This window comes from Streptomyces sp. SAI-135, from assembly GCF_029893805.1.
In the GTDB taxonomy this organism is placed as follows: Bacteria; Actinomycetota; Actinomycetes; order Streptomycetales; family Streptomycetaceae; genus Streptomyces.
This window is the reverse complement of the sequence record NZ_JARXYP010000002.1, coordinates 8613108-9287394: the sequence shown is the minus strand read 5'-3', so window position 1 is coordinate 9287394 and position 674287 is coordinate 8613108. Positions and strand designations below refer to the sequence as shown.

569 protein-coding genes and 40 pseudogenes (1 of these 609 running past the window's edge) are annotated in these 674287 nt (G+C 69.8%); 291 read left to right on the top strand and 318 right to left on the bottom strand.

Annotation, left to right across the window (positions count from 1 at the left end):
- From M2163_RS46525 to M2163_RS46505, 5 genes and pseudogenes are all read left to right on the top strand, one after another.
- A pseudogene (locus M2163_RS46525) lies at positions 1-726 on the top strand (DNA-binding protein); the annotation flags it as partial.
- Positions 716-1258 carry a hypothetical protein gene (locus M2163_RS46520; protein WP_280897202.1) on the top strand — a complete coding sequence of 181 codons (543 nt, stop codon included), beginning with the start codon at positions 716-718 and terminating at the stop codon, positions 1256-1258. The pseudogene M2163_RS46525 and the gene M2163_RS46520, both read left to right, overlap by 11 nt.
- Before the next feature lie 282 nt (positions 1259-1540).
- Positions 1541-2524 carry a TnsA-like heteromeric transposase endonuclease subunit gene (locus tag M2163_RS46515; RefSeq protein ID WP_348542146.1) on the top strand — a complete coding sequence of 328 codons (984 nt, stop codon included), beginning with the start codon at positions 1541-1543 and terminating at the stop codon, positions 2522-2524.
- 23 nt (positions 2525-2547) lie between these two features.
- On the top strand, positions 2548-4941 hold the full coding sequence (locus tag M2163_RS46510; protein ID WP_280892825.1) for a Mu transposase C-terminal domain-containing protein: 2394 nt from the start codon (positions 2548-2550) through the stop codon (positions 4939-4941).
- A gap of 53 nt (positions 4942-4994) precedes the next feature.
- Positions 4995-5963 carry an ATP-binding protein gene (locus M2163_RS46505; protein WP_280893126.1) on the top strand — a complete coding sequence of 323 codons (969 nt, stop codon included), beginning with the start codon at positions 4995-4997 and terminating at the stop codon, positions 5961-5963.
- A 75-nt stretch (positions 5964-6038) separates the two neighbouring features.
- Here M2163_RS46505 and M2163_RS46500 read toward each other — a convergent pair whose 3' ends face one another.
- Entirely contained in the window at positions 6039-6920 is an 882-nt protein-coding gene (locus M2163_RS46500; RefSeq protein WP_280892826.1) for an XRE family transcriptional regulator, read from the bottom strand.
- Between the two features lie 947 nt (positions 6921-7867).
- Here M2163_RS46500 and M2163_RS46495 point away from each other — a divergent pair.
- Entirely contained in the window at positions 7868-8920 is a 1053-nt protein-coding gene (locus tag M2163_RS46495) for a helicase associated domain-containing protein (RefSeq protein ID WP_280897201.1), read from the top strand.
- A gap of 56 nt (positions 8921-8976) precedes the next feature.
- Here M2163_RS46495 and M2163_RS46490 read toward each other — a convergent pair whose 3' ends face one another.
- The 4 genes from M2163_RS46490 to M2163_RS46475 all read right to left on the bottom strand — a co-directional run bounded on the left by M2163_RS46490 (position 8977) and on the right by M2163_RS46475 (position 11234).
- On the bottom strand, positions 8977-10368 hold the full coding sequence (locus tag M2163_RS46490) for a ThiF family adenylyltransferase (RefSeq protein ID WP_280897200.1): 1392 nt from the start codon (positions 10366-10368) through the stop codon (positions 8977-8979).
- Positions 10350-10754: a hypothetical protein gene (locus M2163_RS46485; protein ID WP_280897199.1), complete on the bottom strand. Its 405-nt coding sequence runs from the start codon at positions 10752-10754 to the stop codon at positions 10350-10352. Before M2163_RS46485 ends, M2163_RS46490 begins: the two co-directional genes overlap by 19 nt.
- A complete protein-coding gene (locus M2163_RS46480; protein WP_280897198.1) occupies positions 10751-11032 on the bottom strand; it encodes a multiubiquitin domain-containing protein in 282 nt (93 codons plus the stop codon). Before M2163_RS46480 ends, M2163_RS46485 begins: the two co-directional genes overlap by 4 nt.
- Before the next feature lie 64 nt (positions 11033-11096).
- Positions 11097-11234: a hypothetical protein gene (locus M2163_RS46475; RefSeq protein WP_280897197.1), complete on the bottom strand. Its 138-nt coding sequence runs from the start codon at positions 11232-11234 to the stop codon at positions 11097-11099.
- Between the two features lie 122 nt (positions 11235-11356).
- On the opposite strand from M2163_RS46475, the gene M2163_RS46470 reads away from it, so the two are divergent.
- Positions 11357-11725 carry a helix-turn-helix domain-containing protein gene (locus M2163_RS46470; RefSeq protein WP_280897196.1) on the top strand — a complete coding sequence of 123 codons (369 nt, stop codon included), beginning with the start codon at positions 11357-11359 and terminating at the stop codon, positions 11723-11725.
- Between the two features lie 14 nt (positions 11726-11739).
- Positions 11740-12318 carry an ImmA/IrrE family metallo-endopeptidase gene (locus tag M2163_RS46465; protein ID WP_280897195.1) on the top strand — a complete coding sequence of 193 codons (579 nt, stop codon included), beginning with the start codon at positions 11740-11742 and terminating at the stop codon, positions 12316-12318.
- A gap of 54 nt (positions 12319-12372) precedes the next feature.
- Here M2163_RS46465 and M2163_RS46460 read toward each other — a convergent pair whose 3' ends face one another.
- The 3 genes from M2163_RS46460 to M2163_RS46450 form a co-directional block, all read right to left on the bottom strand.
- Positions 12373-12936: a DUF6262 family protein gene (locus M2163_RS46460; protein WP_280897194.1), complete on the bottom strand. Its 564-nt coding sequence runs from the start codon at positions 12934-12936 to the stop codon at positions 12373-12375.
- Positions 12933-14756: a site-specific integrase gene (locus M2163_RS46455; RefSeq protein WP_280897193.1), complete on the bottom strand. Its 1824-nt coding sequence runs from the start codon at positions 14754-14756 to the stop codon at positions 12933-12935. Before M2163_RS46455 ends, M2163_RS46460 begins: the two co-directional genes overlap by 4 nt.
- 676 nt (positions 14757-15432) lie before the next feature.
- Positions 15433-16590, bottom strand: coding sequence for a tyrosine-type recombinase/integrase (locus M2163_RS46450; protein ID WP_280897192.1), 1158 nt, complete (start codon positions 16588-16590; stop codon positions 15433-15435).
- A 212-nt stretch (positions 16591-16802) separates the two neighbouring features.
- Here M2163_RS46450 and M2163_RS46445 point away from each other — a divergent pair, with 212 nt between their 5' ends.
- Together M2163_RS46445 and M2163_RS46440 are read left to right on the top strand one after the other, a co-directional pair.
- Positions 16803-17939, top strand: a complete 1137-nt coding sequence (locus M2163_RS46445; RefSeq protein ID WP_280897191.1) for a helicase associated domain-containing protein — start codon at positions 16803-16805, stop codon at positions 17937-17939.
- Positions 17940-18295: 356 nt separating this feature from the next.
- Positions 18296-18670 carry a hypothetical protein gene (locus tag M2163_RS46440; protein ID WP_280897190.1) on the top strand — a complete coding sequence of 125 codons (375 nt, stop codon included), beginning with the start codon at positions 18296-18298 and terminating at the stop codon, positions 18668-18670.
- A gap of 140 nt (positions 18671-18810) precedes the next feature.
- Here M2163_RS46440 and M2163_RS46435 read toward each other — a convergent pair whose 3' ends face one another.
- The 7 genes from M2163_RS46435 to M2163_RS46405 all read right to left on the bottom strand — a co-directional run bounded on the left by M2163_RS46435 (position 18811) and on the right by M2163_RS46405 (position 26144).
- The gene (locus M2163_RS46435; RefSeq protein ID WP_280897189.1) at positions 18811-20205 is read right to left on the bottom strand and encodes a hypothetical protein; all 1395 of its coding nucleotides are present in this window, start codon (positions 20203-20205) and stop codon (positions 18811-18813) included.
- 116 nt (positions 20206-20321) lie between these two features.
- Positions 20322-20741 carry a hypothetical protein gene (locus tag M2163_RS46430; protein WP_280897188.1) on the bottom strand — a complete coding sequence of 140 codons (420 nt, stop codon included), beginning with the start codon at positions 20739-20741 and terminating at the stop codon, positions 20322-20324.
- Between the two features lie 158 nt (positions 20742-20899).
- A complete protein-coding gene (locus M2163_RS46425; RefSeq protein ID WP_280897187.1) occupies positions 20900-21568 on the bottom strand; it encodes a response regulator transcription factor in 669 nt (222 codons plus the stop codon).
- A gap of 20 nt (positions 21569-21588) precedes the next feature.
- The gene (locus M2163_RS46420) at positions 21589-23571 is read right to left on the bottom strand and encodes a histidine kinase (protein ID WP_280897186.1); all 1983 of its coding nucleotides are present in this window, start codon (positions 23569-23571) and stop codon (positions 21589-21591) included.
- Positions 23572-23897: 326 nt separating this feature from the next.
- Positions 23898-25031 carry a hypothetical protein gene (locus tag M2163_RS46415; protein ID WP_280897185.1) on the bottom strand — a complete coding sequence of 378 codons (1134 nt, stop codon included), beginning with the start codon at positions 25029-25031 and terminating at the stop codon, positions 23898-23900.
- Between the two features lie 106 nt (positions 25032-25137).
- Entirely contained in the window at positions 25138-25878 is a 741-nt protein-coding gene (locus tag M2163_RS46410) for an ATP-binding protein (protein ID WP_280897184.1), read from the bottom strand.
- Positions 25875-26144 carry a hypothetical protein gene (locus M2163_RS46405; RefSeq protein ID WP_280897183.1) on the bottom strand — a complete coding sequence of 90 codons (270 nt, stop codon included), beginning with the start codon at positions 26142-26144 and terminating at the stop codon, positions 25875-25877. Before M2163_RS46405 ends, M2163_RS46410 begins: the two co-directional genes overlap by 4 nt.
- A 36-nt stretch (positions 26145-26180) precedes the next feature.
- Between M2163_RS46405 and M2163_RS46400 the strand changes: the two genes are divergently transcribed.
- A complete protein-coding gene (locus tag M2163_RS46400; RefSeq protein WP_280897182.1) occupies positions 26181-26969 on the top strand; it encodes a thymidylate synthase in 789 nt (262 codons plus the stop codon).
- Between the two features lie 9 nt (positions 26970-26978).
- Here M2163_RS46400 and M2163_RS46395 read toward each other — a convergent pair whose 3' ends face one another.
- The gene (locus M2163_RS46395) at positions 26979-28004 is read right to left on the bottom strand and encodes a nucleotide kinase domain-containing protein (protein ID WP_280897181.1); all 1026 of its coding nucleotides are present in this window, start codon (positions 28002-28004) and stop codon (positions 26979-26981) included.
- Positions 28005-28058: 54 nt separating this feature from the next.
- Here M2163_RS46395 and M2163_RS46390 point away from each other — a divergent pair, with 54 nt between their 5' ends.
- The 12 genes from M2163_RS46390 to M2163_RS46335 all read left to right on the top strand — a co-directional run bounded on the left by M2163_RS46390 (position 28059) and on the right by M2163_RS46335 (position 42288).
- Positions 28059-28346, top strand: a complete 288-nt coding sequence (locus tag M2163_RS46390; protein WP_280897180.1) for a hypothetical protein — start codon at positions 28059-28061, stop codon at positions 28344-28346.
- Between the two features lie 285 nt (positions 28347-28631).
- On the top strand, positions 28632-30491 hold the full coding sequence (locus tag M2163_RS46385) for an AAA family ATPase (protein ID WP_280897179.1): 1860 nt from the start codon (positions 28632-28634) through the stop codon (positions 30489-30491).
- A gap of 399 nt (positions 30492-30890) precedes the next feature.
- Positions 30891-32303, top strand: coding sequence for a DNA-binding protein (locus tag M2163_RS46380; protein WP_280897178.1), 1413 nt, complete (start codon positions 30891-30893; stop codon positions 32301-32303).
- 220 nt (positions 32304-32523) lie between these two features.
- Positions 32524-33330 (top strand): TnsA-like heteromeric transposase endonuclease subunit, encoded by an 807-nt coding sequence (locus M2163_RS46375; protein WP_280897435.1) that lies wholly within the window; start codon positions 32524-32526, stop codon positions 33328-33330.
- On the top strand, positions 33327-35405 hold the full coding sequence (locus M2163_RS46370; protein ID WP_280897177.1) for a DDE-type integrase/transposase/recombinase: 2079 nt from the start codon (positions 33327-33329) through the stop codon (positions 35403-35405). Before M2163_RS46375 ends, M2163_RS46370 begins: the two co-directional genes overlap by 4 nt.
- A gap of 112 nt (positions 35406-35517) precedes the next feature.
- Positions 35518-36456 carry an ATP-binding protein gene (locus M2163_RS46365; RefSeq protein ID WP_280897434.1) on the top strand — a complete coding sequence of 313 codons (939 nt, stop codon included), beginning with the start codon at positions 35518-35520 and terminating at the stop codon, positions 36454-36456.
- On the top strand, positions 36453-37049 hold the full coding sequence (locus M2163_RS46360) for a hypothetical protein (RefSeq protein WP_280897176.1): 597 nt from the start codon (positions 36453-36455) through the stop codon (positions 37047-37049). Before M2163_RS46365 ends, M2163_RS46360 begins: the two co-directional genes overlap by 4 nt.
- A gap of 1064 nt (positions 37050-38113) precedes the next feature.
- Positions 38114-38884 (top strand): SDR family NAD(P)-dependent oxidoreductase, encoded by a 771-nt coding sequence (locus tag M2163_RS46355; RefSeq protein WP_280897175.1) that lies wholly within the window; start codon positions 38114-38116, stop codon positions 38882-38884.
- A 6-nt stretch (positions 38885-38890) separates the two neighbouring features.
- Positions 38891-39319 carry a VOC family protein gene (locus M2163_RS46350; protein ID WP_280897174.1) on the top strand — a complete coding sequence of 143 codons (429 nt, stop codon included), beginning with the start codon at positions 38891-38893 and terminating at the stop codon, positions 39317-39319.
- Positions 39316-40848 (top strand): MFS transporter, encoded by a 1533-nt coding sequence (locus M2163_RS46345; protein WP_280897173.1) that lies wholly within the window; start codon positions 39316-39318, stop codon positions 40846-40848. Before M2163_RS46350 ends, M2163_RS46345 begins: the two co-directional genes overlap by 4 nt.
- A gap of 79 nt (positions 40849-40927) precedes the next feature.
- Positions 40928-41701, top strand: coding sequence for a hypothetical protein (locus M2163_RS46340; protein ID WP_280897172.1), 774 nt, complete (start codon positions 40928-40930; stop codon positions 41699-41701).
- Positions 41702-42024: 323 nt separating this feature from the next.
- Positions 42025-42288 carry a hypothetical protein gene (locus M2163_RS46335; protein ID WP_280897171.1) on the top strand — a complete coding sequence of 88 codons (264 nt, stop codon included), beginning with the start codon at positions 42025-42027 and terminating at the stop codon, positions 42286-42288.
- Here M2163_RS46335 and M2163_RS46330 read toward each other — a convergent pair.
- The 8 genes from M2163_RS46330 to M2163_RS46295 all read right to left on the bottom strand — a co-directional run bounded on the left by M2163_RS46330 (position 42263) and on the right by M2163_RS46295 (position 49967).
- Positions 42263-43033, bottom strand: coding sequence for an SDR family oxidoreductase (locus tag M2163_RS46330; RefSeq protein WP_280846826.1), 771 nt, complete (start codon positions 43031-43033; stop codon positions 42263-42265). The genes M2163_RS46335 and M2163_RS46330 overlap by 26 nt on opposite strands.
- Positions 43034-43080: 47 nt before the next feature.
- Complete coding sequence (locus M2163_RS46325) at positions 43081-44064, bottom strand: LysR family transcriptional regulator (RefSeq protein WP_280897170.1); 984 nt, start codon at positions 44062-44064, stop codon at positions 43081-43083.
- Positions 44065-44215: 151 nt separating this feature from the next.
- Positions 44216-45172 (bottom strand): fumarylacetoacetate hydrolase family protein, encoded by a 957-nt coding sequence (locus M2163_RS46320; protein ID WP_280897169.1) that lies wholly within the window; start codon positions 45170-45172, stop codon positions 44216-44218.
- Positions 45173-45175: 3 nt separating this feature from the next.
- Positions 45176-46540 carry an FAD-binding oxidoreductase gene (locus M2163_RS46315; RefSeq protein WP_280897168.1) on the bottom strand — a complete coding sequence of 455 codons (1365 nt, stop codon included), beginning with the start codon at positions 46538-46540 and terminating at the stop codon, positions 45176-45178.
- A gap of 8 nt (positions 46541-46548) precedes the next feature.
- A complete protein-coding gene (locus M2163_RS46310) occupies positions 46549-47517 on the bottom strand; it encodes a cyclase family protein (protein ID WP_280897167.1) in 969 nt (322 codons plus the stop codon).
- Positions 47514-48518, bottom strand: a complete 1005-nt coding sequence (locus tag M2163_RS46305; RefSeq protein WP_280897166.1) for an amidohydrolase family protein — start codon at positions 48516-48518, stop codon at positions 47514-47516. Before M2163_RS46305 ends, M2163_RS46310 begins: the two co-directional genes overlap by 4 nt.
- The gene (locus M2163_RS46300) at positions 48515-49639 is read right to left on the bottom strand and encodes an FAD-dependent monooxygenase (protein ID WP_280897165.1); all 1125 of its coding nucleotides are present in this window, start codon (positions 49637-49639) and stop codon (positions 48515-48517) included. Before M2163_RS46300 ends, M2163_RS46305 begins: the two co-directional genes overlap by 4 nt.
- 31 nt (positions 49640-49670) lie before the next feature.
- Positions 49671-49967 carry an antibiotic biosynthesis monooxygenase family protein gene (locus M2163_RS46295; RefSeq protein ID WP_280897164.1) on the bottom strand — a complete coding sequence of 99 codons (297 nt, stop codon included), beginning with the start codon at positions 49965-49967 and terminating at the stop codon, positions 49671-49673.
- A 228-nt stretch (positions 49968-50195) separates the two neighbouring features.
- Here M2163_RS46295 and M2163_RS46290 point away from each other — a divergent pair, with 228 nt between their 5' ends.
- The 9 genes and pseudogenes from M2163_RS46290 to M2163_RS46250 form a co-directional block, all read left to right on the top strand.
- Complete coding sequence (locus M2163_RS46290) at positions 50196-51158, top strand: fumarylacetoacetate hydrolase family protein (protein ID WP_280897163.1); 963 nt, start codon at positions 50196-50198, stop codon at positions 51156-51158.
- Positions 51155-52090 carry a VOC family protein gene (locus tag M2163_RS46285; RefSeq protein ID WP_280846835.1) on the top strand — a complete coding sequence of 312 codons (936 nt, stop codon included), beginning with the start codon at positions 51155-51157 and terminating at the stop codon, positions 52088-52090. The genes M2163_RS46290 and M2163_RS46285 overlap by 4 nt, the downstream gene beginning before the upstream one ends.
- A gap of 28 nt (positions 52091-52118) precedes the next feature.
- Positions 52119-53420, top strand: coding sequence for a histidinol dehydrogenase (gene hisD / locus M2163_RS46280; protein ID WP_280846836.1), 1302 nt, complete (start codon positions 52119-52121; stop codon positions 53418-53420).
- Entirely contained in the window at positions 53417-54187 is a 771-nt protein-coding gene (locus tag M2163_RS46275; protein WP_280846837.1) for an SDR family NAD(P)-dependent oxidoreductase, read from the top strand. Before hisD ends, M2163_RS46275 begins: the two co-directional genes overlap by 4 nt.
- Positions 54188-54482: 295 nt before the next feature.
- Complete coding sequence (locus M2163_RS46270) at positions 54483-56384, top strand: hypothetical protein (protein ID WP_280846838.1); 1902 nt, start codon at positions 54483-54485, stop codon at positions 56382-56384.
- A gap of 434 nt (positions 56385-56818) precedes the next feature.
- Positions 56819-57058 (top strand): annotated as a pseudogene (locus M2163_RS46265) (integrase core domain-containing protein); the annotation flags it as partial.
- Between the two features lie 452 nt (positions 57059-57510).
- A pseudogene (locus tag M2163_RS46260) lies at positions 57511-58059 on the top strand (SDR family NAD(P)-dependent oxidoreductase); the annotation flags it as partial.
- A gap of 95 nt (positions 58060-58154) precedes the next feature.
- Complete coding sequence (locus M2163_RS46255) at positions 58155-58739, top strand: SDR family oxidoreductase (protein ID WP_280897162.1); 585 nt, start codon at positions 58155-58157, stop codon at positions 58737-58739.
- A gap of 56 nt (positions 58740-58795) precedes the next feature.
- A pseudogene (locus tag M2163_RS46250) lies at positions 58796-59555 on the top strand (IS5 family transposase); the annotation flags it as partial.
- A 187-nt stretch (positions 59556-59742) separates the two neighbouring features.
- Here M2163_RS46250 and M2163_RS46245 read toward each other — a convergent pair.
- Positions 59743-59973 (bottom strand): hypothetical protein, encoded by a 231-nt coding sequence (locus M2163_RS46245; RefSeq protein WP_280853964.1) that lies wholly within the window; start codon positions 59971-59973, stop codon positions 59743-59745.
- A gap of 90 nt (positions 59974-60063) precedes the next feature.
- Here M2163_RS46245 and M2163_RS46240 point away from each other — a divergent pair, with 90 nt between their 5' ends.
- On the top strand, positions 60064-60243 hold the full coding sequence (locus M2163_RS46240; protein WP_280897161.1) for a hypothetical protein: 180 nt from the start codon (positions 60064-60066) through the stop codon (positions 60241-60243).
- A 115-nt stretch (positions 60244-60358) separates the two neighbouring features.
- Here the strand turns inward: M2163_RS46240 and M2163_RS46235 are convergent, their stop codons facing one another.
- The 4 genes from M2163_RS46235 to M2163_RS46220 form a co-directional block, all read right to left on the bottom strand.
- Positions 60359-61465, bottom strand: a complete 1107-nt coding sequence (locus tag M2163_RS46235; RefSeq protein ID WP_280846840.1) for an FAD-dependent monooxygenase — start codon at positions 61463-61465, stop codon at positions 60359-60361.
- A 294-nt stretch (positions 61466-61759) separates the two neighbouring features.
- A complete protein-coding gene (locus M2163_RS46230; protein WP_280846841.1) occupies positions 61760-62194 on the bottom strand; it encodes a MarR family transcriptional regulator in 435 nt (144 codons plus the stop codon).
- 73 nt (positions 62195-62267) lie between these two features.
- Positions 62268-65720, bottom strand: a complete 3453-nt coding sequence (car, locus tag M2163_RS46225) for a carboxylic acid reductase (protein ID WP_280846842.1) — start codon at positions 65718-65720, stop codon at positions 62268-62270.
- A gap of 807 nt (positions 65721-66527) precedes the next feature.
- Complete coding sequence (locus M2163_RS46220; protein ID WP_280846843.1) at positions 66528-67448, bottom strand: LysR family transcriptional regulator; 921 nt, start codon at positions 67446-67448, stop codon at positions 66528-66530.
- Positions 67449-67628: 180 nt separating this feature from the next.
- Here M2163_RS46220 and M2163_RS46215 point away from each other — a divergent pair, with 180 nt between their 5' ends.
- Genes M2163_RS46215 through M2163_RS46200 form a run of 4 tightly spaced genes read left to right on the top strand, consistent with a single transcriptional unit; the run spans position 67629 to position 72509 of the window.
- Positions 67629-68234, top strand: a complete 606-nt coding sequence (locus M2163_RS46215; RefSeq protein WP_280846844.1) for a (2Fe-2S)-binding protein — start codon at positions 67629-67631, stop codon at positions 68232-68234.
- Entirely contained in the window at positions 68231-69217 is a 987-nt protein-coding gene (locus M2163_RS46210) for a xanthine dehydrogenase family protein subunit M (protein WP_280846845.1), read from the top strand. Before M2163_RS46215 ends, M2163_RS46210 begins: the two co-directional genes overlap by 4 nt.
- Entirely contained in the window at positions 69214-71394 is a 2181-nt protein-coding gene (locus tag M2163_RS46205) for a xanthine dehydrogenase family protein molybdopterin-binding subunit (protein WP_280846846.1), read from the top strand. The genes M2163_RS46210 and M2163_RS46205 overlap by 4 nt, the downstream gene beginning before the upstream one ends.
- 26 nt (positions 71395-71420) lie before the next feature.
- The gene (locus M2163_RS46200; protein ID WP_280853965.1) at positions 71421-72509 is read left to right on the top strand and encodes an XdhC family protein; all 1089 of its coding nucleotides are present in this window, start codon (positions 71421-71423) and stop codon (positions 72507-72509) included.
- Between the two features lie 77 nt (positions 72510-72586).
- On the opposite strand, the gene M2163_RS46195 is transcribed toward M2163_RS46200, so the two are convergent.
- The 4 genes and pseudogenes from M2163_RS46195 to M2163_RS46180 form a co-directional block, all read right to left on the bottom strand.
- A complete protein-coding gene (locus tag M2163_RS46195; RefSeq protein WP_280853966.1) occupies positions 72587-72985 on the bottom strand; it encodes an ATP-binding protein in 399 nt (132 codons plus the stop codon).
- Entirely contained in the window at positions 72982-73767 is a 786-nt protein-coding gene (locus M2163_RS46190; RefSeq protein WP_280853967.1) for a HAMP domain-containing protein, read from the bottom strand. Before M2163_RS46190 ends, M2163_RS46195 begins: the two co-directional genes overlap by 4 nt.
- Positions 73764-74424, bottom strand: a pseudogene (locus M2163_RS46185) (response regulator transcription factor). Before M2163_RS46185 ends, M2163_RS46190 begins: the two are co-directional and overlap by 4 nt.
- 55 nt (positions 74425-74479) lie before the next feature.
- Positions 74480-74913: pseudogene (locus M2163_RS46180) on the bottom strand (IS5 family transposase); the annotation flags it as partial.
- Positions 74914-75205: 292 nt separating this feature from the next.
- Between M2163_RS46180 and M2163_RS46175 the strand changes: the two are divergent.
- Entirely contained in the window at positions 75206-75475 is a 270-nt protein-coding gene (locus tag M2163_RS46175) for an acyl-CoA dehydrogenase family protein (RefSeq protein WP_280846847.1), read from the top strand.
- Positions 75476-75498: 23 nt separating this feature from the next.
- Complete coding sequence (locus M2163_RS46170; protein ID WP_280897160.1) at positions 75499-76716, top strand: serine hydrolase domain-containing protein; 1218 nt, start codon at positions 75499-75501, stop codon at positions 76714-76716.
- A gap of 1104 nt (positions 76717-77820) precedes the next feature.
- On the opposite strand, the pseudogene M2163_RS46165 reads toward M2163_RS46170, so the two are convergent.
- Positions 77821-78138: pseudogene (locus tag M2163_RS46165) on the bottom strand (hypothetical protein).
- 308 nt (positions 78139-78446) lie between these two features.
- Here M2163_RS46165 and M2163_RS46160 point away from each other — a divergent pair.
- From M2163_RS46160 to M2163_RS46135, 6 genes are all read left to right on the top strand, one after another.
- Positions 78447-79718: an ABC transporter permease gene (locus tag M2163_RS46160; RefSeq protein WP_280897159.1), complete on the top strand. Its 1272-nt coding sequence runs from the start codon at positions 78447-78449 to the stop codon at positions 79716-79718.
- Between the two features lie 42 nt (positions 79719-79760).
- Positions 79761-81140 (top strand): ABC transporter permease, encoded by a 1380-nt coding sequence (locus M2163_RS46155; RefSeq protein ID WP_280897158.1) that lies wholly within the window; start codon positions 79761-79763, stop codon positions 81138-81140.
- 7 nt (positions 81141-81147) lie between these two features.
- The gene (locus M2163_RS46150; protein ID WP_280846852.1) at positions 81148-81855 is read left to right on the top strand and encodes an ABC transporter ATP-binding protein; all 708 of its coding nucleotides are present in this window, start codon (positions 81148-81150) and stop codon (positions 81853-81855) included.
- A complete protein-coding gene (locus tag M2163_RS46145) occupies positions 81852-82082 on the top strand; it encodes a hypothetical protein (protein ID WP_280846853.1) in 231 nt (76 codons plus the stop codon). Before M2163_RS46150 ends, M2163_RS46145 begins: the two co-directional genes overlap by 4 nt.
- A 502-nt stretch (positions 82083-82584) precedes the next feature.
- Complete coding sequence (locus tag M2163_RS46140) at positions 82585-82809, top strand: hypothetical protein (RefSeq protein ID WP_280846854.1); 225 nt, start codon at positions 82585-82587, stop codon at positions 82807-82809.
- Positions 82810-82953: 144 nt separating this feature from the next.
- A complete protein-coding gene (locus M2163_RS46135; protein WP_280897157.1) occupies positions 82954-84552 on the top strand; it encodes an acetolactate synthase large subunit in 1599 nt (532 codons plus the stop codon).
- A 323-nt stretch (positions 84553-84875) separates the two neighbouring features.
- Here M2163_RS46135 and M2163_RS46130 read toward each other — a convergent pair whose 3' ends face one another.
- A complete protein-coding gene (locus M2163_RS46130) occupies positions 84876-85448 on the bottom strand; it encodes an ester cyclase (RefSeq protein ID WP_280897156.1) in 573 nt (190 codons plus the stop codon).
- Here M2163_RS46130 and M2163_RS46125 point away from each other — a divergent pair.
- Positions 85410-86315 carry a LysR substrate-binding domain-containing protein gene (locus M2163_RS46125; protein ID WP_280897155.1) on the top strand — a complete coding sequence of 302 codons (906 nt, stop codon included), beginning with the start codon at positions 85410-85412 and terminating at the stop codon, positions 86313-86315. The genes M2163_RS46130 and M2163_RS46125 overlap by 39 nt on opposite strands.
- A 564-nt stretch (positions 86316-86879) precedes the next feature.
- On the opposite strand, the pseudogene M2163_RS46700 reads toward M2163_RS46125, so the two are convergent.
- The 3 genes and pseudogenes from M2163_RS46700 to M2163_RS46110 form a co-directional block, all read right to left on the bottom strand.
- Positions 86880-87529 (bottom strand): annotated as a pseudogene (locus M2163_RS46700) (NADP-dependent oxidoreductase); the annotation flags it as partial.
- Positions 87530-87535: 6 nt separating this feature from the next.
- A pseudogene (locus tag M2163_RS46115) lies at positions 87536-87954 on the bottom strand (transposase); the annotation flags it as partial.
- A 53-nt stretch (positions 87955-88007) separates the two neighbouring features.
- On the bottom strand, positions 88008-89027 hold the full coding sequence (locus tag M2163_RS46110; protein WP_280846858.1) for an aldo/keto reductase: 1020 nt from the start codon (positions 89025-89027) through the stop codon (positions 88008-88010).
- Between the two features lie 165 nt (positions 89028-89192).
- Here M2163_RS46110 and M2163_RS46105 point away from each other — a divergent pair, with 165 nt between their 5' ends.
- Entirely contained in the window at positions 89193-90050 is an 858-nt protein-coding gene (locus M2163_RS46105) for a helix-turn-helix transcriptional regulator (protein WP_280897153.1), read from the top strand.
- A gap of 137 nt (positions 90051-90187) precedes the next feature.
- Here the strand turns inward: M2163_RS46105 and M2163_RS46100 are convergent.
- Positions 90188-90793: pseudogene (locus M2163_RS46100) on the bottom strand (site-specific integrase); the annotation flags it as partial.
- Between the two features lie 426 nt (positions 90794-91219).
- On the opposite strand from M2163_RS46100, the gene M2163_RS46095 reads away from it, so the two are divergent.
- On the top strand, positions 91220-92119 hold the full coding sequence (locus M2163_RS46095) for a cyclase family protein (protein ID WP_280897433.1): 900 nt from the start codon (positions 91220-91222) through the stop codon (positions 92117-92119).
- Between the two features lie 1164 nt (positions 92120-93283).
- On the opposite strand, the gene M2163_RS46090 is transcribed toward M2163_RS46095, so the two are convergent.
- Entirely contained in the window at positions 93284-94528 is a 1245-nt protein-coding gene (locus tag M2163_RS46090; RefSeq protein WP_280848234.1) for an IS256 family transposase, read from the bottom strand.
- Between the two features lie 347 nt (positions 94529-94875).
- On the opposite strand from M2163_RS46090, the gene M2163_RS46085 reads away from it, so the two are divergent.
- A complete protein-coding gene (locus M2163_RS46085; protein WP_280897152.1) occupies positions 94876-95649 on the top strand; it encodes an alpha/beta hydrolase in 774 nt (257 codons plus the stop codon).
- 79 nt (positions 95650-95728) lie between these two features.
- Positions 95729-96537, top strand: a protein-coding gene (locus tag M2163_RS46080) for an IS5 family transposase (RefSeq protein WP_280846863.1) whose coding sequence is annotated in 2 segments (ribosomal slippage) — positions 95729-96076 and positions 96079-96537 — 807 coding nt in all. Because the reading frame shifts where the segments join, the coding sequence is not laid out codon by codon here.
- Positions 96538-96543: 6 nt separating this feature from the next.
- Here the strand turns inward: M2163_RS46080 and M2163_RS46075 are convergent.
- Positions 96544-97068, bottom strand: a pseudogene (locus M2163_RS46075) (transposase family protein); the annotation flags it as partial.
- 249 nt (positions 97069-97317) lie between these two features.
- On the opposite strand from M2163_RS46075, the gene M2163_RS46070 reads away from it, so the two are divergent.
- Entirely contained in the window at positions 97318-97776 is a 459-nt protein-coding gene (locus M2163_RS46070; protein WP_280897151.1) for a nuclear transport factor 2 family protein, read from the top strand.
- Between the two features lie 102 nt (positions 97777-97878).
- Here the strand turns inward: M2163_RS46070 and M2163_RS46065 are convergent, their stop codons facing one another.
- Positions 97879-98754, bottom strand: coding sequence for a helix-turn-helix transcriptional regulator (locus M2163_RS46065; RefSeq protein WP_280897150.1), 876 nt, complete (start codon positions 98752-98754; stop codon positions 97879-97881).
- 369 nt (positions 98755-99123) lie between these two features.
- Here M2163_RS46065 and M2163_RS46060 point away from each other — a divergent pair, with 369 nt between their 5' ends.
- Positions 99124-99507, top strand: coding sequence for a hypothetical protein (locus M2163_RS46060; RefSeq protein WP_280897149.1), 384 nt, complete (start codon positions 99124-99126; stop codon positions 99505-99507).
- Positions 99508-99550: 43 nt separating this feature from the next.
- Here the strand turns inward: M2163_RS46060 and M2163_RS46055 are convergent, their stop codons facing one another.
- Together M2163_RS46055 and M2163_RS46050 are read right to left on the bottom strand one after the other, a co-directional pair.
- Positions 99551-100303 carry an SDR family oxidoreductase gene (locus M2163_RS46055; RefSeq protein ID WP_280897148.1) on the bottom strand — a complete coding sequence of 251 codons (753 nt, stop codon included), beginning with the start codon at positions 100301-100303 and terminating at the stop codon, positions 99551-99553.
- Between the two features lie 360 nt (positions 100304-100663).
- On the bottom strand, positions 100664-101755 hold the full coding sequence (locus M2163_RS46050; RefSeq protein WP_280897147.1) for an AraC family transcriptional regulator: 1092 nt from the start codon (positions 101753-101755) through the stop codon (positions 100664-100666).
- A 77-nt stretch (positions 101756-101832) separates the two neighbouring features.
- Between M2163_RS46050 and M2163_RS46045 the strand changes: the two genes are divergently transcribed.
- Together M2163_RS46045 and M2163_RS46040 are read left to right on the top strand one after the other, a co-directional pair.
- On the top strand, positions 101833-102225 hold the full coding sequence (locus M2163_RS46045) for an ester cyclase (protein WP_280846869.1): 393 nt from the start codon (positions 101833-101835) through the stop codon (positions 102223-102225).
- A gap of 526 nt (positions 102226-102751) precedes the next feature.
- Positions 102752-103609, top strand: coding sequence for a helix-turn-helix transcriptional regulator (locus M2163_RS46040; RefSeq protein ID WP_280897146.1), 858 nt, complete (start codon positions 102752-102754; stop codon positions 103607-103609).
- Between the two features lie 408 nt (positions 103610-104017).
- On the opposite strand, the gene M2163_RS46035 is transcribed toward M2163_RS46040, so the two are convergent.
- From M2163_RS46035 to M2163_RS46005, 7 genes are all read right to left on the bottom strand, one after another.
- Positions 104018-104629 carry a TetR/AcrR family transcriptional regulator gene (locus tag M2163_RS46035; RefSeq protein WP_280897145.1) on the bottom strand — a complete coding sequence of 204 codons (612 nt, stop codon included), beginning with the start codon at positions 104627-104629 and terminating at the stop codon, positions 104018-104020.
- Positions 104630-105292: 663 nt separating this feature from the next.
- Entirely contained in the window at positions 105293-107554 is a 2262-nt protein-coding gene (locus tag M2163_RS46030) for a xanthine dehydrogenase family protein molybdopterin-binding subunit (protein WP_280897144.1), read from the bottom strand.
- Between the two features lie 10 nt (positions 107555-107564).
- Positions 107565-108710, bottom strand: a complete 1146-nt coding sequence (locus M2163_RS46025; protein WP_280897432.1) for an XdhC/CoxI family protein — start codon at positions 108708-108710, stop codon at positions 107565-107567.
- 66 nt (positions 108711-108776) lie between these two features.
- On the bottom strand, positions 108777-109754 hold the full coding sequence (locus M2163_RS46020) for a xanthine dehydrogenase family protein subunit M (RefSeq protein WP_280846873.1): 978 nt from the start codon (positions 109752-109754) through the stop codon (positions 108777-108779).
- A complete protein-coding gene (locus M2163_RS46015; protein ID WP_280897143.1) occupies positions 109754-110377 on the bottom strand; it encodes a (2Fe-2S)-binding protein in 624 nt (207 codons plus the stop codon). The genes M2163_RS46020 and M2163_RS46015 overlap by 1 nt, the downstream gene beginning before the upstream one ends.
- A 506-nt stretch (positions 110378-110883) precedes the next feature.
- A complete protein-coding gene (locus M2163_RS46010) occupies positions 110884-111723 on the bottom strand; it encodes a helix-turn-helix transcriptional regulator (RefSeq protein WP_280846875.1) in 840 nt (279 codons plus the stop codon).
- Between the two features lie 327 nt (positions 111724-112050).
- Positions 112051-112659, bottom strand: coding sequence for a TetR/AcrR family transcriptional regulator (locus M2163_RS46005; RefSeq protein WP_280897142.1), 609 nt, complete (start codon positions 112657-112659; stop codon positions 112051-112053).
- Between the two features lie 133 nt (positions 112660-112792).
- Here M2163_RS46005 and M2163_RS46000 point away from each other — a divergent pair, with 133 nt between their 5' ends.
- Together M2163_RS46000 and M2163_RS45995 are read left to right on the top strand one after the other, a co-directional pair.
- Complete coding sequence (locus M2163_RS46000; RefSeq protein WP_280897141.1) at positions 112793-113425, top strand: NAD(P)H-dependent oxidoreductase; 633 nt, start codon at positions 112793-112795, stop codon at positions 113423-113425.
- A 953-nt stretch (positions 113426-114378) separates the two neighbouring features.
- Positions 114379-114696, top strand: a complete 318-nt coding sequence (locus M2163_RS45995; protein WP_280897140.1) for a hypothetical protein — start codon at positions 114379-114381, stop codon at positions 114694-114696.
- A gap of 558 nt (positions 114697-115254) precedes the next feature.
- Here M2163_RS45995 and M2163_RS45990 read toward each other — a convergent pair.
- Entirely contained in the window at positions 115255-122442 is a 7188-nt protein-coding gene (locus tag M2163_RS45990) for a hypothetical protein (protein ID WP_280897139.1), read from the bottom strand.
- A 60-nt stretch (positions 122443-122502) separates the two neighbouring features.
- Positions 122503-126402 carry a hypothetical protein gene (locus tag M2163_RS45985; protein WP_280897138.1) on the bottom strand — a complete coding sequence of 1300 codons (3900 nt, stop codon included), beginning with the start codon at positions 126400-126402 and terminating at the stop codon, positions 122503-122505.
- A 2961-nt stretch (positions 126403-129363) separates the two neighbouring features.
- Between M2163_RS45985 and M2163_RS45980 the strand changes: the two genes are divergently transcribed.
- Positions 129364-130059, top strand: coding sequence for a hypothetical protein (locus tag M2163_RS45980; RefSeq protein WP_280897137.1), 696 nt, complete (start codon positions 129364-129366; stop codon positions 130057-130059).
- Here the strand turns inward: M2163_RS45980 and eccCb are convergent, their stop codons facing one another.
- Genes eccCb through M2163_RS45965 form a run of 3 tightly spaced genes read right to left on the bottom strand, consistent with a single transcriptional unit; the run spans position 130060 to position 134717 of the window.
- Positions 130060-133533, bottom strand: coding sequence for a type VII secretion protein EccCb (gene eccCb, locus M2163_RS45975; RefSeq protein ID WP_280897431.1), 3474 nt, complete (start codon positions 133531-133533; stop codon positions 130060-130062).
- A gap of 19 nt (positions 133534-133552) precedes the next feature.
- Positions 133553-134227, bottom strand: a complete 675-nt coding sequence (locus M2163_RS45970) for a hypothetical protein (protein ID WP_280897136.1) — start codon at positions 134225-134227, stop codon at positions 133553-133555.
- Positions 134228-134282: 55 nt separating this feature from the next.
- Positions 134283-134717, bottom strand: coding sequence for a WXG100 family type VII secretion target (locus M2163_RS45965; protein ID WP_280846883.1), 435 nt, complete (start codon positions 134715-134717; stop codon positions 134283-134285).
- A gap of 199 nt (positions 134718-134916) precedes the next feature.
- Here M2163_RS45965 and M2163_RS45960 point away from each other — a divergent pair, with 199 nt between their 5' ends.
- Complete coding sequence (locus M2163_RS45960) at positions 134917-135555, top strand: hypothetical protein (RefSeq protein ID WP_280846884.1); 639 nt, start codon at positions 134917-134919, stop codon at positions 135553-135555.
- 118 nt (positions 135556-135673) lie between these two features.
- Here the strand turns inward: M2163_RS45960 and M2163_RS45955 are convergent, their stop codons facing one another.
- The 13 genes and pseudogenes from M2163_RS45955 to M2163_RS45895 form a co-directional block, all read right to left on the bottom strand.
- The gene (locus M2163_RS45955; RefSeq protein ID WP_280897135.1) at positions 135674-135994 is read right to left on the bottom strand and encodes a hypothetical protein; all 321 of its coding nucleotides are present in this window, start codon (positions 135992-135994) and stop codon (positions 135674-135676) included.
- A gap of 62 nt (positions 135995-136056) precedes the next feature.
- Positions 136057-138849 carry a right-handed parallel beta-helix repeat-containing protein gene (locus M2163_RS45950; RefSeq protein WP_280897134.1) on the bottom strand — a complete coding sequence of 931 codons (2793 nt, stop codon included), beginning with the start codon at positions 138847-138849 and terminating at the stop codon, positions 136057-136059.
- 22 nt (positions 138850-138871) lie between these two features.
- The gene (gene eccD, locus M2163_RS45945) at positions 138872-140218 is read right to left on the bottom strand and encodes a type VII secretion integral membrane protein EccD (RefSeq protein ID WP_280897133.1); all 1347 of its coding nucleotides are present in this window, start codon (positions 140216-140218) and stop codon (positions 138872-138874) included.
- A gap of 62 nt (positions 140219-140280) precedes the next feature.
- Entirely contained in the window at positions 140281-140421 is a 141-nt protein-coding gene (locus M2163_RS45940) for a hypothetical protein (RefSeq protein ID WP_280897132.1), read from the bottom strand.
- A gap of 244 nt (positions 140422-140665) precedes the next feature.
- The gene (locus M2163_RS45935; RefSeq protein WP_280846890.1) at positions 140666-141031 is read right to left on the bottom strand and encodes a WXG100 family type VII secretion target; all 366 of its coding nucleotides are present in this window, start codon (positions 141029-141031) and stop codon (positions 140666-140668) included.
- A gap of 496 nt (positions 141032-141527) precedes the next feature.
- The gene (locus M2163_RS45930; protein ID WP_280897131.1) at positions 141528-141659 is read right to left on the bottom strand and encodes a hypothetical protein; all 132 of its coding nucleotides are present in this window, start codon (positions 141657-141659) and stop codon (positions 141528-141530) included.
- Between the two features lie 89 nt (positions 141660-141748).
- Entirely contained in the window at positions 141749-142702 is a 954-nt protein-coding gene (locus tag M2163_RS45925) for an NAD(P)-dependent alcohol dehydrogenase (protein WP_280897130.1), read from the bottom strand.
- Positions 142703-142769: 67 nt separating this feature from the next.
- Positions 142770-143540 (bottom strand): hypothetical protein, encoded by a 771-nt coding sequence (locus M2163_RS45920; RefSeq protein ID WP_280897129.1) that lies wholly within the window; start codon positions 143538-143540, stop codon positions 142770-142772.
- Between the two features lie 37 nt (positions 143541-143577).
- Complete coding sequence (locus M2163_RS45915; protein WP_280892845.1) at positions 143578-144447, bottom strand: IS5 family transposase; 870 nt, start codon at positions 144445-144447, stop codon at positions 143578-143580.
- Between the two features lie 261 nt (positions 144448-144708).
- Positions 144709-144953, bottom strand: a pseudogene (locus M2163_RS45910) (IS5/IS1182 family transposase); the annotation flags it as partial.
- Between the two features lie 33 nt (positions 144954-144986).
- The gene (locus M2163_RS45905) at positions 144987-146489 is read right to left on the bottom strand and encodes a carboxylesterase family protein (protein ID WP_280897128.1); all 1503 of its coding nucleotides are present in this window, start codon (positions 146487-146489) and stop codon (positions 144987-144989) included.
- 25 nt (positions 146490-146514) lie between these two features.
- Positions 146515-147807: an amidohydrolase family protein gene (locus tag M2163_RS45900; protein ID WP_280846894.1), complete on the bottom strand. Its 1293-nt coding sequence runs from the start codon at positions 147805-147807 to the stop codon at positions 146515-146517.
- Between the two features lie 482 nt (positions 147808-148289).
- Positions 148290-150542: a xanthine dehydrogenase family protein molybdopterin-binding subunit gene (locus tag M2163_RS45895; RefSeq protein ID WP_280897127.1), complete on the bottom strand. Its 2253-nt coding sequence runs from the start codon at positions 150540-150542 to the stop codon at positions 148290-148292.
- Positions 150543-151380: 838 nt separating this feature from the next.
- Here M2163_RS45895 and M2163_RS45890 point away from each other — a divergent pair.
- The 7 genes and pseudogenes from M2163_RS45890 to M2163_RS45855 form a co-directional block, all read left to right on the top strand.
- Positions 151381-152189 (top strand): IS5 family transposase gene (locus M2163_RS45890; RefSeq protein WP_280846863.1). Its coding sequence is split into 2 segments (ribosomal slippage): positions 151381-151728 and positions 151731-152189, totalling 807 coding nucleotides; the frame shifts between segments, so codons are not numbered across the junction.
- 714 nt (positions 152190-152903) lie between these two features.
- Positions 152904-153836 carry an SDR family oxidoreductase gene (locus M2163_RS45880; protein WP_280897125.1) on the top strand — a complete coding sequence of 311 codons (933 nt, stop codon included), beginning with the start codon at positions 152904-152906 and terminating at the stop codon, positions 153834-153836.
- A gap of 102 nt (positions 153837-153938) precedes the next feature.
- Positions 153939-154094: a hypothetical protein gene (locus M2163_RS45875; RefSeq protein ID WP_280897124.1), complete on the top strand. Its 156-nt coding sequence runs from the start codon at positions 153939-153941 to the stop codon at positions 154092-154094.
- 450 nt (positions 154095-154544) lie between these two features.
- Entirely contained in the window at positions 154545-156584 is a 2040-nt protein-coding gene (locus M2163_RS45870; protein WP_280897123.1) for a hypothetical protein, read from the top strand.
- A 295-nt stretch (positions 156585-156879) separates the two neighbouring features.
- A complete protein-coding gene (locus tag M2163_RS45865) occupies positions 156880-157710 on the top strand; it encodes an RICIN domain-containing protein (RefSeq protein WP_280897122.1) in 831 nt (276 codons plus the stop codon).
- A 149-nt stretch (positions 157711-157859) separates the two neighbouring features.
- Positions 157860-158046, top strand: a pseudogene (locus tag M2163_RS45860) (IS5/IS1182 family transposase); the annotation flags it as partial.
- Between the two features lie 756 nt (positions 158047-158802).
- Positions 158803-159003, top strand: a pseudogene (locus M2163_RS45855) (transposase); the annotation flags it as partial.
- Here the strand turns inward: M2163_RS45855 and M2163_RS45850 are convergent.
- Positions 158976-159284 (bottom strand): hypothetical protein, encoded by a 309-nt coding sequence (locus M2163_RS45850; protein WP_280846907.1) that lies wholly within the window; start codon positions 159282-159284, stop codon positions 158976-158978. The pseudogene M2163_RS45855 and the gene M2163_RS45850 sit on opposite strands and share 28 nt — an antisense overlap.
- Before the next feature lie 16 nt (positions 159285-159300).
- Between M2163_RS45850 and M2163_RS45845 the strand changes: the two genes are divergently transcribed.
- The gene (locus M2163_RS45845) at positions 159301-159807 is read left to right on the top strand and encodes a hypothetical protein (RefSeq protein WP_280897121.1); all 507 of its coding nucleotides are present in this window, start codon (positions 159301-159303) and stop codon (positions 159805-159807) included.
- A gap of 27 nt (positions 159808-159834) precedes the next feature.
- Here the strand turns inward: M2163_RS45845 and M2163_RS45840 are convergent.
- Positions 159835-160406: pseudogene (locus M2163_RS45840) on the bottom strand (transcriptional regulator).
- 175 nt (positions 160407-160581) lie between these two features.
- On the opposite strand from M2163_RS45840, the gene M2163_RS45835 reads away from it, so the two are divergent.
- Positions 160582-161028, top strand: coding sequence for a hypothetical protein (locus M2163_RS45835; protein ID WP_280846909.1), 447 nt, complete (start codon positions 160582-160584; stop codon positions 161026-161028).
- Positions 161029-161094: 66 nt separating this feature from the next.
- Here M2163_RS45835 and M2163_RS45830 read toward each other — a convergent pair whose 3' ends face one another.
- Entirely contained in the window at positions 161095-162474 is a 1380-nt protein-coding gene (locus tag M2163_RS45830; RefSeq protein WP_280846910.1) for a hypothetical protein, read from the bottom strand.
- Positions 162475-163017: 543 nt separating this feature from the next.
- Here M2163_RS45830 and M2163_RS45825 point away from each other — a divergent pair.
- Positions 163018-164196: a hypothetical protein gene (locus tag M2163_RS45825; protein WP_280846911.1), complete on the top strand. Its 1179-nt coding sequence runs from the start codon at positions 163018-163020 to the stop codon at positions 164194-164196.
- A gap of 1 nt (position 164197) precedes the next feature.
- On the opposite strand, the gene M2163_RS45820 is transcribed toward M2163_RS45825, so the two are convergent.
- A complete protein-coding gene (locus M2163_RS45820) occupies positions 164198-166504 on the bottom strand; it encodes a beta-L-arabinofuranosidase domain-containing protein (RefSeq protein ID WP_280897120.1) in 2307 nt (768 codons plus the stop codon).
- 1698 nt (positions 166505-168202) lie between these two features.
- Here M2163_RS45820 and M2163_RS45815 point away from each other — a divergent pair.
- The gene (locus M2163_RS45815; protein WP_280897119.1) at positions 168203-168967 is read left to right on the top strand and encodes an SDR family oxidoreductase; all 765 of its coding nucleotides are present in this window, start codon (positions 168203-168205) and stop codon (positions 168965-168967) included.
- A 1108-nt stretch (positions 168968-170075) separates the two neighbouring features.
- Here M2163_RS45815 and M2163_RS45810 read toward each other — a convergent pair.
- The 6 genes from M2163_RS45810 to M2163_RS45785 all read right to left on the bottom strand — a co-directional run bounded on the left by M2163_RS45810 (position 170076) and on the right by M2163_RS45785 (position 175254).
- On the bottom strand, positions 170076-170534 hold the full coding sequence (locus M2163_RS45810; protein ID WP_280846914.1) for a carboxymuconolactone decarboxylase family protein: 459 nt from the start codon (positions 170532-170534) through the stop codon (positions 170076-170078).
- Positions 170535-170660: 126 nt separating this feature from the next.
- Complete coding sequence (locus M2163_RS45805) at positions 170661-171116, bottom strand: cupin domain-containing protein (protein ID WP_280846915.1); 456 nt, start codon at positions 171114-171116, stop codon at positions 170661-170663.
- 24 nt (positions 171117-171140) lie between these two features.
- On the bottom strand, positions 171141-172061 hold the full coding sequence (locus M2163_RS45800) for an NADP-dependent oxidoreductase (RefSeq protein ID WP_280846916.1): 921 nt from the start codon (positions 172059-172061) through the stop codon (positions 171141-171143).
- Positions 172062-172241: 180 nt separating this feature from the next.
- Entirely contained in the window at positions 172242-173132 is an 891-nt protein-coding gene (gene sigJ, locus M2163_RS45795) for an RNA polymerase sigma factor SigJ (RefSeq protein ID WP_280846917.1), read from the bottom strand.
- 186 nt (positions 173133-173318) lie between these two features.
- The gene (locus M2163_RS45790) at positions 173319-174695 is read right to left on the bottom strand and encodes an MFS transporter (protein ID WP_280897118.1); all 1377 of its coding nucleotides are present in this window, start codon (positions 174693-174695) and stop codon (positions 173319-173321) included.
- Complete coding sequence (locus M2163_RS45785) at positions 174616-175254, bottom strand: HD domain-containing protein (protein ID WP_280846920.1); 639 nt, start codon at positions 175252-175254, stop codon at positions 174616-174618. The genes M2163_RS45790 and M2163_RS45785 overlap by 80 nt, the downstream gene beginning before the upstream one ends.
- Before the next feature lie 41 nt (positions 175255-175295).
- Between M2163_RS45785 and M2163_RS45780 the strand changes: the two are divergent.
- Positions 175296-175724 (top strand): annotated as a pseudogene (locus M2163_RS45780) (DJ-1/PfpI family protein); the annotation flags it as partial.
- A 62-nt stretch (positions 175725-175786) separates the two neighbouring features.
- Positions 175787-176458: pseudogene (locus M2163_RS45775) on the top strand (transposase); the annotation flags it as partial.
- A 247-nt stretch (positions 176459-176705) separates the two neighbouring features.
- Here M2163_RS45775 and M2163_RS45770 read toward each other — a convergent pair.
- Positions 176706-176969: pseudogene (locus M2163_RS45770) on the bottom strand (hypothetical protein); the annotation flags it as partial.
- A 282-nt stretch (positions 176970-177251) separates the two neighbouring features.
- Positions 177252-178022 carry a transposase gene (locus tag M2163_RS45765; protein WP_280897117.1) on the bottom strand — a complete coding sequence of 257 codons (771 nt, stop codon included), beginning with the start codon at positions 178020-178022 and terminating at the stop codon, positions 177252-177254.
- A gap of 72 nt (positions 178023-178094) precedes the next feature.
- Here M2163_RS45765 and M2163_RS45760 point away from each other — a divergent pair, with 72 nt between their 5' ends.
- Positions 178095-178478 carry a hypothetical protein gene (locus tag M2163_RS45760; RefSeq protein ID WP_280897116.1) on the top strand — a complete coding sequence of 128 codons (384 nt, stop codon included), beginning with the start codon at positions 178095-178097 and terminating at the stop codon, positions 178476-178478.
- A gap of 197 nt (positions 178479-178675) precedes the next feature.
- Here the strand turns inward: M2163_RS45760 and M2163_RS45755 are convergent, their stop codons facing one another.
- The 15 genes and pseudogenes from M2163_RS45755 to M2163_RS45685 form a co-directional block, all read right to left on the bottom strand.
- Positions 178676-179782, bottom strand: coding sequence for an MSMEG_0565 family glycosyltransferase (locus M2163_RS45755; RefSeq protein WP_280897115.1), 1107 nt, complete (start codon positions 179780-179782; stop codon positions 178676-178678).
- Positions 179779-180615: a carbon-nitrogen hydrolase family protein gene (locus M2163_RS45750; RefSeq protein WP_280897114.1), complete on the bottom strand. Its 837-nt coding sequence runs from the start codon at positions 180613-180615 to the stop codon at positions 179779-179781. Before M2163_RS45750 ends, M2163_RS45755 begins: the two co-directional genes overlap by 4 nt.
- Positions 180612-181463, bottom strand: coding sequence for a carbon-nitrogen hydrolase family protein (locus tag M2163_RS45745; RefSeq protein ID WP_280897113.1), 852 nt, complete (start codon positions 181461-181463; stop codon positions 180612-180614). The genes M2163_RS45750 and M2163_RS45745 overlap by 4 nt, the downstream gene beginning before the upstream one ends.
- Positions 181460-182899: an MSMEG_0567/sll0787 family protein gene (locus M2163_RS45740; RefSeq protein WP_280897112.1), complete on the bottom strand. Its 1440-nt coding sequence runs from the start codon at positions 182897-182899 to the stop codon at positions 181460-181462. The genes M2163_RS45745 and M2163_RS45740 overlap by 4 nt, the downstream gene beginning before the upstream one ends.
- On the bottom strand, positions 182896-183987 hold the full coding sequence (locus tag M2163_RS45735) for an MSMEG_0568 family radical SAM protein (protein WP_280846926.1): 1092 nt from the start codon (positions 183985-183987) through the stop codon (positions 182896-182898). The genes M2163_RS45740 and M2163_RS45735 overlap by 4 nt, the downstream gene beginning before the upstream one ends.
- 10 nt (positions 183988-183997) lie before the next feature.
- The gene (locus M2163_RS45730) at positions 183998-184528 is read right to left on the bottom strand and encodes an MSMEG_0572/Sll0783 family nitrogen starvation response protein (RefSeq protein WP_059193510.1); all 531 of its coding nucleotides are present in this window, start codon (positions 184526-184528) and stop codon (positions 183998-184000) included.
- Between the two features lie 64 nt (positions 184529-184592).
- Positions 184593-185408: an amidohydrolase family protein gene (locus M2163_RS45725; RefSeq protein WP_280897111.1), complete on the bottom strand. Its 816-nt coding sequence runs from the start codon at positions 185406-185408 to the stop codon at positions 184593-184595.
- 11 nt (positions 185409-185419) lie between these two features.
- Complete coding sequence (locus M2163_RS45720; RefSeq protein ID WP_280897110.1) at positions 185420-186775, bottom strand: MSMEG_0569 family flavin-dependent oxidoreductase; 1356 nt, start codon at positions 186773-186775, stop codon at positions 185420-185422.
- The gene (locus tag M2163_RS45715) at positions 186772-187077 is read right to left on the bottom strand and encodes an MSMEG_0570 family nitrogen starvation response protein (protein WP_280897109.1); all 306 of its coding nucleotides are present in this window, start codon (positions 187075-187077) and stop codon (positions 186772-186774) included. Before M2163_RS45715 ends, M2163_RS45720 begins: the two co-directional genes overlap by 4 nt.
- A 1455-nt stretch (positions 187078-188532) precedes the next feature.
- Positions 188533-188763: pseudogene (locus M2163_RS45710) on the bottom strand (IS5/IS1182 family transposase); the annotation flags it as partial.
- A 311-nt stretch (positions 188764-189074) separates the two neighbouring features.
- Positions 189075-189524: a thioesterase family protein gene (locus M2163_RS45705; protein WP_348541362.1), complete on the bottom strand. Its 450-nt coding sequence runs from the start codon at positions 189522-189524 to the stop codon at positions 189075-189077.
- Between the two features lie 104 nt (positions 189525-189628).
- Positions 189629-190024, bottom strand: coding sequence for a VOC family protein (locus tag M2163_RS45700; protein WP_280897108.1), 396 nt, complete (start codon positions 190022-190024; stop codon positions 189629-189631).
- 253 nt (positions 190025-190277) lie between these two features.
- Positions 190278-191030, bottom strand: coding sequence for an SDR family oxidoreductase (locus M2163_RS45695; RefSeq protein WP_348541363.1), 753 nt, complete (start codon positions 191028-191030; stop codon positions 190278-190280).
- Between the two features lie 74 nt (positions 191031-191104).
- The gene (locus tag M2163_RS45690) at positions 191105-191980 is read right to left on the bottom strand and encodes an alpha/beta hydrolase (protein ID WP_280897106.1); all 876 of its coding nucleotides are present in this window, start codon (positions 191978-191980) and stop codon (positions 191105-191107) included.
- A gap of 211 nt (positions 191981-192191) precedes the next feature.
- On the bottom strand, positions 192192-192605 hold the full coding sequence (locus tag M2163_RS45685; RefSeq protein WP_280897105.1) for a MerR family transcriptional regulator: 414 nt from the start codon (positions 192603-192605) through the stop codon (positions 192192-192194).
- A gap of 117 nt (positions 192606-192722) precedes the next feature.
- Here M2163_RS45685 and M2163_RS45680 point away from each other — a divergent pair.
- From M2163_RS45680 to M2163_RS45655, 6 genes and pseudogenes are all read left to right on the top strand, one after another.
- A pseudogene (locus M2163_RS45680) lies at positions 192723-192926 on the top strand (DUF6233 domain-containing protein); the annotation flags it as partial.
- A gap of 183 nt (positions 192927-193109) precedes the next feature.
- On the top strand, positions 193110-193235 hold the full coding sequence (locus M2163_RS45675) for a hypothetical protein (RefSeq protein WP_280897104.1): 126 nt from the start codon (positions 193110-193112) through the stop codon (positions 193233-193235).
- 94 nt (positions 193236-193329) lie between these two features.
- Positions 193330-193632, top strand: a pseudogene (locus M2163_RS45670) (IS110 family transposase); the annotation flags it as partial.
- Between the two features lie 136 nt (positions 193633-193768).
- Positions 193769-194953 (top strand): N(5)-(carboxyethyl)ornithine synthase, encoded by a 1185-nt coding sequence (locus M2163_RS45665; protein WP_280846937.1) that lies wholly within the window; start codon positions 193769-193771, stop codon positions 194951-194953.
- Between the two features lie 629 nt (positions 194954-195582).
- Positions 195583-195789 (top strand): hypothetical protein, encoded by a 207-nt coding sequence (locus M2163_RS45660; protein WP_348541364.1) that lies wholly within the window; start codon positions 195583-195585, stop codon positions 195787-195789.
- Positions 195790-195831: 42 nt separating this feature from the next.
- On the top strand, positions 195832-196257 hold the full coding sequence (locus M2163_RS45655) for a DUF5994 family protein (RefSeq protein WP_280846938.1): 426 nt from the start codon (positions 195832-195834) through the stop codon (positions 196255-196257).
- Between the two features lie 195 nt (positions 196258-196452).
- Here the strand turns inward: M2163_RS45655 and M2163_RS45650 are convergent, their stop codons facing one another.
- Complete coding sequence (locus M2163_RS45650; protein ID WP_280846939.1) at positions 196453-196938, bottom strand: DUF5994 family protein; 486 nt, start codon at positions 196936-196938, stop codon at positions 196453-196455.
- Positions 196939-197093: 155 nt separating this feature from the next.
- On the opposite strand from M2163_RS45650, the gene M2163_RS45645 reads away from it, so the two are divergent.
- The 8 genes and pseudogenes from M2163_RS45645 to M2163_RS45610 all read left to right on the top strand — a co-directional run.
- A complete protein-coding gene (locus M2163_RS45645) occupies positions 197094-197345 on the top strand; it encodes a hypothetical protein (RefSeq protein ID WP_280846940.1) in 252 nt (83 codons plus the stop codon).
- 156 nt (positions 197346-197501) lie between these two features.
- Entirely contained in the window at positions 197502-198053 is a 552-nt protein-coding gene (locus M2163_RS45640) for a DUF5994 family protein (protein WP_280897103.1), read from the top strand.
- Positions 198054-198406: 353 nt separating this feature from the next.
- Entirely contained in the window at positions 198407-198754 is a 348-nt protein-coding gene (locus M2163_RS45635; protein ID WP_280897102.1) for a hypothetical protein, read from the top strand.
- Positions 198755-198901: 147 nt separating this feature from the next.
- A complete protein-coding gene (locus tag M2163_RS45630) occupies positions 198902-199486 on the top strand; it encodes a DUF5994 family protein (RefSeq protein ID WP_280897101.1) in 585 nt (194 codons plus the stop codon).
- Between the two features lie 10 nt (positions 199487-199496).
- A complete protein-coding gene (locus M2163_RS45625; protein WP_280846945.1) occupies positions 199497-199772 on the top strand; it encodes a hypothetical protein in 276 nt (91 codons plus the stop codon).
- A 66-nt stretch (positions 199773-199838) separates the two neighbouring features.
- The gene (locus M2163_RS45620) at positions 199839-200150 is read left to right on the top strand and encodes an STAS domain-containing protein (protein ID WP_280897099.1); all 312 of its coding nucleotides are present in this window, start codon (positions 199839-199841) and stop codon (positions 200148-200150) included.
- Positions 200151-200245: 95 nt separating this feature from the next.
- A pseudogene (locus tag M2163_RS46695) lies at positions 200246-200665 on the top strand (winged helix-turn-helix domain-containing protein); the annotation flags it as partial.
- A 105-nt stretch (positions 200666-200770) separates the two neighbouring features.
- Positions 200771-200995: pseudogene (locus M2163_RS45610) on the top strand (IS630 family transposase); the annotation flags it as partial.
- A gap of 676 nt (positions 200996-201671) precedes the next feature.
- On the opposite strand, the gene M2163_RS45605 reads toward M2163_RS45610, so the two are convergent.
- A complete protein-coding gene (locus M2163_RS45605) occupies positions 201672-201875 on the bottom strand; it encodes a hypothetical protein (RefSeq protein WP_280897098.1) in 204 nt (67 codons plus the stop codon).
- A gap of 86 nt (positions 201876-201961) precedes the next feature.
- Here M2163_RS45605 and M2163_RS45600 point away from each other — a divergent pair.
- Positions 201962-202087: pseudogene (locus M2163_RS45600) on the top strand (IS630 family transposase); the annotation flags it as partial.
- Between the two features lie 75 nt (positions 202088-202162).
- Here the strand turns inward: M2163_RS45600 and M2163_RS45595 are convergent.
- The 5 genes from M2163_RS45595 to M2163_RS45575 form a co-directional block, all read right to left on the bottom strand.
- Positions 202163-203119 carry a sigma-70 family RNA polymerase sigma factor gene (locus M2163_RS45595; protein WP_280897097.1) on the bottom strand — a complete coding sequence of 319 codons (957 nt, stop codon included), beginning with the start codon at positions 203117-203119 and terminating at the stop codon, positions 202163-202165.
- 10 nt (positions 203120-203129) lie between these two features.
- Positions 203130-204347: an FAD-dependent oxidoreductase gene (locus tag M2163_RS45590; RefSeq protein ID WP_280897096.1), complete on the bottom strand. Its 1218-nt coding sequence runs from the start codon at positions 204345-204347 to the stop codon at positions 203130-203132.
- Between the two features lie 435 nt (positions 204348-204782).
- The gene (locus M2163_RS45585; RefSeq protein WP_280897095.1) at positions 204783-206483 is read right to left on the bottom strand and encodes a glycosyltransferase; all 1701 of its coding nucleotides are present in this window, start codon (positions 206481-206483) and stop codon (positions 204783-204785) included.
- 205 nt (positions 206484-206688) lie between these two features.
- Entirely contained in the window at positions 206689-207051 is a 363-nt protein-coding gene (locus tag M2163_RS45580; RefSeq protein WP_280897094.1) for a hypothetical protein, read from the bottom strand.
- 272 nt (positions 207052-207323) lie between these two features.
- Positions 207324-208358, bottom strand: coding sequence for a LuxR C-terminal-related transcriptional regulator (locus tag M2163_RS45575; protein WP_280897093.1), 1035 nt, complete (start codon positions 208356-208358; stop codon positions 207324-207326).
- Between the two features lie 559 nt (positions 208359-208917).
- On the opposite strand from M2163_RS45575, the gene M2163_RS45570 reads away from it, so the two are divergent.
- The 3 genes from M2163_RS45570 (at position 208918) to M2163_RS45560 (ending at position 214534) form a co-directional block, all read left to right on the top strand.
- A complete protein-coding gene (locus M2163_RS45570; protein WP_280897092.1) occupies positions 208918-213024 on the top strand; it encodes a carboxypeptidase regulatory-like domain-containing protein in 4107 nt (1368 codons plus the stop codon).
- Between the two features lie 142 nt (positions 213025-213166).
- The gene (locus M2163_RS45565; RefSeq protein ID WP_280897091.1) at positions 213167-213679 is read left to right on the top strand and encodes a helix-turn-helix domain-containing protein; all 513 of its coding nucleotides are present in this window, start codon (positions 213167-213169) and stop codon (positions 213677-213679) included.
- A 9-nt stretch (positions 213680-213688) separates the two neighbouring features.
- A complete protein-coding gene (locus M2163_RS45560; RefSeq protein WP_280897090.1) occupies positions 213689-214534 on the top strand; it encodes an MBL fold metallo-hydrolase in 846 nt (281 codons plus the stop codon).
- Positions 214535-214623: 89 nt separating this feature from the next.
- On the opposite strand, the pseudogene M2163_RS45555 reads toward M2163_RS45560, so the two are convergent.
- Positions 214624-214883 (bottom strand): annotated as a pseudogene (locus M2163_RS45555) (hypothetical protein); the annotation flags it as partial.
- Between the two features lie 669 nt (positions 214884-215552).
- Between M2163_RS45555 and M2163_RS45550 the strand changes: the two are divergent.
- The 7 genes from M2163_RS45550 (at position 215553) to M2163_RS45520 (ending at position 223175) form a co-directional block, all read left to right on the top strand.
- A complete protein-coding gene (locus tag M2163_RS45550) occupies positions 215553-217664 on the top strand; it encodes a SpoIIE family protein phosphatase (protein ID WP_280897089.1) in 2112 nt (703 codons plus the stop codon).
- A gap of 173 nt (positions 217665-217837) precedes the next feature.
- A complete protein-coding gene (locus M2163_RS45545; RefSeq protein WP_280897088.1) occupies positions 217838-218281 on the top strand; it encodes an NUDIX domain-containing protein in 444 nt (147 codons plus the stop codon).
- Positions 218282-218733: 452 nt separating this feature from the next.
- Positions 218734-220407 (top strand): ATP-binding protein, encoded by a 1674-nt coding sequence (locus M2163_RS45540; RefSeq protein WP_280897087.1) that lies wholly within the window; start codon positions 218734-218736, stop codon positions 220405-220407.
- A 135-nt stretch (positions 220408-220542) separates the two neighbouring features.
- Positions 220543-220962, top strand: a complete 420-nt coding sequence (locus M2163_RS45535) for a roadblock/LC7 domain-containing protein (RefSeq protein ID WP_280846960.1) — start codon at positions 220543-220545, stop codon at positions 220960-220962.
- The gene (locus tag M2163_RS45530; protein WP_280846961.1) at positions 220959-221315 is read left to right on the top strand and encodes a DUF742 domain-containing protein; all 357 of its coding nucleotides are present in this window, start codon (positions 220959-220961) and stop codon (positions 221313-221315) included. The genes M2163_RS45535 and M2163_RS45530 overlap by 4 nt, the downstream gene beginning before the upstream one ends.
- Positions 221296-221913, top strand: a complete 618-nt coding sequence (locus tag M2163_RS45525; protein ID WP_280846962.1) for an ATP/GTP-binding protein — start codon at positions 221296-221298, stop codon at positions 221911-221913. Before M2163_RS45530 ends, M2163_RS45525 begins: the two co-directional genes overlap by 20 nt.
- Positions 221910-223175 carry a cytochrome P450 gene (locus M2163_RS45520; protein WP_280846963.1) on the top strand — a complete coding sequence of 422 codons (1266 nt, stop codon included), beginning with the start codon at positions 221910-221912 and terminating at the stop codon, positions 223173-223175. The genes M2163_RS45525 and M2163_RS45520 overlap by 4 nt, the downstream gene beginning before the upstream one ends.
- Positions 223176-223243: 68 nt before the next feature.
- Here the strand turns inward: M2163_RS45520 and M2163_RS45515 are convergent, their stop codons facing one another.
- Together M2163_RS45515 and M2163_RS45510 are read right to left on the bottom strand one after the other, a co-directional pair.
- A complete protein-coding gene (locus M2163_RS45515) occupies positions 223244-224470 on the bottom strand; it encodes a cytochrome P450 (RefSeq protein ID WP_280897086.1) in 1227 nt (408 codons plus the stop codon).
- A gap of 860 nt (positions 224471-225330) precedes the next feature.
- Positions 225331-225945 (bottom strand): TetR/AcrR family transcriptional regulator, encoded by a 615-nt coding sequence (locus tag M2163_RS45510; RefSeq protein ID WP_280897085.1) that lies wholly within the window; start codon positions 225943-225945, stop codon positions 225331-225333.
- Positions 225946-226060: 115 nt separating this feature from the next.
- On the opposite strand from M2163_RS45510, the gene M2163_RS45505 reads away from it, so the two are divergent.
- Genes M2163_RS45505 through M2163_RS45495 form a run of 3 tightly spaced genes read left to right on the top strand, consistent with a single transcriptional unit; the run spans position 226061 to position 228921 of the window.
- Entirely contained in the window at positions 226061-227182 is a 1122-nt protein-coding gene (locus M2163_RS45505; protein WP_280897084.1) for an aminomethyltransferase family protein, read from the top strand.
- 18 nt (positions 227183-227200) lie between these two features.
- A complete protein-coding gene (purU, locus tag M2163_RS45500) occupies positions 227201-228046 on the top strand; it encodes a formyltetrahydrofolate deformylase (protein WP_280846967.1) in 846 nt (281 codons plus the stop codon).
- A gap of 26 nt (positions 228047-228072) precedes the next feature.
- Entirely contained in the window at positions 228073-228921 is an 849-nt protein-coding gene (locus tag M2163_RS45495) for a bifunctional methylenetetrahydrofolate dehydrogenase/methenyltetrahydrofolate cyclohydrolase (protein WP_280897428.1), read from the top strand.
- Positions 228922-229006: 85 nt separating this feature from the next.
- Here the strand turns inward: M2163_RS45495 and M2163_RS45490 are convergent, their stop codons facing one another.
- From M2163_RS45490 to M2163_RS45425, 14 genes are all read right to left on the bottom strand, one after another.
- On the bottom strand, positions 229007-229912 hold the full coding sequence (locus M2163_RS45490; protein WP_280897083.1) for a hypothetical protein: 906 nt from the start codon (positions 229910-229912) through the stop codon (positions 229007-229009).
- Between the two features lie 7 nt (positions 229913-229919).
- On the bottom strand, positions 229920-230642 hold the full coding sequence (locus M2163_RS45485; protein ID WP_280897082.1) for a gamma-glutamyl-gamma-aminobutyrate hydrolase family protein: 723 nt from the start codon (positions 230640-230642) through the stop codon (positions 229920-229922).
- Positions 230639-232129: an aldehyde dehydrogenase gene (locus M2163_RS45480; RefSeq protein WP_280897081.1), complete on the bottom strand. Its 1491-nt coding sequence runs from the start codon at positions 232127-232129 to the stop codon at positions 230639-230641. Before M2163_RS45480 ends, M2163_RS45485 begins: the two co-directional genes overlap by 4 nt.
- A gap of 118 nt (positions 232130-232247) precedes the next feature.
- Entirely contained in the window at positions 232248-233657 is a 1410-nt protein-coding gene (locus M2163_RS45475) for an APC family permease (RefSeq protein WP_280846972.1), read from the bottom strand.
- Between the two features lie 404 nt (positions 233658-234061).
- A complete protein-coding gene (locus M2163_RS45470; protein WP_280897441.1) occupies positions 234062-234238 on the bottom strand; it encodes a hypothetical protein in 177 nt (58 codons plus the stop codon).
- 43 nt (positions 234239-234281) lie between these two features.
- The gene (locus M2163_RS45465; protein WP_280897080.1) at positions 234282-234494 is read right to left on the bottom strand and encodes a ferredoxin; all 213 of its coding nucleotides are present in this window, start codon (positions 234492-234494) and stop codon (positions 234282-234284) included.
- Between the two features lie 33 nt (positions 234495-234527).
- Positions 234528-235724 (bottom strand): cytochrome P450, encoded by a 1197-nt coding sequence (locus tag M2163_RS45460; protein ID WP_280897079.1) that lies wholly within the window; start codon positions 235722-235724, stop codon positions 234528-234530.
- 228 nt (positions 235725-235952) lie between these two features.
- Positions 235953-236555, bottom strand: coding sequence for a TetR family transcriptional regulator (locus M2163_RS45455; RefSeq protein WP_280897078.1), 603 nt, complete (start codon positions 236553-236555; stop codon positions 235953-235955).
- A 49-nt stretch (positions 236556-236604) separates the two neighbouring features.
- Positions 236605-237450 (bottom strand): fumarylacetoacetate hydrolase family protein, encoded by an 846-nt coding sequence (locus M2163_RS45450; protein ID WP_280846978.1) that lies wholly within the window; start codon positions 237448-237450, stop codon positions 236605-236607.
- A 10-nt stretch (positions 237451-237460) separates the two neighbouring features.
- The gene (locus M2163_RS45445; protein ID WP_280846979.1) at positions 237461-238387 is read right to left on the bottom strand and encodes a 3,4-dihydroxyphenylacetate 2,3-dioxygenase; all 927 of its coding nucleotides are present in this window, start codon (positions 238385-238387) and stop codon (positions 237461-237463) included.
- A complete protein-coding gene (locus M2163_RS45440) occupies positions 238380-239843 on the bottom strand; it encodes an aldehyde dehydrogenase (RefSeq protein ID WP_280897077.1) in 1464 nt (487 codons plus the stop codon). Before M2163_RS45440 ends, M2163_RS45445 begins: the two co-directional genes overlap by 8 nt.
- Before the next feature lie 34 nt (positions 239844-239877).
- Entirely contained in the window at positions 239878-240684 is an 807-nt protein-coding gene (locus tag M2163_RS45435) for an acetoacetate decarboxylase family protein (RefSeq protein ID WP_280846981.1), read from the bottom strand.
- A gap of 13 nt (positions 240685-240697) precedes the next feature.
- A complete protein-coding gene (locus tag M2163_RS45430) occupies positions 240698-241906 on the bottom strand; it encodes an FAD/NAD(P)-binding oxidoreductase (protein WP_280853974.1) in 1209 nt (402 codons plus the stop codon).
- A 2-nt stretch (positions 241907-241908) separates the two neighbouring features.
- Complete coding sequence (locus M2163_RS45425; RefSeq protein ID WP_280846982.1) at positions 241909-242097, bottom strand: ferredoxin; 189 nt, start codon at positions 242095-242097, stop codon at positions 241909-241911.
- A 306-nt stretch (positions 242098-242403) separates the two neighbouring features.
- On the opposite strand from M2163_RS45425, the gene M2163_RS45420 reads away from it, so the two are divergent.
- The 5 genes from M2163_RS45420 (at position 242404) to M2163_RS45400 (ending at position 249575) form a co-directional block, all read left to right on the top strand.
- Positions 242404-243759: a glutamine synthetase family protein gene (locus M2163_RS45420; protein ID WP_280897076.1), complete on the top strand. Its 1356-nt coding sequence runs from the start codon at positions 242404-242406 to the stop codon at positions 243757-243759.
- A gap of 17 nt (positions 243760-243776) precedes the next feature.
- Complete coding sequence (locus tag M2163_RS45415; RefSeq protein WP_280897075.1) at positions 243777-245063, top strand: cytochrome P450; 1287 nt, start codon at positions 243777-243779, stop codon at positions 245061-245063.
- 123 nt (positions 245064-245186) lie between these two features.
- Positions 245187-246125 (top strand): TIGR03619 family F420-dependent LLM class oxidoreductase, encoded by a 939-nt coding sequence (locus tag M2163_RS45410; RefSeq protein WP_280846985.1) that lies wholly within the window; start codon positions 245187-245189, stop codon positions 246123-246125.
- Positions 246126-246224: 99 nt separating this feature from the next.
- Positions 246225-246953, top strand: coding sequence for an NADPH-dependent F420 reductase (npdG, locus tag M2163_RS45405; RefSeq protein ID WP_280897073.1), 729 nt, complete (start codon positions 246225-246227; stop codon positions 246951-246953).
- A 285-nt stretch (positions 246954-247238) separates the two neighbouring features.
- The gene (locus M2163_RS45400; RefSeq protein ID WP_280846987.1) at positions 247239-249575 is read left to right on the top strand and encodes a SpoIIE family protein phosphatase; all 2337 of its coding nucleotides are present in this window, start codon (positions 247239-247241) and stop codon (positions 249573-249575) included.
- Between the two features lie 154 nt (positions 249576-249729).
- On the opposite strand, the gene M2163_RS45395 is transcribed toward M2163_RS45400, so the two are convergent.
- The 9 genes from M2163_RS45395 to M2163_RS45355 form a co-directional block, all read right to left on the bottom strand.
- Positions 249730-250887 (bottom strand): FAD-dependent oxidoreductase, encoded by a 1158-nt coding sequence (locus tag M2163_RS45395; RefSeq protein WP_280897072.1) that lies wholly within the window; start codon positions 250885-250887, stop codon positions 249730-249732.
- Positions 250884-251081: a ferredoxin gene (locus M2163_RS45390; protein ID WP_280846989.1), complete on the bottom strand. Its 198-nt coding sequence runs from the start codon at positions 251079-251081 to the stop codon at positions 250884-250886. The genes M2163_RS45395 and M2163_RS45390 overlap by 4 nt, the downstream gene beginning before the upstream one ends.
- Before the next feature lie 43 nt (positions 251082-251124).
- Complete coding sequence (locus M2163_RS45385; RefSeq protein ID WP_280846990.1) at positions 251125-252309, bottom strand: cytochrome P450; 1185 nt, start codon at positions 252307-252309, stop codon at positions 251125-251127.
- A 268-nt stretch (positions 252310-252577) separates the two neighbouring features.
- On the bottom strand, positions 252578-254737 hold the full coding sequence (locus tag M2163_RS45380; RefSeq protein WP_280897071.1) for a SpoIIE family protein phosphatase: 2160 nt from the start codon (positions 254735-254737) through the stop codon (positions 252578-252580).
- Positions 254738-254820: 83 nt separating this feature from the next.
- A complete protein-coding gene (locus M2163_RS45375; RefSeq protein WP_280897070.1) occupies positions 254821-255162 on the bottom strand; it encodes a DoxX family protein in 342 nt (113 codons plus the stop codon).
- A complete protein-coding gene (locus M2163_RS45370) occupies positions 255159-257126 on the bottom strand; it encodes an acetoacetate--CoA ligase (protein WP_280897069.1) in 1968 nt (655 codons plus the stop codon). Before M2163_RS45370 ends, M2163_RS45375 begins: the two co-directional genes overlap by 4 nt.
- Positions 257123-258709: a bifunctional 3-(3-hydroxy-phenyl)propionate/3-hydroxycinnamic acid hydroxylase gene (locus M2163_RS45365; protein WP_280897068.1), complete on the bottom strand. Its 1587-nt coding sequence runs from the start codon at positions 258707-258709 to the stop codon at positions 257123-257125. The genes M2163_RS45370 and M2163_RS45365 overlap by 4 nt, the downstream gene beginning before the upstream one ends.
- 12 nt (positions 258710-258721) lie before the next feature.
- On the bottom strand, positions 258722-259660 hold the full coding sequence (locus M2163_RS45360) for a fumarylacetoacetate hydrolase family protein (RefSeq protein ID WP_280897067.1): 939 nt from the start codon (positions 259658-259660) through the stop codon (positions 258722-258724).
- 28 nt (positions 259661-259688) lie between these two features.
- Complete coding sequence (locus M2163_RS45355) at positions 259689-260834, bottom strand: VOC family protein (protein ID WP_280897066.1); 1146 nt, start codon at positions 260832-260834, stop codon at positions 259689-259691.
- Between the two features lie 136 nt (positions 260835-260970).
- Between M2163_RS45355 and M2163_RS45350 the strand changes: the two genes are divergently transcribed.
- Entirely contained in the window at positions 260971-261630 is a 660-nt protein-coding gene (locus tag M2163_RS45350) for a TetR/AcrR family transcriptional regulator (RefSeq protein ID WP_280897065.1), read from the top strand.
- 75 nt (positions 261631-261705) lie between these two features.
- Here M2163_RS45350 and M2163_RS45345 read toward each other — a convergent pair whose 3' ends face one another.
- Genes M2163_RS45345 through M2163_RS45305 form a run of 9 tightly spaced genes read right to left on the bottom strand, consistent with a single transcriptional unit; the run spans position 261706 to position 269814 of the window.
- Positions 261706-262104: an SRPBCC family protein gene (locus M2163_RS45345; protein WP_280846998.1), complete on the bottom strand. Its 399-nt coding sequence runs from the start codon at positions 262102-262104 to the stop codon at positions 261706-261708.
- A gap of 56 nt (positions 262105-262160) precedes the next feature.
- Positions 262161-263621, bottom strand: coding sequence for an aldehyde dehydrogenase family protein (locus M2163_RS45340; RefSeq protein ID WP_280897064.1), 1461 nt, complete (start codon positions 263619-263621; stop codon positions 262161-262163).
- Positions 263622-263666: 45 nt separating this feature from the next.
- Positions 263667-264452, bottom strand: a complete 786-nt coding sequence (locus M2163_RS45335) for an SDR family oxidoreductase (RefSeq protein WP_280897063.1) — start codon at positions 264450-264452, stop codon at positions 263667-263669.
- Between the two features lie 11 nt (positions 264453-264463).
- A complete protein-coding gene (locus M2163_RS45330) occupies positions 264464-265312 on the bottom strand; it encodes a fumarylacetoacetate hydrolase family protein (RefSeq protein ID WP_280897062.1) in 849 nt (282 codons plus the stop codon).
- Positions 265309-266181, bottom strand: coding sequence for a fumarylacetoacetate hydrolase family protein (locus tag M2163_RS45325; protein WP_280847002.1), 873 nt, complete (start codon positions 266179-266181; stop codon positions 265309-265311). Before M2163_RS45325 ends, M2163_RS45330 begins: the two co-directional genes overlap by 4 nt.
- Complete coding sequence (locus tag M2163_RS45320) at positions 266178-266786, bottom strand: carboxymuconolactone decarboxylase family protein (protein WP_280897061.1); 609 nt, start codon at positions 266784-266786, stop codon at positions 266178-266180. Before M2163_RS45320 ends, M2163_RS45325 begins: the two co-directional genes overlap by 4 nt.
- Positions 266787-266825: 39 nt before the next feature.
- Complete coding sequence (locus tag M2163_RS45315) at positions 266826-267614, bottom strand: SDR family oxidoreductase (RefSeq protein ID WP_280897060.1); 789 nt, start codon at positions 267612-267614, stop codon at positions 266826-266828.
- Positions 267614-268270, bottom strand: coding sequence for an MBL fold metallo-hydrolase (locus M2163_RS45310; RefSeq protein ID WP_280897059.1), 657 nt, complete (start codon positions 268268-268270; stop codon positions 267614-267616). The genes M2163_RS45315 and M2163_RS45310 overlap by 1 nt, the downstream gene beginning before the upstream one ends.
- An 8-nt stretch (positions 268271-268278) precedes the next feature.
- Positions 268279-269814: a carotenoid oxygenase family protein gene (locus M2163_RS45305; protein WP_280897058.1), complete on the bottom strand. Its 1536-nt coding sequence runs from the start codon at positions 269812-269814 to the stop codon at positions 268279-268281.
- Positions 269815-269987: 173 nt separating this feature from the next.
- Here M2163_RS45305 and M2163_RS45300 point away from each other — a divergent pair, with 173 nt between their 5' ends.
- From M2163_RS45300 to M2163_RS45280, 5 genes and pseudogenes are all read left to right on the top strand, one after another.
- Entirely contained in the window at positions 269988-270941 is a 954-nt protein-coding gene (locus M2163_RS45300) for a LysR family transcriptional regulator (protein ID WP_280897057.1), read from the top strand.
- 359 nt (positions 270942-271300) lie between these two features.
- Positions 271301-272584: an MFS transporter gene (locus M2163_RS45295; protein WP_280897056.1), complete on the top strand. Its 1284-nt coding sequence runs from the start codon at positions 271301-271303 to the stop codon at positions 272582-272584.
- Between the two features lie 79 nt (positions 272585-272663).
- Entirely contained in the window at positions 272664-273395 is a 732-nt protein-coding gene (locus M2163_RS45290; RefSeq protein ID WP_280897055.1) for an EthD domain-containing protein, read from the top strand.
- A 257-nt stretch (positions 273396-273652) separates the two neighbouring features.
- The gene (locus tag M2163_RS45285; protein ID WP_280897054.1) at positions 273653-275191 is read left to right on the top strand and encodes an MFS transporter; all 1539 of its coding nucleotides are present in this window, start codon (positions 273653-273655) and stop codon (positions 275189-275191) included.
- Positions 275192-275397: 206 nt separating this feature from the next.
- Positions 275398-275514, top strand: a pseudogene (locus M2163_RS45280) (alpha/beta hydrolase); the annotation flags it as partial.
- Positions 275515-275732: 218 nt separating this feature from the next.
- Here the strand turns inward: M2163_RS45280 and M2163_RS45275 are convergent.
- The 4 genes from M2163_RS45275 to M2163_RS45260 all read right to left on the bottom strand — a co-directional run bounded on the left by M2163_RS45275 (position 275733) and on the right by M2163_RS45260 (position 280174).
- Positions 275733-276689 carry a helix-turn-helix domain-containing protein gene (locus M2163_RS45275; protein WP_280847013.1) on the bottom strand — a complete coding sequence of 319 codons (957 nt, stop codon included), beginning with the start codon at positions 276687-276689 and terminating at the stop codon, positions 275733-275735.
- 419 nt (positions 276690-277108) lie between these two features.
- Positions 277109-278272, bottom strand: a complete 1164-nt coding sequence (locus tag M2163_RS45270; protein ID WP_280897053.1) for a 2,3-butanediol dehydrogenase — start codon at positions 278270-278272, stop codon at positions 277109-277111.
- Positions 278269-279609 carry an MFS transporter gene (locus M2163_RS45265; RefSeq protein WP_280897052.1) on the bottom strand — a complete coding sequence of 447 codons (1341 nt, stop codon included), beginning with the start codon at positions 279607-279609 and terminating at the stop codon, positions 278269-278271. The genes M2163_RS45270 and M2163_RS45265 overlap by 4 nt, the downstream gene beginning before the upstream one ends.
- A gap of 31 nt (positions 279610-279640) precedes the next feature.
- On the bottom strand, positions 279641-280174 hold the full coding sequence (locus M2163_RS45260; RefSeq protein ID WP_280897051.1) for a 2,4'-dihydroxyacetophenone dioxygenase family protein: 534 nt from the start codon (positions 280172-280174) through the stop codon (positions 279641-279643).
- A 444-nt stretch (positions 280175-280618) separates the two neighbouring features.
- Between M2163_RS45260 and M2163_RS45255 the strand changes: the two genes are divergently transcribed.
- Positions 280619-283981, top strand: coding sequence for a discoidin domain-containing protein (locus M2163_RS45255; protein WP_280897050.1), 3363 nt, complete (start codon positions 280619-280621; stop codon positions 283979-283981).
- Positions 283982-284268: 287 nt separating this feature from the next.
- Here M2163_RS45255 and M2163_RS45250 read toward each other — a convergent pair whose 3' ends face one another.
- Complete coding sequence (locus M2163_RS45250) at positions 284269-286017, bottom strand: glycoside hydrolase family 6 protein (RefSeq protein ID WP_280897049.1); 1749 nt, start codon at positions 286015-286017, stop codon at positions 284269-284271.
- A gap of 866 nt (positions 286018-286883) precedes the next feature.
- On the opposite strand from M2163_RS45250, the gene M2163_RS45245 reads away from it, so the two are divergent.
- The 3 genes from M2163_RS45245 (at position 286884) to M2163_RS45235 (ending at position 292550) form a co-directional block, all read left to right on the top strand.
- Positions 286884-289799 carry a glycoside hydrolase family 48 protein gene (locus M2163_RS45245; RefSeq protein WP_280897048.1) on the top strand — a complete coding sequence of 972 codons (2916 nt, stop codon included), beginning with the start codon at positions 286884-286886 and terminating at the stop codon, positions 289797-289799.
- Positions 289800-290082: 283 nt separating this feature from the next.
- A complete protein-coding gene (locus tag M2163_RS45240; protein WP_280897047.1) occupies positions 290083-291219 on the top strand; it encodes a cellulose binding domain-containing protein in 1137 nt (378 codons plus the stop codon).
- A gap of 308 nt (positions 291220-291527) precedes the next feature.
- Complete coding sequence (locus tag M2163_RS45235; protein WP_280847021.1) at positions 291528-292550, top strand: LacI family DNA-binding transcriptional regulator; 1023 nt, start codon at positions 291528-291530, stop codon at positions 292548-292550.
- 9 nt (positions 292551-292559) lie between these two features.
- Here the strand turns inward: M2163_RS45235 and M2163_RS45230 are convergent, their stop codons facing one another.
- Positions 292560-292769: a hypothetical protein gene (locus tag M2163_RS45230; protein ID WP_280897046.1), complete on the bottom strand. Its 210-nt coding sequence runs from the start codon at positions 292767-292769 to the stop codon at positions 292560-292562.
- Between the two features lie 266 nt (positions 292770-293035).
- On the opposite strand from M2163_RS45230, the gene M2163_RS45225 reads away from it, so the two are divergent.
- On the top strand, positions 293036-293998 hold the full coding sequence (locus M2163_RS45225; protein ID WP_280897045.1) for an expansin EXLX1 family cellulose-binding protein: 963 nt from the start codon (positions 293036-293038) through the stop codon (positions 293996-293998).
- A 186-nt stretch (positions 293999-294184) separates the two neighbouring features.
- On the opposite strand, the gene M2163_RS45220 is transcribed toward M2163_RS45225, so the two are convergent.
- The gene (locus tag M2163_RS45220; RefSeq protein ID WP_280897044.1) at positions 294185-295363 is read right to left on the bottom strand and encodes a Cmx/CmrA family chloramphenicol efflux MFS transporter; all 1179 of its coding nucleotides are present in this window, start codon (positions 295361-295363) and stop codon (positions 294185-294187) included.
- Positions 295364-295684: 321 nt separating this feature from the next.
- Here M2163_RS45220 and M2163_RS45215 point away from each other — a divergent pair, with 321 nt between their 5' ends.
- The 3 genes and pseudogenes from M2163_RS45215 (at position 295685) to M2163_RS45205 (ending at position 297979) form a co-directional block, all read left to right on the top strand.
- Positions 295685-296095 carry a VOC family protein gene (locus M2163_RS45215; protein ID WP_280897043.1) on the top strand — a complete coding sequence of 137 codons (411 nt, stop codon included), beginning with the start codon at positions 295685-295687 and terminating at the stop codon, positions 296093-296095.
- Between the two features lie 631 nt (positions 296096-296726).
- A pseudogene (locus M2163_RS45210) lies at positions 296727-297197 on the top strand (hypothetical protein); the annotation flags it as partial.
- Positions 297198-297313: 116 nt separating this feature from the next.
- A complete protein-coding gene (locus M2163_RS45205) occupies positions 297314-297979 on the top strand; it encodes a vitamin K epoxide reductase family protein (protein WP_280847026.1) in 666 nt (221 codons plus the stop codon).
- 290 nt (positions 297980-298269) lie between these two features.
- On the opposite strand, the gene M2163_RS45200 is transcribed toward M2163_RS45205, so the two are convergent.
- Positions 298270-298962, bottom strand: coding sequence for a DUF4142 domain-containing protein (locus tag M2163_RS45200; RefSeq protein ID WP_280897042.1), 693 nt, complete (start codon positions 298960-298962; stop codon positions 298270-298272).
- A gap of 521 nt (positions 298963-299483) precedes the next feature.
- On the opposite strand from M2163_RS45200, the gene ctaD reads away from it, so the two are divergent.
- Both ctaD and M2163_RS45190 read left to right on the top strand, forming a co-directional pair.
- On the top strand, positions 299484-301094 hold the full coding sequence (gene ctaD / locus M2163_RS45195) for a cytochrome c oxidase subunit I (protein WP_280897427.1): 1611 nt from the start codon (positions 299484-299486) through the stop codon (positions 301092-301094).
- 3 nt (positions 301095-301097) lie between these two features.
- A complete protein-coding gene (locus tag M2163_RS45190) occupies positions 301098-301664 on the top strand; it encodes a hypothetical protein (RefSeq protein WP_280897041.1) in 567 nt (188 codons plus the stop codon).
- Positions 301665-302011: 347 nt separating this feature from the next.
- Here the strand turns inward: M2163_RS45190 and M2163_RS45185 are convergent, their stop codons facing one another.
- On the bottom strand, positions 302012-302590 hold the full coding sequence (locus M2163_RS45185; RefSeq protein ID WP_280847029.1) for a TetR/AcrR family transcriptional regulator: 579 nt from the start codon (positions 302588-302590) through the stop codon (positions 302012-302014).
- A gap of 87 nt (positions 302591-302677) precedes the next feature.
- On the opposite strand from M2163_RS45185, the gene M2163_RS45180 reads away from it, so the two are divergent.
- The gene (locus tag M2163_RS45180; RefSeq protein WP_280847030.1) at positions 302678-303559 is read left to right on the top strand and encodes an SDR family oxidoreductase; all 882 of its coding nucleotides are present in this window, start codon (positions 302678-302680) and stop codon (positions 303557-303559) included.
- Between the two features lie 232 nt (positions 303560-303791).
- On the opposite strand, the gene M2163_RS45175 is transcribed toward M2163_RS45180, so the two are convergent.
- Positions 303792-304079, bottom strand: a complete 288-nt coding sequence (locus M2163_RS45175) for a hypothetical protein (protein ID WP_280847031.1) — start codon at positions 304077-304079, stop codon at positions 303792-303794.
- Between the two features lie 171 nt (positions 304080-304250).
- Between M2163_RS45175 and M2163_RS45170 the strand changes: the two are divergent.
- The 4 genes and pseudogenes from M2163_RS45170 to M2163_RS45155 all read left to right on the top strand — a co-directional run.
- A pseudogene (locus M2163_RS45170) lies at positions 304251-304446 on the top strand (hypothetical protein).
- 96 nt (positions 304447-304542) lie between these two features.
- Positions 304543-304716, top strand: coding sequence for a hypothetical protein (locus tag M2163_RS45165; RefSeq protein WP_280897040.1), 174 nt, complete (start codon positions 304543-304545; stop codon positions 304714-304716).
- Between the two features lie 591 nt (positions 304717-305307).
- Positions 305308-306615 (top strand): GAF domain-containing SpoIIE family protein phosphatase, encoded by a 1308-nt coding sequence (locus M2163_RS45160; protein WP_280897039.1) that lies wholly within the window; start codon positions 305308-305310, stop codon positions 306613-306615.
- A gap of 30 nt (positions 306616-306645) precedes the next feature.
- Positions 306646-306914: pseudogene (locus M2163_RS45155) on the top strand (hypothetical protein); the annotation flags it as partial.
- Here M2163_RS45155 and M2163_RS45150 read toward each other — a convergent pair.
- Positions 306880-307920: a saccharopine dehydrogenase NADP-binding domain-containing protein gene (locus tag M2163_RS45150; RefSeq protein WP_280897038.1), complete on the bottom strand. Its 1041-nt coding sequence runs from the start codon at positions 307918-307920 to the stop codon at positions 306880-306882. The pseudogene M2163_RS45155 and the gene M2163_RS45150 overlap by 35 nt on opposite strands.
- Positions 307921-308048: 128 nt before the next feature.
- On the opposite strand from M2163_RS45150, the gene M2163_RS45145 reads away from it, so the two are divergent.
- Positions 308049-308984 (top strand): helix-turn-helix domain-containing protein, encoded by a 936-nt coding sequence (locus M2163_RS45145; protein WP_280897037.1) that lies wholly within the window; start codon positions 308049-308051, stop codon positions 308982-308984.
- 500 nt (positions 308985-309484) lie between these two features.
- On the opposite strand, the gene M2163_RS45140 is transcribed toward M2163_RS45145, so the two are convergent.
- From M2163_RS45140 to M2163_RS45130, 3 genes are all read right to left on the bottom strand, one after another.
- A complete protein-coding gene (locus M2163_RS45140; RefSeq protein ID WP_280897036.1) occupies positions 309485-309874 on the bottom strand; it encodes a hypothetical protein in 390 nt (129 codons plus the stop codon).
- Positions 309875-310287: 413 nt separating this feature from the next.
- Entirely contained in the window at positions 310288-311631 is a 1344-nt protein-coding gene (locus tag M2163_RS45135) for a hypothetical protein (protein ID WP_280897035.1), read from the bottom strand.
- A 228-nt stretch (positions 311632-311859) separates the two neighbouring features.
- Positions 311860-312756, bottom strand: coding sequence for an NADP-dependent oxidoreductase (locus M2163_RS45130; protein ID WP_280897426.1), 897 nt, complete (start codon positions 312754-312756; stop codon positions 311860-311862).
- Positions 312757-312781: 25 nt separating this feature from the next.
- On the opposite strand from M2163_RS45130, the gene M2163_RS45125 reads away from it, so the two are divergent.
- The 3 genes and pseudogenes from M2163_RS45125 to M2163_RS45115 all read left to right on the top strand — a co-directional run.
- On the top strand, positions 312782-313186 hold the full coding sequence (locus M2163_RS45125; RefSeq protein WP_280897034.1) for a helix-turn-helix domain-containing protein: 405 nt from the start codon (positions 312782-312784) through the stop codon (positions 313184-313186).
- Positions 313187-313416: 230 nt separating this feature from the next.
- Positions 313417-313764, top strand: a complete 348-nt coding sequence (locus tag M2163_RS45120; protein ID WP_280897033.1) for a hypothetical protein — start codon at positions 313417-313419, stop codon at positions 313762-313764.
- A gap of 651 nt (positions 313765-314415) precedes the next feature.
- A pseudogene (locus tag M2163_RS45115) lies at positions 314416-314550 on the top strand (TetR/AcrR family transcriptional regulator); the annotation flags it as partial.
- A 372-nt stretch (positions 314551-314922) separates the two neighbouring features.
- On the opposite strand, the gene M2163_RS45110 reads toward M2163_RS45115, so the two are convergent.
- From M2163_RS45110 to M2163_RS45095, 4 genes are all read right to left on the bottom strand, one after another.
- Positions 314923-315873 (bottom strand): alpha/beta hydrolase, encoded by a 951-nt coding sequence (locus M2163_RS45110; protein WP_280897032.1) that lies wholly within the window; start codon positions 315871-315873, stop codon positions 314923-314925.
- 29 nt (positions 315874-315902) lie between these two features.
- Entirely contained in the window at positions 315903-316847 is a 945-nt protein-coding gene (locus M2163_RS45105; protein ID WP_280897030.1) for an NADP-dependent oxidoreductase, read from the bottom strand.
- Between the two features lie 94 nt (positions 316848-316941).
- Positions 316942-317517 carry an NAD(P)H-dependent oxidoreductase gene (locus tag M2163_RS45100; protein WP_280897029.1) on the bottom strand — a complete coding sequence of 192 codons (576 nt, stop codon included), beginning with the start codon at positions 317515-317517 and terminating at the stop codon, positions 316942-316944.
- A gap of 49 nt (positions 317518-317566) precedes the next feature.
- Positions 317567-318034 (bottom strand): cupin domain-containing protein, encoded by a 468-nt coding sequence (locus tag M2163_RS45095; protein WP_280897028.1) that lies wholly within the window; start codon positions 318032-318034, stop codon positions 317567-317569.
- Between the two features lie 283 nt (positions 318035-318317).
- Here M2163_RS45095 and M2163_RS45090 point away from each other — a divergent pair, with 283 nt between their 5' ends.
- Complete coding sequence (locus tag M2163_RS45090) at positions 318318-318821, top strand: MarR family transcriptional regulator (RefSeq protein WP_280847043.1); 504 nt, start codon at positions 318318-318320, stop codon at positions 318819-318821.
- A 113-nt stretch (positions 318822-318934) separates the two neighbouring features.
- Here the strand turns inward: M2163_RS45090 and M2163_RS45085 are convergent, their stop codons facing one another.
- A complete protein-coding gene (locus M2163_RS45085; protein ID WP_280897027.1) occupies positions 318935-319924 on the bottom strand; it encodes an AraC family transcriptional regulator in 990 nt (329 codons plus the stop codon).
- A 328-nt stretch (positions 319925-320252) separates the two neighbouring features.
- On the opposite strand from M2163_RS45085, the gene M2163_RS45080 reads away from it, so the two are divergent.
- Both M2163_RS45080 and M2163_RS45075 read left to right on the top strand, forming a co-directional pair.
- The gene (locus tag M2163_RS45080) at positions 320253-322292 is read left to right on the top strand and encodes an ATP-binding protein (RefSeq protein ID WP_280897026.1); all 2040 of its coding nucleotides are present in this window, start codon (positions 320253-320255) and stop codon (positions 322290-322292) included.
- Between the two features lie 120 nt (positions 322293-322412).
- Positions 322413-322976 carry a cysteine hydrolase gene (locus M2163_RS45075; RefSeq protein ID WP_280897025.1) on the top strand — a complete coding sequence of 188 codons (564 nt, stop codon included), beginning with the start codon at positions 322413-322415 and terminating at the stop codon, positions 322974-322976.
- Positions 322977-323039: 63 nt separating this feature from the next.
- Here M2163_RS45075 and M2163_RS45070 read toward each other — a convergent pair whose 3' ends face one another.
- From M2163_RS45070 to M2163_RS45055, 4 genes are all read right to left on the bottom strand, one after another.
- Entirely contained in the window at positions 323040-323219 is a 180-nt protein-coding gene (locus tag M2163_RS45070; RefSeq protein WP_280854321.1) for a hypothetical protein, read from the bottom strand.
- Positions 323220-323244: 25 nt separating this feature from the next.
- On the bottom strand, positions 323245-323379 hold the full coding sequence (locus M2163_RS45065; RefSeq protein WP_280897024.1) for a hypothetical protein: 135 nt from the start codon (positions 323377-323379) through the stop codon (positions 323245-323247).
- A gap of 157 nt (positions 323380-323536) precedes the next feature.
- Positions 323537-324223: a GAF and ANTAR domain-containing protein gene (locus tag M2163_RS45060; RefSeq protein ID WP_280847047.1), complete on the bottom strand. Its 687-nt coding sequence runs from the start codon at positions 324221-324223 to the stop codon at positions 323537-323539.
- Positions 324224-324799: 576 nt separating this feature from the next.
- Positions 324800-325525: an SDR family oxidoreductase gene (locus tag M2163_RS45055; RefSeq protein ID WP_280897023.1), complete on the bottom strand. Its 726-nt coding sequence runs from the start codon at positions 325523-325525 to the stop codon at positions 324800-324802.
- Positions 325526-325648: 123 nt separating this feature from the next.
- Here M2163_RS45055 and M2163_RS46690 point away from each other — a divergent pair, with 123 nt between their 5' ends.
- The 6 genes from M2163_RS46690 to M2163_RS45030 all read left to right on the top strand — a co-directional run bounded on the left by M2163_RS46690 (position 325649) and on the right by M2163_RS45030 (position 330888).
- A complete protein-coding gene (locus tag M2163_RS46690) occupies positions 325649-325870 on the top strand; it encodes a helix-turn-helix transcriptional regulator (RefSeq protein ID WP_348541365.1) in 222 nt (73 codons plus the stop codon).
- Positions 325871-325936: 66 nt separating this feature from the next.
- A complete protein-coding gene (locus tag M2163_RS45050; protein WP_348541366.1) occupies positions 325937-326476 on the top strand; it encodes a hypothetical protein in 540 nt (179 codons plus the stop codon).
- Positions 326477-327117: 641 nt separating this feature from the next.
- Positions 327118-328047: an ATP-binding cassette domain-containing protein gene (locus tag M2163_RS45045; protein ID WP_280847050.1), complete on the top strand. Its 930-nt coding sequence runs from the start codon at positions 327118-327120 to the stop codon at positions 328045-328047.
- The gene (locus M2163_RS45040; RefSeq protein ID WP_280897022.1) at positions 328047-328868 is read left to right on the top strand and encodes an ABC transporter permease; all 822 of its coding nucleotides are present in this window, start codon (positions 328047-328049) and stop codon (positions 328866-328868) included. Before M2163_RS45045 ends, M2163_RS45040 begins: the two co-directional genes overlap by 1 nt.
- Positions 328869-328900: 32 nt before the next feature.
- On the top strand, positions 328901-330223 hold the full coding sequence (locus tag M2163_RS45035) for a histidine kinase (protein WP_280847052.1): 1323 nt from the start codon (positions 328901-328903) through the stop codon (positions 330221-330223).
- Positions 330220-330888, top strand: coding sequence for a response regulator transcription factor (locus tag M2163_RS45030; protein ID WP_280847053.1), 669 nt, complete (start codon positions 330220-330222; stop codon positions 330886-330888). The genes M2163_RS45035 and M2163_RS45030 overlap by 4 nt, the downstream gene beginning before the upstream one ends.
- A 6-nt stretch (positions 330889-330894) precedes the next feature.
- Here the strand turns inward: M2163_RS45030 and M2163_RS45025 are convergent, their stop codons facing one another.
- From M2163_RS45025 to M2163_RS45005, 5 genes are all read right to left on the bottom strand, one after another.
- Positions 330895-331905: an aldo/keto reductase gene (locus M2163_RS45025; RefSeq protein ID WP_280847054.1), complete on the bottom strand. Its 1011-nt coding sequence runs from the start codon at positions 331903-331905 to the stop codon at positions 330895-330897.
- Positions 331906-332242: 337 nt separating this feature from the next.
- Positions 332243-333442, bottom strand: a complete 1200-nt coding sequence (locus tag M2163_RS45020; protein ID WP_280847055.1) for a glycoside hydrolase family 64 protein — start codon at positions 333440-333442, stop codon at positions 332243-332245.
- Positions 333443-333715: 273 nt separating this feature from the next.
- Positions 333716-335500 carry a ThuA domain-containing protein gene (locus M2163_RS45015; RefSeq protein ID WP_280897021.1) on the bottom strand — a complete coding sequence of 595 codons (1785 nt, stop codon included), beginning with the start codon at positions 335498-335500 and terminating at the stop codon, positions 333716-333718.
- A gap of 17 nt (positions 335501-335517) precedes the next feature.
- On the bottom strand, positions 335518-338289 hold the full coding sequence (locus M2163_RS45010) for a PQQ-dependent sugar dehydrogenase (protein ID WP_280897425.1): 2772 nt from the start codon (positions 338287-338289) through the stop codon (positions 335518-335520).
- A gap of 509 nt (positions 338290-338798) precedes the next feature.
- The gene (locus M2163_RS45005) at positions 338799-339770 is read right to left on the bottom strand and encodes a LacI family DNA-binding transcriptional regulator (protein WP_280897020.1); all 972 of its coding nucleotides are present in this window, start codon (positions 339768-339770) and stop codon (positions 338799-338801) included.
- A 197-nt stretch (positions 339771-339967) separates the two neighbouring features.
- Here M2163_RS45005 and M2163_RS45000 point away from each other — a divergent pair, with 197 nt between their 5' ends.
- The 5 genes from M2163_RS45000 to M2163_RS44980 are packed head-to-tail and all read left to right on the top strand — an operon-like array spanning position 339968 to position 348934.
- Positions 339968-341308 carry an extracellular solute-binding protein gene (locus M2163_RS45000; protein WP_280897018.1) on the top strand — a complete coding sequence of 447 codons (1341 nt, stop codon included), beginning with the start codon at positions 339968-339970 and terminating at the stop codon, positions 341306-341308.
- Positions 341309-341315: 7 nt separating this feature from the next.
- Positions 341316-342272: a sugar ABC transporter permease gene (locus M2163_RS44995; RefSeq protein ID WP_280847061.1), complete on the top strand. Its 957-nt coding sequence runs from the start codon at positions 341316-341318 to the stop codon at positions 342270-342272.
- Between the two features lie 47 nt (positions 342273-342319).
- Entirely contained in the window at positions 342320-343126 is an 807-nt protein-coding gene (locus M2163_RS44990) for a carbohydrate ABC transporter permease (protein WP_280853978.1), read from the top strand.
- 47 nt (positions 343127-343173) lie between these two features.
- Positions 343174-345903, top strand: a complete 2730-nt coding sequence (locus M2163_RS44985; RefSeq protein ID WP_280847062.1) for an alpha-mannosidase — start codon at positions 343174-343176, stop codon at positions 345901-345903.
- Positions 345904-345955: 52 nt separating this feature from the next.
- The gene (locus M2163_RS44980) at positions 345956-348934 is read left to right on the top strand and encodes a glycoside hydrolase family 2 TIM barrel-domain containing protein (protein WP_280897017.1); all 2979 of its coding nucleotides are present in this window, start codon (positions 345956-345958) and stop codon (positions 348932-348934) included.
- 135 nt (positions 348935-349069) lie between these two features.
- On the opposite strand, the gene M2163_RS44975 is transcribed toward M2163_RS44980, so the two are convergent.
- The gene (locus M2163_RS44975) at positions 349070-349702 is read right to left on the bottom strand and encodes a TetR/AcrR family transcriptional regulator (protein ID WP_280847064.1); all 633 of its coding nucleotides are present in this window, start codon (positions 349700-349702) and stop codon (positions 349070-349072) included.
- Positions 349703-350093: 391 nt separating this feature from the next.
- Between M2163_RS44975 and M2163_RS44970 the strand changes: the two genes are divergently transcribed.
- On the top strand, positions 350094-351980 hold the full coding sequence (locus tag M2163_RS44970; RefSeq protein ID WP_280847065.1) for an RICIN domain-containing protein: 1887 nt from the start codon (positions 350094-350096) through the stop codon (positions 351978-351980).
- A gap of 177 nt (positions 351981-352157) precedes the next feature.
- Positions 352158-352592 (top strand): hypothetical protein, encoded by a 435-nt coding sequence (locus tag M2163_RS44965; protein ID WP_280897016.1) that lies wholly within the window; start codon positions 352158-352160, stop codon positions 352590-352592.
- A 47-nt stretch (positions 352593-352639) separates the two neighbouring features.
- Here M2163_RS44965 and M2163_RS44960 read toward each other — a convergent pair whose 3' ends face one another.
- Positions 352640-353431, bottom strand: coding sequence for an MBL fold metallo-hydrolase (locus M2163_RS44960; RefSeq protein ID WP_280897015.1), 792 nt, complete (start codon positions 353429-353431; stop codon positions 352640-352642).
- Between the two features lie 77 nt (positions 353432-353508).
- Here M2163_RS44960 and M2163_RS44955 point away from each other — a divergent pair, with 77 nt between their 5' ends.
- From M2163_RS44955 to M2163_RS44900, 12 genes are all read left to right on the top strand, one after another.
- Positions 353509-354111 (top strand): ABATE domain-containing protein, encoded by a 603-nt coding sequence (locus M2163_RS44955; protein WP_280897014.1) that lies wholly within the window; start codon positions 353509-353511, stop codon positions 354109-354111.
- Between the two features lie 162 nt (positions 354112-354273).
- A complete protein-coding gene (locus M2163_RS44950) occupies positions 354274-355449 on the top strand; it encodes a PP2C family protein-serine/threonine phosphatase (RefSeq protein ID WP_348541390.1) in 1176 nt (391 codons plus the stop codon).
- A 611-nt stretch (positions 355450-356060) separates the two neighbouring features.
- Positions 356061-357476, top strand: a complete 1416-nt coding sequence (locus M2163_RS44945; protein WP_280897012.1) for an extracellular solute-binding protein — start codon at positions 356061-356063, stop codon at positions 357474-357476.
- 74 nt (positions 357477-357550) lie between these two features.
- Positions 357551-358510 carry a sugar ABC transporter permease gene (locus tag M2163_RS44940; protein ID WP_280847070.1) on the top strand — a complete coding sequence of 320 codons (960 nt, stop codon included), beginning with the start codon at positions 357551-357553 and terminating at the stop codon, positions 358508-358510.
- Positions 358511-358525: 15 nt separating this feature from the next.
- On the top strand, positions 358526-359401 hold the full coding sequence (locus M2163_RS44935) for a carbohydrate ABC transporter permease (protein WP_280897011.1): 876 nt from the start codon (positions 358526-358528) through the stop codon (positions 359399-359401).
- A gap of 138 nt (positions 359402-359539) precedes the next feature.
- Positions 359540-361147 carry a glycoside hydrolase family 13 protein gene (locus M2163_RS44930; RefSeq protein ID WP_280897010.1) on the top strand — a complete coding sequence of 536 codons (1608 nt, stop codon included), beginning with the start codon at positions 359540-359542 and terminating at the stop codon, positions 361145-361147.
- 135 nt (positions 361148-361282) lie between these two features.
- Positions 361283-363316 (top strand): glycosyl hydrolase family 28-related protein, encoded by a 2034-nt coding sequence (locus M2163_RS44925; protein WP_280897009.1) that lies wholly within the window; start codon positions 361283-361285, stop codon positions 363314-363316.
- A 127-nt stretch (positions 363317-363443) separates the two neighbouring features.
- Positions 363444-364454, top strand: coding sequence for a LacI family DNA-binding transcriptional regulator (locus M2163_RS44920; RefSeq protein ID WP_280897008.1), 1011 nt, complete (start codon positions 363444-363446; stop codon positions 364452-364454).
- 352 nt (positions 364455-364806) lie between these two features.
- On the top strand, positions 364807-368181 hold the full coding sequence (locus M2163_RS44915) for a CARDB domain-containing protein (protein WP_280897007.1): 3375 nt from the start codon (positions 364807-364809) through the stop codon (positions 368179-368181).
- 155 nt (positions 368182-368336) lie between these two features.
- Positions 368337-372623 (top strand): discoidin domain-containing protein, encoded by a 4287-nt coding sequence (locus M2163_RS44910; protein WP_280897006.1) that lies wholly within the window; start codon positions 368337-368339, stop codon positions 372621-372623.
- 365 nt (positions 372624-372988) lie between these two features.
- Entirely contained in the window at positions 372989-374299 is a 1311-nt protein-coding gene (locus M2163_RS44905) for a glycoside hydrolase family 30 beta sandwich domain-containing protein (RefSeq protein ID WP_280897005.1), read from the top strand.
- 35 nt (positions 374300-374334) lie between these two features.
- Positions 374335-374703: a signal peptidase I gene (locus M2163_RS44900; RefSeq protein ID WP_280897004.1), complete on the top strand. Its 369-nt coding sequence runs from the start codon at positions 374335-374337 to the stop codon at positions 374701-374703.
- 121 nt (positions 374704-374824) lie between these two features.
- Here the strand turns inward: M2163_RS44900 and M2163_RS44895 are convergent.
- A pseudogene (locus tag M2163_RS44895) lies at positions 374825-375047 on the bottom strand (aminoglycoside phosphotransferase family protein); the annotation flags it as partial.
- A 105-nt stretch (positions 375048-375152) separates the two neighbouring features.
- Complete coding sequence (locus M2163_RS44890) at positions 375153-375719, bottom strand: TetR/AcrR family transcriptional regulator (protein ID WP_280847078.1); 567 nt, start codon at positions 375717-375719, stop codon at positions 375153-375155.
- 76 nt (positions 375720-375795) lie between these two features.
- Here M2163_RS44890 and M2163_RS44885 point away from each other — a divergent pair, with 76 nt between their 5' ends.
- Positions 375796-377079, top strand: coding sequence for an MFS transporter (locus M2163_RS44885; RefSeq protein ID WP_280897003.1), 1284 nt, complete (start codon positions 375796-375798; stop codon positions 377077-377079).
- 226 nt (positions 377080-377305) lie between these two features.
- On the opposite strand, the gene M2163_RS44880 is transcribed toward M2163_RS44885, so the two are convergent.
- From M2163_RS44880 to M2163_RS44865, 4 genes are all read right to left on the bottom strand, one after another.
- A complete protein-coding gene (locus M2163_RS44880) occupies positions 377306-377473 on the bottom strand; it encodes a hypothetical protein (protein WP_280847080.1) in 168 nt (55 codons plus the stop codon).
- Between the two features lie 34 nt (positions 377474-377507).
- On the bottom strand, positions 377508-377699 hold the full coding sequence (locus M2163_RS44875) for a hypothetical protein (protein WP_280897002.1): 192 nt from the start codon (positions 377697-377699) through the stop codon (positions 377508-377510).
- A 378-nt stretch (positions 377700-378077) separates the two neighbouring features.
- Complete coding sequence (locus tag M2163_RS44870) at positions 378078-378884, bottom strand: SDR family NAD(P)-dependent oxidoreductase (RefSeq protein WP_280897001.1); 807 nt, start codon at positions 378882-378884, stop codon at positions 378078-378080.
- Between the two features lie 415 nt (positions 378885-379299).
- Positions 379300-380028 carry an SDR family oxidoreductase gene (locus M2163_RS44865; protein WP_280897000.1) on the bottom strand — a complete coding sequence of 243 codons (729 nt, stop codon included), beginning with the start codon at positions 380026-380028 and terminating at the stop codon, positions 379300-379302.
- Positions 380029-380103: 75 nt separating this feature from the next.
- On the opposite strand from M2163_RS44865, the gene M2163_RS44860 reads away from it, so the two are divergent.
- Complete coding sequence (locus M2163_RS44860; protein ID WP_280847084.1) at positions 380104-380481, top strand: MerR family transcriptional regulator; 378 nt, start codon at positions 380104-380106, stop codon at positions 380479-380481.
- 7 nt (positions 380482-380488) lie between these two features.
- Here the strand turns inward: M2163_RS44860 and M2163_RS44855 are convergent, their stop codons facing one another.
- The 13 genes from M2163_RS44855 to M2163_RS44795 form a co-directional block, all read right to left on the bottom strand.
- Positions 380489-381097: a flavodoxin family protein gene (locus M2163_RS44855; protein ID WP_280896999.1), complete on the bottom strand. Its 609-nt coding sequence runs from the start codon at positions 381095-381097 to the stop codon at positions 380489-380491.
- A gap of 134 nt (positions 381098-381231) precedes the next feature.
- Positions 381232-382572: an MFS transporter gene (locus tag M2163_RS44850; protein ID WP_280896998.1), complete on the bottom strand. Its 1341-nt coding sequence runs from the start codon at positions 382570-382572 to the stop codon at positions 381232-381234.
- A gap of 373 nt (positions 382573-382945) precedes the next feature.
- Entirely contained in the window at positions 382946-383950 is a 1005-nt protein-coding gene (locus M2163_RS44845) for an amidohydrolase family protein (protein WP_280896997.1), read from the bottom strand.
- 7 nt (positions 383951-383957) lie between these two features.
- Positions 383958-384506 (bottom strand): 3-hydroxyanthranilate 3,4-dioxygenase, encoded by a 549-nt coding sequence (locus tag M2163_RS44840; RefSeq protein ID WP_280896996.1) that lies wholly within the window; start codon positions 384504-384506, stop codon positions 383958-383960.
- Entirely contained in the window at positions 384503-384943 is a 441-nt protein-coding gene (locus M2163_RS44835; protein ID WP_280847089.1) for a RidA family protein, read from the bottom strand. The genes M2163_RS44840 and M2163_RS44835 overlap by 4 nt, the downstream gene beginning before the upstream one ends.
- Positions 384936-385739 carry a fumarylacetoacetate hydrolase family protein gene (locus M2163_RS44830; RefSeq protein ID WP_280896995.1) on the bottom strand — a complete coding sequence of 268 codons (804 nt, stop codon included), beginning with the start codon at positions 385737-385739 and terminating at the stop codon, positions 384936-384938. The genes M2163_RS44835 and M2163_RS44830 overlap by 8 nt, the downstream gene beginning before the upstream one ends.
- Positions 385736-386545: a fumarylacetoacetate hydrolase family protein gene (locus tag M2163_RS44825; RefSeq protein ID WP_280896994.1), complete on the bottom strand. Its 810-nt coding sequence runs from the start codon at positions 386543-386545 to the stop codon at positions 385736-385738. The genes M2163_RS44830 and M2163_RS44825 overlap by 4 nt, the downstream gene beginning before the upstream one ends.
- Positions 386546-388000, bottom strand: a complete 1455-nt coding sequence (locus M2163_RS44820; RefSeq protein WP_280896993.1) for a 2-hydroxymuconic semialdehyde dehydrogenase — start codon at positions 387998-388000, stop codon at positions 386546-386548.
- Positions 387997-389697 (bottom strand): ATP-dependent acyl-CoA ligase, encoded by a 1701-nt coding sequence (locus tag M2163_RS44815; protein WP_280896991.1) that lies wholly within the window; start codon positions 389695-389697, stop codon positions 387997-387999. Before M2163_RS44815 ends, M2163_RS44820 begins: the two co-directional genes overlap by 4 nt.
- Positions 389694-390005, bottom strand: coding sequence for a zinc ribbon domain-containing protein (locus M2163_RS44810; RefSeq protein WP_280896990.1), 312 nt, complete (start codon positions 390003-390005; stop codon positions 389694-389696). Before M2163_RS44810 ends, M2163_RS44815 begins: the two co-directional genes overlap by 4 nt.
- A complete protein-coding gene (locus tag M2163_RS44805; protein ID WP_280896989.1) occupies positions 390002-391156 on the bottom strand; it encodes a thiolase family protein in 1155 nt (384 codons plus the stop codon). The genes M2163_RS44810 and M2163_RS44805 overlap by 4 nt, the downstream gene beginning before the upstream one ends.
- Before the next feature lie 55 nt (positions 391157-391211).
- Positions 391212-392861 (bottom strand): thiamine pyrophosphate-binding protein, encoded by a 1650-nt coding sequence (locus M2163_RS44800; protein ID WP_280896988.1) that lies wholly within the window; start codon positions 392859-392861, stop codon positions 391212-391214.
- A complete protein-coding gene (locus tag M2163_RS44795) occupies positions 392858-393664 on the bottom strand; it encodes a cyclase family protein (protein ID WP_280896987.1) in 807 nt (268 codons plus the stop codon). Before M2163_RS44795 ends, M2163_RS44800 begins: the two co-directional genes overlap by 4 nt.
- A gap of 110 nt (positions 393665-393774) precedes the next feature.
- Between M2163_RS44795 and M2163_RS44790 the strand changes: the two genes are divergently transcribed.
- Positions 393775-394722 carry a LysR family transcriptional regulator gene (locus tag M2163_RS44790; protein WP_280896986.1) on the top strand — a complete coding sequence of 316 codons (948 nt, stop codon included), beginning with the start codon at positions 393775-393777 and terminating at the stop codon, positions 394720-394722.
- Between the two features lie 154 nt (positions 394723-394876).
- Here the strand turns inward: M2163_RS44790 and M2163_RS44785 are convergent, their stop codons facing one another.
- Positions 394877-395800, bottom strand: a complete 924-nt coding sequence (locus M2163_RS44785; protein ID WP_280896985.1) for an SDR family oxidoreductase — start codon at positions 395798-395800, stop codon at positions 394877-394879.
- 199 nt (positions 395801-395999) lie between these two features.
- On the opposite strand from M2163_RS44785, the gene M2163_RS44780 reads away from it, so the two are divergent.
- Positions 396000-396842, top strand: a complete 843-nt coding sequence (locus M2163_RS44780) for a helix-turn-helix transcriptional regulator (protein ID WP_280897424.1) — start codon at positions 396000-396002, stop codon at positions 396840-396842.
- A 116-nt stretch (positions 396843-396958) separates the two neighbouring features.
- On the opposite strand, the gene M2163_RS44775 is transcribed toward M2163_RS44780, so the two are convergent.
- Positions 396959-397858, bottom strand: a complete 900-nt coding sequence (locus tag M2163_RS44775) for an SDR family NAD(P)-dependent oxidoreductase (RefSeq protein ID WP_280896984.1) — start codon at positions 397856-397858, stop codon at positions 396959-396961.
- A gap of 81 nt (positions 397859-397939) precedes the next feature.
- Here M2163_RS44775 and M2163_RS44770 point away from each other — a divergent pair, with 81 nt between their 5' ends.
- Positions 397940-398527 (top strand): TetR/AcrR family transcriptional regulator, encoded by a 588-nt coding sequence (locus M2163_RS44770; protein WP_280847099.1) that lies wholly within the window; start codon positions 397940-397942, stop codon positions 398525-398527.
- Between the two features lie 44 nt (positions 398528-398571).
- Positions 398572-400575: a S9 family peptidase gene (locus M2163_RS44765; protein ID WP_280896983.1), complete on the top strand. Its 2004-nt coding sequence runs from the start codon at positions 398572-398574 to the stop codon at positions 400573-400575.
- Positions 400576-400593: 18 nt separating this feature from the next.
- Here M2163_RS44765 and M2163_RS44760 read toward each other — a convergent pair whose 3' ends face one another.
- Together M2163_RS44760 and M2163_RS44755 are read right to left on the bottom strand one after the other, a co-directional pair.
- Positions 400594-401052 carry a hypothetical protein gene (locus M2163_RS44760; RefSeq protein WP_280896982.1) on the bottom strand — a complete coding sequence of 153 codons (459 nt, stop codon included), beginning with the start codon at positions 401050-401052 and terminating at the stop codon, positions 400594-400596.
- A gap of 462 nt (positions 401053-401514) precedes the next feature.
- Positions 401515-402432, bottom strand: coding sequence for a LysR family transcriptional regulator (locus M2163_RS44755; protein ID WP_280847102.1), 918 nt, complete (start codon positions 402430-402432; stop codon positions 401515-401517).
- A 140-nt stretch (positions 402433-402572) separates the two neighbouring features.
- Between M2163_RS44755 and M2163_RS44750 the strand changes: the two genes are divergently transcribed.
- The 10 genes from M2163_RS44750 to M2163_RS44705 all read left to right on the top strand — a co-directional run bounded on the left by M2163_RS44750 (position 402573) and on the right by M2163_RS44705 (position 411643).
- Positions 402573-403574 (top strand): fumarylacetoacetate hydrolase family protein, encoded by a 1002-nt coding sequence (locus tag M2163_RS44750; RefSeq protein ID WP_280896981.1) that lies wholly within the window; start codon positions 402573-402575, stop codon positions 403572-403574.
- Positions 403571-404527 (top strand): cyclase family protein, encoded by a 957-nt coding sequence (locus tag M2163_RS44745; RefSeq protein WP_280896980.1) that lies wholly within the window; start codon positions 403571-403573, stop codon positions 404525-404527. Before M2163_RS44750 ends, M2163_RS44745 begins: the two co-directional genes overlap by 4 nt.
- Positions 404528-404551: 24 nt before the next feature.
- Positions 404552-405682, top strand: a complete 1131-nt coding sequence (locus M2163_RS44740; protein ID WP_280896979.1) for an FAD-dependent oxidoreductase — start codon at positions 404552-404554, stop codon at positions 405680-405682.
- The gene (locus M2163_RS44735; protein WP_280896978.1) at positions 405679-406680 is read left to right on the top strand and encodes an amidohydrolase family protein; all 1002 of its coding nucleotides are present in this window, start codon (positions 405679-405681) and stop codon (positions 406678-406680) included. The genes M2163_RS44740 and M2163_RS44735 overlap by 4 nt, the downstream gene beginning before the upstream one ends.
- 4 nt (positions 406681-406684) lie before the next feature.
- Positions 406685-407617: a VOC family protein gene (locus M2163_RS44730; RefSeq protein ID WP_280896977.1), complete on the top strand. Its 933-nt coding sequence runs from the start codon at positions 406685-406687 to the stop codon at positions 407615-407617.
- Between the two features lie 96 nt (positions 407618-407713).
- Positions 407714-408685: a fumarylacetoacetate hydrolase family protein gene (locus M2163_RS44725; RefSeq protein ID WP_280896976.1), complete on the top strand. Its 972-nt coding sequence runs from the start codon at positions 407714-407716 to the stop codon at positions 408683-408685.
- A complete protein-coding gene (locus M2163_RS44720; RefSeq protein WP_280896975.1) occupies positions 408682-409434 on the top strand; it encodes an SDR family oxidoreductase in 753 nt (250 codons plus the stop codon). The genes M2163_RS44725 and M2163_RS44720 overlap by 4 nt, the downstream gene beginning before the upstream one ends.
- Positions 409431-410222 (top strand): SDR family NAD(P)-dependent oxidoreductase, encoded by a 792-nt coding sequence (locus M2163_RS44715; protein WP_280847112.1) that lies wholly within the window; start codon positions 409431-409433, stop codon positions 410220-410222. The genes M2163_RS44720 and M2163_RS44715 overlap by 4 nt, the downstream gene beginning before the upstream one ends.
- 15 nt (positions 410223-410237) lie before the next feature.
- Complete coding sequence (locus M2163_RS44710) at positions 410238-410993, top strand: CoA transferase subunit A (protein WP_280896974.1); 756 nt, start codon at positions 410238-410240, stop codon at positions 410991-410993.
- Positions 410993-411643, top strand: a complete 651-nt coding sequence (locus M2163_RS44705; protein WP_280896973.1) for a CoA transferase subunit B — start codon at positions 410993-410995, stop codon at positions 411641-411643. Before M2163_RS44710 ends, M2163_RS44705 begins: the two co-directional genes overlap by 1 nt.
- A gap of 66 nt (positions 411644-411709) precedes the next feature.
- Here the strand turns inward: M2163_RS44705 and M2163_RS44700 are convergent, their stop codons facing one another.
- Both M2163_RS44700 and M2163_RS44695 read right to left on the bottom strand, forming a co-directional pair.
- Positions 411710-412459 carry an SDR family oxidoreductase gene (locus M2163_RS44700; RefSeq protein WP_280896972.1) on the bottom strand — a complete coding sequence of 250 codons (750 nt, stop codon included), beginning with the start codon at positions 412457-412459 and terminating at the stop codon, positions 411710-411712.
- Between the two features lie 117 nt (positions 412460-412576).
- The gene (locus tag M2163_RS44695) at positions 412577-413482 is read right to left on the bottom strand and encodes an AraC family transcriptional regulator (RefSeq protein ID WP_280896971.1); all 906 of its coding nucleotides are present in this window, start codon (positions 413480-413482) and stop codon (positions 412577-412579) included.
- Between the two features lie 145 nt (positions 413483-413627).
- Between M2163_RS44695 and M2163_RS44690 the strand changes: the two genes are divergently transcribed.
- On the top strand, positions 413628-413954 hold the full coding sequence (locus M2163_RS44690; RefSeq protein WP_280896970.1) for an antibiotic biosynthesis monooxygenase: 327 nt from the start codon (positions 413628-413630) through the stop codon (positions 413952-413954).
- 55 nt (positions 413955-414009) lie between these two features.
- A complete protein-coding gene (locus M2163_RS44685) occupies positions 414010-414963 on the top strand; it encodes an alpha/beta hydrolase (protein WP_280847119.1) in 954 nt (317 codons plus the stop codon).
- A gap of 134 nt (positions 414964-415097) precedes the next feature.
- Here M2163_RS44685 and M2163_RS44680 read toward each other — a convergent pair whose 3' ends face one another.
- Positions 415098-416372: a PHB depolymerase family esterase gene (locus M2163_RS44680; protein WP_280896969.1), complete on the bottom strand. Its 1275-nt coding sequence runs from the start codon at positions 416370-416372 to the stop codon at positions 415098-415100.
- 248 nt (positions 416373-416620) lie between these two features.
- Between M2163_RS44680 and M2163_RS44675 the strand changes: the two genes are divergently transcribed.
- From M2163_RS44675 to dmpG, 5 genes are all read left to right on the top strand, one after another.
- The gene (locus M2163_RS44675; RefSeq protein WP_280896968.1) at positions 416621-417463 is read left to right on the top strand and encodes a glycoside hydrolase family 3 C-terminal domain-containing protein; all 843 of its coding nucleotides are present in this window, start codon (positions 416621-416623) and stop codon (positions 417461-417463) included.
- Positions 417464-417836: 373 nt separating this feature from the next.
- Complete coding sequence (locus M2163_RS44670; protein WP_280896967.1) at positions 417837-418601, top strand: IclR family transcriptional regulator; 765 nt, start codon at positions 417837-417839, stop codon at positions 418599-418601.
- An 83-nt stretch (positions 418602-418684) separates the two neighbouring features.
- Positions 418685-419509, top strand: coding sequence for a fumarylacetoacetate hydrolase family protein (locus M2163_RS44665; protein ID WP_280896966.1), 825 nt, complete (start codon positions 418685-418687; stop codon positions 419507-419509).
- A complete protein-coding gene (locus M2163_RS44660; protein WP_280896965.1) occupies positions 419506-420453 on the top strand; it encodes an acetaldehyde dehydrogenase (acetylating) in 948 nt (315 codons plus the stop codon). Before M2163_RS44665 ends, M2163_RS44660 begins: the two co-directional genes overlap by 4 nt.
- A complete protein-coding gene (gene dmpG, locus M2163_RS44655; RefSeq protein ID WP_280896964.1) occupies positions 420450-421463 on the top strand; it encodes a 4-hydroxy-2-oxovalerate aldolase in 1014 nt (337 codons plus the stop codon). The genes M2163_RS44660 and dmpG overlap by 4 nt, the downstream gene beginning before the upstream one ends.
- 14 nt (positions 421464-421477) lie before the next feature.
- Here the strand turns inward: dmpG and M2163_RS44650 are convergent, their stop codons facing one another.
- The 3 genes from M2163_RS44650 to M2163_RS44640 all read right to left on the bottom strand — a co-directional run bounded on the left by M2163_RS44650 (position 421478) and on the right by M2163_RS44640 (position 423950).
- The gene (locus tag M2163_RS44650) at positions 421478-422389 is read right to left on the bottom strand and encodes an AraC family transcriptional regulator (protein ID WP_280896963.1); all 912 of its coding nucleotides are present in this window, start codon (positions 422387-422389) and stop codon (positions 421478-421480) included.
- 10 nt (positions 422390-422399) lie between these two features.
- Entirely contained in the window at positions 422400-422999 is a 600-nt protein-coding gene (locus M2163_RS44645) for an isochorismatase family protein (RefSeq protein WP_280847128.1), read from the bottom strand.
- A 189-nt stretch (positions 423000-423188) separates the two neighbouring features.
- Entirely contained in the window at positions 423189-423950 is a 762-nt protein-coding gene (locus M2163_RS44640; protein WP_280896962.1) for an FCD domain-containing protein, read from the bottom strand.
- 303 nt (positions 423951-424253) lie between these two features.
- On the opposite strand from M2163_RS44640, the gene M2163_RS44635 reads away from it, so the two are divergent.
- The 11 genes and pseudogenes from M2163_RS44635 to M2163_RS44585 all read left to right on the top strand — a co-directional run bounded on the left by M2163_RS44635 (position 424254) and on the right by M2163_RS44585 (position 434848).
- Positions 424254-425618, top strand: coding sequence for an ABC transporter substrate-binding protein (locus M2163_RS44635; RefSeq protein WP_280896961.1), 1365 nt, complete (start codon positions 424254-424256; stop codon positions 425616-425618).
- A complete protein-coding gene (locus M2163_RS44630) occupies positions 425615-426529 on the top strand; it encodes a sugar ABC transporter permease (RefSeq protein WP_280847131.1) in 915 nt (304 codons plus the stop codon). Before M2163_RS44635 ends, M2163_RS44630 begins: the two co-directional genes overlap by 4 nt.
- A 97-nt stretch (positions 426530-426626) precedes the next feature.
- Positions 426627-427481 (top strand): carbohydrate ABC transporter permease, encoded by an 855-nt coding sequence (locus M2163_RS44625; protein WP_280896960.1) that lies wholly within the window; start codon positions 426627-426629, stop codon positions 427479-427481.
- 8 nt (positions 427482-427489) lie between these two features.
- The gene (locus tag M2163_RS44620) at positions 427490-429475 is read left to right on the top strand and encodes a hypothetical protein (RefSeq protein WP_280896959.1); all 1986 of its coding nucleotides are present in this window, start codon (positions 427490-427492) and stop codon (positions 429473-429475) included.
- Positions 429472-429819 carry an L-rhamnose mutarotase gene (locus M2163_RS44615; RefSeq protein ID WP_280896958.1) on the top strand — a complete coding sequence of 116 codons (348 nt, stop codon included), beginning with the start codon at positions 429472-429474 and terminating at the stop codon, positions 429817-429819. The genes M2163_RS44620 and M2163_RS44615 overlap by 4 nt, the downstream gene beginning before the upstream one ends.
- A gap of 18 nt (positions 429820-429837) precedes the next feature.
- Entirely contained in the window at positions 429838-430770 is a 933-nt protein-coding gene (locus tag M2163_RS44610) for an amidohydrolase family protein (protein ID WP_280896957.1), read from the top strand.
- Positions 430767-431819, top strand: coding sequence for an alcohol dehydrogenase catalytic domain-containing protein (locus M2163_RS44605; protein WP_280896956.1), 1053 nt, complete (start codon positions 430767-430769; stop codon positions 431817-431819). Before M2163_RS44610 ends, M2163_RS44605 begins: the two co-directional genes overlap by 4 nt.
- A complete protein-coding gene (locus M2163_RS44600) occupies positions 431816-432577 on the top strand; it encodes an SDR family oxidoreductase (RefSeq protein ID WP_280847452.1) in 762 nt (253 codons plus the stop codon). The genes M2163_RS44605 and M2163_RS44600 overlap by 4 nt, the downstream gene beginning before the upstream one ends.
- 60 nt (positions 432578-432637) lie before the next feature.
- Positions 432638-432769: pseudogene (locus tag M2163_RS44595) on the top strand (sugar kinase); the annotation flags it as partial.
- A gap of 22 nt (positions 432770-432791) precedes the next feature.
- A complete protein-coding gene (locus tag M2163_RS44590) occupies positions 432792-433802 on the top strand; it encodes an aldo/keto reductase (RefSeq protein WP_280847137.1) in 1011 nt (336 codons plus the stop codon).
- A 326-nt stretch (positions 433803-434128) separates the two neighbouring features.
- Entirely contained in the window at positions 434129-434848 is a 720-nt protein-coding gene (locus M2163_RS44585; protein ID WP_280896955.1) for a TRIC cation channel family protein, read from the top strand.
- A 172-nt stretch (positions 434849-435020) separates the two neighbouring features.
- Here M2163_RS44585 and M2163_RS44580 read toward each other — a convergent pair whose 3' ends face one another.
- Together M2163_RS44580 and M2163_RS44575 are read right to left on the bottom strand one after the other, a co-directional pair.
- Positions 435021-435764 (bottom strand): hypothetical protein, encoded by a 744-nt coding sequence (locus M2163_RS44580; RefSeq protein WP_280896954.1) that lies wholly within the window; start codon positions 435762-435764, stop codon positions 435021-435023.
- Positions 435765-436185: 421 nt separating this feature from the next.
- Positions 436186-436533 carry a hypothetical protein gene (locus M2163_RS44575; protein ID WP_280896953.1) on the bottom strand — a complete coding sequence of 116 codons (348 nt, stop codon included), beginning with the start codon at positions 436531-436533 and terminating at the stop codon, positions 436186-436188.
- A gap of 21 nt (positions 436534-436554) precedes the next feature.
- Here M2163_RS44575 and M2163_RS44570 point away from each other — a divergent pair, with 21 nt between their 5' ends.
- Positions 436555-436794: a hypothetical protein gene (locus M2163_RS44570; protein ID WP_280896952.1), complete on the top strand. Its 240-nt coding sequence runs from the start codon at positions 436555-436557 to the stop codon at positions 436792-436794.
- A gap of 73 nt (positions 436795-436867) precedes the next feature.
- Here M2163_RS44570 and M2163_RS44565 read toward each other — a convergent pair whose 3' ends face one another.
- The 3 genes from M2163_RS44565 to M2163_RS44555 form a co-directional block, all read right to left on the bottom strand.
- Positions 436868-437449 carry a DUF4383 domain-containing protein gene (locus M2163_RS44565; RefSeq protein ID WP_280896951.1) on the bottom strand — a complete coding sequence of 194 codons (582 nt, stop codon included), beginning with the start codon at positions 437447-437449 and terminating at the stop codon, positions 436868-436870.
- A 193-nt stretch (positions 437450-437642) separates the two neighbouring features.
- On the bottom strand, positions 437643-438296 hold the full coding sequence (locus M2163_RS44560) for a response regulator transcription factor (protein WP_280847143.1): 654 nt from the start codon (positions 438294-438296) through the stop codon (positions 437643-437645).
- The gene (locus tag M2163_RS44555; RefSeq protein ID WP_280896950.1) at positions 438293-439432 is read right to left on the bottom strand and encodes a sensor histidine kinase; all 1140 of its coding nucleotides are present in this window, start codon (positions 439430-439432) and stop codon (positions 438293-438295) included. Before M2163_RS44555 ends, M2163_RS44560 begins: the two co-directional genes overlap by 4 nt.
- A gap of 262 nt (positions 439433-439694) precedes the next feature.
- Between M2163_RS44555 and M2163_RS44550 the strand changes: the two genes are divergently transcribed.
- Positions 439695-440318, top strand: a complete 624-nt coding sequence (locus tag M2163_RS44550; protein ID WP_280847145.1) for a hypothetical protein — start codon at positions 439695-439697, stop codon at positions 440316-440318.
- A gap of 55 nt (positions 440319-440373) precedes the next feature.
- Here M2163_RS44550 and M2163_RS44545 read toward each other — a convergent pair whose 3' ends face one another.
- Both M2163_RS44545 and M2163_RS44540 read right to left on the bottom strand, forming a co-directional pair.
- Positions 440374-440619, bottom strand: coding sequence for a DUF5133 domain-containing protein (locus tag M2163_RS44545; protein ID WP_280847146.1), 246 nt, complete (start codon positions 440617-440619; stop codon positions 440374-440376).
- Between the two features lie 172 nt (positions 440620-440791).
- Positions 440792-441397, bottom strand: a complete 606-nt coding sequence (locus M2163_RS44540; RefSeq protein WP_280847147.1) for a dihydrofolate reductase family protein — start codon at positions 441395-441397, stop codon at positions 440792-440794.
- 1018 nt (positions 441398-442415) lie between these two features.
- Here M2163_RS44540 and M2163_RS44535 point away from each other — a divergent pair.
- The 6 genes from M2163_RS44535 to M2163_RS44510 all read left to right on the top strand — a co-directional run bounded on the left by M2163_RS44535 (position 442416) and on the right by M2163_RS44510 (position 449474).
- The gene (locus M2163_RS44535) at positions 442416-443060 is read left to right on the top strand and encodes a choice-of-anchor M domain-containing protein (protein ID WP_280847150.1); all 645 of its coding nucleotides are present in this window, start codon (positions 442416-442418) and stop codon (positions 443058-443060) included.
- Positions 443057-444736, top strand: a complete 1680-nt coding sequence (locus M2163_RS44530; protein ID WP_280896949.1) for a choice-of-anchor M domain-containing protein — start codon at positions 443057-443059, stop codon at positions 444734-444736. The genes M2163_RS44535 and M2163_RS44530 overlap by 4 nt, the downstream gene beginning before the upstream one ends.
- 89 nt (positions 444737-444825) lie before the next feature.
- Positions 444826-446373, top strand: coding sequence for an anchored repeat ABC transporter, substrate-binding protein (locus tag M2163_RS44525; protein ID WP_280896948.1), 1548 nt, complete (start codon positions 444826-444828; stop codon positions 446371-446373).
- Positions 446373-447869, top strand: coding sequence for a TIGR03773 family transporter-associated surface protein (locus M2163_RS44520; protein ID WP_280896947.1), 1497 nt, complete (start codon positions 446373-446375; stop codon positions 447867-447869). The genes M2163_RS44525 and M2163_RS44520 overlap by 1 nt, the downstream gene beginning before the upstream one ends.
- Positions 447862-448605 carry an anchored repeat-type ABC transporter ATP-binding subunit gene (locus M2163_RS44515; protein ID WP_280896946.1) on the top strand — a complete coding sequence of 248 codons (744 nt, stop codon included), beginning with the start codon at positions 447862-447864 and terminating at the stop codon, positions 448603-448605. Before M2163_RS44520 ends, M2163_RS44515 begins: the two co-directional genes overlap by 8 nt.
- Positions 448602-449474, top strand: a complete 873-nt coding sequence (locus M2163_RS44510; RefSeq protein ID WP_280896945.1) for an anchored repeat-type ABC transporter permease subunit — start codon at positions 448602-448604, stop codon at positions 449472-449474. Before M2163_RS44515 ends, M2163_RS44510 begins: the two co-directional genes overlap by 4 nt.
- A 148-nt stretch (positions 449475-449622) precedes the next feature.
- Here M2163_RS44510 and M2163_RS44505 read toward each other — a convergent pair whose 3' ends face one another.
- From M2163_RS44505 to M2163_RS44460, 10 genes and pseudogenes are all read right to left on the bottom strand, one after another.
- A complete protein-coding gene (locus M2163_RS44505) occupies positions 449623-451635 on the bottom strand; it encodes a beta-galactosidase (RefSeq protein ID WP_280896944.1) in 2013 nt (670 codons plus the stop codon).
- Positions 451632-452486 carry a carbohydrate ABC transporter permease gene (locus M2163_RS44500; protein ID WP_280847157.1) on the bottom strand — a complete coding sequence of 285 codons (855 nt, stop codon included), beginning with the start codon at positions 452484-452486 and terminating at the stop codon, positions 451632-451634. Before M2163_RS44500 ends, M2163_RS44505 begins: the two co-directional genes overlap by 4 nt.
- The gene (locus tag M2163_RS44495) at positions 452483-453451 is read right to left on the bottom strand and encodes a sugar ABC transporter permease (RefSeq protein ID WP_280896943.1); all 969 of its coding nucleotides are present in this window, start codon (positions 453449-453451) and stop codon (positions 452483-452485) included. The genes M2163_RS44500 and M2163_RS44495 overlap by 4 nt, the downstream gene beginning before the upstream one ends.
- A gap of 46 nt (positions 453452-453497) precedes the next feature.
- Entirely contained in the window at positions 453498-454805 is a 1308-nt protein-coding gene (locus M2163_RS44490) for a sugar ABC transporter substrate-binding protein (RefSeq protein WP_280896942.1), read from the bottom strand.
- 740 nt (positions 454806-455545) lie between these two features.
- Positions 455546-456706 carry an ROK family transcriptional regulator gene (locus tag M2163_RS44485; RefSeq protein ID WP_280896941.1) on the bottom strand — a complete coding sequence of 387 codons (1161 nt, stop codon included), beginning with the start codon at positions 456704-456706 and terminating at the stop codon, positions 455546-455548.
- A gap of 58 nt (positions 456707-456764) precedes the next feature.
- Positions 456765-458270 carry an alpha-L-fucosidase gene (locus M2163_RS44480; RefSeq protein ID WP_280896940.1) on the bottom strand — a complete coding sequence of 502 codons (1506 nt, stop codon included), beginning with the start codon at positions 458268-458270 and terminating at the stop codon, positions 456765-456767.
- A 63-nt stretch (positions 458271-458333) separates the two neighbouring features.
- Positions 458334-458551, bottom strand: a pseudogene (locus M2163_RS44475) (transposase family protein); the annotation flags it as partial.
- Between the two features lie 86 nt (positions 458552-458637).
- Positions 458638-459462 carry a carbohydrate ABC transporter permease gene (locus M2163_RS44470; RefSeq protein ID WP_280896939.1) on the bottom strand — a complete coding sequence of 275 codons (825 nt, stop codon included), beginning with the start codon at positions 459460-459462 and terminating at the stop codon, positions 458638-458640.
- 1 nt (position 459463) lies between these two features.
- Complete coding sequence (locus M2163_RS44465) at positions 459464-460441, bottom strand: sugar ABC transporter permease (protein WP_280847164.1); 978 nt, start codon at positions 460439-460441, stop codon at positions 459464-459466.
- A complete protein-coding gene (locus tag M2163_RS44460) occupies positions 460438-461742 on the bottom strand; it encodes an extracellular solute-binding protein (protein WP_280896938.1) in 1305 nt (434 codons plus the stop codon). Before M2163_RS44460 ends, M2163_RS44465 begins: the two co-directional genes overlap by 4 nt.
- 484 nt (positions 461743-462226) lie before the next feature.
- Here M2163_RS44460 and M2163_RS44455 point away from each other — a divergent pair, with 484 nt between their 5' ends.
- Positions 462227-463285, top strand: a complete 1059-nt coding sequence (locus tag M2163_RS44455) for a LacI family DNA-binding transcriptional regulator (RefSeq protein WP_280896937.1) — start codon at positions 462227-462229, stop codon at positions 463283-463285.
- An 88-nt stretch (positions 463286-463373) separates the two neighbouring features.
- Here the strand turns inward: M2163_RS44455 and M2163_RS44450 are convergent, their stop codons facing one another.
- The 3 genes from M2163_RS44450 to M2163_RS44440 all read right to left on the bottom strand — a co-directional run bounded on the left by M2163_RS44450 (position 463374) and on the right by M2163_RS44440 (position 466420).
- On the bottom strand, positions 463374-464324 hold the full coding sequence (locus M2163_RS44450; RefSeq protein ID WP_280896936.1) for a glycosyl hydrolase family 32: 951 nt from the start codon (positions 464322-464324) through the stop codon (positions 463374-463376).
- A 113-nt stretch (positions 464325-464437) separates the two neighbouring features.
- Positions 464438-465433 carry a LacI family DNA-binding transcriptional regulator gene (locus M2163_RS44445; RefSeq protein WP_280896935.1) on the bottom strand — a complete coding sequence of 332 codons (996 nt, stop codon included), beginning with the start codon at positions 465431-465433 and terminating at the stop codon, positions 464438-464440.
- A 270-nt stretch (positions 465434-465703) separates the two neighbouring features.
- Positions 465704-466420 (bottom strand): SDR family oxidoreductase, encoded by a 717-nt coding sequence (locus M2163_RS44440; protein ID WP_280896934.1) that lies wholly within the window; start codon positions 466418-466420, stop codon positions 465704-465706.
- Positions 466421-466491: 71 nt separating this feature from the next.
- Between M2163_RS44440 and M2163_RS44435 the strand changes: the two genes are divergently transcribed.
- Both M2163_RS44435 and M2163_RS44430 read left to right on the top strand, forming a co-directional pair.
- Positions 466492-467307: a helix-turn-helix transcriptional regulator gene (locus M2163_RS44435; RefSeq protein ID WP_280896933.1), complete on the top strand. Its 816-nt coding sequence runs from the start codon at positions 466492-466494 to the stop codon at positions 467305-467307.
- A gap of 483 nt (positions 467308-467790) precedes the next feature.
- The gene (locus M2163_RS44430; protein WP_280847171.1) at positions 467791-467943 is read left to right on the top strand and encodes a hypothetical protein; all 153 of its coding nucleotides are present in this window, start codon (positions 467791-467793) and stop codon (positions 467941-467943) included.
- Between the two features lie 165 nt (positions 467944-468108).
- On the opposite strand, the gene M2163_RS44425 is transcribed toward M2163_RS44430, so the two are convergent.
- The gene (locus M2163_RS44425) at positions 468109-468531 is read right to left on the bottom strand and encodes an Hsp20/alpha crystallin family protein (protein WP_280847172.1); all 423 of its coding nucleotides are present in this window, start codon (positions 468529-468531) and stop codon (positions 468109-468111) included.
- Between the two features lie 359 nt (positions 468532-468890).
- Here M2163_RS44425 and M2163_RS44420 point away from each other — a divergent pair, with 359 nt between their 5' ends.
- Entirely contained in the window at positions 468891-469313 is a 423-nt protein-coding gene (locus M2163_RS44420; protein ID WP_280847173.1) for an Hsp20/alpha crystallin family protein, read from the top strand.
- 46 nt (positions 469314-469359) lie between these two features.
- Entirely contained in the window at positions 469360-469539 is a 180-nt protein-coding gene (locus M2163_RS44415) for a hypothetical protein (protein ID WP_280896932.1), read from the top strand.
- Between the two features lie 80 nt (positions 469540-469619).
- Here M2163_RS44415 and M2163_RS44410 read toward each other — a convergent pair whose 3' ends face one another.
- The 4 genes from M2163_RS44410 to M2163_RS44395 form a co-directional block, all read right to left on the bottom strand.
- Complete coding sequence (locus M2163_RS44410) at positions 469620-470456, bottom strand: alpha/beta fold hydrolase (protein ID WP_280896931.1); 837 nt, start codon at positions 470454-470456, stop codon at positions 469620-469622.
- 144 nt (positions 470457-470600) lie between these two features.
- Positions 470601-471341 carry a pyruvate formate-lyase-activating protein gene (gene pflA, locus M2163_RS44405; protein ID WP_280896930.1) on the bottom strand — a complete coding sequence of 247 codons (741 nt, stop codon included), beginning with the start codon at positions 471339-471341 and terminating at the stop codon, positions 470601-470603.
- Positions 471338-473596: a formate C-acetyltransferase gene (gene pflB / locus M2163_RS44400; RefSeq protein ID WP_280847177.1), complete on the bottom strand. Its 2259-nt coding sequence runs from the start codon at positions 473594-473596 to the stop codon at positions 471338-471340. Before pflB ends, pflA begins: the two co-directional genes overlap by 4 nt.
- A 624-nt stretch (positions 473597-474220) precedes the next feature.
- The gene (locus M2163_RS44395; RefSeq protein WP_280896929.1) at positions 474221-475165 is read right to left on the bottom strand and encodes a universal stress protein; all 945 of its coding nucleotides are present in this window, start codon (positions 475163-475165) and stop codon (positions 474221-474223) included.
- Between the two features lie 266 nt (positions 475166-475431).
- Here M2163_RS44395 and ppdK point away from each other — a divergent pair, with 266 nt between their 5' ends.
- The 5 genes from ppdK (at position 475432) to M2163_RS44370 (ending at position 482763) form a co-directional block, all read left to right on the top strand.
- Positions 475432-478128 (top strand): pyruvate, phosphate dikinase, encoded by a 2697-nt coding sequence (gene ppdK / locus M2163_RS44390; protein WP_280896928.1) that lies wholly within the window; start codon positions 475432-475434, stop codon positions 478126-478128.
- Between the two features lie 101 nt (positions 478129-478229).
- The gene (locus tag M2163_RS44385) at positions 478230-478610 is read left to right on the top strand and encodes a hypothetical protein (RefSeq protein ID WP_280847180.1); all 381 of its coding nucleotides are present in this window, start codon (positions 478230-478232) and stop codon (positions 478608-478610) included.
- A 79-nt stretch (positions 478611-478689) separates the two neighbouring features.
- On the top strand, positions 478690-479349 hold the full coding sequence (locus M2163_RS44380; protein ID WP_280896927.1) for a CBS domain-containing protein: 660 nt from the start codon (positions 478690-478692) through the stop codon (positions 479347-479349).
- A gap of 190 nt (positions 479350-479539) precedes the next feature.
- Entirely contained in the window at positions 479540-482194 is a 2655-nt protein-coding gene (adhE, locus tag M2163_RS44375; protein WP_280896926.1) for a bifunctional acetaldehyde-CoA/alcohol dehydrogenase, read from the top strand.
- A 110-nt stretch (positions 482195-482304) separates the two neighbouring features.
- The gene (locus tag M2163_RS44370; RefSeq protein WP_280896925.1) at positions 482305-482763 is read left to right on the top strand and encodes a PPOX class F420-dependent oxidoreductase; all 459 of its coding nucleotides are present in this window, start codon (positions 482305-482307) and stop codon (positions 482761-482763) included.
- Between the two features lie 91 nt (positions 482764-482854).
- Here the strand turns inward: M2163_RS44370 and M2163_RS44365 are convergent, their stop codons facing one another.
- The 6 genes from M2163_RS44365 to M2163_RS44340 all read right to left on the bottom strand — a co-directional run bounded on the left by M2163_RS44365 (position 482855) and on the right by M2163_RS44340 (position 489771).
- Positions 482855-483607 carry a class I SAM-dependent methyltransferase gene (locus M2163_RS44365; RefSeq protein WP_280896924.1) on the bottom strand — a complete coding sequence of 251 codons (753 nt, stop codon included), beginning with the start codon at positions 483605-483607 and terminating at the stop codon, positions 482855-482857.
- Positions 483608-483961: 354 nt separating this feature from the next.
- Positions 483962-484867, bottom strand: a complete 906-nt coding sequence (locus tag M2163_RS44360; protein WP_280896923.1) for a universal stress protein — start codon at positions 484865-484867, stop codon at positions 483962-483964.
- Between the two features lie 165 nt (positions 484868-485032).
- Positions 485033-485911: a universal stress protein gene (locus M2163_RS44355; RefSeq protein ID WP_280847186.1), complete on the bottom strand. Its 879-nt coding sequence runs from the start codon at positions 485909-485911 to the stop codon at positions 485033-485035.
- A 198-nt stretch (positions 485912-486109) separates the two neighbouring features.
- The gene (gene gap, locus M2163_RS44350) at positions 486110-487138 is read right to left on the bottom strand and encodes a type I glyceraldehyde-3-phosphate dehydrogenase (RefSeq protein ID WP_280847187.1); all 1029 of its coding nucleotides are present in this window, start codon (positions 487136-487138) and stop codon (positions 486110-486112) included.
- 144 nt (positions 487139-487282) lie between these two features.
- Positions 487283-487975, bottom strand: coding sequence for a response regulator transcription factor (locus M2163_RS44345; protein ID WP_280847188.1), 693 nt, complete (start codon positions 487973-487975; stop codon positions 487283-487285).
- A gap of 224 nt (positions 487976-488199) precedes the next feature.
- A complete protein-coding gene (locus tag M2163_RS44340; RefSeq protein WP_280896922.1) occupies positions 488200-489771 on the bottom strand; it encodes an oleate hydratase in 1572 nt (523 codons plus the stop codon).
- A gap of 319 nt (positions 489772-490090) precedes the next feature.
- Here M2163_RS44340 and M2163_RS44335 point away from each other — a divergent pair, with 319 nt between their 5' ends.
- Complete coding sequence (locus tag M2163_RS44335) at positions 490091-490444, top strand: hypothetical protein (RefSeq protein WP_280896921.1); 354 nt, start codon at positions 490091-490093, stop codon at positions 490442-490444.
- 132 nt (positions 490445-490576) lie between these two features.
- Here the strand turns inward: M2163_RS44335 and M2163_RS44330 are convergent, their stop codons facing one another.
- Together M2163_RS44330 and M2163_RS44325 are read right to left on the bottom strand one after the other, a co-directional pair.
- On the bottom strand, positions 490577-493093 hold the full coding sequence (locus tag M2163_RS44330; protein WP_280896920.1) for an FtsX-like permease family protein: 2517 nt from the start codon (positions 493091-493093) through the stop codon (positions 490577-490579).
- A gap of 79 nt (positions 493094-493172) precedes the next feature.
- Entirely contained in the window at positions 493173-493928 is a 756-nt protein-coding gene (locus tag M2163_RS44325) for an ABC transporter ATP-binding protein (RefSeq protein WP_280897423.1), read from the bottom strand.
- Between the two features lie 295 nt (positions 493929-494223).
- Between M2163_RS44325 and M2163_RS44320 the strand changes: the two genes are divergently transcribed.
- The gene (locus tag M2163_RS44320) at positions 494224-494868 is read left to right on the top strand and encodes a LysE family translocator (RefSeq protein ID WP_280896919.1); all 645 of its coding nucleotides are present in this window, start codon (positions 494224-494226) and stop codon (positions 494866-494868) included.
- 246 nt (positions 494869-495114) lie between these two features.
- Here M2163_RS44320 and M2163_RS44315 read toward each other — a convergent pair whose 3' ends face one another.
- The gene (locus M2163_RS44315) at positions 495115-496542 is read right to left on the bottom strand and encodes an endo-1,4-beta-xylanase (RefSeq protein ID WP_280896918.1); all 1428 of its coding nucleotides are present in this window, start codon (positions 496540-496542) and stop codon (positions 495115-495117) included.
- A 574-nt stretch (positions 496543-497116) separates the two neighbouring features.
- On the opposite strand from M2163_RS44315, the gene M2163_RS44310 reads away from it, so the two are divergent.
- Positions 497117-498583: a non-reducing end alpha-L-arabinofuranosidase family hydrolase gene (locus M2163_RS44310; protein WP_280847195.1), complete on the top strand. Its 1467-nt coding sequence runs from the start codon at positions 497117-497119 to the stop codon at positions 498581-498583.
- Positions 498584-498656: 73 nt separating this feature from the next.
- Positions 498657-499781, top strand: coding sequence for a cellulose binding domain-containing protein (locus tag M2163_RS44305; protein WP_280896917.1), 1125 nt, complete (start codon positions 498657-498659; stop codon positions 499779-499781).
- 104 nt (positions 499782-499885) lie between these two features.
- Here M2163_RS44305 and M2163_RS44300 read toward each other — a convergent pair whose 3' ends face one another.
- Positions 499886-500572 (bottom strand): alpha/beta hydrolase, encoded by a 687-nt coding sequence (locus M2163_RS44300; protein ID WP_280896916.1) that lies wholly within the window; start codon positions 500570-500572, stop codon positions 499886-499888.
- 106 nt (positions 500573-500678) lie between these two features.
- On the opposite strand from M2163_RS44300, the gene M2163_RS44295 reads away from it, so the two are divergent.
- Positions 500679-501650 (top strand): WYL domain-containing protein, encoded by a 972-nt coding sequence (locus M2163_RS44295; RefSeq protein WP_280847198.1) that lies wholly within the window; start codon positions 500679-500681, stop codon positions 501648-501650.
- A 99-nt stretch (positions 501651-501749) separates the two neighbouring features.
- On the opposite strand, the gene ykgO is transcribed toward M2163_RS44295, so the two are convergent.
- From ykgO to paaA, 14 genes and pseudogenes are all read right to left on the bottom strand, one after another.
- Positions 501750-501872, bottom strand: coding sequence for a type B 50S ribosomal protein L36 (ykgO, locus tag M2163_RS44290; RefSeq protein WP_006130958.1), 123 nt, complete (start codon positions 501870-501872; stop codon positions 501750-501752).
- 46 nt (positions 501873-501918) lie between these two features.
- Positions 501919-502179 carry a type B 50S ribosomal protein L31 gene (locus M2163_RS44285; protein ID WP_280896915.1) on the bottom strand — a complete coding sequence of 87 codons (261 nt, stop codon included), beginning with the start codon at positions 502177-502179 and terminating at the stop codon, positions 501919-501921.
- Positions 502180-502226: 47 nt separating this feature from the next.
- Positions 502227-502391 (bottom strand): 50S ribosomal protein L33, encoded by a 165-nt coding sequence (gene rpmG / locus M2163_RS44280; protein WP_280896914.1) that lies wholly within the window; start codon positions 502389-502391, stop codon positions 502227-502229.
- Positions 502392-502559: 168 nt separating this feature from the next.
- Positions 502560-503513 carry a hypothetical protein gene (locus M2163_RS44275; RefSeq protein ID WP_280896913.1) on the bottom strand — a complete coding sequence of 318 codons (954 nt, stop codon included), beginning with the start codon at positions 503511-503513 and terminating at the stop codon, positions 502560-502562.
- A gap of 121 nt (positions 503514-503634) precedes the next feature.
- Positions 503635-503748, bottom strand: a pseudogene (locus M2163_RS44270) (SAM-dependent methyltransferase); the annotation flags it as partial.
- Between the two features lie 101 nt (positions 503749-503849).
- Positions 503850-505109: an aminotransferase class V-fold PLP-dependent enzyme gene (locus M2163_RS44265; protein WP_280896912.1), complete on the bottom strand. Its 1260-nt coding sequence runs from the start codon at positions 505107-505109 to the stop codon at positions 503850-503852.
- Positions 505106-505954 carry an alpha/beta fold hydrolase gene (locus M2163_RS44260; protein WP_280896911.1) on the bottom strand — a complete coding sequence of 283 codons (849 nt, stop codon included), beginning with the start codon at positions 505952-505954 and terminating at the stop codon, positions 505106-505108. Before M2163_RS44260 ends, M2163_RS44265 begins: the two co-directional genes overlap by 4 nt.
- The gene (locus M2163_RS44255) at positions 505944-506792 is read right to left on the bottom strand and encodes a tryptophan 2,3-dioxygenase family protein (protein ID WP_280896910.1); all 849 of its coding nucleotides are present in this window, start codon (positions 506790-506792) and stop codon (positions 505944-505946) included. The genes M2163_RS44260 and M2163_RS44255 overlap by 11 nt, the downstream gene beginning before the upstream one ends.
- 25 nt (positions 506793-506817) lie before the next feature.
- Positions 506818-507594 (bottom strand): SDR family oxidoreductase, encoded by a 777-nt coding sequence (locus tag M2163_RS44250; protein ID WP_280847206.1) that lies wholly within the window; start codon positions 507592-507594, stop codon positions 506818-506820.
- A gap of 76 nt (positions 507595-507670) precedes the next feature.
- A complete protein-coding gene (locus M2163_RS44245; protein WP_280896909.1) occupies positions 507671-508849 on the bottom strand; it encodes a 2Fe-2S iron-sulfur cluster-binding protein in 1179 nt (392 codons plus the stop codon).
- An 8-nt stretch (positions 508850-508857) separates the two neighbouring features.
- On the bottom strand, positions 508858-509325 hold the full coding sequence (gene paaD, locus M2163_RS44240; protein ID WP_280897422.1) for a 1,2-phenylacetyl-CoA epoxidase subunit PaaD: 468 nt from the start codon (positions 509323-509325) through the stop codon (positions 508858-508860).
- Positions 509326-509402: 77 nt separating this feature from the next.
- Positions 509403-510194 (bottom strand): 1,2-phenylacetyl-CoA epoxidase subunit PaaC, encoded by a 792-nt coding sequence (paaC, locus tag M2163_RS44235; protein WP_280897421.1) that lies wholly within the window; start codon positions 510192-510194, stop codon positions 509403-509405.
- Positions 510195-510204: 10 nt separating this feature from the next.
- Positions 510205-510516, bottom strand: coding sequence for a 1,2-phenylacetyl-CoA epoxidase subunit PaaB (gene paaB / locus M2163_RS44230; protein ID WP_280847208.1), 312 nt, complete (start codon positions 510514-510516; stop codon positions 510205-510207).
- Positions 510513-511481: a 1,2-phenylacetyl-CoA epoxidase subunit PaaA gene (paaA, locus tag M2163_RS44225; RefSeq protein WP_280897420.1), complete on the bottom strand. Its 969-nt coding sequence runs from the start codon at positions 511479-511481 to the stop codon at positions 510513-510515. Before paaA ends, paaB begins: the two co-directional genes overlap by 4 nt.
- Before the next feature lie 375 nt (positions 511482-511856).
- On the opposite strand from paaA, the gene M2163_RS44220 reads away from it, so the two are divergent.
- The 3 genes from M2163_RS44220 to M2163_RS44210 all read left to right on the top strand — a co-directional run bounded on the left by M2163_RS44220 (position 511857) and on the right by M2163_RS44210 (position 514613).
- On the top strand, positions 511857-512105 hold the full coding sequence (locus M2163_RS44220) for an acyl carrier protein (RefSeq protein WP_280847209.1): 249 nt from the start codon (positions 511857-511859) through the stop codon (positions 512103-512105).
- The gene (locus tag M2163_RS44215; RefSeq protein ID WP_280896908.1) at positions 512105-513589 is read left to right on the top strand and encodes an AMP-binding protein; all 1485 of its coding nucleotides are present in this window, start codon (positions 512105-512107) and stop codon (positions 513587-513589) included. The genes M2163_RS44220 and M2163_RS44215 overlap by 1 nt, the downstream gene beginning before the upstream one ends.
- Before the next feature lie 157 nt (positions 513590-513746).
- Positions 513747-514613, top strand: a complete 867-nt coding sequence (locus M2163_RS44210) for an enterobactin synthetase (RefSeq protein ID WP_280896907.1) — start codon at positions 513747-513749, stop codon at positions 514611-514613.
- Positions 514614-514662: 49 nt separating this feature from the next.
- Here M2163_RS44210 and M2163_RS44205 read toward each other — a convergent pair whose 3' ends face one another.
- The 4 genes from M2163_RS44205 to M2163_RS44190 form a co-directional block, all read right to left on the bottom strand.
- Entirely contained in the window at positions 514663-514860 is a 198-nt protein-coding gene (locus tag M2163_RS44205; RefSeq protein WP_280847212.1) for an antitoxin, read from the bottom strand.
- 67 nt (positions 514861-514927) lie between these two features.
- Complete coding sequence (gene ccrA / locus M2163_RS44200) at positions 514928-516157, bottom strand: crotonyl-CoA carboxylase/reductase (protein ID WP_280896906.1); 1230 nt, start codon at positions 516155-516157, stop codon at positions 514928-514930.
- A 28-nt stretch (positions 516158-516185) separates the two neighbouring features.
- Entirely contained in the window at positions 516186-520010 is a 3825-nt protein-coding gene (locus tag M2163_RS44195; protein WP_348542167.1) for a beta-ketoacyl synthase N-terminal-like domain-containing protein, read from the bottom strand.
- Positions 520011-520065: 55 nt separating this feature from the next.
- Complete coding sequence (locus M2163_RS44190; RefSeq protein WP_280896904.1) at positions 520066-528711, bottom strand: non-ribosomal peptide synthetase; 8646 nt, start codon at positions 528709-528711, stop codon at positions 520066-520068.
- Between the two features lie 307 nt (positions 528712-529018).
- Here M2163_RS44190 and M2163_RS44185 point away from each other — a divergent pair, with 307 nt between their 5' ends.
- Both M2163_RS44185 and M2163_RS44180 read left to right on the top strand, forming a co-directional pair.
- On the top strand, positions 529019-530326 hold the full coding sequence (locus M2163_RS44185; RefSeq protein ID WP_280896903.1) for a condensation domain-containing protein: 1308 nt from the start codon (positions 529019-529021) through the stop codon (positions 530324-530326).
- 63 nt (positions 530327-530389) lie between these two features.
- A complete protein-coding gene (locus tag M2163_RS44180) occupies positions 530390-530908 on the top strand; it encodes a sigma-70 family RNA polymerase sigma factor (protein ID WP_280847217.1) in 519 nt (172 codons plus the stop codon).
- A 100-nt stretch (positions 530909-531008) separates the two neighbouring features.
- Here M2163_RS44180 and M2163_RS44175 read toward each other — a convergent pair whose 3' ends face one another.
- On the bottom strand, positions 531009-531689 hold the full coding sequence (locus M2163_RS44175) for a PAS domain-containing protein (RefSeq protein WP_280896902.1): 681 nt from the start codon (positions 531687-531689) through the stop codon (positions 531009-531011).
- Between the two features lie 688 nt (positions 531690-532377).
- Here M2163_RS44175 and M2163_RS44170 point away from each other — a divergent pair.
- Positions 532378-533643 carry a helix-turn-helix domain-containing protein gene (locus M2163_RS44170; RefSeq protein ID WP_280896901.1) on the top strand — a complete coding sequence of 422 codons (1266 nt, stop codon included), beginning with the start codon at positions 532378-532380 and terminating at the stop codon, positions 533641-533643.
- A 135-nt stretch (positions 533644-533778) separates the two neighbouring features.
- Positions 533779-534054, top strand: a complete 276-nt coding sequence (locus M2163_RS44165) for a DUF3253 domain-containing protein (RefSeq protein ID WP_280847221.1) — start codon at positions 533779-533781, stop codon at positions 534052-534054.
- A gap of 80 nt (positions 534055-534134) precedes the next feature.
- Here M2163_RS44165 and M2163_RS44160 read toward each other — a convergent pair whose 3' ends face one another.
- Positions 534135-535274: a PucR family transcriptional regulator gene (locus M2163_RS44160; RefSeq protein ID WP_280896900.1), complete on the bottom strand. Its 1140-nt coding sequence runs from the start codon at positions 535272-535274 to the stop codon at positions 534135-534137.
- 130 nt (positions 535275-535404) lie between these two features.
- On the opposite strand from M2163_RS44160, the gene M2163_RS44155 reads away from it, so the two are divergent.
- From M2163_RS44155 to M2163_RS44140, 4 genes are all read left to right on the top strand, one after another.
- Complete coding sequence (locus M2163_RS44155; RefSeq protein WP_280897419.1) at positions 535405-536415, top strand: ferredoxin reductase; 1011 nt, start codon at positions 535405-535407, stop codon at positions 536413-536415.
- 7 nt (positions 536416-536422) lie between these two features.
- A complete protein-coding gene (locus M2163_RS44150) occupies positions 536423-537544 on the top strand; it encodes an acyl-CoA desaturase (protein WP_280847223.1) in 1122 nt (373 codons plus the stop codon).
- 153 nt (positions 537545-537697) lie between these two features.
- Positions 537698-539299, top strand: a complete 1602-nt coding sequence (locus M2163_RS44145; protein ID WP_280847224.1) for a LuxR family transcriptional regulator — start codon at positions 537698-537700, stop codon at positions 539297-539299.
- A 290-nt stretch (positions 539300-539589) separates the two neighbouring features.
- Entirely contained in the window at positions 539590-540522 is a 933-nt protein-coding gene (locus M2163_RS44140) for a dienelactone hydrolase family protein (RefSeq protein ID WP_280847225.1), read from the top strand.
- 109 nt (positions 540523-540631) lie between these two features.
- Here the strand turns inward: M2163_RS44140 and M2163_RS44135 are convergent, their stop codons facing one another.
- The 4 genes from M2163_RS44135 to M2163_RS44120 all read right to left on the bottom strand — a co-directional run bounded on the left by M2163_RS44135 (position 540632) and on the right by M2163_RS44120 (position 543590).
- Complete coding sequence (locus M2163_RS44135; protein ID WP_280847226.1) at positions 540632-541312, bottom strand: hypothetical protein; 681 nt, start codon at positions 541310-541312, stop codon at positions 540632-540634.
- A 213-nt stretch (positions 541313-541525) separates the two neighbouring features.
- The gene (locus M2163_RS44130; RefSeq protein ID WP_280847227.1) at positions 541526-542767 is read right to left on the bottom strand and encodes a SpoIIE family protein phosphatase; all 1242 of its coding nucleotides are present in this window, start codon (positions 542765-542767) and stop codon (positions 541526-541528) included.
- 158 nt (positions 542768-542925) lie between these two features.
- The gene (locus M2163_RS44125; RefSeq protein WP_280847228.1) at positions 542926-543438 is read right to left on the bottom strand and encodes a hypothetical protein; all 513 of its coding nucleotides are present in this window, start codon (positions 543436-543438) and stop codon (positions 542926-542928) included.
- 14 nt (positions 543439-543452) lie between these two features.
- Positions 543453-543590: a hypothetical protein gene (locus M2163_RS44120; protein ID WP_280847229.1), complete on the bottom strand. Its 138-nt coding sequence runs from the start codon at positions 543588-543590 to the stop codon at positions 543453-543455.
- A 243-nt stretch (positions 543591-543833) separates the two neighbouring features.
- On the opposite strand from M2163_RS44120, the gene M2163_RS44115 reads away from it, so the two are divergent.
- Both M2163_RS44115 and M2163_RS44110 read left to right on the top strand, forming a co-directional pair.
- Positions 543834-544640, top strand: coding sequence for an LLM class flavin-dependent oxidoreductase (locus tag M2163_RS44115; protein WP_280847230.1), 807 nt, complete (start codon positions 543834-543836; stop codon positions 544638-544640).
- A 62-nt stretch (positions 544641-544702) separates the two neighbouring features.
- Entirely contained in the window at positions 544703-545527 is an 825-nt protein-coding gene (locus tag M2163_RS44110) for a DUF1684 domain-containing protein (RefSeq protein ID WP_280896899.1), read from the top strand.
- A gap of 240 nt (positions 545528-545767) precedes the next feature.
- Here the strand turns inward: M2163_RS44110 and M2163_RS44105 are convergent, their stop codons facing one another.
- The 4 genes from M2163_RS44105 to M2163_RS44090 form a co-directional block, all read right to left on the bottom strand.
- The gene (locus tag M2163_RS44105) at positions 545768-545986 is read right to left on the bottom strand and encodes a hypothetical protein (RefSeq protein ID WP_280896898.1); all 219 of its coding nucleotides are present in this window, start codon (positions 545984-545986) and stop codon (positions 545768-545770) included.
- A gap of 550 nt (positions 545987-546536) precedes the next feature.
- Complete coding sequence (locus tag M2163_RS44100; protein WP_280896897.1) at positions 546537-547658, bottom strand: epoxide hydrolase family protein; 1122 nt, start codon at positions 547656-547658, stop codon at positions 546537-546539.
- Positions 547659-547860: 202 nt separating this feature from the next.
- Positions 547861-549402, bottom strand: a complete 1542-nt coding sequence (locus M2163_RS44095) for an FAD-dependent monooxygenase (RefSeq protein ID WP_280896896.1) — start codon at positions 549400-549402, stop codon at positions 547861-547863.
- 45 nt (positions 549403-549447) lie between these two features.
- On the bottom strand, positions 549448-550668 hold the full coding sequence (locus M2163_RS44090; RefSeq protein ID WP_280896895.1) for an SGNH/GDSL hydrolase family protein: 1221 nt from the start codon (positions 550666-550668) through the stop codon (positions 549448-549450).
- Between the two features lie 273 nt (positions 550669-550941).
- Here M2163_RS44090 and M2163_RS44085 point away from each other — a divergent pair, with 273 nt between their 5' ends.
- Positions 550942-554271, top strand: coding sequence for a BTAD domain-containing putative transcriptional regulator (locus M2163_RS44085; RefSeq protein ID WP_280896894.1), 3330 nt, complete (start codon positions 550942-550944; stop codon positions 554269-554271).
- A 422-nt stretch (positions 554272-554693) separates the two neighbouring features.
- On the opposite strand, the pseudogene M2163_RS44080 reads toward M2163_RS44085, so the two are convergent.
- The 4 genes and pseudogenes from M2163_RS44080 to M2163_RS44065 all read right to left on the bottom strand — a co-directional run.
- Positions 554694-554852, bottom strand: a pseudogene (locus M2163_RS44080) (MFS transporter); the annotation flags it as partial.
- 277 nt (positions 554853-555129) lie between these two features.
- The gene (locus M2163_RS44075; protein ID WP_280896893.1) at positions 555130-555837 is read right to left on the bottom strand and encodes an ABC transporter ATP-binding protein; all 708 of its coding nucleotides are present in this window, start codon (positions 555835-555837) and stop codon (positions 555130-555132) included.
- A 6-nt stretch (positions 555838-555843) separates the two neighbouring features.
- Entirely contained in the window at positions 555844-557217 is a 1374-nt protein-coding gene (locus M2163_RS44070) for an ABC transporter permease (RefSeq protein ID WP_280896892.1), read from the bottom strand.
- Between the two features lie 31 nt (positions 557218-557248).
- On the bottom strand, positions 557249-558520 hold the full coding sequence (locus M2163_RS44065; RefSeq protein ID WP_280896891.1) for an ABC transporter permease: 1272 nt from the start codon (positions 558518-558520) through the stop codon (positions 557249-557251).
- Between the two features lie 134 nt (positions 558521-558654).
- Here M2163_RS44065 and M2163_RS44060 point away from each other — a divergent pair, with 134 nt between their 5' ends.
- Both M2163_RS44060 and M2163_RS44055 read left to right on the top strand, forming a co-directional pair.
- Entirely contained in the window at positions 558655-559317 is a 663-nt protein-coding gene (locus tag M2163_RS44060; RefSeq protein WP_280847240.1) for a response regulator transcription factor, read from the top strand.
- Entirely contained in the window at positions 559308-560501 is a 1194-nt protein-coding gene (locus M2163_RS44055) for a HAMP domain-containing sensor histidine kinase (protein ID WP_280896890.1), read from the top strand. Before M2163_RS44060 ends, M2163_RS44055 begins: the two co-directional genes overlap by 10 nt.
- A 440-nt stretch (positions 560502-560941) precedes the next feature.
- On the opposite strand, the gene M2163_RS44050 is transcribed toward M2163_RS44055, so the two are convergent.
- The 8 genes from M2163_RS44050 to M2163_RS44015 all read right to left on the bottom strand — a co-directional run bounded on the left by M2163_RS44050 (position 560942) and on the right by M2163_RS44015 (position 571599).
- On the bottom strand, positions 560942-562381 hold the full coding sequence (locus tag M2163_RS44050; RefSeq protein WP_280897418.1) for a DUF6351 family protein: 1440 nt from the start codon (positions 562379-562381) through the stop codon (positions 560942-560944).
- A 149-nt stretch (positions 562382-562530) separates the two neighbouring features.
- Complete coding sequence (locus M2163_RS44045) at positions 562531-562860, bottom strand: DUF4387 domain-containing protein (protein WP_280896889.1); 330 nt, start codon at positions 562858-562860, stop codon at positions 562531-562533.
- Complete coding sequence (locus M2163_RS44040) at positions 562853-564238, bottom strand: acyclic terpene utilization AtuA family protein (RefSeq protein WP_280896888.1); 1386 nt, start codon at positions 564236-564238, stop codon at positions 562853-562855. The genes M2163_RS44045 and M2163_RS44040 overlap by 8 nt, the downstream gene beginning before the upstream one ends.
- Before the next feature lie 44 nt (positions 564239-564282).
- Positions 564283-565269, bottom strand: coding sequence for a phosphoglycerate dehydrogenase (locus tag M2163_RS44035; RefSeq protein WP_280896887.1), 987 nt, complete (start codon positions 565267-565269; stop codon positions 564283-564285).
- Between the two features lie 61 nt (positions 565270-565330).
- Positions 565331-566605: an MFS transporter gene (locus M2163_RS44030; protein ID WP_280896886.1), complete on the bottom strand. Its 1275-nt coding sequence runs from the start codon at positions 566603-566605 to the stop codon at positions 565331-565333.
- A gap of 103 nt (positions 566606-566708) precedes the next feature.
- Positions 566709-568781 carry a hydantoinase/oxoprolinase family protein gene (locus M2163_RS44025; RefSeq protein WP_280896885.1) on the bottom strand — a complete coding sequence of 691 codons (2073 nt, stop codon included), beginning with the start codon at positions 568779-568781 and terminating at the stop codon, positions 566709-566711.
- A complete protein-coding gene (locus tag M2163_RS44020) occupies positions 568778-570445 on the bottom strand; it encodes a hydantoinase B/oxoprolinase family protein (RefSeq protein WP_280896884.1) in 1668 nt (555 codons plus the stop codon). Before M2163_RS44020 ends, M2163_RS44025 begins: the two co-directional genes overlap by 4 nt.
- Positions 570442-571599: a tartrate dehydrogenase gene (locus M2163_RS44015; protein WP_280896883.1), complete on the bottom strand. Its 1158-nt coding sequence runs from the start codon at positions 571597-571599 to the stop codon at positions 570442-570444. The genes M2163_RS44020 and M2163_RS44015 overlap by 4 nt, the downstream gene beginning before the upstream one ends.
- Before the next feature lie 199 nt (positions 571600-571798).
- On the opposite strand from M2163_RS44015, the gene M2163_RS44010 reads away from it, so the two are divergent.
- The 4 genes from M2163_RS44010 (at position 571799) to M2163_RS43995 (ending at position 577335) form a co-directional block, all read left to right on the top strand.
- Positions 571799-572740, top strand: a complete 942-nt coding sequence (locus M2163_RS44010) for a LysR family transcriptional regulator (RefSeq protein ID WP_280896882.1) — start codon at positions 571799-571801, stop codon at positions 572738-572740.
- Positions 572741-572850: 110 nt separating this feature from the next.
- The gene (locus tag M2163_RS44005; RefSeq protein ID WP_280896881.1) at positions 572851-575106 is read left to right on the top strand and encodes an MMPL family transporter; all 2256 of its coding nucleotides are present in this window, start codon (positions 572851-572853) and stop codon (positions 575104-575106) included.
- Between the two features lie 100 nt (positions 575107-575206).
- The gene (locus tag M2163_RS44000) at positions 575207-575923 is read left to right on the top strand and encodes a response regulator transcription factor (protein ID WP_280896880.1); all 717 of its coding nucleotides are present in this window, start codon (positions 575207-575209) and stop codon (positions 575921-575923) included.
- Positions 575920-577335: a HAMP domain-containing sensor histidine kinase gene (locus tag M2163_RS43995; protein ID WP_280896879.1), complete on the top strand. Its 1416-nt coding sequence runs from the start codon at positions 575920-575922 to the stop codon at positions 577333-577335. Before M2163_RS44000 ends, M2163_RS43995 begins: the two co-directional genes overlap by 4 nt.
- Before the next feature lie 90 nt (positions 577336-577425).
- On the opposite strand, the gene M2163_RS43990 is transcribed toward M2163_RS43995, so the two are convergent.
- Positions 577426-578097 (bottom strand): response regulator transcription factor, encoded by a 672-nt coding sequence (locus M2163_RS43990; protein ID WP_280897417.1) that lies wholly within the window; start codon positions 578095-578097, stop codon positions 577426-577428.
- 256 nt (positions 578098-578353) lie between these two features.
- On the opposite strand from M2163_RS43990, the gene M2163_RS43985 reads away from it, so the two are divergent.
- From M2163_RS43985 to M2163_RS43950, 8 genes are all read left to right on the top strand, one after another.
- Entirely contained in the window at positions 578354-579073 is a 720-nt protein-coding gene (locus M2163_RS43985) for a GntR family transcriptional regulator (protein ID WP_280896878.1), read from the top strand.
- Between the two features lie 167 nt (positions 579074-579240).
- Positions 579241-581970, top strand: a complete 2730-nt coding sequence (locus tag M2163_RS43980) for an MFS transporter (RefSeq protein ID WP_280896877.1) — start codon at positions 579241-579243, stop codon at positions 581968-581970.
- A 3-nt stretch (positions 581971-581973) separates the two neighbouring features.
- On the top strand, positions 581974-582306 hold the full coding sequence (locus M2163_RS43975) for a DUF4387 domain-containing protein (protein ID WP_280896876.1): 333 nt from the start codon (positions 581974-581976) through the stop codon (positions 582304-582306).
- The gene (locus M2163_RS43970) at positions 582303-583160 is read left to right on the top strand and encodes a PHB depolymerase family esterase (RefSeq protein ID WP_280896875.1); all 858 of its coding nucleotides are present in this window, start codon (positions 582303-582305) and stop codon (positions 583158-583160) included. The genes M2163_RS43975 and M2163_RS43970 overlap by 4 nt, the downstream gene beginning before the upstream one ends.
- Positions 583161-583284: 124 nt before the next feature.
- The gene (locus tag M2163_RS43965; protein WP_348541367.1) at positions 583285-583746 is read left to right on the top strand and encodes a MarR family transcriptional regulator; all 462 of its coding nucleotides are present in this window, start codon (positions 583285-583287) and stop codon (positions 583744-583746) included.
- Positions 583743-585155: an MFS transporter gene (locus tag M2163_RS43960; RefSeq protein WP_280896874.1), complete on the top strand. Its 1413-nt coding sequence runs from the start codon at positions 583743-583745 to the stop codon at positions 585153-585155. The genes M2163_RS43965 and M2163_RS43960 overlap by 4 nt, the downstream gene beginning before the upstream one ends.
- Positions 585156-585201: 46 nt before the next feature.
- Complete coding sequence (locus tag M2163_RS43955) at positions 585202-585606, top strand: PaaI family thioesterase (RefSeq protein WP_280847260.1); 405 nt, start codon at positions 585202-585204, stop codon at positions 585604-585606.
- 28 nt (positions 585607-585634) lie between these two features.
- A complete protein-coding gene (locus tag M2163_RS43950) occupies positions 585635-586282 on the top strand; it encodes a TetR/AcrR family transcriptional regulator (RefSeq protein WP_280847261.1) in 648 nt (215 codons plus the stop codon).
- 51 nt (positions 586283-586333) lie between these two features.
- Here M2163_RS43950 and M2163_RS43945 read toward each other — a convergent pair whose 3' ends face one another.
- Genes M2163_RS43945 through M2163_RS43935 form a run of 3 tightly spaced genes read right to left on the bottom strand, consistent with a single transcriptional unit; the run spans position 586334 to position 590176 of the window.
- Positions 586334-588400, bottom strand: a complete 2067-nt coding sequence (locus M2163_RS43945; protein ID WP_280896873.1) for an iron ABC transporter permease — start codon at positions 588398-588400, stop codon at positions 586334-586336.
- 4 nt (positions 588401-588404) lie between these two features.
- The gene (locus M2163_RS43940; protein ID WP_280896872.1) at positions 588405-589373 is read right to left on the bottom strand and encodes an iron-siderophore ABC transporter substrate-binding protein; all 969 of its coding nucleotides are present in this window, start codon (positions 589371-589373) and stop codon (positions 588405-588407) included.
- Positions 589370-590176 carry an ABC transporter ATP-binding protein gene (locus M2163_RS43935; protein ID WP_280853990.1) on the bottom strand — a complete coding sequence of 269 codons (807 nt, stop codon included), beginning with the start codon at positions 590174-590176 and terminating at the stop codon, positions 589370-589372. The genes M2163_RS43940 and M2163_RS43935 overlap by 4 nt, the downstream gene beginning before the upstream one ends.
- Positions 590177-590512: 336 nt before the next feature.
- On the opposite strand from M2163_RS43935, the gene M2163_RS43930 reads away from it, so the two are divergent.
- The 3 genes from M2163_RS43930 to M2163_RS43920 all read left to right on the top strand — a co-directional run bounded on the left by M2163_RS43930 (position 590513) and on the right by M2163_RS43920 (position 593791).
- The gene (locus M2163_RS43930) at positions 590513-591862 is read left to right on the top strand and encodes a hypothetical protein (RefSeq protein WP_280897415.1); all 1350 of its coding nucleotides are present in this window, start codon (positions 590513-590515) and stop codon (positions 591860-591862) included.
- 79 nt (positions 591863-591941) lie between these two features.
- Positions 591942-593288: a tyrosinase family protein gene (locus M2163_RS43925; RefSeq protein ID WP_280896871.1), complete on the top strand. Its 1347-nt coding sequence runs from the start codon at positions 591942-591944 to the stop codon at positions 593286-593288.
- Complete coding sequence (locus M2163_RS43920; protein WP_280847266.1) at positions 593288-593791, top strand: hypothetical protein; 504 nt, start codon at positions 593288-593290, stop codon at positions 593789-593791. The genes M2163_RS43925 and M2163_RS43920 overlap by 1 nt, the downstream gene beginning before the upstream one ends.
- A 4-nt stretch (positions 593792-593795) precedes the next feature.
- Here the strand turns inward: M2163_RS43920 and M2163_RS43915 are convergent, their stop codons facing one another.
- Positions 593796-595790, bottom strand: a complete 1995-nt coding sequence (locus tag M2163_RS43915; protein ID WP_280896870.1) for a right-handed parallel beta-helix repeat-containing protein — start codon at positions 595788-595790, stop codon at positions 593796-593798.
- A gap of 315 nt (positions 595791-596105) precedes the next feature.
- On the opposite strand from M2163_RS43915, the gene M2163_RS43910 reads away from it, so the two are divergent.
- Positions 596106-596729, top strand: a complete 624-nt coding sequence (locus M2163_RS43910; RefSeq protein WP_280847269.1) for a hypothetical protein — start codon at positions 596106-596108, stop codon at positions 596727-596729.
- A gap of 86 nt (positions 596730-596815) precedes the next feature.
- On the opposite strand, the gene M2163_RS43905 is transcribed toward M2163_RS43910, so the two are convergent.
- Positions 596816-597655, bottom strand: a complete 840-nt coding sequence (locus tag M2163_RS43905; protein ID WP_280847270.1) for a GntR family transcriptional regulator — start codon at positions 597653-597655, stop codon at positions 596816-596818.
- Positions 597656-598028: 373 nt separating this feature from the next.
- On the opposite strand from M2163_RS43905, the pseudogene M2163_RS43900 reads away from it, so the two are divergent.
- Positions 598029-599457, top strand: a pseudogene (locus tag M2163_RS43900) (cellulose binding domain-containing protein).
- A gap of 51 nt (positions 599458-599508) precedes the next feature.
- On the opposite strand, the gene M2163_RS43895 reads toward M2163_RS43900, so the two are convergent.
- The 4 genes from M2163_RS43895 to M2163_RS43880 form a co-directional block, all read right to left on the bottom strand.
- Complete coding sequence (locus M2163_RS43895; RefSeq protein WP_280847272.1) at positions 599509-599985, bottom strand: MSMEG_6728 family protein; 477 nt, start codon at positions 599983-599985, stop codon at positions 599509-599511.
- A gap of 9 nt (positions 599986-599994) precedes the next feature.
- Complete coding sequence (locus M2163_RS43890) at positions 599995-600231, bottom strand: DUF2945 domain-containing protein (protein WP_280847273.1); 237 nt, start codon at positions 600229-600231, stop codon at positions 599995-599997.
- A gap of 166 nt (positions 600232-600397) precedes the next feature.
- Positions 600398-601426 (bottom strand): MASE1 domain-containing protein, encoded by a 1029-nt coding sequence (locus tag M2163_RS43885; RefSeq protein WP_280896869.1) that lies wholly within the window; start codon positions 601424-601426, stop codon positions 600398-600400.
- Positions 601427-601476: 50 nt separating this feature from the next.
- A complete protein-coding gene (locus tag M2163_RS43880) occupies positions 601477-602307 on the bottom strand; it encodes a PP2C family protein-serine/threonine phosphatase (protein ID WP_280847275.1) in 831 nt (276 codons plus the stop codon).
- A 192-nt stretch (positions 602308-602499) separates the two neighbouring features.
- Here M2163_RS43880 and M2163_RS43875 point away from each other — a divergent pair, with 192 nt between their 5' ends.
- Positions 602500-603105 (top strand): TIGR03086 family metal-binding protein, encoded by a 606-nt coding sequence (locus tag M2163_RS43875; RefSeq protein ID WP_280896868.1) that lies wholly within the window; start codon positions 602500-602502, stop codon positions 603103-603105.
- Between the two features lie 208 nt (positions 603106-603313).
- Positions 603314-603877 (top strand): universal stress protein, encoded by a 564-nt coding sequence (locus M2163_RS43870; RefSeq protein ID WP_280847277.1) that lies wholly within the window; start codon positions 603314-603316, stop codon positions 603875-603877.
- A 105-nt stretch (positions 603878-603982) separates the two neighbouring features.
- On the opposite strand, the pseudogene M2163_RS43865 reads toward M2163_RS43870, so the two are convergent.
- The 6 genes and pseudogenes from M2163_RS43865 to M2163_RS43840 all read right to left on the bottom strand — a co-directional run.
- Positions 603983-604342, bottom strand: a pseudogene (locus M2163_RS43865) (DNA-binding response regulator); the annotation flags it as partial.
- A 50-nt stretch (positions 604343-604392) separates the two neighbouring features.
- The gene (locus M2163_RS43860) at positions 604393-605025 is read right to left on the bottom strand and encodes a potassium-transporting ATPase subunit C (protein ID WP_280847278.1); all 633 of its coding nucleotides are present in this window, start codon (positions 605023-605025) and stop codon (positions 604393-604395) included.
- A 5-nt stretch (positions 605026-605030) separates the two neighbouring features.
- Entirely contained in the window at positions 605031-607157 is a 2127-nt protein-coding gene (kdpB, locus tag M2163_RS43855) for a potassium-transporting ATPase subunit KdpB (RefSeq protein WP_280896867.1), read from the bottom strand.
- Positions 607154-608818, bottom strand: coding sequence for a potassium-transporting ATPase subunit KdpA (kdpA, locus tag M2163_RS43850; RefSeq protein ID WP_280896866.1), 1665 nt, complete (start codon positions 608816-608818; stop codon positions 607154-607156). Before kdpA ends, kdpB begins: the two co-directional genes overlap by 4 nt.
- 8 nt (positions 608819-608826) lie before the next feature.
- Positions 608827-608916, bottom strand: a complete 90-nt coding sequence (gene kdpF, locus M2163_RS43845) for a K(+)-transporting ATPase subunit F (RefSeq protein ID WP_037761677.1) — start codon at positions 608914-608916, stop codon at positions 608827-608829.
- Positions 608913-609071 (bottom strand): hypothetical protein, encoded by a 159-nt coding sequence (locus M2163_RS43840; RefSeq protein WP_280847281.1) that lies wholly within the window; start codon positions 609069-609071, stop codon positions 608913-608915. Before M2163_RS43840 ends, kdpF begins: the two co-directional genes overlap by 4 nt.
- A 377-nt stretch (positions 609072-609448) precedes the next feature.
- On the opposite strand from M2163_RS43840, the gene M2163_RS43835 reads away from it, so the two are divergent.
- The gene (locus M2163_RS43835; protein WP_280896865.1) at positions 609449-610570 is read left to right on the top strand and encodes a ferritin-like protein; all 1122 of its coding nucleotides are present in this window, start codon (positions 609449-609451) and stop codon (positions 610568-610570) included.
- Positions 610571-610704: 134 nt separating this feature from the next.
- On the opposite strand, the pseudogene M2163_RS43830 reads toward M2163_RS43835, so the two are convergent.
- A pseudogene (locus M2163_RS43830) lies at positions 610705-611002 on the bottom strand (alpha/beta hydrolase); the annotation flags it as partial.
- 158 nt (positions 611003-611160) lie between these two features.
- Here M2163_RS43830 and M2163_RS43825 point away from each other — a divergent pair.
- A complete protein-coding gene (locus M2163_RS43825) occupies positions 611161-611706 on the top strand; it encodes an AAA family ATPase (protein WP_280896864.1) in 546 nt (181 codons plus the stop codon).
- A 32-nt stretch (positions 611707-611738) separates the two neighbouring features.
- Here M2163_RS43825 and M2163_RS43820 read toward each other — a convergent pair whose 3' ends face one another.
- Positions 611739-612323: a DinB family protein gene (locus tag M2163_RS43820; RefSeq protein WP_280896863.1), complete on the bottom strand. Its 585-nt coding sequence runs from the start codon at positions 612321-612323 to the stop codon at positions 611739-611741.
- A gap of 117 nt (positions 612324-612440) precedes the next feature.
- Here M2163_RS43820 and M2163_RS43815 point away from each other — a divergent pair, with 117 nt between their 5' ends.
- Entirely contained in the window at positions 612441-613172 is a 732-nt protein-coding gene (locus tag M2163_RS43815; protein WP_280896862.1) for an alpha/beta hydrolase, read from the top strand.
- A gap of 75 nt (positions 613173-613247) precedes the next feature.
- Here the strand turns inward: M2163_RS43815 and M2163_RS43810 are convergent, their stop codons facing one another.
- The 3 genes from M2163_RS43810 to M2163_RS43800 are packed head-to-tail and all read right to left on the bottom strand — an operon-like array spanning position 613248 to position 615618.
- Positions 613248-613685 (bottom strand): hypothetical protein, encoded by a 438-nt coding sequence (locus tag M2163_RS43810; protein ID WP_280896861.1) that lies wholly within the window; start codon positions 613683-613685, stop codon positions 613248-613250.
- 45 nt (positions 613686-613730) lie between these two features.
- Positions 613731-614429: a hypothetical protein gene (locus tag M2163_RS43805; protein WP_280896860.1), complete on the bottom strand. Its 699-nt coding sequence runs from the start codon at positions 614427-614429 to the stop codon at positions 613731-613733.
- Entirely contained in the window at positions 614377-615618 is a 1242-nt protein-coding gene (locus M2163_RS43800) for a hypothetical protein (protein ID WP_280896859.1), read from the bottom strand. Before M2163_RS43800 ends, M2163_RS43805 begins: the two co-directional genes overlap by 53 nt.
- A 142-nt stretch (positions 615619-615760) precedes the next feature.
- Between M2163_RS43800 and M2163_RS43795 the strand changes: the two genes are divergently transcribed.
- The 3 genes from M2163_RS43795 (at position 615761) to M2163_RS43785 (ending at position 617732) form a co-directional block, all read left to right on the top strand.
- On the top strand, positions 615761-616387 hold the full coding sequence (locus M2163_RS43795; RefSeq protein ID WP_280896858.1) for a hypothetical protein: 627 nt from the start codon (positions 615761-615763) through the stop codon (positions 616385-616387).
- A gap of 15 nt (positions 616388-616402) precedes the next feature.
- Positions 616403-617116 (top strand): hypothetical protein, encoded by a 714-nt coding sequence (locus M2163_RS43790; RefSeq protein WP_280847289.1) that lies wholly within the window; start codon positions 616403-616405, stop codon positions 617114-617116.
- A 100-nt stretch (positions 617117-617216) separates the two neighbouring features.
- Positions 617217-617732: a hypothetical protein gene (locus tag M2163_RS43785; protein ID WP_280847290.1), complete on the top strand. Its 516-nt coding sequence runs from the start codon at positions 617217-617219 to the stop codon at positions 617730-617732.
- 35 nt (positions 617733-617767) lie between these two features.
- On the opposite strand, the gene M2163_RS43780 is transcribed toward M2163_RS43785, so the two are convergent.
- Positions 617768-618820 carry a helix-turn-helix domain-containing protein gene (locus M2163_RS43780; RefSeq protein ID WP_280896857.1) on the bottom strand — a complete coding sequence of 351 codons (1053 nt, stop codon included), beginning with the start codon at positions 618818-618820 and terminating at the stop codon, positions 617768-617770.
- A 173-nt stretch (positions 618821-618993) separates the two neighbouring features.
- Here M2163_RS43780 and M2163_RS43775 point away from each other — a divergent pair, with 173 nt between their 5' ends.
- Positions 618994-619941 carry a LysR substrate-binding domain-containing protein gene (locus M2163_RS43775; protein WP_280896856.1) on the top strand — a complete coding sequence of 316 codons (948 nt, stop codon included), beginning with the start codon at positions 618994-618996 and terminating at the stop codon, positions 619939-619941.
- 88 nt (positions 619942-620029) lie between these two features.
- On the opposite strand, the gene M2163_RS43770 is transcribed toward M2163_RS43775, so the two are convergent.
- Entirely contained in the window at positions 620030-622171 is a 2142-nt protein-coding gene (locus M2163_RS43770; RefSeq protein WP_280896855.1) for a discoidin domain-containing protein, read from the bottom strand.
- 280 nt (positions 622172-622451) lie between these two features.
- Between M2163_RS43770 and M2163_RS43765 the strand changes: the two genes are divergently transcribed.
- The gene (locus M2163_RS43765; protein WP_280896854.1) at positions 622452-623810 is read left to right on the top strand and encodes a beta-1,3-glucanase family protein; all 1359 of its coding nucleotides are present in this window, start codon (positions 622452-622454) and stop codon (positions 623808-623810) included.
- 12 nt (positions 623811-623822) lie between these two features.
- Here M2163_RS43765 and M2163_RS43760 read toward each other — a convergent pair whose 3' ends face one another.
- The gene (locus M2163_RS43760; protein WP_280847295.1) at positions 623823-624743 is read right to left on the bottom strand and encodes an aminoglycoside phosphotransferase family protein; all 921 of its coding nucleotides are present in this window, start codon (positions 624741-624743) and stop codon (positions 623823-623825) included.
- 130 nt (positions 624744-624873) lie between these two features.
- Between M2163_RS43760 and M2163_RS43755 the strand changes: the two genes are divergently transcribed.
- The 3 genes from M2163_RS43755 to ligA all read left to right on the top strand — a co-directional run bounded on the left by M2163_RS43755 (position 624874) and on the right by ligA (position 627970).
- Positions 624874-625305 (top strand): ATP-binding protein, encoded by a 432-nt coding sequence (locus M2163_RS43755; protein WP_280847296.1) that lies wholly within the window; start codon positions 624874-624876, stop codon positions 625303-625305.
- A 41-nt stretch (positions 625306-625346) separates the two neighbouring features.
- A complete protein-coding gene (locus tag M2163_RS43750) occupies positions 625347-625721 on the top strand; it encodes a hypothetical protein (RefSeq protein ID WP_280847297.1) in 375 nt (124 codons plus the stop codon).
- Positions 625722-625882: 161 nt separating this feature from the next.
- Positions 625883-627970, top strand: coding sequence for an NAD-dependent DNA ligase LigA (gene ligA, locus M2163_RS43745; protein WP_280896853.1), 2088 nt, complete (start codon positions 625883-625885; stop codon positions 627968-627970).
- 285 nt (positions 627971-628255) lie between these two features.
- Here the strand turns inward: ligA and M2163_RS43740 are convergent, their stop codons facing one another.
- Entirely contained in the window at positions 628256-628747 is a 492-nt protein-coding gene (locus tag M2163_RS43740) for a helix-turn-helix domain-containing protein (RefSeq protein WP_280896852.1), read from the bottom strand.
- Between the two features lie 94 nt (positions 628748-628841).
- On the opposite strand from M2163_RS43740, the gene M2163_RS43735 reads away from it, so the two are divergent.
- Entirely contained in the window at positions 628842-629336 is a 495-nt protein-coding gene (locus M2163_RS43735) for a hypothetical protein (protein ID WP_280847300.1), read from the top strand.
- 71 nt (positions 629337-629407) lie between these two features.
- Here the strand turns inward: M2163_RS43735 and M2163_RS43730 are convergent, their stop codons facing one another.
- On the bottom strand, positions 629408-629932 hold the full coding sequence (locus tag M2163_RS43730) for a DUF6584 family protein (RefSeq protein WP_280896851.1): 525 nt from the start codon (positions 629930-629932) through the stop codon (positions 629408-629410).
- Between the two features lie 321 nt (positions 629933-630253).
- Between M2163_RS43730 and M2163_RS43725 the strand changes: the two genes are divergently transcribed.
- Positions 630254-631243: a hypothetical protein gene (locus tag M2163_RS43725; RefSeq protein ID WP_280896850.1), complete on the top strand. Its 990-nt coding sequence runs from the start codon at positions 630254-630256 to the stop codon at positions 631241-631243.
- A 130-nt stretch (positions 631244-631373) separates the two neighbouring features.
- Complete coding sequence (locus M2163_RS43720) at positions 631374-631841, top strand: hypothetical protein (protein ID WP_280847303.1); 468 nt, start codon at positions 631374-631376, stop codon at positions 631839-631841.
- Between the two features lie 203 nt (positions 631842-632044).
- On the opposite strand, the gene M2163_RS43715 is transcribed toward M2163_RS43720, so the two are convergent.
- The 5 genes from M2163_RS43715 to M2163_RS43695 form a co-directional block, all read right to left on the bottom strand.
- The gene (locus M2163_RS43715; RefSeq protein ID WP_280896849.1) at positions 632045-632482 is read right to left on the bottom strand and encodes a hypothetical protein; all 438 of its coding nucleotides are present in this window, start codon (positions 632480-632482) and stop codon (positions 632045-632047) included.
- Positions 632483-632535: 53 nt separating this feature from the next.
- The gene (locus tag M2163_RS43710; protein WP_280896848.1) at positions 632536-633282 is read right to left on the bottom strand and encodes a phosphotransferase; all 747 of its coding nucleotides are present in this window, start codon (positions 633280-633282) and stop codon (positions 632536-632538) included.
- A gap of 265 nt (positions 633283-633547) precedes the next feature.
- On the bottom strand, positions 633548-634744 hold the full coding sequence (locus M2163_RS43705; protein ID WP_280896847.1) for an FAD-dependent oxidoreductase: 1197 nt from the start codon (positions 634742-634744) through the stop codon (positions 633548-633550).
- 114 nt (positions 634745-634858) lie between these two features.
- Entirely contained in the window at positions 634859-635806 is a 948-nt protein-coding gene (locus tag M2163_RS43700; RefSeq protein WP_280847307.1) for an RNA polymerase sigma-70 factor, read from the bottom strand.
- A gap of 46 nt (positions 635807-635852) precedes the next feature.
- Positions 635853-636374 (bottom strand): DUF664 domain-containing protein, encoded by a 522-nt coding sequence (locus M2163_RS43695; RefSeq protein ID WP_280897414.1) that lies wholly within the window; start codon positions 636372-636374, stop codon positions 635853-635855.
- Positions 636375-636571: 197 nt separating this feature from the next.
- On the opposite strand from M2163_RS43695, the gene M2163_RS43690 reads away from it, so the two are divergent.
- From M2163_RS43690 to M2163_RS43665, 6 genes are all read left to right on the top strand, one after another.
- Positions 636572-637633 carry a YihY/virulence factor BrkB family protein gene (locus M2163_RS43690; protein ID WP_280896846.1) on the top strand — a complete coding sequence of 354 codons (1062 nt, stop codon included), beginning with the start codon at positions 636572-636574 and terminating at the stop codon, positions 637631-637633.
- 225 nt (positions 637634-637858) lie between these two features.
- A complete protein-coding gene (locus M2163_RS43685) occupies positions 637859-638278 on the top strand; it encodes a phage holin family protein (protein ID WP_280896845.1) in 420 nt (139 codons plus the stop codon).
- Positions 638275-638742 carry a DUF3618 domain-containing protein gene (locus M2163_RS43680; protein ID WP_280847310.1) on the top strand — a complete coding sequence of 156 codons (468 nt, stop codon included), beginning with the start codon at positions 638275-638277 and terminating at the stop codon, positions 638740-638742. The genes M2163_RS43685 and M2163_RS43680 overlap by 4 nt, the downstream gene beginning before the upstream one ends.
- Positions 638742-639008, top strand: a complete 267-nt coding sequence (locus M2163_RS43675; RefSeq protein WP_280896844.1) for a DUF4235 domain-containing protein — start codon at positions 638742-638744, stop codon at positions 639006-639008. Before M2163_RS43680 ends, M2163_RS43675 begins: the two co-directional genes overlap by 1 nt.
- Positions 639009-639141: 133 nt before the next feature.
- Positions 639142-639747 (top strand): dihydrofolate reductase family protein, encoded by a 606-nt coding sequence (locus M2163_RS43670; RefSeq protein ID WP_280896843.1) that lies wholly within the window; start codon positions 639142-639144, stop codon positions 639745-639747.
- Between the two features lie 113 nt (positions 639748-639860).
- Positions 639861-640412 carry a carboxymuconolactone decarboxylase family protein gene (locus M2163_RS43665; protein WP_280896842.1) on the top strand — a complete coding sequence of 184 codons (552 nt, stop codon included), beginning with the start codon at positions 639861-639863 and terminating at the stop codon, positions 640410-640412.
- A gap of 197 nt (positions 640413-640609) precedes the next feature.
- Here M2163_RS43665 and M2163_RS43660 read toward each other — a convergent pair whose 3' ends face one another.
- From M2163_RS43660 to M2163_RS43640, 5 genes are all read right to left on the bottom strand, one after another.
- Positions 640610-642328, bottom strand: a complete 1719-nt coding sequence (locus M2163_RS43660) for an acyl-CoA dehydrogenase family protein (RefSeq protein ID WP_280896841.1) — start codon at positions 642326-642328, stop codon at positions 640610-640612.
- Positions 642329-642407: 79 nt separating this feature from the next.
- Positions 642408-642974, bottom strand: coding sequence for a PadR family transcriptional regulator (locus tag M2163_RS43655; protein WP_280896840.1), 567 nt, complete (start codon positions 642972-642974; stop codon positions 642408-642410).
- Between the two features lie 133 nt (positions 642975-643107).
- The gene (locus M2163_RS43650; protein ID WP_280847316.1) at positions 643108-643731 is read right to left on the bottom strand and encodes a histidine phosphatase family protein; all 624 of its coding nucleotides are present in this window, start codon (positions 643729-643731) and stop codon (positions 643108-643110) included.
- 36 nt (positions 643732-643767) lie between these two features.
- Positions 643768-644727 (bottom strand): XRE family transcriptional regulator, encoded by a 960-nt coding sequence (locus M2163_RS43645; RefSeq protein WP_280896839.1) that lies wholly within the window; start codon positions 644725-644727, stop codon positions 643768-643770.
- Positions 644724-645551 (bottom strand): peptidoglycan-binding protein, encoded by an 828-nt coding sequence (locus tag M2163_RS43640; RefSeq protein ID WP_280897413.1) that lies wholly within the window; start codon positions 645549-645551, stop codon positions 644724-644726. Before M2163_RS43640 ends, M2163_RS43645 begins: the two co-directional genes overlap by 4 nt.
- Before the next feature lie 277 nt (positions 645552-645828).
- Here M2163_RS43640 and M2163_RS43635 point away from each other — a divergent pair, with 277 nt between their 5' ends.
- Both M2163_RS43635 and M2163_RS43630 read left to right on the top strand, forming a co-directional pair.
- Complete coding sequence (locus M2163_RS43635) at positions 645829-646275, top strand: peptidoglycan-binding domain-containing protein (RefSeq protein ID WP_280847319.1); 447 nt, start codon at positions 645829-645831, stop codon at positions 646273-646275.
- Positions 646276-646444: 169 nt separating this feature from the next.
- Positions 646445-648088 carry a peptidoglycan-binding protein gene (locus tag M2163_RS43630; protein WP_280896838.1) on the top strand — a complete coding sequence of 548 codons (1644 nt, stop codon included), beginning with the start codon at positions 646445-646447 and terminating at the stop codon, positions 648086-648088.
- 147 nt (positions 648089-648235) lie between these two features.
- Here M2163_RS43630 and M2163_RS43625 read toward each other — a convergent pair whose 3' ends face one another.
- Both M2163_RS43625 and M2163_RS43620 read right to left on the bottom strand, forming a co-directional pair.
- Complete coding sequence (locus M2163_RS43625) at positions 648236-648889, bottom strand: class I SAM-dependent methyltransferase (protein WP_280847321.1); 654 nt, start codon at positions 648887-648889, stop codon at positions 648236-648238.
- Positions 648890-649019: 130 nt separating this feature from the next.
- Positions 649020-650198: a cytochrome P450 gene (locus tag M2163_RS43620; RefSeq protein WP_280896837.1), complete on the bottom strand. Its 1179-nt coding sequence runs from the start codon at positions 650196-650198 to the stop codon at positions 649020-649022.
- Positions 650199-650316: 118 nt separating this feature from the next.
- Between M2163_RS43620 and M2163_RS43615 the strand changes: the two genes are divergently transcribed.
- The 3 genes from M2163_RS43615 (at position 650317) to M2163_RS43605 (ending at position 652249) form a co-directional block, all read left to right on the top strand.
- Positions 650317-650712: a GNAT family N-acetyltransferase gene (locus M2163_RS43615; RefSeq protein WP_280896836.1), complete on the top strand. Its 396-nt coding sequence runs from the start codon at positions 650317-650319 to the stop codon at positions 650710-650712.
- 185 nt (positions 650713-650897) lie between these two features.
- On the top strand, positions 650898-651332 hold the full coding sequence (locus tag M2163_RS43610; protein ID WP_280847324.1) for a hypothetical protein: 435 nt from the start codon (positions 650898-650900) through the stop codon (positions 651330-651332).
- Positions 651333-651337: 5 nt separating this feature from the next.
- Positions 651338-652249 (top strand): hypothetical protein, encoded by a 912-nt coding sequence (locus M2163_RS43605; RefSeq protein ID WP_280896835.1) that lies wholly within the window; start codon positions 651338-651340, stop codon positions 652247-652249.
- A gap of 82 nt (positions 652250-652331) precedes the next feature.
- On the opposite strand, the gene M2163_RS43600 is transcribed toward M2163_RS43605, so the two are convergent.
- On the bottom strand, positions 652332-653252 hold the full coding sequence (locus M2163_RS43600) for an NADP-dependent oxidoreductase (RefSeq protein ID WP_280896834.1): 921 nt from the start codon (positions 653250-653252) through the stop codon (positions 652332-652334).
- Positions 653253-653335: 83 nt separating this feature from the next.
- A complete protein-coding gene (locus M2163_RS43595; protein ID WP_280897412.1) occupies positions 653336-653974 on the bottom strand; it encodes an HD domain-containing protein in 639 nt (212 codons plus the stop codon).
- Between the two features lie 135 nt (positions 653975-654109).
- On the opposite strand from M2163_RS43595, the gene M2163_RS43590 reads away from it, so the two are divergent.
- From M2163_RS43590 to M2163_RS43550, 8 genes and pseudogenes are all read left to right on the top strand, one after another.
- Positions 654110-655084: a GlxA family transcriptional regulator gene (locus tag M2163_RS43590; protein WP_280896833.1), complete on the top strand. Its 975-nt coding sequence runs from the start codon at positions 654110-654112 to the stop codon at positions 655082-655084.
- A gap of 157 nt (positions 655085-655241) precedes the next feature.
- Positions 655242-655841, top strand: a pseudogene (locus tag M2163_RS43585) (serine hydrolase domain-containing protein); the annotation flags it as partial.
- Positions 655842-656029: 188 nt separating this feature from the next.
- On the top strand, positions 656030-657226 hold the full coding sequence (locus M2163_RS43580) for an MFS transporter (protein ID WP_280896832.1): 1197 nt from the start codon (positions 656030-656032) through the stop codon (positions 657224-657226).
- Positions 657227-657324: 98 nt separating this feature from the next.
- Positions 657325-657972, top strand: coding sequence for an HAD family hydrolase (locus M2163_RS43575; RefSeq protein WP_280896831.1), 648 nt, complete (start codon positions 657325-657327; stop codon positions 657970-657972).
- A gap of 115 nt (positions 657973-658087) precedes the next feature.
- A complete protein-coding gene (locus M2163_RS43570; protein ID WP_280896830.1) occupies positions 658088-658975 on the top strand; it encodes an NAD-dependent protein deacetylase in 888 nt (295 codons plus the stop codon).
- 43 nt (positions 658976-659018) lie between these two features.
- Positions 659019-659621, top strand: coding sequence for a hypothetical protein (locus M2163_RS43565; RefSeq protein WP_280896829.1), 603 nt, complete (start codon positions 659019-659021; stop codon positions 659619-659621).
- A 296-nt stretch (positions 659622-659917) separates the two neighbouring features.
- On the top strand, positions 659918-660685 hold the full coding sequence (locus M2163_RS43555) for an MBL fold metallo-hydrolase (RefSeq protein ID WP_280896828.1): 768 nt from the start codon (positions 659918-659920) through the stop codon (positions 660683-660685).
- A 156-nt stretch (positions 660686-660841) separates the two neighbouring features.
- Positions 660842-662080: a GNAT family N-acetyltransferase gene (locus tag M2163_RS43550; RefSeq protein WP_280896827.1), complete on the top strand. Its 1239-nt coding sequence runs from the start codon at positions 660842-660844 to the stop codon at positions 662078-662080.
- A gap of 37 nt (positions 662081-662117) precedes the next feature.
- Here M2163_RS43550 and M2163_RS43545 read toward each other — a convergent pair whose 3' ends face one another.
- Positions 662118-662552 carry a helix-turn-helix domain-containing protein gene (locus M2163_RS43545; RefSeq protein ID WP_280847335.1) on the bottom strand — a complete coding sequence of 145 codons (435 nt, stop codon included), beginning with the start codon at positions 662550-662552 and terminating at the stop codon, positions 662118-662120.
- A 130-nt stretch (positions 662553-662682) separates the two neighbouring features.
- On the opposite strand from M2163_RS43545, the gene M2163_RS43540 reads away from it, so the two are divergent.
- From M2163_RS43540 to M2163_RS43530, 3 genes and pseudogenes are all read left to right on the top strand, one after another.
- A complete protein-coding gene (locus M2163_RS43540) occupies positions 662683-663561 on the top strand; it encodes an aldo/keto reductase family oxidoreductase (protein WP_280896826.1) in 879 nt (292 codons plus the stop codon).
- Between the two features lie 46 nt (positions 663562-663607).
- Complete coding sequence (locus tag M2163_RS43535; protein ID WP_280896825.1) at positions 663608-663841, top strand: hypothetical protein; 234 nt, start codon at positions 663608-663610, stop codon at positions 663839-663841.
- Positions 663796-664626 (top strand): annotated as a pseudogene (locus tag M2163_RS43530) (acyl-CoA dehydrogenase family protein); the annotation flags it as partial. The gene M2163_RS43535 and the pseudogene M2163_RS43530, both read left to right, overlap by 46 nt.
- A gap of 115 nt (positions 664627-664741) precedes the next feature.
- On the opposite strand, the gene M2163_RS43525 reads toward M2163_RS43530, so the two are convergent.
- Positions 664742-665278 carry a TetR/AcrR family transcriptional regulator gene (locus tag M2163_RS43525; RefSeq protein ID WP_280896824.1) on the bottom strand — a complete coding sequence of 179 codons (537 nt, stop codon included), beginning with the start codon at positions 665276-665278 and terminating at the stop codon, positions 664742-664744.
- Positions 665279-665353: 75 nt separating this feature from the next.
- Here M2163_RS43525 and M2163_RS43520 point away from each other — a divergent pair, with 75 nt between their 5' ends.
- The 3 genes from M2163_RS43520 to M2163_RS43510 are packed head-to-tail and all read left to right on the top strand — an operon-like array spanning position 665354 to position 668155.
- Positions 665354-666403, top strand: coding sequence for an aldo/keto reductase (locus M2163_RS43520; protein WP_280896823.1), 1050 nt, complete (start codon positions 665354-665356; stop codon positions 666401-666403).
- Positions 666400-667119: a DUF998 domain-containing protein gene (locus tag M2163_RS43515; protein WP_280896822.1), complete on the top strand. Its 720-nt coding sequence runs from the start codon at positions 666400-666402 to the stop codon at positions 667117-667119. The genes M2163_RS43520 and M2163_RS43515 overlap by 4 nt, the downstream gene beginning before the upstream one ends.
- 10 nt (positions 667120-667129) lie before the next feature.
- Positions 667130-668155, top strand: coding sequence for an aldehyde reductase (locus M2163_RS43510; RefSeq protein WP_280896821.1), 1026 nt, complete (start codon positions 667130-667132; stop codon positions 668153-668155).
- Positions 668156-668167: 12 nt separating this feature from the next.
- On the opposite strand, the gene vanX is transcribed toward M2163_RS43510, so the two are convergent.
- The 3 genes from vanX to M2163_RS43495 are packed head-to-tail and all read right to left on the bottom strand — an operon-like array spanning position 668168 to position 670831.
- A complete protein-coding gene (gene vanX / locus M2163_RS43505; protein ID WP_280896820.1) occupies positions 668168-668806 on the bottom strand; it encodes a D-Ala-D-Ala dipeptidase VanX in 639 nt (212 codons plus the stop codon).
- Positions 668803-669843, bottom strand: a complete 1041-nt coding sequence (gene vanA / locus M2163_RS43500) for a D-alanine--(R)-lactate ligase (RefSeq protein WP_280896819.1) — start codon at positions 669841-669843, stop codon at positions 668803-668805. Before vanA ends, vanX begins: the two co-directional genes overlap by 4 nt.
- Entirely contained in the window at positions 669836-670831 is a 996-nt protein-coding gene (locus M2163_RS43495; protein WP_280896818.1) for a D-isomer specific 2-hydroxyacid dehydrogenase family protein, read from the bottom strand. The genes vanA and M2163_RS43495 overlap by 8 nt, the downstream gene beginning before the upstream one ends.
- 159 nt (positions 670832-670990) lie before the next feature.
- Between M2163_RS43495 and murF the strand changes: the two genes are divergently transcribed.
- Entirely contained in the window at positions 670991-672352 is a 1362-nt protein-coding gene (murF, locus tag M2163_RS43490; RefSeq protein WP_280896817.1) for a UDP-N-acetylmuramoyl-tripeptide--D-alanyl-D-alanine ligase, read from the top strand.
- 75 nt (positions 672353-672427) lie between these two features.
- On the opposite strand, the gene M2163_RS43485 is transcribed toward murF, so the two are convergent.
- Positions 672428-673576: a peptidoglycan bridge formation glycyltransferase FemA/FemB family protein gene (locus M2163_RS43485; protein ID WP_280896816.1), complete on the bottom strand. Its 1149-nt coding sequence runs from the start codon at positions 673574-673576 to the stop codon at positions 672428-672430.
- A gap of 169 nt (positions 673577-673745) precedes the next feature.
- Between M2163_RS43485 and M2163_RS43480 the strand changes: the two genes are divergently transcribed.
- On the top strand, positions 673746-674287 hold the 5' portion of the coding sequence (locus tag M2163_RS43480) for a MarR family transcriptional regulator (protein WP_280896815.1). Its footprint extends 286 nt past the window's final position; only the first 542 of its 828 coding nucleotides appear in the window; it begins with the start codon at positions 673746-673748; its stop codon lies off the right edge, out of view.

Here is a 674287-nt window from a genome sequence, read left to right as displayed (position 1 = left end):
AACGCTCCGCCCCCGCGCCAGGGCGGCGGGGTGCCGGCCGATGCCGAGGTCCTGCTGAACAGGACGGGGCGTGCGGTCCTGGCGTCCTTGTGCGGAGTGGAGCAGGAGGTGCTGGCGCGGGCCTTGCCGTCCTGGGGGCGCCGGGACTCAAAGCTCCTGGAATGGCACCAGACGCCGGCGGCGGTGTGGCGTAGGGCGGGTGCGGTGGCCGGGCCGGTGGCGTTCGGCTGCCGCCTGTGCACCGCCCGGCGCACCGGGATGGTGGTGCGGGCGGTGCGGTACGTGCCGCGGCGGGAGCGGGTGTGTGCACGGCATGGGCGGTGGCTGTTGGATGCGGACGCCGACCAGCCGCTGGAGTATCTGGAGTTGCGTGCCGTGCCGGAGGTGGCACTGGCGCAGCGGCGGTGGGCGGGTGTGGCGCGGCGGGCGGTGCGGGCGGGGGCGGATCCGTGGCAGGTGTTCGTGCTGGCGCATGCGGTGGTGTGCCGGTGGTGGGAGCAGGCTCTTTGCTGGGAGCGGGAGACGATCTGGCCGCGGCGCCTGGATCTCGTGGCGGGCGGCAGTGTCGGGGCTGATGCGGGGCGTTGGCGGGTGGTGGGGCGGGACGCGGTCGTTTTTCCCGAAGTGGTGGCCGTCGCGGATGCGTTGCTGGATCCGGTCATGGCGGAACTGGTGTGGCGCGGAAGGCGGTACGGAGCAGTTGCCCTCGCTTTTGGTGGGCGCTGAGGTGTGCCGTCGGCTCGGTGAGCGGGTGGGACGCCCCTGGCTGGGACCGCTGGCCGCGAGCGACTACGGGGGGCCGCTGGCCGGCTGGATGCGCGCGGTCATCCGCCGGCGCAGCGGCGGGGCCGGATCCGGTGCCGTCGACCCGTGGGGGGTGAGTCCCGGCCACCAGGTGGCAACCCTGGCCGAACAGGCGCGGATGCTGGGCCGGGAGAACAAGACGCCTGGCTGGCGCGGAATGTGGCGGGCGGCGGTGCCTTCCGAACAGCAGGCCCTGATCACTGGCACGGCTGACAAGGCCGCCGAACACCTGGCGCAGGTGCGCCGGACCCCCAACGGGCCGACCGCGCAGGTAGCCCAGCAGCTGGTGCGCACCCTGCGCCACAGCACCGACTTGATCGACAACGCGCTGCAGCGGACCGTCCTGGTCGCGTTGAACGCCGGCGTGCCCCCGGACGAGGTCGCCCAGTGGACCGGCATGTCCGCTGAGGCTGTGCAGGACCTGCGCAGCGGCGGCCGGCACGACGACCACTGACGCACACGCTGCGGCATGCCGTGCGGTGAGCTGTAGCGGTGGGTGGCCGCCGCTGCGGACGGGACCGGTCTGCGCGATCGCGCGGCAGGTCTTGTCGGGCCCGGGTGCGACGACCACTGGCGCACGAGCGCGGGGTGCATGGGTGGCGCTTCGCCTCTCGTCAACGGGCAGGCACATGCGCGACCCGTTCGTGGCCCGAACCGCGGAAAGTGTCCTGGTTGCCGGCGCAAACGGCTTGGCTGAGGAGGGGTGATCGCAGGGGCGGTCCGGCCGGGAAGCCAGGTGAAGCCAGTGAGAGCGCACGGCGCTGCCGGATTCGAGGCGCTGTTTGTGGATCCGGTCGGGCAGTTGGTGCAGCAGCGGTGGCAGGAGGCGGCCGCGGCGGTGGCCTTCGAGAACCTGGCGCCCGTTGCGGCGTTCCCGGCGGTGCCGGGGCGCAGATGGGGGCCGGGTCTGTGGTGGTCGGCCACGACCGGACGGCATGTGGCTGCCGGTTCGAACGCGATGCGCGCCCAGTTGATGGTTCTGGACCGGGATCCGGAGGTCAGCGGGCTGGCGGGGCGCCCGGTGCGGCTGTTGTGGCATACCGGGCGTGGGCAGGTACGCTCGTGGGTGCCGCAACTGTTCGCCCGCTACCGCGACGGCACAGCGTTGCTGGCCGACTGCCCCAGCCATGCGGATGCCGGCGGCGACCGTGCCCGCTACGCCGCGCAGGTCGTGGCGCAGGCCTGCGCGGACGTCGGCTGGACCTACCGGAGTCTGTCCCCGCTCGACGACGCCCTGGCCGCGAACGTGAAATGGCTGGCCGGCTACCGCCATCCCCGCAATGCCGGGCGGGAAGACCTGATGCCCACCGTGCTGGCAGCGTTCACGCGGCCGCGGCCCCTGGTCGAAGGCGCCCGGGCGGCCGGGCCCCGCATCGAGGTCCTGCCCGTCGTCTTCCACGCCCTGTGGCACGGGATGCTCACGACGGCGCTGGATGTGCCGCTGCACGAGCGGGCCCTGGTCGGCCCGCAAGGCTGGAGCAGCCCAGGAGACGGGCCTGGAGCACCATCTGGAGCCGAGCCCGGAGCACCGTCTAAGGCCGATCTTGGGGCTGGGGCTTGGGCACCATCTGAGGCCGGGCCTACAGCGCCGTCTGGGGCTGGGTCTGGAGCGCCGCCTGAAACCGGGGCGGGGGTCGGGTCTGGGGCGCCGTCTGGCTCTGGGGCTGGGTCTGGGGTGGTCGGGTACGGCCGCGGCCGTCGGCGGGCAGGTGCGCGGTGAGCGTGCGGCGAGATAGCCGGCCGGTGGTGAAGGTCGGAGCGCAGGTCCGCTTCCAGGGCGTGAGGTGGCAGGTGGTGGCCCTGGCGGGGCAGGAGATCAGTCTTCTCGGCCCGGACGGCGCCGGCCAGGTGGTGCTGGCCGGGCATCTGTTCGCTGATGCCGGCTTCATGGTCGTCGGGGCTGAGGTGCCCCAGGCGTGCCCGCGGTGGGGGCTGTTCGAGACCGCTCCCGCCGCGGCCCGCCAGAAGGCGCTGGCCTGGCAGCGGCATGTGCGGGAAGTCGAGTGCGGGCGGCCCGACGGGCCGGGCAGCGACGATGCGGTACGTGAGCAGTACGACCCTGCGCGGCACACGCTGGCCGAACGGGAGCGGGCCAAAGCCGCAGAGCTGACCGCGCTGGGGTTCGGCCGGGTCTCGCGTACGACGGTGCAGCGGATGCGGCTCGCCTACCGCAAGCAGGGTTTGTGGGGTTTGGTCGATCACCGCGCCACCCGCGCCACCCGGCCTACCGGGCGGGCCGATGAGCGGGTGGTGGCCGCTGTCCGTGAGGCGCTGCGTCGTCGGCGTGGCCGTTCCAAGGGCACCGTCAGCGGCGTGTTCCCCCTCATCCAGCAGATCCTCGAAGACCGGTACGGCCCCGGGGTGGTGCCCGTCCCGTCGCAGGCCACCTTGTACCGGCTGGTGGCGGCTCTTGCCCGCCCCGGTGAACTGCCGGCGGGGCGGGTGCGGCAGGTGCCGGCCAGTTGCGAGGGGCGGGCTTTCACTCCGGCCACGGCTTTGCGGCCGGGCGAGCAGGTCCAGATCGACACCACCCGCCTGGACGTCTTCGCTCTCTTCGACGACGGCATCCCCAGACGTCCCGCTCTGACGATCGCCGTCGATGTCGCCACCCGCGCCATCCTGGCCGCCGTGCTGTGTCCGAGCGCGACCAAGGCCGTGGACGCGGCACTGCTGCTGGCGGAGATGGCCGTCCCGCACCCCGCCCGCCCCACCTGGCCAAACATCTGGCGCATGGACCACCAGCAGGGGGCCCTGCCCCACCAGGAGCTGGCCGCACTCGATGAACGTCTTGAGCAGGCGGCGGCCCGGCCGGTCGTCCTGCCGGAGATGATCGTCATCGACCGTGACCACGTCTTCGTCTCCGCCGCGTTCACCGCCGCCTGCGAACACCTCGGCATCAGCGTCCAGCCCGCCCCGCCCCGCGCGCCCACCGCCAAAGGCATCGTCGAACGCGCTTTTGACACCATCAACGCCCTGTTCGGCCAGCACCTGCCCGGCTACACCGGATCCGACACCACCCAACGTGGCCCCGACGCCGAACACGAAGCCTGCTACAGCGTCCCCCAACTGCAAGACCTCCTCGACGAGTGGCTGGTGCACTACCACCACCGGCCCCACGGAAGCCTGCGCCACCCGCTCATGCCCAAGAAGGCGTTGAGCCCGAACCAGATGTGGGCCGCGCTGCTCGCGGTCACCGGCTACGTCCGCGTCCCCCTCACCCGCAACGACTACCTCGAGCTGCTGCCGGTGCACTGGCGGTCCATCACCCCTGCCGGAATCCGCATCCAGCACCGCACCTACGACGCCGACCTCCTGGCCCCCTGGCGCGGCCAGCGCTCCCCCCACCCAGCCCGCGGCGGGAAGTGGGAGATCCGCTACAACCCCCACGACGTGCGCCAGGTCTGGGTACGGCTGCCCAACGGGAAGCTCACCGAAGTTCCGTGGATCCACCGCGACCACATCCACGAACCGTTCACGGGCGACGTCTGGCGGCACATCCGCACCACCACCCACCACCACTACGACAGGGGCAGCGAGCAGGAGGAAGCCGCCCTTGCTGACGCCGTCGACCAGCTCATGCGCCGCATCCACACCGGCCACGCCACCAGAACCGAACAAGCCGTGATGGCCCGCACCACCCCGCTCCCCCTGCCCCGCCACCCCGAACACCACAACCACAGCCACAGCCACGGCACCAGCGACAGTGCCGAGACCGGGGCCGGCACCGGGGCCCGGGCCGGGGCCGGGGCCGGGGCCGGGGCCGGGGCCGGGGCCGGGGCCGGGGCCGGGGATCTCGCACCGTGGGAAGAGGACGACAGCCTCGACGACCTCGACCACGACGACCTCGACCACTTCGACGAAGCCGACGAGGACGACGACCTCGACCAGGACGACCAGGACGACCAGGACGACCAGGACGACCAGGACGACGAAGCCGACGAGGACGACCTCCTCGACCAGGACGACGAGGACGGCCTCCTCGAGGACCTCGACGAGGACCACGGCGATGAGCTCGACGAGGACCACGGCCTCGACGGCGTCCATGACCGGCCCGGCAGTACGACCCCGCCCGAACGGCCCGCCCCGACCACCGGGTTCGGGCTTTACAACGCGCACGAGGAAGCCGACACCTGGTGAACACCCGTCCCGCCCTCGCCGAAGGCGACGAGCCACCCGAACCGTCCTGGCCGCTGACCACCTGGCAGGGCTGGCACCGCTTCGCGACCACCGACCCGCCCGCCCCGCCCCCACCGGGCGGACCACCGCGCCCCCGTGCAGAACGCCTGGCCTACCACTCCAGCTTCGTGACTATCCGCACCCCCGCCATCAGCGACCTGGCCGCACAGACCCGCACCCTGATGGTCCTGGGCCGCCACCAGGAGGCCACCGCACGTCCCTCACTGATCGTCACCGGGCCCGCCGCCGCCGGGAAAACGACCGCTCTGCTGTCCGTGGGCCGCACCTGCCACCTCGCCCACACCCGCAAAAACCCTCCCCCGCCCGGACGAAGCCGCCCCCCAGTCCCGGTCGCCTACGTCCTGGTCCCGCCCGGCGCCACCGCGAAAACCCTCATCACCGAGTTCGCCCGCTACCTCGCCATCCCCACGACCGCCCGCATGACCCAAAACCAGATCACCGACGCCGTCTGCCACACCTACACCGCTGCGGGTGTCCAACTCGTTCTCATCGACGAAATCCACCGCCTCAACCCCCGCACCACCAACGGCGCCCAGGCAGCCGACCTCCTCAAAGACCTCACCGAAAAACTGCCCGCCACCTTCATCTACGCCGGCATCAACGTCACCGACACCCCCCTGTTCTCCGGCGTCCGCGGCGCCCAGCTCGCCGGCCGCGCCTGCCTCATCCCCTGCGGCCCCCTGCCCGCCCGCCACGGCACCCGCGAACCCTTCCGCGACGTCATCACCGACATCGAAAACCACCTCGACCTGCAGCAGCACAAACCCGGCACCCTGCCCCGCCTCGCCCCCTACCTCCACCACCGCACCGCCGGCCGCATCGGATCCCTCACCCGCCTCATCCGCCAAGCAGCCATCACCGCCATCACCGACCGCACCGAACGCATCACCAAAACCGCCCTCGACGCCATCCGCCTCGACCACCTCGCCGAAACCCACCACCACCCCCGCCCCAACCCCTAACCCCACCCCCGCAGGCAGGCACCACAGCCAGCCCCACCTCGCGGCACCACGGCGCCCATCGCTGCGCGTGCGCAGCTAGGCGGCGGCGAGGTGGAGGAGCTCCGGTACGCCGTCCGCGCGGGCGTAGGGCTTGAAGCGGGGGAGCAGGTCGTCGACGAGGCGGGCGCAGCGCGGTGCTCCGATACGGCGGGCCAGGAGCAGGGACTGGGCCGCGGCGGCCGCGGCGGGCTCGGGCTCTTTCAGATCGAGGTAGCTCGCGGCGCGGTAGGCGAGGAAAACACCCTTCGTCTTGTCGCGGGCGGGCGGCAGCAGACGTTCACCCTCGCTGATCAACTGGTGGGCGCGGCGGGTGTCCCCCAGGTCCAGGAGGGCCTGTCCGGAGTCGACGGCGAGGTCGGCCTCGGACACCCACGCGCACCAGGCCGGCCGGTCGACGCCGGCATCCGAGAGGTGGTGCTCGGCCGCCGCGAGGGATCGCAGCACGGCACCGCGGTCACTACGGTCCCCGCGCGCGGCGAGCGCGCGGGCCAGACGCAAGTGGATGAGGCAACGGGCGGCAGGACTCTGCGCGCGGGCCAGGGCGGAGTGGAGGATGCCGGCCGCCGCGGTGTGATCACGGCGCCAAGCAGCCTGATAGGCGAGGTCACCCAACAGCCCAGCACCCAAATCGCGGTCCCCGGCCGCGTGCGCATGGCGCAGACCCGCAATCCAGCTCCGGCTCGCGTGACTGTGGCGGCGCACATCGAAGGCGTGCCAGGCGACGGTCTGGGCGAGGGAAGCCGCCAGGGTGTGCAGGCGCAGCCCGAGGGCCGGTGCAAAGCGGCCGGTCGCGAGGAGCCCGGTCACCGCGGCCAGGTGCGCCTCCAGGAGCGCGGGGGTGTGCTGGCGCTGCTCGGTAGACAGGCCCGCCAGGCGCCGGGTGGAGTCCTCCAAGGAGGCGACGAGGTCTTCACCCACGGGTGTACCGCCGTGGGCCCGGGCGAACACGCCTGCATGGCCGCCGTCCCCGCCCACAGCCCAACCAGACAGAGCAGTGCCGGAGATCGTCAGGAAGGTACGGCGTTCCATCACTGCTCACTCAGCCTCTCTCCAAACGGCACCAAACGGTGAGACCCGAGACAAGCCACCCCATCAGCCGCCCACGGCAGCCCGTTCAGCCAGACATCGACGCGACCCCTGTCCACCAGCCAGCCGAGCGCACCAGCGATAGAGACCTGTGATCCCTCGCCGGGACGAACGCCACGCTCACGCACCCCTGCTTCACCGACCCCGCAACACCCATGCCACCTGCACGACGGCGGCACGGACACCACAGACGCGTTCCCCATCGCCTTGCCGACCGCACAACGCCCCGCCACCCACGGGTAGAAGGTGGCCTCTTCCACACCCCCATCCAATCACCCAGCGCACACGACCGGTAACACCCTCACGGAGACAGGGCCCACGAAAACCCCTCAACTAGCGGGCTAGCTCGTAGAGTTGAACCCCACCTCGATCCCGAGCACACCGAAAAAGGGCAGCGGCCGTCACCCACGACCCCAGACACCACCCCCCGCAACCCAGTCCCCGTCCCCACGCCAGCCCTCCCCGCCAGCCAGGACCAGCCCGCTCACCACGCGAAGACGAACCACCCCGCCCCAACCCCACCCCAACACCTCTCACCAGCACAAACACCAACCAAGCCTTAACACCCCCACCCAACCACCAACACCCCACCCCCTCACTCAACAAACACCACACAACCCCAGCCCACCCACCCCCACCCCACTACCCCCAACCACCCCCAACCCCTCTCAACCAACCCACAACACCCCACCCCACACACCACCCCCCACACCAACAACCCCCCACCAAACTCAGAGGGCGAGGAGGACCAGGACCACGTCGACGTCGACGTGGAGCCGGTGTCCAGCCGGGCGGCGAGCGTGTTGCGGTTCAGCGAGGATCGCGACCCGGCCGCGCTCACCCAGTTCGTGCGGCTGCGGGTCATCGACCCGGAACGGGCCTATTGGCGGCGCGGCATCGAGGCCGCCACGCGGTGGCTGCGGGAAACCGGTGAGAGCGAGCTGCGGGTGCCGTTCACGTACGTCACGCCGGAGGACTGGGGAGCGTTGGGCGGGCATCCGCTGGGGGTCTTTGTCGCGGATCAGCGCCGGTACTACCGCGAGGGCACTCTGGACGCCTCGCGCGTGAACGAGCTGGAACAGCTCGGCATGGTCTGGTCGGTGCACGCCTCCGCGTGGGACGCCGGTCTGGCCGTCGCCCGCGACTACGCAGCCGTTCACGGGCACTTCCTGCCGCCCACGACCGCCGTGTGGGGCGGAGACGGGTTTCCCATTGGCGTATGGGCCAAAAACATGCGAGCGTCGGCCCGCAGGAGCCATGAGAACGCCGTGCGCCGCGCGAACGGGGAGACCGGTCTGTCGTATGCCGGGGAACTCTCCGAGTCGCGTGTGGAGGCACTCAACGAGATCGACCCTGGGTGGGCGCCGCAGGGGTGGGACGTCGCCTGGCAGCGCTCGTACCGGCTGCTGCTCGCGCACGTGCAGGCGGGCGGAGTTGTGCCGGCCGTGCCGGGTGAGGTCGTCGTCCAGGGCGAGGACCTGGCGGCGTGGGTGGCCGCGCAGCGGGCCGGGTGGGATGGGCTGGTCGCGGCGCAGCAGTGGCTGCTGGAGAGCGTCGGTGTCGAGCCGTTGGGCGAGGGCGAGGCGGCGGTGCCGACGCGGAGGACGCAGGCCGATCGGTGGGCTACTCACCTTGCGGCTGCCCGCCAGTTCCACGCCCGTGAGGGTCACCTCCGCGTCCCGAGAAAGCATGTCGAGGAGCTGGCCGGTGAGGTCGGGGAAGGGAGTACGGCCGTCCGGCTTGGGGGATGGCTTGACAACACCCGACGACGGGCAGACAAGCTTGCAGCGGAGCGCCGTGCGGAACTCGATGAGTTGGGCATGCGCTGGTAGGGCTGTTGCGGAGAGGCAACGCTTGGTGGACCGCTTCGGTTCGTGGAACTGGTCTGTCAGCTGGATGCCACGTTGGTGGTTGGTCGGTCTCCGAGTGCGAACTGCTTTTGCGGGGCGCACCATCGGCAGTCGGGGTGGGTACGGGAGTTGATGAGGTCGCGTGTGCGGGTGCGGGGGCGGTGCAGGACGCCGGCGTGGTCGAGGTCGTCGTCGTGGAGGCAGCTCACGGCGTGCATGAAGTGGCTGACGGCTTCGGCGGCGGCGAGGGCGTTGAGGGGGAGGACGCTGGCGGCCGGCGTCCCGGGGACGTAGTGTGCGGCGGCTCGGTCGGCGGGGGCGTGCATGTCGATGGCGAGGTCGGTGGGGTTGATCAGTCCGTCGCACCACAAGCAGCCGGTCCCGGGCAGAAGGAGTCTGGTGACGGCGTGGATTTGCCCGACAGTGCCGTCTCGTACGGGGATCTTCACGCCGGCCTGGGTGGCGGGGATGAGGTACTGCTGAACTGCGGCGTTGGTGAAGTGACGGGCGGCGGCGCCGTCGGCTGCGAGGAAGAGCCAGTCGCACTGGCGCAGTTCGGCTTGGACATGGGTTTGTTCGACGCGCTCGGTGAGTGACGTGATGGTGATGGTGGGCTGTGCTTGCCGGGCCAGTCGGCTGGCCAGAGCGGTCTTGGGATGGCCGACGTCAGATGCCGTAGCGCCGGAGAGGCGGGGCAGGTTCGTCTCGTCGACGAGGTCGTCGTCGACGAGGATCAGGTGGCCGATGCCGAGGCGTGCGAGGTATTCGGTGATCAGGTTGCCCACTCCGCCCAGGCCGATGACGGCCACCCTCATGGCCTGGAAGGTCCGCTGTCCGAGGTCGCCGAAGATGCGTACCTGGCGGTCGTAGGAGGCGTGGCTGGTGTCCGATGCGCTGGGGGCGGTCGGCTGCGGGCGCAGGCGCAGGAGGTTGTTGGCGGGGATGACGACTTCGGCGAGGTCGGTGCGGGTGCCGTCGGGGTGCCAGAGGTCACCGGCTGCGGCTTGCGGGGTGAGTACGAGTCCGCATATGGGGGTGTCGCTGATCTGAGTGAGAGTGGGGTAGCCACGTTCGTGGCTGGCCAGGTCCGTAGGAGAGAACTGCACGCGGGTGGTGCCGCCGTGGTTGTGGACAGGGATGTAAGCGAGGTGTTCGTCGCGGGCTCGCAGGATGTTGTCGCGGACGAAGGCAGCTGAAAGGGCGTGGTAGCCCGTGGTGCCCGGCTGGTAGTCGATGTGGTCGCGGGCGGGGATGAGTTCACGGGCCAGGAGGCGCAGGCCTCGGGGGCCGTCGGTCCATCCGGCGAGAAGGACGGCTCCGTGGGCTGCATGGTCACCGGGGAACAGGTGCGCATGGAGCTGCTGCCAGAGGCGGGCGGGGATGGTCAGGCTTGCCCCGGTGGCTGGTGGGTTCACTGCGTGGTGAGCCATGCCAGGATCCTCACTGCCTTGTTGATGGGGGTGTCCACCGCGGGATCACGGTGGTTGGAGCGGCGGGAGATCTGCAGGGCCTGCTCGCCTGGACGCCCCTGCCAGGTGACGTGCTGGATGGCCTGGCCGTGCGGCTGGCCGTCAGTGCGGGTGAGCGCGCCGGTGTAGTGGGGGTAGATGTCGGCGTCGGGGTGGGCGGCGGAGATCTGGAAGCCGAGCCAGGTGCGTGCCTGCGTGTAGGCAGGGCCTACAGGTAGGTCGCTGATGACGACGTAGACGCCTCCGGAGCCGTCCGGGGTGATGGTGACGGCGTCCGCCCCGAAGTGCGCACGGAGCTCTGTGAGGGCCGTGGCGATCGGGGCGGTCGTCGCCGGGTGCGTGGTCACGAGTTGTCGTCCGGGGCCACGGCAAGGAACTCGAGGTGGGGGTGGATGTGGACGGTGTCGGTGTCCCCGACGACGTCGTAGCGGCCCCCGTGCTTGACGGAGAGTTGGAAGCCGGTGTCGATCGGCAGGCCTTGGGCGGCGGCAGTCTGCTTGATCTCCAGACCGGTCATCTCCCGCTCCGGCAGCTGCACGGTCTTGTTGTTGATGGTCACCGGGATCGTCCGCGGGGGGCGGCGGTCCGAGTCGGTAACGGTGTCCTGTGCGGGCGTCGCGTTCACGAGGTGCTCCTTTCTGCCCCGCCGGCAGCGGGGCGATGCCGTGGTGAACGGCTGGGGATGAGGCCTACTTCTTCTTGGTCTTCTTCGAGGTCGACTCGTTGACGGTCGTCGACGGGCTGCGGCGCACCGTCGCCTGCTTCACGAACCGGCCCGTGATCGCGCTACGGCCACGCTTGCCGCTGATGTCGGATCGCTTGGGCATAAGGAACCCTTTCGTGTCTCATGATCGATACACTGTGTCGACAGTGAAACACGCGAGTGTTGCAGAAGTCAAACAGTGATGCGAGGATGAACCACCCCTAGCCGAGAGAAGGAGGCGACAACGTGGCCCGAGGCGGCATCGACGTACAACGGCTCTACGCAGCCCTCGATGCACAGCGGACTGCGCGAGGCCTTTCCTGGCGGCAGCTGGCCAAGGAGATCGAGGTCAGCCCCTCCCTGTTGTCCCGCATGGCTAACGGTCTGCGACCGGACGTGGATGCATTCGCCACTCTCGTCCAGTGGCTGAGCGTCCCCGCTGAGCAGTTCATGACCTCCGACGACGAGGAGGGGCAGCGGGAAGAACCCGAACTCGTCACGCAGATCGGTCCCCTGCTGCGGGCCCGAAAAGACCTGACCCCTGAGGACGTCAGCTACCTCGAAGACGTCATTCAGGCCACGATCCGGCGCGTCAGGGCGCTGCCCAAGGACTAACGAGGAGAAGAGCCGTGCGCAGGGGGTTCAAGGCCGAGGCGAAACGCCTGGCCCTGGAAGTCAGAGACGAGCTTGAGGTAGACGCCCACGCGCCCCTCAACCCATACGAACTCGCTGCGCTCTACGGAGTGGCTGTCTTCAGTTTGAGCGACATCGCCGAAGGCAAGTCAGAGCTGGCATCGGCCCTCGCTCACTTCACCAGCGTCAGGCCGGACGTCTTCTCGGCTGCGGTCATCCCAGTCGGAACAGGTCGTGTCATTCTCGAGAACTGTGGCCACGACCCCCAGCGGCGCGTCTCGACGCTGGCACACGAAATGGCGCATGTTGTCCTTGAACACTCCTTCAGCACGCTGCTGCGCACCTCCGGCGGGGAGTGCCGCGAAAGCGACCGCGAGCAGGAAGCCGAAGCGGCAGAGCTCTCCGGGGAACTGCTTATCCCCTCCGACGCCGCACTCCGCCTTGCTTACCGCAACACCCCGGACGAACGGGTCGCCGAGCACTTCGGCGTCAGCCTGAAATTCGCCCAATGGCGCATGACCGCAACAGGTGCTCGTATCCGAGCCATGCGTGCCGCGGCCCGCCGCACAGCCTGACGGTACCGAGTACGGAGACTCCCGCACGAGTGGCTATGTATGAGCTCGCGAGGATCACTGCGAGGCATTCTCCGCTCGGATCATTCTTCGCAAACTGGTCCGAGCTGCGGCCAGGTCAGCTTCCAGCTCTACAACGCGGGCGTGCAGGCTGTGGTTGTCCTCGATTGCGTGCTGGAGCCTGTCTGCGAGCTGCTGGTTTTCCTGGGTGAGCTCGTCGATGCGGTGGCCGAGGTTCTGTGTGCCCACGGCATCGAGCTGTCGGCCGAGTTGCTGCTGGACGATGCTGTGCAGGCGCTGTCTGTCCTGGCGCAGGGAGTGGATTTCCTGGCGGGCCAGGTCGAGTTCTGTGCGTAGAGCGCCAAGGCTGGCTTGCGGGGTGTTCGTCGGTGAAAAGCTGGGTTGCTGTTGGCGGCTTTGGGCGCTTTCGATGTGTTCGCGGATGCCTGCGGTGTAGGTCAGCCATGTCGAGACGCCGGCTGCGCGGGCGACGGCTGTGAAGGTGATCTTCTGACCCTGCTGTTCCATGGTTGCGAGTGCGGTGAGGGTGCGCTGACGCTTGTCGAGGCTGTCGCGGCGTCGTGCCTGGGCGAGGGTGTGGGGGTTGCCTCGGCGGTTCATGACGGGTTGTTCCGTGGGGTGGGCGTGAGGGGCAGCAGGGTGAGCGTGTTAACGGCGCGGGCCTTGCGAAGGACCGTGCTGGCTTCCTCGATCTCGGCGCGTTCGGTTGCAGGCAGGGCGGCCAGGCGGCGGCGCATTCGGTCAGCGACCTGTTCGAAGGCGGTGATCTGGGCGGTCAGCGCGGTGATGACAAAATCGGCGGCGTCCATGGCGGTCGCGCTCTCGCGGTCGGCACGCAGTTCGTTGATGTGCTGCTCGATGGCCGGGAGGTAAGAGGGGTCAGGCCGGTAGAAGCCGCAGCCGGCGCATTGGAAGCGGATGGGGCAGGAGTTACCTCCGGCCTTGACATTGCTGGGTTCGGTGCATCCGCCATAGGGGACGGCCACGGAGCGCAGTTGGTATGCAGTGTCGGAACAGGGGCTGGGCCGGCCGTGGTGATCGACGACGTGGGCGGCAAGTTTGCTGACGGCTTCACGTTTTCGCTGCAAGGAGACCGTGTAGTAGCGCTGGGTGGTGCGCACGGACTTGTGGTCCATCAGTTCGCACAGGACGTCCAGCGGAGTGCCGGCGTCCGCATGGCGCTGCGCATAGGAGTGGCGGAAGGCGTAGGCGTAGATGAGGGAGCGGTCGAAGGGCAGCAGCTCGCCGTCTGGGCCTATTCCTTCGACGTGGAGATGGGGGATGGAATCCACCCAGTGGCGCAGCGTTTCGCTGAAGTAGCTGGTGTGCAGGTGGCGGCGCGTGGCCAGGGGCGTCAGAGCGGGAAAGAGGTGATCGGCACCGGTGGGCGGCAGGACGGGCTCGAGGTCGGCTCGCCGCGTCTGCCAGGTGCGGATGGCTTGTGCGGTGTCAGTGGTGATGGGCAGGCGTCTGCGCAGGCGGCCAGCTTTGTGGTTGTTCCATACCAGGGAGATCTGGTCGCCGCGGGCCTCGAGGCAGTCGCGGGGCAGGGAAACGATCTCGTTGGGGCGTCGGCCGGTGTCCCTGAGCAGGATGTACAGGGTGCGGTACATCAGCTGCAGGTCTGCTGTAGCGAGAGTGCGTCGGCCGCGGGCGCGACCTTGACCGAGGAGGTCGAGGTGGGCGTCCAGTTGCCGGATCACGGACTCGGGGATGGCCTTGCCTATCTCGTCCTCGTTGGGTTCCTCTGCGGCGATGCGGTGGGTGAGGGGGTCGCGGACGAAGGCGGCGGAGAGGGTGGGGGCGATGCCGGAGCGGCGACCGTAGTCGATGAGTGCGAAGAAGTGGCTGGCGATCGAGGCGCGATAGCCCCAGCCGGCGGGCTGGCCGTCGAGTTTGGGGGCTGCGCGGAAGGCGTCAACGACCGCGGTGACGTCGTCGAAGCGCAGGGTGGATGGGTCGTGCGTTCCCGGGCGGCGGGCCAGGGCCCGGGAGGCCAGCTCGACGGCGCGCAGGGTGCGGGCGAACGCGTCGGCGTCGGGGCGCTGCTGAGTGGTCCAGGTGTGCAGGATCTTGCGCAGCCACCCTTGGTGGATGGTGCGCAGGTCGACGGTCTTGGGGTGGCGGATGCCCGCTGGGGTGCGGGCTCGCTGGCCCAGAGCTCTCAGGTCCAGGATCTCGTGGGCCGCTGGTGCGGTGCCGCAGTGCTGGGCGAAGCCGGCTTTCACCGCGATGCGCACGCGGTTGAGCAGGCGCAGGACTGCTGTGGTCGAGTGCGGGCAGATCGAGTTGTCGGGGCCGTCCCCGGTCAGCGTGGGGGTGCCGGCCAGGTCCCGTACGAGGCGGCGTGCCTGGCACGGCTCGAAGATGCGCAGCCACGGGTCGGCCTGCTGCAGTCCGTAGAGGACCTCTTGGCGCACCGCTGGGGCAGGCCTACGAGGCTGAACTGGTGGGCGGCCAGGAAGGGGAGCTGGCGCTCAGCCCACTCGTGCATGGATGCCTTCGGCTCCGTGCGCCGGTAGGAACGGAACTTTGGGATGTGGTGCCGGCACAGGCCATGAGAATGGAGGGCGGGCAGCTCGCAGGTCGGGACCAGGCAGCATGCCACCTGCGTGAAGGGAGTCGCGACGGCCCGCCACCCAGCGAGATCGTTCCTTTTCGCGTAGCCGTTGAACTGGGCGTAGTGATTGCTGCACAGCCCTTTGCACAGGCTCTCCCGGACGCAGCGCTGTCCGTCACGGGTGACCGAGCAGGCCGGGCGGGGCTCACCCGCACGCGCGGTCCTGCGAACCGGCTGGAAGGTCCGCGCGAACTCCTCGTCCGGCAGCAACGAGCGTTTCTTGGCCTTCTTGCACAGCGCGCAGTAGCCGTTCGCCGGCGACACGAGAGCCGGGCAGGCCACAGTCCGGCACACGGAGACGGAGGTGCGCGGTTCGTCAGGGTTTCCGGTGAACAGCCAGGCCTGCTGCTGCCACTCCGTCGGGCGCCAGTCAGGATCGGTGTGCTCCTCGAGCCACGTCACCCAGCCCACACGGCCGGGTGCCGAAGCAGCCGGAGCAGGAGCGGCCAGCCCCAGTGGAAGGACGGAGGGGGTACTCACGACTGCTCCCGCAGGAAGGCGACGTGCTCGACGGCGGCGCGCATCTCGGCGTCGTCGACGTTGCGGTAGGTCTCCATCGACAGCGGGGAGACGTGGCCGAGCAGTCGCTGCACGACGTCGCGGTCGACGCCGTCGCGCAGCCAGCGCGTCGCCGCCGAATGCCGCAGCATGTGCGGGCGGCAAGCATGACGGACCGTGCGGGCCAGGCGGTCGAACATCTCCTTGGTGTTCGCATAGGTCATGGGCCGGCCCCGCGCCGTGCGGAACAGGTTCACGAACACCATCGGCTCGGCGGATGCCTGCGGCACCCGGTCGCGTTCGTACTGGTAGTCGGTGTAGAGGGCGACCAGTTCGGCGATGACAGGCACGCTGCGCGGGAAACGGGACTTGGCCAGAGCCCGGTTGGGATTGTCGGTGCGCCGCCGGACGTGGACGTGCGGGCCCTCGATTCCGCAGCCGACGATGCGTGAGGAGGCGAGCAGGTGCAGGTCTGCACGGTGCAGGCCGAGGGCCTCGCCGATCCGGAGCCCGGTGCACGCCAGCAACGCGATCAGGAACCGGTCCCGGGCCCGTGACACGGAAGCGATCATGTGGCGGATCTGGGCAGGGCTGAGGTCTTCGTAGCCGGCCTGAGCGGTCTTGAAGCGGAACGCGGCCGCCTGGACGTGCCGGTGCTGTCCCCTCTCCCCCGCGTCGTAGCCGGGCAGGGCGAACCGCAAAAGCTTGGGCTGGGCCAGCAGATCGGTCGTTCGCGACGCGACCCAGCCATGCAAGGCCCCGAAGCGCAGAAACTCCCCCACCACCGTCATCACCGCGTTCGCCGTCCCCCGCGACCGGTGCCGGACCCGCCCGGGCACCAAGCGCCCAGTGCGGGCCGGCAACGGCGTCTCGACGAGCCACTGCTGCAGCAGCGACAGACCCGTGAACCCCGGCGCGTTCCACTGCAGACGCCGCAGGTGGCAGTAGTTCAGGTACAGGGCAAGGCGTCCCGCGTAGACGCGCTCGGTGTTCGGCGAACAGCCCCTGGCCCGCAGCGAGGCAAGATAGCCAGTTGCTTCCGAGTGCAGTCGGTAAGTCCGCGACTCGACCACCACCCACCGGACAGCGCCGGAGGTGGGCGAGATGGCACGTTCTGCCGTATAGGCGGATTCCACACACCGAACGTAACCAACGGCTCGGTGGGGCGGACGAGTTCGGGCAAGTGGCTGCGCGACCTGGCAGGAGACGTACCAAACGTGCCTCACACTCAACCCACCCCTAGATAAGAGCCCTGCGGGCGCACGATGCTCAGACGATCGAGGCGCTCGCCGATCCCCGGCTGCGCAATAGCCGCCCGGCCGCCGAAGACGACGGCGAGATCGGCGAGTTGAGCGAGGACGAGGCGGGCCAAGACGACGTTGGCGAAGAGGGGGGTGCGGAGATCCAGGAGCAGGACATCGTTCCCGCGGTGGGGGCCTCGGCGGCGTGCGTGCTGCGCTTCACCGAGGAACGCGACCCGGCCGCGCTCACGCAGTTCGTGCGGCTGCGGGTTATCGACACCGAAGGGGCGTACTGGCGGCGCGGTATCGAGGCTGCAACGAGGTGGCTGCGCGAGACCGGTGAGAGCGAGCTGCGGGTGCCGTTCACGTACATCACGCCTGAAGACTGGGGGACGGGCATCGGCGGGCACCCGCTGGGGGTATGGGTCGCAGATCAACGCCGGTACTACCGCGAGGGCACCCTGGACGCCAAGCGGGTCACCGAGCTGGAACAGCTCGGCATGGTCTGGTCCGTGCACGCCTCCGCCTGGGACGCCGGCCTCGCCGTCGCCCGCGACTACGCGCAGGTTCACGGCCACTGCCTGCCCGGCGCCACCGTGGTCTGGGACGGGTTTGCCCTGGGGGTGTTCATGAAAAATGCCCGTGCCGCAGCCAAGCGGTCGCGTATGAACGCCGTGCGCCGTGCGAACGGGGAAACGGGCATCTCCAGCGTCGGGGAGCTCTCAGAAAGCCGTATGGAGGCCCTCGCGGAGATCGATCCCGGGTGGGCGCCGGAGGGATGGGATGTTGCCTGGCAGCGCTGCTACCGGCTCACCCGCGCCCACGTGCAGGCCGGCGGCATGCTGCCCGGTGGGTCTGGCGAGGTGATCGTGCAGGGTGAAGACCTCGGAGCCTGGATCACCGGGCAGCGGGCCGGGTGGGACCGGCTGGTGCCGGCGCAGCAGTACCTGCTGGAGACACTCGGTCTTGAGCCCGTGGGCGAGGACGAAGCGGTGGTGCCGACTCGGCGCAGCCAGGACGAGCGGTGGGCAGCCAATCTGACGGCCGTCCAGCAGTTCCGGGACCGCGAGGGCCATGTACGGGTGCCGAGAAAGGCTGTCGAAGTAGTCGACGGGGTGCCGCACAAGATCGGGGCGTTCCTGGACAACGCCCGCAGGAGGGTCGGGAAGCTGTCCGCGGAGCGGCGCGTGGAACTGGCCGCTCTCGGGCTCGAGTGGGCAGCGCAGGAGGGCGGGGCGTCATGAGGCCACGCAGTGGCAGGAGATGCGGTCCAGGGTCACGGCGCTGGGCTGGGTCGGGGCGCGGCGGCCGCGCGGCGGGAGTGGAGAACGCGGGCTCCAAAGCACCGCGCAGCGCAGACACTCGGCATGGGCCAACAGTCCCGTACGCCTGGCCGGGCGTATCGCCGTCTTGCGCACGCGGTCGGAGTGCGGGGGCCGGTTGGTAGACGCACGCTGATGTCATGGACAGCCGGAACCCGCCAGGCCCTCCAGAGGGGCCGCTACAACCTCAGGGCCGCCACGGCACAGCCCGGCCCTCACGCTCCTGGCGGAGCATCCTGACCCACACGGGCACAGCCCTCGTCAGCCTCCTCGTCGGAGTGCTGATCGGCCTCACGGGCAATCCCAACACCGACAAGGCCTCTCCATCGGCAACGGTCACCACGACGGCGACTGCCACGCAGATCGCCGCCGGCAACAGTCAGCCTTCAGCCAGCAAGGTCCCCTCGGACGGAATCCCCGGCGACGGCACGTACGTCGTCGGCAGCGACATCAAGCCCGGCACCTACCGGAGCGAAGGCCCGCAAGGCGGCCTCGTGACCAGCTGCTACTGGGCGCGGCTCTCCAGCACCTCCGGTGAGGCGAAGGACATCATCGCCAACGACGCCACCAGCGGTCAGGCGACCGTGACGATCGCCGCTACGGATAAGGCGTTCACCACCACCGGCTGCAAAGCCTGGAAGAAGAGCGGCTAGCCCGAGTCAGCGGGCGCACAACGCGCGGCGAGAGTGGCAGCGTCGCTACCCGCTTTCCCCTCGGCTGCTGTTCGCTCTGGACGGCACCGACCCCGCGCCAACGTTGAAATCGGTGTCACCCCGTCCGGGAGCCAGACGGCCTACTCCGAAGGCTCAAGAGCCGCCGGGTGTCCGCGCAGATCCCACACCGTGAGGCCTTCCAGGGTGCCGGTCGCGATCAGCCCTGTCCGCCGGTTCCACTCGAGGCTCTCCACGGGCGAGGCGTGGGCCAGAGTCAGCAGCCGGCGTCCGGTGCGGGTGTCCCAGAGCACTGCGTCGCCTCTTTCGTCGCCTCCGAGGAATGACCGCCCGGTAGGGCTGAAGGTCCCGCAGAGGACGGGAGCGCCGTTCTGCAGTCGGGCCACCGCGTGGTCGAGGGCGTTGTCGAACAAGGTCACAGCGCTTTCGTTGGAGTCGTTGACGGCGAGCCGTCCGTCGTCGGAGAAGGCCAGGCAGTCCACCACCCCCGTGCCCGTCTCTGTCCGGCCTGAGCACGCGGCGGTGGGCGACGGGAACCGGGAGATGTCCCCGCCGACTCCGCTCACCACGAGGTCGGATCCGGTGGCCGCGAACAGGACGCCGTGAGCGCAGTCCACGTCCAGAGTGCGTAGTAGTCCTCCGGTGGTGAGGTCCCAGATCCGGGCAGTCATGTCCTCGCATACTGTGGCGGCCCACCGGTTGTCGGCGTCCACGGAGACTCGGGAGACGGCGTCGGGGTGAGTGAGCCGGGCGACTTCGTCGCCCGTCAGGACGTTCACCATCCGCGCGCAGCGGTCGTCCCCTGCCGCCAGGAGGACTCGTCCAGCACCGACATAGGCGATGTCCTGGACGGTGACTCCGTGGCCGAGAGGGTGGAGCTGACGCCGTGGTGTGCCGTCGCGGGTGTTCCACAGCCGGACCGAGCCGTGGCTGTGGGCGCAGGCAATGGTCTCTCCGCCGGGGCTGAACCGCACCGCGGTGGCCCAGGTCTCCTCGTCACCACGGGAGAAGCACGGTTTAGGTGCGCCCTCCCTCGCTCCGGGGTCGGACGGCGGCGTGGTCTCTGCCAGGTGGGCGCGCAGCCGCTCCGCAGCACGGTGGCCGGCCCGTAACTGCCCGACGGCGCCGGGCAGTGCCAGTGCGTTGCCCAGCATTCCGGAGGCGTCGCCCAGTGTCCCGAGCGCGCCGCCGAACAGGCTGACGACGGAAAGCCGGTCGAGTGCCCCAGCGAGCTGGTCCATCAAACTCCGGTCGGGCTGCGGGGCGTCGTTGCCTGGCGGGCTGAGATAGAGGCGGAACGCTGTTTCGGGCAGGTGCAGGTCGAAGCGGGCGGCCGTCATTCGGCTTCCGCCGCGCCATTCGAACCGGGTCCGGTCCAGCGGCGCGGAGAACTTCTCTTCGTCGCCGACGCGGTAGACAACTCGGTGCCGGTCCACCAGCAGCACGCCGACCCAGATTCCCGACCAGGTCCACCGGACATGGCGGCGTGCGGGATCGCACCAGGCGAGCAAAGCCAACGGATCAATCATCTGCGCAGTTCCCCACGGGAATTGGTACAGGACGGGCCTCGGCCGTCGGCGTCCTCCCCTCGTGTGACGCCGATGGCCGGGTCCCAGGGACGGGGTCGGCGCGATCAGGACAGGATGCTGACGGTGCCGATGTCGACGTAGCCTCCGAGCGCGGCGGGCGTGCCGGCCGGGCTGCGGTAGCCCAGGGAGGCGATCAGCGCGTAGGTGCGGCCCGGCCGGAGGCCGGTGAGTACGAGATCGCACCGGTACGATCCGCTCCCGGTCACCGGGACGGACTGCGGCGGATCGGGGTGGGTGAAGTCGTGCGGACCGCCGATCTCATCCACGCCCACGCGCACCGACCAGTTGCCGGCGAGCAGCGGCACCAGGAAGCCGGTGAGGTGCCACTCCACCTGCACGGTGACCGGCGTGCCGTTCTTGACCACGTCGGAGGGGGTGCCGTCGGGGTCCAGGATGATCGCGCTGATTCGTCCGTCAAGTGCCGTGGGCGGCACGGGAAGGGACTGGAACGTTCCGGAAGCCATGGTGTGCTCCTCTGCCGTCGGGTGATGTGCGAACTTGCACTCACCGTGACCTGCCCGGGCCGGGCCGAACATGAGGCAGGGGTCCTGGATCGGCCGGGCTCTTCTCGCCCAGGAACGGGACGTTCTCCGGCAGGTGCTTTGAGCCAGGGCGTCGCCTGTCAGTTGGGCCGGCCCCGGGAACCATGCGACGGCTGAGTCGTGCCCAGCCCCGCGTCACGGGCCGCGGCAACTGCGGCGGCCCGGTCGCGTACCCCCAGCTTGAAGAGGATGGCTGACACGTGGTTGCGGACGGTCTTCTCAGCCAGGCAGAGCTGCCGGGCGATCTCGTGATTGCCGTGCCCGCCCGCAATCCGGTCCAGTACCTCCAGTTCCCGTTCTGTGAGATCGGGAAAGACCTGGGCGGCGTAACGCTCGTGCGCTCTGGTGAAAAAGGCCACGATGCGGCGGGCGACGACCTCGCCATAGACAGCGTCGCCCGCGGCGACGGCGAGGACGGCGCGCAGGATCTCGGTGCGGTCGGCACCCTTGAGGAGATAGCCCCTGGCGCCCGCCCGCAGGGCGCCGAACAGGGCTTCGTCGTCCTCGTGCATGGTCAGCACCAGGACCCCCAGATCCGGCTGGTTGGCGAGCAGAGCCCGGGTGGCGGTGGCACCGTCGGTGCCGGGCATAGTGAGATCGGTGATGACGACGTCGGGCTGAACGTCGGCCGCCACGGTCAGCAGTTCTTCTCCGGAGGCGGCCTCGCCGACGACCTCCAGGTCTTCGCAAGCGGCCAGCGCGGCGGTCAGTCCGTACCGGTACATGGGGTGGTCGTCGGCGATGACCACCCGGACGGGGACTCTGGTAGTCATACGACCCCCAGTGGGAGAGCCGCCGCCACGGTGGTGCACCCTGGCCGCGAGGCTACGTGGAGGGTGCCGCCGAGCACCTGAGCCCGGCGGCGCATGGACATCAGGCCCAGCCCCGGTGCCGCCCGGTCAGGGATGCCGCGGCCGGTGTCCGTGACGGTGACCTGCAGGGACCCGTCGGCGGCGGAGATCCGTACGCAGGCCCGGCATGCACCAGCGTGCCTAGCGGTGTTGGTGAGCGACTCGGTGACGATGCGGTAGGCGGTGGCCTCCAGACCTGGTGACAAGAACGGCAGTCCATCGATCTTCACCTCCACCGGCACGGCGTCGGCGAGCGTCTTGGCGTACTGGCGGATGGCCTCTGCCAGCCCCAGTGTGTCCAGCACCGTGGGACGCAGGCCGTCGATGATCCGCCGGATCTCTCCGACCGCGGTGGTGACCTCCTGGCGGATGCGGGCCAGCAGTCTGCCCGCCGGTGTGGCCCCGTCACAGTCCAGCGCATCGGCCAGTGCCTGCAGCCCCAGCCCCATACCAGAGAGGGAAGGCCCCAGGCCATCGTGGAGGTCATGCCGAATCCGGTCCCTCTCGGCATGAGTGGCAGCCACGACGTGGTCGCGCTCGGCTTCCAAGGCCTCGGTGAGTTCCAGGGCCCTCAGCAGGGTGGCGACCTGCAGCGCCAACGCCGCCAGCAACTGGAGATCGGCCGTGTCGTAGGAGGCCGCCGGCCGACGGGCGGCCACCGTCAGCGTGCCGAGGTCTCGGCCCCCCACCCGCAGCGGCAGCGACGGACCGGCCGCTGCCATAACCCCCTGTTGTCCGACCGTGTGCCCGTCCGGCGCGCGGACCTCGGCACCGGGGGCACGTACGGCCCGCATCACGGCGCTCAGCGCGGCGGGCAGCAGGTCAGGCTCTCCGGCGACCGCCACCTGGTCGCCGAGACGGGCCAACGCCCGCAGCGGATCGCGGCGTTCGCCGTACACCAGCCAGTCCACCGCGCGCTGCAGTCGATCCCGGGCGGGGGCCAGCAGCACCGCCACGAGGGCAGCCGCCACCACACCAAGCAGCGGGTGGCGGTTCAGTGCGGACCCGATCCCAACCGTCAGGGCCAGGTAGACCGCGATCACGGCCCCGGTCAGCAAGCCGTAGACCAGTCCGCGCCGCAGCACCGCCTCGATTCCAAGAAGCCGGTACCGCAAGACTCCCACCGCCACCGCGACCACCACGAGGAAGGAAAGGAGCACCGAGGGAAGCGGCCGGTTGTCGACCATCGCCGAGTAGAAGCTGGCGCCCATGCACGGGACTTCAGTACACATGAGCCAGACCAGCAGCTGTCGCTCCGGAGGACGCGAGCGTAACAAGCGCAGGACGGTGCCGCCCCAGATGACCAGTGCCGACAGCGCCAGCAACGGCAGACACACGCCCAACGCAAGCCAGGTGAACAACGTGGGCGGCATCGACAACGGCGCGGGCAGACCAGGAAACAGATCACCATAAGCGTGCGAGTCAAACAGGGACAGGAACGTCAGCACGACAGTCCCCGCGACAACGGCGCCCACCGGCCACCGCCACCAGCGTGCCGCCAGCCGCCCGTCCGGATAGAGAGCAACCAGCAGAGTCGCTGAGGCCACCCAGCCCGGTACGAACAACCCCGAAGCAACCACGGTCGCTAACCGCGCGCCCGGCCACACCGGATCGGCCTCAGCCAGGCCGTACCCTCCGTACGCGACGAAAGCCTGTTCCCACCCGGACGTCACCGCCAGTCCGGCGAAGATCCAGCCGATCGCATTCCGCGGCCGGGCGTGGATCAGCACCGCCGCAATACAGGCCTCCCCCACGTTCACCACCGACAGGGCGATCACGAACGAGGCACCGGACATCGCTCCCGTCGGCTGAGAACGCGGCAGCGCCGACACCCACAGTGCGAAACCACACGGGACGACACTCGCGAGCACCATGACCCGAACCACCGCACGGGTAGTCATGGATCCAGTGTGCGCTCTGCTCTGCCCAAAGACCCCGACGTGCATCCCGGGTCAGCCGGGAAATACGCCCAGCCGACCCAGGACATGCCTGGGGTTAACGGGCCTGATCCCGCTGCTCACGCCAGAACTGCAGCAGTACATCCGCAACTTCCGCCACGTTCTCCCTCCCCAGGTGCCTCCCCGTGCCGCGCGGAGTGCGTCGACAGCAAGGGAGATACCGCCGGGTGGGGTGGAACGCACGCGGACCCGGGCAGTGGCAGGCCGGCCGCATGATGTGCTCCCTGCTCAAGCAGGCCAAGTCCTGGTGCCGGTGTCGGCATCAAAAGTTAGGTTCGGTAGCCCGGGGGCTGGGGGCAGCCCTGCATGTTCTCCTCGGCGGCCCAGCGCCGGGCGTGGTGCGCTCCGCTGATGGGCCAGATCGTGGCTGCCGGCTGTTGCCCCCTGCGGGGCCTCCTCGATGGAGGCGGGGGCTGGGGCGGGCGGAGTCTGAGGCATTCGGCGAAGTCCCTCAAGGAGGGCAGGCCACGGGCATGAAGCGGGTCAGAGAACAGCGGGCTGCTGCGCTCTGCCGTGGCGAGGAGGTGGGTGAACGCCGTGGCGCGCATGAGGGGTTGGGCCCAGAGGGGCACCGGGTGGGTGGTGCAGCCTTGGCGGACGTTGTGGCGGTCGTGGAGGGCCAGGTGGGTGCCGTCGAGGGCGAGGTCCAGGACGCGGGCGGTGTCCAGCTGGCTCGTGGAGGCGGCGGTGACGACGGCTGCTGCGAGATGAGCGGCCAGGTGGGGGTGGGGGGTGCGGGACAGGCGTTGCGCGACCTGGGTGGCGATACGGGTGGGAAGCAGTGGTGGGCGGAAGCCACGCTCGGCCGCGGTGGGTGGGGTGCACACGCAGTCGGGGCTGGATTCGTAGGAGGTCAGGGTGGTCAGGGCCGGCAGGTCGATCCACTCCCCGCTGTGCGTGGCCGCTTGCCGTGGCCGCGGCGTGTGCGGTGGGTCCTGGTCGTCCTGGCGCAGGACGGCGTCCGCGTCGGCCATGTCGTAGCCGATGTGGGCCAGGGCCCGCTCGAGGGCGGCGGACAGTTTGGGCTGGTGGCAGACCAGGTGGAGGCGCACCCCGGTACGGATGCGCAGGGCGAGCAGGTCGCCGAGAGCGCGGGTGGACAGGAGGTGGGCGCGCAGCACGGTCAGGTGGGTGACGGGCAGCGCCAGGGTCCAGGCCGCTGCGAGGGTCCAGACGGGGACCGGGTCGGTGGCGCGGTAGCCGGGGACGGGTGTGGTCTTGCCGAGGGCGTCGAGGAGGTTGTGGGCGAGGGCGAGGGTGGAATCGGTGCCAGGGGTGGGGTGGACCGTGACGCAGCCGGCTGCCGGATGGTGCATGAGCAGGGCGGCGCGGGTGTGTGCGGCTTCGTCGCCAGGGTCGAAAACCACCATCGGGGGCGGCGGTTGGGGGCAGGTGAGCATCATCAGGCGCTCCGTCGGGTGGTGGCAGAGGTCCCGGGTGGAGGGGCGGGAACGGAAGAGGTTCTTCCTCGACGCACCGTGCCTGGAGGCCGCCGCCGCTGGGTGGCGGTCATGCGAGGCGGCTGAAGGCCCAGCGCAGCAGGTCCCGGTCCGCCCGGAAACGGCCGGTGCGGGCGAGTGCGGTACGGGTGTGCGCGGTCAGCTGGGCCCAGGCGCGGAAGTTGCCGTGTGCTGCGTGCTGGTCGGCGAAGGTGATGTCGTCGGGGTCGGTGTCGGCCCAGATCGGATGGAACAGGGGGATGGCTTCGAGGACCTCGCCGGGGGTGAGGCGGGTGAAGTGCTGCCAGATGAAGACGCGGGAGGAGAGCATCGGTTCGCGGCGCAGCACGGTGTGGCAGCCCTCGCCGCCGACGAAGATGATCGCGAGCTGGGTGGAGGGTTCGTCCCACAGGTAGCGGAAGTATTCGAACGCCTCCCCGTTGAGCCACTGGGCCTCGTCCACGAGGAAGGTGCGGGGGCGTTCGGCCAGGGCGGTTTTCAGCAGGCAGTCGAACTCGCTGGGGTGGCGCGGTGGTTCACCGGCCAGGTCGAGCGCGGTGAACAGTTCGTAGCGCACCGCGCGGGCGGTGGGACGGGCCCGGAAGGTGATCTTGCGGACGTCCTCGTGCTCGAGTTCGCGCAGGCAGATGTTGACGGCGAGGGTCTTGCCGAAGCCGGCGCCGCCGTGGATGCACATCATGGCGCGGGCATCCACGGTGTCGGCGATATTGTCCCGGGCGGTGAGCAGGGCGCGGGTGGTGACCACGGACGCATCCGGCAGGTCCACGTACTGGTAGGTGGCCGCGGTCACGAGGCGTCTCCGTTTTCAGCAGGGTCTGCGGCGGGTCCGGGCAGGCGCCCGGGGGCTGGTTCGGACGGGAGGGGGGTGGGCCGGCCGGGTGCGGTGCGGGTGGCGAGGGATGGCGGGGTGCGCCAGTCGGCCGGGGGTGCGGCGGGCGGGATGAGGTCCGGCAGGGCCAGATCCGACAGGCTGGTGCCGGCGGCGTGGGCGAGTTCGGCCGCGGCCTGCGTGGTGGTCAGCGCGCCCAGCAACTGGGATGCGGCGGGCTGGTTCACCGCGGCGTAGCGCTCGCGCTGGACGGCGGAGGATTCATGATCAGCTTCGATGTCACCGGCGGTGACGTCACCCGCGCCTGGATCGCCGCCTGCAACGCCCTGGACCGCAAGGACAACCCGTCGCACACCGGCCTGCACACCGTGGTGCGCATCGCCGACCCCACCGCCGACGACCCCGGCTTCCGCACCGAACTGGACCGGCTGCGCATCGCCAAACGGCACGAGCCCATCGAGACGGTCGCCGGCACCCTCTTCCCCGCAGACCTCGCAGCCCGAGCCACCGACCACGCCAGCCTCGTGGCCCGCTACCGGGCCATGTACCCGCGGATCAAGCGGTATCCCGGCAACGCGCACGGCACCTACTTCGGACGCCTGGTCGCCTACCCGGGCGCGAAGAAGACCGACATCGACCAGATAGGCAACATCATCGGCCAGCTGCGCAAGCAGGCCGGAAGCAAGGGACCGATGACCGCCGCCTACGAAGCCGACCTCGCCCACCCCGCCGACGGCGACGTGCCGGCCGAACTGCTCGTGCACGCCGCAGACCGCGACAACCTCTACCGGGGCTTTCCCTGCCTGAGCCACGTGTCCTTCCAGCTGGACCGCGATCGCCGGGTGCACGCCGCGGCGCTCTACCGCAGCCAGTACATGTTCGAACGGGCCTACGGCAACTACCTGGGCCTGGGCCGGCTCCTGGCCTACATCGCGGCCCAGGCCGGCCTGGCCGTCGGCACGCTGACCGTCATGGCCGGTCACGCCCACCTGGACGGGCCGCTCACTGCCATCCGGCCGCTGCTGAGCGGCACCCCGACCCTGGCCGCATAGAGACCCGCATCAACAGGCTTCGTTGATGCCCCACTTGGGCGGGAACCAGGCCGGTACCGGCACCGACGAAGAGCGGTATGTCTGCTTGATGCGGCTGCGGCCGCTAATCCCGGCGATCTCCGGATAGGCGACACGCGCGTACTTGTCGACCTCACAGAACAGATTCTGGCAGTCGATCAGCTGCAGCGGCCGACCCCGCAGGCCGGGGAAGGCCAGGCCCAGGCGAGCGAAGTGCTCGTCCTGGGTGTCGGCCATGTACCGGATGACCTCGGCCTCGATGCCGTCGGCCGCCGGACCGAAGCACTTGCGGATCCCGTCCCTGGCGCCGGGCCCGGCGACGACAAAGTCCATCTCCGAAAACGGCATCGCGGAAGCGTAGTTGAGGTCGATGACGAACTGATACGCCAGGAACGGGCCGATGGCCGGATAGCCCAGCAGCACCTCGTAGGCATCCCGCAGCGTCGGCGCCGCCAAGACCCTCTCCGGCGCACCGGAGGTCATCATCATCTCCAGCAGCCGCAGATGGTTACGGTGCTTGCGCTCCTCCCCCAGCTGCGGCGGCGGCACGATATAGGCGGCCGAATACAGCCGCTCCCCCGCCGCAAACGCCCGCGACAGCACCCGGTCAAAGGCCCGGTGGTCGTAGCCGTCCCAGCGCACCTCGCCCAGCGCACCGGTCAGCAGCCGCCACGTGGACTCCTTGTTGAAGACCTTGAACAGCAGAGTACGGAAGAAGACCTCCTCCCACTCCTGCTCACCGCCGTAGATGACATCGGCGATCAACACCTGACTCACCCGGTCCGCGGCCCGGAAGCAGTTGGTGAACCGGTACCTCGACAGGATCGGATCACCCGTCCACGGCCCCGGCCCACCGGCCAGCCGCGCCTCGTACACCGCCTGCCGCGCCGCAGCAAAACGCCAGTACGTATCGAACACAGGCGTGGGACACAGCGTCCGCCCCGCGACCCGGACACCGCCCCGGCCCGAAGCCCCCGAGCCCTCCGACGTCCGGCGTCCTTGCAGCAGCGTCACCATGCGCACAATATATATTTGATATAGGGCAGTTGGCACAGCCAAAGGGGGGAAACCGTGGACCTGCTGTGGCAGCAGCCCCGCCGCAACACACTCGTCTCCTGGCCCCACGACATCAACCAACGCCTCGACATACTCGTCCGCGCCGCAGCCGCCGCCGGCGAACAGACCTCCCGCTCCCAGATCCTCGCCGCCCTCGTCGCCACCGCCGACACCGCACCCGAGGCCATAGCGGAACTCCTCCACACCTACCGGCGCCTCACCGCCGACGCCCTCACCACAGAAAACGAACGCACCGACCTCCCCACCGTCCGCGTCCCCGGCCCCACCCGCTCATCCACCTGACCGAACGGCGCACCTCCAGCATCACGCTTCGATCCGCGCCGGAGATCTCCCTCCTCTGGTCACTCACGTGGGTTCGACGACTTGGCACGCCAGATGGGCAGTTACTTCCCGACTCCGCTCGAGAGCAACACCTAGCCCAGAGCCACCAAGCACACCTTCGAGTGATGGCCCTTCCCCACGTCCCGGCAGGCGCTAAAGTTCCATCTCGTTGTAAATGGGGGCGTTACACCGACGCGTTGCTGGCTGCCCACCGCACGCGCTCGTGCCGTACTGCAAGGGAGCAGCGTGCGACTCGTCGAACTCAGCGTCAGCAACTTCCGTTCGTTGGGCCACGTCGAGAGCATTCCGATCCACAAGCAGACGATCTTGACCGGGCACAACGACTGTGGGAAGACAGCGACGCTGGATGCGATCGCGGTCCTGCTCGGTGAACGCAGCATCATCGATAGCGACATCTCCGATTTCGCCGAGGCCGAGCCCGTGCGCGCAGCGTTGCCCGCGGACCAGGACGAGGAACAGCGCACGGTCACGGTCGAGGGCAGATTCGCTCTTTCTGCGGCGGAGGAGAAGGCGCTCGACACGGGACCGTTTCTGCGGGTGCGCCGGCGCCATGTGGAGGGTGGGCGCAGCTGTCTGGAGTGGTTGACGGAGGTGCCGCGAAATCCGGCCCTGCGGGACATCGCCCCTCTGAAGGCCGGCGAGTTGAGGGAACTGGCCTCTGAACTTGGGCTCAAGCTGCCCGAGGGCAAGCCGAACGTGAAGGACAGCTGGGCAGAGCTGCTCAAGGAGCACGCCGCCGGCACCGACGACAAAGTCACCGACTGGGTCGCAGCACCCGAGGCGGTCGCTTCTGCACTTCCTCAGTTGCTGTATTTCAAGGGGGATGCGGCCGAGTCTCCCGAAGCGGTCGTACGCAGCATCCTGACGGCCAAGCTGCGTGAGTACACGTTGCGGGAGGAGACCCGGAAGAAGATCACGGATCTGGAGGAGGAGTTTGCCGCTCTCCTCAAAGACGACGTCATCCGGTTGCAGAAGCTGGTCGAGGAGCGGTGCGCATTCGATGCCTTCACCGTGGATCCGGGCGTCCAGTTCCGGCCGACCGTCAACAGCCTGTCGTTGACCGCAGCGGCTCCAGGCCAGCGGGCCGTGTCGTTGACAGCAGCAGGCTCTGGCCGGTCACGCCGAGTTTCTCTGGCGCTGTGGGAAGCCAGTCAGGAACTGCTGTCGGAGGATTCCGACGAGGGCCCTGGCGTGATCATCGCCTATGACGAGCCCGACACCCATCTGGACTACGACCACCAGCGCCGCATCATGCAGATGATCAAGGTGTCGGCGTCGGCCGCTCAGTCCACCGTGATCGTCGCCACCCATTCACTGAACCTGATCGACGGCGTCGACATCCAAGACATCGTGCACCTCAACAGCCGGGAAGGACGTGCCTACGTACAGTCCCTCGGTGCGGAAGACGACGACGAAGACACCCGCCGGTTCATGTCGAACATGGCCCTCTCCCTGGGCTTTCGAAACAGTGTCCTGTTGCACGAACGCTGCTTCGTCGGTGTGGAGGGCCCCACGGAGTACGCAGCCCTACCCATCCTGTTCAAGCTCGCGTTCGGATACCCCATCCAGTCCGCAGGCATCGCACTGTGGGACTGCAAGGGCAATGACGGTGCCCTCAACTTCGCCAAATTCCTCAAGAAGCACAGGCGCACCGTCTTGTTCCTGGTCGATGGCGACTCGATCCGCGACAAGGAGAGAGAATTCAGCCTCAATCGCCTAGAAAAGTACGGTTTCACCGAGAAAGACTGTCTCTTCCTCGGAAACCCGAACGAGCTGGAGGACGTCTTCAGCGACGTTCAGTGGGCCGACACCATGAACGCCGAATGGCCTCGCACGGACGAACAGCAGTGGACGCCCAAGGACGTCGCAGACCTGCGCAGCACCGGCAAGTTCAGCAAGTCGCTTCACACCCTGCTGTTCCAGCACTCCGAACAGGCTCCCCGCAAAAAGGAGAGCATGGTCGTCCAGCTGGCACAGCGACTGCGGCAGCCCTCAGATGTTCCGCCGGCCCTGGTGAAGTCGTTCAATGACGCAATCAGGGTGGCCAGCGAGGCCGGGCTGCGTCACTGGTCCGAGGACGAATGAGCCAGCCGCGCTGTACGGCGGGCTTTCATCCTGCTCAGACGCTGCTCACGGGTAGGCGCCTCCCATGAGTGCACTCCCGCAGAAGCCACCCACCGTCGGCCGTGTCTGCTCTTTTCCTCACCGCACCACCGGCACCCGGACGGCGCGGGTGGATCTATATGCCGAACACGCACGGCCATGGCACGCACCCCACACTCTCCACTCGGTCCGTCACTGGCGTACTCAAAGAGTCCCATGGAGCACTGACAATCGGCAGAGCGAGAACCCGGCCAAACAGGTAGAGATCCGTACCAGTCTGCGCACCCTCCCGCGCCTGTCACCGCTGTCCCGAAGAAGCGATGCCGGCCAGTCGACTGCGAAAACGCCCGCACGGATCGACGAACACGAGACCGTAGTGGCATGGCCCATCATCCCGGACTCCTGCGGACAGCCCCCCTGCAGGGGGAGACGACCTCGTCGCTGATCTTCCGCGTCGCGAGCCGCTACGGGATGGAAGCCAAGGCGTTGCGGTCGTCCTGGCACTGGCGCAACTACCCGCCGGGGCACGACGGCGGGGGCACGCGGGCGGATGCCGAGGTACTGCTGAACGCAGCCGGACGGCAACTCCTGGCAGGCCTGTGCGGCGTCACCGAAGACGTGCTGGCGCGGGCGTTGCCGTCCTGGGGCCAGGAGGACGCCAAGCTGGCGGGCCGGCAGGACCGGGCACCGGCGGCGGCATGGCGGATCGCCGGCGCAGTGGCCGGGCCGGCGGCGTTCGGCTGCCGCCTGTGCACCGCCCGGCGTACGGGAACAGGCGTGCGGGCGGTGCGGTACGCGCCGCTCTGGGAGCGCGTGTGCGTGCGGCACGGGAGATGGCTCCTGGACGCGGACGCCGACCAGCCGCTGGAGCACCTCGATCTGCGCGGGCTGCCGGAGGTAGTCGCGGCGCAGCGACGGTGGACGGGTGTGGCGCGGCGGGCGGTACGAGCCGGGGCCGCACCGGAGCGGGTGTTCGCGCTGGCGCACGCGGTGGTGGCCCGGTGGTGGGAACAGGCCCTTCACTGGGAGCGCGAGAGCGTCTGGCCGCGGCGGCTGCACCAGGTCGCGGGCGGCAACGCCGGGACGGATCTGGACCGTTGGCGGATCGTGGGCCGGGACGCGGCCGTCTTCCCCGAGGTGGTGGCCGTCGCGGACGCGCTGCTGGATCCGGCCATGGCCGAGCTGGCCTGGTCCGACAGCGGTGCCGGACGGCCGCGGCCGCTGCCCGCCGACGGGATGTTCTGCCGCCGGCTCGGCGAGCGGGTCGGGCGCCCGTGGCTGGGACCTGTGGCCGCGACCGACTACGGCGGCCCGCTAACCTCCTGGATGGGCGCTGTCATCCGCCTGCGCCGCGGGGCCGGCGGCCCACCCGGTTACGACAACGATCCCTGGTGGCTGCGCCAGGACCACCAGCCGGCGACGATGGCCGGGCAACTGCGCGTGCTGGGCAAGGAGAAGAAGACGCCCGGCTCGGGCCGGACGTGGCGGGCCGTGGTGCCTCCCGAGCAGCGCATGCTGATCACCCGGGCGATCGAGGGCGCCGAGGAACAGCTGACCCAGCTGCGCGGTGCGCAGTACGGCAAGACCGCCGACGTTGCCCAGCAGTTGCTGAGCACGCTCGGCCATGCCGCCACGCTGATCGACCAGGCCGTGCGCGAAAGCGCCGCGGCAGCCCTCGGCGCCGGGATGGCACTGGAGGAGGTGGCGCGCTGGGCCCGCCTGCCCGCCGACGTCCTGGCGGATGTCCTCGTCGATGATGACGGCGAGCAGCCGGTGGCGCAGTGGTGGGTGTGACCGGGACGGTGCGGGTGCGCCGCGCCATCGCATGAGATCGATACCGGGCGCTGCGTGATCAATATGGGTGAAGCCGCCCGCGCCCCGGGCAGGACGGACTTGGCTGGGGCGGGTGGGCAGCAAGGACGCAGCGGCCGCGGGTGGCCGTACACCGCACGGGCAGACAGATACCGATACCGGGTTCGGGTGGGAGGCGGTCTTCCTCGACCCGCTCGGGCAGGTGGTGCAGCAGCGGTGGGCGGACGCGGTCCTCACGGTGGCCTTCGAGGAGTTAGAGCCGGCCTCGGCCTTCCCGGTGGTGCCCGGGCGGCGGTGGGGGCCGGGCCTGTGGTGGTCGGCCACCACAGGCCGGCACGTGGCATGCGGGTCGGCCGCGATGCGGGCGCAGCTGATGGTGCTGGACCGCGACCCCGACGTGATCGGCCTGGCCGGACGGCCGGTGCGTGTGCTGTGGCGCACCAGGCGCGGCCAGGTGCGCTCGTGGACGCCGCAGCTCTTCGCCCGCTACCGCGACGGCACCGCCCTGCTGGCCGACTGCCCCAGCCGCCCGGAGGCCGGCGGACAGCGGGCCGTGCAGGCCGCCACCGTTCTCCAGGCGGCGTGCGCGCAGGCCGGCTGGACCTACCGGCGCTTTAAGCCGCTGGAGGACATCCTGGCTGCCAACCTGAAATGGCTGGCCGGCTACCGCCATCCCCGCAACGCCGGCCGCCTGGGCCTCATGCCCGCTGTCCTCGAAGCGTTCACGCGGCCGCGGCCGCTGATCGAGGGCGCCAAAGCAGTCGGCGACCCCATCGAGGTCCTGCCCGCCGTCTTCCACGCCTTGTGGCACGGGCAGTTGACCACCCCCCTGGACGTGCCGCTGCAGGAGCGGGCCCTCATCAGCCCCGCCACCAGCAGGGCGCACCATCCACCCAGCGGCAGCGGCAGCCTCGCCTCGAGCAGCGTGTCGGCGGGTGACCGCACCGCGGCGGACAGCACCGGTGGCGCGGCGCGCGCAAACGGCCGCCGCCGCGGGGGCGGCAGGTGAGCGGGCCGCGCCCCGGCAGGCCGGTGCTCGAGGTCGGCGCGCACGTCCGCTTCCGGGAGTCCACCTGGCAGGTCGTCGCTGTGGCCGGGCAGCTCATCCACCTGGCGGGTGAGAGCGCGGACGAGAGCGTGCTGGCCGGGCACCTGTTCGCCGATGCGACCTTCTGCATCGTCGGCGCCCAGACGCCGCAGGCGGTGACGCAGTGGGGTCTGTTCGAGACCGCGCCCCAGGACGCGCGCCGCCGGGCGCTGGCCTGGCAGCGGCACATCCGCGAGGTGGAGTCCGGCCTGCCCGACGGACCCGGAACCGGGGTGCCGCGGGCCGCGTACGACCCCGGCCGGTTCACGCTCGCCCAGCGCGAGCAGGCCAAGGCTGCGGAGCTGACCGCAAGCGGCTTCGGGACCATCTCCCGTACGACGGTGCAGCGGATGCGGCTGGCCTACCGCAAACAGGGCCTGTGGGTGTTGGTCGACCACCGCACCACCCGCCGGCCCAGCCCCGCCGGGCGCGCCGACGCACGGGTCATCGCCGCGATCGAGGAAGCCCTGCGCCGCCAGCGCGGCCGCTCCAAGGGCACCGTCAAAGGCCTGATGCCCCTGGTCGCGCAGGTCCTTGCCGACCGGCACGGCAACGGCACGGTGCCACTGCCCTCCCAGGCCACCTTCTACCGCCTCGTCCACCAGCTCGCCGGCCCCGCCGAACATCCCCACCGTGCCGCCCGCATGGGCAACTCCCCGGCCGGCTGGCGGGCATTCACCCCGACCGTGACGCTGCGGCCCGGCGAGCAGGTGCAGGTCGACACCACCCGGCTGGACGTGATGGCCGTCTTCGACGACGCCACCACCGGCCGGCCCGAGCTGACCATCGCCGTCGACGTCGCCACCCGCGCCATCCTCGCCGCCGTCCTGCGCCCGGGGCCCACCCAGGCCGTCGACGCCGCCCTGCTGCTCGCCGAGATGGCCGTCCCGCACCCCGCCCGCCCCACCTGGCCGAACGCCCTGCGCCTGGCCCACACCCCGCTCCCCCAGCTCAAGCGGCTGCTCCCCCTGGACGAACGCCTTCACGGCGCGGCGGCCCGGCCGGTCGTGGTGCCCGAGACGATCGTCGTCGACCGGGGCAAGATCTACCTGTCCGCAGCGTTCACCGCCGCCTGCGAAACCCTCGGCATCAGCGTCCAGCCCACCCCGCCGCATGCCCCCGCGGCCAAAGGCATCGTCGAGCGCACCTTCCACACGATCAACCAGCTGCTGTGCCAGCACCTGCCCGGCTACACCGGATCTGACGTCACCCGCCGCGGAGCGGACGCCGAAACCGAGGCCCGCTACAGCATCGCCCAGCTGCAAGACCTCCTCGACGAATGGCTCATCCACTACCACCACCGCCCCCACGAAGGGCTGCGCCACCCCACCCTGCCGAAAAAAGCCCTCACCCCCAACCAAATGTGGGCCGCCCTCATCGCCGTCACCGGCCACGTCCCCCTCCCCCTGACCGGCAACGACTACCTCGAACTGCTCCCGGTGCGCTGGCAGGCCATCACCGCCCGCGGCATCCGCCTCGACCACCGCACCTACGACCACGACTGCCTGACCCCCTACCGCGGCCAGCCCTCACCCATCACCGCCCGCGGCGGCAAATGGGAGATCCACACCAACCCCCACGACGCCCGCCAGATCTACCTCCGCCTGCCCGACGGCCACCTCACCGAAATCCCCTGGATTCACCGCGACCACATCCACGCCCCCTTCAACAAAGCCACCTGGCAGCACATCAAAACCATCACCACCCGCGTGAGCGGCGACCGCGACACCCACGAAACCGACCTCGCCGACGCCCTCGATCAGCTCATGCGCCGCGCCCGCACCCACACCGCCACCCCCGGCGAACAACGCCTGATCACCCGCACCGCACCCCAGAAAACACCCCCCACCGACGGCCGGCACGACGACGGCCGCCACGACCCGCCCGATGACACCGAGGCCCACGGCGAGGACGAACCGGGCGACGAGGTCGACGCCCCCGTCCCCTACACCGGACTCGGCCTCTACGACCCCGCCCAGGAAGCACTCAACTGGTGACCAATCCCCCGCACACCACCGCCACCACTCCCCCAGCCCGGCAGGCCAGCCTGCCCCCACCTCCGCCGCATCCCCTTGTCCGCACGTCCATGAGAGCGAACCGCAGTGGCCGATCACCACCTGGCAGGGCTGGCAGCACTTCGCCACCACCCCACCCCTGACCCCGCCCCAGCCCGGCGACCCACCCCGCAGCCTTGAGGAACGCCTCGCCTACCACTCCCAGTTCGTCACCGTCCGCACCCCCGCCATCCACACCCTCGCCACCCAGGTCCGCACCCTGATGCTGCTCGGCCACCGCCAGAAGACCACCGCCCGGCCCTCACTTATCGTCACCGGCCCCGCCGCCGCCGGGAAAACGACCGCGCTCCTCGAGGTCGGGCGCACCTGCCACCTCGCCCACCTCCGCAAACACCCGGCCCCGGCCGGGCGCGCCCACCAGCAGGCACCGGTCGCGTACCTGCTGGTGCCGCCCGGCGCCACCGCGAAGACCCTCGCCACCGAATTCGCCCGCTACCTCGGCATCCCCGTCACCACCCGCATGACCCAGAACCAGATCACCGAGGCCGTCTGCCACACCTACACCGCCGCCGGTGTCCGCCTTGTCCTCATCGACGAGATCCACCGCCTCAACCCCCGCACCACCACCGGCGCGGAAGCCACCGACCTGCTCAAGGACCTCACCGAACGCATCAAAGCAACATTCGTGTACACCGGCATCGACGTCACCTCAACCCCCCTGTTCACCGGCGTCCGCGGCGCCCAACTCGCCGGCCGCGCCAGCCTCATCACCGACATGGAAAACGCCCTCGACCTCACCCACCACACCCCCCACACCCTGACCCGCCACGCCACCTACCTCCACCAGCGCACCGCCGGCCGCATCGGAAGCCTCGCCCGCCTCATCCGCCAAGCCGCCATCACCGCCCTCTGCGACGGCACCGAACGCATCACCAAAAAGACACTCGACGCCATCCCCCTCGACCACCTCGCCGAAGAAGCAAACCGCCCCCGCACCCGCCCGAACGCCAGAACAGGAAAACCCCGCACGTGACACACCCCGACGGGCCCGCAGACAAGGGGTCCGGCGCCCTCTACAAGAGGGCCTGGGACGCCCTGGCCCCGGCCCGCGCCGACTACCTGGCCAGCGTCTCACCGCACTACGACGAGGTCTTCCACGACGTTGCGCAGCGCACCGAACACACAGGCAGCCTCGGCAAGACGGACATCGCCGCCCTCGTCGTCTGGAAACGGCTCTCCGCACAAACCCGCTGGGTCACAGCACTCATGTCCCTGCCGGACACCCGCGTACGAGCCGTCACCAAACGGGCCGTCACCGCCGTCCGCGACACCACCCTCACCCGCAGCGAAGCCGCCCGCACAGGACGCGGCATCATCGGGGAACTGCCCGGCTTCCGCACCGGCGACGCCCTCGCCTCCGCCGTCCTGACCGCAGCAGCACCCCAGCGGATGGCCGTCTACGACCGGCGCGTCCAACACGCCCTCGACACCCTCGGCCTCCCCCTCACCCCCGCACCCGGCCGCTACGGCCGCTACCTCCACCTCCTCGAGACCCTCCTCCACCACCGCCCCCCACACGCCGGCAACTGGCCCCCACACGACCTCGACACCGCCCTAAGCCGCTGACCAGCACAAACACCCGCCAGACCTTTAGATGCAGGACGCCATCACCCACACCACAACACCGTTATCAAAACCCCGAAAACCCCAGGTCAGACAACCCATCTACCACCGCCGAAACTTCAAGAAGGAGTCCGCCCCCTTCTCATAAAACCCCCAACACCCCAGCTCACAACCACCCACCACACCAACTACCGCACTCTCAACCACAGGAACAGGCAAACCCCTGACAGCCACAACCCGACCTGCTAGCCGCCCCACAACAGCCGCTTGGTCACCCCACAACAGCAACCAACACCCCGCCCAAGACCGCTACCAAGCCACCACACCGCAACCCCGCTGACGCCCACCCACTGCCACCCCACCGCCCACTCACACAATCGAAGAACATGACCAGCAGCCACCGAACACATCAAAACCGCACGTCAACACCACAACCCCGTCCCCTCCAACGACGGACGCCCCGGGCACAAGGAACCCCCAGCCTCAACCAGCCAACTGAACACCCCAGCTCAGAGACCTAACAACCAACCATGATCACCGGGCGCGGACACCGATCGGCCGGATCGGTGTGAAGGCCGCCGAGGGCATGGACAGGCTCGGTCGGCGCTGGTGGCCGGCCACCCAGGCCATCATGACGAAGACCCACGGCGACCGAGGCGCCCGTGCGCGCTGGGGCACGTGCATGTCGGGGTGTTCCGGGGGCGCGAAGGGATAGTTCGACGTCGCGATGTGGCCGGCCGCGCTGGCGCGGGAGCGACCCTGAACACCGAGGCGCGGGTGCGTGTACGTGCTGTTCGGGACGGCTGCTTGGCCTCGTCGCAGTCGGGAAGCTGAGGGCCCCGTGGGCTGGAGAGGACCGTGGAACAAGATCGGCGACGCCGTGCAGACGCTCGCGGACCGGAGGCTGCGCGGCAAGCCCGTCCTCGACATGGACTGAGCCCGCCGCATACCAGCCATACGAACGCCCGATGCCCTTTCGCTGACCGATTTCTTGTTCCGGCCCAGGGCCCTACCTACGCTGCCACCACCGCACTCCGGCGGCACGGGAACAAGGGACTTGGGCAATCATGGGTCGACTGGCCGGGAAAATCGCTTTCATCAGTGGAACGGGGGCCGGAATAGGCCGGTCCGCGGCACTCGTATTCGCCGCGGAGGGCGCCACCGTATTCGGCTGTGACATCGACGAGGAAACCGCGGCCGAAACCGTGGAACTTGTCGAGAAGGCCGGCGGCGTCATGCGGTCCGTGGCCCCCGTGGACCTGTCCACGCAGGCCGGGGCACGGGAGTGGATCGAGGCCGGCGTCGAGGCCTTCGGCGGGATCGACATCCTGTACAACAACGCCTCGGCGCTGCGCAACGGCCCGTTCGAGACGATGCCGGCCGACGACTGGTACTTCACCATCAGGAACGAGCTGGACCTCCCGTACTTCTGCACGCAGGCGGCCTGGCCGTACCTGATCGCGCGCGGCGGCGGCGCCGTCCTGAATGTCGCCTCCGTGGCCGCCGTACGCGGCGCGCCGTTCCTGCCGATGGTGCCGCACGGCGCCGCCAAGGGCGGGGTGCTGGCGATGAGCAAGCACCTGTGCGCGGCCGGCGCCCCGCACCACATCCGCGTCAACACCATCGCGCCCGGCATGACCCGCACCGCGGCCACCGCGCCCTTCCTGGACGACCCCGAGGGGCCCAAGGCCCACCTGGAGGCGCGGATCCCGGTCGGCCGGGTCGGGCAGCCCGAGGACATCGCGCGCGTCGCGGCCTTCCTCTGCTCCGACGAGGCCGCCTTCGTCAACGGCGCCAACCTCATGGTCGACGGCGGCGACAGCGCCATGGCGGGCTGAGCGCCCGTGACCATCCGACTCGACCACGTGGGCGTCAACGTACGCGACCTGGACGTCCTGACCGCCTGGTACACCAAGGCGTTCGGACTGACGACGGTCTTCGAGTTCCACCTCGAAGGGCCCGGCCTGCGCGGTGTCGTCCTCGAACATCCGCACGGCTGGCGTGTGGAACTGCTCGCCAGACCCGGCTCCGCCCCCGGCCTGAGAGCGCCGGACCCGCTGACCGCCGCCCTCACCGAGGGATACGGCCACTTCGCGGTCACCACCCCCGAACTCGACCCCCTCTACACGGCCCTGGTGGCCCACGGAGCGGGCGAGGCCGTGCCCCCGGGCCCCTCTCCAGAGCCCGGCATCCGCATGGCCTGGGTCACCGACCCTGAGGGAAATCTCATCGAACTCATAGAGAAGAACGCAGAGCGAGGGCACACACGATGACGGAATCGATCTCCCTGAAAAGACTCGACAAAGGGACGCTCATAGCCTGCTGTCTGGCCGTGGCGGCGGCGCAGCTGTGTATTACGGTGCCTTCACCGATCAACGGAAACATTCAGGCCGCATTCGGTGCGTCGGGCTCTCAGGTCGCCTGGGTCACTTCTGCGTTCATTCTGCCCACCGCCATTCTCGAGCTGAATTTCGGTGTGGTGGGCGACCTGTTCGGCCGCAAGCGACTGCTGGTGCTCGGCGGGTTCATCCTGGCGCTCGGCGAACTCCTCAACGCCACTTCGCAGAACATCACCATGCTCTGGATCGGCCAGGCCCTCGCCGGTGTCGGCGCCGCCGCGCTCTTCCCCAGCTCCCTCGCGGTGATCGCGGCTGCCACACCCGAGGAGAAGGACCGTGCGAAAGCCGTCTCGACCTGGGCACTGAGCATCTCCCTCGCCTCGGCGATCGGTCCGCTGTCCTCCGGCATCCTCGCCACGGTTGCCGACTTCCGCTGGGTGTTCGTGCCGCCGGTCGTCCTCGGCCTGGTCGTCGGGGTCAGCTGCCTGTTCCTGGTCACCGACTCCAAGGCACCCGAAGGCCGCGCCTTGGACTGGCCGGGCCAGATCAGCATCGCCGTCGGCCTGTCCGCGCTGCTGTGGGGCGTCATCGAGGGCGGCGACCGCGGCTGGAGCAGCCCGGCGATCGTCGGCACGCTCACCCTGGCCTTCGTCGCCCTGGTCGGCTTCGTCGTCGCCGAGAAGCGGTCGGCGTCGCCGATGTTCAACCTGGACCTGCTGCGGATCCCGTCCTTCGCCGCCGCGGCCGTCGTCGCGCTGGCCGGCATGTTCGGCTTCATCGGCACCGCGTACTGCGTCTCCATCCGGCTCGGCGCCGTGATGCACCTGAGCGCGCTCCGGGCCGGCATGCCGTTCGTGATCCTGCAGGCGATCCCGCTGCTGCTGGCGCCCGTGCTGAGCAAGATGCTCACCCGGGTCGAGCCGCGCTGGCTGCTGATGGGTGGGCTGCTGCCGATGGCCGCGGGCCAGTTCTGGATCGCCGCGCTGCCCGTCACCACCACGTCCCTGGCCGCCTTCATCGGCCCGGTCCTGCTCCTCGGCATCGGCTTCATCTGCGTGGTCTCCTCGCTGACCTCCGCCGCGGTGAACGCCGTACCGCTCAGCATGACCGGCATGGCCAGCGGCGCCACCAGCCTGGTGCGAGAGTTCGGCCAGGCCCTTGGCCCGGCGGTCATCAGCACGGTCGCGATGAGCGCCGCCTCCTCCGTCCTGGTCGGCAAGCTCAGCGGCGCGGACGCGGGTATGGAGGCGGCCGCCGGACCGCTGGCCGTGGTCAACGCGGGCAGCGACGGCGCCCGGGCCGCCGCGCAGAGCGCGCTCGGGCACGGCATGGCGGTCGGTGTGGTGGTCTGCGGTTGCGCATCGCTGCTGGGCGCGCTGGTCACGCTGCTGTTGGTGCGCAAGAACACCGCGCGGACCGCGGTGGGCGCGGGAGAGCCGACGGTGCAGACGGCGTCGGCGTAGCGCACACCGCAGTCGACGGGCCGGGGCGACACGTCCCGGCCCGTCGGCGTACCTGTATGGCGATTCCGCCGGCTGCTTCGTGCCCTCCCCCGTGGTCCGCCTCAACCGCGCGGTGACCGTCGGCATGGCGTACGGCCCGGAGGCGGGACTGGCCCCGGTCGCGAAGCTGGAGCGGGAGGGTGACCTGACCGGCTGGCACCTCCTGTCCGCCACGCGCGCCGACCTGCTGCGCCGCGGCGGCCGTGAGCGAGAGGCCGTCGAGGCCTACGAGCGGGCACTGGAGCTGTTCGAGAACGACACCGAGGGAAGCTCCTGCGAAAACGGCTCGCCGAGTGTCGATCGGCACAGGGCGTGTTCGTCGGTGGGAGACACCACCTCGCCCCACCGGGAGGCTCCGATGAACGGCACGCTCCGCCGCCGCGGCGCGGGCATGACCGGCGCGCTGCTGTTCGGGCTGTCGCCGCGCCTGTGCGGGCTCGCCTGGACAGCCGGTGTGCTCATCGCGGCGCGTGCCGGGCAGGGCGTGCCGGTCGCCGTCATGGTGCCCAACGCGCTGCCCCTGCTGGTGAACACCTGCGAGGAGGGGCACGAACGCAACCAGGCCCTCGCCGTCTGGTCGGGCAGCGGCAGCCTCGGCTGGCGGTGGGTCCTCTTCCTGAACGTCCCCGTGGCCGTGCTACTGCTGGGTCTGACGCCGGTGCTGCTGCGCGAGAGCCGTACCGCGTGCCGGGGTCCGCTCATACGACCCGGCCGACCCCCTCACCGCCACCGCCGCGCTGCCGGCCTGCGTGTACGCCGTCGTCGAGGCCCCCCGGAACGGCCGGCTGTCGGCCAGGCCTCTCGTCCTGCCTGATGGCCGCCGCGGCGCTCGCCGCGCTCTACAGCCGCGTCGAGGCCCGCTCCGCAGACCCTCGTGTGCCGCGGGCGCTGCTGCGCTCCCGTTCCGTCGGCGGCGCCAACCTGGTCATCTTCGGTCGGTCGGACAGGCGCGCGGCCGGTCGGGGTCGGCGGGCTGCTGCTGGTCGGTGCGGGGAGCGTGCTGCCGACCGGGGTGCCGGCGGACGGCGGGTTCGTCCCGACCTGCTGCGGGGGCCGGTGGTTTCGGACCCGGGCTCGGCGCCTGCGCGGTCGCCGGTCACCGCCGCCCTTACCGGGGTGGGGAACAGGAGTCGGGGGGTGGCGTCCGGCATCAACACGGCGGGCTTCCAGACCGGCGGGGCCTGCGAGGTGGCCGTCGCCACCTCGGTCGCCGTGTCGTCCATGAGCGGCCCGGACCGGCTCACCGCGCTGACGGCGGGCTACCGGGCCGCCTTCACGGCCTGTGTCGTCCTGGCCCTCGCCGGGGTGGTCTGCCCCCTGCCCCTGGTCGTGCTGCGCGGGCGTCCGGCTCCGCGGCCGAAGCCGGACGTGCCGGTCACGGCCCGTCGAGCGCGTTCGTGATGGCCTTGACCCCGCCGTGTGCCGCGTACCCGCCGTCGACCGTGATCTCCGCGCCGTTGACGTACGACGCCTCGTCCGACAGCAGGTAGACGACCAGCGGGGCCACCTCGTCGACGGTGCCCGCGCGCCCCTGGGGTGTCATCGCCACGTGCGCCCGCACGAACACCGGGTTGGCGGAGGCCATCAGCGGGGTCTCGATGTACCCGGGGTGGATCACATTGGTGCGGATGCCTCGTGGCGCCAGCTCCAGCGCCGCCACCTTCGACAGCCCGCGCAGCGCCCACTTGCTGGTCGTGTAGGCCACCGCGTGATGGGCGGTCAGGCCGGCGACCGAGCCGACGTTGACGATGGAGGAGCCCGCCGGCATCAAAGGCGCCAGGGCCTGGATGCCGAGCAGGGCGCCCGTCGCGTTGACCGCGAACGCCCGGTTGAAGTCGGCGAGTGCGACCTCGCCGAGGCGCGCCCGCATCGGGATGCCGGCGTTGTTGACGAGGCCGTGCACCACGTCCAGGCCGGCCGCGAGCGCGGCCCAGTCCTGCGGTGACGTCACGTCCAGGTGCCGGAAGGTCACCTCCAGGCCGTCGGCGCGCAGGGACGCGGCGAGCTTCTCGCCGGCCTCGTCCAGGACGTCGGTCGCGATCACCGTCGCGCCCTCCCGGGCGGCCGCCTCGGCCTCGGCGGCCCCCTGGCCCTGTGCGGCTCCGGTGACGACGACAGTGCGGCCCGCCAGACGCGTACGGCTCACGGTTCCTCCAGTGGGGTGCCTGCGGGATGGGATTCCTCCCGTCCACGCTAGGAAGCCGCACTCAGCTCCGGAAACGTTTCTTCTGCATGCCTGGCATCCACCGGGGCGATCTCCGCGGGCGACGGCTTCTCCAGCGAGGCGCCGACCTGCCGCACGGTCTCGCGCAGCCACCGGTGCGCGGGGTCGGAGTGGCGGTTGTGGTGCCAGTACATGGCCTCCACGAGCGGCACGTCCGGGAACGGTGTCGGTACGACGGCACAGCCCGCGAACGACTCGTAGCGCAGGGCCAGCCGCTCTGGCACCAGCGCAACCAGTTCGGTGCCGCTGACCAGGAACGGCAGCACGCTGAAGCCGGGCGTGCTGACCTGCACTTTCGGTGTGATGCCGAGGGTCTCCAACTGGCGCTCGGCGGGCGTGTGGCTCTTGCCGAGGGCGCAGGTGGCGTGCGGCATCTCCGCCAGGTCCTGCAACGTGAGCCGGCCGTCGCGCAGCCAGGGGTTGCGCGGGTCGACGATACAGACGAACCGGTCGTGCATGACGGCCTCGCTGACGCCCGGCAGCTGGTAGCCGAGCGGGACGACCATCAGGTCGTGGCAGCGCAGGTGGGTCTCGTTCTCCAGCTGTCCGCCGATGATCGGGTGGAAGTCGATGCGGACGCCGGGCGCCTCCTCGGCGATGATCCGCAGCAGCGGCTCCACCAGCACGGTCATCACATAGTCCGACATCACGACCGAGAAGCGCTGCCGGCTGCGCGAGGGGGCGAAGTGCCGGGTCAGGGAGAGGGCCTCCTCCGCCTTGTGCAGCGAGGCCTGTACGACCGGCAGCAGCCGCTCGGCCAGCGGCGTCAGCTCGTACTCCCGGCCCACCCGGATCAGCAGCTCGTCGTTGAAGTGGCGGCGCAGCCGGGCCAGGGAGCCGCTCATGGCGGACTGGCTGGTGGACAGGCGGACCCCGGCGTGGGTGACGTTCTTCTCCTCCAGGAGCGCCTCCAACGCCACCAGAAGATTCAGGTCGATGGCTCCGAGACCCATGGGTGTTTCCTTCCGGCCGCGTCGTTGAAGCTCGGTGAATTCGGAGGGTAACCACGGGCCCGCCGTCGGGAAAGGGGCCCGGCCACAACTCACAGGGATCCGATAGCAGCTATCGGATCCCTGGATGTGCGCAGGTCAGCGCCGTGGGAGGTTACGGTCGTGGGGTGCGCCCCCGCTTGCGGGCCCGCGGCAGGTAGGCGTCGGTGCGTCCCGCCACGACCCGGTTGGAGACGGTGCCGAGCCGCTCCACGGTGAGGGTCACCTCGTCGCCCGGCGTCAGCGGCGGCGGGGTCCGCTCGCCGAGCCGGCCCCAGAACTCCGCCAGCGCTCCCCAGCCGCAGGTGCCCGAGCCGAGGACGTCCCCGGGGCGCACCCAGGTGTCACGGGCGGCGTAGGCGACCATCTCCTCGAAGGTCCACGAGCAGTTGGCGAGCGTGTCGCGGCCGATCAGCTCACCGTTGAGGGTGACCGTCATCTCCAGGTCGAGAAAGCCGTCCGTGTCCCGCCGGTCCGCCACCTCGTCGGCGGTGACCAGGTAGGGGCCGAGGGTGTTGGCGAAGTCCTTGCCCTTGGAGAAGCCGAGCCCCAGGTTCTTCTCCAGTTTCTGCAGATCGCGCGCCGACCAGTCGTTGAAGACCAGGTAGCCGACGATGTACTCGCGCGCCCGCTCGGGAGTGAGGTCACGGCCGGCGCGCCCGATGACCGCGCCCACCTCCAGCTCGAAGTCGAGCACCGAGCAGCCCGCCGGGACGGCTACGTCGTCGTGGGCGCCGCAGGCCGCGTGCGGGTTGGTGAAGTAGAAGTTGGGCGCCCGGTACCACTCCTCGGGCACGTGCTCCAGCCCGTCCAGCGACTTCGACACGCCCTCGATGTGTGCCTCGAATCCGACGAAGTCCCGGATCGAGGGCGGCTTGAGCGGCGGCAGCAGCCGCACCTGCTCCACCGTCAACTCGCTTCGTTCCCGCCCCGCTTCGGCCCCGGCGGCGATGAGCGCCTCCTGCTCCAGCAGCGTCAGGACGGTGACGCCCTCGGGCAGCGGGTGGATCACCCCGTCCCGCACGACCCCGGCACGCTCCACGCCCTGGTACTCGTATGTCGCGAAACGCATGGCTCACTGCTCCCAGTGGTTGGTGTTGGTGACGGCTCCCGCGCTCAGGTATCCGGCGAACAGGCCCTTGGGGTCGCGCACGGCCCGGATCTCCTGAAGCCGCCGCCACTGTTCGTCGCCCATGAACTTCAACTGCCGTACCGTGAAGTCGGAATCCCCCAGGTACTGGCCCGCCGTCACCGGTTGCATCGCCGCCATCGCCTCGTCCAGCCAGGCGCGCAGCTCGGCGTCGCGCTCGGGCCCGTCGTGCACGACGTAGGTGGCGCAGTAGATCTCCGACTGCAACGAGAAGGCCATGTCGGGCAGTCCGCGCAGCGGGGCCATGGAGAACCAGATGGTGAAGGTCTGCGGGGTCGGGTGCTCGGTGAAGGCCTTGCGGATGGCCGGGACGACGTCCGAGGCCGGTCCGGTCAGCCAGGCGTTGTCCACGAAGTAGCGGTGGCTTTCGGGGTTGGCCTCCCGCTGGCCGTGGATCTGCTCGGCCAGCGTGGTGGGCCTGGCCTCCACGCGGAACAGCGCACGGTCCGCGTACGGGTTGGCGTGCAGCGGCGCCAGCGCCTCGGCGGCCTGTTCCGGGGTGTCGGTGAAAGACAGACCGGTGACCAGCAGGACGTGTTCGTCGTACTCCGGGAGCCCTTGGGTCACGGCGACGATCTCGACGAGGTCCGACACGGTGTGGTGGGCCTCGTGCAGCCACGTCATGACTTCGTCGAAGAGGTCGAGGGGGTAGGCGTGCACGGTGTGCGCGAGGTGTCCGGGCAGCGGGCGAGTGCGCAGGTGGAAGCGGGTGACGACACCGAAGAAGCCCGGCCCCGCGCCACGCGCCGCCCAGAACAGGTCGCTGTGATGCGTCTCGTCCGCGCGCACCAGCTCGCCCTCGGCGGTGACGACGTCGATCGCCACGATGTTCTCCGCCGCCCACCCCCAGCCGCGTGCGTTCCAGCCCTGCCCGCCCTGCAGCAGGAAGCCGCCGATGCCGACGGAGGGGCAGTGGCCGCCGTTGAAGAAGCGTCCGAACCCGCCCAGGAACGGGTTGAGTTCGTCGCCGCCCTTGACGCTGGGGGTGGCGGTGGCGATCCGGGTGTCCGGGTCGTACGCCATCTCGCGAAAGCCCCCCAGGTCGATCAGCAGGGCGTCCCCGCGCACCGACCAGGCGGCCCAGCTGTGCCCGCCGGAGCGGACGGCGACCTGCCAGCCGCGCTCCAGGGCGAGGCGCACGCCCTCGACGACGTCTGCCTCGGTGCGGGCTTCCAGTACCGCCGCGGGTCTGCGGTCGGTGGGGCGGCGGGCGTTGAAGACCCGCCCGAGACAGGCCTCCTCGAAGCTCTCGTCGCCGGGGAGGTGCAGGGTGCCGGAGAATCGGTTCATGGCGGTGCTCACTTGATCGCGATCGGGTTGACGGGGGCGCCCACCGCGCCGGTCACCGGCAGGGGCGCGGCGACCAGCAGGAACTCGTAGACGCCGTCGGCCGCGCAGTCCTCCGCCAGCGCCTCCAGGTCCCACATCTCGCCCAGCGGCAGGCCCATGTTGGGGATGGCGATCTGGTGCAGCGGGGACATCGCCGGCTCGTCGAACTCGTAGGGCCGCACCTCAAGTCCCCAGGTGTCCGAGGCGATCGCCGCGATCTCCGTGCGGTGCAGCCAGCCCAACGTGGTGAACGACAGGCCCGGCGCGTCGCCGGCCGCGTAGGTGCCCCACTCTCCGAGCCGCCGTACCCGACCGATCTGGCCCGTGCGCACGAGCACCAGGTCGCCGCGGCGGACCGAGGAGGTGGCGCCCTGCGCCTCGATCGTGGCGCGCAGATGCTCCTCCAGGACGGGGAATGCGTCCGGGAGTTCGCCGTGCCCGTCGCCGACCGCGCGGCCCACGTCCAGCAGCACACCACGCCCGGTGAAGGCGTCTCGCATGTGCTCGATGCCGGTGACCGAGTCGCCGTTGCCGTCGACGATGGTGCACGGACGGCCGTTCCACGCCTGCATGTTGTCGTAGATGTGCCCCAGCCCGTCCCACTGGGTGGACGCTTGGAGGGGCATCACGACGTGGTCGTCCGCGCCGCCGAAGCCGTGCGGGAAGCCCTGTGTGCCCGCCGCCGCGTCGGAGCCGGTGTCCTTCATGTAGTGCACGGGGTTGATACGGCCGCGGAAGCCGCGCTGCGGACCGTCCTCGTTGAACTCCAGCGACAGCGAGAAGGACCGCCCGCGCCGCACCAGCCCCGCCGCGTGGGCGCGGAGCGAGTCGTCGATGAAGTTGAGCGTGCCCAGCACGTCGTCCTCGCCCCAGCGGCCCCAGTTGCGGTAGGCGGCACGAGCCTTGGCGAGCTCTTCCTCGATCGGGCCGAGCGTCATCGGGTACGTCCTTTCAGAAGCAGGTCGAGGGCGTTGCCCCCGGCGATCGCGGCACGGTCGGCCGGGGCGAGTCCGGCCGCGTCCAGGCGGGCCAGCGGGTCGTCGACGCCCATGTCGAAGGGGTGGTCGGTGCCGAGCACGACCCGGTCGGCGCCCACCTCCTCGACCAGGTGACGCAGGGCGCTCGGGGTGTACACGAGGGCGTCGAACCACATCCGGCGCAGATAGCTGCTCGGCGGCTCGGCGCAGCCGCGGGCGTCCCCGCGCACCCGCCAGGCGTGGTCGGAGCGTCCGATGTACGTCGGCAGATAGCCGCCGCCGTGCGCGGCCACCAGTTTCAGCCGCGGGAAGCGGTCGAGGACCCCGCTGAAGATCAGGTGGGAGAGCGCGACCGTGGTCTCCACGGGCTGGCCGACGGTGTTGCCGAGGTAGTGGCTCGCCAGCCGCTCCCCCAGGGAGCAGCCCCAGGGGTGGACGAAGACCACCGCGCCCAGCTCCTCGGCCCGGCGCCACACGTCGTCGTGCGCCGGATCGGCCAGCTCCCGCCCCTCGACGCTCGTGGACACGCCGATGCCGTACAGGCCGAGTTCGGTGACCGCCCGATCCAGCAGGGCGACGGCGAGGTCCGGGTGCTGGAGGGGGACGGTACCCAGCCCGTACAGCCGCTCGGGGGCCTCACCGCAGTGCGCGGCGACCGCCTCGTTGACCGTGCGGGCGAGGCGGGCCGCGAGGTCGGGCTCGGCCCAGTAGTGGTGCATCGGCATCGGGCCGACCACCTGCACGTCCACGCCCATCGCGTCCAGGTCGGCGAGACGCTCCTCGACGCTCGTCAACTTACCGGCCAGCCGCTGGAGTTGGGCACGGTTGGCGGCCAGCGAGGCCGGGGAGTGGGCGCGCTGCTCGGCCGCCAGCTCGGCGGCGAGACCCGGTGTGCCGGCGACCAGCGCGTCGGCGGCCGGGACGGCCGCATGGCCGTGGAAGTCGACGACCGGCCTGCTCATGCCGCCGCCGTCAGTGACTCGAGGGTCTCCGACATGATCCGGGCGGGATCGGCGCCGGGCGTGCCCGGATGGATCTCCCACTCGGCGAGCTGGAGAGAATTCTCCAGCACCAACCGCACCCGCGGCAGCCGCCGTGCCATGAAGTGGCCGAGGGCCCGCTCCAGCGGCTCGTCCCCGGTGACCAGCTCCGCCAGCAGCACCGCGTCCTCCACGCACATCGCGGCGCCCTGCGCGATCAGCGGCGGACAGGCGTGTGCCGCGTCGCCGACCACGATCGCCCGGCCTCGGTGCCAGTCCTCGTCGACCAGGACCGCCTCGATCCAGCGGTAGTCCACCGCCGTGTCGTCGGGCAGCGAGGCGATGATCTTGCCCCAGGTGCCGTCGTAGCCGGCGCCGCGCTCGCGCATCAGCGCCAGTGGGGCGCGCGAGCCGACCAGGGAGGCGTCGAGGTTCTCGTCCAGCAGGTAGGCGTAGCACTGCTCGGGGGAGATGGGGCTGTAGCCGGCCTTGAAGCGCGGGCCGCCGTAGTACACCTCGGCGCAGTCCATCTCGGCGGGGCGCTGGGCGACCACCCGGAAGATCGACATGCCGACCGGGCGCGGCCGGTGTGGGAAACCGATCAGGGCCCGCATCGCCGAGTTGATGCCGTCGGCGCCCACGACGAGGTCGTAGCGGCCGGTGGAGCCGTCGGTGAACGTCACGTCGACGTGGCCGGGCGACTGGTCGAGCCGCTCGGCGCTCAGTCCGAGCCGGACCTGTACGCCGTGCGCGTACACCGCGTCGCACAGCGCGCTCTGCAGGTCGCAGCGAAGCGCTCCCGCCGTCGAGGGCAGGTCCGGGCCCCCGGTGTGCGGGGTGGGCAGCTCCGTGATCAGCGAGCCGTCCGCGCGGCGCAGCCGCATGATGTCGAACGGCACCGCCCGCTCCAGCACCCGCTCCAGTACGCCGATCGAGCGCAGCGCCTTGAGCGCGTTGCCCTGGATGGTGATGCCGTGGCCCACACCGAACCACTGGGGGGAGATCTCGACGAGGTCGACGTCGGCGCCGCGCTGGGCGAGGGCGAGGGCGAGCACACTTCCGGTGATGCCGCCGCCGACGACGAGCACCTTCTGTACGGGCATGGGCGATCCTTGGGGCGTAGGGAGGGACGGGTCAGCGCGGGCTGACTGCGTGGTAGTGCTCGACGGCCGGCCGCTCGGCGAAGAAGGGGCCGACCAGGGCCCGCCAGCGGCCGAAGCGGTCGGACTCGCGGAAGCCGACGGTGTGCGCCTCGACCGACTCCCAGCCGACCAGCAACAGAAAGGTCCGGGGCCGCTCCGCACAGCGCAGCAGCTCCGACCAGTGGAACCCGTCGGCTTCGGCCAGTACCTGCCGGGCCTTGCCGAAGACCTCCTGGAACTCCTCCTCCCGGCCGGCCTCCACGGTCAGCAGGGCATGCTCGACTACCACGTGTCTCTCCTCGGGTGGTGGGGTGCTCCGAGCCTGCGCGGACGGTCGACGCACGGTCAACGGATGGAGTCATCGGCAAGGGGGACGTCATCCATCCCGCACGACGATGGAGGCCCGGTTCAGGGCCGGGCGGGCCCGTGATGGCAGGCATCGCGAACGGCCATTTCCGCCACCCGTGCGGGATGCCTAGCGTCGAAGGCGACCCCACCCGTACGAGGAGAGCCGCCCGTGCCCGATCCACTCACCCACGCCGGACCGTTCGCGCTCGGCACCTTCCGCGCCGGTGCCGCCCCCTTCCCCGGCCTGGTCACCGGCGCCCGCGTGCGCGACCTGTCCGGCCATGTGCCTTCCACCCGCGCCCTGCTTACCGACTGGGACGCCTGGCTGCCCTGCCTGGAGGAGCTCGCCCGGTCCGCCGACGGCCCCTGGCACGACCTGTCCGCGGTGCGCGTGCTGCCCCCCATCGAGCCGGGCCAGATCCTGCAGAGCGGCGCCAACTACCGCAAGCACGTGGTCGATCTGGTCGCCGCCGAGAAGGAGAGCGTGCACGGCGCCACCCCCGAGGAGGCCCGCGCGGACGCCGAGCAGATGATGGACGAGCGGCTCCGTGGCGGCGTCCCCTACGTCTTCCTCGGCTCACCGCGCGCCATGTGCGGCGCCTACGACGACATCGTGCTCCCGGCGCTCGGCGAGCAGCACGACTGGGAGCTCGAACTCGCCCTGGTCATCGGGAAGGCGGGCCGCGACATCCCTGCCGACGAGGCGCTGGGCCACGTGGCCGCCTACACCATCTGCAACGATCTCACCACCCGCGACCGCCTCTACCGGCCCGACCTGAAGGCCATCGGCACCGACTGGTTCACGGCCAAGAACGCCGACACCTTCCTGCCCACCGGCCCCTTCCTCGTCCCGGCCGCCTTCGTCGGCGACCCGAACGACCTGCGGATCACCCTGCGCCACAACGGCGTGGTCCGGCAGGACGAGTCCACCAAGGACATGATCTTCGACATCCCGCGGCTCATCGCCTACGTCTCCACGACCACCACCCTGCTCCCGGGCGACCTGCTGCTGACCGGCTCCCCGGCCGGCAACGGCGCGCACTGGGGCGTCTTCCTCGCGCCGGGAGACGTCGTGGAGGCGGAGATCACGGGACTGGGCCTCCAGCGCAACACTGTCAGGAGCCACGCATGAGCTTCCAGCCCATCACCCATCTGCGCCATGTCGACCTGGCCGTACCGGACTTCGAGCGGCAGCGGACCTTCTTCGGCACCACCTGGGGCCTGACGGAAGTGGCGAACGACAGCGGGATCGCCTTCTTCGCAGCCGAGGGCAGCCCCGAGCAGTACGTCGTGCGCGTCCGCGAGGACCAGCGCAAGCGCATGGACCTGGTGGCCTTCGGGGCGGTGTCGCCGGCGGCGGTGGACGAGCTGGCGCTGCGGCTCGGCCGGACGGGCGTCCAACTCGTCCACGAGCCCACGGACTTGGACACCCCGGGCGGCGGCTACGGGCTGCGGTTCTTCGACCCGGACGGCCGGGTCGTCGAGGTCTCCGCGGACGTCGCCACCCGCGCCCACCGCAAGGTCGAGGAACGGGAGGCTGTTCCGGTACGGCTCTCCCACTGCGTCGTCAACTCCCGGAACCCCGAGGCACTGCGCGACTTCTACGTCGAGCACCTCGGCTTCCGGCTCACCGACACCCTGTACTCCACGCACATGGGCGACCTCATGTACTTCCTGCGGTGCAGCCCGCTGCACCACTCCTTCGCCATCGCCCGCGGACCCCACGTCTCCCTGCACCACGCCTCGTTCGAGATGCGCGGGGTGGAGGAGTACATGCGCGGCACGGGCCGGGCGCTGCGCGCCGGGACCCGGCTGACCTGGGGGCCGGGCCGCCACCTTGCCGGCGACAACACCTTCTCCTACTTCCACGACCCGCACGGCAACACCGTGGAGTACACCACCGAACTCGCCGTCCTCGAAGAGGACCTGTGGCACCCGGGCCGGCACGACGTCGACGACCCGCTCACCCAGGACCAGTGGGGCACCGCCGACCCGATGAGCGAATCGGTCGCCAAGGAGCAGTTCAACGACCCCGACGTGCTCTTCGCAGCGCCCCCCGTCTGATCCGATTACCCGCAGAAAGGCCGCAGTTGTGGCAGAGATCCTGAAGCATGCCGTGCCGAAGGCGCAGGTCGCCGCCTCCCTCGACCAGGTCCGCGAGACCGTGGCCGGCGTGATCGCGGACATCCGCGAGCGCGGGGACGCGGCCGTGCGCGCGTACTCCGAGAAGTTCGACGACTGGAGCCCCGGCTCCTTCCGGCTCAGCGACGAGGAGGTCGAGAAGATCGTCGCGTCGGTGCCGCAGCAGGTCATCGACGACATCCGGTTCGTCCAGGACCAGGTGCGCTCCTTCGCCCGCCACCAGCTCGACTCCCTTCGCGAGTTCGAGGTGGAGACCCTGCCGGGCGTGCGGCTCGGGCAGAAGCACGTCCCCGTCCAGGCCGCCGGCGCCTACATCCCGGGCGGACGCTACCCGCTGACCGCCTCCGCCCACATGACCATCGTCACGGCCAAGGTGGCCGGGGTGCCGCGCGTGGTCGCCTGCACGCCGCCCATCCGCGGCGAGATCCCGGCCGCGACCGTCGCCGCCATGCATCTGGCGGGCGCGGACGAGATCTGGCTGCTCGGCGGGGTGCAGGCGGTGGCCGCCATGGCCGTCGGCACCGACTCGATGCGCCCGGTCAATCTGATCGCAGGGCCCGGAAACGCTTACGTGGCCGAGGCCAAGCGACAGCTGTTCGGCCAGATCGGCATCGACCTGTTCGCGGGGCCCACCGAGATCCTGGTCCTGGCGGACGAGCAGGCCGACCCGTTCGTCTGCGCCGTCGACCTGCTCTCCCAGGCCGAGCACGGCCCCGACTCCCCGGCCGTGCTGATCAGCACCTCCCGCAAGGTCGCCGAGCAGACCCTCGCCGAGGTCGAGCGGCTGGTGCCCGGCATGCCGACCCGCGACTTCGCCGAGCCCGCCTGGCGCGACCACGGCGAGGTCCACGTCGTCGACTCGGTCGACGAACTGTACGCGCTCGCAGACGAGTTCGCCTTCGAGCACGTGGAGGTGCTGACCGCCGAGCCGCGGCTCGCGCTGGAGAGGATGACCCAGTACGGGGCCCTCTTCCTCGGCGAGGGCACTTGCGTGTCCTTCGGCGACAAGGTGATCGGCACCAACCACGTGCTGCCGACCCGGGGCGCCGCCCGCTACACCGGCGGCCTGTGGGTGGGCAAGTACCTCAAGACGGTGACCTACCAGGAGGTCACCGACACCGCCTCGCAGGCCCTGCTCGGCCGGGTGTGCGGACGGGCCTCGCGGGTCGAGCTGTTCGAGGGACACGCGCGCTCCGGGGACGTACGGGCGGCGCGGGCCGCCGGGGACGAGCTGCCCTGGAACACCGCATGACGCTCGTCGGCCGAACGGCGCTCGTCACCGGCGGCGGCGGACCGCTCGGGCGGGCGTTCGCGCTGGCGCTCACGGGCGCGGGCGCGCGGGTCGTCCTCGTCGGCCGCGGCGAGCGGGCCCTCGCGGACGCGGCGGAGCAAGTGGCCAAGGACGGCGGCGAGGCCCGCACGGCGGTGTGCGACGTCTCCGATCCGTCGTCGGTGGACACCCTCACAGCGGAACTGGCCGGTGAGGACGTCTCGTTGCTCGTCAACAACGCCGGCGTCGCGGGCCCGGTGCGTCCGCTTATCGACATCGGACCCGACGAGTGGGACGGCGTATTCGCGGTCAACGTCCGCGGCGTCTACCTCATGTGCCGGGCCTTCCTGCCGCCGATGATCGCGGCCGGCCGGGGTGACGTCGTCAATGTCGCCTCGGTCAGCGGCAAACGCCCGCTGCTCAACCGCACCCCCTACACCGCCTCCAAGATGGCGCTGCTGGGGCTCACCCGGACGCTGGCGGGTGAAGTCGGCCCGCTGGGGATCTCCGTCAACTCCCTCTCCCCGGGGCCGGTGCGCGGTCCGCGCATGGACCGCAACTTCCGGCTCACGGCCGAACTGACCGGCTGCACCGTCGAGGAGGCCGAACGCGACTTCGCCTCCCGAGCCGCGCTCGGCCGTCTTGTCGAGGAGGACGAGGTGGCCCGGTCCCTCCTGGCGATGCTGGCGATGCCCGGCCTGTGCGGGGCCGATATCGACCTGTCGGCGGGGATGATCGCACCGGCGTAACCACAACGGAACACGAACGGCGAGGTGGACGGCGTGCGCGCCGCCCGCCTCGCCGTCGTGCGCGGCCCCGGCACCGCCCTGTGCCCACTCTGTGTGACCGCCATGGAACCGGCCGCCCGATCTCAGGCATCGGGTTCCGGCATGCGTGTGCGCAGCGCCTATTCCCTGCTCCCCAAGGCTGCTTCACTCCCTCGTGCGCAGCCAGGTGCCCTTTTCCGAGCCGTCGTCGACCCCGTCGCGACGGCGGACCAGTCACGCTGCGCGACGACGCACCAGAACCGTGGGAAGGCATGAAATGACGCTGATCACCCGACGCTCCCTCCTGGTCGCCGGCACGGCAACGGCAGGAGCCCTGCTGGTCCCGGCCGCCTCCGCCACCGCCGCGCCGAAGACGACCGGCAAGCAGATCTCCGTCGGCTCCGGAGAGACGTACGAGCTCCCGGCGACCGCCCGGGTGAGCCGGCTGACGATCGCGGAGGGCGGGACGATCGTCGCCCCGGACGGTCACAGCCTCACCATGACCGTGGACGGCGTGGAGACCGGCCAGCTGCTGACTGAGACCGGCGGCACCGTCACGCTCATCCAGCCGGGCAGCTACCGCGGCGATGTCGTCCTCACGGTGGCCGAGGCCAACGAGGTGACGTACGAGACGCTCACCTTTCCCTTCCGCCAGGCCCTGTTTGTCGACGGCGACGGCGTCGACCGCGACAGGTCCGTCCTGTCCGCGGTGCTGGGCGGCCGGCTCACCGACTCCGCCGCCCGCAACGTGTCGATCACCTCGACCGGCGAGTGCTTCGACGGCGTGTTCGTGCAGGACGCCGCCTACACCCTGGACCGGACCACCATCTCCCTGCGCGGCAACGGCCGTTGCGACTTCGCCGGGTACGGCGCCGCGGTCGTCGGCGACGGTTCCGCCACCAAGCTCGTCGTGGACGGCGCCCGCGTCAGCACCAAGGGCGTGGTGCGCACCGGCGTCATCTCCAACGACGGCGCCACCGTCGTCGTCAAGAACTCCTCGATCCGCTGCCGCAACGGCGAACTCCCCGCCGACTACCAGGCCACCGTCGAGACGCCGTACATGGAGTCGGTGCCGTGGATGCTCGGACTCGACGGAAACGTCCGCGCCACCAACCTGATCGGCGAGAACAGCACTGCCACCTACATCAACTCCACCGTGTTCTCGGAGACATGGGGAGCCCTGTCGGTCGAGGGCGGCAGCGGGCTCAAGCTGACCGCGATCAACAGCCACGTCGGCAACACCGGTGCGTACGGCTACGGAACCTACGCCATCGGCGACGCCACCGTCCGCGTCCTCGGCTCCCGCTTCGACGTGGGCAGTTACGCGACCATCATCGCGGGCCCCGCGGCGGTCGTGCACTACGGCGACAGCAGCGCGAAGGCCGTCACCGCGCTCAACACCGAGCTCGGGCTCGGCCTCGGCACGGCCGAGCTGGCGGCCATCCCGGAGCGCAGCACGACCGTGAACTCCGGGCACTTCGGTTACATGTTCTTCGGTGCCGGGACGCTCACCCTGGACGGCGGCACCGTCGTCAACTCCGAGCGGGCCACGTTCCTCAACAAGGGCCAGCAGACCGCCATCACCGTCGACGGCTCCCAGGGCGCCCGGCTCAACCCGCGCGACGGCGTCATCCTGCAGATGATCGAGCTGGACGACCCGGGCCCGGTCAACGTCGACGGCAAGATGCTGAACGTCGGCGTCTACACCGAGCCGACCGGCGACCCGGCGAAGGACTCCTCCTTCGACACCACGACCATCCACACCTCCGACGGAGCCGCCTCCTTCACTTCCATCGCACTGAAGGGCGACTTCTACAACGGCATGCGCAAGGGCAAGAACATGGTGCTGACCTTCGAGGACTCCACGGTGGAGGGCGTCATCTCGGCGACGAGGGCCAAGCACCGCGTGTCCAGCATCGACGCGTCCGCCTTCTACGAGCTGGGCATCGTCACCAACACCGCCCAGGCCGCCGTCAACAACGGCGCGATCGTGAAGCTGGGCGGCGGCTCGACCTGGACGGTCACCGGCACCTCGTACCTGACCTCCCTCACCCTCGCCTCCGACGCGGCCGTCCAGGCGCCGCACGGCAAGACAGTGACCATGACGGTCGACGGCGTCGAGACGGCCATCGGCGCCGGCGGTACCTACACGGGGGCGATCACGTTGACCGTGGCGTGACGTCCCGCGGTACGTCCTCCCCGGGAACCGGCACATCCGTCGTGACGGACTCCGTTTCCCGGGGAAGCCGCAGCCCGGTGCCCGCGTGGAAGCAGTGCACGCCGTCCCCGCGCACCATGACCCGCGGCCGGGCCCCTTGCCCTGGTCGGGGCGGCCCGGCAGCCGGACGACCAGCGGCACGAACTGCGTCCCGATCGTCGCCGTCGCGTGGAGGCAGGCGACCGCGCCGGTGTCCTCCACAGCGTCGACCACGATGTCCAGACCGGGACTGCCGGTGTCCTGCACCCGCAGCACCTCGAACCGTTCCGGCCATACGCCCAGCTCCAGTTCGGTGGGCCCCCTCGGTGCCTCGGCCCGCGCGGTGGCCCGCGGCAGCGGCACGAGCAGCCCGCCGAGCCGGACACCCTCCGGGATGAGCACGGGCGGGACGACCTGGCGACGCCCTGGACAACGCGCTCATGGAATCCCAGATCGGCCTCTACACAACGGAACTGATCAAACCCCGCAAGCCCTGGCACGGCCTCGCCGACGTCGAACTCGCCACCGCGGAATGGGTCGACTGGCTCAACAACCAGCGCCTCCACACGGCGATCGGGGACATCCCGCCACACGAGCACGAGACCAACCACTACGCGCAACACCAACCCCAACCGGCAGCTGGAGTCAGCGCATAGAGCCTCCACCGATTCCGGAGCGGTTCAGCAGACTACTTGCCCCGAGAACGGACTCGAGAGCGACAGCATTCGCACAAGCATCACCAGAAACGTGATGCCTGCGGATGCTGTCGGCCCTGCTGCGACATCCGCCGGCCTGCCTTCCTCGTGCTCGGCAGAGACGACAGGCGGCCTTTCCTAGGAAGGATTCTCCCAGGTAAACGGCGGCCTGCCTGGCCGCGGACGATGAGGTCATCCTTTTCTTCGAGCCCGGAACATGCAGGGACAAGGTGCTTTGGATGAGCGCTAGGGAGAGGGAAATGGTCAGCACACAGGAAGCGCCGGTGTGGCTGGTGACAGGCTGTTCGACCGGGTTCGGCCGCAGCTCGCCGCGCATCTTCTGGACGAAGGCTTCCGCGTGGTCGTCACCTCCCGGAGGACGGAACAGGTAAAGGAACTCGCCGGAGACGGATCCCGAGACGGTCGACCGGATGTTCGACGTCAACTTCCACGGTGTCGCTCGTGTCATCCACACGGTGCTGCCGGGGATGCGAGCCCGCCGGTCGGGCACGATCGTGAACTTGACCTCCATCGGCGGTCTGGTCGGTCATCCGGCTGTCGGTTACTACTGCGCCGCCAAGTTTGCCGTGGAGGGCCTCTCGGAATGCCTGCGTCATGAGGTGGAGCCCTTCGGCATCTCAGTCATGACGGTTGAGCCGTCCGCATTCCGCACCGACTGGGCCGGTTCCTCGCAGGAGACGCAAGACCCGATCGCGGACTACGACCAGACCGCCGGCGCTGCCCGCCGGGCATACCACGACTCGGTCGGCAAGCAGGCCGGTGATCCGGACCGCGCGGCCCGCGCACTGCTCGCGGCGGTCACCGCCCCCGTACCGCCTCACCATCTGCTGCTCGGCGCGGACGCTTACGACCTCGCCACCGCCCAGCTCGCGTCCCGTGCTGAGGAGTTCAAGGCCTGGGAGAAGACCACCCGCAGCGCGGACTTCCCCGCGGGCGAGTAGAAGGACGGACCTGCGCTCCCGCGTCGCCCCGCGATCCGGCAAGCGCGCCCCGTGACGCGACAACACGTAAGACACGCACATCGAAAGGAACAGTCATGTCTCGCTTCGACGGCAAGGCAGCAGTCATTACCGGCGGCGGCTCCGGCATCGGCCTGGCCGCGGCGCGCCGCCTCTTGGACGAAGGTGCCTCGGTTGTGATCTCTGGACGTCGCAAGGAGCGCCTGGAGCAGGCGGCTGCCGACACGCCGCAGGACCGCGTCCTGGTTTTCACCGTCGACGTGTCCGTCCGCGCGGAGTGCGACGCCCTCATCCAGGCGGCGGTCAACCGCTTTGGGCGCATCGACACTCTCATCAACGCTGCCGGCATGAACCTCGTCGGCAGCGTGGAGGACACCTCCGACGAGGACTGGCAAAGGTGCGTGGGCGCGGACCTGAGCAGCGTCTTCTACACCACCCGTGCCGCGCTGCCACACCTGCGGGCCACCAAGGGCTCCATCGTCAACATCGGTTCCGTCTCCTCTCTCGGAGGCGGCTGGTCACACGCCGGCTACAACGCCGTCAAGGCAGCCGTTGCCAACCTGACGCGCTCCGTGGCCTGCGATGAGGGCAAGCACGGCGTCCGGGCCAACACGGTCTGCCCCGGCCTTGCTGGCTCTAACAAGAGCGGGTTGATCATGTGACTGTCTGCTTGATCGCTCGTTGATGAGGACAGGGCAAGCGTCAGTCGCGGCCGTGGATTGTGTCGGACGAACTGTGGTCGCTGATCGAGCCGTTGCTGCCCGAGCCGCCGCCCAAGCAGTCGAGGGACGGCCCCGAGTGCCCGACCGGCAGGCATTGTGCGGCATCCTCTTCGTCCTGCACACCGGCATCCAGTGGGAGTATCTGCCTCAGGAGCTGGGCTTCGGCTCGGGAATGACGTGTTGGCGGCGTCTTGCGGCGTGGAACGAGGCGGGTGTGTGGGACCAGCTGCATCAGCTTCTGCTGAACGAGTTGCGGTCGAAGAGCCAGCTGGACTGGTCACGGGCGGTGATCGACTCTTCCCACGTCCGGGCGGCACGCAGGGGCCCAAAAGCGGGCCCAGCCCGGTCGACCGCGCACGCCCGGGCAGCAAGCACCACCTCATCACCGACGGGCAGGGCATCCCGCTCGCGGTGTCGCTGACCGGCGGCAACCGTAACGACGTCACCCAACTGCTGCCGCTGCTGGACAAGATCCCGCCCGTGGCCGGCGTCGTCGGACGGCCGCGGAGACGGCCCGACATGCTCTTCGCGGACCGCGGCTACGACCACGACAAGTACCGGCGGCTGCTTCGGCAGCGTGGCATCCGGCCCGCGATCGCCGAGCGAGGCCAGCCGCACGGCACCGGTCTGGGCACCTTCCGCTGGGTCGTCGAGCGCACGATCTCCTGGCTGCACGGCTTCCGACGCCTGCGCATCCGATGGGAACGACGCGACGACATCCACGAGGCCTTCCTTGGACTGGCCGTCTGCCTGATCACCCACCGCCACGTCCAGAGGCTTCGTCAGGGCCAGTTGGCCTGCTCCGCCCGATTTTCCTCGAGGGGCCTCAGCTGCCGCATGATCACCGTCCTGGTCAAGCCGCGTGAGTTCGATACGAAGCGTCCGGCACTGACCGACCGGCCAGACCCAGCCGACAGGCCCAGTCCCGGTGCCCGGGGCGACGTCATCCGCTCCAGGGGACCCGGGCGAGAACGAGCCCCCGGACGTCGGCGGCTCCGGACGCCCGGAGCCGGAGCGCGACGTGCTGGAGCTGCGATCCGCTGGTGAACACGTCGTCGACGAGCAGGATGGTGGCCGATCCTGCCCACGACGTACTGCGGGCGCTGATCACGGTCGGCGTGAGCGCCATCATCGGGGCGACCACGCCGCCTGGAAGGACGAACTGCCACCTCACGACCGGGTACCCGGGGCCGTCGGGTCGGCCCTGGTGCTCGTCGGGGCCTGATTGGCCGGGTGGTGAGGGTGGTCGCACCACGGAGCCGCCATGTTGTTGAGCGAGTTGCTCAGCTGTGCCGAGGTCGTCGGCATGTACGGCCTCGGTGAAGTGTTTCTCCAGATCGTGCGCGGCGTTCCGGTCGGTTTCGTACGCCTCACGGCCGTCGGAGTACGGCTCGCGGCGCCGGTCTTTGAGCCGGTCGACGATGAACTGGTAAACGCGTTGTAGCAGCACAGGGCGGCGGCCTGTTTGAGAAAGGCCAGGTAGTTGCGGGGATAACACTGAACCTTGACCGTTTGCCACCGGACTTTGACGGTGATCGACTACGGCGGTTTTGGGCTGGCTACGGGAGGGCGTGCAGGGGTGCGTGGTTGGCCTTGAAGAGGCGCTCCCCGGCCCGGCGGATCGTGAAGTTGCGCAGCGGAGTGGGCAGGTTGCGGGCCTTGTCACGGCGGTGGTTTTGGCTCACTACCCAGGCGACCCGGCTGGCTCGCCGGGCCTGGAAGGCCGCGAGGGCCGTGGGGACATCAGGTCCGGTCGCGAGAGTATCGGCGAGCACCAGGGCGTCTTCGAGGGCCATCGCGCCGCCCTGAGCCATGCTCGGGGAGAAGGCGTGGGCGGCATCACCTACAAGGACAGCGCGGGGACGCGTCCAGACCGTGTTCTCGCTCTCGTGCAGCGCGGCGAAGTGCGCGTTGGCGCCCTGCTCCAGCAAGCGCGGGACGGGACCACCGAAGTCTGCGAAGAGGGCGCGCCAGTCTCCGGCCGGAGGGGTGGGGACGGGGCTGTTGATGTCGGCGTAGCAGTAGACGCGGCCACCATTGAGCCGCACGGTCAGGAACGTGCGGCCCTTGCCGCCCAGGCGCGCGGTCCAGTCGGTGATGGCCGGTATCGCGGCGGTGTCGTCGGCGATGAACCGCCAGCACAACTGGCCCAGGAAACGCGGTTCGGGACCGCCGAAAAGGGAGCGCCGCACGGCGGAGTTGATGCCGTCCGCACCCACCACCAGGTCGTACGTGCCGCTTGCGCCGCCCGCGAAAGTCACGGTCCCGTCGTCGGACACGGACCTCACCTCGGTGTTGTGACGGACGACGGTGCCGTCGACCGCCGTACGCAGCACCTCGTGCAGATCGCCCCGGGTGATGGCCAGGCAGCGGCCGACCTCGCCCCAGATTCGGCTGACCTCGAACTCGGCGAGCGGGCGCCCGCGCTGGTCCTGGAGCCGCTGCCATGTCACGGGTTCCGCGCGCTTGGCCACCTGGTCCCCCACGCCGATGCCGTGGAGTGTACGGACGGCGTTCGCCGGAAGGTAGAGACCGGTGCCGAGGGCTTGTCCTTCGGCGGCGCGGCGCTCAACGACCTCCACCGTCATTCCGCGGTCCAGAAGAGCTTTAGCCAGCGCCAGGCCGGATATTCCGGCCCCGACGATCAAAGTGTGAGATTTGTTCATGAAGGTCTCCTTGCCAATAACGGACAACGTGACGACGCCAACGGATCAGCCTGAGCTGGGCGGACGCATGGCGCTGGATGTTTTCGCTCGCGTGCGGCGGTGCCCTACCGCCCTCCAGACCCCACCGAGTTCCACTGGCCAAACTTCAAAGGCGGAAGCCACCAGTGATCAAACCGCAGCGGCAAACGGTCAAGGTTCAGCGGCACCGGACAATGATCGGCCGGACAAGTCCTAGCCCCCTGCCTCCGCAACGGCGCCCGGCGGGTACGACCGGACGTCGCAGTGGGACCTGGCTCACGCGTCCCGCATCAGCCGCAACAGATCCCGCAGCAACTCCCGTTCGCCCTGGGACAGCCCTGCCAGTGGCTCGCGGGCGAACTGCAGGCCTCCCTGCAGTTCCCGGGCCACCTGGAGGCCCGCCTCCGTCGCTGCCGCCACCTTGACCCGGCGGTCCGCGGGATCGGGGCGCCGTTCCACCAGTCCGCGCGTCTCCAGCCGGTCCACTATCCCGGTGACGTTCGACGGCTCGCACTTCAGTTTCTGGGCCAGTTTGCGCATGGGCAGCGGCTCCAGGGACAGCAGACCCAGCAGCCGCGCCTGCACATCGGTGAGGGCGTGCTCCGCGGCCGCGTCCTCGTAGTCCGAGTAGAAGCGGGCCGCCACGTCCCCGATGAGCTCCACCACTTCCAGGGTGAGCGCGTCGGGCCGGGTCTTATGAGGAGTGGGCATGGGCTCCAGGGTCCCCCTTTACTTGATAACCTGAAATATTCCTGGCCCCCGATTACCGATAGCCCCGCGCGTGTCAGATCAGTTCGAGCAACTGCAGGTCCGCCGTGTATTTTTCGATCAACTGCGCCTCCACATGAGGGATTTCGCCATTCGCGAGCCCTGATTTCCGCACTGCCTCCGTGAAACGCACCGCCGGGATCGTCGAACCGTTCATCGGCTCGTCGGGCCGACGGACGGTGTGCAGCAACGGCAACAGCGAGTACTGCCGCCGTGCCTCCGGCAGGGCCCTCAGGGCCGTCTCGAAGCGGGCGAACCACTCGTCGTAGTCGGCGATACGAATGACCGGGTGCCCGGCGGCGATGAGCCAGTCCACAAAGGTGTCCAGCGAGACACCGTCGTCGTGCGGGTTGACCACGTTGTACGTCCGGTAACCGGTGGCGCCTGCGCTGCCGAGCGTGTTGACGGCCTCGGCGACGAAGTCACCCGGCAGTCCGTCGTAGTGGGCCCGCGCCCGCTCGCCGTCGGCATCAGGCCGGTAGAACGAGGCTGGCGCAATCCCCGTGGTCAGGATGCTGAACAGCAGCCGCGTGAACATGTCGGGGACGTTCAACTGGCCTGCGTGCCTGCGGTGGGCCAGGATCATGTCGGAGCGCAGAACGGTGACGGGGAGTCCATATTCCTCGTGCGCGCGGCGCAGCAATACCTCGCCGGCCCATTTGCTGGTGGCGTACCCGGATGCGTATCCGTCGGTCAGCGTGCGGGCGGTGCTCGCCTCGCGGATGTCGGCGCTCTCGTCGAGCCGGGCCGGATCGAGACCGCCTGCCACGGCGACCGTGGAGAGGTAGGTGAACGGCTTGACTTTGCCGGTCAGGGCCAGCCGGATCAGTTCGGCGGTGCCGACGACGTTCGGGCCGAAGAGCTGTTCGTAGGGCAGGACGTGGTTGACGAGCGCCGCGGGGTGGAAGACGGCGTCGACGTCCATGGCGAGCCGCTTCCAGGTGTCCTCGTCGAGCCCTAGCCGCTCCTCGCTGATGTCGCCGGCCAGCACCTCAAGATGTCGATCCGCCAACTCCTGATAACGGGAGAGAAGCTGCTGGTCACCGCTGTCGAGTGCGGCGTCCAGCCGACGGCGGGCGTCGGCGTCGTCGCGGCCTCGTATTACGCAGATCAGCCGGCCGCCGGTCTCCGACAGGCGCTCCAGCCAGTGCAGGCACATGAACCGGCCGAGGTAGCCGTTGGCGCCGGTCAGCAACACGGTGTGCGGGGCGACGCCGGAAGCTGGGCGGGCACTGCCCAGGGTCGTGACGTCGAGGAACTTCTCCAGCGTCAGCTCGTCCGCGCGCACCTCGGCGGCATCCGCGCCGTGCACCGACGCGGACGACGGACGCCCGGCGGCGCCGGCGCGGGCCGCCTCGATGTGGTCCGCGACCGCTTGGAGGTTATTGCCGGCGCTGAGCAACACCCCGACCGGCACCTCCACGGCGAAGGCGTCCCGCAGCAGTTGCGAGAAGGACAACGCCGACAGCGAGTCGACGCCGAGATCGGTGAAGCGTGCGGTGGGCCGCAGCTCGGAGGCGGGGCAGCCGAGCAGCGCGCTCGCCGCTGCTCGGATCGCCTCGAACACCGGCTGATCGGGGCCCGCCGCATTCAGCGCGCGCAGTGCCTCCTCCCGGCCACTCACCAACTCCTCGTACAGCACCTCCAGTTGATCCCCGTAACGGTCCTTGAGGCTGGGCCGCAGGTTCTTGCGCACCTCCGAGAGGAGTCCGTTCTCCGTGCTGAACGGCTCGGTCTCGACGAGGAAGTCGCGCGGGATCTCGTACGGCTTCAACTCGGCGTACCGGGCGATCTCTTGGAGGGATGCGGCAAGCAGGGGCTTGAGTTCCTTGGCGCCACCGGCCTGCGCGAGGGCGTCTTCGGTGGGGACGATGACCGCGAGGAGATGCGCGCGCTCGCTGTTGCCGTGGACGTAGATCTGCCGGATCAGGGGGCTGGTGGCGAAGGTGGTCTCCAGATGGGAGACGGTGACGAACTCGCCCTGGGCCAGTTTGAGTACGTTGTTGCGGCGGTCGAGGTAGACCAACTGGTCCGGGGCGGTCTCGGCCATGATGTCGCCGGTGTGGTAAAAGCCGTCCGCGTCGAAGACCGAGGCTGTCACGTCCGGCCGCTTGTAGTAGCCGGGGGTGATCGTCTCTGCGCGGATCAGGAGTTCACCGCGCGGATGAGGCACGTCCGAGGTGTAGTAGCCGAGTTCGGGGACGTCGGCCAGTTTGTACTCGATGACCGGGGGCCGCTTGACCCGCCCGTCGATCAGGATGGGGCCTGTCTCGGTCGAGCCGAAGACGTCCCGTAGCGACAGCTCCAGGCAGGACTCCAAGAACCGCTTCAGCTCCGCCGCTATCGGCGCGCTGCCGCAGAGGACGTCACGCACCCGGCCGCCGACGAACTCCTCCCGCAGCTCCGCCTTGACGGCCTTGTCGAGCGCGTCGGGGTCCGCGAACTCCCCGGCCCTGCGCGCTGATCGGCTCTGGTACTCCTGGAGGAGCATGTCGCAGATCCGCGGCACCAGTTGCAGTTGGGTCGGACGGGCCTCGCGCATGTCGTCGAACAGCGTCGACATGTCGCTGAGTCCTGTGAAGTACACCGTGCCGCCCTGGACCAGCGTCATGTACAGCGACGCTCGCCCCGCGATGTGACTCATCGGCAAGTAGCCCATGGTGACCGGCGACGCGTCGCCCTTCGGCGCGAACCAGCCCGCCCACAGGCTTTGGACCATGCTGTCCGTGTAGATCGCGCCCTTGGGTGCGCCCGTGCTGCCGGAAGTGTAGGTCAGCAGCCGCGTCGGATTGCCCTCCGCAGCCTCGGACGTGACCGGAGTCGGCAGGGTCCGGCCGCGCGCGATGACGGCGCTCAGCGCCTCGGCGGCCGAGTCCCCGGCGTCCGCTAGCCGCACCCGGGCGGCCTCGAACCGTTCCCGCTCCTCGTCGGCCTCCGGGTGGAAGTCGAACACGACGAGGCGTGGCCGCGACGGCGCGGAGAGCGCCAACTCGACCGCGCTGTCGATGGATTCGATGCTGGTTGCGAGAACGCGCGGCGCGGACTCCGCGACGATTGGCTCCAACTTGCCCAGCGAAGAGCTGTATGGGAGTGGCACCGAGACCGCGCCGGCTCGCAGGCAGGCCAGGTCGAGCACCGTGTAGTCGACGCTCGTGAACCCGTAGACGGCGACGAAGTCACCTTCGCCCACCGGGCGTTCTGTGTCCGCCGCCCACTCGGCCGCGACCGCGCCGGCCCGCTCCCACAGCTCGGCGTAGCTGACGGTCGTGTAGTGCTGCAGCAACCGCAGTTCGGTCCGGCCAGTCGCCGCGTCGGTCACCGGCTCGCGGGCCCGCTCACCTAGGGCGGGGCGGTTGGCGTACCCCTCCATCACGGCGGTGACAGCCCGCGGCAGACCGGTGGCGTGGTCGCGCACGGTAGCCAAGATCGCGGGAGAGACCGAGCCGTTGGTTACAGGTGTCAATGACACCGACTTCACCGACTTTCATAAACTGTGGGTTTATCAATGGCATGGCCGACCCGGGGTGGCGTTCGGGTTACCGGTGGAGCGGTATGTGCGATCTGCCGGTCACCGCCCCCATGGGGGGGGAAGCTGCTTCCTCCTGATCGAATGCCTGCGTACGCGCAACAACTCCTCCGCGTGCGCAGCCAGCACCGGCCCTGCCGCACGTGCCTTCGCGACCAACGCTTCGGCCGCCTCCTGCGGCTTCCATCTGTCTCTGGCGTGCGATGTCCTCCAGCCTGGAAAGGTTTGCCGCGCCAAGCGGCATGTTCTGCCTCGTTTCTAACGTGTGTGTTCGAAGGTAGCCACGGCCTGGCGATCCCCCCTTGTGGAGCGCACTGGCATCGGGGAGGTGCTACTGCTGGCGCCACATCCGCCCTGGAGGGGGTCTCCGCCGGCCCGCCAGGTTCGGCGTGAGGGCAGCGCCTCGCCCCGGCTGCGGATGGCCCCAAGGCGAGGAGGAGAGCGGCAAGCTGCCGCAAATTCTGGAGATCTACAGCCAGCCCCGCAGCCCTGCCACCCAAGCCGGTCCTTGGACGGCTGGGCGATCAACCGGACCCGGGGCCCACGCGACGGCCTCGCAGATGAGCGTGATCATCTCGAACCAGGTGACCGAGTCGTCCCCACCGAGCACCACCGAGCACCGACCGGACCGGAGCGTCGGGGTCGTCGACACCGAAGTAGGTCCACCCGGGCGTGTGGAGTTCAGTGAGGAGTTCCCGCCGGGGGCACCACTCAGACAGCCCGAAAGACCCACCGCACCGATGGGAGCATTCATCGGTCTGACCGGCACCCGGCCACCTGCGTGGTGGTCTCCCGCACGACCTGCCGCAGCCAGCGGTGGGCGGGGTCGCTGTCAACGCGGGGGTGCCAGGCGATGCCGTAGGGGAAGGACGGGAGCTCCTCGGGGGCCGCAGCGACGCGGTAGGCGGGGTCGTCGCCGTACGCCAAAGCGGCGCGCCGCGGCAGGGTGGCGATGAGCTCGGTGCCGGCCACGGCCGCCGCCGCCGCGGAGAAGTACGGTACGCGCAGGCCCGTGGCGCGGCGTAGCCCGTGCTCGTCCAGGCGGCGTTCGACCATGGTTTGGCCGCCGGCGAGGACGGTGATGACGACGTGCGGGTACGCGGTGAAGTCGTCCAGGGTCAGCCTCTCGGCGGTGACGGGGTGGTCGTGGGACAGCAAGCAGACGAAATCCTCCTCGAACAACGTCGCCCAGCGCAGGGAACGGGGCGCTACGACGCCGGAGATGACCAGATCCGCGCGGCCCTGCTCGACATCGATGAAGGACTCGTCCCCCAGGGGTGCCACGTCCAGTGAGATGCCGGGCGCCTCACGGAAGAAGCGGCGGAAGAGCGTCGGGCCAAGCAGGGATGTGGCGTAGTCGGTGCAGTGGATGCGGAAATGACCGCTCGCCGTCGCGGGGTCGAAGGCATCGCCGCGCAGCAGCGTCTCCAGGCGGGGCAGGAGGTCGGCGAGCTCCGACTGGATCTGCTGCCCGCGCGGGGTCGGCTCGTATCCACGTTGCGTGCGCACCAGGAGTTCGTCACCGAACGTCTCCCTGAGCCGTTGCAGGACACGGCTCATCGCCGACTGGCTTAGATGGAAGCGGTCGGCGGCCCGTGTCACGTGTCTCTCTTCGAGCAGAACTGCCAGCGCTTCGAGCAGATTCAGGTCCGCGTTCCGCAGATGCGACATGGGCATACCGTACGCCGACTTCATGCAGGTCAAGCATGCAGATCTGAGTCCCGGTCCCCAGACATCGTCATGCATGCGATGCATAAACGACATTCACATTCTGCGTTGGACGAATGGCCACGTCGACGTCAGGCTCATTCCCATCTCGCCGTATCGGGGTAGACGAGGAGTTGCTCACCCATGGCACAGCACAGGAGACGCGACGTACTGAAGTCCGGGGGCGTCGCAGCGGCCGCCGTGATGGTCCCCTTCGCGGGAACCGAACCGGCCGCCGCCGCCGCGCCGGACGCTCCGCAGGCGGCACAGCCCCGGACAGTCGCCGACCTCACGTTGTCGGTCAACGGGACCCGGCACCGCCTCCCTGGGGTCGAAGCCCGCGTCACCCTGCTCGACGCGCTGCGCGAACAGGCCGGGCTCACCGGCACCAAGAAGGGCTGCGACCGGGGCGAGTGCGGCGCCTGCACGGTGCTCGTCGACGGGCGGCGCGTCAAGTCGTGCCTGACTCTGGCCGTGATGCAGGAGGGCCGCTCCATCGCCACCATCGAAGGACTGGCCCGGAGTGAGGAACTGCACCCCGTTCAGGAGGCGTTCGTCCGCCGGGACGCCTTCCAGTGCGGCATCTGCACACCGGGACAGATCATGTCGGCGGTGGCCTGCATCAAGGAGGGCCATACCGGCTCCGAGGACGAGATCCGGGAGTGGATGAGCGGCAACCTGTGTCGATGCAGCTGCTACCCGAACATCGTCGACGCGGTGGCCGACGCGGCGAAGGCGATGCGGCGATGAGGGACTTCGCCTACGCCCGCGCAAGCCGGGCCGCGGAAGCCGTGCACCTCGTCGCCCGCAGCGCCGACGCCGCTTTCGTCGCCGGAGGCACGGACCTGCTGAACCTGATGAAGGACGGCGCCGAGGACCACGACCTGGTCATCGACATCAACCACCTGCCGCTCGCCGGCATCGAGGAGTCCGAGGGCAGGCTACGCATCGGCGCCTTGGCCAGGATGGCCGACGTGGCCTTGCACCCAGTAGTGCGCAGGCGGCTGCCCGTGCTGTCCCAGGCGCTGCTCGCCGGCGCTTCCCCACAGATCCGCCACATGGCCTCGATCGGCGGCAACCTGCTCCAGCGCACCCGCTGCTGGTACTTCCGGGGCGAGGACTTCGCCTGCAACAAGCGCGAGCCGGGAACCGGCTGTGCCGCGCTGGAGGGCCGCAGCCGCTGGCACGCCATTCTCGGCGGCAGCGACCACTGCATCGCCGTCCACCCCTCGGACCTCGCCGTCGCCCTGCGCGCCCTCGACGCCACGGTCCACACACTCGGCCCGGGCGGCGCCCGGACCATTGCCCTGGCCGACTTCCACCGGGAACCCGGCCACACCCCGCACGTCGAGAACGCCCTGCGGCACGGCGAGCTCATCACCGCGGTCGAGGTGCCGCTGCCGGCACCGGACGCCCGTCAGCGCTACCTGAAGCTGCGGGACCGCGCCAGCTTCGAGTTCGCGGTCGTCTCCGTCGCCGTCGTGCTGCGCATGAACGGCCGAACCGTCGAAGAGGCCCGACTCGCCTTCGGCGGCATCGCCACCCGACCCTGGCGATCGCCCGAGGCCGAAACCGCCCTGCGGGGCAAGCCGCTGACGGAGCGGAACATCGCGGCGGCCGGACGCCTCCTCGTCCAGGACGCCCAGCCGCGCGAGGACAACGAGTTCAAGGTCGAGCTGGTACAGCGCGCGCTTCAGGACGTACTCGGCCGTTACACCGGAGGTTCCCGATGAGTACCGACGTCGTCGGCCGCCCCCTGTCCCGCGTCGAGGCCCGACTGAAGGTGACAGGTGGGGCCGAGTACACCACCGATGTACGACTTCCCCGCCTGGTCCATGCGTTCATGGCGATGAGCACCGTCTCACGCGGCCGGATCACCCGGATCGACACGCGGGCCGCCGAAGCCGTGCGCGGCGTCATCGCCGTCTATACGCACGAGACCATGCCGCGTCTGAAGCAACCCACCTACCGGCCTTTCTTCAAGCCGTACGTCCCCATACAGACCCCGGACATCCACCACGCGGGCCAGCCCATCGCCTTCGTTGTCGCCCAGACCCTGGAGCAGGCGCAGCGAGCGGCAGAACTGATCGAAGTCGACTACGAAGAAACGGGCGAACCCCAGGGCGAGTTGGCCATGGGTGAAGCGTTCCTGCCGCCCGACGGACCGGACGGCCCCAACACGTACAGGCGTGGTGACGTGGCAGCCGGCCTGACCCGGGCGGACGTCCGGGTCAAGGCCGAGTACACCATCCCCATGCACCACCACAACCCGATCGAGCCCCACGCCACCACGGCCGTGTGGGAGGGCTCGAAGGTGACGGTGTACGAGACCACGCAGGGGCTGGGCAACACCCAGCACGTCGTCAGCGAGGCCCTGCAGGTCCCGCTCGCCGACGTCCGCATCGTCTGCCGCTACCTCGGCGGCGGGTTCGGCTCCAAGGGCCCGGTCTGGCCGCACACCGTGCTGACCTGCGCCGCTGCCCGTGCGTTGGGCCGCCCCGTCAAGCTCGTGCTGTCCCGTGCGCACATGTACACCTCGAGCGGCCACCGCGCGCAGACCCGTCAGACGATCGAACTCGGCGCCCAGAGCGACGGCCGGATCACCGCGCTGGACCACGTCATCACCCAGCAGGTCACCCGCGACGACGTCGTGCTGTTCAACAGCAGCGAGCCGATCCGCATGCTGTACGACATCCCCAACCTGTCCAACGAGCAGCATGCCGTGCGACTGGACCTGCCCACCCAGAGCTTCATGCGTTCCCCGGAAGCGTGCACCAGCCACGCCCAGGAAGCGGCGCTCGACGAACTCGCCCACGCCCTGACCATGGACCCGGTGGAGCTGCGAAAACGCAACTGGAGCAGCCGGAACATGGAGAACGGTCAGGAATGGGGCAGCAACCACCTGCGCGAATGCTACGACCGCGCCGCGTCGATGTTCGGCTGGTCCCGGCGCGACCCGCGCCCCGGCTCCATGCGCGACGGCGATGAACTCGTCGGCTGGGGCATGGCCACGTCCGCCCACACCGCCGGCGGCCGGCCTGGCTCCGGCGCCCGTATGACCATCGGTACCGACGGCAAGGCGCTCCTCCAGGTCGGTACCCAGGACATCGGCACCGGCACGTACACGATCATGACGCAGATCGCCGGTGAGGTCCTCGGGATGCCCCTCTCCGACATCACGTTCGAACTCGGGGACAGCGCCTTCCCGCAGAGCTACACCTCCGGCGCCTCCACCACCGCACCCGGCGTCGGCAGCGCCGTCAACCGCGTGTGCACCGACGCACGCAAGGCCGTCATCGACTTGGCCGTCACCCAACCCGGCTCGCCCCTGCGCGGCGTTCCCGCCGACCGTGTGGACACCGCGGACGGCTACCTGTACGACACGGCCGACCGGCGCTCCCAAGTCAGCTACCGCTCGGTCGTCGGCCACGGCGGCAAGCCCCTCGACTTCACGGTGGGACCCACCAACACACCGCTCGGCTACTCGGTCGGCGCCGTCTTCGTCGAAGTCCGCGTCGACCCATGGCTCGGCCGGGTCCGGGTGACCCGCGTGGTCGGCTGCTACGACCCGGGCACCGTGCTCAACCGCAAGACCGCCCGCAGCCAGGTCCTCGGCGGCGTGATCTGGGGCATCGGCTTCACCCTCTTCGAGCACACCCTCGTCGACGCCGCCACGGCCAGGATCGTCAACCCGAACCTGTCGGGCTACCTGATACCCGTCAACGCGGACGTCCCCGACATCCAGGTGCAGTTCATCGACAGACCCGATCCGGCCAGCGACGCCCTCGGAGCCCGCGGCTTCGGCGAAACCCCGATGACCGGCGTCACCGCGGCCATCGCCAACGCGGTCTTCCACGCCACCGGCAAGCGCGTGCGCGACCTGCCCATCACCCAGGACAAACTGCTGTGACCGGCTACAACGACGTCTGGAACGCCCTGTACGACACATGGTCGACCGGTGAGACCTCGGGGCTGGCCACCGTGGTGAGAACCTTCGGCTCGGCACCGCGCCCCGTCGGCTCGTCGATGCTGGTCACCGCTGAGGGACGTGTGGTGGGCTCGGTGTCGGGCGGCTGCGTCGAGGGCGACGTCCTCGAAAGGGCCCGCGAGACGATCCTGGACGGCACGCCTCAGGGGGCGACGTACGGCATCAGCGACGACGACGCCCTCGACGTGGGCCTGACCTGCGGCGGCACCCTGGAGGTCTTCGTCGAACCCATCGACACCCGCACCTTCCCCGAACTGGCCGAGGTGATCGAGGCCGCGCGGGCCGGCATCCCCGTAGCCGTCGCTACCGTGCTGGACCATCCCCGGCCGGAGGCCGTCGGCGCCCACATGGTCGTGCGCGCCGACGGCCACGACGGCAGCCTGCACCCGTCGGACGCCCCGCCCGGCTTCATGGACGGCGCGCGGGAACTGCTACGAAGGGGCGACAGCGGGGTGCTCGCCTACGACGCCGAGGACGTACGGGTCTTCGTCCGCCCGCTGGTGCCCTCGCCGCGGATGCTGCTGTTCGGTGCCGGGGACTTCGCAGCGGCGCTCGCGGCGATCGGCCGGACCATGGACTACCGAGTCACCGTCTGCGACGCCCGGCCACTGTTCACCACGGCCGACCGCTTCCCGGACGCCGACGAAGTCGTCGCGGCTCGGCCGAGCCAGTACCTGGCCCGGGAAGCGGCTGCCGGACGGGTCGACACGCGGACGGTCATCGTGTCCTTCAGCCACGACCCCAAGTTCGACATCCCGTTGCTGGAGACGGCACTGGAGCTCGATGTGGCGTATGTGGGCGCAATGGGCTCACGGCGTACGCACGTGCACCGAGCCCAGGCACTGTGCGAGGCCGGCGTGCGCGCGCACACCCTGACCCGGCTGTTCTCCCCCGTCGGCCTCGACCTGGGCGGCCGCTCCCCCGCGGAGACGGCCGTCTCGATCGCCGCCGAGATCATCGCGGCCCGGTACGGCGGCCGAGGGGAACCACTGTCCCACCGCGCCGGCCCGGTCCACGCTCCGCGCGCGGCGGGGTGACCACGGGGTGACCACGCTGGTCGACAGTCGAGGCCAAACCGCCACAAATCTGCTGGTGTTCGTGCCATTCCAGGCGCTCAGGGGAAGCGCAGAGTAAGGGCGAGTCCGCCCTCGGCGCCCGATTGCGCCGTCAGGGCGGCGTGGTGGGCCTCGGCAATGGAAGCGGCGATGGATAGTCCCAGGCCGTGGCCGGTCGTGGCGGTTCGGTCCGCGTCGAGGCGACGGAAGCGCTCGAACAGGCCGGGGATCAGTTCGGCAGGCACGCGGACGCCGGTGTTGGTCACCGTCAAGGTGGCGACGTCGAGTCGCACGCGGACGTAGCCGCCGGGGTGGTTGTACTGGATGGCGTTGCGCATCAGGTTCGTCAGCAGGTGGCGCAGCAGGACGGCGTCGCCGCGAACGACCAGTGGGGTGTACGCGCTGAGGTCGATGTGCACGCCGTGGGCCGCTGCCTGTGGGGTGAGTTCTGCCGTCACGAGCCGGGCGGTGGCCGTGAGGTCCACACTCTCGGTCTCGTCCAGGCCGCGGTCGCTACGTGCCAGCAGCAGGAGCGCGTTGATAAGTTGTTCGGCTTCGCGGTTGGTGGTGAGCAGGTCCTCGCGGACGTCGGCGAGGCTCTCGGGGAGGGGGTCCGCGAGGCCGACCTGGAGGGTGGTGCGGCCGCCAGAGGGGTCTTGAGCTCGTGGGACGCGTTGGCGACGAAGCGGCGCTGGCTCTCGAAGGCTCGCTCCAGCCGGTCGAGCATGGTGTCGAAGGTGTCGGCGAGGCGGTGGAGCTCGTCGTTGGGGCCGGTGAGCGCCAGGCGCTGGTGCAGGTTCTGTTCGCTGATGCGGCGGGCGGCTTCGGTCATGGAGGCGACGGGACGCAGTGCCCGTCCCGCGAGCCACCAGCCCAGCAGTCCCGCAAGCAGCGCCATCACAAGGATTGCGACAGCGGACCAGAGGACCATCTGACGCAGCGCTGTGTCCTGGACGGCCTGAACGGACTGGTCGATCTTCTGAATCAGGGCGACGCCACTCGTGTCCGGAGTCGTGCCTTCCGGCCGAGTGGGACGCCCGGGCTCGGAGGGCGTCGCAGGGCCGCTCGGCGCATCGCCGTACGTGACCGACAATCCCTGGACCTGCTGGGCCGTTCCGTAGCGCGCGAGCAGCACCACGAAGGCGAGCAGGGCTATGCCGACGAGCAGGAAGAGTCCGGAGATGGCCGCCGCCAGGCGGGCGCGGAAGGGCAGCCTGCGCAACAGCGCACGCCAGTTCATTCGCACAGCCGGTATCCCTCTCCCTTGTCGGCGGCGATCAGGCCGGGGTCGCCGAGTTTGGCTCGCAGCCTGCTGACTGTGGCGCGGACCGCGCTGGTCTGCGGGTCGAGGTGCTCGTCCCAGACGGTGCGGACGACTTCGTCGTGCGGCACAGGCGCACCACCGGCCCCGAGCAGCAGGCGCAGGACTCCGTACTCCTTCGGGATGAGCTCCAGCAGGTGGCCGTCCACGGACACCTCGCGCCGCGCCTCGTCCAGGAGATGCTCCCGAAGCGCAGCACAGCGGGGGACGGCTTGTGCGCGCGACGGCTCAAAGCACGTACACTGGCCACGAGTCGGCGGCCTCGAAGGGCTTGGCGAGGTAGTCGTCGGCGCCGAGCGTGGTGAGGCCATAGATCTTGTCCATGAGCTCGCCAGCCGCGGTCAGCATCAAGATCCGCGGAGGGTCGTCGAGCTCTCCTAGTCGTCTGCACACCTCGTCGCCGGTCATGACCGGCATGTCCCGGTCGAGGATCAGCTCGTCGTAGGCGGTGAGCAGACACATCCGCTCGGCCTCGTCGCCGGTGGCGGCGACGTCGACCGCCATCGCCTGCCGGCGCAGCCCGGTGGCGATCGTGCGGGCGAGAACACGGTGGTCCTCGGCTACCAGAACTCTCATGTCCACATAAGGCCAAGTTCACGATTGCAGCCGGATAAGAAGTCATCCATTTGGCGAGGCTCCGGTAGCAGATGAGGGTCCAGGCGATGGTGGTGAAGCGAGAAAGTGGTCGGCCTGGCGTTCGTAGCGTCGGTGGAGGCGTCAGCAGCCGGCGAGCCAGGACATGGTGCGTTCCACGATCCAGCGGTGGCGCCCCAGTCGTTGCGAGGACTCGACTCCCTTGCGGGCGATGCGGTGGGTGATGCCACGTTCCCGCAACCATCGCCGCAGGCACGTAGTCGTAGCCCTTGTCGGCGTGGATCTTTCCAGGCTTGCGCCGTCGTCGGCCGCGGCGCGAGCGGATAGGCGAGATGCCCCCGCACGAGCGGGATCAGGGTCTGGCGGTCGTGCAGGTTGAGTCCCCGAATGCCGACGGATATGGGCAGACCTGACCGTTCCGTGATCAGGTGGATCTTCGAGCCGCTTGCCCCGGTCAACAGGATTCGGGCCTAGGGCTGCGGGACCGGCCGTAGACCTCCAGAATCTGCGGCAGCTCGCCGCTCTCCTCCTGGCCTTCTTGGCGATCCGCAACCGGGGCGAGGCCCTGTCCTCACGCCGAACCCGGTGGGCGACGGAGACCCCCTCCAGGGCGCATGTGGCGCCAGGCGGTAGCACCTCCCCGGCGCAGGTGCGCTCCACAAGGGGGGATCGACAGGCCGTGGCTACCTTCGAACGCACAGGTTAGAAACGAGGCAGAACATGCCGCTTGGCGCGGCAGACCTTCCAGGCTGGAGGACATCGCATGACAGGGACAGCTGGAAGCACCCAGGAGGCGGCCGAAGCGTTGGCCGCGAAGGCACGTGCGGCAAGGCCGGTGCTGGCCGCACACGCGGACGCAACCGACCAGCAGGGACGCCTTGCCCCGGAGAGCCTCGAGGCGGGGCGTGAGGCCGGCTTGTTCGCGTTGGGCACTCCGGTCGACTTCGGCGGTGGTTACGTGGATCTGGTCACCTTGGTGTGGGTGCTGTCCGAGTGGGGTGCGCTTGAGCCCGTCGGAACACGAGCGGAGTGATGCTCGCAGTGCGAGCTGAGGGCGTGGATGGGGGAATCGGTGGCGGTGTCGAAGAGGGCTTCGGGCCGCTGGCCGACGAGTTCGTCCGCAACTTCACCGAACGTGGCGAGATCGGCGCCGCCTTCGCGGTCTACCAGGACGGCCGCAAGGTAGTTGATCTGTGGGGCGGTTACCGTAACGGGCATCGGCGTACACCGTGGGCCGAGGACACCATGGTCACGGTCTACTCCAGTACCAAGGGAGTGGCGGGCTTGTTGATGGCCCGTGCCAGGGATCGCGGACAGATCGACTACGACCGGCCAGTCGCGGACTACTGGCCCGAGTTCGCCGCACACGGGAAGTCCAGCATCACCGTTCGTCAGCTGTTGGCCCACCAGGCGGGACTGTCCGCATTGTCACGGCCGATCACCCTCGCCGAACTTCGGAACCCGACTCTGCGCGACGCGTTGCTGGCCGATGCCACTCCGCTGTGGGCACCGGGCAGCAGGCACGGCTATCACGCCGCCACGATCGGATTCTACGAGGATGCCCTCCTGAGGCGGGTCGACCCGCGGCACCGTTCGCTGGGCACGGTCCTGACCGAAGACGTACGTACCCACGGCGCCGAGTTCTACATCGGCGTGCCCGGTGATGTCAGTCGCGAGCGCATCGCGACCATCCACGGCTTCGACAACGCCGAGCTCGCCGAGCACATCGACGAGATGCCGGTCGCGTTCGTCGCGGCCTTGAACGACCCCACCACATTGACCGGACGGACGTTCACCACCAACCAGGCCACCGCCGGTGTGGAGGCAGTCAATCAGCCGGAAGTGCTTGCCCTGGAGCTGCCCAGCGGCAACGGAACCGGCCAGGTGCGGTCGATCGCCGCACTGTATGCGGACGCGCTGAAGTGCGGGCCGTTGCTAGCACTCACCTCCGGCACACTCGACGAACTCGCCGCTCCCGCCGTGGATCCCACTGAAGGACGCCGCGATCTCGTGCTACACGTCGACACCAGCTACTCACTCGGATTCTGGAAGCCCTTCGATTCGTTCCGCTTCGGTAGCGAGGACGGCCGGGCGTTCGGCTGTCCCGGCGCCGGCGGCTCGTTCGCGTTCGCCGACCCCACGACCGGAGTCGGTTTCGCCTACGCACCGAACCGTTCTGGCTTCCGTATCTGGGACGACCCGCGTGAACTGGCTCTGCGTGAGACGCTGTTCAGCACGGTGCTCGGTCAAGCCAGCCAGCGGCCCCGGCTTTGAGTCGCACCGCGTCGGCTTGTCGAAGCCCGCTGACGCCGTGGCGAAGCTGACCGTCCCCGGGAGTGTCTGCGCGTTCGTGAGCGCGGCGAAGCAGCGCTCACCAGGTTGCGCCAGGACGAACCGTTAGGAGCGAAGCAACGGCGGGGGTGGGGAGCAGCCCAGTCTTGATCGCAGCAGTTTCGGCTTACCCCACTGAGCCAGACAGACCAGGCCGATCTCGTTGAACCGGTGAGCACATAGAGCATGGTGTCCTCGTCTGCCTGCACCAGCTAGTACTCCAGTGTGGTTTCGTGCTCTATCCAGTCGGTTCGTCTGCGGAGCGTCGTCGGTAGTGGTTGCGGCGAGCTGTCGCCTGCTGTTTTCGCCGCCAGTCGGACCAGTGCAGCAGCCTTGCCACTGACCGACTGGTGGGTTGAAGACGGCGGCAAGTAGGTGTCGGGTCTCCGGGACGGTCAGTCTGATCGGGGGGCGACCGCTGGTGAGATGGGCCGGCTGTGCAGGGCCCTCGGGCTTGATCGGAGCTGTCTCCCGAGCACGTAAGAGGTAGCCCCGCAGGAGACTTGGACCACGACCTTCATCGGTGATCAAGTGATCGTTCTCGATACCGACGGCGAGCGTCAGCACACGTCAGTCTTCTGTGAGGGCCCAAGGCCCGGATCAGCGGAGGACGTCGTGCTGACGCCGGCGATCGACATCGAGAAGGTGCTTCAACGAGGTCAGCTCCCGCCCAGCAGATCAACGGACGCAAGCGCCACCTGCTCACCTGCGCGCTCGGACTCCTGCTGGACGTGCTGGTCACGCCAGCGTCCACGACCGACCGGGACGCCGCCCAACTGCTGCCCGCAAGCGCCTGCCACAACTGTCCCGGATCTGGGCGGACGGTGGCTATCGCGGTCCTCTCCAGGACTGGGCTGCCCAGCACCTCCGCCTCGTGCTCGACGTCGTCCGCCGCAGCGACGACGTCAGCGGCTTTGAGGTCCTGCCCCGGCGCTGGGTCGTGAAAAGATCCCTCGCCTGGTTCCTGCAAAGTAAGCGTCTGGTCCGTGACTTCGAACGGCGCCCCCGACACCAGCGAAGCCGTTATCCGATGGTCGATGACCATGCTCATGAGCCGCCGCCTGACTGCCCGACATCAGCAGCGTCCCGCTCCAGCACGCACGGCGTGAACCGGCCTGGTTTCTCCTCCACCAGCCAGCCCCGTTCCACCAGCCGCTTCAGCCGGGCCCTCGCCCCCCGCCCCGGGAAACGGACGCTGTCCTAGTCCAGCACGACCGCCGCCCGCCTGGCCCCCAGCCCATCGGCTCCCGCCTCCAGTGCGGCGGCCATCAACGCCCGGTAGTCCACCGACAGATCCTCCACACCGGCCGCGTTCTCGCCGCCGGCGCCCACCAGTTCGACTTCGAGCTCCTCCACCCGCACCACCGCGGCTTTCTACCGCGCTTCCAGAACCTCCCGCATCGACGGCATCCGCCACCCCCACAACATCCCGACTGACAACGAGCCGAGACTTCCGAGGCAGCCGTACACCCATACCTGACCAGCGGAATCCGCACACGAGGTTCGGAAAGAGAACGGCCTCTAAAGAGATGGCGCAGTGTATTGCGAACCAGCCGGAGCAATGGGTCACGGGGCGCAGTCGGCGCTTCGACCAAGACCAGGGCCAGGCGGGTCCTTATGCCGCTGTAACACGCTTATCCTGCTGCAAACAGCGGACTGCTTGTGTCTGGGGCATGAACTTCGTCAAGCGCGCCGGAACGAGCCTTGGTGCCAGAAAGTCCAAGACCGCCGCCCTCCTGGCGATCTTCACGGTCATCTGCACCCTGCTCTTTGGCGGTTTCCTGCTGCGGGCCGCCGCCGCCCACCGGGAGACCGACGCGCAACACACCATCGGCGTTGACGTCACGGTCAAGCAGAAGGGCCTCACCTCGGCTCTGGCCGACCGGCTGGGCGCCTCGGACATCGTGAACCGCTACACCCCGCAGCTTCCGGTACGTGCCGCGGGCGATGGACTCACACCCCTGACATCGAAGGTGTCGAAACCTGACGGCGAAACCAGGGACAAGGACCCGGGCCCGCTGGCGGTGAACGGCGTCCGTGACTCGGGCATGCTGCTGCCCTTCTCGTACGGCTCGATGAAGATCGTGGCGGGGCGAGGCATCACCCCCGAGGACAGGGGTCCAGGCGTCGCGCTGATCGAGCAACGCCTGGCCGACAAGAACCACCTCGAGGTAGGCGAGACCGTCCAGGTGCGATCGGCCGACGACAAGCGCACAGCGGCCCTGACGATCGTCGGCGTCTTCCAGGACCCGACACAGGATCCCACGGGGTGGACGCCACCGCACGAGCTGCCCGGCAACGCCCTGTACGTACCGATGGGCACGGCACAGGAGCTCGGTACCCGTGGCGCAACGGTCAGCGAGGCGGTGTACAGAATCGGCTCACCGGACCAGGCCGAGCAGTTGCACGCCGCCGCCGAGCGGCTGCTGGGCGCGGGCAGCTTCGACTTCCACGTCAACGACAAGGCGTACAAGGACCAGGTCCGCCCGATCCAGCAGGTCGGCACGTTCGCGGGACTGATCGTCTGGGTGATCGCCCTTGCCAGCGCGCTGATCCTCGGCCTCATCGTGACACTGCAGATTCGTGAGCGACGCGCCGAGCTGGGGGTCCTGCTCGCGATGGGCGAGAAGAAGTGGAAACTCATCGGCCAGCATGCCGTGGAGGTGGCGGCCGCAGCCCTGCCCGCCGTCGCGCTCGCTGCTCTGGCCAGCCAGCTTGCAGGACAGCCCGCGGGGGATGCGCTCCTCGGCCGACAGGACGCCAAGCCGACCTCGGCGGCCCCCGCGCCGGATGCCGAGATGACCCCGCTCACGGTACGGGTCGAGCCGGCCACCGTCGTGAACGTCGCCGGCATCAGCCTCGGCATCTCCCTGGTCTCCACCGTCGTCCCGGGCATCGGAATTCTCCGCCTCCACCCCCGCTCCATCCTCCTCGACACCGAATAGCCCCCGCCCGGCACGACCGCGAGTGCCAGAAAGTCGACCTTCATGAACTTCGTCAAACGCGCAGGGCTCAGCCTGTGGGCCCGCAAGGGCCGCACTCTGATCACCCTCTCCGCATTCCTCGTCATCTCCGTGATGGTGCTGGCCGGCGTCCTGATCAGCGACGCGACCGCGCAGGCCGAGCAGGACGCCAAGCGCTCCGTGGGAGCCGAGGTCAACCTCACCATGGACATCGACCAGTTGGTCGGTGGCGGCGGAATGCAGGCTCCACGTGTCGACGCCGCGACCGTCGACAGGCTCGGAGCTCTGCCCCAGGTACAGAAGTACACCTACTCGATGTGGGACCGCGCCATCCTCAAGGGCAAGTACACGCTGGTCGGCGGCGGGCCGATCGATCCCATGGGCCCCGGCGGAACCGTGGGCACAGGCGTCCTCGACACCTCGCTGCTCCCCGACTTCCGCAGCGGCAAGTTCACCCTCCTGTCCGGTGAGCACCTCACGGCCGCCGACAAGGACACCAAGCAACTCCTGATCGAGGAACGCCTCGCCAAACAGAACGGCCTCAAGGTCGGCGACAAGATCACCCTGACAGGCAACGACGAGAAGACCACGGCCGACTTCACCGTTGCCGGCATCTACCGCGACCCGCGCCCCACCACCGAACCCGACCCTCAGTACGAAATCAACCCTGCCAACATGCTGTACGGAGCGGTAGGCGGCCTGTCCGCGCTCAGCTCCGACGGGAACGGTCCGCTACAGGTCGGCAAGGCGACCTTCCTCCTCAAGGACGCCGACGTACAGGCCGCGTTCAAGGACGAGGCGAAGCGAGTCACGGGCTCGGCGCTCGACGGCTTCAAGCTGGACGCCAACGACAAGGCCATCCAGCAGATGACGGGCCCGCTCAAGAGCATCCGCTCCACCGCCACCCTCGCCATGTGGCTCATGGCCACCGCCGGCGCCGCCGTCCTGGCACTCCTGGCCAACCTCGCCGTCAAGCAGCGCCGCACCGAGTACGGCGTCCTTCTGGCCATGGGCGAGAAGAAGAGCAACCTCATCGCGCAACAAGCCCTGGAGACCGTCCTCGTCGCGGCACTGGCCATCGGCCTGAGTTCCGTGTTCGCCCCGAGTCTGACCCAGAGCGCCGGCCAGGCACTGCTCGGCCAAGAGGCCACCGCCGCCCAGAAGAAACTCGACTCCTGGCAGGCACCGCCGCCCGGCAGCACCGGCCTCGGCGCGGGCACCGACTGGGACGACAAGCCCGTCGAGAACGCCGATCCCATCGGCAAGATCGCGGTGGCGCTCGACCCGGCAGACCTCGCCACCGTCGGCGGCATCGGCCTCGGTATCGCCCTGCTTGCCACCGCCGTCCCGGCCGGCGCCGTACTGCGCCTGAGCCCCCGCACCATCCTCACGAAGGGCAAGTGAACCCACCATGACCGCCGCCACCGCCGCGCCGCCAGTCCTGCGGCTCACCGACGTCAGCCACACCTACTCCAGCCAGCGCCGCAGGACCACGGTGCTCAAGAACATCGACTACGCCTTCGAACGCGGCATCTTCTACACCATCCTGGGCCCCTCGGGCAGCGGCAAAACCACCTTGCTCAGCCTCGCTAGCGGCCTCGACACCCCCACGCGAGGCACCATCAGCTTCGACGGACGGAACCTCACCGAACTCGGCCTCGGCCGATACCGCAACCAGCACGCCGCCACGATCTTCCAGCAGTACAACCTTCTCACCTACATGACCCCCCTGCAGAACGTCACCACCGCCATGGAGATCACCGGCGCCAAACCCGCCACCGGCAGCCGCCGGGCCCGCGCCTTGCACCTGCTCGAACAGGTCGGTCTCGACAAGGCGACAGTCACCCGCAATGTGCTCCAGCTCTCCGGCGGCCAGCAGCAGCGCGTCGCCATCGCCCGCGCCCTCGCCTGCGACATCGACATCCTCTTCGCCGACGAACCCACCGGAAACCTCGACAAGGACACCGCCCAGGGAATCATCGACATCTTCCGCGAACTCGCTCATGAGCAGGGCACGTGCGTGGTCGTCGTGACCCACTCCCAGCAACTGGCCGCCCAGTCCGACCGGATTCTCAACCTGCGCAAGGGCAAGCTCACGGAGCAGGTGAACACCCGATGAGGACACGTGCGCTGCTGGTGGCGCCCGCTCCAGTACCGACCCTGGTCCTGAGCGTCTGCATCTGCGACTCGGGCGACTCCCCGAGCGCCGAAGACCAAACGACGGCACCGCAGAAACGGCCCACCAGCGGTGTGCGAGCCGGTTCGGGTGAGGTGGCGGGTCATGAGGTCGATCATGGCGACCTGGCACGCCGCCTGTGGGAACGCTGGGAGGATCTGCCGGGCTGAGGGCTGCTGTGCGGCGGGTGATCAGGCCGCTGGGCCGATTTCGCGGCGGGTGATCCGGCTCGGCGTCGCTGAGCTGCGGTGTGATACCCGTGGCCGGCCGCCACGGCGCCAACACAGCCCCTCTCCCCGGCCCTGCCGGTTCCCTGAGCCATAAAGCGCGTGCGCACACCAGCGAGGTTCAGACGGCGCCGTGACGGCGGCAACCGGTGAAGGGGGGATTGGCGATCCGTGGATGTCGAGACGTGTGGGCGGTAGAAATGAGCGCCTGAGGAGGCACACACGGTGACGCGGGACGCATGGTGACCGATCAGACGGACTGGCGGAATTCCTCCGGCGTCGCAGGAAGTCGCTGCAACTCGACGACATCGACGACAAGCGGACTGCGGCCGGAGGAGGTGGGCACACGCTGCCACATGCCGATCGACTGCTACTCGTGGTTCAAGGGGAGCGCGAACCCCAGCCCTCGGAGCAGATGATCGGATCCCTCACGCAAGGACTCCACTTGGCCCACGACGAGCGCGACCACATCTTCCGGCTCATCGGACAGGCCTGCCCCTGGGGAGCGCGGACGGCGAGCAGACATCCCGGCCTCCTGCGCATCTTCAGCCGCCTGTACGACACGCCTGCGGAGATCGTCATCGAGCTCGGCGAGACACTGCGGCAGACCGCGCCCGGCATCGCACCCGCCGACGATCCGGACGTCTGTAGCGGCCGTCTTGCAACTTGACCACCAATGGCTCGTCGCCCCCGCCATGCACCGGCTTCACTCCCTACGACCATCCGTTCCCCACCCGCATGTCCCCATGGCAGGCGGCCTGTTGGCCACTGTCACCATCGCGTCCCGGTTTCCGGCGAAAGGCAATCAGCTTCCATGAACGGTGCAGAGACTGTCCTGCGCACACTGCTCAACAACGGCGTGGACGTTTGCTTCGCGAACCCCGGCACATCCGAGATGCAGTTCGTCGCAGCCCTCGACGACCATCGGGCCATGCGCGGCGTCTTGTGCCTTTTCGAAGGGGTGGCGACCGGGGCCGCCGACGGCTACGCCCGCATGTCCGGTCGGGCTGCTGCGACGCTGCTCCACCTCGGCCCCGGCTTGGCCAACGGGCTGGCGAACCTCCACAACGCCCGTCGCGCCCACGCTCCAGTGGTCAACATCGTCGGAGACCACGCCCACTCGCACAAACGACTCGACTCCCCTCTGGAGTCCGACATCGATGCCGTCGCCGCGACAGTCTCCAGCTGGGTGCGCAGACCTGCGACCTCGTCTGACATCGGCCGTGACACCGCCGAGGCCGTGGCGGCAGCGCTGAGCGCCGGGGCGGCCGACTCCCCGGACCGGTCTCACACCGGCACCTCCGGCGCGATCTCGACCCTCATCATGGCGGCCGACCTGTCCTGGGAAGCGGGCACCCCGCCCGCGCCGCACCTCCCGCCCGCGCCGCTGCGGTCCGTACCCCGCGCCGACTTGGACGCCATCGCCGCCGTGATCACCGGACCGGAGCCCGTCGCCCTTCTGATCGACGGTGCCGGACTGAGCGAGCCCGGCCTGCAAGCTGCCGCCCGGATACAGAAGGCCACCGGAACCGCCACCTTCTGCCCCACTTGGCCTGCTCGAATACGGCGCGGCGCAGGCGTCCCGGCGATCCAGCCCCTGGGTTACCGGGCCGAAACCGTCGGCCAACAACTCGCCGGCATCGAGAATCTCGTTCTGGTCGGAGCCCGCGAACCGGTGGCTTCGTTCGCCTATCCGGGCCGTCCGGGCGTCCTGACCCCGCCGGGAACGAATGTGCACCGCTTCGTGCCGGACTCGGGTTTCAACGTCGTTGAAGCGCTGAACGAACTAGCAGACATTGTCGCGCCGGGCTCTCTCGAGACGCTGCCCGTCCCAGACGCTCTGCCGGACATCGTGGATGAGCCTCTACGCACTGAAAACTGGGCACAGGTCATCGGCGCCCTGCTTCCCCACGAAGCCATAGTCGTCGACGAGTCCATCACCGAGGGGATGAACACCCTCGTGCCGGCAACCGCCAACTCCGCACCGCACGACGTGCTCGGGCTGACTGGCCTCGCGATCGGCCAAGGCATCCCCGTGGCAGTCGGCGCGGCCATTGCCTGTCCTGAGCGGCCGGTCGTCTGCCTGCAGGCCGATGGGAGCGCGCTCTACACCATTTCCGGACTATGGACTCAGGCCCGCGAGAACCTCAACGTGACCACCGTCCTACTCAACAACAGCTCCTACGCCATCCTCCGCGCCGAACTGGACCGGGTCGGTGGCAACCAGGCGGGGCCAGCCGCCAGCGCCCTCTTCGACCTGAGCCGACCCGACATCGACTTCACCGCCGTGGCCACTGGTATGGGCGTCACCGCCACCCGCGCCACCAGCACGACCGAGCTTGCCGAACAGTTCTCCACCGCCCTGGCCACACCCGGACCACACGTCATCGAAGCGGTCCTTAAGCCCGTTTGAAAGAACGCGGTCATGGGCGTGATGGCGCCTGGACACGGCCACGACGCAGTGATGATGCCTCCGCACGAAGTGGTGCACGACACTTGTACGCGGACACGACGCGGGCCAGGTTCTTTCTGGTGACGAGGGTTTGCTCGCTCGCCTCTGTCGGCTGCCCTCCTTTCTCGCCTGCGGCATGCCGGCGAGCACGCACGACGGTGGAGTCGACCGACACCGGACGCAGCCGATGTCGACCGGCTGCGTCCCGCTCCGCCTGCCTCACCTGTTCGCCGCGCCGCTCGCAGACATCACGACGACGCAGCCCGCCCTCGGTGGCAGCCCGGCTACCTTCCTTCGGCTCCTAGCTGGCGCAGGAGACTGCGGTTGTCGGTGCGTACCCACTCCTCGATGAGGCGTCCCCGGTCGTCGAAGCGGAATATGTTGATCAGGTCGAACACGATGCGTTTACCGTTGGGTGGTAGTGGGCCGGCCGGTGACAGCGTGAACTCGCGGGCGAAGGTGCCTTCGATCCATGTCTGACAGGCCAGGTGGTCACCATCGGCCACCACGATGCCGCGGCGGATCGAGCGGTCGACGAAAGCCTCGCGCACGGAGGCGAAGTATGCGGTGAGCCCGGCGAAGTCGGACTCAAAGCCGTCCGGCCCGTGGAAGCGGAATTTCTCCGTGTCGAAATACGTCGCGGCCTCGACCGGATCCTCGCCCGATACCTCCAGTTCACCCGCCCGGATTAGGCGTGCGACTAGTTCATCTCGAGTGAATCGTTGTGTCATATCGCCAGCCTGCCCCCGTTTAGCCATGCAGTCCAACGATGATTTCGCACCATTTCCATGACGAACACGCATGTTAATCTCGCGGCCATGGTCGAGTTCACCCTTGCGGGTCTCCGCGTCGTCCACCAGGTCGCCGCCGCGGGATCGTTCACTCGAGCGGCCGAGATGCTCGGCTACACCCAGTCAGCGATCTCCCGCCAGGTCGCCGCCATGGAGGCAGCGGCCGGAGCGCCGATCTTCGACCGTAGACGACGAGGTGTGGCTCTTACCCCGGCAGGCCAGGTGCTCGTCCGGCGCGCGACGGAAATCCTCGCTGACATGGCGGCGACCGAGCTGGAACTCGCCGGCTTGCGCGACCGGCTGGCGGGTCGCCTCACGATCGGCGCCTACCCTTCCGCGGCCATAGCGTTGGTCCCGCGAGCGATGGCACAGGTGACCTCTGGCCACCCGGGTCTTGCCGTGGTTCTGGAGGAGGCCTCGACTCCCGCACTGCTCCGGCGGCTGCGGACGGGCCGGCTGGACGTAGCGGTGATCGGGGTCGGCCACGGCCTGCCGGATTACGACCTGAGCGAACTGAGACAGACCACAGTGCTCCAAGGTGACCTTCTGGTGGCACTTCCGGACACTCACCGGTTCGCGGGCCAGGCTGGCATCACCGTGCTGGACCTCGCCCAAGAGCACTGGATCGCCGGAGACGGGACGGCGGGCGAGCCGCAGTTCGGAGCCTGGCCCACCCTTTCGAATCCTCACATCGCCCACACTGCACGCGGCTGGTCGACACGCCTAGGCCTGGTCGCGGCCGGCCTGGGCGTCACGGTCATCCCCTCCCTGGCCCTACCCGCCCTGCCGAAGGGTGTACGAGCCCTGACCGTCACCGACAGCTCGTGGTCCGGACGCGCCACTGTCGCCGTGACCCGACCGTGCCCTTCCCCCCAGGATCAGGCGATGGTGACAGCCCTACAGCATCAGGCCGCCTGTCTCCACAACGCCTGACTCCGGGCAGGAACCGCTGGAAGGATCCAGTCGAAGCGGTCATCGAGCTTCTCCAGGATCCGGTGGATCTCGCAGGAGACGCCCGCGATCCGGTGCTCTGCGGGCCACTTGCTGGCTCCGGTTGAGGCGGACCTGGTTGTAGGAGACGCCGATGTCCTCGGCGTACAACTCCAAGGTCTCCCGCACTCCGAGCAGTCCTTCACCGGCCGCTGCTAACGAACCATCGTGCGGCCGGATCGGCTCGATCTCCAAAGCATGGCCACCGATTTTGAACGGGATCTGCGTATCGATCTCGACGAGCTTCCGGTCCTCGGCGATGATCTCCTCATATCGCCCCGGAGACGCTCCCGACCTTCGTGTTCGTCGGCATGAGGCCCACCAGCCCTCGGCACGGAAACGTCGACACTCCCTCCCCTGGCGACAAGTCCCGGCCTCTACCCGCAGCATCCTGCCGCACGAGACCCATGGCAACCCACAGCAAACGCTGTTGCGTACAAGCAGAACACGGGACCGGTTCTGAGTGCTGAAACGGCCAGTCAGAGACTGACTACAATCTTCCCCCGGGTTCAGATGGACCCCGTACTCAGCGGCGTTCATGTCGGCGAGGGTCACCACCCGCTCCGCGGTGCTGGCGAGGTCCACCAGGTCAGGCAATGAACCGGACCCGACACAGTCCAGGACGAGGTCCACTCCGCCGAGTGTCAGGACACCTACCCACTCTGGCAGGCCGGGGCCGTAGGTCGTCGGTTCCGCTCCGAGATCGGCGAGAAAATCATGATTGTGCGGGTTGGCGGTGCCGATGACCGTCGCGCCGCGGGCCACCGCAAGCTGGACGGCGAGCGTGCCCACCCCGCCGGCCGCGCCTTCGATTAGCAGGGTGCTGCCCGCCCCGACCTTCAACAGATCGAGAGCACGCGCGGCGGTCTCCACGTTCACGGCGACGCCGCCGGCCCGCTCCCAGCTCAGAGTGTTCGGCTTCAGGGCCCAGGCGGACAGCACGGCGTATTCGGCGTCGGCGCCACCGAGCTGGCCAAGCTCGGTCAGGGAAACGATGCCGAAGACTTCGTCGCCCGGCCGGACATCGTCGCCCCCGCGCTGACCTCGTCGACGACCCCAGCGGCGTCCACGCCGAGCACGTGCGGCAGGCGGACCGGCATCATGTCGCGGAACTTCCCTGAGCGCAGGCCGCAGTCGGAGGGAGCAACGCCAGAAGCGGAGCCGGCGCGGGACACCTTGAGCACCCTGCAGACCCGCTGCACGCCGAAGTCAGCGCGCTTCTCGGAGATGAAGTCCCAGCGGCAGGGCCTCACTTCACTTCTCAGGCGAAATAGGCCGCTCCCCGGTGCAGGATCTCGCGCTCCAGCTACCACTCCTGCTCGGCCTTGAGCATCCGGGTGTTCTCCGTCCTCAGCCGGGCCAGTTCCTCCGCCGCGCTCACGCTGCCATCGGGGTCGTCGGGCGCGGCCTGGGCCTCGTCCTTGCGCACCCAGGTCCGAAGCGACTCCGCGGTGATACCGAGACCCGCGGCAACCGCCGCATACGTCCGCTTCCCGGCCGCAGCGCGGTAGAGCGCGACGGCGTCCTTCCTGAACTCGGGGCCGGTTTTGTCGGTGTAGGCGTGCGTGCGCCTGCCCGCGATACGCCAGGGACCGGACTATGTTCCTGGGCACACTGCCGCCGGGCCCCTGGGGCTCAGGCCGCCGACCGGAGCCCGGCGGGACGACGCCGGAGAGCGGTCTCGAGCAAGGCCGGAGGCCGGTATTCCTGGTCCAGCGCGGTGACGTCGGTGCCCGGCGGGACAATCTCGTCGATTCGGTCGAGGAGGTCGTCGGACAGCTCGACGTCGGCCCCGGCCAGAAGGTCGTCGAGGTGTTCCATGGTGCGCGGGCCGAGGAGCGCGGCGCTGACGCCCGGGTGAGCGATGGTGAAGGCCATGGCCAGGTGGGTCATGGGCAGGCCGGCCTCCTTCGCGAGCGGGACAAGCTGTTCGACGACGTCGATGCGGCGCTCGTCGGACAGGTGACGGGAGAACTGGACACGCTTGAGGTCGTTGTCACCGCCCTTGCGCACCCGGCCGGTCAGCAGGCCCTGGCCGAACGGGCCCCACACCATGACGCCCATGCCGTACTCCTGCGCGAGCGGCAGGACCTCCCGTTCGATGCCACGGTTCAGGATCGAGTACGGCGGCTGCTCGGTGCGGAACCGCTGCAGCCCGGCGCGTTCGGCGACCCACTGGGCCTGGACGATCATCGAGGCGGGCGTGGTCGACGAGCCGATGGCGCGCACCTTGCCGGCTCTGACGAGGTCGGTCAGGGCGGAAAGGGTCTCCTCCAGGTCGGTGTCCGGGTCGGGCCGTTGGAGCTGGTAGACGTCGATGTGGTCGGTGCCGAGCCGGTGCAGGGAGTTCTCGACGGCGGTGGTGATCCAGCGGCGGGAGGCGCCCTTCTGGTTGGGGCCCTCGCCCATGGGCAGGCCGACCTTGGTGGCCAGGACCACCTCGTCGCGGCGGCCCTTCAGGGCTCTTCCGACGATGTCCTCCGAGTCGGCGTAGCGGTCGGCGGTGTCGATAAGGTTGATCCCGGCGTCGATCGCCTTGTGGATGATCCGGACCGACTCGTCCGGGTCGTTGCCCATCTGGCTGGCGAACATCAGCGTGCCGAGTCCGTAGGGGCTGACCTTGATCCCAGTCCGCCCGAGGTTGCGGTACTCCATGAACGTGCTCCTTCGGCGCAGAGCGGCGGGTGGGTCCCCGCCGGCCACCGGCCGTCGGCCGGTACATCCACCGTCTACGGATCCGCGAGCATCAACCAGTACCCGCCGCAACCGGTGGACCCGCAGTACCACGACGGGACGCGGCCGATCGGCGATACTCGGGAGATGACCGGAACCACGGATCTCGGTAGGGCGTTGCACGCCTGGCGGGATCGCACGAAACCGGCCGAGGTCGGCCTGCCGGACGACGGAGGTCGGCGCGCGCCAGGCCTGCGGCGTGAGGAGCTCGCTCTGCTCGCTGGCTTGTCCGTCGACTACATCGTGCGGCTCGAACAGGGCAGGTCGACGAATCCGTCCCCGAAAGTACTGTCCGCGTTGGCTCGGGCCTTGCGGCTGGCGACGGCGGAGCGTGAGCACCTTTTCGTGCTCGCCGGTCAGGCGGTGCCGAGCGCCGGGCAGATTTCCGATCATGTGCCGGCAGGCGTCCAGCGCCTGCTGGACCGACTGACCGGCACACCGCTGAGTGTGTACGACGCCGCCTGGAACCTCATCACGTGGAATCCGTTGTGGGCGGCACTGTTCGGTGACCCGCCACCGTCACGCGGCTTCGGGAGGAATGCGGTGTGGTGGTCCTTCGTCGCACCGCCCGCCGGATACCCCCAGGCGATGAGCCGGCAGACGGGTCACCGCGCGGCCTTCGTGTCCGACCTGCGAGCGGCGTCGGCCCGCTATCCGAAGGACGCCGGACTGGCCGCACTGATCGATGAACTGCGTACCCGGAGCAGTGACTTCGCGGCGCTGTGGGATGCCGGCGTGGTGGGTGTGCATGAGCCCCTGACCAAGACGGTCCGGCACGCGAGCGTCGGTGAGCTCACCCTCGACTGCGACATCCTCGCGGCGCTCGGCACCGACCTGCGGATCATGGCCTTCAGCGCGGCGGAGGACAGCGAGACCGCCGAGCGGCTGCGGTTGCTGGACGTCGTCGGCGTCCAGGCGCTGACGGGCGCCGGAACGGACACATGATCGCAGGGCGCAGTCCCGACCCGCCGCAGACCATGAAGAACCTCGTCATCGCGGCCGGCCGGACAACCGCTCGGCCAGTGTCCTGACGGGAAGGACCCCGACCGGGCACAGAACGCCGGGGGCGCGTCCGTGACCGGACACAGCTCGGCAGCCCGTACACCGGAGAGGTACGCGATCTTCGTCATGACGTAGTCGCGTCAGGCCACGGCGTACTTCCGGGCGTACGGCAACTGCTCCCGCCAGCGGGCGAAGAACTCCTTCATCGCCGTCTGTGAGGGCGGGATCCGCAGCCCGAAGTCCCCACGGTGGACAGGCCTGTTGAGCGGGCCGACCGGGGTGACTCCACGGTCGCTCCGAACCGCATCATGATGTCGCGGGCGTAGCGCTGTTCGAGGAAGGCGAAGAACGCGTCGATGTGGTTGAGTTTCTGCCGGTGCGTGTTGTGGGCGCGCTCCCTCGGGTCGGCGAAGTACTTGTCGACCTCGCGCGGGGTCAGGTGCCAGGGCACGGTGCCGTAGTAGTCGCAGACCTCGATGACCGGCTTGATCAGCTGGTCGATCGTCGACGGGGCCAGCCCAGCTGAGTCCCGGGCCTACTGGTAGTTGGTGAGGGCGTCGACGAAGAAGCTCTCCTCGTCATGGGCGGACATCCGGGCATGGCAGCGCCGTTGTAAGAGTGACGACGTCGGCCGAACCGGTCTCGACCGGACCTGATCCCTTTTCCGCGGCGCGCGGCGGCGGCACGAGGATGAAGGTGCGACCTTCGGAATCTGACACAAGTGCAGGGACTACTGCAGTCTCAGCGGACTCCTCCAAGTTACTCGCAAATTCCTGGAGATCACGAAACAGGCGCCACGCAGCCCGCAGAGCACCTTCTCCTCTCTCAGAAGCCCTCGGGGAACTTGCACCTCGTCCACCAGTGCCTGGCCCATCCGCTGGCATCCGGTCTGTCCTGGGGCTCTCCGCGGGCGGTGCGCTTAAGGGCGGATCGTCAGGCCCTGCCTAACACGGTCCGGTTCCCCGACACTCGAACGTACCGGACTGCGCCGCTGCCTGGCGGCGAGCGGTTGATCGCATGAAATAGCGCGTTACCAGCTACCAGCGTGCCCGGGGCAGGGATGACAGCGGAGGAGTCGACTGTCCGCCGTTGCCTTGCGGTTCGTGTACGTCATGACGAAAGGGGCCACTGACATGGCCGATATCAGTGAGACGGACCTGCCAAACAACTGGGGCCGTTGGGGAGCGGACGACGAACTCGGCACCCTCAACCTGATCACCGATGAGGTGCGTGCCAGGGCTGCCGCCGAGGCGCGGACCGGTCAGTGGGCGTCACTGGCACAGCCGATCACGCCGAGCGCGATGTTCTTCAGCCCGTTCTCGCCCGAGACGATCGACGCGTCGCCAGTGCAGCAGATGGTGTCTCACACCGGTGGACCGGTGGCAGCCGATCTGTCGGTGGTCTACCACCACCACTGGAAGTCGACGCACCTCGACGCGCTCGCACACTGGTCGACCGATGGCCAGGTCTATCCGGGCCGAGCCAGGGAGCAGGTCGTCACTCCCGTGGGCATCACACACGCATCGACGGCTGCTTTCGCCGCGGGGATAGTGACCCGTGGGGTCCTGCTCGATCTGGCCGTCGACGGACCACTTCCCCCCGGCTATGCGGTGACGTCACACGACTTCGAACAGGCCGAGAAGCGGCAGGGAGCCCAGGTGGGTTCCGGGGACGCACTGGTGGTCCGACTTGGCTGGACGGGCCGCGCACCTCACGACACACCGAGCCCGGGTATCAGCATGGACGCGGTGCGGTGGATGCACCGCCGAGGGGTCGCCATCCTCGCCCCGGACAGGGGCGACGCGCACCCTCCCCTGAACCCGGACGAGCCCGCCCCGCTGCACGGGGTAGCACTCGGCCGAATGGCGATGCCACTGATCGACGTCCCGCAATTGGACGACCTCGCGGCGTTGTGCACGCGACTAAAGCGCTACAGCTTCCTGCTCACCGTCGCCCCACCCCGCATCCACGGCCTGACCGGCGTACCGGTCAACCCCATCGCGATGTTCTGACCGAACCACCCCCGGCGCCCTCCGAGATCCTCGGGCACTCCACCCGCCCGCCCAGGGCGGTGGTCATGGCAGGGCTGTCAGCTGCTGAAGGGCAGGGCGGCCATGGTCCGGTTGCAACCACCACCAATCCGTCGGCCCGGATGCACACCCCGCAACGCCGTTGTTTCCGGGTGCGGTTCGACGTGGTTCGCCTCGCCCCAGTGGAACCGTTGCCTCCTGCCGTGGCCGTAAGCGTTGAATCGTAGCCGAGGTGTCTGCTAGGCAGATTGGTCATCGGGCGGACCATAGGAAGATGCTGGCGATCCAAACCAAACTGCCTAGCCGATCTCGGTGGTACCGCGTCGGTGCGCCAGCTGGTTAAACAGGTACGAGAGGCCATCGACGGTCCGCTTGATGTGCTGGTGCACAACGCCGGTGGCGGGCGCTTCGCGCCGGTTCACCCTCTGCGACGGCAGCCCTCTCACCCTCGACTGAGCAAAGGCACCACCAAGCCCGCCATCAGCGATGACACGTGCTTAAGAGAGCGTTTATCGACGGCCTGAGCGACCTTGGGTGCGCCCCTCTTCGCCGCCTTTCTCCTTTGGAAGGGGAGTCTGGCCCAGAACGCCGTGACCCAGCCAGCCCTCAACAGCCCCTGTGGCGAGGTGCGGAGTCCACCGTCTACTGGCTCGTGTACTGCAATGGTGGAGTTCGCTCGCGCCGTACCACGCCGCAGCCACCGGCGCCTGCGCAGTTGCGAGGCGAGTCCCTCTCCTCGGATGACATACGGCGTTACAGCCGTAAGCGTTCCCGAGCGCCGCTATTCGAGCTTGAGCATGCGCTCCGCCGGTTTCGGTCGGCTGGCGCACGTGTCTACGCGGAGCGGCAGGCTGCCTCGGTGAATCGCACTGGTGGCATGGACGACAGGCGCCAGCCCGCTGCTGGAGAGGTTGCCTCCCCGTGCGCGGGGGGCGATCCCGCAGGCGGGGCGAGGCGCTACCCTCACGCCGAATCTGGTGGGCGGCGGAAACCCCCTTCAGGGCGGCTGGGGCGCCGGACAGTAGGACTACCCGGCGCCGGTGCGTTCCAGGAGGGGCGGATCGCCAGGCCGTGGCTACCTTCGAACGCACAGGTTAGAAACGAGGCAGAACATGCCGCTTGGTCATGTCCCGCGGGGTGGTGTAGTCACGGCAGCTGTTTCGATTCCGGTTGTGGGGTGATCTCCGGCTCGGGCGGGGTCGGCTGGGTGGTGAAGAGTTCGGCCATGGAGGCTTCGGAGAGGTAGCGGCGGTCGAAGACCTGCCACTCGTCGTGGAGTTCGGCCAGGACCGCCGCGGCGAGCCGGTCCAGGGCGGCAGGGTTGGGGAAGACCTGAACGACGTCGGCCCGCCGTTTGATCTCGCGGTTCAGCCGCTCCAGCGGGTTGGTTGACCAGATCTTCTTCCAGTGCGCCGACGGGAAGTCCGCGAACGCCGTGATGTCCGGTGCGGCGTCCAGCAACATCTTCTTGACCTGCGGGAACTGTCGTCCGAGCATGTCAGCGACCACGTCCAGCTGAATGCGGACCTGTTCGGCGGTGGTCTGCGCGAAGATGGTGCGGATGGTGGCCGCCACCATCTCCCCGGAACCCTTTTCGATCACCGAGAACACGTCGCGGACGAAGTGAACTCGGCAGCGTTGCCAGGCCGCGCCGAGGAAGACGGTGCGGATCGCGGCCACCAGGCCGCTGTGGCTGTCGGAGATGACCAGCTGGACGTTCTCCAGGCCACGGGCCCGCAGACTGCGCAGGAACTTTGTCCAGAACGGCTTCGATTCGCTGTCGCCGACCATCACACCGAGGATCTCGCGGTGCCCGATGGCCGAGATGCCGGTGGCGATGACCACGGCCTGCGAGGCGATCCGGTGGTTCACCCTGGCCTTGCAGTAGGTGGCGTCCAGGAAGACGTAGGGGAAGACCGTGTGATCCAGCGGCCGTTCCTTGAACGCGGTCAGTTCCTCGTCCAGCTCACCGCAGATCCGGGAAACCTCGGACTTGGAGATCCCGGAGTCCGCGCCGAGTGCTTTGACCAGGTCATCCACGCTGCGGGTGGAGACGCCGTGCACGTATGCCTCCATCACCACAGCGAACAGCGCCCGGTCGATCCGGCGCCGGCGTTCCAGGAGCGACGGGAAGAACGATCCGGTCCGCACTTTCGGGATCTTCAGGTCCAGGTCGCCGGCCTGCGTGGTCAGCACCCGGTGGCGGTGACCGTTGCGCCAGGTCGTGCGCGTCTCGGCGTGCTCGCCCGGGGCGGCGCCAATCATGTCGGTCGCCTCGGCCTCGATGAGCTCCTGCAGGATGCGCTCGCACACCACCCTGATTGCTTCAACTCCCTCTGCCCGACGTAGTGACTCCAGCAGCCGCATCAGCTCAGACTGGGACAAGGCCATCGCGTGCTCCTCCGGTCGAACTGCCCGTTCACCAGGGAGACTTGCGCGATGGCCTGCCTTTGTTCAGGGAGCATGCACCGCCAGCGGATGCACGCCCCGGGCAGATAGCCGCGCGTTCCGGGACGCTAGCTGGCTACACCACTTCACGGGACGCCATCTGCCGCTTGGCGCGGCAATCCTTTCCAGGCTGAAGGACATCGCTGCCTCCGGGGTGCCGGTCCGCAAGCCTTGGGTGTCCCGGCCGCGCCCGGGACGGAGGGTGCCTGTGGGGTGGGCGCGGAGGGCGGTGTCGGGCTTGGATCAACCGAACCTCCGTTTAGGGATCGTATTACTGATGAGGAGTTGACATGACAGCGGTTTTTCTACATGGCGTCCCAGAGACAAGTGTCATCTGGAACGGCGTCTGCGCACAGCTCGCGGACGAGGGAGTGAAGGCGGTAGCGCTCGACCTCCCCGGTTTCGGCACGACACGGCCCTCAGGTTTCGGTGCGACGAAGGACGACTATGCGACGTGGCTGGCCGAGACGCTGCGCGATTTCGAGGGCCCGGTCGACGTGGTCGGGCACGACTGGGGTGCCGGAATCGTCCTGCGGACGGTCACGGCGTTCGACGTTCCGGTGCGCAGCTGGGCGGTGGACTGCGGCTCCGTGTGCCATCCCGACTATGTGTGGCACGAGATGGCGCAGGTGTGGCTGACGCCTGACCGTGGCGAAGAGTGGATGGCGTCCTTCGTGGCCGATGAGCCTGCCGGGCCTGCCGCGCCCGGTGAGCCCGACTGGTTGAAGAGTGCCCTGCTGGCGGCGTGCCCGAGCGAGGCCGACGCGGCTGAGCTCAGGGCAAGCATGGACGACAGGATGGGCGGCTGCATTCTCGACCTCTACCGCTCGGCGACGCCCAACATCTTCGCCGACTGGGCTGTGGAGCTGTCCCGGCCCGCGCCCACACCCGGCCTCGTGTTGCGGGCAACCGACGACGACTCCGACGACCCGATCGCCTCCGCGGAGGTCGCCGCCCGGCTCGGGGCCCGTACCGCCGAGTTGGAGGGCCTCGGTCACTGGTGGATGATGCAGGACCCGGCGGCGGTTGCAGCGGCGTTGCGTTCCTTCTGGGCGCTCCTATAGAGGGCCAGCCATGACCGGAACTGCGGCCGGTGACTAAGGCGCCATTTCGTTTGGCGTGATCTTGCGGCAGTCTGGAGCGATGACTGTTGGACTCGTCGAGCGGATGGTGCCGGACGGCTTATGGGAGCTGTTCGAGCGTGTGGTGCCGCCGGCACCGGAACGCCCGCAGGGCGGTGGCCGACGCCGGCACGGGGACCGGGAGGTGCTGGCCGCCATCATCTTCGTGGCCACGTCGGGATGCACTTGGAACCAACTGCCGCCCGGCTTTGGTCCGTCGGGAGTGACGGCGTTTCGTCGTTTCACCGAGTGGTCCGAGGCAAGGGTGTGGGCCAAACTCCACCGCCTGGTCCTGGACGAGCTCGGCGCGCGCGGTGAGCTGGACTGGTCGCGGTGCGCCATCGACTCGGTCAGCGTCCGCGCCCTCAAAGGGGGCCGCTGACCGGACCGAATCCGACCGATCGAGGCAAGAGCGGATCGAAAATCCACCTCATCGTCGACCGCAACGGCCTGCCCCTGTCGATCGGCATCACCGCGGCGAACCTGCACGACAGCCAGGCTCTGATACCGCTGATGCGCGGCATCCCGCCGATCCGCTCCCGCTTCGGACCACGGCGCCGACGGCCAGCCAAACTGCACGCCGACAAGGGCTACGACTTCGACCACCTGCGCAGCTGGCTGCGGCGACGACAGATCGTGCCCCGCATCGCGCGTCGCGGGATCGAAACCTCCGACCGACTGGGCCGGCACCGCTGGGTGGTGGAGCGAACGATGTCCTGGCTGAACGGATGCCGACGCCTGCATCGCCGCTACGAGCGCAAGCCCGAACACTTCCTCGCCTTCGTCGGCATCGCCAGCACCCTCATCTGCTACCGCCGCATCACCAAATGAAATGGCGTCTAAGTGGCGGTAGTAGGAGGTGGGGAAGGTGGCGCCGGCGCCCTGGTGGGCGTGGTCGGCCAGGGCAAGGATCTGCCGGGTGAGGCAGGACTGGACGATGCTGTGGGCCGGGGCCGCGGTCAGGTCGTGCATGCGGCCCGGTGTCGTGCGGGAGAACCACAGCGGGATGCCGTCCGGGCTCGCGATCACCTGCACGTTCATGCCGTGCTTGCGGTGTTTCATCGATTAGTACGACTCGTCCGCGCGAACGCGGTCGATGGGGATCAGAGTGCCGTCAACGATGACAAGGTCGCCCTCACCGAGGCCGGCGAGGACTTCATGAAGGCTCGGAGCCCAGGCAGCCAGCGCCTCCACGGCCTCGTCGACGTACCGCCAGGCGGTGGCCTGCGGGTATCCCGAACCCGGCGCCGGGCTGGGCGAACGTCTCGTTCTTGCGTAGGTGGACCAGCGTGAGCAGTGCCTGGTCGAAGCAGCCGAGCTGCACCGACGGGTGTTGTGGGTCCGGCGGTGCTCGAACAGCAGCGCAATGGCGGATCCGCAAGGCTTGGTGCAGCACCAACCGCATCGGTCGCACGGTCGCCGCTATTCACGCCATCGAGATCGCCTGGCGCTCAGGATGAGAAGCGTTCACTGAAGGACGGTACATCTCGCTGAACAGAAACGCATCGACCCTTGGGGGGTGCGCCACACCTATGGTAACGGGTGCCTCCCAATCAGATAGGTCTTTCCTTAGCATCGGAGATGTCGAGGCTTACGAGCTGAAATCGCAGCATGAGTGTCGATGACCTCGAGCACCAGCAGGAGGAATTGATGACGTATTCTCCCCAGGAGAGCATGAACCGCAAGATCGTCCAGGCCGCGTTGGAATCTGGAACGGAGGACTTCACGAAGTTCTTCACCGAGATATTTACGGATTCCACTGAATGGACGATCGCCGGACATGGGCCTGTTGCCGGCGTGTACAGTGGCCTGGCGGATCTTCACGAGAACGCGGAGAAGGCGCTGTTCGATCGGCTGGACGGGCCGCTCGCCATCACTCCGCGTGGCATCTGGGCGGATGGTGACGACGTGATCGTCCGTATAGACAGCACGGGGCGTGCCGCCGACGGGCAGCCGTACAACAACAGCTACTTGTACATCCTGACGATGAAGGACGGGAAGGTCGTCTCAGGCATTGAGTGGCTGGATCTGCACGCCTACTACGAGATTGTTGAGCGCGTCACCCTTTGACCCCCGAGGGGGCGCACGGCGCCTGATCTCGCGGGCGAAGTGGGCCCGTACCCCGTGGGGCGCGGGCCCACTTCGCCGTTCAATGGTGGGGAGCTTCGGGGGTCAGGGTTGCTCTGTCACGGATTCACCTGTGCCTTTATGAGTCGCGAAGTGTGCGCTGAGGCTTCCCAACAGTTCAAGGGCCCGTTCGGACGGACTACCTGCCGGGGTGTCGCACACGAGCAGATGGTGGTCATGCGCGTCAGGGATCGCGAAGGTGAGGTAGTCCAGGGTCAGCGGGCCGACGGCGGGGTGGTTGATTGACTTTCGTTGGTGGTTCTTCCCTATGACGGCATGCGTCTCCCACATCCGTACGAAGGCGGCGCTTGCTGAACGCAGCTCGGAAACAACCGTTTCGACGCTATGGCGTGAATTGACCTTTCCCCACGCCTGCCGCAAGGAACCCACGGTGTCGATCGCGACCCGTTCCCATTCGACGAAGAAACCAGGACCCGCAGGATCGAGAAATACCATCCGAGCGAAATTGTCCGCCCGCTTGAATGGGGAGTGAAGCGCGCGCCCGAGTGCGTTCGCGGCGAGTATTTCCTGAGTATCGTCATAGACGAACGCCGGATTCATCGCCCAGCGATCCATCAAATCGGTCAGGTAAGGCGCACTGGCACCGTTACCATCTCTAGCGCTATGAGTAGGATCGACGCCGGCGAGCCGGTACATATGGAGTTGCTCGTCCGTCGAGAGCTCAAGGACACGACTGAGCGTGTGAATGAGCTGAGGGGAAGGGTGCTTCTCCCGTCCTTGTTCGAGACGCGTGTAGTAGTCAACGCTCACTCCCGCAAGAGTCGCGACTTCTTCACGACGAAGGCCTGGAACCCGCCGTCGCCCCCGAGGAAGCCCAGCAGTCTCAGGATCAATCGCGGCGCGTCGGGCACGAAGATACTCGCCAAGCTCATTCCTGGGTCTGTAATGCGAGGTTGTCATATGTGAGCGACCCTAGTCCGTGCACTTGAGTGTCGGCCAGTTCGGCGCCGGTGGCCTCCACCCACGTCGATGAACTCACGGGGGACAACAAGCGGCTGCAGGCTGAGCGTGACGCGGCTTCGGCCCGGATCCCCCATCGAGGACAAGGAACTGCACTGGATCGAGGGCACGACCGCCCGCTGGGACGGGAGTCGCGACTTCCAGCGCGACCCGCAGCCCAAGCTTGACTCCTGGCTTGCACGCACCCCAAGCCAAGGATGTCTAACTCCACATCCACCGTCACGCCGACGCGATCCAGCGCGCGGTTCTGCCGCACACCCTGCCGATGATCCCGCCTCGGGAGTCCTCTGGCCTCTGTTCAACCAGGTGATGAGTGACCGCACGGTTACGGCGTTGAACACCGGCCCGTCGTGGATACTGCTGGCGGCGGCCATCGACATCCGCTCGCATCGCGTGATCGGCTGGTCCATCGCCGACCATATCCAGCTCGCCACCGACGCGATTGCCGCCGGCACGGCATCCGCCGCAGCGTGGGAGCGCGCCGGCTCCAACTGCCACAATGCCCTGACCGAGTCGTTCTGCCAGGGCCTGAGCATCGTTTCACCAGCCGTTCTTGCGGAACAGCGGAGCCAGCAGGCCGCGCACGCAAGCCATCGCCCACCGCCAGAGATCGTTTTTCGGCAAGATCTAGGCGCTGTTGGGCGGGATGCCGAGCAACTCATCCCGCATATAGGCCAGTTACCCGTCGCATGAGATCGACGAACTACGGCGCGTGCTGCGATCTGCGGCTGAAAGGTCAGATCTGGTTCGCGCCACCGTCGGCGTAGAAGTTCGCGCCGGTGACGTAGCTGCTCTGTTGTGAGGCCAGGAAGACCACGACTGCGGCGGCCTCTTCGGGCGTGCCCATGCGGCCGCTGGGAACGGTTGTAGCGACATGCTCCTTGATGGCCTGGAAGGTCTCCTCCTCACCGAAGGTGGTGGCGATCCCGGGAGTCTCTATCCATGCCGGAGAGACCACGTTGACCCGGATACCGCGGGCCTTGAGCTCGACGGACCACGTCCGTGCGAAGGACCGAACGGCAGCCTTCGACGCTGCGTACGCGCCGAACGCCTCTATGCCGCGGTCAGCGGCCGTCGAACCGACCAGGACGATTGACGCTCCCTTGTTGAGCAGCGGCAACGCCTTCTGCACGGTGAACAGCGTGCCTCGGGTATTGACCGCGAAAGTCTGATCGAAATGCTCCTCGGTGGTACGTTCCAGCGTCACAAACGAGCCAATCGCCGCGTTCGCCACGAGCACGTCCAGATTGCGGCGTCGTGCCCGAACGGTGCCGTACAGCCGGTCCAGGTCCTCCGCCTTTCCGATGTCGCTGACGACTGCGGTGGCCCTGTCGGTTCCGATGGTTTTGACGGCGTCCTCTAATTGGGCCTGGCGTCGCCCGGTGATGAATACGTACGCGCCCTCGTCCGCCAGTCGTAAGGCGGTGGCTAGACCGATACCGGTGCTGCCTCCGGTGACGACGGCCGTCTTGCCTTCCAGCTGCCCCATGAGGATCTCCTAACCGAGCCTTTTCCGACTTGGCTGTCAGTTCCGCTGACCATGTCCGGCGGAGCGTCCGGGCCACCGTGACCGACCATGGATCAGTTGGTCCTGACCTCGCTGCGGACCTGTGCGCTCAGCCGTCAGTAGACCGCCGACCAGCACAGACATGAGGCTGGAAAAGGCTCACTCTCGATGCTGTTGCGTTCAACACCAATACTGCGAGGGAGCGAGAATACTTTCCATGATAAAGAGTCCGCATTACTTTACGTATCGTCCAGGGGGTGTTCCGGGTGCTCGGCCTCCTGGGTCTCGTAGTTGAGGCGATCGGGCTGCTCCGGCCCGGGTCATGCCTTCGTGCGTGGGGGATCACCCGACCAGGAACTCCGTCCGATCCATACGTTCTGTGATCCGTTGAGGTACGGCTTCTGGGAGAAACCCCGAGGTTAGTGCCTGTTCCGGCTTCTGAGGCGATTGGTCTTCGCGTTCCGCGGAGGCGCCTGCGGCGCGACGTGCACTGTCGCGGAACTGTCGCGGCGAGACGCCTACAACGCGGCGAAACGCCGTGCTGAACGCACTCTCTGACTCGTATCCGGTTGCGAAGGCCAGTTCGGAGATGGAACGCGTGTCACGGCGAAGCGCGTCACGGGCGAGGCTCATCCGCCACTGAATGAGGTATTCCAGGGGCGCGGCGCCGACCTCCTTCTTGAACTTGGCTGCGAAAGCGGATCGGGAAAGATGGCTGATGGCCGCGAGTTCACGAAGGGTCCAGCGGTGAGCTACATCGGCATGCATGGCGCGCAGCGCTGCGCCGATTCCCTCATGGTTGAGTGCTCCCAGCCATCCGGCGGGCTGATCGGTTTGTGCGACGTGCGCCCTGAGCACCTGAACGAACATGATCTGTGCGAGATGGTCCAGGACGAGGGATCGCCCGACAGCTCTGCTCTCGACCTCGATCCCCAACAGTTCGGTGATGTAGGCGACTTGGCGAATCAGGGGATTCGTCGCCGGCAAGTGCACAAGAGGAGGAAGGATTTCCAGCAGAAGCGGAGCATTGGCCTCGTCGAACCATAGGGACGCCATGCACACGTAGTTGGTCTCGTCGGCCTCGGCGCCAATCCGTGCGACGCCTCGCGAGGCACTTTCCAACAACTCTCGGCCGGGTCGGGGCGTCACGGTGGGCGAACTGGCGAGAACGTGGGGGCCGGGAGACTTCAGGAGGTAGAAGTCGCCTTCCTGTAGGTACAGCGGCTCACTTCCCTCCACCAGCAGCCAGCACGCGCCACGCACTGCGCACCCGATCTTGACAAATTCGAAGGCGTCAAACTGCACTGCCCAAGGCGCCGCGGCATGAAGGCCCGGGTGGGCCTCCGTCCGAGGCCGCAACAGGCCGATCCTGTCGGCCACGGGATCGGAGGGCACCAAGGCGCTGGACGATCGGTGAAAAATCATGGACGACATGTTATGGATCGTAGCATCGGGCTGGGCAACGCTGGTGAGGCCAGCAAGGTGCTGGCCTAACCACCAAGCGAGGAACCATGGCAGACACCGACCTCCGCGCCTTCTACACGCGCTACATCGAAACCCTCAACGCCCACGACTTCGCGGGCGTTCGTGAGTTCCTCAGTGACGACCTCACGTACTTCGGCGACGCCGTTACGGCAGATCTGATCGTTTCGGCGCTCACTGATCTCGGGAACACGGTTCCGGACCTGCACTGGGAAATTCAGGAGCTTTCCGTGAACGGCGACCACCTGGCTGCGCGGCTGCTGAATACTGGCACGCCTGCCAAGGAGTGGCTGGGTGTGGCGCCCTCTGGCGCCTCCTTCGAAATCGTCGAGTTCGCCGTCTACCATATCCGTGACGGCCGGTTCGTTCACATGACGAATGTCCACGACGCAGAGGCCCTGCGCCGTCAGCTGGCTGCGTGAGACAGAACTGCCACACGAGGAAAATGGCGGCCCCGCTCCGTGGTCGTGGACTGCGGAGTGGGTGAACGAGCCCGATCACCGCCGACGGCTGCGGCGTCGGTCGGTGGGGGCGAATTGCTGTCTATCCCCCTCCGCGGCACTACCGGGTGGCGCGGACGCCGTGGCCGCGTTGACGCTCGCTTGTGAATCCTTCAAAACGTAGTAGCCGCTCCGGGCAACGGTTCACGCGAAGGCGGTGCCGGGCGCCGAGCCAGACGGCGGTGCCGATGGCGCTCCGGGAGCTGACGTCCGGCCTGCGGCAGCATCCCTGCCGTGATAACGGCTGGCCAGAGCATTCAAGGCCCATAGCCGCGGAGGCGCCGGCCATTGCGGTCCTCGCGCTTGGATGACGCGGCCGGCGTCCGCGACCGTGGTAAATCGGGCGATCCGGGTCCGCAGCATCATGCGGGATCTGCCTCACGTGACACACCACCCATCGAGACGGTAAAGATGGTCCGGTGCAGGAGAGTGACGACAGAGGCAGCGCATGACGATCGACCGGGCTGGGCTGGCCGGTTTCCTCCGACGGCGACGGGCAGCACTACAGCCGGAGGACGTCGGACTCGTTCGTGGTGTGCGACGTAGGACCAGTGGGCTGCGGCGAGAGGAGGTGGCTCTGCTGTGCAACATGTCAACCGACTACTACGCGAAGCTCGAGCGTGGGCGCGGACCACAGCCGTCCGAGCAGCTGATCGCTTCCATCGCGCAAGGGCTCGATCTCTCTTTGGAAGAGCGCGACTATCTGTTCCGGCTGGCCGGGTTGAACGCACCCGCGCGTGAGCCGGCCGGCCCGCACGTCAGCCCCGGCCTTCTGCGCATCCTGGAGCGTCTGGACAACACTCCCGCCGAAATCATCACCGAGCTGGGTGAGACCCTCCACCAGAGCCCGCTGGGTGTGGCTCTGACCGGTGACCGCACTTCTTACCGCGGTCCCGCTCGCAGCATCGGCTACCGGTGGTTCATCGATCCGACCGCCCGGCAGCTCTACGCCCCTGAGGACCACCCGTTTCTTACGCGCATGTTCGTCTCGGGCCTGCGCCAGATCGCCACGCTACGCGGCCCAGGTTCCCGCGCGGCGCAGTTCGTGAACCTGCTCCTGGCCGAGAGCGAAGAGTTCAGCCAGGTGTGGGAAAAGCACGAAGTCGCCATCCCGCCAGTCGTCAAACGCTTCGTACATCCCGACGTCGGCGCACTGGAACTGCACTATCAAGTACTGATAGACCCCGAGTGGTCCCACCATCTGTCTGTCTACACAGCGGTCCCCGGTAGCGAGAGCCACGAGAAGATGCAACTGCTCACCGCTATCGCGGATGAGTCGCGAACACATCCCGCGCCATGCCGGTGACATAAACGGCTGTCACATTCGACAGTTGGGCCGAGGGACGCCGACACCGAGTTAATACCGAAGAAGACGCGCACCGGCTTCAGATGGAGATTTGCGGCAGGTCCGCCGACTTTTCGATCCGGTAGCGGCTGAGGGCGGGCGAGAATCACTGAGAGTTTTCAGGGTGACCCCCACCCGCGTGACGGCGGAGGCGGACGGCACCTTCACCATGGGGGATCAACGCCGCCGACATCGGCACCAGTGACCGGACCACACTCACCCTGATCACAGCCGACGCCCTCCAGGCCGCGACGGAACACTTCCGGGTGCGCATCGGCGGACAGCGACCTGGGCTGCTCCAGGGCCGGGGACCCTCCCATGCGCTGGTGGTCCGAACACGGGCCGCACCATGTCAGCAGGCGCTGGTCCCTAGTGTCGGCCTGATCGACCGGACGGGTCCGGGCGTCCAGGCGCCCCCGCACGAAGACCGTCCATGACGATGTCCAGCAGGCGTGTCGCCTGCGGCTGCCAGTCGTCGTGCGGGGCGAGCTGCCACAGACCGGTGATGGCCAGCATGAAGTCGTCGGCCGTGACGCCGGGGCGGATCGCGCCGGCCTCCTTGCAGGCGCGCAGCAGGAGACCGGCAGCCTCGGTCACCGGGGTGTGGCCGGCTTTCGCTGCCTGCCCGGACGAGGTGCTCGGGGCCTGGCGGATCGCCTCCGCCAGACCGGCCTTGGTCATCGCGAACCGGGCGAGGTGGTCCATCCACGCCCGCAGCGCGCGGTCGGGTTCCATGGTCTCCAGCAACTCGGACGCGGAGTCGGCGATCTGCTGAACTCCGTGGCGGTAGAGCTCGAGGACGAGCGTCTCGCGGTTGGGGAAGTTCCGGTAGAACGTGCCCTGGCCGACGCCCGCCTTCTTGGCGATCGTGCTCAGCGGGGTGTCGGCGGCCCGGGACAGTTCGGTGAAGGCCACTTCCAGAATGCGCTCGCGGTTGCGTTGCGCATCCGATCGCAGGCGCGGGCCATTGCTCTGCCGCACTCGTCCTCCTCACCGACTTGTGTCCGAAAACGATCTTCGAGAACCGGACAGTGCCTACTGCGTTCGACGCGGGCCGTACAAGCTCGTCGAACGGTGTCCCGAACCAGGCCACGGAGCACAGGACCCTGCAATCGCTGGGGTCCTACAACTGGCATACCTGGCGTTGTCCGAAGTCAGGCACGCTCCTGGATGAACTCCACGACCAACCGTGGCCAGATCTACAGCTGCCGTGACTGATCAATTCCAGTCAGGTCTGCACTGACCTGCCAGAGATCGGCGGTCAACTCACGGGAGCGAGAGATCTCGCCCGTGGTACGCGCCAACTCGGGCGAGATACACGGACGCCCGTGCAGCAGCCGGCCGAAGGGGTCGGCGAGGATCTGCACGTTCATCCCGAGTACCGCCTGGCCTGGCGCAATGCCCGGCCACTTGTGGGCGGCCGGTTTGCACAACATGAGTGCACGCACGATGACCGGTTGATCGGAAACCGGCCTTACGCGTCGGCAGCCTTGCCTGGTTGTCCCGCGTCCAACGCGTTGCTTTGGTCGCTGCGCCCACACGCCGACCAAGTGATGGGGTCCCGGCCCCTCTCAGACGGCACCGATAGTCGTCGTCAGCTGCTCGGATACTTCCCAGAGGCGTGCGGTAGGTCCGGTTCACGGATCAGAGGTGCTCGATCAGCTTGTCGAGGGTGATGGGCACGTCGCGCACCCGGATCCCGGTGGCGTGGTAGACAGCGTTCCCGATCGCGGCCGCCGAGCCCACTGTGCCGATCTCTCCGAGCCCGCGGGCGCCGAGGCTGCTGGTCCCGACCTCCTCAGCGCCGTCGCCCAACGGCCCGGTGAGAACAGGGTCGGGCCGACCGAGCAGGTGCACGTCGATGTCGGGCACGTCGGCGTTCACGGGCACGAGGTAGTCGGCGAGTGTGCTGGACGCCAGGCGCCCGGTGTCGCGCTCCAGGGGGTTCTCCTCCAGCAGGGCGTGCCCGATACCGAAGATGACACCGCCGACGAGCTGGCTCCGGGCGGCCCGTGAGTTGATGACGCGGCCGACGTCCGCGACCGTGGTGAACCGGGTGACGCGGGTCTCGCCGGTGAACCGGTTGACCCGCACCTCGCAGAAGTGGGCGCCGAAGCTGTGGTGCACATACCCCGGGTCGGCGTCGCCGGCTGACTCGGCGAGGGCCGTGATGCCTGGTGAGTCGACAGCGGCCAGCAGGCGGCCGAAGGTCATCGACCGCCCTTGACCGTGCAGGACGCCGCGCTCGTAGCGCAGGTCGTCGGTGTTCGCTCCGTGCCACGGCGACCTGTCGTTGGTGACGGCGAGCCGCTTGAGCTCGTTGATCGCGTCGCGGGCGGCGTTCACAATCAACGGCACGGTGGCGTGCGTGGCACTGGATCCGGCGGCGGGCGCACCCTGCGGCAGCACGGTGTCGCCGATCTCGGGCTTCACTCGCATCAGTGGGATCCCAAGGGCGTCCGCGCCGGAGATCCCCACCATGGTCGCCCCGCCGGTGCCGAAGTCCGAGATCCCGGTCGAGACCACGGCGGTGTCGTCGTCGAGCAACCGGACCCGCACGCTCGCGGCCCGGCGGTGTGCCGGGTAGATGGCGGTGGCCATGCCGGTGCCGTAGAGCCACTGTCCGTCGACGCGTGAGCGGGGCTTGGCGCTGCGGGCCGACCAGCCGAATCGCCGCGCGCCGACGCGGTAGCACTCCTCGAGGTGCTTGCTCGACCACGGCAAGCCTGTAGAAGGGCTCTTGGTGGCGTAGTTGCGCAGCCGCAGCTCCACAGGATCGACGCCGGTAGCGACGGCCAGCTCGTCCATCGCCGTCTCCAGGGCGAAGGACCCGGGTGCCTCATTGGGGCCGCGCATCGCCCGGCTGCCGGGGATGTCGAGGGTGGCCAGCTGTGCATCGACGTGCAGGTTCGGAGTGCGGTAGAGCGCGTCCGTGGTGGCGTGCGCCGGAGTCATGGGGAACGTAACGGTGGTCGGGCGCTCGGAGACGCTCTGGTGGCTGACGGCATTGAGGACGCCGTCGCGGGAGGCGCCCAGACGGACGGTCTGCGTGAGTTGGGGCCGGTGGCCGGTGAGGGTGAACATCTGCTCGCGGGTGAGGACGAGCCGGACCGGGCGGCCGATCTCCCGGGCCGCCGCGGCGGCGAGCGGCGTGTCGCTCCACAAGATGACGCGGGCGCCGAACGCGCCGCCCACGTACTTCGTGATCAGCCGGACGTTCTGCGGCAGGACGCCGAGCCGCTGGGCCGTCCCGAGGGCGTACGCCGAGGGAACCTGCGCGCCGGCGTAGATGGTGACCTGGTCACCTTTCCAGACGGCGAGGACGGCGTGGGGCTCCATCGCCGCGTGGTGTTGCATCTGCTGGTGGAACTCGGCCTCCACGACGACGTCGCTGGCGGCGAGCGCGGCGTCGATCGAGGAGACGCCGGGCGCCAGGATGTTGAGGCTGCTCGGTGAACCGCTGATGGTAGGGCCGGCCGGAACGTGGGGCTCGTCCGCGATCGAGGTGCGCGGTGGCCGGGTCTCGTAGGTCGCGGTGACCCTCGCGGCAGCGTCGCGTGCCTGCTCGGGCGTCTCGGCTACGACCATCGCAATGGCCTGGCCGTGGAAGTGGACCTCCGCGTCACGCAGCGGGACGTAGTTCTCGACGAAGCCGGCGAGCGGACCGGTGAGGGGATACAGGCCCAAGCGAGGGTCTGGCGCGGCATAGACACGCAGGACACCGGGTGAGGCCAGCGCGGCCGCCGTGTCGATGCCGGTGAGGGTGCCTCGCGCGATGGTGCTGGTGACGAGATGGGCGTGTGCGAGGTTAGGGGCGCGGTAGTCACCGGAGTACTCGGCCGCGCCTGTGACTTTCAGCTTGCCGTCGACGCGCTCGGTCTCGCGTCCGACTGGGGAACGGAACATTGTGAATCCTTCAGCTGCTGAATGCGAGTGCGCCGGTCGACGGGGCACCGTGGTGGATGGGAACCCCGGTGCTCAGGGATGCCCCGGAGCCGCCGTGTCGGTGGGCGACGACCTCCGCCGCGATCGACAGCGCTGTCTCCTGCGGGGTACGTGCCCCGAGGTCCAGGCCGATGGGCGAGTGCAGGCGATCGAGCTCGCCGCTGGTAAGACCGGCGTCACGGAGCCGGGTCAGGCGTTCCTCGTGGGTGCGGCGAGACCCCATGGCTCCCACGTACGCAACCGGCATGCGCAGCGCGGATTTAAGGAGCGGCAGGTCGAACTTGGGGTCGTGGGTGAGCACGCAGACGACGGTGCGCTGGTCCAGCAGGCCAGCCTCTGCCTGGGACCTGAGATAGCGGTGCGGCCAATCGACGACCACCTCTGCGTCCGGAAATCGTTCCGGGGTGGCGAACGTGGCCCTGGCGTCGCAGACGGTCACCTGGTAGCCGAGGAAGGAGCCGAGCCGGGCCAGCGCGGCTGCGTGATCGATGGCGCCGAAGACCAGCATCCGAGGCGGTGGGGAGTTACTCTCCACCAGCAAGGTCATCGGCTCCCGGCAGTAGCTGTCGGCCACCCCGAGCTCGAGCGTGCCGGTCCGTCCGGCGTGCAAGGCACCGGTGGTCTGTGCCTCGGCGACCTGGTCGAGCAGTTCGTCCCCGAGCGTTCCTGCGACGGATTTCCCGGGCCGCACGACGATCACCCGGCCGAGGTGGGCCTCCGGGCCGCGCACGATCGTGGCCACGGCTACCGCCCGGCCGCCTGCGGCATCGGCCAGAGCCGGTTCGAGCCATGGTTCGGTAGTCGGATCGTGGTGGCGCAGAAAGAGCTCGATGGTGCCGCCGCAGGTCAGACCCACGTCGAATGCGTCGGCGTCGCTGTACCCGAAGTGGAGGGCACGGGCGCGGTGGTCCCCGGCCAGCATGTTTTGACATGTGTCGTGGACCGCGGCGTCGACGCACCCGCCCGACACGTTGCCCAGCACAGTGCCGTCCGCGTCCACGACCAGGGACGAGCCGGGCTGCCGCGGAGCACTGCCGGCGACGCTCGTGACGGTGGCCGCTACGAACGGGATCCCGCGACGGACACGTTCGACCAGGTCAGCGGCGATCTCAAGCATGTGCGCCACCAGATCCGGGACCGGCTGCCCCGACGGAGTGAGGCCGTACAGGGCCATGTCGGCCGCTCACCGGTTCTCCTGCAGTTCGGTCAGGGCGCGTACCAGGGTGCGACGCAGCAGCGCGGGCTTGAACCGGTTGTGTTCCCGTGGTCGGGCGCCGTCCGCGGCGTCGGCGACGGCCGCCTCGAACGTCGCGGAGGTGGCGGGCCGGCCCGTCAGGGCGCGTTCGACGGCCGTCAGCCTCCACGGCTTGGTCCCCACTCCGCCCACGGCGATGCGGGCGTTCACGATGGTGCGCCCGCGCAGTTGGAGCGCGACGGCGGCCGAGGTGAGCGCGAACTCGTACGACTGCCGGTCGCGGATCTTCAGGTACAGCGAGTGCGCCGCCCAGGGCGAGCGGGGCACGGTGATCCCGGTGATGAGCTCGTTCGGCCGCAGCACGTTCTCGACCTCGGGGGTGGTACCGGGCAGGGTGTAGAACGTCTCCAGGGGTACGGTGCGCGTGCCGCGCGCCGAGGCCAGGTGGACGGTCGCACTCAACGCCACCAGGGGGACGGCGAGGTCGCTGGGATGGGTGGCGATGCACGCGTCGCTGGTGCCCAGCACGGCGTGTCCGCGGTTGATCCCTTCCAGGGCTGAGCAGCCGCTGCCTGGCTCACGCTTGTTGCACGGGGTCGTGACGTCGCGGAAGTAACTGCACCGCGTGCGCTGCAGCAGGTTGCCGCCGATGCTCGCCATGTTGCGCAGCTGGGCCGAGGCACTCAGCTCCAGCGCCTGCGCGACCATCGGGTAGTGCTTGCGCACGGCGGGCGCGGCGGCCACGTCACTCATTCGTTCGAGCGCACCGATGTGCAGAGCCTGGTGGTCCAGGGTGATGCCGTCCAGTGGCAGGCGGTTGATGTCCACGACGCGGTCGGGCGACATCACCTCGAGCTTCATGAGGTCCACCAGGGTGGTGCCACCGGCCAGGAATGCGGTGCCGGGCTTGGCGTTCTGCACTGCCTCACGGACCGAGCGCGCCTGGGCGTAGGTGTAGGGCCGCATCAGCGCATCACCTGCTGCGCGTCCCGGATGGCGTCGACGATGCGGGGGTAGGCGCTGCACCGGCAGATGTTGCCCGACATGCGCTCACGTATCTCATTGTCCGAGCGGGCGGGTCCCTCGTTGTCGACCATGGCGACTGCGGACATGATCTGTCCTGGGGTGCAGAAGCCGCACTGCAGACCGTCGTGGTCGACGAAGGCCTGCTGCATGGGGTGCAGCCGGTCGCCGTCGGCCAGCCCTTCGATCGTGGTGACTTGGTGGCCGCTCGTCGTGGCGGCCAGCGTGAGGCACGACAGCACGCGTCGGCCGTCGATGTGCACGGTGCAGGCGCCGCACTGTCCCCGGTCGCAGCCCTTCTTGGTGCCTTTGAGGTCGAGCCGCTCTCGGAGTGTGTCCAGCAGGGTGGCCCGCGGGTCCACCCGCAGGGTGACCGGATCGCCGTTGACGGCGGTTCGTATCGTCACCGGCGTCACGCCGTCGACGGTGGCTGCCGGGGCGGCTTCTGCCGTCTCGGCCTGTCCGGTCAGCAGCGGCGCCACCGTGACGGCGGCCAGGCTCCCCCCTACAAAGTTGCGCCGGGACACACCCGAACCGGCGCCTCCCACGTCGTTCTGTTCGTTCATCAATGCCTCCTGGCTGATGGCAAGTTCGGGCAGGGGAAGGCCGGCGCCGCGCCCATTCGTGTGGTCTTCGGGTCGAGCGCTGCTCCAAGGCTGGCCGCCGGGAGCAGGATCATCCAGGCTCTGTCGATCCCAGGCTTGCGTTGAGCTGAGGGGGCTGAAGCGGGCATCGATCCGGGACCCGGCATAAAGCGGGTTCGGCCGTGAGTGGCACACCGAGCGTCGGGATGGTGCAAGCGATCCAGCGCAGGTCGGTAACGACACTGAGGTGGTGTCGAACAACATGGCGACGCGCACCGGCGGGAGATGTAAGACCTGCGTCAGGTCCGCCGTCCATTCGGTCCGTAGCGCCTGACGGCGAGCGAGAATCATCGCGAAGACCCGGAAGAAGGATCACGTGGCATTGCACTGGCCGACATAGTCCGGGTTGGGGCGTGCCGACTATGCCGCCGCCCTGCTGCCGGACCCTGGAACTTCGGACGGTCGAAGTAGGTCTTCGGGGCGTTGGTTCAGTGCAGTTTCTGTGGGCCGATCACGGACAGGACCTGCAGCTTCTCGTAGCTCTCCGTGCCGGGGACGGCGGTGTAGACCATCAGGGAGTGGGCCTGGTCCGGATCGATCAGGCGCTGGCAGTTCAACTCCAGGGCACCGACTTCGGGGTGAACGAAGTGCTTGACTTCGCGCGGGCGGATCCCAATTTCGTGGTCATCCCACACCCGCCGGAACTCTGCGCTGGAGTCCAGGAGCAGATCCGCCAGATATGCGGCTCGGGAGTCGGGACCGCGGAGGGCGACGATAGCGCGCAGGCCTGCGGCGTACATCCGGGTCATGAACGTGTGTTGCTCCGGAGCGTACAGGTCCCGGGCACTCGGGTCGGTGAACCACCGGTAGCCACTGCTGCGAGCAGGACCCGTGTATTGCGTAGTGTCGCCGGTGAGGGCGACGCCCATCGGTGTCTGCCGCAAGGTCTCCCCGAGTTCGGTGACGATCTCCGCAGGCGTGTCCTGTAGCCGGTCCAGAACACGCAGCAACCCCGGGCTGATGTGCTCACTGGAGCTGTCACGTGGCGGCGGATTGTGTCCGGCCAGCCGGAACAGATGGTCACGCTCGTCTATGGACAGGTGGAATCCCTGGGCGATCGCCGCGAGCATCTGCAGTGACGGCTGCGGACCACGCTCGCGCTCCAGACGGGAGTAATAATCGGCCGACATGTTGCACAGCGTCGCCACCTCCTCCCGCCGTAGCCCGCTGGTTCTGCGCCGCTGCCCCCGAGGCATTCCGACGTCCTCCGGCTGTAGCGCCTCACGACGGTTGCGGAGAAAGCCCGCCAGCCCTGCGCGATCGATCATGACGCTCCCCTTCTGAGAGTTCTGCCTCGTTTCTCCGTGCTGTTTCACTTCTATCGCCCATGCATGCGCGTATCCACGGCTTGTCGATCCCCCCTTAGGGCGCGCGTCGCCGCTCGGGGCACCGCCGACGGGCTGTCGGGGCGGAGTCGGCGTTGCCGGCGCACCTTGCGGGCCACCGGCCCACGTCAGCTTTCGGGAAAGCGTGCCTGTGTGACCTCTTGGGGGAACTTCCGCATGCGTTCGGCGGCATTACGGGTGCGGCACGGCGGACGGAACAACGGAGCAGGCAGCCAGGGGCGTGAGGCCGATGCCCCGCGCCGCGGGCCATCAGCGCACGAGGCGTTCGATCAGCGTCTGCCAGGCGTCACCGAGGAAGTCCTTGGTCTGCGATGCTGTCCCGGCATCGGGCACCGGACGCGACCAGACCAGCAGGAGGGGCCCTTCCAAGGCCGCCGTGAGCTGGATCACCACGCCCTCCAGGTTCGGCATCGGCGCACATTGGCGCAGCAGCATCCCGACGTGGAGCTGAGTCAGCGATGGGTCGCCGACCAGGGCGGGCTCGTTGCGGTCGAGAGCGGCTCGTGCGATCGCATGGTGGTCCACGAGGAAGGCCACACGGGCGCGGCCATAGGCGACAAGGCGGTCCACGGGATCGGCTCCGGGCCCCAGCGGCGGCGGTCCAGACAGCACTCGCTCCTGGAACTGCCGCTCGTCCGCGTCCAGCAGTGCCTGGAAGATACCTGCCCGTGTCCCGAAGCGACGGAAGACGGTGCCCTTGCCGAGGCCGGCGCGCTCGGCCAGGCCGTCCATCGTGACCTTCTGTACACCGTGTTCCTCGATCATCTGGCGGGCGGTCCGAAGCAGATGGTCACGGTTGCGCACCGCATCGGCGCGCTCTGCGCGCGGCTTACCGAGGGGCACCACTGGAGGGTTCACGAGTCCAATCTACAAGCAGCCCTATCAAGCGGGGTGAAGTCCGTTTAAGCTTCATGGGAGCGCGACATCGCTGGGACCCTCCAGACGTCGCGTCCGCATGCACGCCACCAGCCCGTCAGAGAGATGGCCATCCATGAACTTGTTCCGACTCGACGCCAGCATCCTTCCCGGCGCCTCCGCCAGTGCCGAGATAGCCGACATCGCCCAGGCCGAGTGGACCGCGGCCCACCCCGACGGCACAGTCACCCGGCGCCGCCTCGGCACCGACTCCCTGCCGACTGACGCCTGGGCCCTTGCCACGGTGGCCGGCTTCACGCCCGAGACGGATCGCACACCGGCCCAACGCGAAGCGCTGGCCCTGGCCTCGACCCTGGCCGAAGAAGTGCAGGGGGCAGATGCCGCAATCCTGGCCGTGCCGCTGTACAACTACGGCATCTCCCAGCACTTCAAGACCTGGGTGGACCTCGTCATTTCGGCCGCCGGACCCACCACCCCGCTGCTGAAAGGCACCCCCACCGTGCTGGTGACTGTGATGGGCGGCGGCTACGGTCCAGGCACTCCGCGCGAAGGCTGGGACCACTCCACCCCGTATCTGGAGCGGGTCCTCGACGACATGTGGGGAGCCGATCTCACGATCATCAAGCGCGAACTCACCCTCGCTGAGACCACTCCCGGCATGGAAGAGCTGCGAGAGTTCGCCCAGCAGCAGCGCTCCGACGCTCTCTCAGCCGCCCGCGAGGCGGGCCGACTGCTGGCCGGGCGGTGACGGCCTTGGGCTGGCACACCACTGGTGTCGGCGTACGGGGTTTTCCGGCCCTGACACGAAAGACCCGGTAAGCGGGCTGGTCAAGCGGCAGGCACGGGTTCGAAGCGGATCACGAGTCCGAAGGTGTTGGCGGTACCGTCTACGATCTCGTGATCCAGACGCCCCCGCGGGGCGTGTCAGCTGCTCGCGATCATGCGTCGCGCACTCGCGCGATATGCCCAGGAGCTGTTTCCGCACCTGTCCGAGCTGGTGATCGAGAAGGTCCAGCGGCGGCCGGACAAGATAGTACTGAGGATGCGAGCGCGAGCGGCGACAGCGGCCAGCCGTTGCGGCCAAGGCTCGGCGCAGGTGCACGGCCGGTACGTCCGACAACTGCGTGACGTCGCTATGGGTGGGCTCAGTGTCGTGATCGAGTTGTGCATACGCCGCTTCCGCTGTGTGAGAAACCCGCCTGCTCGGCGGTGACGTTCGCCGAGCGGATTGCGCGACTGACCACGCCGTACGGTGGCGGGGCATCCATGCTGCACGGGGTGTTGACGCACATCGGGCTGACCGTGGCCGACCGGGCACCCGCTTGGCGGCCGCGGTCGGCCTCACCGTGGGCACGGATACGCTGTCGCGGCTCGTCAGGTCCCTGCTCGTGTACCGAAAGTGGATCTTGAGCTGTGAATGATCGCGGTTCATGGGTCGGGGGGATCTCACCGACAAGTAGTGGGCGGTGCTGGAGCCGTTGTTGCCGAAGGGTGCCAGGACCGGCCGCCCGTCTGGCCACGACGCAAGCTGATCGACGGGTTCCGGGTCATGCCCGGAGTTCCATGACGTGACATCCCCCGTCGAATATGGGTCGTGGAACCGGCTCCACGACTTGTTCCCGCCGGTGGCAACGGCACGACACCTGGCAGCGGACCCCCACCGGGCTCCCGCCCCTGGCCGATGCGAAGGGCGCGATCGTCTTGGATCTGCCTGTCGACTCCCTGGTCTGTTGCGCCCATCAGCACGCGGCCCGGCCTCGCATCGCCCATCTGCTGGTCGGCCTGCCCCTCGAGGTCCTCGGCCGGCCCCGCTCGGACCGGGTGATGCGGCGTCCGGCTCCCTCCCGCAGAGAGTTCGCCCTGGCCCTTGGGCGGCCCACCACCCCAGCACGGTGGCGAGTTCGTCCGAATCCTTCCCCCTGGGGCGCCGAGCGGGCCGTGGCGATCACCGATACGCGCCTCTACGGCAAGGCGACCGCGCGGGAATGGGACCGGGTGAACTGCCGTCCGGTGGGGTGAACAAGCCGGTCTGGCTGTGGTGGTGGGGCACCTGTCGGCCTGCTCGCAAAAGTGGCCCCGGCCCGATTTTCGTGAAGCGGGGCTGTGTCACCGTGCGCTCGTGATACTCCGTCACAGGTTGCGGGGATGTCAGCGACTGGGCGTGGACACCGTCCGCTTCGGCCGGACCCCCTCCCGCACTTGCGGCCGGGCTGGACTCCGCTGTACCCCGCACCCATACCGATTATCAGCCGGCCGTCGGTGGCCGAGCCGATGGCGCCGAGGTCGGGCGCGAGCAGGGCGGGCCGACAGAACTACCGTCTCATTTGCACTTGCTGTAGTTCGTACGGACCCGGCCTGAGGTCCCCAGCCGTTTCCGACGCGCCCGCTGCTGGTCCCCGGTTCTCCCGGACGGGCCGCTTTCGCGCGGGTTCGGTGCTCTCTCCCCAGCGGGGACAGGCAAAGTCTCCGCCGGTGCGGAGTCGACTTTGCCAGAGGCGCACTCGTCTCCAGACCGGGAGCGGCCGCTGCCTCCGCGGCCGGGGTGACCGCGGAGGCACTCGCAGGTTACGGGCCGGGTCACGGAGCTGGTGGGGCCGGCCGCGGGTCGGAGCCGAAGAACACTTCGGGCCGCGCCGTGAACGGTGCGTCCGACGTGCCGAGGCCGGCCGGCGGCGCCGCCAGGGGCGGAGGAAGGGCGGAAGGCATGGTGCCCCACCCCCCGTCCGAGCTCTCATCGGTCCGCCTCGGGCTGGGCTGCCGGGCCTGTCGCGCCGCTGCGGCGGGTTCGGTCGCCGCCCACCGGGCGGTGTAGGGACCGGGGTCCTCCTGTTGGAGGAGAACGACCGGACGGCCGTCGTCGGGTCCGGCCGCCCAGGGGGTGCCGTCCGTCCTCAGCACGGTCAGGCGCAGCCCCAGGACGTGTGCCGCGACCGCGAGCGTCAGCCAGTCCGAGGCACGGGACCCGGATCCAGTTCGCAGGGCGTGGACGATGTCTTCCTCCGAGCCACTGGAGGCGAGCGGCGGCGCCGTCCCCTCCGGCCCGGTCAGGTCGGCGACGGCTGGCCACAACCGGCGCTCTTCCGGCGGCCTGCGTAGATCGGCGGCGAACGCGTCCGCCAGTGCGTTCCGCAGCTCTTCCGGCCCGGCGGGCCGGCTGTGCCCTGCTAGTTGACCGCTCTCGCCCGGCGCGACGGCGGTCAGCGCGTGTGCCAGTTCATCTCCCGTGGCGAGGACGTACACCGGTTCCAGACCTCGCAAGGCCAACTGCGCTTCCTGCGAGGGAGCAGGCTGCTCGGGGGAGGAGGGCATCTCCTCCCCCGGCTCCCGGGCCTCACTTGCGGCAGCGGGCTGCGCTGGCATCGTGTCCGGCGGGGAGTACATGCCCTCCTGACCGGCCGTCTCCGTGGCCGTTTCGGTGGCCGGCGGTGCCGGGCGGAGGAGGGGGCCCAGGGTGGCGTCGTCTTCCAGGCCGTCGACCAGCCTGCCGGTGTTCTTGTCCACCGGTAGCGCCCCGTAGAGACCGCCCGGCACCTTGATCCGTATGCTTCCGTGCGGCCCGCTGACCACGGCGGTGACGTCGAAGCGGTAGGACCGGTAGGGACGCTTGCCTTCCGCGTTGCGCTCGTCGGTATCGCCCAGGGCGGCGCTTCGGCTCTCGCTGTCCTCCCAGTTCTTCATGTCGACCGGCAGGCGTTCGAGCATTTTCTGATCGTTGACCGGACCGCCGGCGTCTGGACCGGCCGCGATCCGCCAGCCGCTGTCCCGATGGGTCTCGTGCGTGGGTTCCTCGTCGGCCTGGTGGTACCTGCGCTGCTTGAGCAGTACGCCTTCGGGGGGGCCCAGGATCTCTGCGCCGTCCAGTTCCAAGCCCACGATGGCTGTCTGGTCGCCGAGCGGGACCGCGTACGCGTGCTTCAGCAGTTCCCTGATGCGCGGGCGCATCACCGTGGCCGTGGTGCGGTGGCGGTAATGCAATCCCTCGGTGGTCGTGAGGTCCAGGCCTGCTATCTCCGGCACCGTGCCCACCTGCGGGGAGGGCACGGTGCGGTGGCGTACCGCGGTCAGCTTGGCCCAGCGCCCGATCGATCCGGCGGCGGGCACCGTCCACGGATGGAGGTTGTCGACCAACGCGTCCGGCAGCGCGGGGGCCGGCGGGTTCTGCGAGCTGTGCCACAGCCAGCTGACCTGGGTCTCACGTGGCACGGTGAGGCCGTACGGCCACTGCTGCGGGCTGCCGGCCTCGGCGGTGAGGTGACGGGGGACGAGCAGCCGCACGTCGCCGTCGACGAGCTGGTCCGGGCCGTCCCCGGACTCGTGCCAGGTGAAGACCGACGGGGTGTTCTTAACCCCTTCCGGCCGGGAGAACAGGCGGGCCACGGACAGCGCACCCCGTGCGGGTGTGGTGAGCACCTCCGGCAGTTCGGTGGTCGTACCCATCTCGACGCGGAAGGTGATGCCGTGTTCGAACTCCTCGGAGGGGTCCTGGGCGGTGGCCCGGTAGATTCCGACCCTCTTTTCTGCCTCCTCGTCCTTCGTGCCCTTGGACGCGGAATACTCGACTTCGGTCTCGAACCCGCCGTGCCCCTTCTCGTCTCCAGCACGGGCCCGGACATCGACACCGATCTCGTGCTCCCAGCCGGAATCGCGGCTCTGGGACTCCTCGTCGACCGCCTCGCCGCGCAGTGTGAGCTTGATCTCGTCGCGGGGGCGCTGCCCATGGGGGCGGTCGAGCCTGATCGCCGTGACGTTCACCCACAGGTAGCGGGTGACGCCCCACGGACCGGGCACGGGGAACCAGCGCAGAACACCCTCAGTGGTCAGCGCGTGCCATTCGCTCTGCAACGCCTCGGCGGAGTAGACCGCTTTCAGCGACCGCTGAAGCAGGTTGGGACGAGGCCCCGTGGCCCCCTCGCCCTCGGCACGGACGATGCCCCTGGCACGCAGCCGGTCGTTGATCGTCTTCAGGACGTCGACCCGCAGGACTTCGGGGTGCGCGATCCCGGAGAGCAGACCGGTATCGAGATAGGTCCGGGGTGCCTCGGCCACCGGAGCCTGGTCCGGCTCAGCGGTCGGGTCCGTCGCCGGGGTCTGCTGCGGCTCCGATCCGGCGGCCGTGCCGGTCGCGGAAGGAAGGATGTCGGACATTCGTCGCTCGGGGACGAGTAGATCCAGGGCCTCGGTTGCACGCAGATACCGGGTGGTCTCGGTGAGCTCGTCGCCGCGCCAGCGGACGTAGGTCAGTTCGAAGACCGGGTCGGTACGCAGCGTGTGCACGGAACCCCCGTAGGTGGTCCGGGTGATATCGATCCGGCCGTCGCTCTCGGCCGCCCCCTTGCCCCGGTTCCAGGCGGCCGAGGCCTGACCGACGACGGTCAGCCGGCCCCCGGGGCCGGCGGGGTGGTCACCGTCTTGCGCGTCGGAGCCGAACCGCAGCTGGGGGCCGAGGGTGCCCGTCACGCCCGCGCTCCACTCGCTCTCCTGCTCGGATTCATAGGCGGCGTTGCCCTTGAGGTACTGCTCGACCTCTGTGTCCGTGTCGGCTCCGAGGTCGCTGACGTTGTCCACGAGGAGGCGCAGGCGCAGCGCCTGCTTGTACTTGCCGTCCGCCGGCAGTTCCTTCTCGTATCCGCCCTGACCGACCTCCTCGCCGAAGTGAGAGGCAAGGACCGTGGGATGGGCCAGGTCGCGGATTTCCTGCGGCCAGTCCGCGGGGTTGTCGAGCCAGGCGTCGATCAGGCTCTGCCGCTCGGCGGGGTTCCGCTCCCCGGCGTACAGCCGCTCGGCGTACATACGGGCGCCGAGCTGGGCCAACTCGGGCATGAGGTGGAAGACGGGGTAGATCCCCTGGGCCCCGCCGGTGAAGTCCAGCCGCCGGCCGATCTCGGTCGGCACCATTGCCACGAGCGTGTGACCGGCCGCCTGTGCCTGCTCCGGCGTGACCGGCGTGGCGGGCACGTGCTCGTGTGGGACGACGACCCGGGCGACGAAGGGGTTGCGCCCGCTCAGGAAACGGCGCTTGTTGAGCCGGCTCGGCTTGAACCGGCTCTTCTTCTCGGGTGTGACCGTCCAGTTCACGGCCATCAGATAGCGGTGCTCGTCGACCTGCTTACCGGTCTCGGTCCGGCGGTAACTGCCGACCGAGCCGCCGTACTTGCGGCTGTTCTCCCTGGAGGTGCTGACGATCCCTCGCACAGCACCGAACTGCATGCGCATGGGCGGGGTGGTGAAGTGCAGTTTCCCGAGCGAGAGCTCGTACTCGGGGATGGCCAGACGGGCTCCACCACCGAAGGTGGCAGCCACCCTCCAGCCCTTGCCGCGCTCACCGGCCGTGGCGGCCCTGGTCGCGGCCCGAGTGTTGACCTTCATGGAGAAGTCACCCTCCGGGTGGCTGCCCTCGGTGACGGGGTCGGCCAGCGGGCTGGGCCCCTCGATCCGGTTGCCCCACCTCGCCTTCGCGGAGACCTTGTAGCGGCGTCCGCCGACCTGGACGGTGCGGTGGATCCCGAGGAGCGCCTGGGCCAGATCCCCTTCGAGGGCTGGGCGGCCGTAGAAGGCCGCCAGGTCCCGGTCGGCCTGGGCCCAGGCGCTCTTCTTCGCCTCTTCGGCACCGACGTCCAGGACGTGCAGTCGCTCGATGGCATCCCGCAGGTCCTGCTGGAGGGTCTCGGCGCCCGGCAGAGCGTTCGGCACGCCGAAACCGAGGCCACGGCGGGAGGCGGGAGCGAGTGGCTCCCGCGGGTGAGGGGTGAGCCACCCCTGGGCACGCTCCACGTCCATCCGGAACCGGAACCGCGGCCTGGTCTCCGGCAGCCTTGACACCCTCCTCAACGGGGGGAGGGCGAACACGCGGTGCCGTGGAGCATCCGGGCCGCCGGCCGCTGGCCGCAGATCGGCGGTCCACCCCGAGCCGACGGTACGCCGCACGAAGTGCGCCGCTTCGCGCCGCGGGACACTGAGTTCGCCCTCAGTGGTGACCTGCACCGGGGCGATCCTGTGCGTGCTGGATTCCAAGGTCACTTCCAGGCGCAGCCCGGCCCGGTAGCGAGACTGCCTCGCGAAGTCATTGAGCACCGTATGGCTCGTGTGCGAGGAGTCCAGCGAATGGCCGACTCCGCGGTTCACCCCGGCCTTGACGGCAAACGCCGGGACCAGGCCCGACAGTTGGGCGGGCAGCTCGTTCTCGGAGTGGGGGGAAGGTCCCCCGTTCGCGCCGACTCCGGCGGTGTTGTAACCGAAGCCGAATCCCGCGTCCGAACCCCCCTTGCTGTCGCGGGTGCTGCCCTCCCCCACACCGATGTCGTCGCGGGTACCGACCTTGCTGTCCCCGAGATACTGGAGGCTGTCGATCTCCCTGCGGATCCTCAGGTGCCCCCGGAACTTCCCGAACAAGGACCCGGAGACCTCGATGCCGTTGGAGGAGTCACCACCGGCCCACCACGGATAGCGACTGCGGGCCGTCGACTCGGTCAGGAACCCCTGAGCCCGGTCCATCTTCGCCTGCGCCAGGATCTTCTTGACGGCCGAGGCCGGCAGCCCGGCGGCACGCATGTTCCGGTGCAGCCCGGCGATGACGGGCGTCAGGTCGATCGCTTGCAGCAGCTCACGGGCCTGGGAGGGGCGGGAAACCCGCTGGAATCGAGGGCGTTCGGCCTCAGGGGCACGGGAGTCGGGTCGGTGCCCCTCCTCGCCGGTATAGACGGTGGGAATGTCGACATGGATCCGGTCCGGCACGGTGACCTGATGGAAAACGGTGGGAGTGGCGTCCGCACCGTCGACGAACACCTTCATCCGGAGACCGGCGCTGAAGCGGGTGAGGTCGTTGATGAACGGCTTGCGGCCGGCCAGCACGGTACGCGCCCAGCCGCTGTCCTCGGACTTGGAAGAGCCCACGTACAACTGGGGAACGGATACCGCGGCCGCGGACGCGACAACGCTTGTCCCCAGGTTGACGAGGGTGAGCAGGGTCGACTCTATTCCTTGGGTGACCTCGTGTCCGGTCCGGCCTCCCGTGGCGGTGGAAGCGAAGCCGACCGGGTACTCGTTGACCTCCCCCTTGGTCCGGGGCACCTCCCTCAGATCCCGCATCACCGGGCGCAACCACACCAGCCGACCGTCCACGGCAAGCGTGCGCCCGGCCGCGAGGATGTCGTCCCACTCCTTCGGCTTGGACGTGAGCAGCAGAGCGCTGATCGCACTCCTGATGCCCGAACGCAGCGCGATGTGCGAACCGGGACCGGTCAGGTCCAGGCGTGAACTGATCTGCTCCCCCCAGAAATCCGCCTGCTCCCGCCGGAAGTCGATGGCCTCGGTGGAAGTGGCCACGATGGCCTGGCCCATCGCGCCATGGGCGAGGTACCACGGAGAGGGATCACGCGTCTCGGTAACCGGTGTGGAAGGCGCGGCCCCGGTGGGTGCCGGATCGGGATCTCGATGGGCGTTCGGCGGGGACACCTCCCCCTCAGGAGAGGTCACCACAATCGCCGGAACCGCTTCGGTCCGCGGCGGCACGGCGTCGGGTTCCAATGTCACCACGTCCGTGTCCTGGTCGTCCCTCGTGTCCCGGGCTGTTCGCGGGTGTGTGGCGCTCTCCTCAGCCGGAGAGGGCGTCAGGGCGCTCTCAGCGACCGGGGCGGAGACTTCGCCTATCTCCGCGACCTGGGCAGGAGGTGTCCGCGTGACCGACGTACCGGAGGAGGTACCGGCACGCTTGGAATCCGGCGTGCTCGGTCGCGGTTCGGAGCCGAAGAACACGGCGGGGCGCGCCGAGTCGCCGGAAATGGTCCTAGCCGGACTCCCTGCGGTGCGGGCGCCCGCGTCTGCCAACGCCGTCGAGGACGATGCCGTCGCAGCGGTACGCGTGGGGGTGCCGGGATGCGTACCGCTGTCAGCGGACGTGACGCCCCAGCTGTAACCCGAGGTACCGGCGAGCTGCGACACATCGGGCCGTCGAGCCCGCCGTGCCTGCTCGGTGGGCTCGGTGGCCGCCCATCGCCCGGTGTACGGCTCGGGATTCTCCTGCTGGAGAAGGGCGGCCGACCGGCCGGTCTCCGGGCCGGTCGTCCAAAAGGAGCCGTCCGGCATCAGCACGGCCAGACGCAGCCCCAGGACGGGCGCGGCCACGGCCAGGGTGAGCCAGTCGGTGGCCTCAGGGTCTGACCCGGTCCGCAGAGCACGAACGGCCTCGTCCGCGGAACCGCCGAAAGCGGTCACGAGCGGAGCTCCCGAGGGCCCTGACTGTCCTGCCACCGCGGACCACAGCCGCTGTTCGCCCGGCGGCAGTACCAGGTCGGCGGCGAGCGCGTCGGCAAGCGCGGCCCGCAGCTCCTCCGGGCCGGCGGGCCGGCTGTGCCCCGCCAGTCGGCCACTCTCGCCCGGCGCGACGGCGGTCAGCGCGTGCGCCAGCACGTCCCCGCCCGGCTGGACGTACACCGGCGTCAGCCCCCGCTCGGCCAGTCGCTCCTCCTGGGAAAGGGGTCCCCGCCCGGTGGCGGGAGCCTGCGCCTCGACGGCTGCGGAGCGCGTCGTCGCCTCGGTCTGCCCCGCCCCACGGGCCGGTGGCGCGAAGAAGACGTCAGGCGACTCCCAGGACTCGCCCGGCCCGGTGGAGGGACCGGCCGATGCCGCCGTGCCGCGGGTAACGGTCACCTGGGCGAAGGGGGACTGATGGCGCAGCCGCATCGGCACATCCCACACCGTGGTCACCCACCCACCCTGGCGCTCGTCGTACCAGGGGGTCAGCGGGGACACCTCCACGACGAGCGGCACGTATCCGTGCCTGCCCGCGTTCCGCTCATTGATCGCTTCGATATTGCGCCGCAGCGCTTCCTACTGGCTGTTGTCCCTCATCTCGTTGTCCGTGATGATCGTCGCCGTGCTGTGCTCACCCAGCACACGCTCAAGCGAGGCCGCCAGGCCCTGAGACGTGGCATCCTGCGCCCACGGACCAGGATGCGGAACGATCACATCCGTGTATGCCACATGCCGGCCGAAGCGGGTGATCGAGCCTCGCACCAACGACAACTCGCGCGACCCCGTCCGCCTCTGCACGCTTTGCTGGAACGGGGTTTGCATCACTGGATCGAAAGCACTGAGGTTGCCCCGCATTCCATACAGCCCGGTGAGAAGCCTGACGTCTTCCCGGCCCGCCCCGCCGTCCACGGCAGCCACGACCGTGTTACGCATCCTGTCCAGCGCGTCGTTGAACGGCGTGTAGTCCTCCGTCCCACGCAACCGCCGACGCTGAACCGACGGCAGCTGCCGATACCACGACGCCCCCTCGACCTGAGACCAGTGCATCTCCTCGGCCTCACCCGCAGCATCGAACGTGATCAGCGTGGGCCCCGGCGATCGCCGCTCGGACCGCGACCTGGAATCACCCGACGGAGGAGCGAACAGAATCGGCTCACCAGCCGGGGACTCACCACGCTCACGCTCGTAGGCAGCCTGGCGGGCCAGTGACGTAGGCCGCGGCTCCGCTTCAGGCTCTTCCAGGGCCTGTCCCGTCAGCGCGCCCTCGGCTCGGTCCCACAATTGGCGGAAGCCCGTGAGGACGTAGGGGTTGTCCCTGCTGCCGAGGTTCGAGGGCCGGCCAGTTCCGTAGAGCCTCCGCAGCAGCGGCAGCAGCGCGGGATCGTGCTGCTCCACCCAGTCAGATCCGTTGTTGCGGGGACGGCGCCGCGAGTTGGAGTCCTTGCCGGTGTTCGCACCGAGATAGGCATTGCTGAGCTGCGCGAAATACTCGTGCGCGCTGCTGGACGCGTACTCGTCCGGCCATTGAGCGGGCGGGTCGGCGGCAACCTTCGCCTCGTACACGTCGCGGATCAACTGGCGGTCCTCGGCGCTCAGCACGGACTCGATCGCGTGCGCCCACTCATGACGGACAAGGGAGTACCCGTCGTCGTAGAAGTCGTCACCGAGTACGTCGGTGCTCTCACCCAGCAGGTTCTCCTCACCCACGCCGACCAGACCACGGCGACGGTCGAAGAGTCCCCGTGCGACGTCCAACGACCGGCCTTCTCCGGGCTGGTGACGACCCCTTAGCCCGGCGAACTCCTCAAGCGAGGTCATCGGCCGGTTCCGGGGCACCACGACAAGGCGACGGCCCTCGGTCAGCAACGCCACCGCGATCTGCGGATCGGCGAGCATGCCCGCGACCAGTTCCTCCGCCTCCGCCCGGGCGGCCTCGGGCTGTTCCACACCGTCAGGAACGACGACCAGCAGCCGCGCCGCCACCGCCGTGAACTCCTCCACGGACAAGCCGGCACGCAACTGCTCCACGAACGCCCGGTCAGCAGCCAATGACTCCCGGTCCCGCCACGTCAGCGACACCAGCTCCCGCGCCCGCGCGTCGGCGTCCATCGCGACGAGCCCGGCCGCCGTCTCCGCGAGAGCCGGCGGAAGAGGAGCAGGTGAGAGGGCAGGGGCAGGGGCGAGTTCCGCCGGCACCGTGCTGTCGGCGGGTCGTACTGACGGGGCCGTCGTGGCGGGCGGCGCGAACAGGTAGTCGGACTGGGCAGGAGCGAGGGGCCGGCCGACCGGCGGCAGTCCACGATCCCGCCTCGCCCTGTTGTAGAGGTTGATGGAGAGGCCCGCCAGGGTGTCGCTGTCGCGCTCGATGGTCTGCGGAGTCTGCTCTATTGACGCGTAGCTCCGGGCCTCCATCCTGACGACGGCAGGAACGATGAGCGCCCGGCCCCGGCGGTCGGGGTTGGCATCCAGTGTGGGGAAGTGGGTACGGATTCCCAGTGCCTCGTACTGGCTCACGACGCGTTCCGGACTGGACAGGAGCAGGTTGTCGAGGTACTGGCCGGCCGTCGCGCGCACCGGGCCGCGTGACATGGTCAGTGCCAGGTCGCTGACGTCCCGGCCGACGGCCTCGGCGAAGCGGGCGCGGATACGCCGCGCCTGATGCTCAAGATATGTGCGCGGCCCCTCACCAAGGCTGCTCCGCAGGGCCGCGAGCGAATCGCGGGAGGCCACCGCTGTGAGGTCCTTCGGTCGCACTGTCTGGAGCGTTGTTCCGCGCACAGTGGCGGCGACCTGGGTGAACCCGAGCGCGGCCGCACCTTCCAGTTCGGCGGCGTCCCACGGGTTCACGGCATCGGCCCAGTCCGGATATTGGCTGAGCCAGCGTGCGAAGTCCTGACGGGCCCAGGCACCGAATGCAAGGCCGGTGCCCGCATCCGTGTGAGCGATCTGCACGGGTGGGGACTCACGCCGCATACGGCCCCTGACGTGTTCGATGAACGCCACAAGTCCCGAGGCCGGAGCCGTCGCCGTGTGATGCACCAGCGTCGCGTATCCGGCGTCGTTGTTCCTGACCGGCAGATCCTCCGCGAGAGGATCCACCACATATCCAGCCGATTCGGGGAAGATCTGCCCGATTCTCGCTCCCGGCCTCGCGTACCGGAGCCGGGACATCACGTCGTGGAAGGCCGCCAGCACATCGGCCCGCTCGGCCCGGCCATCCGACCGCCCTCGCGCCAGACCACGAGCCGGCTCCGTGACGATCTCAAGGACCGGCACTCCCCCAGCCCTGTCCAACGTGATCGCCAGAAGCCCGGGCAACTCCACGATGTCGCCGAACTCCTCGACCTCCGCGTCACGAGGCAACTCCACCCGGTACCGGTGCAGCTCGGCCTCGAACCCACTGGCCGGGCCGAACCCCTCCACCTCGACCGCACCCTGAGCGGCAGGGACCATCGGCGCTACGACATACGGCTCGCCTCGCCGCGAAGAAGGCCCAGGCTGCGCGGAATGGCCCCCACGCACAGGAGTACTCCCGGAAACACGCTGCTCCACCCTGTCACGGACGGAAACACGCTGCGGCTCCCGCTGTTCGCGCCCAGAACGCTGCTCTCCCCTGTCACGCCCAGAACGCTGCTGCTGCTCCACCCTGTCACGAATGGAAACACGCGGAGGAGCAAATTGATCCATCCTGGCGCGGACCGCCGCTTCCAGACGTGAAACAGCACCCCACCGCCTGCTCTCCGGCCCCTTGTCACTCTGCCACTCCGTCACGCTGACGAGCACACGCCGCAAATCCTCAAGCCCCGGATTGCGCGGCAACCGCTCCACCGCCCGGTCAATGGCACGCAACGCGGAAGAACGACGCGACCCACCACTCGCCGAGATTTCCGACCAGTCACGAATCGGATCCAGCCCCACCCCACGAGCCGGTGGCGCGAAGAGAACGTCCTGCTCTTCGGACTCCGGCTTCAGCCGGTCTTCCCCTTCCCCAGCCAAGCCCGGCACCGGGGACGAGGAGGATTGCGGAGACTCTTTCGAGGACCCGGGCAGGACGGTCTCCGCACCGGACGTGGCCACCGGACCCGAGGCGGAGCCGATCGCGGTCGACTCTGCCCGGGATGTGGGCACCGTAGTGACGATGCTCCCCGCGGGCGGAACGACCTCAGGCGCCGCGGTGGCGGCACCCCTCCCGCCCGGCACCGGCGAAGTCGGCAGTTGCTCGGGGTCCGGTTGCGACCGCCCGTCGGCGGCCTCGGGTACCGGGCGGGGCTGCGTCTGCACTGCGGGCTGTGCGGCGGCCTCGGGTCCCCTGACGAGGGAGCCCAGCAAGGCCGTCGCCGGCAGGTGCCCGGCGCGCAGGTGCTCTGCGGCGACGAGTTGCACGACGTCTTCGGGCCGCGACACGACACCCAAGGGGTTCTCATCCGGGGCGACGTGCCGAATGCGCTCCAGGACCGCACTTGCGGCCCAGAGCATCGACTCCTCCCGGCGCTCCGGTGACACACCCGGATCCGCGAGCCGCGCCCGGGCGGCAGCGATATCGAAACGCGCCCTGCCCGGGTGACGGTGACTGGGGGACGGAGTGTCCGGCATAGGAGCGATGCCCGTGGTGGGCGCCGTGTCTGTGTCCCGGCGGGGGGCCGGAACCTCGTCGCCCTCCTGGTGTCCCCTCATACGCCCGGCCCGCTCCGCGCCGGTGCCGGGCTCCGCTGCGCGAGGCGGCGTGTCGACCGGCTCGGACGAGGTGGAGTCCTCCACTGTCGGCGGGGCAATCGGGCCGGCCGTGCCGCTGTCCGGCGTCGTGGCTGCTACGGGAGACACAAGCATGTCGTCTGATGGAGCGGAGGTGGGCACGATGTGGTCCGTCTGCCCCGGGGTACGTACGGGGGTGCGGTCCCCAGCGTCCCTGACGGGGCCGTTCCCCGCCGCGGGCGCGCCGAGCCGGTCACCGTCCGATATGCCGGCCGAGTGGGTGACGGTGTCGTCTGTCGACGACGGCCGCGTCGGCTCGGCCTTCGAGTCAGCGGCCTTCTCAGAAGGTCGCGCCTTGTCGGGCGAGGACAGACGGCCGGTGTCCCCGGCCGTATTGCCGGAGCCGCGGTGCCCCGATGAGACGACGGGTTCCGCGACGGGCCGGTCCGAGGCGGGTCGCTGGGCGGTGGCGGAGCCGTCATCACGGAGAGCATCCCCGAGCTGGACATCCAGCTTCCTGGCCTCAGCCGTGGACAAGTCGCGCCCTTCCTCACGGCTGGCCGGACCCTGCCCCGATTCGTCGGGGCTGAGGTTCCTGGAACGGTTCCCGGAAGACTGCGAGATGGGGGACGACGACGGACGGGCATCATCTCCGCCGGACCGGGCGCTCCTCTGGCCGGAGGGTTGGTCGCCCGCAGAATGTGCCGTGGTGTGAATGACACTGTCAGTGCCGGTGTCGGCGCGCAGGTTGCCCCCGCCGGCACCCGACCGCTGGCCGTCCGAAACGGACGGGCTCGCCGACCTCGCACCAGACTTGGAGCCATCCCCGGCCCCACGCGACGGAGCACCGTCGAACTCGGCGCGCGTGTGATGCGTGCTGTCCTGCGAGCCGCTCATCCGCTGCGTCGACCCGGGCTCCGACACCGCGGTCCTGGGTGGCGCCACCTCCGACCCAGACGCCGTAGACGTGGCGGACTTGGCCTCCGGCAACGCGGTCTCAGGCGCTTCGTCCGGCCGCAGTGAAGTGGGGGTCGACGTGGACTCCTCCGTTCCCTGCTCCGACTTCGGCCTTGTCGTCTCCAAGGGCTGCTCCTTGGTGAGCGAGGACGAACGGCCGTCCTCCGCGCCAGGTCGAGTGCCGATCCGGGCGGCGGCGCCGCCCCTGCCACCTCCAGGACGATCGGCCACGGACGGTGTCTCGACCTGCGTGGTACTGCTATTGCCGCGGTTGGTGCGAAGGTTGTCGCCGCCGGCACCCGAACCCGTGTCAGCGTCGGGCGACCTACCGGGAAGGTCAGAGATCCCAGCGGGTCGGTCATAACCAAGACGCGAACCCCCCGACGACTTCCCACCCGTTCCCGAGGCGCCGGCAGGCGGCTCATCCGCAATGTCCTTCAGGCCGCCGATGCGGCCATTACCAGGACCCTGTCCTCTATCCGACTCTCGGCGCGGGTTGACGACCGGATCCGAACCACCCGGACCACCAGACCTGGACGACTCCCCCACCAAACCCGGCCCGGAATCCGACCCCCCAACCGGCAGCTCAACCCGCAGACCATCCCCCAACCGACGCCCCGGACCAGCCATCGGATCCGAACCACCCGAACCACCAGACCTGGACGACTCCCCCACCAAACCCGGCCCGGAACCCGACCCCCCAACCGGCAGCTCAACCCGCTCACCATCCCCCAACCGACGCCCCGGACCAGCCATCGGATCCGAACCACCCGAACCACCAGACCTGGACGACTCCCCCACCAAACCCGGCCCGGAACCCGACCCCCCAACCGGCAGCTCAACCCGCTGACCATCCCCCAACCGACGCCCCGGACCAGCCATCGGATCCGAACCACCCGAACCACCAGACCTGGACGACTCCCCCACCAAACCCGGCCCGGAACCCGACCCCCCAACCGGCAGCTCAACCCGCTCACCATCCCCCAACCGACGCCCCGGACCAGCCATCGGATCCGAACCACCCGAACCACCAGACCTGGACGACTCCCCCACCAAACCCGGCCTGTTTCCCTGTGTCCCGTACGGGTTGTTCTGCGGACCGCCCAGGTAATCAACCGAGTTGTCATACCGGCGGGGGCCGACGGGCGTGCCGGGCGGGCGGTTGTCGGACCTGGCTCGGCCGCCTTCCTCGTGAGTCTGACCGCCAGAACGCACCCCCGGGACGACCGGGGAACCGTCAGGACGCACGTTGACCGTCACGTTCGAAGGCTCGCTATCCACAGACCCAGCCGGACGCCCATCCACCGGCTTCGGCGTGGGGGCACCGGGAGCCGGCCGACCGCCGTCCGGGGTGATCTCGGGCTTGGGGGCCGGAGTGGGGGAACCGTTCCTTGGCACCTTCCCCTGCGCGGGGACCGGCGTGGGGGGCAGCGATGAGGAACTGCCGGGGTTCGTCTCCCGGGCGGGCATCCCGAGGTCGCCCGAACGTCGGTTGCCTGGACCGCTGTTGGTGGGGTGGTTGATGGAGACGCCGTCCCTGCCGCCGGGCGGAGGGGGAGCCAGCGAGCCGTCTCCCCTGCCCAGGCCGTCAGGGGTGGGCAGGGAGAGGCCGCCGTCTGGCGTCCGGGACAGAGGCGGAACCGTCCCGTCGCCACCACCCGGCATGGGTTTGGCGCTGGACGGGGTGACACCGGGGGGCGTGGACGCCGGGGCGTCGCCACCAGGGGTGGGCTTGGGGACGAAGGAGCGCCCCGCACCGCCGTAGTGCCAGCCCATCATGCCGCCGCCGTGCGCGCCGAGGCCCGCCCCGACGATCGCGCTGATGGCCACGGTCCAGGTCACGTCGAAGTCGGCACCCGCGAGCTCGGCGCCCAGCGCGCCGAGACCGAGGTCGAAGCCCACCTCGGCCCCGGCTCCGACGACGGCGCCTCCGGCGGCACCGGCGATGGCGCCCCCCACGGTGCCGAGCCGGCTCCCGATCGCGGTCACGATGGGGATGAGCCTGGCCAGCAGCGAACCGACGATCGCCATCACCCGTGCGAGGATCGGCCCGAGGCCGATGAGGACGAGCCCGAAGATGGTGCCCAGGATGTCCGCCCACATGGCGGCGTTGAGCTGCTCCGCGTACTCCTCGGCCGCCTTGTGCAACTCGTCGGCGTAGCGGTTGATCGTCTGCCCGATCGTCCACGCCTTCTCGGCGGCGGCGTCGAAGGTCAGGCCGAGCCCTTCCTCCCATGCCCGGCGAGCCTCAGCTCCCGCCGCCCCGGTCATGCCGATCCCGTCCACGTGGCCGTTGACGGCGACTCGGCGCTCGTGAAGAGCGTCACCGAGCTGGATCCAGGCGTTGCCCAGGGCGTACATCTCCTCGACCTTGATGTCGCCGAGTACGGAATCCGCGTCTTCCATGGTGGGGCCGCCCTCCCTGGGCGTGATGTGTTCGACGGTCGCCTGACTGGTGCTGTACCGGGTGGTCGGTGGCGGTAGCTAGGTCCGCACTACGGGCTGCGCTCGCGTCGTGGGCGGATCCTCGGCGCGGGTTTCGCCGGCATCGGTGCTGGACGGCGCTGCCGACTCCTCGGCCGGCACGTCCCGCTCGTCCATGGCGACCTGGACGAGGGTGGGCTCGTGGCCCCGACGGACCAGCGTTCCGCGGCCGGGCTGACGGCGGTGCGCGCGCTGCTCGTTGATGAGGACCCCTTCGCGGTGGTCGCCGGACAGCAGCAGGCCACCGGAGCCCATCTCCTTGAGCTTGCTCAGCAGCGGGTCCGACAGCAGGGCCCTGGCGGCGCCTCCGACCCGCCGGGCCAGTACGAGATGGAAGCCCAGCTCGTCCGCCTGCTGGATGAACTCGGCCAGCGGAGCCAGCGGGCCGCGTCCCATGCTGCCCGCCGCCAGGTCGTAGTCGTCCACCACGACGTACAGTTCGGGGCCTTCCCACCAGCCGCGCTCGGCGAGCTGGGTGGGGGTGATGTCGGCCGGAGGCATCCGGGAGCGCAGGGTTTCGGCGAGGGCCGCGACCTGTCCGGCGACCAGGTCGGAGTTGCCGCCGCGGGCGCCGATGTACTCGTCGGCCACCACGCCCAGCAGACTGTGCCGGTAGTCGACGATCATGAACCGTAGCTCGTGGGGGGTGTGGCGGGCGGCAAGACCGCGCATCCAGGCGCGCAGGAACGTGGTCTTGCCGGATCCCGAGTCGCCGAAGACTGCGAAGTGCGGGTCGTTCGAGGTCAGATCGAGTCCGACGGGGGCCAGGTCGGCCTCGCGCAGCGCGACGGGCATCTCGCGTTCGCCGAGGGCCGCGCCGTGGCTCTCCCAGCGTTCGGCGGGCGTCGGCGCCCCGGCCGCGGACAACTCGCGGACGGTGATCCGGTCGGGCAGTACGCGCAGCGCCGGGGCCGCGGCCCGCGGCCAGCTTTCTGCGATCCTGGACACCAGCCGGCGTTCGGCGTCGGTGATCCCGTCCATGCTGTCCACGCCGTCCAGCCGGGGCAGGGCGATGTGGTGGGTGAGTCCGGGTGAGGCTAGCCCTCTGCCGGGAACGCTCTGGCCCAGGGCACGGGCGGCGGGGCGGCTGATCTCGGACTCGGAGGGGTCGTTGAGCCACAGTTCGAGGCGGCCCGGGATGTTGTCGCGCAGGCCGACGCGGATTTCCGCCCATCGGTTGGCGGTCAGCCACAGGTGGACTCCGACACCGAGGCCGCGGACGGCGATGTCGGTGAGGGTGGTGACGGCGCTGTCGTCGGAGGTGTGCAGAGCGGCCCAGTTGTCGACGACCAGCACGATGTCCGCGGCCCGCACGCCCTCGGGCAGGTCGCCTTCGGAGCGGCGGCTGCGCAGTTCGGCCGCGGACTGGATGTGCAGGTCTCGGAACATCCGCTCGCGTGCGGTGACCAGGCTTCCGACCTCGGCCAGCACCCTGCGCACCCGCTCCTCGTCGCGGCGGCCCGCGATGCCGGCGACATGGGGTGCGTCGCTCAGTCCGTGCAGCGATCCGCCGCCCATATCGATGGCGTAGAACTGCAGTTCTTCGGGGGTGTGGGTGAGCATGGCGCTGAGCATCGCGGTGCGCAGGAAGGTCGACTTGCCGCTCTGCGGGGCGCCCACCAGCGCGATATGTCCTTGGCGTCCCGGCAGATCCGCTGTAAGGGGGATCTGTTCCTGGCGCGAGGGCACGTCGATCACGCCGATCGGGAACACGAGCCGGCCCGTGTAGGGCCACAGGGGGCAGCGCAGGCCCAGCTCCGGGTCGACCTCCGGCTCGCCGAGCAGCGAGCTGAGGGCGAAGTGCGCGGGCAGTGGGGGCAGCCACACCTGGTGGCCCGGGACGTCCTTGTTCACGAGGCGCTCGACTGCGATCTGTAGTTCGGTCGCGCCTCCGTGCGGGGTCCATTCCCGGCGGGTCGCCTCGTTCTCCTCGGGTGCGAGCGGGGCCAGGTCTCCGTGCACGGCGAAGGGAACTGGTTCGGCGGCCGCGGCGGCGGTGTCGGAGTCCTGTTCGCGGTAGGGCGCCGACACGTGTGCGACGCGGAAGCGCTCGTAGATCGACTCGTCGACCTTCAGATAGGCGGAGCCCGGGATGGCGGGCAGGGTGTAGGCGTCGGGGGTTCCGAGGACGGCACGGGACTCGGCGGCGCTGAAGGTCCGTAGGCAGATCCGGTAGGACAGGTGGGACTCCAGGCCGCGCAGCCTGCCTTCCTCAAGCCGCTGGGTGGCGAGCAGCAGGTGCATGCCGAGGGAGCGCCCGACCCGGCCGATCTGGACGAACAGGTCGATGAAGTCCGGCCGTTGGGAGAGGAGTTCGCCGAACTCGTCGACGATGATGAACAGGTAGGGCAGGGGGTCGAGCGGTTTGCCGTTGATGTCGGTGCCGCCGGCGGCCTGACGGAGCTGGTACTCGCGCACGGAGTCGACGTTCCCGGCATCCCGCAGCATGCGCTGCCGGCGCTGTTGTTCGCCCTGCAGGGCCTTGCGCATTCGGTCCACCAGCGCGAGGTCGTCGGCGAGGTTGGTGATCAGACCGGACACGTGTGGAAGTTCGGTGACGCCCGCGAAGGTGGCGCCGCCCTTGAAGTCGACGAGGACGAAGGCCAGGTGCTCCGGCGCGTGCACCATGGCCATGCCGGTGACGAGGGTGCGCAGCAGCTCGCTCTTGCCGGACCCGGTGGCACCGACAACCAGGCCGTGCGGGCCGATGCCGCCCTGCGCCGACTCCTTGAGGTCGAGGTGCAGCGGTTCGCCGGTGCCGGTCACTCCGATGGGGACGCTGAGCAGGTCCTTCGCGTCGGGCTTGCGCCGCCCTGCGGCCGGGTCGAAGGCCGCCATGTCCGCGAAACCGAGCATCCCCGAGAGGGAGACGTCCTCGGCGAGGACCTGTTCGCGTTCGCCGGACAGCCTCAGTGGCGCCAGCGCACGTGCGGTGGCCGTCAGGACGGCGGGCGCCGGCTCGTCGGCGGCACCGTTCTCGATCGCCGCGTACAGGCCCGGCATGCGTCCTTCCAGGACGAGTCCACCGCGTGCGTCCGTGCGGGCGCGGACGTCGACCCGGCCCGGTTCGGATGCTTCCTCCTCCACGAGGCACACCACGTGCACCCCCAGGTCGGGTCCCGCCTCGGTGAACAGGTCGGCCAGGAGCGCGGAACGGGCCCAGGAGGCTCCGGGCTCGTAGTCGTCCAGGATGACGACCAGGTGGCGGCGGGGGCCGCTGTCACGCTGGGTGATGAGACGGCCGTTGCGTTCGGCGCGGGCCGCGACTGCTTCGTCGAAGGCGGCACGCAGTTGATCGTGGATTCCGGCGAGGTTGTCGGCGAGCAGAGGGACGACCTCCTGCTCGCGGATCTGTGCCCGCGGGTCGGGGTCCTGGGTGTGCGGTAGCCACTTCGCCCAGTCCCAGGCGGAGTTGCCGCCGGTGACGACCGCGACCCGCACGTCGTCGGGGGCGTGGAGTACCGAGAGCTGCAGCAGCAGGGCCTGGGCCAGCTCACGGGTGCGCGGGCGCGGCCCCCAGCAGACTGACCACGCCGGACGACCGCAGGTCCAGCCACGCGGCCTGACCGTCCACCGTGCTGTATGCCTCGACGAGTTCGGCGGCGGCGTGCTGGCACTGGATGTCGACCTCGATGGTCGGATCGCTTTGCTCCGGGATGCGCAGCACGTCGGCCAGCGGCACCGTGCCGGTGCCGACCCGCAACTGGAGGAAGTCGGTGTCACCGGGGCGGCGTTCCCACACCCGGCGCCGCCGGGTGGCGATCGCCCACAGTCGGTCGGGGTGCGGATGCCGCCAGGCGTCGGCGGCCTGCTGGCCGACCCTGCTCAGCTGAGCCCGCTTGCGTACACCGGCCAGGTACTCCAGGTACCGCTCCCGCTGCCGGAACTGGTTGCGGCGCCGACTGCTCCGCAGCTGCATCCGCACACCGATGGTGATGCCCACGGACACCACGACGAAGGCGAATCCCAGCAGGATCATCCATGCCCTGCCGTAGGCCACCATGTACGCGGCCATGCTCACGCTGGACAGCAGCGGCAGGAGCAGCATCAGCCATCCGGCCGCGCCCTGCGGCTGGGGCCGCTGGGGCGGTGAGGCCAGTTTCGTCATGCCCTCCGGCACCGGTGGGGGTGCCATCCGGACGGGGCGGTGGAACGGTATTCGACTCACGGTGACTGCCTAGCTGCCTGTCGGGGTGTGGGACACGGGGGGGAGGAGGCGGTGCTCAGTAGGGGAAGGTCATGGTGACCGCTGTCCGGTTGGTGTCGGTGACCTCCTCCGGGTCACCGCCGCCCGTCGCGGTCAGGTTGGTGAGGAACTCGGTGAAGATCTTGGTGACACCCTGTTCGGCCACGCTGAAGTTGCCCCAGGCCATGCCGACGCCGTCCGCCAGCGCGGGCAGGACCCCCCGGGACGGGTCCTCCTCGGTGCCGAACAGCTCGGTCATGACCCGCGTCCACTCGTTCTGCACCTCCTCGGCGTCCGAGGCGGCCTGACCCTGCCACGCCACGCGCAGCCCGTTCAGGGTGGTGTAAATGGTGCTGATGCGATCTGCGACGGAACTGGAGAGTTCGACCAGTGCCCTGGACGTGACGTTCAGTCCGACCGGGGACACGTCGATGACGGAGAGGTCGTAGTCGGCGGTTTCGCTGTCAGCCATTGACACACCTTCCTCGGGTCACAATCCGATGTTCGCGGAGATATGGAGTAATACAACTCAATAGGTACAAAAGGAACTTGCGCTGATAATTCATCGCATAAGCGGTTAGCATGGCATCGGCTCTTCAGGGCCGCCCGGCATGCCGCGTCGCCCGCACACCGGGCCGGGAAGTCGACGCGGCAGAGACCAAGGAGACACCGTGACCGAACCGATCGACTCGAAGTACGACGAAACACCGCTGCCCGACCCCGAGACAGTGGACGAGGACGGCGACGGAGTCGCCGATCCCTCGGAGGACAACGGCAAGGACCTCAGCCACCTGGTACCGGATACAGAGGTCGTCTGGGCCGTGCCGCCCTCCTTCAACATCGACCCGACGGACCTGACGGAGAGCGGGGACGGACCCCCGTCGGAGGAGATCACCGAACCCGCCGGGGATCTCAGGATCGACCTCGGCGCGCTGCGCACCGCGGAGCAGTCGATGCTCACCGAGGCACGCGGCGCGGTGGACAAGTACGAGGAGGTCCGCGCCCTGGTCGCAGCCGTCAAGGACACCGTCTTCGGCCAGGGCGCCAAGGACGCGTATGAGAGAAGGGGAGACAACAGCAACTCGATGGCATACGACCCGCTGCAGGGCAAGTCCGTTGCCAACCCGTTCGCCAAGACCGGCGAGACGTTCGCGGCCGAGATGAACCCGGCCATGGAGCGCGCGCTGCTCGAAGTCGGCGCCACAATCGAGAAATTGGGCGAGTACATCGCGCTGCTCAACCACTCGGGACAGGTCTACGCGGAGGCCGACCGCAAGTCCCGCTTTCCGGCTCCGCCGCCAAGGGCCTGAACCGGCGAGCTGTGCCGCCCCGTTCTGCAGGTGCTGAACGGGGCGGTCGTGCGCCGTGCCACGCCGGCACGCCGCATGCTGGACGGCGTGCGGCGTGCCGGGCGCACCGCGACGCCGCTCAGCCATCCGACGGCCCGTCGGTGACGTTGCTGTAGTTCGTGCCCTCCGCGTCGTGGTAGTTCGCGTACGTGGCGTCCATCCGGCGGAGGATGTCCTGCATCAGTGCTTCCAGATCGTGCTGGCACGTCAGGAACCAGGACTTGATGTCGTCGAACGTGGCGTAGGACGGACTGTTCCACGAGGTGCCGATGTCGTTCATCTTGGCGGCGATTGACGCCATGCCGGTCGTGATCTCCGCCGACTCCCGCCTCACCGCGCCGATCGCCTCCTTCAGTGCTGCGAGGTGTACGAGCCAGTCCTGCGTGCTTTGTTCTGCCATCTGGGAGACACCTGTCTTTCACCCGGTCCGAGGTCCTTTGGCGTCCTGCCGCTTTGCCCTGCTCAGAGAGCCTCTTCCGGGGGGAGGTCCACGGGCAGGAGCGTGGTGAGCAGTTCCTCGTCGGCTGATGCGAAATCGACGGCGCCCAAGCCGAGTTCGGCCACGCGCTGCGCGTGCCTCTCGGTCATCTGCTGGAAGACCTGCCGGGCGCTGCGTCCGTTGCCAAACTGTTCGCCGCGCGGCAGCGTCTCGAAGTAGTCGTGCAGCGCGGCGATGGTCTGCGGCGCGAAGGTGTACTGGTGGCGGTCGGCCTGGTGCTCGACGATGCGCACCAGATCGGACGAGGAGTAGTCGTCGAAGTGCAGGGTGCGGGTGAAGCGTGAGGCCAGGCCGGCGTTGGACTCCAGCAGCCGGTTCATCTCGTTCGGGTAGCCGGCGACGATGACGACCACCTCGTCACGGTGGTCCTCCATCAGTTTCACGAGCGTCGAGATGGCTTCCGAGCCGAAGTCGGTGAATTGGCCCTGGGGCGCGAGGGAGTACGCCTCGTCGATGAAGAGCACCCCGCCCAGAGCGCGCCGGAAGACGGCGGTCGTCTTGGGCGCGGTGTGCCCGACGTACTCCCCGACCAGGTCCCCCCGGTCGGCTTCGACCAGGTGACCGCGGCTGAGCAGACCGAGCGCCGCCAGGAAGCCGCCGTAGAGGCGGGCCACAGTGGTCTTGCCGGTGCCAGGGTTCCCCGCGAAGACCAGGTGCCTGCTCAGCGGCGGCGGCGCGAGCCCGGCGTCCTGGCGGGCCTTCACGATCTGCATCAGCCTCGTGAGCGTGACCACATCGTGTTTGACACCTTCCAGGCCGACCAGCCGGTCGAGTTCGGCGCGGAGTTCCTCCAACTTCGCCGCGGCCGCTTCGGGGGCCTCGGGGTCCTGCTCGCCCTCCCCCGCGGTGCCGCGGGTGGCCACCGCCCTGCGGACATCGGGTACTTGAGTGCTTCCCTGCTCCGTGGGCGGGGGCGGCAAGGTCGGCAGCACCGGATCGACCGCATCCTCGACATGACAGTCCCGCGCGTACACCTCCGCCTCCTCGTCCCGCAGCAGGTCCGTCTCGGTGCCGTCCACGACGCATCGGCGCAGCACGAACCTGGAACGGGCACCGGCGTAAACGGCAGGGAAACGGCTCCCGGTGAAGTGACAGTCGTCGTAGCGGCCTTCGCCCCCGTCCCCGACGTACAGCGCATTCTTCGCCGCAGACTCGACCGTGAGGCCATGAACCGCGGGACGGGCGGACGCGTACACGACGACACCGCTGCCCCGGGACTCGCGCACCGCTCCGCCCTCCACGAGGACCGTGCTGTCCTCCTCCAGGAGCAGGCCCGTGGTGGCTCCGGTGATCGTCACGTTCTCCAGCAGGGCGCCCGTGCCCCGGCCGACCCGGACACCGGCCTCGCCGACGGAGGTGACGGCGCAGTGAGACAGCAGGGGCCGGTGGGTGGTGGTCAGGCGTACGCCGTCGCGGTCGCCTTCGATCCGGCAGTCGCGCAGGGCCGCGTCGCCGCCCTCCACGCACAGCCCCGTCAGCTCGACGTCGGTCACCTCGCAGCGCTCCGCCAGCAGTTCGGCCCGTTCGGTGACACGGACGCCGTATTCGGGGGTGCCCCCGATCGCGCAGTCCTGTACCTCCACCCGCGCCGAACCGCCCAGATGCACGACCGTGTAGGCGGTCTCCCGCACCGTGCACCCGGTCAGTGAGACCCAAGCCTCGCCCGTCGCGTAGAGCCCGTTGGCACCGGTACGGGCGAAGGTGGAGTCGCGCGCGGTGGCGTTCCCGGTCGCGCTGACGACGAGCGCCGTGTCCGTGCAGTCCACGGCCCTCACCGAGACCAGTTCCGCGACGGCCTCTCCTCTGACCAGCACCGCGGCACCGGTGGTGCGGTGCACCTGGCAACGGTCCAGCACGATCGAGCTTTGGTCCTCCACGAGTACACCGGATCGTCCGGTGCGGAAGATCTCACAGTCGTGCAACCGCACACCCTGGGCTCGGTCAGCGGAGTGGACTGCAGCATCGACAGAGGAGGAGACCGCCACCGGGTTGGGGGCCTCGCCGGCCGGGCCGGTGCCCCACTGCCGGCGGCGCTGCGGGCCCGGCGGGCGGCCCGCCGTGCCGCGTACCCAGATCCCCAGACCGGCCGCCTCGTACAAGCGGCACTCACTCAGTGCCGCGGAGGCGTGTCCGTCCACAAGGACAGCGGTGGCTCCGCTGCCACGTATCTCACAGCGGGTCAGAGCCGCGTGCGCGCCGGCGGTCACGACGATGCCGCATCCGGCGACACCGTCCACGAGCGAGTCAGCTAGTTCGAGAGCCGCCTCGTCCTCGACGACCACGCCGTCCCCTGTGCAGCCGCCGACCGTCAGGGCCTCCAGCGTGGTGCGGCTGGTGCCTGTCAGACGTACCGCCATGCCCTCGGCCTGCCGCACCGAGCAGTCGCGCAGCAACGGAGCCGCCCCGGCGGCGACCTCGACGCGACCGCCGGTGATTTCGCAGTCCCGCAGCACCGGTTCACCGCCGCGCAGCAGCACCGCGGCCTCCCGGGGCGCGGGGGAGACGAGGGTGAAGCCGCGCAGCTCGGCGCGGCCCGTGTGCACGGTGACGGCCGGGCCGCGCGGCGCGACCACCCGTACGGTGCCCTTGGCGACTAGGACGATGTCCTTGTCCAGCACCAGCGCCTCGGTGTATGTCCCGGCCTGCACAGTGATCACCCCGCCCGGCCTGGCGTCCCTGACAGCCGCGCCGATGGAGCGGTGCGCGCCCCAACTGCCCGGTGCGACACGCTGTGCGACCGACTTCAGCTCACGCATGGTCCACCGGTCCGGCCCTCGGTCACAGGTCACCGCCCAGGCCGGTCAGCCAGCCGAAGAGACCGAAGACACCGGCGGTCAGCGGCAGGGCGGCGACGACGAGAGCGGTGACGACGGCCCCGGGCCAGGTGGGCCGCTCCGGCTCGATGGGACGCAGGGCCGCACCGAAGGCGAGGAACAGCCCGCAGCCCACCAGGACGGCACCCGCCGCGAACGCGGTCAGCGCTCCCGCGCTGGGCGAGTCGAAGAGGTACTCGGGCGCTCGTACGGCCAGCGCGAGCAGCCCGAGCACTCCGGCGGACAGCAGCGGGATCACGCTGGACAGCACGCGCATCGAGCCGGCCTGGAGCAGCAGCCCGCCGCTGACGCAGGCCACCAGGGACAGGGCGTACGCGTCCCGCGAGGTGGTCAGGGTGAGCAGAGCGGCCGTCAGGATGGTCGCGGTGACAATGCTGAGGAAGGTGAGCAGCCCATTGCCCCGGCGGACGACGGCGGCGACCTCTTCGCTGCTCAGAGCTGGGGCGCCGGTGTCCGGACCGTCGGGCACGAGCACCGCGAACTGGCTGGTGATCCGGGGCAGCAGCCCTGTCAGCACGAACAGCACCAGGGCCACCGCCGCCACCGAGCTGGTCAGACTCGCGTCCGACACGACCAGCGGCACCACGAACAACGCGGTCACCAGTGTCAGAGTCTGGAGTAGCACCGTGGCAAGAGCAGGGAAGGCGACCAGTCCGGCGAGCGCGCCGATCACTGCGGTTCCCACCACCAGGAACGGTGTGGCCACTGGGCCGTCGACCGGCGCTCCCAGGCCGGCGCAGGACAGCAGCGGGCAAGCGGCCAGCGCGAGCAGCTGGCGCACCGGACGGGGCAGCGGCCAGTTCTTGCGCTCGGAGTACCAGGCGAGCAACGCCGAGCACAGCGCGGCCAGCACGAAGAACAACACGGTCACGCCCGCCATCCGATGCGCGCCGAGCCAGGCGGCCGAGATCACCATGACCGCCAGACCCGCACCGAGAACGCTCTGGGCACGCCGGCGGGCGCTCCACAGGCCGCCGTCGTCACGGGCGTTCGCGATCTGTTCGTCAAGGTCAGTGATGGTCAGCTCGTTCAGCTCCGCGGCCCGCTGGTCGCGCAGGTACAAGGTGGCACCGTCCACGATGCCTGCTCCCGACAGCGTGTCGCCGGGGGCCATCGGGGAACCTCCCGACGGCGCGAGTGTCCATACCGGGGGCATGCCCTCGGACTCGGGCTGGCCGCACAGGGTGGCGAGTCGCGGGACGTATTCGGCGATCGGGGCCTGGGCTGGGAGTGCCAGGTCGACCTGCCTGCGGTCGCCGACCACGGTGACCCGGCAGCGTTCATCGGGCACAGATGTTTCCTTCGGTGTTCAGACAGGGGAGGCGCAAAGAGACGGGTGAGAAATGTGGTGCGTCATCGCCGCCAGGTGGACACGTTCGCCCACTCGGCGTCACTGTAGTTGTTCCAGTTGACATTCATGGCGTGGGCAATGCGGCCGAGCACGCCGTCCTCTCCGAAAAGGCCGTTGGCCGCCAGGTCCCACCCGTTCTGCATGTCCTGATAGTAGGTAGCGGCCTCGCTCTCCCTCCACGCGTCGGCCAGCGGCGACAATTTGTTTTTCAGCAGCTGGAGTTCTGTGGTTATCTCTCCGGATCTGGCGTTGATGGTGCTGCCCGCGGCTTCAAGCCCTTCGCCTACGTAGATCGGCGGTGCCGTCGATGTTGGCCATGAATCACTCCTCGAACGCGCCGGCCCTGCGGAAGAACGCGCAAATGAATCGGCTGGATACGCGGATGGATCAGTTGAAGTTCGTGCCGCTCGGGGACTTCGGAACGTCCTCGCCCAACTGGGTGAGGTTGTTCAGGTTCTGCTGTTCGGAGTCCTTGTAGTTCACGTAGCTGCCCTGAAGTCCTTTGGAGATTCCGTCCAGGGCGTCGTTGAGCATGCGAGCGTAAACGTCGTACTTCGCCATCAGGTTCTGGAACTCGGAGTGGGCTATGCCCTGCCAGCTCTGCTCAAGGCTGGTCACATAGAGCTTCAGATCAGCTAGTTGCCCGGCGATCTCCGTCGCCGTGGTAGCCGTATTGGTGGAGGCATCAGCCAGGTACTCCGGTGTCACCCGGTACGTCACACCACCGACGCTTACGGAAGGCTCGACAGCCATGGGTGGAATCCTTCCTTCTCGATCGTTGTCCCGTAGTCAAACATCTCCGTGCCGATGATCGGACCGAGTGAGCAGCACCTGAGCATCTTCTGAACACAACAGAGGGGACGTGCCCAATCCGCCGGGCTCGCGCCTTCGCGACGCCACGGCCTGGGCCCCAGTGGTCACAAAGCCAAGCCCGAACTCGTGGATGTGCTCGTACAGCTCCTGTCGGCATTCATTGGCGAGCTGACGCGCACACGAGCCGCTGAAGGGCTGGTCAACAAAGGAGTAGGGCGGCACCGGTACGGGCGCGGCCTGGGAGACCTGACGCGACAGCCCTGGCGGTGTTCAAGCATCATTGAGATGCGGACTCGAGGAAAAGGACGTGGATCGTCGAGTTCTACGCCGACCCGCCCAACGGGGCGACGGTCGTCTGCGCTGACGAATTCGGTCCGTCGATCCACGGCTCCAGCCCGTCGGCACCGGCTGGTCACCGCGTCAAGAATGAGATCGATTACTCCGGCGGGCCCGAGCGGCCGAGCCGCGTTGCTCGGTGTCGGCGTACACCGGAGCGGTGGGCACCGAGCTCGCGGTAGGGCAGGCGGTCGTGCAGGACGTACCAGGTCGCGATCGGGTGCTTGTACATGACCGCGACCATGGCCCGCTTGCCGCCCCGACGCGCTTGCACGCAGCCGCGGCACTCCGGGCCCTGAAGGACAGTCCCGCGGGATGCACTCAGCGCTGCACGCTGATGACGTATTTGCCGCGCACGCCGCCTGCTTCGAGGCGGCGGTGCGCTTCTGCGATGTCGGCCATCGGGAAGACGGTGTCCACTGCGGGGCGGACGCTTCCCGTCTCGGCCAGTTCGGTGAGTTCGGCGATCCGCTCGGCGGAGGGGTTATTGCTGAATGCTTTGATCCGGTGGGGGGTGAGGGCGGCCCGCAGCCCCACGGTGGCCATGGATGCAAGGGGACGGTCGTGGTCGAAGGCCAGCGCGACCATGCGCCCCCTGCGGGCGAGCCGTGCCCGGTAAGCGCCCAGGCGCGTGCCCACAACGTCGAGGATCACATCGAAACGGTCGAGGTCCTCCGGCCGGGTCGTGCGGTAGTCCAGGGCTTCGTCGGCGCCCAGTTCTACGATCCAGCCGAGGTTGCGGGCACTGGCAAGGGCTGTGACGTGGGCGCCGAGGGGCTTGCCCAACTGCACCGCGACGCTTCCCACGCCTCCCGTGGCCCCACGGACCAGGAGCCGCTCGCCGCTGACGAGGCCGGCCTTCTCGGTCAGGGCGGTCACGGCGGTGGTGCCCGACGTCGGTAGCGCGGCGGCTTGCAGCGGAGTCAGGTTCTCCGGGGCCCGGGCGAGCCGCTGCTCGGGAACGGCGACGTACTCGGCGACGGCACCAAAGACGAGGCGCGGCATCAGCCCCCACACCCGGTCTCCCACGCGCCAGTCGCGCACCCCGGCTCCCAACTCTGCGACGCGGCCCGTGAAGTCCCCTCCGACGCCGCGGGGGAGCCTCGTCCGGCTCACAGCACGAAGTCGGCCCTTGCGGAAGGCGATCTCCCCGGCGTCCACGCCCGCGGCGTACACCTCGACAAGGACCTGCCCCGGCGCGGGTCGAGGGGTGGGCACGTCGGCGACGTGCAGCACTTCAGGACCGCCGAAACGGTCATACCGGATGGCTCGCATGGTCTCTCCTGTACGTCGGGTCCTGGGCTGGGCAGCCAATGGGGTGACACTGCCGTCGGACCGTGTCCTATACGTCCGTCTCACCACAGACGACATGGTCTTGGCTGCTCGGTTGTCCGAGCCGCTCGGCGATGTGTGCGCGCATCGTCTCGGTGCGCTCAGGGGCGGTCACTTCCAAGAGCATGTCGACAAGGTCGGAAGCCAGTGGCCGTGCCTGACACAGGGGCAGGTGCATCCAGGCCTGGACGGCGTTCTGCGCTGCCACTTGGGTGCGCCGCCTGCCCGGTCCGAGCCGGTCGTACCAGGCGAGGGCGAGCCGGATCCAGGAGGCGGTGGCGACGATGTACTCGCCGCTCAAGTAGGCCAGATCCGCACGGAATTGCGCTGCCTCAAGGGTCGCGGCCGCCATGTCGCCCTGCTCTGCGCTGAGCTGCTGCAGGATGGCATCAGCAGCCGGTATGGCCAGGTCGAAGTCGTGGACCCGACCGGCGGCCTGGGCAGCGGTGAGCCGGTCGAGGAGACTGCCCTCTTGTTGCTGCGGCTCGGTTGCCACCCGTTGAGCGGACGCGGTTGCCGGGGCCTGGGTGGTGCCGTCGGGCATGACGCGCATGTCGAACCGGGAGCGGGTGCGGTCATCCTGGACCTGGACGAGGACTGGGAGGCCGCTGCCGACTGCTTCGACATGGAGGATCTGGATGACGGCCTGTGAGGGGTCGACCTCGTCGGGAACGACCTGCGGTTCACTGTCGATACTGAGTTGGCCGTCGCGGGTGATGTGAACCTGGTGGCGGGTGCTGGTGTTCATGGTGTGGGGCTGCAGCAGGTTGCTGCCGACCATCCTCCTCGGTATTCAGAGGTCGTTTTCTCCCGTTGTTTCATCCCGGAATCTGCCGTTTGGTGTGCCGTGTCGGATCGCGCCAGGAGATGGTGTTCTCGCTGGTGAGGCGGCGGGCCATGAGATCGGTCATGGCGAGGTGGATCATGGCTTCGGAACGGACGGTCAGGGTCTCGTAGTCGCGGGCGAGACGGCGGTGGAGCATGAGCCAGCCGTAGGTCCGCTCGACGCTCCAGCGCTTCGGGATCGGGGTGAAGCCCCTGGTCCCAGGTGCGCGCGCGGTGATTTCCATGTCGATGCCGAGGGCGGCGGCGTGCTCCACGAGGTGCTGGCGGTAGCCGCCGTCCACCCACACTTTGCGGATGCCAGGGTGGTCGGCGGCGACCTGGTCCAGGAGCCAGGTCCCGGCGACGGAGTCCTGCACGCTCGCCGCGGTGACCAGCACGGCCAGCAGGAGACCGAGGGTGTCGGTGACGATGTTCCGCTTCCTGCCCACGATCTTTTTCCCGGCGTCGATGCCCTGGCTGGAGACATGAACGCTGGTGGAGGTCTTGACGCTCTGGGCGTCGATCACGCAGGCCGACGGCTCGCTGTTCCGTCCTTCCTTCTCCCGTAACAGTTGCCTGAGCAGGCCGTTGAGATGGGCGAACACACCTTCCTGCTGCCACTTGGCGAAGTAGCCATAGACCGTGTTCCAGTGCGGGAAGTCGTGCGGGAGATAGCGCCACTGGATCCCGGTGCGGTCCACATACAAGATCGCGTCCATGATGTCGCGCAGGTCGTGCTCGGGTGGCCGGCCGAAGTCCAGAGCCCGGCCGCGGCGCTCGAAGCGCCAGGCCGAGAGCACCGGCTCGATCAACTCCCAGCGGGCATCGGACAGATCACTCGGATACGGACGTCGCGACGGCATGCTTCCGGCGTATCGCCGCGGATCGGGGGGTTGCCAGGCGCGAAGCAACGGCGCCCGAAGCACACGGCCACGAAGACGGGGGCATCCTGGGATGAGACAGGAACGAGTCGCATCCCGCCCCGCCCGTCACCCCGCAGGGCCCACAGGACCCGACCACACCCACAGCCCCTTCCGCACCGCCACCCCGCACCCCGAGAATCGCCCCATACCTGTTCGAGGCAGATGAAAACGACCTCTCAGAGGTCGTCTCAACTGGTGAGCGTGTGTCTCGGCGGGCTTGCGCCGACGCTGGCCACGGCGGGAGCGGATCGGCGGGATCCCCCGCACGAGGGGCTCCAGGGCCTGGCTGTCGTGCAGGTTGGCGCCGGAGATACCGACAGAGAGGAGCAGACCGGTCCGCCCGTATTTAGGTGGATCTTCGATCCTTTCTTGCACCGGTCCACAGGATTCGGACCTGTCAGCTCCCCCAACACGAACCGTCAGGCTTCTGACCCAGCCGATCGAGACGGCCTCTTGAGCCTGAGTTTCAGCGCATCACGCTAGAAAATGCCGCCCCAGGCGTGACGCTCGTCGGGGGCGGGATCGTCGACCACACGAATCTTCTCCCCGATCAGAGCGGTGGTACGTGCAGGTTGTGTCATAGGGCTCCCAGCCGGGCGTCCCCTTCCGCGCGAAGGACACCCACGCCTCGTGTGCTGTGGCGGCTGTCGCCGGCGAGGGATGGTCTCCGATGAGGGCCCGTACGCTGTCGTGGTTCTCCGTCCGGAAGACGAACGGCAGCTCGGTGGCGTGGCACGAGCCGAAGCCGTGGTTGTCGGCCGCCTCCAGGTGGTCGAAGCGGTACACCCAGGTGGGCCCGCATCCCCGGCGATGCGGGCTTCGGCGTACTGGAGGGCCGGAAGGGCGTAGGACCAGTCGGTGCCGATCGCCGCGAGCAGGTCGCCGGGGGGTCGCGCCGGGACGCGCGGCGCGGTAGATCGCCACCCCTTCTGGCCCAAGCCCGTACCCGCCGCCCCGGCGAGCAGGGTGAATTCCTCCACCGTGTCCAACATGTTCACGGCCACTAGGCCCAAGCGATTCTCGTCGCGGTTCCAGCCTGTCAGCAGCGGAACAGGGACTCCGGCCCCGACGCGAGCGGCGTCCAGCGGATGGACCGGCAGGACGGTGCCGTCGACCACCGGTGCGAAAGACAGCCCCCTCAGGTCCAGGCTTGCCCACTTGTCGGGGGCGGTACCGAGTTGGACCTCCGTGACCCCCTTGGAGGCGGCACGCCTGGGCCGGTCCTGCGGAACGGCTGCGATGGCGTCCCTGGTGGTCGGCACTTCGAGTGCCTCGGCCAGCAGGCTGCCGACCGCCAGCCCCTGCTCGGCGGTGAGCGTGTTGGCGGCGGCGCCGGACTGTGTGATGGCGCGGGCGAACAACCCGGCCGCGGATGGCATCACCAGCAGGGTGGCCACGCTCATCGCACCGGCTGACTCCCCCGCCATCGTCACGTTCCCGGGATCACCGCCGAAGGCGGCGATGTTGTCCCGCACCCACTCCAGCGCGGCCACCTGGTCCTGGAGGCCGAGGTTGGCCAGGCAGTCGTCGAGGAAAAGGAAACACTCCGCGGCGAGCCGGTAGTTGATCGCCGCGCAGACCACGCCGCTACGCGCCAAGGCCGACCCGTCGCACGCCGCCACGGAATTGGAACCGTTGGCGAACGAACCACCATGAATCCACACCAGCACCGGAAGGCCGCCTGCCTTGAGGTCGGGCGTCCATACATTGCGGTTGAGACACTCCTCTCCCCCGATCTCCACCTCGGGGAAGAGCCGCCGGAAGGCAGGCGGGTAGTCCCCCTTCGGCACCGTCGGCCCCATGCGAGCCGCGTCACGGACGCCCTGCCACGGAACCACCGGCTGCGGGGGCCCCATCCTGTCCGCCCCGAAAGGTGGCGCGGCATACGGGACTCCCAGGAAGGAGACGACACCCTCGCGTAAACGACCTCCCACGGTGCCGCCCTCGACAGTCACCTGGGTGCCATGCACGTCTTTCGACATCAGACACTCCTGCGCATCGTTCGCATCAGATGTTGATCGGTGAGATAAGACGGCCGGCGCTGATGACGGCCCGGCGGTGCCGCGGATCGATCAGGTGGGAGATGTCCGCGAGCGGGTCGGCGTCCAGGAGCAGAGCGTCGGCAACGGCGCCCGCAGTCACGGTGCCCACGACGTCCCGCTTCCCGATCTTTTCCGCGGCGCGACCGGTGGCCGTGGTGATGATCTCGGACAGGGGCAGCCCGGCCTTGGCGAACAGCTGCAACTCACGCAGCAGGGCGCTGCCGGGCGAGGGCATGCCCATCGCGACGTCACTTCCGGCAACGAGCTTGACCCCGGCTTCATGGAAGAGGGGCAGCGTGCGCATTGCGTAATCGAACCGGGTCTGTGCTTCGTCGACCGGGTGGTGTGGGAACGGCATGCCCCAGAAGGGCCGAGCCGCGATCGCAGCGGCATCCTCGGCCGAGGAGATCCCCTCAGCGACGAGTTCGTCCAGGTAGGCGGGGTCCCCGCTGCGGCCCAACTGCTCCCAGGTGACAAGCGTTGGGCAGTAAAGGGTTCCCGTCTCGGCCAGCAGGGCGGCGATCTGCTCCGCTTCGCTCACCTCGGCGGGATCCTCCGGGACGAAGGAGTGCTCGATGCAGTCGGCTCCGGCCGTGACCGCCTCCCGCAGATCCGTGCCTGTTGCCACATGGACCAGTACCTTCTTGCCCGCGCCGTGCGCGACCTGGATGATCGCCTCGAGCGCGGCCAGGGCAACCCGCTCGCCGCCTCTGGGCTTTCCGTCAAAGATGCACTTGACGAAGTCGACCTGATCGAGCAGTTTCTCGACCTGCCGATGTGCCTCGTCGGCATCGCCCACTCCGACGGCCATGGAACGCTCGCCATGGAACGACAGGGGCCAGCCTCCGACACTGGTGAAGACGGGTCCTGCGAAGAACAACGATGCCGCGGTGCCGCTGGCCCGGCCGGCCTCACGGATCGTGCGGCCCTGCGTGACCGATCCCCCGAGATCACACACCGACGTGATGCCGGAGTGCAGATAGTCGGTCAGGATTCCCTGGAGGTATGGCAGCCGCTTGGCTTGCGGCAAATGCATGGCGAACCCCATGAGGTGCGTGTGGCTCTCCCACAGACCTGGCAGCAGGTAGCCGCCGCGTCCGTCCAGAACCGCTTCGCCGTCGTCGCCGCTCGGCGCCCTGGCGGTGTCCGCGCCGGACGGACGGATGTCCTCGAATCGCCCGTCGGCGATGCGGACGTCCATCGCGGGCAGGCCGGCACCGCCGGTGCCGTCGATGACGGTCACGTTCTTGATGATCACGTTCGGTTCCGTTCGATGAGGTCGATCGAGGACTGTGCTCGCTGGCGGGATAACGGAGTCCAGGTGAGCCGTGGGAAGAGGCACAGTGCGTTGACGTGTTCGCCGGCGTCGAAATCGGCGCCGACGAGGCGTGCGATGTTCTCTTCGCTCAGCAAGCGCTTCCTGGCTGTTCGCAAGTTCGGGCAGGGGAGGGCTGGCGCCGCGACTGTCCGTGAAGCCGCCGCCAGGTCGGGCGCTGCTCCAAGGCTGGCCACCGGGAGCAGGATCATCCAGGCTCTGTCGATCCCAGGCTGCGGTCGCGTTGGAGGAACTGGAGGGGCCCCGGACCGTCGCGCGACCTCACCACCTTGGCCGCAGTGACGGCCTTCTCAGCGCGTCAAGGTCAAGCGGAGCCAGTTCGAGCAACGGCCGGTCGTCCGACGTGGTCGCCGCCGGGCCGCACGCAGGTCGACGGGACCAGACCGAGGCCACCGATCACACCACTACAGCAGTTTGTCGAGGGTGATGGGCAGCGTGCGTACCCGGATGCCGGTGGCGTTGAAGACGGCGTTGCCTACGGCGGCGGCCGAGCCGACGGTGCCGATCTCCCCGAGGCCGCGGGCGCCGAGGCTTCGGGTCCCGACCTCCCCGCCGTCCTCGCCGAGCGGACCGGTGAGGTGCGGGTCAGGCCGGTCGAGGAGGTGCACGTCGATGTGGGGGATGTCGGCGTTCACGGCTACCAGGTAGTCGGCGAGGTTGCTGCCGGCCAGCCGTCCCGTGTCATGTTCGAGGTGGTTTCCCTCCAGCAGGGCCCCCGAGATGCCGAAGATGACTCCGCCGACGATCTGACTCCGGGCGGCCCGGGCGTTGATGATCCGCCCAGCATCCACGACGGTGGTGAAACGGGTGACGCGGATCTCGCCGGTGAACCGGTTGACGCGCACCTCGCAGAAGTGCGCGCCGAAGCTGTGGTACGTATACCCGGGGGCGGCGCCGGCGGGCTCGGATGCGGTGGCGTCCATGCTCCGCGACCCGAGGGCCCTGAGCAGCGCGCCGAAGGTCATCGAGCGGTCATTCCCGTACAGTCGGCCCTGCTCGTAGCGCAGGTCCCCGGGGTCCTTTCCGTGCCACGGCGATTCGGAACGGGTCACTGCGAGCTGCTTGAGCGCGTCGATCGTGTCGCGGGCGGCCGCCACGACCGCCGGGACCGTGCTCTGCGTGGCGCCGGAGCCCACGGCGGGTGCGCCCGGGGGCAGCGCCGAGTCGCCGATCTCGGAGGTCACCCGCCCCAGCGGGAGCCCCAGGGCGTCGGCGCCGGCGACCGCCACCATCGTCCACGCGCCGGTGCCCAGGTCCGAGGTCCCTGTCGACACCACGGCGGTGTCATCGTCGAGCAGCCGGATCCTGACGCTTGCGGCCTGACGGTTCGCCGGGTACGCAGCGCTGGACATTCCGGTGCCGAACAGCCACTGCCCGTCGACGCGCGCGCGGGGCGTGGAGCTGCGGGCCGACCAGCCGAAGCGTCGTGCGCCGTCGCGATAGCACTCGTCGAGGTGCTTGCTCGACCACGGCCGGCCCGTGGAGGGGCTGACGGTGGCGTAGTTGCGCAGTCGCAGCTCGACGGGGTCGACACCGGTGGCGATGGCAAGTTCGTCCATCGCCGTCTCCAGGGCGAACGCCCCGGGGGCCTCGTTGGGCGCCCGCATCGCCCAGCTGCTCGGCATGTCGAGGATGACCTGCTGCGGGTTGATGCGCAGGTTGGGTGTGTTGTAGAGCGTGTCCGAGGTGGAGTGGCCCGGGATCAAGTTCCACCCACCAGCGGCCGGCCTCTCGGCGACGCTCTCGTGGCTGATGACGTTGAGGACTCCGTTGCGGGAGGCACCCAGCCTGACCGTCTGGGTGAGGTGCGGACGGTGGCCGACCAGGGTGAACATCTGCTCCCTGGTGAGGGTGAGCTTGACGGGGCGGCCAAGCTCCCGGGCCGCAGCGGCTGCGACCGGGGCCTCGCTCCACACGATGACCCGGGCCCCGAAACCGCCGCCGACGTACCGCCCGACCAGCCGCACCTGCTGTGGGGGGACGCCGAGCCGCTGGGCCAGCAGGATCGTGAACGGCGTTGGCATCTGCGCGCCGGCGTGGACGGTCAGGCGGTCGCCGTCCCACTCGGCGAGGACGGTGTGAGGTTCCATCGCGGCGTGGTGCTGCACCAACTGTTCGAAGTCAGCTTCCACGACGACGTCGCTGGCGGCGAGCGCCTCGTCGATCGACTCGATGCCGGGGGCGAGGACTGTGACGCTGCTCGGCTCCCCGGTGGACGTGGGGTCGGAGGGCTCGCGGGGTCCGTTCGCGAGGGAGGAGCGCGGTGGCTGCGCGTCGTAGGTGACGGTGATCAGCGCCGCGGCGTCGCGGGCCTGCTCGACACTCTCGGCAACGACCACGGCGATGATCTGGCCGTAGTAGCGAACGGTCATGTCCTGCAAGGGGATGTAGTTCTCGCCGAAGAAGCTGAACTCGGGTGCGAGCGGGTACAGCCTCAGGCGCCCGTCCCCCGCGACGTACACGCGCAGGACTCCGGGAGCGGCCAGCGCGGCGGCGGTGTCGATGGAGCGGATCGTGCCCCTTGCGACCGTGCTGGTGACGACGTGGGCGTAGGACATGTGGGTGGCCGAGTAGTCACCGGAGTAGCGTGCGGCTCCGGTGACCTTCAATCGGCCGTCTACGCGGGCGACTTCACGCCCGACTGGAGAGACGGTCATCCTGACTCCTGCCTGCTGGGAACGGCGCCCGCCAGCGGGACGCGGGGGCGGTGGATGGACATCGCGGTGGGCAGGGCTGCCCCGGTGCCGCCGTGGCTCGCGGGTCGACGCGCAGCGCGTGCCAGCCATCGTTGAGCGTGACCCGTACTGCCACGGGCCTGTGGCCCTGCGCAGCCACGGCCGGCGCGGCGCCCGTCACGGTCGGCACCAGCGGTGTCGCGGCAGTTGCGGCGACGGCACCGGCGCCCAGGAACCCTCGAGGAGACACGTCCGACCGATCCCGGCCCTCCTCATCGTCTGGGATCATGCGCTTCTCCTGGTTGTGCGCCGGAAGGCACCTCGACGGCTGGCGAACTTCGGTACGACCGAGCGCTTGAGGTGCTCCTCCCAGGTTGACCAAGAAGGCCGATGGCTGCCAGGACTCGCCGATCCGAGGTTGGGCGATCCGGGCGTACCTCGACCGGCCGGGCACGGCTTCAACACCTACAACGCCGAATGCGCCGCGCTCACCGAACGTCTCGTCGCGCTCGAAGCCCAGAGGATCTCGCGGCGCCTGGCGCTTTGCCCCACTGATCCGCGCCACGAGGTGCCTTCGTGGGTGTCAGTGGAGTGGCTGTGGGCTGGTGACGGGCAGCAGTTGGAGTTTCTCGTAGCTCTGTGTGCCAGGGACGGCTGTGTGGAGGAGCAAGGAATGCACTTGGCCCGGACGATGAGCTGCTCACAGTCCAGTTCGAGTGCGCCGAACTCGGGGTGGATGCTGATCTTGTGGTCGTTCCACATCGTCCGGAACTCCTAAGGCGCCATTTCGTTTGGCGTGATCTTGCGGCAGTCTGGAGCGATGACTGTTGGACTCGTCGAGCGGATGGTGCCGGACGGCTTATGGGAGCTGTTCGAGCGTGTGGTGCCGCCGGCACCGGAACGCCCGCAGGGCGGTGGCCGACGCCGGCACGGGGACCGGGAGGTGCTGGCCGCCATCATCTTCGTGGCCACGTCGGGATGCACTTGGAACCAACTGCCGCCCGGCTTTGGTCCGTCGGGAGTGACGGCGTTTCGTCGTTTCACCGAGTGGTCCGAGGCAAGGGTGTGGGCCAAACTCCACCGCCTGGTCCTGGACGAGCTCGGCGCGCGCGGTGAGCTGGACTGGTCGCGGTGCGCCATCGACTCGGTCAGCGTCCGCGCCCTCAAAGGGGGCCGCTGACCGGACCGAATCCGACCGATCGAGGCAAGAGCGGATCGAAAATCCACCTCATCGTCGACCGCAACGGCCTGCCCCTGTCGATCGGCATCACCGCGGCGAACCTGCACGACAGCCAGGCTCTGATACCGCTGATGCGCGGCATCCCGCCGATCCGCTCCCGCTTCGGACCACGGCGCCGACGGCCAGCCAAACTGCACGCCGACAAGGGCTACGACTTCGACCACCTGCGCAGCTGGCTGCGGCGACGACAGATCGTGCCCCGCATCGCGCGTCGCGGGATCGAAACCTCCGACCGACTGGGCCGGCACCGCTGGGTGGTGGAGCGAACGATGTCCTGGCTGAACGGATGCCGACGCCTGCATCGCCGCTACGAGCGCAAGCCCGAACACTTCCTCGCCTTCGTCGGCATCGCCAGCACCCTCATCTGCTACCGCCGCATCACCAAATGAAATGGCGTCTAAGAGGCGTTCCCCGGGCGCGTAGAGGTGTCCGATGGTGGGGTCGGTGAACCAGCGGTAGCCGATGCTGCGGTCCGGGCCGGTACAGGCGGTGAGCGCAACGCCCAGCGGAGTCTGACGCAGCCACTCGGCGAGTTCGGTGATGATCTGCGCGGGCGCGTCGCTGGCGGTCGAGGACACGCAGCCGGCCGGGGTTGATGTGCTCACCGACTCCGCCAACTCCGGGGCGAGTTGTCACCGGCCAAGCGGAACAGGTGGTCGCGCTCGTCGAGCGAGAGGTGGAGTCCTCGCGCGATCGAGGCGCTTATCTGCCCCAACGGCGGGATCCCACGCTCCCGTTCCAGGCGGGCACAGTAGTCGGTCGACATGTGGCAAAGCGCCGCCACCCCCTCCTGCGCAGCCGCCGGTCCTGCGGCGCTGCCCACGCGAAGGGACCGGCGTCCTTGGGTCGCAGTGACTCCCGGCGGCTCCGAAGGAACTCCGCGAGGCCGGTCCGATCGATCACCATGGGTTCCTTACCTCTCCCCCTCAGCACTGCCTCGTCCCTCCCGGGCACGCGCCCGGCAGGGCTGGCCGATCCACCGCTCAGAGGATCGGATCGGCCATCAGTGGACTGGTGAGTCCTGGATGCGCGGCCGACGGCGGCCCAGCATGAACGCACAAGCCGACCGCGGCTGACTCGTCGCTGAACGAAAGAGACCACTAATGGCTCGGAACATCGACATCACTATCCCCGACCTGTCCGGGAAGCTCGCCCTCGTCACCGGGGCGAGCGACGGGATTGGGTTCATCATCGCCTCCCGCCTGGCCCAGGCGGGCGCGGAGGTGGTCATGCCGGTCCGTAACTCCACCAAGGGCGAGCAGGCCGTCGACCGCATCCGTGCCCTCGTCCCGGGCGCGAGAGTCACCACCCGGGCCCTGGACCTGGCCTCGCTCGACTCCGTGACCGCCCTCACCAAGCAGCTCGTGGGCGAGGGCCGCCCGATCAACCTGCTCATCAACAACGCCGGCGTGATGCAACCCCCGAGCCGCCTGACCACCCAGGACGGGTTCGAGCTGCAGTTCGGTACCAACCACCTCGGCCACTTCGCCCTCACTCAGGGCCTCCTGCCCCTGCTCATCGAGGGCAGGGCCCGAGTCACCCACCAAACCAGCATCGCCGCCCGCAGCGGCGCGATCAACTGGGACGACCTCAACTGGGAGCGGGACTACGACGTCACGAAGGCCTACCGCCAGTCCAAGATCGCCGTCGGCCTGTTCGCCCGCGAACTCGACGTCCGCAGCACCGCGGCCGGCTGGGGCATCACCAGCAACCTCTCCCACCCCGGCGTCTCTCCCACCAACCTCCTCTCCGCCCAGCCCGGCTTGGGACGGCAGAAGGACACCGGCGCCGTCCGGATGATCCGCGTGCTCTCCCGCGTGGGCGTCGTCGGCACCCCCGCCACCGCCGCTCTGCCCGCACTACTGGCCGCCACCAGCACCGACGCGCGGGGCGGCCAGTTCTACGGCCCCAACCGAGCCGACGTCGGCGGCGCCCCCTCCGAGCAGATGCTGTGGCCCCCGCTGCGCAACATGGACGAGGCCCACAGGATCTGGGAGGCGTCCGAGCGGCTGATCGGTGCGCAATTCTCCGCCTGACGTCCCGACACCACCGCCGTCACGGCACTGACACCATCGCCTGGCTCGTCTGGCACACGCGTGAAGGACGACCACGTCGCCGACGTCACCGGCGCCGCGTAGGTGTGGACGGCCGCGGTCCTGCTCGATGCGTTCGGTCTGACGTTCCGGCCCGCCGTCACGAGGTACGGGCACGGGCCGAAGGAGGCGGCGGCGGTCCGCGGCCTCGGCCGCGAGGCGCTGAACGGCTACGACGGTGCTGCGCGCGAGGACAAGTAGCGCTCATCACGCACGGAGTGTCGACCCATGCCTTGACGTCGGTTTCCAGGCCCCTCACCTCTGTCGTTACTGGCCTGTACTGGACCGCCTCTGCCGTCCCGACGTCCGGTGGGTCACATACCCGGTCCGGCATCATGCCGCGGCCTCGGGCCGATTGCCCGCTCCAGCTCCTTCAGGTCGACCTCAGCCTGGGATCGACAGAGCCTGGATGATCCGGCTCCCGGTGGCCAGCCTTGGAGCAGCCCTCGGCCCGGAGGCCACACGGACGGTCGCGGCGCCGGCCTTGCCCTGCCCGAACTTGCGACCAGCCAGGAGGCACTCGATACGCGCGGCACGGCCGATGAGACAGAGCGCTTCGGCCACGGAACGGTTCGGGCGGTCAAGACCGCCCTCCATGCGAGGGTGACCGATCGACGGCAGTGCACAAGATTGGAAGATTCGGTAGTACCCATGCCTATGTCTGTCGACTCCCATGGAAGCGTGCTGGCCGCACTGCGGAGAGAATCCTTCACCGGACGCGCCGTCGAACTGCGGCTGCTGCGGGGGCTGATGCGCAAGGAGGCCCGGGGCTGCTTCGTGGTGTGGCTGCACGGCATGGGGGGTGTCGGCAAGAGCACCCTGATGCTCCGGTTCGCAGACGAGGCGCGGATGCAGGGCACGGCCGTTCGCACGATCGACATGCGCTACACGGATGCGACATCGGATGCCTTCCTGGCCGCCCTGGAGGCGCAAGGACCGCCGGAAGAGGCGCAGTTGCTGCTGATCGATTCCGCGGAGTCGCTGGGTCCGCTGGAGTGGTGGCTGCGCGAGGAGTTCCTGCCCCGTATGCCCACGCACCTGCTTGTCCTGGTGGGCTCGCGCCGGCCCCCGGAGACCGAATGGCGTACCGACCCGCAGTGGTGGCACGCGCTGCGCAGCGTGCGGCTTTCGGGCATGGACGACACCGAGGCGCTCCTGCTCCTGCGCAACCGGGAGGTGCCCGAGTCCTCGGCGGCCGACATCGTACGGGCCGCGCACGGACTGCCACTCGCACTGGCGCTCTTCGCCGACGCCATGGAATCATCCGCGGGCACAGCCGGGCCGAGCGGCGAGCCAGGGCTGTACGACTCGCCCGACCTGGCACGGGAGCTGCTGAAGCGGCTGCTGCCGGAGACTCCGTCACCGGCCAGGACCGACGCGCTCCGGGTATTGGCCCTGGCCCGGGTCACCACCGAGGAACTGGTGCGGCGCACCCTGGATGTGCCCGTGGCGGAGGCCCAGATGCTGTTCGCCTGGTTGCACGGGCTGTCGTTCGTGGACAGCACCCCCGCCGGTCTCTTACCGCACGAGCTGGTGCGAGACGCGCTGCTGGTCGATCTGCGCTGGCGCGATCCGGAGAAGTACGAGGTTCTGTTCCGACGGCTGCACGCGCATCTGGCCGAACGGCTGACGCAACGCACGGGTGGCCGTTGGGAGTTCGGTGCCGGCCTCGCCCACCTCGGGAGGGCGAGTTCCGTCGTCCGCGAGGCGGCGGACTGGAGCGCCGCGGACCGTTTCCGGTTACGGTCCGCACTTTCGAAGGACCTGCACCCGGTGCTGTCTGCCATAGAGGAGGAGCACGGTGTCGCGGCCGGCCATCTCGCCCGGCAGTGGTGGGACCGACAGCCCTCGGCGTTCGTCGTTGCTGAGGACGACCGCGGTGGTGTCGTCGGCACACTCGTGGCGCCGTGTCTGGAACCGGGTGTCACGAACCTGCCCGACGATCCGGTCGCGCATGCCGCGCTCGAACACGTGAAGGACCAGTCGTCATCGCTGCGACGCACGGAGCGACTGCTTCTGGGGCGTTGGAGCACCGGCAGCGCGGTGGCGACGTGCTTCGCCCTCACCACCTTGTGGGCGACCACGCCGGGTATCGCGGTGAGCTGGACTTGCGCGGCACGGGAGCAGGAGGAACTGTCGCGGCTCCTCAGCCTGTTCGACCAGCAGCCCGGGGAGACGATCACCTGCGTGGGCGGTGAGTCGATCCTCTCGTTCGTGCGGGACTGGCGCAGCATGCCGTTCGCCCACTGGGCGGAGGCACTGAGCACCCGGCTGCTGGCCGACGAGCCCGCAGGGGCCTTCACTCCGGCCACCGAGCCGGTGACACCCGCCATGATGACGTGGCCGGAGTTCGTGGCTGCCGTCAAGTACGCCTACCAGAAGGTCTCGCAGCCGGAGCAACTGGCCCACAGTGCGCTTCTGCGCACCCGGCTGGTGACGTTCGATGCCGGCCCCGCCGAGCTGCGCCAGGTACTCACGGAGACCGTGGCGCAATTGCGGGCGCAGCCCGGCCGGCGGCAGTTGGCCGACATCCTGGAGATCACCTATCTGAGCGGGCCACGCAGCCAGCAGGCCGCGGCCAACCGGGCGGCGCTTTCCTTCAGCACCTACCGGCGCCGGCTGTCCGCCGCGCTAGTGACGGCGGCGGAACTGCTGCGGGAGCGCGAACTGTACGGTCCGGCGCCGATATGAGCCGTATCCGGCCCGCTCCGCCCGCCCCGCGCACCGGCGGCGGTGTTCGTGTCCCGGGTCCGGCCTCGCGCGCTCCCCCAGGTGCCCGGCTGCCCGAAACGGGATCCGAAGGCCGCATCCGGGGCGGAAACGGAGCGGACGGGATGGGCGCTTCGGCACACCCACTGTTGAAATTCTCTGCGAGTTGGGAACAGCGTTGACTGAAATCGACCAGGACGAAACGAAACGGCGGCAACGGGCGCGGTTCGCCGACGCACTAACGACCAGTGCCCAGCAGCCGGGAGAACGCTCCCGCATGGGGACCCGGGTCGCCGGCGCGGTGGCCGTGCTGGCACTCGCCGCGGGCGCCACCCTGGGGGTGGGCGCGTGGCGCAGTTACCAGGCTGACGAGAAGACGCAGGAGGCGGAGCTGTCGGCCGAGCAGGCCGCGGCCCACGAGCAGCTCACCGGATCCCCGTCACTGTCCGCCGAACCGAAGGTGACGAAGAAGAAGACGGTCACGGAGCCCGGCACGAGCGTCGAGCCGCGGGGCACGAGCGTCGAGCCACGGGTACCCGACCCCGTCGTCGTTCCCTCGGCCTCTCCGACGAAGAAGCGAACCGAGACGCGAGCGGAGGACACGGCCAAGGCCGAACTGCGGAAGCTGACGGCCGCCTCTCGCACGGTACTGCTGAAGAACGTGGTCACCGGATTGTGTGCCGACATCCCGTTCTACGGAGCGGGCAAGAAGGGCGAGGTCATCAACCAGTACCACTGCGACGGCACCGACAAGGACAACCAGCGGTGGAGGATGACGTCCCCTCGTCCCGCCGCAGGCCCTGGCGGCACCGATCTCGTGCAGTTCGCCAATCTGAAGGACGGCCTGTGTTTCGACCTGCCGACCCGTGGGGCACAGCCTTCGGGGACCGGGCTCTCAGAGGCCCACTGCACCGGAACCATGGGCGACAACCAGCTGTGGTGGTTCGATCCGGCCGGGGACGGCAGCGTCATGATCCGCAATTACGCCAGCAACCACCTGTGCCTCATGGTCGCCGGAGCGGGCGCCGTGAAGAAGCAGCCGGACCAGCGGCTGGTGATCGGCTCGTGCGGTACACGGGACGACGGCCGCTGGCGACTGATCGAATGACTCCGGCCGGCGGACACAGTTGGGGTGACCGCTCCAAGGCCGGGCGGGCGCTAACGGTGGCCCGTCAGGTCTGTTCTGTGGGAGCAGGCGGTTGACGCTGGCTGCTGATTCGGGGCATCCCGCCAAGCCGCTCGCGCTGTGGCCCCAGGCGCCGTTGCCCGGCCAAGCTCCACGCAGACAAAGCTACGACTTCCCTCACATACGGAGCTGGCTGCGCCGCCGGCAGATCGTGCCGCGCATCGCACGCCGTGGGAAGGAGAGCTCCGGGCGCCCCGGCCGGCACGCTGGGTGCGGTCTCGGACCGTACCGGCCCGCTGCAGAGTGCCAGCTCTGCGGGCCGGGACGACCGTACCGTCGCTGTTACGGAGGTCGATCGCCAGCAGAACGACGTCGAGGGCGGCCTCGTCCTGGCGTGCGTCCGCGTAGCCACACGTTGTCATCGCTCGTCAGCTTGCCGTAGCGGGCGGTGTGGGCTCGACGGCTGCGCTCGCTGGTTTCGACAGGCGCCGAAACCTCGGCTCTGTTCTGCGAGGTGTCTTATTGACCATCTTTCTCGACGGCACTGCGTCCACCACTTCCCCGGAGGTCTCCTTGAACGACGCACGACGATCACAACCTCCCTCCTGTGACCGCCTGCGCGGGCACGTGGCCAGGGCGCCTCTGCGCCTCGTGCTCAGGGTTTACTGGGGTGGCATGTACGCCGCGTCACTGTTCTGGCCCCGTCGTGCCGGGCGCGGTGAGTCACCCGACCGGCGGATCGACGAGCGTTAAGGGCTGTCCCGTAAATGAGCTAGGGGCGTCACGATCGACCATCGCCGCCTCCACAACCTCACCCTGTGAGGTTGTGGAGGCGGCGATGCCGAGCACGGGACGGCCAGCGCCGTTGCCATATGTCCGCCTATCTCACCAGAGAAAAGGGCACGACCGGTCGGGGCGGCAAGCTGGTCAGCCCGTCTGCCCTTCTGGGCAGCCAGTCGCTGATCACGCCGTGTCCGCGTCTTCGCGCACAGCTCTGAGACACCTTCGAGGAACACGTCTCCCCTTGCAGCATCCGTAACTGCTGGTTCCACTTGAAGAAGCGGGGCACACACCGGACCTTCGGCGGTCGACCGCGGCCGCTCCGGCAGCAAGCACCACCTGATCACAGACCGGCACGGAACGCCGCTTGTGATGTCGCTGACCAGCCGAAACCGTCACGACGTCACCCAGCTCATACTCCTGCTGGGTGCAATCCCCTGCATCCGCGGCCTGGTGGGCTGGCCCCGTCACCGGCCGGTGCGGCTATTCGCCGAGCGTGTGCTTTGCCGCAGCGCCGTACCCCCGTTGGGGCAGGGGTGGAGTGCGCTGAGGTCGCACTGCCAGAAGTCGAGTCGGCGGAAGCCGGAGATGACGCGCACGTCGCCGGTCTTGGCGATGACGTAGGCGGGAAGGTTGTCGCTGCGGGTCCAGTGGGTGTCGTGTCGGTGGGCGTAGTCGCTGCGGTCGGTGTGCCAAGCGGGTGTGATGCCGTTCTTCTGTGCCTTGGTCGCGCGGGAGCGGACGCTGCGTGGCCCGTGGGCGCTGGCTGAGGACAACTGGACTTCCCAGCCGATGCGGCCCGTCGGCGCCTTCGATCAGGGTGTCGGTCTGGATCCAGCTGCGTCCTACCCGGGTGCGGACTTCGCTGTCGCCGCCGAAGCCGCCTTCCTGTGCGGCGCGCAGGATGCGCTCGTGGTAGGCCTTGTGCTCGTCACTGACGGGGACGATGTGGCGGTCTTCGTCCTCGCGCCGCTCATGGACGGCTTCGCGGCGGCCGTTGGCCCGCAACCGCAGGTACATCGGGGCTTCCACGCCGGCGTCCTGGCACACTTCCCCGCACAGCAGGTCCCGCTCACCGACTGGCACGTTGCGGTCGGCGTACATCTTGTCCATGCGGTAGACCATGTCCCACAGATCCGGATGCTCTTCATGGCCGAGGTCATCGGGATTCAGCGGCACCGAAACAAGGGCAGGCGGGAACCGGCCGCCGGGAGGCGACACGGTCACAGGGCTCATCTGGTGCAGCATGCGGTGGTCGATGGGCTCTCGGGTGCCAGCGGGCTGCCACAGCATTTCTGATACCAACGTGGGGATTGAAGCCACGTCTCAGGCGGCGAAGCCGATGTTGGTTACGTACTCGTGCTGGCCCCACTGGGAGCCGAGGTCGACGACCAGATCGACCCAGGCGTCATCGCGCTCCTGTCGTCGCCGGCCGCCCACGCGGCGACGATCCGGTCCCAGCGGCGCACGTTCATCGCGCGGAACTCCACCGGCCGCTGGCGCGGCCGCGAGACCTGGGACTGGTTGAGGGGATGGATCTCCACACGGGTGCCGCGGCCGTCACGGTTGAGGCGAGCGGCCAGGTAGCGGGCGACGCTCCCCCGACGCACCGTGCGGTACGCCCGCTCAATCGCCTCCAGATTCTTCCTCGAGGGGCTGCGGGTGCCGGCCGTCCAGGCGCGCAGGGTGCGGTCGGTGACGGTCAGCCCGGCGGCGCGGGCTGCGGCTCGGGCATGGGGGGGTGCGGGTGAGGTAGTGCAGGCGGGCCAGGAGGCCTCGCCGGGCGGTGACGGGGTGGCGATGTGGCCGGCCAGGGCGTCCAGTTGGCGGGCTACGGCTTCGTGGCCCTTGATGCCGCGGGCACCGTACTTGCCGAACTCGATGTTCCGCTCAGGCATGTGGCCGCCCTCCGTTCCGCTACGTGCGACACGGCAATCTACCGGTACGTGCCGCCCCCCGGGCCAGCCACACCCTGCGCGGTGCGTATCGGCTGGACGGGCTGGGCGCAGAGGGCGTCAGGGGCATAGCCTGCCGGGGAGCAGCTCGTGATATGTCGGCCTCAGAGGGTGTTGTATGCCTGAGCTTGTGTCATCTCGAGAATTGGATGTGGTCGTCGACCACCGGCTGTTCGGCCTGATCGATGAGGAGGGTCAGGACGGGGAGCGGCCTGCCTCCCCGCGCTCCGTGGGCAGTTTCGTAAGCGCCAACGCCACCATGCTCTATATCGGGTCAGGCGAGGACATCTTGAACGCCCGATTGCGGCTGGAGGCCTGGGACGGTCCGGCGCCGGTGGACACGGGCGACTGGCCGTCGACTGCGGAGTTGTCGCTAGACCTCCCCTCAGGCCGGTTTCTCGTGGATGAGATCGCGGCTGGCGGCAAGTCGGACGTGTTTCGGCTCCCGCAGGCCGGAAAGTGGCGCGCCCGCGTGGGGTGGCGGGAGAACACCCGGGCCCCGGACGGTGGGTTCACGCGACCGGGCGGATGGGCGCTGGTTCAGTTCTGGCCGGACATGGGCTGAGCACGACCGGTGTGGGGTCCCGCCGACGAGCAGGACCCCACAGCATTCGTGGTCAAGGGGCGGCGATCAGCGGATGGGTATGTAGAACGCGTCCTGGTCGAGCAGTCGGTCTACGTCGTACCAGCGGCCGAGTCGTCGTCCGGCTTCCTGGTTGACCTCACTGTTGACCCATCGTGCCGAGTAGTGGCGTTCGTACTGGGCGCCACCGTAGGGCTCGCCGGGGAACAGGTGCCGGCCCGCGCCTTCGTACGTCGAGGCCATGGGGTACTCGTCGCAGTCGTACGGGCCCTGGTCGGCCGGCAGGTTTTCCTTGATGTCCTGCATCGCCTTGGTCGCGCAGAAGTTGCGGACGATGCGCCGGTTCTCGTCGTACCGGAAACTCTGCTTGTCCCCCTTGGCCTGGGCGAGACGGTGGATGGGGTCGCCCGGTGACCCGCCGGCCAGGTGCTTGTCCGCCTGGGTCGGCATGGTGGCCGCCGGGTTGGCGCGGGCCTCTTCGAGGTGCGTGGCGACGCCGCCGACTGCCGCATCCGACTTCGTGTAGGACATGCCCGGCACCGCCCGGTCGAACACAGACCCGAGCTTGTGGGACTGCAAATACCAGGCCGAGTCAAACCGCATGCCGCCTTCGGGGCTCTCGGTGTCGATGAACTGGAAGTACCAGGGCAGGTCGAAGTCGTACTCGATGTGGAAGACGCCGGTGCCGATCTGCTCGCCCATGGCCGCATCCGGGCTGGATGCCTGCGAGAGAAGGTCCAGGTGCGCGGAACCGTCACGGCGCCATTCACCGATCGACTTTTCGACCTCGTCGTTCAGTCCGGCGAAACAGGCGTTCTCGTCGGTCTGCGGATAGTCGTCGTCCAGGTAGTTGCCTTCGCACTCGATCTCCGCGGTGAGGTCCGCACCGGACTCTGCGAAGGGGCCCGTGGCCCGGATGACGCCGACTTGCAGGCGGAAGTCCGCCCACCGCGAGGTGCTGGCGTGTTCCGCGCCGCCGACCTTGCCGAAGCCCATCAGCCGATTGCGGGAGACGAACACGCCGGTGGTGGTGCATCGCGGCGGGAAGATGCCGCACCGGACGGCCGGCATCACCAGCAGATGGATCTGGCAGTAGGAGTACCGGTTCTTGATCCACCCCTGGTCGCGCGAGGCCAGGTCGTACTGGTCCTCGCAGTCGTCGGAGGTCGGGTAGTCGTAGATGTCGTCCGGGATCCGGCCCGCGGGGAACCGGGAGGAGTCCACCACATACGACTCTGGCTCCGCCTGAGCGTCGACGCCCTGTGCAGCCTTGGACTTCGTGATCTTCGACGGCCCATCCTTCGTGGCCGGAGCAACACCCAGGTCATCGAGCGATCCGCCACTGCGGTGGAGCTCCTTGATCACCCTCTCCGGGTGGGCAACCAGATCAGGATCCGAGATCACATACGGGATGACCTTGTAGGTCACCTCGTCCCCCTCGGCTTTCTCTGCGCCGGAGGCGGCGTGCGCGGGAAGCGCTCCCACCAACAGCAATGCAGCGGACAACGCCCCTAAGACCGTTGTCCGTAACGCGCGTGCTCTCAACTGACTCTCCCCCTTTGAGGTCACGGCCCGCGCGGGCGGCGTCGTGTGCCTCGGGCAACGCTCAACGCGTGCCACCGCCCCCGTAAGCCACAGTCAAACCACCTAACAGCAAAGGGAACTGATAGATCATCAGCAAGTCGCGTCTCAGCCAGCCACGCAGAAATCACTAGTCCTGCACATGTCGACCAGGGCGCTTCCGTTCTCTCCTCAGCGCCGCGCGGCCCCACCTCTGGTGGAGTCAGCACGCATCGCGAAAGCCGACCGTTCGTCCGGCCGAGTGCTACGAGCCGGCCTGTCCGGCGCCGCGCACTGCACTACCGTGGGCAGCGCCTGCCCGGCCTGATCCGCTCAGCGCTGGCCGCTACCGCGAGCGGCGACACCGGAGTCGGGGTGGTGGCCCGCCGAAAGGCTTCATGGGGGTGAAGAGTGAACAGACAGGACCGTGCGGACGCAGTGGACCGGGAGGTGGGCGCACGCCTGCTGCCCGATGCCGTCGTGCAGGCACTACGCCACTGGTGGAAAGAGAACGCGCCGACCTATTCGGACGGCACGCCGGGCGCGCACGCGGTCCGCTACACCCCCCGCCGGTGGGTGCAGATCGTTCCATGGCCCCCGGCGCTGACTCTGCCCTGCGCCGGCGGTGATGCCGCCATCAGCCGGGCAGAAGTGACCGGGGCCGTCGCCGACGCGCTGCGACGTGAAGCCTTCAGAGAGGCGCTGGTCGCAACCTACGTGTGGGGCAAAGGCAAGCGTGGCACCCCCGGTGGCAGCGGACCGGCCACCCTGCACAAGATCCTCGCCGCTGGCGGCCTGGACGCGGCACTGGCCACCGCGGTCACTGCGCTGCGCGAACACGGCTCACGCGAGGCCTACGCGGCGCTCCACCGGCAGGTCCCCGGTTTCGGGCCGTCCTTCTTCACCAAGTTCCTGTACTTCACCGGTACCACCCTGCCGCCCGCGCAGGGCCCCGCGCCGCTCAGCCTCGACCGCGTATTGGCCCGGCGTCTGCGCTGGCTGGCTGCTGCGGTCGGCCGGGAGAGCGGCCACGACCCGGACGGCTCGGTCGCCTCCTGGGTGTGGGCGGACGGAAACTGGTCGCCGCACCGCTACGGGGTCTACCTCTCCTTCCTGCACGCCGCCGCCCGACAGCTGGCCGCCAGCGACGACTGGCCGTCCGACGCGGAGCCAGGTCGCGAATCGCGCCCGCCACCTCGGTGCCAGCACGGCAGAACACCTGTGGCGAGAGGTCCGGCTGCGACTGAACCACTCGGGTCGCGGGCTTTCTGCCACGGGCTCGCAGGGCTCGCGTATCTGCGCGAGCCCTGGCGGACACCTCACTTGTATCTCCGCATCCGCCCCTGCGGCGTAGGGCTCGCTGTCGGCCCCGCCAGCACTCGGCGTATTCGCACAGGGCGGCCAGGAGCCCCTCCGCGTTCCCGCCCGGAGCGCCGAAGCTGCTGCGGATCTGCATGGCCTGCTGCGTCTCGAACACTCGCCGCTCGTCGGGAAGGCAGTCCCGCACCGTGTGGTGAGGGCTACGGCGCGGGGCGCACGGCAGCCGGCCCCGTACCGGCATCCCGAGGGAAGACCTGGTTCAGCGGCTGAGTCAGTTCCGCACGATGCGCCACCGGTTGTCGGCGCTGCCGTCGTCCGCGTCCTGCACCGCGAACGCGCCCACGGCAGTGGAGTTGTTCGCGATGGCGAGCAGCTTGCCACTGTTGACGTTGCGGATCTTGTAGGTGCCGTCTTGCTGGTCGAGTAGTGTCCAGCGGTGGTCGGCGGTGCCGGTGTCCGACCACTGCAGCACGCTCGCGCCGTCCGCTGTGGACATGTTCTGGACGCCGAGGACCTTGCCGCTGTGGGAGTTGCGGAAGCGGACCGCCGACCCGTCGGTGATCATGTACCAGTCGTGGTCGGCGGTACCGTTGTCCGACCATTGCAGAGCACGGCCCCCGTCGGCGGTGGACATGTCCTGGACGCCCAGCAACAGACCACTGGCCGCGTTGACCAGGCGGACACTGTCGCTCGCCCTCCAGTAGACGGTGTAGTTGTGGCCGTGCGCGTCGTGGAACGGGCCCAGATTGACGGTGGAGCCGTTGGCGGTGGCGGTGAAGGCGAGCGAACTGCCGCTGGTCCGGGTGATCGACGACGTGTTCAGAGTCGGCAGCGAGCTGAGCGAGGTGTCACCGTAGTTGCCGGACAGGACGACAGGGCCGTAGGTGATGGCCGCGACGTCCTGATTGTCGTTGGTGGCCCGCATGACGATCCGCATGGGCAGACGAACGGTGACCGTGTCGCCGGAGGTCCAGGAGCGGCTAAGGGTGGCGTAGCTGCCGGGGGTGGTGACGATGTTCTGCGCCACGCCGTTGACGCTGATGGTGGCCCCCGTGGTCCAGCCGGGAATGCGGATGCGCATCGCCCAGGTGCCGCCGGCGTTGCCTGTGACCTGCAAGGTGGTGGTGTCACTGATCGGGTACGCCGTGGTCTGGGTGACGGTGATCCCCCGCTCCGACCAGTTGAGCACCGAGGGTACGAAGAGGTTCACGATCAGCGTGTTGTCGCTGTGGAAGTAGATGGAGTCCATGAGCCGGGTGTGCATCTCCAGGCCCGTGCCTTGACAGCACCAGAAGGTGCCGTAGTCGGTGCTCCAGGTGCCGCCGCCCCACGCCGGGCCCACACCGCGCCGGCCACCGGGCTTGAGCGGGGTGAAGTAGGTGACGTGGCCGTGGGCGTCGGCCGGGTTCTGCTGGCCGATCATCTGGTTCAGCCACGCCCGCTCGTAGTAGTCGAACAGAGCGGCCCGGTTCGGGTCCAGCGTGAACAGTTCCCGGGTGAGGCTGAGCATGTTGAAGGTGTTGCAGCTCTCACACGTGTCGTTGTTCAGATACCCGGAGATGGCGTTCGGGGCGCGGAAGTGCTCCGCCTGACTGTTGCCACCGATCGCGTAGGTGTGCGCGTTGACGGTGAAGTTCCAGGCGTTGGCGGCGATGTCACGGTAGCGCGTGGTGCCGGTCGCCTTGTACTCCCGGGCCGCCCCGATCCACTTGGGCACCTGCGTGTTGGCGTGCAAACCGCTGAGCTGGTCCTGGTTGGCGGCCAGCGGATCGAACACCGCGGCGTGGTCGAAGCGCTGGGCGGCGGTGAGCCACCGCGCGTCGCCCGTCTGCTGGTAGAGATCGGTCAGCACGGCGTTCATGCCGCCGAACTCGGTGCCCAGCATGGCCTGCATCTGCTGGCTGCTCAGCCGGCCGGTGCGCCAGTCGACCCAACGCGCCAGAGCGAGCAGCACGTCGCGCGCCTGCGTACTGCCGATGAGACGCCACACGTCCAACAGGCCCGCGAGGGTCTTATGGATGGTGTAGTAAGGCACATTGCCGTTGGTCAGCGTCCGCTGTTCGAGCGCGGTGAAGTCAGACTCGGGATAGCCGGACAGGTACCCGGTGTTGAAACCGGCGGCACCGTTGTTGGCCTGGCACTTGGCCAACTCCGCCACCATGTAGATCGCCTTGTCCCGGCAGGTGGTGTCACCGGTCACGGCGTACAACTGCGCCCACGCCGTCAGGAAGTGCCCCTGGACATGGGTCCGGAAGGGGAACGTCGGCGCGTCCCAACCACCCGTGGCGGCCGCGCCGTTGGTGGACAGCTTGTGGTTGGCGCGGAAGTTGTACAGCAACCGGTCGACGTCGACGAAGCGCAGGTAGTTCTGCGTACGGTTCTGGTTGTCCAGCCACCGGCTCGCGGTGAGCCGGACCTGACCGAACTCAAAGGGGCGCGCGAGGACTCCGATGTCGGCGCGGGCGGGAGGGACCGCGGCATGGGCCGCAGACGCGCCGAGGAGGGAACCGGTGGCAGAGACGGGAAGCGTGGCCGCGGCCACTTGCAGGAGGCGCCTTCTGCTGAAGGAGGCAGACATCTCGAACCTTTCGGTGAGAAGAAGTGGCCAGGCCCAAGGGGTGACCGCGCTGAAGGAGCTGTCGGCGCGGAACGTGTGGGTGTTCTGGCGGGGTGCAGGCAAGGCCCTTCCACTGGGTGAGTCCGGTGGCGTCGGGCACGTCGTACACGTACAGGTTCGACTCACTGCTGTTGGTGAACGCGGTCATGGTGCACCGCGTGGACTGCCCCGCGGGCGGGGAGGCGCGGCGGAGGCCGTGCCCTGAAGGGCGGGGACACCCCGCAGGACGAACAGTGGTCTTGCGGCTCTCTTCAACTCTTCCTCCGGGCCGGTCAGTCCGCTTGACCATCGCCGATAGCGCACCACTACATTGTTCGAAATCACGAACCGCGTGCGGGTGTTCGAGCAGAAGATAGATTTGAGGCGAGGTGAGGTCAATGTTTCTGACAGGTACGCCTTCGGATTCATCAGACACGGCATACCTGTTGGGGAGAACCGTGGCAGCAGGAGCCGGTCGTCACCCCTGACACCACCCCGGCAAGGGGCGGCGCTGGATGCGCAACCGCAACACCACCGCACGCAGAACTCGGCCCATCGCCTGGGCAGGCGGCGAGACGGGACGGCACGCCGCCGCTCTCCCGGCACGCCCGCGGTCCCACCCGAGGCGGCTCCAACTGGCCGCCCCCGAGGGGGCGTTCCGAGGTGCTTGCGGGTAGTGGCGAGGTGAAGTGGGTTCTGGCAGCGATCACGGGGAGCGGTCACGGTCCGTGAAGAGTCCGTTCGAATCCGGACCGTTGGCCGGGGTACGCCACTGTCGCGGAGCACAGGATGTAACGCTCCGTCATGTTTTCGCGGGGCGGGCTGAACTGTGCCCCCGGGGTCGACGTTCAGGGCATGAACAACAACGAACTCACCTGGCAGGACGTGCCGTTCAAGGGCTTCGAGGTACTGCTGCCCCTCGTGATCAAAAAACCGAGTGTCCCCACAGAGGAGCCCGAAGAGCAGCCAGCATCGGCCTCATCGGAGGGTGCAGCGGTACTCTGCCACATTTACGCAGGTCCGCCCCGATCCGCATGCCAGGCGCATCCGCTGCTGTGCCGGGTCAGGGAGGTGCGGGCATGGTGCGGATGGGCAGGGGGATGACGGCGCCGCCGCGCAGGGCATTGCTCTCGAGGACCCGCCGGGCCTGTGGCAGGCCGGCGACGCACTGGGAGGGGACGTCAGCGCGTGAAGGAACTATTCGAACTGGATCCAGAGCTGGCGGGGTGCGGGGACGTCCTGTTGCGGTCGGCTCGTTCCGCAGCGAGGACGCTTTCCAGTACAGCGGGAAACCGCCGCAGAGCCTCCTTTCTCAGAGTCACGTAGCAGCGCGTGCCCTCCATCCGTTGCCAAGTGAGTCCAGCCTCACGAAGTGTCTTCATGTGGTGACTGAAAGTGGACTGGGCGATTCGAACGGTGAAGTCCGTGCGCACATGCTCGTTGCCGTCCGCCAGGACGCCCATGACGTGCAGGCGGACAGGATCACCCAGAGCCGAGAGCACTGCGGCGAGGGTGACCTCTTCGAGGTCGGGGTGGCTTACTTCCTTGGGCACAGCAGAAAGCATACATCGATAATCGACGATTTTCGATGTAGTGTTTTCTCGTAGACAGCCGACTGTGCTGATGTTTGCCGGGCGGCCGTGTCCTGACGCCAGCCGTACAGCAAGAGGAAGACGCCTCATGGAACACCAGCCCGCCCGACCCCTTCATAACCGCGTCGTCATCGTCACCGGAGCCGGTACGGGGATCGGCCGGGCAACGGCGGTCGCGATGGCCGAAGCGGGGGCGCACGTCCTTGGTGTCGGGCGACGCCAGGTGGCCCTGGAGGAGACTGCCGCCATGCACCCCTGCATCGCGACTCTCGCCACGGACCTGCGCGTGGAGCATGCCCCTGAGCTGATCATCGGTACGGCGATCGACCGGTGGAACCAGCTTGACGTGGTGGTGAACAACGCCGGCGCCACCGCACGTGTCTCGTTGGACGAGGTGACACGTTCGCGCATCACCGACCTGTTCGACCTCAACGTGATCGCACCTACCATGCTCGCCCAGGCAGCGTTGCCCCACCTGCGCCGCAGCAAGGGTTCGATCATCAACATCTCCAGCACCTACGGCCATCGCCCCCACCCAGGCGGTGCCCACTACGGGGCGACCAAGGCCGCCCTGGAACAGCTGACGCGGACCTGGGCCGTCGAGCTGGCCCAGGACGGGATCAGAGTGAATGCCATTGCTCCCGGGCCGACTGAGAGCGAGGCTCTGTCCGTCAGCGGGCTCACGGAGGAGGAGGTGATGAAGGTCAAGAAGGAGCAGGCATCCCGGATCCCTCTGGGAAGGAGGGGAGAGCCGGAGGAAGTCGCGTCCTGGATTGTCCGCTTCGCAGATCCCACCGCAACGTGGCTGACGGGCCAGGTTCTCACGATCGACGGAGGCCTCGAACTGATCTGAATACGCTTTTCCGGTGATCCACCGGACATCAGGCCCCAGCGGAGACGCGACGGCTGCCGCGATCTCGTCGGCCTTGGCCATCCGTCGGTGAGCACTTGCTCGCTCCCGTGTGACGCGGAACGCGGCGACCACGCCGTCTGCCGGCCGTCGTCCGTCCAGCCTGGCGTGCGGACCGGTCCGGGCGACATCCCTCGACCCGGGATGCCACAGGTCGCTAACCTCTCCGGCTCGTGGTCGGCGACCATCTGAAGGCCGGTCGCGGTGAGGGAGGTTGGTCAGCTCGGCCGTGTGGTGCTCCGTGTCGGGTTCGTGCATGTCGCAGATTGCCGCCGCCACTGCCGCCTCGAGCCCAGGGTCACCGGCTGTTGAGAAGGAGCCGGAGTCCAAGGTCGCTGCCGGGACTGCGGCGTCGACGACCCGGATGTTGGGCGGGACCAGATCACCGTGGATGGCGGTGCAGAGGTCGTCGGCAGGGCTCGCAGCGATTCAGTGGTCTCACTTGACCGATCAGGACAACCGGGGCGCCGCCGCGGTGAGCACGTTCCGGTGGTCGCGCTCGGCCGGAGCGGCCAGTGCCTCGGGGAGCGGGTGTGACCGTTTCGCAGGGGCGGTCCTCACCCTGCACGGTCAGCCGCCCCGTCCCGAGCGATCCCGGCACAGACGCCACAGGCCCGGCCGCACAGTGAGTGCTCGGCCGGTCCCACACTACGATCAAGACTTTCAGCAGATGGTGGGCGTCGTCCAGCAGACACAATGGAGTCACTCTCGGCGAGAGAGGTGCGTCCGGCTGGCTACGTGCGCGTCGAACCGCTGCTGTTCCAGCAAGTTCCGGCCGAGACAGAGCGAAGAAGTTGGCGGACGAGGACCGGCGCGGTCTGACCGCCCTGGTGGGGGCCGATGTCAACCAACCCGTACGGCACCTTCCGCCCGGACCAGCGGGGGCGAGCCGCATCCCTGGCTGTTCACCCTGCAGTCACGTATGTCGTTGGACGCTTTTGTGCCTGTGTGAGCCGGGGCGGCTGGCACTAGCCGCCCCGGCTGATTCCACCAGCAATTGCACGGCGGTCAGGTTCGCCAGCCACCGTGACCGCCGGTAGTTGCGTCGAGGTCAGATGCCCACCGGGTAGCGGCTGGTGATGGCGACGCGGTTGAAGGCGTTCATCACGGTTGCCAGCCAGGCGACTGCCGAGATCTGGTCTGCGGTGAGTATGTCCGCGGCGGCGTTGAAGTCCTCGTCACTGACGTGTCCGTCCGGTACGCGTGTGATCGCCTCGGTGAGGCGCAGGGCGGCGCGGTCGGTGTCGGAGAAGTAGCCGGTCTCTGCCCATGCGGGCAGCACCGCGATCCGGTCGGGGTTCTCGCCCTTCTTGAGGGCGTCGTGTGTGTGCATGCGCAGGCAGAACGCGCAGCCGTTGATCTGGGAGGTGCGGATCCTCAGCAGTTCGACCAGAAGGGGGTCGAGGCCCGCTGCGGAGGTGGCCTTCTCCACCTCCGCCGACAGGGCGATGAGGGTCTTGTAGGGGGCCGGGTGCTGCTCGCCGATGTTGACGCGCTGGGGGTCGGTCATGGTTCCTTTGCTTCCTTCGTGCGGTGCGCGCCGCGCTTGTCGGGCGCGTCTTGGTGGTGATGGGGCGTGCTCCGGCGAGGGCGGAGTTGGTGAAGGGTGTTCCCGCCCCGCTGCATGCCCCGGGGGTTACGACTTCGGGTCTTCAACCTTGAGCTTGGCCCCGGTGTCGGAGACGAAGACGACCAGGATCTTTGCCGGCTTGGTCCGGCTGGCGTTCTCGGTGAGGACATGGTGGGCGCCCGGCTGCTCGACCCAGTTCTCGCCCTGGTGGTAGGTGGTCACGGGCTTGTCGTCGAGCTTGCTGCGTACGGTGCCTTCGAGGACGTAGGCGTAGACGAACGCCTGGCCGTGCCGGTGCGGCAGCGCGCTTGCGCCGGGCGGGAAGGCGACGATCGCTGAGGTGAAGGTCTTGCCCTTCACATCCGCAAGCGCCTGTTGCAGCAGGGGTGTGAAGGTTTCGACGGAGCGCCTCGATGCGGCGACCGTCGCCGGCGCGCCGGCGTGGGCGGGCTGGTCGGAGGCCGAGCAGGCCGTGGCCCCTGTCAGGGTGGCCGCAGCCAGCAGGCCGGCGGCGGTTCGCATTGCTGTCACAATGGGTTTCTCGATTCAGTCTTGCGTGATGCGGATGATCGTCTTGCCGGGGGTACGCGTACCGGGGGCGAACGCGGTGGGTGCCTCGGCGAGCGGCCGCACAGCACCGACGAGCGGCTGGAGCCGGCCGTCCCTCAGCCGCGTGGCGAGCTCGGCGAGCCGTGCGCGGTCGGGTTCGACGACGAAGAAGACCGCCCGCCCGTCCTTGGGCTGGACCTTGGGCGGCATGACGATGCTGACCAGCGTGCCGCCGGCTCGGACCAGGGGAGCCGAGCGGTCGAGGATGTCACCGCCGATCACGTCGAACACGACGTCGACCTCGCCGGCGTGCTCCAGCTTCTCGGCCTGCAGGTCGATGAAGGTGTCTACCCCGAGGGCGAGTGCCCTGTCCCGGTCGGAGGCCCGGCCGGTGCCAATGACGCGGGCGCCGGCCTCGCGGGCGAGCTGCACGGCGATCGAGCCGACGCCGCCCGCAGCACCCTGGATGAGGACGGTCTGGCCCGTGGTGAGGTGGCCGTGGTCGAACAGGCCCTGCCAGGCGGTCAGTCCGGAGATGGGCAGCGCGGCGGCCACGGTGTGGTCGATGTCCGCCGGCAGCGGGGCGAGGTTGCGGGCCTCCACCGCGACGTACTCGGCGAGGCTGCCGTTGCGGGTCCAGTCAGCCAGGCCGAACACTCTCTGTCCGACGCTCAGGCCGGTGGTGCCGTACCCCAGCTCCGCGACGACACCGGACAGCTCGTGTCCGGGCACACTGGGCGTCCGGTCGCGGCCGGCGCGATCGGTCCACGTGGCGGGCCAGTCCAGTTCGCCGCGGGTGAAGCCGGCGGCGTGCACGCGCACGATGACGTCATTCTCGGCCGCATGGGGGTAGGGCATGTCCGTCAGGGACATACCGGCGACACCGGCGTCACGGTCTCGCACAGTGATGGCTTGCATGCTGATCCTTACTGGGAGAGGCGATGGCGAGCGCACAGCGCACTCGCGCGCAGGGTCATGGCGGCAGCAGGTGGATGTATGCCGTTCCGCATGATCGATCTCCCTGCTCGCGCGTATTGCTTCGTCGCCCGTTATGCGTTCTCAGCAGGGAGACGAGATAGCCCCTGCGCGTGTGACAGCTCAGACGCGCGCGAGTTTGTCGGGGTTAATGACCCTGCGGTACGCGGTGATCAGACCGTCTGTGATCTGCACCGTGTCGACGGAGTAGATGCGGCCTTGCCGGTGGAAGACGAGGGCCAGCTCGCCTCCGACCTCCGCGAAGTCGATGCGGTCCGGGCGCCACTGGCGCCCCGTACGCACCATGACCTCGGCGACGCGCCCGCCGCCGTGAATGAGCTTGCGTGCCGCCAGGACCTTGCCGCCGCCGTCGGTGACGTAGACCGCGTCCGGGTGCAGGAGCCTGACCAGGCCGGCCAGGTCCCCGGCCTCGTAGGCGGCGCGGAAGACCGTAAGGACCCGTTCCCGCTCTGCCTTCGACGCTTGAGGCGCGGTCTGCTTGGCCTTGACCACCTTCCGTCGTGCCCGCGAGGCGAGCTGCCGTGCTCCCGGCACGGAGACATCAAGCACTTCGGCGATCCGGCCGAACTCAAGACCGAAGACATCGTGCAAGACGAAGGACACCCGCTCCGGCGGGCTCAGCTCTTCCATGACCAGGAGCATCGCCGAACTGACCGACTCGTCGACGAGTACCGGCTGCGACGCGTCCGGGCCCGTCAGCAGCGGCTCCGGCAGCCACGGCCCGACATAAGTCTCCCGGCGGAAACGGGCACTCTTGAGGATGTCGTACGACCGACGCGCCGCCACTGTCACCAGCCAGGCCCGCAGATCACCGACGACCTGCAGATCCGCACCGGCCGCGCGCAGCCACACGTCCTGGGTCACATCCTCGGCATCGGCCACACTCCCCAGCAGCCGGTAGGCCACACCGAAGACCGCGGGCCGGTGCCTCTCCCATTCGGCTCCGAGCAGGTCCTCCTGCCCAGACCGTCCGGGCTCGTATCCGTCACCCATACGGATCGCAACCTCCTCCTGCCTGCGGAGCCGGCATAGAGCCGAGCTCAGGAATTCCGCTCTGACACGGCGGTCGTAAGTCGTGGGTCGGGCTGCTCTGGGGCTGATGTCGGCGTACGGCGGTGTTTTCCGGTGGAGGCACTCCCGCTGTGGCAACACCACCCGGAAACGACTCGCCGGGGGTGCTCAGCAGCGGGTCAGTTCGCTGTGAGGGGCGCCTTTCCCGGCCGTCCGCGTCGGGTCTGCGGTCGGCCGGTGAGCACGCTGTCGTCCGGCGTGGAGGGCCGCACCCAACGACAGCGCCCCGACAAAGCCGACGTACAGGTAGCCCGTGGTCTCCAGTCCCCATGAGGGCGCCGCGACCCCGGCTGCGAGGGTCGGAAGACTCAACGCCGCATAGCTGATCACGTAGACGGCCGAGAAGACCTCAGCGCGCGACTTCGCGGTGGTGACCGCGCTGATGGCGCGAAGGCTCCCGTTGAACGTCAGGCCGACGCCCAGCCCTGCGACGACTGATCCGCCCACGTACACGGCCGCCGACGCAACAGCGAGGGCCACCGCCAGTGCGAACGCACCCAGGGTCAGGAGAACCGCCCCTATCGACGTGGCGTGCCGTGCCGTCTGCCGAACGGAGCAGAAGGCGCCCACGCTGTTGGCCAGAAACAGCGCGGCGATGCTGAGCCCGCCCGCAGCGCCGTACCGCACATGCAGGACGTTGCTCACCAGGGAGGGGGTGAGCGAAAGGAACAGACCCGTGACGGCCCACCCCGCGACAAGGGCGGGAACCGAGGCGAGGAACGCCGGCCGGACCTCCCGAGGGACCCGGACCCTTGGTCGCAACGACGCCAGCCGAAATGCTGGAGGGGCGGGTGGCTCGGGGATCCTGAGGACGACCGCGGCCAGAACGACGAAGGTCAGTGTAAGGACCGGAAAGACATACGCGTCGGGGCGTGACGTCGCCTGCACCAGCAACCCCACGACTCCGGCACCGGTGGCCATGCCGATACTCGTGCCCACCGCCGTCATCGTCGGCCCCAGCTGCGGACGTCGCGCAGGTGAGAAGTCGACCAGTCCGGCAGCAAGAGCACCCGTGGCCGTCCCCGTGGCGATGCCCTGCACCACCCGGGCGATCAGGAGGGGGACGATACCGTCGGCCGTCCAGAAGATGGCCGTGCTGGCCGCCGCCACCAGAAAGGCGGCGACCAGCACAGGGCGGCGCCCCAGATGGTCGCTCAGCGATCCGACCGTCAGCAACGCGCCGAGCAGACCGACGACATACACCGCGAAGACCACCGTCAGCATCGTGACCGACAGGCCCCAGCGCTCCCGGTACAGCGGGTAGATCGGTGACGGTGCGCTTGCCGTGGCCATCATCACCACATTGGCACCGAACAGCACGGCGAAGGCCGGACCTCGTCCGAGACGACGCCCGCCGTGAGAGCGACTCACACGTTTCATCACGTTGCCTCTTCTGGCGTCCTGATCAGCTAGGCCAGGGAGCGCCCAGCATGCGCTCAACCGTAGTGGTGCGCCGGAAGCCGGGAACGAAGTGTTCCAGCACATCGGCATTCACGGTTCCGTTCGTGGTCTCGGGGCGGTGCTTGAGACCGTCGACGTAGGCCTGCAGGAACTCGTTCTTGAAGTCGCCCCGCGGATGGGCGGCGGTGATCTCGTCCACCTGGCTGCGGTCCAGCTCGTCCAGACCGAAGCCGAGCACGTCGGTCAGAACCCCGAAGTACGTGACGGCGACCTCCGGGCCCATCCGGTGGGGAATTCCCGGGGTCGTGTGCAGGGCGATGGCCGTCCACACCACGTCGGCGGCCGCGGCCGGGAACCCACGGTCCAGCATGAACTTGCGGGCGTGGTCGGCTCCATCGACTTCGAAGCGCTGCTCTGCACTGGAAAACGGCGTCAACAAGCCCGTGTCGTGGAACATGGCGGACAGGTAGAGAAGCTCCGGGTCGGGGTCCAGGCCGAGCCTGTGAGCATGAATGGCACCGAAGACGAAAACGCGCCGGGAGTGGTGGTAGATAAGGGGGCTGGTCATCTCCTGCATGGCGCGGGTGGCCTCGGCGACTGCCGCCGTTTCAGGAATTTCTACCCCTGCGATGATCTCGCTCATGACCTCTGCTCCTTCGGATATCTGGGTGTTACCAATGGACGGTGCATCCGTCTTCCACACTGCCAACCACCCAGCGTCCGGCGCTCCCTCACTCCGGCCACGAGTCACCCGAATCCGGACAGGCAGGCGGCGGCATCGGGGGCTCCGCCCAGCATCGGGTCTCGATCCTCGTCTACGACGGAGTCAAACTTCTGGACGCCGTCCCCGCGGAGGTATTCGGGGAAGCGAACCGGCCCGGTGCCAACTACACGATCGTGCTGGTGTCACCGACCGGTGTCGACGTCACCTCGTCCATCGGAATCCGGATCGCGGTCGACGACGCCGCCGCCACGGAGCCTGCTCCCGACACGTTCCTGGTGGCCGGCGCAGATCTCTACCCGCGCACACCTGTGCCCGGTGATCTGATCGAGGCCACGCGAACACTCTCACTCCGGGCCGGCCGTGTCGCGTCCATCTGCACCGGAGCCTTCATCCTCGGCGCCGCAGGCCTCCTGGACGGCAAGCGCGCGACCACACACTGGAAGGCTGCGCACGACCGAGCTTGCCGCTGGAGAACCGGGTCCTGCTGGTCGCCGCGTACTGGCGCACCAACCCCAGACTGCGCCAACTCGCACCGCTGTTCGGAGTGTCGAAGCCGGCCGCCGACCACATCATCGACCGCCTCGGCCCGGCACTCGCGTTCCAGCAGCGCAAGAGGTTCCGCAAGGACACCGTGCTGATCGTGGACGGCACCCTGGTCCCACCCGCGACCACCAGGTGGCCGAGCAGTCCAAGAACTACCGGTACTCCACGAACCACCAGGTCGTCATCGACGCCGACACCCCGCTCGTCGTCGCCGTCGGCCGGCCGCTGCCCGGCAACCGCAACGACTGCAAGGCATGGGAGCTGTCCGGCGCCAAGCCGCCGTCGGGCACACCAACGTCATCGCGGACGGCGGCTACCGCGGCACCGGCCTGGTCATCCCGCACCGCCGCGAGAGAGGCTAGGCCGACCTCCCGGAGTGGAAAGAAGAACACACTCCTCCCACCGCAAGGTCCGCGCCCGCGTCGAGCACGCTTTCGCCCGCATGAAGACCTGGAAGACTCTCCGCGACTGCGGTCTCAAAGGCGACGGCGTCCACCACGCCATGCTCGGCATCGCCCGCCTCCACAACCTCGCCCTCGCCGGGCGACGAGAAACAAGCAGCCCAATGCGCACGTCGTAGATCATTTACGGGACAGCGCTTAATCAGTGGCTTACAGTTACGGACCACACGAAGTGGACCAGAGCCTCGTCGTGAATGTCGTTTCAAGATGACTTAGGGAGTCACTGGCGAACGACTTCCTTGAGTAACGTTAATGAGAACCGATGAAGACTATCGCCGGTTTTACGAACGCAAGCAAGCCGAGGGCAAGCGCCACATCCAACCGGTCCTGGCCCCTGACCCGCCGTCGTGTCAACGTCCTCACTGCGACCCCGGCCGCATTCTCCCGATGCGGCACCGCTTGGCGCGGGCCGACCGGCTTCCTCGGCGACGGGCCAACGACCATCTCGGCCGGCTAACCCTCCCCGGCGAGCGCTTCCAGATACTGCTCGAGGCCGATCGTCCGAAGCTTGAGAACCTCCTCGGCCTCCGCCAGGTCCGTCCGCACCCGCTCCAGTTCGGCTTCGAGCTCCTCCACCCGCACGGCAGCGGCCTTCCGCCGCGTTTCCAGGACCGTCCGCATCGACGGCATGTGCCACCCCCAGGCCGACTCGATCAGCAACAAGTCGAGACTCCCGCCACAGCCGCAATCCCATGCCTGACCAACGGAGTCCGCACACGGCATTCGGAAAGCGAACGGCCTCTAAGACGCTCAGTGGCCAAATAGACCACTCCGTCACACCACCAACCCGGCGAACCTACGCGGTCACAGCAATACACGTGCCGAGCACACCAAGTGTTCGCTCATTGCTGAGACGGTAAGAGCTGTCCCGTAAATGATCGAAGACGTGGTCGTTGACCAGCCTGTTCTTCGTCAGCCGGCGAGGGTGAGGTTATGCAGGCGGGCGATGCCGAGCATGGCGTGGTGGACGCCGTCGCCCTTGAGGCGGCAGTCGCGGAGGATCTTCCAGGTCTTCATCCGGGCGAAGGCATGCTCGACGCGGGCGCGGACCTTGCGGTGGGAGGTGTTGTGTTCCTCCTTCCAGGCCGGGAGCTCGGTCTGGCCTTTCTCGCGGCGGTGCGGGATGACCAGGCCGGTGCCCCGGTAGCCGCCGTCCGCGATGACCATGGTCTTGCCGACGGCCTCCTTTGCGCCGGACAGCTCCCATGCCTTGCAGTCGTTGCGGTTGCCTGGCAGTGGCCGGCCGACAGCGACGACGAGCCGGGCGTCGGCGTCGATGACGACCTGGTGGTTGGTGGAGTACCGGTAATTCTTCGACTGCTCGGCGACGGCGTGGTCGCGGGTGGGCACCAGGGTGCCGTCCACGATCAGTACGGTGCCCTGGCGGAACCGCTTGCGCTGCTGCAGCGCGAGCGCCGGGCCGAGGTCGTCGATGATGCGATCGGCCGCGGACTTCGACACCCCGAACAGCGGTGCGAGTTGGCGCAGGGTGAGGTTGGTGCGCCAGTATGCGGCGACCAGCAGCACCCGATTCTCAAGCGGCAGGCTCCACGGCCTGCCCTTGCGCACCGGATCCGCACCCTCGCGCCGCAACGCGGTGATCAGCCTGCCGAACTGACGCGGGCTCAACCCGGTGAACGGACCTATCCAGGACGGCTCCGACGCCGTGATCACACCAGCCACGACGAGATCATTTCAGTTGCCGTCGCCCTTTCCTGAGGCCGATCCTGTATGCGCGGTCAACGAGGAGGACACATGGGGCTCGTCCTGTTCCCAGGAGACGACGACACCAGCAGCCCGGACGTGTCCTGGTCCTACACCGGCTTCGGAGTGTTCCGGCGGTGGCTGGCGCAGGTCGAGGGGTTCGCACTGGACGAGATGCACGGCTTCGGTGGACAGCGCCCCTGGAACGATGTCTCCACCAGCCTGGCACCACTCCTGAATCATCCCGACGACGGTGGCCCCGACCTCTCGCCGATGCAGTGCGCAGCGGTCCTACCCCGCATGCAGGAGATCGCCGACCAGCCTCAAGAGGGAAGCATCGACCCGCTCCACCGACGGCACATCGACGACGCCCGCCAGTTGGTGGTCGTCTTGCAGCTGTGCATCGCGAAGGACGTTGACCTCCTCTTCGGCTGACGTCGGTCAGCGTTACCGGCTCACTGTCGCCAGCAGTTGCGGGACAGCTCTTAGTCAAGGAGCGTGGTGAGCGACCCAACGCCCTCGCCCGGAGAGACCGGCGCTTGCGACGGTACAAGCGCGCATGGGTTGCCTCATCCGGAGATCGGATGTCGAGGGAACGACTGCGGCTGCGTTGCCAGACTCGCGGTCGGGTCCTATCGGAGGCCCTCGGTGCCGCTCAGCCACGAGACGTAGAACGCGAGGTGGCGTTCCGCAGCGGCGGCCCAGGTGTGGCGGGCGGCGAGTCGGCGACCCCTCTCCCGGCGCGCGGGGGTGTCGTCCGTGAGCGCGGCGCCGAGCTCAGCGGCCAAATCCTGGTGGGTGGTTGCGAAACGGGCGGCGCTGTCGAACACCTCGCGCAGTACGGGAAGATCGCGGACGACCAGCGGAACTCCCGCGGCCAGCGCCTCCATCGCGGCCAGTCCGAAACCCTCCTTGACCGAGGGGAAGGCGAAAGCGGACGCGGCGGCCACCAGGGGCGGCAGGTCGTCCTCGGTGACCTGGCCCAACACGACCGGTTCGACGCCGAGTTCGGCTGCGCGGGCTTCCCAGCGGGCTCGGTAGTCGCGGTAGTCGAAGAGGGTCTCGCCGCCCGCGATCACCAGTCGTACGTCCGGGTGTGCGGAGCGCAGCAGGGCGTACGCCTCCAGCAGGTCCAGCGAGCCCTTGCGGGGTTCGATGCCGCCGACCGTGAGGACGTAACGGCCCAGGCGGGCACGCCAGTTCGCACGGGCGGCCGGGTCCGTCGTGGCGAAACGGTCGTAGGCCACCCCGTTGGGGATGACCGCCGCCTTGATGTCCCAGCCGTCGGCCAGTTCCGTGGCGACGGCCGACGACACGCAGATGTGCGCGTACGGCTCGACGATGGCCCGCTCGTGGCAGGCGGCCAGTTCGGGGGTGGTGAAGTGGTCGATGTGGTGGACGGTGCGCACGCAGCGGCCGCCGACCGCGTTGGCGCTGATGCAGTCCTGAGCGTGGACGATGTCGTACGCCGCCGCGAAGGGCTCGAAAGCCGTGCCCAGGACGGCGATGGAGCGCAGGATCCGCTCGCCGACTCGCTCCTCGGGCGGGCCGTCCGGGAACGGAACGATCCGCAGCCGCACGGCGGGGTCGACCGGCCGGAAGAAGCCCGCGTCGCCGCCGCGACCCAGCGTCCACACCGTGACGTCCTGCCCGGCAGCGGCGAGCGCCTCGGCGAGGGCGAGGGTGTGGACGACGCCTCCGCGCGGCTTGGTGGAGTAGCTCAGCAGAGCGATCTTCACGACGGGGTCTCCCGGTAGGCGTCAGGTCGGCGTTCATCGAGGTGGCGCAGGGTGCGTCGGGCACGGTCGATCTCCTCGGCGACGTCGATCCCGGCGACCGCGAGGCCGGCCTTGGACCAGGTGCGGGCGAGGATGTCACCGCCAGGGCCGACCACCTTGGACTGGCCGAGGAAGCGCATGCCGCCCATGGCGCCGGTCTGGTTGGAGGAGGCGAGGACGACCTGGTTCTCGGCGGCGCGGGTCTGGTCGTACAGGTCGAAGAGCTTGGCCTGGCGGTCCTGGGCCATGCGCGGGGCGCGGTTGGTGATGGACGTGGGCCAGGCCGAGAGGCAGGCGAGGATCTCGGCGCCGTCCAGGGCCAGCGAACGGGCCGACTCGGGGAAGGTCTTGTCGTAGTCGATGAGCATGCCGATGCGGCCGACCGGGGTGTCAAAGGCGTCGAAGCGGTCGCCGGGCGCGTAGGCGGCGACCTCGCCGGCCGGCAGATGGACCTTGCGGTGGCGGCCGAGGACCCCGTCGCCGCTGACGCAGACCGCGGCGTTGTAGCGCTCGTCGCCGCCGTCCTCGCAGTAGCCGAGACAGACCACCATCTCGGCAGCCATACGGGCGACTTGGAGGATCAGCGGGTCGTCCGGCTTCAGGGCCGGCGGCAGGGCCTGGGGGTCGGGGTGGCGCAGGTCGGCGAGGTAGCCGCCGAGCGCGGCGTCGGGCAGGACCAGCAGATTGGCGCCGGAGGTGCGCGCGTCGTCGATGAGCTTGGCGATGCGGGCCAGGTCGAACTCCAGGTCGCGGCCGAAGTGGGCGGCAGCGGCCGCGATCCGGATCGTGCTCATGCGCTGACTGCTCCTGTGGGTACGTCGTAGGTCTCGGGCCGCCGGTCGCGCAGGTGCCCCATCGACCGGCGGGCGGTCTCCAGTGCCTGTGCGACGTCCAGTTCGGCGACGGCGACGCCCGCGCCGACGCCCGTGTCGGCGAGGATCTCGCCGCCGGGGTCGACGACCTTGGCGCTGCCGACGAAGCGTAGCGACCCGAACGTGCCCGCCTGGTTGGCCGACAGCCACACGATCTGGTTCTCCAGCGCGCGGGCCCGGTCGAAGAGGTCGAAGCGGCGTTTCCAGCGGTCGTCGACGAGGTCGGTGGCCGCGTTCGTCCGGGATCCCGGCCAGGCGGAGACACAGATCCCGATCTCGGCGCCGTCGAGGGCGAGGGCGCGGGCGGACTCCGGGAACGCCTTGTCGTAGCAGATCATCATGCCGATCCGGCCGACCGGGGTGTCGAAGGCGTGGAAGCGATCACCGGAGGAGTAGCTGGCGTCCTCGCTCAGCGGCTGGTGGACCTTGCGGTGGTTGCCGAGGACGCCGTCACCGGTGACGCAGACGACGCTGTTGTAGCGAGCTTCCCCGGCCGCTTCGCAGTATCCGGCGACGACCGTCAACTCCCCTGCCAGGGACGCCAGTCGGCGGATCTCGGGGCCGTCGAGGGCGAGCGCGGGCGGGCCCTCGTCGAGTTCGGTCGAGTCGTCGAGGCTGAGCAGATACCCGCCGAGGCACGCCTCGGGCAGAGCCAGAAGGCGTACGCCCTCCTCCCTGGCTTCCTTGATCAGCCGTTCGGCGATCTGGAAGTCCTCCTCCAGGTCACGGCCGAACTCGGCGGCGACGGCGGCCATGCGCAGGGCGGTCATGCTGTCCCCATCCCGGTCACGGTGGACATGACCGCTTCGGTGATCTCTCCGTCGGGCCAGCGCAGCCCGACGCCTTCTCCTTCGGTGAGCTCCCCGCACACCGCACCCGTGGCGGGACCGGCGGGCAGGGGCGGTGCGCCGGGTTCGTCGGCCGTGAGCATCGCGAAGCCCGGGAAACACGTGAACCAGTCCCCCACCGTCGCGGCCCCCGGCCGGGGCACGGCGGCCACGTCGAGCAGCGCACGGCAGCCGCTCGCCTCGGCCAGCATGCCGAGGGTGCCGGCGATGCCCGCCATCGACACGTCCTTGGCGGCGGCGGGCCGTGCGGCGGCCACCGCGCCGGTCATGGTGCGCAGTTCGTCCGTACGGCGGTGGCTGGTCGAGTCCCACTGGCGGCCCCGGTAGCCCGGGCGCCAGTCCCCGCCGAGGTCGGCTGTGAGGTGTACGGCGTGTCCGGGGCGGCCGCCGCCACCCGGCACCGGCCGGTCCGTGCGGCCGAGCGCGGTCACCGACAGGGCGGCCGGGACGCCGAGCTGGGTGTGCCCGCCGAGCACCGGGAGGTCGTACGCCTGTGCCGCCCGGGTCAGTCCGGCCAGGACCCGGGCGGCGTGCGCGGCGTCGTGGGCGCCCACCGCGTCCAGCAGTCCGAGCGGGGCTGCGCCCATCGCGGCGAGGTCATTGGCGTTCACGAGGACCGCGCACCAGCCCGCCCACTCGGGGTCCCGTTCGACCATGGACGGCACGATCGCGTCGCACGCCGCGATCACGTCGGTGCCGGGCACGGGCGCGCCGTCGTCACCGACGAAACCCGGGGGCGGGGCGAGTGCGGTGAGGAGCGGTCCGAGGGGGGACTTCGTGGCCGCCGCGAGGGCGGCGATGCGGCCGATCGGCCAGCGCATCAGGACGTGCGGCGCGCCCGCGACCGTCGTGTCCCGTACCCGTTGCCAGCCGAGGCGCCGGAACAGTACCTCGTTGCGTGCCTGGACAGTCGCGTCGAACCGCAGCAAGCCCTCCGCCTCCGCGCGGGCGCAGGCGGCGCGGACGAGGGCCGCGCCGATGCCGTACGGGCCGCGAGCCCGGCGGGCGACGACCAGGCGCCCGCCCTGCCACCAGCCGAGGTCGGGGCCTTCGTCGACCGGGCCCAGGCGCACCCCGCCGACCACGGTGCCCTGGGGGTCCTTCGCGACCAGGACGACGGTCCGTGGGTCAGTGTCGTGGTCGTCCAGGTCGTGATGGGCGAAGAGTCCCTGCTCCTGGACGAAGGCGGCGCGGCGCAGCTCCCGGTAGGCGGCCACGTCCGCCCGGCCGTCCGCCTCCTCGATGCGGAAGGCGGGCCGGCGGGCGAGCGTGTTGCGGTCGCCCAGCAGGGCCAGGATGTCCTGCGGATCGTCCACGGCCGGCACGATGACGGAGCCGTCGAGGTTCACGCCGCTCACCCGCCCGCTGTCTGGAGCACACTGCAGGCTCCGCAGGCCGCACAGCCGGCCTTCTGGTCGGCGCCGCTCATCCCGGCAGCGCGGAGCTTCGCGGCGACGCCCTCGGTGACGTACGTCAGGAGGTCCGCACCAGGTGCCTGAACGCCGTCGCGGGCGGCGAGGGTGCCGCTCATCGGGCGGAACGGGACGACGAACGGGTACACCCCCCGGTCGATCAGCCGGCCTGCTCCGGCAACGAGTTCGTCGGGATCCTCGCCCAGGCCGACGAGGAGGTAGGTGGAGACGCGGTTGGGTCCGAAGACGCGCACCGCCTCGTCCCACGCGGCCTCGTACTCGGACAGCGGCACCGTCGACTTGCCGGGCATCCAGCGCCGGCGCACCTGCTCGTCGAGGGACTCGACATGGATGCCGATGGCGGTGGCTCCGGCGTCGTGCAGCGCGCGGATCCAGGCGAGGTCGCCGGGTGGTTCGCATTGCACCTGGATCGGCAGGCCGGGCACGGCTGCCAGCACCGCCCGGACCGACCGTACGAGGGTGCGGGCGCCGCGGTCGGGTCCGGTGGTGGTGCCGGTGGTCATCACCATCTGCCGTACGCCGTCGAGCCGTACGGCGGCCTCGGCGACCTCGGCGAGTTGCGCCGGGGTCTTGGCGGCCACGGTGGCACCCGAGCGCAGGGACTCCTCGATGGTGCAGAAGCGGCAGCGGTCGGACTCGGCGTAGCGGATGCAGGTCTGCACGACGGTGGTGGCCAGGACATCCGAGCCGTGCAGGCGGGCGATCTGCTCGTAGCGGATGCCGTCGGCGGTGGTGAGGTCGTAGAACCTCGGGCGGCGTACGGGTGTGAGGGAGATTCCGGTGTCCTCGTCACCGAGCCACACCTTGCCGTCGCGCACGGAGTAGGGACTGTGGGGGTTGCGTGGGAGCGCGGCGTTGGCACCGTCGACGAGGACATGTCCGTCGTCGCTGGGGCCCGCGCCGTCCGGACGCCGCAGGGGCGTGTCCGAAGCGACGCCGCGCAGGGCGAGTTCGGCGCGGGTCATGATCCGCACGTCCACCGCCGTACCGCTGTTTCCGGTGCCAACGCTCACGTCGTGCTCCCTACAGCTGGTAGGTGGAGTTGATGATGGCGCCCTTGCGTGCGTAGTGGATCAGGGCGTCCTGGACGTCGAGGGGGTGGGTGGGGATGACGCCCTCGATGAGGTCCTCCTCGCGGGCGCCGTGCAGGGACAGGCCGAAGCGGCAGCAGTAGACCTTGCCGCCCTCGGCGATGAACGTCTTGAGCTGGTTGTTGATGTTGTGCTCGCCAGGGAAGGCGGAGTTGCCGGTGGTCGGGAAGCCGCGGGTGGCCAGGCAGTTGAGCGAACCGGGGCCGTAGAAGTAGATCGCGGTCTCGAAGCCCTTGCGCAGCGCGCGGGTGGCCTGGAGGACGGCGACGAAGGAGACCGAGGACTCGTGGGCGATGCCGTGGACGAGGGTGAAGTACGTCTCGCCGTTCTCGGCCTGGTAGTCGGGGAAGACCTTGGTGGAGCCGTAGATGCTGGTGCCCTCGGGGAGCGAGGGGTGCGGGATCTCGTCGAGGGACTTCTGCTCGACGTCGGAGAGTTCGGCGGTGACGACGGATTCGGACATGGCTGTCTCCTTGTGCGGACGGGAAGGGAGCCCGGGTCGGGGTCGGGGTCGGGGTCGGGGTCGTTCAGTCGTAGAGCGCGGCGAAGGTGTCCCGGAAGACCAGGTCACCGAGTTGGCCGCCGCCGGTGGCTTCGGCGAGGCGGGCGTACTCGCCGGTGAAGTCGCCCCACGGCTGGTCGCTGGCGAAGAGCACCCGGTCGTGGCCGATGCCGCGGCGCTCGATCTCCTGGGCCAGCCAGCGGGGAGTGAAGCCGATGGCCCAGGAGAGGTCGGTGTAGACACGCTTGCCGGCGCTGATCCAGTCGAAGAACCGGGAGCCGACGAGCTTGATGTGGCCGCTCATCCCGCCGCCGAAGTGCACAAGATGGACGGGCACTTGGTCGGCGTACCAGTCGACGAGGTGGCCGACCTCGTCGATGTCGGAGGCGGCGCCGGGAGAGGTGTGGACGTGGACGATGAGGCCGTGCCGGGCGGCCTCGGCGAAGATGCGTTCCAGTTGGGGGCGGCAGGCCGGGTCCGTGGGACGGCCGCCCAGCAGGAAGCTCAGCTTCAGGGCCTTGACTCCGGGCTCGCCCGCCAACTGGAGAGCCTGGTCTGTGCGTTGGGCGTCCTCCGGGCGCGGGGACACCCACAGCCCGGCACGGATCCGGTCGTCGCTCTGCGCGGCCTCCAGCGCCAGTTCGTTGAAGGAGAAGGCGATCGCGGGGTCCGGGACGCCGTAGTTGGGGATGACCAGGGCCCGTTCGGTGCCCTCCGCGTCCAGGTCGGCGATGAGCTGCTTGACGGTGGCGCGGGCGGTGGTGTCCGGGTTGACGGGCGGGCCTCCGTAGAAGGGATAGGCGGGCAGGACGCCGATATGGCGGTGTGCGTCGTAGACCATGGAGTGATTCCTCAGCCGATCGGGAGGGCGGAGGCGAGTTCGCTGGGGGCTCCGGTGAGCGTGCCGCACACGTCGGCCAGGCGGCGCGAGGCGTCGATGTGGTCCGCAAGGAACTCGGCGTCCCGGCCGACCGCCTCGAAGCGGCCCGAGCCCCACGAGTACTGCCAGGGCAGACCGAGGAAGTGCAGACCGGGCGTGCTGGTGGCGCCGCGCCAGTGCATCGGGTAGCCGCGGCCGTCGAAGACGGGGGCCTCGATCCACCGGTGGTCGCGCCGGAAGCCGGTCGCCCAGATCACCGAGGTGACGCCGGCGGCCTGAAGGTCCAGTGCGCGCGGCTGCTCGTCCGGTTCCCACACCGGGACGTAGCGGCGCTCGGTCGGGGCATCGATGCCGTGCGCGGTGATGTGGGCGTCGATGGCGTCCTTGATGCCCTCGGCGACGGCGTCGGCGTGGTCGAGGTTCACCTTCAGGTCGTCGGCGAACTCCAGGTCGGTGCCGGTGATCGCGGTGAGCCGCCCGTACAGCCGCATGCCGTCGCGGGCGAAGGCGCGCAGGTCGATGTCGCGGCCGCCGTCGCGGCCGGTGACGTAGTGGTTGACCCGCATGCGCACGGCGGCTGCGTCGTCGAACTCGTCGATGGACTTGTCGTAGTGGCCCATGTCGTCGAGCCACGCCACGCAGTCGCGGCCGCGGTAGAAGCGGGCCACACGAGGGGCGCTGCCGACGGCCAGGTGCACCTGGCGCCCGGCGAGGTGGAGGTCCTCGGCGATTTGGCAGCCGGACTGGCCGGTGCCGACCACCAGGACCGCGCCCTCGGGGAGTTGGTCGGGGCTGCGGTAGCGGGAGGAGTGGACCTGGGTGATGCCGTCGGGCAGTCGCTGGGCCATCGGCGGGACGGACGGCGTGTGGTAGGGGCCGGTGGCGACCACCACCTGCTCGGCGGTGAAGTCCCCGGCGGTGGTGGAGAGTTCGAACAGTCCGCTCGGCGAGCGCCGCAGCCGGGTGACCGTCACACCCTCCGCCAGCGGTGGCCGGAAGAAGGAGACATAGCCCTCCAGGTACCGGACGATCTCTTCGCGGACCATGAACCCGTCCGGATCGTCGCCCTGATACGGGTAACCGGGCAGCCGGCACTGCCAGTTGGGGGTCACCAGGCAGAAGGAGTCCCAGCGGCGCTCGCGCCACTCGTGCCCGACCCGGTTCGCCTCGATGACGACGTGCTCGACACCACGCCGCCCGAGGCAGTAGCTCATCGAGAGGCCTGCCTGGCCGCCGCCGACCACTGCCACCGGGATCGGGGCGCCTCCCCTGCCCGTCAGGCTGTGCGGGAGGGCGCCGGCCGGCCCTATCGCCGGAGCCGAACTCACCGTGCACTCCCGTCGGCGCCGGTCAGGGACTCGACCGTGACCTCGGCATCGCTGACGGTGGCGTACGCGGCGGCGGTCCGCTCGATCTGCGCGAGCTGGTCGGAGGCACCGGTGCAGAAGAAGCCGAACTTCTCCTGCACGCGCTCCCCCGCGATGCCCAGTGCCGTGCGGCTGCGCTCGAGGAAGTCCGCGAGTGGGTACTGGCTGCCGGGAACGAAATAGTCCTCGACTACCGTGGAGGGCGAATAGCAGCGCTGGGTCGTCCCATCGGGCCAGCGCACATGAAAATACATCTCGGGCATGACATCCTCCATGCCGGGCGCCGGGGCCTTGACACCTCGCCGCTGTCTGTGGAGACCAACTCCAGCCCTCGGGGATTTCCGAACGAAGTCATCGGGAATAAAGGGGAGTTGCCAAGACCTCACGCCGGTTCGGGAGCGAATGGACACACCTTTTCCCCGGGCAAGCGCTCCCGCGTCGGCCGGTCCCGGGCAGTACCCGCGGGTGAACCGCATCGATCCGCCCGCTCCCGGCCCGCCGGGACTACACCGGCAGCCGCGACGGATCGGCACGTCGCGGCGCGTGAAACCAAGATGCTTCGACGGATGTCGGTCGGGTCGCCTCCTGGTGATCGCGCTGCTCAGCGCGTTCCCCCTTCTCACGGCCCTTACGGCCGACGGAAGCACCGAGGTGTTCCGATGTCCCAGGAGAACGCCCCCTGGCACATCGAGGCACGCCCACGCCTCGTTCGACGCTGCCGCACCTCCCCCGCCATGCCAACGGTCCAGGACGGGCGCGCGGAGCATTGGGGTGATCCTGGAGGAGGGGTGAGGGGCGTCCGAGCCGGGAGGTTCCCGGTGGCCTACGCCGCTTCCGGCCCCCGGGCCGTGCGCGTGGCCCTGGCCGCTGCGACCGGCTTCCACCTCTTCCGCTACGGGCTGGACAGTCCCGTCGCGGCCACGTACACCCTGTTCGGCGCGGTGGCTCTGGGCGGACTCTCACGGATCCCGGGAACCGGGCGGCTGCGTGCGGTGAGCATGCTGCGGGTGGTTCCGTTGTGCTGGGTCCTGGTGGTCGTCGGCACCTGTCTCTCGGTGCGCACCTGGAGCGCCGTCGCGGGGATGCTGGCGGTCGGCTACCGCCGGGCGACTCCGCCGTGGCCGGACCGCGTCCGGCGGGCGTGGCGCCGTGGCTCCCGCTGCTGTACATCCTGCCGTCGTTCCCGCCGTACGATCCCAGGCTCGCTCGACGAGCGGCTGCCCGGGACGACGACCGGGCTGGTGTTGCCGATGACCACCGAGGCGCTGGTCTTCCCCGAGCCGTCCCCGACGCCGTACCGGGAGCGGGAAGAGGCACGTCCGGGAACGCCGAACGCTCGTCGGCGGCCGGGCCGGTGGCACGGTGATGATGGGCTGCACGCGGGTCTCCGAAGCCGTGCGGCCTGTGGGGAAGGAGGTACGGCGGTGCCGTGGCTGTGCGTGCGAGCACCCTCACCGCGTTTGCACTCCCGCCGATTGCCGGACGGTCCGGGGCCCACAGGCGCGGCTTACGTGGCCGCGCTGCTTGGGCGGTGGTGCGACCCCGCCGAGGACGATGAGGACACCTCGCCCTGGTCACCGGGCCGCTGATCGGCGAGGCCAGTGGTCCGCTGATCTACTTCCCCATGCGGTGGAGCATGGCCGAGGAGGCGTCGGCCGACGCTGCGACCGTGGCAGAGCCCATGGGGCTGGTCTGCTTCGACGTACAGCATGATCGGCTCAGGCCGTGAGCAGGGGCGTCAGTCGGCGATAGCCGATCAGGGTCGCGCTATGCCGACAAGGCGAGGAAGTGCTCGGCCTTCCGTTCGTCCGCCGGTGGAGGCGTCGGCAGCCGGCCAGCCAAGACATGGTTCTCTCGACCACCTACCGATGCCGGCCCAGCCGCTGCGAGAACTCGACACCCTTGCTGGCAATGCGATGACGGATACCGCACTCGCGAAGCCATTGGCGCAGGTGGTGTAGTCATAGCCTTGTCCGCGTGCCGTTTCGCCGGCCGCCGACGCCGGCCCGGCCGCGGCGGGACCGGATCGGCGGGATGCCGCGTACAAGCGGCTCCAGGCCCGGACTGTCGTGCATGTTCGCGCCGGAAACGGCCCCTCCTCACCATGCACGTACGCGGCTACCGGTACAGCAGCACTCATGCCCGTGCCGTTAGGCCAAGCAGAGCTTCAGCTGGAGAGTCTTCCCTCCCTGCAACAGGCAGGTCCCGGTGGTCAGGGCCTCTTCGGCACAGCCCTGCACGTGCCGGCTGCTGACTGACGTCACGAGAGCGGTCCCATGAACCCTTTGGCGAGCACCCGCGCTTCGTCACTCCAAGGAGCGGGACGCAGCGTGTTCCGGTCCAGACGGATATGGGTGCGGGTCCCGTGTGCATGAATGGTCTGCGCGTCGGTGGAGCAGAAACGATATGCCCACGTAGCCGAGGACGTACCCAGGCGCGTCACCCAGAGTTGGACAGCGTAGAGTCCCGCACCGTGGACAGGTGCTTCATAAGTGATGTCAGCTTTCTTGACAATGACGAATTCGTCATCGCCTAGTCTTTCCCCGGCCGTTGTCTCCCACAGCATGTTGCAGGCTCGTTCGACGAGCAAATTGTAGCGGGTGTTGTGCAGCATCCCAAAGGGATCGAGGTCGTCGAAGTGGACCCTGACCGGCATCAGGACCCCGAAATCAGGTGCGGGAACCGGCTGCGGAAGGTCGGCTTGAATCACTTGCGAACTCCGAACGTTTGATTGGCGAAGGCCAAGACTGAATGCTTTGGGGTGAAGAGCGCCCCGGCCGGTCTCAGGTCGAGGAGGTGGGCGAGCTCAACTGCTCAGTCAGGATCTGGAACTGCATTGCTGTGGTCTGCCAGGAGGGCGGCAAACTCATGGCGCAACTGGACGTACTCGATGATCATTCCGTCTGCGTGCTGTGCGATGAAGTTGCGCCCCAATGGGGCATCCTTGGGGCCATTGATGCACGTCGCCGCATGACTTTTCGTCGTCCGCAGGATCTGGTCGAGGTCGTCAACCACACACACCGCCTGCACCGTGTAGCTCGGCTTCTGTTCCGGCGGAATACAGACCAGGAGGATGTCGCGGATCACTGCCGTCTGCCAGTCTCCGTAGGGGAATCGCAGGGCCGAAGATGCGGTGAGGGCTTCAAACGCGGCTACCGAACGGTTAAAATCCTCGACAGTGAATCGCGTAAATGTACGTAATATCGGCATAGTGTTCTCCTGTTGTCACGGATTGCTTCTTATGTGCGCCGCTCGACCGGGTGTGGCAACGAGCGGCCTGCGCTTCTGTGCCAGCGGACCGGGGGCACAGAGATCCGGCTCCCGGAGCACGGTGATCGGAAGCGGCGAGAGGGCTCCGGCCGGTTCGAACTCTCCCTGGGGGCTGGGACGTAGTCCGCTGTGGCGGGGGGCTGACGCGGCGTGGTGAGCCGGGGTGAGGACAGCGACCCCACGGTCGGCCTGCTCAACCGAGTCGGCGGACCCAGCTCAGCGGCAGGTTTCGCATGGCAGCGCCAATCGGGGTCCATGGCCATGCCGGCACGACAGCTTTGTCGGGCTCCTTCTCGATGGCGTGGGCAAGTGCCCGGCATCCGGAAGCGGCGTCGACCATGAACGGAGCACTCGTGTTGTGCTCGTTCAGTTCGGTGCGGATGTAGCCGGGAAATATGGTGCTCACAGCGATGTCGGAGCCGTGCAGCTCGGCACGCAGGCCTTCGGCCAGCGTCGCTACTCCTGCCTTACTGGCGGCATAGGCCGTCATCGAGGCACTAACGGCCCTGAATGCGCTCACCGACGACATCACCACCAGGTGGCCGGCCCTCTGGCGCCGGAAGATGGTCATCGCCGCCTCGATCTGGGCCAGTCCGGCGACCAGGTTCGTCTCCACGATCGTGCGGTTGGTGGCGAACTCACCAGTACCGAGGGGGCGACCGTTGCCAATACCGGCGTTGACCACCACCCGGTCCAAGCCGCCGAGCTCAGCGGCGAACTCTTCGAAGACATCGAACACACGCTCGTGGTCGGTAACGTCCAGCGCCCTCAGATGCACCCGGAGACCAGGATGCTCGGCCAGCAGCTCCGACCGCACCTCCTCAAGCCGGTCCAACCTGCGTGCACACAGCGCCAACGTTGCACCGCGAGCGGCGAACTCCCGGGCCAGGCCTTTGCCCAGCCCGGCACTTGCCCCGGTGATCAAGATTCTCGAACGCTTCAACACTGCATCCCTGTTCCCAGGCCCGAGGGACCGGAGGAAGCCACTGGCTTCCTCATGGACGGCCTCGCGCCCGTATCTCACGATTCCGAGCCGCCGGCGAGGAAGGCCAGCAACGCGTTGTTGACGATGTCGGGCTGTTCCTCCATGCAGAGGTGGCCGCACTGCGGAATACCGAAGCCGCGCACGTCGTGCGCCATGCCCTTCCAGACCTCCAGAACGTCGAAGAACCGGCCGTTCTGCTCGAAGTCCTGACCCCAAAGAGCGAGGACCGGGCAGGTGATCAGCTGGTCGGCATCGACGAGGTCCTGAGCCACATCCTCACCCGAGGCTCGGTAGTCCATGGCAGCTCCCCGAACGGCTCCAGGTTGCTTGTAGGCCCGGACGTAGACGTCGATCTCTTCATGGGTGAGCATTTCAGGGTCGTACGACCACGAACGGTAAAAGTGGGTGAGCCACTCCTCCTCACGGCCGGCGATCAGGGCCTCCGGGAGGTCCGGTACGTTCAAGAAGGTCAAGAACCAGCCCAGCTGAGCCAACGGAGGGCTGACCTTCTCCATCAGCACTCGGGTCGGGACGTTGTCGATCGTGACGAAACGGTCGATGCGGGCGGGGTAGTCCTTGGCGAACCGGGTGCCGACCCGCGCGCCCCGGTCATGCCCGACGACGGTGGCACGCGCATGGCCGTGGTGGTCCATGAGCGCAGCCAAATCGTTGGCCATCGTCCGCTTGTCGTAGCCGCTCGCCGGCTTTTCGGTCGCGCCATAGCCGCGCAGGTCGGGTGCGATGACTGTGAACTGCTCGGCCAGGACCGGAATCTGTTTGCGCCAGGCGTACCAGGTCTCCGGGAAGCCGTGCAGCAGGTACACCGGCGGCCCGTCGCCCGCACTGACCCAGTGCTGGGTGATGCCGTTCAGCGCCGCAGTGTGGTGAGTGACATCGAGTAACACGCTCATACGGGGTCCTTTGCAGAAAGACACCGAGCTGGCAGGTGCCCTTGTGCCAGCGAGCCTAGACTTTCAACCTTGGTTGAAGGTCAAGCGTTCTGGACCACGGAGTGGAGGAACGTCACACACCACCTGTGAGTGGTCCCGGACCTGCTCAAGGCGCCACGCAGGCCGCGCGGGCGAGGCGCCCCTTCGGTCGGGAAACCGGCCTGAATCCCGTTCAGGCCAGGAGCGAGTTCAGGTGGGCCATGATCAGGTCGGCATTCTCCTCACAGGTGACATCGGCAGGCTTCGCCTCGATGTCGTCGATCACCGCCCGCACCTTGCGTTCGGACTGCGACAACTGCCTCTGCATTTCCTCTATCGCCACAAGCTTGCGCCGCAGCGCCGGAAGCACGGCATCCCGATTCCACCCGCCGAGCCCCTCAGCCGGCAGCAAGGCCTTGATCTCAGCGAGCGTGAAACCCGCCAGCTGGGCCTGCTTGATGATCTGCAGCGCTTTCACAGCCGCCTCGCCGTACATCCGGTAACCCGCACCGGTGCGCTCATCCGGGGCCAGCAAACCAGCCGTCTCATAGAACCGGATCCGCGACGGCGACACGTCCGCGGCAGCCGCCAACTCGCCGATCTTCACCCGGGCACCTCCCCACCGCGAACAGCCGACAGACACTCTGAAGTCTCAACCATGCTGGAAAGTTTAGAGTGTGCGCCCGGTGCACATGCCTGACGCCGGAGATGCTGCCGGGAACGACTGCGGCAGCGCGGTGACCGGCTACTGATCGCTCATGGCACGCATGCATCCCCCGCCTCAGCTGCGCGGGGCCGACACGAAACGCCCTGGGCCCAAGCCAGCCCCTGCCACATGATCGGCTCACGCCACCGCCCCGTCAGCCGCGACGAAGCCCGCCACCTCCTTACCGACGGACTGCGCGCCTGCACCCACTGCCAGCCCGACACCCAGCTCCACATCACCGAGTTAGCCAGGCATGGTTCGAACATTCGCACCAAGAGCCTCGTTACTCTGAGACCTGGGCGGCTCGTACGCGCCGTCTGGAACAGGAACCACCATGACCATGCCACCGCCGATCACCGAACCGGACCCGTCAGCGCTGATCTGCCCCGGCGACAAGGTCGGCCCGTGCGCCGCCGCCAGCGCAAGATCCACAACTACCGCAGCGGCGGCAGCCCGCTCTGCCAGCGGTGCATGGCACCCGTACAGGAGAAGTGGGGACCGGGCGTGCGGCACACCAGCGCGCGCATCTGACCGCCCGCGTCGTGGCCGCGCATGAGATCGATCAAGGACTCACGAGGCAGGTCTCGGAGGCCCTGTGAAGGGCGGACGCCAGCACCGAGGTGAGGAGACGCCGGCCGCCATCCGTCGCATCGGCGTGAAACGGCTGACGGACTGGCTCGCCCGCCGGTCCATCCGCGAGGCGGCCAGCTTCGCCGGACGCGTCGTGGAGGCCGCCGACGCCCAGCACACCGTGCTGCCAGGTGAGGTGCTCGCGGCCCGACTGGTCCGGGAACTGGCTTGCCGCATCACGGAGTTGGACGAGCGGATCAAGGGAAACGATCGCGAGATCTCCGCCTTGTTCCGCACCGATGAGCGAGCGGCAATCATCGAGTCCGTGCCGGACATGGGGCCGCTTCTTGGAGTTGAGCTGCATGCCGCCACCCGGAAGCGCACGGGGCCAAGCGTATGTCGCCCGGACCGGGCTTCCCCCCTGGCCCCGCCCGTCGCGAACGGCTGCCGGCTTGCCCCGGTGTGCTAGACAGAGAGCAAACAAAAGGGGAATTTTGCAGCAGCTCACGCTCGGAATCATGTCGCAGACCCGCAAGGAAAACGAGCATCGTCTGCCCGTTCACCCCGCTCATTTCGACCGCATCGACGCCGGTCTCCGCAAGCGCATCTACCTCCAGGAAAACTACGGAGAGCATTTCGGCGTCCCGGACAGCCGACTCGCCCCGCTCATCGCGGGCTTCCGCACGCGCGAGGAACTCATCGCCGACTGCGATGTCATCCTGCTGGCCAAACCGCTCCACGAGGACCTGGCGGAGCTACGCGAGGGTCAGGTCCTGTGGGGCTGGCCGCACTGTGTCCAGGACGTAAGGCTCACCCAGACCGCCATCGACCGGCGGCTGACTCTGATCGCCTTCGAAGCGATGAACCACTGGAGTCGCAACGGTGCCTTCAACTTGCACGTCTTCCACAAGAACAACGAGCTGGCCGGGTACTCCTCGGTCCTGCACGCCATGCAGCTGATGGGCGTGACAGGCGACTACGGGAGGCGGCAGCGTGCCGTAGTCATCGGCTTCGGCGCGACCGCCCGCGGCGCGGTGACCGCGCTCAGCGCCCTGGGCGTGCACGACGTCGACGTGCTCACCGCGCGTGGCGTCACCGCCGTCAGCTCCCCCATCCACTCCGCGCGGATCGTCCACTTCGACCACGACAAGGCCGACGACACCCTCGACCCGCGACGCAGCATCGCCCTCACCGAGGACGGCCCGCTGCCGCTGGCCGAGTTCCTGGCCGGGCACGACATCATCGTCAACTGCGTGCTGCAGGACCCCACCGCGCCGCTGATGTTCCTGATAGACGAGGACCTGACCAAGCTGGCCCCGGGCACCCTGATCATCGACGTCTCCTGCGACGAGGGCATGGGCTTCGACTGGGCCCGGCCCACCACCTTCAACGACCCGATGTTCACCGTCGGCGACCACATCAATCACTACGCGGTGGACCACAGCCCCTCCTACCTGTGGAACTCCGCGACCTGGGAGAACAGCGAGGCCCTTCTGCCCTATCTGGACGTCGTGCTCCAGGGCCCCGACGGCTGGGACACCGACGACACGATCCGGCACGCCATCGAGATCCGCCGTGGCGTCGTCCAGAACCCCAAGGTGCTCGCTTTCCAGCACCGCACCGCGAAGTACCCGCACGCCCACGAGGAGACCCAGACCCGGGCGGCGTCGCGGCCCTAGCGGCAGGGCGTCCGGTGCGCAGCCGGCTTCCGACCGCTGTCCCGAGCCGCCGCGTGGCGGGCGCCTCGCGGGAAAGTGCGAATCCGGCTCGTCCGTAGAGCTCCGAGAATCGGTGATCTTGTCCCGCTCGTCCGACGGGAACGGCGGTCCCAGATCCGGGGCGGCATCCTGTGAGGCCGCAGGGCTGGTCCGCTGACTGTAGGCGCGCGTCTGCTCGTACATCATCAAATGCGCTTTCCTGCGCGTCGTGCCGAATGCGCGGAGCGGCATGGTCCTCTGCCGTGCATCCGGTCAACGCCCGGCGTCGGCCCGCGTCAACGCGATGCCGCTTGCGAACACACGCGGGTGTGACACGGGCGGGAGTATGGTGGAAAAGACGAGGACTTTCCGTATGCCGGGGTCGGGACTGACTCACCCCGGGCCGCCGCCTCGTGTTCGGGTCTACCGGCCCACCTCCTTCCGCACCACGCCCCCCGTCCTCACAGGGCAGCCCGTGAGCCCGGCCGCGCCATCCGCATCCAGGCCGAGGAGTCACGTATGCCGCTCAGTCCGATCACGTCCACGACGGTCACACCGTCGTGGAACCATCCCGCCGCCCCAGGGCTACGAAAGGGACGTCCCCTTTCCCGGTGCTGTGCCTCCTCGCCCCCGCCCTGCTCTGGTTCGGCGAGAGCGGGCACAACCGCCACCACGCCGACCCCACCAGCGTTCACCGGGGGCTCGACCGCGGTGGGCTCGACCCATCGGCCGCCGTCGTCCGCCTCCTCGAACGCCCCGGCTGGGTGCACAACGTCCATCGGCCGAGTGCGGCCCGCGTCCCCGCCCTCCGCGCCTGACATCAACCATTCGTCCATGTACGGCAGTTGGCAGGAACTCTCATGACCACCGCGCTACAACCCCCGCTTCCCTCCCATCCCCTCCTGCGCCTGCGCCTGGCACCTCAGGGCGGCATGCCCCGCGCCATCGATGGAGCGTGGTGGCCCCGTTCGTACGACCTGCTCGCCGAACTACCCCGACTGCTCGCCGGGTTGCCGCCCGCGTGGGGCCATATCACCAGCGTCACGGTCAACGGGGCGACCTGGTCCGCGGTGCCCGGCCGGATGCTCGTCTCCAACCAGGTCATAAGGCTGCACAGGACCCTCACCGTCTCCGCCGCGCACACCATCGTCCTTCTCGCGCCCGGCCAGGGCCGCTGGGACCTGACGGTCGTGCCACCGAATACGACCGAGGAGGCCGCGGAACCGCTCATGGCGGCCGGGGCGGACGGTCCGGCGCGAGAACCTGTGAAGAAACCCCGATGTTGATCTTGTGGGTGCGGCCGGGGGTCAAGCGCGTAGGGCGGGCGATCCGGTGCGGACCGCGCTGCCCAGCGCGGACAGACAGGCCGATGCTGTACGGCCCCGTTCGCGGCACAGGTCATCTCCGGCGCCTTCAAGAACACGTTCGTCCCGGGCTCAGCGCCGGGGACTGGCACGGCGGCCGCCTTTGGCTGACCGGCCTCAAGTCTTCGGCGCCAGCCGGTCGGTACCGGTGTCGATGAGGATCTGTTCGGCTCGCGTGATGTTGTCGGCGCGGACGGCATCAGCCATCGCGGTGCGTGCCGCTTCGGGCGTCGCGTGCGGCGGGATGACGAGGAGCGAGAAGTAGTCCTGTTCGCCCCTGGTGACGAGGACGGTGTCGTCGCCGACCGGGAAGGAGTCGATGTGGATGATGCGGTCGTCGACTAGCAGTCGCGTCGGCAGCGCGTCCCAGGCTCCGGCGTCCAGGCCGACGCGCGTGAGGGGCCCGAGGTACTCGGTCAGTGCGGAGATCAGGGCAGGAAGTTCGGCTGCGATGTCACGGGAGCACGGCCACCACGCCCCGTCGAGAACGCCCCGCCGGTCATGCGTGGTCTGTAGCCGTACGACAGCCGTCCCCGGCTTCACCGCCTGGTGAACGGCGTCCGGCAGGAGCCTGGTCACACGCGGGGAACCGGAGTCGGACATGACACTCGCCTGTCTGCGAGGAAGACGACCTGACTTACTTCCTCCACGGTACTCCGCGGCCCGCAGCATCGGAAAGCTCGCTGGTCACGCGGGTCGGAGTAAGGTGAAAGATCCGGTCCACGGATCCATGCCCCTGCGGGAACAACGAGGTCGTCATGCAGCCCGAGGAAACTCCCCCCGACGGACACGCCGACGTACGTATCGTCGCCGCCTCCCCCGAGATCGCCCGCCGGGTCGCGGAGGTTCTGCGCCGCTGCTTCGCCGCCACGGAACAGCGCAGCTATCCCGCGGATGCCGAGGGAGGGACCCGCCTCGAGCTCACTGTAGACACCACCAGCGCGGCAGAACCGGCGCGGTCCTGGCTGGAGACCAGCCGCTCCTCGGGCAAGGACGGCCGCCGGGAGTGAGGGGATCTCCGGGAGCGGTCCATTCGGCCTCTTCGGGGAGTAGCGTGAACCCATCGGGAGCACTTCGCGCACCGGCCCCGATACCGGTGTCGTTCCTGGTGAGCAACGGCACCGGGCAACTGCTCACGCGCAGGGGCCCGGAGACGGGTTCGCACGATGTCCGCGATCACCGACCATCCCTCGCCGCGCGCCGTGCCCTTCAGGGCCCCGACCGCACGCCTCGCCCTCAGACCCATGAGCCCCTGCCCGGGACAGGTCGAGCTGGACGGCGCCTGGTGGCCCCACTCCCGTGACCTGAGCCACGAACTCCCTGCGCTGGCCGACGTACTGGACCCGCTGTGGGGGCGGATCACCCGTATCGCCGTCAATCCCCGCTACTGGCCGATCATCCCGCAACGGATCTTCGTCAACGGCCATGTAGTCAAGGTCGGTTGGTTCACCACACAGCTGGACCCGCACAAGATCCTGCTGCTGTCCGGAACGTCGGGCCGCTGGGATCTCCTGGTGATACCCCCGGAGGTCAGCGCCCCGTCGGCCGCCCGCCTGATGGCCGCCGCGAGTGCGAGCACCGCCCCGCAGCCGACCGCGACCGCTCTCATGACGGCGGAACTGGTCGACGCCCCCTCCACATCGGCCGACGCCGGCACCGGATGGCCCGACCGGCCGGCGGCGGTGGCGCAGCCATCCGCGCCACCGCCGCAGCCATGACGAGGCGGACTGGATCGCCTGGCCACCGCGTTGACACGAACCGTCGCCGGAGGCGGAGAGGCTGCACGGTGCCGGGCCATGCAACTCCGGAACACACGGCGAAGCATTCCGTCTCGCCCGGTTCCCCACGAGAATCCACCCACCGGACAACAGCGAAGGCCGGACATGACCGTTGCACGGAGCATCGGGAACCAGGCGCAGACGATGAAGGGCAGGATCACGCATGAGCTCGGCCGGGTCACCCGCAACAGGCGACTGCAACGCCGAGGCAGGAACGACCACGTCTCCGGAAGCCTGAAACAGGCCGCGGAGAAAATCAAGGACGCCTTCAGGCGGAACGGAAGCAGCCCCCGATGATGTACGACCAGACACGCGCCCAGCAGTCCGCCGGCCAGACTCCGGGTCCGGCCGGACGCCGCAGCCCGAGCCCGGAGCCGCTGCTCCCGTCGGACGAGCAGCACAAGATCGCCCACCGCCTCCGGCACGCCCTCAACACCTTCGCCGACACCCCGCTCGAGGCGCTGGAAGAGGCCGAGAGCGCCTACGACGAAGCCACCGCCCAACTCGTGAACGCCCTCGCGGAACGCCGGCGTCTCCTGCGCGCTGGCTGGCAGGACCAGGACCCCGACGCACAGTCCGAAGAACTTCGGCACGCACTGAGGCAGTACCGGGAGGTCACCCAGAGACTGCTCCACATCTAAGCGGCCACTACACCGCGGCGCGGCCAGGCACGGAGTACGGTTGACAGCACCGAGGGCATTTCGCACACCGGCTTCCACGCCGGGTCGTTCTCGGCGAGAGATGAAACCCGGGCCGCCGCAGAGGCGGCCCGGAGACGGGTCCTCATCATGTCGGCGACCTTGCACCCAACCCTGCCGCACCCCGAACCCGTCGCAACCCCAACAGCACGTCTCGCCCTGAAGACGGACGGCGCCCCACGCGGCCTCCTCGACGGTGCCTGGTGGCCGCGCTCCCGAGACCTGCTGAGTGAACTACCCGCGCTGACCGCGGTGCTGGACCCCTTGTGGGGCCGCATCACGCGCATCGCCGTCAACCCCGAGTACTGGCCGGTCATCCCGGGCCAGGTTCCCGTGGACGGCCACGTCGTCAAGGTCGGCTGGTTCACCCCGGAAATCGACCCGCACAAGCTGCTGCTGCTCTCCTACGGCACCGGCCGCTGGGACCTGCTGATCATCCCGCCAGAAGCCGGAGAGGTGTCTGCGGCCCGGCTGATGGCTGCGGCGTCCGACTACGACGGCCCGCCCGCGACCGCGAGCGCGCTCATCATCGCGGAAGAGGCCCGGCACGGCCTCGCGGCGACCGACGAGCCGCTGGACCCGAACGAGGCGTGGGAGTACGAGGGCGGCGCCTCGACGTCCGCGGCCGTCCCTCATCAGCCCAGTCCCCCCAGTCGCGCGATCGTCGGTAAGTGAGGCGGCCGCCGTGAACACCTTCCTGACGGCCGCTGCCTTCATCGTCCTCGTCGCAGCGGCGGCATACGTGATCCACCGGCTCAACATCGAGCATGCCGACAGGATCGCCGTGCACCGCTACAGCGCCGCCCTGCCCGACCGGCGCGGACGCGGCACGCCGCCACCCCCGGTGGAACCCGGCCGGTCCGAGTCGCCGACCTCCCGCGAGCGACGCGACCACCGCGACGGGGGCCGTGGCCGCTTCCCGCCGCGCCGCCGACGCAGCCCTACCACTCACCACAGGTGACCAGCCGGTTTCCCCACCAGGCCCCGAATCTGCGAGTGGCGGCCCGGGCCCATGAACCGAGGCATCATGACCCTTCCACAGCTGAACATCTACCGGCACGACCGGGGCGCGCGAGCACTGATCACCCTGGCCGGCAAGATCGACGCGGTCACCGCGCCCCAGGTGCGGACCGCCCTGGAGCGGTGCCTGGATGACGGCATCACCACCATCGACGTCGACCTGACCACCGTCGGCCTGTGCGACACCAGCGGCCTGCGGGTCTTCCTAGACGCGTCGCGGCACGCCGCCGAGACTCACACCTTCCTGCGACTGCACTACCCGTCCCCGCAGACCGCACGACTCCTCATGGACACCGGCTGCGATCGAGTGCTCCTCTGACGAACCGGCCTGGCCGGGCCAGTTGCGCAGAAGCCGCTTTGACGCGGCGGATAGTCCGGCACCCGGTGCCTGCCGCTACTGACCTTTACGGCGCGATGTCGTTGGGGGGACCACGTGTGATCGTCGCGGTATGCGAGGTGTGTGAGACATCCGCAGGGTGGTGGGCTGACGCTGAACGGCAGGCGTTTCGCGAGCGGATCCGGCTGGAGGCCGCGGAGCGATTCTCTGCCGGTGCGTCCAACGCCGAGGGCGCCAAGGACTTACGAGTGTGCGCTCGGTGCAGCGCCGGCGCCGGGCCTGACACGACGTCGGCACCGAGGGGCTGCGGTCTGCCGGGCCTGTGTCACAGCCCAAGCGAGCAGGAGCTCGCCAAGGGACCGGCCGCACACGGCCGGCCGGACCAGACCTGGACTCTGGCGCGGATCAGGACACTGATCGGGCGCCGGTTCCACAAGAGCATGACGCTGTCGGCGATCCCGCGGATGTTGCACCGGCACGGCTTCAGCCATCAGCTCCCGGCCCGCCGGGCAGTCAAGCGCGACGAGGAGGCCGTGGCAGGCTGGGGGAAGGAAACCTGGTCGCAGGTGGAAGGTCCGTGGCGGCGCTTGACGCGCCTGGCTGACACCCACGACTGGATCGGCTGTTACTTCTTGCCGGCCTACGCACCGGACCTCAAACCCCTCGAGGGCATCTGGTCGTTGCTGCGGCGCAGCAGCCAGGTCAACACCGCATTCACCGACTCCGACCACCTCATCAAGAAACTTCGGCACGGTCTTCGCCAGATCCAGTACCGCAGCAACCTCATCGACGGATGTCTCGCCGAAACAGGCCTCACCTTGACGACATCGTGTTCTGACCGAGCGTCAAAGATGCCCCGAGCCTGCTCTCGCGAGCGAGGCCGACTCGCCCATGGCACGATGCCCCCTCAGCCACACCACCATGGGGGAACCATGCGCACCACTGTCACGCTCGCGGCCACCGCCGCCGCGCTCCTCGCGCTCACCGCCTGCTCCCTGGGCGACGACAGCGCCGAACCAGCCCCGAGCACCTCCGCCACCGTCGAGGAGCCGACCACCACCCCGACCAACACTCCCGCGCTGGCAAACGACGAGGAGAACCTGGCACGCGTCGTGGACACGTACACGTCTCTGTACTTTGCAGGTGAGGGCGAGCCCGCCTACGTTTTCCTGTCAAAGCGCTGCAAGGCCAAGGCAGACCCGGCCGTATTCGAGGCGACGGTGGAGCAGGCCGCGAAGGACTACGGGCCCGACCACCCGGCAACGGACGTGCGCGCGACCGTCTCCGGGGACATGGGCCGCGTCTCCTACAGGGTGCAGGGGCTGCCGAGGTTCGACCAGCAGGCGCAGCCGTGGACGCGTGAGGGCGGCGACTGGAAGTACGACGCCTGCTGAACTGCACGTCCAGCCGGGCCAATGTCTGGTCAACTCTCGGGCAGCCGCGGGGTCTCGTGCCGGACAAACGGCCCCAGCCCACGAAAGACCAGGGCCGTACGCTCGCTGGTCAGGCCAGCTGCCAGCCGGACAACCGGCCGTCGCCGCCGACCGCGGCAACCAGCTGCTTGCCGGGCAGCTGTACGGCATCGAGGCCGACGGCCGACGCAATCTCCTCGGCTGCGTAGCGCTCCGGTTCGGCGCGCTCCTCGGGCGGGGCAGCGGCGACGATCTCCGCCTGGTCGCCGATCACCAGCAGCACCTGTACGTTCACACGCTCGGGAGTTGGCGAGCGTGAACTGCCGCAGGGTCCCGAAGTGGGCCTCGATCGGGTTGGCCCAGGAGGCGTTGGTCCGCTGCTTACGCTGGCGCAACGCCAACGCCCGACACCCCGATGTGCTGGCCGTCCAACGCCGCGAACGCGCCCACATCCGCAGTGAGAAGGGCATCCGCTGGGGAGGACGCCCACTCACCAACGCGGCATGATGGCGATACTTGAAGATCCCCACGAGCTTTTGGCCGTGACCGCGGACGTTGCGCCGGCCCCGGTCGGCGAGGAGGTCACCACTGGGTGATGAGCGGCGCGTCCGGTTCGTGCTGCCTCCAGTCTTCAGTGAGGCGGACGAGGCGGGCGGGGGCGGCGATGCCACGCACCGTTGCAATCCTGCCGCCTGTGATGTCGAACGTCACGGCGCCGATGACCTGGTCGCCGATCACGAAGAGGATGGCCGGGGCGCCGTTGACGAGCGCGTAGTGGACGGCGGGCGTGCCGCCGGCGAGCCGCCGTTTCGCGGGGGTGGGTTTGAAGCCGGCCCGTGCGACGGCGGCGATGCGCTGGGCGGTGTCGAACCGCAGCAGTTTCTCGGTCAGGCCGGCGCCGTCGGAGATCGCGGTGGCGTCGTCGGTGAGCAGCGCGACCAGACGTTCGGTATGGCCCGAGGAGGCTGCTGCGAGGAATTCCTCGACGATTCTGCGGGCGGATGCCGGATCGACTTCCTCTTCGCCGCGGCGGCGTGCACTGGTGATACGGCGTCGGGCCCGGTGGAGGTGTTGCTGACTTGCGGACTCGGTGAGGTCGAGGATCTCGGCGATCTCGGCGTGAGTGTGGGAGAACGCTTCGCGCAGGACGTAGACGGCCCGCTCGGCGGGTGACAGGCGTTCCATGAGCGCCAGTACGGCGAGGGAGACCGATTCGCGCTGCTCGAAGGTGTCGGCCGGCCCGAGCATCGGGTCGCCGTCGAGGAGCGGGTCGGGCAGCCAGGCACCCGCGGTGCGTTCGCGGCGTGCCTGCGCCGAGCGGAGCCGGTCCAGGCAGAGGTTGGTGACGACCTTGGTCAGCCATGCTTCCGGCACGATGATCCGCTGCCGGTCGGCGGCTTGCCAGTGCAAGAACGCGTCTTGCACGGCGTCCTCAGCATCGACGGCGGAGCCCAGCAACCGGTATGCCAGCGAGGCCAGCCTGTTGCGGCTGGCCTCGAACTGGCTGGTGTCGAAGCGGTCAGGAGCGGTGTTGTCCACGCAGATCACCCTAGGCGGCTACGCGCGGTGCCCTGTCGGCGGACGCATGCGGCGCAGCGGCCAGGCGGTGCTTGCGCTTGGGCAGGCCGAAGGTCGGGTGCGAGGTGGTCCACAACGACATCTTCAGGATGGCCGCCTTGATCCGCGCGGCCTTCCGGCCGCCCACGTACTTCGGCTTTGCCTGCCCTTCGTCGTCGACCATCTGCAAAATTCCGTCCCGCCGCCCGAGGCTGATGTGGTTGCCCAGGTACTCCAGCTTGGTGTTCGGGATCTTGCGGCCGGTCAGGTGTCCCACGATCGCGGCAGTGGCCTGCATGCCGGTGTAGCCGGCCGAAGCGCAGGACATCGGCAGCGGGCGGCCGTTGTCTCCGACGGCGTAGGCGCTGTCGCCGACGGCATAGACGTTGGGGTGCGAGAGGGACCGCATGGTGCGATCGACGACGATCCGACCGTTCTCGGTGACCTCCAGCCCGCCGGCGGCGGCGATGCGGCTGACCGCGAACCCGGCCGTCCACACGGTTGCGTCGGACGCCAGGGCGGTGCCGTCGGCACACAGCACCCGCGCCGCCTCGACGGCTTTGACCTCGGTGTGCTCCAGGACCGTGACGGCCAACCGGTCGCAAGCCTGACGCAGGTGGCTGCGGGCCCCGACGGAGAGGGGAGCGCCCAGCTCGCCGCGGGCCACCAACGCCACCGACAGGCCGGGCCGCGTTTCGGCGATCTCAGTGACGGTCTCGATGCCGGTCAACCCGTCGCCGACAACCAGCACACGTCCGCTTTCGCCCTGCCTGCCCAGGCTGTCCAGGCTGTCCAGGCGCTCACGCAGACGCAACGCCGAGGATCGGCTGGCGACGTCGAACCCGTGCTCGGCCGCACCGGGGACACCATGAGTGGCCCCGTGGCTGCCGAGCGCGTAGACAAGCGTGTCGTAGCCCAGCTCGCCCCCGCCGTCGGCGTCGGCCACGGCGACGACCTGGTGCTCGGGGTCGACAGCGGTGACACGGGCCAGGCGCAGCCGGACCCCCGTGCCCGCGAAGACGTCGGCGAGCTGGGGAGCGTCGATCTCCCGGCCGGCCGCGAGCTGGTGCAGGCGCAGCCGCTGGACGAAGTCCGGCTCGGCGTTGACCACGGTGATCTCGGTGTCCGCCGGGGACAACCGGCGGCCCAGGGTCCCGGCCACGTAGGACCCTGCATAGCCGGCGCCGAGGACGACGATGCGGTGCTTCATGTCTCGCTCCTGTCGGTTGGCTTGCTCTCGGCGACTTGAGCGGGACAGCCTCCCGATTCCTGACAGGAACTACATGTGACGTGGATCACAGGATGGGAGAAGCGATCCTCTGTCGGAGTCTCGGACCAAAGATCGTTAGTTCGGAGAACTCGGTGCACCCATGCAGTCGTCCGGCTATGGCACGTCAGCGAGCGCACTGTGACGGGTAGGCGAGCAGGCACCGATCGCCCCCCAGCACCAGACCGGCGTTCCGTACGACTGTGGCCCTGGAGCCTCTCTCCTTCACTCCCCGCTCTCCACGACAGCCCTAGCCAGGCGGCCGCTGTGTCGCTTTCGGCTCTGCATGGGGACACGTGCGGTCAGGCGCTGACTCTTCTCGGCCAGGGTGAGGTTGTCGTAGCGGACAGCTCTTGGCCGTCCGCGCAGCCGCGACCGCTATGGCCGGCCGCCACTCCAGGGATCCGCCTTGCGCGCCAGCTTCTTTGCCCGGCCGCGTACGTCCCCAGGGAGGCGGTGGAGGACCGTGCGGGCCGCCCGGCGCACGGGCGGAGCAGATGTGGTGCGCAGGTAGAGGTGGTGGGGAAGTGTGGCCCGGCCTGGTGGGCGGATGGAGAGGCGGAGGTGGCCGTCCGGGCCGTCCCAGACCGGAATCACCAGGTGGGGCGGGGTTCCGACCCTGGCCGAGCCGAAGCTGACACCGACTTCGGGGCCCGCACCGCTCGTTGTGTTGTCGCCTCGTGTCACGCGTGCTCTGCGGCCCACGCCGAGGAGTTGGGCGCTCGCCCACACGATGTGGGTGCCGGGTTCCATGGGCCGGCCACCGGCCAGGGTGAGGGGGTCGATGGGTGTTTCGCCGGTGAGTACGACGCGGTGGCGGCCCCCGCCGAGCGGCTGTGTCCGCGGGATCAGATCGGCGTCGGGGTACCACCACAGGTTCCGGGCCGTGTCGTGGACCAGGAGTTCACCGTGGGCGTGGCCCAGGGGGTGTGGGGCCTCCCAGCCCTCGGCGCCCTTGATGCCGGCCAGCAGGTCGGGGTCCAGGAGCATACGGCCGTAGCGTTCGACGAGGGTGAGGGGCTCACCGTCTGGGCGGCGCATGCCGAACGTGGTGGTGATGTGGAGTTGTCCGTCGCGCCAGCGGATGTCGTCGACGGTCAGTTCGGGCCTGATGTGCCGGGTGCGGCGGGCGAGTTCGACGAGGGAGTCCAGGTGTCCCTCCTCCAGCAGGTGTGCCCGCAGCCGGGTGAGGGCGGGCAGGCCGTCGCGGACACCGGGCGGATAGGCCTCGAGCGCCATGCGGCGCACCACGTCGAAGTAGCGTTCCAGGGCCTTGCCGGTGCGCTGCAGGACGCGGGGCTCGCCCACCGGGCGCAGGAGTTCCACGCGGTAGGAGCGGCGCAGCAGGTGGTCCTGGAGCGGGCCGGGCAGGGTGTCCTGCTTGATGGCGTCCACGACCGTGCGCAGGTGGCCGTAGTAGTCCTCCGGAGTGCTGCTACGGCTGCTGGTGTTGCCGCCGTCCTCGCGGCGGTTCCAGATGTAGCAGGGGTGGTCGGCGACGATGGAGACCGTCTTGGCCCGCACATAGGCGCGGGCCATGAAGAGCTGGTCCTCCAGCCGTACCGGGCCCTCGGGGAACCTGAGGTCGTGGTCGAGCAGGAAGTCACGGCGGAACATCTTGTGCGGGGTCAGGCTCTCCATCAGCGGCGCGTCCTCGACCGTGCAGCGCTCCACGGTGCGCTTGAAGACGTTGCTGGGGCCCGCCATGGTGCCGATGACCTTGCCCAGCACGATGTCGGAGTGGTTGCGGCCGGCCATGCGGTACAGGACTTCGAGGGCCTGGGGGGTCAGCTCGTCGTCCTGGTCCACGAACTGGACGTACTCCCCGCGTGCCTCCCGGACACCGACGTTGCGGGGCTTGCCGGGCCAGCCGGAGTTCTCCTGATGGACCACCCGCACATGCGGGTGCTCGGCAGCCAACTCCTCCAATCGCTCCGCGGAGCCGTCGGTCGAGCCGTCATCGACATAGACGATCTCGTACGCGTCCTCCCCCAGTGTCTGACGTAGCAGCGACGGCGCACACTTGTCGATATAGCGGCCCGCGTTGTAGACGGGCACCACGATGCTCACCTTGAGCATGAACGCTCCCCCAAACCGAGACAACGGACCATGCGTCTCGTTGTGCGTTGGACGTTCCGTTCCGACTTCCGAGAAGGCTGTCTCATCCGCAGCAATCGGTTAACCGCCTCCGGGAGTGCTTCCTGTTCAGTACGGCAGGGCGGCGCTGGGGCCGCGTATTGGGTCGTGATCAATGAATACCGCAGCTACGAGGCGGGTGCCGCTTCTATTGACCCGACTGCAGTACAGCCCAGCGGTCTGCGGCTGCTCGGCGCGGTCGCGAATGACCAAGAGCGGTGGCCACAATCGCGCCGTGCGTGTCGACGTAGACCGACTCGATCTCGGCGTCCCGCAGGCCGGCGATGCTGCCCCAGGTGGGCGGCGGGCTGCCCTCGGACGATGTCGAGCGGAGGACGGAGCCGCGTTTGCCCGGCAGGTTCTTCGGGTGCGGTGGCCTGCGCGCGTTAGGCAAGTTGCCAGCCGTTTGGCGGCCGAGCGGGCCGAGCAGGGCCCAGGCGTAGTCACGCATGCGCCGCCCCAGGTCGGCCTGCTCCCAAACGGCGCCCGAGGCGAAGGTCGTCGAGTGCACGGTCCCAGGTCGCGTCGGCAAGGTCGTCGATCACCCCTGGGAAGGCTGCCTTCGTCACAGGCCAGACAGCGAACCGCTGCTGGAGCACTGGACGCAGAAACCCCCCACAATGCCGCGGCCGTTCCCGCTACGACCCACACGACCCCAGGTCAGGACAACTCACCGCCACCAGACCCCGTTCCCAGCCAACACCCACCCCCACAGCTCACATCCCGCCCAGCACACCAGTTGCCCACCCCGGATCGACAGCGGCGTCGGCGTGCCGGCCGCGCTCACCCTTCTGCATCCCCCAGCAAGCCGCGTTCCTGGGCCAGCAGGGCTATCTGGAACCGGGTCCGTGCGCCCAGTTGTCTGCCCAGATCGCTGATATGGGTCTGCACGGTCCGGCGGCTGAGTCGCAAGGCGCGTGCGATGGCGTCGTCCTTCATGCCGGCGGCCATGAGGCGAAGGATGTCCCGCGTCCGGCTGTGCAGCGCGCCCTCTTGTCTTTCGGGTTTTGCGGTATGCGAAGCGGGGCTGTTTTCCAGCGAGAGGGGCACCGCACGCTCCCATACGCTTTCGAACAGGGCGGTCAGTACTTCGAGCAGCGTTGAGGAGTGCACGACGAGTGAGCCTGCGGCGGGATCGTCTTTGCGTAGCGGCATGATCGCCGCGACGCGGTCAAAGATGACCAGTTTCATGGGAATTCCGGGCAGTAGCCGCAGCTCCCCTTCCGTGGGGGCGCCCCCGAGAGCTGTTTGCAGGCATCCGTCGTCGGCCATTCCGTCGCTGTCGTACACAGACCGCAGCCGCACACCCGGACGGACCATGGCGCCCGCAGCGGTGGACGTGTCGGTGGGAGTGATCCGCCGGGTCACATACGGCGGTCTCGCAAAATGCAGCACCTCCTGCCGACTGCTCCGCAGAAGGTGGGCGTAGCGGGCGCCGACCTGTTCATCGCTCTCGACGACCTCGAAGAGATCCGAGGCGATCTGCCGTCCTGGGGCCATGCGATAGACCTCGTCGAGCTGTTCCGCGTACAGCTCCGCTCTGGCCAACTCCTGCCGTTTACGGGCCAGAAGGGCCCCCAGCGAGGAGCGGGGAGGGCCGGCGCTCCAGCGTGTGGGCTGTCCCTCGATGCGCACAGCCAGGAGTTCGGCCTCCAGGGACCGTAACGCGGTCCGGGCCGCCGTGGCTGAGACGCCGGTTCCTGCCGCAACCGCGTCCTCGTCAGCGCCCGGATGGCTGACCAGGTACTCCAGTGCCTGCCGGGCGAGTGAGCCAAGACCGGTGCCTGCCCACAACGCGTCTGAGGAGGACACGTCCATCAGCGACTCCTCGGAAGATCGGAACGAGATGCATGCCGATGCTACGCAAGTGCGCAACTGCGCGCGCCCGCAAGCGATGGATCTTGTCGGGTCCGGCTGCCGACGCCAGGATGATCAGAGGTCACTGGCGCGGTGGCCTCTGTTTCGACGACGTGTCCGGCCCGACAACCACAGCGACCGCCCCAGGGTTTGCACCCACTTCCCGGCAGCCTGTAAACAACGGAAAGCAATTGCCGTACTGAATAGGCCCTCGCAGTTCTTGAGCGATGGGCCCCCTTGGCATGGGAATTCATTTTCCGACCCGACGGGCCCTCCTTTCTCACAGCGAATCCTTACGACATGCACATGTAACACACAGGCTATTGTCAATTTCGCTTCGCGGTACGCCAATTGATTGCGGTGAATGTGAACCACCGTCATTCGCCGTCGACCGGGGTCGTGTACGAGTCGCCCCCTGCAAAGCGAACCGAGGAGTAACATTTTGCGCACCTCACCGAGAACCGGTTCGGCTTTACGCCGAAGAGCCGCCGCCTGCCTGACCGTGCTCAGCGCCGCCGCAATGACGCTCCTGGGCCTACAGCTCCCGGCCCACGCGGCGGCGCCACCCGCTTCATCGGCCTCAACGGCCTCAACGGCCAAGAAGAAGGCCGCCCTCGAACCCTCCTGCTCCACCCCCAAGAAGGGCGAGGCCGCATGCTTCGCCCTGCGCCGCACCGACACCAAGGCCCTCAAGGGCCTGTTGCCCGCCTCCGCAACCCCCAGCGGCTACGGCGCAGCCGACCTGCAGAGCGCCTACAGCCTTCCCGCCGACGGCGGCGCGGGCCAGACGATCGCCATCGTCGACGCCTATGACGACCCCACCGCCGAGGCCGACCTGGCCGTCTACCGCGAGCAGTACGGGCTGCCCGCCTGCACCACGGCGAACGGCTGCTTCAAGAAGGTCGACCAACGCGGCGGCACCGACTACCCCGCGCCCGACGCCGGCTGGGCCGGCGAGATCTCCCTCGATCTGGACATGGTCTCCGCGGCCGCGCCTAACGCGCACATCCTGCTCGTCGAGGCGGACCAGCCGAGCTTCGAGGACCTCGGGGCGGCCGTCGACCAGGCCGTCGCACTCGGCGCCAAATACGTCTCCAACTCCTACGGCACCAACTACGACAGCACCCCGGGCAGCGGTGAACTGCCGGACGAGACGACGTACGACGCCCACTACAACCACCCCGGTGTCGCCGTGGTCGCCTCCTCGGGCGACAGCGACTACGGGGTGGCCTACCCCGCCGTCTCCCCCTACGTGACCTCCGTCGGCGGCACCTCACTGGTCCGGGACTCCGGCACCGCACGCGGCTGGTCCGAGTCGGTCTGGAACCGCGACGGCTTCGGCCCGGGATCCGGCTGCTCCCTCTACGAGCCCAAGCCGGCCTTCCAGACGGACACCGGATGCGACAAGCGCACCGTCGCCGACGTCTCCGCCGTGGCCGACCCGGCCACCGGCGTCGCGGTCTACCAGACCTACGGCGGTGGCGGCTGGCAGGTGTACGGCGGCACCAGCGCCTCCTCACCCATCATCGCCGGCGCGTACGCGGCCGCCGGAACCCCCGTCGCGGGCACGTACCCCAACTCCTACCCGTACGCCTCCGAGACCGGTCTCAACGACGTGACCACCGGCAACAACGGCACCTGCACGCCCGCGTATCTGTGCACCGCCGGTGCCGGCTACGACGGCCCGACCGGCCTGGGCACCCCCGACGGGCTGGCCGCGTTCCGAAGCGGCCCGCACGGGAAGCTCTCCGGCACCGTCACCGACGACAGCACCGGCAAGCCGGTGGCCGGGGCCACCGTCACCACCCAGGGCGGCGGCACCGCGCACACCGCCGCCGACGGGACCTACTCGCTCGTCCTGCCGGTCGGCAGCTACGACATCAGCGTCGAAGCGTACGGTTACAGCACCGGCACTGCCTCCGGCGTGTCCCTCGGTGACGGCGACGTCCTCACCAAGAACTTCGCCCTCACCCCGGTCCCGACCCGGACAGTTTCCGGCAAGATCACCGACGGTTCCGGTCACGGCTGGCCGCTCTACGCCAAGATCACTGCGGACGGCGTCCCCGGCGGCCCGGTGTGGACCGACCCGCTCACCGGCGCCTTCGACATGCAGCTGCCCCAGGGCCACGACTACACCCTGCACGTGACCGCCGCCTACCCCGGCTACACATCACCCACCAAGAAGATCACCGTCGCGGACTCCGACCAGAGTCTGAACATCGCGGTTCCGATCGACCCGTGGGCGGCCACCGTGCCCGCCGGCTACTCGGTACGGGACGAGGGCACCACCGAGCCGTTCGACTCGACCGACTCCGCCCCGAAGGGCTGGAAGGTGGTCAACGCCGACGGGACGACCGGCGGCTGGACCTTCGACGACCCGGGCTCACGCTCCAACACCACCGGCGGCGACGGCGCCTTCGCCATCGTCGACAGCGACCACTACGGCGGCGGGGCGCACCAGGACTCGCAACTGCTCAGCCCCGTATACGACTTCAGCGACGACTCCGCACCCGAGATCGCCTTCGCCAACGACTACTGGGCCAGCGGGGGGCAGAGCGCGGACGTCGACGTGACCACCGACGGCGGCGCCACCTGGACCACGCTCTGGTCCGCCACCGGCACCACGTTCGGCGCGCAGAAGGTCGAGCTCCCGCTGACCGACTACGCCGGCAAGGCAGCGGTGCAACTCCGCTTCCACTTCACGGGGTCGTTCGGCTGGTGGTGGAAGGTCGACAACGTTTTCCTCGGCGATCGCCACGTCACGCCGCTCCCCGGCGGTCTGCTCACCGGCACCGTGACGGATGCCAACACCTCCACGGGTCTGGTCGGCGCCACGGTGAAGAACAAGGACGACGGCAAGCAGAGCACCGTCACCCTCGCCACCCCCGACGACCCCGAACTGGGCGACGGCGTCTACGCCCTGTTCTCCTCCCTCGGCAGCCACGGTTTCACCGCGGCGAAGCCGCACTACACCGGGCTCGACAAGACGGTGAAGGTGCGGGCCGACAGCGCGGTCGGCGCGGACTTCGCACTCGGCGCCGGGCAGGTGAAGCTGGACAAGACCTCCATCTCCGCGTCGGTCGGATGGGGCGAGCAGAGCACCAAGACCCTGACCGTCAAGAACACCGGCACGGCACCCGCCACCGTCGAACTCGGGGAGCAGTCCGGCGGGTTCAGCATCGAGTCCGCGAGCGGCGCCCCGCTGAAACTGGTCAAGGGCACCTACACCCCGCTGTCGAGCAAGACCGCCGCGGCCGCCGCGGGCGCGCTTGCCAAGGTGGCTCCGGGAGCCGCCGGTGACGCCTGGCAGGCGGCCCCCGACCTGCCGGTCGCGCTGATGGACAACGCTGTCGCCACCCACGACGGGAAGATCTACTCCGCCTTCGGCTTCAACGGCAGCGCCGACACCAAGGACATGTACGTCCTCGATCCGGTCGCCGGTACCTGGACCAAGCTGGCCGGCGCGGCGGACACCCGGGAGGATCCCGCCCACGGCTTCATCGGCGGCAAGTTCTACGCCGTCGGCGGCTGGGGACCCGGCGGCGACCCCGACTCCAAGCTGGAGATCTACGATCCGGGCAGTGACTCCTGGACCACCGGTGCCGCCTCACCCAAGCCGTACGCGGGCTCCGGCAGTGCCGTGCTCGACGGCAAGCTCTACGTGGTCGGCGGCTGCGGCACGGACACCTGCGGCACCGCGGACGTCACCGTCTACGACCCGGCCGCCGACAGCTGGTCCACGCTGGCCGCCTACCCGCAGCAGATCTCCTGGAGTTCCTGCGCCGGCATCGGCGGCAAGCTGTACTGCGCCGGCGGATTCAACGGCACCAGCGAGGTCAAGGACTCCTACGTCTACGACCCCGCCGCCAACGCCTGGTCACAGGTCGCCGACCTGCCCGTCGCCCTCTGGGGTTCCGCGTACACCTCCGCCAACGGCCTGCTCGTCACCGCGGGTGGTGTGACCGGGAACAGCATCACCAACCAGGGCTTCTCCTTCGACCCGAAGGCGGGCACCTGGACCGCCCTTCCCAACGCCGACCGCGCCACCTACCGCGGTGGCGGTGGGCTGGGCTTCTTCAAGGTCGGTGGCGGCGTCGCCCAGGCGACCCCCACGACAGCCGTGGAGGTGCTGCCGGGTTACGACCAGGGAGAGTCGAGCGACGTCAGCTGGTTGAGCGAGAGCGCGCAGCAGCTGACTCTTCAGCCCGGCAAGAGCTCGAAGGTGACGATCTCCCTGGACGCCTCCGTGGCCGAGGTGACCCAGCCGGGAGCCTTCACCGCCCAGCTGACCTTCAGCACCGACACTCCGTACTCCGTGCCCAGCCTCCCCGTCGAGATGCGCGTCGCGCCGCCCAGCACCTGGGGCAAGATCACCGGGACGGTACTGGGTGCCACCGCCGGTGGCGGCACCGCGCCGATCGCGGGGGCCACCGTCCAGATTGACACCTGGGCCACGAGCTACACCCTGACGACGGACGCCAGTGGCGGGTACGCCCTGTGGCTCGACGTCCGCAACAACCCGCTCACCGTCATCGCCGCCAAGGACGGCTTCCAGCCGACCGTCGCCACGGTGACGATCAAGAAGAAGTCCACTGTCACCAAGAACTTCACCCTCAAGAGAAAGTAGGCAGGTCCATCCGGAAGCCGGGGTGGCACGCTCCCGAACGGGGCAGGCCCACCCCGGCCTTCCGGCCTCTGGTGTTCAGGTCATCGATCTTGACGCCAGGGCCTGGGTTCATTTTTCAGAGTCTGGGGTTAGTCTGGATGCCATGGAAGCCATGTCACTGCCGGCGAACCGCTACTGTTCGATCGCCCGCACCCTCAGCGTGCTGGGACAGAAGTGGAATCTCCTGCTGCTCCGCGAGGCCTTCCTCGGCCGCACCCGTTTCGCCGAGTTCCAGCGCATCGGCATCCCCAACGCGACCCTGGGCCAGCGCCTGAACGACCTCGTGTGCGCCGGGCTCATGGAGCGCGTGACGTATCAGGAAGACGGGGAGCGCAGCCGCGAGGCGTACGTCCTCACGGACGCCGGCCGCGACGTGTTGCCGATTCTGGCCGCCCTCAGCGCATGGGGGGACCGTCACCTCCCGCAAGAGACGGGCCAGGGAGTCCTGTACACGGCAGACGACGAACGCCCGGTGCATCTCGAATTCCGGGACCCGGACGGCGAGTTCGTCGACCAGGGCGCTGTTTCGATCATTCGGGGCCCGGCCTATTACGCCGCCCTTGCCGCCGCCGATCGGTCGTCCGACGGAGCCGGCGGCATCGACCTTGTCAGTTAGGAACGCACCATGCCCACCAGCGGCCCGCTTGCCTACGACGTCCTCGTCGCAGACCCGATCCCGCAGAACGTCACGGACCTGGTTCCCAACGGGGACCGGCGGATGTTCTCGCCCCTGTCCGTCACCCTCATCCATGGCGAGCAGGACGCCGTCCTGGTCGATCCGCCACTGACCTCCGTCCAGGCGCAGGAAGTGGGTGACTGGGTGGAGGACACCGGCAAGAACCTGACCCACATCTTTGCGACCCATGGTCACGGTGACCACTGGTTCACGGCCGGCGTCCTGGCGGAGCGATTCGGCGCGCAGGTGGTCGCCTCCGAGGGCACCATCGCGCAGATGCACCGCAACGTCTCCATCCGCCCGCACTTCTGGGACGCGCTCTTCCCCGGACAGATCCCGGACGCTCCGGTCACGGCCGTCACCGTGCCCGGAAACCGGTTCACCCTGGAAGGCCATGACCTGCACATCGTGGAAGTCGGCCACAGCGACACGGACGAGACCAGTGTTCTGCACGTACCCGACCTCGAGCTGGTCGTGGCCGGCGACGTCATCTACAACGGCGTGCACCAGTACCTCGCCGAGTCCGCGAACGGCGGCCGCGACGCCTGGCGAAAGGCCATCACCGTCGTCGAGGGCCTGCGGCCGCGCCGGATCGTGACCGGCCACAAGAACAAGGAACGCGACGACGACGCCGAGCGCGCCATCGCCGAGACCCGGCTCTACCTCGACACCGTCGACGAGCTTCTCGCCAAGCACGAGGAACCGCTCGGCTTCTTCAACGCCATGCTGGAACGCTTCCCCGAGCGCCTGAACCCGGGCGCTCTCTGGGGAGGCGCTGTCGCCCTGTACAGGTAACGCGCACGACGGCGGCGATCTCACCCCTACGGGGTGGGAAGCAATAGCCGGTAAGCCAACAGACACAGCCTCTGAACTGCGAATATTCCGCGTACAGCCTGCTCGATGCGCTCGAGGTTGCGCCGGACGGCGTGCGGACGCCGTCGAGCCAGGCGCGCATGGTGCGGTCGGTGACGGTCAGCCCGTCCGCGCGGGTCGCCGCCCGGGCACGGGGGGGCGCAGGTGAGGTAGTGCAAGCGGGCCAGGAGCCCGCGCCGGGCGGTGACGGGGGTGCGATGTAGCCAGCCAGCGCGTCTGCCACGGCAATCTGCCGGTACGCGAAGCGGTCAGCCCCTGAGCCGCAAGACAGTGACCCGACCACGGTTGCACCCGGCCACGACGATGCCCGGCACCGTCGGTCTACCAGGCACAGGCAGGCGGCCGCTGCCCCGCGTATGGGCGGCCATGTAATCAAGCGCTGCGTGACTGCCGTGCTGCCGTGTTCTTCGCCCGGTCACCAATGCGGTGGCCGAGGGCGTCGTCGCGGGAAGCCGCGGCGACTGGCGGAGGCTTCCGGGATGGGGTGGCCAGGTCAAGAGGTGGGCAACGGGGCCGGCAGCATGCCAGGCGGCGGAACCGTACGGTGCAGATGACGCTCGCCACCAACTGGCCTCCGCATCGTGATCAGCCGGGGCGGGGAGAGTCCTCCCTTTCGGTGGCGGGCTCTGTCCGCAGAGGGTCGCATGTCCGGCGCGTGCTGGAGAACGCGGCAGCTTGGCCAGAGCTGTCTAGTTCGTCTGCCGCCTCCGGGGGCTGCCGCGTCCGGCCGCGGGGGCCAGCCGCCCTCGTCTGCGGGGTGGGGCAGGGCGAGCGTCGACTCGAAGCCGAGGTCGGAACTCGCGCGGGACGGTATGCCGACCGCTTTCCAGGGGCGTAGCGTTTTCCTTGGGGCAAGCCCGGCATGAGCGAATCACGTATCCCGGGGCATACCGGACCGCCCGGCCGTTCCTGAATTCGCCCGGGATGCTGGAGGTGCTTCGTGACCAGCGCGGGCGATCCGGCCGCCGCCGGTAGCGGCGAACTGGATGCCGTGTTCGCGGAGACGGTGCGCCGAACCGGTGCGTCCATCGGCGCTCTGTACCTGCTCACGCTGGATGAACGGGTATTGCGACTGGACGTGCTGTGCGGGGCGCCACCCGAATTCGCCGCACCGTGGGCGAGGATTCCGATGGCCGCTCCGGCACCGGTGGCCGTCGCGGTCCGCGAGAACCGCATGGTGTGGGTCGGCAGCCAGGAAGAGATGGTCCGCGCCTATCCGCGCACCTCGGTGGTGCTGCCCTACCCGCTGGCCCTCGTCGCCGCGCCAGTGGACGACGGTCGGCCTTGGGGAGCGCTGCTGCTCATGTGGCCGGCCACTCGTCCGCCGTACATGACCGACCGGGAGCGGGGCCACATCTCGTCGAGTTGCCGACGCCTGGCCCGGCTGTTGGAGGAAGCCGCCGCTCACGGAAAGTCCCCCTCCGGCGACGAACGGCCTCGTGTCGTCCCCGTCGAGCGCCGACCCGGGAGCCCCACGATTGCCGCCGCCGACTTCGCGGAGCGCCTGCCCGGTGGAAGCTGCGCGCTGAACCTGGAGGGGCAGTTCACCTACCTCAGCTCCGGCGCCTGCGACCTGCTGGGCTCTGAAGCCGACCGGCTGCTGGGCACCCTGCCGTGGCAGTCGTTGCGCTGGCTGGACGATCCCACCTACGAGGACCGTTACCGAGCTGCGGTGATCAGTCGCGAGCCCGTCTCGTTCACCGCGTGCCGCCCACCGGACCAGTGGCTGGACTTCCACCTCTTCCCGGACGCCAGCGGCATCAGCGTCCGCATCGTCCCCAGCGGTGCCCAGCCGCTGCCGTCACCGGCGCCCCAGCGCACCACGCGGACCGTCACGCCGGCCGGTACAGCGCGGCTGTACCAACTCACTCACCTGGCTGCGGGGCTGACCGAAGTCGTCGGCGTCCAGGATGTCATCGCCCTGATCGCGGACCAGATCATGCCCGCCTTCGGCGCCCAGGGACTCGTCGTGTCAACGGCCGACGCCGGCCGGCTGCGGATCACCGGCCACCGCGGCTACGAGCCCCACGTCATCGAGCGCCTCGACGGCCTGCCCCTCGACACCGACTTCACCCCCGCCGGGCATGCCCTCGCCAGCGGTATCCCCGCATTCTTCGCCGACCAGGAGGAGATGCGCCGCATCTACCCCCAGGCTCCGCACGTCAGCGGGAAGCAGGCGTGGGCCTTTCTGCCCCTGATCATCTCCGGCAGGCCCGTCGGCTGCTGCATCCTGTCCTACGACCGACCTCACACATTCCCGGCCGAGGAACGCGCCGTCCTGACATCGCTCGCCGGCCTCATCGCCCAGGCCCTGGACCGAGCCCGCCTCTACGACGCCAAACACGAGCTCGCCCATGGACTCCAGCAGGCCCTGCTGCCACGCGTCCTTCCCCAGGTCGACGGATTGCGCGTAGCCGCCCGCTACCTGCCCGCGACCCGGGGCATGGACATCGGCGGAGACTTCTACGACCTGATCCGCCTCGGTGACACGGCCGCCGCGGCCGTCATCGGGGACGTCCAGGGACACAACGTCGCCGCCGCCGCCCTGATGGGCCAGGTCCGTACCGCTGTCCACGCGCACGCGACCCTCGGCACACCCCCCGACCAGGTCCTCGCCCGAACCAACAGGCTCCTCACCGACCTGGCACCCGAGCTCTTCACCAGCTGCCTCTACGCCCACTTCGACTTCACCCGCCGACGCGTGTGCCTGGCCAGCGCCGGCCACCCGCCCCCGCTCCTGCGGTGGCCCGATCGTGACACCCGACCCGCCGTCGTTGCACCAGGACCACTCCTGGGAGTCGATCCCGACGCCGACTTTCCCCTGACCGAGATCCAGCTGACTCCTGGCCTGATGCTCGTCTTCTTCACCGACGGCCTCGTCGAAAGGCCCGGAGTCGATCTCGACGACTCCTTCAACCGCCTGGCACACCACCTCGCCCAAGCCGACGAGCGGGACCTGGACCTGCTCATCGACGACCTGCTCAGCAAGGCCGGAACAGCCGGGCAGCGCACCGACGACGTCGCCATCCTGGTACTGCACGACGGATCCTGAACGACCTGCCTGAGCACCGCACCTCCGCGCGAGCCATCGCCCACACGCCCTGCACTGGATCCCGGTGTGCAGCACGTACAAGATCCCGCATAGCGCAGCACAGCACCGCACCGCCCGGTCCGGCAACGGCGAGTACCTGCGAGCGTGGCGCCTGACGACGGGATGATGCCTGCATGTTCCTCTCCCCAGTTGCCGGCGCGGTGATCGTGCGCTCTGGCCGTCTCCTCCTGATGCGCCGTGCCTCCCCGGTGGGTGCCCTGTTGTGGACGTTCCCGTCGGGGAAGGTCGAGCCGGGCGAGTCCGCGAGCGAGGCCGCGGTGCGTGAGGCCGGTGAGGAGGTGGGTGTGTCGGTGGCGCCGATGGTGGTGCTGGGGTCGCGGGTGCATCCATTGTCGGGTCGGCGGGTCGTGTATGTGGCGTGCCGGCTGGTGGGCGGAGAGGCGCACGCCGCGTCGGCACGGGAGGTCGCGGAGGTGGCGTGGGTGGACGGCGGCCGCCTGGCCGAGCTGGTGCCGGGCGGGCTGTACGGGCCGGTGCAGGCGTGGGTCAACGGGCGACTGGCTGGTGCTTCTGCGCCCGCATCGGTGTACCGCGGGGCGGCAGTCGCGGTCCACTGACTGGCTGCCACTGTCGAGTGTTTGTACGGATCCCGGTCAGGTGTGGATCGAAACTTGGCCGAAAACATGCGCGGAACAAGGCGCCCACGCGCCCCGGGGACGGGTGAGGGGCCCACTGAACGCTGCGGATCGCAGTACTCCGCATGGTCAAGATCTGTCCGCTTCAGGCAAAGGTGCATATCACAGGCACCCGTACCGAAGGCTGTTTCCCGACTAAGTGAACTCGCGTGAGGGAAGGGGCCGTTGGTGTGCCTCCGCTACTCGAAAGGGTGACTAGCATGAGCGGCACGCGTGAGCCGGAAGCGCACCGTCCGTGACGGGCCGTCTTTCGGAACGCCGACGACGCCCAGTCGTCCACCTTCTGCTCGTACGAACCGAGGGACCGCGGAATGCCAGTGTCTGCTCGCTCCCGTCAACGGCGACGTGGGAAAGGGGCGAGTTCGTCTCCGGCCGTGTTCCCGGTCGTCCTGCTCGTGGCGGCGGGGGGTGCCGCCGCTGCCGCCGTTTCCGCTCCCGAGGCGGCCCGCTCCTGGGTGCTCGCCATGGCCGTCGCCGCCTGGTGCTGTATCGCCGTCGTCACAGCCACCGCCTCCTATCTCTTGCGTCGTGCCCGTCGGCAGGCGGCCGCCCGGGACAGCGAGCTCGGGATGACCAAGGACCACTGGAAGCAGCAGGGCACCGAGGTCGTCCAGCTCCTCAACGTGGGTATGCCAGGGGTCGCGCAGCAGTTGAAGAACGGCGCCAGCGCCGAGGAGGCGGTCTCCCGGGTCACCACCCCGTCCGATCCGCAACTGCGCCAGATCCTGGACACGTTCGCGGCACAGCTCGGCGCGTCGATGGCGCGGGCCACCACCGCCGAGAACGAACTGCGCACGATGCGCAGCGAACTGGCCAACGGCAGAGCGGAACTCGAGCGGCTGACGGAGGAGACGTTGCCCGCCGCGGTGGCCCTCCTGCGGGAAGGCAGTTCCGGCAACACCGTCCTCACCAAGTTCGACTGGCCGCAGACTCCCCTGGTCCGGGAAACGGCCGAGTGGTTCGTCCGCGAACTCGCCTACAGTGAACGGCGTTCCGCCGCTGCCCAGGTCGCCTCCGCCAAGGCCTTGAGCCGGGTGCAGTCCAAGACCGTCGCGATGCTGGCCGATCTGCGGGAGATGCAGGAACGGCACGGCCAGGAGGTCTTCGGTGACCTGTTGCGCCTGGATCACAGCACTTCTCAGCTCGGTCTCATGACGGACCGGCTGGCCCTGCTGATGGGCGGCCGTTCCAGCCGCGTGTGGAACAAGCCGATCGTCATGGAGAGCATCCTGCGCGGAGCCGTCGGCCGGATCGCCGCCTACCGGCGGGTGCGCCTGCACTCCTCCAGCAAGGCGGCCATCGCGGGCTTCGCGGCCGAAGGTGTGATGCACCTGCTCGCCGAACTCATGGACAACGCCGCGAACTTCTCGCCGCCCATCGACGAGGTCCACGTCTACGTGGAAGAGCGCAGCGCCGGCCTCGTCGTCACCATCGAGGACAGCGGCCTGAAGATGTCGGACGCCGCCATGCGCCGTGCCGAGGAGTCCGTGTCGGGCCGGGTCACCGACCTCGCCTCACTCCAGGGCACCCGGCTCGGCCTGACCGTGGTGGGCCGGCTCGCCGAGCGGTACGGCATCAGCGTGAACTACCGGCCCTCCTCGCGTGGCGGCACCGGCGTCGTCGTTCTGCTGCCTCCTCAGCTCCTGTCCCAGCAGCGTGAGCCCGTCGTCGAGCGTCCCCGGCCGGCCGCCGAGGCCCCCGCCGCGTCGGCGCCTGCCGTGGAAGCCGAACAGGCTCCGGTCCCGCGCACCCGAGCGGCAGCGCCCGTGGAGCCGGTTGCGCCCGCGGCCGGCGCCGATGCGCCGGCAGGCCGGGGCACGGCGCCCGGCAACGCACTGCCCGTGCGGGCCCCCGGCCGGACGATGGCCGCTGCCGAGCGCGCGCGGCAGAAGGCCATGCCGGCCCCCGCGGACGAGCCGGTGGAACCGGCGCCCGCTCGCGACGCCGGAAGCAGGTTCGGCGCCTTCCACCGTGCCCGTCACGGCGGTGGCGTACCGGACGACTCCGTCAGCCCGCCGGATGACGGGCCCGAGTCCGCGGCTGAGTGAGCCGCCACCCCACCTCTTGGCCTGCGCACACCCACTACGCGGGCAGCCACCCACCCAGCACCTCGTCGCCGTATTCGATGGATTGGAGGAACGGGCCGGGTGACCGTCGACCGGTCACAACCCGTCCCGATCACCATGGAGACCACTGACAACAGCCTCACCTGGCTCCTGATGAACCTCTTGGAGCGCACCCCGGGCACGCGCCATGCGCTCGTCCTGTCACGGGACGGCCTGAAGCTGTGCTGGACGGAGCACATGACGCTCGACCAGGCCGACCAGCTGGCGGCCATCTGCTCCGGCATCCAAGCCCTCGCGCAGGGAGCCTCCGTCGAGTTCGGCGACGGATCGGGTGGCGTGCGGCACTCCATGACCGAGTTCCACGGCGGCCTGCTGTTCATCGTGGAGGCCGGTGAGGGCGCGCACCTGGCGGTCGTCGCGCAGGAGGACGCCGACCCGGGAGTCGTCGGCCATCAGATGACGGAGCTGGTCGAACAGATCGGTGAGCATCTGCGGGCAGAACCGCGCACGCCCGCCGTCCGGGGTGCTCACGCGTGATCCGTAAACCCGTGGATGTCGGGGATCCCGACCGGCTCTACATGGTCACCGGCGGGCGCAGCACGGCCGACGACTCGTTCGACCTGGTCACGCTGATCGTCAGCGAGAGCGAGCCGAGCACCGGCATGCAGTCCGAGCACGTGAAGATCCTCGAGCTCTGCCGGCATCCCACGGCGTTGGTGGAGATCTCCGCCGAGCTGAAGCTGCCCGTCACGGTCGCCCGCATCCTCGTGGGCGACCTTCACGACATGGGCAAGGTCAGCGCCCGTCATCCCCGCGCCGCCGAATCCGTCGCGTCGCTTCCCGAAACCGCCTTGCTCCAGGAGGTCCTCAATGGGCTCCGCAACCTCTGAGCTCCCCTCCCAGCGCACCCCGCTGGCCGACGCCGCCGAGACCGGTCTGAAGATCGTCGTGGTGGGCGGGTTCGGGGCCGGCAAGACCACCCTGGTCCGTTCGGTGAGCGAGATCCGGCCGCTGAACACCGAAGAGGTGATGACGCAGGCGGGGCAGCACGTCGACGAGACGGCCGGCGTGGAGGGCAAGACGACCACGACGGTCGCGTTCGACTTCGGCCGCATCACCCTCAACGAGCGCATGGTGCTCTACCTGTTCGGTGCTCCGGGCCAGGAACGGTTCTGGTTCCTGTGGGACCGCCTGTTCTCCGGGACGCTGGGCGCGGTCGTTCTCGTCGACACGCGCCGCATGGAGGACTGCTGGTACGCGATAGACCGGCTCGAACACCACAAGACCCCGTTCGTGGTGGCCGTGAACCGCTTCGACGGCGACGAGAACCACTACTCGCTCGAAGAGATCCGCACGGCTCTCGCGCTGGGGGCGCATGTGCCGATGGTCGACTGCGACGCCCGGGTCAGGTCATCGGGCAAGGAGGTCCTCATCGCCCTCGTCGACCATCTCTACTCAATGGCACTGTCCCAGGAGAGCACACCGTGAGCGATCCCACCGGCTCCCCCTCCGCGCCCACCCCGCCCCCCGGCTGCCCAGCTCACGACGCCGCGGTGCATCTGGGCGGCCTGGAGTACCAGCAGACGCCCTCCCAGCTGTACCGCTCGCTGCGCCGGGAGCACGGGGCGGTCGCGCCGGTGCTGCTCGACAACGACATTCCCGCCTGGCTGGTCCTCGGCTATCCCGAGGTCTGCTTCGTGACCAGTCATGACGAACTGTTCGCGCGGGACTCGCGGCGATGGAACCAGTGGGATCGCATTCCGGCGGACTGGCCCCTCCTGCCGTTCGTCGGCTACCAGCCGTCCGTACTGTTCACCGAGGGGGCGGAGCACCAGCGCCGAGCGGGTGTGATCACCCAGGCCCTGGAGGGCGTGGACCAGTTCGAGCTGTCCCGCGAGTGCGAGCTGATCGCCGACAAGCTGATCTCCTCGTTCTCAGGCAGCGGTCAGGCCGAGCTGATGAGCGCGTACGCGCACGCGCTGCCCGCCCGAGCCGTGCTGTGGATGTGCGGCATGCCGCAGGACAGCACCGACACCGAGCAGCTCGTCGACGACCTGCGGATCTCGCTCGACGCCGGCGAGGGCGACGACCCGGTGGCGGCGTACACACGGGTCGGCGCGCGGATCATGCAGCTGGTGAAGGAGAAACGCGAGCGGCCGGGGCCGGACGTCACCTCCCGGATGCTGCTGGATCCAGCCGGGCTCAGCGACGAGGAGATCGTGCAGGATCTGATCTCCGTGATCGCGGCCGCGCAGCAGCCGACGGCCAACTGGATCTGCAACACCTTGCGACTGCTGCTGACCGACGAGCGATTCGCGCTGAACGTCTCCGGCGGCAGGGTCAGCGTGGGGGACGCACTCAATGAGGTGCTGTGGCTGGACACGCCGACCCAGAACTTCATCGGCCGCTGGGCCGTGCGCGACACCCAGCTCGGCGGGCGCCTCATCCGCGAGGGAGACTGCCTCGTGCTGGGCCTCGCGGCCGCCAACACCGACCCCCAGATCTGGCCCGAGTCACACGTCGGCGCGGAGAACTCGGCACATCTGTCCTTCAGCAACGGCGAGCACCGCTGCCCCTATCCCGCACCGCTGCTGGCGGACGTGATGGCCCGTACCGCGGTGGAGACGCTCCTGGAGCGCCTCCCGGACCTCGTTCTGGCCGTTGAACCCGAGGAACTGACGTGGCGTCCGTCGATCTGGATGCGCGGACTGACCTCTCTGCCGGTGCAGTTCACTCCCGCCATGCAGTAGCCGTCCCCCGCCCCTCCCCCGCTGCGGGGTGGGGCGGAGGCGAGAACGGCACCTGCTGACCGCGGTGTTCAGCTGCCGGACGGGGTGAAACGCACCGGCAGCGACTGCGGGCCGCGGGTGAACACGCCCTGTTCCACCGGCTCGAAACCGTCGGCGAGACGCAGGTCGGGCATCGCGTCGAGCAGCTGGTTCACGCCGGTTTCGACCTCCGCCTTGGCGAGGAGCGCTCCGACGCAGAAGTGGCGGCCGAGCGCGAAGGCAAGGTGGTCGGCTGCGGCCGAGAAGGCGGAGGTGGTGGTGAGGTCGTTGCGGAAGATGTCGAACCGGTCCGGTTCGCGGTAGCGCTGTTCGTCCCGGTTGGCGGCGCCGATGAGGCACGTCACGGTGGCGCCGGCCGGGATGGTGCCGCCGGTGACCTCGACCTCGGTGGCCGACTGCCGCATGATCATGTGGACGGGCGGGGTGTAGCGCAGGGTCTCGGCGAAGGCCGCGGGTATCAGACCGCGGTCCTCGCGGACCGCCGCCAACTGGTCGGGATGCCGCAGCAGGTTGGCCAGGATGCTCGCGATCGCCTTGTCGGTGGTCTCGCCGCCCGCGGCGAGCAGCAGGCTGCAGAACGCCTTGATGTCCTCATCGCTCATGCGCACGCCGTCGACCTCGGCGGCGCACAGCGAGGACAGCAGGTCATCGCCCGGACGCTCGCGCCGCTCCCGGATGATCGGGATCATGTACTCGGCGAACTCCACCCGGGTGCGCTCGCCCGCCGCGGTCACCTCGGGGTCGCCGGCGAGGTTGCCGAGGAAGGCGATCACGGTGGTGTACCAGCCGTGGAAGCGGGCGTGGTCGGCCTTGTCGAGACCCAGCATGTCCGCGATGACATTGACCGGAAAGCGGGTGGCATAGTCACGGACGATGTCGGCGGTTCCGGTGTGGCGGAAGGCGTCGATGAGTTCGCGGGAGTTGCGTTCGATGACCGGCATGAACTTCTCCTGCAGGTCGCTGCCGCGGAAGGCGGGTGCGACCAGCGCGCGACGGACGGCGTGCTCGCGGCCGCTGAGCTGGAGGATCGTCTTGCCGTGAACCGGCTCCAGCTGCCAGTTGTAGTTGTCGGTCGTGAACTCCGCCTTCTTGTCCTTGAAGACGCGTTCGACATCCTCGTAGCGGGAGATGATGTAGCTCTGGGTGGCCTCGTGCCAGATCAGGGGTTCTTTCTCCCGCATCGCCGCGTAGGCGGGGTAGGGATCCTCAGCGAACTCGGGCGACAGGATGTCAGGTACCTGCTGGGCGGTGGACACGGGACTCCTCAAGGGTAGATGCCTGTGCTCTGCACCAGATTAATGATCTTCCAGTGGCTCAAAAAGGCCAGTCCTGGCCGAAGTTGAGAGTGAAAACCACTCGGGGAGGGTCGAGCGGGGCAGCCGCCCGGACCCTGGCCCTTCAGCCTCTCGACCTTCGCGGGCACCACAGTCGCCCACCCGCTCAGGGGCGCCGACGACGATTGGCCGGCCGTTGCGGCGAGCGCCCTCGACCCCACGGCCGCGATCGCCCAGGCCGAGCTCGGCGAGTCGGTGGGGGGTGACGAGCACGGGCGGCAGGTGGCCGGCCCGCGCCATGAGCGGATGCCGGGAGACCGGCTCATAGATCGCGGGCAGGCGACTCCCCTGCCTGCTCCTCACCGCGCCGGTGGTGCACACCCGGCCCATGGTGGCGGCCGTGCCCGTGGCTTGTCCGGCGACCTCGCCCTCCACCGGCCCGACTTGTGCCCCGGAGAGAGGATGACGTCGTACCAGTCCCCTCCGACGCCGGGGGGGCCAGCCGCAGGCAGACAGCGGTGGACGATCTCCGCGCCGCCCGGTTGCTGGGGCCACGGTGCGGCGATCAGATCACGGCCATGGCTCACCAGCGCCACCAACGGCTGCAACGCCGGCGCCCGGCTCGGTATCGGCCAGGACGGCGCCGCCGGACCGGCTGAGGAGCTCCTGGGACGACCAGAGCGAACAGCTCCTCGACTGCAAGGCTCCACCTGTGCCCTGTAAGCGCTGGTCCAGCACCGCGGTCGTGCCGGCGGGCTTCGGCCCGGCCTGGGACGCCGTGCCGTGCGGCCGGGCCGCCTGGTCACGCCCGTGGACAATGCTCGTCATCGCCGCTCCTGAAGTCAGTGCGGGAGAGCTTCGGTCGCCTCCGGGGGCGCCTGCGCGCGATGGGCCGCGAGGAGCCGGCGCAGGGCGTCGACACTCTCCTTGATGCGGTCCGGCGCGCCCGACGTGACCTGGTGGAAGACCAGGCCGTCCAGGGCCGCGAAGACGATCTCCGTCATCTCCTGTGACACGTCGAAGCAGCCCAAGGCGTCGCGGACGGCTTCGCGGTAGGCGTCGTAGAGCAGGTCGACGTGGTGGCGCAGTTCTGGCCGTCGGCCGGATTCGAGCTTCAGCTCGTACTGGAAGACCTGGAGGTCGGGGTCGGCCGCGACGAAGTCGGCCAGGGTCGCGGCGAAGTCCTCCAGCCTTCCGCTGACGGGCACCAGCGAGGACGTCTCTATGCTGCGCATGACACACCACCGCAGCGCCTCTTCGAGCAGGGCGTCACGCGATCCGAAGTGGTGGGCGACCAGCCCGTGCGTGACACCGGCTTCGGCTGCGACGGCACGGTAGGTCAGCTTGCGCAGGCCGCCCTGGGCCACCACCCTGACGGCCGCCGCCAGGAGCGCCTCCCGCCCTTCGCCGTAACCGGGCCGGGCCTCATGGCTGTCCTCAAGGTGCGTCTCTGCCATGGCAGTCACTCGCCCTCCCTCTGCCTACCCGCCCCCAATCTATCCTATTGACAAGTTATCCATATGGATAGATTCTCGCTGCAGCGCACGCCACCTCTCTCCGCTGGAGTTCCCCATGGCCATCCCCGAAGGGCTGAGCATCACCCCGTTCGCTCCCCGCTACGCGGACCGGGTCGAGGAGTGGATCGACATCTACGGCAACGCCGTGCCACTGGCCATCGGTGATCCGGCCGAGGAGTACACGGCGATCCGCACCGCTGTCGGCGCCTCCGAGTACTCGATGCTCTACAAGTGGCACGTCGAGGGTGAGGACGCGGTCCCCACCGTCGACGCCGTCTTCTCGCGCAGCGTCAGAGGGCTGGGCGCCAGACGCATCGCCTACGGGGTCGTGGTCGACGACGACGGGATGATGCTGGACGACGTGACCGTGGCCGTCCTCGCGCCCGATCACGTCGTCGTCACCGGCGGCAACCCTGCCACCCGGCAGTCGCTGGCCGCGCACGCCCCCGCCGGAACCACGGTCACAGAGCGCCGCGACGAGTCCGCTGTCCTGACCTTGCAGGGCCCGCGCAGCCGCGACGTCCTGCAGCGCCTCACCCACGTCGACGTGTCCAACGCCGCGTTCCCCTACTACACCTTCCTGCGCGACACCCTGATCGCGGGCATTCCCGCACAGGTCAGCCGGCTCGGGTTCACCGCCGAGCTCGGCTACGAGATCCAGGTCCCGCGGGAGCGCGCGCTGGAGCTGTGGGACGCGGGCTTCGAGGCCGGAACGGACCTGGGGATCAGGGCCTTCGGCGCCATCGCCCTGCTGACCTGCCGCACCGAGGCAGGGATGATCATGGGTGAGCTGGAGTACGACCACACGGTCACCCCGTTCGAGTGCCGGATGGGCTGGGCGCTCGACTTCGACAAGGGCCCCTTCCAGGGCCGGGACGCACTGCTGGCCAAGAAGGACAGCGTCACCGGCCGCGTCGTCAGCGTCGTCTTGGACGCCGCGCCGGAGAACGCCGAGGGCGCCCGGCTGGAGCTGGACGGCCGGGACATCGGCTACGTGACGATGGCGGTGCCCTCCCCCGCCCTCGGCGGCGCCACCCTCGGCCTGGCCCGGGTGCACCGCGACGCCGTGAAGTCCGGCACCGCACTGACCGCCGTCTCCGCCGACGGGTCCAAGGCCGACGCCACGGTCCGGCCCACTCCCGTGTACGACCCCGAGCGCGCCCGCGTCCGGGCCTGACCCGACGGAGATCCTGACGTGCAACGCTACATACTCACGCTCCGCTGCCCCGACCAGCCGGGCATCGTCCACGCACTCGCCGCCGGCGTCGCACAGGCCGAGGGCAACATCCTGGAGAGCGCCCAGTTCTCCGATCCCGGCACCGGCATCTTCACCATCCGTGTGAGCCTGGAGACACCCGCGGCCGACACCGAGAAGCTGCGGGACGCACTCGCCCTGCGGCTGGCCCGCTTCGACCCGGTGCTGAGCGTCCGGCCCGAGGAGCAGCGCCGCCGGGTGCTGCTGATGGTGTCGAAGTTCGACCACTGCCTGGTCGACCTGCTCTACCGCTGGGATTTGGGCGAACTGCCCGTCGACATCCCGCTGATCGTCTCCAACCACCCCGACCTCGAACCGGTCGCGAAGCGGTACGGCATCCCCTTCGTCCACCTCCCCGTCAGCCGCGACACCAAGCCCGAGGCTGAGGCCGAGCTCCTGCGGCTGGCGGCCGACCACCAGGTCGACTTCGTGGTGCTCGCCCGCTACATGCAGGTCCTCTCCGACGACCTGTGCCGCAAGCTCTCGGGGCGAGTCATCAACATCCACCACTCGTTCCTGCCGGGCTTCAAGGGCGCCAAGCCCTACCACCAGGCCCACGACCGGGGCGTCAAACTCATCGGCGCCACCGCCCACTTCGTCACCGCCGACCTGGACGAGGGCCCGATCATCGAGCAGGACGTCGTCCGCGTCGGGCACCGCCACACCGCACCCGAGTTGGTCGCGATCGGCCGGGACGTCGAGCGGATCGTGCTGGCCCGGGCGGTCCGGCTGCACGCGGAGGACCGCGTCGTCCTCACCGGTTCCCGCACCGTCGTCTTCGCCTGATGACCGCACCGAGAGGCTCGTACGACATGACCACCGCGACGCTGCTCGACGGGAAGGCCGCGGCAGCCGAGACCAAACGTGAACTCGCCGAGCGGGTGAGGCTGTTGAAGGACCGGGGCATCGCTCCCGGGCTGGGCACCATCCTGGTCGGCGAGGACCCCGCCAGCCGCTCCTACGTCGGCGGCAAGCACCGCGACTGCGCCCAGGTCGGCATCGCGTCGATCCGGGTGGAGCTGCCCGGCACGGCCACCCAGGCCGATGTCGAGGCCGCCGTGCACAGGCTCAACGCCGATCCGGACTGCACCGGTTTCATCGTCCAGCTGCCGCTGCCGGCCCACATCGACACCCACGCCGTGCTGGAGCTCATCGACCCGGCCAAGGACGCCGACGGGCTCCACCCGGTCAACCTGGGCCGACTCGTGCTGGGGATACCGGGGCCGCTGCCCTGCACCCCGCGCGGCATCATCGACCTGCTGCGGCGCAACCGCGTGCCCATCACCGGGCAGCAGTTCTGCGTCATCGGCTGCGGGATCACGGTGGGCCGCCCGCTCGGACTGATGCTGACCCGCGCCACCGAGCACGCCACGGTGACCCTGTGCCACGAGGCCACCCAGGACACCGCGGCCCACGCCCGCGTCGCCGACGTCGTCGTGGCCGCGGCCGGCGTGGCCCACCTGGTCAAGCCCGACTGGATCAAGCCGGGCGCCACCGTCCTGTCCGTGGGCATCACCCGGACCGTCGAGGGCATCCTCGGCGACGTCCACCCGGACGTCGACCAGGTCGCGGGCTCACTCGCACCGCCGGTCGGCGGAGTGGGGCCGATGACCCGCGCCATGCTGCTGACCAACATCGTCGAGACGGCGGAGCGCGTCTGACGTAGACGGACTGCGGGGGGCGCGCCGCGCAAAGGTCCTGCCCCAGTCCGCAAGCGTCGCCGGGCGCCTGGAGCCGCCCGCGCGCCTACACCCGACCGGAGCACTCCGTGTAGCACTCCACCGGGTCGCCCTCGTAGCTCCAGGGCCATGGCGTCACCAGCCCGCCGACCGCGGAGAAGACCGGATCGGCATCGGCCTTGCGGCCCGCCCGGACCAGGGCGTAGGCGAGCGTTCCCAGGTCCGCGACGGCGGCCGCGTGACGCAGATGACCAGGTTGCAGCCAGTGGGCCATGCCGTGGTCCAGCAGACGTGCGGTGTGCGGCTGCGACCAGTACCGGCTGACTCCCAGCGCCTGAATTCCCCCACTGCTCCTTTCGCGGTGGTACTGCCGCACAGCCGCCGTCAGGGGCAGGCATGCCGTCGGCGCGTCCCACGGCATGACCGCGACGGCATCGTCGAGAAAGTCCCGCAGCGCGGCCTGGCTGCCCTGCTCCTCCGGGGAGAGGTAGCCCAGGATCTGCAGGTGCGCCTCCCGGTGCCATGGATCTCGCGCGCGTATCTCCTGCCAGACGGGAGAGAGCTCAGAGCTCGGCCGTCCCACCAGCCGCAGTGCTGCCAGCGCGGCCACCCACGGGGTCGGATCTGCCGGGCGGGCCTCGGTGGCGGCGCGGCAGATCGCCAGGGCACCCCGCGGGTCGGTCGCCAGTTCGGCCCAGGTGGCCAGTACCAGGGCGTCCGGGTCGCGGGGCCGGCGTTCGCGCCAGGTCCTGGCCAGTGCGGGCGCGGTGTGCGCGAGGACGCCGATCTGGTGGCAGCGGCGGTCCCAGTCGTCGCCGGTGTCCCGCAGGAGCCGCTCCACCTGGGCGATGGCGAGGTCCTGCGGCCCGGGGCCGCGGGCGGCGGCGATGCCTCTCAGCGCCCGGCCCAACGGAATGTCGTCGAGTTCGGGGGCGAGGCGGGGTGCCTGTCGCTTGGGGCCGAAGAGAGGCATGTCCTTGTCAGTGTCTGTGGTGGGCGGCCTGGATCAGCGCGTCGAACAGGGCCTGCTGGGCTGCGTCCTGGTCCGCGGTGTCCTCGGGGTGCCACTGCACCGCCGAGAACCATCCCGGGTGTCCGGGCAGTTCGAGTCCCTCCACCGTGCCGTCGGCGGCCCGCGCGGTGACGGTGAGACCGGCGCCGAGGCGGTCGACTCGCTGATGGTGGTAGCAGGAGGCCTCCGTCTTCTCGGCGCCGGTGGCCTGTTCGAGCAGGGTGCCGCGCTGGACCGCGACCGGGTGCACGATGTGCCGGTGCTCGCGGTCCGCGCCGCCCATGTCCTGTTCCAGGCTGCCGCCGAGGGCGACGTTCACCACCTGCAGCCCACGGCAGATCGCCAGCAGGGGCAGTCCCAGGTCCAATGCCCGACGGGCGACTTCGAGGTCGAACACATCCTGGAGGTCGTCGACGTCGTAGACGCTGTCATGGGTGTCGGCGGCTCCGTAGCGGTGCGGGGCCAGGTCCCCGCCGCCCGGGAGGAGCACGCCGTCGAAGCGGGCGAGGCGTTCGGCCACGTCGGCTGCGGCCGGGTCGGCGGGGTGGATGCTCACCGGCTCACCCCCGGCCCGCCACACGGCCTCGACCAGCGCACGCGCGTTGACCTCGGCGGCGTAGCGGAGTGCGGACGTGGTGGCGGCGAACCGGGCCGGTATCGCGATCAGAGGTCGAGGGTGTGTACGGGTCACAGCTGGATCCAGGTGGTCTTCAGTTCGGTGTACTTGTCGATGGCGTGGGCGGACTTGTCGCGGCCGTTGCCCGACTGCTTCATGCCGCCGAAGGGGACGGTCAGGTCGCCCTCCTCGTAGCAGTTGACCCAGACCGTCCCGGCCTTCAGCGCGCGGGAGACCTTGTGGGCGGTGGACAGGTCGGAGGTCCACAGGCCGGCGGCGAGGCCGTACTCGGTGGCGTTGGCCAGCCGTACCGCCTCGTCGAGGTCGTCGAAGGCGAGGACGGACAGGACGGGGCCGAAGATCTCCTCGCGCGCCAGCCGCATGCCGGGGTCGACCCGGTCGAAGACGGTGGGCCGCAGGTAGCTGCCGCCGGTCTCGGCCAGGACGCGGCCCCCGCCCACGCACAGCCGGGCCCCCTCGTCCAGACCGGAGGCGACATGCTCCAGGACCCTGCCGAGGTGGCTGTCGCCGACCAGCGCGCCCATCTCGGTGGCCGGATCCAGCGGGTCACCCACCCGTAGCTCGCGCGCCCGCGCCACGACGGCCTCCGTGACCTGTTCGGCGATGGAGGAGTGGACCAGCAGCCGGGAGGGCGCCGTGCACATCTCGCCCTGGTTGAAGAAGATGCCCCAGGCCGCGGTGGCCGCGGCCTTCTCCAGGTCGGGGGCGTCGGGGAGCACGATGTTCGGTGACTTGCCGCCGAGTTCGAGCCAGACGCGCTTGAGGTTGGAGTCGGCGGCGTAGCGCAGGAAGTGCCGGCCGACGGCCGTGGATCCGGTGAAAGCCAGGACATCGACGTCGGGGTGCAGGCCGAGCGCCCGGCCGGCCACCGGCCCGTCACCGGTCACGACGTTGAGGACACCCGGCGGCAGTCCGGCGTCGGTGGCGACGCGGCCGAGGAGGAGGGCGGACAGCGGAGAGGACTCCGACGGCTTCAGGACGACCGTGCAGCCGGCGGCGAGCGCGGGCGCGACTTTCCAACTCGCCAGCGTGAGCGGGAAGTTCCACGGCACGACCGCACCGACGACACCGGTCGGCTCCCGGGTGATCAGGGCGAGCGAGTCCGGCGCGGTGTGGGGGGACTCGTTCGTGAGCTTGTCGGCGAGCTGCCCGTACCAGCGGAAGGTGTTGATCGCGGCGCGCAGCTCGATGGCGTACGCGTCCGTGATGGGTTTGCCCATCTCCAGGCTCACGGTCAGCGCCAGCTCCTCGCGCCGCTCCTCCAGCAGCTCGGCGATCCTCAGCAGGACCCGGCCGCGCTCGGCGGGCTGCAGGTGCGGCCACGGCCCTGTGTCGAAGGCGCGGCGTGCCGCCGCGACGGCGAGATCGACCTCCGCCTCTCGCGCGTCGGCGACATGGACCAGGGTCTGGCCGTCGCGAGGGGAGACCACGGCGAACGATCCACCGTCACCGGCTTCGTTCCTGCCGTCGATGTGGTGCTGCGTGGGCAGGTCGAGTTCCTTGGCGCGGCGCAGCAGTTCCTCATGGGTGGCGTTCAGCACGCGCTCTCCCCTTCACTTCCTTTTGTCTCGGCTGATGACAGACAACTCGTGGTGCTCGGCAGGAGGGCCGATACGACCGGGCGCAGGCTCCGGCCGTATCGGTGAGGCATGGGGGTGTTCAGTCGTTGGTCTCTGCCCGGGGCCGTGTCAGCCGGGCGCCGACGACACCGAGGACCAGCACCACCGGAACGGTGACCTCAAGCCACATGGCCGTGGTCTGGTCACCGCCGATGAGCGTCGTGAAGTTGTCGACGATGATCCAGATGGCCCCGACGATGCCGAGCGCACCCAGTACGGGGGCGATCAGGGTGTTCCACGGGCGGGTGTCGGCGCGCGAGCGGCGGAAGAACACGACGACCGAGACCGAGGTCAGGAAGTACAGCAGCATGACGCCGAGGACGGAGACGCCGCTGAGCCAGGAGAAGAGGGTCAGCACCGGGTCCTTGCCGAGGACGGCGAAGGGCATCACCAGCAGCACGGAGATCGCGGTCTGCGCGGCGCCGGCGCCCCAGGGCGAATGACGCCGGTTGACGACGGTCAGCCCGCGGGGCAGCAGACCCTCGCGGCCGAGGGAGAACAGATAGCGGTTGGCCGAGTTGTGGAAGGCCAGGATGCCCGCGAAGAGGGAGGTGACCAGCAGGATCGGCAGCACGTCGCCCGTCCAGCCGCCGAACAGGGCGGCGATCGGGGTGAAGACGAAGCTGGTCGCGTCGCCGCTCTGCAGCGCCTCACCGGCATCGCCCGTCGCCTGGGATGCGCCGTGCGCCGAGACCAGCATCCACGTGGTGAAGGCGAGGAAGGCGGAGATCAGTGTGACGGAGGCGTAGGCGGCGCGGGGGACGGTCTTGCGGGGCTCGCGGGCCTCCTCGCCGTAGATGGCCGTGGACTCGAAGCCGAACATCGACGCCACGGCGAACATCAGGGCCACACCGGGAGCGCCCTGGAGCGCGGCAGACGGCGAGAAGCTCTCGGTGACGCCGAGCCCCTCGGGACCGCCGCCCTTGAAGAAGGTCACGAGGGCGAAGGCGACCAGGATGCTGAACTCGGCCAGCACGAAGACTGCGAGGATCTTCGCCCCCATGTCGATCCCCAGGGCGCCGAGAATCTCCACGATCGCCATGGTGACCAGGACCCAGACCCACCATGCCACGTGGGCGCCCGAGTAGTGCTCGACCAGGGCACTCACCGTGGCGCCGTACAACCCGTACATGGCGGCCTGGACGGCACAGTAGGCCAGGAGAGCGAGCCCGGCGCCGCCGGAACCGGCCGGTCGGCCGAGGCCCTTGCCGATATAGGCGTAGAAGGCTCCGGCGTCCACGACATGACGGCTCATGGCGACGAATCCGACGGAGAACAGCAGGATGATGACGCCGGCCGCGACATAGGCGGTAGGAGCGCCTGCACCGCTGCCGATGGCGACTGCGAAGGGCACAGCCCCGGCGATGGCCGTCAGCGGTGCCTGGGCGGAGAGAACGAAGAAGAGAACGCCCAGGACACCGAGAGAATCGGGCTTGAGCCTGCCTGCCATGGATGCATCATGACTCGCTTGCGTAAGAGATGCGGTCTGACTGTCCACTCGAATCACCTGCCGGGGGACGGGGGGCGGAGTTTCGTTTTAGGCCAAACGAGTTGCCTCATGGTGGGCTGGAACTATCCGTTTGGCAAGGGGTTCCGGGGAGATCCTTCTGCGGACACGAGGTCTTTACAGGACCGTGACCCAGGCGGCGGGCCGGTCGGCGGCATCCCGGGCCGCGTTGCTGAAATCGGCGGTGCCGTCCAGGGGCACCAGGAAGTTGACCTCGGGGAAGCAGACGGCACAGCAGCCATGTGCGGTCGGGTGTACTCACCGACCAGGTCGCCCCGGTCCAGGTCGGCCAGCTGGTCGTGGGAGCGGATCGTCTGGCGATCGCGTTCCGGCCAGGCGCAGCCGGGTCAGACGAACCCGGTCTCCTGATTGACGCTCAGCAGGGCCAGCAGAGTCAGCGGGGTCCGCTTGGCGCCCGTCCGGCGGCCGCCGTGCCGCAGCGAGTGGACGACGGCCGGGATGCGGGCCGCGTACTCCTTGGGCGACCGACGGTCAGAGAGCTGTCGCCGGGGTCGGTCGTTCACCGGGTGGCCCGGAGGCCCTCGGCGACATGCCGCGTTCCCGTCCCTACTCGTGGACCGTGATGGCCTGGAGCGGACAGACCTCGGCGGCCTCGTACAGTTCCCCGGCGCTCCCCTCGTCCACTTCGGCCTCGTAGACGTCGGTCGTCCGCGACCGCAGGGACAGGCGTCCCTCGTCGTCCAGCGCGAACATGTCGGGGGCCGCGTACACGCACTGGCCGTGGTCCTGGCACTTGTTGAGATCGACTTCGACCTTCATGACGACTCCTGTCTCTCGAAAGGGGGCGGGGGATCAGAGAAAACGGACGGGGAGATGGGTGATCGTGCGCAGGAACTCGGTGTGCGCATAAGCGGGTTCTCCGGCCAGCTCGACACCGGAGAACCGGTTGACGATCGAGCTGAAGACGATGTCGGCCTCGGCGCGGGCCAGGACCTGGCCGGCGCAGCCGTGCATGCCGGAGCCGAAGGCCAGGTGCCGGCCGGCGGCGACCGGGCGGGTGTGGTCGAAGGTGTCGGGGTCGGCGAAGACTTCGGGGTCGCGGTTGGCCGAGGCGATGAGCAGGGCCAGCGCCTCTCCGGCCGGCACGGTGGTGTCACCGATGACCGTGTCCTGGGTGGTCAGGCGCACCACCATCGACTCGGGCGTGTCGATCCGCAGGATCTCGTTGATGATGCCCGGCCGCGCCTCCGGCTCGTCGCGGTAGGCGGTGAACAGCTCGGGCCGCTGCGTCATCAGCCAGATGCCATGGTTGATCAGGTGCTTGACGTCGAGGTGTCCCACGGCGAAGAACAGGAAGACGGTGCAGATGACCTCGTCCTCGGTCATCATGCCCTCGTCCTGCGCGGCGATGAAGGCGTCGATCAGTCCCTCGCCGGGGTGGGCGCGCTTGTCGGCCACGAGCCGGCGGATGTGCTCGGCGAACCAGGCGAAAGCCTCCGTGGTGGCGCGGGCCTCCTCGTCGTTGCCGCCGGGGCCGAGGCTCAGCCCGATCTCGTAGGTCCTGCGCTGGATGGTGTCCATCTCGGTGGGCTCGATGCCGAAGATGCGGCAGGTCGTCTCGAAGGTGCACTTCAGGGAGAGGCCGTCGGCAGCGTCCAGGGTGCCGTCGCCTTTCTCGACCTCGTCGAGCACGGCCTCCACGCAGGCGCGCATCACCTTGGACCACTCCTCGACGGCCTTGGGCGTGAACCAGCGGTTGGTGATCCGGCGCAGCCTCGTGTGGTCGGGGGCGTCCTTGCCGAGCATGGTGTGGTGGATCGGGGCGGCCGGCCCGAAGTCGAGCTGCTGCACGCTCAGGGTGGGGTTGCGGATGAGCCGGGCGACGTCCTCGTAGCGGGAGACGACGTACAGGCCCACCGGATGCCGGTAGACCGGGTGCTCCTGCCGCAGCCGCGCGTAGTACGGGTACGGGTCCGCTCGGAAGCAGGGGTCGCGGAAGGGCAGCAGGTCCTCGGTGGCGGACGCGGGTCCGGCGGTGGTGACGGTCATGGCGTGGCACTCCTCGTATCGGGCGCGAGGCGGAGGGAAGCCGGGAGCGGCAAGGGGGAAGCGGCCAGTGGCCCTTCACCGCGAGAATTATCCACTCGGATAATTTCGTCAATGCTTCGCGGGCACGCAATCGACTCTTTACGCCGCCCGAAACGGACGAGTCCCCGTCGCCGGGCGACGGGGACTCGTCCTGACCTGCTGTTACGGCAAGGACAACGACGTGGGCGGCTACTGTGCCTCTCCAGGTTTCCTGGTCAGCAGTGACCGCAGCTCCTTCAGCGCGGCCTCGGTGACGTCCGGCTCGTCGAGGATCAGTTGATGCAGTACGAGACCTTCCAGAGCGGCGAAGACGAGCCGGGTCAGGGCAGGGCTGGTGCCGTCGGGCAGGCTGCGGGACAGCTCCCTCTCGGTGGCCCGGAAGTACTCGTCGTACAAAGCGCGGATCTGCGGCAGCAGTTCGGGCCTGCGCCGTGATTCGAGCATGAGCTCGTACTGGAAGATCTGCATGCCCGGCTCGCGGGTGACCATCTCCGCAAGCCCCGCCGCGAAGTCCGCGATGTCGCCCGTGCCCGGTTCCAGGGAACTGACACTCGTGCTGGTGCGCGCCGCGTGTTCGAAGGCCGCCTCGATCAGCGCGTCCCTCGAACCGAAGTGGTGCACCACGAGCCCGTGCGTGACGCCCGCCTCTTCCGCGACGGCGCGATAGGTGAGCTTGCGCAGCCCGCCCCGGGCCACCACGCGCACGGCCGCGTTGAGCAGGGCCTCGCGGCCGGTCCCGTAGTCCACGCGCTTGCGGGGCCTGGCGGGGGGCTTGTCGGAGGAATCGCTCATGGACGCGACCCTACCCGCACACGGAGGCCGACGGACCGTCGCAGGGGCGTCAGCGCTTCGGCGGGCGGATGCCGCGGAACTCCCAGTCGCCGCCGAGGGCGGTGGACAGCACCTCCTCGGACTCGGTCGGCTGGGCGCCGACGTCGGTGCGGATGGCGGCGGGGCCGGTGACGATGTGGTTGGTGAGCCGGCCGAGGCCCTCGACCTCGACCTCGACGACGTCTCCGGGCTGGACGGGGCGGGAGTTGGCGGGGGTGCCGGACAGGAGTACGTCCCCGGGGTAGAGGGTGATGGTGCGGGCGATGTCGGCGACGAGGTAGTGCATGTCCCACTTCATCTCGTCGGTCGAACCGTCCTGCACGACCTCGCCGTTGACGTAGGTGCGCAGGCTCTTGCCGTGGAAGTCCCAGTCGGTGACCAGGCCGGGGCCGAGGGGGCACAGGGTGTCGGAGCCTTTGACGCGGAGCATGGACCCGGCGTCGGTGTCGCGGAAGTCGTGCAGTCCGTAGTCGTTGGCGATGGTGTAGCCGGCGATGTACTCACCCGCTTCGGCCGGGGAGACGTTCCGCGCGGTCCTCCCGATGACGATGGCGACCTCGCCCTCGTAGTTGAGCCACTTGCAGCCCTCGGGGCGGACGATGGCGCCCTTGTGGGAGTTGAGGGAGGAGGTCGGCTTGTGGAAGTACGTGGGGGTGTCAGGGAGGTCGATCTGGAACTCGTCGACACGGCTGCGGTGGTTGAGGTGGACCGCGATCACCTTGGAGGGAACGATCGGGGGCAGGTGCTGTGCGTCCTCGGTCTTGACGCGTCGGCCGTCCCCGGCGACCAGCTCGTCACCGTCGACGGTGACCTGGACTGCGGCGCCGTCCAGGAGGATGCGGCGGTACTCGGGCATGACAGGACTCCTAGATGCGGCTGTGAGGGGTACGTGGGGCGGGCAGGCCGGTGCCGGTCCAGCCGTCGGCGGGGCGGTCGAACCAAAGGTGCACCTGGCCGGTGCCGATCGAGTTCTCGTAATCGCCGTACTGACGGGCCTTGGCGACGCACGCGCGCTCGCCGAGGGCACCGGCCATCATCAGGTAGTGGAAGAACTTCGCCTCAGGCCTGTACTTCCAGAACGCGTCCATCGTGTCGAGGACCTTGTCGTGGCGGCCCTCCTTGAACCAGGCGATCCGCTCGTAGTCGGCCGCGCGCGCCTCGGGTGTGAAGATGTGCACCGGGTCGCTGGCCTCGTGGTCGCGCAGTTCCCGGAGCGGCCAGAACGTGTGCGACAGCGCTCCAGAGGCGATCAGCAGCACGCGCCGCCCCGGCGTGGCGGCGATACCGTCCGCCAGGGCGCGGCCGAGCCGCAGGTGGTCCTCCATGTCGCCGGTCTGGCAGACCCCGATGGTCACCCACCGCTTGTCGGGCAGGCCCTCGCCGAGGAACTTCCACAGGTTGATGGTGGCGTAGTAGATCGGCAGGTAGTCGTCATCGATCGCGGTGATCCAGGTGCCGTGCTTGTCCGCGAACTTCTCGATGTTGTGGGCCAGTTCGGGATCACCGGGGAAGTCGTACGGCATCCGGCACATCCCGCGCGGCAGCTCCTCCGAGGTGAACAGCCCGGCCCGGCGCTGCTGCGCGGTCACCACGAACTCGACCGTGGTCGCCCAGTGCGAGTCGAGAACCACGACGGTGTCGTAGTCGTCCCGTTCGAAGACGTCCTTCCGGAGCTGGTTCAGGCCCGTGACGAGGGTGATCTCCTTGCCGTGGTTGAGCTCGAGCCTCTCCTCCTGCGGGAGCACGATGGTGGGCACATGGGCGAGGAGGCCGGCCCCGACGATCTCACTCATGGCTCTGCCATCCCTTCGGCGCGGTGACCGTGTTCTTCAGGTCGCAGTAGAAGTCGAAGCTCCAGGTGCCGCCCTCGCGGCCGACGCCGGAGTGGCGGGAGCCTCCGAAGGGCGCCTGGAGGTCGCGGACGAAGAAGCAGTTGGTCCAGACCGTGCCGGCGACCAGCTGGGCGGTGACGCGTTCGGCGCGCTCCGGGTCACCGGTGGCGACGGTGGCGGCCAGCCCGAAGCGGGTGTCGTTGGCGAGGCGGACGGCCTCGTCCTCGTCTGCGAAGGTCTGCAGGGTCAGGACCGGTCCGAAGACCTCCTCCTGCACGATCTCCGAGTCCTGGGCGACGTCGGTGAGGAGGGTCGGCGCGTAGTACTGGCCGTCTCCCCGGTGGCCGCCGATGACCACGCGGGCCCCGGCCGCGGTCGCCCGCTGCACGAACCCGTCGATCTTCTCCAGCTGGCGCGGGTGGATGTTCGGGCCGATGTCGGTGGCCTCGTCACGCGGGTCGCCCTGGGTGAGCTGCCCGGCCTTCTCGACGAAGCGGCGGGTGAACTCCTCGGCGACCGACTCCTGGACCAGGAAGCGCGTTGCGGCCAGGCACACCTGCCCGGCGTTGTCGTACTGCTCCACCGCCAGGTCGACCGCGAGGTCCAGGTCGGCGTCGGCGAACACCAACAAGGGTGACTTGCCGCCGAGTTCGAGGCTGAGCGGGGTCAGGTTGGCGGCAGCCGAAGCCGAGATGCGCTTCGCCGTCGGCACCGAGCCGGTGAAGCTGATCCGGCGCACGTCGGGGTGCGAGGTCAGGGCGTCGCCGATCTCCGAGCCGTACCCCTGCACGACGTTCAGCACCCCGGCCGGCAGCCCGGCCTCGGCGGCGATGTCGGCCAGCAGGGAGGCGGTCAGCGGGGTCCACTCGGCGGGCTTGAGGACGACCGTGTTGCCTGCGGCGAGAGCGGGGGCCACCTTCCACGTGGCCAGCATCAGGGGGGCGTTCCAAGGGGTGATCAGCACGCAGGGGCCGGCCGGGTCCCAGCTGACGTGGTTGGTGTGCCCGCGCGTCTCGAAGTCCTCGTGCTCCAGCTTCAGCAGCCAGTCCGCGAAGAAGCGGAAGTTGTGGGCGACGCGGGGCATGACGCCCCGGCGGTGGGAGCGGAGCAGGGCACCGTTGTCGGTGGTCTCGACGATGGCGAGCTCTTCCAGCCGCTTCTCGACGCCGTCGGCGATGGCGTGCAGGATGCGAGCGCGTTCGGCGCGCGGGGTGGCGGCCCAGGCGGGGAAGGCGGCCTTCGCCGCGGCCACCGCGGCCGTGGCCTCCATCGCGGTCCCTCGGGAGATCTCCCCCAGGACGCTGCCGTCGATCGGTGAGACATCGGGGAACGTTTCGGTGGAGGCGACGCGCTCGCCGCCGATCCAGTGCCGCGTGTCCACGGCGACACCGGCCACCGTGAGGGTGTGCTCGGTCATGTCCGATCTCCAAGTCGTGTGGTGCGTGCGGGGGTTACTCGGCGCCGGACGTGCCGGACTCCAGCAGTCGGCCGCCGTCCCAGACGACACCGACCTGCCGGTAGTAGGCGGCGATCGGCTCGTGGATCTCCAGGCGTGCCAGTTCCTCGGTGGGGGCCTCGAACAGCTCCAGGTCGGCGTCGCCGCGCCATGGCTGCCCGCCCTCGAAGGAGGCGGCGCCGGACTCGATCAGTTCGTCGAGCGCGAGGCCCTTGCCCTTCTCGATGGAGGGCAGCCAGCGGTGATGGGCCATCGGGTGGGCGTTGACGAAGCCGTTCGTCTCCGCCGGCTCGCGCAGGGTCACCACGGTGTGCGCGAGGCGCCGGTCGGCCGCGGCGAGCGTGGCGCCGAAACGGGCCCCCGCCTCGATGCGCGGCGCGGGGCCGTAGGGGTGCGGGCGGGTCTGGTGGATCGAGCCGAGCTTCTTCGGGTAGCCCTGGTGCAGGCCGCGCGCGATGGCGAAGTCCTTGTCGACCCAGATGTAGACGCAGCGCGAGTAGGTCTGTCCCCGGTACTTGCAGCGGACGACCGCGAAGGCCTCCTTGTACTGGGAGAGCACGGGATCGAGCAGTTCGGCGCCGGAAGCCGAGCAGGACTGCCAGTCGGCCCAGATCAGCGCCACCGCGCCCGGGTCCTCGTCGGCGAGCTCCAGTGGCTCGGGAAGCAGTTCCCGCACGCGTGCCGGGTCGGTGCGGTACTCGACGGTGAGCAGGTCGCCGGAGTACCGCCAGGGCGGCGAGGGGACCAGCGACGAGGCTCCGCTCGCCGTCTTGGGGAAGAAGAATCCACGGACGGTGGTCATGTCAGCAAAGTCCTTAGGCGGTGAGGGCGGGCTGCTTGAGCAGTTCGGCGCGGTAGCGGGAGGCGGCGGCCGCCGCGGCCTGACCGCCGAGGGCGACGACACCGGTCAGCCGGCCGCCGGCGTGGTAGCCGACGACGACGTCACCGTCGAGGTCGCCTTCGAGTACGCGCACGTCCTCCTTGCCGAGCACCGGTGCCCCGAAGGACTGCAGGCGGAAGTCGTGCTGGTCGCTCCAGAAGGTGGGCAGCGGTGCGAACGGGGACAGGTCGTGGCCGGCGCCGGTCAGGTGAGCGACGAGGGCCTTCGCGGCGTGCTTGGCGGTGTCCGTGGGGATGCACCAGTGCTCCACACGGCGGGCTACGCCGTCGTAGCGGGCGTTGGGGAAGCGGGCGACGTCACCGACGGCCACCACGTCGGGCCGTCCGCCGACACGCAGGTGCTCGTCGGTGGGCACGCCGTCGCTCAGGTCGAGGCCGTTGCCGTCCAGCCACTCGGTGTTGGCGACCGAGCCGACCGACTCGACCACCACGTCGGCGGGCAGGACGGTGCCGTCGCCGAGAGCGACGCCGGTGACATGGTCCTCGCCGGTGAAACCGGTCACGCCCGTGGCGAGGGCGAAGCGGACGCCGCGCTCTTCGTGACGCTTCAGCAGGGCCCTGGCGAGGAGCTCGCCGAGGGGGGCGACCATCGGCAGGGGCAGCGGGTCGACGACGGTCACCTCGCGGGCGCCCAGAGCGACAGCGGTGGCGGCGACCTCGCAGCCGATGAAGCCGCCTCCGACGACGACCATCCGGGTTCCGGGCCGGGTGAGGGCCTGCCGCAGGCCCTGCGCGTCGTCGATGGTGCGGACCGTGTGCCGGCCGGCGAGCGGGCCGGGGCAGCGCAGGCGCCGGGGCCGCATTCCGGTGGCGACGACCAGGCCGTCGTACGAGAGCGCCTCGCCGTCGTCGAACTCGACGATGTTCTCCGCGAGCCGCGCGGCGACAACCTTGGTCCCCAGCCGCCACTCCGCGTCGGCCACGCTCGCCCGCGGGCGGAAGGCGAGGGACTCGAAGGGCGCGTTGCCGGCCAGGACCTCCTTGGACAGGGGCGGCCGGTTGTAGGGCATGTGCGGCTCGTCACCGACGAGCGTGATGGCTCCGGCCCAGCCGGCGGCCCGCAGTTGCTCGGCCGCGCGCAGGCCGGCCATGGAGGCCCCGGCCACGACAATGCGTGCGTTCATCATCAGCCCTCGATACGGATGGCCTGGAGCGGACACACGTCGGCGGCTTCCTCGACCTCGTCGCGCAGCACGTCGTCGGGGTCGGTGACATAGGCCAGGTGGCCGCTGTCGTCCATGGAGAAGACATCGGGGGCGGCGAAGACGCACTGGCCGTGGTCCTGGCACTTGTTCATGTCGACGACGACCTTCATGGCCGGTCCTCCTGAAAGTGAGGGCGTCGGGGCGAGGAGAGGAAGAGGGGCCCGACCGCTTCGGCCGGGCCCCGGCCAAGGGCCTGGCGACTGACCGGGCCCTAACTCATTTGGCTTCAAACAACATAGGGAGCGGCTCACCCCTGGTCAATACCTATCCATGCGGATAATTTTTTCCCATCCCCTCTTGCGGGGCGTCCGTAGTCCTCATACCGTTTGGTACCAAACAAGTCAGCCGTGCCCCCACCAGCACCGGCCCTCCGACTTCTCTCGCCACCCACACCCCAAGCGCCCGAGGAGACATCGGTGAGCGCAGCCCCAACCCCCAGCCTCCGTCAGCACATGCAACGGCTCGCCGCCGAGGGCATCGACGTGGTGCGCGTGACCTATCCCGACCTCATCGGCACCGACCGCGCACGCGACATCCTGCTGGACCACCTGCCGTCGGCCTGCGACCACGGCCTGGCCTTCTGCCGGGCCGTCTACCACACCAGCCCCCAAGGCGACGTGGTCCCCGTCTCCGGCGGTCTCGACGCCGGCCTGCCCGACGTCACCGTGCGCCCCGACCTGGACAGCCTGATCTCCCTCCCCTGGGAGCCCGGCGTCGTCTCCAGCCTGGCCGACGCCACCGACCCGGCCACCGGCCTGCCCGCACCGGAGTCACCCCGTGATCTGCTGCGCACGGTCCTCGACCGGTGCGCCGAACACGGCCTGCGTCCGGTGGTCGGCCCCGAACTCGAGTACTTCCTCTGCGACGAGGACCCGGCCTCCCCGTGCGGCTGGAAGCGTTATTCCGGCACCACCGGCGCCGTCTACACAGCCGGTCTGCGCGCCGACGGCGACAACCACCTGCTGCGCACCCTGCGCCTGCTGCGGGACATGAACATCGGCGCGACCAGCGGCAACCACGAGTTCGACGGCGGCCAGTTCGAGATCAACCTCACCCACTCCGATGCCCTGTCCGCCGCGGACCGCGCCTTCCGCTTCAAGTCCGCCATCAAGGAGCTGGCCCGGAAGGAGGGGAAACTCGCCACGTTCATGGCCAAGCCGTTCAACGACGCCGGAGGCTCCGGCTTCCATCTCCACCTGTCCTGCGAGAACGACGAGGGCGGCAACGCCTTCGACGATCCGGCAGGGCCGTACGGGCTGTCCACCACCGCACGCCACGCCGTCGCCGGCATCCTCGCCCACGCACCGGCCCTGGCCGCACTGGCCAACCCGACCGTGAACTCCTACAAGCGTTTCGGTCCCGACACCCTCGCGCCGTGGCTGATCGACTGGGGCCTGGACAACCGCAGCGCCATGGTCCGCATCCCGCCCGAGCGCGGCTCCGGCGCACGGTTCGAACTGCGTCTCGGCGACGCCAGCGCCAACCCGTACCTGTTGATCACCGGCACCATCGCCGCCGCGCTGCTCGGGGTGCTGGCCGGCGAGGAGCCCCCCGCCCCCTTGGAGGGGTACGGCTACGACACCGCCAAGGCAGCCGTGCTGCCCATGAGCCTGCCGGCCGCACTGGACGCCCTGGAGGCGGACACGGAACTGACCGACGTCCTCGGCAAGGAGTTCGCCGCCTCCTTCCTCTCCTACAAGCGCAATGAGACCGAACGCTTCCAACGGCACGTCACCGACTGGGAGTTCACCGAGTACGCCTACCACCTGTGACGACTGGGAGCCATGCGATGACGACCGAGACCCCGACCGCCGCCGTGACCGACCCGATGCCGCTGGCGGACGTCAACCTCGCCGACCTGGACAACTTCACCGACGGAACCACCCCGTGGCGGATGTTCCACACCCTGCGTCACCAGGACCCGGTGCACTGGCAGCCCGAGGAGGCTCCCAACTCCGGTTTCTGGGCGGTGACCCGGCACGCCGACATCGCCCGCGTCGACCGCGACGCCGAGACCTTCACCTCGACGAAGTTCGTGAACCTCGAAGAGGTCGACGAGGACCAGATCAAGAAGCGCGCCTCCATCCTGGAGATGGACGGCGTCCGCCACCGTGCCCTGCGCAACGTGATCCAGCGGCAGTTCGGCGCGAGCGTCATCAACAGCTACAGCGACTTCCTGCGCGGCCTGACCGCCAGGACGCTGGACGCGGCCCTCGCCAAGGGCACCTTCGACTTCGTCGCCGACGTCTCCGCCGACTTCCCCATCAACGTCCTGGCCCGGCTCCTCGACGTCCCCCCGGAGGACAACCAGCAGCTCATCGACTGGGGCAACCGCATCATCGGCCACACCGACCCCGACTACGCCGACGTCCTGCTGCACAGCGAGGAGAGCGAGCAGTACCGCGACCTGCCCTTCCGCTCCCCCGCCTCGCTGGAGGTCTTCGAGTACGGCCGTGAGCTGGCCCGCCGGCGGCGCGGCGGCGACGGCACGGACCTGGTCTCGAAGCTGGTCAACACCACGCCGCGCGACGGCATCCCGCTTTCGGCCGAGGACTTCGACAACTACTTCCTGCTCCTGGTCGTTGCCGGAAACGAGACCACCCGCCACACCATCTCCCACTCCATGCTGGCCCTCCTCCAGCACCCCGAGCAGCTGGCGAGGCTGAAGGACGACCCGTCACTCATCCCCACGGCGGTCGAGGAGTTCCTGCGCTGGGCCTCCCCCGTCTACCACTTCCGCCGCACCGCGACCCGCGACGTCGAACTCGGCGGCAAGCACATCAAGGAGGGCGACAAGGTCGTCATGTGGTACGCCTCCGGCAACCGCGACGAGGAGGTCTTCGGCAATCCCTACGACTTCGACGTCACCCGCCGGGACAACGACCACGTCACCTTCGGCAAGGGCAGCCCCCACCTGTGCCTGGGCAACCTCCTCGCCCGCACCGAGATCCGCATCATGTTCGAGGAGCTCATCCCGCGCATCGCCGACATCAAACTCGCCGGCGAAGTCCCGCGCGTGCGCTCCAACTTCGTCAACGGCATCAAGAAGCTGCCGGTCGAGGTCACCCTCGCCTGACCGCCTGACCGCCTGACCGCCTGCCGCATGCCACTGCCCGTCAGTCGCAGCCGCGGCCGCCCGGACGGCTGCGGCCACCCCTCACTACTGCCCTCGAACACGCCCGCCTAGAGGATCACCACGATGACCACTCCCCGCATGCAGCTCGTCCTGAGCGAGAACTGGACCATGACCGCAGGCCGCGCGGATCTGCCGACCGTGCTCCGCTGGGCCCGCGAGGCCGAGGACGCCGGATTCGACTCCGTCATGATCAGCGAGCACATCGTGCTCGGCCCCGACGCCGGAGCCAACGGCGTGATGGGCAATCCCCGCGACTACGCCCTGCCCGGCAACCAAGACCCCTTCACACCCTGGCCCAACTCGCTCATGCTGCTCAGCGCGATCGCCGCTGTCACCGAGCGTCTGCGTCTCGCCGCCTCGGCGGTCATCGCTCCCCTGCGCCATCCCCTGCTCCTGGCCCGCGAGCTCGGCACCCTCGACCTTCTCTCCGAGGGCCGTCTGATCGTGCTGCCCAACGTCAGCTGGAGCCGGGACGAGTACGCGGCGCTCGATGTCCCGTTCGCCCGACGTGGCAAGCTCCTCGACGAACACCTGGAGATCTGGCGGAAGTTGTGGGGCCCCTCCCCCGTGTCCCACGAGAGCGAGTACTACACGTTCCAGGACGTGTACTTCGAGCCCAAGGCATACCGCCCGGACGGCCCCCGGCTGTGCTTCGGCGGCGCGGGCATGCACGAGGCGATGGTGCGCAGGATCGTCCGCTACGGCCACGCCTTCAACCCGCTGGGCAAGGTGACTCCCGAGCAGATGCAGACGCTGAAGACCGCGATGGCCGCCGCGGGCCGCGACATCGCCGACCTGGAGATGATCGGCAGCACCCGCGCCGTGTTCCCCGACGACACCTCCTGCGCCGACCTCGCCCAGGCCCTCGAGCCCATCCCCGAGCAGATGGCCCAGGGATTCACCACCTTCTGCGTCAAGCCCTCGCAGTTCACCGACGACCCGAACGGGGTGGGCGCGTTCTGCCGCGAGGTGATGCGCCGCGTGGAGTCGCTGACCGCCTGACGGCGCCGCCGACTTCCCGCACAGCGGACCGAGCAGCCCGCTGACGACAAGCGGCACCGGGCCGCGGAAGAACGAACCGAACGAGCCAAGGACCACAACATGACGTCTCCCGACGAAGCCGCCGGCACCCGCCCCTCCACTCCCGCCGAAGCCACTCGAATCGATCCCCATCGCCTCCCCGATGTGTCCGGCCTGGTCGTCGGCATCCTCGGCGGCACCGGCCCACAGGGGCGCGGCCTCGCCTACCGGCTCGCCGGCGCGGGCCAACAGGTCGTCATCGGCTCACGGGACACCGCCCGGGCCGCCTCCACGGCAGCAGCCATCGGCACTGACGTCCGCGGCGCCGACAACGCCACCACCGCACAGGAGAGCGACCTGGTGATCGTCGCCACTCCCTGGGAAGGACACGCCGAGCTGCTGGCAACGCTCCGCGCGCAACTCGCCGGCAAGATCGTGGTCGACTGCGTCAACCCTCTCGGATTCGACAAGAAGGGCGCCTACGCCCTACGACCCGAGGAGGGCAGTGCCGCCGAACAGGCTGCCGCGCTGTTGCCGGATTCCCGGGTGACCGCCGCATTCCACCATCTCTCCGCCGTCACTCTGGAAGACCGGCAGATCGAGAAGATCGACACCGACATACTCGTCCTGGGTGACGAACGCGCCGCCACCGACACCGTCCAGGCACTCGCCTCACGCCTCCCGGGCGCACGTGGCCTCTACGGTGGACGACTGCGCAACGCCCACCAAGTGGAGTCGCTGGTAGCCAACCTGATCTCGGTGAACCGCCGCTACAAGGCCCACGCGGGCCTACGCCTCAGCGACGTCTGAGAAGACTCCCAGCGTCGTTCACCGAGCCCCGCCCTCACGTTGCGCCTCCGATCCGGTACGGCCGTGGGACGCAACCAGACTTCATGGACACCGGACGGCACCGTCCCCAGTCGTGCCCCACGGCCTAGTGGCCATGTGACACAGGAGGTCAGCGACCGGCTCGCCGTCGTCGTCGGGTGATCCCACAGCTCCGCGTGCGCACGAAGAGTGACGCCGGTCAGCCGGCCCACGGTCGTGGCCTCTGCTTCAGTTGAACTGTCCGGACAGAGGAACAATGCTGAAGTCATGGGACAGGGCTATACCGCGGCGATCGTCGACATGCAGGGTGTGGTCACGGCCTGGAGCGACGGAGCACGCGACCTGGTGGGATACACCGCCGACGAGGTGGTGAACCGTCCAGCCCACGCACTGCTGGCTGAGGACATCAGGGCCGACACCGTCGCGAACCTCTCGGGCATCGTCGTGCTGCGCCACCGGGATGGCTCGTCCGTTCCGCTCGTGCTCACCGCCCGCGCCGTGCTCGGTGAGAAAGGAGAGCCGTCCGGATACGTGATCACCGTCGATCCCCCCGGCGACCAGGAGCCGACCGTGGCGGGCCAGGCCTTCCAGCAAGCCTCCCTGCCCATGTCCGTGTTCGACACCACACAGCACTATGTGCGGCTGAACGACGTGGCCTGCCGGATCATGGGCGTGCCCGAGGAAGCGCTGGTGGGACAGCACTTTCCGGAAAGCGTCGAGGATCGCCCAGCGCATCGCGGCTGGCTCGATCATCTGCGGCAGGTCGTCGACACAGGCCGTCCGGTCCGCTACGAGAGCTTCACCGGGGCCCCCGCTCTGAACCGGGAACATTCCTGGACCACCGACATGTGGCCGCTGCGGAACGCGGACGGTGAGCTCCAGGCTGTGGGCATCGCGTCGTTCGACAGTACCGAGCAGTACTGGGCCCGGCAGCGTCTCGCTCTGCTCAACGAGGCCGCAGCTTCGATCGGCACCACCCTGGACGTGGTGCGCACCGCCGAGGAACTGATCGAACTGCTGGTGCCCCGGTACGCCGACTTCGCCAGCGTCGATCTGCTGGACTGGGTCTTCGAGGCGGACGGGCTGCCGGACATTCCGTTGCAGGACTTCGTCCTGCGCAGGGTCGCCCACGGGTCAGGCCTGAAGGGAACGCCAGAGGCCGCTGTGCGTGTAGGCGACACCAGCACCTGTTCACCGTCTTCTCCGCCGGCGAAAGCCATGAGGGCAGGACGGGCCGTGGTCAGTCAGGCCGGCGAGCCGGAATTCGTGCGCTGGGTGGCCGAGCGCAACGCGCGTGGCCCCGCGGGCAGCGCCTACCGCAAGGGCGCGCACTCGATGCTCGCCGCGCCGCTGCGGGCGCGCGGTACCACCCTGGGCGTGGTGGTAGGCGTGCGGATCGCCAACCCGGACGACTTCGGCGAGGACGACATCGTCCTCGCCGAGGAGGTCGCCAGCCGGGCCGCCGTGTGCATCGACAACGCCAGACGGTTCGCCCGGGAGCGCGCCACGGCCCTGGCCCTCCAGAACAGTCTCCTGCCACGGGGGCTGCCCGGACAGGCCGCCGTCGAGGTCGCCCACCGCTATCTGCCCTCCGGCTCGCTGGCCGGCATCGGCGGCGACTGGTTCGACGTCATCCCGCTCTCCGGCAGCCGCGTCGCCCTCGTCGTCGGCGACGTCGTCGGCCACGGCATCCCCTCGACGGCGACCATGGGCCGCCTGTGCACCGCGGTGCGCACCCTCGCCGACGTCGACCTGCCACCCGACGAGCTCCTCACCCACCTCGACGACCTGGTCACCCACCTCGCCTCCGACGAGAGCGGCGAGGCCGCGGAACTCGGCGCGACCTGCCTGTACGCCGTCTACGACCCCGTCTCACGGCGGCTGAACCTCGCGGCGGCCGGACATCCGGCGCCCGCGGTGCTGCAGGCCGACGGCAGCGCGGCCCTGGTGGAGATGACGGCCGGACCGCCACTCGGCGTCGGCGGACTGCCCTTCGAGGCGACCGAGATGGAGCTGCCCGAGGGCTCGGTGCTCGCCCTCTACACCGACGGTCTGATCGAGGACCGGGACCGCGACGTCGATCACGCCACCGACGAGCTGTGCCGCGCGCTGTCCGCACCGGTGGACAACCTCGCCATGCTGTGCGACACGGTGCTCAAGGCGGTCCTGCCGGAGGAGCCCAGTGACGACGTCGCACTGCTGCTGGCCCGCACCCGCGCGCTGGGCGCGGACCAGGTCGCGACCTGGGACATCACACCGGACCCCGAGCGCGTGGCCGCGGCCCGCCAGGCCGCCACCGAGCAACTGACGGCGTGGGGACTGGACGAGGCGGCGTTCGTCACCGAACTCGTCGTCAGCGAACTGGTCACCAACGCCATCCGCTACGGCGAACCGCCCATCCAGCTGCGGCTGATCCGGGACCGCACCCTCATCTGCGAGGTCTCCGACGGCAGTTCCACCTCACCGCACCTGCGGCGCGCCCACGCCTTCGACGAGGGCGGCCGCGGTTTGCTGCTGGTCGCCCAGCTCACCCAGCGCTGGGGAAGCCGTCAGACCGGGCGGGGCAAGACGATCTGGGCCGAACAGCCACTGCCGCAGGGCTGACCTCGTCCACGGCCGCGCCGACGGACAGGGCGCCCACCGGCCGCACCCGGAGTACTGACGGTGCCCGTTGATCAGCCGAGTGCGCCGCGCAAGGACACCCCGGCCATGCCTGCGCCCCCCTGGCCTCCTTCGTCGCGACGCTCATGTGCCTCCGTCACGGGGACGGCGGCCGGGACGTGGCGGCCAAGGCCCGGAGCGCGGTGACCGGTTTGCGCAGTCCGTAGGCGACCGCCGTCGCTGTTCCGTCGGTATGGCTCCAGGTCAGCAGCGCGCGTCCGTCCGGCAGGCTGCCCTGGACCGTGGTCGGTTCGCCGGTGAGCGGCAGGCGCCCGACGATTTTGACGGTGCGGCCGGCGACCTCCGTCCAGAAGTAGTCGTCCTGCGGTGGTCCCGACGGAGGCAGGCCGAGGGCGGAGGCCGCCGCGGTCCTGCCCTGGGCGAGGGCGTTGGACCAGAAGGGTGCACGCCGGTCGGGCCGGGTGCCGTCGCCGCGGAGGTAGGTGACGTCGCCGGCGGCGAACACGCCGGGCACGGTGGTGGCGCAGGCACGGTCGATACCGACGCCGAGACGGTCGGCGAGACCCGTCCCCGCCAGCCAGTCGACGCAGGGGGCCTCTCCGGCGCAGGTGACCACCAGGTCCGCGGTGAGTTCGGTGCCGTCGGGGAGCGCCACGCCGCTGACGGGGTCGCCGGTCAGCGTGGCGAAGCCGGTGGCCTGTACGAAGCGGATGCCGTATGCCGCAGCGTGTGCGGTGATCGCGGCGGACAGATGGTCGCCGAGGATGCGTTCCAGCGGCCGGTCGGTGTCCACGACGGTGACCGGGATGCCGCGGGCGGCGCAGGCGCTGGCCACCTCCATGCCGAGGAAGCCCGCCCCGACCACGATCGCCGAGCCGGCGTCCGCCAGGCGGGCGCGGAGCAGGCGGGCGTCGTCCAGGGTGCGCAGGACGAGTTCGCCACGCTGCCCGGGGGCGGCGAGTCTGCGGGCGTCCGCGCCGGTGGCGACGATCAGGGCGTCGTAGCCGACCTGGCGCCCGTCGGCGGTCGTGACGGTGCGGTGCCGGGTGTCGGCCGTGACGGCGGCCGAGCGGATGACGTCGACGTCGAGCCCGTCGAGGTCCAGGCCCAGGGTCCGGTCCGCGGCCGGGTCCTTCAGGACTGCCTTGGACAGGGGCGGGCGGGAGTACGCGCCGTGCTCCTCGGCGCCGAGGAGCACGACCGGTCCGGTGTGGCCGAGGGTGCGCAGCTGGCGGGCGGCGGCGGTGCCGGCGAGTGACTCGCCGACGATGAGCACCGAGCGCGGTGCGCTCACGACAGGACTCGCAGGGCGGCGACCGGGCAGGCGTTGACAGCGGCGCGGGCGGCGACCTGATGCTCGTCGGGGACTTCGGCGCCCTCGAAGTGGTAGGTGAGTTCGGCGTCGTCGTCCAGGCTGAAGATGTCGGGAGCCTGGTCGGCGCACAGGCCGTGGCCTTCGCAGCGTGGATGGTCGACGGAGATTTTCATGGTGCTGTCCTCAGCTGTCCTCGAACGGGCGAGCGGCGGGGGTTCAGGCGGGGATGAGTTCGAGCGGCAGGCGCTCGAGGCGGTGGATGATGTTGTTCAGGGCCCACTCGGGTGTGCCGGCCACCTCGATGCGGTCGACGCGTTCGAGCAGGGCGTGGAGGATCGCGGAGGTCTCCAGGCGGGCCAGGCCCTGGCCGGCGCAGCCGTGCGTGCCCTGCCCGAAACCGAGTTGGCGGGCGGCGTCGCGGCGGATGTCGAAGGTGTCCGGGTCGTCCCACTCCAGCGGGTCACGGTTGGCGGAGCCGTACAGGACCAGTACCCGGGAGCCCTTGGGGAGGGCGACGCCCGCCAGTTCCGTGTCACGGGCGGCGGTGCGGGAGAAGGCGCGGATCGGGGATTCGTAGCGGACGACCTCGTTGACCGCTTTCGAGACGAGGTCGGGGTCCGCCTTCAGCAGACGCCACTGTTCGGGGTGGGTGGCGAACAGGTAGAGCGCGCTGGAGATGGCGCTGATGGTGGTGTCCAGGGAGGGCGCCAGGTAGTCGATCATCATGGTGACGCACTCGGCGGGCATGATGCGGCCCTCGTCGGCGGCGCGCAGCAGGTCGTGGCCCATGCTGCCGTCCAGCACGGACCGGTCACGGACGACACCGCGCGCGTAGCGGAGCATGCCCAGGGACGCGGGCAGTGTGCGCACCGCCTGGCGGTTGATCGGGCCCAGAGCGTCGAAGGTGGCACCGGCCCAGCGCAGCAGATCCTCGCGGCCCTGCTGGGGCCAGCCGACCAGGTCGGGCACGACGGACATCGGCAGCGCGGTGGCGAGCTCCACCGCGTCGACCGTCCGCCGGGCCACGGCTGCCTCGACCACGGCGGCCGCCTGCTGTTCGACCGTGTCCTTCATCGTGCGCAGCGCCCTGGGGGTCAGGCGGTGCGCGAGGAGGGAACGGCGGCGGGCGTGCTCCTCGCCGTCGCTGCACAGCGTGGTGCCCTGGCCCAGCCGGTTGGCGACGGGGTTGAGGCCGACGCCGCCCGAGGAGACGAAGGTGTCGTCGTCCAGCAGCACTTGCTTGCACTCGGCATACCGCGGCAGGGCGTAGACCTTGTGCTTGCTCAGCCAGACCACCGGGCCGAGCTCACGCAGTGCGGCGAAGTGCGGATGAGTGTCGCGGATGGCCGACGCCGAGTACAGATCCGGACGGTAGACGGGGATCTCCGTGAGCATGGGCATGAAGGGCCCTCCTGAAGGAGCCGCGAGGGAGCGGGGGGATGAAGGGTGCGTGTGGGGCAGGCGGTCCGCGGACGGCTGACGGGGGCGCAACCTCGGCGAGGTCCCGCTCCTCATCCCGTTGCACGGACGGATGCCGCCAGCGCAACAACGCCGTAATGACGAAATACTCAAGCTTGATGGAATGCCACGTCAAGGGTTACGGCCAAGAAAACGATGAACTCATCAGAACTGCTGATGCTCTCCTGGATGCCGCGTGCCCAGGCTTGGGCTAGAGGACGGCATCGAGGCCCGAGGGGCCGGCGTGCTTCTCTCCGTCCAGCTCGGCCCAGACCGTCTTGCCCTGCCGGGCATGGCGTGTTCCCCACCGCTCGGCGAGCTGCGCGACGAGGAACAGACCGCGTCCGCCCTCGTCGAACGTGCGGGCCCGGCGCAGATGCGGGGTGGTACTGCCGGCGTCGGACACCTCGCACAGCAGGGAGCGGTCACGGATGAGACGCAGACGGATGGGAGGCCGTCCGTAGCGGACGGCGTTGGTGACCAGTTCGCTGACCACCAGCTCGGTGACGAAGGCGAGGTCCTCCAGTCCCCAGGCGGCCAGCCGCTCGGAGGCGTTCGCACGGGCCCGGGCGACGGCAGCCGGCTCGGCGTCCACGTCCCAGGCGGCCACCTTGTGGTCCCCGAGGGCACGGGGACGGGCCAGCAGCAGAGCGACGTCGTCGTAGGGCCGGTCCGTCGGTACCAGGGCCTGAAGCACCGTGTCGCAGGCGGCTTCCAGGGACGCGGAGGGCTGCGCAAGGGCCTGGCGCAGCAGGGTGAGACCTGCGTCGATGTCTCGGTCGCGGCCTTCGACCAGACCGTCGGTGTACAGGGCGAGCAGGCTGCCTTCGGGCAGGTCGACCTCCGCCGCCTCGAACGGCAGTCCGCCCAGGCCCAGCGGTGGGCCTGGCGGCAGTTCCAGTAGGTCGACGGTGCCGTCACCGTTCACCACGGCGGGCAGCGGGTGCCCGGCGCGGGCCAGGGAACAGCGACCGTCGACGGGGTCGTAGACGGCGTACAGACACGTGGCACCGATTTCCCCGGCCGTTTCCGTCTCCGCGTCGCCCGACGCCTCGGCGGACAGCCGGATGACGACGTCGTCCAGGTGCGTCAGCAACTCCTCGGGAGGCAGATCGATGTCGGCGAGGGTGCGCACCGCGGTGCGCAGGCGCCCCATGGTGGCGGCGGCGTGGATGCCGTGGCCGACCACGTCGCCCACGACCAGGGCGACCCGGGCACCGGACAACGGGATGACGTCGTACCAGTCGCCGCCCACACCGGCCTGGCCGCCGGCCGGCAGGTAACGGCAGGCGACCTCGACAGCGGACTGCTCCGCCGTGCGCCGCGGCAGCAGACTGCGCTGCAGAGTCAGGGCCGTGCTCCGGGCATGCGTGTAGCGGCGTGCGTTGTCGATGGCCACGGCCGCCCTGGCCGCGACCTCCTGGGCGAGGAACAGATCCTCGTCGTCGAAGGGAACGGGGTTGCGGTGACGGCAGAGCCGCGCGACGCCGAGAGTGGCGCCGCGCGCGCTCAGCGGCACCACCAGCGTCGAGCAGGCCGGGTGAGGACCGACGGTATCGGCCGGATCCGTCGGCATCGCCGTGTGCCGGGAGGGCTTTCCGGTGGCCAGGGCCTGTTCCGTGACCGATCCGTCCGGGCAGGCGTGCACCGTCCCCAGCCCCGCAGGCGGCTCCGGGCCGCCCTCCTGTACCGAGGACGCCTGGGCGATCCGGTGCAGTACGAGGTGGCCCGGCGCCGGGGTGTCGTGCCCGTGGATGACGGAGTCGAGCAGGTCGACGGTGACCGCGTCGGCGAAGTGGTCGAGGGCGAGGTCCGCCAGCTCCTGGGTCGTGCGAGCAATGTCCAGGGTGGTCCCGATGCGCACACCGGCCTCGTTCACCAGGGACAGCCGCCACCGCAGGCGACGGTCCCGCTCCTCCTGGAACGCCATGACACCCTGCTCGGACGCGTCTTCCACGTATCCGTCGGCCATCGCGAGCAGGAGGCGCGCTGCAGAGCTGACCAACTCCGCGTCCTTCGTCAGCCGCGGCATCTCGGCAAGCAGTCTGTCCAGGATGACGCCCTGACCGAGCCGGAAGGCTCGCAACAGGGCTGTGACCGGGACGCCGTGCCGGGCCAGCCGACGTGCCCGTTCCAGCTCGGCGGCCGGCGGGTCCATCTCGCTCGGCTCGATGCCGTGTTCCAGGCCGGCCAGCACGCCGACCACATGCTCCGCGATGTTCTCGGACGTCATGCGGACCAGATCCGGGTTGCTCCACAGTTCGGGAACCGCACGCCGCAGGCACCGCACCACGTCGGCGATCACCTCGTCCGCCACGGGCCCGAGGTCGCCGGCGACACGGGACACAAGGCTGGCGGCCGTGTACTCCACACAATCGACGGTACGCCGCAAACAGGGCCCGTGAGCCGCCGGGCATCGACCGCCTCCGCTCGACCCGGCGCACCCTCCGGGCGTCAGCCGGTGACGGCGTACGCCACCGCCATCAGGGCCAGTACCGCGGCGGGCAGAGCCCGCGCGGGCGGGTCGCCATGGCGCAGGTGTACCACCGCGGCTGCCCCCATGAGCACAGCCAGTCCGGCAGCGGCTGCCACCCCGAGCGGGGCCGCAGCCAGGCCGAGCAGCAGTCCGGCGGCTGCCGCCACTTCCAGGGTTCCGATGATGCGGTAGAGGCCCAGCGACATGTCGAGATGGGCGGCTGCCTGGCGCATGAACGGCACGGCGGCGATCTTCGCCAGCCCCAGTGGGAGGAAGACCAGGGCCAGCGCGACGGCGAGAACGATGTGCGCGGTTGTCATGCCGATCGGTCCCTGCGTGCGGCGCCCAGGCGGGCGTAGTAGTCGATGAGGTCGGGGGCATCCACAGTGGCCGGGTTGACGACCTGCCCGACCGGGGCGCCCTGGAGGAGGCGTTTGACGGGGACTTCGAGTTTCTTGCCGGTGCGGGTGTGCGGGATCCCGGGCACTTCGAGGATGTCGTCGGGGACGTGTCGGGGCGAGGCCCCGCTGCGAATCGCCTCACGGATGCGCTCGCGCAGCGTGTCGTCCAGTTCGGCTCCGGCGGCGAGGACCACGAACAGGGGCATCCAGTAGCCGCCGTCGGGTTCCTCCGCCCCGATGACCAGGGCTTCCGCGATCTCGGGGAGACGTTCGACGACGTCGTGGACGTCGGCACTGCCTAGGCGTACGCCGTTGCGGTTCAGCGTCGAGTCGGAGCGGCCGTGGACGATCACGGAGCCGTGGCCGGTGACGGTGATCCAGTCGCCGTGCCGCCAGACGCCGGGGTAGACGGAGAAGTACGCCTCGCGGTAGCGCCTGCCGTCGGGGTCGTTCCAGAAGTACAGCGGCATCGACGGCATGGGCCGGGTGACGACCAGCTCTCCGACCCGGTCCACGACCGGGAAGCCCTCGGCGTCATAGGCGGCCAGTGCCACACCGAGGTGGGGTGCGGACAACTCGCCCGCCCAGACCGGGGTGTTGGGGGCACTGCCCGCGAAGCCGGAGACGACGTCCGTGCCGCCGCTGATCGAGGCCAGCAGCACCCGCTCCCCCACATGGTCGCGGACCCAGGGGTAGGCGGAGGCCGGGAGGGTGGAGCCGGTGCAGCCGACCACGCGGATCGACGACAGGTCGTGCACGGACGGGTCGATGCCGAACTTGGCCATGCCCAGCAGGTACTGGGGGCTGGTGCCGAAGAGGGTCACCCGGTGGCGCGCGGCCAGCTTCCACAGGGTGTCGGGCTGGGCGAGGGGAGCCGGGCTGCCGTCGTACGTGCAGGTCGTGGCACCGGTCAGCAACGTGGAGACGACCAGGTTCCACATCATCCAGTGGGTGGTGGTGTACCACAGGAGGCGGTCGCCGGGGCCGAGGTCGGAGTGCAGGGCCAGGGTTTTCAGGTGCTCCACCACCACCCCGCCGTGGCCATGGACGATGCCCTTGGGCAGACCGGTGGTGCCGGAGGAGAACACGACCCACAGCGGGTGATCGAACGGCACGGGCGTGCAGGTGAGTTCCTCGGTGCGGGTGGCCGCGTCCTCCCAGGGGACCACCAGCGAGGGGTACGCCCGCGAGGGCCAGGGCAGGCCCACGTGGTCGACGAGCAGCGTGGCCTTCAACGTGGGCAGCGTGCCGGCGAGTTCGATGGCGGCGTCGCGGCGGTCGTGGGTCGTGCCGTTGAAGAGGTAGCCGTCGGCGGCGATCAGGACGGTCGGTTCGAGCTGGCCGAAGCGGTCGGCGGCGGCCTTGGGGGCGTAGTCCTGTCCGCACACCGACCACACCGCGCCCAGGCTGGCGGCGGCCAGGAACGCCACGATGGCGTGCGGGGTGTTGGGCAGGTAGCCGACGACCCGGTCGCCCTTGCCGACGCCGAGATCGCGCAGGGTCGCGGCGACGGAGGCCACCTGGGCACGCAGATGGCTCGCGGTCACCTCGTAGCAGGATCCGGTCTCGTCCAGCGCGATGACCGCCACGGCGTCGTCGGCGAGGTTGCGCAGGGCATGGTGGGCGTAGTTGAGGGTGGCACCGGGGAACCAGCGGGCGCCGGGCATCCGCTCGTCCGCCAGCACCTGCTCATAGGGCGTGTCGGCGTCGATGTCGAAGTACTCCCACACCGTGGCCCAGAAGCCTTCCAGGTCGGTGACCGACCAGTGGTACAAGGCGGCATAGTCGGCGTCGGCCATCCCGGCGTGGCGGGCGAAGTCCATGAGGTTGCTGTCCGCGACGGCCTGCGGATCCGGCGTCATGAAAGGGTTGGGCACGCTCATCCGGTGACGCTCCTCAGCAGGCTGGTGTCGACGGTCCGTCGGGGCGGGTGGGGACTGCGGGTGGTGTGCAGGAGGGACGCCCAGTCGGGGCTTCCGGTGAAGTCACGGCCGCCGGTCGGGACGACGTCCATGACGACGCGGTCGGGGCGCAGCAGGACGGCGTCCGCGCGGCCCGCGCGCAGCCAGGCGGCGAGGGTGCCGTCGTCGCCGAGGCCCGTGACGGGGATCGCCCGGATGCCGAGTGCGTGGGCGAGGGCGTTCAGCGAGGGCGAGGGATCGGTGGCGGTCAGGATGATGAAGGAGTCGCCGAGCACCTCGTCGAGGCGGCTGCGCCGTCCGTCGGCGGTGATCCATGGCTGGGGGCAGTGCGTGCCCGCAAGGCTGTTGCGGAGGCGGCGGCGTACGAGGGGTCCCTTGGTCAGGCGCGGGCTGAGGTCGCGGCCGGCCATCGCGGTCAGGCCGGGTATGCGGCAGGCGGCGGCCAGGGCTCTGCGGCGGATCGCGGCGGCACTGTCCTGGCCGCCGGTCATGGCCCAGCCTATGGCGACCGCGAGCCGGATCACATGCCGGGCGTGCGGCTTGCGTTCACTCTCGTAGGTCTCCAACAGCCGCTCGTCACCGCCCTGTTGGAGGACTCGGGCGAGCTTCCAGGTGAGGTTGTAGGCGTCCCGCAGGCCCGCGCACAGCCCCTGTCCGATGAACGGCGGGGTGAGGTGGGCGGCGTCGCCGAGCAGGAAGACGCGTCCGCTGCGCCAACGGTCGGCGAGGCGGGCCCGGAAGGTGTACTGCGCCTCGCGGATGATCTCGAAGTCCCCTTCGTACGAGGGTGGCAGCCACGGCGCGACCAACTCGCGGACGGGCTGCTCCGCCCCCTCGCGCAGCCGGAACTCCCAGCGGTAACGGTCCTCACCCATGCGCGTGAAGGTCGCCGGCCGGTCCGGGTCGCAGACCTGGTCGACTCCCTCCCAGGAGCGCACGTCGGCCGTCGTGCGGACGTCGATGACGGTCCAGCGTTCCTCGAAGCGAAGGTCCTCCCACACGGCGCCGATCGCCTCGCGGGTGAGGCTGTTCGCGCCGTCGCAGCCGAGCACCGCCTCGGCCCACAGGTGATGCTCACCGTCGTCGTCCCGGTAGGTCACGCGCACGGGGCCCTCGGTGTCCGGGCCGATGCCGGTGACCTCCGCTCCGCCCCGCAGTTCGCACTCCGGGTACCGGGCCAGGGCGTCGCGCAGCACACTTTCCAGCTCGGGCTGGTCGAACATGCTGGTCTGCGGGTAGCCGTGCAGGCCGTGCTCGGTGCGCCGGAACTCGGCCATCACCCGGTGCCGGGCGTCCAGCAGCCGCAGCCCGTTCGCCGGGCGGGCCATCGCGGCGAACTCCTCCCCCACGCCCGCGGCCTGGAGGATCCTGCGTACCTCGTCGTCGGTGGCGGCGGCACGCGGGAGCGGGTAAATGTCCCTGTGGCGCTCGAGGACGACGCTGCGGACTCCGCGCCGGGCCAGGAGGAGGGCGGCGGTCACGCCCACCGGACCGGCCCCGATGATCACTACGGGCACGTCCGCCCCGTCGGGTTCAACGATCATGTGCTTCGGGTCTCACTTCGCGTCCGTGACGGGGGTGCGCTGCTCGCCGAGGTCGATGCGGCCGTCCGGGGTCGCGATCGTCGCCGTCATCACGTCACCCGTGTGCAGGTAGTGCGGGTTCTTGGCCTGCGTCCTGAAGAACGCCTTCCACTTGACGGCGGGCGGCAGCAGGGCGCCGATCTTCTCGACCGGCTTGGGCGGGGCCTTCAGGGCCGTGCCGCCGGGTGTGCCGGTCAGCAACAGGTCGCCTGGGTCGAGGGTCTGGAAGCGGGCCAGCAGGGTGAGCGCCTGTGCCGGTCGGACGATCATGTCGGCGAGAGTGCGGTCCTGGCGCAGCTCGCCGTTGACGGACAACCTCAGTCGCAGGTCGAGGAGATGAGTGAAGTCGTCAGGCTCCAGCAGCGCGAGGTAGGGCCCTGTCGGCGTGAAGGTGGGGTACGACTTGCTCTCGTAGAACTGCGTCTTGGTCAGCTGCACGTCACGGGCGCTGACGTCGTTGGTGATCACGAGCCCGGCGATGTACGAGGGCAGGTCCCGCTCCTCGACCACCGTGCCGACGGGCAGGGACGCGCCCATGACCAGGCCGAGCTCGATCTCGTAGTCCAGGAACCGCACGTGGGAGGGCCGGACGACGGTGTCGGCGGGTCCGCTGACCGAGCCGGACGCCTTCCGGAAGAAAGTGGGCGGGACGTCGTCGGAGAAGCCCGAATCGCGGGCATGACTGCGGTAGTTGACCATCTGGGCGACCACCCGGCATGGAGTGGTGACCGGCGAGAGGACGACCAGGTCCGCGACGGGCGTGCCGGCGTCGGCCGACAGGGCTGCCTGCCGTACGGCGTCGCGATCCGAGATCAGCTCGGCGGTCGTGACGGCCTTGGTGTCCACGGGGACGGCCCGCTCACCGCGGACCACCCACCAGCCGTCGGCGGTGCGCAGGACATTGGTGCTCATGACAGTGCCTTCGTGAGGGGTCGGGGGGTCAGGACTTGGCGGCCTTGAGCAGGCCCAACAGGCGCGCCGGGTCCATCTCGTTGTCACCGCGCAGGGCCTCGATCACGTCGCGGACCCGCTGCGGGGAAGGGCTTGCGCCGAGGAAGTCGCGGGTGGCGGGCGGCCCCCACTGGGACAGGCCACTGGTCGACAGGGGCGCCCAGCCGGGCTCGACCTCGCAGGAGAAGAGGTCGCCGTCGGCGAAGTGCTCCAGCATGAAGCGGTCGGGGTCGCGCCAGTAGTCGAAGAGCTGGCTGCCCTCGATATGCCGGCCGATGCCCCAACTGTGCTTGTAGCCGCGCTCCTTGAGATACTCACCGCCCGCGGCGATGGCGTCCAGGTCGGTCACCTGGTAGGCGGAATGGACATAGCCGGTCCCCGGGCCCAGATGCATGGCCAGGGTGTGGTGGTCGGCCGGCACGCTGCCCAGGTCGCAGCGGATGAATGCCATGACCGGGCCGCGCCCGCGCTGTCCGTCCAGGAAGAGGAAGTCGGACACGATCATCCCGAGGGTGTCCAGGTACCAGTCCAGGGCCCGGGAGAACACCCTCGTCTCCAGCACCACATGTCCCAGCCGCTGGATCCGGGACGGCTCGCGCGGGGGGCGCTGCGTGGCGTTCGTACGGCGGTGAGCCGTGCCGAAGTTGAGGAGCAGCGGCTGCTGTTCCGGCAGCGCGGGCAGCTGTTCGGCGCAGTGCACCACGCGCACCGGGAATCCCGAAGGGTCGAGCAGGTCGACCACCCTGCCGCCGCCGGGGACGTCCGCCTCCCGTACGGCTGCCCCGGTCGCCCGTGCCAGTCGGTCCAGGTCGGCCCGCTCCGCCGCGCGGAACGCCGGGCCGATGAAACGGGACGTACGACCACGCCGGATCACCATGCACGGCGAGCCCGCGAAGGTGCCCCGCAGCCACAGCTCCCGCTCCGTGCGCGCGGCGGTCCGGAAGCCGAAGTCGCGGGCGAAGACCTCGGCCCGCTCCAGGTCCGGCTTCTCGAACTCCAGCCAGGCCAGGTCCGCCACCTTGATCACTGGATTCCGGGAGCGGCCAGGATGCTCGCCACGCAGGGCGCCCTGCTCGCTGTGCAGGTCCTGGTGGGCGGTCTTGACATCGGCCCCGTGATCGCGGGTTTCAGACACGGTAACCTCCGGGCAACATCACCATAATGATGGAATCATCAAGCCTGACTTCCTCATCGTCAAGGGGTTCGTCCGGGATAAATGATGAATCCATCAGAGATGCTGTCGCCATCGCCTCCGCGGTTAAACTCTGTGCATGCCTACGTCAGCCCCACCCAGCAACCGGTTCGAGCGGCGCCGCGCCGAGACCCGTCGCGCGCTGATTCGCGCCGCGAGGCAGATACTCGCCGAGACAGGGGACACCAGCGCGAGCATCCAGGCGATCGCGGAGCGCGCGGACGTCGGTTTCGGCTCCTTCTACAACCACTTCGAGTCCAAGACAGAGCTGTTCGAGGCAGCCGTGGTGGACGCCATGGAGGAGTTCGGCCAGAACTTCGACGAGTGCCTTGCGGGGATCGACGACCCGGCGGAACTCGTCGCGGCGGGCTTCCGGCTCAGCGCCCTCATGGCCGACTCCCACCCCGAACTGATGCAGATCCTGCGCCGCCGCGGCCTCGGCCACATCCACTCGGACAACGGCCTGGTCCGTCGGGCGCTGCGTGACCTCGAGGCAGGCCTGGCCTCGGGCCGCTTCACCCCCGTCGACCCGGTGGTCGCCCTGACCGCCATTGGCGGCAGCCTGCTTGCCCTGGTGGAGATGCGATTCGCCCTCCCCGACCTGGACGGCGACCAGGCCGCGGTCGACCTCGCCGAGATGGTTCTGCGCATGCTGGGCGTCCCCCCGGCCGACGCCCGCGAGGTCGCCCGCCGCCCCCTTCCCGACCCCGCCTGCCGGCCACTCCTGCGCGGGGAGTGACCAGCCCGGAGGGAAGTGACCGGGCAACGGGCCGGCTCCCCCGAGCCGGCCCTCACCTCGTGCGCCCCTGCCGGGTCAGGGGTGCGCGGCGAAGTACCGGGCGATCCCCGCGATCCCCTCGCTCACGGCTCCCTCGACGATGGGTGCCAGGGCCTCCGGAAGGATCTCCTGGCTGTAGACCACACGTGAACCGTCCCCGTCGGCAAGCACGTCGATGGTGCCCAGGTGGAAGTCGATGGGCTGGGGCATGCCCTCGACGAACCGGTACTGGAAGCGCCGCAGTTCGTCGTTCTTCGTCACCACCAGAGACTTCATCGTCGCCCCGCCGGGCACGCGCAGGTGCCGGTGCGTGCCGTCGAAGTGTGCCTCCTGCACGGCCGGGAACCACTGCGGAATCATGCTCACGTCGGTGAGGACGGCCCAGACGCGGTCGGGGTCCTGGGCGACTCGGGTGTCGAAACGGAATGTTGCCATGCGCACTCCTCGGTGGTGGTGATCGCGGTTTGGGGCAGGCGCCGTCGACGGCGGGATCAAAAGGGGTAGCGGGAGTGCTCCGTGGAGAGGGTGACCCAGCGGGTGTTCGAGAAGGCTTCGATGCCCCAGCGGCCGCCGAAGCGGCCGTAACCGGAGGCGGCGAACCCGCCGAAGGGGGCCTGCGGTTCGTCGCCCACCGACTGGTCGTTCACATGCACGATGCCGGTGCGGATACGGCGTGCCACCTTCAGTCCGTGGGTGCCGTTCTCGGTGAGGATGCCGCAACTGAGGCCGTGCTCGGTGTCGTTGGCCAGGGCCACCGCCTCGTCGTCGTCCGCGAAGGCCCGGACGGTGACGACCGGCCCGAAGGCCTCGGTGTGGTGCAGTTCCGCGCTCTCGGGCAGGTCGGTCAGCACGGTCGCCGGATACAGAGCGCCGTCCGGGCTGCCACCGCCGGTCAGGACCCGCGCGCCCTTGCCGACCGCGTCCGTGACCAGGGCGGCGACCCGCGACGCGGCGGCTTCGTCGACCAGCGGACCGATGACGGTGCCGGGCAGGCCGGGGTCGCCACCGGGCAGAGCGGCGACCTTGGCGGTGAACCGCCGGGTGAACTCGTCGGCGAGGGAGGTGTGCACCAGGACGCGGTCGGCGCACATGCAGATCTGGCCGGAGTTCATGAACGCGGCGAACGCGGCGGCGTTCACGGCGTGGTCGAGGTCCGCGTCCTCAAGGACGATCACCGAGTTCTTGCCGCCGAGCTCCAGCACGGCCGGCTTGAGGTGCTCGGCGGCAAGGGCACCGATGATCCGCCCGACGGCGGTCGAGCCGGTGAAGTTGACGGCACGCACGCGCGGATCCGCGATCAGTGTCCTCGCGATGCCGGCGGCGTCCGTCTTGTCGTTGGTGATGACGTTGAGGACTCCGTCGGGAAGGCCCGCGTCGCGCAGCACGTCGGCGACGAACAGGCCGCATGCGATCGGGGCGTCCTCGCTCGCCTTGACCACGACGGTGTTGCCCGCGGCGAGTGCGGCGGTGACCGCCCGGGTGCCGAGGATGACCGGGGCGTTCCACGGCGCGAACGCCGCCACGACACCCAGGGGTTCGCGCACGGCCAGGCTCAGTCCGCCCGGCTCCTGGGTGGTGAGCACGTCCCCGCGCGGTGCGGTGATCGCCGCGGCGGCCTCGCGCAGCATGCCGGCGGCCACCGCGACGTTGAACAGCGCCCAGCCCCGGGTCCCGCCCACCTCGCCGGCCATCAACTCCACCACCGGCTCCGCGCGTTGCTCCATCAGGTCCGCCGCGCGCAGGAAGATGTTCCGGCGGGCAAAGGGCTCCAGCGCCGTCCATTCGGCGAAGGCGGCGTCCGCCGCGTCCACTGCGGCGCGCACGTCCTCGGGACCGGCTGCGGCCACCCTGGCGTAGGGCTCGCCGGTCCAGGGAGTGACGTCTGCGGTGGTCCGCCCGGAGACGGCCGGGGTCTCCTTGCCGCCGATCAGAAGGTCACGGTCAGGTAGCACGAGGTCGTCTCCTGGTGTTGCTCGGGCCGGTGCGCATCCGGCGGGTCAGGCGCCGATCATGTTGAAGCCGCCGTCGGCGTTGAGGTAGGCGCCGGTCATGTGGGCGGCGTCGTCGGTGGCGAGGAAGAGGGCGGTGCCCGCGAGTTCGGCGGGGCCGGGGATGCGGCCCATCGGGGTCTTGGCGATCATGTCCTCGCGGCGGCCAGCCTTCCAGTCCGCGCGGCTGAGGAGCATCTCGGTCTCGATGAAGCCCGGGGCGAAGGTGTTGACCCGCACGGTGGGGGCGAACGCCTGGGCGTAGGACTTGGTGATGCCGAGGATGCCGTACTTCGCGGCGGCGTACTGCGGGGCGCGGGCACTGCCGCGCACGATCACGGTGGAACCGATGTTGACGATCGCGCCGTGGCCCTGTTCCAGCATCCGGGAGCCGAACTCGTGGACGCACAGCATCGTCCCCTTGATGTCCACCGCCAGGACGTGGTCGATGGATTCCTCGGTCACATCCCGCCAGGACATCTGGTCGCCCGCCACGTCACCGACGTTGTTGACCAGCACGTCCAGGCCGCCGAAACGGTCGAACACCTCCTCGGCCATGCGGATGACGTCGGCGTGGACGGCGATGTCGGCCCGCACCGTGAACGCCTCGCCGCCGACTTCCCTGATCCGGTTGACCGTCTTCTCGGCTCCGGCCTCGGAGCTGCGGTAGTGGACGGCGACCCGCGCCCCCTCCTGGGCGGCACGGACGGCGATCTCGGCGCCGTAGCCGGTGCCGGCACCGGTGACCAGGACCGAGCGGCCCACGAAGCGGCGGGGAATGCTCTGCTCTGCCATGGGGCGTCCCTTCAGGGGTGTACGGCCGTGAAGCGCTGGCGGATCTCTCCGATGCCTTCGATGCGGCTGACGAGTTCGTCGCTCTCGGTGAGGTAGCGGGGTGGATTCATCCGGTTGCCGACCCCGGCCGGGGTTCCGGTGAAGATCAGGTCGCCCGGGAAGAGCGGCACGACGGCCGACAGGCGGGCGATGAGCTCAGGCACGGGGAAGATCATGGACTTGGTGCGGTCGTGCTGGACGGCCTCGCCGTTGAGCAGCCCGGTGATCTCCAGGTCGTCGGGGTCGTCGAACTCGTCCGGGGTGACCAGGACCGGGCCGATGGGACCGAATCCGGGGAAGGATTTCCCGAGACCGAACTGGGCTGGTTGCCCCTGGAGTTGGGTGACACGCTCGGAGAGGTCCTGGCCGACCGTCAGTCCGGCGACGGCCTCCCAGGCCCGGTCCTCGCTCACCCGGTAGGTGTCCCGCCCGATGACGGCGACGAGTTCGACCTCCCAGTCCACCGTGCCGCGCGGGAGGGCGACGGTGGTGCGCGGGCCGGTGATGCAGGCCGGGAACTTGGTGAACACGAGAGGCTCGCCGGGCGGAGTGAAGCCGGCTTCGGCGGCGTGCGGGGGGTAATTGAGGGCGATGGCGAACACCTGCCGTGGGCGCGGTACCGGTGCGCCGAGCGCGGTGGGGTCGACAGGGATGTCGTAGGCCCCGTCGGGTAGTCCGGCCGCCCACTCGCGGAGTCGCGCCCAGTCCGCCAGCAGGAGCATCGGGTCGATGGGCAACCGTCCCTTCGAGGCCCACCGGGCGTCCGCGGCCCGGTCGCCGCGGACCACGACGGCCCGCTCGTCGATGACGCCGAGTCTCACCAGTCCACCTTCTTCGGTACGGGCGTGCCGTGGCCCTGCTCCCAGCTGACGATGGGGTTGCGCAGCACCCCGAGGCGTTCGACCTCGGCCTCGACGACGTCACCGGGCTTGAGGTACAGGTCGGGATCGCCGCTGAAGCCGGCCACGCCCTGCACGGTGCCGGTGGTGATCAGGTCGCCCGCGCTGTAGCCCTGCGGGGAGTGGTAGGCGACCAGGTGCGGGATGGACACCGACATCCGGTTGGTGTTCGACTTCTGCCGCACCACGCCGTTGACCCGCAGCTCCATGTCGAGGTTCTGCGCGTCGGGGATCTCGTCGGCGGTCACGATGTACGGGCCGACGGGGCAGAAGGTGTCGATGGCCTTGCAGAAGGAGAAGACGCCGGACTCCATTTCACGGCGCTGGATGTCGCGAGCTGTGATGTCGTTGAAGACGACGTACCCGGCGATGTGGTCGGGCGCGTCGTCCACGCCGAAGAACTTGCCGGGTTTGCCGATGACGACGGCGATCTCCAGCTCGTAGTCGAGTTCGCTCGTCAGGTGCTCGGGGTGGATCACCGGTTCCTCGGGGCCGACGATCGCGTCGACGTTCTGGAAGAAGACGATGCCCTTGTGCATGGGATGCGACCAGTCGACGTTCTTCGACTCGTCCTCGTGTTCCCGGAAGTTGCCGGAGGTGTGGAAGAACTTCTTCGGCACGATCGGCGCGCGCAGCCTCACGTCGTCGAGGCCCAGGCGCTCCCCTGTCTCCGCGGCCCGGCCGTCACGCTCGAAGTACTCGCGTGTGCTCGCCACTTCCAGGGGAAGCACCAGCCGCTCTTCGAGTTCGAGCCTCGCTACGCGTCCGTCGTCGAACGTGACCAGTTTCATCGTGTCCCGCTTTCGGTCTGGGGTGGGTCGCAGCGGTCCTCGGGTCCTTCTCCCGCGAAGACGCGCAACTGCAGGGCGAGCAGGGCGTAGTAGCCGACCAGGGCCGTGAGCTCGAACAGTCCGCGCTCGCCCCACTCGGCCACCGCGTGGTAGTACTCCCGGTCGTCGAGGAGGCCGGTTCGGGCCAGCGAGAGCGTCGCGCGCAGGGCGGCGCGCTCGGCCGGGTCCGAGAGGGCGGGCAGTTCGCCCGCGCGCAGTGCCTCCAACTCGGAGTCGGTGAGGCCGCAGGTGCGGCCGACCGCCTCGTGGGCCTCTCGCTCGAAGGTGCTGTTCCAGTGGGCGGCGACGACCAGGGTCGCCATCTCGCGCACCCGGTCGGTCAGGAGCGACGCGTAGCGCACCGCCGCTCCCATCTCCTGTACGGCCATGCCGACCGGCGGGCTGAGCAGCATCGCGTTGAAGGGGTCACGGAGGCGGCCCACTTCATCGGTGAGCGGGAACGCCTGTGGCCCTGTGGCCCGGGCACCGCCCGTGATGGCGCGGTACACCTCTGCCTGCTGCTCGTCCAGTTCACCGGGCAGGCGGCCGGCGATGCGTGCGGGCATCCGCACTCCCTTCCGGGTCCAGTCAAGGAGGACGGGTGGTCACACGAGCGTGCGGCCGCCGTCCACGTAGAGCACCTGTCCGGTGACGTACGAGGCGCGGGTGGAGGCGAGGAACAGCGCGGCTCCGACCACGTCCTGCGGCTGCCCCAGGCGTCCGGCGGGGACCAAGGCGGTCAGCTCCTCCCGCATACCGGGCTTCGCCAGGTAGGCGCGGGTCAGCTCGGTCTCCGTGTAGCCCGGGGCAACAGCGTTGACGGTGATGCCGTCGGTGGCCCATTCGCGCGCCATGACCTTCACCAGCTGGTCCAGGCCGCCCTTGGAGGCGGCGTACGGGCCGTGGTGGCGGTGGGCGAGCAGGGAGGAGACGGAGGAGAAGAACACCATGCTGCCGTGTCCGGCCTCGCGCATCAGCCGGCCCGCGGCGCGTCCGGTCCAGAACGCGGTGGACAGGTTCAGGGTCAGGATGCGGTCCCACACCTCGTCGGGCGTGTCCACCAGGGGACGCCGGTCGTTCGTGCCCACGGCGTGCACCAGCACATCGAGACCGCCGAGTGCGCGGGCCGCCGCGGCGACCGCCCGCTCGCACGCCTCGGACGAGGTCAGGTCCGCGGTGAGGGTCCGTACGACTGCGGCCGCGCAGGCCGGATCGTCGCGCAGGGCCTTGAGGCGGGCCTCGTCCGCGTCGACGACCGTCAGCCGGGCTCCGGCTTCCGCCAGGCCCCGGACGCAGGCGGTGCCCAGTCCGCCGGCTCCCATGACGAGCGCGCCGCGCCCCTCAAGGCCCAGCCAGCCGACAGGTGGGCTCTGCCGCGGCGTCGAAGCGGCCATTACACCGCCTCGATTCCGGCCGCGGCGGCCACGCGCCGGTAGTCGGTGCCGATGTCCTGGAGGCACTCCTGCAGCATGTGGTCCGCCAGCGCGTTCCCGCTCTCGTTGAGACCGCCGTCGTGGATCGACACAGCAGTGCGGGCTTTGATCTCACGGGCGTAGTCGATGACTTCGGCCGTCTTGGACCACGGGCCGTGCACGGGCAGCAGGAGTGTGTCCACCGGGCGCGTGGGAACGGTGAAGGCGTCGCCCGGGTGGAAGACGGTGGCTGTGCCGGTGTCTCCCACGAGGAAGCCGACGTTGGTGACCCGCGGCAGGTCCGGATGGACCACGGCGTGCAGTTCTCCGTGCACCTCGACGCCGATGCCTTCGATGTCGAAGGTGTCCCCGTCGCCGACCACGGTGACCCGGCCGCCGCCGAGCCCGGCGAGCTGGTCGGCCACGGATCGGTTGGCCCAGATCCGCAGGTCGGGGTCGGCTTCGGCCGCCGCGCGCAGGACGGGCTCGGCGAAGTGGTCCACGTGTTCGTGGGTCACGAGCACGGCGTGGGCACCGTCGAGGACGTGCGGATCGGAGTAGCTGCCGGGGTCGATGACGATGACGACGCCGTCCTGTTCCAGCCGGACGCAGGCGTGGCCGCCCCTGGTGAGTCGCATGTGCGTGCTCACTTTCCCAGTTCGGCGGCGGGCACCCAGGTGCCGTGGAAGCCGTACCGGAGTCGGAAGGGGATCTTCACGGTGGCGATCGGGCCGGCGGCGATGTCGAGGGCGTCCAGGACGACCAGGTCGTGCCGCATCCGGTCACGTCGGCCGACCAGCGCCAGCAGATAGCCCTCGCCCTCGGCGGCGTCCTCCGACTTCGGTATGAACACCGGCTCCTCGGGGGCTGCGTGCTCGCCGGCGGTCCAGATGGCCGTCGCACCCGTGCTGTCGTCGCGGTGGATGAGGGAGTTGAACGGCGGGCCCATGGGTCCGATCGGGGCCATCGGCACATCGGGGTGCATGCCGCCGACCCAGGAGTGCCGGTTCTTCTCCATCAGCACGCGGGGGTCGACCCGGGGCATGTCACCGGGCGAGTCGAGGAGCTTCTCGCTGCGGTAGGTGTCGGTGGCGTCGTCCCAGTGGGCGGCGCCCTGGGTCAGGTCGAACGTCCAGCGGTGCAGGAACGGCGGCTCTTCGGGCAGGTAGCCGGCGGTCGTCTTCGGGAACTGGGAGAACCAGCCGGACCTGGTGGTGAAGTGGTCGCCGACGAGGGTGTCGCCGTCCGTCCAGGCGTTGAGAGTGTGGGTCTCCAGGAGCCGCTCGCTGCGGAACCACTTGATGCCGCTCACGCCCTCGTCCCGCGGAATGATCGCGACGTAGGTCTCCCGGTTCGGGTCCCAGACGAAGTACTGCTCCTCCCGCTTGAGCTGTTCCGGGTCGGCGACCATGGGCGAGATCGTGAAGACCAGATGGTCCCGGGTGACCAGCCAGTCGTGCACCATCGACGAGTACGGCACCTCGAAAGTCTGAGTCCGGGTGACCTTGCCGTCCGCGGCGATCTGGTGGATGTGGATCTGCTTGTCCGGCAGACCGCTCGCGTTGTAGGCGAAGGCCATCAGTTCGCCGGTGCGCGGGTCGTGCTTGGGGTGGACGGTGAAGGTGCGGCCCGGTATCTGGCCGGAGAAGTCGTAGACGCCCTTGGTCTCCAGCGTCGCCGGATCCAGTTCGTACGGAAGCGCCGCCTCCTTGAGCGCGAGCAGCTTGCCCGCGTGCCAGATGATCGAGGTGTTGGCGTTTCCGTCGTCGACGCCGGCCACCGAAGGGTCGTCGGTGTAGGGGTTGCGGTAGGCGCCGAACAGGGCCTTGCGCGCCTGGCGTTCGAGCTGGAAGCGCTGGGTGCGGACGTAGCGGGTCTTCAGATCCGCGTGGCCGTTGTCGAACCGCACCATGTGGATCATGCCGTCGCCGTTGATGTACACGTCGTTCGCGAACCGCGGCGGGTACTGGGTGTCGGCGGCGGCGCGGTAGAAGGCGCCGTTCAGCTCGGGGGGTATACGGCCCTCGACCTCGAGGTCGTAGACGTCCGCCTCGATCCGCGACGGGGCGAAGAACCCCTGGAAGTGCCGCGTGTCCGGGAACCGCATGGTGCCCGGAGGCGGCTGGGTGCTCACGGGCTGCTGTCCGGGTGTTCCGTCGGACTGCGTCGTTGCAGTGGCCATGACTGTCTCCCCTGTGGCAAGGTCGATCAAGCGAAGAATGTGATTGATTCCCCTGGGTGGCTGCACAGCAGAATCTCGTGAAGACGAGCTGACCGGCTCGTGTTGACCATCATGTGCTCGGGATGTCGTCGGCGTCCAACACTGAAACACGCACGAAATGATCGGAGAACGCGATGGATCTGCGGCAGATGGAGTACGCGGTGGCCATCGCCGACGAGCTCAACTTCACCCGGGCCGCGGCACGCTGCCGCATCGGGCAGTCCGGGCTCAGCCACCAGATCACCCAGCTCGAGCGGGAGGTCGGGGCACTGCTCTTCGAGCGGACGAGTCGCAGCGTCCGCGTGACCCAGGCCGGGCAGATCTACGTCGCCTGCGCGCGGCGGGTGCTCAAAGCGGTCCAGGAGATGCACGCCGAGATCTCCTCGCTCGACGGGCCCGTGCGAGGGCGGCTGCGGATCGGCTCGGTGACGCTCACGGCGGGGAACATCGACCAGCTCGGTCTGCTGCGGGAGTTCCAGGAGTCCTATCCCGCGGTCGAGGTCACGCTCTTCGACTCCGACGGTGTGCACGCCACCTCCCAGCTCCTCACCGGTGAGCTGGAGGTCGCCGTCGTCGCCGTGCACGAGCACCAGTTGCCCCCGGGCATCGCGTACCACCTGCTCAGTGTGGTGCCGCTGGTGGCCGTCGTGGGCCGGCGGCACCGGCTGCGCGGAGCCGGCGTCATCGGCCTGGCCGAGCTGGCCGACGAGCGCTTCCTCGAATGCGTTCCCGACACGGGCCTGCGGGCGCAGGTGGATGCCGCGTTCGACCGGGCGCGGGCCCGTCGCCGGGGTGTCTGCGCGTTGCGCAGCGCGGGTGATCTCGTCTCGCTGGCGTTCGAGGACATCGGGGTGACCGTCGTACCCCGTCCGGCGGCGGACGCGATCATCCCGGCCGATCACGCCGACTGCGTCCTGCGTCTCGACGACCCGCAGGCCCTCCAGCCCCTGGCCCTGGTCCACCGCGACCCTGCGCCGGCCTCACCCGCCGCGCAGGCGTTCCTGCGTCTCGCACTCACCCGCCTGCCCGGGCCGGGAGCACCGGGGTTGGAGGAGGCGCCGGCTCCGAACGGGTCCGGCAAACCGTAGCGGGCCGCCGGGAGCGCGGCGGCCCGGTCCCGGGGCCTGGCCGATTTCCGGGGCATTGCGGAAAAGCGAATCTCCGCGTTCCCGGCATCCAGCGCCTTGATGATCCGCATTGCCGATCTCGATCGGACGAGGGCTAGGCAGGCCCTTTTCGGTGCCCGATAGTCGTCTCAGCCCGACGTACGTACCGCAGTTCCTGGCCGCTGTCGGGACCGCGCCGAGCGTCGCGGAGCCGTCCCACCGTGACATCGGGCCGTCATCGGTCCCGCCGTCGCGAGCCCTGTTCACGGGTGTCCCGCGGTCCGGCCGTCTCGGCCGCCGAAGCATCCGTTCCCTCCCGACACGCCCCGTGGAGATTTCGCATGCCTGCACCCGTGCCCCCGCCTCCGTCTCCGCCGTCCAAGGCTGACGCGGACGCCCCCGCCGAACAGATCGTGTCCGGCCCCGGACACCGGCTGCGTCTCACGCTGCTGATGGCAGGTGCCTGTCTGCCCATCCTGGGCGCCGTGCTCATCGCGCCCGTTCTGCCGCAGATGCAGGACCACTTCGCCGACGTCCGGGGCGTCGACGTGCTCGTCCCCATGGCGCTGACGGTCCCCGCCCTGTCGCTGGCGCTGCTGGCCCCTTTCGCGGGCGTTCTCGTGGACCGGCTCGGCCGCAAGCGCCTGCTCGTCGTCTCGACCGTGCTGTACGCGATCCTCGGCACCGCTCCGCTGTGGCTGGACTCGCTTGTCGCCATCGTGGCCAGCCGCGCCCTCGTCGGCGTCACGGAAGCCGCCATCATGACCTGCTGCACCACACTGCTCGGCGACTACTACTCCGGCCGACAGCGCGACCGCTACCTGGCGATGCAGACGATGTGCGCCGCGATCTCCGCGACGGCCTTCTTCGCCCTGGGCGGTGCGGCCGGATCGGCGGGCTGGCGCATGCCGTTCTGGGCCTACGCCGTGAGCCTGCTGCTCGCCCCCGCCATGGCCGCGTTCCTGCCCCGGCCCCGACCCGGCGGCCTCTCGGCGGAGCCCTCCCCCGCGCCCTCGGCATCCACGACCGAGCGGCCCTTCCCCTGGCGCCCGCTGGCCGGCACCTGCGCGCTGACCGTCTTCGGCGCCGTCCTCTTCTACACCCTCCAGGTGGAGTTGGCGTTCCTCCTGGACGACATGGGCGTGAGCAACTCCGGCGTGATCGGACTGGTCACAGCCGTCACCAGTGCCGCGATCGTGGTCGGTTCAGCCACCTTCGCCAAGAACGGCCGCAGCCCGCAGGCCTGGCTGCCCGCCGCCTTCGGCCTGTGCACCCTCGGCTTCACGGTGGTCTGGCTCGCCCCCAATCCCGTGCTGCTGACCCTCGGCGCCGTCATCACCTGCCTCGGTGGCGGCCTCATGCTGCCGAGCCTGCTCACCCTCGCCATGTCCAAGCTCGACTTCGCCGACCGCGGCCGTGGCACCGGTCTGTGGACGGGATCCTTCTTCCTCGGCCAGTTCCTGTGCCCGCTCGTGGCCCTCGCCCTCACGTCTGCGGTCGGCACTCTGGCGAACGCGATGGGCGTGCTCGCCCTCGCCGCAGCCGCCGCCACCGCAGCCCTCGCTCTCGCCGCCCGCCGCCGGACGGCAGCCGTCCCGGAGCCGGTGCGGCAGATGGCGGGCTGACCCGCCCGCCCGTCCAGGGTCGGTACCGCGTGCCTCCCCACCTGCGGTACCGACCTGCCACCTTGCCGAACGGAGAACGATGCTGACCCTGATCGCCGCCATCCGCCGCAAGCCGGGCATGACACACCGGGCGTTCCTGCGGCACCTGCACCAGGTGCACGGACCGCTGGCCGCCGCGAATCCCCTCCGGATCAGGAGCTATGTCCAAAACCATGTGTTCGACGCGTCCTTCGGCGTCGAAGGGGACCCGTCCTACCTGACCGCATTCGGCCGGGACTCCGTCACCGAACTCCGATTCGACGGCCTGGAAGCGCTGGCGGCCACGATGTCCGACCCGTACTCACGTGACGTCATCGGCCCCGATGGAGCCCGCTTCAACGACCTGCCCAGCGCCCTGGCACTCCTGACACGAACCGACGTGGTGGGACCGCCGCGCAGGTCCGACGCGGACACGGTGAAGGTGCTCCACTTCGTCCACGGAGCACAACGGCTCGAACGGGACGCCGTCGTCGACGGGTGGCAGAGCGCCCACAAGCACGTTGTTGCCGAAGAGACTGCGCAGGCCAACGCAGTGCGCGGCTGGGTCCAGCACCGTCAGGTCCCGGGAGCCGAGGAAGCGTTGCGCCATTTCGGCGGGTCGGAGACCGTCTACGCGGGAGTCACCGCTCTCTACTACGGCTCCGAGGACGAGGCGCTGGCCCACTTCCCCTCGTACGAGCGCGCGCTGCGGGAAAGGTCCGAGGAAACCGGCAGCTTCTGGGACCCCTCCCGCTCGTTCGCCCTCTACTGCCGCGAGGTGACCATTTTCTGAACCGCCCTGTGCTCAGGCGCGGTCACGAGGCGGAGGCGAGCTGCCGGAGTCTGCGGACCGGCATCGTGTGGTTCACGGCCCGGTTGTTCACGGCCTCGACGCCGGACAGGTGGTGCCGGCTCCACATGGGACAGCGCGGTGGTACGGCGCGCACCCCCGGCCCAGTTCAGCTGGGGCATGACCAGGTCAGATTTGATAACCTCATCAACATGCCCCTGGTCGGCTCGTCTGGCCACCCAGAACTCACCGAGGCCCCCATGACCCCCACCCCCCTTCAGGACACCGCGGAGCCCGTCGCCACCGGTCGTGCCGGAACCCGCGGTGTGCTGTTCGCGATGTGCCTGTCACTCGTCCTGGTCGTCGCGTCCGTCTCCGCCCTCAACCTCGCCCTGCCCGACCTGGCCATCGACCTGTCGGCCTCCAACGGGGCTCTGACCTGGATCGCCGACGCCTACACCGTCACCCTGGCCGCCTTCGTGCTGCCGCTCGGCGCGATCGGCGACCGCCTCGGCCGCCGCAACGTGCTCATCGTCGGCACGGTCGTCTTCGGCGCCGCGTCCCTGGCCGCCTCCTTCGCCGACTCGACCAGCACACTGATCGCCTGGCGTGCCGTCATGGGCCTCGGCGCCGCGATGATCATGCCGGGAACACTGTCGACGATCACCGCGGCCTTCCCTGCCGAGCAGCGCGCCAGGGGCGTGGCCACCTGGTCGGGCTTCGCGGCCGCCGGCGCGATCATCGGCATGCTCGCCGCCGGTGCTCTGCTGGAACAGTTCTCCTGGCGCTCGATCTTCGTCGCCAGTGCCGCCGTCGCCCTGGCCGCCGCACTCGCCGCCGCCCTGCTGGCCCCCAACACCAAGGACGCCCACCCGCACCGTCCGGACGTGGCCGGAGCGATCACCACCGCCGTGGCCATCGGCACCCTGGTCTTCGCGATCATCGAAGGCAACGAGCAGGGCTGGACGGAGCCCGTCGTGATCGGCGCCTTCGTCGTCACGGCCGCCTCCTTCGCCGCCTACGCCTACCTCGGCCTGCGCACCGAGCACCCGCTGCTCGACCCCGCACTGTTCGGCATCCGGGGTTTCCGGGCCGGCGCCATCACCGTGCTGGTGCAGTTCATGGCCGTCTTCGGGTTCTTCTTCGTCGGCCTGCAGTACCTGCAACTCATCCTGGGCTACAGCCCGTTGAAGGCCGCTGTCGCCCTCATCCCGGTCGCGCTGGCGGTGCTGCCCACATCACTGGTCACCCCGCACCTGGTCCAACGGGTCGGCATGAAGGCGGTCATGTCCGTCGGTCTGTTCCTGCTCGCGGTCGGCCTGTACGTCATCTCCTTCCTCGGGGTCGACTCCGGCTACCTGCCCTTCCTCGGCGGCCTGGTCCTGGCAGGCTTCGGCATCGGACTGAGCGGCGCCGTCGGCACGGCGGCCATCACCGGCTCCCTCGGCCGGGGGCAGCAGGGCGTCGCCTCCGCCATGAACGACACCACCCGCGAGGTCGGTTCGGCGATCGGCATCGCCCTCATGGGCTCGATCTACGGAAGCCACTACCGCTCCTCCCTGCCCGGCACGGTCGACCGGCTCCCCGCCGACGTGGCCGAGTCCGTACGCCACTCGGCGGCCGCCGGCCTCCACGTCGCCGACCAGCTCGGCGCCCGGGGACCTGCCCTCGCCTCGGGCGTCAAGAGCGCCTTCATGGACGGCCTGTCCGTTTCGCTGATCGCCATGAGCGTCGTCGTGGTCGCCGCAGCGATCGGCGCCCTGCTGCGCGCACCGAAGACACCGCCGGCGGCCGACTGACTCCCTGCGACGCCGAGGTCTGTGGGGTGCGGGTACGTACCCCACAGACCCTCGGGGTTCGTGGCGACGCGATCGAGGCACTGCGGACCGGGCCGTCCGCAATGAGGCGTAGACGCCTGACGCGGCATCGAGAGCGTCAGGCAAGCCGCGACAGGCCCGGATCGCCGGTCCGCCGTGTCAAGCGCAGGTCCGTGGCCGTCACGGCGGCGGCCCTGCTGTCGGAGTCGTTCGACGTCATCCGCCCCGACCTGCCGGGGTGCGGCTTGACAGGCCCTCGCACCGATCGCGACTACCGCATCCCCGCCTACACCGCGACGGTGTCACCGCGCGGCGACTGGCACCGCTCCGTGCCCGCCGGCACGGCCCGCGACGCTCTGCGTCAGGAACAGATCGTCCAGGCAGCCGACAGCCGCCATGACCGACACCTGCTCGCGCTCGGCGCGTTGATGTGGCGTTCGGTGGTGTCGTATTCGATCAGGGTCCGGGGGTCCTGCACCCGGGCCTGCGACGGATGCACGCATGCTGTCCCGCAAGCACCGGTTCACGTGAGGAACGGGCGCGTTTCTCCGGGTGTGCGGCCGAAGCGGTCCCGGAAGACCCGGGTGAAGTGGGCCTGGCTGGCGAAACCCCAGCAATGGGCGATTTCGGCAATCGTCAGATTGCGGGAGCTCGGATCGGCGAGCACCTGCCGGGCCTCGTCGAGCCGCTGTTCGAGGATGTATCGGGAGGGGCTCACCCCGGTCGGCCGGAAGATACGGCTGAGATGCCTCGCGGACACTCCGATCGCCTCCGCGACCATCCCCGAGCACAGCCCGGGGTCGGTGAGGTGCCGGGCTATGTAGTCCTTGGCCACCTCCAGTTGCGAGAGCACGGCGGGGAACGCGGAACCGCCCAGCCTCGGTGCGGTCAGACTACGGACGAGGCCCAGCACGGTGGCCTGTGTGCTGAGAGAGTCCTCGCCGCCCTCCCCCGTGACCCAGTCGGCCAGCACCGCCTCCAGAGCGGAAGCCTGGGCACCTTCGGCGGCCGACCCCCTGCCGAGCAGCATCGGTGCGGACACCTCGCCGGGGGCACACTGCGCAGCGAACACCTCACGCGGGATGTCCACCAGCAACTGACGCATGGGAGAGGGGAACCCGAACAGGTAGGGCCGCCTCGTGTCGTAGAGGATCAGGTCGCCCGTCTGCAGGGTGACGCAACCGCCCTCGTGGAAGAACACCCCGGATCCCGCTGTCAGCAGCGTGACGAAGATCGAGTCCTTCGGCAGGGTCTGACAGGTCCGTGGGGTCCGTTCGATGACGTGCTCGTTGCCGGCGATCTCGGCCAGCCGCAGGTCTCCCAGTCCGACGTTCGTCTCCGTGGCCAGCAGGCCCTCCTGCGAGTACGACGAGCAGGTCAGGCCCACCAGAGCCTGGCGGTTGTGTTCTTCCCAGAAGTCGATGCGGTCCGCCGGATCGACCGATGCCGTGGAAACGCGGGAGACGATAGGCAGGTTCACCTGAATCTCCTTTCCAGCCCGTGGCTCCCTGATGACCGTGGTGCAGGGCGGTTTCGCCGTGCGGACAGGGAGTCGATGCGGCCGCTGGGCTGGGCCTCGTGCTCTGACGTGCGGGGCCGTCGGGGGTACCTGGTGCTGTCTTGCGGCGAGGGTACCTCCGGCGCGCTGCCGCGTCACTGGTCGCGCAGAGGGGTGCATGGCGGGGCATGGCGTCCGACCCTGGTGCCGGCATGTTCACACGGCTGCCGCCCGTGCGCGTTCACGCGGCTGCCGTCCGTGCGCGTTCACGCGGCTGCCGTCCATCGTGCGCCCGGCCGCCCGGGACCGGTCACCGGAGGGTGCCGTCCCGGGCTGAGCCGGAGTGGGAGCCAGAGTGTGCGTCGGCCTGCCCACGCATGTGCGTTCGGGGTGAGCCTGGCTCAGCACCTCCCCAGGCGGTTCGAGGTGCCGAGCGTCGCGGTCCCGGCTGACGCCCCACAGGGGACGAGGTGGTCGAGGCCGTCACGGTGTGCGGCCGGGTCGACCAGGATCTTGACCTGGTTTCCCGGACCGTCCAGCAGCGCCCCGAAGCCATCGAGGACCAGAGCGTCAAGGGCGATGGTCGAAGTGACGACCGGTGTCAGGTCCAGCCCTTGTTCTGCGACGAGCCGGATGAGTTCCGGATAGGTGTCGCGGTAGCCGACGCTGGCGACGATCGACTGCTCGTTGTTGACCAGTGCGAAGGTGTCCAGGGACATCTGAGGGGCCAGACCGACGAGGACGACCCGGCCGCCGCGCCGAGTCGCGGCCAGGCAGGTGCGCAGGGCGGTCTCGGAGCCGACCACTTCGAAGGCGACGTCGACGCCGTCACCGCCGGTCAGCTCACGGATGCGCTCCCCGACGCCTTCCTCCGCGCCGGCGTCGACCAGATCGGTGGCGCCCAGCCCGGCGGCGCGGTGCAGGCGATCCGGGGAAACGTCGACGGCCACGATGCGCCGCACGTTCCGTTCCGCGGCGAGCCGGACGGTGAGCAGGCCGACCGGCCCCAGCCCGACGACCGCCACGGTCTCGGGTGCGGCCCCGGCGCGCCGTAGCGCGTGCAGGGCGACCGAGGCAGGTTCGAAGAGGGCAGCCTGCCGCAGCGACACGGCCTCGGGGAGCCGGTGCGCCATGTAGGCGGGGACGGCGGCGTACTCGGCCATGCCGCCGTTCCCCATCAGCCCGGCGAACCCGAAGTGCCGGCAGATGTTGTACTCACCTGCCCGGCACCGTGGGCACGTCCCGCACCGGTAGTTCGGTTCGACCGCCACCCGGTCACCGCTGGTCAGGCCGGTCACCGACGGCCCGACAGCCACCACGGTCCCGCAGAACTCGTGGCCGAGGACCAGTGGAGCCGTGGCGCCGGAGGCCGGATGCGGCTCCACGACGGGGATGGCGTGCGGCCCGTCGGTGTATTCGTGCAGGTCGCTGCCGCAGATGCCGCAGTAGGCGACCTCGATGAGCACCTCGCCGGGCCGGGGTGTGGGAACGTCCACCTCGGCTATGCGGACGTCCCTGGCCCCGTACCAGACCGCGGCCCGCATACGCTGCGTGCCGGCCCTCATTCGGCCGCCCCCGCCACCACTGCCCCCGGGACGACCGCAGCGGCTCGCTCGGCCCGCCGGCGCAGCACCCGCGGTGCGGTCTCCCGCAGACCGAAGGAGAGCAGGACGACGGCGACGGCGCCGCCGGTGGAGATGAACATCGCCGTCTGCAGGCCCCAGACGTCCGACGCCCGCCCGGCGATCACCGGAGCCAGGAAGCCACCGGCCAGCTCGCCCACTCCCATGACCAGACCGAGCGCGGTGGCCAGCGCACCACGGGGCACCGTCTCGGCGGGGATCGTGGCCATGAACAGGGTGAAACAGCCGAGTCCGGTGTAGGTGAGCACGACGACCAGCCCCAGCGCGACGGGATCACTGACGTACACGATCGCGAGCGGACACAAGGCCGCCGTCACGGAGAAAACGATCATGGTCGGCTTGCGGCCTATACGGTCGGAGACGGCCGGGGTGAGGAACCCCCACAGCACCCACCCCACGCCCAGGCAGGTCATGACTCCGCTCATGGTGCTCGGCGAGAAGCCTTTGACGGTCAGCAGGTACGTGGGGGTGAAGGTGACGATGACGATGAACCAGGTGAGGTAGCAGCATGCGACCGCCATGCACAGAACGATGTTGCGGTGCCCCAGGACCTCCCGCACCGACGGTTTGGAGTCAGCCGCCGTCTCGGGGATGACGTCGGCGGCGGCAACCTCGGCCCGGCCTCCGGGCGGCACCTCCCTGACGGACTTCGCGATCCAGGCCGCGATGAGCAGACCCGGCACGATCGTCACGAGCAGGGCCGTGCGCCAGCCGTGGAGCTCGGCGATCCACACCACCGCCAGCGGGGCGACGATCCCGCCCATCAGACCGGCGGACGAGCCCTGGAGCAGCCCCATGTTGAGACCGCGACGGCTCTCCCGGGACGCCTCCACCATCAGCGACTGTGCCAGCGGCAGCACGGCACCTTCCGCCACGCCCATCAGCGCCCGGGCGACGAGCAGACCGAGGAAGCCGGTCATCAGCCCGCCCGCCGCGGAGAAACACGAGAAGAGGACCACGGCGGCGACCAGGATGGGCTTGCGTCTGCCGAGCTTGTCCGACAGCCGGCCTGCGACCAGCCCCGACAGTGCCCACGTGAGGGCCAGCACTCCGGACAGTGTGCCCAGTTGGGTGTTGGAGAGGTGGAAGTCCTTGGCGATGTACGGGGCGAGGAAGGGCAAGGCCTGGCGGTCGAAGAAGACGAATCCGAAGGCCAGGAAGAGGATCAGCAGCAGCCGGTTCTCATAATGGTGTGCTGCGCCGTCGACGGCCGCGGGCGCTTCCGCGCCGGGCCGCACTCGGGTACGGATACGTGACATCGGAACCTCGTTCGGAGCGGCGGGACCGCGGTCACCGGAAGAGTGAGTTGACGTAGTCGGCACCGATGCCGACCTTCTCGTAGTGGTTCCTGCACAGCTCGATGTAGTCGTGGACATCGAAGTAGCCGGTGGTGTTGCCGTCCTCGTCCAGCCAGATCAACGGGCCCTTGACGATGAAGAACGCCTTCATCGGCTCGTCGCTCTCGTAGGCGACCAGCGTGTGGCCCTCGCCCGGGGCCTCATAGACGAAGTCACCGGCCCGCGCGGTCCAGGGGCGCTCCAGGTATCCCCACTTGCCGGAGATCGTGTACGCGAACACCTCGTGCGGGTGGTAGTGCCGGTTGACGAGTCCGGCCTGCTTGGCGCAGAGGATGTCGGCCCAGGAGTTGTCCTTGACGTTGATCCACAGCGGGCGCGATCCCACGGTGTCGCTGAGCGGTGCGTAGTACCGGTCGTCGTCGGTGGCCACCTGGGACAGGTAGACCTCCGGCTGGGCGTCGGGCTTCATCGAGTCGGCGATGGGCTTGAGGCCCTTCCAGAACTCCGACCTGGCTTCCTCGGGCATGGTGCGGCTCCTTTTCGTCGAGGTGGCCGACAGTGAACCCCCAGAGCCGTGGCCAGGTCTTTCCCGTGGCAGACATGGCGGATTGCCTGTTTGGGACATGGCCGGGCCACGCGCGTAGACCGCGGTGTCCGTCTTCGACAAGGGCCACACCCCCGCCCCGGGGCGCCATCGGCTTCGACGGGTGCAACGGGGCGCCGCAACCCCGCACTGTGCAGCGGCGGTCCCCTTCACGGTTCGTTTCGCGCCCGGCACCTGATCGGTCGCCAATTCGAGGAAGCTCACTGCACGGACCTTGACACCGTCTCGCACAGCGGCAAAGAATTCCCGCTGCAAACACACTGATGAAACGATTCAAAAAGAGGCGTCCCCGCGAATACGTCCCTTCCCGGTCTCAGGATGCCTCTCTCCCCGTACCCCCACCGCACAGTCACAGCAGGAGCCCGCATGGCCTCAATACCGCGTCGATCCGTCCTGCGCTCAGCCATAGCCGTGGCGCTCACACCCACCCTCGGCTCGGTGCTCCTGCCGGGGCTCGCTCCCGCAGCGTCCGCCTCCGTCTCCTGGACCGCGAAGTGGATCTGGGCTCCGTCCAGTTCGACGAACCAGTGGGTGGCGTTCCGCAGATCGTTCACCCTGAGTTCCGCGCCGTCGAAGGCCGTGACGCAGATCGCGGCGGACTCCAAGTACTGGCTGTGGGTCAACGGCACGCTCGTCGTCTTCGACGGGCAGCTCAAGCGCGGTCCCAACCGCACCGGCACCTACTACGACGAGATCGACCTCGCCCCGTACCTGAGAAGCGGCAGCAACACCGTGGCGCTGCTGGTGTGGTACTTCGGCAAGCAGGGCTTCTCGCACAGCAGCAGCGGCAGCGGCGGTCTGCTGTTCCAGTCCGACATCACCACCGGTTCGACCACCACCCGGCTGGTCAGTGACACCAGCTGGAAGCACACCGTCCACCCGGGCTACTCCAACAACACCAGCGGCACCCAGGTCAACTTCCGCCTGCCCGAGTCGAACGTCTACTACGACGCCCGCAACGCCACCGCCCTGACGGCCTGGGAGTCGACCGGCTTCAACGACAGCGCATGGAGCGCCCCCACCGACTTCGGAGCCGCGGGCACCGCCCCCTGGAACGATCTCGTCCAGCGACCGGTCCCGCAGTTCCGCTACTCGGGCCTGAAGTCCTACAGCAATGCGGCATCGCTGCCCTCCACAGGACAGGGCGCCACCGCCATCACCGCCACCCTGCCGTCGAACCTCCAGGTCACGCCGTACCTGAAGGTGGACGCCCCGGCCGGCGCGGTGATCGGCATGCAGACCGACCACTACGCCGACGGCGACGGCCTCACCGGCCTCACACCCGGGGCGGAGAACAACGTCCGCGCCACCTACGTCTGCACCGGCGGGGTCCAGGAGTTCGAGGCGCTGGCGTGGATGAGCGGCACTGCGGTGAAGTACACGATCCCCGCCGGTGTCACCATCCTGGACCTGAAATACCGGGAGTCCGGCTACGACACCGACTTCGCCGGATCGTTCAGCAGCAATGAGGCCTTCTTCGACACCCTGTGGGGCAAGGCGGCGCGCACGATGTACGTCAACATGCGCGACAACTACATGGACTGTCCCACCCGCGAGCGCGCCCAGTGGTGGGGCGATGTGGTCAACCAGCTCAAAGAGGGCTTCTACACCTTCGACACCCGCTCCCACGCCCTCGGCGCCAAGGCCATCGCCCAGCTGGCCGCGTGGCAGAAGCCCGGCGGGGTGCTGTACTCGCCGATGCCCTCCACCATCTGGACCGCTGAACTGCCCGTCCAGATGCTCGCCTCGGTGTGGGCCTTCGGCACGTACCACCTCTACACGGGCAACGCCGACGCCGTCTCCGGCACCTACCCGGCGGTGAAGGCGTACCTGAACCTGTGGAGCCTGGACTCGGCGGGGCTGGTCAACCACCGCGCCGGGGACTGGGACTGGGAGGACTGGGGCAGCAACATCGACGCCCGCGTCCTGGACAACTGCTGGTACTACCTGGCCCTCGGCACAGCCATCACCCTCGCCGGGCTCAGCGGCAACAGCGGCGACATCGCCTCCTGGCAGGCCAAGCGCGACAGCATCAAGGCCAACTTCGACCGCGTTCTGTGGAACACCTCCAGGAACGAGTACCGCTCCCCCGGTTACAACGGCGACACCGACGACCGCGCCAACGGCCTGGCCGTCGTCGCAGGCCTCGCGCCCGCCTCCCGCCACCGGGCGATCACCGAGGTCCTGCGCACCCACCTCAACGCCAGCCCCTACATGGAGTTCTACGTCCTGGAAGCGCTCTACCTCATGGGCGCCGCCACCGTCGCCGAGGAGCGGATGCGCAACCGCTACGCCGCCCAGGTCGCCGATCCCGCCTGCTACACCCTGTGGGAAATATGGGACAAGTCCGGCGGCACCGACAACCACGCCTGGAACGGCGGCCCGCTGTACGTCTTGTCCGCCTACGCCGCGGGCGTCCGCCCCACCAAGCCAGGCTGGGAGACGTACGACGTCATCCCGCAGACCGGATCCCTGACGAAGATCAACACGGTCACGCCGACCGTCAAGGGTGACATCCGCCTCGGCATCACCCGCGACAGCTCCCAGTTCACCCTGGCCCTCACCTCCCCGAGCGCGACGACCGCGCGGGTGGGTGTTCCGACGTACGGCGGCTCCTCACCGGTCATCAAGGCCAACGGAACCACCGTCTTCACGGGCGGCGCCGCCACCGGCAGCGTCTCGGGCCTCAGCTACGCGAGCAAGGACTCCTCGTACGTCTACTTCACGCTCCAGCCGGGCACATGGACCTTCACCGTCACCGGCGCCGGCCGCCTCGACAACCTCGCCCTGGGCCGGCCCGTCACGAGCAACAGCAGCCTGGAGAACGGCGACTGGGGCAAGAACCGGCTCACCGACGGCAAGCTCACCAGTGTGAGCGGCGCCAAGGGCTACACCAGCATCGACTTCCCCTCCCCCGACATCAGCGCGAATCCCGTCTGGGTGGAGATCGACCTCGGCGCCGACACCGACCTCGACGCCGTACGACTCTTCCCCCGCACCGACACCCCTGCGGTCGGCGGCGGCACGGCGGGCTTCCCCGTCGACTTCACCATCCAGACCCGCCCCGACGGATCCGGCACCTACACCACCGTCCGCACGGTGACGGCCGAGCCCAACCCGGGCGGGCTCGTGCAGACTTACGGCTTCAAGACCACGACCGCCCGCTACGTACGCCTTCAGGCCACCAAGCTCGGCACCCCTCCCGTCGACGAGACCACCAAGTACCGCCTCCAGCTCGCCGAACTCACCGTCCCCACCGCCGCGACCACCGTCACCGCCAACTACACGCTGGAGAACGGCGACTGGGGCAAGACCCGGCTCCTTGACGGCACCCTCACCAGCGTGGCCGGCTCCAAAGGTTTCACCAGCATCGACTTCCCTTCTGCCGACGTCAGCGCGACCCCGTTGTGGATCGAGGTCGACCTCGGCGCCGACCGGGCCATCGGATCGGTCACCCTCCACCCCCGCACCGATACGAGCGCCTCGGGCGGCGGTACGCCCGGCTTCCCGGTCGACTTCACGTTCCAGACCCGCACCGACGGCGGCACCACCTACACCACCGCCCGCACCGTCACCGGTGAGCCCAACCCGAACGGAGCCGCCCAGACCTACACCCTCACCTCCGCAAACGGCCGCTATCTACGCCTGAAGGTCACGAAACTCGGCAAGCCCGCCTCGGACGAGTCGACCAGGTACCGCCTCCAACTCGCCGAGATCCGTATCAGGTAGCAGCCATGCCGAAGGGGGCGGCGGGTCGTCCACCACGACACACCGCCCCGACGTGGCCGTGGCCTGCCACCAGGGCCGCACAGCTGTCCGGCTGCCTACCTGGCCCGGCCAGGGCCGCCATTGAAACGTTTTATAAGCACGGTCGTTCGTTGCACCGACGGCACCGCAGGCGCCGCATTCGGCCGTCTTGCCGGGGCCCGTGTTCTGAGCCCCGGCAAGACTCTGGCAGGGGATGTGGCCCGCCGGGGCGCACCCTTCAGTGAGGGCTCGCCCCGGCGGGAAGGCCGCTACGGCAGCGGCGGGTAGGCGTTCTGCATCAACTGCTGGAACTGGGCGGAGAACCAGTGGCCCGCCACCGGCGCGTTCGGCAGGGCACCGGTGGGGTTGTTGCCGTTTCGGGCGTTGCCACCGTAGGTGGGGTCGCACATGCGGTCGAATCCCTTGCCCTCGTCGTTGGGCACGGCAGAGCTGGATCCGTCGGACTCCCCCGGCGGCTTGACCCACACATAGGCGTCGATCCCGGTGGCCGGGGCCGCGGTGGGCCGCTCGCCGATCCCTGCGCCGCTCTGGTTGCACCAGTTGCCGGCGTGGATGCGCCGGTCGATGCGGCTGCCGTTGACGTAGTCGTCTACGGAGGTCGTCGGGCCCGCCTTGGTGGGCCGGGCGGTGCCGCCCCAGCCGTTGCGGGAAGTGTCGATCAGCATGCCGAGACCCGACTCGAACCCGGCCGCGACCAGCTTGTCCCGCAGCGCCTGGGCGAAGGACTGCTCGTCCACGTACTGGTTCCAGTCCACCCACTTCGACTGGCGCACGGTCTGACCGTTCACCATGTCGGTGACCTTGTAGTACGGCTCCTTGGTGGGGCTGGTGTTCGCGGTGTTGACGATGAAACCGGTCACGTCGCTCACGCTCGCGCCGTTGGTCGTGGCGACCTTGGCGAACTCCTGCACGGAGGGGCCCAGGTTGCTGTCCCAGCCCAGCCAGCCGTGGTGGCCGGCATCGATGTAGTTGTACACGTTCGCGAGGGCGCCGAGCTTGTCGAGAGCGTAGGAGACGCCCTTCTCGTAGTTCCCGTTGCTCTTCATCGTCACGCACGCGTCGGTGGTGGTGTTGGTGCCACCGGCGTTGGTGACCAGGTTGGGCAGCGAGTCGGGCTCGATGACGGTGGCGATCCGCAGGCCCGCGTACTTCGCGTCCGAGAGGATCGACGTGATCGGGTCGATGTACTGGCTCTTGTACTTGTCGAGGTCGTTCGGCCCCAGTTCGCCGTTGGAGGCGAGGGCGGCGCAGTCACGGCCCGGCAGGTCGTAGATGACCAGCTGGACGACGAGTTCACCGCTGCCCTTCTGCTTCAGCGCCTCGTCCAGGTGGGCGCGCAACCCCATGCCACCGTTCACGCCGTTGATGGCGGCGATGCGGTCCAGCCACACGGCGGTGGGCTGGTTCGCTATGCGGCTGCCGCCCGGTTCGGCCGCCGCCTTCGCCGACCACTCCGGGTTCACGTACACCTTCGCGCCCACGTACGGGTTGGCGGCCTTCGGCCCACCCGGACCCGGATCCGTCGGTCCCGGATCGGTGGGCCCCGGGTCCGTGGGTCCCGGGTCGGTCGGCCCACCGCCGTCGACGTTGCAGGTCACGCCGTCGAGGGTGAACGTGGCCGGAATCGCGTTGGTCCCGCTGTAGGACGCCTGGAAACCGAAGCCGACCGAACCACCGGTGGCGAGCGTGCCGTTGTAGCTCTCGTTCGCGGCCGTCACAGAAGTGCCGCTCTGGCTGACCTTCGCGTTCCAGCCATTGCTGATCTTCTGATTTCCGGCGTACGACCACTTCAGCGACCAACTCGACTTGGCAGCACCGTTGTTGGTGATCGTGACGGCCGTGGTGAAGCCGGTGTCCCACTGGTTCTGCACCTTGTAGTCCACGGTGCAGGGCGCGGCCGCCGCGACGGCACCGGCGGGCGCCGAGACGAGTGCGGCTGCCGAGGTCCCGCTGAGCAGCGCGAGCGCTGCCAGCAATGAGGTTTTGGTGCGACTCATGATGACGGGTTCCTTCTGGTTGGAGGATTTCTCCGCTGATTGAGCACGCGCGGGTGACCGCGCACCTTGCTGCGAACGGGGAGACGTGGCCTCACGGACCTGGCCTCACGGACGTGGCCTCACGGCCACGGTCAGGAACGACTCGGAGCGGCAGTCCGCTGACGGCCGGCGCTCTGGCCACGGGGCACACAGGAGAACTCGCCTTGGGAGCGCTCCCCGAACGGAGTTCTACGGGTGGGGCTGTCGGCGCCCCCGAGTTCGAGCATTGTCGGAGCGTCGAAGGCGTCCACTCAGGCGGCGGGAGTGCCTGAGCCAGGAGTGCCTGAGTCGGCACTCGCGTCGGTCAAGACCAAGCCCGACCAGCCGTCGCTCGTGACGCATCGCCGGCGAAAACCGTCGGCGGCCAGCCGCCAACTGCCAGACGCAAGCTGGGCATTGAGGTTCGACACTGATGCTTGGAAGCCGAGGTCCCGCTGATCGGCCACGGCGCGTCCGCCCTGCGGCGGTGCGTTGCTCCCGGAGGCCGGATCATGGGAACCACCGCTGTGGCGACGAGCGTGTTCGGCGCGTGCGGTGACGTGGAGAAATGAACGTGGGGGGTGTCGCATGAGCGACTCCTCGCAGTGTGGCGCGCCGTGTCCGGCGCGTCGACTGATGGGAACCGCTCCCACTGGTGCGAAGGAAGGTAGCGCCAAGTGACGCGGTTGCCCAGAGGTGCGGCTGAACTTCCTTTGAACTAAACCCTTTCGTGTGTTCGAGTCTTCAAGCTCCTTGACCGCCGCCGTCCTCGTCCCCATGATGGGAGCGCTCCCACTGGCCAAGACTTGTGCTTCCCCGTGCTTTGAGCCGCTTGGAGGAACCAGTTCATGGATCCCGGACGCAAACGCAGAACCCTTCGGCGGGCGTTGACCGCCACGGCAACCGCCCTGGCCCTGCCCCTGTCGATGCTGGCCACGAGTGCAACTACCGCGCGTGCGGCGGGCGTTCAGTGCAGCGTGGACTACAAGACGAACGACTGGGGCTCCGGTTTCACCACGGACGTCACCATCACCAACCGCGGTACCGACACCATCGACGGCTGGACGCTGACGTACGCCTACACCGGCAACCAGAAGCTGATGAACGGCTGGAACGGCACCTGGTCCCAGTCCGGTCAGAACATCAGCGTGAAGGACGCCGGCTACAACGGCAAGATCGCCGCGGGCGCGTCCGCCTCCGCCGGCGCCCAGTTCACCTACAGCGGCACCAACGCGGCACCCACCAACTTCTCTGTCAACGGCACCAGTTGCACCGGCGCCCACCAGCCGCCGATCACGGTGCTGACCAGCCCCGCCGCGGGCGCGGTCTACACCCAGGGCGAGGCCGTACCGCTCGCCGCCACGGCCGCCGCCGCGGACAACGCGACGATCAGCAAGGTGGAGTTCTACGACGACACCAAACTGCTGGGCACGGACACGACAGCTCCGTACGCGCTCTCCGCCTCAGGCTTGACCGTGGGCAGTCATTCGCTGCTGGCGAAGGCGTACGACAGCCTGGGCGCCTCCGCCGAGTCCACGCCGGTCGGCATCACGGTCGCCTCAGGCCCGTCCGTGGTCGCCACGCCCTCCCAACTGGGCGTCCAGCAGGGCAAGACAGGCTCGTACGAGGTGAAGCTGTCGAAGCAGCCGACCGCGAACGTGACGGTGACGACGACGCGCGCGAGTGGAAACTCCGGTCTGTCGGTGACCGGTGGGGCCTCGCTCACCTTCACGCCGTCGAACTGGAACACCGCGCAGAAGGTGACCATCACCGCCGACTCCTCCGGCACCGGTGCGGCGACCTTCGAGTCGGGAGCCCCCGGGCACGCGAAGGCGTCAGTCACCGTTACCCAGCTCGGAGCGACGAAGGCGTACGACGCCAGGTTCCTGGAGCTGTACGGCAAGATCACCAATCCGGCGAACGGCTACTTCTCCCCCGAGGGCATCCCCTACCACTCGGTCGAGGCGCTGATCGTCGAGGCGCCGGACCACGGTCATGAGACCACCTCGGAGGCGTACAGCTACCTGCTGTGGCTCCAGGCCATGTACGGCAAGGTGACGGGCGACTGGTCGAAGTTCAACGGCGCCTGGGAGATCATGGAGAAGTACATGATCCCCACGCACGCCGACCAGCCGACCAACTCCTTCTACAACGCCTCCAAGCCGGCCACCTACGCGCCCGAGCTGGACACCCCCAACGAGTACCCGGCCAAGCTGGACAGCTCGGTGTCGGTGGGTTCGGACCCGATCGCCGGGGAGCTGAAGTCGGCGTACGGCACGGACGACATCTACGGCATGCACTGGCTCCAGGACGTCGACAACGTCTACGGCTACGGCAACTCGCCCGGCAAGTGCGAGGCCGGCCCCACGGACACCGGCCCCTCCTACATCAACACCTTCCAGCGCGGTGTGCAGGAATCGGTGTGGGAGACCGTGCCACAGCCGACCTGCGACCAGTTCAAGTACGGCGGCAAGAACGGCTATCTGGACCTGTTCACCGGTGACTCCTCCTACGCCAAGCAGTGGAAGTTCACCAACGCCCCGGACGCCGACGCGCGGGCCGTGCAGGCCGCGTACTGGGCCGCCACCTGGGCCAAGGAGCAGGGCAAGAGTTCCGACGTCTCCGCGACCGTGGGCAAGGCCGCCAAGATGGGCGACTACCTGCGCTACGCCATGTACGACAAGTACTTCAAGAAGATCGGCAACTGTGCCGGCCCCTCCACCTGCCCGGCCGGCACCGGCAAGGACGCCTCGATGTACCTGCTGTCCTGGTACTACGCCTGGGGCGGCGCCACCGACACCTCGGCCGGCTGGGCCTGGCGCATCGGATCCAGCCACGCACACGGCGGCTACCAGAACCCGATGGCCGCGTACGCGCTCAGCTCGTACGCCGACCTGAAGCCCAAGTCGGCGACCGGCGCGGCGGACTGGAACACCTCGCTGGGCCGGCAGCTGGAGTTCTACCGCTGGCTGCAGTCCGACGAGGGCGCCATCGCGGGCGGTGCGACCAACAGCTGGGCCGGCCGCTACGCGCCTCCCCCGGCCGGCAAGTCGACCTTCTACGGCATGTACTACGACCAGCAGCCCGTCTACCACGACCCGCCGTCCAACCAGTGGTTCGGCTTCCAGGCCTGGTCGATGGAACGGGTCGCCGAGTACTACCAGCAGACGGGCAACGCACAGGCCAAGACGGTCCTGGACAAGTGGGTCAAGTGGGCGCTGTCCAAGACCACGATCAACCCGGACGGCACCTACCAGATCCCCTCCACCCTGCAATGGTCGGGCCAGCCCGACACCTGGAACGCCACAAGCCCCGGCGCCAACAGCGCACTGCACGTCACCGTCGCCGACTACACCAACGACGTCGGCGTGGCCGCCGCGTACGCCAAGACCCTGACGTACTACGCGGACCGCAGCGGTGACACGGCCGCCGCCAGCACCGCCAAGGCCCTGCTGGACGGCATGTGGACCAACTACCAGGACAGCCTCGGCATCGCGGTGCCGGAGAACCGGGCGGACTACAACCGCTTCGACGACCCGGTGTACATCCCCAGCGGCTGGACCGGCACCATGCCCAACGGTGACGCCATCAACTCCTCCTCGACGTTCGAGTCGATCCGGTCCTTCTACAAGAACGACCCGGCCTGGTCGAAGATCCAGGCGTATCTCGCCGGCGGCGCGGTGCCGTCGTTCACCTACCACCGGTTCTGGGCCCAGGCGGACATCGCCCTGGCCATGGGTTCGTACGCGGAACTCCTCGAGTAGCCCCCCGCTGAGACCGCGTGCGCGACCCCGTCACCCGGCGACGGGGTCACCAGCCGGGCGGCCTCCGCCCCCTTGGGGGCCGCCCGGCAGCCGGGTCCACAAGCTGTCGAGACCCGTTCCACCCGCATCACCAGCCGCTTCGCGAATCACCTCAAGACACCCGCGTCACCCTCCTTGTCAGGAACATGATCCTCTCCTACAGTCCCAGCGAGTCCGCCTTTTGGGAGCGCTCCCAATCCCATGAAGAAGGCCTCGCCCCCCACATCCCTCGCGGAGGACCCGCATGCAACCCTCACACCCCCAAGTCCGCAGGACGCGCGCGCTCTGCGGAGCGCTGCTGACCACGCTCACAGCCCTGGCCGCGCTGCTGACCGGCGCCTCGGCCTCACAGGCCGACACGACGATCTGCGAGGAGTTCGGCAGCACCACGATCCAGGGTCGTTACGTCGTGCAGAACAACCGCTGGGGCACCAGCGCCACCCAGTGCATCTCCGTCACGAACTCGGGCTTCAGGATCACCCAGGCAGACGGCTCGGTCCCGACGAACGGGGCCCCGAAGTCGTACCCGTCCGTGTTCAACGGCTGCCACTACACCAACTGCTCCCCCGGCACGAACCTCCCGGCCCGGCTCAGCTCCATCTCCAGCGCGCCCTCGGGCGTCTCCTTCAGCTACGTGAGCGGTGCGGTCTATGACGCCGCCTACGACATCTGGCTGGACCCGACCCCGCGCACGGACGGCGTGAACCGCACCGAGATCATGATCTGGTTCAACCGTGTGGGATCCGTGCAGCCGGTGGGCTCGCCCGTCGGTTCCGCCACGGTGGGCGGACGCCAGTGGCAGGTGTGGTCCGGCAACAACGGCGGCAACGACGTCCTGTCCTTCGTCGCGCCGTCGGCGATCGACAGCTGGAACTTCGACGTGATGGACTTCGTCCGGCAGGCTGTCTCCCGCGGACTCGCCCAAAACGACTGGTACCTGACGAGCATTCAGGCCGGCTTCGAACCCTGGCAGAACGGCGCGGGCCTGGCCGTGAACTCGTTCTCCTCCAGCGTGAACCTCGGCGGCAGCACACCTGGCGGCCCCGGCACCCCCAGCGGCCCCGCCGCCTGCAAGGTGACCTACGGCACCAGTGTGTGGCAGGACGGCTTCACCGCCGACGTCACCGTGACCAACACGGGTTCCTCCCAAGTCAACGGCTGGAACCTCGCGTTCACGCTGCCGTCGGGGCAGCGGATCACCAACGCCTGGAACGCCGGCGTCTCACCGTCGTCGGGAAGTGTGACGGCCACCAACGCGGGACACAACGCGTCCATCGCACCGGGCGGCCAAGTCTCCTTCGGATTCCAGGGCTCCTACAGCGGCAGCTTCGCCAAGCCGGCTGCCTTCGCCCTGAACGGAACACCCTGCACCGCCGCATGACAACCGCGGGATAGCTCGCTTGAGCCGCCGCTTGTCCGTCCCATCCGAGGCCCGCCCTGTCGCCGACAGGGCGGGCCTTTGCCCCTCCTCCGGCAGGATCGCCGAGGAGGAGACAGGTACGGTGACGGCGTCTGATCCCGCAACCTTTCGATCCCGGAGAGCCTGGACCTCGCCCCCCACCTCGGGCCATCATTCGTGAACCATCAGAAGCCGACACTCTGTTGGCCGACACCGCACCGGTCATGCGCGAAGCCGTGTGCCGCGTTCGTACGGCCCGTAAGATCGGTGATCTCTTGGGGGAGGTGGTCATGGGCACGCGACGCCCCGGCACGCCGACGCTGGAAGAGGTGGCCGCGCACGCCGGGGTGGGGCGGGGCACCGTCTCCCGCGTCATCAACAACGCCGCCGGCGTGAAGGACTCGACGCGCCGCATCGTCCAGCAGTCCATCGAGGAACTGGGGTACGTGCCCAACCTCGCCGCCCGCTCCTTGGCCGCGCGGCGCACCGACGCCGTCACTCTCGTGCTGACGGAGCCCGACTGGCGCCAGTTCGCCGAGCCGTTCTTCTCGGAGATCGTCCGCTCGCTCGGGGACGCGCTCGCGGACACCGGCATGCAGCTGATGCTGACCCTGGTCCACTCGGACACCGAGCGCAAGCGCTTCCTGGAGTACGCCCGCGGCGGCCGCGTCGACGGTGTCCTGCTGATGTCCGTGCATGCCGGGGACCGGCTGCCGGACATGCTCGCCGAGGCCCGGTTGCCGACCGTGATGCTGGGACGGCGCTCAGGGGACGAGTACGTCAGCTACGTGGACGCGGACAACGTGGGCGGTGCGCGCAGCGCCGTCTCCCACCTGCTGTCGCGGGGCCGCAGAACCATCGCCACCATCACGGGGCCGCTGGACATGTACGCCGCCCAGTGTCGGCTGCGCGGGTACCGGGAGGCGCTGGCGCTGGCAGGCCTGAGCAGCGTCGAGTCCCTGGTCGCCGAGAGCGACTTCACCCAGGACAGCGGGCGTCGCGCCATGGCGGAACTGCTGGAACGGCACCCGGAGATCGACGGCGTTCTCGCCGCGTCGGACACCACGGCGGCGGGGGCTCTACAAGCGTTGCGGGCCGCGGGGCGGCGCGTGCCGGACGACGTCTCCGTCATCGGGTTCGACGACTTCGCGCTGGCCCAGCACACCGAGCCGCGGCTGACGACGGTGCGTCAGCCGCTGGAGGAGATGGGCCGGGCCATGATCCGCCTTCTCCTGGAGGACATGGAGGAGCCGTCGGTGGCGTACCGCCACGTCATCCTCCGCACGCAGCTGGTGACACGCGACTCGGCCTGAGCTTGTTGTTCAACCTCCGGTGCCTGTGGCGTCGCGGAGTCGCGTGCTCGGGCAGAGGAAGAGCTCGGGATCTCCGTAGTCTTCGCCGTCGACGGTGACCACGTACGTAAGCACTGCTGGCTGTCCCCGCCCGAGGGCTGGCAGACAGCCGACTCCACGGCGGCCGTGTCCCTTGACGGTCAGCCCCTTCTTCACGATGGCGACCGTCGGGACGGGCACGCAGGTGCTCCTGGCTCGGGCCGACGCGGAGCCCGTCGGTGCCGGAACTGGTCCGAGCGGACATGGTCGCTGCTCCGACCCGACCTGGGTGGGACGCGGCAGTGGCGACCACCACATCCCTCCCCCCCAGCGCCTTCTCTGGCGACCCCGTGGGACTCCACCGGATCCGCTCGAGCAGTGCAGAGATCTGAAAAGAGTCGGCAACCTTTTCGCCGCGGGTGGCGACTGACCCGTGCACCATCGGCTCGATCCCGAACGGACAGGTCATGACGACAACGAGGCAGATCGCAGGGCAGCGCAGGCGCAGACGCCGAACCGTGCTGGGCGCCACTGTGGCGCTGGCCACTGCGGGTGTTCTCACCTTCCTGGTCATCGCGTTGCTCCCCAGCCACAAAGTCGACGGCAAGCCGACCGCAGCCGCCACCCTCGTCACCACCCAGCCGAAGGCTGCCGAGACCGCTGTGACAGCGGCTGCGAGCCCGACGCCGAGCCCATCGGCGAGTCTCAGTGCGAGCGGCTCCGCCACGCCCCGGGTCACGGCGACTTCCAAGACGGCGAAGCCGTCACAGAAGAGCACCCCGACGTCCTCGCGCGGGTCGACCACGTCTGTGTCGGCGGGTCGGATCCGGCCCAACACCTCGTATCAGGGTGTCGCGACCGCCTACGAGGCCGGTGTCGGGGACGGGGCCTGTCTGTTCGGTCCCAGCCCGGACATGATGATCGCGGCGATGAACACCACCGACTACGAGACCTCCCGAGCCTGCGGCGCCTACGTCCTCGTCCGCGCGGCCAACGGCAAGTCCATCACCGTACGGATCACCAACGAATGCCCTCTGCCCTGCGCACCCGGGCAGATCGACCTCAGCCAACAAGCCTTCGCCAAGCTCGCCGACCTCAAGGTCGGCCGCCTGCCCATCACTTGGAGCCTGGTGAGCCCCAGCTCCATCGGCACGATGTCCATCCGGTACAAGACCGGATCCAGCGCCTACTGGTGCGGCATCCAGGTCATCGGGCACCGCAACCCGGTCGCACGGCTCGAGGTCAGCACCGCGAACGGCTGGCGCCAGTTGCCCCGCACCAGCTTCAACTACTTCATCGCCGAGGACGGCAACGGCTGCGGCAAGGCGATCAGAGTCACCGACATCTATGGCGAACAACTGACCGTCAGCGGACTGGCGGTGCGGGCGAACGTCGTACAGCCAACGGGGGTGCAGTTCGCCCAGCACTGATCCCAGCCGACCCTCCGCGCTGCCCATGGCCGCAGTGGCGTCTTGTAGGTGGTCGCACAGACTTCTGTGCGACCACCTTGCCGATGGCGAGTGGGACGGCGCTGGGTCGGTGAGAATCGCGGGACGCCTCGGCGGTCCTGCAGTCCGACATCGCCGTGCGTGTCGTACCGGTTCCTCCACTTAGGCTCACCGGAGCACCTCGGTGCTCCGGCCGTCCGTGAGGGCGGTGAGGAGAGGGAGCGCGATGAGCAGCGCGACCGCGACGAGGAGTCCGCTTGCCCAGAGCGGCCCGAGATACCCGGCTCCGGTGCCGAGGGTGCCCGCAGCGACGACGGGGCCGACGGCGGCGCCCACGTTGAGCGCAGCGGTCGCATACGAGCCGGCCATGGTCGGGGCTCCCGCGGCCTCGTGGAGGACCCGCGCAATCAGTGTGCTGCCCAGTGCGAACGACAGCGCGCCCTGCACGAACACGAGGATGAGCAGGGCCGCCGGCTCATCTGCCAGCATCGCGAGTGTCGGCCAGCCGACGAGCAGCAGCGGGCCGCCGACTGCGATGACCAGACCGGGACGCCGGTCGGAGAGCCGGCCGGCGACGGTGACACCCACGAAGGAGCCAGCGCCGAAGACCATCAGGGCAACAGAGATCCACAACTCGCCCAGCCCGGCGCTGTTGGTCACCACGGGGGCAAGGAAGGTGAGGCTGCCGAAGGTCGCCGCGTTCACCAGCGCGCCGAGCAGCATCACCAGAATCATCCGCGGGCGTGTGAGCTGGGCCAGCTCCGCGCGCAACGCCGTCCTGCCAGTCGCCTCGTCTTCATCACGTCCCGCTGGGATTCCCTTCAGGATGCCGAGAGCTGCCGGCAGGCAGAGAACGCCGACAGCCCAGAACGTGGCTCGCCAGCCGAGCAACGCGCCGAGCACCGACCCACCAGGCACACCAGCGATCGTGGCCACCGTCGTGCCGGACAGCAGCACGGCCAGAGCACGTCCCTTCCTGTCGGGTGGAACCAGCGTGGCCGCGACTGTCAGGGCCACGGCAAGGAACCCTGCGTTCGCGAGCGCGGCGACGACGCGGGTGGCGAACAGGACCGGGAAGCTCGTGGTCATGGCGCCCACGGCATGCGCTGCCGCGAAAACGAGGACGAACCCGAGAAGGCCGGCGCGCCTGGGCCAGTCACGGGCGAGCGCGGCCACAAGTGGGGCACCGACGACCATGCCGACCGCGAAGGCCGAGGTGAGTGTTCCGACGGTCCCGACTGTGACATCGAGGTCTGAGGCGATGTCCGGCAGGAGGCCGGCGAGCATGAACTCCGAGGTGCCCATGGCGAAAACGGCCACGGCAAGCAGGTACAGCGGGAGAGGCATCGAGTGGCTCCGAGGTGAGGAGAAGCACGAGAAAGTCGTCTCGTCACCGCGGCCGGCCCCGAGCGCCACTCGTCCCACCGCAAGGAGCGGCGCGACGACAGGGCTACGAGCTCAGTGGTGCAGGGGGCTGACGGCGTGACCGAAAGCCCCCACCTTGTCTGACTCAGGACTCGACACGGCCCGCACGCTACCCGAGCGATGCCCGTCGGAGCATCTTGATTTCAATGGCAAATGGCCTTCGTCACCAACGTCAAGCCCCGCAACAATTAGCCAGGCTTGTCTGAGAGTCCGGCTCCTCTGATCTTGTGGCAAGATCGCGGGATGCTACGACTAACCGACTTCATCATCGATTGCCCGGACACGATGAAGCTGGCCGCCTTCTACTCCGACGTGACGGGGCTCCCGGTCAAGGAGGGCAGTACCGAGGACTGGGCCGGTATCAAGTTCGGTGACATCGAACTGGCCTTCGTCCAGGTAGAGGACTACCGCGCCCCGCAGTGGCCCGACAGCGAGCACCCCAAGCAGTTCCACCTCGACTTCGAAGTCGACGACATCGAGGCCGAACAGCGCCGCATCCTGGCCCTCGGCGCGACCCTGCAACGGGACTGCACCGACCCCGACGGCTACGGCTTCCGGGTATACACCGACCCTGTCGGCCACCCCTTCTGCCTGTGCCGCAACAAAGGTGTCATCTGGACCGAGCAGGGCCTCGTCTGGCCCAAGCGCGACTAGTGTCCGTTTTCAGATGAATCTTGCCCAGAGCAGGAGAGGCGCGAGACTGACCGCTGCCTCGTAGGAGGTGGCGGTCTCGTCATATCTGGTGGCAATGTCACGGAAGCCTCCGAGCTGGTTGAAGCAGCCGTCAACGACGTTGTCAGAGCGTGTAGTTCAACCGCGTGCCACCTCCAGAATCGCTTTCCCTGGGATCCGGCGAAAGACCGCCGGTTCCCCGGATGTCCAGCCGACGCTCTGCACACTGCCTCCGGGAGCGAGCAGGTTCCACGCCGCAACCACTACTACTCGCAGTGCCGGTTGCGGACCCGGCCGAAGCGCGGCGCCGACCCCCCGCCCGCACGCGTCCTCCGTTCTCGACACCGTTCCCGTCCGCAGCACAGGACCAGGAACCGGCCCAGGGACCCGACCGCTTCCGTGACGTGCATCGAACACTCCTCACCAGGGCCGTTCGGCCCTTGTAGCCGGTCGGCGCACTGTCTTCACTGGTCCCGCGGCCCTGCCGGTGCCGCTTGGATCCCGCCTCTGGGCCCGGACCGGCGCGGTCGCGTCCACAAGGGGGTGACGCGGCCGTACAGCACGAGGCGACGGGCGAGCGAGAGGCACGTAGAGCGAGGAGGTGAGCGGGACGATGATCACGGCGGTAGGGCACGCCGACCTGACTGCGGACACGTTGACGCTGGTGGAGGACGAGCTGCGGGCACGACTGGAGCAGCAGTTCGCACAGAGGTCGGCAGTGGTGCGCGCGGGTGCCGGTGTGCCACTGGCGTTCGGGCGGGCGGCGCGGGCGACGGGGCGACAGCTGGTCGTGGTGACCCCTACCCAGGGCCTGGTGCCCGCGTTGCTGCCTCAGCGCGACCGGATGCCGACCGGGGAACTGCTGCTGCTCGCCCAGCAGGTGCGCCTGCTGGGCTACGACCCGGACGACCGCGACGCGTGCGTCGGCGCGGACGAGCGGATGATCACGGAGTGTCGGCAGCTGCTGGCCGTCTGGGACGGCTCGCCGTCCAACGGACGGGATGCCACCGCGCATCTGGTGGCGTACGCCCGCGCGCACGGCGTTCCGGTCGAGGTCGTATGGCCTCGGGGTGCCAAGCGCGACGGCATACGCGTCGCGCCGGAGCCGGACCGCAGTCGTGGTCCGCGCGGCGGCGGCAACCTTTCGACCGCCGTGGGCCCATGTCCCACCCCCGACACCCACGAGGCAGGAACATCCCGATGACCGGCACCACTAGTCACGCGCGGCTCCTGTCCACCGGAAATGGTGGAAGCAGACGAGCACGGGAGATCAAGCCAGCGGGTGCCACCGGTGCCTCCGGGGCCTTCGCCTGGTTGCTGATCGTCTCCGGCGGGCTCGGCGCCCTCGCGTCCTTCGTGATCACCATCGACAAGTTCCAGCTGTTGCAGGACCCGCAGTTCTCACCCTCGTGCAATCTCAGCCCGATCCTGTCCTGCACCAGCGTGATGAAGAGCGCCCAGGCCTCCGTGTTCGGCTTCCCCAACCCGTTGCTCGGCCTGCTCGCCTTTCCGGTGGTCATCGCCGTGGGCTTCGCGCTGCTGGCCGGCGCCCGCTTCCGCCGCTGGTTCTGGCTCGGCCTGAACGCAGGCACGCTGCTCGGTGCGGGCTTCTGCATGTGGCTGATGACTCAGGCGCTCTACCAGATCGGGGCGTTGTGTCTGTGGTGCTGCCTGGCCTGGGCGGCCACCATCGCCGCGTTCTGGTACACCACCGTGCACAACGTCCGGCACGGGATCATCCGCGCGCCCCGAGGAGTCGTCGCGGGCCTGCTGGAGTTCCACTGGGCGGTGCCCGTCACCTGGTATCTGACCATCGTGGTGCTGATCGCCACCCGCTGGTGGGACTACTGGCAGACGTTGCTCTGAGCCCGCCCCCTTCCCCGCCGGCCGGGAGGCCGACCGACCGCAGGCAACGAGCAGTGCGGGCAGGGCAGGGGGGTTCAAACGGTGAGTGCGGACGCGGGCCACCCGGTCACCTCGTCGGCAGGGGGGCGAGGCCGATCGGAGACCGATTCATCACTACCGGTCCCTGATCGGCCATGGGCTGACTGCTTCCCACCTGAAGGCGCGAAGTTTCACCGACTGTGCGTGGCACTCCGAAAGGTCTGCTCGACAGCGTGCCCGTCAAGCCGTCAGGAGCGGCGCGGCCCGTGCCGTCACCGTCCCGCCGAAGGACTGGGCGAGACCGCGCTGTTCGGCGGCGAAGGGAGCACGACCTGCGGCTGGCCCGCGACCGGAGGCGGCGGAGTCAGGTCCCGGGCCGGGAGCTCGGGCGGAGTGGTCTCCTGGACGACGACCTGGTCGAAGTCGACGAGGCCGGTCTTCTCCATGACCGTGATGTGCTCCAGTACGGTGTCGTTGGCCCTGTCGGCCAGGGCTCGGATCAGCGAGTTCCTCGTGGTGGTGCGGACGTTGGCGATCGTGGAGAGGATCTGGCCGTTCGCCGCGCGCACGAGGGTGACCATGTCCCTGTCGAACCGCTCGCCGCTCTCCGCGTTCAACTGGAACACGAAGCTCTGCTGCTGCGGCGACGACTGGTTGGGCAGCGTGATGTCCAACAGACCGGCCGCATGGCGACAAGCGGCGTCCAGCGAGGCGGCTCCGTCGATCAGGTGCTCACCAGCGGTCTTGACCGCCTTCGTCCTGCTCTTCTGCAGCGTCATCCGCCCGACGGGGTACTCCCACAGCGCGGCCGCGCGCATCTTGACCACGAAGTCCCGGTCGGCTTCTGTCAGCGCTCCGGTTGCCGGAGTGGCGATGACCCGGTCCTGCGCGGTGCTGACCTTCTGCACGCCGAGCATGGCGGGGTAGAGGAGGGAGGCCAGGGTGGTCGCAACCGCTCCACCCATGATGAGAGTTCCCGCCGCTTTCCGTGAAACGAGCACGGTGTCTCCTGATTCCGGTTTTCGGAACCCGCACACACAGGGGATACGGATGCGAGGCCCCGCAGAACCTCTTGGGCTCGCAATGGATTCGTAAAGCCGATCAGTGTTCGGCTCTCTGTCCAAGGCTTCGAGGCCCTACGGGCCCGTAAGTCGCGTCCGATGTTCGTGATGGTGTCCAGGAGGTTGTGCATCCGGTCCGGGACGTCGAGCCGCGACGCGGTGCGAAGAAGGGCCGTTCGACCCTATCGAGGGGCCGCACTGGGGCTGTTGGACCCTATCCGGGCCAGGTACCTCACGGTCGATCATGTGTCGACGGCCGGGAAGGGCCAGCTTCATACGCCCGCACACCTGGTCCTTTCCGGTTCGTCGTCAAGATGAGCTCATGGGGAGGACGCCGTCCGGTGGACGAATTTCAACAGGTGAGGGCCGCGCGGTCAGGTGCCGTCGCCCCTGCGGCGGACGAGGCATCCGCACCCGAGCCACGGCTGACGCCACGGCCCGCGTGGACGGAGTGGCTGACGACCACCGACCACAAGAAGATCGGCACGCTGTATCTCGTCACCGCGTTCGTCTTCTTCCTCGTCGGCGGCGTGCTGGCATTGATGATGCGGGCCGAACTCGCCCGCCCTGGACTGCAGATCATGTCCACCGAGCAGTTCAACCAGGCGTTCACCATGCACGGCTCGATCATGCTGCTGATGTTCGCGATGCCTTTGTTCACCGGCTTCGCCAACTGGATCATGCCACTGCAGATCGGCGCGCCCGACGTGGCCTTCCCTCGGCTGAACATGCTGGCCTACTGGCTCTTCCTGTTCGGGTCCTCGATCGCCGCCTTCGGCTTCCTCACCCCCGGCGGAGCCGCCGACTTCGGCTGGTTCCTGTACGCCCCGCTCTCCGACGCCGTCCACTCGCCCGGGCTCGGCGCCGACCTGTGGATCATGGGCGTGGCCCTGTCCGGCTTCGGCTCGATCCTCGGCGCGGTCAACTTCATCACCACGATCATCTGCATGCGCGCACCGGGCATGACCATGTTCCGCATGCCGATCTTCACCTGGAACGTGCTGCTGACCGGCGTACTGGTCCTGATCATCTTCCCGGTACTGGCGGCCGCGTTGTTCGCCCTGGAGTGCGACCGCAAGTTCGGCAGCCATGTCTTCGACGCGGCCAACGGTGGTGCGCTGTTGTGGCAGCACCTGTTCTGGTTCTTCGGTCATCCGGAGGTGTACGTCCTCGCGCTGCCGTTCTTCGGCATCGTCTCCGAGGTGGTACCGGTCTTCTCCCGCAAGCCGATGTTCGGCTACATGGGCCTGATCGGCGCGACCATCGCGATCGCGGGCCTGTCGGTGACCGTTTGGGCCCACCACATGTACGTCACCGGTGGCGTACTGCTGCCCTTCTTCGCCTTCATGACCTTCCTCATCGCGGTCCCGACCGGCGTGAAGTTCTTCAACTGGATCGGCACCATGTGGAAAGGCTCCCTGTCCTTCGAGACGCCGATGCTGTGGACCACCGGCTTCCTCATCACCTTCGTCTTCGGCGGCCTGACCGGCGTGATCCTCGCCTCGCCGCCGCTGGACTTCCACCTGTCCGACTCGTACTTCGTCGTCGCCCACTTCCACTACACGGTCTTCGGTACGGTCGTGTACGCGATGTTCGCCGGATTCCACTTCTGGTGGCCGAAGATGACCGGCAAGATGCTCGACGAGCGTCTCGGGAAGATGACGTTCTGGACGCTCACCGTGGGCTTTCACGCCACCTTCCTCGTCCAGCACTGGCTGGGTGTCGAGGGCATGCCCCGCCGATACGCCGACTACCTGGCCGCCGACGGCTTCACGGCCCTCAACACCCTGTCCACCATCGGTTCGTTCCTGCTCGGCCTGTCGATCCTGCCGTTCGCCTACAACGTCTGGAAGACCGCGAAGTACGGCAAGCCGGTCGAGGTCGACGATCCGTGGGGCTACGGACGCTCACTGGAGTGGGCCACCGCGTGTCCACCGCCGCGCCACAACTTCACCTCCCTGCCGCGCATCCGCTCCGAGTCCCCGGCCTTCGACCTGCACCACCCCGAGATCGCCGCACTCGAAGCGGGGAGCTGAGCCGTGGCCCAGCCTGTCCTGTCCCTCGGTGCCGCGCTGGTGACCGCGGCCGGCTGCGTCTGGTACCTCCCAGCCTTCGCCGATCTGCGCGCGAGGGCTGACCGGCCGTACTCCCGCCGCAGCGCGGCGGCGGCCTGCCTGACAGGCTGGACGACACTCGCGGTCGTCGCCGTGCTTCTGTTCTCGGGAGTGCCGTGGCAGGCCACGGGTGTCACGGCGGCGGCCGGCGCAACCGTCACGGCTGCTCTGCGGATCCGTGCCGCCGTGCAACACCGCCAGGAGGCACAGGAGACCGCCCAGCGCTGGGCCGCACTGGTCCCCGGTCGGCCCCAGCACAGCCGGAGCCGCGTCCCCTCCCGGTATGTCGTCGCCGCCCTCCTGGGCTGCGGTTTGGTCGCCGCCACGGTCACTGCCGCGGTCGTCCTGTCCGCCGCGTCCGAAGGCGGCCAAGGCTGGGTGCTGGCCGTTGCCCCGACCACCGCCGTCGGCCTGGCACTCGCCGTCGCGATCACGTATCCAGGCACGGCCCGCCGCCGCATCAAGAGCGGCCCTGCACGGCCACGACAGTGAGGTGTGCCACTCGGCCGCCAATGAGGCATTGCGAATGATCGATCCGTGAGGAAGCGACAGCGAGGTCGTCCGTCGGGAGGAAACAGCAGCGCACCGGATGGGAGGGCCGGCCCAGCACACGGACCTCACACAGGCGCCGGGGCGAGAGCGCCGCACAGGTCGGTCTCGCACTGCGCGGGCGCACCGTCAACTACCTTGGCTTAAGCGGACTTCTGCTGAACCGCCAGGTGCGCGGAGTGCCGGGCGGCCCCAGTGGCCAGGTCACCTGCACAGCAGCCGGCCGGTCGAGCTCTGCGCCGGGCCCAGCGTCCGGTCCCCAAGCCAGGAGAAGCAGTCTCGGTTGCCGGTCAGCCCAGCGAGGCGCTCGCTGCGCGCAATTCGTCCAGGGCCGTCAGGGTGTACGCGGCGAGCTCGTCCTTGCCGTCACGGTCGCTCTCGGACCATTGGGCGTATCCCCGTTTGAAGGCGAGGACGCCCAGCTCCCCCGCCAGAGCAGCGGTCGGATCGGGTGTGCCGCGGGCGATGAGAGCGCTCGTCATCGCGGCCGCGAGGCTGACGCTCTTGAGGGCGTCACGCTCCTGGAGCTCGGCGCTGGCAGCGACGGCCGCCTTCAGGCGAGGCGCGAGCTCACGGCTCATGGGGCCCATCGCGCTCGCCGCGCGCTCCAGACCCGCGGCGACCGCCTCGAGCGGGCTGGCGTCAGCGGGTGCGTCGGCGATTCCCTCGGTCAGCAGTCGGCTCAGCGTCTCCTGTCCGGCCACCAACAACTCTCGCTTGTCGGGGAAGTGCCGGAAGAAGGTGCTCTTGGTGACGCCTGCGCGCTCGGCGATCTGCGTGACCGTCGTGGCGTCGTACCCCTGCTCGGTGAACAGGTCGACGGCAGCCATGACGAGACGTTCGCGTGCGCCCGGTTCCCATCTGCCCATGGTCACCATTCTAGGTGATGGGACTCTTGTCCCATCACTGCGCTAGAGTGACGGGACAAGAGTCCCATCACTTCCGGGGAGTTTCCCATGCGCGTTTTCGTCACCGGCGGCACCGGCCTGATCGGTTCCGCCGTCGTCGCCGAACTGCTCGACAACGGCCACACCGTCCTCGCACTGACCCGCTCCGACGCATCCGCCCAGGCCGCGAGCGCGGCCGGTGCCGAGCCCCTCCGCGGAGCCCTCGCAGACCTGGACACCCTGCGCGCCGGCGCCGCCCAGGCCGACGGAGTGATCCACCTGGCGTTCGCCAACGACTTCAGCAGCCCCGAGGCCCTCGCCAGGTCGGTCGCGGAGGAGAGTGCCGCCCTCGCCGCCCTCGGCGAGGCGCTCGTCGGCAGCGACCGCCCCCTGGTCACCTGCTCGGGTACGCCCCACGTACCCGGCCGCGCCTCCACCGAGGCCGACCCGCTGATGACCGAAGGGCCGGTCGGCGGTCGCGGTCGTGCGGTCACGTCGGTCCTGGGCCTGTCCTCGCGTGGGGTCCGCAGCAGTGCCGTACGCCTGCCACGCACGGTGCACAACCAGGGCTCCGGTGGATTCGCCGGCCTGTTGACAGGCATCGCACGCCGAACCGGGGTGTCGGGTTACCCGGGCGACGGCACTCAGCGCTGGCCGGCCGTGCACGCCCTCGACGCAGCAGTTCTCTTCCGGCTCGCCCTGGAACAGGCCGAAGCGGGTACCTCCTGGCACGCCGTCGCCGACGAGGGGGACAAGGTCCGCGACATCGCCGCAGTCATCGGCCGACGGCTGGGCCTGCCGGTCGAGCCGATACCGACGGAGACCTTCGGCCCCCTCGGCCCGATCTTCGCGAGCGACCAGCCCTCCTCCAGCGCCCACACCCGGCAGGCACTCGGCTGGGAGCCCAAGCACCCCAGCCTTCTCGAGGACCTGGAGAACATCCAGCCCTGACCGGCAACCGGGACGATCGGCTGGGCCCCTGCAAAAGTCCTCCCCCGTTCCCGCCCCGTGGGCGTGCGGCCAGGTAGGGGCCGCACGCTCCGGTCGGCAGCGCCGGCACGATGAACTGCCCCTCCGTGTTCAGCAGTTGCCCTCGCGTCACACAGGAAGGTCTATCGGGCCAGAGCCCACCGCGAGAGCGACGACAGGAACCGCCACCGCCTGCTCTCGAAGCGAACCACACTCAGCCCAGTCCGCGATGAGCGGCCCACAACGTCCCCGCGCGGCCGGCCGCGTCGACGATCAGAGCCGCCAGCTCCGGTTCGTCGGGCACCGGGAACGAGACGTACGCGCCCCGACCACCGCCGACCGGACGGCCGTAGGCTTTCGCGGCGAGGCGACCGTCCGGGAGGAGCCGGATGTTGAGTGTGGTCAGTTGGAACTCTTCACCACGTCGAGTGTCCGTCCAGCGGAGCGCCTGCGGGATCGTGACGTTGATGGCCAGAGCACTCACTTCCAGGTCCCTGCTCATGGACGGATGATCTCACGCGCGCAGCGCATGGACATTGTGGTGTTCCAGCCGCGGGGTGTAACGCGCCAGCGAATACCGGGCGCTGTAGAGGGAGACACAACCCGTCAGATCGGATTTGCCTTGAACAACACCGACCCGGCCGCCGGATACCAGACCTACGACCATCCGCCAATGTCCGACCGCTCCACCCGTCACCAGACCACCGCAGGCAGAACAGCCCTTACCATCTGCACGATCGCCGACACCGCGGCCGGTCTGCTGGGGTTGTGGATCGTGCTCTGCCTGCTCGACGCCTGTATATGGACTACCTGCCGTCATTTATCTGCTGATCGGCCACGGCATTGCCGCGCGGATCAACCGAGCCTGATCTGACATGAACGTGGCTCTTCTGTGAAGCCTCGTGAAAGCCGAGCACCGTACCGGAACCACTGCAGAAAGTGCCCGAGATGGAAAGGCCAGCACAGTGACAGACCGTTCGAACGAGGTGGACGCCCCACCGATCTACGAGGACCTGGTGCGCGAGCGCGGAGACGTCGGGGCAGACGCCCAGGCGGCCGCCGAGCAGGCGCAGTACCAGGCGGCCCAGCTGCTGGGCGGCCACCCGCCGCACCAGCCGCAGGCCAACGGTGCGCTGTAGCAAGGGATCGCAAGATCGACTAGGTGATGCCCGCTTTCCGCCCGTGCGCGGGTCCCATGTGGGGGCGGGCAGTCCGCGGCCGGCCGCCGAGCGGTTGCGGAGCGGCACGAGCGCACCGCAAGCGCAACCGCAACCATGAAGCGCGCCGACCTCCGCATCGCCAATCGACGCCGGCCTTTCCTCGCGTCTGCCCCGCCCGAGGACAGCACGGCATGATCGGCGAAGGGGCGGGAACACGTGCCGAGCTGAATGCTGGACGCGGGTTGCGCCCCGCGCTAGGGAAGGAGTGGCGTGCCCGGTGTCCCTGGTCTCCTGCTGAGAAGGCTGACCGCCGTGTCGTGCCGGACCAAGCGGACGACACGAGCGGCCGTGCACCGAACCGTTGCTGCCCTCGGCGGGTCCGCTTCTCCCCTACGGTCAGACCCGCCCCACACTCCCAGCAGCCGTTTGCCCCAGGCGACCTACTGAAAACTGGCCGCACTGCGGGATTTTCCTGCCTGGGGGTACCGGGACCCGTGTGAACGCATGCGCCGGGCGAGGCAGGCGTGCCGTATCCGGTGCTCTTTCTCTGGCTGGCGGGAAGGAAGGGGCATGGACGATTTCGAGGTGGACCAGGTGGTCCAGCGGGCGCTGGACCGGTTGACTCTTCTGGCGGAGACCACCACCGCCATGACCAGCACGCTCGATTCCGATGCCGCGGTGCGGCGGGTGTGCCGGATCCTGGTGCCACAGCTGGCCGACTGGTGCGCGGTCGACCTGCTCGACGACACGGGCCGCCCCCGCAGGGTCAGCGTCGTGCACCGCAATCCCGACATCCTGCCGGTCGGCGGCCTGACCGGGCTACTGCCCGACATCCCGGAGGAGCCGGTCGGGCCGCTTGCACGCGCGCTCATCGGTGCCGGGCCTCTGCTGCTGACCCCAGACGACATCCCCAGCCCCGACAAGGCCGCCGACCCCCTGCACGCCCGCCAGCTCGAACTGTTCGACCAACTCGGCACCCACACCGCTGTGGTCGCCCCCGTACGCGCCCGCCGGCAAGTCCTCGGCGCCCTGACCATCGGCCGCTCCGCCGACCGCGCCCCCCTCACCGACGACGACCTCGCCATGGTGGAAGACCTGACCCACCGCATCGCTCTGGGCGTGGACAACGCCCGGCTGCACCGCGAGACCCAGCACATCGCCGAACGCCTCCAGCGCTCCCTCCTGCCCACGCTTCCCAAGACCGGCCCCCTGCAGATGGCCGCCCGCTACGCACCCGCCGCCGCCACCGCCGAAGTCGGCGGCGACTGGTACGACAGCTTCCCCCTGCCGAACGGCAGCACCACCATGATCATGGGCGACGTCACCGGCCACGACCTGCGCGCCGCCATCACCATGAGCCAGCTGCGCAACATGCTGCGCGGCATCGGCTGCGACCGCCAAGAACCCCCCGGGCACATCCTGCGCCGCCTCGACCTCGCACACGACATCCTGTATCCGCAGGCCACAGCCACATGCCTGTACGCCCTCCTGGACCAGGACGACGAAGGCTGGACGATCACCTACTCCAGCGCCGGCCACCCACCACCCCTGCTGGTGACCCACGAAGGTGACACCCACTACCTCCGAGGCGGCCGCGGTCTACTGCTCGGAGTCGACCCCACCCTCCCGCGCCACCACGCCACCGAGACACTGCCCTCCCGATCCACCCTGCTCATGTACACCGACGGCCTCATCGAACGCCGCGGCGAAGACCTCACCCACGGCATGACCCGCCTACGCCAACACGCTGCCGCCCTCGCCCGCGAAGACCTCGACACCTTCTGCGACGAACTCCTCGCCGGCATGGCCACCGACCACGCCGACGACATCGCCCTCCTCGTGGCACGAACCCCCACGACGCCACAGCGCCCCACGTGACGCCCGCACGCAGGTAGGCCCTCCACAGGTGCCGTATCAGCCGAAACCTTCCGTGTCCTCCATCCGGGCGGCCGGATCGGCGTCTCCGGCGTAGTCGCCGACGACGCCCTCCCCCACCCGCGGGACAGAGCGAGGCGACTACGTCTGCTGCATCGCGGCGCCTTCTCCTTCGCCGAATACGGCACGGGCCTCCGCCGAATACGGCACGGGCCTCCGCCGAATACGGCACGGGCCTCGAAGCCGCAGGATTCACAGACATCGAGATCACCCCTGCTTCTGCGGGTGGAGGCCGAGTGTGATGTGCGGCTCGAGCGCGTGCAGGAAGTCGGGTGCGTCGAAGATCTCGCCCGCGGAGACGGCGCCGACGGTCTTGGTGCGGCCGGTCAGGACGCGTTCAAGGGCCTCGGTGACGAGGGGCGCGGTGACGGCGTAGATGTCCTGGCCACCGGCCGTGGCCCGGCGTTCGGCTCCGCCGGAGCGGACGACGACGTCGACGAGGAAGGTCTGGGTCGAGCGCCCGCTCTCGTCGACGGCGGTCGGGGCGGGCGTGTGGGGATCGGCGACGTCTCGGGCCGCCTCGGCGGTCATGTAGGTGGTCACATCGGGGATGGAGAGGTGCTGGGGGACGGTGACGACGTCCGCCGTGGTGAATTCCCCGATCACCGGCCGGGCTCCCATCGGTTCCGGGAAGGTCCACTCCAGGATGGGCGCGGCATCGGTGCGGTGCTCCCACTGTCCGCCGCTGTAGCGCAGGCGGTGGTCGCCGCGTCGCTTGCGGGAGACCGCACCCGAGAGCCGGGTACCCGCGGTGGGGTGCCAGTTGCTGAGCGCGTAGGCGATGTGTGCCTCGTCGGCTTCGGTCCAGTCGCCCATCGCAGCGGTGGTCAGCAGGTCGCCGAGGCCGCCGAAGAAGGCCATGGCCGGAACCATCACCGCTTCCGCGTCCCGGGCCCGCTCGCGGTAGTGCGCGAAGGTGTCGAGGTTGGCCTCGAGCTCGGCGGCCACGTCCAGGTAGGGGATCTGCGCGCGGAGCGCGGCCTCGATCACCGGGCCGGTGGTCGAGGCGAAGGGGCCGGCACAGTTGATGACCGCCGCCGTTCCCGCCAGAGCCCGGTCCAGCGACGCCGGATCGTCGACGGACGCCACCCGGGCCTCCAACCCGTGCTCGTGGGCCAGCTCTTGCAACATCTGCGCGTTGCGCCCGGACAGCACCGGGACGAACCCGCGCGCGGCAAGCTCGGCGACCACGAACCGCCCGGTGTGACCGTAGGCGCCGAACACCGTGACCAGCTGACCTGACCCCATGAGACCGCTCCCGTGTAGCGCAACGCCCGCTGCGAGCTCGATCCGCCGCGGCTTGACATCGCCATCCTGTCCGTCGGCCGATGCTCCGTGCGAGTGTCGGAAACGACATGCTGCGTACAGTTTCGGACATGCCCACCGTTGCGCTGGCCGTCACCGACGGCATGCTCCACTACGAACTCTCCGTGGCTGTCGAGGTCTTCGGATCCGACCTGACCCATGTCGTGGACCCCTGGTACGAGTTCTCCCTCTGCGGGAGCGGTCCGGTGCGCATCGACCGTTTCCGCCTGGAACCTGATCACGGGCTCGACCACCTCGCCCAGGCGGACACAGTGATCGTCCCCGGCTGGGCCGACACCGACCTCGACCCGCCCGCCGAACTGGTCGAAGCGGTGCGCGCGGCCCATGCAGCCGGTGCCCGCGTGGCCTCACTGTGCACGGGGGCCTTCGTCCTGGGTGCGGCAGGGCTGCTCGACGGCAGGCGTGCCACCACACACTGGGCTCACACGCGGGAACTGGCCCGGCGCCATCCGTCAGCCGCCGTCGATCCGGACGTTCTCTACGTCGACAACGGCGACGTCCTCACCTCCGCGGGCAAGGCCGCCGCCATGGACCTGTGTCTGCACCTGGTCCGCCTCGACCACGGCTCGGCCAACGCCAACAAGATCGCCCGGCGCCTGGTCATCCCACCCCACCGCGACGGCGGCCAGGCCCAGTTCATCGCCACGCCCCTCCCCGCCCCGGGCAACCACCCCCTGGGTGAGCTCTTCCCCTGGGCACTGGAGCGGCTGGACCAGCCGCTGACGGTGGAGGACCTGGCCCGACAGGCCCGCATGAGCTCACGTCACCTCGGCCGTCACTTCAAGCACCTCACCGGCACCACGCCACTGCAATGGCTCCACACCCAGCGCATTCGCCGCGCCCAGGAACTGCTGGAGACCACCGACGCCACCGTGGACACCATCGCCGCGGCCACCGGAATGGGCACCGCCACTACCCTGCGCCGCCACTTCCACCGCAACGTCGGCGTCCCACCCGACACCTACCGCCGCACCTTCCGGCCCTGAAGAAGTAGTTCCAAAACCCCGGCAGCCTATCGAACAGTGCCCAGGCACAGTGCCGTCCGAAGCGGAGAACAGACACTCCCGAACTCGCCGACAATGCCAGACAAGGAGACGCGATACGCAAGGCCTTCATCGAGTGCTCATGGCCCTGTCCGCGCAACTGGCTGGACCACCCGTCGCCCGCGCCGAGCACACTCAGACCGCCGCTTGCTGCGTCCGCCACCACCATCGGTCCGTAGGTGGTACGCGCCATCAGCTGCTGAAAGCCCGTCAGCCATGGCGCTCCCTGCCAGCTCAGCCATCCACCAACTGATCACATCAACCGACCCTGGCCATCAGCGCTGCTGGCGATCAGGCCAGGACAAGCAGAGGGGACTGAGCGCGTGGTACCGAGGCCGCCACCGAGCCTTACCAAGCCCTCATCACCTGGGCGGCCATCACGTGATGACCCGACGGCTCCGACATCAGGACCGGCCGAAACGGCAGCGGTCATGAACCAGGCACTACGCCAGATCGGAACGAGCCGCATCCAGGAAGTCGTTGAGTTTCTCTTGGGCGAGGATGGTCTGCTCGAAGAGGTCGCTCGGCAACTGCAGCGCGCGAAGCTGGTTCCACTGACGACGATAGGACGGCATGGACATGGAAAGCGCTACGCGATCTGCCCAGTCCGGATCCCAGTAGTCGACTTGCCGACGCGCCATATGTGTCAGCACGCTGAACGCGTCCCAGGCCGCCGCCCTCACGGCCGGTGAGGAGCACTCGAGTTCCAGCAGGCCCAATGCACGTGTGTACTCGTTGTAATCGTCGAAGAGGGCGGTAGTCGCACGACGGCGCTCTTCCGCGTCGTTGTGGCCAGCGGCTCGGGCGGCTTCGCGACCGCCCCGGAATTCCATGACCGCATCCGAGAGGGCACGGGAGGCATGGACGAACTCTACGTACGCGTCTCGCCTGCGTTCTCTCTGCCACTGCGCATGCTGTCCACGAACTTGAGTTCTTCCCGCCACCGCGGCAGCTGCGATAGCTCCGCCTGCACCAACGACAGCGCCTAACAAGGCAGCTACCGCGCCGACAATCGCCACGCCCCCCACGCCCATGGCACGAGTGTGCGGGCAGTCATGACCTTTGCCCAGACCACGGCGGGAACGAACCGACCACGCTCCCGGGACCCCTACAGAGACGTCCGCCATGCAGAACGCCGCCACGAGGACCGGCTTCCCGAGCAATGTCAGATCGGCATCAGGCCACAGCTCTCACCTTGTTCCTGATCGTCGGCGGCTTCGTCAAGGCCAGCAGCGCAAACGCGGTATCACCGTCGATACGGACGTTGCACTGCTTGAAGAGCGCCATGGGCCGAGCTTCGTCTTCGGGACGAAGCGTTAGTCCCAGGTCCATGATGGGCTTGATGACCTGTGTCGTCCGAGAGCCGTCGGGGTCCGGCCCGTGCTGGGCCGCCCAGCTCTCGAACAGCCCACGGACCCCTTCCCATCCGGGTGCATCGGACGGCTTCAGCACAGGCGACCTGAAGAAGGCATGTCTGTCCGGCGTCGACTTCGGTGGGACAGCGACCCAGGCTGGACGCGCGGAAAGCGCTAAACGCATCTGTTCGTTCAACTCCGCTCGCCGAGCGCTGCTTCGAGGGTGGCGATGTGCTGCGCCTCAGCTTGTCGGCGGATAGCGGCGAGCCGCGGTCGACAACAGGTACGGGCAGGGCCCAGAGAAAGCCCCAGGCGCTGAAGGTGTCGATGACTCCGGTCTGGCGCAACACCGTGTTGGTCAGTAAACACAGGATGCCGCTGAGGACCCAGGCGGTCGTGCGATGTCGGCCCAGGATGCGTGCGGGGGCGTTCCACGGCGCGGACAGCGCCTTGAGGGTAGCGGCCCGCACGACGGCGTCGCGGTCCTCGATGTCCATACCCCTGGTCGCCGCTTCGTCGCCGTGCCGGAGATCCACGGCCAGGGCACGTGCCTGTGCTTCGGTGTCGCGGCCCACGACAGCGGCGGCCGCCGCTCTCATGCGCAAGTCGTCCCAGTAGCCGCTCCGCGCCCAGTGTTCTGCTGCCTCAAGCCGGTCGGCCTCGGCGGACTGTGGTGCGAGCTGCTTAAGTCGCTTGGACAAAGGGACGGCCCGCGCGGCCCGGCCCGGGTATTCGAAGGCGTCGGCACGGAGGCACAGTTCGGCGTAACCGGCCAGAAGCCCCAGGTGGTCGCCGTCGAGAACGAGTCCCGCCCGGAAGGCTTCCTCCGCGTGGTCGTCGTGCTCGTCGTCGTCCTCGGCGGCGTGCCCGAGGGCCAACCAGCAATACAGATCGGGGCCCGGGCCGAGCTCGTCCAGACCCGCCTGGGCGGTCCGCCTCACGGCTGCGTTTCCTCCAGCTACGAACAGCTTCTCGCAGCGCTGCTGGTACTCATCGATCGTCGTCACCCGGGTTCCCCCCACCGTTGCCACGCCCTTCTGACAGTGTGTGCACGTCTGCGGGCCGATCTTCGCAGGCCGCGACATCTGCGATGGATCAGCATGTAACTGCCGACTGTGCAGGCAGTGCTTGCGCGCCTCAACCACGACCTCGTCGCTGAATGTTTCGGTCCGCACGATCTCGGTGGGTGCCCGTTCGGCCCGCCGTACCCGCACACCCCAGCGAGCATTCGGCACGGGCGGGACATCCAGGGCCCACTCCCGCCTCCTGGTGCGCGCCCGCAGGTCCTCGATGCCGGCGTCCTCGGTCCGACTCGTGCCCAGTGCGGCAGGGAACTGCTGCCCCCTGGCCTTGGTCCCGCTGCGAAGGCTGACTCGATCGGGGGGAAAGGGATCGGCTCGTGTCACATCCCGTCCTCTCTGCGAACCTCGCGATGCTTCCGCATGGGCGACGGAGGAGTGGGCTCACGGGACGATGACGAGTCGTCCACGCAAGCCGCCCTTGGTCAAGCGTGTGTGGGCCGCGGCCGCGTCCGCGAGGGGGAAGGTCTTGGTGACGCGGACCAACAGGACGCCACGGTCGGCGAGTTGGGACAGTTCGGCGAGCTGGGCGCCGTCGGCGCGTACGTCCAGTGCGTCGACGCGGATGCCGCGCTCCGGGGCCGGTTCCTGTCCGGGCCATACGCCGATGTAGGTGCCGCCGTCGCGGAGCGGGGCGAGGGCCGTGTGCCCGAGTAGCGCGGCGTCGATGACGCCGTCGAAGGTGGCCGAGGGAAGGGGTTCGTCGCGGGGCAGGAAGTGGTCGGCGCCCCGGTCGCGCAGGAACTGCTCGTCACGGGCGGAGGCGAGAGCGGTGACCTTCAGCCCGCGGTGGTGTGCCAGTTCTACGGTGTGCGCGCCGACGCCACCCGCCGCACCCGTGACCAGCAGGCTCTGTTCGGGCTGGAGGGCGGCTATGTCCAGGGCCTTGGCAGCGGACAGCGCGTTGAGGGGCAGGGCCGCGGCGTGGGTGTCGTCGACGGTCTTCGGGGCCGGCGCGAGCGCGTCGGCGTCGAGGACGGCGTAGTCGGCGTGGGTGCCCAGCGGGGTGCGGTGGCCGGTGGCCAGGCCGATGACACGGTCGCCCGAGGACCAGGGCACACCGGGGCCGACACTCTCGACGGTGCCGGCGATGTCCCAGCCCAGCCCGACGCGCTCGCCCGCACTGCCGAAGACGCCGGCCCGCATGGCCGCGTCCACCGGGTTCAGCGCCGCTGCCGTCACCTTGATCAAGGCCTGTCCCGGGCCTGGGACAGGTACCGGAACCTTCGTGATCTCGACTGCCTCGGGGCCACCGAAGCGGGACACGGTCGCGGCACGCATGAGCATGCTGTTCCTCCTGTGGTGAGTGGATGCACAGGAGCGGCCGCCGGGACGAACAGGGCCCTGTGCCCGCTGGCCGGCCGAGCAGGGCGAGACGATCCGGCAGATCGTCGAGCGGGCCGGCGACAAATGGTCCGTGCTGGTGATCGGCACCTTGGAAAACGGCCCCGTGCGCTACACCGACCTGCAGCACTCCATCCCCGGCATCTCCCAGCGCATGCTCACCCACACCCTGCGCCAGCTGCGTCGCGACGGTTTGGTCACCCGCACTGCCTACCCCGAGGTGCCGCCGCGCGTCGAATACGCGCTGACCGGGCTGGGCACCACCCTGCTCGACGCGGTCACCGCCCTGATCGAATGGGCGGGCACCCACCACGACGAGATCACGCGCAACCGGGCTCACTACGACAACGAGGCCCCTGGCAGCTGATCACGATCCTCCTGGTGTCCTGATCGCGGGTGGGACAACCCAGCGGACAGGACACACGTGCGCGCCACCTGTTCCAACGTTGCACTGTCGCGTGTTTCGCGTCGGCCGGCCGACAGGAGCCAGTCGAACACGTTGAGCATCCGCGCACGTGCCTTTGAGTACGCGTACTCAGGAGACAGAGGCCGGCCGGCGGCGAGAGTGAGGACAGACCGAACAACGGGAGGAACACCATGAACAAGCTCCGCACCGCTGGCCGCCCCGCCTCCACATCCGCCTCGCGGCCCGTACGGGGGTGTGTCGCCGCCGCGTTGGCGAGCGCGGCCGCGCTCGTAACGCTCACCGGATGCGGTGGCTGGGAGTACAAGGAGAACATCTGCGGCGGCGGTGAATACCCGGTCCTGTCCGTGGGCTCGACAGGCCAGGCGTGTGTCCCGGACGGCAAGGAGCCCGACGCCGGATACTCGAGATACCCCGAGGGCAAGGTGCCGCAGGAAGTCGGGGACAAGTGGGACGTCTACTGGGACACCCACACGCTCGACGAGAACGGCAAGACCGTCAAGGTGCCGTCCGGAGGCTGACCGACCGGGGCTTTCTTGCTGGTCGCCGCATACGGGGCCGACAACCGACCGCGACACCGCCTACCAGGTGCCTGTCGGCCAGCCAGACGTCCTTGGACGTGGTGCTCAGGAAAGACTTGAGCGCGGAGTTGCTCCTGACGGTCGGTCACTGCCTTGCCGGAGTCGTACCGGCGGCCAGCCCTTGAGCTCGACTTGGATGGGTGTTGCGTCAGTTGGGCCGCGATTGCGTGTGGCGGCTCAGGACCGCAGCGTTCGCCCACCTCGCCTGCGCCGACGCACGCCAGGCCGGCAAGTCATCGGACGCAAGGCGGACTTCTGCCTGAGCTCTGGAAGATCGAAAATCTTACCCACCACGTCCGCGACCCCCACGTTTCGCGAGGACGAGCTCAAGAACCACCCCAGCCACTGCCCGTTCGGCCTGACCCTCGACACGAGATCCGCCCACAGGGGACATCAACAGGGCGGATCAGCAGCCGTTTGTTCGAGGGCTACTGGAACCGGCAGGCAGAACTCACCCCCCCTGTCCTGACCAGCAACGGCGCGCGGGGCGTGATGATCCACGCGGGCTTCATTCCATGTGGTCTCCCACCCACTCACGCAGCCGCGCCAAGGGTTCCGCGACGCTGTGACCGATTCCGTCAGCTCGGCACGGCCGCCGGGGCGATCCGCACCGACATCGGCGCTGCCCTGGAAGGCATCGCTTTCACCTCGGCGGGTGCTGAACGCCGAAAGCAAGCGGAGCGCCTGCTCGACCTCACCCTGGACGGCCTCACGGTCCGCCCGTGAGGCCGCGTGCGTGGGTCCACTCCACCACCGCAGGGCATCCAGCGGTCCATGCTTCACCGTTGTTGTCAGTGCAAGGTTGCGGTGCCTGAGCGGGAACAGGCGGGGTGATGTCCTCGTCGGCCCCAGCCCGCCGTCCCGCCAGGCATAACTCGCCGCGTCCGTCGTGCGAGGAGCACCGCGTCCCGCGCGATCACCGAACCTGTCCAGCTCCGCTCCCCCGCCTGCTTCGGGGTGCGCACTTCCGTGGGCGGCCGGCACCTCGACACTCGCCGCCACGGCCTGCGCCGTCACCCGCACCCGGACGGCGCCGTCGGTGGTGGTCCGGAGCGTCCTTGCGTTCCCTCCTTGCCATGGTGGCTGGGTGCTCGCGCTTCAGAGCGACTTGAGGACCCGGACGCGGTCGGCGATGGCGCGCCGAGCGACGTCGGAGGTGAAGGCGATGGCGTCGAACTCGTGCGGGGCGCCGGGGTGGAGGTGGAATTCGACCGGCACACCGGCGCGGCTGAGTTTGGTGGCGTAAGCGGTGTCCTCCTCGCGGAACAGGTCGAGCTGGCCGACCTCGATGTAGGCCGGCGGCAGGCCGGTCGCGTCATCGAGCCGGGCCGGGGCCGCCGTGGCGGGGACGTCGGGCCCGCCGGCGGCCTCGCCGAGCAGAGCCGGCCAGGCGGTGCGGCTGTCGTCGTAGGACCACAGCAGGTAGGGCGCGATGTGCGGGTCGAGGGCGGGGATGCGGTCGTCGAGCATCGGCATGATGAGGATCTGGCGGGCGATCCGCGGCCCGCCGCGCTCCCGCGCCAGGATCGACACGGCCGCCGCCAGGCCGCCGCCGGCGCTGTCGCCCATCACCGCGATCCGGTCCGTGTCGACGCCGAGTGTGGATGCGTGCTCTTCCAGCCAGCGCAGCGCCGTGTAGGCGTCTTCGAGCGGCGTCGGGAAGGGGTGCTCGGGTGCGCGGCGGTAGTCGACCGACAGCATCGGCACGCCGCTGGCGGAGACGTAGCGGGAGACGGGGCCGTCGAACAGGTCGATGTGGCCGAAGATGTATCCGCCGCCGTGGAAGAACACCACCGCCGGACCCGGTGTGGCGCCGTCTTTGACGTACCAGCGCATGGTGATCTGTGCGCCGTCGTCGGCGGTGGTGTGGTGCTCGCTGGTCTTGACGTCGGCCGGGATCGGCTGGGCGGTTCCGGCGGCGCCGATGATCGGCTCCCAGAGCGCGCGCCGCGCCGCGACGTCACCGACAGCCGGTGGCGTGGCGTCGGCCATCGCACCGGCCATCGGGGCCAGGGCTTGGGCGATTTCCGGGTCCAGGCTGAGGGTCATGGCTGGTGCCTTTCTCAAGTCGGGAGGGCTCAGGCGGTGGGCGGGACGACGATGGCCTTGCCGGACACTGCGCCTGCGGCGGCGCGGGCGTGCAGTGCGGGCAGTTCGGCCAGCGGCACCCGTTCGGCGACGGCGATGTGCAGTTCCCCGCGGTCGACCAGCGCCACCAGCTGCGCCAGCTGGTCGGCGTCGCTGCGGACGAACAGGTCGATGCCGCGCACGCCGCGGTCCTCGTCGCTGGGGGCGGGCATCCACACCGTGGTGTTCACCAGCACTCCACCGGAACGGATCAGGCCAGGGAGCGCGGCCAGCTGTGCCGGGTCGACCGGTGCGAGGTTGAGGACGACGTCGACCGGCTCGGTGACCGCCGCGGTCACCTCCGTGGCGGTGTGGTCGACGACCTCGTCGGCACCTGCCGTCCTGACCTGCTCGCTGGTGCGCGGGCTGGCCGTGGCGATCACGTGGGCGCCGGCGTTCTTGGCCAGTTGCACGGCATAGCCGCCGACCGCTCCGCCGGCGCCGTTGATCAGCACGCGCTGTCCGGCGGTCAGCTTGGCGTGGTCGAACAACGCCTGGTAGGCGGTCAGTGCCACCACGGGCAGTGCGGCTGCGTCGGCCAGCGGGACGCTCTTGGGTGCCGGGGCGAGGATCTCGGCGGGGGCGAGGACGTACTGCGCTGCGGCGCCGGGCTTGTCCATCGGCAGGAATCCGACGACCTGGTCACCGGCCGCGAGGCCGGTCACACCCTCGCCCAGGGCGTCGACCGTACCGGCCACGTCGATGCCTGGAGTGTGCGGCAGCTCGACCGGTATGGGGCCGCGCATGAAGCCGCCGCGGATGTTGCCATCAACGGAGTTGAACGACGTGGCGGCGACGCGGATGCGGACCTGACCGGCGCCGGGGACGGGCTGCTCCACGTCCTCGTAGCGCAGGACGCCGGGGTCGCCGTACTCGTGGAAACGCACTGCCTTCATTTCGGTTCTCACCTTCACTGGTTCCAATGTGCTTCGAATTCGAAGCACTGCTGCGACGGTACATCTGCTTCGAATTCGAAGCAAGTGCCGTCGGTCACTGTCGGTGCGAGCGCATCGCCGCGGCGAGTTCCGTGGCGGCTCGGTCGATGCGGGCGTGCAGCCGTCCCGCGTCGCTTCGGGCCGTGGGCCGCCAGTCGGCGGGGCCGGCGACGACGACCGTGGGCATGGGGTCGGCGTGCACGTCGGTCAGGCGCCTGCGTATGAGCTGCGCGAGGTCGGGCGGCCGCCACTGGGAGTGGCTGTTGAGCGCCAGCAGCACCGGCATGCCGGAGAGGACTCCGTCCCCGAGGACGGCGAAGAACGACTCGAACACCTCGCTCGGGGATCCGGCGAGCACCGGGGTCGCCACCACCAGCCCGTCGGCCGCCACGACCGCCGCGAGCGCCTCCCGCAGGTCGCGGCTGGCGCGGCCCTGGACGGCATGCGCGTGGAGGTCCGCCGCCAGCCGGTGCAGCTCCACCACCTCCACCTCGGCGCGCGCACCGCCGGCCGCGAGCGACCGGCACACAGCCTCCGCAACCCAGTCCGCGAGCCGGCGAGTGGGGCGCGGATGGCCGATACCGGCACTTACGACGGCCAGGGACACCGGACTCCACACGGCGGTGCTCATCCCGGCAGCGTGTGCACGGCTTCCTCCCTGCCACCGGACCGTGGTGCCGTCACCGGGGAGGACCGAGAACTGTGTTGCCGGACAGTTCCGCGGCTTCGGCGAGCAGCTGCGGGGAGATCTCGAAGCCTTCCGGGCGCGGCTCACGAAGGTCACGGCCCGCGTGGCGGAACATCTTCTCCAGCCCCCCGGGGGTCGAGATGAGCAGCAGATCCGCCTTCTCGGAGGTGATGCGGTAGCCGTGCGGGATGCGCCGGGGCAGGAAGACGACGCCGCCCTCCCGCAACTCGTGCTCCTCCTCGCCGGCCCACACCAGCGCCGAACCGGACAGGAGCAGGAAGACCTCGTCCTCGTTGTTGTGCACGTGGAACGGCGGCGCCTCCCCCTTGCTGACGTCGAAGCGGCCGACGGTCAGCTGCCCGCCGGTCGCCTCGGCGTCGAGCAGGACGCTGAAGACGCTCCCGCCGATCCACTCGAGCTGCTGGTGATCCTCACGTTGTGCGAGATGGGGGATGCTCATGGCCGATCCTCGGGGTCCGCGGGCGGCGGCGCCGTCCTCCTGTCCGCAACCCTGCGCTGCCCCGCTGCCCGTTCTCCATGTTCTGCGGTGCTCAGTCAGGCCCAACACTGCCCACGGCGTGGGCTCAGGAGGTCACGGCATCCGGCTGGAGATCCATACGTTCGCCCGGCGCAGCGCCCTGGATGACACCGGCGTCCGCGGAGAGTTCTGTGCAGGCTCCGCCTGTGGCGGCTGGAGGGACGGCCGGCCACACTCTTCGAATTCGAAGCAGTACACTCCGTTCATGCCTGATGCACCGCCATCCCTCGATCCCGTACAGCTCGGCGCCTACTTCGACCTCATCGAGGTGACCAGCCTGCTCCGGCACGCGGTCGAGCAGCAGCTGCGCGAGGCCGGTGATCTCAGCTATGTGCAGTTCCAGCTGCTGGCCCGCCTCGGAGACTCGCCGACCGGCAGCCACCGCATGACCGACCTGGCCGACGGCGTCGTCTACAGCCGCAGCGGCCTGACCTACCAGGTGGATCTGCTCGAAAAGAGGGGCCTGGTCGTGCGCGCTCCCTCACCGGAAGACGAGCGGAGCATCACCGTCACCCTCACCGACGCCGGACGTGAACTGCTTGCCAAGGTGCTGCCGGGTCACGTCGAGGTGGTCAGCGGCCTGCTGTTCGAGCCGCTGTCACGCGACGACGTCAAGGCCCTCGCCGCCCTGCTGGCGCCGGTACGCGAGCACATGCGCTCCACGCCACCGCGCTCGGCCGTGTCCCGCCGCCGTAAAGGCGGAGCATAGGGACTCGACAGGAGTGGGAGCCCCACAGACCGCAGCGGAACAGGACGCGGCGAGGTGCCGGGCCGGCCACGGCAGTCGCCGGTGCCCCGGCACGTGGCAGTGGGATCGAGGCGTCAGGCCGGTCGGCGGGCGTGGGCGTAGTGCGCCGGTGTCGTCCGGTAGTGCTTCTTGAAGGCACGGATGAAGTGGCTGCTGTCGGTGAAGTGCCAGCGCGCGGCGGCCTCGGAGACGCTGAGCGGTGAGCCAGGCGCGGTGAGTGCCGCGGCCGCTTCCTCCAGGCGCCGGCGGCGGATGTAGGAGCTGAACGACTCGTCCAGACTCGCGAACGCCCGCTGCAGCGTGCGGACCGAGACGTGCAGGTGCGCGGCGACCGCGGCCGGCGACAGGGCGGCGTCGGTGAGGCCGGCATCGGCAATATCCTTGGCCGCCTGCGCCAGCGCCGGCGTGAAAGTGGGCTCACAGTCGTCGAAGTGGTCCAGGACCAGCCCCTTGGCCAGTTCGAGCAGGGCGTTGCGGGACGCATGCGCGCCCGCCGCGCTGAGGCCGCCCACCACCCGCTGCACCATGCTGGTGTGTGCCATCAGGATCTGCGCCGCGGGCGAGTCGGCCCGACCGATGCGCGGCTTTCCGACGACCAGGTGCCGCAGGGCGTCGCCGGGGAAGATGAAGATGCGGGTGCCGATCTCGGGCGTGGTGTGGAAGTGGTTCTCCGTCACGACGTGGTGCGCGAAGTAGCTGCCGGCCGAGACGTACGCGTCACCGCCCTGATCATGCGGGTCCTTGAGGGCCACCGCGCCGCGCAGCCCGACGTACAGCCTGATCTCGTCGTGCTCTTGTCGCCCGACCGCGCGGGTGCTCAGCGGTGATGAGCCCCAGAGTTCGTTGACGGCAGTGTCCTTCAGGGTCACCGAGCGCATCGTTCCCTGGAAGCCCTCGATCGTGGAAGTGCTGAACTCCGGTAGCGGGTACAGGTCCCCCATGCGCGCGTTCCACGCGTCGACGAACGGCTCCCACGTTCCCCGGCCGATGCCGGTGGACTCGGCGTCGACGGTGAACGTGCCCGTCCTGTCGTCCGGACCGTGGAAACGCGGTCTGCCGCTCAAGTGCCCTCCGCGCCGCTGAAGATGTCGCCGGAATCCCATCTGGTGTCGCAAACGTACATGCTTTCTACGCGCGGCCGTTCCTACGCTTGGCAGCGCCTGAACGTCAACGATCTACCGCCTGCGGTGCGCGGGAGTGAGCTGCCCGGTGCTGCCCGGTCTGCACGCCGACGCCGCCTCTACCTGCGCAACCGCCGAGGAGACGACCGCGATTGATCCCCCAATGACGAGATGATCCCCAATGACGATCCGTCCCGTCGCTGACCGTGGCGAACCCGACGTGGCAAGCCCGGCGTTGGAGTGCACGGACAGCACCGGAAGAGAGCGCGGAGTGGAAGCGGCGGGACTGGCGGGCCGACTGGCCGCGGCACGAGCCGACGCCCTGGTGGGCAGGGAGCCGGAGCGGGCGCTGCTCGACCGGATGCTGTCGGGCGCGGCGGACGCTCCGCTCGTGGCCTACGTCCACGGCCCCGGCGGCATCGGCAAGTCCTCGCTGCTGCGCTACGCCGCCCGGCAGGCCGACCTCACCGGCCGTCGCGTGGTGCACGTGGACGGGCGGTTCCTCGACGCCGATCCGCGCCGGCTGGAGGAGGCCGCGGCCCCGGCGTGCACCGAGCCCGGCGCGGTGCTGCTCATCGACACCTTCGAGCAGTGTCAGCCCCTCGAGGCGTGGCTCCGCGAGACCTTCCTGCCGAGGCTCGCCGACCACGCGGTCGTGATCCTGGCCGGCAGGATCGCCCCCGACCCCGAATGGTCCCTGGACCCAGGGTGGGCGCAGCTGTTCACCGCGCTGGCCGTGCGGCCGCTGGACGCCGCCCAGTCACACGCCCTGCTCGCCGCCCGGGGTGTCCCTGCCGAACAGCGCGGCGCCTACGTCTCTTTCGCCGGAGGCAGCCCCCTCACCCTCTCACTGGCGGCCTCCGTGACCGCAGCCACACCAGGCGCACCGTGGGAACCGGCCGGTGACGTCCTGACGACCCTGGTCGAGAGGCTCGTGGGCGACCTGCCCAGCGCCGTCCACCGGCGGGCCCTCGAGGTGGTGGCCCAGGCCTACGTCACCCGCGAGCCCTTGCTGCGTGCGGTACTCGGTACTGAGGACAGCGGCACCGTGTTCTCCTGGCTGCGCCAACTGCCCTACATCGAAGCCACCCCCGAAGGACTGCACCCGCACGACGCGGTGCGCTCCACCCTGGCGGCCGACCTGCGCTGGCGGGACCCCGAGCGCTACGACGACGTACGCGTCCGCATCTCACTCGCCGGCCTGCAGGCCGTGCGCTCCGCCGCCGAGGACGACGCGCTGCTGCGGGTCGCGGAGTGGATGTTCCTCTTCCGCCACCAGGCCGGCCCGGACGTTCTGTACAACTACCGGACGCACCCTCACATCGAAGACACTCCGCTACGGCCCGACGACGTGCCCGGCGTGCTGCGCATGGCGGAGGAGGCGGAGGGCCCGGCATCGGCGGCCGCGGTCGCGCACTGGGTGCGCCGCCAGCCGGAGGCCTTCCGCGTCCACCGCTACGCAGGCTCCGCCGCGCCCGCTTCGTTCATGGCCGTCCTGCGGCTGGACGTGCCACTGCCGGAGGACCGCGCCGCGGATCCGGTGATCGCAGCAGTCTGGGACCTCGTGGAGGCGGCCGCTCCCCTGGGGCCCGGCGAGCACCTGGGCATCCGCCGCTTCGCGGTGCAACCAGGCGGGCACCAGCGGCCCTCGCCCCTGATGGAGCTCATCAGCCGACGCGCCATCGGCGAGGAGATGCGCACCCACGGACGCGCGGTGACCTTCACCGTCTTCGAAGACGCCGACCGGTGGGGGCGCTACCTCGCCGAGGCCGGAATGCCGCACCTCGCGGCCGTGGACGTCGGAGGGCGGCAGCAGCACGTCTTCGGCCGGGACTGGCGACGGCAGACAATGGAACAGTGGGTGCAACACCGGGCCCGTGCGGCGGTCACGCCGGTGACGACCTGGCCCGCCGCTGCCGCCACGCGTGGCCCAGGCGACCGGCCGACGCGCGCGGCGTTCACGGAAGGCGTGCTCGAGGCGCTGCGCACCTGGCACTCTCCCCGGGAATTCGCCACCAGCGGCCTTCTGCACTCCCACCTCGTACCGCAAGACTCATCCGACCGGGCCGCGGACCTGCGCTGCGCCCTCATCACCGCCCTCGATGCCATCCAGACCGACTCCGCGGGCGTCAAAGCCCACGAGGCGCTCACCGCCACCTATCTCACCGCCTCTCGCACCCACCGGGCCACCGCCCGGCGGCTCGGGGTGCCCTACGGCACCTACCGGCGCCACCTCGCCCTCGCCAAGGAACGCCTCATCGACCAACTGCTTCGGCAACCGCCCGTGTCGCACACGCCAGCGGAAGAGTGAGGCCCCTGCACCACCGCGGAAGACCGTCACCGGACGTGCTGCTCGGCGAAGATCTCCGGAACCTCCACCCCAACTCGGTTGATCCATCAGACTTGTCCCAATGGAGAGGGGACGGCGAGCGTGGCGAACAGCGCACTTCTGGTGATGGACGTCCAGCGGGACGTCGTGGCCATAGCCGATGACGGTTCCGGATATCTGCCGCGCTTGCGAAGAGCGATCGACGGTGCCCGGGCCGCAGGTATCACCGTGATCTACGTGGTGCTCGGGTTACGGCCGGGCGATCCAGAAGTCAGCCCACGCAACAAGGTGATGACAAACGCCGTGCGGGCAGGGCTGTTCACTGAGGGAGCCCCTGGCACCGAGATCCATGACGACGTCGCGCCCCAGCAGGGCGACGTCGTGGTCACGAAGAGGCGAGGCAGCGCGTTCTCGGGCAGCGACCTCGACCTGGTACTCAGGGCTCGCGATGTCGACAGCCTTGTTCTCACCGGGATCGCCACCAGCGCTGTGGTGCTGTCCACCCTGTGGCATGCCATCGACCTGGACTTCGGCCTCACCGTCCTGGCGGATGCCTGCCTCGACACCGACCCCGAGGTGCACCGGATGCTCACCGAGAAGCTGTTCCCGCAATGGGCAGATGTCCTCGCGGTCGATGACTGGGTCGCAGCCATCGCACCGCAGTAGCGGAAGGCCGCCCGGATCGTCGCGAGTGAGGCAAACCGACATCGCTCCGATAGGCCGGGGAAGTCAATGGCGTTCTGGGACTTCGTCCCACTGTGATGTGGGGGCCGACGGCGCGCCGGTGCGGACTCCGGCCGCGTGCTGACGCGCCCGCACGGTCGTGGAGTCGACCCAGATGTCCCAGTCGGTCCCACCCGCCGCGTCGGCAGCGGCCTGGACCTGCTGGAGCAGACGCTTCCACGTCACGTCGCCCGACCACAGCCGGTGGCGTTCACAGACGGTCTTCCACAGCGGCGATGTGGGTCTTTCCCACTCCGACCGAGCCGAAGAGGATGGCCGACTCACCAGCATGCAGCCAGCGCAGGGCATCCAGGTCACGGATGCGGGCGGTGGTCCCGCCGATCACCGAACCGGACCCGTCACCGCTCGTCTGCCCAGGCGACGCAAGGTGGGCCCTGCTCCGGCTGCCGGCGAAGGGCGCAGCCGTACAGCAGCGGCGGCAGCCCTCGACGCGCCCGTAGGAGCAGCGGTGGCCTGCGTAAAGTCCCTGCCGCCGCGCAGGGTCAGAGGGTGCCCTGTTCGCAGATGAGGCGGGCGATCTCGCGGAGCTTGATGTTCTTCTCCTGTGAGTAACGGCGCAGGACGTCGAACGCCTGCTCTTCGGTGAGGTGGCGGCTGCCCATGAGGATGCCCATGGCTTCACCGATGGTGTGGCGGGTGGCGACGGCCTGTTCCATCTGTGCGTGGGTGCGGGCGCTGGAGAAGGCGACGGCTGAATGGGAGGCCAGCAGCAGTGCGGCCGTCTCGCTGGTGGCGGTGAACACGCCTGGCTCGCGGGAGTAGAAGTTCAGCGCCCCCAAATCCTCCTCCTCGGTGAAGAGCAGAATGCCCATCATGCTGCCCACCCCGAGCTTGTGGGCCTGAGGGGCGTAGGCGGGCCAGCGTTGGTGCTCGGCGGTGAGGTCGGCGATGCGGAAGACCCGCTCACCGTAAGAGCTCCGGGCGGCATCGAAGCATGGGCCCTCCCCCAGCCGCTCCTGGAGCTGGTCGCTGTCGATGACCATCTGGTGAGTGGGGGCGAGCGTCTCGATGTTCTTGTCGCGCAGCACCAGGATGCCGGCCGCATCGCAGCCCTCGACCAGCTCGGTCGCCGCGCCGGTGATCCGCTCCAGGGTGGCAGTCACCGAATCCTGCGCCAGCAGATCCCGCGCCATGGACGCCATCTCCTGCGCGAACCTAGCCCAGTCCACCCTGCCTCCCTCTGTGGTCGGACCCCCGTCACGAGTCTCCTATCCAGCAGCTCGTCACGCAGCCACACCGTGACACCGTCGCCGGTGGGGCCGCGTCTGGCGACTGCAGATGACGCTGCCGCGCTCACCCCGCACGTCACCTGTGTGGGGGATGACAGACCCACGACGCGGCGAGACGCTCAACGGAAAGTCGAGAGCATCCCGCACTCCAGACCGCTTCAGGGCCCCGTTCGCTCAGCGCGGCCGGGCCAGCGCCCGGGTGTCGCGGCCGCATTGCGACGGCCGCGCCGCCCGCACACCGCCTGCTGGCCTGCGGGAGGGCCGGCAGGCGGTGCGTCGCTCAAACCGGCGCGGCCTCCCTTCTGCAGGGCAAGGCCGGGGAGGAGGCGGGCCGGAACCGCCGCGCGGTGCTCACCAAGTTGTTCTGGGCGCCGGGCAAATGCGGCCCGGAGCAGACCCCGGCGCCTGACGTGGCGGCTCACGACCGTGCCGGTCTCGCGGGCCGGCAGCGGCCCGGCCTCCCGCTGCGCACGGTGTGGCGCGGCCCGGCCTCCCGATGCGGACAGTGCGCGACGGCTACCGCTGCGCGGTCGGGCGTACAACGAGTTCGTTGACGTCCACGTCGCGGGGCTGCGCCATGGCGAAGGCGATGGCTTCGGCGATCGCCGTGGCGGGAATGGCGAGCTGCTCGGCGGCGGCGCGCGCCGCTGACCGGGCGTCGGGTGCGCCTCCATGATGGGTCAGTTCGCTGTGTGTGAAGCCCGGGCTGACGACGGTGACGCGGATGTCGTCGTTCTCCTGGCGCAGGCCCTCGGACAGTGCACGCACCGCGAACTTCGTGGCGCTGTAGACAGCGGCGGTCGGATCGACGCGGTGGCCGGACACCGAGCTGATGTTGACGATGTGCCCGCTGCCCCGGGCACGCATCCCGGGGAGAACCGCGGCGATGCCGTAGAGCGTGCCCCGCAGGTTGACGTCGATCATCTGGTCCCACTCGTGCACGCGCAGGTCGGCCATCGGGGACAGGGGCATCACGCCTGCGTTGTTCACCAGCACGTCGACTCTGCCGTACCGTGCCGTGGCGTGCGCGACGAAGGCCTGCACGCTCTCCAGGCTGGCCACGTCCAGCTCGACACCATCGACGGCGCCGTCGTACTCCGCGGCCAGTGCGGCGAGGCGGTCGGTGCGGCGCGCGCCGGCCACGACCCGGTGGCCCATGGCGGCGAGGTGCCGTGCGGTGGCCTCCCCGATGCCGCTGCTGGCACCCGTGACGAGGACGACCTTCGGCTCGGTGACGTTCATTCCCGCTCTCCTTCGTTGTCGGTCCACTCAGTACAGACCGCCAGGTCAGGGACGGGAAGGTCGTCTGAGCCAGGGTGTGGGACACCCAGGAAGCCGCGGCCGGCCGCTGGTACGGTCGGTCGCGTGACAAGCAGTGACAACGGACTCGGTGAGTTCCTCCGCGCGAGCCGGTCACGGCTCGACCCCACCGATGTGGGTTTCCCCGCCGGCGGGCCCGGTCGGCGGGTGAGCGGGCTGCGCCGAGAGGAGGTCGCGGTGCTGGCCGGTGTCAGCGCCGACTACTACGCCCGGCTGGAACAGGGACGTGAGCGGCACCCGTCGGCCCAGGTGGTCGATGCCGTCTGACGGGCGCTACGGCTCACCGCGGACGCGCGTGGCCACCTCTACCGGCTGGCCGGTCTGAACCCGACCATGCCCGTCGGGCATGGCCAAGACCTGGTCCACCCGTCTCTGCTGCGGCTGCTCGACGCCTTCCCGCTCGCGGCCGCGTACGTCCTGGGGCCCGCCTTCGATGTGCTGGCCACCAACCGGGTCGCCGACGCGCTGCTGTCCCCGTTCGGTGAGGAGCGGAACATGCCCCGCATCCTCTTCACCCACCCGCGGGCGAAAACCGTGTTCACCGAGTGGCCTGCGGTGGCCGCCGCCACCGTCGACGCACTGCGCCTGAGCGCGGGGCGTTTCCCCGAGGACGAGAACATCAGCGGGCTGGTGGCCGAGCTTGCCGAACAGTCGGAGGAGTTCCGCCGGCGGTGGACGTCGCAGACCGTCGGGGCCCTGACCCGGGCCTTCAAGGTGTTCGTCCATCCGGAGGTCGGCCGGATCGAGCTGACCTACCAGACCTTCGACGCCCACGACGCCCCGGGACAGCAGCTGCTGGTGGGAACACCGCAGCCTGCCACCCGCAGCGAGGAGGCCGTCGCCTACCTCGCCGCCATGGCGGCGCCGGCCTGAGGTTGCCAGGAGGACAGACACCGGGACCCGGGCCGAGCTGAAGGAGGCAAGGCGGGCGCTGATGTCGCCGATCTGGCGACGGGGGGTGACGATGTCCAGTCCATGGGCGCGCAGTTCCTCGAGTACGGCGTCGGCGTCGTCCACGGACGTCGCCGCCTACTCGGCCACCAAGGGCGGTCTGAGGGCCCGCTGGGCATCCAGGTCAACGGCATCGGGCCCACCTGCTTCGCCACCGAGTTCACCTCGGCCCTGGTGGCCGACGAAGAGTTCAGCGCCCGGGCCCTCGGCAGTGGCATGCCAGGGATACTTCCCTTGCGGCCCGGCCGCACCCAAAACGGAACATCTACCGAAACAGCGTCCCTCCCCACGATCGGGGTGACGCTCGATGGTCGAACGATGACATGTCGCCGTGCCTGTCCCCATCCGACGACAAGCCCTCCCCTTGAGCCGACCGAGCGGAGAGCACCCCCGTCATACCTGAGACGTACCAGTCTTCGCCGTGTGGCTGGTACCGCGGTACCACCCAGACGGTGGAGTGTCCCCCGTGGTCCCAGGGTCCGGGCCCGTGGCGCTCATAGCCTCGGTTGCACAGGCCGTGGCGGGTTCGCCCGGCTGAGTCCGAGGGAGAAAGGCCCGCACCCGTGATCGAAGCGCGCGAGCTGACCAAGCGGTACGGCGACAAGACCGTCGTCGACGAGTTGAGCTTCACCGTCAAGCCCGGTGAGGTCACCGGCTTCCTCGGCCCCAACGGTGCCGGCAAGTCCACCACCATGCGCATGGTCGTGGGTCTGGACGCCCCCACCAAGGGCTCGGTGACCGTCAACGGCATGTCGTACGCCAAGCACAGGGCACCGCTGCACGAGATCGGCACCCTGCTGGAGGCCAAGTCCGTCCATCCCGGCCGCAGCGCGTTCAACCATCTGATGGCGCTCGCGTACACGCACGGCATCCCGCGGCGCCGGGTGGACGAGGTCATCGAGCTCGCCGGACTGACCAGCGTGGCCGGCAAGCGCGTCGGCGCCTTTTCCCTCGGCATGGGCCAGCGGCTCGGCATCGCGGCGGCGCTGCTCGGTGACCCGGCGATCGTCATGCTCGACGAGCCGGTCAACGGCCTCGACCCCGAGGGCGTGCTGTGGGTGCGCAACCTGCTGCGGAGCCTGGCCGACGAGGGCCGGGCGGTGATGCTCTCCTCGCATCTGATGAGCGAGACCGCACTGATCGCCGACCATTTGGTCATCATCGGCCGCGGGCGGCTGCTCGCGGACACCACCGTGGACGACTTCACCCGACAGGCGAGCGGCGGCGGAGTGAAGGTCGTCACCGGCGAGGCCACCCGGCTGCGCTCGCTGCTGGCGGGACCTGGCGTCACGATCTCCTCCTCGTCCGCCGAGGAACTCCTCGTCTCCGGACGCGACGCCCGCCAGATCGGCCTGACCGCGGCCGAGCACGGAGTGGCGTTGTACGAACTCACCCCGCAGGCCGTCTCGTTGGAGGCGGCGTTCATGGACCTGACCAGGGACGTCGTCGAGTACCAGAGCCATCCGGCCGACACCGGGCGAAAGGCAGCCTGATGACCGTCACCGAACTCTCCCCTGCCCCGGCCTACAAGGTCACCGGTCCGCGGGTACTGCGCGCGGAGTGGGCCAAGTTCTGGTCGCTGCGCTCCAGTTGGATCACCCTCGCTGTCGCCGTGGTCCTGCTGGTCGCCCTCGGCGCGATCGCCTCCGCCACCTACGGCCCTGACGTGGCCGCCCAGGACGGGCCGCCCGGGCCCGGTTCCGGCGAGCAGGACGCGGTCAGCCTCGCCCTGCTCGGGGTGACCTTCGCGTCGCTGGCCGTCGGCGTGCTCGGTGTCCTGTTGTCGGCCGGCGAGTACACCACCGGCATGATCCGCTCCACCCTGACCGCCGTCCCCCGTCGTCTGCCTGTCCTGTGGTCCAAGGCCGCAGTGATCGGCTCTGTCGTCCTGGTTCTGACCACGCTCGGCGCCCTGGCCGCGTTCCAACTGGGCACTCTGGGCCTGGACGGCGAGAAGATCGCCCTGTCCCTGGGCGATGCCGGTGTACTGCGCAGTCTGGCCGGGGCCGGCCTCTATCTCGCTCTGGTGGCCGTCACAGGGGTCGGGCTGGGGGTGCTGCTGCGCTCCAGCGCCGGGGCGATCGCGGTCCTGGTCGGCGTCCTGCTCATCCTCCCGGGCCTGGCCTCCCTGCTGCCCGACTCCCTGTACGACAACATCAACCCCTACTTCCCCAGCAACGCCGGATCGGCGATGTACGCCCTGCATCAGTCCTCCGACGCCCTCTCCCCCGGGGCGGGACTGAGCGTCTTCGCCGGGTGGGTCGCCCTCAGCCTCGCCGGAGCGGCCTGGCGGCTCCTCAAGAGCGACGCCTGAGCAGCATGCGAGGCAGTGGGACAGTGGGGATCATGAGACAGGACCCCGCGACCGCCGCCCGGGGGACGGCCACCGCGCTCTCCCCCGGGCTCGCCGACGCCTGGGCGCACCCGCTCCTGGGCCGCATGCTGCGCAGCCAGAGCGCCTGGCACCGGCTGGACCAGCGGCACCCATGGCTGCTGGACACCGCGGTCGTCCTCGTCGTCGCCCTGCTCAACCTCCCCGACTTGCTCTCCGACAGACGTCACGGCTCCTTCGGGGACACGTCGGAGCACCATCAGTTTCCGACCCCGGTACTGGTCGCCTTCGCCGTCGCACTCGTCGTTCCGCTGTGGTGGCGTCGCAGGAATCCGGCCGTCACCTACGGGATCGTCTTTGGAGTGTCCCTGGCTCAGTGGTCGCTGGGAGTGTGGCAGCAGACCGGAATGGCCGGACTCGTCGCCCTGTACAGCCTGGCCCTGCACGGATCACTGCGCGCGCTCGGCTGGGCCGCCGCACTGACCGCGGCCGAACTCGGCCTGCTGGTCGGGCTCCTGGCCCCCGTCGAGCACCCGCTTCTCAGCCTCTTCTTCGTGCTGGGTACGGCGACGGCGGCCGTCGCCATCGGTCTGACGCTGCGGATCCGCCGCCTCTACCTGACGGCGTTGGAGGACCGGGCCAAACGCCTGGAGATCGAGCACGACCAGCACGTCAGGCTCACCAGCGCCGCCGAACGCACACGCATCGCCCGCGAGATGCACGACATCGTCGGCCACAACCTCTCCGTCATGGTCAGCGTCGCCGACGGCGCCGCGACCCTCGCCACCAACCGCGGCGAGACAACTGCCGATGCCCTGCGCGTCCTCGCCGACACCGGCCGCCAGGCGATGAGCGAACTGCGACGAGTCCTCGGCGTGCTGCGCGAGGACCAGGAAGAGGGCCATGACGAGGAAGGCCTGCTCAGTCCCCAGCCAGGCATCCGTGACCTGGACCCGCTGCTGACGCGCGTGCGCGCCGCGGGACTGCCCGTGGCCTACCGGACCACGGGCGACCTCGACGCCCTTGCCACCGGTGTGCAACTCACCGTGTACCGGATCGTTCAGGAAGCCCTCACCAACACCCTCAAACACGCCGGCCCGGACGCCAAGGCCGACGTCACTGTCGCCAAGGACACCGACACCGTGCGCATCACGGTCTCCGACACCGGCCTGGGCAACCGCGGAACGCGGTCCGGCGACGCCGGGCACGGCCTTGTCGGCATCCGCCAGCGGGCCGCCATGTACGGCGGCATCGTCACCCTCGGCCCGCGTGCCACCGGCCACGGCTGGGTCGTCGACGTCGTGCTCGACGTACCCCCGGGAGATCATCAGCCATGACCACCGTCCTCATCGCCGACGACCAGCCCCTCCAGCGCATGGGCGTACGCATGCTTCTGGAAGGCACCCCCGGACTGACCCCGGTCGGCGAGGCGGCCCACGGCGCCGAGGCCGTCCGCATGACCGCCGAGCTGCGCCCCGACGTCGTCCTCATGGACATCCGCATGCCCGGCATGGACGGCATCGAGGCCACTCGCCGCATCATCGCCTCCGGCGGCCGCTCGCGCGTCCTCATCGTCACCACGTTCGACCTCGACGAGTACGCCTACGAGGGCCTGCGTGCCGGCGCCGGCGGTTTCCTCCTCAAGGACGCCCGCCCCGAGGAACTCGTCGCCGCGATCCATGCCGTCGCCGGCGGCGACGCCGTCGTCTCCCCTCGCCTCACCCGCCGCCTCCTGGACGCCTACACCCACCGGGTCCTGGCACCCGCGGACACCCCACCCGCCGAGGACTCCCGCCTGCACAGCCTCACCGACCGCGAACGCGAAGTCCTCGTCGCCATCGGCCAAGGCTGGACCAACGCCGAGATCGCCGACCGCCTCGTCCTGACCGAGTCCACCGTCAAGAAACATGTCGGCCGCGTCCTCGCCAAGATCGGCGCCCGTGACCGTATCCAGGCGGTGATCACTGCCTACGACACCGGTCTGGTCAAAGCCAAGTCGTAGCCCTGACTACCGGGAGCCCGCCACAGGACGCTGCTTGTAGAAGGACTCCTCCAGGTAGGCGGTCTCGTGCGGCTGGTAGGGCTCCTCCAGGTAGGCGGCCTCGTCTGCGTCGAGTTCGACGTCCACCGCGGCGACCGCGTCGGCCAGCTGGGCGGGCTTGGTGACCCCGACGACGGGCGAGGTCACCGCCGGGTTGCGCATGACCCAGGCCAGCGCGACCTGGGCCGGGGACAGACCCCGCCTGCCCGCGATCTCGTGAACGCGCTCGGCCACCGCCTGGTCGTCGTCGCGGTAGAGGATCTTGCCGCCCGCGTCGGTCTCGGCACGCGCCGTGGCGGTGTCCCGGGCCCGCGTCAGCCTGCCCCGCGCCAGCGGGCTCCACGGGATCACGCCGATGCCCTGGTCGGCGCAGAGCGGGATCATCTCCCGCTCTGCTTCCCGGTGGATGAGGTTGTAGTGGTCCTGCATCGACACGAACCGGGTCCAGCCGTTCAGGTCGGCCAGGTACAGGGCCTTGGCGAACTGCCAGGCGTACATGGAAGAGGCGCCGATGTAGCGGACCTTCCCGGACTTGACCGCGTCGTGCAGCGCTTCGAGGGTTTCCTCGATCGGGGTGTCGTAGTCCCAGCGGTGGACCTGGTACAGGTCGATGTAGTCGGTCCCCAGACGCTTCAGGGAGGCGTCGAGCTCGGCGAAGATCGCCTTACGGGACAGCCCGGCGCCGTTCGGGCCGGGACGCATCCGCATCCAGACCTTGGTGGCGAGAACGACCTCCTCGCGCCGGGTGAAGTCCTTGACCGCCTGGCCGACGATCTCCTCACTGCTTCCGGCGCTGTACCCGTTGGCAGTGTCGAGGAAGTTGACGCCGCTCTCAATAGCCTGCTTGATGATGTCCCGGCTGGCGTCCGCTCCCAGCGACCAGGGCTCGCCGCCCCGGTCCGGCTCGCCGAAGCTCATGCAGCCGAGGGTGATGGCGGAGACTTCCAGTCCGGTCGTTCCGAGTTTGGTGTATCGCATGCCCCAGAACGTAGGAGTTGGAGTGCGCCTCAACGCAAATACGCCTCGGTCCAGCGCGTAGAGCACGTCACCTTTCACCGGGGCTGGCGTTCAGCTCGGGGCAGCGTTGATGTCACCCCGGTTGACCGTGACCTCCCTCACCGCCCTGAGCACGGCGGAATGTCGTCTGACCTCGGTCATACGCAACCGCTCTCAACGATGAGTGAGGGCGCAGGTGCACTCAGCGCATGCCGCCTATCAGCGGTATGCGCTGAGTCGACCACCCGATGATCGTGGACCTTCTGGTGCCGGAGGGCCACGGCCCTGACGGCCCCAGCCAAGTACGGTGCGGAACCCGTCAGTTGAAGGGGTCCAGAGTCAGGTACGCCTGCTGCGGGTTGCCGTCGTGGACGAGGGACTCCTGATTGCCGACGTCATCGAAAGCGAAGGCGTAGGCCTTGCCGTCCGCCATCTGCGCGTGGATCTTCTTCGCGTACTGGTTGGTCACCGAGTCCAGGTAGAAGTTCGCGGTTCCGGTGTCCGGCTGGTTGGGGTTGACCAGGAGGGTGGAGCGGTTGAAGCCCGCGCACAGGGTGCGTGAAATGGGGCCGCGCACAAGGTCGTTGGGTGCGTCGAGGTTCTTGTAGCAGCCGAAGACGCTGGCCGCGTCGGGCTTCTGGAAGCTGGTGACGACGGTGCCCGAACTGTTCGTGAAGTTCATGACGTTGCCCGACACCCGGCCGAAGTACTTGGTGTTCGGCTGGTCGGTGAACGGCGTGACCGTCAGGTTCGTCGTCGCGTACTTCTGCCATACGCGGTTGATGTAGTCGTCCATCACGGACGCGGGCAGGGCTCCCGTCTCCAACCCGTAGGTGGGAGAGAGGGCACGTAGCACGGTGCCGTCGGACCGGGTCTGGATCAGGTTCGCCCAGCCTCCGGCCTGGCCGCGCAGGGAGTTGTAGAACCCGTTGTAGCCGCCCGACTTGAGGTGGCCGGTGCTCAGGGTGCTGCCGTCCGCACGCTGCACACCGACCGCGTAGGGCGCGGAGAACATGTCCACCTGGGTGCTGTTGATCCACAGACCGGAGTCGTTGAGCGTGTACTCGGACCAGTTGAAGAGGATGTTGCGATTCGGGTCGGACGGGTTCTGGACCGCGGGCTGCACCAGTCCGCCCGTGGTCAGCTTGAAGACGAGTTTCTGGCCGTAGGAGAAGTAGATCCGGCCGGAGAACTTCGGGATCCGAATGGTCTTCGTCTGCCCGTTCGCCGGTCCCGCGATGGACGCGTCGGGCGCCGGCGTCGGAGGATTGCCGCCGGCCGGCCAGGCGTGGAAGGTACCGTTCGCGTCCGCCCAGCCCTGCTGCCCCGTACTCAGCAGGGTGCCCAAGGTGTAGACGTAGACCGCGTCCCCGCGGCCGGAGTTGTTGGTGAGCTTCAGGGGGATCGTGGCGGGCACCGCCGCGTCCGCGGAAGTCGGTGTGAAAGCCGTGAGGGCGGCGCCGAGCAGCGCGGCCGCCACCGTCGGCGCCATGATCCGGCGAGTGAGCTTCTTGAGCACGCTCCACCTCCGTGTGGGGGGCAGGGGGGAGATTGGTCCGTACCTGATGTGAGAGCGCTCTCAAAGTGACATCGCTATTGCGTACATGTCAACGGATCGAGCAATCGAATACTCAACAGCGCCCAACGGCGCCGTACGCCGACCTCGGTGAGCGCGTCCTCCAGCCGCAGGCGGGGCCGTTAACGGCTGCGGGTGAGGGCCGCGGGGTTGCGCTCCACGGCCCCCACCCGTCACGTCGTCACACGCAGGACGGCCGGACGACTGCTCAAGGTGTCAGGGCAGGGTCCATTTCTGGTTGGGGCCGGTGTGGCAGGTCCACAGGTGGACCGGTGTGCCGTCGTTCCAGGTGCCGCCGGACGCGTCCAGGCACTTGGCGGACTGCGGGTTGCGGACGGTGCCGTCGGCCTGGGGCGCCCACTTCTGGGCACCGCTGCCATTGCACGTCCACAACTGCACCTTCGTCCCGTCAGCGGAGGCACCGCCGGACACGTCCAGGCACTTGCCCAGCGCCTGCACCGTGCCGTCCGCGGCGATCGTCCACTTCTGGGCGCCGGTGCCGTTGCAGGTCCACAACTGGACCTTCGTCCCGTCGGCCGTGTTGGCGTTGTCGACGTCCAGGCACTTGCCGTTGACCCCCTTCACCTCACCAGAGCGGGGTCCGGGCGGGGTGTCGCCCGACGGCTTGATCCGGATGTTGCGGAACGCGACGTCGTCGCCGTCGCCGTGGTTCTGGATGCCGATGTAGCCCTGTTGCAGGCTGCGGACGGGGTCGGTGTTGGTGAAGTCGTTGATCTTCACGCCGTTGAGGAAGATCTCCAACCGTTCGCCGGTGACCTTGAGTTCGTACGTGTTCCACTCCCCCGGCGGGTTCAGTGCGGTGTCGCGTGCCGCAAGGTCGGCGGACTTGAAGCCGTACACCGCGCCCGTGGTGCGGTCGGCCGCGTCGGTGGCGTCGATCTGGATCTCGTAGCCGTTGTTCACGGCCGACCAGGGGTCGTCGGAGGCTGGGAAGCCGATGAGGACACCGGAGTTGTCGTCGCCGGCCATCTTCCAGTCGAGCTTGAGGGAGTAGTCGCCGGTGAACTCCTTCGCGGAGTACCAGAGCATGCCCAGTCCGCCGTAGGAGGTGAGGCTGCCGTCGGCGAGGGTGAAGCCGCCCGGGCCCGCCTGCTTCCAGCCGGATGTGGAGGAGCCGTCGAACAGGGAGGTGTAGCCGGTCTCGGCGCGGCAGTCCGCCTCGGTCATGCCGGCGGCCCAGCGGATGCCGCCGAGGAGGTGACGGCGGAAGGCGACGTCGCCGAACGACTCGTCGGTGTGGCCGCCGCCGGTGTAGAAGGCCCGGCCGCCCTGGTAGTCCTTGCACCAGGCGATGGGGTGGTCTCCGGACATGTTCCCACCCGTGTAGCTGGACTCGTCCAGCGAGGCGAGCACGTGGGCCGTCTGGCGGGGGTTGGTGCGGTAGTTGTACCACTCGTCGGTGCGCTGCCAGGTGGCGCCGAGGTGGGCGGTGGCGTCATGGGCCCGGTCCTCCACCTTGACGGTGGCGGTCTGGATCGCCGGGTGGGAGTGGAACAGGGCTCCTGCCAGGCCCTCGTAGAACGGCCAGTCGTATTCGGTGTCGGCGGCCGCGTGGATGCCGACATAGCCCCCGCCGCCCTTGATGTACTGCTCGAAGGCGGTCTGCTGGGCGTCGCCCAGCACGTCACCGGTGGTGGAGAGGAAGACGACCGCCTTGTACTGGCCGAGGTTGCCGGTGGTGAAGGCCTGCGGGTCCTCGGACGCGTCCACGGTGAAGTTGTTCTCTGTGCCGAGGGCCCGCAGTGCCGCGATGCCGTCGTCGATCGAGGAATGCCGGAATCCCGCGGTCCGGGAGAACACGAGGATCTTGTACGCCGGATCGGCAGCCGCCTGTGCCGCGGGGTGGGCAGCGGCCGGTGCCGCCTGCCGGGCCGGGGCGGCCGCTTGGTCCGCCCGGGTGGGCAGGGCGGTGGCCTGCGGGGCCAGACAGAGCGCAAGGCCGGTGAACAGGCCGAGAACAGCTGTGAGTTGCTTACGCATGTGAAGTCGCCTCCTTTCTACGGAAGGGTCCATTTCTGGTTGGGGCCGGTGTGGCAGGTCCACAGGTGGACCGGTGTGCCGTCGTTCCAGGTGCCGCCGGACGCGTCCAGGCACTTGGCGGACTGCGGGTTGCGGACGGTGCCGTCGGTCTGCGGCGCCCACTTCTGGGCGCCGCTGCCGTTGCACGTCCACAACTGCACCTTCGTCCCGTCAGCGGAGCCACCGCCGGACACGTCCAGACACTTGCCCAGCGCCTGAATCGTGCTGTCCGCGGCGATGGTCCAGGTCTGGGCGCTGGTGCCGTTGCAGGTCCACAGTTGGATCTTGGTGCCGTCGGCGGTGTTGGCGTTGTCGACGTCCAGGCACTTGCTGTTCACGCCCTTGACCGCGCCCGAGCGGACTCCGCCGCCGGAGGTGGTGAAGGAGAACTCGTCGACGTCGAAGAGCGCTCCGGAGCCGCCCTTGAAGACGAGGTACAACTGCGTGGTGGAGCCGGGCTGGTTGGTCAGGCCCGTGGTCACGTCCTGGAAGGTCTCCCAGCCGCCGGTCACCGGGACAGTCGCCGTGCCGAGCAGGGTGCCGGTCGGGGATCCGGCGCGTACTTCGATCGTGCCCCCCGCGCCCGCGGAGGAGACCCTGGCGGTGAACTGGGTGGCGTTGTCGAGGGCGTACGGGGTGAAGGAGATCCAGTCGCCGTTGTCGATGTTCCCGACGGTCTTGCCGCCGTGCGCCGGACCGTGCGCGATGACATCTACTCCGGCGGAAGCGCCGTAGTGCTCGGCCTGCCGGTGGGAGGGCTGGACGATGTGCTGGTCGTGCGTGGTCAGCGCGGGCTGGCCGTTCGCGCCCTTGTCGGTGTACTCGGCGTCGAGGACACCGAAGATGTTGGCGTTGGGGTCGTGTTCGCCGTCGGCCAGGGTCTGCAGCGTGCCCGTGCATCCCGTCGCCGAGGTCTGCGGGTGGCCGTGGCTGTCGTGTCCGACGATGAAGGAGACCTTGACCCGGGAGCAGTCGATGGTGCCGTCCTCGGGGTCGGTCACCGTCACCTTGAAGGGGATGGCGGAACCGAAGTCGTAGATACGGCCGTCCGCGGGCAGGTCGATCTTCACGCTGGGAGCGGTGTTGCCGACGGTGATCTGCACGGATGCCGTCGCGCTCTTGCCGGTCGGGTCGGTCACCTTCAGCGTCGCCGTGTACTGGCCGTTGGCCGTGTAGGTGTGCGAGGGATTGGCGGCGGTGGAGGTCGCGCCGTCGCCGAAGGTCCAGGCGTAGGTGAGAGCGCCACCGTCCGGGTCGGAACTGCCGGCCGAGGAGAAGGAGACCGCGAGCGGTGCCTTTCCGGAGGTGATGTCCGCCTTGGCCTCCGCGATCGGGGCGAGCCCGTCGGTGACGTGCTCGATGCGGTACAGGGCGGAGTTCTCGTCGCCGTTGAAGTAGCCGGTGCCGTAGTCGAGGACGTACAGGGCGCCGTCCGGGCCGAAGGCCATGTCCATCACCTGGGTGCCGCTCCAGGGGAAGGCGTTGATGGACTGCACGGTGCCGTCGCCGCCGGCCTCGATGCGCTTGATCCAGCGGCGCCCGAACTCGCCGGCGAAGAAGTCCCCGTCGTACTCCTGGGGGAACTTGACCTCGGAGGTGGACGCGGCGTCGTAGCGATAGACCGGGCCGCCCATCGGGGACTCGGAGCCGCCGCCGAACTCCGGTACGGACGTGCCGCTGTAGGGGATCCAGGCCGGTCGCGCCGGGGGCAGGTCCGTCAGGCCGGTGTTGCGCGGTGAGGTGTTCTTGGGGGCGGAGCAGGAGAAGGTGCTGCCCGAGGTGTTGGTGGCGAAGTCGTAGTCGGTGTAGGCGTCGTTGTTGCCGGTGCAGTACGGCCAGCCGTAGTTGCCGGCCTGGGTGATGCGGTTGAACTCGACCTGGCCCTCGGGTCCGCGCCCGGGCGCCGCGGTGCCGGCGTCGGGGCCGTAGTCGCCGAGGTAGACGATGCCCGTGGCCTTGTCCACGCTCATGCGGAAGGGGTTGCGGAAGCCCATCGCATAGATCTCGGGGCGGGTCTTGGCGGTGCCGGGCGCGAAGAGGTTGCCGCTCGGGACGGAGTACGTCCCGTCCGCGTTGACCTTGATGCGCAGTACCTTGCCACGCAGGTCGTTGGTGTTGCCCGCCGAGCGCTGGGCGTCGTAGGCGGGGTTGCGGGTGGCACGCTCGTCGATCGGGGTGTAGCCGTCGGAGGCGAAGGGGTTGGAGTCGTCGCCGGTCGAGAGGTAGAGGTTGCCCACCGCGTCGAAGTCGATGTCCCCGCCGACGTGACAGCAGATGCCGCGCGAGGCCGGAACGTCGAGGATCTTCTTCTCGCTGGCCAGATCCAGGGTGTTGTCGGCCTTCAGGATGAACCGGGACAGCCGGTTGACGCCGTCGAAGGGGGTGAAGTCGGAGGCCGACCCGTCGGAGGGAGCATCGCCGGCCGGCGTGCTCAACTTCGGGGCGTAGTACAGGTAGACGAAGCGGTTGGAGGCGAAGGCCGGGTCCACCGCGACGCCTTGCAGGCCCTCCTCGTCGTGACTGTATACATCGAGCTTGCCCGCCACCGTCGTGCTTCCGGCCGCGTCCGTCAGACGCAGCGTGCCGTCACGCGAGGTGTGCAGCACCGAACTGTTCGGCAGCACGGCGAGCGTCATGGGCTCCCCCGTCTCGGCCACGCCCTTGGCCAGCGTGACCTGCTGGAACTCGACCGCCGCCGCAGCAGTGCGGCCGACCGGATCCGGCGCGGCGGCAGCCGCAGTTCCAGGCAGGAGGCAACCGACGGTGCACGCCAACGCCAGCGCCAGTGAGCGGAGGGGTCTGGGTCTTGCGAGTCTGACGACTTTCTTGCGCACAGACGTCTCCCGAGGTGTGGGGTTGAGTGCAGGACCCGATCGGCCCTGTTCGGGAAGTGCAGGCGCGCGCCGTCGCGCCTCGAACCGGCCCGCACACCGCATGCACATGACCGGTCCAGTCCAAGGAAGTTAGCGGTCCTGAATCCGGCGCGTAACCCCTTTGACGCGAGATCGCTCAACTTTTTCTACGATCAGGACAAAGTAGGTGGGCGCCCTGGTCGCCTCCAAAGTCGGCCAGGGCGAGCAGGGCGTGGCAGACCTTCTCCGTGCCGCGGTGCTTGAAGGCGACCGCGCCGAGCACACGACGGTGATCCGCAATCTCCTGCCCAGCCTCGGCGTCCGATCCGGCAGCAGCGGTCCGTTCCTCGCCACTCGACGCCCGTCACGACACCCGGCAACCGGTCAGATGAACCGCAGGAGATGCCCTAGGCGGACTTGCGCAGCCGCAAGGTGGCTTTGACCGCCGCCTCGTCGTGGCTGAGTGGTCCGCTGCGGGCCAGCAGCCGTCCGGCCTGCTCGACGGCGAGAACTCCGAGTTCGCGGGTGTCCAGGGCGACGGTGGTCAGGGCGGGCTCGACGAGGGTGCCGAGCTGGAGGCCGTCGAAGCCGATGACCGCGAGGTCTTCGGGCACCCGGCGGCCGAGCCTTCGCGCGGCGCGCAGTGCTCCGATGGCGATGATGTCGTTGAACGTGAACACGGCGGTCACGTCGGGATGTTCGGTGAGGAGTTCACACAACGCGTGTTCTCCACCCTCGATGCTCTGCTCGGCACGGCTGACCGCGGCGGGCTCCAGGCCGTGGGCGGCCATGGCGGCGGCGTACCAGCGGTGACGGATGCTGGGCTCGGAGCGTGCGGCATGGTCGAGCATGCCGATGCGGTGGTTCCCCGCGTCGACCAGGTGCCTGATCGCGTCGTGGACGCCCGCCGCGCCGTCGATGCTGATGGCGTTGAACCGCTCGGCGCGGTGGTCGCGGTCGATGAGCACGACAGGAAGCCCGCGGATCAGCTTGTCGATCTCGTCCTCGGGCAGGGTGAGGTAACCCACGACGGCGTCCACCTGTGAGGCGATGACCTCCAGAGTGCCGCGCTCCTCCTGGACGCTGTCGCCGGTGTCGTAGACCACGACGTGCCAGCCGCGCTTGCGTGCTGCCTCCAGAGCCGCGGCGGCGACCTCGGTGAAGAAGGGGTTGAGCAGGTCGGGGATGACCAGGCCGATGGTTATGGAGTCCTGCCGTACGAGTCCCCGGGCGAAGCGGCTGGGCCGGTAGCCCAGCTCCTGGGCGGCGTCCAGCACGCGCTGCTTCGTGGAGGCGTCGATCTCGCCCTTGTCGTTCAGGGCCCGTGACACGGTCTGCCGCGACACTCCGACGGCCCGCGCCACATCGTCGATGGTCATCCTGCGCGGACCGTTCGCCGACGACGCCATCCCTCACCTCTGTCTGTTCGGTGTCACTTCAGAGCCTTGACACTTGTCCGTACATAAGCGCAGACTCCGAATCGCCTCGCTCCCGTGAGCGCTCACGTTACCGCTCACGGCGCTTTGTTCCAACCGCCCAGGCACCCGCCGCCAGTCGTTCTCTGGGAACGGAAAACATGAGCAACACAGATACGCGCACGCGCCTCGCCGCCCTCGCCACGGCCACCGGTATCGCTGTACTCCTCGCCGGCTGCTCCTCGTCGCCCACCGACTCGGACAAGGCCGCCGCACCCTCGTGCGCCCCCGCCAAGGGGAAGGTCGTCCTCCAGTATTGGAACACCGTTCCCGGCATGGACAAGGTCGTCGCGCTGTGGAACAAGAAGAACCCGGACATCCAGGTCGAGACGAAGAACATCTCCAACGATCAGTACGGCATCCTCGGCAACGCCCTCAAGGCGGGCAAGGCACCCGACCTGGCGCAGGTCGGCTACGACGAACTGCCCAACCTGCGCACGCAGAGCGCCTTCGTCGACGCCTCCGCCTGCAAGGACGCCACCGCCGCCAAGTCCAAGTTCGTCCCCTGGACCTGGTCCCAGACGAGCTTCGGCGAAACCGGCGTGTTCGCGCTGCCGCAGGACACCGGCCCGATGGCGCTCTTCGTCCGCAGTGACCTCTTCGAGAAGCACGGCATCGCGATCCCCAAGACCTGGGACGAGTACGCGACGGCCGCGCGGCAGCTGCACAAGGCGGACCCCGAGCTGGACATCACGTTCTTCGACCCGAACAACGCCGAGTGGTTCAACGGTCTGCTCTGGCAGAACAACGCCGAGATGTACAGCTACTCGGGCGACAAGTGGCACGTCACCGTCGAGTCGGAGCAGAGCAGGCAGGTCGCCGACTACTGGCAGAAGCTGATCTCCGACAAGCTCGTGCGCACCGACCTCGCCAACGGCTCGACGCAGATGTACGCCGCCTACCAGAAGGACCAGCTCGCCAGCTACGTCGGCGCCGCCTGGGGCTACAGCATGTTCCGCGACAACCTCCCCAAGCAGGAAGGCAAGTGGTCGATCGTGCCCATGCCGACCTGGGGCTCGAACGGCTCCTCGGGTGACTGGGGCGGCTCGACCGTCGCGTTCATGAAGGGCAGCAAGCACCTGTACGAGTCGGTGAAGTTCAACACCTGGCTCAACAGCGACCCCGAGGCCCTCGCGCTGGAGAACGAGCTCGGCGGTCTCTACCCGGCCGCGAACGCCGGACTCCGACTGCCCGCCCTCTCCCAGGGAGTTCCGTACTACAACAACGAGAAGATCTTCGACGTCTTCGCAGACTCGTCCAAGAAGATCGACACCAGCTTCGCCTGGGGCCCGACACAGAAGACGGTGAACCTGGCGCTGCAGGACGCGATGGCCAAGGCGGCCGCCGGAGACGGGACCCTCGGTGACGCCCTCGCCAAGGCACAGGCGACCGCACTGAAGTCCATGCAGGACCAGGCCATCCCGGCCGCGGCGGGCAAGTGACCTCAGCATGACAGACATCGCCACCCGGGCCACCGACACGCCCCGCGCGGTGCAGTCGCCGGGGGGCCGTCGCCGTCTCAGCGGCGGCGGCCCCCGGGCCGGTACCGTCCTCGCCTTCGTCACCCCCTTCTTCCTGCCGTTCGTGCTCTTCTACCTGGTGCCGGTCGGCTACGCGCTCTGGCAGAGCTTCCGCGTCGTACGGCGAACCGCCGGCCAGTACGGCACCTCGTACACGACGTTCGGCGGCTTCGAGCAGTACGGGCAGGTCTTCCAGAACAGCGAGTTCTGGGCCAGCATCGGCCGCATCGGGCTGTTCGGCATCGTCCAGGTCCCGGTCATGCTGTTCACCGCGCTGATCATCGCGCTGCTGCTGGACACACCCCTGCTGCGGCTCAAGGCGTTCTTCCGCATCACGGCCTTCATGCCCTACGCGGTCCCCGGTGTGATCGCCGCGATCATGTGGTCGTACCTGTACTCGCCCCAACTCAGCCCGGTCGTCGAGCTCTTCCAGGGCATCGGCCTCAAGCCGGACTTCCTCGGTCCGGGCGCGGTGCTGTGGTCGACGGCCAACGTCTCCACGTGGCTGTGGACGGGCTACAACATGCTGATCATGTACGCGGCGCTGCAGTCCATCCCGCAGGAGCTGTACGAGGCGGCCCGCATCGACGGCGCGACCAACTGGACGATCGCCTGGCGCGTCAAGGTGCCCATCATCCTCCCGTCGATCGTCCTGACCACGGTCTTCTCGATCATCGGCACGCTCCAGCTCTACGCCGAGCCGGCCGTGCTGCGTCAGATCTCCTCGAACATCTCCAGCACGTTCACTCCGAACATGCTGGCCTACGCGGTGGCGTCGGGGAACAACTACCAGCAGGCCGCGGCCATTTCGGTGGTCATCGCCGTCATCACCTTCGTCCTGAGCTTCGGCTTCATGCGACTGACCTCCAAGAGGGCGGGGCTGTGAGCACGCGAAACACGATCCGGGAAAGCCGCGTCAGCCGCACGGCGGTGATGGCGCTGATGCTGCTGCTGGCCGTCTACTTCCTGCTGCCGATCTACTTCCTGGTCGTCGCCGCGACCAAGCCGCAGGGTGATCTCGCCGCCACCAACGGCCTGGCCTTCTCCCACTTCAGCCTGTTCGACAACCTGCGCACGCTCTTCACCCGCAGCGACGGCATCTTCGGCCGGTGGGCCCTCAACACCGTCATCTACGCGGTGCTGGGCGCCGGGGTGGGGACGCTGATCTCCGCGCTGTGCGGGTACGCCCTCGCCAAGTTCCCTTTCCGGGGACGGGAGTTCCTGTTCTCGGTGGTCCTCGGCGGTGTCCTCGTCCCCACGACCGCGCTGGCCCTTCCGCTGTTCCTGCTGTTCTCGGCGACCGGGATCGTCAACACCTATCTCGCGGTGTTCCTGCCCAGCATCGTCAGCCCGTTCGGCGTCTACCTCGCACGTATCTTCACCAATGCGGCGGTCCCCCAGGAGCTGATCGAGTCGGCGCGCCTGGACGGCGCGGGCGAGTTCCGCACCTTCTTCTCGGTGGCGTTCAAGCTGATGACGCCGGCCCTGGTGACCATCTTCCTGTTCCAGTTCGTGGCCATCTGGAACAACTTCTTCCTGCCGATGGTGATGCTGCAGAAGGAGTCGCTGTTCCCCCTCACGCTCGGCCTGTACGAGTGGAACGGCCAGACGGCACGCGCCCCCCTCCTGCAGGAGTCCGTCATCACCGGCTCCCTGGTGTCGATCGTGCCCGTGATCATCGTCTTCATCCTGCTGCAGCGGTTCTGGCGTTCGGGACTCGCCGCCGGATCGCTCAAGTGACGTCACGCCCCACCGCCCGGCCCGCACAGAAGAAGGTTCTCCCAGCGATGCCCGACTCCGCCGTGTTCGTGCCCCACTTCCACTGGGACCGGGAGTGGTACGAACCGTTCCAGGTCTTCCGGCACCGGCTCGTCCAGGCCCTCGACACCGTCCTGGAGACGGCCGAGGCAGACCCCGACTTCCGGTTCACCGTCGACGGGCAGATGGCCGCCGTCGAGGACTACCTGGAGATGCGCCCCGAGAACCGGGACCGGCTCGCGGCACTGGTCCGCGAGGGACGGCTCGCCGTCGGCCCCTGGCTCATCCTCCTCGACGAGTTCCTCTGCTCCGGCGAGACCATCGTGCGCAACCTCCAGATGGGCTGGGCGGCCGCGGACCGCCTGGGCGGTGCGATGCCCATCGGCTACCTGCCCGACATGTTCGGCCACATCGCCCAGATGCCCCAGATCCTGGCCCGCGCCGGCATCGAGCACGCGGCACTGTGGCGGGGCGTCCCGGGCACCGTCGACGGCCACGCCTTCCGCTGGCGCGCCCCCGACGGCTCGCAGGTCCGCACCGAATTCCTCTTCGACGGCTACGACAACGGCCTCGACGTCCTCCTGGTGCCCGACCGGATCGCCGGCGCGCTGGACGAGTACGCCGGCATGACGGCCGAACGATGGGGCGGCGACCCGGTGCTGGCCATGGCCGGCACCGATCACCACGCGCCGGATCCTCGCCTGGCGTCCTGGCTGCGGCGGGCCGCCGAGGAGGGCCGTGCCATCACCGTCGCGACGCTCGACGAGTACATCCGCAAGCACACGCGCGACGAGGTCCAGGCCGTCGTCACCGGTGAACTGCGCAGCCACGTACGCGGGAACATCCTGCCCGGCGTCCTGTCGGTGCGGCTCGGCCTCAAGCAGCGGATGGCCCTCGCCGAACGCACGGTCGACCACGCCGAGCGCATGAACGCGCTGTGCTCCGCACAGGACGACTCCCCCTTTCTCGCCCTCGCCTGGCACAAGATCATCGAATCGACGGCGCACGACTCGGTGGTGGGATCGGGCACCGACGAGACCTGCGACCAGGTCGCGGCACGTCTCGCCGAGGCCGCGCAGACCGCCCGCGCGGTGCGCGACGCGGCACTCGCCGCCCCCGCAGCACTGGTGCCCGCGGACGGCCACCTGGTCGCCAACCCGCTCACGTCCCCGCGTACCGCGCTGGTCGAGGTGGATGTCGTGGCGCCCGGCGAAGGCGCGGTCCTGATCGCACGGTCGGCCGACGGTTCCGTGCAGCCCGTGCAACTGGTCTCCGAGGCCCCCACCGTCCTCAGCGACGAACGCATGGACGCCTTGCATCTGGAGCGGGTGCTGCGCCGCATCCACCGCCGCGAGCTCTTCGGCCGGCTCATCGACCACTACGAGCTCACCCCCCACTCGCTCGTCTTCCATCTCGCCGAGGTCCCCACCAGCGGGCCCTTCGATCTGATGGTGCTGCGTCGGGAGGTCGCCGCGGCGGCCGCCGCGCACCCGGGCCAGTGGCAGGTGCGGACACTGACGCAGGCCCGCGCGAGCGCGCTGGTGCCGGTGCACGTCCCGGCCCTCGGCCTGACGAGCTTCCGCGTCGAGGCGGGCGAGCCGTCCGCCGCCCCCAAGCCGCCGGTCGCACCCGCCACCGCCACCTCGCGCACCCTCTCCAACGGACTGGTCGAGGTCGAAGTGGCCGCGGACGGCACCCTGGACGTGACCGGCCCCGACGGGACGGTCCTGTACGGCGTCGGCCGGCTCGTCGACGGCGGCGACCGGGGTGACAGCTACAACTACGCACCCCCGGCCGCCGACGTCGTGGTGTCCGAGCCCGTGCACGTCACCGTCGACCTCGTCGAGAGCGGTCCCCTGCGCGCCCGGCTGCGCGTCACGCGCCTCTACGCATGGCCGGCCGCGCTCTCCAGCGACCGTGACGTGCGCAGCGAACAAAGGGTGCGCACGCCGGTGGAGATGCTCGTGGAGGTACGCACCGGGGAACCGTTCGTCCGTGTCTCCACCTCGTTCCTCAACCGGTCCGCCGACCACCGGCTGCGCCTGCACGTGCCGCTGCCCGAGCGGGTGGAAGGCTCCGCGGCCGCCGGGCAGTTCGCCGTCACCGCCCGCGGTCTCACCGCTGAGGGCGGCTGGGGCGAGTACCCGCTGCCGACCTTCCCCGCCAGTGCCTTCGTGTCGGCGGGCGCGGCCACCGTGCTGCTCGACCACTCCACCGAGTACGAACTGGTCGAGGACGGCTCCGCCCTCGCCCTCACCCTGCTGCGCGCCATCGGGTCGATCAGTGTCAACATCCACCCCCTGAGGGACGAGCCCGCGGCGAGCGAGATCCCCACGCCCGGCGCCCAGGAGCTCGGCGTGCGGATCGAGCACCGCTTCGCCGTCGTCCCCTCGGCGGCAGGCTGGCAGGATGCCCGAGCCGTCGCCCTGGCCGAGGAGTTCCGCAACGAGGTGCTCGTCACCCGCGGCACCGGGCCCGGTGACGGACAACTGCCGCCTGCCGCGGCCGGGATCCGGGTCGACGGTGAGAACGTCCAGGTCTCCTGCGTCCGCCGCGTCGTCGACCCCGCCCTCGGCACCGGGACCGAGATCCGGTTGACCGCCCTGCGGGATACCGCCTCCACGGTCCGCCTGACCGGAACGTTCACCGAAGCCACCACGGTCGACCTGCTCGGCAGAGCCCTCGCCCCGGTGCCGGTCGACGACGGACTCGAACTCTCCCTCGGCCCCTGGGAGATCCGGACCCTCGTGCTCAGGTGACCGTCAAGTCCCGCCGCCAGCACGCCACTTGCCAGCAGAAAGTAGTTCACCCTTGCCTTCCGAGCTCTCCGCCCTCGTATCGGACGTCACGCCGGGGCGCGGCGCACTCCGCCCGGCCCGCTCCTGGCTCCACTCCGACGCCCCCGCCCTGTCCCTGAACGGCTCCTGGCGCTTCCGCCTGTCCCCTACGGCGACGGTGGCGGAGGACTTCGCCGCCGAGGGCTTCGACGACCACGACTGGCACGACATGGCCGTGCCCTCGCACTGGGTACTCCAGGGCGACGGCGCCCACGGCCGGCCGATCTACACCAACGTCCAGTTCCCGTTCCCGATAGACCCGCCGTACGTCCCCGACGAGAACCCGACCGGTGACTACCGGCGCGCCTTCGAACTGCCTGCGGACTGGACGGACGCCGAGCGGGTCGTGCTGCGCTTCGACGGTGTCGAGTCACTGTTCCGCGTGTGGGTCAACGGGGTCGAGGCCGGCAGCGCCGGCGGCAGCCGCCTCGCCCACGAGTTCGACGTGACGTCGTCGGTACGTCAGGGCGACAACGTCATCGCCGTACGGGTGCACCAGTGGTCCGCCGCGAGCTACCTCGAGGACCAGGACCAGTGGTGGCTGCCGGGCATCTTCCGTGACGTCACGCTCCTCGCCCGCCCCGCGGCCGGCATCGAGGACGTCTGGCTGCGGACCGGCTTCGACTCCGGCCGCGGGCACATCGACCCCGAGATCGTCGCCGACACGACGGCTTTCCCCGTCACGCTGCGCATCCCCGAACTCGGCATCGAGGAGACATGGGCCACGGCAGCCGACCTCGCTCCCCTCGACCTCCCCGAGGTCGAACCCTGGTCCGCCGAGCGCCCTCGCCTCTACCAGGCCACGGTGTCCAACGCGGCCGAGACCATCTCCCTGCGCGTGGGCTTCCGCACCGTGGAGATCCGGGGGGACCAGTTCCTGGTCAACGGCCGGCGCGTGGTCTTCCACGGCGTGAACCGCCACGAGACGCACCCCGAGCGCGGCCGTGTCTTCGACGAGGAGCACGCCCGCGAGGACCTCGCCCTGATGAAGCGGTTCAATGTCAACGCCATCCGCACCAGCCACTACCCGCCACACCCGAGGCTGCTCGACCTCGCCGACGAGTACGGCTTCTGGGTCATTCTCGAATGCGACCTGGAGACGCACGGATTCCACAAGGTCGACTGGAAGGGGAATCCCAGCGACGACCCGGCCTGGCGCGAGGCGTACCTCGACCGCATCCGCCGCACGGTGGAACGGGACAAGAACCACCCGAGCATCGTCATCTGGTCGCTCGGCAACGAGGCGGGCACCGGCAGCAACCTGGCCGCCATGTCCTCCTGGGTCCACGCCCGCGACGCCGGCCGGCCCGTGCACTACGAGGGCGATCATGCCGGCGAGTACACGGACGTCTACTCCCGCATGTACTCGTCCGTGCCGGAGACCGAGGCGATCGGCACCGACGGTTCACGCGTGCCGCTGCTCGACTGCACTCCCGCCCAGGGAGCGCGGCAGCGTACGAAGCCGTTCCTGCTGTGCGAGTACGCCCACGCCATGGGAAACGGGCCTGGAGCCTTCGATCAGTACGAGGCGCTGGTGCACGCACACCCCCGCCTGCACGGCGGCTTCGTGTGGGAGTGGCGCGACCACGGCATCCTGGCGAGGACAGCGGAGGGCACGCCGTTCTACGCCTACGGCGGTGACTTCGGCGAGGTCGTGCACGACGGCAACTTCGTGATGGACGGCATGGTCCTCAGCGACGACACGCCGACGCCGAGCCTGCACGAGTTCAAGGCGGTCGTGCAGCCCATGGCGTTCTCCTTCGAAGGAGACAAGCTCGGCGTCTCGAACCTGCGGCACTCGGCCGACACCTCGGACCTGCGGTTGCGGTGGCGTGTCGAGCATGACGGACGAGTTGTGGAGTCGGGCGAACTGGAAGCGCCCGTCGTCGCGGCGGGAGGGTCGGAGTGGGTGCCACTGCCGCCGGTCCCCGTCGCCCCGGACGCCGAGACCTGGCTCACCGTCGAGGCCGTACTGGCCACGGCGACCCCTTGGGCCGAGGAAGGGCACGTGGTGGCGACGGCCCAGTCGGACCGCTCGGTACGTCGTCCCGTCCCCGCCGTGCGCACCCGGGCAGACTGGCAGCAGGGCACCGGAACGCTGACCCTGGGCGTGGCGGAGTTCGTCGACGGGTCCTTGGTACGTCTGGCCGGGCGGGCTGTGTCGGATCCACGGCTGGAGCTGTTCCGGGCACCGACCGACAACGACGAGGGCGCCTCCGACGAGGTCGAGAACAGCGACGCCTCCGTACCGGGCGTCTCGAACGCCGAACTGTGGCGGCGTGAGGGACTGCACCGGCTGACGACACGGCGCGTGAGCGTCGAACGGGCCGAGGACGCCCTGCGCACCCTCGACAAGGTGTCGGCTGCGGATTCCGACCTGTTCGTGATGGTGGAGACCATCTGGACGCTCGACGGTGGAGAACTCGAACTGCGCGTGGAGATCGAGCCGTCGAGCGGCTGGCGCACGGTGTGGCCGCGGGTCGGGATCCGTCTGGCCCTGCCCGATGGCACGCAGCCCGTGGACGGGGCCGAGTGGTTCGGCCTCGGTCCGCTGGAGTCCTACCCGGACAGCGTCCGGGCGGCGCTCACGGGCCGCTTCTCCTCCTCCGTCCGCGACCTGGCGGTCGACTACGCCCGCCCCCAGGAGACGGGACACCGTTCCGGGCTGCGCGAGTTGTCGCTGACGAGCGGCGGTCACGAGGTGCTGCACCTCGTCGCGCTGCCCGACACCCGCGGACGCCGACCCGGCTTCGTCCTCAGCCGCCACACACCCCAGGAGATCACCGCGGCCGATCACCCCTACGAACTCCCCGTTTCCACCACGACGCACCTGCACATCGACGCGGCCCAGCACGGCCTGGGCTCACGCGCCTGCGGCCCGGACGTCTGGCCGGACTTCGCCCTGCGCCCGGAGGCATACACGATCCGGCTGCGGATCGGCGGGCCGCGGTGAAGCCGGTGAGGTGACAGGGGCTGGTGACGGCGGTGCCTGTCTGCGGGCAGGAAGCGGGAGGCACCGCCGCCCTCGCACCACGGTTCCGTCCTTCCACCGCTGCCGGTGGCCAGAGGCAATGAGCGGCGTCGTGACTCAGGTGACGGGAAAGCGGTCAGGAGCGAGCGCGGCAAGGAGGGACTCGATGACCAGTTCCGTGGACGCTGCCATGTCGACGGCGTCCGGGTCGAGAAGCCACTGCGTCTGGAGCCCGTCCATGACGGCGATGACCGCGTTGGCGGCGTGCCGTACGCGGTCCTCGTCCGCCTCTGCGAGCCCGCACGCCTCGGTCATGGCCTCGGATACGAAAGCCCGCAACCCGGCGTACCGGTCTCGGAAGTAGCCCTGGGCCGGATGGTCATCGGTGACGGACTCGGCCGACAGTACGGCGTAGAGCCGGACGATGCCCTCGCGCTCGGCGTTGCGGTACGCGGTGTCGACGAGGTGGCGGAGAAACCTCAGCCCCGTCGGCCTTTGGGTGCCGAGTTGCTCGATGTCCGTCTCGTCGCGCAGTTCGAGGACGCTGGTGAGCAACAGTGACTTGGAACGGAAGTAGTGCAGGACGCCTGCCTGGGTCAGCCCGACGCGGTCGGCGATCTCGGCCAGGGAGGCGTTGTTGTAGCCCCGGGCCGCGAAGGTGTCCATCGCGATGCGGAGGATGTCCTGCTGTCGGCGTTGGGCCTCGGCGCTGCGAGGGACGCGGGGCCCTTTCCGAGCGCCACGTCCCACTCCGCTTACTGACTGGTCAGTCACTCGCACCAGCCTACGCCGACTCTGCCCGCCCCCGGATGATCTTTTCACCTTCGCTCGACATTGTGACGCACACCACTTACTAAGTACTTAGTAAGTGTGCTTTCATGACGCCGTTCTTCCGCTGGACCCGCATGCCACCCCCTGATGACCGAGTCCTACACGCGCCGCAAGTGACGCCCGAGTCCTGCACGCGCCGCAGCGCGGCACCCCTCCCCTGATCACCCTCCCGACCGGCCGGCAACACGGTTCCGGTTCGGCGTACCGAGTGCACCACCCTTCGAGCCCCGATCGGCTCGCACCTCCTCGCACCCCACGGCGAGCCGGTCGGCACCCCCCACCTGTCACCGACCCGAAGGAGACCCGCACCGTGTCACACCGCAGCAGAACCAGTCCGACACGGGCCGGGGCCACCGCCCTGGCCCTGGCTCTCGCCGTCACCGGTCTCAGCTTCACCGGCGGCGAAACCGCGCAGGCCGCCGACCCCGTCGCGCAGGTGTGGGTCACCACGCCGGACGGCTCCCGCAGGCTCAGTCCCGACGGCAGCCCGGCCTTCAACAGTTCTCCGCAGGGCATCGACCTGCGTATCGACGCGAACCAGAGGGGGCAGCGTTACACCGGAGCCGGAGCCTCGGTCACCGGCGCCTCAGCGCGCCTCATACAAGGACTCCCGCAGGACCGGCGCAGTGAGCTCATGCGGTCGCTTTTCTCCACCTCGGGCGACGGCATCGGCCTGTCCTACCTGCGCCAGCCGCTCGGCAGCAGCGACTTCGACGCGACGAACGACCCGCACTCCTACGAGGACACGCGCGGGCAGTTCTCCATCGACCGGGACAGACAGGAGATCATCCCGGTCATCAAGCAGGCCCTCGGGGTCAACCCGTCCATCCGCCTGATGGGCACGCCCTGGTCGCCACCTGCCTGGATGAAGACGAACAACTCACTCAACGGCGGCAGCCTCAAGCCCGAGAACTACGGCGATTTCGCGGACTACCTGGTCAAGACGATCAAGGCGTACGGCCAGGAGGGCATCACCCTGACCGACCTGACGGTGCAGAACGAGCCGGAGAACCCCACGAGCTATCCCTCGATGTCGATGACCTCGGCACAGCAGGCCGACTTCATCAAGGTGCTCGATCCCAGGCTGACGGCAGCCGGCCTGCCGACCAACATCCTGGCCTTCGACCACAACTGGGACCACCCGAACTACCCGCTCGACGTCTTCTCCCGTACGTCCGGGATCAACCGCGTGATCGGTGCCGCCTTCCACTGCTACGGCGGCAGCCCCTCCGCGCAGCAGCAGGTGATCAACGCGGGCAGGCGAGTGTTCTTCACCGAGTGCTCCGGTACCGAGAGCAGCAACCCGGCCAACACCTTCGGCGACAGCCTGCGCTGGCAGGCCGAGAACCTCGTCGTACAGAACATGCGCAACGGTGGCGAGACCGTGGTGACGTGGAACCTCGCGCTCGACCAGAACGGTGGGCCGCACCAGGGGCTCTGCGGCACCCGGTGCAACGGCGTCGTGGAGATCGCGGGCGGCAACGTCAACCGGGGTGCGGAGTACTACTCGCTCGGCCACATCAGCAAATTCGTCAAGGCTGGCGCGACCCGGATCGGCTCCACCAGCCAGGGCGGCGGCGGTGTGCAGGACGTCGCCTTCCAGAACCCGGACGGCTCCCGTGTCGCCTACGTGGTGAACACCTCCGGCAGCGCCCAACGCTTCTCCCTCACCGACAACGGCCGGTCCCTCGCCTACACCTTGCCGGCCGGCGCTGTGGCCACCTTCGTATGGAACCCGGCTGACGGCGGTTCCACCGGGCCGATCGACTCCGGCACCTGGTACCGAGTGGCGAACGCGGGCAGCGGCGCCTGCCTGGACGCCGCCGACTGGGGCACGGCCAACGGAACCGCCCTGCAGCAGTGGACCTGCGGCGACGGAGCCAACCAGAAGTGGCAGTTCCGGTCGACGGGTGACGGCTACTACCAGGTCGTCAACCAGCACAACAACAAGTCCTGGGACGTCGACGGCGGCACCGGCGCGACGGCCGACGGCACCAAAGTCCACCTGTGGGACTACGTGGGCGGCACCAACCAGCAGTGGCGCCCTGAGTCCATCGCCTCAGGTGGATACCGCTTCGTGACCCGGCACAGCGGAAAGTGTCTGGCCGTGGACGGCGGCTCGACAGCCAACGGCGCGAAGCTGTCCCAGCAGCCCTGCTCCGGCGCGACGGCCCAGTCGTTCAGCCTGACCGGCTGACCTGCGCGCCTGATTCTCCCACCTGTCCAGCAGCGGGGTACGGCCCCTCGGCCGGCCCCGCTGCCGTCGTACCGCGTGGCCGTCCCGACCCCACGCCGCCGTCCGTGATCACAAGTGCGTCATACATGATGACGGAGTGCATGCAGCTTCCGGACAAGCGTGAACGACGAGGGAACCGTGACCTATCAACTCAGCTTCTTCTGCCGCTCTGGAGAAGAGAGCGGGGACGAGGCACTTGATCGTCTGTTGGATCACCTCCTGGAGAGCGGCGTCCCTCTGGTCGGCGAGTGCCTGGGACCGTACGAGGCACCGGTGGCCGCCTTCAGGCTCGGTACTGGCCGCAGCGGCAGCGACAGGCCAGTCGCGGACCTGTTGACGCTGGAAGTACACGTGGGCGTAGCCGAGATCGCTGAGTCCGTGATCGCCGCTTCGCCGAACGACGAGCACGGCATCTGGGGATGCGACTTGCTGGCCACTGTCACCCTCAGCGGGGACAACCCCGACTGGCCTCTGGTGGACCGCATCTGGGCCGCCGTGGTGAGCCTGTGGGGTGCGGTTCCGTGGGACGAGTCCTCAGGATTCGAGATTGCTGCCGGGACATCGCAGCACTGAGCTTTCAGCAGGATCTTGCCCGGTCGGCGGCCTTAAGGCGCCGAGGCTCAGCCTCGCCGGCCCCAGTCCAGGCGGTCGGCCAGACCGGCGGCAGCGAAGGCGGCTGCCAACTCGTCATGGCCCTCCGTGAAATGGGCCCAACTGTCGTAGTGGACGGGGATCACGCGGCGGGCGCCGAGGAGTTGGGCCGCCTCGGCTGCCTGGGCGCTGCTCAGGACGATCAACTGGTTGGCGAAGAGTTCGGGGAAGCGGGGGGCGCCGGCGAAGAGGAGTGCGGTGTCAATGGGGGCGAAGCGCTCGGCTATCTCCTTGACCACGTCGAGGGAGGCGTTGTCGCCGCTGACGTAGACGGTCGGCAGGTCCTCTCCGGTCAGGACGAAGCCGACGACCTGTCCGGTCACGCGCTCGACCTTCTCACGCGGGCCGGGGCCGTGTATGGCGGGGACTCCTGTCACGGTGATCGTGCCGCCGTCAGGGCGGTTCAGTTCGACGGATTCCCAGTCGGCCAGACCCTTGGCTCCGTCCTTGAGGCGCTGCCCGCCGCCAGGGGTGGTGAGGGTGAGCCCGACGTCGGCAAGCAGGGCCCGGCCGGACTTGTCCAGGTTGTCGGGATGCTCGTCGTGCGACAGCAGAACCACGTCTATGGAGCCGAGATCGGCGGGGACCCCGCTGGAGGGGGCTGTCTTGGTGAGGAATCGGCCGTCAGGACGGGCGTAGTCGCCCGGGGCGTCGAAGGTCGGGTCGGTGAGGAAGCGCAGGCCGCCGTACTCGAAGAGGGCGGTGGGGCCACCGAAGACCCGGACCGGGAAGGGATGGGCGGTTGCGGGAAGAGAAGACATGAAGCACCTCACGGATGAGCGTCTTTTAACCGTGAGAAGAACCTAGTCGCTTCTCACGGATACACGCAAGGACTAACATGAGAAACGTGAAAGAGTCCCCGACTGACCAGCTCGGTCTGCCGCCCGCTCAGGGCGAGGAGGAGCACCTCTCCCTCGCCCTCGCCAACAGCGCGATCGTGCTGACGGGCGGGCACACGGTCGATCTTCTGGGCACCCCCGCGCAGGCGAACCACTGGTTGACGGAACGCGGTCTCGCACCGGTCGACGCCGGCATGCGGGAGATGTGCGCGACCCAACTACGCTCGCTGCGCGAACAGATCAGGTCGCTGTTCGCCGCTCGCGCCGAAGGGCTGGCTGCCCTCCCCGCCGCGATCAGGGCCGTCAACGACGCGATGACCCGCGTTCCCACCGCTCCGCTGCTGCAGTGGGACGACAAAACCGGCCCCTACCGCTCCACCCCGCACCCCACCACCGCGATCGTCGACCACGCCCTGGCCACCCTCGCCGCTGACGCCGCCGACCTGCTCACGGGCCCCGACGCGGACCGCCTCACCGCCTGCGGCTCCGCCCCCTGCAACCGCTACCTGCTCCGCCACGGCCGCCGCCACTGGTGCTCCACCCGCTGCGGCGACCGCGCACGCGCCGCCCGCGCCTACGCCCGCCGCACCGCCTCTCCCTGACACCGAACCCAGCGTCCACCCGTCCTGAAGCCGCTTCTGATTCCGGCGCCACGCGTCACCCGAGGGCGGCCGTCCGAATGCGCCCGCACAGCCCCGGTGTGAGACTGCTGAACCATGGGCGCCAGACGGCTCGCGACCTGAGGGAGGCGGAACGAGGTGACGATGCCCGAGGCCGGTGAGGACCAGTTGCACCAGTTCCTGGCCGACTCGGCCAACCGGACCGTCGACCTCACCACCGCCATGGCCCGCTGCACCAAGGCCCTCGGGTTGCGTCACTCGGTGGCCTACCTCGCCGACATCCAGCAACGTCACCTGGTCCCGCTGACCGATGTGACCGCGACGCTCCCCATCGACGACTCCCTGGCCGGCTGGACGTACCGCACCCAGTCCCTGCGAGTCGAGCCCGCGGACTCCGGCGCGATGGTGGCCTGGTTCCCCTTGCTGGACGGCGCCGAACGACTGGGAGTCCTGGCCGTCCACTCCCCCTCCCTCACCGCCGCCTCCCTGAATCGCGGCAAGGCCCTGGCCACCCTCGTGGCGATGATGGTCACCTCCCGGCGCACCTTCAAGGACTCCTACGTCCAGCGCACCCGCACCGAACGCATGCAACTGCCCTCCGAGATGCTGCGCGCCTTCCTGCCGCCCCGGACGATCGGCAACACACGCGTGGTCTCCACGGCCGTCCTCGAACCCGCCTACGAGATCGGCGGCGACGCCTTCGCCCACGCCCTCACCGAGACGACGCTGCACGCCACCGTCCTCGACGCCATGGGGCACGACCTCGCCTCCGGCCTGACCAGTGCCCTCTCCCTCGCGGCCTGCCGCAACGCCCGCCGCGTCGGAGCCGAACTGCCCGAACTGGCACAGACCGTGGACGACGCCCTGGCCCAATGGCTGCCCAACCAGTTCTGCACCGGCGTCCTCGCCCAACTGGATCTCGCCTCGGGCGTTCTGCGGTGGTACAACTGCGGACACCCCGCCCCCTTGCTCATCCGGGACCAACGGCTGATCGAGGGTGCCTTGGAGAGAGACGCCGACCCTCCGCTGGGACTGCCGTCCCTGCTCGGCGACCGCGGCCGCACGATCCACGAGGTGACACTGCGACCGGGCGACCGGGTCCTGCTCTACACCGACGGTGTCACCGAGGCCCGCACCCACGACGGGGAGTTGTTCGGGCTCCAGCGGTTCGCCGACTACGTCATCCGCGCAACCGCCGCGGGAGAGCTGGCCCCGGAGAGCCTGCGGCGGCTGATCCACTCGATCCTGGACGCGGAGACCAGCCGGCTCCGGGACGACGCGACCATCATGCTGGTGGAGTGGCAACCGCGTACGCAGTGACGCACGAACGGGACGCGGCCGCCGCCGCCCCGCCGGCCGCGAGGCCGGGCAATCAGCAGGCGCCGGCCGTTCTGGGGGAAGCGTCGAACCCAGGGAACTGCCCCGGCCTGAGGCGCAGTTGCTCCAGAGCTTGCTTCAGCTACTCGTAGCGTGCTGCGTGCGCACCGCGATGTCTCCATCAGGTAATTGCGAGGACTGCCCCATAATTTGCGGACGTGCATCGACCTCCGGAGACGTTCACTCAGGCGACTCAACCCACCCATGACCGACCTGACGGCGGACGGCAGAGGGCAGCGGCCGCAAGCAGTGCACACCCGGACGCGGGGCGCCGCTCGGCCTCTCTCCTTCCGCTTTGCCACCGTTATCGGGGACGTGCGCCACGCCGCCGAACTCCCCGTGCCACCCCCTCACGCCCCAGGCTCACGGTCGCCTGCACGAGGCCCCCCTTGCGTCGCTGACGACTAGCCGACGCTCAACTGTCGAGCAATTACAAAACTGACGCGCAATCTTGCGCAGTCTTGTCAGCGGTGGTTGAGTGTGGCCCGCCCCACAACGCACCCGAGCACAGTCGGTGGGGCCTCCTCCACGTCATGCCCGAAGGGGACCCACCCATGAGAGTTGCCCGGTTCCGTCGTACGCGTCGCGCCAGCGCGGCCGCCCTTGTCTCCGCGCTCACCCTGACCGCCCTGGCCGCCTGCGGCACCAGCAGCAGCAGCGACGACAGCGACGGCTCCCAGGGGAACGGAGCGAGCGACCCGTCCGCCCCGCTGGACCCCAAGACGAAGGTGACCATCACCATCGACTGCATGCCTCCGACCGCGAAGGCGGCCGAGCTGAAGGAGTGGAAGGAGGACGTCGCCGAGTTCAACAAGACGTACCCCAACGTCACCATCGAGGGACGCTCCACTCCCGGCCAGTGCCTGGAGCCCGCCCGCTTCACCGCCATGCTGAAGGCCAAGTCGCAACCGGACGTCTTCTACACCTACTTCACCGACCTGGACCAGGTGCTCTCCGAGAACGGCGCCGCAGACATCAGCGCGTACGTCAGCGACAAGTCGGTGCCGGCGCTCAAGGACATCGACCCCAACGTGCTCGGCCAGCTCAAGAAGGACGGCAAGCTCTACGGTCTGCCCACCAGCAACTACACGATGGGCCTGCTCATCAACCGCAAGCTGTTCAAGCAGGCCGGCCTCGACCCCGACAGTCCGCCGCGTACCTGGGACGAGGTCCGTTCCGCCGCCAAGAAGATCGCCGACCTGGGCGACGGTATCGCGGGATTCGGTGAGTACAGTGCCGGCAACACCGGCGGCTGGCACTTCACCGCCCAGCTCTACAGCCGGGGCGGGAACATCGTCGACGCGAGCGGCAAGAAAGCCGCCTTCAACGACACCCTCGGCAAGCAGGTCGCCGAGAACCTCCACGCCATGCGCTGGGAGGACGACAGCATGGGCAAGACCCAGTTGCTGAAGTGGGGCGACCTCCAGAAGCAGATCGCCACCGACAAGCTCGGCATGTACCTCGCCGCCCCGGACGACATCGCGTACATGGTCCAGCAACTCGGCGCCACGTACGAGAACTTCGGCATGGGCCCGATCCCCGGCGGACAGAGCACCCTCGCCGGCGGCAACAACTACATGATCAAGCAGGGCATCTCCGGCGACAAGATCAAGGCCGCGATCGCCTGGCTCAACTTCAAGAACCTCACCGTCGGCAAGGGCCAGTTCGACTGGGAGCGGACCAAGGCCGACAAGCTCCCGGTCGGTGTGCCGCAGCCCAACTTCTGGCTCAACGAGTCCAAGACCAAGGACGACGCCGCGCGCCAGGCGAACGCCACCATGCCGGTCGCCAACTTCAAGACGTTCATGGACAACCCGGTGCCGGGCAAGGCCGAGCCGCCGAAGGCGCAGGAGATCTACAAGGTCCTCGACAACGTCATGTCCGGCATCCTCACCAACAAGAACGCCGACGTCGACAAGCTGCTTGCCACCGCCGAGTCGCAGGTCAACCAGGTCCTGGCCAACCAGTGACCGGCACGGGCGGGGCGGCCGGAAGGCGGCCCCGCCCGGCAGCAGATCCAGCAGCCCAGCACCGAGGAGCGACGATGTCGGCCCCGAGCCTGACCCCGAGCAAGGCGGGACCCTCCCGCCCTCCCGAGCCGCGCGCGGCGGGCCCATCGACCCGCGGCGGCTCCTTCGCCAACAGCCTCAGGCGCAACCTGACGGCCCACGGCTTCCTCATCGGAGCCGTGCTGTGTTTCCTGGTGTTCTCCTGGTACCCGATGATCCGGGAGTTCCTGCTCGCCTTCCAGAAGACCGAGAGCGGACAGACGACCTGGGTCGGCCTCGACAACCTCGAAACCGTCTTCAACGACCCGGCGTTCTGGCAGGCCTGGCGCAACACGCTCCTGTTCACCGTCCTCGCGCTGATCTTCGGCTTCGCGGTGCCGTTCGTCGCCGCCGTGGTCATCAACGAGTTCCGGCACGGGCAGGGCTACCTCAGGCTGCTCGTCTATCTGCCCGTGATGCTGCCGCCCGTCGCCTCGGTGCTGCTCTTCAAGTACCTCTACGACCCCGGATACGGCCTGCTCAACGAGGTGTTCGGGTTCTTCGGGGTGCCCGCGCAGCAGTGGCTCCAGGATCCCGACCTGTCCATGCTCTCCGTCGTCATCGCAGCGACCTGGATGAACATGGGCGGCGCCACCCTGATCTACCTCGCGGCGCTCCAGGGCGTCCCGGGCGAACTGTACGAGGCGGCGGAACTCGACGGTGCCGGCCTGCTCCGCAAGATCTGGCACATCACCATCCCGCAGACCCGGCTCATCCTCTCACTGATGCTGCTCATGCAGATCATCGCGACGATGCAGGTCTTCGTCGAACCCTTCCTCCTGACCGGCGGCGCCGGCCCCGAAGGCTCCACGACCACCGTCGTCTACCTGATCTACCAGTACGCGTTCAACTTCAACAACTACGGCGCCGCGGCGGCGCTCGGCCTGCTGCTCCTCGTCCTGCTCGCCGGATTCTCGGCGCTCTACGTGAAGCTCAGCCGCGCCGAGGACAAGTAGGCCAGGGAGCCCACCATGTCGACACGCACACTCATCTCGCCCGCAACCCTCGCCAGGCCGAAGGGCAAGGCGGTGTACTGGACGGTCTTCGCCGTGGTCGTCGCCGGATTCACGCTGGCCTTCCTCGGACCGCTCTACTGGCTCGTCTCCAGCGGCTTCAAGGACACCCAGGAGGTCGTCCAGACCCCGCCCACCCTGGTGCCGAAGAGCTTCACACCGGACAGCTACAGCCGCGCCTGGGACGTCATGGACCTGTCCTCCCTGCTGTTCAACACCCTGTACTACGCGTTCGGCGCCCTCGCCTTCCAGCTCGTCCTGGACGTGGCGGCCGCCTACTCGCTGTCCAAGCTGCGTCCCGTCCTGGGCAAGGCGATCCTGGGCATGATGCTCGCGACGCTGATGATCCCCGCCACCGTGCTCGTCGTCCCCCAGTACCTGACGGTTCTCGACGTGCCGCTCGTGGAGCGCAACCTGCTGAACTCACCCTGGGTGATCTGGCTGCCGTCCGTCACCAACGCCTTCAACATCTTCCTGCTGAAGCGCTTCTTCGACTCCATACCGCAGGAACTGCTCGACGCCGCCTCCATGGACGGCGCCGGCCCGCTGCGCACCCTGTGGTCCATCGTGCTGCCGATCTCCCGCCCCATCCTGGGCGTGGTCTCGATCTTCGCGGTCGTCGGAGTCTGGAAGGATTTCTTGTGGCCGATGCTCACCCTGCCCGACCCCGCCAAGCAGACCCTGAACGTCGGTATCTACTCCCTGTCCAACGGCGTCCCCGTCAACGTACTGATCGCGGCGCTGACCATCGCCTCGATACCGACACTGCTGATCTTCCTGGTCTTCCAGCGCAACATCATGAGCGGCCTGACCGCCGGAGGCCTCAAAGGCTGACGGCCACCACCTGACGGCCACCACCGCGAACCTGGCTCCGCCCTGCCCCCCAAGGACTCGCCGCCGCCCCGTCACCACCCGCCCCGCAGCGACCGGAGCGGCGGCGAGGCACCTCTTCCTGCCCGAAAGGACCACTCTGTGGCAGCCCCTCACGCACCCGGCCCCGACCTCTGGTGGCGCGACGCCGTCATCTACCAGGTGTACCCCCGCAGCTTCGCCGACGGCGACGGCGACGGCACCGGTGACCTCGCGGGCGTCCGGGCGAGACTGCCCTACCTCGCCGAACTCGGCGTCGACGCCGTGTGGTTCACCCCGTGGTACGCCTCGCCCCTCGTCGACGGCGGTTACGACGTCGCCGACTACCGCACCATCGACCCCGCCTTCGGCACCCTCGCCGAGGCCGAGAAGCTGATCGCCGAGGCCGCCGCGGTCGGTATCCGCGTCATCGTCGACATCGTCCCCAACCACGTGTCCAACCAGCACGCCTGGTTCCAGGCGGCCCTGGCCGCCGGCCCCGGCAGCCCGGAGCGGGAGCGGTTCCACTTCCGCCCCGGACGCGGCGAGCACGGGGAACTGCCCCCGAACAACTGGCCCTCCCAGTTCTCGGGCCCCACCTGGACGCGCGTCCCGGACGGCGAGTGGTACCTGCACCTGTTCACCCCCGAGCAGCCCGATCTCAACTGGTCCCACCCCGAGGTCCGCCAGGAGCACGAGGACGTGCTGCGCTTCTGGTTCGAGCGCGGTGTCGCCGGTGTTCGCATCGATTCCGCCGCGCTGCTCGCCAAGGATCCCGCGCTCGCCGACTTCGTGGAGGACGTGGACCCCCACCCGTACATCGACCAGGACGAGCTCCACGACATCTACCGGTCCTGGCGTGCCGTGGCCGACGAGTACGGCGGCGTCTTCGTCGGCGAGGTGTGGCTGCCCGACGCCGAGCGCTTCGCCCGCTATCTGCGCCCCGACGAGCTCCACACCGCGTTCAACTTCAACTTCCTCGCCTGCCCCTGGGAGCCGGACCGGCTGCGGCGCACCATCGACAACACCCTCGCCGAGCATGCCCCTGTCGGAGCTCCCGCGACCTGGGTGCTGTGCAATCACGACGTCACCCGCACCGTCACCCGCTACGGCCGCGAGGACACCGGGTTCGACTTCGCCGCCAAGCGTTTCGGCACCCCCACGGACCTCGCACTGGGGACGCGTCGTGCCCGGGCCGCCGCCCTGCTGACCCTGGCCCTGCCCGGTTCGGTCTACCTCTACCAGGGCGAGGAACTGGGCCTGCCCGAGGCCGACATCCCCCTCGACCGTATCCAGGACCCCATGCACTTCCGCTCCGGCGGCGTCGATCCCGGCCGCGACGGCTGCCGGGTCCCGCTGCCGTGGGAGGCGCAGGCCCCCGCCTACGGTTTCGGCACGGGGGCCGCGCCCTGGCTGCCGCAGCCCGAGGACTGGGCGCCGTACGCGGTGGACCGCCAGAGCGGTGACCCGCGGTCGATGCTCACGCTCTACCGCGAGGCGCTGCGCATCCGGCGCTCCGAGCCGGCCTTCGGCCACGGGCCGATGCAGTGGCTGCCCGCCGAGGTGGGAGTGCTGGCCTTCGCCCGTCCCGGGGGACCGATCTGCGTGGTCAACCTGTCCGAGGCGCCCGTCGATCTGCCGGTGGCCGGCGAAGTGCTCCTGTCCAGCGGCCCGTTGGAGAGCGACGGCAAGCTGCCGTCGGACACGGCCGTCTGGCTGCGGACCGCCTGACCCGGCTGCCCCTGCGCGCCTCGTCGGCCGGGCGCGCGGGCACCACCCCGGCAGTGCGACACCGAACCACGGCACCGCTCACCCTTCCCCCGACCGCATCCGCAGGTGTCTTCCCTTCGACAGAAGCGAGATCCGATGTCCTCCAGACGCGTCCGCACACACACCGGCACGAGAACCACCGCCGTGCTCTGCGCACTCCTCACCCTCGGCTCGGTGGCAGGCACCACGGCCGCCGCCGCACCCGGCGGGTCGCACGACGGCCGCGGCAACCGCCCGGTGCTGACCCGGGCGGGGCTGGAGCCGGCGCTGGTCGCCGGGCGCGGCGCGGACGTGGACTTCGACGAGCAGGAAGCCGAGAACGTCACCACCAACGGAACCGTCATCGGCCCCGACCGCACCCCGTACACGCTCGCGTCGGAGGCGTCCGGGCGCAAGGCCGTCAAACTGTCCCCCGGACAGTACGTCGAGTTCGTCCTGCCACGCGCCGCGAACGCTCTCAACCTGCGCTACAGCATCCCCGACGCACCTGGGGGTGGCGGGATCACCGCCCCCCTCGACGTGAGCGTCGCCGGCCGGCACCGCACGACGATGACGCTCACCTCGCAGTACTCCTGGCTGTACAACCAGTACCCCTTCACCAACGACCCCGACGCCGACCTCCTGCACCCCGACTGGTGGATCGCCGAGTGCTCCTGCGTTCCGTCGGCCACCACACCGGCCCCGCGGATCGACAAGCCGTTCCGCCCCACCCACTTCTACGACGAGCAGCGTCTGCTCCTCGGCCGCACCTACCGTGCGGGTGACGTCGTACGGCTGACGGTTCCCACCGGCAGCGGCGCGGCCTGGACCGTCGTGGACCTGTTCGACACCCAGCTGGTGGGCGCGCCGAAGACCGTCCGCGGCGGCGTGGACGTCCGGGCCTTCGGAGCGGACCCCAGCGGACGACGGGACGCGGCACCCGCCATCGAGCGGGCCATCGCGTTCGCCCGCCGCGCCGACCGGCCCGTCTACCTTCCGCCGGGCACTTTCCAGGTCAACCGGCACATCGAGGTCGACGACGTCACCCTCACCGGTGCGGGCAGTTGGTACACGATCCTCAAGGGGCGCCAGGTCACCCTGGACACGCCCGCGCCCGACGGGTCCCGGCACACCGGTGTAGGGCTGTACGGCAGGAGCGCGGCGGACGGCGGCAGCCGCAATGTCCACCTGTCCGGCTTCGCGATCGAGGGCGACGTCCGGGAACGGGTCGACACCGATCAGGTCAACGCGATCGGCGGAGCCATGAGCGACTCCACCATCAACGGCCTGTACCTGCACCACACCAAGGTGGGGTTGTGGTTCGACGGCCCCATGCGTGACCTCCGCGTCAGCGACAACGTGATCGTCGACCAGATCGCCGACGCCCTGAACTTCCACACCGGCGTGACGGGTTCGAACGTGCACAACAACTTCGTCCGCAACTCGGGCGACGACGGTCTGGCGATGTGGTCGCAGACAACGGCCGACACCGGCAACACCTTCTCCCACAACACGGTGCAGTCCCCGACGCTCGCCAACGGCATCGCGGTCTACGGGGGCCGCGACAACACCGTCAGCGGCAACCTCGTCGCCGACCCGGTGCGCGAGGGCAGCGCCCTGCACGTCGGCTCACGCTTCGGCTCCGAGCCGTTCGGCGGGTACCTGCGTTTCCAGGACAACACCACCGTCCGGGCCGGCACCCTCGACCTCAACTGGCGGATCGGTCTGGGCGCCCTCTGGTTCTACGCCCTGGACCGCTCCATCGACGCCGACATCCGGGTCACCGGAGACCACTACCTCGACAGCACCCACAACGCGATCATGCTGGTCAGCGAGTACGGGGTGAAGGACCTCTACGACATCCCCGCGGTGCACTTCAAGGACATCCGCGTCGACGGCACCGGCAACTCGGTCGTCAGCGCCCGTACGAAGGGGTCCGCGACCTTCGAGAACGTGGACGCACGCAATGTCGGCGCGGTGGGCGTGAACAACTGCGGCTCCTTCAACTTCCCGACGAGCGGATCGGAGTTCACGCTCACCGACCTCGGGGGCAACGACGGGGGCTGGCTGGCCGACTGGCTGCTGCCGAACACCATCACCTGCGACGACCGGCCGCCTGTGGTGCCGCCGCCGGCGCCCTCCCGCTGGTGAGCGCGGGACCGCCCGCAAACGCGGCTGCCGTCGGTGCGGTGAGAGCTGCAAGGCGAACGTCTTCGGGAGAGCGGAAAATCGGATTCTGTCGCAATTGGCTTGCGTTTTTTGCGTTAGGCTTGCGTTCATGACGCGACGACTTGCTCAGGTGGCGAAGAAGGTTGGGGTCAGCGAGGCAACGGTCAGCCGTGTCCTCAACGGGAAGCCCGGTGTCTCCGAGGGGACCCGCCAGTCGGTCCTCACCGCCCTGGACGTCCTCGGTTACGAGAGGCCGACCCAACTGCGCGGGGAGCGCGCGCGGCTGGTCGGCCTCGTGCTCCCGGAGCTCCAGAACCCGATCTTTCCCGCGTTCGCCGAGGTCATCGGGGGTGCTCTGGCCCAGCAGGGACTGACTCCGGTGCTGTGCACGCAGACCCGCGGCGGCGTGTCGGAGGCCGACTACGTGGAGCTGCTGCTCCAGCAGCAGGTCTCCGGCGTCATCTTCGCGGGCGGTCTGTTCGCGCAGGCCGACGCCCCGCACGAGCACTACCACCAGTTGGCGGAGCGGAAGATCCCGGTCGTGCTGGTCAACGCCTCCATCGACGGGCTGGACTTTCCTTGCGTGGCGTGCGACGACGCGGTCGCGGTCGAGCAGGCGTGGCGCCACCTCGCCTCGCTGGGCCACCGGAGGATCGGCCTCGTCCTCGGCCCTCCGGACCACATGCCCTCGCGCCGCAAGCTAGCGGCCGCACAGGTGGCCGCCGCTGCGGTGGGCACGGTCTGGGACGACGCCCTGGTGCAGCGGTCGATCTTCTCCCTGGAGGGTGGCCAGGCGGCCACCGCGCGGCTGTTGGACGCGGGTGTCACCGGCATCGTCTGCGCCAGTGACCCGCTGGCCCTGGGCGCCATCCGGGCCGCGCGCCGACGGGGGCTGTCCGTGCCCTCCGAGGTGTCGGTGGTCGGCTTCGACGACTCGGCGTTCATGACCTGCACGGAACCACCGTTGACCACGGTGCGGCAGCCGATCGAGGCCATGGGCCGCGCGGCGGTCGACCTGCTGTGCACCCAGATCCAGGGAACCGCGGCGCACCCCGGTGAGCTGCTGTTCGAGCCGGAGCTGGTGGTACGCGGTTCGACGGCCCAGCCACCCGTCGAGTGAGCCTGCCCGTCTGAGTCAGCGCAGCCCTGCGGCACCGGTGTCACCGCCTTCAGGCGGTCTCGACGCCGGTGCCGTCGTCGTTTCCGCGACCCTGTTTTGTCGTGAACTTGACGGAACCGTTGACAAAGCCGTCACGCTGGAGAAACCTGTCACCTCAGCGTTGCAAGTGAGTCACAGAACTACTCAATAAATCGACTCAACGGCGCCACCCCTCAACGAAGTCATGCTGGGTCCTCGGCATGCGGCCTCCTCACCCCCACCACGGCCTCCCCCGCGCGCGCCCCCGCCCGCCGGCCCGGTCCGAGCGGGGGCGGGAAAGTCCGTGCCGCGCCCGGGGTGCGGAGAGGCCAACATGAGACGTACACACCTGAGAAGACGGCTGGGGACAGGCCTGCTCGCGGCGGGCCTGACCGTTCTCGGACTGCTCCCCGTCCCAGCCCATGCCGCCCCCGCCGAGGTCAACCTCGCCCTCGGCCGCACGGCCACGGCGGGCGGCTCCCTGGGCGGCTATCAGGCCGCCAACGTGACGGACGGCAGTCAACAGTCGTACTGGGAGGGACCCGCGGGCTCCTTCCCGCAGTGGGTGCAGGTCGACCTCGGCGCGGCGGTCTCCCTGGACCGTGTCGCGCTGAAGCTGCCCACGAGCTGGGAGACACGTACCCAGTCCCTGTCCGTCCTCGGCAGCACCAACGGCGACTCGTTCACCACGCTCGTCGGGGCACAGGGCCGCACCTTCAACCCGTCCGCCGCCAACACGGTCGGCATCGACCTGCCGACCGCCACAGCCCGCTACGTGCGCATCCAGATCGCCTCCAACACCGGGTGGAACGCTGCCCAGTTGTCCGAACTGGAAGTCTTCGGCGAAGGCGGCCAAAACCCGGAGGAGCCGCCGACCGAGGCCGGCGACCTGGCCCGGGGCAAGCCGGTCGAGGCCTCCTCGACGACCCAGAACTACGTCGCGGCCAACGCCAACGACGGCAACCTCGGCACCTATTGGGAGTCGGCCGGCTTCCCGGCGAACCTCACGGTCAAGCTCGGCTCCGACGCCGACGTCGAAGCCGTACGGGTCAGGCTCAACCCCGACGCGGCCTGGGGACCGCGCACCCAGGCATTCGAGATCCTCGGCAGGGCCTCGGACCAGACCTCCTTCAAGAGCCTCAAGGCACGCGCCGACTACGCCTTCAGCCCCTCGTCCGGCGGCAACAGCGTCCTCGTCCCGGTCACCGGCCGCGTCGCCGACGTACGGCTCGCCTTCGCCTCCAACACCGGTGCTCCGGGTGCCCAGGTCGCCGAGATCGAGGTACTCGGCACCGCCACCCCGCAGCCGGACCTCGTCGTCACCGACCTCACCTGGTCCCCCGCCTCCCCGTCCGAGGCGGACGCTGTGAGCGTCAAGGCCACCGTCCGCAACGCGGGCAACGCCGCCGCACCCGCGAGCACCCTCGACGTCAGCGTCGAGGGAACCGTCGCCGGATCGGCCTCCGTCGGCTCGCTCGCCGCGGGACAGTCCACAACGGTCGACGTACCCGTGGGCAAGCGGCCGATGGGCTCCTACACCGTCTCCGCGGTGGTCGACCCCAACGACACTGTCACCGAGTCCGACAACGGCAACAACAGCCGCACCGCGGCCACGAAGCTGACCGTCTCGCAGAGCCCCGGACCCGACCTCACGGTCACCGGGATCACCACCAACCCGTCCTCCCCCGCGGTCGGCGCCGACGTCTCCTTCACCGTCGCGGTCCGCAACCGCGGCACCACCGCCGTCGCCGCGGGGACCGTCACCCAGCTGACCGTCGGCAGCAGCACCCTCCGGGGCACCGCACCCGCGATCGCCGCCGGCACCACGGCCGACGTCACGATCGGCGGCACCTGGAAGGCCACCAGCGGCGGTGCGACCCTGACGGCCACCGCGGACGCCACCAACACGGTCGCGGAGACCAACGAGGGCAACAACGTCTTCGCCCGCTCCATCGTCGTAGGACGCGGAGCCGCCGTGCCCTACACCGAGTACCAGGCGGAAGCCGGACGCTACCGCGGCAGCCTGCTCGTCGCCGACCGCAAGCGGACCTTCGGCCACACCAACTTCGCCACCGAGTCCTCGGGCCGCGAATCGGTACGTCTCGACACCACCGGCGACTACGTGGAGTTCACCTCCACCAACGCCGCCAACTCCGTCGTCGTCCGCAACTCCATCCCCGACGCCGCTGCCGGTGGCGGCCGGGACGCGACCCTCAGCCTCTACGCCGACGGGACGTTCGTGCGCAAGCTGAACCTGTCCTCGAAGCACAGCTGGCTGTACGGCAGCACCGACGATCCCGAGGGGCTCACCAACCGGCCCGGCGGCGACGCGCGGCGCCTGTTCGACGAGGCAAGCGCACTGCTGAGCAGGAGCTACCCCGCAGGCACGACCTTCCGTCTCCAGCGCGACGCCGGAGACGACGCCGCCTACTACGTCGTGGACCTCGTCGACCTGGAACAGGTCGCCCCCGCGGCCTCGAAGCCCGCCGAATGCACATCCATCACCGCCTACGGCGCCGTCCCCAACGACGGCATAGACGACACCGACGCCATCCAGCGGGCTGTCACCGCCGACCAGAACGGCACGATCGACTGCGTGTGGATCCCCGCCGGACAGTGGCGCCAGGAGCAGAAGATCCTCACCGACGACCCGCTCAACCGGGGGCAATACAACCAGGTCGGCATCCGTGACGTGACCATCCGCGGCGCCGGCATGTGGCACTCGCAGCTGTACACGCTGACCGCGCCGCAGGACGCGGGCGGCATCAACCACCCGCATGAGGGCAACTTCGGCTTCGACATCGACGACAACACCAAGATCTCCGACATCGCGATCTTCGGATCCGGCACGATCCGCGGCGGCGACGGCAACGCCGAGGGCGGCGTCGGCCTCAACGGCCGCTTCGGCAAGAACACGAAGATCAGCAACGTCTGGATCGAGCACGCCAACGTCGGCGTCTGGGTCGGCCGCGACTACTCCAACATCCCCGAGCTCTGGAACCCGGGGGACGGACTGGAGTTCACCGGCATGCGGGTGCGCGACACCTACGCCGACGGCATCAACTTCACCAACGGCACCCGCAACTCGACCGTCTACAACTCGTCCTTCCGCAACACCGGCGACGACGCGCTCGCCGTGTGGGCCAGCAAGTACGTCAAGGACACGTCCGTCGACGTCGGCCACGACAACCACTTCCGCAACAACACCGTCCAACTGCCCTGGCGCGCCAACGGCATCGCGGTGTACGGCGGTTACGGCAACACCGTCGAGAACAACGTCGTCTCCGACACGATGAACTACCCCGGCATCATGCTGGCCACCGACCACGACCCGATCCCGTTCTCGGGACAGACCCTCATCGCCAACAACGCGCTGCACCGCACCGGCGGGGCGTTCTGGGGCGAGGCCCAGGAGTTCGGCGCCATCACCCTGTTCGCGCAGGGCCCCGACATACCGGGCGTGACCATCCGGGACACCGAGATCCACGACTCGACGTACGACGGCCTCCAGTTCAAGACGGGGGGCGGCGCGATGCCGGGCGTGAAGGTGAGCAACGTCCGCATCGACACCTCGGTCAACGGCTGCGGAGTCCTCGCGATGGGCGGGGCCCGCGGCAGCGCGACCCTCACCGGCGTGAACATCACCGGCTCGGCGGAGGGCGACGTCTGCGTCGAACCGGGCTCGCAGTTCCAGATCACCCGCAACTGACGACGCACGCACCGGACGGCGGCCCGCTCCTCACAGGGGCCGCCGCTCCGGCGCGGACCCGTCAACGCACAGAGCGAACTCCACGGCGTCAACCGTCGATTCCCCTCCCGATCCGCGCCCCGGACCCGAGGCGCGCCCCCGAAATGCGAGGAACGATGAGAACCCCCTCCTGGAGACCACGGTGGCTGAGTGCCGTGCTGGTGACATGCCTGCTGGGCCTGGGCGCCCCCTTGATGTCCGCCCACGCCGCGGGCGGACCCAACATCGCGCTCGGCGACACCGCTTCGGCCAGCAGCGCCAACAGCGGCTACGCCGCCACCACCATCACCGACGGCAACCAGGGCACGTACTGGGAGAGCGCGGGCTCCAGCCTGCCCCAGTGGGTCCAGACCGACCTCGGCAGCAGTGAGCGCGTCGACGAGGTCGTCCTGAAGCTGCCCGCCACCTGGGAGAGCCGCTCCCAGACGCTCTCCGTCCAGGGCAGCGCCGACGGCACCGGCTTCACCACCCTGAAGTCGTCCGCCGCCTACTCCTTCGACCCCGCCTCCGCCAACACCGTCACCATCGCGTTCCCGGCCACCCAGACCCGCTACGTCCGCATCGCGATCAGCGCCAACACCGGATGGCAGGCAGCCCAGCTCTCCGAGCTCGAGGTCCACGCCGCCGGTGACTCCTCCACCAACCTCGCGAGCGGCAAGACCCTCAAGGCCGCCAGCCAGACCGACGTCTACGCCGCACCCAACGCCAACGACGGCAATCGGGCCAGCTACTGGGAGAGCGCCAACAACGCCTTCCCACAGTGGCTGGAGGCCGACCTCGCGGCCTCGGTCGCGGTCAACCGGGTCGTCCTGAAGCTACCCGCGAACTGGGGCGCCCGCAGCCAGACCCTCAAGCTCCAGACCAGCGCAAACGGCACCGCCTACACCGACCTGACGGCCTCCCAGTCCTACGCCTTCAACGCGGCGAACGACAACACCGCCACGATCACCTTCGACTCCACCACCGCCCGATACGTCCGCGTCCTGGTCACCGCCAACACCGGACAACCCGCGGCGCAGATATCCGAGTTGGAGATCTACGGCCCGGCCGGCGGCGACACCCAGGCGCCCACCGCGCCCGCAAACCTGGCATACACCGAACCGGCCACCGGCCAGATCCGCCTGACCTGGACGGCGTCCACCGACAACACCGGCGTCACCGGCTACGACATCTACGCCAACAACACCCTGCTCACCAGCGTCGCGGGCAACGTCACCACGTTCACCGACACCCGCCCGTCCAACCAGACCGTCTCCTACCGCGTCCGCGCCAGGGACGCCGCCGGCAACCAGTCCCCGGACAGCAACACCGTCACCCGCATCGGCGACGCAGGAGACACCCAGGCGCCCACCGCGCCCGCAAACCTGGCATACACCGAGCCCGCGACCGGCCAGATCCGCCTGACCTGGACGGCGTCCACCGACAACACCGGCGTCACCGCCTACGACATCTACGCCAACAACACTCTCCGCGACAGCGTCGCCGGCAACGTCACCACCTTCACCGACACCCAGCCCACGACCAGCACCGTCACCTACTACGTCCGGGCCAAGGACGCCGCCGGCAACCAGTCCGGCAACAGCAACAGTGTCACCCGCAACGGCAGCGGCGGCACCGGCTCCAACCTCGCCGTCGGCAAGCCGATCGAGGCGTCCTCCACGGTCAACAACTTCATCGCCGCGAACGCCAACGACAACAACACCTCCACCTACTGGGAAGGCGCGGGCGGCAGCTACCCGAACACCCTCACCGTCAAGCTCGGCGCCAACGCCGACGTCGACCGCCTCGTCGTCAAGCTGAACCCCGACAGCGCGTGGTCGGCCCGTACCCAGACCATCGAGGTCCTCGGCCGGGAGCAGAGCGCCTCCGGCTTCACCAGCCTCGTGGCCGCAAAGAGCTACTCCTTCGACCCGGCGACCGCCAACACCGTCACCATCCCGCTCACCGCCCGTACGGCCGACGTCCGGCTCCGGTTCACCGCGAACTCCGGTGCCCCGGCGGGCCAGGTCGCCGAGGTGCAGGTGATCGGCGTTCCCGCACCCAACCCCGACCTGGTCGTCACCGGCCTGACCACGTCACCGGCCGCGCCGGTGGAGTCCGACTCCATCACCGTCTCGGCAACCGTCCGCAACGACGGCCCCGCCGCCGCGGCGGCCAGCAGACTGGCCCTGCGCCTGGGCGACACCAAGGTCGCCACCGCAGACGTCGGCGCACTCGCGGCCGGTGCGCAGACCACCGTCAGCGCGTCCATCGGCCAACGCGAGGCGGGTTCCTACGAGTTCAGCGCCGTCGCGGACGACACGGGCGCGGTGATCGAACAGAACGAGACCAACAACACCTACACCCGGCCCACCGCCCTCGTGGTGAAGCCCGTCGCCAGCTCCGACCTGGTCACCACCTCGGTCACGACCACCCCGAGCAGCCCGTCCGCCGGGGACACCGTCTCCTTCAAGGTCACGGTCAAGAACCAGGGCACCGAGCCCACCGCGGCAGGCAGCCACGGCGTGACCCTCACCCTGCTCGACAAGCAGGGCGGCACCGTCAAGACCCTGACCGACTCCCACGACGGTGTCCTCGCCGCCGGGGACTCCAAGGTCGTCACCCTCGGCACCTGGACCGCGGCCAACGGCACCTACACGGTCCGGACCGTCCTCGCCGCCGACGACAACGAACTGCCGGTCAAACGGGAGAACAACACCGCCACCCAGTCGCTGTTCGTCGGGCGCGGCGCCAACATGCCGTACGACATGTACGAGGCGGAGGACGGCACGACCGGCGGCGGCGCCACCGTCCTCGGACCCAACCGCACCGTGGGCGACCCCGCCGGTGAAGCCTCCGGACGCAAGGCCGTCCGCCTGGACGCCACCGGCGAGTACGTCGAGTTCACCACCCGCGCCGCCACCAACACCCTGGTGACCCGTTTCTCCATCCCGGACGCGCCGGGCGGCGGCGGAATCGACTCCACCCTCGACTTGTACATCGACGGCACCTTCAAGAAGGCCGTCCCCCTCACCTCCAAGTACGCCTGGCTGTACGGCGCCGAGGCGGAACCCGGCAACTCGCCCGGAGCGGGCGCACCGCGGCACATCTACGACGAGGCGCACGTCCTGCTCGGCGAGACCGTGCCCGCCGGCAGCAAGATCCGCCTCCAGAAGGACAGTGCCAACACCAGCACCTACTCCATCGACTTCGTCAACCTGGAACAGGTCGCACCGGCCGGCAACCCCGACCCCGCGTCGTACACCGTGCCCGCCGGCTTCACCCACCAGGACGTGCAGAACGCGCTCGACAAGGTCCGGATGGACACCACCGGCACCCTCGTCGGCGTCTACCTGCCGCCCGGCGACTACCAGACCTCCAGCAAGTTCCAGGTCTACGGCAAGGCCGTCAAGGTCGTCGGAGCCGGCCCCTGGTACACGCAGTTCCACGCTCCCACCACCCAGGACAACACCGACATCGGCTTCCGCGCCGACGCCACCGCCAAGGGCTCGCTCTTCAAGGGCTTCGCCTACTTCGGCAACTACACCTCGCGCATCAACGGCCCCGGCAAGGTCTTCGACTTCGCGAACGTCTCCGACATCACCATCGACGACGTCTGGAACGAGCACATGGTGTGCCTCTACTGGGGCGCCAACACCGATCGCATCACCATCAAGAACTCACGGATCCGTGACATGTTCGCCGACGGCATCAACATGACCAACGGATCCACCGACAACCTCGTCACCAACAACGACGCCCGCGCCACCGGTGACGACAGCTTCGCCCTGTTCTCCGCCATCGACGCCGGCGGCGCCGACATGAAGAACAACGTCTACGAGAACCTCACCACCACCCTGACCTGGCGCGCCGCGGGTGTCGCCGTCTACGGCGGCTACAACAACACCTTCCGCAACATCCACATCGCGGACACGCTCGTCTACTCCGGCATCACGATCTCCTCGCTCGACTTCGGCTATCCGATGAACGGCTTCGGCACCGATCCCACGACCTTCGAGAACATCTCGATCGTCAGAGCGGGCGGACACTTCTGGGGCAACCAGACCTTCCCCGGCATCTGGGTCTTCTCCGCCTCGAAGGTCTTCCAGGGCATCCGCGTCAACCACGTGGACATCGTCGACCCCACCTACAGCGGCATCATGTTCCAGACCAACTACAAGAACGGCCAAGCCGAGTACCCGGTGAAGGACACCGTCTTCAACGACATCTCCATCAGCGGAGCCCGCAAGAGCGGCGACGCCTGGGACGCCAAGTCCGGCTTCGGCATCTGGGCCAACGAACTGCCCGAGCCCGACCAGGGCCCGGCGCTGGGCGAAGCCACCATCAACTGCCTGCGCACCAGCAACAACGCGCAGGACATTCGCAACACGACCCCGCTCAAACTCACCGTCAACCCCTGCTGACCCGCACCGCTCACACTCCGCGCCCGTCGCCCTCAGCGGCGGGCGCGGAGGCGTTGGCCGTCAAGGGTGCGCTTCACCGGCTCACTCGATGGTCCATACCCGGTCACGTCGGCGACACGACCTGAACTCGCCGCGCATGTCGTCCGCGCGTGGCCCAAAGGGTTGACGCCGGAACACGGTGAACCTACGGTCAACCACCGCCGCACGATCGTTCACTTCCTCGAAATATTCGACGAGAAGGAAGCGCTCTCCCACACCCGTAGCACCCACCCGCCTCACGCCATTCCCATTCGCTCGGCCATTTCGACCATAGCCGCCTGATCAGGAATCGAAAATTTCGGGAGAGAAGTCCACAAGGAGGAGCAATGTCGTTACGCCGCAACGAATCCGGCACACCAAGACCGGAGCACCCCAGTCGTCGCGCCGTCCTCGCGACCATGAGTGCTCTGCCGGTGCTCGCCGCCACGACACCGGCCGCGGGCGCTCCCCGCACAGCGACCGCGGCGGCCGCCGCGGTGATCGTCGACCCGTCCGCGACGCGGCAGACGATCCGCGGATTCGGCGGCATGAACCACCCGCTCTGGATCGGCGATCTGACCGCTGCACAGAGGGACACGGCCTTCGGCAACGGCGACGGACAGCTCGGACTCTCCATGCTGAGAATCTTCGTCTCCGAGGACCGGGCGAACTGGAACCGCGAGGTCGCGACGGCAAAGCGCGCGGTCGAGCTCGGCGTCACCGTCTTCGCGTCACCCTGGAATCCACCCGCCCAGATGGTCGAGACGTTCGTCCACGGCCAGCAGACCAACGCGAAGCGGCTCCGCTACTCCATGTACAGCGCCTATGCGCAACACCTCAACGACTTCGTCGCGTTCATGCGCAGCAACGGGGTCGACCTGTACGCCATCTCCGTGCAGAACGAACCCGACTACGCACATGACTGGACCTGGTGGACGCCGAGCGAGATGACCAGGTTCCTGCGCGAGAACGCCGGCTCGATCAGCACCAGGGTGATCGCGCCGGAGTCCTTCCAGTACGTGAAGAGCTTCTCGGACCCGATCCTCAACGACTCCGCGGCCCTCGCCAACACGGACATCCTCGGGGCGCACCTCTACGGCACGCCGTTCCAGAACTTCCCGTACCCCCTGTTCAAGCAGAAGGGGGCGGGCAAGGAGCTGTGGATGACCGAGGTCTACTACCCCAACAGCAGTGACTCGGCCGATCTCTGGCCCCAGGCGCTCGACGTCGGGGAGCACATCCATCGCGCCCTGGTGGACGCCGAGTTCCAGGCATACGTGTGGTGGTACATCCGGCGCAGCTACGGCCCCATGCGGGAGGACGGCCGGATCAGCAAGCGCGGCGCGAGCCTGGCGCACTTCTCGAAGTTCGTCCGCCCTGGACATGTGCGGATCGCGATCACCGCGAATCCCCAGCAGAACGTCTACCTCTCGGCCTACAGGGGAAGCGGCTCCCGTGTGGTCATCGTGGCCGTCAACAAGGGGACTTCACCGGTGAGTCAGCAGTTCACCCTCCAGAACAACACCTCGTCCGGGGTGTCGTCCTGGGTGACGGACGCGAGCAGGAACCTCGCGTCCCAGAGCCGGATCACCGTGACGAACGGCTCCTTCACAGCGCAGCTGCCGGCTCAGAGCCTGACCACCTTCGTCACCGGATGACGGGCTCGCTGAGTCCACCGATACTGTCCCCGGTCATGACCGACAGTATCTACGTAGGAAACGCGGGGCACGACGCGCCACTGGACCAAGGCTGGATTCTCGGCCACTTCAAGGACGAAAGCGACCCTCGGCACACGGAAGCCGTCGAGGTCAAGTGGGGGATCCATCCACGCGGCGAGGAGCGGGCCGAGTGGGTGCGGGGTGAGGAGCGGACCGCTCTGCTGGTGCTCATCAGCGGCCGGTTTCGCGTGGAATTCCCGGGGCGGAATGTCGTACTCGAAAAGCAGGGCGATTACGTCGTGTGGGGTCGCGGAGTCGACCACTCATGGTGCGCGGAAGAGGAATCGGTGTTGTTGACGGTTCGTTGGCCGTCCGTCGCCGGTTACGCCGTCACGCCGGAATGACGCGAGCTTCAGGAGGCGAAGGGTGGTCCGGTTCGCCGGATCGCCCCTTGCCGGGCCTAGCGGCCGTTTATTGACCCAGTCGTGCATGACCCCGATGAGCGCGTCGGAGGGCGTGCGCCTCTCAGCCGTACTGGCTGAAGAGCGCCTGGAGGTACTCCTCCAGGCGCTGGCCGAGAACGGCTGACGTCAGATCGTCCCTCCCAAGCTCCCGCCAGGGCTCGGCGACCTTCTCCGCGTCCGGTGCGAAAGCCAGCGCATCCAGCACACGCCAGTACAGGTGATCAGCAGGGTCGTCGCTCCAGGTCAGCGGGCCCCCAGGACGTCTCCACCCAGTCCACGATACCCTCCGGACCGCTTTCTGCCTGCCTCCGTCACAGAAAGCGCACCGGCTCACGCCAGATGCGGGCCTGTGCAGATGCTGGCGGCACCCCGCCGGGGAGCGCTTCGCCTCAGGACGCTCGCAGTGTCGCCAGATAGGTGGCCACCAAGGTGCGGGCCCAGTCGGCGGAGGCGGGTTCGGGGGTGAAAACGGCGCGGTAGTACAGCGGACCGAGAAGGAAGTCCGCCGCGGTCTCGACATCGAGCGCCTGACCGCCACGGTCCTGTTCGCGCCGGATGATCGCGCCGAGCTGGCGGTGGCGGTCCTCGACGCAGGCGCAGCCGCCCGCCGGGCCGGAGCCGATGGTCGCCCGCATGAGGGCGAGCGTGTCGGGGTCGGCGACGTCGGTGGCCACGTCGGCGAGCCAGCGCTGGAGGTCGCCGGCCAGGGAGCCGGAGTCGGGCACGACCAGGTCGTCGGTGAAGCGGCTGGTGGCGACGTCGTTCAGGAGCTGGGCGGTGGAGCCCCAGCGTCGGTACAGGGTGGTGGGGTGGACGCCGGCGCGCGCGGCCACGGCGGGCAGGGTCAGGGTCTCCGCTTCCTCCTCGGCGAGGAGGTCCGCGACGGCGCGGTGGACGGCCGCCCGCACCTTCGCGGAGCGGCCTCCGGGACGTACCTGGGTCGACGATTCAGCCATGGGGAAATTATCGCACTGATCGTTGCGTTAGTGGTAGCGTCCTAAACGCATCGATCACTGCTTTTGGAGTCGCGTCGTGTCCGGTCCCGCCCCGTCCCAGCTCCAGTCCTCCGTGCCACCCACCGACCATGTGTCGCCACCGCAGGAGAAGCGACGACGACTGAGCCGTCCCGTCGCCTTCGCCTCCCTCGCGGTCGTCTTCGTGCTGTTCATGGCCGCCTCCAGCGCACCCTCCCCGCTCTACGTCGTCTACCAGCAGGAATGGCACTTCTCCCCCACTACCCTCACCACGGTCTTCGCCGTCTACGTCCTCGGCATGATCGCGGCGCTGCTCGTCCTCGGCGCCCTCTCCGACCACCTCGGCCGCCGCCCGGTCCTGCTCTCCGCCATCGCCCTCGAAGCCGTCTCGATGGTCCTGTTCCTCACCGCGGGCAACGTCGGCCTGCTGCTGACGGCACGCCTCATCCAGAGCATCGCCACCGGGGCCGCCATGACCACGATCGGCGCCGCCCTGTCCGACCTCAACCCCGCGCACGCCCCTCACCGGGCAGGACTCGTGACGGGCACCGCGCCCACGTTCGGACTCGGACTGGGCTCACTCGGATGCGGGCTCCTCATCGAGTACGGGCCGCACCCCACCCGCCTCGTCTACGTGCTGCTGCTCACCGCCCTCGTGGTGGCCGGCGCCCTCCTGTCGGCCCTGCCCGAGACCTCGCTGCGCCGCCCCGGTGCCGCCCGCTCCCTCCAGCCCCGCCTGCGCATCGCCCCCCACCTGCGGGCCGACCTGCTGAGCCTGGTCCCGATCCTCATCGCCAGCTGGGCGCTCGGCGGCCTCTACCTCTCCCTCGGCCCGTCCGTCGCCGTCGGACTGTTCGGTCTCTCCAGCCACGTCGTCGGCGGACTCGTGGTCACCCTGCTCACCGGACCGGCCTTCCTCACCGCGCTCGCCCTGCGCGGCTGGCCCGTCGGCCGGACCCTCGCCGTCAGCGCGACCCTGCTCCTGGCCGGCACCGCCGTCGCCCTGACCGGCGTGGAGGAGCACTCCCTGACCGCGGCCGCGCTCGGCACCGCGATCGCGGGCGTCGGCTTCGGCGGCTCCGCACTCGCCAGCTTCGGCACCCTGGCCCGCATAGCCCGCCCCGCCGAACGCAGCGAACTGCTCTCCGTCGCCTTCGTGATCTCCTACCTGGCCTTCAGCATCCCAGCGGTGATCGCCGGCGTCGCCGCCACTCACGCCGGCCTCAAGGACACGTTCGTCACCTACGCGGCGACGGTCGCCGCCCTCTGCGCCCTCGCCCTGCTCGCCCAGCGCCTGCGCGCCGCCCGTACCCCCGCCACCGCAGGCGTTTCCCAGGCGTGAGGAAGCGCCCGCAAACCGGTCGCCGCGGTCTCGCAAGAAGCCGCGGCGACCGTGGTGCCCGGGCGCGAGTCGCCGTCCACCGAGGTCCCCGGCGTCACGACCGCAGAGTGGAGGACACGCCTGCGCAGACGGTGACCATGTCCCGGCCGCCACCCACAGGCCGGGGCCCCGGCGGTGATGCGCGTGACACGCGTCCCCGCCGAGGCCGGCTCGTCCGCCGAAGGCGTCAGCTTTCGTCGCGCACGTCGTCCGGGCTGATTCCGGCCTCCTCCAGCGCCTCGCGCAGGGTGCGTCCGGTCGCGCCGTCGCCCTGCGACTGCGTGTTCTCGTTCGGCGTCTCGACGATGTCGTCGGTGGACGTCGTCTTCGGACGGTTCTCCTCCGGGACGGTCACGGGGCCTCCTTGCTCGTTCGTTCTACGGGGCGGGTCAGGCCGGGTGATCCGGCTGCTGCTCGGGAGGGGTGCCGCCACCCCTGCCTCCCCCCTTGTTCCCACGGTCCGTGCCATGGGCATGACCGCCCTCGTGGGTGGCCTGTTCCGCCTTGCGGGACTGACTGTCCTGCGGAGTTCCAGCTCCCTTGTCACTGCGCCGCAGTTCGGGCTGCTGTGGGTTCGACATGGCTCTCCTCCTCGCTCGGCCTGCGCGTAGGCACGCTTGCCGATCAGACGGGTAGCGCGCAGGCTCCGTTTGAAACGTGCGGCAGGGGCCTACCCCGTGGGTTCGCCGACGCGCACCCTTACCCACCTCGGTCGCAGGGCGCACTCGCCGTCGCTCGTTGCCGGAGCGCACGCCGTGATCAGCGTGACACCCGGAACGTCGTCGCCTGCCCACGGAACCCGGTCGGCGGTGATGTGCCAGGCCGACCCGCAATCCGGTACGCCGAGCGCCTCGGCGTCCACACGGCCGGAGTGGACGGGCCGTGCCCACCCTGGAGCTGCAACCCACCGGCCCTGGTGTCGGCGCCTGGGCCGTGCGCGCGGCGACGGTTGCCCCGTCTCATTCCGTCCGGTCGGGGGCCTTGCCCGTTTCCGGTTCGGCCAGCCGCCGGTGGGCCGCCGCCTTGAGCCCGTCGGGCAGCACCTTCCCTGCCAGGCCCTGCGCCTTGGTCTTCAGCGATCCGGTCAGCGCCTTCTTCTCGCCCTTCAGGATCGCCTCGAACGCCTGCTCGGCCACCTGTGCGGGGTCGTCCTTCTTCATGGTCCCGATGCGGGTGTCGTCCGCCATGCCCGCCCGGTCAAAGAACTCCGTGTCCGTCGGGCCCGGCATGAAGGAGGTGACCGTCACGCCGGTGTCCTTCACCTCTTCCGCCAGTGCCTGGGCGAAGGACTGCACGAACGACTTGGACGCGTTGTAGACCGGCTGGAAGGAACCGGGCATCGTCGAGGCGACGGACGAGGTGAAGGCGAGCCGCCCTGCACGGCGCGCCACCATGGCCCGCAGCAACGGCTTGGCCAGCCGCACGGTCGCGGTGACGTTGAGGTCGATGACCTCCTGATCGTCGGCGAGGTCGGTGTCCACGAAGGCACCGCCCTGGCCCACCCCGGCGTTCAGGACGGCGACGTCGACCGTGAGTCCGTCGAGCGAGTCCAGGAGCAGAAAGCGTCCTTCGTTGGTCCGGAGGTCGGCGCGTACCGCGCGGACCTGGACGCCCGACTCCCGGAGATCCTGGGCGGCGGACTCCAGCGATTCGTCCTCGGCATTCACCACGAGGTCGTAGCCGTGGAGCGCGAACTGGCGGGCCAGTTCCCGGCCGATCCCGCTGGAAGCGCCGGTGATCAGAGCGAGTGGTCGTGTGTCGGTCACGACGGACGAGTAACCACCCTGTCCTGTGCCAAGCCTCGCGAACGTCGCTGTTACTGCCGTGGCGCCTGGGAGCACGTGTCGCATTCACGCGGGAGTCGCTGTTGCGCCTGACCGTGCTGTCTCGTCCAGGTTCGGCGCTGCGGGGTCCCGCGCCGACCGCCGTGCGGGGCCGACCGCCCGGCTCCAGCTGACCCGGTGTACCAGGGCCGAAGGGCTCCGGGGTTCGCTCCCTGCCCATCGCTCCCCCGCGGCAGGTGCTCACAGCGGCGGTCCGGTGGGCAGGGAGCGTGCTGAACACCCTCAGCGGCATGGCCTCGGCCCATCAGCTTGCGCGGAAGATCCACAACTGCGGACGGAGCATTGATCGGCCGAGCGTAAGGCGCAGCACATGGAAGTCAGCGCGGCTCGGGGCCCCTCAGGCCGCTGTCAGTGCCGCCAGGGCGCGGTCCATCGCTGCGTTGAACTCTTCCGGCGTCAGCGGCAGCCGGGACTTGACGTCCCGACTCCACTGGTCGGCGAGGACCTCGGCGGAGCCCGCCTCGACACCGTCGAGCGCCGCGTCGGCCAGGTCCGACGGAGCGATCTTGTCGACGGGCCAGCCCGCCGCCATGTCGGTGTCGGCCAGGCCGAGGTGTACCGCTGTGACGAGCGTGCCCTGCTCGGCGAGCTCCAGGCGGACGCCATTGGTCATGGCCCATGCGGCGGCCTTGGTCAGGTGGTAGGCATTGGCGCCCTTGCCCCCGAACCACGACATGGCGGAGAGGACGTTGACGATCGCGCCCCCGCCGTTCCTGGCGAGCGCCGGCGCGAACTCCCGGATCATTCCCAGGTGGCCGAACATATTGGTCTCCAGCTCGTGCCGCACGGTGTCCAGCGAACCGGTCACCAGGTCGGTCCCCGTACTGATCCCCGCGTTGTTGACGAGGAGCGAGACGTCCGGGGCGGCCTCGGCGGCGGCTCTCACGGATGCGGGATCGGTGATGTCGAGGGGCAGCACCTCGACCCCGGGCAGGTCCACGGTCTCCGGTCGGCGGGCCGTCGCGTAGACCTTGTGGGCGCCCCGTTCGAGCAGGCGCTGGGCGAAGGCGCGGCCCAGGCCGCGGTTGGCTCCGGTGACAAGGGCGACGGAGTTGTTGATGTCCATGCCCGGTACGCTAAAACCTGACGCTGGCGTCAGAGGCAAGTGCTGACCGTCAGGATCCGGGCGAGAGGAATCACCATGACCGTCACGGAGGCGGCGGCCGAGCGGCTGGTGCGCATCGGCGAGGTGGCACGGAGCGCCGGCGTCTCGGTACGCGCCGTGCGCTACTACGAGCAGCAGGGGCTGCTCGTCGCGGAGCGCAGCCCGTCCGGCCAGCGCCTCTACCGGCAGGACACCGTCACCCTGGTGCGTTTCTTCCAGCAGATGTTCGCCGCCGGTCTGACCAGCCGAAGGATCGCGGAACTCCTTCCGTGCTGGGACACCGGGCACACCGACGGCGAGCAACGAGCGATGCTGCGCGCGGAGCGCGACCGCATCCAGGCCAAGGTCGACGACCTGCAGGCCGCCCTGGACCGTCTCGACGAGGTCATCGCGATCACGGACACGCACCCGTAGGCAAGCCTCACTGGGGCGGAGCGCCCAGTGGGTTCGCGGCCAGCGCTCGCGCTGTGCCCAACAGGTTGGCGGCCATCGCGCGGCCGGTCTTGTGCGCCCAGTCGTGACCGCGTCCGTCGTCGAGGTAGTCCGGGCCCGGCCCGGGACCCAGATGCCAGTAGGTCCACGACTGGCCGGGCACGGTGTAGCCGATATCGCACAGAGCACCGTTGATCTCACTGATCACGTGGTGCGCCCCGTCCTCGTTCCCGGTGACGACCACTCCCGCGACGCGGTTGTAGGCGACGGGACGGTCGTCGTCGGTCTCGGAAAGCATGGCGTCCATGCGTTCCAGAACGCGCTGGGCGACCGAGGACGGCCGGCCGAGCCAGGTCGGCGACGCGATGACGAGGATCTGTGCCTGCAGCAGTTTGGCGTGCACCGCGGGCCAGTCGTCGCCGTCGTCGACGGCTTCACTCACCACGCCGGGATGGATGTCGAGATCCACGGCGCGGACGTACTCGACCTCGACGCCTGCGTTCTCGGCCAGCCAGTCGCCGACGACCTGGGCCAGTGCCTCGGTGTTGGACGGCTCGGGGGACTTCTTGAGCGTGCAGTTGATCACCAGTGCCTTCATGACACAGCGGTACCCCTCTGCGGGCGGACGACCCCGTCGTGCACCCAACCGGTCCAACAGGGCGAGTGCCAGGCTGGGACTGCTCGTCGGCCTGCCGGAAGGTGGCCGACGAGCGCCGGGGCGCCAGGTGCGCGCTAGTCGTGCATGTCAGCGGGTTGCAGCCGCGGAGCCTGCGTGGCCGTGGCGTCGCGCTGCACCGTCTCGCGGGCGAAGTAGACCGCGACGAGCGTGACACAGCCGAGGCCGACGAGGTACAGCGAGATGGGCCAGGAGGAGTTGGTGGCCGCCAGGAGCGCGGTCGCGATGAGCGGTGAGAGACCGCCGGCGAACACCGAGGCGAGCTCGTGGCCCAGCGATATCGCGCTGTAGCGGGAGGACTTGCCGAACAGTTCGGTGAAGAAGCTCGGCTGGGTTCCGATCATGGCGCCGTGTCCGATGCCGAGGGCGATGACGAACGCGAGCCAGACCAGGGCGGGGGTGCCGGTGTCGACGAGCCAGAAGAAGGGGAACGCGAAGACGACGAGGGTGGCGGCACCGGCCATGTAGACGGGACGGCGGCCGATGCGGTCGGAGAGGGCGCCGAATCCGACCATGGAGGCTCCTTCCACGACGTTCGCGATGATGATGCCGGTGAGCAGGAGGCCGCTGTCGACCCCGATGTGCTTGCCGTAGGCGAGACTGAAGACGAGGAAGACGTAGGAGCCGCCGTTCTCCGCCATCCGGGCGCCTGCCGCGATGAGGATCGAGCGCGGGTGGGTGCGCAGGGCGTGCAGGATGGGCAGGCGCTGCTTGTCGCCCTCGTGCTCGACGGTCTGGAATTCCGGCGTCTCTTCGATCTTGAGGCGGATGACGAGCCCGACGAGTGCCGGGATGGCTCCCAGGAGGAAGGGAATGCGCCAGCCCCAGGACAGGAACGCCTCGTCGGACATCGTCTGGACCGCGGCGAAGACTCCGGCGGACGTGATGAAGCCGAGGTTGATGCCGACCTGGCTCCACGCCGAGTAGAAGCCGCGCCGTCCTTCAGGAGCGCGCTCGGTGATCATGAGGACGCCTCCGCCCCACTCGCCGCCGACCGCGATGCCCTGGAGCACCCGCAGCAGGACGAGGAGGATCGGTGCCCATACCCCGATCTGCGCATAGGTGGGCAGGGCTCCGATGAGGAAGGTGGCGACTCCCATGACCAGCAGGGTGATCACCAGCATCGGTTTGCGGCCGAGCCGGTCCCCGAAGTGACCGAAGACGATTCCGCCGAGGGGCCGGGCCGCGAAGCCGACGGCGAAGGTGCCGAACGAGGCCAGCGTGCCGGCGAGGGAGCTGGTCCCGGGGAAGAAGAGGGGACCGAACACCAGGGCGGAGGCGGTGCCGTAGAGGAAGAAGTCGTACCACTCGAGTGCGGTGCCGGCCAGGCTGGCGATGGCGACCTTGCGGATCGACTGAGGTGGGGCTGCGAGTTCGTGCCGGGTGATGGAGCTCATCTCGTCACCTCTGGGTGAGGACGGCGGCCACCGGGACGTCTGGGAACGCTTGATGACGTCGCGGCAGTCGCGGATGGGTGTGTGCCAGGGCGGGGACCGCCCGCGGGCGGGTTCGGAGAACGCCGTTGACGGCCGAGAGCCGTCCGGGGACGGCCGGTGCCGTTTCGGGGGCGGGAGAGACGACGGTGGCCGCGGTGTGGGCGGCGGAGGTCGACTGTCGTCCGGGGGGGGTGGCCTGGGCGATGGGGGTGGTCGCCGTCTCGGGCAGGGTGGCGGAGTTCGCCGAGGTGAGGCCTGGGGTGATCAGGCCGGCGAGGACGCCGTGCGGGTTCGTCTCAAGGGCCGGGCGCTCGGTGTCGGGGGCGACGCCCTCTCATACGGCCGCGACGGCGGCGGTGCCGAGGAAGCGTCGCGCGTTTCCGGACAACACCAACTCACGTCGGCGGTCGTCGAGGAAGCCGGCCGTGCGGACGACGTTGCCCACCGGGCGCTCGCCGAGCGGGTACGGGTAGTCGCTTCCCACCATGACCCGTTCCGCGCCCATCGTGTCGACCAGGAGGCGCAGGGCCCGCTCGTCGAAGACGACCGAATCCACCGAGAAGCGGTCCAGGTAGTGCGAGGGAGGTGCGGCGGAGGTGCCGATCACGTCGTGGCGTCGGTGCCAGGCGTTCTCCACGCGCCCCAGCCAGAAGGCGAACGATCCGCCGCCGTGCGCGAAGCAGATCTTCAGCTCGTCCGAGACGCGGTCGAAGGTGCCGCCGAGGATCATCGCGAGGATCGACAGGTGGGTCTCGGCGGGCATCCCGGCGAGCCACTGCGCCATCCACCGGTCCGAACGGACCGAGGAGGTCATGTCCCAGGGGTGGACGAAGACCGGTGCACCGAGGTCCGCGCAGTGCTGGAGGAACGTCACGATCCCGGCGTCGTCGAGATCACGGTCGCCGACGTGGTTGCCGATCTCGACACCCCGGTGGCCGGCGGCCATGCAGCGCTCGAGTTCGGCGCACGCGGCGTCGGTGTCCTGCAACGGCACCTGGCAGAAGGGAATCAACCGCGACGGGGAGCCCGCGGCGATCTCCAGGGCCAGGTCGTTGAAGATCCGCGCGACCGCCGCCGACTCCGCGGGGTCCCGGTCGTACGAGAAGAAGACCGGTGTCGGCGACATGACCTGCGCCTCGACACCGTCGGCGTCCATCTCGGCGAGCCGGGTCTCCACGTCCCACGCGTTGGCGGTGACCTTGCGGAACTCGCGCGAGCCGACCATGATCACCGCCTCGCTCTCGGTCCGCACGTCGAACCAGGGGTTCGGGCCCGCTCCCGGCAGCTGCGGCCACCCCCGGGGCACGTAGTGCGTGTGCACGTCGATGATGTCTGCCATCGCGGGCTCAGCCCTTGCCGGGGTGCAGTGTTCCGCAGGCCTTGCAGGTGCGGGCCTGCTCGTCCTCGTAGAACGCGGTGAACACCGGGGGCAGATCGTCGACGATGTCACGGACCTGGAGCTCGACCTCGTGGACCAGGGCCGAGCAACTCGGGCAGTACCACTGGAACTTCTCCAGGGTGCCCTCCTCGCGGATGCGCTCGATGACGACCCCGATGGATCCGGCCTGGGGGCGCTGGGGCGAGTGCGGCACGTTGCGGGGCAGCAGCCAGGTCTCGCCCTCCTTGATGTGGACGGTCCGTTCGCCGTCCGCCGTCATCACGTTGACGTGCATGTCGCCCTTGACCTGGTGGAACCACTCCTCGTACGGATCCACGTGGAAGTCGGTGCGCTGGTTGGGGCCGCCGACGACCTGGACGATGAAGTCGTCGCCGGTGAAGATCGCCTGGTTGTTGACCGGAGGCTTGAGCAGCTGCTCGTTGTCCTTGATCCAGGCGGCGAAGTTCACGGCCGGAGTGATGCCGCGGACTGTGGTGTCGGGGGCTGTGTCGGTCATTGCTGCTCCTGTGTCGTGTCACGGGCGGGCTCGATCCAGGCGACCGCCTGGATCTCGATCAGCAGGTGGGGATGCGGGAGTTGATGGACGGCCACGGTGGTGCGGGTCGGGCCGTTCTCGTCGAAGTAGCGTGCGTAGACCTCGTTGTAGCCGCCGAAGTCGTTCATGGAGACGAGGTAGGCGGTCACCTGGACGAGGTCGTCGAGGCCGCCTCCGATCGGGCGCAGGATGTCGGCGATGTTCTCGATGACCGCTGCGGTCTGGGCGCGGATGTCCAGATCGACCGTGCCCAGTTCGTCGACGCGGGCGCCGACGATCTCGTTCGACGGCAGCCGGCTGCTGGTGCCGGAGACGTACACGAAGTTCCCGGCTCGCTTGGCGTGCGGGAAGCGTCCGCGCGGGCGGGCCTTGCCGTCCAGGAGGTAGGCCTCACTCATGGTGTGCTCCTTCGACCTGGATGCCGGCGCGCCCGAGGGTGGAGATCGCGACCTCGACATGGCCGACGGGCAGGGGGACGGCGGCCGTCGCCGCTCCGGCGAGCACCACGGCTCCGGCCCGCAGGCGCAGTCCGAGGCGGGCGCCGAGTGACTGGAGGCGTGTGAGGGTGCGCATCGGGTGGCCGAGGATGGCCGACGTCGAGCCGAAGGCCGTGTCCCGTCCGTCCACGCGCAGGGTGACGGCGAGGTTGCCCAGTGCCCGCGGGTCGAGGGGGACCCACGCGCCGGTGACGTACCGGGCGGCCGACGTGTTGTCCGCGACGACACGTGGCAGGTCGAACTTGAAGCCCTCGTAGCGCGAGTCGATGATCTCCATCGCGGGGGCGACGGCGTCGATCGAGGACGCGAGATCGGCGTCCGGGTCGGAAAGGTCGACATCGCGAGCGACGCGGAAGACCACCTCCGGCTCGACCCGGGGATGGATGAGGGCCGTACGGTCCAGGACGTCGCCCTCGGCGATCCGCATGGCATCGGAGAGGCGGCCGACAATGAGGTCCGAGACGCCCATCTGCCGCATCTTGGCCGCGCTCGTGAAGCCGAGCTTGAGACCTGCCTCGTGCTCGCCTCGCGCCGTGCGGCGTGCGAACAGGGCCGCCTGCGCGGTGTAGGCCTCGTCCAGGGTGAGGGCGGGCCAGGTGCCGTCGTCACCGACCGGGGTCCGTGTCGTCTCGGCGCGCTCCAGCCGGTCGACGACGTCCTCGATGTGCGGCGCGAGGGCCGCCGTGTGCGCTGTCACGCTGTCTCCTCGAAGTGCACTGCGACGTGTCCGAGACCGGAGATGTCGACCCGGTGGTGCCCCGGTCCGTCGACCGGGACCATCGGCCCGAGTGCGCCGGAGAGGATCACTTCCCCGGCGGTCAGGTGGCGGCCCCGGGCGGCACACTCGCGGGCCAGCCACACCACGGCGTTGACCGGGGAACCGAGGCAGGCCGCACCCGTGCCGGTGGAGACCGGCTCGCCGGCGTGCTCCAGCGTCATCGCCACCTCGGTGAGGTCGAGCCCGACCGGGTCGTAGGCGGCGGTGCCGAGGACGACCGCTCCGGAGGAGGCGTTGTCGGCCACGGTGTCGGCGAGGGAGATGTCCCAGTCGCGGATGCGCGAGTCGACGACCTCGATGGCCGGCAGCAGGTACTCGGTCGCACGCAGCACGTCGACGACGGTGGTCCGCGGGTCCTCCAGGTCGGCCCCCAGCACGAACGCGATCTCGCCCTCGACGCGTGGTGCGATGAAGGCGCCCAGGGGCAGCACCGCGGAGTCCGAGTGCACCATGTCGTCCAGAAGGACGCCGAAGTCCGGCTGGTGCACTCCGAACTGCTGCTGCACGGCCTGTGCCGTCAGGCCGATCTTGCGTCCCACGATCCGTGCTCCGGCCGCCAGCCGGCGCTCGGTCAGCTCGGACTGCACGGCGTACGCCGCATCGAGGTCCTGCGCGCCGATCAGGTCGCGCACGGGGTCGCACGGGGTGCCCGACGATGCCGCGGCTGCCAGCCGGTCGGCTGCCGCGAGCCGGTCGGCGGTGGGTGTTTCGGTAGGGATGCTCATTCAGATCGCCACGCAGACGTTGGTCGGTTCCGTGTAGAAGTCCAGGGAGTGCCGACCGCCCTCCCGGCCGATGCCGGACAGTCCCCTGCCACCGAAGGGCGAGCGCAGTTCGCGCAGGAACCAGGTGTTCACCCACGCGATCCCTACGTCCATGCGCTGGGCGACCCGGTGCCCGCGGGACAGGTCGGTCGTCCAGACGGAGGCGGCGAGGCCGTAGTCGGTGTCGTTGGCGAGCCAGACGGCTTCCTCCTCCGTGTCGAAGGGGATGAGGGCCGCGGCGGGACCGAAGATCTCCTCGCGCACGACACGGTCCGAGTTCGTCAGACCGGTCCACAGGGTCGGCTCGACCCAGAAGCCGCCGGCGAGGTCGCTGTCCACCTTGGCCGTTCCGCCGCCGGTGAGGACCGTCGCGCCGGCCCGCTCGGCGAGGTCGAAGTAGCCGAGGACCTTGCGCTGGTGTTCGGCCGAGATGACCGGCCCGGTGGTGGTGGCGGGATCGGAGGGGCGTCCGAGCCGCAGGGACTGGGCGCGCTCGACCAGCCGCTCGCTGACCTCGTCGAAGACCGAACGCTCGATGTAGACGCGCTCGGTGCACAGGCACACCTGGCCGGTGTTGGCGAAGACCGAACGGGTTAGCCCTTCGACGGTCGCGTCCAGGTCGGCGTCCGCGAACACCAACGCCGCGTTCTTGCCGCCCAGTTCGAAGGACACTGGTCGCACGCGGGGTGCCACCGCCTTCATGATGCCGGCGCCGGTGGCGGAGGAGCCGGTGAAGGTGACCCCGTCGATGCCCGGGTGCGTCGTCAGCAGTTCGCCCGCCGAGCCGGCGCCGAAGCCGTGGACGAGGTTGAAGACGCCGTCGGGCACGCCCGCGGCCGTCATGATCTCGGCCAGTACGGTGGCCGAACCGGGCGTCTCCTCCGACGGCTTGACGACGACCGTGTTGCCGGTGGCCAGCGCCGGGGCGAGTTTCCACGTCAACAGGAGCAGCGGAAGGTTCCACGGGGCGATGGCGGCCACCACGCCGATCGGCTTGCGGACCGCGTAGTTCAGGGCCTGGCGCCCCTCGCCGTGTTCGAGGAGGAAGGACTCGACGCCCTCCGCGGCCACGACATCGGCGAAGCTGCGGAAGTTCGCGGCGGCCCGTGTGATGTCCAGTTCGCGGGCGCCGGCTTCGGGCTTGCCGGTGTCGGCGACCTCGGCGGCCAGCAGGTCGCCTGCCCGCCGGTCGATCTCGTCGGCCACGGCCCGCATGAGGCGGCACCGGTCGGCCACCGTCATCCGGCCCCACGGCCCGCCGAGGGCTGTGCGAGCCGCGCGGACCGCGCAGTCGACGACGGACGCGTCCGCCTCGTGCACCCGGGCGACGAGGGTGCCGTCCACGGGATTGATGTCGTCGAACAGGCTTGCCCCGTCGAGGAATTGGCCACCGACGAAGTTGCGGTATTCGGTCATGCAGAGGCTCCTTCCGAGCGGACCGTGCTGGGCTGTTCGCGCCGCAGTACGACGCCTGCCGCGTCGCGGTCCCAGTCGGCGCGGCCGGCTCCCCACTCCCGCAGCACGGTCTTGCGGACCTTGCCGTTCTCGGTCAGCGGGAGTTCCGGGCACAGCGCCACGAAGCGGGGAATGGCGTAATAGGCGAGCCGGGGCTCGCAGAAGGCCACCAGCTCGACAAAGTCGATCTTGTGCCCGTCGACCGGGACGACGGCGGCCATCACCTCGTCCTCGCCGAGTTCGGAGTCCACCGCGTACACCGCGACGTCACGGACCCCGGGATGCTGGGCGAGGACGCTCTCGACCTCGACCGAGGAGATGTTCTCGCCGCGCCGGCGGATCACGTCCTTGATGCGGTCGACGAACCTGATCCACCCGTCCGCCTCGATCACCATGCGGTCACCGGTGTGGAACCACAGGTCCTGCCACGCGGCGACGGTGGCCTCGTGCATGCGGTGGTAGCCGGAGGCGAAGGCGAAGGGCTGCTCGCTGCGCAGCAGCAGTTCGCCCGGTGTGCCAGGGGGCACGGCGAGCCCGTTCTCGTCGACGATCCGGGCGGCGAAGCCCTCCTGGAGGCGTCCGACGTATCCCGGCCGCTGTTCGGTGCGGCTCGCGGAGATGACCGCGTTGGTCTCGGTCGAGCCGTAGCCGTCGATGAGGACGACACCGAACCGTTCCTCGAACTCGCGGAGCAGCCCGGCGGGGGTGGCCGGCGCCAGTGCCGCGGTCACCCGGTGCGCCCGATCGTGCTCGCCGGGCGGTCGGCCCGCCAGGATGCTGATCATGGCGCCGAGCAGATAGGTGAAGGTCGCCCCGCTGGCCGTCACGTCCGACCAGAAACGGGAGGCCGAGAAGCGCGGGCCGATGACGTACTGGGCACCGCTGACCAGCGCCTGGCTGAAGGCGTTCAGGGCGTTGGTGTGGAACAGCGGCAGGCAGGTGTGCAGCACGTCGGCCGAGGTGATGCCGAGCTGGGCGGTGACGTTGCGGCCCCACCAGTAGAACTGGGCGTGCGGGCAGACCACTCCCTTGGAGACCCCGGTGGTGCCCGAGGTGTAGAGGATCACCGCGGGATGGCCGGGACCGACCGCGACGGGCTCCACGGCCAGGCCGTCGTCCGGGATCACGTCGACGGGGACCGGCAGCACCGATACGGCCTCGTCCTCGTCCAGCAGCCAGATCTGGCGCAGCTCGGCGGTGCTCGGCAACGCCTCCACCTGGGGGAGGAAGGGGTGTTCCAGAACCAGCAGCTCGGCCTGCGAGTTGGTCAGGATGTGATGGAGCTGCTCACCCCGCGCGGCGGTGTTGATCGGCACCGCGACGGCACCGATCCACGCGCAGCCCAGGATCAGGTCCAGCAACTCAGCCCGGTTGGACGCCATCAGCGCCACCCGGTCTCCCTGCTCCACCCCGTGCCGACGCAGCAAACCTCCGGTGACGGCCACCTGTTCCAACATCTGGGCGGCGGTCCTTTGCGTGTCACCGCAGCGCAGCAGGATGCTGTCCGGGGTGGTTTCCGCGCGCCACTTCAGCAGTCCGGGGACGCTCGCACGGCTGGGGTCGGGGGTGCCGGTGAGGGCGGGCATGCCGTGGACGTCAGGGGTGCCGGTGAGGCCGGGCATGCCGTGGACGTCGGGGATGCCGGTGACGTCGCTCATGACAACTCCTCTCGGGGTATGCCGCTCGGCGGTACGAAGGCGACGCAACGGCCGGACGGTTCGGGGCGGTCGGTGAGCTCCACGACGTCACCGACCTCGACCGGGCCGTGCAACCTGGCCACGAGCAGCGGTTCGGGGTCGCAGGCCACCGATGCGATGACGACGTCACCGAGATGGGTCAGCTGCTCGACCACCCCCCGCTCGACGCTTCGGGGCGCCAGGTCGGCGCCGCCGCAGCGGGGACACAGCAGCCGGGCGGGGAACCACTGGCCGCCGCAGGTGCGGCAGTTCTGCACGGTCACACTCATGCGGCCGCCTCCAGGAGCCCGGCGGTGGCACACGCGCCGTAGCGGTAGAGCACCATCCCGTACCCGCTGAACAGGCCGAGACGGGCGTCGACCTGTCGCTGCCCGGCCTGGCCGCGCAGCTGCCGGACGATCTCCACGAGCCCGTGCATGCCTCCCGCAGAACCCGGCTGGCCCGCCGAGAGCTGTCCGCCGGAGGTGTTGACGGCGAGCTTGCGGGTGGCGAGACGCTCGGCGATGAAGGCCGGCATCTCACCGCCGGCGACCAGCCCGAGGTCCTTGAGCTGGGCGAGCGCCATGGCCGGGTAGTCGTCGTACACGCTGACCACCTCGACGTCGGCGGGTCCATGACCCGCGGTGTCCCAGAACTCGGGGGCGCAGTCGGCCAGGCCGGTGACCAGGCCGTCGCCCGTCTGGTCGTCGCTGTTGTAACGGGCCGATACGGCCAGCACCCTGGCGCGCCGCGTGCCCGCGGCCCGTTCGTCGGCTGCGACCACCACGGCATCGGCGCCCGTGACCGGCGGTACGCAGTCGTAGCGGCCGAGGGGTTCGGCGACCATGGGAGCGTTCAGGTAGTCGTCGAGCGTCAACGGCGTTCGGTACACGGCCCCCGGGTTGAGGGCCGCCCAGGCGCGTTGCGCCACCGCGAGCCGACCGTAGTCAGTACGCGTGAGCCCTTCGGCTTCCATCTGACGCTGGGTCAGCAGCGCGAAGAGGGCGTTCGGTCCGAGCATGTCCAGCGGAACCAGGTTTTCTGCGGTCGCCCGGTTGTACTCGGCCACCATCTTCAGATGCACCTGCTGGTCCATCAGGTCGCCGGCCACGAGCACCACGACCGAGGCGTCGCCGGACTCCACGGCCCGCACGGCGTGTTGCAGCATCGTGCCGGCGCTCGCCCCGCCGTTGGTGTCCTGCATCAGCCAGCGCAGCCGCAGTCCGAGCCGCCAGGCCAGGTCGACGGCGTGGTCCGGGCCGAGGGTGAAGCTGCACGCGGCGAAGCCGTCGACGTCGGCGGTCTTGAGGTTCGCGTCGGCGAGTGCGCGGCGTACGGCGTCGGCGAGCACCCCTTGCGTGGTCGTGCCGGATGCCGGATGCCGGGTGTAGGGCGACTCGCCGGCGCCGATGACGGAGACGCCGCTTGTCGTCTTTCCCATCAGAGCTCGCTCTCCCATGTCGTGACGCGGTCGGGGGGATTCATGCCGGGGTGCCTCAGTGCCCGAAGGCTTCGTGCAGCCACCAGGACCCCCCGTCCGAGGTGATCTTGGCGTCCAGCACCAGGGGACGGACGGGACCGGCCGACAGCCACTCCTTGACGGCGTGCGTGTCCTCGGGCCGACGGATGGTCAGCGCGTCGCACCCGTGTCCCCGCGCGAGCGCCGCGATGTCCGTGTCGGGGAAGGTCACCGAGTCGAGGCCGCTCGTGCCGGCCCCGAAGTGATGCACCTCGGCGCCGTACATGGCGTCGTTGTAGACGACGATCAGCATGGGCAGGCCCAGCCGTACGACGGTCTCCAGCTCCGACAGGCCCATCAGGAAGCCGCCGTCGCCGCAGCCGGCCACGGGCAGCCGGCCGGGCTGCGCCAGCGCGGCACCGATCGCGGTCGCCAGGCCCAGGCCGACGGACTGGAACGCCTGAGTGAAGCAGAACCCGTACTCGTCGGGCACGTCGAGGTACATGCTCGGGTAGCCGAGGAAGTTGCCCGAGTCCACGGAGACGATCCGCTCTGTGGGCAGGATGTCGTTGAGGGCGACGCTCAGGCTGCGGGGGTCGACCCGTCCGTCCGCCGACGCGTCCTCGAATCCGACCTGGTTCCAGCGCAGACCGGAGCGGATCCGATCGGCCACGTCCTCAGTGCGGTAACCCGTGCGCCCGCCGCGGGAGTTCGCGCGCAGCCACGCGGCCGTGGCCCGGGCCGTCGCCGCGACACCGCCCCACAGACCGAGGTCCACGTCACGGTGGACGCCGATGGCCCCCGGTTCGATGTCGACCTGGACGACGGTCGCGTCCGGCGCGATGAGCCTGCCGTGCCGCATGGTCCACATGTTCAGGGCGCAGCCGAATCCCACCACCAGGTCGGCGCCGGAGACGAGTTCGGCCGTCAGTGGCGAGGAGAAGCCACCGGAGACGTCGATGTTCCAGTCGTCGCCGTTGAACATCCCGCGGGAGACGGCGGAGGTGGCCAGGAGCGCGCCCGCCTCGGCGGCCAGTTCACGGACGGCGTCCCGGGAGCCCGGGGAACGGCCGCCGCGTCCGACGACGAAGACCGGTCGTTCGGCGCGTTCCAGCAGCTGGGCGAAGGCGGCTGTCTCACTGTCGTCGGGCCGCGGTTCGGCGACCTGGCGGTACTCCCGGGCCGGGGCCGCTGCCTCCAGGGGCGCGTCCTGCACGTCGATGGGAACGTTCAGGACGACCGTGCGCCGCTGGTGGCGGCAGATCGCGAAGGCCCGTGCCACATCGTCGAGGGCGGTCCTGGGAGACCGGACGCGCAGGGCGACCGCCCCGATCCCGGTGGCGATCGCCGCCTGGTCGAGCGCGAAGTTCGAGGTGGGGTCGGCGGCTTCGGCGGTCAGCACCAGCAGCGGCGTCCTGCTCTTCGCGGCCTCGGTGATTCCGGTGAGGGCGTTGGTGTAGCCGCAGCCCTGGTGCAGGGAGAGCACGGCGACCTCGTCGGACATCCGGGCGTAGGCGTCCGCCATGGTGGCCGCGCCGCCTTCGTGACGAGCGGCGACGAACCGTGCGCCGCCCCGCACCATGGCGTCGGTGAAGTGGAAGTTGCCGCTGCCGACCACGCCGAAGACCGTCCGGACTCCGAGATCGGTGAGCTGCCTGCCGATGGCTTCGTGGACCAGCTCGGTCACTGGGCCTCTCCGTTCTCCATGAGAGCCAGAACCCGCGCCGGACTGCCGGACCCTCCGACGATGCGGAGCGGAGCGACGATCAGGACGGCGCCGGTGACGGGCAGCCGGTCGAGGTTCCGCAACTGGGTGACTCCGTACTTGCCCGCGCCCAGCAGGTAGTGGTGTGCCGGGAACTGCGGGGTGAAGGTGAACGCCTGCCCGGCGTCGGTCCCGACGGTCTCCACTCCGAGTCCGACGATCGGTGACTCCTCGGCCAGCCAGCGGGCGCATTCGGCCGTGATGCCGGGTGTGTGCGGCCCGTTCTCGTCGGCGTTGAGGAACAGCTGCTGATCGTGCGAGCGGGCGGCCCAGCCGGTCCGGTAGAGCAGCCAGCCGCCCTTCGGGAGCGGGCCGTTGTGCTGCTGCCACTCCTGGAGGTGCTCGACGGTCAGCAGGAAGTCGGGATCGGCGGCGCACTCGGCGGTCTTGTCGATCACGACAGCGGGAGCCACCAGGCGCGGGACCGGTACGTGAGCGACGTCCCCCTTGTCGGCGCCGGTGATCCAGTGGCACGGGGCGTCGAAGTGGGTGCCCACGTGCTCGCCGGTGTGAATGCCGTTCTGGTAGGAGGTGTGCCCCCGCTCGTCGTAGCGCGCGAGCTCCTCCAGCTCGAAGTGAGGGATCGGCGCCATGTCCGGCGGAAGGTCGAGCACGGGCGTCGACGGCGACAGGAGGGCGGTCAGGTCGACCACCTCGACGCCGCCGGAGGCCAGAGCGGACGTCAGGCCGCCCAGCGGGCCGTCTGCGGAGAGTGTCGAAGACATGGCCTCATCCTTTGGCAGGGATTCGGCCTTGACTAATGCTTCTCCGGTCGCCGCTATTCGTGTTTGGCTATACCGGAGCCCAACACCATGTTACGGAGAGATGTCGAGCCATGAACGTGGATCACTTTTTGGACGGACGGCTGAAACTGCGCCATCTCGTTCTCGTCACCGTCGTGGCCGACGAAGGCACCCTGGTCGGTGCTGCCAAGGCGATGCACGTCACCCAGCCGGTCGTGACCCGAAGCCTCCAGGAGATCGAGACGATCATCGGGGTCGAACTCTTCGCCAGGGGGCCCCGGGGCGTCCGCCCGACCCAGTACGGCGACATCCTCATCGAGCACGCCCGCGCGGTCGTCGGCAACGTGCGCGCCGCGGCCGAACGCATCCACGCGCTCCAGCGTCTCGGCATGGAGCCCGTACGGGTCGGGACCAACCTCGCCGGCGCGTACTCCCTTCTTCCGCAGACCCTGATCCGGCTCAAGAAGGCCCACCCGCACCTCACCGTCTCGGTCGTCGAGGCGATGCCCGAGGAGCTCGGCCTGCAACTCTCCCGAGGCGAAGTGGACGTGCTGGTCGGCCGGCTCCAGCCGTCGAGCCTGCGCGCGGCGCTGCGACACCTGCGGCTCTACGACGAACCGGTCCGCCTCGTCGTTAGGCGGGAGCACCCCTGTCTCGGGGCACGCGCAGGCGGCATCGAGGACCTCATGGACCTGCCGTGGATCCTGCCGGGCCGCAACACGCAGCTGCGCCAGGAGATCGACGAACTCTTCGACCGCCGGGGCCTGCCTCTGCCCGCGAACATCATCGAGTGCTCGACGATCCTCACGCTGAGGACGGTTCTGCTGGAAACAGACGCCGTCGCTCCCCTGCCCATGCTGATCGGCGCGCGGGACCCGCTGCTCGACATGCTGCCCCTGACGCTGGACACCGTGCCCCGCGAGATCGGGATCACCACGCTCGCCGACCGGCCGCCGTCCGCGAGCACCCGCCTCCTGATCAAGGGCATCGTGGAGGTCGCCCGGGACACCGATCCTGTGCTGGCCGGGCCGAAGTCATGAGAGGCTCGTGAGAGAGCACCTCGTGCCGCTGGGGATGCCCTCATCGGGCGCAAGCGCAGGGTCCTTTTCATCAGCAGGAGGAGTCCCGGCACGCACTGACCGGCACTGCTCCTGATGACACGTTCCGCCCCTCGGGCTGGTTACGCCTTGAGGCTCAGCCCAGTGAGTTGTTCGGAGGTCTGCCGTACACGGGCGGCCTCTCGCGTGCTGGTGAACCGGCTGTAGAGCTTTTGCTCGGCGGGCGGACCGCCCAGGTGGAACGGTCCGCTGGGGCCATAGAACCGGCCGGGCCGGGCGTCCGGGGACGTGGCGGCGTACAGGGCGGGGAATTTCGCGCTCTCGACGGTTCCGAGGAGGATGCCACGGGCGGACAGGAAACGATCACACGGACACCCAGGGTGTCCTTGTCCCGCCCCACCTCGGGCCGGGCGGCCAGCAGGCTTGTCGGTGCGACGCCAGGTGACAGATGTTGCTGGTGATGCCCCAACGGCCACTCTCGCTGCGCCGGTTGAGTTCCAGAGCGAAGAGCCCCAACGCGATCTTCGACTGGCGGTAGGCCCTGGCCGTTGTAGGAGCGCTCCCAGTTCAGGTCGTCCCAGTTGATGGCGTTCTGGTTCGCCGCGATGCTGACCTGGGACGTCACCCGGGCCTGGCCGGCACGCAGCAGCGGCAGGAGATGGGCCACCAGGGCGAAGTGCCCCAGGTGGTTGGTGCCGAACTGAAGCTCGAACCGCTCGGCGGTGGTCTGCCGGTCCGGCGGCGTCATGACACCGGCGTTGTTGATCAGCAGGTGGACGGGGCGGCCCTCCCCGATCAGCGTCTTGCCGAACGCCTCGACCGAGTCGGGCGAGGACAGATCGAGACTGCGCAGCGACACCTGCCCGCCGGGCACCTGCCGGCGGATCCTCGCGAGCGCCGCCTCGCCTTTCAGCGGATTACGGACCGGCAGCACCACTTCCGCGCCTGCGGCGGCCAGCCATGCCGCCACACCCAGCCCGATACCGTCACTCGCGCCGGTCACCACGGCGCGCTTGCCGGACAGGTCCGGGACGGGGCTGTCGATGGAATCACACGGCATGCAACTCACTCCAGATGGCGGTGTCATTTCCTCCACTGTCACGGCCCCGCCGTCGTTGGGCAGGACCTGTCGATCCCTCGCCACGACAGAAGGTCAGCAGCTGAAGGCAAGCGCATGGGGGGATTGCCAGGCCGTGGATACCGACCTGTACGGGCGGTAGAAAAGGTGATCCAGGAAGCAGAGGGTGGATGAGGAACAGATGGCGATCGACCGGACTGGGCTGGCGGCGTTCCTCAGGAACCGCCGGGAGGCGTTGCAGCCCGAGGACGTCGGCCTCCCGCGCGGGATGCGGCGCAGGACGGACGGGCTGCGGCGGGAGGAAGTCGCTTTCCTGTGCCACATGTCGACCGACTACTACGCCCGGCTCGAACGCGAACGCGGCCCCCAGCCGTCCGACCGGATGATCGCCGCCATCGCGCAGGGCCTCCACCTCTCCCTCGACGAACGCGACCACCTGTTCCGGCTGGCCGGACACACCCCGCCGCCCCGCGGGACGGACAGCGACCACATCAGCCCCGGACTGCTGCGCATCCTCGACCGCCTTGAGGACACGCCTGCGGAGATCGTCACCGAGCTCGGCGAGACCCTGCGCCAGACACCGCTGGCCGTCGCACTCACCGGCGACCTCACGCTGTACGAAGGGCCGGCCCGCAGCCTCGGCTACCGCTGGTTCACCGACCCCGCCACCCGGGCACTCTACGATCCTGACGACCACCCCTTCCTGACGCGCATGTTCGCCTCGGGCCTGCGTGGCGTGGTCACCCTGCGCGGACCCCACTCCCGCGCTGCCCGACTCGCCGCTCTGCTGCTGGCCCAGAGCGAGGAGTGCCGGCAGGCGTGGCAGGCCCACGAGGTCGGCATCCGCCCCCATGAGACCAAGCGGTTCATCCACCCCGAGGTGGGAGCGATGGAGCTGGCCTGCCAGTCACTCGTGGACCCCGACCAGTCGCATCTGCTGCTCGTCTACACCGCCGTCCCCGGCAGCGAGAGCTACGAACGGCTCCAGCTGCTGTCCGTCATCGGGGCGCAACCGCCTCGCTGAACGTCAGTGCAAAGGAACCCAGACACAGGGAACAACGCCCATGTCGCCCTCGCCGCCTACCCGGCTCGCGCGACGCGCCCGGCGCCGACGTGTGGCCGCTCCCCCGCCGATGCCCGTCACGCGTGACCCGTGGCAGGGACCGCGCCGGTCCGGTCCGGGTAGTGCTTGCGGAGATCGGAGTTGGTCATCCGGTCGAGCACGCGGTCGGGAAGGAGGTGGGAGGCTCGGATGAGGAAGCTGGTCATCAGGCCGATGGTGTAGCGGGCTCGGGGCCGACGGGCGGTCGCGGCCTTCGCGATCGTCCGGGCGGCGGTCTCGGAGGTCACGCCTGCCTTGGTGAACGCGGCGACGTGGGAGGGGATCGCCCCGGTCAGGGCACCGTAGCGGGCGGTCTGCTCCGGGGTCATGTCGGCGCTGAGGCGGGCCAGCGTTGCCAGACCGAGGCCGGCCATCTCGGTCCTGACGCCGCCCGGTTCGACGACGACCACCTGGACGCCGTGCGGGGCCAGTTCGTTGCGCAGTGCGTCGCTGACCGCCTCCAGGGCGAACTTGCTCGCGGCGTAGGCGCCGTAACCGGCCATGGAGACCTTGCCGTTCAGCGAGCTGATGTTGACGATGCGGCCGTTGCTGCGCACCAGCGCGGGAAGCAGCGCCTGGGTGAGGGCGACGTGGCCGAAGACGTTGACCTCGAACAGGCGCCGCCATTCGTCGAGCGGGATCGTCTCGATCGGTCCGGCCATGGGGAGACCTGCGTTGTTGATCAGGGCCCGCAGGTTGCGGCCTTGCGGGTCACCCTCGATGCGCGCCAGCAGCGCCGCGATGTGGTCCTGGCGGGTGATGTCGAGGATCACCGGCTCCATGCCGGCGTCGAGGAGGGACGTGGCGTCGCTGTCACGCCGGACGCCGGCGAGAACGTGAAAGCCGCGGCGGGCCATCTCCCGTGCGGTGGCCGCGCCCATGCCGGTCGACGCCCCGGTGACGACTACGAGTTCCTGAGTTTCAGATGACTTTGTCACCTCAAGGACTCTGCCGCACTGAGATGACGATGTCAACTGACTCGGATGACTGTGTCATCACGGGTGGTCTAGGATGCCCGCATGATCAGCCGTGCCGAATCGACCGCCGCCACTCGCCGCGCCCTGCTCGACGCCGCGGCCGGCCTGCTCGACCGCGGCGGCCTCGAAGCGGTGACCCTCCGCGCGGTCGGCGCGGAAGCGGGAGTGACCCGCGGGGCGCCCTACCGGCATTTCCCCGACAAGGAGAGCCTGCTGATCGCGGTCGGCACGCGGGCGTGGGACCGGCTGGGCGAGCTCATGCGGGACCTGCGCGCCGATTCCGGTCTGCCGGCCGCGGAAAAGCTGCGCGCCGGGGTCATCGCGCTCATCGACATCGGCCGCTCCCAGCCGCACCTCTACAAGCTGATGTTCAGCAATCCCTCCAGCGACCCCACCGCGCTGGCCCGCGCTGCCGAGCCCAGCCAAGCCGAGTTCCTCGCCATCGTGGCCGACCTGGTCGGCGAGCAGGACGCCCGGAGGTACGCCGCTCTGCTCATCAGCACGGCGAACGGAGTCGCCGGCATGGAGGTGAGCGGGCAGTTGCCCAACGAGAAGTGGGGCGAGGTCCGCGCCGAAGACCTCATCGACACACTCGTCACGATGATCGCCGGCAAGGGCCGGAGCTCCTGACGCTCTCTGGCCGTTCAGGTGGCGCTCGGGCGACAATCGCCCGCATGACCGAGTCCTCCGGTGGCCCGTCCACCTTCCGTGACCTGTCCGCCTTCGTCGCCTGCCCGCGCGTCAACTCCCTTGCCCTGTCAGCCGATGGCACTCGTCTTGTCGCCGCCGTGCAGTCGTTGTCCGAGGACGGGACGCGGTTCGTGTCCGGTCTGTGGGAGATCGATCCGACCGGGGAGCGCGACGCGCTACGGCTGACCCGGTCCGACAAGGGCGAGTCGGGGCCGGTGTTCGGTCCGGACGGGACGCTGTACTTCCTGTCCGAACGGGCCGCCGCGGACGGCGATGAGGGCGCCGCACTGTGGGCGTTGCCGCCGCGCGGGGAGGCCGTCGTCGTGGCCCGGCACCCCGGCGGTATCGCCGCGGTCACCGTGGCCCGCGACTCCGGCGCACTGTGCCACACTGCGGGGCTTCTCCCGGGGGCCGCTGACGCCGAGGCACACGGAAAGCTGCGCGCGGCGCGAAGGGACGCGAAGGTCAGCGCGATCCTGTACGAGGCCGGTCCGACCCGCGCCTGGGACCACGACCTCGGCCCGGCGGAACCGCACACCTTCGTCCGTGCAGGTGTTGACGCGGAACCGGTCGTCGCCGGTGGGCAGGGGATCGGTCTGGAGGATCCGGGGGACGCGGCGTTGTCCCCGGACGGCACACGGGTCGCCTACCGGCGGTTCGTGCCCGGGCGGGTCCCGGCCGAGCATCGCACCGCGGTGGTGGTGGCCGACTCGGCGAGCGGTGACGAGATCCACGTCGTCGGTGACCTGGAGCACCTCTACGAGGCGCCGCGGTTCACCCACGACGGTTCGGCCCTCGTCTGCTCCCGGATGCGCTACCCGACCTACGACGACCCCTGGGAGGCGACTCTCGTCCGGATCGACCTGGCCGACGGCACGATGCAGGACCTGTTGCCCGGATTCGACAACTGGCCCGCCGACGTGGCCTGTTCACCGGTGGACGACACGCTCTTCTTCACCTCCGACGAGCAGGGGCACGCCCCCGTCTTCCGGCGCGACCCGGACGGCAGCGTCACCCGTCTCACCGGTTCCGGTGCGTACGGCTCGCTGGCCGTGAGCCCCGACGGGCGGACGCTCTACGCGCTGCGCCACGCGGTCGACGCTCCGCCGACGCCCGTCCGGATCGACGCCGGCACCGCCGACCAGAGCCCGGTCGAGCTGCCGGCCCCGGGTGGCGTCGGGGACCTGCCCGGCACACTCACCGAGGTGCACGCGGAGGCGGACGACGGATTCGTGCTGCGCGGCTGGCTCGTACTGCCCCGGGGCGCGTCCGCCGAGCAGCCCGCTCCCCTGCTCGTCGCCGTCCACGGCGGACCGCAGTCCAGCTGGAACGGCTGGAACTGGCGCTGGAGCCCGTGGCCGTTCGCCGCGCGCGGCTATGCGGTCCTGCTGCCGGATCCGGCCCTGTCGACCGGGTACGGGCAGGTCAACCACCGGCGCGGCTGGGGGCAGTGGGGCGGGCGTCCCTACACCGATGTAATCGCGCTGACCGACGCGACCGAGGCCCGCGACGACATCGATGCCTCACGTTCGGCGCTCGCCGGCGGCTCGTACGGCGGATACATGGCGAACCGGGTGGCCACCAGCACGGACCGCTTCAAGGCGATCGTCAGCCATGCAGGCCTGTGGGACCTGCGGATGTTCCAGGGCGACACCGATGTGCCCTGGTACTTCCAGCAGATCTTCGGCGACCCGCTGACCAGCTCCGAACGCTACGAGGCCGACTCGCCGCACCTGGACGTCGCGAAGATCCGCACTCCGATGCTGGTCATCCACGGCGCGAAGGACTATCGCGTGCCCGTCGGGCAGGGCGCCGCGCTCTTCCAGGAACTTCAACGGCACCAAGTTCCCGCGAAGTACCTCTACTTCCCGGACGAGAACCACTGGATCCTCAAGCCGAACCACGCGCGCCTGTGGTACGAGACGTTCCTCAACTTCCTCGACCACCACGTCCTCGGCACCGAATGGCAGCAGCCCGACTTGCTGTGACCCGGCCGACCCCGCCGATCAGTTTGCGATGAGTGCTCGCTCCTCGGCGGTGAGCCGGTTGAAGCAGGCATCCTCCACGGCCATGAACGTCAACCGATCGAGCGCGGGGGCTGTGAGATGGCGAGCGTGGAGGAACCAGCCCTTCTTCTTGTACGTAGCCATGAAGTAGGTCCCATCACCCCCGACCGGTGCCTCCTGGGAAGGTCTGCTCTCGTTCCAGCCCCGTGCCGAGAGACCGGACAGCATGACCTGCAATTGCCGCCGTGCGACGGCCGGATCGGCGGAGTTCGGAGACCGGTAGTTCTTCTCGGTCGGCGACCAGGAGACCACACAAGGGGTCAGCCGCTTGGCGAGAGCGGTGATCCTGCGTCCCTTTTCGGTGCCGGTGGGGGCGTGTGCCCCCTTGGGCACACCAACCCCTGCTTTCACCTTGCCGCCCGTCAGTCCGGCTGCCTCGACGGCCGCTTGCAGGTCCATCCGAACGTCCCTCTGGCCGAAGGGCGCCGATGTGGAAGCAGGGGAAGGGACAGGGGCGGTGGTTACCACCGGGGCCGCGGGTCCGGCGCCCGCGCCACAGCCGGTGGCGAGAATCGCCACCACGGCGGCAAGGGCCGTGTGCGTGGCGTTGATCGTGTTGGGACGCATGTGCACCTTCTCTGCGCGCCGAGTGCTGGTCGGCCGAGGTCGGCCCGGCGGGCCGGATACCGGCGCCGAATCCTCGCACGACTGGGCGAGGTGCACGCCGAGGTGACCGCGGAGGGCTGGACACTGGCGGGGCCGGTCGCGGACTCTCCCGGCCACTCGGGCGACGACCGGGCGTGAACCCGTCACGCGCGATGCGGGCTGCACGTACTCAACCGGAGCGAGGCCGCACGAGGTAGTGCGTAAGGAAATGCAGGACGCGGCAGGACCGACTCCTGGTGAGGTGCCTTCCTCGCGTCATGCCTCGTCCGCGTGGGGCAGCCGCGCTCCGACCCGCGCGGCCGTCTCGCGCAGCCAGATGTGGGCCGCGTCATGGGTGTGGACCGGGTGCCACCACAGCGCTTCCCTCAGCGGCACCGCCTCGTACGGCGGCTCCAGCACCCGCACGGCGGCGATCGGGGCCATCAGTCGCGCCAGCCTCGCCTGGACCAGAGCGATGCGCCGGGTGTCGGCGATCATCAGGGGCAGGAGCTGGAAACTGTCGACGGACACCTCGACGCGCGGTTCGATCCCGAGCATGCCGAGCTGCCGTACGGCGGGCGCGTCGTAGGTGCGCTGGTACGTCACCCAGGGCAGGTCCGCCAGGTCGTCACGGGTGAGCCGCTCCCCCACGCCGGGGTGGTCCTGTGCCACGAGGAACACCCACCGGTCGTCGTAGAGGTCGGTGGACGGGAAGTCGCTGATCACGCCGTGGGGCATGAGCAGGCCGTCGGTGGCGCTCAGCAGGGTCGCGGTGTTGTCGATGACGGTCGGCGGGGTCTGCGTGAAGCGCAGCCGGATGCCGGGGGCCTCCTCGTGCACGAGGCGGGCGAGTTCGGTGCCGAAGACGGAGACGGCGTAGTCGGAGGCGACCAGTCTGAACTCGCGGGTCTCCCTGGCAGGGTCGAAGTCCGCCTGGCTGGAGAAGAGGCGTTCCAGCAGGTCGTAAGCCGAGGCGGTGCGGTCAAGGAGGACCTGTCCGAGTGCGGTGAGCTCGTAGTGGCCGCCGACGCGTGCGAGCAGGTCGTCGCCGAAGTGCCGGCGCAGCCGGGCGAGGGCGGCGCTCATCGCGGGCTGGCTCAGACCGATCCGCTGCCCCGCGCGGGTGACGTTCCGCTCCTCCAGCAGGGCGCGCAGGGCGACGACGAGATTGAGATCGAGACGGGCCAGGTTCACGGATCGGTCCCTTGCGGTGGAGCGGCCAACGAAGAAGATGAACGGGATGGATAGACGGGATGGATGCAGGTCATCCACAGAATCGATTTCCCTGATCACAGGGTGCGGGTCCAGATTAGTCCCACCGCAATCAGGAGGACATGTCCGTGAAACCCGAACCCGCATCCGCGCTCTTCGCCGGACCGTTCGCACTCGCCACCCTCTCGACCCCGGGCGGGCCGGAATTCCCCGCGCTGGTCACCCCCGACGGCCAGGCCCTCGATCTGCGGGACGCCTTCGGCGACGACCGGCTGACCGTGCTGGACGTGCTGGACCGCTGGGAGACCGCCCTGCCGCAGCTGCGGGCCCTCGCCTCCGACACCGGCCTGACGCGTACGGCCGTCGCGGACCTGCATGTGCACGCGCCGGTGGCACCTCGCCAGGTGTTCCAGTCGGGTGCGAACTACCGGCAGCACGTGATCGACCTGCACGTCGCCCACCGCGCCCCGGGAGACGACCGGCCGGAGAGCGAACGGCGCGCGGAGGCCGCCGAGATCATGGACCGGCGGGCCACCGAGGACCTTCCGTACGTCTTCATCGGCCTGCCCACCGCGATCACCGGCCCGTACGACGACGTCGTCCTGCCCGGGTGGGCCGAGCAGCCCGACTGGGAACTGGAGCTGGCGGTCGTCATCGGCAAGCCGGCCTACCAGGTGCCGGTGGAAGACGCGTCCCAGTACATCGCCGGCTACACGATCGCCAACGACCTGACCGACCGGGCCACCGTGTTCCGCCGGGACATGCCGCAGATCGGCACCGACTGGCTGCGCAGCAAGAACGCGCCCGGTTTCACCCCGCTCGGCCCCTGGCTGGTGCCGGCCGAGTCGATCGCGAACCCCGACGACCTGCGCGTCACGCTCAAGCTGAACGGCGACACCATGCAGGACGAGTCCACCAAGGACATGATCTTCAACGTCGCGCGGATGGTGTCGTACGCCTCCCGGACCGCCCGCCTGCTCCCCGGCGACCTGGTCCTGACCGGCAGCCCGGCCGGCAACGGCATGCACTGGGGACGGCTGCTGCGCGACGGCGACGTCATGGAGGGTTCGGTCACCGGCCTCGGGCTCCAGCGCACCCGTTGTGTCGCGGAGGGCGCCGCATGAACCGCCAGGACCCCGAGGGCTCGATCGCCGAAGCCGCCAAGGCGTACTCCAACTGGGGGCGTTGGGGCGAGGACGACAGGCTCGGGACCCTGAACTTCCTCACGGAGGACAAGCGCCGTGAGGGCGCGGCCCTGGTCCGGCGCGGCGTCAGCTTCTCGCTGTCGCAGTCCTTCGACATGAACGGCCCGCAGAAAGGCTGGCGACGGCGCACCAACCCGGTGCACACCATGCTGGACACCGGCACCGACGCGGCCCTCGGCGCCCAGGGCTTCCCGCACGGGATCGGCGGCGCCGACGACGTCATCGCGATGCCGCTGCAGTGCTCGACCCAATGGGACGGGCTCGGCCACATCTTCGACCACGGCAAGGCGTGGAACGGCCGCCCGGCCGAGAAGGTCGTCACCTCCGACGGCGACCTCGTCACCGGCATCGAGCACATGGCGCCCCACGTCGCGGGCCGCGCTGTGCTGCTGGACGTCGGCCGGGTCATCGGCACCGACGGGGAGCTGCCGGACGGGTTCGCGATCACCGAGGACCATCTGACGGCGACGGCCGAGGCGCACCAAGTGAGCGTCGGACGCGGTGACATCGTGCTGGTCCGCACCGGGCAGCTGGCCCGCGCACGCCGCGAGGGCTGGGGCGACTACGCGGGCGGCAGCGCGCCGGGCCTGTCGTTCACCACCGCCGGCTGGCTGCACTCCAGCGAGATCGCCGCCATCGCCACCGACACCTGGGGCTTCGAGGTCCGCCCCAACGAGTTCGACCACGCCTTCCAGCCCCTGCACCAGGTCGCCATCCCGAACATCGGCCTGCTGATCGGTGAGATGTGGGACCTGGACGCTCTCGCCGAGGACTGTGCCCGCGACGGCGCGTACGCGTTCTGGCTCACCGCCGCACCGCTGCCCATCACCGGAGCGGTCGGCTCACCCGTCAACCCGATCGCGGTCAAGTAACCCACGGAACAAGGGAGTTCCCTCATGAGCAGACCCCGCACAGTCCTGGTGATCGGTGGTGGCGCCGCCGGCAACGCCGCGACGGTCTTCCTGCGGCGCGCCGGCTGCACGGTGGACCTGATCGAGGCCAAGGGCGACTGGAACGCCACCGCCGGCTCCGGAATCACCCTCCAGGGCAACGCCCTGCGCGTCCTGCGGGAACTCGGCGTCTGGGACCGGGTCAAGGCGTCCGGCTTCGCTTTCGGCTCCGTCGGCATCACCACTCCGGACGGCACCGTCGTGCACGTCGCCCGGGACCTGCGCACCGGCGGCGACGATCTGCCCGCCACGATCGGCATGCAGCGCCCCCAGCTCCAGCAGATCCTGATCGACGCCGTCCGGGCCAGTGGCGCCGACGTGCGACTCGGCACGACCGCCGAGATCCTCGGACAGGACGCGGACGGGGTCTCGATACGGTTCTCCGACGGCAGCGAGGCCCGCTACGACCTGGTCATCGCGGCCGACGGCCTCGCCTCCTCGACCCGCGCGGCGATCGGCATCCACGACAAGCCCGAGCCGACCGGCATGGCCATCTGGCGCATCGCCGCCCCGCGCCCGGCCGGAGTGACCCGCACCGACCTGGCCTACGGCGGCCCCGCCTACATCGCCGGCTACTGCCCCACCAGCGACACCACCCTGTACGCCTACGTCGTCGAGGCGAACCGCGACCGCGCCGCCATCCCGCCCGAGACGTACGCCGACGAGATGCGGCGCCTCGCCTCCGCCTACGGGGGCCACTGGCCGGAGATCACCGACCACATCACCGACCCGGCGAAGGTCAACTACACGTGGTTCGACCGGCTGTTGGTGGAGGGTGCCTGGCACCGCGGCCGGGTGGTGCTGATCGGCGACGCCGCGCACTGCTGTCCGCCCACACTCGCGCAAGGAGCGGCCCTGTCCCTGGAGGACGCGTGGGTGCTCGCCCAGCTGCTGACCGCCTCGGAGACCTGGGACGACGCTCTCCTCCAGGCGTACTACGAGCGGCGCATGGCCCGCGTCCGGCCGGTCGTGGAGGCGTCCGTGCAGATCGGGCAGTGGCAGCTCGACGGCGTCCGTGACCCCGACATACCCGGCCTGATGGGCTGCACCATGACGATGCTGCGGGAGCTGCCGTGACCCTGGCCCCCACCGTGGACGTCCACGCCCACGTCCTGCTTCCCGACGTCGAGGCCCTGGTGGCCGACCTGCCGGGGCTGGCGCAGGCGAAGGCGCTGGACGCCCGGCGCAACGGACCGGCGGCACTCGCCGTCAACGGGCCGATGGTGCGCGAACGCGTCCCGCGCATGACCGACCCGGCCTTGCGGCTGGCCGCGATGGACGCCCAGGGCGTGGAGGTGCAACTGGTCAGCCCCTCCCCGTCGCACTACCACTACTGGGCGGACGAGGAGACGGCGGAGAAGGTGTACCGGCTCGCCAACGAGGCGACGGCGGCGCACTGTTCCGCAGCGCCCGACCGGCTGCGCGGCCTGGGCCTCGTACCGCTGCAACACCCCCGGCAGGCCGTGCGCGCCCTCGAACACGCCATGGACCAGGGCCTGTTGGGCGTCGAGATCTCCAGTCACGCGCCGGGGCGGGAGCTCTCCGACCCGGCGTACGAGCCCTTCTGGACCCGGGTCGAGGAGACGGACGCGATCGTCTTCCTGCACCCCTTCGGCTGCACGCTCGACGAACGGCTCGACCGCTGGTACCTGTCCAACACCGTCGGCCAGCCGGTGGAGAACGCCGTCGCGCTCTCCCACCTGATCTTCTCCGGAGTCCTGGACCGCCACCCGGACCTCAAGCTGATCGCGGCACACGGGGGCGGCTATCTGCCCACGCACATCGGCCGTGCCGACCACGCGTGGCAGACCCGCTCCGACGCCGGAGCCGACTGTGCCCAAATGCCCAGCAGTTACCTCAGACGCCTGTACTTCGACTCCCTGGTGCACGACCCGCACGTGCTGCGGGAGCTGGTCCGCGCCGCCGGGCCCGACCGGGTGCTGCTCGGCTCCGACTTCCCCTTCGACATGGGCACGGAAGACCCGCTGGGCGCCCTGCGCGCGGCGGGCCTGTCCGACGCCGACTTCGACGCCGTACGGGGCGGCAACGCGGCCGCCCTCCTCCGGAAGGACTGACACCATGCGCCTGCTCACCCACCTGCGGCACGTCGACCTCGCCGTGCCCGACTACGACAAGCAGCTCGACTTCTACGCCGGCGTCTGGGGCCTGACCAAGGTCGCCGAGGACTCCGGCATCTCCTTCCTGGCCGCCGAGGGCTCCCCCGAGCAGTACGTCGTCCGCCTGCGCAAGGCCGACGAGAAGCGCCTCGACCTGGTCTCCTACGGCGCGGCGTCCGCCGCTGACGTCGACACGCTCGCCGAGCAACTCCTGGCCGGAGGCGTGCAGTTGATCACCCAGCCGGGCAAGGTCGACACTCCCGGCGGCGGCTACGGCTTCCGCTTCTTCGACGTCGACGGCCGCACCATCGAGGTCTCCGCCGACGTCGAGGTACGGCAGCACCGCAAGATCGAGGAGAAGGAGGCGATCCCGGTCAAGCTGTCGCACGTCGTCCTCAACTCCCCCGACCTGGACCGCACTCGGCAGTGGTACGAGGAGCACCTGGGCTTCCGGCTCTCCGACACGCTCCACTCCCCGCACATGGGCGAGGTCATGCACTTCATGCGGATCAGCAACCAGCACCACTCCATGGCGCTGGCCAAGGGCCCGCACACCTCACTGCACCACGTCTCCTTCGAGATGCGCGGCCTCGACGAGTACATGCGCGGCTCCGGCCGGGTCATCCGTGCCGGTCACCGCAAGATCTGGGGCCCGGGCCGGCACATGGCGGGCGACAACACCTTCACCTACTTCCTCGACCCGCACGGCAACACCGTCGAGTACACCACCGAGCTGGAGCTCCTCGACGAGGACACCTGGCACCCGCACGTCTACGACTTCTCGCAGCCCGAGGTCACCGACCAGTGGGGCACGGCCAACCCGATGAACGAGCTGATCGCCAAGGAGTCCTTCAACGACGTCGACCGCGGCGTCTTCGTCGCCCCGCCGGTCTGATCCCACCCCCCGCCCCCGGGGGCGCGGCCGGCCCTGTCACCCCGCCCTGACTCGGTCCCGCCGCGCCCCCGGACCCAGCCTGCCCGGAGCCGCACCATGCGTTTCGCCGCGTACGAACACCAGCACCGCCGTCGCGTGGCCGTCGTGGAGGACGACGGCACCCTGCTGCCGATGCCCGGAGTCACCTCGCTCACCACCCTGCTGCCGGAATGCGGCGGTCTCCCCGGCCTGCTCACGGCGGGTGCCGCCGCGCTCGACGCGGCGCCCGGCCCGCACGTGTCGGAGGTACGGCTGCTGCCGCCGCTCCAGCCCGTGTCCATAAGGGACTTCGTCACCTTCGAGGAGCACGTCGAGGGCGTACGGCGCTCGGTGGACGGCGCCGCCGGAGTGCCCGAGCAGTGGTACGCCGCGCCGACGTTCTACTTCACCAACCCGCACGCGATCTACGGCCCGCACGACGACATCCCCGTCCCGCCCGGCTCGAGTGTGCTGGACTTCGAACTCGAAGTGGCCGCCGTCATCGGCCGCGAGGGCCGCGACCTCACCCCTGAGCGGGCCCGCGACCACATCGTCGGCTACACGGTCTTCAACGACTGGTCCGCGCGCGACCTGCAGTCCGCGGAGATGAGGGTCGGTCTCGGCCCCTGCAAGGGCAAGGACACCGCCACCACCCTCGGCCCCTACCTGGTCACCGCCGACGAGCTGGAGCCGTACCGGGACGCCGACGGGTTCCTGCGACTCGCGGTCACAGCCGACGTCAACGGCGAGGTCGTCGGCCGGGACTACCTGTCCAACATGAGCTGGACGTTCGAGGAGATGGTCGCCTACGCCTCCCGCGGCACCCGGGTCATGCCCGGTGACGTTCTGGGTTCCGGCACCTGCGGCAACGGCGGCTGCCTCGCCGAACTGTGGGGTCTGCGCGGCGAACAGACCCCGCCGCCCCTCAAGCCCGGAGACACCGTCACCCTCACAGTGGAAGGGGTCGGCGCCGTGTCCAACACGGTCGTCCCCGGCACCGACCCGGTGCCGCTGCCCACCGGCCGACGCCGGTCCCGGGAGCGGCCGTGAGCGACCTGCACCCCAAGCGGCTGCTCGGCAAAGTCGTCGTGGTCACCGGCGCGGCCCGTGGCCAGGGCGCCGCGGAGGCGGACGCGCTGACCCGCCAGGGCGCCCGGGTGATCGCGACCGACGTACGGCCGGAAGGCGCCTGCCGCCGCCTCGACGTCACCAGCACTCAGGACTGGGCCGACCTCGCCGCCGAACTGAAGGAGTCGTACGGGCAGGTGCACGGGCTGGTCAACAACGCCGGCATCACCTGGCGCGCCCGCCTCGGCGAGGTCCGGGCCGAGGACTTCGACCGGGTCCACGCCGTCAACGTCACCGGCCCGCTCCTCGGCATCCAGCACCTCTCACCGCTCATGCCGGCCGGCTCGTCCATTGTGAACGTCGGCTCCTCGGCGGCCCTCACGGCCCACTATCCCGTCGCGTACACCGCGAGCAAGTGGGGGTTGCGGGGACTGTCCAGGACGGCCGCGCTGGAACTCGGTCCGCGCGGCATCCGCGTCAACACGATCCATCCCGGCTACATCGAGACCGAGATGACCGCCTCGGCCGCCCCCGCGTTCCGCGAGGCCAACGTCCGCGAGACGCCGCTCGGCCGTACCGGAACCGTGGACGAGGTGGCTCCGCTGGTCGTGTTCCTGTTGTCGGACGAGTCGTCGTTCATCACCGGTGCCGACATCCCCGTAGACGGCGGGATGACCGCGCACGGCGGGGTCAAGTCGGTCTCCGACGCGCTGCGGGAGGGGTCTTCGTGAAGCGGCTCGAGGGCAAGGTCGCGCTCATCTCCGGCACAGCCCGCGGGCAGGGCCGGGCCGCGGCCCTGCGGTTCGCCGCCGAGGGCGCGCTCGTGGTCGGCGGCGACCTCCAGCACGAGGAAGCCGTCGAGACACAACGGCTCATCGCCCGCGAGGGCGGCACCGCCCTCACTCCCGGCCCCCTGGACGTCACCGACGAGGCGTCGGTGCGCTCCTGGGTGGCGGAGGCCGTCGACGCCTTCGGCGGTGTCGACATCGTGTACGCCAACGCCGGCGCGGTCCGCTTCGGCGGCATCGCCGACCAGCCGTACGAGGACTTCGCCTTCACCGTGCGCGCCGAACTCGATTCGGTATGGCTCACCGTCCGGGCCGCCTGGGCGCACCTGATCGACAGCCGCGGCTGCGTCCTCACCGTCGGCTCCACCGCTGGCCTGACCGGTTCGCTCACCAACCAGCGCACCGCGCACTTCGCGTCCAAGGGCGGCGTGATCGCCCTGACCCGGCAACTGGCCGCCGAGGGCGCCCCGTACGGCATCCGCGCCAACTGCGTCAGCCCCGGGATGATCGACACGGACGGCTCCCGCGCCAACCTCCTGGCCGCCGACCACCCGATGCGCTCCATCGCCCGGCACATCCCCCTCGGCCGCACCGGCACACCGGACGACGTGGTCAACGCGGCCGTGTTCCTTGCCTCCGACGAGGCGTCGTACATCACGGGCGCCAACCTCGTCGTCGACGGCGGCTGGTCGACCGTCCTGCCCGGTGCCGTCCCCGACGCGACCTCCTGAAAGGAAACCCCGCACGTGAACAAGGTCCGCGGCAGCGCCGCAGACGCCGTCTCCGACATCACCGACGGCGCGTCACTCGCCGTCGGCGGCTTCGGCCTCAGCGGCGTACCGGAGGTCCTCATCCGCGCCCTGTACGAGCAAGGCGCGCAAGGCCTGGAGGTCGTCTCCAACAACTGTGGCGTGGACGGCCGGGGCCTGGGCGTCCTGCTGGCCGCCGGTCGCATCACCCGCGTCACGGGCTCGTACGTGGGCGAGAACAAGGAGTTCGCCCGCCAGTACCTGTCCGGCGAGTTGGAGGTCGAGCTCACCCCGCAGGGCACCCTCGCCGAACGCCTGCGGGCCGGCGGCGCCGGCATCCCCGCCTTCTACACCCCGGCGGGTGTGGGCACCCAGGTCGCCGGCGGCGGTCTGCCCTGGCGCTACGCCCCGGACGGTTCCGTGGCCGTGGCCTCCCCGCCCAAGGAGACCCGCGACTTCGCCGGCCGCCCGCACGTCCTGGAGCACGGCATCACCACCGACTTCGCCCTCGTACGGGCCTGGCGCGGCGACCGCCACGGAAACCTCGTCTTCCGCAGGGCCGCCGCCAACTTCAATCCCCTGGCGGCCATGGCGGGCAGAGTCACCATCGCCGAGATCGAGGAACTGGTCGAACCGGGCGAACTGGCGCCCGACGCCGTTCACCTGCCCGGCATCTACGTCCAGCGTGTCGTGGCACTCAGCGCCGCCGAGTCGGCCGACAAGCAGATCGAGAAGAGGACGGTACGTTCCTGATGGCCTGGACCCGCGACCAGATGGCCGCCCGAGCGGCAGCCGAACTCGCCGACGGCTCCTACGTCAACCTCGGCATCGGCCTGCCCACCCTGATCCCCGGCCACCTCCCCCCCGGCGTCCGGGTCGTCCTGCACTCCGAGAACGGCATCCTCGGCACCGGCCCCTACCCCACGCAGGACGAGGTCGACCCGGATCTCATCAACGCCGGCAAGGAGACGGTCACCGTGCTGCCGGGGGCGTCGTTCTTCGACTCGGCACTCTCCTTCGGCATGATCCGCGGCGGGCACATCGACACCGCCGTCCTGGGCGCGATGCAGGTGTCGCAGAGTGGTGACCTGGCCAACTGGATGATCCCCGGCAAGATGGTCAAGGGCATGGGCGGGGCGATGGACCTGGTCCACGGCGCCCGCCGCGTCATCGTCCTGATGGAACACACCGCCAAGGACGGCAGCCCCAAGATCCTCAAGCAGTGCACCCTGCCGCTCACCGGCGAACGCTGCGTCCACCGGATCATCACCGACCTCGCCGTCATCGACGTCACCGCGGACGGCCTCGCCCTCGTCGAGACGGCTCCCGGCGTGACCGTCGAGGACGTGGCGGAACGCACGGCCGCGCCCCTGGTCCTGAACAGCCGCACGGTGGCCTGCTGACACGTTTGCGTCCCGGAACGAAACAGGAACTGGCGTCAGCGCATGGCCACCGCGCCGGATGGTTGGTCACTTCGCCTGGGCGAGCCAGTGCGCGTCGGGACCGGCGGGAAAGCGCAATTGGCCGGTCGTGTCGTGGACGGCTCGCCATACCGCCTCGGCGACATCGGTCTCCTCGGTGAACAGCTCCTGGGCGGTGAAGGAGTCCATGGCCTTCTTCGCCCACGCCGCGTACGGTTCCGGGACCATCTCGTCCGGTGCGGCGCCGTTCGTGGCGCGAACGGCGAAGTTCGTCGTCAGACAGGCTCCCGGTTGGACCGTCTTCGCCCGCACACCGAAGGGCGCGAGTTCGAGCGCGAGGGAGGCGGTGAACCCCTCGACCGCCATCTTGCTCGCCTTGTAGACGGCCGAGAGCGGCATGTGACCGAGCACCACACTGGAGGTCACGTTGACGACCACTCCTGAGCCGCGTTCGCGGAAGCTGGGCAGCACCGCCTGCGTGGTCGCCATGACACCGAAGGTGTTGGCTTCGAACAGCTCCCGGACCTGGGCCAGGGGGGTGCCCTCGAAGACGCCGATCGAGGGCACCCCCGCGTTGTTGACCAGGACGTCGACGGGGCCCGCCGCCTCGAACGCGGCCGTGATGCTCGCGGGCTCGGTCACGTCGAGTTCGACGACGCGCAGCCGGTCCGACTCCGGCAGAACACCCGCGCGCGGGGTGCGCATCGTGGCGATGACGTTCCACCCCTGCTCGTGGAAGTGGAGGGCGGTGGCCCGACCGTATCCGGACGACGTACCCGTGATCAGAACAGTGCTCATGCTGTGCCCCTCGGCGATGTGGTGGGATGACTCCCATTGGATCGCTCTGAGCTGCGGGAACGGTAGAACTATCCTCTCGCCTCCTTGCCTGATCCTCCTCCGTGACCGCCGTGCCGGTCAGGACAGGACACCGCTGGGGGCCCGCACCGCATCACGCAGGCGCACGGCGTCCTGGCTGGGCGGCGCGCCGAACTGGCGGCGGTACTCCCGGCTGAACTGGGAGGGGTTGTCGTAGCCGACGCGCTGGCCGACTCCGGTGACATCGCCGGGGTGGGTGGCGAGCAGCAGCCGGGCTTCCTGAAGGCGGATCTGCTTCTGGAACTGGATGGGGCTCATCGCGGTCACCGCCTGGAAGTTGCGGTAGAAGGCCGAGGCGCTCATGCCGGACATCCGGGCCACGTCCTCGACCCGGAAGGGCTGCGCGTAGTTCTCGCGGATCCAGCGCACGGCCCGGGAGACGTGACTGAGACTGCTGTCGGCGAGGCCCAGCTGACGGACCGTCGCGCCCTGCTCGCTGGTGATCAGCCGCCACAGGATCTCGCGCTTGACGAGCGGCGCCAGTACGGCCCGGTCGCGAGGTGCGTCGAGCAGCCGCAGCAGCCGTACCACCGCGTCGAGCAGCGCGGGCGGGGCCTCGCTGACGGCAATGGCCGAGGGGGCGCCCGCGCCGGTGCGAGGGGTGTCACCGGGGCCGGCCTGGAGGAGCAACTCGGCCACGGCGGACGGCTCCAGCGTGAGTCCGAAGCCGAGGGCCGGCTGTTCGGGATCTGCCTGGGTGAACTGTCCGGTGACGGGAAGGTCGACGGACGCGACCAGGTACTGCCCGGGACCGTACTCGTAGACCCGGTCGCCCAGAGCCAGACGTTTGGTGCCCTGGGCGATGACCGCGAGCACCATGCCGGACATGGACAGCTCCGGCGGGTCCGAGCGGTCGACCTTGGAGACGAGCACGCCGTCGATGGCGGTCGTCCAGTCAGGCTTGGCGTGCCGGGCCAACAGGCTGCGGAGCTCTTCGAGGTGCATGGGGACATTGCACCACCGTTGCGGGCCGGCGCTCCCGTGTTCGCGAGGATCGTGCAAGTCCACGCCAGCATCGTTCTAACGTTTCCGCAGTTCAGGCCGCTTGAATAGAAGTCGCTCCACTCCACAGCCGACCGAGAGGACGACCATGATCGCCACATACGGCTTCAGCGCCACCCTTACCGCCAAGCCCGCCGCGGGAGACCGGCTGATCGACCTGCTGCTGACCGGCATGGACGAGGGCAGCCCTGGTGCGAGTGAGCACTGCCTCGTCTACCTGGTCTCCCGCTCCGCCTCCGACCCCGACGTCGTCCACGTCACCGAGGGCTGGACCAGTGAGGAGGACCATCACCGGGTCTTCGCCGGTGAGACCGCTCAGGCCATCGTGGCGCAGATCGGCCCGCTGCTGGCCAAGGAGCCGGAGTACACCGACCACGTCCCCGTCGGCGGCAAAGTCGCCCTCGGGAAGCCCTGATCAAGCCCCGCCGGCCCTCCCTTGACTGTCCGCCCCCCTGCGAAAGGCAACGACCATGACCACGGCACGCCCCGCTCTGGACCCCGAACTGCGTGAACTCCTGGCCGACATGCCCCTCATGTCCGAGCTCACCCCGGACATCCTCGCGCACCTGCGCCAACTGCCCTCGACGCCCATCGACTCCCTCCTCGCGCACCGGCAGGTCGAGCGGCGCGAGATCACCGTGCCCGCCACGGACGGCACCCCGATCCCCCTGTCGATCCTCAGCCCTGCACACATCGATGCCGGCACCGCCGCCCCCTGCATCTACTGGATGCACGGCGGCGGGATGGTCATGGGTGACCGCTACTCACAGATCGACATCCCGCTGGAGTGGCTCGACCAGTTCGGCGCGGTCGTGGTCTCGGTGGACTACCGGCTCGCGCCGGAGGCCACCGGTGCTGTCCCGGTCGACGACTGCTACCGCGGACTGCTGTGGGTCGCCCAGCACACCGCCGAACTGCGCATCGACCCCGCGCGGATCATCGTCGCCGGGGCCAGCGCGGGCGGCGGTCTCGCCGCCGGTGTCAGCCTGCTCGCCCGCGACCGGGGCGGTCCCGCGATCGCCGCGCAGATGCTGATCTGCCCCATGCTCGATCACCGCAACGCCACCACCTCCAGCCGCCAGTACTCCAGGACCCCCGGCGTCTGGACCACTGAGATGAACGCGTTCGGATGGCACTCGCTCCTCGGGGACCTCCCCGACGCCGAGGTCTCCCCCTACATGTCGCCGTCGCTGGCCCAAAACCTCTCCGACCTGCCGACCGCCTACATCGACACCGGATCCGCAGAGGTCTTCCGCGATGAGGACACCGACTACGCCACCCGTATCTGGGCGGCGGGCGGTCAGGCCGAACTCCATGTGTGGGCGGGCGGCTTCCATGGCTTCGACGCCCTGTACCCGCAGGCGCACATCTCGACCACGGCCCGCCGCACCCGCACCGACTGGCTCGCACGCCTCTTGGGCTAGTGGCTCGTCTCCCCTTCGCGAGTCAGCCGACGCGGACCTGCGCCAGGACCTCGCCGTGGTGCCGCTTGTTCAGCATCGAGTCCGGAGGCGAACCGCCGGCAGCTCCAGCCGCCGGCGATCCCCCGCACCACCCCTCAGTGCCGACGCTGGGCTGCCATCCACTGCCAGACATGTGTTCCGTCGATGCTGGGGTCATTGCGGGCGACGTAGATCCACGACCAGTGGCCGTTGAACTCGTGGCCGTTCCAGACGACGTGGTCGTACAGCGTCATCAGTGAACCGGGAATCACGTCGTGTGCGTGCACGGTGTTGGCCTGCGGGTCCACGGTGGTGTCGTCGCGGGAGGTGACGAGCCAGGTGGGAGTGCTGATGCGGGCCAGGTCGCTGTCGGGGATCAGGGCCGCACCGCCGGGCGGGAAGGACGCGACGACGCCGCAGATCGGAACCGATGCGGCGAACAGAGTCGGATAAACGGTGGTCATCTTCAGACTCATGTAGCCGCCGTTGCTGCAGCCCGCCACGTAGATCCGGTCGCGGTCGATGCGGTTGCGGCGCGTGACGTCGTTGATGATCTCGTGGATGAGGGGGGCGAAGCGGGGGCCGTCCTCCATCCAGTACGAGGTGCTCTGCGGGGCGACGACGTAGGCGCCGTCGAAGATGCGCTGCGCCTGGGGGGTGGCGAAGCCCAGGGCGCCGCGGTTGGCTCGTAGCGTGGTCTCGTTGTCGTAGTAGTCGTTGGGCAGTGAGGCGCCCTCGCCTCCGCCGTGCAGCCACACGATCAGCGGACGCTTCTTGTGCCGGGAGAAGTGTGACTGGGTGGGCGAGTACAGCCGGTACTTCATATCCGACCCGGAGACGTGGGCGCTGAACGCGTCCACCTCGGGATCCGAGAGCCGAGGCTTCTGCACGAACTCGTCGATGACGACGGATCGGTGATTGCGCAGGACGATCGGGGCGTGCTGGGTGAGGGTGTAGACGAGGTCGAGCATCACGTTGCGGCCCGCGCCGGCGAGGTAGCCGAGCGTGCCGCCGCCGGTTTGTCCCTCGCCATGGCTCAGTTCGAGCACGATGTCGCCGCGGTGGTCGAGCCGGACCGCGGTCACCGTACGGTCGAGGTCGTACTCGCCGAAGATGATGTCGTCCGGGGCGACGGGAAACGGGCTGACGGCCTTGGCGTGCACGCTGAAGGTGTCGGTGGTCAGGCAGGCCGGGTCGATCGGGCCGAGCCGGGCGGTCTCCAGGGTGATCGAGGTGACCTGTTCACCGCCGTCGAGCACTTGGGCGTTCAGGGTGAATCTCACGCCGGCGGACGCACGGTCGGCGGCGTAAGCGGCGACGCCGGGCACGGACAGACCGGCGGCGCCCGCGCCGGCGGCCAGAATGGTGCGACGGCTGATACGTGGTGCCATGCGGACTCCTTGGGGGGGCGGAGGCTTCACCACGGCCTGGGCGCCGAACTCGGCGCGGCCGCAGTCGACAAGAGGAGGCGGTCGACCTCGTCTGCCGGGACTCGCATGAACGGATCCTTGCCTCTTGTCGGGGGAGATCGTCAAGGAACGCGGAGCGGCTGAAGACAGGCTCGCCAGGCGGGCGAGTCTCTGCCAGACAGGCAATCGCATTGCATTGTCTGCGAGTTCGGGGTGGCGCGGAAGCCAAGATGTGCCTTGCAAGGCAGCTGAAGAAGGCGACCACCGCCGTCGTCTTCGCCTGGAACACCGGCGGCGGGGACCTGGCCACGGCACTGCCCGACGACCAGGACCAGCTCATCGCCGACGTCGCCGCCGTGAACAGGAACACCATCGTGGTGCTGCAGACCAATCAGCCGATCGCCCTGCCCTGGCTGGACAAGGTGAAGGCCGTCCTGAACACCTACTACGGCGGGGACCAGGCCGGTGTCGCCGCGGCACAGATCCTGCTGGGCAAGATCAACCCCAGCGGCCGGCTGCCCTACACCTGGCCGCAGGACATCTCCCAGGAGGTGGCCCACGACCCCGCCCACCCGGAGCGATCCAGCGAGGGCGTCGACGGAATGACCACCTACTCCGAGGGTGTCAACATCGGCTACCGCCACTTCGAGGCCAACGGTCTGATCCCGCGGTACGCCTTCGGCTACGGCCTGTCCTACACCACGTTCCGCCACAGCGCCCTGCGGATCGAAACCGCCCTGGACGGAGGGCTGGACGTCACGGTGACGGTGACCAACACCGGTGGCGTCGAGGGAACCGACGTGGTCCAGGCCTACCTCGGCGCACCCGACAGGACACCCAGCGGCGTGCAGTTCGCGCCCAAGGCGCTGGCCGCCTACGAGCGGGTGACCGTCAAGCCCGGCCGCAGCAAGCGCGTCACGCTGCACATCGCGCTGCGGCAACTCCAGTACTGGAGCGACAAGAGCGGCTGGACCCTCGCCACGGGCCGCCGGGACGTACTGGTCGGCGCCTCGGCCCGGGACACGGCGCTGAGGCAGCAGGTCCGCATCACAGCGGGTCGCGCCACGCACTGACACGGTGTGTCGGCCGGTGCCGATGGCGGGGGCAGGGGGTATCGCCCCCGCCATCGGCACCGGCACCGGCACCGGCACCGGCACCGGCACCGGCCAGAAGTTTCACTGCGTCGCGCGCACGACGCCCTTCGCTGCCGTGCGGGTTGCACCAGCTCCCCGGCCTCGTCGCTGCTGACGACCGCCGTGGTCTCACCGGGATCGCGTAACCGGCCACAGGCGGCCAAGCACCACCGAGACCTTCCAGCTTGCCGACGCCGCCGGCCCAGCACCGCTCATCCGCCCAAGCAATGTCGGTCACGCGTCGTCATCGCGAAGGGCACGCTCGTGGTCCCGTACAGTCGACATGCCGCGATGCCCCGGAAGGAAGATCCCCTTGAGCGACGACGCGCCGAGCGGTGTCCTGAGCAAGGCGCTCGCCGTGCTGCAGGCGTTCACCGTCGAGGACACGACCCTGGGCTTCACCGAACTCCGGCGACGTACGGGTTTCGCGAAGAGCACCCTGCACCGGGTCCTCGGGGACCTGGTGGCGGCACGGCTGCTGGACCGCGTCGACGAGCGTTACCGCCTGTCGGGGCTCGTCTTCGAGCTCGGGATGCGCGCGTCGGTCGAGCGCGGGCTGCTCGAAGTTGCCACGCCGTTTCTCGAGGACCTGTACGAGCGCACGCACGAACTCGTCCATCTGGGCACCCGGGAGGGAACGGAGGTCGTGTACGTCGCCAAGGTGGGCGGCCACCAGCAGGCCAACTCCCCCTCCCGGCTCGGCGGCCGCATGCCGCTGCACGCGACGGCCCTCGGGAAGGTGCTCCTGGGCCACGCCCCGGACGACGTGCGGGAGACCGTGCTGCGCGGGCCCCTGGAACGCAAGGCGCCACGGACGATCACCAACGTCGAGGTGCTGACGCGCCAGCTGTCCGACGTCGTCACGCAAGGGGTGGCCTTCGAGTACGAGGAGTCGGCGGTCGGCATCGTCTGTGTGGCCGCCGGTATCTTCTCGCCGTCGGACGAGATCATGGCGGCGATCAGTGTGACGGGCCCGGTGCACCGGTTCCAGCCCGCCCGGCATGCCAGCAGTGTGCGCGCCGCAGCGGCCGGGATTTCCGCGACGCTCGGCCGTCGCGAGGAGTTGCGCGGCCACTGATCGCGGGCGCCGCCCACGGCCGAGTTCCGCGAGGCGGAACTCATTGCTGGGCCTGAGACGGCCCTCCTGCTCAAGCTGGGGGCATGAACGAGCTCTCTCCCGGCGGCGACCTCGTGGCACAGGCGGCCGATCGCCTGCTGCGTGCCGCCGCCGACCGAGTCCCCTGTCCCCCGGTGCGCGATCTGATCGGCAGCGACGACGTGAAGGCGGCCTACGCCGTCCAAGCGCTGCTGACCGCGCGCCGCCTCGAAGCGGGCGGCACCGTCACCGGCCGCAAGATCGGCCTCACCTCCCCCGCGGTACAACAGCAACTGGGCGTGGACCAGCCGGACTTCGGGGTGCTGTTCGCGGACATGAGCGTCACGGACGGGGCGTCCGTACCCGTCGACGAACTGCTCCAGCCGAAGGTCGAGGCGGAGATCGCGTTCGTACTGGGCGCCGACCTCGCCGACGGACCGCTCGACGCCGAGCAGATCCGGGCCGCGGTGGCGCACGCCGTCCCCGCCCTGGAGATCGTGGACAGCCGGATCGCCGGCTGGGACATCACCTTCGGCGACACCGTCGCCGACAACGGCTCCTCCGCGCTCTACGTCCTCGGCACCCCGGCCAAGCCGCTCACCGAGTTCGAGCCGGTGGAGGCCACCATGACCCTCGAACAGGGCGGGAAGACCGTCTCCCGCGGCAACGGAGCGGCCTGTCTGGGCGATCCGCTGGCCGCCCTGGCCTGGCTCGCCCGCACCGCACGCGACATCGGCGATCCGCTGCGCGCGGGCCAGGTCGTGCTGTCCGGCGCGCTCGGCCCGATGGTGCCCGCCGCGGCCGGAGACGCGTTCAGCGCCGAGATCACCGGGCTCGGCTCCGTCTCCGTCCGCTTCCACGCCTCCGGCGACGAAGGAGCCTCCGTATGAAGACCAAGGTTGCCGTCATCGGCTCGGGCAACATCGGCACCGACCTGATGATCAAGGTGCTCCGACTGTCGGACACCCTGGAGATGGGCGCGATGGTCGGCATCGACCCCGCCTCCGACGGGCTCGCCCGCGCCAAGCGGCTCGGGGTTCCCGTGACCGCCGAGGGCGTCCAGGGGCTGATCGCCATGGACAGCTTCCAGGAGATCGAGATCATCTTTGACGCCACGTCCGCGAAGGCGCACCTTGCCAACGCCCACGCGCTCGGCCCGTACGGCAAGCAGCTCATCGACCTCACCCCCGCCGCCATCGGCCCGATGGTGATCCCCGCCGTGAACCTCGACGACCACGTCGCCGCGGACAACGTCAACATGGTGACGTGCGGCGGCCAGGCCACCATTCCGATCGTCGCCGCGATCTCCTCGGTGGCGCCGGTCCCGTACGCGGAGATCGTCGCCTCGATCGCCTCGAAGAGCGCCGGTCCCGGCACGCGCGCCAACATCGACGAGTTCACCGAGACGACCAGCCATGCCATCGAGACGGTCGGCGGCGCCGAGCGCGGCAAGGCCGTCATCATCCTCAACCCGGCCGAACCGCCGCTGATCATGCGCGACACCGTGCTCGCGCTCGTGGACGCGCCCGACGAGGCGACGCACGACGCGATCCGCACCGCCGTCGCGCAGCGGGTCGACGAGGTGTCGGCGTACGTGCCGGGCTACCGCCTCAAGCAACGGGTACAGATCACCCCCGTCCCCGCGGACCAGCCGGTGCACACCCTCACCAAGGCCGCGGCCACCCACCAGGTGTCGGTGTTCCTGGAGGTCGAGGGCGCCGCCCACTACCTCCCCGCCTATGCCGGGAACCTCGACATCATGACCAGCGCGGCCCTGCGGATGGCCGAGGCCATGGCCGCCCGCACCACCGAACTCCAGGGAGCCGGCGCATGACCGTCGACAAGCTGTTCATCCAGGACGTCACCCTGCGGGACGGCATGCACGCCATCCGGCACCGCATCGAGCCCGAGCAGGTGGGCCGGATCGTGGCCGCGCTCGACGCGGCCGGCGTCGACGGCATCGAGGTGTCACACGGCGACGGCCTCGCCGGCGGCTCGCTCAACTACGGCCCCGGCAGTCACACCGACTGGGATTGGATCGAGGCGGCGGCCGCGCACATCAACAACGCCCGCCTCACCACGCTCCTGCTGCCCGGCATCGGCACCATCGAGGAGCTCAAGCAGGCGTACGCGCTCGGGGTGCGCTCGGTGCGGGTCGCCACGCACTGCACCGAGGCCGACGTCTCGGCCCAGCACATCGCCACCGCCCGCGAGTTGGGCATGGACGTGTCCGGCTTCCTGATGATGAGCCACATGGCCGACGCCCAGACGCTGGCCCGGCAGGCGAAGCTCATGGAGTCGTACGGCGCCCACTGCGTCTACGTCACCGACTCCGGCGGCCGGCTGATGATGGACGGCGTGCGCGAGCGGATGCGTGCCTACCGCGATGTGCTGGACCCGGCCACGGAGATCGGCATCCACGCCCACGAGAACCTCTCCCTCTCGGTCGCCAACTCCATGATCGCGGTCGAGGAGGGCGTGACCCGGGTGGACGCCTCCCTGGCCGGTCAGGGCGCGGGCGCGGGCAACTGCCCCATCGAGCCGTTCATCGCGGTCGCCGACCTCAACGGCTGGAACCACGGCTGTGACCTCTACGCCCTTCAGGACGCGGCCGAGGATCTCGTACGTCCGTTGCAGGACCGTCCGGTCCGTGTCGACCGCGAGACGCTCACCCTCGGCTACGCCGGTGTCTACGGCTCGTTCCTGCGGCACGCGGAGGCGGCGGCCGAGCGCTACGGCGTCGACGTCCGCACGATCCTCGTCGAGGTCGGCAAGCGCGGCCTGGTCGGCGGCCAGGAGGACATGATCGTCGACGTGGCGCTGGGACTCGCGCAGGCGAGCTGACGTGCGGGCGGCGGTCAGGGCTTGCGGGTGCGCAGGCGGCGCAGCATGCGGGGGTCCTCGAAGCCGACGGCGCGGGCGGCGGCGTCGAGGGTGGTGCCGTGGCTGATGAGGTGCTCGGCGCGTTCGAGGCGCAGGGCCTGCTGGTAGCGCAGCGGGGTCAGGCCGCCGGTGGCACGGGTGAACAGGCGGGTGAGGGTGCGTTCGCTGACGCCGGCGGCCGCGGCCAGGGCGGGCAGCGGCAAGGGCTGGTCGAAGTGGGCGTCGAGGAGGTCCTGGGCCCGGTGCACGGTGTCGTCGAGGTGGGAGCGGTGGCGGAGCATGGCGCTGGCCTGTGGTTCGTGGCCGTTGCGCCGGGCGTACACGACCATGTCCCGGGCCACTTGCGCGGCGACGGCGGGGCCGTGCCGGGTGGCGATCAGGTGGAGGGCCAGGTCGATGCCGCTGGCGATGCCGGCCGAGGTGACCACCCGGTCGTCCGCGGTGTACAGGACGTCGCGGACGACGGTGGCCGCGGGGTAGCGGCGGGCGAGTTCGTCCTGCACGTCGTGGTGGGTGGTGCACCGGCGGCCGTCGAGCAGACCGGCCCGGCCCAGTGCCTCCGCTCCCGCGCAGACGCTGGCGACGGTGCCGCCCCCGGCATGGTGGTGGCGGAGCCGCTCCAGGGCGGCAGCGCCGATGGCGGGAGCGCCGGCCAGGGTGTGCGCCCGCCATCCGGGCACCACGATCAGGTCCTCGGGGCCGAGCCGGGGCCAGTCGAGCCGGGCCACCAGAGGCAGTCCCTGGGCGGTGAGGACCTGGGGCTGCTCGGCGACGTAGCTGAGCATGTAGGGGTGGCCGAAGTCGGCGGCCGTGGAGAAGACCTGGGCGGGACCGGCCAGGTCGAGGAGATGGACTCCCGGCACCAGGAGGAAGGCGATGTGGCTCACGATCCGGTCATCATGCCCGCTGCCCCGCCGCGGCTTCCAGTTCCTCGACGGTGGCGATGGTGGCGAAGCGTCCGGCGAGCGCGTACTCGGTACGCGTGATGATCTCCTCGGCGCCGAGGGTGCGAGGGTCCGCCAGCAGTTCGGCGATGCTCTGGTCGGCGGGCGCGTCGCGGTGCGGAATGGGGTTGGTCGCGGTGGCGTCGGTGACGAACGTGACCCGGTAGCCGAGGTCGCTCGCGACGCGGGTGGTGGTCTCCACGCACTGCTCGGTGCGGATGCCGCAGACGGTGAGTTCGCGGATGCCGCGCTCGGTGAGGAGTTGCTGGAGGTTGGTGGTGGTGAAGGCGTTGTGCGAGGTCTTGTGGAGCAGCGGTTCGGTGTCCTGGCGCTCCAGTTCCTCCATGAGCCGGACATGGCCGAGGGCGGGGTCGAAGACGTCACCGCTGCCGGGCTCGGCATGCAGGACCCACACCACGAGGTCCCCGGCCCGGCGGAAGAGCCGGACCAGTCGGTCCACCTGGCCGGCGATCTTCGGGTTGGAGACGGTCTCCCACAGCGGGCGGGCGCGGAAGGATTCCTGGACGTCGATGACGATCAATGCTCGGGTCATGCCCCCAGCCTGACCGGGGCGCCCACCGTGGCGACAGGCCTCATCGAGTCCTGAACCGGACGGATCCGGTCACGGCTGAAGCGCTCGGGACGAGCAGCACGACGCGGGCCGTCGGCGCGCCGGGAGCGGGCCCGACTCGCCCCCGGACGCCGGCGTCCTTCTCGCCTCTCAAGCAGTACCTGGCGACCATCAGCCGAACAGGCGCCGCTGGATCTCCCGTCGGTAGTCCTCCAGCGTCCGGTCCAGGTGTACGGCCGTGGCCTCGGCCGCTTCGTCGGGGTGGCCGTCGCGGATGGCCCGGTAGATCGCCTCGTGCTCCTCGACCGCGGCCGGGGTGCCCTCGCCGAGGGTGTTGTGGATGCCGATCGCACTGGACTGGCGTTGCAGTCGGCGGGCGTCGCGCACCGCGCTGCCGAGGAACGTGTTGTGCGAGGCGGCCGCCACCGCCGCGTGGAAGTCGTCGTCGCCCTGGTTGAAGACATCGACCTCACCATGGACGTACCCGTCCCGGCACTGCTGCATCGCGACCTCGATGGCGCGCAGTTCGGCCGGCGTGGCGCGGGTGGCCGCGAGTCTGGCGGCAGCCATCTCCTGGACCCGGCGGAACTCGAAGAGCATGAGGACGTGGTCGAGGTCCACGGGCCGGAAGAACCCGCCCCAGCGACTGGTGATCAGCATGCCCTCGTCGTCCGCGACGAAGAGACCGCGGCCCTTGTGCGCCCGCACCCGGCCGAGGGCCGAGAGGATCTTCACGGCTTCCCTGACCACCGCCCGACTGGTGTCCAGCCGCTGGGCCAGGTCGTTCTCTGTGGGCATCCGGTCGCCGGGCACCAGGTGCTCCTCGGCGATGAATTCAAGGATCCGCTCCGCAACGACCTCGTATCCGGGCCGGTAGTCGCGCCGCTCGACCGCGCCGTTCACCACTGCTGGCACGGCGGGCGTGTCGTTCATGTGTCCTGCCTCCGGGTGACTGCGACGCGGGCGACTGATCGGAGTGAAGCCGCACTCATCGTACCTCAGCCCATGATAAGTCGTACTCATTCTTCGAGCCCGCGACCGCGCATCCCTGCATGACTTTGACCTTAAATCCGCATTTGCCCAGGTAAGGGGATCACTAGAACAGCACTCCTCTGTCCAGCCGGGTCCAAAAAAGCCGTACACACCCCTTGACGCTCCCTTCGATATGGCGGCTAATTTCTTTCGCAGTGGTAATGACAGAGCCGTCAGCCTCAGGCAAACCGAGTGGAGTCGCACATGTCCGTCTACAAGCCTTCGGTCACCCGGGAGACAGGGACCAGCAGGAGACGTGCCGCGTCGCTGGCCGGCTGCGCCGCCACCGTGCTGCTCACCGTGACCGCCTGTGGCGGGGGTGGCGGCGCGACCGGCACGACCAAGGACGGATTCGCGCAGGCCGCCCAGAAGGACGGGGCGTTGACCGTCTGGGTGGACGCGACCCGCATGGACGCCGCGAAGCTGTACCAGTCGCAGCACCCGGACGTGAAGCTGGACATCGTCAGCTACGACGGTGACGCCAACGGCTCCAACTACCTCCAGACGAAGGTCCAGTTGTTCAACCGGACGGGCAAGGGCTGGCCGGACGTCGTCTTCAGCTCACAGAACAACGAGGCGAGCTGGGCGGTGGACGCCGGCTTCGCGGCGCCGCTGAACAAGGGCCTGATCCCGCAGCAGACCCTCGACGGGTTCGCCAAGGGCGCCAACGACGTGTGCACGGTCGACGGCACCCTGTACTGCCTGCGCAACGACCTCTCCCAGGCGGTGCTCTGGTACAACGCCCCGCTGCTGAAGAAGTTCGGCTACACGGTCCCGACGACCTGGGAGGAGTACCAGGCGCTCGGCGAGAAGGTCGCCGAGGAACACCCCGGCTACCTCGTCGGTGACGCGGGCGACTCCTTCACCCCTGAGATCTACCTGTGGGCGAGCAAGTGCGGCGCGAACCACATCACCGGGCCCAAGTCCGTGTCCGTCAACACCACCAGCGAGGCCTGCACCAAGATGGCCAAGCTGATGGACGTACTGATCAAGAACAAGTCCATGTCGATCAGCGGCGTCTTCAGCACCGATTTCGCCAAGAACCAGGCCGGCAAGGTCCTGCTCATGCCCGGCCCGGCCTGGTACGGCGGCGCCGTGTTCAAGGACGGCCTCAAGACCCCGGCCAAGCAGATCGCGGTGGCACCCATACCGCAGTGGCAGGGAGAGACCTCACCGTCCACCGGCAACGTCGGCGGCGGCACCTGGCTGCTGTCCAAGCACTCCGCACACATCAAGGCCGCCACCGACTTCCTGAAGTGGGTCACCACCGACAACACCTACCAGGGCGAGAAGGCCCCCGGCTTCCCGGCCTACGCGCCCGCCGCCGAGAACTGGCTGAAGGCGCAGGCCGCCTCCGGGTACTACGCCAGTGACCTCACGGCCCTCAAGGACGCCTCCTCGCAGGTGTGGTCCGACTGGGGCTCGGGCCAGTTCAGCCAGGAAGCGATCTGGGCCGCCACCGTCAAGCCCGGCCTGACGCAGGGCAAGACCATCGAATCGCTGCTGCCGGCCTGGCAGGACTCGATCGTCAAGTACGCCAAGTCCAACGGATACAAGGTCTCCCAGTGACCCTCACGCACTCCTCGGCCGGCTCCGCCCGGGGGCGCCCTCGCGGCACCTCCCGGCAGAGCCGGGCCGGCATGGCATTCGTCGCCGGCTACGTACTCCTGCTGATCGCCTTCGGCGTCCTCCCGACCTGTTACGCCATCTACTTCGCGTTCACGAACGCCGGAGGCGCCTTCACCGGGTTCTCCAACTTCGTCACCACGGCACAGGACTTCCGCTTCGTCGACTCGCTGGGTCACGTGGCCCTGTACCTCCTCTTCTGGCTCCTGTCGCTCGTGGTGTTCGTGGTGGTCCTGGCGCTGCTCCTGCACAAGCTGTCCTCCGGGCCGCTCAGTCAGGCACTGCGCTTCCTCTACTACATCCCCGGAGCCCTCGCCGGCGCCGCGAGCGTCCTGGTGTGGCTGTTCATGCTCGACCCGACGGTCAGCCCGGTCAGTTCCCTGCTGGAGACGCTGGGCTTCCACACGTTCGGCGAGGTCATCGCCCCGGGAAACCTGGCACTGCTGTTCACGATCATCGCGTTCTGGACGGGCGCGGGCGGCTGGATCGTCGTCATGTACGGCGCGCTCAACAACATCCCCAAGGACGTCATGGAGGCCGCCCGCATCGACGGCGCGAACGGCTGGCAGACCGCCTGGCGGGTGCAGATCCCCATGCTCCGCAAGTGGATCGTGTACATGGTGATCCTGGCCTTCGCGGGCGGCGCCCAGCTCTTCGTGGAACCGCAGCTGCTGTCCCTCGCCAGCACGGGTGTGGCAGGCCGCGACTACTCGCTCAACCAGCTGACGTACGACTTCGCCTTCCAGATGAACAACATCAACGGCGCCGCCGCGGTCTCCGTGGAGCTGCTGGTCGTGAGCGTGTCGGTCGCGGGTGTCTTCGTCGCACGATCGGGGTTCTTCGATGCCGACTGAGACCCGGCCCACTCCCCCTCTCACCGCTCAAGGCGCGCAGGTGACGAGCCGAACCCGGCACGGGGAACCACGGCAGCGCCGCCGGCCCCACCGGCACATGGGGTCCCGACTGCTGGCGGGCTCGGTGCTCACCGTGTTCGTGGTGTTCTTCGTGCTGCCGGTGCTGTGGCTGCTGCTCGCGGCGACCAAGACCGACCAGCAGCTGGTCCACGACAACCCGCTGTCCTTCGGCTCCTGGCACGCGCTGTCGGCCAACTGGCACGCGCTCACCGCCTTCCAGGACGACGCCATCCTGCTGTGGCTGCGCAACTCCGCCCTCTACGCCGCGATCTCCCTGGTCATCACGCTCTGCCTGGCCGTTCCGGCCGGCTACGCGCTGGCGATGACCGAGTTCCGCGGCCGGCACACGCTCCTGATCGCGACCCTCGTCGTGATGCTGATGCCGAACGCCACACTGGTGGTACCGCTGTTCCTGGAGATCAACGCGGTGCATCTGATCGGCACGATGTGGTCGATCATCCTGCCGTACTCGTTCTACCCGTTCGGCGTGTACCTGACGTACATCTACTTCACCACCGCCGTACCCAAGGACCTCCTGGCCGCGGCCCGGATCGACGGCTGCTCCGAGTTCGGTGTCTTCCGTCATGTGGCCCTGCCGCTGGCGACGCCCGTCATCGCACTGGTCGGGTTCTTCAGCTTCGTCGCCAACTGGACGAACTACTTCCTGCCCTACGTGATGCTCCCCGAGAGCGACCAGATGCCGATCCAGGTGGGTGTCGGCAGCCTCCTCAGCAACGTGCCCTCGTTCAACCCGACCGTCGGCAACCTCGCGATCCAACGCCCGCAACTGGCACTGGCGACGCTGGTGGCCATCACCCCCGTACTCGTCGTGTTCCTGTTCGCCCAGCGCTTCCTGGTCAGCGGAATGCTCGCCGGCGCCACCAAGGAGTAACCGCTCTCATGCCCTTCAGTCCGCACCCCGACGCCTCCGGCGACCCGACACCCGATGTCCAGGCCACCGTCCCCTTGCTCGAACCCCCTGGCTGGGCCGTCGCACAGCGCGCCCTGCTCGACCTGCTGGACCACGCCTGGCGCCGTTTCGAGCACGCCTTCACCGGCCCCGACGGCCGGTTGAACTACAACAATCGGCTGACCAGCCGCGACGGCGTGGACGACTTCTACGAGGTCTTCTTCAACTGGCCGCAGCTGTACCTGCTCGGCGGTGCCGAGGACCTCCTGACCGCCAGCGAACGGCACTGGGAGGGCGTCACCGAGCAGCTGACCGAACTGGACATGCTGCGCGACGAGTACGAGCGCGGCTACGACTGGTTCCACCAGGGCGAGAGCCTGCTGCTGCTGTACTTCCTGTGCATGGCCGCCCCCGAGCGCTGGTCCGAACGCGCCCTGCGTTTCGCCGAGTTGTACGTCGACCCCGCCAAGGGCAACTACGACCCCGAGCACCGCATCATCACCCGCCCGCACAACGGCAGCGACCCCGAGCGCACCGGCCTGTTCGACGGTGACGTCTACCCCTGGCTGCCCAAGGAGGCGGAGACCTACGGGTTCCCGCTCGAGTGGCTGCCCGAGGCGGCCGACGGCCCCTTCCCGCTGTCGGCGGACCCGCGCCTCGGTGATCAGATGCGGGACAGGATGGGCGTCGGCGACACCGCGCTCAACCTCGCCGCGGCCGGACTGGTCCTCAACGCCTGGATCCTGAGCGGCGAGGAGCGGTACCGCGACTGGATCGTCGAGTACGTGGGCGCCTGGCGCGAGCGCACCCGGGAACAAGGCGGGCTGATCCCGGACAACGTCGGCCCGGACGGCGTCGTCGGCAGCCTCCTGGAAGGCAGATGGTACGGCGGCCACTACGGCTGGTCCTGGCCGCACGGCTGGCACAGTGTCGGACACGCGGCCTGCGTGGCAGCCATCGCGGCGGCGACGGTCACCGGGGACGACGACTACCTCTCCATGGTCGCGACCTCACTCGACACCCTCATCGATCACGGCAAGGTGATGCCCAACTCCGAGGCCGACTCCAGCCTGCCCTCCAAGTGGGCGGCCGAACTAGGCCCGGACCGCGACACACCCACGCTCCACCTGCCGTTCCGGCACAACGACTCGGGCTGGTTCGACTACAACCCCTCCACGCCTCCCGTGCCGGTGGCCCTGTGGCACCACACCTCCTCGGAGGCCGACCGCGCCCGCCTCGAGCGGCTGCGCGAGGCGGACGGCATCGACTGGCGCACCGTGCGCCCGTTCCGGGCCAAGGAGGAGTCCGGCCACGAGAAGGCGTGGTTCGCGTTCCTCGCCGGCGACGACCCCGGCTACCCGGAGCGGATCCTCGCGGCCGCCCAGGCCCAGGTACGGCACCGGCTGCGACGCATCGACCGCTACGCCGACCTGGATGTACCCGAGGCCGACATCCACGTGTGGCAGCAGTGCAACCCGGTGGTCACCGAGGCCCTGGTGCAGCTGACCTGGGGCGGCCCTCAGGTGATGTACCAGGGGGGACTCCAGCAGGCGCGGTTGCGCTACCACGACGCCGACGCCCGCCGGGCGGGCCTGCCCGCGGACGTGGCGGCCCTGGTCACCTCCATCGACCCCGAGGCGACCACCGTCGAACTGGTCAACCTCTCCCCCGGCACCGACCGCACGGTCGTCGTCCAGGCGGGCGCGTTCGCCGAACACACCATCACCGGCGCCCGGTACACGGCCTGCACGGACGACGGCTGGATCGGTGACATGTACGACTACGGACACACCGAGCCGGTGGTCTCTGAAGCCGAAGTGCCGTGCGCGAGCCCGTATCTGACGGTACGTCTGCCCGCCTCCACACGCATCCGGCTCACCCTGCGGCTCGGACTGCGCACCCGCATACCCAGCTACCGCACGCCGTTCGACGAGTCCACCTCTCATGACACGACAAGGGAATCCGAGGCGGCATGAAACGCATCGCCCAGACGATCAGGCTGCGCCCCGAGCACCGCGAGGAGTACCTCCGGCTCCACACCGCCGTGTGGCCCGGCGTCGAAGCCGCCCTGCACCGGGCGAACATCCGCAACTACAGCATCTTCCTCCACGGTGATGTGCTGTTCGCCTACATGGAGCACCACGGCGAGGACTTCGAGGCGGACATGGCGTCCGTCGAGGCCGACCCCGAGACCCAGCGCTGGTGGAAGCTCACCGATCCCTGCCAGGAACCCTGGCCGGACCGGGGTGAGGGCCGCCAGTGGAGCGAGCTCCCCGAGATCTGGCACCTGAGCCCGCCCGGCGACGACACCACCGCCTGAGCCGATTTGGACCCCCTTGTGAACGCACCCGTGCTCATCGACGCCCACCACCACCTCTGGGACCTCGCCCAACGCCCGCAACCCTGGCTCGACGACCCCGGCGTGGCATCGATCCGCCGCACCTTCACCCCCGATGACCTGCGCACCAGCGCCACCCACCCCATCGCGGGCCGGCGGCTGCACGGCACCGTGGTCGTCCAGTGCATCGCGGAGGTCGCCGAGACCGAGGACCTGCTCGCGCTGGCCGAGCGGGAGCCGCTGATCCAGGCCGTGGTCGGCTGGGCGGACCTCACGGACCCGGCGATCGGTGACGTGCTCGACCAACTGCTCGCCGGGCCTGGCGGCGGGCACCTGCGCTCGCTGCGCCACCTCGTCCAGGGCGAGACCGACCCGAACTGGCTGCAACGCCCCGACGTGGAACGCGGCTTGTGCACGGCCCGGGACCGCGGGCTGCGCTACGACGTGCTCGTGCGCGCCCACCAGCTCGACCAGGCGATCCGGCTCGCGGAACACCTCCCCGACCTGCCCCAGGTCCTCAACCACGCGGGCAAGCCGGACATCGCCCGGCAGGACTTCGCGAACTGGGAACGCCGGACGCGGCAACTGGCCGCGCACCCGCACGTGGTGTGCAAGGTCTCGGGACTGATCACCGAGGCCGACCACACCCACTGGACCACCGCCGACATCCGCCCCGTCTGGGACGTGCTGGCCTCCGCCTTCGGCCCCCAACGGCTGATGTTCGGCTCGGACTGGCCGGTCGCCAATCTGGCCGGGGGCTGGGACCGGTGGGCCACCACCGTGGACGAGTTGCTCACCGGCTGGAGCGAGAGCGACATCGACGCGCTCCTCGCCGGTACCGCGACCGCGTTCTACGGCCTTGCGCCCGTCCCCGAAGATGCCGAGCCCTCGGCACCCGCCCCCGGTCTGCGCCGAAAGGACTCTGCCCCGTGACCCTCGCCGTCCGCTATCTGTCCGCCCGCACCCTCGACACCGCACCGGCCTCCAGCGCACCGCCGGGGCCCGGTGAGGTGGAGCTGGCTCCCGCCTATGTCGGTATCTGCGGCACCGATCTGCACATCTTCCACGGTGACATGGACGCCCGGGTGTCCGCGCCGGCGGTCCTGGGGCACGAGATGTCCGGGCGTGTGGTCCGGGTTGGGCCGGGCGTCTTGGACTGGCAGGCGGGTGACGCGGTCACGGTGATGCCGCTGCGCTGGGACGGCACCTGCCCGGCCTGCCGCAACGGGCACCAGCACATCTGCCAGCACCTGGACTTCATCGGCATCGACTCCCCCGGCGCGATGCAGCAGCGCTGGACCGTGCCCGCCGCCACCCTGATACGGCTGCCCGCCTCGCTCCCGCTGGAGCGGGCCGCGCTCGTGGAGCCCACCGCGGTGGCGGTGCACGATGTGGGCCGGGCCGGGGTGCGCGAGGGCGAGCACGTCGTTGTGGTCGGCGGCGGACCGGTCGGCGTCCTGATCGCCCTGGTCGCCCGGGCGGCGGGGGCGGATGTGCGGGTGGTGGAGCTGAGCGCCCACCGGCGTCTGCTGGCCCAGGAGTTGGGGCTTGCGGTGTGGGACCCGGCCGCCGAGGACCTTCCCGCACTCGTCCGTGACTGGACCGGGGAGGCGGGCGCGGACGTCGCTTTCGAGGTGTCGGGGGCGGCGGCAGGTGTGGACAGCGCGGTCGAGGTGCTCGGGGTGCGCGGCCGGCTGTGTCTCGTCGCGATCCACTCGCGGCCGCGCGAGGTGAACCTGCACCGCTTCTTCTGGCGCGAACTCACCCTGGTCGGGGCCCGGTTGTACGAGCGCAGTGACTTCGAGAAGGCCGTGACCTTGGTGGCCGACGGGACCATCCCGGCTGACCGGCTGATCAGCAAGGTCGTGCCGCTCACCCAGGCACCGGCCGCCTTCGAAGCCCTGGAGGGCGGCGGCGACGTGATGAAGATCCTGGTGGACTGCACCACCGACACCGACGAGACCCAGGGGGCTGCCGTATGAACGCCTTCGACCTCACCGGACGGCTCGCCGTGGTCACCGGCGCCCGGCGCGGCATCGGGAGGGCCATGGCCCGCGCCCTCGCCGAGGCCGGCGCGGATGTCATCGGCGTGAGCGCCAACCTGGAGCCGTCCGGCAGCGCGGTCGAGAAGGAGGTGACCGCCGCGGGCCGCTCGTTCGAGGCGATCCGCACCGACTTCGCCGACCCCCAGGCCGTGCGGGCGCTGGGCGCGGACCTCGCCGGGCGCAAGCGTGCGGTGGACATCCTGGTCAACAACGCAGGCACCATCCGCCGCGCCCCCGCGGCCCAACACACCGACACCGACTGGGACCTCGTCCTCCAGGTCAACCTGAGCGCCCAGTTCACCCTGGCCCGCGCCCTCGGCGCATCCATGGTGGCCCGCGGCCAAGGGAAGATCATCTTCACGGCCTCCCTCCTCAGCTTCCAGGGCGGCATCACCGTGCCCGGCTACACCGCCGCCAAGCACGGCATCGCCGGGCTCACCAAGGCGCTGGCCAACGAATGGGCACCGCACGGCGTCAACGTCAACGCCCTCGCACCGGGCTACATCGCCACCGACAACACCCAGGCCCTCCAGGACGACCCGGCCCGCAGCAAAGCGATCCTGGACCGCATCCCCGCCGCCCGCTGGGGCAACGCCGACGACCTCGCCGGCGCCACCGTCTTCCTCGCCTCCGACGCCGCCAACTACATCCACGGCACCATCCTCCCCGTCGACGGCGGATGGCTGGGCCGGTGACCATCCACCCCCCGGCCTGCTCGACGACGTCGTGGTGGGCGCCCTCGGTCTGGCGGGCGCCTGGAACGCGCCCTCGCCTACGGCACGGCCCACGGCGCCCTGGTCATGGCCACTCCCGGCGACGTCTCCGTGGCCGCCCTCTCCGAGGTCGAAGCGCTCATCGCGGGCGTCCCGGCCCACGTCCGACGCTGAACGACCCTCTCAGGAGGACCTCTTGCGCCGCCGGAAGATCCCCTCTACCCCCGTCCAGGTCACCGAACTCGGCTTCGGTGCCTCGGTGATCGGCAATCTGTACCGGGTGACCAGTCCCCAGGCCGCGGCGGCCGCCCTCGACGCCGCCTGGGACGCGGGCGTCCGCTACTTCGACACCGCGCCGCACTACGGCCTCGGTCTCTCCGAACGCCGGCTCGGCGCCGCCCTGCGCGACCGGCCCCGCGGTGAGTACGTCGTCTCGTCCAAGGTGGGCCGCCTCCTGGTCCCCAACGAGCACCCGCGGGGCGTCGACGACGAGGGGTTCGTCGTACGGGACGACCTGCGCCGGCAGTGGGACTTCAGCCGTGACGGCGTACTGCGCTCCCTCGATGAGACGCTGGAGCGCACCGGCCTGGACCACCTCGACATCGTCTACCTCCACGACCCCGACGACCACTGGCAACAGGCCGCCGACGAGGCCATGCCCGCCCTGGCCGAACTGCGCGCGCAGGGCGTGATCGGAGCGATCGGTGCGGGCATGAACCAGTCCGCCATGCTCGCCCGTTTCCTGCGTGAGACCGCCGCCGACGTGGTGATGCTGGCCGGCCGCTACACCCTGCTCGACCAGTCCGCCCTCGACGACGTCCTGCCCGCCGCGCAGGCCCACGGCAAGAGCGTCGTCGCGGTCGGTGTCTTCAACTCCGGCCTGCTCTCAGAGGACCGGCCCGCCGAGGGCATGAAGTACGACTACCAGGACGCCCCGGCCGACCTGGTGCGGCGGGCCCGGGCCATCGCCGCGATCTGCGAGCGGTACGGCACCACCCTGCCGGCCGCCGCCATCGCCTTCCCCCACACGCACCCAGCCGTCGTCAACGTCACCCTGGGCATGCGCACGGCCGACCAGGTCCGGCGCAACGTCGCTCTCCACGCCCAGGCTGTCCCCGACGGCCTCTGGGCCGAACTGCGGGCGCAGGGCCTCATCAGGGCCGATGTGCCCACCGCGGACGAGGAGTGGCACCACCGCCGTTCCTGACCGGCACGGCGGCACCGCGCCGATAGAGCTACGCCGCCGCTACTTGGGAAGACGATCTGGGCGGAGCGGCCGCTGCCGGCTTGAGCCTCCGGTCCACGGCGAACCGGATCGGTCCACCCTGAAAGCATCTGGTCCGCCTTGAAGCAACTACAGATCATTCTCTGTTCAGCGCAGGGCGGAGCAAGCGGCTGTCTCGATAACGTGCCTTTTCAGTAGCCGTGTCGCCGTTCTCAGAAGTACCCCTGGCGCTGCCGCCGAGACCTGTCCCCCGCCGGACCCGGCGCCGGGCGGCAAGGCCGAGGCCGGGCAGGCCTCAAGGAGCCCAGATGATCCACCGCTTGCACGAGTTGGCGGGAAACGTGCAGTATCCGCTCGATCTGGCGGGAGTGTTCGCCTTCGCCGTCTGCGGAGCATTGATAGCCACACGTGAGGACTTCGATTTCTTCGGCACCCTGCTGCTCGCCGAGGCCGCCGGTCTGGGCGGCGGCCTCTTCCGGGACCTGGTGCTGCGCATCCAGCCGGTCGCCTTCACGGACCTCGGCTACGCCACGGCCCCGTTCCTGGCAACGCTGCTGGTGTTCTTCAGTTTCCGGGCCCACTCCTGGGACACGGCCTGGGCCGTGGCCGACGCGGGTGCGCTGGGCATGTTCTGCGTCACCGGCACCGTCAAGGCCCTCCACCACGGACTCAACGCCCCCGCTTCCGCCGCTCTGGGGGTGACCACGGCGGTCGGCGGCGGAGTCGTCTGCTCGGTGCTGGCCCGCGAGATCCCTTCGTCGCTGATCTGGGACCGCGATCTGTACGTCGTACCCGCCGTCCTCGGCGCCGGCCTGGTCACTGTCCTGCACGCCACGTCCACCCTGCGGGTGGCCACCGCGGTGGCAGTCGGGCTGTTCGCCTTCGCACTACGCCTGACGGCCCTGCGCCTGGAGTGGCGTACGCCCAGGTCCGTGCTGTGGCGTCGGGCATGCGTGGGAGCCGGTCCCGGGGACCGCGGGCGCGACGATCGGGCACCTGACCGGCTGATCCCCACGTCGAAAACATAGGCCAGCAGAAGCGGCGACCAGGGGGTGATTGCTCGCCGAGTCGCCGTCGCGCATGACACGTCGGCGCTGGGCGTCCGCGACGCCTCAACCAACCGACGGCTGCGTGATGCTGGAGATCCGCTGTCGGCCACAAGCGGTCCGAGTCGTCGTACGACTCACGTGCAGGACGACATCAAGGCCCGGTCCCCTGGGACGAGTCCGTGACCTTGAGGGGAGTCGGCAGGGCTCCGGAGTTCAACGTGGCGGCCAGGTCTGTGGCTTCCTTCCTGGTGAAGCTTCCTGAGATCTCCGCGGTTCCTCCGGTCACCGCCTGGCTCACATAGGGAGCGGAGACCACTCCCCCGTCGACGACGATGGCGATCTCGTTCTGCGGCGAGGGGTTGAGGGACAGCATGCCGGTCGCCTCGGCGAACTTCGCGTCCCCCGCCGACGTGAAGTCCAGTCGAACCGTCCAACCCCCGGCTCCGGTGGTGTCGTAGGCGGCCTTGGCCGAGGCGACCTCGGTGCCGGTGAGCACGGCAGGTCCCAGCAGGTACTTGGCCCGTGACCGGCCGGGGGCGGAGTGGGTGTCGCACGCGACGACGGGGGATCGCGGGTCCGCCGTCTGCTCGGTTTCCGTGGGGTTCTTGGAACAGTCCGTCGCCGCGTACTGCGCCTGGAGTGCAGCCGACACCGCCTCGGCCCCGCCACCGGGACTCGCTGACGCATCGTCTCGTGGCGCCTCTGTCACGGCACGGCTGTGCGCGGGAGAGGGGCTGGGCTGCGGCACAGGTGTCTGGATGCCCGTGCTTTCCTGTGCCAGGACGGGCCGGAAATCGAGCCGGCCGAGTGCGCCGAGTCCCTTGAGCTGCTCGACGGAGTAGGGGCCGGTGACGGTGAGGGAGCCGCTCTCCGCCTCGACCCGGGTACCTTGCATTTTCAGAGTTTCGGCACGTTGTCGTACTCGGTCTGCTGTTCGGCGCAGCAGCTGCTCGGACACGGACGCCGACGAGGTAAAGGTCACCGAAGACCGCACTGTGGCAGTGGGGTTCGGAGCGGCCCCCTCCATGCCCGGACGGGCCCCGGGTGCGTCGGAGCATGCGGCCAGCGTGGACAGACCCACACACAGGACGACAACTACGCTGCCTGTTCGACGAGTTCGCACAGTGAACAGCTTCTCAGGCGGAATGCCGGGTCTGCTGGCAAAAAGCCGAATCACGGTGTCGTTCTCTGACGAGACGTTAGCCCGGTCGCGAGCGGAAGTCGGCATCCGGTCCTTACGTGCACGAGAGCCGGCCAGACATGTTGTCCGGCCGGATCTCGGAGAGGGTGATCCTGCTGTCACGACAAGGCGGGAATCACGTACCGGCATACCCCATGTCGAGCACGATCTTGCCCACCACCTTGCCTGTGCGCAGTCGCTCGACCGCTTCGCCGAGTGCGTCCATGCCGTAGCTCTCGTACGGCAGCGTCAGTGCGCCCGAGGACAGCTCCGGAAGCAGGCGCAGCACCTCGGGGGCGACCTCCGCGCTGCGGTTGATCATGTTCACGGGGAGGAGGGAGACGTCCGCGAGGAAGAAGTCCGCGAGGTCCAGGGTGAGTTGTGAATCAAGCGGCGCGGCTTCTATCTGCCCGGTGAGGAGGCCGGGCTGACCAACTACGTCATCGACGCCCTGACCGTCCTGGACCGGGTCGAGGAGGGCCACGAGTCTCTGCGCCGCTACGTCATGGAGACCCGCCTCCGCCACATCACCGCACGCACCCTCGCCGTGTGCGCACCGCGTGATCACTTCTCGCTTCCCTACCTCCCCAAGTTCGCGACCGCCCTCGGCTGCGATACCCAAGTCCTGTCCGGCGGACATGCGGCGGCACCGGAACAGGTACCGGAAGAGTTCGCCCGGACGGTACTCAGCTGGATGGCCCACCGCGACGGCGCGACGTCACTTCAGGCCGAGGCCCGTCTCTGACACGAACAGGCGGATCAAGGCCGTAGGAGGCCGAGGGCGAACCGCACGACAGGACGTCCGGTACCGGTGTGGCTCACCCCTCGCGAAGCTCGTCGGACGCCGCGAGCGCCTGTCGGCCGACCGGACCGCCGGCGGGCAGTGGCAGAGCCTCGCCCCGCTCCCGGCGACGGGCTGCGAGGGACTCACGAGCCGCCTCACGGGCATGCCGGCGACGCCAGTAGGGGTTGTCGTGCGGCAACCTGCTCGACACGCGTCCGTACATGCCGAACGTCAGGATGATCAGCCCCATGACGAAGCTGAACATCACGTTGGTCATGCCGAAACCGAGGAGGTTGGACGGCCGGTCGAGGATGAAGATGTGTGCGAAGCCGCTCAGCAGGAACAGCGTTCCCACGACCATGTTGAGCGTGGACGCGAAATTCCCTCCGACGACGGCTCCGCCGACGAGAGCCAGACCCACGACCAGTGAGACAAGACTCAGTACGCCATTGGTCGACATACCCGCGATCTCCTCCCCGTCGGTACTGAACGGACTCAGCTCGTCGGCGAACCCGAGAGCGCCGAAAACCAGAAGGGTCAGCCCGCAGAAGGCGGCGCCGTACCGGTAGACCGTGGCGAGTCTGTGGTCCACGGGAAGCTCGTCGCTCAGTTTCATGGCCCATTCCTTCCCGAAAGGTGAGCGCGTCGCGGCATTCCGCTCAGCAGCTCGCAAAACCGACCAGTCTTCCCTCATTCGCCCTAAAACCGGCGCACGGTTGCACCTGCATGAGGAAAAGCGGAAGAACCCGCTTCACGGTGAAGGCGGCCGACCGTGTCCGCCCTGAGCAAGGCAGTGCAGGAGGCGGCCTTCACAGCAAGCCGAGGTCACGAGCGCGCAGTGCCGCCTGGGTGCGGTCGCGCAGGGAGAGGCGGCTGAGGATGCGGGAGATGTGGTTCTTGACGGTGCCCTCACTGAGATAGAGCTGTGCGGCGATCTCCCTGTTGCTCCGGCCGCGTGCCACGAGCCGCAGGATGTCGATCTCGCGGGGGCTGAGCGTGGCGGCGAGTTCCGCCGGTCCCGGGGTAGGCGCCGGCAGGGAGGCCGCTAGCCGGCCGGCCACCGAGGCGTCGAGCTGGGTGACACCGGCGTGCGCGAGGCGGATCGCCTGAGCGAGTTCGTCGGCCGGCAGGTCCTTGAGCAGATAGCCGCTGGCGCCGGCCCGCAAGGCCTGGACGACGTACTCCTCGTCGTCGAAGGTCGTCAGCATCACGACCCGGCACTCCGGCATCCGGCCGCGCAGCACGGCGACGGCCTCGACGCCGTCCAGTTCGGGCATCCGTACATCCATCAGCACGACATCGGGCCTCAGCTCGACGGCCTTGGCCAGGGCTTCGCGCCCGTTGACGGCCGTACCGACGACCGTGATGCCCGCTCTGATCGACAGCAGGGACGCGATGCCGTCCCGGATCAACTGCTGGTCGTCCACCACCAGCACCCGCACGGCCGTCGGCTCCTCGCTCACCGCTCGCCTCCCCTTCGCGGGACGACGACCGTCAGTCGCGTGCCCTGGCCGGGCCCGGTGTCGATGTCGACGCTTCCCGCCACCAGGTGGACCCGCTCCCGCATGCCGGTCAGGCCGAATCCGGCGGTGGTCTCTGCCGGTGCGAAACCGCGGCCGTCGTCGGTCACCGTCAGCCGCGCGGCGTCCTCGGCCAGTCGGAGATCCACGGACACCCGAGAGGCGCAGGCGTGACGGAGCGCGTTCGTCAGCCCCTCCTGCGCGGCCCGGTACATCGCGGTCAGCGCTGCCGTCTCGTAACCGTCCTCCTCACCCGTCACCTCGACGGTGACGCGCGGCCCTGATCCGCCCTCGCGCGCCCATCCCGCGAACGCGGCCGACAGCGCCGGCCGCGGCACCTCCTCGCGCAGTGCGCGCACCGACTGCCGTACGTCGCCCAGCGCCAGCCGCACCGACTCCCTGGCCTCGGCCAACGCCCGGCCCGCCGCGCCCGGGTCCATGTCACCGAACTCCGAGGCGATCTCCAACTGCACCGAGATCGCCGTGAGATGGTGACCGAGGCTGTCGTGGATGTCGCGCGCCAGTCGGTTGCGCTCGGTCGCGGCGGACAGTTCCGCCACCCGCGCCGCGTATGCCTGCACCTCCCGCCGGGCCCGTTGTTCGCCGACGGCGACGGAGGCCATCGAGAGGGCCAGCACGAGGCCGACGCCGAGCATCAGCAGGTCGGACACGGACTCCACGTCCCGATACCAGCCGGGGGACGTGAGCAGGTAGCCGGTGAGCAGTACGGCCGGACACAGCGCCCCGAAGGCAAAAGCTGCCGTACGGCCGAACGCGAAGTAGGCCGTGAACGGCAGGAGCACGAACAGCACGCGGGACAGCTCCGAGGCGTCCAGCACGACCACGGCAGCCGTCAGGGCACACTGCGCGAGCAGCAGAGGCAGTCGTGGCAGGCTCCGGCGGCGTCCTGCCCACTCCACAGCCGACAGGGCCGCGAGACCGGCGACGAAACCGGCCGTGGGCCAGGCCAGCAGTCCCGGACCGTCCCCCAGACCCGCCGCGAGATAGTAGAGCCCACCGAGCAGGACCGCGCCGTACAGCAGCGGTGACACCCACGGCACCGGCACATACCCCGTCATGCCCACCCCCACCCACCTGATGCCACCGCCCAGGCTAGGCCGGAGTCTCACAAGGGGCGACACCGGCGGGCGAACTGGCTCCCGGAGCCGTCCGGTTCGGCCGATCGGCACATGCCGATCGGCACATGCCGATCGGCACCGGAGCCACCCCGGCGACGGTGACGTCCAGCGGCGGGCCTCCCCGCCGGGCACCTGTCCCGACCGACTGCCGCCTTCCTACGGTTTCGCCCTGACCTTCCCCTCGACGAACCGGAGTCGCCGCATGTCCGCACCCTTGAGCCCAGTGCCCGCCCCCACCCGCTCCACCCGCCCCGGCGCCCTGTGCGGGGCGCTCGCGGGCCTGCTCATCGCCCTGCCCGCGCTGGTCGAGGCGTTCACCGGCGAGACCGGCGCGACCAGCTTCTTCCTCGCGCTCTCCCCGGCGTTCGCCCTCCCCTTCCTCACCGCGCTCCACCACTGGCAGAGCCCTGCCCCGGGCCGCTTCGCGGAGATCGCCCACCTCGTCAACCTGATCGGCCTCGGCCTCTTCGGCGGGGCGGCGTACGCCTCCAACCTTGTGCTGTTCTACCTCGACGACGACACCATCGAGACACGGCTGACGGGCCCCACCCTTCCGGCCCTCCTCGGCTCCGCGGTCGTCTTCGCCGTGGGCTGCGCCCTGTTCGGAGCGGCGACGATCCGCGCCGGCAGGCTCCCGACGGTCCCGGCCTGGGGGTACGCCGTCGTACTGCCCCTGTTCGCGTTCCTGATCGCGCTGCCCGACTCCGTGTTCACCAGCGCCCTGCACATCGCCGTGGGCGCCGTACTGGTGTGGCTGTCGACCGCTCTGTGGCAGTCCACCCGGCCGACCCACCCCTCCAGGGCCGCGGACCGCACACTCACCTGAGCGGCGCCGCCGGCGACGAGAGGTGCCGGTCGGGTGGGACAACCCCCTGATCCAGTCAAGCGGCCAGCGTCTCATCCTCCTGGGAGATGCTGGTACGGCTGGCGCTGTACTGCTCCAGCAGAGCGTCGGCCGCGAGCAGAGCCTGCTCGGCGGTGCGGGCTCCGGTCATCACGCACAACGTGTAGGTGGAGTCCTCAAGGTCCCGGCTGGTACGGCCGGTGGGGCGTACGTCGTGTTCGATACGCGCATGAGCGAAGCGGGCCAGTGCAGCGCGCAGTTCCTTCTCCGCCGGAATGATCACGATGATTCCTCTCCCTCAAACCCCTCCCGTGGTGCAGCCGGCCAGACCACCAGGCACTGCCTGCCTTCAGGCTCTGGCACCTGCGGCTCACCACCGGGCACGACAAGCAGGCTTCAGGTGCCCGGCACCTGGAGGTTCATGCCTCCGCGCCCGCCCCGCGGACGGGATGACGTCACGCGGGGGCGCCGAGCGGCGGGTGCTCGAGCACGCGGGGCTTGTACTCGACGAGCTGGATGCGGCCGTCGAAGGTGCGGTGCTCGATCATCTCGAGGGCAACGTCCGGATAGCCGTCGTAGATGCGTTCCGCGCCCGTGGCACCGGTGATCACCGGGAACATCACGACCCGGAAGCGGTCGACGAGTCCGGCTCGTAGCAGGGACCGGCACAGGCTGAGGCTGCCGATCGTGCTGAGGAGTCCCGAGCCGCTCGACTTCATGGCGCGGACCGCCTCGACGGCGTCGTCCCGGACGAGCGTGGAGTTTGCCCACGTCAGCGGCTCCTCGAGTGTGGAGGAGAACACCACCTTGGACGCCCGCGTGAGCTCGTCGACGGACGCTTCTTCTTCGGGCCTGAACTCGTCCTGGCCCTCCGGGACCTCGCCTGCTGCGAAGCCCGACATCAGGCGGTAGGTCTTCGCTCCCATCAAGTAGGTGGACTCGGGCTGCTCACCGAGCCATGCGAGGTACTCCGGGCCTTCAAGGCCCCAGAACCCGGGCCATCCCTCTCCCGACGCGTACCCGTCGAGCGAGGTGATGAAGTCGACGAGAAGCTCCGACATGGCTGTCTCCTTTCCTGGGCTGGCTGTCACGAGCTTGGACCGGCCGGGAGCCGCAAACTCATCGGCAACGACGGGTTCTGCTCAGCGGCAGGCCCCGTCCCTCACGCTCGCTCGCTCGCTGCGAATACCTGATCCCCGTCACCGTACGTAACCCGGGCCTCACCTTCAGGCTGCCACTCCTGTGCCAGGTCGGGGTCCTCCGAGCCGGCCGGGAATCGGACCACGACGTCCAACCCTCCGCCAGGGTTGGCGGCGGCAGTGATCTCACCACCGTGGGTGAGCACGACCGCCTGGACGATGGAGCGACCGAGACCGGCTCCGTCGGCCTTCGGAGGGCTGCCGTCGCCGCGGACGAAGGGCCGCCACAGGCGGTCGACCCGTTTGCGGGAATGACGCGGCCGGTGTTGGCCACGCGCAGATACGCGCCGTTCGCCTGGTGACCCGTGGAGATGCGGATCCGTCCGGCCGGGCGGTTGTGCCGGACGGCGTTGACGACCAGATTCACCGTCATTCTCTCCAGCAGCACCGGATCACCGGACATCGGCGCGCTCCGCAGATCCCGGTGCAACGTCAGCCCGTCGGCGGTCAGTTCTGTGGTGCCGGAGAGCGCCACGGTGGCGACATCCAGGGCGGTGCCGGGTGTGCGCGGCGGGCACCGACAGAAGATGGATCACGTTGTCTCGCGCCGATCCGGATGTCACCGCGGCCGGCGGTGTGCAGGTCGGCGCGGACCGTCGTTCGCGCTCAGACTCTGCTCGGGCTCGCGGTGCCCTTGTCTCTGCATCTCGTCGCGTTGCTTGTCCTCACCTCCGGTGAAGCCACCGTGGCAGTTCGCGATCCCTTCCACGAGGGCGGATCGCTGCCGAGTCGGTGGCTGTCGTGTCATCAACCAGGTACACCCCCCAGAACCCGCTCATGCATGAGCACTCACAGCAATCCCATTGCCAAGCGTTTATGAAAATGATTATCGTCTTACCTGTGCCCGAGGGGGCATGAACATGACCCATGGGGGTTTCTCTTGCGTACCCGCAGACGCCTGCTGACCGTCACCGGCATCGCCGCCGCCGCGCTCGCCACGGCCGGTCTCAACACCTCCGCCTTTGCTGCCACCACCCTGAGCAGCGGCCACGTCGACGTCCTCGACGCCGAATGGGACGGCGCCGACCTGCACCTCCACGTCCACGACGAGGAGACCGACACCGAGTACGAGCCGGCCGACGTGACCCACTCGGTGCCGACAGCCGCGAAGGTGACCAACCCGGGCTGCGGCTTCCTCGGCGCCGGCAGCCAGGTCTGGCTGCTGCCGGACACCGAGGCCGAGGCCGACGCCGCCGGGGTGCTCTTCCCTGGCATCTCCACCGAGCACCTCACCACCGGGATCTTCGCCAACAACAACGTCACGTACACCCTGGTCAGCGCCACCCGTAACGGTGCCGCCACCGAGGACTTCAGCATCTACGCGGGCAGCTGTGCCCGCTGGTTCGACAGCGACGCCAGCACGACCAACTTCAAGTCCAGGACCTTCGGCGTCGGCACGCACAACCACGCCAACTGGGCCTTCGAAGAGGCCGGCACCTACCGGCTCACGTTCCGTGTCCAGGGCACAGTCGGCGGTGTGACGGAATCCGCCACCGAGACCTTCACCTTCAACGTCACCTCGTGATCGGGACCCTGACGCGCGACAGACGCGCCGTCACAAGCGCGGCGCTCATCGCGGCGACCGCGGTGCTCCTGGGCGCGGCAGGGCTGGTCGCCGGCGGCAGCGGGAACGCCCGCGCCGTCGGCGGTGCCGTCGTCCTGGACGAGGGCGAGCTCGACTTCACGCCCCGGCTGGCCGACGGGAAGCTCGAGTTGCAGATCGACGACCGCAGTGGCGACTCGACGGTCGTACGGGAGCCGTCCCAGATCGTGCTGCACGCACCGGCATCCTCCCTGCAGTACACAGCTGACCCGGTGGCCATGGCTCTCGGCACCACGAACATGGACTCCTGGCAGCTCAACGGCTGGGAGGCACAGAACATCTTCGCGCCCGAGCCAGGCTGGAACGGCGCCGAGGCGGGAGGCGACACCGAGGTCACGCTGTCCGGGTACGAGGGTCCCGGAGACTTCGGTCTGACCCTGTACACCCGCGAGATGGACAACGCCAACGCTCCGGCAACCCCCTGTCTCGGCAGTGTCGCCTCCGTACAACGCACCTTCACGCTGTCGCGCGACGAGGAACGGCTGCTGCCCATCTGGCAGTTCACCGCGGAGGGCGTGTACCGGCTGACCTTCACCGTCACGAGCGGCGGCTCCTCGGACACCGAGACGCTGGCGGTGGTGGTGGGCGACGACATCGACCCGTCGACCGTCCTGCCCGGTGACGGCTCCACGCCGACCTCTTCCCCGACGGATTCGCCCACCGGCACGGCGACCGCGAGCCCGTCGCCCTCAGCCCCGGCGGCGCATGTCATCGCCGAGGGCCACATCGACCTGGCGGCCCGGCCGGCACACGGTGACCTGGAGTTCCAGATCAAGGAGGGCAGCGAGCTCCACCACACGTGGTACGACCCGGGCCAGGTCGTCATCCACGTACGGCCCGCCGCCAAGCGGCGGATCCCGCAGGGGTACGCATTCCTGGGCACCCCGGGCGACGCGGTGTGGTGGCTTCCGTTGCAGCAGAACACCGGCATCGTGTGGCCGGGCTGGAACACCACGGAGTACGCCAAGGCCGACCTCGACGGCCGCGTCTCCTTCCGCCTGGACTCCGTACAGGGCCCCGGCAACATCGCGATGTTCCACGACAACGCGATGGGCGTGCCGGTCGTCTCGCTCAACAGCGGTGACGGACTGCCCGACACCCACACCCTCGGCGCGGGCACACACAGCCACTTCGACTGGGTGTTCAGCGCCGAGGGCGTCTACCGCACCACCTTCACGGTCAGCGCCACCCTCACCGACGGCACGAAGGTCGGTGACACGGAGACCATCGCCTGGGTGGTCGGGGACGACACGGATCCGTCGGACGTGACGCCGGGTGCGGGGGACGAGCCGACGGCGACGCCCACGGCCACCCCGTCGGAGTCGGCCTCGCAGACGCCTACCGCGACGGCGAGCGCGTCGGAGTCCGCGTCCGACGCGCCGGGCGCCTCGGCCCCGGCCACCGACCCGGGCTCCGGCTCCGGCTCCTCCGGTACCGGCGGGAGTACGTCCACCGGAGCCAGCAGCGACACCTCGACGGCCGGCGTCCTCGCCTCCACCGGCGCACAGGTCGGTGTGATCGCGGGCATCACCGTGGCCGCCCTGCTGGTGGGCGGCGGCGCGGTGTTCGTCGTACGACGCCGCCGTACCGCTCAGTGAAAGCTCCGCGTACGGCGGACCGGCGCACGGCAGCCATCCGGTCCGTCGTACGCGGCATTGTCTCGTTCAAGAGAAGAAGGAGGAGCCCCATGTGGGGCCACCCCACACGCACCAACGCCACCGTCGTCTCGCTCGTCGCGGCGGGTGCCCTGCTCACCGGGTGCAGCGGGCCTCAAGCCGGTTCGCACGATGCGGAGTTGACGGTGTCGGCGACCACCGGGATCATCGCCGACCTCGTCGAGCAGGTCGGTGGCGACCGCGTCGACGTCACGTCGATCGTGCCGCACCACGGCGACCCGCACTCCTACGAACCCAGCCCCGGCGACGCGGCCGAGGTCGCCAAGGCCGACGTCGTGTTCAGCAACGGGTTGCTGCTCGAAGAGCCCGGGATCATGAAGATGGTCCACAGCAACGCTCGCAAGTCCACCCCGAAGATCGAGATCGCCGAGAAGCTGGAGCAGTACGGCGGCACGGTGATCAAGCTGGAGGAGGATCTCGGGCTCGACGTGCTGTGGCTCGGCTGGGCCGTCGAGGGCGAGGTCGCCGAAGAGGGCTCCCAGGTCCGTACGACAGCCATGAAGCTGGAGGGGCCCGGCGAGCTGCGCGTGTATCTCACCGACACGCTCGGCAGGCCCAAGGTGTACGTCGACTCCGCCGACGGCCTCGACGACGCCGACTCCTTCACCCTGCCGCCCGAGGCCCACACTCACGTCAACTGGGCCTTCAGCAAGCCCGGAACGTACCGGCTGACCGTCGAGGGACGGACCGAGACCCTCGACGGGAAGACCGAAGGGATCGGCAGCGGCACCTTCACCTTCACCGTCGGCGACGGCGACGGCGACGGCGACGAGGCATCCGCGGGAGCGCGCGTCCTCGGCAGCGGGCACGCCGATGTCACGCTCAACGCCGAGACCGGGCAGGTGTACGTCCGCGCCGACGACGCCAAGAGCGGCGAGCCGGTGCGGCTCCCGGCCGACGAGGTGGTGCTGAACGTTCCCGACCGGGCCAAGGAGGCCGTACCGCAGGAGGAGCCGTACGCGTTCCTCGGCGCGGCGGGCGACGAACTGTGGGTGCTGCCGCAGGCCGTGATCGGCAAGCACGTGCACGGTGACATGGACCCGCATGCCTGGGCGGACGTCGCCAACGCCCAGGCATACGTACGGCGCATCGAGGCCGAGCTGGTCAAGGCCGACCCGGACGGAAAGCCGACGTACGAGAAGAACGCCGCCGCATATCTGAAGCGACTCGGCGCCCTCGACGAGGAGGTGGCCGAGAAGCTCGCCACCGTACCGGAGCAGAACCGCAAGCTGATCACCACGCACGACGCCTTCGGCTACCTCGCCAAGGCGTACGGCATGGAGGTCGCGGGCTTCGTCGTGCCCGTGCCCAACCAGGAGCCGAGCGCTGCCGAGGTGGAGCAACTCGGCGACACCATCCGGGAGAAGAAGGTCCCGTCGGTGTTCCTGGAGCCGAACCTCGCGGCGCGGGCCGACGTACTGCGCCGGGTCGCCGAGGACGAAGGGGTCGCGATCTGCACGATCTACGGCGACTCCTTCGACGACAAGGTCCACGACTACGTATCGATGATGCGGCACAACGCGGCCGAGCTCGCCAAGTGCCTGAGGAGGGACGCCTGATGAGGGGCATGCGGAGGCTTCAGCGGATCGCCGTGGCGGTGGTGCTCTCGGCCACTCTGACCGGGGGCGGCGTCGCCGTCGCGGACGACGGCACGGTGCCTGCGCCAGGGTCCGGACTGGGCCGGATCGCCTATGCGGACGGGGCTCTGACCCTGGACCCGGCCGACGGCGCCCATGTGATCAAAGTCCGCGACTCAGGCGTGGCAGACGCCTCGGCACCCGGGTGGGACACCACCGGCGTGCCCGAGGGCGCGGTGGCCGGGGACACCGTGCGATGGTCCCTGACCGGGCTGGACGGTCCTGGTGAACTCACGGTGTACTCGGCCGAGGACGCTCCGCTGTTCGACAGTGCGGACGACGTGCGTGACGAGCACGCTCTGCCGGTGGGCCAAGTCGGCTCCACTCGCTGGGAGTTCAGTGAGGACGGCACGTACCGGGTCATCTTCACCGCCGAGGCCACGGCCGTGGACGGGCGGGAACTGTCCGTCGGGACCGTGTACACGGTGGCGGTCGGGGACACGGCGGACACAGAGGAGACGGACAACGGGGAGCCGGTCGCGGAAGCCCCCGAAGACGCACAGCCGTTGCCGGCGGCCGGGAAGGCCTTGCCGCAGGTGGCCGAAGCCGACCGGCGCACCGCCCTGGCCGCCACCGCGGCATCCGCCGACGTCGTGTCCGACAGGAAGATCCTCGACGAGGGCCACATCGACTTCGCGGCTCGCGTCGTGGCTGACAAGTTGCAGATCCACATCAAGGACGGCACGGTCTCGGGGAAGACCACCTGGCGCGAGCCCTCCTCCGTGGTTCTGCACGTCAAGCCCGCCGCCGAGAACACCCTCCCGGCGGACGACGCGTTCGCGTTCCTCGGCAAGGGCGGCGACCCGGTGTGGCTGCTCGACCAGGTGCAGCAGGAGGGGCTGCTGTGGCCGGGCTGGTCGACGGACAACATCGAGGCCGGGGCGACCAAGGGAGGCGTGGAGTTCTCGCTCACCGAAGTCGACGGTCCGGGCACCTACGCCCTCTACACGTACGACGCCATGTCGGGCGCGACCGTCTTGTTCAACAGCAAGGACGGAGTGCCGGACTCCTTCGAGGTGCCTGCCGACACGCACGCGCACGGCGGATGGGCCTTCACCAAGCAGGGGACGTACCGGCTCACCTTCAAGATGAGCGGCACGCTCGCGAGTGGTACGAAGGTCTCCGACACCGAGACGGTGACGTTCGTCGTCGGCGACACCGACCCCGGCACGGTGACACCCGGCGACGGACCGGGCAAGGAAACCTCCGGTACGTCCGGATCCCCGTCCCCGGACACGGCGGGCTCCGCCACCGACTCCGGTTCCAAGAACGGCTCTTCGGCGGACGGCGCCGACGGCTCGATGGCCTCCACCGGCGCGGGTCAGCCCGTACTGCTGGGCTCAGCCGCCGCCGCGCTCACCGCTGCGGGCGCCGCGGCCTTCCTGTCCGCCCGGCGCAGGAGGACCGCACGTGGCTGACAGCGCGGACCCGCTCCTGCGAGTCACCGGCGCGACCGTCGTACTCGGCGGGCGCACCGCCCTGGAGGAGGCCGACCTGAGCGTCGACGCCGGCGAATTGGTCGGCCTCATCGGTCCGAACGGCGCCGGCAAGACGACCCTCCTGCGCGCCGTGCTCGGGCTCGTCCCGCTGGCCGCGGGCGAGGTGGCCGTCGGGGGCCGGACCGGGCGGCGGGCCGGGCAGAGCATCGGGTACGTCCCGCAACGGCACGAGTTCGCCTGGGACTTCCCCGTCGACATCGCGGGCGCCGTCCTCACCGGCCGCACCCGGCAGATGGGCTGGCTGCGCCGCCCCGGCGCGGTGGACCGAGCAGCCGTTGAGGAGGCGCTGGAGCTGACCGGGCTCACCGAGCTGCGGCGGCGCCCGATCGGTGAGTTGTCCGGCGGTCAGCGGCAGCGGGTCCTGGTGGCCCGCGCCCTGGCCGCCGAACCGCGCATCCTGCTCCTCGACGAGCCGTTCACCGGAGTCGATGTCCCCACCCAGGACCTGCTCAACGAGTTGTTCGGCCGGCTGGCCACGGAAGGCAAGGCACTGCTGATGACCACCCACGACCTGGCGGCCGCCGCCCGCACCTGTCACCGGGTGGCACTGATCAACCGCACGGTCGTCGCCGAGGGCGGCCCCGACCTCCTCGCCGACCCCGACCAGATGCTGCGGGCCTTCGGCCTCGACCGCGCGATCGGAGCCGTAGCGTGATCGAGTTCCTCACAGACCCCTGGCAACTGCCCTTCATGCAGCGGGCGTTCACGGTCGCCGCAGTCATCGGCCTGGTGTGCGGCGTGGTCGGGGTGTACGTCGTGCTGCGCGGTATGGCGTTCATCGGCGACGCGGTCGCGCACTCGGCGTTCCCGGGCGTCGCGCTCGCCTACGCCTTCGAGGGCAACCTCCTCCTCGGCGGCGCCGCGGCCGGCATCACCACGGCCGTGCTCATCGCCTTCGTCTCCCAGAACCGTCGGCTCAAGGAGGACACCGTCATCGGCGTCTTCTTCGCCTTCGCCTTCGGGCTCGGCATCGTCCTGGTGTCCACCAGGGACAGCTGGACGACCGACCTGTCCTCCTTCCTGTTCGGGCAGGTCCTGGCGGTGAGCGCGACCGACGTATGGACTGTGGCCGCCATCGGTGCCGTCCTGGTCCTCGTCGTGCTGGCCATCGGCAAGGAGCTGGTCGCGGTCAGCCTCGACCGCGAGACGGCGCGCGCCGCGGGTCTGCCGGTGTTCCGCCTGGACCTGGCGCTCTACGTCGTCGTGACCACGACGATCGTGATGTCCCTGGAAGCGGTCGGCAACATCCTCGTCCTCGCCCTGCTCATCACCCCCGCCGCCACCGCCCGCATGCTCACCGAGCGGCTCTGGGCGATGACCCTGCTGGCATCCCTCATCGGCTGCGCCGGCAGCGTCACGGGCCTGTACGTGTCCTACGCCTACGACCTGGCCGCCGGCGGCTCGGTGGTCGTCGTCCTCACCGGCCTGTTCGTCCTCACCTGGTGTCTGGCGCCCCGCCACGGGCTGCTCGCGAGGCTTCTCCAGCGTCCGGATCCCTCGGCACTCGCGCCCACAGGCCGATGACCACGGCCGACGACCGCGACGGCGGCTCGGACGAAGACCAGGGCAAGGAGGGCGGCCCGGACCGCTGGAGGTCGCCGCGGTCGCCTTCGCCAACGGCGGCGACAACATCGGCGTTTATGTGCCGGTGTGGGGCCCCGCGGTGTCAGATTCAGTTCACAGCGTCTGACCTCACGACCCGCACCTCTCCGGCCGGTATGTGCAACTCTCCGCCGACCGGTTCGTCCGTGAGCATCTCCCGGCCCGACGCCGTGATGATCGCATCGTCGTCCGCGTGGTTGACGAAGAAGGTGAAGGTTTCCTCGTCGTTGTGGCGCACGAGCACTTCGAGCCCGTTCGGCAGGTCCGCCAGACCTGCGGGGTGCAGCAGAGAACGGGCCATGTCGAACAGCGCATCGCGGTCGAGGCCGGCCGAGACGTAGATCGCACGCCCGCCGGCCGGGAGCGTTCGCGACGTGATCGCTGGACGGCCGCTGAGGTGGCCTCCGTGGTAGCGGGCGATCACCTCGGCGTCGTGCACGCGGACGAGTTCGGTCCACTCCTCGCCCGACCAGCCGTTGTCCAGGGTGAACGTCTCACCCTCCTGCAATGGCCGGAACTCCTCGCACCAGGCGCCCAGGAGTTCACGGAACGCGCCGGGATATCCGCCGGTCCTCACCTGGTCGTGCTCGTTCACGATCCCGGAGAGGAAGCCGACCACGACCGTGCCGCCCGCCTCGGCGAAGGCGCTCACGCGCGCCGCGGTGTCGTCGTGGGTCAGGAACAGACCGGGCACCACGAGCACCTCGTACCCGGTGAAGTCGGACCAGGGTGAGAGCACTTCGATGCTCTGGTTCAGCCGCCAGAACGCGTGGTGCCAGTCCCGGACGATCCTCCCGTAGGCGAGATGGTTGTTCGGCTTGACTCCCTTCGTCATCGCCCAGCCCGCCTCGTCGTCGAAGAGGATGCCGACGCGGGCCTGGGGAGTGCGTGAGCCCATGACCGGGGCGAGGCGTCGCAGGTACTGGCCCAGTGTGCACACGTCGCGGTAGAGGTCGGTGTCCTCGCCGGCGTGGGGCACCATCGCCGAGTGGAACTGTTCCGCCCCGGCCCGGGAGGCGCGCCACTGGAAGAACAGGATGCCGTCGGAGCCGTGACCCACATGGCTCAGGCTGTTGCGGATCATCTCTCCCGGCGCCTTGGCGCGGTTGCGCGGCTGCCAGCTGACCGCGCTGGTCGAGTGTTCCATGAGCATCCATGGACGGCGCTGTGTCGTCATGGCCCGCATGCGGTCGCCGGAGAAGGCGACGTCCTGCTCGGGCAGCGGGTCGGGTGAGCGCGTGTAGTGGTCGTTCGCGACGATGTCCATGTGGGGTGCCCACCGGGGGTAGTCGACGACGTCAGGCTCGGCGCCCACCATGAAGTTCGTCGTGACGGGGAGGTCGGGCGTGATGCTCTTGAGCACGTCGCGCTCGGCGAGGTAGTGCGTCAGGAGCTCGTCCGAGGAGAAGCGGTCGAAGTCCAGGACGAGGGACGGATTCTTCGCGTCGTTGCCGCGGGGGGGCAGGATGTGTGCGAAGTCGCGGTAGGTGTGACCCCAGAAGGCGGTTCCCCAGGCCTTGTTCAGCGCTTCGAGGGATCCGTACTTGTGTCGAAGCCAGTCGCGGAACGCCGTCGCCGACGTGTCGCAGTAGCAGCGGCCGTTGCCGCCGCCCAGCTCGTTGCTGACGTGCCACATGACGACGTGTTCACGGTGGCCGTAGCGGTCGGCGAGCGCTCGGACCATGCGGAGCGCGTACGTGCGGAAGACCGGGCTGCTCGGGCACCAGCCGAGCCGGGCGCCGGGCCAGTGCGGCTGCATGTCGTGGTCGACGGGGCGGATCTCGGGGTGTGCCGCCAGCAGCCAGCCCGGGGGCGCGGCCGTCGGTGTGGCGAGGTCGATGGCGATGCCGTTGCCCGCCAGGAGGCCGACGATCTCGTCCATCCACTCCCAGTCGTACTCTCCGTCCGCGACTTCGATGAGGCCCCAGGAGAAGATGCCGAGCGAGACGAGGTTGACCCCTGCCTGCGTCATCAGGCGGACGTCTTCCTTCCATACGTCCCTGTCCCACTGTTCGGGGTTGTAGTCGGCTCCATAGCTCAGCCCGCGTGTGGGCCAGGCGTTGTCGACGTGGGACCAAGTCATCCTTTGACTCCTCCAGCGATGAGGTCGAGGCGCCAGAACCGTTGCAGGAACAGCACCAGGGCAATGAGGGGGATGATCGCGAGCGCGGCGCCGATGACGGCGAGCGTGTACAGCGACGGCGAGCCGGAGCCGCGTTCGAGCAGGGAGTTCAACCCGACCGTGAGAGGGAAGGTCCGGGTGTTGGAGAGCATGATGTACGGCAGCAGGAAGTTGTTCCAGATCCCGACGAACTGCAGCAGGAACACCGTCACCATGCCCGGCCCCATGAGGGGGAGCACGACGCTGCGGAAGATCCGCCACTCTCCGGCGCCGTCGATCCGGGCGGCTTCGAGCATCTGCGCCGGGATGGCGCTCGCGGCGTACACCCGGCAGAGATAGATGCCGAACGGGCTGAGGATGCTCGGGAGCAGCACCGACCACTGGGTGCCGGCCAGATGCAGGTCGGACAGCAGCAGGTACTGCGGCACGGCGAGGGTGATGCCGGGAATGAGCAGCCCGGCGAGGATGGCGGCGAAGAAGACACGGCCGCCTCTGAAGTCGAACTTCGCCAGGGCGTAGCCCGCGGAGGCCGAGACGAACGTCGACAGGACGCCGCCCACACCCGCGTACAGGAGCGAGTTGAGCGCCCACAGTCCATAGGCGCCACTGTCATAGGAGAACAGGTCGCGGAGATTGTCGAGCAGACCGGTTCCGGGGGCGAAGGTGAACGAGTCGAACAGCTCGCCGGGGGCTTTGCTGGCAGCGACGAACACCCAGGCCACAGGGAGGAGGCAGTAGAGCGCACCCGCCACCATGATGAGCGTGGGAACGATCTTGGTACGTTCGTGCGTCCTCTCGTTGATCGCGCTCATCGCATACCCCGCCTCGTCGAAACGCGGACCACCGCCAGAACCGCGACCGATACCAGCGCGGTACCGACGGCGAGGACGATCGACGCGGCCGCCGCGTCATGGAGATCGTCGAGCGCGAACGCGTCCTGGTAGATCGACATGAGCGGCACCCACGTGTTGGAGATGGTGTTCGTCAGAGGTTTGAGCATCAGCGGCTCGCCGTAGAGCTGGAGAGTCCCCAGGAGCGCGAAGATCGCGGTCAGCAGCAGCGCCGGGCCGACCAGCGGCACTTTGACGCGGAGGGCGATCTGGATCTCGTTGGCCCCGTCCAGGCGCGCCGCCTCGATCAGTTCGTGAGGGATGCTGCGCAACGCCGTGTAGATGACGAGCATGTTGAATCCCGTGCCGCCCCAGACGGAGATGTTGGCGAGCGAGCCGTAGATTCCGTTCGGTCCGAGGAAGGGAATGTCCCCCCACCCGAGGGACCGAGTGACGTACGAGAACGGGCTCGTCCCGGCCAGGTACATGAACCCCCACATCAGCGCGGCCACGACCCCGGGCACGGCGTAGGGAATGAAGATCGCCGTGCGCCCGAAGCTCCGCAGTTTCACCCCCGGCGCGTCCAGCAGCAGAGCGAACAGCAGCGCGAGGCCGAGGGTCAACGGCACGGCGATGAGCCCGTAGAGCGCCAGATGCCGGAGCCCGGCGATCAGTTGGGAGTCGTGGAAGACGGAGACGTAGTTGTCGAACCAGACGAAGACCGTGGAGCGGGTGCCGAGGGCCCCACCGCCGGTCCGGCGCTGGGCGTAGAAGCTGGAGCCGAGTGCGTACACCACGGGGATCACCGTGAACACGGTGTACAGCACCATGGCGGGTGCGCTGAACAGGTACGGCGCGATACTCCGACGACGACGGCGACGAGTCTGCGACGGAGCGGCCGCCGTCACTGACCTGGTGTCCTTGCCGGCAACGGCTGTGTTGGTCATGCGGATGCCCTCTCTGACGCTCTGCGCTTTCCTTCAGCCCACCGCCCTATCCCTCGCTCACCTTGAATCCCTGCTTCTTCAGGTCCTTCACCACGGCCTTCTGCGTGACGGTCAGAACGTCAGCCCATGAAGTGCCGTTGTGCATGGCCGCGTTCATCGCGTCCGTGAACGCGGTCGCTGCGACATCGGTGTTCGGGCCCCAGGTCACCGGGCGGGTGTGCTTGGCGATCTCGGCGACGACGCTGTAGTAGTCGCTCTGCTGAGGCATGAGAGCCGGGGGCTTCTGCGCAGTTGCGGCCTTCTGCCCCGACAGCGCGGCGGGATAGCCGTTCTGCACGTTGAGGATCATCTTCGCGCCCTGGTCACCGGCGTTGAGCCACTTCGCGAACTCGGCGGCTTCCTTCGGGTGCTTGGACTTGGAGGTGACGATGACCGAGGAGCCGCCCTGGAACGAGACGGTCGGGTCGTCGGCGTTCCACCGCGGCAGGGGTGCGAGGGCCCACTTGCCGGCGGTCTTCGGCGCCACGCCGTAGATGACACCGGGGGCCCAGGCGGCGGAGGGCCAGGACAGCATCGTGCCGTTGTTCAGTTGCTGGTTGTACGTCGGCGTCAGGATCGGATCGGCCGTGATGAGCCCGTCCTTGAACATTCCCTGGAAGAAGTCCATGACCTTGCGGGAGTTGGCGCCGTCGATGTTGACGGTCCACTTGTCCCCGTCGACCGACCACCAGTCGTCGCCGGCCTGCGCCGCCACGGCGGCGTACCAGCCCCATCCGTCGGTGCTCAGCGAGGCCATCGTGAGCTTGGGGTTGCGCGCCTTGATCCTGGCGGCCGCCTTGCGGTAGTCCTCCCAGGTCACGGGCGCCTTGATGCCGTACTTGTCGAAGACGTCCTTGCGGTAGAGCAGCGCCATGGGCCCGACGTCCTGCGGCAGCCCGTAGGTCTGTCCGCCGAAGGTCGTCTGCGCCCACGAGCCGGCCGAATAGTTCTTCCGTACGTCGGAGACGTAGTCGGTGATGTCCAGCGGGGCGCCGGCGACGATCATGCGCGGCAGCGACGTGTTCTCCACGAGCGCGAGATCGGGTGCGTTGCCCGCGCGAATCGCGGCGAGGAGCTTGGCGGATGACTGCTCGCCACCGCCGGCGTCGGTGTGGACCACCTTGATGTCCGGATGCGTGCGGTTGAACTCCTTGACTTCCTGTGCACTTCCGGGCGCCCACGCCCAGTACTGCAGGGTGACCTTCCCTCCGGAGGACGTGGAGGTGCCCGCATCCGAGCAGGCGGAGGCGAAGAGAGCGGTGGCGACTGTGGCGGCCGCAGCAGCCACGATCCTGCGGAACTTGCTGGTGCGCATGAGTCTCCCTCGACTCGGAGCGGCTCGGTGTCTCGCGGCGACGAGCATCACTCGGGTCGCCAGAGTTTGTCAATGGAGGTGACAAACTCAAGTGCACCCCTCCGCAAGCCAGATGTTTTCCGCCAACTGGACAGGGACTCCGGGCACAGGTGAACAAGCAGGCCGACCGGCGCTCGGCGGGGAGTGGAGCACCGCGGCGTTCTCGCTGGCCGTGCGGCAGTGGAGCGGGCTACGGGGCCGCTGATGACGACACGCCGGCTTCACCAGCGTGCGAGGGAATGCCTGCCGCGCTGCGAAGAGGTCGTCTGCGCCACCACGGGTGCCGGTAGCGATGTACAGCCGTCACACGAGCAGCCCTGACCGACCACACGGAATGCGAGCAGCCGCTACGAGCCCGGCAAGAGCCATCGGCCTCGACGCTCGGGGATCGCGTCATACCTTGCCCGGCCTGTGCCATGGCCTAGGACGTCAGCCCGTCGGGGACGCCGTGGCGGGCGAACACCTCAGAACATGACGGCCGTCGCGGGCCGCACCGTCACCGGGCTCTGAGACCAGGGAGGCTTTCCCGACGACGGGAGTGGGCAGCCGACACCGGACGGCGACCCACGCACCGGTGTCGAACCGGTAAGCACGCGCGCGAAGTCTCCGGTGGCGGCCGCCGTCTTGGCCGACAGTCCTCTGCCAGAGGCTTCACCCGCACCTCGGCGCACACCGATGACGCCGACGCGGCTTGGGTCAGGTCAGTCGTCGTACTCGGCGAGTCGGCGGTACAGCGCCAGGCCGGCTGCCGCGCGCGCCCATTCGAGGAAGTCGAACACTGTCACCTCGATGACCGGCGAGGCCGGCGCCGTGTACACGGTGCGCATCCCCTCTTCGAAGTCCTTGGCGTGGGAATCAAGAATCGCCGGGCTGTCCCCCGTCAAGATCACCTTGTCGGGATCAAGCAGGTTGAGGATGTGTCCGGCCGCCACGCCGATCCCGCGCGCAGCGCGCGCCAGTCGCTCGTGCGCCGTCCGCTCGCCCGCCGCAGCTCGATCGATGACGTCGTCGAGGGTCTGCGCACCGACGACATCCTTCACGATCGAGATCGTCGAACTCTCCGCCCACAGGCAGCCGCGATGCCCCAGGGCGCACCTCGCGCCGTCAGCCGCGACCAGGACGTGGGAGAACCGTCCCGCCCTGCGGTGCGCACCCAAAATGATCTTACGGTCGGCAACCAGTCCCACCCCGATTTCCTGCCCCAGAGAAATGAGGGCCATGCTGTCCTGCCCGTCGGCCAGGCGAGGCCATTGCTCGAACGCGGTAAGAGCCACGATGTCGTCTTCGGCCCATACCGGTATGCCGAACTCCTTCTCCCATTCCGACCGGACCGCTTCAGGTGTCACGGCCTGGAGGCCGACCCCCTCCGCAGCCCCGTCGATCCGTTCCACCGATCCACACACGGCCAACGCCGCCACGCGCAGTCCACCGGCCTTCGCCTCGGCCAGCCAGGTACGGCATTGCGCGCCGATGACGGCCGGGTCCAACTCGTCGACGTGCTGCGACCGTTCCCAGACCACCTTGTTGGTCAGATCGATTCCCGCGGCGACCAGTTCTCCCGCACGCACATGTACGCCGAGGAAGTGAAAGAGGTCGGTCCTGGCGAGCAGCATGTCCGCGGGCCGTCCCGTGCTGGCCCTCTGTTCCCTGCCGCCCTCGACGATGAGACCCGCGGCCTCGAGATCGCGTGCGATGGCCGTCATCCGGGTGCGCGACAGGCCCAGCTTCTTCGCCACCTCGCTTTTGGAGAGGCCGCCGTTCCACAGAATCTGGTTGTACGCCGACTGCGTCGTCGGGTGCAGCTGCGGCCACCCGGAACCGGTCTCGCAACGCAGGGTTGGATCATCAGGCGTGCTCGTCATGGTCACATCCAACACACTCTCACCGTCCACGTGCCATGGCGCGGTCGGTGGATCGTGTTCACCTCCGGGACCTCGCTGCGTCGGCATGGACCACTGCGATCGTGCGGATCGCCGGAAGCCCACGGGATGCTTCGAGCCTCACCTTCACCTCGTCGACGATGTGTGGGCGGAAACGCAGAATACGCTGGTAGCCGACCGAGTTCGCCTCGGCCAGTACGCGTTCGCTCCCGTCGGACACCCCGATCACCATCACCCGCTCCAGGCGCTGCCCCCGCGTGATGTCCTCACGTATGACCACGGCGCCGACCTCGGTGGGGCCGTGGAGGGTGAGTGAGACGGTCGGCATGACGTCGGCCTTCTCTGGACGCCACACGTACGGTGTTGCCGCATCCCCGGCCAGGCGCGTGAGAGCGGTCCTGTCGGCGAGGGCCTCGCCCCCCGGTGTGCGCGGCACCCCGGACGACAGCGCGATGTCCGCGTCCAGCACGCCGTTCCGGAACGTCCGGATGCGTTCGCCCAGGCCTGTCAGCGCGGCGACGTCGGGAGCCGCCACACGCCCTCGGGGATCGGGCGGCACGTTGAGCAACAGGCACGCGTTGCCACCGACCGCGTCGCACCACAGATCGAAGAGTTCGTCGGCGGAGCGGACGGAGTCGTCCTCGTTCTGGTGATAGAACCACCCCGGCCGGATGGACGTGTTCACCTCGGCCGGATACCACACCAGATCGTCGAGGTGGCCAGTGAGGGCCTCGCGGCTGCCCAAGTCCTCTTCGTCGCTTCGGACGAGCCGTGAAAATGCCCCGTCATCGGCATGCTGCGAGCGATCGACGACACGTTCGACGTCACGCAGCCCTGCGGGTACGACGCTCCATTCGTCAGGCCGGGTATGCCCGGCCTCGTTGCCGCACCACCGGACGTCCGGACCGCAGACCGAGATCACGGCACCGGGCTGCAGCCGCCGTACGACTGCGTAGTAGCGCTCCCAGTCGTACTCCTGGTACGCACCGCCGGGACCCTCGCCGTTGGCGCCGTCGAACCACACCGAGAAGATCTCGCCGTATCCGGACAGCAGCTCCTCCAGCTGGCGCACGAAGAAGTCGTCGTACGCCTGCCCCGAGCCGTACGACGCCTCCGTGCGGTCCCACGGCGAGAGATAGATCCCGAACTTCAGACCGTGGCGCCGCGCCGCGTCGGCTGCGAGCCGTACGAGGTCACCCTTGCCCTCTTGCCATGGGGAGGCGGCGACCGAGTGCGCGGTCACCTTCGAGGGCCAGAGGCAGAAGCCGTCGTGGTGCTTGGCCGTGATGATGGCGCCTGTCATCCCCGCCGCGGCGATCACCGACATCCACTGATCGACATCGAGATCGGACGGGTCGAACAGGGCTGGGTCCTCGCCGCCCAGGCCCCACTCGCGATCCGTCATCGTGTTCATGCCGAAGTGGATGAAGGCGTAGAACTCCATCGACTGCCACGCCACCTGTCGCGCGCTCGGCCTCACCGCGGTCAGGGCCCGGATCTCGTCGAGAGCATCGACGGAACGACGCGGGGGCATGGCATCGGTCATGCGAGTCATCCTGTTCGTCGGTTCACGTTTGTCACCTTGGTTTACAAACTAAGACTCTATCCTTCTGCCGGACTGCCGGTCCATACGATCTCCATGGCCCGCGACGGGAACCTGAATCTGCTCACGAAAGGTCTGCCTCCGGCAGCCCAGGACCGGACAGACCAGCCGCCGCATCAGCAGGTGGACCACGACGGGCGGCCGTCGATCGGCACGTCCGTCGCCGTCTGGCAGTGAGTCCCGTGCACCTTCGCCGTCAGCGTTCGGCAGCCCGGACAGGCACTGCCGCAGCCCGGGTGTGAGCCGTGACCACCACCGCGCCACCGCCGTCCTCGACGACCAGCTCGCCCAGCGCGACCGTCTCCTCGCCTCAGCCCTTGACGGACCCCTGCAACAGCGCGCTGATGAACTGCCGTTGGAAGATGAGGAAGATGACGAGGGTCGGGGTGAGGATGAGCAGCGAACCCGCGCACAGCAACACCAGGTCGGTGCCCCACTGTCCCTGGAACGCGCCCAGCGCTCCCGCCATGGTCCGCTTGGAGGGATCGTCGACGAGCACGATGGACAACAGGAACTGGTTCCAGGTCCACAGGAACAGCAGGATCGTCAGGGACGAGATGGCGGGCCGGGCCAGCGGGATGTGAATCCGGCGGAACAACTGCCAGGTCGTTGCGCCGTCGACCCGGGCCGCCTCCGACAACTCCTTAGGCACGTTGAGGAAATGGGCGCGCATCCAGTAGACCGAGAAGGGCATGTAGAGCCCGATCAGCGGCAGGATGATGGCCCACCGGGTGTTGAGCAGGCCCAGGTCCCTGATCTGGTAGTAGATCGGGGTGATCACGGCCTCGAACGGCATGGTCAGGCCGAGCAGCAGTACGCCCATGGCGACCGCGCCGCCACGCACCTTGAGGTGTCCCAGGCCGAAGCCGGCCAGCGTCGCGATGAAGACGGCGGCCGGTACCACGCCGGCCACGATGAGGAGGCTGGACTTCAGCAGGGCGCCCATGTTGGCCACGTCGAAGGCGTCGACGAAGTTGTGCCAGTGCGGGTCCGAGGGCCACTCCAGGCCGGAGGGGACCGTGCCCCTGGGCTGCAGGGCGGCCGAGAGCATGCTCACGAACGGCAGCAGGGTGACCACCATGAGCAGGACGAGGAAGACCCTGCCGGTGATCGCCTCGCGTCGGCTGATGTTCACTTCACTTGCCCTCTCGCGACAGGCGCTGGATCGGCAGCACACAGACCAGGACCAGCAGCATGAGCACCACGGCGAGTGCCGAGGCCAGACCGACCTGCCGCTGGGCGAAGGCCAGCCGGTAGATCTCCAGGCCCGGCACGGTCGTGGCTGTTCCAGGGCCTCCGCTGGTGGAGATGTAGACGATGTCGAAGCTGGCCAGGGCGGCGATGACGGTGACGGTCAGGCAGATGCCGACCTCCCGGCGCAGGCTCGGCAGGGTGACGGCGAAGAACTCGCGCACCGAGCCCGCTCCGTCGATCCTCGCCGCCTCGTACAGCGCCGGATCGATCTTGCTCATGCCGGTCACCAGCAGGATGGTGCACAGCCCGAGCAGGACCCAGGCGCCGATCACGCCCACCGCGGGCAGCGCCGTGTCGAACTCGCCCAGCCAGGCGCGGGAGTAGCGGCCGAGACCGACGGAGTTCAGGACCTGGTTGACGATGCCGGTCGTGCTCAGGACCCAGCTCCACGCGATGCCCGCGGCCACCAGGGGGATGATCTGCGGCAGGAAGAGGATCGTACGTGCGGCGGCCCCCAGCGGCCCTCGGCTGACCCGGTGGATGAGGCTCGCCACGAGCAGGCCGAGGCAGACGGGGACGAAACTGAAGAAGATGATCAGCACGAAGGCATGGAGGATGATCTCCAGGAGGTCCGGATCCGTCAGCACCGTGCGGTAGTTGTCGAGGCCGACCCATTGTGAGGGGCCGATTCCGTCCCACCGGTAGAGCGAGTACTGCATGGTCGTCAGCAGGGGCTTGAGGACGAAGAACCCGTACACCGCCAGCGCCGGCAGAACGAAGAGCCAGCCGCTCCAGCGAGTCCGGTCGGCACCCCGCAGGGCGCGGGGCGCCCTGCGGGCCGAGGACCTCGTCGGCACCGCCGCGCGCGCCGGCGAGGTCCTCGCCGGCCGTCCTTCGCGTGCCGCATGTGTCTGCGTCACTGCGACAACTCCTTCTCGTACTCCTTCTGCACGGCCTTCACATAGCCTTCGGGGGTCTGCTGGCCGACGATCAGCTTCTGGAGCTCGGGGGTGATGGCCGAGGCGAAGATCGATCCCGTCGCGTTGGCCGTGAAGTCCACCGCGCCGTTCTCGGCGGCCAGTTGCTGCGAGGCCTTCAGAGTCGAGGCGAGGACCGAGCCCTCCTTGGCCTTCGGCACCGCGAGGTCCGCCGGACCGCCGGGGCTGGAACCGCCCACGTCCACCAGGATCTTGCGGGCCTTGGCGTCGGTGTGGAGCCAGTTGAGGAAGTAGGCGGCCTCGTTGGGGTGCTTGGCCCGCTCCCCGATACCGAAGGTGTTCGGTGAGGACATCGCCACGTGGCGGCCGCCCGCGCTCTCGGCCGGGAAGAGGAAGAAGCCGACGTTGCCGGGCATCTTGGTGTCCAGGTTCGCGGACTCCCAGTCGCCGTTGAACATGAACAGGCCCTGACCCTTGGCGAAGTCACCCACCATGGTGGTGTAGTCGATGGCGTTCGCGTCCTTGGGGAAGTACCCGGCCTTCGCCCACTTCTCGATGGTCTGCGCGGCCTTCAGCGAGGCCGGTGTGTCGAAGGTGGCGCCCGGCTTCTGGAAGATCCAGTCGTTGACCTGGGCCGGGTCGGTGAACTGGTTCTGCAGCGCCTGGTAGGTGAAGTTGATTCCGGCGGTGTTCTTGTTGAACTGCATGATGGGCTGGACGCCCGCCTTCTTCGTCCGGGCCAGCAGGCTCTCGAACTCGGCCACCGTGGCGGGCGGCTTGGTCATGCCGACCTTCTTCGCCAGGTCCTTGTTGTAGAACACGCCCGTGACGCTGTAGCCGAGGCCCGCCCCGTACAGCGGACCCGAGCCGCGCTGGCCGTCCTTGTTCACGCGCAGCTGCTCGAGCTGGGAGGCGGGGAACTTGTTCCAGCCGTAGGCCTTGACGTACGGGTCCAGGTTCTTCAGCAGGCCGTCCTTGACCAGGTCGACCATGGTGGGGAGACGGATGATGTCCGGGGCGTTGTCCCCTGCCAGCACGCGCGGCGCGTTCTCGACCAGGACGGTGAACTGGTCCTCCCGCACCTTGAACGTCACGTTCGGGTGCTGCCGCGTGAACTCGTCGGCCAGCGCCTTGGCGAGCGGGAACCCGGTCTCGGCGTACATCTGCAAGGTGATCTTGCCCTTGCCCAGCGAGGTGCTCACCGCGGTGTCGCCGGAGGAGGCCGTGTCCCCGGAGCCCGGGGCGCTGCACGCCGCGCCCAGGAGGGTCAGGGGAATCACCACCGCTGGTGCGAACCGCCGTCGCCACGGGTTCCGACGGAGCCGTGCAGTCGGATGCCCGGCCTTGCCTTCGTACATGGAGGACTCCTTGCGTGTGTCACGGAGGGTGGATCCATGCGATCCACCCGTTGTGCTCGGTCGGCGGAACCGGTGCCGGAGCGACGCTCTCAAAGCCGCTCCGGCAGTGCCCGTGGGGAGGCCGTGACAGCCGGATCCGATGGTCGTCCCGCCGTCGGCGCCGGCCGGACGGCGGGGCGGAAGGGAATGGGGAGAGTGTGTTGCCAAGGCGGCTTCCGCAGGTGCTAAATAGATTTAGCAGCGAGCATGGGCCTTACCCCGAACCGTGTCAAGGATCGTGGAGGTAATACCTGGGCAACACCGGGTTCACCTTCCGGCAGCGCCCGCCGAGCATCGCGAGGGGGCTCTGCGGCCGCTCGCGCCGGCGCGAGCGGCCGCCCCTGACGTTCCCGATTGCATGAGGAGTGCGATGACCCGGCGACGTGTCACCATGACCGACGTGGCCCGCAGGGCGGGGGTGTCGACGACCACCGCATCGTTCGTGCTCGCCGGCCGGCAGGACATGCGCATCTCGGCGGAGGCCGAGGAACGGGTCCGCCTGGCCGCGCGCGAGCTCGGGTACCGGCCCAATCTGACGGCCCGCGGCCTGCGCACCTCGGTGACCAGGACCATCGCCCTGATCTCGGACACCATCGCCACGACCCAGTTCGCGGGCGAGGTGATCCACGGTGCGCTCGACGCCGCCGGGGCCGCCGATCACGTGCTCTTCATCGCGGAGACCGAAGGCGACCCCGAGATCGAGCGCCGGCTCGTGGAGGGGATGCTGGACCGTCAGGTCGACGGTTTCGTCTACGCCACCATGTACAGCCGTGAGGTCCGCCTGCCCGCGGCCCTGCGCGACTCCCGCGTGGTCCTGCTCAACTGCTACGCAAAGGACGCGCGTGTGCCCAGCGTGCTGCCCGACGAGTTCAACGCCGGGCGGGACGCAGCGGCGGCCGTGCTGACGGCGGGGCATGCGGAGGGGGTCCATGTGATCGGTGGACGGCACATCACCGCGGACACCCCCGACGGAGTCTGGGCGGGGCGGGAGCGGATGCGGGGCGTCGAGGAGGTCATGGCGCAGGCCGGTGTCCGTCTCGCCGGCGTGGCGGAATGCGACTGGCAGCCCGAGGACGGCCACCGCGAGGTGCGGCGCCTCCTCGCGGGCGGGACCGCGCCCCGTGCGTTGATCTGCCTCAACGACCGCGTCTCGCTGGGCGCCTACCAGGCGCTCCAGGAGGCTGAGCTGCGCGTCCCGGACGACGTGTGTGTCGTCTCGTTCGACGACTCGGATCTGGCGTCCTGGCTCCGCCCCCGGCTGACCAGTGTCGCTCTGCCCCACTACAGTCTGGGCCGCACGGCGGTGGAGGTACTGCTCGACGGCCCGGCCGATCCCGTCGTCCACCGCATCGCCATGCCGGTGAGACTCCGCGCCTCCCATACGGCCACCGCCGTGCTGTCGAACGAGGCCGCGCACACCGGTGTCTGAACCGAGAAGCATCCCCGGCCACCGACGGTCGGCGATGTGCGGGAGCGGCGTCCGTGCCGGCGTGGACCCGCCTGCCGGCACGGGGTGTTCACAGGGCGGGCTGCAGCCCTTCGGACGGCGTGTAGCGCACGGGTACGGGATCGGTGAGTTCACCGACGAACGCCCCGTCGCGCTCGTTGACGAACCCGATGAGGTGCCAGGCGCCGTCGGGCTCCTGGACCAGACGCGGTGCGTAGAGCCCGGGACAGTTCACGAGTTTCGCCGCGGTCATGTCCCAGGGGCCGGTGAGGGAGCGTCCGGGCACCGCCCACACCTGGTGCTCGGTGCCGGTGTCGGGGTCTTCGGACGTGTTGGTGCAGAACAGCAGGAGCGGCTGGCCGTCCACGACGGCCACCTGGGGTACCTCCAGGTGGCCGAAACCGGCGGGCTCGGTGACGGGCGGGCCGACCTCCCAGTCGACGAGGTTGTCCGAGCGGGCGTGTCCGATGACACCGCGGCCGCCCGCAGGACCGCGCCCGAGCCGCGCGGTGATGAGCATGTGCCAGCCCGCCCCCGCAGGATCCCGGAACACCCACGGGTCGCGCCAGGCCTCTTCGTACCAGGTCCCGGCCGACGGCGCCGTGCCGTCCAGACGCTCGTACCAGAGCGGGTCCGCCTCGACCAGGGCCTTGGTGCCGTGCCGGCGCCAGGTCTGCAGGTCGTTCGAGACCGCCAGACCGATCCGCTGGACCAGGCCGTCCTCGGCCCGGCTCACCCCGGTGTAGAACATGTACCAGAGGCCCTCGGGGCCGCGGACCACGGATCCCGTCCAGGTGGCCAGATCGTCCCAGGACGGCCCGTCCGAGGCGACGAGCGCATCGGCACACATCCGCCAGGTGCGCAGGTCGTCGGAGACCGCGTGCCCCACGGACGCTCGCCGGTGACGCCGGTCGGGGTCCAGCAGCGCGCGGGACGCGCGCAGGAAGAACGCGTGATGGCGCCCGTCGTCGTCCCTGGCGTACCAGCTGTCCCAGACCCAGTGATCGGGCAAGCGCAGCATCAGCGACCCTCCCTTGCAGACGATGGAGGAAAACTAACAGGGTAAATCGTTTTATCAAAGCATCGTCCACGGACCGGGCCGGTGAGGGCGGGACGCGGTGTCGTACGGCGTGGTCAGTCGCGGGGCGGTGCCACGGACGCCCGCTCACGCAAGGGCATGGGGACCCACCGTGTGCCCGGCCGCAGGTCCCAGTCGAGCAGCATCTCCACGGCGAGCCGCCCCATCGCCTCATGCGGCAGGACGGCCGTGGTCAGCCCCGGACGCAACCAGCCCGCGATGGGGTCGTCGTCGAACGAGACGACCGACACGTCCTCGGGGACCTTCAGGCCGGCCTCACCGAGTGCCTGGTACGCGCCGAGGGCCAGCCGGTCGTTCATGCAGATGATCCCCCGGGTCAGGGTCCGCCGCCGCAGCAGCGCCCGCATCGCCTCGTACCCCTCCTCGGGCTCCCATTCCTCGGCACGCCCGCCCGGGGTGAGCCGTACGCCGTGCTGGGCCAGGGCCCGCCGGATGCCGCGCATGCGCGGTCCGGCGGCGAGGGAGCGACGGGGGTCGCGTTCGAGCGTCTCGGCCCGCCCGATCACCGCGACACGGCGGTGGCCGTGCTTCATCAGCTCCATCGCGACACTGTGGCCCGCGCCCTCGTCGTCGGGCAGCACCGAGGCGACGGCGTCGGCGCTGTCGCCGTTGAGCAGCACCGTGGGCCGATTCGACATGGCGGGCGGCACGGACAGTCGCCGGCAGGCCATGGCCGCGTAGACGAAACCGTCGATCTGGCGGTCGAGCATGGCCTCCACGGCGTGCTGTTCCGTTTCGGGATCGCCCTGTGTCTCCGCGATCAGCATGACGTGTTCACGTTCCCGAGCCGCGTCCAGGGCGCCGCGGATCATGTCACCGGCGAAACGGGTCGTGGCGACCACGTCCGAGACGAAGGCGATGGTCGCGGTCTTCTGAGTGCGCAGGCTGCGGGCGGCCACGTTGGGCCGGTAACCGAGTTCGTCCGCGGCGGCGAACACCCGGGCCTGCGCCTCTGCGGAAATCCTGATGCCTGGACGCCGGTTGAGCACCAGCGACGCCGCCGTGACGGAGAGTCCGGCGTGCCGTGCCACATCCGCAAGTGTCGTCCTGCCCCGAGCCATGCGCTCTTCCTTCCTCGCCCCGAGCCATCTTCACTCATGAACGGCCACTGCTGGGAGGCGGCGTCGCGATTTCGGGAGTCCGTTCGCACCCACGCCCGGCAGAACGCCTTCCACCGCCTTGCCCGCTGCCACGAGCGCCGCGCGGCCGTCAGTGGGACGAGCGCCGGAACCGGTGCCCAGGAGCGAATACGCTTCTTGGGGTGCGCGAGTCAGCGCCGTCGCCCGGGATCTCAGCGCCGCTCACCAGGGCACGGGCGTTCCGTCCCAGGAGAAGAAGCCACCGGTGGGGCCGTCGTCCGGCAGCAGGGCCAGGCGGGCGGCTCCCTGGGCGGCCTCGGCCGGGTCGTCGCCGGCAGCGGCGGCCAGAGGGTTGAGGTCGGTGGCCCGCATGCCGGGGGCTAGCGCGTTGACCTTGAAGCCCTCCTCGGCCAGCGTCTGGGCGTAGAGGACGGTGAGGGCGTTGAGGGCGGCCTTGGACGACCGGTAGGCGGCGGCGCCACCGCTACCCGGTGTGAACTGGGGGTTGGGGTTCGTGCTCCAGGTCAGCGATGCGGTGCCGCTGGAGATGTTGACGATGCGAGGGTGCGGGGACCGGCGCAGGGCGGGCAGGAAGGCATTGGTCACCGCCACCGCCCCGAAGACGTTGGTCTCGTATGTGCGCCGGAACTCCTCGACGCTCGTGTCGGCCGACGGGGCGAGTGTCGGTGAGATCCCGGCGTTGTTGACCAGCACGTCCAGACGGTCCACCTGGGTCGCGGCCCGTGCGATGCCGTCAGGATCTGTCACGTCGAGGACCAGCAGGCGGGCACCTGCGCCGATCTCCTCGGCGGCTCGCTGTCCGAGCCCGCGGTCGCGAGAGCCCACGTACACGGTGAGGCCCTCGGCGGCGAGGAGCCGGGCGATGTGCTTGCCGATGCCCTTGTTGGCACCGGTGACAAGAGCTGTGCGATCGTTCATGGCAACCAGCGTTCCCTGGCTGTGGGCGCCCTGCCAGGGACAACCTGTACCAGGCAGTGGGAGGAAGCGACATGGCACGGCAGGAGCTGGCCCGCTTCCTGCGGGACCGCCGGGCGGGCCTGCGCCCACACGAGATCGGCCTGACGACGACGGGCACCGATCGCCGGACACCGGGCCTGCGCCGCGAAGAGGTGGCGGAACTCGCCCATATGTCGGTCGACTACTACACGCGGCTGGAGCAGGCCCGGGGCCCGCGGCCGTCCACTCGGATCCTGGAAGCGTTGTCCCGGGCATTACGGCTCACGCCGGCCGAGCGCAGCCACCTGTTCCGCCTGGCGGGATCTAGCACGCCGCCCGGCATCAGCGCCGTGCGGCAGGTACGCCCTTATGTGGCCCGGATGCTGGAGCGGTTGCCGGAGACCGGAGCCATCGTCACTGACGCGTCGTACGGAGTCGTCGCCTGGAACCCCCTGGCCCAGGCACTGCTCGGCGGCGATCTCGGAGACGGGAGGGCGAACCTGGCCCGGCGCCGCTTCCTTGGCCAAGGGTGGATGTACGAGAGCTCCAGCGCCGAGGAGTTCGGGCACATTGTGGTGGCGCGACTGCGACGAGCCGCCGACCGCTATCCGCATGACCCGCAGCTGACCGCTCTGCTGACCGAACTGCACACCGGCAGCGAGGAGTTCCGACAGATATGGCAAACGCGTCCGGTCCACGCCCCCGGGCACCGCACCAAGATCCTCGATCATCCGGAGGCCGGCTCGCTGCGGTTGAACTGTGACGTCCTGCTCGTGCCCGAGGACGACCAGGAAGTCGTCCTGATCACGGCCGACCCCGGATCACCTGCCGCGCGGACCCTGCACAGCCTGGCCAGGCAGGTGACCTGAGAGAGAGGTCTGGCACAGGTCTCGCCAGTGCACGGAGCGTCGCAAAGATGGGTGCTCCTAGCTCTGCACCGCGATCGTCGACCGGCTCGACCGTCGCCGGCGGCCTGGCCCGCGCGAATGAGATCTGTGACGGCCGTCCCGGCGCGGTCTTCGTCGGTGCGTTCGCCGGGCTCCGCTCCCAGGGCCTGTGCGGCGGCCTTGCCGGCGCGGTCGGCCACCGACGCGTCGATGACGCGGTCGAGGAACGCGGTCAGCTCGTCCGGAGCGCGGCCCCGCCGGTTACCCGCGCCTGCGTGGCTTCCGCGTCGTCGGCCACCCGCGTGACGTGCTCGGCGAAGCCACGGCTCTTCCCTCCCCCACGGCCGCACGATCACGTCGCCTGGAACGTGTCACCGTACGTACGTGTGAGCTGCGGCATTGTCAGTTCACGCGGTCGGCCTCCACGATGACCGGAGCAGGCGAGGTCATGGAAGGCAGCTCCTCATGGGTGATCATGTGCATGTGCGGCTCAGCCAGGGAGTGAGCGTGTCGGCCGACGGCGAATTGATCGAACACTCCCGCTGCCGGTGCGGCGCCACCTTCACCAAGGTGTTCGACGCCGACGACGGGGAACCGGAACGCCTGCCTGGGTCCTGAGCGGCTCTCCCGAACCAGGCAGCGGTCGCGGGCCTGGCGTTCGCGTCGGCTATGGATGGCTTGGCGCCGGCTTTCCCCAGCGTGCAGGCCCAAACGCAGGCGCAGACGGTGTCAGGGCCCCGGACTGATGTCCGAGGCCCTTGAGGAGATGGAGTCGCTGCGGCGTCAGCCGCCCAGTTCCCTGTGGTCGCTGCCGCCGCTGATGGCGATCCTGCGAGGCTTCGCCTGCTCGGCGACCGGGATCCGCAGCCTCAGCACACCGGCCTCGTAGGAGGCTTCGATCTTGTCGGTGTCGAGAGTCTCGCCGAGGAACAGCTGCCTACTGAACGTACCCGCGGGCCGCTCGGTGACCACCGTTTCGGTGTTCTCGCCGTACGCCGGCTTGCGTTCGGCCCTCACCGTCAGAACGTTGCGCTCGACATCGAGATCGATCGACTCCGCGTCCACGCCGGGCAGGTCCAGCTCCACGAAGAACGTGTCACCTTCACGCCATGCGTCCAGCGCCATGCCCGCCGGGTGCGCGGCCGTGCCCCAGACCCGCTCGACGAGCCGGTCAAGCTCGCGGAAGGGATCCGTACGCATCAGCATCTGTCATCCCTCCTTCAAGTCGTTCCCGCGTCCGATCCGCTCTGCTTCTGATATACCACCGCGAGCGCAAAGTTGACAAGCAAGGGCTCAACTTTTTGCCGGGATCTGTTCTGCGACACGCCACAGCACCGACACGGTAGCGACCTCACAGCTCAAAGCGGCTCGGCCAACCACCAGCGACAGTGCCGCCACGCCGCAGCCATGACCGAACCCTCACAGCACGGAAGGTTGAGCCGACTAGCATCAACTTCATACAGCGGCTACTTGTCAGAGAACCTCCGGTCGGGTTATAGGAAATAGGCACACTCGATCACCGGGCCGCACCACTGCGGCCGCCTTCGGAAAGGAAGAAGTTGGACATGCTTGCGCGCACGGGCGGTCTGGGCGATCTCGACCGGCTCACGCACCAGCTCGCGAACCCCGGCGCCCCGGAAGGAACCGTCATTCCCGCGGACGCGTGGCGCGACGACGCAGCGCTCTACCTGCAGTTCGACCTGCCCGGCATGGACCGCTCCAGCATCGAGCTGACCACGGAGCAGCACACGCTGACCCTGACCGCCGAGCGGCCCTCCCCCATCCCGGCCGACGCCCGCCCCGTACTCACTGAGCGGCCCACCGGCCGTTTCACCCGCCGCCTGGCCCTGTCGGACGCCCTGGACACCGCGGCCGCCGAGGCCGCCTACGACAACGGCGTCCTCACACTGCGCATCCCGCTGGCCGCACACGCCAAACCCCGCAAGATCGCGGTCTCCGGCGGCACACTCAGGCAACTGACCGCCTGAACTCCCCTGCCCGTCCGTCCCGAGCGCATACAAGGAGGCTCACACCATGGGCGCCCTGCTGTGGCTGCTCATCCCCCTCTTCGCCGGTCTCGCCGCCAGTGTCTGGGCCTGGGGCACCACACGCCGCCACCCCAGCCCGCCCGACCACGACACCTGGGAGGACCTCGACCGCTACCAGCGACTGCGGACCGTCCTGAGTACCGAGGAACGCGCCACAACGGCGTGAGTTGGTGGTCGCCAACCGATGACGGCCACCTGGGCTTCGCGAGGCTCGGTGCCTCCGCGGTCAACGTCTTCGCCGTCGTTTCAGGACCTCGCCCCCGAGACCGCGTCGCCCCCTTGCTGCTCCTGGCCGGCCGCCCCACAGGAGTCCTCACGGCAGAAGTCCAGAATCAGCCGGGCCGTGGTGTCGGGCCGGCTGAAGTGCACGGCGTGGGCTGCGCCGGGCACCACGGCAAGTCGGCCGTGGGGCAGGTCGGCGGTCACTCGCTCGGCCCAGTGCTGAGGGGCCACCCGGTCCTCGGACCCCCTCAGCACCAGGGTCGGCGCCTCGATCCGCCGCAGGCGCTCCTCGAACGGGCCGGACGCGTCCAGCCGTGCGTGACGGAATCCCGCCAGGAACCGGGCTGCTCCGGTGAGCAGATAGTCGGCGGCTGCCACAGCGAGGAGGGACAGCGGTTCCTTCGGCGCGTCGGCCGGCAGACGCAGGAGTTGCCGCAGCGGCGACAACGCCGTCGCGTCGAGTGCAGGGCCGATGAGCACCATCCGCTCCACCCGTCGAGGGTGCTCGGCTGCGAGCGCCGCGGTCATTTGGCAACCGACCGAGTTGGCCACCAGGAGACAAGGACCGATTGCCGCGGCGGCCTGCCAGCGCAGCAGCGCTTTCGTCGTCTCCTCGACGTCCGGAGTGCGCCGGACGACCCGCCGCGAGCGGACGTTTCCCGGTAGGTCCGGCACCAGGACGGTGCGCCCCACAGCCGCCAGTGACCGGGCGAGAGGGGTGAAGTAGCGTCCTGAGAGGCCGAGTCCGTGCACCATGACGATCACGGTCTGCCTCGGGGGCCACGGACCGAAACGGGCGGTGTACAGGCCCGCGACGCGGCCTTCGTGCCGGGTTGCCGACCGCACGGTGCGCTCAGCCATGCCGGGCGGGGCGTCCACGGCTCAGGTGACCGTCAGTCACAGCGGAAGCGTGCATGCTCTGCCCCTTCCGCGCGGCCGCTCCGTGCTTCCGTCACCGAGTCACCCCGACAGAACGTCCCAATCATTCCAGGCAGGCCCGCCCGCTCAGTGGGCCGCCGTACCGTGTGCGCGGAACTGTGCGCGGACCCGCTCGGTGAGGACCGGGTCGGGGGACGGCGTGTCCTTCAGGGGGAACGGGATGCCCAGGGCCTCGTACTTGGCCGCTCCGAGTCTGTGGAACGGCAGGACGTCCACGCGGTCGACCGCGTCCAGGCCGGCGACGAACTCGGCGAGGCCGTCCACGGCTTCCGGATCGTCCGTCCAGCCGGGCACCAGGACGTACCGGATCCACATGGGCACGCCGAGCCGGTTGAGCCGGGTGGCGAAGGCAAGGGTGGGGGCGAGGTCGCCGCCGGTCAGTCTGCGGTAGGTGGCGATGTCGAAGGACTTGATGTCCAGCAGCACCAGGTCGGTGTCGGCGAGGAGCTCGTCGGTGGCGCGGGCTCCGAGGAAGCCGGAGGTGTCGATCGCGGTGTGGAGTCCGGCCTCCTTGCAGCGGCGCAACAGGGCGCCGGTGAAGGCCGGCTGGAGCAGCGCCTCACCGCCCGTGATGGTCACCCCGCCGCCGGAGGTGGTGAGGAACGGCCGGTACTTCTCGATCTCGGCCATCACCTCGTCGACGGTGACCTGCCGTCCGTCGCGCATGTGCCAGGTGTCGGGATTGGCGCAGTACAGGCAGCGCAGCGGGCAGCCGCTGACGAAGAGCACGAACCGGGTCCCGGGACCGTCCACGCCGGTGGACAGGTCCCAGGAGTGGATCCGGCCGGTGGCCGCCACGACACTCACAGCGCCCCGTGGAAGGTGCGGCTGATCACGTCGAGCTGCTGCTCGCGGGTCAGACGGACGAAGTTCACCGCGTACCCGGAGACCCTGATCGTCAACTCCGGGTACTTCTCCGGGTGTTCCATCGCGTCCTCCAGCGTCGCCCGGTCCAGGACGTTGACGTTCATGTGGAAACCGCCGGCCGCCGTGTAGCCGTCGAGGATGCCCACCAGGTGCCCGGCGCGCTCCTCCGGCACGTGGCCGAGGCCCTCGGGGGTGATCGTCGTCGTCAGCGAGATCCCGTCGCGGGCCGCCTCGTACGGCAGTTTCGCCACCGACAGCGCGGAGGCGACGACCCCGTGCCGGTCGCGGCCGTTCATCGGGTTGGCGCCGGGGGCGAAGGGCTGTCCGGCGCGGCGGCCGTCGGGGGTGTTGCCGGTGTGCTTGCCGTAGACGACGTTGGAGGTGATGGTCAGCACCGACTGGGTGTGCTCGGCGTCCCGGTAGGTGGGGTGCTTGCGCACCTTCGCCATGAACGACTCCACCAGGTCGACGGCGAGCGTGTCGGCGCGGTCGTCGTTGTTGCCGTACGCCGGGAACTCTCCCTCGGTCTCGAAGTCGACGGCCAGCCCCGTCGCGTCCCGGAACACCTTCACGCGTGCGTGCTTGACGGCGGACAGACTGTCCACGGCCACCGAGAGACCTGCGATGCCGCACGCCATGAAGCGGTGCACCGGGTAGTCGTGCAAGGCCATCTCGACGCGTTCGTAGGCGTACTTGTCGTGCATGTAGTGGATGACGTTCAGCGCGTCGACGTAGGTCTGTGCCAGCCACTCCAGTACGCGGTCGTACGCGGCCGCCAGCTCCTCGTAGTCGAGGTATTCGCCGGTCAGCGGCGGCATCTCGGGGGTGACCTGGTCGCCGGTCATCTCGTCCCGGCCGCCGTTGACGGCGTACAGCAGTGCCTTGGCGAGGTTGACGCGCGCCCCGAAGAACTGCATCTGCCGGCCCACCGCCATCGCCGACACACAGCAGGCGATCGCGGTGTCGTCGCCGGTGCGCGGGCGCATCAGGTCGTCGGACTCGTACTGGACGGCGCTGGTGTCGATCGAGACCTGGGCGCAGAACCGCTTGAACCCCTCGGGCAGCCGCGGCGACCACAGCACGGTCAGGTTGGGCTCGGGGGCGGGCCCGAGGTTGTACAGGGTCTGCAGGAACCGGAAGGAGGTGCGGGTGACCAGCGGGCGGCCGTCCAGACCCATGCCGCCGATGGACTCCGTCACCCAGGTCGGGTCGCCGGAGAACAGGGCGTCGTACTCGGGGGTGCGCAGGAACCGCACGATCCGCAGCTTGATCACGAAGTCGTCGATCAGCTCCTGGGCGCTGGTCTCGTCGAGGACACCCTCGTCCAGGTCCCGCTGGAGGTAGACGTCGAGGAAGGTGGAGGTGCGGCCCAGCGACATCGCGGCGCCGTTCTGCTCCTTCACCGCGGCGAGGTAGCCGAGGTAGAGCCACTGCACGGCCTCGTGGGCGGTCGCGGCGGGGCGGGAGACGTCACAGCCGTAGGCGGCCGCCATCCGGGTCAGCTCACCCAACGCCCTTACTTGCTCGGCGAGTTCCTCCCGGTCACGGATGACGTCGGGGGTGGAGGGCCGGGCGTCCAGCGCGGCGCGCTCGGCCTTCTTCGCCTCGATCAGCCGGTCGGTGCCGTACAGCGCCACGCGCCGGTAGTCGCCGATGATCCGGCCGCGGCCGTAGGCGTCGGGCAGACCGGTGATGATGCCGACCTTGCGGGCGGTGCGCATGGCGGGGGTGTAGGCGTCGAAGACGCCGTCGTTGTGGGTCTTGCGGTAGGTGCCGAAGACCTTGGTGACGAAGGGGTCGGGCTCGTAGCCGTAGGCCTTCAGGCTGTTCTCCACCATGCGGATGCCGCCATTGGGCATGATCGCGCGCTTGAGCGGGGCGTCGGTCTGGAGTCCGACGATCAGTTCGCGGTCCCGGTCGATGTAGCCCGGGGCGTGCGAGGTGATCGTGGAAGGGGTGGCGGCGTCCACGTCGAGGACACCGCGGCGGCGCTCCTCCGGGAACAGCGCACTGACCTTCTCCCACACCGCTCGGGTGCGGTCCGTCGGCCCGGCGAGGAAGGACGCGTCGCCCTCGTACGGGGTGTAGTTGGCCTGGACGAAGTCGCGCACGTCGACGCGCTCACGCCATCCGCCTCCGGCGAAGTGCCGCCAGGCGTCGGCGGTCAGGGGGCCGACTGTCACCGTCGCGGTCATCACAGGTCCTCTCGTCGGATCTTCCGTTCACTGCCGATCCTCGCCGCGCCCAGGTCAGGCGCAGGAGTGCCGGACAGGGCACCTCGGCGGCCCCGGTGGTCCCCGCCGACCAGGACGTTCGGCCCTCCCGTCACGTGGGGCGCCACGGCCCACGGCCAGTCGTCGCGGGCGCCGGGACGGACGGGCACCGCGTCGTGAGCGGGGCCGGGGCCCCGGCGGGTGCGGCCGGCCAGCGGGCCCGGGAGTTCCTCGCCCGCAGATCCCCAGCAGTCGCGGTCGCAGCGGACGGGCAGGTCCCTTGCCCACAGAACGCCAGCAGGCGCGGTCGGCCAGCGGGCCCGCAAGTCCCTCGCCTACAGAACCGCAGGAAACGCAGCCGGCCAGCGGGCCCGGGGTTCCTCGCCCGCAGAACGCCAGCAGGCGCGGCCGGCCGCGGAGGGCGCATCGCGACGGCCGTCATCGGAGGGCGACGGGCGGCCCCTCGACGCAGGCGGGCCGGCCGGTATCCCGCTGGATGCCCGCCGGCCAGCCTGCGTCGAGGGGCCGCCTGGTGCCACCGTCCTGGCCACTCACCCGTGCGGGACCACGGCCCAGGGACCGCCTGGTGCCCCCTGTCCTGGCCGCTCAGCCGTGCGGGACCACCGCCACCGGACACCCGGCGTGATGCAGAACCGCGTGCACGACCGGACCGGCGTGGGCGCCGATGCGCTGGCCGGTTCCCCGGCGTCCCACCACCAGCAGGGCGGCGTCGTGGGCCGCGTGCACCAGCGCGACCGCCGCCCGCCCCTCGATGACCGACTCGGTCACCGGGACGGTGGGGTACTTGTCCCGCCAGGCGCGGAGCACCGCGCTCACCTCGCGCTCGGCGTCGGCCTGCGCCTGGGCTGCCGCCGCCACTCGCGGGGCCGGTACCGGGTTCACGGAACCGGGGGGAGCTACCAGCAGCGAGGCGTCGGACACGGGCCTGGCGGAGGTGCGGAAGGCGTGCACGACATGCAGGCCCGTGTCGCGGCGCCGTGCGGCGTCGAGGGCGAAGTCGATGAGTTCGTCGCAGGGATGACCCGTGTCCAGACCGAGGACGACCTCACGGTAGGGCGTCCTCGGGATCTCCTCCGGCGCGACGCCGTCAACGGCGGGAAGATGGTCCTCGGCCGCGCCCCGCCCGGCCCGGACCAGCACCACCGGTCGGGTGCAGCGTGCCACGACGCGCTGGGACACGGACCCGGTCACGAACCCGGCGACGGGCCCCAGACCGAGTGAACCGAGAACCAGCATGTCGCAGTCGGCGGCCACCAGTGCCGTGACCGTCGCGTCGCACACCAGTCGCTCGGTGACACGCAGGTCCGGGTGGGCCGCCCGCAGACCGTGTGCGGCCTCCCGCAGGATCTCCTCGGCCCAGTCGCGCTCGGTGCGGCCGAAGGGGACGTCGGGCGCGGGACGGGGATGGCGGTGCCAGACGTGCACCATGGTGAGGCCACTCCCCCGCCGGCGGGCCTCCAGGGCCGCCCAGTGCGCGGCGGCGAGACCCGCGGATGTGCCGTCGACCCCTACGGTGATGTCGCGCGTCATGACATGTCATCTCCCCCAGCCGGTATCTGTCCCGATGCCTGCGAGCCTCCACCCGCGGGCCCTGGACGCCAAAGGGCCGTTCGGCCCCGCTTCGGTACTCCTCGGGTCCTGCGCCGGTCGGCACCGCGCCGCACGCGAGGCCCTCCCGACCCGGTGCGAGCACAGGGCCGGTCGGCCTCCCCGCTGGGGACCGCCGGCACCTCGCGCAGGCGCCGGCACCGTCCCACGCTGGAAGGACCAAGCCGTCCGTCCGAGGAGCACGCGTCATGGTCCGTTACGTGTACGACTTCACCCAAGGTGGCCGGGACATGGCCGACCTGCTCGGTGGCAAGGGAGCGAACCTCGCCGAGATGACCCGCCTGGGCCTGCCCGTGCCCCAGGGCTTCACCATCACCACCGAGGCGTGCCGGGCCTACCTGGACACCGGTGGCGAGCCCGCAGGTCTGTGGGCGGAGATCTCCTCGCACCTGACCGCCGTCGAGACCGCCGCGGGCCGGCTGCTGGGACAGCCCGACGACCCGCTGCTGCTGTCCGTCCGCTCCGGGGCCCGCTTCTCCATGCCGGGCATGATGGAGACGATCCTCGACATCGGCCTGAACGACGAGTCCGTCCTCGGTCTGGCCAAGGTCTCCGGCAACGAGCGCTTCGCCTGGGACTCCTACCGCCGGCTGCTGCAGATGTTCGGCAGCACCGTGATGGGCGTCGACTCCGCGCACTTCGAGCGTGTCCTCGCGGACCTCAAGGAGGTGCGCGGGGTCCCGGACGACGTCCACCTGACGGCAGGGGACCTCGCCGGACTTGTCGAGACGTTCAAGGAACTGATCCGCAGGGAGACCGGCGAGTACTTCCCGCAGGCCCCCGCCGACCAGCTGCGCCGAGCGGTGCTGGCCGTCTTCGAATCCTGGAACGGTGAACGCGCCCGTCTGTACCGGCGGCGTGAGCACATCGCCGACGACCTCGGCACGGCCGTCAACGTGCAGCGCATGGTGTTCGGCAACCTCGGGCCCGACTCCGGCAGCGGGGTCGCCTTCACCCGCGACCCGGCCACCGGACGGCCCGGCCTGTACGGCGACTACCTGCCCGACGCACAGGGCGAGGACGTCGTGGCCGGCATCCGCAACACGGTGACGCTGACCGAACTGGAGCGCCTGGACCCCGCCTCCCACGCCCGGCTGCGCGCACACATGGAGACCCTGGAACGGCACTACCGCGACCTGTGCGACATCGAGTTCACCATCGAGCGCGGCACCCTGTGGATGCTCCAGACACGGGTCGGCAAGCGCACCGCCGAGGCCGCCTTCGCGATCGCCGCCCAGCTCGCGGACGAAACGCTGATCACCGAGGACGAGGCACTGGCGCGGGTCGGCGGAGAGCAGTTGGCCCGGCTGATGTTCCCGCGGTTCGACACCTCACAGACCGGAGATCCCCTCGCTCACGGACTTCCCGCCTCGCCCGGTGCCGCGGTCGGTGCAGCGGTGTTCGACTCCGCCGAAGCGGTGCGGCGCGCGGCGGCCGGCGAGAAGGTGGTCCTGGTCCGCCAGGAGACCACCCCCGACGACCTGCCCGGCATGATCGCCGCCCAGGCCGTCCTCACCAGCCGCGGCGGCAAGACCAGTCACGCGGCCGTGGTCGCCCGCGGCATGGGCAAGGTCTGCGTCTGCGGCGCCGAGGAGCTCGCCGTCGACCTCGACCAACGCCGCTTCACCGCCCCGGACGGCACAGTCGTCGAGGAGGGCACGGTCGTCTCCGTGGACGGCTCCACCGGCCAGGTGTACGCCGGATCGGTGCCGCTGACGGACTCGGCGGTCATCCGCTTCCTGGAGGACGGCTCCACGGCCGCGGACACCACCGGCGTGGTCGAAGCGGTCGCTCGCGTCCTGGCCAGGGCCGACAGCGTCCGGCGCCTGGAGGTGCGTGCCAACGCCGACACCCCCGAGGACGCCGCCCGGGCCCGCCGCTTCGGCGCGCAGGGCGTCGGGCTGTGCCGTACCGAGCACATGTTCCTCGGCGAACGCCGCAAGCTGGTCGAGGCGATGATCCTGGCCCGCGACGAGACGGAACGCGAGGACGCGCTCCGTGCGCTGCTGCCGCTGCAACGGCAGGACTTCACCGGCATCCTGGAGGCGATGGACGGCCTGCCGGTCACCATCCGGCTCATCGACCCGCCCCTGCACGAGTTCCTGCCCGACCGCACCGACCTCGCCGTGCGCATCGCCACTGCCGAGGCCAAGGGCACTCCGCCCGACCAGCGCGACGCCGAACTCCTCGAAGCCGTCAACCGCATGCACGAGGAGAACCCGATGCTCGGGCTCCGCGGTGTCCGTCTCGGCCTGGTGGTGCCGGGCCTGGTCGCCATGCAGGTGCGGGCCATCGCCGAGGCCGTCGTGGAGCGCACGAGGGCCGGCGGTTCTCCGCGGGCCGAGATCATGGTGCCGCTGGTCGGCGCCGTCGAGGAACTGCGCATCGAACGCGAGGAAGTGGAACGGGTGCTGACCGAGGTCTCCCAGGAGTCCGGCGTCCCCGTGCACTGCCCCGTCGGCACCATGATCGAGCTGCCCAGGGCCGCGCTGACGGCCGGCCGGATCGCGCAGGAGGCGGAGTTCTTCTCCTTCGGCACCAACGACCTCACCCAGACCACCTGGGGCTTCTCCCGCGACGACGTCGAGGCGGCCTTCTTCTCCGCGTATCTGGACAAGGGGATCTTCAGCGCCTCGCCGTTCGAGACCATCGACCGCGACGGAGTGGGACGGCTGGTGCGGATCGCGGTCGACGAGGGTCGTGCCGCGCGCCCCGACCTGAAGATCGGCGTCTGCGGCGAGCACGGCGGCGACCCCGACTCCGTGCACTTCTTCCACGCGGCCGGACTGGACTACGTCTCGTGCTCCCCGTTCCGCGTGCCGGTCGCCCGCCTGGAGGCAGGACGGGCCGCACTGGAGCCGACCGACACCAGCGACAGCAGGTGACGGGGACGCTCGGCACTGCGCCGTGGGCCGCCCGGCCCTGTGACCGGAGCGGAGCCGACAGCAGGATGGCACTGCCTGCGAAACGAACACAGGGAGAACACATGACAGCCAAGGACATCGGCACCCGTGGCCTCGCCGGCACCGTGCGGTTGCGGGCCGACGGTGACGTGGACGAGGAGGCGCTGGCCTACCTCGGGGAGAAGGTCGGTGCCGCTCTGGACCGGCCCGGCCTCCCGCCCGTCAGCGGTGAGGTACGGATCGTCCGAGCGGCGGCGCACCACGTCGAACCGCCCTGGTCGGCCGGCGCCGAGATCCGGGTCGGCGGCGATCTCGTGGTCGTCCACGCGCGCGAGGCGAGCGCCCGGGAACTCGCCGACCGGCTCCACGACCGCCTGCGCGACATGACGGAACGCACCGCGAACCGCGCACACGAGACGCGCAGGACGGCCACACCGCCCCCGTGGCGCGGCGGCCCCGCATAACCAAGTCGACGCGGTGCCGGGACGTCCGGGTCCACTCCCCGGCGTCCCGGCACCGCGGCAGCTCCAGGAGTGACCCGCCATGACATCCCACACCGTCGGTCAGGTGATGACCAGCGACGTCGTCCAGGCCCGGCGCGCCACGTCCTTCAAGGACCTCGTCCGGCTGCTCGACCGCCACCACATCAGCGGTCTGCCCGTCGTCGACGACGACGACAAGGTGATCGGTGTCGTCTCCGGCACGGACCTGGTCCGCGCGCAGGCGCGCCGGTCGGGGAAGAACCCTGACGGCGCCCTCACCGCGCACGACCTGATGACGACACCGGCCGTCACCGTGCACCCCGAGCAGACCGTCCCGGAAGCGGCCCGGCTGATGGAACGCCGCGGCGTCGAACGCCTCCCCGTGGTCGACGAGGAGGACCGGCTCATCGGCATCGCGACCCGCCGGGATCTGCTGCGGGTCTTCCTGCGGACGGACGACGACATCGGGCGCCAGGTCACCGAGGAGGTCCTCGTAGGACGGCTGGGGCTGCGGCCCGACGCCGTCACCGTCCGTGTTCGTGACGGAGTGGTCACCCTCGACGGCCGCGTACAACAGCGCAGCCAGGTCGCGGAGGCCGTGCACCTGGCGTGGCGGCTGGAAGGCGTCGTCGGGGTGGTGAACGCCCTGGCGTTCTCCGTCGACGACTGCGCGCCCCCTGTTCCTGCCGACACCCACCCCTCGCACCTGGGAGCGCGGTGAGCGTCAGCTCCGGACCGAGGGTCCCCGATCGATCAGGGCCGGACGGTCCCAGGTGGGGTCCTTCGGCGCCTGCGTCCGACCGGGGCCGCAGGTGAGAGTGGATCCAGGAAGCGATCTACGGCACAGGAGACGCTCCCGCCCTGCGCCGCCGTAATCGCACGGCGGTCCCTGACAACGGAGGCAGACCACCATGACCCGAAACGACGCGCGGACCGGGGCCACGGCCGTGAGCAAGGTCCCGTCGGACACCGCGGTCGCCGTGGACCGTCTGGTCACGGCCGGTCTGAAGGCGCTCGCGGACTACGAGTCCCTGACCCAGGAGCAGGTCGACCACATCGTCAAGAAGGCCTCGGTCGCCGCCCTCGACCAGCACACCGCCCTGGCCCGCCTCGCGGTCGACGAGACGGGACGCGGTGTCTTCGAGGACAAGGCGGCCAAGAACATGTTCGCGTGCGAGCACGTCACGCACAGCATGGGCCGCATGAAGACCGTCGGGGTCATAGGCCGTGACGACGTCGAGGACATGGTCGAGATCGCCGAGCCGGTGGGCGTGGTGGCCGCGGTCACCCCGGTCACCAATCCGACCTCCACCACGCTCTTCAAGGCGCTGATGGCCCTGAAGACCCGCAACCCGGTGGTGTTCGCCTTCCACCCCTCCGCCCAGCGCTGCAGCGCCGAGGCCGCCCGCATCGTGCGGGACGCCGCGATCGCCGCGGGCGCGCCGGAACACTGCGTGCAGTGGATCGAGCAGCCGTCCGTCGAGGCGACCGGTCTGCTGATGCGGCACCCCGGCGTCTCCCTGATCCTCGCCACCGGCGGCAACGCCATGGTCAAGGCCGCCTACTCGGCCGGAAAGCCCGCGCTGGGCGTCGGCGCCGGCAACGTCCCCGCCTACGTGCACCACACGGCGAAGCTGCGCCGGGCCGTCAACGACCTGGTCCTGTCGAAGTCCTTCGACAACGGCATGATCTGCGCCTCCGAACAGGCCGTCATCCTGGACACCGACATCTACGACCAGGCCGTGGACGAGTTCCGCACCCTGCACGCCCACCTCGCAGACGCGGACGAGAAGGCGAAGCTGGAGTCGTTCCTCTTCCCCGCTTCCGGCGGCTCGGGGGCCGGCTGCGAACCGAAGGTCAACGCGGCGGCCGTGGGCCAGAGCCCGGCATGGATCGCCGAACAGGCCGGGTTCTCCGTACCGGAGAACACCTCCGTCATCCTCGTCGAGGCCGAACGGGTGGGCCCGGACGAGCCGTTGACCCGCGAGAAGCTGTGCCCCGTACTGGCCGTGCTCCGTGCCCGGGACGAGCGCCACGGTTTCGACCTGGCCGCCGACATGGTCGCCTTCCACGGACAGGGCCACAGCGCCGTCATCCACACCGAGGACACCGCGCTGGCCGAGGCGTACGGCATGCGCATGAAGACCGTACGCATCATCGTCAACGCGCCTTCCTCGCAGGGCGCCATCGGCGGCATCTACAACGGCCTGCTGCCGTCGCTGACCCTCGGCTGCGGCTCCTGGGGAAGCACCTCGGTGTCGAACAACGTCTCCGCCGCGCAACTGCTCAACGTCAAGAGGGTCTCCACCCGCCGCAACAACCTCCAGTGGTTCAAGGTCCCGCCGAAGATCTACTTCGAACCGCAGGCCATCCGTTACCTGACCTCCATGCCCGACGTCCACCGCGTCACCGTCGTCACCGACGCCACCATGACCAGGCTCGGCTTCGTCGACCGGGTCAGCCGGGTCCTGCAGAGCCGTCCCGAACCGGTCACCCTCCAGATCATCGACAACGTCGAACCCGAGCCCAGCATCGACTCGGTGCGGCGCGGAGCCCGTTTGATGGGCGACTTCCGTCCCGACACGATCATCGCGCTCGGCGGCGGCTCCCCCATGGACGCGGCCAAGGTGATGTGGCTGCTGTACGAGCAGCATGCCGCCGGCAACGAGGTCGACTTCACGGACATGCGGCAGAAGTTCTCCGACATCCGCAAGCGTGCCTTCCGCTTCCCCACCCTCGGCAAACTCGCCCGTCTGGTGTGCGTGCCCACCACGTCCGGCACCGGCGCGGAAGTCACCCCGTTCGCCGTCATCTCCGACCCCGCCACCGGCAAGAAGTACCCGCTGGCCGACTACGCGCTCACCCCCAGCGTCGCCATCGTCGACCCGCTGCTCACGACCGTCCTGCCCCCCGCGCTCGCCGCCGACAGCGGCTTCGACGCCCTCACCCACGCCATCGAGGCGTATGTCTCCGTCTACGCCAACGACTTCACCGACGGCCTCGCCCTGCACGCGATACGCCTCGTCTTCGGCCACCTCGAGGCGGCGGTGAACGACCGCGCCGGCTCCCCCGAGGCTCGGGAGAAGATGCACAACGCCGGGACCATCGCGGGCATGGCCTTCGGCAACGCCTTCCTCGGCATCGTCCACGCGATGTCCCACACCCTCGGTGCCACCTTCCACGTCGCGCACGGACGCACCAACGCGGTCCTGCTGCCGCACGTCATCCGCTACAACGGCAGCGTCCCCACCAAGCTGACCGGCTGGCCCAAGTACGAGCACTACCGCGCCCCCGAGCGCTTCCAGGACATCGCGCGCACCCTCGGCCTGCCCGCCACCACGCCGGAGGAGGGCGTGGAATCGCTCGCCCGGGCCGTGGAACGCCTGCGGGACGCCGTCGGTATCGAGCCGACGTTCCAGGCCCTCGGCATCGACGAGCGGACGTACCTGGACGCCCTGCCCCAACAGGCCCTGAACGCCTACGAGGACCAGTGCGCGCCCGCCAACCCCCGCATGCCGATGCTCGACGACATGCAGGGGATCATGCGCACCGCGTACTACGGCTGACGGCGGCGGGCCGTGCGGGAGGGGCGGGCAGGTGAGCCCGCCCCTCCCCGCGTGTGCCCCATTCGCAGCGTCCACGAAATGGTTGGACGGCCACGGGTGTTGATCACGTCATGACTCAAGGACCCGCGCCTCGCCACCTGTCCGACGAAGCCCTCTCCGACCTGCTTGGCAAGCAGCAGTTCGGCACGCTCGCCACCGTCAAGCGCAGTGGCCATCCCCACCTGACCACCATGCTGTACAGCTGGGACTCCGACGCCCGCATCGTGCGGTTCTCCACGACAATCGACCGCGTCAAGGTCCGGCACCTGCGGCGCGATCCGCGTGCCTCACTGCATGTGCAGGGCGGCGACGTATGGTCGTTCGCCGTGGCGGAAGGCGAGGCCGAGGTCTCGGGGACCACGACGGTTCCTGGCGATGCGGTCGGTCGGGAACTGCTCGGAATGATCCCGCAGGCTGCGAAGCCGGAGGATGAAGACGCGTTCTTGGAGCAGCTGGTTGCCGAGCGCCGCGTGGTCATTCGCCTGAAGGTGGACCGGCTGTACGGAACAGCACTCGACATCAACGGCTAGGACGCATCAGGTCGCGCTGGTCGTAGCCATACGTGGTGGGCTGCGACCAGCACGGTCGCGTGATGGCGGACGGTCGCGGACTGGACCGCCCTCAGGCGGCCGCGCCCCGGCGGAACAAGGCGGTCCACAGGAACGTCATGCCGAACAGTTCTGACCCAGGGGGCTCCTCCCGCATCCGGCGCAGTTCGACCTCCACCAGGTCGGAGAAGATCCAGCGCAGCGATTCGGGAGTGTAGGCGAGGCCACCCTGCACATCACGTGCACGGTAGAGGTCCGCATCCGCCAGTTCCGACCCCATTCCCCCCTCGCCGGCCGCGAAGCTGGTGAGAGCGAGGTGGCCGCCAGGAGCGAGGACGCGGTCGAGCAGAGCCAGGTAGCTGACCCGGCGGTGCGGCGGCAGGTGGTGGAAGCACCCCGAGTCGACGACCAGGTCGTACGGGCCGCTCAACTCGGCGGCGGGAAGGGCGAAAGCGTCACCGCACAGGTAGCGGACGTCGACTCCAGCCTCCTGAGCCCGCTCCTCGCCCCAGGCGACGGCTTTCGGGGAAAGGTCGACGGCGTCCACCTGGAAGCCGCGCGCGGCGAGGTAGAGCGCGTTGCGGCCCGGGCCGCATCCCAGGTCCAGGGCCCGGCCGGGAGCGATCAGGCCCTGGTCAAGGTAGGCAGCCAGGTTCTCGTCCGGCTTCGGCACGAAGAACGGGACCGGCCTTGACCGGTCGGCGTAGAAGCGGTCCCAGAAGTCCTTGCCGTCGCCCGTGGCGAAGCGGACGGCCTCGGATTCAGCTGCGAAGAGCCTGTCCAAGAGCGCGAGAACGTCCTCGACGGTGCGCACGGTCCGGTCCATCCGGCCCCCCCTTTCGACCGATGTCGATCATAGGAGCGAGGAAGGCGAAAGACCATGTCAGGCGGTGTAGGGCGATGCCTGGAGCGGGCTGCTGTCGGCTCCGGAGGCTCCCGGCGAACACCCACTCCAGGCCCCGGCTCGGCGTCCGCCCAGCCTGTCGTCCGAGGCCGTCATGGAGCCGTCCTCGGCTACTGCAGGGAGACTGTTTCGACGAGCTTTCCAGCGGTGCTCAAGGGCGAACGCTGTGGCCCAGTCCGGCTGCCTCGACGCGGACGCGAGTCCGGGGCGCTCCTCGACGACGGGGAGCGCCCCGGACTCGTTGACTGGCCGTAGGGATCGGCCGGATCCGCCGGCTCACTCGTGGGCGACGACCGCGACGGGGGCGGTGGCGTGGTGCATGACCGCGTGGGTGACGGATCCGATGTGCACGCCGAACGGGCTGCGGCGCACCCGGCGGCCGACGACGACGAGCGAAGCCTCGTGGGAAGCGTCGATCAGGTGGCTCGCGGGGCTGCCAGTACGGGACATCTCCTCCACCTTGACCTCCGGGTACTTCTCCCGCCAGGGCAGCAGCACCTCGGTGAGAGCGCCGGCCTGTGCGCGGGCGATGTCCTCACGGGGGTCGTAACCGCCGGCCACGGTGTACGCGTAGTAGGACGGCAGGTTCCAGCTGTGGACGACGGCCAGGGTGGCGGTGCGGCGCAGCGCCTCCTCGAAGGCGAAGGAGATCACCTGATCGTCGGGGCTGCTCGTGTCCAGGCCCAGGACGACCGGCCGGAAGCCGGTGGCGGCGGACGGGATGCCGGCAGCGTCCTTGAGATGCTCGTCGGCAGCCTGCTCTCCGGCCCGGACCAGCACCAGAGGCACCTCGGCGCGGGCAGCCACCGACTGTCCGACGGAGCCGACGAGGAAGCCGCCGATGCCGCTCAGCGCGCGGGAGCCGAGAACCAGCAGCTCCGCGTCCCTGGCGGCGTCCAGGAGGACGTCGGCAGGGGTCCCGCTGCGCTGCTCCGTGCTCACCTCGACGCCGGGGTGACGCAGCCGCAGGCCCTGGGCGGCCTCGCGGGGGATGCGCTCGGTCCAGTGCTGGTGGGTTTCGGCACCGAGGAGCGGTGCCTGCGCCATCGGATCCGGCGCCGGCTGCCACACATGCACCAGCCGCACCGTCAGACCGCGCAACGACGCCTCACGGGCGGCCCAGTCCGCGGCGGCCCTGCTCTCGATCGAGCCGTCGAGTCCTACGATGATCATGCCGGGCATGAGCCCACCTCCGGTGTCGTTGTGTTCTCTTCGAGGATCTCTGCCCACGGCCCGAACGGGCAGGGACCGCAGGTCCCGGGCGCAGGGCCGGTCGGCCCGTCTGCGCGACGACGCGGCGGTCCGGCGGCAACTCCGCCGAGCAAGCCCGGTCCGGACCGGCCGCGGTCACTCGTGCGGGATGACCGCCACCGGCGCGGTGCCGTGATGCAGAAGTGCATGGGTCACCGGCCCGATGTGCGTGCCGACCGCTGCCCGGCGGATCCTTCGGCCCACGACCACCAGTGCCGCGTCCTGGGAAGCCTCGACCAGATGGGGTCCCGCGCCGCCGACGGTGGTCTGCGTGCTCACCTCCACGCCGGGGAACTTCTCCTGCCACGGCCGCAGCACCTCGGCGAGTTCGTCTCGCACCCGCCTGCCCAGGTCGTCGTCCAGTTCGGGCATGAGGTCCCCGCCGTAAAGGTAGGGCGGCAGCGTCCAGCCGTGGACGACACGCAGACGTGCCGCGCGCCGCGACGCCGCGTCGAACGCGAAGTCGATCACCGTGTCGTTCGGCCTGTCCAGATCGAGTCCGAGAACGACGTCGGTCGGCCGGTCCTGCTCGTCGGGTGCGGCGGACCGTACGACGACCACGGGCCGCTCGCTCCCGGCCAGGACGGCGAGGGAGACGGAGCCGAGCAGGAAGCCGGTGATCCTGCCCAGACCTCGAGATCCCAGGACCAGCAGTTCGGATTCCTCCGCGGCCTTCAACAGGGCCTGCACGGGCAGACCGGGGATGTCCTCGACCTCGATCCGCAGACCGGGGTGCCGGTCCGCGACGTGGGCCCGCGCCTCGTCCAGGAGGCGCTGCGCAGCCGCGTGCTGCAGCTCCCGCGGCGGCGCCGGCACGCCGAGTCCGCTCGGCGGCGCGTAGGCGGGGGCCTGCCACTCCGAGGCGTTCACCAACCGCAGGGGCAGGTCACGCAGAAGTGCTTCACGGGCGGCCCAGTCCGCGGCGGCCAGGCTCTCCGGTGAGCCGTCCAGTCCGACGGTGAGGGTGCGGGTCATGGGAAACCTCCTTCAAGGTGCTTCGAGTCTCCGTTCCGTGCGGCCGGACGGGCAGGGACCACTGGTCCCTGCCCCGCGGCCGACGGTCCCCTCGTACGCGGCCTTCAGGGGCACCGCTCCCGGCCGCCGCACCGGTCCGGGCCTGTCGTCGAACGGCCGGACCCCGGCGCGAGCGCCGGGGTCCGGGAACTGGGGTGCTCAGCCGCGCGGGAGCCGTTCCGCGACGTACTCGGTGAGGTCGAGCAGGCGGTTGGTGTAGCCCCACTCGTTGTCGTACCAGCCGAAGACCTTCACCAGCTCGCCGTGCGCCTGTGTCAGCGGGGCGTCCACGACGCACGAGGCCGGGTCGCCGACCACGTCGCGCGAGACGATCGGCGCGTCCGACACCCGCAGGATTCCCTTGAGCGGTCCGTCGGCGGCCTCCCGGAACGCCGCGTTGATCTCCTCCACGCTCGCCGGCCGCTCCAGGACCAGGCTCAGATCGGTCAGCGAGCCGTCCTCCACCGGGACCCGCACGGCGATCCCGTCGAGCGTGCCGGCCAGTTCCGGCAGGACCAGGCCCACGGCTCGGGCGGCACCGGTGCTGGTGGGGATGATGTTCACGGCGGCACTGCGGCCGCGCCGCAGATCCTTGTGCGGGCCGTCCAGGACGACCTGGTCGTTGGTGTAGCCGTGAATGGTGGTCATCAGGCCCTTGACCAGGCCGAAGGATTCGTCCATCACCTTGACCATGGGGGCCACGCAGTTGGTGGTGCAGGACGCGTTGGAGACCACGTGGTGACGGTCCGGGTCATAGGTGCCCTCGTTGACGCCCATGACCACGGTGGCGTCGACGTCCTTGCCGGGCACCGAAAGGAGCACCTTCCGGGCACCCGCCGCCAGGTGCCGGCCGGCCTGCTCACGGGTGCGGAAACGGCCCGTCGACTCGATGACGACGTCCACGCCGAGATCGCCCCAGGCCAGCTCGGCGGGGTCGCGCTCGGCGGTCACGGCGATGCGGTGACCGTCCACCGTCAGGGACGTCTCGTCGTGTTCCACGGTCCGGCCCAGCCGGCCGTATGTGGAGTCGTACGCCAGCAGGTGTGCCAGCGCCGCCGACGAGGTCAGGTCGTTCACCGCGACGACCTCGACCGGTGTACCGGTGCCGTCCTGTGCGCGCTCCAACGCACCGCGCAGGTAGTTTCGTCCGATGCGGCCGAAGCCGTTGATGCCCACGCGCACGCTCATGTCCGTCGCCCTCCGGGAATGTCCACCGATGTCTGTCCCACCAGACTGCGGACTCCGGACCGGCCGGGGCTTGGGTCGTACGGGGCCGAGCAGGAGGGACCTTCGGCCCCGCGGCCGGCCCACGGCACGGGCGGCAGCCGACGGTCAGTCGCCCTGCTGCCGTTGCCGGTCCTGTGCCTGGGTGGCGATGACGGCGGCCTGGATGCGCCGTTCCACGCCGAGCTTCGCCAGCAGCCGGGAGATGTGGTTCTTCACCGTCTTCTCGGCGAGGTAGAGCCGCTGCCCGATCTGCCGGTTCGTCAGCCCTTCGCCGATCAGTGCCAGGATCTCCCGCTCCCGCTCGGTCAGCCCCGGAAGCGTGTCCGGCTCCTCCTCCTTCTGCTGGCCGTCCCGCAGGCGTGCCATCAGCCTGGTGGTGGCGCTGGCGTCGAGCAGTGACTGGCCCGCGGCCACCGTGCGGACCGCCGAGACGAGGTCGGAGCCCTGGATCTGCTTCAGGACATAACCGGAGGCGCCTGCCATGATCGAGTCCAGCAGTGCCTCCTCGTCGTCGAACGAGGTCAGCATCAGGCAGGCCAGTTCGGGCATGTTCGAGCGCAGCTCACGGCACACGCTCACCCCGTCACCGTCCGGCAGACGGACGTCGAGGACGGCTACCTGCGGGCGCAGTGCGGGCACCCGTACCAGTGCCTGCTCGACCGTGCCGGCCTCACCGACGACGCTGATGTCCGGTTCGTCGTCGAGCAGGTCACGCACCCCTCGTCGTACGACCTCGTGGTCGTCCAGCAGAAAGACCCGGATGGGATGGTCAGGGCCGGGCCGCTCGCTGTCCGCCATGTGATGCTCCTCGTCGTGTGCGTGGTGGTGCCGGTCCCGTTCCCGGAACCGGCACGCGTACTCCGTGGATCTTTGTCGATTCGAGGCCGAGAGGCCAGGGCCGGTCGGCCCTACCCGTCGCGGCGCCTGTGCACACGGGAGACTCGACGGTGTCGCGCTCACCTGCTTCCTCACCTGTGGCCTGTCGCCGTGGAGTTACCTCGCCGTGGAATTGCCCGATCCCCCTACCGGCGGTACGTGGTGTCCAATGCCTCCTTCAACACGTGCGGGTCGTGGTGCCCCTTGTAGACCTCGGGCGGCCGTCGGTCGAGGCCGAGCAGCTCGGCGACGGCCGTCCACGCGGTGCGCACGGAGTACTCGACGGTGAACACCACGTCGTCCGGCACCTCGGCGAACTGCCCGATGAAGGCGAGGTTCACCGATCCCCGGGGCACCACCCGGGGCCGGTCCCCGTACCGGCGGACCAGGAACTGGCTGGTGATGTAGGGCATCAGGCAAGGTACGACGGTCGAGCCCGCCAGCACGCGCCGCGTCACGTCCTCCTCGAACCGCAGGTGGTGCAGAACCTCTTCGAGGATCTCGCGTCCTGAGCACTCGGTCATCGGCTTGCCGGTGTGGTTGCCGGGCCGGTCGGGGAACAGCCCGTAGCCCCACCACACCGACAGGCCCTCGGGCTGGTCGCGGTAGACGGGTTGGCGGTTGACCACGATCGTGAGCAGCCAGTTGGAGGCGGTGAAGGTCATCAGGCCGCCCCTGCCCGTCTCACGCCCGCTGAACTTCTCCATGGCGTCGAGGAACGCCGGGTCCTGGGCGGTGACGGTGAACGACTCCCACCTCGATTCCGGGATGTTCTTGTCGAAGACGTCGGGACTGCCGAAGTCGTGCCTGCCGCGGGCCAGGCGGTGCCACAGCAGCCAGGCGTCCGAGCGGCGCGCGCTGCGCGGATCGGGTGCCTCGGTGTGGGAGCCGAGGCAGGAGGCGTCCGTCATCGAGCCGTTGGTGACCAGGACGAGGTCCTCCGGGGCGACCGGGATCGCGTCGTCGTGCCCGTCCCGGGCCAGCAGGATCCGCTCGACCCTCGTCCGCGGCCCCGGCGCGAACACCAGGTCCCGTACCCGGCAGCCGGTGTGGACGGTCACGCCCCGCTCGTCCAGCCAGGCCCGCAGCGGGCGGACGATGGAGTCGTACTGGTTGTAGCGGGTGCGCTGGATGCCCGACATGGTGGCGAATCCGGGGAACAGGTGGATGAACCGCTTGAGGTAGCGGCGGAACTCGATCGCGCTGTGCCAGGGCTGGAAGGCGAAGGTGGTGCACCACATGTGCCAGAAGTTCGTGGTGAAGAAGTGGTCCGTGAAGCAGTCGGTGATGCGCTTGCCGTCCAGCCGCCCCTCGGGCGTGGCCAGACAGCGCATCAGGTCCAGCCGGTCGTGCTCGGAGAAACCCATCGAGGTCACGTCGACGATCTCGCCGTCCCCGTCGACGAGGCGCGAGATGTCGTCCCAGGCGAAGGTCTCGTACCCGGCGAGGATCTCCTGTGTGACCGACACCGACGGATCGTCGAGGGAGGGAATGGCGGACAGCAGGTCGTACGTGCAGCGGAACTCCGCCTCGAACATCCGGCCGCCGCGCATGGTGTAGCCGGTTTCGGGCGTGCCCCCCGCGTCCAGGCTGCCGCCGATCCGCTCCTGCTCCTCCAGGAGGTGGATGTCCGCCCCGTCGAAGCCGCCGTCGCGGATCAGGTACGCCGCCGCGGCCAGCGCCGCGATGCCGCTGCCGACCAGATATGCCTTGGCCATCACTGCTCCTCATGCTCGGTACCGGCCCGCCCGTCGCACGGGAGCCGGTGTGCCCACCGTTTCTCGCGGGGCCCGGTCGGCGTCAGAGGCCTTTGGGCACCTGCGACGGCCCGAACGGCCCTGGCCGGGGGTGCGGGAGCCCCCGGTCTGCCCATTTCGGCTCTCGCCGAAAGACGTTGGTCCGCCTTCCTGGCAGCGGTCACCCTTGCCGAGAACGCGGATGCCGAGGATGCGTACGTCCTGGGGCCGCTGAGACCGTCCGACTGCCCCAAGGGGGAAATGACTCATGATTCGCTCAGTGAGGGCCACCGCCGCGACCATGACCTCTGCCGTCGTCGCCGCCGCCGGCCTCGTCTTCGGCACGGCAGGTTCCGCCCACGCCACGGGACATGGCGAGGGCTACTACGGCGTCTGGGCCTCCGGCGTCAACGTCCGTGCCGGGGGCGGGGAACAGTGCTACCTGTACCCGTCGGCCTTCAACTGTCCTGACGTGCAGACCACGGTGAGCAGCCCGGCCCGGGTGTGGGTGTACTGCCAGCAGGAGGGGGCGCAGAGCGTCGGCAACAACCCCTACTGGGTCTGGGTACTCACCCCCAGCGGCCACCGCGGCTACATGGCCAGCTACTACACCGACAACGCCACCAACTGGATCGACGGCGTCCCGCTCTGCTGACACCGCGTGCCAGGCCTCGCAGCCGTCGGGTCCCGCCGGTGATGCGGGACCCGACGGGTCAGTCCTGCCAGTTCGGCTGCGGTTCGGGGGCGTCGTGGATCGCGGGCGAGTGCGCGTCCGCTCCGTCCAGCCTCACTGCGCCCGCATCGCCTCCGCGGGTGGCGTGCGCAGGGCATGTCGGGTGGGGAGTTCGACGGTCAGGAAGGATGTCGTGGCGACCGTCGCCGCGATGGCAGGCAGCAGCCAGAGGGGGCCCGTGGGCCAGGGGCGGCCCAGGAATCCCTGACCCAGCAGTGCGAGGGGGAGGGCGGAGAGCAGCAGGCCCGAGACGAGTGCGGCGGCCGCCGTCAGTGCGGCCTCCCTGCGCATCATCGCGCGGATCTGCCGCGGTGTGGTGCCGACCAGTCGGAGCGCGGCGATTTCGGTCCGGCGCTGGGCCGTCGCCGCCACAAGCCTGTTGGCGATGCTGAGCAGGAGGTAGCCGAGCAGGACGACGATGGTGGCCAGGTTGATCCACACCTCGGGCGGAGTGTCCCGGTCGGCGCTGGAGGGGGCGTCCGTGTGCTGGAGCGTCAGTCCTGGGCGCCCGGTGGTCAGAGCCGTCAGCCGGCGTTCCGTGGCCTTCGTCCCGTCCGTCCTGACCAGCAGGCTCTGGGCGAGGGGCGAGGTGGTGTGGCCGTCGGCCAGGTCGTGGGAGAGGAACAGCGGGCCGAAGCCGAGTCCGCGGTCGTACACGGCGACCACCCGCGCGTCGACCCGCACGCCGTCTCCGAGGACGAGCCGTACCCGCCGGCCGAGCCCCGCACCGCGCATCCGGGCGACCTCGCCGCTGACGGCGATCGTGTCACCGGTCAGTCGCGACAGGCTGCCGTCCAGCACCGCGGGGTCGAGTACATCGGCCGCGGCCGGCGTGAGAACCGTGGCGGGGTCCGACTCCGTCTCCGTGTCGCCGAACTGCTCGTACGGCCAGATCACGGTGGTCGTGCCGACCGGGACGGCCGTCCGTACGCCTCGCACACTCCGCACGGACCGCTGGGTGTCCTTCGGCAGGCCGCCGAGGGCCGGCGCGCCCAGACGGTACTGGGCAAGCGTGCCCTCCCGGGTGTCCTGGGCGTTCGCGGCGAGCACGGTGGTCTGCGCGAGGACGTAGGTCAGCACAAAGACGACCGCCATGGCCAGCGGGCTGACGACCCCGGCCATGCGCAACGCGTACGCCCGCAGGTTGGACACCGCCAACCAGGTCGGAGCGGCGGTGCCGGGCCGTAGCCGTCTTGCCGCCGCATCGCCCGCCATCCGCACCAGGGCCGGCCCGGACAGGGCCAGACCGATCGCGGCGACGATCCCGGCGATGGAGGTCACCGAGGCACCGAGCACGGTACGGGCAACCAGCGGGACCGCGGACAGCACGCTCGCGGCGGCGATCAACAGCAGTCCGGCCTGCGTACGGACGCGCGAGGGCCTGCGCGGTTCGCTGTGCGACTCCGCGACCGTCTCGGTGGCCGGCATCCGGGACGTACGCCAGGCCGCACCCCGGGCCGAGAGCTGCACGACCGCCGTCACGAGCAGGACCGCGGCGAGGGCGGGAACGGGACTGTAGGTCAGGGGGAGTTCAGGCGGCAGCACACCTCGCTCCCCCAGCATGCGGTGGAACTGCCCGGCCAGCGGATAACCCAGCGCCACACCGGGCACCACCGCTACGGCGGCGACGACCAGGGACTGCCCGGCGGCCAGGCGGCGGATCTGCCTCGGCGTCGCCCCCACCGCCCGCATGAGCGCGAGGTCCCGCCGCTGCCCGGCGATCGACACGCTCAGCGCCCCGGCCGTGACGAACCCGGTGATCAGAAGCACGATCCCGCCGAGCGAACCGGCGAGCAGCATCAGCAACGAGCGAGCTGAGCCCACCCCAGGTGAGACAGCGGTGCCGATCCCGGCGCCGGTGAAGATCTTCAGCTCTGTTCCCGACAATCGGTCACGAACCGCTCGGGCGACCTGTTGCTCGGTGCCGGGTGCGGTGCGCAGACCGATCAGGTCGACGCTGCCGGTGCCCCGCTCGGACAGTCGTACGGCCGTCGTGTCCGCGAAGTAGACGCCCACGCCCGGAGCGTCGACGACCGCGGAGACCCGGTAGGAGGTCAAAGGTCCGCCGTTCGCGACGACTTGGACCCGGTCACCGGGTTCGAAGCCCGCACCCGCGGGGACCGCGACCTCCGCCGAGCCGACCGGTTGGTGTCCTTCCACGCGCGGATGCGGCAGCAGTTCGGCCGAGGACCAGCCGTGTCCGGCGGAGGCGGGATCATCGCCGGTCGGCACGACCCTGCCGCGGCCGTCGACCAGCGCTGCCGGGAAGCCGAGGTCGCCGACCGCGGCCGTCACGCCGGGCAGGTCGGCGAACTCCCTCACGAATCGGGCCGGGACACGGGAGCGCTCGGGAAGAGCGAGAGGCAGGTCACCGCCCGGGCGGTACTCCTGGTCGGCGGCGACCACCAGGTCCGCGCCGCCGAGGCGACCGGGCGGCAGCGTGGAGCGCAGTCCGGACTCGGCCAGTACACCCGTGCCGGTGATCAGTGCCGTACCGCCCAACACCGCACACACCACGGCGAACAGCGCGGTGATGCGGTGGGCGGCCATGCGCAGGGCGAGAGGGAACATGGTCGGACCTGTCTTTCGGGGCGGGCCGGATCGTGGGCCTTTTGCGTGAGGTCGGGAAGGGGCTGCGGTCGTGCTCCGGTCAGTGGAGCGTCCGGTCTTCGCCCAATGCGACAAGTCGGTTGGCGAGCTGAGGTGCCGTAGGTGAGTCCAGGGCTTCGACGACGTGCCCGTCGGCCATGACCAGCGCGCGGTGGGCGCGGGCGGCGGCCGCCGGGTCGTGAGTGACCATCACCACCGTCTGACCGAGGTCGTCCACCAGGCTCCGCAGCAACTCCAGCACCTCATGGGCGCTGCGCAGATCCAGCGCTCCGGTCGGTTCGTCCGCGAACACCACGGTCGGCCTTGCCGCCAAGGCCCGTACGACAGCCGCCCGTTGCTGCTGCCCCCCGGACAGCTCGGCGGGCCGGTGGCTGAGCCGAGCGGCCAGCCCGACGCGCTCGACCAGAGTGGTCACCCACTCCCGGTCGGGTCTGCGCCCGGCCAGCCGCAGCGGCAGGGTGATGTTGTCCTCGATGCTCAGCGAGGGGATCAAGTTGTAGGCCTGGAACACGAATCCGACGTGTTCACGACGCAGCTCGGTGCGGCGGTTCTCGTTGAGGCCGGCGATCTCCTGGCCGTCGATGCGGATGCTCCCGGAGGTGGGCGAGTCCAGTCCGGCGGCGCAGTGCATCAGCGTGCTCTTGCCCGAGCCCGATGGACCCATCACAGCGAGGAACGTGCCGGGTTCGACCGTCAGGGACACGTCGTCGAGGGCTCGTACACCGCCCGCGTAGGTCTTGGTGAGGTGCTCCAGCGCGATGGCCGGGGAGCGCAGGGCGAGGGGCGTGGCGCTCATCGCCGGCCCCGCAGACGCCGTACGACGAGGAGGGGCCGGGGGCGCGGGAGGCGGGTGGTCCGAGGTCGTGAGGCGGTAGGGGTCGGTGCTGGTCATCGGATGCTCCTGGCGGTGGCCTGTGCTGACATCCACACGCTAGGAACCAGCACGTTCCGGGCCGATCCCGCCTGCCGCCCGATCAGAGGTACAGCAGGGTGTACTGTGCGCCGGCTGCGTACTCCGCAACGGTCCGTTGCGGTACTAGGTCCAAAGTCGGTCTGGTGACACCCGTCCACGGGGGGTGAGAATTCCGCCCATGGTCGACTCCCATCAACTGCTCGCCTTCTGCGCCATGTCGTTGCTTCTGTCAGCCGTCCCAGGACCGAGCGTGCTCTTCGTCATCGGACGAACCCTCGCCCACGGGCGCAGAACGGCGTTGTCCTCTGTCCTCGGCAACGCGCTCGGCGGCTACGTGCTTGTCATCGCGGTGGCCATGGGCGTCGGGAGTGTGGTCGAACGTTCGGTCCTGCTCTTCAACGTGATCAAGCTGGCCGGAGCGGCCTACCTCGTCCTTCTCGGCGTGAACGCGCTGAGGGCGGCCTGGAGGGACCGGGCGATCACCACGACCGCCACGAGTGCCGCGCCCGGCGGTGGCGACGGCTCGGTCCGGGCGGGGTTCGTCGTCGGGGTGACCAACCCGAAGAGCATCGTCTTCCTCACCGCCGTCCTGCCTCAGTTCGTCGCCCCGGAAGCCGGACACGCCGGCGTCCAGATGCTCCTCCTCGGCCTGGCCGGAACCCTGCTGCAACTGGTCTCCGACAGCGTCTGGGGTCTGACCGCCTCCACCGCACGCGCCTGGCTGGGCCGTTCCCCCCGCCGCATGTCACTGATCGGTGGCACGGGAGCCGTGGCCATGATCGGCCTCGGCGCATCTGTCGCCGTCACCGGCCGGGCGGACTAGAGCCTGATGGTTACTTCGGGCTCGCACAGGAAGTCCGACCACAGGCACCTCGCTCGCGTCGGTGCTCGAACTCACGGCAGGTCGCCTTCGCCCGGTCGGTGCCAGGTCAAGCGCACATGCCGGTCGCCCGGGTCGCTGCCGTTACGACGGCGACCCGGGCGGCCTCATGCCTGCCATGTCTGCCATGCCTGCCACGTCCGTCTGGAGGGATGAGGCAAGCCTCGTGTCAGGCTGTCATCAGGCTCATCAGGTGCGCGTCCAGCGCTGGTTGCTGCCGCCCGAGCAGGAATAGAGCTGGATCAGGGTGCCGTTGGCGGTGCCGTTCCCGGCGGCGTCGAGGCAGAGGCCCGACTGGACGCCGACGATGGACCCGTCGGAGTTGAGGCGCCATTTCTGGTTGTCGCCGCCCCAGCAGCTGTAGATCTGGACCTTGGTGCCGTTGCCGGTGCCGGCCGCGTCCAGGCACTTGTTGCCGTAGACCCTGAGCTCACCGGCCGAGGTGGACGACCACTGCTGGTTGGTGGCGCTGTGGCAGTCGTACAGCTGGACCTGGGTGCCGTCCGTGGTGCTGGCGTTCGGGACGTCCAGGCAGCGGCCCGAACCGACTCCCTTGATCTGTCCGGACTCCGCAGGGGGCGTGGTGGTGCCGCCGTTCAGTGCGTTGAGAACGGCCGTGTAGGCGGCCTTCTTGCTGCCGTCGTTGTTGAAGAGCAACGGCGTCTGATCCGCTCGCCAGGAGTCGCTGTCGCGCACACCCCAGACGGTGATGCCGAGGCAGCGCGAGACGGCCAGGCAGTCGTTGGTCACGTTGGCGTACGTCGTGGAAGGGGCACCCTGGATGTCGAGTTCCGTGATGGCCACGTCGACGCCGAGAGCGGCGAAGCTCTGAAGAGTGGTGCGGAAGTTGCTGTTGTAGGGGCTGCCGCTGTTGAAGTGCGACTGGAAGCCGACGCAGTCGATGGGCACGCCGCGCTGCTTGAAGTCCCGGACCATGGAGTACATGGCCTGGGTCTTGGCCCAGGTCCAGTCCTCGACGTTGTAGTCGTTGTAGCAGAGCTTGGCGGCGGGGTCCGCGGCGCGTGCGGTGCGGAAGGCGACCTCGATCCAGTCGTTGCCGGTGCGCTGCAGGTTGGAATCCCGCCGGGCCCCCGAACTGCCGTCGGCGAAGGCCTCGTTCACGACGTCCCACTGGGCGATCTTGCCCTTGTAGTGGCTCATCACGCCGTTGATGTGGTCGATCATCGCCTGGCGCAGGGTGCTTCCGCTGAGGCTCTGCATCCAGCCGGGCTGCTGGGAGTGCCAGGCCAGGGTGTGTCCGCGGACCTGCTTGCCGTTCTGCACGGCCCAGTTGTAGACCCGGTCACCGGAGGTGAAGTTGAACTGGCCCCGCTGCGGCTCGGTGGCGTCGATCTTCATCTCGTTCTCGGCCGTGACCATGTTGAACTCACGTGCCGCGATGGACGTGTAGGCCGAGTCGCCGAGTCTGCCCGAGGCGATGGCGGTGCCGAAGTAGCGGCCGCTCTGCGCCGCCGCGGCGCCGAGTGTCGACTCGGCGGCTTGCGCCGTCGACGGCAGGGACGCCGCGGCGACCGTGCTGAGGACGCCTGTCAGCAGCACCATCAGCACACTGCGGATCTTCTGGCGGACGGGTCTGGGAAGGGCATTCACGCCCATTGCGGTGCCTCCAAGCTGGACATTCACGGAATGACTGGAGCGCAGGAAAGTGCGTCGGCCGCTTCCTCGGCGGACGGACGGGACCGGCCGGAAGCCGGCCGACACCGCATCTCCGGAGCCTTACGGCATGGCTTCCTCGGCCCACGCGGTCGAAATATCGAACAAAGGTCGACCTTCTGGAGGATGATTGAGGCGTTGACGGTGGATCGTCAATAGGTGGAGCGAAGAAAGTTTCCATCGAATCTCCGAAACATTCGAAGAGACGACAGGCCGATACCGCGGTCAACCGGCGCAACCGTATACAGATGACGCTTCACCAATGCGGCGGCTGACAGGCGTGCACATGCACCCTCCCCTTGACTCCCGAGCCTGCTCAGAGCTCAGGCCGGTCCCAGAGGCAGCAACTGATTACAGACAGAACAGTGACAGACCTTGACCAAGAGCCGGTTGATTTCTAGCTTGTGGCGTCGAAGGTTCCATGAACGGCTCGAAAGTTTCGAACGATCACCCTCCCCGCGTGGCGGCTCCGCAGTTCGACGGCGCCACCTCGCCCGGCCCCCCAGGAGGCCCTTCGATGTGGTTACGCCGTCCTTCCACGGTCCCGCTCAGACGCCTGCTCGCCGTCCTTGCGCCGCTGCTGCTGGTGGCCGGCTTCCTCGGCGCCCAGCCCGCCAGCGCGGCGACCGTCGACCCCAACGCCTCGTACGTGCTGGTCAACCGCAACAGCGGTAAAGCCCTGGACGTCTACAACCTGGCCACCAACGACGGCGCCCGCATCACCCAGTGGACCAGAAACGACCAGGCCCAGCAGCAGTGGCAGTTCGTCGCTTCCGGGGACGGCTACTACCGCATCAAGTCCCGCCACTCGGCCAAGGTGCTGGACCTGTACAACTGGTCCACCGCGAACGGCGGCTCCATCGTGCAGTGGTCCGACCTGAACGCCACCAACCAGCAGTGGCGGCTGGCCGACAGCTCGGACGGCTACGTGCGGCTCATCTCGCGGCACAGCAACAAGGCCCTCGAGGTACAAGGCGCCTCCACGGCCGACAACGCGAACATCGTCCAGTACGACGACTGGGGCGGCACCAACCAGCAGTGGCAGCTCGTCAAGGTCGGCGCCGACACCCCCGGCGCGTGCGATCTGCCGTCGACCTACCGTTGGTCGTCCACGGGCGCTCTGGCGCAGCCCAAGTCCGGGTGGGTCTCACTCAAGGACTTCACCGTCGTCCCGTACAACGGCAAGCAGCTCGTGTACGCGACGACCCACGACACGGGGACGAGTTGGGGTTCGATGAACTTCAGCCCGTTCACCAACTGGTCGGACATGGCCTCGGCGTCCCAGAACACCATGTCCTCTTCCACCGTCGCGCCCACGCTCTTCTACTTCGCGCCGAAGAACATCTGGGTGCTCGCCTACCAGTGGGGCGGGACCGCCTTCTCCTACCGGACGTCGAGCGACCCCACCAACCCGAACGGCTGGTCGTCCCCGCAGGTGCTCTTCTCCGGGAGCATCTCAGGGTCGGGCACAGGCCCCATCGACCAGACCCTCATCGGCGACGGGACGAACATGTACCTGTTCTTCGCCGGTGACAACGGCAAGATCTACCGCGCCAGCATGCCGATCGGGAACTTCCCGGGCAGCTTCGGCAGCACCTCCACAGTGGTCATGAGCGACACGACGAACAACCTGTTCGAAGCTCCGCAGGTCTACAAGCTGCAGGGCCAGAACCGCTACCTCATGATCGTCGAGGCGATCGGTTCGCAGGGCCGTTACTTCCGCTCGTTCACGGCCACCAGCCTCAGCGGCTCCTGGACGCCCCAGGCCGCGACCGAGAGCAATCCCTTCGCCGGCAAGGCCAACAGTGGTGCCACCTGGACCAACGACATCAGCCACGGCGAACTGATCCGCACCGGTCCCGACCAGTCCATGACCGTCGACCCCTGCAACCTGCAGCTGCTCTACCAGGGACGCAGCCCCAGCTCAGGCGGCGACTACGGGCTCCTGCCCTACCGCCCGGGTCTGCTGACGCTGCAGCGCTGACCGCACAGGCCCCGGCTCGCGCCGGGGCCTGTTGTCATCCCGTCCCCTCTCCCCCACCCCGAAGAGGATCCGCATGCGTCCTTCACCGCCCCATGCCCACAGGGCACGTGGACTGCTCGGCGCGCTGCTCACCTCGCTGGCCTGTCTCGTCGCGCTGTTGACCGGCGGCCCTGCCGCACAGGCCGACACCACGATCTGCGAGGCCTTCGGCTCCACGACCATCCAGGGTCGCTACGTGGTCCAGAACAACCGCTGGGGCACCAGCGCCACACAGTGCATCACCGCGACCGACACAGGATTCAGGATCATCCAGGCCGACGGGTCCGTCCCCACCAACGGCGCCCCGAAGTCGTACCCCTCCCTCTTCAACGGCTGCCACTACACCAACTGTTCGCCCGGCACGAACCTCCCCGCGCAGCTCAGCACCATCTCCACCGCGCCTTCGAGCATCTCGTTCAGCTACGTCAACAACGCGGTGTACGACGCCGCGTACGACATCTGGCTCGATCCCACGCCCCGTACCGACGGCGTGAACCGGACCGAGATCATGATCTGGTTCAACAGGGTCGGATCCGTCCAGCCGGTCGGCTCCCCCGTCGGCAACGCCACCGTGGGCGGCCGCAGTTGGCAGGTGTGGTCCGGCAACAACGGCACGAACGACGTGCTGTCGTTCGTCGCGCCCTCGGCGATGTCGGCCTGGAACTTCGACGTCATGGACTTCGTCCGGCAGGCCGTCTCCCGCGGACTCGCCCAGAACAGCTGGTACCTGACGAGTATTCAGGCAGGCTTCGAGCCCTGGCAGAACGGCGCGGGCCTCGCCGTCACCTCGTTCTCCTCCACCGTCAACAAGGGCTCCGGCGGCCCGGGCACCCCCGGCTCCACGGCCTGCAAGGTGGCGTACACGACGAACTCCTGGCAGGGCGGCTTCACCGCCGACGTCACCATCACCAACACCGGCACCACCCCCGTCAGCGGCTGGAAGCTCGCGTTCACCCTCCCCTCCGGGCAGCAGATCACCGGCTCCTGGAACGCGAACCTCTCCGGCTCCTCAGGAGCGGTCACCGCGAGCAACGTGAGCCACAACGGTGAGCTGGCGGCCGGCGGCCACGCCACCTTCGGGCTCCAGGGCACCGCCAGCGGCACCTTCACCAAGCCCTCCGCCTTCAGCCTGAACGGCACCGCCTGCACCACCGCATGATCCGCGCACGCCGGGCGGCCCGCCGACTGCGCGACAAGCAGCCGGCGGGCCGCCCGGCGCACGGCGGCACCACACCTTGGACCCCGTGGTCCTACGGCCGGGGCTCACGCGCCGGCGGCCGCCTCGGCCAGCAGCCGGGCGAGTTCGACCGGCCTGGTGATCATCGGCCAGTGGCCCGAGTCGATGTCGACGAGGTCCAGGTGCCGGGTGCGGGTGAGCTCGGGCACGTCACCGGCGTCGATCCAGTCCCGGGCCTGGACGGGGGTGAACTCGGGGCACACCAGCAGCGTCGGGACGTCGAACCTGCGCTCGTCCGTCAGCCGCACCCGGCCCTTGGCCACCTGCTCGGGCACCGGGATCGCGGCCGAGGCGAAGCGGTCGCGCGCCTCCTCGTCGAGGTCGGCGGAGTCGGGTCCCTCGAAGGGGGCCCAGCCGGGAAACGGCATCACGCCGTCCTTCGTCTCGAAGAAGTCCGCGTACGGCTGCCCGTCGGCGGACGGGAAACCCCCGATGAGGGCCACCTTGGCCACCCTCTCCGGCCGCGCGTCGGCGGCAAGCCAGGCCAGGGTGCAGGCGGCCGAGTGCCCGACCACCATGGGCCTGTCCGGCGCCGCGTCCACGGCGGCGAGCACCGCCGCCACCTGGTCCTCCAGCGTGGCCGATCCCGCCCCGTCGCCCTGACCGGGCAGGGTGAGGGCCACCGGACGGTGGCCGAGGTCCCTGAGCGCGGGCACGACGTCGTCCCAGGCGGATCCGTCGAGCCACAGCCCGGCGATGAGCAGGATGTCCATGGATCAGTTCTCTTCCCGTGAGGCCCGTGAGGTCGGTGCCCTCACGCTACGACTGGTTCCGGACAATCCACTTCCGGTATGTCGCGGGGCCCCCTAATCTTCTCGGGTGCCGACCGAGCTCAGCCCCACCGCGCGGGCCCTGCGCACCCTTGAGATCCTCCAGTCCCGTACCGCGGGAGTGACAGCCGACGAACTGGCCGTCTCCCTGGGCGTCACCGAGCGGGCCGCACGCCGCTACGTCGGGATCCTGCGCGAGGCGGGCATCCCCGTGCACTCGGCCCGGGGCCCGCACGGCGGATACCGACTGGGACGCGGGGCCCGGCTCCCGCCGGTCCTGTTCACGCAGCCCGAGGCGCTGGGCCTGGTCATGGCTGTGCTCGACGGTCAGCCGGCGGCCGCCGATCTCGATGCCGACGACCTCGTCGCCACCGCTTTGGGCAAGGTCATCCGCGCCTTGCCCGAGAACGTCGGCCGACAGGCGGCGGCCCTGCGCGAGCACGCGTCGGCGGCGCCCGACCGGCACGCCTCGCGTCCGGATCCCGCCCTCACGAGCACCCTCGTCGCCGCGAGCTCGGTGCGACACCGCGTGCTGCTCACCTACCGCAGCGAGTCCGGCAACGAGTGGGAGGCAGAGGTGGACCCATGGGCGGTCGTCGTCCGCTACGGCCGCTGGTACCTGCTCTGCCACTCGCACCGCTCGGATGCGATCCGCACCTACCGGATCGACCGCATCCGCACGGTCCGGGAGACCACCCGCGGCTTCGAGGTGCCCGACGGCCTCGATCCGGTGGCGGCGCTGGAGGAGAACCTGGGCCAGGGGTGGGCATTTCCCACGCGGGTCGTGTTCGACGCCCCGATGGCCGAAGTGCTGCCGTCGATCCGCCCGCCCATGGGACGGCTCGAACCGTGGGGAGAGGGATGCGTGCTGATCGGCAGCACGAGGAATCCGACGATGTACGCGCAGGAGTGGCTGGCGCAGTTGCCGCTGGCTTTCCGTGTCGAGGGCGGGCCGGAGCTGCGCGCGGCGGTGGCAGCGCTCGCGACACGTTTCTCGGCCGCGGTCGCGGACGAGTCCTGAGCGTCCATCGCAAACGCACCGGACACACGGCGTGCTTTACGGCACCGGCCCGGCACCGCGAGTGCGGTGCCGGGCCGGTGAGGTGCTGCGAGGTGGGCGTCAGCCCTGGCGGGCCTTGAACCGGGGGTCCTTCTTGTTGATCACAAAGGTGACGCCACGCCGGCGCACCACCTGAGCGCCGGGCTTGGCCTTCAGCGAGCGCAGGGACTTGCGTACCTTCATCACGGCCTCCTTGCCGGGTCTTGCAGGGGTCGGACGGCTCGGGCCGTCAGGGACGGGCCGGAGCGGTACGGCCGTAACGCCGCTCGAAGCGCTCCACCCGGCCCGCGGTGTCCACGACCCGCGAGGTGCCGGTGTAGAACGGGTGACTCGCGGACGAGATGTCCACGTCGACGACCGGGTACGTCCTGCCGTCCTCCCACTCCACCGTGGCCTGGGCATCGAGGGTGGAGCGGGTGAGCAGATGGAAGCCCGCCACACGGTCGCGGAAGACGACGGGGCGGGAGACGGGGTGAATGCCGGACCTCATGGGTGGTGCCTCCTTCGCGGGACCTCGATCGACGACCGAGGCGGGTGTCATCGTTCCTCGCGGAACAGAACGTGCTGGCCGGCCACCGGGTCGTACTTGCGCACGACCAGCCGGTCGGGGTCGGACAGACGGTTCTTGCGCGTCACGTAGGTGTAGCCGGTGCCGGCCGTCGACCTGAGCTTGACGACGGGGCGCGTGGTGCTGCGTGCCATGAGGTACTCCTTCCACCACCACCGAGTGCTTTGACTCGGTCATGTCATGCAGTGGTGTCAACACAGCCCCTCGGCGCATCATTCCCGCCCGCGGCACTTCTCCAGGCGGTCATGGAGTACGGGCATGACCAGAAGTGTCGACGGTGAGCTCGGACGGCCCCTCCCCGTCTAGGCGGTACCGCTGGTCAGGCGGCGCACGCGCTGCGCACTCTCGCGTGCCTTCCGCTCGGCCTGGGTGAGGGCGTCGGCGGCGGAGCGGCTGAGTTGTTCGGCTTCCTTCTGAGCCCTTTCGGCTTGCCGGCACTCCTCCCGTGCCTGCTCCATCTGCTCCTCGAGGGCGGCGAGCTGCCGGCGGGCCCGCTCGGTGTGTTCGCGCGCCTGCTGGAGCGCGGCGTCGAGGTCGGCTTGCCGTGCGCGTTCCTCCCGCAGGTGCTGCTCGGCCGCCTCGGCCGTCTCCCTCGCCCGGTCCAGCTGCTCCTGCCGGGCGCGGCGTCTCTCGGCGAGTTCGTCTTTCTTGGGCGCGCGTGCTGTCCGTGCCGCAGGACGAGGCGCCGACCGGTGGCCGCGGGCACCCAGCTTCTCGGCCGCTGGTGCGGTGGTGCCTGGCTGGAACTCCGACGGCGGGGTCAGGGCATTGACCAGACGACCGCCCGCCCACTGGTCGGCTGCGTCCGGATCGGCGAGCACGGCGCGCAGGGTCGCTTCGAGGTCCTGCTGGACCGGTTCCGAGAGCCGGTTCCCGGCGTCGCGGGCGAGCTGGGCGGCCTGCTGGGACAGTGCGGCGACGACACGGCGACGCTGGGCGGACAGCTCCTTGAGACCGGCGGCGTCCAGGGTGCTGTAGGCCTCGCGCAGTGCGCGGCCCAGTTCCAGGAACTGCCGGCTTTCCTCCGGCTGGGAGCGCAGCAGAAGGTTGGCCGCCCACGCCGCGAGGGTGGGGCGCCGCGCGGCATGGATCCGGCGCGCGTCCTCCACGCGGCCGGCCGTCCTCGCCTCGACCGCCAGCGTCTCCCGCCGGGGGACGAACGCGAAAGGCGGTGTGGTGTAGAGCTCGTCCAGGACGGCTTCCACATCGCGGTCACCACCGCTTCGCGAGCCCTTGCGCGCGTTCAACGTCACCACCTCCGGCCCGCCTCATGCGCGTGACGACCACGCAGCCGTAAGCCACGGCCCCAGCCTCACGCGCACCGCGCCGACCCGCATCCCGACCGGGCCGAGGCGAGTAACCGGGTTGCGGGGGGTGCTAGTCGGCTTGCAGGACGAAGAACAGGAAGCACAGGAAGCGGGGCTTGGCCGCCATGGCTTCCGGGAACAGCTTGAGGGCGGCCGGATCGGGCTCCGGCTCGCTGATGACCGATCAGCCGACCGGCCACGTCTCCGGCGAGGGCCAGCGTCGCGGGCCGCTCGTAGTAGGCGTTGAGGGCGTGGGCACACGCATCTCCTCCCCCAACGGTCAGGTCAGGGCACGGGACCTGTGGTGGGTGGTGCGGGATTGTAGGCGGCCCTCTCGGTGAGGTCGCGCAGGCGTGATGCGGCGGTGAGCATGTCCCGGTGGCTGGTGTAGAGGGCGTTGACGCCGAGGCGGAGCAGGTCGGGTGCGCGCATGTCCGCGATGACCCCGCTCTCCGCGAGGGCGACGGCCAGGCCGCGGGCGTGGGGGTGGCGGAGGGTGACCTGGCTGCCGCGGCGGGTGGGGTCGGCGGGGGTGACCGGGGTGAAGCCCAGGGGGGTGAGGAGTTCTTCGGCGCAGTGCAGGAAGAATCCCGTCAACGACAGGCTCTTGGTGCGGAGTAGGGCCAGGTCGACGCCGTCGAAGGCGGTGAGGGCCGCTTCCAGGGCGAGCAGGGACAGGATCGGCGGGGTGCCGATGCGGGCGCGGGCGATGCCGGGGGCAGGGGTGTAGGAGTCGGCGAGGGCGAAGGGGTCGGCGTGGCCGGTCCAGCCCGGCAACGGGGTTTCCAGCGCGGGGTGGTGGCGTCGGGCGACGTAGAGGAAGGCGGGAGCGCCGGGGCCTCCGGAGAGGAACTTGTAGCCGCAGCCGACCGCCAGGTCCACGCCCAGGCCGTCGACGTCCAGGGGCAGGGCGCCGGCGGCGTGGCACAGATCCCACAGTGCCAGGGCCCCGGCGTCGTGCGCGGCCCGGGTCAGCGTCCGCATGTCGTACAGCTCGCCGGTGCGGTAGTCGACGGGCGAGTAGCTGACGGCGGCGACCCGTTCGCCCTCGGCTGCGAGGAAGTCCGGAAGGTCCCGCGGGCGCACATGCCGTACCTCCAGGTCCCGGCGGCGGGCGACCGCGTCGGCGAGGTAGCGGTCGGTCGGGAAGTGCCCGGGGTCGGTGACCAGCAGGGGGCGGTCCGGGCGGAGCGCGGCGGCGGCGTCGAGGGCGGTGAACAGCTGCACGCTGGTGGAGTCGCCCGCGATCGTCTGCCCAGGCTCGGCCCCGATGAGCCTTCCCACGGCGTCGCCGACGCGCAGCGGCGCCTCCCACCAGCCGGCCGCGTTCCAGGAGCCGATGAGTCCGGTCGCCCACTGGCGCCGTACGACGTCGTCCAGGGCCGCCGGCACGGCGGCGGGCAGCGGGCCCAGGGAGTTGCCGTCGAGGTACACGACGTCCGGCGGGAGCAGGAAGCGGGACCGGAGGTCGGCCAGGGGGTCGTCGGTGTCGAGCTGTGCCGCCTGCTCGTGCAGGGTGGCGGTTGCGGAGAGTGCGGTGGTCATCGGTGTGCGGCCTCCTCGTGCGTGCGGCCGGCGTATGCCGGGAAGTGGGCGGCCGCCATGTCCCGGAGGGTGTCGGCGACCGCGCGGGCGCCGGGTGCGCCGGGTTCGATGAGGGTGTAGTGGCCGGTGCCGGGCAGAACGACCGTCCTGAGGTCCCGGTGCACGGCCGTGTAGTCGCTGAACTGCGTGAGGGGGACCTCCTCGTCCGCGGCGCCGTGCAGGAGAACCGTGGGAACGCCGGTGGTTCCTGTGTCGCGCAGCAGGGTGAGGGGGTCCACCTCGGGCAGACGTGCGGTGAAGTGCTCTTCGCCGCCCAGGAGTTGCAGGGCGGCGTCGTTGCTGAGGCGGTCGCGGCGGGTGGCGGTGAGGTCGGTGATCGGAGCGAGGGCGAGCACGGCCGTCGGCAGGGTGCGGGAGTGCCAGCGGGAGCCGGGCGGCAGCAGGTGCCGGGCCGCGCACCACAGGGCCAGGTGCCCGCCGGAGCAGTGGCCCGCTAGGACGTAGGGGCGCCCTTCGGGCAGCGTGTCGACGATGCGGGCGATGTCGTCGAAGGTCTCGGGGTAGCCGCCCGCGCCGCCGGACCGTCGGAAACCTGGGAGCAGGACGTCGAACCCTTGCGTCGAGAGCCAGGCCGCGAACGGGGTCAGGTGCATCCGGTCGTAGCGCCAGTAGCCGCCGTGCAGGAGGATCACCCGCGGGGCGTCCGGGTCCTCGGACGGCCAGGCGTCGTAGGACTGGTGGGGATGGTCGCCGTAGCGGCCGTGCACCGGGGCCAGGACCGGCTTCAGGCTCAGGACCCGTCGCTCCTCCTCGGCGGCGAAGGCGGAGATCGTCCTAGACGTCACCGCGCACCTCCCACAGTTCGGGGAAGACCGGCCGAGCCGCGCGCTGTTCGAGCCAGGCGAGTCCGGCGGATCCGGCGCTGCCCGGTTTCGCTCCCATGGCTCGGCGGACCACCAGGACGTGGTCGAACCGCCAGCGGGTGACGAGTTCGGCGATGTCGGTGAGCAGTTCGCCCAGCGCGAGGTGGGGGTGGTGCTGCGGTCCGGCGTAGACGCGCCTCCAGGTCTCCACGACGCCGGGGTCGCTGTCGTAGGGGCAGGTCACGTCCCGTTCGCGGACGTGGGCCGGGACCGGCAGGCCCTGGCGGTGCAGGTAGGCCAGCACGTCGTCGTACAGGGACGGTTCGCGGTAGGTCTCGGCGAGTGCCTCGTGGACCGCCGGGTCGCCGCGGTGGGCGCGCAGCAGTCCGGCGGACTTGTCGCCGAGGAGGAACTCCATGTGCCGGTACATCGCCGACTGGAAGCCGGAGGCCCGGCCGAACGCCGCCCTGAAGCCGTTGAACTGGGCGGGGGTCAGGGCAGCGATGGGCGCCCAGGCGCCGTTCAGAGCGGTCAGCGCGCGGCGGCTGCGCACCAGCGCGTCCATGGCGGCGGGCAGGTCGTCCTTGACGAAGGCGACCTTGGCGGTACGCCACTCGTGCACGATCAGGGTGAACCACAGCTCCATCACCTGCGTGGTGACGAGGAAGCCCATCTCGTCCGGGGCCTCGGTGAGCGGGTGCTGGAGCGTGTTGAGGACCGAGGCGTGCACATACGTGTCGTAGGGGCTGGCGCCCTCGAAGGGGCAGGTCAGGGTGGAGTCGGTGGCCGGTGCGTCGAGGGTGGTCGTGCGGTCGTTCATCAGGTCTCCTAGGGGTGCGGAGGGGTCACACACCGAGGTGGGCGCCGCCGGAGGCGTCGATCCACTGACCGGTCACCCAGCGGGCGTCGTCGCTCGCGACGAAGGAGACGACGTCCGCGATGTCCACCGGGTCGCCGAGCCGGCCGAAGGTCGAGGCCTCGGAGTAGCGGCGGCGGATCTCCGGGACGGCCAGGGTGGGGTTGATCTCCGTCTCGGTGTAGCCGGGTGCGACGGCGTTGACGGTGATGCCCCGCGGGCCGAGCTCCTGGGCCAGGGAGAGGGTGAGGTAGTCGAGGGCGGCCTTGGTCATGGTGTAGGAGACGATCGCCGGGAAGGCGACACGGGTCGCGACGGAGGAGATGTTGACGATCCTGCCGCCGTCGCGCAGGCGGTCCAGGCCGCGCTGGATGATGAAGAACGGCGCCTTGGTGTTGACGGCGAAGACGCGGTCGTAGTCGGCCTCCGTCACCTGGGCGATCGGGCGGGGAACGGTGATGCCCGCGTTGTTGACGAGGATGTCCAGGCCCGCCGGGGCGTCCTGCTGTGCCAGGGCGTCGTCGAACGCGGACCACAGGGTGTCGGCGTCGCCGGGGACGCCGAGTTCGGCGTGGACGGGGAAGGCACGGCCGCCGTCGGCCTGGATCTCCTTGACGGTCCGCTCGGCTGCCGTCAGGTCGTGGCCGTAGTGGACCGCGACGAGGGCGCCTTCGCGGGCGAGGCGGTGACTGATGGCTCTGCCGATGCCCCGGCTGCCTCCGGTGACCAGGGCGGTCTTCCCCGTGTGGCGGGCGGTGGCGGTCATCGTGGGTCTCCTTCGCTGCGGGGTGGCGTGGCAGTGGCGATCGGGTCTCGACGTCGAACGTGGTCCCGGATGCGCCTCAGGCGTCGAAGTCGAGGGTGATGTCCGGAGTGCGGGGCCTGGCGCGGCAGACGAGGGTGTAGCCGGCGGCGCGTTCGCGGTCGTCCAGGGCGTGCTGGCCGTCCGCCGTCACCTGTCCGGCCACGACCTTCGCGCGGCAGCTGCCGCAGACGCCCTCCCGGCAGGCGTAGGGCACGTCGGGGTGGCTGCGCAGCAGTGCGTCGAGCAGGACCGGGTCGTGCGGCAGGACGGTGGCGGCACGGCGGCGCCCGTCGAGCAGGGCGGTGACCCGGTACTCCCCCGCCCCCGGTGCCTGCCCGGCCGGCTCCGGCGCGCGTGGCGGTGTGCCGTCGGAGGTGAACAACTCCCAGCGGACCAGCGAGGGATCGACCCCGCGGTCGGCCAGGACGTGCCGCGCGGTGGCGACGAGGCCGGGCGGTCCGCACAGGGCGAACGTGGTGTCCGGGCCCGGCCGGGCGTCCACGGCCGCCAGCAGCCGGCGCACTCCGGACGCGTCCAGCCGCCGTGCGAGGGGACCGCCCCCGCTCCCCCGGTCCTCCCGCGTCAGGACGTACAGGACGGTGAGCCGGTCGACGAACTCGTCCTTGAGCTCGGCCAGTTCATCGGCCAGCACGGCGTCGGCGGAGGTGCGCACCGAGTGGACCAGGCTGACGCGGCAGGCCGGATCCCGGCGCAGCGCGTGGGCGGCCATCGGGGCCAGGGGGGTGATGCCGGTGCCGCCCGCGAGGAGCACGTGGTGGGCACCCGGCAGCCGCGGCAGGGCGAAGGTGCCGGTGGGCGCGGAGAGTTCGAGGCGTGCGCCCGGTGCGAGCCGGGTGGTGGCGTACTCGCCGAAGCCGCCGGGACCGGAGCGTTTGATCACCAGGCGGAGGGCCGTGGGGGTGTGCGGTGGGGGGCAGATCGAGTAACTGCGGCGCAGTTCGGTGCCGGAGGTGCCGGAGGTGCCGGAGGTGCCGGAGGTGCCGGAGGTGCCGGAGGCCTGCCGGTGCCGGACGACGACGTGCCGGCCGGGGTGGTGGGCGAAGACATCACGCAGGCCGGTGGGTACGTGCAGGGTGACGGCGACCGTGTCGGCGCTCAGGTGACGGACCTCGGTGACGTCCAGCGGGTACCAGCCGGTGCGGCGGGGCGGACCGGCCGGTGCCTCGTCGAGGAGGGCGGGCGGGGCGGTGTTCACGGTGTGCCTCACAGCGCGGTCAGGTGGGGGAAGGGCTCGCGGCACGCCGTGCACCACAGCACCGACTGACAGCGGGCCGGTCCGAAGGTGCTGTGCGGCCGGGTGGCCCGTGAGCCGCAGTGCGGGCAGGGCACGGCACCCAGCGCGACGGGGACGGGACTTGCGGGTGCCGGGGTCACGGGTGGGGCGATGCCGTGGGCGGTGAGGGTGCGCCGGCCCTCGGGGGTGATGCGGTCCGTCGTCCAGGGCGGCGTCAGGACGTGCCGGACACGGCCGTCGGGGTGGCCGCAGGCCGTCAGGACCTCCCGCACCGCGGCGGTGATCTCGGGCAGCGCGGGGCAGCCGAGGTAGGTGGGCGTGATCTCCACCTCCAGTACGCCGTCGGCGGCGGGGGCGACACGGCCCACGACGCCGAGGTCGCCGAGGCCGATCACCGGCAGTTCCGGGTCCGGGATGGCGGCCACCCGCTCGCGCACCTCCTGGGCGGAGCGGCGGGCTGTGACCGGTGCGGGTGCCGGTACGGGGCTGAATCCGGGTGCGGGCGTGGGTGCGTTCACCAGGCGCCTCCGGGGAACTGACGCCGTACGGACTGGAGTTCGGCGATCAGGGGGCCGAACTCCTCGGTGTGCAGACCCGCGCGGCCGCCGGTGGCCGACCAGAGGGGGGTGGGCACGGTGAGTCCCGCCTCGGTGACGACGTCGGTGACCTGCCCGAGCCACGTGTCACGCAGGGGCGCCGGGGAGGGCACGGTGCCGGACGCGGCCAGGCGGCGCAACACGTCGTCCTCCTCGAAGAGTTCGCCGGTGTAGGGCCACACCCGCTCCAGGGCGTGTCGCATGCGGCACGCGCTCTCGGCGGTGCCGCGTCCGAGCGTCACCGTCCAGCGGTCGGCGTGCAGCCGGTGGAAGGCGACCTCCTTGGCGGCCCGGGCCCCGAACGCGGCGAGCTCGGGGTCGGCGCAGTGCGCGAGGCTCTCGTAGGAGAGGACGGCGTAGTGGGTGTAGGCGAGTTGCCGGGCCACGGTCACGGCGAAGTCACCGTTGGGCAGCTCGGTCAGCAGGGCGTTGGTGAACTCGCGCTCCGAGCGGGCGTAGGCGAAGTCGTCCTCGGTGCGGCCGGTTCCGTCGAGGCGGCCGGCGCGGGTGAGCAGCGCGCGGGCGTGGCCGATCAGGTCGAGGGCGATGTTGGACAGGGCCAGGTCCTCGTCGATGGTCGGCGCGCGGGTGATCCACTGGCACAGCCGCTGCGCGAGGACGAGCGCGTCGTCGCCGAGGCGCGTCAGGTGCCGGGCCAGATCGGGGTCGGCGGCGGACGGCGGCGCGTCCGGCAGGGTGCCGGGACGCACCGCCACAGCGTCACTCGTCGTGCTCACCTTCGGGGCCTTTCTCGGTCAGCGGCGCGTAGTGCTCGGGGTAGCGGTACGGCTTGTGGCGGGCGCCCGCGAAGTACGGGTCGCGTTCGTCCGGGGAGGCCGTGTGCACGGCGTCGGAGCGGACCACCCACAGCGACAGGGGCTCACCCCTGCGCGTGTACAGGTCGCGGGCGGCGGCCAGTGCCGCGTCCGGGCCGACGGCACGCACCGATCCCACGTGCTGGTGTGCCAGGCCCCTGCGGGCGCGCAGGAACACCTCCCAGGACGCCGGCGCGCCCTCGCCTGCCGCGCTCATGCGGCCGCTCCCCGCGGCTCGTCCGTCCTCGCGGCGTGGGCGACGGCGGCCTCCCTGACCCAGGCGCCGTCCTCGTGCGCGGCCAGGCGGTTCGCGATGCGCTGCCGCGCCCAGTGCGTGTCGTCGCCCAGGGCCTTGCGGTAGGTGTCCCAGTCCACGGGCGTGAAGTCGTAGTGGCCGCGCTCCTCGTTCCAGCGGATCGCCGGGTCGGGCAGCGTCAGGCCGAGGCGCTCGGCCTGCGGGACGCAGGTGTCGACGAAACGCTGGCGCAGTTCGTCGTTGGTGTGCCGCTTGATGCCCCAGGCCATCGCGCGGCGGGAGACCGCGGCCCCCAGCGCGGCGGTCCGCGCGTCGGCGCCGCCCGCCTCGGTGTCGGGCGGTCCGAACATCAGCGCCACGGCCGGCAGCCACCAGCGGTTCACCGCGTCCTGCGCCATCGCCTTCTGCTCCGGGGTCCCCTGGCACAGGGCGCGCATCAGGTCGTAGCCCTGGCGCACGTGGAAGGCCTCCTCCTGGCAGACGCGGCGCATCGCCCGGGCGTAGGGCCCGTAGGACGTACGGCACAGGGGTGCCTGGTTGATGACGGCGGCGCCGTCCGTCAGCCAGGCGATGGCGCCGGTGTCCGCCCAGGTCAGCGCGGGATGGTTGAAGGTGGCCGAGGCGCGCTGCCGGCCGTGGTGCAGGGCGTCCAGCAGGTCGGCGCGGTCCACGCCGAGCGTCTCGGCCGCGGAGTACAGGTACAGGCCGTGGCCCGCCTCGTCCTGCACCTTGGCGAGCAGGACCGACTTGCGGTGCAGGGACGGGGCGCGGGTGAGCCAGGCGCCCTCGGGCTGCATGCCGATGATCTCGGAGTGGGCGTGCTGGGCGATCTGACGGACCAGCATGCGGCGGTAGCCGTCGGGCATCCAGTCGCGCGGTTCGATCGTCTCGCCGTCGGCGATGAGCGCGTCGAAGTGGGCGAGCAGGTCGTCCTCGTTCGCGCCGGCAGAGGCCGTGGTGGTGGTCGACGCGGTCACCGGGCACCGCCCGGACGTGCGGTGACCGTCGCGACGGTGTCGTGCTGCGGGCACCGTCGCCGGGGCCGGACCCGTACCGGCTGCCTGGGCACGCACATCACTCCTTCGGTTCGACGACCGCCCGCGCGGGGCGCCGGGCGGAGCGGGTGGCTTCGTTGCGGTAAGAGGCCGGGCGGGCGGCCCGGCTATCCCCGGCACACCGGGTTCGGGCGCGTGACAAAGCTCACGGGGCGGTCCGGGGAGTGCGGCCGCCCGCGGCGGCCTCTTGACGAGGTGACAGTCGTAGACCGCGGCGGCCGGCACGCCGAGGCGAAAGGGGAAACCATGAGCACCATCAGGGAGTTGCTGGTCGAACTCACCGGCACCGTCGAGTACGCCGACCGGATCAACGACGACGCCGACCTGGCCGCCAGCGGCATCGACTCCGGGGACCTGGTGCGCCTGGTCCTGCTGGTCGAACAGCGGCTCGGGGTCGAGATCACCGCCGAGGACATGGAGGAGCTGCGCACGATCGGTGACTACGAGCGTTTCGTGGCCGAGCGCGCGGGCGCCGGCGCGAGCGGCGGTGCGTGATGTGGCTGACGCAGCTGCTGGAGCGCAACCGCCAGTGCCGGCCCGGACGTGTCGCGCTGGTGGACGACGAACGCAGCGTCACCTGGGCCGAGCTGCACGACCGTACGCTGCAATTGGCGCTCGGTCTCGCGGAGTTGGGCATCGGTCGGGGTGACCGGGTGGCCGTGCTCTCCAAGGACCGGATCGAGGTCCTGGAGAGCTACTTCGCGCTGGCCCGCCTCGGCGCCCTGTTCGTGCCGCTCAATCACAGCCTCGCCGAGCCCGAGGTCGCCGGGATCGTCGAGCGGGTCGGCGCGGTGGCCGTCCTCGGCGAGTCCGAACTGCTGGACCGCCACGCCCGTCTGCCGAAGTCGGTGCGTCTGCGGGTCGCCTTCGACAAGCCCGCCTTCGCGGCGCTGGGCACCCTGGCCGAAGAGCGGGAGCTGCCGGACGTCGCCGACACCGACCCGATCGCCGTACTGCACACCTCGGCGACCACCGGGCAGGCCAAGGGGGTGACGGTCGACAGCGCGTCGTTCCGCGCGATCGCCCTCGGCTGGCTGGTGATGGCCCGCCCCACCGACGACATCGTCATGGTCAACTGCTGCCCGCTGTACCACGGCAGCATGGTCGTCTCCCTCACCTACCTGGCGGCCGGCGCGACGATCGTGCTGATGCCCGGGTTCACCCCGCAGCGGGCGCTGTCGGCGGTGGAGCGGCACCGCGCCACCCACATGTGGCTGGTCCCGCAGATGCTGCGCTTCATGCTTCAGGCGAAGGCGTCCGGGCGCACCGACCTGTCCTCCCTGCGGGAGGTGCTGTACGGGGCCGCCCCCATGCCGCTCGACGTCTACGCCGACGCGGTCGAACGGCTCGGCTGCGGCTTCCGGCAGGTGTACGGCATGACCGAGGTGGGCGGCCCGTTCGTCACGCTCGGTCCCGACGAGCACCCCGCGCCCGGGGACGTGACCGCCCGCATCCCGTGCGGACGGGTCGTGCCGGGCATGTCCGCCCGTGCCGTCGACGAGGCCGGCCGGGAACTGGCGCCCGGCGAGATCGGCGAGATCGTGGTGCGCGGGCCGGGCGTCATGCAGGGCTACTGGAACGATCCCGAGGCCACGAGCGAGATCACCCGCGACGGCTGGATCAGGACCGGTGACCTCGGTTTCATGGACGGCGAGGGCCGCATCAGCCTGGTGGACCGCACCAAGGACGTGATCATCCGCGCGGGTCAGAACGTCTATCCCTCCGAGATCGAGCGTGCCCTGATGACCCACCCGGCCGTCCGGGACGCGGCGGTCGTCGGTATGCCCGACGAGGACTACGGCGAGGTGCCGCTGGCCTACGTCGCCCTGGAGGCGGGCGCGGAGCCGAGCGCCGCGGAGTTGCTCGCTCACGTGGCGGGGCTGCTGGCGCCGTACAAGCGGCCGCGCCGGGTGGAGTTCATCGAGCAGGTGCCGCGCAATCCCGCCGGCAAGATCATCAAGAAGCTGTTGCGGGTATGAGCGCGCGCGAGGGCGTCCGGCGATGACCGAGCGCCCGACCCCGACCGGGCCGGCCACGACGCGGACGCCGTGGCCGGCCCGGCTTGGTGTGGAGCATCTGTCGGCGGTTCAGGGCTACGGGCTGCCTGTGCGGCCGGGCCGGACTGGAGGGGAGCCGATGTCGACGGCTGAGGGCTCCGGGAGACCTGCGTGGCCGGGCCGGGACGACGAGGAGCCGATATCGACGGCTCAGCGCTCCGGGAGACCTGTGTGGCCGGGCCCGGCCGGCGAGGAGCCGATATGGGCGGCTCAGGGCTCCAGCAAGCCTGTGTGGCTGGGCCGGGACGTCGACGAAGAGCCGCAGCACCGTGGCAAGCCGTTGCCGGGGCGGCTGGGCGGGGACCTGGCCGCGCTGGGTCCGCTCCTTCTCGCCGCCGGGCTCGGGCTCGGTGTCGCGGCCGTCTCCGAACCGGGTGCGGAACCTGCCGGACCCGCCGAGGCGGCCGCCGCGGCGCCGATGCCGGAGCAGCGGCGGCGGGAGTTCCTGGCCGGCCGGCGGGCCGCCCGCAGGGCCCTGCGGGCGGTGGGGCTGGACTGCGGTGAGATCCCCCGGTCGGGGCGCCTGCCGGTGTTCCCGCCGGGCCGGGCCGCGTCGATCTCGCACAGTGCGGGGATCGCCGTCGCCGTTGCGCCCGATCCCGGTCTCCCACTCCCCGCCGGCTGTGACCTGGAGCTGCGGCCCCTCCCCCGAGCGGCGGCCCGTCTGGTGCTGTGCGCGGACGAGGAGCCGTTGCTCGCCGTCTGGTCGGTGACCGCGTTGTTCTCCGCGAAGGAATCGGCCTGGAAGGCCCTCGCCATGGCGGAGGGGGGTCTGCGGGACTTGCGGGCCTCGTCCTGCGGGGACGGGCTGCGTGTCTGCCTGCGCGCCGATCCCGGGCGCGCCGTGCGGGTGCGGATCGTGCCCATCGAGGCGGCGTTCGGAACGGCGATCGGGGCGGCGGGAGTCTTCAGCTATGTGACCGGCCGGGACGCCGCCCGCGGCTGACAGGAAGCCGCCCGTCCCCGGGGGTACCGGGGACGGGCGGGGCGACGGGTCAGCGCTCCGGCGTCGTGCCGCCGTCCTGGTAGGAACGCCGCACCGCGTCGGCCGCCTTGTCGGTCTGGGCGTCGTACTTGTTGCCCGTGCGCTCGTCGACCATGCGTTCGGCGCCCGAGACGCCCTTGTCCGCCTGGTCGGGGTGGCCCTTGGCCATCGCCTTGGCCTTGTTCATCATGTCGCCGAGCTTGCCCATGGGGGGTACCTCCAGGAGGTCGCGTGCGTCGTACCCCGCCGCGAGTACCCCTCAGGCCGAGGACGAATCACCCCAGGTCGCCCACCCGGGCCGCCATGTTGCCCGCCGGGTGCCGGTTGTCGTGGATGAGCTGGTGGGCGAGGCCGATCTCGTCGAAGTCGAAGGTGCGGGACAGACACGGATCGATGATCCCCTGGTCGATCAGCCGGGTGACCTCACGCGCTTCCCGTGCCGTGGCGACGTGCGAGCCCTGGAGCCGCTTCTGCCGCATCCACAGGAAGCGCAGGTCGACGTCGCCGTTGTAGCCGGTGGTGCCGCCGCAGAGCACGACCATGCCGCCGTTGTCGCACAGGTACAGGGAGGTGGGGATGGTGTCGGCGCCGGAGTGCTCCAGCACGATGCGGGGGCTGCGCCGCTCGCCCAGCACCTCCCAGAAGGCCCGTCCGAAGGCCCTGGCTCCCGACAGCCAGCGTGCCGTCGCCGCGTCGTCGGAGGTGTCCGGAAGCCGCCCCCAGTGGTCGAACCTCCGCCGGTCGATGAATCCCTCGGCGCCCAGCTTGAGGCAGAACTCTCCCCGTTCCTCGCTGGAGACGACCGCGACGGGGATGCCGCCGACGTGCCGGACGAGCTGGATGGCGATGCAGCCCAGTCCGCCGGCGCCGCCCCAGATCAGCACCGGGTCGCCGGGGCGGACGGTGTGCGGCGGCCAGCCGAAGAGCTGGCGGTAGGCGGTGGCGGCGGTCGCCATGTAGCAGGCGGCCTCCGCCCAGGACAGGCGTGCGGGCTTGGGGTGGCACATGTAGTCGTCGACGACGGCGAACTGCGCGAACGAGCCGTAGTTCTCCTCGTATCCCCACACGCGCTGGCTGGCGGACCAGGTGGGGTCGCCGCCGAGGCGGATGTCCTCGGCCTTCTCGTCCCAGCGGTTGGCGAGGACGACGACCTCGTCGCCGAGCTCCACTCCGCGTACGTCCTCACCGACCGCCCACACGATCCCGGACAGGTCGGAGCCGCCGATGTGGAAGTCCTCGGTGGCGCCCGCCTTCTGCCGGGCGGCGATCACGTCGAGCGGTGAACCGAGGGCCGCCCAGACGTTGTTGTAGTTGATGCCGGCCGCCATCACCTTCACCAGGACCTGTCCGCGCCCCACGGGCGGGACGTCGACCACCTCGGTACGGAAGGCGTCGACGGGCTGTCCGTAGCGCTCACGGCGGATGAGCGAGGCGTACATCCTCTTCGGAGCGGTGCCGATCTCGGGGGCGTCACCGAGTTCGTAGAGGTCCTGGGTCGCTTGCACGCTGGTTCTCCTCGTCGCGTCGCGGGTTTCACGGGGAAGGGGGTGTGCAGGCGCGGTCGCCGAGGCCGCGCAGTGCCTTCGCGACCGCTTCGCCGATGCGGGCGATGGGTTCGGGTTCGGTCATCTCGTAGTGGCCGCAGGGCACGAGGTGGTCGTGGAGGGTTCCGTCGACGTGGGGCCGCCAGCTGTCGGCCTTGCCGGGCAGTACCGCCAGGTCCGCCGGGTGTTCGGTGTGCTGCTCCTCGGCGGCGCTGAAGAACAGCACGTCACCGCGGTAGGTGCCGGGGGCGAACTGGGGTGCGATGCGCAGGTTGTTGCGCATGACGGCGGCGATGGTGGCAGCCTCCTCGCGGGTGACGGGGACGCTCGCCGGGTCGGCCGAGACCCGGGTGTCGATCCGGTCCAGGACGGTCTCCACGGGTGCACCGTCGACGTCGAGTCCGGCCACCCTGGACAGCAGGGCCGCGACCTGGCGTTCTGCGGCCTCGGCGTCGTGGGCGGTGCCGTGCGGCTGGGGCGCGTCGAGCATGGCGAGGAGCTCGACCTGCTCGCCGTCGCGTTGCAGGGCGCAGGCCATGGCGTGGGCGACGAATCCGCCGTAGGACCAGCCCAACAGCCGGTAGGGGCCCCGGGGTTGCACCTCGCGTACCAGGTCGAGGTAGTGGGCGACCATGGCGGCGGCGTCCGGTGCGGGCGGCCGGGTGCCGTCGAGGCCGGCGGCCTGGATTCCGTACACGGGCTGGTCGCCGCCGAGGTGGGGCAGCAGGCCCGTGTAGCGCCAGGCGACTCCCGCGCCGGGGTGGACGCAGAACAGGGGGGCGGCGGTGCCCTCGGCGCGCAGGGGCAGCAGCGGGCCGAGCGCGGAGGAGCCGGCCTCCGGGGTCTGCCCGTCCGGCTGGCCGGCCGCGGCGAGGACTCCGGCTACGGTGGGCGCGGCCAGCAGGGTCGCCGCCGGGATGTCGAGGACACCGGTCTGGCGCAGCCGGCCGGCCAGCAGCACGGCGCGCATCGAGTCGCCGCCGAGGTCGAAGAAGTTGTCGTGCACCCCGATGCCGCCGATGCCGAGGGTCTCCTCCCAGAGCCGGGTCACCTCCCGTTCGCGGTCGTCGCGGGGCGGTACGTGCTCGGTCGTCAGCCGGGGCCGGGGGGCGAAGCCGGGGCCTGCCGCTGTCGTGGTGTCGTCGGAGGGGGCGGGCTCCGTCCGGGCGCCGGGCGCGTCGATCCAGTGCCGGTGGCGCTCGAAGGCGTACGGCGGCAGCGGCACCCGCCGGGGCGCGCCCGGCACCGGGGGCAGGGCGCTGTCCACGCCCGCGCTCCACAGCCGTCCCAGCGCTTCGGCGAGGACGAACCCGTCGGACGCCTCGGCCTTCGCGTGGCGCATGGTGGTCACGGCCACCGGTGTGTGGTCGGTCAGGCGGCCTGCGGCCAGCTTGGTCAGGGTGTCCCCCGGCCCGATCTCCACGAGGACGGGGTGCAGGCGGTCCCACAGGGCGGTGATGCCGTCGGCGAACCGCACGGTGTCGCGGGTGTGGGCCAGCCAGTGCCTGACGGAGGTGGCCTGGGCGTCGGTGACCCAGGTGCCGGTGACGTTGGTGACGTACGGGATGCGCGGCGGGCGCAGGGTGACCTGGCGCAGGTGGGTCTCGTAGGCCGGCAGGACCGGGTCCAGGACGTGCGAGTGGGCCGCGACGGGGATGCGCAGGCGGCGGAACGGGATGCCGCGGCGGGTGAGTTCGGCTTCGAAGCGGGTGACGGCGTCGAGGTGTCCGGCGACGGTGCAGGCGCTGGGGCCGTTGACGGCGGCGAGGGACAGGTCGGCGTCCAGCAGGGGCCGGATCTGTTCGGCCGGGGCGGCGACACCGACGGTGGCTCCGCCGGCGGAGCTGATGAGCCGGATGCGTTCGGTGACCAGGGGCAGCATGTCGGCGAGGTCGATGACGCCGGCCAGGCAGGCGGCGGTGTACTCGCCGAGCGAGTGGCCGATCAGCGCGTCCGGTCGCACGCCCGACTCCATGAGCGTGCGGGCCAGGGCGTACTCGGTGACGACCAGCCCGAGGAAGGCGGAGGTGTCGTCGGGCCGTTGCTCCTCGAAGAGGGCGGTGCGCAGGTCGGTGCCGAGGACGGGCCGCAGGATGCGGGCGCACTCGTCGACGGTGTCGCGGTAGACGGCCTGGTCGCGGTACAGCTCCTTGCCCATGCCCGGGTACTGGGTGCCGCCGCCGGGCAGCAGGAACGCCACGCGGGCCGGGTCGTCGGCGAGCGGCGGGGTGGCCGGGGCCGAGGAGCGCAGCGCGTCCAGGGCCTCCTCGCGGGTGGCCGCCGTGACGGTGAGCCGGTGGCGCAGTGCGGGCCGGTCGGTGCGCAGGGAGTGGGCCACGTCGTCCAGGCGCAGGCCGGGCCGGCGTTCGAGGTGCCGGGCGAGTGCCGACGCCTGGCCGCGCAGGGCGCCGGCGGTGCGCGCCGACAGCGGCAGCACCAGGCGGCGGCCGTCGTGGGGCGGGCGGGACGTGGCGGCAGGTGGGCGGGGGGCTTCCTCCAGGATGACGTGGGCGTTGGTGCCGCCGATGCCGAACGCGCTGACGGCCGCCCGGCGGGGGTGGTCGCCCTCGGGCCACTCCTCCAGTGCGGTCGGCACGCGGAAGAGGCTCGCGTCGAAGTCGATGAGCGGGTTGGGCCGGTCGAAGTGCAGGCTCGGCGGGATCTGCCGGTGTTCCAGGGCCAGGACCGTCTTGATGAGTCCGGCGATGCCGGCGGCGGCTCCGAGGTGGCCGATGTTGGTCTTGACCGAGCCGAGCGCGCAGAAGCCGGTCCGGTCCGTGCTGTGCCGGAAGGCTTCCGTCAGGGCGGACACCTCGATGGGGTCGCCGAGTTTGGTGGCGGTGCCGTGCGCCTCGATCAGGCCGATGGTGGCGGCGTCGACCTCGGCCTGGGCCTGCGCGGCGAGGATGACCTCGGTCTGTCCGGCGGCGCTGGGTGCACTGAAGCCGACCTTGCGCCGGCCGTCGTTGTTGACGGCGCTGCCTCGGATGACGGCGCGGATGCGGTCGCCGTCGGCCAGGGCGTCCTCGAGCCGCTTGAGTACGACGGCTCCCACGCCGTCGCCGGAGGAGGTGCCGGCGGCGTCCGCGGCGAAGGCACGGCAGTGCCCGTCGGGCGAGAAGGGTCCGTCGGGTACGTGGCGGTAGCCCAGTACGGCGGACGGGTTGAGGGAGACGGCGGCGGCGAGCGCGGTGTCGCAGCGGTGGTCGAGCAGGTCCTGGCAGGCGGTGTGCACGGCGACCAGCGCGGTGGAGCAGGCGGTCTGCAGGGAGACGCTGGGCCCGGTGAGGCCCAGTTCGTAGGAGACGCGGGTGGCGAGCGTGCCGAGGGAGTTGGCGGTGGCGGCGTGGACGAGCGCCACCGAGCCGGGCTGTCCGGCGTAGCGGGGGTGGACGTGGGCGGGGTAGTAGCGGCTGTCACCGGCTCCCGCGTACACGCCGAACGCCTCCCCCGCGCGGTCGGCGCCGAGGCAGCCGGCGTCCTCCAGGGCGTGGTAGGCCGTCTCCAGCAGCACCCGCTGCTGCGGGTCGACGACGGCGGCCTCGGCGGGGCTGTAGCCGAAGAAGCCGGAGTCGAAACGGTCGATGCCGTCGACGACGGACGCCTTGCGGACCAGTGCCGGGTCGTCGAGGTCGCGCGGGTCGCCGCCGGCGGCGAGGAACTCCTCGTCGGTGACGGGCCGTACGGACTCCCGCCCGGCCGCGAGGTTGTCCCAGAAGGCGTCGAGGTCGTCGGCGCCGGGGAAGCGGCCCGCCATGCCGATGACGGCGACGGCGGGCAGGTCGTCGTCGTGGGGTGCGGTGGTGTCGTGCACGGCCTGTGCCTCGTCCTCTCCCGGTTCGGTGGTGTACGGGGTGCTGTCGGTCCGCTCACGCACGGCGGTGGTCCTTGCCCTGGCGGGCGGTGCGGCGGGCGCGGGCGGCACGTTGCCGGCGGGCCTGTTCCCTGGCGCGGTCCAGGCCGTCGACGCTCTCCGGCCCGGAGGCCGCTTCGATGTCGGCCACGGGGCCCGCACCGGTGGCCGCCAGGTGGCGGGCCAGGTCGCGGACGGTGGGGTGCGCGAACAGGTCGACGACGGACAGTTCGCTGCCGAAGGCGCGGTTGACGGCGCTCTGCGCGGTGACCAGGAGCAGCGAGTTGCCGCCCAGGTCGAAGAAGTTGTCGTCCAGGCCCACCCGGTCACGGTCCAGGACCTCGCGCCACACCTGGGCCAGCCGGCCCTCCAGGCGCCGCAGGTCCTCTTCCGTCCCGGGCTCGTCCGGACGGACGCCGGTGCTGCCCGCCGAGCACAGCGTCCACGCGTCGTCGGACAAGCCGGCCGCCCGCGCGCCGGCTGCCGCGGCGCGGTACAGGGCGCCCAGGTCGGTGCCGTCCTCCAGGCCGACGCGAGCGGTCAGGCGCCGGGTCTGGCGCACGGGGGCCACGACGTGGCTGCCCACCCAGGGGGCGGTGCGGTCGGCGCCGATCAACAGGTGCGGTTGGTCCAGGGTGCGGGCGAACTCGAACGAGCGCAGCGCGGCGGGCGCATCGAGCAGACGGTAGCCCCGGGCCTCGGTGAGGGCGGTGAGACCGTAGCCGCGGCTCATGCCGCGCTCGCGCCACATGCTCCAGGCCAGTGACTGCGCGGGCAGGCCGAGGCTGCGGCGGTACGCGGCGAGGGCGTCCAGGTAGGCGTTGGCGGCGGCGTACGCGGCGTTCATGGCGCCGCCGAAGAAGCCGTTGACCGAGGAGAAGGTGACGAAGGAGACGTGCGGGTGGTCGGCGGTGAGCCGGTGCAGCGTCCACGCGCCGCGCACCTTCGCCTCCAGCGCCCGGCGCCAGGTGGTGGTGTCCAGGTCGCCCACGGGCCGTTCCACGAGCGTGCCGGCCAGGTGCAGCACTGACGTCAGGGGCACGCCCCAGTCCTCGGCGGCGGCCTCGACGGCGGCCCGCACCTGGTGTTCGTCGGTGACGTCGGCGCGGGCGTAGCGGACCTCACCGCGTTCGCGCAGCGCCGGCAGGGCTTCGGCCTCGTCCTCGGGGGTGCGGCCGAGGACGAGCAGCCGGGTGCCGGGGGTGCGCAGCAGGTGGGCGGCGATCTCGGTGCCGACCCCGCCGAGGCCGCCGGTGATCAGGGTGAAGCCGTCCCGCGCGGCCGGTTCGGCGCGGGCGGGGGTCTCGGGCAGGGGGGCGAGGCGGCGTACGTACCGGTGTCCGTCGCGGTAGGCGATGTCCGCGCCGTCGTCGGTGGCCGTCGTCTCGGCCGCGAGGACGGGCAACGGGTCCATGGCGTCGTCGGCGGACAGGTCGAGGTGACGGGTGCGCAGCGCGGCGGACTCCTCGGCCAGCGACTTCAGCAGGGCCGCGGCCATGGCGTGCGCCGGTGCGGGCCGGTCGCCGGGGCGCACGGCCTGGGCGCCCGCCGAGACGTACACCAGGTCCACGGGGCGCTGCGGGCCGGGCCGTTCGGCGAGGACCCGGGCGAACGCCAGCAGCCTCTCCACGCCCGTCGTGTCGTTCGGCGCCACCGGCGGCTCGCCCGTGCCGCGGAGACCGTCGAGGTACAGGACGGCGTCGACGGGTCGCTCGTCGTCCGCCAACTGGCCCAGCATCGCGGCGTAGTCGGCGGTCTCCACGGGCCGGACCCGGTAGTGGGCGGCGTCCAGCCGCTCGTACGCGGTTGCCTCCTCGACCACCGTGCACAGGCCGCCCGCCGAACGCAGCGCCTCGGCGAGCCGCTCGGCGAGTGCGCCGACCTGCGGGTCGCCGCCCGCCAGGACGAGGGTGTGCCGGCCCGGCGCCACGGCGGGGGCGTCGGGTCGTTCCGTCCGCTGCCACACCGGGCGCAGGAACCAGTCGGGGACGGTGGCCGCGGTGCCCAGCAGCACCTGGGTGCGGCGCACCTCGTCGTCGAAGTCGCCCGCCTCGAAGCTCTTGCGCAGCTTGGTGCGCTGGATCTTGCCGATCTCCGTCTTGGGGACGGCGTCCCGCGGCACCGGGACGAGGAAGGCCGGGCTGACGCCGATCTCCCGGGTGACCTTGCCGGCGATCTCCCGCAGGGCGCGGGCCGGGTCGGCGCCGGCCTCGGGGGTCAGGTGCAGGAACAGGGCGAGTTCGTCGGTGGGTGAGGCGGGGTCGGTGCGCACCGCGACCGCGGCCGTGAAACTCCGCTCCGCGTAAGGGAGTTCCTCCACGCAGGCTTCGATCTCGTGGCTGTAGTGGTTGACGCCGTTGACGATGATGACGTCCTTGGCGCGGCCGGTGATGTAGAGCTCTCCGTCGCGCAGGAACGCCAGGTCGCCGGTGTCGAACCAGCCGTCGTCGGTGAACGCCTCCGCGTTGGCGGCCGGGTTGTCGTGGTAGCCACCGGTCACCGAGGTGCCGCGGACCTGGAAGCGGCCCGCCTCGCCCTCGGGCAGGACGGTGCCCTGTTCGTCGACGACCCGCATGGCGAACCCGGGGTAGGGGCGGCCGCAGCTCACGAACGTGCCCTCGCCCGGGACCGGTGCGGCGGGCAGGACGGCGTCGGTGACCACCGAGCAGGTCTCGGACATGCCCCAGCCGGGGTGCATCACGTCCTGCGGCAGGCCGAAGGGCTTCAGCGCGTGCAGGAAGCCGCGGGCCGCGGAGGCGACGACGACCTCGCCGGCGTTCATCACCAGCCGCATCGGCGACAGGTCCCAGTCACGGCCCGTGAAGCGGTGGGACTGTTCGGCCAGGAGCCCGAAGGCGAAGTTGGGTGCCCAGGTGACGGTGACCCGGTGCCGGTCGGCGAGGTCCATCCAGCGCAGCGGGTCCTGCAGGATCCAGGGGGTGGGGGCGTGGATCTGGCGGCAGCCCAGGTACACGTCGCGCAGGTGGAACATGACCACGCCGGTGACGTGGTCGAGGGGGATCCAGTTCAGGGAAACGTCGTCGGCGCCGAGGCCGTTGAGCTGCTCGGTGGCGGCCGAGCGGGTCAGCACGTTGCGGTGGGTGAGCCGTACCGCCTTGGGCAGGCCGGTGCTGCCGGACGTCATCAGCATCAGCATCAGGTCGTCGGGCCGGGCGGGGTACCAGTCGTGGTCCTCGGGCGCTGCGCGCAGCGCGTCGGCCGTGGTGATGCGCGGTCCGGGCCAGTCCTGCCGGGCGGCGACCTCGCGCAGCCCTGCCTCGCGTTCGGCGGAGCTGACGATCCAGGGCCGGCCGAGCATCCGCCAGATGCCCTCCAGCTTGGTCAGCGCCGCGGAGGGCGTGTCGTAGGAGGTGGGGACGGTCAGCGGGACGGCGACGAAGCCGCCGAGGACGCAGCCCCACAGCACGGCGAGGAAGTCCTCGGTGACGTCGCACTGGAGGATGACCTGGTCGCCCGGGCGCAGGCCGGCCCGGCGCAGCCCGGCCAGGACGCGGGACGCCTCGGGGATGAGGGAGGCGTAGCTGCGCCGGTGCTCGCTGCCGTCGGCGTGGACGTGGACGATGTCGCCCTTCTCGCGTGCGGCGGCGCGGCGCAGGGCCTCGGCCCAGCTGGGCACGGACGGCTCGCTCAGGGCGGGGCCCTCGCTGACGGCGGGGACTGCGCGGGCCGGCGCCGGGCGGGTGGTGGGGGCTGCCTGGGCGGGGCGGTCGGGCAGGCCGGTGTGGCGGCGTTCCAGTTCCTCGGGGGCGTTCTCCACCGCCACGTCGACGGATGTGACGCCGGGCAGCTCGGCCAGCCGCTCCCGCCAGGCCGTGGCCGCGGTCGTGTCGACGGTGGGCAGGGCCCGCAGCGCCGCGTTGTCGATGTTGCCGTCCTCGGTGCGGGGCAGGGCGTTGACGGCTGTGACCCGGACCGTGCCGTTGCCCGCACGGGCCAGGAGTTCCTCGACGCGTTCGGCGGCGTCGGGCCGCCCGGGCACCACGTACAGGCGGGCCGGGGAGTCGCCGTGGCCGGGCAGCACGTGGGCGTCGCGGATGCCGGGCACGGACCGGGCCGCGCCCGCGAGGTCGGCCGTGTCGGTCGTGGCCGGGACGGGGGTGCGCTCGGGAAGCGCGGGCAGCTGACCGAGACGGACGGCGGGGTCGGTGCTCACCGTGCGCAGGACGCCGTGCAGGGCGCGGGCGAACGCCTCGGCGGTCGGTGCGTCGTAGAGGTCGGTGGCGTACTCGACGTGCAGGGTCAGGCCGTCGGGGGCGCCCGCGGCATCCTGGCGCTGGAGGACGTCGACGAACAGGTCGAACTTGGCGGTGCCGGTGGCGGTGGGTCGCAACGGGGTGCGGGTGCCGTCGAGTTCGAGGACGGCGGGCGTGTTGTTCTGCAGGGCCAGCATCACTTGGAACAGGGGGTGCCGGCCGGGCGTGCGGGGCGGGTTGAGCTCCTCCACCAGCCGGTCGAAGGGCAGGTCCTGGTGGTCCAGGGCGGCCAGGTCGGCGGTGCGCAGCCGGGCGAGGAGGTCGGCGAAGGCGGGGTCGCCGGAGGTGTCGGCGCGCAGCACCAGGGTGTTGGTGATCAGGCCGATCAGGGGGTCGAGGCCGGGTTCGGTGCGGCCGGCGACGGGGGTGCCGAGGACGATGTCCTCGCCCGCGCCGCAGCGGGTGAGCAGGGCGCTGAGGGCGGCGTGCAGCACCATGAACAGGCTGGCGCCCTCGCGGTCGGCCAGGCGCAGCAGCGCACGGTGCAGCTCGGCGTCGACGGCGACTTCGACGTGCGCGCCCGCGCCGCTCGGTGCGGTGGGACGCGGCCGGTCGCCGGGCAGGGTGCATTCCTCGGGCAGGCCGTCCAGCGCGCCGCGCCAATGGCCGGTGAGCCGCTCCAGGCGGCCGGGGCCGTCCGGGCCGGGGGCGAGCAGGGCGCGCTGCCACAGCGCGTAGTCGGCGTACTGCACCGTCAGCGGGGCCCACTGCGGTGCCCGGCCCGCCCGGCGGGCCGCGTAGGCGGCGGACAGGTCGGCGGCGAAGGGGGCCAGCGACCAGCCGTCGGCGGCGCTGTGGTGCAGCACGAACAGCAGGACCCGGTCGCTGCCGGTGCCCAACAGCCAGGTGGCCAGGGGGCTTTCGGCGGTCAGGTCGAAGCGGCGGCGTGAGGCGGCACGGACGTGGGCGGCGATCTCCGCGGCGGGGCAGTCGACGCGCCGCAGCACCGGGCGCAGCTCTCCGGGCGGCAGGATGCGCTGGAAGGCCGACCCGTCCTGCTCGGCGATCACCGTGCGCAGGCTCTCGTGCCGGTCGGCCAGGTCCCCTAGGGCGGCCTGGAGCGCGTCGGGGTCGAGGCCGGCCCCGACGGGGACGATGAGCGGGATGTGGTAGGTGGCCGCGCCCTCGTCGAGCCGGTTCAGGAACCACATGCGTTCCTGGGCGAAGGACAGCGGCACCCGCTGCGGGCGGGCTGCGGCGCCGAGGACGGGCCGGGGCGGGGTGCCCTGCGTGCCCGCGGCGAGCCGTTCGGCGAGCGCGGCCGGGGTCGGCGCCTCGAACAGGGCGGTGATGGGGATCTCCGCACCGGTCCGCTGCCGCAGCCGGGCCAGCAGGCGGGTGGCGAGCAGGGAGTCGCCGCCGAGGTCGAAGAAGCGGGCGTCCACGCCCACGGAATCGCCCGGCAGGTCCAGCACGTCCTCGAACAGGGCACACACCAAACGCTGTGGGGCTGTCGCCGGCCGGGTGCCGGACGCGGCGGCGGTGAAGTCGGGGTCGGGCAGGGCCTGCACGTCGAGTTTGCCGTTCGCGGTCAGCGGCAGGGCGTCCACGAGGACGCAGGCGGCCGGGACCATGTGCTCGGGCAGGTGCGCGGCGGCGTGGGTGCGCAGGTCGGCGGGGGACACGGGTGCGTCGCCCGCGGGCACGGCGTAGGCGATGAGGTGCAGGGCGCCGTTGCCGGTGCGGCGGGGCACGACGGCGGCGCGGGCGACGCCCGGGTGGGCGGCCAGGACGGCCTCGATCTCGCCGGGCTCGACGCGGAAGCCGCGCAGCTGTATCTGGGCGTCGGCGCGGCCCACGTAGTCGAGGGTGCCGTCGGGGCGGCGCCGGGCCAGGTCGCCCGAGCGGTACATGCGGGTGCCGGGCGGGCCGTAGGGGTCGTCGAGGAAGCGTTCCGCGGTCTGCTCGGGACGGTCGAGGTAACCGGGGGCGACGCCGGCGCCGGAGACGTACATCTCCCCCGTCGCGCCCGGCGGCACCGGGCGCCCCTCGGGGTCCAGCAGGTGCACCCGCAGGTCGGCGAGCGGCCGGCCGATGACGCTGACGCGGCGCGGGTCGTCCAGGTCGGCTTCGGTGAGGCGGTGGTGGGTGACGTGCACGGTGGTCTCGGTGATGCCGTACATGTTCACCAGGGCCGGCCGGTCGAGGCCGTGCCGGTCGGCCCAGGGGCGCAGCCGCGCCGGGCGCAGGGCCTCCCCGCCGAAGACGACGTAGCGCAACGCCCCGCTGCCGCGGCCGTGTTCGAGGTCGGCGTCGATGAGCTGCTCGAACGCGGACGGTGTCTGGTTGAGGACGGTCACGCCCTCGCGGTGCAGCAGGTCGAGGAAGTCGCGCGGCGAGCGGCTGACGGCGTAGGGCACGACGACGATCCGGCCGCCGTGCAGCAGGGCTCCCCAGATCTCCCACACGGAGAAGTCGAAGGCGTAGGAGTGGAACAGCGTCCACACGTCGTCGGCCCGGAAGTCGAAGTGCTCGGCCGCGGCGGCGAAGAGGCGTACGACGTTGGCGTGCGGCACGGGTACGCCCTTGGGGCGGCCGGTGGAGCCGGAGGTGTGGATGATGTACGCGGTGTCGGACGGGCTGAGCGGGCCGTGCCGTTCGGTGGCGGTCAGGTCGGTGCCGGAGCGGCGGGCGAGATCCGCGGCCACCTGGGGGTCGTCCAGCAGCAGAGTGGGGACGGTGTCCTGGGCGAGGTGGGCGTGGGCGTGTTCGGTGACGAGGACGACGGGGGCCGCGTCCTCGACGACCAGCCGCAGCCTTCCGGTCGGCTGACCCGGGTCCAGGGGCAGGTAGGCGGCGCCGGTCTTCAGGACGGCCAGCAGGGCGGGCAGCAGCCGGATGCCGCGCTCCAGGGCGAGCGCCACGACCCGGCCGGGGCCCGCGCCGTGCTCGGTCAGCAGCCGGGCGATCCGGTTGGCCTCGGCGTTGAGCTCGGCGTAGGTGAGCCGTTCGTCGCCGTGGCTGACGGCCGTGCGCTCTGGTCCGGCCGCCGCCCGTTCCTCGAACAGCTCCGTGAGGGTCCGCCCGACCGGGTACGTGTGCGCCGGGGTGTCGCGGGGGTGTTCGCCCGGCAGCAGGAGGTCCAGGTCACCCAGCGGCGTCGCCGGGTCGGCCCCGCCCAGCAGGCGCAGCAGGGTGCAGAACCGGTCGCGGTGCAGCGCGAGTTCGTCCTCGTCGTACAGGGCGGGGTTGGCGTCGAGGGCCAGCCACAGTCCGCCGCCGCGCTGTCCGGGGCGCACCGAGATCTGCAGGTCGTCGACGGCTCCGCCGGACAGGTGGTGCCAGGTGGTGGGGTGCCCGCCGAAGACGGGGGACTCGTCGAACGGGACGATGTTCAGCACCGGTCCGTAGAGCCGGCGTCCGGTGCCCAGCAGGCCCAGGTCCCGGCGGAGGAACTCGCCGCGGTAGCGCTGGTGGCGGCGCAGGGCCCGCAGTTCGTCGGCGACGGCCCGGGCCAGCCCCCCGACGGTCGTCGCGGGGGCGGCGGCGACACGCAGCGGCAGGACGTCGGAGGCGGTGCCGGGGGTCCGCAGGGCGGCGCTGCCCAGCCGGCTCATCGTGGCCATGCCCAGCACCAGGTCGTGGGCCCCGGTCATCCGGTGCAGGTAGGCGGCGGTCGCCGCGGTCAGCAGGTCGGTGCGCTGAACCCCGAGGCGGGCGGCCGCGGTGTCCAGGGCAGCGGTCTCGGCGGGCGTCAGTTCGGCGGTGCGGCGCAGGAAGGGCGCGGTGGGTGGCGCCGTGCGGGCGGTGAGCCGGGCGGGTTCGGGCAGGTCGGCCAGGCGCTGCGCCCAGTGGTCGCGGTCGCGGGCGAAGCGGTCGGAGGCGAGGTAGGCCGCCTCCTCCTCCTGGAGCCGGCGCACCGGCGCGAAGGCGCACGGCTCCGGTTCCCGCTCCTCGGCCAGTGCGTTGTAGGTCTCGGCCAGGCGGCGCCCGAGGAGCTTGTAGCTGTAGCCGTCCAGCAGCACGTGATGGGCTCGCAGCAGCCACAGGTGCCGGTCCTCGGCGAGGGTCAGCAGGGTGTGCGCGAACAGAGGGCCCTTGTCGGGGTCCACCGGGGTCGCGAGGTCGGCGCGGACGTACTCCCACGCGGCGGCCTCCGGATCGGAGGCGCCGCTGACGTCGACCCGGTGCAGAGGCCAGTCGTCCGCGTCCGGTGCCGGGTGGCAGCGGGGGCCGTCGTCGGTGTCGGTGAACCGCAGGGCGAAGGTGTCGGCCTCGGCGACGACACGCCGCAGCGCGGTCTCGAACAGGGCGGTGTCGAGGGGCCCGTGGATCTCCACGGCCTCCGCGGTGTTGTACGCGGCGCTGTCCGGTGCGAGCCGTCCGGCGTACCAGAGACCCTCCTGGGCTCCGGACAGCGGTCGACGTGCGTCCTCCTGGAGTGACATAGCGCAACCCTCACGTACGGCACAGCACGTTGAGGCACCGGCACAGGGCGGGTCAAGGCGAACCGGCCCGGCGGCCGGCGATTCAGGGATTTCCCTGAAATCCACCGGGTGAGGGAGTGCGGGCCACTGCTCAACTTCTAGGGAAATCACGCGACTTCCCCGCTCAGGGGCCTCTGGGCTGGATTCCGCCGCGCCGCGCCGTGCACCCTCGAAAAGCCCCCGGACCTCCCCCGCGGACCACCGCGGCGGCAGACCTGTCCCGGGGCCGTGGACTTCCGGAACGAACGACGGAAAGAAGGCTGACGGCATGCACCGTGCGCTGTGTCCGGTCGAGACGCTCTACGTGGGCCAGAGAAGCAGGGCCGTGCTGTCCTGCACCCTGCGCGGACCGGTGGACGTCGCGGCACTGTCGGCCGCGTTCGACGCCACGACCGAGGCGAACCCGCCCCTGCGCTCCCGCATCGAACAGGACGGGGCGGGCCACGTGTTGCGCGTCCTCGACGCCGACGAGCGGCCCCGGCTTATCACCAGGACCGGCGAGGAGGACGAGGCCTACGCGGCGGAGCTGAACAGGCCGCTGTCGCTCGGAGGGCCGCTCAGCCGTGCCGTCCTGGTCAGCGCTCCGGACGGGGAAAGCCACCTGTTCGTGCTCGTGGTCGACCACACCATCACCGACGGCCACAGCAGCATCGCGCTGCACAACGCCCTGTGGGACCGCTACCGGCGGTTGGTCGAGGGGGGTACCGGCGAGAGCGCCGAGCCGGAGGGCCCACGCTGGCCGGAGCCGGTGAGCCGGCTGCTGCCTGCCGTCGACGACGCCGACACGGCGAAGTACCTGGACGGCCGCCTCGAGGAGATACGGCGCCACCCGGTCGAACTGGTCCCCTACGACGCCGTCCCCGGCGACGGGGCCGACGCGGGCGGACACATCGAGGTCCGCAGACTGACCCTGGACGCGGACCTCACCTCACGGCTGCGCCGGACGGCGCGCGCCTCGGGCGTCTCGGTGCACGCGCTGATCTCCGCGACCCTTCTGGTGACGGCGCGACGGCGGCTGCCGGGGGACGAGGGAGCCCGCACGCTCGGCTGCCTCTCCCCCGTCGACCTGCGCTCGCGGCTGGACCCGCCGCTGCCGGCCTCCGCCCTGGTCCCCGCGGTCACCACGCATCTGCAGACCCTTCAGGTGTCCGCGACCTCCCAGCCGCTGGAGGTGGCCCGTGCCGTGCACGCCCGCCTCAGCGACTTCCTCTCCCGCGGCGACCACGTGCACGAGATGCGCATCACGCCGGAGATCCCCCGCACCCCCGCCCTGCAACTGGCCACGGTGATCGCCACCAACATGGGCGTGGTCCCGGGCCCGCGCCTGCCCGCCGGGCTGCGGGCCGTGGACGTACGGCTGGTGCCGGGCCGCGAGCAGTACTTCCCGCAGGCCGGCCGCAGCCCCGTCATGGCCTGTGTCGTCTCCTTCGAGGGCCGGCTCAGCATCGAGTTCCCGCACTCCACCGCCTGCTACAGCCCGGACTTCATGAGGGCGTTCCGCGACGACGTACGCGCCGGACTCCTGGCCTTCACACAGGCGGCCGAGCCCGGTCACGTGCTGGCCACCACCGGCTGAGTACGACCGCACGTTCGCCCTTTCCGCCCCCTCCCGACCGGCCGTAAGGAACCTCAGTCCGTCATGACGAACGTCAGCGAACTCCCCTCCCCCCTCACGCTGCTCCCCCGAGCCCAGGCGGGCGACGAGCATGCGATGAACCACCTGCTGACCGCCATCACGCCCTACGTCGCGCGTATCTGCCGGTCCATCACCCACGACGACGGCGCCGACGCCACGCAGGAGGCGCTGCTCGCCGTCTACCGAGGCCTGGGGTCCCTGCGCGAACCGGCGGCGTTCTACGGCTGGGTGCGCGCCGTGTCGGTCCGGGAGGCTGTCCGCACCGCCAAGCGCTACGGCGCGGAGAGCTGTTGCTCCGAGGTGGAGGCGCAGCAGGAGGCCAACCCCATGGACGTGGTGTACATCAGTGACGTGCTGGAACGCCTGTCGCAGGCGCACCGGCAGATCCTCACGCTGCGGGCCTACGGGCTCAACGAGGAGGAGATGGCCGAGGTGCTCGCCCTGCCCGTGGGCACCGTCCGTTCCCGTCTCTTCCGCGCCCGCCGCCGATTCCAGGAAGCCTGGCAGCCCTCGGCGGCGTGAGCCCGGCCCGGCACCTGCGGGGGCGGGGCCGATACGGCGGCGGCCGTGGCGGTGCTTCCGCCACGGCCGCCGTACGGGGCCCGGCAGGCCCGTTGCGCCACTACCGCACGCGCTCCGGGAGGACACGCGGGGGCCACTGCCCCGCGGCGAACATCCCGAGGGCGTGCGCCCGCGCCACGAGAGCGGGCCGGTTGGGCGCGTCGAAACGCCGCAGCATCTGCCCGACGCGGTACTCGATGCCCTGGCGGCTCAGATACAGACGGGAGGCCAACTGCACCGTGGACTCACCACGCGCCACACCCTCCAGCACCTGCGCGTCGAGGGCGCTGAGCACGGGCCCGCCGGTGACCGCTTCGGCCGTCCGGCGCAGGAGGACGACGACACCGACCATCTCGCCCGAGGGCTGTCTGACGGCGATGGCGGTGATATCGGCGGGGAAATTCCGGCCGTCGCCGTCCCGGCCCGTCACCCTTTGCTTGAATCTCCGACTACGACCCGCGGAAAGCGCGGTGAATTGTTCCCGCAATTGGCCCGGTACCGGGGAACAGAGCAGTTCGAGGAGGCCGCGTCCGCAGATGTCGTCGGCGCTCAGGCCGAATTGGCGGGCGAATTCGGGTTCCGCGGCCGTGACCGTGAGGTCCCGCGGGGAGAGATGGGCCGTACAGGCGGCCGCCGGGGTGACGTGATCCTGCGCGGCGAGGAGGTCTCGGCGGGCGGGGGCAGCTGTGGCCGCGGTCTTCTTCTTGCTGGGCGAGGCGTCGGGGAAACTCGTGGTCGCCACGGACGTACCGTCCTTCTTCCTGCACGTGGGGGGCTGGGAAGGGTGTCGCGGACGCGGAGCGGACCGATGCGCTGTGCCTGGGTGTCGACGAGCGCCCGGAGACGGCACGCGCCACCTCGTCGGTGGCCGGGGCCGGAGTTCCGCGTCGTTCCCGGCCGACGGCGGGTGCCGGAACCGGGATCGGGTCAGGTGAGCGGAGGGTTCGGTGCCGGGGCGACCGTCATCCGGATCTGCTGGGCAACGTTGTCACGGCTGCTGTTCCAGCCCGAGGTACGGTCCCGTCGACGGGCCGCCCGAGGGCCGGGCGGACGACACGTAAGTCCTGCCGTGACGAGAAGCTCGTTCGGGCAGTGGGGAACACGAAAACCTCCACGAGACGAAGAGGGGATCGTTGGGGGAAACCGCCTTCGAGATTAAAGGGAGACAACCCCTGAGACAAGAGTTTGCCAGGTGACCTCGGCAACGCGTCAACTCTTGTGCGATCGGGCCGAATTCGGGCCCCGAGAACCCCCGTCTCCCACAATCCCGGCGGCCCGGACGTCGACCACCCGGAATGCGCTTTCCCCCCGCGCCAAACCGCTTGTCGCCCCTTGCCGCGCTCCCTGGAGTGCCGGCAACTCACGTGCCCGATCGGGCAAACGGAACCACGGATGCCGTACCGACCGGGCCATCGAACCCGAGGAGGGAGATGTTCGACCAGCCGCAGTTCGGCCGCCGGCTGAAAAGACTCCGGACCGCGCGCGGCCTGAGCCAGGCCGACGTCGTCGGCGACGGCATGTCGACGGGACACCTGTCACGCCTGGAGTCCGGCGACCGCCGCCCCACCGAGCGCACCGTGGCCTACCTGGCCCGCCGGCTCGGCGTCGACGCTTCGGCGTTGACCGGCCCTCCGGACGGCAGATCCCTGAGCGCAGTACTGGCCGCCGCGGCCTCGGCACCGCCCGGGACGGACAGCACCGCGGCGCTCGGCCGCGCGGTCGAGCAGGACTCCGGCGAGGACCCCGCCGCCCGCTGGCAGGCCCTGTGGCTGCTCAGCCAAGCCGCCGACCGCGACGGCGACTACCAGCTGGAGCGCACGCGACTGCGGGAACTCCTGGCACTGAGCCGCTCGTTGGACGCCCCGGACCTCCACACCCGCTCTCTCGTCCGCTACGCGCGCTGCACCCGGGCCGTCGGCGACATGCACACGGCGGAATCGACTGCGGCCGAGGCGCTCTCCGTCGCCCGCACCGCGCAGTTGAGCGTGCCCGACACGCTGGCCGCCCTGCTGGAGCTGATCAACACGGAGACGGAGCTCGGCCGGTGGGAGGCGGCTTCGCAGCACGTCGACGAGCTGGAACGCGATCTGTTGCCCCGGGCCTCCGCCGTGCAGGCGGCCGAGGCCCTGTGGACGGCCGCCGTGGTCAGCAGCCGCAAGGGCGACGACGAGGCCGCCGTCGACCGGCTGACCACAGCCCTGGGCCTGGTCAGGGGCGGGCAGCAGGACCTGACCTTCTGGGCCCGGCTGCGGACCGCCGCCGGGGCTGCGGCCCTGCAGATGTCACCGCCCCGGGTGGCCGCCGCGAAGGAGTGGCTGACAGAGGCCGCCTCCGTCCTCGATCTGACCGGCACGCCTGCGCAGCTCCAGGAACTGCGCGCCCTCCAGGCCCATCTCGCCTTCGCACAGGGCCGGTTCGAGGACGCCGCCCTGCTGAGCCGGGCCGTGTTGTCCGAGGAGGACCTGCGGCTCCCCTACCGGGACCGGGTACGGCTGTCGGTTCTCGACGGCCGGCTGGCGATCCACGCGGGCCGGGTCGAGGAGGGTGTCACCGCGCTCCAGCAGCTCGCACGACAGGCCACGCAGTCCCGGCACGTCGATCTCGCCGCCCATGTGTGGCAGGTGCTGGCCACCACCCTGGCCGCCGGCATCCATCCCTCCGGGACGGCACCGTGCCCTGCGCCGAGTGAGCACTGACGCGCGAGCCGGGGGGACGACGAGTTCGCGGGCGTACGGATGAGCACGCAGCCTCCGGAAGATCGCGCGGAGCGGACCCGGTGAGGGCGACGACTCGTCCTGCCGCCGCACACGCCCTCCCGCACACTGGATCGTATGGACGAGACGGACCGGCAGCTCGGTCAACGGCTGGAGAAGGCCATCATGAGCCTGCTGGAGCGCCGTGCCGGCACCGCGTCGATCTGCCCCTCCGACGCGGCGCGCGAAGTGTACGAAGGCGACGACGACGGCTGGCGGGCCCTGATGGAACCGGCCCGCCGCGCGGCATGGCGTCTGGTGAACGACGGCGCGGTCGAGGTGACGCAGGGCGGCCGGCCCGTGACGGAGCCGGAGACGCGCGGCCCCGTACGCATTCGGCGCGCACGCCGATAGCGGCGGCCGGGCACCTCCTGCGCCCGGTCGGTCGCCCTCGCGGTTCACCGGGCGAGGTCTGCCGGCGTTCACCGCATGCGTCACCTGCCCCGAAGACCGACCGCCAGCGTCAGTTCGAGGACCCGGTGCGGTGATGCGAGATCGGGGAACAGCTCCCGTACCTGCGACATCCGGTACCGGACGGTCTGGGGATGGACGAACAGCGCCGCCGCCACCTCGTCCCGCCTGCCCTGGTGCAGCAGCCACGCCCGCAACGTCTCCTCCAGCCGCCGCGCGGTCGCCTCGGGCAGGGCCCGCAAGGGTGCGAGGGCGCGGGCACGCAGGTCTGCGAAAGCGTCCATGTCGGCGCTCAGCACCAGCTCGGACAGGTGCTCCTCGGTGTCGCGAATGTCGGAGGAGAGGGAGCGCGCGCGTACGGCTCGCGCATACGAGGCGGACACCCGCGTCCACGGCCGGGCCGGGCCGACCACGGCGGTGCGGTCGGTCAGCTGTCGCAGGAGATGTGACCGGTCGGCATCGGGGACGAGCAGCACACCGGTGGCGTCCGGCTGATCGTCCAGGACGAGGGTGCTCGGGTCGAGCGCCCGGTAGGCCGGCCGGGCCTGGGCGGCGGGCAGCAGGACCGCGGTCAGCGAGACGGGAGGCTGCCACCCGGCCCGCTGAGCGGAGACGAGCAGGACGTCCGGGCTCGCACCGGCGAGCAGGTCACGGGCCAGCTGTTCCAGGTGGCGCTCCTGGGCCCGGCCCTGGGCGGCCAGTTCGTCGGCATGGCCCGCCGCGCTCGCCGCGGAGAGCTCGTCGATGTAGGCGAACGTCAGCTCGGCGAACTTGGCGACCTCGGCGGCGGGCAGCCCCGCGGGGACGGCACCGGCTGCCAGGCATCGCCAGGCCACGCGGGCGCCGACACGGTAGGCGCTGAGCAGGGCGTCCATCGAACGGCCGTCGCGTACCTCGCCCCGTCCCAGTTCGTAGGCCGCGTCACCGGCGTCGCCGCCCGTGGCCTTCCCGCTCGCGAGGTCCAGGTAGTGCCCCAGGGCGGTGCGGACGGCTCGGCGGATGGTGCCGCCCATGCTGCCCGACAGGGCGTTGGCGTACGGAGGGACCTCGTCGATGATCGCCTGGACGACCTCGTCGGCGGTGGTCCTCAGCGCGGCCCGCAGTGCGGTGACCGTCCTCTCGTCCAGCGCCAGTTCGCTGGCCCTTTGGACTGCATGGCTCATATTTGTTCCCTGCGAACAATCTAGACGACCAGATTCACATCCTGCGGTCAGGACTTTACGCGCAGAAGCGCAGCAAGCTGGAGTCATGACGAGTGCAGCCCTCCGCAGCAGGGCGTGGAAACTACTGGAGATGGTCACGACGCCGTTGCTGCCGTCGGATTACCTCGACCTGGTCAGCCCGCTGCGCGCGGGCGCTGACCTGCGCGGGCGCATCGAGGCCGTGCGCCCCGAGACGGGCGACGCCGCGACCATCGTGATCAGGCCGGGACGCGGCTGGCGCGGCCACACGGCCGGCCAGTACGTGCGGATCGGGGTCGACGTCGACGGGGTGCGCCTGTGGCGCGCCTACTCCCTCACCTCACCGACACACCGCCAGGACGGCCGCGTCACGATCACCGTGAAGGCGATTCCCGACGGCAAGGTCAGCAACCACCTGGTCCGCAGAGCGAAACCGGGCACCCTCATCCAGCTCGACCAGCCGACCGGTGACTTCGTGCTGCCCGAGGCCAAGCCCGCCAAGGTGCTCTACCTGACGGCGGGCAGCGGCATCACGCCCGTGATGGGCATGCTCCGCGACACCGAGTTCGACGACGTCGTCATGGTCCACAGCGCGCCGCGGCCGCAGGACGTGATCTTCCGCAGCGAACTGCACGGCCTGGTCGCGCAGAAGAGGCTGCGGCTCACCGAGGTGCACACCGACACGGACGGCGTGCTCGACATCGCCCGTCTCGACGAGCTCGTGCCCGACTGGGCCGAGCGCGAGACCTGGGCGTGCGGGCCCACGGGCCTGCTCGACGCCGCCGAGAAGCACTGGAGCGAGCACGGCGTCCCGGAACGCCTGCACACCGAACGCTTCCGCCCCTGCATCGTCGTCGCCGGCGACGGCGGGGAGGTCACGTTCAGCGCCACCGGCAAGACCGTCGACGCGAACGGCGCCACGCCGTTGCTGGACGTCGGCGAGGAGGCCGGCGTGCTCATGCCCTCCGGGTGCCGTATGGGCATCTGCTTCGGCTGCGTCTCGCCGCTCAAGGCGGGCGCCGTCCGTGACCTGCGTACCGGCGAGATCACCGAGGCCGAGCCGGGCGTCCTCATCCAGACCTGCGTGTCCGCCGCGGCGGGCCCCTGTGACATCGAACGGTAGGAACAGTTTGACCGCCATCGACCCCACCGCCCATCTGACCGCAGAGCAGATCGAGGAGCTCGGCCGCGAGCTGGACGCGATCCGCGACGAAGTGATCGCCAGTCGCGGGGAGAAGGACGCCGCCTACATCCGCAAGGTGATCGCCGCGCAGCGCAAGCTCGAACTGGTCAGCAGGGGCGTGCTGCTGTTCTCGATGTTCCCGCCCGCGTGGGTGATCGGCACCGCCGGACTGTCCGTGGCGAAGATCATGGACAACATGGAGATCGGCCACAACATCCTGCACGGCCAGTGGGACTGGATGCGGGACCCGAAGATCCACTCCACCACCTGGGAGTGGGACCACGTCTCGCCGGCCGACCAGTGGAAGCACTCGCACAACGAGCTGCACCACACGTACACCAACGTGATCGGCAAGGACAACGACCTCGGCTACGGCATCATGCGCGTCGACGAGGACCAGAAGTGGCACCCCTTCCACCTCGGCCAGCCGCTGTGGAACTTCATCAACGCCTGCTTCTTCGAGTACGGCATCGCGGCCTACGACCTGGAGCTCGGCAAGAACCTGAACAAGCGCCGCCGCAAGAACCCGGAGTTCCGCGCGCGGGCCAAGGAGGTGGGCCGCAAGATCCGCAAGCAGGTGCTCAAGGACTACGTGATCCACCCGCTGCTGTCGGGCCCGTCGTTCCTCCCCACGCTCGCCGCCACGTTCACCGCGAACCTGGTCCGCAACCTGTGGTCCCACTCGGTGATCATGTGCGGGCACTTCCCCGAGGGCGTCCAGGTCTTCGAGCGCCGGTCGATCAAGGGCGAGACGCGCGGCCAGTGGTACCTGCGCCAGATGATGGGCTCGGCCAACATCAGCGGCAGCAAGGCCATGCACTTCATGACCGGCAACCTGTCCCACCAGATCGAGCACCACCTGTTCCCGGACCTGCCGAGCAACCGGTACGCCGAGGTCGCGGTGAAGGTGCGCGCGCTGTTCGAGAAGTACGAGCTCGAGTACGTCACCGGACCGCTGCCCAAGCAGGTGTTCTCGGCGTGGCGCAAGGTCTTCCGGCTCTCCCTGCCGAACAAGAAGAAGCCCACGGTCCAGACACCGGTCCGCGAGCAGGAGCTCATCGCGGCCTGATCCCGGTAGGGCGGTTGCGGACACCGGACGACGGACCGCCTCACCACGAAACGTTGCGCCGACGGTCGACGGGCGCGTCGTTGTTGGACATTCTTTCAACAACGACGTCCCCGGCAACGCCAGGGACAGCTGCATCCCGGGGTGGTGACCGTTGTGAACGACGAGACCCGCGGCGCCTTCGCCGCCCGTACCGTCGGCCTTGCCGGCCTCGACGCACCGGAGGCCGGCGCCCTTGCGCCCACGGCGTCGGACGCGTCCGACGCCGCGTCCCGCCGCGCCCTGGCACACGGTCGGCGACTTCTGCGCGACGGCCCCGTGGGGGATGCCTGCTCGGCGCTGCTCCGTGCCGCCGCCGGACTGCGTGAGTCAGACCCCGTCACGGCCCGCCGCGGCCTGCTGGCAGCGGCGTCAGCGGCCTGGTCGGCCGGCGACCACGACACCTACCGGCGTGTCTTCGCGGTCGGCCCCTGTCGCCTGTGCGGCGCCGCGGACGCGGCCACACCGTGCGCCCGGGAGTGCCCCGAGGCAGCGTGGAGGGACCACCGGATCGGGATGAGCGCGGTGGCACAGGGCGACCTGCAAAGGGCCGCCACCGTCCTGGAACCCCGGTTGCTCCGGGTCACGCCCCGGGCGGAGACCGAGGAGCTCTGCGACGCCGGAAGCGTGGCTCTCCTGCTGGGCCGGCTCCCCCTCGCGCGTCGGCTCCTGAGCCTCGCCCTGGCGTCCGCGCGCTCGTCGGGAGCCGAGACCGAGGTTCCGGGCATCATCGCGCACCTGGCCTGCGCCGAACTGCGCGAAGGCCGCCACCCCCAGGCCCGCGCCCACGCGGAGGAAGGGCTGGTGCTCGCGCGCCGACTCGGGCAGTGCAACGTCGCCGCCGACCTGTCGGCCGTACGCGCGCTCGTGGTGTCCATCGCGGGTGACCTGCCCACGGTCCGCGACCAGGTCGCGCAGGTCCTGGCCGTCGCTCAGCCGCACGGGCTGGCTCAGGCCGCGTTCCTCGCCGAGTGGGCCCAGGCGCGCGCGGAACTGGGGGCGGGCAAGGCCGAGCAGGCGGCCGCCCGGCTGGCCCCGCTGGTCCAACCCGGTGCCCGGCAGGGCCATTTCGGGCTGTGGTTCCTGGCCGTACCGTGCTTCGTCGAGGCCTGCGTCCTGTCCGACCGGGCCCTCGACGCACCGGAGATGGTCGACCTGTTCGCCGTCTGGGCGGATCTCGGCGCCGACCCGCAGGCACCGGCGCAGCTGGCGCGGTGCCGGGCCCTCCTCGCTCCCGCGGACCGCAGCGAGGAGCTCTACCGTGCCGCGCTCGCCCACCACGAGAAGGCGTCGGGGCCGTACGAACACGCGCGCACCCATCTGGCCTACGGCATGTGGCTGCGGCGTCAGCGGCGGCCGACCGAGGCACGGACCCAGTTGCGGGCCGCGCTCATGGGCTTCGAACACTGTGGCGCGGCGCTGTGGGCCAAGCGCGCCGGCGCGGAACTGCGGGCGGCCGGCGAGACGAACGGGACCGCGGACGCCGGGCTGTTGTCCTCACTCACACCGCAGCAGGCGCGTATAGCGCAGGATGTGGCGCGCGGCGCGACGAACAAGGAGATCGCCGCGGAGCTGTCCATCAGCATCCGGACCGTCGAGTACCACCTGCGCAACGTCTTCGCGCAGCTGGGCGTCCGGTCGCGCACCGGTCTCGCACATCTGCTGGCGAACGTCGCCGACGACCACGACCGGGGCGGGGACCTGCCGGAACCGGGCTGAGGGCCGTAACGGACCGTACCTCGCCGCACGCCCGTCGACTGCGCGGCAGTTGACGGGCGTGCACCGCTGTGACCGGCGCTCCCCCAGGTGCGAGCTGGTGCGCGTGGGCGCTCCTGGCACGACTGGTCCTGGCACGACTGGTGATTCCACTGATGACTGACTTTTGGTCAGCTCCTACGTTGTTGACCGCCGGATGACTCGTGTCACGTCCACGGGCCCGACGCCGCCTCTCCCCCGGCGGTCTCCGTCAGGCCCGCAGGCGCCGGAACCCTCACCTTCAAGGAGCCGTGATGAGCGACACCCCACAGACGTCCTGCCCCACGCGCACTCCGCACCGCCACCGGCGCCGCCGCTTCGGGCGCCTCGGCTCCGGCCTCGCCACGGCCGCAGCGCTCATCGGCCTGCTGACCTCGCTGACCGGCGGAGCCGAGGCGGCCGACAACCCGTACGAGCGGGGCCCGGCCCCCACCACGGCGAGCATCGAGGCCAATCGGGGCCCCTACGCGGTGTCCCAGACCAGCGTGTCGCGACTCGCGGTGAGCGGGTTCGGCGGCGGCACCATCTACTACCCGACGAGCACCGCCGACGGGACGTTCGGGGCGATAGCGGTGTCACCCGGGTTCACCGCCTACCAGTCCTCGATCGCCTGGCTCGGGCCGCGGCTCGCCTCCCAGGGCTTCGTCGTCTTCACCATCGACACACTGACCACCTCCGACCAACCGGACAGCCGCGGAAAGCAGCTGCTGGCCGCACTGGACTACCTGGTGCAGAGCAGCACGGTCCGCAGCCGCATCGACGCCGGACGCCTCGGAGTGATGGGCCACTCCATGGGCGGCGGCGGCACCCTCGAAGCGGCCAAGTCCCGCCCGTCGCTCCAGGCCGCCATCCCGCTGACCGGCTGGAACCTCGACAAGACCTGGCCGGAGATCACGACTCCCACCCTGGTCGTCGGCGCCGACGGCGACACCATCGCGCCCGTGGCCACGCACTCCCAGCCGTTCTACACGACCCTGCCGTCCTCCACCGACCGCGCCTACATCGAGCTGCGGGGCGCCACCCACTTCACGCCGAACTCGAACAACACGACGATCGCGAAGTACAGCATTTCCTGGCTGAAGCGGTTCATCGACAACGACACCCGCTACGAGCAGTTCCTCTGCCCGCTCCCGGCCGTCAGTCTCACGATCGCCGAGTCCCGGGGCAACTGCCCGCACACCTCCTGACCGTCGGCCCCGGCCCGCCTGCCGGGGCCGACACCCGCCACAAGTTGCCGCCGTACGGTCACTCCCGACCGTACGGCGGCGAGAGCGCTGTCGTGGGTGCACGGTGCTGTCAGGGAGTGAAGACCTCGTCGAGGCGGTCGATGGCGCCGTCGGCACCCAGGTGGTAGGTGAAGACGAGCCCCGAGTTCGGGTGCGCCTCCAGCCAGTCGAGGAACTCCTGCACGCCGATGGGCTGGTTCTCGGTGCTCTCCACGATGGGATTGGTCACGGTGACGTAGGCGGCCTGGTCCATCGGGATGAAGGTCTCCTTGCCGACCGTCTCGAAGGGCGCGCCGTCGGAGTCGGGCGTCCCGCAGCCCCAGTTGCCGTGCTTGACGATCAGGCTGAGGAACCCTCCTTCGGGGGTGTAGCGGTAGACCGCGACCTCGTCAGGGGAGATCGGCATCTTGTGGTCACAGCCGTCGTCGTCGGCGCCACCGGCACTCGACGCCGTGGGAAGGGGGGACTTGGACGCGACCGGAACCGCTCCGGGGGTCTTGCCGACGCTGCTCGAAACCGCGGACGCCGTGGCGCCCGGCTTCTTGTCCACCGCACCGGTGGCCGTCGCCTCGCCGCCGGTGCCTCCCGCCTTCGTCGCGCTCGCGTCGGCGCCCGAACCCGCCGCGTCACCGGAGCCGTCGCCCTCGCCGCTGCATCCGGTGAGGACCAACGCCCCCGCCACGCAGGCTCCCAGCACGGCCGTCCGCACGACGCCCGGTCTGCGCCGGCTCTTCCTCGACGTCACGTTCATGATGTCCCCCCTGTTGTCCCAGTTGTCGGTGTGCCTCGACGGCTCGTCGCAGAGGACGACTTTCGGCCGCCGCCAGTTGCACTCCCACGTGACTTGTTCACGCATCACCGGTGGTGCAACGGACATCGGCGTATCCCCCGCATGCCGCCTTGGCGTCTGGCCTTGGCCTGTTTTCGCCCGCTGACCATAGCGTGCTTCGACAGTCCGCCACGGTCAGAGTCGGATGACGACGAGGGCGATGTCGTCAGCGAGGGCGGCGGTGACGTTGAGGCGGGCCAGCAGTGCGTCGGCCAGCTCGTCGGGGGCGAGGGTGCGGTCCTGGGCGAGCGCTGTGCTCAGACGGGTCAGGCCGGCGTCGATGTCCTCGTCGCGGCGTTCGATGAGGCCGTCGGTGTAGAGCACGAGAGTGTCCCCCCGGCGGTAGGACAGGCCGGCTTGGGGGCGGGGGACGTGGTGCTCGCGGGCGCCGAGCGGTGGATCGGTGGCCTTGTCCAGCCACTCGCAGGTCCCGTCGGAATGGAGCAGGATCGGCGGTGGGTGGCCGGCGTTGCTGTAGATGATCAGTCTGGTGCGGAGGTCGATGAGTACCTGGACCGCGGTGGCGGCCATGGCGCCGTCCAGGGAGCGGGCGTACAGGCCGAGGGCTTCCACGGCCTGAGCGGGGCTGGGGATGGCGCGCATGGCCGCGCTCAGGGCGCTGCGGAGCATCCCCATGGTGGCTGCCGCGCGCAGGCCGTGGCCGACGACGTCTCCGACCGCGGCGGCGTAGCGGTCGGGTGGCAGGTCGACGACGTCGTACCAGTCACCGCACACGTTCAGTGACGTGGTCGCCGGCAGGTAGCGCACGGCGATGTCGTGGTTGTGCCGGTCCAGGTCCGGGACGGAGAGCATGGCTTCCTGCAGGGTGATGGCGACCTGCTGTTCGCGGGCGTGGGCCTGGCGCAGTTCCTGGTTCAGCCGGTGCAACTCGAGGGCCCGCACGTACAGCTCCGCTGCCATGCCCTTCTCCCGCTCGGTGAACTCCTCGACGAGCTCGCGGGCCCGGCGTGAGTGGACGAAGGCGGTGACGTCTTCGGCCTGCTGGACGATCCACTTCACCTGGCCGTCGGGCCCCGGAATCGGGGTGTGGATCGCGGACCACCAGCGCTCATCGAACCCCCCTGGCTGGTCGGCAGCGGGAACGTCGTAGCGCTGCAGCACCAGTGTTTCCGCTTTCCCGGTGGTCAGGACCCGCAGCAGTGACGCCTTGAGGTTGTGTGCTGCGTCTTCGGCGGGGGCGGAGGGGTTTTCCGGCAGGGCGTCGAAGAAGTTCTTCCCGACCAACTCGGGCCGGGTCAGCGCGGTGCTCCGCAGGAACGCCGGATTGACGTAGTGGATGACCAGGTCCGTGTCCAGCACCAGGTACGGGCTTGGGGTGGCGTCGAAGAACGCTGTGAAATGGATGTCCGCTGTCATCACGCGCCCTACGGGTTCCGCGAGGGCGATTGCCTGTACTTCCAATCTAGGTGCGGTACGGCTCTGCGTGCGATTCGGCGTTCGGGAGTGATCGTTCTGCCGGTCCACGTCAGGCGTCTCGCGGACCTGGTCCCCGCGTTCCTGCACGAGCAGGCTTCTTACGGGTGTACCGGCCGGGTGGCCGGTTCCCGAGCGCTTCTGTGCAGCAGCACGATCAATGCCACGGCGACGGCGAGGCTCGCGGCGAACCCGCCGAACAACCGCGACCGCTCCGCGGGCGCCACGATGTCGATGTCGTAGAGGTGATAGGCCAGGTGAACGGCCTGTGCCGACGTCCAGGCCGTCAGAGCGTGGGCGAGATGGCGCCTGCGCAGCAGCAGGGCGCCGAGCACCAGGGCCACGGCCAGGACGAGATACGTGGTCGACACCAGATGGGCGTTCTCGAAGAAGGGCACGTGCGAGCGGGCCATGCCCGTGCCCATCGCGCTGCCGGCGTGCAGCCAGCCACGCGCGCCCTCGATCCACAGCACCCCGAGCGTGGCGGCACCGAACCTCCCGACCCAGGCCTCCATACGGCGCGGGTCCGGCGGCGTCTCGACGGACGACCGTTCCTCGTCCCGGACCGCATGAATCTCACCCGCGGCGGGCCCGGACTCCTCCGACGGTGACATGAAGGCCCGCACCCTCACAGGACGAGGCAGCACATCGACGCTCCGACCCCCGTGACCACCAGAGCGGCCAGGGCGAGCAGCACCAGGACGGGGAAGCGGTGAGCCGACAGCCACGCGACGGTCTTGAGAGCTTGGGCCTGAGCCATTTCCATGCGCCTTCCGTCCCTTCGGGGTGAGCAGCCGCCCACACCATAGGTGCGCCCCCCAGCGCCAGCCATCCTTTCGATGTGGTTCGAAACGTCCGCCGGACGGCGCGCGCTCCGCTCACCCCCGGGTCCGCATCGGTCCGACGTCAAGCGGGCTGAACCCCCTGGCCGGTTCCTGTACACATGACTGCCAAGAAGCTGTCACACGCCCACCGGAATGCGGTTCGGCCGGCGCCCGTTTTTCCTGACATGACTGTTGGTGCAGCCCTCAACGCGTCCGACGCTCCGAACCAGGTCGACGCCACCGTCCAACTCGCCCAGGAGGCAGCGGGGTTCGGTGTGGCGTCGGCCTGGTTCGGGCAGACCTTCGGCGCGGACTCGCCCCAGCTCGCGGCGATCGTCGGGCGCGAGGTTCCCGGACTGCAGGTCGGCACCTCCGCCATCCCCGTGTTCGGCCGGCACCCGCTGCTGGTCTCCAGCCAGGCCCAGACCGCCCAGGCCGCGACCCACGGCCGCTACCACCTCGGTCTGGCCCTGGGCACCAAGCACCTGACGGAGACCGGTTTCGGCCTGCCCTTCGAGCGTCCCGTCAAGAGGCTGCGTGAATTCCTCACCGCTCTGCGGCAGTTGACCGACACCGGCACGGCCGACTTCCAGGGCGAACTGCTCACCGCCACCACCGCGGGGCCGCGTGCCCTGGCGGACCACATCGTGCCCGCCCTGACCGCCGCGGCCGAGGCCGCAGGCCGCTCCGCGCCCAGGATCGTGGCCCTGGTGCCCGGCGTGGTCACGGACGACGTCGACGCGGTGCGGGCCAAGGCCGCCGAGAACCTCGCCTTCTACGAACAGTTCCCGTCCTGCGCGCGCGTCATCGAACTCTCCGGCGGCCGACGAGCCGCCGATCTCGCCGTGATCGGCGACGAGAAGACGGTCGAGGCCGAGGTGCGCCGTTACCGCGACGCCGGCGCCACCGAGGTCGTGTTCTCGCTCACCGAGATCGCCGGAGACGCCGACCGCCGGCGCACTTGGCGGCTTCTGGGCGAACTGGCCGGCTGAGCGCACCCCTCGCCTCGACACCCCCCTTGCCCGATGGCACCCCCGCACAAAGGAGATTCCCCATGACCACCGAGGCCACCACCACGGACCTCCACGCCTTCACCGAGAACTGGCTGGAGTGGCACCGCGCCCAGGAGGCCCGGCTCGCCGCCCCGCACGGCTTCCTGGCGATCACCGGCCTGCACTGGCTCGACGACCGGCCCCAGCGCTTCCCGGACGCGCCGGGCGCGTGGCGCACCGGGTCCGACGGCGTCGTCGTGGACCTCGACAAGGGCGAGGAACTGGTCGTCGAGGGAACGTCGGTGCGCGGCGAGCATCACTTCGGAGTGCTTCCCGAACGCGGCGGCGTCGACGCCGTCTGGGGAAACGCCGTCATCGAGGTCGCCAAGCGGGGCGGCCAGGACATCGTGCGCCCCCGGCACCCGGACGCGCCGCTGCGCACGGCTTTCACCGGAACGCCCGCCTACGCCCCGGACCCGCGCTGGGCCGTGACGGGCCGCTACGTCTCCTTCGACACTCCGCGGCCGACCACCGTGGGCGCCGCGGTCGAGGGCCTTGAACATGTCTACGACGCTCCGGGCAGGGTCGAGTTCGAGCTGGACGGGCGCCCGCTGTCGCTGACCGCGTTCCCCGGCCATGGTCCGGGCCGGCTGATGGTGCTCTTCACCGACGCCACCTCCGGGGTCACCACCTACGCCGCCAACCGGGCCCTGGCCCTCGATCCTCCCGCCGCCGACGGCACGGTTCTCCTGGACTTCAACCGCGCCACGAACCTGCCGTGCGCCTACACGGACCTGGCCACCTGCCCCCTGCCCCCGGCCGAGAACCGGCTGCCGGTGGCGATCGAGGCCGGGCAGAAGCTCCCTCGTGAGCGGGGCGGCTCCTGAGCCGGACACGGCGTGCGTCGACTTGAGGAGGCGCCGAGTCGGCCGACCTCGACGTGGACCGGTGACAGGCTGGTCACGTCCCGAGCGGAGCAGGTCCGGCCATGCGGTGAGGCCGGAACGGTCGGCGTTGACACCCAGGCGGTGTGGCGTCCGTCAGCGCGCCGGTCTTTGGGGCCTCCTTGGTCACTTGGGGATCCCAACCGAGTGCCACCGTCTTCTCCTTCGGTGGGGGCCTCGGCCTCAGGCAGCCGGCGGAACAACGATGACCGTGCCCACCGTGCCTTCGGCGGCGCGGGCGTGCCGTGCGGGCAGTTCGGCCAGCGGCACCCGTTCGGCGACGTCGACCCGCAGCTGTCCGCCGTCGATCAGCGCGACCAGTCGCGACAGCTGATCGGCGTCGCTGCGGACGAACAGGTCGATGCCGCGCACGCCGCGCTCCTCGTCCGAGAGTGCGGGCATCCATACGGTCGTGTTCACCACGACGCCGCCTGGACGGACCAGCGTGACTGGCCGCCTCGCCGCTGCGCGGACTTGCTGTGGCGATCACATGGGCTTCAGCTGACGGCCGGGCAACGCGTGCTGATCAACCCTGGTCGCCGGCCACGTCGCTGCCGGGAGTGTGCGGCAGCTCCACTGGTATGGGGCCGCGGATGTTGCCGTCGACGGAGTCGAACGACGTCGAGGCGACGCGGATGCGGACCTGACGGTCAACTCCCTCTGTTCGCACTGCTTTCGTCCAAGGACGTCAAGGCTCTGGCCGGCCTGCCGCTCTTCCGCAACCAAGGGAAGCCGGACGATCCCTGTACAACTACCGGACGCAACCTCGCAGCCAAGACACTTCGCTCCGGCCTGAAGACGTTCCCGGCGGGCGCGTGGCCGAGGAAGCGGAGGGCCCGGTCTCGGCGCCCGACGTCGCACACCGGGGGCGCCGACTGCCAGAGGCCTTCCGGGACCTCACCACCACCCCGCGCTACCGGCCCCGCCGAATCCATACCCGCCCGGGCGAGGATCACGGGGCCGCATGCCCCTGCCTGGCCAGGTCCACTGCCGTGCGGACGCCGGCGGCGTACTGCGACGGGCACTCCCACGCCGCGAAGTGACCGCCGGCCGACTCCTCCGTCCAGGAGCGGACGTCGAAGAAGCGTGCCGCGAACTCTCGGGGCGCGTTGACGAGGTCCTTCGGAAAGATCGTGAACGCCGTGGGGATGTCGATGCGCCCGGTCGGCTTCGCCGCGCTCTCGGCGTAGGGAGTGAAGGAGGTGCCGATGGCACCGCTGACCCAGTACGCGGTGATCCAGGTGAGCAACTCGTCCCGGGTGAAAACCTTCTCCACATCGCCGCCGCAGTCGGTCCACCCCCGCAGTTTCTCCAGGATCCACGCTGCCAGGCCCGCCGGTGAGTCACCGAGCGCGACCGCCAACGTGTGCGGCTTGGTGGCCTGTTCGTGCATGTAACCGCCCTCCGTGGCCTGCCAGTGGTGACCGTGACGGACATACGCCCGCTCCCCGTCGGACAGGTCGCTCGGCGGGTCCACCAGGAAGCGGTACTGCGACACGTCCGTCAGGTGCAGGGCGGCCACGCGGTCGGGGTGAGCGGCGGCCAGTGCCTCCGCGACGTCGCAGCCGACATCGCCTGCGGACACCACGTAGCGCTCGTAGCCGAGCTCGGTCATGGCGTCGGCGACCGCTTCGGCCATGTCCCGCGCCGACATGCCACGGCGGGTGACAGGCGCGGCGAACGGGTAGCCGGGCAGGGCCGGGACGACCACGTGGAGGCCGGACAGCAAGGGCCAGACCCTCTCGAACCGCAGGACCGAGTCGGGCCACCCGTGCAGGAGCACCACCGCCACCGCGTCGGTGCGGGCCGCTCGCAGATGGATCGCCCGCAGCGGTGCGTCGGCCGAGCCCGCCAGGGTCCAGGGCAGGGCGCGGAGCCGGGCCTCGTGCTCGCGCCAGTCGTAGGAGCGGGCCCAGTAGGAGATGAGGTCCGCGAGGTAGTCGCCGTCGACACCGCGCGCCCATCCGAACCCGGTGGGGACGTCGACTCGACGGTAGCCCCGCAGGCGCAGGCGCAGGTCGTCGAGCACCGACTGCTCCACGGTCATGGGAGCGGCCTCATCCGTCCTGATCATGCTCGGTCGTCCTCTCGTTCGTTCATGCTGTGACCCACGTCCTCGTCCCGGCGACGCCCCGGAAGGCCTCCTCAGAGGCGTCTACCCCGGGGCGCCTACGAGGCAACGACGGGCCACCCGGACGCGGACGGCACCGGTGTCGGCGCTGCACGGCGGCCCCGCCCGCATGCTGACGGCTGACGAACGCCGCCGGTCAGAAGGGTCAGCTGTGGGCGCTGCCGAACCAGCCGGCGGCAGCACGCGCAAACCCGTCTGCGTCGGGATCGGGGCCGTCGGCCCAGGCGACGACGCCGTCCGGACGGACGAGGAGGGCCCCGCAGCCCACTTCGTTCCTGGCTGATCCGGCGACGTACCGGATCCGGTCCTCGCGTCCGGCGAGGGCACCGGCCAGCTTCCGACCGGGTGTGAAGTCGACGGCGATGCCCTGCCCCTCGTGCATGTGGTCGCCGAGGTGCGTTCCGTCCGTGAAGTGGAGGTCGGGAACGTTGCGGCCGACCAGAGGATGCGTGCTGCCCAGGTCGTAGCGCTGGGAGGAGCCCGACGTCCGGTTGTATACGTACGTGGTTCCATCACGGGTGCGCAGCAGATCGGCGACCAGTGCCTGGAGGGCCTGGGAGTGCGGGCCAGGCCTCATGACCGCACTCTGGGCGCGGGTCCAGTCCAGGATCTGTGCACCGACCGGATGACGTTCTCGCGTGTACGTTCCGAGGAGGCCGTCGGGGGCGTGTCCGTGCACGGTCGCGGCGAGCTTCCAGCCCAGGTTCATGGCGTCGGCGATGCCGGTGTTGAGTCCCTGTGCGCCCAGGGGTGAGTGGATGTGGGCGGCGTCGCCGGCGAGCAGGACGCGGCCTCGCTGGTAGGAGGTGGTCTGCTTCGCCCGGTCGGTGAAGGTCGACACGAGCAGGACGTCTTCGAGAGTGACGTCGGTGCCGGAGACGTGGCGCAGCACGCTTTGCAGGTGCTGGACGGTCGGCGGCCGGCCGCGGTCGTAGGCTCCGCGGTCGTAGTCGATGATGCCGATGTGGCCGGGGGTGGGCATCTGCAGGTACATGCCGGTGGGGGTGAGGCTGAAGCCGGGCTGGAGCTTGTCGGGGTCGGCGACGGTGGCGAGCATGGTGTAGCCGGTGAACTGCGGTTCGGTGCCGGTGAACTCGAAGCCCCCCAGGCCCCGGACCGTGCTGCGTCCGCCGTCGCAGCCGACGAGCCAGCGCCCCTCGTGTTCGTGGTCGCCTGCCCGCACGGTGACGCCCTCGGTGCCCTGGCGCAGGTCCGACACCTTGGCGCCGCGGCGGATGTGGACACCGACCTTCGCTGCTTGCTCCGTCAGAACGGTTTCGACCGCTTCGAGGCTCGTCATCAGGCCTTCGAGCACGGGGCCCGGGAGCCGGTAGGGCAGGGCAGTGGTGTCGATGGCGGCCGCGTCGAGCATCATGCCGGCGAAGTGCGACACGCTGCGCGGCGCCGGGGCCGTGTCCTGGTCCTCGTCCTCGTCCTCGTCCTCGTCCTCGTCCTGGTTGCCGTACTTCTCGACGCCGGAGGCGATGAGGAGTTCCTTCAGCAGGCCGCGGCGGTGGAAGACCTCGGCCGAGCTCGCGGACAGACCGCGCATGCCGAGAGGCATCGTCTTCCAGGGAGTGCTCCGCTCATCCTGCTCCAGGACCAGCACATCGCAGCCGGCGAGTCCGAGTTCGCAGGCCAGCAGAAGGCCGACGGGTCCTGCGCCCGCTATCAGTACGTCATGCATCAGTCGTTCCGCTCGTGGTGGTGATGAAGGGTGGATGGGCGGGGCTCACTGGAACAGGGTCAGGTCGATGGAGTCGCCCAGCGCCCGGCAGCCGGCGTCGTTGCCGTGCAGGTGGTCACCGGCGTGGAATTGCTCCCTGATCCGGCCCGGACGGGCGGGATCGCTCCAGACGGCGTCGAAGTCCAGGACCGCGTCGAAGGCCCCGCTCGTGCGGATCCATTCGTTGACCTCCTGGCGCACCCGCTCGCCTTCCGGTGAGAAGATCTCGTCGCCCTCGTACGGGGTGAGCGTGCATGCGTACACCCTCACGCCGCGGGCGCGGGCCCGGGCGATGATCTGGCGGTAGCCGGCGGTCAGGTCGTCGGTGGTCACCGGGGCGCCGGGAAACATGGCGAGGAACTCCGGCGAGGGACCGCTGCCGTCCCGCGGCGCGTACGAGACGCCTATGTCGCCCAGGCCGATGGCCACGATGACGTGGGCCAGACCAGGAGTGGCCAGTACGTCGCGGTCGAAACGGGCCAGAGCTGCCTCGCCCAGCCCTTCGTTCAGCAACCTGTTGCCGCTGATGCCCTGGTTGGAGACGCAGACGGCGGTCCCACCGCGTTCCGCAAGGCGCTCGGCCAGGCGGTCGGTCCAGCGCCGGTTGGTGTCGGGAGTGGTACCCGAGCCGTCGGTGTTGGAGTCGCCGATGACCGCGAGCGTGCTCAAGGGCACGTCTGCCCGTACGTCCATCCCGGAGATGAGGGCCTGCAGGGGCAGCGACTCGGCCGTGGCAGGCAGAGTCGGCGCGTCGACGCAGTTGCCCGGGATCGTCCACGCGGTCTGCACCCCCATGGCATGACAGGTGGGACTCTTGACCGCGTCCGGCACGTACAGGCTGACGGACAGCGTCGAAAGGGCCGGCGTGCACAGCTCGATCGGGTCGCTGAGCATCGGGGCTCCGGTCGGGACGGTCACGGCCTGCTTGCCGTCGAAGGTGAGGACCCGTTCACTGCCCGGCGTGATCCTGCCGTCCGGTGCCGTCAAGGCGATGCAGGCAGCCCCGATGACCAGTGGCGCGGTGCCGTACTCGTTGGTTACGCGCAGACGTACCTGCCGTCCGCCTCCGCTGATGCGTACCACCTGGCGCAAAGTCGTGTCGGCGAACGAGGGCAGGGGGCCGAACGCGTCGATCGGTGCGTGGGGCGAGGCACCCCACGTCCGAGCCCAGCCGTCGTCCGCAGGGCCCGCCCCGCCGATGGTCGTGGTGTCGGTGATCCCGGTCATCGGGAACCTCCTGATCCGGGTCGTACGTCGTGTGGTCACCCGCGGCGGCCGTCATGTACGCCGCGCTGCGAAGAGGCTGGCGTAGTGCGCTCACAGGAGGCGCACACCGCGTTGACACGAGCACTCCTCAGGACGGGGGGCTCGGTGAGTTGCCCGCGTGTTGCCGACCGCCTGCGCAGGGCGATCGGCGGCCGTCCCGCCCCGTCTGCTCCGGACGCTGTCGGGGCGCGTGCGGATTTGGTCATGTGTGTGGGCTCACGCGAGGATGCACGAATGGACGGGGAGGCGCGGCTGCGCATCGCGGTGCTCGGCACGTTCCGGACGTCACGCGGCGAGACCGTTGTGCCCGTGCCCGGGGCCCGCCTCCAGCATCTGGTGGTCCGGCTGGCGCTGGCCGGAGGCGCCCCGGTCGGACAGCGGACGCTGATCGAGGCGATCTGGCCCGAGGACGCTCCCGCCGACCCGGCGCACGCCTTGCAGGCGCTCGTGTCGCGACTGCGCAAGGCGCTCGGCTCCGCGTCCGCGGTCGTACAGGCCGCGGGCGGCTACCGGCTGGCTGTGGACGCCCAGGACGTGGATGCGCTGCGCTTCGAACACCTCACCGCGGCCGGACGGGAACGTCTGCGCGCACGGGACTGGCACAGCACGGCAGCCCGGCTCCGAGAAGCGATCACCTTGTGGAGCGGGCCCCTGGGCGCACCACCTGGCGTGGTGGCTGCGGTGGAGCCCGCAGCAGCCACGCGCCTGGCCCACGCGTCCCTCGATGCCGTTGCCGACCTGGCTGAGGCCGAACTCTCCCTCGGCAACGCAGTTCCCGCCGCCGACCGCCTGAACGGCCTGCTGTCCGAGCAGCCACTGCACGAGCGGGCTCTCGCGCTGCTCATGGATGCCCTGGCCGTCCAGGGACGTGAAGGCGAGGCGCTGACACGGTACGAACACTTTCGCCGGCACCTGGCCGATTCCTTCGGCACCGACCCCGGCGCAGCACTGCGTGAACGGCACCTGCGTCTGCTGCGCGCCCAACAGGAGCCGGAACCAACCGCCTTCGCCGCGCGTACCAAGGCCCCTGGACACCTGAGCAATCTGCCCGCAGCTCTGACCAGCTTCATCGGTCGGGACGACGACCTCGCCCGCATCGACACCCTGTTCGCCTCCGGCCGTCTGGTCACTGTGCTCGGTCCCGGCGGAGCGGGCAAGACCCGCCTGGCCATCGAAAGCGCTCGTCGCCGGCAGCGCGCATACCGTGACGGTGCCTGGCTGGTCGATTTGGCCTCGGTCACCGAACCCGGCAAGGTCGGCGCCGCGGTCCTGGCCGCGATCGGCATGCGCGGCTCCGCGTTCCTCGATGCCGGAGGGCCGCGCGAGCGATTCTCCGACAACGCAGGGCCGCGCGATCGCTTCCCCGGTGCTGGAGCGCCGAACGGCGCCGGAGGGCCCCGCGCTCAGTTCTCGGCCGAAGTCGACGCGGTGGCCGATCAGCTCGACGGCCTCGAGATCCTTCTCGTGCTGGACAACTGCGAGCACGTGATCGACACTGCCGCGCACCTGACCTCGGCGCTGCTGCGGCGATGCGTCGGTCTCCGGGTGCTGGCCACCAGCCGCGAGCCGCTCGCCGTCGACGGGGAGACGCTGGTCCCGCTCGGCCCGCTGGCCGTGCCCGGCACGGACACGGACCTGGACGAGATCCGCCATGTGCCCTCGGTCCGCTTGTTCACGGAGCGCGCAGCGGCAGTGCGCCCCGGCTTCGACGTCAACGAAAGCAATCACGCCGACGTGCTGCGCATCGTGCGCGACCTGGACGGCCTGCCACTCGCCCTGGAACTGGCGGCGGCCCGACTGCGCACCCTCTCCCTGACCGACCTGGCGACGGGGCTCACCGACCGGTTCGAACTGCTCGCCACCGGCAGCCGCACCGCCTCGGCCCGCCACCGTACGCTGCGCGCCGTCATCGCCTGGAGCTGGGACCTCCTCGATGAGGACGCACGCACCGTCGCGGAGCGCGTCGCGGTACTGCCAGGCGGTGTCACACCCGCATCAGCCGCGGCCGTCTGCGCCGGAACGGCAGTCCCTGTCCGCGCCGTCCCCGACCTCCTCGCAGCCCTGGTCGACCGCTCCCTGCTGCAACTCGTTCCCGACAGTGGCCGGTACCGCATGCTGGAGACGATCCGGCAGTACGGGCTGGAGCGTCTCGCCGCCCACCAACCCCCGGCAGACGTCCAGGACTTGGCCGCCGAGTACCTGGCAGATCTGGTCGCCCACCATGACCCGCTGACCCGGGGCCCCCGGCAGATCGAAGCCCTGCGTACGTTGAGCTCCGAGCATGACAACGTCATCGCCGCCCTGCGCCACCTGTGCGACAGCGAGGCCGCCGACAAGGCGATCGCGCTGACCTTGGACCTCACCTGGTACTGGCAGATCCAGAGCCGCCACGAGGACGCCGCCTACTGGCTTGCACAGGCCGTCGCGCTGCCCGGCGAGCGCTCCGGCGGCCGATACGACATCGCCCGAGCGATGTTGCACTTCAACGCGCACACCGGCCAGGGCTCCTCGTTCAAGGACCTCCTGGCCGAGAGTGAGCCGGATCTGCGGGAGATCACCGGCCGCCTGCTCAGTTGCCCCCAACACTCTGTCTTCACCGGCGCCTTGGCCGCCGTCGGACTCGCCCTTTCGAACGAGACCGCGGAAAGTGAGGCGCTGCTTCAAAGCTTCCTCGACGGGCCGGACACCTGGCTCGCCGGTTACACCCGCATCTCACGCGCCCATGCCTGCGAGAACCGCGGTGACCTCGACCAGGCACGCGAGGATGTCGCAGCAGCCCTGGGCTGCTTCACCCAGGCCGGCGACCACTGGGCCGTAGCCATGGCCCTGCCACTGCGTTCGCTCCTGCGCCAGTACGACGGCGAACTGAGCGAAGCCCTCGCCGACTTGCAGGAAGCACAACGGCTGGCCGAGCAGTTCGGGGCACTCAGCCTCGGCGACGAGATCTTCCTCGCCCTGCGCCAGTTCGACCTCCTCATCCGACTTCAACGGACGGCCGAGGCCACCGACCTCCTCGCTGCGACCCGCCGACACGCGCTGCGTTCGACCTCACCCGAGATGGCTGTCCTGCTCGACGCCCGCGAGTCCAGCCTGCACCTTCAGCTGGGTGACCTGGACCGCGCCGGCCGGCTCATCGACGCGGCTGAGGCTCGCATGCGCGAGCCTGCTTCGCACGGCGGTGAGCACGGCCACGCCTTGATCGCGACCGTGCGAGGTGAGTTCTGCCTTCGGAACGCCGACGCACCGGCGGCCGCACATGCCCTGCACACGGCGTATGCAGCCGCGATGCGCAGCCGCGACCTACCGCTCGTGGCCACCGTGGCCGTGGCCGTGGCCGGCTTGGCGGAGCTGTACGCGCGGCCTGACGACGTGGCCACCCTCCTCGGAGCCGCCGCACGCCTGCGGGGCGCCCACGACCTCACCGACCCGCACATCCGAGCACTGCGCACACGCACGCAGGCGATTCTCGGTGAGACGGACTTCAGCATGGCGTACAGCGGCGCCTGGCAACTCGACGTACCCGCCGCGTTGGCCCGAGTCGATCCTGCGTTGCTGTGCCGGTGATCCGGCCGCTCAGGCCCGTACGCCGGATGCCGCCGACTGCAGCACCGTCCCTACGAGCGCGGTGAGGTGGTCCGACACAGGTTGAAGTCACCGCTCACCGGAAGGACGAGGGTGCCCGGTACCGCCGTGGCGCCGCCGCACCCAAGGCACCGGCATCACTGCCGTGGGTACTGGTACCGACCGCGGTCGCCGCCCTCGTGGTGGCGCTCGACCAACTCGTGTGCGCCACCGCGCTCCAGACGATCCACCAAGACCTGGGCGCCTCCATGACGAGCCTGGAGTGGACCGTCAACGCCTTCAGTCTCAGCTTCGCCGCACTGATGATCCCCGGCCTGGTCGTCTTCGCTTCTGCCTCGGCCGCATGCGCCTTGGCTACGAACATCGGACTGCTGATCGCCGGCCGCGTCCTCCAGGGCGTCGGCCGGCACGTTGATCCAGAAGATCCACTGCCAGGCCAGACCCTGCGTGACGGCGCCGCCGACGAGCGGGCCGCCCACGACGGCGAGACCCATCACGGCAGCCTAGATGCCCACGACAGTGCCGCGCTAGTGCGGCGGCGCGGCCGCGGTCAGGAGCGCCAGAGCCGCCGGCGAGATCCGAACATCCTTCTCGTCGCGGCCTCGATGTTCCCCTTGGGGTGGGCGCTGGTTCGGTCCGGCCCGGCGGGCTGGGCCGGCGGGGAGGTCCTCGGCTCCCTGGCCGGCGGTCTCGTCCTGCTCGCCGGGTTCGTCGGCTGGGAGCGGCGGGCCACAGAACCGACGCACGGTCTTCGTCCTGACATCCCGGCGTAGCCGACCGGTTCACAGCCCGCTCCTGATGGCGGGCGGCACCCACGAGGTCCGCGGGTGCCGCCCGCCGTCATCGCCTGTTCACCTGCTCGGTCAGCCTGCCCTTGCGGAGGGTGAGTACGCGGTCGGACTGGGTGGCCAGACGCTGGGAGTGGGTGACGACGACCACGCACTTGTTCTGTTCGTGGGCGAGGTCTCGGAAGGTGTCGATGATGCCCTGGGCGGTGTCCTCGTCGAGATTTCCGGTGGGTTCGTCGGCGAAGAGGATGTCGACGTCGCAGGCCAGTGCACGGGCGATGGCGACGCGCTGCTGCTGGCCGCCGGACAACCTCATGACGCTGCGGGTGGCCATCGACGTGTCCAGTCCGATGTCGTCCAGCAGGCGAAGGGCGCGGGCCCTGCGGCTGCCTTGGGCGGGCCTGACGCCGGTGATCTCCATGGCGCAGACGACGTTCTGCAGGGCGGTCATGTAGGTGAGGAGGTTGTACTGCTGGAAGACCGTGGCGACGTGCTTGTTGCGATAGCGCCCCAGGCCCAGCTCCTTGAGGTCCCGGCCTTCGAAGCTGATGGTGCCGCTCGTCGGGGTGTCGAGGCCGCTGGCGAGGCTGAGCAGGGTGGTCTTGCCGCTGCCGGAGGGGCCCAGGATCGTGTAGAACGTGCCGCGTTCGAAGGAGTGGTCGATGTCCCGGAGAACCGTGGTGCGGCGACGCTGATCCGAGTACGTGTGGCTGACCCGGTCGAGACGGAGGACGGGCGGGGTCGCGGTGGCATTGGTCATGGCGGGTCACTTGCCGTTCGTGAGGATGGAGCGGGGGCTGAGGCGCAGCACGGAGGCTGCCGGGATCGCGGCGGCGAGCAGGCCGATCCCGAGTCCGACGCCGCCGACGAGGGCGAGGTTCGCGGGTTCGAGCACCACGGTGATCCTGTCGATGGGATCGGCGTTCTCGACCGGCTGGTCGTCGGGGTCGATGCCCTCGTCGAGGCCGGTGCTGCCCGGAGGGGGCGGCTGCCAGGCGTCGATCCTCTGCTGGGCCGAGGCGGCTTCCCTGCCGAGCAGTGACTGACCCGCGCTCTGCGTCAGTCGTGGCGCGATCACGGACCCCAGCGCGATGGCCAGGGCGGCCACGGCGGTGATCTCCAGGGCCTGCTGGGTGATGAGCTTCCACTTCTTCTCGCCCAGGGACACCAGCACGCCGTACTCCCTGCGGCGCTGCTTGACGGCGAGGTTGACGAGGAGGGTGAGGACAGCGGCGCCCGCGAGGCCGATCAGCCACATGGCGAGGGTGGCGGTGGAGCTGATACTCCTGAGCGGTCCGGTCATCTGCTGCACGGCCTTGTCGTTGACGTCGAGCGCGAAGCCCTCCAGCGCGGAGCCGGCCAGCCTTTCGGCCTCGTCCCTGAAAACCTCCTGGTCATCGGGGTCCCTGAGGAGGAAACCGGCCCTGGTGATCCGCTGGGCCCCGCCACCGGAGGCGTTGAGAGTGGCGAGGCCACCGACAGTGCCGTAGATCATGTTGGCCGGGTTGACGCCGTACTCGGGCTCCAGTTCGGTGTCAGGGCGCGGGTCGCGGAAGATGCCGGCGACGGTGAACTGCCCCGTCGTCTTCTCGTCGTTTCCCGTCAGGGTCACCTTGTCGCCGGTCTTGAGGCCGTTCTTCCCGGCCAGGCGCTCCTCGACCAGGATCCGCCTGGTGTCCTTGTCGGCGGCAGTCAGGTGCTTTCCGGAGAGCAGCTTGAACCTGCCGCTGCGGAAATCGGTGAGCAGTGAGGAATCGAGGAGGCCGATGCCCGCGGTGCCGCCTGGTCCCATGGCCCCCTCCCCACCGTCGGTGACGAGTCCCACCTCTCCTTTGAGGAGCACCCGGTCCCACATCGAGTAGGTGTACTTCTCGACTTGGGGCAGCTCGCCGATCTTTTCGACCACCGCGGAGTCGATCGTCGGTGCTTGGCCCATGTTTCCCTGAGCCTGCGGGTCCATGGCGAGTGTGACTTCTGCGCCTACCGATCTTTCGGCGTCCAGCTCGGCCCGGGCGGTCGCCGCGTTGATCAGTACGCCGGCCAGCACCATGAGGGAGATCACCAGGAACGTGGCGAAGGTGATCAGCGTTCGGCCTTTGCGGGCCCACAGACTGAGACCTGCGCGTTTGACGAAGTTCATGCATATGGCTTTCTGGGTTCGGGCCGGCGGCCTATTCGCTGTCGGCCAGGATCGAGCGGGGGTGCAGGCGGAGGATCCCGATGCCCGGGACGACGGTGGAGACCAGAGAGATGCCGAGGCCGAGGCCGAGGACTTTTCCTACGTCCGCGGGATCGACGCGCACCGTGGGAGGGGCGACCTCCGCGTCCGGCACCCCCGCCGCCACGGTGTTCCGCTGCGGGCGGTCGAGCAGGGCGCCGCGCAGGGAAGGTCCGGCGGCATGCCCCGTCAGTGCGGCGACGGCGACGGCGGGCAGGCACACCACCGCGGCCTCCACGATGTGCTGAAAGACGAGCTTCCACTTCTTCTCGCCCATCGACAGCAGCACTCCGAGCTCGTGGCGCCGCTCCCGGATCTGCAGCATCACGATCAGGCCGAGGATCAGGACACCGGCAAGGGCGATGACCCGGACGATCAGGCCGGCCAAGGCACCAACCCGCTGAATGGGTCGGACCTGGTCGCGGTACGCCTTGTCGTTCACGCGGAAGGCGAAGTCCCCGGTCCCGAGCAGCCTCTTCGCCTCGGCGTACAGCCCCTCGGCCTGCTCAGGCGAACCGACCCTGAACACCGCTTCGTCGAGACCGGCCGCATCACCGCCGAGCCTCTCCACGACGGGTGCCGGCACGTAGAGGGTGTTGCCGGGCAGTTCGTTCGAGGGAGTCCACTGCGACGGATCCGGCCTGGGGTCCTGGAACACGCCGAGGACCTTCACCGAGACCTTGCGTTTGCCATCGGCGGACCCCACCCGCACCGTGTCACCGACCTTGAGACCGTTCTTCGCGGCGAGGCGTTCCTCGATCACCGCGACTGCGCGGTCGGCGTCCTGCGGGACGATGCCACGCCCGGAGGTGATCTTCGCCGATCCGTACGCGAAGGGCAGCAGCATGCCCAGGTCCCGCACACCTCGCAGCGCCAGCGGTCCCCCTTCGCTCCCACCGCCGCGGCCGCCGCGCGGCTTCGGCTCCGGTGGGGCGAGCGGGTCGAGACCGTGCGCACCTGCCGTCAGCGGGAGCAGCGGGTTGTAGCGCGTCACGGGCGGCTTGGAGCCGAGACGGTCGGCCAGGGCCGGGGACAGCCGCTTGCCTTCGATCGTCACGTCGACACCGACCGTGCGCTGCGCCTCGGTCTCCTGGCGTGCGGCGGCCGCCTCCAGCAGGAACCCGCCGAGGAGTAGGCAGCAGATCACGACGAAGATGCCGAGCAGGGCGGCGGTGCGGGATTTCCTGGCCCGCAGGCTCATCCCGGCACGCTTGACGAAATTCATGCGGCCAGTGGAACAGGCGGTTCTTTGCAGCGGGATAAACGCGTTACAACGGCATAAGGACGGTCCGCGACTGCGCCGGGTCGGACGCCGTCGTCCTTACACGACCGCAAACATGGTCTTGGTTTCATGGGGCCATGAGAGTTCTGGTAGCCGAGGACCACCGCGTGCTCGCCCGCGCCGTCGCGGTCGGCCTGCGCCGGGAGGCGATGGCGGTCGACGTCACCCACACCGGCGACGCCGCAGAGCGCATGTGTCTGCTGACGGCGTACGACGTCCTGATCCTCGACCGCGACCTGCCGGTCATGAGCGGGGACGAGGTCTGCAGGCGCCTGCGGGAACTCGACGATCCCCCGCGGATCCTCATGCTCACCGCGGCGGGCGACCTCACCGACCGCGTCTACGGACTGACCACTCTCGGCGCCGACGACTATCTGACCAAGCCCTTCGACTTCAGCGAACTCGTCGCCCGCGTACGGGCGTTGAGTCGGCGGCCGCCCACCCCGCGGTCGTCCGTGATGCGGCACGGCGGCATCACGACGGACCCGTCGAGACGCGAGGCGTCCATCGAGGGCCGCCCGCTGGCCCTGACACCCAAGGAGTTCGCGGTCCTCCACCTGTTGGTCGAGGCCCAAGGAGCTCCCGTCGCGCACGACGAAATCGTCCGCACCCTCTGGGACGAGCACCTCACCCCGCAGACCAGCGCGGTCCGTGCCACCGTCAGCCGACTGCGCGGCAAACTGGGGGACCCCGGCGTCATCACCGTCGACACGGGACAGGGGTACCGACTGTGCGACTGAGCCCCCGCGCGTACCTCGGCCAACTCCCCTTCCGGGCCCGTCTGGCCGCGACCATCTTCGCCCTGTTCCTGCTCACGGGCGTGGCTCTGCTCGCCTTCGTCGTCCTGCTCGCGCGCCACGGGACGGCCCAGCAGGTTCAAGGCCTCGCCGTCAGATACGCGGACACGCCCGATAGCTACGTCGACCTCCACCCGGCCGCCCGGCCCGTGGAGCGCGGACCGACAGCGCCGGGACCTCGATGGGACACGGCCGAGATCCAGAAGATCGACCAGACCATCCAGGCCGTGCAGGACACCGCCCTGCGCCAGATGGTCCTCTGGTCCGCCATCGGTCTCCTCTTCCTGGCCCTCCTTGCCGGGCTGGTGGGCTGGTGGCTGGCCGGCAGGGCCCTGCGCCCCGTCGCCTCGATGACCGAGACCGCGCGCCGCATCAGTGAGCAGAACCTGCATCAGCGCCTGGCCCTCAGCGGCCCTGACGACGAACTGCACCGCCTCGCCGACACCTTCGACGCGGTGCTCGACCGGCTGGAGAAGTCCTTCGACAGTCAACGCCGCTTCGTCGCCAATGCCTCCCACGAACTCAAGACGCCCCTCGCCGCCCAGCGGGCCGCCCTGCAAGTCGGTCTCGCCGACCCGCTCCCCGACCATCTCACCGAAGTCCGCGACGACCTGCTGGCCACCAACCGCGAAGCCGAGCAACTCATCGACGCGCTGCTGCTTCTGGCCCGCAGCGACCGCGGACCGGCCGTCGCCGAGAGCGTCGACCTGGCCCTCGCCGCCCAGCTCGTCACCGCTCAACTCGCTCCACAGGCCGAACAGCGACAGGTGGACGTCCACGTCTCGGCCGACACCCCCCTGACCGTCCGCGGTGACCCCGTCCTCCTGCGCCACCTGCTCACCAACGTCATCCGCAACGCCGTCCAGTACAACCACCCGAGTGGTCATGTCCGCGTGCACGTCGAAGCGTGCACCGTGACCGTGGCCAACACCGGCCCGCACGTCCCCGCCCACCGAGTGCCGGACCTCTTCGAGCCCTTCCGCCGCCTCGCCCCCGACCGCACCGCCGACACCGGCCACGGTCTCGGCCTGTCCATCGCCGCCTCCATCGCGTCGTCCCATCACGCGACCCTGACCGCGGAACCGCGCCCCACCGGGGGACTGACGGTCCGTCTGGCATTCTCCTGACGGTTCGAGCTGGGCTGGAGTCGGGGGTGGGTGACCGGCTTGCCGCGCCGCAGGTACACGCGGGTGAGGCAACTGCCCGCCCCGGCACGCGAGTTCGGGGTGCCTGTCGACGGCCCAGGGCCTCAACGCCGCGGGACCGCCGCCTCCCGGGAAGCGGCGGTCCCGCTCATGTCGCGCCCCGGCCGTCACCGGGAGTCCCCGTTGACCACAGCTCGAAGGGGAAGGAGACGGAACCGTGGCCGCAGCGTTTCGAGCCCGGCAGCGACTGTGGCGTGCGCCTCGTTCGCCGTCACGAACGACTCTCCGGACAGGCCGGTCAGGGCAACAGCGGGGAAGCACCGGACCCGGCTTCCCCGGCCGTCACGAACGGAGCACGACGAGACTGCGCTGCGTTCGGTCGCAGGCCGGGGAGGGAACCGGTCCGGGCCCGCCGAGCGACGTCACGGTGCGATGCCGACGCCCTCGATGCGGCTCCATGCCTTTTCCTGTGCGGCGGACATGGCGGGCCAGTGGAGACCACCGGGCCGGGGCCGGACCTGGGTGGCGAACGGGGCGGGGCGGAATGCCGGATCGTAGGAACAACCGCCACCGTAGGTGGTGTCGAACGCGCCGCAGGAACGCGCGATCGAGTTGGGCGTGGGTTTCCGGCCGGTGCGCGTCCATGTGTCCAGGGCCGCCAGGGAGTTGGCGTACTCGGCGTTGCTGAGCGCGCTGTGGTCGCTCTCCCTGGTGAAGGTCTGGACGAGGTTCTCACCGCGGCCGGCGGCCTGGACCGTGGCGCGATAGGCGGCCTCGTGCTCGACGAAGACCTGCGGGTCGTCGATCGCGTGCAGCGTGAGAACAGGCAGTGCGATCCGTCCGGTGAGGTCGCTGTCGTAGGAGAGGTCGCGGCGCGCGCCGGTGTCGGACGAGAAGCGCTCCACACCGGCGTTGAGCGCCTTGTCGTCGTGCGAACCGTCGTAGCGGACCCCGCGGTTGCCGAACGGGTTACGGCCGTCTAGCCGGCTGGCCACGATGTCCCGGACGAGGAAGGCCGCATACTGCATGTTCGTGACCAGGGACCGTTCCGGGATACGGGTGACGGCCAGGATGTCGTCGAGGTTGCGCTGTTGCTGCGCGGTCCGGGCGGCCGGGTCGGAGTCGATGCCGGTGCACTCCTGGAGTCGGCCGTGTACCTCCTCGGGACTGATCGGGGAGTCCGCGGGCAGTCCTTGCCACAGCGGGTACTGCGGCTCGGTGGGACGGGGCAGGTTGCGGCAGTAGTACTGGTAGACCGTGCGCAGGTCCACACGTGTGTCGTAGCCGCGCGAGCCGCCGGCCAGGAAACCGTTGGTCAGCAGAACTCCGTCGTAAGCGCCACGCCTGCCGCCGTAGGCCTCGGTGACCTTGGCGGCCACATTGCCGCCCCAGGACTGGCCGTGCAGGTAGGTGTGGTCGGGGCGGCCGAACCGGCCGACGAACAAGCGGCGTACGTTGTCCGTGTCGGCAGCGGCCATCCGGACCCCGTAACCGCCGCGCCGGTACGAGGAGCCCGCCCAGGCATAGCCCTCGTCGACCATCACCGCCCAGCGTTGCAGGTCCTCGGTGGTGGTGGACTCGTCGTAGGAGAAGTCGGGACCGCCGTGGGCGTGGACGACGAGGGAGCCGTTCCAGTGCTTGGGGACGGCCATCGTGAAGTAGGCGCCGTTGGCGTCCCGGCCGGTGTAGCAGTCGGCCTTCTGCGCCAGCCGGCCCGGGCAGGCGGCGGGAGTCGGGCGCGCGGTGTCGGCCGGGGCGGCGGGCGCGCTGCCGAGCGTGGCCACGACCGCGGCCGCGAGCAGTGCCGCCGGCACGGCCGGACGTCGGACGCGGCCCCGAGGACGCGTACCGGGTTCGGGCACGGCAGGTGTGTTCAAGGAACTGCTCCTTCAGGTACTCGGGGGAGAAACATGTGAAGGACCGTGTCCCACAGGTGCGTTCGGGGCCATTGCCGGGCCGGGGGTGACCCGGCACCGGCCGTGACCGTCGTCGCGCGCGGGCGCCGGGGGTGTCAGGTGGTGGGCAGCGGAAGAACCGCCAGCGGCACGTGGTGCTGACCGGAGTGGACGTCACGGTCGCGCAGCGACGCCTGGCTGACGGGACGCGGGAAGGAGATCTTGACGACGTTGAGCGACGGGATGCGGAACATCAGTACGTCGGCCTCGTCGAGTCCGTAGAGCCGGGCCACCGTGCCCTCGTTGAGGTACGTCTCGTCGGCGGCGACGCGATAGCCGTCCGCGTCCCGCAGGAACAGCTCCATGGTGACCCAGAACGGCCCGGCGTTCTTGGACCGGACCTCGTACGCCAGGTCGCCCAGGGTGGTGGGGGCGGGCTCAGCCATGATGGGCGGCCTCCTCGAACTCGGTGCGGAACATGTCGGTGGGGGTACGGGTGTCGACGACGTGGTTGAGCACGAACTCGTACGCCGGGCCGCGCTCGACCTCGGCCGGTGAGGTGGCGAACGCCAGGCTGGGCAGGTAGTCCATGTCGGCCGTCGGCAGATGGAGCATCAAGGGGTTGGCGATCTTCGCGACGGCGGTCGCGGTGCTCTGGTCCGGCGCGTTGACGAGGAGCATGACTCCCACCTCGCGAGGCGGTCCCGCTGCCGGTTCGAGATCGCCGAGGATGGCGTTGTGCCCGTACAGGCGCAGATCGAAGGCGTACTTGTCCTCGCCGAGGCCGATCGTCTGCTCCACCCGCTGCCGGATCATCGTCCGCATGAGATCGGCCCAGTCGTCGATGTTCGCGAGGATGTGCGGGTCGCGGATCGCGCTGAACGACATGGTCTCGTAGCCGGTGATCCGAGCGCCTTCGAGCTTGACGGTGTGCTGGTCGGCGACATGGAACCGCGAGCCCTCGACCCGCACGATGCGGTCGTCCAGTGCGGTGTAGACGGCTTCACGGACGTCCAGGGTGCCGTCCGGCTCGCGCATCTGGAACGGGTCCACGGTCTCGTAGAGCATGTGGGCGGCGACCAGGATCGGTGTGCAGGCTGCCGTCGGGTCGAGCGGCTCGATGGTGAAGCCGTCGGCGTCGACGGTGGCCAGGACCCCACCGGAGCGTGGATTGCTGGTGCACTGCCCGCCGCACTCGATGATCTTGGCGGCGTGCCAGGCGGGGCCGGCCGGCATTCCCTTCATCAGCGGATACGCGGCGGCGATGGCGGTGTCGGTGGCCCGGCCGGCGAGCACGACCTGCGCACCGGCCTCCAGCGCGGCGACGATCGGCTCGTGTCCCATCGCGCCCACGATGTGGGCGCAGCTCTGCAACGTCTCCGGCTCCAGTTCGCCGAGCGGGGGCAGGGCATGGATCCGGCCCTCGTCCAGTCGCTCGAGGAGCTCGCCGGCCGACTGCTCGCTGTAGATGCGCGCGACCCGCAGCCGGAGTCCCTCTGCCGCCAGGATGTCGGCGACGATGCCGGCGACCCAGTCGACACCGGAGTCGGTGCCGCTGGTGCCGCACGAGCCGACGATCAGTGGGATGCCCGCGCCTGCCGCCGCCTTGAGCAGGACGCGCAGGTCCCGGGCGACCGCCGCGCGGGTGGTCTTGGGCTGCGACGCGCCTAGGTAGTAGGGGCCGGAGTCGGTGCTGCCCGCGTCGACGGAGATGACGTCGGCTCCGAGCGTCAGACCTCGCTCGATCGTGGCCTCGGGAAAGCCCGCTCCGAGCATGCCGGTCGGTGCCAGGACCTTGACCTGGTCGACCCGTTGGTTGTCCATGTTCCTCTTTCCTGTCGGTGCGCCGGGCAGGTGGCGGGCGGGTGTCACCCGTCGGCCCGGGCGGTGGGGGCGTGGGGCAGCAGGTGGGCGTTGACCGCGAACCGGGGGCGGCCCGCGAGGGCGGCCAAGACCTCGGCCGCACCTTCGAGGCCGGCGGCGGCACGGGCTTCGGCGGTCTGGCCCGCGAGGTGGGAGAAGACGACGATTCCCTCGACGTCCCGCAGCGGGCTGTCGGCCGGGAGCGGCTCCGCGCTCACCACGTCGAGCGCGGCCGCGGCGATCTCACCGGTGCGCACGGCGTCGGCGAGGGCCAGTTCGTCGACGACGGCCCCCCTCGCGGTGTTGACCAGCACCGCCGTCGACTTCATCCGCCGGAAGGCGGCGGCGTTCAGGAGACCGCGTGTGCGGTCCGTCAGCGCGGTGTGCACCGACACGTAGTCGGATGCCGCCAGCAGCTCGGGCAGCGCGACGAACCGCACCGACGGGTCCGAGCGTTGGTCCTCGGGCACACCGGTCGTGCAGAGGACGTCCATGCCGAAGGCCCGCGCCAGCGGTACCACGGCGCGCGCTGCCGCCCCGTATCCGATCAGGCCGAGCGTGGACCCCCGCAGCTCGTGACCGTCCTCCCTGGGCCACCGGCCGGCTGCGACGCCCCCAGCGCTCTGCACCAGGCGCCGCGCGGCCGCCAGCAGCAGACCGAGGGTGTACTCGGCCACGGCGTTGGCGTTGATCCCCGGCAGGTTGCTCACCGTGATGCCGAGTCTGCCCGCGGCGCCGACGTCGATCGAGTCGTAGCCGACGCCGGTGCGCACGATGACACGCAGACGGGGAGCTCGGGCGAGGACCTGGGCCGTCAGCGGATCATGGCCGACGAGCGCCGCGTCGATCCCGTCGAGGGCGGCGACGAGCTCCTCGGGACCGCCTCGGCCGGCCGGCGGAGTATGTACCGTCGTGTGGCCGTGCGCCCGAAGGTAGTGATCGACCTCGTCGTCGGGCCGTAGATAGTCGGTGGTGATCAGGATGCGGGGCACATTTCCTCGTCTCTTGCCGCGACGGGCGCTGGGCACGCGCCGCGCCCCGGGGATCCGCTGGTTACTGGGCGAGCGTCAGGCCGGTGCGCCGCTGGAGCACACTGATCCTGGCCACGACGATGATCGACAGCGCGGCGACCAGAGCGATGTCGATGAGCATCAGCGGCCAGCCGGTGATGTCGACCATGCCGCCGACCACCGCCGGGCCCAGGAAGCCGCCGCCGGCCCAGCCGACGGTGTACATACCGGCGTAGGTCCCGAAGACCCGTGCCGAGGGTGCGAGGTTCCACAGCACGACCACCGCGTTGACCAGGAAGCAGGTCGCGCCGGCCGCCGCGAGGCACAGGGCCACGGTGGTCCCCGTGGGGGTCGGGACGATCGTCCCCAGCACCATGGCGCCGGCGAAGACCGACATGCCCACGGCCATGACCCGGAGCCGTCCGTACCGCTCGGCGAGCACGGCTGCCGGATATGCCGCCAGGATGAAGGCGATGCCGCTGGGCAGGGTGAGCCCGCCGGCGGCTCCCCGTGACATGTCCAGGGCTTCCATCCCGTACGGCGTGATCAGCGAACGGGACGCGGCCCACGCGCTGCCGAAGAGGAGGATCGCGAGAAGCACCAGCAGCCGGCTGCGGTCGGCGTCCCTGAGGATCTCGACGAAGGTGTCCCGGACCCTCGGCTCGGTGCGCTCGGCGCCGCTCTCCCCATCGCTCTCCGCCACCGCTGCCTGGTAGGCCGGCGACCGGTTGTCGCGCACGGTGGCCGCGAGCACTCCGATCGAAATCAGCATGATGATCGCGGGGATCGCGAACGCGACGCTCAGATGGTTGTCGACGAGGAAGATGCTGATGAGCGCGGCGACGATGGCCGTGACGCTGGAGGCGATCTTGACCGCGGCGTTGGCCCGGCTGCGCCGCTCGGGTGCGATGAAGTCCGGTACGAGCGCCTCGGCGATCGGCTTGAAGGTGTTGGCGACGAGCGCGTACGAGAACAGCACCACGATCAGCAGCGGCAAGGATCCCGCGCTGTGCGGGATGAGGACGAAGAGCGTGGCGGCGATCGGCATCCCCACCACCAGGTAGGGCATCCGCCGGCCCCAGGAGGTCCTCGTCCGGTCGGACCGGTTGCCGATCCACGGCTGGATGAAGATGCCGAGCAGGTTGTCCATGCCCATCAGCAGGCCCACGACGGCCGTGCTGGTGAGATGCTCCCGCAGGAGCGGCGGAACCTGGGATTCGTAGAAGTTCCAGGTCGACTCCTGTGCGAAGACCGCGAGAGCGACCAGGAACGTGATGCGCCGGGTTCGTGTGCGCTGCCCTACTGACACCGTCGTCACAGGGGTCGTCCCTTCAAGCCGCCACCATATCGGGCAGCTACTGGATGGTTTGTCGGTGTTGGCGTGGGGGGACGGCCGGTCCCCGGACCGGTCGCCCGACGGTTCAGACCCGGTCGAGCTCGACCACGAGGGTCAGGTCGTCGGTGACCCGGATCCGGCAGTCCGGCCCGAAGGAGCAGGACGATTCACGCTCCTCGAAGATCGCCGGACCTGCCAGCTCGGTGCCCGGCGTGAGCTCGTAGCGGTTCCACACGGTGGTCTCCAGCGGCCCGTGTCCCGGAAACCAGACCGAACGGGCACCCCGGCGCGCCTCACCCCCTCCCGCGGGGCCGACCTCCATCGACAGCTCATGACCGGGCAGCCGCATGGAAAGCCGCCAGTTCACGACTTCCACGGCCCCTTCGAGGGAGCGGCAGAACACGGCCCGGTACGTCGACTCGAAGGCGCTCCGGATGCGTCCGAGACCGTGCGGACCGAAGTCCTGCTCGGCCACGCCGACCTCGATCTCGAAGCCCTGGCCGAGGTAGCGCATGTCGGCCGAGCGGTGGACCCGCACCAGCTCCGGGTCGCCCGGCTGAAGCGTGTCGGTGGCCCTGGACGTCATCTCGTCGTACAGCGCGGCCACCCGGTCCCAGTCGACGTCGGCGAGGGGCGAGGGCAGACTGCGGACCTCGTCGACCGTGGGAGCGGCGGCCAGGAGACCGCAGGCGGACATCACTCCGGCCCGCATCGGCACGATCACCTTGGGGATCTTCAGCGACTTCGCCAGCCCGTAGGCATGGGCGGGTCCCGCTCCGCCGAAGGCCAGCAGGGCGAAGTCGGCGGGGTCCTCGCCCTGTTCGGACAGGTGCATGCGGGCGGCGGCGGCCATGCTTTCGGTGACCACCTCGACGATCCCGGCGGCGGCGTCGGCGGTGTCGAGTCCCAGCGGACCCGCCACCTCACGCGTCAGCGCCTTGTGGGCCTCGCGGGTGCGCAGCCTCATCTCGCCGCCGAGGAAGTTGTCCGCGTCGAGACAGCCGAGGATCAGGTCGGCGTCCGTCACGGTGGGCCGCTCGCCGCCACGCCCGTAGGCGACGGGACCGGGCACCGAACCGGCGCTGCGCGGTCCCACCTTGAGCAGCCCGAGCGCGTCGGGTGCCGCGATCGAGCCGCCTCCCGAACCGATCTCGATCATGTCGACGACGGTCAGGCGCACCGGCAGCCCCGAGCCGGGCTTGAACTTGTCGACCCGCCCCGCCTCGAAGTCGTGCTTGAGCCTGGGCCTGCCCCCCTGGACCACGGCGATCTTCGCGGTGGTCCCGCCCATGTCGAAGGAGACGACGTCCTGCTCCCCCAGCGTCCGGGCGACTGCGGCGGCGGCGATGGCACCGGCCGCAGGGCCCGACTCCAGCAGCCGTACGGGGAACCGCTTGGCGTCCTCAAGAGTCGTGACACCACCGCCGGAGAGCATGATGCGAAGGGGCGCGTCGATCCCCATGGCGGTCAGGTCGTCGCGCAGGTCGTCGAGGTAGCGCGACATCAGGGGCTGCACATACGCGTTCAGGCAGGCGGTGCCGGCCCGCTCGTACTCGCCGATGACCGGGGCGACGGCGCTGGAGAGCGTGACGGGCAGGTCGGGGTGGGCACGCGCGACCAGGTCCCGTACCCGGTGCTCGTGCCCGGCGTCGCGATAGGAGTGCATGAGGGCCACGGCCAGCGCCTCGATGCCCTGGTCCACCAGTTCCCGCACCGCCGCCAGGACGGCCTGCTCGTCGAGCGGTTCGAGTTCACCGCCGTTGGCGGCAAGCCTCCCGGGCACCCCGCGGCGCAGGTGGCGCGGCACCAGCGGCTGGGCGGGCCGGGCGTGCAGGTCGGTGGTGTCGAACCTCGTCTCCCGTCCCATTTCCAGGGAGTCGCTGAACCCGCGGGTGGTGAGCAGGCCGACGACCGCTCCGGTGCGTTCCAGCAGGGTGTTCGTCACCAGCGTGGTGCCGTGCACGATGCCGGCGACGTCCGCGGGGGCCGTGGACGTCTCCTCCAGCAGGCGGGCGATCCCCGCGGTGATGGCTTCGTTGGGGGCATGCGGTGTGGTGGGCAGCTTCCCCGGCTGGATCAGTTTCCGGTGCGGGTCGTGCAGCAGCAGATCGGTGAACGTTCCGCCGACGTCGACGCCGATCCTGACCGTGCGGCTCATCGGCCCGCCTCCTCATGCGTGCTGCCGACCGCCGTCGAGGCCGTGTGCGTGGCGGGACGTGTGTAGCCGGCGATCTCGTCGGCGACCAGGAGTTCGGGCTCGCGCTCCTCGGGGCGGCCGAAGCCGCCGCCGCCGGCGAAGGAGATGACCACCGAGGAGCCGGGGGCCAGCCGTGAGATCGACTTCAGGGGGACACGCTCGCCGGAGTCCAGGACGACCTGTGCGGTGGCGCCGGGTTCACCGCCGGCCAGTCCGAGCGCCGGGTGCCGTTCGCGGTCTCCGAGCAGCACCATCTGCACCGGTCGGCTCGTGGGGTTGCGGACCTCGATGGTCTGGCCCAGGCCTCCACGGCGCCGGCCCCGTCCGCCCGATCCGGCACGCAGCTCCTTGCGGAGGAAGTGCAGCGGGGACGCGGCCTCCAGGGCCTCGATGCTGCCGCCTCCCGAGTTGGTCGGGAAGGCGGTGGCGGACAGCCCGTCCGATTCCTTGGACGCGCCCATTCCCGCGTTGGCGAACAGCATCAGGCTGAAGGGCCGGCCGGAGTCGTCGACCCCGGCGAAGCGGACCCGCAGAGCGGGGGCGCCGCCGCTGTCCGCGATGACACGGTCGGGCAGCACCGGGGCCAGTGCCTGGTACACCGCACAGGACAGGAGGTGCCCGGTGAGGTGCCGTGCCACGACGGGCGCGGGAAATCTCGGGTTGACGATCGTGCCCTCCGGAGCGGTGACCTGGATGGACCGGTAGGAGCCCCAGTTGGTGCGCGTGGACGGGTCCAGCAGGATCTTCAGCGGGTACATGGAGTAGGCGCGGGTGTAGTTGAGCGTCGAGTTCGTCGCGAAGGGCACCTGGGGGGAGCTGCCGGTGTAGTCGATCTCCACCTCCTCGCCGCGCACGGTCACCGCGCACGCGATGTGCGTGGGGTGGCCTTCGACGCCGTCCGCGTCCAGGGCGGCGCGGTAGACGCCGTCGGGCAGGTCGCGGACGCCCGCCCGCATCGCCTCGTCGGTCACCGCGTGGACCTGGGCCGCGAACGTCTCGAAGTGCGGCTCGCGGAAGTCGTCGAGGAACTCCCGGGCACGTCGGCGGCACACGGCGTGGGCCGCGGCCTGCGCCTCCAGGTCGCCCCATACCTGGTCCGCCAGTCGTACGTTCGCCAGCAGCAGGTCCTTGACCCCCTGCTCGACGCGTCCGGCCCGGAACAGCCGCAGCGGCGGGATCAGGATCCCCTCGGACAGGAGCTCGGTCGCACTCATCGAGGGTGTGCCGCCGATGTCCGGTGAGTGCGCCACGGTGCCTGCGAACGCGACGAGCCGTCCTCGGTGGAAGACCGGCGAGATCATGGCGATGTCGGGCAGGTGCCCGGTGGCGATCCACGGGTCGTTCGTGATGACGCTGTCGCCGTCCTGCCACTCGTCCGCGGGGAACCGTTCGAGGAGCAGTGCGGTCAGCGAGCTCATCAAGGCGGCGAAGGCGGGGATGCCGGCGCGTGACTCGGCCATCGTGCGGCCCGCGCGGTCCATCAGGACGACGGTGTAGTCGTTCGACTCCCGGATGATCGTGGAGAACGCCGTGCGCAGCATGGTGGAGGCCGCCTCGTCGGTGGCGGCGGCGAGCCGGTCCCAGCGCACTTCGAGGCCGACCGGGTCGGAGACAGGTCTGGTCATGACGCCGCGACCCCCTCTTCGACCGCGCGGCCGGCGGCGTCACCGGTCGCCGTGCCCCCGCCGGAGCCGGCGAGTGATCCCGCGGCGATCCGCACCGCGATGGCCTCGCCCAGCCCTACGGTCGTCCCCGTGCCCCCGAGGTCGGGGGTGACCACATCGGGCTGCTCGTCCAGAACGCTCTCGATCGCGGCCACGACGTGCGCGGCCGCCTCGTGCTCGCCGAGGTGGGTGAGCATCATGGCGCCGCTCCAGATCTGGCCCACGGGGTTGGCGACACCGAGGCCGGCGATGTCCGGCGCCGAGCCGTGCACGGGCTCGAAGAGACTGGGGAAGGAGCGGTCGGGGTTGATGTTCGCGCTGGGGGCGATGCCGATCGTCCCGGTGCAGGCCGGGCCGAGGTCGGAGAGGATGTCGCCGAACAGGTTGCTGGCGACGACCACGTCGTACCGGTCGGGCTGGAGGACGAACTTCGCGGTCAGGATGTCGATGTGGTCCTTGTCCGCGGTCACGTCGGGGTAGCGGGCGGCCATCTCGGTCGCGCGTTCGTCCCAGTAGGGCATGGAGATCGAGATGCCGTTGCTCTTCGTCGCCCACGTCAGGTGCTTGCCAGGGCGGGACGAGGCGAGTTCGAAGGCATAGCGCAGGACGCGGTCGACGCCGGTGCGTGTCATGACCGTCTCCTGCACGACCGTCTCGCGATCGGTGCCCTCGAAGATCCGGCCGCCGATGCTGGAGTACTCGCCCTCGGTGTTCTCCCGCACGACGTAGAAGTCGATGTCGCCCGGCTGGTGGTCACGCAGCGGACTGCGCACACCGCGCAGCAGCCGGACGGGGCGCAGGTTGACGTACTGGTCGAAGCCCCGCCGCAGCTGGAGCAGGCTGCCCCACAACGAGACATGGTCCGGGACCACCTCCGGCCAGCCGACCGCGCCGAAGAAGATCGCATCGAACGTGCCGAGTACGTCCCGCCAGTTGTCGGGCAGCATCGTGCCGTGGCTGAGCCAGTAGTCGGCGCTGGCGAAGTCGAACTCGGTGACGTCGAGTGCGAACCCGTGCGCCTCGGCGGCGGCCCGCAGGCACCTCAACCCCTCCGGGACGACCTCGCGGCCGATCCCGTCGCCCGGAATCGCTGCGATGCGATAGCTGTGCGGCACGAATTCACTCCCCGTCCACGGATTGATGCGCGAGGCCGGTGACGGGCACTCAGTCCAGAGGCATTCCGGTCACGGCGCGGCTGGGTCCTACCTTGGCCAGCGGTGACACCCGTTACAAGGGCGTAAAGGGCAAGGTACGTTTTCCCCCATGGAAAGCCCCCGGCGTTCTGGTCGTCCCTCGTCCAAGAGCCGTACAGCCGTGAACGACCTGCAGTTCTTCCACGTGGTCGCGTCGAGCGAGACACTGACGGCCGCGTCGCGAGAACTCGGCTGCTCCCTGCCGGTCGTCAGCAAGCGTCTCAGCGCGCTGGAGCGCCGCCTGGACGTCCGGCTCGTGCAACGCGGCGCCCGCCGCCTGGTGCTCACGTCGGAGGGCGCGCTCTACGCGGCGCGCGTCGAGGCGATCCTCGACCAGGTACGCGAGCTGGAGGACACCATCACCGACACGGCCGGGGGCTTGCGCGGGTCCGTGGTCGTCGAGGCCACGCTCGGTCTCGGTCGCGCGCACATCGCGCCGCTGCTCGGCGAGTTCGCCGCCGCCCACCCGGAACTGCACGTCCGGTTGCAGACCTCCGCGCTGCCGCTGCGGCCCCACCAGCGGGAGTTCGACGTGGCCGTCCACGTGGGCATGCCGCCCGACTCCTCGCTGCGCATGCGGCGGCTGGCCAGGAACCGGCGCGTGCCCTGCGCGGCGCCGTCGTACCTCGCCGAGCACGGCACCCCGGAGAGCATCGAGGATCTGGCCCGGCACAACTGCATCGTGCTGCGGGAGAACGAGAGCGACTTCGCGCTCTGGCGCTTCGGGGACGCGGACCGCCCCCGGCACGTACGGGTGAACGGCAGCCTGTCCAGCAACGACGGCGACGTGGTGACCGGCTGGGCCCTGGAGGGCCGTGGTGTGATCATGCGGTCGGAATGGCACGTCAAGCCGCATCTGGAACGCGGCGAACTCGTCCGGGTCCTGCCCCACCTGTCGACACCGGCCGCCGACATCTACGCCCTCCTGGAGGAGGACGGACATGTCCCGCGCCGCGTCAGCGCCCTCATCGACCACCTCGCCGCGCGGCTCCCGCAACGGCTGGATCACGCCGCCGATCAGCCGGCAGCCGGCCTGCCCCTGCCCGGTGCACGGCCTGCCTGACGGCACCGGAGCCGAACCGTCAGAAAACCCTCAAGTTCCGCGTGCGGCGGCCGTCAAGTCCCCTCAGAAGGATGTGGCGGGTCGTCTTCCGCACAGTGAGGGAATCCTTGATGGCTACGCTCTTGTACCGGCTGGGCGCCTTCGGCGCTCGCCGTTGGCGCACGATGTTGATCGGGTGGCTCCTGGGCCTCGTCGCGGTGGTCGGTCTGGGGGTCTCCTTCGCCGGTTCCTTCGCCGACAGCAGCTCCATTCCCGGCTCTCCGGCCCAGACGGCGCTGACGAAGATGGAACAGCACTTCCCCGAGCCGGACGCGCAGTCGGCACAGATCGTGTTCCAGGCGCCGGCCGGCCACAAGGTGACCGAGCCGGATCTGCGGGACTCCCTCAAGGCCACGCTGGAGGCCACGGGCCGAGTCCCGGGGGTGAGCGAGGTCAGTGACCCGGCGCGGGACGACGCCGTCTCCAGGGACGGGCGCACCGCGGTGGCCGAGGTCACGTTCGCCACCAAGGAGGCCGACGACGTGCCGGAGGGCACGCTGGACGCGGTGAGGGCCGCCGGGATGTCGGCGGAGCGGGCAGGACTGCGGACCATCTACGGCGGTGAGCCCTACGAGACCTCGCACCCGCCCGTGGGGCCCGGTGAACTGCTCGGTCTGGGCGTGGCCCTGGTCATCCTGGTGATCACGTTCGGGTCGCTCCTGGCCGCCGGTCTGCCCCTGCTCACCGCGGTTCTCGGAATCGTCGCGACGGTGGCCGCGATGATGGGTCTGGCGACGGTCTTCGACGTCTCCGACAACGCGCCCACCCTGGCGATCATGCTGGGCCTTGCCGTCGGTATCGACTACGCGCTCTTCATCGTCTCCCGCCATCGCGCCCAACTGAGTGCCGGTATGCCGGTCAAGGAGTCCATCGCCAGGGCCACCGCCACCGCGGGCAGCGCCGTCGTGTTCGCCGGAGCCACCGTCCTCATCGCGCTCGCCGGTCTGTCGGTGGCCGGCGTGCCGATGCTCACCTCGATGGGACTGGCCTCGGCCGGAGCGGTCGCGGTCGCCGTGCTCACCGCCCTGACCCTGCTGCCCGCCCTGATGGCGATGGCCGGCCACCGGCTCACACCCCGGGCCCCCCGGTCCGCGGTCCGGCGCCGCCGGTTCCTGCCCCTGATGGGCCGTAGGCGCGCCATGAGTCCGGCGGCGCACAGCGGCCGGACAGCCACGATGGGCGTGCGCTGGACCGAGGGCGTGCTGCGCCACCCCGTACGCAACCTCATCCTGGGAACCGCCATGCTGATCGCCCTGGCCGTCCCCGGCATGGAGCTGAAGCTGGCCCTCACCGACGAAGGCTCCGGCGACACAAGCAGTTCCAGTCGCCAGGCCTACGACGTGCTCGGCGACGCGTTCGGTCCCGGCGCCAACGGTCCCCTCGTCGTACTCGTCGAGAACGACGACCCGGCCACCGTCCGCTCCACGGCCACCGCCGTCGAGGACTCGTTGCGCAAGGTCGACGGGATCGCGGACGTCAGCGGTGTCGACCTGGCCCAAAACCACACCGCGGCACGGATCCAGATCACCCCCGAGACCGGACCGCGGTCCGAAGAGACCAGCAACCTCGTGGCCCGGCTGCGCACCCAGATGCAGCCACTGGCACAGTCCAGCGGCTCCTACGTGGCCGTCACCGGTATGACCGCGGTCAGCATCGACGTCTCCGACAAGCTCAGCGGCGCGCTCGTGCCGTTCGTGATCGTCGTCGTCGGCCTCTCCCTGCTCCTGCTGACGATCGCCTTCCGGTCGATCGCCATCCCGGTCAAGGCGACCATCGGGTTCCTGCTGTCCGTGGGCGCCGCCTTCGGAGCCACCGTCGCGGTCTTCCAGTGGGGCTGGCTGGCCGGAGCGCTGGGCGTACCCAGCGAGGGCCCGGTGGCCAGCTTCGTGCCCATCGTCGTGATGTCCGTGCTCTTCGGGCTGGCCATGGACTACGAGGTCTTCCTCGTCTCCGCCATGCGCGAGGACTACAACCGCCACCACCACGCCCGCACCGCCATCCTCAACGGAGCCCGCAACTCCGCCCGTGTGGTAACTTCTGCGGCGCTCATCATGATCTCGGTGTTCGTCAGCTTCCTGTTCTCCCACGACGCGGACATCATGCCGATCGCCTTCGCCCTGGCCTTCGGAGTCATGGTCGACGCCTTCCTGGTCCGCATGACCCTCGTGCCGGCGATCCTGGCACTCCTCGGGGACCGGGCCTGGTGGCTGCCACGACGCCTCGACCGAGTGCTGCCCCATCTCGACGTCGAGGGCGAGAACTTCCACGCCCCTCAGTCGGCGGCCCCACACGCACCCGCCGAGGAATCCGCCCCCGCACACCCGTGACCACACCATGACCAGCAGCGCCGCCACCGGGACACCGGAGTCGGCCCCACCGGCGGCAGCGGCAGACCTCGGTCTTCCGCTGCCGCCAGCAGGAGCACACATGAACGCCGTCAACACGCCGGCCACCGCCGACCGCGTCCTCGTCGTCGACGACGACCCCGGCATCAGGAGCCTGCTGATCTCGGCACTGCAGTTCGCCGGATTCGACGTGGAAACGGCGGGCGACCTGAGCGAGGCCCTCGACCAGGTCGCCCGCCGCCCCCCGGACGTCATCGTCCTCGACGTGATGCTCCCCGGCGCCGACGGCTTCGAGATCCTCCAGCTCCTGCGCTCCCGCGCCATCGACGTCCCCGTCCTCTTCCTCACCGCACGCGACGCCGTCGAGGACCGCGTACGGGGACTGCGTCTGGGCGGCGACGACTACGTCACCAAACCCTTCAGCGTCGTCGAAGTCGGCGCACGCCTGCAGGCCCTGCTGCGTCGCGCCCGGGGCGGAACCCCCGCCGAGGAGGGCCGCCTGTCCTGCGACGACCTCACGCTCGACGACCTCCGTCACGAAGTCCGCCGGGGCGGCCGGCTCGTCGAACTCTCCCCCACCGAGTACCGACTGCTGCACTACCTGCTCAGTCACCAGGGACAGGTCCTCTCCCGCGCCCAGATCCTCGAGGCCGTGTGGCAGTACGACTTCGGCGGGGACTCCGTGGTCGTCGAGCGTTTCGTCTCCAACCTCCGACGCAAGATCGACCATGGCCGTACGCCGCTGCTGCGCACCGTCCGCGGCGTCGGCTACACCCTCCGAAAGCAGGACGACACGTGAGACTCCGCGGCCGTCTTCCCTGGGCCTCCTCCAGCGTCCGCCTGCGCCTGCTCGCCGGCCTGGCGATCCTCCTCGTCGTCGGCCTGGTGGCCAGCGCCGTCATCAGCGCCCTTCTCCTGGAGGACTTCCTGGACAGGCGCAACCAGGACACCCTCAAGGCCAACGCCGCGCGTCTGGCGCGGGTCATCGCTCAGGGACCGCAGACCGCCGACGCCGATCAGCTCGGCGCACTTCTCGGTTCCCCCCTGGGCACGGTGGCCGTCGACGAGGACAACACGGTCCTGCTGAGCACCGGCTCCGCCTCCTGGGCCGCCGAGGAGGTGGCCGACTCCAGCGCGACGGCGCCGACAGGCAGCGTGGTCACCGTGGAGGGCGGCGACCTCAGCGCCGTACGCATCCCCAGCCCCGGACTGAGCATCGACCGCGGGCCCACGAAGGGCACAGTGGCACCGGCGGCCGTCATCCTCACCATCGACACCTCCGTCGACGACACCACCACCGACGCGCTCATCAGACGGCAACTGGCTTTGATCGGGGTCGCGTTATTGGTGCTGCTGGGGCTGTCCGCCGTCGTTCTCCGGCTCGGCATGCGCCCGCTCGCCCGCATGGCCCGCAGCGCCGACACCATCGCCGCGGGCTCCCTGACCGAACGGCTGCCCACCCACCGCAACGGCAGCGAAGCCGACCTGCTGGCCAAGGCGGTCAACCGGGCTTTCGACGCGCAGGCCCGCGCGGAGGCGACCGTGCGCTCGCTGGCCGCCGACACCTCCCACGAACTGCGCACTCCCCTGTCCACCATCTCCGGCTGGCTCGACCTGCACCGCCAGGGCGGCCTGTCCGGTCCTGGCCTGGAAACCGCGCTCGAACACATCGAGAACGAAGTGGGCCGGATGCGCCTGCTCGTGGAGGATCTCGCGCTGCTCGCCCGCCTGGACGCCGGCCGTCCCGTCGAACAGGACGACGTGGACCTCACCGTCCTGGCCGCCGGCGTCATCGAGGACGCGCAGATCATCTACCCCCAGCGCGACATCGCCATGGCGCCCGCGCCGCCCGCCCCCGTCGTCGGCGACGCCGCCCGGCTGCAACAGGTCCTGCGCAATCTCGTCGGCAACGCCGTCCAGCACACTCCGGCCCGGACCTCCGTACGCGTCGAGGTCGCCCTGAGCCGGGAGACCGTGGAACTGAGTGTCGTCGACAACGGCCCCGGAATCTCGGCCGAGGACCTGCCCCGCGTCTTCGAGCGTTTCTGGCGCGCCGAGGCCAGCCGCAGCCGCGCCTACGGCGGTTCCGGTCTCGGCCTTGCCATCGTGGAAGCCATCGTGCACGCCCACCGGGGACAGGTGGACGTGCACTCGGAGGTCGGAGTCGGAACCACTGTCACCATCCGGCTCCCGCGCGGCCGTCGCCCGTGATGATCCGCCCACGGCACTCCAGGGCGCGCGTGAGGCGTAGGTAAGACACCCGCGGGCGAGCAGGGGCCTGATGCGGTGTCACCTCCAGGACTACGGGGTCGCGTGCAGCCGGGTCGTGAGGGAACTGGTCGGTGTCACGCCCGGCACGATCAGCCCGCTCTCGTAGGCGAAGGCGATCAGGTGTCCGCGTCGGCGGATTCCCAGCTTGCTGAGCATGTGCGTGATGTGGGTTTTCACGGTGAGGGGGCTGAGGCCGAGGTCGTGGGCTATGGAGGCGCTGTCCTGACCGCTCGACAGCATGGTGAGGATCTCGCGTTCCCGGACGGAGAGATCCCCGGTGAGTCCGGGCGTGACCCGCGCTTGCGCCCTGTTGACGGCCGGGGCCGTCCCCAGGGCGACGACGAGCCCGCCCCGGCACACGGTTTCCAGCGCGGCGACGAGTTGGGAGGCGCTGACATCCGCACCGAGGACACCCGTGGCGCCGGCACGCACCTGGGCATCGACCTCCTGAGCGCTGGGAGCGCCGAACACGACGGTTCGGGCCGCGGCACAGACCTCGGTGATCAGGGTCGTGAAGCCACTCGGGCGCCCGGCGTGGATGCAGCGGTCGAGCAGGACGACGTCCGCGTCGACGCCGACGGCGAGCAGGTTCTCGAGGTCCTCGGTGCGAGCGGCGGCGCCGGCCACCCTCAGGGTGCCGCTCGCATCGATCACCCTGGTCAGCGCGGCCCGGACCAGAGACGGCCCGCCTGCGACGATCACCTTGTTCAAGGGTCCTTCTTCTCGGTTCGACGGCCCTGCCGTCACCGCCCGTCCGGCACGGGGGCCGAGGCCCTGACCGGTTTCCGGGATGACCCGACCCATGGTTCACACGGCACTTGACGGTCGGCCCGCCGTGAAGCTGAGCGTTCCTTGACGGTTGCCCGGGGCGGCCTCCGTCTCCGTCGTCAGGACTCGGTCGGAACTCACTCACCCGCAAGTGGTTGACAATTCTGCTGTAGCAAATACCGTACTGCTCATGGCACAGCTTCCGCAGCTCACGATCTCCGCGACCCTGGGCGACCAGGCGTACAAGGCGATCCGTGAGGCGATCGTCTCGGGCGTCCTCGAACGGGGCCAGAAGGTGACCGAGAGGGGGCTGGCCGAGTCCCTCGACATCAGCGCGACGCCGGTGCGCGAGGCGTTGCGCCGCCTGGAGCAGGACCGGCTGGTGGAGCGGACCGGCCCGCGTTCCGTACGCATCGCGAAGTACGCGGACGAGGAGCTGCGGGAGTTCTCCATGATCGGGGACACGCTTCGCGCTCTGGCCGCACGTCTGGCCGCGGAGAAGTCGACCGCGGAGCAGCGTGGACAGATGCGTGCCGCCCTGGACGAGGCGGACCGCCTGCGCGGCCAGGCGGCCGTAGTTGCTTCCGGCAGCGAGGAGGAGCGGAAGCTGATCGAGGAGATCCTGCACTGCATGCGGCGGTTCCACAGCCTGGTGGACCAGGCCGGCGGGAACGCGACGTTGCTGCAGATGCTGCACATGGTCGACGCCTTCGGCCCGGACGAACGACGCAACAGCGTCTTGTCCGAGGTCAGCGACGAACGGCGCAGCGCCGTGGATGCGCGCTACCACCAGCACCGCGCCATCTACGACGCGATCAACGCCGGAGACGGCAGGCGGGCGGAAGAGCTGATGACCGCGCACGGTCGGTCTTCGAGCTCCTCCCTGCTCACGGCGCGTTTCTCCCACTGAGAAATCGAAACCGAAAGTCACCGGAGTGGTCATCCGCCTCGCTTGAGCTATAGCAAATAGCCATTGACTTGGAGAGGCCATCACCCTGCACTGCGCGCCGCATCGGCGGCCCCGAGGGCAGGTGAACGCAGAACGAATATGCTATGGCATATGGCAAAGGAGCCGCCATGCCCAACGTCGCACCTCAGCCCGAGCCGCTTGAGGACACCCCCGCCGGCCCACCGGCCCAGGAGAAGCCGGTCGCCTCGCGGCGGATGAGCGCCACGACGGTCCTGTGGGTGACCCTGGCCGTCTTCGCCCAGGAATCGGTGTGGAACTTCTACGACGCGCAGGTTCCCTCCGAGCTGCGGCACTACATCGCCTCGGCCGGTCTGGTCGGCTTGATCATGGGTATGGACAACGTGCTCGGGATCCTGATCCAGCCCTGGACGGGATTCCTGTCCGACCGTCGCGCGCGCGCCGGAAAGGGCCGATGGGCGATCGTCCTGACCGGAGCCGCCCTGGCCTCGGTACCCTTCGCCCTCATCCCCTGGACGCACAGTCTGCCCTTGCTCCTGCTGTGCGTCATCGGCTTCGCGGCGATGGCCAACGCGTTCAAGGGCATCACGGAGACCCTGGTCTCCGACTACGTAGCCCCCTCCCACCGAGGCAGGGCCCAGGGCTTCGTGAAGGCCGGCGTCAGTCTCACGATCGTCGTCTCGTCCCTGATCAGCCTGCTCGTCGTCGACCGCAGCATCACCCTGGCGTTCGCGATCCCGCCCGTCCTCATGCTGCTGATCCTCACCACGTCCTGGTTCTTCCTGGGCCGTCGGCACCACGCCGTCGCGCTGTCCCACACCGATCCGGCTTCCACCGGCGAACCCCACCCGCTCGTCGAACCGCCGTCCGACGACTTCGCCTCCCCCTGGGCCGTCATCCGGGACATGGTGCGCGACCCGTCCCGCGCCCGGGCCCTGCTCATGCTCGGCATCTTCTGCTTCGCCGGTATGTGGTCCGCCCTGCGCACGCTGCTGACGCCGTACGGCACCGAGGCACTGAGCCTGTCCCGCGGCTCGGCCGGCGGGCTCGCGCTCCCCGGCGCCGTCGCCTTCCTGGTCTGCGTCGTCCCGCTCGCCTACGCCTCCTCCCGGCTGGGCCAGGTGCGCGCCATGCGCTACGGCGTCGGCGTGTTCGTCGTCGGTCTGCTCATCGGATTCGGCGTCCCCACGGTCCCGGGCACGGTCGTCTCGATGGTGATCGCCTCCGTGGGTTACGCGGCCTTCGCCGTCAACGCCCTTGTCGCGTTGTGGAATCTCGCCCCCAGCAGACACGTCCTGGGCACCTACACCGGCCTGTACACCGTCGCCTCGTCCACCGGCGCGGCGCTCGGCCCCGCCCTGCTCGGCCTCACCGTCGACGCGACCGGATGGCGCTTCATGCTCCTGAACGGCGCGGTGTTCGCCACGGTCACGTTCGCCGTCTTCACCCGCCTGGCGCGCCGCATCGCTCCTTCCGCCCCCCTGACCGACCACCCCTCACGAAGGACACGGACCCCCATGGAACTGCGCATCCTCGCTCCCACCGGAGCACTCGGCGCCGGCTTCGACGCCGCCGCCTTCCAACGCGGTGTCGAGGCCCGCCCGCACGTCATCGCCTGTGACGCCGGGTCGACCGACTCGGGGCCGTCCGCACTCGGCTCGGGCACCCCCAAGCTCTCCGACCAGGCCGTCGCCCGCGACCTGCGCCTGCTGCTCACCGCCCGCGACGAGCTGGGTGTGCCGCTGATCATCGGGTCCTGCGGCACCAGCGGCCGTGACACCGGCGTCGACCGCGTGGCCGCCCTCGTCCGCGACATCGCCGCGGCGCAGGGCCTGCACTTCAAACTGGCGCTGATCTACTCCGACCAGCCGGCCGAACGTCTCCAGCACCTCTACGACGCCGGCCGGCTCCGACCGCTGCCGCACGCCCCCGAGATCGACCGGGAGCTGTTCACCAGTAGTCACACCGTGGCCATGATGGGGGTCGAGCCCATCCAGGAGGCCCTGGCGGCCGGCTGCGACGTCGTCCTGGCCGGCCGCGCCAGCGACACCGCGCTCTTCGCCGCACTCCCCCGCATGCTCGGCGCCGATCCCGGTCTGACCTGGCACATGGCCAAGACCATCGAGTGCGGCGCCGCCTGCGCCATACCCCCCTCCGCCAACGGCCTCCTCGTGCACCTGCGGGACGACCACTTCGACGTCACCACGCTCGCCGAAGGCAGCCGCCTCACCCCGCGCTCCGTAGCCGCCCACACGCTGTACGAGAACGCCGATCCGTATCGCGTCGCGGAGCCGTCGGGCGTCCTCGACACCAGCGACGCCACCTATGAGGCGGTCGACGAACGCACCGTCCGGGCGCGCGGAGCGCGCTTCGTCCCCGCGGACGGCTACACCAACAAGCTCGAAGGAGCCCAACTCGTCGGCTATCAGACCGTCATCGTCGGAGGGGTGCGCGACCAGGTGGTCATCCGGCGTCTGCCCGACCTGCTCCCCTTCGCCCAGAAGTACTTCGCGGACAAGATCCTCGACGTGTTCGGCGGCGCGGTGGACCCCGACGACGTCGACATCGACTTCCGCCTCTACGGCGACGGGGCCGTACTGGCCGCCGCGGAACCGGAGTCGCTGCAACCCCGCGAACTGGGTGTCCTCATCACGGTGACGGCCCCCGACCAGGCGACCGCCCACGCGGTCGCCACCTTCGTCGCGCACGCGAGCAGCCACCTGCCCATCCCGGAATACGACGGGCTGGTCTCCACCCTCGCCTACCCGTACTCCCCGCCCGAGACGGACCGGGGCCCCCTCTACCGGTTCACCCTCAACCACGTCGTCACCGGTGTCAGTCCCACGGAACTGTTCCGCACCGTCACCCAGGAGCTGTGACCCATGACCACGCTGCTCGACTACTGCTCCCTCGTGCGCTCCAAGAACGCCGGCCCCTTCACCCTCACCTTCGACTTCATGTGCCACGACCAGGCCGCTTACGACGCCCTCGTCGCCAGCGGCTTCCTCAACAGGGAACTCTTCGCCGACCTCTACGGCACCGACCCCGCCGACATCCTGCTCGTCAACCACCCGCTGGCGCTCGCCGTGAAGGTCTCCCTCCCCCGGCCGACAGTCCAGGGCGACCTGCGCGACAGCGACTGCTACGCGGGCCAGCAGTACGGCCCGTTGATGGACCTCGCCGTGAGCACCGCGGACAAGGAGCAGCCCGCATGACCGTCGAACGCCCCCTGGCTCCCTGGGACCTGCCCGCCGGGCACCCCGGAATCACTTTCCTCACCGGCCGCACAGCCTTCTTCGCCCTCGCCGACGACCCCCGCTTCTCCTACTGCCTCTACGTCCCCACCGGGCACGCCCCCGACGGCCCGCCCCTCCCGCTGGTGGTCACCGTCCACGGAACGCGGCGCCGCGCCGAGACACTCCGCGACGCGTTCGGCGACTTCTCCGAACGCCACAGCTGCGTCGTCCTCGCCCCGCTCTTCCCCGCCGGGATCACCGGCCCGAACGACGTGGACAGCTACAAGCTCCTCTCTCCTGCCGGATTCCGCCCCGACGAGATCCTCCTCGCCATGGTCGACGAGGCCGCGGCCCGCTGGCATGTGCGCACCAACCGCTTCCACCTCCACGGCTTCTCCGGCGGCGGTCAGTTCGCCCACCGTTTCGCCTACCTGCACCCCCACCGGCTGGCGAGCCTGTCGGTGGGCGCCCCCGGGCGCGTCACCCTCCTCGACCCCACGACGACGTGGTGGCACGGCACGGCCGACTTGAAGGACCAGTTCGGTACCGCCGCCGACGCGGCAGCCCTGCGGGGCCTTCCGGTGCAACTCGTCGTCGGCGAGAACGACACCGACGCGACCGAACTCGCCCCGGACAACGGGACTTTGTCCGGGGCCACGGGGACCGACCGCGTCGGACGCATCAACGCGCTGCGCGCCAACTGGCGCGCTCACGGCATCGACGCACGTCTCGACATCGTGCCCGGCGCCGGCCACAACCACTTCGCGGTGCTTCCCACGGTCCAGCGATTTCTCGAAGCGCAGGTCCGCGCGCCGGAGGTCCCCCGGCGGTGACCCACCATCGACCACACACACGACGAGCAGGTGCGGATGCTGCGCGCGCATTTAGACAGCCAAGGTTGTACAGCCTGAGCTGTCTAATTATTCTGAGGAAATGATGCCAGCGGACGAAATCCCCTTGACCGAGGCAGCCGTTCAGGCGGCCGGTGACATCTGGGTGGTGGTAGGCCGGCTCCGCCGCAAGCTGCGCGCCCTCGAGGCGGCCGAGGAATCGGCGGGCCGGGACCAGGGCGCGGAGAAGGAACCGTCTCCGCCGCAGAGTTCCGTTCTGCGCCGTCTCGCCAGGAACGGTCCCGCCTCCGCCAGCGATCTCGCCGCCGCAGAGGGCGTACGGCCCCAGTCGATGGCCAAGACCGTCGTCGCCCTGGAAGCGGCCGGGCTCGTCTCGCGCAGTCCGGACCCCGAGGACGGACGCCGACAACTGGTCTCACTCACCGCCCGGGGGCACGAACGGCGCAAGGGCGAACGCCTCGCCCATCAGGTGTGGCTCGCCCGGGCCCTTCAGGAGCACGGCACCGAGGAGGAGGTCCGGGCGGTCATCACCGCCATGGCGCTGCTCGACAGGGTGGCGCAGGCGTGACGCGTACAGCCGCGCGCGGACGGCGCCGGGCGGAGCAGGGCGGCTTCGACCGTCGCCTGATCGCACCGATGATCCTGGGCTCGGTTCTCAACCCCGTCAACTCCTCCATGCTCGCGGTCGCGTTGGTCCCCATCGGCCACGCCTTCGGCGTGCCGCCCTCGCAGACCGCATGGCTCGTCTCCGGCCTCTACCTCGCGACCGCCGTCGGCCAGCCCGTCATCGGCCGACTCGTCGACGCCTTCGGTCCGCGTCGGCTGTATCTGCTGGGGACGGCGCTGGCCGGCCTGGCCGGACTGCTCGGCACTCTCGCTCCGACCCTGTGGGTCCTGGTCGCCTCCCGCGTCCTCCTCGGATTCGGCACCTCGGCGGCCTTCCCCGCGTCCATGTCGCTGCTGCGCTCCGAGTCCGAGCGCACGGGCCGGCAGAACCCGAGTGGCGTCCTGGCCGCGCTGTCGATCGCCAACCAGGTCACCGCGGTCGCGGGCCCGGCTCTCGGCGGCCTGCTGATCGGCACGGGCGGCTGGCACCTGATCTTCGGCATCAACGTGCCACTGTCGCTCATGTGTCTCGTCCTGGGCGCGCTGTGGCTGCCGCGCATCAGGGCCTCGGCCGGGACACCACACATCGACGTACCGGGCATGCTCTGGTTCGCAGGATCACTGACCACGTTCATGCTCTTCCTGATGAACCCGGCGGCCGCACACTGGTACCTGCCGGTGCTCGGCCTGGCCTCGGGCGCGGTGTTCGTCCGCCGCGAACTCGGCGTCACCCAGCCGTTCATAGACCTGCGCCTCCTCGGCGGGAACGCACCGCTGCTGGCCACCTTCACCCGGCAGTGCCTCGCCTACACCACGTCGTACGCCTTCTTCTACGGCTACAGCCAGTGGCTCCAAGAGGGCCGGGGACTCAGCGCGCCGCAGGCCGGGCTGCTTCTGCTGCCCCTGTCGGCGACGGCCATCGGTGTCACCGCGCTCACGGGGCGCCGAGGCCGGGTGCGGGGCAAACTCGTCACCGGGGCACTCTTCCAATGCGTCGGCTGCGGAGCGTTGTTGCTCCTGCGCAGCGACAGTCCCGTCTGGCTGCTCGTCGTGCTCAGCGCGGTCGTCGGCATCCCGCACGGGCTGATCGGGCTGGCCAACCAGAATGCCCTCTACGCACAGGCCGACCCGGCCCGCATGGGCTCGTCCGCGGGACTGCTGCGCACGTTCATGTACGTCGGCGCCCTGTTCGCGGCGGCGGCGAGCGCCGTGTCCTTCCGGGACGGCGCCACCAGTTCAGGACTGCACTCCATGGCCTGGCCGCTCATCGGGGTGGCCGCCGTCTTCCTGGTCCTGTGCCTGGCCGACCGGTCGTTGGGCGACGTCGGCTCCACACCCGTCGACAAGGCAACCACCCGGTTGACGAGCTGAGTTAACGTCGATAACTTATCGCCCCTAACTCAGATGGGAGCCTCCCGTGCCCACACTCGCAGCCGAGGACGTCTACGCGCTCGCGCCGTACGCCAAGACCCTCGGAGTCGTGTTCGACGAGATGACGGCAGCCGGCGTTCGAGCCAGGCTGGCGCACGATCACTCGCTCTCCACGGTGGGCGGCGGCCTCCATGGCGGCGCGCTGATGGGACTCGCCGATGTCAGTGGTGCCGTGTGCGCCGCCCTCAACGGTCCGGCCGGCGCCGCACCGGCCACCGTGGAGTCGACCACGCACTTCCTCCGGCCGGCACACACAGACGTCGTCGCGACAGCCCGGCCCCTGCGCGTGGGCCGCAACACCGTCATCGAGGTCGACGTGCACGACGCCGCAGGCGACCTCTGCGCCCGGGTGACCCAGGTGGTCACCGCCGTCAAAGCGAAGACATCCTGATGCCGCCCTCCCCCGGAGGCCTCCTGTCGTGACCGGCTCCCGCGTACGTGCCGCCAAGGGCCAGGGCGGCCTGCTGCGCGAGCAGCTGCTCGACATCGCCGGCCGACTGCTCGAGGACGGTGGCGTCGACGCCCTGACGATCCGCGCCGTGGCGACCAGCGCGCGGGTCACCCCACCGGCCGTCTATCTCCACTTCGCGTCGAAGCGGGAACTCGTCCACGCGACATGCCTGCGGGTGTGGAGTTCACTGTTCGTCGAGTTGGAAGCGGTGTCCCGGGGGGTCCCGGATCCGGTGACGGCTCTCCACGAGACCTGCGTCGCCTACATCACGTTCGGACTGCGCCATCCCTCCCAGTACCGGCTGGTGATGGACGGTGAGGCCACCGAGGCCAGCCGCCAGAACGCGGACGCGTGTTTCCGTTACTTCCGGGACAAGGTCACGGCCTGCGTCGACGCGGGAGTGCCTGTGGAGAGTCCCACCGAAACCGCCAGACTGCTGTGTTCCGCCGTGCACGGCGCGGTCAGTCTCCTGATCCACCAGGAGCGTGACGTGTGGCCTGCGGACACCGCCCGCTATGCCGACAGGGCGGCGTCCTCAGCCGTGCACGGCGCCCTCCTCACCGCATCCCACGCATCCCTGCCCTCTCTGTCCACCGTCGCGGCCTCGCGGGTGTGAGCGGACACGAGCCGTAGCGCCGGTCCGACTCGTCGAGGAAACCACTTGTCGTCAGCGCCGCGTCCGCACCAGCAGGTACAGGAAGTACGGCGTACCGATGAGCGCTGTCATCAGGCCCGCGCCGAGCTGGGCCGGCGCGATGACGGTGCGGCCCAGAAGGTCGGCCGCGCACACGAGGGCCGCGCCGAGGAGGGTCGCCGTCGGCAGGACGCGGGCGTGGCGGCGGCCGACCAGGGCGCGGGCCGCGTGCGGGGCGATCAGGCCGACGAAGGAGATGGTGCCCGCCGCGGCCACCGCGGTGGCGCTGAGCAGTACGGCGGTGGCGAGGAAGCCGAGGCGGGCCGGCCCCGGGCGCAGGCCCAGGAGCGCGGGGGTGGCGTCGTCGAGGGAGACCAGGTCGAGTTCGGTGCGACGGACCGCGGCCACGGCGACGCCCAGCAGGAGAGCACCGGCGACGGGCAGGCTGTCGGGCAGGGTACGACCGTAGGTGGAACCGGACAGCCAGGTCAGGGCTTTGGTGGCGTTGAAGGGGTCCGTCAGCACGATCAGCAGGCTGATGAGGGCGCTGGTGGCGGCGGACACCCCTACGCCGACGAGGACCAGCCGGTTGTGCCCGAACCCGCCGCGCGCGGCCAGGCCGAAGACGACCGAGGCGGTGACCGCGGCTCCCGCGAACGCCGCGCCGGCCACGGCCCAGGAGCCGGGCGAGGACGCCGTGGTGACGAGCAGGACGGCGCCGAGCGCCGCGCCCCCCGAGACGCCGAGGATGCCCGGTTCGGCGAGCGGGTTGCGGGTGACGGCCTGGACCAGGGTGCCGGACAGGGCCAGGGCGGCACCGGCGAGCAGCGCCGCCAGGACCCGTGGCACGCGGGTGTCCAGCACGAACGAGACCGACGGGACGGCCGTACCCCGCGCCCAGTTGACGACGTCCCCCAGCAGCAGCTTGGTGTCGCCCAGGAGCACTCCCGCCACCGCCACGGCGAGGAGGACGGCGACCAGGACCGCGACCGTGACCAGGTGGGCGGCCCGGCCGACGATGCGCATCCGCTCCGGTGCGCTCGCGGTGGCCGTGTCGCGGACCCGTCGCGCCATGCCGACGAGGAAGAGCGCGCCCAGGAGACTGGTGACCACACCGGTGGGCACGGCGACCGCGGCGTCGGCGGCGACCGTCGCGCGCAGCAGCACGTCCGCGCCGAGCACCAGGGCGGCACCGAGCAGTCCGGCCACGGGCAGCCCCAGCCGGATGCGGACCAGGGGGCGGATGCGGCGCGCGAGCGGTCGTAGGAGCGCGGGTGCGCACAGGCCGACGAATCCCACGGGACCGGCGAGGGTGACGGCCGCGGCGGAGAGCAGCGCGGCGAGGGCCACGACCGTGATCCGGGTGGCGCGGACCGGGACGCCGAGGCCGTGTGCGGCCTGGTCGCCGAGGGCCAGGGCGTCGACCCGCCGCGCCACCAGCAGCAGGCCGAGCAGGGCGAGCGCGGCGACAGGGGCCATCTGTACGACGCCGTCGAAGCCGTTCTGGCTGATGCTGCCCTGGCTCCACTGGTAGAGGCCGTTGGTCTCCTGCGGGAACAGCAGGAGGAGGCCCTCGGTGAGCGAGGTGAGCCCGAGAGTGAGGGCGCTGCCCGCGAGGACGAGGCGGACGGTGCCCGCGCCCAGTCCGGACAGGGACAGGACCACGGCCGCGGCGGCCAGGCCACCGGCGAACGCCACGCCGGAGGACGCGAGCAGCGGCAGGGACACGCCGGTGGCGGAGAGCAGCCCCAGCGCCAGGTACGAACCGGCGTTCACGGCCAGGGTGTCGGGCGCGGCGAGCGCGTTGCGGCTGACGGCCTGCAGGGCCGCTCCGGCCATGCCGAGCGCGGCGCCGACCAGGAGGCCCGCCGCGGCCCGCGGAAGACGTGAGGCGATCACGACGGAGGCGTCGCCGGGCTCGGCGCGCCCGGTGAGCGCCTTGAACACCTCGGACGCGCCGACCGCCGCCGTGCCCTGGGTGATGTCGATGATCGCGAGCACGACGACCAGGACGACGAGCGCGGCCGTCACCGCGCTCGCCCGCGTCCTGGCGACGACGGTCGGTGAGCCGGCGGGTGCGGCGGATGCGGTGACGGTCATGGCGCTACTTGGCGAGGGCGGCGACCAGGGCGTCGACGTACGCCTCCATGGAGGTGGGTCCGCCGAACATCCAGATGCCGTCGGGCAGTCGGTGCACGTCGCCCTTCTTCACGAACGGCAGGCCCTTCCACACGGCGTTCTTGGCGAGGTCGGCCGTGAACGGGTCGCTCTCGCTGTCGTTGCCGATGTAGGCGAAGGTCACGTCGCCGAGTCCGGTCAGGCCCTCGACGTCGGTGGTGGCGAGCCCGTACTTCGCGTCGCCCTTGACGGTCCAGGCGTTCTTGAGACCGAGGGCCTCGTTGACGTCGCCGATCAGGGAGCCGCTGGTGTACGGCCGTATCGAGACCTGGTTGGAGGCGACGTAACCGTCGGCGAAGGCGATCTCGTGGCCGGCGAGCCCGGCGTCGGCGAGTGCCTTCTTCCCCTCGGCGATCTTGGCGTCGAAGCCCTGCTTCACCTCCGTGGCCCTGGTGGTGGTGCCGGTGGCCTCGGCGATGAGGTCGAGGTTCTTCTTCATCCGGCCGATCTGGTCGGAGGCGTCGGCGGACTGGATCTCCAGGACGGGGGCGATCTTTCGCAGTTGTGTGACGACGGCGGGGGTCAGGTCGGTGGTGGCGACGATGAGGTCCGGGGAGAGCGAGGCGATGGTGTCCGTGCTGGGCTCGCCGCGGGTGCCGATGTCCTTGGGTGTGCCGGTCAGCGGGGCGGAGGCGTCCCAGGCGGTGTAGCCCTTGACGTCGGCGACACCGACGGGGGCCACGCCGAGCGAGACGAGGTGCTCGACGACGTCCCACTCGGTGGCGACGACCTTCTCGGCGGGCCCGTCGAGCTTCACCTGGGCGCCGGTGGCGTCGGTGAGGGTGATGCTCCGGGTGCTGGGCTTCGTGTCCGTAGCGGCGGGTTCGGTCGTGCCGCAGCCGGCGAGGGCGAGGGCGGCGCACACGGCGGCGAGGGCGATCAGGGGGGGTCTCATGAGGTGGCACTGAGCCTTTCGGTGCGGGCGTGGTGGCGGCCGACCGCGCGGGTGCGCAGCCGGCCTGTCAGGGGGTCGGTGTCCACGTCGACGCGGATGCCGTAGACGTCGCTGAGGCGGTCGGCGGTCAGGACGTCGGCGGGCGTGCCGTCGGCGACGATCCGGCCCGCGTGCAGCAGGGCGACGCGGTCGGCGACGGCGGCCGCCTGGTCGAGGTCGTGCAGGACGACGCCGACGGCGATGCGGTGGTCGTCGGCGAGGTCCCGGATCAGGTCGAGGAGTTCGACCTGGTAGCGCAGGTCGAGGTAGGTGGTGGGTTCGTCGAGGAGGAGGACGCCGGTGTCCTGGGCGAGGCAGCTCGCGAGCCACACGCGCTGGAGCTGGCCGCCGGAGAGGTGTTCGGCTCCCCGGTCGGCGAGGTCCTCGACGTCCGTCAGGGCCAGCGCGTGCTGTACGGCCGCCGGACCGTCCGGGTCCGCCCGGCCCCAGCGCCCGCGGTAGGGGTAGCGGCCGAACTCCACGATGTCCCGCACGGTCAGTCCGCTCGGCGTGGGCCGGCCCTGGGTCAGCAGCGCCACGCGGCGCGCGAACTCACGGGCGGTGAGGGCGAGTCCGTCGGCGGGGCCGGTGGCGTCGGTGTCCAGGGTGAGCGTGCCGGTGCGGGCGCGCTGGAGGCGTGCGAGCGTGCGCAGCAGGGTGGACTTGCCGCTGCCGTTGGGGCCGACGAGTGCGGTCACGTCGCCGGGGCGGAGCGTGATGGCCGCGTCGTGGACGACGTCCGTGCCGTCGTAGGCCACGGTCATGCCCCGCGCGTTCAGCTCGGTTGTCTCTTCACCAGAACTCACGAACGAAGGTTAGCCTAACCTTATCAACGATGTCCCTGGTGGGTGCGACCTGCCGTCAGGTGCCTTCTGCGCGCGGACACTATGAACACAATCGCGCGACTCGTAGTGCGGCGACGCGCGCGTTCCTAACATCGCACCGCTCGGCGCGACGGCGCGCCACCGATGTCCAGGAGCACCGCTGTGAACCGCTCAGGTCGGACCCGTTCCCTCCCCCGTCTCCTCCGTTCCCGCGCACGACGCTCCGTCACGCTGGCCGCCGGCGTCACAGCCCTCGTCGCCGGATCACTCAGCGGCATGGGCCCGGCCCAGGCGGCCACCGACCCGGCCCCCGCACCGGTCTCCTGCCCGGCGAACCTGGCACAGAAGGCCACCTGTTACACCGGCCAGGACGCCAACGGCGCCTACTACGCGATCGCCGTCCCCCGGCAGTGGAACGGCTCGCTCGTCGTGCACGCTCACGGCGGCCCCGACCTGGGCGAGGCATCCGACCCCGAACGCAGTCTCGGCGACCTGGAACGCTGGTCGGTGATGGTGGACCAGGGATACGCCTGGGCCGGCTCGTCCTATCGCCGCGGAGGATACGGAACCCGCATGGCGGCGGCCGACACGGAGAACGTCCGCCGGCTCTTCGTGCACGAGTTCGGCCACCCGGTGCGGACCTTCGTGCACGGCCAGTCCTGGGGCGGAAACGTGGCCGCCAAGGTCGTCGAGGTGTTCGGCGGACACGGCTCCTACGACGGTGCCCTGCTCACGAACGGGGTCCTGGGCGGCGGCTCACGCGGGTACGACTACCGCGTCGACCTCCGTGTGGTCTACCAGTACTACTGCCAGAACCTGCCCCGCCCCACCGAACCCCCGTACCCGCTGTGGCAGGGACTGCGGCCCACCTCGACCCTGACCACCGCAGGACTGCGAGCCCGCCTGCAGGAGTGCACCGGGTACACGTCCGCCCCCCAGGACCGCACCGCTCTGCAACAACGCAACCTCGACGACATACTCGCGGTCACACGTATCCCGGAGCGGACCCTCGAATCACACCTGCGGTTCTCCGTGTTCACGTTCCGCGACATCGTGCACGACCGGCTCGGCGACCGGAACCCCTTCAGCAACACCGGCGTCAGGTATTCCGGTTCACACGACGACAAGGCCCTCAACGCAGGTGTCGAACGCTTCTCCGCCGACCCGGAGGCCCGGCGCGACCTGTCCTACGACAGCGACCTCACCGGCCGGGTCACGATCCCCGTACTCACCCTGCACGCCATCGACGACCCCACCGCCTTCATCGAGCACGAGGCCGCGTACCGGGCCACGCTGGAAGGCGCCCACCGGGCGAAGCACCTCGTCCAGACCTTCACCACGGAACACGAGCACAGCGAACTGAGCAACGCCGAGTACGCCAACTCCATTGCCACGCTGGCCACCTGGGTCCGCACAGGCAAGAAGCCCACGCCGCGGTCCGTCGCAGCCACCTGCGCCTTCCACGACCGCACCTACGGCACGGGCTGCTTCTACGACCCGGACTTCCGCCCGCTGCCGTACGCCTCCCGCGTCGAGCCCCGGCCGCAAGGACTGGCGTGGCCGGCCATGACGGCTCAGCAGGAGAAGGCGTGGAGCCGGATCGACGGAGTGGGCATCGCACCGTAGACGTGACCCGTCGTAGGGAGCCGCCGGCCCTGGATCGGCCCGAGCGCATCCCCGTTTGCGACACCCTGCCTCCCGTCCGATGCTGAAAGCTGAGCCGGCCGGCGGCCTGCCCCGCATCTGCACCCCGACGGGAGGCAGCACCATGCCCAGGGTCCGCAAAGACATCAACGCGCTCACCGACACGGAACTGGACGACTACATCCACGCGCTCGGCATTCTGCGGGAGCGTTCGGACGCGAACGAGGACGATCCGAGCGGCTACGCGTTCCAGGCAGCTCTGCACAACGGATCGGCGGGCCCCTGCGAGCACGGCAGCGACCTCTTCCTGCCCTGGCACCGGGCGCATCTGCACTACTTCGAGAAGCTGCTCCAGGAAGCCGACCCACCGCGCACCCAGAACGTCACCGTCCCCTACTGGGACTGGATGAGCGAGCAGACCCCCGAGAAGTTCCCCCTCGCCTTCAAGAAGCCGGGACTGAAGGCCCCCCGCAGCTCCGCGCCCGCCACGCTGCCACCGAACACGCGTCAGATCGTCACCATGGAGACGGACCAGAAGGAGTTCGCCGGCTACCCGGACGGAGATCTTCTCGGAGACGCGGGACGCCTGGAGAGCGGTCCGCACGACACCATGCACGGCTTCTACATCGGCGGGCTGATGGCGAACCCCTCGACAGCGGCCGAGGACCCGCTCTACTTCAGCTTCCACTGCTTCATCGACCTGATGTGGGCGGAGTGGCAGCACCGCAACGGCTCGCCGCCCCTGACCTCGCCGGACCACGTGCTGCGCGGCTTCACCTCGCAGCCCAGGAACAAGGTCTCCGACTTCACCGACACGGTGGGCCTGGACTACGAGTACGAGTACAACGACCAGCTCAAAGAGGCCTTCGCGGTGCCCGTGCCGCCGCCGCCCCCGTTCCCGCCCTCGCTGCTGGCGACGCAGCCGCTCACCCCACTCGACGCGAACACCGACCTCGTCACGGAGCTCCGCGACAAGGAGGTCGCACGCCTCGGGTTCTCGGTGCCCGAGACACGGGGGCAGCGACTGCTCGTGCGGCTCGACGAGCTCAAGGTGCCGAACACCGGGACCTACATGCTGCGCGGCTTCCTGCACCCCTCCGACGTGCCGTTCCAGCCCGACGACAGCGAGTTCTCGCGTCGTTTCGGAGCCGGCTACGTGACCTTGTGGCGGGCCCACCCGCACGGGCACCACGACCACGACGGTCCAGCCGTCGCGCACCACCCCGTCTCGCGTACGGCGCGCTTCGATGTCACGTCCACGCTCGACTCCCTGGGGGCGGACGGCGCAGACCTCGCGTTCACCCTGCAGTTCATCCCCGCTCCCAGCCCGACCGGCATACCTCCGCACCCCGTTCCGCCGCTCGACGAGGTCGAGCTGAAGGACGTGCGCATGGAGGTGTACTCCTGATGCGCACACCGGTGTACGAGCTGCACATCCGGCCGATGTTCAGCGCGACGGACCGCGACCACATGATCCCGCACGGCATGAATCTGTGGGAGTACGACGACGTCGTCGAGCACGCCGAACACATCGTCGACCGTCTGGAGGGCGGGACCATGCCGCCCACCGCTCTCGGCGGGCCGTGGCCGCAGGAGTGGATCGACCTGTTCAAGCGGTGGAAGGAGGGCGGTTGCAAGCGTCTGGAGCTCGGTACCGCCCAGTTCGAGGTCGTCCGCTCCCCCAGTGCGGTCACCGTCAAGGCCACCGGTACGTTCCCCGCGCCGGGCTACCAGGGATGGATCCAGCTCGAGAGCGAGACCGACACGGCCAAGACATACGTCCTGTACATGGAGCCACCGGACGCCCCGGTGGCGGGTACCGCGGACGACTTCGCCTTCAAGGAGCGCTACAGCTCCTCGGACACCCGCACGTTGTTCATCCACGACAGCACCGGAGTCCAGGAGCACTGATCCGTCACGGCATGCCCCAGCGCTGCCGGTAGGACGGGAGGGGCCCGGCGTTCGTCAGGATGGCGGCGCAGGCGGTGTGGGCGGCGCAGGCGGGGCCGGGGGCGTGCGGCGGCAGCAGGGTGTTGCCGGCGAAGGTGAGGCGGTGGGGATCGCCGCAGCCTTCCTCCGGGTTCTCCTTGTTGGCCGGGGGCCAGGCTCCGGGGTAGTCCCGTCGTGCGACCCATGCGGGTACGGCGTCGTCCCAGAAGTTGCCGCGGTAGCGCACGTTCTGGACGGGGCGGTCCCCCCATTCCTCGCTGCACCCGCCGATCGAGGCGACGTAGTCGTAGACCGCGTTGCCGTCCACGGTGGCCCAGTTGGTGCTGTCGTCGGTGTAGATGCCGACCTTCCAGTCGCCGTGCTTGCTGGAGGTGACCGCGTTGCCGCTGATGACGGCCCCGTCGGCGAAGGAGGTGCCCTGTTCGCCGCGCAGGTAGATGCCGCCTCCGTCCTCGAGGAGCCGGTTCGTCGCGAAGACCCGGTTGTTCACGATGCGGTTGTGGCGCATGACGCCCCGCAGGTCGTCGCCCGGCCCGGAGAGGATGCCGCTGTAGGGCACGTCGTTGACCTGGTTGCGCGCGAGGGTGGTCTGCCGGGTGGCGGTGTCCCAGATGCCGGAGGCCGCGCGGTACTCCGCGCCGATGTGGTGAATCCAGTTGTTGGTGACGCGGTTGCCGCGGTTGATCCCCTTCCGGTCGGGAGGGACCACGCCCATCAGGATGCCGCCGTCGGAGACATCGCTGATGACATTGCCGTCGACGACGTTGTACGAGCTGTTCCGGGACAACTCCAGTGCCTGGGCGCCCAGGTGGGTGAACCGGTTGCCCTCCAGGGTGATCCGCTCGGCCGCGTGGAAGGCGACCGTGCCGGGCACCGTCAGCAGCGTCGCGTCGTCGCCCTTGCCGGGCCGCAGGTACATGCTCCACGCGGAGGCGAACCCGGCGGGTTCGCTCGGCGCCAGCCAGGTGGCGTGGGCGAACGTCAGGCCGCGCACGCCGATGTCGTGGAGGGGCCGGCCCGGCCGACCGGTGCCGGTGAGCAGGGACTCCAGGACCGGGGCGACCACCTTGGCGCGGCGCATGTCCTCCCCGGGCCGCGGCAGGTAGAACAACGCGTGGTGTCCGGGCCGGGAGCGGTCGAGATACCAGCTGCCGGGCTTGCGTGCGAAGGTGGGTGAGTTCTCCACGCTGTCCGGCGCTTCGAGCAACTCCGATCCCCCGTACAGTGTTTGGGCCAGGTGCCAGCACGGCTGGTCCATGGTGATGGTGGTTTGGCGGCCCCTTGCGGAGACCCCCGCGACTCCGCAACGGCCTTCCAGATAGCCGGACCGGTAGACGAACTCGATGTCGCCGGGACGTCGCCAGGTCCGCGGGACGGTACTGGTGGTGACGTAACCGGTCCTGGTCGCCTTCAACGTGCCCGAAAAGCCCGCGCCCTGGCGGGTGAGCCGCGTGGCACGCCGGTCCTCGACGTAGAGCTGGCGGGTCTCGAGTCCCCCCACGTCCGCACGCCAGAAGCCCTTGAGTTGCCGCTCCGGCCGCCACTGGGAGATCCGGCGGCCGCCACTGATCGTCACCCGCTCCTGCCGCGGTGTGCCGTACCCGTACGCCTGGTAGATCACCCGGTGCCCGCCACGGCCGGAATCCCCCGCGGCCTCCGACAGACGCAGCGGCGCCTTGAGGCGGTACGTCCCTCCGCGCAGGTTCACCACCACATCCGCCGTCATCCGCGACACCCGGGCGCGAACGGCCCTTTGCGCGCGTGCCGGTGTGGCAAAAGGGCGCTCCAGGGTGCCGGGCCAGGAGTCCTTGCCCCAGGGGGCCACGTACAACTGCGTGGGAGCCGCCGCGGCGGGCGGCGCAGCGGCCACCGAAGCCGGCATGGCCGCCATCACCAACCCGACGGCCACCGCCGCCTGCGCCGTCACACCTGTACCGGTCCGGGTACGGAAGATCGCCACACTGCCTCCTCGACGGACGAAGCTCCACCCTCAACCGGTGCGGGAGAACGCGCAGTCGTCCTGAGGTAGCGGCATCCCCGACCAAAGTCGCGAGCGTCAGCTCCTTGGTCGGTGGAAGGGACGGACCCGGCTGCGCTGCGCAGCCTTGCGGGTGATGTGCCGCGGGGGTGGACGGTCTTGGTGCGCTTGCTGTTGTCGTAGTCGGCGAGCGCGGTCTGCGCGCCGCTCACCTGTGCACGGGTGCCTTTGTCAGTGCCGCCTGCGATGATCCCGCAGGGTTCGGGCGGGTTCAGAGACACCACGACGGGAGGGTTCATGTCCTTCGGGTTCAAGACGTCATGGCTCGCGGTGCGGGACGCCGGGCCGGAGGAGGTGGCCGATGCCCTCGATCTACGACACCGACAACGCATCGACTGGGCAACGGGCACCGAACTCGCCTACCGGCAAGGTGTGTTCGTGGCCAGACCGGTCCCCGAGTGGACACTCGCCCACGGCAGGATCCATCTCCCGCACGGGACCGATCCCGCCCGCCCGGACTTTCCCACCTGGCTGCGGACGCTGGCCGCACACGTCGGGGATCTCCAGTTCTTCGCCACCGACCGGGTCGGCGAGTACCACGCCTGGGCCAGGGTCGAATCCGGTGAACTGACCCGCGCCTACTGTTACATCGGGATGAGCGGTGAGGTCCCCCTGCGCCAGGGAGAGCCCACCGCCGTCGAACGGGAGCTCGGTGTCGGGCTGGTCGGGCGCGAGGAGGTCCGGCAGGACTGGGGAGACGCCGAATGGGACGCCTGGCACGCCGCCATGCCGACGGAGCAGGAGGTGATGCGCATCGCCGCCGACTGGAGCGTCTGCCCGCCACTGATCGAGGACGACTCCGTCACCGCTCCCGGGATCTACGGATTCCCGCCGGGTGTCGAGCCTGTACGGGAGTTCTGACGACCTGAGATCCCAAGGGAGTCTGGCTCTCGCGGGAGAGCGGGGCGGTCCCTGCGCGGGCGCCGCTGTCGTACAGCCGCACCACCTCACGGCCCCGCCTGAATGTCCCCCCGTGTCGAGGACGCGACGGCGTCCCGGTGGGCGAAGTCGCCCGGGGGGATGCCCGGGTGATGTCCCAGCCGGTCGGCTGGTGCGGTGACCGCGGGACCGAGGGTGAGCCTGGAGACGATCCGGTAGCGGTCACCGCGGTAGAGGGAATGGACGTACTCGACGGGCTGACCCCTGGTGTCGGAGGTGAGCCGTTCGAAGAGCAGGGCCGGGGACAGCTCGGGCACATCGAGCAGTTCTGCCTCGGCGCGGGTGACGACGGTGGGCTCGATGGCCTGTACGGCCTCCTGGACGTGCACCCCGTGCTGCCGGCGCAGGTGTTCGTAGAGGTCGCCGGCCTCCAGTTCCTGAGCGGACAGGGTGGGGACCAGCTCGGCTCTGATGTGCAGGTGCTCGATGGCCATGGGGGCGCCGTCGACGAGGCGCAGTCGCGCGACGTACACGATCTCGGCAGCGGGCGAGATCCGCAGCTTGCGGCCCACGCGCGCGCCGGCCGGGATGGTGACGAACTCCAGCAGACGGCTAGACCAGGCGCCGGCGGCCTGCGGCACGGTCATGGACCGCTCGGCGGAGACGAGTTCCTGAGTGATCTTCTCGGGGGCGACGAACATGCCCCGGCCGTGTTCCCGTACCAACAGGCCCGCGGCGACGAGCTCGTCCACCGCCGCGCGCAGGGTCGGGCGGGAGACTTCGAGTTGCACGCACAGGACACGCTCGGAGGGGATGGCGTCCCCGGGGCGATGGGACTCCACGAGGTCGAGGAGGAAGTCGCGGACGCGCTCACGTTTGAGTACCGCGCCGGGTGCGTCGGCCTTCATGCGTACCCCCTCCTGCCCCCATGCCCTCAGCTGACCAGTTGACCAGTGGTCACCTGCTGGTTTCCCCTGCCGGCGAGCGAAGTGTAGCCGCAGACCATCGATGAACGTCACCCAGCACGACAAAACCCCTGTGTGCGGCGGGGGTTGACGGCGCAATTGGTCTATGCCACCTTCGTCCTCACCTCAACAGGCGAACTGACCAGTGACCTCAACTGGTCAGGTGGCCCGACCTCATCCCCCGCCCCACCGAAGCCGCCTTCCCGTCCGGCGACTTCACGCTCGACGGCCCCACCCGCACTCGGCGTAGCGCACCACCCCTGACGCACACCTGTCCCATTCCCAGAATCACCCCCACCTTCTGGAGGGAACAACGATGAGATCCACCACGAACCGGCTGCGTGCCACCGCGGCCGCCGCCCTCGCCGTAGGTATGGGTGCCGCCGCGCTCACCGCACTCCCGGCCACCGCGAACGCGGCCACCGACGGCCTGAGCGTCCAGTACCGGACCAGCGCCTCCGGGGCCCGAGCGGATCAGGCGGAACCCTGGTTCAAGGTCAGGAACACCGGCACCAACAGCGTCGCCCTGCAAAGCGTCAAGCTCCGCTACTACTTCAAGGCGGACTCGGCGAACGCGACCTACCGCTTCGCCTGTTCCTGGGCCGTCAAGGGCTGCGCCAACATCACGGGCACCTTCGGCACGCTCGCCAACCCCACCGCCACGGCGGACCGTTACCTGGAGATCGGCTTCACCTCGGGGGCCGGCTCTCTCACGCCGGGCGCGGACACCGGCGACATGCAACTGCGCTTCTACCAGTCGACATGGGCACCGCTGAACCAGAGCGACGACTACTCCTTCGGCGCCTCGCAGACCTCGTACGCCGACTGGTCCAAGGTCACGGCGCAACTGGCCGGCACCACCCCTGTGGGGCCAGGCGCCCGCGGGCAACGACCCGACGAACCCGCCCACGGATCCGCCCACCGACCCTCCGACCGGCGGCGCCACGCTGTTCGACGACTTCAACTACACCAGCCACACCGACCCGAGGATCTCGGCGAACGGCTGGAGCGTACGCTCCAACTCCGGTGGCCCCGGCGTCTCCGGCGCCACCTGGGCCCCCGAGAACGTCACGTTCTCCACGGTCAGCGGCAACTCCGTCATGAACCTGGAGACCTCGACCGCCGGCACCGGGGCGAGCACCGAACAGACCGAGATCCTCACCAAGTCGATGAAGTTCAAGAACGGGACCTACGCGGCCCGCGTCAGGTTCAGCGACGCGCCCAGGTCCGGGCCGGACGGCGACCACCTCGTCCAGACCTTCTTCACCATCAACGACCTCAAGGCACCCCTGGCGGACGACTACGCCGAGTACGACTTCGAGTACCTGCCCAACGGCGGCTGGGGAGAGCCGTCCAACATCCTCTACACGACGTCCTGGGAGACCTACCAGGCCGATCCCTGGGTGGCGGTCAACCAGCACAGCGAGAGCCGCCAGAGCTACGCCGGCTGGCACGACCTCGTGCTGACCATCGACAACAGCAGCATCAAGTACTACGTCGACGGCCGGCTCTTCGGCACCCATGACGCCGCGTATCTGCCCGAGCGGCCCATGTCCATCAACTTCAACCAGTGGCTGATCGACTTCGGCGGTCTGACCAGCAGCACCTCACGGGCCTACGACGAGCAGGTCGACTACGTCCTGCACGTCAAGGACCAGGTCCTCACACCGGCACAGGTCGCCTCCAAGGTGACGGCGTACCGCGGTGCGGGCACGACGTTCCACGACGACGTCCCCGCCGGCTGACCTCTCTTCCGCACGGGGCCGGGGCCTGACGGAACGTCGGCTCCGGCACCCTCAGCCCGGTTGTACCTCTCGGTCGGACGCGGGCCACACGTAGGGGAGGTCGTCGGGTACGCCGGGGAACAGTTCGCCGTAGGCCTCCGGGTCCTTGCGGACCAGGGCCGAGCGATGGCTTTCGTGGAAGGCCTCGTCGCCGTGCCAGGGCGGCAGTTCCCCGGCGGCCGCCAGCGCCGACTGGTCGCGCACCGGGGCACCGGGGCGCAGGGCGGCCAGTCCGGCCACCAGCGAGGCGGCGCAGCTGTCCTGGTGCCCGTGTTCACGCCAGACCCGGCAGATCTCCAGGCCGTACCGTACGAGTGCCTCCTCGTACCCCACCCACATCCGTACGGCCGGATGCCGGCGCCAGCCGTATCCCGGCACCGTCAGGCCACGCAGGACCTGCAGCGCCTCGACCCGCTGTTTGCCCAGTCGGCGCCGGTCCAGCAGGAGGGCCGTCCGACGGAAGTCCGGGTGCGGCAGGAAGGTCTGCATCCGGCCCGCTCACTTCTTGCGCAGCGCGGACGGTTTGTGGACTGCCGTGCCGCCGGACTTGTCGCTGCGCACCTCGTACTGCGGCTCCTCGGACGAGGCGTCCACGGTGCGGCCCGCGGCCTCGGTGCGTCGGGTGAGCTTGCGGACGACCTTGCCCTCGGCGGTGCCGCCGTGGCTCTGCCAGGTGACCTCGTCGCCCCGGCTGAACTTTTTGCCCTGGGTCTTGTTCTTCGCCTTCTTCGTCATCGCGACTGCTCCGTTCCTCTTCGTCCAGGACGGCTGTCCTGTCGGGGGCCAGCAGCACAGCAGGCGGGTGCTGCGTACGGGATGACCTGCCCTTCCGTTCGGATGCGCGTCCCGCACCCTTGCTTCGGCACGGACGTGGCGCTCGGATGCGCTTCGGAGGTGAGGCTCAGCGCCCGGTCTCCTGCTGAGGGGGCCCGCCGTCGGCCTCCCCCTCGGACTGAACCGGCCTCCCTCGTGGCGCGTCCCCCGCGGTGAGGTGTTCCAGGACCTCGACGAGCTCGTGGCAGGCCGCTTCCACGGAGCGCCGGGTGTTGCGCTGCTCGGTGATCACGGCGGAGAGCAGGAGGGCGGTCAGGGCGATGGTGCCGTTGAACGCCTGCAGTTTGATCATCACCTCGACGCGGCTCAGGCCCTCGAAAGGGCCTGCCTCCTCCCTGGCGGCCACGGTGGCCACGACGGACGTCGCGAGAGCGCACAGCATGCTGCCGATCAGCTGGAAGCGCAGGGCGGCCCAGATCAGCAGCGGGTAGACGAGGAACAGCACACTGAGGCTGCTGTGGGTGACCAGCGGCACGACAGCGCCGGTGACGACGATCAGCGCCGTCGCCTCCGGCCAACGGGACAGTTGCGGGGGCCACTGTGACTCGTACAGCCACAGCAGCAGCGGCGTGACGATCAGGACGCCCATCGCGTCGCCCACCCACCACGCCAGCCACACCCCCCAGAAGCTGTGCGATTGCAGCCGGTCCGCCATCACGAGCATGCCGACGCCCACCGTGGAACTGATCAGCATGCCGGTCAGCGCCCCGAGGAACACCAGGGCCATGCCGTCCCGCAACCGGCTCAGGCCGGTACGGAAGCCCACCGCGCGCAGCATGAGATACGCGCAGATCGGCGCGGCCGTGTTGCCGGCCAGGTTGCCGAGGACATCGGGCTCCAGCGAGGAGGTGAGGTGCACGATGACCAGGAGGGCGCCGAGTGCGATGCCGGGCCAGACGCTCAGCCCGAAGATCAGCAGACTGGCCACCGCGATACCGGTCGGCGGCCAGATGGGGGTGAAGACGGCGCCTTCGACGGTCAGGTCCCACAGGAGTCCGAATCGCCCCGCGGCGTAGTAGCTGCCGGCGACGGCCAGCGTCTGGAGGGCTAAGACGCCGGTCCGGCGCAGATTCTCGGTACCCACCACACTGGCCATCAGACACCGGGCCCGTCGTTCCGGCGCGGTGGGAGCGTCCGCATGCCGCCCTACGGCTGACCTTCGGCCCCTTCGTAGCCGACGACGAGCACGGCGGCGTCGTCCTCGTGGCCCACCTGGTCCGCGCCCCGCATCACGGCGGTGGCGAGCGCGCCGGCGTCCATGCCCGCCACGGCCGCGACCCCGGCGAGCCGTACGACCTGGTCCAGGCCTTGGCCGACCTCCATGGACGGCCCCTCCACCACCCCGTCCGTGAGCAGGACGAACACGCCGCCCGTGGTGAGCCGGTAACAGGTGACGGGGTAGGTCATGCCGGCGGCTACACCCAGCGGCGGGCCGCCCTCGTCGCCGCCGACACCGCTTTTTCCGTCCGCCGTCGCCCAGACGAGCGGGATGTGCCCGGCCCGGGCGCTCTCCAGCACGCCGGTGGCCGGATCCAGACGCAGGAAGGTGCACGTGGCGAACAGATCGGTGCCGAGGGAGAGCAGGAGGTCGTTCGTCCGCGCGAGAAGTTCACCGGGCTCACTTGTCACGGAGGCGAGTGCCCGCAGGCCGACGCGCACCTGCCCCATGAAGGCGGCGGCCTCGATGTTGTGCCCCTGGACGTCTCCGATGGACAGCCCGATGCGGCCGTCCGGCAGGTGAAAGGCGTCGTACCAGTCGCCGCCCACGTTCAGGCCATGACATGCCGGTGCGTAGCGCACTGCCAGGTGGTAGCGGGGCGCCGTGGGCATCTCCGCAGGAAGCATGCCGCGCTGCAGGGCGATGGCCAGTTCGACCTGGGAGCGTTGCAGCTCCGCGTACTCACGCGCCCGGGACGTCAGCGAGCCGAGTCTGGCCAGCAGCTCGTCGCCGTCGTCTGCGGAGCCCTTGCGGGACATGCGCCGCTCCGAAGGATGTTCATCCTTTTTAGGGCATTAACCCAAAATCATTCATTCCGAATGCTAGCGGAAGTTTCGGAAACGCTCAGCCGTGACGACAGAAGGGCTGTCCTCGCTGTGATCAGGGATCCAGAGTGGACGCATGACAAAACCCTGCACCACGGTGATGGCCTTACGAACGGGGGCTCGGCGATGAGCGATGGCGTGATCTCCAGCGGCTGGGGCGTCCTTGACGCCTCCCACGAAGCCCTGCGCACGGCGGTCCGGGCCGTCCCCGCCGACGGCTGGCACCTGCCCACGCCCTGTACGGACTGGACCGTCGCCCAGGTCTTCCAGCACGCCGTCGGCGACCAGATCGGCTACGCCGCAGCGCTGACCGGCGAACCCGGCCCGGACTTCAACCCCTTCGCCCCTTCGGGCGAGATGGCGGGCGTGGACCCTCAGGTCTTCCTGGAAGACGCCCTGGCACGAGCGGCGAAGGCGTGGGCGGGCGTCGCCCGGGACGCCACCGAGGTGCCCGTGCCGCTGCCGCCGCACCAGTTGTCCCCGTGGTCCGGCTCGGCGGCGTGCGGCCTCGACGCGGCGGTCCACGCCTGGGACATCGCCCTGGCTACGGCTCGGCCATCGCCGCTCACGCCCGAGCTGGCCCGCCCCCTCCTGAAGCTGGCCAGGGAGACAGTCGAGCCGCTGCGCTCCTACGGCGCGTACTCCGCAGCCCTGGCCCCCGAACCGGGCGATGACGACGTGGCGGCCCTCCTGCGCTACCTCGGCCGCGACCCCGGCTGGAGCGGCTCCTGAAGGGAGGCAACCAGCCCGGTCAGGGTGCGCCGCCCGGACTGCGACATCACGACATGGCAGCTGCTGACCACGCGATCTCGGGAACGGCCGGCAGCAGCTCGTGAAGTTCCCGTCGGCCACCCCGTGAACCAGCCGCAAGAACACCTCGCGCGGGCCTGTTCGAATCCCTCTCAGCGGGCATGAGAGGGAGACGATCGAGGAGGAGACGATGTCCGAGTTCCGTCCGCCCGCTGCGGCTCGCGTCGTGGTGGGAGTGAGCGGTTCGCTGGGCAGCCTGAGCGCTCTGGCCCGGGCTGCCGAGGAGGCCCGGCAGCGTGGGGCCGAGCTGTGGCCGGTGCTGGCGTGGGAGCCGCCCGGCGGGGAGCTCGCGGTCCGCAGGTCCCCGGCCACGGCACTCATGGTCGGGCAGTGGGAGCAACTCGCACGCGAGAGGCTGCTCACGGCCCTGCGCGAGGTGTTCGGAGGCACCGACCTCGGGGTCCCGCTGCGGGCCGTCATCGCCCGAGGGGCCGCTGGTCCGGCGCTGGTCCAGACGGCCGGCCGGGAGGACGACCTGCTGATGCTCGGTGCCGGGCGGCGCGGACTGCGTCGCGCACTGCGCCCGTCGGTCAGCCGCTACTGCCTCGCCCACGCCACCTGCCCGGTCCTCGCGGTGCCGCCGTCCCCGCTCCAGAGCGACCTCGCGGCCGTGCACCGCCGCAACGTGTGGCGGCTGCGGCTGGACAGTGGCCACCTGGAGCGGGAGTTCGAGACCGTGCCACCGGACGCCTGAGGGCAGGGGACGCTGATCGGGAAGGGCCGTGAGGAGCTTGCCGCGTGCCCCCCTCGCCCTCCGGTTCAGCCTCGAACCGTTACCCCATGCCGGGCTCGGTGATCAGATCCGGCCGGGGTTGGTGACCAGGATCTCCCGGAGGTGCCACTCGGTGGGCGTGAGCCGGACCTCGCGGTCGGCCCGACGGACCTTCCTGGCCGGCAGGTCGATGCTGAAGGCCGCCGTCTCGACGAGTGTCGCGCCGGTGCCGAGCGGGGACTCCTCGGTGCGGCGGACCGCCGCGCGCAGCCGGGCGAACAGTTCGTCCATGCTGAACATCACGACATCGGGCTGCCGGGCAGCCGCGAGCCGCAGTGCGGAGGCTCCGTCGGGAGCCGCGTCGACCCCGTAGCGGCGAGCCCGGAGATTGCTGACGAGGGCCCGTACGAGCTGCGAGTCGTCCTCCACCACCAGCACCCGTGTCATCGGCGTGCGCCTTCCTGTCGTGCGCCCAGGGACGTACCTCTTCAACGCCTTCAGTTCCCGGTCGCCAGTGCCTTGAGCGCAGTGTTCAGTTCCAGCACGTTCACCCGGGGCTCGCCGATGAAGCCGAGCGTGCGGCCGTCGGTGTGGTCCTTCACCAGCTGCTCGACCGAGGCGACCGTGAGGTGGTTGCGCTCGGCGACCCGGTGCACCTGGAGCCGCGCGTAGGCCGGGGAGATGTCCGGGTCCAGTCCGGAGCCGGAGGAGGTGACCGCGTCGGCCGGGACCTGGGACGGCTCGACCGTGTAGCCGGGCACGGAGTTCTCCTTGACGACCTTCGCCTTGGCCTCCTCGACCGACGCGATGAGCTTCTTGTTGTCGGCGGAGAGGTTGGTCGCGCCCGAGAGGATCAGCTTGTACCGGGTGTTGACCGAGTTGGTGCCGAGGCCGTTCGCCGGACGGGACTGGAAGTAGTCGAGGCTGTAGCCCTGTTGGCCGATCAGCGAGGAGCCGACGACCTTTCCGTCGTACGTGATCTCGGAGCCGTTCGCCTTGTCGTGGAACAGCGCCTGGGCGAGGCCGGTGACGACCAGCGGGTAGATGACGCCCGTCGCCAGGGTCAGTACGAGGAGGGCACGCAGGCCCGCTCCGAGCAGCCGGGCTGTGTTCGTGACCGAGTTGTTCATGGCTGTCAGCCGATCCCGGGGATGAGGGAGATGAGCAGGTCGATGAGCTTGATGCCGACGAAGGGGGCGATGAGTCCGCCGAGGCCGTAGACGGTGAGGTTGCGGCGCAGCAGTCTGTCGGCGCTGACCGGCCGGTAGCGCACGCCCTTCAGGGAGAGCGGCACCAGCGCGATGATGATCAGCGCGTTGAAGACGACGGCGGACAGGATCGCGGAGTCCGGCGAGGACAGGCCCATGATGTTGAGCCTGTCCAGGCCCGGGTGGACGGCCGCGAACAGGGCCGGGATGATCGCGAAGTACTTGGCGACGTCGTTGGCGATGGAGAACGTCGTCAACGCGCCCCGGGTGATGAGGAGTTGCTTGCCGATCTCGACGATCTCGATCAGCTTGGTCGGGTTGGAGTCGAGGTCGACCATGTTGCCGGCCTCCTTGGCGGCCGACGTACCGGTGTTCATCGCCACGCCGACGTCGGCCTGGGCCAGCGCCGGGGCGTCGTTGGTGCCGTCTCCGGTCATCGCGACGAGCTTGCCGCCCGCCTGCTCCCGCTTGATGAGGGCCATCTTGTCCTCGGGTGTGGCCTCCGCGAGGAAGTCGTCGACGCCCGCCTCCTCGGCGATCGCCTTCGCGGTCAGCGGGTTGTCACCCGTGATCATGACGGTCCTGATGCCCATGCGGCGCAGCTCGTCGAACCGCTCGCGCATGCCGTCCTTGACGACGTCCTTGAGGTGGACGACGCCCAGCACCCGGGCACCCCCTGCGTCCTCGACGGCCACCAGCAGCGGGGTGCCGCCCGCTTCGGAGATCCGGTTCGCGGTCGTGTCCGCGTCCTCGGCGACCGTGCCCCCACGCTCCTGGACCCACTTGACGACCGAACCGGCCGCGCCCTTGCGGACCTTGCGGCCGTCGACGTCCACACCAGACATGCGGGTCTGCGCGGTGAACTCGATCCACTCGGCGCCCATGAGTTCGCCCTGGTGACGCTCGCGCAGGCCGTACTTCTGCTTCGCCAGTACGACGACGGAGCGGCCCTCGGGCGTCTCGTCGGCCAGCGAGGAGAGCTGGGCGGCGTCGGCGAGTTCGGCCTCGGTCGTCCCTGCCACCGGCACGAACTCGGCGGCCTGCCGGTTGCCGAGGGTGATGGTGCCGGTCTTGTCGAGCAGGAGCGTGGAGACGTCACCGGCGGCCTCGACCGCCCTGCCGGACATCGCGAGGACATTGCGCTGGACCAGACGGTCCATGCCCGCGATGCCGATGGCGGAGAGCAGGGCGCCGATGGTGGTCGGGATGAGGCAGACCAGCAGGGCGACCAGCACGACCATTGTCAGGTGGGTGCCCGCGTAGTCCGCGAACGGCGGCAGCGTGGCGCAGGCCAGCAGGAAGACGATCGTCAGCGAGGCCAGCAGGATGTTCAGCGCGATCTCGTTGGGCGTCCTCTGCCGCGCCGCTCCCTCGACCAGGTTGATCATCCGGTCGATGAAGGTCTCTCCGGGCTTCGTCGTGATCCTGATGACGATCCGGTCGGAGAGCACCTTCGTGCCACCGGTGACGGCACTGCGGTCGCCCCCGGACTCGCGGATGACGGGCGCCGACTCCCCGGTGATCGCCGACTCGTCGACGGAGGCGACGCCCTCGACGACGTCGCCGTCGCCGGGAATGATGTCGCCGGCCTCGCAGACCACCAGGTCGCCGATCCTCAACTCGGTACCGGGGACCCGCTCTTCGGCGGGACCGTCGAGCCGTCGGGCGATCGTGTCGGTCTTGGCCTTCCTGAGTGTGTCGGCCTGCGCCTTGCCGCGGCCCTCGGCGACCGCCTCCGCGAGGTTGGCGAAGACCACGGTCAGCCACAGCCATGCGCTGATGGTCCAGCCGAACCAGTCACCGGGATTCTGGAGGGAGAAGACGGTGGTCAGGACTGATCCGATCCACACCACGAACATCACCGGCGACTTGACCATCACCCGCGGGTCCAGCTTGCGGAAGGCGTCCGGCAGCGACTTCAGCAGCTGCCCGGGGTCGAAGAGGCCGGCACCGACACGGCCTTCGGCAGCCCTGTGCCCGGTAGGCGTGTTCCGGTGGGGTGCGAGGGTGGGAGTGGACATGGAGTCCTCGTGGCTTTCGGTACGAGTGGTCATGACGCCAGCCCCTCGGCCAGCGGGCCCAGCGCGAGGGCCGGGAAGTACGTCAGACCGGTGATGATGAGGATCGCGCCCACCAGCAGCCCGGTGAACAGAGGCTTCTCGGTGCGCAGCGTGCCCGCGGTCTCCGGCACCGGCCGCTGCCCGGCGAGCGAGCCGGCCAGCGCCAGCACGAAGATCATGGGCAGGAAGCGGCCGAGCAGCATGGCGAGTCCGGTCATGGTGTTGTACCAGTCGGTGTTCGCGTTCAGGCCGGCGAAGGCCGATCCGTTGTTGTTGGCGGCGGAGGTGAAGGCGTACAGCACCTCGGAGAAACCGTGCGCGCCGGAGTTGAGCATCGAGTGCGGCGGGGTCGGCAAGGCCATGGAGATCGCCGTGAAGACGAGCACCAGCGCCGGGGTGATCAGGATGTAGCAGGCCGCGAGCTTGATCTCGCGGGTGCCGATCTTCTTGCCCAGGTACTCGGGCGTACGGCCGACCATCAGCCCGGCGATGAACACCGCGATGACCGCCATGATCAGCATGCCGTAGAGGCCGGAGCCGGTGCCGCCGGGCGCGATCTCGCCCAGCATCATGCCGAGCATGGTGACCCCGCCGCCGAGCCCGGTGAAGGAGGAGTGGAAGGAGTCCACGGCGCCGGTCGACGTGAGCGTCGTGGACACCGCGAAGATCGACGAGGAACCGACCCCGAACCGTACTTCCTTGCCCTCGTACGCACCGCCCGCGAGCTGCAACGCCGGTCCGTGGTGGGCGAATTCGGTCCACATCATCAGGGCGACGAAACCGACCCAGACGGCGGCCATGGTCGCCAGGATCGCGTAGCCCTGCCTGACGTTGCCGACCATGACACCGAACGTCCGGGTCAGGGAGAACGGGATCACCAGGATCAGGAAGATCTCGAAGAGGTTGGTGAAGGGCGTCGGATTCTCGAAGGGGTGTGCCGAGTTGGCGTTGAAGTAACCGCCGCCGTTGGTGCCCAGTTCCTTGATCGCTTCCTGGGAGGCGACCGCGCCGCCGTTCCACTGCTGCGAGCCGCCCATGAACTGCCCGACCTCGTGGATGCCGGAGAAGTTCTGGATCACACCGCAGGCGACCAGCACGATCGCGGCGATCGCCGCGCCCGGAACGAGGATCCGCAGGGTGCCGCGGACCAGGTCGGCCCAGAAGTTGCCGAGTTCACCGGTGCGCGAGCGCGCGATGCCCCGGACCAGCGCCACCGCCACCGCGATGCCCACGGCCGCCGAGACGAAGTTCTGCACGGCGAGACCGGCCGTCTGGACGACGTGCCCCATGGTCTGCTCGCCGTAGTACGACTGCCAGTTGGTGTTGGTCACGAAGGATACGGCCGTGTCGAACGACTGCGCCGGACCGACCGAGTCGAAGCCGAGCGAGCCGGGCAGGACGCCCTGGAGCCGTTGCAGCAGGTAGAGGAAGAGGACACCGACCGCAGAGAAGGCGAGGACTCCGCGCAGGTACGCGGTCCAGGTCATCTGGGTGTCGGGGTCGGCGCCGATGGCCCGGTAGGTCCACTTCTCGACGCGCCAGTGCTTGTCGGAGGAGTAGACCTTGGCCATGTAGGTGCCGAGGGGTGTGTAGGCGAGCGCCAGGGCGCCTGCCAGGGCGAGCAGCTGGAGCACGCCTGCGAGTACGGGACCCATCGCGGATCTCAGAACCTCTCCGGGAAGATCAGGGCGAGGACCAGATAGCCCAGCAGGGCGACGGCCACGATCAGGCCGACGGTGTTCTCGGCGGTCACAGCTTCGTCACCCCCTTGGCGACGAGAGCCACCAGCGCGAAACCCGCGACGATGACGACGACGAAGGCCAGATCGGCCATCGCGAACTCCTGGAGTTGAGGTGCGTTGAACAGGGACGATCCGAGGAAAGCGCCTCGGCGGCCGGATCGGGTCACCTGTTGACGGCTCCCTTACGGCGAGCCCTGCGGCTTTGACGGAACACATACGTCCCGACGTCCGCCGGGTCGGCGTTGCCGGGGCACGGCAGCTTGTCTCCGGGAGGCAGCCCCCCCCCGGGGGTCCCCAGTCCCCCTCGGCCCGGTCCATACGCGAGAACCTCATGGGGCGTAGTCCTTTACGACACCCTCGGCGTTCTCGGCAGCCGTTGGACCCGGCGTTGGCCTGACAGGGTGGCGGTCGCGCTGTGCTCGCCCGTCAGGGCTCTGATCTGTGGTGATGCCTGCTAGCTTCGCGAGCTGATCCCAGGCCCCGTGTGTCTCCAAGCCATGCGGGGCCGCGACTGCGAGGCGAGGGTGATGGTGTGAGGGAAGACGTGCAGAGGCCGGCCGAGGCCGCGTTCAAGCGCAGGAGTTTCCTGGCCACTACGGCGGTGGCGGCCGGTGTGCCGGCCATCGCGGCAGCCGCACCGGCGTCGGCCGCTCCGGGCCCCCACAGCGGACCGTCCGAGCCGGCGCCGCCCGGTTCCGTGGCGCGCCTGCTGGCCGTCCCCGAGGTCGGCAGGGACATCGACTGGCTGCGGTCGGCGCTGCAGGTCGCCGTGGAACTGGAGCTGTCCACCATCCCGCCGTACCTGTGCGGCTGGTGGTCGATCGGGGACCGCGGCTCGCATGCCGCGCGGCTGATCCGGCGCATCATCGACGACGAGATGTACCACCTCGGCGTCGTGTGCAACCTGCTCGTGGCCGTGGGCGGGCAGCCCAGGATCAGAGCGGTGGCACCCAGCTACCCCGGCCCGCTGCCGGGCGGCGTACGCGCCGGCCTGACCGTGTACCTCTCGGGCCTCACCAAGTCCCTGGTGCACATGATGATGACCATCGAGGCCCCCGAGGAACCGCTCGCCCTCAGCGACAGCGCCGCGCACACCGTCGGCTCGTTCTACGGCGCCATGCTGGACGGTCTTCGGTCCGTGAACCCGGAGATGTCGACCCGCGGGCAACTGAGCGCGCACATCGGCTCCGACGAGCTGCGGCCCGTCAAGACCCTCCTCGACGCGGAACACTCCATCGACATCATCAGGGAGCAGGGCGAGGGCACGAGCAGTTCCCCGGCCGACTCCTTCACCGACGACCACCCGGCCCACTACTACGCCTTCGCCGAGATCTACCACGGGCGCGAACTGCGTCAGACCGACGAGGGCTGGACGTTCACCGGGGCGCCCGTTCCCTTCCCGGACGCGCGCCCCATGGCCCGGGTCCCGGAAGGCGGCTGGTCCCGGCCATCGACGTCGGTGCAGCGGCTCCTGGACAGGTTCGACACCACCTACACCACCGTGCTGACCTCCCTCGACGCGGCCTGGGCTGACGGCGGCCCGCGCGCCCTGGGCACGGCCATCCACGCCATGCGCGCCCTGGAGGAACCCGCCGTGCGCCTGATGGAGACCGAGATCCCCGGAACCCGGAGCACGTACGGCCCCCAGTTCCACCCGCTCTCCTAGCGTGCGCAGCCCGGCTGCGGCGAGGTAGCCGAGGACGTCACGGTGCGGCCCTGCGGCCCCTGGCCGACGACGTGCCTGCCAGGGGCCGTACCGTGCCTCCGCCGCGAGTGTGTCCAGGGCTGCTGTGACGGCGGTCCGGGGGTGAGCGCGTCGGCCTCGGCGACCATTCTGTCCTGAAGCGCGGTGGCGATCGTCCGGTCCTCGCGGAAGCGCACGTAGGTGCGGGGAATGCGTCACCTACCTGTCCGCTCGCCCGACCGCGCGGCCCGCACAAGCGGTGATGGGCTCGTCGATCTGCATCCCGGCCTGTATCCGACGCAAGTCCGCGTCGGGGTGGTCCGCGCAGATCATCTCCTTCAGCAGGGTCAGTTCACGGCTGTCGCCGGTCCGGAAGCTCAGTCGCAGCACCCCGGGTCGGTCCAGGCCGCCAATCAGCGTCCAGAACGCGCCGACGCTGTGGTGACCGTGCACCAGCACGTAGGTGGTCGGCCAGCGCCGTGCCTCCCACGCGGGCCCGACAACACCGTCGTGTGTCAGCACGAGGAGAAAAGGCTGAGCCGGACGTCATCTCCTCGCCCTACGCTGGTCCCGTGACTTTGGTGTGGGTGACGGGCAATTCAGGGTCCGGCAAATCCACGGTGTGCGAGGTATTGCGAGCGCGTGGCTACCTTGCGCTCGACGCCGACGGAGACGGCTTCAGCCGTTGGATCGACCGCGTCGGCGGAGAGGTTGTGACGAGTCCCCCGGATCCGGTGCCACAGGGCTGGCTGGACCGGTACGGCTGGATGATCGTCCGTGAGCGCGTCGAGGCCCTCGCCGAGGAGTCCCGGGGACGCATCGCGTTCCTGTGCGGCTCGGCGGAGAACGAGGCAGACGTCCTCGATCTTTTCGACCTCGTCGTGTGCCTGGTCATCGACGAGGATACCCTCCGCCACCGGCTCGCGACCCGCACCACGAACACATTCGGCCGACACCCCGAAGAACTCGCGGCAGCGCTGAAATGGAACCCCCTCATGCCGGGACTCTACGAAGGCCTCGGCGCGACGGTGCTCGACGCGTCGAGGACGCTGGACGAGGTGGCAGACAGGGTGATCGACGCAGTCCAGGGGCCGGCGGCTGTCACGAGCACGCGCTGAACGGCCCGTGCCGCCGACCGGTGCGACAACCCCTACGCCTTGATCGGTGCAGCCAACCGTGCGGCCCGCTCGATCTTCGCGCAGTAGGCCTCGCGGGCTTCCTCGTCGATCCGCTGCTCGTGTTCGGGGCGCATCCCGGTCCGGCCGTCGAGACCCTCACGCAGGATGTCGGCGTGTCCGGCATGCCGGATGGTCTCGCCGAGGACATGGACCATGACGTCGAACAGGTTCGTGTTGGGACGGGGTTCCGGCCACCACGGCACGTGGCCGGGTGCGTCGAGGGGAAGTTCGTCGATCGTCGCGTCCGAGTGTTCCCACGTGCGCCGGTAGAACCCGATGATCTGCTCGCGGGTCTCGTTCTCGGTCGCCCACAGGTCGCTGCCATCATGGTCCTGCCATCGGGGCAGCGGTTCCGGGGACGGCCGGCCGAAGACCTCGCCGAAATAGCGGGCCTCGACGCTGGCCACGTGTTTGACCAGGCCGAGGAGGTTGGTCCCGGTCGCTGTCAGAGGTCGGCGGGCGTCGTACTCGGACAGGCCGTCGAGCTTCCAGAGCAGCGCCGTGCGGTCCCGCCGCAGTCTCCCGAGCAGGTTGTCCTTCGCGACATCATCGATCATGCGGCATGAGCCTGCCATGGGCTGCTCGTGCCCTCAAGATCCCCCGACGACATACTCGTGCTGGTCGAGTCCTGATCGAAGAGGCCTCCGCAGGCATTCCGAAAGGCCCGAAACGCCATGCGCTTCACCTCTCAGACGTCGTCCGAGGGCGTCGTTGAAGAGCACTTCCTCCTCGGCGACGTCCCTGGCGTGCTCTGGACCCCACGAGATGCCGACGGAGTCCGTCCGCTGATTGCCATGGGGCACGGCGGCGGTCAGCACAAGAGGTCCCCTGACATCGTCGGGCGTGCGCGCCGCTTCGTGACCGAGTGCGGTTTCGCTGTGGTGGCCGTGGACGCGCCCAGCCACGGTGACCGGCCGGACCATCAGGAGTTCACCCGGATCGCGACCGAGTACGAGGTGCGGCTCGGCGCCGGTGGAGAACTGGCTCCGCTGATCGCCGACTTCCAGGCGCTCGTTGCGGGCCAGATCGTGCCCGAATGGCAGGCAGTGCTCGGCGCGGTCCAGAAGCTCGGTCACGTCGGCCTCGGGCCGGTCGGTTACTGGGGTCTGTCCCTGGGCTGCGTGATCGGTGTTCCGCTTGTCGCCGCCGATTCCCGGGTCCGGGCGGCGGTCCTGGGCCTGGGAGGCGCTGAGGTCCCGGCCGCGGCCGCCGCCCGGATCACCGTCCCGGTCGAGTTCCTCATGCAGTGGGACGACGAACGAGTGCCACGCCCCCAGAGCCTGGCACTGTTCGACGCCTTCGCCTCGACCGACAAGACGCTGCACGCCAACCCCGGCAGGCACGGTGACGTCCCGGCGTTCGAGACGGACAGCACGCTGCGGTTCTTCGCCCGGCACCTGGGCTGACGCCATTGAGTCCGGCCCCTCCCGGCCTGCCCTCCGACACCTCGCCCGCCCACGACAGGGGCCCTGCCCCACCTGTCAGGAAGCGCCGTCCAAGTCTTGAAGGAAGCGCTCCAACTGCGCCCGGAGTTCTTCGAGCGGGACCCCCGAGGACGGTCCGCCCGTGCCGTCGAGACGGGGCAGGCTGAGGACGATCGTGCCGTCGGGGCGGCGTTCGAGGGCGTAGCCCTGGTTCGGCGCGGTCGCCCGCTGTTCGGGGCGCTGACGTGTCTGGCGCGCCTGGAGCCATGCGGTGAGAGATTGCAGTACGGCGGAGGTGAGGGTGACCACGGCGACGACGGTCCCCAGGTCCCCGTGCGTGCGGCCGTCGTCCTCGCGGGGCGGCCGCTGGTCAATGGTGCCGGGCGGCAGTGCCCCGGAAAGTTCCAGGAACTCGACGAGCCAGAGCCCGTCGAGTTCGATGGCCGGGCCTCCGCCAGGAGCCTGGCTGTCGGACGCGGAGTCGGTGGGAGGCATGTCACGGCCTTTCTTCGAAGCAGCCGGCGTGTCCGGTCGGCCCCCTCAGATGAGGCAGAGCAACCGGTCAGCGGTTCGGGGCACTGGCGGTGGATAACCGTGCGTGTTCCAGCAGGCGTCCAGTTGACCGAGCGTCTGTTCCAGGTCGAGGCCCCTGGCGGTGAACTCTTCGGACACGCGCTCACGGTCGGTGTACAGGCCGGTGGCGAGGCCGAGGAGAGCCAGGGAATTGAGCAGTGTGACGTCACCGAGCAAGGGGAAAAGGCCCTGATGCTCCATCAGCCGTGCACATGCCTGGCGTAGTTCGGGCTCACGGGTGGGCCACAGGGCCGTTTCGCGGTACAGGAGGTCCGTGATCTCGTCGGTGTTCCGCATGATGTGGTTCAACAACTGCTTCAGGCCCAGCGTGTGGTCGACCACGACCTCCGTGAAGGCCGACAGCCGCTTGCCGGCGGTCACCAGTTCCTCACGTTCCTGATGCAGTTCGAGCATCTTCCGCCGCAGTTCGTCGGATGCACTCCGGTTCATGGTGCAGGCGACCACCTGGCCCCGCACGGTGACGAACGCACCTCGGCACATGAGGTCCTGACCCGTCATGGCCGTGGTCAGGATGATTTCCAGTCGTCCCTCGTACGTACCGGGGGCGGGGTGAGACGTGAGGTCGGAGGCGTCCGCGAGGTACAGGAGCTCCTCACGCCATACGACCTCCGCGCCTGTGCCCCGTCCGAGCACGCGCAGGGTCACCGGGACGGAGGAGACGGTGAGGTGAGACCGGCGGTTCCAGACGCTGAGCAACAGCCTCTTCATGGTGTGTGTGATGTTCTCGCCCAGGAGCTCGCGCCGGTCGTCCTCGTCCTGGGCGCGCACGGTCTCGAGGAACAGGGGGATCGGTGCGGCTCCAGCTGTCGCGATCGGTACGGATTCCCCTGCCGGGTTTCGGGATACCGCTCTGCACGAACTGCAGGACCGAGTCCTCGAACTCCGTCACGTCGTCGGCGGTGACCAGCTCGATGTCGGCGAGTCTGCGGGCCAGGTGGTCCTTGATGCCGTTGGCGCTCACGACCGGATCAGCCTGGGGAGGTCCGAGCAGGAGAGCGACGAGCTCGGGGTCCTCGTAGAAGTAGCTGCGAAGATAGGTGAGCACGAGATCGGTCTCGGTGGCGAGTCTGGTGTCCTGGCGGCTCAGGTGCCACCAGATGCTCTTGACGGCAAGGTAGCCGGGCAGGTAGCCCTGGGCCCTCGAACTCAGCGGCTGAGCCAGGAGACTGGCCTTCGACGCCAGGCCGTCCGGACTGAGCCTGGTCTCGCGCAGGACATTGCCGGCCGCCGCGAGCGTGGCGAACGGCTCGATGACCAGATTTCCGGACGGCAGGGCGGTCAGGCCCTTGAAGTAGAAGGCCAGGTCCTTGGCAAGGTGGCTGCCGACCCGGCTGTTCAACCGGGGTACCGCGTCGTGTTCCGCGAAGAGGGCCAGCCCTTCGGCGAGCGGCCTCAGCAGGCGGACGGTGACGTGAAGTCGTACGACGTCGTCGAGGATCAGCCACGGAGTGACGTCGTTCTCTTCGTCGGACAGCGGGGTGCCGGCACGTCCCCGTCCGCCCTGCTCCTCGACCACCTCGCCCAACGCCTCGCCCACGGCGTCGAGTTCTGCGGAGTGATCGCGATCCGGTGTGGCTATTCGGCGCAGCAGGTACATCTGCGCGTTGCTCTCGGCCCGGGCGGCCAGGGCGAAGAGGGCGTTGCCCACGATGGAGTTGAAGCACCAGTGGTGTGTCGACTCGTGGACGCAAGCGGCCACATGGCGTGCCCCGCCGGGCAGTTCGCCCAGCCATGGGCGGGGGTCGTCCCGTTCCTCTGTGGTGAGCATCGTGGCGTTGCTGATGAGATCCGTCCACGCGCCGCTGTCCATGGAGCAATGGCGACTGGTGTGCATCGGGCGAGCGTCCCATGGACGCACGGCGCGCGGGGAGGGCGCATGGGCGCATTCACGCGGGCTGGGGACGGACTCGCATGGTGCCGCCGGCAGCCCGGTGCCACCATGGCGGAGGCCGCCGGGGGCGGGCGTGGGGGTGTCCGTGGAACTGCTGTTCATCGGTTTCGTCATCTTCTGTGTCTGGGCGTACGCCAGCGACAAGAAGGAGGAGAAGCGGAAGAGGGAGGTGGCCCAGGCGGAGGCGGCTCGGGTGGCGCGTTTCGGCGATCCCGCCCAGGTGGGTGTCGAACTCGCCCGGATGACGCGGCAGGGTGATCCGCAGCGCATGCGCGAAGTCGTCGGGTACCTGCCGGCCTGGCCGGTGCGCGACCCGCTTCTCCGTACGGCCGAGTGGTTGGCAGCGCTGACCGACAACGCCGGGGTGGCGGAGGCGGCCGGGGTGCACAGGGACATCACGGACCGGGTACGGGCGACCGTGGAAGCGGCCATCGCGGAACTCAGCGCCCTGGCGGTCAAGCAGGTCTCGCTCGTACGGATCTTCGGCTCCGACTGGCAGGCGTTGGACGCGGAGATACGAAGGCGTCTGGAAGCACAGACCTGGCAGTTGGGCTTGGTCTGTTCCGCGGCGTCCTCCTTGCGCGACAGCCTGGCGGTCGCCGTGATGGAACAACGCGTGCATGGGGGTGGTGTACCTGCGGTCGAACAGGATCTGCACGCCTTGGCCGATGCCATCCGGCAACTGTCCCAGGGCGACGAACGGCGATTTTGAGGGGGCGCAAGAGCGATGACGGACAGGAAGAGCGATCTCCCGGCACGGGTGGAGGAGGTGCTGGGAGTCGCCGAGCGTCTGGTGCACTTCCTTCAGGGGGTGAATCGCGGCGATCCGGGCGGCCCGGCGCAGGCCCGCGGAGTCATCGCCCAACTGGACGCAATGGAAGACGAGTTGAAGGGGCGTCTCATCGAGGGGACGTTCGAACGCAATCGCCTCACCCGGCGCATCGCCAGAGCGTCGGAGTCCGAGCGGGAACTGCAGCGGCTCGTGACGCCCTTCGCCAGGGCGGGCAGCACAGTTGCCGACCTGCCGCCGGGGGCCGTGGACGCCCTCCGCAGAGCTCGCCGACTACGCGCGGACAGGGAGGCGTGGGAGGCCGGGGTGAAGGAGGCGGCGGAGGTCGTCCGGGTGTGCCGCGCTTTCGAGGCCCTTCTCCAGGAAGCTCGCGCGGACCTGCAACGCACCCTGGACTCCTTCGAACGGCGTCTGCACGCCGCCGAAACCAAGTTCGGCCTGGCCCGCCTCGCCGACCGGCTCGGCATCATGGAGCGCATGGTCCGGGGTGACCTCGCCGCGTACACCGACGACGTCGCCGCCCGGGCGGACACCGCGTACGAGACGGCACTGGATCAGGAGGAGTTGCGGATCCGGGAGCTGTACCGGCTCAGTGGGGACGCGGAGATGGAGGAGGACCTACGTCGGCTCCGCGAGGATCCGCCGGCCTGACGACGCGGGGGCCTCGGACAGACCGGCCCCCTTGCCTCGTCATCCCCTCCCGAGCACCGTGAAGGCCTGTGACAAACCCCAGGCACAGACCGGAGGCACGGTGTCCGCTCAACCGCCACCACGCGACCTGCCCATCCGCCTGATGATCTCCGTCGCCGCCCTCGCGGTGTTGACACTCAAACTGCTTGCTCCGGATCGGGTGGACATCACCGCCGCCGCGCTGCTCCTGCTCGCTCTGATCCCCTGGATGTCAACGGTCCTCGCCAGCGTGGACACGGCGGCCGGCGGATTCGTGCTGCGAGAGATCAAACGGACCCAGGACACCCAGCAGGACGAGCTCGACCGCATGAAGTTCCTCTTCGAGCACCTCATTCCCGCCGAGGAACTGCGCCACCTGCAGAACCTCGCGGACGACACACCACTCCCCTACGACCGCAGTTACACGCGCCCCTACCTGGACACCGAGCTACGGCGCCTGGCCGGGGTGGGTCTGATCGCGCGCAAGCCGGGCAGGTCGTTCTCCGGCATGGGCGACTCCGGAGACGTCAGAGATCACTTCACGATCACTGACACGGGCAGAACGTACTTGCACATCCTGCGGACCTTCCGCTCCTGAGCGCCCACCGGCCTGTCATCGACCGCGCGTGGCCGTCACCGTCCGACGGCCAGATGCAGGGATGCGGAGTCGGCCGGGGCCGCCTGCCGCTGCGTCGGCAGGTCGCCGCTGAGCAGGGCGGCGCCCAGTGGGGTCAGGGAGTGGACGACACAGGTGCCGTCGCGTCGGCTGTGAGCGAGGTCCACCGCCCTGAGAGCGGCCACGTGTTCGCTCGCCGACGAAGCCGAGATGCCCAAACGCCGGGCGATCTCCCCGGTGGTCGCGGCCGTGCCCACGCAGACCAGTACCCGGGCGCGGGTCCGGCCGATCAGGGTGGCCAGGGCCTCGGCGCGCCGGTCACGGGTGACCTGCGGCACCCAGCTCGCGGCGTGGTCGACGGGGTAGGCGAGCACCTGGGGCAGGGTGGGGTCGGCCAGCGCGATGGGTGTGTTCCAGCAGAAGTGCGAGGGGATCAGCCGGATCCCGCGGCCGCCGAGGTGCAGATCCCGGTCCTCCGGGTAGCGCACGTGGAGTACGGGAGGACGCCAGACCATCAGCGGCCGGAAGGAGTCCAGCAGTCCGTGCACCCCGCGGTCGCGCAGGGTGCGTGTCCGCAGGGCCCGGTCGGCGTCGGTGGTCCGGTCCGTCCCGGCCCAGTCCGGCGCCACGATCGTCCGGTGCACCAACCGGAACGCCGTCGCGACCTCCTCCAGTGCCGTCCGCTCGCCCGCACCGAGATCGTGCGCCCAGCGCGGCAGCCTGTGGGTGCCGGCCATCCGGCCCAGTTCCCGGCGCAGCCGTGACCGGGGGGTGGCGCGCAGCTCCTCCACCGCGGCCTCCATACCGTCGGCCGAGGCGGCGGGGGTCAGGAAGTCGGGCCAGTAGCCCGCCGAGGCCGGGGCAAGGACGGACAGCATCCTGGCTGGTACTGCCAGTCCCTTCGCGGCCAGTCCGGCCCGCGCGGTGCGCCGCCAGTGGGCGAAGGCGGGCAGGCCTCTCCTCGACGCGCTCAGCTGGTGCAGGCTCAGCAAGGTCTCCCACACCGGGTCCGGTTCACGCGCCAGGTGAACGCGTGCCAGATCCGCGGCTGTGAAGTGAATACGCAGCACAGTGTCTCCCCCGATTCCCGTTGCCACCGCCGACCGTGCCGGTGGTCAGTCCGGACGGTGCGGCGGTTTTCCAGGGTGGCACGGTAAAGATCGGTTCAATGTTGCGCCGGTGATGAGATTATGGGCTCGATCGATGCAGAGGCCGCTATGGCCGCAGGTTAAGGACGTGCGCGGTGCCTGATCCGGAGGGAACGTCCGAGCCGAGCCTGCATCAACTGCGGCTCTTTCTGGCCCTGGGCGAGGAGTTGCACTTCGGCAGGGCCGCCGCGCGGTTGCACATCACCCAGCCGACGCTCAGCCGTCAGATCCAGGAGCTGGAGAAGAGGCTGGGTATTGCGCTGTTCGTCCGCGACAGCCGCAGTGTCTCGCTCACCGACGCGGGCCGTTCCCTGGTCGATGAGGCGCGGGCGACGGTGGAGGCGATGGGCCGCCTGCGCGTCCGCGCCGGCCAGTGGGCCCGTACGCTCTCCGCGCATGTGGTGGTGGGGACGGTCGGCGCCGAGGCGGCCATGCCTTACACCCACGCGGTCCTCGAGCATCTGCGTGCACTGCATCCGGCGCTCACGGTGGAGATCCGAACGCTCGGTTTCGCCGAGCACCTGGGCCGGCTGCTCGCCGGCGACATCGACGTCGCCTTCCTCCGGCCCCCGGTGCCCGCCGGTGTCGAACTGCTGGAACTGGCCACCGAACCGCGCATCGCCTGCCTGCCCGCCGACGACCCGCTGACCCGAAAGCCCGAGCTCTCCCTCGCCGACCTCGGCGAGCGGGTCTTCGTGGACGTCCCTCCTGAAGTGCCCCGTGTGTGGTGGGACTTCTGGGCGGTGGACCCACGCCCGGACGGCAGACGGGTGCGCTACGGCCCCGTCGTCTCCGACATGGAGGGGTTGCTGCACACCGTCGCCACGGGACAGGGGATGTGCTTCCTGCCCGCGGCGGCCCGCGAGCTCTTTCCCCGACCGGGTGTGCGCTACGTCGACGTGGTGGATCTGTCCCCGACGGTGTCGGCCCTCGGCTGGCCGGCCGAGCATCGCGACCGACCGGCCGTACGGGCCGTACGCGAAGCCGCGACGGCCGCGATGGCCGCGGCCCGTTGGGAGCGCACTCCATCCGTTCGACTGTGACCAGCGGTGCTCAGCCGACACATGCATACCGCCCGCAGCCAGAGGTACAGACAGCGACCTCCGGCTGCGGGCGGTGTCCCCGTGCCGGTTACGGGAACTGTGTGACCTTCGAGGGCACCGTGTCCGTGCCCGACGTAGGCGCACCGGTGTCGTTGACGACGTGGGCGTACTGGCCCTTGCCGCCGAGCGAGATCACCAGCAGGTCATGCATCTTGATGCCGGATCTGACGGGCACCTGGAAGCCGTGGTGCTGCACGATGGTGGGGTCCGAGGTGTAGTTGCAGTAGCTGCCCAGGCCCCACGCCTCGTGCTGCGTCACCGTGTCGGCGACCTTGTAGGCCGCGTAGCCGACGATGCCGTCGTGGGAGATGGCGGCGGCGTTCGGGGCGTCGTAGGCCTTCTCGTTCTGGAAGAAGATCGTGCGGCCGCGTTCGCCGCTCCACAGCACGTCGTACTTGTTGAAGTGTTCTACGAACAGCCCGGTGGCCAGGACGTCGTCGCCGTTGACCTTCAGCCCGTAGTCGGCGCGGTTGGTGTCCCAGCCGACGCCGTCGCCGTGGTCGGCGCGCCAGAGCCAGGTGTGGTCGATGACGACGTCGTCACTGTTGACGACCACGGAGTTGGTCGCGAGTCCGGGACCCGCTCCGCCGATCCGGATGAAGACGTCCTGCATGGTGGTGGGGTCGGCCGAGTGGTCGGCGGAGGCGCCGGGCTCACCGATGCGCAGCAGGGTGTCGGAGTTGGTGCGACCGGCGTCGATGAGGAAACCGGCGAGGCGTACGCCGTTGACGTCGGCCACGTGCATGGCGTCGACGCCGTTGTCCGGCACGATCGTGGCCAGGCCCAGTCCGAGCACCACCGTGCCGGGCCGCGTCACGTCGATGGTCCGGTCGAGGTGGTAGACCCCGGGGGTGAACAGCAGGTTGAGCCCCTGGGCCAGCGCCTGGTTGATGGTGGCGGCGGTGGCGCCCGGCTTGACGACGTAGAACTGGTCCAGCGCAAGCGAGGTGCCCGCGTTCGCCGGCCAGGACACGCCGCGCGCGTTGGTGCGCTTGGCGGGCACGAACACCTTGTAGGTGTTGCCGTCGAGGTAGAGGAAGGGCTTCTCGCGGGAGATGGGCGTCGTGTCGAGGGTGGTGTACGGGCCCGAGTCGAAGTTGGTCGCGGGCGCGCCCTGCACACCGGTGAACGTCATGTTCCACACGCCGTTGGTCCAGCCCCCGACGGAGCTTTCGCGGGTGTACCACTGCTGCTGGGAGTACGGGCCGACGGTGCCGTCGATCTTCGAGTCGGCGATGTAGCCGCCGGAGGCCCAACCGTAGCCGTTGGGAGCCAGGTTGAGGCCGCCCTGGATGTGCATGCGGCGGAAGGGCGCGGCCTGTGCCACGGCCCAGCGGTCGGTGCCGTTGGAGGGCCTGATGGCGAGGTTCTCCGCCGAACGCCAGAAGTTCTGAGTGGCGTTGCCGTTGAACCAGCCCGCGTCGACGGTGACGTCACCGTTGATCTGGGTGTCGTCGGGGTTCAGTCCGAGGCCCGAGATCGAGGTGTAGAAGCCGAGTTGGGCGTTGATCCCGTTGTAGGTGCCCGGCTTGAGCAGGAACTGGTAGCGACCCGCGCCGAACTGCGCCGACTCCTGCTGGGCGAAGACCTGGTCGAACTTCTGCTGGAGGTTGGGGGTGGACGGGTCCACGACGATCACGTTCGGGCCCAGGTCACCGCCGCCCTGGATCGGGCCGCTGCCGCCGCCCGTGGTGCCGAAGACCTGGAACTCCCATGTGGAGTAACCCCATTGGGTGGCACGGTGGACGCCCTGGAGCCGTACGTAACGGCCTTGGCCGGAGACGTCGAGGGTGTCGGTTCCGCCGTCCCCGCCGGTGACCGAGCGCAGATCGGTCCATGTGCTGCCGTCGTTCGAGGCCTGGATCTTGTAGTCCTTGCCGTAGGCGGTCTCCCAGTTGATGACGACCTGGTTGATGGTGGCGGTGGCTCCGAGGTCGACCTGCAGCCACTGGTCGTCGGAGAAGGCCGAGGCCCACCGGGTGCCGGTGTTGCCGTCCACCGCCGCGCTCGCGGGAGTGCCGGAGTTCTCGGTGGTGGAGGACGTGGCCGTCCTGCCCTGGGACAGGTTCGTGTCGGCGGACGCGGCTGCTGTCGCCGGGAGTTGGGTGGTGGGCAGGGTGATCAGCGCTGCCGTGGCGGCCAGCGCGACACCCAGGGATCTGAGTCTCATGAGGGTTCCTGCGGGTGCGTCGGGAAAGTGCGGGAAGCGTCGGCGGCAGGGACCTGGGACATGGTGCGTTCGCCGCTGCGACGCTTAGTTCATGTCTTGATTTAACTCATGATTTCCAAGTGGCGGCAAGCCTTCGGAAGTTGAAATCTTTGCGGCCCAACTCCCGCCGGATCCCTTGACATCTTGATGACATGCCCTCAACACTCCTCGGCGAGAGAGCGCTCTCACATCTGCTGTTTCTCCATCCCCCCGCATGCCGTCCCGGCTTGAGGAGACCCACATGCAGAGGATCGCCGTCAGCACCCCCACCAGCAGTCCCCCGGCCCGCGCAGCACGCTCACACGCGGCGCTCGGCATGGTCATCGCCCTGATCGCCGCGTTCTTCACCACCCTGGCACCCGCCCCCGCGCACGCCGCGGAGCAGTTGCTGTCCCAAGGCAGACCGGTCGCCGCCTCGTCGACCGAGAACGCCGGAACACCCGCCGACGCGGCCGTGGACGGCAACGCCGGCACCCGCTGGTCCTCCGCCTTCTCCGACCCGCAGTGGATACGCGTCGACCTCGGCTCCGTCCAGCAGCTCAGCCGCGTCAGCCTCAACTGGGAGGCCGCCTACGCGACCGCCTTCCAGATCCAGACCTCCACCGACGCCACCACCTGGACCACCGTCCACTCCACCACCACCGCCACCGGCGGCACCCAGAGCATCACCGTCTCCGGCAGCGGACGCTACGTCCGCCTCTACGGCACCGCGCGCGGCACCCCGTACGGCTACTCCCTGTGGGAGTTCCAGGTCTACGGCCCCGGCGGCACCACCCCGCCCGACGACTTCTGGGGGAGCACCTCCGACATCCCCCCGGCGAACAACGCCGTCGAGGTGAAGATCCTCAACCGCACCAACGGCAAGTACCCCGACAGCCAGGTGTACTGGACCTTCAACGGCCAGACGCACTCCATCGCCGAGCAGCCCTACCTCGACATGCCCGCCAACTCCGCCGGCCGCATGTACTTCCACCTCGGCTCACCCGACGGCCCCTACTACGACTTCATCGAGTTCACCGTCGGCAACAACGTCTTCAACGGAAACACCACCCGGGTCGACGCCTTCGGTCTCAAGCTGGCCATGCGCCTGCACACGAAGGACGGTTACGACGTCGAGGTCGGCGAGAACCGGCAGACCTTCGCCGAGGACCGCGCCACCACCTTCCAGCGCTTCACCGACGCCGTGCCGAACGAGTTCAAGGTGCTGGCCCAGACCCAGGCCCCCTACCGGATCATCGCGCCCGGCAGTGACCCGAGCTTCCGCGCGGGCGGCGCGAACGCCGACTACTTCACCGCGTACGCCCAGTCGGTGGGCGTGAACGCGGCCACCTCCGACATCTTCGGCTGCGCCGCATCCCTGGCGGGCAACCCGGACATGTGCGCCGCCCTCAACCGCCATGTCGCCACCCTGCCCGCCTCCCAGCAGTCCGACCCGGCGCAGTACTACAAGGCGGCACCGGCGAACCACTACGCCAAGTTCTGGCACGACAACGCCATCAACCGCCTTGCCTACGGCTTCCCGTACGACGACGTCGCGGGTCAGTCCTCGTTCGTCTCCCACGCCGACCCGCAGTGGCTCCTGGTGGCCGTCGGCTGGTAGACCGCACCCGCTTCAGAGGGCCAGGTCCCTCTGAAGCGGTCCGCCTTTCACCACACGCTCGAGTGCGGCGCGGCCCGCGGGTCCCCAGTGCGGCTTGCCGCCGGGAAGGCCCCGGTCCCCGTTCTGCCCCATGAGCATCAGGAAAAGGCTCTTCATGACGGCCAGTCCGCGGGCACGACGGATCGTCGCCTCGCCCGCGAGCGCGTAGGTGTCGAAGAACCGTGCGGCCGCGCCGTCGGGCAGCAGCACCCATGCGGCGGCGAGGTCCCACGCAGGATCACCGGCGAACATGTCACCGAAGTCGACGACGCCCGCGAGTGTTCCGGCCGCGACGACGACGTTGGCGGGATGGAGGTCGCCGTGCACCCACACCTGCGGGCCCTCCCAGGCCTCGGCCGCGACGGCGTCGTCCCAGACGGCGCGGGCGTCGGCGGCGATGTCGCCGGGGGCAACGGCCCGCAGGAAGTTCTCGAAACCGGCAGTGCAGTTCCTGGGATGGGCACCCCGGTCCGCAGCGACGGGAGCATCGGCGGGCGCCTCCACGTGGAGCGCCCGGAGGAACCACGCCAGGGTGTCGGCGGCGTGATCGCCGCGGCTGATCGAGCCGTGGTCCAGCGGCTCGCCGGGAACCCACGTCATCACGGTCCAGTGCTTGGGGAAGCGCTCGGAAGGCTCGCCGAACCGGACCGGGGTCGGTACCGGGAGGGGCAGGCGCGGGGCCAGGACGGGGAGCCACCGCCGCTCCTTCAGCTGCAGCTCCGGGGTGGGGTCCATACGCTGCATGCGCACGGCCAACTCGTCCCCGAGGCGCCACATCTGGTTGCCCCATCCACCCACCACCTCGCGGATCGCCAGCCCCGCGAGGTCCGGGTGCTGTTCCCGAAGCAGCTCGCGGACCAGGTCCTCGGTGATCTCGATCTCGGTGTCGGTCATGCGACGTCACAGTACTGGCGTTCCCCGAACGCCGTGATCGCCCCGGGCATCGTCAGGCCTGTTGAGTCGGGGGCCGGGTACACGGAGCGTGCATGCGACGTTCGGTGGGTCAAGGAGAGGAAGTCGGACCGTGGCGGTGAAGGCGATGGGGTGGGCGCACTCGTTCCCCATGTCCGAAGGAGTGCGCGTCGGCCGGGAGTGGACCCGCAGGCGTCTGGAGTCCCTGCCGTGGACCGCTGCCGAACCGGACACGGTGGACGCCATCGTGCTGGCGGTGTCCGAGCTGATCACCAATGCGCACGTCCACGCGCACAGCGACGCACACCTGGTCCTGACCTGGGACGGCGACTGTCTCCAGGTGAGCGTGCACGACGAGGACCCCTCGCTGCCGCAACAGCGCGAACCCGAGCAGGGCGCGGTCTCCGGCCGCGGGGTGTCCATCGTGCGCAAGCTCGCCGACGAGTGGGGAACGAGGTGCCAACGGCACGGCAAGACGGTGACGGCGTGCTTCCGCCCGTCCGACCCCGATGCCGCCAACGCCGCTGAAGACAACCGAAGTTGAGATCCGCTCGCCGTTGAGGCCCCCTGTGGAGGACAGGCGTCATGCATCTGGCACGAGGAGCGAGTGACGACCCGTACGCCTGGCTGTGGGTGCTCGGCGCTCTCGCGCTGTACGCACTGATCACTTACGGGCTGACATACCGGGCACGTGTCCGGCGCGGATCCGCACATCCGGCTCGTGACGCCGTGCACGACCTCAAGGACCGGGAGGACCCGCAACCGCCCAAGCAGCGGTTGGTCAGCCGTGTGCTGATGGGGTGCGGCGCGGGACTCACCGGACTGGCCGCCGCCCTGACCAGCGGGGCCGTACGCATCGTGGCCGTCGGACTCACCGCCTGTGTGGCGGTGGTGGCGTGGGCGTACTACGACTACCGCACGCAAAGGCGCGCAGTAGGACGGACACGGTCCGACGCGTGAGGCGAGGCCGGTCGCCCCGCGGTCGGACGCCATCGGCATCCACAGCCCTCGCCCGTGCACCCGTCCGCGCTGTCCGCGCATCGACCGCACCGCAGCGGTTCCGTCCGTTCCGCAGAGGCGTCGCGGGGGCGTTGTCAGTGGTGACCGCCAAGATGGCGGGCATGACGACACCCGTTGCGCAGATCCTGGATGCCGCTGCCTACGCGCAGGCGGTCGAGGACGCGGTCCAGGCCGCGGCCGCCTACTACGAGGGCGGCACCTCCCCGCTGGATGACGACGCCTACGACCGGCTGGTGCGCGGCATCGCCGAGTGGGAGGCCGCCCATCCCGACCAGGTGCTGCCGCACTCCCCCACGGGCAAGGTCGCCGGGGGCGCGGTCGAGGGCGATGTGCCGCACACGGTGGTGATGCTCAGTCTGGACAACGTGTTCTCGCCGGAGGAGTTCACGGCCTGGACCGACTCGCTCGCCCGCAGAGTGGGCCACACCGTCACCCGGTTCAGTGTCGAGCCGAAGCTCGACGGACTCGCCGTCGCGGCCCGGTACACCCACGGCCGGCTGACGCGTCTGATCACCCGCGGCGACGGCATCGCCGGGGAGGACGTCTCGCACGCGATCGGCACCATCGAGGGCTTGCCCGAGAAGCTGCCCGAGCCGGTCACCGTGGAGGTGCGCGGCGAAGTACTCATGACGACAGCCCAGTTCGAGCACGCCAACGAAGTGCGCACCGCCCACGGCGGGCAGCCGTTCGCCAATCCGCGAGGGGCGTCCGCGGGCTCGCTGCGGGCCAGGGACCGCGCGTACACGGTGGCGATGACGTTCTTCGGCTACGGCCTGTTGCCCCTGCCCGGCACCGACGCGGAGCTCGCCGAGCGGCTGGACGGGCTCGCGCACAGCGACCTGATGGACCTGGCCGCGTCGCTGGGGGTGCACACCCCTGCCGCCACCGCGGTCCCCGGCACCGTCGCCACATCCGCGGAGGAGGTCCTGGAAAGGGTGCGGGAGATCGCCGCGCTGCGCGCCGGGCTGCCCTTCGGGATCGACGGCATCGTCATCAAGGCGGACCTGGCCGCCGACCAGCAGGCCGCGGGATCCGGGTCCCGTGCGCCCCGCTGGGCGATCGCCTACAAGCTTCCCGCCGTGGAGAAGATCACCCGCCTGGTCGAGGTGGAGTGGAACGTGGGCCGTACCGGGATCATCGCGCCCCGCGGCGTCCTGGAGCCGGTGGAGATCGAGGGCGCCACCATCACTTACGCCACTCTGCACAACCCGGCCGACATCACCCGCCGTGACCTGCGTCTGGGCGACCACGTCATGGTTCATCGGGCCGGTGATGTGATCCCGCGGATCGAGGCCCCGGTCGCCCACCTGCGCACCGGCGACGAGCAACCGATCGTGTTCCCCGAGGTGTGCCCGCGCTGCGGTTCCGGCATCGACACCAGCCAGGAGCGCTGGCGGTGCGAGCAGGGCCGTAACTGCCACCTGGTCGCCTCCCTGTCCTACGCTGCCGGCCGCGATCAGCTCGACATCGAGGGCCTGGGCGCCACCCGCGTCGTGCAGCTCGTCGAGGCCGGCCTGGTGACCGATCTCGCCGACCTGTTCACCCTCACCCGTGACCGACTCCTGGCGCTGGAGCGGATGGGCGAGACCAGCACCGACAACCTGCTCGCGGCGATCGCCACGGCCAAGGGCCGGCCGCTGTCGCGTGTCCTGTGCGCGCTCGGGGTCCGCGGCACCGGGCGTTCCATGTCCCGCCGCATCGCCCGCCATTTCGCCACCATGGACACCATTCGGTCCGCCGACGCCGAGGCGATGCAGCAGGTCGAGGGCATCGGCACGGAAAAGGCTCCGTCGATCGTCGCCGAACTCGCCGAACTCGCGCCGCTCATCGACAAACTCGCCGCGGCGGGAGTGAACATGACCGAACCTGGCGCGACCCCGCCGCCCACCGCGGCCGATGACACCGGCGCCCCTTCCGACGACACGTTTGTGACAGCAGGGCCACTGGCCGGCATGACGGTCGTGGTCACCGGCGCGATGACCGGTGTGCTGGAGAAACTCAGCCGCAACCAGATGAACGAACTCATCGAACGCGCCGGCGGTCGCTCCTCCTCCAGCGTCTCCAAGAGGACCACCCTGGTCGTGGCCGGAGAGGGCGCGGGATCCAAGCGTGCCAAGGCCGAAGACCTCGGGATCCGCCTGGCCACCCCGGACGAATTCGCCGCACTGGTCGCCGACTTCACCGACTGACCGCCGCCACGCGTGTGCCACAGCTCACCCCGGCCGGGGCAGAGGGCGGGAACACCGCGCAACGGTTGACCGTTCATCTGTATGTGGCTGGCGGAGGGGACAGTGTCCCCGGGCCTCACCCTCCGCCCATGGGGACGATCGTTCGGCTGAAGCCCCATGGAGCACCCCGCCGAGAGGCGACCGCCCTCCGCACGCCACCACCCACGGCCCCGGCTGGCCTCCCCCCGTCCAGCCGGGGCTTTGACCTGCCGGTCACCATGAGGTGCTGAGCACGATCCTGGAAGCTCAGGAGCTTTCCACGAAGCGCGCTCCCGGTCCGGGTGTGCGGCGGACGTCTTCCGGGGCGAGGTGGCTGTGCCCGGCAGCGCACTCGAGGACGACCTTGACCGGCTCGTCGCAGGAACTCGCGTCGTCGACCGGCCGGTGCCGGACGACGACCGACGGCCCCTGCGGGTCGGCGAGATACGTGTCGCCCCATTCCAGAAGCGCCACGAGCGTGGGCCGCAACGCCCGGCCCTGCTCGGTGAGTTCGTAGGCGAAACGCTGCCGGTCCCCGGGCTCCTGATAGGGCACGCGCTGCATCACTCCCGCGGTCACCAAGGTCTCGAGCCGAGTCGCCAGGAGATTCCTGGCGATCCCGAGGCGGGAGTGGAACTCTCCGAACCGGCGCGCGCCGTCCAGCGCTTCACGGACGATCAGCAGCGACCAGCGCTCCCCCACCAGCGAGAGGGCGCGCGCCACCGAGCAGTTCACCGGGTCGATTCGCCGCGTCTCCATGGGACGAGTGTACCCACCTGGGTTTACAAGCTGTACTCAGACCTCGTAGCTTCCGGCCTGAGTTGAAGAACTAAACTCACCAAGGAGATCGATCGTGCCCATGCTCGACGTGTACATTCCCGACGGCGCGCTCCAGCCGGACGCCGAGGCGGCGCTGCTGGACCGCATCACCGAGATCCTCGTCCGCAACGAGGGATTCGACCCCGCCGACCCGGTGAGCCGTTCCGTCTCCTGGCTCTGGCTGCACCGACCGGCCGGCATCTACGTCGGCGGAGAAGCCGCGGACGCACCTCGCTACAAGGTCGTCCCGTCCGTCCCCGAGGGCCAGCTCGACGAGCAGAAGCGTGCGAACGTCATCGCCGAGGTCACCGAGGCGATCCTCGATGCGGAGAACGGCGCCTGGCCGCGTGACCCCGGCCGGATCTGGGTGTTCCCCACCGAGATCCCCGACGGCCACTGGGGCGGCTGGGGCCAGATCAGGCCGCTCGCGAAGATCCTCGCCCGACTCACCGGCGACACCAAGCGGGCCCGTGCGCTCGCTCGTGAGCGGATCGCTGCCAGCCGGGCCGAACACGCCCGCCTGCCCTGATGCGCGACGGACCGGTGAGCAGCCCGGCGCCGAACCTTGCGCGGCGCCCCTCACCGGCCCGGGTACCTGAGTCAGTCGAAGAGAGCAACGACTCCGTTCACCCAGATCGCGAGGAACGCAAGGGTCCCCACCAGGCAGCCGACGCCCGCCAGGACACCGCCGACCGACCACGGCTCGGAGGAGGCCTCGTGCTCCTCCAGGCCGTCCCGGCAGAAGGCGGGGTCGTCCCAGTCGACGGGCTGCCCCAGCTTCTCGGCGCAGGCTGTCCGCACCGCGACCAACTGCCTCTCCGCAAAGACGGTGGCAGCCATGGCCTCGGGGCCGCGCCAGGCGAGGGCCCGCATCCGCCGCCCGGGGGACTCGTACCGCGCCTCGAAGGCAGCGGTCTCGTCGGCGTTGCGGTCTTCTTCCAGGTACATCCAGCGTCCGGCCTCGGCGGCGTCGCCGTAGAGCCGGTACACCTCGGCCAGACGTCGGCGGAGCGTCAGGTCGTACGGGAAGGACGAGACGAGACCGCGCAAACGCTGGCGTGCGACGGGAACCCGGCCGGCGGCCAGGTCCGCATCGACTCGGGCAAGGGTCTCACTCAGGGGCATGAACGCATGATCGGCTACCGCACGGACCGACGTCGACTCGGTTTTGTCGCTGAGCAGCCGCTCGCACCGATGGCACCACCTGAACCTCACTGAGACAGCTCCGCTCAGACCTGAACTGCTCCCCTGCCGACCATCTCCCGCCTGCGCTTCCGCCACCGGAGCAAGACTCTGGGCGTGCAGTGAAGACGGTTCGCGGGTCGGACTCGTATGACCGTCGGAGGGAGGAAAGAAACTCGGTTTGAGGGGCATACGGATGTGTCCTCCCGGGCGTCAACGGCACGTAAGAGCAAGCCAGTTGGACCTCGCACCGGGAGCATGCCGATGAAGCGCACCGACGCCCCACGCCGGACGGTGGTACCGCGTGGACGCAGCACGCGACGCGCGACCACCACCGCGGGCGCGATCGCCGCGCTGGTCTCGCTCGTCCTGACCGGATGCACGGCGGACACGGGCACCGGCCACAGCGCCTCGCCCACCGCGAGGGCCAAGGCCACTACCACGGGCGAGAAGCTCACCTACGCCCAGGATCTGCGGATCTCCGACGCCGAGCAGCACCTGATCACGCTCTGCATGAGGAAGCAGGGTTTCCGCTACTGGGAGGAGAAGCCGCTCAGCCTGGAGGAGAGCCGGCCGATCGGCTACGTCCAGGACGACGTCGACTGGGCGCGCAGCCACGGCTACGGCAGCCGGATCGGCGCGAAGGAAGAGCGCGCCCGACTCCACAACCCCAACATCGCCTACCGCGCGTCCCTTTCCCGTTCCCGCCGGCAGGCCTTCGACATCGCGATGGACGGCGGCCGGGACGCCGTACTGCTGAAGTCGCGGACGCCGTCCGGCGGCACGATCACCAAGCAGTCCGGCGGCTGCGCACGCCAGGCCCAGCAGACGCTGTACGGCGACCCGCAGGCATGGTTCCGCTCCGAAGTGACCGTCAACAACCTGCGCCCCCTGTACGTGAGCAAGTTGCTGCGCGACAAGGAGTTCAAGGGCGCGGTGGCCGCCTGGTCCCGCTGTATGAGCAAGGCGGGCCACCCCTTCCCCGACCCCGACGCGGCACGCCGTTCCACACGCGAGCGCAGCGCGGAGCAGACCAGGGCCGAGGAGGCCAGGTCCTTCGCTGACGAGGCCCGGATCGCGGTCGCCGACGCCACCTGCGCCCGCTCCGTCTCCCTCCGCTCGATCGGCGAGCGGCGCGAGGCCCACTACGTCGGCGAACTGGCCGCGAAGTACGGCGACGCCCTCGACGCCCACCTGCAGATGCAGCGGTACGCCCTCACGCGCGCCGAGCGCATGGTGCCCGCCCGCACCTGATCCGGGCCCCACCCACCCTGACTTCCGTGGCCCCGCGTCACGGACTGACCCCGCGACGACGCTCGCGGATCGTCACCCCACCTATCCCGCCCACGCCTCCCACGAGGCGTAAGCAGAACAGGAATTCGTCATGCGCAAGCTGACCGTCTCCCTCGCCACCCTCGGCCTCGCGGCCCTCGGCATCGCCATCCCGGCCACCGCCCACGCCGGCCCCGGCTGCAACGCCAACTGGAACGCGCACGGCCGCGACGGCAACGTCCGCGCCTGGGACGGCACCGACTGCGGCGGCGAACTCCTCGGCGTCACGCCCGGCAACGACCCCGAGTGGGGCGACGGCGCCGGCCCCTTCCAGGGCACCGACGTGAACCGCGCCTCGTCCGTCATGAACAGCGGGTTCGTCGGGGGCAAGGACGTCGTGGCCTTCTACTGGCTCTCGAACTACAACGACACCTCGTACGGCTGCCTCCTGCCGGGCGAGAAGTACGTGGACGACCTCAGCCGGAACCACTACACCAACAACGTGAACATGAACAACAGCATCGAGTCGCACGCCTGGGTGACCTCGACCGCCTGCGCCCCGGGCTCCTTCATCAGCTGAAGCACCTTGCACCAGCCATCACACTGTGTCCGGTCACAGCCCGTCGGCATCGCGCCGGCGGGCCGTGCCGGTTTCGGCCCACCCGGGGTACACCTCCGTCAGGCGCCGCCCTGGTGCAGGAGCGCCATGACATCGCCGGACGCGACGGTCTGCTCTCCTTCCGGCGGACGGACGGCGACAACTCTTCTGCACAACTGGGCATTTCACCGCTCCGATCCAACTTCTTCGCCCAGCAGTGCGGCGAGCCGAACGGCGGTCTTCTCTCCTGCCCGCTGCCTGATCAGGCCCTCTTTGGCGGCTGCACGGAGCCAGATCTCGGTGCTGTCCTCAGCGGCCTTGAGCACGCGCGCGGTCACCACCACCGGATTCAGGCCGCCGGCCCCTCCGCCCACCACAACACGGATCGTCTCCTCCTCGCCGGTGCCGGCCGACGCGGTTTCGACCGCACGGCCCGCGCTGCCGAGCACATGGGAGACACGTTTCACGACAGCGTCGAACGGCAAGGGAGCGACCAGGTCGATCTCATGGACGTCCTTTCTCAAGAGCTTGGCCACCACTCGGACCAAGCCACCGCTCCCCCCGCTCACCGCACCAAGAGCAGCGAGCTCCTCGGCCAAGATCTGGTCTTCGCTCCGCTCCACGAATCTCCCCTCACCGCTGGACACCCCCACCGATCATCGCCGCCCGCACAGCCTCACATCCGGGCTTTCAGCACATCGACCTCACAGCCCGGTGCGAAGGGGTCGAAGCCGTGCTCGACGAGCCACCTGATCGCCAGCAGGCTTCGCAACGACCACCACGCGCGGATCACGTCGAGGTCGACGTCGGTGCCGTAGCCGACGAGGACCTCGCCGAGGCGCTCCTCGTGTCCGAGGGTCAGGACGGCGAGGTCGAACAGGGCATCACCCGGGCCGGCCTCGGACCAGTCGATGACGCCGCTGACCTCGTCGTCGTCATCGACGAACATGTGCGTGATCTGCAGGTCCCCGTGTGTGAACCTCGGCGTCCAGGGCCGGAGCGCGGCCTCGGCGACCTGGCGGTTGCGGGTGACGAGGTCGGCGGGCAGAGCGCCGTTCGTCATGAGCCACTCGCACTCGCGGTCGAGCTCGGCGGTCAACTCGTCGAGGTTCCTTCCCCGGGCGGGCCAGGGCGGCAGCGGCGCGTCGTGCAGCGTCCGGATGGCGGCGCCCGCCGCGGCCCAGGCTTGCGCTGACGCGGTCGACGGTTCGCCGAGACAGCCGAGTGCCGTCCCCGGGACCGCCGCAATCGCGAGCGCGGGCGGCTTGCGCCACAGGACCTCAGGGGTCGGAACCGGTGCCAGGGCCATCGCCGCGACCTCGACGTCGAGGCGCTCCTGATCGGCGTCGACCTTCAGGAACACGTCCCCGACGCGCAGGGTCGCGCGCTCGGAATGGGCCACGACGACTTCGACCTCGTCCATGGGCGCCCAGTATCCCGGGGACGGCCGTCGGCGTCGCGGGATTTGTCGCGTGCGGTCGCGCGGCCGAGGGCGGTCCCACCACTCGGCGTCCCGGCACGTGACAGCGACCGCCGGGCAGAGTCCTCAGGTACGGGTCGCAGCGTGAGAACGCGTCGAAGCCGAGGTTCTCGGTGCCTGTGCGTGGCTGCGACGCGGTCGCCGCGCGGCGCGGAGGACACCGGGGCGTTCCGGGTCTTCCGAGTCGCGCGGCAACGCGTTTCGTGCCTCACGCCGTCACCTGTGCCGCCGCCTGCGACACCTCGCGGCTCGACACCACCCGCCGCCGCCGCGCCGGCGCGCCCAGCGTCGGGTTGGCCACGCCCCACGCCGCGCCCCGGCAGACCACTTCCTTGTAGCGGGCCGCCAAGCGGCCGGTGAGGGCCCGGTCCACGGCCTGGTCGCCGGCGGTGACGAACTGGATCAGGCCGTCCTTGCGGCCGAGGGAGACGCACTGGTTGAAGTAGCGCAGCGGGGCCTTCGGCAGCTTGCCGCCGGTCAGACGGGCCGCGAGGGAGTCGGCGGCCTGCCAGGCCATCGGGGTGCCCGAGGCGCAGGACATGCGCAGTGGCTTGTCCCCGACACCCAGGGCGTAGCCGGCGTCGCCGATCGCGTACACGTCCGGGTGCGAGACCGATCGCATCGTCGCGTCGACCACGATGCGGCCGTCGTCCGCGAGTTCGAGGCTGGTGGACGCGGCCAGCGGGTGTACGGCGAAGCCTGTCGTCCAGACGGTGGTCGCCGCCGGGAAGGTCCGGCCGTCCGCGGTCAGGACCCGGTCCGCCTCGACCGCTGTCACCTCGGCGCCCTCGTGCACGGTGATGCCGAGCCGGTCGACGACCTTGCGCAGGTGCGCACGGCCCTTCGCGGAGAGCCAGTCGCCGAGTCCGCCGCGCGCGGCAAGGGCGATGTCGAGGTCCGGGCGGGCCTCGGCCACCTCCGTCGCGAACTCCAGGCCGGTCAGTCCGCCTCCTACGACGAGGACCGTCTCGCCCTGTGCCATGGAGGCCAGGCGCTCGCGCAGCCGGAGCGCGCCGGGGCGGCTCGCGATCTGGTGCGCGTGCTCGGTGACGCCGGGGACACCGTGGTCGTTCCCGGCGCTGCCGAGGGCGTAGACGAGGGTGTCGTACGGGAGTTCCGCCGTGCTCTCCGCGCTCTGCACCGTGACCGACTTGGCGTCCACGTCGATCGACGTGACCTTGGCGAGCTTCACCTCTACGCCCGTGCCGGCGAACATCTCCGCGAGCGGGCGGGGCTTGAGCTCCTGGCCCACGGCCAGTTGGTGCATCCGGACCCGCTCGACGAAGTCGGGCTCGGCGTTGACGAGGGTGATGGTGACGTCCTCGCGGCGCAGCCGCTTGGCGAGGCGGCCTGCCGCGATCGCTCCGGAATAGCCGGCGCCGAGGACGATGATCCGGTGCTGCATTCGCTTACTCCTGTCCGCACGGTTCCGGTGCCTTCTGGCCCGGTCACGCCCCTTGAACCGGACAGCACACGGATCCATGACAGAAGGAGGGAGTGACCTGCGTCACACGGCGGATCAGAGGGCTCCGGTCACCACCGGAGGGCCGAAATCGCCTGCCGCCCAGCGCTGGGTCGCGCGCTCCAGCTTGTCCGGGTTGACCTGGCTGCGCACCGCGACGACGCCGTCCTCCGTCCGCTCCAGGCACATGATGCCGAAGACCCGCCCGTCGACCACCGCGAGGACCGCGGGGCCGCCGTTGGCCGTGGTGGCGTAGAGATCGGGTGAACCACCGGCCAGTTCCCGCTTGGCCGGGGCGGGCTTGAACAGGCCGCGCAGGAACTTGGCCACCGCGAGTGCGCCCTCGACGGCACTGGCCCGCGCCGGCACCTTTCCGCCGCCGTCGCCGACCACGACGGCGTCCGACGTGAGCAGCTTGATCAAGGGCTCGGTCTCACCGCTGGTCGCCGCGGCGAGGAACTCCTCCACGATCCGGCGTGCGGCCGCCGCGTCGATCTCGGCCCGTGCCCTGCCGTGCGCCACATGCTTCTTCGCACGATGGAAGATCTGCTGGCTGGCCGCCTCGGTCAGATCCAGCATCTCCGCGATCTCCCGGTGGGAGTACGCGAACGCCTCGCGCAGCACATACACCGCGCGCTCGTTCGGCGAGAGCCGTTCCAGCAGGACCATCACGGCGTAGGACACCGACTCGCGCTGCTCGGCCGTCTCCGCCGGGCCCAGCATCGGGTCCCCTTCGAGCAGTGGTTCGGGCAGCCACTGGCCGACATAGGTCTCGCGGCGCGCGCGGCCGGACGAGAGCTGGTTGAGGCAGAGGTTGGTGAGCACCTTGGTCAGCCAGGCCTCCGGCACCTCGATGCGGGCGATGTCGGCGGCCTGCCAGCGCAGATAGGTCTCCTGCACGATGTCCTGCGCCTCACTCGACGAGCCCAGCATCCGGTAGGCGATGGCCTCCAGACGCGGCCTGGCCGCCTCGAACCGGTCTACGTCGCTGAGAGTCAGGGCCATGCGGTGATCCTATCCAGGGGCGGCGGTTTCGCGGCCACCAGGGTTTTCAGGTCAGGACCATCCAGCGGCGGCCGTCGATCAACTCCCGTGCCGCGTCGAGGTGTCCGGCGTGGCACGCGGTCTCGGTGATGACGTGCAGCAGGACGTCGCGCAGGGTGTGCAGATGCGGCTCGCCGAACAGGTCGTGGGGCCACCAGGCCGGCGCGGCCTCGGCAGCGGTGGCGGTGATGACGGCATCGGCGAGTGCCGTCTCCTTCCGGTACAGGTCGAGCACCTCGACGGCCGGCACCTCCGGGGCCACCTTCCACGCCTCGTCACCGCTGGTCAGGCCGCGAACGACCTCCTCGTCCCCCGCGACGACCGCACGGAACCAGAACCGCTCCACGTCCAGCGCCAGGTGCTGGACCAGTCCCAGGCAGTGCCAGCCGGAAGGCAGCACGGGCCGTCGCAGATCGTTGGCGTCGAGTCCCTCGAGGATGCCGAGAACGTGGCGCCGCTGCCCGTCCAGGACCCGAAGGAGCGCCCTGACCTCATCGCCCACCGCGGTGTCGCTCAACTTGTCGGTCACAGTCACCCAGAATCCCTCAATCTCCTGTTGCGCGCAGGGAGTTGACGGTGCTCGATCACCGGACCGGCAGCCGGCGGTCTGCTGGTGCCGGGTGGGTCAGTGGGAGCCCCCCGCGGGCCGCCCCTCCCTCATTCAAAAAGAAGCATTTTGTCCGTTAAGCGAGGTATAAGAAAACCGTCCCCGGCTACCCGCACGGCATGGTACGGACACTGAAACGGCATGGAAGGCACGGCGGGCACAGCGCGGCGGACCAGGAGGTCGAGGCCGGGCGGGGGAGGAGTGTCGGACCGGACGAAGAGGTGGAGCGGCAGTCACCGGACACCCCGACTGACCTGCCCAAACGCTCCTGGGGGATGGTGCTGAAAGGCACCCTCAAAGAGTTCAAGCGGGACGAGCTGACCGACCGGGCCGCGGCGCTCACCTACTACGGGATCCTGGCGCTGTTCCCGGCCCTGCTGGCGTTGATCTCGATGCTGGGGATCGCCGGCCGGTCGGCCACGCAGCAGGTACTCGACAACATCCAGAAACTCGCTCCGGGCGCGGCGCGCGACGTCCTGAGCAACGCCGTCAAGCAGATGCAGGGCCAGGCAGGGATCGGATCGATCATGGCGATCGTGGGCCTGGTGCTCGCGGTGTGGTCGGCCTCCGGCTACGTCGCCGCGTTCATCCGCAGCGCGAACGCGGTCTACGACATCCCCGAGGGCCGTCCGGCATGGAAGGTGCTGCCGGTCCGGTTCGGTGTGACGGTGGTGCTGATGGTCCTGGCCGTGATCAGTGCCCTGATCGTCGTCTTCACCGGCGGCCTGGCACAGCAGGTCGGCACCGCGCTGGGCCTCGGGGACACGTTCCTGACCGTGTGGTCGATCGCCAAGTGGCCGGTGCTCGTGCTCCTGGTGACGATCATGATCGCGATCCTGTACTGGGCGACGCCGAACGCCAAGGTCCGGGGCTTCCGCTGGATCACACCGGGCAGTCTGCTGGCCCTGGTCATCTGGATGATCGCCTCCGCCGCCTTCGCGCTGTACGTGGCGAACTTCGCCTCGTACAACAAGACCTACGGCACGTTCGCCGGCGTGATCATCTTCCTGGTGTGGCTGTGGATCACGAACCTGGCGATCCTGCTCGGCCTGGAGTTCGACGCCGAGATGCACCGACAGCGAGTCGTCGCGGGCGGCCACCCGGCCGGACAGGAGCCCTACGTCGAGCCCCGCGACACCCGCAAGTGGGACGAGGACGACCGTCGCCGCTTTGAATCATGAGCCGCCTTGAATCATGAAGTGCCCGCACAGCGGTACCCCTGCTCGCCGACGCCGCCCGGCCGCGTGTGACCGGGCCGGCGCAGCCACCGCGAGAGGGATCGCGCTCGTCGAGCCGACGACGAACGCATCACCGGGCCACTTCGACCTCGACACATGACGCACCAACCGACACCGAACATCGCAGGACGAATCCACCGGACGCCGACGAAGGACAGGTGAGCACCCATGACAGCAGAAGGCTCCCCCCGCACCGGCGGCGCGGCGCAGGAACCGGTCGGCGAGCTGGTGCAGCGCGCCTCCCAGCAGCTGTCGCAGCTGGTCCGTGACGAGATGCGGCTGGCGCAGGCTGAGATGACCCAGAAGGGCAAGCGGTTCGGCAAGGGCGGCGGCCTGTTCGGCGGCGCCGGACTGATGGGTGTCCTCACCCTGCAGGCACTGGTGGCCACCGCGATAGCGGCGCTCTCGCTCGTCATGGACGTGTGGGCGGCCGCCCTGATCGTCACCGGGGTCCTGGCCGTCGTCACCGCAGTGATGGCGGCGCTGGGCAAGCAGCAGGTCGGCAAGGCGTCCCCTCCGACGCCGGAACGCACGATGGACAGCGTCAGGGCCGATGTGACCGAGATCAAGGAGAAGGCACAGCGATGACCAAGGACAAGCCGAAGACCGGCGACGAGGGAACTCCCTCCCCGGAGGAACTGAGCGAACAGGTGGAGGCGACCCGCCAGGAACTCGGCGAGACCGTCGAGGCACTCGCGGCCAGGGCCGATGTGAAGACCCGGGCCCAGGAGAAGACGACCGCCGTCAGGCAGCAGGTCACGCAGAAGACGACCCAGGTCAGGACGCAGCTGCGGGACAAGGCGACGCACGCCGCCCACGTGGTGCACGACAGGACCCCCCAGCCGGTGCGCGACAAGGCCGCCGCCGCTACCGGACAGGTGCGCGAACGGGCAGCGCATGCCTCCCAGCTCGCCCGGGAGAAGGCTCCTGCGCCCGTGCGCGACAAGGCCGGCCAGGGCATGAACGCGGCGCGGGCCAACAGCACCCCGCTGCTCGTCACGGCGGGCGCGCTCATCGCGGTGCTGCTCATCCGCCGCTACAGGAGGCATTGATGCAGGCGTCCAAGCTCGCCTACAAGCCGGTCGGCATGGCCATGGGCGCCGTCAGCGGCGTGGTGGCCGGCGCGGTGTTCAAGCAGGTGTGGAAGAAACTCGGGCATGAGGAGGACGCCCCCGACGCCACCGACGAGAAGCGGGCCTGGCGTGAGGTCCTGACCGCGGCCGTTCTGCAGGGCGCGATCTTCGCCGGGGTCAAAGCGGCCGTGGACCGCGGGGGCGCGACCGCCACCCGCCGGCTGACCGGCACGTGGCCCGGCTGACCACGCGACAGGAGCAGCTCCGCGCCGCTGCGCCGTCGCCGATGGGGTTCCGCGACGAGTTTTCCGCGCCGAGTCTTCCGCGATGAGTTTTCGGTGATCGCCCCGTCTACCCCTTCGACGAAGGGAGCGCACCATGCGCAAGATCATCGTTTGCACGTTTCTGACCCTGGACGGGGTCATGCAGGCACCGGGCGGTCCGGACGAGGACCCCGAGAGCGGTTTCGAGCACGGCGGCTGGCAGAAGCCGGTCAGCGACGAGGAGGTCGGCGCCGCCATCGCCGAGTGGTACGAGCCTTCGGACGCGATGCTGCTCGGCCGCAAGACGTACGACATCTTCGCGTCGTACTGGCCGACCGCGGATCCCGCCAACCCGTTCACCGACCGGATGAACAGCATGCACAAGTACGTGGCCTCGCGGACTCTGACGTCCGTCGAGTGGCAGAACTCCACACTGCTGGAGGGCGACACCGTCGAGGCCGTACGCGCGCTGAAGACGTCGGACGGGGGCGACATCAACGTCGTGGGCAGCGGCGACCTCGCGCAGACCCTGATGCGGCACGACCTCGTCGACGAGTACCGGCTGACCATCCATCCGGTGATCATCGGCACCGGCAAGCGGCTGTTCGCCGACGGAGCGATCCCCGCCGCCCTGGAGCCGGTCAGCGTCTCGACGACGAAGAACGGCACGGTCGTCGGCGTCTACCGGCCCAACGGCAGGCCGGGATACGACAGTTACTAGTACACCGGCCTGCTGCCGGCGCATGGCGATCGCTTTGCCTCACCTGGTGTTCGACCCGGGCCCCGTGGGGATTCCCGTCCTGTGCAGTCCATTGCCCAGCGAACGGAGCCGACATGGAGTACCCGGACCTTTCCGCACTGCCCGCCGAACTGCAGGAGGACGTGACCGCTCGCGGTTCGCTCAACGTGTTCCGGATGCTGATGCACTCCCCCGCGCTGGCGCCCGGCGTGCTGGCGCTGGGGGACGCCGTCCTGCGGCAGAACTCGTTGCCGGACCCGCTGCGTGAGCTGGCCATCGTGCGGGTCGGCCATGTCTACAAGGCCGCGTACGAGGTTCACCATCACGAGAACCTCGCCCGTCTGGTCGGACTCGGCCAGGAGGCGATCGCCGCCGCCGCGACCGGTTCCCCCGAGGGCCTGTCCGGTGCCGAGGCCGCCGTCCTCGCCGCGACCGACCGACTGCTCGCCCGGCACACCCTCGACGAGGCCGAACGCAAGGAACTACTGGCGTTCCTGACGGTGAACCAGCTCGCCGATCTGGTCATCACCGTCGGCTTCTACCAACTGATCTGCGACTTCCTCAACACCTTCGAGGTGACGACCGCGGACGAGCCGGCGCCGCCGTACGGCGAGGCACCTGCTGCCGGGAGCGACGAGGGACGGTGAGCAAGGCCGGCGACACCCTCGGCGCCATCAAGGCCCGCATGTACGGTCCGGTTCTGGCCGCCCCGCGCGCCACCACGAAGCCGCTCGGCTGAGTCGGAAGCCCCACGAGGACACGGGGCCCGGGAACGGCTCACACCGGCGTCACCGCTCCCGGGTGCCCCGACCGCCGCTGCTCGACGGCCCCGTGGAGCGGGCTGTCACGGCGCCATCTCGTACGCCCCGGACAGTGCCTCGACACGCTGCCAGACACGGCCCGAACGCGCTTCGTCGACGACGGGCCGCCGGACGGCACCGAGTGCCCAGCGCTGCTGGTCCGCGGTGGCGGAGTCCTTGCCGTGCAGTTCGACGGCGAAGGCGGAGAAGTCGCGGACGAGGACGGCGAACAGCTCGTCGAGCACGTCCTCGTCGAGGTCGGTCAGACGGGCCTGTTCCAGGATCAACTGTCCGTGCACCACCAGCGCGAACAACTGGCCGACGGCGAGCAGCAGGTCGAGGTCGCGGCTCTGCTCCTCGTCAGGGGCCGCGGTGGCGACGAACTCGCACAGGGCGTCGGCCTGTTCGCGGAAGCGGGCGACGTTCGGCACCCCGGCGTACGCGTCGTAGGCGGGACGCCAGTCGTGGAAGCGCACGGAGCCGAGGCCGCGGGCCGGTCCCTGCTCGAAGAGGAAGGTGTCGTCGGCCGCGTCGAGCCGGGTGGGCACGGCCGCGAACTCGGCCGGGTTCAGGAGGTGGTTGCGCATGAACTTCAGGATCAGCGCGAGGTTGACGTGCACGGTGCCCTCGAGCTTGGGCAGCCCCCGGATCTCGACGGCGGCCTGTGCGAAGTAGGTGTCCTTCTCGAAGCCCTTGGCGGCGATCACGTCCCACATGAGGTCGATGACCTTCTCGCCTTCCGTGGTCACCTTCATCTTCGTCATCGGATTGAACAGCAGATAGCGGCGGTCCTCCGGGGAGGCCGAGCGGAAGTAGTCGACGGCCCGGTCGCTGAACAGCTTCATGCCGACGAGCCGGACGTAGGCGTCAGCAAGCTCCCGGCGCACGTGCGGGAAGGCGGTCACGGGGCGGCCGTACAGGATGCGCTGGTGCGCGTGGCTCACCGCCTCGTACATCGCGTGCTCGCAGATGCCGATCGACGCGGTGCAGAGGTTGAACTTGCCGACGTTGACGGTGTTGAGGGCCGCGTCGAAGGCAGCGCGGCCCGTGTGCAGGACGTCGTCCGGGCCCACGGGGTAGTCGTCGAGGCGGAACTCGCTGACGTACTTGGAGGAGTCGACGACGTTCTTGACGAGCCGGTACGCCGGGTGGCGGCTGTCGGCGGCGAAGAAGACGTAGCCGTCCGGGCCCTCGATGTCGGTGCGCCGGCCGAAGACCGAGACGAGTCCGGCCGCGTTGCCGTTGCCGATGTAGTACTTGGAACCCGTCGCCCGGAAGCCGCCCTCGGCGTCCGGGGTGAGCAGCATGTCGGTGGAGTAGATGTCGGCGCCGTGGGTCTTCTCGGAGAGACCGAAGGCGAACACCTCGCCCTGGGACAGGAGTTGTGCCGCACGGGCGCGGGCGGCGGCGTTGTCGCTCTGCCACACCGGCCCGAGACCGAGGATGGTCACCTGCCACGCGTACCAGTAGTCGAGACCGTAGAACCCGAAGATCTCGTTGAGGGCCGCGATCCGGGCCGTGTCCCAGCGCTGGTCGTCGAGTTCCCCGGCGGACGACGGGGTGAGGAAGGTGGCGAACAGCCTTTCCTTGGCCGCGAACGCGAGGAAGTCGGCCAGCCAGGCACGGGAACGGTAGTCCTCGATGAGCCGGCGCTTGCCGCGCTCCTCGAACCAGTCGACGGTGGCCCGCAGCAGCCTGCGCGTCTCGGGGTCGAAGTGCGCGGGGTCGTACGTGCGCGGGTTGAACAGGAGGGAGTCGGCCATGGAGGTCCGCCTTCCGGGGGTTGAGGGTGAAGGGGCGGTGCTGGAGGTCGCTGAGCGCGGGTGTGGTCGGACCGGCGGTTCAGGCGTGCGGCTGTGACGTACCGAGCCGCCGGAGGGTGGCGAGCACGTCGTCGAGCCAGGCGATCGTCATCCGCTCGTACGCGATGCCGCCGCGCAGCACGACGTGTTGCAGCTCTTGGCCGGCGTCGAGCGGGGCGGGGGCCGCGGGTCCGGTGAAGTCGCGCTTTTCCCCGGCCAGATAGTGCGCGAGCCGGTCGCTGTGCACCTGACGGTGCCGCTCGACCTCGCGAACGAGCTGGGACGGGTCGTCGAAGGCCGCGCCCCGGATCTTCACGGCGAGGTCGTGCCGCAGGCTCTCGGGTTCGATCGACTCGTGCAGCCACTGTGAGAGGGCGGCACGGCCCGGGCCCGTGACGGAGTACTCCTTCTTGTCCGGTCGGCCCTGCTGCGGCAGCTCACGGACCGCGAGCAGGCCGTCGTTCTCCATGCGCCGAAGGACGCGGTAGATCTGCTGGTGGGTGGCGGTCCAGAAGTATCCGATGGACCGTTCGAACCGCCGGGCCAGCTCATACCCGGAGCCCGGTTTCTCCAGCAGGGAGACGAGGATCGCGTGCTCGAGCGCCATGCCGCGATCCTGCTATGCAACTCGTTGCATAGCCAAGGGGTGCCGCCCAGATGAGACAGGGCTCACGCACCGCGAACAGACACGGCTGGGTTCCCCCTCCCTGGGTCGCCGTCGTGTCCGGTTGGGGGCGCCTTCAGATCCGCAGTTCGGGGGGAAAGCCCGTCCAGCGCAGCTCGGCCGGGAGATGCCGCATGTCGTTGGAGACGAGGACGGAGGCGGGGCGGCCGGGCGAGTAGCGGATGACCGTGAGTGCCGCGTTGCAGAAGTTGAGACCGAGCCAACGCCACTTCGGCGCATGCATGGCGTCCCGGACGGCCCAGGCGACCAGGAAGTTGTGGGTGACGACAAGTTCGTGCCGGTCCTCTTCACCGTCCACCGCCCCGGTGAACAGATCCAGCGCCTGACGGGCCAGCGCGGGTCCGTGCTTCCGTTCCTCGTCGGTGGCACCGGAGAGGAAGCGGAGGTAGAAGTCCGCTGACTCGGCCGGGAGTTCGTCCCGTCCCGGCAGGTGGGGCACGTAGTCACCGGCGGCTTCCGAGGCGTGCACAGGGACGTCCTTCAGCTGGTCGCCGATCAGGCGTGCGGTCTGCTCCGCCCGCGGCAGGGGACCGTGGTGCACAGCTGCGAAGGGGACGTCCCGGAGGCGTTGGCCCAGCAGTGCGGCCTGGCGCCGGCCGACCTCCGTCAGCCCGCTCTCGTCCGGTGATGCCTCGCCGTGCCGGACGAGATAGAGGTAACGGGTGGCCCTGCCGGTCATGTCAAGCCCCTGTGCATCCACTGGCGATCTCGTGCGTCAATGTACGGCTGCCCCGTCGGTGACCTGGGCCTCGAAGCATTCCTCGTGGCCGCCGCCCGCGGGGCTGAAGCAGGCCCGCACGGGCGTCCCGGGGCCGACCACGCTCATGAGGGTGTGCACGTAGGTCTCCGCCTCGTGGCGGGTGGTGACCCGGGCGCTGTGGCGAGAGCCATGTCGGCCTCCGACGCGCAACTCGACCCGGTCCCTGATGACCGTTCCCCACATGCGGGCCCAACTGGCCCCGCACTCCTGGCTGTAGCGGATCTGGACCCAGGCGCCGGAAGCGGTCTCGTGTTCGGCGAGGGTCAACGGCTCCGCACCGCACCGCATCGCAATCGGGTCCTTGTCCTGACAGGCCGTGTGCCGGCAGAGGGCTCCGGTGACCGGGGAAGGCGCGGGCGGCGCCGCCTCCTCGCGGTGCGTCGGGGGAAGGTGGGTGAGGACGAGCGCGCCGAGCACGACAGCGCAGGCCGACAGGAGGGCGGCGGCGACGTTCACGTGCCGGTGGTGGCCGGCGGATGTGTCCACGCCGTCGGTGCCGCTCGGGCCGGGAGCGGTCGGGAGGGCGCCGGCCGGAACGGTGTGTGCCGCAGCCGTCTCGCCGACGGCACTGTCGGTCGCGACGGTGACCGTGCCCGCGCCCCGTACGCCCGCGTCGGGGGCCCTGCGCTGCCGGACCGGTGTCCCCCGTGCGGGCCCGCTGTCCTCCGTCCGCTCCGTGCGGGCGATGTCCAGGAGTGCCAGCGCATGGTCTGCGGGTTCGTCGGCGAGGCGGCACAGCTCCTTGACCGCGCTGCGCGGTGGCAGGCTCTTGCCGTTCAGGTACCGCTCCCAGGACGACTTGCTGTAGGTGCTCGCGTTCGCGAGCTGTGCGAGGCTCAGTCCGGTTCGCCGCCTCAACTGCTGCAGTACGGCGGCCAGTCGGGCGCCCGGCGGTGAGGGTGCGCCGGCAGTCATCCGCGCAGGGCCTTCCAGGAACGCGGTCCCAGCATGCCGTCGACGGTGAGGCCCGCGCGCTCCTGGAACGTCTTGACCGCCCGCAGCGTCAGCGGACCGAACATGCCGTCGATCCCGCCGGGTGAGATGCCGGCCCGGCGCAGCAGACACTGCGCCTCGGCGACGTCGGCGCCGCCGGCCCCGTAGCCGATCTCGGTGTCGCGCCCCTTGTTGATGCCGGCGGACCAGCGGCCGTCGACCCGTGCGATGCGGCAGGTGTAGGAGGGCGGCGGGGAGGCCGCGGTGGTGCGGGGAGAGGCGGTGACGGCCGCCTGGCTGACGTCGTCGTCGAGGCGCAGCATGAGCAGCAGGGCCGCCGACAGGGCTACGGCCAGGGCGGCGATGCCCGCTGTCAACGCGAGGTGCGGGAAGCGGCCGGGAGCCGGTTCGGGTTCGGGTGTCCGGGGTGGCGTGCGTGCGGCCGGTGCGGCGAGTGCCCCGTCGTCCGGGGGCGTCGGAGGCTCCTGCGTCCGTTCGCCCTGCTCGTCCCGGCTCTGTGCGGAGGCTCCCGCCCGGCGCCCGTCCCAGGAGTCGGCGGCGACCTCGTGCAGGGCGAGCAGCGGGACGGGGTCGGTGCCGGTGATCCGGGCGAGCGCCTCCACCGCCTCACGCGAGGGCAGCGACGTGCCACCCAGGTACCGCTCCCACGACTTGGCGCTGTAGCCGGTCTTGGCCGCGAGCTGTCGCATCGTCAGCTCGCTGTGGTCCTTCAACCGGCGTAAGCGGGTCGCCAACTCACGTGCGCTGGGGTCGAGTTCCGCGGGCAGCGGCTTGGAGCGCGGCAATGTTTCCCCCACAGCGGTCGTCAGCATGGTCGTGTGCGTGAGCAGCGGTCCCCTCCGCTGCTGCGCATTCTGCATGAGCCCGCCACATCTGTCACAGGTGTCCCGCATCACCGTCCCGGCGGACACTGTTCCCGCAGGTCAGCGGGGCGGTCGTCCCGTAAGACCGTCACTTGGGGCGCAGCCGTGGCCGTCGCGGGCGGGGCCCGGCACCTTGGTCTCGCCACCTGGCCCGCTCGGCGTGGACAGGGGCACGACCCCACGAATGAAAGAGGAACGCATGCGACCGAACGCTCTGGGCAGGACCATCGCCGGCGTCATCGCCGTTGTCGGCCTCGCGGCCGGCAGTGTGGCGACCGCGGGTACCAGCTTCGCGGCGACCGCGGGCTCCACCGGGACGACGGCGGTCGCCCAGCCCGCTGCCGTGGCCGCGACGCAGAACTTCGGTCTGACCTCGGCCGAGGCCAAGAACGTCCAGAACTTCCTCGCCGACTACTGGGGCTACACGGGCGCCATCGACGGTCAGCTGGGCACCAACAGCTGGAAGGCCTTCCAGCGCTGCCTCGCCACGTACTGGGGCTACACCGGCGCCATCGACGGGGACCCGGGCACCAACACCATCAAGGCGCTGCAGCGTCTGCTGAAGGACGACTACGGCTACACGGGCGAGATCGACGGCATCGCCGGTCCGGGCACCCGGGCGGCGTTCAAGCGCTTCGCCGCCTGACCGAACGACCCGACCGGTAAGACCCAGCCGGTACGAACCGGTGACCGGTTCGGTCGTCGTACGACCGACCGCGGCCCGTCCTTGCCCGGCAAGGACGGGCCGCGGCTCGTGTCCTCGCCCCCCCGCCGGGATCACCCCCGCTCGCCCCGAGAAGGAGAACCTCGCCGCCATGGGAAGACTCGCGTTCCTCGCCCGCGCCGAAGACAGCAACCCACCGCCTCCGGCCGTGCCCCGCACCGGACCGGGATGGCGGATCCGCGTCGGGACGTTCGCCGCCACCGCGGCGATGGTCTCGGCCGGCATCGTCCTCGGCGCCGGCCCGGCGTCGGCGGCACCGGCCCCGATCCGGCTGACGTCCGCGTCCTGCCCCAACGAGATCGTGCAGGGCCAGAGCAGCGGCTGTGTCACCGAGTTGCAGAGTCTGCTCAACGCGCACGGCGCCGGTCTGACGGTGGACGGGCAGTTCGGCCCGGCCACCCTCTACGCGGTCCGTGAGTACCAGGCCGCCACCGCGATCGCGGTGGACGGGCGGGTGGGCCCCGCGACCAAGAGCAAGCTGTACGCGACCGGCGGCTCGGCGCCCGCCCCCGTCAACCTGAACTCCTCCTCCTGCCCCGCGAACCTCGTCCAGGGCGCGAAGGGCGGCTGCGTCACCGAGCTCCAGCGGCTGCTCATCCACCACGGGTACACGGTCGACGTGGACGGCGACTTCGGCGCCGGAACCGCAGCCGCCGTCCGCAGCTTCCAGTCCGCGCGCGGTCTCACCGTCGACGGCCAGGTCGGCACGAACACCAAGCGGGCGCTGTACGACACCGACGAGTCTCCGTCGACGGGCCTGGACCTGAGGTCGGCGTCGTGCCCGGAGAACATCGTCGAGGGGCAGAGCGGCGGCTGTGTCGCCACACTGCAGTCCCTGCTGAACGGCAAGGGGCAGAGCCTCGCCGTCGACGGCAGCTTCGGCCCGCAGACGCTGGCCGCCGTGAAGGCGTTCCAGTCCGCGAGCGGCCTCACCGCCGACGGCCAGGTCGGCCCGAACACCAAGGCCGCCCTGTACGCGAACATCGGCGGTGGCGGCGGCAACGGCGCACCCGCGCCGATCAACCTGAACTCCGCCTCCTGCCCGAACGAGATCGTGCAGGGGCAGCGCAGCGGCTGTGTCACCGAGTTGCAGAGCCTGCTCAACCACCATGGCGCCGATCTCGCCGTCGACGGCGACTTCGGCCCGCTCACCGACAGTGCCGTCAGGGACTTCCAGGCCGAGAAGGGCCTCTCGGTCGACGGCCACGTGGGTCCGAACACCAAGTCCGCCCTGTACGGCGCGGTCACCCCGCCCTCGTCGCCCCCGCCCGGCGGCGGGTACGCCAAGATCCTCGACGTGGCGGCCGCCGAGGCCGGCACGGTCGAGGGCAGCGCCCGCGCGAACAGCTACGGCGCCTCCGTGGGCCTTTCGCTGTCCACCAGCAACTACGCCTGGTGCGCGGCCTTCGTGAGCTGGGTGGCCCAGCAGACCGGAGCGAGCTCCTACCGCAACTCCTATGTCTCCGGCTGGGTCAAGCAGGCGCGCGCCGGCAACTACCACCTGTCCGTGACGACCAGCCCGCAGCCGGGCGACATCGTGGCCTTCGACTGGGACGGCGGAAGCGACTTCACCGGCGGCAACGAGCACATAGGCATCGTGCGGACGGTGTCCGGGGCGTCCTTCACCACTGTCGAGGGCAACACCAGCAACCCGAACGGCGGCAGCGACGGCGTGTACGTCAAGTCCCGCGCCACGAACAGCAGTTACGACGTGGTCTTCATCCGCGTCCGCTGAACCGCCGAACCGCCGGGGTCCTGGGAGACGCGCCCGCACGCACCGACGCTCCCGGGACTCCGACACCGGCGACAGCGTCCGTACGACAGTCCGCAGCCCGGGCTCCGACGGGGCCCGGGCCGCAGTGCCGCAGGGGCGCAGGGGCGTTCAGCCCTCCGTCCGACGGGCCAGCAGGACCGAGTCGTCGGCCTCCACAGGTCCGGTGTCCCGCTTGAGCGTCCGGGTGCGCTGCTCCACGACGACGGGCTCGAAACCGTCCGGCAGGCCGGGGAGAAGTTCCTCGGCCAGGAACATGGCCTTGCGGTGGCTCTCCGACAGGTGCGTGAACTCATGGGACGGAGCGTGCCCGACCACCAGGAGCAGCCCGCCCGGAGCCACGGCCGCTGCGAGGCGGCGGGTCACGTCGACCATGCCGCCGTCCGGGGCGTGGAGGTAGTGGCTGGTGACCAGGTCGTAGGAGCGGTCCCCGGCCTCGAAAGCACGGGCGTCCACCTGCCACCAGTCGACACGGTCGGCCACCCCGGCCTGCTCGGCGTGGCGGGCGGCACGGGCCAGGCCCTCGGCGGAGAAGTCGGCCCCGGTCACCCGCCAGCCCTGCCCGGCCAGCCAGACCACGTCGCCGCCCTCCCCGCACCCCACGTCGAGCGCCGTGCCGGGGGTGAGCTCACCGGCGGTGGTCACGAGCTGCGGATTGGGCTCGCCGCTCCAGAACCGCTCCTGCCCCGCGTACCGCTCGTCCCAGGCCGCAGGCTCGAACATCTCGGCTGCCGCCTGCTCTCCGTGCTGGTGGTGTCCTGACACCGGATGCCTCCCGTTTCTGCTGATACTGTGTCGCGCCGTCCCTCTGGGCACGTTGTCGATGGTGCTCCGACCTGCGCCGATCTGCACGGAAAGTTGCCGGACCGGCAAATACCGTGCCGGCCGCAGTCGGCTAGACCGTGACGGGAAGCGCGGAGAGCCCGCGAACGAGACGGGTGCGCCGCCATTGCAGCCGTTCGGCCGGCTCGGCGAGCCGGATGCCGGGGAACCGGGTCAGCACCGCGCGCAGGGCGATCTCCGCCTCGGCCTTCGCCAGGGGTGCGCCGACACAGCGGTGGATACCGTGGCCGAAGGCGAGATGGCCGGCGGCGTCCCGGTCCAGGTCGAGCAGGTCCGGCGACGGGAAGCGCCCGGGGTCGCGGTTGGCCGCGCCGAGAGCGACCAGCACCGGGATGCCGGGCGGAATGCCGACACCGCCGAGGGTGATCGCCTCCGTGGTGAAGCGGAAGGTGGCGGTACTGACGGGGGAATCGAACCGGAGCAGCTCGTCCAGCACGGCCGGGATGTCGTCCGGGTTCCCGCGCAGACGCTCCAGTTGGCCAGGTCGCTGGAGCAGGGCCAGGGTGGCGTTGCCCAGGAAGTGGGTGGTGGTCTCGTGTCCGGCGACGAGCAGCAGCACCGCCAGGGAGACCAGTTCCTCCTCGCTCAGCCGCTCCCCTCCGTCGCGAGCCGCGATGAGCCCGTCGAGGAGACTGTCACCGGGGTCCCGTCGCTTGGCGGCCACGAGGCCCGTCATGTAGTCGGCCAGGTCGTGCGAGGCCGCGTCGATGACGTCGGGCCTGCCTGCCGCGAACAGCTCTCCCGACCAGCGCTGGACGTCGGGCCGGTCCTTCCCCGGCACCCCGAGCAGCTCGCAGATCACGATGACCGGCAGCGGCACCGCCAGGGCGGACACGAAGTCGAACCGCTCACCGGCCGGCCACCGGTCCAGCAGTTCCCCGGTGACCTGCGCGATGAACGGCCGCAGCCGCAGGACCGCCCCGGCCGTGAACGCCTTCGTCACCAGTTTGCGCAGCCGGGTGTGCCGGGGTGGGTCGCAGGCCAGCATGGTGTGCGCCACCGCGGGGTGCAGACGACGCCGGGACTCCTTGCCCGCGAAGAAGGCGGCCGTGTCCTTGGAGAGCCGGGGGTCGCCCAGGGCCGCCCTGGCTTCCGCGTAGCCGGTGACCAGGTAACCGGGGCGTCCGCCCGACTCCGTGGGCAGGGCCTGCACGGGGCATCTGGCCCGCAGGGCCGCCAAGGCGGGATAGGGGTCCTGGAGGAAGCGGGGGTCCTGAGTCGGGTCGGTCATGCTGCCAGGCTCCAACGGACTCGCGCCCGCCGTCGCCGCCGACACGCCCAACGCGAGCCGTGCACAGGCCAGTTACCGCAACCGCCGTCGGATGTGGCACGGACCTTACGATCGAGGGGTGACGATCGAGTACGAGTGGCGGGGCGCCTTCGACAACGCGGACCTCAACGCACTGCACGCGGACGGCTTCGGCCACCCGATCGCGCAGACCGACTGGCGAGCCCGACTCGAGGGTCACAGCCTCGGCTGGGTCTGCGCCCGGGAAGCCGGCGTGCTGATCGGCTTCGTGAACATCGTCTGGGACGGCGGAGTTCACGCCTTCCTCCTGGACACGGTGGTCGCCCAGCGCCTGCGGGGAAAGGGTGTCGGCTCCGCACTGGTCGCCACCGCGGCCCGTGAGGCTCGTGCCGCGAAGTGCCAGTGGCTCCACGTCGACTTCGAGGAGCACCTGCGTCCGTTCTACTTCGACGCCTGCGGCTTCAGGGAGACGGCGGCCGGTCTGATCGCCCTCTGACGCCGCAGGGGCTCGGCAGCGAGGGACATCGTCCGACATAGCCCCCGATGTCCATCGGTCAGCAAGTGCCACAGCAGCAATTCCCAATACCCCTACGGATCAAGGGTTGTTACGATCATCCGGCTCGCGCGGCGAGGAATTACGCCGCCGCTCCAATCGTGTATGACCAACACGGGAGATATGCCATGCGTTTGAGCCGGACGTTCGCTTCGCTCGGTGTGACCGCCACCGCCACCGCGGGTCTGGTACTCGGAGTGGCCCCGCAGTCGAATGCCGACGCGGGACTCACCTGTCCCGATTCCCAGACCTACTGCATGCGATTCCACTACAACACCGGTTATGCCGGTTCCCGTACCGTGTTCCGCGGCTTCGACCACTACAGCCTGAACGGCTACACGTTCCTCGGTGACGGCGCCGGAAAGGGCCAGCCCGTCAAGAACAACGCGGCCTCCGCGGTCAACATGGCCCCGTACAACCTGGTGATCTACTTCAACAGCAACCTCCAGGGCGCCTGCGACTCCCTCCCGGAGTTCGGGACGGCGTACCAACTGAAGAACACGTACAACAACAACGCCTCCTTCGGGTACGGCCGCGCCGACAACACCTGCTACAAGTTCTGATCCACGTGCGACGCCTGGCACCCATGTGCCTGGCCCTGGCCGCCGCCCTGCTCGGCTGCTCCTCCGGGAGCGGTCCGGGCACGGGCGGCGCCCCGGCCGGGCCCTCCGAGACTGCCGTCACATCCGACGGCCCTGCGGCAAAACCGCAGGTCACGTTCGCCGACCGGCTGCCCATCGCCCGCTACAGCTACACCGCTGACGAGGCCGCCGTCATCGAGTCCGCGCAGCAGGTCCTGACCAAGCGCTGTCTGCGCACCTTCGGCATCACGTACAAGCCCGTGAAGCCGGAGGACGACACCTCCCCGTCCGCCGATCGCCGCTACGGACTGTCCAGCGCGAGCGAGGCGGCACGCCTCGGCTACCACCCCGACATCGGCCCCCTGCCGGCGGGTCCCGACCTTCCCGAGGACGCCCTGCGGGTGTTCTACGGAAACCGCGGCGCGGAACCCGGCACTGCCGAAAAGGTCGTCTACAAAGGCAGAGAAGTACCGAGCAACGGCTGCTTCGGCCATTCGGTGGCGCAACTGGCGAAGAAGTACGACGCCCCGGAAGCGGCAGAGGTCGCCCGCGTCATCTCCACGCAGAGCTACAAGGATTCGCTCACCGATCCCTCGGTGATGGATGCATTCCGGAACTGGTCGGCGTGTATGCGGAGTTCAGGATTCCGATACACGACCCCGCTCGAACCGGCGAACAACAAGGAATTCCAGGGAAAGGACATCTCCGCGAAGGAGAAAGAGACCGCGCGGGCGGATGTCCGCTGCAAGGGGAATACCGACCTGCTCGACATCTGGTTCAAAGCCGAATCAGCCCTGCAGAAGGCGGAAATCGACAAGAACTCCAAGACCCTGCAGGAGCTCCTGACCGCCCACCGCCAGAAGACGGAGGCGGCACGCCGGATCGTCGCGGAGGGCTAGAGCTGTGCCTGGGACGCCGCAGCCCCCCCTTCCCGTGCACACCGAGCGGTCGGGGCTGCTCGGTGTGCCCGCCCTGGCGCCCTCAGTCCTCCGCCACGCGAATGATCGTGCGGCCGGGGACACGCTCGCGTGACGCGAAGGCCTCGGGTGCCTCGGTAAGCGGTCGTACCGCGCCCACGCGTACCCGCAGCCGTCCGTCCCGCACGCGCCGGGCCAGGTCGGCGAGGCGGACGCGGTCGGGTTCGACCACGAAGAACACGGCTCGACCGTCGGCGGGGCGCACGGTGGGCTGGTGAGCGATGCTGACGAGGGTGCCACCGGGTCGTACGAGGGCGGCCGAGCGGTCGAGGACGTCGCCGCCGATGACGTCGAACACGACGTCGACCCGGCCCGCCTCATCCCACTTGTCGGCTTCCAGGTCCAGGAACGTGTGCGCGCCCAGCTCGAGGACCGTGTCCCGGTCGGCGGCGCGTCCCGTGCCGACCACGCGCGCGCCCACTTCGTGCGCGAGCTGGACGGCGATCGAGCCGACGCCGCCGGCGGCACCGTGAACCAGGACGGTCTGGCCGGTGGTGAGGCGGGCGTGGTCGAACAGGCCCTGCCAGGCGGTCAGTCCGGAGATCGGCAGGGCGGCGGCCGCCGTGTGGTCGATGTCGGCGGGGAGCGGGGCGAGGTTACGGGCCTCCACGGCGACGTACTCGGCGAGCGAGCCGTCGCGGGTCCAGTCGGCCAGCCCGAAGACGCGCTGCCCGATGGTGAGGCCGGTCGTTCCGTACCCGAGTTCCGTCACCACCCCCGAGACCTCGTGGCCGGGCACGCTCGGGGTGCGGTCGCGGCCGGCCCGGTCGGTCCAGGTCGCGGGCCAGTCGAGCTCGCCCCGGGTGAAGCCCGCGGCGTGCACGCGCAGGATGACGTCGTTCTCGGAGGCGTGGGGAGGGGGAAGCTCTTCGAGGGTCAGCCCCGTGACTCCGGCCTCGCGGTTCCGGACGGTTATGGCTCGCACGGGTGTTCCTTTCTCGATGCAGGGTGGGTGAGATTCGGGACGTCGGCCGACGTCGGTGTGCGGCCGCTCCCGTGTTTTCCTGGTCAGCGCGGCCAGGGAGCTTCGAGGACGCGCTCCACCATGGACGTACGGCGATAACCGGGTACGAAGTGCTCCAGGACGTCCGCGTTGACGGTTCCGTAGGTGGTGTCCGGGCGGTCCTTGAGACCGTCGACGAAGGCCTGCAGGAACTCCTTCTTGAAATCGCCTCGCGGATGCGCCGCGACGATCTCGTCCGTGCGGTCCCGTTCCAGCTCCTCCAGCCCCCAGCCGATCGCGTCGGTCAGGACGCCGTAGTTCGTGGCGGCGACCTCGGGCTCCATCCGGCCCGGGATCCCGGGCGTCGTGTGCAGGGCGATCGCCCGCCAGACCACCTCGGCGGCGTCCGCCGAGAACCCGCGGTCCAGCAGGAACGTCCGCGCGTGGTCGGCGCCGTCCACCTCGAATCGCTGCTGCTCGTCGCGGAACGGGATCAGAAGGCCCACGTCGTGGAACATCGCCGACACGTAGAGCAACTCGGGGTCGGGCCGCAGGTCCCGGGCACGCGCGTGAAGGGAGGCGAAGAGAAACACCCGCCGCGAGTGGTGGAAGATCAGCGGGTTGGTCCTCTCCCGCAGAAACTCCGTGGCCTCCGCGACGGGCGAGGTCCCGGGTACTTCCACCCCTGCGATGATGTCGGTCATGGTGTCCGCGCTTTCCGATGCGATGTACGACGAGTGGATCGTGCGCCCGTTCTCCACGGTGCCGACGACGCCGTCCACGGCGCCGCCTCGGTCCGGCCATGCCCCACTCGAATCCGGTCATCCCAGGGTGGCCCCGTGAGCCCCGCCCCGCACCGCGTGGCGATCCTGGTCTACGACGGGGTCAAGCTGCTGGACGTCGTCGGCCCGGCCGAGGTGTTCGGGGAGGCGAACCTGCTCGGCGCCGACTACCGGATCAGCCTGCTGTCGACGACGGGCGCCGACGTCACCTCGTCGGTCGGCATGCGCATCGCCGTCGACGGCATCGCCGCCACACCGACGACCCCCGACACGCTCCTGGTGCCGGGTGGAGCCGTCTATCCCAGGACACCGGTCACCCGCGACCTGGCCGAGGCGACGAGCAGCCTGGCGGCCCGTGCCGGCCGGGTCGCCTCCGTGTGCTCGGGCGCGTTCGTCCTCGGAGCGACCGGGCTCCTGGACGGCAGGCGGGCCACCACCCACTGGAAGATCGCCGGCGAACTCGCCCACCGGCACCCCAAGGCCCGGGTCGAGCCCGACGCCATCTATGTGCGCGACGGCACGCTGTACACCTCGGCGGGCGTCACCGCGGGCATCGACCTCGCCCTCGCGCTCGTCGAAGAGGACCACGGCCCCGACGTCAGCCGGGAAGTGGCCCGCTCCCTGGTCGTCTACCTCCAGCGCGCGGGCGGGCAGTCACAGTTCTCCGCGCCCCTGCAGGGCTCACCGCCCCGGTCACCCGCCGTGCGCAGAGTCGTCGACCTGGTCACCGCGGATCCCGCCGACGACTACTCCCTCGCCGCCCTCGCCGGACGGCTCAACGTCAGTACGCGCCACCTCACCAGGCTGTTCCGGGAGGAACTGGACACCACACCGGCCCGCTACGTCGAGTCCATCCGCTTCGACATCGCGAAGTCGTTCCTCGACCAGGGGCACACCGCCACCCGGGCGGCAGCCATGGCCGGCTTCCCGAGCTACGAGAGCCTGCGCCGCGTCTTCGCCCGGGAGCTGTCCATCAGCCCCGCGGCCTACCAGCGCCGATTCGCCACCGCCCGCCGCGAGCAGTCCGGATAGCTCGGCGAAGGGGGCAGCGCCCGGGCGGGGCCCCTCACGGTTGCGGCATCGCGTGGATCGCCGTTTCGCGGCGCAGGCGGTCACGCGGGCGGCTCGGGCCCTCGTCACGGATGGTGACGTGGCTGCCCCGTCCCCGAGCTGGAAGAGGCACCGGCACGTGAGATCTCGTATCCCCGCCCGTCGCGCCGTCGCCGCGGCGCTGCTCGCGGTGTCCCTGTTGACGCCGCCGGCGGCGACCCGGCCACCGCGGCCCGAGCCCCCCGCACCGCACCGGTCCGCCGACGACGGCCCCTCGCGGGAACTCGACCGTGCGCTCGCCACGCGGCTGGACAAGGCCATCGAGAAGGTACGCCGGCAGGCCGGCATCCCCGGCGTCGTCGCCGGACTGTGGATGCCCGGCAAGGGCAGCTACGTCCGCGCGACCGGCGTCGCCGACAAAGCAACCGGCGAGCCCATGAACACCGACGTCTTCGTCCGGATCGGCAGCGAGACCAAGTCCTTCACGGCCACCGGGCTGCTCGAACTCGTCGACGACGGACGGATCGGACTCGACGGCCCGATCTCCCGGTACGTCCGCCATGTGCCCGACGGGCACCGGATCACCTTGCGCCACCTCGCCGAGATGCGCAGCGGTCTCTTCCCGTACACCGAGGACGCGGACTTCCAGCACGACCTGCTGAGCCACCCGCAACGGTCGTTCACCCCGGAACAGGTGCTGGCGTACGGCTTCAAACACGAGAACACCTTCGCGCCCGGCGTGGGAGGGGGCGTCCGCCTGGCTTTGGTCGTGGGGGCCGCCCGGTCGTACACGTGGCACGTGATCGCGGGCCAGTGATCCGTCCCCCTTTCAACCAACGCCGATGGCTATGTAGATTTGTACACAACTGCTGGATGCGGGGCCTGTCGCCTGCCCGCCCTCCCTTCCGAGCCCCGCGGAGCCTCCACTTGACCGACCTCGCCGTGCGCAGGCGCCGCCAAGCCCTCTACCTGTTCTTCTTCCTCCCGGGCATCGCCATGTCCTCCTGGGTGACGCGCACTCCCGATGTACGGGACCAACTGGGCGTCTCCACCGCGGAGATGGGGCTGATCCTGTTCGGCCTCTCCGTGGGTTCCATGATCGGCATCCTGTGTTCCGGCCGCTTCGTGGAACGCCTCGGCACGCGCCCCGTGATCGTCCTCGGCACCGCTCTGATCATCTCGGCCACGATCGTCATCGGCGTCGGCAGCGCCATGTCGTCGGCTCCCGTGGTCACAGCCGGGCTCTTCCTGTTCGGCGCGGGCATGGGCTCGGGCGAGGTCGCGGTCAACGTGGACGGCGCCGACGTGGAACGCCTCACCGGCGCACCGGTTCTGCCCACACTGCACGGCTGCTTCAGCCTGGGCACGGTGGTGGGCGGACTCGCCGGGATGACCGCCACGGCCGCCGGCACCCCCGTCCACTGGCACCTCGCCGTCGTCACCGTCGCCGCCACAGGGATGCTGCTCCACGCCGCACGGGCCCTGCCTGCGGGCGTCGGCCGCAGCGCGCGGTCACGGACACCGGACCCGGCAGAGGACTCCCGCCCGCAGGTCTGGAAGGACCGCAAACTGCTGCTCATCGGCGCCATCGTGCTGGCCATGGCCCTGGCCGAGGGAGCGGCCAACGACTGGCTGCCGCTGCTCATGGTGGACGGCCACGGCCTCGACGCCACAGCCGGCTCACTGGTCTACGTCGGGTTCGCCGCCGCGATGACACTGGGGCGCTTCTGCGGCACGTTCTTCCTCGTACGCTTCGGGCGCGCCGGCGTCCTGCGCGCGAGCGCCCTCTCCGGTGCCCTCGGGCTCGTCCTCGTGATCTTCTCCGACAACGTGGCCGTGGCAGCGGCCTCCGTTCTCTTCTGGGGACTCGGGGCCTCCCTCGGCTTTCCGGTCGCCCTGTCGGCGGCCGGCGACTCGGGGCCCGACCAGACCGCGCGCGTCTCCCTGGTCGCCGTCATCGGCTACGTCGCCTTCCTCGTCGGGCCGCCGGCCCTCGGCTTCCTGGGGGACCACTACGGGCTCCGTACGGCCATGGTCGCGGTACTGGTGTTCGTCGCCTCCGCCATTCTGATCGCGCCCGCCGCCGACACCCGCGAGCGCGCCACGGCGCCGCTGGACGCCTGAGGCCGGCCGGAGGCGGGCCGGGGTTCACCGACCCCACAGCAGTCCGAGCGGGACACACCCGTACCGGTCGCTCACCGCGCCCAGTAGGGTCCATCATCGTGAGACTCGCGATCTTCGATCTGGACGGCACCCTGGTCGATCGCACCGGCGCCTTCGCCGATGCCATCACCACCCTGAGCCATGACCACGGTTACGGCCCGGAGATCGAACAGTGGCTGCTGACCGAGCTGGCCGACCACGCCGAGCGCGGTGACTTCGACCGGCTGCGCGCCACCTTCCCCGTCAGCGAGAGCGCCGACCACCTGTGGCGGGTCTACATCGACCGCATGGCGGCCGCCATGCACTGCCGCCCCGCGGTCCTCGACAGCCTGGAGCGTCTCAAGGAGGCGGGCTGGAGCATCGGTGTCGCCACGAACGGCGCCAGCGACATCCAGCGGGCCAAGATCCACGCCACCGGCCTCTCCGACCTCATCGACGGCATCGCGGCCTCCGGTGACATCGACATACGCAAACCCGACCCGCGGCTCTTCGAACTCGCCGCCGCGCGATGCGGTACGCAGCTCACTCCCGGCGACTGGATGACCGGCGACAACCCGGAGACCGACATCGCCGGCGGCCACGACGCGGGGCTGCGCACCATCTGGGTCACCGGCCGCCCCTGGCCCGACGGGCTGGTGACACCCCACCACACGGTCGACGACGTCGTCGAAGCCATCGGCTACCTGCTCGACCAGGACGGTGCATAGCCTGGGAGGCGGCCGCCCGGCGCCACCGCGTCCGCCTGCGCCGGTCGCGGGCGGCGAGCAGGACTCCGAGATCAGCTCGCCGCACGGAACGGCGCGGTTTCGTACCCTGGCACGCATGCGGACCCGTCCCACACTGCACTGGACCCCTCCCCCGGACCTGCCACCGGGCACCACCGACCTCCAGCCGGTGGTCGACGCGCTCGGCGCCGGGGGTGTGCTGGTGCTGACCGGGGCGGGCATCTCCACGGAGTCGGGCATCCCCGCCTACCGGGGCGAGGGCGGGAGCCTGAGCCGGCACACGCCGATGACGTACCAGGACTTCACCGCGAGCCCGCAGGCACGGCGCCGCTACTGGGCGCGCAGCCATCTGGGGTGGCGCACGTTCGGCCGTGCCCGTCCCAATGCCGGGCACCAGGCCGTGGCCACGTTCGCCCGGCAGGGTCTGCTCGCGGGTGTGATCACCCAGAACGTCGACGGTCTGCACCAGGCCGCGGGCGCCGAGGGGGTCGTAGAACTGCACGGGAGCCTGGCAAGGGTCCGGTGCCTGGCCTGCGGGGCGCTCACCTCGCGCCACGAGCTCGCCGTACGGCTGGAAGGGGCCAACGCGGGGTTCCGGCCGGTCGCCGCGAGCATCAACCCGGACGGGGACGCCGACCTGACCGACGAGCAGGTCGCCGACTTCCGCGTCGTGCCGTGCGCGGACTGCGGTGGCATCCTCAAGCCCAACGTGGTGTTCTTCGGCGAGACCGTGCCCGCGCACCGGATCGAGCACTGCCGGCAGTTGGTGCGAGCGGCGACTTCCCTGCTCGTGCTGGGGTCTTCGCTCACCGTGATGTCCGGGCTCAGATTCGTCCGTCAGGCGGCTCAGTCGGACAAGCGGGTCCTCATCATCAACCGGGACCCCACGCGCGGCGACCAGCTCGCCCACACCCGCGTCAGCCTCCCGCTGGGGCCCGCCCTGTCGTCGGTCGCAGACTCCCTGCGCCTGTGCGGCGACGGGTAGTTGGCCCCGTAGGCGACCATTGTCGTGGCATCGTGGCCGAGTGATGCGTGGAGAAGAAGAGGAGTGGCTGGCCACCCAGCGTCCGTCGCGCGTGCGCGAGGTGCAGGCCGGTCGGCTGGCCTGGACCGAGGTGGACCTGATCGACATCGCGAGCGGCTCCGCGCCCGCGCTGCGGAACGGACTGGAGGTCTTCGGCGTCCAGGTGAACCACCTCCGGGTCGGTCAGCCTCGCCACCTGGTGGCCGCGCTGGACGGCACCCGACCGATCGCGCCCTACGTGATCATCTCCTGTCACGGCGACGAGGGACGCATCCTGCTGGAAGACCTCGCCGAGGAACTGGCCGGGTTCCAGCCGTTCAACGGTGCCATCGGACCGGACGGTGTCCGCGCACACTTCCGGCTCCCCGGCAGCGTCACCCTCGTCACCGGCTGCGACACGGGGGACCCGGCACTCGCCGACGCCTTCCTCGACGCCGGCGCCGGTATGTACATCGCCCCTCGGGGCGCCCCGTTCGGCTACGCCGGTGTGTTCGCCCCGTTGTTCTTCTTCTACGAACTCACCGAGATGCGCACCCCCGCGGAGGCCGTCGCCCGCCTGCGCGCACACGACGACGAACTGGCCATGTGGCAGCTCTATCAGCGCTGAAGGCCGAGGCCGAGCACGCCCTGCGCTGAAACCTCCTGGGCCGGGCCAGTGGACGCACAGGCCGTCGCCGCCCACCTCCGGTTCACCGAAGCCGCCGACTTCGGCCGCTTCTTCCGTCACCGCGCCGGCATCACACCCGCGGCGCACCTGTCCGGCAGTCGAGACCGCCGTGAGCCGGTCGGCGCGCCACGGGCACCCCCGGCGACTCGCCTGCGCACGGTCGGCGAACGGCGAACGGCGATGAGTTTCGCCGAGGATCGCAGTCTCAGCACGGTGACCGAGCGATGGGAGTCGAGATGGGCAAGCTGCGTCAGGTGGCCGACGGCGTCTGGGTCCGGCAGAGCGAGTGGGTGTGGAGCAACTCCGTCGTGGTGCGCGGGGACGACGGACTGATCCTGGTCGACCCCGGTATCAACGGCTCCGAACTGGACGACCTCGCCGATGCCGTGGACCGACTGGGTGTGCCGGTGGTCGCCGGGTTCTGCACCCATCCGCACTGGGACCACCTGCTCTGGCACGACCGGTTCGGCGACGTGCCGCGCTACGCCACCCCGGCCGCGGCCCACCTCGCCGCCGCGGCCCGGGAGCGGGCCCGGGCGATGGCGGCGGAGAGCGCGTCCGGCGTCCCCCTCGATCTGGTCGGCCTGCTCACCCCGCTGCCCGCGAGCGGCACCCCCGTGCCGGGCGAGATCGTCGAGCATCAGGCGCACGCCGTGGGCCACGCCGCGATCCTGCTCCGGGACCGTGGCGTCCTGGTCGCGGGCGACATGCTCTCCGACGTGCTGATCCCGCTCTTCGACGTACGCCAGGACGATCAGGTGAGCGCCTACGAGAAGGCGCTCGACCGGCTGGACGAAGCGGCCCGGCACGTCGATGTCGTGATCCCCGGTCATGGTGCCGTTGCCGAAGGGCCCGAGGTGGCGGCACGCCTCGCCGCTGATCGCGCCTACATCGACGCGCTGCGGCGAGGGGAGGAACCGTCCGACACACGTCTGGGACCGCATGCGGACTGGCTCTACGGCCCCCACCGGTCCAACCAGGAGCAGGCGCGAGGCGGACGGTAGGGCCTGCCTCGGCCGCCCCGTGACCTGACATCGCGCGCCCTGAACAGCCCCCACCCGAGCCGTAATTGGTTTGACCGGGACGAGCGCCGACGCTGCACTGTGGCCAGGCCCGCGAGTCGGTCGTGGTGCCGGTACTCCGAGGAGGCAGCGGCAGCGATGGACATACGCCCCACGACCGACGAGGATCTCGACGTCTTCGTCGACACCGTCCATGCCGCGTTCGGACGCTTCCCGGAGACCCCGGTCGAGGGCGGCGGACTGTGGTGGTCGGCGCTCGAGACGGACCGCTGTCTGCTGGCCCTGGCGGCGGACGGGCGGCCCGTCGGCACCGCCGCCACCTACCCCTTCGAGCTCACCCTGCCCGGTGAGACCCTCGTGCCGGCCCCCGGGGTGACCGCCGTCGGCGTCCTGCCCTCGCACCGGCGCCAGGGCGTGCTCAGCGCGATGATGCGGCATCAGCTCACCGACCTGCGGGCCCGCGGGGACTTCCTCTCCGTGCTGCTGGCCTCCGAGGCCCCGATCTACGGCAGGTTCGGCTACGGACCGGCGACCTACACCCAGCGGCTGACGGTGGAGCGTCACCGCGCCGCCCTCACCCGCCCGCGGGCACGGGCGTCGGCAGCCACCGCCGCACCGGCGACCGGTCCGGACCAGGGCACGGTCGAGGTGCTCGGTCGCGCCGACTGCGGGGACATCCTGGAGGACGTCTACGACCGTTACCGCCGCGCCCAGCCCGGCGCGCTGTCCCGGCCGCACCGCTGGTGGGCCCTGCGTGCGGGGCAGCCCCCGATCTCGCCGGCACAGCGTTACATCGCCCTCCACCGGGACGCCGACGGCGTACCGGACGGGTACGCCAGCTACTCGATCGACGAGTCCAGGACCCTGAAGGTCGACGAGACCATCACCGGCGACGACGCCGTCTACACCGCTCTGGCCCGTTTCGTGCTCGGCCACGACCTGGTCTCGCGTGTCGTGTTCCACCACGTCCCGCCCCGGCATCCGCTGCGCTGGCAGCTCGCGGACTTCCGCGCCGCCGAGGTCGGTGGTGACACGGACTGGCTCTGGGTACGACTGCTGGACGTCCCGCGTGCGCTGACCGCGCGTGGCTGGTTCACGGACGGTGAGCTCGTCCTCGACGTCGAGGACCCCTTCCTCGGCGAGCACGGCCGCCACCTGCTGACGGTGCGGAACGGCAAGGCCGACTGCGTCCCGACGGACCGGGAGCCCGACCTGTCCCTGGACGTGAGCGACCTGGGCTCGGTCTACCTCGGTGGCACCGCCGCGAGCACCCTCGTGCGTGCCGGACACATCCGGGCCCACCGCCCGGAAGCGGCCGCCCTCGCTGACGCCCTCTTCCAAGCCGACCGGCCCCCGCACTGCCTGCACTGGTTCTGACCCCCGACGCGGCAGTGGAGCCCCAGCACGCCGCCCGCTAGGAAGCCGCCGCGTCGTGCTGCTCACGGCTGGTGCGGACCTGGTCCATGTGCGTCTGCGCCCACTGCCTGAGCCCTCGTGTCACCTGGTGCAGTGAGAGGCCGAGGTCGGTCAGCTCGTAGGTGACGGTCACGGGCACCGTGGGCGTCACGGTCCGGGTGAGCAACCCGTCGCGTTCCAGGGCCCGCAGGGTCTGGGTGAGCATCTTCTGGCTGACGCCTGCCAGCAGCCGGGCGAGTTCGGAGTAGCGCATCGCCTTCGGAGCGTGCGAGGCGCCGGGCTGCCCGGATGCGTCGCCCCCCAGTGCGCACAGGATCAGGACGACCCACTTGTCCGAGATCCGGTCGAGAAGCTGGCGGCTGGGGCACACCGCGAGGAACGCGTTGTACTCCGCCTTGGCCTGCGCCTTCTTGTCGGCCTTCGTGCTCGTCACCGAACTCACCTTCAACCTCTGGGGAAGTTAGGCACTTCAAAGTGCCTACTTCCCGATGGGAAGCAACTCTCCAAGACTGTGGCAAGGGGAACGGAGAGACCACCCCCGGCGAAGAACGAAAGGCACCGCGATGGCCACCACCTGCACACCTCCCCTTCCCGGCGGAACATGGACGTTGGGCGACTCCCCCGTCACCCGGTTCGGCTACGGCGCGATGCAGCTCGCCGGGCCGTGGGTCATGGGGCCGCCGGACGACCACGAGGGCGCCCTGGCCGTCCTGCGCGAGGCGCTCCACCACGGCATCACCCACATCGACACCAGCGACGCCTATGGACCGCGCATCACCAACGAGCTGATCCGCGAGGCGCTTCACCCCTACCCCGAGTCGCTGTTCATCGCCACCAAGGTGGGCGCGACCCGGGACGCCCAGGGCGGTTGGCCCACGGCGCGGCGCCCCGAAGACCTGCGCAAGCAGGTCCACGACAACCTCGACTCCCTCGGTGTCGAGGTTCTCGACCTGGTCAACATGCGCATGGGAGACGCGCAGGGCCCCCGGCCCGGCTCGATCGCCGAGGCTCTCGGCACCCTGGCCGAACTCCAGCGCGACGGACTGATCCGCCACCTGGGCGTCAGCAACGTGACCGCGCAGCAGATCGACGAGGCGCGCGGCATCGCCCCGATCGTGTGTGTGCAGAACATGTACAACCTCGCCCACCGGCACGACGACGACCTCATCGACCGCCTCGCCGCCGACGGCATCGCCTACGTGCCGTACTTCCCCCTGGGCGGCTTCACGCCGCTGCAGTCCGAGGCCCTCTCGCGGGTCGCGAGCAGGCTTCGGGCGACGCCGATGTCGGTCGCGCTGGCCTGGCTGTTGCGGCGCTCGCCGAACATCCTGCTCATTCCCGGTACCCGTTCCACCGTCCACCTGCGCGAGAACATCGCAGGCGCCGGGCTCCGGCTCTCCGACGAGGACGTGGCCGAACTGGACGGCATAGGCCCGACGTAGCGGTCCGCGGCCCGCGAGCGGCGCGCTGCGCGACGAAGTAACGCAGATGCAGGAGTTGCACGGTGCCCACGGTAGAGGGCTGACTGTCGCCCTGGAGCAGTACACCCCGCACCTGGCCGCCCGCGGCCTGGACGTCACCGGCCTCGCCGACCGGGTGCACCTCGCCGCCGACGTGAGGGAAGCGGTCCGGGACGCGGACGTCGTCCAGGAGAACGGCCCGGAGCGCGTCGAGTTCAGCGCGACCGCTGGCTGCCGGCGATGGCCGCGATGGACAAGATAGGCGCGTTCGCGATGACCGAGCCTCTCGGCGGCTCCGACGTCGCGGGCGGCGTGCGCGCCACCGCCCGGCGCGAGGGCGACACCTGGGTGCTGAACGGCGCCGAGAAGTGGATCGGCAACGCCACCTTCGCCGACCACGTCGTGGTCCGGGCGCGGGACGAGGACGACAACCACGTCAAGGGCTTCGTCGTGGACAAGGGCACGCCAGGATTCGACCCGGTGAAGATCGAGAACAAGCTCGCCTTCCGCATCGTCGAGAACGCGGAGATCACGCTCACCGACGTCCGCGTCCCGGAGGCCGACCGCCTCCAGAACATCAACTCGCTCCGCGACGTCGCCGAGATCCTGCGCGCGACCCGCGCCGGAGTGGCCTGGCAGGCGCCCGGCGTCATGACCGGCGCCTACGAACTGGCCCTCGACTGCGCGCGGGAGCGCCGGCAGTTCGGCCGTCCCATCGGCGGCTTCCAGCTCGTGCAGGACCTCCTGGTCAAGAGCCTCGGCAACATCACCGCGTCCTGGGGCATGCTCGTGCAGCTCGCCCGTCTCCAGGACGCCGGCATCTTCCGCGACGAACACTCCTCGCTGGCCAAGGCGTTCGTCACCTCGCGGATGCGGGAGGTCGTCGCCTGGAGCCGTGAGATCTTCGGCGGCAACGGCATCCTCCTGGACCACGACGTGGCGCGCTTCTTCGCCGACGCCGAGGCGATCTACTCCTTCGAGGGCACCCGCGAGATGAACACCCTGATCGTGGGCAAGTCGATCACCGGTCAGAGTGCCTTCGTGTGAGGAGCGACGGTCGGCGCGGAGACCGCGCCAAGACGTGACAGTCCGACGGCGGAACGCGTGCGTCGATGCCCCGGGGCCCTGTGCCCCGGGGCTTCTGCGTCACCGGGTGCGATGTCTACCGGTGCGTGCGGAGTCCGTCGAGGATGAGGGCGAGCATGCGGGGAGCGCGGTCCTGCGGGCCGGGTGCGGCGCGCCAGAGCGCGCCGGTGAGCTGGAGGAAGTCACCGGGGTCGGCGTCCTGGCGGATGCTTCCGTCCTTCTTGCCGGCGTCGAGGAGTTCCGTGATGGCGGCGACGACGGGGCCGTAGCTCTGCTCGCTGATGGCCTGGTGCGCACCCGGGCTGAGGGCGTCCCCGAGGCCGTGCTTCCTGCGCATGGCCTCGACGAGGTCGGTCGTCCAGAGGCGGAGCGCTTCCAGGGGCGCCGTTTTCGCCAGGAGCTCCGGCACGGTGGCGATGATGCGGGCGACCTCGTCCTGGTAGACGGCCAGGACCAGTGCTTCGCGGGTGGGGAAGTTGCGGTACAGGGTGCCGGCGCCGACTCCTGCGCGCTGGGCGATCTGGTTCATCGACGTGCTGCCGTCCGCGGTGAGTGCTTCGCGGGCGGCCGCGAGGATGCGCGCCCTGTTCTCACGGGCGTCTGAACGGACCACGGGACCTCACCTTGCTAAGTGGAGAGTTCTCCACTACGTTATGTGGAGAGCTCTCCGCATACTCTAAGGAGCGTCATGCAATACATCAAGCTCGGCACCACCGGTCTCGACGTGTCACCGATCGCCATCGGCGCGATGACCTACGGCGAGCCCGACCGGGGCCACCCCGTCTGGTCGAAGGGGGAGCAGGAGGCACGCCCCCTCATCAGGCACGCCCTGGAGGCGGGGATCAACTTCTTCGACACCGCCAACATGTACTCGAACGGCTCCAGCGAGGAGATCCTCGGCCGCGCGCTGAAGGACTACGGCGACCGCGACGCCGTGGTGATCGCCACGAAGCTGCGCCATCCGATGCGACTGGGGCCGAACGGACGGGGGCTGTCGCGCAAGGCGATCATGACCGAGGTCGACCATTCGCTGCGCCGCCTGGGCACGGACTACATCGACCTCTACCAGATCCACCGCAACGACCACGCCACCCCGTGGGAGGAGACCCTGGAGGCGCTCAGCGATCTCGTCAAGGCCGGCAAGGTCCGCTATCTCGGCGCCTCGTCCATGCACGCCTGGGAGTTCGCGAAGGCCCTCAACCTGCAGAAGCAGCACGGCTGGGCGCGGTTCGTGTCCATGCAGAACCACTACAACCTGCTCGCCCGCGAGGAGGAGCGGGAGATGATCCCCCTGTGCCTGGACGAGGGCGTCGGCACGATCGTCTGGTCGCCGCTGGCCCGCGGCCGCCTCGCCCGGGGCTGGGACGACGCCCGCTCGACCGCCCGCTCCGAGACCGACGGGGCCTACGCGGACCTGCTCTACGCACCCGCACAGGAGGCGTCCAACCACGCGATCATCGACGCGGTCGGACAGGTCGCCGACGCTCACGGCGTCAGCCGCGCCCAGGTCGCGCTCGCCTGGCTGCGCCGCCAGTCCGTCGTCACCGCCCCCCTGGTCGGGGCCGGCTCCCTCCACCAGATCGACGAAGCCGTGGCCTCCCTCGACATCGAGCTCACCGACGACGAGGTGCGCGCCCTGGAGGCGCCGTACACCCCCCGCTACGACTGGCAGGGCGTCTCCGACGAGGCCGAGATGGAGGCCATCCGGCAGCGCGTCCCCGGCATGGCCCTGGCATGACCCCCATCGTCCGCTCCGGCGCGGCCGCCCGCGCCGGAGCCCTCCTCATCCTGCTCGGCCCGCTCGTGTCCTGGATCGCCGAGTTCGTCACCTCGGCCGCATGGCAGGACCCGCCGTACTCGCCCCTGCACAACTGGGTCAGCCACCTCGGCCTGACCGGCCCGCCGCAGACCGCGTTCGGCCAGGTCGCCAACTCCCCCCTCGGCGCGGTCATGGACACCGGTTGGGTGGTCTACGGCGTCCTCCTGATCGTCGGCGTCCTCCTCGTGTTCGATCCGCGCCGGGGCGTCCGCCCGACCGCCGTCGTGATCCTCGCCGTCCTCGCCGGTACCGGTGTCGCGCTCGTCGGTACCTTCCAGGGCTCCGAGGCCAACGTCGACAACGGCCTGATCGTCTTCCACACCTTCGGCGCACAGGGCGTCATGCTCGCCGGAAACGTCATGGCGATCGTGGTCGGATCAAGCGGAGCCCGCATCGGTCTCAGCCGGGGACGGTCGATCGCGAGTGTCGCACTCGGCACCGCCGGACTGCTGGCGTTCCCCCTCTTCATGGCCGACGTGTTCACCGGCTGGATGTGGAACGTGGGCATGTTCGAACGCGCCGTGATCTACCCCATCATGATCGGCCACGCCCTCCTCGGAAGCAGCCTGGCCGCCGGCCGGCGGCGTCGAACGACCCACGTGCCGACGCCTCTCGACACCCGATACGCGAATTGAGGAGAAACAGATGACACAGGTACTCGTCACCGGAGGCACCGGCTTCATCGGAAGCTGGTGTGCGCTGGCCCTGCTCAACGCCGGGCACACCGTCCGCACCACCGTCCGCGACCCGCGGCGTGAGCCGGCACTGCGCTCCTGGCTCCACGCGGCCTCGTCGTTCGACGACGAACGCCTCACGGTCGTACGCGCCGACCTCGAACACCCCGACGGCTGGGACGACGCCGTCGCCGACTGCGAGCACGTCCTTCACGTCGCCTCGCCGACTCTGCGGCAGGGCCGCCCGTCCAGCGACGACGAGTTGGTGGTCCCGGCACGGGAGGGCGTCCTGCGGGTGCTGCGCGCCGCCCGCGACGCCGGCGTGCGGCGGGTCGTCCTGACGAGTGCCTTCGGTGCCGTGGGAATCGGGCATCCTCCCCGCTCGACCCCGTTCACCGAGGAGGACTGGACCGACGTCGACAGCGACATCCCGCCCTACCAGCGTTCCAAGACGCTCGCCGAGCGTGCGGCCTGGCAGTTCGTCAAAGAGGAAGGGGGCACCCTGGAACTGGCGGCAGTCCACCCCGTCGGGGTCCTCGGCCCCCTCCTCGGCCCCGACGACCCGCCGTCCCTGCGTCTCGTGCGCAGAATGCTCGAAGGACGCGTGCCCGCGTGCCCTCCCTTCGGCATGGGCTTCGTCGACGTGCGGGACGTCGCGGATCTGCACCTGCGCGCGATGACCGATCCGGCAGCCGCAGGCGAACGCTTCCTCGCCGTCGCCGGACACAGCCTGCGCGTCGTCGACATCGCGCGCATCCTGCGCGACCGCCTGGGCGAGCGCGCCGCGAAGGCCCCCACCCGGGAACTGCCCGTGTGGCTCGCCCGCGCCCTCGGCACCGTGAACCCGGAACTCCGTCTGCTGCGACACCAGTTGGGCCGGGATCTCGACGCCACCAGCGCCAAGGCCGAACAACTCCTCGGCTGGCGGCCCCGCCCCATCGAGGACACCATCGAGGACACCGCGGAAAGCCTGCTCGCCCACGGCATCGGGGCATGACGGGCACGCCGGTCACGGACGGCCGTCGTCGCGTCGCCGACTCTGGCCGATCGGGAAGTCGAAGTAGGTGTCCGGATAAGGCTCGCGCCTGAGCGTGTAGTGCCACCACTCGCACTCGTACGAGCTGAAGCCGCAGTCCTCCATGACCGAACGCAGATGTTCGCGGTTTCGCGTCTCGACCTGGTCGATCCCCGTCGCCCCATGGTGGGAGCGGGGATCCATCAGGTCGTGACCACCGCCCATGGGGGCGAGTTCGCCGGTGTCCAGGCGGTACAGGGTCACGTCGACGGTGCTGCCGCGGCTGTGGCCCGACAAGGTGGCCACGTATCCCCGCTCGAACATCTGGGAGCGGTCGATGTGCGGATAGTGGCGTGACTTCGTCCGGCCGTCCTCCGGCAGTCGGGACCAGCGCACGAAGCAGTCCACGGCGCGCTGCGGACGGTAGCCGTCCCAGAGCAGCAGGCCGAAGCCGAGCGATCCGGCCTTGTCACGCGCCTCCCCGAGTGCCGCACACAGGGCCTTCGTGCCGACGATGCGGTTCACCAGGTACCCGTCCACCGGTCTGCCGGTGAAGTTGTCCCAGGTGGCGTACTTGGCGTCCCAGCGTATTCCGGGGACGAGTTCGTCCACGAAGGCGAAGTCCTCGTTCATCGCGGCTCCGCCGCCAGTGCCAGAGCCACCAGTCGGTCGATGACCTCGGTGAGCGGGAGGTCCGCGGCCGCCATCATCCTCGGATAGCGGCTGTACGACGTCATACCGGGGAACGTGTTGACCTCGTTGAGGACCACTTCGCCGTCCTCCTGGAGGAACATGTCCACCCGCGCCAGCCCCCGGCACCCCAGGGCGCGGTAGACGGCCGTCGCCCGCTCCACGACGAGCGACCGCGCCTCCCCCGGAATGTCGGCGGGAACGACGGCCACGGAATTGTCGGACCCGGTCTCGGGCCGGTCCTCCTGGTGGATCCTGAAGAACCCGTGGGAGAGCGCGATGTGGTCCACCTCCCCCGCGATCAGGCCCCGCTCGTCCCCGAGGATCGCGCATCCGATCTCGCTGCCCGCGACGGCCTCTTCGACCAGCACCTTCGAGTCGTACTTCCGGGCCGCCTCCACCGCGCTCAGGAGTTCCTCCTCCCGGGAGACCTTGGTGACGCCGAAGGACGATCCCGAACGGGCCGGCTTCACGAAGACGGGGTAGGTGACTCGGCCGGGATCGATGTCCTCGTCCGCCGAGACCGTCCAGTGCTTCGGGGTACGGATTCCCGCGCTCGCGGCCACGAGGTAGGCGAGGGACTTGTCCATGCACAGCGCGGAACTCTGGATGTCACAGCCGACGTAGGGGATGCCGGAGAGTTCGAGGAGGCCCTGTATCGCGCCGTCCTCGCCCAGCTTTCCGTGCAGCACCGGCAGCACGACGTCCAGGCCGATCGTCTCGTACCGCCCCCGGTCGAGGACGAGCAGTCCGCGGACGCCGCGGTCCGGTGACAGTACGGCCGGGCGGAGGTCACCGCTCTCCCAGTCCTCGTCGGGCCCGTCGCAGAGCCGCCAGTCACCGCTCCGGGTGATGCCTATGCAGAACGGCTCGTACTTCTCGGCGTCGAGATTCCGCGCGACCTCTCGCGCCGATTTGACGGAGACCGGGTGTTCCTCGGAGCAACCGCCAAAGACGATGCCGAGTTTCAACTTAGCCATGCTGATTCCGTCCTTCGAACTTCAGACAATTGGTGATCGAGTTCTCGACCACGTCGAACAGCGCGTGTTCCGTGTAATACGCGGTGTGCGGTGTGATGAGCACGTTCGGCATCTCCTGCAGCCGCAGCAGCGCCTTGCTCTCGACATGCCTGTCACGGCAGTCGGAGTAGAAGATGCCTTCTTCTCCTTCGACGACATCCAGTGCCGCACCGCCCAGCCGTCCGATTTCCAGTGCCGAGACGAGGGCTTCTGTGTCGATCAGTGGGCCACGGCCGGTGTTCACGACGAAGGCTCCGCGCTTCATCCGCTCGATCCGTTGCCGGTCGAGAAGATGGTGCGTTTCGGGGGTGAGCGGTGCGTGGAGTGTCACGATGTCGCTGAGCCGCAGCAATTCGTCGAGCGAGACGTGGTCGGCGTGTTTTTCGGGGCGACGGTCGTACGCGAGTATGAGGCCGCCGAAGCCCCGCAGCCTCTGCACCACCGCTGTGCCGATGCGTCCCGTTCCGACCACCCCGACGGTCAGGTCGCGAAGTTCCTTCCCGCGTACCTCGTTCAGCCGGTAATCGTGGCGGTCCGAGCGGCGGACCGTGGTTTTCGCGTTGCGCACCGCCATCAACATCATCATGAGCGTGTAGTCGGCCACGCTGTCGGGCGAGTAGGTGACGTTCTCGACCGAGATACCGACGCTTGCCGCGTATTCCACGTCGATGTGGTCGCACCCGATGCTCCGCGTCGAGATGTACGTAACGCCGGCTCGACTGAGAGCGCGCAGCACCGGATTGCGGATCCGGGTCTTGTGCCCGACGCTGATGCACCGGTTCCCCGATGCCAGGTCGGTATTGGTTTCGGATACCGCCGCCTCCGTGACGGTGAGTATGACACCGAAGCGGAGTGCCATCGCCCGGAACAGCGCAGCCTCGTCCTGAGCGCATCCGTAGACGGTGATACCCGGCGCCCGCCGTCTTTCGGGCTGTTCGGTGTGGGTCATGCCCCCAGCCAAGACGGTGGAGCGTTGCCGGAGCGTATGCGGTTTTGGATACGCCGACGATATGCAACAGGCCGATAGCGTCGAGCACATGACTATGCTGATCCTGCATCCGATGGCATTTCTCCCGCACTCGTTCTCCCGGTCGCACGAGGCCGCGGCGTGAACCCGCTCAGCGTCGGTGAGATCGCCGAGATCGTCGCCGGCAGGGTCTCGGGTGATGGTTCGGCGACGGTGACCGCGCCTGCCGTGCTGGACAGCCGGCAGGCCGAACAGGGCGGCCTCTTCGTCGCCTTCGCAGGTGAGCACGTCGACGGCCACGACTACGCGGAGCAGGCGGGCCGGGCGGGTGCCGTGGCCGTGCTGGGCTCCCGGCCCACGCCGTTGCCCACCGTCGTCGTCGAGGACGTGCGGGCCGCGTTGCAGGCGCTCGCCGTCCACGTCGTGGCCCGACTGCGCGACGGGCTCACCGTGTTCGGGCTGACCGGCTCACAGGGCAAGACCACCACCAAGGACCTGCTGGCGGCCGTGCTGTCGAGCACCGCGCCGACGGTCGCCACCTTCGGCTCGTTCAACAACGAGCTCGGGGTGCCCCTCACCATGCTGCGCGCCGACGCGACCACCCGCTTCCTCGTCCTCGAGATGGGGGCCCGCCACGTCGGCGACATCGCCGCACTCACCGGTCTGGTCGCACCCGACATCGGCGCCGTCCTCAACGTCGGCCGGGCCCACCTCGGCGAGTTCGGGTCACGCGCGGCCATCGCCCGGACCAAGGGCGAAATCGTGCAGGGGCTGGCGCCCGGCGGTACCGCCGTCCTCAACGCCGACGATCCCCGCGTGGCCGCGATGCGCTCGCTCACCGACGGTCCGGTCCTGACCTTCGGCCGGGCGGAGCACGCCGACGTGAGAGCGCTCGACCTGAAGCTGGACCGGCTCGCCCGGCCCTCCTTCACCCTGCGGACCACTGACTTGTCGGTTCCCGTCGCGCCGGCACACGTAGGCGCCCACCAGGCGCTCAACGCGTCCGCCGCCGTGGCCGCGGGACTGGTGGCCGGCATACCCCTCGACATTGCCGCGGCGTCACTGGCCACCGCCTCCCTGTCGAGGTGGCGCATGGAGCTGCGCGAGCTCGTGGGCGGGGTGACGCTGCTCAACGACTCCTACAACGCCAACCCCGACTCGACCCGCGCCGCACTCGACGCCCTGGCCGCGATCGAGGGCGGGCGCCGTGTCGCCGTCCTCGGCGAGATGCTCGAACTCGGCGACGGCAGCGAGGCCGAGCACCGCGCCGTCGGGGAGTACGCCGCCGCCCGGGCCGACCTCGTGGTCGCGGTCGGCAAAGCCGCCCTGTCGATCGCCGACGGGGCGGGCGGGAAGGCGGTGGTGTCGCCCGACAAGGGTGCGGCCGTCGCCTGGCTGCGCGAGCACCTGGCCGCCGGCGACGTGGTGCTCGTCAAGGCGTCCCGCGGGGCGCGCCTCGACGAGGTGGCCCACGCGCTCGCACAGTCGGGCCAGTTGGACTGAAGCGGCACGTCACCGTGTCGTGCATGACGTGGCTGGACGTCACGGCCGTACGGCTGGCCGTCGGGAGGTCCGGCCTCAACCCCCGCGCCGCTTGATGTACAGGTCGAAGGCCCGGTAGACCAACGGCCGCAGCGGCAGGTCCCATTCGCCCACGTACCGCACCGCCCGGCCACCTGTGCCGGCCTTGAACTGGATCAGACCGACGTGCGGGTCGTCGGGGTCGAGAGTGGGCGTGATGCCGCGCAGGTCGTAGACGTCGCAGCCGGCCGCGAGCGAGTCGCGGATCATCGCCCACTGGCAGGCGTTGGAGCCGCGCACCTCGCGCTTGCGGGTCGAGGAGGCGCCGTAGGCGTACCACGCGTGGGCGCCGACCCGGACCAGGATGGTGGCGGCGACGACATCGCCCTGGTGACGGGCCAGGTAGAGCCTGATCCGCTCGGGGTCCTCCGCCTTCAGTGCCGCGAACATGGTCTCGAAGTAGGGCAGCGGGCGGGGTGTGAACCGGTCGCGCTCGGCCGTCTCGACGTAGAGGTCGTGGAACACCTTCAGGTCATCTCCGACCATGACCTCCACCCCCGCCTTGGCCGCCTTCTTGATGTTGCGGCGCCAGAGCTGGTTCATCCCCCTGAGCAGGTCCTCCTCGGTCCTGCCGGCCAGCGGGATCTCGTACTTGAACTGCGGATGGCCGACCCCGAAGCCGTCCTTCGGGCTCTGCGGCAGCCATCCGCCGTCCCTGAGCCGACCGGTCACACGGGCGCCGACCGGGTCGGTCGCCTGCCCTGACATCTTGGTGAGCCGCTTGGTGCCGGGGTCGGCGATGCCCTCCTTGACCTGTGCGGCGCTCCAGACGTCGGTGCGCACCGGCGGCCCGAGCCGGATCGCGAACGCCCCCTGGGCCTTGAGGTGCACGGCCAGCGGGTCGAGCCACGCGTCGACGTCGCCGGTCCAGTCGATGACCGGCCCCTCGGGCAGATAGGCCAGCGTGAAGCGTTCGAGCCGCGGCACCGGACGGTGGAGGACGAGCCCGGCACCGACCAGGCGCCGGCCCTCGTACCAGCCGAGCGACTCGCCGCGCCACTCGGTCTTGACGTGGGCCCACGCCGGGGTCTGCAGGAAACTGACCGACCGCTGCGCCCGTACGAACGCCAAGTGCTCGGCGGCACTGATCGGCGCGACGGTCAGCCTCCCGCCAACGGCCGCTCGGCGAGGCGTGGTTGGACTCACTGGTTCGCCGCCCTCACCACTGCGCGGCGGCTTCGGGCTGTGGTACTCGCTGAATCGTCGTAGGACATCCCGCCATTCAACGGAGCGCGGTGTTGCCGCCCCGTATGCGGTTTTCGATATGCCGACGATATGCGTCGCGCCGGCATGTCCCGCGGGCATGATGGACGCCATGACGCTCACCGCCCGCCGCATGTACGAGCTCCTGGAACCCATCTGCCTGGTCACGTACTTCGCCGACGAGTGCAACGAGGAACTGGCAGCGCTCGGCCACCGCACCTACTGGGACGGCTACTTCGCCAGCCGGGCCGCGCCCCTGGGACGGGTTCCGGCGGAGGTGGTGCACGCGGCCTTCTACAGCTTCGCCGAGGGGGAGGCCGCCCGGCACATCCCGAGCGCCTGGGAGAAGATCCCGCCCGAGGAGTCCGTCGCCGCGCGGGAGCGGGGCAGCGCGGCCTCCCTGCGGCGGATCCTCGGCGACGAACTGGCCGGCTCCCCGGGCCTGGCGCGCGCCGCCGACCTGACCACGAAAGCCGCGACGAACGCGCCCATGGCGGGCCGGGTGATGTACGCCGGGATGCGGACCCTTCCGGTGCCGAGCGACCCGGTCGCGCGGCTGTGGCATTCCGCGACCATGCTGCGCGAGCACCGCGGTGACGGGCATGTCGCCGCTCTCCTGAGCGCCCGTATCGGCGGTACGGAGGCCCACGTGTT

Bases quoted from the DNA above. Each gene is read 5' to 3' on its own strand.
- M2163_RS46490 (WP_280897200.1), bottom strand. From the start codon at position 10,368: ATGGCTCACCACGCAGTGAACCCACCAGCCACCGGGGCAAGCCTGACC.
- M2163_RS46475 (WP_280897197.1), bottom strand. From the start codon at position 11,234: ATGCCCAAGCGATCCGACATCAGCGGCAAGCGTGGCCGTAGCGCGATC.
- M2163_RS46460 (WP_280897194.1), bottom strand. From the start codon at position 12,936: ATGAACCGCCGAGGCAACCCCCACACCCTCGCCCAGGCACGACGCCGC.
- M2163_RS46430 (WP_280897188.1), bottom strand. From the start codon at position 20,741: ATGGCTTCCGGAACGTTCCAGTCCCTTCCCGTGCCGCCCACGGCACTT.
- M2163_RS46420 (WP_280897186.1), bottom strand. From the start codon at position 23,571: ATGACTACCCGTGCGGTGGTTCGGGTCATGGTGCTCGCGAGTGTCGTC.
- M2163_RS46415 (WP_280897185.1), bottom strand. From the start codon at position 25,031: ATGATGCTCACCTGCCCCCAACCGCCGCCCCCGATGGTGGTTTTCGAC.
- M2163_RS46400 (WP_280897182.1), top strand. From the start codon at position 26,181: ATGATCAGCTTCGATGTCACCGGCGGTGACGTCACCCGCGCCTGGATC.
- M2163_RS46395 (WP_280897181.1), bottom strand. From the start codon at position 28,004: ATGGTGACGCTGCTGCAAGGACGCCGGACGTCGGAGGGCTCGGGGGCT.
- M2163_RS46380 (WP_280897178.1), top strand. From the start codon at position 30,891: ATGGCCCATCATCCCGGACTCCTGCGGACAGCCCCCCTGCAGGGGGAG.
- M2163_RS46355 (WP_280897175.1), top strand. From the start codon at position 38,114: ATGGGTCGACTGGCCGGGAAAATCGCTTTCATCAGTGGAACGGGGGCC.
- M2163_RS46345 (WP_280897173.1), top strand. From the start codon at position 39,316: ATGACGGAATCGATCTCCCTGAAAAGACTCGACAAAGGGACGCTCATA.
- M2163_RS46325 (WP_280897170.1), bottom strand. From the start codon at position 44,064: ATGGGTCTCGGAGCCATCGACCTGAATCTTCTGGTGGCGTTGGAGGCG.
- M2163_RS46320 (WP_280897169.1), bottom strand. From the start codon at position 45,172: ATGCGTTTCGCGACATACGAGTACCAGGGCGTGGAGCGTGCCGGGGTC.
- M2163_RS46315 (WP_280897168.1), bottom strand. From the start codon at position 46,540: ATGAACCGATTCTCCGGCACCCTGCACCTCCCCGGCGACGAGAGCTTC.
- M2163_RS46310 (WP_280897167.1), bottom strand. From the start codon at position 47,517: ATGACGCTCGGCCCGATCGAGGAAGAGCTCGCCAAGGCTCGTGCCGCC.
- M2163_RS46305 (WP_280897166.1), bottom strand. From the start codon at position 48,518: ATGAGCAGGCCGGTCGTCGACTTCCACGGCCATGCGGCCGTCCCGGCC.
- M2163_RS46300 (WP_280897165.1), bottom strand. From the start codon at position 49,639: ATGCCCGTACAGAAGGTGCTCGTCGTCGGCGGCGGCATCACCGGAAGT.
- M2163_RS46285 (WP_280846835.1), top strand. From the start codon at position 51,155: ATGAGCTTCCAGCCCATCACCCATCTGCGCCATGTCGACCTGGCCGTA.
- M2163_RS46275 (WP_280846837.1), top strand. From the start codon at position 53,417: ATGACGCTCGTCGGCCGAACGGCGCTCGTCACCGGCGGCGGCGGACCG.
- M2163_RS46270 (WP_280846838.1), top strand. From the start codon at position 54,483: ATGACGCTGATCACCCGACGCTCCCTCCTGGTCGCCGGCACGGCAACG.
- M2163_RS46255 (WP_280897162.1), top strand. From the start codon at position 58,155: ATGTCTCGCTTCGACGGCAAGGCAGCAGTCATTACCGGCGGCGGCTCC.
- M2163_RS46240 (WP_280897161.1), top strand. From the start codon at position 60,064: ATGTTGTTGAGCGAGTTGCTCAGCTGTGCCGAGGTCGTCGGCATGTAC.
- M2163_RS46235 (WP_280846840.1), bottom strand. From the start codon at position 61,465: ATGAACAAATCTCACACTTTGATCGTCGGGGCCGGAATATCCGGCCTG.
- M2163_RS46230 (WP_280846841.1), bottom strand. From the start codon at position 62,194: ATGCCCACTCCTCATAAGACCCGGCCCGACGCGCTCACCCTGGAAGTG.
- M2163_RS46220 (WP_280846843.1), bottom strand. From the start codon at position 67,448: ATGTCGCATCTGCGGAACGCGGACCTGAATCTGCTCGAAGCGCTGGCA.
- M2163_RS46215 (WP_280846844.1), top strand. From the start codon at position 67,629: ATGGCACAGCACAGGAGACGCGACGTACTGAAGTCCGGGGGCGTCGCA.
- M2163_RS46210 (WP_280846845.1), top strand. From the start codon at position 68,231: ATGAGGGACTTCGCCTACGCCCGCGCAAGCCGGGCCGCGGAAGCCGTG.
- M2163_RS46205 (WP_280846846.1), top strand. From the start codon at position 69,214: ATGAGTACCGACGTCGTCGGCCGCCCCCTGTCCCGCGTCGAGGCCCGA.
- M2163_RS46190 (WP_280853967.1), bottom strand. From the start codon at position 73,767: ATGAACTGGCGTGCGCTGTTGCGCAGGCTGCCCTTCCGCGCCCGCCTG.
- M2163_RS46175 (WP_280846847.1), top strand. From the start codon at position 75,206: ATGACAGGGACAGCTGGAAGCACCCAGGAGGCGGCCGAAGCGTTGGCC.
- M2163_RS46160 (WP_280897159.1), top strand. From the start codon at position 78,447: ATGAACTTCGTCAAGCGCGCCGGAACGAGCCTTGGTGCCAGAAAGTCC.
- M2163_RS46155 (WP_280897158.1), top strand. From the start codon at position 79,761: ATGAACTTCGTCAAACGCGCAGGGCTCAGCCTGTGGGCCCGCAAGGGC.
- M2163_RS46150 (WP_280846852.1), top strand. From the start codon at position 81,148: ATGACCGCCGCCACCGCCGCGCCGCCAGTCCTGCGGCTCACCGACGTC.
- M2163_RS46145 (WP_280846853.1), top strand. From the start codon at position 81,852: ATGAGGACACGTGCGCTGCTGGTGGCGCCCGCTCCAGTACCGACCCTG.
- M2163_RS46135 (WP_280897157.1), top strand. From the start codon at position 82,954: ATGAACGGTGCAGAGACTGTCCTGCGCACACTGCTCAACAACGGCGTG.
- M2163_RS46125 (WP_280897155.1), top strand. From the start codon at position 85,410: ATGGTCGAGTTCACCCTTGCGGGTCTCCGCGTCGTCCACCAGGTCGCC.
- M2163_RS46110 (WP_280846858.1), bottom strand. From the start codon at position 89,027: ATGGAGTACCGCAACCTCGGGCGGACTGGGATCAAGGTCAGCCCCTAC.
- M2163_RS46105 (WP_280897153.1), top strand. From the start codon at position 89,193: ATGACCGGAACCACGGATCTCGGTAGGGCGTTGCACGCCTGGCGGGAT.
- M2163_RS46095 (WP_280897433.1), top strand. From the start codon at position 91,220: ATGACGAAAGGGGCCACTGACATGGCCGATATCAGTGAGACGGACCTG.
- M2163_RS46090 (WP_280848234.1), bottom strand. From the start codon at position 94,528: ATGGCCTTGTCCCAGTCTGAGCTGATGCGGCTGCTGGAGTCACTACGT.
- M2163_RS46085 (WP_280897152.1), top strand. From the start codon at position 94,876: ATGACAGCGGTTTTTCTACATGGCGTCCCAGAGACAAGTGTCATCTGG.
- M2163_RS46070 (WP_280897151.1), top strand. From the start codon at position 97,318: ATGAGTGTCGATGACCTCGAGCACCAGCAGGAGGAATTGATGACGTAT.
- M2163_RS46065 (WP_280897150.1), bottom strand. From the start codon at position 98,754: ATGACAACCTCGCATTACAGACCCAGGAATGAGCTTGGCGAGTATCTT.
- M2163_RS46060 (WP_280897149.1), top strand. From the start codon at position 99,124: ATGAGTGACCGCACGGTTACGGCGTTGAACACCGGCCCGTCGTGGATA.
- M2163_RS46055 (WP_280897148.1), bottom strand. From the start codon at position 100,303: ATGGGGCAGCTGGAAGGCAAGACGGCCGTCGTCACCGGAGGCAGCACC.
- M2163_RS46050 (WP_280897147.1), bottom strand. From the start codon at position 101,755: ATGTCGTCCATGATTTTTCACCGATCGTCCAGCGCCTTGGTGCCCTCC.
- M2163_RS46045 (WP_280846869.1), top strand. From the start codon at position 101,833: ATGGCAGACACCGACCTCCGCGCCTTCTACACGCGCTACATCGAAACC.
- M2163_RS46040 (WP_280897146.1), top strand. From the start codon at position 102,752: ATGACGATCGACCGGGCTGGGCTGGCCGGTTTCCTCCGACGGCGACGG.
- M2163_RS46030 (WP_280897144.1), bottom strand. From the start codon at position 107,554: ATGTTCCGTTCCCCAGTCGGACGCGAGACCGAGCGCGTCGACGGCAAG.
- M2163_RS46025 (WP_280897432.1), bottom strand. From the start codon at position 108,710: ATGCTTGAGATCGCCGCTGACCTGGTCGAACGTGTCCGTCGCGGGATC.
- M2163_RS46020 (WP_280846873.1), bottom strand. From the start codon at position 109,754: ATGCGGCCCTACACCTACGCCCAGGCGCGCTCGGTCCGTGAGGCAGTG.
- M2163_RS46015 (WP_280897143.1), bottom strand. From the start codon at position 110,377: ATGAACGAACAGAACGACGTGGGAGGCGCCGGTTCGGGTGTGTCCCGG.
- M2163_RS46010 (WP_280846875.1), bottom strand. From the start codon at position 111,723: ATGATCGATCGCGCAGGGCTGGCGGGCTTTCTCCGCAACCGTCGTGAG.
- M2163_RS46000 (WP_280897141.1), top strand. From the start codon at position 112,793: ATGAACTTGTTCCGACTCGACGCCAGCATCCTTCCCGGCGCCTCCGCC.
- M2163_RS45985 (WP_280897138.1), bottom strand. From the start codon at position 126,402: ATGCTCTGGGCCGCAAGTGCGGTCCTGGAGCGCATTCGGCACGTCGCC.
- M2163_RS45965 (WP_280846883.1), bottom strand. From the start codon at position 134,717: ATGGCTGACAGCGAAACCGCCGACTACGACCTCTCCGTCATCGACGTG.
- M2163_RS45955 (WP_280897135.1), bottom strand. From the start codon at position 135,994: ATGGCAGAACAAAGCACGCAGGACTGGCTCGTACACCTCGCAGCACTG.
- M2163_RS45950 (WP_280897134.1), bottom strand. From the start codon at position 138,849: ATGCGTGAGCTGAAGTCGGTCGCACAGCGTGTCGCACCGGGCAGTTGG.
- M2163_RS45940 (WP_280897132.1), bottom strand. From the start codon at position 140,421: ATGCAGAACGGGTGGGACCTGGCGGCCAACGGCCTTTTCGGAGAGGAC.
- M2163_RS45935 (WP_280846890.1), bottom strand. From the start codon at position 141,031: ATGGCTGTCGAGCCTTCCGTAAGCGTCGGTGGTGTGACGTACCGGGTG.
- M2163_RS45930 (WP_280897131.1), bottom strand. From the start codon at position 141,659: ATGTACAAGCACCCGATCGCGACCTGGTACGTCCTGCACGACCGCCTG.
- M2163_RS45925 (WP_280897130.1), bottom strand. From the start codon at position 142,702: ATGCGAGCCATCCGGTATGACCGTTTCGGCGGTCCTGAAGTGCTGCAC.
- M2163_RS45920 (WP_280897129.1), bottom strand. From the start codon at position 143,540: ATGGTCGGCAGCAACCTGCTGCAGCCCCACACCATGAACACCAGCACC.
- M2163_RS45915 (WP_280892845.1), bottom strand. From the start codon at position 144,447: ATGCCGTCGCGACGTCCGTATCCGAGTGATCTGTCCGATGCCCGCTGG.
- M2163_RS45905 (WP_280897128.1), bottom strand. From the start codon at position 146,489: ATGTCGAAAGACGTGCATGGCACCCAGGTGACTGTCGAGGGCGGCACC.
- M2163_RS45895 (WP_280897127.1), bottom strand. From the start codon at position 150,542: ATGACCGTCTCTCCAGTCGGGCGTGAAGTCGCCCGCGTAGACGGCCGA.
- M2163_RS45880 (WP_280897125.1), top strand. From the start codon at position 152,904: ATGGCTCGGAACATCGACATCACTATCCCCGACCTGTCCGGGAAGCTC.
- M2163_RS45870 (WP_280897123.1), top strand. From the start codon at position 154,545: ATGCCTATGTCTGTCGACTCCCATGGAAGCGTGCTGGCCGCACTGCGG.
- M2163_RS45865 (WP_280897122.1), top strand. From the start codon at position 156,880: ATGGGGACCCGGGTCGCCGGCGCGGTGGCCGTGCTGGCACTCGCCGCG.
- M2163_RS45845 (WP_280897121.1), top strand. From the start codon at position 159,301: ATGCGGCCCGTCGGCGCCTTCGATCAGGGTGTCGGTCTGGATCCAGCT.
- M2163_RS45835 (WP_280846909.1), top strand. From the start codon at position 160,582: ATGCCTGAGCTTGTGTCATCTCGAGAATTGGATGTGGTCGTCGACCAC.
- M2163_RS45820 (WP_280897120.1), bottom strand. From the start codon at position 166,504: ATGTCTGCCTCCTTCAGCAGAAGGCGCCTCCTGCAAGTGGCCGCGGCC.
- M2163_RS45815 (WP_280897119.1), top strand. From the start codon at position 168,203: ATGGAACACCAGCCCGCCCGACCCCTTCATAACCGCGTCGTCATCGTC.
- M2163_RS45810 (WP_280846914.1), bottom strand. From the start codon at position 170,534: ATGACCGACCCCCAGCGCGTCAACATCGGCGAGCAGCACCCGGCCCCC.
- M2163_RS45805 (WP_280846915.1), bottom strand. From the start codon at position 171,116: ATGCGAACCGCCGCCGGCCTGCTGGCTGCGGCCACCCTGACAGGGGCC.
- M2163_RS45800 (WP_280846916.1), bottom strand. From the start codon at position 172,061: ATGCAAGCCATCACTGTGCGAGACCGTGACGCCGGTGTCGCCGGTATG.
- sigJ (WP_280846917.1), bottom strand. From the start codon at position 173,132: ATGGGTGACGGATACGAGCCCGGACGGTCTGGGCAGGAGGACCTGCTC.
- M2163_RS45790 (WP_280897118.1), bottom strand. From the start codon at position 174,695: ATGTGCTGGAACACTTCGTTCCCGGCTTCCGGCGCACCACTACGGTTG.
- M2163_RS45785 (WP_280846920.1), bottom strand. From the start codon at position 175,254: ATGAGCGAGATCATCGCAGGGGTAGAAATTCCTGAAACGGCGGCAGTC.
- M2163_RS45760 (WP_280897116.1), top strand. From the start codon at position 178,095: ATGGGGCTCGTCCTGTTCCCAGGAGACGACGACACCAGCAGCCCGGAC.
- M2163_RS45750 (WP_280897114.1), bottom strand. From the start codon at position 180,615: ATGAGCACGATCCGGATCGCGGCCGCTGCCGCCCACTTCGGCCGCGAC.
- M2163_RS45745 (WP_280897113.1), bottom strand. From the start codon at position 181,463: ATGACCGCCCTGCGCATGGCCGCCGTCGCCGCCGAGTTCGGCCGTGAC.
- M2163_RS45730 (WP_059193510.1), bottom strand. From the start codon at position 184,528: ATGTCCGAATCCGTCGTCACCGCCGAACTCTCCGACGTCGAGCAGAAG.
- M2163_RS45725 (WP_280897111.1), bottom strand. From the start codon at position 185,408: ATGGTCTACGACGCACACCGCCATATCGGCGTCCTGCCCGCCTATCCC.
- M2163_RS45715 (WP_280897109.1), bottom strand. From the start codon at position 187,077: ATGCCCGAGATGTATTTTCATGTGCGCTGGCCCGATGGGACGACCCAG.
- M2163_RS45700 (WP_280897108.1), bottom strand. From the start codon at position 190,024: ATGCCGATATTACGTACATTTACGCGATTCACTGTCGAGGATTTTAAC.
- M2163_RS45690 (WP_280897106.1), bottom strand. From the start codon at position 191,980: ATGAGCGTGTTACTCGATGTCACTCACCACACTGCGGCGCTGAACGGC.
- M2163_RS45655 (WP_280846938.1), top strand. From the start codon at position 195,832: ATGACCACCGCGCTACAACCCCCGCTTCCCTCCCATCCCCTCCTGCGC.
- M2163_RS45650 (WP_280846939.1), bottom strand. From the start codon at position 196,938: ATGTCCGACTCCGGTTCCCCGCGTGTGACCAGGCTCCTGCCGGACGCC.
- M2163_RS45645 (WP_280846940.1), top strand. From the start codon at position 197,094: ATGCAGCCCGAGGAAACTCCCCCCGACGGACACGCCGACGTACGTATC.
- M2163_RS45640 (WP_280897103.1), top strand. From the start codon at position 197,502: ATGTCCGCGATCACCGACCATCCCTCGCCGCGCGCCGTGCCCTTCAGG.
- M2163_RS45635 (WP_280897102.1), top strand. From the start codon at position 198,407: ATGATGTACGACCAGACACGCGCCCAGCAGTCCGCCGGCCAGACTCCG.
- M2163_RS45630 (WP_280897101.1), top strand. From the start codon at position 198,902: ATGTCGGCGACCTTGCACCCAACCCTGCCGCACCCCGAACCCGTCGCA.
- M2163_RS45620 (WP_280897099.1), top strand. From the start codon at position 199,839: ATGACCCTTCCACAGCTGAACATCTACCGGCACGACCGGGGCGCGCGA.
- M2163_RS45590 (WP_280897096.1), bottom strand. From the start codon at position 204,347: ATGAAGCACCGCATCGTCGTCCTCGGCGCCGGCTATGCAGGGTCCTAC.
- M2163_RS45585 (WP_280897095.1), bottom strand. From the start codon at position 206,483: ATGCTCAAGGTGAGCATCGTGGTGCCCGTCTACAACGCGGGCCGCTAT.
- M2163_RS45575 (WP_280897093.1), bottom strand. From the start codon at position 208,358: ATGGACGTGTCCTCCTCAGACGCGTTGTGGGCAGGCACCGGTCTTGGC.
- M2163_RS45570 (WP_280897092.1), top strand. From the start codon at position 208,918: ATGACGCTCCTGGGCCTACAGCTCCCGGCCCACGCGGCGGCGCCACCC.
- M2163_RS45565 (WP_280897091.1), top strand. From the start codon at position 213,167: ATGGAAGCCATGTCACTGCCGGCGAACCGCTACTGTTCGATCGCCCGC.
- M2163_RS45560 (WP_280897090.1), top strand. From the start codon at position 213,689: ATGCCCACCAGCGGCCCGCTTGCCTACGACGTCCTCGTCGCAGACCCG.
- M2163_RS45545 (WP_280897088.1), top strand. From the start codon at position 217,838: ATGTTCCTCTCCCCAGTTGCCGGCGCGGTGATCGTGCGCTCTGGCCGT.
- M2163_RS45535 (WP_280846960.1), top strand. From the start codon at position 220,543: ATGGAGACCACTGACAACAGCCTCACCTGGCTCCTGATGAACCTCTTG.
- M2163_RS45525 (WP_280846962.1), top strand. From the start codon at position 221,296: ATGGGCTCCGCAACCTCTGAGCTCCCCTCCCAGCGCACCCCGCTGGCC.
- M2163_RS45510 (WP_280897085.1), bottom strand. From the start codon at position 225,945: ATGGCAGAGACGCACCTTGAGGACAGCCATGAGGCCCGGCCCGGTTAC.
- M2163_RS45505 (WP_280897084.1), top strand. From the start codon at position 226,061: ATGGCCATCCCCGAAGGGCTGAGCATCACCCCGTTCGCTCCCCGCTAC.
- M2163_RS45495 (WP_280897428.1), top strand. From the start codon at position 228,073: ATGACCACCGCGACGCTGCTCGACGGGAAGGCCGCGGCAGCCGAGACC.
- M2163_RS45490 (WP_280897083.1), bottom strand. From the start codon at position 229,912: ATGCCTCTCTTCGGCCCCAAGCGACAGGCACCCCGCCTCGCCCCCGAA.
- M2163_RS45475 (WP_280846972.1), bottom strand. From the start codon at position 233,657: ATGGCAGGCAGGCTCAAGCCCGATTCTCTCGGTGTCCTGGGCGTTCTC.
- M2163_RS45465 (WP_280897080.1), bottom strand. From the start codon at position 234,494: ATGAAGGTCGAAGTCGATCTCAACAAGTGCCAGGACCACGGCCAGTGC.
- M2163_RS45460 (WP_280897079.1), bottom strand. From the start codon at position 235,724: ATGACCGTCACCACCGCCGGACCCGCGTCCGCCACCGAGGACCTGCTG.
- M2163_RS45455 (WP_280897078.1), bottom strand. From the start codon at position 236,555: ATGAGCGATTCCTCCGACAAGCCCCCCGCCAGGCCCCGCAAGCGCGTG.
- M2163_RS45450 (WP_280846978.1), bottom strand. From the start codon at position 237,450: ATGCCCGAGTACCGCCGCATCCTCCTGGACGGCGCCGCAGTCCAGGTC.
- M2163_RS45445 (WP_280846979.1), bottom strand. From the start codon at position 238,387: ATGAGTGAGATCGTCGGGGCCGGCCTCCTCGCCCATGTGCCCACCATC.
- M2163_RS45440 (WP_280897077.1), bottom strand. From the start codon at position 239,843: ATGACCGAGCACACCCTCACGGTGGCCGGTGTCGCCGTGGACACGCGG.
- M2163_RS45435 (WP_280846981.1), bottom strand. From the start codon at position 240,684: ATGACCACCGTCCGTGGATTCTTCTTCCCCAAGACGGCGAGCGGAGCC.
- M2163_RS45430 (WP_280853974.1), bottom strand. From the start codon at position 241,906: ATGAACGCACGCATTGTCGTGGCCGGGGCCTCCATGGCCGGCCTGCGC.
- M2163_RS45425 (WP_280846982.1), bottom strand. From the start codon at position 242,097: ATGAAGGTCGTCGTCGACATGAACAAGTGCCAGGACCACGGCCAGTGC.
- M2163_RS45415 (WP_280897075.1), top strand. From the start codon at position 243,777: ATGACGACCGAGACCCCGACCGCCGCCGTGACCGACCCGATGCCGCTG.
- M2163_RS45410 (WP_280846985.1), top strand. From the start codon at position 245,187: ATGACCACTCCCCGCATGCAGCTCGTCCTGAGCGAGAACTGGACCATG.
- npdG (WP_280897073.1), top strand. From the start codon at position 246,225: ATGACGTCTCCCGACGAAGCCGCCGGCACCCGCCCCTCCACTCCCGCC.
- M2163_RS45400 (WP_280846987.1), top strand. From the start codon at position 247,239: ATGGGACAGGGCTATACCGCGGCGATCGTCGACATGCAGGGTGTGGTC.
- M2163_RS45390 (WP_280846989.1), bottom strand. From the start codon at position 251,081: ATGAAAATCTCCGTCGACCATCCACGCTGCGAAGGCCACGGCCTGTGC.
- M2163_RS45385 (WP_280846990.1), bottom strand. From the start codon at position 252,309: ATGCCCATGCTCACGGAGATCCCCGTCTACCGTCCGGATCTGTACTCG.
- M2163_RS45375 (WP_280897070.1), bottom strand. From the start codon at position 255,162: ATGACAACCGCGCACATCGTTCTCGCCGTCGCGCTGGCCCTGGTCTTC.
- M2163_RS45370 (WP_280897069.1), bottom strand. From the start codon at position 257,126: ATGAGCGTGCCCAACCCTTTCATGACGCCGGATCCGCAGGCCGTCGCG.
- M2163_RS45365 (WP_280897068.1), bottom strand. From the start codon at position 258,709: ATGATCGTTGAACCCGACGGGGCGGACGTGCCCGTAGTGATCATCGGG.
- M2163_RS45360 (WP_280897067.1), bottom strand. From the start codon at position 259,660: ATGAGCACCAATGTCCTGCGCACCGCCGACGGCTGGTGGGTGGTCCGC.
- M2163_RS45350 (WP_280897065.1), top strand. From the start codon at position 260,971: ATGCCTACGTCAGCCCCACCCAGCAACCGGTTCGAGCGGCGCCGCGCC.
- M2163_RS45345 (WP_280846998.1), bottom strand. From the start codon at position 262,104: ATGGCAACATTCCGTTTCGACACCCGAGTCGCCCAGGACCCCGACCGC.
- M2163_RS45335 (WP_280897063.1), bottom strand. From the start codon at position 264,452: ATGGCAGAGCAGAGCATTCCCCGCCGCTTCGTGGGCCGCTCGGTCCTG.
- M2163_RS45325 (WP_280847002.1), bottom strand. From the start codon at position 266,181: ATGAAACTGGTCACGTTCGACGACGGACGCGTAGCGAGGCTCGAACTC.
- M2163_RS45320 (WP_280897061.1), bottom strand. From the start codon at position 266,786: ATGCCCGCACGCATCGCCGGCCGCCTGCCCGGTGAACTGGACGAGCAG.
- M2163_RS45315 (WP_280897060.1), bottom strand. From the start codon at position 267,614: ATGGCCGCTTCGACGCCGCGGCAGAGCCCACCTGTCGGCTGGCTGGGC.
- M2163_RS45310 (WP_280897059.1), bottom strand. From the start codon at position 268,270: ATGCGACTCACCAGGGGCGGCCACGCCTGCGTCCGGCTGGAACAGGAC.
- M2163_RS45305 (WP_280897058.1), bottom strand. From the start codon at position 269,814: ATGGCCACTGCAACGACGCAGTCCGACGGAACACCCGGACAGCAGCCC.
- M2163_RS45300 (WP_280897057.1), top strand. From the start codon at position 269,988: ATGGATCTGCGGCAGATGGAGTACGCGGTGGCCATCGCCGACGAGCTC.
- M2163_RS45295 (WP_280897056.1), top strand. From the start codon at position 271,301: ATGCCTGCACCCGTGCCCCCGCCTCCGTCTCCGCCGTCCAAGGCTGAC.
- M2163_RS45290 (WP_280897055.1), top strand. From the start codon at position 272,664: ATGCTGACCCTGATCGCCGCCATCCGCCGCAAGCCGGGCATGACACAC.
- M2163_RS45285 (WP_280897054.1), top strand. From the start codon at position 273,653: ATGACCCCCACCCCCCTTCAGGACACCGCGGAGCCCGTCGCCACCGGT.
- M2163_RS45270 (WP_280897053.1), bottom strand. From the start codon at position 278,272: ATGAGGGCCGGCACGCAGCGTATGCGGGCCGCGGTCTGGTACGGGGCC.
- M2163_RS45265 (WP_280897052.1), bottom strand. From the start codon at position 279,609: ATGTCACGTATCCGTACCCGAGTGCGGCCCGGCGCGGAAGCGCCCGCG.
- M2163_RS45260 (WP_280897051.1), bottom strand. From the start codon at position 280,174: ATGCCCGAGGAAGCCAGGTCGGAGTTCTGGAAGGGCCTCAAGCCCATC.
- M2163_RS45255 (WP_280897050.1), top strand. From the start codon at position 280,619: ATGGCCTCAATACCGCGTCGATCCGTCCTGCGCTCAGCCATAGCCGTG.
- M2163_RS45250 (WP_280897049.1), bottom strand. From the start codon at position 286,017: ATGAGTCGCACCAAAACCTCATTGCTGGCAGCGCTCGCGCTGCTCAGC.
- M2163_RS45245 (WP_280897048.1), top strand. From the start codon at position 286,884: ATGGATCCCGGACGCAAACGCAGAACCCTTCGGCGGGCGTTGACCGCC.
- M2163_RS45240 (WP_280897047.1), top strand. From the start codon at position 290,083: ATGCAACCCTCACACCCCCAAGTCCGCAGGACGCGCGCGCTCTGCGGA.
- M2163_RS45235 (WP_280847021.1), top strand. From the start codon at position 291,528: ATGGGCACGCGACGCCCCGGCACGCCGACGCTGGAAGAGGTGGCCGCG.
- M2163_RS45225 (WP_280897045.1), top strand. From the start codon at position 293,036: ATGACGACAACGAGGCAGATCGCAGGGCAGCGCAGGCGCAGACGCCGA.
- M2163_RS45220 (WP_280897044.1), bottom strand. From the start codon at position 295,363: ATGCCTCTCCCGCTGTACCTGCTTGCCGTGGCCGTTTTCGCCATGGGC.
- M2163_RS45215 (WP_280897043.1), top strand. From the start codon at position 295,685: ATGCTACGACTAACCGACTTCATCATCGATTGCCCGGACACGATGAAG.
- M2163_RS45205 (WP_280847026.1), top strand. From the start codon at position 297,314: ATGACCGGCACCACTAGTCACGCGCGGCTCCTGTCCACCGGAAATGGT.
- M2163_RS45200 (WP_280897042.1), bottom strand. From the start codon at position 298,962: ATGGGTGGAGCGGTTGCGACCACCCTGGCCTCCCTCCTCTACCCCGCC.
- M2163_RS45185 (WP_280847029.1), bottom strand. From the start codon at position 302,590: ATGGGCAGATGGGAACCGGGCGCACGCGAACGTCTCGTCATGGCTGCC.
- M2163_RS45180 (WP_280847030.1), top strand. From the start codon at position 302,678: ATGCGCGTTTTCGTCACCGGCGGCACCGGCCTGATCGGTTCCGCCGTC.
- M2163_RS45175 (WP_280847031.1), bottom strand. From the start codon at position 304,079: ATGAGCAGGGACCTGGAAGTGAGTGCTCTGGCCATCAACGTCACGATC.
- M2163_RS45160 (WP_280897039.1), top strand. From the start codon at position 305,308: ATGGACGATTTCGAGGTGGACCAGGTGGTCCAGCGGGCGCTGGACCGG.
- M2163_RS45150 (WP_280897038.1), bottom strand. From the start codon at position 307,920: ATGGGGTCAGGTCAGCTGGTCACGGTGTTCGGCGCCTACGGTCACACC.
- M2163_RS45145 (WP_280897037.1), top strand. From the start codon at position 308,049: ATGCCCACCGTTGCGCTGGCCGTCACCGACGGCATGCTCCACTACGAA.
- M2163_RS45140 (WP_280897036.1), bottom strand. From the start codon at position 309,874: ATGGAATTCCGGGGCGGTCGCGAAGCCGCCCGAGCCGCTGGCCACAAC.
- M2163_RS45130 (WP_280897426.1), bottom strand. From the start codon at position 312,756: ATGCGTGCCGCGACCGTGTCCCGCTTCGGTGGCCCCGAGGCAGTCGAG.
- M2163_RS45120 (WP_280897033.1), top strand. From the start codon at position 313,417: ATGAACAAGCTCCGCACCGCTGGCCGCCCCGCCTCCACATCCGCCTCG.
- M2163_RS45110 (WP_280897032.1), bottom strand. From the start codon at position 315,873: ATGACCCTCAGCCTGGACCCGGAAATCGCCCAAGCCCTGGCCCCGATG.
- M2163_RS45105 (WP_280897030.1), bottom strand. From the start codon at position 316,847: ATGAAGGCAGTGCGTTTCCACGAGTACGGCGACCCCGGCGTCCTGCGC.
- M2163_RS45100 (WP_280897029.1), bottom strand. From the start codon at position 317,517: ATGAGCACCGCCGTGTGGAGTCCGGTGTCCCTGGCCGTCGTAAGTGCC.
- M2163_RS45095 (WP_280897028.1), bottom strand. From the start codon at position 318,034: ATGAGCATCCCCCATCTCGCACAACGTGAGGATCACCAGCAGCTCGAG.
- M2163_RS45090 (WP_280847043.1), top strand. From the start codon at position 318,318: ATGCCTGATGCACCGCCATCCCTCGATCCCGTACAGCTCGGCGCCTAC.
- M2163_RS45055 (WP_280897023.1), bottom strand. From the start codon at position 325,525: ATGAACGTCACCGAGCCGAAGGTCGTCCTCGTCACGGGTGCCAGCAGC.
- M2163_RS45050 (WP_348541366.1), top strand. From the start codon at position 325,937: ATGCCCGTCGGGCATGGCCAAGACCTGGTCCACCCGTCTCTGCTGCGG.
- M2163_RS45040 (WP_280897022.1), top strand. From the start codon at position 328,047: ATGACCGTCACCGAACTCTCCCCTGCCCCGGCCTACAAGGTCACCGGT.
- M2163_RS45035 (WP_280847052.1), top strand. From the start codon at position 328,901: ATGAGACAGGACCCCGCGACCGCCGCCCGGGGGACGGCCACCGCGCTC.
- M2163_RS45030 (WP_280847053.1), top strand. From the start codon at position 330,220: ATGACCACCGTCCTCATCGCCGACGACCAGCCCCTCCAGCGCATGGGC.
- M2163_RS45025 (WP_280847054.1), bottom strand. From the start codon at position 331,905: ATGCGATACACCAAACTCGGAACGACCGGACTGGAAGTCTCCGCCATC.
- M2163_RS45015 (WP_280897021.1), bottom strand. From the start codon at position 335,500: ATGCGTAAGCAACTCACAGCTGTTCTCGGCCTGTTCACCGGCCTTGCG.
- M2163_RS45005 (WP_280897020.1), bottom strand. From the start codon at position 339,770: ATGACCATCGACGATGTGGCGCGGGCCGTCGGAGTGTCGCGGCAGACC.
- M2163_RS45000 (WP_280897018.1), top strand. From the start codon at position 339,968: ATGAGCAACACAGATACGCGCACGCGCCTCGCCGCCCTCGCCACGGCC.
- M2163_RS44995 (WP_280847061.1), top strand. From the start codon at position 341,316: ATGACAGACATCGCCACCCGGGCCACCGACACGCCCCGCGCGGTGCAG.
- M2163_RS44990 (WP_280853978.1), top strand. From the start codon at position 342,320: ATGGCGCTGATGCTGCTGCTGGCCGTCTACTTCCTGCTGCCGATCTAC.
- M2163_RS44985 (WP_280847062.1), top strand. From the start codon at position 343,174: ATGCCCGACTCCGCCGTGTTCGTGCCCCACTTCCACTGGGACCGGGAG.
- M2163_RS44960 (WP_280897015.1), bottom strand. From the start codon at position 353,431: ATGTCTTCTCTTCCCGCAACCGCCCATCCCTTCCCGGTCCGGGTCTTC.
- M2163_RS44955 (WP_280897014.1), top strand. From the start codon at position 353,509: ATGAGAAACGTGAAAGAGTCCCCGACTGACCAGCTCGGTCTGCCGCCC.
- M2163_RS44950 (WP_348541390.1), top strand. From the start codon at position 354,274: ATGCCCGAGGCCGGTGAGGACCAGTTGCACCAGTTCCTGGCCGACTCG.
- M2163_RS44945 (WP_280897012.1), top strand. From the start codon at position 356,061: ATGAGAGTTGCCCGGTTCCGTCGTACGCGTCGCGCCAGCGCGGCCGCC.
- M2163_RS44940 (WP_280847070.1), top strand. From the start codon at position 357,551: ATGTCGGCCCCGAGCCTGACCCCGAGCAAGGCGGGACCCTCCCGCCCT.
- M2163_RS44935 (WP_280897011.1), top strand. From the start codon at position 358,526: ATGTCGACACGCACACTCATCTCGCCCGCAACCCTCGCCAGGCCGAAG.
- M2163_RS44925 (WP_280897009.1), top strand. From the start codon at position 361,283: ATGTCCTCCAGACGCGTCCGCACACACACCGGCACGAGAACCACCGCC.
- M2163_RS44920 (WP_280897008.1), top strand. From the start codon at position 363,444: ATGACGCGACGACTTGCTCAGGTGGCGAAGAAGGTTGGGGTCAGCGAG.
- M2163_RS44915 (WP_280897007.1), top strand. From the start codon at position 364,807: ATGAGACGTACACACCTGAGAAGACGGCTGGGGACAGGCCTGCTCGCG.
- M2163_RS44910 (WP_280897006.1), top strand. From the start codon at position 368,337: ATGAGAACCCCCTCCTGGAGACCACGGTGGCTGAGTGCCGTGCTGGTG.
- M2163_RS44905 (WP_280897005.1), top strand. From the start codon at position 372,989: ATGTCGTTACGCCGCAACGAATCCGGCACACCAAGACCGGAGCACCCC.
- M2163_RS44900 (WP_280897004.1), top strand. From the start codon at position 374,335: ATGACCGACAGTATCTACGTAGGAAACGCGGGGCACGACGCGCCACTG.
- M2163_RS44890 (WP_280847078.1), bottom strand. From the start codon at position 375,719: ATGGCTGAATCGTCGACCCAGGTACGTCCCGGAGGCCGCTCCGCGAAG.
- M2163_RS44875 (WP_280897002.1), bottom strand. From the start codon at position 377,699: ATGTCGAACCCACAGCAGCCCGAACTGCGGCGCAGTGACAAGGGAGCT.
- M2163_RS44865 (WP_280897000.1), bottom strand. From the start codon at position 380,028: ATGGACATCAACAACTCCGTCGCCCTTGTCACCGGAGCCAACCGCGGC.
- M2163_RS44860 (WP_280847084.1), top strand. From the start codon at position 380,104: ATGACCGTCACGGAGGCGGCGGCCGAGCGGCTGGTGCGCATCGGCGAG.
- M2163_RS44855 (WP_280896999.1), bottom strand. From the start codon at position 381,097: ATGAAGGCACTGGTGATCAACTGCACGCTCAAGAAGTCCCCCGAGCCG.
- M2163_RS44850 (WP_280896998.1), bottom strand. From the start codon at position 382,572: ATGAGCTCCATCACCCGGCACGAACTCGCAGCCCCACCTCAGTCGATC.
- M2163_RS44845 (WP_280896997.1), bottom strand. From the start codon at position 383,950: ATGGCAGACATCATCGACGTGCACACGCACTACGTGCCCCGGGGGTGG.
- M2163_RS44840 (WP_280896996.1), bottom strand. From the start codon at position 384,506: ATGACCGACACAGCCCCCGACACCACAGTCCGCGGCATCACTCCGGCC.
- M2163_RS44835 (WP_280847089.1), bottom strand. From the start codon at position 384,943: ATGAGTGAGGCCTACCTCCTGGACGGCAAGGCCCGCCCGCGCGGACGC.
- M2163_RS44825 (WP_280896994.1), bottom strand. From the start codon at position 386,545: ATGAGCATCCCTACCGAAACACCCACCGCCGACCGGCTCGCGGCAGCC.
- M2163_RS44820 (WP_280896993.1), bottom strand. From the start codon at position 388,000: ATGACCGAATACCGCAACTTCGTCGGTGGCCAATTCCTCGACGGGGCA.
- M2163_RS44815 (WP_280896991.1), bottom strand. From the start codon at position 389,697: ATGAGCGACGTCACCGGCATCCCCGACGTCCACGGCATGCCCGGCCTC.
- M2163_RS44810 (WP_280896990.1), bottom strand. From the start codon at position 390,005: ATGAGTGTGACCGTGCAGAACTGCCGCACCTGCGGCGGCCAGTGGTTC.
- M2163_RS44805 (WP_280896989.1), bottom strand. From the start codon at position 391,156: ATGGGAAAGACGACAAGCGGCGTCTCCGTCATCGGCGCCGGCGAGTCG.
- M2163_RS44795 (WP_280896987.1), bottom strand. From the start codon at position 393,664: ATGTCTTCGACACTCTCCGCAGACGGCCCGCTGGGCGGCCTGACGTCC.
- M2163_RS44790 (WP_280896986.1), top strand. From the start codon at position 393,775: ATGAACGTGGATCACTTTTTGGACGGACGGCTGAAACTGCGCCATCTC.
- M2163_RS44785 (WP_280896985.1), bottom strand. From the start codon at position 395,800: ATGCCGTGTGATTCCATCGACAGCCCCGTCCCGGACCTGTCCGGCAAG.
- M2163_RS44780 (WP_280897424.1), top strand. From the start codon at position 396,000: ATGGCGATCGACCGGACTGGGCTGGCGGCGTTCCTCAGGAACCGCCGG.
- M2163_RS44770 (WP_280847099.1), top strand. From the start codon at position 397,940: ATGATCAGCCGTGCCGAATCGACCGCCGCCACTCGCCGCGCCCTGCTC.
- M2163_RS44765 (WP_280896983.1), top strand. From the start codon at position 398,572: ATGACCGAGTCCTCCGGTGGCCCGTCCACCTTCCGTGACCTGTCCGCC.
- M2163_RS44760 (WP_280896982.1), bottom strand. From the start codon at position 401,052: ATGGACCTGCAAGCGGCCGTCGAGGCAGCCGGACTGACGGGCGGCAAG.
- M2163_RS44750 (WP_280896981.1), top strand. From the start codon at position 402,573: ATGTCCGTGAAACCCGAACCCGCATCCGCGCTCTTCGCCGGACCGTTC.
- M2163_RS44745 (WP_280896980.1), top strand. From the start codon at position 403,571: ATGAACCGCCAGGACCCCGAGGGCTCGATCGCCGAAGCCGCCAAGGCG.
- M2163_RS44740 (WP_280896979.1), top strand. From the start codon at position 404,552: ATGAGCAGACCCCGCACAGTCCTGGTGATCGGTGGTGGCGCCGCCGGC.
- M2163_RS44730 (WP_280896977.1), top strand. From the start codon at position 406,685: ATGCGCCTGCTCACCCACCTGCGGCACGTCGACCTCGCCGTGCCCGAC.
- M2163_RS44725 (WP_280896976.1), top strand. From the start codon at position 407,714: ATGCGTTTCGCCGCGTACGAACACCAGCACCGCCGTCGCGTGGCCGTC.
- M2163_RS44705 (WP_280896973.1), top strand. From the start codon at position 410,993: ATGGCCTGGACCCGCGACCAGATGGCCGCCCGAGCGGCAGCCGAACTC.
- M2163_RS44700 (WP_280896972.1), bottom strand. From the start codon at position 412,459: ATGAGCACTGTTCTGATCACGGGTACGTCGTCCGGATACGGTCGGGCC.
- M2163_RS44695 (WP_280896971.1), bottom strand. From the start codon at position 413,482: ATGCACCTCGAAGAGCTCCGCAGCCTGTTGGCCCGGCACGCCAAGCCT.
- M2163_RS44690 (WP_280896970.1), top strand. From the start codon at position 413,628: ATGATCGCCACATACGGCTTCAGCGCCACCCTTACCGCCAAGCCCGCC.
- M2163_RS44685 (WP_280847119.1), top strand. From the start codon at position 414,010: ATGACCACGGCACGCCCCGCTCTGGACCCCGAACTGCGTGAACTCCTG.
- M2163_RS44680 (WP_280896969.1), bottom strand. From the start codon at position 416,372: ATGGCACCACGTATCAGCCGTCGCACCATTCTGGCCGCCGGCGCGGGC.
- M2163_RS44675 (WP_280896968.1), top strand. From the start codon at position 416,621: ATGTGCCTTGCAAGGCAGCTGAAGAAGGCGACCACCGCCGTCGTCTTC.
- M2163_RS44665 (WP_280896966.1), top strand. From the start codon at position 418,685: ATGAACGAGCTCTCTCCCGGCGGCGACCTCGTGGCACAGGCGGCCGAT.
- M2163_RS44660 (WP_280896965.1), top strand. From the start codon at position 419,506: ATGAAGACCAAGGTTGCCGTCATCGGCTCGGGCAACATCGGCACCGAC.
- dmpG (WP_280896964.1), top strand. From the start codon at position 420,450: ATGACCGTCGACAAGCTGTTCATCCAGGACGTCACCCTGCGGGACGGC.
- M2163_RS44645 (WP_280847128.1), bottom strand. From the start codon at position 422,999: ATGACCCGAGCATTGATCGTCATCGACGTCCAGGAATCCTTCCGCGCC.
- M2163_RS44640 (WP_280896962.1), bottom strand. From the start codon at position 423,950: ATGAACGACACGCCCGCCGTGCCAGCAGTGGTGAACGGCGCGGTCGAG.
- M2163_RS44635 (WP_280896961.1), top strand. From the start codon at position 424,254: ATGTCCGTCTACAAGCCTTCGGTCACCCGGGAGACAGGGACCAGCAGG.
- M2163_RS44625 (WP_280896960.1), top strand. From the start codon at position 426,627: ATGGGGTCCCGACTGCTGGCGGGCTCGGTGCTCACCGTGTTCGTGGTG.
- M2163_RS44620 (WP_280896959.1), top strand. From the start codon at position 427,490: ATGCCCTTCAGTCCGCACCCCGACGCCTCCGGCGACCCGACACCCGAT.
- M2163_RS44615 (WP_280896958.1), top strand. From the start codon at position 429,472: ATGAAACGCATCGCCCAGACGATCAGGCTGCGCCCCGAGCACCGCGAG.
- M2163_RS44600 (WP_280847452.1), top strand. From the start codon at position 431,816: ATGAACGCCTTCGACCTCACCGGACGGCTCGCCGTGGTCACCGGCGCC.
- M2163_RS44585 (WP_280896955.1), top strand. From the start codon at position 434,129: ATGATCCACCGCTTGCACGAGTTGGCGGGAAACGTGCAGTATCCGCTC.
- M2163_RS44580 (WP_280896954.1), bottom strand. From the start codon at position 435,764: ATGCAAGGTACCCGGGTCGAGGCGGAGAGCGGCTCCCTCACCGTCACC.
- M2163_RS44570 (WP_280896952.1), top strand. From the start codon at position 436,555: ATGGAGACCCGCCTCCGCCACATCACCGCACGCACCCTCGCCGTGTGC.
- M2163_RS44565 (WP_280896951.1), bottom strand. From the start codon at position 437,449: ATGAAACTGAGCGACGAGCTTCCCGTGGACCACAGACTCGCCACGGTC.
- M2163_RS44555 (WP_280896950.1), bottom strand. From the start codon at position 439,432: ATGACGGGGTATGTGCCGGTGCCGTGGGTGTCACCGCTGCTGTACGGC.
- M2163_RS44550 (WP_280847145.1), top strand. From the start codon at position 439,695: ATGTCCGCACCCTTGAGCCCAGTGCCCGCCCCCACCCGCTCCACCCGC.
- M2163_RS44540 (WP_280847147.1), bottom strand. From the start codon at position 441,397: ATGTCGGAGCTTCTCGTCGACTTCATCACCTCGCTCGACGGGTACGCG.
- M2163_RS44525 (WP_280896948.1), top strand. From the start codon at position 444,826: ATGTGGGGCCACCCCACACGCACCAACGCCACCGTCGTCTCGCTCGTC.
- M2163_RS44520 (WP_280896947.1), top strand. From the start codon at position 446,373: ATGAGGGGCATGCGGAGGCTTCAGCGGATCGCCGTGGCGGTGGTGCTC.
- M2163_RS44505 (WP_280896944.1), bottom strand. From the start codon at position 451,635: ATGACTTGGTCCCACGTCGACAACGCCTGGCCCACACGCGGGCTGAGC.
- M2163_RS44500 (WP_280847157.1), bottom strand. From the start codon at position 452,486: ATGAGCGCGATCAACGAGAGGACGCACGAACGTACCAAGATCGTTCCC.
- M2163_RS44495 (WP_280896943.1), bottom strand. From the start codon at position 453,451: ATGACCAACACAGCCGTTGCCGGCAAGGACACCAGGTCAGTGACGGCG.
- M2163_RS44490 (WP_280896942.1), bottom strand. From the start codon at position 454,805: ATGCGCACCAGCAAGTTCCGCAGGATCGTGGCTGCTGCGGCCGCCACA.
- M2163_RS44485 (WP_280896941.1), bottom strand. From the start codon at position 456,706: ATGACGAGCACGCCTGATGATCCAACCCTGCGTTGCGAGACCGGTTCC.
- M2163_RS44480 (WP_280896940.1), bottom strand. From the start codon at position 458,270: ATGACCGATGCCATGCCCCCGCGTCGTTCCGTCGATGCTCTCGACGAG.
- M2163_RS44455 (WP_280896937.1), top strand. From the start codon at position 462,227: ATGACCCGGCGACGTGTCACCATGACCGACGTGGCCCGCAGGGCGGGG.
- M2163_RS44450 (WP_280896936.1), bottom strand. From the start codon at position 464,324: ATGCTGCGCTTGCCCGATCACTGGGTCTGGGACAGCTGGTACGCCAGG.
- M2163_RS44440 (WP_280896934.1), bottom strand. From the start codon at position 466,420: ATGAACGATCGCACAGCTCTTGTCACCGGTGCCAACAAGGGCATCGGC.
- M2163_RS44435 (WP_280896933.1), top strand. From the start codon at position 466,492: ATGGCACGGCAGGAGCTGGCCCGCTTCCTGCGGGACCGCCGGGCGGGC.
- M2163_RS44430 (WP_280847171.1), top strand. From the start codon at position 467,791: ATGGGTGATCATGTGCATGTGCGGCTCAGCCAGGGAGTGAGCGTGTCG.
- M2163_RS44425 (WP_280847172.1), bottom strand. From the start codon at position 468,531: ATGCTGATGCGTACGGATCCCTTCCGCGAGCTTGACCGGCTCGTCGAG.
- M2163_RS44420 (WP_280847173.1), top strand. From the start codon at position 468,891: ATGCTTGCGCGCACGGGCGGTCTGGGCGATCTCGACCGGCTCACGCAC.
- M2163_RS44415 (WP_280896932.1), top strand. From the start codon at position 469,360: ATGGGCGCCCTGCTGTGGCTGCTCATCCCCCTCTTCGCCGGTCTCGCC.
- M2163_RS44410 (WP_280896931.1), bottom strand. From the start codon at position 470,456: ATGGCTGAGCGCACCGTGCGGTCGGCAACCCGGCACGAAGGCCGCGTC.
- pflB (WP_280847177.1), bottom strand. From the start codon at position 473,596: ATGACCGCGACGGTGACAGTCGGCCCCCTGACCGCCGACGCCTGGCGG.
- M2163_RS44395 (WP_280896929.1), bottom strand. From the start codon at position 475,165: ATGACGCGCGACATCACCGTAGGGGTCGACGGCACATCCGCGGGTCTC.
- ppdK (WP_280896928.1), top strand. From the start codon at position 475,432: ATGGTCCGTTACGTGTACGACTTCACCCAAGGTGGCCGGGACATGGCC.
- M2163_RS44385 (WP_280847180.1), top strand. From the start codon at position 478,230: ATGACAGCCAAGGACATCGGCACCCGTGGCCTCGCCGGCACCGTGCGG.
- M2163_RS44380 (WP_280896927.1), top strand. From the start codon at position 478,690: ATGACATCCCACACCGTCGGTCAGGTGATGACCAGCGACGTCGTCCAG.
- adhE (WP_280896926.1), top strand. From the start codon at position 479,540: ATGACCCGAAACGACGCGCGGACCGGGGCCACGGCCGTGAGCAAGGTC.
- M2163_RS44370 (WP_280896925.1), top strand. From the start codon at position 482,305: ATGACTCAAGGACCCGCGCCTCGCCACCTGTCCGACGAAGCCCTCTCC.
- M2163_RS44365 (WP_280896924.1), bottom strand. From the start codon at position 483,607: ATGGACCGGACCGTGCGCACCGTCGAGGACGTTCTCGCGCTCTTGGAC.
- M2163_RS44360 (WP_280896923.1), bottom strand. From the start codon at position 484,867: ATGCCCGGCATGATCATCGTAGGACTCGACGGCTCGATCGAGAGCAGG.
- M2163_RS44355 (WP_280847186.1), bottom strand. From the start codon at position 485,911: ATGACCCGCACCCTCACCGTCGGACTGGACGGCTCACCGGAGAGCCTG.
- gap (WP_280847187.1), bottom strand. From the start codon at position 487,138: ATGAGCGTGCGCGTGGGCATCAACGGCTTCGGCCGCATCGGACGAAAC.
- M2163_RS44345 (WP_280847188.1), bottom strand. From the start codon at position 487,975: ATGGCGGACAGCGAGCGGCCCGGCCCTGACCATCCCATCCGGGTCTTT.
- M2163_RS44340 (WP_280896922.1), bottom strand. From the start codon at position 489,771: ATGGCCAAGGCATATCTGGTCGGCAGCGGCATCGCGGCGCTGGCCGCG.
- M2163_RS44335 (WP_280896921.1), top strand. From the start codon at position 490,091: ATGACCTCTGCCGTCGTCGCCGCCGCCGGCCTCGTCTTCGGCACGGCA.
- M2163_RS44330 (WP_280896920.1), bottom strand. From the start codon at position 493,093: ATGTTCCCTCTCGCCCTGCGCATGGCCGCCCACCGCATCACCGCGCTG.
- M2163_RS44325 (WP_280897423.1), bottom strand. From the start codon at position 493,928: ATGAGCGCCACGCCCCTCGCCCTGCGCTCCCCGGCCATCGCGCTGGAG.
- M2163_RS44320 (WP_280896919.1), top strand. From the start codon at position 494,224: ATGGTCGACTCCCATCAACTGCTCGCCTTCTGCGCCATGTCGTTGCTT.
- M2163_RS44315 (WP_280896918.1), bottom strand. From the start codon at position 496,542: ATGGGCGTGAATGCCCTTCCCAGACCCGTCCGCCAGAAGATCCGCAGT.
- M2163_RS44310 (WP_280847195.1), top strand. From the start codon at position 497,117: ATGTGGTTACGCCGTCCTTCCACGGTCCCGCTCAGACGCCTGCTCGCC.
- M2163_RS44305 (WP_280896917.1), top strand. From the start codon at position 498,657: ATGCGTCCTTCACCGCCCCATGCCCACAGGGCACGTGGACTGCTCGGC.
- M2163_RS44300 (WP_280896916.1), bottom strand. From the start codon at position 500,572: ATGGACATCCTGCTCATCGCCGGGCTGTGGCTCGACGGATCCGCCTGG.
- ykgO (WP_006130958.1), bottom strand. From the start codon at position 501,872: ATGAAGGTACGCAAGTCCCTGCGCTCGCTGAAGGCCAAGCCCGGCGCT.
- M2163_RS44285 (WP_280896915.1), bottom strand. From the start codon at position 502,179: ATGAGGTCCGGCATTCACCCCGTCTCCCGCCCCGTCGTCTTCCGCGAC.
- rpmG (WP_280896914.1), bottom strand. From the start codon at position 502,391: ATGGCACGCAGCACCACGCGCCCCGTCGTCAAGCTCAGGTCGACGGCC.
- M2163_RS44265 (WP_280896912.1), bottom strand. From the start codon at position 505,109: ATGACCACCGCACTCTCCGCAACCGCCACCCTGCACGAGCAGGCGGCA.
- M2163_RS44255 (WP_280896910.1), bottom strand. From the start codon at position 506,792: ATGAACGACCGCACGACCACCCTCGACGCACCGGCCACCGACTCCACC.
- M2163_RS44250 (WP_280847206.1), bottom strand. From the start codon at position 507,594: ATGACCGCCACCGCCCGCCACACGGGGAAGACCGCCCTGGTCACCGGA.
- paaB (WP_280847208.1), bottom strand. From the start codon at position 510,516: ATGAGCGCGGCAGGCGAGGGCGCGCCGGCGTCCTGGGAGGTGTTCCTG.
- M2163_RS44220 (WP_280847209.1), top strand. From the start codon at position 511,857: ATGAGCACCATCAGGGAGTTGCTGGTCGAACTCACCGGCACCGTCGAG.
- M2163_RS44215 (WP_280896908.1), top strand. From the start codon at position 512,105: ATGTGGCTGACGCAGCTGCTGGAGCGCAACCGCCAGTGCCGGCCCGGA.
- M2163_RS44210 (WP_280896907.1), top strand. From the start codon at position 513,747: ATGTCGACGGCTGAGGGCTCCGGGAGACCTGCGTGGCCGGGCCGGGAC.
- M2163_RS44205 (WP_280847212.1), bottom strand. From the start codon at position 514,860: ATGGGCAAGCTCGGCGACATGATGAACAAGGCCAAGGCGATGGCCAAG.
- M2163_RS44190 (WP_280896904.1), bottom strand. From the start codon at position 528,711: ATGTCACTCCAGGAGGACGCACGTCGACCGCTGTCCGGAGCCCAGGAG.
- M2163_RS44185 (WP_280896903.1), top strand. From the start codon at position 529,019: ATGCACCGTGCGCTGTGTCCGGTCGAGACGCTCTACGTGGGCCAGAGA.
- M2163_RS44180 (WP_280847217.1), top strand. From the start codon at position 530,390: ATGACGAACGTCAGCGAACTCCCCTCCCCCCTCACGCTGCTCCCCCGA.
- M2163_RS44170 (WP_280896901.1), top strand. From the start codon at position 532,378: ATGTTCGACCAGCCGCAGTTCGGCCGCCGGCTGAAAAGACTCCGGACC.
- M2163_RS44165 (WP_280847221.1), top strand. From the start codon at position 533,779: ATGGACGAGACGGACCGGCAGCTCGGTCAACGGCTGGAGAAGGCCATC.
- M2163_RS44160 (WP_280896900.1), bottom strand. From the start codon at position 535,274: ATGAGCCATGCAGTCCAAAGGGCCAGCGAACTGGCGCTGGACGAGAGG.
- M2163_RS44155 (WP_280897419.1), top strand. From the start codon at position 535,405: ATGGTCACGACGCCGTTGCTGCCGTCGGATTACCTCGACCTGGTCAGC.
- M2163_RS44140 (WP_280847225.1), top strand. From the start codon at position 539,590: ATGAGCGACACCCCACAGACGTCCTGCCCCACGCGCACTCCGCACCGC.
- M2163_RS44135 (WP_280847226.1), bottom strand. From the start codon at position 541,312: ATGAACGTGACGTCGAGGAAGAGCCGGCGCAGACCGGGCGTCGTGCGG.
- M2163_RS44130 (WP_280847227.1), bottom strand. From the start codon at position 542,767: ATGACAGCGGACATCCATTTCACAGCGTTCTTCGACGCCACCCCAAGC.
- M2163_RS44125 (WP_280847228.1), bottom strand. From the start codon at position 543,438: ATGTCACCGTCGGAGGAGTCCGGGCCCGCCGCGGGTGAGATTCATGCG.
- M2163_RS44120 (WP_280847229.1), bottom strand. From the start codon at position 543,590: ATGGAAATGGCTCAGGCCCAAGCTCTCAAGACCGTCGCGTGGCTGTCG.
- M2163_RS44115 (WP_280847230.1), top strand. From the start codon at position 543,834: ATGACTGTTGGTGCAGCCCTCAACGCGTCCGACGCTCCGAACCAGGTC.
- M2163_RS44110 (WP_280896899.1), top strand. From the start codon at position 544,703: ATGACCACCGAGGCCACCACCACGGACCTCCACGCCTTCACCGAGAAC.
- M2163_RS44105 (WP_280896898.1), bottom strand. From the start codon at position 545,986: ATGCCCGCACTCTCGGACGAGGAGCGCGGCGTGCGCGGCATCGACCTG.
- M2163_RS44100 (WP_280896897.1), bottom strand. From the start codon at position 547,658: ATGATCAGGACGGATGAGGCCGCTCCCATGACCGTGGAGCAGTCGGTG.
- M2163_RS44095 (WP_280896896.1), bottom strand. From the start codon at position 549,402: ATGCATGACGTACTGATAGCGGGCGCAGGACCCGTCGGCCTTCTGCTG.
- M2163_RS44090 (WP_280896895.1), bottom strand. From the start codon at position 550,668: ATGACCGGGATCACCGACACCACGACCATCGGCGGGGCGGGCCCTGCG.
- M2163_RS44085 (WP_280896894.1), top strand. From the start codon at position 550,942: ATGGACGGGGAGGCGCGGCTGCGCATCGCGGTGCTCGGCACGTTCCGG.
- M2163_RS44075 (WP_280896893.1), bottom strand. From the start codon at position 555,837: ATGACCAATGCCACCGCGACCCCGCCCGTCCTCCGTCTCGACCGGGTC.
- M2163_RS44070 (WP_280896892.1), bottom strand. From the start codon at position 557,217: ATGAACTTCGTCAAACGCGCAGGTCTCAGTCTGTGGGCCCGCAAAGGC.
- M2163_RS44065 (WP_280896891.1), bottom strand. From the start codon at position 558,520: ATGAATTTCGTCAAGCGTGCCGGGATGAGCCTGCGGGCCAGGAAATCC.
- M2163_RS44060 (WP_280847240.1), top strand. From the start codon at position 558,655: ATGAGAGTTCTGGTAGCCGAGGACCACCGCGTGCTCGCCCGCGCCGTC.
- M2163_RS44045 (WP_280896889.1), bottom strand. From the start codon at position 562,860: ATGGCTGAGCCCGCCCCCACCACCCTGGGCGACCTGGCGTACGAGGTC.
- M2163_RS44040 (WP_280896888.1), bottom strand. From the start codon at position 564,238: ATGGACAACCAACGGGTCGACCAGGTCAAGGTCCTGGCACCGACCGGC.
- M2163_RS44025 (WP_280896885.1), bottom strand. From the start codon at position 568,781: ATGAGCCGCACGGTCAGGATCGGCGTCGACGTCGGCGGAACGTTCACC.
- M2163_RS44020 (WP_280896884.1), bottom strand. From the start codon at position 570,445: ATGACCAGACCTGTCTCCGACCCGGTCGGCCTCGAAGTGCGCTGGGAC.
- M2163_RS44005 (WP_280896881.1), top strand. From the start codon at position 572,851: ATGGCTACGCTCTTGTACCGGCTGGGCGCCTTCGGCGCTCGCCGTTGG.
- M2163_RS44000 (WP_280896880.1), top strand. From the start codon at position 575,207: ATGAACGCCGTCAACACGCCGGCCACCGCCGACCGCGTCCTCGTCGTC.
- M2163_RS43985 (WP_280896878.1), top strand. From the start codon at position 578,354: ATGGCACAGCTTCCGCAGCTCACGATCTCCGCGACCCTGGGCGACCAG.
- M2163_RS43980 (WP_280896877.1), top strand. From the start codon at position 579,241: ATGCCCAACGTCGCACCTCAGCCCGAGCCGCTTGAGGACACCCCCGCC.
- M2163_RS43975 (WP_280896876.1), top strand. From the start codon at position 581,974: ATGACCACGCTGCTCGACTACTGCTCCCTCGTGCGCTCCAAGAACGCC.
- M2163_RS43970 (WP_280896875.1), top strand. From the start codon at position 582,303: ATGACCGTCGAACGCCCCCTGGCTCCCTGGGACCTGCCCGCCGGGCAC.
- M2163_RS43945 (WP_280896873.1), bottom strand. From the start codon at position 588,400: ATGACCGTCACCGCATCCGCCGCACCCGCCGGCTCACCGACCGTCGTC.
- M2163_RS43940 (WP_280896872.1), bottom strand. From the start codon at position 589,373: ATGAGACCCCCCCTGATCGCCCTCGCCGCCGTGTGCGCCGCCCTCGCC.
- M2163_RS43935 (WP_280853990.1), bottom strand. From the start codon at position 590,176: ATGACCGTGGCCTACGACGGCACGGACGTCGTCCACGACGCGGCCATC.
- M2163_RS43930 (WP_280897415.1), top strand. From the start codon at position 590,513: ATGGGCCCGGCCCAGGCGGCCACCGACCCGGCCCCCGCACCGGTCTCC.
- M2163_RS43925 (WP_280896871.1), top strand. From the start codon at position 591,942: ATGCTGAAAGCTGAGCCGGCCGGCGGCCTGCCCCGCATCTGCACCCCG.
- M2163_RS43920 (WP_280847266.1), top strand. From the start codon at position 593,288: ATGCGCACACCGGTGTACGAGCTGCACATCCGGCCGATGTTCAGCGCG.
- M2163_RS43910 (WP_280847269.1), top strand. From the start codon at position 596,106: ATGTCCTTCGGGTTCAAGACGTCATGGCTCGCGGTGCGGGACGCCGGG.
- M2163_RS43905 (WP_280847270.1), bottom strand. From the start codon at position 597,655: ATGAAGGCCGACGCACCCGGCGCGGTACTCAAACGTGAGCGCGTCCGC.
- M2163_RS43895 (WP_280847272.1), bottom strand. From the start codon at position 599,985: ATGCAGACCTTCCTGCCGCACCCGGACTTCCGTCGGACGGCCCTCCTG.
- M2163_RS43890 (WP_280847273.1), bottom strand. From the start codon at position 600,231: ATGACGAAGAAGGCGAAGAACAAGACCCAGGGCAAAAAGTTCAGCCGG.
- M2163_RS43885 (WP_280896869.1), bottom strand. From the start codon at position 601,426: ATGGCCAGTGTGGTGGGTACCGAGAATCTGCGCCGGACCGGCGTCTTA.
- M2163_RS43880 (WP_280847275.1), bottom strand. From the start codon at position 602,307: ATGTCCCGCAAGGGCTCCGCAGACGACGGCGACGAGCTGCTGGCCAGA.
- M2163_RS43875 (WP_280896868.1), top strand. From the start codon at position 602,500: ATGAGCGATGGCGTGATCTCCAGCGGCTGGGGCGTCCTTGACGCCTCC.
- M2163_RS43870 (WP_280847277.1), top strand. From the start codon at position 603,314: ATGTCCGAGTTCCGTCCGCCCGCTGCGGCTCGCGTCGTGGTGGGAGTG.
- M2163_RS43860 (WP_280847278.1), bottom strand. From the start codon at position 605,025: ATGAACAACTCGGTCACGAACACAGCCCGGCTGCTCGGAGCGGGCCTG.
- kdpB (WP_280896867.1), bottom strand. From the start codon at position 607,157: ATGACCACTCGTACCGAAAGCCACGAGGACTCCATGTCCACTCCCACC.
- kdpA (WP_280896866.1), bottom strand. From the start codon at position 608,818: ATGGGTCCCGTACTCGCAGGCGTGCTCCAGCTGCTCGCCCTGGCAGGC.
- M2163_RS43820 (WP_280896863.1), bottom strand. From the start codon at position 612,323: ATGATCGATGATGTCGCGAAGGACAACCTGCTCGGGAGACTGCGGCGG.
- M2163_RS43815 (WP_280896862.1), top strand. From the start codon at position 612,441: ATGCGCTTCACCTCTCAGACGTCGTCCGAGGGCGTCGTTGAAGAGCAC.
- M2163_RS43810 (WP_280896861.1), bottom strand. From the start codon at position 613,685: ATGCCTCCCACCGACTCCGCGTCCGACAGCCAGGCTCCTGGCGGAGGC.
- M2163_RS43800 (WP_280896859.1), bottom strand. From the start codon at position 615,618: ATGCACACCAGTCGCCATTGCTCCATGGACAGCGGCGCGTGGACGGAT.
- M2163_RS43790 (WP_280847289.1), top strand. From the start codon at position 616,403: ATGACGGACAGGAAGAGCGATCTCCCGGCACGGGTGGAGGAGGTGCTG.
- M2163_RS43770 (WP_280896855.1), bottom strand. From the start codon at position 622,171: ATGAGACTCAGATCCCTGGGTGTCGCGCTGGCCGCCACGGCAGCGCTG.
- M2163_RS43765 (WP_280896854.1), top strand. From the start codon at position 622,452: ATGCAGAGGATCGCCGTCAGCACCCCCACCAGCAGTCCCCCGGCCCGC.
- M2163_RS43760 (WP_280847295.1), bottom strand. From the start codon at position 624,743: ATGACCGACACCGAGATCGAGATCACCGAGGACCTGGTCCGCGAGCTG.
- M2163_RS43750 (WP_280847297.1), top strand. From the start codon at position 625,347: ATGCATCTGGCACGAGGAGCGAGTGACGACCCGTACGCCTGGCTGTGG.
- ligA (WP_280896853.1), top strand. From the start codon at position 625,883: ATGACGACACCCGTTGCGCAGATCCTGGATGCCGCTGCCTACGCGCAG.
- M2163_RS43740 (WP_280896852.1), bottom strand. From the start codon at position 628,747: ATGGAGACGCGGCGAATCGACCCGGTGAACTGCTCGGTGGCGCGCGCC.
- M2163_RS43730 (WP_280896851.1), bottom strand. From the start codon at position 629,932: ATGCCCCTGAGTGAGACCCTTGCCCGAGTCGATGCGGACCTGGCCGCC.
- M2163_RS43725 (WP_280896850.1), top strand. From the start codon at position 630,254: ATGAAGCGCACCGACGCCCCACGCCGGACGGTGGTACCGCGTGGACGC.
- M2163_RS43720 (WP_280847303.1), top strand. From the start codon at position 631,374: ATGCGCAAGCTGACCGTCTCCCTCGCCACCCTCGGCCTCGCGGCCCTC.
- M2163_RS43710 (WP_280896848.1), bottom strand. From the start codon at position 633,282: ATGGACGAGGTCGAAGTCGTCGTGGCCCATTCCGAGCGCGCGACCCTG.
- M2163_RS43705 (WP_280896847.1), bottom strand. From the start codon at position 634,744: ATGCAGCACCGGATCATCGTCCTCGGCGCCGGCTATTCCGGAGCGATC.
- M2163_RS43700 (WP_280847307.1), bottom strand. From the start codon at position 635,806: ATGGCCCTGACTCTCAGCGACGTAGACCGGTTCGAGGCGGCCAGGCCG.
- M2163_RS43690 (WP_280896846.1), top strand. From the start codon at position 636,572: ATGGTACGGACACTGAAACGGCATGGAAGGCACGGCGGGCACAGCGCG.
- M2163_RS43685 (WP_280896845.1), top strand. From the start codon at position 637,859: ATGACAGCAGAAGGCTCCCCCCGCACCGGCGGCGCGGCGCAGGAACCG.
- M2163_RS43680 (WP_280847310.1), top strand. From the start codon at position 638,275: ATGACCAAGGACAAGCCGAAGACCGGCGACGAGGGAACTCCCTCCCCG.
- M2163_RS43675 (WP_280896844.1), top strand. From the start codon at position 638,742: ATGCAGGCGTCCAAGCTCGCCTACAAGCCGGTCGGCATGGCCATGGGC.
- M2163_RS43670 (WP_280896843.1), top strand. From the start codon at position 639,142: ATGCGCAAGATCATCGTTTGCACGTTTCTGACCCTGGACGGGGTCATG.
- M2163_RS43665 (WP_280896842.1), top strand. From the start codon at position 639,861: ATGGAGTACCCGGACCTTTCCGCACTGCCCGCCGAACTGCAGGAGGAC.
- M2163_RS43660 (WP_280896841.1), bottom strand. From the start codon at position 642,328: ATGGCCGACTCCCTCCTGTTCAACCCGCGCACGTACGACCCCGCGCAC.
- M2163_RS43655 (WP_280896840.1), bottom strand. From the start codon at position 642,974: ATGGCGCTCGAGCACGCGATCCTCGTCTCCCTGCTGGAGAAACCGGGC.
- M2163_RS43650 (WP_280847316.1), bottom strand. From the start codon at position 643,731: ATGACCGGCAGGGCCACCCGTTACCTCTATCTCGTCCGGCACGGCGAG.
- M2163_RS43645 (WP_280896839.1), bottom strand. From the start codon at position 644,727: ATGACTGCCGGCGCACCCTCACCGCCGGGCGCCCGACTGGCCGCCGTA.
- M2163_RS43635 (WP_280847319.1), top strand. From the start codon at position 645,829: ATGCGACCGAACGCTCTGGGCAGGACCATCGCCGGCGTCATCGCCGTT.
- M2163_RS43630 (WP_280896838.1), top strand. From the start codon at position 646,445: ATGGGAAGACTCGCGTTCCTCGCCCGCGCCGAAGACAGCAACCCACCG.
- M2163_RS43620 (WP_280896837.1), bottom strand. From the start codon at position 650,198: ATGACCGACCCGACTCAGGACCCCCGCTTCCTCCAGGACCCCTATCCC.
- M2163_RS43610 (WP_280847324.1), top strand. From the start codon at position 650,898: ATGCGTTTGAGCCGGACGTTCGCTTCGCTCGGTGTGACCGCCACCGCC.
- M2163_RS43595 (WP_280897412.1), bottom strand. From the start codon at position 653,974: ATGACCGACATCATCGCAGGGGTGGAAGTACCCGGGACCTCGCCCGTC.
- M2163_RS43570 (WP_280896830.1), top strand. From the start codon at position 658,088: ATGCGGACCCGTCCCACACTGCACTGGACCCCTCCCCCGGACCTGCCA.
- M2163_RS43565 (WP_280896829.1), top strand. From the start codon at position 659,019: ATGCGTGGAGAAGAAGAGGAGTGGCTGGCCACCCAGCGTCCGTCGCGC.
- M2163_RS43555 (WP_280896828.1), top strand. From the start codon at position 659,918: ATGGGCAAGCTGCGTCAGGTGGCCGACGGCGTCTGGGTCCGGCAGAGC.
- M2163_RS43550 (WP_280896827.1), top strand. From the start codon at position 660,842: ATGGACATACGCCCCACGACCGACGAGGATCTCGACGTCTTCGTCGAC.
- M2163_RS43540 (WP_280896826.1), top strand. From the start codon at position 662,683: ATGGCCACCACCTGCACACCTCCCCTTCCCGGCGGAACATGGACGTTG.
- M2163_RS43535 (WP_280896825.1), top strand. From the start codon at position 663,608: ATGCAGGAGTTGCACGGTGCCCACGGTAGAGGGCTGACTGTCGCCCTG.
- M2163_RS43520 (WP_280896823.1), top strand. From the start codon at position 665,354: ATGCAATACATCAAGCTCGGCACCACCGGTCTCGACGTGTCACCGATC.
- M2163_RS43515 (WP_280896822.1), top strand. From the start codon at position 666,400: ATGACCCCCATCGTCCGCTCCGGCGCGGCCGCCCGCGCCGGAGCCCTC.
- M2163_RS43510 (WP_280896821.1), top strand. From the start codon at position 667,130: ATGACACAGGTACTCGTCACCGGAGGCACCGGCTTCATCGGAAGCTGG.
- vanX (WP_280896820.1), bottom strand. From the start codon at position 668,806: ATGAACGAGGACTTCGCCTTCGTGGACGAACTCGTCCCCGGAATACGC.
- vanA (WP_280896819.1), bottom strand. From the start codon at position 669,843: ATGGCTAAGTTGAAACTCGGCATCGTCTTTGGCGGTTGCTCCGAGGAA.
- M2163_RS43495 (WP_280896818.1), bottom strand. From the start codon at position 670,831: ATGACCCACACCGAACAGCCCGAAAGACGGCGGGCGCCGGGTATCACC.